The following is an 896829-nucleotide window of genomic DNA, read 5'->3' as shown; positions in this document are numbered from 1 at the left end:
GCCAGAGGCTGCAGAGTCCCCCAACCAATCGATAGACTCCGAGACGTTCGTAATTGAATTGCGCCATCACCACCTCCCCAAGCTGGCTGAAGGGGGGTACGTTCGCTGGGAACGCGAGACGTTCTGTGTCCAGCGTGGCCCCAACTTCGCGGAACCGGCATTCATCATCGAGAACGTGTTAGAGTCGACGGACGAGATTCCCGAGTCCTTGGTCACCAACTGTAAGGTTATCCAAGAGATGGTGGACAATGACCCGGCCTGAAATCGTCACCAGCGTTGTCAAAGCGGTGGCCGCCGTGGATAGGGTGGACCCGGCGGAACTCGATTCGCTTTACGAGTACATTGACCCGGAAATACTGAACAAATTATATGCGCAAGGGAGAGGCGAGTGGCGCTTTACGTTCCAATATTCTGATCACCAGATTACTGTGACCTACGACGAACGAATCTTTGTAGATGGTGTCTTGCAGTCATCGGAGGTAGCGGTCAGAGAGTAGACCGTCCGTAGAGTGTTGAAAAACTCCGCCCTGAAAGAGTTCCGACGGAGTCTGTTGACGACACCGTGACCACCGACGTTTTCGACGCGAAGAGGTCAGAGACATGCGACTCCCCGTCGGCTGTCGTCTGCGACTCCATACTCGTAGCTGTCGGTCCAACGAGCGCGTGAGTGGGTTTCGACGCCTGTCGTTGGTTCGTTTCGAGTCATAATCGGCTCAAACCTCCGCAAGAAGACGTCTCTAGGCCAAATCGAACCGAGTATGAACGGCCTGCGACGGCCACGGTCGATTTCACGAAACGCGCTGAAACACCCGTCTGCTGGCTTTTGAGCACGAATCGCTATCGTTTCGTCGGTCTCCACCTCCTTCGCGCTGAGAGCGTCAGAGTGAAACCGCACGACGAGAACCGATTATGAAGATTTGACTTTGGATTCTGGCAGTGTTAACGTCGCGCTGGCGTTCACCGGTTCGACTCGCCAGTATCGGTTAGGGTCGACTATCATCTCTCTACGTGCTATTCTCGCGGTTCTTGTCGACTGTCGTCCACAATCGCCACGAAAGCGCGAAATTTCTGTGCGGTGTTTCGCTCTTCAGTATCGACCCGTCAGCGCTGCTGCTAACCGCTCTTTCGGGGATTCGAGCCGATTATGAACATCGGATGGAGCGTGCTCACGGACGTAGGGGTGCTCTCGGCGTTGGGAGAGTCGGTAACCCGTATCTGACAAAAATGGTAGAACAGAGACGGATAGGAGGTATCTCAAACGTTGCTTATGTGCCGTCTGAGACAAATGCGCGTCTCTCGCTGGCCTTCTTTCGATTAGTCCACGAGCAGACGTCGACAGCGGCGTTTCCCGATTCGTGGTGACCTACGTGCATCTCACGAACGGCAGTTCGATCGAGAGCCGATGTTACATACACCCGTGTATATATCGCCACCTATTTTACCACTAGATACCCACTTTCGTGCATGTACGTCGGACGCTTCATCGTCGTCGGACCGGGCATCGGCGCCTACCGAGTCTCCTCGCGGTCGTTCCCCGACAGACAGATAGTCGAACGCGACGGCGCGCTCACCGTCGCGCCGACGGCGGACGCCCCGGAGACGGACAACCCCTACATCTCGTACAACTGCGTGCGCGAGACCGGCAGCGGAGAAGTCGTCGTCGGCAACGGCTCGCAGGTCGACCCGATAACGGAGAAACTGGACCTCGGCTACCCCGCCCGCGACGCGCTCGTCGAGAGCTTACTCGCGCTCGACTACGAGAAGGACGACTACGACACGCCGCGAATCGCGGGCGTCGTCGGCGACGACGAGGCGACTATCGGCATCGTCCGCAGGGACGCGGTACTCGTGGAGGCCGTCGAGGAGCCGACGCTCGTCGCCACCTACGAGGAAGACAGTCCACGGGCGTTCGAATTCGCGGCGACGACGGCCGAGGACGCCGCCCGCGAGGCGTACGACCTCGACTTCGAACACGCCGTCTGCGCGGCGGGTGTCGCCGTCTCCGGCGGCGATGGCGTCGAGACGGCCGTCATAAACGACTGAGCGCCGCAGGCCCTCGCATCGAGCGCCGGTGACGACCGGTCAGAGAGCGTGAACGTGGCCGTCGAACACTAATGCCCTCGTGTCGTATCGAAGTGTATGCGGCTGGGTGTCCTCTCCGATATTCACGGTAATTTGGTCGCGCTCGATGCGGTTCTGTCAGATATGCCCTCCGTCGACGGCATCGTGTGCGCGGGCGACGTCGTCGGCTACAACCCGTGTCCCGCCGAGTGCGTCGAGCGACTCCGCGAGCGCGGGGTCCCGACCGTCCAGGGCAACCACGACCGCGCCGTCGCCGAGGATGTCGCGTTCCGGTTCAACGAGATGGCCCGCGCGGGCGTGGAGTTCGCCCGCGAACGGCTCGACGGCGAGCAGGTCGACTGGTTGGCGAGTCTACCGCAGCAGCGACTCGTCGCCGACCGCCGCGTCCGTCTGGTCCACGGTCATCCGGACAACCCGGACCACTACACCTACCCCGACGAGTTCATGCCCGAACTGCTCGACGACGAGGACGTGCTCGTGATGGGCCACACCCACGTCCAAGCGCACGAACTGTACGACGAGGGTATCGTGATGAACCCGGGCAGCGTCGGCCAACCCCGCGACGGCGACTCGCGGGCGGCGTACGCCATCGTCGATTTGGACGCGATGACCGTCGAGGAACGTCGCGTCACCTACGACATCGACGAAGTCGTCCGCGCCGTCGAGGCCGAGTGCCTCCCCGAACGCATCGGAACGCGACTGTACGAAGGGAAGTAGGGCGTTACTCCGAGACGGGTCGGAGCGTGGCCGAGAAGTGTCGCAGTTCCGGTACCGGCGGTTCGCCGGTGATTTCGAGGCCGCTCACGCTCTCGCGGCGCGCGGCGACCGCACCCGCCGTCTCCGCGACGTGTTCGAGGTGTTCGCGCGAGTAGGTGCGGCGCGGAACCGCGAGGCGGACGAGTTCGAGTCGGTTCGCGCCGGGGAACGCGAAGCTACCGAGTTCGACGGCGCGGACGCCGCCCTCGCGGTAGAGTTCGCAGACGAGCGCCTGTCCGGGGAACTGGTCGCTCGGGAGGTGCGAGAACAGTCGACCCGCGTCGAGATACACCGCGTGTCCACCCACGGGTTTGTAGACGGGGACGCCCTCGGCTTCGAGCAGCTCGCCGAGTTCCCGTACCTGTCGGACGCGTTCTTCGACGTACGGCGGTTCGACGGCCTCGCGGAGGCCGACGGCCATCGCTTCGATGTCGCGGCCGGCCATCCCGCCGTAGGTGGGAAAGCCCTCGTAGAGGATGGCGCGCTGTTTGGCGGCCTCGAAGATCCCGGGGTCGCGCATCGCGGCGAAGCCGCCGATGTTGACGAGCGCCTCCTTCTTGCCGCTCATCGTCACCGCGTCGGCGTACGACAGCTGTTCGCGGGCGATATCGGCGACCGAACTCCCCTCGAACTCGGCCTCGCGCTGCTGGACGAAGTAGGCGTTCTCGGCGAAGCGGCAGGCGTCGACGACGAGCGTCGCGTCGATTTCGGCGGCGAAGTCGGCCACTTCGCGGGTGTTCTCGACGCTGACCGGCTGGCCCGCCGTCGAGTTGTTCGTGATGGTGAGCACGACGACCGGAACCGCGTCAGCCCCGACGTCGGAGACGATGTCGCGAGCGCGGTCGACCGAGAAGTTCCCCTTGAACGGACCGTCGACGCTCGGGTCCTTCGCGCCCTCGACGGGACAGTCGACCGGGTCCGCACCCTGGTTGGCGACGTGCGCGCGGGTCGTGTCGAAGTGCGCGTTGTTGAGCACGACGTCGCCCTCGTCGACGAGGCAGCCGTAGAGGACGTTCTCCGCGCCGCGGCCCTGATGGGTTGGGACGACGTGCGGAAAGCCCATCACGTCTTCCACGGCGTCGCGGAGGTTCGCGAAACTCGTGCTGCCGGCGTAGGACTCGTCGCCGCGGAACAGCGCGGCCCACTGCTCGTCGCTCATCGTCCCGGTGCCGCTGTCGGTCAGCAGGTCGACGTAGACGTGCTCGGCGGGGATGTTGAACGCGTTGTAGCCCGCGTCGTCGAGGATTTCGTCCCGCTTCTCGCGGGAGGGAAGCGAGATGGGTTCGACCATCTTCGCCTTGTAGGAGCGCATGGTCGGCGTCGTCGCTCGGATGTCTTAATACCGCCACGAGAGCGTCCGTTCGTTTCTGCCTAACTGTGCGGAGGAGGCTCCGACTCTGGTCGCCGACACCGGAATCTGTGCATCGCCAGCGGGAGCGTGACGAGACAGACAGCCGAGGAGAGCGAAGGAGAGACAGATCACTGTGTAGCGTGCTCCGAAACGAGCGAAAATCGGCCCCGCCGGTGTTACATCCGCTGTTGGACGATGTCGAGCGTCTTCTCGCGGTCGGCCCAGTCGACGAAGATGGCGACGGAGGTCGCGCTGGTGATGAGGTCGTGGATGTTGATGCCCGCCTCCGCAAGCGGCGAGACGATGCCGCGGATGATTCCCGGCTGATTCGGCAGTTCGCCGCCCGTGATTCGGATGACCGCGACGGATTCGTCGACGGTGACGCTGGAGAGCGACTGGTCGGCGACGACGGCGTCGTGCAGCAGGCTCTCGGCCTCCTCTGCCTCTTCGGTGGCGACGTAGAAGGTGACCGAGTCCATCCCGCTGGCGACGGCTTCGATGTTGATGTTGGACTCTCGAAGCGACTCCGAGAGGTCCGCGAGGATGCCCGGACGATTTCGAATCGCACGTCCGGCGACGGTGAGACAGGCCAGTTCGGTCTCCTGGAGGTCGATGAGGTTGCGGAACTGCCCCTCTATCTGCGTGCCGCCGGTCAGCAGGTCGCCGTGTTGGTAGTGGACGACGCGGACCGCGAGGTGGTCGTCTTTGTAACTCAACGCGCTCGGCGCGACGACCTCGGCGCCGCGGAACGAGAGGTTTCGGAGTTCGTCGACGGTGATGCGGCCGACGTTTCGCGCGCCCTCGACGACGCGGGGGTCGCCGGTCATGACGCCCTCGACGTCGGTGACGATGACGACCTCGTCGGCGTTCATGTACTTGCCGAGCATGACGGCGCTGGTGTCGCTGCCGCCGCGGCCGAGCGTCGTTATCTCGCCGTCGGCGTTCTGGGCGAGGAAACCGGTGATGACCGGGACGACGCCGTCGAGTCGCTTCGCGAGTGCGGCGGCGCGGCGCTGCGTCTCCTCGACGTCGACCTCGCCGAGGTCGTTCGTGATGATGGGCCACTCCTCGCTGCCGGGTTCGACGAACAGCGCGTCGACCCCGCGGGCCGCGAGGGCGGCTTTCAGCATCCGGACGCTCGTCCGTTCGCCCATGCTGACGATTTCGGCGCGGTCGCGGTCGTCGGCTTCGAACTGAATCTCGTCCAGCAGGTCGTCGGTCGTGTTCCCCATCGCACTGGCGACGACGGCGATCTCGTGACCCTCCTCGACCGCCGCGGCGACGGAGTCGGCGGCGCGATTGATTCGGTCGCCGCTACCGAGACTCGTCCCACCGAACTTCGCGACTACGCGCATCCGAGCGTCACCTCTACCTCTCGACGCCGGACGGGACCGTGGTGCTCAGACATGGGGTGCGATAGCGGTGGAGAACCCATAACTGTGTTCACTCTCCCAACGGTTGCCGGTCCCGAAGGCGTAGGCGGGGCGGCGGTCGACGACGCGGTGTGCGACGGTTACCCACGGGCTTAAGCGCGACGCCGAGGAACCTGCGGTATGGAGATACGCGATGCGGTCGAAGCCGACGCCGAGGCCATCGCCGGTATCGCCGACGCGCCGACCGACGTGATGCGAAATCTCGTCCACGACCGGACCGTCCACGTCGCCACCGAAGCGAACACCGTCACCGGTCCGAACGAGGACGCGGACGGAGCAGAGACGGCCGACGCCGACCGACCCGACGCGAGAACCGACGAGCCAATCGTCGGCTTCGTCAGCTACGACGCCAGAGACCGGACGGTCCACGTCACGCAGTTCGGCGGACAGGGCGACGCAGTCGAACGACTCCTCGAAGAACCGCTTCGGTTCGCTCGGGCCGAGCGGATGGCTGCCGAACTGCTCGTCGGGGCCGACGACGACGAACTCCGCGGGGCCGCAGAGCGGGTCGGCTTCGAGAAACAGGGGTCGGGACCGCAGTTCGACGGCCAGCAGACCGTGCGATATCGACTTCAGCCGTAACGCGAGCTTCGAGTTCCGCTCTCAGTCGTCGGCCGTCTCAGCGACTGCGTCGGCGTCAGCGTCGGGCAGTTCCTCGTCGCCGATGGTCGCCTCGGGGACGAGAATCGCGCCGGGGTCGAACTCGGCGAGTTCCTCGTCGTTTCGGACGCGTTCGGGCCAGTCGGCGTTGGCGAGCGCGCTCGTTCCGAGCGTCAGGAGGTCGGCTCCGGCGTCGAGCGCGGCGCGGGCCGAGTCGGGGTCGCCGAGTCCGCCGTTGGCGACGACCGGCGCGTCGGCGTGTTCGACGGCGACCTCCGCGAGTGTCGGACCGTCGTCGCCGAACGCCGGGGCGAGGCCGTCGCCCTCGGTGGTGTGGATGTAGTCCGCGCCCGCATCCGAGAGCGCCTCGAACACCGTCGCGGCGTACTCCTCGCCGGGCCACTCGTACGTCTCGTCGTTGACCTTGGTCTGGGAGACGCGGATGCCGACGACGAACTCGTCGGGCAGCGCCTCGGAGACGGCTTCGACGACTTCGGCGGGGAAGCGCGCGCGGTTCTCGGCGTCGCCGCCGTAGCGGTCCTCGCGCTGGTTCGCGTCGGGCGCGAGGAACTCGTTGAGCAGGTAGCCGTTCGCCGCGTGGAGTTCGACACCGTCGAATCCGGCTTCCTTGGCATTTTTCGCGGCTTCGACGAACGAGGCTTCGATGTCGCCGAGTTCTTCGATGGTCAGTTCGCGCGGCGTGTCGAACGCGCCGCTGCCGCCGTACAGCTCGGATTTCTCGCCCTCCGGCTGAATCGCGGAGGGAGCGACCGTCTCGTCGGCGTGGGGTTACCCTGCGAAATCGCCCCCGCGTGCATCAACTGCGCGAAGATGGGTTTGCCCTCCTCGTGGACCGCCTCGGTCACCTTCTCCCACGCGTCGGTCTGCTCCTCGGTGGCGAGGCCGGGTTGGTTCAAGTAACCCTGGCTGTACTCGGTGTCGGGGTAGACGCCCTCGGAGACGAGGAAGCCGAACCCGCCGCGGGCGAACTTGGCGTAGTACCGCGCCATCCGTTCGGTGGCGCGGCCGTCGTCGGTCGCACTGGTTCGGGTCATCGGTGCGAGACCGACTCGGTTGTCGAGCGACACTCCCTCGAACTCGAACGTCTCGAACAGCGCGTCAGATTCGGACATACTCGTTCCGAGGGACGCCTCGGTGAAAGGGAGACGGCGGTGGTGCACGCGGAGTACACGCGATGGGTGGTATCGGGGCGCACTGAGTCGTCGGATAGTCAGGAGGTCGCCTCGGGCCGCGAACCCTCTCCACTTCGCTTGGAAACGAGCAGATACGCGAGCGGAATCGAGACGAGCATCGTCGGGACGAGGCGAGTTGTAGCGTCGAAGGTCGCTATGCGAACTTCCGGACCGTCATGTCCAGCGTGTCGAGGTCGAGAATCGGCGCGTAGCCGGAATCGGGGTCGATGTTGACGCTCTTCTGGAAGTCGGTCTGTTCCTGCCAGCAGCCCGAGTTGACGGCCAGCACGTTGTGGTACTTCCCCCAGCCGAGTTTGTGGACGTGACCGGTGTGGAACACCTCGGGAACGTCGTCGATGACGAGGTAGTCGCGTTCCTCGGGTGCGAGGCGCATGTGACCGCCGTACTGCGGGGCGACGTGGCGCTTCTTCAAAAGTTGGTACATCGCCTTGTGCGGTTCGTCGTAGCTCGCTTTCTCCGATGGGAGTTCGGCGATGACCTCGTCGAGCGAGACGCCGTGGTACATGAGAACGGAGACGTTCTCGATAGTGACGGTGGAGGGGTTCGAGGTGATGCGGGCGTCGTGGGCGGTCATGATGTCGCGGAGTTCCTCGTCGAAACCGGGCTGCGGTTCGGCGAGGCGGACCGCGTCGTGGTTGCCCGGAATCATGACGATCTCCGTGTCGCCCGGTACTTCCTTGAGATACTCCGAGAACTCCTCGTACTGGTCGTAGATGTCGACGACGTCGAGTTCCTCGTCCTGATTCGGGTAGACGCCGACGCCCTCGACCATGTCGCCGGCGATGAGCAGGTACTCGACGGGGTCGGCCTCGGGCGTGTGGAGCCAGTCGGTGAAGGAGTGCCACGCGTCGGCCATGAACTCCTGACTGCCGACGTGGACGTCCGATATCAGTGCGGCTTGGACGTGTCTGTCGGCCGTCTTCGGCTTGAACGTCCGCGGCACGTCGGGGAAGTGAAGCGTGTCGACAAAGACGATACCGGAGTCGTCCGACAGCGTCCCCTGGATGGCGATACACTCGTCCATCAGGAGTTCGGCGACGTTCTCGGCGATCGCCTTGTCCTTCATTACCAGACAGGGAAACGTCCCCGTGGTGTCCTCCAGTTCGACGAGCCAGTGGCCGCTCGCCGTCGAGCGGACGTCGTTGACGAGGCCGATGAGGTCGACTTCGCTGCCGCCGACCATGTCGCCGATGGCCTTCGCCGGTCGGTGGTTGACGCGTCCGCGAAGGAGCTTCGACAGGCGGTCGTACCGGTCCCGGAACGTCGCGACGAACTGCTTGTACTCGCCGGTTCCGGTGCTCGCGCCGGTCATGTCGTTGGCGATGTCTAGCGAGCGTTTCGCGGGGTCGCGGACGTGTTCAGAGTCGGCGTTCGCGTCCGGCGAACGGGCCGCCGATGCGGTAATCGACTCCGCAGAAGGCGAGTCGGACCCCCCCGTTTCCACTGGAGAACCCGCCGGAGTCGACGGGTTCTGTGTCGAGGGTGCAGTGGAAACAGACGGGTCTGCGGAGGACGAATCGACCGAGTCAGGCGAGTCGGGCGAGTCAGGCGAACTGGGCGAGTCGGGCGAACCGGGCGAATCCGGAGTCGTCTTCGTCGGCGCGTCCGCCGCGTTGGCTCCGCCGTCGAGAACCGCTCTGACGTGGTCGACGGTGAGTCGAAGCGCGTCGTCGGGAGCCGTCTCGATGGCCCGTTCCAACGCCTCGGGCGGGTTCGCTGCGCTGGCGAGCAGGGTCACGGCCTCGCGCTCGGCGTTGTAGCCGCGGCTGGCGAGCGCTTTCACGATGCGTGAGGGCGTCTCCAGCGGCACAGGCAGAGATACACAGGTCGAAAGAAAAGCGTGCCGGAGACGACTGGGGACGACGATGACTACCGGAGACGACTGGGGACGACGATGACTACCGGAGACGACCGGGGACCGATGTCGGCGGTGGGCGGTCCAGAAAGTTGAAACGCGGACGGTCCGAATCGAAGTGCAATGAGTGCAGGAGATAGCCGCCCGCCCTCCGATAGTTCCGGACCACCGGGAGGGGGCGAAACCTCTACTTCTTCCGATGGAACCGACGCCGACGAACCGGCCGACGGTCCCGTCAGCAGATTTCTTCACGACCAGGACGGACCGTTCATGTTTCTCCGGGAAGTGCTCAGCAGCGCCGCCATCGTTCTCGCTGTCGGGGCGCTCCTGTTCGCCGTCGCCGGCGTTTGGCCGCCGATGGTCGCCGTCGAGAGCGGAAGCATGGAACCGCACATGGAGCGAGGCGACCTCATATTCATCACGGAACCCGGTCGGTTCGCACCGGACGCCGGCGACGGGTCGGGAGTCGTCACGTACGCCGAGGGTCAGCGAGCGGACTACCGGTCGCTCGGGTCGTACGGTTCCGTCGTCGTCTACGACAACCCCAACAGCGCCGGACCGCCGGTCATCCACCGGGCGATGTTTCGGGTCGAAGCGGGCGAAAACTGGTACGAGAAGGCCAACCAGGAGTACATCACCGCGGACAACTGCGAGGAACTGGCGTTCTGTCCCGCGCCGTACGACGCCTACATCACGAAAGGCGACAACAACCCGACGTACGACCAGACGAGTTCCATCAGTGCACCCGTCAAAGAGGAGTGGGTAACGGGCGTCGCGCGGGTTCGTATCCCGTACCTCGGATGGGTCCGACTCGCCTTTTCGAGCACCGCACCCGCGACGACCGACGCCGGACCGATGGTCGTCCTCTCACCGGTGGGGGAGTCGACGACCGCCGACCGTCTCTCGAAACCGAGCGTGACCGCCGAGTTGCCTCCGACGACGGCGTCCGGTTCACCGTAGCCGGGCCAGAACACCACTATTTCGGGTGCAGAGTGTTACGTCCAAAAGAACAGGTTCTACGTCTGTAATCTACGTCTGGAGTCGAAACAGAGGGGTGTTAAATCGGGGGCGGAGGAGTCTGCGAATCAGTTGTCGAACCGCGCCTGGACGAAGGGTTGGGCGTTCTCTATGTCGCCGAGACGCGAGTCCGTCAGCAGGACAGCCTCGGTTTCGTCGATGGGAACCGAGAGGCTGATCTCCTTCGTGCGGCCGTAGCGACCCTTCGAGACGACAACGGCGTTGACGATGCCGAGCATGTCGAGCTCGCTGATGAGGTCGGTGACGCGGCGCTGCGTGAGGATGTCGGCGTCTATCTCCTCGCAGAGCCGTTTGTAGATGTTGAACACCTCGCCGGTGTTGATGTTGTGGACGCCGTTCTTCTCGAGGAGGATGATGGAGAACAGGACGATCTTGCTCTGCGTCGGGAGCGTCCGAACAACCTCGACGACGCGGTCGAGTTCGATCTTGTCCTGAGCTTGGCGGACGTGCGTTTCGGCGACGCCGTCGGCCTGACTCCGCTCGGCGAGTTCGCCCGCGGTCCGGAGGAGGTCGAGCGCGCGACGGGCGTCACCGTGTTCCTGCGCGGCGAACGCGGCGCAGAGCGGGATGACGTGTTCGGAGAGCGCATGTCCTTTGAACGCCACGTCCGCGCGGTGCTGAAGGATATCGCGGAGTTGGTTGGCGTCGTACGGCGGGAAGACGATCTCCTCCTCGCCGAGCGAGGATTTGACGCGCGGGTCGAGGAAGTCGGTGAACTTCAGGTCGTTGGAGATGCCCATGATAGAGATGCGCGAGTTGTCCAACTCGGAGTTCATCCGCGAGAGGTTGTACAGCGTGTCGTCGCCGGACTTCTCGACGAGTTTGTCGATCTCGTCGAGCATGATGACGACGACGCGCTCGTTGTAGTCGACGGCGTCGAAGAAGGTCGAGTAGACCCGGTCGGTCGGCCACCCCGTCATCGGAACCGCCTCCATCTCCTCGCGGTCGCGTTCGAGTTCGGAGATGCGGGCGTCGACGTCGGCGACGGCGTCGAACTCGGTGTCGGCGAGGGCAGTCTCGTCTTCGCGTGCCTGTCCGGCCAGCGTTTCGAGTGAACGGAGACTGTCGTCGATGACCGTGTGGTTCTTCTCGATGAACTTGTTGGCGAGCTGTGCGAGCACGCGATACTGGGTGTCGGTCACTTCGCAGTTGATGTACTCGACTTCGCAGGGAACGTCGTACTTCTGGGAGGTGCGTTCTAGTTCCTGGCTGACGAACTTCGCACTCGCGGTCTTGCCGGTTCCCGTCTTTCCGTATATGAGGATGTTCGAGGGGGTCTCGCCGCGAAGCGCGGAGACGAGAATCGTCGCCATCTGATTGATCTGGTCGGTTCTGTGGGGGAGTTCGTGCGGGGTGTAGGAGGGTCGAAGCACCTCCTTGTTCTCGAAGATCGGCTCGCCCGAGAGCAGGTCGTCGAACAGACCGCGACTGTCACCGTCGTCGCCGAGGCCGACGTCGCTCAGCGCGCGCGAGGGGTTCGGTGCACCGGACCGTTGGGCGGTCGAACCCTCGGATTCGTCGGCGTCGTCCCCCTCGGTGCCGGCGGAGCCGTCGGTCGCGGAGCCTGCCGGTCTCTCCTCGGCGGTCCGGTCGGGCGGAGTTCGACCCGACGACGTGTCGGTCCCCGCTCTGCTCGTCTCTTCGTCGCCAGCCTGTCTTCGTTGCTCCGACGCCGTATCCGCGGGTTCGCCGTCGTCGGAGTGTGAGTCGTCTTCGGTCATCGTTGAGCCCCTCTGTTTCGATTGGAACCGCGCCGGCGACGGTGTAAATTCGGGTGTAGAACCGACGAGAAGCCAATATCGAGCTCGTCGGCCGCCGAGACGCGTCCAGGTGATGCAGAAGAAACGAATGAAGAGGAGGGACAAAAAAGTTACCGCTTCGTGACGAGTTTCGCGTCTAGAAAACTCGGACTAACCGATTCGGACGATTCGAACGAGTCGAGCGATTCGACCAGAAACTCTACGTTTCGGGTGAAGTGGCGGAGTAAATCACACCGCTGGTAGTCCCAGCAACCTCGGCGGTCCCAGCAACGTCGGTAGTCGTCGGCAGGAACGCGCGGAGCCGGGTCGACACGGTCCCAGTCGCACCACATTCGGGAGTAATCTCTTGTCAGTCGCCCAGGAACTCAGTCGCGGGCTTCGGTCTCGAACTACGTGCGATCTCTCTATGGGGCCACGGACACGCATCCGTCCACCACCACTCGTTCAGCGAACGACCCCTCTGTTTCGACTGGAAACGTTCGACATCCCCCGACGAGTCGGACAAGAGTGGTCTTTCTCCCGCTCTCGGCCCGTAAGACTGCAGTCGAACCGATGGAGAGGAACGGTCAGCGAGAGACGAACCCCCCCACCCCATCGTTTCCGGTGGAACCGCTCTCGGGTAGGAAGGTGTTTCCGAGGGACGTTAGAAAGGGAGGTTTTATTTTGTAGTGTATCCTATTGGTCCGTAGCCTCGACAAAAAGTTATTTGTTGTTGTTGGATTGATTCGTTTATCTATATTTGCCGATGTGTTATACTCCTCTATTCTCTGTATTTTCCCGGTTCGCCGGCCGGGCCTCCCACGAGGCGTCTCCACCCGAAACGAAGGGGTGGGGGGTGGAGACACGAGGAGGGGGAACGACGAGACGAGCACGAACGGAAAGAGTCGAAGCCAGTCTCGTGACCCGACCAACTTCGTCTCTCCGCATCTTCCATCTCCTCTTCGTTCCCTCTCGTTTTCGTCTCTCCTCCTCCTCCTCTCATTTTCACCCCTCCATTTCTTCTGTGGTCGCGCACGCCTGCGCGGGGAAACACACAATACAGAACCCGGCTCGCACGTCGTTACAGAACTCGACTCGCACGTCGCTTGCAACTATCTGTCGGGTAATGTGACCGTTGTCTGACGCAGTACTTAAGTTACCCCGGGGATGTTCTACCGGCATACGCCCCTCCACGAGCGGTATTGGGAGGAGCAGGAGTTTAGGATGGGACTGCTCACAGAACTCAGAGACAGCATATCACGGGTCACCGACCGGCTGTTCTCGGCCTCCGAACCGAAGCGAATCGGTATCTACGGACCGCCGAACGCCGGAAAGACGACCCTCGCAAACCGCATCGCCCGCGACTGGACAGGTGACGCCATCGGTCCGGAGAGTCACATCCCGCACGAGACGCGTCGCGCTCGGCGGAAAGAGAACGTCGAAATAGAGCGCAACGGTCGCGCCGTCACCATCGACATCGTCGACACGCCCGGCGTGACGACGAAAGTCGACTACAAGGAGTTCCTCGACCACGACATCGACAAAGACGACGCGGTCCGTCGCTCCCGGGAGGCGACCGAAGGTGTCGCCGAGGCCATGCACTGGCTCCGTGAGGACGTCGACGGCGTCATCTACGTACTCGACAGCGCAGAAGACCCGTTCACGCAGGTGAACACCATGCTCATCGGCATCATCGAGAGCCGCGAACTGCCGGTGCTCATCTTCGCGAACAAGACGGACCTCGAAGGTTCGAACGTCAAACAGATCGCCAACGCCTTCCCGCAGCACGAGACGGTGCCGCTGTCGGCGCTCGAAGGTGAGAACATGGACGAAGTGTACGACAAGATCGCGGAGTACTTCGGGTGACACCATGCCCGAAGTAAGACGCGGCGACCACGACGGCATCCAGATCGACCTCATCAGCGGCGCGCGGATGGAGAACATGCGGAGCATGGAGAAGATCCGCCTCATCCTCGACAGCGTCCGTGACGGGAAGATCGTCATCCTCGAGGACGGACTCTCGCCCGACGAGGAGTCGAAACTCATCGAGGTGACGATGACCGAGATCAGCCCCGACAACTTCAGCGGCATCGAAATCGAGACGTACCCGCACAAGAGCAGCGACAGCGGGTTCCTCGGCAAACTGATGGGACGCGACTCGACGAAGAAGCTCACCGTCATCGGCCCGGCCAACCAGATCGAGACGCTCCACAAGGACGAGACGCTCATCAGCGCGCTCATCTCCCGGAAGTAGTTCGTATGCCGCACGAGTGTACGAACTGCGGCGAGACGTTCGCAGACGGCTCCAAGGAGATGCTCTCGGGCTGTCCGAGTTGCGGCGGCAACAAGTTCCAGTTCCGCCCCGCGTCGTCCTCGTCGGGCACCCCGGAGTCGACGACTTCGGCGTCGTCGAAGTCCACGAAATCCGCGAAGTCAGCGACCTCCACGGAACCGGCAAGTTCAACGAACTCGTCGGCGTCCGCGGACACCGGCAGTAACGGTTCTCCCGACGCCGCCGGCCGGAGTCGGTCGGCCGATTCGGCCGAGAGTTCGGACGCGGGTTCGAAACGAGCGTGGCCCGGCCAGGAGGCGTCCGAAGACACCGAGTCGAGTTCGCCGAAACCGTGGCCGTCGACGGCCCGCGAACCGGCGAGTCGCAGTCGGTCGACCGCGGCCGCCGAGTCGGACGTAACGGTCGACCCGCAGCGTTCCGCGGAGACGTCGACCCGACGCGGCCAGTCCCAATCGACGGATACACCGCCGAGCGACGACGAATCTGCAGCCGAAACGCGGGAGGACCGCGCGCAAGCCGACGCTCGAAGCGGCACCGTGAGTCCGGACGAAATCTCGCGCGCTGCACCCGCCGACGCATCACAGGGCGTGGACGACGGTGCCGAGATCGACGACAAACCGGATCTCTCGACGCTCCGCGAAGAACTCAACGAGCAGTTCGAGAGCATCAAAATCGTCAGTCCCGGGCAGTACGAACTGAACCTGATGGAACTGTACGACCGCGACTCCTACATCATCTCGCTGCAGGAAGACGGTCACTACGTCATCGAGGTCCCCGAGACGTGGAACCGAGACGACGACTGAACCCGGCTCTCTCTGCTTCCTACCCATCTTCTAGCTCTCTCTGCTTCCTACCCATCTTCTAGCTCTCTGCTCTCCGACTCGTCTCTCAACTCTCCGACTCGTCTCTCAACTCTCTCTCCGTCCACGCGGGGATCTGTCGTTCGACAGTCTCGAACCCGGCGCCGCACGAACTCGTCCGCGTTGGCGACCTGTCCTAACGGCTGATTCCCCTCTCGAACCGTCGCGCGTCCGTCGCCCCGGCGAGCCGCGCCTTTTCAGCACGTTTTAAGCGCCCGCGGCGACACGCTATCGCCATGAGCACGGCGACGAAAATCGTCCTCGGTACCGTTGGCATCTCGGTCATCCTCGGCGTGAGTATCCTCGCAGTCACCGTCTTCGGCTGACGGAGGCGCCCGACGATGTTCCAGAAACGGCAGCTCAGCGGTGAGCTTCGCGCGGTTAGAGATAGCTACGCCGCGGAGACGGTCGTCGTCGACGCCGACGCGGACTTCGAAACGATTCCGCCCGCGGCCGCCGAAGACCTCGGACTGCTCGTCGACTCGCTCGACCCGGCGACGTACCCCGACGAGTGGCTGCCCGACGACGCCCCGGCACTGCTCCGGCGGTACGCGGGCGGGACGTTCACCGTCGGGATGCCGGGCGACGGAACCATCGTCTGGACGCGGCAGACGAACCCGCCGACTATCGTCGCCAAGAAGCGCGCCGAGGGAACGCCGGAAGCCTTTCTCGACTTTCTCTTCGCGGAGGCACTCGTCCAGATTCACCTCGGCGTCCCCGAGCACTTCCTCCCGTTCTTCGGCGAGCGATACCGTGACCTCGACGCGGCGGTGTCGCTGTCGCCCGCGGAACTCTACCAGCTCGCGGCCGCGCTGTTCGAGGCCTGGGTCGGCGTCCAGAGCCGCGAGGTGTTCGCGGAGTGGAGCGACGACTACCCGGGGCTGTACGAGGCGTGGCTCGACGCCGGAACGCGACTCGAAGGCCGAATCGAGGGACTCCCCGGCGAAGTCGCCCGCGGGGAGACGTCGTTCGTCGACGCCACGGAACTGGCGTGCTCGGGGCTGAAACACGCTATCGAGCCTCCCGCACCGTTCGCGGCGCTGGATACGACGGCGTACCACGACCACGGTGCGGCCTACGCGGTTCGGTGGGCCGAGAAGACGTTCGAGAAGCTCCGCGAGTGACCGGAGAACGGTGACCGATGAACGGTAACCGGAGAACAGTGACCGTCTCGAACGCCTACGGCCAGGTCTACATCTCGAACGCCTACGACCGGGTCTACAGGTGGGGCAGGCCGCACCCTCGCGGCTCAGCGCTCGACTCCGGGGCGGCTCACCGTTCTTCGTAGGTGACGCCGCCGTCCTCCGCGAGGTCGACGATTCCGCTGAACAAACCGCTAAAACGTTCGATGACGTCCTCGTCGTGGACCTCCTTCGAGAGGTGGAAGATGCCGACGGCGTCGTTCTCCACCAGGAGGTCGAGCAGTCGCTCGGTCGCCTCGTAGACGCCTTCTTCGTCGGCGTAGTACGCCATCTCGGTGAGCGAGTCGACGCTGACGCGGAGCTTTCCGGGATGCGATTCGAGGAACTTGCGGGTCTGGGCGACGATGCCGTCGAGGTCGTCGGGCGAGGAGACGTAGTGGACGTGCTCGGACTTCCGTCGCGAGTAGCCGCGCTCGACCGAGAGGGTGTCGAGGATGACCGCTCGGGACTCGTCGACGTCGTAGTGTTCGAGCTTCTGTTCGACCTCGCGGGCGGTCGTCCGCGTCGAGATGACGAGGAAGTAGTCGGTGTCGGTTTTCAGAAAGTCGGTGTCGATTCGGTCGGTCTCGCCGATGCTCGGATGCAGAAGAAGCAGGCCAGTCCCCGCAGGGATGGTGTCTGGAGCGTTTTCGATGGCGAGGCTGTAATCCATATCGGAGAGACCAACCGAACTGACTTAACAATGCGGGCTGGCAGCCTCTCGCTCGATTCGCGGACATCAGTGGGCGAGACGCCTGACCGCTCAGAACACGCTGTCGGCGGTCGCCGCACCGATGACGCTGAACACCGCACCGATGCTCGTCGCTTTCGCCGTGACGAACACCTGCGTTCGGAACGTGATTTCGGCGGCGTCCATGTGGTTCGGAATGAGCGTCGCGGGTGCGTCGAACGAGAGCGCGAGGATGAACACCGACAGATACGAGACGAGGATGAGCGAGACGAACCGCAGCGGAACTCCGCCCACCTCCGCCTCGCGGTCGGGGTCTCGGTCGTCGTCGGCTTTGTACAGCGTCCCGTAGCCGATGGTGAACACCATACCGACGGTCAACAGCGCTTGGTACCACTCCATCCCGACCGCGAGGGCCCACACCTCGTCGGTGACGACGAACGGCCCCGCGAGGAGGAATCCGCCGACGACCTGCTGTGCGATGTCCGTTAGCTTGAACCGCCGGTGGCGTCCGACCCGAACCATGGCGACCCGTTACGGCGACCGAACGTAAACGTCACGCGTTCGGCCGACCGGCGACTCCCGCTCGCGTCCGCACTCCGAACCGATTTTGACTCACCAGACCGAGAAACCACCATGAGTGTCCGCGAGGAGTTCGACGCGTGGGCGGCCGACGGCCGCGACAAGGGAATGGAAGAGCGACACTGGCACACCGCGAAGGACGTGCTCGCGCGAATGCCCGTCGAAGCGGGCGACACGGTGCTCGACCTGGGGACTGGAAGCGGCTACGCGCTCCGAGCGCTCCGCGAGACGAAGCACGCGGGCCGCGCCTACGGTATCGACGGCTCCCCGGAGATGGCTCGGAACGCCCGAAACTACACCGACGACCCGAACGTCGGTTTCGTCGTCGCCGACTTCGACGAACTGCCGTTCGCCGACGACTCGGTCGACCACGCGTTCTCGATGGAGGCGTTCTACTACGCGGCCGACCCCGAACACACGCTCGAAGAGCTCGCGCGCGTCCTCCGCCCCGGCGGGACGTTCTACTGCGCAGTCAACTACTACGAAGAGAACGTCCACAGCCACGAGTGGCAGGAGAACATCGGCGTCGAGATGACTCGCTGGGACCGCAGCGAGTACCGCCGAGCGTTCCGGAATGCCGGATTCCACGTCGCCGAACAGGACAACGTCCCGGACCTCGACATCGACATCCCCCCGGCCGAAGCGTTCCCGACCGATAGCTGGGAGACGCGCGAGGCGATGGTCGAGCGCTATCGAACCTACGGAACGCTGTTGACGGTCGGCGTCGTGCCGTAGCCCGTCGCTCCTCGCCGGCGTACTGGAACCCGAGACCACGACTCGAAACGCCGCTCCGCGAATTTTTATAAACGGAGACGGGACCACCCCGCCTCGTGATCTGACCCTCGGCGCGCGGCGGTTCGCGGTTGTGCGACCAGTCGCCGTGCGACGCTCCTGAATCCGCCCGGTCGCCTGTTCGCCCCTACACTCTCGCGTTCTCACTCACCCGTTTACTCACTCGACGTCCAGATTTCGCGTCGACAGGTCGGAGACGGCCGGTCCGTCGACGACGTGACCGTCGTACTCGAAGCGCGAGCCGTGACACGGGCAGTCCCACGACCGTTCGGCGTCGTTCCAGCGGACGATGCAGTCCAAGTGCGGACAGACGGCCGAGTGAGTGTGTAGCTCCCCGTCGTCGTCGCGGTACGCAGCTATCGGTTTCGTCCGCTCGCGGAGCACTGTCGCCTCGCCCGGCCGCAGTCGCGCGAGGTCGTCGCGGTGCGGTTTCGACAGCCAGTCGCGCACGAACTCCTTCGCGACGTTCGCGTTCTGCGTGGCGAACTCCGTCGCCGACGTTCGGTCGACGGTCACCCGGCTCGGGTCGTACACCTCCGTGTACGGGTTCTCCTCGCCGCACACCAGGTCCGCGAGCAACAGTCCCGCCGCCGTCCCGTTCGTCATCCCCCACCCGCCGAAGCCGCTGGCCATGTAGACGCGCTCCGAGAGCGGTAACTCGCCGACGTACGGTACTTTGTCGACCGAGGCGTAGTCCTGCGTCGACCAACGGTACTCGATAGAGTCGACGTCGAAGTGGCGGCGGGCGGCTTCCTCGACCTTCCGGTAGCGCTCGCGCGTATCGCCGCCCTGTCCGGTCTTGTGGTTCTGTCCGCCGACGAGCGTCAGCACCTCGTCGCCGGTGTCGTGGGTCCGAACCGAGAAGTACTGCTCGCCGGTGTAGTAGTACATCGCCTCGGTCGGCGGGTCGGCGACGCGCGCGGCGACGACGTACGACCGTTTCGGGTGCATCCGGGCGAAGTACGCGCCCGTGTCACGAATCGGAAAGTGCGTCGCGAGCACGACGTCGTCGGCGTGAATCTCGCCGCGGTCGGTGTCGACCATCGGACGCGCGCCGCCGTCGACGTCGAGCGCCCGCGTCTCCTCGTAGATGCGCCCGCCCTCGTCGAGAAACGCCTCCGCCAGCGCCAGCAGGTAGCTCCGAGGGTGGAACATCGCCTGGTCGTCGAATCGGACGGCGGCGACCGCTCCGTCGTCGACGGCGACCGACTCCTCGTACTCGGCCGGCAGGCCGAACCGACGAGCGGCGTTCACTTCCTGTCGAACCTCCGAGCGACGCCCCGGTGACCGAACGTAAGCGTACGACGGTAGCCTCCGGAAGGCGCAGTCGACGCCGAGGCTCTCGACGCGGGATTCGACGTGGTCGATGGCAGCCTCGTTGGCCTCGGCGTACTGCCGGGTCTTCCGCTCGCCGACGGTCGACGCGAGCGTGTCGTAGAGAATCCCGTGCTGGGAGGTGAGCTTCGCCGTCGTCTTCCCGGTGACGCCGGTGAGGATGTGGTCGCGCTCGACGAGCGCGACGTCCTGTCCCGCCTCGGCTAACTGGAGCGCGGTCGTCACTCCGACGATACCGCCGCCGACGACGGCGGTGTCGACGTCGATACCGCCGTCGAGCGGTTCGTACTCCGTCGTCGGCGAGGTGCCGAGCCAGACGGACGTCCGCTCGCCCGTCGCAAACTGGTCGGTACTCGATGCTGCGGCGTCGGTGTCGTCGTGGTCGTTGTCTTTCATCGGAGAACTCCGTCGTCGGGGTGCGGCCGAGCGCCGTGCGAGCGCGGAAACCGACACCAACCGGTCTTGCGAACGAACCACGCCGGACCGAATAAAGCCAGGACCCGCCGTCACCGCTGCCGGACTGTTCACCACTCGAACACGTACGCGTCCGCGGGGTCGAACCCCAGTTCGACCGTCTCGCCCGTCGGCGGCGACTCCGGCGCGCGGACGATCACCTCGCGCCCGTCCCAGTCGAGGTGGACGCGCGTCGCTTCGCCGAGGAACTCCGTCTCTCGGACCGTCGCCTCGAACCGATTCTCGCGTCTCCCGACTTCCAGTTTCTCGGGACGGACGCAGAAGCCGACGCTCCCGCCGTCGAACCGCGGCGATCGCCCGGAAGACGACCCGGTTCCGACCGGCGTCGACCCGCTCTCACCGGTCGAACTGTCCGCGGTCGCGTCGACCTCGAACACCGTCTCGCCGACGCGCACGCGGAACCGCCGCGACCCCTTCGTTTCGCGTGCAATCCCCGACTTTTCGTGTGTGCCGACCAGTTCACCCTCGAACAGGTTGTTGTCGCCGACGAACGAGGCGACGAACCGCGTCGCCGGGCGTTGGTACACCTCGCGCGGCGGGCCGACCTGCTCGACGTTCCCCTCGTTCATCACCGCGACGCGGTCCGAGACGGCCAGCGCCTCCTCCTGGTCGTGAGTGACGTACACCGTCGTGATGCCCAACTCCGACTGGATTCGCTTCACCTGCAACCGGAGGCGTTCGCGCAGGCGGGCGTCGAGCGCACTCATCGGTTCGTCCAGCAACAGTAAGCGAGGTCCCGGTGCGAGCGCGCGGGCGAGGGCGACGCGCTGCTGTTGGCCGCCGGAGAGCTCCGTCGGGTCGCGTTCTCCCATCCCCGCGAGGTCGACGAGTTCCAGTAGCTCCGAGACCCGTTCGCCGCGCCCGCGGCGTCGCTTCTCGTCCGCGAAGCGAAGCCCGTAGCCGACGTTCTCGGCGACGCTCATGTGGGGGAACAGCGCGTAGTTCTGGAAAACGACGCCGACGTTCCGGTCCTCGGGGGGCACGCCCGAGACGTCGTCACCGTCGAACCGAATCTCACCCTCTGTCGGCGACTCGAACCCCGCAATCAGCCGCAGTGTCGTCGTCTTCCCGCAGCCGGACGGGCCGACGAGCGTGAAGAACTCGCCGTCGCGGACGCGGAGGCTCACGTCGTCGAGCGCCGTCGTCCCGGCGTACGACTTTCCGACGCCCTCCAGGGAGATTTCAGACACCGCGGGACCCCCCGCCGAAGCGTTCGATGACGACGAAACTGAGGCTCGTGACGACGAGGAGGATACAGCCCATCGCGGTCGCTGGTCCGAGGCGGCGACCGAGATAGCGTTCGACGGCGACCGGCATCGTGTAGCTGTTCGACCCGGTGGCCAAAATCACCGTCGCGTCGAACTCGCCGACGCTGATGGCGAAGGCGAACGCCGCGCCGGCGACGACGCCCGCGGCGACGAGCGGGAGTTCGATATCCCACAGCGTCCGCGCCCGCGACGCGCCGAGGCTCCGCGCGGACTCGATCAGCCGCGGGTCCAGATTCCCGAGCAGCGGCGCGACGTTGCGCGTGACGAACGGGTAGGCGCTCACCGCGTGCGCAGCGACGATGGCGATAGCGCCCGCGACGGTGAACCGGTAGCCGAACGCCTCGAAGCCGAACACAAGCCCCCGGAGCAGGCCGAGGCCGACGACGATGCCGCTCACCGCGAGCGGGGCCATCGCCAGCGCGTCGACGACCTTCCGGCCGCGGTAACGACGCGTCGTCAGTACCGCCATCACGACGCCCATCGGCAGCGCCAAAAGCAGCGTTCCGACGCCGAACAGCAACGAATTGAGGACCGCGGGGAGCGGCTTCACCTGGAACTCGGCCGCCGTCGCCTGTCGCTGGACGAGAAACTCGTAGTAGCGCGTCGTCAGCGACCCGTCGGGTGCGGTGACGCTCGAGAGCAGCATGCTGACGATGGGCGCGACGAAGACGAGCAGGACGACGACGCCGTAGCCGAAGACGGCGACGCGCGAGAGCGCCTCGCGGGCCGAGAACCCGTCGAGTGAACGTGGAAGCAACTGCTTTCGAGGCGCCGGGCGCGCGCCCGCGCCGAAGGCGGCCGTCTGCTGGCGGGCCTCGTAGCGGAGGTACGCGTAGGTGAGAGCGAGCGAGACGGCCGTCTCGACCACCGCGAGGGCGGCGGCGTCGGCGTACGCCAACTGCTGGACGCGGTAGTAGACGAACACCTCGATGGTCGCGTACTGGAGGCCGCCGAGCGCCAGTACGATGGGAAACGACGCGAAGGTGAAGACGAACGTCAGCGTCGCGGAGACGAGAACCGCGGGTAGTAGTTGCGGCGCGACCACGTCGAGGAACGCCCGCGTCGGCGACGCGCCGAGGCTCCGCGCCGTCTCCACCGTTCGGGCGTCGACGCTCTCCCACGCCGCCGTCGTCATTCGGGTCACGAGCGGCGCGTTGTAGAACGCGTGGGCGACGATGATCGCGGGAAGAGTGTACAACAGATTCACCGAACCGAGTCCGAGCGAGGAGAGCAAGCGGTTGAGGGTGCCGTTCGCGCCGAAGGTGGCGACGAACCCGATAGCGACCATGATGGAGGGGAGCACGAACGGCAGAATCGTCAGCGAGCGAAGCGTCTCGCGGCCGCGGAACTCGAAGCGCGACAGCACCCACGCGCCCGGTAGCCCGAGCGCGACGCTGGCGACGGTCGACAGCGCGGCCTGGTACGCCGTGAAGCCGATGATCTCGACGAGGTAGAAGCGCGACGTGAGGACGCCCGAAAGCGGCGCGAACGTCAGTTCGCCGTCGTCGACGACGGCTTCGACGAACACGGTCGCGACGGGGTAGTAAAAGAGGACCAGCAGGACGACACCGGTGGCGAGCGCGACGAGCGTCAGCGCGCGGGTTTCGAGCCAGTCCGAGACACTGTCGTGTCGTCGACCGGTCCGTCTCTCCGACCCGCCACCGCCCGCGTTTGCGCTCCTCTCGTCGCCGCTGGTCGCGTCGCTCACGTCAGTTGCTGGCGAACTGCCGGGCCCACGCGTCGGTCCACTCACTGAGGTTTCCTTGGAGTTCCTCGTAAGTGAAGGTGACCGGCGTCTCGGGTTCCTTGGCGTACTGGGCGAAATCCTCCGGTAGCGGTGCGTCGGAAATCGCCGGGAACGCGACGTTTCTGACGGCGATTTCGGCCTGCACCTCCGGGCGGAGCATGAACGAGAGGAACCGGTTCGCGAGGTCCACGTTCGGGGCGTCGGCGAAGCGGGCCATCCCCTCCGGGTTGGCGTACGCCTCGCCGTTCAGGAACCGAATCTGGTGCTCGCTGAGGTCCTCTCCCTCCTCGTTCGCGAACACCTGGTCGGTCGAGTAGGAGACGACCATCGGCGCCTCGCCGTTCGAGTACGCGGCGTAGGAGTCCTCCCACGTCCCGAGCACGCGCACGCCGTTTTGCTGCAACTGCTTCCAGTAGTCGAGGTAGCCGTCCTCGCCCTTCGCGTGGATGGTGTGGAGCAGAAACGCTTGGCCGGTCGCGCTCGACTGGGGGTCCTGCGCGATGAGGTCACCTTCGAATTCGGGGTCCAGCAGGCCGTCGAACGTCTCCGGCGCGGTCGCCTCGTTCTCGTCGTACACGAGGCTGATGTACCCCGTGTCGTACGGTATCGCCCGCTCCTGCGGGTCGAACTCCAGTCCCGACTTGACGGCGTCTCGGCCCTCGATTTCGTTCCCGTCGACCGGTGCGAACAGCTCTCGGTCGAGGTTCTCGTCGACGCGGATGAGCATGTTCGTGTCGAGGCCGACGTAGGCGTCGGCGTCGACGTCGACGCCCTGCGCGGCGCGCTCGATGAAGTAGTTTATCTCGCCGTCGGGGGTCTGCCACTCCAGCGTGGCGTCGAACTCCGACTCGAACCGCTCTTTGAGCCACGGTCCGGGGCTCGAACTCGGGGCGTCGACGAACGCGGAGTACGTCGCGACGCGGAGCGTCGCGGGACCCTCGGGCGTCCCGGTGGTCGTGCCCGCCGCATCTCCGCTTCCTGTCTCGTTCGACCCGGAGCCGTCGCTTCCGTCGTCGACGGGCTCGGCGCTACAGCCGGCGACGAGCGCCGACACGCCCGCAGCACCCGCCGCTTTGAGGAAGTTTCGCCGTCTCATTACGCGGTGATTACACCGGGTGATATTTAACGGTCGTGGTCTGGACGCGTCGGAGCGACTATCGACACTCGTCGGCGGCGTCGGCGGTTCGGAAGCGAGACCCAACGGCTATTACGGTGTCTTCGGAACCTCAGACGTGACTTTCGACCGACGGTACGTTCTCGGGGCGTTGTTCGCCACCACAGCGGCGCTGACGGCGCTGATACTCGTCGACGTGTTGGGAACGGTGTTTTTCGCCCTGACGGTGGCGTATCTCCTCTCGCCGTTGCGTCGGGAACTGACTCGGCGCGGGCTATCGGCGTGGATGTCAAGCGCCGTCGCCACCGCGGCCGCGTTCCTCGGCGTCGTCGCCGTCGCGGCACCGCTCGTCGGTGTGCTCGTCCTTCGGTTCGACGCGCTCCGCGGGTTGCTCGCCATCGTCCCCGACGCGGTGACGCTCGAACTCGCCGGCTACGCCTACACGGTGACGCTCGACCAGGCGACGACGGTGGCGCTGTCGCTTCTGCGGTCGCTCGCACAGGACGTCGTCGTCGCTGCGCCGGTGCTGCTCGTCAAACTCTCGGTGTTCGCGCTCGTGGTTTTCGCGTTGCTGTTTCGGGCGGGGACGACGCGCGCGGCCGTGCTGACGGTCGTTCCCCCCGCGTACCGAGACGTGGCGTCGGCGCTCGACAGGCGCGCCCGCGACACGCTGTTCGCTATCTACGTCCTGCAGGCGGCGACGGCCGTCGGGACGTTTCTCGTCAGCGTCGTCGTTTTCGCGCTCCTCGGCTACGACTTCCCGTTCGCGCTCGCGACCGTCGCGGCGGTGCTGCAGTTCGTCCCGGTTTTGGGTCCGAGTCTCCTCCTGTTGCTCCTCGCGCTGTACCACCTCACGCTCGGGCAGACCGTCGCTGCACTCCTCGTTCTCGTCGTCGGCGGGTTCTTCGTGGCGTTTCTTCCGGACGTCGTCATCCGTCCGCGACTGGCTCAACGGACGGCGAACCTCCCCGGGAGTGTCTACTTCGTCGGCTTCGTCGGCGGACTGTTGAGCCTCGGCGCTCTCGGTGTCATCGTCGGACCGCTCGCCGTCGCACTCGTCCTGGAGAGCGCGGCGCTGTTCTCCTCGGAGCTCAAATCCCATCAGACAGATGAATTAAACTAACTCGTCACTGGTCTTTTGTGCGGTCGAGTGGTAGTTGTGCCGTGTTCACCGAATGACTCTCTACGCCGAGTTCGCTCTTCCACCCGACATCCTCCCCTTCGGTTCGGTTCTCGCGGCGGCGCCGGAGGTGCGAATCGAACTCGTCCGCGTCATCCCGACGAAACCCGACGTGTTCCCGTACTTTCGGGTCACCGGCGCCGACGAAGACGCCGTCGTCGACGTCCTCGCGACGCACGACGCTTTCGAGGGCGTCGACGTTCTCGGCCCCGACGGCGACGGGACGCTCTTTCGGAGTCGTTGGTCCGCGGCGGGTGACGAACTACTCACCGGGTTCGCTCGCCTCGACGTGGCGCTCCTCAGCGCGACCGGCACACCCGACGGGTGGACGTTCAAATGCCGAGCGCCGACGCGCGAGGGACTCTCGGCGTTTCAGGAGTACTGCGGAGACCACGACGTGCCGCTGACTCTCCGCCAGCTCCGGCGACTCGACGGCACGGAGCCACGTCCGGAGGGGCTCACCGAAGCCCAGCGGGAGACGTTGCTGCTCGCGTTCCACCGCGGTTACTTCGACATTCCGCGGCGCGCGTCGCTCGACTCGCTGGCCGACGAGTTCGACATCAGCCGACAGGCGGTCGCCGACCGTCTCCGTCGCGGCTGCCGTAATCTCGTGCGGCGGACACTCGTCGAACAGTGATCGCCGACGCCGTAATAAAGGCCGTTGCATAATCACAGGACACGTTCTCTAGGCTGCGCGTCTACACCCGGTCGTGACCATCACCTCACCACTCGTCACCCCCGGGCCGCACGCGAAAACCTACCACTGCGACGACGGCGAACGTCCGAGCGATACCGTCATCAGGGCTGTCGCCGACGCCGTGAGGACGGACCCGCTCTCGTTACCGCCGCTGTTCCACGCCGTCGACCCGGACGCGCTGGACGACCTCCTCTGCGACCCCCTCGGCGGGTTTCGAAGTACCGGCAGTCGCGTCGTCGAGTTTCACTACGCGGGCGTCCACGTCTCCGCCTTCGACGACGGTCGGGTGCTCGTCCAATCGCACTAACTGTCCACCCCCCCCCTTGTCTCCTTAGCTTTCCTCCCCTCTCTCGTCGCCTTCGTTGCTCTCTCCGTCGCTTTCGTCGCTCTCTCCGCCGCCTTCGTCGTTCTCCCCGCCGCTTTCGAGCGGACCACCGCGTTCTTTCCACTCGGTGAGACTCCCCTCGTAGAACGCGATGTCCTCGTAGCCGAGGTGTCGGAGCACGAGGTAGGTGTGGCTGATGCGGCGGGCGGTGTTGCAGTACAGAAGCACTCGTCGGTCCGCGGAGACGCCGTGGTCGGCCAGAATCGACTCCAGTTCGTCGGTCGATTTCAACCCTCGCGTCTCGTCGTCGACGAACTCGCGCCAGTCGAGTTGCACCGCGCCGGGGACGTGTGCTTCGTCGTACTCCCACGATTCGCGCGTGTCCACGACGACCACGCCGTCGTCGTCGAGGCTGTCGAGCACCGTCTCGTAGTCGACGAGCGGCGACGAGTCGGGGCGTCGAACCTCGTAGGTCGCCGGCTCCGGGTCGGGCGTCTCGGTCGTCGTCTCGTACTCGCGGCTCCACGAACTGTAGTCGCCGTCGAGCAGGTGGAGGCGGTCGGTGTTGTGGCCGTACAGTTCGGCGGTCACGAGAAAGCGGGCGGCGAAGACGCCGTGGGTGTCGTCGTAGGCGACGAGGTGGTCGTCGGTCGCGATGCCGGCCTCGCCCAAGAGCGCCTCCCACGTCTCCGCACCAGGTAACATTCCTTCATCACCTGCGGAGCTGCGGAAGTCGTCGAACGGGACGCTCACCGCTCCCGGGAGGTGACCGATACCGTCGAACTCCCACCCGTCGCGCACGTCAACAACGCGGACCTCGTCCAGTCGGTCGGCGAGCCACGTCGGAGCGACGACGGCGTTCTCGTACATGTAACGGGTTACGAACGGACGGGATTTAGCTCCCCTCGTCGCGGCCACGACTGACCCTCGTCCCATTTACCAGCAAAAAACGCTGGGACTCGCCGATTCGTCAGCCGCGCAACATCGGAATAAATCGCTCGACGGGGTGATTTCTGCAAAAATCTCCGGTACTTCGCTCGAACGGCCGTACATGCCGGGGGTGTGAGGGTTATGCTCCCGGAGTACGTAGCCACGCACGCGATGGCAGATTACGCAAAAGACGTTCTCGTTTCGGCGGACTGGGTCGAAGACCATCTCGACGAATTCGGGAGCGACGACCCCGAGTACCGACTCGTGGAAGTCGACGTCGACACCGAGGCGTACGACGAGAGTCATGCTCCGGGCGCGATCGGCTTCAACTGGGAGACGCAGTTGCAGGACCAGACGACCCGCGACATCCTCGACAAGGAGGACTTCGAGGAGCTCCTCGGCTCTCACGGCATCAGCGAGGACTCCACGGTCGTCCTCTACGGCGACAACTCGAACTGGTTCGCCGCCTACACCTACTGGCAGTTCAAGTACTACGGCCACGAGGACGTCCGCCTGATGAACGGCGGCCGCGACTACTGGGTCGACAACGACCACCCGACGACCGACGAGGTCCCGGAGTTCCCCGAGCAGGAGTACGCCGCTCGCGGCCCGTTCGAGTCCATCCGCGCCTACCGCGACGACGTCGAGAAAGCCATCGGCCGCGGTCTGCCACTCGTCGACGTTCGCTCGCCCGAGGAGTTCTCCGGCGAGATTCTCGCCCCGCCGGGACTGCAGGAGACCGCACAGCGCGGCGGCCACGTCCCCGGCGCTCGCAACATCTCGTGGGCGGCCACCGTCAACGACGACGGCACGTTCAAGTCCGCCGACGAACTCCGCGAACTCTACGAGTCCGAGGGCGTCGACGACAACCAGGACGTCATCGCGTACTGCCGAATCGGCGAGCGCTCTTCTATCGCGTGGTTCGCGCTCCACGAACTGCTCGGCTACGACAACGTCACCAACTACGACGGGTCGTGGACCGAGTGGGGCAACCTCGTCGGCGCACCCGTCGAGACCGGCAGCAACGACGATTGAACGACTGCCGACTCGACACCGACTCGGCGACTACTCGTCGCGATTCTTCTTTCTTCGACCGCCGAGCGACGCGCTCGGCGGTCGGCGTCTGTGAGGATGGGGGGATACGAGGCGGGTGCCTCGTCGAACGCGGCGCACCGGGACTGCATGGCTTGGCTAGTTCGTTGGCACGCGAACTGTGGTGGGTCGGGTGCGCCCGCGTTTCGCATCTACGACTTGTTTCTCCACTCACTAAACGACGACGCCAAATATATTAGGTCATCGTCCGCGGCGGGTGCGGTTCGAGAGAACCGACGACGCGACGGCACGGGTGTTGAGCGACCGCCGGTCGCGGTGGCGCGAGACGCACCGCTCGTCGGGCGTTGGTTCGAGGATGGGGGAGAACGAGGCCGCTGCCCCGTCAAAACACGGTACGTCCGGAGTGCATGGCTTTGGCAAGTTCGTTGGCACGCGAACTGTGATGGGTCCGGGGCGTCCGTGCTCGCGTACTACTGTAGCGACCCTATCCACTAAACGACTGTACCACACAAATGAGGTTCCGGGTCGATTGGTCGTTTCGGAGGGTAACGTCGTTGCAGTCGACACTCTCGCGGTCGGCGCTCTCGCTGCCGGCACTCCCGCGGCCGACGCTCCCGAAGCCACACCCTCGCGGCCGGCGCTGCGGTCGCGGCGGAGGACAGACGTCGTCCGATACCGAGGCGCGTCGCTCGGAGACGAACGTTCGAGAGAAAAACGAGGCGAGTGCCCCGTAACGCGGCGCACCGGGACTGCATGGCTTGGCTAGTTCGTTGGCACGCGAACTGTGTAAGGTCCGGCGCATCCGCGCTGTGCATATCTCGATAGTATCTCTGTCCATTAAACTCTCTTCCCTAACGAATTAGGCATTCGTGCTGGAGAAAACGAAACCCACGGGACGACGAATGGGAAACCAGCCAAACTGTGTTTCGGAGCTAGTCGTTCGGCGGTCGGATGCCGCAGTCAGCGCGTCATCCTCCGAGCACGAACGCGGCGATTCGCGGGGTCAGAAACGCTTCGACGAACGACGCGACGACGAAGACGACCGCCAGTCCGACGAGCACGCGGAACGCGTACCGGAGCGCCTCGGCCACCGTCGCCGCGCCGTCGCGGCCCCGGTACGCGCGCCAGCCGACGACACCGAGATGCAGTCCGAGTGCGCCCGCGACGACCAACCCGGGTAGTTCGACGACGCCGTGCGGGGCGACGAGCGCCAGAAACGGCACTAGCTCGAAGATTCCGGCGAGCGCACCGATGAGCACGCCGTTGAACGCCAGACTGACCGCCGCCGGGACGCCGAGTGCGAGACCACCGTACGCGCTGCCGGCGGCGACGAGCCAGTTGTTCGCGGCGATGTTGACGAACGTGCCCACCGGGAAGACGCCGAAGACGCCGGCGACGTCGCCCGACGCGCCGATGCGGACGCCGTACCCCGACGTCGCGGCGTAGCCCGCGAGGATGCTGCCGGCCAGCACGAGCGTCGAGACGAGGTTCCACCCCGGGTGGTCGACGACGAACCGTCCGAGCGCGCTGACACCGTCTCGCGTACTCGCGGCGACGCGCCGCCGCCGCGTGGGTCGGTCGCCGCTCCCCGCGCCGTCGCGCTCACCGATGCCGCGCTCGGCGTACAGCGACGTTTTGAACCCGTCGAAAATCGGCGAGACGAGCAGTATCGACAGCAGCGCTCCCGCCTGTGTCGCGCCCAAAAAGCCGGCCGTTCCGACGACGACGCTGTTGCCGACGAGCGCCGCCGCGGCGACGAGCACGTAGAACAGGAAGTCGACGGGTCGCCGAACCGGGAACCGGGCGCTCGCACCGAGGGCGCCGGCCAGTCCGTCGTCGTCGACGACGAGCGACTGCTCGGTGAACGCTAACAACAGACCGACGACGAGCGCGAGCGCTACGCCGACGAGCGACACGAGGGCGGCCGCGAGCGCACCCGCGGGGCCGAGCGTGAGCAGCACGGCGGCGAGGGCGACGGTCACGGAGAGGAGACCCCCGAACAGCACTACCCTGACGAGGGAGAAGCCGACGAACGACAGCCAGAGCCGACTCGCGCCGCGGACGCCTTCGAGCGTCGGGTCTCCACCGTCGATTGCGGCGAGCACCGCCGACAGCGTGCCGGCACGGACGGCGGCCGTGACGAGGAGGCTGACCGCGACCGACGCCAACACGGCGAGCGCGAAAACGGTGACCGTCAGCGGCGTCACGACGACGGCCAGCGCCTCGGCGAGGCCGGTCGGTTCGGTCGGTTCGGCGGCGTTGAGCGCACTGAAGTCGACTTGCTGGATGCGCTCGGCGAAGGTATCGAGCCTGCCGCTCGACGAGAGAACGGCGAGGACGACGGCGACACCGACGAACAGCGGCACGCGAGCGACGACGCCGGCGCCCGCCGTCAGGAGGTAAAACGGCAGGACGGCGACGGGGTAGCGGTCCGGAAGGCGGAATCCGGTGTGGAGGGCTGTGGAGATTCGCACGTTCGACGGTTGACATCCACCCCCCTAACTGTACCTCTCGGTGAGCGTTCGGCCGCCGTCAGCACCCGGTGTGTCGCTGTAGCGAACGGGTCGACGACGGAGGTTACAAACACCCGACTCGCGTACGTCGTCACATGAACGGTAGTCGACTCATCGAGACGCTGCGCGACGACCACGAAACCGCTCTCTCCCGGCTCGGTTCCTCCAAGGCGCTGTACGCGCTCACCGGCGGCGAGATGGACGCACCGGCGGTGCGCGCGGCCGCCCGCGACGAGGCAGAGACGGCCGCTCGCATCTTCGAGGAGTGGGCCGAGAGCGAAGGCGACGGCGACGCCGCCGACCTCTTCTCGGCCGTCGCCGACGCGGAAGTCGACCACCGCGACGCCGTCGAGAGCGACGAGGCCGACCCGGACACCGACCGTCGGCTGTACGAGACGCTCGACGGGTTCGAAACCACCGAAGAACGGGTCGGCGGCCTCCTCGCGCGCTCGATAGTCGCCGGTCGTCTCGCCGGGCAGATGGTCGGGTTCTTCGTCGGCAGCGCCGACACCTCCTCGGCGGACGCGTTCCGCGGCATCCGCGACGACTACGACGACCAACTGGACCGCGCCGCCGAAACGCTCGACGGCGTCTGCGAGGACGACGCCGACTGGGAACGCGCCCGCGCCGCTGCCGACGCCGTCGTCGACGCCGCGTACGACCACTACGTCGAGACGCTCGAATCGATGGGCGTCGAGCCGAAAAACGTCTGCTGACCGCCGAAACTGACCGTTCTCTACGGTTGACGCTCTCGATTCTCCACGCGAACCGAAGGGGTCGTACCGGTCGCCGAGAGCTGACGAGTCTGTCGCCGAGAGCTGACGAGCCTGTCGTCGAGAGCTGACGAGCCTGTCGTCGAGAGCCGCCGAGCCCGTCGTCGAGAGCTTCCGGGCCTGTCGCCCGTCTGACCGGTCGCGTTCAGACGCCGGAGACGCCGGAGCGATACTCCGTGACGGCCTCGCTCGCCGCCTCGACGTGCGCTTTCGCCTCCCCGTCGAGTTGCGCTGCAATCTCTCGCAGCGCGTTCAGATGTCTGTCGAGGCGACCGTGGTCGGGTCCTCGGTCCCGACCCGCGAGGTCGGCGAACGTTTCGGACTGCTTCAGCAGTCGCTCTCCGAGCGTGCCGTCGGTCAGTTCGCTCGCCTCACGGAGTTCGTCGCTCGCTCGCCGGAGCGGTTCTCGTTCCATGCCGCTACATACCTCGGGAACCGGCAAAGCGGTTCGGAAACACGCTGTCGCCGTTTGGACGCACTTACCGCCGGGTATGGAGCGAGTAACAATGTCGATTCTCTCGAAACGGCTACCGATGACCGCGTCGACCGAAGAGAGTCACGACCCGAACGACCGTGACGAGTCCCGGTCCGGGGCGACCGACCGCCCCGCCGACGGAAGCGAGACGACCACCGCCGAAGCGCCATCTCCCGAGACGACCATCGACGACCGCGATGCCGACGACTCGCCCGACGACGAGACGGCTGCCGACGCCGTCGCCCCCGTGCTACGACCGTTCGAGTCCGACGACCGCGATGCACTCGGTTCGTTGTACGAGACGGCCACCGGGGAGCCACTGGACCCGGCGTGGTTCCGCCGGCTGTTCGTCGACAACCCGTTCGATCTCGGTACGATTCCGATACACGTCGCCGAAGACGACGGCGAACTCGTCGCTGCACAGCTGTCGGCGGCCGTCCGCGTGCGGGTCGGTACCGATGTCGTGACCGCCCTCCACACTATCGACCGCCTCGTTCACCCCGACTACGAGGAAACGGACCTCTCCGAGCGACTCTCGACGGCCGCCGAGGAGCGATACGCCGACTCACCGGTCGCTTTCGCGTTCGACTTCCCCGGCGAGGACGCCGTCGGCGACGCGCTCGACTCCGGTTACCGCGCCGTCGACGAGATGCCGACGTACTATCGGATTCAGAACCCGGCGGCGCTCGCAGCCCGGCGGGGTCGCACTGCCGGTGCGCTCGGCCGACTCGGCGGCGTCGTCGCTCGCGGCTACCTCGGTGCGAAACGTCGCCGAATCGGCGTGGACCGCGACGTCGCCGTCTCCCGCGTCGACGGCGTCCCCGCCGACCGACTCGCAGCGCTGGCCGAGCGGGTCGACGCCGACGGCGCCCGCGCCGTCCGCGACGCCGAGTTCTACGGCTGGCGGTTCGGCGACGGCGGAACGTACCGGACGTACTTCGCCGCCCGCGACGGCGAAGCGGTCGCCGCTGTCGTCGTCGCCGACCGGACCGAGGAGAACGGCCGCGTCAGTTTGGTCGACGTGCTCCCGGCCGACCGGGCCTCCTCGACCGAGGCGGCGGACGACTCGACCCCCGTCCGCGATGCGGTACGGACGCTGCTCGTCGCCGTCGCCGAACAGCACGCCGACGCGGACCTCCTGACGGCGTTCGGGTCGGCGTTTCCCGAGGGTGCGATGCGCGCGGCCGGATTCGTCTGCGACAGCGACTACCCGTTGTCGACTCTGACGTCGCAGGCGACGCTCGTCGCGTACCCGTACGTCGACGACGTGAGCAACGCCGACTCCTGGCGCTGCGGCGGCGAGATGCTCACCGACGGAACCGTCTGGTCGGCGACGATGGCCGACCACCTGTTCTAGTCGAACCGGCTTCCGTTTTCGGCCCCTCTTTCGGCCACGAGCGACCCGAACCGATGCCTGTCGTGCCCGTAAAGTAGCTCCACCACGTACGACAGTCGATGAGTGACACCGACTCCGGACCGCTGTCGCCCGACCGGCCGGGAGCCGACCGACGGTTCCGCGTCGACGCGCCGTTCGACCCCGCAGGCGACCAACCGGAGGCCATCGAGCGGTTGGCGGACGGCTACGCCAGCGGCATGAAGAACCAGACGCTGCTCGGCGTGACCGGCAGCGGGAAGACCAACACCGTCTCGTGGACCATCGAGGAGGTCCAGAAACCGACGCTCGTCCTCGCACACAACAAGACGCTCGCCGCCCAGTTGTACGAGGAGTTCCGCAATCTCTTCCCCGACAACGCCGTCGAGTACTTCGTCTCCTACTACGACTACTATCAGCCGGAGGCGTACCTCGAACAGACCGACACGTACATCGACAAGGACATGTCCATCAACGAGGAGATAGACCGCCTGCGCCACAGCGCGACGCGGTCGCTTCTCACCCGCGACGACGTCATCGTCGTCGCCTCCGTCTCGGCCATCTACGGCCTCGGTGACCCGCGTAACTACAAGGACATGGCCTTGGAGCTGGAGGTCGGCGAGGAGATAGACCGCGACGAACTGCTGAAGCGACTCGTCGACCTCAACTACGAGCGCAACGACGTCGACTTCTCGCAGGGCACGTTCCGCGTGCGCGGCGACACCGTCGAGGTGTTCCCGATGTACGGCCGCTACGCCGTCCGCGTGGAGTTCTGGGGCGACGAGGTCGACCGGATGATGAAGATTGACACTTTGCAGGGCGAGGTCGTCTCCCAGGAACCGGCCGTCCTCTTCCACCCGGCGGAGCACTACTCTATCCCCGAGGAGCGCCTCCGGCGCGCTACCGAGGAGATCGAGGAACTGATGGAGCAGCGAGTTCGGTACTTCGAGCGCAACGGCGATCTGGTCGCCGCCCAGCGCATCGAAGAGCGCACGACGTTCGACCTGGAGATGCTCCGGGAGACGGGCTACTGCTCGGGCATCGAGAACTACTCGGTCCACATGTCCGACCGCGAGTCGGGCGAAGCGCCGTACACCCTTCTCGACTACTTCCCCGACGACTTCCTCTGCGTCGTCGACGAGAGCCACGTCACCCTCCCCCAAATCAAGGGGCAGTTCGCGGGCGACAAATCCAGAAAGGACTCGCTCGTCGGTAACGGCTTCCGACTCCCGACCGCCTACGACAACCGCCCGCTGACGTTCGAGGAGTTCGAGGAGAAGACCTCGAACCTCCTCTTCGTCTCGGCGACGCCCGGCGACTACGAGCGCGAGCACTCCGAGCGGATCGTCGAACAGATCGTCCGCCCGACCCACCTCGTCGACCCGAAAGTCGAAGTGACGGAGGCGACGGGGCAGGTCGACGACCTGATGGACCGCATCGACGACCGCATCGAGCGCGACGAGCGCGTCCTCGTGACGACGCTCACCAAGCGGATGGCCGAGGACCTCACCGAGTACCTCGAAGAAGCGGGCGTCGAGGTGGCGTACATGCACGACGAGACCGACACGCTCGAACGCCACGAACTCATCCGCGACCTCAGGTTGGGGAACATCGACGTGCTCGTCGGCATCAACCTCCTCCGGGAGGGGCTGGACATCCCTGAAGTCTCACTTGTCGCCATCCTCGACGCCGACCAGGAGGGGTTCCTCCGCTCGGAGACGACGCTCGTCCAGACGATGGGCCGCGCCGCCCGCAACGTCAACGGCGAGGTCGTCCTCTACGCCGACGAGATGACGAACTCGATGGAAGCCGCGATAGAGGAGACCCAGCGCCGCCGCGAGATTCAGACCGAGTTCAACAAAGAGCACGGTTACACGCCCGAGACCATCCAGAAGGAGGTCGGCGAGACCAGTCTCCCCGGAAGCGACACCGATACCTCGGACACCTCCGTCGACGACGTCGAGGACGCCGACGACGCCGCCCGGAAGGTCGAACTGCTTGAAGAGCGGATGGACGAGGCGGCGAGCAACCTCGAGTTCGAACTCGCCGCGGACATCCGCGACCGGATTCGGGAACTCCGCCGGGAGTTCGACCTCGACAGCCCCGACGACGGCGTCGCCCCCGAACTCGACCCCGAGTTCTGAGCCGGTCTCGGTTTCGCGTCCCGGATTCGAGTTCGGCGACTACGCCGCCGAGAGCTCCTTCCGATAGACGGTTTCTCTGTAGTTTTCGCCGCCCATCGTCACCTCTCCTTCGCCCCTCTTCTCGAAGCCGAGGGTACGGTAGAACTCGTTTCCCATCTCGTTGTCCGCGAGGACGATAGCCTCCAGTCGGTGCATGTTGAAATCTTCGAGGTCCGAGCGGAGTCGCTCGTACAGCGCCGAGCCGACGCCGTCGCGCCAGTGGTCGGGGTCGACGTAGAGGCGAACGATGTCGCCCTGCTCGGCTTCGACCACGCCGTGACAGAACCCGACTATCTCGTTCGCTCTCTCGGCGACCAGAAACGCCGTCCCCGGCCTGTCGAGCGCCTCGGCGAGCGTCTCGTCGGAGTACCACTCCGAGACCGTCTCCTCCACCGTCTCTCTGCCGAGTATCTCGTCGTACGTCGCCTCCCAGGACCGCCGGGCGACGCGCTGTATCGCGGGAATATCGTCCGTCTTCGCCGGTCTCACTCGCATGTGATACTGTAGCACGTCAGTGCAGAAATCCGTTATTCGGGGTCGTTGATACGACTGCCGTGCGCTCGGCGAAAACAAACGAAATTGTACTACTGAAAGCTACGTTGGAAACACTTATGGCGCTCCCGTCGGTCATCACGCGATACACGGTTCGACCGCGCCGACGCGTCGCTATGGACGCTCTCGGCCGTTCTCCGGCGAGTTACGACGCCGTCCAGCGACGCGGCCGTCGGGGCCGAACCCACACTACCCTCAGACATGAGCCAGACCACCGATACCCACATCGAGACCGCTCGTTCGGTGCTCGCGGACGCCTGTCGCGGCCGCGACGCCATCGACGACACCGACCGTCTCGCCGACGCCGCCGAGCGAAAACTGTACGACGGGGCGTCAGTCGACGAGGTGTACGAGGCCGTCATCGACGTGCTCACCGCGCGCGTCGAGCGCGACCCGGCGTTCGACGCCGCGGCCGCCGACGCGTTCCGCCGCCGCTACTACCGGAACCTGCTCGGCGACGACCTGCGCGGCGACGACCTCGACGCCGCCTACCGCGAGTCGTTCCGCGAGGGCATCGAGCGCGGCGTCGCCGAAGACCTGCTCGACGAGCGCATGCTCGCCTACGACCTCGACGAGCTCGCGGAGACGCTCTCGCTCGACCGCGACGAGCAGTTCGGCTACATGGCGATGGAGACGCTCGAGAAGCGCTACTTCCTCCGGACGAACGACGGCGAGCGCCTCGAACTGCCGCAGTCGTTCTGGATGCGTGTCGCGATGGGCGTCGCGCTTCGCGAACTCCCCGAGGAGCGCACCGAGCGCGCCAAGGAGTTCTACGAACTGCTGTCGACGCTGCGGTTCGTCCACTCGACGCCGACGCTGTTTCACGCGGGCACCACGCACCCGCAGCTCTCGTCGTGCTACCTCACGACGGTCGACGACGACTTGGAGGACATCTTCGACGCGTACGGCGAGCACGCGAAGCTCTCGAAGTGGTCCGGCGGCCTCGGCAACGACTGGACGGACGTCCGCGCGACGGGCGCGCTCATCGAGTCGACGGGCGTCGAGTCGACGGGCGTCGTCCCGTTCCTCAAGATATCGAACGACGTGACCGCGGCCATCAACCGCTCGGGGAAGCGTCGCGGCGCGGCCTGCGCCTACCTCGAGTGTTGGCACATGGACTTCCCCGCGTTCGTCGACCTGCGGCGCAACACCGGCGACGAGCGCCGCCGCACCCACGACATGAACACCGCGGCGTGGATTCCGGACCTGTTCGTGAAACGCGTCGAAGCGGAGGAGGAGTGGACGCTCTTTTCGCCCGACGAGGTGCCGGAACTACACGGCACCTACGGCCAGGAGTTCGAGGAGTTGTACCGCGAGTACGAGAGGAAGGCCGACGCGGGCGAACTGCGCCAGTACGAGCGCGTCGACGCCGCCGACCTCTGGCGAACGATGCTCACCCGCCTCTTCGAGACGGGCCACCCGTGGCTGACGTTCAAGGACCCCTGTAACGTCCGGTCGCCGCAGGACCACGCGGGCGTCGTCAACTCCTCGAACCTCTGTACCGAAATCACGCTCAACACGTCCGACGACGAGACGGCCGTCTGTAACCTCGGCTCCGTGAATCTCGCGCGGCACGTCGATTCGGGGAACATCGACCGCGAGCGCCTCGCCGACACCGTCGACACGGCGATGCGGATGCTCGACAACGTCGTCGACCTGAACTTCTACCCGACCGACGCCGCCGAGCGCTCGAACATGCGACACCGACCCGTCGGCCTCGGCGTGATGGGTTTCCACGAGGCGCTCGTCGACTGCGGCGTTCCGATGGCCTCCGAAGACGCCATCGAGTTCGCCGACGAGGCGATGGAGTTCGTCTCGTACCACGCCATCCTCGGCTCCTCGCGCCTCGCCCGCGAGCGCGAACCGTACGACAGCTACGAGGGGTCGAAGTGGGACCGCGGGCTGTTCCCGCAGGACACGGTCGAACTCCTCGAAGAAGAACGGGGCCGCGAGACTCCCGTCGACGTGACGGAGACGCTCGACTGGGAACGCGTCAGAGAGCACGTCGAAGCGCACGGGATGCGCAACTCGAACACGATGGCCGTCGCGCCGACGGCGACCATCTCCACCATCGCCGGGACGACGCCCTCCATCGAACCGCGCTACTCGAACCTCTACGTGAAGTCGAACATGTCCGGCGATTTCACCGTCGTCAACGAGACGCTCGTCGAGCAGTTGAAGGAGCGCGACCTGTGGGGTCCCGAACTGCTCGACCACGTCAAGTACCACGACGGGTCGATTCAAGAGATAGACGCCATCCCGGAATCGCTACGCGAACTCCACCGCAGCGCCTTCGAAATCGACCCGCGACACCAGCTCCGGCTGTCGGCGCAGCGCGCCGTCTGGGTCGACCAGAGCCAGTCGCACAACGTGTTCTTCCCCTCGACGGACGGGACGCTGCTCGACGACGTCTACCGGACGGCGTGGGAACTCGGGCTGAAGACGACGTACTACCTGCGGACGCTCGGCGCGAGCCAGATAGAGAAGTCGACGCTCGACATGGCCGAGTACGACGATACGCAGTTGCGCGGCGACGACGGCGAGAACAGCGACGGAGGCGACGGAGCTGACGCCGACAGCACCGCCGCCGACGAGTGGGAGTCCGACGAGTCCTGCGACCTCCCGAGCGTCGAGGACCCGACCTGCGACGCCTGCCAGTAACGCCCGCCGACCGTCCTTCACCACCAGCCACCGATGCCCATACTCAACGACGACAGCCAGCACGACCCGAACAAGATACTGCCCATCGAGTACGACTGGGCCCGCGAGTACTACAAGGCGGGCGTCGCCAACAACTGGGTGCCCGAGGAGGTGCCGATGCAGGACGACGTCTCCCAGTGGTCCGGCGACGAACTCACCGACGCGGAGCGCCGACTCGTCGAGTGGAACCTCGGCTTCTTCTCGACGGCGGAGTCGCTGACGGCGAACAACATCGTCCTCGCCGTCTACGACTACGTGACGGCTCCCGAGTGCCGTCAGTACCTCCTGCGGCAGGCCTACGAGGAGGCCATCCACACGGACACGTTCATCTACTGCTGCGACAGCCTCGGCTTCGACCCCGAGTACCTCTACGGGATGTACGACCGCGTCCCGAGCATCGAGGAGAAGGACGCGTTCGTCGTCGACCTGACCCGCGCCGTCGACGACCCGGCGTTCACTATCGACACCGACGACGACCTCCGGGCGTTCCTGCGGGACCTCGTCGGCTTCTACGTCATCATGGAGGGAATCTTCTTCTACGCGGGCTTCGCGATGATGCTCGCGCTCAAGCGGCAGGGGAAGATGGTCGGCGTCGGCGAGCAGTTCGAGTACATCATGCGCGACGAATCGCTGCACCTGAACTTCGGCGTCGACCTCGTCAACACCATCCGCGACGAGAACCCCGGCGTCTGGACCGACGACTTCGACGCCGAGATTCGAGAGCTCGTCGTCGAGGCGGTCGAACTCGAACAGATCTACGCCGAGGAGGCCTGCCCGCCCGACCTGTTCGGCATGAGCGCCGAGCAGTTCGCCGAGTACGTCGAGTACGTCGCCGACCGTCGCCTCGGGCAACTCCGGATGGAAGCGGAGTTCGAGACGGGGAACCCGTTCCCGTGGATGTCCGAGCAGGTCGACCTCAACAAGGAGAAGAACTTCTTCGAGACGCAGGTGACCGAGTACCAGTCCGGCGGCTCGCTCGACTGGTAGCTCAGTTCCGCTCGGTTTCGACCTCGGTACCTTCCGGAACGACGTCGACTATCTGCTCTCGTTCTCCGTCACCCATCCCGTCGAGAATCTCTTCGACGTCGTCGAGGCCGAGCATCTCGCGGGTCTCCTCGTCGAACGACTGTGAGTCGAGTCTCGGCGTCGACTCGCTCACGTCGCTCCCCGATAGCTGCTTGCCGTAGCGGCCGACGAGCGACGTGAGTTCCTGCGGGAGGATGAACGTCGTCGACTCGCTGGAGCCGATTTCGCCGAGCGTCTCCATGCCTTTGTCGATGATAGCGCGTTCGCCCATCGATTCGGCCGCGCGCGCCCGCAACACCGTCGAGATGGCGTCACCCTGTGCTTCGAGAATCTGGCTCTGCTTCTCGCCCTGCGCGCGGATGATGTTCGACTGCTTCTCGCCCTCCGCCCGCTCGACGGCGCTGCGCCGTTCACCTTGGGCTTCGAGGATCATCGCGCGGCGGCGACGCTCGGCGGAGGTCTGTTGCTCCATCGCGGCCTCGACGTCCCTGCTGGGTTTCACCTCCCGGACTTCGACCGATTCGACGCGGATGCCCCACTCGTCGGTGGGTTCGTCGAGTTCCTCGCGGATTCGCGCGTTGATCTCGGCGCGCCGCGACAGCGTCTCGTCGAGTTGCATGTCGCCGAGGACGGCGCGGAGCGTCGTCTGCGCGAGGTTCGACGTCGCGGTGACGTAGTCCTCCACTTCGAGGAACGCCTTCTTGGCGTCCACCACGCGGATGTAAACGATGGCGTCGGCGGTCACCGGCGAGTTGTCCTCCGTGATGGCCTCCTGCCGGGGAACGTCGAGCGTCCGTGTTCGCATGTCGAAGCGGTGCGCCTGTGAGACGAACGGCGGCACGAGGTTGAGGCCGGGTTCGAGCAGTTTGCGGTACTCGCCGAACACCGTCAGCGCGCGTTTCTCGTACGCCTGAACGATTTCGACGGCGCTGACCAACGTGGCGACGACGAGACCGAGCACCAGCAGGCCGACGATACTCGCCGGCGTGATAGGGACGAGCGTGAGCGCGACCGACGCGGCGACGACGAGAAAGAGGGCAGTCCACAGTTGTTTGGGGACGCCTCTCGCCGTTGTCCGCCCGAGTTCGCGAAAGAGGCTTGCCATACAGTGCCTAGCGACCGACCGAAGATAAGTGTCACTCGCGATTCACCGCTTTCGCGTCGCCGACCCCTTCGCTTCCACTGCAGAGTGTGACGAACTCCCATCCAACTGTCGACGGGTCGAGAGGTAGCCGGAGCATTTTTGCGTACCGAACAGTCACGTCAGTGTATGAGTCGCAGTCGCGCGGAACTCGACGTCGAGGACCTCCTGAAGGTCGTGTTGGTTCTCGTCGTCGTCTGGCTCGTGCTCGAAATCGTCGGGACCGCACTCGGCATCGTCGGCGGACTGCTCGGCCCGCTGCAGCCGTTGCTGGGTCTCGCCGTCGTGGCGCTCATCGTGCTCTGGTTCTTCGACCGGCTCTGAACTCGTCGACCGGCTCTGAACCCGTCGCCCCGCTACGCGCGCGCGTGGTCCCGTCTCTCCCGTGCGCGCACCTGCCGGATTTTTGTACTTCCGTGCGTAGTCGGTGCCGATGACGACACCGACCAGTTCCCGCCGGACGTTTCTCCGCCGCGTCGCCGCGGCGAGTACGCTCGGCGTCGCGACGGTCGGCTGTCTCGGTCGTGCGCCACCGGTCGTCGTTGCCACTGCGAGCGAGTCGATGTCGCTCACGGCCGACTCGGACCGACTCGACGAACGCACGTTCGCCGGCTACGTCTCCCGGATGGACCGTCGGTACGGCGACGGCGGCGTCTGGGGAACCGGCGAGGCCCCCGCACCGACGGAGGTCGACTTCGAGAACGGGACGCGGCTCTCGCTTCGGGCCACCCTCGACGGCGACGCGTACGCCGTCGCCGACGCCGCCATCGCCCGCTACGGGCTCCGTCGCTTCGACACCGACGGCCGCCGCCACGTCGCCTACTGGCTCTGGTGTGCGGCCAGACCGCTGAACGACTCGGTGTGGCTCGACGCGGTCGGCCGCTCCATCGGTGTCGCGCTCACGAGCTTCGAGGTGGGACTCGACCTCGATTCCGCCACCGAACTGCTCGACTCCGCGCCGACCGCGCGGGTGAGCGGCCCGCGGGCGGTATCGGTCGCGGCGACGGGCGAGGGCGGTGGCGGCGCGACGTTCGGCGTCGACTTCCCGCTCCGTGACGGTCGGCTCCGCCCCCGCGTCGCCGACGGCGCGGACGAGGGCGGGCGCGACAGCTACCGAATCGGGTGGCGCGGCCGGTTCGACGGCGTCCAGTCGGTGAACGGGCTCTGTCTCGTCGGCGAGTCGGCGACCTCACCCGACTACGCCACCGACTGGCACGCGTCGCTCTCGGCGGCGGGGTGGATCTGACGTGAGCTACAGCCTCAACGTCCCCGTGCCGGGGTCAGTCCAGCGGTTGGCCGACGAACTCTACCCGCGGTTGACCGCGTTCGAGACGATACGGGACCGCCACACGCTCGTCGTCAAGCGATTCGAGAACCAGTCGTACGACCGTCTCCGCGAGACGCTTCGTCTGCCGCTGGCGAACGAACCGACGTTCGAGGCGCGAGTTACGGGCATCGACGCGTTCGAGCGACCGACCCGCGGCGACGGCCCCGTCGTCTACCTCGTCGTCGACAGCCCCGGCCTCCTCGCGCTTCACGACAGACTCGTCGACCGGTTCGACGCGATAGCGGGGCTGGAGGGCGACGACTACGTCCCGCACGTGACGCTCGCCCGCGGCGGTTCTCCGTCCGCGGTCGACGCGCTCCGAAACGCCGAATTCGACCCGGTGACGTGGACCGTCTCCGAACTCGACGTCTGGAGCGCGGAGTACAGAGAAGTCGTCGGGACGGTTCCGCTTCGGGGGTAGCGGCTATCGTTCACGTGCGTGCAACCGCATCTCCATCGGATTCCGCGGATGCATCGTCAGCGACCCACGAAGCGTGAGCGGGTCGTCCTCACCGACGTACTCCAGCGAGTACTTCCGGGCGACGGTGCCGAGAATCAACTTGGCTTCGAGCATCGAGAACTGCTTGCCGATGCAGTGGCGCGGGCCGGCCCCGAACGGGAAGTACGAGAGCCGCGGACGCTTCGAGCGCTCGGCGGGCGTCCAGCGGTCCGGGTCGAATTCGAGAGGGTCGTCGTAGTATCTCGAAGAGCGGTGGACCGCCCACTGCGGGAGCATCACTGCCGCTCCCTCTGGTACCCGGTACCCGCCGAGTTTCACGTCGACGAGCGGTTCGCGGAACAGCGTGTACACCGGCGGGTACAGGCGCATCGTCTCCTGTAGCACCTGTTCTGTGTACCGCATCTTTCGCGTATCCCGCGCCGTGGGTGGGTCGTCGCCGAGCACCTCGTCGAGTTCGGCGTGAACCTTCTGCTCTACGTCGGGATGCTGCGAGAGCAGATACCACGTGTACGTGAGCGTCAGCGCGGTGGTGTCGTGGCCCGCCAACAGCATCGTCATCATCTCGTCGCGCAACTGCCGGTCGGTCTGTTCGCCGCGCGCCTGCGCACGCATGAGAATCGAGAGGAGGTCCATCCGCGAGGGGTCGTTCTCGGTTCCCCTGCGTTCGCCGACGATCTCGTCGATGATTCCTTCGAGCACTTCGATGGCCTCGCGGTACTCGCGGTTCTCCCGCGTCGGCGCCCAGTCGGGGACGAGGAAGCGCCGCGGGTCCGGTTCGAATCGCGCGCCGAGCGGTTCGAGGTGTTCCTGTACCCGCTGGACGCGGTCGTCGCCCGCCGTCGACCCGAACATCGCCTCGACGATGATTTTGACCGTCAGCCGCGCCATCTCGATCTGGACGTTCAGCGTCTCGCCGTCGCGCCATTCGTCGAGCATCGCCTCGGTGTAGTCGGTCATCGTCCCGTCGAGCGAGGCGATGCGCTGCATGTTGAACGCCGGTTGCGCCAACTCGCGCTGCTCGCGCCACGTTTCGCCCTCGCTCAGGAGCAACCCCTCGCCGAGCAGGTCGCCGATGGCGTCGTCCTGAAACCGCGGTTTTCGGTATCTCTCGGCTTCGCTCACCAGCACCGTCTCGATGTCCTCGGGGTTCGTGAGCATGTACGTCTCCAGCGGACCGAGGTCGAAGTGGACCACGTCGCCGTAGGCGTCGGCGCAGGCGGTGAGGAAACCGAAGGGGTCTCTCGCGTACTGCTGGCTGCTGCCGAACAGCGGGACACCGCGGGGACCCGGGGGTCGCGCTCGCATATCTCGGCTTAGGATGGGGTGCGGATAAGCGTTCGCCCGAAACGGCTTCTGACCCGCTCTGTCGGCGGAATTGGAGAGCTAGGGACTGGGCGGCTCGCCGTCGTACGCGTCGTGGCCGGCGTAGAAGTTGAGCATGGCGAACTTCAGCTTCTCGGGGCCGACGTCGATGAGTTCCCGCCGCTCCTCCGGCGGGAACGTGTCGCGGACGCCGTACTTGCCCATCGTGTCGCTCGCCGAGGTGTAACGCTTGTCGACGAGCGCGCGAACCCCGAAGTCCTCGGGCGAGCGGATGACCCGCCCGAGCGCCTGCCGGGTCTTTCGAATCGTCGGAATCTCGACGGCGTAGCGCCACCCGGGATCACGGCCTCGGTCGGCGTACGCCCGGTCGTAGGCGTCCTGTACCGCCTCCATCCGCTCCGAGAGGTGCGGGTAGGGGACGCCGACGACGAGGACGGTCCGGGCGTCGTCGCCGTCGAAGCTCACGCCCTCGGCGAGCGTCCCCCACAGCGAGGTGAAGAGTGTCGCGTTCTCGCTCGACACGAACCGCTGGCGGAGGTCCTCGGTGCGCGTACCCGCCTCGTCGAGCATGAGCGAACCCAAGGACGCGCCGCCGAGGCCGCTCCCGCCCAGCATCTCGTAGTAGCGTTGCGCCTCCGCGTAGGAGGGGAAGAAGACGAGCGTGTTTCCGGGGGTGAACCGAATTGCGTCCGAGAGCACGCTCGCGATGGTCTCCTGCGTCGACTCGTCGTTTCGCTCCTTGGCGAAGAGCGCGGGCGTCTGCACCGCGAACGTCCGCCGGTTCTCCTCGGGGTACTCCATCCCGTAGGCGAGGGTGACCGCGTTCTCGATGCCGAGAACGTCCTCGGTCACGTCGAAGGGGCGGAGCGTCGCGCTCATGAGGACGCTCGCGTGGACCTCCTCGAACAGCGACTCGGTCACCTGCCGCGGGATGCAGGTGTACAGTTCGGCGCGGCCGTATATCTCCTCGGTGCCGCTGTCACGTCGGACCGAGACCATCGGATGTTGGCCGAGTTTGGTGCCGTCCTCCATCCACGACGAGAGAAACGCCGCCGCCTGTAGCGTCTGGCACTCCTTCCGACTGGTCGTCTCGCCGTCCTTGTACGCCTGTTCGTACTGCTCGTCGAGCGACTTTCCGAGTTGGAGCGCCAACTCCACCTCCGCGTCGATGCCGCGGCCCTCGTAGCTCTGCAGAAATTCGAGCGTCAGGTCGTCGCGGCGGTCCGGATTGGCGATGCCGACGTCGGACCAGTTCTCGCCGACTTGCTCGCGTTCGCCGAACCCGAAACTCTCGTCGTACGTTCGACGGAGCGCGCCGAGGAACGCTTCGAGCACGTTTGCGGCCGGTTCGCTTCGGGAGTCGTCGGCCTCCTCCAGTTCGTGGAGCGCGCTCTCGATGGTGTTCTCGGTGAGCGTTCGGCTGGCGTGGTCGCGGGCCGCGCCCTCGATGTTGTGTGCCTCGTCGAAGACGGTGATGACGTCGCCGGGGTCGCGGTCCAGCCACCGGAAGAACTGCTCGCGGATCATCGGGTCGAGCAGGTGGTGGTAGTTGCAGACGACGAGGTCGACGCCCTCCATCCCTTCCTTGAGGAGTTCGTACCCGCAGAGGTGGTGCTCGTCGGCGTACTCGTACACGTCGTCGGGCGTGCGCACGTCCTCGAACAGCCACGAGAAGAACTCCGTGTTGTCTCGGACGAGGTTGTTGTAGTAGTGCTCGCAGACGTTCGTCTCGCGGAGGTCCTCCAGTTCGTCGTCTAGCTGGTCGAGTTCGTCCATGACGGCGCTGCGGGCTTCCGCGGCACCCGAGTCGCCGTCGCGGCTCCGTTCGAGCAGTTGCTCCTGGCGGCGTTCGAGCTGTTGTTTGTCCTCTTCCTTCTCGGCCACGGAGCGCGTCGTGTCGCGGAGGCTCTGACACTCCTCGTACCCCACGTCGATGTGGCACATCGACGCCTTCCCGCGGAACACCACGGCCCGAATCGGCTCGGTGCGCGTGATGGCGCGGGCGTCCTCGACGAACTGGCGCATCTGCTGGTGGACGTTCGTCGTGATGACGACCGTCTTGTCGTTCTCGCGGGCGAACTCCAGCGCGGGGACGAGCGCCGAGAGTGTCTTTCCCGTGCCGGGTGCGCCCTCGATGAGCACGTCCTGCTCGCGCGCGAACGCGTTGGCGATGCCGTCCATCGCCGCCCGCTGGTTGGGGTAGGGCTCCTCGTACGGGAAGAACCGCATGTGTCCGTTCGTCTCAGCCACTACTCCCCGCTTGCGCGTCACCGGGTTAAAAGTCTCGGACGTGTGTGTTCGTTCGGTGTCGTTTTCGTAGGAGTCGGTACGGTGAGCGGAGAGACTGAGTGGGGGGACGCCCGATACGGAGTTCGGCGGTCGACTCCGACTGCCGGGCGCACCGAGATACCTCACCCTCCCCAGCCGACTCCTTCGCTCGCGCTTCGCGCTCGCTCAGTCGCCCCTCGCGCATCTCTCGCGCCGACGAGACGGCGCTCCGGCGCGCGCCGGAGGGCGGCTCCGTCCGCCCGATAGATGCGCGAGGGAGCGGTCGACTCTCGTATCGACTGCGAGGCTGGGGAGTTGCCGGAACGCGTTGCGTTCTGGCAGCTCGGCGAGCAAAGCTCGCCGGTGGTCTGAGGGTGCGGCCTCTCGCTGCGCCCGGCAGCGGTCTTCGACTCACCGTTCCCTCTCTCGTTTGTCGACCACGGAGCCATCACAGGACCGTTTCACTCGCAACCCCTCACGACCCCCGAATTCGAACAGCAACGCTTGCCGCCCCGAAAGCGTTTAATAGCGTCCCCATATTACCAATCCAGTAATGACGCGCACTCGCCGCGCCGGACCGGCCGCCCCCGTCCGAGCCGTGCGAGCGCCGCGACCGGGCCTCTAGGCCCTACTCTATCTCACCCCCATCGTCGTCGCACTTTGCTCGAACTGCCAAGTGCAGATTTCCACCTTTTCGGCCGCGTAGCCTCCAGTATTCAATTTTATTCCGAACACCAAAGCGCAGAATTTAATACCCCGAGTGTTCCACCATGGAGTAATGACACGCGTGGCACTCGCGTTTAGCGGCGGACTCGACACGACAGTCTGCGTCCCGCTCCTCGAAGAGGAGTACGGGTACGACGAAGTAATCGGCGTCACGGTCGACGTCGGCCAACCCGAGGAAGAGTTCGAGGAGGCCGAAGAGACGGCCGAGGCGTTGGACCTCGAACACTACGTCGTCGACGCGCGAGCCGAGTTCGCCGACCAGTGCCTCGACTCCGTCCGCGCGAACGCGACCTACCAGGGGTACCCCCTCGGGACGGCGCTCGCGCGTCCGGTCATCGCCGAGGCCATCCTCGACGTGGCGAAGGAACACGGCTGCGAGGGAATCGCCCACGGCTGCACCGGCAAAGGCAACGACCAGCTCCGCTTCGAGGCGGTCTGGCGCGCCTCCGACCTCGAAGTCATCGCCCCCGTGCGCGAACTCGGTCTCACCCGCGAGTGGGAGATGGAGTACGCCGCCGAGAAGGAACTGCCCGTCGAGGGCGGCAACGAGGGCGTCTGGTCCATCGACACCAACCTCTGGAGTCGCTCCATCGAGGGCGGTCAACTGGAAGACCCGGGCTACGTCCCTCCCGAAGAAATCTACGAGTGGACCGACGCGCCCGGTAGCGAGACGGAACTCGTCGAAATCGAGTTCGAGAACGGCTACCCCGTCGCCGTCGACGGCGAGGAGATGGAGCCGCTCGCGCTCATCGAGCACCTCAACGACCTCGCGGGCGCGTACGGCGTCGGCCGCACCGACATGATGGAGGACCGCATGCTCGGTCTGAAGGTGCGCGAGAACTACGAGCACCCGGCCGCCACCGTCCTCCTCACCGCCCACGAGGCGCTCGAAGGTCTCGTCCTCACGAAAGAGGAGCGCGATTTCAAGACGACCGTCGACAACGAGTGGGCCCAGAAAGGCTACGAGGGCCTCGTCGACGCGCCGCTGATGGACTCGCTGAACGCCTACGTCGACGACAGCCAGCAGACGGTGACCGGCACCGTGACGGTTAAGCTACAGGGCGGACAGGCCCGCCCGGTCGCCCGCGAGAGCGAATACGCCGTCTACTCCGAGTCGGCCGCCTCGTTCAACACCGAGACGGTCGACGGCATCGAGCAGGCCGACGCGACGGGCGTCGCCAAGTACCACGGCTTCCAGTCGCGTCTCGCCAACGAGGTGGCGAACAACGTCGAGAAACCCGAACTCGCCGCCGACGGCGGGGCGACGGGCGACGAGACGAACACCGAGAGCGAAGAGGACGAGTAATCCATGACGGAGGAGTCCGCAGGCGACGTCATCCGCCGCGACCGTTTCAGCGGCGGCCCCGCCCGCGACTTCCTCTCCAGCCTCGCGGCCGACGAACGCATCTTCGAGGCCGACCTCGCCGTCGACCGCGCGCACGTCGTGATGCTCGCCGAGCAAGGCATCGTCGACGACGGTGACGCCGCCGATATCCTCGTCGCGCTCGAATCGGTCGAAGACGCGGGACACGCCGAACTGCCCGACGGCGAGGACGTCCACGAGGCCATCGAGGCCGCAGTCATCCAGCGCGTCGGCGAAGACGGCGGGAAGATGCACACCGCCCGCAGTCGCAACGACGAGGTGGCGACATGCATCCGGTACCGCCTGCGCGAGGACGTGCTCGACGCGATAGAAGGAACGCTCGCGCTCCGCGAAGCGCTCCGCGAGACCGCTGCGGAACACACCGAGACGGTGATGCCCGGCTACACGCACCTGCAACCCGCCCAACCCGTCACCGTCGCCCACTACCTGCTGTCGTACGAGGCAGCCGTCGCCCGCGACACGGCCCGTCTTCTGGACGCCTACGGACGCATCAACCAATCGCCCCTGGGCGGTGCGGCGTTCGCGGGCACGCCGTTCGACATCGACCGCGAGCGCACCGCCGACCTGCTCGGCTTCGATTCCGTGCTCGGCAACTCGATGGACGCCTCCTCTTCTCGGGATTTCCTCGCGGAGACGCTCGGCGCGCTCGCGACGCACGCGACGACCATCTCGGGGCTCGCGGAGGACCTCGTCATCTTCGCGAACAAGGGGTACGTCGACCTCTCGGACGACTACTCCTCGACGTCCTCCATCATGCCGCAGAAGAAGAACCCCGACACGCTCGAACTCGTCCGCGGCACCGCGGGCGACGCCGTCGGCGGCCTCACGGGCCTCCTGACGAATCTCAAGGGTCTGCCGCGCGCGTACAACCGCGACCTGCAACTGGCGCACCCGCACGCGTTCCGCGCCGTCGACGCCGTCGTCAACGCGACGGACGTGGCAGCGGGCGCAGTCGCTACCGCGGCGTGGAACGCCGACGAACTGGCCGCGGACGCGGGCGACGGTTTCTCGACGGCGACGGGTGTCGCCGACGCGCTGGCGGCGACGGGGATGCCGTTCCGCACGGCGCACGAGATCGTCGCCGCCGCGGCCGAAGGAATCGACGACGGGGACGACCCGGCAACTACTGCTGCAAAACTTGACGCGGCCGCAGATGACGTTTTAGGGGAGTCCCTCTGGACGCGCGTGAACCGCGAGACCGTCCAAGCCGTGCTCGACCCCGCCGAGAGCGTCGCGACTCGCGACTCGCTCGGCGGCCCCGCGGCGTCGGCGGTCGAGACGCAACTCGACGAGGCGGGGACGCGCTTCGACGACGATGCCGAATCGGTCGCCGCACGGCGCGACGAACTGGCCGAAGCCGACGAGAGATTGCAGGCGGAGGTCGACAGCTATGTCTGAGCGACTGCGAGGACTCCGACGACCGCGAGCCTCGGCTCCGCGACTCCGGCGCCTCCCGCGACGACCGCGAGCGGGGGGCCGACGACCGCGACCGGAACCGCGACCGCTGCCGAAACCGGTCCGAACGGTCGTCGGCGCGCCGCTCCCGCCGCCGTCCTCGGGTGAGGCGGTCGGAACCCGAGGGCTCGCGGGAGTGCCGCTCCCGCCGCCGTCCCCTTCGGGGGACAACATCACTCGGAATCTCGATAAGAAATTCCAAAACGGCGGCGACGAACGCTCTCGACTCGCTTAGCGGCGACTCCGTTATTAATTTTCACAAACAAATTCGCTGCATTTAAGGTTGCTAACCCACAAGCGGTGAGTACACCATGACCGAAGCAGAATGCGCCGAGTGCGGGGCCACGCTGGACCTCGCCGACGACCTCGAAACCGGAGAGATAATCGACTGCGGCACCTGCGGTGCGGAACTCGAAGTCATCGACGTCAACCCGCCGGTCCTCGACCGAGCCCCCGAGCTCGAAGAGGACTGGGGGGAGTAGCTGTGAAGATAGGTATCCTCTACTCGCGCATCCGCAAGGACGAGAAGCTTCTCCTCTCGGAGCTTCGTGAGCGCGGCCACGACGTCACCAAAATCGACGTCCGCAAGCACCAGTTCGGGCTCCACGACACGACCGCGCCCGTCGACGACCTCGACATCGTCGTCGACCGCTGTCTCGCCACGTCGCGCTCGCTGTACGCGACGCGCTTCATCGAGAGCTACGGCGTGCCCGTCGTCAACAGCCCCGAGACCGCCGAAATCTGCGCCGACAAGGCGAAGAACAGCCTCGCGCTCGCTGAGGCGGGCGTGCCCACGCCCGAGACGAAAGTCGCGTTCACGAAGGAGAGCGCAATGGACGCCATCGAGTCGTTCGGCTACCCGTGCGTCCTGAAACCCGTCGTCGGTTCGTGGGGCCGCCTGATGGCGAAGATCGACTCCAGGAGCGCCGCCGAAGCGATTCTGGAGCACAAGGCGACGCTGGGCCACTACGAGCACAAGGTGTTCTACGTCCAGGAGTTCGTCGAGAAGCCCGGCCGCGACATCCGCGTCGTGGCGACCGACGGCGAACCCGTCGCCGCGATGACGCGCTCCTCCGAACACTGGCTCACGAACGCCGCGAAGGGCGGCGAAACGGAGGAGTTCGAGCTGGACGACGAGGCGCTCGAACTCGTCGAGAAGGCCAGCGACGCCGTCGGCGGCGGCCTGCTCGGCGTCGACCTGATGGAGACGGGCGACAGCTACACGGTCCACGAGGTGAACCACACCGTCGAGTTCAAGGCGCTGAACGGGACGACCGACGTCGACGTTCCCGCCGCCGTCGTCGACTGGCTCGAATCGAAAGCGGCCGAGAAGACGGCCGCGGAGGCGCTCGCGTGAGCCTCTCGGCGACCGTCGTCGGCGGCTCCGGTTTCACGGGCGGCGAACTCCTTCGCCTGCTCGCGGGCCACCCCGAGTTCGAGGTCGCGCAGGCGACGAGCCGCCAGTACGACCGCAAGACCGTCGGCTCGGTCCATCCCAACCTCCGCGAACTCGACCTCCGCTTCAGTTCCCCGGAAGACCTCGAATCGGTCGACGTGCTGTTCGCGGCGACGCCCCACGGCGTCTCGATGGAGCACATCGACACCTTTCGGGACGCGGCCGACACCGTCGTCGACCTCTCGGCGGACTTCCGCCTCCAGACGGAAGAGCAGTACGACGAGTGGTACGACGGCCACGTTGCGCCCGAGTACCTGGAGAAATCCGTCTACGCGCTGCCCGAACTGACGCGCGACGAGCTGCCCGGCGCGGACCTCATCGCCGCCGGTGGCTGCAACGCGACGGCGACGATTCTCGGACTCAAACCGCTGTTCGACGCCGGCGTTCTGGACGGCGACGAGCAGGTCGTCGTCGACGTGAAAGTCGGCTCGTCGGAAGGTGGCGCGTCGTCAGGCAAAGCCTCCTCGCACGCCGAGCGCTCGGGCGTCGTCCGCCCGTACGCGCCGACCGGGCACCGCCACGAGGCCGAAATCGAGCAGTTCCTCGGCCTCTCGGTGTCGTTCACCGTCCACGCCGTGGACATGGTGCGCGGGGCGTCGGCGACGTGTCACGTCTTCCCCGACTCGCCCGTCACGAAGGGCGACCTCTGGGGCGCGTACCGCGAGAGCTACGAGGACGAACCGTTCATGCGCACGGTCGCCGGCGGCGGGGGCGTCTACCGCTACCCCGAGCCGAAAGCCGTCGCCGGGACGAACTTCGGGGAGGTCGGCTTCGAGGTCGACCCCGCGAACGAGCGCCTCGTCGTCTTCTCGGCTATCGACAACATGATGAAAGGCTCCGCCGGGCAGGCGGTCCACGCGGCGAACGTCGCGCTCGGACTCGACGAGACCGCCGGACTCGAATTCACCGGCCTGCACCCCGTCGGCTCGCCCTGAGAACCGGATTGGAACAGAACTACGAGAGACACACCGATGACACAGAGCACCTACACGCGCGACGAACTGCTCGCGGCCCACGAGCAACTCGTCGACAACGACTGCGGCACAGACGACGACCAACTGTACACCGACGGTGGCACGTCGACCCGAACCGACGGTGGCTCCGCAAACCGACAGCCGCCGGTCGTCGTCAAAGTCGGCGGCGCGAAAGCCGTCGACCCCGCGGGCGCGGTGAGCGACGTGGCGCACCTCGTCGCAAACGGGAGAGACGTCGTCGTCGTCCACGGCGGGTCGACGGCCGTCGACGACACGCTCGAAGCGCTCGGCGAGGAGCCGACGTACGTCGAGACGCCGTCGGGCGTCGTCGGCCGCTTCACCGACGAGCGCGCGATGGAGGTGTTCTCGATGGTGATGCCCGGCAAGCTCAACACCGACCTGACGGCGACGCTCCGCGACGCGGGCGTCGACGCGGTCGGCCTCTCGGGCGTCGACGGCGGCCTCCTGACGGGCAAGCGCAAATCCGCCGTCCGCGTCGTCGAAAATGGGAAAAAGAAGATCAAACGCGGCGACCACTCCGGGAAGATCGAATCGGTCAACTCCCAACTGCTGGAGACGCTGCTCGCGGACGGTTACACGCCGGTCGTCACGGTGCCGATGCTCGGCAAGGAGAAGGATGGCTCCGTCACGCCCGTCAACGCCGACGCCGACCGCGCCGCGGCCGCTGTCGCTGGCGCGCTCGGTGCGGAACTCGTCGTCCTGACCGACGTTTCGGGCGTGTACGAGGACCCCGACGACGAGGCGACGCTCGTTGACTCGGCGGCGACGCCCGAGGAGCTCGCGGCGCTCGACTCGGCTGCCGAGGGGTTCATGACGAAGAAAGTGATGGCGGCGAAGGAGGCGCTAACCGGCGGCGCATCGGCCGTCGTCGTCTCCGACGCGAACGTCAACGACCCTATCGTCTCGGCGCTCAACGGCGCGGGAACGCGCATCACGCCCGGCGCACTCGGCGAGGACGCACCCGAAACCACCGCCGACTCTGTCGACGCCTCGGCGCTCGGAGGTGACTCCGCGTGAGCGGCTTCGTCTTCTCGGAGAAGCCCATCCAGATCGAATCGGGCGAGGGGATGTCGCTGTACGCCGACGACGGCACCGAGTACCTCGATTTCGGCGCGAGCTACGCCGTCGCCGCGACGGGGCACTGCCACCCGAACGTCGTCGACGCGGTCCAGAAGCAGGCCGGCGAGTTGCTCTACGTCCAAGGGTCGTACCCCGTCGCCGCGCGCACCGAACTGTACGACAAGTTGGCGACGCTCGCGCCCGGCGATATCTCGAACGTCTGGCTCTGCAACTCCGGTACCGAAGCCAACGAGGCGGCGATGAAGTTCGCTCGCAGCGCGACCGGGCGCTCGAAAATCGTCGCCACGAAGCGCGGCTTCCACGGCCGCACTCTCGGCGCGCTGGCGATGACGTGGAAGCAGAAGTACAAGAAGCCGTTCGAACCGCTCGCCGGCGGCGTCGAGTTCGTCTCCTACGGCGACGCCGAGGAACTGGCCGAAGCGGTCGACGACGAGACGGCCGCCGTCTTCCTCGAACCCGTCCAGGGCGAGGGCGGCGTCCACCCCGCCGACACGGAGTACCTGCGGTCGGCCCGCGAGATAACCGAGGACGCGGGGTCGGCGCTCGTCTTCGACGAGATTCAGACCGGCGTCGGTCGCACCGGGTCGCTGTGGGCCTGCGAGGCCGCGGGCGTCACGCCCGACGTCCTCACCACGGCGAAAGGCATCGCCTCGGGCCTCCCGCTCGGGGCGACGCTCTGTGCCGACTGGATAGCCGAGGCGTGCGGCGACCACGGGTCGACGTTCTCTGGCGGCCCGGTCGTCTGCGCCGCCGCCAACGCCACGCTCGACGTGGTCGTCGAGGAGGACCTCCCGACGCACGCCGGCGACGTGGGCGCGTACCTCGCCGAGTCGCTCGAAGCGGCGACCGAGGAGCACGACCTGCCCGTCCGCGACGTGCGCGGGCAGGGCCTGCTGCTCGGTATCGAGGTCAAACGCGGCGCGAACCGCATTCTACGCGACCTCGCGCTCTCCGAGCAGATACTCGCGCTGCCCGCGGGCCGGTCGGTCGTCCGCCTGCTGCCGCCGCTCGTCGCCGAACAGGAACACGCCGACCGCTTCGTCGAGGCCTTCGCGGAGGTGCTCGGATGAACACCGTCAGCGCCGCCGAGAGCGACGGAGCGTATCACGACGCGCTCGACACCGAGGGCAAGCGACTGCTGTACGACCTCGTCTCGACGCCCTCGGTCTCGGGCGACGAGGCCGACGCGGCCGCGGTGCTCGTCGACTTCTTCGAGGCGCACGACCGCGAAGTCTGGGTCGACGAGGTGGGTAACGTCCGCGCGCCCGCCGACGACTCGGTACTCCTCACGTCGCACGTCGACACCGTCCCCGGCGAGGTGCCCGTGGAGATACGCGAGGGCGACGGGGACGAGGACAGCCCCCAACTGTGGGGCCGCGGCAGCGTCGACGCGACGGGACCGCTGGCGGCGATGGCCGTCGCAGCGGTCGAGACCGGCGTGAGCTTCGTCGGCGTCGTCTGCGAGGAGACCGACTCCCGCGGCGCGCGCCACCTCGCCGAGACGCGCGAGGAACCCGACGCCGTCGTCAACGGCGAACCCAGCGGCTGGGACGGTATCACCCTCGGCTACCGCGGCTTCCTCGCGGGGACGTACGTCGCCACGAGCGAACTCGGCCACTCCTCGCGCCCGGAGAACAACGCCATCCAGTCGGCCGTCGACTGGTGGTCGCGGGTCGCGGAGTTCTTCGCGGCCGAGGACTCGGAGGGCGTCTTCGACACGGTGACGACGAAACCCATCGCCTTCGACGGCGGCCCCACGGCGGACGGCTTCGCCGTCGAGGCGACCGTCGACGTCCAGTTCCGCGTGCCCCCGAGGCTCACCATCGAGGACGTGCGCGAAGTCGCGGAGGGGGAGCTCACCGACGGGAGCGTCCACTGGCAGGAGCCCATCCCGCCCGTGATGGAGAGCCCCCGCACCGACGTGGCGCGGGCGTTCCGCGTCGCTATCCGACAGGCCGGCGGCGACCCCCGTCTGCTCCGGAAGACCGGGACGAGCGACATGAACCTCTACGCGGGCGTCTGGAACTGCCCGATGGTCACCTACGGCCCCGGCGACTCGGACCTCGACCACGCCCCGAACGAGCACCTCTCGCTCTCGGAGTTCGACAACTCGGTGTCGGTTCTCACGGCCGTCGCCGAGAGACTCGGAGGCGACGCGTGATGGCCGCCGCGAGCGAACTGGAGACGGCGAACGTCCTCGACATCGACGACCTCTCGGCGGCGGAGGTCGAGACCGTCCTCGACCGGGCGGCGGCGCTCAAAGCGGGAGACGACGACGTGCAGTTCCCGCAGGCGACGCTGGCGATGCTGTTCGAGAAACCGAGCACCAGGACGAGAGTCTCCTTCGAGACGGGGATGACGAAGCTCGGCGGCCACGCCATCTTCCTCGGTCCCGACGATGTCCACCTCGGCCACGGCGAACCCGTCAAGGATACCGCCCGCGCGCTGTCGGGCTACGTCGACGTCATCATGGCGCGGCTGTTCGACCACGCGGACCTCGAGGAGCTGGCGGAGTACGCCACCGTTCCGGTCGTCAACGGCCTCACCGACGACGCCCACCCCTGCCAGACGCTCGCGGACCTGCTGACCATCCGCGAGACGTTCGGCGGCTTCGACGTCGACGTCGCCTGGGTCGGCGACGGCAACAACGTCGCGCAGTCGTTCGTGCTCGGCTGTGCGCTCGCGGGCGTCGACCTCACGGTGGCGACGCCGGCGGGCTACGGCATCGATGACTCGGTGCTCTCGCGCGCGGCCGAACTCGGCGGCGAACCGGAGACGACGACCGACCCTAAAGCCGCCGTCGCCGACGCGGACGTCGTCTACACGGACGTGTGGGTGAGCATGGGACAGGAAGACCAGCGCGAGGAGAAACTGGCGGCGTTCGACGGGTTCCAACTCGGCGCTACCCTGCTCGCGGACACCGACGCGAAGGTGATGCACTGTCTGCCGGCCCACCGCGGCGAAGAAGTCACCGACGAGGTGCTGGAGTCGGAGCGCTCGCTCGTCTGGCAGCAGGCCGAAAACCGCCTCCACGCCCAGAACGGGTTACTGGCGGAACTACTGTCGTAGCGCTCCGCCTCCGCTTCGTTTTTTAGCCCGCCGCCTCCGACCGACGCGCCAGTACCCCCTCGAGCACTCCCGAGTACTGCATCAGCACCGTTCCGAGGATGCTCATCACCAGCACGTAGCCGACGGCGAACGCCGGAATCACCTGCGTCATCACCGGCCCGCTCCCCGTCGCGGCGACGGTGGCGATGATGAGCGAGAACTCCCCGCGCGTCACCATCCCGAGCCCGACGCGGAGCGAACGCCGGTCGTCGAGGCCGTAGATGCGGCCGCTGTAGAAGCCCGAGACGACTTTCGTCGGCGTCGTCGCGACGACGGCGACGGCGAGGAGTCCGACCGTCGTCGCGACGAGCAGCGGGTCGGTTCCGAGGCCGATGTAGAAGAAGAAGACGGCCGCGAAGATGTCGCGGACCGGCGTCAACAGCCGTTCGATGCGCTCGACGTGGTCGGTGCTGGAGAAGCCCATCCCGACGAAGAACGCCGCCACGGCTTCGCTCACGCCGATTGCGAGCGCGACGCCGGCGACGAACACCGCCATCGCCAGCACGCGGAGCACGAACAGCTCGCTCGAATCCGCGTCGAAGACGCGCTCGAACAGCGGCCCGCCGAACCAGACGCCCGCGAGGAGGACACCGAGGAACGCGACGGCGACGGCGACGTCGACGGCGGCCGTTTCGAGACCGCCGCTGCCGCCGACGAGCGCGGCGACGACGGCGAGGTAGACGGCGATGAACAGATCCTCGAACACGAGCGTCCCCAACATCGGCTCGCTCTCGCGGTTGGCGATCCAGCCGAGGTCGATGAGCGACTTCGTGATGACGGCGCTGGAGGAGATGTAGACGACGCCGCCCAGAAGCACCGATTCGAGTAGGTTCCACCCGAACAGCAGACCGAGGCCGACGCCGACGGGGAAGTTGATGGCGAGGTCCAACAGTCCCGCACCGGTGATTCGTCGCCTCGCCTCCATGAGTCGGTCGAGGCTGAACTCCAGTCCGAGGAAAAACAGGAGGAGGACGATGCCGATCTCGGCGAGTATCGTCACGATGTCGCCGCTCGGGATGGCGAACTCGGGGGCGTACCGCCCGAGCACGTTCGGGCCGACGAGCATCCCGACGACGACGTACAGCGGAATCACCGAGAGGCCGACGCGGGTGGCTACTGCGCCCGCCACCGCGATGCCGACGAACAGCCCGCCGACCTGCCACAGTTCCATCGCCGCCATCTAGCCGCCACCTCCGCCGAGAGCCGCCGCCTCCTGCTCGGCCCGTTTACCTCGTAGTTCGCGGCTCATTCGTCGTCCGGCGACCCGGCAGTCGCGTACTCCTGGAACTCCCGACAGGCGTCCTTCCCCCCGATGACGACGAGGGTGTCGCCCTCCTCGACCGCGAACTCCGCGCCGGGGTTCGAGATGGTCTCGTCGCCTCGCTGGACGGCGACGACGGAGACGCCGATTCGCTGGCGGACCTGCGACTCCGCGAGCGTCTTGCCGGTGAGCGGCGAGTCGGCGGTGAGTTTCACCCACTCGATGAGCGTCTCGTCCGACAGCACCGTGTCGATGGTCTCGGTGCGAATCGGCTGGAAGTACGCCCCTTCCATGATGGTGCCGACCTGTCGGGCCAAGCGGTCGGAGAGCTCGAACAGCTTGTCGGAGTCCGCATCCGGGGACTCGCGGAGAAACAGCTCGCGTTTACCGGTGTTGTGGATGACGATGACGAGCTGACTCTCGTCGTTCAGCTCCACCTCGAACTTCTTGCCGACGCCCGGAAGGTCGCTCTCGTAGACGGTCATACCGTGAAGAGTTGGACGCGGGCACCAAGATTCTACCGTCGTCGCTCCCCTCGAACGCCGGCCCCGACCGCCGCCCGGTGGGGACTCAGACCGCCACCAGCACCGCCGCGATTCCGACGCAGGCCGTCGGCGGAATCGAGAGGTTGTCGTCGACGACGTAGCCCGCGACGACGGGTTTGACGCCGTCGGCGAACGTCGCCCCCGCCGCACCCGCCGCCGCCGCCGCGACGCCGACCGCTCGGGAAACTCCCGCCGGTCCGGTGGTGAAGGGCACCGCCAGCGCGAAGCAGACGAGGAACATGACGCCGAGCACGCCGAGTTCCTTCGCACGCCCGGCCTCGTTGCTCCCGAGAATCCCGCTTATCGGGTCGCCGACCGTGAGCATCAACATCCCCGGCACCGCGACGAACCACGGGAACAGCCAGGCGACGGCGGTCATGCTGTACATGTACAGCGCGTAGCCCGCGACGTTCTCCTGTTCGTACTCGCGTGTCAGGTTTCGGTACACCCACCAGTCGAGACCCACGCCGAGGCGGACGAGTTCGAGCACCGAGACGAGCGCCGAGAGGCCGAGCAGGACGTAACCCAACTCCTGCCACGTGAGCGCCCCGACCAGGTAGAGCCCCGGGACGGCGGTGCCGCTCGCGTGGACGCCCCGGCGCGCGAGTTCGCTCACGCCTCCGCGGTGTCGGCGTCGACGCGCTCGTACGCGTCCAGCAACTCGTCGAACGTCCGGCGACCCGACCGCATCGCCGTCAGCTCGTCGACGAGCGCGTCGACCGGCAGGCGAATCTGGGCGGTCGTGTCGCGTTCGCGCACCGTCACCGTCGTCTCGCCGTCGCCTTCGACGCCGTCGCGGTCCACGGTGACGCAGAACGGCGTGCCGATCTCGTCCTTGCGGCGGTAGCGACGACCGATGTTGCCCGAGTCGTCGTACTCAGCCGAGAGGCCCGCCTCGCGCACGTCGCGGACGAGTTCCCGAGCCAACTCCGTCAGGCGCTCGTCGTTACCGACCAGCGGGAAGATACCGACGTACGTCGGCGCGATCTCGGGTTCGAGCGCGAGGTAGGTGCGCTCCTCGCCCGCCACCTCGTCCTCGCGGTAGGCGTGTTCGAGCACCGTGTACACCGTCCGGCCGACGCCGAACGACGGTTCGACCACGTGCGGGGTGATGTGCTCGCCGGACTCGGTCTGTTCTTCGACGCGGAAGTCGGCGACCTCGGTCGAGACGGTGTACTCCTCGCCGTCGGCCTCGACGGTCACCTCGTCGCCGTCGAAGGCGTCGGGGTCGCGCGCCGCGAGGTCCCGCAGCGCGTCGGCGATGTCGGCGGCCGCGCCGCCGAACTCCGGACCGAGCGTGCTCATGTCGGGGTCGACGACCGCGCGCTCGACCGTCTTCGGCTCGTCGTACTGCTTGAAGAGGGTAAAGTCGTCGTCGCCGTACTCGTCGTGCTTCGAGAGGTCGTAGTCGCCGCGGTAGGCGAAACCGGCGATCTCGACCCAGTCGCCGCCGAGTTCGGACTCGGCGTCCCAGCAGTCGCTGGCGTAGTGGGCGCGCTCGCCCGAGAGGTGCTGGCGGAAGCGGAAGCGGTCCATGTCGACGCCGATGCGCTCGTACCACTCCTGGGAGATGCCGAGGTAGTAGGCCACCCAGTCGTTGGCGATGATGCCCGCGTCGACGGCGTCGCCGATGGTCGTCTCCAGGTAGTCGCCGTCGTCTCTCTCCTGTTCGGCCGCGGGGTAGAGACGGACCTCCACGTCGGCGACGGCGTCGAGGTTCGGTTCGTCCTCCTCGGGGTCGATGAACTGCTCCAACTCCGCTTGCGTGAACTCCCGAACCCGGACGAGACCCTTCCGGGGGCTGATCTCGTTGCGGTACGCGCGGCCGATCTGCGTGACGCCGAACGGCAGTTGGTTGCGCGCGTACTCCTTCAGCCGCGGGAACTCGACGAAGATACCCTGTGCGGTCTCCGGGCGGAGGTAGCCGGGCTGGTCGCCGCCGGGACCGATGTCCGTCTTGAACATCAGGTTGAAGTTCTCGACGGGTTGGCCCGCCAGCGGTTCGCCGCAGTTCGGACAGTGGATGTCGTGCTCGGCGATGAGGTCGGCGACCTCCGAGTTCGGGAGCGCCTCGGCGTCCTCGATGCCGGTGGCGTCCTCGACGAGGTGGTCGGCGCGGTGGCTCTCGCCGCAGGACGCGCACTCGACGAGCATGTCGTTGAAGCCGTCGAGATGCCCCGACGCCTCGAATACGGGCTCGGGCATGATGGTCGGCGCTTCGATCTCGCGGTTGCCCTCCTTGACGGTGAAGCGGTCGCGCCACGCCGACTCGACGTTCGCCTTCAGCGCCGCGCCCTGCGGGCCGAACGTGTAGAAGCCGGCGACGCCGCCGTACGCGGCGCTGGAGAGAAAGAAGAACCCGCGGCGTTTCGAGAGCTCCGTGATGGCTTCCGTGTCGGGCATCTCAAAGCGCCTCCAGGAGGTTCACGTCGCGGACGACGCCGACGAGTTCGTCGCCGCTCACCATCGGAATCTGTTCGATGTCGTTCGTAATCATCTGCTGGGCGGCTTTCTTCGCCGTCTTCCGGCGCGGCAGGGTGACGACGTCGCTCGTCATGAACTCGGAGACGGGCTCTGTCGGAATCTCGACGTTCCGGGTCGGAATGTAGCGGTTGCCGACGGCTTTGATGCCCTCCCACATCCACTCGTCGTCCTGGTTGGCGACGGAGTCGCCGGTCTCGTCCTCGCCTTCGACGACGCGGGCGACTTCGATGATGTCGACCTCGGTGAGGATGCCGGACATGCTCCCCTCGTCGTCGAGGACGACGGCGTACGGGACGTTCGCGTAGTAGATTTCGCGCTCGGCGACCGTCAGCGGCGTCCCTTGGTACGCCGTGTTGATGTCCGTCGCGGCGAGTTCGCCGACCTCGGTCTCGCCGTCGACGTCACCGCGGGCGATGGCGCGAATCACGTCGGTGACGGTGACGATGCCGACGAGCGTCGTCGCGCCGTCGACCTCGACGACGGGGACGCGCCGTGCGCCCTCGCGGAGCATCAGTCGCGCGGCGTCGGTCAGGTCGGTGTCCGGCGTCGTCGTCGGGACCTCCCGCATCAGGATGGCGAGCTGGTCCTCGTCGGGGTGTTCGATGAGGTCGTCGCGGGAGACGAGACCGCGGTACTCCTCGCCGTCGTCGGTCTGCTTGACGACCGGAACGGAGGAGAAACCGCGCTCTTGGAGATACTCGAGTACGTCGTCCCGCGTGCCTGGGAGTTCGACCGTCACGACCTCCTCGCGGGGCGTCATAGCGTCGGCGACTTGCATAGCGTGGCGTACTCCCTCGCACACCTTGTACTCTGCGAAGGTGTGGTGGTCGCTCCCGGTCGGCCCGTCAGACCCCCGTTAATACCGTTTCGCTTCCTGTAAACTCGTTTTCCATTCTAGGGCCCACCGACTAATTTCCAGTAATCGGTGTTCTCAGGCGGTCTCGGCGGCACACGGCTCCGTAAACAGTACGCCCGTGGAACGGGACAACCGGCCTGTCGTTTCGGTGTGTTTATTATCCCATGCGATAACATCTCATACATGACACCGGAAGCGACGGCAGCCGTCGATGTCCCGGACGCCGAGGTCATGGCCTCGGTGGATTCATCTTCTCCTCGCAGCTCGGAGCTTATCATCGCGGATATTACGCGAGACGACGCGTGGCTTTCGATGCGAGCGGCCGACGCCCCGGTACTTGCCGAGTGGTGCTGAACGTCTCGACGCCGACCGCGACCGCTTTTTTTGCGTAACTCCCGCCGTGTGAGCCGAGCGTCCCGCTCTCGGTTCGGGTCCCCGAACTCTCCAAACATCCGTCGTAGCTCCGCCGAAAAACGGCGTCTGCGCGCGGTTACCGCGCCGGGGCGCTGCGCTGACGACCGCGTCCGCGTCCGTGTCCGTCGCTGCGACCGCGTCCGTCGCCGCGGCCGCGTTCGCTCACCGTCGCGGTGACGTCGGCGTTCGCCCGCGAGGCGTCGAAGTAGACGCGCTCGTACTCCTCGGTGTCGTAGTCGACGTAGAGGTCGAGCGGGACCTCGCCCTCCCCCTCGCCGTCGGCCGCTTCCACCACGGCCGCGTCGTCGAAGCGGACGACCAGTTCGTCGTCGCCGTCGACGACCGCCTCGGGCTCGACGGTCTCGCCCGTCTTCGTCCACAACTCGACGTCGTCGCCGAGCGCGTCGAACTCGTCGGGTTTGTCGAGGCGGACGACAGTTCGGCCGCGACCGTCGACCGTAATCTCGGGCTCGTTTTCGAACGTCGAGTCGACGCGCTGCATCCGCCCCTCGACGGTCGGCGCGACGGTGCCCCGCTCCTCTAGATACTCGATTGTCGTCGTGGCGAGCAGTTCGCCCGTGTCGTCGAGCACCGGCTTGTCTTCGAGCGGGAAGCCGCTGCCGCCGCCGGCCATGTAGGAGTTGACGGCGACCGCGTACGTCTCCTCGAGGTCGAGCGGTTCGCCGCCGACGTACACGTCGCGGACGAGTTCGCTCCCCTCGTGGCCGATCCACTCGAAGCGGACGCCGCTGACCTGCTGGCTGACCTCCGCGCCGTACTGCTGTCCGGTCTCGCTCTCCAGCGTCACGACCTGGCTGGCGAGCGTCTCGACGAGGTCCGCGCCCGTGAGTTCGAGCGTCGTGAGCTTGTTGTCGAACGGGAGCACGTTGAACACGTCGCCGCCGGTGAGTTCGCCCGGTCCGTACGAGGCGTTCGAACGGATACCCCCGGCGTTCGTGATGGCGACGTCTGCGTCGGCTTTCTCCCGCATCGCGTCGGTGACGAGGTTCCCTATCGCCGTCTCCTCGTGGTAGTTCAGGTTCGCGCTCGCGTCGAGTTCCGTCTCGGTGGTGGCGATCACCTCGTCGAGGTTGACCTCTGCGCGGTACTCGTTGATGATCTCCGACACCCGCTCGTTCTTCGGGACTTCCGCAGTTTCGAGCAGTTCGCCCCCTGCGGCGGTGACGCCGTCCTCCTCGACCGTGAGACGGATCTCGCTGAGGTAGTTCGCGTTCGCCTCGGCCTCGCTGACGACCGTGCCGGAGACGACGCTCGGCTCGTACGCCTGTTCGTCGTGACCCGCGAGTACGACGTCCACGTCGGTCGCCTCCGCCATCTCCTCGGAGGCCCTGACGCCGATGTGGTTGAGGACGACGACGACGTCGACGTCCTCCTCCTCGCGGAGCCTCGTCTCGTACTCCGAGACGGTCTCGACGGGGTCGAGGACGGTCAGCCCTCCCGCGCCGAGGTCGTCGCTGACCGAGCCGTCGAGCCCCTGATAGATGGTGCCGAGGACGCCGACGCGGACGCCGTCGCGCTCGACGACGACGTACCGCTCGGCGCCCGCTATCGGTTCCTCGGTGTCCTCGTAGACGAGGTTCGTGGCGACCCACGGGAACGAGGAGGCCTCGGCGGCCTCGGTGAACCCGTCGACGCCGTAGTCGAACTCGTGGTTGCCGACGGTGTCCGCGTCCGGGTCGACGACGGCGAGCGCGTCGACGGGCGCGCGCCACTCCGACACCGGCGTCAGCGCGTGCGGACCGATCTGGTCGCCCGCGCCGAGGACGACGACCGGCCCGTCGGCCGCCGCTCGCCGCTGCTCGACGAGCGTCGCCAGCCGCGGCAGCGTCGTGTCCTCCGCCGCCGCGTTCTGGACGTCGTTGTACGAGAGGATGGTCAGCGTCTCTGTCTCCGCGGCGGCGACGCCCGTCGACAGGGCTGCGCCGCCGAGTAGCGCGCCGGTCGTTTTCAGGAACTCACGTCGCTCGAACCGGGGTTTTGATGGCATGTGTCTGGCGGAAACTTGTCGAGGTGGTTGAAAAAACATGCTATTATCTATCTGTAAATATCACTCCGTCTCCCGAACGCTCCACTCTCGTACGTTCCGATACGGAGTCGTTCCCGTTCGTCCGCCTCTCTACGGTGTTCGCTCCTCGCTCGGCGTCGCTCCTCGCTCGGCGTCGCCCCGAGTTCGGCGCGTCGCTTCGCTCGGCGTCGCCCCGCGAACACTGAACTTTTTTGATGGTCCCCCGCAACCAGTGGTCCATGAACTACCGGGAGGTCAACGCGAGTCGGGAGTTTCTGGCGAGACTCGAAACCGGTGCGGACTGGCGCGAGGAGATAGAGGAGTTCGCCGAGCGCGAGGGAATCGACTCGGCGTGGTTCAACGCGATGGGCGCGGTGCAGGACGCCGACGTCTGGTTCTACGACCAGGAGGAGATGGAGTACCGCTCCGTGCAGTTCGACGAACCGCTGGAGGTCGCCGCCTGCGTCGGCAACGTCGCGCTGCTCGACGGCGAACCGTTCGCGCACACCCACGCCGTGCTCTCGCGGCCCAGCGGGCAGGCGCTGGCGGGCCACCTCAACGCCGCGACGGTGTTCGCCGGCGAGGTGTACCTCCGCGCGTTCGACGAGTCGCTCGAACGCGACCACGACGACGTGACCGACCTGGACCTGTGGCTCTAACGTGAGACCGGACGACGAGCGCTACTTCGCGCGCATCGAGAACCGACTCGACGAGGCCTTCGAGCTCGCCGACGCCGCCCGCGAGCAAGGCATGGACCCCGGCACCGAGGTCGAGATTCCGGTCGCCAAGGACATGGCCGACCGCGTCGAGAACATCCTCGGAATCGAGGGCGTCGCCGAACGCGTCCGCGAACTCGAAGAACAGATGTCCCGCGAGGAGGCGGCGCTCGCCCTCGCGGAGGACTTCGCGGAGGGCCGCGTCGGCGACTACGACACCCGGGCCGGGAAGGTCGAAGGCGCGGTTCGGACGGCCGTCGCCCTCCTCACCGAGGGCGTCGTCGCCGCGCCCATCGAGGGTATCGACCGCGTCGAGATCCTCTCGAACGACGACGGAACCGAGTTCGTCAACGTCTACTACGCCGGGCCGATTCGCTCCGCGGGCGGCACGGCGCAGGCGCTCTCGGTGCTCGTCGCCGACTACACGCGGACGCTCATCGGCCTCGACGAGTACAAGGCCCGCGACGACGAGGTCGAACGCTACGTCGAGGAGGTCGACCTCTACGACAAGGAGACCGGCCTGCAGTACTCGCCGAAGGACAAGGAGACGCGCTTCATCTCGCGGAACATGCCCATCATGCTCGACGGCGAGGCGACCGGCGACGAGGAGGTCTCCGGCTACCGGGACCTCGACCGCGTCGACACCAACTCCGCCCGCGGCGGGATGTGTCTCGTCATGGCCGAGGGCATCGCGCTGAAAGCGCCGAAGATTCAGCGCTACACCCGCCAACTCGACGAAGTCGACTGGCCGTGGCTCCAGGACCTCATCGACGGTACCATCGGCAAAGACGACGGGGAGGCGGAGACGAAAGACGAGGAGGCCGCCGACGGCGACGACGCGGCGGACACCGAGGACGAAGCCGCCGAAGACGGAGACGACGACTCCGAAGCCGACTCGCCCGACCCCGACGGCCCGCCGCGCGTCGAACCGGCGACCAAGTTCCTGCGCGACCTCATCGCGGGCCGCCCCGTGTTCGGTCACCCGTCCGAAGAAGGGGGGTTCAGACTCCGATACGGCCGCGCGCGAAACCACGGGTTCGCCACGGCCGGCGTCCACCCGGCGACGATGCACGTCGTCGACGACTTCGTCGCCACGGGAACCCAGATAAAGACCGAACGACCCGGGAAAGCGGGCGGCGTCGTCCCCGTCGACTCCATCGAGGGGCCGACGGTGCGCCTCGCCAACGGCGACGTCCGGCGCATCGACGACCCCGAGGAGGCGCTCGAACTCAGAAACGGCGTCGAGAAGATTCTCGACCTCGGCGAGTATCTCGTCAACTACGGCGAGTTCGTCGAGAACAACCACCCGCTCGCGCCCGCCTCCTACACGCCCGAGTGGTGGATACAGGACCTCGACCACGCCGGTGCGGACGTACAGGCGCTGCGCGACTCGCCGCGCGTCGACCTCGAATCGCCGACGGCCGAACAGGCGCTGGAGTGGGCGACCGAGTACGACGCCCCGCTCCATCCGAAGTTCACCTACCTCTGGCACGACATCTCCGTCTCGGCGTTCGAGACGCTCGCCGACGCCGTCTCCGACGGTGAACTCGTCGACGGTCTGCTCGTTATCGAGCGCACCGAGACCACGAGGAGAACGCTCGAACACCTGCTCGTCGAACACTCCCAGACCGAGGACGCCCTCCGGATTCCGGAGTGGCGGCTGCTCGCGCGGACGCTCGGCGTCGACGACGGGCTCCGAAAGACGTGGGACGCCGAGGAGCTCTCGGCCGAAGCCCGGAACTGGGACGGCGGCGACAACGCGGTGAAAGCCGCGAACGAGGTCGCGCCGTTCACCGTCCAGGAGCGCGCACCGACCCGAATCGGCAACCGAATGGGTCGCCCCGAGAAGTCCATGAGCCGCGACCTCTCTCCCGCAGTCCACACCTTGTTCCCCATCGGTGAGGCCGGCGGGAGCCAGCGCGACGTCGGCGAGGCGGCCCGGAAGATGGACGACCGGGGTCGCCGCGGTGTCGTCGGCGTGCGCGTCGGCCGCCGCGAGTGCGCCGCCTGCGGCGAACACACCTACAAGCCGAACTGCCCCGCGTGCGGCGGCCACACCGAACCGTACTACGAGTGTACCGACTGCGAGATCGAGGTCGAACCCGACGAGGCGGGCCGCGTCGAGTGCCCGCGCTGCGAGCGCGAGGTCGAGAGCCCCGACTGGCACGACGTCGATATCGGTCGCGAACTCACCGAGGCCTTGGACGCCGTCGGGGAACGCAAAGCCTCGTACAAGATTCTGAAAGGCGTGAAGGGGCTCACCTCGGCGCACAAGACGCCGGAGGCGATGGAGAAGGGAGTTCTCCGCGCGAAACACGGCGTCACCGCGTTCAAGGACGGCACGGTCCGCTACGACATGACCGACTTGCCGGTCACCGCGGTCAGGCCCGAAGAACTGGACGTGACGGCCGAGCACTTCCGCGAACTCGGCTACGAGCGCGACATCGACGGCGAACCGCTGCGCCACGACGACCAACTGCTCGAACTCAGAGTGCAGGACATCGTCCTCTCGGACGGCGCGGCCGAGCACATGCTGAAGACGGCGAACTTCGTCGACGACCTCCTGGAGAGCTACTACGGGCTTCCGGCGTTCTACGAGGTGAACGAGCGCGACGACCTCATCGGCGAACTCGTGTTCGGGATGGCACCGCACACGTCGGCGGCGGTCGTCGGACGGGTCGTCGGATTCACGTCGGCGGCGGTGGGGTACGCACATCCCTACTTCCACGCGGCGAAGCGGCGGAACTGCTTCCACCCGGAGACGAAGGTTTGGTTCGAGGACGAAGCGGGTGAATGGCACTACGACGATATCGAATCGCTTGTCGAAGCGCGACTCGACGACCCCGAGACGGACGATTTCGGGACGCTAGTGCAGGAGTTGGACAAAGATGTACTGGTTCCCTCTCTCGACAGCGATGGGGTGGAAGTGCTGAAATCTGTAGATGCGGTCTCTAAACATCCAGCACCGAGACACCTCGTGCGCGTTGAGACGCGGAGCGGACGCGAAATAACCGTCACGCCGGACCACGAGTTACAAGTTTACGACCCAGAGAACGCATGCATCGAGGGCAAACGTGCCTCCGAGATCTCAAGTTCGGATCTCCTCGTCACTCCAAGTCATTTAGACTCTCTCGACGTCTCGGAACAGTTCCCCCAGTTTGATCTTCTCGAACTGTTCCTCCGCAGCGAGGCTCTCGAAAACGAGCGTCTCATGGTAAAAGGCATAGAGAAAGAGACGCTGTACAGTATGTTCAAGCGTACGCTTGCTCCCAATTGTGACGGTCGGTTCTACCCTCTGAAGAGTACTGCAGAGCATCTCGGTCTCTCGAAAAAAGCACTAAGCAACTATCTGTACCGAGAAAGTATCCCAGCCGCCCTTCTTGTGGAAGTGTTGGGTTCCGTCTCGTCCGTTCTCGAATTTGTGCCAGAAACCGCTTCGCTCGGGATGAAGCGCGATTCGACCGAAATCAACCGACACGTAACTTTGGACGAGCGTGTGTCGACTCTTCTCGGTTACTACGCCGCTGAAGGGTTTGCCCGTGAGCAAGAGACCCCAAAAGGGACGATTCACCAGACGACGCTCTGTGGAGTCGAAGCGAGCGCGCGGGAGTTCTTCGTCTCGACGCTCAGAGATTCCTTCGGTGTCGAACCGTATCGCGAAAACCACGCGAAGGTAACCGTTTCAGGACGTTTGCTTCGGACCTTCTTCGAATCCGTTCTCGACGCAGGGACACACGCTCATCGGAAACGTGTTCCACAATGTATCTTCGATGCACCCGATGCGATCGTTTCGGGGTTCCTTCGTGGTTACTTCAGCGGTGATGGACACGCATCCTCGAACTCGCTTACCGTACATGCCACCACAGTGAGTCCGGAGTTGGCCGAGGATGTCCTCGCGCTTCTTACGCGACTCGGAATCAAAGGCCGCGTAGAGCGAAAAGGACCAGAACCGCTCGCCGCGAAGTTCCCGGACTACTACGAAATCGACGACCCGTCAATGTCGCGGCCCAGTTTCGTCTTTACTCTCTCGTCAGAGGATGCACGACGCTTCGCTGAGGTTGTCGGCTTCCATCTAGAACGTAAGCAAGCGACGCTCTTATCGAATATCCAAGAGACCGCTGCACGTTCACGGAGAGTGTTTTCGGACGGTGGTACCGATATGCTCGTCGAAGAGGTGGGCGACGTAGAGGTTGTAGCATCAGACGTCAATTACACCTACTGTCTCACGGTTGAAGATACTCACTCACTCGTTGCGAACGATATCGGTGTGAAGCAATGCGACGGAGACGAGGACTGCGTCATGCTCCTCATGGACGGCCTGCTGAACTTCTCGAAGGAGTTCCTCCCCGACAAGCGCGGCGGGCAGATGGACGCACCGTTGGTCATGTCCTCGCGCATCGACCCCTCCGAGATCGACGACGAGGCGCACAACATGGACATCGTCCGGCAGTACCCCAGGGAGTTCTACGAGGCGACCCGCGAGATGGCTGACCCCGGCGAGGTGGAGGAGCTCATCACCATCGCCGAGGACAACCTGGGCACCGACCTCGAATACTCCGAGTTCTATCACACCCACGACACGTCGAACATCCACCTCGGTCCGGCGCTGTCGGCGTACAAAACGCTCGGCTCGATGACCGAGAAGATGGACGCGCAGCTGCATCTCGCGCGGAAACTCCGGGCGGTCGACGAGACGGACGTCGCCGAGCGGGTCATCGAGTACCACTTCCTGCCGGACCTCATCGGCAACCTCCGCGCCTTCTCCCGACAGAAGACGCGCTGTCTCGACTGCGGCGAGAAGTATCGGCGGATGCCCCTCACCGGCGACTGCCGCGAGTGCGGCGGGCGCGTCAACCTCACGGTCCACCAGGGTTCGGTGAACAAGTACATGGACACCGCCATCGAGGTGGCCGAGGAGTTCGGCTGCCGCGACTACACGAAACAGCGCCTCGAAGTGCTCAAGAAGAGTCTGGAGAGCGTCTTCGAGAACGACAAGAACAAGCAGAGCGGTATCGCGGACTTCATGTAACCTGGTTTCGACACGTCCGAGCCACGAACTTACTTTCTTCGCCAGCCTCTCCTCCTGTGGGTATCTCGCACGATATGCTTCAATTTAGGCATCTGCACCAGGAAAATCTAATACGCTACTTCTTGTGCTAGTGATTTGCACGCATGACGAGATTCCACGACCCGACGTACACGACACACGAACGCGATTACGGGCAAGAGACGGCTGGACTCCGACGACGGACGGTGTTGGGCGCACTCGCAGCCGCGGGTTTCCTCGGTTCCGCGGAGGCGGCCGCCGCTGCAGAAAACGACGCCGGCACTGGCGATGGCGACGACTCTGCCGACTCCGCCGCCGCCACTCAGCAAGAGGACGTGCCCGTCGGAACCGACGCGCTCCTCGCCTACGTCGAGGCGAACTACGGCGACCAGTTGAGCGACGACCAACTCGACGCCGTTCGAACGCGACTCGCGGGAATTCTCGCCTCGGGCGGGGCCGTCGGCGAGTTCGACCTCGCGTACACCACCGACCCGGCGTACACGTTCGAACCGTACCGAGGTGAGGAGTGATGGTCGACGACGAGGTACTCTTCTCGACTATCGACGAACTGGGCGAGGGACTCCGAAACGGCGAGTACACCTCCCGAGAGCTGACCGAAGCGTACATCGAACGACTGCGGAGCGTCGGCGACGAGCTGAACGCCGTCGTCACCGTAACCGAAGAACGCGCGCTGGAGGCTGCCGACGAAGCCGACGAGGAGCTGTCGAACGGCGGCGGTGAGAACTGCCCGTTGCTCGGCATCCCGTACGGCGCGAAAGACCTCCTGGCGGCGGAGGGGTATCCGACGACGTGGGGGGCCGCACCGCTGCGCGACCAGCAGTTCGACTACGATGCGACGGTCGTCGAACGCCTCGACGAGGCCGGCGCGGTTCTCGTCGCCAAACTGGCGATGATAGAACTCGCCGGCGGGTTCCTCTACGACTCGGCCGACGCCACCTTCACCGGGCCGACGAGCAGCCCCTGGAACACCGACGCGTGGGCCGGCGGTTCCTCTAGCGGACCCGGCGCGGCCGTCGCGGCCGGTCTCGTCGGCTTCGCCGTCGGCAGCGAGACGTTCGGCTCTATCACCACGCCGGCGGCGTTCAGCGGCATCGCGGGCTTTCGACCGACCTACGGGCGAGTGAGTCGGTACGGAGCGATGGCGCTGTCGTACACGATGGACAAACTCGGTCCGATGTGTCGCTCCGCGCGGGGCTGTGACCACGTCTATCGGGTTATCGCCGGAGCCGACGACCGCGACCCGACTACGACCGAGCGCCCACCTACGAAGCCGCCGGCTCGACTACGGGGCAAAACCAGAATCGCGGTGCTGTCGAGCGCGGGCGAGAACGAGCAACCGGCCGTCCGCGAGAACTACCGGCGGTCGGTCGAGACGTTCTCGGAGTTCGCCGACGTCGAGGAGATTTCGCTGCCGGATATCCCGTACGCGTCCGTCGCGGGGACGGTCATCGACGCCGAATCGGCGTCGGCGTTCGCGGAGTTCGTCGCCCGCGGCGACGCGCTCGAACTCACGAACGAGGCCTCCCAAATCGGCGGCTACGCCCAGCAAGCCGTCCTCGCCGAGGACTACATCACCGCGAACCGCGTTCGGACCATCGCACAGCGCGAGTTGGACGAGACGCTCGCACCCTACGACGCTGTCGTCGTCCCGACGCGAGCGACGGTCGCCAGCCCCCTCGGGTCGCCGTTCGTCGACTACTTCGCCGAGTACAGCAGCACCTCGATGGGTGCGGCCTCGAACGTCGCGGGACTGCCGGGCGTCTCCGTGCCGAACGGGTTCGGCGAGCGCGGCCTCCCTACCGCCATCGAAATCGTGGGCCGTGCGTACGACGACGCGACCGTGCTGGCGCTCGCCGAGGAGTACCAGTCGCGGACCGACCACGTCGACTACACCGACCTGGTCGGGGAGTTCGACACTGAGTCGATGGCTCGCCTCGACACCGAACTCGGCATCACCGGCGACTGAGCGCGCGGTACCCCGCTCGACTCCTCTCGGACCCGCTCCCCGCCGCCCGAGAGACTATCACCGGCCGCGTCAGTGATAGCGCATGGACGTGCTCATCACCGGCGGCCACGGCGTCGTCGGGACAGCGATAACTGACCACCTGGGCGACAGCGACGAGTACGAGTTCACGCTGCTCGACGTCGAACCCGGCGACGACGAGAGCCCGCACGACAGCGTCGTCGCCGACGTGCGCGACTACGACGCGATTCGACCCCACTTCGAGGGCCGAGACGCGGTCGTTCACCTGGCGCTCGTACCGGGGACGGGCGGTCCCGACTCGCGCGAACTCGGCTGGTCGGAACCGCTCGCCGACAACCTCGAAGCGCTCCACAACGTCTACGAGGCGGCCGTCGACGCCGACCTCGACAGCATCGTCTTCGCCTCCTCGAACCACGCCGTCGGGATGGTCGAGGTGCGGAACGCGCCCGAGATTTACCACGACCGAGGGGTGAGGACCGACCACACCGAACCGCACCGCCCGGACTCGCGCTACGGGCTGACCAAGAGCTACGGCGAGGACCTCGGTCGCCTCGCCGCGGAGGCCCACGGCATCCGGTTCTACGCGCTCCGAATCGGCTCCGTCCGCGCACCCGAGTACGACCATCCCTACGGCGACGCCGAGCGCGGCGTCGAGGACGGCCGGTGGGAACGCGGCAGCGACGCCTACGAGGAGCAGGTCGCCCGACTCAAGGGGTTGTGGCAGTCGCGCCGCGACCTCGCGCAGTTGGTCGACTGCTGTCTCCGCGACGACTCCGTCGAGTGGGACCACTTCTACGGCGTGAGCGGCAACGAACGACGGTGGCTCGACGACCTCGACCACGCCCGCGAGACGGTCGGCTACGAGCCACGAGACGACGGCGAGGAGTGGGACGCGCCGCCGGAGTGAACGCGGGGTGGCCCGTCGCCGAGCGGACTCTCGCTGGTACCGTCACAGAATTTTATCCCCGTCGACGCTGAACGTTCGAATATGGTTGGAGATGGTGGCGAGACCCCCGACGACGTGTCCGAATCGGAACTCGAACGACTCGACCTGGGCGAGGCCGTCTACGACGGCGACGGCAACGAACTCGGGACGATCCGCGGCTTCGACGAGGGCGGCTTCTACGTGACGATGCGCGAGGGAGTGGAGGCGCTGAGCGTCGAACACGCCCGCGTCGGCCAGGAGTTCGGCGAGGGCTACCTCATGTGGCGCTGCACCGAGTGCGGCGAGATGGGAGAGATCGACGACGGCCTCCCCGACGAGTGTCCCAACTGCGGGTCGCCGAAAGAGGACCTCTACTACTGGACCGAGGACTGAGTTCGGCGACGACTCGCAGTCGAACAACAGCCGAATCACGACCGAACTGCGCCTGAATCAAGACCGAATCGTGCCCGAATCGCGCCGAACTGCGCCGAACCGCGGTCGTCCCCCGAACTGAACGCCTTTTTATCGACCGCTTCGAGAGGGGTGGTATGGACGTCGTCGTCTTCGGTGCGGGGAGCCTCGGCAGTCTCGTCGGCGCGTTGCTCGCGCGCGCTCACGACGTGACGCTCGTCGCCCGCGACCCGCACGCGAGTCGCGTCCGCGAGTCCGGACTTCGTATCTCCGGTGCCGTCGAGACACGTACCGAACCTCACGCGACGACCGACGGCACGGGTCTCTCCGCCGACCTCGCGCTCGTGACCGTGAAGGCGTTCGACACCGCCGACGCGGCAGCGGCGCTCGCGACCGGCGAGTTCGACGCCGTGCTCTCGCTGCAGAACGGCCTCACGGAGGAGACGCTCCGGAAGCGACTCGACGCGCCCGTGCTCGCGGGAACCGCGACCTACGGCGCGCGACTGCGCGAACCCGGCCACGTCGAGTGTACCGGCGTCGGCCGACTCGTCCTCGGGTCGCTCGACGGCGGACCCGACCCGCTCGCCGAACGAGTCGGGCGGGCGTTTCGCGCCGCCGATATCGAGACGCTCGTCGCGACGGATATGCCGCGGCGTCGCTGGACGAAACTCGCGGTCAACGCGGGCATCAACGCGGTGACGGCGCTCGCGCGAGTCGAGAACGGAGCGCTCGCCGACGGCGACGCGGCCGACGTGGCACGCGCCGCCGCCCGCGAGACAGCGCGTCTCGCCCGAACCGAAGGTGTCTCGGTCCCGAACCGCCGCGCGCTAGCGGCGCTCGACAGAGTCGTCGACGCGACCGCCGAGAACCGGTCGTCGATGCTCCAAGACGTCGACGCCGACCGGCGAACCGAGGTCGACGCCATCTCGGGCGAGGTCGTCGCCCGCGCCGAGCGGCACCGACTCGACGTGCCGACGAACCGGACGCTCGCGGCGCTGTTGCGGGCGTGGGAAGCGGGTCGAGGGCTGCGGTAACTTCCGACGCTCGGGGTCGAGACGCGGTTACTCCATGTAGCCGAGGTCCCGGAGCCGTTCTTGGGTCGTGTCGTCCATGTCGTCCAGCGCGTCGTCGGTCACTTCCACGTCGTCCGCGCCGGTCCACGCGCCGCCGGCGGCCTCCTCGAAGCGGGCGAGCGCCTGCTCCGCGGCCTCGATTCTCTCGTCGCCCTTGCCGGCGAGATTCGTCAACTCACCGGGGTCCTCGTCGAGGCGGTACGCCTCGTTGGGGATGCGGTCGATGCGGACGTACTTCGCGTCGGGCCGTCGAACGGCGCGCATCCGCGAGTAGAAGCGGGAGTCCTTCGGGAGCGTGACGCCGCCGGCTTTCGCCTTCTCCTCCAGTTGTTTGAGTTCGACGATCGGGCGGGAGTACTCGACGAACGCGTACTCGCCATCGGGCGACCCCCGCTGGCCGGGGTCCGGGGAGTCAGCGTCGGCGAACTCGCGGTACGACGCCGAGAGCAGCGACCGAGTCCGGTCGCGGGCGACCACGTCCTCACCGGGCGAAGCGGGCTCTCCGCCTTCGACGTCGAGGGCGTCCAGTACGGTGTGGTAGAGGTCGACCAACTCGACCTGGTCGTCGCGGCGACCGGTGCCGAGCTCCGGGTGTTTGACCATCAGCGGAACGTTGATGAGCGGGTCGTACAGGCAGAACTCGTGACCGTACAGGTCGTGCTCGCCGTGGAGCTCGCCGTGGTCGGCGCAGACGACGACCATCGTGTCGTCCCAGCGGTCGGTCTCCTTCAGCCAGTCGAACAGGCGCGTGAGTTGGTCGTCGATGTGGGCGATTTCGGCGTCGTACAGGCCGCGAATGTCCTCCCACTCGCCGTCGGTGATGTCGCGCGCGCCGGAGTTGTACTCCTTGGAGTTCTGGCACACCTCCGTCGAGTCGACGCCGGGGGCGAACCGCTCTCTGTACTCCTTCGGGGGGTGGTACGGCAGGTGGGCGTCCATCAGGTTGATGAAGGCGAACGACCGGTCGCTCCCCTCGATGAACTCCATCGTCTGGTCGATGACGGCAGGCGTCTTCGAGTCTGCACCCTCGCCGTCGGCGAGGTACTCGTGGGCGGTGTTACCCAAACTCACGAGTTTGTCGGCGACCGTGCGCAGGCGTTCGTTGTCGTTGAGCGTCTTCCAGGCCTTCGCCAGCGGTCCCGACAGCAGGTCGCCGGGCATCACCTCGAAGAAGTTGTTCTGGTCGTCGAAGCCGTCGGTGAGGTGGGTGTACGGCGTAATCCACGCGTTCGAGGAGTAGCAGGCCGTGTCGTAGCCCGCCGCCGACAGCGTCTCTGCGAGCGTCGTCGCGTTGTCGAGGTACGGCGTCTCCTGGTCGGCACCGTGACGACTCGGGTACATCCCGGTGAACATCGACGCGTGGACGGGAAGCGTCCACGGCGCGGGCGCGACCGCCTGGTCGAACACCATCGCCTCATCGGCGAACGATTCGAGGCCGGGCGTCGTGGGTTTGTCGTAACCGTACGGCGTCAGGTGGTCCTTCCGAACCGTGTCCATCACCACGAACAACACGTTCGCGGGAGACTCGTCGCTCATACCTCCCTCTCCGTCCGTAACGGGAATAAAACACGGGTATGTTCCGGCCGCTAAGCCGACGCTACTGCGGGACAGACGACCCCTAAAACGGAGTTAGAACGGGGCCTGCGGGCCTTCGTCGCTACCGCCGTCGTCGTCGCTGGTCGTCTCGCCGGGGAACGACGGACTCATGCCGCCGTCGCCGCCCATCCCACCGCCACCCATACCGGTGTCGGCGTTGACCTTGTTGATCTCGGGGATCTCTTTGACCATCCGGCTCTTGATGGCCTGGATGGTCATCGGCGAGATACCGCACCCGGAACACGCCCCACCGAGAGCGATGCTCACCTCGCCGTTCTCGCGGTCGAGATGCTGGATGGCGGCGCTGCCGCCGTGCATCTGAATCTGCGGGAAGTTGCGGCGCAGGAAGTTAGTGACGCGCTCTTTGAGGTCGTCGTCGGCGTCCTGTGGCTCCGTACTCATGTGCGCGGGTTGGCGGTGTGGCGTCTTATGCCTTTGGTTCGGAACGACCCCCGGTAGTCGAAACCGTGCACGTCGGCGTCGGCGCTCGCCTATTCCGGCCGCTCGACGCCGAACACGCGGTGGTGTTCGGCCTCCAACTCCTCGACGTACCGTTCCAGCGTCGCGTCCAGTTTCTCGTCGTCGACGACGACGCTCGTGAGGCGGTCGTAGGGGTTCTCGGGCAACCGGATGCGGAAGCGACCGTCCTCGTACACCGGCTCGGACTCGTTGAGAATCTGCTGGTCGATGCCGTGGATGAGCGTCGAGTCGTACTTCTCGTTCATCGTCTCGAACGCGCTCTTGTACGCGCGTTGCAGTTGCGGGAAGTAGTGGACGTACTTCTCTTCGAACTTCTCGGGGTCGAAGTCGGTCATACACGGGAGTCGGTCGGGGGTGCGCAAAAGTCGGACGGTCCGTGTTCGAGCAGTTGGACGGTCCGTGTTCGAGCAGTTGGACGGTCCGTGTTCGAGCAGTTGGACGGTCCGTGTTCGAGCAGTTGGACGGTCCGTATTCGAGCAGTTGGACGGTCCGTATTCGAGCAGTCGGACGGTAGGCGGGCCGAATCCCGTCTGGCCTCTCTTTTCCTTTCTCCCGAACAGACGCCGTCTCCGACGGCACTATCTCCCCTTTCGCTCGACGTACGCGTCGAGCTCTCGGCCGACGAGTTCCGCGACGCGTTCACTGTACGTCCAGAGCGCCGCGTTGAGCCGCTCCTCCGTCTCGTCGTCGAGACCCTCGCGCCCCCGGAGGACGGAGTCGTCGGTTATCTGCGGGTGGTAGACGCAGACGACGCCGAGCGAGGCGTCTGAACTCCCGGTACCGGCCGTGTGGATTCCGTACTGGTCGGTCCCCCAGATACCGTCGCCGCCCGCCCGTTCCATCGCGGAATCGAGTGCGTCGAGCGACTGGAGCTCTTCGGCGGTGAGAAGCGGGTCGTCGCCCTCGAACAGTTCGGTGTACGCCTCCCTCCGAGCGCTGTTCGTCCACTGCTCCAACTGGGAGCGTACCTCCACTACGAGTTGACGTTCGTCTGGAAACTCGGCCATACGGTGAAGACGTCGCCTGGTCCAATCAACGTTAGCACGATGCAAGGTTGGTGAGGCCGCGATAGCGTCGCACGGCCCGAGTCAGACCGCCCGTCCGACTCTCGGGTTCACGCGCCGACGCCCCAGAAGAACGCGATTCCGAGCACGGTCACGACCGACAGCAGCAACTGCAGCGGCGCGCCGACGCGGATGTAATCCGAGAACGTGTAGCCGCCGGGGCCGTAGACGAAGAGGTTCGTCTGGTAGCCGACGGGCGTCATGAACGCCGTCGACGCCGCGAACGTCACGGCGAGCACGAACGCGAACGCGTTCGCGCCGATCGACTGCGCGGCGCTGGCCGCCACGGGAATCATCAGCACGACGCTCGCGTTGTTGCTGATGACGCTCGTCAACAGCCCGGTCGCGAGGTAGAACACCCAGAGGACGCCGATTGCGGGCAAGAACGCCGCAGTCGAGGCGACGGCGTTCCCGAGCACGCCGGCGGCTCCGGTCTGTTGGAGGGCGATCCCGAGCGGGATGACCCCGGCGAGGAGGAAGATGACGTTCCACTCGACGGACGAGTACAGTTCGTTCGGCTTGAGCACTCCGGTGAACACCATCGCCACGACTCCCGCGAGCGCCGAGACGACTATCGGGAACACGTTCAGCGCGGGCAGCGCGACGACGCCGGCGATGATGAGGACGGCGAACGGTATCTTCTCGCTCCGATAGGTCACCTCGTCGAACTCGTGGGCGACGATGAAATCCTCGTTCTGGACGAGCCGGGTGAGACTGTCGGGCGGTGCCTGGACGAGTAGCGTGTCCCCCACCCGGACCTTGATCTCCTCGAACCGGTCGCGGACCACGTCGCCGCGGGTCCGGAAGGCGAGCACGTTCGCGTCGTAGCGCTGTCGGAACGCCGAACTCGACAGCGTCTCGCCGACGAGAAACGACCCCGACGGGATGACCACTTCGACCAGGACGGGCTCCTCCTCGTCCGGATGCAACTCGCCCTCGGTCTGCGGACGCCCGGCGAGCGCGAGTCCTTCCGCGTCCATGATGCGTTCGAGCGTCTCCCGGTTCGTCCTGAGGCGGAGCGTGTCGCTCCGGTGAATCTCCTTGCGGGCGAGCGGTTCGGAGAATCGCTCTCCGTTCCGAATCAGTTGGAGAACGTCGATGTCGAGTTCGTCGTCGCCGAGCGCCTCTTCGACGGTCTGACCGAGCAGCGAGGAGTTCGCCGGGACGACGACGTCCGCGAGATACTCCTGGAGAGCGTACTCCTCGACGAGGTCCTCGTCGACCGGCACGCGTTCGGGGAGCAACCTGACGCCGACCGTCATGAGATAGAGGGCTCCGACCGCGAAGACGACGACACCGAGTTTCGTGAACTCGAACATCCCGAACGCCTGTAGCCCGAGTTCGGGCGACTCCGCGCCGATTTGCGCCGCGATGTCGCTGGCGAGGATGTTCGTCGACGTCCCGATGAGCGTCAGTGTCCCGCCGAGCATCGAGGCGAACGACAGCGGCATGAGCAGTTTCGACGGAGACGTCTTCCCCTCGTGGGCGAGGTCGGCGATGACGGGAACCAGGATGGCGACGACCGGCGTGTTGTTGATGATTCCCGACACTGGTCCGGTGACGCCGATGGTCGCGGCGAGCTGTTTGCGTCGGTCGTCGCCCGCGAACGCTGCCATCTTCCGACCGAACAGTTGGACGATACCCGTTCGGTTGATGCCGGTGCTCAAGATGAGCATCGCCAACACGGTGATGGTGGCGGGGTTAGCGAACCCGGAGATTCCCTCCCGGGGGGTTATCTGCGTCCACGGTTCGAGCACCATCAACAGAACCATCAGCAGGATGGCGGTGACGTCGATGGGGAACCGTTCGGTCGCAAACAACACGAACGCGAGGAGGATGAGCGCGAAGACGACGAGCATGTCGACCGTCAACGGAGACGAAGCCACACCCTGGACTAAGGGGGCGGCCGAGGAGAAGGACATACCGAAACGAGACGGTTACGAGGGAAAAGGACTGGTATCCGCACGCCGACCATCGCTCGCTCTCTCACAGTCTCTCGACTCGACCGCCGGACTCTCAGTCCTCGAACTCGTCGTCGTCCTGTTCGTAGATAATCGTCAGTTTCCCGGGCGTCGGACGCCTCGCCGCGTCTCGAAGCGTCTCGAACTCCCTCAAGAGCGTCTGCGCGTCGTCCGTCCCCTCGCGGACGCTCCGCGACTCTTCTCGAATCGTGTCGTACGCCCGCTCTACGATGCGCCGGGCGGCGTACGAATCCGTTTTCGACTCTATCTCGAAGGTGGCCTCGTGTCGTGACATACCCGTCGTTTGTTCCCCACTGTGTTAACAGTCGCCTGCACCGAAGCGCCGTTTGGGAGGCGAGCGTGTATTTCGTATCACGGTATTTGATTTATGACGGCCGTCGCTTCGAGTTCCCGCCTGCCAGTCTCGGACTGTTTTCTGTCGACTTCTGGCCTTTTTTGCCCTGATACGACCGAATACTCGGAAACCGGGTCACAGAACGGCGCGAAACCGCCGCTACCCTTCGTCGACTGGGGACGTTGTGATACCGTGCGTAATCAGTCGGCGTACCGTCGATTTCGCTCCCGCTCGCAGCCACCAGCGAGTCTATTCGAGAGCCGTTTTCGCGACAAGTGGAATCCGGCGGCTCGACGAGCGAACTACTGCTCGCTCTGCGAAGAGTTGACATCGACCGTCCGAGATCGGGCGGGCGCTACCTCCCCGGTTCGCTTCTGTGCTACCCCGCCACTTCCTGTCCCCAGACTTCGGACGCCTCGTATCGTTCGCATCGCTACTCCGGCCGACACGACCGAATCTTGTCGACTCTATCCGGCAAATCGACTCGAACTGCCTTCGGAGGGTCCGAGTGACGACGCGACACCCGCGAGAGCGAAGGGTCGAGTTGACGGCCCCGAACGACGGGCGTCTGTTTACACTGTTTCCGGTGCCCACGTCCGGCAGGACAGCGAGGATGGGCCGAACTGGCCCGTCTCTTCCCGACAGCGCTCGTTTCTCGAACCTCCCCTGTTTTTACGAATGGTCCAAGATAAACTCTATATCGATATACCAATACTGCGGATCTCCGTGAGCTATCTCACAGCTACGAACCACCCCGTTCGAGACTCTCAGCTAGTCGAGTACAGCGGATAACACCGAACCGTCCTCGATTCGGCCTAACGCGTCTACCCCAGCTGTTCGCCGACGATACGGTCGACTTCGGCGACGAACGCCTCGCGTTCGCCGGTCGGAATCGTCGCCCCCGCGGCGACGTTGTGCCCGCCGCCGTCGCCGCCGACGGCGCGCGAGGCGTCGCGCATCGCAAGCGAGAGGTCGAGGCCCTTCCGCGTGAGGAAGTGCGACCCGCGTGCGGAGACTTTCACCTCCTCGTCGTTCTTCTCGGCGAACGCGACGATGGGTTTACTGCGGCTGATGCCGCTGGCGCCGACGGCCATCCCGGCGACGATGCCGACGATGGTTTCGCGGATTCGCGTTCCGGCGTCGAACCACTGGACGTGCTCTTCGACGGTCACGCCCTCGTTCTTCACCCACTGCAGCCCCTCCGAGAGGTTCCGGCGGTGGTTCCGCAGCAGTTTCTGCGCTCGGTCGAGCGCGCCGTCTCGGTCGCCCAGACAGACCGCCAGACCCACGTCGGCGCGGTTGTAGCGCGCCGTCGCGTTCAGGAGCGTCGAGAACTCGCTCACGTCGCGGAGTTCGGTCCCGGACTCCTCGTCGACGAGCGTGTACGCCGTCCCGACGAGCGAGTTGATGCGGTCCGCGGGTACGCCGCTGGCGACGGCGCGGCGAACGAGGGCACTGGCGACGGTCTGTCGCTCGTCCGCCGAGAGGTCGGCCCAGCGCCGCCACTCGCCGTCGGCTTTCAGGTCCAGATCCAGTCCGTCGAGGAAGGTGATAGAACCGGCGTGGTCGTTCGAGATGCCCGGGATTCGCACGTCGCTGGCGTACTCGAGCAGTTTGGGGAGCGGTCGCGTCTGCTTGCCGTACAGCGTGAGGTCGGTGTTGGCTTCCAGCACGCCCGCCTCGACGCCCTCTTCGACGATTCCCTCGTTCGCGCCGCGAAGCGCGCCGTCGGAGTCCTGCATGTCACCGACCGCACCGACGACGGCGAGCGCCGCCAAATCGCGGTTGTCGCTCTCGCTCCCTTCGAGCGCACGGGCGAGCACGTAACTCGCGCCCGCGCCGGAGAGCTCCGACGCACCGTCGATGCCGAACAACAGCGGATTGAGGTGGTACTCGGTGTCGGCATCGGCGGGTTGGTGGTGGTCGGCGACGACGGGCGTGAACTCGCCCGCCGCCTCGTGGTCGGTGATGATATCGAGTTGGCCGCTCCCGAAGTCGGTGAAAAGCACCGTCTCGTGGTCCGTCGCGGCGATGGCGGCGATCTCGTCGGCGTCGAGCTGTTTCGAGAAGACGGTGTCGAACGGAATCTCCGCGCGTTCGAGCGCGCTCGCGGCGACGGCGGCGCTCGTCAACCCGTCGGCGTCGATGTGGGAGGCGAGAAGCACGGAGTCGGCGCTTCGGAGTCGCTCTGCACAGGCCTCGGCGCGCGCGCGGAGTTCGGGGACGGGACCGGCGGACATCGACGGAGGATGGGTCGGCTTCGGGTTTAAACGCTCGCCTCCGCCGCGGGACGAGCGTCCTTCGGTTCGGCCGCGTTCGACGATGGCCCGGCGCTGATTTCGTCGCGTCGTCTCCCGCTACTCGCGGTACGTCGGCGCTGCGACTTCGACGGCGGCACACGCCAGTTCCTCGAAATCGGCCGCGTCGGGAACCACGTCGACGTCGATGCCGCGGCTCTCGGCCGTCTCGCGCGTCGGTTCGCCGATAGCGCCGACGACGGCGTCGTCGAGTCCCGCGACGGCCTCGTCTCGGAGGCCGCGCTCGGCGGCCGCGTCGAGGAAGTGGTCGACCGTCAGCGACGAGGAGAAAAGCGCCGCCTCCAGTTCCCCGGCGGCGGCCATCTCCGCGGAGTCCCCGGACCCCGGCGGCCGAACGAGTTCGTAGAGAACCGTCTCGTGCACGTAGCCGCCGGCGGCTTCGAGACCGTCGGTCAGGACGGGCGAACCGTGGTCGCTGCGGGCGACTTCGACCCGCGCACCCGGCACCCGGCCGCGGAGCGTCTCGACCAGTCCGGTCGAGGTGAACTCGTCGGGTACGACGTCGACCGCGTATCCGTGTTCGCGCATCACCGCGGCGGTGCTGTCGCCGATGGCGCAGAGCGTCGCCTCGCCGGGGTCCCACCCCGCGTCGGCGACGAGTTCGACGCCGGTTTTGCTCGTCAGGACGGCGTACTCGGCGTCCGTTCTCGGAGTCCTCCCGGTCGGTTCGACCTCCAGCATCGGGTCGGGAACGGGCGTCGCGCCGAGCGAGTCGAGCAGTTCGACCGCGTCTCGGAGTCGCTCGTCGTCAGGCCGGAAGACGGCGACGCGGACCTCCCGGCTCATCGTCCCGCCCCCGTCTCGGAGCTCGCTTCACCTCTCGCTTCCGTTCCTGCTCCCGATTCGCTCCGCAGGAACTTCCGCACCCGTTCTCGGGTCCCGGCTACATCGCCGACGACGGTGATCGCGGGCGGTTCGATTTCGTGTTCGTCGCGGACCTCGACGATGGTGCCGAGCGTTCCGGTAGCGACGCGCATGTCGGGCCACGTCGCCCGCTCGACGAGCGCAACGGGCGTCTCGGGGTCCATTCCGGCGTCGCGGAGCGCCTTCGTGTAGTCGGGCAGTTTGCCGACGCCCATGAGGACGACGACGGTGCCGCCGGTCTCGGCGAGCGCCTCCCAGTTCACCGCCGACTCCTCCTTCGTGGGGTCTTCGTGACCCGTCACGAACGAGACGGAGGACGCGTGGTCGCGGTGGGTCACCGGAATTCCGGCGACGCCGGGGCCGCCGATGGCCGACGTGACGCCGGGGACAACCTCGAAGGGAATCTCCTCGTTCGCCAGATGCTCCGCCTCCTCGCCGCCGCGGCCGAAGACGAACGGGTCGCCACCTTTCAGGCGCACGACGCTCTTGCCCTCGCGAGCGAGTTCGACGAGGCGCTTGTTCGTGTACTCCTGGGGCGTCCACTCGCCGCCGGCGCGCTTGCCCACGTCCTCGCGCTTCTCCTCGGGAATCCGGCCGAGAATCTCGGGCCCCGGGAGTTTGTCGTGGAGCACGACGTCCGCCTCGTCGAGCAGTCGGCTCGCTTTCACGGTCATGAGGTCGGGGTCGCCCGGCCCGCTACCGACGAGGTAGACCGTGCCGACGACCGATTCCGACGCCGTCTCGGAGCCGTCGTCCGTCTCGCTCATTCGTTCGCTTCCTCCGGTTCCTCTCGCGCACCGCGTCGCTCGCTCGCAGCCGCCTCGTCGGCGTCGCGTTTCGCCTCCTCGATGAGGGTGGCCGCGCCGCGGTCTCTGAGGTCGGCGGCGAACTCCGCGGCGGCGACGGCGTGGGTCTCGACCGGCAGGTCGCGCGTCGCTTCGACCGTCTCCTCGCCGTCGCGGCCGAGCACCTGCACGCGCGTGTGGACGTGCCGACCCTGCACGAGCGCGAAGACGCCGATGGGCGCGACGCAACCCCCACCGAGTTCCGAGAGAATCGTCCGCTCGACGGTCGTCTCGACGCGCGTCCGCGGGTGGTCGATGGCTTTGTGGATGGCGTCGGCGGCGTCGCCGTTGACGCTCGTCACGGCGATTGCGCCCTGGCCGGGCGACGGGACGAACCGGTCGCGCGGGAGGCGGACGTAGTTCACGTGGTGGTCGAGGCCGCTGCGTTTGAGACCCGCCTCGGCGAGCACGATGGCGTCGTACTCGGTGTCGACCTCGCGGCCGAGGGCGTTGCGCTGGAGTTCGCTCAGGCCCTCGAACCACTCCTCGGGTCGCTCGTCGTACTCGGGTTCGTAGTCGTCGCTGCCAATGTTTCCTTTCCGGTCTTTGTCGGCCTCGACGCGCGCTTCGTGTTCCTCCTGCAGCGACGGCGCGAGCAGTTTCTCGACGCGGGTGTCGACGTTCCCGCGGAGCGGTTCGACCGTCAGGTCGGGGCGGGCGTTGAGCAGCTGCGCCTGCCGGCGAAGCGAGGAGGTGCCGACCGTCGCGCCCTCGGGCAACTGGTCGAGTTCGCGGCCGTCGGGCGTCACCAGCACGTCGCCGGCGGGTGCGCGCTCGGGGATGCCGGCGACGAGGAGTTCCTTCGGCTGTTCGGTCGGCATGTCCTTCATCGAGTGGACGGCGGCGTCGACTTCGCCGGCGAGAATCTTCTCGTCGAGCGCGCGGACGAACGCCCCGGTCTTGCCGAGGCGGTGGATGAGTTCGTCCTGAATCTGGTCGCCGCGGGTCTCGACTTCGACCAGTTCCACGTCGCGGCGTCGCCCGGCGAGCGCCTCCTGTACGCTCGCGGCTTGTCGAAGCGCGAGGTCCGAGCCTCGCGTCGCGAGGCGGAGTGTCCCGTGAGTACTCATGTGCGTCGGTGGGCGTCGAACCCTGAAAAGGGCTTCAGTTCCGCCTGCGGCGGATTCGCGGAGTTACCTCTCTCACGGTCGCCCGATAGCCCCGTGACGCTTGTACAGGTAGTACACCGCCAGCGGCACGCTCAACACGAAGTTCGTGGCGACGACGGCGAACACCGCGCCGAGGAAGTACAGCACGGGGTCGGGGTTCCAGCCCAAATCGGCCGCCTCGACGGCGCGGGCGTCGACGTACATCGCCACCGGGAACAGCACGGCGACGACGAAGCTCGCGAGCGCCAACAGCGAGGCGACGGCGAAGAACAACAGGCCGAAGCCCGCTGACGCGAGGCCCATGAACCCCGCGATGTCGAGGCCGACGCCCAGGAGCGCGAGGAAGAACGCGCTCACGCCGAAGCCGAGCGAGACGACCAAGAGGGCCGGGACGGCGGCGATCCAGTACCACCAGTTCGACTCGACCGCCGCGGTCGGGAGGTACTCGTCGAGGATGCGGCGGACGCTCTCGGAGGTGGACCCGGTCGAATCGGTTCGACCGTTCGTCGGCGTCGGACCGTCGATTCGGGTGTCGCTGTTCGTCGTCGGTTCGTCGGTAGGAGGGCTCATACAGGCGAAGATAGCGCGGCCCGGAAGATAAATCTCGTCCACCACGTCCGGACATCGGTGAACAGCTCTGTGCATCGTATCCCGTTTGCCTTCGCCCTCGGACTCTTCCTCGTGCGCGGAGACGACCGTCTATGGACGTGCTCATCGTCGGCGGAACCGGGCTCATCAGCACCGGAATCACCCGCCAACTCGTCGCCGCCGGCCACGACGTGACGCTGTACAACCGCGGCGAGACCGACGCCGAGATTCCCGACTCCGTCTCCCTGATTCGCGGCGACCGAACCGAGTACGAGCGATTCGAGGACCGACTCGGCGGCCGCGAGTTCGACGCCGTCGTCGACATGGTCTGTTTCACGCCGGAAGACGCCGAGAGCGCGGTCCGCACCTTCACGGGGTCGGTCGACCGCTACGTCTTCTGTTCGACTATCGACGTCTACTCCCGCCCCGTCTCTCGGATGCCGCTAACCGAGGAGACGCCGCGACACCCGCCGACGAGCGAGTACGGGGAGGAAAAAGCCGCCGCCGAGGACGTGTTCTTCGACGCCTACGAAGAGACCGGATTCCCCGCGGTCGTCCTCCGCCCGTGGCACACCTACGGCGAGGGCGGAACGCTCATCCACTCGCTCGGATCGGAAACGACGTACGTCGACCGTATCCGCGAGGGAAAACCCATCGTCGTCCACGGCGACGGCACCTCCGTCTGGGCACCGTGTCACCGCGACAACGTGGCGCGGAGTTTCGTCGCTGCAGTGGAAGCGAAGGGGTCGGTCGTCGACGGTGAGGCGTACCACGTCACCGCCGAAGAGCACCTGACGTGGAACGAGTACCATCGTGGTGTCGCCGCCGCCCTCGACGCACCCGCGCCCGAGTTGGTCCACGTTCCGTCGGACGTGCTCTTCGAACTCGCACCCGAGCGCACGGAGGGGCTACGCGACCACTTCCAGTACAGCACGGTGTTCGACAACTCGAAGGCGAAACGCGAGTTGGGTCACGAGCAGACCGTCGGGTGGGAAGAAGGCGCGAAGCGGACCGTCGACTGGCTGGACGAGAACGACGAGATAGAACCGTGGAAGTCGGACCCCTTGCCGGACCGAATCGTCGCCGCGTGGCGCGAGGCGAGGGAGTCGCTCGTCTCGAACTTCGAGCTGTAGCGGGTTCCGCTACAGCGCTTCCTTGTACGCTTCCAGCGTCTCTTCGACGTCCTCGTCGGTGTGCGCGTAGCAGACGAACTGCGACTCGAACTGGTTGGCGGTGAGGAACACGCCCCGGTCTTTCATCTCCTGCCAGAAGATGCGCTCCCAGCGCTCGGTCTCGGCGGCGGCGACGTCCGCGCCGGTCTTCGGACAGGAGTCGAACCGCGGGCAGTCGACGCGCTGCCGACAGCCGGCCTCGCACTGACCGTCGAGGGTCTGCGGGGCGTCGCGCGTGAACACCGTCTTGAACATGCTGTCGGTACCGACGACGGTGTACTCGGGCGCCTGGTCGGCGCAGATATCGGTGATGCCGCGCCGGAGTTTCTCGCCCAGTCGGTTAACGTGTTCGTACACGTCGTTCTCGGCGGCGTACTTCAGGTACTCGTGGCCGGCGGCCATCGTCACGGGATGACCCGAGAACGTCCCCGACTGGAACACGTCGCCGGCGGGGGTGAACTGTTCGACGAGCTCGGCGCGGCCGCCGACAGCGCCGACGGGGAAGCCGCCGCCGATGATCTTGCCGAACGTCGTGAGGTCGGGCGTGACGCCGAACTTCCCCTGCGCGCACTGGAGGCCGCCGACGCGGAAGCCCGTGATGACCTCGTCGAATATCAGCAGCGACCCGTGCTCGTCGCAGAGGTCTCGCAGGGTTTCGTGGTAGCCGTCGACGGGCGCGACGATACCCATGTTCGCCAGAATGGGCTCGACGAGTACCGCCGCGATGTCGTCGCCGTGCTCTTCGAACACCTCGGTGACGGCTTCGGGGTCGTTGAACGGCACCGGAAGCGTGTGCTCGGCGAACGACTCGGGGATGCCGCTCGTCGAGGGACGTGGGTTGTCGGGGCCGCCTTCGACGAGCGTCGACTCCTGGGCACCGTGGTAGCCGCCCTGCATGACGACGATTTTGTCCCGCCCAGTGGCCCCGCGGGCGAGGCGGACCGCCGAGACGGTCGCCTCGGTTCCCGAATTGACGAACCGAATCTTCTCGACCGACGGGACGTGCCGGGCGACGAACTCGGCGTGTTCGACCTCTATCTCGGTGGGCGCGCCGTACATCGGCCCGGCGCTGGCGTACTTCTGAATCGCCGCCTGTATCGGTTCGGGTGGGTTGTGGCCGTACAAGAGCGGGCCGTAACCCATCACGTAGTCGACGTAGCGGTTCCCGTCGGCGTCGACGACGTGGCCGCCGTCGCCGCGCTCGACGAAGAAGGGGTAGGGACGAGTGGCGCGCACCGAGGAGTTGACGCCGCCCGAGAGCACCGACAACGCTCGGTCGTACAGGTCGCGGGAGCGGTCGTGGTTCACGCGAAGTCGCCTCCGCGAGACACAGAGCGGGTCGTCCGCCGGGCGGGCGACGCAGCGGAACTGGTCCGTCTCGACGTGGTCATATCTCGCGGTTCGGACGCGGACGAAAAAGTAGTTACTGAGTCGTCGGAGTCGGCGCGTCGATTACTGTGCGGCGTCGGCGCGTCGACTACTGCGCGGCGTCGGCTTCGGCGTCCGCCTCGCTCTCGTCTTCCTCGGCGTCGAGTTCCTCGTCGTCCATCAGCTGCGGTTTGCCGAACGGGAACGACCCGAACAGCGCGTAGTGGACGACGGAGGCGACGACGAACAGTGCGACCAGACCGAACAGGGCTTTCTTCACTTTCGAAGGCATATCAGCGTGTACGAGTACCGAACGCAAGAGCCCTTCGGGAGTTCTCTCTGCGCGAAACAACCCGCAAAAACCGATACCGACGGCGAGCGCTCGGCTGCGGGACGACGGACGTCGGCGTCCTGTGGTCGAGCGTCGAAATGGAGGGCCGAAAACGCCGAGCGCTGCCCGCTCAGACCGCGTCGGGACCTTCTTTTCCGGTCCGGACCTGTACCGCGTTCTCGACCGGGAGGACGAATATCTTCCCGTCGCCGGGCTCGCCGGTGTTGGCCGCGTCCCGAATCGCGGCGACGACGTCCTCCGCGGGGGTGTCGGCGACGACGCACTCGACTTTCACCTTCTGGTGCAAGTCGACGGTGTACTCCTCGCCGCGCCACTGTCCCTTCTTCGCGGGTTGGCTCCCGCGACCGGAGACGTTCGTGACCGTCAGCGAGGGCGCGCCGGCGGCGGCGAGCCCTTTCTTCACCTCGCTGAGCTTGTCCGGGCGGATGATCGCGACGACCATCTTGATTCCGCCGTCGTTCGGGAGCTCAGAACTCATTCGTTCTCACCTTCCACGTCGCTCACGACGCCCGTACCGGCAACTCCGCCGTCGGTGCGAACGCCCGACCCGTCGGCGACGGCACCGTCGGGCTTTCCGAACTCGGGGTAGGTATCGACGCCGTGTTCGGAGGTGTCGAGGCCCTCGCGCTCGTGTTCGGGTGTGACGCGCGCTTCACCGAGCGCGCGAATCCCGCCGAACACCAGCACCGTCGCGGCGACGGTCCAGACGGTGATGACGCCCGCACCGACGACCTGAGTCACCAGTTGGCCGACCGAGAAGCCGTCGACGGCGACGAACGGGAACAGCACGATTCCCATGATACCCGCGGAGCCGTGAACGGGGAACACCGCGCAGACGTCGTCGATTCTGAGGCGTTTCTCGACGAACTCGAAGACGAGCGGCAGTTGCGCGCCGGCGAGTAGACCGAGCGCCAGCGCGCCGGGCCAGACGATGGCGTCGGCGACGCCGGTGATGCCGACGAGACCGGCGAGCAGGCCGTTGGCGACGTACAGCGTGTCGACTTTGCCCGTCTTCAGCAGCGCGACGCCCGCAGCGCCGATCGCACCGGCGGCCATGCCGAGCGTCGTGACGAGTGCGACGCGACCGACGTAGGCGAAGTCGGCGAGTTCGGTGCCACCCTCGGCAAGCGGCGCGGCGGCGGTGCCGACGTTGAAACCGTACCAGCCGAACGCGAGGATGAGCGTGCCGAGGACGGCGAACGGCAACGAGTGACCGGGGATGACGTTGGCGGTGCCGTCGTCGTTGAACCGGTCCATACGCGGGCCGATGACCCACGCCGCGGTGAGGCCGGCGACGCCGCCCATCCCGTGGACGATCATGCCGCCCGCGAAGTCGTGAAAGCCCATCGCGTCGAGGAAGCCGCCCGCCCACGTGAAGCCGACGACGACGGGGTAGATGACGCCCGCCAGTAGAACGGTGTAGGTGACGTACGCGCGGAGTTTCGCACGACCCGCCACCGCGCCCGAGACGATGGTCGCGGCGGTCATCGCGAACACCGCGCCGAACAGCCAGTCGACCCACGCGGCCGACCCGCCGTTGACGTAGGCGAACGACTCGCCGAAGCCGGTTCCACCGACGACGCTCGACACCCCGGCACCGACGAGGAAGAAGACGATGACGCCGACGCTCCACGTCAGCAGGTTCTTCGTCAGCTGGTTGGCGACGTTCTTCGAGCGCACCTGCCCGGCCTCCAGCATCGCGAACCCGGCGTGCATGAAGAAGATGAGGAACGTGACGGTGAGAACCCACAGCATGTTGACGCCCTCGACGACCGCCGAGAGGTCGGTCTGCAGCAACGCGCTCATCAATCACACGCCTCCGTCGTCGTCACCGGTTCGAGTGGACATTCGTTCACGATTATACCGATTACGTGTCGATTAGTGCTCTCAATCACGTCAGAAGGTCACGGAACGCTATGGTATAAGCGTTAGCGTCAAGAAATCCAATTTTCAAGGTCCTAAATGGTCGGGCGGTCGATTTAATATCGGATATATGTTGTATAAGGTCGTATTCTCCGCACTAATTCGACAAATGTTGCCGCAGGTGTGGACGATCGTGCGGTCGAAAATCGAGCGTTTCGGTCGAAACCCCTCGCGCGCACCGAGTCGGTGGCGGTCGAACGACGCTACAGACGGTCGGCGACCTGCTCTGCGAAGTACGTGAGGATGAGGTCCGCGCCGGCGCGTTTCATCGAGACGAGCGACTCCATCGCGACTTCCTCTAAGTCCAACCACCCTTTCTCGGCGGCGGCGTGCAGCATCGCGTACTCGCCGGAGACGTTGTAGGCGGCGACCGGGTGGTCAAACTCGCGGCGAATCGCGCTGACGATGTCCAAGTACGGGAGTCCGGGTTTGACCATCAGCACGTCCGCGCCCTGCTCGACGTCGAGTCGGACTTCCCGGAGCGCTTCTCTGCCATTTGCGGGGTCCATCTGGTAGTGTCGTCTGTCGCCGAACGCGGGCGCACCGTCCGCGGCGTCGCGGAACGGACCGTAGAACGCGCTCTGGTACTTCGCGGCGTAGCTCATGATGGGCAGTCCTTCGTACCCCTCGGCGTCGAGCGCACTCCGAATCGCACCGACCATCCCGTCAGTCATCGACGAGGGAGCGACCATCTGTGCGCCCGCTTCGGCGTGCGAGACGGCGATTTTGCCGAGCAACTCCAGCGTTTCGTCGTTCTTCACCGTGAGGCTTGGGTCGTCCGCGGCGTGGTCCTCCAGAACACCGCAGTGGCCGTGGTCGGTGTACTCACAGAGACAGACGTCGGTGATGACGTACGCGTCGGTCTCGGCGACGATATCGCGGGTCGCCCGCTGGACGACGCCGTTTTCGGCCCACGCGCGCGTGCCGCGCTCGTCCTTCGACTCGGGGATGCCGAACAGCATCACGGCTTCGACGCCGGTTTCGAGCACCTCTTCGACGCGGTCGACCGCGTCGTCGACGGGGACGCGTTCGTGACCCGGCATCGTCTCGATGGGGATGCGTTCGTCGGTCGTCGCGTCGACGAACACCGGGGCGATGAGGTCCGAGGCGTCGACTCGATTCTCGCTCACGAGGCCGCGAACGCCGTCGCGTCGGAGCCGACGCGGGCGGTCGGTGAGGTTCATGGCCTGCCTACGACGGGCGGACGCAAAGTCGCGTCGCTCTCTCCTTGCGTGCGTCTCTCTGCCAGGGCCAAAACGCTAAATGCCGTAACGACGGACGTTCACTGTATGCTGAGCCTGCTGCTCCAGGCCAACTTCGAGGTTCCCTCGATGTTGCGCGACCTGCTCGACTCCGAGTTCGCGTTCCTCCTACTCCTGGGTATCTTCGTCCTCGAAGGAGCGATGCTGATGTACTTCATGCCGAGCGAACTCGTCGTCCCCGGGGCGATATTCGTCTTCGGCGCGACCGTCGAGACGGCTATCCTCATCATCGGTATCGCCGTGCTCGGCGCGACTGTCGGTCAGCTCGCGCTGTTCATGGTGGCCAAGCGCGGCGGCCGCGAGTACCTGCTCCAGAAGCGCTGGTTCCGAATCAGCGAGGAGCGCCTCGACAAGTTCGACGGCTGGTTCGACCGCTGGGGTCCCATCGTCGTCCCGGTGAGCAACACGCTGCCGTTCACGCGCGGGATGCTCACCGTTCCGGCGGGTTTCTCGGAGATGCCCGCCCGGAAGTTCGTCGCGCTGTCGGCGGTCGGCACACTCTCGTTCGAGACGCTTCTGGCGCTGCTGTACTTCGTTGTCCTGCCCTACCTCTGAGAACGCCGCTACCGCTCGCCTCGGACGGCCGACGTTACTTTCTGTCGTCGCGTGGACGTGAGGCGTATGCCCGGCCCCGTCTTCCTCACCGGCGACCGAGTCGAGCTCCGGACCGTCGAACGCGAGGACCGCGAGTTCATCGCTCGCCACCGCAACAACCCCGCGTTCCGTCGCGTCCTCGGCGACGCTCGACCGATGAACCTCTCGGCGGCGACCGACTACTTCGAGTCGGTCGTCGTCGGCGACGACGGCGAGACGTTTCTGATCTGCGCCGACGACCGGACGGTCGGTCTCTGCTTCTTCTACGACCTCGACGAGACGAACGGCAGCGCCGAGGTCGGTTACTGGATTACAGCGGAAGCACAGGGAAACGGCTACGCAACCGATGCCGCACGAACGCTCGCACGCTACGCGTTCGACGAGCGACGCCTCGTCAAACTCACCGCCCGCGTGCGCGAACCGAACGAGGCGTCGATCCGAGTGCTCGAAAAACTCGGCTTCCGCGAGGAGGGCGTCCTCCGCGAACAGGAGTTCGTGGACGGGCGACGCGTCGACTTGCGACTGTTCGGGCTCCTGGCGTCGGAGCTCGAACGGTGACCCGTCGCCGACGACGGAGCCGAAGACGGCTCGCGTACGCTCCGCAGAAACAGTTCGAGGTCGTCAGAAACTCACTCCGCTCGGTCCACAACTCTTCGATGCGGACCGTCAGTCGCTCGTAAAACACTCACTCCGCTCGGTCCACAACTCCTCGATGCGAACCGTCAGTCGCTCGTAAAATACTCACTCCGCTCGGTCCACATCGATCCGCTCTCGGAGGGCTTCGAGCTCGTCGGACTCGGCGAGTTCCTCCATTCGCTCGCGGAAATGCTCCTCGCAGAGGCCGACTCGAACGCCGTCTTTCCCGGCGGCGAAGGCGGCATCGCGGTCGCAGTAGTGGCACTGCATACACGACCCTTCGTTCCCGAACGGGTTTAAGCCACCGCTTCGGGTAGTCGGCTGCGAATCTCCGCAAACGCTTTCGGGGGGACGCCGCAGACGCCGAGCTCCGTCCCGTGCGCGTCGCTGCCGCCGGTGGTCAGCAGTCCCTCACGTTCGACGACTTCGTCGACGAGCGCCTCCTCGACTTCGAACCCGTACGGGTAGTAGCGCTCGACGGCGTCGAGGTGGCGCGTCAACGACAGCGCCGCCTCGGGGTCGCCGTACCGGAACGGGTGCGCCAGCGAGACGACCGAACACGCCTCCGAGAGCAACTCCACTCCCGTCTCGAACGTCGGAACCTCGCGGGCGACGAAACAGGGTCCGTCGTCGCCGATGAGGTGGTCGAACGCGCCCTGGTAGTCGTAGTCGGCCTCGCTGTCGTCGATGGCGCGGGCGACGTGCGGCCGACCGATTCCGGGTCGCGGCTCGACATCGAGGTCGACTCCCAGGTGCGACTCGACCCGTTCGATCAGCTCCGCGCCGCGCTCGACGCGGTTCCGCTGGAGCCGGTCGAGTTCGTCGGTCAGCGCGGTGGTTCGGCGGACGCCGTACCCCAGAAGGTCGACCTGCATCCCGGCGGCGGAGCCGGTCCGGTCGTCTGCCAGACTCGGCTCCGAGATGTCGACGCGGAGTTCGAGGCCGTGAATCACCGTGAGGCCGTCGTGGACGCTCACGGGCGCGTCGAGCCCCGGATGGAACGTGTCGTGGTCGGTGACGGCGACGACGTCGACGCCGCCCGCCCGCGCGGCCGCCGGCAACTCGTCGAGCGTCAGTCGCCCGTCGGAGGCGACGGTGTGAACGTGGAGGTCGGCGGCGATGTCCATGCCTATCGCTCGCCGTCCGTTCCCAAAAGCGCCGCGCTGCCCGTCGGCGCGGTTCCCTCGCAGCGTCATTAAGGACCATTAAGGAACTATTGGTGTCCCATGCCGACTAATGATGTACATGGAAAATCGTTATAAACTATCGCGGCGTCGTCGTAATCGATGCGCCTGAACAGAACCGGCGACCTCGTCGCCAACCACGAGTACCCCGCGACCACCGACGAACTCGTCAGCGCCTACGGTACAGAGACGATTCACCTACAGAACGGCACGGAGACGATCGGGACCGTGCTCGAACGTCTCGGCACGCAGACGTACGCCGACGCGGAAGAGGTGTACGAGGCACTGCTCACCGGCGTCGGCCACGAAGCCATCGGACGCCGATTCTACAGCGACCGGGACGCGCCGACGCTCGGGGAGGGGAACTCCGGACAGGTCTCCTTCTGACGCCGTAAACCGACTTCCGGGCGCGTCGGGCCGCCAGTACGCCGACCCGCCCGCGCTACCGTTCTCTTCGAGTCGACTCACACCCACTCGACGGCGTCGTCGAGGTCCAGCGGAACGCTTCCCTTCTTGTAGGCTTCGACGCGTCCGGACGGTCGCGTCCGGAAGACGACGGCGGGACGGTGTCTGACCTCCGGTTTCTCGCCGCGGACGGCGTTCCAGTCGTCGTCGGGGAACGACGAGCAGTCGACGAACAGCGTGACGCCGCCGCCGTGTCGCTCCAACTGCCCCGACGTTTTGGTCTCCGCCGTGTCGCGGACGGCGGCGACGGGCGTCCCGGCGCTGCGGCGGTCCGTCGGCAGCGGACGGGTCACCTCGACGAGCGTTCCCTCGCCGTCGCGTTCGGCGCGGTAGTCCAGCGAGTGCCCGGTCGTCACCTCGATCTCGGGCGTGATGTCGTACCCGGCTTCGGTGAGCAGCGCGGCGGCGTTGAACTCGCCCATCGAGGCGCTCATCCGGACCAGGTCGAGCTGTTTCGAGGTGCCGAGTTTGCCGGCCATCAGCTCGCGGTACTCGTCGAGAACGCCGGTCTTCAGGAACGACTCGTAGAAGGAGAGCGCTTCGTCGCGCGTCGCGTCCGGGAAGCCGGCGGCGTGTTCGTCGAAGAACCGTCGCGTCGTCTCCCGACCGTCTTTCGAGAGAAACACCGGGAGAAAGAACCACGAGAGGTGCGGAAACGGTTCGAGCCACGGCGTCTCCTCGTACAGCTGCGCGAGCAGCTCGCGTTCGGCCCACCGACGGACCGGGTACGGAACCTCCGTGAACCCGAACTTGTCCGTGCGCCAGAGCGTGCTCGGCGTCTCGGTGTTGCCGAGCCAGTACGCGCCGTCGTCGTTCCAGCAGAACAGCGCCGTGTCGCCGTTGTCCATCTCGAAGCGCCGAGCCTCGTACCCGGAGGGCGGCTTGAACCACGGTCGCTCCATCGCCGCGCCGAGATTCGAATCTAGATGAGAGTATACGTCGTGCCGGACGCGCTGTTCGGTCCATCGACCGGGCGCGTGCCGGAACCGCAGAGGTCGTGCCACGACGCGGAGTTGCCCGTGGGGCACCTTACGTGTTCCGTGCGTGGTCGGTCTTTCCCTGTCGGAACTCTGAAAAACCGTTATGTATTTATGGAGGAATTGTTAAGTATTGACATAGCATGTCAATGGGTGCCTATGACGAAGACGAACACGAGCGTCGTGCGCAGAAAACGGGCCAGGTCGACGCGGACTTCGACGAGGCGCGCACGGAGTTCCGCGGGCGTCTCGAGTACGACTCCGGTGACTCCACCGAGGACCTGCTCGACCAGTTCCGCAAACTGAAGGACGACCGTTAGTCGACTACCTGTTTTTCGCCGCCCGTCTCGACGGTGAGCGCCAGCACCGCCAACGTCGAGACGACCGTCACGGCGACGACGTGGCCGCCGACGGCGAACAGCAGCACCGGCCGGTCGAGGATAAAGGGGACGAGTACCAACTGCGCGAGTCCGAACGCCACGTTCGTCAGGTCGATGCGGCGCAGTTCGGCGGCCGTCTCCCCGTCGAACGTAAAGCGGTAGGAGCGCCAGAGCGCGACGACCGACGCCCACCACGAGGTGCCGATGCGGTAACAGAGGTCCCAGAGGACCAGAAGCATCAGATACACCGGAATCACGTCCGGTTGCTCGCCGAACAGCGTCTCGACCAGCGGGTTCGCCGCCCGTTCGGGGTCGAAGACGAACAGGTGGGTGACCAGCGCGACGAACGCCAGCACCGCGAGGACGACTTCGATGCTCGACCCGAACAGCAGTCGCAGGTACGACTCCGGCAGCGCCAGCGAGCGCGTTTCCTCGCCGAGACGGACCATCGCGAGGCTTCCGACGGCGGCGACGAACACCGCCGCCGTCCCGGCGAGCGCGGCGTTCCAGAGGTCGTACGCCCACGCCAGAAACAGCAGCGCGACCTCGAAAATCGCTATCTGCAGGAGTACCGCCTGCCAGTCGGTCAGGTCGATGCCGGGGAGCGCCCCGACGATGCTCTCGTACACCCACGTCTCGCCGTACACGGGGTCGGGTCCCGCCGCCTCGTCGCACTGCTGTTGCTGCATTCCGTCTTCGTCTCCGTCCCGTCCTCGCTCAGTTGGTCTTCGGCGCACTCGTCGCGTCCGTCACCGCCGTCGTCTCGCTCCCCTCGCCGGTCCCGAGCGCCGCCTCGACGGCCGCCTCGAACGGCGTCAACTCGAAGGTGACGATCTCCTCTATCCGGTTGTCGTCGACGACGACGGGGTTTTTCAGCCCGTCGATGAGCGGGCGAGCGATGCTCGCCGGCACGTCGGTCACCAACCCGACCCAGTACGCCGACAGCCGCGGCGTCAGCACCGGCACGGGGACGATGTGGAGGGGTCGACCCAACTGCCGAGCCGTCTCGCGGATGATTTCGTCGTACGTCAACACGTCCGGGCCGCCGATTTCGTACATCTCGCCCGCCGTCTCGGGGTGGTCGAGCACGCCGACGAGGTACGCGACGACGTCGTCGATGGCGATGGGTTGGCACCTCGTCTGCACCCACTGGGGGGTCACCATCACCGGCAACCGACGCGCCAGTTGCTCGACGAGGTCGAAACTCGCGCTGCCGTCGCCGATGATGATGGCCGCCCGGAGCGTCGTCAGTTGGAACTCGCCCTGCGAGAGGATGTACTCGACCTCTCGCCGCGAGCGGAGATGTTTCGACAGTTGGTCGCGCTCCTCGCCGAGGCCGCCGAGGTAGAGCACGCGCTCGACGTTCGTCCGGTTCACGACGCGGACGAATCGTCGGGCGATGCGTCGGTCGCGTTCTTCGAAGTCTTTTCCGGCCTGCATCGAGTGGACGAGATAGTACGCCGCCGTTATCCCCTGCGAGTCGAGAAGCGTCGACAGCGACTGCTCGCCGGTCGGTCCCTCACCGACGACGAGTTCGCAGTCGTCGGGTTCGAGCAGGTCGCCTTCGATGACGTCGACGCCGTCCGGCGCGTCGAACGTCTGCGCGTCGCGGACCAGCGCCGTCACGTCGTGTCCGGCGCTCCGGAGCGCCGGAACGAGTCGCCCACCGACGAACCCCGTCGCACCCGTCACGAGGACTTTCATCGTGTCTCCCAACGGGCGTGAGTCGGTTAACTGTTCTCGCTGTCCGTGCGGCGGCGGCCCGTCACCACTCCGCGGTCGGCGGCGCGCCGCGCCGCTCTTCGAGCGCCGACCGCTCCGGAACCTCGCTCGCGTCGTCGCCGGGTCGCCCCGCTCGCGCCGTCCACGTTTCGATGACCGCGCCGGCCCACGAGTCCGCTTCCAGTGCGCGTCCGCGGGCCGACGCGGCCTTCTCGTCGTCGACGGCCGTCGTCCCCGGCCGCGACCCGGCGGCGGCACCGACGAACAGCGCGCGGTCCGCCGCCGTCGTCTCCCCGTCCGCGAGACGGTCGACGACGCCCGTCAGTTCCTCGGGGTCGGGGTAGACGAACAGTTTCGCCCCCAGCGCTTGCGGGCCGAGCGCGAGCCCCCGGAGCTTCTCCGGCGGGTCGTCGTCGAGGAGTCGTTCGCCCCCGTAGCTGCGCTCGACGCGCTGGCACTCGGTCTCCTGGCTCAGTTTGAGATTCTGTCCGGGGTAGTCGCCGCAGGTCGCGGGGTACAGCTCCGAGTCGTGGATACGACAGCGGAGCGTCTCGGGGTCGAGAAAGACGCAGGCGTCGAGCCACGTCGGGTCGAGACCGAACGGGCCGACCGGTTTCGGCGGTTTGCGGAGGCCGACGTAGAACACGGGGCCGCCGTCGACGGCGGCGAGTTCGTAGCCGTCGACGGTGACCGAGTTGGTCCCCCCGTCGGCGCGGAACAGCCGCGGCGTCGTCACGTCGCCGAGCCCCTCGTCGAGGAACGCCTTCACTTCGTCGCGCGTCAGCGGCACGAGATTGTAGGTGTCGTCGAGCGGGTCGCGCCGCCCCCGGCGCTCGTGGTCGAGCGCCTCGGGGGCCACCGGTCGCCAGTCGACACAGCAACCGGCGCACCCCTCGCAGTTCACCTTCATATATCGTCGGTCGGTTCGACGGCGCATAAACTGTCGTGTGCTGCAGAGATGTCGTCCCGAGCGTCGCCCTCCCGCCCGGGTACGGACACCGTACTCTCCCGACCGAGTACGAGCACCGCACCTTTCCGACCGAGTACGAGCACCGCACCTTTCCGACCGAGCACGAGCAGCGAACCCTTCAGACCGAGTACGAGCTCCGTATCTTTCTGACGGACGGAGCTAACCGTCGGTTAGGCGCGTCGATGTCGTCGTTACACTCGTCTCAGGTGACCTTAGACGGGCCTCACCACCGATTAGCGAACCGGCACGCGGCTCGTACCTATCACCCGACAGTTCGTGGGCGGCGGTAGGTCGTCGGGCTCCGCCGGACGACGTGGAAACCAATGAAAGAGAAACTCGAACTCTCGCGCCGCAACGTACTGCTGGGAATCGGAACCGTCGGACTCGCGTCCGCGGGCGCCGGTGTCGGCACGACGGCGTACTTCAGTGATGAAGAATCGCTCACCGGAAACACGTTCACCGCCGGAAAACTCGATCTCACGGTCGACTACAAGACCAAGTACGACGGCGCGGAGAACGACGACTCGGGTAACGTCCGCGGTCACGTCGACGGCGCACCCGCGGTCGGGACGTACGCGCTCGGCGACGTGAAGCCCGGCGACTCCGGCTGCCTGGAGTTCTGCTTCGAGATCGAGGACAACCCCGCGTACATGTGGGCCTGCGGTGACCTCCTCGCCAACGACGAGAACGGCCGCAACGACCCCGAGGCGCTCGTCGACGACACCGGCGGACAGAAGGGCAACGGCGAACTCGCCGACGCTATCGACGCGAAACTGTACTACTGCGAGGCTCCCGGCGAGGTCGAGGCGCAGGGTGGCGAGCACGACCACGACGACGATACCGACGGTTCGAACGTCATCGTGACCGGCACGCTCGGCGAGGTGCTCCGGACGCTCAGCACCGGTGTTCCGCTCGACGCCGGGATGGACGGCGACGCGAAAGCCGGCCGGCAGCGTCCGTACGCGATGGAGAACAGAGCCGGCAACGTCACCGGCCCGTGTCTCTGCCTCGAGTGGCACATCGACTTCGAAGCGGTCGGCAACGAGATTCAGAGCGACTCTATCGAGTTCGACGTGGCGTTCCACGCGCTGCAGGCGCGCCACAGCGACGGCACGACCAACCCGTGTCCCGTCGACAGCTCCGCCATCACCGACTTCCCCGAGTTCGCCTACGACGGCAACAAGTGGAACGCGCAGGCGGTCGTCGGCAACAGCGGCGACACCTGGAACCTGTTCCTCGGCAACGAACCCGCCGACGGCGACACCGGAACCGCCGGCTGGCGGTTCGATACGCCGTACGAGTTCACGCTCAACTTCGACGACGACGACGGTGCGACGTTCGAGGTCGCCGGAGAGACGCTCTCCTTCGACGACTTCGACTCGACCGACCACACCGGAACGGTGGGACTGCTCGGCAAGTCGAGCGACGGGAGCTTCGACGTCGAACTCTCCGACGTCGAAGTCGCCGGCCGCAGCATCGACGGGCCGACCAGCGCGCTCGCCGAAGACGGCGCGAAATCGGGCCTCCTGCTCGAAAACCTCGCCGCCGACGAGTTCGCCGTCAGCGGGACGATGACGTTCCTCGGCGGCAGCGGCTCGGTGCCCGCGGACGGCAACTACGGGCTCAACGCGTTCGTCGAGTACGAGGACGACGACTGAGTGGGTCCGCGACCGCACACGGAGACGGCTCCTCCGTCTGCGGTTTCCGTTCTGCTCCCTTCCGTCGCGGTCGGCTACGACCGCGACCGGCTGCCTCGGGTGCGACGCGGTCGCACCCGTCGGCTCTCTGCGACCGCAGCGTACCCCGCTGCGACGGCGCGACCGGCGGTTCGACCCCGCCGAGAGCCGTTTATGACGGACAATAGTGGGTCGTCGGTGTCGCGGCGTCGTACGCTCCTGGGCGTCGGCGCGCTCGTCCTCGGCGGACTCGGCGGCGGTATCGGCGCACAGCGGCTGTTCGGCGACCCCGTCGACGACTCGGGGACCGAACTCGATTTGGACGTCGAGACCCGAGACGGCGGTCGGACGCCGACACCGACAGCGAGCGGCGCTGATGGACCCGATAGCGACGGGGACGACCCCGGAGACGGCGACGCCGAGGCGGGCAGCGACACCGTCGAGCCGTCCGACGGCGACCGTTCCTCCGACGGTCGAGACTCCGACCGGTCCTCCCGGGACCGCGACGGCCGAACCGAGGAGTCGTCCGGCGACGGCGGCACCGACGAGACCACCGACAGAGCGCACCTCTCGCTCCGTCGCGTCTCCTCGGAGCCGGTCCGGGTCGGCGACCTCCTCCCCGGCGACAGCGGCACCGCCTCCTTCGTCGTCGAACTGCGTGGGAGCGAAGCGACGCTCACCGTCGACGGCGAACTGTACGAAACCGACGAGAACGACCGGACGGAACCCGAGCGGGCTGACGGCGACGACACCGATTCCGTGGGCGAGTTACAGGAGTATCTCCACGTCACGCTCTGGCACGACACCGCCGGTCGAGGCGGGCGCAGCGCACGGGACCCGGTTGTCTACGAAGGACCCCTGTCGGGGTTCTCGAACGTCGAGAACGTCGCGCTCGCGGGCGGCCGCTGCGTCGGCCCCGGTACTCACCGACTCGGCGTCGAGTGGGCGCTCCCGGACACCGTCGGCAACGTCGTCCAGTCGGATTCGGCGTCGTTCGGCGTCACCGTCTCCGCCGAGGCGTGTCCGGACCGTCTGCTCCGACGCTAGCGGCGCTCGCCGCCCCGAAGGGGTCTTGTGTCGTCCTCGCTAGTGCCCGGACATGGCGAAGGCACGCTGCGATGGCTGTGATCTCAAAATCCGCATCAGCGGCGGTATCGGCGACTTCTGGAGTTTCGACTACGGGCCCTCCGGGGGGATGGCGCTCGAACTCGCCGACGGCACCGACTGTCTGCTCTGTTTCGACTGCATCGAGCAGTTGCCCGAGGACCGCGACGTGACGGCGGCCGACGTGAAAGCACTGTAACGCGGCGGCGAGTTCGGGAGTCCGCGCGGAGTCGGTGGCTTTAGGCTGTTGCCCGCGGTGGCTCTGCGCGTGAACCCCGAGCGCATCTTCGACGCCTTCCCCGCGCCGAGTTACCGCGGCAATCAGGAACAGGCGCTCCGGGACATCCGCGACGCGTTCGCCGCCGGCAACGACGTGGTGCTCGTGCGCGCGCCGACCGGCAGCGGTAAGTCCCTCCTGGCGCGTGCCATCGCCGGCTGCGCTCGCACGGTCGAAGAGTCCGAACCGAAACACGCCACCGACGCCTACTACACGACGCCGCAGGTCTCACAACTCGACGACGTCGAGAGCGAGGCGCTCCTCGACGACCTGAGCATCATCCGCGGCAAGCGTAACTACACCTGCATCCTCCCGGGCGAGCACGACACGCCCGTCAATCGAGCGCCCTGCGTCCGACAGAAGGGGTTCGACTGCACGGTGCGCCATCGCTGTCCGTACTTCTCGGACCGCGCCATCGCCTCCTCGAAATCCATCGCGGCGATGACGCTGGCGTACTTCATGCAGACGGCCGGCAGCGACGTGTTCCGCAAACGCGACGTCGTCGTCGTCGACGAGGCCCACGGCCTCGCCGAGTGGGCCGAGATGTACGCTACCATCGAACTGAGCCCGCACAGCGTCCCCGTCTGGGACGACGTGGGCGTTCCCGACGTCGCGGGGGCGGACGACCCGGTCGAACGCGCGTCCCGCTTCGCGGAGACGCTCTCGGGCGTCTGCGAACGCGCGAAGGACGAACTCCTGACGAAACCGGAGCTCACGCCCGAGGAAGCCGCCCGACGAGACAGGCTCCAGGAACTGCGCTCGGAACTGGACTGGTTCGTCAAGGACTACCGCGACCCGACGAGCGCGACCACGTGGGTCGTCGACCAACCCGGCGGCGAAGGTACACAGATCGTCATCAAACCGCTCAACCCCGAGAAGTATCTGCACCACACCGTCTGGGACCGCGGCAACAAGTTCGCGCTGCTGTCGGCGACGATTCTCAACAAAGAGGCTTTCTGCCGGCAGGTCGGCCTCGACCCGAAAGACGTCGCACTCGTCGACGTGCCGCACACGTTCCCCGTCGAGAACCGCCCGCTGTACGACGTGACGCAGGGGCGGATGACCTTCGAACATCGCGACGAGACCATCCCGAAAATCGCTCGTCTCGTCGTCCGTCTGATGGCGAGACACCCCGACGAGAAGGGGCTGATTCACGCGCACTCGTACAGTATTCAGGAGCGACTCGCCGAACATCTCGTGAATTTCGGCGTCGGCGAGCGCGTACGGACCCATAGTAGAGAAAACCGCGACGCCGAGTTGGACGCCTGGAAGGCGAGTTCGGACCCCGAACTGTTTCTCTCGGTGAAGATGGAGGAGGCGCTCGACCTCAAGGGTGACCTCTGTCGGTGGCAAGTCCTGTGTAAAGCCCCGTACCTCAACACGAGCGACTCGCGCGTCGCCCGCCGCCTCGAAGAGGGACAGTGGAGTTGGTACCACCGCGCCGCCCTCAGAACCGTGATTCAGGCGTGCGGACGCGTCATCCGCGCGCCGGACGACCACGGCGCGACGTATCTCGCCGACTCCAGTCTCTTGGACCTATTCGACCGCGCGCGGAGTGACACGCCCGACTGGTTCGCCGAGCAGGTCGACCGAATGACGACGCCGAACCTGCCCGAGTTCGACCCGCGAGCGGCGCTCTCCGGCCTCGACGGCGGCGGCACCGGCACGCTCGGCGGATCGTCGGCGAACAGTCAGAACGAACAGTCCGACAGCGAGAACCGCGGGTTCGGACGCCGTCGCCGACGCGGCAACAGCGGCGTCCGCTCCAGCGAGGAGGAGCGAAAGAACCACCCGCTGTCGGACGTGTGGGGCGACGGTTGAGAGACGAACGACGGTCGGACGAACGCGGCTGTCCGGACGCCGTCACCGCTCGTCACGGTCTCCCGTGGCGACGCAGGAGTGGCCGTCTCAGAAGTCTCAGAACGGAGTGGCCGTCTCAGAAGTCTCAGAACGGAGTGGCCGTCTCAGAACAGACTCGCGCCCGCGTAGACGACGGACGACCCGATCATGAGCACGACGAAGAAGATCGCAATCCACTGCTGTCGGTCCATGGCTCCCGTTTCGGCGCACCCCCATTTGTAGCTGTTCCTCGTCGCCCGGCAGAGTTCGCCGGACACGTACGACACGATTATTCACAATATTACCATTATGTTCTGTTTGACTCCGTGAATTTGGACAATAGACAATCTAAGTGCGTCCTACTCGCGAGTAGTGGCACGTATTCTCACGATAGCTTTACATGAACGTATTCTGTAGCAGTTCTCGAACGCAGATGCACACTCACTCCCTCACGACGGCGCTGACGCTGTATCGCAGCGGAACCCTGACGCTCGCGCAGGCCGCCTCCCGCGCCGGGAAGTCGCAAGCGGAGTTCCGGAAGGTGCTCGCCGCTCACGGTATCGCGCTCCACGATGCCGCGCCGTCGTCGTCCGAGTCGGTGACTCCCGCGCGCGCCGACTGAGTTTCTCTCACCGCTGATTCGTCTGCAAAACCGCGTAGCGGCGCGTCCGCCCCACCTCTCCGCCTCGCTCTCACTCCTCGTCGACGGCGTCTTCGGGGAGGATGTGCAGTCCCGCCCGACTCTTCAGTACCGGAACCGTCTCGGCGTCGACGTCGAAGTACGACGGCCGGGCGATAGTCTTCGACTGGTACGTCTCGGGGTCGAGCACCTGCACCGCGTGGTCGTCCTCGACGGCGACGACGGTAGTCTCGTCGGCGTCGTCGACCGACCCGAGTTCGCGGGCCTCGGGCGTCTCGCCCTCCTCGAAGCGCGCCTCGTAGCGGTCGCCCGTCGTCAGGCGCGTCCCCTTCAAGTTCCCCTTGACGCTGCGGACCAGCACCGGTCCCTCGCCGTCGTCGGGGTCGATGACCGTCCCGGGCGTGTAACGCGGGAGGCGAACCGCGTAGGTGACGCGGTACACCTCGTTGCCGTCGCTGTCCTCGGTGACGAGCGTCGGGTAGCTCTCGACGCTGCCGCCGAGTTCGCGGGTGATGCGGGTGGCGACCGCCTGACCGAGTTGGTTCGTCGAGAGTTTGATGTCGGTGCCGTCGGCGACCTCCTTCGACTCGGTGATGAACGCGTTCCGGTCGCCCGACTCCTCGCGGTCGGCGACGAACTCCTCGGCGATGTCGACCGCCCGCGCCTGCTCGTCGGGCGTCGGTTCGCGACCTTCGGCTCGAATCTGAATCTCGCTGGCGTAGTAACCGCCGGCGATGCGCCCGCAGCGCTGACAGGTCTCTCGGGAGATGTAGACGGGGACGACGACCTCCTCTTCGACGTACGTCCCCCGGACGACGCCGGAGAACTGACAGTGCATCCGAATCGTGTTCTGGTCGACCTGCTCGGGTTCGACGGCCCACGCCACGTCCCGGGCTTTGAGGTGGACGCCGAGCGACTCGCTGACGGCGTCGACGGCGACGTCGGTGTAGTCGCGTGCCCCCACGTCGACCCAGCGGTTGCCGCGGTGGACCGCCCCGCAGTTCGCACAGACGCGGACCGTCACCCGGTCGGGCGCGTCCACGAGGTCGAAATCCTCGAAGTAGCACGCGTTGCAGAGTACCTCGTCGCGCTCGCGCGGCGCACCCGGAAGCGGCTCGGACCGCTCCTCGACCGGATTCCCGCAGCGCGGACAGAACTCGCGCGTTTGACTCATTGTCTTCGGTAAGCCGCTCGGATGTTTAAGACCGACGACTGTGCGCGCCGTCGCGCCCGTTACCGTCCGTCGCGGTCTCTCACCCGTTCGGTTCGTACGACTCCAGTATCGCCCGCGCCTCCTCGTTCGACACCTGCCCGAACGACCGGTAGTACTGGCCGACCGCGCCGAACCACCTCGGCGACTCGACGCAGACGAACGCGTCGAACTCGCCCTCCAGCCGCGACTCGGCGTCTCCGGGCGCGACCGGAACCGCGAGCGTGAGGTGCGCCGCTCCGGCGCTCCGTATCTGTCGGAGGCAGGCGATGGCCGTCGCGCCCGTCGCGATGCCGTCGTCGACGAGGACGACTCGCCTGCCCGCCAGTTCCGGGACGGCCTCCCCGCCACGGTACGACGCGACCTTCTCGCGGGCGTTCTCGGCTTCGCTCTCGCGGACCCGCTCGACGTACGCCGAGGAGACGCCGAGGTGGTCGACCAACTCGTCGTTCACCCAGACGCTCCCGTCGCCCGCGACGGCTCCGATGGCGAGTTCCGGATTCCCCGGCGCGCCGAGTTTCTCCGCGACGACGACGTCGAGCGGGACGCCGAGTCGGTCGGCGACGGCGCGGCCGACCGGAAGCCCGCCGCGCGGGATCGCGAGCACGAGGTCGGCTTCGACACCCCGCCGTTCGAGCAGGTCGGCTAACCGCTCGCCCGCGTCGGTTCTGTCGTCGAACACCATACGCTATGGTGTGCTACTCGCTCGCAAAAAGCCACCGCGGGTCAGTCCGCGAGGAGGTTCGGTTCCGTGACCGATTCGTCCACCGCCTCGCGCCAGGAGTGAGCGGGTCGCCAGTCGAGCAGGCGGTCGGCTTTCGCCGTCGACAGCGCCGACGCGTCGCCGTCGAGGTCGCAGTCGTCGGGGAGCGCGCCGAACTGTTCTTCGACCGCGTCGAGCGTCGCAACGTCGAGGTAGTTCTCCGCCGCGGCGGCGTGGAACGCCTCGTGGCCCCGGAACCCGGCGTCGAGCGTCGCCGCGACGAGCGACGCCACGTCGCGCACGTCGACGTAGGACCAGAAGTTACCGACGCCCGCGTCGAGGTCGAGTTCCGAGAGCGGTCGACCCTCTCGGAGGTCGTCTCGGTCGCGGCAGCCGTACTCGCCGGGGTACTGAATCCACGACGGCCGAATCGAGGCGACCGGGACGTCGTACCGTCGGACGACCATCTTCGCGACTTCCTCGCCGACGACTTTCGAGGTGCCGTAGGGGTCCTCCGGGCGCAGCGCGTGGTCCTCGGTGATCGGGAGTTCGTCCGGCAGCGGCGTCTCGCGGGCGAACGGGAAGCCGTAGGCGCTCTCGCTCGACGCCCAGACGACTTTCGCGTTCCGGCGCGCGGCGGCGACGAGCACGTTGTACGTCGCCATCGTGTTCGTCTCGAACACCCGACCGCCGGCGTGGCGCGTCGGCGACGGAAGCGCCGCCCAGTGGACGACGGCGTCAGGGTCGAGTTCGGAGACGAGGTCGAACGCCTCGCCGCGGTCGGTGAGGTCGGCGGCCCGGAAATCGATTCGCGGGCGTTCCGGTACCTCGAAGCCCGGTTGCGAGAGGTCGGCGCAAATCACGTCGTAGTCGTCGGCGAGTCGGTCGACGATCCAACGACCCGAGCGGCCGAGGCCACCGGTGACGAGTACAGTGTCCATACCGTTCGAAGGGACGACGGCCGCAAGTAGCCTCGCCCGTCCCGTCCGTGTTGCCGGAGTCGGTTCGGGGGCTCGCCGTGTCGACGCCCTTCTCGCCACCGAGCTTCGACGGCCGACGAACGGTCGGATTTCGACCCCCGATTTTCGAGTATCGCACTATCCGACCGCGATTTCCGACAGGGTTTATGCTTCGCGGACGGTATGTTTGGGCATGGAATGGAAACCCGACTGGGGGCTTCGCGGGCGCATGGCGCTCACGATGTTCCTCCTGTTCGCCCTCTACATCGTATTCGTGGGAGTACTCTCCCAAATCGGCTACTCGTACATGCTGATATTCGTGGGCATCTTCTTCCTCGCCCAGTTCCTCTTCAGCGACAAGCTCGCGCTGTACAGCATGGGCGCGAAGAAGGTCAGCGAGGACGAGTACCCGCAGTTGCACGCGATGGTCGGCCGGCTCTCCCAGCAGGCTGACCTCCCGAAACCCGACGTCGCCGTCGCGCAGTCGCGCGTCCCGAACGCGTTCGCGACCGGTCGGAGTCAGAAGAGTTCGACCGTCGCCGTGACTACGGGCCTCTTACAGACACTCGATCAGGAGGAGTTAGAGGGCGTGATGGCGCACGAACTCGCGCACGTGAAGAACCGCGACGTGATGGTGATGACCATCGCCTCGTTCCTCTCGACGGTCGCGTTCATGATCGTCCGCTGGGGCTTCTGGTTCGGGGGCGGCAGCCGCCGCGAGGGCGGCGCGCCCGTCATCGTCGCCATCCTCGTCTCGCTCGTGGTGTGGGTCGTCTCGTTCCTGCTCATCCGCGCGCTCTCGCGCTACCGCGAGTACGCCGCCGACCGCGGCGGGGCGACCATCACGGGTAACCCCTCGGCGCTCGCCTCCGCGCTGCTGACCATCGACGGCCGGATGGACAACGTCCCGAAGGAGGACCTGCGCGAGCAGTCGGAGATGAACGCGTTCTTCATCATCCCCATCCGCAGCGGCTTCATCGGTAAAATCGCCAGCACCCACCCCTCCACCGAGAACCGCGTCGAGCGTCTCCGCCAGTTGGAGCGCGAGATGGAAGGGCGCTGAGACGCTTCGACCCCGCCGCGCGTTCGACTTTCTCGTCCGAGCGGTGGAACTCGTCGTACTCACCCGGCGAAATCTGAATCTCGCGGCGTACATCGGCGGACTCGCCTCTCTCGACCGGTTCACGCTTTCGGAACCGTGGCAGCGGCTCTCCCTTCGACGGGAACCGTTCGGTCGTCCGAGTGGAAACGACCTAATCCCCGGGAATCCAACGACGGGTATGGGACTGTTCGACTCTATCCGCTCCGTGCTGGGTCTCCGCGCGGAGGCGGACGCGACTCGCAAAGCCGACCCCGAGGACCTCTTCGGGATGTCGACCGCGTATCTCACGATGCAGGCGGACCTCGGCTACGACCACGTCGGCGCGGCGGCGCTCTGCTTCTCGTCGGTCGACAGCACCGACTTCGCCGAGACGCTCGACGAAGTCGAGGCCATCCTCCACGCCGGCAGCGAGGAGACGGGGACGACGTTCCGCCGCCACGAGGACAGCCACGGCTACCAGTGGGTGGTGCTGGAGGACAGCGACCCCGAGGACCTCGTGACGAGCATCCACTTCGCCGCCGACGAGTTCATCGAACGCGGCTACGGCTCCCGGCTCTTGGCCGCCGTCTTCGGCTTCGAGAAATCCGACGAGAACGTCCGCGCGTACTGGGTGTACTCGTTCCGCCGCGGCGCGTACTACCCGTTCGCTCCCCGGACGGGCCACGAGCGAAACCAGCGCGTCGAGTTCAAACTCCAGTCCGTCCTCGACGGCGAACTCGGCATCGAAGACGACGAGCGGTACTGGTATCCGCTGTGGCCCGACCAGCGCGGCGGCCACCCCTGGGACTGAGTCGGCTCTCGTCGTTCGCTCTTCTGTTTTGAACGTTCGCGACTTCGAACTTCCTACCCCCGTGTAGGCGTCCAGTTTCACTTTCACTCCCCTGTTAACGAGGCTTTATGTCCGGTGGGGCGCAAGCCGGATGTACAATGGCAGATGACGACCTCGAAAACCTCCCGGGCGTCGGTCCCGCGACCGCGGACAAACTCATGGAAGCCGGTTACCGAACGTACGAGAGCATCGCCGTCGCGAGTCCGAGCGACCTCGGCTCGAAGGCGGACATCGGCGAGAGCACGGCCAACGACGTAGTTCTCGCCGCCCGCGACGCCGCCGACATCGGCGGCTTCGAGACCGGTTCGACGGTGCTCGAACGCCGCGAAACGATCGGCAAGCTCAGCTGGCAGATCCCCGAGGCCGACGACCTGCTCGGCGGCGGCCTCGAAACCCAGTCCATCACCGAAGTGTACGGCGAGTTCGGCGCGGGTAAGTCCCAGATCACCCACCAGATGGCGGTCAACGTCCAGCTCCCGAAAGAAGTGGGCGGTCTCCGCGGTTCCTGCATCTTCGTCGACTCCGAGGACACGTTCCGCCCCGAGCGTATCGACGACATGGTCCGCGGCCTCGACGACGAGGTGATTCAGGCGACGATGGACGACCGCGAGATCGAAGGCACTCCCGGCGACGACGACGCGATGGACGAGCTCATCGACGACTTCCTCGACAAGATTCACGTCGCCAAAGCGTTCAACTCCAACCACCAGATGCTCCTGGCCGAGAAGGCCGAGGAACTCGCCAGCGAGCACACCGACACCGAGTGGCCGGTCCGTCTCCTCTGCGTGGACTCGCTGACGGCGCACTTCCGCGCCGAGTACGTCGGCCGCGGCAACCTCGCCGACCGCCAGCAGAAGCTCAACCGTCACCTCCACGACATCGACCGCGTCGGCAACCTCCACAACTGCGTCATCATCGTCACGAACCAGGTGTCCGCGAACCCCGACGCGTTCTTCGGCGACCCGACGCAGCCTATCGGTGGAAACATCCTCGGCCACAAGTCGACGTTCCGGATGTACCTCCGCAAATCGAAGGGTGACAAGCGTATCGTCCGCCTCGTCGACGCGCCGAACCTCCCCGACGGCGAAGCCGTCATGCGCGTCAAGAACGAAGGGCTGAAGCCCGAATAACTCCGGGAAATCTCTTCTAACTGTTTCGGGCGACGCTGATATTTATCATCTCGCCGCCGCAGACCGAGCAGTGTCCCGGCGGCGCGTTCGTTCGCGCGCGGTGGCCGCAGTTGTCGCACTCGTACGTCTGTGTGGGGTGCTGTGACATGATACTGATACGCGATGCGATAGCGTAGCCCTTTGCATCGTCGTCTCAGCCCGAGGGACGGAAACGGAAGAAGAACCGCTCTGACGGCGATCTGCGGGAACCGAGTTCGCTACCGCCTCTCGACTCACTCCTCGGTGACGGTTCGGTCGAGGTCGTCGAGTTCGCCTTCGTGGAGCTTCGCGCCGTCCTGAGCGACCTGTCGCGCGAGCACTGCGCATTTGATCCGCATCGGACTGATGTCGACGCCGAGCATCTCGGTCACGTCGTCGGTGTCCATCGCTTCGAGTTCGTCGAGCGTCGTTCCCTGCAACTTCTCCGAGAGCAGACTCGCGCTGGCCTGCGAGATGGCGCAGCCGTCGCCGGTGAAGGAGACGTACTCGATGGTCTCGCCGTCGTCTTCGAGGCGCACGTCGACCTTGATGGTGTCGCCGCAGGAGGGGTTCTCGCCCACGTGCGAGAACGTCGGATTCTCCATCTCGCCGTAGTTGCGCGGGTTCTTGTAGTGGTCGAGAATCTGCTGCCGGTACATGTCCGAGCCCATACCCATAGTTACCTCTGGATAGGCCAGTGCGACGCAAAAGGGTTCCGGGGCGCTCGCAGGGCGTCTCCGGCGACTCAGCGGGACGCGAGTCTCTCGCCGAGTTCGCCGATGCCGACCCGACCGACGCTCGCCTCCTCCGAGGCGGGCGGCGACTCCGAGATGCCTCTCCCCGTCGCCACCGCGACGACGTCGTCCTTGGCGTCGAGTTCGCCGTCGGCCGCGAGTCGCCGAATCGCCGCGAGCGACGTCGCCGACGCGGATTCGACGCTCAGCCCCCCGGATTCGGCTATCGCCCCTCGCGCGGCGCGTATCTCGTCGTCCGAAACCGCGACGACGGCCCCGTCGGTTTCTCTCGCTGCCGTGAGCGCGCGCGTCCCGCTCGGGGGGTCGCGGTTGGCGATGGAGTAGGCGACGGTATCGCCGCCCTCGACGGGCGAAACCGACTCGTCACCCGCGGCGAACGCGTCGGCGATAGGTGCGCACGCGGCGGCTTGTGCGAAGTACAAGCGAGGAACGCGGTTGACGACACCCGCCGCCTCCAGTTCTCGAAGCGCTTTCCAGACGCCGCTGGCGTGGCCGCCGCTGCTCACCGGGAGGACGATGGCGTCCGGCACCTCGGGCGCGAACGCCTCGCAAATCTCCAGCGCCGTCGTCTTCTGTCCCTCGACGCGCAGCGGCACGTCGGAGTTCAGAAACGGAATCCCGAGTTCCGCACCGAGTTCGAGCGACCGGTCGTAGAGGTCGGCGTAGTCGCCTACCACGCGGAGGAGCGTCGGCCCGTACTGCGAGATGAGGTCGATGCGCGACTCGGGGATGTCGTCGGGGACGAGCACGACGCAGTCGAGGCCCGCGCTCGCGGCGTTGGCGGCGGTGCTCATCGCCATGTTGCCGTGCGAGACGGTTCCGACGGTATCGGCACCCGATTCGAGCGCGGCGGCGACGCCCAACGCGCTTCCTCGGTCTTTGAAACTCCCCGTCGGGTTCGACCCCTCGTCTTTCAGGTGGAGGCGCACGCCGGCGAACTCGTCGAGTCGGGGGAGTCGAAGTAGTGGTGTCCCACCGGCCGCGTCGGCGACGCCGCCGGGCGATTCGAAGGGGAGCAACTCGGCGTAGCGCCACATCCCCGGTTCGTCGGCGACGGCGCTCCAGTCGAAGTCGAGAGGGCCGGTGTCGAGCCACAGCGGTTCGCCGCAGTCGCAGCGCGTCGCGGGGGCGGCGGCCGTCGCGCCGCAGGCGTAGCAGGTGCGCTCGGTCATGAGTTGTGGGTGTCGGGCGAGGTGGGATAAACGACGCGTCGGCGGAAAAGGAGGACGAGTTATCCGAACAGCTGCCGCGCTTCGTCCACCGCGTCGACGAGCACGTCGATTTCGTCGCGCGTGTTGTACAGGTAGAACGACGCGCGCGCCGAGGCCGCGATGCCGAGCGTCTGGTGCAGCGGTTGCGTACAGTGGTCGCCCGCGCGGATGGCGACGCCGTAGTCGTTGACGATGCTGGAGAGGTCGTGGGCGTGGACGCCGTCGAGGTTGAACGCGACGAGGCCGCCGCGGTCGTCGCCCGGCGGGCCGTAGATTTCGACGTCGTCGAACGCGGTCAGTTCGTCGTAGGCGTACTCGACGAGCTGCTCCTCGTGGGCCCGGATGTTCTCCATCCCGATGTCGTCGAGGTAGTCGATGGCGGCGTGCAGGCCGACTCCCTGGGCGATGGGCGGCGTCCCCGCCTCGAACTTCCACGGGAGGTCCTCCCACGTCGCGTCGTCGTAGCTGACGCGTCGAATCATGTCGCCGCCGTACAGGTACGGCTCCATCTCCTCGAGAATCTCCTCCTTGCCGTAGAGGACGCCGATGCCGGTCGGGCCGCACATCTTGTGCCCCGAGAAGGCGAAGAAGTCGGCGTCGATAGCCTGCACGTCGACCGGGCGGTTCGGCACCGACTGCGCGCCGTCGACGAAGACGTACGCGCCGTGGTCGTGGGCCAGGTCGGCGAGTTCAGAGACCGGGTTGACGGTCCCGAGGGTGTTCGAGACGTGGACGACGCTCACCATCTCCGTCGAGTCGTCGACGAGTTCGCGCGCGTGGTCCATGTCGAGGCGGCCCTCGTCGTCGACGCGGATGAAGCGGACGTCGGCGCCGGTCTTCTTACCGATCTGCTGCCACGTGACGAGCGAGGCGTGGTGTTCCATCTGCGTGAGGACGACGCTGTCCTCCGGGCCGAGTTCGTTCAGTCCCCACGCGTAGGCGACGAGGTTCTCGGCTTCGGTGGTGTTCTTCGTGAAGACGATCTCCTCGCGGCCCTCCGCACCGACGAACTCCGCGACGCGGTCGTGCGCCTCCTCGTACGCCACCGACGCTTCCTGGCTGAGGTGGTGGATGCCGCGGTGGACGTTCGAGTTGTAGGTGCGGTAGTAGTCGGCGATGGCGTCGACGACCCGGTCGGGTTTCTGACTCGTCGCGCCGTTGTCGAGGTAGACTAACGGCGTGTCGTCACCCTCGTCCGGGCCGGGTACGGTCACGTCGCCGCCGACGTTCCGCTGGAGGATAGGGAACTCCTCGCGGATGGCGTCGACGTCGATGGGGTACGACTCCTGCGTGCTCATTGTCGAACTGCAGGGGACCGAGCACTAACATCCCTTCGGTCTGACGGGGAGGCGTAACCGTTCGACGTTACGTTCGGACCCGGTACCGCGGCCCCGCCGCGGCGACTCGGTCGACGTGCTGGCGGTCGGGCGCTTCCGCCACGACAACTCTTATCACCGGCACACTCGATGAAAAATCATGGACGATATCTTCGTCGCTCAGCTGATGTCCACGTCGCTGCACACGGTCGCGCCCGACACGCTCGTCGAGGAGGCGGCCAAGACGATGATGGACAACGACATCGGCTCGGTGCTCGTCGTCGACGAGGAGAACCGCCTCGAAGGCATCCTCACCTCCACCGACTTCGTCCAGATCGTCGCCGAGCGACGACCGAAAGACGAGACGCCGGTGTCGGCGTACATGTCGCCCGACCCCATCACGACGAGCGCACAGACGCCCATCCGCGACGTCGCCGACAGTATGATCGAACACGGCTTTCACCACCTGCCGGTCGTCGACGGCGACGACCTCATCGGTATCGTGACGACGACGGACCTCGCGGCGTACCTCTCGCAGGTTCGGACGCCGAGCCCGACGTAACCGAGCCGCGCGGTCGGCGACCGTCCCCAGCTACCGCATCCAGAGCAACTGCGCGTGTCGCGTCTCGCCGACGTCTAACACAGTCTCCTCGTCGATGAGCCCGGCGTCGACGGCGACGCCGACGGCTTCCTCGCCGACGATGTTCGCCACCGTCGCGCGGGTGAGACTGTCGACGACGCCCTCGGCGTCGGTCTCCTCGGCGTCGTCGCCGCCGTAGAACTCCTCGGTGACGGTCAGCGAAACCGTGCCGTTCTCGTACGTCTCGCCGATACAGTCGGGGTCGCAGACGGAGACGAGCAGTCCTTCCGGCGTCTGGCGTTCACGAACCAGCATTCAGAACTCCTCGACCATCTCCTGCTCGGCCTGCTCGCGGAGTTCGTCCGCCTCCGCCTGCACCTCTTCGGCTTCCTCTAACTCGCCGAGTTCTTCGAGCGCCCTCGCTTTCTCCTCTAAGATGTCGGCGTTGCGCATGCCGAGTCGGAGCGCGTTGTCGTAGGCGTTGACGGCCTCCTCGTGGAGGCCGCGCTCCGAGAGGAAGAAACCGCGGTTGTACCACGCCTGCGGGAAGCGCGGGTCGATTTCGACGGCGCGCTCGGCGTGTTCGAGCGCCTCCTCGACTTCGCCGAACTCCCAGAGCGCGTACGCCAGATTCGTCTCGGCGGTGGCGGCGTGTTCCGAGCGTTCGTTGGCGCGAAGCGCCTCCCGATACGCGCCGATGGCTTCGTCGAACTCCTCGAGCTCCGCGTGGGCGACGCCTTTGTTCACCCACGCCTCCTGGGCTTCGAGGCTCTCCTCCTCGGCGAACTGCGCCGCGCGGGCGAACGTCTCGGTCGCCTCCTCGAAGCGGTTGATCTGCATGTACGAGAGGCCCACTTCCATCAGACTCGTCACGTCGACGTCGTCGCGGTCGACGTTCCGTCGGTCGAGGATGTCGGCCAACACGCGGGAGTCGACGGGGTCGACCTTCGAGGGGTCGACTTTCAGCTCCGGTGGGTCGAGCGTGAAGTCGTCGTAAGCATCGTCGAACCCCTGGCCCTCGGAGTAGCGATGCTCTCGGTCGCCGTCGTCGGTCATAACCCGGCTTTGGCGACGGCGCTGGATAAGCGCTACGTCCCGCGGCCGTCGTCTCTCGCTCGACTTCGGGCCTCCTCGGCGACCCGTCGTCGGTAGTTCAGAACCGCTCGCTCCTTCATCTTCGCCTCTATCATCACGTCTGCACCCGTCCCGTACGTCCGAATCGGACCTCGGACGTAGTCGCTGTGGTTCTGCGGGCGACTCGTCGAATCGGTCTCGTACAGCCGCCTCGACTCGCTGTAGTGCGCGATGGGCGTCGTCTCCCACGTGCCGGCGGCTAACCGCGCCGCCTCCCGTCGCGTCAGTCCGCGGTCTGTGAACTGGTGGTGGAGTTCGTCGTACGTCACCGGAATTCCGGCCTCGTCGGCGACGGCGTCGACCAGCTCGGAGACGCCCCAGAGCGACTCTCTGTCGTCGTTTTCGACGGTCAGTCTGGTCCGGACCGACTCCGAGAGGCGGTCGACGTTCTCGCAGAACCGACGACCGGTCGCCTCCTTGTCGCCGTAGTGCGCCCCGATGTGGACGTTGATGGCGTTGTACGTCGTCCGCGACAGCCCCATCGCGTCCATGAGCGAACCGTGGTTTTCGAGGTCGACGACGGCGTTTTCGACGACCGATTCGTCGGGACTCGCCAGCTTGACGAAGTGACTCGGGTGAAACGACAGGCGGAGGTCGTTATCGGCGGCGAGCGCGCCGACCGCTTCGAGCTCTCCGAGTACGGCCGCCGCATTCGGCAGGTCGTCGATTTCGTACCGACTGTACCACGGCAGGAGGTCCGAGGTGATTCGGTAGAACCGGATGTCGCGGTCGAGATTCCACTCGACGATTCGACGTAGGTCTCGACAGTTCCGTTCCGCCAACTCCCCGGCGTACTGGAGGCCGCGCTCCTCGAACGTCGCCTGTCGCATCCCGCGATTCGCTCTGATGCCCTCCTCGCGGAGAGTCGTGTTCATCGCCGCGTAGCCGTATCTGGTCATCGCGATGGGTGCGGTCGGAGAACCGCTACACGCTCGCTTGGGGTCGCATCCGGGTAAATCCACTGTCGCCCCGAATCGGGAGTGAACAGCGGCGCTAACTACGGGCGGTTCAGACGCCGTAGCGTCCGTCCATCGACAGGCTCGTTCACTTTCACCCCCGGTTACCGACGGCCGAGACGCCGCTCACCGTCTGCGCCCGCCCCCGACGCTTAACGCGCTCCTCGTCGGACACTCGCACATGCGACTGTTCGTCAGCATCGACCTGCCGCGTTCGCTCGCCGACGCCGTCGCCGCCGTCCAAGACGACCTCCGTGACGCCGAGGGGTTGCGTTTCGTCGACCCGACGCGGGCGCATCTCACGCTGAAGTTTCTCGGCGAAACCGACGAGAACCGGGTCGAGGAAGTCGGGGAAGCGCTCGAATCGGCCGTCGACGCCGCGGATGTCGACCCGTTCGAGGCGACGGTCGGGGGGTTGGGCGTCTTCCCGTCGCTCGACTACATTACCGTCGTCTGGCTCGGCCTCGAAGCGGGCGGCGAGCGGACGACGCGACTCGCCGAAGCCGTCGAACGGGAGACGACCGCCATCGGGTTCGAGCCGGAGTCCCGCGAGTTCACGCCGCACGTGACGCTGGCGCGGATGGACGACTCCCGGGGAAAAGACGTGGTTCGACGAGTCGTTCGCGGGACGGAACCCACCGTCGGGACGTTCCGGGTCGAGCAGCTTCGACTGAAGCAGAGCGTTCTCGGCCCCGACGGCCCGGAGTACTCGACGGTGAGGCAGTTCGCGCTCTGAGTGCGGCGTCGTATCGGCCCCGCTCCTACTCGCGTCGTTCCTGCGGCTCTTTCAGGCGCACCTCCTCGTCGTTCATCTCCATGACGTGCTCGCGGTGGAGTCTGCTGTCGCCGTCGGACTCCCACCCGAGCATCTCCATGATTCCCTCGGTGATGCTGCCCCCGCGCTCGACGTTCGCGTACTCGTCGTTGTCGTCGACGAGTTCGATAGTGCCGACCTCGTTGCCTTCGTGGTCGACGACGCGTTTTCCTCTGTCCTCGCCGCGGAAGTTTCGCGACATACGGCGGGTACGGCCGCGAGTCACATGTAGCTGGTGTCGACAGCCACCTCCCTTCGACCGCGTCAGCGACCGCGACTCAGGCGTCGTGCCCGTTCGTCACGCGCCCGTACCCGACTCCGCCGCCGGGCGATTCGATGGTTATCATCCTATCGCTGGTGATCGTGATGCACTGACCCAGATACGTGAAGACGACGACAGTCTCGCTTTCGCTCTCGAGAACGGCCTCGGCGGCTTCGACGTCGAACGAGTCCGCCAGCGGCGGTAGTTCCCCCGGATCTACGTCGAACAGCTTTCCGACGGCTCGGGCGATGTCCACGCAGAGACTCGTCTCGTCGGACCGGCGGTAGTAGTGTGTCGGCGGAACCATAGGATAGATGTATTAGCTCTATTAACTTATAACTGTCGAGCAATTAAATAATTAGAATTTAATGACAAGAATATAAGGTGGTAGAGCAGACCAACCGGCCGCTGAACACCGTGTACGCTGCGGGTCGTCGCCCGAACCGACCGACGTTCTATCGTCCGGTTGGTTCGAGCGCACTCGGGAGGTGCCGTCTCGAAAGCCGGATACCGAGACGGACAATCGCGGGCGGAACGTCGTCACCGGCTGTCACGAGCGGACACGTGCGATTCAGTGACGCGGACGCGACGCGAAGGAACAAGATTTTATGCCGCGCAACGGAACCCACTGCTACTATGAGTAAAAAATCGAAGGCCAAGAAGAAGCGGCTGGCGAAACTGGAGCGCCAGAACAGCCGCGTCCCCACGTGGGTCATGCTGAAGACGGACATGCAAGTCACGCGAAACCCCAAGCGCCGCAACTGGCGGCGAAGCGACACTGACGAATAATGAGCGCAAGTGACTTCGAAGAACGTGTCGTCACCGTTCCGCTCCGCGGCGTGAAGAAAGTCGCCGTTCAGAAGCGTGCCGACCGCGCGATGAGCCTCATCCGCCAGCACCTCGCGAAGAACTTCAACGTCGACGAGGACGCCGTCCGCCTCGAACCGTCGCTGAACGAGGCCGTCTGGGCGGAGGGTCGCCAGAACCCGCCGCGCAAGATTCGCGTCCGCGCCGCGCGGTTCGACGAGGACGGCGAGGCCATCGTCGAGGCCGAACCAGCCGAGTAAACGGTGCTTCGCGCCTCCTTCGCCGGGTCGCCGTACGTCGGCGTCTTCGCGCGTGCGACGAACGACTGCCTGCTCGTCCGTCCGGACGCGGACGACGAACTCGTCTCGTCTCTGGCCGACGAGTTCGGCGTCCCCGCAGTGCCGACCACGGTCGGCGGGTCGGGCACCGTCGGCGCGCTGGCGATGGGCAACGAGAACGGCGTTCTCGTCTCCGGTCGCGCGACCGACCGCGAACGCGAGCGAATCGCCGACGCGGTCGGTCTCCCGGTCGTTCCGCTGCCGGGACGTATCAACGCCGCCGGTAACGTCGTCCTCGCCAACGACTACGGCGCGTGGGTCCACCCCGACCTCGACGACGAGGCCGTCGCGGCCGTCGAGGAAGCGCTCGACGTGCCGGTCGAACGCGGCGACCTCGGCGACGTCCGGACCGTCGGCACCGCGGCGGTCGCCAACAACACCGGCGTCCTCTGTCACCCGAAATCCCGGGAACCGGAACTGGAGGCGCTCGAAGAGCACCTCGACGTTTACGCCGACATCGGCACCGTCAACTACGGCGCGCCGTTGGTCGGCTCCGGACTCGTCGCCAACGACGAGAGCTACGTCGTCGGCGAGGAGACGACCGGCCCGGAACTCGGACGCATCGAGGAGACGCTCGGCTACATCGACTGAACTCGTCGACTTTTCGGGGCCGCGTCTGCCGCTTCGAGCGCTCCGCTCGACTCCCCGAGTAGGAAGATACTTCCCGCTCGCTACCCCACGCTTTCCCATGAGCCAGTTTACTGTACGCGGCCGATTCCGAAGCCGCGACGGCTATCGGACGTTTACCAAGGAAATCGAAGCCGAGAACGAGAACGTCGCCCGCGAGTACACGCTCTCGCGGTTCGGCAGCGAACACGGTCTCAAGCGCATGCAGGTCGAACTCGACGAGGTGACCGCACAATGATGGGCGGTGGCGGACAGCAGCAACTTCAGCAGCTCTCGCAGGAACTGCAGGCCATCGACGAGGAGATAGAGGAACTGGAAGCCGACGTCTCCGACCTCGAACAGGAGAAAACCGAGATGGACGAGGCCATCGAGGCGCTGGAGACGCTCGAAACCGGTTCGACGGTCCAGGTACCGCTCGGCGGCGGCGCGTACGTCCGCGCGGAAGTCCAGGACATCGACGAAGTCGTCGTCAGTCTCGGCGGCAACTACGCGGCCGAGCAGGAACGAGACGGCGCCATCGAGGCGCTCCGCAGCAAGCAGGACGCCGTCGACGAGCGTATCGCGGGCGTCGAAGGCGAAATCCGCGACCTCGAAGACGAGAGCGAGGAGATCGAACAGCAAGCACAGGAACTCCAGCAGCGCCTCCAGCAGCAGCAGATGCAGCAGATGCAGCAGATGCAGCAGGAGGAAGGCGACGACGAGTAACTCACGAGACCCCTCATGTTCGACGGACTCAAGAAGAAGCTCGACAGCTTCCGCAAAGACGTTGAGGAGACCGCCGAGGAGAAAGCCGAGGCCGAAGACGTAGAGGAAGCCGAAGGCGTGGAGGAGGCCGAAAGCGTAGCGGAGGCCGACGCAGCGGAGACGGACGCGACCGGCGCGGCCGCCGCGGAGACGGCTGAATCGGTCGACGCGAGCGTGGAGTCCGTCGACGGCACCGAGACGAGCGGCGCAGTCGAGAACGGCGCAACGGAGACGACGGAGCCGGCGCGGACGTCGGCCCACGGAGCCGACGCCGACACCGTCGCCGAAGCGACCGGGACGGCCGAACCGGACGAGAGCGCACCGTCGGCACAGGCCGTCGCCGAAGACGCCGACACCACCGGGACGGACGCCGCCGAAGCGGTCGCCGAGTCTCCCGCGGAGACGCCTCCCGAACCGGTCCCCGACGAGTCCGTCGACGACGGCGAGGAAGAGCAGTCGGGGCCCGGTCGACTGAAACGAGCCGCGGCGTTCGCCACCGGCCGTATCATCATCGAGGAGGAGGACCTCGAACAGCCGCTGTGGGAGTTGGAGATGGCGTTGCTGCAGAGCGACGTGGAGATGGGCGTCGCCGAGCAGATGCTCGACACTATCCGCGAGAAGATGCTCGGCACCACGCGCAAGCAGGTGCAGACGACCGCGCAACTCGTCGAGGAGGCGCTGCACGACGCGCTGCTCGACGTCATCAGTGTCGGTCAGTTCGACTTCGACCAGCGCATCGCCGACGCCGACAAGCCCGTCACCATCATCTTCACCGGCGTCAACGGCGTCGGGAAGACGACGAGCATCGCCAAACTCTCGGAGTACTTCGAGAAGCAGGGCTACTCGACGGTGCTCGCCAACGGCGACACCTACCGCGCGGGCGCGAACGAACAGATTCGCAAGCACGCCGAGAACCTCGACCGGAAGCTCATCTCCCACGAGCAGGGCGGCGACCCGGCGGCGGTCATCTACGACGCCGTCGAGTACGCCGAGGCCCACGACATTGACGTCGTCCTCGGCGACACCGCCGGTCGGCTCCACACCTCCAACGACCTGATGGCGCAGTTGGAGAAGATAGACCGCGTCGTCGGCCCGGACATGACGCTGTTCGTCGACGAGGCGGTCGCCGGTCAGGACGCCGTCCAGCGGGCGAAGAAGTTCGACGAGACCGCCGAGATAGACGGCGCGATTCTGACGAAGGCCGACGCCGACTCCTCGGGCGGCGCGGCCATCTCCATCGCCTACGTCACCGGCAAGCCGATTCTCTTCCTCGGCACGGGCCAGGAGTACGACGACATCGAGCGGTTCGTCCCCGAGGAACTCGTCGCGAGCCTCCTCGAAGACGAGGAATAGCTCGCTTCCCGCCTCTATCCGCGCTTTCGACTCCTACGGTGAGCGACGGCTACTCCGGTTCGCCCTCCGACTTCCAGGCGAGTTCGACGCGCAGCAACGCGCTACACTGAACGGTGTCTCCTCGATAGCCGTCGCATCGACCCGTCTCGACGACTCGCATGAGCGGCGTCTGCGACCCGCACTCCGGGCACTCGATGGCGTAGCCCTCGTCGTCTTCGAGGAACGCGTCCGGGTTCAGTTCCATTCGGCCGGCCTCTTCCCACCCGGTCGTGCTGTCGCCGCCGGGCGACTGGTCGTCGCCTGCGTCGTTCGTCATAGGGGAGAGGGCGTCGCCCGCGGGGATAAATCTCGGTTCGAGTCGGTTCTGGTGAACGTTCCGTCGAGTTCGCCAGACCTGACACCGACGGGTCGCCGCGGCGCGACGAATAAAGCCTTTACCGGTTCGGTGGCGTACTCTTGGCAAATGGTACTCGACAACCTCGGTAGCTCCCTTCGCGGCACGTTGGAGACGCTGCAAGGGAAGACCCGCCTCAGCGAGGAGGACGTGGAGGCGGTCGTCAAGGAGATTCAGCGTTCGCTCCTCCAGGCCGACGTCGACGTCTCGCTCGTGATGGAGCTGTCGGACAGCATCAAGACCCGCGCGCTGGAGGAGGAACCGCCCGGAGGAACGTCCGCGCGCGACCACGTCCTCAAGATCGTCTACGAGGAGATGGTCGCCATCGTCGGCGAGTCCACCGAGATTCCGCTCGAACCGCAGACCATCCTCCTCGCCGGCCTCCAGGGGTCGGGGAAGACCACCTCCGCCGCGAAGATGGCGTGGTGGTTCTCGAAGAAGGGGCTGCGCCCGGCGGTCATCCAGACTGACACGTTCCGCCCCGGCGCGTACGACCAGGCCAAGCAGATGTGCGAGCGCGCGGAGGTCGAGTTCTACGGCGACCCCGACGAGTCCGACCCCGTCGCCATCGCCCGCGAGGGCCTGGAGGCGACCGAGGACGCCGACGTCCACATCGTCGACACCGCGGGTCGCCACGGCCTCGAAAACGAACTCATCGCCGAAATCGAGGAGATAGAGGACCTCGTCGCCCCCGACCTCAGTCTCCTCGTGTTCGACGCGGCCATCGGTCAGGGCGCGAAGGAGCAGGCCCGGCAGTTCGAGGAGGCCATCGGCATCGACGGCGTCGTCATCACGAAGCTCGACGGGACGGCGAAAGGCGGGGGCGCGCTGACCGCCGTCAACGAGACGGACTCCTCCATCGCCTTCCTCGGGACGGGCGAGACGGTGCAGGACATCGAGCGCTTCGAGCCGAACGGCTTCATCTCGCGGCTGCTGGGGATGGGCGACCTCAAACAGCTCTCAGAGCGCGTCGAGCGCGCGATGTCCGAAACCCAGGCCGAGGACGAGGACTGGGACCCCGAGGACATCATGAAGGGGTCGTTCACGCTCAAGGACATGCAGAAGCAGATGGAGGCGATGAACAAGATGGGACCGCTCGACCAGATAATGGACATGATTCCGGGGCTCGGCGGCGGACTCATGGACCAACTGCCCGACGACGCGATGGACGTCACGCAGAACCGGATGCGGAGCTTCGAGATAATCATGGACTCGATGACCGAGGCCGAGATGGAGAACCCCCGAAGCGTCGGTGCGAGTCAGGTTCGCCGCATCTCTCGCGGCAGCGGAAGAGACGAAGAGACCGTGCGCGAACTGCTCGAACAGCACAAGATGATGGAGCAGACGCTCAAGCAGTTCCAGGGGATGGGAGACGGCGACATGCAGCGGATGATGAAGAAGATGGAGAAACAGGGCGGCGGCGGTGGCGGCATGGGCGGTTTCGGCCCGTTCTGAGCGTCAGTCGGCGAACGGTTTTCACGCGCCGACCCTCGTCTCGACTCGGTCTCTGAGAACGACGCCGAGCGCGCCGGCGAGCATCCCGCCGAGGGCGAACGACGGCACCAACATCACCACGCTCGGGACCGAGAAGTACGCGCCGACGCTGCCGGCGACTTCGGCGTCTCCGACGTGGAAGTACACGTCGAGCGCGTAGAAGCCGACCACCGCGAGCACGCCGCCGACCGCGCCGACGAGGCCGGCGAGCGCCCCGTCGAAGAGGCCGTCGGTGGCGTCGCGGGCGCGGAGCGCGACGACCGCCCCAGCGAGGACTCCCCACGGAGCGGCGGCCTGCGGCCCGTACAGGACGACGGCGACGACGGAGGTGACGGCGCTGAGCGCGCCGCCGAGTGCGACCGATGCTCTGTCCATATCTGTGTCGATAACTAGTAGCTATATAATCATTTTTCCCTCGTCTCGGGCGTTCGCTTCGCGAACCGCCGGTTTCAGTTTCCTTTTGCCGCTCGCCGACAACCCCCACCTGAATGTATCGCCGTCTGCGTTCGCTCGCCCGCTTCGACGCGCTCGTCCTGACGGCGCTTCTCTGGTTTCTCGCCAAGTTCGTTCGGTACGCGTTCCCGCCGCTTTTCGGCACGTTCCAGGCGGAGTACGGCGTCTCCAACGCCGTCGTCGGCACCGCGTACACGGCGTTGATGCTCGTCTACGCGGTGATGCAGTTCCCCTCGGGTGCGCTCGCCGACCGCGTCGGCGCGGTGACCGTCATCACCGCCGGCGCCGTCGTCACCGCCGTCGGGGCGCTCGCGCTCGTCCCGTCGGTTCCGTTCGCGCTCGTCGTCGTCGCGATGCTGCTCGTCGGCCTCGGTACGGGGGTGCACAAGACCGTCGCGGTCCGCCTGCTCTCGCAGGTGTACCCCGCGCAGACGGGACGAGCGCTCGGCGCTCTCGACACGCTCGGCGCGTTCGGCGGCGTCGCCGCTCCCGCCGCCGTCGTGGCGCTGAGCACCGGCGCGTACACCGACTGGCACGCGGTGTTCCTGCTCGGCGGCGGCGTCGGCGTCGCCCTCGCCGGCGCGTTCGCGCTCCGCGTTCCGAAGCGCGTCCCCGACAGTCGCAACGTCGCCGCCGACCGGGGCGCGGGCGTCCGCGAGTACGCCGCGCTGTTTCGCCGTCCCCGGTTCTTCGTCTTCGTGCTCGTCACGGTCTGTTTCTCCTTCGCGTACAACGGCGTCGTCTCGTTTCTTCCGCTGTATCTCGAACAGAGCGCCGGACTCTCGACGGTCACGGCCAACAGTATCTACAGCGTGCTGTTCGTCGTCAGCCTCGTTCAGCTCGTCACCGGCGAGGCCAGCGACCGGGTCGGTAAACTCCCCATCGTCGGTTTCACCCTCGGCCTCGCGTCGCTCGCGCTCGTCTCGCTCGTCGCCGTCGGCGAGGCGACCGTTCCCGTCCTGGGTATCATCGTCGTCGCGCTCGGCCTCGGTTCGCACGGCTTTCGCCCCGTTCGGGGGGCGTACCTCGTCTCGGTCATCCCCGACAGCGTCGCCGGCGGCGGCCTCGGCGCGGTTCGGACCTTACTGATGGTGGCGGGAGCGCTCGCGCCGGCGGCCGTCGGGATACTCTCGGACGTCGCCGACTTCCGCGTGGCCTTCTCGGTGCTCGCCGTCTCGATGGCCGCCGCGGCGGCGCTGACGGGTGCGCTCGTCTTCGTCGGCGACGACGCCGATAGCCGAGCCGCGGCGTGATATCGGTCGACGCGCACCGTTGCGAGCCGTGACACCCCGGCGCCTTTTTCAGTGTCACCGTGACACACAGTTGTTCCGTACACTCTCGCACCCGATTTTTACCGCCGCCGCGCGTCTGTGGTCGTATGTCCGTCCGCGACGTCGCCGTCGAAGCGTACCGCGAGGCGCTACCGGTGCTGCTGTTGAGCGCCGTCGGCGGTCTCTTCGCGGGCGTCGTCCTCGGCGGGATGGAGGCGGAACTCGAACGGGTCGCCGGACTCATCGTCCTCGTCCCGGCGCTTCTGGCGACCCGCGGGAACGTCTACGGGTCGCTCGGCGCTCGCCTCGCCTCCGGCCTCCACCAGGGTCTCGTCGAACCGTACTTCACGTTCTCGGACCGGCGTATCCGCAACGCTATCGTCGCCGCACTCGCCAACGGGATTCTCGTCAGCGTCTTCGCGGCCGTCCTCGCCTACGCCGTGTTGGTCTCTCTCGGCCGACCCGTGGCGACGCTCTGGACGCTCGTCGGCATCGCCGCTATCGCGGGCGTCATCTCCGGACTGTTGCTGACCGTCGCGGTACTGAGCGTCGTCTTCTACGGCTATCGACGGGGGATGAACCCCGACACGCTCGCCGGCCCCGTCGTCACCACTACCGGCGACGTGGTCGGCATCGCGACGATGCTGTTCGCCGCCCGCGTCGTGCTCGCGCTGGGGGGTGGCTGAGTGCCCGACACGCAGTGGACCGTCCGCCGAATCATGCGGACGATGCTCCCCGTCCTCCTCGTGTTGACGGCGGTCGAACTCGCCAGCGGCCTCGTGCTGGACACGTTCGAGTCGACGCTGCTGCGGTACCCGTCGCTTCTCGTGCTCGTGCCCGTCACCATCGGGATGGCGGGTAATCTGGGGAGCATCCTCGCCGCGCGTCTCTCGACGGCGTTCCACCTCGGTCTGCTCGACTTCGCCCCGGACGACGAACTGCTGTTGGGCAACGCCGTCGCTACCATCGGGCTCTCGCTGACGCTGTTTCCGCTCGTCGGCGCGGGCGCGTGGGCGATTCAGACGCTCGTCGGCGGTGCGGCACTGGATTTCTCGACCGTCGTTCTCGTCGCCACCGCCAGCGGGGCCGTGCTCGCGGTGCTCGCCATCGTGGTCACGCTGGTCGCGACGTACGCCGCTTACCGCCTCGAACTCGACCCCGACGACGTGGTCATCCCGGTGGTGACGAACACCTGCGACGTGCTCGGGGTGCTCGTGCTGTTCGGCGTCGTTCTCGTGTTGGTGTGAATCGGTCCTTAGCGCGTTTCTGTCGTAGCGTGCATCAGTCGTCAGTACGCGTCGGTCGTTAGTGTAAGCCGGTCGTCGGTATGTGCCGGTGGATGTGCGAGTGTGCGGGTGTGCTGTCCGACCCCGACTCACCCCGGGAGTTATCACGTCGAGACAGAAATCGCACGGCGATGGCGAACCCCTCCGAAGTCATCAGCGTTCTCGTCGTCCTCGAATTCGTCGTGATGGCCTCGCTGACGTTGCTTCTGGTCCCGTTCGAAGTCGCGGTTCCACTCGTACCACTGCTCTTGGTTTTCTTGGTCGCCCTGCACGCGTACCGGGGCTGAGTCACTCCCGCACAAAGCATTTAGCCGCCACCTACAACTTGGCGGTCATGTCTCTGCCCTCCAGTCGACGGGAGGCCCTCAGACTCTGCGGCGTCGCGCTCGGCGTCGGAATCGCTGGCTGTGTCCAGTCCGGACCGGCCGACCCCGCCGACCCCGCCGACCCCGCCGACTCGACCGGAAACGACTCGGCGTCCACCGATTCACCGACGCCCGAACCGACCGCGATACCCTCGTCCGCCGTTCCCGACGAGGAGGCGAAAGAACGCGCGCTCGAAGCCGAGGAGGCGTACATCACGGAGCGACTCGAAGGGGCGTCCTGCCTGACGGGGTGGGGGGCGACGCCGACGGTCACCGACGAGGAGGCGACCGTGACCGACCGAACCGCCGACGGCGTTCACGTCGAAGTGACGCATCCGTACTGGTACTCCGCAGAGCGAGAGAGCGGCAACGAGACAGTCGTCGAGGAGGCCGACGGGGCGACGAACGCGCGCTACGTCGTCGCGAACGACGACGTTCGACGCGACGACGGTGACGACGTCGTTCCCTGCTGAGCGCGACTCCCCTCCGTCGCCGACCGACGCCCATTTGGCCGCCCGGTACCGACCGAAGACCGTGCAGTCCGTCGTACAGGCGCTCGACCCGTCGTTTCTCGCCGAGGTCGCCTCCCGCGTCGCGACCATCGCCGTCGCCATCGGCGTCGGCGTCTTCCTCGCCAACGTCGCCGTCGCCTTCGGCGCGGTGCGCTACATCACCGTCTTGGCGTATCCGCTGACGAGGCCCGCGAACCTCCCGCGGGAAGTCGGCACGGCGATTCTGACGACCACCGCGTCGACGACGGCGGGGTACGGGATGCTCGCTGAGTTCCGCGACTCGGGGATGTTGGACGACCGCGCGACGCTCGTCGCCGTCACCATCAACACGTTCTTCGGCTTCGTCCAGCACATCTTCACGTTCTACGCGCCGGTGCTGATTCCCATCCTCGGGCTTCGCGTCGGACTCATGTACGTCGGCGCGCGAGCGGCCATCGCGCTCGGCATCACGCTCGTCGGGATTCTGGCGGGCGCGCTGCTGCTGTCGGGACGAAACGTGAACTCCGAGGCGCTGCCCGACGAAATCGACGCGCCGGACCGCGAGGCGCGGTCGACGCCCGAGAAACTCCGCGGAGCGGCGACGAGCACGTGGAAGAAACTCCGCCGCATCGTCCCGCGTCTCGCCGTCGTCTACGCGCTCGTTACGCTGCTCGTAGAGACGAACTCGCTACAGGCGTTGACGAGCGTGGCCGACCCTCTGGCGACGCTCGTCGGTCTTCCGGGCGCGGCGGTGCCCGTCATCGCCGTCTTCGCGTTCGACACGACGACGGGCGCGGTAACCATCGCGCCGCAGATCGGGGGCGTGTTCACGCCGCGACAGGCGGTGGCAACGATGCTTCTCGGCGGCATCGTCTCCTTCGCCGTCTCGACGTTCAAGCGCTCGATTCCCTTCCAGTACGGCATCTGGGGGGCGAGTTTCGGCTCGAAAGTCGTCGCCGTCAACACCGCGCTGAAAGTCGTCTTCATCGGCGTTGCCGTCGCGGTGTTGCTCGTCCCCTGAACGAGGTCGGGGTCGGGGTTGGGGCCGGGATTTGGGCCGCGACCGATGGCGACCGATAGCGTCCGACTCACTCCTGTGGCGACTGCTCCTCGTACGGTTGAACGACGACGAAGCCGCCCTCGCCGGCGAACTGCAGTTGGAACGTCTCCCCCGAGGAGCGCCCGAGGAAGCTCTTGATGTTCAGGTCCCGCTTCGTGCTCGGCGAGACGTTGCTGCTCCAGGCGACGGTGGCGTTGGGGTCGGTGCTGACGGGCGTCGGCAGCACGAGCGGTTCGCCGTGGGTCGTGATGGCGACGTGACCCGGCCCCTTCAGGTAGACGTTGAACAGGCCGCCCGTCGACGTACCGGCGATGCTGTTCATCATCTTGATGTCCCACGTGACGCTCTCCTCGAACGCCAGCACGTCGTTGCCGTTGACGCTTATCTCGTCGTCGGCGTCCAGTTCGAGAATCTGGACCTCCTTTCCCTGGTCGGCGAGGTAGAGGTGACCCGACCCCGTCGCCTGCATCAGCACGGTCCCCTCGCCGGTCGCCTTCTTTTTCAGCATGCCCGTCAGTCCGCCGCCGGACTTCCGCTCGAAGGAGATATCGCCGGTGTAGCCGACCATCGCTCCCGCCTTCGCCATGACGCTCCCGTCCAGCGAGACGTCGAGCATCTTCGAGTTCTCGCGCTGGAAGACGTCGCCGCCCTCCTTCGGTCCGTGCGTTTCGAGGAAGTTGTCCAAATCCATAGTTCTTTCAGAGCCGACAGAATACGACTCTTCGAAGACGATACGCGGTTCGAGTAATAACTGTTTGCCAGCGAATCACGCGCCGAACGGTCGACCGACCACCGGTTCAGTCGTTCTCTCCGCCGGCGCGACTCTCGTCGGCGACGTTGCGGTCGCCCTTCGATTTCGACGCTTCCGGCGTGTGTTCGTCCGACGGGACGGTCAACGGTCCCGTCGCACGGCGGATGGCCAGCAACCCCCGCTGGACGACCATCAGCAGCACGATGGCGACCATGATGATAACCGCCTCCTCGACGCTCGTCAACAGCCCGAGGCCGACGATGAGCGTCGTCGCGCACGCCGGCGGATGTCGGAGGTCGGTAGCGAGCATCACCGCCGTCGTCAACCCCACCGCGACGGTGGCGCTGGCCATCAACCGGACGCCGGCCATCGAGAACGGGTCGAGCGGTTGGGTGGCGACGAGGCCGTCGGCCAACAGGTGATACGTGAGCATCCCGGCGACGACGCCGATGAAGTGACCGCCGACGACCCGCGTCGGGGCGCTGTCCTCGTCACCGATGCCGGTTGCCAGCACGTACGCCGAGGGTCCGAGACTCGGGAAGAGAAACGCCCGTCCGGTGACGAGCGCGGTCAGCCCGAGAACGGTCATCAGCGCCGCCGCGTGGACGCTCGCCGGTCCAGGTTTGTCCCGCCGCCAAGCCATCAGTCGGTGAGGGGGCGACCGTCTCTCGTCGGCGGTGCGACGTGGTCGACGAACTCGTCGACGCTCGGGTCGCGAACGGTGACGTGGACCTCGATGTCGCCGAGTTCGTCGGGGTTACCGACGGCGAAGTTGACGACGCCTTTCAGCGCCGCCTGTTTCTTCAGCGCGAACGAGAAGCCCGACTCGTCGCCCCGCTTCGCGAACTCGCGGCGGGCGGTGTCGAGAATCTCCTGTTCGTGCAGGAGGTCCGAGAACTCGTCGAGCGAGTGCGTCTCGGCGACGAGCCGGCCGGACTCGTGTTCGAGCTCCGCGTTCGGAAAGAGGTTCGTGATGGCGTCGGCGACGCGGTCCGTCACCTCGGTCGGCCGAACGGGCGCTTCGATGCGGACGTCGATACTGTATATCATCGCGTTCGTTCTCCTTCGGCGCTCGCTTCCGAGGTCTCACCGCGGACGACCGCCTGTATCCGCTCGCGGAACGCCTCCAGCGTGTCGGTGTTCTCGATGCGCACGTCGGCGCGTTCCATCGCCTCGCCCATCCCGAAGCCGAGTTCGCGTTCGTCGCGGGTGCGAAGCCCTTCGCCGCCGTCGTCCTCCCCGAGGTCGCGGCCGCGCTCGGAGAGACGCTCGGCGCGCACCTCGAACGGCGCTTCGATGCTCACGAGGTAGAAGTCGTCGCCGAACGCCTCCTCGAACCGGTCGACTTCGACGCCCGAGCGGATGCCGTCGACGAGGACGGCGTCGTGGTTCTCCAGTCGGTCTCGGACGAGCGGCAGCGACCGCGCGGCGACGGCGTCGGGGCCGTTCTCCTCGCGGAGCGCTTTGGCGATCTCGCCGTGGTGCTCGGCGGGGTCGAGGCCGCGGGCGCGGCACTCGGTGCGGATGACGTCGCCCATCGTGACGACTGGAATTCCAGTCTCGCGTGCGACGTTCGCGGCCTCGCCTTTCCCGCTGCCGGGCAGGCCGACGGTACCGATGACTCTCATTCGTCTCTCGATACTTGCAGGGCGGACTTAGGCTTGCTGTTCTCGCGGACGCCAGCACGCTTTTCCTCGGGCAGCGCCTTCGTTCACGTATGAGTGACCGTTCGCTTCTCGTCCGTGCGCTGTGGTTCGTGCTCGTCGGCTGGTGGGCGACGCCGCTCGTGGTCAACCTCGCGTGGTTTCTGACGGCGACGGTCGTCCTCCTGCCGCTGGGCATCAAACTCACGAACCTCGTCCCCACCGTGTTGAGCCTGAAAGAACCCCGCTCGCGCACCCAACCGGAGGCGGCGCGCGGCCAGCGCTCGCTTCTCGTCCGCGCGGTGTACTTCGTGGTCGTCGGCTGGTGGCTGAGTTGGTTCTGGGCGAACGTCGCCGCCTTCTTGGCCGTCACCATCGTCGGTCTGCCGGTCGCGTACTGGATGTTCAATCGGCTTCCGTACGTCACGTCGCTGTACCGCTTCGACGGGTGACACACGCTCTCACGGCTGTTCGCGCGGTGCGATGAACCACAATCGCTTTTTGGTCGGACCGAATCGTCGTAGTCGAGGGCACGTAGCTCAGTCTGGATAGAGCGTCGGACTTCTAATCCGACGGTCGTGGGTTCAAATCCCATCGTGCTCGCTCGGACTCACTTCGTTCGTCCTCGCTCGCACGATGTAGTCACACTCGCTACGCTCGCGTGACTCCCATCGTACTCGTAGAGACCGCCGAGCGCAGCGAGACGTGTCGGAACAGACTCACGGGGGATTTGAATTACGGAACGAGCGAAGCGAAGTTCCGGTGGTTCAAATCCCATCGTGCTCGCTCGGGTTCACTTCGTTCACCCTCGCTCGCACGATGTAGTCTCGTTCGCTACGCTCGCGTGACTCCCATCGTGCTCGCTCGCTTCGCTCGCGTGACTCCCATCGTGCTCGCTCGCTTCGTCTGCGGGCGACTCGTGGGTCGCCTACAGGCAAGCGAGACGGCTTCTCCGCCTCACCCTGCTCACGAGACTCTCATCTCTTCTCGGCTACCCGTTACTACTCTTGGCCGTGTACCGGGAACGCGACCTCCACCGTCGTGTGGTACTCGACGATTTCGTCGTTCTCGACTTTTGCGGTCCAGTCTTCGACCTCGATGCCGCTGATGTCGTCGATGGTCTTGTTCGCCTCTCGGAACGCCTCCTCGGCGGCGTCTTGCCACGATTCCTCCGAGGTGCCGAGCACTTTCACTATTTTGATTGCGGTCATGCGCGACACCGTACCACGACGGTCGGGATGTGACTTTTGTCGTTCGTGGCTGTCTCTCACCGCGGAGCGAGAGTCGCCTCCGGCGATCAGAGTCGGCGACGCGGTCCATCGAAAGCCCGGTTAGGCGTCCTCTCGACCGGTCACCCAGACGACGTAGCTGTCGGGACTCCGTCCCTCGGGCGCATCGAAGACGACCTCGAACTCCCACGTCGCGTCCGGGGCGAGCGTATCGCGGTACTCCTCCTGCTGTTCGGGGTACTCTCTGGCGCTGTCGTCGCTCTCGTCCGCGCGAGGGGCGACGTGGACGGTAACGAGTTCGTACGTCGTGTCGCCGGTGTTCCGTATCACTCCCTCCACGCCGCTCTCCCCGTCGCGCTGGAAGTAGCTGTGTCGGTCGATTTCGAGGTCCTGCTGTGACTGCTCGCCGACCGTCCCCTCCACGTCGCTCTCGTTGCCGGTCGTCTCGTTGTCGACCGTTTCGTTCCCGGCGGTCTCGTCGTCGGCAGTCTCGTTGCCGGCGGTCCCTTCTGTTTCGCCGGTCTCCTCCGTCTCGGCTGCCTCCGTCTCGTTGCCGGCGTCCGCGGCACCATCGGTTCCGTTCTCTCCCTCCTGGGCTTCGTCGCCTCCGTCGCCGCCGGCCTCTCCGCCCATATCGGCACAGCCTGCGACTCCCGCTGCGAGAACTGTCGTCGCGATACCTCGAACGAACGTCCGACGATTCTCCGACATGGCTCTCACCTGTCTGCGTGTTGGGAGATGAGCGAGTTGTCGGTTGGGCTTGTATTTGGAAGCGACGGTCGCACCGGCGGGAGCGGCGGCTGTCGACTCGGACGCCGGTGCCGCCGAGACGCCGAGGGCGACGCGGTCGGTCGAGAAACGGCGTCGCCACTCGGAAGCGCGGTCGACGCGAAAAATGCGGAATCGGCGAACGGGCCGACGGTCGAGAGACGGTTCGAAGCGGTTGCGGTGGGTCGCGGCTGTGAATTAGCCGAGCTTCACATCGACTGAGTCGAACTACGTTCGACTGCCACTGAAAATCGGGCGTTGCCCGATCTTCACATCGCGCCGCCCATGCCGCCCATACCGCCCATGCCGCCCATGCCACCGCCGCCCGGCGGCATCTCGTCGTCGCCGCCGTCGTCGGTCGAGGCGCGGAGGTCGCCCGCCGCGATGACGTCGTCGATGCGGAGGATCATCACGGCCGCCTCGGTGGCGGACTCGATGGCCTGCGTCTTGACGCGGAGGGGTTCGACGACGCCCTCCTCGTTCATGTCGATGACGTCGCCGGTGTAGGCGTCGAGACCCGCACCGAACTCGCCGCCGTCGTGCCGGGAGCGCAGGTCGACCAGCGAGTCGATGGAGTCGAGACCCGCGTTCTCGGCGAGCGTGCGCGGGATGACCTCCAGCGCGTCGGCGAACGCCTCGATGGCGAGCTGCTCGCGGCCGCCGACGGAGTCGGCGAAGTCGCGGAGCTGGAGCGCGAGCTCCGTCTCGGGAGCGCCGCCGCCGGGCAGCACTTTCCCGTCTTCGAGCGTCGTGCGGACGACGCCGAGGGAGTCGTCGATAGCGCGCTCGACCTCGTCGACGACGTGTTCGGTGCCGCCGCGGAGGATGAGCGTCACGGACTTGGCCTCTTCGACGTCCTCGACGAAGATGCGCTCGTCGCCGCCGACGTCCTTCTGGGCGACGGAGCCGGCGAAGCCGAGGTCGTCCTCCTCGATGTCGTCGACGTTGGAGACGACGCGGCCGCCCGTCGCGCGGGCGAGGCGCTTGAGGTCGCCGCTCTTGGCGCGGCGCACCGCCAGAATGCCCTCTTTGGCGAGGTAATGCTGGGCCATGTCGTCGATGCCGTCGCCGACGAACACGACGTCGGCGCCGACGTCGACGAGCTTGTCGACCATCTCGCGCAGCTGTTTCTCTTCCTGGTCGAGGAACTGCTGGAGCTGGTCGGGGTCGGTGACGTTGACCTCGGCGTCGATCTCGGTCTCCTTCACTTCGAGCGCGCCGTCGAACAGCGCCACGTTGGCGTCTTCGACCGCGTACGGCATGTTGTCGTTGACGCGTTCCTTGTCGACGATGACGCCCTCGACGAGCTCGGAGTTGTCGATTGCGCCGCCGACGACCTTCTCGACGCTGACGTTCTCGGTGTCGATGTCGTCCTCGTCGGCGACGGCGAGCACGGCGTCGACGACGAGTTCGGCGAGCTGGTCTTTGGCGCTCTCTGCGCCCTTACCCGTCATCGCCGTCGCGGCGATTTTGACGAGCGTCTCGCGGTCGTCCTCGGAGACGTCGATTGCCTGCTCGTTCAGGATCTCCTTCGCCTTCTCGGCGGCCTGCCGGTAGCCCTGCGCGACGGTGGTCGCGTGGACGTCGGAGTCGAGAAGCTCCTCGGCCTGGTCGAGGAGTTCACCGGCGACGACGACGGCGGACGTGGTACCGTCGCCGACCTCGTCCTCCTGCGTCTCGGAGACTTCGACGATCATGTTCGCCGCGGGGTGGTCGATGTCCATCTCCTTGAGGATGGTCACGCCGTCGTTCGTGACGACGACGCCGCCCGAGGAGTCGACGAGCATCTTGTCCATCCCCTTCGGGCCGAGTGTCGTGCGGACCGACTCCGCGACGGCTTTGCCCGCGGTGATGTTCATCGACTGCGCGTCCTTTCCGGACGTTCGCTGACTGTCCTCCGAGAGTACGATCATGGGCTGATTGCCCATCCGGCGTCGCTGAGACATAATCACTCCGGGATTGTTTGTGATTCTATAAAAACCTATCGAACGATGCTATGCCAAAACGGCACACGGTGTGGCTTTGACAGCGAAATCGAACGTCCGCTCGCTGTGGGTATAAGTAGTCGACAACGGTTCGGAGGCGTCGCGCTCAGTCCGAGGAGACGTCGAATCCGCGGGTGAGTTCGTTGTGTTTGCGTTCGAGGAACGAGTACACCGCGCCGTGGGGTGCGCCGTCGAGCAGCATCCCGGCCGCGCGGCGGACCGCCTCGACCTCCTCGGGTTGGCCGATGATGCCGAGCGTCGAGCCGTAGATGACGACGTCCGCGCCGCTGAGTTCCTCCATCAGTTCGCGCGTTCGGCCGTTCTCGCCGATGAGTCGACCTTTCTGGCGCTGGAGGTCGTTCTTGTTTCGCGTCTGCTCGTCGAGGTCGATGAGGTCGAACATCCGCATCTCGTCGTTCAGAAGCGACAGCGCGGCCTCGGGGGAGAATCCGCGACCGATGGCCTGGACGATATCCGGCGCAACGAGACCCGTGACGGGGTCGCCGACCGAGTCGATGGCGACCGACCCGGACTCGGAATCGATGTCGAGGCGGACCTCCGCCTGACTCTCGATCTCGCGCATGGTCTCGCCGCCGTCACCGATGAGAACACCGATGCGGTCCTGCGGTACCTTCACGTGTTGCATGATGCGTGCTACCCGTCGGAGCCGTTTAAGATTTCCCTCAGCGCCGCCCCCTCGGTTCTCGATACCGTCACTCACGCGGCCGGACGTCTCCGGTTCCGGAGTCGCCGACGCAGTATCGGCGCGAGGTCCTCGCCGCGCAGGAGCGCGAACCCGACGACGATGACGCCGAACCCGACGAGCGTGAGCGTCGTGATGGCTTCGTCGAGGAAGAACCACCCGATGGTGACGGCGACGACGGGGATGAGATACGAGATGAGGTTCACTTCCAGCGGCCCGATGGTCTCCAGGAGGTAGAAGTAGACGGCGAAGCCGACGCCGCTGGCGACCACCGCGAGGTAGAGCAGGAGCAAGATGGCCGTCGCCGTCGGGCGAACCGCCGCGAGCGACTCGCCGATGGCGGCGCTGAACGCCAGCTGTAGCAACGCGCCGGGAACCATCGCCCAGCCGGTGAGCGCGACGACGGACATCGTCGGCTGGTAGCGGCGGATGAGTACGCTGCCGAGCGTCACGCTCGTCGCCGCCAACAGGACGAGTCCCTCGCCGAGGACCGACTCGCCGAACAGGTTCGACGGGTCGGGCTGAATCACCAGCGCGACGCCGACGAACCCAACGAACAGCCCCAGAACGTACCGCCGTGAGAAGCTCTCGTGCGGTAGCAGCCCCCACGCGATGAGCGGCGTCAGAATCGGGATGAGACTGTAGATGATGGCGGCGACGCCGCTCGTGGTGTACTGCTGGCCGAGGTACAGGAGACCGGTACCGCCGATGAAGAAGACGCCCGCGCCGAAGACGGCTACCCAGTCGTCTCGCGTCCGCGGCAGCCACGCGTCGCTCGTCGCGGCGGCGAAGCCGAGAAGCAGGAGCGCCGACAGCAGGTAGCGCCCCGCGGCGAAAAGCAGCGGCGGGACGTAGTCGAGTCCGGCTTTGATAGCTGGGAACGCCGCCCCGAACAGCAGCGGCAGGAGGAGAAACAACCCGACCGTCCGCGCGCGGTTCATAGCGTCGGTACGCCGTCAGTCGAATTAACCTTCTGCGGCGGTTTCGCGGACTATCCGGCGACCGAGCGACTTCTCTCGCGGAAGCGACCCGATTCGGACGCCTACACTCCGCCGAACACGTCCGGCCGCACCTTCGCTCGTTCGTCCTCGGTCAGACGGTACGGTTCGACGGACTCTCGAATCCCGCCTTCGGGCCGCCGCGACTGGTGCGCCTCCAGAAAGTCGGCGATTCGGTCGGCGGCGTACCGCTTCATCTCCCCGCTCAGCAACTCCCCGGTGCGGTACTCGCGCGCGAGTCGTTCGACGGTCTCGTCGTCCGACTCGAAGAACGAGAACAGCAGTTGGTACGCCACGTCGACCTCCGGGTCGCCGCCCTTCTCTCGGTGTTCGTCGATGTCCGACCGACCGCCCGAAAAGGCGTATTTCGACACCTTCTCTCGAACGGTCTCGCGGTCGTCGGTGAGGTAGATGCTCGGGTCGTCGCCCGAACTGCTCATCTTACCGCCGCCGCCGCCCAGTCGGGGGAGGAACTTCGAGAGTAGTGCGCCCGGCTTCCCCACGTCGTAGCGCTGTTTTCCGGCGATGTCGCGGCAGACGCGGATGTGCGGGTCCTGGTCGACGGCGATGGGGACGAGCGTCGGGTGACGGCCGCGGAGCAGTTGGGGCAACAGGAGATGCGTCGCCTGCATCGCCGGATAGAACCCCAGTCCGACGTTCGGCGGGTCGCCGTAGGTCGCGTCGACCGTCGCGGGCGTGATCTCCTTGGCGAACTCGGCGGCGAGCGGGTAGAGTACGTCGGCGTCGGCGGTGTCGACGACGAAGCGCGTCCGCTCGGGGTCGAACCCGACCGCGACGAGGTCGCGGAGATTCTCGCGCGTGTGGTCGTGAATCTCCTCGAAGGAGAGGTCCTTCGAGAAGTACTTCTCGTCGTCGGAGAGCGGGACGTAGACGTACGCGCCCGTCTCCGCCTGCAGCCACTTCGCGAAGTAGAAGGGGAGGACGTGGCCGAGATGCATCGGCCCCGACGGTCCTCGGCCGGTCACGACCGAGACGGTCTCGCCGCGACTGGCGGCGCTCGTGAACCGGTCTACGTCGCGGCCGGCGTAGAACACGCCGCGGCGGAGCAGGGGGTGCGGCGGCTGCGGGAAGGTCGATAACTGTTCGTCTGTCAGTCGGTCTGCGCCGAACTGGTCGAGGAGGCGGTCGTAGTCGACCTCGCCCTCGACGCTGTACGGTGTGACGGTGAAATCGGGCATCTGCTGGTGGATTAGTTCGTCGTGGTAGTCGAACGCGGTGCGAGCGAGAAGAACGGAGTGAGCGCCCGCGTCGGGGTCACCGGGTTACGCCGCGGCGACGACGACGGCGGGACTGTCCGCTCCCGAGGCGGGCGACCACCAGCGCCAGGGAGCGGCGTTCATCGTCATCGAGTAGATGGGGAGAGGGAAAAAGCGTGTCGACGAGTACGCTCAGATGCTCAGCGTCCCGGCGTCCGCGATGGATTGCATACGTCGGAGTGTCGACACCTGTTGCCCATACCGCAGGTTGCATCGTCGTGAGAGTTGTCTCTGCGGCCGACGACCGGCTACGGCTCCGGTTCGACCTCGGTGACGTACTCGCGCAGTTCCTCGCCGGTCACGTCGAGACCCTGTCGGGAGAAGAAGTTCGCGACGTTCTCGCAGTCGCGGTCGAGGAACTCGGCGGCGTTGGGGTGGTGAACCGTCACGGCCTGCCCGAGGTCGATGATGACGAGCTCGCCCTCGTGGATTATCATGTTGTACTCCGAGAGGTCGCCGTGGACCAACCCGGCGCCGTGGAGGCGTCGCATGTACTCGCGGACGACTTCGTACGCCGTCTGCGGGTTTTCGACGTTCACCTCCGCGAGGCGGCGCGCGCGCTCCTCGACGAGGCCGACGAGTTCCATCACGAGCACGTTGCGCTCGACGGCGATGGGCGTCGGCACGCGGACGCCCGCCTTCTGGGCGCGTTCGAGGTTGGCGAACTCCTTTCTGACCCACGCGAGCACGATCTTTCCCTTGTCGTTGCCGATGCCCTCGAAGCGCGGGTCGCCTTCGAGGTACTCGCGCATCTGTTGGAAGTTCGAGGCGCTTATCCGGTATATCTTCACCGCGACGTCGGTGTCGTCGGCTCCGAGCGCCTCGTAGACGTTCGCTTCCTTGCCGGTCGAGATGGGGCCGCCGAACGCTTCGATGTAGCCGTCCTGAACCAGTTTGTAGATGGCCGCGAACGTGGCGTCGTCGAACACCGACTGCTCGACTTTGAACTGGTCGGCGTCCTTGATGCGCTTTCTGAACTGGCTGAACTCGCGGTCCCGGCGGCGTGCGATACGGTCGGCCTCCGTGTCGGAGACGTCTATCTCCTCCCACTCGTCTCCGAAGCCGTCGGCGGCGTCGGGCGCTATCAGGCCGAACTCGTCAGTCATTCGTGAAGGGCTACGAGCGCCGGCGTTAAAAGACTCACAGGTGCGGACCAGCGGTCGTTCCACGTCGTCGCTTCGGTCCGTAGACCCCGAACCGCATCGAACTACGACTGGCTACTGGATGTGCCCTTCTTCGCGCAACTGCTCGGCCTCCTGCTTCTTGTAGCGCCAGGTCACGTCGGCTTTCTCGTCCTGCCAGTCCCACGGTTCGACGAGGACGACGTCGTCTTCGCGTATCCAGATGCGTTTCTGCATCCGGCCGGGAATGCGAGCGGTCCGTTCCGTGCCGTCCGCGCAGCGAACCTTCACGCGGTTTGCGCCGAGCATGTTCGTCACGACCGCGAACTCCTCGTCGTCGTTCGGCATTCGAAGGTTGTTGCGCCCTTCGTTCTCGCTCATAAGGGCCGTTCGTCGTCGTAATTGTTAAAACCGCCGTTGAAAGCCGAACGGGCGACAGAACGACCTCTCCCGCGACGCGACCGGTGGTTTTACCGGACAGACGCGAGGAGTATCGGGTATGCTCGACAAGCTCGGTACGTCCGGCGTTCTCGGCGTCGTTCTGCTGCTCGCGGGAATCGGTATCGTCGCCTATCAGGCACCCATCGTCGCCGCCGGCCTCGCGCTCGTGCTGGCGGGCGTCGGTCTCGTCGCGCAGGGAATCGTCAAAAGTACGATGCAGGCGTTCGGCTTCGCCTGAGCGGGCGCTCCACTCTCGAACCGGGCGACCGCTACTGCTTCGCCTGCCGAATCTTCTCGCGACCCGGCGCGACGAGTTCGTCGAGGTACGCCGCCAGCGCGCCTTTGGCGTCCGCCGGATGCAACTCGCCGGATTCGAGGTCCGCCGCCAGCGACTCGTAGTCGTCGTATTCGAGGTTACCGCCGTACTTCTCGGGGCGTTCGACGACCACCGTCTCGAAGCGCGGGAAGACGTGGTACTCGAAGATCTGGAGGACGGGGTTCTCGCGGTCGTTGCCCTCCTCGTCGGGGTCGGGGTCGGCCGTCGGCGGGCAGTACGCGCCGTTGACCTTCTCTTCGATCTCCTCGGTCGAGTCCTCCATCGAGATGGTGACGCCTTTCGAGGAGGACATCTTCCCGACGCCGGAGCCGAGGTCGGCGATGAGCGGCGTGTGCAGGCAGGTCGGTGACTCCTCACCGATGCTCGGCAGCGTGTCGCGGGCGAGCATGTGGACCTTCCGCTGTTCCATCCCGCCGATGGCGAGGTCGACGTCGAGGTAGACGATGTCGAGCGCCTGCATCAGCGGGTACACCGCCTGCGAGACTTTCACCGCCTCGCCGCTCTTGATCTCGGCCATCGCCCGCTCGGCGCGCGACATCGAGGTGTTCAGTTCGAGCGCGTGGAGGTCGAGGATGTACTCGCGGTCGAACTGGAACTCGGAGCCGAGCACGAACTCCGTCTTCGACTCGTCGAGGCCGTAGGCGACGAACTGCTCTCTCATCCGCTCTGCGGTCTCGCGTATCTCCTCGAACGTCCCCTTGTCGTTGAGGTAGGCGTGGACGTCGGCCAGAAGCACGGTGACCTCGAAGCCCGCCTCCTGCAGGTCGATGAGCTTCGTCGCCGTCAGCATGTGACCGATGTGGAGGACGCCCGACGGCTCGTAGCCGACGTACGCCCGCTTGCCCTCGGGTGATTCAGCTAGCGTGCGTACCTCGTCCTCGGTGACCACCTCGGAGGCGTTCCGGGTGATTCGCTCGTAGGCGTCCATACTCGTACCGAGCGTGGGGTGTGGGATATGACTTCTGGAAGTGTGTCAGGGCGTCCGAGGGTTCAAACCGGATGACGGGACCACTCCCCGGCGTGCGCTGAGCATCGCCGCGGAGCGAGTCGAGGCGGGTGTCCGGAACGCCGCTCCGCGACTGCGAGTTCCGGCTGTCAGCCCACCGGTGACGGTGCCCTCGGAGCGACGCATCGGGGGCGTCAGGGACGCTCCAGCACCTCGTAGTAGTCGTCGAACACCTCGATGGTCGCCTTGAACAGACCGAGCAGAATCGGTCCGTAGAACAGCCCCATCGGACCGAGGAGGTACACGCCACCCAGAACGCCGACGAGGATGACCGCCGAGTTGAGTGCCGACCCTCGATTTATGAGGTACGCCCGCAGGTAGTCGTCGATGAGCGCGACGATGGTCACGCCGTACGCAGCCAGCAGCACGGCGGCGAGGAGTCTATCGACGACGACGAGATACAGCACCGCCGGACCGACGACGACGCCGACGCCGAGAACCGGGATGAGCGCGACCACCATCATCACCAACGTCCAGAACCCCGCGTTCGGGATGCCGGCGACGAAGAGACCGGCACCCGCGACGATACCCTGGACGACGGCGACGAGGACGTGTCCCTCGAGCACGGCCCACGTCATCGCGTTCGTCTGCGCGACGAGTTCGTCCTGCACCGCCTCGGGGAGCGGCGTGACGTACAGGAGCCACGCGACCAGTCGGTGACCGTCCTTCAGCAGATAGTAGAGCACGAACACGAACAGGAGCACGCCGAACGTCGCGTGCACTCCCGCGCCGACGATGCCGGAGCTCTGTTCGGCGAGCATCGACGAAACCTGTCCGAGAGCGGTGTTCAGCTGCGAACGAATCGACATCTCGACGCCCACCGACCGCTCTATGAGCGACTCGATCACCGGCAGCCGGGGGAGCTCTTCGAGCTCTCCCGGAACGACGCTGCCGCCGCTGGCGAGTCGGTACACCAGCAGTCCGAGCGGGAGGACCACGCAGAGAACCGACAGCGCCACCAGCGCGGCGGCAGAGAGCCGCGTCCCGACCCGGGCTGCGAGCCGCTGCTGAAGCGGGTAGAGCACGAACGCGAGCAGCGCCGCGGCGAGCAGATACGTGAGAAACGGCAGGAGGATAAGCGCAGCGACGATACCCAGCGCGGTCACTAACACGCCCGCGAAAACGAGACGAACGCTGGCACCGCTGACCTCGCGCGAAGACATACCGTGTCTCTCAACGCGAGGACGAATGGGTCTTGGGCCGGGTCTCCGGAGCCGAACGGACGGCCGGACCGGGGCCGTCCGCCCGTCTATCGACCGCGGTTCTCGGCGCGGTGCTCGGAGATGATCTGGTCGACCATCGCCGAGTTCTGGTCGCGGCGACGCTCCTCGGCGCGCTCTCTCCAGTCGTCGATGACCTCCTCTACGTCGCTCTCGCGGGCGACGGCGAGTTCGTCGACCTCCTGCATCGACACGTCGTCGGCGGGACCGACTGGAATCTCGGCCTCGAACAGCAGCTCGTCGGCGACGTCCGAGAGGCCGCCGTCGCGGAGGACCACCCGCGGTTCGGTCTCCGCGAGCAGTTCGGCGGTGCGTCGACCCGCACCGCTGGCGTCGCGGAGGTACACCACGTCCCCTGACGCCAGACCGAACTGTTCTTGAGCCGCTTCGATGGCGTCGTGCGTGAACTGCTCGACGACCTTCACCGCGACGAGGTCGCGGTCGCCCGCCACGTCCGAGAAGTTCGAGTGGTCGAGCTTCCACAGCGTCTTCAGGCGGTCGAGTTTGCGCTGTAGCTCCTCGGCGCTCTCCTCGGCCTGGTCGCGTTCGCGCTCCAGTCGCTCGTTCTCGCGCTCCAAGCGGTTGACCTCGCGCCGCTCGCGAGCCTCGCGGCGTTCCTTCCGTCGGGCGTCGGAGAGTTCGCGCTCGTACTCCGCGATAGTCTCGTCTTTCGTCTCCAGACGGGCCTTCAGGTCGTCCGCGTGTTCTTCGAGGCGCTCGACCCGCCGTTCGAGTCGCTTGATGCGTTTTTCCTCCTCGGTGAGTTCGCGCGGTTCGTGCGTCGACTGGTCCTCGTCGTCGTCCTCGACGTTGGGGTCGAGCTCCCGAAGCACGGCTTCGACGGGCTCCTCCTCGGCGAGAACGCGCGCGATGACCTCGCTGCGGTCGACGTTCGGCGGCACCTTCCGCGTGATGCGCGCGAACTGGTCCTCGTGGTCGTCGTACGCGAACAGCGCCGCCGCCAGCGCGTCGCGCTCGTGGTCGTTGTCGTAGTCGACGTTCCGAGTCCGGTGCAGTTTCTCGTCGACCGGGAGGTCTCTCGGCGGGGCCCAGCCGACGGCCTCGAAACTCCGGCGGAACTTCTCGACGGTCTCGGGCATCGGCTGCACGTCGGCGGCGACGATGGTCGGCCGCCCGCGCTCGATGAGCCACTCGACGACGTCCGCGGTGTCGTCGGTTCGCGACGAGTAGACGTCGAGGACGTTGCCGTCGAGGTCCGCGACGGCGACGGCGGTGGTCGTGCCGGGGTCGATGCCGACGATGACGCGGTCGCGCCGTTTCACGAGCGGTTCGAACTCGACGCCGTCGCGTCGCTCGCGCTCGATTTCGACCCGTACGTCGCCGGAGCGGTTCGCCGAGACGGGGATGTCCTTGGGACGCGCTTCGACCGTGAAGACGGCGTTCGAGAAGCCGCCGTACTTCTCGGTCGCGTCTCGTTCGTACTCCAGTCCGGCTTCGTCGAGTTCGGACTCTATCTCGCGGGCGCGACGCCTGACGTTGCCGTGGATGCGCCGCGTGTACCGGTCCTGGCTCCATCCGCCTTTACCGGTCGAGCGACCGCGCGAAACCTTCACCGTCGTCGTGTTGGTGAAGGCGCTCACCTCGTAGCCGACGTTGCCGAGCGCGAGGCGCGCGGCGGCCTCCGCCTCCTTCATCGGCTTCTTGCCGTAGGGGACGCCGTGGCGGGAGGCGACCCGCGACAGCGGTTCGGGGCGCTCCGCGCCGGTCACCTGGACGAGTTTCGTCCCCTCGGGGAGCCACCGCAGAAAGTGGACGAGCGCGTCCTTGTCGGCGGCGAGTTCGTACATGTTGTCGGTCGCTATCATCGCCGGTTCTCGCGCTTCGACCAGTCGTCTCAGCTTCCGAAGCGAGACCACGTCGCGTTCCACCTCGTCGCCGTCGAGGGCGACGAGCGCGTAGGAGGGCGCGTCTCCGCGAACGTCACCGCTCTGGATGTCGACGCCGAAGACGACGGAGTCGAGCGCACGCGTCCGAGCGTTCACGCTGACGGAATAAGTGGTCAGTGAGTAAATACCCCACGCCGGAACCGACGGGCGGCTTTCGGGGACCGGCGGATTCTACTCGGCGTCCGGGTACGGAATCTCGACCCGTTGGCCGTCCTCGGCGACGAACGACTCGCCGTCGAACGCTTCCGCGGCTTCCTCGGCCAACTGCGAGGCGTCGCCCGCGTAGCGCGAGGAGATGTGCGTCAGCGCGAGACGCTTCGCGCCCGCGCGCTGCGCGACGTCGGCCGCCTCCCTCGCCGTCGAGTGCGCCGTCTGGCGGGCGCGTCCGGCGTTGTCGGAGGCGAACGTCGCGTCGTGAATCAGCAGGTCCGCGTTCTCGGCGACGTCGACGGTCGCCTGTACCGGGCGGGTGTCACCCGTGTAGACGAACGTTCGCCCCGGTCGCGGTTCGCCGACCACTTCCTCGGGGTCGACGACCCGGCCGTCGTCGAGTTCGACCGACTCGCCCTCGTGGAGCCTGCCGAACTTCGGCCCGACGGGGACGCCCAGCGACTCGGCCCGCTCGCGGTCGAACCGCCCGGGTCGGTCGTCCTCGACGAGCGCGTAACCCTGCGAGCGCGTCCGATGGTTGGTCTCGAACGTCCGAACCTCGTACTCCTCCGCTTCCAGCGCCGTCGCCCCGGCGCTCACCTGGTGGACTCGAACGGGGTAACTCGGCCGGTAGCCGCCCGCGTGGACGAGGTGCTCGATGTGTTCTCTCGACCCGCGGGGTGCGTGGATGGCCAGCGCCTCCTCGCGGCCGTTGAAGTCCCACGACTGTATCAGGCCGGGGATGCCGAGGATGTGGTCGCCGTGCAGGTGTGTGACGAACAGGTGGGAGACGCCGAAGCCGGTTCCGAAGCGCATCATCTGCCGCTGAGTTCCCTCGCCGCAGTCGAAAAGCAGGCGCTCGCCCTCCCGGTTGAGGAGGACGGCGCTGGGGGCCCGCTGCGTCGTCGGAACGGCCCCGCTGGTTCCTAAGAAGGTCACGCGCATCGACATACACGCTGTGAGACGGGCACGGGCTAAACCCGTGTCGGATACGCCGTCGAGTCGGTGCCGGGTACGACGGTCCGTCTCTCACAGACGCGTTCGAACTGCAGAAACGAGGTCAAAACCCCCCGACTGCACCGACTGCGCCGACTGTGGCGACTCCGAGGTCGACGCTCCAAACTGTTCACGCACAGAAAACTATCCGAACGAACACTGTATTACTTTAGGGAACGTTCGAATTGGACAGAGTACATGAACCAGACGACAGCCGTCAGCGTGCTGACGGCGCTCTTGGTGGTGCTGGCCGGATGCACTGGCGGGATTTCAGAGGACGGCCCCTCGACCGACGCGTCGGTCGATACGCAGACCGACCACGTCGACGGGAGCGATGGAACCGTCCGCTTCTACGTGAGCGACGAGCGCAACGCTATCGGCGACTTCGCACACCTCAACGTCACGATCACGAAAGTCGGACTGAAGCCGACGACCCGCGACGAGACGAACGCCACCGAGACGGCGAACGGAACGGCGAACGGGACGGCGACCGAAGCCGACGACTCGGCACCCGAGGAAGGGTGGCGCGAGTTCGACGTCGACGAACGAACTGTCGACCTCACGCGACTTCAGGGCGCTAACTCGACGTCGCTCGGGGAACTGAACGTCTCCGGCGGAAGTTACGGGAGTGTCTTCATCTACGTCTCGTCGGTGAACGGCACCCTCGAAAACGGAGAGGAAGTGCGCGTAAAACTGCCGAGTGACAAACTGCAACTTCACAAGGGGTTCACGCTCGGAAACGGCGAAGCGGTCGACTTCGTCTTCGACGTTTCCGTCTTCGAGGCGGGAAAGAGCGGGAAGTACATCCTCAAACCCGTCATCGATCAGTCCGGGACGGGCGAAGAAGTCGAAATCGTCGACGTCGACGCCGAGGACGACGAGCCGACGGACCGCGGTTCCGATGCGTCCGGAAAGTCCGATACGGGCGAGAACGGCTCGAGTACGAACGAGACCGGTCGGACGAACGAGACGACGACCGAGGCGGCTCTCATCGCGTCGAGTTCGGATAGCTGGTCGTCGGTCGGCGGGTAGGTCGAACGAGTCGAACGACCGCGAGAGGTGCGTCGAACCGACCGATTCTTACGTCGTTGCCGACAATACCGAGCCAATGGACGCCCCCCTGTGGACCGATGCGCACGCACCGGACCTCGCCGACCTCCCGCAGGCGGCTGTGCGAGAGCGACTCGCTCGCACCGTCGACGAACCGATGAACCTCGTCGTTCAGGGGCCGCCGGGTGTGGGAAAGACGGCGGCGGTCCGAGCGCTCGCCCGCGAGACGCACGAGGACGTCGACAACGACCTCGTCGAGATTAACGTCGCCGACTTCTTCGGCCGGACGAAGAAGGAACTCCGGGAAGACCCTCGCTTCGAGTCGTTTCTCGCCGGTCGCAGCCGGATGGCCAAACGCGACATGATAAACCGCGTGCTCAAGGAGTCGGCGAGCTACGCGCCCGTCTCCGGCGAGTACAAGACCATCGTCCTCGACAACGCCGAGGCCATCCGCGAGGACTTCCAGCAGGCGTTGCGCCGCGTGATGGAGCAGCACCACCGGACGACGCAGTTCGTTATCACGACGCGGCAGCCGACGAAACTCATCCCGCCGATTCGCTCGCGCTGTTTCCCGGTGCCGGTTCGCGCACCGACGACCGACGAGACCGTCGAAGTCCTCCGAGGCATCGTCGACGCCGAGGAGGTCGACTACGACGAAGACGGTCTGGAGTACGTCGCCGGATTCGCCGGCGGCAACCTCCGAAAGGCGATTCTCAGCGCGCAGGCGACCGCCGCCGCCGCCGACGGACTGACGATGAACGCGGCGTTCGAGACGCTCGGCGACGTCGGCGACGACGAGGCGCTCCGCGACGTCCTCGCCGAGGCGAGGGCGGGGGAGTTCAAAGCCGCCCGCAAAGCCGTCGACGACCTCCTCGACGAGGGATACAGCGGCCAAGAGCTGCTCGGCGAACTGCTCCGCGTCGCTCGGACCGACTACAGCGGCGACGACCTCGCGCGCCTCCACCGACTCGCGGGGCAGGTCGACCTCGACCTGGCGACGGGAACGGACGACCGAATCCACGTCTGTCACCTGCTGACCGAGTGGTCGCCCGCGGGTGGGGCCGCGTAGATGGCCCCGCTCTCACCCCGCCGCGTCGCGGCGGCGGTCCCGCGGCAGTTCGCCCCGTCGGCGCGGCGCTACGCGCTCCCGCCGGCGCTTCTGGCCGTCCCGCTCTCGGTGCTCGTCCCCCCGGTGGGGCTTCTCTGCGTCGCGGTCGCGCTGTTCGTCCTCTGGTTCTTCCGCGACCCCGACCGCACCGCCCCCGAGTCGGGGTTCGTCTCGCCGGCCGACGGCCGCGTCTCGGTCGTCCGACGCGAGGGCGACCGCGTCCGCGTCGGCGTGTTCATGAACGTCACCGACGTCCACGTCAACCGCGCGCCCGCCGACGCCGACGTCGAGTCGGTGACGCACCGACCCGGCGCGCACAGACCGGCGTTCTCGAAGGATTCGGAGCGAAACGAACGCGTCGACGTCGACTGCGGCGAGTTCGAGATATCGCTCATCGCCGGCGCGTTCGCCCGGCGCATCCACCCCTACGTCGAAGAGGGAACGACGCTCGAACGCGGGCAACGAGTCGGTCACATCGCCTTCGGCAGTCGCGCCGACGTGTTGCTCCCCGAGCGGTTCGACGCGACGGACCTCTGCGTCGAGAAGGGCCAGCGCGTCCGTGCGGGCGAGACGGTCGTAGCGCGACAGTCCTGACGAAATCCCGCACCCGCGTTCTGCGAACGGAGAGACGTGTTCCTCTACTCAGAACATCGTTCGTCGCCGAAGTCGGTCGCTCCGCCCTAATCGTCGTTCCGCCTCAATCGTCGCTCCGCAACACGTGAACGTGCCTGACGAGCGAGCGGTGCACCCGCCGTTCGAACGTCTCGTCGACCGTCCACCCGGCGCTCTCCGCTTCCTCGCGCCACGAGCGGTCGGCGACGAGGACGCCCCGCGGCGCGACGCGGTACGCTTCGTCGAGCGCCCCCGAAACGAGGTCTCGGAGCGAGTGCCGCGCGATTTTCGACTGACGGCCGTACGGCGCGTCGAAGACGACGCCGTCGACGGCGTCGTCGCAGAAAGGGAGGGCGGTGGCGTCGCCGCGGACGACGTGGGCGTCGCCGTCGACGTAGGCGTCGAGATTTTTTCGCGCACCGGCGGCCATCTTCGCCTGCGCGTCGACGCCGACGGGCGTCGCGCCGACGAGTCCCGCTTCGATGAGCGTGCCGCCGGTGCCGCACATCGGGTCCAACATCCGGGCACCCGGCTTCGCTCCGGCGATGTTGGCGAACGCGCGGGCGTCGAGCGGCGCCATGCTCCCCGGTTGGAAGAACGGTCGGTCGGTCGGCTTTCTGCTCCCGTAGTCGCGGACGCTCTCGACGACCTGCCAACCGACGAAGCAGCGCTCGTCCGCGAAAACCACGCGGAGGACGTTGTCGGGGTCGTCCAAATCGACCGAGTAGCCGCGGTCGACGAGGACGCCGCCGAGTTCGCGCTCGGCGTCGCCGGTCGAGACGCCGCTCTCGCCGCGAACGTCTCGGGCGCGGACGGCGACGGTTCCCTCCCGCGACAGCGACGCCGCTTCGAGGAGGACGCGAGCGCTCTCGACGCTGGCGTCGGTATGGCCGACCAGGTCGCTGGCGCGGTGGGTGTACGCGAGCGTTCTCGCGCGCGCAACGTCGAGCGTCCGCGCGAGAGCGACGCCGGGGGCGGCCAGTTCCGGTTCTCCGGCGGCCGCGCGGGCCTCGTAGGCCGCGAACGCGTCGTCCTCGCCGGCGAGTTCCAGACAGTACACGGTCGAATCTGTCGGGGGCGACGTATGAGCGTGTCGAACGGTTCGAACGGGCGACTTCTCGGGTGCGACCCACCGAGCGCCGCAAAATCGGTCGCGTTCACTAGAATCGAACCTATCAACCCCTGCACCAACCTTTTTAAACCTTAAATACGATACTTAAACCGTTCCATGAGTGACCCCAAGGACACGATAAACATAGAGAACGTGGTCGCCTCCACCGGAATCGGACAGGAACTCGACCTTCAGAGCGTCGCGATGGACCTCGAAGGTGCCGATTACGACCCCGAGCAGTTCCCCGGTCTCGTCTACCGCACGCAGAACCCGAAGTCGGCCGCGCTCATCTTCCGGTCCGGGAAAATCGTCTGCACGGGCGCGAAGTCGACCGACGACGTTCACGAGAGTCTCGGAATCGTCTTCGACAAGCTCCGCGACCTCCAGATTCCGGTCGACGAGGACCCCGAAATCACCGTCCAGAACATCGTCACGAGCGCGGACCTCGGCCGCAATCTCAATCTCAACGCTATCGCCATCGGCCTCGGTCTCGAGAACATCGAGTACGAACCCGAGCAGTTCCCCGGCCTCGTCTACCGTCTCGACGAACCGAAAGTCGTCGCGCTCCTCTTCGGTTCCGGCAAACTCGTCATCACGGGCGGAAAACAGCCCGTCGACGCCGAACACGCCGTCGACAAGATCGTCAGCCGACTCTCCGAACTCGGTCTCCTCGACTGATTATCCTTCGACGCGACCGATGAGCGTCCACCGCGTTCGGCGCTCGCCGCTCGGTAGTTTCTCTTCGGTGACGTGATAGCCGTACGGCCCGTGCGGACAGTTTTCGCAACCCTCGCCGCACGGTTCGCGCTTGACGACGAGCGTGTAACCGTCGCGGTCCTCGACGCGGACGAACTCCTCGCCGACCCGTGGCTCGATGCGCGGGCCCGTCCGCTGCCGGAGTTGTAGCAGCTCTTGACCGTACAGCACGGCCTCTCGAAGGTCGTGCGCCGAGAGCCGTCGGAGCATCTCCACGACCGCCGTCGGGAGGTTCTCCGGCGGGTTCGGCTCGGACGGGCTCGGCTCCGTCGGTTCGGCTGCCGACGGATCCGACCTCGGTTCGTAACCGCCCTCTCTGTCGCGTCGATTACTCCTCACGTCGCCGTCGTCTGATTCGTTATCGTCGTCGCCGTCGTCTGATTTCCCGTCGACGTCGCCGTCGCTCGGTTCACCGTCTGCGTCGCCACCGTCCGTTTCGACGTTCGGATCGCTCTCGGTCGGCATACAGAGCGTTCGGCACCGGGTAACAAAGTCGGGGCGGTCGTTTCGCCCCGCCACCGTCGCGCACGTCGTCCGTCGCGTTCGGAAAACACCATACGGTCGGCCCTCGAAACCCGACCATGGTCGTTCCGCTGCAGACGACGCTCGGGAGCCCGGTCGCCATCGCCGGCACCGCCGGCCTCTTCGCACTGTTTCTCTCCGCGACGGCCCACATCGCCGCCCGCAACGTCCTCGGCGACGTCGCCGTTCGAAACGCGTTCGGCGTCGGTCCGCTCCCGGCCGGTGTCGCGGTTCTCTCGACGGCGTTCGACGTCTCGGCGGCGCTGGCGCTGCCGGTGGCGCTCGCGCTCGACGCCGCGGCGGTGAAGTACCTCTACGGCCGGTCGTGGCGGTTGACCGCGTACATCGTCGTCATCCACGTCGTCGTCAGCATCATCCTCGGCGCGCTCGTCTTTAGCCTGCTCGCGCTCTGGCAGAGCGCGCCCGGCTAACCGCCGTCCGTCGCGCGACGTTCGCTGGACCTCCGGCGGATTCGTCGCCGTCTACCCCCCGCCTCTCTGACGACGGATAGATACAAGTAGGACGTTCGTGAGTACAAGAACGACATGGACGTCTTTCGTCATCCGACACCGTGCCCGTTCGGGCGACTCGGGTCGCGCGCGGCGGGTCTGTTCGGGTCGTCGCTCGGTTCCGGGCGGGTGAGCGTCCGGTGAACAGTCTCGTCCCGGAGATGCTGTGGAACCTCGACGAACGCCGTCTGCGCGCGCCGTGGCGCATCGCGGCGACGACCCTGCTCATCGCGGCGCTGACGCTCACCGGGTGGTTCGTCCTGGTCGCGTTCACCGCACCGAACGGGGAGGGCGAGGCGGTCGTCGGTGGGAGCGTCGCGCTGCTCTCTGAGTTCGCGCCGCTCGTGCTCCTCGGAACGGCGACTATCGCGGCCGTCTCGTTCAGCGGGACGTTTCTCGACCGACGCTACTTCGCGGACTTCGGCCTCCACGTCGACCGAGACTGGTGGATCGACCTCGGCGTCGGTTTCGGCCTCGGGACGGCGCTGATGACGCTCGTCTTTCTCGTCGAGTACGGCGCCGGGTGGGTGAGCGTCGAGGCGGTGTTCAGCGCGCCGCTCCCGTCGCTGCTCCCGCAACTGCTGCTGTCCGTCGGGTTCGTCGTCTTCGTCGGCTTCCACGAGGAACTGCTGTTTCGCGGCTACGTCGTCACGAACCTCGCCGAGGGGTTGTTCGGTCACGCCGACTTCGACGCCGACCGGGCCGTCGGCGGCGCGATCGTGGTCTCGGCGGCCGTCTTCGCGCTGCTACACGTCACAAACCCCAACGCGACGGTCGTCAGCACGCTCGGCGTCGCGTTCGCGGGCGTCCTCCTCGCGTTCGCGTACGTGCTCACCGGCGAAATCGCGCTCCCGGTCGGCTTTCACGCCTCCTGGAACCTGTTTCAGGGACCGGTGTTCGGCCTCCCCGTCGGCGGCGTCGACCCCTCGGCGTCGCTTCTGGTGTTGAATCGGCACGGTCCCGAACTGTACACCGGCGGCGCGTTCGGTCCCGACGCGGGGTTGCTCGGCGTCTCCGCGCTCTCTGTCGGCTGTCTGCTCGTCGCGGCGTGGGCGAAGAAACGCTACGGGCGAGTGGTGCTCTACCACGGCCTCACCGAACCGGACCTGCGGCGGCGATGAACGCCGTCTCGGCGGCGTCGAGCGACTTTCGACGCCGTGCTACTCGACCAGCCGTTCGATTTCGGTGACGAGGATGTCTGACGCGCCGACTTCGCGGAGGTTGCCGATGGTCTCGAACACCTCGCGCTCGTCGACGACGACGTGGACCGCGACGGTGGCGTCGTCGTCCTCCGTTCCGCTCGCGGTTCCACCGTTCGCGTCCGAGTCGCTCTGCGGCCCGCCGGCGATGTCCATCACCGTCGGTCCGCCCATCCCGGGGATGACCTCGCGCACGTCGTCGAGTTTCGACTTCGGCGCGTTCATCATCAGGTAACGCTTGCCGTCGGCGGCCAGCACCGACTCGAACGCCGTCGTCACCTGCTGGACCTTCTCGTCGTCGGCCGCGTCGGGTCGGGCGAACAGCCGAACCGAACTCGACAGCACCTCCTCGACGACGGCGAGACGGTTGACCCGGAGCGTCGTCCCCGTGCTCGTGATGTCGACGATGGCGTCGGCCATCTCGACGTGCGGGGTGAGTTCCGTCGCGCCCGTCACCTCGACCACGTCGGCGTCGACGCCGCGCTCCTCGAAGAACGTGCGCGTGATGTGCGGGAACTCGGTGGCGACGGTCCTGCCCTCGATGTCGCTGACAGTGTGAATCTCGCCGTCCTCGGGGGCGGCGAGCACGAGGCGGCACTTCCCGAAGCCCAGGTCGAGCAGTTCGGTCAGTTCGTGACCCGACTCCCGGACCTGGTCGAGGCCGGTGATTCCCATGTCGGCCGCGCCGTCGCGGACGTAGCCGGGGATGTCGGCGGCGCGGACGAACAGGACGGTGACGTCGGGGTCGACCGTCTCGGCGTACAGTTTCCGGGCCGCGCCGTTCTCGACGTGGAGTCCGGCGCGTTCGAGAAGTTCCATCGACGGGTCGTGCAGGCGGCCCTTGTTGGGCACGGCGATTCGCATACCGTGATGCTCGCGGGCGCGGGAGAACTGTCTTTCCCTCTCTGCGCTTCGGCCCGGTCGCTTCTCTACCGCATCGCCAGACCGACGGCGAATCCGGCCGCGCCGAGGCCGACGCCGGCGACGACGCCGACGCTCGCCATCGTCGCCACGTCGACGCCGAGCGGTGCTTCGCCGCTCAGCGCCAGTTGCAGGCCGGAGACGGGCGCGAGGCCGAGTACGACGCTCCCGAAGAGGCCGCCGCCGTTGGTCGCGCTCAAAGCCGAGGGGACGACCATCAACGCGAGCGTGACCAGCGCACCGGGAACGACCACCAGCGGGAACAGGCCGAGCATCCGACAGACGACGACGCCCATACACTCGACGGTGAAGAGGAGGGGGATGAGGGCGAGCCACTCGACGGCGTCCTCGTCGCCGACGACGAGTTGTCGGAGCGGGGAGGCTGTGACAGCCATACCGGGATATCAATCATCTCGTATGATAAGTGTATCCCGCAGACATTTTCTTTCGGCATCGACACGAGCGATTCTTCCCTCGGAACCGGACCGCCTTTGGTCGTCTCGTCTGTACGGTGCGTCATGACGACGCTCCAGATCACCGGCGGCGAGATTCTCTTGCCGGACCTGTCGGTCGACGACGGCGACGTGCTGGTCGACGCCGATTCGGGCGAGATTCTCGCCGTCGGCGACACAGAGACGGGAGACGAGACGCTCGACGCCGAGGGCGGGCTCGTGATGCCCGGTCTCGTCAACGCGCACACGCACGTCCCGATGACGCTGCTCCGCGGCGTCGCCGACGACAAACCGCTCGAGACGTGGCTTCGGGAGGATATCTGGCCGGTCGAGGGCGCGCTCACCCCCGAGGACGTCCGCGTCGGCGCGGAACTGGCGATGGTCGAGATGATTCGCTCGGGGACGACCGGCTTCGCGGACATGTACTTCCACGTCCCCGAAATCGCCGACGTCGTCGAAGAGGCGGGGCTCCGCGCCCGCCTCGGTCACGGCGTCGTCACCGTCGGCAAGGACGACGAGGCGGCGCGGGCCGACATCGACGAAAGTCTCGACGTGGCCGCCGAGTTCGACGGCGCGGCCGACGGGCGAATCTCGACGGCGTACATGCCGCACAGCCTCACGACGGTGAGCGAAGGCGAACTCCGCGAGTCGGTCTCCCGCGCCCGCGAGCTCGGCGTTCCCGTCCACTATCACGGGAACGAAACGACCGAAGAAGTCGACCCCATCGTCGACGAACGCGGTGAACGTCCCCTGGAGTACGCCGCCGGTCTCGGGATGCTCGGCGACTCGGACTTCGTGGCACACGGCGTCCACGTCGACGACACGGAGATAGCACTGCTCGCGGAGCGCGGAACGAGCGTGGTTCACTGCCCGGCCTCGAACATGAAACTCGCCTCGGGCATCGCACCCGTCCAGCGGATGCTCGACGCGGGCGTCTCCGTCGGCCTCGGCACCGACGGCGCGGCGTCGAACAACGACCTCGACCTGTTCGACGAGATGCGCGACGCGGCGATGGTCGGCAAACTCGCCGCCGAGGACGCGAGCGCCGTCGCCGCCGAGACGGTCGTCGAACTGGCGACGCGCGGCGGGGCGGACGCCCTGGGATTCGACTCCGGTCGCCTCGAAGCGGGCGCGAACGCCGACGTCGTCGTCGTCGACTTCGACGCGCCGCACCTCACGCCCGCGCACGACCACGTGAGCCACCTCGCGTACGCGGTTCGCGGGTCGGACGTCCGACACACCGTCTGCGACGGCGAGGTACTGATGCGGGACCGCGAACTGCTGACGCTCGACGCCGAATCGGTGATGCGGCGGGCGACCGACCACGCCCGAGAGGCGCTCGCCCGCGCCACGTAATCGTTCGTGATAGTCAATTAGAGAGGAAAGATAAACGATTTAGAAAGTAGTTTGAACGGTTATAAACGGTTCTCGTCCGTTTTCAACGAACCGAACCGGATGAACGGCAGCCCCCCTTTATCTACTCCCTGGATGTCGGGAAAGTTGATGAGTTCAAGAAAAGTTACTCTCACGTTCGTGTTAGTACTCCTCTGCACGGCGCTCGCACCGGGTGTCGCGGGCGCGCTCGCAGCGGACGCGCCGCTCGACGTGGACGTCGACCAGAGCGACGACACCGGCGAAGCGACAGTCACCGTGACGCAGAACGCCTCCGAGGTACAGAACGCGACGGTCAACGTGACCGCCGACGGCAACTACACGGGCATCGGCAACTACACGACCGACGAGAACGGAACCACCGTCCTCCCGGCACCCGAGTCGGCCGTGAACGTGACGCTGAACGTCACCAGCGATTCGTTCAACGCGACCGAGTCTGTCGAACTCACGCCCTCGACCGGAGAGGGACTCTCGGTGTCGGTCTCGCAGGGAGACGACGGTGAGGCGACGGTCGACGTGACCGAAAACGGCACCGCCGTACCGAACGCGACGGTCGAGGTGGCCGAAAACGGCAACGACTCCAACTACTCGGGCGTCGGCAACTACACGACCGGCGAGAACGGCAGCGTCTCGCTGCCCGAACCCGAGGAGAACGTCTCGGTGACCGTCACCGCGACGGCCGACAACGAGTCGGTGAACACGACGACGACGCTCACCGTCGCCGACGAGGAACCGACGGCGTTCGGTCAGCGCGTCTCCTCGTTCGTCCAGAGCGTCCTCGGTAACGAGGACCGCGAAGGCGGTATCGGACAGATCGTCTCCGAGTTCGTCCGCGGGAACAACCCCGGCCAGGGTGAGGAGAACCGGCCCGACCACGCCGGCCCGCCGTCCGACAAGGGACCGAACGCCGACCGCGGGAACCAGTCGAACCCCGGTAACGGCAGCGGTCACGGCGCGGGCGAAGGCGACGACCGTCCGGGTAACGCCGACGGCAAGAACGCTTCCGACGACGGAACCGACGGCGACGCTACGGAAACCGACGAGGCGTCCGGTAACGGAACCGACGGCGCTCGCGGAAACGGGAACGGCAACGGAAACGGAAACGGCGGCGACTCGCCCGCCATCGACAACGGCCCCGCGGTGACGGGACCGACCGTCTCCGACGACGAAACCGCGGCCGCCTAACCCCTTCCGACGCGTCGAACCGGCTCTCCTCTTCGAACCTCCTTCGAGCAGCCAGCCGTCGACCGGTCGGCGGTCGGTTCGGACGGCCGCCGCCTTCGGTATCGTTTTGGGCGCGGTGAGCAAAGTCCCGGCCATGAGCACGAGCTACGCTCCCGTGAGCGAGCACCTCGACGACGTCGAGGCCGCCCGCGCGGAGGGCCGCCGCAAGATGGACTGGGCGCTGCAGCACATGCCGATTCTCACCGCCCTGCGCGAGGAGTACGAGGCCGAGAGACCCTTCGCGGGCCAGACCATCGGGATGGCGATGCACGTCGAGGCGAAGACGGCGAACCTCGTCGAACTGCTGGCCGACGGCGGCGCGGAAGTCGCCATCACCGGCTGCAACCCGCTTTCGACGCACGACGACGTGAGCGCGGCGCTCGACGCCCACGAGAACATCACCTCCTACGCCGTCCGCGGCGTCGGCGACGAGGACTACTACGCGGCCATCCACTCGGTCGTCTCCCACGAACCAACCGTCACCGTCGACGACGGGATGGACATGGTGAAAGTCGTCCACGAGGAGTACCCCGAACTCGTGGAGACGATTATCGGCGGCTGCGAGGAGACGACGACGGGTGTCCACCGCCTGCGCGCGATGGACGAAGACGGCGCGCTCGACTACCCCATCTTCGCGGTCAACGACACGCCGATGAAGCGCCTCTTCGACAACGTCCACGGCACCGGCGAGTCCTCTCTGGCCACCATCGCCATGACGACGAACCTCTCGTGGGCGAGCAAGAACGTCGTCGTCGCCGGCTACGGCTACTGCGGGAAGGGCGTCGCCAAGAAGGCCGCCGGCCAGAACGCGAACGTCATCGTCACCGAAGTCGAACCCCGTCGCGCGCTCGAAGCGCACATGGAGGGGTACGAGGTGCTGCCGATGGCCGAAGCAGCGAAAAAAGCCGACGTCGTCCTCACGACGACGGGCAACCGCGACGTCGTGACGCGCGAGCACTTCGAGGAGATGAAAGACGGCGTGTTGCTGGCCAACGCCGGTCACTTCGACATCGAAGTGAACTTAGACGACCTCGACGACCTCGCGGTCGACCGCTACGAAGCCCGCGACGGCGTCGAGGCGTTCGAGATGGAAGACGGCCGCCGGCTCAACGTCATCGCCGAGGGCCGCCTCGTCAACCTCGCCGCGCCCATCGCGCTCGGTCACCCCGTCGAGGTGATGGACCAGAGCTTCGGCGTGCAGGCCGTCTGCGTCCGCGAACTCGTCGACAACGGCGACCAGTACGAAGCGGGCGTCCACGACGTGCCCGACGAACTGGACCGCCGCGTCGCCGAGATAAAGCTCGACGCTGAAGGCGTCGACCACGACGCGCTCACCGACGAGCAGCGCGAGTACATGGGCAGCTGGCAGCACGGGACGTAACACCGCCGAACGTCGCTTTTCACGCCGCGAGGACGCCCGAAAACTCGAACCGCGCGCCGCCGGTTTCGCTCTCCGTCACGGTGACCGTCCAGCCGTGGGCTTCGGCGATGGTCGAGACGATGGAGAGGCCGAAGCCGGTGCCCCCATCGGTCGTCGAGAAGCCGCGTTCGAGGACCGAATCGCGACTCTCCGGGGGGATTCCGGGGCCGTCGTCGGCGACGAAAAACCCCGGTCGGTCGTCGAGTCGGCCGACCGTTATCGTCACCGCGGAGTTCCCGTGTTCGACAGCGTCGTCAGGCTCCGCCTGACTGCCCGTAGAACCGTGTTCTACAGCGTTCCGAAACAGATTCTCCAGCACCTGTCTGAGGCGCGACTCGTCGGCTGCGACGGTGAGGTCCGTCTCTATCGACAGCGTCGTCTCGGGCGCGTCGACGCCGAACCACGCCGCCTCGGCGACCTCCGACAGCGACACCGGCCTGGTCTCGCCGACGACTTTCCCGGCTCGCGCGAGCTCCAACAGCCCCGAGAGCAGGCTCTCCATCCGCTGGATGGCCCGCGTAGCGGCGTCCAACCGGTCCACGTCGCCCGTCTTCCGGACGAGTTCGACGTTGCCGGCGACGACGTTCAGCGGGTTTCTGAGGTCGTGTGCGACGACGGAGGCGAACTCGTCGAGGCGCTCGTTCTGCCGGCGGAGCGTCGCCTCCGTCTCGATACGCGCGAGCGCCTCGGAGGCGTGCGAGAGCAGCAACTCCGCCAGTTCGAGGTCCGACTCGTCGAACGAGTCCGGTTCAGTCGCGACGGCTTGGAACACCGCGCCGTCGCCGAAGGGGATGCTCATGCCCGAGCGAAACGACTCCTTCGTCGGGTCGGCGTCCGCGTGGGACGCGACGTCGCGGACCAGATACGACTCGCCCGTTCGGAGCGTCTTCCCGACCAGTCCCTCGCCGGGACGCCGCGGGCGCGTGTCGTCGCCCATCGACTCGGACGACTGTACCTGCGGGACGATGAGGCCGTCCTCGAGGACGCCGACGGAGCACCGCTCGAACTCCAGTACCTCCTCGGCGGCGGTCACCGTCCGCTCGTACACCGCCGCCTGGGTGTCGCTGGCTTCGAGGTCGCTCGCCACGTCGTGAAGCGTCTCTATCGTCGCCTGTCGCTCTTCCAGCGCCCGTTGAGCGTGGACGCGGTCGGTGATATCTCTGCCCTGTACGACCACCGAGACCACCTCGTCGGCGTCGTCTCGAACCGGTTGCAGCGAGACGTCGAGGTGTACCCGCTCGCCGTCGTCGCCGACGTTCGTCGCCTCGAACCGAACGAACTCGCCGTCCGCGGCCCGCTCGACGGACGTCTTCAGCTCCGACGCCTGCTCCTCGTCGTGCGCCCACCACGGCGTCTCCCAGAACGGCACGTCGGTTACGGCCGCCGTGTCGACTCCGCCGAACGACAGCGCCGTCTCGTTGACCCGACGGAGTCGCCCGTCCGGCGTCAACACGCCGATGAACGAGGTCGGGTCGTCGAACATCGCCTCGAACTGCCACGCCTCCGTCCGGCCGGCCCCGTTCGTACCCTCGGACATATCGTACCGCTGTGACGCTGCCACCATCACTCTGACCCTTCAGTTCGGAACACGGTCTCCAGACAGAAGGCCTATAGGAGTACTCGGGAACGCCCGGACATGAACGTCGACGAGGAGTTCACCTTACCGATCGCACTCTTCATGCTCGCCAGTCTCGCGAACGTCGCCCTCGGCGTCTCGGTTCTCGCCATCGCCTGGTTCGCCCTCGGCGTCGCCTTCGCCGTCGTCGGCGCGGTCCTCGGCGACGACGCCGACCCCGTCGCCGACCTGACGCGACGGACGTAGCCTTTTTAGGTGGATTACACACAGAACACAGTATGTCCAACGCGAAAGGTGACCGTCGCGAACGCGAACTCGTCAACAAACTCGACGAGGCGGGGTTCGCGGTGATGCGCGCGCCCGCCAGCGGCGGTGCGACGACCCGCGAACTCCCCGACGTGCTCGCCGGTAACGGCGACCGGTTCTACGCTATCGAGGCGAAGTCGAGCGCGAGCGACCCCATCTATCTCACCGGCGAAGAGGTCGAGGCGCTCATCTTCTTCGCGCGGAACTTCGGCGCGAAAGCCCGCATCGCCGTCCGCTTCGACCGCGAGGACTGGTACTTCTTTCACCCCGGCGACCTCTACGTCACCGACGGCGGCAACTACCGGGTGAAGAAGGAGACGGCGCTGGCCGACGGCGAGGACTTTGCGGAGTTCGTCGGCGAGTCGGCGAAGACGACGCTCGGCGACGTGGAGTCCTGATTCGGGGTTGCTCGACGCAATCGGGGTTCTCTTCTCGTTCTCTCTCCCTCGTCGCTGTCGCTTTCGGCTCGACAGCACGACGAGTTCTCTCGGCGCACCTTTCTCTCAACCGTCGGCGAAACGAAACCGTTTCGACAAGTCACAATCGTTATCTGATTCAGCGGTAGATTACTGTATTATCTCCGTATGCCCAAGCGACGAACCGTTCTCAAAGCGGGCGGCGTCATCGGTAGCGCCGGACTACTCGGTTTGGGCTCGCTGCTCCTCCGCACTCGTCTCTACGACGTCCGAGTCAGCAATCGACGGTCGGAGTCGGTCAGCGTAGACCTTCGGCTGGATGCGAACGGCGAGACGGTTTTTCGCTCGACGGTCAACTTACGACCGGGCGAACAGATTCATCTGCCGTGCGACTGGCCACGGTCGGCGCGGTCCTATCGGATGGCCGTCCGTCTTCCGGAGGACGAGACGTGGCACACCATCACGTGGGACGAGAACGGACGGGTTTGCAAGAAAATCGGAATCGACGGGGTCGGTCTGGGATACGGACCGGTGTCGTTCTACGAGGCGAGTGGCTGCCCGACGGCGCTCGATCGCAACTCGTGCGACCGCTGACGGAGCAGGTACCGCCAGTGTCTCGCTGGACTCGACTATTTCGACGAGTGGGGGAACACCCGTGGTTCTGTTCGGTCAGGGACGACTGAATACGGAAGTCGCGCTGTAAACGCAGCTACGCTTCCGCCAGCGGCAACTGCGACTGGAACCCGTCGGGTCGCGGTCGCTCGCCGCGTTCACGGTCGACGTGGCGGAGGCGCGACGCCGGGAAACTGTAGCGCCGTGCGCGGTCGAACGTCAGTTCGCCGTCGACGGCGCGGACCGAGCCGAGGTAGACCGCCTCGACGACCGGTTCGTGGTCGCCGTACTCCGCGTTGGTCTCGTAGTCGGCGACGGTGCGGCCGGTGCCGTCCTCGACGACGACGTCGTCGGCGCGGCGGTGGACGACGTTGGTGACGACGAGCGCCGACCCGCTCTCGCGGTCGCGGACGAACTCGCCGCTCTCGAAGTCGTGGTCGGTGCAGAGCTGCGGACCGGTCGCCTCGAACGGGACGAACACGACGCGGCCGCAGACCGCGCAGACGGAGCGTCGCTCGGTCGGCGCGGGTTGGCGTCGCTCGTTCACCTCGATGGCGACGCGGCGCAGGTGCTTGCAGCGCGCGCCGCGGATGGCGTAGTCGGGGCAGGTACACGAGCGGTCTTCGAGGTCGACGACGTACGTCCCGCTGTCGGTCTCGACGACGTAGCGGCGGTCTCTGAGCGGTCGGACGGCCATTGGGTCTGCGCGGGCGCGAAGCGATCGGCCCTCGTAACCGTCGGCCGGCAGCGTGGTCTTCCGGGTCGCGGATGACGCGGATGCGTTTCGTGAGTGCGTCATAATTTCACCGGGGCGTGGGCGGCACTCCCCGTATCAATAGAGAGGGTCCGAAGACACCTAAACCTTCGGCTCGGGTGTTCGAAACGCGCAAATTCGGCAAAATGGGGTTCTTAAATTCCGCAACCTAAGGACAAGATATGTATCGGTATTTGGACGTGTCTCGGGGCTGCCGACGACCGGTGAGCCGAGCGAGAATCCGGCGACGTCCGTCCGCTCCGACAACGCGGCATCGAAGATGTTTTACTCCGTTCGCGGGAAGCCGGTGCTATGGAACTCGATGGGGAGACGCTGCGTGAAATCGTCGTCTCCGTTGTCGCTGTCAGCCTCTTCATCGCCGCCACCGTCTACATTGGGACGTCGTACGGCGGGTCGAACCTCGGCCCAACCGGTGGGCTCGCGCTCGTCGCCAGCATCGCGCTGTTCGTCGTGCTGATGGCTATCGTCGGCGTCTTTCTCTCGCGGTGAGCGCCGGCTCCCGCTCCCGTTCCCCCTCTCGACCGAGAGGGTTCAGTCGGCGGCGTTCGCGCCGCGTTCGCCCTCGTCGTCGAGCGCTCTGGCGTAGTACGCCAGCGGGTGCGTGATGGTCTCGCAGCGCTCGTCCTTGTTCACGCAGTCGCCGTAGGCGACCATGGTCGCACACGACGGCGGAGCGTACTGCGTGCCCGCCTCGTCGCGCAGGTACTCGGTCTGGTACCGTATCTCCTCCTCGTCGAGCGCCGACTCGCGGTAGACGGCGACGATTTCGTCGGTGTCCATCCCGATGCCCGTGAGGAAGGCGGTGAGCGCGAACCGCGAGTGGGGGGCTAACTCGGCTCCACGGCGGGTTCGTTCGAGGAGGTGTTTCATGCAGGGCGGGAACAGTTCGGGGACGACGGTGTCGATGCGCCCGACGGGTTTCCGGTCGGCCAACAGGCCGCGGAGCGAGTCGACTTCGGCGTCCAGCGCCTCGGCGACGGCGTCGTCGCCGACGACGAACGGGAGCCCCTCGGCCACTCGTCGGCGGACCGCCTCGCGGAGCAGTTCGTACAGCTCCTCGCGGGTGATCCGCACCTCGCCGTCCGCGACCTCGCGGTTGACCAGTCGCCAGCTCTCGCCCCAACCGGGCTCGGAGAGGGTGAGATATGTGCCGAGCGCGACGCGGTAACCGTCGTCCTTGCGAGTCGGTCCGGTCGCCTGCGCGTCGCCTTCGGGTCGCACGGCGTCGGTCAACTCGAACTCCGTGAGGAAGTCGTCGAGTTCGACAGTTCTCGCTCCCGTGCTTTTGAGGCCGTCGTCGCTCGTCTCGAAGTCGTCGGTGAACCGGTCGTACGCCGTCGCCGCCTCGGCCTGGGCGTACTTGCGAACCGCGGCGGGCGCGTCGATGAGCGAGACGAGGATGCGCGCGACGGGGTAGGAGAGCAGTTCGTCGCGGGCGGACCACTCGCCGGGGGTCTCGCTCTCGACGGTGCCGGCCATCAGCGCGCGCTCGACGCGTTCCAGCGCACGAGAAACGGCGGGGTCGTCGGTCGTGACGAGTTCGCCGAGCGCCACGTCCGACTGGCCGACGGCCTCTCTCGCGGCCGCGAAGAACGGGTAGCGGGCGTGGCGCGCGTTCATGGAGCGTACGGTTTCCGGTGGGTATGGATAAATACGGCGGTTGGTGGCGGTTCGTAAGTTCGGTTCGGCAGGGCGGTGATTCGCGGCCGAAACGTCGGCTCCGGCGAAAACCAGTCGGAAGTTACTCCGAGAGACCAGCGTCGGACCGTCGGCCGCCGTCGGCGAGATATCCGCGTTCGAGCAGTTCGTCGTCCAGCAGTTCGGTCGCCGGCCATCCGTCGAGTTCCATGCCCAGGTAGTTTCGGCCGGTGTGCTGACCTCTCATAGCGACTGTCTCTGAAGCGTCGACACGGAAAAACATCACGTTACTGATAATTCCGCATCAACGATTGCGGTAGTTCGGAGTCGATTGTTACGGACTCCAGGCCGTGAGGGGCGATTTCGGGACGCCCCACAAAAAGGTCGAGAGCGAGGTCCGGTTCAGAAGGCCGAGTGCACGGTTCGGGTCAGACGACCGATGGATGGCTTCTGCTGCCGACACACCGAGAGACCGCACCGCCACCACTCGCCTCGGCCCTCCCCACCCTCGCCGCCCGCACGAACGCGGGCGGCTCCCTCGCGCATCTCTCGCGCCGACGAGACGGCGCTCCGGCGCGCGCCGGGGCGTTCCTGCGTGAACGCGCCTCCTCGTGCGAGGGGCGAGCGAACGGAGTGAGCGAGTCGGTTGGGGAGGGTGAGGTGTCTCGGTGTGCCCGGCAGTCGGATTCGACTCCCGGATTTCGCTCGGCTCTCAGATTTCGCTCGGCTCTCGGATTTCGCTCGGCTCTCGGATTTCGCTCGGTTCCCGGATTTCGCCCGACTCCCGGGTTTTCGCTTGATTCTCGAATTTCGCCCGGTTCTCTGATTTCGCTCGACCCACCGATTTCGTTCGACCCCACGAGATTCGACTCCGCCCCGCCTCGCAGTCCCTCCGCCAAAACCCACAACCGCGAAACCTAAGACGACTCGACGAAAACCACCTCCAGACCGTGCCACGCTTCGACTACCCCTGTCCGGGCTGTCTCACCACCAACAGCCTGCACGACGCCGACTGCCGCTTCGAGGGCACCGCGTGGCCCGAGGTGGAGAAAGCGTACACCGACATCGTCTCGCTGCTCTCGGCCGGCCCGAAACACGAGGAGAGCCTCCCCGACGCCGTCCACGGCGAGTGGGGACCGCTGCACGTCGCCGCGCTCGACCGTCTGAAGTACGACGAGCGGCTGCAGGAGGACGACGGCCGCCTCGAACTGCTCACCGCCGCCGAGTACAAGGAGATGGTCTCCGAGCCGACCCGGGAGCCGATGAGAACCCTCTACAGAAGAGGGAGCTACCCCGGCTGCCACGACAACGCCGTCTTCGCCATGGTCGCCTGGTACGAGATGGTCGGGCTCTCGTGGGCCGAGACGAAGGAGAACGTCGTCGCGTGGCTCCGCGACAGCGGCACGTGGGCCCGCGGCGGCTTCGAGGAGGCCTCGCCCGAACAGCTCGTCGAGAGCAAGCGCCACGTCTACGAGGCGGGCTACGGCTGGAAGGAGAAGGCCCAAGCCGCAAAGCGCGTCATCGACCGGCACAACTGAGTCATACCCGCCGCCACTCCCTCGCCTTCTCCTCCTCACGACCACGCGGCCGCGATAGAGTTAGGCCCGCAGACCGCCTCCTCTCTCCAAATGAGTACGCCTCGCGCAGCGACGGCGACAGACGCCGTGCGGAACCCGCGACGGGCGCTCGCCATCGTCGTCGCCGTCGTCTTCGTCGACCTCCTCGGCTTCGGGGTCGTCATCCCCATCCTCCCCTTCTACGTCCGGAGCTTCGGCGTCAGCGACGTGTTCATCGGCCTGCTCGCCGCCTCCTACTCGCTGCTGCAGTTCGGCTTCGCGCCGTTTCTCGGTCGTCTCTCCGACCGACGGGGCCGGCGTCCGGTCATCATGCTCTCGCTCGCCGGAAGCGCCGTCGCGTGGACCATCTTCGGTCTCGCCGCGGAGTTCTCGGCCGCCTTCGGCCTCACGGCCGGCGTCGCCGTGCTGTTCGTCTCGCGGATGCTCGCCGGGGCGATGGGCGGCAACATCGCCGCCGCGCAGGCGTACGTCGCCGACATCACGCCCGCCGACAGACGCGCCGAGGCGCTGGGGCTCGTCGGCGCGTCGTTCGCGCTCGGGTTCGTCTTCGGCCCCGCCATCGGGGGGCTGTTCGCCAGCGACGCCGTCGTCGCCGTCGCCCGCGACGTGTTTCCGGCGTTCGTCCCCGCGACGCCGTTCTCGCTGCCGAGTTTCGCCGCCGCCGGACTCAGCCTCCTCAGTCTCGGATTCGCGGCGCTGTTCCTCGAAGAACCGGCGCGGACGCGCGGCACCGCTCCGCGGACGACGCTCGTCTCGCAGTTCGCCGACGCGCTCGACGACCCCGACCTCGGGGGCCTCGTCGTCTCCTTCTTTCTCGTCTCCGTCGCGTTCTCGGGGGTCCAGGTGATGTTCATCCCCTTCGCGGCCGACGTCTACGGCTACCGTGAGACGCAGACGGCGCTGCTTCTCACCTACATCGGCGTGTTGGGCGTGTTCAATCAGGGGCTCCTCGTCGGGCGTCTCTCGCGGCGCTACCGCGACTCGTCCCTCGCCGTCGCCGGGGCGGTGGTTCTGCTCGTCGCGCTCGCGGCGATTCCGTTCTCGCCGCAGCTCGGGGCGCTGTTTTCGGTTCCGACCGTCGACGCCCCGGCGTATCTCACGCCCGCGCTCCTGGCGCTGCTCGTCGTCCTCGCGCTGCTGTCGCTCGGCAACAGCCTGTTGAACGTCGCGCTGACGACACTCGTCTCGAAGGCGACGAGCGCCGAGACACAAGGTAGCGCCTTCGGCGTCACGCAAGGTGCCGGTAGTTTGGGCCGAACCGTCGGCCCGCCCGCGATGGCGGCGCTGTACGTGTTCACCTACTGGTCGCCGTTCGTCGCGGGCGCGCTGCTCTTGCTGCCGATTCTGGTCATCCTCGTCGGCATCGCTCGGGCGAATCTCCGCGCACCGGTCGACATCGACGAGAGGGACGGGGCGCTGGGCGAGACCGACGGCGGTGACGAGGGCAGCCGACCGTGACCGGTGAGATACCTACGAGAACCGCAGACGAAAGGAGAGAACGGCGGCAGCGACTCAGTCGCTCTGGATGCGCGGGGCCAGCATGTACGTCACGTGGCCCATTCCCTCGCCGAACTCGTAGTGAAGTTTGACGGGGAACTCCTCGCCGAGTTCGACGGTGACCTCGGCGTCGGAGGGAATCGCCTTGTTCATGTCCTTGAGGTAGTCGAGGCTGAACAGCGAGTCGGCGGGACCGGCGACGAGGTCGATGAGGTCGTCGCGGCCGAGTTCGAGGTCGACGTCGTCGGTGTCGCCCTCGGCTTCGATGTGGAACGTCTCGGCGTCCTCGTCGACGCGGAGACCGATGTGGTCAGACACCATGTCGGCGGCTTTGATACCGCGGTCGAGGTGGGTGCCTTCGACGACGATGGTCGCCGGGAGGTCGAGGTCCGGGATGTCCGGCTCCTGCCGGATGGAGTCGGGGTCGATGAGCGCGAGCGTGTAGGAGAGGCCCTCTATCTGGATGTGAAGCTTTCGCGTCTCCTCGTCGAGTTCGAGGTGGACGAGGTCGCCGGTGTTCGCCATCCCCGCGATATCCTCCAGTCGCGAGAGGTTGACGCCGATGACGCCGCCGTCTGCTTCGTAGGACTCGAACGCCGCGGCGTCGAGCGAGAGGTCGACCATCCCCACGTTCGCGGGGTCGACGGCTCGAATTGCGAGTTCGTCCTCGTTGAGTCGAATCTTACACTCGTCGACCAACACGCTCACCGAATCGAGCGCGTCCCGGAGCGTCGACGCGCTCACGATGGCCTGGAACATATGTGGCGACCTACGAGAGGGGTATTAAAAATACCCGTGGTTTAGTGCGTGCGCGTGCGCGCATGAGGCCCCGACGAGTCGGGTGGTTTTCACCGTTCACGCGGCTCTCCGAAACGCCGCTCGCGTCCGCCGGAACCTCCGCGTCACGCCTGCGTACGCAAACAGTCGAACTGCCAGTCCCTCTGCTGTGCGTTCTGTGAACTGTGGTAGAGCTCGAAACGTCGCGGCAGTTGTCGCGTGCGGAAGTCGCTGCGTACCTCCGCGAGTTCGCGGACGAACTGGACCGCCGAGACGACGGGAGCCCCGCGAACGCGTCGACTTCTCCATCGCGTGGGACGCCGACGACGTCCCCGAGGACGGCGAACTCCGCGTCGAGTGACCGGTGAGAAACGCCTTCGCCCCCGAACGAAGGCGTTTTTCGGCTTCGCGCGCAATCTCCGGGAAATGGCGCGCAAAGACGAATACTACAACCGGGCCAAGCAGGAGGGCTACCGCGCCCGCTCGGCGTACAAACTCCAGCAGCTCGACGAGACGGCGAACCTCCTCCACCGAGGCGCGTCGGTCGTCGACTTGGGCGCCGCTCCCGGCGGGTGGCTCCAAGTCGCCGCCGAGGAAGTCGGCCCCGAGGGCACCGTCGTCGGCGTCGACCTCCAGCGAATCAAGTCGTTAGAGGCGGACAACGTCGAGACGATTCGCGGCGACATGACCGACGAGGAGACGAAGGAGACGCTCCTCGACCTCGTCGGCGAGGACGGTGCGGACGTCGTCATCTCCGACATGGCCCCGAACATGACCGGCGAGTACTCGCTGGACCACGCCCGCTCGGTCTACCTCGCCCGGCAGGCGTTCGAGGTGGCGATGGACGTCCTCGACGCCGGCGGCGACCTCGTCGTGAAGGTGTTCGACGGCCAGGACCTCCAGGACCTCAAAGACGACATCGAACCCGAGTTCCAGTACGTCCGCGAGGTTCGCCCCGAGGCCTCTCGCAAGCAGTCCTCCGAACTCTACCTCGTCGCCAAGGGTCGCATCACCGCGCCCGTCGCCGTCGGCGACGAACTCGACCTCGAAATCACGGACACCGGAAACGAAGGCGACGGCATCGGCCGCGTCGAGGGCTTTACGCTCTTCGTCTCCGGTGCGGAGGAAGGCGAGACGGTCCGCGTGCGCGTCACCGACGTCAAACCGAAGTTCGGCTTCGCCGAGCGCGTCGACGCCGCTTGAAGCGGCGCGTCGTCTCGTTCTCTTCGGCGGTCGCGTAGACGCGACTCACCGAACGACGACGTCGAGCGCCAACTCGGTCCGACACGCCTCGTCGGGCCGGACGCGTCCGCCGCATCGACCGACGGCGACGATATCGCCGAACGGGAGGTACCGGTCGCAGTTCGGACAGTTGATGCCACCCTCCATCCAGTCGCTCTCGGTGAGACGGATACGACGCGCGGAACTCATGACTCACGTTAGCTACTGGGAGCGATAAGTCCAATTCACGGCAGCCGGAGTGTCTCGGTAGTCGGACACTCTCGCTCCCGTCGTTCGGCGCCGTCTACGCGGCGGGTCGCCGGTTCTCGTCGTCGCCCGACCGCCGGAGCAGTCCGACGACGGCGTAGACGAACGGCGTGTCCGCGACGGCGATGAGCAGTTTCAGGAGGTACTGACCGACGACGAGCGAGACGACGACGGGGACCGGCGTCGCCTCCCCGATGCCGAACACCGCCGGCGCGACGAGGAAGCCGACGGTGACGAACAACACCGTGTCGAGCGCTTGGCTCGTCGCCGTCGACGCGACGTTGCGGAGCCACAGGTGGTCGCCACCAGTCGCCTCACGGATGCGGTGGAAGACGAGTACGTCCCAGTTCTGGCTGACGAGGTAGGCGACAAGGCTGCCGAGGACGATGTTCGCGCTCGGGGCGAGCACGGCCGCGAACTGCTCGCTGAACGTCGGGTCGAGCGCGGGCGCGGCGATGGTCCCGGCGACCAACGCGAGCACGACGAGGTTCATCCCGAAACCGACGTTCACCATCCGCTGGGCCGCCTCTCTGCCGTAGAGTTCCGAGTAGCAGTCGGAGGCGAAGAACGTCAGCGCGTACGCCAGCGCCGCACCGGGGAGCGCGAGGCCGTCGCCGACGACCGGCAGCGACAGCGGCAGGTCGAACGCGAGTAGCTTCGCCGCGGTCAGTTGCGCGGTGACGAGCGCCGTGACGAAGAGGCCGACGAGCGCCACCTCGCCCGTCGCCAAGCGCGACTCACGCACGGTCGTCCTCGCTGTCGCCGTCGCTGTCGCCGCGGCCGCCGTCGGTGTCGTCGTTTCCGTCGCCGCCTCCGCGGACTTCGTCGTCCAACCGCCCGTGTCGGTCGTCTATCTCGTCGAGGAGGTCCAGCGTCTTGCGAATCGACGCCCGGATGGCGTCGCTCCGGTTGACGAACTTCCTGTCGTCGCCGACGTGTTCGTCGAGGTCCGCGAGCAACTCGTCGGGGACTTCGACGCTTATCTTGGCCATACCCGCCATATCGAAGGCGGCCACTTACGTGTTACAGTTTCCCGCCGAAATTCACGACAAAATCGGGCTGCAGCGGCGATCTTTGCCTGACACCCCCGGCGACTCAGTTCGTCGGTCGTTCAGGCGTCGGTCGTCCCGGGCGCGGGTGCGAGGTCGCGCCGCCCGCCGAGCGTCAGCACGAACAGGACGCCGATGCCGACGCCGTAGGCGACCATCAGCGGAATCGTCACCATGAACATCGTGATGACGTCCGCGGGGGTGAACAGCGCCGCGATGGTGAGAATCGCCACCGTGACCTCCCGCCAGCGCCCGCGCATCCGGCGGTAGGAGATGCCGATGGTGTTGAGAAGCACCATCAGTACGGGGATGTCGGCGAGGATGCCGATGCCGGCGGTGGTGAAGAAGATGAGCCAGAAGAAGTCCGTGATCTGGTAGCTGATGACGACGTTCGCCGCCAGCGCGTCGGCGGCCAGATACGAGATGACCGCCGGGGCGACGTAGATGTAGCCGAGGTAGAGGCCGCCGAGCAGGCCCACGAGCAGCACGCCGGCCCACCCGAAGATGACGCCGCGGTGGCCGCGGACGAAGTTCCGTTCGCGGAGGGCGGGCCACGCGAAGTACGCTAGGAGCGGCAGCGTGGCGATGACGGCGACGAGCGTCGAGAACTTCACCTCGAAGATGAGCGCCTCGACGGGGTGCAGCGTGATGACGTTCACCTGTTCGATGTCGAACGCGGCGGGCATCTGCGAGAGGAAACCCTCGTAGATGTCGCCGATACCGCCGCTGTACAGCCACGCGAACGTTCCGGCGAGGACGAGCATGAACCAGCCGATGAGGACGAACGACCGCGAGCGGAGGCTGTCGACGATGAACGCGAGGTCCTTGTAGTAGCCGCCGATGTCGTCCTCGTCGCGTTCGCCGTCGGTGAGCCCCTCCAGCAGCGTCCCGCTGGCCCTGGAGGCCCTGTCGCCGACGTCGTCGTCGACGCCGGGGACGCTCGTTTGACCCTCGGACTCCGACTCGTCGTCGCGGCTCTCCTCGGCCTCGTCGAAGCGGTCGAGGATGGCCTGCGCCTTCGCGTTGTCGCCGTCGTCGATGGCGGCGCCGGCGTAGCCCATCGCCTCTTCTTCGGTGAGGCCGGCGAACGCTTCCGGCGGTGCGGCGCGGACGCCCGCCGCGTCGAGTTCGGTGAGGTCGATGGCCGCGGGGTCGCCCGTCTGCCCGCCGACCTGCGAACCGGCGGTCGCTTCGATGTCGCGGTAGATGCCGTAGAACAGGCCGAGCAGCAGGCCGACGACGCCCGCGGCGGCCGAGTAGACGAGAACGGTCGTCTCCGCTCCGTACGGGAGTTGATTCGCGACCGGCACCACTCGATAACTGCTGCCGAGCCACGCGAGGCCCCGGTTCACCTGTCCGACGCCGCCGTAGGCGTAGAAGGCGTACACCGACCCGGCGAACAGCGCGATGAACCCGAGGACGACGTTCCACTGGGTGCGGACGGTCCGCCCGAGGTTTATCTGCTGGCTGCCCCGCTTGGCGGTGACGACGACCTTCGCGAGGTAGAGGCTCGCCCCGTAGAGCACCAGGAGCGGCACCGCCCACATGATCTGGGTGAAGGGGTCCGGCGGCGAGAAGAACGCGCCGAAGACGAAGATGAGGACGACGGCGTGGCGCCACTTGTCGCGGAACGTCTCGTACTTGACGATACCGCTGTACGAGAGTCCCGTGATGGCCAGCGGCATCTGCGCGGCGAAGCCGAACGAGAGCGTGAGCAGGAAGATGAACTGCGCCCACTTCACGATGGAGTACCGCGGCGAGAAGCCGACGGAGATGGCGTTGTTCGCCAGGAACTTGAACATCAGCGGGAAGAACAGCGAGTAGCCGTACACCAAGCCGGCGAAGAACAGTACCGCCGCCATGAGACCGATGACGACGATTTTCCACGGCTTCACCGGCGACTGCGGCCACATATCGCGCTCTCTGAGCGCGTCGCGGGAGAAGTAGATGAAGATGGGTAACGCGACGATGATGCCGGCGACGATGCTTATCTTTCCCTGGAGGAGGATGACGTCGAACGGCGTCTGCGCGATGAAACGGACGTTCTCGGCCGTCGCCGCGTTCATCTGCGCTTCGGTGACGTTCTTCAGAAACTCCCAGACCCACAGCTGGAGCGCGTAGAACGTCCCGAGAAACCCGATAAGAAAGACGATGAAGACCTTCTGGAGGTCTTTCTGGGCCGAGCGCAACATCGCGCCGGCCGTCTCCCGCCCCGCGTCGAGCGTCTGGCGGGTATCCTCGTCGAGCGCGCTGGACATAGGTGTAGGAAACCCTCTTGCGGTTATCAATCTTTTCTCACCGTCGCGCGGACGCGCAGATGAAAAAGGCCTATAACGCCACCGCGCCGTAGTGGAGGTGAATGGGCGAGGAAGCGAACTCGACGCCCGGTTTCTCCGAGGTGTCCACGGATTCGACTGTCGAGTCGGCAGAGACGGCTGACGCCGACGTCGCGACACCCGAATCCGACGACGTCGTCGCCCCCGCGCCCGACGAAACGGCCGACGACGGCGGCCTGTTCGGCGACGGTCCGGCGTCGGACCAGGAGATGCCGCTCACGGAGCACATCGAGGAGATGATGCGCCGCCTCGGCGTCGTCTTCCTCTTCGGCGGCATCGCGACGCTCCTCGCCTACCCGCTCGGCGCCGACCTCATCAACTACCTGTGGGCGTCGTACATCCCCGACCCCGCGTCGAACCGCCCGCACGTCTACGGTCCGCTCGAACTCATCCTCACGGAACTGAAGGTCGCCGGTCTCGCCGGCGTCATCGTCGGCCTCCCCATCTTCGTCTACGAGACGTATCGGTTCATGCGGCCCGGACTCTACCCTCGCGAACGCCGCTACTACCTCGCCGCCATCCCGACGAGCCTCGTTCTCGCAGTTGTCGGCGCGGCGTTCTCGCACTTCCTCGTCCTCCCGTTCGTCTTCGACTACTTCACGGTGTACACGACGAGAGCCGTCGAGGTCGCCTTCGCGCTGAAGGACACGTTCAACCTCATCGTCCTGCTGACGGCGTACATGTCCGTCGTGTTCCAGATTCCGCTGTTCATCATGCTCGCGGTGATGATGAACCTCGTCACCCGCCTCTGGATGGAGGACAAGCGTCTCCTCTTCTGGGGGGCGTTCGCCGGCATCTCCTTCATCGCGACGCCGGACCCGACGGGGATGGCACCCATCATCGTCGCCGTGACGATGATATTCCTGTTCGAGGGGACGCTCGCGCTGCTCCGCTGGACCGGGAACTAGCGTCAGCTTCGTTCCGTCTCTGTGCCGTCTCTCACTCCTCATCGGCAGCGACCGCTCCGAGCGTTTATCAGCGATGACGGGACCAGTCGCCCCCATGCGCTGACGACTGACTCGGGGCGAGTCGAGGCGGCTGCGCGGCCGACCGCTCCGAGACCGATTGACACTGACCGAGGGCCGCCTGCTCGCTATTTTCTCTCCGTAGCGTCTCGCTCGCCCGTCTTCGACTATCGACGTTTGTGGTCAGTCGTCCTCGCCGACGGGGTACTCCTGCGCGAACACGTCGGCGACGACCGGCTCGCTCTCCTCCCCGTCTCTCGCGTCGTTCTTACCGTACGTGTCGTTCGCCGGACTGACGCTCCCGGTGGCGTAGCCGTGGAGGTCGAGCGTCACGTGGTCGAAGCCGACCTCGGAGAGGTGGTCGCGGGCCGCGCGGACGAAGTCGGCGTCGAGCGCCCGCTCCAACTCTTCTTCGGCGACTTCGATGCGCGCGAGGCCGTCGTGGTCGCGGACGCGGAACTGCGAGAACCCCCACGTTCGCAGCAGTTGCTCGGCCTTCTCGACGCGAGTCAGCCGTTCTTCGGTCACTTCGAGACCGGTCGGAATCCGCGAGGAGAGGCAGGCCATCGACGGTTTGTCCGCGACCGAAAGCCCGTAGCGGTCGGCGATCTCTCTGACCTCCGCCTTCGTGATGTCGTGGGCCAGAAGCGGCGAGAACACCTCCAACTCCTTCACCGCGCGGAGGCCGGGTCGGTGTCCCTCGCCGGGGTCGGAGGCGTTCGTTCCGTCGCAGACGGTGCCGATTCCGAGGTCGCGGGCCGTCTCGTACATCTTGCCGAGGCGCATCGTCCGGCAGTGGTAACACCGCTCGCCGTCGTTGGCGACGAAGTCGGGGTTGTCGAGTTCCGAAAAGGAGACGAGCTCGTGCCGGATGCCGATCTCCTCGGCGACGCGCTTCGCATCGTCGAGTTCCTCGGCCGGTAGCGTCTCGCTCTTGGCTGTGCAGGCGACCGCGTCGTCACCGAGCGCGTCCCGGGCGAGCGCGGCGACGACGCTCGAATCGACGCCGCCGGAGAACGCGACGACGACGCCGTCGCGCTCTCTGAGGTCGTCGACGACGGCGTCTATCTTCCCTTCGAGGTCCATGCACCGTCGTTGGCCGCGCCGCGTCAAAAGCGCGTTGTCCCCGGCACGTCGGCGACGAATCTCGAATCTCCTCTGCGGACCCAGCGCTGAAGACGCTCGACGTGGGCCGGTTTCGCGCGTGCCACGACCGACGACGAGCTACACGAACCCGCGTTCTCGGGGACGACGGAGGGAGAGTGGGACGCGCGGCAGGAGAACGACTTCGAGACGGACGACCTCTCGGAGATCGCCGACCACTTCCTGCTCTCGTCGCGTCGCTCCGCGAACGTTTTTATCACCCGGCGCGGTAATCGCGGCCGAATGGAGTTCGAGGCCATCCCGGGAGTCGGCGAGAAGACCGCCGCCTCGCTCGCCGAACTCGACGACGCCGAGTCGGCGCTCAGAGACGGCGACGTGGCGACGCTCTCGCGCGCTCCCGGTATCACCGAGGGTCGAGCGGCGGCCATCGCCCGCGCGGCGATTCGAGCCGACCACGGCGACGACGGCGACTTTCTGGCGACCGACCGCGCCCGCGAACTCTACCGCGACGTCCTCGGGTTGCTGCAGGAGCGCGCGGTCACCGAGTACGCCGAGAAACGCCTGGAGACGCTGTTTCCGACCGCCTCCGAGTCCAGAGTCGAGGAAGTCAGAACGTTCGTCGAGTCGGCGCTCGAACGCGACCCCGACCCGGCGGTCCTCGACGCCCTCGTCGACGTAGAGGCGCTGCGCGCGCCGCCGAACCTCCGCGTCCGCGAGCGCTGTCTCGCGACGGTCGACGCCGAGCGCTACGCCGAGGCGAAAGCCGCGTTCCCGGAACTGTCGGTCGAAATCGTCGAAGATACTCACGGACTCGCCGAACTCGCGCGGTCGTACTCGACGGTCGTCGCCCTCGACGAGGCGTTCGCGGGCGTCGACGTCGACGGCGACGTGCGCGTCCGCCCCGACGCCGCCGAACACCCCGAGGAGATCGTCCCCGAGCGCCTCCTCGCCTTCTTCGCCGCAAACCGCGAACGACTGCTCGCGGCCGTCTCGGTCCACGAAACGGCCGACCTCGACCCGGCGTGCTCGCCGGCCGACCTCCGAGACGCACTGACGCGCGTCGACGAGAGCGGCGAACTCGTCGGTGACGACGAACTCGACCGGCTCACCGCCGCCGTCGACGACCTCGACGCGGCCGTCTCGACCGCCGAATCGGCCGCCAACGACCACCTCAGGAGGGCTATCAGCGAGCAGGACGTGACCATCCAGGGCCAGGACTTCCTCTCGCTGGTCGAACAGGGCGCGCGCGTCGACAGCCTCCTCTCGCGCGAACTCGCCGACGAGTACGACACCGCCGTCGAGACGGCCCGCGAACACCTCGCGGACGCGCTCTCGCTGGAGGAGGGCGAGTACGACCTCGCCGAACGCGTCTTCGGCGGCGACCCCACGTTCCCGGTCGGCCACAACGAGGAGGCCGTCTCGCGCCTGCGAACCGAACTGAAAGCCGGCCGCGACCGCCGCGCGGCGACGCTGAAAGCCGACCTCGCCGACGATTTGGCGGCGCTCAGAGAGCCTGTCGAGACGCTCGTCGCCGACGCGTTGGAACTCGACGTGGAGCTCGCCGTCGCCCGGTTCGCCGCCGACTTCGACTGCGTGCTCCCCGAGTTCTCGGGAACCGGATTCGAGTTCGAGGCCGGTCGGTCACCGCTCCTGGACGTCTCGTTCGACGCGGTCGACCCCGTCGACTACGGCGTCTCCGGCGTGACGCTCCTGTCGGGCGTCAACAGCGGCGGAAAGACGTCGACGCTCGACCTGGTCGCCGTCGTCGTCATCCTCGGACAGATGGGGCTCCCCGTCCCGGCCGAGCGCGCCCGCCTCGAACGCGTTTCGGAACTGCACTACTACGCGAAGAGTCAGGGGACCCTCGACGCGGGCGCGTTCGAGAGCACGCTCCGCGACTTCGCGACGCTCGCCCACGGAGCGTCCGGCCGCCTCGTCCTCGTCGACGAACTGGAGAGCATCACCGAACCCGGTGCGAGCGCCCGCATCATCGCTGGCATCCTGGAAGCGCTCCACGAACAGGGGACCACCGGCGTGTTCGTCTCGCACCTCGCCGACGAGATACGCGAAGCCGCCGACTTCGACGTCGCCGTCGACGGTATCGAAGCCGTCGGCCTCGTCGACGGCGAACTCCGGGTGAACCGCTCGCCCGTCAAAGGCCACCTCGCGCGCTCGACGCCCGAACTCATCGTCGAGAAGTTGGCCGGCGAGGCCCGAGACGACGCCGAGCGAGCAAACGGGAGCGGCGACGGGGCGGTCTCGCGCCGCGGGTTCTACGCGCGGTTGTTGGAGAAGTTCTGAACGCTCGTCGAACATTCTCGTCGTTTTAACAGTGCTTGGCGTCCGCGAGAGAGCCGCTGGCGACCAGTTTCACTTTCACTTCGGGGTTGGCAAACGGTTAAGTAGCCACCGAAGCGTGGTGAAAGTGATGGCTGACGACCCCGACGGGGGGATGCTCTCGTGGGACGAGACGGTGTTCAGAGACGAACACGTCTTCGAGATCGACTACGTCCCAGAGACGTTCCAACACCGTGAGAGCCAGCTGCAGAGCCTGCAGTACGCGCTCCGTCCGGCCGTTCGCGGTGCACGCCCGCTCAACACGATGGTCCGCGGCCCGCCGGGAACCGGCAAGACGACCGCCGTCCAGAAACTGTTCGGCGAGCTTCGCGGGCAGACGGACGTGCGCACGGTCCGGGTCAACTGTCAGGTCGACTCGACGCGCTACGCCGTCTTCTCCCGGCTCTTCGAGAGCATCTTCGAGTACGAACCCCCGTCGTCGGGAATCTCGTTCAAGAAGCTGTTCGGTCAGATCACCGACCGACTCGTCGAGGAGGACGACGTGCTCGTCGTCACGCTCGACGACGTGAACTACCTGTTCTACGAGAACGAGGCCTCTGACACGCTGTACTCGCTGCTCCGCGCTCACGAGGCGCACAGCGGCGCGCGCATCGGCGTCATCATCATCTCCTCGGACCTCTCGCTCGACATCATGGACGAACTGGACACGCGCGTCCAGAGCGTCTTCCGTCCCGAGGAGGTGTACTTTCCCGTTTACGACATCGACGAGATCGTCGACATCCTCCGCGAGCGCGCCCGAATCGGGTTCCACGACGGCGTCATCGGCGCGCCGGAACTCGACCGCGTCGCCGAACTCACCGCCGAGAGCGGCGACCTGCGCGTCGGCATCGATCTGCTCCGCAGAGCGGGACTCAACGCCGAGATGCGCGCCTCGCGGACGGTGACGCTCGAGGACGTCGAACGCGCCTACGACAAGTCGAAGTACGTTCACCTCTCCCGCAGCCTCCGCGGACTGTCGGACTCCGAACGCGCGCTCGTCGAGGTGCTCGCCGAACACAACGGCGGACAGGCCGGCGAGGTGTTCGAGGCGTTCCACGCCGACACCGGCCTCGGCTACACGCGCTACTCCGAGATCATCAACAAACTCGACCAACTCGGCGTCATCGAGGCCGACTACGCCAGCATCGAGGGTCGCGGTCGCTCGCGGACGCTGACGCTGTCGTACGACCCCGACGCGGTGCTGGACCGCCTCGACTGATGCTCACTCGTCCATCTCGCGGGCCAGCGCCGCCGGGAACCGCGTTCTGACCTCGCGGACGACCAACGCGACGACGACCGCCCCGACGCCGTTCGAGGCGAAATCGAGCGCGATGTCGCGGACGCCGTGAATCGCCAGGTACGCCCGCCCGCCGAACACCCGCGCCCCCACCTCCGTCGAGAACTCCATTATCTCCCAGAGGACGCCGAACGCGAGCACGAAGACGAACATGTAGACGTAGACGAACTCCTCGGGAAACTCCACGTCGTCGGAGTGCAGTTCCAGTGCCCGCGTGACCGCGTAGCCGCAGCCGGCGACGACGCTGCCGGAGAGCACGTGAGTCAGCTGGTCGTACCAGCCGAAGGCGTCGTAGAGGCCGACCATCCCGAGCGTGTGGAGGAACACCGCCGCCGTCACCCACAGCGTCAACCCGGCGTTCATCGGCAACCCGTAGTCGCGGCGCAACACCGCCGGAAGGAAGGTGATGAGGAGCGGGAGCGTCCCGTTGACGACGAGCCCGAACTGGCCGCTGACGAGCCCGTAACCGGCGATTCCGGCCAAGACGAGCTGCATCAGTCGCGCCGCGATACGCTGGTACGCGGCGGGAATCCCGAAGCGCTCTTCCAACACCGTCATCGGCGCTCACCCCGGTCGAGACGGCGCTCGACGCCTGCGTCGATGACACCGTGAAAACCGTACTCGAACGCGACGCCGACGACCACCCCCACGACCGTCGCGCCGACGAGTTCCCACATCACCGGGTCGACGCCGCCGAGGTACGACGTACCGAAGAACGCGTCGGAGACCCACCGCAGCACCGTCCAGACCGCGCCGACCGCCATCGTCGTCGTCGTCACGAACGCCGCCGAGAAGCGCGACGACATCTCGACGTCGGTGAACGCCTGCAGATCGACGACGAGGATGAGCGTCACCGCGACGACCCAGACGTACGTCGCCACGCCGTCGAACTGGGTGAACCGCTGCCCGAGCGCCGCAACGGCGGCCAGTCCGACGACGGGCCACGGGAGCGTCGCGCGGCGCTCCCGCGTGAAAACCGCTGGCGCGGCGGCCAGCCCCGCCGAGAGGAGCGCGAACACCGCCATCGGATACGCACCGCTCCGGAGTCCGACGGCGCCCGCCGCGACCAGACAGGCGACCAGCAGCCACGAGACGGCTATCTCGGTTTCAGTCCTCGTCCAACTGAACATGGTACTCGTTCTTCGTTCGGTCGTCGACCGTCTAATTACCCCCGCCGATTCTCACCGCGTGTTCGGCGGTTCGCCGTCTCCGCCCTCAGAGAAACTCCGAGAGCGTCGCTATCGACGGCGCGACCAGCGACGGGACGATGTCGCTGGCCTCGACGTCGGCGCGGTCGGCGTCGCCGGTGAGCACGCAGACGGACTCACAGCCGATTCGCTCGGCCATCCGGAGTTCGGTTTCCAACCGGTCGCCGACGACGACCACATCGTCGGGTTCGTAGCCGTACTCCTCCATCGTGGGCAGGAGCATCTCCGCGTTGGGTTTCCCGAAGACGTGCGCCGGTGGACGACCGACGGCCGTCTCCACGAGCGCGCCGATGGACCCGCAGTCGGGAATCGGCCCCTCGTCGGTCGGACAGACCGCGTCGGGATGCGCGAGCAGGAACTCGGCCCCGTCGTGGATGGCGAGCGTCGCGCGGCGGACCTTCTCGTAGGTGAGTTCGGTGTCGAAACCGACGACGACGTGCGTCGGGTCGTCGGACTCGACGGCGAACCCGCGTTCGCGGAGCGCGTCGCGCATCGCCTCGGTACCGACGACGTACGTCTCGTCGGTGCCGACCGATTCGAGGTACGCGATGACGCCGTCGGTCGAGAGGATGACCGACTCCTGCGTCGCCGAGATGCCCAGACTCCGGAGTTTCTCGACGTAGCCGGGTTTCCACCGCGAGGAGTTGTTCGAGAGAAAGAACACGTCGACGCCCGCCTCCCGGAGTTCGGCGACCACCTCGGCCGCGCCGGCGATGAGTTCGTCGCCGAGGTAGACGGTGCCGTCGAGGTCGAAGAACGCCGCCCGCTTCTCGCCGAGCGGGCTCAGCGAGGCGAACCGCCGGTCTGCCTCCGCGAGGTCGTCGAGGTTGTCTATCTCGACCCAGCGCGCGCCGGCGATGTCGACCGGGTCGACGTCGAAACGGCCGCTTTTGAGCAGCCGGTCGATGGCGAGTTCGGTCCACCCGCCGTACTCGCCGTGCTGTTCGACGCTCCGTTCGATCTCGTCGAACAGCGCCGCCGAGAACGCCCCCGAGAACCGGTAGACGTCGATGGAGACGGCGTGTGCCTCCGAGTCCGTGTACTCCTTCGAGATGCTGGAAATGCAGTCGCGTTCGTCGGCGGTCACCTTCATCGCCTCCTCGGAGAACAGCGACGTGTCGCAGGCGATGGCGCTGTCGGCGTCGGCGTCGGCCAGCTGCTCGACGACCTCCCGTTCGAACGCCACGTCGCCGTTGCTCAGGAAGAACGGCTCGCCGTCGAGGAGCGGTTCGACGAGCGACAGCGAGTACATGTTGTCCGTGTTGGCGTACACCTCGTTCTCGATGACGGTGACGGAGAACCCCTCGTAGTCGGCGGCGACGCGTTCGGCCAACGCCCGCGTCTTCTCGCTCAGATAGCCGGCGACGACGACGGTTTCGTCGAGACCCACCTCGGCGTACGCGCGGAGCTGATACTCCAGAATCGGCGTGCCGTCGACGCTGACGCTGCACTTCGGTTTGCGGAGCGTTATTGGCCGAAGTCGAGATCCGATGCCCGCGGCGAGAATGACTGCAGTGTTCGGATATGTCATTCTCGGTGTGTACCACGCGAGGGACAATAAGTGAGGGTTAACGAGTAACGGAATTAAGCCGCGGGGAGTAAGTCGTGGAGACGTGACGTACGTCGATTTCGAACACTCACTGCGGCGGCGCGTCCGGGGACCGAAGCGACGGGTTCACCGCGTTCGAGTCGGCCGTCACGCCGCCGGACGACCCGTACTGGAGGAGGTTCGGGTAGTCGGCGATGATGCCGTCGACGCCCGCCCGACGGAGCTGGTCGGCCTGATACCAGCTCTCGACGGTCCACGCGTTGACGCGTCTCCCCTCCTCGTGGGCGAGTTCGACGAGGTCGATGGGGTCGAACGGGCCGGCGTGGTAGTCGGCGTTGAACAGGTCGGTGCCGTGTACCATGTTCCACGGGACGTGCAGCACCTCGCAGTCGTGTCGTCTGGCGGTCCGAAAGCCCGCTTCGATGTCGTCCCAGAACACCGCCGCGATAGGAACCGAGTCGTCCAGTTCCCGGACGGCGGCGAGCGCCCCCTCGTGGAACGACGACAGCAGCACGTCGTGGGAGTGGGCGGTCAACTCCGAGAGCGTGCGTTCGACGAACGGTTTCCACACCGCGCGCCGCTCCACGAGTTCGTCGGCGTCGAGCGAGCCGTACCGAACGTCGTCGACGCCGGGGTTCTTGAACTCGACGTTGACGCCGACGGACTCGGGAATCAGTTCGAGTATCTCGGCGAGCAGCGGCACCGACTCGCCGGTGCCGAGCACGTCGAGTTTCCGAAGCGTCTCGTACGGCGTCTCCCACACTTTCTGGTCAGCCAGCGCGGCCGGCGCGTTCGTCAGCCGCCCGAGGTCGGTGTCGTGGAAGACGACGACTTCCCCCGTCGCCGTCGGCATCACGTCGAGTTCGACGACGTCGGCCTGCGGCGACACCGTCGTTCCGCCGACGCCGACGGCGCGACCGAACGCCGCCCGCGTGTTCTCCGGGTAGACGCCGGCGAACCCGCGGTGGGCGATGAGCGATACGTCCGCCTCCCTCCCGGTCGTCGTTTCCTGCCCTGCTAGCTGTGCCATGCGTTCGTGTTTGAACTGTGTACCGTCACGTACATCAAACTATCTCTGTTCGTGTACATACCTCTCATACTTGACTATATCTCTCCGGAGTGTGCCACCCGTCACGGCCCGTCGTAGCGGTTCACAACCGAGTTCGTTCGTACCCCGTTCTTTACTTTTCGGTCGACTGTCAGCCACGTCGCTCGCTCACCACCCGGTACACGGCGTCGGCGTAGCCACCGCTGGCGTCGTCGAAGAACCGGTCGCGGACGGCGCGGCGCTCGGCCGCGTAGTCGTCGTCACCGTCGAGGCTCCGTTCCAGCGCGTCGAGCAGGTCGTCGAACGTCCGGACGGTCGGCCCGGCCGCCAGCTCCTCGTAGTCGTAGTAGAACCCCCGCCCGGCCCGGTACGCCTCCAGGTCGTACGCGTAGCGTATCACCGGTCTGTCGAGGAGCAGATAGTCGAACAACACCGACGAGTAGTCCGTGATCAGGCCGTCCGTCGCCGGTAACAGCGGGTAGACGTCGACGCCCGCGGGGAGTTCGAGCAGGTGGTCGAACGTCGAGAGGTCGGCGTCCAGCCGTTCCTTCGGGTGGAGTTTGACGACGAGATAGGCGTCGCGTTCGGCCAACACCCGTTCGAGCGCCGCGAAGTCGACGTGCTCGGACGCCCGCGCCGAGGGGTTCTCGCGGAACGTCGGCATGTAGAGCCACACCCGGTGTTCCTCCGCGAGACGCTGCACCCGCTGCAGCTCCGTCTCGTCGGTGCAGAGCGTCGCCCCCGGCACCGACTCGAAGAACACGTCGGTCCGCGGATAGCCCGTCACGACGAGTCGGTCGTCCGGGAGGCCGAACCCCGTCCGGAACGACTCGCGCGCGCCCGACCCGGTGAGCGAGACGAGGTCGTACTGGTCGTAGAGGTAGCGCGAGAGCGCTCGCACCGGTCGGGGGCGCTCGGCCAGTTCGGCGTCCCACGAGATGCGTTTCAGCGGGACGCCGTGCCAGAGCATCACGAGCGTCGACCCGCCGACGACGAAGCGGTTCACGTCCTTGAGGTTGTGCGTCAGAAAGACGGTTCCCGCGCGGAGTTGGAGCCAAACGCCGCGCGGGGAGAAGGCGTGGTACGCCTCGTAGCCGTGTCGCTGGAGTTCGCGGACGATCGCTCGGTTCTTCGTCACCCAGACGGGCCGAACGTCGGGTTTGTCGGCGGCGACCGAGAGGTAGAGATACTTGCTGTTCTCGCAGAAGTCGGCGCCGCCGCGCGCGCCGAACACCCACAGCGAGTCGTCGCGGCCGACCCGTCGGGTGACCGCGCCGACGACGGCGACGGCGACGGTCTCGAGGAACAGCGAGACGTAGTAGAGCCACCGTTGGCCGCGGGTTCGCCCCTCCGTGCCGTTCCCCTCGCGTACGTGGTCCGACTGGTCCGGCCGCTCGGATCGGTTCCGCTCGTCCGTCTTCGAGCCGTTCGCCTCCGGTTCGTCGCGTCCACCCGTGACCTCGCCGGGCGGCAGCTCCTCGTCTCGCATCCTCAGGCGAGTACCTCGTCCAGTTTTCGCTTGCTGAGTTCGAGATAGTCGGCGTCGAACGTGTACACTTCCGCGGAGACGGTTCCCGTCCAGTCGTCGAGAAGCGGCGCGAGAATCGTCTCGAAATCCGTGGTTCCGGAGCCGGTCGGGACGTGCTCGTCTCTCGGGCCGCGGGCGTCGTTGACGTGGACGTGCGAGACGCGGTCGCGGTGCGTGTCTAAGAACGCCGCCGACGCCTCGGCGTCCATCCCGTCGACGCGGGCGTGCCCCGTGTCGAACGTCATCGAGGCGTCGGTCTCCTCGAACACGCGGTCGAACTCGTGGACGGTGAACGAGACGCCGGGGAGGTTCTCGACACACACCTCGACGCCGACGTCTCGGCCGTGTTCGTCCAACTGTCGTACCGCGTCGAGCATCCGCGGGTGGGTCGTCTCGGCGTCCCACTCGGGGTACGTCGCGCGCGTGCTCGCGTGGAGGACGGCCTTCTCCGCGCCCATCTCCGCGGCGGCGTCGAGACACGCGCGGTGTTCGTCCAGCGCGGCGTCCCGGACTCCGTCGCGCGGCGTCCCGAGGTCGAGGTCGACGAACGGGAGGTGGACGAGCAGGTCGAGAGCGGCGTCGGAGACGGCGGCGGCGAACGACTCGCGGTCCAGTCGAGTTCGCTCCGTCGCGCCGTCCATGTACAGTTCGAGAAAGTCGAAGCCGAACGAGTCGGCCTGCTCGACAGCCTCGGACGCTGTCACGTCGCCCGAGTGCGTCTGCGTGACGAATCCGCATCTGATGTCGGTCATTGCCTGTTCAGCCCTGATTTCGTGTGCGGCCATATAGGTCAGGCGGTTGACTACTCGTCGGTCGCACTGAGTGACTCCGCGAGCGGACTGTCTCCGGCGGCGTACCGACTCGAACGCCGGACGCCCGTCGTCGCCGAACCCCGGAGCGTTTTTGCCGTCGTCGCCGAAGCCTCGTTCATGAAGACGACGGGCGGCAGCGACGAGGCGAAACGACGCGCGGGCGAGAGTGCGGCCGACCTCGTGGCCGACGGGATGGTCGTCGGACTCGGGACGGGCAGTACGGCGGCGCACGCGATTCGCGCGCTCGGACGAGCGGTCGACGCCGGACTCGACGTGCGCGGCGTCCCCACCTCGTTCGCGTCGCGGGAACTCGCCCGCGAAGTGGGCGTCCCGCTCGTCACGCTCGACGACGTCGACGGCGTCGACCTCGCTATCGACGGTGCGGACCAGGTGGCGGGGTTCGACCTCGTCAAGGGCGGCGGCGCGGCCCACGCCCGCGAGAAAGTCGTCGACACGTTCGCCGACCGGTTCGTCGTCGTCGCCGACCCCTCCAAACTCGCGGAGACGCTCTCGCACCCGGTTCCCGTGGAGGTGCTGCCGGACGCGCGCTCGACCGTCGCCGCCGCCGTCTCCGACGCCGGGGGCGACCCGGCGCTCCGGGAGGCCGAGCGGAAGGACGGGCCGGTCGTCACCGACAACGGCAACGTCGTGCTCGACTGCGAGTTCGGCGAGATAACCGACGTTGCGGCGCTGTCGCGGACGCTCTCGGCGGTCCCCGGCGTCGTCGAACACGGCCTGTTCGTCGGCCTCGCAGACGAGATTCACGTCGGTAGCGACGACGGCGTGCGCGTCGAGACGCGCTAACGCCGCCGCGTGCGACGCGCTACCGCTACCGCTCGCGGATACGACGCGACTCCGACCCGAACGCCGTCGCTCTCGGTCGCGGGCGCGAAAAAATGGTGGTTGCTCGCCGGACTTAGAGGTCGCGCGGCTGGACCGTCTTTCGGTCGTTAGCCTCGGCGCGACGGGCGGCGTCGTCGAGGAGCTCTTTGACTTCCTCGTCGAGCGCGTCGTAGAAGTCCGACGCGACGTTTTTGTCATCGAGCGCTTCCTTAACAGCTGCCTTGACGATAAGGTCTGCCATGCAAGCGTGGCTACCGGGGCCTTATTAATAAGATTTCCCAAATCGCGCTGTCAGCCCCCCACGCGGTCGTTCGCGACCAAATCCCCCGTTGGATTTAAGTACTCCCGGGTCGATGGGCCGGAAACGACAGTTACGAGTGCCCTGCGGGCGGAGCGTCGGCTATGCGAGACATTTTGGAATCAGTCGCGGCCGGCGAACTCTCGCCGGCGACGGCCGAGGCCCGACTGTCGGGCTACGCGAGTACCGACGCGGGGCGCTTCGACGCCGCCCGCGAGCACCGACGCGGCGTGCCGGAGGCGATTCTCGCAGACGGCAAAACGCCCGAGGAGACGGCGTCGCTCGTGCTCACGGCGCTCGAAACGACCGGCCGAGCGCTCGTCACCCGCACCGACGAGGCCGACGTCGCGGCCGTCCGCGCGCGCGTCGACGCGGAGGCCCCCGACGCGACAGTCGAGACCGACGAGCGCGCGCGGACACTCGTGGCGCGCGCGCCGGACCACGAGCGTCCGTCGCTCGATGCCACCGTCGCGGTCGTCACCGCCGGGACCTCCGACGCGGCAGCGGCGGGCGAGGCGACGACGGTGCTCCGCGAGATGGGCGCGACGGTCGACTGCATCGACGACGTGGGCGTCGCCAACATCGACCGCGTGCTCGACCAGCGCGAGGCGCTCCGCGCGGCCGACGTGCTCGTCGTCGCCGCCGGGCGGGAGGGAGCGCTGCCCACCGTCGTCGCCGGGATGGTCGACGCCCCCGTCATCGCGCTGCCCGTCGCCGTCGGCTACGGCTTCGGCGGCGATGGGGACGCGGCGCTCGCGGGGATGCTCCAGTCGTGTTCGGTGCTCTCTGTCGTCAACGTCGACGCCGGCTTCGTCGCGGGCGCGCAGGCCGGTCTCGTCGCGCGTGCCGTCTCCGCCGCGCGCGGGGCGTAGCGTTCGACCCCGCTCGTCCGCCGCGCGCACGTGCGCAACACTTTCATGTGCCTCGGTCACGTACGGCGAGACACCGGCTGACTGGTGGATGCCGGACCCGAACAATGCCAACCTGCGACCACTGCGGGTCGCACGTCTCCGAACGTTTCGCGCGGGTGTTTGCCGACGAGTACGGGCGTCTAATGGCCTGTCCAGCTTGCTCGGCGAACGCCGGTATCGCGGACGTCGCGCGACATCGCGCCCGCAACGCGTAACCACTGTCGGGTAACGAATCGATAACCACCACGCGAAGCCTTCTGCGCGGAACCGACGCCGTTTAGCGTCGCCGCTGCCTGCGTCGACTCGTGCACTACGTCTACGTCGTCGAGTGCGCCGACGGCAGTTACTACACCGGGTACACGACCGACGTGCAGCGCCGCGTCGAACAGCACAACGCCGGCGACGGCGCGAAGTACACCCGCGGACGGACCCCCGTCGAACTCGTCCACTCGGAGACGTACGCGTCGAAGTCGACGGCGATGAGCCGCGAGTACGAGATCAAACAGCTCTCGCGGCGACAGAAGGAACGACTCGTCGACGGCTGAGGTGGGCGGTGTCGGTTCGACCCGACGGCAGTTCGGCTATCTGCGCTCCGTTCGCGGAACCGAACGTTCGCTTCGAGCGTCGTGTCCCGTCTTTCTTCTAACCTCGCGCTGTAGCTCGACGCGACCGATGGCCGTCGTCACCGAACTCCACGTCGCGTCGGATTCGTTCCCGCTGGGGACGCTGCTCACCGCGAACGACGAGTTCCACGTCGAGTTCGAGCGCCTCGTCCCGGCGGGCGGACAGGTGCTCCCCATCTTCTGGGCGTGGGGCGGCGAGTTCGACTCGTTCGAGTCCCGCGTCCGTTCGAGTCGGTTCGTCGACGACCTGACTGTCGTCGAGCGCGTCCAGGGGCGGACGCTCTACTCCGTCGTCTGGAACTCCGACGTGTACGGCTTCGTCGACGGGTTGGCGGAGGCCAACGGCGTGATTCTCCACGCGCGCGGCTACGACGACCAGAGCTGGAACTTCCGTCTGTTGTTTCACTCCCACGAGCGGCTCTCGTCGTTTCACGACTACTTCCTGGCTCACGACGTTCCGTTCACGCTCGGTCGCTTACAGACGCTGAGCGAGGCGAACCTCCGCGACGAACGCATCGACTTGACGAACGAACAGCGCGAAGCGCTGTTTCTGGCGTTCGAGCGCGGCTACTTCGACTCGCCGAGTCGCGTGACGTTGACGGAACTCGCCGACGAACTCGAAATCACCCAGCAGGCGCTCTCACAGCGCATCCGCCGCGGCAACGAACAACTGCTCGAACACCTGTTCGCCGACGAACTGTACGCGTGACGCCGGCGGCGTCGACGGAAGTGGACAGGGACAGACGCGCTTGTTCGGGCGAGGCTCCGTCTTCGGAGTACCGCCGACCGCCGTCGACGACCGGTCGCCGCCGTCTCACAAGAGGGCCTTGTTGCAACTACCCGCCGGATTAACGGGCTCGATACCGTCACTGCATCCATGTCGGATGACGCGGTTCCTACCGACCCTCTGTCGAGGGTAATCCGAAGCCGAACAGTCTCCCGTACGGACGAGGAACTGCTCGACGCCTTCGCGGACCCGGTCCGCCGACGGACCCTCTCGTATCTGTACTCCGTGTCTCGGCCCGCCGTCTCGACGGCCGAACTCGCCGAACGGTGCGCCGACGCTGAGGACGCGGATCCCGAGGACGCGGACCCCGAAGCCGCAGAACGGCTCGAGCTCGCACTTCACCACACGCACCTTCCGAAACTCGACGACGCGGGGCTGCTCGACTACCGAGCCGGGGCGCGTGAGGTACGCGGACTCCACGAGGAGGCCGTCGAAGCGAGCGTCGCCCAGTTGACCGCCACGCTCTCCGACGTCGTCGCCACCGAACGGACGTACTGACGCCGACCGACGGCCCGAGCCGCTCACTGCGCTCGGGAACCTACTCGTTCGCGAACGGACTGTTTCCGGCGCTCACCTGTTTTGCGTGCTCGGCCACCGTCCGGCCGAGTTTCTCGATTCGCTCTTCGATAGCCTCGTCGACGAGTTCGTACGCCGGTTGGCCGTTCGCCGCCGGCTCCGCGCGGTCTTCGAACTTCTCGTAGGCCTTTCGGATGCCGACCTGGTGTGGGACGACGTAGCCGTGGACGCCGCGGACCGTGCTGCGCATGTGTTCGAGCGTGCTGCCGTAGGAGCCGCCGCCGGCCGTCGCCAGCAGGCCGACGACCGTATCCTCGTACTCGTCGAACGAGCAGTAGTCGTGGAAACTGCGGAACGCCGACGAGTACGAGCCGTGGTAGACGGGCGACCCCAGGAGGACGCCGTCGGCCTCGCGCATCCGACGCATCAGGTCGGCGGACTCGCCTTGCTCGTCCTCGTCGGGGTGGTACAGCGGGAGGTCGACCGCACCGAGGTCGATGAAGTCGGTCTCGACGCCGACGTCGGCGGCGGCGTTCAGGGCGTACTTCAGTGCCTCGCGGGTGTAGCTGCCGTCACGACGGCTCCCGGACACTGCGACGACGCGTGTCATTGATTTCGTTTGGATGCGGACGCTCAAAAGGACGTTGAACGCCCGCAGAATGGGTAACTACGCTGACATTCGGGGGGCCGTCGACGCCGCGGCGTTTCCCCCCGTCGCCCACCGTTTCGACTCGAAGCCTGCAGGTGGTTTTTTTGCCGCTGCCCGGGACGTAGCCGTATGGACGCGATCTCTTTCGGCACCGACGGATGGCGAGCGACGCTCGACACGTTCACCGACGACCGAGTCCGCATCGTCGGACAGGCAGTCGCCGACTACCTCCGCGACGAGGGGTACGACGACCCCGTCGCCGTGGGCTACGACGCCCGCGAGTCCTCGCCCGGTTTCGCCGAGAGCCTCGCCGAGGTGCTCGCGGACAACGGCTTCGACGTACTGCTGCCGGAGCGCGACTGCCCGACGCCCGTTCTCGCGTGGAACATCGTCTCGCGCGGCCTCTCGGGCGCGCTGATGGTGACGGCGTCGCACAACCCGCCGGAGTACAACGGCGTGAAGTTCATCCCCGAGGACGGCGCGCCCGCGCTCCCCGAGGTGACGACGGCCGTCGAGGAGCGCCTCGCCGAGCCGCGCGACCCCGTCGACGACCGCGGCGAGGTGCGGCGCGTCGACTTCGTCACCGAGCACGCCGAGCACGCCCGCGACCTCGTCGAAGCCGACCTCTCGGGGACGACCGTCGTCTACGACGCGATGCACGGCAGCGGCCGCGGCGTCACCGACGCCCTGCTCGAATCCGCCGGGGCCGAGGTGATCCGCCTCCGCTGCGACGACGACCCGACGTTCGGCGGCGAGTCGCCCGAGCCGAGCGAGGAACTACTCGGTGACCTCGTCGACGCCGTCTCCGAACGCGACGCGGCCCTCGGCATCGCCAACGACGGCGACGCCGACCGGCTCGCCGTCGTCACGCCCGAACGCGGCTTCCTCGACGAGAACCTCTTCTTCGCCGCGCTGTACGACGCGCTGCTCGAAGCGGACTCGGGCCCCGCGATTCGGACGGTGTCGACGACGTTCCTCATCGACCGCATCGCCGAGGCCCACGGCGAGGAAGTGTTCGAGACGGCGGTCGGCTTCAAGTGGGTCGCGCAGGCGATGGGCGAACACGACGCGCTCGTCGGCGGCGAGGAGTCGGGCGGCTTCAGCGTCCGCGGCCACATCCGCGAGAAAGACGGCGTCCTCGTCTCGCTTCTCGCGGCCGCCATCGCCGCCGAGGAGCCGTTCGACTCGCGGGTCGACCGCCTCGAAGCCGAACACGGCGAGATTCACGCCGACAAGGTGAGCGTCGACTGTCCCGACTCCGAGAAAGCCCGCGTCCTCGACGACCTCTCCGACGAGATTCCGGACGAGGTCGCGGGCCGCGAGGTGTCGAAAGTCGTCACGCTCGACGGGTTCAAACTGCTGCTCGAAGACGGGTCGTGGCTGCTCGTCCGCCCGAGCGGGACGGAGCCGAAGATGCGCGTCTACGCCGAGTCGGAGAGCGCCGACAGCGTCACCGACCTGCTCGTCGAGGGGCGGAAACTCGTCGCGTCCTTCGTCTGAGGGCGACCGATGTCTCGCAACCTCTCTGTCCGACCGGCCTCGAAGTCGGCGCTCGACTCCGTCGCGTCGATGCTCCGACGGGCCGGCCTCCCGGCGGACGACGTGCGGACCGCGCCCGCGCAGTTCTTCGTCGCCGCCGTCGACGGCGAGACCGTCGGCGTCAGCGGGGTCGAACTGCACGGGGACGCCGCCCTTCTCCGTTCGGTGACCGTCGAAGCGGACGCCCGCGGGAGGGGATACGGACGCGTCCTCGCCGCTGCGGCCGCCGACCACGCCGCGGAGCGGGACGTCGAGACGCTGTATCTCCTCACCGAGACCGCGGCCGGTTACTTCGAGTCGCTCGGTTTCCGACGGTGCGAACGAGACGACGCCCCCGCGCCGATACGGGAGACGACACAGTTCGCCGACCTCTGTCCCGAATCGGCCGTCTGCATGCGCGCTCAGACCGCGGCGGTCCTCGAAGCCGCCCGCGACGGCGGTCGGACCGATTAGTCGCGCGCGCGATTTCGCTTCTCTCCCCACAGTCGCCCGTTCCGCTCGCGTATCTCGAACCCCAGCGACTCGTAGAACTCGCGCACCCGCGGGTCGAACTCCGCCGTGAGGTGGCCGGTTCGAGAGAGCGCGTCGCGGACGAGCGCACCGCCTATCCCTTCGGCTCGGTGTTGTCGTCGAACCGCGACCGCTTCGACGTGGTCGTCGTCGCGGACGAGCGCGCCGACGACGTGGCCGCCCCGTTCGGCGACGAGTACCGAGTCGGTGCCGAGTCCGGCTTCGACCGTCTCGGCGTCGAGTTCGAGCACCGCGCCGTCGAGGACGCGCATCACGTCGACGAGTTCGTCGCCGTCGGCGACTCTGACAGTCGCCGCTCGCTCTCGGTCGGTCACGGCTGGCCCTCGGCGTCTCTCATCCGCCCTTGATGAGTCGAAGCACCTTCACCCGGTCGGCCTCGACGGGTTGGTCCTCGGGCACCGGCCGGCCGTCGACGAGCACCGACACCTCGTGGGGGCTGAGGCCGACGGCCGAGACGAGGTCGGCGTACGTCGCGTCGTCGTCGACGGCCACCTCGCGGCTCTCCTCCCCGACTATCTCCACGCTCACGTCCATACGCGCGGTGGGTTCCGGGGCGGTTTCAGCGTTTCCGTCCGGCGCTTTCCTCTCACCTCGCGGTCGTCTCGGGGAGTTTATGGGGCGACCGACTCCTTGCTATGGTATGAGCGAGGCCGAGGGAACGCCGGGTCGCGAAATCTGGATAGAGAAGTACCGCCCGCAGACGCTCGACGAGGTCGTCGGACAGGACCGAATCGTCGAGCGCCTCCAGAGCTACATCGAACAGCGCGACCTGCCGCACCTGCTGTTCGCGGGGCCGGCGGGCGTCGGGAAGACGACCTGCGCCACCGCCATCGCCCGCGAGGTGTACGGCGACGACTGGCGCGGCAACTTCCTGGAACTCAACGCCTCCGACGAACGCGGTATCGACGTGGTGCGCGACCGCATCAAGAACTTCGCGCGCGCCTCCTTCGGCGGCCACGACTACCGAATCATCTTCCTCGACGAGGCCGACTCGCTGACCAACGACGCCCAGTCGGCGCTGCGCCGGACGATGGAGCAGTTCGCCGACAACACCCGCTTCGTCCTCTCGTGCAACTACTCCTCGAAGATTATCGACCCCATCCAGTCGCGGTGCGCCGTCTTCCGGTTCTCGCCGCTGGGCGACGACGCCGTCGAGGAGACGGTCCGCCACATCGCCGAGACGGAGGGCATCGAGGTGACCGACGACGGCGTCGACGCGCTCGTCTACGCGGCCAACGGCGACATGCGCCGCGGCATCAACTCGCTGCAGGCGGCGGCGACGACCGGCGAGACGGTGGACGAGGAGGCGGTTTACGCTATCACCTCCACCGCCCGCCCCGAGGATATCGAGGAGATGGTGACGCGGGCGCTCGACGGCGATTTCGCGGCCGCGCGGTCGAAACTCGACCACCTGCTCACCGACGTGGGGATGGCCGGCGGCGACATCATCGACCAACTGCACCGTTCGGTGTGGGAGTTCGGTCTCGACGACCGCGCGGCGGTCCGCCTCATGGAACGCATCGGCGAGGCCGACTACCGCATCACCGAGGGCGCGAACGAACAGGTGCAGTTGGAGGCGCTTCTGGCGTCGCTGGCGCTCGACGACTGACCGCTCGTCTCGCCTCCGTCTCGCGTCCTCCGCGCGACGACACGTTTCTGCCACTGAGAACGTCAGCAGAATTTATATATCGACCCGTGGTATCCGGAAACGGGGTGGTGTCGATAGTCGGACACCGACGCCTCGGTGCGACAGTTGTCGTACCAAGTGCGTTTTTCTCGCGTTCACCGAGACGAGCCAGCGGCTCGTTCGTCTCGGGTCTCTCCGAACCGCTCACGTCTCGGGTTCGATGTTGATGTACGAGACGCGGTTGTCCGCCGCTTCGAGTTTCGACTTTATCTCCGCGATGTCCGCGTCGAGGTCGCCGGTGTCGAAGTCCTTGTCGAACTGCACCTCCGCGGTGACGAGCGCCTTCTGCGCCCCGACGAACACCGAGCGGAAACTGTCAATTCCCGTCACGCCCGGATGCTCGGCGATGACCGCTTCGAGCTTCTCTTCGACGTCCGACGGCAGACTCTCGCCGATGAGCAGACGCTTGTTCTCCCACGCCAGCGCGACGGCGAAGCCCATCAGCAGGAACCCGATGACGAGCGACGCGACGGCGTCGTAGATGGGTGCGTCGAGGAAGTACGACAGCAGCACACCGACGAGCGCGATGGCCGCACCGCCGAGCGCGATGGCGTCTTCGGTGTACGCCGTCAGCGTCGTCACGTCGCTGGTCCTGCGGAACGCCTCGGGGACGCCGCTCCAGCCGTACTCGTCTATCTGTCGCTGGAGTTCCCCGTTTGCTTTCACGAACGCATACGTCTCGAAGCCGATCGCGCCGACGAGGACGACGACGTTCACCCAGACGGAGTTGAAGCTAAATCCGAGAAAGTCGATTACCTGATACTCGGCTCCGTGTCCGGGATGCATGATAGCGCCGTAACCGTGTTTGAGGCTCTCCCATCCGGCGATACCGAACAGCATCACCGCGACGAGGAAACTGTAGAAAAACTGCGATTTGCCGTAGCCGAACGGGTGCTGTCTGCTCGGGTCTCTCCCGCTGTAGCGGATACCGACCAGCAGGAACACCTGATTACCGGTGTCGGAGATGGAGTGATACGTCTCGGAGAGCATCGAGGGACTGCCGGTCAGCAGATAGCCGAGAAACTTCATCACCGCGATCGCCCCGTTGGCTATCAGCGCGGCGATGACGACCGACTTGCTTCCTGCCATAGCCAACCGGTCACGGCGCTAACTAATAGCCGTTTTGCCCGCACCGGCAAGCCAGCGGGTGGTTTCAGTATCCACCGGCACTTACACCCGCTGTGCTCACCGTCGTCTCTGACACACACGCGACCGAATCGCATCGACTGCGAGGCAGAACGTTGCGGGCCGTCCGCGACGCCGAGATGGTCGTCCACGCCGGCGACTTCGTGACCGAGACGGTGCTCGACGCGTTCGTCGACGAGGCCGCGACGTTCCGCGGCGTCTGCGGCAACAACGACGACGCCGGGATTCGCCAGCGACTCCCCGCCGCCCGGACCGTCGAGTACGCCGGAGTCCGATTCGCGGTCACGCACACGCGTCGCGGCGGCGACACGGCGCTCACGCTGTTCGGACGCGAACGCGACGCCGACGCGGTCATCTTCGGCCACAGCCACCGGCCCGGGTTCGACGCGACGGGGCCGCTGGCGCTTCTGAACCCGGGCAGTCACGCCGAACCGCGCGGCTACCGAGCGGCGCACGCCGAGTTGACACCCGAAGGCGACGGCCTCCGTGGTCGTCTCTGCACGCCGGACGGCGACGTGTTCGAGACGTTCCGTATCGACCCGAGGTAACCGACGTAACCGCGGCTTTCGGGCGTTGAGGGTGAGAGGGAGGAGGGCGAACGGAGGGTCGGAGGGTTGGAGGGCCGCGAACCGCCTCGTCGGTCCGTTCGGTCAGCACGCGGACCGGCGCGACGTCGAGGGAAGACGACGGTCACGGTGGGCCGAAGCGAGGCGGTTGCACTCTCGTCTACCGGTCCAAGTGTCAAATACGCACCGTAAGGTCAAACGCCCGTTTCACCTATCGCCGCGAGCGGACGTACAGCGCGACCAGAAGCACCGCGACGCCGCCGAGAAAGAACAGAAACCCCGGCGAGGCGACGAGGACGTCGACGAGCGACTGCCCGCCGGCGTCGAAGACGCCGCCCGAAACCTCGGTCGCGGCGTCGGCGGCCGTCTGCGTCGTCGTTCCCCCGTCGTCGGCCGCCGTCGCCGTCTCGGCGTACGTCTCCGTCGCCGCGTCGGACCGGGCCGTCTCCGTCGGCGTCTGCGTCGCCGCACCCTCCTCGACAGTCGCCTCCGTCTGTACCCCGGCGGTCGTCCCGTCCGCGGTCTCGGTCGGTTCCGAGACCGTCACACTCTCGTTACCGTCGGCGCTCGCGTCGTACTCTCCGGCGTCGTCGCCCGCGTCGTCTCCTGTGTCGCTGCTGTCCGCGTCGTCTCCTGCGTCGCCGTCTGCACCACCTCCGCCGGTCGCACTGCCGCCATCACCCGCCTCCGCGGTGTACTCGCCGCTCTGTCCCTCCGCCCCGCCGTCGGACCCCATGGCGAACGGCGAGAACTCGGCGGTCGGGCCGCCGAGCAGTCGGTCGACGACGAGGCTGGCGACCCCGAGCACACCGACACCGCCGACGAGTCGAGAGAGGAGCGCCCGGAGCCCGTTCGTCTCCTCCTCGCGGCCGGCGACGACGACCAGGGCCCTGTCGGAGGGACCGTACACCTTCATCTCGCGGCCTTTCTCGGAGTAGGCGGTACCGACGACTTCGACGATACCCGCCTCTTCGAGACTGCCGAGGTGGTACTGGGCGTTCTGCAACGAGGTGTCCACGCGCTCGGCGAGGGCGGCGGGCGTCGTCGGTTCCTCGTGCAGCGCCGCGAGGACGCGTCGGGCAGTCCGCGACGACAGCGCCGAGAGCAGTTCGTCGGCGGCGTCGCTGTCGAGGCCGATGACACGCGGGTCGCCGGGGTCCGCGTCGGAGGTGTCGGGGCTGGAGGGCAACAGACCGGCCATCTACCCCCGATTCCGAGGCGGTACACAAGAGCGTTCCCCCTCACCTCGGCGTCTCCTCGTCCCTCCCGGGCGAAACGGCTATAGGGCCGCCGCGGCGAGTGGTCGCTATGTCCGATTCGTCGTCCGTCGTCGTCCAGGGCTCCCTCGTCGACACCGTCGTCGACGCGCTCGGTAACGACCCGGTGTTCGTCGGTCTCGTCGTCGCCATGTTGCTCTTCGTCTTCTTCGCGTATCTCTTCGTCCGGCGGACGGTCACCGGTCTCCAGCAGGGGTACCAGGAAGGACGCCGACGCTGATCCGACCCGTGTCACCGACGAGACGAGTTCGTGCCGAAACTCGCCGGTTCCCGGTAGGCACTTGTAAACTGCGCGCGCAGGAGAGACCAGAATGGTAGCCGTCGAAACCCTCGCGACGTTCGTCGTAGCGGCCATCGCCAGCCTGTTCATGGCGTGGGCCATCGGTGCCGGGTCGTCGGGGTCGACGCCGTTCGCCCCCGCCGTCGGAGCCAACGCCATCTCCGTGATGCGGGCGGGCTTCATCGTCGGCATCCTGGGGTTCGCCGGGGCCGTATTGCAGGGCGCGAGCGTCACCGAGGCGGTCGGCACGGAGCTCATCGTCGGCGTCCAACTGTCGGCCATCGCGGCGATAGTCGGACTGCTGACCGCCGCGGCGCTCGTCGCCGTCGGCGTCTTCACCGGCTACCCCATCGCCACGGCGTTCACCGTCACCGGCGCCGTCGTCGGCGTGGGGCTCGCTCTCGGCGGCGCTCCCGCGTGGGCGAAGTACCAGGAAATCGTGGCGCTGTGGGTTCTCACGCCGTTCGTCGGCGGCGGCATCGCCTACGCGACGGCCAAGACCCTCCGGTCCGAACGTGTCGCCGAACGGACCGCCGTACCGTTCCTCGCGGGCCTCGTCGGCGCGCTCGTCGCCAACGTCCAGTTCTCGGTGCTTGGTCCGGGGAGCGCCGGGGCGAGCATCGCAACCGCCGCGGCGACCCGACTCGGCATCCCGTCGGTGTCCGGCGTTCCCGTCGGCCGTCTCGTCGTGACACTCGCCCTCGCGGCGCTCGTCACCGCCGCGCTGTACCGGGAGATGCGACGCGACGCCGCCGCCGGCCAGCGACGGTTCCTCCTGGCGCTCGGCGGCCTCGTCGCCTTCTCGGCCGGCGGCAGTCAGGTCGGCCTCGCCATCGGACCGCTCGTGCCGCTCCTGGGCCCGGCGACGCCGATTCCGCTGGTCGTCGTCCTGGTCGGCGGGGGTCTCGGGCTCCTGGCCGGGTCGTGGACGGGCGCGCCGCGGATGATAAAAGCCATCGCACAGGACTACTCCTCGCTCGGGCCGCGGCGCTCCATCGCGGCGCTCATCCCCTCGTTCGCCATCGCGCAGGCGGCCGTCGCCTTCGGCATCCCCGTCTCGTTCAACGAGATCATCGTCAGCGCCATCATCGGCAGCGGCTACGCCGCCGGCGGGAGCGGCGTGAGTCGGCAGAAGATGCTGTACACGGTGCTGGCGTGGGTCGGGTCGCTGGCGCTGGCACTCGCGTTAGGGTACGGAATCTTCACCGGCGTCGACCTGCTCTTGTCGCCCTGAGACCGTCTCTCCGTCGCTGTCGCCCCCGATACCGTCCTCGGCGTCCGCCGAGACGACGGCGGTAGACTCGGCGGCGCCAGCGCGACTCCGACGTCTGCGGCCCCGGACTGGATTACGACGGTTGGGAGTGTCGTCGACGTTCGTCGGGTGGCGGCCGATGAGCCGTCGCGGTCGGTCCGGGTACCGTCCCCGTCGTCGCCCGACACGTACTACGTTCGACTCGGTTGGTCGGTTTCGGAGGGCTGTTCGTGGTCTCCCTCTTGCTCGGCCTCTTCCTCGTTCTCGGTCGTCGGCGACTCCGGTTTCGTGATGCGCGCGCGCATGATGCGGGTGTTGTCGACCTCTTCGATGTGGATGACGACGCCGTCGTACTCGATCTTCTCGCCCTCTTCGACGAGGCGACCCGCGCGGTTGAAGATGAAGCCCGCGAGCGTCTCGAACTCCTCGCCCTCCGGGAGTTCGAGTTCCAACACTTCGTTCACCTCGTCTATGTTGACCTCGCCGCGGACGAGCGTCGTCCGCTCGTCGACGGGGTCGAACGCCTCCTCCTCGTCGCCTTCGAGGATGTCGCCGACGATCTCCTCGGCGACATCTTCGAGCGTGATGATGCCCTCGGTGGTGCCGAACTCGTCGATGACGACGACCATCTGGAGGCGGTTGTCCTGCATCTCCGCCAGCAGTTCGTCGACGTTCTTCGACTCGGGGACGTGCAGCGTCGGGTTGACCACGTCGCTCAGGCCGTTACCGCCCTCGCCGTAGTGCTGCTCGCGGACGAGGTCGCGGACGTTGACGATACCGATGATGTTGTCGAGGTTGCCGTCGTAGACGGGGATACGCTCGTGGTCGGCCTGCACGCACGTCTCGATGGCCTCCTCGATGGTCGCGTCCTTCGGGACGGCGGTCACGTCGAGACGCGGCGTCATCACCTCCTTGGCGATAGTACTGGTGAAGCGGAAGATGCGGTCGAGCATCTCGCGCTCCTCCTCCTCGATGACGCCCTCGCGCTCGCCCGTCTCGATCATGTCCTGAATCTCGTCGCGGGTGATGTACGACGACTCGATGGAGGACTGCCCGCCGGTGAATTTGTTGATAGTCCGCGTGAGATAGTCGAAGAACACCACCAGCGGGTAGAGGACGTACTCGGAGTACTTCAGCGGGCGAGCGATACGCAGCGCCCACGACTCGGTGTTCTCGACCGCGTAGGACTTCGGCGCGCTCTCGCCGAACAGCAACACGAGCGTCGTGATGCCGAGCGTCGAGATGAGCACGGACTCGAGGCCGCTGAAGTTGTAGTACGACAGCAACCCGGTGGTGATCGAGGACATCGCGATGTTGACGATGTTGTTGCCGACGAGAATCGTCACCAAGAGCCGGTGTGGGTTCTCCTTTAGCGCCTGCACCGTCTCCGCGTTCGGGACGTTGTCCTCGACGAGCGAATCGACGCGGTGTTTCGCCAGCGAGAACATCGCTATCTCCGACGAGGAGAAGAACGCCGAGAGCGTGACGAGAATCCCGATGGTGACGACACCGGCGACGGCGACAGTCGTCGAGTTGATCGGGATAGGACCAATCGCCTGCGCGGGTTGATGAGGCGGAAAATAGGCCGTGTGTAGCAGCGGCAAACCCATGTGACACGTATTCTTATCTTGGCCCTGAATTAAGAGTTGTCCTCCCCGTCAGGGAGGTGCCGCGAGCGAAGCGCTTAGGCCGCGAACGCTCGTACTGGAACGCATGTCCGACGACCCAGCTATCACCCTGTACCGATTACAGGCGTGTCCGTACTGCGAGCGCGTCGTCCGTAAACTCCGGGAGTACGACCTCGATTACCGGTCGCGGTTCGTCGAACCGATGCACTCCGAGCGCAACGTCGTCAGGCGAATCTCCGGCAAGCGGACCGTTCCGGCCATCGTCGACGAGAACACGGGGTTGACGATGTCGGAGTCGGCGAACATCGTCGAGTATCTCGACAAGACGTACGGCGAGGCGGCGACCGACGGCGGTGTGGACGCCGACAACGGAGGTGCGGCGTAGTGGTCGACTTCGAGGTCGTCGAACTCCCCGAGACCGACCACGTCGACGTCGGCGACACGGCGCCCGACTTCACCCGACCGCTCGTCGACGCCGAGTACTGGGAGGACGCGTCGCTGTCCGAACTCACCGCCGACGGGCCCGTCCTCCTCGTGTTCTACACGATGGACGGCGCGTTCCCGGCGACGTACGTGTGGAACGAGATCCGCGACCGTAACTGGGGTGACACGCTCACCGTCGTCGGCCTCTCCATCTCCTCGCCATACGAACACAAGACGTTCATCGAGGAACGCGAGATGTCGTACTCGCTGTTCTCGGACCCGCAGAACGGCGTCGCCGCCGAGTACGGTGTCGAGAACGACCTCGACGGGATGGCGGGCGTGGCCGAGGCGCGCCCGGCGGTGTTCCTGCTCGACGACGAGCGCACCGTCGAGTACGCGTGGGTCGCCAGCGAGTGGCCCGACTTCCCCGACTACGACGAGGTCGAGGCGGCTATCGACGACCTCGTCTGAGCCGAGCGACGACCGAACGCAGCACGCTTTTTTATCCGAGCGCCTACCCACGGCTATGGACACAGTCGCAGACGCCGTCGCCGCGGTCGAACGCGGCGAGGCGGTCGTCTATCCGACGGAGACGGTGTACGGACTCGGCGCGGACGCGCTTGACGCCGACGCTGTCGAACGCGTGTTCGAGTTGAAGGGCCGCGCTCGCGACAAGCCGCTGTCGCTCGGCGCTCCGAGCGTCGACGCGGCGCTCTCGTACATCGACCCGACCGACCGGGAGATTCGGTTCATGCGCGAGTTCCTCCCCGGACCCGTGACCGTCGTCACCGCCCGCCGAGAGGTGGTTCCCGACGCGCTCACCGCCGGACGCGAGCGCGTCGGTATCCGGGTCCCCGACCACGACTTGGCGCTCGAACTCCTCTCGGAACTCGCGCCGACGCCGCTGACGGCGACCAGTGCGAACCGGAGCGGGGCCGGAAGCGTCCGCCGTATCGACGAACTCGACTCCCGAATCCGCGACGCGGTGGGCGCGGTGCTCGACGACGGCGAGGCACCCGGCGCGGAGAGCACGGTGGTCGACGTCGGCGAGAACGTCGTTCACCGCCGCGGCGCGCGCGCCGACGACATCGAGGCGTGGCTGAAGCGGGAGTGACTCCTCCGGAATCGGCGCTCACAGTCCGAGTAACGACCGGAGCGACCGCGTCTTGACCCCGCATCGACTCCGGTACTCGCACGACGAACACTTGTCGCTGCCGCGGAGTCGCGGCGGCGGGCCGTCCATCGACCGCACTGTCCGAACCGCGGTTCGGTACGCCGCCTTCGCGCGGGTCGTCAGCCGGACCGTCCGCACGGCGCCGACTGCCGGATACTCGACGAGGGCTCGGGGTACCTCGCGCTCTTCTTCCCACGAGAGCGCCTTCGCCGCCGCGACGGCACGCACTTTCTGCGGCTTCCAGACCCCCTGCTCCGGCGGGTGGCCGGGCGAGACGAGCGTCGGTATCGGCGGGTCGTCTTCGGACTCGTCCGGGAGAATCTTGTGCGCGATTCCCCGCGCGTCCCTCCCGCGAAGCAGGCGGTCGCGCTCTGCGGGGTTACAGAGACTCGTCCACTCGTCGCGTTCGCGGAGTCGGTCGAGCGCACGCCGATACTCGTCGGGTTCGACTGCGACGGGAAGCCCTCGAATCGCCTCGTCGTCGGCGTCGACCAGTTCCTCGTAGCGAAACGCCAACTCGCGAACGTCGGCGACCTCCGACGGCGGTCCGCGGTCTTCGTCGCGGCGAGCGTAGTACAGTTGTCGCGGACAGTACGTCGCCCGCGAGAGGTCGGTGAACGTCGGCACGCGGCGGGTTGGTCCCGTTCCGGTATTTGAATCTACGGCCCGGTTCGGTGCTGTGCAGTATCGTGCTGTGCGGAGCGGTTCGCCGAGCCGTTCGACCGCGAGTGAGGCCGCGAGGCCGAGCGAGCGGCCTTTTTGGTGCAGATTTTTGCGCCGAGCGGTTCGCGCTCTGCGCGAACCCGAGGCGTAAAAAGGTGCGTCAGAAGGAGACGTTCGTCTCGATATCTTCGGTTGCCTCTTTCAGGCCGTCCTCGCGGGCGGTCTCGACGAGGCGCGCCGAGAGGTCCGAATCGGTGAGCAGTTCGGCGAACTCGTCGCGGAACCGGTCGTTCGCCCGCGTCGAGCGTTGGTCGGCCTCGACGACCGCCGAGTACCGGCGGACGGTCGACTCGTCGCTGTCGAGTTCGGCGGCCCGGTCGCTCATCGGCACGTCGTCGACGACGAGCGTCCGTAGTTCGTCGAGTGCGAACGGCGCGTCGCGGTCCGACTCGCTCACGAGGTGGAGGTCCATTCGCGCGTCGAACAGTTCCGACTCGTCGAGATTCAGCTCCGCGGCCAGTTCCTCGTCCGACTGCTCGTCGTAGAATCCGCGGACGACCTGCACGAGCGTCGCGGTTTCGAGGTCGTTCGCGAACTCGTACCGGTTCCGCATCGTCGTGACGAGTTCGTCGAGTCGTCGCTCGATGTTCTCCTCGTCCTCGGTCAGGGACCCCCGCCCCTCCTCCTGACTCTCCGTGACGGTATCCGAGCCGGTGGCATCGATGAAGATGTCCCGGAGTTCCGCCGTCTTCTCGTCCATGGTGGCTATTAGACATCCCTGCCGTACAAAAGCCTACTGCCAACTCACACGGGGTACGGAATGTCGTAAACCGTGGTGTTAAAGTGGGTTTACGAAACAATCGAACCATGGCCACATCGACAGACAACGTCGAACTCGTCGGCGACGAGACGGCGAAGAACGTCGCCCGCGCCGCACTGTTCGCGGCGCTGGTGGGCGCGTTCGCGTACGTCTCGTTTCCGAACCCAGTGTCGCCCGCGCCGGTCACCTTGCAGGTCCTCGGCGTCTTCCTCGCAGGAATCATGCTCGGCCCCGTCTGGGGCGGCGCGGCGATGGTGCTGTATCTCGCCGCCGGCGCGGCGGGCGTCCCCGTCTTCACGGGCGGTGGAGCCGGCTTCGGCTCACTGCTGGCCGACCCGACGCTCGGCTACCTCTGGTCGTACCCCGTCGCCGCCGCGCTCGTCGGCGTCGTCGTCCACCGAGGCCTCTCGCTCCGAGAGTACCGCGAGGCGAGCACGCCGCTGCTCGTCGGCGCGATGGTCGCCGGCACCGTCGTCGTCTACGCCTTCGGGATGGTCGGGCTGATGCTGACACTCGGTGTCGGCGTCGGCGAGGCGTTCGCCGTCGGCGCGGCCGCCTTTCTGCCCGCCGAGGCGCTGAAGATCGCCGCCGCCGTCGGTATCGTCCGTTCGGACGCCGTCGCCGCCGCATAGGATGATAACGGTCCGCAACCTCACGCACCGCTACGGCGACACCGTCGCCGTCGACGACGTGTCGCTCACCGTCGAAGACGGCGAGTTCCTCGTGCTCGTCGGCGCGAACGGCTCCGGCAAGTCGACGCTCGTCCGCCAGTTCAACGGTCTGCTCGAACCGGATTCGGGCGAGGTGTCCGTCGACGGCAGAGCGGTCCACGAGGACCTCGTCGCCGCGCGTGTCGCCGTCGGCATGGTGTTTCAGGACCCGCGGGACCAGCTCGTCGCCGCCACCGTCGGCGCCGACGTGGCGTTCGGCCCGGAGAACCTCGGCCTCTCTCACGCCGAAATCGACCGCCGCGTCGACGCCGCGCTCTCGGCGGTGAACCTCGTAGGACGGGAAGACGAACGCGTCGCCGACCTCTCGGGCGGCGAGCGCGAACGCGTCGCCATCGCGGGCGCGCTGGCGATGGAACCGACGCATCTCGTGCTGGACGAACCGTTCACCGGTCTCGACGAACCCGCGCGGCGCTCGGTGCTCGACCGTCTCCGGGCGCTCCGCGCCGACGGGACGAGCGTCGTCGTCGTCACCCACGACCTGCGGGACCTCCTCTCGCTTTCGGACCGCGTGGTGGCGATGGCCGACGGTCGAGTCGTCGTCGACGGCGACCCCGAATCGGCGTCGACCCGCGAGTCGCTCGCGGACCTCGACGTGCGCGTCCCACCGGTTGACCCGTGCTGACGTACTCGCCGGGCGACTCGCTCGCCCACCGCCTCGACCCGCGGACGAAACTCCTCGTGCAGTTCGCTTTCGTCGGTGCCGCGTTCGCCCACGAGACGCCCCGAGGCCTGCTCGTGCTCTCGGGTGTGACCGCCGCACTTCTGTCGTCCTCGGGTCTCTCGCCCCTCTCCGCGCTGCGGGGGTACCGCTTCGTGCTCCCGTTTCTCGCCGCCGGGCCGCTCGTCTCGGCGCTGACGCTCGGCCCGCCGTGGGTCGTTTTCGCGGACGCCATCGACCCCGCGCTCGCCAGTTATCGCGCCCTCCTCGTACTGTTCGTCACCGCCGCCTACGTCCGGTCGACGCCCGTCCGCGAGACGCGAGCGGCCGTCCAGCGCACCGTGCCCGGGAAATTCGGACAGTTCCTCGGTACGGGAATCGCGCTCGTGTTCCGATTCTTCCCGCTCTTGCTCTCGGATTTGCGGCGCACCCGCGAGGCGATGGCCGCCCGACTCGGCGACGAGCGACCAGTCGTCGAGCGCATCGAACTCACGGCGATAGCGGGCCTCGGTCGCGCGTTCGGGCGCGCAGACCGACTGTCGCTCGCACTCCGCGCTCGCTGCTTCGCTTGGAACCCGACGTTGCCGATGCTCCGGTTCGCCCGTCTGGACTGGCTCGGGTTTACCGTCGCGGCAGTTCTTGCGGCGTGGGCGGTCGTCTGACCCTCGCGCCGTCTACCGCTCCGCCCCGTTCGTGCTCTCTCGCGCGGCGAAGCGGGTGGCAAGATTTAACCGGTCCGTACCCCGGTGATTGAGTATGACAGATTTGCAGGTGGGCGGCGCGTTCGCGCCGTCTCCGGGCGTTCCAGCGGCGCTCCTGCAGGCGGAGGCGCCGACGCGTCCGACGTTCTGGACTATCAGCCACGTCGGCGAGGTCGTCTTCTACTGGCTGGCGGCGTTGGTCATTCTCGTCTTCGCCTACGGCGTGTACGAGCGGTTCGCCCGCTACACCCGCGGGAGCGACGAACCCGTCGACCGCCTCGCGGAACTCCCCGAGCGAGTCGGGACCGCCGCCCGAATCGCCCTCTCGAACGAGAAGCAGTTCGACCGCGACCTCTACGCGGGTGTGATGCACGCGTTCATCCTCTGGGGTTTTCTGACGCTGTTCATCGGGACCTCCATCCTCGCGTTCGACATGGACATCTGGACGAAACTGCTCGGACAGGGGTCGTTCTTCCGAGGGGACTTCTACCTCTCGTACTCGCTCGTGATGGACGCGATGGGCTTTCTGTTCGTCGTCGGCGTCTCCATGGCGCTGTACCGACGCTACGCCGTCCGCCACGACCGACTCTGGGGGAAACACACCTCGACGGAGGACGACGCGTTCGTCTGGACGCTGTTTCTGCTCGGTGTCGGCGGCTACCTCATCGAGGGGCTCCGCATCGCCGGCACCGGTTTTCCCGAGTTCGAGACGGTGAGCTTCGTCGGGTACTTCCTCGCGCTGGTGTTCGACGCCGCGGGGATGTCCGCCGGACAGGCCGAGTCGCTGTACTGGTTCGGCTGGTGGAGCCACTCGCTTCTCGCGCTGGGGTTCATCGCGTGGATTCCCTACGCCAAACCGTTTCACATGCTCTCGTCGTTCGCCAACGTCGTCACCCGCGACGAGAGAGCCGGGAGTCGGCTTCCGGGCGTCCCCGCCGACCTGGACCACGTCAACGCCGAGTCCATCGACGACTTCTCCTGGAAGGAGATTCTCGACCAGGACGCCTGCACGAAGTGCGGCCGCTGTTCGTCGGTCTGCCCGGCGAAAGCGTCCGGCCGGCCGCTCGACCCGCGCGACGTGATTCTCGACCTCAAATCCTACAGAGAGTCGCTCGACGCCGGCGAGACGGAGTCGAAGCCGATAATCGCCGACGGCGGTAACGCCGTCATCGACGCTTCGACGATGGAGTCCTGCATGGCGTGTATGGCGTGTATGGACGCCTGCCCGGTCGAAATCGAGCACCTCAACTCCTTCACACGGATGAACCGCCAGCTCACCGACGAGGGCGCGGTCCAGTCGAACATGCAGGACGTCTTCGGCAACCTGATGCAGAAGGGCAACACGTTTGGCGACCCGCCGCGCAAGCGCGCCGACTGGGCCGATACCCTCGACTTCGACCTCACCGACGCCCGCGAGGAGGAAGTCGAGTTCCTCTGGTACGTCGGCGACTACCCGAGCTACGACGACCGAAACAAGAAGGTCGCGCGCTCGCTCGCCACGCTGTTCGAGCGCGCGGGCGTCTCCTTCGGCATCCTCTTCGACGACGAGAAGTTCGACGGCAACGACATCCGACGCGTCGGCGAGGAGTTCCTCTACCTCGAACTCGCCGGCCACCACGTCGAGACGTTCGAGGAGTGCGAGTTCGAGAAAATCGTCTGCACGGACCCGCACTCGTACAACACGATGAAGAACGAGTACCCGGAGATCGACTTCGGCGAGTTCGCCGACGACCCCGTGATGCCGTTCGAGTACGACGAGTACTGGAACGAAGAGGGCGAGATTCCGGTGTACCACTGGTCGCAGGTCGTCGAACAACTCGTCTCCGACGGCCGCCTCGGCCTCGACGGGACGGAACTCGACTACACCGTCACCTACCACGACCCGTGTCACCTCGGCCGCTACAACGACGTGTACGAAGCACCCCGAGACATCATCGAAGCGACCGGCTGCGACCTCCACGAGATGCCGCGCAATCGCGCGGACTCCTTCTGCTGCGGCGGCGGCGGCGGCGGGCTCTGGATGGAGTTCGACGAAGAGCCGAAACCCAGCGAAAAGCGACTCCGCGAGGCGCTCGAAGACACCGACGCGGGTTCGGCGGTCGAGAAGTTCGTCGTCGCCTGTCCGATGTGCATGACGATGTACGAGGACGGGCGGAAAACGGGCGACTTCGAGGACGACATCGAAATCGTCGACGTCGCCGAACTGCTCATCGAAGCGCTCGACGCGAAGGCGGAGACGGCGACCGCAGCCGACGACGCACGTCCGGCGACGGCCGACTGAGTCGCCCCACGCCGTCTGCGTCGTCTACGACGCCGCTCTCAGTCGCCCTTGTACTCTTTTCTGAAGCCGCGGAACTCGGTGCGGTGGGCCTCCTCGTCGGCGAGAATGGTCACGCCGATGTCCTCGGTGACGGGGTCGCCGGCCTCCTCGGCCTGCTCGATGAGCGAGCGGTACGTCTCGATAGCGTCCTCCTCGGCGTCGAGCACGCCGTCGATGACCGAGTACACGTCCGTCGTGTCCTCCGGCGGCTGGAGCGTCTCCTGTCGGGGTTCGAACTCGGCGGAGCCCGGCGGCTGCTCGTCGAGCTGTTTGAGCCGCTCGCCGAGCATCTCCGCGTGGCCGAGCTCCTCCTGGATGTCCTCGCGGAGCGACTCCTTGACCTCCTCGGCGCTGACGCCGTCGAGCACGATAGAGTTCGTCAGATAGTTCATCACCGTCTCTATCTCGTCCATGTACGCCTGCTTTAGCGTGTCCGTGACTTCTTGCGAGGTCATTACACTAGTGAGTGCCACATCCGACGTTATCTAACTGGGTACCGGTCGCTCTCGGGGACTCTCGTCTTCGAGAGGAGGTCCGCGGCGACGGACGGCGGCTCAGTCTCGACTCGCGTCCACGTCGATGGCGTCGACGGGGCAGATATCGACGCAGAGCATGCAGTCGATACACTGGTCCTCGTAGGTCGGTTCGACTTTCTTCTCGCTCTCGGGGTGGTCGGGGGTGTCCACCCACGTGAACACGTCGACGGGACAGTTTTCGAGACACGCGCCGTCGGCGAAGCAGATGTCGTAGTCGACAGCGACGTGCGTGCCGTGGATGCCGAGTTTCTCCGGCGGGTCGACGGGTCCCCACACGTCGACGCCGTTCTCCTCGCCGACTTTCTCCAGGTTTGCGTCGAAGTTCGGGTCGATTCCCATTACCGAACGGTGAGAGAGTCAGCTACTTAAGGGCACGTCTCTGCGAACGGCGTGAGCAGATGGCTCGTCAGCCGAGTCGGACGAGTCTGATGGCGTCTCCGCGAGCGAACGGCTCGTGGCGTCGTCACCCCATTACTGCCTTTGGCGTCCGATTCGTTTCGACCCGGTTTGATAGCCACCGCCCGCGAAGCCGGCGTATGGAACCCGTCAACGAAGCCGACATCGACTGGACCGAGACCGAGCGCGACGACACCCACTTCCGACGGAAGAAACTCGCCAGCGCCGCCGGCGGCGACCGCCTCGGCTGCAGTCTCTACGAACTCCCGCCCGGCGGAAACTCGTGGCCCTATCACTTCCACACGGGCAACGAGGAGGCAATCTACGTACTCTCCGGTCGCGGCACGCTCCGTCTCGACGGCGACGAGTACGACCTGCGAGAAGGCGACTACGTCGCACTGCCGGCCGGCGAGGAGAGCGCCCACCGAGTCGGCAGCGACGGCGGCGGGACGCTCCGTTATCTGATGCTGTCGACGATGGACGACCCGGACGTGAGCGTCTACCCGGATTCGGGGAAGGTCGGCATCTTCGCCGGGTCGGCTCCCGGCAGCGACGCCCCGCGAGTCGTCGAGGGCTACTACCGCCGCGACGACACCGTCGGCTACTGGGAGGGGTGAAAAACGGGGAACACTAAGGGGGCGGCCGTCGAACGGGAGCGTATGTCCGCGCCACGTCTCGTCTACGACGACGACTGCGGCTTCTGCACGTGGTGTGCCGTCGTCGCCGACCGCTACGGCGAGTTCGAGTTGATCGGCTTCGCGGAACTCGCCGACGACCAGCTCGCGCGCCTCCCGGCGGACTACGAGAACTGTGCGCATCTGCTCACGGACGAGACTGTCTACTCCTGCGGAGCGGCCGCGGAGCGAGTGCTCGCGGCGTTGCATCCCGTCTTCGACGGTGTGTTTTCGGTACTCCGTCGAGTGCCGGCGTACCCGTCGCTCCGCGAGCGACTCTATCGGTGGGCCGCCGACCGACGGGCGGTCTGGGGACGGTTCGTCAGTCGGTCGTCGGTCTGACGGGGCGGCGAGACGGCGGCGCGTTCGCCCGGTTCGGGGACCGAGGGCCAGTTATTCGATGGTTCGGCGGATGTAGCCGAGTACGGCTTCGCCGGGTTCGACGTCGCGTTCGGGTGCGGACTCCAGATACGTCGCGAGCATCTGTCGGAGCCTCCGGAGTTCGCTGTCGGTGAACGTTTCGTCCTCTTCGACCTTCTCGCGGAGGGCGTGTTCCTGCATCGGCTTCTGCCCGGTGTCGAGCGTGCGCTCGATGGCCGCGAGAACGGCGGCGTGGACGACCCACGACTCGGCGTGCGTGAGGTCGAGTTCGGCTGAGCCGTTGTACGCTGGAGTGGTCATGGCTCGCCCGACGCTACGTCGTCGACAGGTAAAGCCTCCCCGTCCGTGTCACAACCGAAACGTACATCCCTAACCGGTATAGGTGCTCGATTTCCAACGTCTGCGGCGTCTCTGCGAAAACTGATTCAGAAATTGACTGTAAGATAGTCGAACTGGTTATTCTCTCCGCGATTGCGATATTTCTCGAAGACTACTCGAACGCCGCAATCCCGGTTTCTCACCGCGATTGCGATATTTCTCGAAAAGCTACTCGAACGCCGCAATCCCGGTTTCTCACCGCGATTGCGATATTTCTCGAAGACTACTCGAACGCCGCAATCCCGGTGAGATCCTTCCCGAGGACCAGCGTATGGATATCGTGGGTTCCCTCGTAGGTGTACACCGTCTCCAGGTTCGAGAGGTGCCGCATCGGCGAGTAGTCGGTCGTGATACCGTTGCCTCCGAGCATCTCGCGGGCGATTCGCGCCTGGTCGCGCGCCATCCGCACGTTGTTGCGCTTGGCCATGGACACCTGCTCGGGTCGGAGGTCGCCGCGCTCTTTCAGGTCGGCGAGGCGGTACGCGAGCAACTGACTCGTCGTGATCTGCGTCGCCATCTCCGCGAGTTTCTCCTGCTGAATCTGGAAGCGTGCGATTGGGCCGCCGAACTGTTCGCGGTCGGTCGCGTACTGCCGCGCCGTCTCGAAGCAGTCGCGCGCCGACCCGACCGCGCCCCACGCGATACCGAACCGCGCCTGCGTGAGACACGAGAGCGGGCCTTTCAGCCCCTCGACGCCCGGGAGGACGTTCTCCTCGGGGATGCGGACGTCGTTGAGGCCGATCTCGCCCGTGATGGACGCGCGCATCGAGAGCTTCTCGTCTATCTTGTTCGTCGTCACGCCGTCTCGGTCGGTCTCGACGAGGAACCCGCGAATCGGCGACCCGTCGGCGGAGGTGTCGCGCGCCCAGACGACGGCCACGTCCGCGATGGGCGAGTTCGTGATCCACGTCTTCGAGCCGTTGAGGACGTACTCGTCGCCGTCCCGAGAAGCGTTCGTCGCTTCTCGGGGGTCAGCCGAGGTTTCCTCGGCGGAGTCGCGCTCCGCACGCGTCTCCATCCCCGAGGGGTTCGACCCGTGGTTCGGCTCCGTGAGACCGAAACAGCCGACGGCCTCGCCCGTCCCGAGCTCCGGGAGCCAGCGCTCTTTCTGCTCGTCGCTGCCGAAGGCGTGGATGGGGTACATCACGAGCGCGCCCTGCACGCTCGCCATCGACCGGATGCCCGCGTCGCCGGCCTCCAGTTCCTGCATCAGCAGTCCGTAGGCGCGCTCGCCTACGTTCGGGAGGCCGTAGCCGTCGAGGTTCGGCGCGTAGAAGCCGAGTTCGCCCATCTCGGGGATGAGCTCCTCGGGGAACGTCCCCGCCTCGTAGTGGTCGCCGATCTCCGGTTTGACCTTCTCGTCGACGAACCTGCGGGCGGTGTCGCGAATCATCCGCTCCTCCTCGTCGAGGTCGGCCTCCAAATCTACGTAATCGAGCATGTAGGACTCTGCGCGGCGTCGTGTGAAAAAGTGTTCGTAAGTGTTGCCTGTTGCCTGTTGACGCACCCGCCGCCGAGATGGCTCAGACTTCCGCCGCCTGCCCCTCGCGAACGCGCTTCGCGTGCGCGACGAAGTTGTCGAACAACTGCTTGGCCTCGCAGGCGGCGTCGAACTTCTCGCTCGTGATACCGGAGAGCACCTCGTCGACCCGCTCGTCGCCGAGTCGCTCGCGCTTGCCCTCGGTCACCTCGCGCGCCGTCTCAACGTCGTACTCGGGGTGGAACTGCACGCCGTAGCTGTCGCCCGTACGGAAGGCGTGGACGCCGAACTCGTTTTTCGCCAGTAGCTCCGCGCCCGGCGGCAGTTCGAGGACCGCGTCGCCGTGGGTCGTGAACACGGTAAACCGGTCGTCGATGCCCTCGAACAGCGGGTCGTTGTCGAGATGCTCGACCTCGTTGTAACCGATTTCGAAGTCGTCCATGCCGCCGACGCGCCCGCCGAGCGCCTCGGCGAGCACCTGGTGGCCGTAGCAGACGCCGAGCACGGGAATCCCACGCCCGGCGGCTTCGGCGACGTAGTCGACGAGCGGCGGTATCCACTCTTCGTCCCAGTACACGGAGGCCCGAGAGCCGGTGACGACGACGCCGTCGTACTCGTAGCCGTCGGGAAGCTCTCCCTCGCTGGCGGCGAACTCCACGAGGTCGGCGTCGAGTTCGCGTCTGAAGTTCCGTCTGGTGCTTCCGCTGCCGTGAGAGGCGTCGAGAAGCGCGAAGCGAAGTCTGCTCATGCTGGAGACTGAGTCTCTCGGGGGTCAAAGGCGTTGCGTCCGGGCGAATCCTGCCGACGTCTATGGGGTGGGTCTCAGAGATACTCCACGTCGGAGTGCTCTTCCAGAAACGCCAAGAGGCGGTCGTTGACGTCCTTCGACGTTTCGACGCCGACGAGGTGACCCGCGCCGTCGACCGCCTCGAACGTCCCGCGCGGGAGGTCGTCTGCGAGTCTCCGCCCTCGTTCGACGGGCCACGCCGAGTCGGCGGTCCCGTGGAGGACGAGGCTCGGAGCCGTAATCTCGTACAGTCGGTCGCTCGCGTCGAACCGCTCTACGGCGGTCGTCTGTGCGTCCCACACCCGCGGCGACGCGTCCTCGTCGGCCCGCCACGTGACGATTCGGTCGACGACGTCGGGGTGTCGCTCGACGAACGCCGCCGAGAGGGCCGCTTCGGTCGCCCGGCGGAGTTCCTCGGGGTTCCTCGGGTCCGCGCGCAGCGAGTCTACCCCCAGTTCGGCGCCCGTCGCCGCCGTCGCCACCAGTGTCAAACTCGCCACGCGGTTCGACGAGAGCGCCGTCTGGAGAGCGACCATCCCGCCGAGACCCGCGCCGACGAGGTGCGCTTTCCGGACCCCGTGGTCGGCGAGGACGACTTCGAGGTCCTGTGCGAGCTCGCCGACCGTGTACGATCCTTCCGGGGCGTCCGAGCGACCGACGCCGCGCTGGTCGTAGACGAGACTCTCGAACGGCCCGGCGACGGCGGCGTGCTGCCAGCCCCACTGCCACGCGCCGTAGCCCGCGTCGCCGACGAACGCGACGGTTTCGCCGTCACCGTCGGTCTGGTAGTGAAGCGAGACGCCGCCGTTCGTTGCGGTAGTCATTGACGGATGCTCGTCTCTCGACACTGTCAGCGTTACGTCTGCGAGTCGCGGAGAAAGAGACAGAGGGACCGACCGTCCGCGAGCCTACGCGTTCAGAACGTTCCGAAGCACGTCGGGCGCGCTGTCGAGCGCCTCGTCGAGGCTGTCGACGTCCGGGCCGCCGCCCTGCGCGAAGTCCGCGGGACCGCCGCCGCCGCCGCCGACCCTCCCGGCGAGTTCGCCGACGACTTCGCCGGCGTTGATGGCGACGCCGTCGGGGACGCTCACGACGAACTGGGCGCTGCCGCCCGCGCCGCTGCCGAGGACGGCGACCTTCCCGTCCTCTGAGAGCGCGGTGGCCGTCGCGCGGAGTTCGTCGGTGTCGGTGTCGAGTCGCTGGACGACGGCGGGCGTCCCGCCCACGTCTATCTCCTCGGCTTCGGCCGCGGCGCGAGCCTCGGCGAGTTCCTGCTTCAGGCGGTCTATCTGCTTACCGCGCTCCTTCCACTCGGTAAAGAACCGCTCGGCGGTGTCCGGCACGTCCTCGGGGTTGACGTCGAGCACCTCGGCCGCGTCGCGCAGGTAGTTCTCCGTCTCCTGAGTCGCGCGAATCGCGGCGTCGCCCGCCGCGAAAATGATGCGCTCGACGCCGTCCTGCACGGGCTCGGTGGTGAGGATTTTGATCGTGCCGATGTCGCCGGTCCGCTTGACGTGCGTGCCACCGCAGGCCTGGATGTCGTCGGCGACCTGGATGAGTCGAATCTGCTCGCCCGGCGGGATGCCGCCCTGATAGAGGTCGAAGCCGTACTTCTCCTGTGCGTCGTTGCGGTCGGGCCACTCCTGTTTCACCGGGACGTTGTCGCGGACGAGTCGGTTGGCGACGCGCTCTATCTCCTCGACCTGCTCGCGCGTGAGCCGCTCGTAGTGGGTGACGTCGAAACGCGAGCGCTCGACGCCTTTCTGCGCGCCCGCCTGTCGGACGTGGTCGCCGACGACCTCTCGGGCCGCGTAGCCGACGATGTGCGTCGCGGTGTGGTGTTGCATCAGGCTGCGGCGACGTTCGATGTCGACCTGCCCGCGGACGAACTCGCCCTTGCCGGGGTCGGCGTCGGTCCGGTGGAGGATGACGCCGTCGCGACGCTGCACGTCGCTCACTTCGACGGAGCCGTCGTCGGAGACGAGATGGCCGTGGTCGGCGGGTTGACCGCCGCCTTCTGGGTAGAACATCGTCTGGTCCAACACGACGTCGTAGCCGTCCTCGCGCTCGAACACGTCGAGGACGACGGCCTCGAACTCCGTGCGCTCCTGGTCGTCGTAGTAGAGTCGCTCGGTCTCCGGGAGGTCCGAGAGCCGTTCGTCGCGCTCCGTGGCCGCCTCGGTCTGCTGGGGCGTCTCGTGGCGCGCGGCGACGAGCGAGTAGAAGTCGTCGGGAATTTCCACGTCGACGTCGCGCTCGTCGGCTATCTCCTGCACCATGTCGGGCTGGATGCCGTGGCTGTCGTACAGCTCGATGAGCTCCTGCGTCGGAATCGGCTCGCCCTTCTCGGCGAACTCCTCGGCCAACTGGCGGACGCGCCGACCGCCGCGTTCGAGCGTCTCGCGGTACTTGCGCTCCTCGGTGCGGACGATGTCGCGAACCGTGTCGCGGTTCTCGTAGCCGAGGCGCTTGGCCTGCATGTCGACGAGTTCGTCCAGCGGCGCGTCGACGCCGACGTTGTCGACCAGTCGCTTCGTTCGTCGAAGCACCATCCGCGAGAGGTAGCCCGTCCCGACGTTCGAGGGGACGATGCCGTCGCCGAACATGTACGCGAGCGTCCGACAGTGGTCGGCGATGGCGTAGATGTCTTCGAGCGGCCGCATCAGTTCGGTCAACTCGTCGGCGTCGGCGTCGAGTCGCCCGGCGATTTCGGAGCGAGCCGTCTTCATGTCCTCGGCCTCGTCGATGTCCATCGCCCCGGCGAGTTTCGCGGCGCGGTGGACGAGTTCCTCCTCCTCGTCGGTGTGGTCGATGCCGGCGTTCTCCTTGAGGAACGCGATCATATCGGGGTAGACCGCCTCGTACACCGTAGGGGTCCCCTGGCTCATCCACGTCCAGCGTTCGAGACCGTAGCCGGTGTCGACGATGTACGTGTCCATCGGCGAGTACCGGTTGCCGTCCTTCAGTTCGTACTCGCCGTCGGGGTCCTGCTCCATCGACATGAAGACGAGCGTCGCCAGCTCCGCGCCCTTGTAGATGACCTCGATGGCGGGACCGGCGTTGCCGCCGCCGACCCACGGGTCCTCGATGTACGTTATCTCCTCGACGTTCGCGCCGAGGCTCTCGAAGAACTCGTCGCAGTACTGCACCGTCTCGTCCTTCCAGTACACCTCGCCCTCGTAGGCGTACCGGTCGCCGACCTCCTCGCGGGCGTTGAACGCGTGGTGGGCCATCATCTCGAACGCCATCGTGTGGCGGCCCGTCTTGCCGACGTTGTCGATGTCCTGCATTCGGATGCACGGCTGACTGATGCAGAGCGGGTTCGCCGGCGGCGGCGTCTCGCCCGAGGTGACGAGCGGCTGGAAGTCGTAGATGGACGCCTGCGTCAGCAGCACGTCGTCGCGCCAGCGGTTCGCCGCGACCGGATACGGTTCGATACGCGTGTGGCCGTTCTCCTCGAAGAACGAGAGGAACTCCTCGCGCATCTCCTCCATCGTGTGCGATTCGGCGAACCCGGGGTCGCCGATGAAGCTGTACTCGTCGCACGGCGGTTCGCCGCACGTCTCGCGGTCGTGGTCGCGCGTCCAGAAGTGGGCACCGCAGGAGACGCACTCCTTGCGTTCGAAGTCGTTCTCTTCGAAATAGTCGAGACGATACTCCGATTCGAGGCTGCTCATTGGTTCTGTTTGGCCGATGACCGGCTAAAAGGATTCGGGAACGCCGGGCGGCGTTTCGCCATCGGTTTGTCGGGAGAAGCGTTAGGCTCCCGGCGTCCCTCACGGTGAGTATGGAACGCACGCAAAGCCGAACGCTCCCGGACGGACGCTCGCTCGCGACTGCACTGGGGTTCGTCGTCCTCGTCAACGCGGTCGGTGCGGCGCCCGCACTGCTCGCCGGCCCGGACACGGCGTGGTTCGCCTCGCTCGAGAAACCGTGGTTCTACCCGCCGCCCATCACCTTCGGCGTCGTCTGGACGGCGCTGTTCACGCTGCAGGGAATCGCCCTCTGGTTGCTGTGGGAGCGCCGCCCCTCGTCGGCGGTTCGAGCCGCGTACGCCGCCTTCGCCGCGCAGTTCGTCCTGAACCTCGCGTGGACACCCGCGTTCTTCGCGCTCCAGCTGCCGCTCGTCGCCTTCGGTATCATCGTCGCACTCTGGGTCGCCGTCGTGGTCACCATCGCGCTGTTCGCCCGCGTCGACCGCCGCGCGGCGGCGCTTCTCGTCCCCTATCTGCTCTGGGCGTCGTTCGCCGCCGTTCTCAACTTCGAAATTTGGCGGCTGAATACCTCGCTCGCCCCGATGCTGTAACGGTCCCCGGCGATTCGTCATCGACTCCCCGACCGACCGAACACTCACCTTCCGGGGCAGAGGCTCCGTGAATCTGGATTTTCTCGCCGTCCGATTGGCTCCGGAATCGTTATGTTGGGGCTGAAACACTAATCTGAGTAATACTCTCTCTCATGCCAACCAAATCGTCGGTCAAGGTGCTTCTCGTCGCGGACGCCCCCGCCGAGAACGTCGACGCCGTTCTCGACGCCGAGGAGACGGTTTCGGTCCGGCGGTGCGGCTTCGACGCCGTGGACGAGAACCTCGCGGGCGTCGACTGCCTCGTTCTCACCGACACGTTCTCGCTCTCGGGTGCCGCGCGCGAGATTCCGACGGTTCTCTGTACGCACGGTTCGCCGACCGCGGTGGACAGTCCGCAGCGGTACGACGCGTTCGCGCCCGCCGAGACCCCGTCGGTGCTGCCGGCGCAGATTCGGTGGGCGACGCGTCGAAACGACAGCGCGAACCGCCGTCGAATCGCCAAACTGCACGGGGGCGCGGCGACGCTCATCGGCGCTCGAAGCGCCGCCGAACTGTACGAGTCGACGATCGACATCGCCTCTCGGGTGCTCGCGTTCGACACCTGTTACGTCGGCGTCGTCACCGACGACCCGACGGCCGACCGCCAGGACGTCGCAGACGGCGACGAGTGGGTCGTTCCGGAGGCGATCTGTCCCTCCTCGGCGCACGTCGACGAACTGCCGGTGTCGCGCGGCGTCGCCGGACGGACGTACCGAACCGGCGAGTCGCTCGTCATCGACGATTTGCACGCGCATCCGGTGGCCGAACCCTCGGACGTCGCCTACCAGTCGGGTCTCAGCGTCGCGCTCGGCGACGACGCCGTCTTCCAGGCGATCTCGACGCAGCCCGACGCGTTCGACGAGACGGACCTCCACCTCGCCGAGTTGCTGGTGACGTACGCGACGGAGACGCTGTCGCGTATCCGCTCGGAGGAGGCACTGCGACGGCGCCGCGAGGAAATCGCCCGTCTCCACGAGGCGACGACGGACCTCGTCGGCTGCACGGACGAAGACGAACTGTACCGACGGGCCATCGAGACGGCCGAGAACGTCCTCTCGTTCGACTCCTGCTACATCCGGATGGTCGAAGACGGGGAGTTCCGCATACGCGCGGAGTCCGACACCGACCACGAGTGGGAGATACAGACGATTCCGGTCGACCACGGCCTCTCCGGGTGGACGCTTCGCGAGAGCCGCTCGTACCTGGTGGACGACGCCCAGACCGACGCCAAATCCCAACCGGTGAGCAACAACTACCACGCGGTGCTCAGCACCCCCATCGGCGACGCGGGCGTGTTTCAGGCGTTCTCGGCGACACCCGCCGCCTTCGACGAGCGCGACCTGGAGTTCGCCGAGATTCTGGTCTCGTACGTCCGGACGACCCGTTCCCGGATTCGCTCCGAGCGGACGCTCCGCGCGCGCGAACGCGAACTCACCGCCGAGCGCGACCGACTCAGCGCGCTGTTCGAGAACGTCCCCGACGCCGCCGTCGCCTACGAGTTCGTCGACGGCGAACCCATCGTCCGGCGCGTCAACTCGGCGTTCGAGGAGATATTCGGCTACGACGCCGACAGTATCGTCGGCGAGAACGTCGACGAGTACATCGTCGGGGAGGGCGTCGACGGGACCGACCCGAGTTCCGCCTCGCGGCTCAACCGGCAGCTACAGGACGGCGAGAGCCTCCGCCGCGAGTGCCGACGACTCACCGCCGACGGTCCGCGGGAGTTCCTCCTCCACGTGGTCCCGCTGGCCATCGGCGAGACGAACGTCGCGGGCTTCGCTATCTACACCGACATCACCGAGCGAACCCGCCGCGAGAAGCGCCTCGCCAGGCAGAACGAACAGTTAGAGGAGTTCGCACACATCGTCTCGCACGACCTCCGAAACCCCCTGTCGGTCGCCGTCGGCCACCTCTCTATCGCGCGCGAGACCGGCGCCGAGGAGTCGCTCGACGCCGTCGAACGCTCGCTCGGCCGGATGGACGACCTCATCGACGACCTGCTGTCGCTGGCGCGGGCGGGCCGAACCGTCGAAGAGCGGACGCCGCTGGACGCCGCCGATATCGCGATGCGGGCGTGGGGCGGCGTCGACACCTCGAACGCGACGCTTCACTCCGATGGGCCGATAGCCGTCGACGCCGACGAGAGCCGACTGCGCGAACTGTTCGAAAACCTCTTTCGCAACGCCGTCGAACACGGCGGCGACGCGGTCTCCGTCTCGGTCGGTCCGGTCGACGACGGCTTCTTCGTCGCCGACGACGGACCCGGCGTCGACGAGGCGGACCGCGAACGCGTCTTCGACCGGGGTTTCTCGACCGGCGGCGACGGCATCGGCGTCGGTCTCCACATCGTCCGCACTATCGCGGAGGCGCACGACTGGTCGGTGACCGTCTGCGACAGCCCCGAGGGCGGTGCCTGTTTCCACTTCGTCACCCACGAAGCGGACGACCAGTCCGGCGAATCCGGCGCGGACCTCTCGGAGGAGGCGTTTCCGACGCTCGGAACGAACAGCGGTCCGCGCGGCGAGTAGGCGGTACTGATTCGTTCGGAGCACCGCGCTCGTCCGGCGTCCGCACCCCGTCTACGCCGACTCGACGGCCACGGGAATGCGGTCGAGCGCCTCCTCGACGTCGGCCGCGGAGACGTCCCAGTTCGTACAGAGTCGGACGGTCGTCTCGCCGAACGCCCCGCAGGCGACGCCCTCGTCGACGCAGGCGTCGACGAACTCGTCGGCGGTCAGCCCCGCGCCGGCGACGTCGACGACGACGATGTTCGAGTCGGGCGTCGGCGCGCGGAGGCCGTCGATGGCGTCCAGTCCGGCCGCGAGCGTCCGGGCGTTCTCGTGGTCCTCGGCGAGTCGGTCGACGTTGTTGAGCGCGAGGAGGCCGGGCGCGGCGATGATACCCGCCTGACGCATCCCGCCGCCGAGCAGTTTTCTGGTCCGTCGGGCGCGGTCGACGAACTCCTCGTCGCCGGCGAGAATCGAGCCGACGGGCGCGCCGAGCCCCTTCGAGAGACAGAACATCACGCTGTCGACGTTCTCGACCAGGGATTCGGGGTCTTCGTCGAGGGCGACGGCGGCGTTGAACACGCGCGCGCCGTCGAGGTGGACCGGGACGCCGAGGTCGTGAGCCGCCCTCGCCGCGGCGTCGACGTGTTCTTTGGGGACGGCGACGCCGCCGCGACTGTTGTGCGTGTTTTCGAGCGACAGGAGACCCGTGCCGGGTCGGTGGAGGTCCTCCTCGACGTAGCGCTCTCGGACCTGTTCGGGCGTCGGGACGCACCGGTCGCCGCAGTCGATGGTTCGAACTTGGAGCTGCGAGAGCTGGGCGATGCCGCCGAGTTCCCACTTGACGACGTGGGCCTCTTCGTCGCAGAGGATCTCTTGACCGCGGTCGGTGTGGACTCTGATGGCGATCTGGTTGCCCATCGTCCCCGAGGGGACGTACAGCGCGGCCTCTTTGCCGACGAGGTCGGCCGCGCGGCGTTCGAGCTCGTTGACGGTCGGGTCGTCGCGGTAGACGTCGTCGCCGACGTCGGCGTCGCGGGCGGCCTCGCGCATCTCGTCGCTCGGCATCGTGACGGTGTCGCTCCGGAGGTCTATCATACAACGGCGATACCGGCGCAGCGAGAAATAGTCGGTGGTGGCGGAAACGGAGGGGCAGACGGCCGTGAAGCGAATACGATGGCGCGCGGCTCAGTCGCCCTCCGTGGCGACGGGTCGCGCGCGAGGGATGAGCGAACGAAGTGAGCGAATCGGATGGGGAGGCTGTGGTGCGGTCTCTCGGCGCGCCCGGCAGCAGAAACACACCTCCTCTTCACCGGCAGCTCCGCTCTCTGTCCCAGTTCTCGGGTCAGCGGTCACTCACCGACTCGCCGCCCACGCCGCGAAATCACGAAATCCAGACGACAACTTCGAAAACCGTATCCACTCACCGCAAGAACCCCGTGTCATGGACCCGCGTATCCGCGAACACGCACAGACCATCGTCGACCACTCGACGGATATCGAAGCGGGCGACAACGTCGTCGTCCACGTGCCGAGCGAGGCCGAGGACCTCGCCGTCGCGCTGCACGAACTCATCGGCGACCGCGGCGCGAACCCCATCTTCCTGAACAACTCCGACCGCGCCGAGCGGGCGTTCCTCCGCGCGCGCGAGGACGAGTTCGACACCCCGGCGCACAAGCTCGCGCTCTACGAGGAGATGGACGTGTACATCGTCGCCCGAAGCGGCGGTAACGTCTCCGAGAAAGCCGACGTGGCCCCCGAGACGAACGCCGCGTTCCGCCGCGCAGAGCAAGAAATCCTCCACGAGCGCCTCTCGAAGACGTGGTGTCTCACCCAGTACCCGACGACGGGTCACGCCCAGCTCGCGGGGATGAGCACCGAGGGCTACGAGAACTTCGTCTGGGACGCCGTCACGCTCGACTGGGACGCCCAGCGCGAGTTCCAACAGCAGATGGTCGACCTGATGAACGACGCCGACGAGGTGCGCATCACCTCGGGCGAGGAGACGGACGTGACGATGAGCCTCGCGGGCAACGAGACCATCAACGACTACGGCGAGGCGAACCTCCCCGGCGGCGAGGTGTTCACCGCGCCGGTCAAGGACAGCGTCGAGGGCGACGTCTACTTCGACCTGCCGCTGTACCGCTACGGCCGCGAAATCGAGGGCGCGCGCCTGACGTTCGAGAACGGAAAGGTCGTCTCTCACAGCGCCGAACGCAACGAAGAGCTACTCACGAGCATCCTCGACACCGACGAGGGCTCTCGCTACCTCGGCGAACTCGGCATCGGGATGAACCGCGCCATCGACCAGTTCACCTACAACATGCTGTTCGACGAGAAGATGGGCGACACCGTCCACATGGCCGTCGGCAGCGCCTACGCCGAGTGCGTCGGCGAGGAGAACGAGGTCAACGAGTCCGCCGAACACGTCGACATGATCGTCGACATGAGCGAGAACTCGACCATCGAACTCGACGGCGAAGTCGTGCAGCGCAACGGCACGTTCGTATTCGAAGAGGACTTCGAGTAGAGGAGTTAGCGGCTTTTGGTCCAGCTTTTGCGGGCGAACGCGAGTGAGCGAGCAAAAGGTGGAACTGGGACGTTCGTATTCGAAGAGGACTTCGAGTAGAGGAGTTGGCGGCTTTTGGTCCAGCTTTTGCGAGCGAACGCGAGTGAGCGAGCAAAAGGTGGAACTGTGACGTTCGTATTCGAGGAAGACTTCGAGTAAACAGCCTGCGCGCTCGCACCTCCTTTTCTCTTCGGTGTTCGGACGGTCGTCGCTACACTACGTCCGGGTCGTGACGCTCTGCCCACAGTGTGTACTCGGTGAGCATCGAGACTGCCCATCCGACAAAAACGACTCCAGCACTAGAGAGAACGACAGTGAAACTGCCGACCGCCGGGACGAGAAGCGACCCGACGAACGCGACCGTACCGACGGTACAGAACACACAGCCGACCCACAGAAGAACTCGCCGACGGCGGTCCATCGTCTGACGTCGTTCACGAAGCAGATTTGTGACGGAGAGTGCAGTGAGAACACCGACGAACGTCGCACCAATTGCGAACCCTTCTGCGAGTCCGTGTGCGAAGCCGTCGCCCGGCGGGTCGGCAGGAATAGTCGAGAGAGTGTAGAGACCGTAAACGAGAGCGATGAGAGACATCAACCCGCTCACGGCCGCGAGAGCTATCGAGAGTCTATCCAGACGCATAGCGTACCAGACTGGTCAATGCACGATAAGCTTTCTCTGGGAAGTCCTGCCGGCCAGAGCCGAAGCGTCGTAGAGCCGGAATGCCGCAAAGCCGTCGCTCGCGGCCGGATGAACGCCGAGAACGAGTCGAACTCCGCCTACTCTTCGACGTCGAGTTCGAACTGCTGGTTCTCGACGACGGCGTTGAGCACGACGCTCGTGTTCGACTCGCGGATGTCCGCGTCGGTGAGCAACTCCTTGATCTGCCGGTTCATGCCGTCGGTGTCCGTGAACTTGCCGATGGCGATGACGTCGTAGTCGCCCGTCACCTCGTACACCGATATCATCTGCTTCTGCTCCTGCAGTCGCTCGGTGATGTCGGGGAGCGCACTGCCTTCGACTTTCAACTGGATGACGGCCGTCACGTCGTAGCCGAGCGCGTCGTAGTTGACGATGGGCGTGTAGCCTTCGACGACGCCTTCCGCCTCCAGGTCGCGGAGGTGGTTCGAGATGGTCGTGACCGACACGTCGAGTTCTTCGGCGAGACTACGAAGGCTCGCGCGTCCGTCGCCAAGCAGTGCATTGATGAGTTTTGCATCGAGGTTTTCGTACGTCATTACACCCACGCACACACTGGGGGCATTAGAATTTAACGAATATCCAATTCTAGAACGTTGGCGGGTGTTTTGCGGTAAGCGACAACGTCTTTATACTGGGTGTGCACGCATAGACTGTCCAGAAACATGACGGACGAAAACGCATCTCCAGACGGGGGGTTGAGCACTGAAGCGCAGGCAGTCATCGACGAGATCGAGTCGGAAAACGTCGACTTCCTCCGCCTCCAGTTCACCGATATTCTCGGTACGGTCAAAAACGTCGCCGTTCCGGCCACGCAGGCCGAGAAGGCGTTCACCGAAGGCATCTACTTCGACGGTTCGAGCATCGAAGGGTTCGTCCGCATCCAGGAGTCCGACATGCGCCTCAAGCCGGACCCCGAAACCTTTGCGATTCTCCCGTGGAGGAAGACGGAGGGCGGCGCGTCGGCCCGCCTCATCTGCGACGTCATCGACACCTCGACGGGCGAACCGTTCGAGGGTGACCCCCGTTACGTCCTCAAGCAGGCGATCGCCCGCGCCGAGGAGATGGGATACGACATCAACGCCGCGCCCGAACCCGAGTTCTTCCTCTTCGAGGAGGACGAGGAGGGCCGCGCGACGAGAAAGACCAACGACGCCGGCGGTTACTTCGACCTCGCGCCGAAAGACCTCGCCTCAGACGTCCGCCGCGACATCATCTACGGCCTCGAATCGATGGGCTTCGAGATCGAAGCCAGCCACCACGAGGTCGCCGAGGGCCAGCACGAGATCAACTTCACCTACGACGACGCGCTGACCACGGCCGACAACGTCGGGACGTTCCGCACGGTCGTTCGCGCCATCGCGGCCGAACACGACCTGCACGCGACGTTCATGCCCAAGCCCATCGCGAAGATCAACGGCTCGGGGATGCACACCCACATCTCGCTGTTCGAAGACGGCGAGAACGCCTTCCACGACGACGACGACGAGTTCGACCTCTCGGAGACCGCGAAGCAGTTCCTCCAGGGTATCCTCGAACACGCGCCCGCCATCACCGCCATCTGCAACCCGACGGTCAACAGCTACAAGCGTCTCGTCCCCGGCTACGAGGCCCCCGTCTACGTCGCCTGGTCCGACCGCAACCGCTCGGCGCTCATCCGCAAACCGGCCGCGCGCGTCCCGGCCGCCTCCCGCATCGAACTCCGCTCGCCCGACCCGTCGTGCAACCCCTACCTTGCGCTCGCCGTGATGATTCACGCGGGTCTCGACGGCATCGAGCAGGAACTCGAAGCGCCCGACCCGGTGAGAGACAACATCTACGAGTTCGACGAGCAGAAGCGCGAGGAGTACGGTATCGAGACGCTTCCGGGCAACCTCGGCGAAGCCGTGGCCGCGCTCGAAGCGGACGAAGACGTTCAGGAAGCGCTCGGCGAACATATTTGCGAGAAGTTCATCGAAGCGAAGACGCAGGAGTACGACGAGTACCGCGTCGACGTCTCCGACTGGGAAGTCGAGCGCTACCTCGAGACGTTCTGAACGGCCGGCTCAGGCCGCCCGAGACGTTTCCCCGCCGCTCTTTTCGCCGCCGAGACGCCCCGACAGCGCCGGCAGCGCGACGAGAATCGAGAGCCCCGTCGCCCCTGCGACGAGCGAGACGACCGGCCCCGGTTCGACGAGATACGCGCTCACCCACGGCAGACCCGACAGCGCGATACCCACGACGGCGACGGGCACCGAGACGGGGTTCGACAGCTGCGAGGCGTCGAGGCGCTGCCACACGACCCCGCCGGCGATGCCCGCACCCAGCGCCGTCGCCATCGGACCGAGTTCGGAAGGGACTCCGCGGAACACCACTACGGCGAGTCCCGCCGCGGCCGCGACTGCGGCGACGCCGAACGCGCGGGCGGGGTCGCCGTCGGCGACTCGGAGCGCCACTGCGAGATAGGCGAGACCGACGGCGACGCCGGCGACGACGTCCACGAGATAGTGGACTCCGAGGACGAGCCTCGCGAGGCAGACGAGGCCGACCAGCGTCCCCGCGACGAGCGTCCGCTTCCGTCGGTTCCACACGTCGAGCACCGCCGCTGCGCCGCCGTAGGCCACGGTCGTCCCGATGGCGTGGCCGCTCGGAAAGCCGAGCCCGTCACCGGTCGCGGCGTTGAGATACACCGTCTCCAGCATCGGCGGTAACCACGGCGGAATCGACGCCGTCCCGGCGTCGGGGGGCCTCGAAAACCCGAACGCCGCCTTGAGCGCGAGCGTCGTCGCCAGCGCACCGACCGAGAGCGCGACCAGGAGCGCCCCGGTCCGACGCGGGTGGCGGGCGATACGCTCGCCGGCGAGCAAGTACAGAAGCCCGAGCGTCGCAAAGAGAAACCACACGTCGCCGAGTTGGGTGACGAGCGCGAACGCGGCGACGAACGGCTCCGGGAGGTTCGAGAGCGTCTCAGTGAATCCCAGTCCACGCATCGGTCGTTGTTGCGGTTCGATTCGCTTAGGAGCGTCGCTTGCGGACCCAGTCGGCTGCTCGACTCGGGACGCCGAGGGCGTTGAGGCCGACGCCGACGACGACGAAGACGACGTAGAGGCCGAGCGTCGACAGGAAGATGATGAGCATCGCCAGCACGGCGACGAGCGGCGCTTCGCCGAGGTAGTAGAACGCGCCGAGCGTCAGCACCGTCCCGTAGAGGAGCACGAGGTACGGCCCCCATCCGCGGGCTTTCCCGCGTCGCATCCGTCCGCGAACGTAGCGTTTCAGTTCCGCTTCGAGTTTCGGCTTGTCGACTGTCCGCTCGTTCACGTCCGACTCGAAGGCGTCGAGTTCCGCCTGTAGCTCCTCGACTTGGCGCGACAGTTCGGCGATGTCGGGCGCGCCGCTCGGTTCTACGTCCTCGTCTCGTCGCGCTTCCGTCTCTCGTCGTGCCTCCTCCTCGGACATGTCGCTTGGTTTCTCCTGTCGGGCCCCTTCCTGTTGTACCTGCCGGTCCGTGAGACGGTTCGAGAGAACGGCATTCACCACCGCGCCGACGAGGATGATGGTGCCGCCGAAGTAGAACCACGTGAGAAGCAGCAAGATACCGCCGAGCAGTCCGCCGACGCCGCTGGAGGCGGCGGCGTAGATGCCGAACACCGCGCCGAGAACCGACCACCCGACGGCGGCGAACACCGTTCCCGGGAGCACCTCTCGGGGGGTGACGCCCACGTCCGGAAAGACGTAGTACAGCGGGAAGAACGCCGCACAGAGCGTCAAGAGCAGCATGACCGGCCCGATGAGGCCGATGTACGGAATCGGCAGCAGGGCGATAACCGCGCTGACGGCGATGACGCCGACGACGCCCGCGCCGATGGCACCGAGGACGATGAGGCCGTCCTTCACCTGGTCGGCGATGCCGCCGGTCTCGGAGCCGTACACCCGCGAGAACGCGGTGTCGACGCCGCGAAACAGCTTGAGCGCCCCCCACGTCGTGAGGAGGAGACTCACGACGCCGAGGCCGCCTTGAGCCGCCTGGTCGGTCATCGCGCTGAGAACCGCGTCCTGCGCCGACGGGACGAGATACTGCTCGGCCAGCGTCATGACTTCGCCTCGCAGCGCTTCGCCGCCGACGAGCCCCGCGAGGACGACCGCGAGCACCAACAGCGGTATCAGCGAGACGAACGCGTAGTAGGAGATGCTCGCCGCCAGAAACGTCACTTCGCGCTCCTGCACCTCCGTTACGACGGCCCGCACGGTACCGAGGTAACCGGAAGACGTGTTGAGAGATGCCGATGACACGTGGCAACGTTCGGTAACAATCTACAAGTAATCGATGGACACTATCAGCCACAGCGAGCGCACCGGAGCGTTGTTACGGTAGCGCGCCAGCGCACCGGAGCGTCAGCGCACCGGAGCGTCAGCGCACCGGAGCGTCAGCGTATCGGAGTCGGCGTCGTCGCCCGCTCCGACACCCCGAGTCGGTTCACTCCGGCCGCGTCGCCTCGCGCATCTCGGCGACGCTCGCGTCCGTCTTGAACGCGGTGCCGCTGTAGTGCGCCTTCGACGCCTCGAAGCCCGCCTCGCGGAGGTCCGAGAGGAACTCGTCCATCGCGTTCGCCGAGCGGTTCCACTGCTTGCAGAGGCGGTGCTGGTCGTAGTGGGTCGGCCGGTCTATCTCCTCGGCGATGGTCGACAGCATCCGCGACGCGCGCTTCTTCGTTCCCATCCCGTCGTCGAGATGCGAGCGAACCGAGCGGGCGAAGTCGCTCTCTGCGGTCTGACCGAGCCATATCGGTCCCGCAGAGAGCAGACGGTTGCTCCCGCAAGCGGGGCACTCCTCCGGCGGATGCGACAACAGGCCGAACTCGTGGGTTCGGCTGAGACAGTCCTCGCAGCTGTGGACGTAGCCCAACTGCTCGACGAGCGCGTCGGCGCTGGTCGCGCGGTGGTCAAGTTCGAGGTACGTCCGCGCGTAGTGTCTCGACACGTGCGAGAGAATCGGCTTCGCGGCGACGTCGTAGCGAGCGGCGGTCCGAATCAGCGCCGACAGGAGGACGCGAAGGCCCATCTCGGCGTGGAAGTCGGTGTTCTGCGGGAGCGTCGAGTACTTCCGAATCCCGCTGTTCTGGTGCGCTCCGCACAGCGGCGCGGTGTCGGTGGCGGTGACGCAGACCATGTTCCGCGCGTTCGACAGCGCCGCGTCGGCGAAGGGGATGGGCGTCCCGAACGGGTCGACGTCGACCACGTCGTACACCTCTCGGTCCCCGTACAGCAGCGCGTTGACGTTCTGTTCGAGTATCTCTCCCTCCAATCCGTTGCGTTCGAGGTTCGACCGCGCGAGTTCGACCGCCTCGGAATCGATGTCCGCGCCGGTGACGCGCCAGCCGTCGGCGGCGGCGCGGACCGCCCGAATCCCGCTGGCCGTCATCGCGTCGAGGTACGTCTCCGCGCGCGGCTCTCGCTCCTCGTACGCGCGTAGCGCCGCTATCGTCACGTCGCGGTTCAGTTCCTGTGTCGGGTTGAAGAACACCCCGTCGCCCGCGCCCTCGCTGGCTCCGTCGCGGGAGTCGGCGACCTCGATGTCGACGCCGCCTTCGCGTATCTGCATACTCGGAGTCGCCCGGCGGCGGCGAAAAGTGGCGCGGTCCGGTTTCGCTTCGCTCGGGTTCGGTCGCTGCCCCGCCCCGTCCCGCCGCCGCCCTGCCGCCGCCCTGCCCCGCCCCGTCCCGCCGCCGCCCTGCCCCGCCGCTGCCCTACCCTGCCGCCGCCCGCACCGAACGCGTTTTGTGGGGCCCCCGAGAATCCGGCGTCGTGAACGACGGCGACGGCGACGACGACTGGCAGGCCGCACTTACCGAGGCCGGAAAGCTCACCGGGCCGGTAGTCGAGACGCTCGTCTCCGCGCACGGGACGCGCGCGACACAGGCCATCGAAGCCGTCTCCGAGCGCCGCGTCAAGCGCTACCGGGACTTCACCGTCGTCGTCGGCTACGCCGAGGAGTACGTCGTCGAGGAGGGAAGCTGCACCTGCAAGGACAGTTCGTACAACCTCGACCCGGACGACCCCGACCAGCGGTGTTGGCACGCGCTCGCCGTCGACATCGCCGACGCGCTGGAACTCGTCGACCACCACGACATGTGGTACTCCGACGTCCGCGAGTTCCTCTGAGCGACCTCCCGGTCAGGAGTTCTCGAACCCTCTGACCTCGAAGTCGGCTCGCTGGCAGTCGGGACAGTCTCTCACTCCGTACGGTCGGAGCGTCCCGTCGTCGCGTTTCTCGCCGGGCAGCGCCCGGTCGCAGTGTTGACAGATGAGCAGTACTTTCTGTGACACGGCTGGTATGTGTGTTGTCGGGGGGTGTCGGCGCGATGCGGCCTCGCGCGGATTCGATTCCTCTCTATCTACTCTCAGACTGCTGACGTTCTCTCGTCGCTTCAATCATACGGTTTACACTTTGTCCGCGTGGGGAGTTCGAAGACGGAACGTTTTCGCACACCGGCGTCGACTACGGACGTATGTCAACCATCGACGAGAAGCGGGTCTACGCCGACAAGAGCGGCAAGACGGAGCTGTTCGTCGCCGCGGCGCTCGGCGTCGTCGCCGTCGACGTCTCCGACGACAGAATCGGTGGGTTCGGCGTCGAACGCCGATGTACGGCGCTCGACGTCGCCGGCGAGGGCGGGCGAATCGCCGTCGCCACCGACGAGGCGACACTCCTCGACGACGGCCGCGGCGAGGGGTTCGAGGAGGTAGGGTTCGGTTCGGCCGTCGCCGTCGGATTCGACGGCGATACGCTGCTCGCCGCCGACGGATCCGGCCGCGTCGCGCGCTGCTCCGTCGCCGCGGCGACCGACCCGGACTCGTGGACCGCCGCGGGAGAGGTCGACAACCCGCGAGCGATAGACGGCGCGCTCGTCGCGGCCGCCGACGGCGTCCACCGCGCCGACGACGGAGGCCTCTCGCACGTCGGACTCGACGACGCGCGCGACGTGTCGGCGGCGGGCGTCCCGCTGGCGGCGACCGGGTCCGGCCTCTACGCGCTCGGAAACGGCTGGATGGACGCGCTCTCGGGGTCGTTCCGCGTCGTCGCCAGCGACGGTCGGCGCGCTCACGCCGTCGGCGACGGTCGCGTCTTCTCGCGCACGGAGGAGAACGAGTGGGAGGCCGTCGACGCGCCGGTCGACGAACGGATCGTCGGCGTGACCCACGGCCCGGCGACGTACGCCGTCACCGAGTCGGGAACGCTACTGCTGGACGCGGGCGACGGCTGGCGCTCGCAGGCGCTCGGCCTCGACGGCATCGCGGGCGTCGCCCACCGGTTCGTCGAGGAGTGAGCGGATCACCGAGAGACCGTCCCACCGCGCGGCGGTAACGAAAACGGGTTTAGGCCGGGACGAGGAGACGCACCTATGATACTGTCCGGTTCCACCTCGCAGGCGCTGTCGGCCGCACTCGCCGCCGAGACGGGCGAGTCGTTGGCCGTCGCGGAGTACGACCGCTTCCCCGACGGCGAACTGCTCGCCTCGGTTCCGACGTTCGACGACAACCGCGCCGTCGTCGTCTGCGCGACCACCTCGTCGGACGCGCACCTCGAACTGCTGCAGCTGCAGGACGCCGCGCGGGAGGCCGGCGCGGCGGAGATCGTTACGGTCGTCCCGTACATGGGGTACAGCCGTCAGGACAGCGCGTTCAAACCCGGACAGCCGGTCTCCGCTCGCGCCGTCGCTCGCGCCATCAGCTCCGGCACCGACCGGGTCGTGCTCGTGACCCCGCACGAGGAGAGCGTCGCCGACTTCTTCGAGGTTCCGTGCGAGTCGGTCGACGCCTCGTCGCTGCTCGCCGACCCCCTCCCCGACGACCTCGACGAGCCGCTGTTTCTCGGTCCGGACGAGAGCGCTCAGGAACTCGCCGAACGCGTCCGCGACGTCTACGGCGCGGGCGACACCGACTACTTCGAGAAGACGCGCGACTACGACACCGGCGAGGTGAGCGTCCGACCGAGCGACGCCTCCGTCGAAAACCGGGACGTAGTGGTCGTCGACGACATCATCGCCACCGGGTCGACGATGAGCGAAGCGGTCGGCGCGCTCGCCGACCGGGGGGCGAACGACGTCTTCGCTACCTGCGTCCACCCGGTGCTCACGGGGAACGCGCGGACGAAGCTCGCCGCCGCGGGAATCGAAGCAGTGTACGGAACCGACACGGTCGAACGAGACGTGAGCGCCGTCAGCGTGGCGCCAGTCGTCGCCGACGCGCTCTGAGCTCGGGAGCTACTCGGTCAGACGAGCGAGCAGCCGTCTCCCGCGCGGAAGCGCTTCGGTGAGTCCCATCAGATACGGACCGAAGTAGAACGCCATCAGTCCGATAACGGCGAGCCACAGCGCCAGTACGGTGTCGCCGGTGGCCATCGTTTCGAGCGCGAGCCGCTCGATGTAGACGCCGAGCGTCGAGAGGGCGGCAGCGCCGCTGGCGAAGAACAACACCGAGAAGAACTCCGGCAGCAGTTCGAGGAGTGATTCGAGCATCTCCCTCCTCTCCGCCCCTCTTCCACCTCACTCTTTCGCTCCCGAGGGGTGGGAGCGAAGCGGGTTTCGGCCGGTCGGTCCGGCGCGAACGCTTATCAACTGCCGACCGTGAACTGGTGGTATGGCTCGCAGTCTCTGGGAGGTGTTTCTCGCTCTCGTCGGACGCGGAGACGACGACTCCGGCGAAGACGAGGACCCCCGGTTCGTCCCGTCGCCGCTGGACCTGTCGGTTCGGACCGCCCACGGAGGACGCGACGACGAGGTCGTACGCGAACTCTCGAAAATCGACGAACAGGCGCGAGAGATAGAAGACCGCCACCGAGGCCGCTGAACGGGACGACGGCGACCACGCCGGATTCGCCGTTCGGCCGACCCGCAGACAACTCCACGTTAGCGTCATGCCGACCCATCCGGACGAATCAGAGAAGAACGTACTCGAACCTGGTTGCGCGCGCTGTCCCGCCCTCGTCGAGTCGCGCACCTGCATCTCGTGGGGGAACGGACCCGCCGACGCCGACGTGGTCGTGGTCGGCGAAGCGCCCGGGGCGGGCGACCCCGACGCCGACACCTGGAAGGGCGGCAACCACACCGGGTTCGCCTACACCTCCAAACACTCCGGCCGTCGCGTTCGGTCGCTGTTCGAGTCGCTCGGCTACGCCGACCGGACGTACTACACGAACGCCGTGAACTGCTTCCCCGAGGGCGAAGACGGGTCGAACCGCGAACCGACGCCCGAGGAGCGCCGCAACTGCCGCGTCCACCTCGAAACCGAACTCGAAGCGGTGTCGCCCGACCTCGTGGTCACGACCGGGAGACACGCGACGGCGACTCTTCTCGCGTTCGACGACGAACGTCTCGACGGCTTCCTCGACCGGGTGTTGGAGCCGTTCGACTCGGAGGCGCTGGACGTCAGGGTGCTGCCGCTCCTGCACCCGTCGTATCAGGAGGTGTGGCTCTCGCGGTTGGGCTACACGGCGGAGGCGTACCGCGACGCAGTCGCCGAGCACCTGCCCTGAGCCGCCGCCGAGGCGACCCGTCTCGCCTCCGTCCGAACTTTCTTGCCGACGGCGAGAGACGCTCACACTATGGCCGACGACTGTATCTTCTGCAAAATCGTCGCGGGCGAGATTCCCGGACGCACCGTCTACGAGACAGACACGGTACTGGCGTTCCTCGACGCCAACCCCCTCGCAGCGGGGCACACGCTCGTCGTCCCCAAGGACCACGCCGAGCGACTCGACGACCTCTCCGACGACGAAGCCGCCGACCTGTTCGCGGCGGTCCACGAACTCACCCCGCGCGTCGAGTCGGCCGTCGACGCCGACGCGGTCACCGTCGGCGTCAACGACGGCAGCGCCGCCGGACAGGAGGTACCGCACGTTCACGTCCACCTCGTGCCGCGCTTCGAGGGCGACGGCGGCGGCCCGATTCACGCCGTCGCGGGCGAGCGACCCGAGCTCTCGGACGAGGAACTCGACGCCATCGCCGACGACATCGCCGGGTGAGTCGGTCGCGCCGTCTCGCGGCGAAACTCGCTTCCGAGTCGAACTGTCCAGAGAACCGTAGATTTTTAGCCGGATGGCGGCACCAACTCGGCGTATGTCTGACACGGTCTCCGCTGCGCTCGTCGGGGCGACCGGCGGCGCGGGGACGACGCGGACGACGCTCGAACTGGCGGCGACGCTCGCAAACGACGGCCGCGACGTCACCATACTCGACGCCGCGTTCGCGACGCAGGGACTCGCTGACTACCTCGACGGCCGACTCGACACCGACATGACGACGCTCTTGGTCGAACCGGAGACGCCGTTAGAGGCCGGACTCGTCGACGTGCCGCTCCCCGACGCCGTCGCCGGACGCGTCGCCTGCGTCCCCGCCAGCGCGCCGTTCGAGCGCTTCGCCCGCGCGAAGACTGCCGAGGCCGCTCGTCGATTCGAGACGCGCGTCACCGAGGCCGCCGACGCCTTCGACCACGTCCTCCTCGACGTGCCGCCGGTCGCCGCCAACCAGTCTATCGCGGCCGCTGACGCTGCCCAACGGGTCGTCACCGTTACACCCGCGACCGACCGCGGCGCGGAGGCGAACCGTCGCATCCGCGACAGACTCGCCGACCTCGGTATCGAGAGCCACGCGACCATCGCCACTCGCGGGCGGTTCGAGGCGGCCGACGCGTTCGTCCCCGCCACCGACGCGTCGTTCCCGGCGTCGCTCGACGCCTCCGGGGAGTTCGCGCCGACGGTCGCTCACGCCGCGGAGGTGGTCGTCGCGACCGAACTCGACCTCGAATTCGAAGAGCAGAGCGTTCTCGCCGGCGTCGACGGCTATCTCCCGTCGTCGCTGCGGCGGTTGACGAAGTAACGACTCAGAAGAACTCGCTCGCGTCGCTCATCGTCTCCGCCAGCGCGTCCCGCTTCGCCACCGTCGCGTTCGTGCCGGGCGTCAGTTCGCCCGCCGTCGCGTCGGCCAACTCCTCGACCGGGTCGTGCGTCTCGACGTACGCCGCGAGCGCGAACTCCGTCTTCGACGCTCCGGTGAGCGTCCGCGCCTCCGTCCGGGGGAGTTCGCCGTCGAGCCAGTCCCGGAGAATCTCCCGTGCCGTCGGACTCAGCGGCGTCACGCCTGACACGCCGCAGCGGTGTAGCGTCTTCGCGGCGGTCATCGGCGCGACGCCCGCCTCGTGTGCGCTCTCGCCAACGCTCGCGCCGCCCGCGTACGCGTCGAACACCGTTGCGGCCGCGTCGGGGTCGCACGGGAGCGCCTCGGCGTGCGCGTCGAACCGCTCTCGGAGGTCGACGCCGGTGTCGTCGACGGTGGGGACGCCCCGCGCGTCCTGCTCGGCGGTCACCTCGATGCCCGCGGCGATGTCAGCCAGTCCCATTCTGGCGGCAGGTGCTTCCCCTCCACACTAAAAGTTATCGACGTAGGAGAGTATTCAATAAAACAGAACGAGAGCGTATCGGTGACCGATACGCTCTTCGAGCCGTCACACTCCGATTCCCGCCGATTTCTCCCGTGTTTAAATACTCCATCGGGACCGAGTTTCGAGTATGAGCAAGACACAAGCGACCGGTTGCCCCGAATGCGACGGCCGACTGCGGAAGGATAGCAGCGAGACCGTGTGCGCGAACTGCGGCCTCGTCGTCGCCGCCGACCACATCGACCACGGCCCCGAGTGGCGGTCGTTCGCCGACGACGAGACGAACCCCGAGCGGACCGGCGCGCCGCTGACGCGTTCGCGACACGACCGCGGCCTCACTACCGAAATCGGCCGGTCGACCCGAGTCAAAGGCCGTAAGCGTCGCCGTCTGACGCGGATGCGTCGACAGCACAACCGCGCGCGCATCTCCTCGAAGCGCGAGCGCAATCAGGTGTACGCGTTCACCGAAATCCGGCGAGTGACCGGCGCGCTGTCGCTACCGGACCGCGTCCGCGACCACGCCTGTTCGCTGTTTCGCTCCGCGCAGAACGAGAACCTGCTTCGCGGACGCTCGCTGGAGGGGTTCTCCTCGGCGTGCGTCTACGCCGCCTGCCGCGTCGCCGGCGTCTCGCGGACCGTCGACGAAGTGCTCGACGTCGCCCGCGCGACGGAGAACGAACACGGCGCGGCGTACGACGCCCTCAACCGCGACCTCGGGCTTCCGGTCGGCCCCATCTCGCCCGCGGAGTACGTCCCCCGGTTCGCGAGCGAGCTCGACCTCGACTCGGCGGTGGAGCGCCGCGCCCGCGAACTCGCCGCCGAGAGCCACGATAGCGGTCTCGCGGCGGGTCGAAATCCCGGCGGCGTCGCCGCCGCCTGTCTCTACACGGCCGCCCGGAAATTCGACGCGCAGGTGACACAACAGGAGGCGGCCGACGTCGCGGGCGTCACGCCCGTCACGCTCCGGAGCACCTACTACGACCTGCGCGACTGACCGAGCCTTTTTCTCTCGACCTCACCGCCTACAGGACCGGTTACAGGCGCGAACCGCGCCCGCGACCTGCCGGAACGCCCCCGCCGCCTCGCTCTCCGGTGCGGCGGCGACGACGGGGCGCTCGCTCTCGACGGATTCGCCGACTCGCGGGTCCGCGCGGACGGTTGCGACGGGCGCGCCCAACGCTCGGCCGACGGCCCGTTCGGGCGCGGCGTCGACGACGCGGTTCAACACGACGCCGGCGAGGCCCGAACCGAGTTCGCGGGCGAGCGCTCTGCTCCGAACCGCGTCGGCGAGCGCGAACGGTTTCGGCGAGGCGACGACGACGCACGCGTCCGCCAGCGCCAGCGGCACTCCCACGTCGGCGCGCATCCCCGCCGGACAGTCCAGAACGACGGTTCCGTACTCGCGTTCGACCGGTTCCAGCGCCGCCGACAGCGACGCGAGGTCCGCCGCCCGCGCGCCGGCCAGCGACCGCCCGCACGCGAGTACGTCGACCGGTCCACCTCGAACCGCTTCGAGCGGGTCGGCGCGTCCCGCCAGCACGTCGTGGAGGTCGGGGCCCCGCTTCGACGGGAGGTCGGCCATCCCGAGGTCGGCGTCGACGACGAGACTCCGTCTCCGCTCGCCACCTTCGTCGAGGGCTGCGGTCAGGTTGTACGCGACCGTCGACTTGCCGACGCCGCCCTTTCCGCCGACGACGGCGAGAATCACGCCAACCTCCCGAGCGCTTCGACCGGAACGTCCGTCGACTCGACCCTGTCGGCAAGTCGCTCGGCGTTCGTCGCAATCGCGCGCAACGCCGCGGCGTCGCGTTCGAGTCGCGCGGGCAGTCGCTCCGCGGCCCCGAGGCCGCCGAGCGTTTCGAGCGTCGTCGTCGCTTCCGCCACGGACGCGCCGGTGAGCGTCTCGGCCCGTCCGATGCGCGCCCGAACTCCGTCGAACCACACGTCGACCGGTTCGGGAACTTCGGCCGGAGTCGCCCGACGCTCCGCTCCGTCGCGGCCAGCGTCCCGTTCCGGACCTCTCCGTTCACGTCCGTCGGTTCCGTGCTCGTCGACTCGGCGCTCGTCGACCCGATGCCCGTCGACCCGGTGCTCGTCGCCGCTCCCGTCGTTCGGTTCGGGAACCGTGACTGCTTCGCGCGGCGGACGTGCGACGCCACACCGTCGCAGAGCCTCTTCGGCCGTCGGCGTCGCGTCTCGACGCTCGGGTCCGTCTACACGACCCGCTTCGACGAGTTCGACCGGCGGTTCGTCGGCGTCTGCCGGGCAGGCGTAGCCGACGGAAGCGGACTCCGTGGCGGGGACGACCGTCTCGTACCCGCTGTCGTCCCATCCGGCCTCCGGCACGCCGGCACGTCGCGGCGGCAACACCGGTCCGGCGAGTCGGTTCTCGACGCGGATACGCTGGTCGACACGCGCGTCGTTGGTCACTCGGACGGTCACGAACGAGATGCCATCGGCGTGGTCGACGCTCCAAGAGAGCTCCATACCCCGGTCTGCCGCGTGACCGTATTTAAACTCGGACGACGGAGGTGTCGAGGGCCTCTGCGGCCGCGTCAGCGTCGTCGAACCGGTCGGCACACAGGACGACGGGCGCGCCGAGGTCGGCGACGCGAACGGCGGCGAGTCGGGCGATTACGGGGTCGCCGCGGAACTCCGCCGGTGTCGCGCCCGGGTCGGCTTCGCCGGGCAGCGACCGCAACGCCGACGCGAACTCGTCGTACACTCCTCCGGCGAGGCGGCGACGGGCCGCACGTGCGAGGTTTGCGGCGCGGTCTTCGAGTCGGAGTCGCCGTTCGCGGGCGTCTCGCGCGGCGGCGGCCTCGCGCTCGGCGCGTTCGAGCGCCTGTTCGGCGGCGATTCGCTCCGTCTCGACTTCGGCGAGTCGCCCGGCCGCCTCCGAGAGCGTCTGCCGGACGCCGTCGACGCTCTCGCCCGCCTCACGACGGGCCTGCAGTCTGCCCCGCAGTTCCGCGACGCGTTCTCGAAGCCGCTCCTCGTCCGCACCCACGCTGGCGACGCGGCGACGAGCCGCAGTCGTCTCGACCGTCGGTACGTCGAGTTCCGCGAGCGTCGCTTCGACACTCGCCCGTTCGTCGTCTTCGGGTGCGGTCTGTCCGCGCGACCGCGCCGCCGCCTCCAGCGAGCGTACGACCGAACTCGTCGGCTCTTCGCGGATGCACCACAGCGTCTCGTACCCCTCGCCCGGTTCCGGGCTCTCTACGACGACGCGGCCGTTCGTATCCCCCGTAGCGGCTTCGTAGACGGCCGTGGGCGCGACGTTCTCCGTTCTGAGGTCGATGGCTCGACCGCTGTACGTCCTCGCGCCGACGCGGACCGTCACGACGCTCACAGCTCTCGGCCGCGCATCCGTTCGGGGTTCGGATAGTCGGTTCCCGCCGCGAACTTCGTGTACGGCGTGCTCGGCGAGTCGCGGGCTTCGTACGCCGTCGCGGCCTCGCGTATATCCGCTTCCACTTCGGCGAACTCGTTGAACGGCTCGGTCCGCGACAGTTGCACGTCACCGCCGTGTTTCGCTCGCAACCGGAGGGCGAGAAACGCGCCCAACTCGGTCGCTTCGAACAGCGCCGCGCGGCCGAACCGCCTGACGACGGTCGCCTCGTGGCTTTGGCAGACGTTCCGGAGCGTCGCTCGCGCGGCCTGTGAGTACGTGACGACCAGCAGCACGAATACAGCTGTAACCGTTCTAAAATTAAAATCTTCGGAGTTATCGACACCTGACGCGTCGCCCGTCGTCGCGGAGTTCGACGACGGCGTCACAGAGCGAGGCGATGGTCTCGACGGTCTGTTCGTCGTGCGCGCCGGGGTCCATGTGGAAGTGTGCGACGGCGTCGACGGCGTACAGCCGGCCGGTGAGGACGTGGAGGAACTCGTAGGCCGTCTGGAGTTCGACGTACTGTAGCATCGCCGTCAGCGAGTCGACGCAGACGACGGTCCGGTTGCCGTTGTCCCGCCAGCGACTCAGCTGTTCGGTGATACTAATGCCGAGCCCCGTGAGGTCGTTGGGGTTGGCGACGGTTTTGACACCCGTGTCGAGTTGCTTTTCGTCCGCTCCCGCCGTGGCAGGCGCGCCAACGGAGCGCGTCGAATCGCCGACGCTGACGACGCCGACGTTCGCCGGCGGATGCTCGCTGTGGGTTCGCCACCGGCGCAGTTGCGCGTCCGGAGACTTGGTGTACGACACCCACAGCGCGTTCTTGTCGGCGTCGTCGGGGTGCAGCAACTCGATACACGCGTCGCTCTCGCCTTCGTCGAGCGACGGGGACAGGAGGAGCACGCTCGACGCTCCGTCGAACACGCTCTCCACGGCTGTCTCCTCACTTGTCACGACTGAGTGTCTCCCTCACGTTGTCCTTTTGATGTATCGCTGCAACAGACTAAAGTGTTTGCACATCGGTCCCACGTCTCCCTTCTCGTTCGTCGCATCCCCCGGAGAACGTCCGAACCGCCCTCGACGGTCAGTTCGTCTCGACGACCTCGAACGTGAGACCGCCCTCGTCGTCGAGCAGCGACCGAATCCGTTCTTCGGCTTCACGTTCGGAGTCGGCGACGACGACGAGACCGTCGGCGCGGTCGTCGCCCCGTGCGCGATACGCCGAGAGGCCGTCGACCTCGAACTCGGTCGCGTACGTCCGCAAGACGGCGACGACGCGGCGCTCGGCGCTCTCGAGGTCCGCCTCACCCTCCTCGAACGCCCGAAGCGCCTCCTCGACGTTCCGGAGTGCGGAGATTCGGTCCATCTTACGTCGTTCGGAGGTGGCCCTGCGTCGGTTCGTACAGTTCGCCTTTCCGTTTGAGTCCCTCTATCTCCTGTTCGGCCTTCTGCTCGCTGATACCGAGTTTCTCCTCTGCCTCTTCGAGGATGACCTCGACCGGTGCGCCGCCGTCGTACTCGCCCTCGATGTCGCCGATGAGTTTCCGGAGGTTCATCTTCCGGTCGCGCTGGGTTTTCGACTGACCCGTCTCGACGACGTCGGCGTCGAACTGTCCCGTCTCGGGGTCGACGCCGATGTCCTGCAGCGTCGACCGCGCGAGGTCGACCGCGCGTTCGGCGTCCTCCGCGTCGACCGTATCGGACAGTCGGATTCGCGCACTCGCCTCGGCGAGGCGGACGAGCGCCTCCAGTTTCCGGGCGGTGACCGGGACGGGGGCGTCCTCGTCGGCCCCCTTCGCGCGCAGGTCGACGTAGAACTCCCGGATCGTCGCCATCGCCTCGTCGGTCATCGTCGGGAAGCAGTTGCGTTTGGCGTACGCGATGTACTTCCGCAGCAGGTCCGCCTCGATGGCCGGCGCCACCTCCTCGGTGACCGCGTCGACCTCCTTCTGGGTGAAGTTCGACGTCGTGAGGTTCGTCCGCTGGGTGTTCAACTCGCCCGCGTAGTTCGTCTGCAGGATGTGGTCGGCGAGTTTACCGTCGTGGTCGGGGTCGGGCTGGTCGGTGACGGTGAAGATGAGGTCGAACCGGGAGATGAGCGCCGGTTCGAGGTTTATCTGCTCGCCGATGGGTTCGTACTGGTCGAACCGACCGTATTTGGGGTTCGCCGCGCCGAGCAGCGAACATCTGGATTTGAGCGTCGCGTTGATGCCCGCCTTCGACACCGAAATCTTCTGCTGTTCGAGCGCCTCGTGCATCGCAGAGCGGTCCTCCGGCCGCATCTTGTCCAGTTCGTCCACGGCCGCGATGCCTTTGTCGGCGAGCACGAGCGCACCGGCTTCGAGCGACCACTGCTGGCCGTCGCCGAAGTCGTCGCGGACGGCGGCGGCGGTCAGACCCGCCGAGGACGAACCTTTACCGGAGGTGTAGACAGACCTCGGCGCGATGTTTTGGATGTACGAGAGCATCTGCGATTTGCCGGTACCGGGGTCGCCTATCAGGAGCATGTGGAGGTCGCCGCGGATACGAGAGCCGTCGGGTAGGTGCTTCGTGACGCCCGAAAAGAGCTGGAGGATCATCGCGAGTTTCTCCTTCTCGTAGCCGTAGATGGCGGGCGCGACGGAGGCGACCATCTCGTCGTAGATGTCCGGGTGCGTCGAGAGCTCGACGATCTCCTCCTTGTCCTCGTCGGTGATGTCCATGTCCTCGAACTCCTCGTCCTCGATGGTCACCGAGACGCCGTCCATGTAGAGGTCGAAGATGGGCGACTTCTCCTGGCCGTTCTTCATCTGCTCGATGTGGAGCACCCCGACTACCGTGACGTGGTCGCCGGCGGTCACTCTCCCCGTGATGTCGTCTTCGACGTTGATGTCGATGCTCTGGGGCGTCTCGCCGCCGCGGAGGCCCTCGGGGCTCTCCTGGACGCGGAGTTTCTGGGAGTCGATGAACTCCGACTGGTCGAAGCTGACCATGAACGGCCCCTGTCGTTCGCAGCCCTGGCACTCGTGCGGTTCCTGGAAACTGCCGTCGGACTGCGGGATGTACGCCATCGTTCCGCAGCGCTGGCACTCGAACGCCGCCTGCGTCACTTTCGGCCGGACGTCGGTCGCTTTACGAACGATGCCCTGGATGCTCACCATCTTCCCGACGTGGTCGTCGTGGACGCGGATGCCGCGAATCGCGATGCTCTCGGGGAGGTTGTCGAGGCGGACGTGCGCCTGTCCGAGACTGACGTCCGCGGGGAGGTCGTAGAGGCGGAGGGCCTCCTCGGCGTACTCCCGCATCTGCTCGGGGTGCGACTGGTAGTCGTCGGCGAGGTCCGGGTCGAAGCGATAGAGGTCGTCGTAGTCGATGAAGAGCGAGCGCTGCTCGTTGGGGTAGTTCTGGGCGAGCTGCCCGATGCGGTCCCGGTAGTAGTTGCGGTAGAACTGCATGAACCGCTCGGTCAACTCCTGATTCGATGCCTGCGCCATTGACACACGCTTAGTTCCTCTCCGTGTAAGAAGTATCGCCTCGGGGTGGAAGTGATGCTCGCCCGACCGACGGCCGAATTCGATAGGGTACGTAAAACTACGACACCGTCGCCTCCCGGGTCACGTGACTGGGACGAACGACGGGCGCTACCGACTGCGCGGCGTAGACGCCCGAATTCGGTCGTTGGCCATTTCCCTTCGGCGGCTCTTGGGACGCCCGCTCACCCGAGACAGTCGATTGCCTCGCGCAGCGCTCGCAATTCCGGGGCGGAGCGGAGCGACGGATTCGCGTCGACGATTCAACACGTCGTACCGCGACGAGTGAAGCGAGTCGCGGCCTTTTTGGTCCACCGTCAGAGCTTTGCTCTGACGAGCCTTCGCTTACTCCGTTCGCGAAGACAGATTTTTGCGAGGAGTGGTGCGCCGGAGGCGCACCCGACGAAGTAAAAAGGTGGAGTGGGACCACCCGGATTCGAACCAGAGCGAGACGTGCTCGCTCACTGTGTTCGCTGTGCGCGACTCGCAGGGTTCGAATCCGGTGCCCCATTCGACGCGAGTCGGAGTCCCTCGCACACGCCTCGCTGACGCTCGGCGGCGCTCGGTGTGTGACTCGCGTCAGAAGTGGGACCACCCGGATTCGAACCGGGGTCACGGGCACCCAAGGCCCGAAGTATACCAGGCTAACCCATGGTCCCGCGTCAGTACTAAATCGACATCCAATGTAAAGCGTTTCGTTCCACGCTTCCCGTCGCTCACCCCGTGACGGGGAAGAACACCGTGATACCGAGCGTCGTGACGACGGCGAACAGCAACTGCAGCGGCGCGCCCACCCGGAGGTAGTCCGTGAACTTGTAGCCGCCGGGGCCGTAGACGAAGAGGTTCGTCTGGTAGCCGACGGGCGTCATGAACGCCGTCGACGCCGCGAACGTCACCGCGATGACGAACGAGAGCGGATTCGCCCCGATCTGGGTCGCCGCCTCCACCGCCACGGGGACCATCAGCACCACGCTCGCGTTGTTCGAGATAACGTTCGTCAAGAGCGCCGTGACGACGTAGAACAGCGCGAGGACGCCCAACATGGGCAACGCGGCGGCGCTGGCGACGACGAAGTCGGCGAGCAACTGGTCCGCCCCCGTCTCCTGCATGGCGACGCCGAGCGGGATGACGCCCGCCAGGAGGAAGATGACGTCCCACTGGACGGCCTCGTATATCTCGGTCGGCTTCAGACAGCGCGTCGCGACCATCGCCAGCGCTCCCGCCAGCGCCGAGACGACGATGGGAATCGGCGCGAGCGCCGCGACGGCGACGACGAGCGCGACGATACCGACGGCGACCGGAATCTTCGACTCGCGGAAGTCGCGGCGCTCTACCTCCTGGGCGACGATGAAGTCGCGGTTGCGGTCGAGGCGTTCGACGCTCTCGGTCGACGCCTGCACGAGCAGCGTGTCGCCGACCTGTAGCGCCACGTCGTCCATCCGTCGGCGGATGAGTTCGCCGCCGCGCCGCAGCGCCAACACGGTGGCGTCGTAGCGCTGACGAAAGCCGATAGAGGAGAGCGACTCGCCGACGAGCGCAGACTGCGGGGCGACGACGACTTCGACGAGGTTCTGTCCGCCCTCGCCGGCCTCCAGCGTCTCCTCGTCGACGCGGACCGGCACGAGGTCCAGCCCCTCCACGTCCAACAGCTCGATCAAGGTGTCGCGGTCGGTCCGAACGGCGAACACGTCGCCCGCCTGTATCTCCTTCGGGCCGAGCGGTTCGAGGAACACGTCGCCGTCGCGAATCAACTGGAGCAGGTCGACGTCGAGTGCGGTTTCGACCAGTGCGTCCTGTACTCGCTGGCCGACGAGCGGGGAGTCCTCCCGGACGAGCACCTCGGTCAGGTACTCGGCCATCTCGAACTCCTCGGTGAGGTCGGACTGCGGTCTGATGCGCGCGGGTGTGAGATACCGACCGACCGTGAGCAGGTACGCGGTTCCGACGAGCGTCACGACGACTCCCAACCCCGTGAACTCGAACATCGAGAACGGCTCGTAGCCGAGACGGTCGAAGATATCGCTGGCGAGGATGTTCGTCGACGTGCCGATGAGCGTGAGCGTCCCGCCGAACATCGACGCGTACGACAACGGCAACAGCAGTTTCGACGGCGAGTTCCGACCGCGCTCGGCGAGGTCGGTCACCATCGGGAGGAGAATCGCCACGGCCGCCGTGTTGTTGATGAAGCCCGAGATGGGGGCGACGACGCCGATGACGGCACCTAGCTGGCGACTCTCGCTCTCGCGGGTGACCGCCGCGATTTTCGCGCCGAGTATCTGGACGACGCCGGTCCGTTGGACGCCGTCGCTGAGGATGAACATCGCCAGTACGGTGAGCGTCGCCTGACTCGCGAAGCCCGACAGCCCCTGTTCGACCGAAATCATCACCAGTGGTGCGGCCAGCAGTCCGACCGACGCGAGCGCCTCCGTCACCGGTTGCACGAGCATCAGCGTCACCATCACCCCGAGCGCGGTGATATCGACCGGGACGGGCTCCGTCGCGAAGAGTACGAGCGCAGCGAGGATGACGAGAGAGACGAAGACGATGCCCGGTGTTATCGCTGCCACGCGCGGCCAGAGGGTCCGCGCTGGCAAAAGAGTGAGGTGTTCGCAATGCGGTGCGGCGGTCGGCCGTGCAGTCGACCCCGATTCTGGACTCGTTCTCGACCTCAGTAGTCGTCGTCGGCCAGTTCCATCTCGGCGACGATGGCGTAGGGGTCCAGTCCGTTCCGTATCCCGTCCAGAATCCGGAACGCGTCGTCGGGCGCGAGGAAGTGTCGCGTGATGGCCCGCCCCAGGGGGGTGGGTTCGAAGCCGTCGATGAACTTCCACTCCAGCAGTTTCCCGACGGCGTGTTTCGTCGGTATCTCGCCGAGCATCCGGTCGTTCAGTCGCTTGGCGCGCTTGCCGGCGACGGTGATGTTCGCCAGCGTCTCCTCGACGGCGGCGGACTCGTCGTACATCGTCGCCACGTCCTCCATCTCGCCCTTCAGGAGCATGAACGCGACTTCGTCCTCGCTCATCTCCATCGACCCGTGGTAGGCGGCGTCGGGTTCGACCAGCATGTACACCTTCCCCTTGTCGTGGTAGTCCGGCCGTCCAGCACGGCCGAGCATCTGGCTGAACTCCTGGACGGAGAGCCACTCGATGCCCATCGCCAGCGAGTCGAAGACGACCTGCGAGGCGGGGAAGTCGACGCCCGCCGCCAGCGCCGCCGTCGTGACGACGGCCGCCAGGTCCTGGTTGGCGAACATCCGCTCGACTTTCTTTCTTCTCCGATAATCCAACCCGGCGTGGTACGGCGCGGCGTCGTACTCCAATTTACGCGAAATCTCGTGACAGCGCCGCCGCGAGTTGGTGAAGATGATGGTCTGGCCGCGGTAGCCTTTCGAGGACTCGGTGTCGAACTCGCGGCGGACGAGTTTGTTCTCGATTCGTACTTTCTCCTGTCCGTCGGCGAAGGTGAGGTGGCGCTCGATGGGGACGGGTCGCTCCTCGAACTCGATGAGCGTCGCCTCCAGTCGCCGCGCCAGCCACTCGGGGTTACCGACGGTCGCGGAGAGGTAGATCCACTGCGCCCCGCCGTAGTTCTCGCGGCGTTCCGCGCGGTCCTCGCAGTAGTACTTCAGCCGCGAGATGAGGCCGTCGAGGCGGTGGCCCCGCTCGTCCTCCTTCAGCGTGTGCACCTCGTCGATGACGACGCTGCCGATGTCGCCGAGGTCCTTTCCGGTTCGGAGCGCGTGGTCGATTCCCTCGTACGTGCCGACGATGATGTCGGCGTTCGGGTCGAAGCGGTTGCCGTCGTCGTTGATTCGCGAGGCCCCGACCCGAATCGTGACGTTTGCGAGGTGGCCGTAGCGCTCTCTGAAGTCGTCGTACTTCTGGTTGGCGAGCGCAACGAGCGGAACGAGAAACAGTAGTTTCCCCTTCCCCTCCAACGCACGGTTCACCCCGGCAAGCTCGCCGACGAGCGTCTTCCCCGTCGCCGTCGCGCTGACGACGAGTTGGTCCTGTCCGTCGAAGAGGCCGTTTCGGACCGAGAGACTCTGTACCGGCAGGAGGTTCTCGAACCGCTCTTCGGTCATCTTCTGTAGCTCGGGATGCAGATTCAGACTGCTCGTCGGCACGGGGTCGACGTCTTCGACGGTCGCGCTGATTTCGTCGAACTTCGTCAGGTCGGGGTCGAGATTTCCTTGCAGCAGGTTCGTGATGCGGTCGAGGTCCTGTACGTCCAGGAGGAGCTCTTCGAGGCGGTCCTGCGCCGCCGCGGTCAGGTTCCCTTTGAACGAGAGCTCTCGCTCCAGTTCGCGAATCGCGCAGTCCGGACAGATGTACTCCCGCTCCGTCTTGATGGCCGTCTCCTCGGTGATGGGCGAGTAACGGCCGCCGTCGGCGCAGAACCGGCAGGTCCGGACGACGAGCGCGTCGAGCTGGTAGCCGTCGAGCATCTCCCGTAGCTCGCTTCGACCGTGCTGGGAGGTCTGTTGGGAGATGCGGATACGCGACGCTCGGCGGGCCAGTTCGACGAACTGGTCGGGACTTCGCGGCACCTCGTCCGAACCGTCGACGATGCGGAACTTCCCGGGTCGGGGACCGGCGTTCGTCTCCTTGAGACCGAGTCGGCCGCGGAAGAGCCGCTCGCCGTCGCGGGTGGCGACGACGGTGTAATCGTCGCGGCCGCCGCTCTCGTGGAGGAACAGCGTGTCGACCTGCGCGACCTGCTGAGACACGTCGAGTGGTACGAGAACGGGGTATTTCAGGGATTCGACTCCGCGGAGGCTCCCCCGGGTTCCGCCTCCCTACTCCTCGACCAACTCGATGCTGTCGTCGCCGTTCGGCACCGCACAGAGGAACGCGCCCGGTTCGTCGCTCTCGTTTCGATACCAGTGGACGACGCCCGCGGGGATGAGAAGCGAGTCACCCGCCGACACCTCGTACTCCTCGCCGCCGACGCCCACCGTGTACTCGCCGTCGAGAACGTACTGCTCGTGTTCGACCTCGTTGGTGTGTTTCGGGACCGAAGCTCCGGGGTCGAGGCTGAACCGTCGAATCGCAAAGTGCGGTGCACCGTCGGCGTCGCTGAGGAGCACACCTTTCTTCATCCCCTCGGCCGCGCCGACCGATTCGTACTCGACTTCGGACTCGCGCTTGACGACCGCCCCGCCGTCGTCACCGTCGTTGGATTCCATATTCGCGTCTACGGCCCACGGGGTGTAAGCGTTTCCCGCCACCGCCGGAGCCACGCCCGAGTTTAAGAAGGCCCGGACCCTAACCTCTCGTATGCGAGGCATTCGAATCGGGAGCGCCTTCGGTATCCCCATCCGGTTAGACTTCACGTTCCTGTTGGTACTTCCACTCTTTGCGTATCTCATCGGGCTCGACGTCGGATCGCTCGCAGGCACCGTCAACGACCTGTTCGGGTCGTCGCTGGACGCCGGGCCACTCACGGCGGGAGCGATGCCCTGGATTCTCGGCGCCGCCGCCGCCGTCGGACTGTTCGCCTGCGTCCTCCTCCACGAGTTCGGCCACTCGCTGGTCGCGCTCCGCTACGGTTTCGAGATCGAATCCATCACGCTGTGGCTGTTCGGCGGCGTCGCCCGGTTCACCGAGATGCCCGAGAACTGGAAGCAGGAACTCAACGTCGCGCTCGCCGGACCGGCCGTCAGTATCGCCCTCGGCGTTCTCTCCTACGTCGCGTTTCTCGCGCTTCCGGCGAGTCTCGACGCCGCCAGGTTCGTGCTCGGCTACCTCGCGCTGACGAACGTGCTCCTCGCGGTGTTCAACATGCTCCCGGGGTTCCCGATGGACGGCGGACGCGTGCTCCGCGCGCTGCTGGCCCGTGACCGGTCGTACGCCCGAGCGACCCAGATTGCGGCCGAAGTCGGCAAAGCGTTCGCGTTCCTGCTCGGTATCTTCGGACTGTTCGCGAACCTGTGGCTCGTCGCGCTCGCCTTCTTCATCTACATCGGCGCGTCGAGCGAGGCCCAGCAGACCGTGATGAAGGCGGCGTTCCAGGACGTGACCGTCCGCGACATCATGACGGGGAAGGAGGACCTCCACACCGTCGAGGAGAACACGAGCATCGCCGAACTGATGAACCGGATGTTCACGGAGCGACACACCGGCTATCCGGTGATGCGCGGCGGCCGCCTCACCGGGATGGTGACACTCAACGACGCCCGGTCGGTCGACGAGGTCGAACGCGACGCATATCGCGTCGAGGACGTGATGTCGCGCGATATCGCGAGTGTCACCCCCGACCTCGACGCGATGGAGGCACTGCAGTTGATGCAGGAGAACGGTGTCGGCCGCCTCCCCGTCATCGACGCCAACGGGGACATCGTCGGTATCGTCTCGCGGACAGACCTGATGACCGCGTTCGACATCATCCAGACGAGCGGTTCTCCGGACGCCATCCGCTCGATTCGCTCCTCGAATCCGCCGGGGTCGCTCTGAGAGCGTCCGACGCCGCAACCCGTGGATGCGGCGACGCCGTTCTCGCCGGTCGAGCGCCCGACACTCGGCACCGGCGACGACGCTCGGTTTACACCTCGCCTCGGCCACGGACCGAACCGCGGCGAGTTAGCCGAAGACTCCGGGCGACCTCTTCGCTCGAATCCTCGACGAACCCCTTCGCTTCCGGTGGAGATGACTCGGCCGACGCCGTCACCCTCACGGTGTCGGTACGGTACCTCTCACGACCTCCCAGGACTGGCCCGTTCCACGCGGTGGCGGCGAATGAGGCCGTATCGACAGGCCTCGTCCATCCGAGACGCGTCCGATGACTGCCGTTTCCCGTAGTTAACGGGTACCACGTTTTACTGTACTCGAGTCCTCCGTAGAAACAATGCGGGGAGTCCTCAACGAGCAGACCGAGACCGTTCACAAGCCCACCGACCACGCTCACCGACTCACCGCTTGCGGGGCGCTGTTCCACGTCTCCGAGAAGGCCACGTCAGTCGTCGACTTGGCCGACGCCGTCGACGACGGCGGTGCGTCCCGGTGCGGACGCTGCTTCGACGACGCGGGCGGGTACTGAGTTCTCGCCGACGCGAGCACACGCTCACGGAGCACTCACGACGCGCTCTCCGAGCGCAGTCGCTCGTGGCGTAGTTCGCGTCAGAAAGGTCCAGGTGCGAGAATCGAACCTCCGAGAGACGGTCGCTCACCCCGTTCGCGCTGCGACTCTCGTGGTTCGCTCTCTTACAACGGACCTTCGTCTCCTCGTTTTACTCGGAGACAGAAAGGTCCAGGTGCGAGAATCGAACCGGAGCAAGACGTGCTCACTTCGTTGCGCGCGCCTTGCAGGGTTCGATTCTCTTCGATGACCTTCGACGCCCACGGAGCACTCACGACGCGCTCTCTGAGTGCAGTCGCTCGTGGCGTAGTTCGCGTCAAGAAAGGTCCAGGTGCGAGAATCGAACCTCCGAGAGACGGTCGCTCACTCCGTTCGCGCTGCGACTCTCGTGGCTCGATCTCTTACGACGGACCTTCGTCTCCTCGTTTTACTCGGAGACAGAAAGGTCCAGGTGCGAGAATCGAACCCGCGTCTCAGCCTCCACAAGGCTGAAGGATGGTCCACTACCCCAACCCGGACACATCCAATCGTACTCCGCTGCGACTCAAATACGTTACGACTTGCTTGAGATTCGCCAGTGGACGACAGGGCGCACACTCCTGGACTCCGCTCCGAGAGCCGAGACGCTTTTGGGGCCGACCCGCCTATCACCGCCCGACAGTGGCCATCACGGACAAAATCTATCTGAAGAACCACCGCCAGATCGCCTCCCAACTGGAGACGAGCATCCCGAAGGGCGCGTTCAAGGGAGCGACGCTGGACGTGCTGTACACCGGCGACGGCCTCGAAAAACTCGACGAGGCGACCCGCGAGCGGGTGCTCGACTTCGCGCAGGATTTCCTCGACTGCGACTGCGACACCAACCCCTACTGCGGCCACCCGGAGCGAAAGTTCGTCAGCTACCTGCTGGAGCTCCGAGCGCAGGGACTCGGTCCCGACGCCATCGTCGACGTGATGACCGACGACTACATGCTCTACGCGTACCCCGGCGACGTCCTCTCGTTTCTCGACCAGTCGGTGCGCACGCTCGAAGCCGTCGAGTCGCTCGCCGCCGTCGACGGTAACCGGGAGATGCAGCAGCAATCCGCCGAGGCGAAGCGGTCGCTGACGCGGTGAGCGTGGCGGGAAAACGGGGGAACCGTCAGCCCAGACGGAACGGTTGGTCGTCGCGCTCGCCGTCCAACTCTTCGAGTTGGATCACGTCCTCGTCGTCGCCGTCGAGTTCCTCCACCTGTTCGCGCAGGTAGTTGACGTAGCGTTTGTGTTCCTCGAGTTGTTCGCGGAGGTGTTCGGTCTCCAGTTCGAGGCGCTCGTGTTCGCGGATGAAGCTCTTCGGTACCTCGACGGTCGGTGGAAAGCTGGCCGTATCGTCGTCGTGACTCCGTTCTAACTCGTTTTCGGGGACGACTCGCACCTGGCCGTCGTGGGCAACGAGCGTGTCCACGTAGTCACGAAACACCGCCGAGAGCGAGATATCGCGCTCCTCGGCGATTTCGCGGAGCGTCTCGAACGCGTCCTCGTTGACGCGAAACGAGATGGTCTTGTTCTTGTTGCCCATGCTCTTGAGTTGTGACTCCGTGCTACTTAATCGTTCGTCAGACGGGTTACCAGTCTGTTCGACTGTAGGTCACGGCCCGAATCTCGCGTCGGCTACCCGTCGGTTCGGGTGCGACCGTACGAACGTCTCCGCACTGTGGTCGTCTACGTCGAACTGCGCGCTGTCTCCGTCGAACTGCCCCCTTTACGCCGACTACCGAGTAGACGACGCCGACGCTGTCGGCGGAGGTCGGGCCGCGATGCCGCCGAATCGGGTGAACCCCTGAATCAGGCGTTGCCTTCCCGACGAGTCGGGCCGTTCTCGGACTCGGGCGCGGCCGTCTCGTCGCCGTTGGGTTCCGAGTCGGCTTCCCTCGCGTAGGCGTCTATCCGTTCGTCGCCGAGACGTGCTTCCGCTGCGCCCTCGTCGTCGGCGTCGACGCCCATCTCCGCGTAGACGCGCCGCCAGTCGGCGCTCGGCGAGTCGCGGTCAGTCGGCATCGCCGCCTCCCTCGTCTTCACCCGACGGCGCTGCACCGCAGCGGAAACAGCCGTCGCGGAGTCGGGGGTCGACACTCTCGAACCCACAACGCTCACAGCGCCAGTATCGATAGTCGAGGCGGCCGTGGTCGTCGTACGCGGGATGCGGACCGGTGACGTTCTCCTGTCTATGTTCGTTTTCCGTAGCTTCTTGTGAGAGTGGGCTATCAGTGCTCACTGGGCTCTCCGTGGTAGGGATGCCCGGCGTTCGGGTGCTGCAACACCCGACGCGTTTCCGTTCGCGCCGTGCCGGGCGGCGTTCTGTCGTCGATTCTCTCCGTAGCTGTCGCTCTCCGTGCGACTTCGTCGTCAGTTCCACTCCGACCGAGTCACCGCGTCACGACCGCGACTCCGAACCGCGCGCCGGGGGAACGCGTGCGCGGTCGGTCCGGAGTGCGGTCGACGGTGTGTCGTTTGCGGTGTCAGCCGACTACGCGGCTACGCGACTACGCTTCGGCTTCCAGTTCGTCGGTCGTTTCCAGACTTTGGAGCGCGGCGATGGCGGCCTGCCGGTAGCTGTCGACCGGGAGGTCGTACTGCTCGCGGGCCATCCGGCCGTACTCGTTGCCTTCCTCTTCGAATCTGTCGACGCGTTCGAGCGTGCGCTCGGCCGTCTCGACGACCCAGCGGTCGCGCGTCGCGGCGTCGACTTTACTGATGGACTCGGGACGGACCGAGACGTTCACCGTGCCGTCGTCGGTCTCGTACGTTCGCGGCTTGCCGACGATGGAGACGTACGAGGGTGCGTCGAGGTCGCGCAGGGCGCTCGCGGCTTCGGGCTGGTACTGCCCGGCGTAGACGAAGAACGTCCCGGTGGGGTCGACGATGCGGCCCCGCCAGTACTCGTTGTCCTCGCCGACGTCCTCCTTCTCGGTCAGCGTGCCGACGAGGAACACGCGGTTGGCCTGCGCGCCCGAGGGCAGCAGCAGGTAGACGGGCGCGCGCTCGTCGTCGGACTCTTTGAACGTGTATGCAGCGTCGTTGAACTCCTGGGCGAAGACGCGTCGAGCGACTTCGCGGGTGGGTGCGGATTGACTCATTTACATCGACCTCGCTTTGATGAGCACGGCCTCGGCGTCGACCGGACCGGTGAGCTGTTCGAACTCGTTGACGAGCACGTAGCGCCCGAGCGTCGGCCCGGAGACGCGGTAGTAGCGCCCGAGCACGTCCTCGGCCATCTCGTCGGCGACGATGGTCGTGTCGAGTGCGTCCATCGCCATCTGTTTGGCCTCCTCCAGCGCGATGCCGGTGAGTTCCTCGGTCATCTCCTTGTTGAAGATGATCTCCTGCACCTCGTTGCCGTCGTCGAGGACGCCCTTGATGCGCAGGTCGAACTCGCCTTCGACGTTGCCGTGTTCCGAGCAGCGGCCGTTCTGGAGCACGCGCGTGCAACCCTCCTCGGGGCAGCGCTTGATGAGTCCCGACCCGCTCTGGATGTCGACGAACGCGCCCTCGACGCTCACCGAGTCGTCGCCGACTTCGATCTCCTCGTCGAGTTCGGTGATGGTCGTCGTCCGGTTGAGCTTCACCGAGTACCGTCCCTGGTACTCGTCGGTGACGACGTTCTGCAGGGAGTACACCGCTCCCTCTTTCAGTTCCGGGAGTTCCGACGTGGTGAAGGAGACGAACTTGATGGTGCCGGACTCGTCGCCCAGCAGGCCGACCTGCGAGATGGAGTCGCTACGCGGCTCCCACAGTTCGACGAGTTTCACCGTGAGGTCGACCCACTGTTCGTCCTCGTCGATGTCCGAGACTTCGACGGCCTGACTGCCGCCGCCGCCGGCGCGAATCGCGTCGCGTTCGAGTCCCGCCTCGTCGAGGTAGTGGTTGACGACGCTTCGGCGCGCCTCGTCCACGGGCACTTTGTACTCGTTGACGAGGTTGTCCAGTCGCTCTTCGATCTCGTCTTCGTCCACGTCGAGGTGGTCCGAGAACTGTTCCGCAATCTCCGCTGCGTGTGTACGCAAATCTGTCATGTGGTCTCACTGCCTCTTCTCTGGTTTTCTATGAGAGGCATACGCCCGTTGGCTCCTACTGGTATAAAAAGTTCCGGCACCGCGACGGAAGTGAAATCCCGAGGGTGGGGGCCGCTGGGGGCGGTCTACGTCGGACGCGCGTCTGACGCTCGGAGCGCTCGTCTTCGGGCGATTTGGCGGAGGTATTTGCCGACAGTCGCCGAACGTCCGCTCGACGAGCGAAAGTGAACGCGCCGACTCCACGAGGATTATTACCGCCCGGCCGCAATTCGAGTGCATGGACCCGCGCCTCGAACGCATCGTCCGACAGACGTTCCGCAAGGCGGGTCGGCAGTGGGCCGAGTCGAAGCGCGCCTACCGCGAGGGGCAGTCCGGCGGCGTCCCCGACGCGCTCCCCGTCGACGACGAAGGCCGCGCCAAACTCGTCTGTCGCCGCTACGCCGAACGGCGAGCCGTCGACATCGGCGACGAGGGTCGTCCATCCTGTTTCGACGCCGACCACCCCGACTGTCAGGGCTGCGCCGAGGACGTCCGCGCGGGCGTCGTCGAGACGTGGTGACGCGCGCCGAGTCCACGATAGCTTTCCCCCCTCCGCGACTCGGTACCCTATGGACAGACCGCTCGTCGCGCTCGTGCTCGCAGGCGGCACCGGCACCCGACTCTACCCCGCCAGTCGGAGCCACCGCCCGAAGCAGTTCCTCTCGCTCTCGGACTCCGACGACGACTCGTTGCTCTCGCAGACCGCCGACCGTGCGAGTTTCGCCGACCACCTGTTCGTCTGCACGCGCGCCGACTTCGCCGACGAGGTTCCCGACCACGCCCCCGAGGCCACGGTACTCGTCGAACCCGAGGGCAAAGACACCGGCCCGGCGCTGACCTACGCGACCCACCGAATACAGGAAGAAACCGGCGACTGCGTCGTGCTCGTCCTCCCGAGCGACCACACCGTTTCCGGGAATTTCGAGCCCGTCGCCCGCGCGGGCGCTCGCGTCGCCGCCGAGACGGGTGCGCTCGTCACTTTCGGCGTCGAACCCACTCGACCCGACACCGGGTACGGCTACATCGAACCCGGCGAGAAGCGAGACGAACCCGAACCGCACGCCGACCTCGCGGCGTTCCACGAGAAACCAGATAGTGAAACTGCGGCCGAGTACGTCGACTCGGGCTATCTGTGGAACGCGGGCATCTTCGCGTGGACGCCCGATTCGTTCCTCACCGCCGCCCGCGACACCGAACTCGCGCCGCTCGTCGAGGCGCTCGACGCGGGCGACGCCGAGAGAGGGTTCGCCGCCGTCGACGACGTGAGCGTCGACTACGCGGTGATGGAGCGCGCCGACCACGCCGCCGTCGTCTCCGCGACGTTCGACTGGGACGACCTGGGGTCGTGGGACGCGCTGGAGCGCGTGCTCGACGCCGACGCCGACGGAAACGTCGCGCTCGGCGACTTTCTCGCCGTCGACGCCGCGGACAACGTCGTCGCCAGCGACGACAAACACGTCTCGCTGGTCGGCGTAGAAGGTTTGGCCGTCGTCGCCTACGACGACCGGGTGTTGGTGGTGCCGAAGGAACAGGCCCAGCGGGTTCGGGAGGTGGTTTCGGTGCTGAGAGAGGAAGGGCGATTCTAGGTGATGTGCCCGAAAATCGCTCCGCGATTTTCGGCCGACGACTGAGGGACGTGAGCGAAGCGAACGAACCGAAGGAGGAGTGTTTTTGGTCCAGCTTTTACCGAGCGAGAGCGCCGAGCGCTCTCGCTCGGTAAAAGCTGGCTTAGGAGCGCATCTTCCCGCCGTCGACGGGAAGGGCTACGCCGTTGACGAAGCTCGCGCAGTCGCTCGCGAGGAACGCGACGGTATCACCCAGTTCCTCGGGCTTGCCGATGCGGCCCATCGGGATGCCGTTCGACCAGCCCTCCAGTCCCTCCTCGTAGCTGTCCACGTCGCCGCGTTCGACGGCGTCCTCGACCAGTTCTTCGACGCGCGAGGTCTCGTGCGCGCCCGGCAGCACCGCGTTGACCCGCACGTCGGGAGCGAACTCCCGCGAGAGCGATTTCACGAGGCCGATGACGCCGCGGCGGACGCTGTTCGAGAGGATGAGGTCGTCGATAACTTCGCGGACACTCGTCGAGGTGATGCAGGTGATGGTCCCGGCGTCGCTCTCTTTCAGGTGCGGTTCGGCTTCTTTGACGGTCCAGACGGCGCTCATCACGAGCAGGTCGTACGCGCCGTACCAGTCCTCGGAGGACATGTCGTCGAAACTTCCGCTCGGCGGGCCGCCCGCGGAGGTGACGAGGTGGTCCAACTGGCCGAACTCCTCGACGGTCGCCTCCACGAGCGCCGCGATGTCGTCGCGGTCGGTGAGGTCCGTCGGCACCGCGAGCACCTCGCCGTCGCCGACGGCGTCGAGTTCCTCAGCTGCTTCGTCGAGGCGCTCCTCGTCGCGGCCGCAGATGACGACGTGTGCGCCCTCCGCCGCCAGCGATTCGGCGCTCGCGTGACCGAGGCCGCTCGAACTCGCCGTCACCAGTGCTACATCTCCGGATACTCCGAGGTCCATGTGGTGTGCGAGGACAGTGCACGCAAAAGTATCTCTCAAGTCGGCAAGACGTGCAATATCGGGTATTTCGACGGTGACCCGAGTGTGATTGTCCGCACGGAAAGCTTATTCCGCGTTGTCGTTATCGAGAATTGTGAAACGAAGAGCGGTCCTCCGGGCTATCGTCGCCGTTCCGCTGCTTGCGGGCTGTCTCTCGGCCGACCGACGTGAACCAGACTCGCCCAACGTTCCCCCGGGGGTAGGCGACTCTCTGTGCGACAACGCAGAGGAGTCCGAGCGAACCAACTCCAGCGACCCGCCGGACCCTCTCACCTGCGGCGACTCCCCGAAATCCAATCTGCGAATCGTCAACGAGAAATCCGACTGGGCTCCCTTACGGCTCGAACTATTCGACGCAGCGAGCGACGAACTGCTCTCTTCTTCCGACTACGACCTCGCACCGAACTCGACGTACACCATTGTAGATGTTTGCTCTATCTCGAACAGGTACCGAATTCGGGCTAAATCCGGTCTCTTTTCGGATTCGTTGACGTGGGACCTCTCGCGCTCCTGCACGCTAGCGGAGATTCGAGTCGGGAAGTATTTCGGCCTGAATGTGACCCAGATTGGTGAGGGATGAGTGATTAGGTCTCTCGTCGACGGTTTTAGCCGGATTCACAGTGATAATACAGAATTCTCTCTTCACCGCCTAGCTGAATGTCTATGTCCACATTGACGCACGAAAACCCTGCCTCGGCCAAGTCGGTCTCGGACCACTCGTTCTCGTCGATTCTGGTTCGGAGGATATACCGCTCGGATTCGGAACCAACGTCGCGCCATTTTTTGGTCGAATCGTCGACGAGACGGTCGCCGTCGTACACCGCAGCATCGAGTCTGACGGACGCCTCGAACGTCAGTTCGTCGTCGACGACGATTTCAATATCGAGGGTGTGAGCGGTGTCGTCGGCGTTCCGTGCTACCAGCCCCGAGACCTCTATCGTCTGCTCGGCGTTGGAGGAACAACCAGCAAGCGCGAACGCGGCTACCAATCCCAAGAGGCTACGCCGCTCCATCGGGCGTAGTTGAGGAAGGTGGAGATATTATACTATCTGTATCTCCTCACACAGAAATCAGATCGTAAACGCCTCTGGACGCTCCTGCCTACGCCGACCGCCGTACCCTCACCGCACCCTCGCTCGTCACCCCGACGAGAAGCGGCACCCGAACCTCGCGCCCGCGGATGGCGTCGCCCGCGGCGTCGCTGACGATTTTCATTAGGTCGGGCGCGGTGTGGTTCACCTTCACGCCGGCGGCGTCGCAGGCGTCGTACACTTCCTTCGGAACGTCGTAGAGGTCGGTCCCCTCGGGGACGTCGACGCGGACGGGTGCGGTCAGTGCCTCGGCGAACGCCACCGTCTCGCGGGCCTTCTCGACGTTGCCGCGGGCGCTGGCCTCGATGCTGGAGACGTTCGCGCGCGACGTGCCGAGGAACTCGGCGATGTCAGACTGACGGACGCCGCGTTCGCGCAGTGCGAGCACCTCGGCCTGTCGGCGCGTCAGGACGCTCTCGTCGGGCGCGAAGCCCGCCTGTTCGAGTATCTCGTTCACGTCCTGCTCGTCCATACGCGTGCGTCGAACGCCGTCGGCAAAAAGCTACAGAAAACCGAAAGTCGGGACTGTCCGTGGGTGCCGCCTCGGCGGCGGGCGGTGCTTACGCTCCCCAGAAGTTGTCGCGGCTGCCGAGCGCCGTGGGACGCTTCGGTCCCTCGTCGTCGTCGCCGCTTCGCTCGGGTTCGGGCTCTTCCTCCTCGGGTTCCATCGGCAGTCGCTCCACCTCGTCGGCGCGTGCGTGGCTCGATTTCACCTGCGTAATCTTCACCAGCGCTCGCGCGTCGGGGAGCACGCCGTCGACCATCACGATGAACCCGTCCTCGGTCCGCCCGACGCCTGCGCCGCTCTCGTGGATGTCGGTCACCTCGACGACGACCTCTTCGCCGGGTTTGACCGGTTGCTGTTTCAGTTCGCGGATGGGCATGCTGTAGTGGCTGCACCATTCGGCACCGCCGCGGTCGCCGTAGTGTTGGCAACCCATCCCTTGGATTCGCTCGGAGAAACTGGGGCACTCGTCGGCCAGTGGACAGTCCGGCATGAACGTGACTACTCAGGCGTCCATCTAAACGCTTGTGTATCGCTCACCGGGTCGAAACCCGTTTTGCCGCGCCGCTCGAAGCGCCACGTATGAGTCGACGCGTCCCGGAGTTCGCACTCGTCGCCGGGACGTTGCTCTCGCTTTCGTTTCTCGTCTCCTCGCTCGTGCTCACCGGCGACGTGTTGCGGACGACGCTCGTCGCCGTCCTCCTCGGCTATCCCTTCGTCGCCTACGCCGTCGTCCACGACGAGAACCCGACGAACGTGCTCCCGCCGACGGCCGTGCTCGCACTCGGCGGACTCGTCGGCGCGGTTCTCCTCGGCGAGGCGACGCTGGGCGGCGTTCGGGCCTCGACGCCGTTGGCCGGGGTCACGTTCGGCGTGCTGCTGGCGCTGCTGGCGCTGTTACCGCCGCTGGCCTACTACCTCCGATACGGGTCGCCGCTGAATCCGCTCTCGCCCGCGCAGACGGCGCTCGGCTGTCTGGGTGTCGCCGTCGCTCTCCTCTGTCTCGGCGCAGTCGCCGACACCGTGCTGTACGCGACGGCGGACGCTCTTCTCGTCTCGCTCACCGGCGGTCTGTACGCTGCGCACGCGGGCGTCGTTCCGTCGCCGTCGACGCGCCGACTGTTCGTCTTCGGCGGCGTCGCCGCCGGTGTCTGTCTGCTCGCCGTCGGGAGTGCCCTCGGCGTGACGCTCGACGAGTGGGTCGTCGTCGCCGCGGCGCTCGTCTTCGGCCCGAGCGCGTACTACGCGCTCACCGTCGAGTACGTCTGAGAACTCGGCGACTTCTGACCGAATCTACGCCAACGGCGTCCGTTCGACCACGGTGTCGTCCCACCTTTTTGTTTCGTCGCGCTCGCTTCGCTCGCGCTCCGCACAAAAATCTGGACCAAAAAACCGCCGCGTTACGCCAACGGCGTCCGTTCGACCACGGTCCCGTCGACGGTCGGGTACTGCTCGACGATCTCGCCTCTCTCCACGTCGCCCTCCTGGATCATCTCCTCCAGAAGCCACCACGCGAGTTCGACGTGCTCGGATTTGACAGTGTAGAACTCCTCGGGGACGCCGAGTTCCTGTAGGCGCGCTTCGGTTTCCCACGTCTTGCCGTAGACCAGAGTGCCGTCGTCGGTTATCTCGTCGAACTCCCGGCGGATGTTGCGGGCCATCCGCTTCAGGCGGTTTCTGTGCTGGGCAGCGTCTTTGAACACCGAGGTGCAGAAGTAGACGCGCTCGTGGTCGCCCATCACGTCCAGAATCGCCTCCTTCGAGCCGTCGACGGCCGACATGTGGCCCTCTTGCAGTTCGTACCCCTCCTCCTGCATCCGTCGATAGTTCCCGTCGGACATCTCGAACTCGTTGACGTTGCAGAAGTCGGCCGCGCCCTCGTCGAGGAACTCGAGGAACTCCTCCTCGGCGCGGATTCCGGGAATCTCGAAGGCGGGGGTGAGCCCCTCCTCGCGGGCGACGTAGAGAATCTCCTCCCACTCGGTGCCGTGCATCTCGCCCCACAGCTCCAGCGGCGGGTGGAACCGAATCTCGTCGAGGCCGGCCTCCGAGAGGCGGCGCATGTTCTCGCGCCCGCCCGGGATACCCGTGTAGAGGTGGGTGTGGTGGTCCTCGCCGAACTCCTCTTTCAACAGGCTGAGGTACCGACAGGTCTTGTCGAGCGCTTCCTGCGGTTCGCCGCCCGTAATCGAGGTGCCGAGCGCGTCCATCCGCTTGGCCTCGCGGATGACGTCCTCGTCCTCCTCGACGAGGCGCTCGTTGGCGTACACGTCGGTGACGTTCTTTCTGTTCTCGCCGAGAGGGCAGTAGAAACAGTCCCGCTGGTCACAGTACCCGTAGACGAAGAGTACCATCTTCCCTCCCATGGCGCACTGTTCGCAGCCCTTCGAGATCATTCGCTTGTTACCGTCGTATTCGGCGCAGCGTCAAAAGGCGTGCGACTCGTCTCTCGTCGATGTGTGGCGTCTGTCCGCGAACGCCGACTGTTCGCATCTGTCACACGTGCGTACCCTTCGCTCGCCGATTGCGGTCGGCTCTCCGCGACTCGAAGCGCGATAACCGACCGACTGGAGACCGACCGGACAGCGCCGACGCTCCCGAAAGCAAATATAGCATGCTGGCGTAGCCGCTGACGATGCTGCTCGTCCTCTGTGTCGACCTCGACGACGACCTCGGCCGCAAAACCGGCATGAAGACGCCGGTCGTCGGCCGAGAGAGCGTCGAGGACGCCGCGGTGGCGCTCGCGACGGCCGACCCGGAGGACTCCGACGTGAACGTCCTCTTTCAGGGAATCCACGTCCACGACGACCTCGTCGAGGAATTCGAATCCGGCGACCCCGACGACGCCGAAGAGGTCGAAGTCGCGGCCGTCACCGGACTCAACGGCAACGACGTGAAGGCTAACCGCGCCGTCGGCGACGAGGTTGACGAGGTGCTGGCGAGCCTCCAGACCGGCGAGAACGTCCGCGCGGTCGTCATCACCGACGGCGCGCAGGACGAGTCGGTTCTGCCGGTCATCCGCTCTCGCGTCCCCATCGACAGCGTCCGCCGGGTCGTCGTTCGACAGGCCCAGGACCTGGAGTCGATGTACTACACCATCAAGCAGGTGCTCGACGACCCCGAGACCCGGGGGACGATTCTCGTCCCGCTGGGCATCCTGCTGCTCATCTACCCGTTCGTCACCATCGCGACGCTGTTCGACGTCGAGGGGGCGACCGTTCTCGGACTCATATCGGCCTTGCTCGGCCTCTACGTCCTGTTTCGCGGGCTCGGGCTGGAGCGGTTCGTCGACGACGCGGCTACACGCACGCGGAACATCCTGTACGCCGGTCGAGTGACGCTCATCACCTACGTCGTCGCGGCGGCGCTCATCATCGTCGGCGGCGCACAGGGAATCGAGACCATCGACGCGGTCGAACGGGCGGTCGGGGGGTCGCTCACGGCCCCGGCACTGCTCGCCGCGTTCGTCCACGGCGCGGTGCAGTGGCTCGCCGCGGCGGGCGTCACGAGCAGCCTCGGTCAGGTGACCGACGAGTATCTCGTCGACGAGTTCAAGTGGCGCTACCTCAACGCGCCGTTCTACGTCGTCGCCATCGCGCTCGTCCTGTACGCGCTGTCGGGGTTCTTCCTCTCGGGACTGCTCCCGGCCGGCGAGACGGTGGCGCTGGTCCGGACGCTCACGCTCACGGACCTCGCGCTGGCGCTCACGGGCGGGACGCTGCTCGGCGTGCTGAGCACGCTCACGTTCGCTATCGCGGAGTCGAAGTACCCGACCGGCGCGGAACCGGCCTGAGCGTCGAAGATCAGCGCTCGCGGACGACGACGAACTCCGCGAGGTCGCGGAGATACTTTCTCGCGTCGGACTCGGGGATGTCAGTCGCGTCGAGCGCCTCGAGCGCGGCGTCCGACTGCGCTCGGGCGCGGCCGTCGGCTTCCTCGGGCGTCAGGTCCGTAATCTGGACGAGCGACGGGCGTTCCATCGTCTCGTCCTGGCCGGCCGGTTTGCCGAGGTCGGCCGAATCGGCCGTCTCGTCCAGCACGTCGTCGCGAATCTGGAACGCGATGCCGACGCGCTCGGCGTACTCGCCGAACGACTCGACGGCGAACGGGTCGGCTCCGCCCGCCACCGCGCCGACCTCGGCGGCGGCGCGGAACAGCGCGCCCGTCTTGCGGCGCGCGAGTTCCATGTACTCCTCCTCGTTCGTCGGTTGGGCGACGAGTTCCGTCGCCTCGCCCTCGCCGAGTTCGACCATCGACTCGGCGACGACCTGCATCGCCTGCTCCTCCGCGGAGAACAGCGCGAACGCCTCGCCCAGCAGGCCGTCCGAGGCGAGAATCGCCGGGCCGTAGCCGTACTCGGCCCACGCGCTCGGCGTCCCTCGGCGGAGGTCCGAGCGGTCGATGATGTCGTCGACGACGAGCGACGCGTTGTGTACGAGTTCGACGCCGACGGCGAAATCGACGGCGTCGACGGGGTCGCCGCCGACCGCCTCGCAGACGAGGAGCGTCACCGTGGGTCGCACGCGTTTGCCCCCCGCGAGGGAGACGTGGCCGAGTTGCTCGGACAACTCGTCGGGTTCGACCGACTCGACGACCGCCTCGAGGCGGTCGTTGACCATGGCGACCCGGCGCTCCAAATACTCCATTATCGGACAGGTAGGGACGGTCAGGGAAGTACGTACCGAAACGCGGAGAAACGGGGTCGGCGGTGGGGGTCGGTCGCAGTCGATTTTCGAGCGAACTTGAGCGGACCACTCGCGGACAGCGGTTCTGTCGTGTGCGAAAATCGCGGAGCGATTTTCGGCCGACGACTGAACGGAGCGAACGCAGTGAGCGAAGTGAAGGAGGAGTGCTTTTGGTGAAGCTTTTGCCGAGGGGCGGCTACGCCGCCCCGCAGCGCAAAAGGTTCAGTTGAACTGCTCGATGAGTTCCGGAACGACCTCGAACAGGTCGCCGACGATACCGTAGTCGGCGATGTCGAAGATGGGTGCGTTCGGATCGGTGTTGATGGCGATGATGGTGTCGGAGCCTTTCATCCCGGCGACGTGCTGGACCGCCCCGGAGATACCGACCGCGAGGTAAATGTCAGGGGTGACGACCTTCCCGGACTGGCCGACCTGCCGGTTCGGCGGGAGCCAGCCGGCGTCGACGATAGGCCGCGACGAGGAGAGCGTCGCACCTAGCGCGTCGGCGAGTTCCTCGACGAGTTCGAGGTTCTCCTCCTCCTCGATGCCGCGGCCGACCGAGACGAGCACGTCCGCGTCGGTGATGTCGACGTCGCCGCCGGCGACCTCCTCGAACCCGAGTACGCGGGAGCCGAGTTCGCCGTCGGGTTCGTAGTCGAACGCCGAAATCTCGGCGTCGCCGGTACCGGCTGTGGCGGGCCACTCGCCGCCGCGAATCGTGACGGCGACGCGCTCCGCGTCGACGTCGACGGTCGTCTCGACCTTCGAGCCGTACATCTCGCGGGTCGCGGTGAGGCCGCCGTCGTAGCTGAAGTCGACCGCGTCCGAGACGAGCGGCAGGTCGAGCGCGTTGGCGACCGCCGGCGCGTAGTCGAGGCCGTTGACGCTGTTGGGCATCAGTAGGACCGCGGGCTCGACCTCGGCGTACAGCGCTTCGACCGCGCCCGCGTACACGTCGTGGTTGAACTCCTCGCCGTTCGCGACGGTGTGGACGGCGTCGACGCCGTCGAGGTTCAGTTTCTCCCCGAACTCGTCGACGTCGCCGCTGATGACCGCGACGTGGAGGTCGCCGCCGGTCGCGTCGGCGAGTTGGCGGCCCGCGCTGACGAGTTCGTAGCTCACGTCGCGGAGGTCGCCGCGGCGGTGGTCGGCGATAGCGAGCACCGTCATTGCGCGCCCACCCCCTTCTCGCGGAGGACCTCGGCAAGTTGCGCGGCGGTCTCCCCGGCGTCGCCCTCGAAGAGAGTGGCGTCCGACTCGCTCTCGGGTTCGCGCATCCCCGTGAGTTCGATCGGGCTGTCGAGCGCGGAGGCGTCGAGACCGAGGTCGTCGAGGCCCATCGGGGCTATCTCCTTGCGCTGGGCCTGCCGGATACCGCGCAGGCTCGCGTAGCGGGGGTCGTTGATACCCGTCTGGATGGTGAGCACCGCGGGGAGGTCGACCTCCGTGAGCTCCTCGACGCCGCCTTCGAGCTCCCGGCGGACGTTGGCGACGCCGCCCTCGGCGTCCAAGTCGAGTTCGTTGACGACGGCGGCCCACTCGAAGCCGACTTCGTCGGCGACGGAGACGCCCGTCGCGCCGAAGCCGTCGTCGGCGGCCTGCACGCCGGTCAGTACGAGGTCCGGCTGTTCCTGTTCGACGACGGCGGCGAGCAGACGCGTCTTCGCGGCGACGTCGAGTAGTTGGACGTCCTCGAACGCGTCGTCCCAGACGCGAATCGCGCGGTCCGCACCTTTCGCGAGCGCCATCCGAATCGTCTCCTCGCTGCGTTCGGGGCCGATGGTGACGCTGACGACCTCGACGTCGTCGCCCGCCTCCGCTATCTGGACCGCCTCCTCGACGGCGTAGTCGTCCCACTCGTTGAGGTCGTACTCGAGGTACGCCTCGTCGATTCCGAGCCCGTCGATCTCGAAGTCGTCTTCGACTTCGGCGACTTCCTTGACGGTTACGAGAATCTTCATCATCGACCACTACCTCCACTCGCCGGTAAACGTTTTCGGAACGAGAGGGCAGTACGTCACGACGTGTGACAAATTCGTACTCGTTTTCGAGTACAGACTCGCTTTCGAGTCGGCGCCTCAGCCGTCGCCGTTACTGTCGTCGCCGCTGTCGCTGCTGTCGCCGTCGGTGTCGTCGTCGCCGCTGGTGTCGTCGCTGCCGCCGTTTCCGTTCCCGTTTCCGTTCTCGCCCGGCAGCGAAATCAGGTTCTCCCGACCGAGACGGAGTTTCTCGACGCGTCCCTCGTCCGCCAGCGAGGAGAGCAACTGCGACACTTTCGCGTCGGACCAGCCGGTTTCGGCGACGATGTTCGTCTGTCGCATCCGGCCGCCGTTGTGTTCGAGGAGGTGCTCGACCCGTTCGCCGTCCGAGAGCAGCGAGAGGTCCACGTCGTCGTCGTTCTCTTCCTCCTCCTCCTCCTCCTCTTCCTCCGGTTCTTCCGACGACAGTGGGTCGACGGCCGACGCGCCGCCGCCGGCCGCACGCGGCGGTGATGTCGTCGGCCCGTCGACGGTGACGACCTCTCCGTCGACCTCCTCGAACCCTTGACGGCGTCGGAGGACGACCGCTGCGAGCATGGCGGCGAAAACGAGTACTGCGCCGATGCCCGCGATGAGCGCGAGTTCGTCGCTGTCGCCCGTTCCCGTGTCTCGACCCGACCCTGGCGGGTCGTACGAGATGTCGATGACGCTGCCGTCTCCGGAGCGGTCGGTGAACTCCCGGGGACCGTCGACGATGACGGTCGTTCCGTTACGGGTGCGGGCGGGGAAGCTCACGTCCTGGGAGTTCCACTCTTCGGGCGCCTCGATGACGAGCCGCTGGTTCGCCCCGAGGCGGGGGAACCACGTCCCGCCGTCCGGCGTCTCGAACGCGTCGCCGACTCTGAGGTCCTGGTCGCCCTGGTAGGCGAACCTCGTCCACGTGAACGTCATGTTCAGCACGCCGGTGTCGTTCTCTACGGTGCCTCGGTAGCTGACGTTCTGAATCTCCATCTCGCGGCCCGTCGCCTCCGACGAGAGCGCGGCGAACTGCTCGAACGTCCGCTCGTCCAGCGTCGCGTTGGCCTCGCCGGCGCGGAGGTCCGAGACGAACTGCTCGAACGCCGCGCTGCTGTTGTTGCCGCTCAACGGGTACCGCGTGACGACCGACCACTTCGCGTCGCCGTTGCGCTTGATGGCGATGACGAGTTGCGTGTCCGGCGGCTCCTCGGCCTGTAGCAGCGTCGCTCTTTGCCCGTCGTCGGTTCCGACGACGGCGGCGGCCGGTGGTGCGAAGCCGGCTGAGAAGACGAGGAAGGCGAGCACGAGGGCGGCATACCGCATACAGTTCACCAACTCTCGGGGGTACGGCAAAACGCTTTCCATCGGATGTCCGACAGGCGCTCTGCGCCGACGTCGCCGCGGCGAGCGGTGTCGGTTTCGACGACGCTCCGCCGTTTCCTGTCGACGAGCCGTCGTGTGCTCTACAGCGACCGGTTTTAATATGATGACTGTGTACGCGCCGATGATGAGACAGTCCGCCGCTTTGGCCACTACCCTCCTCCTCCTCGTCTCGTCTGTCGGCGGCGTCGTCGTCGCGGCGCCGTCCGCCGCGGAGTCGTCGTCTCTGGCCGCGAAGTCGGAGTCGTCGCTCGCCGAGATCGACAACGAGACGAGCGTCCTGATGCTGGACGAAGACGACACCAACACGGCGTTCGGAGCGCCTTCGGCGAACCTGAGCGCCTCGTTGGCGGTTCGGGATACGCGGGTTCGCTCCGAGCTCCGGACGCGAACGACCGGACAGCGACTCGCCGCGATGGAGAACGAAAACGAGCGCCGCAAGGCAGTGCTGCGGGCGTTGACCGAACTCGAAATCCGCGTCGACGACCTCCGAGCCGAGGAACGGGCGGCTCTGGACGCCCACACCACCGGCGAGATAACGGCCACGCAACTGCTGGTTCGGTTGGCGCACGTCCACACCGAAGCGGCCGAACTCCGAGCGAACGCCACGATGCTCGAACGGACCGCCGACGGCATCGACGGCCTCTCCATCGACGGGCGAGTCGGATCGGTTCGACTCGAACTCCAGACGATGCGCGGTCCGATTCGAGAGCGCGCCGCGGCGGTCCTCCGCGGCGGCGCTCCCCCCACTCGGACGTACGTGCAGACGACGACCGACGGCGTCGTCCTCTCCATGATAGACGACGGCGTCTACGTCCGCGAGGTGTACGACGACTCGAAGCGCACCTCCGACGCGTCCGGCCGAATCACGGTCGGCGAACTCCCCGACGTGATGGAGCGGGCGTACCCGGTCATCATGCAACGCGGCGAGTTCAACAGTCCGACCGGCGTGCAGGCCAGCAACATCTTCGTCGGGAAGGTTCGGTACGCCGGCGGCGACCTCACCGCGTACGTCGACCGCGGCGACGAGGGGCAGGTGTTCAGAGAGATACAGCGTATCCCCCTCGACAACGCCCACGTCGCACAGTCGACCAACAGTACCCGCTCGGGGCTCGAACTCCGCGTCCACCCGACGTACGCCGGCGGTCCGCTCCGCATCGAACTCGTCGACGCCGCCACCGGCGACTCCGTCCAAGGAAACGTCAGTCTCGGCAGCCCCGACAGCAACGAACAGCCGACGTTCCTCGGACGCACCGACGCCGACGGCGTCCTCTGGACGCCAGCGCCCGACGGCGAGTTCGTCGTGCAGGCGATCCGCGGCAACTCCTTCGTCTCCATCGAACTCACGCCCGACGACCCGATGAACGTCAGCGACCCGAACGACTCGCTCGCGCCGCCGCCGACGCACGCTCGCGTCGGCGCTGACGCGTAGCGTCGGGTTCTCTGCGACTCGTCCCCGTCCGCTCCGAACCCTTATGACCGATAGCGGGACCACTCCGCGGCGTGTCGTCTCGCACCCGCGCCTCGGTTCCCGCCGTCGGAGTCGTGCTGTTGCTGTTGCTCTCGGTCAGTCTCGCCGCCAGCGTCGGTGCCGTCGCACTCGACCACGCCGAGAGCGTCGACGACGGCGGAACGCGGGCAGCGCTGTCGCTCACCGCGACTGGCGAGACGTTACAGTTCGTTCACCGCGGCGGCGAAACGCTGGACGTGCGGCGACTCGAACTGCGCGTCAGCGTCGACGGAGAGCCGCTCGAACACCACCCGCCCGTTCCGTTCTTCTCCGCGAGTGGTTTTCGGCCCGGGCCGACCGGACCGTTCAACTCCGCCGCGAGCCCCGAGTGGCGCGCCGGCGAGACGGCATCCGTCGCCGTCGCCGGGACGAACGACCCGGAACTGACCGTCGGGTCGTCGGTGACCGCCGACGTGCGGTACGAGGGGCGACCGCTCGTCACGCTCTCGGCAATCGTTCGATGAGCGATACCCGTCCGACGACGCAGGTCGGTGGAAAACTGTCTCCGTCGTCTCGTCGCTCCCGGGACGAGCTCGCCCGCTACTGCGGTCGACCGCTACTCTTCAGGTGCGCGGGCGACCGTCGTGATGGCGATATCGGGGTCGTACGACGGTCCCATCAGCACGTGTTCGACGTCCTCGAAGCCGGCCTCCTCGAACATCCGGTCGGCCTCCTCCTCGTCGTAGAACAGCATGATGGAGTCGGCGACCTTCTGCATCACCGTCGTCTTCGGGTAGTTCGGGCCGACGACGAGCACCTGCTCGCCGGGTTTGACGACGCGGCGGAACTCTTCGAGCGCGTCGACGGGGTTCGGCCAGTACTCGATGGAGCCGGACGACCAGACCACGTCGAAGCTGTCGTCTTTGAACGGCAATCGCTCGGCGTCGCCGCGGTAGAAGCGAACTTTGTCGCGCTTGCCGAACTTCTGGAACGCCTTCTCCATCTGGTGGACGCTCTGGTCGAGACCGTGGACGTCGTCGGTGTGCTGGAGCAGCCCCTCGGTACCGAAGCCGGTGCCGCAGCCGACGTCGAGCACGCGGTCGCCCCGTTCGATGTCGAGCAGCGCGAGTGCTTCCGCGCGCATCTCTTCGTTCCAGATGAACGGGTTGACCTGGTCGTACACCTTCGAGAGGTACTTGTAGAACAGCCGCGCCCGTCCTTTGTCCTCGAGGATACCCATTGCCGGCAGTTCGAACTCGGCGGGCATAATCCTGCGGATTCTCCGATACTGACGGGTTCGGCGTCCCGAGGCGACGGCGTCTCCGGCCGTCGCCGCCGGAACAGCTATGTACTCCGTCCAGTCGCCCGATTGCTTCCGCAAACACCTTATACGGCCGTGGTGCAACGTTCCAACGATTAGTGAGTATGCCGAGACCAGAGGTTCTCGAACGGATCAAGTCGGCCGAATCCGACGCCGACGACATCATCGCGCAGGCTGAGCGCGAGCGCGACGAACTGATCTCCGACGCCCGCGACCGCGCCGAGCAGATTCGGGCCGAGGCAGAAGCGGAGGCGTCCGAGATGGAGGAGCGCCGCCTCGCGGAGGCCCGCGAAGAGATCGAGGCCGAGCGCGAGGAGATCATCGAGGAGGGCGAGCGCGCCCGCGAGGAGCTCGTCGCCGAGGCGCAGTCGAACGTCGAGGAGGCGGTAGAGTACACGGTAGAGCGGTTCGAGGAGGCGGTGCATGCTCAGACCTGAGCAGATGAGCAAGGTCTCGGTCACCGGGGCCAAACGGTTCATGGACGACGTCATCGAGACGACCCACGAGCAGAACCTGCTCGACGTCTCCGACTACGACGGTACCTGGGAGGGGTTCTCGCACGGGACGCCCGTCGAAGGTGCCGAGGAGGCGTCGGACAAACTCGTCACCGTCCGCTCGCTCGAGAGCATCCTCGACGTCGACGGCGACGACGCGGGCCCGACCCGCATCGTCACCGACGAGGCGCTCGAAGCCGAGCTCGCGGAGGTCCGCGCGGAGGTCAACGAACTCGACGACCGCCGCGACGAACTCCGCGACGAACTCCGGAGCGTCCAGGAGGACATCGACGCCGTCGAACCGTTCGCCGACCTCGGCATCGACCTGGACCTGCTCTCGGGCTACGACACGCTCCAGGTCGCCGTCGGCGAGGGTGACCGCGAGGACGTCGAACGGTCGCTCGTCGACGCCGACAGCGTCGATGCGTTCGAAATCTACGAGGGCGACGACGTGTTCGCCGTCTTCGCGTACCCCGCCGACGGCGCGGGCGAAGACGCGCTCGACGAGGCGCTCGTCGGAACCGACTTCTCGACGTACGAGGTCCCCGAGTCGGAGTCGAGCCCCGAGGAGTACGTCGGCGAACTCCGCCACCGCAAACAGCAACTGGAGTCGCGGCTGGCGACGGTCGACGACGAACTCGAAGAGGTCAAACTCGACGCCGCGGGCTTCCTGCTCGCCGCCGAAGAACAGCTCTCGATCGAGGTCCAGAAGACCGAAGCGCCGCTGGCCTTCGCGACGACGGAGAACGCCTTCGTCGCCGAGGGCTGGATTCCGACCGAGCGATACACGCAGTTCGCGAGCGCGCTCCGCGACGACGTCGGACAGCACGTCGAAGTCGAGGAGATAGAACGCGCGAGCTTCAAGAGCGACGGACAGGAAGCCACCCGCGAACAGGTGCCGAGCGGCACCGGCGGCGAACCGACTGCCGCCGACGGCGGCGCGGACGAACCCGAGGCGCGCGCCGACGGGGGTGCCGAACAGGGTTCGGCAGCACGTCGGGCAAAGCCCGACGGCGGAAGCGTCGTCACGAGGAACGACGACCCGCCGGTCGTCCAGGACAACCCCGGCGCGGTCAAGCCGTTCGAGGTACTCGTCAACGCGGTCAGCCGGCCGAAGTACAGCGAGTTCGACCCGTCGGTGTTCGTCTTCCTGACGTTCCCGGTGTTCTTCGGGTTCATGATCGGCGACCTCGCCTACGGGATTCTCTACACGGCTATCGGGTACTTCCTCTACACTCGCTTCGAGGACCGCCCGGCGTTCAAGAGCATGGGCGGTATCACGCTCTTCGCGGGCGGATTCACGATGCTGTTCGGCATCCTCTACGGCGAGTTCCTCGGCCTCCACGTGCTCGGTGAGGTCATCTGGGGCGGCCACCCGCCGATGGAGAAAGGTCTCTCGCCCGCCGGCATCTACTGGGCGATCGGCTGGCTCGTGGTGAGCATCTTCGTCGGCATCGTCCACCTCAACATCGGGTGGATCCTCGACTTCTTCGAGGTCGCCGAACACCACGACATCAAGCACGCGGTCCTCGAGAGCGGCTCGTGGCTGCTGATGATGAACGGCCTGTGGGTCTGGATCTTCAGTCTCCACTACGGCGACGCGAAACCGGCGTTCCTGTTCACGCTGTTCGACGGCACCGGCGCGGCGCCGGAGTCCAGCCAGCAGTACATGCAGGCCATGTTCGAACTCGGCTTCAACGGTTTCCCGGCCGTCGTCGGTATCGCCGGCCTGGTGGCGTTCGCGGTCGGCTTCGTGTTCCTGGCCATCGCCGACCTCGCCGAAGTCGTCGAGTTCCTGAACGTGCTCGTGAACGTGCTGTCGTACGCCCGTATCGGCGCGGTGCTGCTCGCGAAGGCCGGGATGGCGCTCGCGGTCAACCTGCTCGTGTTCGGCGCGTACCAGCACGACGGTGAGATTCACTTCCTCACCAGCTACGGACCGGAGTACGTCGTCAACGAGTACGGCGCGGAGGCCATCATGTTCGGCGGCCTCTTCCACGGCGGGGCGGCGCTGTTCCTCGTGGGCATCGTCGTACTCATCCTTGGCCACGCGCTGGTGCTGACGCTCGGCATCACGAGCGCCGGTCTGCAGGCCGTCCGTCTCGAGTACGTCGAGTTCTTCGGCAAGTTCTACGAGGGCGGCGGCCGCGAGTACGAACCGTTCGGCTACGACCGCCAGTACACCACCGAAGACTGACCGCTCTCGCGGCGGTCGGCTTCGGTTCTCTTCTCTCTCGGTAACAATTCTCTACACTGTGTGCCACCGGGTAGCAAACGCCGCAGCGGGCGATTTGGCCGTCTTCTTTGGGAAGTTTTATGACCGCAGTACGGTCAACTACCAACTGTTCGGAGACGACTAACCGGAACCATACACCTACTCACCATGATCGAATCCCTACCCGAAATCGCTAACGTTGCACTGCAGGCTGAAGGATCCAGCGGCCCGGCGCTCGACGGCGCCGCCGCCGCCGGTCTCGCGGTCGGTCTCGCCGCACTCGGCGCAGGCTACGCAGAGCGCGGTATCGGTGCCGCCGCAGTCGGCGCTCTCGCCGAGGACGACAGCCTCTTCGTTCAGGGCCTCATCCTGACGGTCCTGCCGGAGACGCTCGTTATTCTCGCGCTCGTCGTCGTGTTCATCCTCGGTTAAACCACCTCTCTCTTTCCACCATGAGTTTGGATACTGTCGTTGAGGACATTCGGGACGACGCTCGCGCACGTGCGGAGAACATCCGCGAGGAGGGCCAAGCGCGTGCCGACGAGATCGTCGCCGAAGCCGAAGCCGACGCAGAGGAACTGCTCGAGGAGCGCGAACGCGCCGTCGAGCGAACGATCGCACAGGAGCGCGAACAGTCGCTCTCCAGCGCGAAACTGCAGGCGAAACAGCAGCGCCTCGAAGCCCGCCGCGACGTGCTCGAAGACGTCTACGAGCGGGTCGAGGCCGAACTGGTCGCTCTCGACGGTGCTGACCGCGAGACGCTCACCCGAGAGCTGCTCGACGCGGCGTCGACGGAGTTCGAAGACGAGGACGAAGTGCTCGTCTACGGACGCGCCGACGACGAGGCGCTCATCACCGAGATTCTCGCCGACTACGACGACTACGAGTTCGCGGGCGACCGCGACTGTCTCGGCGGCGTCGTCGTCGAGGGACGAAACTCCCGCGTTCGGGTGAACAACACGTTCGACTCGGTCCTCGACGCCGTCTGGGAGGACAACTTGAAGGACGTGAGCGCCCGACTGTTCGAACAATGAGCGCAACCGGCAGCTCGAATCCGGAGTACGTCAACGCCCGCGTCAGAGCGCGACGCGGCGCACTGTACGACGACGAGGACTACCGCAAACTCCTCCGGATGGGCCCCGCCGAGATCGCTCGCTTCATGGAGGAGTCGACGTACGAAGAGGAGATAAACGCCCTCGGGGCCCGATTCTCGGGCGTCGACCTGATCGAGTACGCGCTGAACCGCAGCCTCGCGAAGCAGTTCAACGACATCCTCGACTGGGCCGGCGGGCGACTGTACGACCTCATCGCACGCTACCTCCGGAAGTTCGACGCGTGGAACGTCAAGACGATCATCCGCGGCATCTACGCCGACACGCCGCGCGAGGAGGTCGAGACCGACCTCATCCGCGCCGGCGAGTTCGACGACCGTCTCGTCGAACGGCTGCTCGAAGCGACCACCATCGAGGAGGTCGTCGACCGACTGAGCGGCACCATCTACGGCCCGCCGCTGCGAGCGGCGTACGACGACTACGAGGAGTCCGGCGTGCTGGTCCCGCTGGAGAACGCCGTCGACCGCACGTTCTACGAGAACCTGCTCAGCGGTCTCGTCACGAACGAGGCGACCGAGCAGTACCGCGAGTTCCTGCACGCCGAGATCGACTTCCGTAACGCGCGGAACGCGCTTCGACTCGCTCGAAGCGGAGCGAACATCGACCCCTCGGAGTACTACATCGACGGCGGTCGGCTGTTCAGCGCGACCGAACTGTCGCAGTTGGCGTCGAGTCCCGACGAGCTGGTGACCCGTATCCGCGAGAGCGTCTACGGTGACCGCCTCTCGGCGGCGCTGACCGACCTCGAACGCGCCGACAGCCTCATCGGCTTCGAGCGCGCGCTCGAAGCGGCGCTGTTGGAGTACTCCAAGACCCTCGGCCACGTGTTCCCGCTGTCGGTGTCGCCGATCATCTCCTACATTCTCGCCAAGGAGCGGGAAGTGGAGAACATCCGCGCCATCGCCCGCGCACGCGAAGCGGGGCTCTCAGAGGACGAGATAGAAGAGGAACTGGTGATACTATGAGTCAGGAGATCGCCGTCATCGGCAGCCCCGACTTCACCACCGGCTTCCGTCTGGCGGGCGTTCGGAAGTTCCAGAACGTCCCCGAGTCGGAGAAAGACGAGCGCCTCGACGCCGCCGTCGAAGAGACGCTCGCCGACGACGACGTCGGCATCGTCGTGATGCACGACGAGGACCTCGCGCACCTCTCGCGTAACGTCCGAAAGTCCGTCGAGCAGAGCATCGAACCGACGCTCGTCACGCTCGGTGCGGGCGGTGCGGGCGGTGGCGGACTGCGTGACCAGATCAAACGAGCAATCGGTATCGACCTAATGGAAGACGAGAACCAATGAGCCAAGCAACACAAGAGACCGTCCGAGAGGACGGCCGAATTCAGAGCGTGAGTGGTCCGGTCGTGACCGCTGTCGACCTCGACGCCCGGATGAACGACGTCGTGTACGTCGGTGACGAAGGGCTGATGGGCGAAGTCATCGAGATCGAGGGCGACACCACGACCATCCAAGTGTACGAGGAGACCTCGGGCGTCGGCCCCGGCGAACCCGTCGAGAACACGGGCGAACCGCTGACCGTCGACCTCGGTCCCGGCCTGCTCGACACCATCTACGACGGTGTCCAGCGACCGCTCGACGTACTCGAAGAGAAGATGAACAGCGCCTTCCTCGACCGCGGCGTCGACGCGCCCGGCATCGAGATGGACAAACAGTGGGAGTTCGTGCCCGAAGTCTCCGAAGGCGACGAGGTCGCCCCCGGCGACGTGGTCGGCACCGTCGAGGAGACGGTCACCATCGACCACAAGGTGCTCGTCCCGCCGAACTTCGAGGGCGGCGAAGTCGCCGCCATCGAGGCCGGTTCGTTCACCGTCGAGGAGACGGTCGTCGAACTCGACAACGGCGAGGAGGTCACGATGCACCAGGAGTGGCCGGTCCGTCAGGCCCGACCCTCCAAGGAGAAGAAGACCCCGCGCATCCCGCTCGTGTCGGGACAGCGCATCCTCGACGGCCTCTTCCCCATCGCCAAAGGCGGGACGGCCGCGATTCCGGGCCCGTTCGGTTCCGGGAAGACGGTCACCCAGCACCAGCTCGCGAAGTACGCCGACGCGGACATCATCGTCTACGTCGGCTGCGGCGAGCGCGGCAACGAGATGACCGAGGTCATCGAAGACTTCCCCGAACTCGAGGACCCGACGACCGGCAACCCGCTGATGGCCCGGACGTCGCTCATCGCGAACACCTCGAACATGCCCGTGGCCGCACGCGAGTCGTGCATCTACACGGGAATCACCATCGCGGAGTACTACCGCGACATGGGCTACGACGTGGCGCTCATGGCCGACTCCACCTCGCGGTGGGCCGAGGCCATGCGCGAAATCTCCTCCCGACTGGAGGAGATGCCCGGCGAGGAGGGCTACCCCGCCTACCTCGCCGCGCGCCTCTCGCAGTTCTACGAGCGCGCCGGTTACTTCGAGAACATCAACGGGACCGAAGGCTCCGTCTCGGCTATCGGCGCGGTGTCGCCGCCGGGCGGCGACTTCTCCGAGCCGGTCACCCAGAACACGCTGCGTATCGTGAAGACGTTCTGGGCGCTGGACGCCGACCTCGCGGAACGTCGGCACTTCCCGGCGATCAACTGGAGCGAGTCGTACTCGCTGTACAAGAACCAGCTCGACCCGTGGTTCGTCGAGAACGTCGCCGACGACTGGCCCGAGGAGCGCCAGTGGGGCGTCGACGTGCTCGACGAGGAGAGCGAACTGCAGGAGATCGTTCAGCTGGTCGGCAAGGACGCGCTGCCGGAGGACCAGCAGCTGACGCTCGACGTCGCGCGCTACCTGCGTGAGGCGTACCTCCAGCAGAACGCGTTCCACCCGACGGACACCTACTGTCCGCCGAAGAAGACGTACCTGCTCCTGACTGCCATCCACCACTACCACGACGAGGCGTTCAAGGCGCTCGAAGCGGGCGTCCCCGTCGAGGAGATTACGGCCATCGACGCCGCACCGCGCATCAACCGCGTCGGCGTCCAGGAGGAGTGGGAGGAGTACATCGCCGAGCTCAAAGAGGACATCACCGAACAGCTCCGGGAGCTCTACTAATGAAAGAGTACCAAACCATCACCGAGATCAGCGGCCCGCTGGTGTTCGCCGAAGTCGACGAGCCCGTCGGTTACGACGAGATCGTCGAGATCGAGACGCCGAACGGCGAGACGAAGCGCGGCCAGATCCTCGAATCCTCGGAGGGCCTCGTGGCCATCCAGGTGTTCGAGGGCACCACCGGTATCGACAGAAACGCGTCCGTCCGTTTCCTCGGCGAGACGCTGAAGATGCCCGTCACCGAGGACCTCCTCGGGCGGGTTCTCGACGGCTCCGGCCAGCCCATCGACGGCGGCCCGGAGATCGTCCCCGACGACCGACACGACATCATCGGCGAGGCGATCAACCCGTTCTCGCGCGAGTACCCCGAGGAGTTCATCCAGTCCGGCGTCTCCGCCATCGACGGGATGAACACGCTCGTCCGCGGGCAGAAACTGCCCATCTTCTCGGCGTCCGGCCTGCCGCACAACAACCTCGCGCTCCAGATCGCCCGTCAGGCGACGGTGCCCGAGGAGGCCGCCGACGACGGCGAAGACGCCAGCGAGTTCGCAGTCATCTTCGGCGCGATGGGTATCACCGCCGAAGAGGCCAACGAGTTCATGGAGGACTTCGAGCGCACCGGCGCGCTCGAACGCTCCGTGGTCTTCATGAACCTCGCGGACGACCCCGCAGTCGAGCGGACGGTCACGCCGCGCATGGCGCTGACGACCGCCGAGTACCTCGCCTTCGAGAAGGACTACCACGTGCTGGTCATCCTCACCGACATGACCAACTACTGCGAGGCGCTGCGCGAAATCGGTGCCGCGCGCGAAGAGGTGCCGGGGCGACGTGGCTACCCCGGCTACATGTACACCGACCTGGCACAGCTCTACGAGCGTGCCGGTCGTATCGAGGGCCGCGAGGGCTCCGTCACGCAGATTCCCATCCTCACGATGCCGGGTGACGACGACACCCACCCGATTCCGGACCTGACCGGCTACATCACCGAGGGCCAGATCTACATCGACCGGAACCTCAACTCGCAGGGGATCGAACCGCCGATCAACCCGCTCCCCAGCCTCTCTCGGCTGATGGACGACGGTATCGGCGAGGGCCTCACCCGCGAGGACCACGCGGACGTCTCCGACCAGATGTACGCCGCGTACGCGGAGGGCGAGGACCTCCGCGACCTGGTGAACATCGTCGGCCGCGAGGCGCTGAGCGAACGCGACAACCAGTATCTCGACTTCGCGGACCGCTTCGAGGAGGAGTTCATCGACCAGGGCTTCGACACCAACCGGACCATCGAGGAGACGCTCGACATCGGCTGGGACCTGCTGTCGATGTTCCCGAAGGCGGAACTCAACCGCGTCGACGAGGACCTCATCGAGAAGTACTACCGCGAAGACGTCGGCGAGGCCGAAGCCGAAGAAGTCACCGCGGACTGACCCCGGTACTTTTCCTTCGTTTATCGCCACCGGTAGCGCCAGCACCGCTTCGCGCGCCGGCTGCGGCGACGGGAAAACAGAAAAAGGTTAACCGCCTCCATCCGCAATCTTCCGACAACAGATGGCCGAAGACGTCAAACCAACCCGGAAGAACCTCATGGAGATCGAGGACCGCATCGAACTCTCCGAGCGGGGTCACGACACGCTCGAACAGAAGCGCGACGGTCTCATCATGGAGTTCATGGACATCCTCGACCAGGCGCAGGACGTTCGGTCGGGCCTGTCCGAGGACTACGAGCGCGCCCAGCACAAGATCAACATGGCGCGCGCGATGGAGGGCGACGTCGCCGTCCGCGGCGCGGCCGCGGCGCTGAAGGAGTACCCCGAGATCACGACCCAGTCGAAGAACATCATGGGCGTCGTCGTCCCGCAGATCGAGTCCAGTCGGGTGAGAAAGAGCCTCGACCAGCGCGGCTACGGCCTGCTCGGCTCCTCCGCGCGCATCGACGAGGCCGCGGACGCCTACGAGGAACTGCTCGAATCGATCATCCTCGCCGCCGAAGTCGAGACGGCGATGAAGAAGATGCTCCACGAGATCGAGACGACGAAGCGCCGCGTCAACGCGCTGGAGTTCAAGGTGCTTCCGGACCTCTACGAGGCCGAGGAGTACATCGAACAGAAACTCGAAGAGCAGGAGCGCGAGGAGATCTTCCGCATGAAGAAGATCAAGGCCAAGAAGGAAGAAGAGGAGAAGGCCGAAAAGGAAGAAGCCGAGAAAGCCGCCGCGAAGGAACCCGGCACCGTCACGGCCGACTGAGCGCAGAGCCGTCGATATCCGTTCTCTTCTCTCCGTTCTCGCCGTCCTCCGTCAGCAGGGCGGTCGGGCGGTCGTCGACGAAACTCACGCGAGGGCAACCTGTCGATCCGCGGGCCGCTGGCTTTTCGAGGACGGCCACCGTGCGTCACGTATGGTCTGTTCGAGTTGCGAGTCGCCGACCGTCTCGTTCGCCGTTCCCGAGGACCTCCGCGAGTACGCCCCCGAGCGGAGCGAGGCCGTCGAACTCTGTACCGTCTGTCTACGCACGCAGGCGAGCGAGTCGCCCGCCGACTCCGTCGCCCCGACCGACGCCGCCGACTTCTCGCACGTGCTCGACTCGTTCCCCGACGGCCGCGCGGGCGTCGCCTTCGCGCTCCTGCTCGGCAAACTCGACTCGCTCGCGCTCGAACGCGCCGCCATCGAGACGCTGTACGACGAGACCGAACGCGCGGGCGGCGACCCGATGCTGACGCTCGACCGCATCGCCGCCGCGGGGTCGGTCCAACCGCACTTCGACGTCGACCGCCGTCGCCCGCAGTTGGCGCAGTTCGTCGACTGACCGCGTTCCGTCGCCCCTACACGTTCAGCCGAACCGCGCGGCGAGCTCTTCTCGCAGGTCGTCGAGCGTCATCCCCTTCATCGAGAGGAGGACCAGCAGGTGGTAGACGAAGTCGGCGCTCTCGTGAGCCAACTCGTCGGTATCGTCGTCTTTCGCCGCGAGAATTATCTCGGTGGACTCCTCCCCGAGTTTTTCGAGCACGGCGTTCTCGCCCTTCTCGTGGGTGAAAAGCGACGTTGTGTAGGAGTCTTCGGGCAGTTCCTCTTTGCGCTGTTCGACGAGTTCGAAGAGGTCGTCGAGGATGTCGTCGGCGTCGGCCGTCTCCCTTGCGTCCGTCTCCGAGTCCGTATCGCTCATATCCGGGCGGACGCGCGCCGACGGTGAAAAGCGTGCGTTTCGGGGCGATGCTCGCGTTTCGCTCGTCTTACCGCGACGCCGCCGCCTGCTCGAAGAACGCCAACCGATGCAGTCGAACGTCTTCGGTGAGCTCCGGGTGGAACGACGTGGCGACGACCGGCCCTTGCTTGACTGCGACGGGCGTGTCGTCCCAGCGCGCGAGCACCAACACGTCCTCGCCCACTTCGTCGACGAGCGGCGCGCGGATGAACACCGCCGGGAACGGGTCGGAGAGCCCGTCGACGTCAAGCGGGGCCTCGAAACTGTCCTTCTGGCGGCCGAACGCGTTGCGGTCGACGGTCACGTCGAGCACGTCAAGCGTGTGGACGCGCTCGTCTTTCGCGTCGCGCGCGGCGACGATGAGACCGGCGCAGGTGGCGAGAACGGGTTTTCCGGCGGCGACGTGGGTGCGAATCTCCTCGTCGATGCCTTCCTGTCGGAGCAGCCGCGAGATAGTCGTCGACTCGCCACCGGGCACGAGGAGTACGTCGCAGTCGGCGACGAGCCCCGACTGGCGTATCTCGACGAGTTCCGCGTCCTCGCCGTGGGCGCGGGCGGCGCGTTCGACGGCGCGGGCGTGTTCGGACACGTCGCCCTGGACGGCGACGACGCCTGCGGTGAGCATACGCTGCGTTGGGGGGTGTCGCTGAAAAAGAACGCGTTGTCGCGGCGGTCGCGCGCGGTGCGCGCAGTTACGCGACGAGGTTCAGCACGAGGACGCCGATGCCGAACAGCAGACCGAACGCCACCACCGTCTTGGGGTTCATTCGGATGGCGTTTCGGTCCTCGGCGTCGAAGTAGCGGACGAGCCCCGCACTCGACATCAGGCCGCCGCTGTTGTCTCCCTTGCTCATGGGGGCACCTCTGTCGGTCGCCCGCCTAAACGTTTCGACTCGGCGTTCGACCGGTCTCCGCGGCGAGCGGTGTCCGGAAAACCGAGTCCGGTCGGCCGACGGCGCTCGGGTTCGGTCGCCGAACAGGTGAGAAACTCTTATGCGCGGCGATAGGTAACCCCGTGTCGGGAAAGCATGACTGTTCGACTCAAGGACTTCTACGCAGACTGGTGCGGCCCGTGCAAGACGCAGGACCCGATTCTCGAAGAGCTGGAGGCCGACTACGCCGACGTCGACTTCGAGAAAGTGAACGTCGACGAGGAGCAGGACGTCGCCAACCAGTATCAGGTTCGCTCGCTGCCGACGCTCGTCGTCGAGAACGACGAGGGCGTCGTCGACCGGTTCGTCGGCGTCACTCAGCGCGAGGACATCGAGGCGGCGCTGCAGGAAGCGGGCGCGTAGACGACGCTCACTCGGTTTCTCGGCGACCACGTACCGAGGCGACGACGCAGAGACGCTGAGTCTCGACGCTCCGCCCGGGAGCGCGTTCTCGCAAGCGTTATACGACTCGCACCGGAAGCAGATTGCATGCCTAGCTTCGAGCACGCCGTCAACCGGACGCTGGAAAAACAGATCTGCATGCGCTGTAACGCCCGCAACCCGATGCGCACGGACTTCTGCCGCAAGTGCGGCTACAAGCACCTTCGACCGAAGTCGAAGGAACCGCGCAACGCCTGATCTCTCAGGTCTCTCTTCTATACAGCACCACGAGCGCGCCGACGAGTGCCAACTGTACGACCTTGTCGACGACGGCGACCGGACTGAACAGGTCCCCGGCGTTGAGCGCGACGTAGGCCAGAATCTGGACGACGGTGATACCGATGCCGGCGAGATACAGCGGTCGTCTGGCGACGCCGCGAAGCAAGAGCACGACGCCGCCGACGTAACCGAGCCCGGCGAGCACGAACAGGACGCCGAGCGTGCTCGGGACGTTCGGGACGCCGAGCGCGAGGTGGATGACACCGGTAATCAGCGCCAGCGCGACACCGACGTAGTGCAATCTCCCCAGCGATACGGTGTCGCCGCGTCGGTTCCGCGCGTTCGTCATGTCCGATACTGGTGCTCCGGCGACATAACTCTCCGTCGTCGCAGTGGGCGCTACTGCTCGGGGTACTTCGGTTCGCGGCGCTCTGCTCGTTCGAGCGCCCGTTCGACGACGTCGCGGACGCCGTCGCCCTCCTCTTCCGCCTCGAACACGTCGCCGTGGCCGGCGTACATCGCCGTCACCGTCTCGGGGAGGTGGTCGAGCAGGTCGTGGAGGCTCTCGACGAGTCGCTCGCGGGACTGCCCGGCCATGTCGGTGCGGCCGAAACTCCCGTCGTCGAACGCGCCGTCGTTGTAGACGACGACGTCGCCGCTGAACAGTTTCGTCTCGGTGACGAACGAGACGTGGTCGGAGGCGTGCCCCGGCGTGTAGACGACTTCGGCCATCTCGTCGCCGATGGGGACCGTCTCGTCGGGTTCGAGCGCGTGCGTCCGCCGCGGGTGGTCGCCGTAGGCGTAGAGGTCAGCGTCGAACGCGTCGAGGACGGCGTCGAGTTCGCCGATGTGGTCCGTGTGCTGGTGGGTGAGCACGACGGCGTCGAGTTCGTCGGTGTGTTCTCGAATCGCGTCGACGACGCCCGGCATCGTCCCCGCGTCGACAAGCGTCGGGTGTTCGCCGAGAACGAGGTACGCGTTACAGGTGAACTCCTCGGCGTCGCTGGTGACGCATATCGGTTCCATACAGAGGCTCTCGGTTTCGACGGTGAAAACAGCGGTGAATTCGGCGTGGTTGTCATTGTGTCTCACTGATTCCGAGAGCTTTTTCAGTGTGAATCGGCAAAGTTTACGTGCATGGGCTTTGGGAGCTACGACGAATCCGAACAAGAGAACCAGGAGTACAGCACCGACTTCGACGAAGAAGACGGCGTTGCGACGAGTGAGAACAACCACGAGGGGAGCGTGGAGTTCGAGATCGGTGCGTCGAACGAGGAACTCCTGAACACCCTCAAAGACATCAAGAGCGAGTGAAACGCGGCGCGCGAGCGCTCGGCCTCGCGTTCTCGGACGGCGACGACCGGAGCGTCCTCGGCGGCGTCGTCGTGCGCGCGGACGGCGTCGTCGACGGCGTCGCGTTCGAGACCTGCGCGGTCGGCGGGACGGACGCGACGTCGGCGGTCGTCTCGCTGAGCGAGTCGCTCGCCAGAGAAGACGTCCGCGTTCTCGTTCTCGCGGGCATCGCGCCCGCGTGGTTCAACCTCGTCGACCTCCGAGTGCTCCACGGGGCCGTTTCCCGACCGGTGTTGTCGGTCTCCTTCGAGCGAAGCCCCGGACTGGACGATGCGCTCCGCGCGCAGTTTTCGGGCGAAGCACTCGCCGAGCGACGGCGAATCTACCGCGCGCAACCGCCGCGTCGCCGCGTCGTCGTCGGCGACGAGACGCTGTTCGTCAGGGCCGTCGGCTGCGACGACGACGCGGCCGCCGAACTCGTCCGCGCGTTCACGCTCGAGGGCGGACGGCCGGAACCCGTCCGCGTCGCGCGCCTCGCCGCCCGCGGGGCGCGTCGGTGGGCCGTCGACCCGTCGGCGTCGGCCGACGCGAGCGACACGGGCGACGGAAACGATGGCGCGGACGACGAAACGACCGAGAGTTAAGACGCTGCCGACCGCCGATACGCTATGGACGAGATGGAGGGACTCTGCGTCCGCGACTGCACGCGCTGTCCGGAACTGGTCGAGTCGCGGAGCCGAATCGTCAACGGCGCCGGCCCGGAGGACGCCGATTTGGTGTTTCTGGGCGAAGCGCCCGGTGCGAACGAGGACGCCGAGGGCGAGCCGTTCGTCGGCCGGTCGGGGAGCGTCCTCGACGACGCGCTCCGCGACGTCGGTCTCGCGCGCGCCGACGTACGAATCACCAACTGCGTCCGGTGTCGGCCGCCGGAGAACCGAGACCCGAAGAAGGAAGAGCTCGCCAACTGCCGCGGCTATTTAGAGACCGAACTGCAGCGCGTCGACCCCGAACTCGTCGTCACGCTCGGCAAAGTCCCCTCGCAGCATCTCCTCGACCGGTCGGTCGCGGTCACGAAGGAGGCCGGCACCGTCGAGGACGTCCGCATCGGCGAGCAGTCCGTTCGAGCGCTCGTCTGTCTGCATCCGGCGGCGACGCTGTACGACCGAAGCCAGAAGGAGACGTTCGAGGAGGTCATCGCCCGTGCGGCCGACATCGCCGACGTCGGCGACGGCGACGGCGGACAGTCGAGCCTCGGCGACTTCTAACCGGAAATCCGTCGCGGCCGCCGTTCGCTGCCTAGTCTTTCACACTGGCCGATATATAGACAACATAGAAACTCCTAAATGCAGTTACTCGATGTTCTCTTCTATGTCCGACAAGTTCGGCTGGGCATCGAATCGACGTACGTTTCTGAAAGCAACCGGTGCGGCCGGTATCGCGGGGCTCGCCGGCTGTACCGACGGCGGATCCGACGGCGACGCGGGCGGGGACAACCAGACCGGCGGCAACGAATCGGGGGCGACGGCGGGCGAAGCCGACTCGGAGTCGGTCGTCCGGTTCATCCTCAACCCCGCCGAGGCCGACGTCGAGATCACCGAACAGTACCAGCCGATGTTCGAGTACCTCGAATCCGAGGCTTCGGTCACCATCGAACCGTCGCGCGCGGACAGCTACACCGCGACGCTACAGGCGATCCGAAACGACCAGGGCGAAATCGCCGACACCTCGCCCTCGGCGGCCATCGCCGGGGAGGACGTCGTCGACGTCATCGGCATCCGCGTCGCCTACGGCGCGGCGCAGTACTTCTCGCTCATCACGACGACGACCGACAGCGGCATCAGTCAGCTCTCCGACCTGCAGGGCGAACAGGTGTACATGGGCGACATCCTCTCGGTGAGCGGAACGCTCGTCCCCCTGACCATCCTCAAGGACGCCGGCCTCGACATCGGCAACGCGCCCGACGGTGACGCCGCCGACTTCGACGCGGAGTACTCCGACCACACGACGGCGAAAGAACAGATGATCGCCCGCGACGACGTCGCCGCCGCGACGACTGGCGCGTTCTCGACGGCCGCGCACGTCCCGAAGGCGCAGTTCGACGAGATGTCGCAGGACTTCGTCGACATCTCCGCGGAGTACGAGAACGCCGGTACCGAGGACCCCGAACTCAACCTGCTCGCGGTGTCGGACCCGCTGCCGCGCGCGCCGCTCGTCTCGCGCAGCAACTGGGACGATTCCGTCCGCGAGGACGTCGAACAGGCCATCCTGAACGTCTCCGAGGACGACCTCAGCCACGGCGACGACTACGACGGCGAGCCGCTGTGGTTCACCGGCGTCCAGGAGGGGACCATCGACGACTACGAACCGATCGCGAAGGTGCTCGACGAACTCGGTCTCGAGTTCGAAGACCTTTCGTAAACTGATTATCGACGATTTTTGACCAGCAACATGAGCAATATCACTGTAGAGGGGCTCACGAAGGAGTTCGGCGACACCGTCGCCCTGAGAGACGTCAGCTTCTCTATACCGGAGGGCGAGTTCGTCATCGTGCTCGGCGTCTCGGGGTCCGGCAAGTCGACGCTCCTTCGGTGTATGAACGGGTTGACCAGTCCCACCGAGGGAGAGATTCGCGTCGACGGGACGCCGGTAGACAGCCCCCGAAAGGACATCGCGATGATCTTCCAGCAACACAACATCATCGGACAGATAAGCGCGTACTCGAACGCGCTCACCGGGTCGCTCAGTCGAACCGGCTTCCTCAAGAGCGTCCTCCAGTTACAGGACACGGAGGAGAAGTATCGCGCACTCGACGCGCTCGACACCGTCGGACTCCTCGACGAGTCCAGAAAGCGAGCGCGACAGATGAGCGGCGGCCAGCAACAGCGCGTCGGCATCGCCCGCGCGCTGGTTCAACAGCCGAACATCCTGCTCGCGGACGAACCGGTGGCGAGCCTCGACCCCGGTAGCTCCCAGCAGGTGATGCGGTATCTCAGACAGGCGGCCAAAGAGCGCGGACTCACGGCGGCTATCAGCCTCCACCAGGTGAACCTCGCCCGGAAGTTCGGCGAGCGGTTCATCGGCCTCCGCGACGGCGAACTCGTCTTCGACGGCTACCGCGACGAGTTCTCGATGGACGTCATCGACGAGATTTACGGCGACATCGACACCGAGGGGATGTTCGAGGCGTCGGACGACGACGCCGACGGCAAGGCGGTGACGAAATGAGCACCGACACGCCCTCGGAAACGGAGCCGAGAACCGACAGAGATTCGCGCCTCGAAGCGCAGTTCGACGAGATCAAACGGGGCCGTCGCGTCAGGTGGCTGCTCATCGCCGCCGGCGTCGCCGTCGTCCTGTTCTTCTTCTACAACGCGCTGTACGCCGTCGAGATGTTCCAGGCGGACCTCGGGCGCTACTTCCCGAATTTCCTCGAAGCGCTCACCGACTACTTCCCGTTCCTCGACTTCTCGGCGTTCCCCTTCCTCGACCCGAGCGGCTTCGCCGAGTACTGGGCGTTCATCGAGGAGCGCAACCTCATCTTCGACTCCGAGGCGAGCCTCACCGACCCCTCCACGGGCGGACCGCTCGCCATCTTCGGCGAGGCCGGTATCACGCTCGCGATGGGCTTTGCGGGCACGCTCATCGGCTTCCCGCTCGCGCTGCTGTTCGGTATCCTCGGCTCCGAGCGCGTGACGCCGTTCCCGCTGAACTTCGTGTTCCGCGGCGTGATGTCGTCGATTCGCGCCATCCCGGCGCTGGTGTGGGCGCTCATCTACGTCCCCCTCGGCGGCATCGGCCCGGCGACGGCGGTGTTAGCCATCGCCACCGACACCATCGGTAACCTCGGCCGACTCTACACTGACGAACTCGAAGAGGTGGAGGACGGTCCCATCGAGGCGATGCGCACGACGGGCGCGAACGGCCCGCAGACCATCACCTTCGGGATGCTGAGTCAGGTGACGACGCCGTTCATCGCGTGGACGCTGTACATCTTCGAGATCAACGTCCGCATCGCCGTCACGCTGGGTATCATCGGCGGCGGCGGCCTCGGACAGGTGCTGGCGGTCCAGCAGGGCCTCTTGAGCTTCACGAACATGATGGCGACCATCCTCGTCATCCTCGTGCTCATCATCAGCGTCGAGATGTTCAGCCAGCGAGTCCGCTCGCGGCTCCGCGCCGACGAGAGCCCCGACGGCTTCCTCACGCTGCTGCTCGGCTTCCCGCGTCGGATGGCCGAGTCGCTGACGAAGTAGCTTTTCGCTGTCTCGGCTTTTCTTCTCACGTCTCCGCTCGGCCACGCTCGCTCGGACGGAAACACACTTAGACGCTCACTCTCCTACGTTCGTGTATGAGTACGACATCGCCGACGCCTCCCGAGGAGACGCTGGCCTCCGTCGTGGTGGTCGACTACGGCCTCGGCAACCTCCGCAGCGCAGTTCGCGGCCTCGAACGCGCGGGCGCGGACGTCACCGTCACCGACGACCCCGAGACGTTCGCCGACGCCGACGGCATCGTCCTCCCCGGCGTGGGCGCGTTCCGCGAGGGGATGGAGAACGCCGACCCCTACCGAGAGGCGCTCGAAGCCGCAGACGACCGCGGCCAACCCATCTTCGGCATCTGCCTCGGTATGCAGATGCTGTTGACGACGAGCGAAGAGGCCGAACGCGCGGGCGAGGGCGACGTGGAGGGTCTCGGCTTCGTTCCGGGGACGAACGTCCGCTTCTCGCAAGGGCAGAAAGTGCCGCACATGGGCTGGAACGAACTCTCCGTCGAGCGCGACCACCCGCTCGTCGAGGGTGTCGACGGGGAGTACGCCTACTTCGTCCACTCGTACTACGCGGTTCCCGAGGACGACGACGCCGTCGTCGCCACGACGGACTACGGCGTCGAGTTCCCGGCCGTCGTCGCCAACGAGGCGGGCAACGTGATGGGTACGCAGTTCCACCCCGAGAAGAGCGGAGAGACGGGGCTGCGGATTCTGCGGAACTTCGTCGAGTTCTGCGCCGACCAGTAGACGCGAAGGCAGTTCTGCCGTACCCGACGCGTTTTTCCCCCGTTCCCGACAACAACGCGGCAATGCAGGCAGTCACCCTCGGCCCCGCGGGGACGTACTCCCATCGCGCCGCAAGCGCCGTCGCCGACGACGTGGAGTTCCGCGAGTCGGTCGCGAGCATCGTCGACGCCGTCGCCGACGGCGAGTTCCGGCGCGGCGTCGTCCCCATCGAGAACAGCATCGAAGGCAGCGTCACCGAAAGTCTGGACGCGCTCGCCGAGCGCGAGGTGAGCGTCGTCGGCGAACTCATCACGCCGATTCGTCACGCGCTCGTCGCGCAAGGCGAGTCGTTCGACGTGGTCGCCAGCCACTCGCAGGCGCTCGCGCAGTGCCGCGGCTACCTCGAAGAGCACTACCCCGACGTGTCGTTGGAGGCCGTCGCCAGCACCGCCCGCGGCGTCGAACGCGCCCGCGAGGACCCCCGCGTCGCCGGCATCGCCCACCCCGACACGGCCGGGTCGGACCTTCGCGTGCTCGCCGAGGATATCCAGGACCGGTCCTCGAACGCGACTCGCTTTCTGGTCGTCGCCCCCCTCGAAGAGCGCTCGGAGGCGGGCGGGAAGACCTCGCTCGTCGTCTACCCCAACGCCAACTATCCGGGACTCCTGCTCGAACTGCTCGAGGCGTTCGCCGAGCGCGACATCAACCTCTCGCGCATCGAGTCGCGGCCGAGCGGGAACCGCTTGGGCGACTACCTGTTCCACCTCGACTTCGAGGCCGGACTGTACGAGCAACGCGCGAAGGAGGCCGTCGCCGACGTCGAGGAGATTGCGAAGAACGGCTGGGTGCGCCGCCTCGGGTCGTACGACACCCGCCACGTGCTGTACTGACGCCCCGAGCTGACGGTCCGTCGCCGAGTAGACGGTCAGTCGCCGAGCGGACGACCCGTCGCCGAACGGAGAATACTCTTACTGTCGGCGGTCGCACTCTCACGTGTCATGCCGGACCGAAACAACCCGTTCGACGAGATTGAACGCCTCTTCGACCAACTGAGTCGGAACTTCGAGTCGTCGGGGATGTCGAGGCTCAGAGACGTCTCCATCGACCTGGAGGAGCGCGACGACGAGTTCGTCGTCACCGCGGACCTCCCGGGCTACGAAACCGAGGACATCGACCTCTCGGTGCGCGACCGCCAGTTGACGATTCGCGCCGAACACAGCGACACCGCCGAGGAGCGCGACGACGCCTACCTCCGGCGGGAGCGGACCCGTCGAAGCGTCTCTCGAACCGTCCACCTGCCCGAGTCGGTCGAGGAGGAGGCGTCGGACGCCTCCTACCGTCACGGCGTTCTCACCGTCAGACTGCCCAAGCAACGCCGTTCCGACGACGACGAAGGGCACCGAATCGACATCGAGTGACACCATTCGTTCACGAGTCATTTTTTGGAAAATGGGGTATTGCGGGTAGAGGGTGCCCGTATCGTGCGAACTGCTATCTCCGCTCCAGAAATCTTTATATTCGAAGGACGCCTCATAGGGTGTCGGTGAATTACAGATGATGCGACGTTCCAACCCGTTCGACGAGTTCGAGGACCTGTTCGAGCGCATGAGCAAGCAGTTCGAGGGGATGAACCGACAGTTCGAGGAGAACCGCCCGATGTGGAACACCACGGGCATCTCCGTCGACGTCGCTGACGAGGACGACGAGTTCGTCGTCACTGCCGACATGCCCGGCTTCGAGAAGGAGGATATCGACCTCTCGCTGTCCGGACGGACCCTCACGCTGAGCGGTTCCCGCGAGATGGCCCGCGACGACGACACCAGCGAGTACATCCGTCGCGAGCGCCGCAGCGAGTCCGTCAGCCGCACCGTTCGCCTCCCCGAGGAAGTCCGCGAAGACGAGACCCGCGCCACCTACTCCAACGGCGTCCTCACGGTCCACCTCCCGAAGCGCGCCGTCGACGAGGGTGACGACTCCCACCGAATCGACATCGACTGAGTCGCTCGGATGGCCGGTCCTCTCAGCCCCCGCTCGTTTTCCCCTCTGATTTTCGTGTTTGGTCCCCGGTTCCCGCGTCTCGTCTCTCGGCTCTGTTTCGGTTTCCGAACGGGTCGCACACCGGTCAGTCGTACGCTCTCTCCTCACCTCGACAGTTCGCTCGGAGCTACTTTCCAAGTCGTGAGATATAAGTGAACGCTTCTCATACCTGTCTCCGTGACTTCGTACCGCCCGTCGCTCCGAACCGCACTCGTCGGAGGCCTCCAGTGGGCGACGACTACCGCGTTTCTGTTCACGCTCCTGATTATCGGCCTCTCGACCGGACTCCGAACGCTCGGCGTCGCCGCTCGACCGGACCCCACCGCGTCGTTCGTACTCGCCGTGCTCGCGGCGTTCGTCGGCGGCGTCGCCTGGGTCCGCCGCCGGACGCCTTCCCGAACGCACGACCGGAGAGCGCACGCGCGTCGCGTCGAATCGCTCGTCTTACTCGTCGGCTGCGGGTTCGGCTTCCAGGTCGTCGCGCTCGGGCTCGTCTCGAACACACCCGTCGGCAGCAGCACCGCCGCAGAAGCGTTCGCCCCCGTTATCGCAAACGGCCTCGCGGTCGCGACCGCGTACGCCATCCCGTACGCGCTCGACCTCCACCCGTCCGCGGTCGACGCCGCGTTCGACACCGAGACCGTTTAAAAAAGCTCCCGCGGAGCGTCGCTCAGTCGATGTGGATCGCGGGTCGACCGGGACTGGCTTTCCGCGCGATGTCGTCGTCGGCCTCGTCCGCGCCGAGGACCCGTACTTCCGCGTCGAACTCCCGTTCGACGAGCCACGCGGCTCGTTCCAGTTCGGCCCGTTCCTGCGCCGCGGAGAGCGTCTCCGAGAGCGACTGGCGCTCCTCCTGGAGGTCCTGCCCGAACGACGCCGCGGCGTCGCCCTGCGAGCGAATCTCGTCGACCTGCATCAGTTCGCTTATCACGTTCGGGGCGTCGGACTCGCGGGCGAGTTCCTGCGCGCGGAACTTCCACGGGGCCGCCACGACGACATCGACGCGCTCGGGGTCGTCGATGCCGGCGACATCGACGATGTGGCGGACGTCCGACCGCGTGTTCTCGACCAGTCGACGCGCCAGCGCCAACTCGTCGGCGTCGCCGTCGAACTCCGGCCAGTCGGCCTCGACGACGAACCCCTCACCGCCGAGCGACTCCCACAGTTCCTCGGAGACGTGGGGGGCGACGGGTGCGAGCAGTTTGACGACCGTCCGCAGACCGCGCTCGACGGTCGGACCGTGCGGTGCGTCCGTCTCGCGGTACTGCGTGAGCAACGAGGTCAACTCGCGCGCCTCGCGGAGCGCCGTGTTGAACGTCAGCGTCTCGAACTCCTCGCGGGCCGTCGCGACGGTGGCGTCTATCTCCCGGTCGACGTAGGCGGCCGTCTCGTCCTCCGCGCCGTCGTACTCGGTCTCGACGAACGTCCGCACCGCCCGCGCGAGTCGCTGCAGGTAGCGGTGGCTCGACTCGACGCCCTCCTCGCTCCAGTCGAAGTCCCGCTCCGGCTGGGCGGCCTGCATCATGAACAGGCGGGCCGTGTCCGCGCCGTACTCCTCGACGATGCGCTGCGGCGAGACGACGTTCCCCTTCGACTTCGACATCTTCTCGCCCTCCAGCTGGACCATCCCCTGCGCCAGCAGGTTCGAGAACGGCTCGCGGTGTTCGAGGCCCTCGGTGTCGGCGAGCACCTTCGTGACGAACCGGCTGTACAGCAGGTGCATCACGGCGTGCTCGATGCCGCCGACGTACTGGTCGACCGGCATCCAGTCGTTGGCCCGCTCGACGTCGAACGGCGCGTCGTCGAGCCCCGGCGAGACGTACCGCAGGAAGTACCACGAGGAGTCGACGAACGTGTCCATCGTGTCCGTCTCGCGGACGGCGTCGCCGCCGCAGTCCGGACAGGTCGTCCGCTTCCACTCCTCGGCGGCGTCCAGCGGGTTGCCGGTGGTGTTGACGAACTCGGGCAGTTCGACGGGTAGCTCCTCCTCGGGCACCAGCACCGGCCCGCAGTCGTCGCAGTGGACGACCGGAATCGGCGTTCCCCAGTAGCGCTGGCGGGAGATTCCCCAGTCGCGCAGCCGGTACTGCGTGGTGAACTCGGCGGCGTCGGCGTCCTCGGTGATGCGCTCGCGGGCGGTCTCGCTGTCGAGGCCGCTGTACTCGCCGGAGTCGACGAGCACGCCGTCCTCGGTGTAGGCCGACTCGCTCACGTCCGGCGCGGTCGGCTCTCCCGCCTCGGATTCGGGGGCGACGACGGGACGGATCTCGACGCCCATCTTCTCGGCGAACGCGTGGTCGCGGTCGTCGTGGCCGGGGACGCCCATCAGCGCGCCGGTGCCGACGTCCGACAGCACGAAGTCGGCGACGAAGACGGGGAGCTCCTCGCCCGTCACGGGGTTCGTCGCGGTGAGGCCGGTCTCGACGCCGTTCGGTTCGTCGCCCTCGGGGTCGGCCTCCTCCTCGACGAACCGGCGGACGGCGGCGTCCTCGGCGACCAGTTCCTGCGAGATGGGGTGGTCGGGTGCCAGCGCGAAGAACGTCGCGCCGAAGACGGTGTCCGCGCGGGTGGTGAACGCCTCGACGGGGCCGTGGCCTCCGACCTCGAACGTGAGGCGGGTGCCGTGCTGGCGGCCGATCCAGTTGCGCTGCATCTGACGGACGGAGGCGGGCCAGCCGTCGAGTTCGTCGATGTCGTCGAGCAGTTCGTCGGCGTACTCGGTGATCTTCAGGAACCACTGGGCCAGTTCGCGCTGCTCGACGGGCGTGCCGCAGCGCCAGCAGAGTTCGGCCTCACCCTCGACCTGCTCGTCGGCGAGCACCGTCTCGCAGGAGGGGCACCAGTTCACCTCGGCGTCGCGCCGCTCGACGAGCCCCGCCTCGTGGAACCGGCCGAACAGCCACTGGTTCCACCGATAGTACTCGGGTTCGCAGGTGGTGACCTCCCGCTGCCAGTCGTAGCCGAACCCCATCGACTCCATCTGTCCGCGCATCGTCGCGATGCAGTCGAGCGTCCAGTCGCGGGGGTTCGTGTCCCGTTCCTTGGCGGCGTTCTCGGCCGGCAATCCGAACGCATCCCACCCCATCGGGTGGAGCACGTCGTCGCCGCGCATGCGCCGGTACCGGGCGTAGGCGTCGGTGATGGTGTAGTTCCGAACGTGGCCCATGTGGAGTTTCCCCGAGGGGTAGGGGTACATCCCCAGGACGTACGTCGGGTCCTCGGCGTCGTCGGCGGTGTGGAACACGCCCGCCTCGGCCCACGCCTCCTGCCACCGTTGCTCGATCTTCGCGTGGTCGTAGTTGTCTTGCGTTTGCATCGAAAATCCCGCGTTGCTGAAACAGTAGTGCCGTCGAACTTCTATAGGTTGCTATCTGACAGCGAGCGCGAAACGCTCGCGCCGCGTACGCCGACAATCGGGCCGAATCGAGTTTCTTCACGCGTCCGTCGTCAACCGAGCGGCGACGCCGACCATTGCCGCGCCGAGGACGCCGAGCGCGCCCGAGACGGCGAACGCGGGCGCGTAACTCGCGAACACGTCGTAGGCGAGTCCCGCCGACGGCGGGGCCAAGAGCCCCGAGATGGCGAACGAGACGGAGACGAGACCGAAGACGACGTTGATGTTCTCCGCACCGAACAGGTCCGCGGTGAGCGGCGACAGCAGCGCGCCGTTACCGCCGTAGGCGGTCCCGTACACCAGCGCGAAGGCGAACACCGCCGCCGCGGACTCCGTCGCTGCTAACACGACGGTCGACAGGCCCATCGTCGCCGAACAGGCGACGAACACCCGCGTCCGGCCGAGTCTGTCGGCGACGCCGCCGATGCCGAGGCGGGCGACGCTCGTCGCCGCGCCGACGAGGGTGAGCCCCAAGACGCCGACGCCGCGGCCGAGTCCCGCGTCGGCCGTGTAGACGACGAGGTGCGCGAAGACGACGTACAGCGACGCGTAGATGAACACCCACCCGAACAGCACGAGCAGGAACGCCGGCGTGCGCGCGACGGCGACCGTCTCGCGGAACTGGGTCCGCCACGGCATCGTCTCGCGCTCTACGGGCGCGCCACCGTCGAACTCCACGTCGGCGTTCACGTCGAGGCGGCGCGGACTGTCGGCGACGAGCGCGGCGGCGACGGCGAGCATCGCCAGCGCGGCGAGGAGAAACGCGCCGTAGGTCCAGCGCCACCCGACGGCGACGATGAGCGCCGAAGCCGCGGGCGTGGCGACCAACATCCCGACGCCCGTGCCCGAACTGGCGAGGCCGCCGGCGAACCCCCGGCGGCGCTCGAACCACCGCGGAACCGTCGCGAAGGCGACGACGTAGACGACGCTCAGACCGAGCGAGGTGACGACGCCGTAGAACAGGAGCACCTGCAGAAACGACGTGCTCAGCGCCAAACCACCCAACCCGACGGCGAGAAAGCCCATCGAGGCCAACAGCAGCGGCCGCGTCCCGTGGCGGTCGACGAACCCGCCGACGACGGCCGCGCCGACGTACATCACGAACGTCTGGACGCCGAAGATGAGCGACGTTTCGCCCCGCGACCGGCCGAACTCGACGAGCATCCGGTCGAAGAACACGCCGAAGGAGTACGAGACACCGAAGACGACCGTCGCGCCGAGAAAGCACGCGAAGGCGACGAACCAGCCGTAGTAGACGTTCGAACGCTTCACCCACGAGTACACGGGGTCACACCTCCGGACGCGCGGAGCGTTCGCGGTGGCCGCACGGTGCGCTCGCCTCCATCGTCACCGGTTGTCGCCGCCACGGCGGTCGTCGCCGTCCGCTTCGCCCTTCTCACCCGGTGCGCGCGGGAGGTCGGCGTCGCCGTACTCGTCGCGCAACCGCTTCTTGTCGAACTTCCCGGTCGCGGTCTTCGGGACCTCTTCGACGAACACGACGTTGTCGGGGAGCCACCACCGCGGGTAACGTTCTCCGAGAAACGCGAGCACGTCGTCGGCCGAGAGCGTCGCCCCCGGTTTCGGCTGGATACAGGCGACCGGTCGCTCCTGCCAGCGCTCGTGCGGCACGCCGATGACGGCGGCTTCGAGCACGTCGTCGTGTTCCATCAGCGCGTTCTCCAGTTCGATGCTCGAAATCCACTCGCCGCCGCTCTTGATGACGTCCTTCGCCCGGTCGACGAGTTCGAGGTAGCCGTCCTCGTCGACGACGGCGATGTCGCCCGTCTTCAACCAGCCGTCTTCGAAGCTTCCTCGGTTGGCCTCCGGCCGGTTGTAGTACTCGGAGACGACCGTCGGCCCGCGGACGTACAGTTCGCCGGCGGACTCGCCGTCCCACGGCACCTCCTCGCCGCCGTCGTCGACGAGTTTCATCTCCATCCCCGGCGAGAGCAGTCCCTGCTTGGCTCGCTTCTCGAAGCGTTCCTCTCGGTTCCACTCGCGCATCCCCGATTTGGGCCGCGAGACGCTGCCGATGCTCATCGTCTCGGTCATCCCCCACGCGTGTTCGATGGTGACGTCGTGTTCGTCCTCGAAGCGGCGCATGACGGCGCTCGGGGCGGCGCTGCCGCCGACGACGATGCGTTCGAGGCTGCTGACGTCGACGTCGTGGTCGTCGAGGTAGTCGAGCAGATTTATCCAGACGGTCGGCACCCCGGCGGTGAGCGTCACGCCCTCCTCTTCGATGAGTCGCGCGAGCGTCTCGGCGTCCGGCGAGGGACCGGGATACACCTGTTTCGCGCCCGCCATCGCCGCCGAGAACGGTAGTTCCCAGGAGTTGACGTGGTACATCGGCACGACGTGCATCACCACGTCGCTCTCGTCGACGCCGAGCGCCGACGGCGTCGCCACCATCATCGAGTGGCTGTAGATCATCTTCTGGGTGTACTCGACGCCCTTCGGCTTCCCGGTCGTCCCGGAGGTGTAGCACATCCCGGCGGGTTGGTCCTCCGAGAGGTCGGGCCACTCCATCGGCTCGGCGTCGGCCACGAGCTCCTCGTAGGCGGTGACGCAGTCGAGCTCCGTCTCCGGGACGTGGTCGTCCAGAACGACGACCTCGCGGACGCCGTCGAAGCGGTCCCACAGTCGCTCGACGGTCTCGAACGGCTCGCCGGGGTCGACGAGCAGCACCTCGTCGCCGGCGTCCTCGACGATGTACTCGACGTGGTCGTCGGGGAGGACGGCGTTGACGGTGTGTAGCTGCGCGCCCATCAGCGGGATGGCGAAGTACGCCTCGTAGTGCCGGTGGGTGTTCCACCCGACCGTGCCGACGCGGTCACCCGATTCGACGCCCAGCGACGACAGCGCCCCGGCGAGTTTTCGCGCCCGCTCGCCGAACTCGCGGTAGGTGTAGCGGGTCATCCCGTCCGGGCCCCGCGAGACGACTTCCTTCTCGGGAAAGAGCCTCGTCGCGCGCCAGAAGAACGGGCGAAGGGTCAGCTCCGTGGATGACATCATCTACCGTGACAGACGGTAGGCACCCCCATTAGTTCTGCCGACACCGGTAGCGTTCGTCGCCCTCCGTTCGTCCGTCTCTCGTCGTCTCTTTCGACGCGCCTGCCGGAGGGTTCATCGCGGTGACCCGCCAACCTATCGAGCGTGAACGACGACCCAAACGGCGACACGAACGACTGGCGGGCCGTGTTCTGGGATATCGGAGGAGTGCTCCTCGACGTCGGCTCGGCGCGCGAATCGCATCGACGCTTCGTCGAGGCGCTCGACGAAACCCACGGCCTCCCGACGTCCGTCGACGTGGCGCTGGAGACGTGGCGAACCGAAGTCGGACGCCACTTCCAGGAACGCGCGGGGACCGAGTTCCGGTCCTCGCGCGCGGCATACGGCCGCGCCGTCGACGCCGTCGTCGGCGACTCGGTCCCGTCAGACGAGTGGCTTCCCGCGTTCGAGCGCGTCCAGCGAGAGACGCTCCGGCCGAATCCGGGGGCGGTCGAGACGGTCGAACGGCTCGCCGAAACCGACCGCCACGTCGGCGTCGTCAGCGACATCGACACCGCCGAGGCGCGGCTCATTTTCGATATCTTCGGGCTCGCGGACGCCTTCGACTCGGTGACGACCTCCGAGTCAGTCGGCCGGACGAAACCCGACTCGGCGATGTTCGAGGCGGCGCTCGCGGCCGCGGACGCCCCGCCTGAGACGGCGCTGATGGTCGGCGACCGCTACGAACACGACATGCGGGGCGCGGCCGACGCCGGGCTGTCGACCGTCGCCTACGGTGCCGACGGCGGCCCCGCAGTCGACTACCGCGTCGACGACTTGCGGGAGATTCTCGATATCGTCGGCATCGAGCGCTGAGTGCCGCCGTCATTACGGAGTAACACCGTCGTTACGGACTGACGCCGCCGTTACGGACTGACGCTTCGATTCATTCGCGCTACCAACTCATCCGCGCTACCGACTCGTCTGCCGCCGGCGGAGCGTTTTAGGCGGTCGTTCGTCAACTGCTACCGATGACCAACGAGCGGAGTTACGAGGAGCGACTCGTCGACGAACGACGGCTCCGAACGTACCTCGCGTCCGAACTCGGCGACGCGGGGACGTTTTCGGTCGAGTGGCACCGGGAGGGACACTCCAACGAGACGCTGTTCGTCACGTGGGGCGGCCGCGACCTCGTGCTGCGACGGCCGCCGCCGGGCGAAACCGCCGACACGGCGCACGACGTGGGCCGGGAGTATCGCGTGATGGACGCGCTGCAGGACACCGACGTCCCCGTCCCGCCGACGGTGCTGCACTGCGAGGACGAGTCGGTCGTCGGCAGCGAGTTCTACCTCATGGAGCGCGTCGACGGCGACGTGGTCCGACTCGACGAACCCGAGCGCTTTGCGACCCCGGAGCGGCGGGCGGAACTCGGCTGCGAACTCGTCGACTCGCTTTCGGCGATTCACTCGCTCGACTTCGAGTCCGTCGGACTCGGCGGGTTCGGCCGCCCCGAGGGCTACCTCGAACGACAGGTCGACCGTTGGGAGAAGCAGATGGCGTGGGCCGCCGGTCGGACCGAGCGCCCGGAGGGGCTTTCCGGCCGCGAGGAGGTGGAGTCGTGGCTCGAAGCCAACGTGCCCGAATCGCCCGAGAAGACGCTCGTTCACGGCGACTACAAACTCGACAACGTCATCCTCGCGCCGGGGACGCCGCCGGAACTCGCCGCCGTCGTCGACTGGGAGCTCTGCACGCTCGGCGCGCCCCTGTCGGATTTAGGTTGGATGCTCCTGTTCTGGCACGACGACCCCGACGCGGAACCGCCGATTCCCGAGCTGATGCCGTCGTTCACGGCGCGAGAGGGCTATCCGACCCGCCGCGAACTCGCCGCGCGCTACGAGGAACGCTCAGGCGTCGCCGTCGAGCACTCGACGTTCTACCTGGCGCTGGCGACGTACAAACTGGCGGCGGTCTGCGAGATGTTCTACGCGCGCCACCTCGCCGGTGACAGCGACGACCCGCTGTACGCCGCCATGGACGAGGGGACGCCGAAACTCGTCGCGTACGCCCGCGACGTTATCGACGGGTCGCAGGGGTGGTGAGCGAATGAACCCGACGGAGACGCTGCACTTCGAGGAGTTAGCCGTCGGCGACGCGTTCGAGACGGGCGGTCGAACCGTGACCCGTGCCGAGATCATCGCGTTCGCCGACCGATACGACCCCCAACCGTTCCACGTCGACGCCGAGGCCGTCGAGGAATCGGTGTTCGACGACCTGGTCGCCAGCGGGTTGCACACGATAGCGCTCGCCAACCGTCTCGTCACCGACGACTTCTACGCGCGCACGTCCGTGATGGGCGGCACCGGCATCGAGGAGGCGAACTTCCTCGCGCCGGTCCGCGCCGGCGACACGCTCTCGGTTCGCGTCGAAATCGTCGGCAAACGGGCGTCGGCGTCGAAGCCCGACCGCGGCCTCGTCACCGTCGAACAGACCGTCTCGAATCAAGCGGACGAAACCGTGTTGACGCTGCGAATCACGAGTTTCTTTCGGCGACGGTCGGCGGACGAACGTTGAGGCGCCGCCTACTTCCCTTCCGGCCGGCTTCGGATGTACTCCAGCGTCTCGCAGACGAGCACCGTCCGCCCGTCGTCGGTCGTCACTTCGTCGCGGAACGCGACGATGCCGCCCGGTGACTTGTCGCGCTTGTCGACGATTTCCCGGTTCACGGAGACGGTGTCGCCGACGAACGTCGGCGCGGGAATCCGCATCGAGTCGAGGCCGTAGTAACAGACGTTCGACGCCTCGTTTCGGAAGTCGCTCGTGATGAGCCCCTCCATCACCGAGTACGTCAGCGGCGCGTGAACCGGTCGCTCGCCGAACTCGGTGTCGGCGGCGTAGGCGGCGTTCATCTGCAGTTCGTTCATGTCGCCGGTGTTGCCGGCGTGGGTGACGAGGTGCGTCTCCGTGATGGTGCGCCCGCGGGTCTCGAAGGTGTCGCCGACCGAGAGGTCGTCGTAGTAGCGAACCGGTCCTGACATCGGTCCGTGGTACGAGAACACACCTCATAACTGCTCCCCCGGGCGAAGCTTTATGCACGATTTGTGCTAGCGGATAGCATGAATCTCGCACGCGCGCTGGAGCGGACGGCGCGACACCACCCCGACGCCGTCGCGCTGTCGGGGCGAGGCGTCGACGGTGAACGTAGCTACGAGGAGCTAGCCGTCCGAGTCCGGCGACTTTCGAGTGGATTCGCCGAACTGGGCGTCGAACGCGGCGACCGGGTCGCACTGCTGACGAAGAACCACGCCGCGTTCGTCGAGACGTCGTTCGCGCTCTACCGGCTCGGCGCGAGCAAAGTGCCCCTGAACTCGATGCTCACCCCCCGAGAGCACGACATGCTCGTCGACGACGCGGGCGCGGACGTGCTGGTCACGGAGACGTCGTTCGCCGACCACTGCGGGACGATGGAGTCGTCGCTACGTGCGACGGTCGTTGTCGACGGCGAAGACGAGGCCCTCCACGAGTCGTGGGACGGGAACGTCCGGTCGTACGACTCGCTTCTGGACGCCGACCCGACCGACCGGCCCGCGGACGTGTCGCTCGACCATCCCTGCGCGGTGATGTACACCTCCGGAACGACCGGCCGGCCGAAGGGCGTCCTGCACACCCACGGGACGTGGCTCTCGACGGCGCTCGGGCTGAGGGACGCGCTCGACCAGCGGGCGGGCGAGGTGACGCTGCACGCCGCGCCGCTGACGCACGGTTCGGGCTTTCTGGTCGAATCCACGGTGTTGTCGGCCGGGACGAACCACCTCGAAGACGGATTCGCCCCCGACCGATTCCTCGGCGCGGTCGAGTCCCGGGGCGTCAACACCGTCTTTCTCGCGCCGACGATGGTGTACAAACTCCTCGACGAGTACGACGGCGACCGCGACACGAGTTCGCTGAAGAACGTCTACTACGCGGGGTCGCCGATGAGCGCCGCGCGACTCGCCGAGGGGATGGACCGCCTCGGCGACGTGTTCGTCCAGTCGTACGGACAGATGGAGTGTCCGATGTTGGTGACGCTGCTCGACCACGAGGACCATCGTCGGGCGCTCGAAGGTGACGGGGAGCGACTCGCCTCGGCCGGACGCGAGGTCGACATCGCGCACGTCCGCATCGTCGACGACGACGGCCGAGACGTCCGACCCGGCGAACCCGGCGAAGTGGTGGTGACGGGGCCGCACGTCACCCCGGGCTATCTGAACCTCCCGGAGAAGACCGAGGCGGCGTTCTCGGACGGCTGGCTCCGCACCGGTGACATCGGCCGCGTCGACGACGAGGGCTACCTCTACATCATGGACCGCAAGAAGGACATGATAATCACCGGCGGGATGAACGTCTACCCCCGAGAGGTCGAGGAGGTCGTCATCGGTCACGAGGCCGTCTCGAACGCCGCGGTCATCGGCGTCCCCGACGACTACTGGGGCGAGAAGGTGACGGCCGTCGTCGAACCGCGGCCGGGGGCCGATACCGACGACGAAACGCTCGCCGCGGAGGTCGAAGCGCGCTGCGCGGAGTCGCTGGCGGCGTACAAGAAACCCAAGTCGGTCGAAATCGTCGACGAACTCCCGCGGAGTTCCTACGGGAAGGTGCTCAAGACGGAACTGCGCGAGGAGTACTGGGAGGGCGAGGAACGACGCATCTGAGCGACTCGGTTCGACTTCGTCACTCCGCCCTCACCACGCCGCTTCGAGGATATCGACGATATCCGACTCGGTGACCCGCTTCGGGTTGTTCGCCATCGCCGAGTCGTGCGCCGCGATCTTCGCCATCGCCTCGAAGTCGTCCCGGTCGACGCCCACGTCGCGCAGGCGGTACGGGACGCCTATCTCCTCCTGCAGGTCCCGAACCACGTCGCACATCGCCTCCAGCGTCGCCTCGCCGGTCGCCGAATCGCCCTCGACTTCGACCCCGAGCGCGCGTGCGAGGCGCGCCATCCGCTCGGGCACCGCGTCGTACGTGAAGCGGATGCCGTGCGGCAGGAGGATACTGTTGCCGTCGCCGTGCGAGACGGGGTGGCGAGCGCAGAGCGGGTGGTTGATGCCGTGGTTGATGCTGATACCGCCGACGATGCCGAGACCGCTGAGGCCGGCCCCCAGTTGGGCGTCGACGAGCGCGTCGGCGTCGCCGTCGTTGACCGCGGCGGGGAGGTTCGTCACGAGCAGGTCGATGGCTTTCTCGGCGGTCGCCTGGTAGAACGGGTTCTCGGCGTGGCCGTCGGAGTAGAGAATCTCCACCGCGTGGTCGAGCGCGTTCATCCCCGTGCTGGCGACGGTGGCGGGCGGCGTCGTCGCCGTTGCCGCCGAGTCGTAGATGCACGCTCGCGGTCGAATCTTCTCGTCGAGAATTACGGCTTTGTCCCCCGCCTCCTCGTCGGTGACGCCGAAGATGTTCGACACCTCGGCGGCCGACAGCGTCGTCGACACCGCGAAGACGGGCGCCTTCGTCGCCGGGAGCTCCGGAACGTGCGACTCCCCCTCTTCCGTCGTCTGCGTCTTCATCTCGTGGAGGTCGCGGTCGTTATCGGCCGCGAAGACGGAGATCGCCTTCGCCGTGTCGCTGGCGCTGCCGCCGCCGACGCTCACGAGGCCGTCGGCGTCGTGGTCGCGGAACACCTCGACACCCGCCTCCACGGTTCGGAGCGGCGTGTCGCCTCGCGCACCGGTGTAGGTGTAGACGTGACGCTCGCCGAGGGCGTCCTCGACTGCGCCCATCAGTTCCTCGTTCGCGCCGACGTGCTCGCCGCAGACGACCATCGCCCGTTCGACCCCCGCCTCCGGTAAGAGGTCGTCCAGCCGTCCGATGGCGTTCTCGCCCCAGACGAACCGAGCGGCCTCGTACCGGTGTTCGCGCACCATACGACTCCCGGACGCCGAACCGTGATAAATGTTGACTGGTGACTTGATCGCGCGCTAAGACAAATGTTCACGAATAACAACCTACATGTGGTGGATGGACGTACCCCCGACCACGAATGCGCATCGAAGCACTGCTCGAAAGCCGGGTGGAGAAGACGCCGGAGAAGCCGTTTCTGACGTTTCCCGACGAGCGCTACAGCTACGAGGAGACGGCCGAGGAGTCGAAGCGCTACGCGAACGCGCTGTCGTCGCTCGGCGTCGAGGCGGGCGACGCGGTCGGCCTCTTTCTGCCGAACTGCCCCGAGTTCCTGTTTCTCATGTTCGCGAACGGCTACCTCGACGGCATCACCGCGCCGTCGAACCCCGAGTACAAACCCGACGAACTGCGTCACTCGCTGGAGCTCTCGCGGCCCGAGTTGCTCGTTACGACACCCGAGCTGCTCGAAGTCGCCGAGGAAGCCGTTGAGGGCACCTCGGTCGAGCGAATCCTGACGACCGAGGCCGTCGACGACTACGAGTCGCTGCCGGCGCTTTCGGCCGACGAGTCGACCGAGGTCGGCTCCCACGACGGCGACGAGAGCTCGGTCGGCCTCCACATGTACACCTCGGGGACGACGGGGCCGCCGAAGGCCGTCGAGTGCCAGCACGAGAACTGGACGCTGAGCGCCGTCGACTTCCAGAAGCGGATGGGCTTCACCCACGAGGACACGCTGTTCACCGCGCTGCCGCTGTTTCACGCCAACGCCCAGATTTACTCGACGCTCGGCGCGGCGGCGGCGGGCGCGGAGGTGGTCATCTACGAGCGGTTCTCCTCCTCGCGCTGGTGGGACTGGTGCCGCGAGCACGGCGTCACCGAGTTCAACGCCATGGGGAGCATGCTGAAGATGCTCGACAACGTCGCCGAGTCGCCCGACGACGCGGACAACCCGGTCGAACTCGTCTTCTCGGCGGGGACGCCGCCGGAACTCATCGAACCGTTCGAGGAGCGCTTCGGCCTGCGCGTCGTCGAGGGCTACTCGCTCACCGAGGACCCGCTTCTGATGCTCAACCCGACCGACCCCGAGAAACGTCGCATCGGGAGCATCGGGCTCCCGCCGGCGGAGAAGCGAATCAAGGTCGTCGACGACGACGGCGACCCCGTCCCGACCGGCGAGAAGGGCGAGATAATCCAGCACTGCCCGGCGCTGATGGCCGGTTACCACCGCCAACCCGACAAGACGGCCGAGGCCGTCCACGACGGCTGGTTCTACACGGGCGACTACGGCAAACTCGACGAGGACGGCTTCGTCTACTTCCTCGACCGCAAGAAGGACATCGTCCGGCGAGCGGGCGAGAACATCTCCTCGTACGAGGTCGAAGGGGTGATAAAGGCGCTCGACGCCGTCGACGAGGTGGCGGTCATCCCGAGTCCCGACGAGTTCTACACGGAGGTCGTGAAGGCGCTCGTCAGCGTCAAGGAGGGCCACCAGTTGACGGAGGAGGAGGTCGTCGAGACGTGCCGCGACCAACTCGCCTCGTTCAAAATCCCTCGATATATCGAGTTCGTCGAGGAGTTCCCCTACACGCCGACCGGGAAGATACAGAAACAGAAGCTCCGGACGCGGGAGAAGGAGGAGAGCGTGAACCACTGGGACCGCGAATCCGAGCCAGCGTCCGATTCGGACGCCACCTCCGAGGAGGTGAGCCGATGAACGCCCTCGACCAGTTCGACCTCACCGGTCGCGTCGCCGTCGTCACCGGGGGCACGCGCGGCATCGGCCTCGCCATCGCCGAAGGACTCGCCTCCGCCGGCGCGACGGTCGTTCCGACCTCCAGAACCGAGTCGGACGTCGAAGCGGCAGCCGAGCGAATCGAGTCCTACGGCGCCGAGAGCCTCGTCGCCCCGACGGACGTGACCGACGACGAGGACATCAGAGCGCTGTTCGAGCGGACGGCCGACGCGTTCGGCGGCGTCGACGTCGTCGTCAACAACGCGGGCGTCAACCCCGCCGCGGCGCTCGGCCGACCGGAGGACGTCGACCCCGACGGCTACGACTTCGTTTTGGACGTGAACCTCCGCGGGGCGTTCCGCTGCGCGCAGGAATCCGCGAAGTACCTCGCCGAGAGCGACGGCGGGTCGCTCGTCAACGTCGCCAGCGTCGGCGGCGTCGTCGGCCTCCCGCGGCAGCACCCCTACGTCGCCTCGAAACACGGCCTCGTCGGCGTCACGAAGAGCATCGCGCTCGACTGGGCTCCCGACGTGCGCGCGAACGTCGTCGCACCGGGGTACGTCGCCACCGACCTCACGGCGGAGGTGCGCGAGAACGACACGCTCAGGCAGTCCATCGTCGACCGGACGCCGCTGGACCGTTTCGCCGACCCCGAAGAACTCGCGGGGCCGGTCGTCTTCCTCGCGAGCGACGCCGCCAGCTACGTCACCGGCGCCTGTCTCGCCGTCGACGGCGGGTGGACCGCCCGGTAACGGCGACCCGTTCGAGTCCGACGAGCCGTCTGATGCCGACGAGCCGTCTGATGCCGACGGACCGCCAACGCTGGCGAACCGTCAGACACGCCCGATAACGCCCCAAGGCGCGCGTTCCGCGCCCTCCAGCGGCAAATCGCCGCGGTGAGAGAACTTTTAGCACAGAACGCGCATGAACGATTATGGAGTACGACGATTCCGAACGGGCGGAGGCGGTCGCGGCACGCGTTCGCGAGTTCGTGGACGAGACGGTGATTCCCGTCGAGCGCGACCTGCTGGGCGACGGGCCGATAGGCGAGGACCGACTGGCCGACCTGCGGGACGAAGCCCGCGAGCGCGACGTTTACGCGCCGCAGATTTCGACCGAGTACGGCGGGATGGGGATGCAGTTCCGCGACGTGCTCCCGGCGTTCGAGGAGGCCGGGCGGAGCCTGTTGGCCGCGCCCGCCATTCGCGTCGACGCCCCCGACGAGGGCAACATGCACACCTTCGAACTCGTCGCCACCGAGGAGCAGAAAGAGGAGTGGCTCCGCCCGCTCGTCGCCGGAGAGATTCGCTCCGGCTTCTGCATGACCGAGCCGATGCAGGGCGGCGGGTCGGACCCGAAGATGCTCAAGACCGAGGCGAGAAAGGAGGGCGACGAGTGGGTCATAAACGGCCACAAGTGGTGGACGACGAACGGACTGGAGGCCGACATCCTGCTCGTGATGGCCCGCACGGATTTCGACGCCCATCCTTACAGCGGCTGTTCTATCATCCTCGTCCCCGCCGACACGCCCGGCGTCGAGGTCGAGCGCGGCATCCCGCACATGGCCGACGGACTGCTCGGGACGAGCCACGCCGAAATCAAGTTCGACGACGTCCGCGTCCCCGTCGAGAACCTCATGGGCGAGGAGAACGAGGGCTTCTCCATCGCCCAGCAGCGTCTCGGTCCCGCGCGACTCACCCACTGCATGCGCTACTCGGGGATGGCCCAGCGCGCGCTCGACGTGGCGAAGGCGTACACCAGCGAGCGCGAGGCGTTCGGCTCGCCCGTCGCCGAGAAACAGGGAATCCGCTTTTCGGTGGCCGAGGCCGAGACCGAACTCCACGCGGCGCGCTGCATGGTCCGCCACGCCGCCGACCGCATCACCGCGGGCGACGAGGCCAGAATCGAGGTGTCGATGAGCAAGCTCTACACGTCGAACGTCGTTCAGGAGGCCATCGACACGGCGATGCAGATGTGCGGCGCGAACGCCGTCGGCGAGGACCTCCCGCTCGCGGACTTCTACCAGAACGTCCGGCAGTTCCGCTTCGTCGACGGCGCGGACGAGGTGCACAAGCGCGTCATCGCCCGCGACGCCTTCTCCGAAATCGACGACTCCGAGCTGGAGAACGTCACGCGGTACGAGGAGTAGCGGATGCCGACCTCGCTCGGACTGCTGCTCCCGGACGTCGCCGCCGAGTCACCCGCCTCGGTCGCCGAGCGGGCGGAGGAACTCGGCTACGACGCCGTCTGGGTGAGCGAACTCTGGGGCACCGACGCGTTCGTCCAACTCGCGGAACTCGCGATGCGCACCGAGACGGTCGGCCTCGGCACGGCCATCGTCAACGTGTTCTCGCGGTCGCCGGCGGTCATCGCGATGGCTGCCGCGTCGGTCGAGCGACTCGCACCCGGGAGAGTGACCCTCGGCGTCGGCGCGAGCACGCCGAAAGCCGTCGAAGACCTCCACGGGACGAGTTACGACCAGCCAGTCCGCCGCATCCACGAGACGGTCGAACTCGTCAAAGCCTACCTGAGCGACGCCGACGCCGTCGACTACGACGGCGAACTGTTCGAGGTGGCTGACTTCCCCGGCCTCGACGCCGACGTGCCGGTGTACAACGCGGCGCTCGGCCCGGCGAACAGACGGGCGACCGGCCGCGTCTGCGACGGCTGGATTCCGCACAACATCCCGTTCGAGGGTCTCTCGGAGGCGTTCGATGTCGTCGCCGACGCGGCGCGCGAGGCCGGACGTGACCCGGAAAACATCGCCGTCGCGCCGTACGTTCCGGCGGCGGTCTCCGAGGACGAAACCGACGCGTACGACGCCGTCCGCGGTCACCTCGCCTACTACGTCGGCAGCGGCGAGGGCTATCGACGCGCCGTCGCCACCGCGTTCCCCGAGGAGGCCGACCGAGTGGCCGAGGCGTGGCGGAGCGGCGACCGCGCCGCGGCGAGCGACGCCGTTACCGACGAGATGGTCCGCGCGCTCGGCGTCGCCGGAACGCCCGACGCGGCCCGAGGGCGATTAGAGACGATTCTCGACCTCGACGTGCTCGACCGACCGATGGTCACCGTCCCGCGACAGGCAGACGACGACCTGACGCTTCGGACGATAGAGGCGTTGGCACCCGCGAGTCGCTGACGCGCTCACTCACGGGTCGCTGACGCCCTCATCCGCGAGTCGCTGACGCGCTCACTCACGGGTCGCTGACGCCCTCATCCGCGAGTCGCTGACGCGCTCACTCACGAGTCGCTGACGCCCTCACCCGCGAGTCGCTGACGCACTCGCTCCCGCGTTTTCCGGAACCGCACGAACTATCCGGTACTGTGCGGGTTGTCACCACATGACTAAACACGTCAGCTACGAGTTCGCCGACGGCGTGAGCACGGTTCGTCTCGACCGCCCCGAGAAACTGAACGCGATGACGCTGGAGATGTGGGACGCCGTCGCCGACGGAGTGCGGCGCGCCGACGACGACGGTGCTCGCGCAATCGTCCTCACCGGAAGCGGGCGCGTGTTCTGCGCGGGCGACGACATCGGGTCGCTCGCCGACATCGAGAACCCCCGGGACGCCCGCGAACTCGCCGACACCGTCCTCGGCTGTTTCGGCGCTATCGAACGCTCGCCGGTGCCGGTCGTCGCGAAGGCGAACGGGTCGGCCTACGGCGGCGGGTTCGAACTCCTGATGTCGGCAGACCTCACGGTCGCCCCGCGCGACGCCGTCTTCGCACTCCCGGAGACGCGTATCGGGGCGTACCCGTTCTACGGCGCGAAGCGACTCGCCCGCCTCGTGGGTCGACAGCGCGCGGCCGACCTCGCGCTGACGGGTCGGGAACTCGGTGCCGAGGAGGCCGTCGAGTGGGGGCTGTTCGCCAGAGCCGTCGACGACGGCGAGGTCGACGACGCCGTCTCGGATATCGTCGCGACGCTCGGGCGCTCCTCGCCCGCGTCGCTGGAGACGACGAAGACGTGGCTCAACGCGTCGCTGCGCTTTGCCGGCGAGGACGAGGCGATGCGGAACGGACTCGGCTACCTCTTCTCGGGGCCGGACGCCCGCGAGGGGGCGCTGTCGTTTCTCGAAGGCCGAGACCCCGACTTCGCCGAGTGAGGCGGTACCTCGCCTCGACACCGAAGTTTATGCCCTCCTGTTCGAATCGCCATGGTATGAGCACACAACGCACGGAGGGGCGACCGAATCCGACCGACTCGGCTAACTCGACCGACTCGGCCGACTCGACCGACTCGACCGACTCGACCGACGCGACCGACGTGACCGATTTGGCCGACGGGAGTGGACGGCCATGACGACGTACGAGGAACTCGGCGCGTCCTTCTCGTGGGGCGAGGTCTGGGCGGGGTTCGACTGGAACGCCCCCGACCGATTCAACGTCGCCCACGAGACGGTCTGTCGGCACGTCGGCTCCGGCCCGGCGCTCTACTGGGAGGGTGCTGCCGAGGGCGAGCGCGAGACGCTCACCTACGCCGACCTCGACGAGCGGAGCGCGCGGGTGGCGAACGCCCTCGAATCGCTTGGCGTCGAGCGCGGCGAACCCGTGGCGACGCTCGTTCCTCGCCTCCCGGAGCTCTACCCGACGTTTCTGGGTATCTGGCGGCGCGGCGCAGTGTACGTCCCGCTGTTCACGGCGTTCGGCCCGAACGCCATCGAGGTCCGCGCGGCCGACGCGGGCGTGAAGACGGTGTTCACGACGACCGAGTACCGAGAGAAGATAGCGGCCGTCGAGGACGAGGTGGGTATCGAGAACGTCGTCGTCATCGACCGTCGGGGCGACGGACCCGACGGCGATGGCGTCGGCGACAGCGACGTCGATGGCGTCGTCGGCGATGACGGCGAAAGCCTCGACGGCGAGGATATCGAGTACGAGGCGCTCGTCGCCGACCAACCGTCGACGTACGAGACGGCCGAGACGTCCGCCGACGACCTCTGCACGCTGGAGTACACGAGCGGGACGACCGGTCCGCCGAAGGGCTGCGAGCTCACGCATCGAGTACTGGCGGCGCTCTACCCGTATCTGGACTGTTCGATGGCTCTCGGCGACGACGAGACGGTGTGGGGGGCGGCCGACCCCGGGTGGATGTACGGCCTGCTGACGGCGGGCATCGCTCCCGTGAGTATGGGCGTGCCGAACGTGCTCTACGAGGGCGAGTTCGACCCCGAGGCGTGGTACGGGGTGATGGAGCGCTACGACGTGACGAGCCTCGCCACGAGTCCGACGGCGTATCGCGGACTCGTCGCCGCCGGCGACGCCCACGAGTCGTACCACCTCTCGCTGTGGAAGGGCAACAGCGCGGGCGAACCGCTGAACCCGGAGGTGATGCGCTGGTTCGACGAGGAACTCGGCGTCACCGTGTACGACCACTACGGCGTCACCGAGTGCGGGATGGTCGCCGGCAACCATCACGCCTGCGAGATGGACGTGAAGCCGGGGAGCATGGGACGGCCGCTCCCGGGGTTCGACGTCCGGGTCGTCGACCCCGAGACGGGGGCCGAAACCGAGGCCGACGAAGTCGGCGAACTCGCGGTCGCCCGCGGCGAGGCGACGTATTTCGGGGGCTACTGGAACGAACCGCGGAAGACCGCCGAAGCGTGGGTCGAACACGAGGGCGGAGAGCTGTTTCTGACCGGCGACGCCGCCGAACGCGACGGCGACGATTACCTCTGGTTCGTCGGCCGCGCCGACGACGTCATCCTCTCGTCGGGCTACCGCATCGGCCCCTTCGAGGTCGAGAGCACGCTGCTCGAACACGAGGCGGTCGCAGAGGCGGCCGTCGTCGGCGTCCCCGACGAGAAGCGCGGCGAACTCGTGAAGGCGTACGTCGTCACGACCGAGGGGTGGGGCCACGACGACGAGGTGGCCGCCTCGATTCGGGGGTTCGTTCGCGAGCGACTCGCCAAACACGCCTACCCCCGAGAAATCGAGTTCCTCGACGAACTCCCCAAGACATCGAGCGGGAAGATTCGCCGCGTCGAACTCCGCGAAGACGGGGCGTAGCGGTCGACGGCGGTCGTTCCACGAGCCGTCAGGGAACGACGACGAGTTTTCCGAGGAAGCTCTCCTCGCGCACCCGCCTGTGGGCCTCCGCCACCTCGTCGAAGCCGTACTCGCCGGCGACTTCGACGCGCAGGAGACCGTCCGCCAGCAGGCGGTCGACGCGCGCCAGCGGGTCGGCCAGCCGCGGCGCGTTGTACATGCTCATGAGGTGGAACTGCAGTTCCTTCCCCCCGGCGGCGGGGACGTTCGTGAACCCGGCTTCGAGATGTCGGTTGCGGAAGAGGACGATGCGGGCGTACGGCGCGGCGACGTCGCAGTCGAACTGCAGGTAACGTTCGAGCATGTGGTCGACGACGACGTTCGGACCGCCGTCGGTCGCCTCCGCGACCGCCGACTGGAGGTCGTCGCGTTCGTAGTCGAGTACCGTCCGCGCGCCGAGTTCCGAGAGGGCGTCGTGATACCGCTCGCTCGCCGTCGTCACGACGCGAGCGCCCGACGCGGCGGCGATCTGGACGGCCGCGTGACCGACGCCGCCGCTGCCGCCGTGTACGAGACAGTACTCCGCCGGTTCGAGCGCCGCGTGGTCGACGATGGCCCGCCACGCCGTGACGGTCGCGACGCCCGCCGCGCCCGCTTCGACGAACGAGACGCCGTCCGAGAGGTGAGCGATTCGGTCGGTGGGCGCGATGACGTACTCGGCCGTGCTGCCGTAGCGGTCGTTCCCCAACCCGGTTCCGAACACCCGGTCGCCGACGTCGAAGCCCTCGACTCCTGTCCCCACTTCGTCGACGACGCCCGCGAAGTCGACGCCGGGAACCATCGGGAGCGTGAAGGGCTGGTACGACCCGTCGCGGAAGTAGGTGTCGACGGGGTTGACGCCCGCCGCCTTCAGTTCGACTCGAATCTCGCCCTCGCTCGGCGTCGGTTTCTCGACGTCCTCGACGCGGAGCACGTCCGGGTCGCCGTGTTCGTGGTACCGTATGGCACGCATGGGGAGCCATTGGTTCCGGAGGTGAAAAGTTCGACCCCGAGACGGCGATTCGACCCCCGGAGCGTTACGCCGCCCGGAAGTAGAAGACGCCGTCTCGTCTGTCGACGAACTCGACGGGGTCGTCGGGGCCGAGTTCGGGGTTCTCTTCGAGGCGCGCGGTCACTCTCACCGTCTCCTCGCCGCCGACGTCGACGACGGCCACCTCGAACGGCTCCTCTCCCTGCTGGTCGGACCCCGGAACCCGAATCGTCGTCCGCGCGTACACCGTCCCAGTCCCGTCGAGCGGTGCCTCCGCGAACGTCTCGGAGCCGCACTCGCGGCAGATGTACGCCTCGTGTCCGTACAGGTGGCCGCAGTCGGCGCACCGCGTCGCCGGGAACCTCGGGGGCGACTCAGACACGCGACGGCCCTCCGAGGACGGTGACGGTGCTCACCGCACCGCTCCCGCCGAGGTTGTGCGCCAGTCCGACCTCGGCTCCGTCGACCTGGTTCTCGTGTTCGCCGAGCAACTGCAGACACACTTCGTAAATCTGGCCGATGCCGGTCGCACCGACCGGGTGACCCTTCGCGAGCAACCCGCCGCTCGGATTGATGGGGAGTTCGCCGTCGACGGCGGTCCGACCCTCGGCGACGGCGGCCGCGCCCTCGCCCTTCTCGAAGAAGCCGAGGTCCTCTGAGTCGCCGATTTCGGCCGCCGAGAAACAGTCGTGGAGCTCGACGACGTCGACGTCCGAAGGCGAGATGTTCGCCTCGTCGTACGCCTCCTCGGCGGCCAGCGTCGTCGCTTCGAGCGTCGTCAGGTCGTCGTAGCGGTACGCGGCGCTTCGGCCCGTCGCGTGTCCGCTGCCGAGCACCGGTATCGGCGCGTCGGTGTACGAGTCGGCGACGTCCGCCGACGCGAGCACGACCGCGGCGGCCCCGTCGGCGGCGGGACAGCAGTCGTAGAGGCGGAGCGGGTCAGCGACCAGTCGGGAGTCGACGACGTCCTCGACGGTCACCGGCGACCGGAACCGCGCCCGCGGGTTCGACGCGCCGTTTCTCCGATTTTTCACCGAGACGGCGGCGACCTGTTCGCGGGTCGCGCCGTACTCGTGCATGTAGCGGTCGAGCACGAGCCCGTAGAAGCCCGGAAACGTCAACCCCGTCGCGCCGTCGGTGCCGTGGTCGGCGGCGCTTCCGAGCGCGCGGGTGAACTCCGACGTCTCGGCGCTCGTCATCCGCTCGACGCCGGTGACGACGACCACGTCGTGGATACCGGTTCGGATCGCCTGATACGCCTGTCTGAACGCGATACCCGAACTCGCGCACGCGCCCTCGGTCTTCATCGTCGGGACGCCGACGAGACCGACGCTGTCGGCGACCAGCGGCGCGAGCGTCTCCTGTCCTTCGAGCATCCCGGCGACGAAGTTCCCGAGGTAGAGCGCGTCGACGTCCTCCCTGTCGACGTCGCAGGAGCGGAGCGCCCGCCCGACCGCCGTGACGCCGAGTTCGACGATGCCCTCCTCGCGGACGCCGAACTCGGTGGTTCCCGTGCCAACCACACACACATCGTTCATCGGCGGTGTGTCCGTGGCCCCGGTGCTTAAGCGTCACGTCGCCGGAAGGCCGCGGCGGGGACGGCCGGGCCGGAGAACCGGCGATTGCGGCGGAGGACCGACGACCTCGGCGGAAATGGCAAGTACTGACGATACCAGTAACGTATATCAGATAACCTCAATTTTCTGTCGACTGTGATGCGATAACATGGCAAACCATTATGTATGAATTATTCATTCGGGACTGTAGCGTATGGCACTTACTGACCCGGTGAAGCGACTAGGCGAATGGTTTGCAGACATCGCGATGGAGTACGTACCGGACCCGTACGTGCTCGTCATCATTCTCACGCTCATCGCTGCGGTCGGGGCGCTGTTGGTGGGCACCTCGCCGACGGGCGTGATGGACGCGTGGTTCGGCGGCGTCTGGACGTTGCTGGTGTTCATGGCCCAGTTCGCGCTCACGCTGATGGTCGGCGACGCCATCGCGAAGTCGCCCGCGGTGTCGAGGCTCTTACGACGAATCGCCGGGCTCCCGAAATCGCAGTTCTCGGCCGTCGCGCTGACCTCGTTCGTCGCCATGCTCGCCGGTCTCATCTCGTGGGCCATCGGCCTCATCGTCGGCGCGGTCATCGCCCGTCAGGTGGCGTTCCGCGGCAAGGAGAAGGGACTGAAGCTTCACTACCCGCTTCTCATCGCCGCCGGGTACACGGCGCTCATGATCTGGCACTCCGGCATCACCACGTCGAGCGGTCTCATCATGGCCGACCCGGCGGCGATCCCGTCGACGTTCCCCGAGTACGCACAGGGCGGTATCCCGCTCGGTGAGACCATCGGTAGTCTGACCAACATCGTCACCGTCGTGCTCCTGCTCGCGGTCATCCCCCTCGTAATGGGGAGTCTCCACCCGAAAGGTAGCGAGGACATAACCGAACTACCGGAGAACGTCTACGACGAGATCGCGACCGGCCTGCAGACGAAGGACGACGCACCCGACTCCGGCGTCGCCGCCGACGGCGGCGTCGCTACAGGGGAACAGTCGCGCGTTACCGCCGCCGACCGTCTCAACAACTCGCGGTTCCTCGGTCTGATTATCGCGCTGTTCCCGGCGTACTACTTCCTCTCCGACGTCCTTCAGAGCGGTCTCGGTGCCATCAACCTCAACACCATCAACGCGTTCTTCATCTTCTGCGCCATCGTACTGTGGGTGACGCCGAAGCGCATCGTCACGCAGATGGACAAGAGCGTGAAGAACGTCGCCGGCATCCTCTTTCAGTTCCCCTTCTACGCAGGTATCGCTGGACTGCTCACGGGAACCGCACTCGCCGCGGCCATCGCCGGTTTCTTCGCCGACATCGCCACGCCGCTGACGTGGCCGGTGCTCGGCCTCATCAGCGCGGGTATCGTCAACGTGTTCGTCCCCTCCGGCGGCGGTCAGTGGGTCGCACAGGGACCGATTCTCCTCGAGACGACGCGGGAACTCGGCATGCCGCTGTACACCGCCGTCGTCATCGAGATGATGGGCGACCAACTGACGAACATGATTCAGCCGTTCTGGGCGGTTCCGGCGCTCGCACTGGCGCAACTACGCGCCCGCGACATCCTCGGCTACACCACCGTCGCCATGGTCGCCGGGTTCATCATCATGGCCATCACGATGACTCTGTTCCTCGGGATGGGAATCGGCGCGTAGTCGGCGCACAGACGCGTTTTTCGTCCTTTCGGCGCCGCGACTGCCGCCGGTTCGACGAGAACGGCCCGTCGGCCGACCAACGCTTAATCCGGCGGACGTCGTACACTCACTCATGAGTTCCGACGACGAGACGCCGGGGTTGATGACGAAAGCCTACCGGACGGTGACCCCGGGGTACAAGAGTCGCCCAGACACCGAGATGAACGTCATCGGCCTGACGTACGCGCTGCTTCTGGTGATTCTCATCGTCCCGCTGCTCCCGTTCGTGATAATCGTCTGGTTGCTCACGCGGGTGTTCGAACGCATCGACCGGCGCAGAGAAACCGACGAGACGGAAGCGGAGTAACGTGAGACGGCGACGAAGCCCGACCTCCTAACCGACGACTACCCGTCCAGACCCAACAGGTCGAACGGGTAGCCGTTGTCGTTCTCGTCGGCGTGCTCGTAGACGACGTGGGCGGCGGCGACGTCCTGAATCGCCAGTCCGGTCGAGTCGAAGACGGTGATTCCGTCGTCTTCCGTGCGACCCTCCCTCTTGCCGACGACGATCTCGCCGATCTGGCCGTAGATGTCGTCGTCGCCGAGGACGCCCGCGTTGTAGGGGACGTTGATCTCGCCGGAATGGGTCGTCTGCTCGTAGTCGTCGATGACGAGTTTGGCGTCCAGAAGCACCTCGTCGGCGAGTTCGTGTTTCCCCTCGGCGTCGGCGCCCATCGCGTTGATGTGGGTGTGCTCGCCGACGGCCTCGCGGGGGACGATGGGCGATTCGACGGGCGTCACCGTCGAGAGCACGTCGCAGGAGGCGGCCTCCTCGATGCTGCCCGCGCGGATGTCGAACTCGTCTTCGAAGGTGTCGAGGAAGCGCGCGACGCGCTCCTCGTCGAGGTCGGAGACGACGACTTCCTCGATGGGCCGCACTTCGGAAATCGCTCGCAGTTGCGTGTACGACTGGACGCCCGCGCCGACGATACCCATCGAACTCGCCCCTTCGACGGCGAGGTGGTCGGTGGCGACGGCGGCGGCCGCGCCGGTGCGCTGCATCGTCAACTCGGTGCCGTCCATGATGGCGAGCGGGAACGCCGTCTCGGGGTCCGAGTAGATCATCGTCCCCATGACGGTGGGCAGGTCGTGGTCGCCGGGGTTGTCCGTGTGGACGTTCACCCACTTGATGCCGGCGGCGTCCCAGTCGGCGGCCTCCAGATAGGCAGGCATCGACCGGAAGTCGCCGTTGTACTGCGGCAGGTCGATGTACGACTTGGGCGGCATCTGCGCGTCGCCGCGCTCGTAGGCGGCGAAGGCGTCCTCGATGGCTCGGATGAGCTCCGGCATCCGAGCGTTGTGGTGTACGTCCTCGCTGTTGAGGAGCAGCGTCTTCATGCTCGCAAATTTTGCGGAGCGCCTATTTAGTTACTGCTAAGCTTCGGTGGGGTTAGTCGCGGCTACGACTGCGAGGCGTCGGCGACGACGGTTCGTTCGACGGTTTCCAGCGGACTGTACAGGGAGATACGGATTTCGTCGCCGTTCTCGTCGGCGTACTCCGACGTTCGAATCTCGGTCGTCCACGTCTCCTCCATTCCGGCCGGAACGGACAGCGAGAACGGGCCGTACAGCATCTCGTTGACGTTCGGACTCCCGCGAAACGTTCCGTCTACATCGCTCGTGTTCCGGACCGTAACAGACACCTCGAAAGAACCGTCGAGCGACGCTCCCTCGGGTATCTCGACCTCGACGTACTCGAACGTCGGAAGCGGCGTACGAAGCGTTTTGACGAGTTTTTCCGGGAGTTCCCACGTCGCCGTCTCGTTACCTGCGGTCAACGTCAGTCGGAGTCCGTCACCGTCGTACGGTGCGGGGAGGGAGAATCCGATCCACCCTTCCGAACCGTCGGCATCGAGCGACTGATGCGGTTCGCTATCGGGCACGATGGAGTAGCCGGGACGACTCCCGAAATCGGTGTATTCGCTGGTGTGCCCGTCGTCGTCGACGAGGCTGAACCGCGATACTGGGAACTCTGACTCGGTCTCGGCAGTTACCGACGCGAAGACGAATCGCGCTGGGTGGGCGGTGAGAACGTCCATCCAGTCGGTTCGTGTGACGTAGACCGACTCCTGTGTGTCTATCGCTGACACGGTGACGGAAGCGCCGTCGATGTCTGCCGTCTCGCCGACGCGAAGTTCCTGCACCGGCGTTGCACTCTCGGTTTCTTCGTCGGCCGTCGTCAGATTCGACCGAGACTCCGTCTGCCGGTTCTCGTCCGTTTTCCCTTCGTCACTCGAACCAGTCGAACACCCGGAGATCGCGACCAATCCGGCAGCGACGACTGTACGTCTGGAGGGCATAGCCGCCGCTACTCGGAAACCCAGTATATGTTTTGTGTTTGAAAAATTCGAGAGTCGGTCGAACGGCGGTACCACAGGCGGAAGTCGTCCAGTTCACCCACCGCGAGGGCCGTCAGGCCCGAGCGGGCCGAGTCGCAAGCGGAAGTCGCGGAGCGACTGAAGCGAGCGACGAGTGCTTTTGGCCGAGCTTTTACCGAACGAGGGCGGCGTTGCCGCCCGAGTGTAGCGTAAAAGGTCGTGTTACATCGCGCCGCCCATGCCGCCCATACCGCCCATGCCACCCATGCCGCCGGGTGCGCCGCCTTCCTCGTCGTCGTTGCCGCCGGTCGAGAGGTCGCCCGCGGCGATGATGTCGTCTATCTTCAGTACGAGGTTCGCGGCCTCGGTGGCAGACGAGAGCGCCTGCTCTTTGGCGTGAGCGGGTTCGACGATGCCCGCCTCGAACGTGTCTTCCACGTCGCCCGTGAAGGCGTTCAGGCCGGCGCGGACGTCGCCGTCCTCGTGGGCCGCGCGGAGGTCGACGAGCGTGTCGATGGCGTCGAGACCGGCGTTCTCGGCGAGGACGCGCGGGACGAGTTCGAGCGCGTCGGCGAACGCCTCGACGGCGAGCTGCTCGCGACCGGAGACGGAGTCGGCGAAGTCGCGGAGCCGGGAGGCGAGTTCGACCTCGATAGCGCCGCCGCCGGCGAGCACGCGGCCGTCGGAGACGGTGGTGGCGACGACGTCGAGCGCGTCGTGGATGCCGCGTTCGAGTTCGTCGACGACGTGGTCGGTCGAACCGCGGAGCAGGAGCGTGACGCCGTGGGCGTCCTCACCCTCGACGTAGAACAGTTCGTCCTCCTCGTCGCGGCGGACCGAGCCGAAGCCGAGGTCGGCGTCGCCGACGTCGTCGAGGTCGGTGACGACGCTGCCGCCGACGACGTTCTTGAGGAACTCGATATCGGACTTCTTCGTCCGGCGGATGGCGAGCACGCCCTGCTTGGCGAGGTAGTGCTGGGCGAGGTCGTCGATGCCCTTCTGACAGAAGACGACGTCCGCACCGGAGTCGACGATCTGGTCGACCTTCTTCTTCAGCTGTTCCTCCTCCTGGTCGAGGAACTGCTGGAGCTGGTCGGGGCTGTCGATGGAGACGTTCGTGTCGACGCCGGCCTCCTCGACTTCGACGGCCTCGTTGAGCAGCAGGACGTTCGCCTCGTCGAACTCGACGGGCATGTCGTCGTGGACGGGGTCCTTGTTGATGACCGCGCCGCGGAGCAGTTCGGACTCGCCGGCGGAGCGACCGGTCTGCGTCTCGATCTTGACGTTCTCCATGTCGACGACGTGCGAGCCGTCGTCGGCCTCGACGGTGACCTGCTGGACCGCGCCGACGACGAGGTCGGCGAGCACGTCCTTGTTGAGCTCCGCGCCCTTGCCCGTCATCGAGGTCTCGGCGACCTTCTTCAGCAGCTCCTCGTCGTCGGGGTCGACCTGCGTCGCGATGTTGTCGACTTCCTCGCGCGCTTTCTCGCTGGCGAGGGTGTAGCCTTTGATGACCGCCGTCGGGTGGATATCCTGTTCGAGGAGGTCCTCGGCGTTCTTGAGGAGTTCGCCCGCGATGGCGACGGCCGTCGTCGTCCCGTCGCCGGCCTCGTCCTCCTGGGTCTCGGCGACTTCGATTATCATCTCGGCCGTCGGGTTGTCGATGTCCATCTCCTTGAGGATGGTGACGCCGTCGTTCGTGACGGTGACGTCGCCCATCGAGTCGACGAGCATCTTGTCCATCCCCTTCGGCCCGAGTGTGGAGCGGACGGCCTCCGCTACCGCGCGGGCCGCGCGAATGTTGTACGCCTGCGCGTCGCGGTCCTTGACGCGCTGGGAATCCTCTCCGAGAATGATCATCGGCTGACCCTGTTGCATTCGCTGGCTCATGGTCTACACCGGGATTGTTTGTGCTTCTATAAAAAAGTTCCGCTGACGAGCTATCGAACGCCACGCCACACACTGTCACTCACCGCTCGAAAACACACGGACCGGACCCGTGAACCGGATACTAATGAACTGTGTTAACAGGAATCTCGAATCGACGCTCGGGGCGGAAAAATCGGCCTTTTATATACAAAATCGACCGCAGACGGCCATCTGCAACTGACTCCGCGTGACAGCGTACGTCTCTTCGCTGTGCGTACGAGACGCGTGGCTCGGCCGTCGACCCAAAAAAAGCGAAACGGGGAGTTCGGTTACTGCTCTCGACCGTTCAGGGCGTAGAGGTTGAGAACGGCTTCGTCGAGTTCCTCCACGTCGTCGTATATCTCCGGTTCGTCGTTCACGTCAAGCGTCCGTACCTCCCGACGAGCGAGGTGGTGCTCCAGCTGTGCACGCTTGTTTCTGCCCTTCCTCTCGCGGCCGCTTTTCGTGTCAGGCATTTCGTGTTTGTGATTGTCTGCCACCCGTATCAATCTTTCTCTGATTCTCGCTGTCGTGTCGAACGTGCGACCACTCTCCGCGCCGGAGACGGACGTCGCGAGTCGCCGAGGACGAGGTGTACTACTCGGAGGTGTTGTCGGGGGAGACGCGCTACGGACAGGGATTTGAACGACGCGAGACGGTCGCTCACTCCGTTCGCGCTGCGACTCGCTGGCTCAAATCCTGGCAGTAGTCGTTTCCGACTCACTGAGATGCTCGCACACGCTTCGCGGTGTTCGCGGTGTTGTTCGTCGGAGAACGCCAGGACGGGGATTTGAACCACGCCCGGACGTGCTCGCGTCGCTGCGCGCGTCCGGTCTACTTCAAATCTCTGCGGCTCCCGTTCACCGCTCACGAGGTGGCGAACAGACAAGCTGTTCGCCGTGGTGTTCGCGGTAGAAGCGCCAGGACAGGGATTTGAACCACGTGAAGACGGACCTGCTCGCTCTGCTCGCAGGTTGCGACTTCCCTGATTCAAATCACCTGTCGTCAGGTTCCGACGTACAACACCGCCCCGCGGCGCGACGAGACGCGCCGCTCAGGAGTGTTGTGCTACGAGAACGCCAGGACAGGGATTTGAACCCTGGATCCCAGAGGGAACACGCTTTCCAGGCGTGCGCCTTACCACTCGGCCATCCTGGCTCGCATCGAATTTTGGCCGGTGTCTCGTTTAAACCCTTCCTTTCGCACCGCCCGACAGCACTACGGTACCACGGGCCGAACTACCGGCGATGGCAACGCTGACTTCCGAAGACGAGGGCAAAGTGCTGGTCGACGCCGCGGGCGAGAAACTCGGTCTCGTGACGTCCGTCGACGGAAACGTCGCCTACGTCGACCCCGACCCCGGTGTCACCGACGCGATTATGGCGGTCTTCGGCCGCGAGGACGCCGACGCCGACGACTTGGCCGTCGGGGGAGAGTACGTCGAGACGGTGAGCGAAGGCGAGATTCGCCTCCGAGAGGACGTCTGAACCGGTTCGCGGTCACCGTCTCGCCGTCACCGTCTCGCGAGCAACCGCCGCTCCGCGACGTACGAGACGCCCGCGGCGACCGCCCCGACGCCGACCGCGACGCCGACCCGCGCGAGAAAGCCGAGCGGCAGTCGTCCGACCGCGAGGTCGTACCCCTGCACGAGTACGAGGAACGCGAAGAACCCGACCAGCCCCCAGAGGAGACTCGACTTGACGCGTCGATTCACTCCAGCGACGCGATGGCCTCGATTTCGACGCCGACGCCCTTCGGGAGTTCCGCGACTTCGACGGCGCTACGCGCCGGCGGCTCCTCGTCGAAGTACGTCGCGTACGTCTCGTTCATCTCGTCGAAGTCGTCGATATCCCCGAGGAACACCGTCATCTTCAGCACGTCGCTCGCGTCGGCGTCCTCGGCGTCGAGAATCGCCATCACGTTGTCGAGCGACTGCTCGGTCTGCGTCGCGATGTCGGCGTCGTCGAGCAGTTCGCCGTCCGGTGTCAGCGGAATCTGACCGGCGGTGAAGAGGATGGAACCGTTCGTCGTCGCCTGACTGTACGCGCCGACGGCGGCGGGCGCGTCGTCCGTGCTGATGATTCGCTTCATGCTCGGTGGCTCTCGCGGACACGACTTAATACGCGGGGACCCGGCGACCGAGACGTACCTTCTTCTCCTCAGACGCCGATACGCCTCGTCGTGAACTCCTCTCGCTACGCGTTCGTCGTCGCCGTCGGCGTCGCGCTCTCCACGCTCCTGCTCGTCGGCGGCCTCGTCACCGAACTCGCGTCGTCGGTTATCGAGTTCTCGCTCTTTCTCGGCATCCCCGCCGGTCTCGTCGGTGCCGCTCTCGCGGGATTCGTGTCGTACCGTCACCTCCGGTCGCCGGAGTCGACGACGGCGCGGCGAATCGCCGAGTCGGTCGCCGGATTCGGCTACGCCGTCGTCGCCCTCGCGGGGGTCCGGTACGCCGTGCCGCCGACTCGACCGTTGCTCGGGTTCGGCGTCGTGCTCGCGGTTGCCGCCCTCGTCTCGCTCGCTCTCGCCGCATGTCCGCTCCTCGAATCGTCGCGGTAGGGACGGACCACGGCGCGCTCGACCGCTTCAGACCAGCACTTCCACTTCGTACCCCCGCTCGCGTATCTCGGCGAGCAACGCCTCGACGTGCTCCGGGCCGCGCATCTCCAAGTCGAGTTCGACCTCGGTGTCGCTCATCCCGATGTCGCGCGACGTTCGGTCGTGGCGGATGGCGTAGATGTTCGCCTGCTGCTCGGCGACGATGTGGATGAGGTCCTCCAGCGCGCCCGGGCGGTCCTTGAGCACGGTCCGAACCTTGAGATAACGGCCGGTCTCGACCAGGCCGCGGAGGATGACCGTCGTGAGGGTGTTGAGGTCGATGTTGCCGCCACAGAGCGCGGGGACGATGGTCTCGCCCGCCTCGTAGTCGAACGTATCGGACAGAAGCGCCGCGAGCGCGACAGCGCCCGCGCCCTCCACGAGCGTCTTGCTCCGTTCGAGCAGGTACATCAGCGCGACGGCTATCTCCTCGTCGGAGACGGTGACGACCTCGTCGACGCGTTCTCGGATGACCTCGAACGGGGCCGTCCCGACGTTCCGCGTCGCGATGCCGTCGGCGATCGTGTCGACGCTCTCTAACTCGTGTATCTCGCCCTTCTGCAGCGAGTCGGCGACGCTCGACGCGCCTTCGGCCTGGACGCCGACGACGCGTGCATCGGGCTTCTTCGCCTTTATCGCGGTGGCGATGCCCGAGATGAGGCCGCCGCCGCCGATGGGGACGACGACGGTGTCGAGGTTCGGGCAGTCCTCGACGATTTCGAGGCCGATGGTTCCCTGCCCGGCCATCACGTACTCGTCGTCGAACGCGTGGACGTACGTCCGGCTTTCGGCTTCCTCTATCTCGTGAGCTTTCACCTGCGCGTCGTTGTAGTCGACGCCCGAGAGGACGACGTCGCCGCCGTAGCGCTCGGTCGCCTTCACCTTCGAAATCGGCGCGTACTTCGGCATCACGATGGTGGACTCGACGCCCGCGCGCGTGGCAGCGAGCGCGACGCCCTGCGCGTGGTTGCCGGCGCTGGCGGTGACGACGCCGGCCGCTTTCTCCTCCTCCGAGAGCGTCACGATGCGGTTCGTCGCACCCCGAATCTTGAACGACCCCGTCCGCTGGAAGTTCTCCAGTTTCAGGTGGACGTCCGCCCCGGTCATATCCGAGAACGTGTGCGAGTACTCCAGTGGCGTGTGACGTGCGACCTCGTTGACTCGTTCGCGGGCCGCCAGAACGTCCGACAGAGAGAGCATATCCGAGATACCTGTCGGTGGTTGTTAATCGTTTATCCTTAGGGGAAAGGGGAATGCACGTGTGACGTGCAACCTCCGCTAAGTGGTGGGAGTATATAAAAATCAGGCACGCAGAGTGAAAGTGAAAGTGACAGACGGCGTCGACCTCGAACGACCGTCAGACGCTTGTCGGCCACTCGTCTGTCGCGGGAAGATGTCGACCAGGTATCGACCAGATGTCGACCAGATGTCGGTTTCGACGCTCGCGGAACCGTCAGTCGAGTTCGTGTATCCGCACGTCGTGGTCGACGACGTACTGGCGGACTCGCGCTTCGAGCGGACCGTCGCCCGGCCACGAAATCGGTTCCTCGGTGTCGAGACGCTCGGGGTCGCCGACGTACACCGCTACGTCCGGTGGCGTCTCGTCGTCGCCGCTGTCGGCGGCCGTGTTCGCGGCTGCCGAGGCTCGCGGAACCTGGACGCGGGCGTACAGCCCGGCGTCGACGCCCTCGTAGCGGTCGAGCGTCTCCACGTCGTCGGTTCGGAGGAGCCGTCCCGCCACCTCGCCGCCCGGCGCGAGCGTCGGATACCGCCCCGAGACGGGATGGAGACCGGAGAGTCGGGCGGGGCCGACGAACACGTACGAGTCGACGAGCTCGGCGACGCGTTCGGGGTCCGTGAGCGTCCCGTACACGAAGAAGTCCATACCGGAGAGAGTACCGGCAGCCACTTCCCCCTTCGGGGGGCGTAACACGGTCTGTATCCTGGTCCGCGTATGCGCGGAGACGACGAGGGTCGACCGTGAGTCTGTGGCGACGGCTCCGGCCGGTCTGGCGGCGGGTGCTCTCGTTGGCCTGGCCGGTGATGGCCGAGCAGACGTTCCGGACGCTGATGCGGACGACAGACGTCATCGTGACGGCGCTGTTCTCGCCGGCGGCCGTCGTCGCCATCGGCCTCGCGGACCTCTACGCCCGGTTCCCGCTCCGCATCGGTCTCGGACTCGGCGGCGGCGCCATCGCGCTCTCGAGTCAGGACACCGGGAGCGGCGCGACGGCCAACCGCGACGAGGCCATCACGCAGGCGCTGTTGATGGGAGTTCTGACGGGAGTCCCGTTCGCGCTGTTCGGGGTCTTCTTCGGCGAGTGGGCGATTTCGATACTCGGCGCTTCCGAGCGAGTCGCCCGGCTCGGCGGGCAGTATCTCGCGCTCATCTTCGCCACCGCACCGGCACGTCACGTCGCGCTCATCGGCGCGCGTTCGTTGCAGGGAACCGGCGACACGCGGACGCCGATGTACATCAACGTCTTCGCCAACGCGCTCAACATCTCGGGAACCGTCGTGCTCGGCCTCGGCCTGTTCGGCTTCCCGGAGCTGCGCGTCGTCGGCGTCGGCGTCTCCACGGCCGCAGCCAACGTCGTGACGGCGGCGCTTCTCCTGCTTGCGATGTGGACGCCGTGGAGCGAGGCGTCGTTCGCGCGGCCCCGCGACCTGGTCATCGCTCGGCAACTCGTCGAGGTCAGTCTCCCGCGCATCGCCGAGGGGTTCGTCGCCACGCTCGCGGAGTTCCCGTTCAACTCGCTGCTTCTGGGCTTCGGCACCGCCGTCAACGCCGGGTTCCAGATCGGTCGCCGGATGTACCAACAGGTGACCGGTCCGCTCTCTCGCGGGTACAGCGTCGCCGCCAGCGTCGTCGTCGGGCAGGCACTCGGCGACGCTGACCCAGAGAGGGCCAGGTTCGAGGGGTGGGCCGTCGCGGCGCTCGGCGTCGTCACCGTCGGCGTCGTCGGCCTCCTCTTGGTGCTCGGCGCGGGATGGTTCGTCCGCCTCTTCTCGGACGACCCCGAGACGGTCCGGTACGCGACGAACTTCGCGCGGGTGTACGGGCTCTCGGGGTGCGTGCTCGTCGTGTTCGTCGCGCTCTCGGGGGCGTTACAGGGTGCGAGCGAGACGCGGACGCCGTTCGTCGCGCGCACTACCGGGATGCTCGGCTTCTTTCTCGGCTTCTCGTGGCTGGTCGGCGAGACGCTCGGTTACGGTCCGCTCGGCGCGTATCTCGGCATCGGACTCAGCTATCTCTGGATGGCGCTCGTCGTCGGCTGGAGTTTCCGCAGAAGCGACTGGGCGAGTCGCGCGGCGAGAATGATGGCCGAGCGAGGAAGCGCGACCGAAGGGTGACGGGCCGCTGTGAGTCGGAGCGACGCTCAGCGTCAGCGTACGCTCAGCGTCGGAGCGACGCTTTCGAACCGCTGTTCGACGTGACGCTGGCACGCTTGTCGAGTCGCGTCGCGGTGACTTTTCCGTCGTCGTAAGCCGTGACCTCGCATCCGCAGAACGTGAATATCGTGAGGAGCAGACCGTCGTCGCTGGCTCTTCGGTGGGCTCCGTCGAACAGGTCGTCGAGGGCGTCCGCGTCGACAACTTCGACGAGCGACATCTCGAGCTCCATCGGGTTTCTGTTCAGACACTCGGCGACAGCCTCGACCGCAGTGATAGAAACCGGCCGACTACTGGTGGCCCATTTAGTAACCGTATCGGACATTCTCGATTTTCGATACGCAATCCAGCCCCATGTGAGATTCCACTATCCACATCGGCTCCCGGTCTGTCCGGGGCGATACTGATAGGGTACCGCTCAGTCGGGCTCGTAGAGGTACTCCAGTACTTTCCGCTGTGCGGCCCTGAGGTGGCCGTTGAGCGTCGATTGAGCGATGCCGAGGCGGTCGGCGATCTCGCGTTCGGTGCTGGACCGCGGCGACTCGAAGAACCCGTTGGCGAACGCCGTCTCCAGCGCCTGCCGCTGTCGGTCGGTGAGCTGCGCGTTCAACTGCGCGCGCATCTCCCCGAGCGTCGGCGACTCCCGCGGTCGCTCCCGGCGAGCGGTCAGTTCGACGCGGTCGTACTGCGTCCGCAGCGTCTCGACGAACGACCGGACGTCGAACTGGTCGGAGACGGTGACCGTGACGTTGCCGACGCCGTCCGCGGCGTCGAACCGCCGCGGGACGACGCCGTAGTCGACGAACGTCTGGAAGATGTGTTCGACGCCGACGGTGCACTCGAACACCGCGTCCGACCCGCTCTCGTCGACCAGACGGAGCTCTCGAACGTCCAGCGTCTGCTTCGTGTGCGCGACGAACGACTCCGAATCCACCCCGCGGGCGGTGAAGACGGCGCGGAGACCGCCCTCCTCCTGCGTCACCAGGTCGTCGAGCTCCAGCGAACAGTCCAGTTCCTCGCTCGCGCGGAGATACGAGACCGAGTCGTCCTCGACGGTGAGTTCGAGCTCGACGTCGGCGTCGCCGACGAGACTTCGCTTGCTCTCGGCGGCGTTGATAGCGTACGCCGTCGTGTTGCTCAGTTCGCGCAGCACCGACCGCTCCATCTCGTCGAACACGTCCGGTCGGTCGGCGTAGACGCAGAGCACGCCGTACGACGTGCCGTGGTAGCGAAGCGGGAGACAGATGAGCGACTGGTAGCCGCGTTTCAGCGCCTCGCTGCGCCACGTGTCGAACGGCGGGTCGTCGTGGAGGTCGTCGACGACGACGGGGTTGGCGCTCTCGACCGCCCGAACCGACGGATGCGTTCGGTCCGTGAGCGCCCGCAGTTCCGAGAGGTAACCGTTCTCGAACCCGGCGGACGTCCGAGGCGCGATCGTGTCGTCGACCACGTCGCGGCCGCCGATCCAGGCGAACCGATACGGTCCCGTCGTCGTCAACTGCTCGCAGACCGACCGCTCTATCTCCGCGCGGGAGGTGGCGTCGACGAGCGTCCGGAGAATCTGACGCGTCACCCCGTTAACGCGGTTGAGGCGGCCGAGCGTCCGATTCTGCTCGCGTAGCTGCGTCTGCTGCTCGACGAGACGCGCTTCCCTGTCGCCGCGGTCCAGCGCCGACTCGGTGTTGGCCGCGAGGATGCGGGCGAAACTCGCCGTCTTCGGGTCCGGGCTCCCCCCGAGGAGGAAGACGCCGTGACGGCCCAGCGGGTAGACGGCGACGTCGAACGGATCTGACTCCTCGTCGACCGGTTCGACGTCCTCGAAGACGTACCGCTCGCCGTCGACGTACGCCTGCCAGGCGAGCTCCGCCTCCGGGTCGAGCAATCGCTCCACGTCGGCGAGCCGCCCGTCGGTCGCCGACCCCGTCTGCGGGCGGAGCGCCCCGCTCGTCTCGTCGTACAGCGCGACCGAGACGAACGGTCCGTCGAGCACCCCCGCCGCGGTGTCGACGGCGATAGTCGCCATCTCCCGCTGGGAGTCCGCGTCGAGCAACCGTCCGGCGGCCTTCGAGAGCGATTCGAGCTGTCGTTCGCGCTCTCTGTGCTCGCTGATGTCGCGAACGACGCCGACGCGCCCGCAACCGCCGTCGTCGCTCGGGAACGGAGTAACCGTCGTCGCGGCCGGGAAGACGCTGCCGTCGCGCCGTCGAATCTCGCTCTCGACGACCGCTCTGGTTCGGTCGCCGTCGAGCTGTTCGCGGGTCAGTCGCTCGACGGTCCCGCCGACGTCGTCGGCGCGGAGCAGTTCGCTCTTCTCGCCGAGCAGTTCCGAGCGCGAGTACCCCACCAGCGAGGTGAACGCGTCGTTCACGGCGGCGAAGCGCGACTCCCCGTCGACGACGTACACCGCGTCGTCGACCGTCTCGACGACGGCCTCGTACTGTTCGAGTTCCTGTTCGCGTCGGTGCCGGTCGGAGACGTCGCGGAAGTAGACCGACACGCCGGTCTCCGAGGGGTACGCTCGGACCTCGAACCACGCCGACAGCGGAGGGAAGTACTCGACGAACGTCGTCGGCTCCTGCCGGCGCATCACCTCCCGGTACTCGTCTTCGAACGTCGTGCCGACCGCCTCCGGAAACGCGTCCCAGACGGACTCGCCGAGCAGCCCCTCCTCCGTGCGCCGGAGCAGCCTCTCGCCCGTCTCGTTGACGTACGTGAAGCGCCACTCGGTGTCGAGCGCGAACACGGCGTCGGTCACCCGGCCGAGCACCTCGCTCAGCTCCGTTCGGAGCTGTCGTCGCTGCTGCCGAAGCGTCTCGGTCCGCTGCTTCCGTTCGGTGACGTCTTCGGCCACGGCGACGACGTGTCTGAGTTCGCCCGTCTCGTCGGTCACGGGCACGGCGTCGACGCGGAGCGACCGGCGACTGCCGCCCGCGCGTTCGACCACGAGTTCCTCGCCGTACACCGGTTCGAGCGTCCGCTCCGCGCGGCGTATCGGTCGGTCGTCGACGGCCATCGGCTCGCCTTCGGCGTCGAAGAAGCGAACCGACGGTCCCACCGCCCGCGAGTCGTCCTCGGCGGCGAAACCGAACAGCTCTCGCCCCCGTGCGTTGCCCACCGTGACCCCGGTCTGACTCTCCCTGACCGCGAGCGCGACCGGTGCCGTGTTGAGAAGTCGCTGGACGACTTCGCGCCGGTGGGCCGGGCTGGACGGGTCGCCGACGCGGTCGGAGGCGCGCTCGACGACGCCGACGCTCCCTCGAACCCGGTCACCGGTGCCGACCATCCGACTCCGAACCTCACAGCGGACGGACGACCCGTCCGCCGTTTTCAGCGCGGTCGTCGCCGTCCTCACGTCGCCGTCGTCGGGAGCAGTCGACGCGCCGTCAAGCGGGTGCAACCGCTCGGCGGTCTCGGCGTCGAACAGCCTCGAGACGTGTTCGCCGAGCAGTTGCTCCTGACTGTACCCTGTTATCGACGCGACACCCTCCGACACCGTGACGAACCGCCTGTCCGTGTCGAGGCGATAGAGCGCGTCCCCGGCGACCTCGAAGAGGCCGTCTGAGATAACCGGGTCCCCGGGGCTTCGGTCGTCGTCGATTCCGTCTCGCCGCTCGCCGACCCTTCTATCGTCCTCGTCGACCCTTCTATCGTCCTCGTCGACCCCCCTATCGTCCCCCTCGGTTTCGGTATCTTCGCCGTCGTGTTCGCGTAGTACGGCGACGAATCGGTCCTCGGTGCCGGTTCCGTCTTCCGCCGGTCGCAGTTCCAAATCGAGGCGACGCCTCTCCTCGTCGGGCCCGCGGCCCCACCCGGTCGATTCGGCGCGACCGTTCCGAGTCACGGCGTCGCACAGCGACGCCGGCGTCTCTGTCTCCGCGCACGGTCGGTAGAACACCGACAGCGGCTGTCCGACCACATCGTCAGCAGTTCGACCCGTCATCCGCTCCGCTCCCGCATTCCACGACACGACCTGCCCGTCGACATCCAGAACGAACACCGCGACCCCGTCGGTGCAGTCGAGTAGCGTTTGGAACTGTAGCTCCGTCGCCACAGTGTCCCTGTCGTTCATCGAGTGTACTGTCCTCACGCCGTGGACAAAAACGCTGTGTGTGCGAAGTTACACTCTCAGTGACTAGTCACTCCCGAAAACTGAACGGCGGCGACCGTTCGAACGAGGCGGACGCAGTTCGACCCGGAACTGTCGCTGGGGCGCGGGACGAAAGAAACGAGGACGGGTGACCGAACTACCGCTGTCGTTTGAGTGCCCACCGCGACAGCACGCCGACCGCGACGCCCGCCGCGAACGCCTTCGCCATGTCTTCGCGGCGGCGGCGCTGGTACTGTTCGGGGAAGTACTCCTCGGCGGCCTCGACGGCGAGTTCGCCCAGTCGAGAGCGGAGCACGTCGGCTTGTTTGTCGGCTTCGGCCTTGGCTCGAACTTTCGCTCGCTGCTTCATCTCGTCGGTGTCGACGCGTCGTTGTGCCATGCACCGCGCCGTAGGCCGTTTGTCTGTAAAACCCTTGTGGCCCGGTGGAATTCACGAACGCTGAACCGTCCGTCGACGCCGTCAACGGGGCGTGAGGCGGCCTTTTACGCTGCGCACGCTCACCGCGTTCGCCCCGGAGAGCGGACCGTGAGGACTACCGCTCGTCGATGCCGACCCACTCGTTGTGCTCGTCGCCGACGTAGCGGGCACGGGGTCGGATGAGACGGTTGTCGTCGTACTGTTCGAGGACGTGGGCGACCCACCCGCCGACGCGCGACATCGCGAAGATGGGCGTGTAGATGTCGATGGGGATGCCCATCTGGTAGTACGTCGAGGCCGAGTAGAAGTCGACGTTCGGCGCGAGGCCCTTCTCCTCGGAGATGTACTCCTCGACGGCGACGCTCATCTCGTACCACTTCGTGTCGCCCGCCGCCTCGCCGAGTTCCTCGGACTTCTCGCCGAGAATCTTCGCGCGCGGGTCCTTGACGTTGTAGACGCGGTGGCCGAAGCCGGGGACGCGGCGACCCTCGTCGAGCGCCTTCTTCACCCACTCGGTCGGGTCGCGGTCGCTCTCGTCGACCTCTTTGAGCATCTTCATCACGTTCGCGTTCGCGCCGCCGTGGAGGCTCCCCGAGAGCGTGCCGACCGCGCTCGTGATGGCGCTGTGCAGTTCCGACAGCGTGGAGGCGGTGACCATCGCCGAGAACGTCGAGGCGTTCAGACCGTGGTCGGCGTGGAGCACGAGCGCCATGTCGAACGTCTCGGCGAGCACGTCGTCGGGTTCCTCGTCGTTGAGCATGTAGAGGAAGTTCGCTGCGTGACCGAGGTCCTCGCGCGGTTCGACCGGGTCGTTACCGTTTCGGAGGCGGTTGAACGCCGCCAGCGCCGTCGGGAGCTTCGCCGTGATACGCCGCCCCTTGCGGGCGTTGACCTCCTCGTCGGTGACGTCCTCGACGTCGGCGTCGGGGTCGTACGCCGAGAACGACGAGACGATGGTCCGGAGCGCCGCCATCGGCTCTTCGTCCTGTTCGGCAAGTTCGCGAATTTCGTCGTACGCGCCGTCGTCGAGGTGTCGCTCCTCGGCCATCGACGCCGAGAACGAGTCGAGTTCCTCGCGTGTGGGAAGTTCCCCGTGCCACAGCAGATAGAGCACTTCCTCGTAGCTCGCGTTGCGCGCGAGGTCCTCGATGGTGTAGCCGCGATAGATGAGACGGCCCTCGTCGCCGTCGATGTGACTGAGTTCGGATTCGGCGACTAGGACGCCTTCAAGGCCCCGTTTTAGCTCGTCTGCCATGTCACGAAGGTTCATGACCCTTTCAAAAAAGCGTTGCCGTTCTCGCCTTCACTGCCGGGTTTTACCTTCGCCGGTGCGACGGCCTGACAACCCTTTTGCCGTCGCGCCGAGAATTCGACAGCATGGACCCCGGAGAGGTCAAGTACGAACCCGTGAGCGTGAAAGCGGTGCTCTCGGAGATGAAAGACACCGCCGAACTGCTCATCGACCTCTCGTACTCCGCCGTGTTGCACGGGAGCGACCAACTCGCCGCCGAGGTACTGACGCTCGAAGAGCAGATGGACATCCTCCAGCTCAAAGCCCGAATGAGTCTCCTGATGTCCGCGCGCAGCACCGAGGACGCGGAGGCGCTCGCGCCCGTGCTCGGCGTCGTCGGCGCGGCGGAGAAAATCGCCGACGCCGCCGGCGATATCGCCAAGATCGTCCTCGAGGACATCGGTCTCCCCGAGGCGATGCGCGCGGCGCTTCCCGAAGCCGTCGAGGCGGTCGTCCGCGCCGAACTCGTCGAGGGGACGCCGTACGACGGCCGGACGCTCGCAGACATCAACATGGAGACCGAGACCGGCGTCCGGGTCATCGCCATCCGGCAGTCGCAGCCGACGGGGAAGACGGGGTGGTTGACGAACCCCGACCGGGACGCGACGCTGCGCGCCGGCGACGTGGTCATCCTCAGGGGCCGAACGGAGGGGCTCGACACCGTCTACGAGACGGCGACGGGCGATGCGTACGAGGCGCCGGACGCGCCCGCCCCGACCATCGACGACCTGGGCCGAGCCGTCGACTCCATCGTGTTGATGAAGAACATGAGCGAACTCGCCGTCGACCTCGCCTACGGCGCGGTGTTGTTCGACAGCGAGGGCGTCGCCGAGGAGGTCCACGAACTGGAGGCCGAAGTCGACGCGCTCCAGTCGCGCTTCGAGGCGTGGGTGCTCCGCGCGGCCGCCCGCGTCGAAGACCCCATCTCGCTTCGCGGCCTCGTCCACCTCGCCACCGCCACCGAGGAGATAAGCGACGCCGCCCTCGAAATCAGCGAGGGCGTTCTCCGCGGCCTGGACGCTCACCCGGTCGTCGCCGCCGCCGTCGAGGAGTCCGACGAGATAATCGTCCGCCTCACCGTCGGTGCAGGGAGCACGCTCGCGGATGCGACGCTCGCCGAGCGGATGGTGAAAACGGAGACGGGGATGCGCGTCATCGCCGTCCGCCGTCCCGAGTCGACCGAAGAGGGACACGACGGCGAGTGGGTCGTCTCGCCGGGACCGGCGACCGAACTTCACGCCGGCGACGTCATCATCGCGAAGGGGACTCGCGCGGGGGCCGAGCGCCTCAGCGAACTCGCGGGCGACCCCCGAGAGTTCGAGTGACGGTACGTCCGAGCAACGGTACGTTCGACCGACGGTGTTAGAGCTCGCGCGCCAACCGATACGCCGAGACGACGGTCAAGGCGGCGGTGACGAGCATCGCCGTCGTCGTCGCGAGCACGAACGCCAGCAGGAGAAACCACCCCTCCGGGCCGACGAGCGGGAACTGCTGGGTGCCGCCGAACGGCCCGAACAGTTCGAGTACTCGGAAGAGATACGCAGAGAGCGCCAGCAGCACACCCGACGCGACGCCGACTTTCGCGTGCTGGGGAACCGACAGCGCCCGCACGAGGCCGCCCGACTTCGGTCGCTCAGGAACGTCGCTCACGAGTACTGAATGGACGCAGGGGCCCAAAATCTCGTCGCTCCGCTTCGGCGGCGTGCGACCGGCGGCTATCGCAACCCGTCGAGGAGTTCGGCGCTCGCGGCCGTCCGCTCGGTCGCCGAGGCCCGCTGCGTCTCCTCGTCGAACGCGACGAGGTCCGCGGCGGCCAACTTCGGGAGGTCGACGTGGTACAGTTCGATTCGGAGGCGCTCGATTCCGGCAGTCGACTCGGCGTGCGGTGCGTCCGCTCCCGGCCCGTGCCGCTCGAAGACGGCCTCTGCCAGCGCGTCCACCGACAACGGGGCACCCCGCTCGACGAGTTCGAGCAGAACCGTCCGTCGGCGGTCGACCGCGAGCGCGTCGAACAGTTCGTTCCACTCGTCCGCGTCGAGTTCGGTCGCTTCGGGGGAGTTCGTCGCCGTCGGTCCGTTCATACACATCCACAGTTCTGCGACCTCCTTGACGCCGCGCACTCAACTCTGAAGGCGACCCGAGGCCGGACGAGCCCCGGTCAGACGCCGGTCGCCCGCCTCCGCAGTCGGAGCGTTAGTCGAGAAGCAGCGTGTTCTGTACGAGCGACGCGTTCGCCCGCCGAAGCCGCTGCGAGACGGCGTTCGGCGACACGCCGAGTTCGTCGGCCAGGTCGGTGATGTTCGTCTTCCGCGGAACCGTGAAGTAGCCCATCTCGAACGCGGTGACGAGCGTCTCCCGCTGCGGGGTCGTGAGGCCGTACTCGCGCTGTTTCGGTTCCTGCATCTCCCGGATGCGCACCAACTCGAACCGAAGGTCGTGGTCGTCGAAGTACGTCCGGAAGTCCTCGAATATCGACCGGTCGACGAACCGGAGCCTGAGCGACCACTTGCCGTCGTGGGCCCTCGCCGAGAGGGCGACACCGTGTTGGTCGGTTATCTCGTCGACCAACTGCTGGACTGACTCGCTCCAGTGGACGTTGTAGAGCGCGATCGACGCCCACTCGCCGACGACGGTGAGTTCGTCCACCGTCGAGTCGTCGGCTACCGTCTCCCGCACCACCTCCGTCGACTCGCTCTCGCTGGACACCCAGAGGAACGGCAGTACCCACTCTCGACTGTGCGTTGCGAGACGGTCGACCTCGACGTGTACGTCGGGAACGCGGTCGAACGTCTCTGCGAGTGCGAACGACTCCACCGGGATAGAGAACTCGGCAACGACGCCCATAGGGGGTCTACCGAACGGAGCGGCAAAAGTAACGAGCAGAGACTGTCAACTCGACCACGGGTCGAGTCCGAACCTGAACGGTTTCGGGACATTTTTCGGTCGCTGACGGCGAAACTCACAGCCGGGAAGTGTATGAGTTTTTAGCACTATACATTTATAAGATTATTTTAGTTAATTAAATTTCACCACCGCGTGTCGTAGCGGATGTACATGAGCGACCACCCAATCGCAAGCTACCTGCGCGACCACCCGCGAATGATCGGCGTCCTGTTCACGATGACCCTCCTGCTCTCGCAGGCGGGAGCCGTGGCGGCGAACCACTCGATCTGCATCAACGGTCCGTGATTACTCGTCGCGGTTCGTACAGAACTCGTCGCTCCACCGAAGCGAACCGTTGATTTTCACTGGCGCCCGCTCCATTCTCAGGAACCGTTCGGTTTCGTCGGCGCTCACCTCGAACTTTCCGATAGAGCCAGTCGCCAGATAGTACTTGTCGGTCGCGCTGATGAGCGGCTTTGCCAGCGAACCCAAGTCGTAGGCTTTCGCCGGATAGTACTCTATCTCTATTTCGTACGTGTCGTCAGCCTGCTTGTGGTCGAGGTGGAGTACACTCGGAACCCCACTTTCGTTCTGACACAGCGACAACCCACCGTCGCCGAGGACGATGTACCGGTTCGCGGTGAACACTTCCTGTTGGGCTATCGTCAGCGCCGACCGGAGCGTGAACCCGCAGTTCAGCAACCGCGCCAGCGTCTGTCCCAGTTTCGTCGCCGTCGTGTTCGTCACGTCCGAGAGCGTCACGACGCCGCCGTAGCTTCCGCGTTCGACCAGCGCCTCGCCCTGCTTGTACGAACTGCAGGCGTTGAGCAGAAACGACTCGACGGCCACGTCGTCGAGCTCTTGCGCGTCGAGGAAGCCGTCGACGCACTGCATTCCGCGGTGGTCGACGTGGCCGATGTAGTGCAGGAAGTTCGTCGGCCGCGAGAGCACCTCGGTCAGCTCCTCGCGGGTGAGGTCGTACCGGATGTCGATTTCGAACTGCAACAGGTCCCTGAGGCCGTACAGCTCGGCGACGACTCCTTCCTCGCGCATCTGCTCGTCGTTGCAGACGACGGTGATGTCGATGCTCGTCCGTCCGGAGACGTCGCGTTCGAGGCGGCGGCGGTACGACGCCGCCGTCGCCTTGCTCGCCCCGAGCGGGAACCCTTCACCGACCCAGGCGTGTTCGACCGTGTCCGCGGGTCGCGGGTGGACTATCTCCTCGGTTTCCGCCGCGTCGGACGCGCCGCGGACGAGCGTTTCGCTCGCCCCGTTCGCGGCCGGTGCGCGGGTGGCTCGGCGGAAGAAATCCGTCACCGCCCTCGGTTCGGGCTCCGGCGGCGTGAGCGACAGTCGGTCGGGACACCGAACCAACGAGAGGTCGTTGGCGACGAACGGGAGCATCTCGACGTTCTCCGCGGTCGGTCGGACGTCCGTCGTGAGGTTCCACGCCGGAAGGTACGGTTCGAGGTCCTCGAACGGCATCGAGAGGTACTCCGCGAGCTGTTCGTCCAGCGGCAACTCGTACAGCGAGGCGAACGCGACGTCGAACGCCGTCTCGACGGCGTGCCGCTCGTGGAGGTCGACGGGGTAGTACCCCTCCGTCCGCGTGAGACAGTCCAGAAAGAACACCTGCCGGAGCGTCCGCCCGAGCTCGCGCTCGACGTCGCCGTCGGGTGCGAGCGGGAACGACCGGCCGGCGACGTCGAGCCGCGCCTCCGACCCGGGAACGACCGTGGCTCCGAGGTAGTACGCCAGCGGCGCGCTGGCGTACACCGCCGAGCGCTCCGGGGGAAGAACGAGCGTCACGCCCGTCTCCGGCGCTTCGAGGCGGTCGGGGGCGTCGAACGTTTCCCCGCGCTCGACGAGCGGCGGGTGGCCCCGAAGCGTCGGAAACGACCGCTCCGGCGTCGTCGTCTTCAACGCCGACCCGAGCAGCGAGACGGCGCGCATCGTCTCCTCGGGGTCGTCCGGCGTCACGACGGTACCGGCCGGCCGCTCGTGGAACGACCGTGCGCCGACGTAGACGCGCGTCGGACCGTCGAACTCGAACGTCGTGCTCCGCTCGCCGTAGCGTATCGAGACGGCGTCGTCGACGGCGACGAACAGCTTCATCGGTGCCGTCGTCACCTCGACGTCGTAGGCGTCGGCGTCGAGCGAGAGGCCGGTGCGGTTCATCGACTGCGTGACGGTCCGTCCGTCCTGGGTTCGTACGATCACCCCTGCCAACTTCGGCAGGCGAAGCGAGGTCGTGCGAAGTTCGACCGCGAGGCCGACCGGGAAACAGAACGCCGAGGGGCCCGCCTGCCGCGGAACGACCGGTTCGGGCGTGTACAGCTCGAACCGCGCGTTCTCGATACTGTCGACGAGGCGGATACCGTCCCGCCCGTTCAATGGGACGCAGCGGAGCGTGCTCACGGCTTCCCCCTCATATCTGTATCCACCCCGTCGTCCCGTAGCCCGGGACGTGCCACCGCTGTTCGGGGCCGTACGGTTCGCGCTGACGGAGCTCGATGCGCGCGTCGAACACGTGCTCGAACTGGTCGACCCGCGGACTGTCGTCCGGGAGGGATAGGTGGTAGTGGCCCATCCCCTTCCTGTCTTCGACGACGTCGCAGACTCGACGGAGGAAGCCGCAGACCTGCGGCGTCTCGTACGTCTCCGAGAGCGTCCCCAGCGAATCGACCGAGAGCCGAAGCTCGCTCGGGGCGAATCCACTCCCGTCGTCGAACGAGTCGATGGCGCGCGAGATGTCGCGTTCGAGACGGCGGAGCTCCGTGTCGCCGTCCGATACGTCGTGTCCGGCACGCTCGGCGGTCGACCGGTCGGCGCGCCGACGTTCGACGACCCTCACGTCCGCGTCGTCGGCGGAGACGCCGATGGGGAGCCGGGCGTCGACGCCTCTCGTCGGCGCCTCGGTCAGCGTCACGAGTCGCTTGCGGTCCTCCACCGGCGACCCGAGCAGTCGCTGGGTCGCTCGGGCGGTCACCGACTCCGACACTGCCCCCGTGACGAGGAGATTGCAGCCCCGGCTCTTCAACTGCATCAGCTTCCCTCGGAGCGGGTCTACCGACTCCTCTCCGCGACTTCGGCCCTCGGCACGCATTGGTCTTTTGTTAGATAACGTATATGATAAAGTTTTGGAGTAACCGACCGCCTCCGAGGCGCGTTTCCCGTCCGATACGCGGGGACCGAACCCCTAAAGGTAGGTGCGTCCGTCCTTCGACCAATGACGACGACGCTCGGAACTGCGAGCGCGGCCCCCGGCGAGTTCGACACGGGCCGACTGGAAATCGGTGAGGCACGCGACGGCAGTTCGGTGGGACTGCCCGTCGCAGTGGTAAACGGCGCACGCGACGGCAAGACGCTCTACGTTCAGGCAGCGAGCGACGGCGACGAACTCAACGGAGTCGGCGTCGTCCAGCGGGCGATTCCGCAGATCGACCCGGCGGAGCTATCCGGAACGATACTCGTCGTCGGCATCGTCAACTACTACGCCTTTCAGGTCGCCCAGCATCGCAACCCCATCGACGACACGAAGATGAACCGGGCGTACCCCGGCGACGAGAACGGCACGTCGACCGAGCGCATCGCGGCGGCGACGTTCGAGGCGGCGACGCGCGCGGACCTCATCCTCGACCTCCACCAGGGGTCGACGAGCCGGATGATAAACGAGGTTCGCGTCCGCTGCGGTCCGCGACACCGCCTCCACCGCGAGTGTCTCGAACTGGCGAAGACGTTCGGCTGCGGCTACATCCTCGACCAGAAGGGCCCGGACGGCCAACTCGCCCGCGCGGGCCCCGACGAGGGGATTCCCACGGTCGACCCCGAACTCGGCGGCTGCGTCGGGTGGGACGACGAGAGCATCCGACTCGGCGTCCGCGGCATCTTCAACGTGCTCCACGGCTACGGCTTCCTCGACGGCGACGCCGACTCGGAGCCGCAGACCCGCGCCGGCGGGTTCGACCAGTACGGGTCGCCCGCCGGCGGCCTCGTCGACTTCAAGTGCGACCTCGGCGACCGCGTCTCCGCCGGAGAGACGCTGTTCGAGGTGACCGACGTGTTCGGGCAACTGAAGGGCCGGGTCACCGCCGACAACGCGGGCATCTTCTGGCGCTCGCGCCGCCTCCCGCAGGTCGCCTCCGGCGAGTACGTCTGTTCGGTGGGCGTGAACGTCGACACCGTCTAGCGACCTAGCGCCGACTACGCCCCGCCTACAACACCAAAAACCGCCAGTTACTGGTATGTAGGCTGCCGTTACGGGTGTATGCCGACTCACCTCTCCTGCCCCGACTGCGGCCGAACGTACGAGGACCGCTGGCGCTGCGAGTGCGGCCACCCGCTCGACTTCGCCGAGCGACCGCTCCCCGACGGTTCCGCCCCCGACCCGTCTTCGTTCGACGTCCGCGACGGGCTGTGGTCGTTTTCGGCGTTTCTGCCCGTCGAGCGTCGGGTGTCGCTCGGCGAGGGACTGACGCCGCTCGTCGACGCCGACGAGTGGAACGCGCAGTTCAAACTGGAGTACGTCTTCCCGACCGGGAGTTTCAAAGACCGCGGCGCGACGACGACGCTGTCGCGCGCGGCGGAGCTCGACGTCGACACCGTCGTCGAGGACTCCTCGGGTAACGCGGGCGCAGCGATCGCCACTTACGCCGCCCGCGCGGGCATCGACGCCGAAATCTACGTCCCCGCGTCGGTCAAGGAGTCGAAACTCCGCGCCATCGAGCGGGCGGGTGCGACGCCGGTTCGCGTCGAGGGCTCTCGACAGGACGTGACCGACGCCTGTCTCTCGGCGGTCGACTCCGGCGACGGCTGGTACGCCAGCCACGCGTGGAACCCGGCCTTCTTCGCCGGGACGGCGACGTTCGCCTACGAGACGGCGCTCCAGCGCGACTGGGACGTCCCCGACGCCGTCGTGACGCCGCTGGGTCACGGAACGCTGTTCCTCGGTGCCTACTACGGCTTTCGCGCTCTCTACGACGCCGGGTGGACCGACCGCGTGCCGCGACTGCTCGGCGCGCAGGCGGCGGGGTATGCGCCGATTGCGACGGAACTCCACGGGAGAGACGCGGGCGGGAGCAACGACGTCGCCGACGGCATCCAGATTCGAGAGCCTGTCCAGCGTGAGGCGATTCTCCGCGCCATCGACGACACCGACGGCGACGCCATCGCGCTCGGCGAGTCGGTCGTCGCCGACGAACTCGACGCGCTCCACCGCGCCGGCTTCTACACCGAACCGACCTGCGCCGTCGCGCCCGCCGCGCTCCGCGCGTACCGTGAACGCGGCGTCCTCGACGCCGACGACGACGTAGTCGTCCCGCTCACGGGGAGTGGGTTGAAACAGTAACACCGCCGGGAGGCGGTCGACCCCGCAGCGCGACGCGCTCGCTCGCCTCGGCGGTCCCAGACGGGCGATAGCGCCTTTCGCGCCACTACGGACACGGGACTGTTCGTCGCCCGAAACCCGACGTAACAGCGCCGCTCAGAGCATCTCGTCGAGGGGGACGTACGCGCCCTCGTCCGCCGACACCCACGTGGTGAGCAGTTCCTCGTCCGTCGCGTCCGCGGGGAACAGCGTACAGCGGTCCGGACCGAAACTGCTCGGCGAGATGACGTGGTCGACCTCGAACAACCACGAGAGTTCCGGAGGGGTTTTCCACTCGTTTGTCACGGATAGTACGTCTACACCCCCGGTCTTTACTATCGACTCGCTACCGAGTGTACGGTTGTATTTACTACGACGTAATCTCGGATGTATCCGCTGGAACCGACGGTATGCGGCGTTGTCTCCGGTTCGGGTCGCCTTACCGCTCGGGGTGAGTCGGGGCGTCGAACCCTCCTCTGATCAGCGGTTTTGCGACGTGGCGTCGCGCGCAAGGCGGCACTTCGTACCAGCCCTCTTCGAGGTCGCGCTGCACCTCCCGTTCGGTTTTCCCCGCGTTCTTCGTCCCGCACGTCCGACAGCGGTACCCCTGGTTTCGGCCGGCGCTCTTCATCCGCTTTCCGCACTCCGGGCAGTCGGGAACGACCGTCTCGGTCCGGTTCAACCCCCGAACGGCGAACTTCTCGAGTTTGAGCGTCCCGTCCGACACCTCGCCGCAGACGGTGAGCTCGTCGCCCTCTCGGAGCGCCCGAACTCGGTCGCGGAACCGCTTCGTCGGTTCGAAGGCGACGCAGGGTAAGGTCTCCCCGTGCTCGTCCGCGAGGGTGACGAACACGTGGCCCCCGACGCGCGTCTCAGGCGCGTCGTACACCCGGCCGTCGAGGCGGTAGGCACGGCCATCTTCGACGGAGTCGAGCGCTCCCGACCGGAGGTGGGCGTCGGTCCCCTGATTCGTCAGAAACAGCGCCGTCCGCTCGGTCGGTTCGCTCTCGATGTCGCCTGCGACGCGGCGGACCGCGTCGGCGTCGTCGCCGCGGACGCCGTAGAGAATCGGACCGGGAGCGTTCGGGACGCAGACCGCCTGTCGCTCCTCGGTGTCGACCGTGTCCCACGCGTCTGGGTAGGCGGCCTCGGCGGCCGCGAAGACGGAGTCGTCGTCGACGACGCGCGGCGTGCCGCAGCGGTCGAACTCGCGGTAGGAGATGTGTTCGTACGTCCACTCGTCGAACGCCGCCCACGCGCCGACGGCCGCGAGCGCGCCGATGCGTCCCCGGCCGCCGCTCCACCCGCGGTGGCGATACCCCGAAGACTCGGCGAGGTCGAGGGCGTCGTCGGTCGCGTGGAAGTCGCGGACCGCGTCGCGGGCGAACGTCCGAACCGGCTCGGGAACCGCCGAGGGGTCGCCGTCGGCGACGACGACGCCCGGACTCGTTCGCGGGTCGTCGCCGACGGCCAACCGGTCGACGACGTCCGCGGCGAGGTCCATCGCCGTCTCCGGCGCGACGTCCGTGTGGAGCGCCAACGCGGCGTTACCGCGGGTTTTGTGCCTCACGGCGGGGTTGAGCCGCACGAGGAGTCGCCGCTCGACGCGCCCGCCCGCCTCCCGAATCGCGTCGGCGACGAGCGTCGCCGCGTACGTCGTGCACATCCCCCGCTCGCGGGAGTCGGTGTCGTCGAGGCCGATGACCGTCACTAGCCGGCGATTGTCGGGGGGTCTACATCCCGCTTTCGCCTCGTCGTCTCCCACTTAATGCTATCGGTCATGCACGAAAGTAATCGGACGACTGCGAGAGGGTGGTCGGCGAAACGCCTATGTACGAGGACAGGCCTATTACCCCCCATGTCCCGCTCCGCTCTGGTGGGTAACGTCACCGCGATGCTGCGCGACGCCGACTTCGTCGTCAGCGAGCGCTGTGCCGTGCGCCCAAAGAGCTTCGACCTCGCCGCCCGCCGCGGCGAGGACCTCCTCCTCCTCAAGATTCTGGGCAACATCGACGCGTTCGACGCCGTGACGGGCGCGGAGATGCGTCGCCTCGGCAACTACCTCTCGGCGACGCCGATGGTGCTCGGCCTGCGGACCCGCGACGAGGACCTCAAGCCCGGCGTGGTGTACTTCCGTCACGGCGTCCCGGTGTTCAACCCGGACACGGCGTACGACCTCTTCATCGAGGAGGTGCCGCCGCTCATCTACGCGGCCCCCGGCGGCTTGTACGTCGACATCGACGGCGACCTGCTCGCCGACGAACGCGAGCGCCGCGGGTGGAGTCTCGGCCGTCTGGCCTCCGAACTCGGCGTCTCCCGGCGGACCGTCTCGAAGTACGAGGACGGGATGAACGCCAGCATCGACGTCGCCATCCAGCTCGAGGAACTGTTCGAGCAGCCGTTCAGCACGCCCGTCTCGGTGCTCGACGGCGCCGACGAGGTGCGCGACGCCGACCCGACGCCGCAGGACCCCGAGGCCGACCCCGAGGACGCCCACGTCGTCACCGTGCTCACCCGCGCGGGCTTCGAGATGCATCCGACCGCGCGCGCGCCGTTCAAAGCCGTCGGCGAGGACAGCGGCAGCAGCGAGGAGAACCTCCTGACGGGGCACTCGGCGTTCACCCGCTCCGCCGAGAAGCGCGCCCGCATCATGTCGTCGCTCGGTGCGGTCACGCGGACGCGCTCGGTCTACTTCGTCGAGAAGCGCGCCAAGCGCGACTCCGTCGAGGGGACCGCACTCGTCGGCTGCGACGAACTCGAAGCGATGAACGACCCGGACGACGTCCGTGACCTCATCCGCGAACGCGCCGACGAACCCGCGGACTGAGCGCCGACCGACCGGACTATTCGACCGGACCGCCAACCGACCGGACCGCCAAACGGCGGACCGTCGGCGAGTTCTTCTCCGCGCGTAGCGTACGTCGACACATGGTCTACCCGAGTGCAGAGCGGTCGGGACGGCTGAGCGAGGCGTTCGAGAACCTCGTCCTCTCGTGGCCGGGCGTCCGCATCAGCCATCGCAACGGTTACGCGACGTACTGCGTCGGCGACCGACCGTTCGCCGTCGTCGACGGGATGCGCTTGGCGCTCACGGACCTCACGAGCGAGGCGCGGGAGGCGCTGGAGAAGGAGTGGTTCGCCGACCCGTTCCGCGGCGAGACGGGTATCGTGGAGACGTGGGCGACGGTGTGCATCTCGCCGGACGAACTCGAGTCGCTGCTGCCGTTCGTCAGGCGGAGTTACGAGATGGCCCGCGGCGTCGAGTGGTGAGTCCGGGGCTAGCTCGCCGAGCCGTACGTCTCTTCGAGGTAGGCGACGATGTCGTCGCTCTCGGGCAGTCGACGTCCACCTTTTTCCACCTCGGGTCCGCGAAGCGGACCGCTCGGTGCAAAAATCTGGACCAAAAAGCCGCTCACTCACTTCGTTCGCTCGCGGTTCAACTCGCCGAGCCGTACGTCTCTTCGAGGTAGGCGACGATGTCGTCGCTCTCGGGCATCCCGTGAACGTCGTGCTTCTCGTCGACGAGCACCGGGACGCCGGTCTGTCCGCTGACTTCCTTCACTTCGGTTCTCTCGGAGTGCGAACGCGGCACTTTCCGCGACTCGTACTCCAGGTCGAGTTCCGCGAGCTTGTTCCTCACTTTCGTACAGAAGGGACAGCCCTCCAGTTCGTACAGTACGAGGTTAGACATCGGCGGACGTTCGGTCGCAGGAAGGTAAAGCCCACTGGGAGCGTGCGGCGGGCGCGCACACTGGAGTCCAGTCGCGTCGGTCGCGTTTGGTCGTATTCGCTCGCGTTCGGTCGTGTTCGGTCGCGTTCGGTCGTGTTCGGTCGCGCTACAGCTCCAGCCGTTGTCTCGTCGCGGCGACGTGTCGGCGGATGTGGCCGCGGTTGACGACGAGTTCGGCGGCGCCCCAGCCGACGAGGAGCAGCGCACCGAGTACGCTGTAGACGAAGTCCCAACTGGAGAGCCACACCGGTCGAATCCACGGCGTGAGGTGGCTCCACATCGTGGCGAACTCGCTGACGGGCTCCTCCAGCGGCGTGTCGAGGAACGGTCCGACGACCCAGTTGCTGAAGGAGACGCGGTCGCCCTCGCCCGGTTCGAGGCCGGCGCTGCCGGAGAGTTCGTAGCTCCCCTCCGCGTCCATGTCGCTGACGGTCGGGCCGTTCGACCCGCCGCCGTGGGCGACTCGCTCGCTGTCGTACGGCCCCCACGTCGCGTAGTACTCCCAGACGATCTCGCCCTCCGGCGTCACCTCGATGACGCGGTGGTTCATCGTGTCGGTGATGAGCGTGTTGCCGTTCGGCAGGCGGTCGGCGTCGCGCGGCCACGTCAACTGGCCTTCGCCGACTTCCCACGTCCGCTCCCACTCGCCGTCTATCAGTTCGTACTCGACGACGCGGTGGTTCTCGGAGTCGGCGACCAGGATGACGGGGTTGCCGTCCTCGCTCTCCAAGTAGTCGGGGTTGTGCTGCTCGTTCAGTATCTCGTAGTTGTCGTCCTCGCCGAGTCGGAGGTCGATATCCCCGCTGGTGCGGTTGACGAGGATGGCCTGGTCAAAGTTCCGCGGCGACAGCAGGAAATGCTCGTCGCCGACGGCTTCGATGTCGTTGACGTGCGTCCAGTCGTCGCTCATCCCGCCGTCGGTGTTGACGTCGTAGTGGTCGCGGAAGTACCACTCCCAGGTTATCTCGTCGGTCGTGCGGTTGTAGATGAAGACGCGGTCGTCGCTGCGGCCGGCGGAGTCGTTCCACTGTCGCATGTTGGCGACGGCGATCTCCTCGTCGTTCAGCATCGTCGCGTCGTGGGTGTCCTCTATGTCGAACTCCTCCTGCCAGACGCGCTCTTTGGTCTCGGGGTTCAGTTCGTAGACGAGCGTCTTCCCCGGACGCGTCGAGACGACGAACAGGTTGCCGTTGTCGAGCGGGTCGACGTCGTAGAACCACGTCGCGCCGCGCTCGTCGCCGTCGTACACCCACTCGGTCTCGCCGCGTTCGTCGACGGAGACGAGACGGGCGGGTTTCTTCTTGTTCCCTTCGCCTTGGAAGTGGAATCCTTGGACGCTGACGACGGTCGACCCGTTCGCGCGTTCGGTCACCGTCCCGCGCTGTAACGTGGTCTCGTCGCCGGAGTCGTGCGTCACGGCCGCGATTCCGGCCGGGACGAACAGGCCGATGACTGCGAACGCCACGAGCGCTCGCAGAATCCATCGTCTGGAGGGCATATCCATGGCCCTCGATTAGTCGTCGCCGCTATGAAAGTTGGTGTTTACGTCGACGGAAACGCGCTACTGTCTGTCGGTTGTCAGCTACAACCGCTGCTACAGTTGCCCGGCGAGGAGGCCGCTCGTGCGGACGAAGAAGTACAGCACGAACGCGCCTGCGAGAATCCACTGGCCTGCGGACACGTCGCGGCGCTCCCCGGCGGCAATTTTGACGAGCGGATAGGAGATGATGCCCGCGGCGATACCGTAGGCGATAGAGAACGTAAACGGCATCACGAGGATGGTCAGCCCGGCGGGGACGGCGTGGGTGATGTCGTTCCACCGGATGTCGACGACGTTACGCAGCATCAGCACCGCGACGACGACGAGCGCGATGTGAGATGCGTACATCGGAATCGCCGCCGCCAGCGGGACGACGGCCAGCGAGGCGAGGAACAGGAGCGCGACGACGAGCGCGGTCATCCCGGTCCGACCGCCCTCCTCGACGCCCGTCGAGGACTCGATGTACGTCGTCACCGTGGAGGTGCCGAGCATCCCGCCGACGGTGGTGCCGACGGCGTCGGCCATCAGCGGTCGGTCGATGTCGGGGAGGTTCCCCTCGTCGTCGAGGAAACCGCCGACCTGACTGACGCCGACGAGCGTTCCGGCGGTGTCGAAGAAGTCGACGAAGAAGAACGTGAAGACGACGAGCGAAAAGGCGAGGGCGTCGACGTTCGACAGCCCTTCGAGGAACGCGCCGACGAGCGGGGTGATGTCGTAGCCCGCGACGTCGTAGGTGAGCGTCGTGTCGCCGACGAGCGACGACGCCGCGAGCGTCGTTCCCTGCGGTGCCTGGTCGGCGGCGTAGGCGCTGTAACCGAGCGCCGACGCCGCGTATCCGAGAACCGATGTGGCGACGATACCGATGATGATAGAGCCGCGGACGCCGCGGGCGTAGAGCGCGAACGTCAAGAACAGGCCGACGACCGAGATGATGGCGACGGGGTCCTGTGCGAAGACGGGATTGAACGTGACGAACGTCGCCGAGTCGCCGGCGACGACGCGCATCGCCTGCAACCCGATGATGGCCAAGAAGAGGCCGATACCGCCGCCGACGGCGAACTTGACGGGTTCGGGGACGAGTTCGATGACGTACTCGCGCGCGCCGACGGCGGTGAGCGCGATGAACAGCACCCCTTCGACGACGACGGCGGCCAGCGCCGTCTGCCACGGAATTCCGAGCCCCAACACGACGGTGAACGCGAAGAAGGCGTTCAACCCTAACCCGGGCGCTTGCGCGAACGGTCGCTTCGCGTACAGCGCCATGACGAACGTCGCCACCGCCGCCGAGATGAGCGTCACGACGGCGAGCATCTGTATCGTCTGCGCGTCGGTTCGGTTCTGCACGTCGATGGCCGCGCTCAGAATCTGCGGGTTGACCACGACGATGTAGCTCATCGTCAGGAACGTCGTTATCCCCGCGAGAACCTCCGTTCGTAAGTTCGTCCCGTGCTCCTCGAATTCGAAGTACGAATCCAGTAACCCCATGTTGGTCGATGATGCATTATCAACTTAAGAATTGCCATCCATTCGTGCACAGTTGTGCACCGATGTGGATGTCGGCGGTCCGAAACGTCGGCAGAACTCGTTAATCGAGCGTCGTCAGCGCGCCGACGGGCGCGTCGGTGAGCTCTCTGGCGCGGCCGAGTCCCTTGTCGCTGACGCCGATGAGCGCGAACACGCCGGTCACGGTGGTGTCGGCCTGTTTGGCGATGTCCAGGAGCAGCTCCTGAGTCTCGCCCGAGCGAATCAGGTCGTCGACGACGAGCACGCGCTGGCCCGACGAGAGGGCGCTCGCGGGGAGGTAGTAGGTGAGTTCGATGCCGGAGGCGAGACGCTGGCGCGACTCGATAAACTCCTCGACGGCGGTCTCTTTGGACTTCTTGGCGTAGGCGAGGCGGGCGTCGAAGTAGCGCGCCATCGCCGCGCCGAGCGTGATACCGTCGGTGGCGGCGGTGAGTATCACGTCGGGGCGCTCGAAGCCGAAACTGTTGGCGGCGACGGGCGCGACGAGGTCGAGGAACGACTGGTCGAAGACGACGCCGGAGTTGTCGACGTACCCCTCGTCGTCGAAGCGGACGCGCGCTTCCAGTTCCGACGAGAGAGCGTCGCGGCCAACGCCTTCGACGACTTCGCGTGCGCGCTCGCTTCCGGGGAGGACGTGACCGTTGACGTACCGGTTCAGGTCACCGGCCGGAAGCCCCGTCACCGACGAGAGTTCGTCGTACGTGCGCGTCTCCTTGAGCATACGGAGGACAGCGACCGCCTGCAGTTGGAGGGCGGCCTTCTCGGCTCTGTTCATACCCCGCGTTTCGCGTTTGCACAACTATGAACACTTCGATATCTTCGAGGCGAGTTTTGCGCACGAGTATGGTTCTCGGGCGGCTGCCCGCGTGACCCGAACGCGTCGCCTACCGGTCGGCCAACAGGTCGGTCGCGGTCAGCAGAGACTGGAGTTCGATATCGTGTTCGGCCATCAGTTCCGTAGCGCCCTCTTCGCGGTCGACGACGACGAGCACGCGGTCGACGTTCGCCCCGGCGTCGCGCAGAGCTTCGACGGCGTCGACGGCGCTCTGTCCGGTCGTGGCGATGTCTTCGAGCAACAGCACTTCCTCGCCCTCGTCGAGGCGGCCCTCGATGCGTTTCGCGGTTCCGTACTCCTTCGCCTTCTTGCGCGCGATGACGTAGGGCCGACCCGTCTCGACCGAGGTGACGGCTACGAGCGGTACCGCGCCGAGGGCGACGCCCGCGAGTTTCTCGTCGCCGACGTGTTCGGCGAACGCCTCCGCGACGAGGCGCAGACATCGCGGGTCGGTCTCGAACAGGTACTTGTCCACGTAGTAGTCGCTCGTCCCGCCGTGGGAGAGTTCGAACTCGCCGAACTGGACCGCCTCCGCGTCGCGAAGCGCCGCGATGAGTTCCGCTTTCGTCATTGGTCGCTGTGGGTTCGCCGAGCGTGATAAACGGGCCGGTTGGCGGCGGACGGTCGCGGTCAGAAGCGAGTTTCTGAGCCGCGAGCGAGCGGAACGAGCGAGCGGGCTTTTTGGTGCACCGGGAGAGCGGAGCTCTCCCGAGCCTTCCTTCGCTTCGTCTGCGGGCGACCCGCGAGTCACCCGCATGGCCTGCGAGACCTTCGGTCTCGCTTCGCTCACGAAGACAGATTTTTGCAAGTGGGGGTGCGCAGAGCGCACCCTCCGCAGCAAAAAGGTGCGTCAGTAGGGCTCGTCTTTCAGCCCGAGCAGATACGCGATGCCGTTCGTCACGAGGTGAAACACCGGGGTGACGACGGCGACGACGACGATTCGACCCGGGGTGAACGTCCGCGAGAACCACGCCGGCGAGAGGAGTTTCGCCAGTCCGAGCGCGCCGACGACGAAATCGAGTTGGTCGAGAAGCGGGAAGGACGCACCGCGTTCACGTCCGCTTCGACGTTTGAGAAACGAGGCCGCGATGTCGCCGAGCATCGCGCCGAGGGAGAGACCGACGGCCCCGCCGAGGCTGAACTCCGGCAGCGAGACGCCGAACCGTCTCTCGGCGCGCTCGCGGACGAGGTTGAGACCGACGGCGAGGAGCACGCCGACGACGCTGCCGACGGCGGTCCCGCGCCACGTCTTCCCGTCGCCGAGCAGTCGGCGGTCGCCCAACGTCCGGCCGCCGTCGATGGGGTCGCCGCCGCCGGAGAGCACGGCGGCGTTGTTCGGCACGTAGGCGGGCAGCATCGACCAGACCGCAGAGACCAGGTACGAGATGACCATACTGCGACCACTCACGGGCGGCATTTAACCCCTCTTCTGTCGGGTCGCCGCCCGGGCTGAGAGGATAACGCTGATAACTGGGTGGTCGCAACTGGGTTGCATGATTCCGCCCATCGCCGGTCGGTTCGTCGCGGGCGAGACGTCAGCGACGGCGCTCGAACACGCCCGCCGGACGAACGTCGACGGCGTGAAGGTCATCCTCAACCTGTTAGGCGAACACTACGACACCCGAGAACCGGCCGACGCCGACGCCGACGCGTACGTCGACCTCCTGGCCGACCTCGGTCGCACGGACCTCGACGCCTGCATCTCGGTCAAGCCCTCCCAGATCGGCCTCGACGTCGGCGAGGACGCGTTCCGGGAGAATCTCGAACGCATCACCGACGCGGCGGCCGAACACGACGAGTTCGTCTGGGTCGACATGGAGGACCACGACACGACCGACGCGACGTTGGCCGCGTACGAGACGTTCGCGGAGGCGACCGGCGGCAACGTCGGCGTCTGCGTGCAGGCGAACCTCCGGCGGACGCGGACCGACCTCGAACGGTTGGTCGACGTCCCCGGGAAGGTCCGCCTCGTCAAGGGGGCGTACGACGAACCCGAGGAGATCGCCTACACCGACAAAGCCGACGTCGACGAGTCCTACCGCGAGAATCTGGAGTTCATGTTCCAGGAGTTCGACGGCGGTATCGCCGTCGGCAGCCACGACCCGGCGATGATTCAGTACGCGACGGACCTCCACGACGAGTACGGCACCGAGTTCGAGATTCAGATGCTGATGGGCGTCCGCGAGGAGGCCCAGCGCGACCTCGCCGACGACGGCTACGAGGTGTGGCAGTACGCTCCCTACGGCGGGAAGTGGTTCTCGTACTTCTACCGGCGAGTCCGCGAGCGCAAGGAGAACGCGCTGTTCGCCCTCCGCGCTATCACGGGCATCTGAGGCGACGGGCGGGTCGACGCGAAACGCGACGCGACGACGCGGCAACTCGGTAGAAGACCTCTTAACCCCACCGGACGGAGTAGCGAGCGAGAATGTCCACGTGGAAACGCGACTTTGCGAGCGGTCTCGTCGTCCTCACTCCGCTTCTGGTTATCCTCCTCGTCCTCAACTGGTTCTACCAGCAGATCGCCGACCTGCCGGTCATCGAGTATCTGGTCGGACAGATGCAGTACGAGTGGATGGCCGTGCTGACGATTCTCGCTATCTTCCTGTTGCTCGTCTTCTCGGTCGGCTACCTCATGCGGACGACCTTCGGCCGACTCGTCGAAGACGGCATCGACGCCGCGATGAACCAAGTACCCCTGATTCGCGTTCTCTACAACGCCTCCAAACTCGCGGTCGAAACCGCACTCACCGGCACCGAAGAACTCCAAACACCGGTTCGTATCGAGACGTGGAACGGCATGCGCATGACCGCGTTCAAGACCGGCAAACGAACCGACGACGGTCGGGTCGTCCTTTTTCTCCCGACCGCCCCGAACATCACCTCCGGATTCGTCGTCGAAGTCGACGAAGATCGAGTCGAAGAGACCGACGAACGCGTCGAGGAGGCGCTGACGCGCATCCTCAGCGCCGGATTCGGCGAGGAGTCCGACCCCGGCATCGACATCGACGTCATCGACGAAGTCTCCGTCGACGACATCCAGCGGTCGAACGACGACTGAACCGCGGCGAGTTCGGCGGTGACGGCCCGACGCCCGGCGTCGTCGCTGCGTAGGTTGAAACGTGATGCCGGGGCAACACCCCCGCGTGCGCTGAACCGCCGCCGCGTCGGGACCGAGGCGGGTGCGCGAGAACTCCCGGCGCGTCACACGGATACGACGGGAGTCTCGCCTGTTCGCTCTGTTCTCCTCAGACGTAGTCGAACCACTCGTCGTGGTCGTCGGTCCGCCGCTCGACGAGGTCGAAGAACGCCGACTGCAGTTCTTCCGTGACGGGACCGCGCGAGCCGTTGCCGATCTCGACGTTGTCGACCTGCCGAATCGGCGTCACCTCGGCGGCGCTGCCGGTGAAGAACAGCTCGTCGGCGGTGTGGAGTTCGCCGCGGCTGATGGTCGCCGTGTCGTCGACTTCGTAGCCGCGCTCGCGGGCCAGTTTGATGACCGTGTCGCGGGTGATTCCGTCGAGGATGCTCTGGGAGAGCCCCGGCGTATAGATGGTCTCGTCGCGGACGAGGAAGATGTTCTCGCCCGGACCCTCGGCGACGTTTCCTTCCTTGTTGAGGACGATAGCCTCGGCGTAACCGTTGCGCCGCGCCTCCTCGCCGGCCAGCAGGCTGTTGACGTACAGCCCCGTCGTCTTCGCGTTCGTCGGAATCTGGCTGGAGGCGTGCTTGCGCCACGAGGAGACCATCACCTCGATACCGTTCTCCAGCGCCTCCTCGCCGAGGTACGCGCCCCACGGCCACGCCGCGATGGTGACGTCCGTCGGGCAGTCGCCGGGGCTCACGCCCAGCGAGTCGTAGCCGTAGTACGCGATCGGCCGGATGTAACAGCTCTGGAGGTCCTGTCTGCGGATGAGTTCGAGCGTCGCCTCGGTCAGTTCGGACGGTTCGTACGGAATCTCCATCTCGTACGGTTTCGTGGAGTCGTAGAACCGTTCGAGGTGCTCCTCCCAGCGGAAGATGGCCGGTCCGTTCTCGGTGTCGTAGCAGCGAACGCCCTCGAAAACGCCCGTCCCGTAGTGGAGGCCGTGCGACAGCACGTGAATCTTCGCGTCGTCCCAGTCGACGAACTCGCCGTTCATCCAGATGGTGTCAACGTCCATCTCGTCGAAGCTCATGGTGGCCTCATTCGCGGGTGAGCGTATAAAACACCCCGTATTCCTCACGGTCTATCCTCCGGCCGTCGGCCAATCGGTGGGAGGGGTTTTGCGGGCGGGGACCGCACTCCGAGCTATGGCCATCGAGACTGTCGCCGTCACCGGCGGCAACGGACAGGTCGGTCGCGCCGTGCTCGCGGAGTTACGCGGCTGCGGCTACCGAACAGTCAATCTCAGCCGCGGGTCGCGGCGCGAGTCGCTCGCCGACGAGTATCGCCGAACGAACCTCCTCGACGCGGGCGAAGTGTACGGCTCGCTCGCGTCGAGCGACGCCGACGGCGTCGTCCACCTCGGGATGGTTCCGCGCCCCGACACCGGTCCCGGCCACGTCACCTTCGAGAGCAACGTGATGTCGACGTACCACGTGCTCGAAGCGTCTCAGAACCTCGATATCGACAGCGTCGCCGTCGCGTCGAGCATGAGCGCGCTCGGCGCGGGGTTCGACCCGGACCCGGTTCGCCTCGACTACCTCCCGGTCGACGAGTCGCATCCGGTCGACCCGCGGGACCCGTACGCGCTCGGCAAGCACGTGCTCGAACGGACGGCCGAAGGAATCGCCCGCCGAAACGCGGGGCCCGCGAGCGTGAGCGCGGTCCGTTTCCCCATCGCCATGGACGACGAACAGCTGCGGGACGCGCTGGGCGACGCCGACCGCTCGCTCGACGCGATTCGGGACGCGCCCTTCTTTCACTCGGCGCGGAACACGCTGTTCGCGTACGTCCACCTCGACGACCTCGCAGACCTCTTTCGTCGCTGTATCGAAGCCGAGTTCGGTGGCTACGAGGCGTTCTGGGCGGCGGCGGCGGAGACGACGGTGGACTCCCCGACGACCGAGCTGGTGGCCGAACTGTATCCGGCTGTCGAGACGCGAGGCGACCTCTCCGGCCACGAGAGCCTCGTCGACACGTCGAAGGCGAGACGGATACTCGGGTGGAAGCCGACGCGTAGCTGGCGAGAGCGGTGAGAACGGAGGATATCGAGCCAGCGTTCGACTACGCCAGTTCCTCGACCAACTGCTGGCCTTCGAGGTAGACGAACCCGCGTCGGTCGGCGTAGGCGCGGGCATCGGCCGGTGACAGCGCCCGCCCGCTCTCGTCGTCGAGCATCTCGCAGACGACGACGGCCGCCGGGAGGTCGGCCTCGGCGGCGAGCGCCAGACCGAGTTCGGTGTGTCCGCGTCTGTCGGCGAGCAGGTCGGGCGCGCCGCGGAGCAGGTTGACGTGGCCGGGCGAGCGGAACTCGGCGGCGAACTCCTCGGGCCCGTAACTCGCCGGGACGGCCTCGACCGCGGTCGCCGCCTCCGCGAGTTTCGTGATGGTCAGCGCGCGGTCCTCGTCGGTGATGCCGGTGAACGTGTCGCGGTGGTTCACCGGCAGCGAGAACGACGACCGACTGTCGTATCTGAGGTCGTGGTCACCGGCGCTCGGGTGGTCGAGCGCGTCGTCGAGAAAGGGGAGGCCGACCGCGTCGGCGACGGCGTCAGAGAACGCGGTGCAGACCAGCCCTCCGGCGTCGTTCCGCAGATGCGAGACGGCCGTGGGCGTCACCGCGCCCGCGGGGTAGACGATGTCCGTCTCGCCCTCTCGGTCGTCGAAGTCGTGGATGAGCACCGGGGCTCCGCTCCGGAAGGCGTCGACGGCGGCGCGGACGCCGCCGTTCGCGCTCGCGCCCGCGTCGTCGCTCGCGCGTTGCGTCATCAGGCGTCCTCCACGTAGACGGTGACCGTCGACCCGTCTTCCAGCGCCAGCACGTCCCGGAGCTTCTCGGGGGCGATGATCTCCAGTTGGCGCTCGTCGTGGTGGGTCCGCTCGGGGACGATGATGTGAGCCGCCTCGTACGTCGACTCTCCGCGTTCGACCGTCGCGGCGTAGCAGGCCGCCGGACCGAACGTCCGCTCGTCGTCCTCCCACCCGTCGATGGGAACGGCGTCGAGGTTCGCCATCCCGGCGCGCGTCCGAACCGACTCGTCGGTGAGTTCGACGTTGAGCGTCCCCGCGAACGGTTCGTAGCTCAACCGCTCCTCGAACTGCTCCATGTAGCCCGAAAGCGAGATGTAGTGGCGGCCTTCGCCCATCCCGCTGGTGACGGTGCCGGTGAGGGTGAGTTCGGAGTCGTCCTCGAAGATTCGGCGGTAGTCGGCGTACTCCCCTCGGAGCGCGCTCTCGCCGTCGTCGGTTATCGACACCCACTGTCCGTCGCTGACGATGTCGCGTTCGACGAGGCCGGCCTCGTCGAGTCGCTGGAGGCGGCGTGACGCCGTCTGGTTGGACGCGTCGAGACGTCCGGCGAGTCCGGCACAGGAGACCTTCACCGGGCCGGTCAATCCGCCATCTAAGGCGACGTGCTTCAACGCGGCCAACTCGTCGTGGCCGACGGCGACTACCGTATCTGGCATACGTCTCACTCCGGTCGCCGACCGCATAAGTATGACGAAACTGAGATGCGTCTCAGATGTGTTATGCGACGACTACCGCCGAAAGGCAGTGCCTACCGAACGTAATGTCGTTCTCACATCTAAGTTCATCGGTCGCGACGATACGTTACCGGCTACCGTGTGACCGCCTCGGTCGGCCGGTTGTTCGGAAATACATTTATCCGACCCTCGAAAACCAACGGGCATGTTCAGAGAGTTTCGCAGTCAGGTCGAGTCGGCGCTGACCGACGCGCTGTCTTCGCTCGACGCGCCGACCGACGACCTCGGCGTCGAAGAACCGCCCGAAGACGTCGACGCCGTGCTCGCCTCCAGCGTCGCGTTCCGCCTCGCCGGCGAACTCGGCGCGGCCCCGCCACAGGTCGCCGCCCGACTCGTCGACGAACTCGACGTCGGCGAGTACGAGTACGTCGCCGACGCGACGACGCAGGGCCCGTACGTCAATTTCGCCGCGACCGACGCCTACCTCGCCGACACCCTCGACGCCGCGGCGACCGACGAGGAGTTCGGTCGCCTCCCCGACACCGGGAAGTCCGTCGTCGTCGAACACACGAGCGCCAACCCGACGGGCCCGGTCCACGTCGGCCGCGCGCGCAACCCGATTCTCGGCGACGCCGTCGCGCGCGTCCTCGACTACGCCGGCAACGACGTCGAACGCCACTACTACGTCAACGACGCGGGTCGGCAGGTCGCCGTCTTCACGTGGGCCTACGAGACGTTCGACGAGGCCGACCTCCCGGAACCCGAGCGCGACCGCGCCGACTACGACCTCGTGCGCTACTACCGCAAAGGCAACCAGTTCCTCGAAGCGGGCGACGCCGACGAAGTGGAAGCGGCCGAGGCCGAGATCGAAGCCATCATGCGAGGGTTGGAGGAGGGCGACGAGGAGACGTACGAGCGCGTCGAAGTCGTCGTCGACCAGGTGCTCGGCGGGATGCGTCAGTCGCTCGCCCGTCTGCCGGCGGTGTTCGACGAGTTCGTCAAGGAGTCGCGGTTCATGCGCGACGGCTCCGCCGACGACGTGGTCGAGCGCCTGAAGGAGTCCGACCACTCCGTCTACGAAGAGGACGCGTGGCAACTCGACCTCACCGACTGGGACATCGAGAAGAAGATGGTGTTTCTCCGCTCCGACGGGACGACGCTGTACACGACGCGCGACCTCGCCCACCACGAGTGGAAGTTCGCAAACTACGACGAGGCCGTGACCGTCCTCGGCGAGGACCACAAACTGCAGGCCGAACAGCTGGGCGCGGCGCTCGAACTGCTCGGCAACGACACCTCCCAGCTTCGCCACGCCATCTACTCCTACGTCAACCTCCCGGAGGGGAAGATGAGCACCCGACAGGGGACCGGTGTCGACCTCGACGACCTGCTCGACGAGTCCATCGCCCGCGCCCGCGAGGAGGTCGAGTCCCGCCTCGACTCGCGCATCCGCGACGACGACCTCTCGGAGAAAGACATCGAACGCATCGCTCGCCAGGTCGGTATCGGGGCCGTCCGCTACGACATCGTCTCGAAACAGCCGACGAAGGCCATCACGTTCGAGTGGGACCGCGCGCTCGACTTCGAGGCCCAGTCCGCGCCCTACGTCCAGTACATCCACGCGCGCTGCTGCGGCATCCTCGCCGAGGCTGGCGTCGACGTCGCCGGGGGCGAGTCGCTGACCCTCGCCGCCGTCGACGCGGACCTCCTCGACGCGCCCGAGGAGCGCGACCTCGTCCGGACGCTCGCCCGGTTCCCGGCGGTCATCGAGGAAGCCGCCGAGGACCTCGAACCGCACGTCGTCGCCACGTACACCCGAGAACTCGCGGAGACGTTCAACGCCTTCTACCGCGAGTGTCCGGTGCTCACCGCCGAGGGCGACCGCAGGGAGGCGCGTCTCGCGCTCGTCGCGGGCGCTCGCCACGCGGTCGCCAACGCGCTCGACGCGCTCGGCGTCGAAGCGCCGACCTCGATGTGAGGCGGCGGGTCAGAAGAGAAGCGGGAGTGCGAGACCCGGCGAGCTAACGAGACTACCGCCGACGGATGTGACGGCTATCGCGCCCGCACCGAGTGCGAGCACGAGAAACAACACGACCCACCAGAAGGGGACGGTTTCGTCTTCGGCCATACCGTTGCTGTGGCGGGTTCCCTAAAAGAACTTCCCGTTTTCACCGCAGGAGTCGACCGAGGAACCCCTTCTGTTCGGTGTCGGCCTCCTCGTCCTCCTCGTTCCCGTTCGCTTGCGTCGTCTCGCCGTCGTCGTGGGGCTGTTCGTCGCCGGAACCGCCGGACTCGCTCTCGGCGTTTTCGGCCTCCTCGACGAGCGCGGTGTCGTACACGCCGTCTTCCTCCTCCTCCTCGGACCCACCCGCAGCGTCCGGTCGGTCGCTCTCGGAGCCCTCGGCCGTATCGGTCGGTTCCTCTGCTTCGGCGATGGCGTCGGCGAGGGGCTCGACGTTGGACTCGGCGGTGTCGTCTTCGGCCGCTTCCTCCGTCGCTCCCCGTCCGACCTCGCCGGACTCGCCCTCGTCGACGCCGAGTTTCGCCTCCGCGCTGGCGATAGACAGCGTTCCGTCCGCAGCGTCGGCGCTCTCACCCTCGTCCGGTTCGGTGTTCGTCGATTCGGCAGTCTTCGATTCGGTGTCCCCCGATTCGGTAGCCTCCGACTCAGTGTCCCCCGATTCGGTAGCCTCCGATCCGGTGACCACTGAACCGGTTTCGCTGGATTCGTCGATCTCGTCGGTCCGCACCTCGACTCCGTCGTCGACCTCGGCGTCCGGGTCGTACGCCGCGACGGCTTCGGCGAGCGTCGCGTAGGCTACGGCGGCGGGGCTGTCGGGGGCGTGCGTCGACACCGGCACCGACGAGGCCACCGATTCGGCGACCGCGTCGTCGGCCGGCACCGCCTCGACGACCGCCGCGTCGAGGCGCTCGGCGACCTCCTCGGCGTTCGGGTTCTCGGGGTCGACGCGCGTCAGGACGACGCCCGCGACGGTGCCGCCGAGTCGCTCGGTCACCTCGCGGGTCTTGTCGGTGTCGCCGAGGGCGTCGCGTTCGGTGTTGCAGACGAGAAAGACGGCGTCGGCCAGACCCAGGGGGAGGACGGCGTCGTGACTCAGGCCGCTGCCGGTGTCGACGAGCACGAAATCGTACGGTTCGAGCGCCGAGAACACGGCGCGTAGCTCGGTCGGCTCCGCGGCGGCGAACGCGTCTAAACTGCCGTCGCCGGGGACGACGTCGACGCCGGCGTCCGAGCGGTACGTCGCGTCGTCGACGGACGCCCGTCCCGCGAGCACGTCGTGCACTGTCGCGTCCGAGACGTCGACGCCGAGTGCGGCCGCGAGGTTCGGCATGGCGAGGTCCGCGTCGACGACGGCGACGTCGTGGCCGGCCGCCGCCAACGCCGCGCCCAGATTCGCCGTCGTCGTCGTTTTTCCGACGCCGCCTTTCGCACTCGCGACCGCGTATATCCAAGCCATAGTTGAGTTGTACACATCCTCCCGTGTCGGGGATATAAATGTAGCCCCCGACCGTCGTCGGACCGCCGACGGCCGTCAGAGGCGCTCGCAGTCCGGCGGCCCGCCAGTCAAAGCATACTTACCGCCCGCCCGGACTAGTAGAGGTAATGAGTGCTGACGCCGAGGGGCCGAGCGACGACCGCCGGAAGTACGAGTTCCGGAAGGTCATAGAGGAGTTGTCGGAGTACGAAGGCTCCGGAACCCAGCTCGTCACCATCTACATCCCTCCCGACAAGCAGATTTCGGACGTGGTCGACCACGTCGTCCAGGAACACAGCGAGGCGGCCAACATCAAGTCCAAGCAGACGCGGACGAACGTTCAGGACGCGCTCACGAGCATCAAAGACCGCCTGCGCTACTTCGACACGTTCCCGCCGGACAACGGTATCGTCATCTTCTCGGGCGCTATCAACTCCGGCGGCGGCCAGACGACGATGGTCACCAAGACGCTGGAGAGCCCGCCGGAACCGGTCCAGTCGTTCCGCTACCACTGCGACTCGGCCTTTCTGACCGAACCGCTGGAGCAGATGCTCTCGGACAAGGGGCTGTTCGGCCTCATCGTCCTCGACCGCCGCGAGGCCAACGTCGGGTGGCTGAAGGGCAAGCGCGTCGAACCGGTCAAATCCGCCTCCTCGCTCGTGCCGGGCAAGCAGCGCAAAGGTGGCCAGTCCGCCCAGCGTTTCGCCCGCCTCCGCCTCGAAGCCATCGACAACTTCTACCAGGAGGTCGCCGAGATGGCCAACGACCTGTTCGTCGCCAAGCGCCACGACATCGACGGCATCCTCGTCGGCGGTCCCTCACCGACGAAGGACGAGTTCCTCGACGGCGACTACCTCCACCACGAGATTCAGGACAAAGTCGTCGGGAAGTTCGACGTCTCCTACACCGACGAGTCGGGCCTCTACGACCTGGTCGACGCCGCACAGGAGGTGCTGGCCGACCAGGAGGTGATGAAGGACAAAGCCGAGATGGAGGAGTTCTTCGAGAGCCTCCACGCCGGCGACCTCGCCACCTACGGGTTCGAGGCGACCAGAAAGAACCTCGTCATGGGCTCGGTCGACCGCCTGCTCATCAGCGAGGACCTCCGCAGAGACGTCGTCGTCTACGACTGCGACGGGACCGAGGAGTACGAGGTCGTCGACGCCCGCCACTCGACGCCGGAACACGAGTGCGTCGAGGGCGGCGAGGCCGAGGTCGTCGAGCGCGAGGACGTCATCGAACACCTGATGGCGATCGCCGACCAGCGCGGTACGGAAACGAAGTTCATCAGCACCGACTTCGAGAAAGGCGAGCAACTGTACGACGCCTTCGGCGGCATCGCGGGCATCCTTCGGTACTCCACCGGCGTCTAAGCGCCGCTACTCGCTCCCCTCGGTATTTTCTCACTCGTTGAGAACGATTCTCAGCGACTGCAAACGCACCGACGGGCCCGGGCGGCCGCGCTCACTCGAACCGAACGCCCAGGTCGTGCATCCCGTCGTTGTTCGCCGCCACGTTCACCAGCAGCGGCGTCACGCTCTCGACCTCCGCCGCGTTGGCGATGCCGCCCGCGTCGAGCGCGCGCAGACCCGCTATCGCCTCCGCGAGCATCCGAACCGTCTCCTTGGCGTCGGGGTCGTCGCCGACGAGCAACACGTCGATGTCGAGGTCGGCGTCCAGGTCGGCGAGTCGCCCCGCGGCGAGATTGTGGAACGCGCCCACGACGGGTACGTCGTCGGGCGCGCTGTCGGCGACCAACTGCGTCACGCTCCCGGCGCTCGGCGGGTGGTAGTGAAAGCCGTCGTCGTCGCGCTTCATCCCCGTCGCCGGACTGACGAGCACGTCCGCGTCGTCGAGTTTCGGCGCGACCGCTTCGACGGTGTCGGCGACGTGGTACGGCGGAACGGCGAGCACGACGATGTCCGCCCTGTCGGCGGCCATCTCGTTGTCGAAGCCGTTTATCTTCACGTCGACGCCGCGGCTGTCGAGTTCCGTCTCGTACTCCTCGGCTTTCTGCCGCGCCCGGTCGGGGTCGCGAGAGCCGATGAGCACCTCGTGGGGGGTGTCGTACGCCCACCGCAGCGCCAGTCCCTCGCCGATGTCGCCGGTTCCGCCGAGTAACGCGATTCGCATGGTGAATGTGAGGCGGGCCGTCCCCTAAACGTTACGCGAGCGGTGAGAACTGTCGGCAGTCGTCGGGTTCGGTCGCCGTGTCGAACTCACTCGTCGTCGGCCGAATCTTCCGACTCCACTTCCGGCGACCAGACGCCGAGGCGCTCGAACCCGCCGCGGTAGGCCAACCAGAACGCGAGCGCCGGAATCGTCGCCAACACGGCGGCGAACACCATCAGTCGCGCCGTCGGGTCCGGCGGCACCACGAACGGGATCGCGACGAGCATCACGGCGTCCAGCGCCAACATAGTGAGCAGGAACGCCCAGAAACGTCGTCGGGCCATCAGGTCACTCCAACAGCGCGGGCAGGTCGTTCACGCTGTCGACGACGGCCGCTGCGCCCGCCGATTCGTACTTCCGTCGTCCCTCTTCGCCGGTGAGGCCGCCGGTCAGCACGCCGACGCCGCGGTACGTCCGACTCGCGTCGGCTTCGGCGGCGTTCACCGCCGTCCGGATATCGTCGAGGGTGTCGCCGACGAACGTCACCGTCTCCGCCTCGAACCGTTCGGCGAGCGTCACGAGCGCCTTCGGGTGGGGTTTGCCCTCCTCCCAGTCGTCCATCGTGAAGCGGTGCTCGTCGGCCACGCCGAGGCCGACTCTGTTGAGTGCGATATCGGCTTCGGCGCTCGGTCTACCGGTTAGCACGCCGACGTCGAACCGACTCGTGAGGTTTGTGACCGTCTCCTCGGTGAGGATGACCGGTTCGTCGTGGATGTAGCCCTCGGTCTCGAACGGCGGTTCGTCGCCCTCGAACTCCCGGTAGAGGTCGCTGCCGAGGTACAGCGCCTGAAACACGTCGCGGAGGTGGTCGGTTTTCCACTTGTCGCGGACCCGCGCCTGCGAGATGCTCGGCATGTCGGCGACGACCGACTGCGCGGCGTCGAGGCCGCCGCCGTGGTCGGCGATGTGCGCCGCGAACTCTTCGGTCGGCATCTTCAGTCCCTCCCGCTGAGCGAGCACGTACAGCGCGACGGCGTACGTCAACTCCCAGTCGTTGTTGAACCCCCCCGCGTCCTTGAACGCCTGAAGCTCCTCCACCGGAACCGTCCGTCCGTACACCCGGTCGACGGACTCGACGACGGCGCGGCGATAGGAGTCGGCGACGTCGACGAGAACGCCATCTACATCGAGAACGACCGCGTCGGTCTGCATACCTTGCGTGCGAACCGGAGATAGGAAATGCGTTCCGGATAACCCCCGAATTCGCCGGATTTCTGCGGTCGAGCGCGCCCGTGGCCCCACAGCCGTCGTCCGCGCTGACCCGACACAGCCGTTATCCGTGCCGACTCGGAGCCGAACCGCCGCTCGTGCGCGCGTCGGCGTCGACGACGTACAGCGTCTCTCCGTCGAGTTGCTCGCGCCGAACCGGGACCGTCGGTTCGTCGAACCCGAGCGTCGTAAACAGGCCGTCGGCGTCGACCGCCCGAGCGACGTCCCGGAGTGGCCGATGTAGTTCCGGCGGCAGGTTCAGCGCGTACAGCGCGTCCACGTGGTAGTGCTCGCCGGGCGTCGCCGCTTCGCTGGCGTCGACGAGGTCGTCGCGGACGAACTCGACTCCTTCGGGGACCGGAAACTCCCGGACGTCCGTCGCCGCCACGGCGCATCCGGCGTCGACGAGCGCCCCGGCGACGTCGGGTCGCCGGCCGACACCGACCTCGCAGAGCGAGTCGTACCGCGACAGACGGCCGACGAGCGCCGCTTCTCTCCGATGTTTCACGTCGGGAAGTTTATGACAAGGCCCACCTTAACCGCTTGCATGCTTGTCGACATCGTGCCTATCGGGGACGTGCCCGCGCAAGTCAAGCGCGAGGCCTCCGCCGCACTGCGGTCGGTTTACAGCTGTGACGTGACGGTCCACGACGAGCAGGGTATCCCCGAGGGCGCGTACGACCGCAACCGCAACCAGTACCGAGCGGAGCAGTTCATCGAACTGGCGAGCCGTGTGGGCGACGGCGAGAAGAACATCGGCGTCACTCCGATGGATCTCTACTACCGACGCCGAAACTACGTCTTCGGGCTGGCGTATCTCAACGGCAACGGGTCGGTTATCTCCACGTACCGTCTCCAGACGTCCTCGGACGGCGGCATCTCGACGAAACCCACCGCGGAAGTGTTCGCAGACCGCGTCAGAAAGGAGGTCGTCCACGAGATCGGCCACACGTTCGGTCTCGAGCACTGCGACAACTCGAAATGCGTGATGAGTTTCTCCCCGACGGTCCGAGAGGTCGACGTGAAAGAAGAGAACCTCTGCGGGACGTGTAGCCGGACGTTCGGCTAACGACGATTGTTGGGGGTCGGCACCCCCCGCCTCAAATCGGGTCGTACGTCCCCGAAAGCGACGCTTCCGCGAGCACGTGTCCCTGCATCGCCGCGTCGAGTTCCCGCCGCGTCGCGCCCGCGACGAGCGCGAGTTCCCGGTCGAGCGCCCACAGCTGAAACCGGTAGCGGTGGCGACGGTCCGGCGGGTTCGGCCCGCCGTAGCCGAGTTCGCCGTAGTCGTTTTTCCCTTCTATCGCGCCGTTCTGCCCCGGCGACCACGATTCGGGTATCTTCGATACGTCCGGGTCGACGTTCCAGACGAGCCAGTGGTTCCACACCTTTCCGGCGACGGCCTCCGCGTCGGGGTCGTCGACGACGAGCACCAGCGACTTCGCGTCCGCCGGCACTCCCCCGACGGCGAGCGGCGGGTTGACGTTCTCCCGCTCGCGGCCGTAGCGCTCCGGTATCGGCTCTCCGTCGTCGAACGCCGGACTCGTGAGACGAAGCGACATCGGTGGTGGGGTCGACGCGCTCGACCAATATCTTTGCTACTCTCTCGCACGGGGGCGGTCGTCACGCGGAACCGTCGGTCGGCGGTCGAGGGGCGTCGACCGTCGGTCAAAAGGGATGCCGACCGCCGGTCAAAAGAGATGTCGACCGCCCGTCAAAAAACGACTGCGGGCGCGGCCGACTGCTCCGTTCGCCTACGGGCTCTCCAACCGCTCCTCCGGGGGGACGAACGACCCGACGGAGACGGTGTACAGCGTGAGGGTGGCGACGCGGAGCAGGTACGACATCAGAAGCGCCACCGGTGCGAAGACGACGGCGGCGACGACGCTCGACACCCACCGCAGCGTCGACGCGGTGAGCGTCGGCGACATCGACGACGGGCTCTTGTACACCTGCGTGAAGCAGTAGACGACCAAGAGCGCGCCCAGTCCGAGGTAGATGAGCCGCCGCGAGAGCCGCGCGAGGTCCTGTTGGATGGCGAGCGTCTTGAAGAACTGCCTGACGGTGGCGACGCCCTTGAGCAGTTCGAGCAGGTCGTCGAACTGCTCCGAGGCCTCCTCGGAGAGCCTGTCGTGGTGCTGTCGTTTCAGCTTCCGCGTCGCGTCCAGGTGGTCGGCGTACTCGCTTCCCAGGCAGAGGAGCAGCACGTCGACGGTGCTGTTGTCCGACCGCCCGTGCGTGAGGTGCTCGCCGTAGTCGACGAGTGCCGCGGTGTAGCTCTCGACCTCCCCCGCGAGTTCACGGTCCTCCCCGTCCAGCCGTTCCTGAAGACTCCCCGCTTCCCGCTGGAGCGCGTCGCCGAGGAACGCCAGAAACGGTCCCGGCTCGTTCGGGCTGTTCGGTGCGCCGACGACGTCTTCGACGTTCCGTCGGAACTCGAGGTTCCCCTCCAGTTGCTCGGAGAGGTCCGACGGCGACCCGAACACCCGCGAGAGGATGAGCTGGTTGATGGAGAGGACGACGGTCACGAGCGTCAACAGCCCCGAGAACGTCCCGCTGCCCATCAGCGTCGCGAGGTAACTACCGCTGGCGACGTGGAGGACGCCCACCTCGGTGAGTAAGCGTACGACGACGAACACGCCGAGGACGACGACGAGCGTGATGATTCGCCGACTCCCCGTCAGATACAGCCACCGTTGGACGGCGTTCAGCGAGTCGCCCTCTTCGTTCGTCTTCCCCTCGTCGCTCATCGACCGATCATCTCGGGTTCGAAGTCCGACGACTAACCCGATAAACCGTCTGGCGAAGAACTATGTCACTCGAATCCCGCAGTTGGCGACGACGAAGGTCACCCCGTCGGACGAGGGCACCGACCGGTTACGGCGCGTAGTAGTACTCGCCCTGCTTCTTCTGCTCGCGGTCCAACTGGCTGCCGGGCTTGTTGATGCGCGGGCGTCCCGTCCGCTCGTCGCGGCGAAACGTGATTTCGAGGTCCGAGAGGAAGTCGTTCATCCCGGCGCGCATCTCCTGGGGCGTCGAGGCGTGACCGTGCTGGGCGGGTTCGCCGTCGAACACCATCAGGCGGTCGGCCAAGAGGTCCATCATGTAGATGTCGTGGTCGATGACGAGCACCGTCGCGTCGTGGTTCTCGGCGTAGCGGCGGATGGCCGTCGTCGCCTGCACGCGCTGTTCGACGTCGAGGTGCGCCGACGGCTCGTCGAGCACGTAGAGGTCGGCGTCTTTCGACAGACAGGCCGCGATGGCGACGCGCTGGCGCTCGCCGCCGGAGAGGTCGGTGAGGTTCTGCTCCATGATGCGTTCGAGTTGGAGCGGTTGGGCGACCTCGGTGTTCCAGTACGACGAGCCGAAGTCGTCGGTGATAGAGGAGAGGAAGACGTCGACGCGCATCGGCTGGTCGATCTCGATGTACTGCGGCTTGTAGGCGATGTCGAGCAGGAAGTCGAGTTCGCCCTCGTCGGGCTCGAGCTGTCCGGCGAACATCTTCGCCAGCGTCGACTTCCCGATACCGTTGGGACCGACGACGCCGAGCACTTCGCCGTGGTGGATGGTTCCGCCCTCGACGTCGAGCGAGAACTCGCCCTCGCCGTACGACTTGGTCAGGTCGGGGTACTCGACCAGCGGCGCGCTCTTGGCCGTCTCTCGGGGCGCGTGTTGCTCGAACGTGATGGCGTTCGGCCGGATGCGCATGTTCTCGTTCGAGAGGTAGCCCTTCAAGTACTCGTTGATGCCGTTGCGAACCGATTTCGGCGGGGTGACGACACCGAACGCGCTCGGCTCGCCGTAGGCGATGTGGAGCGTATCGGTCAGGAGGTCGAGAATCGCCAGGTCGTGTTCGACGACGAGCATCGAACGGTCGGCGTCGTCCTCGGCGAGTTCCTGAATCAGGCGCGCGGCCTTGACGCGCTGGCCGATGTCGAGGTACGGCGTAATCTCGTCGAGGAAGTAGAAGTCGGCGTCGCGCGCGAGCGTCGCCGCCAGCGCGACGCGCTGGAGTTCGCCGCCGGAGATGGAGTCGATGGACTGGTCCATCACCGGGGCGATGGAGAGTTCGTCGACGAGGTAGTCGAGTTGGCCGCGCTCGTCGGTGTGTTCGAGCAGTTCGCGGGTCTTCCCGTCGAACTGCTTCGGAATCTGGTCGACGTACTGCGGCTTGCGGGCGACGGTGATGTCGCCGTCCATCAGGCGCTCGATGTAGTTCTGGAGCTCCGTGCCGCGGTAGCGGTCGAGCACCGTCTCCCAGTCGGGCTCCGCGCCGTAGTCGCCGAGGTTCGGCGTTATCTCCTCGGCGAGGATGCGAACGGCGGTGGACTTACCGATACCGTTCGGCCCGAGGATACCCGTCACCTTCCCCGGCTCCGGCACCGGGAGGCCGTACAGCGCGAACGCGTTCTCGCCGTAGCGGTGAGTGGGGTCCTCGGTGAGTTCCTGCGGCAGGTTGATGATCTCGATAGCGTCGAACGGACACTTCTCGACGCAGATGCCGCAGGTTTCGCCGAGGCAGATCTCCTCGGAGATGCGAATCTGGTCGGGGTCGCCCTCTTCGGTGTCCTCGCCGCGAGTGGTGATACACTCCTTGCCCGTGCGGTTCGGCGGGCAGTAGTTCGCGCACTCGTAGTTGCAGCGGTCGGGTTGACATCGGTCGAGGTCGACCACGGCGATGCTGTCGTCGGCCATTAGAACGTCACACCCGTGCTCAGGAAGACGGTGTAGCTGATGAACCAGAGCGCGAACGTCATGAACACGACGTAGAGGTAATCTTTCGCGCCGAACCCGTCCATGTCGACGCCGACGAGGCGCAACAGGGGGAACTGCACGAGGACGAACGCCACGAACACGGCAAGCGAGAGCGAGTTCACGGCGTCGTCGACGGTCGTCCCCACCACGAACGCGGAGGCGACGGCCGCCCCGATACCCGCGAGACACGCGAGCGTCGTGACGGTCACCCCCCGCATGTGACTGGAGAGACCGGTCGCTGTTTCGGTCGCCATACCCGAAGATGTGATATGCGGCGTCAAAAGCCGTTCGCTCTCGGTGTCGGCAGCGGGTACTGTGCTCTCTGCGTGACACAGGTGTTGGGAAAACGTACTATAACGAAAATTTAAATATTCTCCCCGTGCCACACAGTCATGCACAAGAAAATCCAGCGTCTCCTCGCTGGTATCGTCAACACTGCTTACTACCAGTCGACGACAGCGTTCCTCGACGAGGATACGGTTGCGAGCGTTCGAAACGAACTGGAGGGTACTACGGTCACCGCTTCCTCGGGTGCACACATCGTCCTGCGCAACTGAGCACTCCACATGCCGCACACTACCCGTCGTGAACTACTCGCCGCCGGCGTGAGCGTGGCTGCTAGTGGCCTCGCTGGTTGCCTATCCGGCGTGCTCGAACGGCGAGAGCGGTGGAGCTATACGACCGACGGCGACCCGTTTACAGCGCCGACACTCGACGGGCCTCGGCTCTACGCCGGCTGTGACGACGGCGTCCTGTACGCGTTCCGGGCCGACAGCGGAACTGTCGAGTGGCGGTATCAGTTCGGCGAGCCGGTACGGTCACGGCGACTCTCGACGGCAGACGGACTCGTCTATCTCACGGATCACTCGGGGGGCGTCCACGCAGTCGATGCCGCGAGCGGCGAACGTCGCTGGCGAACGTCGCTTGACCGCCCGCTCGTGACGCCGCCGGTCGTCGTCGACGGTACCGTCTACGTCGGCGGACACCGAGACACCGCGGGAGTGTACAGACTCGACGCAGCAACCGGTGACCGACTCGACACAGTCGGCTCCCTGTCGGGAAACGCTCTCGTTCTCACTGTCGACGAGGCAACGGCGTACGTCGGCGACACCGATGGCGTCGTGAGCGCGTTCGACCTCGAAAGCCGAGCACGAACGTGGCGATACCGAGTGACTTCGGCCATCGGTGGGACCGACTTCCCGCTCTCGAACGGACGGCTCTACTTCGGCGACCGGTCCGGCGCGATCACCGCCGTGGACGCAACCACCGGGACGCGGCAGTGGGAGACCGACCTCGAGAGTCCGGTGTTCGCGTCGCCCACCGTCGCTGGTGACACACTCTACGTCGGAACTGCAGACCGACACCTGTACGCCCTCGCCGACACCGACGGACGTCGACGGTGGCAGTTCGACGCACAACGTGAGATCACGGGCTCGGCATCGGTTCGAGACGGTGTGGTGTACGTCGCCGACCAGTACAACTCTCTGTACGCGGTGGCGGCCGAAAGCGGGACGCAGCACTGGCGATTCGAACTCGGAGCGCCGACGGTTACGAAACCAACAGTCGGCTCGAACTCCGTCTACGTGGGGACTGGATGGTCGGTGCAGGCAGTCTCACGGACGCTGTAGCCTCGCTGATGTTCAATCGTAGAACAACCACACCGTGACGAAACCACCGAGCGCGAGAACCCACCCGACAGCCCGCGCCGCCCAGACGAACTCGTCGAGACCCCATCCTGTGAAGAAATTCGTCCCTCCGTACCGCTGTGTCGTCGTCAGCAGCAGGAAACTCCCGGCACAGAACGCTGCGAGTGGAAGTCTCCGTAGCACCGACTTCACGAGGCGGAACATGCTGTCGTACCTGTGGTATGTCCGATGTGCATTTGATTTTCGTGCATTTTCGTCGCCTCGTTGCACCGAGTTGACGCGTACCATTCCATGAACCTTTATGCTCGTGCACCGTTTCGATTCGTAACGATGGCTGGAACAGAACAGGAGAGTCTCGACGACCTCCCCCCAAGCGCAAAATTGGTTTTCAAAGTACTCGAATACAACGGCCCTCTGACGCAGAAAGGCATCGTCCAGGAGTCGATGCTCTCAGCGCGGACGGTCCGATACGCGCTCGAACGACTCGAAGGTATCGGCGTCGTCGACGAGGACGTCTACTTCGCGGACGCGCGGCAGAATCTCTACCAACTCACCGAGAAACCGAAAGCGGCGGTCGACGGCGGGTCGGAAGCCTGCACCGCAGAGCAGTAATCGACGTCTCGGGCTGAACGTCGATCTCTCTCTTCGCTATTTTCTTTTCATCTCCAGCGACTGCCGACCGTGACGCTGCCGCTCCGAGTCTGCCGGAACGACCGTGCTCTCGTGTTCTCACGAACCGCGCGAGTAGGAGGTCGTCGTGTCGGTTACGCCGGGACGCCGACGCCGACGCGAGCGCCAGCGAGCGGCGGGTTGTAGTGCCCGCTACGCGGGTACCACAGTAATCTGCTGTTTCCGGTCGATGGCGTCCTCCAGTTCGTCGGCGATGGCGCTGCCGCGAGAGACCTGAATGTCGCCGCCGCGGCCGACCGTCGCCGTGAACAGGTACTCGCCGCCGGCGCGGACTTCGACCGTCTCGCCGACGTGGCCGTCCATCCGGACGACGATGTGCCGGGAGGTTATCTCGGGCGTCACGACCTCCCCCTCGGGCTCGCCGACCCGACCGCCTGCACCGCCCGCGCCGCCGCTACCGTTTCCCGCTGACCCCGCTGACCCCGCCGACGACCCCATCTTCGGGTTCTCGTCGTGAGTCCGCACGTCGATGTCGATGCCGAGGCGCTCCTCGATGTCGGTGATTCGGCCGCCGCCCTTTCCGATGACGTAGGAGATGTCGTCCTCCTCGACGTACACCGCCGCGCGGTCCTGGCCTTTCAGTTCCACGTCGACGTGACCGCGGGCGATGGAGCGAATCTCGCGCTCTATCTCCTGTTTGGCGATGCGACCGACGCCCGACTCGCTCTGGCCGCCGCCGTCTTCGCCCAGCGGGACGGTGACGACCTGGCGGTTGAACGTGTATATCTCGAACTCGGGGCGTCCCGTCTCGAAGTTCCGAACCTGGATGACGGGGCGCGCGAGGTCCTCGGCGGTGAGGCCCTCCGGGACCTTCACCTCCGTGGTCACGTCGTAGACGGTGTCGACCTCGCCGGCTTCGATGTAGACGACGGTGTCGACGACCTGCGGAATCATGCCGAGTTCGACCCGGCCGATGAGTCGCTGAAGCGCGTCGATGGCCCGCGTCGCGTGGACGACGCCGACCATGCCGACGCCCGCCAGTCGCATGTCCGCGAACACCGAGAAGTCGTTCGACTTCCGGACTTCGTCGTAGATGGTGTAGTCCGGGCGAACGAGCAAAAGCGAGTCGGCGGTCTTCTCCATCTGCCCGCCGAGGGCGGTGTACTGGGTGATCTCGGGGCCGACCTGCAGGTCGCGCGGTTTCTCCATCGTCTTGACCGCGTAGTCGTTGTCGTTGAGGAACTCCGCGACGGCCTGCGCGAACGTCGACTTCCCGGCGCCGGGCGACCCGGAGATGAGGACGCCGCGCTGGCGTTCCAGCAGGCGCTCTTTCAGTTCGTCGACGAACTCGTAATCTTCGAGGCTGGTCTTGGCTATGGGTCGAACGGCCGTGATCTCGATACCGTCCGAGAACGGCGGGCGGGCGACGGCGATGCGGTAGTTGCGGAACTGGACGATCTTCATGCCCGGTTCCGACAGTTCGATGAAGCCCTGGTTGCTGGAGCGGGCGCTCTGTTCGATGTCGTCGGCCCACTCCTTCATCTGCACCTCGTCGGAGACCTCGTCGGAGATTATCTCGTAGTGCATCTCCTTGAGCGCGCCGCGTTTGGCCTTCGGCTTCGTCCCCGCCTTCAGGTGGACGCTCATCGTCTCGTCGTCGAAGAACTCCTCGATGGCGAGGCTCTCGCCGCCGCGGATGCGCGGTTCGACGTACTCGACTTCGATGCCCTTCGCGCGGCCGACCTCGGCCTGCACCACGTCGCTCGTCAGCAGCGTCGCGCCGTGGTCGTCGGCGAGGTCGCGGATGAGCGCGTCGATGTCGCCCTCGTGGGCGGCGTCCTGTTCGTCGACCGACGGGCGGCGACCGACGAACTCCACCTCGATGGCGCCCTCGTCGACGTACTCGGCGAGTCGCTGTAGCTCTTCGAGCCCCTCCCACCCGCTGTCGTAGCCGGCGTTGGCCTGCGACTCCAGTTCGCCGACCACCGCCTCGGGGACGAGGACGGTCACGCCGTCGTACGCCCCGCTCTCTACTCGTTCGGACACGCGGCCGTCGATGACCGCGCTCGTGTCCGGGACGATGTTCATACCCTCCCTCCGGCCGGGAGCGTGATAAGAGTGTTTGAGTGGCGGATGTCCGCGTCCGTCGCCGCACCCTCGTCGACTTCTCTCGCCCAGTCTGCTCGTCGGCCCTTCGCGCCCGGTCTGCTCGTCGACCCTTCAAGTCCGGTCCGCTCGTCGACACGACTCCGCGTTTGCTCGCGCCCCGAAGGCTACTCACATGTACAAGCCTCACTTTGTTGTCACTGCTCGTGGCTCACATCGTGTGTTCTACCACGAACCCGAACTCCAGTACGAAGTCGAAGTCGAGGAACCGGACCCGTACTTCGCGAAGATGCTCCAGCAGGCCATCGGCGGCGCGGAGGGCGAGATGCGCGTCGCGCTGCAGTACATGTTCCAGGCGTTCGCCGTCCCCGCCGACAAACAGGAGTACCGAACGCTGCTGATGGAGACGGCCGCCGAAGAGCTGGGACACATCGAGATGCTCGCCACCGCGGTGGCGAAGAACCTCGAAGGAGCGCCCGAGCACATGCGCGAGGAGGCCCGCGAGAACGACGCCGTCATCGACGCGATGATGAGCGGCGGTCAGCCTCGGCAGGCGCTCTCCGCCGGCCTGCACGCGATGCCCGTCGACAGCAACGGCGTGCCGTTCTCGGGCGGCTACGTCGTCGCCTCCGGCAACCTCGCCGCCGACATGTACGCGAACGTGATGGCGGAGTCGACGGGTCGCCTGCTCGCGACGCGACTGTACGAGATGACCGACGACCCGGGGATGAAGGACATGCTCGCGTACCTCATCGCCCGCGACACGATGCACCAGAACCAGTGGCACGCGGCGCTGGAAACGATGGAGGACCACGTGCCGGTGCCGGCCAGTTTCGACCAAGCGAAGGAGAACCAGGACGTGAACTACGAGTTCATGTCCACGTTCCGCGAGCAGCGCGAGGACCCCGACCAGCGGTGGACGCAGGGGCAGTCGCCCGACGGGAAGGGAGAGTTCTCGTTCCGCGCGGAGCAACCCGGCGGCGGGATGCCCGACCTGGAAGAAGTCATCGACGAGATGTACAACAGTCCGAGCGGCGAGTAGTCGCGCGGTTCCGTCACTACTGCTTCGATTTTTCAGTAGCTTGACGTCGCGGGGATGGACAGACGTAGTCGATGGGTCCCCTCGAAGCGAACGGCTACAGACTCGGCATCGTCGTCATCGCGTTCGGTCTCTCTCGTCAACTGCTCGACTTGGGAGCGTATCGCGGAGAACTGACCGTGATTCTCGGCGCAACGATAGCCGTCCTCGCGGTTCTCGTCGATACGGCGACCACTCTGCGTTCGCGTGGCGACGACCGCGAAGCGAGCCGAACGCCCTAGCTCGACTCGCTCACATCCCCTCGGCCGGCGGCGTCCCGTCCTCTCGGCGCTCCGCGCGGACGACGAGAAGACCCGCAATCAGCAGCACGACGCTTCCGACCAGCCACAGGAGGTCGAACGCGTCCGGCTGGAGTCCCTGTGTGACGTGGTGCATCTCCAGGATGTAGTGGTCGACAGTGCCGTCGTAGAGGTTGAAGAGCGCCGTGCCGACGACGACCGCGCCCGCGTACGTCCCGGCGGACCACGGCACGTCGGGTCTGTCGGCCGTCTTCCACAGCATCCAGAAGCCGACGGCCATGATAGCGAGCATCAGAAGCGAGAACAGGCCGTCGGCGACGAGATTCAACTGCAACGCCTGCGGCGTCGTCGGCGGCACCCACCCGGAGATGAGGTGGTGCGTCTGCAGCACGAGGTGGAAGACGAGCACGTCGACGAGGCCGCCGAGGCCGAATCCGAGTACGACGCCCGCGCGGAGCAGCGGACGGTCCGTCGTCTCCTCGACGTCGGTCCCGGTTCGGGCCGGGCGCTCGGCGGTCCCGTTCCGTCGCTCGAAGCGACCCGACCCCTGTGATTCGGCCACGTCAGCGTTCCTCTGCGTCGTCGGGGTTCTCGTGTTCGGACTCTACCCACTCCTCGCCCGACGCTTCGCCGTCTCCGTCGTCGTCCGACGCTTCGCCGTCTCCGTCGTCGTCGTCCGTAGGCGAGTCGTCCGAACGCTCGTCGTCGTTCCGGTCGTCCATCCGCATCTCGGTCTGCTCGACGGCGCTGACGTCGTCGTCGTCGCCGCCGTACTGATTCTGGTCGTCCTCGTCGTACTGGGTATCTTTCTCGCCGCCGTACTCGCCTTGAACCTCTTCCTTGTCGCCGTGGTTCTCGTCGCCGTGGTCGTCGTCGCTCATAGCGTCGAAAGAAACGGGGAGCAGTCAGTTAGTGGCGATGCTGGTTCTTACAACGTCCGGGCGCGAGCGTCGCTTTGCCGGCACACGCTCCCTTATTGTATCGTCACCCGCTACCGCACGACATGGACGACGTAAACGACGCGGCCGACGTGGACGACGCGGCCGACGTGGACGACGCGGCCGACGTGACGACGCTGACGCGGCAACTCGTCTCGATACCGAGCCACGAGGACGAAGCCGCCGCGGGCGACGCTATCGAGGACTGGCTCCACGAACACACCGACGGAAACGTAACCCGCGACAGCGCGGGCAACGTCATCGCCCGCAAGGGACCGAGCGACGAGAGCGGAAAGCGCGTCGACGACGCGCCCTCGCTGGCGCTCGTCGGCCACCACGACGTGGTCCCGCCCGCACCGTCGCAACTCGACGGCGAGGAGTACGTCGTCGACGTGCGCGACGGTCGCCTGTACGGTCGCGGGTCCGCGGACATGAAGGGCGCGGTGGCGGCGTCGATGCTCGCGTTCCGCGACGCCGACCCGAGTTGCGAACTCGTCTTCGCGAGCTTCGTCGGCGAGGAGATCGGCGGGACTGGCGCGCGGACGGCCATCGAAAACGGATTCGCCCCCGACTACGCCATCGTCGCCGAGGGCTCGACGAACTACTCGAAACCGGGCGTCACCGACGTGGTGGTCGCGCACAAGGGCCGCCGCGCGAGCACTATCGTCGCCCGCGGGTCGGCGGCGCACGCCAGCGAACCCGAGGCGGGCGAGAACGCCATCTACCGCGCCTCGGACGCCATCGACGTCGTCCGGGAACTGGAGTTCCCCGAAGTCGACGTGTTCGGCGAGAACCTGCGCGGAACCGTCGCCGTCACCGGAATCGACGGCGGAACGGCGTGGAACGTCATCCCCGACGAGTGCGAGATTACCGTCGACGAGCGAACCGTCCCCGGCGTCCGCGCCGAGTTGGAGCGCGTCGAGCAGATAGAGGGCGTCGAGTGGACCGTCGACCAGGACCTGCCGCCGATGAACTGCGACGACGAGGCGTTCGCAGACACCGTTCTGCAGGCGGCGATAGATGCGCAGGACGGTGAACCGGAGTTGGTGACGAAGCCGCACGCGACGGACGCCGGGTGGCTGGCGCAGGCGGGTGTGACTTGTGTGATTTGCGGCGCGTCGGAACCGGGCGAGGCGCACACGAAATCCGAGAGCGTCGGCATCGACGTGCTGGAGCGCTGTTACCGCATCTACCGGAACGCGGCGGAGTCGGTGTAGCGGTCAGTCGAGCGCTCGGTGTCGGCGGACGGCTCTTCCGACGAAGTAGCCGACGGTGCCGAGGATGACGGAGGTGGTGACGGCAGTAGCGGTGACAAAGACCTTTGAGCCCTCCATCATAGAGAAGAACAACACCTCGTCTGCGAGCGGCCCGGAGACGAGTAAGCAGAACAAGAGTAACCAACTCGCGACGAGGCCATCACCGTAGTAACCGGGAACGGCGGCTATCGTTATCCAGCCGACCGTCAGAAGCGAACCTACGGCCGGGGAAACCGGTATCACGAAGAGGGGATGGGATATCGTCAGCAGTATCGAACGCGGTCCGGTGACGGCGACGGTTCCGACGATGAGAGCCGAGAGTCCAAGCGTAATCAGGAGCCACCGACCCATTTGCCTCGGCTCGTCGCCGACGAACAACCCGACGAATCTCGCCTGCCTGCTCGCTGTCGCGTCCATCGCTTCGACCGATACTCCGACCCACTATGTGCGATTTGGTACAGAAGGTTAATCGGACAAGCAGACACTCACCGACTCTGTATCCGCGGCGCGAGGAAGTACAGCACCTCCCCACTGCCGTCGGCGTAGACGTAACTCAGTCGCATCGGGTACTCCTCACCGAGTTCGAGCGTCAGTTCCGCGTCCGTGGGAACGACGCGATTCATATCGGCGAGATAGTCGAGTGAGAACAGCGAGTGCGCCGGGGCAACTTCGAGGTCTACGAGGTCGTCGTCGTCCAGTTCGTAGTGGACCGTATCCACATCGCCCTCCGCGTCCACGTACAGATTTTCGCCACTTTCGTCGACGCCGACGGCGACGTGCGTCGAGACCATCTCGGCGGCTCGTATCGCTTGGTCGAACTGCCGTCCCTCCACGACGGCGCTGGCTGGCAGTTCGAGTGCGTCGAGGTCCGGTTCCGCTCGAATCGCGTCGGGGTCGACGAGCGCGAGTGTGTACTCCAAGCCGCCGACTCGAATCCGGAGTTGTCGCGTCTCCTCGTCGAGTTCGAGGTGGACAAGGTCGTCCGAGTTCGCCATCCCGACTACGCTATCGAGTCGCTCCACGTCGACACCGACGACACCGCCGTCGGCCTCGTAGGACTCGAAGGCCTCCCGGTCGAGGGCGAGTTCGACCACGCCGACCGTCGCGGGGTCCATCGCCGAGATTCGCAAGCCCTCGGCGTCGAGGTGAATCCGACACTCGTCGACGAGAGTGCCGACGGGGTCGAGCGTCTTCGAGAGCGTGTCCGCGCTGGCGACTGCAGTGAACATACGTTATCGTCTCAACTGGGAGTCATAAACGCGAGCCAGGCGGAGTGAAAGTGGACGTGGTTCGAGGGACGCGACGACGCCTGCGGCACGGAGACACGCCCGTCCCGCGTCGCGTACGCTCCTACCCCGCCGGTTTCACGTTCTGCGTCGACCGGAAGACGTTCCCCGGGTCGTACTCGGTTTTCGCCTCGACGAGGCGGTCGTAGTTCCCGCCGTAGGCGTTGCGTTCGCGGCCCTCGCTGTCGCCCTCGAAGTTGACGTACGTTCCGTCGGTCGCCTCCTCGGCGAGCGCGTCGTGACACTCCCGCACCCACGCGACGCACTCGTCGTCCCGCGACGGCTCCTCCCAGCGAGCGGCGACGTTCACGACGAACTCGGCGTCTCGGTGCGGGTAGGCGGTCGCCTCCGAGGCGACGTCGTTGACCGCGCCGCCGACCTGGTGGACGAGAATCTCGGACTGCGGCGTCGGGAAGCGACCGGCGTACTCGACCATAGTGTGTATCGTGCGGTCGGTGAGGTCCGTGAAGTTGGCCGCCTTCCAGTAGTTCCGCGCGCCCGGCGCGTAGAGGTCGTCGAAGGTGCGCTGGGCCGCCGCGTAGGGCATCGGTGCGACGACGTCGGCGATGGGGTCGCCGTACTCGCGGAGCGGTTCGAGCGCCGCTTCGCCCGCGTCGAGGTCGCCGGCGTAGAACGCCAGCAGTATCAGCACCGTCGTTCCGTGAACGTCCTCCGGGAGGAACTCCAGCGGCGGCGCCGCCGCGCTGTTCACCCACACGCTGCACTCGCGCGGTGCGTCGGCGGCGAATCTGTTGTAGTGTGCGAGCACGTCGGGTGCGTCGTCGTAGGCGTAGACCACCGGCCCGAAGAGAACCTCGGGACCGACCTCGTGGAGGTCGAACTCGAAGGAGGTGACGACGCCGAAGTTCCCGCTCCCGCCGCGGACTGCCCAGAAGAGGTCGGGGTTCTCGTCGTCGCTCGCGCGCACCAACTCGCCGTCGGCGGTGACGAGGTCGACCGACCGGAGGTTGTCGACACTCAGGCCGTACTTGCGGCTGAGCCACCCCATCCCGCCGCCGAGGGTGACCCCGGCGACCCCGGTCGTCGAGATGACGCCGCCGGGCGTGGCGAAACCGAACGCCTGCGTCTCGTGGTCGAGGTCGGCCATCGTCGCACCCGGCCCGACGCGGGCGGTTCGCGACGCCGGGTCCACTCGAACCGACGACATCGAAGAGAGGTCGATGACGAGTCCGTCGTCGCAGACCGCGCTCCCCGCCACGTTGTGTCCGCCGCCCTTGACGGCCAAATCGAGGCCGTGGTCGCGGGCGAATACAACTGCTGTAATCACGTCGGCCGCCCCGCTCGGCCGGACGACGACCGCCGGCTTTCGGTCGATCATCGCGTTCCAGACCGACCGCGCCTCGTCGTACCCGTCGTCCCCGGGTCGGAGAACTTCGCCGTGGACGCTCTGTTCTAACGTTTGGTACTCCGCTTCGTCTCTCGTTGGTTTCGTCGCCATCGTCTCGCTCCCCCAGCGGAGAGGCGGTGGCGGGGATTATATGGTCACCTGCTGCCAGTTCGGCGACCGCTGCAAGCAGCGCAGACGCTGCTCAGATGTCGTGGGACGAAACTCTCGCCGCTGGGGAAGCGCCCGTTTTCGACGCCGAAACGTCCGCTACTCCGACTCTTGCTCGCCGAGTAAAACCGGCCCCGACGACCGGAAACATCCGTTTAATTAGTATCGATTCGAAAGGGTGGACGATGGCAACCGAAGCCTCCACCGAGTCCGCGCCCGAGGCGTACGGCGAACTGGTAGAGAAAGTCAAACGAATCTCGAACGTCCAGAACGCGGCGGGCGTGCTCGGCTGGGACCAGCAGGTGATGATGCCCGACGAGGGGACGCCCGCGCGCTCCCAGCAGCTCTCGACGCTGTCGGCGATCAGCCACGAACTGCTCGTCGAGGACGGCATCGGCGAACTGCTCGAGGAGTTGGAGGGCGAGGAGCTCTCCGACGAACAGGCGGCGGTCGTCCGTGAGGTCCGCCGCGAGTTCGAACGCGCCGCGCGCGTCCCGACCGAACTCGTCCAGGAGATCTCGGAGACCTCCTCGGAGGCGCTGCCCGCCTGGAAGGAGGCGAAAGCCGAGAACGACTTCTCGAAGTTCGCCCCGCTTCTGGAGCGACACGTCGAACTCAAGCGCGAGTACGCCGAGCACATCGACCCCGACAAGGACCCCTACGAGGTGCTGTTCGCGGAGTTCGAGCCGTACCTCCCGCTCGAACAGGCCGAGGCGATTCTCGACGAGGTCCGCGAGACGCTCGTTCCGATGATCGAGGAGATCCGCGAGTCGGAGACCGATTTGGCGACGGACGCCTTCGCGGGCACGTTCGACGAGGACGAGCAGATGGAACTGTCGCGCGATACGCTCGACACGCTCGGCTACCCGTGGGAACGCGGCCGCATCGACGTCGCGCCGCACCCGTTCTCGACGGGGACGATGTTCGACGCTCGCGTGACGACGCGCTTCGACGAGTCCGACCCGCTCGGGGCCGTCTTCTCGACTATCCACGAGTTCGGTCACGCGACGTACACCCACGGCCTGCCGGACGAGGCGTACGGCACGCCGCTCGGCGAGGCGCGTGACCTCTCGGTCCACGAGTCGCAGTCGCGGCTCTGGGAGAACCACGTCGGCCGCTCGAAGGCGTTCTGGCAGCAGTTCCTCCCGACGTTCCAAGAGCACTTCCCGCAGTCCGAGGACGTCACCGTCGAGGAGGCGTACGAGGCCGCCAACCAGGTGTACGAGGACAACCTGATTCGCGTCGAGGCAGACGAGCTTACCTATCACATGCACATCATCATCCGCTTCGAAATCGAGCGGATGCTCATCTCGGGCGAACTCGACGTGGAGGACGTTCCCGAGGCGTGGAACGACAAGTACGAGGAGTATCTGGGGATTCGGCCCGAGACGGATTCGGAGGGCTGTCTACAGGACATCCACTGGAGCCACGGCAACTTCGGTTACTTCCCGACGTACTCGCTCGGCAGCGTGATGGCCGCGCAGCTGTTTGCGGCCCCTGAAGAGGATATCGACGACCTCGAAGGACAGATTCGGGACGGCGAGTTCGACGACCTCCACGAGTGGCTCACGGCGAACGTCCACAGCCACGGCCAGCGCTACGAGACGAACGACCTCGTCGTCGAGGCGACGGGCGAGGACTTCGTCGCCGACTACTTCCTCGACTACGTGACCGAGAAGTACGGCGAACTGTACGACCTCGATTCGGCGTAAGTCGGGTTCGGGAGTTTCGTCTCTTTTCTCGGAGTCGTTCGTGTGAGCTTTCGCACCACATCGAACGCAGTGGCGACCGCACGGTAGCCGGGCGCACCGAGACGCCTCACCCTCCCCAACCGACTCCTTCGCTCGCGCTCCGCGCTCGCTCTGTCGCCCCTCGCACGAGTAGTCGCGCCGATAAAACGGCGCTCTGGCGCGCGCCGGAAGGCGGCTCCGTCCGCCCGACGAATGCGCGAGGGAGCAGTCGGCGCTCGTGCCGACTGCGAGGTTGGGGAGGTCTGAGGTCAGCGGTGGCGGTGCGGTCGTCTCGTTGTGACTCGGCAGCAGTCGTCTGCGCCTCGACCGACCGAAAGCGACAGAGTGCACATCCACCGACTCCTCTACCCACTCGAAGAAACACGAACTGCCGGTGCCCGGACGTTCATGTCGCTCCCAAGTAACCACGAGCCATGTCATCCTCCGACGAGACAGCCGAGGCGTACGACGACCTCCTAAGCCAGTACAAGCGCATCTCGAACGTCGACCACGCCTCCGGCTACCTCATGTGGGACCAGCACGTGATGATGCCGAAGGGCGGCGCGCCCGCCCGCGCCGAACAGCAGTCCGCGCTCTCGGCGGTCCACCACGACCTGCTCACGAGTGACGACCTCGCCGAGGCGCTCGACGCCGTCGACGAGGACGAACTGGACGACGACCAAACGGCCGTCGTCCGCGAGATTCGACGCCAGCACGAACGCGCCGCGAACGTCCCGAGCGACCTCGTCGAGGAACTCACGAAGGCGCAGGCCGAGGCGCACGAGGCGTGGCAAGAAGCCAAGGAGAACGACGACTTCGACGCGTTCGCGCCGCACCTCCAGACGCTTCTGGACCTCCACCGCGAGCGCGCCGGCCACATCGACCCCGACCGCGACCCCTTCGAGGTGATGTTCGAGGACCGCGAACCGCACCTCCCGCTCTCGAAGGTCGAGGAAGTGTTCTCGGACCTCCGCGAGACGCTGATTCCGCTCATCGACGACCTGCGAGAGAACGGCGACGACCTCCCGACGCCGTTCACGAGCACCTACCCCGACGACGCCCAGAAAGCGCTCTCGCAGGCGGCGCTCGACGCCTTCGGCTACCCCGAGGAGCGGGGGCGGCTCGACACCTCCGCGCACCCCTTCACGTTCGGCACGCAGTTCGACGCCCGCGTGACGACGCGATACCACGACGACGACCCGCTGGACGCGCTGATGGCGACTATCCACGAGTTCGGTCACGCCTCCTACCAACTCGGCCTCCCGGACGACGCGTACGCGACGCCGCTCGGCGAGTCGGTCTCCAGCGGGATTCACGAGTCCCAGTCCCGATACTGGGAGAACCACGTCGGCCGCACCCGCGCCTTCTGGGAGTTTTTCCTGCCCGAAGTCAAATCCCACCTGCCCGACGCCGACGACGTGACCGCCGAGAGCGCCTACGCCGCGGCGAACCGCATCAAGCCGGACAACCTCATCCGCGTCGAGGCCGACGAGGCGACGTACCACCTCCACATCATCCTCCGGTTCGAAATCGAGCGCCAGCTCGTCGCCGGCGAGATCGACGTCGAGGAAGTTCCCGAGGTGTGGGGCGACACGTTCGAGGAGTACCTCGGCATCCGCCCCGACAGCGATGCGGAGGGTTGCCTACAGGACATCCACTGGTCGAGTTGGTTCGCGTCGTTCCAGAACTACACCATCGGGAGCGTGTTCGCCGCACAGTTGGACGCGGCCATCCGAGAGGAGTTCGACGACGTGGACGGGATGATTCGTGATGGCGAGTTCGCGCCGCTTTGGGAGTGGCTCACCGAGAACGTCCACAGTCACGGCAAGCGTTATCCGACGGACGAGTTGGTCGAAGAAGCGACGGGCGAGCCGTTGACGGCGGAGTACTTCACCGAATACGTGACCGAGAAGTTCGAGGAACTGTACGGGTTGTAGTCGTTTTCCTCGTTGGTTCGGTTTTCGTCGTTGGCTTCGGAACTCAGTGACGACGCGGTAGCCGGGCGCACCGAGACAGCCACGTCCTCCCCAGCCGATTCGCTCACTTCGTTCGCTCATCCCTCGCACATCTATCGGGTGGACGGAGCCACCCTCCGGCGCGCGCCACGGCGCGGTTCTGTCCGCGCCGTTCTTCGTGCGAGGGTGCGGTCGGTGCTCGTGCCGACCGCGAGGTTGGGGAGGACTGAGGCGGGCGGTGGCGGTGCGGTCATCTCGGTGCGCCCGGCAGTCGGCTTCGACTCGTCCAAAAACACGTCTGATAGTCGGTTTGCGAGAAGTACCCACCAGTTATCACCGAACTTGCACGAGGTAGTTACCGAGTAACTATAGACAGTTGAGCTAACTGTTCCGACAACGATGATGTCTGAAGCAGGAGGCACAAATTGGATTTCTCGGGGTTGCAACAGATGACTAATTCACTCGACAGAAAGGCCCAAATCGTCATCCGAGTCGTCGGAGTTCTCTTTGCAATCGGTTCGGCAACTGCGCTCGCCGTCTCCTCGCATTCGCTCACACTCACTCTCGCTCTGATTCTACTCCTCCTGATATCCGTATTTGCCGCCATCAGACCGGGCGATGGTAAATCTGCGGGGAAGTACTTCGCACCGATTATCTTCGTTTGCGCTCTCGTGATTAGCGTCCTCACGTTTTCGAGCTTCAATGTGGTCTATACGCTTCTCATGCTCACGTTCGCCGGAGTCGCGCTCTCGCTGTTTCTCTTCGGACTAGAATACGGCGTGGAGACGTTCCTTGCATCTGGTCTTATCTGCCTGGCCTCTGCGTTCTACTTCTATCCGGTGAGGATTCTTGCAGCCCTGATTGGAGTCATCTCGGCCCTCTGTCTCTTCTTCTACGCAGCAGTCACCAAGTGGAAGCAAAAACACCAACTGGCGTAGAACTCGCCTTCTCCGACCCTACTCCGGCCGATACCCTTCCAGCATGCTCTCCACGTACTTCGCCACCACGTCGACTTCGACGTGAACAGAATCTCCAACGTCTTTCTCCGAGAGCGTCGTCACCTCGTACGTCGTCGGGATAATCGCAACTGCAACGGACTCCGGCGTCCGCTCCGCCACGGTCAGACTAATCCCGTCGAGCGTTATCGACCCCTTTGAGACGACGTACTGCGCCAACCCCTCGGGCATCGCGAACTCGAAGCGCCAGTCGTCACCGACGCGCTCGATCCCTGTCACTTCGGTCGTCGCGTCGACGTGGCCCTGCACGACGTGGCCGTCGAATCGGCCGTCCGCGGCGAGTGCGCGTTCGAGGTTTACCACGTCGCCCTCCCCGATTTCGCCCAGATACGTTTTGTCGACCGTCTCCGCGGCGAGAAACACCGAGAACCAGGCGTCCTCGTCCGCGTTCTCGAACTCCTCGACGGTGAGACAGACGCCGCTGACGCTGATGGACTGGCCGTGGTGCAGGTCGTCGAACTCCGGCGCGCTGATTCGGAGGCGACGCCCGCCCTCGGCGTCTTCGACTGCCGTCACTTCGCCCGTGCGCTCGACGATTCCGGTGAACATGCGCCCGAATTGGCGGCAACGGCGTGAAAGCGTTGTGTTCGGTCACGGGGCGCAAGTGACGGCGGGTTCGACCGGGTCGCACTCGTCGCCCTTTTCTCCCCGCGCCGGATACAGCGAGCAATGGCGCTCGGAATCTTGGACACTATCGGACTGGCGGCGACGCTCGTCTTCGCCATCCCGGTGGCGATTTACGGTATCGAGCAACTCGCGAGCGGCGAGACGCTGTTCGGCGTCGCCCTCTTGGCCGTCGCCGCGGCGATGGTGCTCGTCCCGCGCTACGTCACGACGCCCGACGACATCCCCGGCAAAGCCGCCGAGAAGGCCGTCGGCTCGGCGGTCAAAAACCCCGAGAAGAACGAAACGCGCGAGAAGGAGGAGTAGCGTGTCTCAGCGTTCCTGCGGGACGATACCCGTCGGATACGCCGCGAGAACCTCGTAGCCGTCCTCCGTCACCACGACCAGGTCCTCGATGCGGACGCCGCCCTGCGAGGAGTCGTAGACGCCCGGTTCCACCGTGACGACCATCCCGGCCTCCAGCGGCGCGTCCGCCCGCAACGACGGCGCTTCGTGGAGACTGACGCCGACGCCGTGACCCGTGCCGTGGGTGAATCCGGGCTCCTCGCCGACCGAGAAACCGTAGGCGGCGATCTCGGCGGCGGCCTCCTCGTGGACCGTGCTCGCGGCGACGCCCGCACCCGCGTCGAGTTCGTCGAACGCCGCGTTCTGTGCGGCCTCGACGGCGACGTAGGCGCGGCGCTCCCACCCGCCGTCGCCGTCGACGACGAACGTCCGCGTCAGGTCGCCGTAGTAGCCGTGCGGGCCGCGCGGCGAGATGTCCAAGAGCACCGTCTCGCCCGGCGCGATGCCGTCGGTACCGGTGAAGTGTAGGTCCGCACACGACGGCCCCGCGCCGATAACCGTGTTGCCCGCGTCGCGGACGCCGTAGGCGGCCAGGGTGACGTTCACCTGTCGACGCAGGCGCTCCGTCGACAGCGGCCCGCCCTCCCACAGGAGCTCGTCGCCGTCGGCGGTCGATTCCGCGAGAATCGTCTCCGCCCGAGCCATCCCGCGGGCCGTCGCCCGCTGGACGCGGCGGAGACAGTCCAACTCCGACTCGGTCTTCACCGCTCGCGCGTCGTCGACGGCGCTCGTCGACCGGAGTTCGTAGCCCGCGCGTTCGAGGTAGAGCGCGGCGTCGTGCGGAACCCCCTGCGGGACGAGGACGGTGCCGTCGCCGCCGAGCGCCTCGTCGAGCAGGGCGCGAGCGCGTTCGCCCGCCGGGTCATCGACGTTCTCCATCCGCACCTCGTCACCGGGGAACTCCCTCTTCGCCTGCGCTTCGAAGAGGGCGGGCGCGCAGAGCGTGGACGTGGCGTCTCCGCCCGCGGTGTCGCCGACGAAGACGAACGCGAAGTCGCGGTCCGGTCCCGAAAACCGGGTGAGATACCGCATATCGTCGTCGAAGCGGTCGCCGACGTGGACGAACGCGTCGGCGGAAGCGTCGCCGAGCGCCCGTTCCAGAAACCCGTAGTCGGTACTGGGTCGCTCCGGCCACGACGCGGCCGGGTTCTGCGCTCCTCCGCCGCTCGCCTCCGATTCGTCGGCCATCGCCTACGGTTCGGGTTCCGGCGCCGGCGGTTCCTGGGCCTGCTCCAGCATCTCCTCGACGGGTTCGTCGCGGAGTTCGTTGTGCAGGAGGACGCTGATGGGGAGCGTCGGCGCGCCGTCGACGAGATTCTCGAGGAGGACGAGCCGCTCGCGCGCGCGGCTCATCCCGACGTAGAACACGCGGCGCTCGTTGTTCGTGAGCACCGGAACCGGACTCGTCGTCTTCGTGAACTCGTCGACGCCGTCGATTTCGATGCCTTCCTGCTCGACGGTGGCGGCCATCTGCTCGACGACCTTCTCGGTGAGGTCGGTGGCGACGAACACGTGGTCGGCTTCGCGACCCTTCGCGGAGTGGATGGTGCCGATACGGACGCGGTTGGGGTCCATCCCCGCGTACTTCCCCTCGAAGTACGCCTTGATGGATTTCCGCTGGAAGCTCGTCACCTTCCGGACCATGTCGCTCGCGGAGGCCGAGTCGGGGAGGAACGGTGCGAAGTTCTTGATCTCGTCGATCGGAATCTCGATCTCGGCGAGGTCGTCGGTCTCGCTCTCCTCCTCGTACTCGTCGACGAGGTCGTAGAGGTCGTCGCGGTCGTTCGACCCGAACGCCGACTCCTGCAGCATGTCGGCGAGCCGGCGCGCCTGCAACCCGGTGATGGGTTCCTCGTTCTCCATGCGCTCGACGGCGCGGACGTACTGGGTGAGGCGGTCGGTCCACATCCGCTGGTCGGTGAGCACGCTGAACGGGATGCCCTCTTTGATGAAGTCGTCGATGAACTGGAACATCTGGTAGCGCGCCCGGAACAGGAGCATGATGTCGCCGTCGTCCTCTTGGACCGTGTAGCGGACGTTGCGGACGAGGTTGAGCATCGACGGGCTCTCGACGGCTTCGACGACGCCGCCCTCCTTTCTCGGTTTGAGGTCTTTCTCCTGACGCTTGTCGATGTGTCGAATCTCGCGGTTGACGACGTTGAGGATGCGAGAGGGGAGACGGTAGGAGTTCGGAAGCACCTCGTCCTCGTCGCGCTCGGCGTCGAGGAGGAGGTTGGGGTCGGCGCCCTGCCACGCGTAGACGACCTGGTCGTCGTCGCCGGCGATGAGCACGCGTTTCATATGCGGTTTCCACTCCTCGTACACCTCGTACTGCAGCGTCGTGATGTCCTGGAACTCGTCGATGACGAGGTAGTCGACGCTCGGGAGCAGCGAGCGCTGTTTCACCCGCTGGAGCATGTCGGCGAAGCCGACGAGCCCGTTCTGCCCCTTGTAGTTGCGCCACGCACGAATCGCCTCGGGGATGTCGACGCGGTCGTCCGAGGAGGGCCACGTCGGCGTGTACTTGTTACCCTCCTGGGCGTTGGGGTCTATCTCGGGCGGGAGCCGGACTTTCTCGACGTTCCACTGGAATGGAACGTCGTACCAGTCGGCGACGTCGCGCTGAGTTCGTTGGAGCCACTGACTCGTGGCGATGACCTTGTTCCCGATGGTCGTCGAACGCGCGGTTCGGCGGCCCTTCCCGCCGTACTCGTCCTCGTATTCGAGGCCGAACTCCTCGCAGAACTCCTGTTTGTTCTTCTCGCCGACGACGTCGCCGCGCGAGAGGTTGAGCAGTTCGTACGCCTTCGCGTGCATCGTACAGACGTTGCCCTGGAGCGCACGGGGCGAGATATCGAGACGCTCGGCGAGGCGGTCCCTGACCTCCTGTGCCGCTGCACGGGTGTAGGAGACGACGAGGATGTCGCGGAACTCCACGTCGTCTTCTTCGAGCAACTCTTCGACGCGATTGAGGAGAGCGGTGGTTTTCCCGCTGCCCGGGCCACCGAACAGTCGGGTGACGGTGGGCGCTGTCTCAGCCATTATCCCGTTTCACGCCCTACGGTGTGATAAACCACGTGGCTTCTCTCGGCGGCGTGAACGCGGTCCTCGAACGGTTCTCGACCGGTCTTCGACCTCCGTCGGGTCGCACCGCTGACGCTCGGGGGAGAGAGTCGTGCGCAAAAAACGGCGGGGAACCGAACTCAGGCGTAGGGGTCCCATCCGCAGACGGCACACGTTACGGCGTCTTCGGTGTCGTCGTGGAGCGCTCCGCACTCCGGACACTGCTTCTTGTTATAGGATCGGTCCCAGCGTTGCGGTTCCGTCTCGTGACCACGGTCGGCTAAGAACTGGTCGAATACGTCGTCGCTGGGTGCGGATGCCATACAGGTCGTGCTATGGCATGACAGTACATATTCTTTGTGGGTGGGTCGGTGCGCCTCCGTCGTCGAAGCGCGCTAAGACGCGCTCTATCCGTCGATTACGTCGATTTCTTGACGGCGCTCTCGTCGCGGACGGTTTCGTCGTCGTGAACCGCCCAGTAGGTGTTCCGGTACCGCTTGATCTTGCGGTAGAGCAGGTACCCGAAGAAGCCGTCGTAGAGGATGACGTATCCGAGGTAGGCGACCAGTTGCGGTACGCTGAACGGAACGACCGTCTGCATGAACAGCCAGACGAGTCCCGACCCGACACCGACGGTGGTGTTGTACGTCGCGTGGATGAACGCCGCGATGAGCAACCCCTTGACGATTATCGGACCGCCGTTCTCGCTGTTGAACTTCGCGAGACCGAGATAGTAGCCCGCGAACGCCGAGTAGATGACGTGTCCGGGGCCGGCGAGCGCTCTGACGGCCGTTATTTCGCCGCCGACGCCGATGAGTTCGAGACCGAACTCCAACTGGGCCGGTTCGACGCCCTGCGTGATGTACAGCGCGTTCTCGATGGTCGCGAAGCCGAGTCCGGCCATCGCCCCGTACACCGCGCCGTCGATGACGGCGTTGAACCGGTCGCTCCGGTAGGCGTACAGCCGTACCGCGAGCAGTTTCACCGTCTCCTCGACGGGACCGACGACGAGGAAGAAAAACAGCACCGACCCCACGATGGGGAGCAGCTGGAAGTACGGGTTCAAGACGCTATTGACGAGCGCCGCGAAGTTCGCCGTCAGCACCCCGAGCAGGAACGTCGCGACCAGCAACGAAAGCGGTTCGTTACTGGTCACGTCCGAGTAGTACACGTAACCGGCCAACGCGAGGGCAGGTATCACTGAGAGGGCGGTGAGTACTCCCACCTCCGGCGTCGAAAACATCGTGAGTCCTCCGATACCGACGAGCAACAACAGCGCGACGAGGACGATGGCGACGCGAAACACCGTCGTCGCGAGGTTCCAGATCGCGACGGAGAGACCGTCGAGAGAGCTGCGTTCCTCCCACGTCGACACGTCGTAGAGGTCGAGCGACCCCGCCGACGCCCGTTCGATAGGGTCCCGTTCGTTCGTCATACGGCTATGTCACCCGGAATCATCAAATCTTTTGGGCCTCCTCGGACCGACCGAGACGGTCCGCGTTCGGCGGAACCGCCGACGAGGTACGCTGAAAACCCCTCCCGCCCAACGTCCGGTATGCACTTCGACTCGCGCACACAGGCGGCGCTCCGAGAGGTCGGTCTCGACACCGACCGGATTCGGGAGGCGTCGGACCTCGTCGCGGAGACGGTCGCAAACGACGCCGACGCCCTGTCGACGTTCTTCGACGAAGCCGAGGCGTTCTACTCCGACATGGAGCTGGCCCACAGCAGCGACGACGTTCAGCGACACGTCGTCGACCACGTCGACCTCTACACCCACGGTGCGAGCATGCGCGGCTACCTCCAGTTCGACTCGTGGGGCGTTCCCATAGAGGGCGGACGAATCCTCTCCGACGACGTGGTCGAACTGACGCTCGGACCGACGGTTCACGACCGGGTGCGGTTCGCCCGCGACGCCGACGCACTATGAACGTTCGCGTCCGCGGTATATACACGACGGCGCTGACTCGATTGTTCCTCGACGCCGGCGACGACGTGGTACAGGCGTCGGGACCCATTCGGCGACGCTTCGACGAGTCGTTCGACGCCGAGACCCACGACGTCGCGGTCGAGACGACGAACGACCGACAGGGCGTCGGCGTCACCGGCGACGCGGCGGCGGTCGACCGCGCTCGCGACCGACTCCGCGGCGTCGGTATCGACGCGTTCGCGTGGGACGACCCGGCACCCGAGGGCGCGGTGTTCGACGGACGGGTGAGCGAGACGCTCGGCGGCGGTGCCGTCGTCGATCTCGGCGGGACCGACGGCTACCTTCCCTACCGCAACGCCGACGACCACGTCGAATCCGGCGACGCGCTCCGCGTCCAAGTGTCTTCGTCGACGCCGCCGTGGAGCGACGACCGGCCGCAGTTGGACACCGATATTCGCGCCCACGACGGTCTCGTGACGCTCGTCCCCGGACAGGAGGGGACGACGGTGGCGACCCACGACGACGAGGCCGGGCGGGAACTGGTCGGGATGACCGACCTGTTGGACCCGGACGTTCCCGACGGGTGGGGTATCCGCTGGCGACACAGCGCGACGGAGGCGGACATGACCGCGCTCGGCGACGCGCTCGACGGCGCGAGCGACCGTGCACGGGAGATGGACGCGGCGCTCTCGGAGCCCGTCGGCGACCCCGGCGTCGTCGTTCCCGCCGCGGGCGCGTGGGTCTGGTTCGGCCGCGAGTCGCGGTTCGCGCTCGACGACCTACGGCGCGAGGTGTCGACGACGATGCCGGGCCACCACCGGACGAAGGCCGCGGCGAACGCGGCGAGTGCGGGCGTCGACCTCGCGGAGGCGCTCTGCACGTTCGACGACGGCGACGGCGAGTTCCCGTTCGGCGTGGTCGCCGACCAGTTCGGCCCCGCCGAAGGCGACTCGGTCCGTATCGGCCACGGCAAACCGGACGGTCGGCTCGTCACGCTCGGGTCGGGCGAGGTGGTAGAACGCGACGAGCGGGGGACGGTCGCCGTCGAACGGACGATGTCCGGCGGCGGCCGGTACGACGCGCTCGGCACGAAACGCGAGCGCGGCGACACGGCGCTCACGAAGTTCCGGGAGGGCCGCTGGTGGTATCCGACGGTCTACCGCGGCGCCGACGGCGAGCGGAAGGGAACGTACGTCAACATCTGCACCCCCGTCGAGTGCTTCCCCGGCGAGATTCGCTACGTCGACCTGCACGTCGACGTGGTGAAACACCCGGACGGGAGCGTCGAACGCGTCGACGACGACGAACTCGACGCGGCCGTCGAAGCGGGTCATCTCTCGGAGACGTTGGCCGAGAAGACGCGGCGGGTCGCGTCGTCGTTAGAGCGGGCGCTCTGAGAACTGGCGAACAGACGGAGCGTCGACGGATGGCCGTCTTCGGACGCGAAGCGGTGCTCCGTGCTCCCGCGTCGGCCGACTTCGCGCGGCGGTCAGCGCACGCGGCCAGTTGGCGCCGTCATCCCTGAAAAAGGCGAGGGGCAGCGAACGGAGACCTTGTCGTGAGACCAGAGCGTTTACGAGGCTCAGAAGTGCTCGGCCGACTCGTTGGAGAACTGCAGCTCCCCGCCGCGACCACCTTCGACCGTGCTACTGCCCTGGTCGCCGGTGCTCGGGACCTTCACCGTCACGTCGCGGACGTCCTCGAAGTCGCGGATGAGGTCGGCTTTGATGTTCGTCGCGGTGACGTTGCTGATGCCGCACCCCGAGCAAGTCCCGCCGAGTTCGACGACGACTTCGCCCGTCTCCGGGTTCGCTTCGCGCACGACGCTCGTCCCGCCGTGCATCTGGATGATGGGCATCTGGCCGACCATCCAGTTCTCGATTTGCTCTTTGAGGGTCTCGTCGCTCATTGACGACTCTTGTGCCCCCACCTATGCGTATGTTGTGGTTCGATACGGGCGATTGCGGGTGAATAATCGGGACCGAACGCCGTTTCGCCCCCGCTTGTTTTGTCCCTGCATCGCGAACAGTGTGGGTACATGGAAGCTCCCGTCATCGCGCTCCGGTTGATTGCCGGGCTCTTACTCATTCTGGCGAACGGTTTCTTCGTCGCCATCGAGTTCGCGCTCACGCGAGTCCGACAGTTCCCCGAGTCCGAGTTCCAGGGTTCGAAGGCGCTCGAACGAGCGTGGGACATGACCGACCGCCTCGAAATCTACCTCACGAGCTGTCAGGTCGGTATCACCGCGACGAGCATCGCGGTCGGTATCGTCGCCGAACCGGCGCTGGCGGCCATCTTCGAGCCGTACATCGAAGGGACGTTCCTCGCCTCGATCAGCGCGGGCGCGATTCTCGCGTTCCTCATCATCAACCTCGTCCACCTCACCCACGGCGAGCAGACGCCGACGTACCTCGGCGTCGAACGCAGCAAGTGGGTCTGTAAGTACGGCGCGACGCCGCTGTACTACTTCGCGATGTCCATCTACCCCATCATCAAACTGGGCGACGGCGTCGCCAAGTGGACGCTCCGGCTGTTCGGCGTCGAACTGACTCGCTCGTGGACCGAGGCCGAAGAGGACACGGTCGAGAGTCGCGCCGACCTCCGCCGGCAGATGGCGTCGATTCTCGAAGCGGGCGACCTCTCCGAGGAACGCCGCGAAGAGGTGATGAACGCGCTCGAAGTCGGCGAACAGCCGATCTCCGAGGTGATGGTCGACGTCGACGACACGGCCGTGCTCTCGACGGAGTTCTCGGTCGAGGAGAACCTCGCGGTCGTCGAGGCGAACCCGCACACGCGGTTCCCGCTCACCGGCGAGTCGCTTTCGGACTTCCGCGGCATCGTCTACGCGCCGACGGTCGTCAACGCCTACGACGACCTCTCGTCGGGCGAGATGACGTTCGAGGACATCGCCGCGCCGCCGCTGACGCTCGACGCGGGGACGACGGTGAGCGAGGCGATAGACCGATTCCAGGAGGCAGAGCAGGAACTGGCGCTCGTCGAGGAGGACGGCGAAGTCGTCGGGCTGCTCACCGCGACCGACGCGCTCGAAGAGGTGATGGGCGAGATGCGCGACCCGACCGACCGGAAGGCCGACGCCGACGTCGAAGCGAGTTCCTAACGCGCTGTCGTCGACACGTCCTCCCGTCACTCGCTCCGGCGACTCCCGTCACTCGCCCCGGCGACTCCCGTCACCCGCTCCGGCGGCCCCGTCACTCGCTTCGGCGGCTCCCGTCTGTCGCTTCGACCACCACGCGCCGACGCCGAGCGCCGTCACCGCGGTGCCGACGCCGAAACCGGGTGCGACGATAGCCGACGAGTCGTCGGCGTCGCCGTCACTGTCGCCGGCGCTCGCTGGCGTCCCGGAGTCGCTCGCACCCGCTCTCGACTCCGGGTTCGGTGTCGGTGTCAACACGTCGACGCCGTCCGACTGGCTGCCGCCGAGCGACGGCGGGTTCGTCTGCTGACCCGCGTGGTCGGGGAAGACGTACAGTCGCCCGGTCGCGTCGTCGGTGCCCATGCTACTGGCGACGAACGTCTCCCCGGGGACGGCGAGGCGAGCGGTCCAGAAACTCGCTCGCTCCGGTTCGCGCCACCACGCGAGTTCCTCCGGGTTCCGCGGGTCGGTGACGTCGTGGCGCTTGACGCCGCCGCGGTACCACGAGGTGTACAGTCGGTCGTCGCGGAGTTCGAAGTTGTGTGCGGTGGTCCAGACGCCGCCGTACGTCGGGTCCGGCGTCGGCGGCGGGTCGATAGTCGACAGCTTCTGTGGGCTCTGCGGGTCGGCGACGTCCCACAGTTCGACGCCGCCGGGGCCGCCGACCAGTTCGTCGTCGCCGTCCCCCTCGCCCGCGCGCTCGGCCCACGACTCCTTGCCGACGCCGAGCAGCGTCCCGTCCTCGTTCGTCGCCACGTAGTGGTCGTTACCCGGCGGCACGGTCGACTCCCGCCGGGCGCTCTGTCCGCCGGAGACGGCGAGTTCGGACGGTGAAGCGCCTTCGAGCGGTCCGATCGTCTCCGGGGTCGTCGGGTCCGAAACGTCGAGCAGCCACGTTCCGGCGTCCCAGTGAGCGAGGTAGGCGACACCGTCCTGTACCCACACGTCGTGGACGGTCCGGCGACCCGCCGAGACGTCGCCCCACGCGGCGTCCTCGTCCAGGAGCGACCACCGGCCGACCTCCCGTGGGTCGTCGCCTCGGAGGTCGACGACGACGAGCGGGTTTCGGTCGTACTCGTTGGCGGTGAGGTAGGCGTAGCCGCCGCTGACGTAGCAGTTGTGTATCGGGTAGTCGGTCTCGAAGAAGGCCAGCGTCTCCGGCTCCCGCGGGTCAGAGACGTCTTCGACGAGCAGTCCCGAGAGCGCGCCCGGGATGCTGTTGGCGGGTCCGACGGCGAGGAGTCGCTCGTTGGCGGCGTCGTGTTTCACGTCCCACACCTGACGCAGCGGACCGCCCTCTCGGTCCGAGAGGAGTTCTCGACGCTCGGCGAGCAGTTCCGGGCGGTCGGCGACCGACACGTCGACGACGGCATACCCGCCGCTGGCGGCGACGAACGCGGTCTGTCCGTCGGGCGCGACGACGGCCTCTTTCGCACCCCTGACGTCGACGAACCCGTACGGGCGGTACGGTCCCGGATGCGCGTCGGCGCGACTCGTCGTCAGCGCCGGTGCGGCCGAGAGTCCGAGCGCGGCGGCGCTTCCGCGCAGCACGTCACGTCTGCGCATAGGTGGTGCTGTACGTGCAGGCGAATAAGCGACGCGTCTCCGTCCCAGTGCGGGACCGTCTCGCCTAGTCGCCCGTCTCGTTCAGTCGCTCGTCTCGTCCAGCTGACCGTCCCGCCTTCGGAGGCCGAGCGAAGGTACCCTTAGAAACGAGTGCGGTCGCCCGTCCCGCCGGTCATCGCGCTCGCGAGCGCCCCGCGGACTACGACGTCGTCGCCGAGCGTCGTCAGCTGGATGTCGGGGACGTTGATGAACACCATCTCGTCCATCTTCCGGCGGATGGGCTCTAAGATGAGGTCGGGGTTGTTCAGCGCCACCGCGCCGCCGATGAAGACGACGAGCGGCGCGTAGGCGTGGATGGTGTTGGCGACGCCCATCGCGTTCCAGTGACCGACCTGGTCGACGATGTAGTCGGCGAACTCGTCCTCGCCCGCGTGCTCGAACACGTCGATGGCGGAGAAGTCGGGGTCCTCGACCGGCAGCGCCGTCTCGACGGGGTCCTCCGCGTGGAGTTCCTCCGCGTACCGCGGGATGTTGTTGCCGGAGCAGTACGCCTCCCAGTGACCGTCGTGGCCGCACCCGCAGGTGCGGAAACCGTGCGGGTCGATGGTCATGTGGCCGACCTCGCCCGCGTTGCCGTCCCACCCGCTGAGCACCTCGCCGTCGACGCAGACGCCCGCGCCGATGCCCGAGGAGATGGTGAGATACACCATGTCGTCGGGGTTGCGGTCCGAGTAGAAGCGCTCGCCGATGACGCCCGCGTTCGTGTCGTTGTGGAGGTAAATCTCGTCGGTGTCCAGCAGTTTCGACAGCGGGCCCGTGAGCGGGATGCGGTCGATGGTGTCCGGCAGGTTCGCCGGCTGCTCTATCGCGCCCTCGGCGAGGTCCAGCGGGCCGATGGAGCCGATGCCCGCGGCGACGGCGTCGGTCGGGGCGACGCCTGCCTCGTCGCAGGCCTCGCGGACGACGCTGAGCACCTCTTCGGTCACCGCGATACCGGTCGGGCCGCGCGGCGTCCCGTGTTTCGTGTTTCCGATGATGGTTCCGTCGTCGTCGGCGACGACCGCTCGGACGTTCGTCGCACCGAGGTCGACGCCCACGTAGTAGGCCATTGTACTCACAACCACCGTCCCGCCACTTAACTGCACAGATTCGATACGTCAGATGGCAGCGGTTATGTCGCTTAATCTGCCCGTAGGGGCTCCCTAACGAACGTCTAGCGGTACCGAATAACACCGTACTCGGAGCTTAGTTACTACTTGCAGTGTTCGTCGGCAGCTTCGGAATCAGCCACGTGAGCAGCGCGTCCGGACTCCGGGTTTGGGTCCACACCCGACCGGGACCCTCGAACTCGCAGACCAGCCCCTCGCCGCTGAACAGCGTCGAACGGAGGCCGCCGACCGCGCGAACGTCGAACGTCGTCGTCGCCTCGAACGCGACGATGTGGCCCGTGTCGACGGTGTACTTCTCCCCCTCTTTCAGTTCTCTCTCCCGAATCGCGCCGTAACTGGAGAGAAACGCCGGACCGGTTCCGTCGAGACGGAGCAGAAACAGTCCTTCACCGCCGAAGAACGACCGGCCGCCGCCGAACTGCGTGTCCAGTTCGATGTCTCTGCCCGAGGCGAGATACGACCCCGACTGCACGAACAGCGTCTCGCCGTCGAGGCGGTAGTCCGCGATGTCGCCGGGAAGCGGCGGCGCGAGCGACAGTTCCCCGGCTTCGCGGGCGGTGAACGTGTTCTGAAAGAAGCTCTCGCCGCCCAACAGACTCCGCTTGAGCGACCCGAAGAGGCCGCCGTCGGCACCCGTCTCGATGTCGATGCCATCGTCGTAACTGACCATCGCGCCGGCTTCGGTACGGACCGTCTCACCGGAGGCCAGCGAGAGCGTCAGCAGTGTGAACGACGGTGCGAACTCGATCTCGTGTTCCATGTGGGTGTGCGCCGCACGGAGCCGAATGAGTGTTCGCCTCGTTCGCCCCGAGGTCGGCTCAGTCCTCCGAGCGGACGAACGTCACGGGGCACGGTGCCGACAGCATGACTTCCTGCGCGGTGCTGCCGAACACGGCCTTACCGGTCGGCGAGCGCTGACGGCCGCCGACGATAATCTGGTCGGCACCGACGCTCGAAGCGAGGTCGACGATGCTCGTCCCGTGCTTGCCCACCGCGCCGCGAACGTCGTACTCGACGCCGGCCTCGTCGAGAATCTTCGTGAGGTCGCGTATCGTCGCGTGACGCGAGGCCACGTCGTCCGGCGAGACCTCCTCGGCGGTCTGGTCGAACGCCAGTTTGTCGAGCGTCTCGTCGTACTCCTGTCGGGTGAAGACGTGTCCGAGGACGACCGTCGCGCCGGTCGGTCCGGCGATGTCGACGGCGACCTCGCCGAGTCGGTCGATGCGCTCTGCGTCTCCGGCACCGACTGCCAGCAGCACTGTGTCTATTGCCATGACTAGCGGTAGTCACGTTCTCGACTTAAAAGTGACGAAGGATTTACTCGGTGTCGAATAAACATTTGTGTGCTATGCGGCGCTCTACGATGGCAATCGTTCTCACGACACATGTAGATTACTCCGCGACGGTCTACACTTTTGCTCGCGGCCGCCCACGTATCGGTATGCTCACTCCTGACCTCTCGGGTCGTACCGCTCTCGTCACCGGCAGCGCGAAAGGCATCGGCCGAGAACTGCTGCTCTCGACGGCCGACTGCGGTGCGGACGTCGCCGTCCACTATCACTCGAGCGCCGCCGAAGCCGAAGACGTCGCCGCCGCCGCCGAAAGTCGGGGCGTCTCGGCGACGACGGTACAGGGCGACGTGACCGACCCCGACGGCGTCGACGACCTGTTCTCGGCGGTCGAGTCGGACCTCGGCACCGTCGACGTTCTCGTCAACAACGTCGGCGACTTCGCGCCCTCGCACTGGGAGGACATCGAGTTCGACACCTGGCAGCGCGTCGTCGAGACGAACTTCTACGGGACGTTTCTCTGCTCGAAGCGGGCGCTCCCGGGGATGCGAGAAGCCGACTGGGGTCGCATCGTCAACGTCGGCTACGCGGGCAGCGAGAAGGCGCTCGTCTACCCGAAGAACTTCCCGTACTTCGTCGCCAAGACGGGCGTGCTGATGTTCACGCGGATGCTCGGGGCCGACACTCAAGACACCGAGATTACGGTCAACGCCGTCTCGCCGTACGTCGTCGAGAACTCCGACGAGTTCCCCGACGAACTGCCGCGGGGCCGCCCCGCCTCGTTCGAGGACATGTCGCAGGCGATGCTGTTCTTCCTCCACGAGGACAGCGGTTACATCAGCGGCGAGAACGTCGAAGTCGACGGCGGGTGGCTTCCCGAAACGCTCTGAAACGACCTTTTGCGCTGCGGGCTGCCTTCGGCAGCCCTCGGCAAAAGCTCGACCAAAAGCATTCGTCGCTCAGTTCGGCGGCTTCGCCGCCTCCCTTCGCTCCTCAGCCCGCTCGCTCCCTACGGTCGCTTCGCGGCACAGCAACGGGCGACGACCGGCGGTGGAGGGCTGTCGCCAACGGTTCTACCACGAGCGAGGGCGCTAGCCCGAGCGAGTGGGCCGAGGAACCCTCGAAGGCGCGAAGCGCCTGAGGGGGTGACGCTGTGCTTTGGTCGAGCTTTTACCGAGCGAGGGCGGCTTCGCCGCCCGAGCGCAGAGTAAAAGGTCGTTATACGTCGGGCGCGTCGTCCTCGACCGCGCGCTTCATCGACTCGCGGCGCGACTTCGCGTCCCGGCCCGTCACTTCGAGCAGGAAGTCGTTCTTGGCGCTGACGGCGTCTTGGGCGGCGTCGGCGTTGCCTTCGGCGATGACCTCGGCGGCGTCGCGCTCCTCGAAGTGGACGGCGAGTTGGTCCTTCTTCCCGCTGAACGTCGCCGCGCCGGCGACGATTCGCTCGAACACCGGGTTGTCGGGGTCGCCGACGACGTACAGCTCGTGACCGTCGTGCTCCTCGGTGCCCGTGACCGGTCCGAAGTACTCCTCGATGGTCGCTTTGAGGTCCGGCGCGTTCTCCTCGAGCGTCTCGCCGCGTCGCATCTTGTACTGCTTCATGCGCCACCGTTTGCGAGGGGATGGTTTACTTGTTTCGTCCGAGTCCGTCCTATATACCCGTGTGAGCGGCTGACGGGTTATTTGTCACGCTCGTCGCCGCCCTCGTCCGCTGGAAAAAAGCCTCGTTTACCGCTCGCGTTCGGCGATGTAGCCCCGGCGACACTCCGGGCAGATGTCGCCCGCCCGGAGCGAACTGCCGTTCGACGGACGGGTGAGCCCGCACTCGGGACAGACGTACTCGGTCGGGACGTCGCCGCTCTCGGTCTCCAGTTCGACGGCCGCGCTCTCGGCGCGCGTGAACCCGTCGGCGGTGTCGTTCGCGCCGTTGAGCTGCTCGTCGCCGTTGGCGATGAACTCGGCGTCGTAGCCGTCGTGGCCCTCGTACTCGGTGTCGTAGTCGCTTCGCTCCGGCGCGAGGCCGCCGAACGTCACGTCCGTCGACGTCCCGTCGGAGGGCTCGGCGTCGAACCCTTCGTCCTCGCCGTCGACCGCCGGCCACGACGTCGCGTCGGTCTCGGTCGTCGCATCGACCCCGGCGTCCGCGTCGTCCGCGCCGTCCTGACTCGTTGCCTCGACCTCTTCGACCGTCGGCATCCGGTCGTCGCTGTCGTCGCCGACGTTCGCCTCGGGCCACTCGCCCGGTCGACGCTCGGGTTCCTGCTCCGGGCCGTCGTCTCCGTCGTCGAGGATGATCCCGTCGTCCTCCTCGGCGCTCTCCGGCGGCTCGAACTCGTCGTCGTCGTCGAACTGCTCCTCTATCGTGTCGCCGGTGAGCTCCGTCTCGGCGGCGAACTCGTCGGCTCCCGGGTCGTCGAGCGCCGATTCGGCGCCCGGGACGGCCGTAACTTCCTTGTTCTCGCTGACGACCCGCGTCTCGCCGCAGCGGATGCAGGTTTTCACCTCGCGGATGGTGACGACCATCTCTTCGCCGTTCTCCTCCCGCTCGCGCTCTAACTCCGGTTCGCCGAAGTCGTGGCCGAGCAGACACCTGAGTCCCATTGGCGGGACTTCCAACCTCCGTCACTAAAAACTACCCCCTCGGCGTCTGACGGACAGCCGACACCGACGGAGTGCGTGAGCGTTCCGGTCGCCGTCCGAGTGTGAGCGTTCCGGTCGCCGTCCGAGCGTGAGCGTTTCGGTCGCCGTCCGAACTCGACGGTCGGAGCGACGGCCCTCCCGCCGCGACGGTCGGCGGGCCCGCCGGTAACGGTAAGCCAATCGCGGAGAATGCATAGCATATGAGAGCCAAGCGGGAGTATCGCAACAGAGGCGACGTGGAAGTCGCGGTACTCGACGCGCTCGTCGACCGAGCCGACGACGGGATGACGGTTCTGGAACTGCGAGCGGCGGTCGACGCCGACATCGACACGCTGGAGTCCGCACTCGGGGAGTTGAAAGAAGACAGTCTCATCACCGTCGACCAGACGAACGAACGAGTCCTCATCATGCCCGCCGACCGCGTCGTCCCCGACGCCGACGAGGCCGTCGAGGACGACCGGAGCCTCCTCGACGCCGTTCGGGACCGACTCGGACTCTGAACTCGGGTGGACACCGTTTTTACGGCGCGCCGACCTACGTCCGGCGATGACTCTCGTCGGAGACCTCCACGACGACCACGGTGCGACCTACGAGACCCGCGACGACCGCCGCGTCGTCGCCCACTACGGTCGTCCCGAGCGCACGCACAAAGCGGTCAGAAACGGCGTCGGCGTTATCGAGATGGGATACGGCGTCGTCGTCGTCGACGGCGACGACCGAATCGAGTACGTCGACAACGTCGTCTCGAACCGCGTCCCCCGCGAGGACGGCGAGGGGACGTACGCGCTCCTCTTGGACCCGCAGGGCCGCATCGAGGCCGATATGTACGTCTACAACGCCGGCGAGCGACTGCTGCTTTTCACGGCCCCGCAGGTGACCGAGTCGCTCGTCGCCGACTGGCAGGAGAAGGTGTTCATCCAGGACGTCGATATTCGGGACGCCTCCGCCGACTTCGGCGTCTTCGGCGTTCACGGTCCCCGGTCGACGGAGAAAGTCGCGTCCGTGCTCAACGGCGCGGGCGCGCCGGAACCGCACCTCTCCTTCGTCCGCGGGTCGATGGGCGACGCGGGCGTCACCGTCGTCGCCGCCGACGCGCCGACCGGCGAGGAGGGATACGAGGTCGTCTGCGCCGCCGCCGACGCACCCGACGTGTTCGCGACGTTGCTCGTCCACGGCATGAACGCCGTCCCGTTCGGCTACCGGACGTGGGAGACGCTCACCGCGGAGGCCGGCACGCCGCTGTTCGCCAGCGAACTCGACGGCCGCCTGCCGAACGTCCTCGGCGTCCGCAACGCGCTCGACTTCTCGAAGGGCTGCTTCGTCGGCCAGGAAGTCGTCTCGAAGGTCGAAAACCGCGGGCGTCCGAGCAAGCGCCTCGTCGGCCTGCTTCCGGATTCGCTGCCCGAGGCGGGAGCGGCGGTGTTCGACGACGACGCCTCCGTCGGCGAAGTCACTCGCGCCGTCGACAGCCCGACGCTCGACCGACCCGTCGCGCTCGCGCTCGTCGACTTCGACGTCGAAGCGACCGACCTGTCGGTCCGCGTCGACGGCGAGGAGACGCCGGCGACCCGGACGGAACTGCCGTTCGTCGACGGGAGCGACCGCTCGGGACGGTTGCCGACGTACGAGGAACTCGCGCGGTAAGCGGACGGCCCCGCCTCGGACGATTACGAGAAAAACGCCTTCAACTGCTCGACGGAGAACAGCGACGACGGCCGGTCCATGTGGACGCCGATCTTCCCCGAGAGCGCCCGGAGTCCGGCGCGCTGGACGGGTTCGGGCAGCGAGTACGCCCGTCGCACCCAGTGGCCGAGTCGTATCTCCTTCGAGAGGTCCGACCGCCACGCCGTCTCGTACGCGCCGAGCGTGCGCGGGCGGTCGGGGTCTATCTCGCGGACCGCGTGGTCGGCGGCGGTCATGCCGTAGAGGATACCGCCGCCGGTGAACGGTTTCGTCTGCGCGGCCGCGTCCCCGATCAGGAACACCCGCCGCGAGGTGACCGACGGTGGCGGTCCGATGGGAATCGCGCCCGAACAGAAGTGGCTCGTCTCCACGTCGTAGGTGTCGGTCAGCACGTCGAACATCTCCCGTACTTCTTTGCCCGGCGGCGCGGCGAGGCCGTACTCGACGCCGGCGTCGCCGCGAGGGATGCGCCACGCGAAGAAGCGCGGGACGGTGAGGTGGACGTCGACGAAGTCGCCGTGGTCGGGTTCGTCGTCGAACGCGAGAACTCCGTGGAGCAACTCGCCCGGTTCCGGCAACCCCACCTCGCGGCGGACTTTCGAGACGGGGCCGTCACAACCGGCGACCATCTTCGCCTCGAACGTCTCCTCGTCGCCGCCGACGCTCGCCGCGACGGTGACGCCGTCGGCGCGCTCCCGGACGTCGGTGACGGTGTGGCCCTCTCGCACGTCGGCTCCGGCGTCGCGGGCCGCCTCGGCGAGCGTCCGGTCGAGTTCGACGCGGTCGATGACGTTCGATATCTCCTCGTCCTTGTAGAAGGGGTTCGCGTCGCTGTCGGGGCCGCCGACGCGGAAGTTCGCGCCGTAGATTCGGTTCTGAAACAGCCCCTCTTTCGCCGCGTCGGGGACGTACTCCCAGATGTCGGTGCTGACGTGCCCCGAGCAGGCGAGCGGGGTACCGACCTCCCCTTTTTCGAGCGCGAGCACGTCGTACCCCGCCTCGGCGGCGCGTCGGGAGAAGCGCGCGCCGGCGGGACCGACGCCGACCACGACGAAATCGTACATCGGTCGTGAGTGACCCGCCGAACGACTATATACCTTCTCGGTTCGGGCCGCCCGACGGTCGGCCTACGGTTCCGTTATCACGGCCAACCCGCGCGCCGTCTGCGTCTCGTACGCTTCCGGCCACGGGATGTCGACGCGGTTCCACGACTTCCCGCTGTTCTGCGAGCGGAAGAGCCCTCGATTCGACAGCGCGTAGAACGAGCCGTTGTCGTCGGTCGCGAGCACCGGTCGCGTCACGCCTTTTCCGGTCGGCAATCCGTCGAGACGAGTCCAGTTCTCGCCCTTTCGGCGGCGGTAGACGTACGACTCGGCCGCGTCGGCGTTGTGCGCCGACCGAGCGCCGCTGGCCGCCGAGACGAGCACGTTCCTCGCCTCGCGTCCCACGGCGACGCTCCAACAGTAGCGGTGGTCGAGCCCCTCCTGCGGGTGGTCCCACGTCTCGCCGCCGTCGTCGCTCTCGGCGTAGCCGTCGCCCGCCGCCGACCAGACCCTGTCGGGTGCATCCGGATGCGTGGTGAGGCTGTGGTTGTCCCGGCGCGCCGACGGCACCCGGTCCTCCCACGTCTCGCCGCCGTCGCGCGTCTGCACCAGCGCGCCCGCCTCGATACCGACGTAGAGGTGGTCGGCGTTCGAGGGGTCTATCTCTATCCAACGGACGTGGTGCGTGTCGGGCCGCGGCGGGAACGACCACTCCTCCGCCGAGGGGAGGTCGGTCAACCCCTCGCACTGCTCCCACGTGTCGCCGCCGTCGGTCGACCGATAGACGGCGCTCGGTTCGGTTCCAGCCCAGACGCGTTCGGGGTCGGTCGGGTCGACGGCCACCGCCATCACGGGGTCGGTGAGCGTCTCGTCGCCGACGCGGTGCCACGTCTGTCCCTCGGTGTCGGTCCGCCACAGACCCGCGTCGAAGGTGCCGCAGAACGCGACCCGGCCGTCGGGAACCGCGGCGACGCACTCGATGTCGTGGTCGGCCAACCGCTTGTCGACGAGCCACTCACCCGGCCCACCGCGGACGACGAGGAGGACGTTCCGCAGCGCTGCGTACTGTGTTGTCATACCACGCGATTTGAGCGCGGTGCAAATAAGCGCGCCGGCGCTCGCCCGGATCGTCGTCTCGACGAGAGTTTATCACCGAGAAGGCGGCCAGTTCGCGTCGGTGTAGCGGCGTGCCGCGGCGGGGCCAAGGCGGGTGTCCGGCGAACCCCCCGCGGGAAGAATCGTTTCGCCGGCTGTTCGCCCCCTTCGGAGCGACGGGTCTTCGAGCCCGTTCAGTCGTCGGTCGTCGGTTTCGCGGGTTCGCGCTTGTCCGCGCGCGGCCCGTCGATCTCGACGGCCGGGAGCAGGTCGCGGAGGTAGCGTCCCGTGTACGACGATTCCTCGCGGGCGACGTCCTCGGGCGTCCCGGCCGCGACGACTTCGCCGCCGTTCTCGCCGCCCTCGGGGCCGAGGTCGAGCACGTGGTCGGCGTTCTTCACCAGGTCGAGCTCGTGTTCGATGACGGTGACCGTGCTGCCGTTGTCGACGAGCCGGTGCAGTACGTCGATGAGCTTCCGTTCGTCTTCCTTGTGCAGACCGGTGGTCGGTTCGTCGAGCAGGTACAGCGTGTCGCCGGTGTCCTTCTTGCCGAGTTCCTCGGCGAGTTTGATGCGCTGGGCCTCCCCGCCGGAGAGCGTCGTCGACGGCTGTCCGAGCGTCATGTAGCCGAGGCCGACGTCCTTGAGCAACTGCAGGCGTCTGCGAATCTGCGAGTTCGCCTCGAAGAACTCGTACGCCTCGTCGACTTCCATCGCGAGCACGTCGGCGATGGTCTTGCCCTTATACGTGACGTCGAGCGTCTCGTCGTTGTAGCGTTTGCCGCCGCACTCCTCGCAGGGGACGTAGACGTCCGAGAGGAAGTTCATCTCGATTTTGACGTCGCCCTGGCCGCCGCACTCCTCGCAGCGGCCGCCCTTGACGTTGAACGAGAAGCGACCCTTCTCGTAGCCGCGCTGCTTCGAGAGCTTCGTCTCCGCGAACAGTTCGCGGACGTAGTCGAAGACGCCGGTGTACGTCGCGGGGTTCGATCGCGGCGTCCGACCGATGGGCGACTGGTCGATGAGTCGCACCGTCTCTATCTGGTCGATTCCCTCGATGGCGTCGTGGTCGCCCGGGTCGACGGAGGTGTTGTTGTTCATCTCGCGGGCCAGCCCCTTGTAGAGGATGTCGTGGATGAGTGTCGACTTTCCGGAGCCCGAGACGCCCGTGATGGCCGTGAAGGTACCCAGCGGCAGCGACACGTCGAGGTCTTTGAGGTTGTGCTGGCGCGCACCCCGGACCGTGAGTTCGCCGTCGCGCTCGCGGCGCGTCTCGGGCACTCGGATGTCCTTCCGTCCCGAGAGGTAGTCGGCCGTGATGGAGCCGTCGGCGTCGCATACGTCGTCGAAGTCGCCCTGCACGACGACCTCACCGCCGCGTTTGCCCGGGCCGGGGCCCATGTCGATGATGTTGTCCGCGCGGCGCATCGTCTCCTCGTCGTGTTCGACGACCAGTAGCGTGTTACCGAGGTCGCGCAGGCCTTCGAGCGTGTCGAGCAGTTTGTCGTTGTCGCGTTGGTGGAGGCCGATGGAGGGTTCGTCGAGCACGTAGAGCACGCCGACGAGCCCCGACCCGACCTGCGTCGCCAGTCGAATCCGCTGGCTCTCGCCGCCCGAGAGCGTCGACGCCTCGCGGTCGAGCGTCAGATACTCGAGTCCGACTTCGGTCATGAACCCGAGTCGCGCGCGAATCTCCTTGAGAATCTCCTCGGCGATGGTTCGCTCGCGGTCGGTGAGGTCCGCCTCCAGGCTCTCGAAGTGTTCGAGCGCGTCGCCGATGCTCATCCGGTTCACCTCGGTGATGGCGGTGCCGTCGACGTAGACGGAGCGCGACTGCGGTTTGAGGCGCGTGCCGTCACACGCCGGACACGTCGTTACCGCCATGTACTCCTCGATGTGCTCGCGGGTCCCCTTCGACTCCGTCTCGACGTGGCGGCGCTCGAGGTTCGGGATGACGCCCTCGAACCGCTTCGTTTTCCGGCGGACGCCGTTTCGGGTCTGGCGCTCGAAGACGACCTGCTGGTCCGTCCCGTAGAGGAACTGCCGCTGCACGTCGTCGTCGAGTTCCTCGAACGGCGTCGAGACGCTGACGCCGAAGTGCTCGGCGACCGAGTCGAGGCGCGTCCGGTAGTACGACCGCTTGTAGCTCCACGGCTCGAAAACGTGTTTGATGGGCTTCGAGGGGTCCTCGACGACGAGCTCCGGGTCTATCTCCTTCGTGTTGCCGATGCCCTCGCACTCGGGGCACGCGCCGTGCGGCGAGTTGAAGGAGAACGACCGCGTCTCGATCTCGGAGAAGTCGATGCCACAGTGCGTGCAGGCGAGTTCCTCGGAGAACTCGACGACGAGGCGTTCGTCGCCGCCGCCGGCGAGGTCGCCCGTCGCGCGGGCTTCGGTCCCGAGGTGGAACTCGTCTTCGGCCGGCGGGTCGGGGACGATTATCTTCAGGGTGCCGTCGGCCTCCTCGAGCGCCGTCTCGACGGAGTCGGTGATGCGCGAACGCGCCTCCTCCGAGAGTTTCACCCGGTCGACGACGACGTCGACGGTGTGGTCGTAGTTCTCGTCCAGTTCGGGCTTCTCCATGGCGAGGTCGAACTCCTCGCCGTCGACTTCGACGCGGGAGTAGCCTTCGGAGACGAGTTCCTCGAACAGGTCCTCGAACGCGCCTTTCTGGTCGCGGACGACCGGCGCAGCGATTTTCGCGCGCGTTCCCTCGGGTAGTTCGAGGATGCGGCGCACCATCTGCTGGGCGCTCTGTTCGCCGACCTCGCGGCCGCACTCCGGACAGTGCGGCGTGCCGACACGAGCGTACAGGAGACGGAGGTAGTCGTGGAGTTCGGTGACGGTTCCGACCGTCGAGCGGGGGTTGTTCGCGGCGTTCTTCTGGTCGATGGAGATCGCCGGCGAGAGTCCTTCGACGGACTCGACCTGCGGTTTATCCATCTGCCCGAGGAAGTTCCGGGCGTACGCCGACAGCGACTCGATGTATCGGCGCTGTCCCTCGGCGTAGATAGTCTCGAACGCGAGCGACGACTTCCCGGACCCCGACAGCCCCGTGACGACGGTGAACGTTTCACGTGGGATGCGCACGTCGAGGTCTTTGAGGTTGTGTTCTTCGGCCCCTCGGACCTCGATGTAGTCCTTACTCATCTGGAAGCACGCTATGTCGGGGATACCTGAATACTCGTCGGTTCCGCGTGGTGTCGACTCGCACGGAATGGCGAGAATACACCGATTATTCGGCCCCTTCCCGAACCTGAAATCGAGGATAATCGGCGTGGTCGCCCCCGAGACGCCGACTCTCCGAAGTTGGTGTATCCGTTCACCGGTACAGTCGCTAAACGACCACATACTGCAAAAACTGTTTGACGGTAGAAAGGAATCGTCGGACTATGGAGATATTCATCGGCGCGTACTTTTGGTGGAGAGACTCGTGTGCACGTCTATGCTGGTTCGGCACGTCAAGCGCGCACGACAGAAGTCATTCGACCTCACCCCCGGCTGGGTGAAACCGGCGGTCCGAAAAGCGTTCTACGTCCTCCACCCCGACGCCTCGTGGAAGACGTTCAAAGAGAAAGAGATCACCCGCCAAGCGTTCATCGAGCGGTTCTTCGACAGCGAAGCCGAACTCGAGGCGTACGAGGCGGAGTTCATGAACGGCGTCATCGCCGAGAACCTCAAGCGGGCGTACGAGGAGCTGGGTGACGAGACGTTCTACGACATCCACAAGGACGACTGCGTTCGGTACTACGCGTACATTCGGAAGTACGAGCCGGAGACGGTCGTCGAGACGGGCGTGTTCCACGGCGTCTCGACGTTGGCGATGCTCGCCGCGCTCGACGAGAACGACCACGGCACGCTGTACTCCATCGACTACTCGTCGCTTCTGGACCCGACCGACGAGACCGACCTGGAACGGTACGAGCGGCGCCGCCCCTCCTGTTCACAGCGCGACAGCCACCTGCTCCCCGACGGCAAAGAACCGGGGTGGATCGTTCCGGAGGAACTCCACGGTCGGTGGGAGTTCGTCGCGGGACGCAGCCAGCGGGAACTGCCGAGACTCCTCTCGGAGTTGGGCGAGATCGACGTGTTCGTCCACGACTCGGAGCACTCGAGGACGGGGATGCTGTTCGAGTTCGACCTCGCGTGGGAACACCTCGCCCCCGGCGGGATGCTCTTCTCGCACCACGTCGCCTGGAACGACGCCTTCGAGACGTTCGTCTCCGAACGCGCGCCCGACGCCGAACACGGGAAGGTCGCCCAGCACTACGTCCACTTCGACAAGCACAGCGAACCGGGATGGGGGAAGTACGCGAGAAAACCGTCCGCCCCCGTCGTGAACGACGCCGGTTCGCTCGAAGCGCGAGCGGTATCCGACGACTAACCGGGTCGTACCGGTCGCTGCCTCGCAACACAGACGCCGACCCGTCCGAACCCGTCGAAGCCGTCCGTTCTACCACGTTCTCACCGACTTCGCGGCGACGCGTACAGGGGCTCAGTACCGCCCGAGAAGTCGAATATTACACGCTGCTACGGTGCATCTAATTATGATGAGGTAGGTCGTGACGTAGACGTATGCAGGTCCCGTCTCTCACCCACATGCGTCGCGCTGCGTACACGAGCGTCCCCTCGTGGACCAAGCCGCTGGCGACGAGGTGCTTCTACACGATCTACCCCGGCGCGTCCTGGTCGCTGTACGAACAAAAAGCGCGCTCCCGCGAGGCGTTCGCCGACCGCTTCTTCGACAGCAGAGCGGAGTTCGAGGCGTACGAAGCGGAGTTCGAACAGAGCCGGGTCCCCGGTCTGCTGTACGAGGCGTGGCAGGAGCACTCACAACCGATATACGACTCCCACAAGGAGGAGTGCGTCCGGTACTACGCGCTCGTCCGGAAACTCCGACCCGCTTCAGTCGTCGAGACGGGCGTCTACAGCGGCGTCTCGACGCTCGCGCTTCTCGCCGCGCTCGACGAGAACGACCACGGCACGTTGTACTCCATCGACTGCTCGGCGCAGTTCGACGAACTCGACGCCGAGACGAAACGACACTACGAGCGGCGCCGTCCGTCCTGCTGTGAGGACGGCAGCCACCTCCTCCCGGGAGGCAAACGACCCGGATGGGTCGTCCCCGACGGTCTCCGAGACCGGTGGCAACTCGTCGCCGGACGCCCGCAGCGAGAACTGCCGCAGCTGTTGGAGGAACTGGACGAGATAGAGCTGTTCGTCCACGACTCGGAGCACTCGGAGACGGGGATGCTGTTCGAGTTCGACCTCGCGTGGGAACATCTCGCCCCCGGCGGCGTCCTCGTCTCGCCGCACGTCGGCTGGAACGACGCGTTCGACACGTTCGTCACCGAGCGGGCACCCGAGGCCCGGCACGGCGAACTCGCCGTCCACTACGTCTACTTCGACGAGTACGACGGTCCCGGATGGTGTCGGTACGCGCAAAAGCCGGCCGCGAGTCGGAACGCGACCCACGAGCGTCAATTCGCCGAGACGGCCGCGAAACCCGTCGCGGACGACTGACGGAACGCCCGCTGGTCGGTTCAGTCCAGTTTCTGCCGCGCGATGCGGACGCCCGTCGGTGCGAGGATGAGCTGGTCGTCGCCCTTCTGGACGATGTCGCCGTCGACTTCGCGAGCGACCTGCTGGAGTTCGTCGACGATGTGTTCGACCGTCCGGTCCTGCGTGCGGAGTCGCGTGATGTCCGCGATGACGAAGTCGCCGTCGTACACCGCGTCCTTGATGGCGATAACGTCCTGCTGGCCGGCGATTTCGGCGATGTGGACCGTCATCCCCGCCTCGCCCTGTGCGGTGTCGAAGTCGTCGAGGTTCAGTTCGACGTAGTCCTCGGTGGAGCGCTGTCCGTTCCCGAGAATTTTGCTCATGATACCCATGCCACCTACAGTGGCGGGTCGCCCAATAGTTCTTACGTCAGACGGCCGCCGCCGGTCGACGCGCTTCCGAACTGGACAGTTCCGCCGCGAACACCCTGCCGAAGCGACGGGTCACCGAACACCTTTCCGTCACCTTCTGGTCTCCACAGTGTGAGTTCCGCAAGCTCTGACCCCGTCGACCGCGTCGCGGACCGAACCGACCGAGCGTTCCGGGACCGCCCGCTCGTCACCGGCGTCTGGGCCGGACTCGTCGGGACGGCCGTGATGACGCTGTTTCGACTCCCCGTCGCGCGTTCGCTTCCGCCGACGGGCGCGTTCTGGGAGCAGTACGCGGGCGGTGACCCCGACGCGCTCGGACCCGCGTTCCTGCTGCACTTTCTCTACGGCGCGGGCGGCGGCGTCGCCTTCGCACCCGTCGCGCGAGCGCTGCGCGGCCGAGGGCTGACGACGGCGCTCGCCGTCGGCGTTCTCTACGGTCTCGTGCTCTCGGTGTTCGGGACGCGCGTCGTGCTCACCCGTCTGCTGGGGATGGACCTCGACTACGACGAAGCGGTCGTCTTCCACGCCGGCCACGTCGTCTACGGCCTCACCGTCGGTATCTGGTTCGGCACCCGAGAGCCACACGAGGGTTGATGCGGGTCGAGACGCCGGGCGGCGGCGACGCGAGACGGGTGGGAGCGACCGTCGCCGCGGCGGTAGTCGTCGCGTCCATGCTCTGTGCGCCCGCGCTCGTATTCGAGTGGTACGCGCCGTTCTTTCTCGGCCTCTGTGCGCTCGTCGCCGTCGGCGGCGCTCTCAGAGCGACGTTCGTGACGGCCGTCGCCTGTCTACCGAACCCCGACCCGCCGGAGCGTCCCCCGGACCCGCCGACGGTGAGCGTCGTCGTCACCGCGTACAACGACGCCGACGCGCTCCGGGAGACGCTCGCCGGCTGCGCCGCGCTCGACTACCCCGCCGACCGAATCCGAGTGCTCGTCGGGTACGAAGCGGCGTCGACGGACGGCACCGAAGCCGTCGCGCGACGCGCCGCGGCGACCGACTCCCGCGTTCGAGCCATCGAGCGGGCGAAACCGCCCGGCGGGAAAGCAGCGGCGGTCAACCACCTCCTGCCGCACGTCGACGGCGACGTCGTCGCGAGCCTCGACGCCGGCCAGCGTCTCGCGCCCGACTCGCTCTCGCGTGCGGTCGGATGGCTGTCGGCCGACCGCGACGTCTGGTGCGTCAAAGGCCGAAGCTACGGGCGAAACGCCGGCGAGTCGCTGCTGTCGCTCTGCGCGACCGTCGAGCGCCACCTCGCCGAACGGCTGGCGTTCGTCGCCCGCTCGCGTCTCGGGTGGTTCACGCTCTTCACGGGCGGCCAGGCGTTCTTCCGAACGGAGACGCTGGCTCGCCTCGGCGAGTTCGACGAGACCGTGCTGCTCGAAGACGTCGAGATGGCGACGCGAATCCACACTCGGGGAGGCAGCGTACGCGTCGACCCGGCCATCGTCGCCACCGAACGCAACCCGGCGACGCTGTCGGCGTGGGCGAGTCAGCGGCGGCGGTGGGCCCGCGGCGGGATGCAGGTCGCCCGGCGGTCGCTCGGCGGACTGCTCCGCAGTTCCGACGCCTCCGTGGTGACCCGCCTCGACGCCGTCTACACCTTCGCCGCGTTGCTGACGGTCCCGGTCGTCGTGCTCCTCTCGCCGGCCGTCGTCGCGGAGGCGGTCGCAGCCGTCGAACTCGCGGCGGCCGCGCCCGCGTCCCGGTGGCTGCCGTTCTGGCCGCTGCTGTCGCTTTCGCTGCCCTGCGCGCTCTTCCTGCGGGACGGCCTCGACGGTCGCCGCCACGACTTCCGCGAGTACCTCGCTCCGGTTCTCCTTCCGGCGTACTTTCTCCTCCAGAGTACGGTGATTCTGGCCGCGTTTCTCGACGAGTTCGTTCTCCGGCGACCGTCGGTGTACGTCACGAGCCGCCGCGATGGAGAGTGAGTCGGCACAGGGGGAGTGAGTCGACACAGGGGGAGTGCGCCGACACAGCAGGAAGTGAATCGGCGCGACGGGGAGTGCGTCGACAGCAGGAAGTGAATCGGCGCGACGGGGAGTGCGTCGACAGCAGGAAGTGAATCGACGCGACGGGGAGTGAACCGGTGTAGAGACTGCGGAGCACGACGGTCGCCCCGTCCTCCCGAACGGTCGGGTCGTGCCGGTATACGGACGTTTTTGGCCGGTCGCCGCAACCGCACCACCGTGACCTTCAGCATCTGCGTCCGCGAGGAGTACGAGGACGACGGCGACGAGCAGTTGCGCTTCGGCGTCGCGGTGACGACCCGCCTGCCCGGTGTCGGGACGCTCTGTCCGTTCGCCAGCGAGCACGGCGCGGTGGCGACGCAGAGCCTCGTCAACGTCGATTTAGGACGGAGCGGAATCGAGTACATCGACGACGGCCTCGCCGTCGACGACGCGCTTCAGTCGCTTCTGAACGCCGACGAGGGTCGCGAACAGCGGCAACTCCACGGCGTCGACGCCGAGGGGACGTTCGCGTTCTCGGGCGAGGAGTGCAACGGCTGGTACGGCCACGTCGAGGGCGAGAACTACACCGTCGCGGGCAACCTGCTGGTCGGCGAGGAGGTCGTCGAGGCCACCGCGGACGCGTACGAGTCGACCGCGAACGGCGACGCACCGCTGGCCGAGCGGCTGATCGAGGCGCTCGAAGCCGGTCACGAAGTCGGCGGCGACAAGCGCGAGGAACTGCCCGTCCAGAGCGCCGCCCTGCTCGTGACGCGGACCGGAGAGGACGCCGACGGCTTCACCGACGACCTGCGCGTCGACGCGACGGAGACGCCCGTGGCCGACCTCCGAGCGACCTACGAGGAGGCAAAGCGGGGCTACGAAATCATCCTCGAACGGCAGGAGGAGCAGAGGCCCGACGAAACAGAGGAGGAAGTCGGAGCGAGCGACGTCTCCGACGAGTGAGTTCGCCCGTCCGGTTTCGGTCGTGTTTGCCGTCGTGAGTCCGATCAGACGGTGAACTGGTAGAGGTCGTCGCCGACGTAGTGGACCGACTCGACGACTTTCCCCGAGTCGCCGACGAGGTCTGTCCCGTCTTCGAGCGCCCGCCCGACCGCGAGTACCTTCCCGTGGGTCTCCTCGGCGACGGCGACGAGGTCGCCCGCTTCGATGTCGTCGGTGGCGTCGACGATTCCCGGACGCATCACGTCCGCGCCGCCGCTGACGAACGAGACGGCCCCGGCGTCGACGGTAACGACGTGTTTCTGCGGCGGGTACTCGTTGGCACCCTCCACGGTGAGAAACGGCTCGTCGCCCAGATACAGCACCGCTGGAGCGCCGTCGACCAGCACGAGGTCGAACTCGGTGCCGGTGAGTTCGACGAACTCGTAGGTGTCGCCGTCGAGGTCGACACCGAGCGACTCCGAGAGCGTCTCCTCCAGCGATCTGATGTCGTCGCTTCGGAGGTGATGCCGCGATTTGACGTTCATACGCCCTCCGTGACGTTCCGAGCGAATAAATCGCCCGCTCCGTCCGTTCGGCTCACCGAACCGCCGGTCGACGTGCCGGCGTAAACGCTCGGTTTACAGTGTTCAGCGAAAAACAGTGTCTCGCCCGTAGACGAGCGTCTGACGCCGCACAAACGCTAAGTACGCCCCCGCCAACCTCTCATCCATGTGGCGCTCCCGCACGGGCCGGGACCGGAAAACCGTCGTCTGCATCGCCTGCGGTTCGTCGGTGCTCCGGTCCGAGGCTCGCGAGTACGACAAGGAGGGTGACCGCTGGAACCGCCACGGTAAACAGTTCGAGTATCTCTGCAAAGACTGTCACCGAGAGCTCTGCTGGCAACCCCGGGACGAACTGGAATCACTCATCCTCGACATCGAACAGGACGGACTACCGCAGTCGGAGTTCCTCACGCGCTATCTCCACGCGGTCGAAGACCGGTACGGTCGGCCCGAGGAGTAGCTCGCTCTCGGCGCTCGGCGCGAGGAGACGCGTCGTCGGACCCCGACACGACTAACTACCTCTCTCCCTTTTTCCCGCCTATGTCGAACGACGCACAAGCGCAGGCTGGCACCGCCGAGGGCCAGGGTCCCGTCGAAATCGACCCCGAACTCGACCGCCACCTGCGGAACAAACGCGAGGAACTGTTCGAGGAGTTCGAGATCCGCGACGAGTTCCCGCCGGAGGTCCGCCGCGAAGCGAAGGAGCGAACCGAAGACGTCCAAGCCGAGATTCGGGCCGCCGTCGACGACCGCCGCGACCTCCGCGAGATGACGACCTGGACGACCGACCCCGCCGACGCCCAGGACTTCGACGACGCCATCAGCATCGAGGAGGACGACGAGGCGTACACGCTGTGGGTCCACATCGCCGACGTGAGCCACTACGTCCACCCCGGGTCGGAGATGTGGGCCGAGGCCGTCAAACGCGGCAACACCGTCTACCTCCCCGCCTACACCGTCCACATGCTTCCTCCGATTCTCGCGGAGACTGTCTGTTCTCTGGTCCCCAACGAGGAACGGCTCGCGCACACCGTCGAGATGCGCCTCGACAAGGAGAACCTCGGCTACGAGTCCATCGACATCTACAAATCCGTCATCGAGAGCGACGAGCGACTCACGTACAGTCAGTGCGAGAAGCGCCTCGACGACCCCGACGCGCCGCTGCACGACGAGATTACGCTCTCCTACGAACTCGCAGACCGGATGCACGAGCAGCGAAAGGAGGACGGTTCGCTCGTGCTCAACCCGAGCCGCGACCACGCGCACACCATCATCGAGGAGTGCATGCTGAAGGCGAACAAGGCCGTCACGCACGAACTGATGTGGGGCCGCGGCGTCGAGGCGATGTACCGCGTCCACCCGCAACCGACGCCCGACCAGTGGGACAAGGCGCTGCGCGAAATCGCCGAACTCGACAGCGTGAAGATTCCCGGCGGCTCGTGGGACGACCCCCGGAAAGCCGTCAACGCGGCGCTCGAAGAGGCCCCGCCGCGGATGCTCAACAAGATTCAGCGCGCCGTGCTGAAGGTGATGCCCCGGGCAAAGTACATGAACGACCCCTTCGGCGGTCACCACGCGCTGAACTTCGACATCTACGGCCACTTCACCTCGCCCATCCGCCGCCTCTCGGACCTCATCAACCACTGGATCGTCCACGAGAACGACGTTCCCGAGGACCTCGTCGAGCTCTGCGACCGCGCCTCCGACAAGCAGAAAGACGCCGAGACGGCCGAGCGACTCTACAAACAGTTCATGCAGGAGGTGGGCCTCGACCCGTACGCCGTGAACAGCCGCGGCCTCGTCGTCGTCGACGAGGACGAAGACGAGAGTGATGGAGAGACCGACGGCGAGACCGACGAGTTAGACGCCGAGCAATTCGACGCGGAGCAGTCCGACGCGGAGTAGTCCGACGCCAAGCAGTTAGACGCCCACCAGTCCGGCGAAGCTCCGTCGTCGCTCGGAACCATCACTTTCTCGACAATCTATTTGCCGGTCGCGCCCTACACTGTCGTAATGAAGGCACTCGCCGCAGTTCTCGCGTGTCTCCTCCTCGTCGTGTCCTCGGCCCCTGTCGGTGCCGCCCCGCCGTTGCCGGGGGACGCCGCCGACACCGTCACCGATTCCACGCCGTCGCCGACGCCGCTCACACAGTCCGAGGGGTCGTCGTCGCAGCTCGCCGGCCCGCCGCTGCAGGTCGCCGGACCCGCTCCCCAGATCGAACTCAACGCGACGGGATTCGTCGCCGAAACGCAGAACCGTGCGACGGTGACGCTGTCGAACCCGGCGACCACGCCGATGCGAAACGTCACCGTCACGGTAGGGATTCAAGGCGGAGACGCCGTCGTCGCCCGTCAAACCGTCCCCGTGCTCGGCGCCGGAGCGACCGAAGAACTGCCGTTCGTCCTCCTGCCGCGCGAGACCGGCGACCAGCGCGTGACGGTCCGCGTCTCTTACACCACCGACGGCGAGGACGCGACGACGCGCTACCGCGAGTCGGTAGCCGTTACCCCGCTCGAAGACGACGTGGCCGTCCGCGTCGAGTCGGTCCAAAGCGGCGACGCCGGAGGTGGTGCCGAGGGACAGCTCGGCGGCCTGCTCGGTGGAGGCGGCGGGGAGGGAGCGCTACAGGGGAGCGGCGAGGACGAAGCGCAACCGGGCCGGATAGACGTCGTCGTGACGAACTTCGGGAACGCTCCACTTCGAGACGTCGTCGTCGTCCCGACGAGCAACGACACCGAACTCCCGCGTCAGTCGATTACCGGGCGGCTCGCGCCCGGCGAGTCCGCCCGGACCACCGTCGACCTGCGTTTCGTCGGCCGGCAGGACAGCGTCGCGTTCGAGGCGCGCTACCGCGTCGGCGAACGCGACGGCACCGCTCGAACCGAGTTCCCGTTCGACCCCGCTTCCGGGTCGGTCGCGCTGACGAACGTCGACCTCTCTCTGGGAGCCGACGGCGTGTTGCGCATCAGCGGCAACGCGGGCAACCCCGGCGAGGCCTCCGTGACGGGCGTCACCGTCTCGGTCGGCGACGACGAACACGTCTCGCCGGCGTACCCCGTCCGCGACTACTTCGTCGGCACTGTCGACGGCAACGAGTTCGCCCCGTTCGACCTCACCGCCGAGGTCGACAGAGAGAACGTGACGGTCGTCCCCGTCGACGTGACGTACGTGACGAACGGCGTCCGCTACACGGAGACGGTCGAACTGCCGTACGACCGGTCGCTGTCGCCGCCGGAGCGCGAGCGCGGCCTCTTCTCGTCGCTCCCGGGCGATACGAGCGCACTCCTCGCGCTCGCTGGGGTGAGCCTCGCGGCGGCCGCGGCGGTCGTCGTCGTCCGTCGCCGCCGATGACCGAGCAGTCGTCGGCTCTCGGGGCGGGGTTCGCTCTCGACGAAGCGGCCGTCGCCGCCCACGACGGTCCGACGCTCGAACTCCGCGGAGTCAGAAAAGTGTATGAGACGGGCGGCGAGACGGTCGTAGCGCTCGGTGACGGGAGCGGGGAGTCGGCGACCGGCATCGACTTCGTCGTCGCCCCCGGCGAGTTCGTCGCCATCGTCGGCCCGAGCGGCAGCGGCAAGTCGACGCTTTTGAACATGCTCGGCCTGCTCGACGAACCGACCGCGGGCGAACGTTACCTCCTGGGAAGAGACGTGACGACGCTCGACGACGAGGCGCAGACGAACGCTCGAAAGGAAGCTATCGGCTTCGTCTTCCAAGACTTCTATCTCATCCCGACGCTGACGGCGACCGAGAACGTCGAGTTACCGACCATCTTCGAGGACGACCCCGACGCGACCGAGCGGGCGCGCGACCTGCTTCGACGCGTCGGCCTCGCCGACCGTCTCGACCACACGCCGAACGAACTCTCCGGCGGGCAGAAGCAGCGCGTCGCCATCGCCCGCGCGCTCGTCAACCGGCCGCGGGTGGTGCTGGCCGACGAACCGACGGGCAATCTCGACCAGGAGACGGGCGCACAGATCCTCGACGAGTTCCGACGCGTCTGCGAGGCGGGCGTGAGCGTCGTCGCGGTGACGCACGACCCGCAGGTGACGGAGTACGCCGACCGGACGGTCCGTCTCGTCGACGGCGTCGTTCGGGAGCGAGACGCGGCGGGCGCGGGGGGCGACGTCGTCGACGTCCGCTCGATGGACGACGAGAACCGAGACGCCGAATCGGAGGGCGGGGCGTGAAACTCGACCGTCGGTTCCCGGCGCTGCTGATGGCGTGGCGCAACCTCGACCGAAACCGCCTGCGGTCGGCGCTCGCGGCGCTGGGCATCGTCATCGGCGTGCTCGCCATCGCCACGCTCGGCATCTTCGGAAACGTCCTCCAGCTGTCGGCGACGAACGAGCTCGGCGCGATAGGTACCCAGGTCGTCGTCAGCCCGAACCAGGACGCGGGCGTCACCTCACTGAACGCCCGCGAGGTGGAGACGGTACAGCAGCTCACCGCCGGACGCGGAACGGCGGTACCGCTCGTCAGCGACGGTGCGGTCGTCTCGAACGGCCGCGGACAGTCGTTCGCCACCCTCTACGGCATCTCGACGCCGGCGGCGCTGTTCTCGGCGTCGGAGGGGGCGATACCCGACCGACACCGACAGGGCGCTCTCGTCGGCGCGGAACTCGCCGACAGACTCGACCTCCAGGTCGGGAGCATGGTGGAGATAGAGGGCAACGAGTACCGCGTCGTCGCCGTGCTCGCCCCGACAGAGGACATCTCGCCGGTGTCGCCGGACAACGGCGTCGTGCTCCCGCCCGAGGAGTTCGTCAGCGACGAGTACAACCAGGTCGTCGTCCGCGCCGAGTCGGGGGAGGCCGCGAGCCGGATCGCGACGTCGGTCCGCGAGCAGTTGAACGCCCGCGAGGAGCGCGTCACGGTGTTCGAGTTCTCGACCATCCTCGACCAGATCGGCGAGTTCTTCGCGCTGCTCAACTCGTTTCTGTTGGGTCTGGCGGGTATCTCGCTCGTCGTCGCCGGCGTGAGCATCTTCAACGTGATGCTGATGAGCACCACCGAGCGCAGAGGAGAGATCGGGGTGTTGCGCGCCGTCGGCGTCCAGCGAGGCGACGTGCTACGGATGTTAGTCGTCGAGGCGATGCTACTCGGGACGGTCGGCGGCGCTATCGGCGCGGCACTCAGCGGACTCGTCACTGCGGGTCTGTACTACTTCACGCCCGTGACGCTGGCCGTCGCGCTCGACCCGAGCAACGGCCTCTACCTCGTCGGCGCGTTCGCCTTCGGGGTGGTCGTCAGCCTCGTCAGCGGACTGTATCCCGCGTGGAAAGCCGCGAACGAACCGCCGGTCGAGGCGCTGCGCGGCTGAGTCCCCGTTCGGATACGACGCGGTTCAGTACGTGCTCGCGCTGCCGCCGCTGTCCTCGACGATGAGACGCGCGATGAGCGCGATGAGGATGAGCGGGATGCCGATACCCGAGACGACGAGCAACAGGAGTACGACCGCCTTCATGAGCGTCCCCTGTCGGTCCCAGACGGTGTTCGTCACGTTGTCGATACTCCGCGCGACGTTCTGTATCGTCCCCATACACCTTCGTACGGCGTTGGGCAGGATTACTCTTGGGGCCGACTCCGACCCGCGTCTGCCCCAGAAGTTACCTCACTCGGCGTTGTTCTGTCGGGTATGCGAACCAGTACAATCGTGTTGCTCGTCGGTATCGTGCTGCTGTTCATCCCCATCCCGCCGTTTGCGACCATCGCCGGGATTCTCACCATCCTCGTCGCGCTGGGGATGCGCTTCTTGGGCGGGAGCTAAGCGCCGTCGGACGTTCGAGTATCGTTTTCGACGATGGGCCGGACCGAAGCTAACGCTGCGGAGGGACGAGATCGTTCGCTCGCCGAGCGACTGCTGTTGGACGCGAACCGCATGACGGTGACGGCGATGCTGTCGTCCGCCACGCTGGTCCTTCTGACGGCGCTCGGGACGCTCGACCTCCCGTTCCGGTCGATACTGACGACGGGCGACACCGTCGAGACGCTGTTCCAGACGCTCATCGGCGTCCTCATCACCGGGATGACGCTCGTCGTCTCTATCAACCAGTTGGTACTCTCCCAGGAGTTCGGGTCGCTGGGTCGCCAGAGCGAGCGAATGGAGAAGTCGATGGCGTTTCGCAAGGAGTCCGAGCGGGAGTTCCGGTGGACCGGCCCGCCCGAACCCGACAGATTCCTCGAAACGCTCGTCGACACCAGCCTCGAAAGGACGAGGGCGCTTCGGGAAGCCGTCGAGGACAATTCCGACCGGACCCTCCGAAGGCGGGTCGACCAGTTCGTCGACCGAATCGAGAGCAGCGCCGAGCGAGTCTCCGAGGAGTTGGCGAACGCGCAGTTCGGCGAGTTTACGGTCACGCGGGCGGCGCTCGGCTACAACTACTCGTGGAAGATATACGTGCTCCGCCGAGTGTACTGGGAACACAGAGAGAATCTGAGCGAGGACGAGAGAGACGCGTTCGACGACGTGGTCGACGTTCTGGAGCTGTTCGGTCCGGCCGAGGAGTTCTTCAAGGCCCACTACCTCCAGTGGGAACTGGTCAACCTCTCGCGGCGGATTCTGTTCACCGGCATCCCCGCGCTCGTCGTCACCGTCGTCGCCGCGCTCTATCTCAAACCCGGCGTCGTCTCCGGGTCGCTGCTCGGTATCCCGCTCTCGGTCTGGCTCATCAACCTCGGAATCACGCTCGCGCTGGTCCCCTTTTTCGTCTTCACGGCGTACGTCCTCCGGACGGCCTCCATCGCGAAGCAGACGGGCGCTATCGGTCCGTTCGTCCTCCACGAGTCGGAGCGCGCGCCGCTCATCGACTGGGAGGAGTGACGGTCTGCTCGTTCGCGTGACTTCGTCGTGGTGAACGCGAGTGACCGGGAGCCGGACCTAACTGGCCGATGCCGACGACACTCACTATATCACTGCCGAGAGACAACAGGGAGATATGACCGGGACGGCCGAGACGACGGGATACCGCGTCGCGGAGCTGACGTGGCAGGAACTCGAAGACGCGCTGGCCGAGACGAGGACGCTGTTGCTCCCGGTGGGGAGCACCGAACAGCACGGCCACCACTTGCCCCTCGGTGTGGACGTGTACATGCCCGAGGCGATCGGCGAGCGGGTCGCTGCAAAAAGCCCGGCCTTGCTCGCACCGCCGCTCTGGTACGGCGTGAGCCCCCACCACACGTTCAAACCGGGGACGTTCACCGTCTCGACGGAGACGTTTCAGCGATACGTCTTCGACATCTGCGAGTCCGCGACCGAGTGGGGAATCGAGCACATCCTGCTTCTCAACGGCCACTACCTCGCGCAGGACCCCGAACTCGAAATCGTCGTCCGCCGGCTGCGAAACGAACTCGGCATCGAAGCGTTCCACGTCCCGCTGGTCGAACTGTTCGCCGACGTCGCCGCGGAGATTCGCACCGGGGACGTGTCGTTTCACGCCTCGGAGTTCGAGACGAGCATCATGCTCGAACTGTTCCCCGACCTCGTGGAGATGGACCGCGCGACAGACGTGCCGCCGCCCGAAGAGTCGCTGCCGCTCACCGACTACGACGCGCTCGGCGAGAACAAGGTCGGCTGGGCGCTCAGCGCGGCCGACATGGAGGCGTTGACGCCGACCGGCAACATCGGCGACCCGACCGTCGCGACGCGAGAGAAGGGCGCGAAACTGGTCGAGTCGGCGGTGTCCGACATCCGCCTGCTCGTCGACGCGCTCGAAACATCGGAGTGAGCGAGAGAACCAACCGAAGATGCTGGACTCGCGGGGGTCACGCGAACGAGCGTAGCGAGTGAGTGTGACCTCGCGAGTCCATTGACTGAGGGAGCGAAGCGACCGAAAGAAATGGACTCGCGGGGATTTGAACCCCGGGCCTCTTCCTTGCGAAGGAAGCGATCTGCCACTGATCTACGAGCCCTCGTCTGCACTCCAACTAACCCGTGGGCCGTACTTGTAGCTTCTGTTTTCGGCCGCCACCGCGAGCCAGTCACACGCTGAGCAGCCGCATCCGCCCGGCGACGAGCCCGAGGACGAACCCCGTCCCGTGGGCGACGATGGCGACGTTCGGTCCCGCACCGAGCGCCGCGACGAGCACCGCAGCGACGACGAGCACCGCGACCTGCGTCCGTCCGTCGAGGTTCAAGCGGCCGAGGACGGTGTCGGTCACCGGGTTCGCCGCCAGCAGGTACCCGGCGAGCGCGAAGATCGCGCCGCTCGCGCCGACGACGCCGACGGCGCGACCGAACACGGAGTCGAAGCCGATCTCGGCGAGTCCGGCGAGCACGCCGGTCGAGAGGAAGAACGCGTGGTACCGCCACCGCGTCGTCCCCTGTTCGACGAAGAACCCGACGACGACGAGGGCGACGGCGTTGCTGAGCAGGTGACCGAGACCCGCGTGGGCGTACACGCTCGTGACGAGCGTCCACGGGCGGACGTCGACCGGCGGGGCGAGCGCGAACAGCCCGACGGCGCTCCCGAACAGGCCGAGGACGCTCTGGACGAGGAAGACGACGCCGAAGACGGCGAGCGTGTCCAGCGTGGGACTGTTCGGCCGGGAGACCATACCGGAACAACGGTCTGCGGCCGCAAAAGCGTACCTGCGGCTACGGGACCGAAAAATCGTAGAAAGGGGTGGTTGAGACACCGTCGGACTCCGACGGGCCTTAGCGTCAGTCAGTCTTCGAGAACGATCTCGATACTGACGTCGTTTGGCACTTGAATGCGCATGAGCTGGCGAAGCGCGCGTTCGTCCGCGTCGATGTCGATGAGACGCTTGTGAACTCGCATCTCCCAGTGCTCCCACGTCGCGGTGCCTTCTCCGTCAGGCGACTTCCGACACGGAATCTCGAGCGTCTTCGTCGGCAGCGGAATCGGACCGCTGAGGCTGACGCCCGTCTTGCTCGCGATTTCGCGGACGTCGTCACAGATGTCGTCGAGGTCCTCGGGGCTCGTGCCGGCGAGGCGAACGCGTGCTTGCTGCATTTATCGCTCGTTGACCTCGAGCACCTTGCCGGCCGCGATGGTCTGACCCATGTCGCGGATGGCGAAGGAACCGAGTTCCGGAATCTCGCCGGACGGCTCGATGCTGAGCGGCTTCTGTGGTCGGATCGTCACGATGGCGGCGTCGCCGGACTTGATGAAGTCCGGGTTCTCCTCTGCGACCTCACCCGAGGCGGGGTCGAGTTTCTGGTCGATGGACTCGACGGTACACGCGACCTGCGCCGTGTGGGCGTGGAAGACCGGCGTGTAGCCCGCCGTGATGACCGAGGGGTGCTGCATGACGACGACCTGCGCCTGGAACGTCTCGGCGACCTTCGGCGGGTCGTCGGCCGGGCCACAGACGTCGCCGCGGCGGATGTCGTCCTTGCCGACGCCGCGCACGTTGAAGCCGACGTTGTCGCCGGGTTCTGCGCGCGGGACTTCCTCGTGGTGCATCTCGACCGTCTTCACTTCGCCGGAGACGTCCGACGGCTGGAAGGAGACGTTCGAGCCCGTCTCGAGGATACCGGTCTCGACGCGGCCGACCGGGACCGTACCGATGCCGGAGATGGTGTAGACGTCCTGGATGGGGAGACGCAGCGGCGCGTCCGTCGGCGGCTCGACTTCCGGAAGGTCGTTGAGCGCTTCCAGCAGGGTCGGACCGTCGTACCACGACGTGTTGTCGCTGCGGTCTGCGATGTTGTCGCCCTCGAACGCCGAGATCGGGACGAACGTCGCGTCGTCGGCGTTGAAGCGAACCTGGTTGAGCAGGTTCTGGACTTCCTCGCGGACCTCCTCGTAGGAGTCCTCCGAGTAGTCGACGACGTCCATCTTGTTGACGCCGATGATGAGTTCGTTGATGCCGAGCGTACGAGCGAGGAACACGTGCTCGCGGGTCTGCGGCGCGACACCGTCGTCGGCGGCGACGACGAGAACCGCGTTGTCGGCCTGCGAGGCGCCCGTGATCATGTTCTTGACGAAGTCACGGTGGCCCGGGCAGTCGACGATGGTGAAGTAGTACTTGTCCGTGTCGAACTCCTGGTGGGCGATGTCGATGGTGACACCACGCTCTCGCTCCTCTGCGAGGTTGTCCATCACGTAGGCGAACTCGAAGCCACCCTTGCCCTTCTCTTCTGCTTCTTCTCGGTGCTGCTCGATAACGTGCTCCGGAACCGACCCCGTCTCGAAGAGGAGTCGGCCCACGAGCGTGCTTTTTCCGTGGTCGACGTGGCCGATGATGGCCAAGTTCTGGTGCGGTTTGTCTTCGCTCATTGTTTAGCTCACGCGCTAAGGCGCTATGTGGCGTTTCCTTTGGTTGAGGACCCTAAAACGATTTCGATACGTCGCACACCCCACCCCGACGCCGTCTTGCGGTTTGACACTGGCTACCGTGCGGTAGTCGGTGACAACGGTTACTCCAAGCGACGGACGTCCGACAGGACCGCACTCGCCGTCTCGGGGCCGCCCGCTCCGCGGCCGCTGATGTTCAGTCGGCCGGCGTGAACCGTCCCCAGTTGGACGATGTTCTGGGTGCCGGTCACCGCGAGCGTCCCGTTCTCGGGGACGAGTCGCGGACCGACGCGAACCCCGTCTGCGGTCGCCTCGCCGATGAGTCGAATCGTCTGGCCGTCCTCGGCGGCGAGTTCGAGCGCGCTTCCGGGGATGTCGCGGATGCCCTCGACGTCGGCGTCGGCCAACGAGTAGCCGCCGTCGTAGAGCACGTTGCCGAGGATGACGCATTTCAGCGCCGCGTCCGTCCCCTCCACGTCGAAGGAGGGGTCGGCCTCCGCGACGCCGAGGTCCTGGGCCTCCGCGAGCACGTGGTCGTAGTCGAGGCCCTCGGCGGTCATCCGCGAGAGGATGAAGTTCGCCGTCCCGTTCAGCACGCCGCGGGCGGCGGTTATCTGGTCGGGGCCGAAGTCCGCGATGGTCGAGAGGACGGGAATCGCCCCGCCGACCGTGGCCTCGAACAGCACGTCGCCGTCGCTGTCGCGTTCGAGCGCCCGGAGCGCCTCGTAGCGCTCGGCGACCGGTCCCTTGTTGGCGAGAACGACGTGCCGGTTCGATTCCAGCGCCGCTCGCACGTGCGAGAAGCCGGGTTCGGCGTCGCCGAGCGTCGTCGGCGTCGCCTCGACGAGCACGTCGTACTCCGCCGCGAGCGCGTCGCCGACGGCGGTGTCGCCGACGCTTCCGGTCTCTTCCTTGCGATCGAGCGCCGCGTCGACGTCGATACCGTCGGCGTCGACGACCGCGCCCCGCGAGTCCGCGAGCACCGTCACCTCCTGGCCGTAGTCGGCGGCCAACTCGGCGACGGAACGACCCACCGCTCCGGCACCGACGACGGCGACTCTCACGCCGACCCCTCCGCGAGCGGTTCGACGACTCGAAGGTTCTTCCGGTCGGCTATCTCGCGGACGACGGCGAGGACGTCCGTGCGTTTGCCCGCCTGCGTCGCCAGCCTGAGGCGGGCGCTCGACTCCTCGTTTCGACCTTCGGGTGCCGACACCGAGAGGTCCGCCAGGGCCGCGTTCGCACACTCCTCGATGCTTCGCAGCGTGTCCGAGAGGTCGGTGTCGACGAGGTGGCCGATCAGGAGGACGGTCAACTGCTCGCCGTAGCGCTCTGCACCCGCCTGTATCACGTTGACGCCGTTCTCTCGGAGCGCGTCGACGATGGTGTCGAAGCGGTCCGGCGGGCACTCCAGGTCGACCTCGACGGGGATGTGACCGCGCGGCGTGAGGTTGCCGCGCTCGTGGTAGATCGAGAGGAGGTTGCCGCCGTTGTCGGCGATGGGCCGAAGCGCCGCCAACAGCTGTCCGGGCTCGTCGACGAGTTCGAGCCGAACCGTGTGCGGTTGCGGCGTCTCGCCGTCACTCATCGACTCACCTCCGAAGTGCGCCACCCGCCTGTTGTCGACAGGGAGCGGTCGCTTTGTGGCTCCGTGTCGGTACGCCGCGGCTGGTGTGCGCCAATCCGCATACTACGCCTCTGACGCTACGTGGGTTATAACTCTTCGTCACTCGCAATTCTGTCCGAGGGTCGTCACACTGAAAAAGCACGAACGAGCGACTGACACTCCGAGTGGCAGACGCTCGGAGCCGCGAAAGAAGGGAAAACGAGCGCGGAGGCCCGTAGTTAGATGTAGTCGATAGCCGGCGAGAGTTCGAGCTTCATGCCCTTGCGCTCGCGGATCTCCATGATCTTCTCGCGCTGGAGGCTGTCGGAGAGCACGCGGAAGCCGGCGTTCTCCGTGTTCCAGGAGGCGCGGCCCTCGGTCGCAGAGCGGATGTCCGAGGAGAAGCCGATCATCTCTTCGACGGGTGCGATACCCTCGATGACCATGAGGTCGCCTTCTTGATACATGTCGTCGACGCGGCCGCGGCGACCCTGAATCTCGCCGGAGGCCGAGCCCATGTAGTCGGAGGCGACGTCGATGCGGACGTTCTGGATGGGTTCGAGCAGTTTGATCTGCGCGTCGATGAGCGAGCGGTGGACCGCCTCGCGGACCGCAGGGATGACCTGTGCGGGACCGCGGTGGATGGTGTCCTCGTGGAGGCGGGCGTCGTGCAGTCGGAGCAGCGTCCCCTGCACCGGCTCTGCGGCGAGCGGACCGTCGTCGAGCGCCTCTTCGAGACCCTCGATGACGAGCTCCATCGTCTCGTTGAGGTGCTGGATACCCTTCGTGTCGTCGATGAGGATGTTCGTGCCGAAGATGTGTTCGACGTTCTGCGAGGTGTCCTTGTCCATGCCGGCTTCCTGCAGCGCTTCGCGGCGCTCCAGTTCGGGCATGTCCATCGCCACCTCGCCGAGCTTGATGGCGTCGACGATGTCCTGCGACATCGGCTCTGCGGTGATGTAGAACTTGTTGTGGCGGTTCGGGGAGACACCCTCGACCTCGCGGGACTGCTGCTGCGGGGCCTCGCGGTAGACGACGATGGGCTCGCCGGTGTGGACCGGGATGCCTTGGTTGTCGCGGATGCGCTGGGTGATGACTTCGAGGTGGAGCTCACCCTGTCCGCTGATGAGGTGCTCGCCGGTGTCCTCGTTGATTTCGACGCGGATGGTCGGGTCCTCCTTCGCGACCTGCTGGAGCGTCTGGATGAGCTTCGGCAGGTCGTCCATGTTCATCGCCTCGACGGACTTGGTGATGACCGGCTCGGAGATGTGTTCGATGGACTCGAACGGCGTCATCTCGACGCTCGAAACGGTAGAACCGGCGATGGCGTCGCGGAGGCCGGTGACGGCGGCGATGTTGCCGGCGGGAACGCGGCTCACTTCCTCGCGGGAGTCACCCATGAAGATACCGACGGACTGGACGCGGTTCTTGCCCGCGGTGCCGGAGACGTACAGCTCCTGGCCCTTCTCCAGCGTGCCGGAGAACAGGCGTCCGGTGGCGATTTCGCCCGCGTGGGGGTCCATCGAGATGTCCGTCGACATGAAGACGACTTCGCCCTCGTCGTCGACGAGACGCATCTGCTCTGCGAGTTCCGACTCGGCGTCGCCGCGCCAGATGGTCGGGATACGGCGGGGCTGGGCGTCGAGCGGGTCCGGGAAGTGCTCGGCGACCATGTCGAGGACGACGTCCGAGAGCGGCGTGCGCTCGTGGAGCTCCTCGCGGTTGCCCGACTCCTCCATGTCGATGATGTCGCCGAAGGAGATACCGGTCTCCTGCATCGACGGGATGGAGACGCCCCACTTGTACAGCGCGGAGCCGAAGGCGACGGTCCCCTCTTCGACGGAGACGGTCCAGTCGTACTCTTTCTCCTCGGTCATGCCGCGGATGAGCTCGTTGACGTCGGTGATGACGTCGAGAAGCCGCTCCTGCATCTCCTCGGGCCCCTCCTGGAGCTCGTTGATGAGGCGGTCGACCTTGTTGATGAACAGCGCCGGCTTGACGCCCTCGCGGAGCGCCTGGCGCAGCACCGTCTCCGTCTGGGGCATCGCGCCCTCGACGGCGTCGACGACCACGAGCGCGCCGTCGACGGCGCGCATCGCCCGCGTCACGTCGCCGCCGAAGTCGACGTGGCCCGGCGTGTCGATGAGGTTGACGAGGTGGTTCTCGCCCTCCCACTCGTGGGTCATCGAGACGTTCGCGGCGTCGATGGTGATGCCGCGCTCCTGTTCGTCCTCTTTGGTGTCCATCGCGAGCTGCTGTCCGGCAGTCGCGTCGGAGATCATGCCCGCTCCGGCCAGCAGGTTGTCCGAAAGTGTCGTCTTCCCGTGGTCGACGTGAGCGGCGATGGCGATGTTCCGGATCTGCTCCGGCTTGTCCATCAGTTTCTCACATTCCTGTACGATTTTCTTTCGTCGGCCCATTATGAGTGCCCCTACCGGTAGGAGGGTCAAAAGGGTAGTGTTTTGCCGACGCCGAATCCGTCGAAAACGGCCGTCTGACGCGGCTCCGTGTGGGTACGTACCACTTATCAAACGAACCGAACGTCACTCCGAACGGGGTTCCCGAACGTTGCTTCGGCGACCCGCTAACGAGTGGCGGTCGTTCGCCACGACGCTCGACACAAGAGTCATACTCTCACGGACCGTGTCACAATCACGCATGGACATTCGCGTGCAGGGACCTGCCGCCCCGGACGCCTTTCTCAGCGCGGCAGACCTACTAGAGACGGAGTACGAGTTGTCGTGGCCGGTTCACGTACGCGTCAGAGACGACCCCGACGAGCGAACGTGGGCGGGCCACTACAGCAACGCCGCCGGCGACTACCACGTGTTGAACATCTCTCAGCAGGCGGCGACGAGCGCGATGGCGCGCGAACTCGCGCTCCACGAGTTCTCCCACATGGCCCGCTACGAGCAGTCACACCCCTCCCACGTCCAGTCGACCGAGGAGGCGCTCTACCTCGCGTTGACGGGCCGGAGCGTCGAGCGGCGCAAACTCGCCCACTGCTACCAGATAGCGAATCACATGAAGGACATCTACGCCGACGACATCACGATATCGGTCGCCCCGGCGGAGAAACTGGTGTACTTCCTCGAATCGCAGTTGGCGGCGGCGCTCGCCGACCAGCCGTCTGCTGTACCGCGCGCCGACTGGACCCGAACCACCGCCGCCTCCGACCCCGAGATAACGGCGGTCAACGCGGCGTTCGCGCTCGCGCTCGTCGAGCGACACGACCTCGTCGACGACGACCACCGACTGTACGATCTCGCGCACGCGGCCGACGACGACGCACCGAACGTCCGCGTCGACGAGTTCAGACGCCAGTTCCGGTCGCTCGCCGTCGAGACGACCGCCAGCGACTACCGCAAGGCGCTGGTCGACGTGACCCGCGCGTACGCCGTCGGCAGCGGCGGCGGCCCGCAGGCGGCCGACTGAGGTCGCCACGTGAACGAATAGCAAGCGCACCGCTCACCGCCGAAAAAAACGAAAGAGAATGTCGCAGATTAGCGGGCCGCGGCGGCGACGCGCTCGCGCTCTTCCTTCTGGCTGATGGGGTACGACTGGACGTCGTACTCCGCCGCGCCGAGAAGTTGCTGTGCGAGCGCCTCGGAGGCCGAGGTCGTCGACTTGTAGCTCGTCGATGCGACGCCGTCGGCGATGAACTTCAGCGCCTGGTCGACGCGGCGCTGGGGCGCGACGTCGACGGCTTTCGGGACCGAGATACCACCGTACTTCAGGCGGACGGTCTCCTCGCGGGGAGCGGCGTTCTCGACGGCGCGGACGAGAATCTGAACCGGGTTCTCCTCGCTGCGCTCGTTGACGATTTCGAAGGCGTCGCGGACGATGCCGAGCGCCTTCTGCTTCTTGCCCGTGTTGTCCTCGGTCTGCATCAAGCGGTTGATGAGTCGCTCGACGACCGAAATCTCGGACTTGCGGAACTGCTTGGAAGCGTGGCGACCCATCGTGTGCGCGATGGGCGTCACGTTGAGGTAGCGCTGGGTGCTGGGGTCGGTGTACTCGATCTCGGAGACGTCCCAGACGCCGAACAGGAGCGCGCTCGTCTGCGCTTCCTCGCTGTCGGCCGGTGCCTCGGGTTCGGGGGATTCGTTCTCTGCGTCCGACATCTTAGCGCACCGGTTTCTCCGCGTTGCCGCGCACGAGTTCGAGCATCGCGACGCCGTTGACTTTCTCTACCTTGTAGTTGACACCGGAGAGGTCACCCATGGCGCGACCCTTCGCGCCACCGATACCCGCGATGGTCACCTCGTCGTGTTCGTCGATGAACGAGATGGCACCGTCGCCGGGGCAGAACGCCGTGACCTGCTTCCCGTTCTTGATGAGCTGAACACGGACGCATTTACGAATCGCCGAGTTCGGCTGCTTCGCTTCGATGCCGACCTTCTCGAGGACGATGCCCCGCGCCTGCGGCGCACCCTCGAGCGGGTCCGATTTCTTCCGAAGACCGCGTTCGCGCCGCGCGTACTCCGAGTCGGACCATCGCCGCTTCTGACGGTCCTTCTTGAGTTTGCGGGCGGCGTATTTGCCGTTCGCCATAGTGGAAGTGCCTACTTAGTCGAGCTACTTAAGCGTCCTCTTTTCCACTCGTCGAAACGGTCTCAGATTCCTTCTTTCACCCCGCTACTCGAATCTGCGCCCGTTTCGCCGATTCGAACGAACCGCTCTCAGCGCGCCGCAGGTCGAACGCGGCGCGGAGACTCGGTGATTTCGCTTCGCTATCACGAGTCTCCGCCGACGAACGTTCTGTCGTTTCTCGACCGTCGTCGACCGCAGTCGTCCGCGGTCCTGTACTCACTCGTCGGCGCGCTCGACCGCGAGGCCGCCGCCCATATCCACCGCGGAGGTCGCGCCGAGCGTGATGTCGGTGGCCTCGCAGCGAACCTGCACCCGACGGGCGTAGTCCGAGAACGTGTCGAGCACTGTCCGCCGCGTCGGTTCCGAAACCCAGAACAGCACCTGTACCCTGATGTGGTCGCCCTCGAAACTGCGCACGCGAATCTTCGGCTGAGGGTCGTTCAGGATGGCCGGGTCGGTCACCGCCTCGTCGCGCAGAATCTCGATGGCCTCCTCCAGGCCCTCCTCGTAGTAGACGCCCACCTCCTCGTTGATGCGAAACTGGTTCTGTCCGTACGGCTTCGTGATGACGTTCGTCGTCAGCTCCGTGTTCGGGACGCTGATTATCTCGTTGTCGACGGTCCGAACCCGCGTCACTCGAAAGCCGATGGACTCGACGATGCCTTCGGTGTCACCCCACGCGACGTAGTCGCCGACGTTGAAGTTCGGGTCGGTCACGAGAAACAGCCCGCCGACGAGCGTCCCGAGCACCTCCCGGCCGGCGACGCCCACCGTCAGCGAGACGATGGCGACGGCGATAGTCGAACGCGTCAACACCCGCGTGTACCCGGCCGCCGCCAGCGCCGCGCCGAACGCGACGGCGACGACACCGACGCGGAGGTAGAGTTCGACCGCGCCGACGACCGTCGGGTTGTTCTCGTTTCGCGCCCTGACCGCCCGCACCACCAGCGGTTCGACGACTCCCCGACCTGCGCCGTAGACGAGCACGAACGCGGCGACGAGTTTCACCGCCCGGGCGAACAGTCCGTCACCGACCAGCAGTTCCACGAACGGAGCCGCGACCTGCAGCGCTGCGAGGTCTCCCATACCGACGGTACGGCGTCCCGACCAATAGCTCTCTGGAGGCCCACGTCGCCCGGCAGTTCTACCTTCGGAGCCGATGCTCGGCGAGGCTCAGTAGTAGAACAGCAGTTCGAACTCCCCGTCGCAGTCCGTGCACTGCACCGATTTTCCGCAGAGTTCGTCCTCGAGCGCCGGGTCGGAGACGGGTGCTGTGCGCTGGTGCTCGGTGTCGACTCCGCCGTCGGCGGCGATGGTCGCCTCTCCTGCTCGCTTTCGCTTCCCGTACTCACCGGGGTCGTCGGTCGCTCGCGCGTCGGAGGACTCGCCGCCGGACAGTGCCAACGTCGCACTGATGCGTTCGCCGCAGGAGGGACATCGTATCGAGACGGAGGGCCGGCACTCCGAGTCGACGCCGGACTCGGAGTCGGCAGTGCGCCGCTCGGCGGCGGACTGTGGTCCGTCTGAGACGGACGCCGGTTGCTCGGACTGTGACATACGATAGCAAGACGACGCTCGGTGAGATAGTTATAGGGCTTGTAATAACTGCATGTCACATCCCTAAATCGGGCACCGGCGACGGTGCCGAGCGGTAGGATTGGGCTACGGCCCGTCGGATTACGTCAGTTGGATGTCGTCGATGTCGTAGTGTCGACGCGCTAACGTCCGCGCCGTCTCGATGTTTTGACCGCGCTTACCGATAGCGACGCCGCGGTCGCCGTCGGCCACTTCGACGTAGGCGACGCGGTCGTTCTGGTCGCTGATGGTCACGTGCCGGACCGTCGCCGGCGCGAGCGCGCTCGCGACGAACGCTTCGGGGGTGTCGGCGTCCTCGACGAGTTCGACGTTTCGACCGAGTTTGCGCTCGAGTCGCTTCACCGTCTTCCCGCCGGGACCGATGGCCTTGCCCATCTCGCCCGCCCCGACGAGGACGACGATTCGGTCGTCGTAGACGAGGCAGTCGGTGGCGCTCGCGCCGGTTTCCTCGTCGAACGCGCCGAGGTAGCGGCGGGCGTCGTCCGACAGCGTGACGCGCATGGTGGCTAGTCGTCCGAGGGCTGTTCGGTGTTCGCGCTGAACGAGCCCATCCGGAGGTCGACGTCGCCGGTGCCGATGGCGACCGGCTTGCCGACGATGACGTTCTCGATGACGCCGTTGAGGTCGTCCTCTTCGCCGTGGATGGCGGCGTCGAGCAGGTGGTTCACCGTCACCTCGAACGCCGCGCGGGCGAGTACCGACTCCTTCGACCCGGAGATACCGTGACGGCCGATGGACTCGATGGTCCCGCGATTCGTCATGATGTCCGCGACGAGCATCAGGTGTCGGACGTTCACGTCGTCGAGACCCTGCTCTTCGAGCGTCTCCATCGTCTCGTTGATGATGGCCTCGCGCGCGGCCTCGACGCCGAGGTTGCGGTGGATCTCGTGGATGTTGTTACACGTCGTCCGCGACGCGTCGACGCCCTCGATGGCGAGCACGTCGCCGAACGCCGACCCCTCGGTGTAGAGGACGAACTCCTCGCCGTCGTCGGTCTTCTCCTTGCGGATGACGACGCGGGTGACCTCCTCGATGCCTTTGAACACGACGTCGCGGAGCTCTTCGACCAACTGCAGCAGCTTCCGGTAACTCGGCTGGTCGGGGCCGAACTCGATGACCGTCCCCGACAGTCGAGTCGTCACGCCGAGGGCGTCCTCGATGGTGTCGGCGATCTCGTCGGCGACCTCGTCGACGTTCGAGGCGCGGGGCCACCGCTCCATCAGCGTCTCGTCGTTGAGGTCGACCTGCACGAGCATGTCGGCGACGTTCGTCGACACGTCGCCGAGCGCCAAGATCTTCGACGCCTCGATGCTCCAGACGACCTCGTGGGCCTTCTCGCGGTCCTCGGCGTACTCGTCTTCGAGGTGGACCGTCATCATCGGCGTGTCCGGCGTCTTCCGCGCGTCCACGAGCTCGATGAGCCGCGGCAGCCCCTGCGTCACGTCGATCTCGGCGACGCCCGCGTAGTGGAACGTGTTCATCGTCATCTGCGTCCCCGGCTCCCCGATGGACTGCGCGGAGACGGTGCCGACGGGGTCGAGCGGGTCGACGCGGGTGTCGAGATACCGGACCTCGACGGCGCGGGCGATATCGTCGGCTTTCTCGACGCTCACGTCGTCTCGGCTCTCGATAGTGCGGTACACCCGGTCTTTGAGTCGTCGCGGGAGCTCGGTGTCCTCGACGACGGCCTCGATGTCGTCTGTGATCTCAGTCATCTGATTCTACCTCCTGGGTGCGCGCCTCGCCGAGACGCGGCTCGGCGTGCTCCGAGAGGTTCGTCGGCGGCTCCTCGCGGCCGAGGAACTGCTGACGGGTCGCCTCGTCGTCGAACTCCGCGTCCATCACGCGGTCGGCGATGCTCTCGACGTCGATGTCGTTGTCCTTCGAGGAGGACACCTTCACCGGCGAGGTGCCGTCCTCGCCGAACTCGAACTGGACGATGGTGTCCGAGGTGTCGCGCACCGTGCCGTCGTACTGCGTCTCCAGTTCGGAGAGCGCGTTGATGAGCCGACGCTGCAGATATCCGGACTTGGAGGTCCGGACCGCCGTGTCGACGAGGCCCTCGCGGCCGCCCATCGCGTGGAAGAAGAACTCGCGCGGCGTGAGACCGCCGCGGTAGGAGTTCTCCACGAAGCCGTGCGCCTCCGCGGAGAGGTCGTTCGGCTTGTAGTGGCTGAGCGTGCGGTCCTCGTAACCGCGGTTGATGCGCTCGCCGCGAACCGCCTGCTGTCCGACACAGCCGGCCATCTGCGTGAGGTTCAGCATCGACCCACGCGCGCCCGAACGCGCCATGATGACCGCGGGGTTGTCGTCGCCGAAGTGGTCGTCGGCGATCTCACCGGCGGAGTCACGCGCTTTGCCGAGCGTCTGCATGATCTTCATCTCCAGCGTCTCGTCGACGGTGCGACCCGGCAGCGACTCGAGTTCGCCCGCGTCGTACGTGGCGATGAGTTCGTCGATGCGCTCGTAGGCGTTCTCGATGGCCTCGTCGACCTGCTCGCCGGCCTCCTCCGGAATCGACTCGTCGTCGATACCGATGGAGAACCCGAAGTGCATGATGGCGCGCATCGCCAGCGCGGAGATCTCGTTGACGAACACGCGAGCGCGCGTCTCCGAGTACACTTTGGTGATGGTGTCGACGATCTCGCCGCCGAACGCGCCGACGGCGTCCTCGTCGATGGTGCCGCCGACGAGCTGACCGTCCTCGATGACGACGTCGTCGCCGGTCGAACTGCTGAACTCCAGAGAGAGGTCGTCGGGCAGCAGCTCCGAGAAGATGGAGTGGCCCGTCCAGTAGGACTCGCCGTTCTCCTCGCCGTCCGGCTCGGGCAGCTCGTCCACGCGGGTCGCGCGCAGCAGGTCGAGCGCCTGCGTCTCCGTGAACTTCGGATTCTCGTGGGTCAGCAGGTAGGTGCCGGAGATGTGGTCCTGAATCGCGCCGATGATGTTCTCGCCGAAGCGCGGGCTGAGAATCTGTTCCTGCACGCGCATGAGGACGCGCGCCTCCGCGCGGGCCTCCTCGTTCTGCAGCGCGTGCATGTTCATCTCGTCGCCGTCGAAGTCGGCGTTGTACGGCGGACAGACGACGGTGTTGAGCCGGAACGTCTTGTACGGCATCACGACCACCTCGTGGGCCATGATGGACATCCGGTGCAGCGACGGCTGGCGGTTGAAGATGACGATGTCGCCGTCGATGAGGTGCCGGTTCACTTCCCAGCCGAGTTCGACTTTCTCTGCGAGTTCCTCGCAGTTCTTCTCGGTCACCTTCAGACGGCGACCGTCGGGGCGCTTGACGTAGTTCGCGCCCGGATGGTTCTCGGGGCCGTTGCGGACGTACTGCCGGGCCTCCTCGATGTTCCGCTCGGTGACGTTCATCGTCTGCGTCATCTCCGACGCGACGCGGTCGGGGACGCCGACCTCGTTGAGCGAGAGCGTCGGGTCCGGTGAGATGACGGTACGCGCCGAGAAGTTGACGCGCTTGCCGGAGAGCGAGCCGCGGAAGCGACCCTCCTTGCCCTTCAGGCGCTGACTGAGCGTCTTCAGCGGGCGACCGGAGCGGTGTCGCGCCGGCGGCGTGCCCGAGATCTCGTTGTCGATGAACGTGGTGACGTGGTACTGCAGCAGTTCCCAGAGGTCCTCGATGATGAGCTGCGGAGCACCGGCCTCGCGGTTCTCCATGAACCGCTGGTTGATGCGGATGATGTCGACCAGCTTGTGGGTCAGGTCGTCCTCGGAGCGCTGGCCGTTGTCGAGCGTGATGGACGGACGCGCCGTCACCGGCGGCACCGGCAGCACGGTCAGAATCATCCACTCTGGGCGCGCGCGCTCGGAGTCGATGCCGAGCGTCTCCATGTCGTCGTTCGGGATGTCCTCGAACCAGTCGCGGATGTCCGAGGGCATCAGCTTGTTCATGTCCTCGACGGTGAGGTCGATGGAGAGCGCCTTCTCGATGGCTTTCCGGTCCTCCTTGCGGGGGCGGAACTCCCCGGAGAGAATCTGGTTGACCCGCTGGAGGTCGATGTCGGTCTTCTCCGCGAGCTCCTGCGGAGCCATCCCCTCTCGGTCTTCCTCCTCGTCGGGCTGCATCGCCTCGGCGATGAGTTCGGAGTACTCGCCCGAGAGCACGTCCTGGACCTCGTAGTACGTCGTCGGCTTCTCGTGTTTGATGTCGTGCTGCGGTTCGTTGCAGTGCGGGCAGCGCTTGGCCTTCCGCGCCTGCCGGACCGCGGCCTTCATCACGTCGCTCCAGTCCTCGCTGAGTTCCTCAGCGCGCTGCATGCGAGCGCGGAACTCCGCCTGCTCCTCGTCGGTCAGCGCGAGACGACCGCACTGTCGACACGTCGAGCGCAGCAGCCGGCGGATGAGCTTCGTGAAACCGACGTGGATGACGGGCGCGGCCAGTTCGATGTGGCCGAAGTGGCCGTTACACGACCCGGAGTGCTGACCGCAGGTTCGACACTCCAGTCCGGGGTCGATGACGCCCAGTCGCGGGTCCATCAGCCCCATGTCGATGGGGTAGCCGTCGTCGTCGTAAGTGTCCGCCGTGATGACCTTCGTCGCGGACATGTCTCGGTACGTCTCCGGGTCCATCAGCCCGAAGCGGATGCCGCCGATCTCTTTCGGTGTTTGCATTGACATTTAAACTGCGTCCTCCAGTTCGAGTTTCGGTCGAATGCCGAGCGCCTTCATCTCGTCGAGCAGGAGTTTGAACGCGTAACTCACCTCGACGCGGTGGATGTTGTCCTCGTCGCCGGTGACGGGGTCGTAGATGCGACGCTGTTCGCGGTCCTCGACCGCGACCATCCCGGTGTCCGCCGAGATGTACACCTCCTCGCGGTCCGAAGAGTCCAGCAGCCGTTCCTTCAGCGCCATCGCCGCGCCATGGCCGATGAGCACTTCGCGCTCCATCTCACCCACGCGCAGCCCACCCTCGCGGGCGCGACCCTCGGTGGGTTGGCGGGTGAGCACCTGCACCGGCCCGCGCGAGCGGGCGTGCAGTTTGTTGCTCACCATGTGGTACAGCTTGTGGTAGAAGATGACCCCGACGAAGATCTGGGCCTCGATCTTCTCGCCGGTGACGCCCGAGTACATGACCTCCTTACCGGAGGACATGAAGCCGTGGTCTTCGAGCGCGCCGCGGAGTTCGTCTTCGCTCTCGCCCTGGAACGCCGTCCCGTCGACGCGTCGGCCTTCGAGCGCGCCGACTTTGCCGCCGAGCATCTCCAGCACGTGGCCGACCGTCATCCGCGACGGGAGCGCGTGCGGGTTGAGAACCAGGTCGGGGACGAGGCCGTCGGCCGTGAACGGCATGTCCTGCTGGGGCGCGAGGTGACCCACGACGCCTTTCTGTCCGTGTCGGGAGGCGAACTTGTCGCCGAGTTCCGGAATCCGCTCGTCGCGGACGGAGACCTTCGAGAGCTTCGAGCCGTCCTCGCCCTCCATCAGCGTCACCGTGTCGACGACGCCGTCTTCGCCCGAGCGCATCGTGACGCTCGTCTCGCGTCGCTTCTGCGGGCTGAGCCCGCCCATGTCGTCGGGCTCTTCGAGGAACCGCGGCGGCGACGTCTTGCCGAGCAGCACGGAGTTCTCGTCGACCACCGTCTCGGGATTGACGAGGCCGTCCTCGTCGAGGTGCGTGTACGCGTCTTCCCCGCGCGCACCGCGCACGTCCTGCGACGGAATCTCGAAGCGGTCCTCCTGACCGCCGGGGTAGCGGCGTTCCTCTCCCTCGTAGGTGCGGAAGAAGTGCGAGCGCGCGAGCGCGCGGTCGACCGACCCCTTGTTCATGACGAGCGCGTCCTCGATGTTGAACCCCTCGTAGCTCATCACGGCGACGACGAAGTTCTGCGCCGCGGGGCGCTCGTCGAAGTTGATCTGCTCGGTCGTCTGCGTCTTCACCATCGCCAGCTGCGGGTAGTGCATCAGGTGCTGACGCGTGTCCGGGCGGATGCGGTAGTTCGCCGACGGGATGCCGAGCGACTGCTTCATCATCCCCGCGCCCATCGTGATGCGGGGCGAGGCGTTGTGTTCCGGATACGGAATCATCCCGGCACCGATGCCGAAGATGAGCTGTGGGTCGATCTCGAGGTGCGTGTGGTCCTCGGTGAGTTCGTCCTCGTCGACGCCGACGAAGATGTCCTCTTCCTCCTCGGCGTCGATGAACTCGATGTAGCCGCGGTCGACGAGGTCCTGGAACTCCAGTTCCCCGCTCTCGACGGCCTCGATCTCCTCGTCGCCGAGCAGCGGTTCGCCGTCCTCGACGACGATGAGCGGACGGCGGGCACGGCCCGCGTCCGCGTTGATGATGACTTCGCGGGTCCGACCTTTCACCGAGACGTTGACCATCTCGCTGACGTCGCCGCGTCGTCGTGCTTCCCGAATCTGTTCCGCGAGCTGGTTCGGGTCCGGGTGGGTCCCGACCAGGCTCCCGTTGACGTATACTTTCGCCTCTCGTGCCTGAGCCATGGTTTAGTCGTCCGCCGTCGTCGGTTCGACGCCTTCCAGTCCGGGCATCCCCTCGACACCCATCGACGCCAGTTCTCGTTTCAGTGCCTGTTCGTCCTCGACGTTCTGCGAGAGCTCCATCGCCTGCGCGAAGTTCTTCACCAGTCCGCAGTTCGGTCCCTCAGGGGTCTCGGAGGGACAGATGCGACCCCACTGGGTCGCGTGCAGGTCGCGCGCCTCGAAGTGCGGCTGCGAACGCGACAGCGGCGAGCGGAGGCGGCGCAGGTGAGACAGCACACCCATGTAGTCGGTCCGGTCGACCAACTGCGAGACGCCGGAGCGGCCGCCGACCCAGTTCCCCGTGGCGATGGGGTGTTCGAGGCGCTCGGTCAGCACGTCGGAGCGGACGACCGTGTTGACCGTCAGATTCCGGTTCCGCATGTTCGCACGTTCGAGCTGGTACTTCACGTCGCGCGCGAGCTTGTTGAGCGCCGTCCGGAACAGGTCCCTCATCAGGTCGCCGCTCACCTTGAGGCGCTTGTTGGCGTAGTGGTCCTTGTCGTCGGCCTCGCGGCGCTGGAGCGCGAGCTCGAAACACGCCTCGGCCATCCGGCAGAGGTAGAACGCCTTGTTGATGCGGACCTCTTCCTCCTCGACGCCCTCCTCGTGGAGATGCGGCAGGAGGTACCGGTCGATGACGTAGTTGGCGCGCTTCAGCTGGTAGTTCTTGCCCTGACCGCTGGCGACGCGTTTGCCGAGGGTCTCGATGGCCTCCTCGGTCGTCTGGACGTCGGCCTCCTCCAGGTTCTCCAGCATGAACTTCACGATCTCCGGGTCGTCGGAGACGCGGTGGACGATCTCCTCGTCGGATTCGAGTCCCAGCGCGCGAACGAGCGTCACGAAGTTCACGGAGCCGGAGACCGAGGGGAACGACACTTCGAGCAGGCCGTCGCGGCCGCGCTCGCAGAGCACGAGCGCGCGGTAGCCGCGGCGCTGGCTGAACGTCTTGGCGACCTGAATCTCGTCGCCGTACTTCGTGTCGTACTCGGCGAGAATCTTGTTCGGCGCGAGGTCCTCGCTCGTCATCAGCACGCGCTCGGAGCCGTTGACGATGAAGTAGCCGCCGGGGTCGACGGGGTCCTCGCCGATTTCGACGAGCTCGTCGTGGTCGAAGTCGGAGATGTTGCAGCGCTCGGAGCCGACCATGATGGGCATGCGGCCGACTTTCGTCTCCGTCGAGTCGACGACGACCTCCTCTTCCTCCTCGCCGCCGCGCACGATGGACATCTCCATGAACACGGGCGCGGAGTAAGTGATGTTGCGGAGGCGCGCTTCCTGCGGGTACAGCAGTTCCTCGCTGCCGTCGGCCTCGCGGACGCGCGGGGTGACGACCCGAACGTCGCCGAGTTCGACGTAGACGGGTTCCTCGCCCTCCTTGTCGCCGATGTCGGTGTCGATGGTCTCCTTCTCGTCGACGACCTCCTGCATGCCGCGTTCGAGGAAGGCGTTGAACGAGCGGAAGTGGTGCTCTGCGAGGCGTTCGTCCGAGAAGTACTGTCGGGAGATGGTGCGTCGGTCTTGTCGATTCATTCGATCACCAGCCGATAAACGACTGCTTGGTCCGTCGTTCGCGAGTCGCGTACGATTCTGACGACGTCACCGGGTTCGGCCTCGTCCGGCAACGCCGGGTCTTTTCGTTTGATCTTCGGCAGATTCGTCCGTTCGACGTTGTACTCCTGAAGCACGGCGTCGACGTCCTCCTCGTCGACGAGCGTGTGCTCCGGGACAAGTTTGTGTTGGCTTACGTCTACCATGGGTGGGGCTTGTGGGAAGAAGCTCTCACGAGATACTACAGCGGCATTAACGACCCACCCATATAACACTTGTCAAGCGCGCGGCGCACCGCTAACCAGCCGTGGTCGAACCCACAGCGGGAACCTGCATTACACTGCAACTGAACGTAACCGATTATATGCTTTCCGGCCACGCGGGTCGCGGTATCCCGCCGCACGGCGCGTCAGGATGGTAAGCGTTATTTACGACACGGCGAAACGGATGAATGCAGCAAGCCCGGGTGGTGTAGTGGCCTATCATACGACCCTGTCACGGTCGTGACGCGGGTTCAAATCCCGCCTCGGGCGTCTTTCTACCGCGGTTACGTCGTGAGCGAGTCGTCTAGTCGCCGAGCGAAGTGACTCCGGGTGCATACTCACGGAGGGATTTTTGAACGAGCGCAGTGAGTGAAGTCGGGCGGATATAAAAGCCCGCCTCGGACGCTTCAGATTCCGACCCAAATGCAACGTCCCCTCGATCTCCGGAGATTCACATTCGATTGGGCAGAGACACCGAGATGTGAACACATCTCGCCGTGGTGATGAAACGGAGGCTACTATACTCGGGGCACTGATGGCTCTCGGTTGCTCGGTATCAGTACCGTTTAGAGACAGCGACCGCTACGACTTGATTGTCGACGACTCGGAGGCACTGCATCGTGTCCAATGCAAAACCGGAAACTGGGTCAATGGTGCTATCCGGTTCAATCTCTACAGTTCCACCGTAGTCGAAGGCAGTCGGGTCGACGCAGAGTATACGCCCGACGAAATCGACGCGTATGCCGTCTATTCGCCGGAGACGAAGCGTGTGTACTGGATTCCTATCTCGGACACTGGTGCCGGCGAGATGCGACTTCGAGTCGAAGACCCCCATCCGAAAGCGCCGAAGTCACGGATCAACTGGGCCAGCGACTATCTTGTCACCGAGCAGTTCGACTGACCGGTCGTCTATACCTCTTGACGATGGTGTTGTGTCTGCGCCGCATATCGACACCCATTAATAACTTCGACCAGTACGTCTTGATGCGTCAGGCCCGGGTGGTGTAGTGGCCCATCATACGACCCTGTCACGGTCGTGACGCGGGTTCAAATCCCGCCTCGGGCGTACTTTTTCCGCGAGCAACTCCGACGAGCGCCGCCTATCGTGTGCCCGCCGCACCGTGAGCGGCAGTACGACCATAGAAGGGATTTGAATCAGAGAGTGAAGCGAGCACGGCGAACGAAACGACCGTGGTTCAAATCCCGCCTCGGGCGCTTCTCTGAAGTTCGACCCGCGAGCGAAATCGCCGCGCGGTCGGCAGCGACTCAGCCGAACACGTAGAGCAGTCCACCGGCCAAGAAGAACAGCGACAGTGCGAGCAGCAACGCGACCATCACCGCGAGAAAGGGTTTTCCCGTCGCTCCGGCGACGAGACGCGAGAGAACCGACCGGCCCGCCGGGTCGTCAGCCATGTTTCGGCGTTCGGCCTCCGGTCGCCTGTACCTGTCGATACGCGCCGAGTCACCTCACCTCGGCGGAGACGAGCACTCCCCGATACCGGGTCGGGTGCGTCCTCGACTCTGGAAGAGAGAGTGTTAGGTCGACTCTCCGCTCTCGCGTCGGTCGCCGCGTCCGTCCGCGCCGTCGGCGACTCGACTCGCCCGCGGGTTGCCCCCACCGTGCGGGGTGTCTCGCTCCCGTATCCGGACCGCGTGCGCCGACTCGGTGGTGTCGTCGACGACGAGCGCGTCGCCGGTCCGCGTCGGCAGCCGCTCGCGTATCGTCCCGGCGAGGTACGTCGGCTGTGCCGCCGTCAGCGCGTCTACGTCGGCCTGCATCGTCAGTCGGTGGGCGACGAGGAGGTCCGCCTGCGAAACGGCGACGTCGGGCAGCGCACTCGGGCGCTGTGTCGCGGCGACGAGACTCATCCCCGGCGCGCGCCCGCGAGTGAGCACCGTCCGTAACGCGTCGGCGGCGACCCCGTCGAAGAACGCGTGCGCTTCGTCGACGAACAGCCACGGCAGGCGTGTCGGTTCCTCCAGCGGGGACGAGACGGCGGACGCACACCGCTCGTACAGCCCCCCTGCGACCGCCGCGCAGACCGCGTTCGCCGGCGCGTCCGGGGTTTCTGAGAGGTCCAACACGGTCGCCTCGCCACCGAGGAGTTCGTCGACTGCGAGGCCCGCCGGGTCGAACACGCCCCACGAGTCGGCGAGTCGGAGGTGGTTTCTCGCTGCGCGTCGGGCCGTCTCCCCGGCGTCTGCATCGGCGACGTACGTTCGCATCGCCGACAGCGAGTTCTCTTCGGTCGCCGCCTGCCAGACGATCGTCCCCGCGGGACTCTCCGAATCGAGGCCGACGAGCCCAGGCCACGACGCCGGTGGCAACGAGTCCGCCGCGACAGCCGGGGTTTCGACGACGGTGGCGGCGACGTCGGTCGGTGACGAAGCGGCCGCGAGCCCCGAGAAGACGCCCATCGGGTCGACGACGACGGGTGCCACGCCGTCCGCTCGGGCGGCGGCTTCGGCGAGTACCCCGAGCGTGTACGACTTCCCGCTCCCTCGCTTCCCGACGACGAACGCCGCGTGCGGTTCGTCGAAGTCGATTCCGACGGGTGCCGCGTCGCTCCCGTCGCGGGCGCGGTACGTTCCGAGACGCCCGGTCGGTCGCGTCGCGCCGGTCTGTGGGTTCCGAGATTCGAACTCTCCCGCCGTTCGTCCGAGAACGTGCATACGAACCGTGAGCCTCGTTCTGTCGCTTCAACGCTCGCACGAGAGTTTAAACCAGGGAAGGGAGCCAGACCGGCGTATGCTCGACGCACTCCGAGGACAGTTCGACAGATTCCGACAGGACGAACGCGCTATCGAGGGGCTTCCCATCCGCCTCGTCATCGCACTGGTCGTCGGGGTGGCCAGCCTCAGCGTGATGATGAACATGATAAGCGGGATTCAGGGGCTCGCCGTCGTCGAGGTCGACGTTCGGCCCTCGCCGGACGTCGTCGGCCCCGGGGAACAGACGCTGACGCTGACGGCCGTCGGTGCGGACGGCGACCCGGTCGCCGACGCGACGCTCGTCGTCAAGAGCGGCAGCGCCGGTCTCGAAGCGGTCCAGACGGCGACGACCGGCGCGAACGGTGAAGCGACGGTGACTGTCGACCCGTCGCTCGGACCGAACCAGGAGGACGGGACGCTCGTCGTCGAGGTGAAACCACCTGCGGGAAGCGAGTTCGTCGACCGACGGGCGAACACGAAGATACTGGTGATTCGCGGCGGGTGAGCGTCCGGGGTTCGTCGACTCCCTCGACTCGACTCAGAGGTGTTCGTCCCTCAGAGGTGTTCGTCCCAGTCGACCCACTCCTGTTCCCAGCCGGCGCGAGCGTGCCAGCCGCTCTCGGCGTACTCGCGGTCCTCGCGCACCGTCCGGTTCCGCGCCAGCCCGTCCGGTTGTTCGCCGTCGACCAGCATCGGCGCGAACTGGACGGGACCGTAGCGCTCGACGACGCCGTCCGGTCCGGCCGCCTCGGGGCCGGATTCGACGGCGACGAGCGTCTGTTTCGGGCCGCCCATCGGGAAGACGAGTCTCCCCGAGGGCGCGAGTTGGTCGACGAGCGAACGCGGGGGCCGAATCGCTGCGGCTTCGAGGAGAACTCGGTCGAACGGGGCGTACTCGGGGTAGCCGCTCGCGCCGTCGCGGCAGTCGACGAGGACGCCTTCGTACCCGGTCTGAGCGAGGCGCTGGCGGGCGTAGAGCACCATCCGTCGAGAGATGTCTATCGCTTGGACGTTCGATTCGCCGACCAGTTCGGCGACGACGGCGGCGGTGTAACCGACGCCGGCACCGACGACGAGAACGTTCTCACCCCCCGTCGTGTCGAGTGCGGAGAGCAGTCGTGCGACCGTCGAGGGTGCGAGCACGCGACTCCCGTTTTCGGTCGCGTCTCTGTTCGCGTACGGCTGGTCGTCGACGAACTCGTGGCGCGGAACGGTCCGCATCGCCACGTCGACGCGTTCGTCGAGGCGTTCACCGAGCGACTGTTCGAGGCCATCGACCATGTCCTCGCGCAGTACCGCGGGGTCCATACCCCCCTTGCGGGACGGCGACTAATCAACTCCGCGCTTGTATCCCCCGACCGCTCGGAGGTCGGTCCCCGGCACGTCGTCGACGCGGACGGCTTCGAATCCCGCTTCGGCGAACCACTCGCGGTACTGCGCGTCGGTGTACGCACCGCCGCTACCGGTCGCGAGCGCCTCTATCGACGCTCGAACCGTCGCTGTCGACGACGAGCGACCCCGAACGGGTTCGACGAAGACGGCCGCCCCGCACGCCGACAGCGCGTCTTCGACCGTCGAGAAGAGCGTCCGAACCTCCGCGACATCGAGCGAACGACAGAGGTTCTCGCCGAAGACGAGGTCGTACGTCCCGTCGGCCACCGTCGCCAGCGACCGGCGTTCGAGCGTCACGTCCTCGCGTTCGAGCGCCGGAGCGACGTACTCGACGACATCGTCGCCGTCGCACATCGTCGTCTCGAAGCCCCTGGCGGCGAACTCGCGGGCGTAGACGCCCGACCCGCCCGCGACGTTGAGTACGCGCTCCGCACGCGGTGCGAGACGGACCGCGGCAGTGACGGATGCCCTCACGACCGCCTCGTCGGTCGCGGCGTGTGCGCCGAGTCGGTTGACCAGCGAGTCGTCGGACGGTTCCGGCGGTGTCCCCGTCGTCATCGTCTCGGGGAGCGCCGTGTAGCGGTCGAGCACGTCGAGCGCGTGCGGGAGGCGACCGACGGAACGCACGTCGCGTTTGGCGAGAAAGCCGAGTGCGCGGTTCGTCACCTCGTACTCGTCGCCGACGCGCCGGAGGAAACCGAGGTCTGCGAGCGAGTCAACGACGACGCGCGCCGCCTCGGGCGTCACCTCGGTCTCCGCGGCGACGGCGTCGGCGGTTCCTGCCCGACTCGTCAGCGCGTCGAGGACCCCGGTCTCGCGGGCCGCCCAGAGGAGAAACAACGTCTCGGTGTCGAAGCCCGAACGAGGTGCGGTCGGCATAGAGACGGGTGAGCGGGCGGTCGGCAAAAAAGGGTCGTTGCGTGGCCCCGACGGACCGGGAGGGACGGCGGCGTCTCAGTCGTCGCTGCGTCGCATCGGAACGAACCGGACGCCGCCGTGGGTCTCGCGGTCGACGCGCCCGTCCTCCCGTCGCCACGCGCGGACGAGTCGCTGACGCCTGCGACCGACCGGCCCGACGACGCACCCTCCCGGTCGGAGCTGTTCGACCACTCGTTCCGGTAGCGACTCCGGCGCGCAGGCGAGGTACGCGCGGTCGTACGGCGCGCGGTCGGCCCACCCCTCGTAGCCGTCACCGGTGCGGACGTCGACGTCGTATCCGTGCTCGGAGAGGGTTTCGCGGGCGTGTTCGGCCAGTTTCGGTTCGTACTCAACGCTGTACACGCCTCCGTCGTCGGCGTCGTCGGTGTCGTCGGCTCCGGCACCGCGCTCGACTCGCGCGAGCGCTTCGGCGGTGACGGCGGCGTGGTAGCCGCGACCGGTTCCGATCTCGAGCACGCGGTCGCCGGGGTCGAGCGCGAGGAGGTCGGTGACGATGGCGACCATGTGCGGTGCGCTGATAGTCTGGCCGCCGCCGATGGGCAGCGGACGGTCCTGGTAGGCGCTCTCGCGTCGCTCCGGCGGGACGAACGCGTGACGGGGGACGGCGCGGAGCGCGTCGGCCGTCGTCTCCCGCTCGATTCGGCCGCGGTCGACGAGTCGGTCGACCATCCGTTTGCGGGCGGTTTCGAAGTCCATGGGTTCTCCTCCGTCGTTCGGCACTTCCGCGTCGCGTCGGTAGGGCGGAGGGTTAGCTCACCACGCCGACCACGCCGAGCTCGTCTCGTCGCGGCCGTAGATTCGCTTGACGTCCTTCGCGAACACCATGTCGCCGTCGCGGTCGAACTTGTCGAAACGGTAGTTCGTCGCGTTCAGTCGGACGTGGATGCCCTCTATCTCGAACTCCTCGTCGTTCAGTTCCTCGGTCTCGCCGACGACGAACTCGTAGTCGCCGGGGACGCTGAGTTTGAAGCTCCGCGTCTCGTCGCGGCGGCCGTCGCCGGGGTGGAGCGTCACGGGGACGCTCACGTTGTCGACGACCCGGGTCCAGACGGTCGCCACGTCCTCGGCGACGGCTTCCTCGACTCGCTGGTCGTCGCCGACGTCGAGCGACGTGATGCGGACGAGCATGATGGCCTCCGGAGTGTCGGCGACGAACTCCTCGCCGACCGCCAGCGTCTCCTCGGCGGGCGCGTCGACGGTCGTGCTGAACGACTCGCCGTCTTGGGAGACGATGACGCTCAGTTCGACCTCGCGTTCCTCCTCGATTTTCGTCTTGTGGGTGTGTCCGCACTCGGTGCACCGGACGGTCGTCTGGCCCCCGGGTTTGAGTACCTCGTGGACCGTCTCCGTCTGCGGTGAACAGGAGGGACAGACCACCGCGACGCGTTCGCTTTGGCTCATACGACGGCGTAATCCATCTGGCCGTAAAAGTCCGCGCTTCTCACGACGACCCCCCGCTCTCGAAAGGAACCCCCACTCTCGAAAGGAACCCGCCACCGCTCGTACGCGTGGCTGTGCAAACAACACGAACGACCAACAACAGTACTAACCGTATTGCCGTGGTACGTAAACTGTGTCAAAGGCACACGAATCGCTGTAGGGCGGTCGGCGACGACGTCGACACGTTCGACCGGAACCGTCCAGTGGACTGGGGGGAACACAAGATGGACGACGACTCATTCGACAGACAGACGAGGGGTGACAACGGGAGAACAGACGGCTCCGGGGAGTTTCCTGACTCCGTCCGCGTCGACGACACCGACACGTTTCCGCTCGACGCGGTGTTTCAGGTACTCTGCGACCCGCGCCGTCGATACGTGTTGTACCACCTGCAGACGTGTCGCTATCCGGCGACGCTCTCGGAGGTCGCAGAACAGGTCGCCGCCTGGGAGTACGAAGAGGACCCAGAGCGGATTCCGGAGGAGGTCACCGAGCAGGTCCGCGCCGACTTACACCACTCGCACCTCCCGAAGTTGGCGGACGCGGGCATCGTCGACTACGACGCCGACGCGAACGTCGTGACGATGGCGGGGTGCACTCGACCGCTCGACGAGTTCCTGGAGTTCACGCACCAGTACGAGCAGTATCAGCGGTAGTCGTCGTTCGCACGGGGCTGGACCGCGACGAGACCGACCGTTGCCGCGCTCGCCGTTCGTTGCCGCGCTCGCCGTTCGCTACCGCGCTCGCCGTTCGTTACCGCGGAAGTTCCACCTTCTCGCCGTCTCGCGGTTTCACCGCTCGACTGTCGGGAGGTCTACGACCTCCCCGTCCGCGTACACGGTCGGTTCGCGGATGATTCCGTCCAGATGAAGCGGCGCGACGGTGTCGCCGCCGATGCCGGCGTCGTCGCCGATGGCGATGTGAACCGTGCCGGCGGCCTTCTCGTCGAGGAGGACGGAGCCGACCAGGTCGTCGACGCCGACGTTCGTCCCGATGCCGAGTTCGGCGAGGTTGTACGCGTCGCGTCCGACCTCTTCGGCGCCCGCTTCGACCTGCGCCCGAACCTCGTCGTCCGATATCTCCGTGACGTAGCCGTCTTCGACCTCGAAACGGAGCTCCTGCCCCTCTCCGAGCAGGCCGTACGGCATCATCGTCCCGTCGACGACGTAAGTGCCGTCGACCGTCTCGGGACTGACGAACACCTCGCCCGCCGGGAGGTTCGAGAACTGCCCCGCCTCGTGGACCATCCCGGTGTCCGAGAGCCACTCGCGGTCGCCGGGGACGAACGTGATATCGGTGCCGCTCTCGGTCGTCACGCGAATCTCGTCGGCGTCGACGACCTGTTCGAGCACGTCGAGGCTGTGCCGCGCGATCGCTTCGTAGTCGGCGTCGAGCCCGGCGAGCATCACTTCCTCCGTGATTCCGGGCATCGTCGCGCCGCGCGCGCCGGCGTCGCACGCTTCGCTGCGCGCGCGGGTGTGGCTCAGGCTCTTCGTCGTCGGCGCGACGAACACGTCGGCGTCGCGCATCGCCGCCGCGACGGGTGCCGGCGGCTCCGCACCGTGCTGCGGTCCCGGTGGGTAGCGAACGACGACGGCGTCGTCGGTGATGTCGCTCGCTACCTCGTACAGCGCCTCGCCGATGGGCGCTCGCTTGTCGTCGGTGACGACGACGCAGGACTCCTCGGGCTGGACGTTCAGACACTGTTCGAGCGCCGTCTCCGCGGCGGCACGGAGCGCGTCGCCGGTGCTGTGGTCGGCCATACCACAGATGGCTGTCGGCGACGGGTTAGGCTTTGCCACATCGCCCGCTCGGGGCCGGTAATATTCTCACCTAAACGCTGAAATATCCGGGGCTGAGTGACCTGAAACCGAGACATGGTTACTCGCCTCGGAGTTAATTTCTAAGTGTTAAGCTCCGAAATAACTATGTCCTTCCCGGTAGCAGGTCCGGATATGCTCAAGGTGGGCGTCAATGGCTACGGAACAATCGGCAAACGCGTCGCAGACGCCGTCTGCGCGCAGCCCGACATGGAACTCGTCGGGGTTGCGAAGACGCGGCCGAACTTCGAAGCCGAGACGGCAGTCCGAAACGGGTACTCCCTCTACGCCGCGCTTCCCGAGCGCGTCGACCAGTTCGACGAAGCGGGCGTTCCCCTCGCTGGCGTGGTCGACGATCTGGTCGCCGACAGCGACGTGGTCGTCGACACCACTCCCTCCGGAATCGGCGCACAGAACCGCGAACTGTACGAGCGCCACGACACCCCGGCCATCTTCCAGGGCGGCGAAGACGCCGACGTCGCGGACGTGAGCTTCAACGCGCGCGCCAACTACGACGAGGCCACCGACGCGCAGTTCGTCCGAACCGTCTCCTGCAACACGACCGGTCTCTCTCGACTGCTCGCGCCGCTCGACGAGACCTACGGCGTGAAGAAAGCGCGCGTGACGCTCGTCCGTCGCGGCGGCGACCCCGGACAGACGGGCCGCGGACCGATCAACGACATCCTACCGGACCCCGTGAAGCTCCCCTCGCACCACGGCCCGGACGTCCAGACCATCTTCCCGGACCTCAAGATCGACACGCTCGGGCTGAAGGTGCCGGCGACGCTGATGCACACCCACAGCGTCAACGTCACGCTCGAATCGACGCCGACGGCCGAGGACGTGCGCGACCTGCTCGCGGGCGAGTCGCGGCTGTTCTTCGTCCCCCAACACTCCGGTATCGACGGCACCGGCAAGCTCAAGGAGTTCGCCATGGACGCCGGTCGCCCCCGCGGCGACCTCTGGGAGAACTGCATCTGGGAGGAGTCCATCGCCGTCGAGGACGACGACCTCTACCTCTTCCAGGCGATTCACCAGGAGAGCGACGTGATCCCCGAGAACATCGACGCCGTCCGCGCCATCACCGGCAGCGCGACGAAAGACGAGAGCATCGCGCTGACGAACGAGACGCTCGGCGTCGGCCTCGAGAGCGTCTTCGGCGGGCAGACGCGGTCGTTCGTCGCCGCCGACGACTAACCATCTAACCGTCCGAGCGGCGACCGACGTTGCTCCTTCTACGCGACTTCGTGCGACGACACCTCGCCGGTTTCGGTGTCGAGAACGGCGACGTGGAACGCGTCGTCGGCACCCGGAATCGGGAGTCCACCGGGGTTGACGCGCACCGTCTCGCCGCGTTCCTCGACCTCTCGCCGGTGGGTGTGGCCGTGGAGGACGTAGTCGTAGTCGCCGCAGTCGACGAGCGCGTCCACGAGCGTCCCGCTCGTTCCGTGGTAGACGGCCACGTCGAGGTCGTCGAAGGTGAGTTCGCCCGCTTCGCCGAGGTAGGTGCCGAACGACTCCACCGTCGACTGGAGGTTCCACTCGCCGTCGTTGTTGCCGCGGACGGCGTAGAACTCGAAGGACGAATCGAACGGCGTCGCCGAGAAGGGGGCGACGACGTCGCCGCAGTGGACCACGGTGTCGACGGACTCGGATTCGAAGTGGTCGACGGCCGCGCGTACGCAGTCGAGGTTGTCGTGGGTATCTGAGACGATTCCGACGAGCATAGCGGTGGTTTCGGGCGTGACCGGTAAAATCGTAGTGTCGGTCGACCCCGACTCCGCCGGTCCGCCATCGAAGCAGTTAGTTGTCACCTCGCCAGAGGAGAGCCCGTGAACACCGACGCCCTCCCCAAAATCGGTGTCGGCCTCGTCGTCCTCGCGTGGCCGCTCTACCGCGTGTTCAACTACCTCAGCTACGCGCAGTCGCCGGACCTCACCGACGGCGTGAACAGCGCGCTCTGGTGGGGACCGGCCGACACCGCCGCGGTCGTTCTGTTCGTCCCGCTCGGTCTCTACCTCGTCGGCACCGGGTTACGAGGGCTGACTCGTCACCACGCGAACTGAGTCGCCCGCACCTACTTCTCGGCCTGCTCCTCCAGCAGTTCGACCGCCGGGAGCGACTCGCCGGTCAGCGCGCGGATGTACGCCCCGCCCGCGATGGAGACGTGCGAGAAGTCGTCCTCGCTCAGCCCGTACATCTCGATGGCGCGGGAGGTGTCGCCGCCGCCGACGACCGAGAAGCAGTCCGTCTCGGCGATGGCGCGGAGTACGCCGACCGTACCGTCGGCGAAGCGCTCGTCCTCGAACATTCCGAGCGCGCCCTTGACGAACACCGCCTCGGACTCGCGGATGGTCGGTGCGTAGCTGTCGACCGTCTCCGAACCGACGTCGAGGTAGCCGGTGTCCTTCTCGTCGATGTCCTCGACCGACACCTCGGCGCGTTCGCCGTCGTCGCCCTCGTACGCCAGGTCGACCGGGAGACGAATCTGCCCGGTGCGGCGCTGGAGCACGTCCTCGATAACGTCCTGGTTGTTCTCCCACTGCTCGTCGAAGAGGTCCATCTCGCCGACGTCGCGGCCGACCGGGTAGCCCTCGGCGCGGAGGAACAGTTCGCCCGCGATGCCGCCGAGGAGGAAGGTGTCCACCTTCTCGCCGATGGCGTCCATCACGCCGATGACGTCGGTCGCCTTCGTCCCGCCGACGACCATCGTCACCTGCCCGTCGAACTCGCGGGTGGCGATGCTGGAGTTCGCCTCGTACTCGCTCTGCATCACGCGCCCGGCGTACGCCGGAAGGACGAGCGGGAAGCCGACCAGCGAGGCGTGTTTTCGGTGCGCCGCCGAGTACGCGTCGTCGACGTAGGCGTCGAACTTCGGCGCGAGCGTCCGCACGAACTCGGTTTCGGCTTTCGTCTCGGGCTCTTCCTCGGGTAACTCGTCGTCGACCATCCGGACGTTTTCGAGCAGCAGCACCTCGCCGGGTTCGAGCGCGTCGATGGCGTCCAGCGCCTCCTCGCCGTAGGTGTCGGCGACGAACTTTACCTCTCTGCCGACGTGCTCTCCGAGGATGTCGGCGTGCTGTTCGAGCGAGACGAAGTCGTCGTCGCCGGGACGACCCTGGTGGGCCATCAGGACGACGCGGTGGTTCCCCTCGGCGAGCTCCGACACCGTCTCGGCGTGTCGCTCGAAGCGGCGGTTGTCCTGCACGACGCCGTCTTCGACTGGAGAGTTCAGGTCGAGGCGGACGAGTACGCGCTGCTCTGCGTCGAGGTCGTCGAGCGTGTTGAACGAAGCCATCTCACGTCGGAAATCGTCGGACTGCTACTTAGTCGTGGGCGGATGCGGTCGGCGCTCGCGGGTACGAGTGTAGACGGCTCTATTGAGATCTCCCTCGCCTGATAAGAATGGCACGTCAAATAGAGCGTATCGCTCAACGACACGCAATTCGACACATCCCGGAATACGTATTACAGGACTGTACATACGACATTTCGTGTCCCCAACAGCAATGGATTCGTTCCGCTATGCATTTAGACGTGAACTCATCCTTCTCTACGTTGCAATCTTCGCTGGAAGATGGGTGATGGCGTTTTCGCAAGACGGCTTGTTCATCATCCCGAGAGGGATTCTACGGACACTCATTACGTTCCCTATCTATGTGCTCGGGTTGGCGCTGGTCGTCGGTGGAGCCGTCGGAGTTTTCCATCATATCATCTCTGATTTAACCTGATACTGTCTTGCGAAGCGGTTGAATCTCGACCGACTCGCACCCTCCGTTCAGTTCAACGTCCGAAATATGTCTGCGATGGAGGTTTTCGAGAAGATCAGAGAGGTGTTTCCTTCCGAAGTCGAGATTGGGTCCTCAACACCGAGAAGTTGAAAGCCCTCGTTCTATCCCACCCGACCGCAGCCTCGGCCCTCCCCAGCCTCGTCGGGCGCATGAACGCGCCCGACTCCCTCGCGCGGTCTCGGGCGAACGGAGTCGCCCTCCGACGCACGCCATCGCACTTCTGTCGCTACTCTCGGGCGCAATCGTGCGAAAAATCGATAACTCAACCGTGAGTGCCGCGTTACTCCTCGGTGATGTGGCGCGCGACGTCGAGCATCCGGCAGGAGAAGCCGTACTCGTTGTCGTACCACGTCAGAATCTTGGCGAGGCCGCCGTTTTCGAGCACGTTCGTCGAGTTCAGGTCGACCGTCGAGGAGAACGGCAGCTGGAGGATGTCCGAGGAGACGACCTCGTCGTCGGTGTAGCCGAGCACGCCCGCGAGTTCGTTGTCGGCGGCGTTCCGGAACGCCTCGTTTATCTCCTCTGCGCTGGGGTCGCCCTGCAGGTCGACGACGAGTTCGGTGATGGAGCCGTTCGGCACCGGTACGCGAATCGCCATCCCGTCGAGTTTACCGTCGAGTTCGGGCAGAATCTCGGTCGTCGCCTTCGCGGCGCCCGTCGTCGTCGGGATGATGTTCTCTGCGGCGGCGCGCCCGCGGCGCGTCTTGCCCTTCGGCGCGTCGATGAGGCTCTGCGACCCGGTGTAGGCGTGGACCGTCGTCATCAGTCCGGAGTTGATGCCGAACTCCTCGTTGAGCACCTTCGCCACCGGCGTGATGCTGTTGGTGGTACAGGAGGCGTTCGAGACGACGTCCTCGCCGTCGTACTCGTCGTGGTTGACGCCGTAGACAAGTTGTTTCACGGGTTTGTCACCTTTCGGCGGCGCGGAGATGACGACCTTGTCCGCGCCCGCTTCGACGTGGTCGTGGGCGTCGTCGTACGTGCGGAAGATACCCGTACACTCGAAGGCGACGTCGACGTCGAGGTCGTCCCACGGCAGTTCGGCGGGGCTCTGGACGTTGAGTACCTGCGCCGATGTGCCGCCGATGCTCAACTGGTCGTCCTCCAGCGTCACGCCGTCGAGGCGCCCCATGACGGTGTCGTACTTGCCGAGATACCGCATGTCCTCGCCGTCCATCACGTCGTTGATGGCGACCAGTTCGATGCGCGGGTCGTCCATGACCGCGCGGAACACGTTCCGCCCGATGCGCCCGAAGCCGTTAAGCGCGATGCGCACGACTTCCGACTCGTCGACCTCTTCCCCGGCGCCAAGGTACGATTTTTCACTCATAACTGAGTTAGTGCCTGTGTAGTATTTAAATCCCACCTCCTATATGGGTTTTGGAACGTCTCTTTTCGGCGTATCATCCGCGACGGATACGCCGTCCCCGACACCGACAGAAGGCTTTTGAGCACATACGACTTAGCGTGCCGCATGAAGCGAGACGACCGTGACGACCCCTTCGGCGACATTTTCGGCGAGATCGAACGCATGATGAACGAGATGACCGGCGGCTTCGACGACCGCACGGGCTTTGCGAGCGAGACGCACGTCGACGTCGTCGACGAAGGTGACCAGATTCGCGTCGTCGCCGACCTCCCCGGCGTCGACAAGGACGACATCGACCTGAAGTGCGACGGCGAACGGCTCACTATCAGCGCCGCCAGCGACCGCCGCGAGTACGACGAGCGCATCCAACTGCCCGCGCGCGTCGACGAACACTCCGCGAGCGCGACGTTCAAAAACGGCGTCCTCCAGGTGACGCTCGATCGCATCGAGGACTCCGCCGAAATCGACGTCGAGTAGCGCTGCCGCCGACACCGTCGTCACTCCCTCCAACGTTTCGTACCGCACACCGAGAGCGACAGTGAGCGACGACTCGGGGTTCTGGCTACTCGACCTGCCGCTTCACCAGCGCCGCCAACCGGTCGTAAAAGCCGGCGTCGTACTTCGCGTCGTCGTCGATGGTCGGCCGTGCGTTCGTCTCGCCGACGACGAGCCGATTTTCGGTTTCGAGGAGGTCGACGCCGAGGTACGGAACCTCCAGCGCCTCGGCGACGTCTTCGGCGAGGCGTCGGTGTCTCTCGGCCAGTTCGACGCCCGTCGCTTCCGCGCCGCGGTGGACGTTGTGCTTCCACCGCCCCGCCTCCCGCGCCTCCGTCGGTAACCGACGTTCGACGCCGCCGACGCACTGACCGTCGACGACCATCGCCCGGTAGTCTCGCGCGCCGGGCAGAAACTCCTGCAGGAGATACGACTTGTCGCCGGTCGCGTTGTAGTCGTGGACGAGCCGGAGATAGTCCGCTACACCCGACAGCGAGTCGGGGTCGTCGACGCGGACGATTCCCGCGCCGCGGGTCGTCGAGTTCGGCTTGACGACGACGGGGCCGTCGAACTCGGCGGCGGCGGCGAGGAGTTCGTCGTCGTCGACGGGGTTCGACACCATCGTCGTCTGCGGAACCGGGAGGCCGGCCCGCGAGAGCGCGGCGACGACGCCCGCCTTGTTCCGCGAGGTGAGCACGGCTTCGCGGTCGTTCACCCACGGAACCCCGTGGAGGGCGTCGAGCGCTCCGCCCTCCATCAGTCGCGTCGGGTAGACGAACCCCACGTCGAACGTCTCCGGAGGCGACGAGGTGAGTCGAATCGTTCGCCCGTTCGCGCGGAGGTGTCGAACGTCGACGCCGCGCGAGGCCAGCGGGTCGCGCATCCGCTCGAACGTCTCGGCGTCGGTCGTCACCGCGAGTCGGAGCATACGCTACGAGTTCGGTGGAGGAGGGAAAAGCGTGTGTGTCCGCCGTTCGGCGGTCGTTGGTGGTTTCGTCGATTAGGCGACGAGCAGTTCCTCGCCCTTCTCTGCGAGACGCGCGAGGAATCGCTCTCTCACTAGGCGACGAGCAGTTCCTCGCCCTTCTCGACGACGATGCGGCACGGCGGCGACATCTTGTTGTACGCGCGGCGGAAGGCGTCTTTCACCGTCTCGGCGTCTTCGGGGTTGCAGTAGGCGGTGAACACGGCGTCGTTGCGCTGGACGCGCGCGGCCGTGCCGACCGGCTTCCCGAACGCCTGGCGCATCCCGTCGGAGACGCGGTCCGCACCCGCACCGGTCGCCTGCTTGTTCTCGCGCAGGACGTGGTGGGGGAACTTGCGGAGCACCATCTTGTAGTTCGGCTGGCCGACGTGCTTCAGGAGCAGGCGGTTCGCCGACAGACGCGCCGATTCGAGCGAGCCGTGTCGAATCTGGCACTCCTCTTCGACGCGGAGGCTGATCTGGACCGGGTAGTCCTCCGGACCCGTCTGCAGGTTACCCATGTTGTGCTGTGCGATCTTCGAGCCAGGAATCCCCGTGATGTACTCACGCCGCGTGTACGGCTTTTTGGAGATCTCCCGGTACATTGAGGCCGGTTTGTCTGCCATAGTTACTTGGGCTGAACAAGGCCAACGCCGTGAATAAAGCCTTCGATGCGTCCTCTACGCGTTCTGCGACTCGTTGACACGGCTCCGGCCCTTCCGGTCCGCTCGCACCTCCCGGTCGCGGCGGCAGTGCGGTCGTCACCGTACGCGGACGACTGCGGCCGACAATCCCCGATTTTCAGTCCTCGCTCCCCTCCGGCGGCCGACCCGTCGTCGGGTCGAGCGCCACGAAGTCGAGGCCGCGCTCCGCTAACAGCGTCGCCGCCCGGTCGGTGACCGAGGGGGCGACCAGAACGCCGCGGACCGCCGCGCCGTCTCCGAACTCCTCGCGCAACGCGGCGACGTAGCGCTGGAGTTGGCCGGCCGCCGAGGGGCCGACCCGCCGCCGCTTCAACTCCACGGCGACGGCGCGGCCGTCGTCGTCCTCGCCGTAGATGTCGACCGGACCGGCGCTCGTCTGCCGCTCGGTCGAAAGCGGGAGAAAGCCCGGTTCGACGAGGTCCGGGTCCTCGAGGATGTGCTGGCGGAGGTCCTCCTCGCTCCCCTGCAAGTCGAGGTCGCGGCCGCCGGTCACCGACAGCGACGAGAACTGGTGGACCTGCTCGAAGCGTACGTCGAGCGTCTCTGCGGGCGTCGTGCGCTCGCTCCGAATCCGGAACTGCCCGTCTCGAACCGCCGCGTGGTGTTCACAGCCCGGCGGCTGCCAGTTCACCGGCGTCCGCTTCTCGTCGGTGTGGACGAGCGCCGCGCCGTCGGGTTTGAGAATCACGAGCCGGTTGCCGAGGCCGAGCGTGCTCGCGGCGCGGCCGTCGTACTCGACCGTACAGCGGCCGAACAGGGTCACCATGTCGCCGCGCTCGAACGCCTCCTCGACCTGCCAGAGCACTTCGCGGTGGGTCGGCCGGTGGAGCGTCACCGCGTGCGCTCTGCGGTTCGCCTCGGCGTGGTCGTGGCTCTCGCCGCTCTCGCCGCTCTCGCCGACCCGCTCGTCGTCCGTCATCCGTCGTCCGCGAACGTTCGGGCGGCGGCGACAAAAGCCAATCGCGTCCGTTCGTCGGTCCACTCGGCGACGGCCGGTTCGCCGAGCACCGTATCACGAGCGCCGAGGAGATTCTAGCCGTCTTCACCGCGGTCCCGAGTGAGCGCGGGTCGAACGTTCGGGGAAAGCTATCGCTCGCCGGAGGAGTTCAAATAGAACCGTGTTCGTGTGTGATCGGCGTTCTGAAAAGAACGACGCTTACAGTCGGGTGACGTTCGTCGCGCGCGGGCCCTTCGGGGCCTGCTCGATGTCGAACTCCACTTCCTGACCCTCTTCGAGGTCCGGGCCGCCGACGTCTTCCATGTGGAAGAACACGTCGTCGTCTGCGTCTTCAGTTTCGATGAATCCGTAACCGCCGGTGTCGTTGAAAAAGTCGACCGTACCTTTTGCCATTGCTTTTGAGAGAAGTCCGTCAGCACTCATAACGCTTCCGAGTCCGTACTGTTTGTCGAATCCGACAACCGCTTCGAGACGCGCTCTCGGCGACGAACTCGCGTAGGGAACGTCGCATCCCCTCACGCGGCCTCCCGAGTCGCTACAGGTACGGTTCGAGCAGGTCTCCGTCGTGGAGTCGCCGCGGAAGCGTCTCGAACCACCGCGCCGCCGTAATCTCGTCGGCGGTCAGGCCCAACCGCTCCGCGCTCGGTATCTCACCGTCCGCGCGGCCCGCGTAGACGACGTACTGCGCCGAGAACGCCGTCTCGCCGGCCGTTCCGTCTCCAGTTTCGGGGACGTACGTCTGTTCGACGACGACGAGCACCTCCCCGATTGTCGCGTCGAGTCCCGTCTCCTCGCGCACTTCGCGACGAGCGGCCTCGGCCGCACGCTCGCCGGGTTCGACCGCGCCACCGGGGAGAATCCATCCCCGGGACCACTGGTTTCGCACGAGCGCGATGCGACCCTCCGAATCGCACACCCGCGCCGCCGCGGCGAGTGCGGTTCCGTCCTCGGCCCACTCCCGGAACGACGCCAGTCGCGCTTCGGGGAGTCGTATCGTCTGCTGCTCGCGAGGTGCGTCGGGTGCGAGTCGGTCGGTCATGGGTGTCAGTCGTCAGTCGTCGGTTCTCAGTCGTCGGCGACAGCCGACCCCGGACGGAACTTACGGCTGACGAGCTTCCACTTGCCGGTGGAGAAGCGGTAGTAGTTGAGTGCTGCCGGCACGGTCGTCTCCGCGACGAACGAGAGGTACAGCCCCCAGTAGGCGAGCGACGTCGTCGCACCGAGGTACGCCACCGGAATCGAGAACGCGAACATCCCGAGTGCCTGGCTCAGGAAGGGCCAGGTGGTGTCGCCGCTGGCGTCGAGCGGCCCCGCCGAGGCCCCGCTGACGCCCTGCGCGATGACCGCGAAACAGGAGACGTAAACGAGCGTCACGGCGGTCGAAAAGGACGGGTCAGCACGTCCGCCGACGAACGCGAGGACGATCGGTTCGGCGAACACCGCGACGAGCGCCGCGGCGACGATGTAGGTGGCGACGGAGAAGCGGACGATTTCGCGACCGTACGCCTCCGCGGTCCGTTCGTTACCCGACCCCAGCTCCTGACCGACGAGGCTGCTCGACGCGAGACCGAAGCCCCAGCCGGGCGTGTTCATGATGCCCCAGATGCGACGGCTGATGACGTACGCGGCGAGCACAGGCGCACCGAACATGCCGACGATAGCGAGCATCGGGAAGTTGGCGACGGTCCACACCATGCTCCGGCCGACGACCGGGAGGCCGATCTCGGTTATCTGCCGCATCGTCGGCCAGTCGACGTACGCCCCCCTCAGGTCGATGGTGACGGGGAGGTCGCCCGCGCCTGGCAGGCGCCCGTTGACGAGGCCGACGGTGAACGCGACGGTGACCAACACGTTCGCCAGGAGGGTACCGAACGCCGCGCCCGCGACGCCCATGTCGAGACCGAAGATGAACAGCGCGCTGAAGACGATGTTCGATATCGCGCCGCCGGCGCGGACGAGCATCGGCGTCCACGCGTCGTCGAGGCCGATGTAGATGCGACTGCCGATGAGGTTGACGCCCGCGAAGGGGACCGCGAAGCCGACTATCTGGAGGTAGAGCGCGCCGAACGCGATTGCGTTGGCGTCGCCGTTGATGAGGGTGATGAGCTGGACGGGAAAGAAGACGAACGCGAGCATCACCGGGACCGTCGCGGCGACGACGACGAGGAGACTGGAACGAACCGCCTGTCCGAGTTCTTCGAACGCGTTCGCGCCGTATCGTTGCGAAACGAGCGCGATGGTCCCGGCGGCGAACCCGCCGCCGAGCGCGAACGCGATACCCCAGTAGGCGCTCGCGAGGCCGACGCCGGCGATGGCGGCGGGGCCGATAGCGATACCGACCATCGCGACGTCGACGGCGTTCTTCGACATGCGGGCGACGCCGGTGACGATGCGCGGCCACGAGAGGTCAGTGGTTCGACGGACGCGCTCGGGCGCGACGAGGCCGAGTCGCGCGAGGCCGAGGCCGATGAGCAATATCACTCCTCGAATCGGATTTGGAAGACGGGTCACTAGTTGCTAGTTCTATTTCGAACCGAAACTATAGCTCTTTCTTACTCGGAACCCCGTGGGAATAGATATCTCGACACGCGTAAACACGGCCTTCGGCGGGGAGGAGAACGTTCCTCCGGGGACTCACCGATCCGGCACGTGCGACCCGAACTGCGATACGGTTCGGCGTCGCACAGTTTCGCAACGCTCGGAGCTATTGGCCCGCTGTTTCGGGGGTGAGTGACTTCGTCACCGCGGTTATCGCCTTCCCGCTTCGGCTACTCCGGTCGTTGCTATAGCGGAAGCGGACCGCCGTGGCGCTCGGCTACTCGGTGGGCGACTGTCTCGTGAGTCTCTCAGCCAGTTAGTCGAGCGCAGCAGCTTCTCGGGTGAGGCTCGCGTAAAATCGAGATGCCGCCTCTCGGATTGTTAACTACGGCCGAGAACCTGCTCGCTTCACTCGCAGAACCTCGGTCTCGTTCAAATTCGTCCAGATGTATACCTGTGGCTCGCGAGGTTGCTCGTCGCAAAATCATGCCGCCTCCCGGATTTGAACCGGAGGAAGACATGCTCACTCGCTTCGCTCGTTGCGCGTGTCTTCCAGGGTTCAAATCACGGTCGATAGCATCGACAGATTCCGACTGAGTCGCTCGGCGACGAGACGCCTCGCTCGAAAGTCGGAATCAGAAGGATGCCGCCTCCCGGATTTGAACCGGGGACAGCTCGATCTTCAGTCGAGTGCTCTCCCAGTCTGAGCTAAGGCGGCGCACTCTGACGGATGCGGATGGGAGCAAAAAGGATTTCGGAACACGCCGACGGCGTGCCGACTGTTCTCACGCGACTTTCCGACGCTCTTCGAACTCGAACGTGCCCTCGTCCGTCGTCACCGTCGTACGGACGGTGATGTAGCCGTCGTTCTGTTTGATCTTCATCGCGTCGAGGTAGCCGAGTTCGACGCGAATCGTCTGCTCCTGCGTCTCCGCGGCGTCGACGGACCCGACTTCGACGCTCCCGTCCCACACTTCGTCGTCGTCGGCGAAGATGCGGACGGTCACGTCGATCTCGTCGACGGACTCGTTGCCGGTGTTTTTCACCTGCGCGGTCACGTCCCGACAGGTCGTTCCGCACTCTTCGATTTCACCGACCGAAAACCGGAGCGGTTGGTCGTACGCGTCCTGTACCGCTTCGTCGCCGCCGTCCGCCGCCTCGCTCGTACCGTCGCTTCCTCCGTCGCTTTGCACGTCCGACGGTGCGTCTCCGCCGACCTTATCGGTTACGTCACCGACCAAGTCCGCGGGCGAGAACCCGAGTGCCAGCGCGCCGCCGACGCCGGCGACGACGACGAGCGCGAGGACGCCGGTCGCTGTGAGCGCAGTTCGGAGCATTATATATTCACCAGTATCTGATTGTCTGCAAACCCTACTTGTATATATTTGTTGCTGTAACGAAGAGAAACTACATAGGAACTGGCACGAACTAATTCCGAACGTGCGACGAAAATTAGGGGGCTGAATGTCGTCTCTCGACACACAGTTTGAATATTTGATATTATTCGGACTCTGTCGAATTCGAGGGTCGAAGTCGGGCGTTCGGGTGAGCGAAAGGGGGCGCTGAAACTCGGGCGGATTCGACCCGCGAGAACTTCGTTCGGCTTTATCTCGCTCGTCGTCGGGTTCGACCGCCTTCTCAGCAGAAACCACACCCGCTACGCTCGCGGATCTGTATGGGCTCGGGCGGATTCGAACCGTGCCGAGACCTCACTTCGTTCGGTCTCGTCGGGTTCGACCGCCCTCAGTCACTAAAACACCGTTCGCTGTCGCTCACGGGTTTTAGTGGGCTCGGGCGGATTCGAACCACCGACCTCGGCCTTGTAAGGGCCGCGTCATAACCAGCTAGACCACGAGCCCGCGTATCTGCACGAATCGCTCCGCTCGAATAACTGTTTCTCTCTGTGACGAACCCCGGAACGCTTACTCGCGTGGGGTCCGTTCTCACGACCGTGCGCACGCGTGTCCTCGTCGGAGTCCTCGTCGTCTCTCTCTTCGCCGCGGGAGGTGTCGTCGCCTTCGACTACGTCCGCAGCCCCCCCGCCCCGAGCGAGTACGAGACGACGACGGTCACCACCGTCGACGGGAACGACGGAACCGAACTCGCGGCCGTCGACGTCCGAATCGCCGATACGCACAACAAACGCTACACTGGACTGAGCAACACCACGTCGCTCGACGACGGCGAGGGGATGCTGTTCGTCCACGACAGCGAGGGCGAGTACTCCTACGTCATGCGGAACATGGAGTTCCCGCTCGACATCGTCTTCGTCGACGCCGACGGGACTATCACGCGGATTCACCACGCGCCGCTGGACCCGGCCGACGAGTCCGAGGGCCAACTGACGCGCTACACCGGGCACGGAAAGTACGTCCTCGAAGTCCCCATGGGATATACGAACCGGACCGGCATCTCCGAGGGCGATAGGCTCCTGATTCCGAACGAAACCGCCGATGGAACCGCTACACCGAACCGGAGTATTTCGATTCGTAGGTAATGCTTTTTAACGGTCGTCTCCTGTTTCGGAGATAATGGGAACGGCCGTGGACGACGACGACCCCTTCGAAGCGCAGCGAGAGAACACAGAGAACCCGATGCGCCGACTGTTCGCCGAGTACGGTCGGCAGAACACCACGCAGTTCGTCGTCGGACTGTTCGCGAGCGTCGTCGCGCGGTTGCTCGACCTGCTCCCACCGGTAGTCCTCGGTATCGCCATCGACGCCGTCTTCGGCGACAAAGAGTACGCGCAGGCCGTCGCCGACACGGTTCCTCTCTCCGCGGCGGCCGTCTCCGGCGTGGTCCCGGCGACGCAGACCGAACAGTTCTACTTCTCGGTCGGACTCATCGCCTTCGGCTTCTTCGGCGGCGCGGTGTTTCACTGGACGCGTAACTGGGGGTGGAACTCCTTCGCGCAGAACATTCAGCACGCCATCCGCACCGACACGTACGACAAGATGCAGCGGCTGAACATGGACTTCTTCGCCGACAAGCAGACCGGCGAGATGATGTCCATCCTCTCGAACGACGTCAACCGCCTCGAACGGTTCCTCAACGACGGGATGAACTCCTTCTTCCGCCTGTCGGTGATGGTCGTCGCCATCGCGGCCATCCTCTTCTCGATGAACTGGCAACTGGCGCTCGTCGCGCTCCTCCCGGTGCCGCTCATCGCGCTGTTCACCTGGAAGTTCGTCGACATCATCCAGCCGAAGTACGCCGACGTTCGCTCCTCGGTGGGGACGCTCAACTCCCGACTGGAGAACAACCTCGGCGGGATTCAGGTGATAAAGACCTCCAACACCGAGACCTACGAGTCCGACCGCGTCGACGACGTCTCGATGGACTACTTCGACGCCAACTGGGACGCGATTCGGACGCGAATCAAGTTCTTCCCCGGCCTGCGCGTCCTCGCCGGTATCGGCTTCGTCGTCACGTTCTTCGTCGGCGGTCTCTGGGTGTTCGCCGGGCCGCCGGGTCCGTTCACGGAGGCGCTCAGCATCGGGCAGTTCGTCACGTTCATCGTCCTCACCCAGCGGTTCATCTGGCCGATGGCGCAGTTCGGACAGATAATCAACATGTACCAACGCGCCCGCGCCTCCTCGGCGCGCATCTTCGGTCTGATGGACGAACCCTCGCGCATCGTCGAAGACCCCGACGCCGACGAACTCGTCGTCGGTGAGGGCCGCGTCGAGTACGACGACGTGACGTTCGGCTACGACGAGGGCGAGACCATCGTCGAAGACGTCGACTTCGTCGTCGAGGGCGGCGAGACGCTCGCGCTCGTCGGCCCCACCGGCGCGGGAAAATCGACTATCCTGAAACTCCTGCTTCGGATGTACGACGTCGACGACGGGAAGATACAGATCGACGGACAGGACCTCCGCGACGTGACGATTCCGAGTCTCCGCCAGGCCATCGGCTACGTCAGTCAGGAGACGTTCATGTTCTACGGCACCGTCCGCGACAACATCGCCTACGGCGCGTTCGACGCGACCGACGAGGAGATCGTCGAGGCCGCGAGAGCCGCCGAAGCACACGAGTTCATCGAGAATCTCGCTGACGGCTACGACACCGAGATCGGCGAGCGCGGCGTGAAGCTCTCGGGCGGGCAGCGCCAGCGGCTCTCCATCGCCCGCGCCATCCTGAAAGACCCCGAAATCCTCGTCCTCGACGAGGCCACCTCCGACGTCGACACCGAGACGGAGATGCTCATCCAGCGCAGCCTCGACCGGCTCACGGAGAACCGAACGACGTTCGCCATCGCTCACCGCCTCTCGACCATCAAGGACGCCGACCAGATTCTCGTCCTCGAAGGCGGGCGGGTCAAGGAGCGCGGGACCCACGACGAGCTGCTCGGAAACGACGACCTCTACGCCCACCTCTGGGGCGTTCAGGCCGGCGAGATAGACGAACTGCCCGAGGAGTTCATCGAACGCGCCTCCCGGCGTCAGGCGCGTACCGACGCGCAAGACGACTGATGGTGTCGAAACCGTAACTCCAGAAGAGCCGCTAAATCGATTCCTGCTCGTCCTGCGACTGCTCGTTTCCGCGGTCGCTGTACCGCTGGCGGCCGACCGCCTCCGACCCGACCATGTTGAGCACCGCCTGCTTGACCTCCCCGGCGTCCTCGAAGTCCTGATCCGTCTCCTCCTGGTACGGCTCCATCACCTCGCCGAACGTCTTTGTCCCGTTCGAGAGTTCGAGCTCGTACTCGCCGTACTCGTCGACGAGTTCCTCGGTCGTCGTCGGGTAGTCGTGCGACTCGAGTTCGTCCTCCAGTTCGCCGAACTCGACGCCCAACTCGCGACTGTCGTCGGCTTCGTCGTTACTCATGCGGTTCTGGAGTCGACGGCCGGGCAGAAACCGATTCGCATGCGTCGGATTTTGTGAATAAGGCTGAGAGCCGAAGCCGCCTCCGAATCCGCCGAAATCGGGGGGTACAAGCCCCCGCGGCGAGTGCCGTCGATATGCACCTCACAGACGCCGCGTGGACCGACGTCCGCGACCTCGATACCGACCTCGCGCTCCTGCCGGTCGGCAGCACCGAGCAGCACGGCCCGCACGCGCCCCTCGGAACCGACGCCCTCACCGCCGAGGCGGTCGCCGCCGCGGGTGCCGATGCGTCGGACCGAGACGTCGTCGTCGGGCCGACCGTCCCCGTCGGCGTCGCCGAGGAACACCGACAGTTCCCAGGGACGCTTTGGGTTTCGGAGGAGACGTTTCGCTCGTACGTCCGCGAGACGGTTCAGAGCCTCGCGTACCACGGCTTCGACCGCGTCGTCGTCGTCAACGGACACGGCGGCAACGTCGGCGCGCTCCGCGAAGTGACCGCGAGAATCAGCCGTCGCGACGACGCCTACGCCGTCCCGTTCACCTGGTTCGAGGCCGTCGGCGAACACGCGACGCGGATGGGACACGGCGGCCCGTTGGAGACGGCGCTGCTCAGACACGTCGCTCCCGAGACGGTGCGCGAAGACCGGGTGGAGGAAGCGAGAGCGGGGGCGGCCGACCGGTGGGGCGAGTGGGTCGCGAGCGTCAACCTCGCGCACGACTCGGCGGAGTTCGCGGAGAACGGCGTCGTCGGCGACCCGAGCGACGGCGACGCGGCACTGGGCGAGGAACTGCTCGACGCGGCGGCGGCGGCGCTGGCACGCGTTCTCGACGCGGTCGCCGAGCGGGACGTGGCGCGGCCGGACCGACGGTCGTAGCTACTCTTCGTCTTCGTCGTCTTCTTCGTCGTCCTCGTCTTCGTCGTCCGCTTCGGCTTCGTCCTCCTCGTCCTCGTCGTCCGTTTCGGTCTCCTCGCTCGTGTCGGCTTCTTCGTGGGCCTCGTCCAACGCGCCGCGGAGTTGCGGAACCGTGCTGGCGAGTTCCCCGACGTTCGCGTGGGCCTCGGTTATCTGTTCGAGGAGTTCCTCGACCTCTTCGATGGCGTCCGCGAGGTCGTCGGCGTCCTCGAAGGCGTCGGCGCGTTCGCCGATGGTGTACCACTTCTTGGCCTGTCGGAGGTGGTCTTCGGCGTCGCCGGTGTCGAGCGCCGAGCGCAGACCGTTGAGCACGCCGAGGACGTTGTCGGCTTCCGTCTCCCAGATGTCGTCGCCCTCGGGGAGCGTCTCGCGTGCCGCCGAGAGGTGTTGTTCGACGTCTTCGCGCATCTCCGCGGCCGCCTCGCCGAACAGGTCGTCGTCGCCCAGTTGCGATTGGCTCATACCCGGCTTTTCGACCCGACTCGTTTTAAACGCACGCCCGAAAGTGAAAGTGAAATCGGAGGGCTGTCGGGGTCTCGGAGCCAAATTCTGTGTCGGAGCGAAAACCAGACGAAACGGTCGATGTCCGCGCCCCCTGTGCCGACTTACGCTTCGACGCTGACCAGTCTCATCAGCGGGTAACCGTCCTCCATCTCCATGCGCGTGCGGACGAGACAGCCCTCGTACCGGATCTCCATCTCGACTTCCATGAGCGAGCCGGTGAGTTCGGTGTAGCCGCTCTCGTGGTCGATTGCGGCGTCGACGCGGTCGTCGAGGATTTCGACCGCGACGGTCTCGCAGTGCGGTTGGTTCTCGATGGCCTCCGCCATCGCGGTTTCGAGACTCCGGGCGCTGTCGACGCTGACCGGCGTCCCGGCGAACTGGTGGTAGAGCGACCCGAACTTGATTCCCGCCTCGAAACACGCCTGCTCTGCGTCGGTGACCATGCGGAGTCGACTCGGTCGTCCGGTTAATCTCTGTCGGGCGACGGTGCGCCGTCGGCTCTCCGAGGCCGGCCGTCTTCGGGGCCGAACCGTGCGTTACTTAGCCTCCGTATATCCATCTACTACCGAATGGACGACCCGGTTTTACTGACGGGCGCGGGTGGGCGCGTCGGGCAAGCCATTCTCGGTGGTATCGGCGACGACCACGACTGGCGACTGCTCGACCGCGAACCGCTGGCAGACGAGAAACTCCCCCCAGGAACGACCCAGGACGACGTGTACGTCACCGACGTCACGGACCGCGAAGCGCTCGCTACGGCCGTCGAAGGCGTCGGCACTATCATCCACCTCGCCGGTGACCCGCGTCCGGAAGCGCCGTGGGACAGCGTCCTCCGGAACAACATCGACGGGACGCAGGCACTGTTCGAGGTGGCGGTCGACGCCGACGTCGAGAAGGTCGCCTTCGCCTCCTCGAACCACGCGGTGAGCGCCTTCGAGACCGACCGCCGGACGCCGGACATCTACCGCCCCGAGAGCGAGTTCCTCCTCGACGGTACGGAACTCCCCCGGCCCGGTAACCTCTACGGCGTGAGCAAAGCCGCCGGCGAGACGCTCGGTCGCTACTACTACGACCAGAGCGGCCTCTCGGTCGTCTGCGTCCGTATCGGCAACCTGACGCGCGACCACCCGCCTATCGACTACGAGCGCGGACAGGCGATGTGGCTCTCGTACCGCGACTGCGCGCACCTGTTCGACCGCTGCATCCGAGCCGACTACGGCTACGAGATCGTCTACGGCATCAGCGACAACGACCGCAAGTACTACTCCATCGAGCGCACCCGCGAGGTGCTCGGCTACGACCCGCAGGACAACTCCGCCGAGTTCGAGTGACCCCAACACTCATCACACCGAACTACGCTTAAGCGTCCGCTCGTTGCCCTCTCCCCCGCATGACCCCGAAGCGCACGCGAGAGCGGCGACACCGACGGCATCGGCGGAGGGCGCGATGACGAACTTCGGCTACACGCTGTCGAGCGAGGAGTTCGCCCCGAACGACCTCGTCGACTACGCGCGAGAGGCCGAGGAACGCGGCTACGACTTCGTCTCCATCTCCGACCACTACCACCCGTGGGTGAGCGAGCAGGGACACGCCCCGTTCGTCTGGTCGACGCTCGGCGGCGTCGCCACGGCCACCGAGGAGATCGACGTCGTCGTCGGCGTCTCCTGTCCCATCGTGCGGATACACCCGGCCATCCTCGCGCAGGCGACGGCGACGACGGCGCGGATGCTCGGCGACCGCTTCGTCTGGGGCGTCGGCACCGGCGAGAACCTCAACGAGCACATCCTCGGCGACCACTGGCCGCCGCACCGCGTCCGGCTGGAGATGCTCGAAGAGGCCGTCGAAGTCGTCCGAAAGCTCTGGGACGGCGGCCAGACCAGCCACTACGGCGAACACTACACCGTCGAGAACGCGCGCCTGTTCACGCGCCCCGAGGAGACACCGCCCATCGCCGTCTCGGCGTACGGCGAGCGCGCGGCGACGGCCGCCGCCGACTTCGGCGACGGCTTCTGGTGCGTCGGCCCGCAGGAGGAACCGCTCCGGGCGTTCGAGGAGAACGGCGGCGAGGGGCCGAAGTTCGCGCAGATGACCGTCTGCTACGCCGAGGACGAGGACGAGGCGGTCGAGACGACCTACGAGCAGTGGCCGAACTCGTTCGTGCCCGGCGAACTCGCCTCGATACTGCCGACGCCGACGCACTTCGAGCAGGCGTCGCAGGCCGTCTCGAAGGAGGACGTCCGCGAGGCCGACAGCGTCGTCACCGACCCGGACCCGGAGACGCACATCGAGAGCGTCCAACAGTTCGTCGACGCGGGCTACGACCACGTCTACGTCCACCAGGTCGGCGACGACCAGGAGTCGTTCTTCGAGTTCTACGAGAACGAGGTCTGGCCGTCGTTCGACTTCGACTGAGCCGTTTTCGACCGAATCGCTTTCGACCGAATCGCTTTCAACCGAATCGCTTTCAACCGCCGTCGACTTCGTCGCAGTCCCCCGGCGATTCGCGCCGCCCTCACCGCTCTCCGTCGGTCGGAATCCCCCGCTCCTGTCGGTACTGGTCGAGGTAGTCGCGGGCGGTTTCGAGCCGCTCCTGTATCCAGTGGTCGTCGTCGAACTCGTTCGCCAAGCCGACGATTTTCTCCTCGACCTGTTCGACGCGGTCCTCCCTCGGCGGTCCGTCGGCCTCGACTTTGTCGCCGCCGCCGAGCTCCATCAGCCCCTCGTCGAGCGAGAGCAGGTGCTCGCGCGTCTCTCCGTCGGCGCGCTCGCTCGCTCGGCGAATCTCCGCTCGCGCGTCCTCGATGGGTTCGTCGGAGTGTTCCATACCGACTGTCCAGTCTACACACCGAAAGGTGTGGAGCCTCAATAGGCAAGCCGTGGTATCTCCCGGCATGGTCACCACCAAACTCACCGACCTCGACCGGTCCGTTCTGGCGCGGTTGCGCGGCAACCAACTCACGGCGGCCGAGTTGGCCGACCGCCTGACCGCCGACGTCGACGCAGACGCCGTCTCCGAGCGACTGGTTCGGATGGCGGACAACGACCTCGTGCGGCCGCTCGTCGACGACCGCGGTAGCGACGACGATGCCGACCGCGGCGACGACAGTGATGTCGACCGCGGCGACGACGGTGATGACAACCGCGGTGGCGACCGATACGCGCTCACCGAGAGCGGTCGCCGAGTGCTGCAAGCGCCCAACACGGCGGCCGCCGACGAGGCCATCGACCTCCCACCGAGCGTCCGGGAGGCGCTCGCGGACTCGTCGGTCGGCGTCGACTGCGCCGAGACGGTCAAACACGCGTTCACGTTTCTCAGAGAGTGGGAGACGGCGACGGTACCGGAGCTGAAGGCGGGCGTCTTCCCGGAGACGTCGACCGGCTACCGCGACGCCGACGAGTGGTGGGACGACTGCGCCCGCGAGGTGCTCGCGGGACTGCCCCGCATCGAACCCGGCGACGAGACGGCCCCGTTCTGGCGGTACGTCGGCGATTCCGCCGCCGACGGGACCGTCGACGACGCCGACACGGACGGACGTGCGGTGCTCAGAGGTCGAGACGGCGGTCCGCGGTACGCGAATCTCACGCACGTGCTGGTCGACCGGGGTGTGACGAGCGAGCAGCGACTCGCCGCGGCGGCGGCGTTCGACGCGCTCCGCAAGCGGGGCGAGGCGACGACCGAGGAACTCCGCACGGCCGCGTCGGAAGCAGTGCCCGACGCGGAGAGTGAGCGGCCCGACGACCGATGGTTTCGAGACGAACTCCCGGAGCTACTCGCCGCCGTTCCGCTGGTCGGCCGCCTCGACGACCGGTGGCGAGTACCGTCGGACGACTCAGACGCTCGGTAGTTCGGCGCTCGCGACTCCTTCGACGTCTGTGACCCCCTCGCGCCTACGACTCTCTCGGCGCCTACGACCCCTCCGACGTCCGCGACTCCTTCCACGTCTGTAGCTACTCGAACAGTCCCTCGACGTCGCGTCGTTTCTGCTCGCGGCGTTCGAGGTGGTCGCAGAGCCGTCGGTAGACGACCGGTCGTTCGGCGTCGCTCCCGACCGCGAAGTCCATCACGAGGGCGATGTAGCGCGTCCGACGGCCCTCGTCGCGTTCCTCGCGAGCCGCGTCGATACCCGCTTCGACGCGGCCCTCGTCGAATCGACCGTCGTGTTCGGCGCGGACACGAGCGACCACCGTCGCCGCCTCGAAATCCAAATCGTCGAGTGAGAGCACGTCGCCCTCGTACGTGAGCGGTATCGGTCGTCGCCGTTCGATTCGCTCGGGGTCGGCCGCGAGCCGCGCGAGCTCCGTCCGAACGGCGCCGAGGTTCACGCCTCGACAGTCGGCGGGGAGCCCCGCGAGATACTCACCGGCGCTCTCGGCGAGCCGCCGCGCGCCGCTCCAGTTCCGCTGCCGGGCGTGGTAGACGACGGCGGTGTACTGGATGAGCCCGTGGAGCAGTCGCTCGTCGGCGCTCTCGTCGTCGGCGTCGAGCCACCGCTTCTCCCACGCGTCGTGGGCGTCGTGGTACTCGCCGGCGTTGTAGATGGATACTCCCGCCCGGAGCGCGTCCTCCATACCGGACGAGTCGGTCGCTCCGGGTAAAACGATAGCGCGGGAGAGCCGACGCTGGCGGACCCAGTCGCGACCTGATGGGGCGGCGTACGGTATCCACTCTACGACTCTCAGACAGATAGTCAAGTATCTGAGACGTACAGTGTCTCCTCGGTGAGTTTCGGCAGTCGATGTCGTTTATATTTCGGTGAGATACCCACGCACCGACTACTATTCGGGAGAGGACACTTCCACTTCTCAACTACTATTCTTGTAGCGACACTTTTTGCTTCACGAGCAGAAGCGGAACACTATATATTCGATTTCGGTAGCGTTCGGCGGAGCATATTTCGTGCAAGATACTGATAACTCCACTCCGTCTGAGAAAAGGGCTATGTCACTGCAGTCGAACGGCGAGCACTCCCGCTCGACCGGTCGACGACCGTTCCTCCGCGGCGTCGGTGCGACGCTCGCGGCGGCGACCGGTCTCGGAACCGCCGGGGTCGCGGCCGCGGACCCTTCTACCTATCTCGAAGCCGTCGGTGACGGCTTCTACTCGTTCGACACGTCCGGCGAGATAATCGACGGCGGACGAGCGAACACGGACAAAGAGGACGACATCGACGGACGGTCCGCCAGCGGCGAGGTCGCCAACGACGGCACCGATTCGTACTACTTCGAGGGCGAACTCGTCGCGCTGAACGCCGACGACGGCGTCACCGTCACGGTCGACGGCGACGAAGTAGACCCCTCGGAGTTCGACTCGGCGGACGCCGACGAGGGTCGCGGTGAGACGCCCGGCGAGGAAGGAGACGAAGAGATCGGCGGCAGCGACTACGAGACCATCGTCGTCGACGCAGGCGAGACGTACGACGTGAGAGTCTGGGGCGGCGAGACGCTCGAGAACGTCCTCTACGACATCACCGCCGACGGTGCGGCGCTCAACATCGACGCCAGTGGAAACGACTGGGCTATCCGAAACATCGGTGTCAGAGGCGAGTACGAGGACCCGTCGATGGACAACTTCTTCACCTTCGAGGTGACCGACGACGACGGAACCGGTCTGGTCGAGAACGTCTACGCCGCCGAGGGGAGCTACGAGACGGACTTCGCGTTCGTCCGCAAGGCCCACGAAGGCGAACTGACGATCCGCAACGTCTACCTCGAAGGGTGGCAGGAAGGCATCTACGGCAGCGCCCCCGGTATCGACGCCGGCGGCGGCGACGGACCCGTCCACATCGAGAACTGCTACGCGAAGAACAACGGCGTCGCCAACTACCGCCTCGGCAGCGACGGCTCCTACGTCCGGGACTCCGTCGCCCACGTCGACGCGCGGACGTCCTACTCCGGGTACTCGCGCGGCGTCTGGGTTCGCAACGGCGGCGACGTGGAGGCCTCGGGGATGAATATCCTCATCGACTACGAGAACGCCGCCTGGGGCGTCGTCGAGAACGACAACATCGAGACCGGCGGCGTCGTTCACCTCGCCGAGTCGTCGGTCGAATCGCGCGGCGGCCGCGGCGACATCGACGGCACCGTCGAGACGAACGACATCGACGACGACGCGGACGTGGCTGTCCCCGAGGGCGTCCCGCAGAGCGCCGAGGAAGCCGCGAGCCGGTAAGCACCGACTCGTCCGCGTCCGACCGGCCGGTCACCGGTCTCACAGAGAACTTAACGCATTTTTGCTCAGTCGAACTCGGCGGCGACGCCTGCGACTCGGAGCGTTCGCACGGTCGTTCGCGGAAAATGTAGCGTCCTGACGGAGTCTCGCGCGAACGTAGCGAGCGCGAGGCTCGTCAGGTTTGAACGAAGTGAACGTCCTGACGGAGATTTGAACTCCGGTCCCTGGCTCCGCAAGCCAAGAGGATAGTCCACTACCCTACCAGGACTCATCCATCGATACACCCGACCTACATAAGTGGCTTCCGATTCGAGGACACTGGACGGTACGGTATCGCGGCACATTCGGCAGACGGCGTGTAGTCGATTCGACGAATCGTCGTTCTCGACTCCGACACTCACACACCGAAATCAAAGTGTTCCGGCGGGAGCGACGGGGGTGCGTTACTCGGAGACGACCTCGAAGACGGCTTCGGCGTCGACGGAGAGGTCGTACTGATAGAACTGACCGCCGGCGCGCCCCTTGTTGGTCCGGCGCTGCTCGACGAAGCCGAGCATCGTGAGGTCGGCGAGGTGGTCGCGTACCCGGTGTTCGCCGAGGGGGTCGCTGCCGGCACCGCGGGCGACGCGCTCGTAGACGGGGAGGAGTTCCTTGAGTCGGAGCGGCGTCTCCTGTCTGCCGTACGCGCGTGCGAGCGAGAGGAGGATGCACTTGCCGTGTGCGGTCAGGTCGCGGATACCGTCTTTCAGCCGCCCGCGCTCGACGCGGGTCACTGCCTCGTCGACGTCCGTCTCTCCGACTTCGTCTCGGCCGTCGGCGTCGGCGACGTTGCCGGCCTCGCGCAGCAGGTCGATGGCCTGCCGGGCCGACCCGCTGTCTCTGGCCGAGATAGCGGCGCATTTCGGGATGACCGCGCCGTCGAGGACGTCCTCTTTCATCCCCTTGTCCGCGCGGTCTTCGAGAATCGTCCGGAGTTCGGCGGCGTCGTAGGGCGGGAACTTGATCTCGTCCTCCTGGAGCGTGTCTTTGACCTTCGAGGAGAGGTTGTCCCGGTAGGTGTAGTCGTTGGAGATGCCGATGACGCCGACGTGGCTCCGCTCGACGTAGTCGTTGGCGGAGGCGCGGGGGAGCTCGTAGAGAATCTGGTCGTCGTCGCCGAGGAAGTCGATTTCGTCGAGGATGACGTAGACGGTTCCCTCGCGGCGCTCGACCTCCGAGTAGAGCATATCCATCGCGTCGGCGAAGCCGTACCCCTTCCCGATCTCCTCGCGGTCGGTAGCGCGCCGCATCTCGTTGACCAGCGCGACGGCGGCTTGATACGACGACGTGTGATGCCCGCAGTTCACCTTCACGACGTGGATGTCGACGCCCTCGTCGCGGCGTTCGGCTTCCGACGAGAGCATCTGGGTCACGTGGTCGGTGACGACGGTTTTACCGACCCCGGTGTTGCCGTAGACGATGATGTTCTTCGGCGTCTCCCCGAACAGGGCGTCTTCGAGATATCCGATGTACTCCGAGATCTCCTCGTCGCGTTCGAGAATCTCGTCGGGGTCGTACCCCTCTTTGAACACGTCCTTGTTCGTGAAGACGTTTCGCTCGGTTCTGAATGTCGTCCTCATCTTCTGTTGCTGGCCTGTCTCTCTCGAACGCACAGATATAGCTGACGTTCTATGTGTTCTAACTGTTCTATCTGCTTTTTCGGTTCTCTCTCCCCTCTCCGTTCTCTCCCGTTTTTCCTCTCTCCGTTCTCCCCCGTTTTTCGGTCCTGCCTGCTCTTCCCGTCCTGTTTCACCATCGTCGGGGACACAGACACCGTATTCTAAGTGTTCTTAGATAGAAACCCGGAGACGGCGACGACACACCTATTGCCGGTAGGGACAGATATTTGTACAACTTGCTGTCTCTCGCACTTCACTCGCCGAGCAACGATACAACACTTAGAAACTGGTGTGTCTGTGTCTCGCCTCCCTCGATTATCGTTCTCTGCTCCGGAACTCCGAGCGCGAGAAATTCTTGGCTCCGTGAGACAGTCGACGAGTCGGTGCGCCGTCACGTCGACTCTGGTATCCTCGACCACAGGCGAAAACTGGCTGAAGCGACAGAAGAAACACTTAGAATACGGTGTGTCTCCCTCCCAACACCGCGCTCGGCGGTCGCTTCGACGACGGCGACGGCGGCTACCGCCGGTCGATGCAGTAACACAAAGAGTATTTTGACCATTGCAAAAGAATATGAAATGAGGTCGCGTTGGCACCGCCATGAACCGACGAACGCTGCTCGCACGAACGGCCACGCTCGCCGCAGTCGGCGTCGCCGGCTGTACCAGTGATGGTACCAGCGACGACGGCAACAGTGGTGACGACAGTAATAGCGGCAACGACAGTAATAGCGACAACGACAGCAACAACGGGAACGATGGGTCGAGCGGTGACGAGTCGACCGAGGACGCGACGAAACTCGTCGACCAGACGTTCGAACGCACGGGTGACTGTGAGCAGGCGGGGTCGGCGACGGTCACCCGCGACGGCGAGAGCGTCGTCGTCGAAGGATGCATCCGGGGCAGAAACGGCTGCGCCGTCGCCGTTCTCGGCGACGTGCAGTACGACGCCACCGAGGACCACCTCACCGTCGTCGTGGCGACCGAAATCGACCGAGACGACGACGAAGTCTGTTCACAGGCGCTCGTCAGCCGCGGTTACAGAGCGCGCGTCGAGTTCGACGGCGGCGCGCCCGACACCGTCGACGTCGTCCACGACGGGGCCGACGGTCGGAGCACCGTGACTACCTCGAACGCAACTCGGTAGTTCGAGAACCCACCCCGTCCCCGAAGGCGCGTCTGACGGCCGCACGGCTCCGAGCGTTTTTGTTCGATGGCGGGACCACTCTCGGCTGTGAATCTCCCCGTCGCCGCTACGAAAACCGACAGACTGCGTCGCGCTACCACGGCAAGGACAACGCTTAAGCGCGGGCCTTCCCTGCTTCGCTACACGATTATGGGTGTCGCAGATTCTACGGATTGGGAACACCGACCGCAGGGGTGGTCGTGAGATGGGCGCGATAGAAGAGGTGTACGAGGACCTCGACACCGAGGTCGAGTTCGAGGAGTTCGAGGCCGCGGTCGAAGAGAAGGTCGAGCAGATGGGCGGCCTCGCCGACGAGGAGACGGCGGCGATGCTCATCGCCCACGAACTCCGCGACGAGGAGGTCAACGGCATCGCCGACGTCGAACCGGGGATGGACGAGGTGAAGTTCCTCGCCAAGGTCGTTAGCGTCGGCGAACTCCGGACGTTCGAGCGCGACGGCGAGGACGAGGACGGCCGCGTCGTCAACGTCGAAGTCGCCGACGAGACGGGGCGAATCCGCGTCTCCTTCTGGGACGAGATAGCCGAGTCCATCGCCGACGGCGAACTCGAAGTCGGCCAGGTGCTCCGTATCAAGGGCCGTCCGAAAGACGGCTACAACGGCGTCGAGGTGAACGTCGACCAGGCCGAACCGGACCCCGACGCCGAAGTCGACGTGCAGATTCTCGACAGCTACCGCGTCGAAGACATCTCGCTCGGACTCTCGGACGTGAACCTCAAGGGCCAGGTGCTCGACAGCGGCACCGTCCGCACCTTCTCTCGCGACGACGGTTCGGAAGGTCGCGTCTCGAACCTCGCGCTCGGCGACCCGACCGGACGGATCCGCGTCACGCTCTGGGACGACAAAGCCGACCTCGCCGAGGAGTTCAGTGCCGGGGAGAGCGTCGAAGTCGTCGACGGCTACGTCCGCGAACGCGACGGCAACCTCGAACTTCACGTCGGCTCGCGGGGGGCAATCGAGCGCCTCGACGAGACCGTCCAGTACGTCCCCGAGACGACCGACATCGGTTCGCTCGAAATCGGACAGACCGTCGACATCGCCGGCGGCGTCGTCGAGGCCGACCCCAAACGGACGTTCGAGCGCAACGACGGCTCCGAGGGACAGGTCAGAAACATCCGCGTGAAGGACGACACCGGCGACGTTCGCGTCGCTCTCTGGGGAGAGAAAGCCGACACCGAGGTCGAACTCGCCGACCACGTCGTCCTCGCGGACGTGGAGATAAAGGACGGCTGGCAGGAGGATATCGAGGCCTCGGCCGGGTGGCGCTCGACCGTGACCGTCCAGAAGGACGCCCCGGCCTCCGGTTCGAGCGAAGACGATGCGGCCTCGAACGCGAACGCGAACGCCGGAGGTCTCTCGGCGTTCGGTGGCGAATCGGACGGGAGCCCCGACGCCCCCGACAGCTCCGAGAGCGTCGACAGCTCCGAGAGCGCCGGCGGTTCGGGCAGCTCAGCGGCCAGCGGCGCCGCCACCGCAGCAGTCGGAGCCGAAACCGAGAACGCCGACGGCGAGACGGTCGAATTCACCGGCACCGTGGTCCAGGCTGGCGACCCCGTCATCCTCGACGACGGAACCGAGACGCGAAGCGTCGACACCGGCGCGAAGCTCCGACTCGGCGAGACGGTCACCGTCCGCGGGACGCTCTCGGGCGACCGCATCGACGTCGACGAAGTGCTCTGAAGCGTCGCACCCGATGGGGTGTCCGATGGCTTTCGTACGTTTCGTACCGCTGCGTTCCCGAGATTCGTCGACTCTCGCACTCCCGTGTAAACCGCAGACCACGTCACCAACGCAAAGCATTATACACCGCACCGACTGGTATCAGGGTATGAGTGTCGAGTTACCGTTCGCCCCCGTCGATACGCTCATCCGGCGGAACGCGGGCGAACTCCGAGTCAGCGCCGACGCGGCCGAAGAACTCGCACGTCGCATCCAGGTCCACGGCGCGCGACTCGCCGAGGACGCCGCCGAGCACGCGACGGTGGACGGTCGAAAGACACTGATGGCCGAGGACTTCGGCGTCGAACAGGTCGTCAGTCGCGACGCGCTCGAACTCCCCATCGCCCCCGTCGACCGCATCGCGCGGCTCGAGATCGACGACCAGTACCGCGTCTCGATGGAGGCGCGCATCGCGCTCGCGGACATCCTCGAAGATTACGCGAACAACGTCGCGAGCGCGGCCACCAAACTCGCCCACCACGCTGACCGGCGCACCGTCCAGGCCGAAGATATCGAGACGTACTTCTCCCTCTTCGAGTAGCGATGAAATTCGGCTACAACGAGACGTGCCTCGAACACGACACCGGCCCGCGCCACCCGGAGACGGCCGACCGCCTCCGAGCCATCCGAGAGGGACTGAAGAAACGCCACGGCGTCGAGTACGTCGACGCCGACCCCGCCACCGAGGAGGCGGTCGCGAGCGTCCACGACGACGACTACGTCGAGGAGGTCAAGGAGTTCTGCGCCAGCGGCGGCGGCAACTGGGACCCCGACACCGTCGCCTGCGAGGAGACGTGGGACGCCGCGCTCGCGAGTGCTGGACTCTCGCAGTGGGCCGTCCGCGCCGCGCTCGACGGCAACGACGGCCGAAACACCCCGTTCGCGCTCGGACGACCGCCGGGCCACCACGCCGTCTTCGACGACGCGATGGGGTTCTGTTACTTCAACAACGCCGCCGTCGCCGCGCAGACGGCCATCGACGAGGGCGACGCCGACCGCGTCGCCATCTTCGACTGGGACGTCCACCACGGCAACGGCACGCAGGACATCTTCTACGACCGCGGCGACGTGCTGTACGCCTCGGTCCACGAGGACGGCCTCTACCCGGGGACGGGCGAACTCGACGAGACCGGCGAGGGTGACGGCGAACTCGCGACGTTCAACGCGCCGCTCTCCGCCGGCGGCGGCGACGCCGACTACCTGCACGTCGTCGAGTCGGGGCTCGGGCCGGTCTTCGAGTCGTTCGCGCCCGACCTGGTCATCGTCAGCGCCGGGTTCGACGCCCACCGCTACGACCCGATTTCGCGGATGCGCGTCTCCACGGAGGGCTACGCGCTCCTGACCGACGCCGTCCGAACGCTCGCCGACGAGAACGACGCCGCGCTCGCGTTCGTCTTGGAGGGGGGGTACGGCCTCGACACGCTCTCGGAGGGCGTCGCAACCGTCCACGAGACGTTCGACGGCCGTCGACCGCTGGACCCCGAGGAGGACCCCGACGAGGAGACGAGGGAACTCGTCGACGACTTGCTCGACCGCTACGGTCTCGACTCGGCGTAAGCGACGCGCTGCTCGCTGTTCTCACGGCCGCAACTCGATGTGAGCGACGCGCTACCCGCGGTTCTCACGGCCTCGGTTCGAAGTACTCGCGGAGTTCGTCGCCGAACTCGTCGGCCAGCATCGCCACGTCGTCGCCGACGAACACGTCGTATCGCTCGTCCAGCGCCGATTCGACCTGTGCGCCCAGCGCCACGTCGAACAGCGCGTCGCTCCGCAGGAGCGCTTCGGGCGTCGTGAACTCGCGCTCTCGCTCGACGACGTAGCGGTCGCCGTCGATGAACGGACCGTACACGTCGGCGTCGCGTTCGTATTTCTCGAAGAAGCCTCTCGCGTGTTCGCGCACCGCCACCGGCGGGCCGTCGTGACGCGAAACCCGCGACCGCTCGGCGACCGAACACTCGACGAACAGCGCCGCCCGGTCGTCCGCCATCGTCGTCGCCCGCAGCGGGTCGAAGCCGCGGCGGTCGAGTTCGGCGACGACGCCCGATAGCGACTTCTCCAACTGCGGGTAGAGCTGGTCCTCGACGACGTTCGGCGCGTCGAAGACGACGGCGACGGGGTGCGTCCCGCGCCGCGAGAGCTGCTCGCGCACGTCGACCCGCGAGTACGGTCGCTCGTTCGGCGGGAAGAACAGTTCCTCGCGCGGGTCGGCGAGCAGGTCGCGGGCGTAGTGCTGCAGTCGGGCGACGTTCGCCGCCGAGAGCACCGCGGCGACGTTCCGCTCGGGGTCGGTCGGGTCGACGACGACGAGCGGGTCGTCGAACGTCGCCCGGCCGTGGTTCTCGGGGTCGAACTCGACGGGCGGGTGCCAGTCGGCGGCGGCGCGGAGCAGCGGCACGAAGCCGCCGAGTTCCAGTACGAGAAGTTCGGAGAGATAGCCCGAGAACCCTTTCGTGCGGAGGTCGCTGCCGTACGCGCCGATGCCTTTGAGAAACCGCTTGAAGACGCGGACGTCGCCGCGGAGGTCGTCCAACCGCGCGTCGAGGTAGGCGTTGTGGAACGGCGTTCGGTCGACCGCCGACTGGATGTCGGTCGCCTCGGGGACGGCGTAGCAGGGGACCAAGTCCACGTCGAACCCCTCGAAGTCACCTTTGACGTACGGGTGTTCGGCGTACTCCTCGTGACCGCCGGGCAGGACGGCGCGGCCGACTTCGAGCCCGTAGCGTTCGAGTTCCTCGCGGGGGAGGTCGGGCGGGAAGCGGACGAAGAGGTCGATGTCGCGGTCGCCGGAGAGCCACGTCCCGCGGGCGGTGCTGCCGACCTGAACGGCGTCGGCGTCGACGGGCAGGTCGGCGACGGTCGCCTCGACGCGCTCGCGGAGAGCGGAAACGGCCGCGGCGAGGGCGGCGCGTTCGTCGGCGTCGGGGTCGATGCGCTCGCGGACGGCCGCGACGACGCTGTCGAGGTCGGTCATGGCTCGCCGTTCGGCCGGTCGTGGCGAAAGCGTGTCGGTGCGTGGACGGCGTACGAGCGATGGTTTCGGGTGTGCGACCGACAGACGCGGTCGGGGGAAAACGAAAGCCCTATCAAATCAACCCGAATACGAAAGGGTGCAGCAAGCCGTCGTAGCTCAGTTGGTAGAGCACCTCGCTGTTAACGAGGTGGTCCCAGGTTCGAGTCCTGGCGACGGCGTCGTTTTTCTCTCGTTCCCCAGATTCTTATTGGCCTCTCGCATATCGAAAACGAGTTGACAATGGGTGAGTTCTATGGTAACTAGTATACGACTGTAGACGAGTCAAACGACGTTGCCCGCTCGTACGAGGCGCTTGTCGTTTCCGTCCGCGAACTGACGGCTGAACTCGGCCATCCGCCGACAACACGAGAGGCACAAGCCGACGGACGATTTCCGTGTTTAGCTCGGATTTATTCTCTGTGTGAAAGTTGGTCCGAACTGTTGGACGATGCGGACGTCGACCCTACGCAACCCGAAAAATACGGTCCAGAGGCGCGGATACGGATGGTTCGGGATCTTCGGGCAGTGTTCGCTTCGACTGAAGGAGGTACCCTTACAAGCCGACAATACACTGAGCACGGGAAATACCCGACGAGCGTCATCAAATCTCGATTTGGTTCGTGGTCAACGGCATGTTACGTGTCTGGAATCGCGTGCGGATCGAAGCACGGTACGGCGTGCTTTGGACCGAAGAACGAACGACTCGACAGTCGGCACGAACTGGCTATCGCCGAGTACCTAACCAAGAGAGAAATCTCATACGTTCCGCACCCGAAAATCGACGATACAGATTGGGTCGGGGATTTCTACCTCCCGGAGCTTCGTCTCTGGGTGGAAGTGGACGGATACTCAGAGAACGGTCGTCCAAACTCTCGGTCGTTCTCCAAGAAGTTGACTTATTACGAACAATCAGACAAGTCTCTGGTAGTCGTCGCTGATGTAGACGAATTCCGAACCGTCATCCAAGAATACCGGTGTCGAGATAACGGCTCCGCTCCGGATTCGGCAGACTAAATAGGTGCCATCTGTTTGACTTCGATGAAGGGCCCTTAGCTTAGTCTGGTTCAAAGCCCCCGGCTCATATCAGCCACTGTCTGAGACAGTGGCTGTGGGATACCGGGTGATCGCTGGTTCAAATCCGGCAGGGCCCATTCAGTTACTGCCCGTTTCTGAGCCGAATGCGATTCGGCTGGATTCGGACGAACTGGGCCTTCACGGGACGAATTACCAATCCAGAGCGACCGCCAAAAATCCGGATACCAACCAGTTACTGGTTGGGGGTCGCCGCAGTCTTGCGGTTTTACGAGCCGGAGGTGTCCGTTAGATGGCAGTTCGTCTTGGACTGCCGGAGGACGAGAACAGCTGTATTCACTGCGGAGCCCACGTTACTGACGGATTCCGCCGTGTGTTCGGTGACCGGAACCATCGAGTCCACCGCTGCAATAGCTGCGATAGCTACGCGCGTCTCTCGCGCGGGAGCGCAGCCGGACGTGAGGTTCGGATTCCCGATCCTGAGACTGCCGAAGGTCGCCACGGCAACACGCCGAAGACGGAGCAGTTCCAATGAGTCCGCTTCGCCAGGCGTGTGAAGTTGCGGAGGTGGCGACGTGACTCAGCACGATCTCTCCAGCTGGGGAGTTGACGTTGAGGAAGTAGTGTGTGACCGTCGCGGGGGCGACGATCACGCCGAAAGCCATGTCAGGAATTCCGAGCCGGAGCATATCGAGTACGATTTTTGCTCCGATTGTGAGCGACGAACGCCGACAGTTCGCGAACGCCCGCTTATCGCGAGTGGTGTGCCGTTGTGCGGTGGATGCGCCCTCCGCAGGGAGGGTCTGCTATGACCCACGTCGCCACGGCTCCGCACGAGGCTGAGGGGCATCTTATCTTTCCCGAACATGGTCTCAGTCCCTACTGGGCTGTGTCCAAACTGTTGCACCAGGGCTTCAACGGCTACTCCGGTGAAGTCAACTTCGAGCACGACGGCGATCCATGGCACGTCAAACTCGCCTACTCTGACTCGAATATCGCGCCTCGACCCTCCGACGGAATTTCGCGCTCGACGCTCTACGAGTACGAGATTCACTGTGAGGGGCTTGGACAGAAGAAGGCACACTTCAACGTCTCACCTCGATTCGAGGAGATGCGTAACCCCGACGGTGAGATTCTACGGATCCCGTGGCAGCCAGGAGGCGAAGGAGTCGACGTAGACTTCCACGGGTCGAACCTCGAACCCGAGGAGTACCCGTCGCTACTGCGCGCCGCGTTCTGCGCGCTCGCTGACGAAGCGGCGCTGATGGTTCGGAGAGACTACTTCACAGAGGTCCACGACTCGTCGAACCTCTACACCTACGAGCAGCACGTCCGGCTCTCGCGCGACATGGCTCAGAAGCTTGTTCGTGCTGGAGGGACGTTCTACCGACTCTTCTTCCTGCTCTCTTCTGAGCAAGGGACGAAATGGATCTTCGCTGGCGACAACGAGGAGATCGTTGGGAAGAACCATCGGCTGAAGCTCTGGCCCGAGGCCGCGCAGAAGCTTATGCCGACGAACTCACGAGGAAAACAGCTGAAGTGCTACCATCCGAAGTACGTCAGATCAGAGGAGACAGGGGATGACGCGCTGTTTCACCCGAAATTCGGTGTGTTGTTGAAGAAGGCGTTCAACGACGGACGGGCGTTCGCTTGGGGTGACCTTCGGGAACTGCGCCGCGAGATTGAGGAGACGGTGATCAACGTCCTCCCTTGGGCGGGCATCCCGACCGACCCGCACTCGCCAGGAACGTACATCGAGGACGACCACTTCGCGCCGGCCGAATCCGACATTCGAATTGCTCGCTACGACGATCCATCGCCGGAGATCGAGGCTCACGAGGAAGCGCTCCTAGTGACCACACTACGCGAATTGAGTGAGGGAGCAGGAGAGATGGTCTACGAGCTGGCGACCGACGGCGGCCGCCACTACGAGGAACTCGCTGACGACACGGGCTACTCGGTGAGCACGATCTACCGCTACCTGCAGGAACTCGGTGACCTGGTGCGGAACGACAACGGCGACCTCGACCTCCGTTCACTCAAATTCAAACAGGAGGTGGCCGCTATCGCTGAGCAGACGGATCGGTTCGTCCGGTCGAAAGCCGACCGTGCAGCGAAGCTCATCAATTCAGAGACGCGAGAAGCCGCAGACAGCGCGTTGCAGAATTGGATGACTAAATGGGCGGTGGATCTCGCCCGAGGCGACGATGGGGCTGTTGACGGCTTCAGAATTGGAACGCTGGTCTCAGTCGCCAAGTCAGATCCACTACTGCCGCACATCAGCGAGGCGATCAAGGAAGGACGTCGAGCGTGGATCCGCGCTGGCCGCGACGCGGTTCAGTACGAACGGATGATGTTCGAGTCGTCTGCTGACGGTGAGGAGTGGTTCACGCGGAGGGTGAGTAGCTGGATCGGCTGACGACAGCCCTCGTGAGTGGCAACGCTGTTTCTGAGTCAATTATCCGGCAATCGAAGCCTCATTTTCTCTGCTAAATCAGTCTAACCACAATTTCGGGTGGACACCCCGACTCGTCGCGAGCTGTGCTTCGCTCCGATCGAGGCGGAAATCTTCCCAGCGAATGGGAAGATCCCCTTAGGGAGTGTGCCTAAGGGCACTTGCTAAAAATATACCCCGCTTTTGCTGGGAGGTAAGCCAGCCCACTCGAAACGAAGCCGATTCCGACTCGCAGAAGCCCTGTTCAAGAAACGCCATTCTGGACAATAGAGCTGTCTGAATTGTTTTTATTCTATCTCATAGTTTCTGAATACAGTCTCCCACGGATCTGTCTCCTGGAAGGAGCCTATGTTGATACTCATCACAATCAAACTATCTTCACGGATCCGCTCAATTCGTAGGTTCCGGTCATCAACCAAAGCTTCAATCTCTAATCCTTCACCGAACTTGAAATCCTCCTCCTTATCCAAATTTGAAACTGTCAATATTGGTGTGATAAACTGACCATCTTCCGCAAACTCAATGTTTCCCGAGACATCGCCTTTCAGGGCACCCTCTCCATTATACATAGTTCCCGTGAACGAATACACCGTATCCACCTCGAACCCATCAGATTCGAGTTTGTCGATCCACCCCTCATAGGCTGCCTGTTTCTTCGCTCGGAAATATGTGAGAAGCGCTGACATCGATGTGACTCCGTCTTCGTTGATTGCTTCAGCTATCTCCTGCAAGGCCGTCTTAAGAACTCCTCGCATCACATCAACTTCACCACGAGTATCGACCTGTCGCAATCCAGCATGAAGCGCCTCATTCCTAAGTTCGTATATCCGCTGCAATGCCTCTCGGAACGTCTCTAGATCTGAGTCGCGGACTTTGCCTAATAACAGCCCTTTCTCGATCGCTTCATCACGATAGACGTGACCGACACCGACGATAGTCTCCAGACAGGCAATGTAAAAAATAATAGTATCGATGTCGCGGCGGCTGTTGTTGCCCTTCCGGAAGAAATGAAGGCCACGTTTTAGCTTGATACTGAGTGGTGACTCGTGTTGTGAGGCTGGGACAAGTATATCGAAAATTCGGTCGATATCCCACTCGAATATAGTCGCAGTCGAGCCGTGTTCGCTGACCGACGATGGCGCACAGTGTGATTCACCGTTATCACGCCAGACAAGATACTTGGCCTTTTCATTGAAATGTGGTTCTTCGACTTGCGAGAGTGTATGGGAATATGAAAATAGGTCAAGGATCTCTGAAAGCCGTTCAAGTGCCCGGTCGCGGCCGTCGTACGTACCAAAAGCATGGATGGGGAACGCAATTAGTGTCTTTTCTTCCAACATCTTGGCGACCGTGAGTTCGTCGCCGGGGCTGGTTCGATCGTAGAGATCGAGATCGTCAATATCGTCATACGGGTAGATGTCGATGAGGTCATCAACCTCTAACTCACCCGGTGGGACAATCGCGTACACAAAGTCATCGCGGTAGACCGGATCAAGGACTTGAAGACCGGAGACGAAGAATACGTAAGTCCGCTCAGCCCGCTCTTGGTTAGCAAAATCTGCGATCCAGCTGAACACGTCATCGAAGTCCTCATAGAAATACCCGATAGTGTGATTGAGATTGTACAGATCACGTCGGTGCCACCCCCGTTGTACTAGATATTCGTATAGTTGTAGAAACTCCTCCTCTAGCGTGTCTTTAGTTCCAGTTTGGTAGGGATCGCGGAAGGTGTCTGCGTCAAATGAACCACGATACATTTGTTGTTTCAGCTCGCCCAGAGCGGATTCCAATTGATCCTTCAGTTGGACTCGTGTACTGTGGTTGATCTGGGTAAGACAAACGTTGATAAATTCGTTGACGGTAAATGAGATTGGATTCAGAGAATCGTCTAACGATGCGTCGAGTGCCTGGCGGATATTTTTCCGCTGGTTCCGCTCTCTTTGGCGTAGCTCAATGAGAGGTGGTCTAACATCTTTGATATGACTGCGTTGTTGTTGACTCAAGTCGCTGTACAATGCTTCGAAATCATCGAGAACTTGTTTGGATGACCATTGCATGGTGGTAAGTCGATTTTCTAACTGGCTGATCTGTTCCGTTGTTAACCGCGAGATATCCGGATAATCGAAGCATTGGCGGAACGTGGCTATGAAATCGTCTTGATCCATAACTCAGAAATTACATTGGTGTGATAAAAATTGGGCGTCGTTCTGACGAAACTCTGTGTTGGCAGTGGACTCCGTCCAGCACTAATTGTTCTCCTCCACGCGCGTCTTATATATTCGATCCGACCCCGATCAGAGCGCCCATCGCGTCAAGGACGACCGAAGGGAAGTCCGCCATGGGCATGAGCCGGAGTATCCAGAGAGTAAACAGGGGTTATTTTCCATATCCACCAATCCATCCCTCCGCAGTCTCCCGATTCGACTCCTTACTGTGGATAGCCTCCTGACCCTCTGCTTCTCTCTACGCAACGGATCGAAACCAGAAAACCCCGACAGAACTACCGAGCCACCAAAATATCGGAGTTTCACTCCCTCACCTCCTGGCAACCATGCATAATTAAGTACCATGGGATGGCCGCGGTGGTGGACACACTAATGCCAATCCGTAAACTCAGCAACCGGGCCGGTACACCGACGATCTCACTCGACAAAGGCGACCTCGCGCTCGACGGGATCATGGACGACGACGGAACCATCCCAGATTGCCAGATGATGCACCTTCAGCGAATGGGAGAAGGCGTCTACGTCGTGCGTGCGATCCCGAATGGCCAAGAAGACCCCAAGCCACTCCGCGAGACTGAGATGGTGCAGGGACTCGCCGCGATGAAACTCCATCAGGAGCAAGAAACGAGCAAGCGTCTGGAGACGGGTGCTCAGTTCTAACCCCTCCGGGTCAAGCGCAGATGTATACGCAATCCTCGATGTATGCACCCTCCCGGCGTCTCCGGTGAGTGAAGGTGCATAGAAATCGACCCTCCGTTCGGCGTGATCGCGACGACCGCGACGGTCGAGCGGTCGGGGTTGATAACGAATCGCTGTTGAGTGACCGCAGATTCACGCACTGGACCCCCCGGTGCATATCCTCGTTTATATGACCAAACGAACTAGCCTGAAGTTGACTGACGATCGCCAGCTGTTGTTAGAGCAAGCAAGTGAGATCGTGGCGAGTGATCCGAGTGACGACCCGCCGATGTCGGTGGTGATCGACGCGGCGCTGACGCATCTGGTGCAGAGTCGCGATAACTTAGAGGACGTTCGAGATCAGTATCCGCCACAGACGGTGAAACATTGTTGTAATACCGACGTGGTTGGGCTACGGTATCGGACGAATATCGAAAGTCACTGGCGATAGAGCTATTTAGTGTAATAGAAAACCATCAATAATATATGAAATCTCTCAAATCTTTATAGACTCTATTGCAATATTCCAAATAGATCCATATTTTCCGACGGTGTTGGCTGCGTTTTTCTCCCTTTTTGATATTTGTGGCTGCTTCCAAATCGTCCTTAAACGCTGCTAACTTGAAACTATGATCTATATTTCCGTTATTAAGAATGTCACAATTAAAAAACTCCATGTCGATGTTTTGATGCACTCGATTTGCCGTTACTCTTAACAAACCACCATAATGTTCATCAAGTTTGTCATTCAACTCGGTTAAGAATGCAGATCTTCCATCATTATCAAAATCAACTAATAATAGTAGATCTACATCTCCGAATTCCGTAGCGTGGGATCGAAATTTCTTAATTACTTCAGAACGGCCACCTTCTGCTTTGTATAGATACTCTACCTTCGGATCGAGCTTATGTTGTCTAACCCTTTGATCTTGATCGTCGTCTGATTGTTGATCTATGAATGTGTCATAGTCCCTAACTGTCCAAGTATGTCTGTCATGGACTAATGAGAGAAAGTCCACATCGTGATGTCCTTCACTGAAAATGATTGTAGGCATTTATATCCCCCGAAGATCTGACCCAACTTGCTCAACTTCATCTTTGGATTGCTGATAGCTTAGGGATTTAGGGACAGAACCAGATAACTGCAATAACCGGAAATTTTCTTCCAAATAGTCTCCATGAGTCCTATTTAGTGAAGGTGAGAAAAACCCTTCAATCATGTCTATGTTATGTGTAGTAATAAATAACTGAATATCTTTCTCTTGGTTTATCTCTATCAGCTGTCTAATGAGGTTTTCTACATATCCTGGATGCATATGAACATCAGGCTCTTCAAGGAGCAGAACATCTCCCTGCTTCTGTTCGTCAAAGAGTTCCCAAAGAATTCCTACAATTGTTTTGAAGCCGTCACCCATAAAGTCGTACGGGATCTCTCCTTTCTCTGAATCTTCTTTGAAGACTAAACGATCGAACGCAAAGTCTTCAAGATTCTCTACGATCCCGCTTTCCTTTAAGTAGTCCTCGATATCGCTAGTTCGAACCGCAGCATTCTCTTGGCTAAGGTCAAGCTTTTCTGGATCTGCAATAGGGTTGGAAATTAGGTTTATACCATCTATCTTTGGAGGGTCTTCGCCCACAAACCGATCTCCGCCGAACCGTGGTGTAAGGAATCCCCGGAATGAATAATGTAGATTAGTATACCTCTGTCTATTTGATTCCCCCCTCTCTTCTGAATCAATATTAAACTGATTTTGCAACTTCTTGACGGAATGGTTTATGATTATACTTCTAAGTCGGTCAAAACCACTACCCAAATGTATGTAGGGATAGGTATCTCCCTCGATTTCTACGATAATCAAATCTTTGCTCATATTGGACAAAATCAATTCTTCAGAAATCTCAGTAACACTTTCATGTAATATATCTTGAAGAGTTTCGCTGAAGGTGTCCCGGTCTTCAATTCCCATTCTTTCCATGATTGAGTTGCTTATCCTAACAGGATACTGTTCGTTTAACTGTAGTACTTCTTCAACAGTTTTAGAAAAGCTTCGGACAACCTCATTTTCAGTTGGTTCTCTCAAGCCGAGTTCTCTATGTTTCCCTCTTTTTCCATCCTTAAGCGAAAATTCATCTAGAGTTTGTTGCCTCCGGGAAAAACGACTTTCTATTGAAGCAGAATCACTATTTTCATGGACTATTTTGTCGAGATGTTTTGAGAAACGGGTGATGTTTGACGGATTAAAAACTAAATCGGCCGATTGCAAAAAAGATGTTTTCCCCATATTGTTTCTCCCAGTTATCAGATTGATTTCACTGGGTTCAAACTCCAAATACTCCACCGCCTTAAATCCACTCACACGGAGATAGTCAATATGGGTCATAATCTTAGTTAGAAACCAACAGGCAAGTTGCTTGAGTTCTTCGGTCTTCAGAGAATGTACAGAAAATCCCAGATTAGGCTCTATGTTATTAACCCCGTCGACAATTCTTGAAATTGCTTAATCTTCTGTACTCTCAATCCTTGAAGTGTCTATATCTCCTTCAAGCCAAGCTCGTCCTCTGTTGGAAAGTTGGTAAATACCCCTGGACTCGTCATAGTATTCTACAAGACTCTTTTTCTGAAGTAATATAATATGCTCCCTTACAGTCGTACGAGCGTAGTCTGTGTTTTCAGCGATTAGCGCAGGAGTCAATACTAACTCCCTATTCCCTTCGTTTCTCAATCGCTCGAGAATGGCACGGTCCGCTGGTGTCATCCACGAAGCCAGCGGTGCACGCATATGTTACGACACTGCATCCGAGTTGTATTACTATTTTCATCTATCCCAAATACGTGTTAATCTGCATCTAATTCGTACAGTATTGTAGGTAAGACTTAAGTAACCGACCTACAACCCTGTGGGTGACGGAAGCTAAACGCGGATCTGACTGTCATCAGGTCCAGTAGAAAGCAGCGGACCGGTGGTAGTGACACCGGGTCCGCGATAGCTCCCGTAAACACAGTACGGAAGCATGTATACGCAAACTCCGAGGGGTCTTGAACCCCTCTCAAAAGCGGACGATTCGCTTATCGCCTGCCCGGCCTGCTCGACGTTGCCGGGAGACCTCGCCTGCCTCGAACACTTGAAGGTGTTCTTGGGTCCATGAGTTTCACTTTCGCCGATACGGTCAGTTTCACTCTGCACCCATGGCTGAGCTTTATAGCAAAACCATCAGAATTGCTCGACACGCCAGCGGTCCATCACGAGCGCGCTAAATCTTCCAGGACCAGCGCACTCGTGGGCGACCGCGGCTCCCAAAAGGAAGCCATGCCAGCATACGAAAACCCCCTTTGTAAGCATAGCGGACGGAACGAAAGTAGTCGCACCGTCGGAGGTGTTTCCGCATGAGCGGCAACCTCCAACCCCTCGATCCGGGAAGGGCACTGAAGCTCTATCTCGACGCTCGACGCGACGAGATCACTGAGCAAACGCTTCGGGGTCATCGCTACCGACTCAGAGCGTTCGTCGCCTGGTGTGAGGAAGAAGGAATCGAGAATCTAAACGAGCTGTCTGGGAGAGATCTCTACGCCTATCGAGTGTGGCGGCGCGAGGGGAACTACGGCGACCTCGCAACGCTCCGGGCGTTCCTCCGCTTCTGCGCGGACATCGACGCCGTTGACGAGGAGTTGTTCACTCAGGTTCCGCTCCCGGCGGTGAGTGACGCCGAATCGGTGAGCGATACGACGCTCGAAGTGGCTCGGGTGACCACGATTCTGGATTACCTGGAGCGATATCACTTCGCCTCTCGCAACCATGTCGCGCTCCTGCTCTTGTGGCACACGGGGTGTCGAGTCGGCGCGCTCCGTGGAGTCGACCTGAGGGATCTCGACTTGGACGGCAGTCGGACGAACGGGAAGGGTCCGGCACTGAAGTTCAATCACCGTCCGGAGACGGATACGCCGCTGAAGAACGCCGAGAAGGGCGAGCGGTGGAACAGTCTCTCGGATTTCGTCGCACACGTGGTTCAGGAGTACATCGACGGCCCACGTATCGACAAGATGGACGACCACGGCCGCAAACCGTTGATTTCGACTCAACGGGGTCGGGCGTCGGTGTCGACGATTCGAGATTCGATGTACTGTGTGACCCGACCGTGCTGGTACGGCGAGGAGTGTCCGCACGACCGTGATCCGGACGAGTGCGAGGCGACGTATTATCTGAAGGCGTGCAAGTGCCCGTCTTCTCGGAGTCCGCACGATGTTCGGAGTGGCCGGGTGACGGCGTATCGGTTGAATAACGTGCCGCGTGAGGTGGTGGGTGATCGGTTGAACGCGTCGGCACAGATTCTCGACAAGCATTATGATCGGCGTTCGGAGCGCCAGAAGGCCGAGCAGCGGCGCAAGTATTTGACAGAGTGATAGCCATGATGTTCAATTCACAATCTCGTAAGGAAGCGTATCGAGGTGTTCCGGCAGGGCCCATCCGCCTTCTGTCCGGGTCGTACCTGCGCCTCCGAACCACTACCTCGACGGCGAGATATTCGCGGATGAAAAGTGAGTTAACCACCGGGAGACGACGTACCGACACGAGACCGAGTATCACAGCTACCTATGCCTGAGAACTACGATCTGATCATCGTCGGCGGCGGAATCAGCGGGGCGTCGTTGCTCTACGCGGTGTCGAACTTCACCGACATAGAGAGCGTCGCGCTGTTCGAGAAAGAGGACGAAATCGCGGCGGTCAACTCCCACCACACGAACAACTCGCAGACGCTTCACTTCGGAGATATCGAGACGAACTACACCCTCGAAAAGGCCGAAGAGGTCAAAGAGGGCGCGGAGTTGCTGGCGGGTTACCTCGAGAACGTCGACCCCGACCGGGAGATGCACAGCAAGCGGAGCAAGATGGTGTTGGCAGTCGGCGACGAGGAGACCCGAAAACTGGAGACGCGCTACGAGGACGAAGGGTTCGGCGACCTGTTCCCGAAACTCCGCGCCATCGAGCGCGACGAGATCGAGGAACTCGAACCGAACGTCGTCGAGGGGAGAGACCCCGACGAGCGCCTGTTGGCACTGCAGACGCCCGACGGCTACGTCGTCGACTACGGCGAGACGTCGGCGTCGTTCGTCCGGCAGACCGAAGACCGCGACGGGGTCGACGTGTACACCGGAACGAAGGTGACGAACCTCGTCGACCGCGGCACCGGCTTCAGCGTCGAGACCGACGCCGGACGTTTCCGCTCGGACGCCGTCGTCGTCGCCGCAGGCTCTCACAGCCTCCAGATCGCCAAGGAGATGGGTTACGGCGAGAACATGTCGCTGCTGCCCGTCGCGGGGAGCTTCTTCCTCGCCGACGACCTGCTGAACGGGAAGGTGTACACGCTGCAGATGAAGAAACTCCCGTTCGCGGCGGTCCACGGCGACGCCGACGTCCACGACGACTCCATCACGCGATTCGGTCCGACGGCGAAGCTCGTCCCGGCGCTCGAACGCGGCCGCATCTCGACGGTCGGCGACTTCTTCGACGTCTTCGGACTGAACGCGGACTCCTTCCTCAGTTACGCCAACATCCTCTCGGACCGCATCCTCCTCCCGTACGTCCTCCGGAACCTCGTGTACGACCTCCCGGAAGTCGGGAAACGGGCGTTCCTGCCGAACGTGCAGAAAGTCGTCCCGTCGGCGGAACTCGACGACATCGAACGCGCGAAGGGTTACGGCGGCGTCCGGCCCCAGATCGTCGACACGGACGCGAAGGCGCTCGACATGGGCGAGGCCACGATAAGCGGCGACAACATCATCTTCAACATCACGCCGTCGCCCGGCGCGTCGACCTGTCTGAAGAACGCGATGAGCGACGCCAAGCGCGTCGTGGAGTTCCTCGGTGACGACTACGAGTTCGACGAGGAGGCGTTCCGCGCGGAGACGATAGACAACTTCCCGAGGCTCGAAACGGTAGAGCCGTAACGCCGTTCGGTTCTCTCTTCCGGGGCGACGACGCTACTCTCGCGGACGGTCGTACGTCTCTCGGACCGTGTTCGCCAGCATTCCCTCCTTCTCGAAGACGATGTAGACGACGACGAACTGCCCGTCGGCGGGGCGCATCACGAACAGTTCGCGGGGGGCGTCGTCTCGCTCGTCGTTCACGCGTTCGACGAGCGGGTCCAGCGGGAGCACACCGCTTCGGAACTCGTCGAACAGGTCGCGCGCGCCCGGCTGTTCGGCGAACACGTAGAGCGCGCCGTTGGGTCGGCCGTCGGTGTCGCGCGTCACGCGGGAGTTCATCCCCTCCCCGGCGGCGACGGCTTCGTTCCAGGTCTCGCGGGCCGCCTCGAACAGCCCCGTGACGTCATCGACGAACTCCAGACGGCTCCGGCGTTCGACGGTGACCGCCTCGAACGCGGGCGTTCCGTCGTCGTCCCACGCTAACGTGGCCTCCACGACGTAGCCGGGTCGAAGCGCCGAGACGTCGTCGGCGAGGTCGCCCTCGTAGCCGTCGGTCCGGACGTACGTCGGGTCGAACGAGTCGTCGTCCAACGCGACTAAGAGCAGTTCGTCGGGGTCGCGCGGGCGTCCGAACACCCGGTAGCGGCCGCGCGTCGTCAGTTCCATACCCACCAGTTCCGTTTTCGACGGCATAAGGTGGACGATGTCCGGAGCCGACCACCCGACAACCGCGGGACGCGACGACGTGATACTCTCATAACAAAACTTATTGCAGAGTGACTTTCTCTCTCATGTATCATATCTCTCTCCATATGAAATCTGTCGGACGCACTCTGGGATATCTCGCAGTTTTCGGGCTCGCAGTCGCTACAGCGGCGGTGTACGCGGTCCACGGTCTCCGCGGGACGACCTCCGCGGCGACGTTCATCTTCGGCACGTTCATCCCCTTCTGCGTCGCGCTCATCCTGTTTCTCTGCGGGGTCTGGCTCACCCGTCAGGAACTCGACGACTCGAACGTCGCCAAAATCGGGTTCTGGTGCGTCACCGGCGTCGTCGTCACCTGCGGTATCGTCGCGCTGATGATGCTGTATCAGCTCTCCGAGGGAATCGTCCTGAGCAACTGGGGGGTCGTCTTCGTCGGCGGGACGACGAGCGGCGCGCTCGTCGGCTTTCTGGTCGGCGTCTACGACGTCCGGCGGCGAGCGACGGAACACCGTCTGGCGACGGAACAGGAGCGCACGGTCAGACTCAACCAGCGGCTGCGCGTGCTCAACCGAGTACTCCGTCACGACGTTCGGAACCGCTCGAACGTCATTCTCGGTTACGCCGACCTCCTGACCGACGACGACGGCGACCTCGAGGCACACGCCGAAGTCATCGAACGAACGGCGCTCGACCTCGTCTCTCTCGGTGACAACGCCCGGCGAATCGAGCACCTGCTCTCGGACGCCGAGCGGACGGTCGTCGACCTCGAAGCGCTCGTCGACTGCGAGGTCGCGACCGTTCGCAGCGAGTATCCCGAGGCGCACGTCGAGACCGACCACGCCGGCTACGACGAGACGGGGTCGGTTCGGGCGAACCAACTTCTCGGCGTCGCGGTGAACAACCTGCTGGAGAACGCTATCGTCCACAATCCCGTCGAAGAACCGCTCGTACACGTCTCGCTCGAGTCACACGACGACGACCGCGTCGAACTCCGCGTCGCCGACGACGGACCGGGCATCCCGTCCGACGAGCTGTCGGTGTTTCGGTCGGGGCGGGAGACGCAGCTCGCTCACGCCAGCGGCATCGGCCTCTGGCTCGTCAACTGGATTATCGACGACTCCGACGGCACCGTCGACTTCAACGGCCGGAGCCCCCGCGGAACGGTCGTTCGCGTCTCGCTGCCGGTCGTCGACGAGACCGACGTCGACGCACCGAAACTCGTCCGCCGCTGACCGCGACGTCTCGGGGTTCGGGGTTACCGGCCACTCGCTGGTCCACGTCGTCGGTTGGTCGTCGTCAATCGTCGGTTGGTCGTCGCCAATCGTCGGTTGGTCGTCGTCGATTAGTTATCGATGGTCGTCGTCAGTCGTCGCCGATGGACTCGACCGCGCCTCGAATCCCGGCGGTCGTCTCCTCGTCCTGATACGTGATACGCCAGCCGGTGACGCCCATGAAGATGAGGATGAGCGGTGAGATGAGGCCGAGGAAGTAGTACGGCGCGTACTCCAGCGTCGGGACGCCCAGGACGCCCGCCATGTAGACGCCGCCTGCGTTCCACGGGATGAGCGCGCTCGTCGTCGTCCCGGCCGCTTCGACGGCGCGCGAGAGGTTCCGACTGTCGAGGTTCTTCTCCTCGTAGATACCGCGGAGGCTCATGCCGGGGACGACGATGGACATGTACTGCTCGGCGGCGAGGACGTTCATCCCGAACGCCGAGACGGCCGTCCCGGTCGTGATGCCCGCGACGCTGTGGAGGCTCTTACTCAGGTGGTATGCTAAGACGGCGAGCACGCCGGTCCGCTCCAGTAGTCCGCCCAGCGCCAGCGCCGCGACGACGATAGTGATGGTCCACGACGAACCGATGAGGCCACCCGTCTCCAGCAAACTGTTGACCAGGTCGACGTTCGTCTCCGGCGCGGTCCCGTTCTGGGCGACGTCCCAGACGTGGATGAATCCCTCGACGCTCAGCCGTCCCTGCGCGACCATGCTGGTGAGCGCGCCGGCGAAAACGCCCGCCGTCAGCGAGGGAAGCGCCGGCAGGCCGTACAGCGCGAGGCCGAACGTCACCACGAGCGGCAGAAAGACGACGGGGTTCACCGAGTACGCGCCGACGATGGCGCTCTGAATCTCGCCGACGCGCCCGGCGGGAATCGACCCCGTCGCCGAGAGGCCGAGATAGCTGTAGAGGACGAGCGAGATGAGCAGCGCGATACCCGTCCCGACGCGCATCGTCCGTATGTGGGTGTAGAGGTCGGTGTTCGTCACCGCCGACGCGAGGTTCGTCGTGTCGGACAGCGGCGAGATCTTGTCGCCGGTGTACGCCCCGGTCAGCACCGCACCGGCGGTCATCGGGGCGGGAACGCCGAGACCGGAGCCGATGCCGATGAACGCGACGCCGAGCGTTCCGGCGGTCGTCCACGACGACCCGACGGCGAAGGCGACGCCCGTCGCCAAGAGCGCCGTCACCGGCAGGAAGATGTCCGGCGACAGCAGTTCGAGTCCGTAGTAGATGAGCCCCGGGATGGTCCCGGCGTCGGTCCACGTCGCGATGAGCATGTAGATGACGAACAGGATGAGAATCGCCTGCATCCCCATTCTGAGCCCGTCGACGACGCCCTCGTACATCCGCTGCCAGGAGATTCCGTACCAGAACCGACCCACGAGACCGGTCAGGACGATTCCCCACAGAAGCGGCATGTGCGCGTCGAGTTCGAGCCAGATCGCGCCCACGCTCAGAAACAGCAGCATGCCGACGACCGGGACGAGCGCCTGTCCGAGCGAGGGGCGCTCGTCCTCGGGGATGTCGTCGTACGCCAGCGGTTCGAACGACAGTGATGCCATGTACACTCCACGTATGCGGCTGACGCATTTGTATTTGGCTATTCATGCGCACCAATTATTGTAACTTCGAGAACACGTGATACAGAGTCCCATACAGGGTGTGCGAGTCGTCGGGCGACGGGCTCGCTCGCCGCGTGCGTCGTCGACGAACCATCGACGATCGACGGCGATCGTCCTCGCGCGGTTCTACACCCGTCGGTTCTACGCCCGTCGGACGAGTGCGAGCGCGCTCAGAACGACCGCGAGTAGCCCCGCACCGACGCCGAAGCCGGGCATCTCCGTCGACGAAGCCGTGGCGTCGTCGTCGGTCTCGCCGTCGGTCGATTCGTCGCCGGCCGTCTCCTCGCCGCTTCCGTCGCCGGTCGTCTCCTCGTCGTTCCCGTCGCCGGTCGTCTCCTCGTCGCTTCCGTCGATTTCGACCTCGCGCTCGGAGAAGTGGTTCACGGCGACGAGCACGTCGGCGCTCGCTTCGGCGCTCCCCTTGGTAACCATGTAGGCGGAGTTGTCGCCGCCGTTCGCGGCGCTCTCGAGTTCGCCGTACGACGAGGCCTCGGCGGCCGCCTCGCCGTCGACGGTCACCGAGACGTTACCCGCGGCCCGGGAGACGCTCGTGATGAGGACCGTCCCCTCGTCCCCGGCTCGGTCGACGGTCATCCGGACGGCGTTCTCGCTCTGCTCGGCCGTCTCGACGGTCGTGTCGTCGGCGTACGAGACGACGTCGGTCACCGTCTCGCCGCCCCGCTGCATCACGTGTACCTCGGCGGCGGCCTTCCCCTCGCTGACGAGTCGCTCCTGCTCCTTGTCGTCCTCGGAGCGCTCGCCGTCGTACGAGCGGAAGACGAGCCTGTCGTCTGCGCCGAGTTCGGCCGCGACGTCGCCCTCCTCGGTGACGGTCACGTTTCCGTCGCCGACGACGAGGAACGCGCCGGTCGTCCCGTTCGCCGTCCGCACGACGACTCGGTCGCCCTCCGTCTCGGCCTCGGTGTCGCCGCTCACGTTCGCGCGAACGAACTGTCCTTTCTCGCCGCCGGCGTCGACGACAAGGATGCCGTGTTCGTTGTCGTGGGCGTCGAGGCTCGCGCCGCTGTCGGCTTCGACGTTTGCGCTGGTCTCCGCTCTCGACTCCAGCGATAGCGCGCTCCCGTCGAACGACGTAAGTACCGACATCGACACGTCGGCACCGACGCCCGCGCCGCTTTGCGCCTCCTCCCGCGACTGGACCGCGACCGACTCGAACACCGTGTCGCCGCCGACGGCGTAGTCGACGACGGCCGACTCGCCCGTCTCGAAGGAGACGTTCGTTCCGGAGTACGCTTCGCTCTCCGCGGCACCGCCGGACTGCCCGCTAACCGCCGGTGCTGCGCCCGCCAGTACGACCAGTACCGCCATCACTGCCGCTACTCGTTTCATCGTGTTCGCTCCTAACTAGGGGCTCCTTGGAATACCTTGTGGCCGAGTGTAAAGTCACTAATAACTGACTTAGAGCGCGTCGAATACTTCTCCCCCAGGTACGGTTCTTCGGCCCGGCGTCGGTTCTCCGTCGAGACTACCGCGAGATTCCCGCGCCGTCCTCGTCGACGACGGCCTCGACTTCGTCGCGCGTGACGACGGCGATGTCGCCGTCGATGGTCCGCTTCAGCGCCGCCGTCGCCGCCGCGTACTCCAGTCCGGTCGCCACGCTCTCGCCGTCGAGTCGCGCCGCGAGGAAACCGCCGACGAAGGCGTCGCCGGTCCCCACGGCGTCGACCGTCTCCGCCTCGTAGACGGGTTGCTCGTGCGTCTCGCCGTCGTGCAGTGCGAGCGCGCCGTCCTCCCCCCGAGTGAGGATGACCGTCTCGAAGTCGTAGTCGTCGGCGAGTCCGCGGACGAGGTCCTCGGGGCTGCCGTCGCGGCCGAGCACCTCGCGCGTGTCGCGCTCGGCGGCGACGAGCACGTCTACCGCGTCGAACACCGCGCGGTAGCCCTCGGCCGCCTCCTCGTGGCTCCAGAGCTTCGAGCGGTAGTTGAGGTCGAACACCGTCGTCGCCCCGGCGTCGTTCGCCGTCTCCAGCAGCGTCGCCGTCGCTTCCGCCGCGGCGTCCGACAGCGCCGGCGTGATGCCGCTCGTGTAGAACGCCTCGCTCTCGCGGACGCGCTCCAGCGGGAGTTCGTCGACCGAGACGGTCGTGACGGCGGCGTCGGCGCGGTCGTAGATGACGTTCGTCCCGCGCGGCGCGCCGCCGTGTTCGATGTAGTAGGTGCCCATCCGCGTCTCGTCGTCGTCGGTCCACGCGACGGGCGTCTCGACGCCGTGGCTCTGCAGTTCGACGACGACGCGCCGACCCAGCGGCGACTCGGGTAGTTTCGAGAGCCACGCCGACTCGAAGCCGAGACGCGAGACCGCGGCGGCGACGTTGCTCTCCGCGCCGCCGACGCGGAGGTCCAGTTCGTCGGTCGTCTCCAGTCGCTCTCCCTGCGGCGGCGAGAGCCGAAGCATCGTCTCGCCGAACGTAACGAGGTCGGTCATGCTCCCCGGTTCTTGCGAGGGTCACATAAGTTCGGGGAGTTCCGGCGGATATACCGGTCGGGCCGCCGGCCGACCTCCGGCGACCTCCGACTACTCCTCGGCGCGCCGTCCGGCGTGACCCGGATAGTCGCGCTCGAACCGCGCTTCGATGTCGTCGCGGTCGAACGCGATAATCACCGGTCGACCGTGCGGACAGGCGTAGGGGTTCTCGCAGGCGTCGAGCGCCTCCAGCAGTTCGACGACCGACCCCTCGGTGAGCGACGTGTTGCCCGTGACGGAGGGGTAGCACGCCAAATCGGCGAGCAGCGAGTCGGCGACGGCGTCGACGGTCCGCTCGCCGCCGTCGTCCTCCTCGGCGACGAACGCGCTCACCACGTCGCGGAGCAACTCCGGTTCGAGCGTCGCGTCGAAGACGGCCGGCACCGTCCGAACCTCGACGGTCCGCTCGCCGCTGCGCCCGGCGTGGAAACCGACCTGCGCCAGCGCGTCGGAGTACTCCTCGAACAGCGCCGCCTCGCGCGCGGTCAACTCCAACTCGACGGGATCTGCGAGCGCCTGCGTCGGCGTGTCGCCCGCGAGTTCGCTCTGCAGGCGCTCGTAGTTGACGCGTTCGTCGGCGGCGTGCTGGTCGACGAGCACCAACCCGTCGGGCGCCTCGGCGACGACGTAGGTGTCGTGGAGTTGGCCGAGCACGCGCATCCGCGGCAGGCTCTCGAACGTCGTCTCCGGCGTCGCGTCGTCGCCCGAGAGTGTTCGCTGCGTCGTCGGCGCGGTGACGACGCCCGAGAGCCGGGCGTCGTCCGGCTCCGACGCCGGCTGACTCCCCGTCAGCGACGACTGCTCGCGCTCCGCGTCCCGGAGGGTTTCGGCCGTCGAATCGGCCGCAGACGGTCGCGCCGCCTCGGCCGGCGTCTCTGCTGTGTAACTGCTGGTCTCGGACGCGCTCGTTTCGCTCCCAGTCCGTGTCGACTGCGCCGAGCGAGCGTGCGCCGTCTCCGAGACCCCGTCCTCGGACGACGAGTCGGCGCTTCGAGGCGGCCGCGACGACCCGCCGTCGGACGAGTTCGTCCTCCCGTCCGTTTCGGGAGTCGCGCTCCCTTCCTCGTCACCGACCTGAGTCGGGCGTCTGTCGACGCGACTCGTCCGCCCGGCGACGTCGCTCGCCGCCTCGTGGGCGGTGCCAGCGCCGCCGACGACCTCCGAGTCCGGGCTCTCCCCGCCGTCGCCGGGTCGAACCGTCGTCTCGTCGGGCGCGGAGAGGCCACGCGGGGCCGACGAGCGGACGAGGCCGTGGTCCAGTAACGCCGCTTCGACGGCGTCGGTGACCGCGCGCTTGGCGCTCGACTCGTCGTCGAATCGGACCTCCATCTTTCGCGGGTGGACGTTCACGTCGACGGCGTCGGGCTCCACGTCGACGAACAGGACGGCGAAGGGGTAGCGGTCGGGCGCGAGCTGCCCGCCGTAAGCCTCCAACACCGCCTCGCGGAGCGTCGCGGCGGTGACGTAGCGGTCGTTGACGAACGTCGAGAGGTACTCGCGCCCGGCGCGGGTCGTCTCGGGGTGGCTGACGACGCCCGACACCGACTCCACGGGGCCGGGACCCTCGGCGTCGTAGTCGACGCGGACCATCGCTTCGGCCACCTCGCGGCCGTACACCGCGAGCACGGCGGAGGGCAGGTCGCCGTTGCCCTCGGTGGCGAACACCTCCCTCCCGTTGTGTTCGAGCGAGACTGCCACGTCGGGGTTCGCCAGCGCGTACTGCGTGACGACGGTGTTGACGTGGTCGAACTCGGTGGGGTCGGTCTTGAGGAACTTCTTTCGGGCGGGCGTGTTGAAGAAGAGATCGTCGACTTCGACGGTCGTCCCGGCTGGACACCCGGCGGGTCGCGTCTCGCCGGCGTCGCCGCCCTCGACGGTGAGTTCTGCCCCGGCGCCCGCGCCGCCGGTACCGCCGTTTCGCGGCTTCGAGCGAACCGTGAGCCGCGACACCGCGCCGACGGTGTGCAGCGCTTCGCCCCGGAAACCGAGCGTGCCGACGCCGGCGTCGAGGTCCGAGATATCTCGTATCTTGCTCGTCGTGTGTTTCTCGACGGCGCGTTCGAGGTTCGACTCGGTCATCCCGACGCCGTCGTCGCGGACGCGGATACCCGCTTTCCCGCCGTTCTCGACGGCGACTGAGACGCGCGTGGCGTCGGCGTCGAGGCTGTTCTCGACGAGCTCTTTCACCACCGACGCGGGCCGCTCGACGACCTCACCCGCCGCGATTTGGCGAACCGTCGCGTCGTCGAGCGCGCGAATCCGGGCTTCGTCCTCGTGGGGGCCGTCCGGCTCACCCATCGCCGTGAACCTCCCACGCGCAGACGACCGCCTCGGTCTGAGTCTCGCTCAGGCGCTCCGCGGCCGTCTCGACGACGACCCAGTCGTAGTCGGTGTGTTCGGCGCTCAGCGACACCGACTTGCCGTCGGCGGTGCAGCAGTAGTAGACAGCGAAGCGGCCGCGACCCGAGTCGTTGAGCCACGCGTGCGTGTGGACGGGTTCCTCGACGTCCGGGTCGAGACTGGTCTCCTCTTCGATTTCGCGCCGCAACCCTTCGACGACGGGTTCGCCCGCTCCGAGGCGACCGCCGGGGAGTTCCCAGCCGCCGTCGCTCGCGCGGCGAACTACCAGTAGCTCTCCCTCGGGACCGAACAGCACGCCCCGCAGGCTCACCGTCGCCCGAAGTGGTTCCTCGGTCATCTCTCCCTGTGTAAGTGTGCTTGCTGCTCTTGTACTTTCGCCATCAGTTCAGCGGACTGCCGGGTGTGACGGAGAGTATCGTACGCCGTCGACACCGGCGGGACGTACTTTTCCGGACGACGGGGTGTCGGCTCCGCCGACGGAACCGAGTCGTACTTCCGAAGCGAGACGGCTCGCGACCGAGCGCGCCGTCACTCGTCTAACTCCCGCTGCCACGCCTGCACTTTCGCCATCAACTCGACGGGCGACGTCTCCTCGACGTTCGTCCCGCGGAGTTCGTCGAGCACCGCTTCTATCTCCGGGTCGACGGCCGGTTCGCCCCCGTCCTCTCCGGTCGCCGTCGACCCGGCGGCGGTCGCCTCCGGCCCGGTCGTCTTCGACCCGCCGTCGCCGGCGGCGAACTGGCCGCTCGACAGGTCGAACACCGCCTGCACGGGTTCGCCGCCCCCGCCGCCTTTCGCCTCGATGGCTTTCTCGGTGCGGAGTCTGTCGAGTACGTCGGTCGCGCGCGTCACCACCGGGTCGGGGACGCCCGCCAACTCCGCGACGTGAATCCCGTACGACCGATTCGTCGGCCCCTCGCGGACGGTGCGGAGGAACGTCACGTCGCCGTCGCGTTCGTCGGCCGCCACGTGGACGTTCTCTACTCTGTCGAGGTAGTCGGCCAGTCCCGTCAGCTCGTGATAGTGCGTCGCGAACAGCGTCTTCGCGCGCACCTCGTTGTGCAGATACTCGGTCGCCGCCCAGGCGATGGAGATACCGTCGTACGTCGCCGTCCCCCTCCCGACCTCGTCGAGGATGACGAGCGAGTCCTCCGTCGCCGAGTGGAGGATGTTCGAGAGCTCCTGCATCTCGACCATGAACGTCGACCGCCCCTGCGCGAGTTCGTCGAGCGCGCCGACGCGGGTGTAGATGCCGTCGACGAGCCCGACCGTCGCCGAGCGCGCGGGGACGAAACTGCCGACCTGCGCGAGCAGCGTGACGAGCGCCGACTGCCGCATGTAGGTGGATTTGCCGCTCATGTTCGGGCCGGTGACGATGAGGAACGCGCGCTCGCGGTCGAGGTAGAGGTCGTTCGGCACGAAGTCGGTTGTCGTCTCGACCACCGGGTGCCGTCCCGCCTCGATTCGGAGGGGGCCCGCCTCCGTCAGCTCCGGTCGGACCCAGTCGTTTCCGGCGGCGTGCGTCGCCAGCGACGCGAGCGCGTCGACTTCCGCGATGGTCCGGCCGACGTCCTGTAGCAGCGACGCGTGGTCGGCGACGCGTCGCCGAAGCTCTTTGAACAGTTCGTACTCCAACTCCCCGCGGACCTCTTCGAGGCGGAGGATGTCGCGCTCTCTCTCCTCCAGTTCGTCCGTGACGTACCGCTTCGAGTTCTTCAGCGTCTTTATCTCGCGGTACTCGTCGGGGACGCCGTCGGTCTGCGACTTCCCCACCTGGATGTAGTACCCGTCGGTCTTGTTGCGCGACACCGAGAGGTGATGGAGGCCGTGCCGCGACTTCTCGCGCTCGGCGAGGCCGTCTATCCAGCGTTTCGCCTCCTCGTGGCGGTCGATGAGCTCGTCGAGTTCGTCGTCGTAGCCGCGGCAGATGAGGCCGCCCTGCGTCAGCGTCTTCGGCGGCTCTTCGGCGAGCGCGTCCGCCAGTTCCGCGCGGAGCGCCGCGGCGGCCTCGTGGTCCGGCCGGGCGACGACGTCGGCGAGCGGCGAGTCGGCGAGTCGCCCCTCGGTCGCCTCCCGGAGCGCCGGAAGCACCGCGAGCGTGTCCCGAACCGACAGCAAATCGTGCGCACCCGCGCTACCCGAGGCAGTGCGACTCGTCAACCGTTCGAGGTCGTACGCGCCGTCGAGGGTGTCGCGGACACGCTCTCTGTCGAGCGCCGCCGACGCGAGCGCTTCGACGCTGTCGAGGCGGCGTTCGATGTCGGCCCGCGAGCGTCGGGGGCGTGTGAGCCACTCCTTCAGGAGGCGGCCGCCGGGACTCGTCACCGTGTGGTCGACGGTGTCGAGAAGCGACCCCGAGCGGTCGCCGTGCATCGTCTCGGTGAGTTCCAGATTCCGCTGCGTCGTCGCGTCGAGTTCGAGGTGGTCGGCGACGCGGTACGCCTGCAGGCGCGTCATCGACTGGGCGACGCCGACGCCCGTCTCCTCGACGTACGACAGCACCGCGCCCGCGGCGCGAATCGCGCGGTCTCCGTCGAGACCGACGCTGTCGAGCGCCTCGCGGCCGAACTGCTCGCGGAGGGCGTGTCTCGCCCGGCCGGGTGCGAAACTCTCTGTGTCGTGCAGCGACAGCGACGCGTCGCTCGCTTCGCGGAGTCGACTCAGGAACCCGTCGTCGTTGCGAATCTCGGGGCCGGGGAGAATCTCGACCGGCGCGAACCGGTAGAGTTCGGCGTGCGCGTCGGCCTCGTCGTCGGTGTCGGTGACGAGAAACCGGCCGGTGGTGGCGTCGGCGAACGCGAGGCCGAATCCGTCGTCGCCGCCGCCGCGGACGACGGCGGCGATGTACTTCGCGTCGGCGTCGGTCGTCTCCAGCAGCGTCCCCGGCGTGACGACGCGCGTGATTTCGCGGGCGTGGCCGTTCTCGGTCTCGTACTGGTCGGCGACGGCGACCCGGTAGCCGCGCTCGACCAGTACCTTCAGGTACGGCGTGAGGTCGTTCAACGGCACGCCGGCCATCGGGTACGACGACCCGTGCGAGGACTTCTGCGACACTTTCAGGTCGAGTTCCTCGCCGACGAACTCCGCGTCGTCGGCGAAGAACTCGTAGAAATCGCCGCACTGCATCGCCAACAGGTCGGCGTCCGTCTGGTCCTTGAGAGAGAGGAACTCCCCGACGATTCCCTGTGCGGTCATACGTTTTCTCGGGCAGTGCGCGGCTAAAACGCTGCGGGTTCTCCCGATGCCGGCCGCGAGAGAAGTCGCGGTTGCCGACCGAAAGCCCCTACCCTCGGTCCGGCACCGCGACACCGGAGGATGCGTTCGGAAGCGGTTTTGTCTTTTGTCTCCGGCCGGCGCGTCGGCTCACTGCCCCGTCGCTGCACGGGCGACCCCGCGGTCGGTTCACCGCTCCGCCGATTCGACTCACTGCTCCGCCGACGCGCCTCGGCTGCCCGTCGACGCGCCGACGGGCGAGGCTTTTAACCGAGTGTCACGAACTACCGTCCACCATGAACCGTCCACTCAGCGCCGTCGCCGGTGGTGTCACCGGAATCGCCGTGATGACGTTGTTACTGCTGTTTCTGGAGGTAGAGACACGTTCGAATCTCGCCATCTTCGAGGCCGTCGCTCGCTTCGCCGGCATGCCCGGAAACGTCACCCTGGGCTTTCTGCTGTTCCTCCTCGCGGGCGTCTTCGCCTGGCCGCTGGCGTTCATGGCGCTGGAGCAGTACATCCCCGGCGGTCCGGACCCGGCGACGCGCGGGATGGTGCTCGCCGTCGCGCTGTGGGTCGTGTTCGTCCTCACCGGGCGCGGCGACCTCTCGGGCGGCCTGCTCGCCATCTACGTCATCTTCACGCTCTTGGCGCACCTCTGCTACGGTTTCCTGCTCGGGGCGGTGTACGGCCGCCTGACGAGCGAAAGCCCCGTGGAAGCCGACCGGTACGACCCGACCGACGTTTCGCAGTGAGTGCAACTCGACCTCGCAGACGGGACCGAATCCGCCGAGTGCTGCGGACGCCACCGTCTCTGTATTCGGGTACGATCGTAGAACGCCACCGTATCTATATCTGGATACAATCCTAAGTTGAGCGCGTGGTCCTCGACCCTGTCGATGGACGTGATTAGTGTGCTCACAGAGATACCTGGCCTGCTGGTCGCCACCTGGGTGCTGCTCGGGTTGGCGATATACGCCGGCTACAGACAGAACTGGCAGTTGCGAAGCGTCGCCGCCGACGGTGGCTACCTCTCGGGACTGGGTTTCGAGTCCGAGAAACCGACCGGTCTCTTCCGGTGGCTGACCACCGTCGACCACAAGGATATCGGCGTTCTCTACGTCGTCTTCGCCACCGGCGCCGCGCTGTGGGGCGCGACGGACGCGATGATGATCCGCACCGAGCTGTTCACCGCCGGGACCGACGTCTGGAGCGCCGAGACGTACAACGCGCTCTTTACGACCCACGGGCTGACGATGCTGTTTTTCTTCGTGACGCCCGCGTTCACGGGTCTCGCGAACTACTTCATCCCGATTCTCGTCGGCGCGGACGACATGTCGTTCCCGCGCATCAACGCTATCGCCTTCTGGCTACTGCCGCCGGCGTTCTTCCTGGTCCGCGGCGGACTCATCACGGAGGTCATGGGGAAGATGCTCGCGTCCGTCGGCGTCCACTGGGAACTGCTGTTCTCGCTGCGGCCGCCGACGATCGGGTGGACGCTGTACGCCCCGCGGTCGATCATCGTCACGAACCCGCAGGTCGACCTCGTACTTCTCGGGTTGCATCTGAGCGGCCTGGCGACCATCATGGCCTCTATCAACATCATCGTCACCATCTTCACCGAACGCGACGAGGGAGTCACGTGGGCAAACCTCGACATCTTCTCGTGGACGCTGCTGACGACGAGCGGCATCGTCCTGTTCGCGTTCCCCGTGCTCGGGAGCGCGCTCCTGATGCTCATCGCCGACCGTAACTTCGGGACGACGTTCTTCGCCGTCGACGGCGGCGGCCCCATCCTCTGGCAGCACCTCTTCTGGTTCTTCGGTCATCCCGAGGTGTACATCCTCGTCTTGCCGGCGTTCGGTCTCGTGAGTCTCATCCTCCCGAAGTTCGCCGGACGGAAGCTGTTCGGATTCAAGTTCATCGTCTACTCGACGCTCGCCATCGGCGTGCTCTCGTTCGGCGTCTGGGCGCACCACATGTTCTCGACCGGCATGGACCCGCGACTCCGCGCCTCGTTCATGGCCGTCTCGCTCGCCATCGCTATCCCCAGCGCCGTCAAGACGTTCAACTGGATGGCGACGCTGTGGGGCGGTAACGTCCGTTGGGCCACGCCGCAGATCTTCTGCGTCGGCGGTATCATGACGTTCATCGTCGGCGGGGTAACGGGCGTGTTCCTCGCGTCCATCCCCGTCGACTTGGTGCTGCACGACACGTACTACGTCGTCGGCCACTTCCACTTCATCGTGATGGGCGTCATCACCTTCGCCGCGTTCGCCGCCAGCTACTACTGGTTCCCGCTTCTCACGGGACGAATGTTCAACCGTCGACTCGGCCGCATCCACGGCTACCTCAGCATCGTCGGCGTGTTCGTCGCGTTCATGCCGATGATCCTCATCGGCTACGGCGGCCTCCCCCGCCGGTCGGCGTCGTACCCGGGCGTGTTCGAGGCGCTCCAACAGGTGTCGACGTTCGGTGCGGTTATCATCGGCATCGGGGCGCTCATCTGGCTCACCAACCTGGTGCAGTCGTACCGCCTCGGTCCCATCGTCACCGACGCCGACGTGTGGAACCTCCGCGAGAGCGGGCAGTTCTCCCGCGAGTGGCAGTGGTTCGAGACGCAACTCGAAGAGCGGACGAAGTTCCGCCGCTGAGACGGTCGCACCGCCCGCCGACTCCGGCCGTTCGTCGACTCCGGTCGCCCGTCGGCTTCGGCGCTGGTGCGTCGGCCGCTCACACCCGAGTCGGCTTCTTCTGGCCCCCGCTCGAACACGCAACACCATGAACGACAGCGCCGACGCCGAGACGGTGACCATCTACTCCGACTACGTCTGCCCGTTCTGCTACCTGGGCCGACGCTCCTTCGACCGATACCAGGAGAGCAGGGCGGAGGAGCTGGAAATCGACTGGCACCCGTTCGACCTCCGCAGTCAGAAACGCGGTCCCGACGGCGAGATAGACCACGGCGTCGACGACGGGAAGGACGACGAGTACTTCGAACAGGCAAAACAGAACGTCCGGCGACTCAAGGAGCGATACGACGCCGACGAGATGTCGCTCGACATCGCTCGGGAGGTCGACTCGTTACCCGCGCAAGTCGCCTCTTACTACGTCGAGCAGCACTACGACCACGGGACGTGGCTCGAGTTCGACGAGGCCATCTTCGCGGCGCTGTGGCACGACACGCGCGACATCGGCGACCCGGACGTACTCACCGACCTCGCCGAAAACGTCGGAATCGCCCCCGACGAGATTCGGTCGGCGCTCGACGACGACGCGCTCCGCGAGGAACTCCGCGGAAAGTTCACCGAAGCCCGGCAGCAGGGCGTCACCGGCGTGCCGACGTTCGCCTACGACGGCTACGGTGCCCGCGGCGCGGTGCCACCCGAACAACTGAAGCGACTCGTCGAAGGCGCCTGACCGACCCTCTCACTCGGTTCCTCCGTTCGTCGACTCCGGCGACCCCGGCCCCCACGCCGTCTCACCCTCGCCGCCGCCGGTTTTGAACACCCCGCGCGCGTCCGCGACGTGGGTACCCTCCACGTCGCGTATCTCGATTTCGGCGACGGCGACGCTGTTGCCGTCTCTCACGACCTCGGCCTCGGCGACGAGGTCGTTCTGTCCGGGTGCGAGATAGTCGATTCGCATGTCGATGGTCGGCGTCGGCGCGTAGTGCAGCGACATCACGGACGCACCGCCGACGGTGTCGGCCAACGAGTACGCGACGCCGCCGTGGGCGATTTTCCGACCCGGGACCGACGAGAGTTCGGGCGTCAGTTCGACGCGACCCCTGGCGTAGCCCTCCTCTATGGCCTCGATCTCGATGCCGAGATGCTCGACGAACGGGAGGCCGTTCAGAAGCGACTCCAGACTCATGGCCGAGCGTCTCGGCGACGCTGTAAACCCGTGTCGGAACCCGAGACAACCGTCACGGGGTTTTCGCGTGCGTCCCGCTCGGCGTCGAGAACGGCGACGCGACTCGCTACGACGGCTTACCGGGGAAGTTCACGAACCGGTCCAGTTTCTCCTTGCCACCCTCCAGCACCGACGACCCGTGGAAGACGAGCACGGCGTCGAACTCGAACGCCAGCAGGCGTTCGAGGTTCTCCTCGGCCTCGTTGAGGTCGTCGGAGAACACTGCGGGCGGCAGAATCAGGTACCCCTCGGGGAGGCCGCGCTGGTCCGCGCCCGAGACGGCGTCGCCGGCGACGACGACGCCGCGGTCGACGTCGACGAGCGCGTGGTTGTCCGGTTCGTGACCCGGCACGTGGACCGCCTCGAACGGCCCGACCTCGTCCTGGTCGCCGTAACGGGTCACGTTCCTCTCTTCGACGCCGTCGACTCCCGAGAGGTCGGTCTGCTCGGGGACGAACACCTCGGGGTCGAACCGGTCGACGACGGCCGGGAGGCCGCCGACGTGGTCGCCGTCGCCGTGGGTGACGACCACGCGCTCGGGTTCGACGCCGAGGTCGTCGAGGCCCGAAAACAGGCGGTCGGTCGTCGCCTCCAGACCGGTGTCGACGAGCGTCGGCGTCTCGCCGTCGAAGAGATACGCGCGCAGTCGGCGGTCGGTTCCCTCCATCACGGTGATGTCGTACACGCCCGAGAGCGGTTCGGTCGGCATACTCGACGGTCGGCCGCGAGGGTGATAGTTCGTGCGGCGACCCGACGGGAGGTCGGCGGTGTCCGGACCGTGATTTATTCCGAGGGCCTCCGTAGTCAGCGTGTGACGAGTATCGCCGTCGACGTCGCCGTCATCGCCGTCAGTATCGCCGTCCTCTGGATAGGAGCACGCATGTTCGTCGATTCGGCCGTCCACGCGGCCCGGCGGTTCGGCCTGTCGGAACTCACCATCGGCCTCACCGTCGTCGCCGTCGGGACGTCCTCGCCCGAAATCGCCGTCTCGTTGGAGGCCGCGCTCGAGTCGAGTCCCGACATCGCCGTCGGCAACGTCATCGGCAGCAACATCTTCAACGTCGCCGTCATCCTCGGTATCGTCGCGTTGGTCCGCTGGGTCCCCGTCTCGCGCGGACTGGTTCGCCGCGACGGCCTCGCGGTGCTGGCCTCGGCGGCCCTCGCCCTCGCCGTGCTCTTCGACGGCATCGTCACCCGACTCGAAGGTCTCGTCCTGCTCGCGCTGTTCGGCGGGTACCTCTTCGCGCTGTTCCGCCTTACTCCCGACGGGCCCGGGGTCGACGGCAGCGAGGCCGCGGGGGCCACGGCCGGCAGCGACTTCGGTGCGCGCGAGGCGCTCGAACTCGTCGGCGGTCTCGCCCTCGTCGTCGTCGCCGGGCAGTTTCTCATCGATTCGGCGACGGCGCTCGCCCGCGTCGTCGGCGTCTCCGAGTGGGTCATCGGCGCGACCGTCGTCGCCGCCGGCACGTCGACGCCGGAGTTCGCCGTCTCGGTCGTCGCGCTGACGCGCGGGAGCAGCGGCGTCTCCGTCGGCAACGTCCTCGGGAGCAACATCTTCAACGTCCTCTTCGTGCTCGGTCTCGCGGCGACAGTCGCGCCGCTGTCGGTCGGGCCAGCCGCGTTCGACGGCGCGCTGTGGTCGTTCGGCCTGTCGACGCTGCTCGTCGCGGCGCTGTGGAGCGGTCACCGCCTCTCCCGGCTGGAGGGCGGGCTGTTCGTCGGGTCGGAGGTCGTACGCTGGCTGCGTTCGATTCTGTGACAGGCTTATACCGTCGTCGACACATCTCTCCGACGTGAACGCGACTGTCCTCACGTCGCTCGTCCTGTTCGTCGTCGCCGTCGCCGTGCTCTGGGTCGGTGCCGAGCAGTTCGTCGAGGCGGCCATCCGACTCGCGCGCCGCTTCGGCGTCTCTGCGACCGTCGTCGGTCTGACCGTCGTCGCCGTCGGCACCTCGCTGCCCGAGATCGCCGTCACCGTCGAGGCGTCGCTCGCCGGGCGGTCGGTGCTCGCCGTCGGCAACGTCGTCGGCAGCAACATCTACAACATCGCCGTCGTGCTCGGTCTCGTCTCGCTGGTCCGGCTGATTCGCGTCTCGCAGCGGGTGCTCCACCGCGACGTGCTGGCGGTCTCGGGTGCGACCGCCCTGCTGCTGCTCGTTCTCCTCGACGGTGCCGTCTCCCGCCTCGAGGGTCTGGGCCTGCTCGCGGCGTACGTCGCCTACGTCGTGATACTGGTGCGCTACGCCGACAGCACGGGGTCCGAACGCCTCGACGCGGACCCGCCGAAACGCTTCGACGCGCTCCGTCTCGTCGGGGGTCTCGTCCTCGTCGTCGTCGCCGGACAGGTGCTCGTCGACGCGGCGGTCACGCTCGCGCAGTTCGCGGGCGTCTCCGACTACGTCATCGGCGCGACGGTGGTCGCCGTCGGTACGTCGACGCCGGAACTCGCCGTCTCGGTCGTCGCGCTCACCCGCGGTCGAAGCGGCGTCTCCGTCGGCAACGTCCTCGGGAGCAACCTCCTGAACGTCCTCGTCGTCCTCGGTCTCGCGGCGACGATTCAACCGCTCGCGTCCAGCGCCGCCGCGTTCGACGGGGCGCTGTGGCTCGCGGGGCTGACGGCGCTGTTGGCGATTGCGCTCTGGACGGGACGACGACTCACTCGTCCGGAAGGCGGCTTGCTCGTTGGGTCGGAGGCGGTCCGCTGGCTGCTCGGGTTCGGGTGACGCGAGGGAAACAGAGCGCTCAGTCCGCCTGCACCGCACAGCCGCCGGTGTACTCCACCTCGTCGACGGAGGCGATGGGGTCGTCGCCGCAGACCGGACAGTCGGGGTTCTGACGGTAGGGAACCGTCTCGAAGCTCATCTCCATCGCGTCGTAGAACAGCAGTCTCCCCGCGAGCGGTTCGCCCGCGTCGATGAGGAGTTTGACGGCCTCGGTCGCCTGGATGCAGCCGAGCGTTCCAGGGAGCACGCCGAGGACGCCCGTCGTCGCGCAGTCGGGGACGGTGCCGGGTTCGGGCGCTTCGGGGAACAGACAGCGGTAGCAGGGGCCGCCGGGGACGAGCGTCGTCGCCTGTCCCTCGAACTTGTAGATGGCGCCGTGGGCGACCGGAATCCCGGCGAGGCGGCAGGCGTCGTTGACGAGATACCGCGTCCGGAAGTTGTCGGAGGCGTCGACCACCACGTCGTAGTCGGCGACGAGCCCCTCGACGTTGTCGGGGCCGACGCGCAGGTGGTGCCGTTCGACGGTCACATCGGGGTTGAGGCGCTCGACGAAGTTCGCGGCGCTCTCGACTTTCGGCACGCCCACGTCGGCGTCGGCGTGGATGACCTGCCGCTGGAGGTTCGACCGCTCGACCACGTCGTCGTCGGCGACGCCGAGGTGGCCGACGCCCGCGGCGGCGAGATACTGGATGACCGGCGCGCCGAGGCCGCCCGCGCCGACGACGAGCGCGCGCCCGTCGAGCAGTTTCTTCTGCCCCTCGGGACCCACCTCGTCCATGATGATGTGCCGCGAGTAGCGGTCCAACTGCGTCGCGTCCAGAGAGAGGTCGCTCATAGCTGGGCATTTGCGGTTGGCGGACATAAGGGTGCGGGAGCCCGTCGCACGCGATTCGGCGTTCGACGCCGGCGGTTTGACGCGCAACTCACACAACCGGACAGTAGGTAACACTACGCACGCGGTACCGTCCGTATGAGTCTGCTCGAACTGCACTCGCACGACGAGGCGACGACGGAGTCGGGGGACGAACGACCGGAGAGGGCGTCGTCGGCGACGGCGACCGAGAAGCCGTTTCTGCTCGGCCGTCTGCTGTTCGGCGCCACGCTCGGCTTCATGGCGGCGACGAACTTCCAGAGCCTCGACGAGACGGTGCAGTACGCCGAGTCGAAGGGCGTGCCGAACGCAGAGAAACTGGTGCCGTTCGCCAGCGGGATGGCCGTCTTCGGCGGGATTGGAATCGCGCTCTGGCGGCTGCCGGCGCTCGCCGCGGGCGCGGCGGCGGCGTTCCTCGCGGGCGTCACGCCGACGATGCACGACTTCTGGACCCTCGACGAAGACGAGGGGAGACAGGACCAGCAGATCCAGTTCATGAAGAACCTCGCGCTGTTCGGCGCGGCTATCGGCTACCTCGTCCGCGCGCTTCGGGGCTAACGCGCCTCCCGTCGACGCTCCGTCCCTCCCCATTTATCACCGACGGTGAACCACAGTCGCGCATGTCCTCGCCACCGGACTCGGCGCCGGCCGACGACACGTCGCCCGTCGACTCCGGCCGCGGTTCGTTTCTCCGCCGCGCTCTCGCACTGTTCGCGCTCGGTCTCCTCGGTATCGCAGCGCTCGGGGTGACTGTCGCGACCCAGTTGGGCACGACGCCGTCGCCGCCCGGTGTCGACCTGCCGCTTCCGCTTCTGGTCGTCGCTTCGCTGATTCCGAACACGCTGTTGCTGCTCGTGGCCGTCGTCGTCGGGACGTACTGCGCGCCTCGCGCCGGGTTTCGCTCGCACGTCGACGAGCGCGTCGCGCGCGGGACGCCGGTGCGCTCGAATCTCCGCCCCGAACTACCGACTGCCGTCGTCGTCGGTCTCGCTGTCGGAATCGGTATCGTCGGGTTGGACGCGGTCGCTGCGCTGTTCGTCCCGGAAGTCGCACAACTTCAGAGAGGTGGCGGCACGCCCTCCGTCGGGGCGCTGCTGGCGACGGTGCCGCTCCGGTTTCTCTACGGCGGCATCGTCGAGGAGTTACTGCTGCGCTGGGGGTTCGTCTCGCTTCTCGTCTACCTCGCGTGGCGAGTGCTCGGAACCGGTGTCGGGCCCTCCGAGCGGGTCGTCTGGACCGGTATCCTCGTCGCCGCCGTCGCCTTCGGCCTCGGGCACCTGCCGGCGCTTCTCGGAACCGCCGATTCGCTCGGCATCCCGGTGAGCGCCGGACTCGTCGCGCGAACGGTACTGCTCAACGCCGTCGGCGGCGTCGCGTTCGGGTGGCTGTTCTGGCGAAAGAGCCTCGAAGCCGCGATGGTCGGTCACGCCGCCTCGCACGTCGCCCTCGTCGGGTCGTCGCTGCTGGTGATTCTGCTCTGAACGAACCGCCTTCGGTACCCGACTTTCCTTCCGACGAAGCAACGGTTATTCATCCGCGGCCCGTATGTATGAACGAAATGTACATTACTAACGAAAGTGATATCGGTTCCGACAGGAGCGGCGACGAATGAGCGTCGGTAGCGCGGTCGGGCGACTGGTGTTCGCCCTCGGTCGGACGCTGTTCGGCGGCTTGCTGGCGTACATGGGCGTGAAGAACCTCCAGGAGATGAGCGGACGCATCGCCTACGCCGAGGCCAAAGAAGTGCCGAACGCGAATATTTTGGTCCCGGCGTCGAGCGGCGCACTGGTCGCCGGCGGCGTCGGCATCGCACTGTGGAAGTTCCCCCGTCTGGCGGCGGCCGGTGTCGCCGCGTTCCTCGCGGGCGTCACGCCGACGATCCACGACTTCTGGAACATGGAAGACGACGACCGCACGAACGAACGAAACGCGTTCCTGAAGAACGCGGCGCTGCTCGGCGCGGCGCTAGCGATTCTCGGGAGCGGAAAGCGGGCCCACCCGTCGGCGTCGACGCTCGCCGACCCGACGGAGGAGACGCGAACCGGCGACGCGGCCGAACCCGCCGAGACGGTCGACACGGTCGAGTAACCGGCATCTCTTTTTCGCCGAGCGTCGACGCTTCGCGGGCCGACGGCCCGAGAGCGGTCGCTCCGACCGGCGATAAACGGGAGAATCGAGAGGTTGCGCGTCCGGCGGAGAGCGGGCGAGCGTTACTTGCCGCGGCTCTTGCCGCTGGTGACGCTGGGACGGTTGTGCTCGGTACCTTTGCCGCGGTTGTTGAGGCCGCGGTTCTTCTTGCCCTCGTTGGAGAGGCCGCGGAAGGCGCGGCCTTTGTGCTTGTCCGAGCAGATCCAGTTGAGGTCGTCGTCGTTCTGAATCGCGGGGTGGTTCGGGTCCACGAGGATCATCTCGAACCACTTCTGCGACCCGTCCTCGCCGACCCAGTAGGAGTTGAGCAGGCGGAGGTTGACGTACTTCCGGGAGGCGCGCTCCTCGGCGATGCGCTGGATGCTCTTGCGTCGACCGATGCGGTTGACGCCCTGGCGCTTCGAGCGGCGACCCGCCTTGTGGCGGCGCTTGCGGGCGTTACCCTTGCGGACCGAGACGCGCACGACGACGATACCCTGCTTGGCCTTGTAGCCGAGTTCGCGGGCTTTGTCGAGTCGCGTCGGTCGCTCGATTCGTTCGATAGCGCCCTGTCGACGCCATTCCTGTTTTCGCTGCCACTGGAGCTCGGCGAGTTTGCCGTCGCCGGGGGTCTGCCAGGCTTCGCGGATGTGTGAGTAGAAGCTTTTTGCCATCGTGTATCACCACGGGCGCTTGCGATTCAGCCGTTCGAGGCGCGAGGCCCCGGAAGCCACATTTCGTCCCGTCCGCCGTGCGGCGGGGTCGGGTGCCCGCTGGCGGCCCGTCGTCCAGCGAGTTGTCCGTACTTCCCGTCATCGCCGTTTAAGAACTTCGAATCCGAGCGGTCCGCGTGCGGGTGAGTCACACCCCTCGGGCGGTGGTTTCGACACATTGGAGTCGCTCACAGTTCTCGCCGCATCGACACTCGTTAGGAAGTCTCCGCCGAATCCCCGCGCATGAACGCCGACCCCGAGTGGCACTCGTACGACCTGACCGACGACCACACCGTCGTCGGCGACGTGCTCGTCTCCGAGGAACTCGACCCCGACTCGCCGAAACTGCCGGCGCGGCGCGTCTCCGCCTACCTCCCGCCGTCGTACCGCGGGAGCGACGCCGACTACCCCGTGCTCTACATGCACGACGGGCAGAACCTCTTCGACGAACGCACGAGCAACGACGGCGAGTGGCGCGTCGACGAGACGATGCAGCGACTGAGCGAGGAGGGAATCGAAGTCATCGTCGTCGCGGTTCCACACGGCACTGATAACCGGCGTAACGAGTACACGCCGCACGAACACGAGAAATTCGGCGGCGGCGACGCCGACGCGTATCTCGACTTTCTCGTCTCGGAGCTCAAACCCGCCATCGACCGGGAGTTCCGAACCCGGACCGACCGCGACTCCACCGGTCTGATGGGGTCGTCGCTCGGCGGCCTCGTCAGCCTCTACGGCTACTTCGAGCAGGCTCAGACGTTCGGCTTCGCGGGCGTGATGAGCCCCGCGTTCTGGTGGAACCGCGAGATATTCGACTACGTCGACGCGCGGACGTACTTTTCGGGGAAACTGTACTTCGACGTCGGTGGCGACGAGCGACCCGACGACCCCGAGCGGACGCGAGAGTACGTCGAGGACGCCGAGCGGATGGTCGAACTGCTGCGCGAGAAAAGGCTACGACGAGGACGAACTCCGCTTCGTCGTCGACGACGAGGCGGTTCACCACGAGGACGCGTGGGCCGACAGACTGCCCGACGCGCTTCGGTTCCTGCTGAGCGACCGGTGACGGAGTTCCGTTTTCGAGCACCCGGATAGAGCCGACACGGTCGCTTCTCGGTGTCGTGGCGTCGTAACGTGAAAAACGAATGTGGACCGCGGATTCGTCCGCTTACCCTTCCATGCCGCTGAACGACAGGCCGCCCTCGATGTAGCGCTGGGCGAACAGATAGACGAGCATGATGGGTGCGGCGAACGTCAGCGCGAACGCCGAGAACCGCGCCCACGGGATGGAGTACTCGCTGATGAGCGAGAACAGTCCCACCGGCAGCGTGTAGTTGTCCGTGCCGAGCAGCGTCTGCGCGACGACGAACTCCGTCCACCCCGTCAGGAAGACGAAGATGAACACGGTCGCCAGCCCCGCCGCCGACAGCGGGACGATGACCTCCGTGACGACGCGCCACGGCGGCGCGCCGTCGACGACGGCCGCCTCCTCGTAGGAGACGGGGATGCCGTCCATGTACGTCTTCAAGAGCCACGTGTTGAACGGCACCGCCGTCGCCGCGTAGTAGACGGCGAGCGCGAGTTTGCTGTCGTTGAGTCCGACCTGGACGTACACCGCGTACAGACCGATGAGCAGCGCGATGCCGAGTCCGCCGCCGACCTGCGTCAACAGGACGTAGGTGAACAGAATCTTCCGGCGGAAGATGAACTCGCGGCGCGACAGCGCGTACGACGCCGGCACGATGAGACACATCGCGATGATGACCGTCGGAATCGAGACGGTGAGGCTGTTCCAGAAGAACTGCTTGAACTCCGACGGGCGGTCGACGCCGTAGTCGGAGGCGTCGAGGAACGTTATCTCCGGCGTGTTGAACACGACCGCGAGGTCGCTCAACGGAACGTTGAGACTGATGGAGTAGCCGGGGACGATGAGGTCGCCGATGACCCAGATGAACGGCTGCAGCGACGGGTTCTCCGGGAGCAACCGGAGTCCGCCCGACGAGTAGATGGAGCCGCCCGAACCGGAGAGCGCCGCCATCAGAATCCAGTAGATGGGGAACATCAGCCCGGCGACGAGCACGAGCGCGCCGAGCGTCGACCCGACCGTTTTCAGCGGTTTCGACGGCGGAATCTCCCCCCGGCGGACGCCCTCGACGGTGTACTTCGCGTCGCGGGCCGTCTCGACCGGCGTCATGGCGACGTTCCGGGTGTCCTCCTTCAGTTTGCGGGCGATGCCGCTCAGGAGGCTCACGAGTCGCTCACCCCGTCTGCGAGTCGGCCGCGCTTGACGTTCAGCCACATGAACGCGCCGATGAACGCGACGGCGATGATGGAGATGGCCGCCCCCTCGCCGTAGGCGGCGAAGGAGAACGCCTCACGGTAGCCGTAGACGACGATGAGCTCGTTCGCCCGCGCCGGTCCGCCCTCGTTGAACACGTAGGGGATGAGGAACTGCTGGAACGACGCCGCCGCCGTCAGAATCGACGCGAAGAGCACCGGTCGCTTTATCGACGGGAGCGTCACGTGGAAGAACCGAGAGAGGTAGCTCGCGCCGTCGACCATCGCCGCCTCGTGCAGTTCGTCCGGCACGTCCTGCAGGGCGCTGACGGTGATGATGACCATGAACGGGTAGGCGAGCCACGCCTCGGTGATGTTGTAGGCGACGAACGCCATCCACCGCTCGCTGAGCCACGAGACCGTTCCCATGCCGAGCGAACGAAGCACCTGGTTTGCGAGGCCGAACTCCGCGGAGCTGAAGATGCCGCGCCACACCGTGATGGTGAAGATGGCCGGCAGGCCCATCGGCAGGATGATGAGCGAGCGCATGAAGCGCTTGCCCCGCACGCGCTTGCCGGTGACGACGAGCGCGATGCTGATGCTCAAGACGAGTTTCAACGTGACGCTCGTCGCGACGAACAGCCACGTGATGCCGAACGAGTTCCAGAACGTCGGGTCGGTGAGGACTGTCGCGTAGTTCTCCAGCCCGACGAACGTCGCCTCGCCGAACGTCAACACCGCCAGGGCGCCCTCGCCCGCGAAGAGGTTCCCCGGTTCGGCGTTCGTGAAGGAGATGCCGACGAGGTACAGCACCGGGAACAGCATGAACGCCGAGAAGACGAACAGCCCCGGCAGCACGAACAGCAGCGACGCGTCTCGCTTGTCGAGGAACGGGACGTCCTCGACGCGGCTGGCGACGCGTGACACGGTGCTCATCTGTTCAGTTACTCCCAGTTACTGCGGATCTCGTTCGCCGCCTGGTTCATCGCCGGTTCCGGCTCGGCGTCGCCGTTGAACATCTTCGTGAGCGCGTTCTTCACGGGGTCCCACACCTGGTTCATCCGGGGGTCGGTCGGCATCGGGACGCCCTGCTGGACCGCCTCGGAGAACGCCTGCACGGTGGCGGGCAGTTCGTCGCCCTCGACGAGGCTCTGGAGCACCGGGATGCTGCCCTGGTTTTCGGCGTTCTCCAGGAGGAGCTCCTCGTTCGTGACGTACCACTCGATGAACTCGCGCGCAGCGACGGCGTCGTCGCCGCCGTCTTCCATCCCCGACGCGAAGTACCACATCGTGATACCCGTGTACGGGGTGGGGCTGCCGCCTTCGGGGGTCGGAAGCGTCGTGACTTCGTAGTTGACGCCCTTCTCGTTGAGCGTCGCGAGATACCACGGGCCGTTGATAGCGAAGGCGGCGTTACCCTCCGCGAACGCCGAGGCCTGCGGCTCGTACACCGGGTCGTTCGGCATGTAGGGGACGAAGTTGTCGACGGCGAACTGCGCACCCTCGATGGTCTCGGCCTTGTCGACGCCGAGCGGGTCGTCCTGCTCGGGGTCGAAGAGGTAGCCGTCGAACGCCTGCAGCCACGCGCTGAGGAAGTACGGGTCGGCGAAGGGGTAACCGAGTCCGTACTGGTTGTTCGCCGGGTCGTGGTACTCCTCCATCACCGACGTCATGTCGGCGACCGTCTCGGGCGCTTCGTCGACGATGTCGGTGTTGTAGATGAGCGTCACCGTCTCCGCGTCGTGCGGGAGGCCGTAGACGTTGCCGTCGAACTGGGCGGCGTCGGCGGCGGCCTCGGTGAACTGACCGAGGTCGACGTTCAACTGGTCGCTCTGGTCGACGATGAACCCGCGCTCGGAGTAGTCGCCGACCCAGTCGTGGGCCCACTCGAACGTGTGCGGCCCCTGTCCGGCCGGGATGGCGCTCGTCGTCTTCTGCTCCATGTCGGAGATGTCGGAGTAGCTGACGCTGTGGTTCGTCTGGTCTTCGAACTGCTGGATCGCCTCCTCGCGCTCGTCCTTCTCGGACTCCGGCAGCGAGTACCAGACCGTCGCCTCACCCGACGGTCCCGAGTCGCTCGACCCCGAGGAGTCAGACGACCCGTCCCCCGAACTGTTTCCGTCGCCGCCGGAGGAGTCCGTCTCGCCCTGTTCCTGTACACCGACGCAACCCGCGAGCGCGCCGATACCGCCGGCGACGCCGAGGTTCTTCAGCATGGTTCTGCGGTCCATTGTCATGGATGAATATGAGAGGAATAAGTAGTTCAAACCTTAAATCTTCGGATGCGGTGCGACTGTTAACATAATCGTTATACAAGCTTCAAACCGGGCGAAAACTCGGAAAACACCAAATTGTATCCACCATGGCGGCGGAAAAATAGCGGCGGCCTCACCGGCCGGTCCTAATCTACTACGAAATTATGCGTCACAAATTCCGATTCGAGAGTAAGAACTATACCGCCGGCTCTCCACTCGTGGAGACAATGGGAACTGTAACGCTCGACGCTCTCAGAAAGGAGTTCGACAGCGGCCAGATCGTCGCCGTCGACGACGTCTCCCTCGACGTTTCGGACGGCGAGTTCGTCACCGTGGTCGGCCCCTCGGGGTGCGGGAAGTCGACGACGCTGCGGATGCTCGCGGGCTTAGAGCGACCGACCTCGGGCCGAATCACCATCGACGACGAGGACGTGACGAACGTCCACGCCCGCAAGCGCGACGTGGCGATGGTGTTCCAGAACTACGCGCTCTACCCGCACAAGACCGTCCGCCAGAACATGGCGTTCGGCCTCCGGATGAGCACCGACCTCTCGAAGGACGAGCGACACGAACGCGTCCGCGAGACGGCCGAGATGATGGGCATCGAGGAACTGCTAGACGACCGCCCGAACGAGCTCTCGGGCGGGCAGAAACAGCGGGTCGCGCTCGGTCGCGCCATCGTCCGCGAACCCGACGTGTTCCTCTTCGACGAACCGCTTTCGAACCTGGACGCCAAACTCCGAACGACGATGCGCACCGAGATTCAGCGCCTCCAGAACGACCTCGCGACCACCTCCATCTACGTCACCCACGACCAGGAGGAGGCGATGACGATGGGTGACCGTATCGTCATCCTGAAGGACGGCAGACTCCAGCAGGTCGGTGCGCCGAAGGACGTCTACGAGAACCCCGCCAACAAGTTCGTCGGCGGGTTCGTCGGGTCGCCGTCGATGAACTTCATCGAGGTTCGCGCGAGCGTCTCCGGCAACAGCGTCCGTCTCGAAGACGAGTCGGGCCGCTTCGACTACCGCCTCGACGCCGCCGACTACCCGAGTGTCGCCGACGGCGACCGACTCTCGTTCGGCATCCGCCCGGAGGACGTGTACGTCGCCGACGCCGCAGAGGGGATTCGGACGACCGTCGAAGTCGTCGAACCCATCGGCAGCGACAACTACCTCTACTTGGACCTCGCGGCCGACTTCATCGCCCGCGTCGACTCCGACGTCGAACCCGAACCCGACGACACCGTCGCTATCACATTCGACGAGAACGACATCCATCTCTTCGACGACAGCACCGGCGAATCGCTGACGTATCGGGAGCAGACGGAGACGGTTACGACCCCGTCGGCGTAGCTTCGGAAGTACTCGGAGTCCAGTTCTCTTCGTTTCTCGACTCGGCAAAAACAGAACCTATCGTAGCCGTGCCGTTCGGTCGGCGAACGCAGTTGCGACGTTCAGATAGCGAACGTAGCCGTAGTTCAGTCGGCGAGCGTCGCCGCAGGTGCACCTACGTCGATGCCGAGTTGGTCAGCCAGCGCAACCGTCGCCAGCCGGAGCGCGTGGGGCCACCCCAGCGGCGTCGCGCTGTCGGGCGTGCCGTCGTCGAACACCTGTTCGGGCAGGTAGCCCGTCTCCATGCAGAGCGGTCCGTCCGGGAGGACGAGCGACAGCAACTCCTCGGTCATCGCCTCGAACGCTTCCGTCCGGTTATCGTCGTACGCACCGAGCAGCGCCGCGGTGCACGCGGCGGCGTGTGCACCCCACGCCGTCGAGACCGACCAGATCTTCTCGTGACCCTGTTCGCGCTGTCGCCAGCCGTCGCCCTCGTAGCGGACGAGGCCGCGCACTTCGCTCTCGTCGGGGTCCGACCAGAGTCCCTCGACGGTGTTCTCGACGTGCGAGGCGAGGCGGTCGAGCCGCTTCTCGTCCACCTCGCCGACGCGGGCGTACTGGCGGTGTGCGGCCGCCAGCGCCAGCGTCGCCGAGTCGTATCGGGGGTCGAGGTCGCCCGCCCCGAACCCTTCCGCCTCGTCGGCTTCCTCGCACTCGCGGAGCGCGTAGATGTCGCGGTTTTCGACCCAGAGGTCGTCGAGCGCCTCGTAGATGCGGTCGGCCTGCTCCTTCGCGTGCGCCGTCGTCTCCGCGGAGAGGTCGGCGTCGGCGTCGGCGACGGCAGCGTACGCTTCGAGGAACGTCGCCGCGGTGTGGCTGAACCTGCCGCTCGCGTCCTCCCAGGCGTTCTGGCAAGCGATGGGTCGGCCGTCGGCCGCGAGCGTGTCGTCGAGACCGCCGACGGCGTCGTCGAGCGCCGCCACGAGCTCCTCGCGGAGGTCGGCGTCCACGTCGTCGACGACCGACGCCAGGAACGTGACGACGCTGCCGGTCTGGTCGGCCTGATAGTCGAGGCCGTCGCCCGCTTCGAGGCGGCCGTTCGCCCAGCCGGGCGCGAGCGTGCCGTCGCGGGGCCAGACGCGATGCGGCCACGTTCCGTCGCGCTGTTGGGTGAGCAGGTACGCCCGGACGCTGCGGTCGGTCCACGAGTCGAGGTCCAGTCCGACGTACTCCGATGCCTCGTCGACGAACAGCGAAATCTCGGCGTCGTCGCGGAACCAGGTGTAGCCGTATCCTCCAGAGTGGGCGTAGTAAGGGTCGAAGTCGGGGCCGGCGATGCGGAGGCCGGTCTCCGCCGAGAGCAGTCGGAGAACGCGGACGTCCCCCGCCACCGCCTCGGGGTTCGGCGCGTCGTCGGGAACCGGAAGCGCCTCCGCGTCGGCGGTCCGCCGGAGCGAGTCGGCGTCGACGTACGCCGCCGTGAGTTCGTCCAACCGACCGAGCGCCGCCTCGCGGTCGGTCGCGTGCTCGTCGGTCAGAAGCGTCACGAGCGTCGTGCTGCCGGACTCGAACGGGAGGAACGCGACGAGGTCGCCGCTGAGTCGGTCCTCCTCGTAGCGGTCCTCGGAGACCGGACGGGGGAGGTCGACCGCCACCTCGTCCAGTACCTCGGCGAAGCGCGCGGGCACCTGCCCGTGGAGGTCCGAGAAACCGGTCGCGCTGCCGACGAAGTCGTGCTCGGTCGTGTGGTACAGCTCGACGGCGTTCTCGTGGCGGAGTTGGCCGATTCGGGTGTCCTGCGCGTTCGGCGCGAGACCCACGTAGGCGACGAGTTCGACGCTTTCACCCTCCCCGTCGAGTTCGAGGTGCGTCACGTGCGCGTCGTCGATGGTGAGGTCGTACTGCGTGAGCGTTCCGGCGGGCGTCTCGCGCTCGGTGACGACGAGCGCCGTCCCGTCGTGATACGTCTGCGAGACGGTCGCGTCGGCGGCGAACCAGTGGACCTCGTCGTCGACGCGGAGACCGAGACGACTTCGGTCGATTCCGTTACGCCCGGTCAGCGGGTAGCCGAAGTCCCGGAGCGACCCGTCGCGCTCGACGTGGACGAGCCGGCCGCCGAATCCGGAGAACAGACCCGTCGTCGACCGGCGCTCGCCCGGAAATCGCGTGTCGTGACCCTCGTGTCGTTTGTAGTCGTCGAGGGCGTCGCGGAGTTGCATCGAGAGTGTGACGCCGCGCCGGGGTAATAACTCTTGGTGTAATTGTTGTTCACAGTTTTCGAGCGAAGCGCAACAGTGATACGCTCTCACTCGTCTCCCCTGTATGCACCATCCCGGTCCGCCGCGTTTCGTCTCGGTCGGTGAATCCGTCGAACTCGCCCCGCGAAACCCCGACCCGACGGCGTCGTACCGCTGGACCGTCGCCGCCGCGCCCGAGGAGAGCGCGTTCGACGCGGGCGCGAGCATCCCCGTCGGCACGCCGGCGGGCTATCCGGCGGCGGACGGCGACGAAGCCGACGAGACTGGCCCCGTCGTCCACTTCCACCCGGACGCCCCCGGCGCGTACACCGTCGAACTCGACGCCCCCGACGGCGTCCACGAACTGACGGTTCGCGCGTTCCCCGACGAACGCCGCGCCGCGCAGTTCTCGGTCGCCGTCGAGGACCTCCCGCTCCCCGAGTCGGAACTGGACGACACTCCCATCTCGGTTAGCGGACCGTTCAACAACCACCTGATGGCGACGGAGCGCCCGCGCCGCGTCGGCGACGACTACGTGCTCGACGCGCGCTTGCTGCCGGGCGAACACACCGCCGCCTTCTCCGTCGGGGACGACCTCGCGGAGGGCGTCCGAACCAGCGTCGAGGTCGACGGCTCGGGACGCCCGCGTATCCGACTCGACGCGCGCGTCGACGGCGACGAGGCGGTCGTCACCGCGACGCCGAGGAGCGCCCCCGACAGCGACTTTTCGGACGGCGACCTCCCCGTCGAGTTCCACCTCGACGGCCGCGACGAGCTCACGGAGGGCGACGTAGAAATCGACGACCGAGAGCTCCGCGTCCCCATCGACGCGCTTCCGCATCGCGCCCGAATCCACGCCGTCACCGCCGGCGAACGCCGCAGCATCGGCGACACCGTCGTCCTCGACGCGACCGGTTCGGAGTCCGTCGCCGCCACCCGGCCGAACGACCCGCCCGAGTGGGCCGAGACGCCGACGGTGTACGAGATATTCGTCCGCTCGTTCGCGGGCGAGACGCTCCCGACGACGTTCGCCGAGATAGAGCGCCGCGTCGAGTACCTCGAATCCTTGAACGTCGACTGTCTCTGGCTGACGCCGGTGCTCGCCAGTCCGACGACGCACGGCTATCACATCACCGACTACTTCGACACCGCCTCGGACCTCGGGTCGCGCGAGGCGTTCGAGTCGCTCGTCGACCGCTGTCACGAAGCGGATATCAGGGTCGTCTTCGACCTCGTCGTCAACCACACCTCGCGGGACCACCCCGCGTTCCAGCTGCACGCAGCGGGCGTCGAGGAGTACGCCGACCACTTCCGCCGCGTCGACGCCGACCGAAACGTCGTCGACGTCGACTGGGCTAGCCTCCGAGACGGCGACGATATTCCAGAGTACTACTTCAACTGGCAGCGCATCCCGAATCTGAACTACGACTCGCTTTCCGTCCGCTCGTGGATGCTCGACGTCGTCGACGAGTGGGCCGGCGTCGTCGACGGCTTCCGCTGCGACGTGGCGTGGGGCGTCTCGCACGCCTTCTGGAAGGAGGTCAACGACCGCGTCCCCGACGACTTCCTGCTCCTGGACGAGACCATCCCGCGGGACGCCGACTACCACGAGGGCGAGTTCCACATGCACTACGACACGACGCTGTACGAGACGCTGCGCGCCATCGGTTCGGGCGAGAGAACCGCCGACGCCGTGCTCGACGCGCTCGACGACGCGACGTGGGCGGGCTTTCCCGACTCGGCGGTTCACCTCCGCTACGTCGAGAACCACGACGAGGGCCGCTACGTCGACGAGTGCGGCGAAGCGTCGCTGCGCGCGGCCGCCGCGGCGACGTTCACCGTCCCCGGCGCGCCGATGATCTACTACGGGCAGGAGCGCGGCGTCCCCGAGCAGCGCGGCCCGATGCGCTGGCACGACGGCGACGCCGACCTCACGGCGTTCCACCGCGCCCTCGCGTCGCTCCGAGCGGAGACGCCGGCGCTGCGCGACGGCAGCGTCGAAGCCGTCGGGTACGACGTCGTCGCCGGCGACGCAGACGCGGTGACCGCTTACGCGCGTGAAGACGAGAACGGTCGGTACGTGGTCGTGCTCAACTTCGGCGCCGACGCCGCGACGGTCTCGTTGGACGAGGCCGTCGAGACGAGGGACCTCCTGACCGGCGAAGCCGTCGCCGCCGGCAACGACCTCACCGTCGTCGACGCCGTCGTTCTCCGCGCCGCGTGACTCCGACTCGGGGTCAGTCCCCGCGCGACCTCCGGTTTCGGCGGTAACCCCCGAAACCCACTCTCTCGCGGCGATTCTACCACCGTGTCTTAAGTACCCCTCCCGGATTCATACACGTATGGACGACGCCGCACTCGGAAACGTGCTCCAACAGTTCGGTCTCTCGGACAAGGAGATAGACACGTACCTCACGCTCTTGGAACACGGGGAGGCGAAGGCGAGCACCGTCGCCGACGCCGCCGGCGTCTCGAAACGCTACGTCTACAGCATCAGCGAGAAACTCGAAGACCGCGGTTTCGTCTCGGTGAACGACCACGTCGTGCCGACGACGATTCGGGCGAACCCGCCGGAGGAAGTCATCGAGTCGTTGACGAAGAACATCGAGACGATGCGCCCGGCGCTGGAGGCGCGCTACTCGCAGGTCGCCCCGCAGACCGAGCGGTTCGAGGTCATCAAATCGCGCGTGACAGTGCTCAAACGGATTCGCTCGCTCATCGACGACGCCGACGAGGAGGTGACGCTGTCGATTCCGGCGTCGAACCTCGACGAGGTCGCCGACTCGCTCCGCGCCGCCGTCGACCGCGGGGTGCTCGTGTTGCTGGTGGTCGCCGACGCCGATAGCAGCCTGCAGACGGAGCTAGAAGGGGTCGCCAGCGTCGCGCGCGCGTGGACCGAACCGATGCCGACGATGCTCACCGCCGACCAGCGGGCCGGACTCGTCGCGCCGACGGAGATGATCGCCCGGACCAACAGCGGCACGCGTGCCATCGCCTTCACCGAACCGCGTCTCGGCCCGGTCATCGTCGGCTCGTTTCTCGGCAACTACTGGCCGATGGCCCAGCAGGTGTACGTCACCGAACCGGTGTCGCTGCCGGCGACGTACACGAACTTCCGTCAGACCGTCCTCCAGACGACGCTGCACCTGCGTGCGAACACGCCCCTCCGCGCGAGAATCCGCGGCCGCCGCACCCGCGGCCGGGACGGCTCCGACGAACTCGTCGGCCACGTCGTCGACGTTCGGCAGGGGCTCGCCGCGCCCTCGAACAACTCCTTCCCGGTCGAGAACACGTTGGTCGTCGAGACGGCCGACGGGCTGGTCACCGTCGGCGGCGGCGGGGCGTTCGTCGAAGACGTCGAAGCCGAGAGCGTGACGCTCGAACGCGCGGAGGTTCGGGACGCGGACGACGGGTAAGCGCGACCCGGCGCTTCCGCGCGGTTCGAGCGGGTGCCCGCCGTTCTCAGGCGTTCGTCTCGACGAGCAACGACCCGCCCAGCGCGAGCAACGCGCCGCCGCTGAGCCACCGGAACGCCCGTCCACCCCCGCCGTCGCCGACCAACGCGCCGACTCGCGTGGCGAACAGCGCGACGCCGCCGAGATACGCGAGCGTCAACGTCGCGTACACGCTCCCGAGCGTGGCCAACTGCGCCGTCGTTCCGCTCCCACCGACGAACTGGGGCAGGAAGGCCAAGAAGAACAGCGCGACTTTCGGGTTCGAGACGTTGACCGCGACACCTCGGAGGAAGCCGCTCTGGGCGCGTGTCGACAGCGCATCGCGACGAGTACCGTCGACGCCGCTCACGCTCTCGACGGGGCCGGCGTCGACGTCGTGACTCGGCGGCTCCGAACGTTCGGCGTCGGTTCCGCGGAGGGTCCGGACGCCGAGATACACCAGATACGCCGCCCCGAGATACTTCACCAGTCGGAACGCGAGCGTCGACTCACGGAGCAACACCGAGAGCCCGACGGCCGCCGCCGCCGTGTGGACGAGAACGCCGACGCTCACGCCCGCGGCGGCGGCGACGCCGACGCGTCGGCGGGCCCCGACCGACTGCGACAGCACGTAGATCGTGTCGGGGCCGGGCGCGAGAATCAGCGCGAGCGACGCCGGGACGAACGCCGCGAGCGTCTCGACCTCGACCACCGAGAGCGCGTCCAGCACGGCGGAGATGCCGTCTCGCTACGCCTCTTCGTCGCGCAACGACGGGACGTCACCGGGCGTGTCGAAGTCGTGGTAGTGCTCGCCTTTCTCCTTCGAGAGGATGTCCAGCGCCGCCGCGCCCCCGTCGCCCGCCGAGATGACCGCCTGCCACTCCTGGTCGCGAACCATCGCGCCCGTCGCGTACGCTCCCTCGACGCTGGTCTCCATGCTCAGATCGACGTCGATGGTGTCGTTGTCGCTCGTCTCGCAGCCGAGTTCCTCCGCGAGGTCTCTCTTCGCGCCCGTGGCGAACACGACGTACCGCGCGTCGACGTCGTCGTCCTCGGTCGCGACGGTGAAGCCCTCGCCGGTCGATTCGACGCCGGTGACCTTCTCCTCGCGCAACTCAGCGCCGCGGTCCTCGGTCTGCCCGCGCGCGATAGACATGAACTCGTCGCCCGCCAGACTTCGGACGCCGAGGTAGTTGAACAGGTGCGCCTTGTGCATCCACGTCTCGTCGGTGTCGAAGACGACGGTGTCGAGGCCGTTCTTCGCCGTAAAGAGCGCCGCGCTCAGCCCCGCCGGACCGCCGCCGATGACTGCTACGTCCGTCATGTGCTACCGTGTATGGACTCGGTACCCATAATCGTTGACCAAACTGTCCGCGTCGCCGGCCGGCACGAGATTCCGGCCGGACGGAGCCCTCACCGAGTCCCGTTCGCCGCTCGCTCGACTGTGCGCCAGGTGACGACGGCCACGGTCACGGCAGCGAGAACGAAGACGGCAGACAGCGCCGGGTTCGCGCTGGCGACCCCGAGGAGTCGACCGAACTGCGTCCGGAGTATCTCGCTCGCGACGTGGTACACCGACTGCTGTCGCCCGTAGTAGACGACGGCGGCGACTGCGACGTTGAACATCAACCCGCCGACGGCGGTGTAGAAGAGGAACTTCCACATCCGCATCCCGGCGAATCCGGCGGGCAGCGAGATGACCGACCGGAGGACGGGAAGCAGTCGCCCCCACAGCACCGAACCCTCGCCCCACTTCTCGAACCACCGCTGGGCGAACGCCAGCCGTCGCTCGGAGACGTCGACTGCGCCGCCGTGAGCTTCGAGGGCGTCGTGACCCTTCTCGCCGAAAAAGCGGTACGCGACGACGCTACCGACGACGACGCCGGCGGTCGTCGCGGCGACGAACAGGGCGAACGAGGCGGCCCCGGTGACTATCAGCCCCGCGCCCACAGGGAGCACTACCTCGCTCGGCAGCAGCGGAAACAGCATCGAGGACTCCAGAAACGTGAAGACGAAGATGGCGAGGTAGCCGTACTGGGCGACGAGGTCCAGCGCCGTCTGGGTGAGTCCGGAGGGCACAGGCTCCGTACGCGCGCCGGGCGCATCGTTCTTGTCGCCGACGCGAACCCAACCGTAGAAATCCCGCCCGAAGCAGTGTCGGTTGCGCTTACTCGCGCTGCGAGTTCGCATACGCGTTCGCCAGCCAGAGAACGATTGCGAGCGCGGCACCGAGCAGAAACGGCGATTCCGGGAGCGGTAGGGTCATCGCCAAGAAGACGAGCAGCAGCGCTCCCAGCGCCCTCGTCCCGAACCGACGTGCAGAAACTCTCGACAGAGAACTCACCTCTGGGGGCTACTCTACGGTGTTTCCCTACAAACGGATTCCGGTGGTTGGGCCACCCGCCGATGCTCTCTCACCGATTCTCCGTTCTCGAAGGGGACTTTCGGAGATTCTCTCCTACGCACCAATTCTATATCGCGGCAATCGGTTTACTCTCCGCTGTACTCCCGTACTGTCTCGAACGAGCCGTCGGCGATAGCACGGGCGACAGAGTCGATATCGACCGATTCGGGCATCGATTGGGGGTATTTTCGCTCGAAGTAGCCGACCAGATTTCGCACGTCGCGTTCGAGGAACTCGGCGGCGTTGTCGTGGTCGGTGTCGACCGCTTGCGGCCAGTCGAAGATGGTGATGCCGTCCTCGCTGACCGAGACGTTGTACTCGCTCATGTCGGCGTGGACGTAGCCGAGTCCGTAGGCGACGACGAGCTCCCGGAGGACGAGGTCGAGCACGCCGACGGCCTGTTCGTCCGGGAGCTTCGCGCGCGCGAGTTCCACTCCGGGGAGTTTCTCCATCACGACCGCGTGGCGGTTCTGGTCGACGGGTCGCGGCACGGGGACGCTGGGGTAGAGATCGCGGAGCACGTCGTGTTCGCGTTCGGCGGCTTTCCGGGCGGTGTAGAGCCACGAAACGTGCTGGTTCTCCGAGGTGTAGTCGCGTTCGCGGTTCACCTCCCGGAAGTTCGTGTACCCCTCGCGGTGGTACTTCAGCGCCAGCGGCTTGTACGACTGAACCTCGTACACGTCGCTCTCCTTGCCGACGCCGAGCGGCGAGCCGACGCCGTCGACGGTGTCGCGCTCGGCGAACGCCCGAAGCGCCAGGGCGTCGTACCCCTCGAAGGTGAGGCGGTACCCCTCGTACTGGATAGTCCGCTTCTCGACGAGGTCCCGCCGCATGCAGCGGTCGAGGCGGTAGTCGACCTCCTCCGCGGTGAGCCCCGAGTACTCGGGTAGCTTCTCGCGGTTGACCCACTTCCCGAACCGCATCCCCTGCTCGACACCCGAGAGGAGATAGAAGTCCTCGGGGTCGAGGTCCACCATCACGCCCGCGATGTTCTTCACCATACCCTTCGGTGGGGTGTCGTCGCCTAAAAGGCCCACGTGTCGGCGCACCCCGGTTTGATAAACCTCTGAGCGCGATATCAAAACGGGCGGCGCGGTCCTCTCCGGTCCGGGCTCCACCGGTGTTCCGACAGTCGGCACCGACTGATCGTGCGTCGTTACGGAGAGTCGATTTTATTCCCGCGGTCGGTGGTCGCGGGACGTTCGTCCGCCGCGTTCCGACGGAACCCGCTCGACGACACGACGCCGCCGACGGGAGAAAACGGCAGTCCGACACGGCGCTCGAACCGACGTCGAACGGCGAGTCGCCGCCTCGTTCGCGAGCCCCCGTTCGTGGGTGCGGTCACGCCGTCCGCGTTCGCCGTCCGCGGACGACGTACGCGACGCCCGTCGCCGAGGCGACTGCGGTGCCGACGACGACGCCTCCGACGAGCAGGTGCGTGAAAAGAGGAGTCAAGGCGGCGTCGATGCCCGCCGCCGACAGCGCGGCGAGCCACATCGCCGTCGCCCCGGCGAGAAAGCCGAGTCGATAGCGGCCCTGCGCGTCGTGGGCGGCGTCGAGACAGAGGAGTCCGCAGCAACAGAACAACGCGAGCGTCGCCGAATCCGCCATCGGCCTAGACCTGTTCCTCTCGGTCGGTGTCGGCGCGGCGGTAGCGGTCGACGCGGCGGTAGCCTGTCACGGTACCCCCGTCGTCGAGTTGAATTTCGTACGAGCCCAGGATGTCCTGGGTGTCGGGCACCGACGGCCGTTCGACGACCTCGACGACGCCCTCCCAGCCGTCGTCGACTCGGCGGAGTTCCGTGACGCCGTCGAGTTCGTGACCGATGAGCTCGGTGGCGACGTTTCGCACCGAGTCCTTGATCGACATGATGTCGGCGGTTTCACCGCCGTTCGACGACGATTCGTTCCCTTCGTCGTTTTCGTCGCTTTCGTCGCTTTGGTCGTTTTCGCCGTCTCCGGAGCCGTCGGCCTTCGGCTGTGGCTCTCCCTCGGCGACTTCGTCCAACCGCCGACGAATCGCTTCCTTGGCGCTCGAACGGTCGTCCCCCGACTGTTCGGCCTCGTAGGCGTCGCGCAGCACCGCCTGGTCGTCTATCTCCTGCAGTTCGTCTTCGAGTTCGTCGACTGTGTGTTCGGTTGGGTTTAGCTCTGGCATCGGTGGCTCCGGTCGGATTCCTCAGTCGTCGCCGTGGGTCCTGCCCGGACCGTCCGTCGGCGCGGCTGCGCCGACTTACGTCGTCGGTTCGTTCGGATGCGTGGGCGTGTCGACTTCGATCTCGTTGATGTCGTAGTCGCCCTCCCCGGACGTCGCTTGCTCTATCTTCGATATCTCGTGTGCGTAGTGCAGGAACGTGTCCACCGAAGCGGCGACGATACGAGCCTCGACGGTGAGAATCTCGATACCGACGACCGACACCCGCGCCCAGATGTCGATGACGATTCCTTTGTCGAGAATGCGGTCGAGCACTTCCGCGAGACTCGTACTGTCTGGAGTATTCTGCATCGTACCGAAGAAACAGTGACGACACGGTTAGCCACTTGGCCTGCAAATGCAGGGTGTACATATCCGTCTGGCTGAAGGTGTCTACGGTCCATCGCGTCCCTCGGTCGCCCGCGTATAAACACCCTGCACCTGCCGGCACAAGGGTACACTGGATTGGAACCGATACTGACGGCAGCGGCAGTCGAATTTCCCATGACCGGAACGTATCTCTACACGTACGGGGTGACAGACGACGGGTCGTTCGAGAAGGACATCCCGGGCGTCGACGACGCGACCACGGTGTACACCGTCGACTACCGGCGGTACTCGGCCATCGTCTCCGACATCGAGACGATGGAGCCCGAGCAGACCGACGAGAACGCCCGCCTCCACGACGACGTCCTCCAGGCGCTCATCGAAGACCGAACCGTCGTCCCGATGCGCTTCGGGATGACGTTCAAGAACGGCCGCGCGCTGAAAGGCGTCCTCCGCGGCGGCCAGCGCGCGTTCCGCCGGGCGCTGATGAACGTCGACGGGAAAGTCGAACTCGGCGTCAAACTCGTCACCGAGGAGGGCGTCGACGTGGACCGCGACGCCGTCCGCGAGGACGTGACCGAGCGCCTCGGCGGAGTCAGCGACGAGCGCGCCGAGAACGACCTGTTCAGCGACCGCCTCGTCGTCAACGACTCCTACCTCGTCGCCCACGAGGACCGCGAGGCGTTCAACGAGACGATGGGCGACCTGACGGAGGCGTACGAGGGAGAGCTGAAAGTACAGTACACGGGGCCGTGGGCCCCGTACAACTTCGTCGACATCGAAATCGAGGCCCAGTGATGTTCATCCTCGACAGACTGCTGATGAAGCCGTTTCTGACCATCGCGGACACGCTGCACACGATGGCGGTCAACGAAGTGTACGACGTGGGCGCGATTCAGGACGAACTGAAGGAGACGCGGCTGCTGTACGAACTCGGCGAACTGGACAGAGAGACGTACGAAGCGCGGCGCGAACGGCTCCGAGAGGACCTCGAACTGGCCGAAGAGATGCAACAGAAACTGCTCAGCGGCAACGTACAGGTGGCACAGACGTGACCGACGACCCAGTCGACAGACACGGCGACGACCCCGAAGAGTGGCCGTCGCGCGGCATCGTCGCGCGCGTCCAGTCGCTCTTGGAGACGCTCGCGGCGATGGACCGCAACGGCGAGAGCCGACGCGTCGGCACCGGAAGCGGCCGCTCCGGACCGGCCGACTTCGACTTCGGCTACTCGATTCGGACGGGTATCGCCGACCGACCCGACGACGGGACGGAGCGAACGTACCACGCGCCTTCCGAGGAGTCGTTCGACCCCTCGAACGTCCACCTCGACAGCCGCGTCGACGACGACGGCTACCACGTCATCGCCGACGTTCCCGGCGTCTCGGCGTCGCGAATCGACGCGGAGCTCCGCGGCGGGGGACGGACGCTCGTCGTCACCGTCGACGACCGACTCGTCGGCCGAGTGGCGTTCGACGCGCCGATGCGACTCGCCGAGACGGCGGTGCGAAACCACGTCCTTCGCGCGCGACTCGAACTCCGGGAGGAAACATGAGCGAAGAGGCAGACGCCGTGTCCGCGCCCGACCCGGTGGACGCACTCGCCGACGTCGACGACCTCTACGACACGGCCGTCGAGATTCTCGACCGACTCACCGGCGACGACGGCGACGAGGAGGCGGCCGCGGGCGAACGGATAGCGACCGACCTCGACCTGCTCGTCGACGTCGCCGTCGAAGCGGTCGAACTCCTCTCGGCGATAGACGTCGAGACGTTCTTCGAAAACGTCGACGTCGAGGAACTACCGGAGGCCGTCTCGTTCGAAGAACTGCCGGAGGCGCTCGCCGACGGCAACCCGAAGGCGGCGGTGAACGTCTCGAAGCTCGTCCAACTCGTCAATCTGAGCGCGCTCCTGACCGAGACGGACCTCCAACGCACGCGCGAGGAGTACGCCGAACTGGAGGAGGCCGTCGACGCGTTCACCGACGACGGACTGGTACAGACCGACGACGAAGGCGACGGCAACGGCGACGACGGTGACGGCGACGACGAGTTCCTCGAAGACTCGCTGTTCGGCGGCGACGAGGAGACGTCGATGGTGAAGACGGAGGTGTCGCAGGCGGTCATCCAGTCGGAGCTGATGGACGCCATCGAGGAGTTCCGCCGGGGTATCCTCGTCGCCCACAGAGAGCTCGACCGGATGCGCAGGTACAACGAGAAGCGGTTCCGCCAGCGCGCGAGTTCGACGTCGACCTCGCGCAACCCGACCGCTCGGTCGTTCATCCCGTCGTCACGACCGGCCACCGGGGCGAGTCGGTTCTCGACGGTGCCGACGCGGGTTCGACACTCCGACATGGAGGGGCTCGACCGAATCTACGGGCGACGGTTCGACGAGGAGGTGGAAAAATGAGTAGCGCCGGCCCAACGCGGACGAGCGACAGTCTCGCCGACGTCGTCGAGATGCTTCTCGACAAGGGCATCGTCATCAACGCCGACATCGTCGTCTCCGTCGGTCAGACGGAACTGCTCGGCATCGAACTGCGGGCGGCCATCGCCTCGTTCGAGACGGCCGCCGAGTACGGCCTGCAGTTCCCCGAGGGAACCGACATGCGGCGCGTCGCAGCGGCGTCCGGTCGCGATGCGCTCCCCGAGGAGGAGGAAGGTCCGCTCGCGCCGGTCATCGACGCAGCGGGCGGAAGCGAGGCCGACAGTGAGGAAGTGAGCGAGGCCGACGCCGAGGAAACGAATGAAACAGGCGACGACGAGGCCGACGCCGAGGAAACGACCGAAGCGGAGGACTCCGACGAAACGAGCGAAGCGACCGAAGCGACCGTCGAACCGGAGGGCGACGATGCCGACGGTTGATATCGACGGCGAGGACGCCTCCGACGGCCTGTTCGCGCTCGTCGTCGCCGTCGTCGAGATACTGGTCGACGCGCTCGAACGCGAGGCGATTCGGCGCATGGAGTCCGGGTCGCTCACCGACGAGGAGATAGAGCGCCTCGGCAGCCACCTCGCGCAGCTGGAGAGCGAGATCGACCGGCTGAAGGAGGAGATCGGCGTCGGCGACGACGTTGACCGCCTGCGCGGCGACCTCGACGCGCTGGTCAACGACGCGCTGCTCGACCTCCGAGACGGCGAACTGGGGGTCGAGTCGCGATGAGCGCGCCGGCCGCCGACCCCGGGACGACCGTCGACGACGGCCGCTACCTCTACTGCGTCGTCGGCGTCGACGACGGCGAGTCCGACGCCGACTGGAGCGAGTCGAACGCCGTCGACGGCGCGGAGGCGTACCTCGTCACGGCCGACGGAATCGGGGCGGTCGTCCACCGCTGCGAGCGGACGCCGAACCCGAACGACCTCTCGGCGGTCAAGCGGTCGCTGCTCCGCCACCAGCACGTCGTCGACGCGGCGGGCGACGCGTTCGGGACGCCGCTGCCGCTTCGGTTCGGCACCGTCGTCGAGGGCGGCGACGCGGCGGTCCGAGAGTGGCTCGCCGAAACCGCGGCGACCCAGCGACGACATCTCGACGCGTTCGCGGGCAAGTGGGAGTACCGAATCGAGGTCGGCTGGGACGAGGAGGCGCTGGCCGAGGCGGTCGAGTCGTCCGACGACCGACTGGCCGAACTCGCCGAGACGCTCGGCGACTCCTCGGAGGGGACGTCGTTTCTCGTCCAGAAGCAGTACGACAAGCGACTCTCCGACCTCGTGTACGCCGAACGCGAGGAGCGCGTAGCGACGCTCGCGGAGCGGCTCGACCCGCTGGTCGAGGAGATGGAGGAACTCGGTCGACCGGCGGTGTCGCTGGAGGACGACGACGGTTCGGACTCCGGCCCCTCGTTTCGGGTCGCCGTGCTCGCGCCCGAGGAGAACGAGATTCCCATCGGCGACGTGCTCGACGAGGTCGAGGCGAACCCGGAGACGACCGGCGTGCAGTACACCGGCCCGTGGCCGCCGTACACGTTCGCGCCGTCGCTCGGCGAGGGGGGTTCGGACGACGCCGGCTCCGGGTCGGGCGGTCGAGAATCCGAGGCGGGAGGCCGGTAGCGGTGCGGCCGACGCGCCGGGACGACGACGCCGTCGTCGACCTCCTGGACGTGTTGCTCACCGAGGGGGTGATGATACAGGCGGACCTCATCGTCACCGTGGCGGACATCCCGCTTCTCGGCGTCCAACTGCGCGCGGCGCTCGCCGGCATGGAGACGATGCTGGAGTACGGGCTCCTTTCGGAGTGGGACGAGAAGACGCGCGAGCGAGCGCGCCGCCGAGAGGAGCAACTACGGGGTTCGCGGGGGGCGCGGCCGTACTCGGGAGTCCGGCCGACGCCCGAGACACCGACCGGAGACGACGGGACAGGCTGAGATTACACTCGAACGCGTGACTGTTCCAGCGGCGAAAGCTCTCGGTAATCGAAACCGTCCCGAATTTCTGAGCCATTACTAATCCCCTTCCGGCGCGTTCGAAACCGGTATGAGCGTCGTCGCAACCCTCGAACATCCGACAGAGCAGTTTCCTCTCCGGAGCACGCTCGCCAGCGTCCCGGGTCTCGAAATCGAAGCGGAGTCCGTCGCCGCCCACGGAACCGACCGGCTGCTCGCGTTCGTCTGGATGCGTTGCGACGACTGGGGGGCGCTCGACCGGGCGTTGGCCACGGACCACACGCTCACCGACGCCGCGCTCCTGAAAGAGCAGGGAGAACGGCGACTGTACCGACTCGACTGGGCCGAGGGCTTCGAACCGGTCGCCCGACTGCTCGACGACGAGGGCGCGACCATCATGAACGCCTCCGCTCGCAACGACGTGTGGACGTTCCGCATCCTGTTCCCGCACCGCGACTCGCTCTCGCGGACGCTGCGCATCACCGAGGAGGAGGCCGCCGGCTTCTCGGTCCAGCGCATCCGCGAGTTCGACACGGCCCGGAACGGGTCGGACGTCGACGACACGTTCGGTCTCACCGCCTCCCAGCGCGAGGCGCTCCGCGCGGCGCTCGACGGCGGTTACTACCAGGTTCCGCGCGGAGCCGAACTGTCGGAGCTCGCCGCCGACCTCGACATCAGCCATCAGGCACTCTCGGAGCGCCTCCGCCGCGCACACGGCCATCTCGCCGCCTACGCAGCCGAACAGTTCGGGCCGTGAGTTCGCCGCTCGACGATTCTCTCCCTCACCGCGCGTCGTAACCACTTTCTCTCACTCCCGCCTACCGCCGCCTATGACCGACGACGCGCCGTCGGCCGACCGGCAGTGGCGACTCGTCCGCGAGGAGTCCCGGTCGGGGCCGATGAACATGGCGCTGGACGAGATCGCGGCCGAGACGGCCGCCGACGGCGGCCCGAGAACGGTCCGGGTCTACCGGTGGGAGCCGAGCACGCTCTCTCTGGGCTACCGACAAGCGCCCGACACCGTCGACTGGGAGTTCTGCGAACGCGAGGGAATCACCGTCACGCGCCGCCAGACCGGCGGCGGCGGCATCTACCACGACGAGTTCGGCGACATCTCCTACTCCATCACCGCGCCGGCCGAGGAGCTCCCGAGCCGACTGCTCGACTGCTATCACCTGCTCTGTGCGCCCGTCCTCGACGGCTTCGAGCGGATGGGCGTCGACGCCGACTTCGCCGACGAGCAGCTGCCGGCCATCCACCAACCGGCGTGCTACCTGCGGGAACTGCACCCCGCCCACGACGTCGTCGCCGGCGGCCGCAAAATCAGCGGCAACGCCCAGTACCGCCGAAAGGACGCCGTCATCCAGCACGGCTCGTTGACGTACAGCGTGCTCGCCGACCGGCATCTGGGCGTCTTCGCCGACCCCGGAATCGACGCGGAGACGTTCCGCGAACGGGTCACCGGTATCGACGAACAGGCCGAAATCTCCCGCGACGAGGCCGTCTCGGCGCTCGAAGCCGCCCTCGGCGAGTGGGTCGACGCCGAGGAAGGCGAGTGGACCGACGAGGAACTGGAGCGCGCCCGCGAACGTGCGCGCGAGAAGTACGAATCCGACGACTGGGTTCGGCGGCGCGCCGAGTCGCGGTCGTCGGAGTAGGACTCAGAACCCGAACGTCTGTTCTTCGTCGCCGCCGAGTTCCGCCTGAATCGCCTCGTGAATCTCTCCGACCGGCGGCGTGTCGCGCGTCGGGTCCAACCAGTGTTCGCCGACCCACCTGTACCGAACCGTCATCGACTCGTCGAGGAGAAAACAGGAGCGCCGCGCCCGGCGCGAGATGCCGAACGCGCGGTACGCGACGTCGAACGCCTCCGCGATGTCGAGGTCGCCGTCGGAGTACAGCGGAAAGCCAAGGTTCAGGCGGCTGATGAACTGGCGGTGCGTCCGCACGCCGGATTTGCTCACGCCGACGACCTGCACCCGCTCGCCGGTCGAGAACCAGTCGAAGTCGCGGAACGAACACCACTCTTCGATACAGTCGGGACTGAAATCCGCCGTGTAGAAGGACAGCAACACGGGTTTCTCTGCCGCGAGCGCCGCGAGCGACACGTCGTCTACCTCTCCGTCGGGTCGAACGAGTTGCCCGGTGACGTCCGGGGCGGACTCGCCCACCTCGACGCCTACGTGTTCGGCCATACGACTCTCTTAGATTCCAATGCGTTAGCTGTTCGCGTCTCGGTAGCGGGTCGACGAGCGCCGACACCGCGACTCCGAAGTTCCTATGCCCGTCCAATTCTTCCGCGCTGATATGCGAGTTGGAGCACACGTCTCGATTGCGGGCGGCGTCGGCAACGCCGTCGAGCGACAGACGACCGTCGGCGGCAACTGCGGACAGATTTTCACCCACTCCCCGCAGGTGTGGAAACACGGCGAGATAGGCGACGAGGACGCCGCGGCGTTCCGCGAGGGGACGGAAACCGAGTTGGACGGCCCGTGGGTCATCCACTCGTCGTACCTCGTCAACCTCTGCACGCCGAAGGACGGACTCCGCGAGAAATCCATCGACTCGATGCAGAAGGAGGTCGACGCCGCGGCCCGACTCGGCGTCGAGTACGTCAACGTCCACCTCGGCGCGCACACCGGCGCGGGCGTCGAGCAGGGCCTCGAAAACGCGGCGTCGGCGCTGGACGAACTCGACGTGCCCGACGGCGTGACGGTGCTCGTCGAGAGCGACGCCGGAAGCGGCACCAAACTCGGCGGCGACTTCGAACACCTCGCCACCGTCATCGAGAAGGCCGACCTCGACATCGACGTCTGTCTCGACACCGCCCACGCGTTCGCCGCGGGCTACGACCTCTCGACGGCCGAGGGCGTCGACGACACCGTCGCCGCCTTCGACGACGAAATCGGTCTGGAACACCTGAAGTGCGTCCACCTGAACGACTCGAAACACGAGTGCGGGACGAACAAGGACGAACACGCTCACATCGGCGAGGGCTACATCGGCGAAGACGGCATGAACGCGTTCGTCAACCACCCGGACCTCGCCGAGGTGCCGCTGGTGCTGGAGACGCCGAACGAGGCCGAGAAAGGCTTCGAGTGGGACATCGCCCGCGTGAAGGAACTGCGCGAGAACTGACTTCCCGCCGACTTTCCACCCCGAATCCCCCCGCTTATCACCGGCGCTCGTGAACACCGGAGCATGCGCCGGTTCTCAGCCGAGTACCTCGAACGTACCCGCGACGGAATGTGGGGCGACTCGCGCGAGGCGCTCGCCGACCTCGACTTGCCGAACCGGCGTCGGATTCTCGACGTCGGCTGCGGCACCGGCGAACTCGCGCGCGTCCTCGCCGACGAAGCGCCGGACGCGCAGGTCGTCGGCGTCGACGCCGACCCCCAGTTACTCCGTGTCGCCCGCGAACAGACCGAACTCTCGGTCGTCGCCGGCGACGCGACGCGCCTCCCCGTCGTCGACGACGCCGCGGACCTCGTGGTCTGTCAAGCCCTGCTGAGCAACCTCCCCGACCCGAGTGCGGCCGTCTCGGAGTTCGAACGAGCGTCGTCGGAGCTCGTCGCCGCGGTCGAACCGGACAACGCCTCGGTCGGCGTCGACTCCACCGTCGACCGCGAGGTGACGCTCGAACGCAGCGTCAGAGAGGCGTATCTCGACGGCGTCCGGACGGACGTTTCGCTCGGGAGCCGCGTCTCGGAACTGTTCGCCGACGCGGGGCTCTCCGAAATCCGGACGCGCCGCCACCACCAGCGGAAAGTCGTCGAACCGCCGTACGACGAGGCCGACGTGGAGAGCGCCCGGTTGAAGGCGACCGGCGAGGGGTTCGACCGTTACGAGGCGGAGCTCCGGCGGACGCTCTCGGACGCCGAGTTCGACGCGCTCCGCGCCGAGTGGCGCGAGATGGGGCGGTCGGTAGTCGACCAGATGCAGCAGGGGAGCTACCGGCGCGCGGAGGTCGTCCCGTTCGACGTGACCGTCGGACGGGTGTGAGTGCGGAACAGGACCCGAAGGTCGGTTTACTCGTCGGCGTTCGGTCCGGTGAGCGAGTCGTCCTCTTCGCCGCCCTCGTCGCCACCGCCGTTCTCTCCGCCCTCGCCGCTTTCTCCGCCTTCGTCGCCACCGCCGTTCTCCCCGCCCTCGTCGTCTTCCTCCTCGCCCGGCGACGAACACCCCGCCAGACCGACTGTAGCTGCGACGCTCGCTGCGCCTGCGATGCGGACGAACCGTCGTCTCGACGTGCGGTCTCGACTCATCGAGCGAAACGTCACCGCCGAGGGAAATAGAACGTCGGACTGTCAGTTCTCTCGACCGGTCGAGCGCTCAGACGACGTCGCCGCGGACCGTCGTGCCGGTCTGTTCGGCGCGGTACTCGCGCATCCGCGTCGCGGCGGTCTGCGCCTCTTCGTCGTCCATCCCGAGCATCTCCAGCGCACCGGAGAGCGTCGGGAACGGGAGTTCGCCGCCGCGGAGCTTTTCAAGGGTCTCGTCGCCGCGCTGACCGTCCAGCCAGAGACAGACGCCTCGGGGGTCGAGAATCTCCTCGTAGGCGCCGCGAGCGACGGCACCTCTCAACCGCTGGGTGACGTTGTCGTCGAAGCTCGCGTTACAGACTTCGAGGTGAATCGGCTCGCCGTCGTCGAGCAGGTGCGCGGCGAGACACTTCTCGGGGGCGGCGTAGCCGTTGTCGTTGGCGCGGACGTGTTCGGGGAACTGCTCGGCCCAGTCGGCGGAGACGCTCTTGCCGATTCCCTTCACGCCGAATCGGGTTTCGAGGTCGGCCGCCCGCTCGGCGTCCGCGTCGCCGCGCATCATGATATCCTTCGTGAGGTAGACGTCGAGACGGTCGATGGGGTCGAGTCCGAGCGCCACGTCGCCGTACACCCAAATCTCGCGGACGGGCACCGGCATCGGTTCGGACTCGACCGTGTCGACGAGCGCTTCGACGCGGTCGAGAGCTTCCTGTCGCTCCATCGCCGGAACGTCGGCGCGCCGCGGGGAAAACGGTTTCCGACTTCCCGAGGCCCTACCCGTCGAGTTCGGCCGCCGAGTTGTCCCGCGGTCGGTAGTCGAGCGCGTGCCGCGTCTCGGTTAGCGAGAGGTAGCGGTCGTCGTTCGCGGAGACGCCGTGGGCGGTCACCGCCTCGCCGCCGGTGTCACCGAGCCCGTCGCCGTCGAGCGACGCCGTCACCGCGTCGCGAACGACGCGCCGACAGTCGTCGGGACTGAGCCACATCGCCCGGAGGAACCGCGAGTCGACCCCGTCGTCGGCGTCCTTCTCCCGCAGGTCGTCGGGGGTGAGCAACCAGCCGATGCGGAGGTTGACGACGTCTACGTCGTGGCGCGCGGCGTACAACTGCCCGAGCGCCTCGCCGGAGACTTTCGAGACGCCGTAGAAGGAGTCGGGCAGCGTCGGGTCGTCCGGGCGGACGGTCCGCACGCGGTCGGTCATCGACTCCGGGTCGTCGGGGTCGTCGACGTTGTACTGGTGGACGGCGTGGTTCGAGGAGGCGAAGACGACGCGGTCGAGGCTGTTCTCGACGGCCGCCTCGTAGGCGTTGCGCGTCCCGTCGATGTTCGTCTCGAAGACACCCTCCCAGTCGGCGGTCGGCGAGGGGTTCGCCGCGAGGTGGACGAGCACGTCCTGTCCTGCGAGCGCATCCGAGAACGCCTCGGCGTCAGTCACGTCGAGGACGACGCTGTCGAGGTCGTCGTGCTCGCGGTGGGTTATCGCGGTCACCTCGTGGTCGGTGTCCTCGAACGCGCGCAGCGCCTCTCTGCCGACGTTTCCCGCCGCTCCGGTGATTGCGACGTTCGTCATACGATGTGTACCGCAGTCAGCGCAAAATAGCTCGGGGCGGTCCCTCGCGGGCTTCGGTCCGACGCGCCCTCACTCGTCGCGGCGGACGTACAGCGTCTTCGAGACCTCGGCGTACACGTCGCCGTCGGCGTCGAACAACCGCAGGTCGTACTCGCGGTCGGTCGACTCGCCGGGGTCGAGGGTGTCTCGAATCGCGTCGACTTCCTCGTCGGGGAGGCGGAAGTCGGCGTACAGCGTCCGGTCGCCCGGTCTCTTGAACTCGATACTCGCGGCGCGGTCCCAGACGGTGAAGCCGTCGCCGAGGCGGCGATTCAGCATGATGACGTACACCGGGTCGACGGCGGCGTACATGCTCCCGCCGAAGGTGGTGCCGTAGACGTTCTTCGTCCGCCACGTCAGCGGGAGTTCGACCTGCACGCGACTCCAATCGCGCTCGATGTACCGGACTCTCCCGCCGGTGCTTCGATACGTCGGGTGGAGGTTGAACCCGAGGCGCGCGAGGCGGGTTCGGAGCGATTCGCTCATGGGCGTCGGTCGGAGGGTCGCGGGAAGTCAGTTCGGATGTGGGTTCGGCGAGTCGTCGCCCCTCGACCGCGGAGACGAAACGGTCATACGCGCGAGACGGCAACAGACACGAAAATGGAGTGCGACAAGTGCGACCGCGACGCCGTCATGGTCGCGAACTACTCGGGGGCGCATCTCTGCGAGAACCACTTCTGCGCCTCGGTCGAGAAACGCGTCCGGCGACGCGTCCGCGAGGATAGCCTCGTCCCGCGCGACGCCAGTCCCGACGACCCCGATACGTGGGTTATCGGTCTCTCGGGCGGCAAAGACAGCGTCGTGCTCACGCACATCTTGGACGAGACGTTCGGGCCGGACCCCCGAATCGAACTCGTCGCGCTCTCCATCCACGAGGGCATCGAGGGCTACCGCGACAAGAGCCTCGACGCCTGCGTCGAACTCTGTGAGGACCTCTCGCTGCAGCACGAGGTCGTCTCCTACGAGGAGGAACTCGGCGTTCGGATGGACGACGTGGTGGAGAAAGACCCCGAGAACATGGCTCCCTGCGCGTACTGCGGCGTGTTCCGACGCGACCTGCTCGAACAGTACGCCGAGGAACTCGGCGCGGACAAACTGCTCACCGGCCACAACTTAGACGACGAGGCGCAGACGGCGCTGATGAACTTCCTCGAGGGCGACGTGACCCAGGTGGCGAAACACTTCGACGCGAGCATCGGCGACTTCGAGAAGCGCGCGCTCTCGGAGAACTTCGTCCCGCGAGCCAAACCGCTGCGCGACGTCCCCGAGAAGGAAGTCGCGCTGTACGCGCACCTGAAGGACCTCCCGGCGCACATCACCGAGTGCCCGCACGCGAGCGAAGCCTACCGCGGCGAGATTCAAAAGTTGCTGTTGAAACTCGAAGAGAACCACCCTGGCACCCGACACTCTATCATGGCCGGCTACGAGGAACTCGCGCAGATGGCCGCCGAGCAGTACCGCGGCGACGAGGACGTCGAACTCAACGAGTGCGAGCGCTGCGGGTCGAAGACCGGCGGGACGGTCTGTAGAAAGTGTAAACTCGTCGAAGCGGTTCGGGCGGTCTGAGACCGGGCGCGGCCCCGAACTACGACTGAGCGGAACTCGCTGAAAACGTTCGCTCCCTTCCCGCTCTCTCCCGCTCACGAGGCGTCGCTCGCCACCTACATTCGGGTTTCTGAGAACAGCGTACGGTCGAAGTCGCCGAGCAGTTAGCGGATGACGTCGAGGCCGTTGTTGCGTTCGACCTCGTCCTGTCCGCCGTCGGACTGCCACGAACCGTTCGGATTCGTGCTCGTCCGACGCTGTCGGTTCTGACTCGTCTCGAACTCCGAACCGCCCGAACTCCCGTCGAGACTGGCGCGCGAGCGGTCGGCCTGCTTCTGGGTCGTCGGGCCGAGCACCTGCGCGCTCTGGACGCCGGTCATGATGGCCATGACGCGGACTTTCCCTTTGTACTCCTCCTGGATGCGCGCGCCCCAGATGACGTTGGCGCTCGCTTCGAGGCGTTCGGTGATGTTGTCGGCGATGCCCTCGGCCTCCTTGAGCGTGAGGTCGGGGCCGCCGGTGATGTGGACGAGCCCGCCGGACGCCCCGCGGTAGTCCACGTCGAGAAGCGGGTGGTTCATCGCGTCGCGAACCACTTCTTCGGTCTTGTTCTTGTCCTGCGTCTCCCCGACCAGCATCACGGCGACGCCACCCTGGTTCATGATGGTGGACATGTCGGCGTAGTCGAGGTTGATGAGCGACGGCTGAGTGATGGTCTCCGAAATCCCCTTGACGGTCTCGGCGATGATCTGGTCCATCACCGAGAACGCCTTGCCGATCGGGAGGTTCGGGACGTAGTCGAGCAGGCGGTTGTTGTCGAGGACGATGATGGAGTCCGCCTCGTTGCGGAGTTTCTCCAGCCCTTCTTCGGCTTTCACCGTCCGGGCACGCTCGACGTTGAACGGCGTCGAGACCATGCCGACGACGATGGCGCCCTGTTCTTTGGCGATCTTCGCGACGACGGGAGCGGCACCGGTGCCGGTGCCGCCGCCCATCCCGGCGGTGACGAACACGAGGTCGGCTTTGCCGAGAACCTCTTTGATGGTTCCCTGCGCCATCTCGGTCGCCCGTTCGCCCATCGAGGGGTCGCCGCCGGCACCGAGGCCGGAGGTCAGCGACTTGCCAACGAGAATCTTCGTGTCGGCCTCGATCATCTTCAGGTGCTGTTTGTCTGTGTTGATAGCGACGGTGTCGGCGCCCTCGACGCCGATGTTGTAGAGGCGGTTGATGGTGTTGTTCCCAGCACCACCGCAGCCGACGATGACGATACGGGGTTCGCCGAACTCGTCGTCGTCGCTCTGCGCCTCCATGTCGCGCTGCTCGGCTTCGGCGTTTTCGAGTGCGTCTTGAACGATATCTTGCATTCGATTACACCTTCGCCCAGCTGCGCTTGGTGCGCTCGGGACGTTTTGCGTCGCGTTCTTCGGCCTGCTCATTGAGCATCTCGCGGACGGCCGAACGGATGGCTTCGCTGCGGTTCGGGAACTCTCCCGTTTCCACCATCTGTTCGACTTCCTCGATCTGCTGCTTCGGAATTCGTAGTGTCACACGCTCCATATTTGCATTCCCCCGGTAAGACGGTCGGGCACATGCCCGACAGTGTCATCACGCGCCGAAATCGCACGAGGAGGGCGACTTTGCCCCACCGATTCCGGAGCGTAAGACGACCGTCTTACGCGAACGTAAGCACAGACCGATGGGATATAAATGTAACGGCGAATGTAAGACACGACCGTAGAACGGTGTTTACGCGGTCCTAGCGAGCCGTCACCGCCGTTCGAGAACGTCCGCCGCCGGAGTCCGTCGACCGCACCCCGGACAGAACGCCCAGTCCGAACGGACCTCGTCTCCGCAGTCGCAGAACAATCGGCGAGACGCTTTCTCACCGCAGTTCGGGCAGTACATCTGTCCGTCGGACAGCTCTTCGCCGCACTGGCTGCACGACTTCTCGTCCGCCGTCTCCGCTCCGTCGACGGTTGTCTTACGTTCTTCCGAGTCGTCGTCGTCGCTCGCACCGTCGAGGCTGATGTTGACGTTGACGTCCTGTGGTCGACGGTTCTCGGCCTGTCGGAGCCGCTCACCGACGAGTTCGTCGACGCGCTCGCGGACGAGTTCGTCGATACGCTCGGACACCGGTGCGACCGACCCCGCGTCCGCACCGGCCTCACGCTCCGACGCGTCGAGGTACGCACGAAGCGCCTCGCGCATGACCTCGCTCTTGGAGGCGTCTAACGCCTCCAGTCGCTCGACGAGGTCGTCGTCCGCGCGGAACGTGACTTTACTCATCTTCGTTGAGAGGAATTATGCGACACTATTTCAATCTTGCCCAATCCTCGTCATTCGTTCACGTACATCGCGCCGAACAGCAATCGTTATACCCGAGAATGCGGTACGACAGGGCACCGCTCTTAGCTCAGCCTGGCAGAGCAGCCGACTGTAGATCGGCTTGTCCCCCGTTCAAATCGGGGAGAGCGGACTGAACTTCAGCGCCGAGAGCGGAGCGAACCGGTGCTGAATGTGAAGGACTGCTCTCCCCGATTTGAGCACGGAAGTCACAGCCCGGGAGCGAACGTAGTGAGCGGCCCGGAACGTCTTCGCTCGTTCAATCACCGCGGCTTCGCTTTCGCTCGCCACGAGCCCTCGTTCACTACGTTCACAAGGACGGGGAGAGCGGACTTTTCCCGCGAACAGTGCGAGACTGGGGTTCTCGATTCGCTCACGAGGGAGGAGCGAGCAGCCTTTCCTCGGCTCTCGAACGCGTCATCTCCGTCGAACGCCCTCGGAGGTCGTCCACTTACCGCTCGAACTCAGAAAGAGACATCCCTCGAACGTCGTCGGGCGCTCACTCCCGGCGGGGTCGAGCCGAATCCGGAACGGTTCCTCCAGTGCGAACAGTTCGTGAACGACGTCGGCGTGCGCACTCGTCGTGAGTACGCCGTCGACCCACCCCTCGCTCGGGCGACGACGAACAGTGAGTGAGAGGTCCTCGGCGACGACACGGTCGCCGTGTTCGGACTCCACTCGAACTTCGTCGCCCTCGGCGGTGTCGTATCGGTCCACGACGTCAGTTAGCTCCGTGTACACCTGAGCACTGGGTTCGATGCCTCAGCGTGACAGTTCGTCCGCCGCGCCGTCGGACCCAGTCGACGCCGGACGATGCCGGTGTACGGACACTTACGGCGTTCGGATACTATCACGCAGGTACACCATGCGACACCGCGAACTCGGCACCACCGGTTACGACGTGACCGAAATCGGACTCGGAACGTGGAACATCGGCAGCGACTGGGGCGACGTGAGCGAGGAGGAGGGCCGCGAAGCCGTCCGCGCGGCGCTCGACGCCGGCGTCGATTTCGTCGACACCGCCGACGTGTACGGCGACGGCGCGAGCGAGCGGCGCATCGCCGAGGTGCTGGACGAAGCAGACGCCCGCGACGACGTGACCGTCGCCACGAAAGCGGGTCGGCGTCTCGACCCGCACGGAGCCGACGGCTACACGCACGGGAACCTCGAACGGTTCGTCGACCGGAGCCGCGACAATCTCGGCGTCGACTCGCTCGACCTGCTCCAGTTGCACTGCCCGCCGACGGAGGTGTACTATCGACCCGAGGTGTTCGAGGCGCTCGACGACCTGAAGCGAGCCGGAAAGATCGACCACTACGGCGTCAGCGTCGAGAGGGTCGAAGAGGGGCTGAAAGCCATCGAGTACGACGGCGTCGAGACGGTCCAGATAATCTTCAACCCGTTCCGACAGCGACCGGCCGAACTGTTCTTCCGAGAGGCCGCCCGACGCAGCGTCGGCGTCGTCGTCCGCGTGCCGCTGGCGTCGGGACTGCTCACCGGAACGCTCTCCGTCGACGACGAGTTCCCCGAGGACGACCACCGCAACTACAACCGCGACGGCGACGCGTTCGACGTGGGCGAGACGTTCGCCGGCGTCCCCTTCGAGACGGGCGTTCGCGCCGCCGACGAACTCGAACCGGCGGTGCCGGAGGACGCGACGCTCGCGCAGTTCACGCTCCGCTGGATTCTCTCGTTCGACGCCGTGAGCACCGTCATCCCCGGGTCGACCAGTCCCGAACACGTCCGCCAGAACGTCGTCGCCGCCGACCTCCCCGAACCGTCGGCCCGGCAGCACGAACGCGTCCGCGAGGTGTACGACGCGTACGTCCGCGACCACGTCCACCACCGCTGGTAGCCGGCCGGCCGGTGTCGTCACGGAGTCCCGACAACTCCGGGAACTGTCCCAACGACTATCGTACTCGTCGTCGTACTCAGTCAGGTCACGATGTCGGAGAAGACACACAGCGACGTCCCGATTCGAGTAGGTATCGTCGGTCTCGGCTACATCGGCACGACCGTCGGCGACGAGTTCGACCACCACCCGCAGGCCCGGGTCGCGGCGGTGTGCGACGTGGCCGAGTCCGCCCGCACCGACGCGGGCGAACAGTTCTCCGTGCCGATGGAGGCGCGCTACGAACAGTACGAGGAGATGCTCGACGGCGAGAACCTCGACGCAGTTCTCATCGGCACGCCGCACACGCTCCACTACGGCCAGGTCGTCGCCGCGCTCGAACGCGGCCTCCACGTCCTCTGCGACAAGCCGCTGACGACGGATTTCGAGCAGGCGAAGGACCTCTACGAGCGCACGCTCGACGCCGACGAAGTGCTGATGGTCGGCTACCAGCGCCACCTCAATCCGGCGTTCGTCGAAGCGCGAGAGCTGTGGACGGAGTCCGAGCGGACGCCGCGGTGGATAACCGCCGAGATCAGCCAGGACTGGGTCGACCGCTTCAGCGGGACCTGGCGCGCGAACCCCGACCTCAGCGGCGGCGGCTACCTCTACGACACCGGGAGCCACATCCTCGACGCCATCCTCTGGACGACGGACCTCACGCCGACGGCCGTCCGCGCGGACATGACGTTCGTCGACGACGAGGAGCGCGTCGACGAGCGCGCAGAGCTGTGGATCGAGTTCGAGGAGGGAGCCAACGCCAGCGTCTCGGTGTACGGGAAGACCCCGTGCACGCGCGAACACATCCACATCTGGGACGACGAGGGCGCGGTGTATCTCGACGGTCGCGAGTGGGAGGACCGCCAACTCACGGAGATAGACGCCGATAGCACGACGCACGCGCCGTATCTCGGCGGTCGGTCGCACCCGAACAAAGCCGAGTCGTTCGTCCGCGCCATCCGGGAGGGGACGGCCCCGCCCGCGACGCCGATGGACGGCCTCCGCGTCACGGCGGTCACCGAGGCGGCCTACGAGTCCGCCCGCGGCGACGGCGACTGGGTGAGCGTCGACCTCTAACCCGCGACGTCGGCTCGCCGCCCCCCGCCACTACGCCTTTTTGACTCCGCGCCGTACCGTGAGCCATGGCCGACGAACCCGACGAGAACCCCCGGACCGACCCGAGCCACGAGAGCGTCATCGAGAGCTCCCGGCAGCGGAAAGACGAGCGCGCGGACACCGTCGAGAACATCATGGACGAGGTGGACCGTCACCTCGAAGGTCAGAAGTTCCCGGTTCGCGGCGAGGAGCTCGCCGAGGAGTACGGCGGTCAGCCCGACGACATGCCGAACGAGACGGAGTCGCTCGGAAGCGTCTTCGACCGACTCGGACAGGACGAGGAGTACGAGTCCGCAGAGGAGGTCCGAGAGGCCGTCTACGGCGAGGTCACCGGCGAAGCCGGCGGCGAGAACGAGTACAACCCCGACCGCGAACTGCAGGAGATCGCCGAGGACGTCGTCGACGACGAGTCGAACACGAACGCGAACTGAGGCGGGAGATTCCGGAAGGCGGCGTCACCCATCCCCACCCTTTTGAGGGCCGAAAAGAAGGTGGCTGCATGGCGACCAGACTTCCTCCATCGGAGTTCGAAGCGCGCCTCGACAGCATCCGCGGCGCGCTCGCCGACACCGACGCCGACGCCGGCGTCTGGTTCGGCGCGACGAGCATCGAGTATCTCACCGGGTTCCACCACATCCAGACGGAGCGACCCGTCGTCCTCGCGGTGACGCCGAACCGGATCGAAATCACGGTGCCGCGACTCGAAGTCGAGCGCGTCGAACCCAATCCACGAATCGACGCCGTCCACCACTACTTCGACTACCCCGGCGGCGAACCGCTGAAGACGGCCGTCTCGATGCTCCGCGGGATGGGCGTCGACGCCGTCGCCGCCGACGGAGACGGCGCGCCCGGCGTGATGGGCTACGAGGGGCCGAAGCTCTCGGAGTTCCTCGACGTCGAGTCCCAGCGCTGGGTCGACCGGATGCGCTGGGAGAAGACCGACGCCGAGGTCGACCTCATCCGCGAGTCGGCGAAGTGGGCGAACCTCGGCCACCGCTACCTGGCCGACTACACCGAGGTCGGCGCGCATCCGGCGACGGTCAGCCAGCGGGCGTCGACGGACGCCTCCCGCGCGATGCTCGACACGCTCGGCGACCGCTACTCGGTTCGGGTCCGCGGCGACGGCCCCGTCCACGCGGGCTACATCAGCGGCGCCGAGACGGCGCTCCCGCACGGCCACACCCCGAACGAGCGACTCTCCGAGGGCGACGTGCTCATCACCGGCGCGTCGGCGAACGTCGACGGCTACCACTCCGAACTGGAGCGGACGATGTTCGTCGGCGAGCCCACCGACGAGCAAGCGCACTACTTCGAACTCATGCTCGAAGCGCAGACCATCGCCATCGAGGCGCTCGGCCCGGGCGTCTCCATCAGCCACGTCGACCAGGTCGTCTGGGACTACTTCGAAGAGCAGGGCGTGACCGACCTCGCCCAGCACCACGTCGGCCACAACATCGGCCTCGGCGGCCACGAACCGCCGTACATCGACCGCGGCTGGGACGAGGCGCAGGACGACCCCGCCGACGCCGAGATGGCCCCCGGACAGGTGTACACCATCGAACCCGGCATCTACACCGACGAGTTCGGCTACCGCCACTCCGACACCGTCGCCGTCACCGAACGCGGCACCGAGTGGCTGACGTTCTTCCCGCGGGACCTCGAATCGAACGTCATCCGGTAGCCGCGTCGCGTTCGCTTCCCCTCGCTACACGGACACGTCCAACCCCGTCACCCGCCGAATCAGCGCTTCGAGCACCGCCGGCTCCGACCGCGGGTCCGAGCGGTCGATGGTCCACACGTTCGCGGATTCGACGACGGTCACGTCGCCGTCGCCGTTGTCGTCGCCGTCGGTCAGCGCGACGACGACGCGCCGGACGTGGTCGAGTCTGATGCCGTTCGCGCCGTTCTCTCTGGTCGTGCTCTCGACGACGGCCGACGCCGTGACGCGCGTGAGTTCGACGCCGTTGTCGGCGTTCCCGTTGGCGACGTTGCGCACGAGCACCGCGCCGCGGGCGTCGGTCACGTTGATGCCGTCGGCCCCGTTGCGCCACACCCGGTTGTCGAGGAGCCGCGTCCCCGTCGACCGGTGGAGTCTGATGCCCTCGGCCCCGTTGTCGAACACGTCGTTGCGCTGGACGAGGTTCCGGTCGCCGCCGTAGTCGATCTCGATGCCGTCGTCGGCGTTGTCGCGGACGACGCTCCCGCGGACGACGTTCGCCGTCGCGTTTCTGAGCACGATGCCGTCGCGGACGCTGTCGGTGACGGTGTTGCCGACGATGCGGTTCCCGCGGGCACCGAGACGGAGCAGAATCCCGTCGCGGGCGCTGTCGGTCACCGTGTTGGACCGGACGAGGTTGTTCGACGCTTCCCCGCGGAGGAGGATGCCGTCGCTGCCGCTGTCGCGGACGACGTTCCCGACGATGCGGTTGTTCTCGGCGACGCCGACCGGGATGCCGTCGTTCCGGTTTCCGGTGACGGTGTTCCGGGAGACGGTGTTGCCGTCCGAGCGGGCCAGGTCGATGCCGTCGTCGAGGTTGTTCCGGACCGTGTTGCGGCGGATGACGTTGTCGTCGGCGTCGCGCAGTTCGATACCGTCGGCGTTCTCCAACCCGACGTTCTCGCGGACGAGGTTCGACTCCAGCAGGTTACCGCTGGCGTTGTCCAGGTCGATACCGTCGTCGACGTTCTCGTCGGCGACGCTGAGTCGAATCACGTTGTCGTCGGACCCGTTCCGGAGGAGGACGCCGTCGCCGCCGTTATCGCCGCCGTTGCGACGGAACGCGCTGCTCTCGATGCGGTTGTCGTCCGCGTCGTCGAGGACGATACCGTCGTCGACGTTCCCGTCGGCGCGCGTCGAGACGACGAGGACGCCGGTCGTCGAACGGAGTTGGACGCCGTCGTCGGCGTTTGCGACGGCGGCCACGCCGCGGAGCGACCCGCCGTCGACGCCGCGGAAGCGAACGCCCGCCTCGAACCCGGTGACGGTGAGGTTCTCGACGGTGACGTTCGTCACGCCGTCGGCGACGACGCCGACGCCGTCGCCGTCACCCGAGAGCGCGTGCCCGTCGCCGACGATTCGGACGTCGTCGGCGGTCACGCGCAGACACGGCTCCGACCCGTTCGCTCGGAGGTCTCCGCCGATTACGTACGTCCCGGCGGACGAAACCGACGTGCACTCCGAGAGTTCGACCGCGTCTCCGGAACCGTCCGGCGTCTCCGCTGTCGTCGCTCCGACCGTCCCCGCCGAAAAAACGACCGCGGCGACGACGACCCACGTCGCCACCCGGCGCGTCCTGGCTCTCCCGGACATCTGTCTCGTAAACGTAGTACCGCAGCTGTTGATTAAGATTCACATACTCTGCCCCGGAATATTGTGTCCGGCGTGAGTCTGTATCCGTCTCGTGTCTGTCAGTCGTTCCTGTCGGACGGGTCGAGGCCCTCGCACCAGTATCTTCAAGTTCGATTTGGCCAATCACCGTGCAGTGGCAGTCACGTTCGACCTCTTCGGGACGCTCGTCGAGGCGGAGTACCCGTCGGACCCCGCGGCCGCCGTCGCCATCGAACTCGAACGCGCCGGCGTCGCCGTCCCCGACGACTGGGGCGACGCGTACCGCGAGGTCCACATCGACGCACCCGAGGGCGCGGAGGTTCCCCTCCCGGCGCACGTCAGCGCCGCGCTGGGTAGCCGCGGCGTCGACGCGCCGAACAACGCCTCGCGCCGCGCCGTCGTCAACGCCTTCGACCCCGCGGTGCGGACCCGACCGGACGCGGTCGAGGCCGTCGCCGCCGCCGCCGAACGCGGCCCCGTCGGTCTGCTGTCGAACTGTAGCGTCCCCGAACTCGTCCGCCGGACGCTCATCCGGTCGGCCGTCCCGAACGACGCCTTCGACGCGACGGTGACGAGCGTCGCCTGCGGCTGGCGAAAACCCGACGCGCGGGCGTTCGAGACCGTCGCGTCGGCGCTCGACGCGTCCCCCGAGAGCCTCCTCCACGTCGGCGACGACGCCCGGACCGACGGCGGCGTCGAAGCCCTCGGCGGCGAGTTCGTCGACGTCGCCGAGACGCCGCTCGCCGCGCTCGTCGAACGGTTCCAACGGACGCCCACGGGCGACGGTGAGCGAACGCCCGCGGGCGACGGCCCGAGTACGGGGGCGGAGTGATGCTGTCGGCCGCGAGCGGCGCCGTCGTACTCGCGGCCGCCCTCGACTGGACGCTCCGCGAACCGCCGTCCCGCGGCCATCCGGTCGCGCTGTTCGGTCGACTCGTCGCGCCGGTCGACCGACGGTGGCAGCGACCGAAGTTCGTCGGCGTCGCCGCGGCGTTCGCGCTCCCGCTCGTCGCCGCCGGGGCGACGGCGGGCGTCGTCGGTCTCGCGGCGTTGGTCGGGTCGACGGCCGCGCTCGTCGCCGCCGGGTTCGCGCTCTTCTCGACGACGAGTCTCCGGATGCTCTTGGACGCGGCGGGGGGCGTCGTCGAGGACAGCGACACCGACCCCGAGACGGCTCGGCGGAACCTTCGCGCGCTCGCCGGACGCGACCCGACCGACCTCTCCTCGGGCGAACTGCGGAGCGCGGCCGTCGAGAGCGTCGCCGAGAACCTCGCCGACGGGCTCGTCGCCCCGCTTCTGGCGTTCGCGCTCCTCGCGCCGCTGTCGCTCCCGCTCGCGGCGGCCGGGGCGGCGTGGGTGAAGGCCGTGAACACGCTCGACTCGATGCTCGGCTATCGACACAAGCCGGTCGGTTGGGCGCCAGCGCGACTCGACGACGCGGTGATGTGGCTCCCGGCCCGCCTCAGCGCAGTTCTCGTCGCCGCCGCCGCGGGCGACGTGGGTGCGCTCTCGCGTGCACGCGAGTGGGCTCGGGCCCCTCCGTCGCCGAACTCGGGGTGGCCGATGGCGACGCTCGCGGCGGTGCTGGACGTCCGCCTCGACAAACCGGACGTCTACGTGCTGAACCGGAACGTCGCGCTCCCGACGCCCGCCGACGCCGACTACGGCATCCGCGTCGTCGCCGTCGCGGGCGGGTTCGCCTGGGGCCTCGCGCTCGCGGCGACGCTGTTGGCCGACCGCGTCCCCGTCGTCGTCCTCGCATCGGAGGTGGCAGCGTGGGTTTGAGCGCGCTGCGGGGCGGCGTCGCGTTCCTCACGCGCCTGCCGGTCGGCGGCGGCGAACGCGAGTGGGACGCGTTCCGGGCCACGCCCGCGATATTTCCGCTCGTCGGTTACCTCGTCGGCGCGCTGGCGGCGCTCCCGTTCACCCTGCTCTCCGCAGTTTCGCAACCTGGCACCGTCGCCGCGATGTATCTCGGGACGCTCTACCTCGTGACCGGAATCACCCACGCCGACGGCCTCGCGGACGTCGGCGACGCCGCGGTCGTCCACGGTGATACAGCGCGTCGCCTCGACGCGCTGAAGGACTCGCAGACCGGCGTCGGCGGCGCGCTCGCGCTCGCGCTCTCGGTGGTCGCGCTCGCGCTCGGTGCGTTCGGCCTCGCGACCGCGACGGGGAGTCCGGCCGTCGCCCTCCGCATCGTCGTCGCCGCGGAAGTCGGCGCGAAAGCGGGGATGGCGCTTCTGGTCTGTCTCGGCACGCCCGCTCACGAGGGACTGGGTTCGGCCGTCGTCGCCGAGAACGACGCCGCCGGACTGCTGCCCGTCGCCGCCGTCGCGCTCCCCGCAGTGCTGGTCGCGCCGTCGTCGGCGACGCCCGCACTCGTCTGCGCGCTGCTGTCGGGACCGGCCGTCGCGCTGCTGGTCCGCCGGTGGGCGACGGGTGCGGTCGGCGGGGTGTCGGGCGACGCCCTCGGCGCGACGAACGAACTCGGGCGCGTCGTCGGCCTCCACGCGGGGGTGGTCGCGTGGACAGCCGCTTCGACGCTCTTCTGATGTGCGGCGGGCGAGGCTCGCGACTCGGCGGCGAGACGGAGAAGCCGCTCGTCGAGATAGCGGGGAGTCCGATGGTCGACCGCGTGCTCGCGGCGCTGTCGGCGAGTCGCGTCGACGCGATTCGCGCCGTCGTCTCGCCGCACGCGCCGGAGACGCGCGAGCACCTCGCGGCCGCCGCCGACGCTTCCGACGCCGCCGGCGCCGGCGAGTTGCGAATTCTCGACGCGCCCGGCGACGGCTACGTCGAGGACCTCCAGTACGCGCTCGAACGCGTCGGGAGACCCGTGGTCACCGTCGCCGCCGACCTGCCGCTTCTCGCCGCCGAGCACGTGGACGACGCGCTCGGAGTCGCGACGGTCGACGAAGCGAGCGGCGACGCTCGCTCGGTCACGGTCTGCGTTCCCGAGGCGCTGAAACGGCGTCTGGGGGCGAGCGCGGACACGACGTTCGACTCCGACGGCCGAAATCTCGCTCCGACGGGGCTAAACGTCGTCGCGGTCGGAGAGGAGACTGTACACGTGAGCTACGACGCCCGACTCGCCGTGAACGTGAACCGCCCGCCGGACATCGCCCTCGCGGAGGCGCTGTGCGACTGATACTCGTCGCCGGCGCGACCGACACCGCGAAGATCGACGGCATCAGCGCCGCCGGTGCCGACTCGGAGCTTCTGGCGCACACGCCGAGCGCCGACCTCGAACTCGTCGAGTACGGCTCGCTCGTCCGCGCGCCCGAACTGCCGGTGAGTCCGACGGGGTGTCCCACGCCGGCGGCCGTGACGCGGGCGGTTCGGGAGCTTTTGGACCTCGACTTCCTCGCCGTCGACGCCGGGCTCTCGGTGCCGACGGGCGCGCCGACGGTGAGCGTCGGTGCGAAGCGCGGCCGCGACGTCCGCGAGGCCGACCCGGTGCCGACCGCCCCCGGGTCGTTTCTCGCCGCCCGCCGGCTAGGCCGGACGCTGCCCGACGAGGAGCTCGTCGTCGGCGAGACGATTCCCGGCGGGACGACGACGGCACTCGGAACGCTCCGCGCGCTCGGCGAGGAGTGGACCGTCTCATCGTCGTTCCCCGAGAACCCGATGGAGCTCAAATCGTCGGTCGTCGCGGAGGGACTCGACGCCAGCGGCATCGACATCGGCGAGTTCGCCTACGAACCGCTGTTGGCGGTGCGGGCGATGGGCGACCCGGTGTTGGCCGTCGTCGCCGGACTCGTCGCGGGCGCGCTCGACGCCGGGAAGGACGTGACTCTCGGCGGCGGAACCCAGATGCTCGCGGCCGCCGCCGTGGTCCGACACGAGGGCGTCACCGGCCCGCTGACGCTGGCGACGACGAGCTACCTCGCCGACGACGTTCCCGCACTGACGGCCGCGGCGGACTCGCTCGACGCGGAACTGGTCGTCACCGACCCGGGGTTCGGCGAACGCGACGACGCGCTCTCGCGGTACGCCGCGGGGGAAGGCAAGGAAGGAGCGGGGATGGGCGGCGCGCTGCTTCTCGCCGACCGCGCGGGCGAGCTGAGACGCGTCGCCGAAAAAACAGTTAAGGTGGTCGACGCCGCGGGTGGTGCACATGGACCCTGAGGCCGTCGAAACCGTCGGTCGGGTACCGCACGGCGGCGTCGACGACCCGACCGTTCTGGATTTCAGCGCCAACACGAACCCGGAGCGCCCGCCGGGCGTCGTCGGCGTCTACGACGCGGCGCTGTCGGTCGCTCGGCGCTACCCCTCCGATTACTGCGAGTTCCGCACCGCGGCGGCCGAAACCGTCGGCTGCGAACCGCGGTCGGTGATTCCGACGCCGGGGGGGCTCGCGGCGATTCGACTCGCGCTCTCGGTGACGGTGCGCCCCGGCGACCGGGTGCTGATTCCCGCGCCGAGTTTCGGCGAGTACGCCCGCGAGGTGCGACTGCAGGGCGGCGACCCGCGCTTTCTGCACCACGACGAACTGCTCGACGCCGACCCCGTCGACTACGCCGCCGTCGTCGTCTGCACGCCGAACAATCCGACCGGCGAGGCGGCCGACCCCGACCGACTCCGCTCGTTCGCCGCCCGCTGTCGGGAGACGGACACGACGCTTCTGGTCGACGAGGCGTTTCTCGACTTCACCTCGCTTTCGAGCATGGCCGGCGAACCGGGCGTCGTCGTCGCCCGCTCGTTGACGAAGATGTACGGTCTTCCGGGGCTCCGCGTCGGGTTCGCGGCGGCGACCGGCGACCTCAGAGAGCGACTCGACACCGCGCGGATGGCGTGGTCGCTCGGAACGCCCGCCGCGGCAGTCGGCGCGCACTGCCTCGAACAGACCGAGTTCGTCGAGCAGACGAGAGAACGGGTCGAGCGCGAGCGCGAACGGATGCGCGCGGCGCTCTCTCGGCAGTTCGACGTCTACCCCTCCGACGCGCCGTATCTCCTCTTCGACGTCGGGCGGCGCGAGGTGTCGGACGTCGTCGACGCCGCGCGCGCAGAGGGCATCGCCGTCCGCGACGCGACGACGTTCCGCGGCCTCGACTCGCACGTCCGCGTCGCGGTCAAGCGCGAACGCGAGAACGACCGACTGCTCGACGCGCTGGCGGATGTCTGACCCCCGTTTCGAGGCGACGGTCAGAGACGGCGTGCTCCGCTTCTCGCGTCCGAACGCGCGCTGGCTCTCGTCGGGCTTCGACGGCGGCGAGTCGCGCGCCACCGCCGCGTACAACGTCACCGTCCCCGACGGTTTCTCGCGGACCGACCTCGCGGCGTTCGCCCGCGAGCGACGCGATGCGGTCGGCTTCGACGACCCCGGACCGACGCTTCTCACGGGCGTCGAGATGCGCCACGCGCGGCGAGCCCGACTCGGTTCGGTCGACGTCGTGGCGACTGCGGGCGTGTCGAATCCGGCGGCGTTGCCGGTGGAAGCGACGACTCCCGCGACGACTCATGCGACGACAGGCCGAGACGCAGACGCCGACTCGCCGCCCCGTCCCGGCACGGTGAACCTCCTCGTCGGGACGAGGCGCGCGCTCGAACCCGGTGCGCTGACCAACCTCCTGACGGTCGTCGCGGAGGCGAAGGCGGCGACGCTGCTCGCGGTGGCGGGTGTCCCGGGTACGACCAGCGACGCCGTCGTCGTCGGTTGCGACCTGTCGGGCGACCCGTCGCGGTTCTCGGGCAGTTCGACCGACGTCGGCGCGGCGACGCGGGCCTGCGTGCGCGACGCCGTCGTCGCGTCGCTGCAGTCGCGCTACGCCGACGAGGAGATGCCGACGAGCGTCGACGACGCACCCTACGGCGTCGTCACCGACGAACGGGCGAGCGTCTCGAAAATCGAGTGAGCGCGGGTCGGGACGTCCACCGAGTCGTCACCGCTCAGCGAAACGGATTTGACCGGCGGCGACTCAGCACGGACTACCGCCATGAACGTCACGCGTCTCCTCCACGTCGTCTGGTTCTTCCTCGCGCTCGTCGTCGCGGGACTGTTCGTCATCGAGGGAAAACCCGCGCAGACGCTCGTGTGGGGCTTCTCGGCCGTCGTCGCCGCGACGTTCTTCTGGAAGTCGCTGGAGGACGACGCGACGGAGGCGTGAGCGAGTCTGGAGCTCTCGAACCGGAGGCGGCCGTCGAGTGACGCGGTCACTGAATCGAGAAGCCGCCGTCGACCATCAGCGACTCGCCGGTGACGAAGGAGGCTTGGTCGCTGGCGAGGAAGGCGATGGCGTCGGCGACTTCGTCGAGTTCGCCGAGGCGGCGGAGCGCGTAGCCCCGCCGGGAGCGTTCGCGCGCCGCTTCGGGGTCGTCGAAGGAGTCGAAATACTGCTCGCCGAGGCCGCCTTCGACGAATCCCGGACAGACGGCGTTCGCGCGGACGCCGTGGGGACCTGCCTCGACGGCGACGGTGCGAGTGAAGTTGACGACCGCGCCTTTCGACAGCGAGTACGCGCCGAGGTGCGGCGACCCGATGACGCCCGCGAGCGACGCGACGTTGACGATAGCGCCCGACTCGCGGGCCTTCATCGTCGGCAAGGCGGCGGCACAACCGTTCCAGACGCCGGTGACGTTCACGTCGAAGACGAACTCGCGCTCGGCTTCGGTGAGGTCTTCGACCGGTTTCGGGACGTGACCGACGCCGGCGTTGTTGACGAGCACGTCGAGACCGGACTCCTCGTCGACGGCTTCGACCACGGAGACGAACGCTTCGCGGTCGCGCACGTCGAGTTCGTGAAACGCCGCACTCCCGCCGTCGCTCTCGATTCGGTCGACCGTCTCCTCGCCGCCGCGGCTGTCGACGTCGGTGACGACGACGTGCGCGCCCGCCTCCGCGAGTCTCGAAGCGGTGGCTCTGCCGATTCCCGATGCCGCGCCGGTGACGAGTGCCGTCTGTCCGTTCAATTGCACGACACCGAGTTCACGGGGAACCGACATAACATTCGGGACTGAACCGAGTTCGAGAGTACGTTCACCGAGTCGGACACAGCTTCCGAGCACATCGAGAGCCCGCACCGCCACGCCCGCCTCGGACCTCCCCCGACCTCGTCGGGTACACAGACGCGTCCGGCTCCCCCCACGCGAGTGGTCGCGCCGACAAACCGGCGCTCGGGCGCGCGCCGGAGGGCGGTTCCGTCCGCCCGAGAAATGCGCGAGGGGCGACTGAGCGAGCGCGGAGCGCGAGCGAAGGAGTCGGCTGGGGAGGGTGAGGCATCTCGGTGCGCCCGACAGTCGCCGTCGACTCTTCCCTAAACCGCCCCTCCGAAGAACCCTCACGCGAGCAGTACTCCACCGAACAGACTCCCCTGAACGGTACTCCACCGAACAACTCAAATACAGTTGCAGTAAAACCACTAGAGTAGAATATGAACGGAGTCGTCATCGCCGGAGTCGCTTCCGGCGTCGGAAAGACCGTCGCGACACTCGCCGTCTGTCGGGCGCTGCAGCGGACCGGACGGGTCGTCCAACCGGCGAAGGCCGGGCCGGACTTCATCGACCCGAGTCACCACGAGGCGGCGACGTGGCGCGCCTCGCGGACGCTCGACCCGTGGCTCGAAGGCGAGTCTGGGATGCGCCGCAACTACGCCCGCGGCAGTGGAGACATCTGCGTCGTCGAGGGGATGATGGGCCTCTACGACGGCGACACCAGCACCGCCCGCGTCGCCGAGACGCTGGACCTGCCGGTCGTCCTCGTCGTCGACGCCAGCGCCGGCATGGAGAGCGTCGCCGCGACGGCGCTCGGCTTCCGCGAGTACGCCGCGCGCGCCGGGTTCGATACCGACGTCGCGGGCGTCCTCGCCTCGCGCGCGCACGAAGGACGACACGAGGCGGGCATCCGCGAGGCGCTCCCGGACGACCTCACCTACTTCGGCCGGATTCCGCCGCGCGAGGGCCTCGAAATCCCCGAACGTCACCTCGGGCTGGAGATGGGCGACGAGTCGCCGCTGTCGGCCGAGGCGCTCGACGCGGCGGCCGAGGGTATCCGCGTCGAGGCGCTCGTCGACGCGGCGCGAGAACCGGAGTGGTTCGCGTCAGTCGAGGCCGAGGACGACGCGTCCACTCGCGCCGACGACGCCGCTCACGCCGACAACCGCCCCACAATCGCCGTCGCCCGCGACGACGCCTTCCGGTTCGTCTACGCGGCGACGCGCGAGCGACTCCGCGAGCGCGCCGAGGTCGTGACGTTTGCACCAGCCGCGGGCGACGACCTCCCCGACTGCGACGGCGTCTACCTCCCCGGCGGCTATCCGGAACTGCACGCCGCTGACCTCTCGGCGGGCCCCGCGCTGTCGACGCTCGCCGACCGGGCCGCCGACGGACTGCCGGTGCTCGGCGAGTGCGGCGGGCTGATGGCCCTCTCGGAGTCGCTGACGACCGTCGACGGCGAGACGCACGAGATGGCCGGTATTCTGCCCGCCGACGTGACGATGCGCGACCGGTATCAGGCGCTCGACCACGTCGAACTCCGAGGGAAGGAAGAGGCGCTCACCTGCCCCGAGGGGCGGACGCTCCGCGCTCACGAGTTCCACTACTCGGAGGCCGACCCGGCGACCGACGCCCGGTACGCGTTCGACGTGGTTCGCGGGAAGGGAATCGACGGCGACCACGACGGCCTGACGGAGTATCGAACGCTCGGCACCTACGCGCACGTCCACCCCGAGAGCGGGGCGTTCGACCGGTTCGTCGACGAGGTGGCGGCGACTCGGCAGCGGCGAAGCGTCCGGTGATTGACGCCGTCTCTGCCGTTTTTACTCCTCGTCTCGCTCCGCCACTAGTTCGTACGTCGTTCCGCGGACTCGGATACGCTGACGCGATTCCTCGGGCCCGAGGATGTCCTTGACCCCGTAACCGTCGGTCCGCATCACGACGCGTTCGACGTTGTCTCCGCGCTCGAACTCCGCGACGACATTGCGAAGTGGGCCATACGGCTCCTGCATCACTTGCTCGGCGACGAGCGTCCGGTCGGGTTCCTTCTCCGTCTCGGTGACGGTGAGCGTCGCGTCCACCGTGTGTTCGTGGGCCGCGCCGTACTCGGGGGCAGTCAGTGTCATCGTCTCACCGTCGCGTTCGCGTTCCACGTCGTCGGTCGGCGTAATCTCCACGTTCGGCGCATCGATTTCGAGTAGTGCACCGCTCTCTGGCGTCGCGTGACCGTAGCCCGCGACCGCAGCGTACGTCCCGCCGCCGATGTGGCCGATACTCAGACTTCGGCTCTCGTGGGGCGGAATTGATTCTCCGTGGAACGCCTGGAGCGTCCACGTGACCGTGCCGCCGGCCCGAAGACTGTGACAGATTGTGAAGTGTGCTCGTGGTCCAATGTGAAACCACTCGTCATCGACCAGCTTGTACAGGTTCCAGTGCCCGCAAGATGTCGACTCGCGGTCGTGGTTGACGAACGTAAACCGAACCGCTGTGGGCAGGTCGGTCTCTTCGCGTTCGGGCAGTACGTACGAGGGAGTCGACTCGTCTGCATCGTGGTACCACGCGACTTCCGACTCCTCGGAGAGCGGCGGGAGGTCCGTTCCGGCGAAGCGGGATTCTTCGTTTGGGCCCGGCGAGTCGGTCTCCCACGCGGTAATCTCGAAGCCGTCGTCGAGCGACCGGAACTTGTACGTGCCGGTCGGGCGGCCGTACTCGACGCCCTGCGGTCGCCCAACGAGGACGTACTCGCCGTTGACGTACTCGCCGGGTTCGAGTTGAACCGTCTTCGGAAACTCGATTCTGGGCGAGTCCGACGCGAGTCGCCACGTACCGTCGTCGGCGAGTTCGTACTTCGTGGCGGTCTCCACGAGTTCGTGGTTCTCGGTCGGAGCGAGGACGAGTTCGACTCGATTCCTGCCCTCGTGGCCGGCGTACTCTTCGCCCGGCTTTCGTGGTTCGTCGCTGAACCGATTCACCTGCCCGAACGGTGGCGTCTCTGGCAGTCTGAAGGTGTTGGGGAAGTCGTTCTGGTTCACGAGTCGCGCGCGAATCTTCGCGGGATGTTCCTCGGTCGCCGTCTCCTCGAACCAGAGGAAGACCTGTGCTTCGTCGTGGGTGCTGTAACTCGTCGACGAGAGTGCGAGCGTCAGCGGCGCGGTTTCGAGGTCGACGATGTCCGTCCAGTCGAGATCCGGGATACCTTCGGCGTACGCGGGTCGTTCCTCGTCGTCGGTCGGCGTTTCGTCTCCGTCCTGCGGCGTCGAGGTCGCTCGGTCGGCGGGGTCAGCAGGGTCGGCGGATTCGGCGGCGAACGTCGCACAGCCGGCTAACCCAGCTAATCCGGCGGCGGAGAGTCCGAGTAGGCGGCGTCGGTGGAGGTCCATGCCCGACCGTCTTGGGGAGGTGATAAACCTCTTCTGTACTGTCAAATGGGTACTTGACTTTCCCCTGATGAGGTCGAACGTGGTCGTCGGAACCGATAGCTACTCGCGGGACGGTGTGCACTACGCACTCATGAGAGACGACCGCACGACCGACACGGCAACGCGCCGAACCGAGGCACTCGACGTGCTCCGGTCGAACCGCGCCGAGGGCTACACCATCCCGTCGGCGACGCTCTACCCCTTCCAGTGGAACTGGGACTCCGCCTTCATCGCGCTCGGCCTCGCGGGCGTCGAACCGGAGGCGGCGAAAGAGGAGCTAAAGTCGCTCTGCGCGGCGACGTGGGAGAACGGCCTGCTCCCGCACATCGTCTTCCACACCGACGCCGAGGGCTACTTCCCCGGGCCAGAAGAGTGGGGCGTCGACGTCGACGGGGTCGCCACCAGCGGCATCACCCAACCGCCGATGGTCGTCCCCGCGGCCCGGCGCGTCTACGAGGCGACCGGCGACGACGACTTTCTCGACTCCGTCTATCCGGCGCTGGAACGCCACCTGGAGTGGTGGGTCCGCGAGCGGTCGTTCGACCGAAAGGTGGTTTACGTCCGCCACCCGTGGGAGACGGGGATGGACGACTCGCCCGCGTGGACCGAACCGCTGGCGGCGTTCGACCCCGGCGAAGTCGAGTACGAGCGCGAGGACCGCAAGTCCGACGAGTTAGCCGACCAGCGACCGAGCGACTGGGACTACGACCGCTACGTCTCGCTCGTGCGCTCGGCCCGCGCCGCCGACTGGGACGAACGCTCCCTCCGCGAGTCGTGTCCGTTCCTCGTCGAAGACGCGCTGACGAACGCCATCTTCGTCCGCGCCTGCGACGACCTCGCGGCGCTGTCGGCCGCCCGCGGCGACGACACGGCGGCGACGACGTGGCGCGAGCAGGCCGACCGGTCCCGCGAGGCGATTCGGGACCGACTCTGGGACGAGGGGTCGGAGACGTTCATCTCCTACGACCGCGTCGGCGACCGGAAGCTCGAAGCGAACTCCGTCGCGGGACTCGCCGCGCTGTTCGGCGAGATTCCGACGAACGAGCAGTTCGAACGGCTCCGTCGGACGCTCCGCGACGACTTTTTCGCCCACGAGTTCGCCGTCCCCTCCTACGTCGGCGAGGCGTTCGACCCCGACCGCTACTGGCGCGGCCCGGTCTGGATAAACACGAACTGGCTCGTCGCCGACGGCCTGCGTCGCTACGGCGCGACCGACTTCGCCGACCGAATCGACCGAGACAGCCGCCGCCTCGTCGAGCGCGAGGGGTTCCGCGAGTACTTCAACCCCGAGACGGGCGCGGGGCGCGGAAGCGACCGCTTCTCGTGGAGCGCGGCGCTCTATCTCGAACTGACCGGCGACCGATGACCGATTATCGATGACAGACGACACCACCTCGAAAGACGAACTGCGAAAGAACACCCCCGGCCGCGGCGTGACACCCGAAGCCCGCGACATCGAACCGAGCGCCCCCGAGGAGTTCGGCCTCGTGCAGGTGTGGTGGGGCGACGGGAAGGGGAAGACGACGGCGGCGATGGGGATGGGCTTCCGCGCCGCGGGTCACGGCTTCCGCGTCCACATGCTCCAGTTCATGAAGGGCGGCGCGGACAGCGTCGACGCCGTCCGCGGCGAGTACAACGCTGTCGCGGCGATGCCCGGCTTCAGCTACGAGAACACCGGCCACTACGGCTGGCACGGCCTCAGAGACGGCAGCGACGACGACGACCACCGCGCGAAGGCGCGGGGCGGACTCGAACGCGCGCAGGAACTCGTCGCCGCCGCGAACGACGCCGACCTCGACTCGCCGCTCCCGCTCGACGGCCCCCCCGAGGACGGCGTTCACCTGCTCGTCCTCGACGAGGTGCTGTACGCCGTCGACCAGGGACTCCTCGACGAGGCGGACGTGCTCGACCTCGTCGACGCGAAACCCGAGAACCTCGAACTGGTGCTGACGGGGAGCCACACCGAACCCGAGTACGTCTACGACGCCGCGGACCTCGTGACGCGCGTCGGCAAGGAGAAACACCCCATCGACGCCGGGCAGCGGGCGCGGCGGGGGACCGAGTACTAACGTACCGCACCTACCGAAATCTCCCCCGGCCGGCGAGATGCCGTTGTCACCGAGCCGGTGTCGGCCGGTAGCGACCGTTCACCACTCGACGGACAGCATCACCACTCGACGGACAGCATCACTACTCGGTGGCCAAAATCACCACTCGACCGACGGGAACGCGGCGTCGCTGAGGCGGTCGACGAACTCGCTGTCGCCCCGCTCGACCGTCCGGGTCTCGGGGTCGTAGCGAGCGAAGTCGACACCGACCAGTTTCGGGAGGTGGACGTGGTGCAGCGCCGTCCGAACCTCGGCTTCGAGACGCTCGATGGAGTCCGCATCGGCGTCTGTCTCGGATTCACGGTCGACGACGCGCGACGCGAGTTCCGCCAACGAGAGCGACGGCGAGCCGTCGAGCGCGGCGAGAACGGCCCGCCGCCGGCGGTCGGAGAGCGCCGTCAGTTCGCCGGAGGCGTCGTCGGGCGACCGGTCGCTGGCCGCCGAGAGCACCGCCTCGACCGCGCGGCGGTACGCGACGAGTTCCCCGCTCGCTTCCACCGTCGACGAGTCGGCGTCGGTGTCGCAGACGACGAACCCCGCTGCTTCGAGCGTCGGCAGGTGGTTGTGGACGAGCGCGACGTACACGCGCGTGCGGTCGTCCGCCTCGGCTCGCCCGGCCGTCGCCTCGGTCACGCGAGTCGCCAGCTCCGCTACCTGCAGCGGCGCCCGCTCGTCGAGGAGGGCAGACACCGTCTCCCGCCGAAGTTCGTGGGCGAGCGTCGCGAAGAGCGTGTCTCGCGAGTCGTCGTCCGGCACCCCGTCCCCGGCCCAGGCCGCCAGGTCCACCGCATCTGAACTCATTGGTACTTCTGAGAAGGTGAGCACGTTAACGCTGTCACCTAAGTAGTTAGTGGCACGGAAGACACAGTATCCCCTCCGACGAGGGGGATACGTTCTTGGGCCGCCGCCGCCTCGCCCGAGACGTCGAACGATGGCCCGAACGCTCCTCGTCGCCGGAACCGCCTCCCACGTCGGGAAAAGCACTGTCGCCGCCGGGCTCTGCCGTCACCTCGCCGACCGCGGCGTCTCCGTCGCACCTTACAAGGCGCAGAACATGAGCAACAACGCGCGTGCGGTCCCCCGGTCGCCCGCCGTCGTCGACGGGGAGGACGCCGCCCGCGGGCGCGACGCCTTCGGCGAGGTCGGCGTCTCGCAGTACGTGCAGGCGCGCGCCGCTCGCGTTCCGCCGACCACGGACCACAACCCCGTCCTCTTGAAACCCCGCGGTGACGGCGAGTCCCAACTCGTCGTCGACGGCGTCGCGGTCGGCCACTTCGCGGCCGGAAGCTACTACGAGGAGCACTGGGAGCGCGCCCGCGACGCCGCCGAAGCGGCCCACGCTCGCCTCGCCGCCGACCACGAGGTGGTCGTCGCCGAGGGCGCCGGCTCCATCGCCGAGATCAACCTCCACCACCGCGACTTGGCGAACGTCGAGACGGCTCGGTTCGCGGGCGACTCGTCGGAGACGAACCGGGGCGGAGCGGCGAAGCCGCGGAGCGCCGACATCCTTCTGGTCGCCGACATCGAACGCGGCGGCGTCTTCGCCAGCCTCGTCGGGACGCTCGAACTCCTGCCCGACGACCTCCGCGAGCGTGTCGTCGGCACGGTTATCACGAAGTTCCGCGGCGACGCCTCGCTGCTCGACCCGGGTCTCGACGCCTTCGAGTCGCGCACCGGGGTCCCGGTCCTCGGCGTCCTCCCCTACGACGACCCCGGTCTCCCGGAGGAGGACAGCGTCTCGCTGCCCGCCGCGGGCGAGCGGACGACAGTCGGCGACGACGACGGACTCCCGGAGGGGGCGACCGTGACGGTCGCCGTCCCGCGTCTGCCACGAATCTCGAACTTCACCGACCTCGAACCGCTCGCGGCCGAGCCCGGCGTCCGCGTCGCCTACGTCCCGCCATCTACCGACCTCGGAGACGCCGACGCCGTCGTCCTGCCCGGAACGAAGAACACCGTCGACGACCTGCGCTCGCTCCGCGCGGCCGGTTTCGACGAGGCGCTCGCCGCGTTCGACGGCCCCGTCGTCGGTCTCTGCGGCGGCTACCAGCTGCTCGGCGAACGAATCACGAACGCGGGCGTCGAGGGCGCGGGCGACGGGACGCCCGACGAACTCGCAGGGTTCGGGCTGCTCCCGGTCGAAACCGCGTTCGCGACCGACAAGCGCGTCGAGCGGTCGACGCTCTCGGTTACCGGTACGGGTCCGCTTTCGGAGGCCGACGGCGAGGTTTCGGGCTACGAGATCCACGCCGGCGAGACGCGCGCCGTCGACTCCGCCGCCGACGCGCAGGCGGTCGAGACGCCCTTCTCGCGCGACGGCGAGGCGTCCGCGGCGCTGGGCGCGGCATCGGGACGGGTGCTCGGGACGTATCTCCACGGTCTCTTCGAGAACGAACGCGCGAGAAGCGCGTTCGTGGATTCGGTGTTCGCGTCGGCCGGAACGCAGCGACCGCCGGCGACGGACGGCGAATCGCGGTCGCCGTACGACCGCGCCGCCGCCCTCGTCGCCGAGCACGTCGACCTCGCGGCGCTCGGGTTGCCGAGTTAATCGTCCGCGCCGGCCCGTTCGGGGTCCTCGTCGGCGTCCGCCCCGAAGTCGGGGCGCTCGTGGGTCAGCGGCTCCTCGTCGGGGTCGGTGCCGAGCGGCGCGATGCGGACGCTCGTCACCTTGTACTCGGGGATGAACGACGTCGAGTCGAGTTCGGCCTGCGTGAGTTCGTTGACCGCCCCCTGCGCGAAGTGCATCGGGATGAAGACGACGCCGGGGTCGGAGGTCTCCTCGACGTTCGCCTTCACGACGATGTCGCCGCGGCGCGAGGCGACGCGGACGTACTCGCCGTCGGAGACGCCGAGGTCTTCGGCCATCTTCGGGTGGATGGTGACGAAGCTCTCGGGGACGTGGTGCATCAGCGCCTCGACGCGCCGGGTCATCGTCCCCGTGTGCCAGTGGTAGAGCACCCGCCCCGTGGTGAGCATCAGCGGGAACTCCTCGTCGGGCATCTCGACGGGGCCGGCGTAGTCGGCCGGGACGAACCGTGCGAGGCCGTCGTCGAAGTTGAACTCCTCCTCGTAGAGGTACGGCGTACCGGGGTCCTCTGCGTCCTCGCAAGGCCACTGGAGGCCGTCGGGCTTCGATTCGAGGCGGTCGTAGCTGACGCCGCCGTAGATGGGAACGAGCGACGCGATCTCGTCCATCACGTCCGCCGGGCCGTCGTACTCCCACTCGTAGCCGAAGCGACCGGCGAGCTCCGAGAGGATCTCCATGTCGGTCCGCGCCTCGCCCGGCGGTTCGACGACCGGGCGGACCATCTGGATTCGGCGCTCGGTGTTGGTGAACGTGCCGTACTTCTCGGCGGCGGAGGCCGCCGGCAGCACCACGTCGGCGTGCTCGGCCGTCTCGGTGAGGAAGATGTCCTGCACGACGAGGAAGTCGAGTTCCTCGACGGCCTCCTCGGCCTCGCGGATGTCCGGCTCCGACAGCACGGGGTTCTCGCCCATCACGAACATCCCGCGGATGTTCCCGTCGTGGATGGCCTCGTACTGCTCGGGCAGGTAGAGGCCGATCTGCGACGGCGGGCGGACGCCCCAGGCGTCCTCGAACTTGTCGAGCACGTCGTCGTCGGTGAGGTCCTGGTAACCCGGCAGGTTGTGGGGTGCGGGCCCCATGTCGCCGCCGCCGCCCTGGACGTTGTTCTGCCCGCGGAACGGCGAGAGGCCGGCGCGCGGCTTGCCGAGGTTGCCGGTGACGAGCGCGAGGTTCGTGATGGCGAGCACGTTCCGCGTCCCGTGGGCGTGCTGGGTCATCCCCATCGCCCAGCCGAAGATGCAGGTGTCGGCGTTGGCGACGGTCTCGGCGGCGCGCTTCAAATCCTCGGGGGCGACGCCCGCGAGCTCCTCGACTTTCTCGGGGGTGAACGGCTCGACCTTCGCCTTCAGTTCCTCGAAGCCGGTCGTGCGCTCCTCGATGAACTCGCGGTCGTGGAGGTCCTCCGCGATGATGTGGCGGACCATCCCGTTGAGCCACGCGATGTCCTGGCCGGGTTGCGTCCGGGTGTACTGGCTGGCGTGCTCGGCGAGGCCGATCTTCCGCGGGTCGAAGACGATGAGCTCCGCACCGTCGCGGACGTTCTGTTTGATGCGCGTCGCCAGCACGGGGTGGCTCTCGGTGGTGTTCGACCCCGTGACGAGGTAGCAGTCGGTCTTCCCGACGTCCTCGTTTATCCTGTTGGTCATCGCCCCGTAGCCGACGGTCTGTTTCAGTCCCGACACCGTCGAGGAGTGACAGAGCCGCGCGCAGTTGTCGACGTGCGGCGTGCCGAGCACCTGTCGGGCGAACTTCTGGTTGAGGAAGTTCTCCTCGTTGGTCGCCTTCGAGGAGGAGGTGACGGCGACGGCGTCGTCGCCGTGTTCGGCCTGTATCTCGGAGAGTCGGTCGACGACCAACTCGAGCGCCTCGTCCCACGACGCCTCGCGGAACTCGCCGTCCTCCTTGACGAGCGGCGTCTTCAAGCGATTCGGGCTGTCGACGAACTCGTAGCCGAACTTCCCCTTCACGCAGGTCGAGAAGTCGTTCGCCGGGGTGGCGTCGGTGTCGGCCGGCCGGACGCCGAGCACCTCGCCGTCCTTGCCGTACAGTTCGAAGCGGCAGCCGACGGCGCAGTACTGACAGGTCGTCTCGGCCTTCGTGACGCGCTGCATCCGGCCGGTGCTGACGACCTTGGCGACGTCGAACAGTTGGCCGACTTCGAGGGTGTTCGCCGCCGCTCCCTCGGCGACGTGCTCTGCTCGCACCAGCGAATCTTCGGCGACGCGGCTCGCCGCCGACTGCGCGCTCCGCTTCGCCTTCGCCATGAAGCGCGCCACGCCGGACTTCTCGGCCAGTTCCGCGTCCGCTCCGTCGTCGAGTCCTTCGAACTCGCCGGGGACGCGGCGGTTCGGCGACGGCGAGGTGTCCGCCGTCTCCGCCATCTCGTGTTCGATGACTTTCCCGATGGAGTTCTTCTGGTTGAACCCCGGGAACGGGAGCGTCGTCGTGTCCGCGAGTCCCTTCTCGACCAGGGAGCCGGTCGGACAGACCGTCGCGCAGTGGCCGCAGGAGACGCAGGTGGAGTCGGCCATCGTCTCCGCGTCGCTCTGGAAGCCGATTCGGGTGTCCGGTCCCTGCCCCTCGATTCGGAGCACGCCCTCGACCTGCACGTCGTTGCAGGCCTCGACGCAGCGGTTACAGAGGATACACTTGTTGCGGTCTATCTGGATGACCGACGACGTGTCGTCGAGCGGCTCGTACTCGTCTCGGTCGTCGAAGACGCCGTAGCGCGGCTCCTGAACCCCGTTGTCGATGGAGACGTCCTGCAGTTCGCACCGACCGTTCTGCCCGCAGGTCGTACACCGGAGATTGTGGTTCGACAGCACGAGGTCGAGGTTCACGTCGCGCGCCTCCTTCGCGTCGGCGGCGTCGGTCCGGACCGTCAGGCCGTCCTCGGCGGGGAAGCTGCACGAGGGGACGAGACCGTGTTCGTCGGTCTCGACCACGCACGTCCGGCACTCCGAGCGCGGGCCGACGTTGTCGCCCTGCTCGGTGTCGCGGTCGTAGCTGCAGAGCGCCGGGACGTAGCCCTCGGTGTCGAGCGCCTCGACGGCGTCGAGCAGCGTCGACCCCGGCGGCAACGCGATGGGTTCGCCGTCGACGGTGACGGTGCTCATCTCCGGCCCCGCCGACCCCACCTCCGGGTCGTTGGCGGTGCCGGTGACGAAGTCCTCGGTCAGCGGCGTGCCGGGTCGCGGGTCGTCGATTCGCGGGACGCCCGGTAGCGATTCGGCGGGGGCGGACTCCTCCGGCCCCGGTCTGCTCGGGTGGTCGCTCATGTCTTCGTGTTCGTCGGTACTCATCTCAGGCCTCCTCGCACGCGCCGCTCGGGCAGCGCCCGTCGGCGTGTGCACGGAACTCGGTCTCGAACTGGTCCATCGCCGTCGTGACCGCGCGCGCGGCCGACGACCCGAACGCGCAGGTGCTCGTCGTCCGCATCACCCGCGTCAGCTCTCGCAGGCCGTCGTCGTCGAACTCGCCGTCGTAGACGCCGCGCAGTTTGTTCAGTAGCTGTTTCGACCCTTCGCGGCAGGGGACGCAGCGGCCGCAGTTCTCGTCGCGGGCGAACCGCGAGCGTCCGCCCGCCGTCGCCACCGCGCAGCGGGAGTCGTCGAACAGTTCGACGACGCCCTCCGTCCCCAGTTCCGCACCCGCGAGCGCGGGGACGCTCGGGGTGTGCTCCAGCGTACGCGTGAAACCGCCGAACTGTCCGCCGACGCAGGCCATCTTCAGCGGGCCCGCGAACTCGACGGCGTCCCGAACGGAAGAGAGCGAGCCGCCGGTCGACAGTTCGACCGTCGCGGGCGCGTCCACGTCCCCGGTGACGGTCACGAGACGGGTTCCGGGGTCGGCGTCGCCGGCGTCGAAGTTGTCGGGGCGGAGCAGCAGTTCGCGGACCTGCGCGAGCGTCCGCGGCGTGTGAACCAGCGTCGGCCGCCCGTACAGGCCGTGTCGCGCGGGCGACGGCGGGCGGAGCCGCGCCTCCAGCCGGTCGTTGCCCTCCAGCGCTTCGAGCGCCATCGTCGGCTCGCCGGCGATGTACCTGTCCGGCCCCGTGACGACCTGCGGCTCCTCGTCGAGGTCGCGCGCGTCGACCAGCGAGTCGACGGCCGCGCGCATCCGGTCGCCCGCCAGCGCGTCGGCTTCGTTGAGGTAGACGACGATATCCTCCGTTTCGACGCCGACGAGGTCGGCGACGGCGAGCGCGCCGTCGAGCACGGCGACGGGGTCGCCCTCGACGAGCGTTCTATCCGTCTCGTTCCGTCGGTCGCTCTCGTTGGCGTTGACGACGAGCACCGGGTCGCCGTCCGTCTCGCGGGCGGCGTCCCACTCGGTCGCTATCGGGCCGTCGGGCGTCGCGTCGCCGCGTCCCCGGCCCAGGAGGCCGACGCTCCGGACCAGTTCTATCACGTCGTTCGCGTTGTCGGCGTCGTTCGCGTCGGCGTCGCCGGCCACGTCGGTCGCCCACTCGTCGACCGCGGCGGCGTCGACGGGGTCGACCCACCCGCAGCGCGCGAGAACGCGCCGCCGGCCGACCGAGAGCGGGCCGTCCTCGGGAACCGGCAGCGTCCGGCGCTCGGCGTCGTGTTCGACCGTGGCGTCGCCGGGTTCGACCTCGCCTCCTTCGAGCGCCTCGACGACGCGTGTCGCCCGCTCGGGTCCGCAGCCGCGATAGAACGTCGTCTCACCCCTCCGTGTCGCCAGTACGAGCGGCGCGTCGCCGCCGACACCGGTCGGGCCGGTGTCGACCACGCGCACGCCGTCAGCGGCCGCCCGTGCGGCCTCCGCCGTCGCTCTCGCGTCGTCTCCGGCGCTCCCGGCGCAGATGCGGACGACGGCGTTCGGTTCCGTGTGGTCTGTCATCCCGTGTACGTGCGACGCCGTGTCACGAAAGGGTTACTCCGAACTGGATGACTGTTCGACTCGTCGCCAACAGTTAGAACGGCGGCGCGAGCCTCGGTTTTCGGCCGCGGTGTGACTCCGACGCGTCTCCTCTCCGCCGCACGCGACGTGATAGCGGCGCGTGTTCGCGCCACAACCAGAAGACGGCCACTCCGACGAACACCATCGCTCCGAGGACGGCGACGGTCCGACCGCGACTCGCACCGTCCGTTCGCTCTTCGAGCATGCGCGTGAGTTCGTCGAACGCGGACATAGGCGTTCGGGCGGGTGACGGTGCCGGTGCTCTCGTTCGGCCCGAAGCGTCCGACCGGTGTCGTCGACGTCTCGGCGAGAGACGGAGATTTTAAATTAGGAGAGAGGGGTAACGAAACGCATGGTCGAGGCGTTCGCCGTCGCCAGCGGGAAGGGCGGCACCGGCAAGACGACGAGTACGCTCGCTTTGGGGATGGCGCTCGCCGCCGAACACGACGTCACCGTCGTCGACGCCGACACGGGGATGGCGAACCTGCTGTTTCACGCCGGTCTCGACGACGTGGAGGTGACGCTGCACGACCTGCTGGTCGAGGAGACCGGGACCGACGTCTCGGAGGCGACGTACGAGCGGTTCGGGATGTCGGTCGTCCCCTGCGGGACGAGCCTCGCGGCGTTCGAGGCGGCCGACCCCGCGCGCCTCCGGGACGTGGTCGCGGACCTCGCCGCCGACACCGACGTGCTGCTTCTGGACTCGCCCGCGGCGCTCGGCTCGAAGAGCGCGGTTCTCCCCATCGTCCTCGCCGACCGCATCGTCGTCGTCCTCCAACCGACGGTGCCGGCACTCTCGGACGGCCTGAAGGTACAGGAGTACGCCCGCTCGTACGGAACCGAGACCGCGGGCGTGCTGTTCAACAAGGTTCGCGACGACGCCGGAATCGACCGTATCGTCGACCGCGCGGGCGAGTACTTCGGCGGGCAGACGCTCGCGACGGTCCCCGACAGCGACGCGGTCCGCGCGGCCAGACGCGCCGGTGAACCCCTCTTAGCACACGCGCCGGAATCGACCTCGGCGGCCGCCTACCGCGCCGCCGCCGACCGAATCGACGTCCGCGCGGGCGACGAAGGCGACGTGGCGGACCGCTTCCGCAGCGCCGTCGTCCCCGACACGCCATGACCGCGCCGGGCGACCGCTCGGACGACCGGTTCTCCATCCCCCGCGGCGACCTCGTTCGGTCCCGGGTCGTCACCGACGCGGGCGAGGCGCTGTCGGCGGCGCTGGCGCGCGAACTGACCGGCTACCTCGTTCTGGAACCCCAAGACGCGTTGCTGCTCGGCGGCGAGACGCGCGGCGTCCTCACGCTCGAGGCCGGCGTCCCCGCGTTGGCGTACAGCGCCGAGACGGACCGCGGCGGCACCGACGCGCTCGTCGAACTCGCGGTCCCCGGTCCGTTTCGCGTCGACGCTTTCGAACTCCCGGCGTCGGCGCTCGCGGAGGCCCACGAGACCGACGAGTTACGGGTGCCGCCGGGGTCGCCCGCGGAGACGCTGGCGGACGCACCCGACCTCGCTGCGCGGACCCGCGACGCCGCGCCCGACGAGTGGCTGCGGCGGAGCGAGAGCGGTTCGAGCGCGGTGGAGGCGTTCCTCGAAGACGAGGCGAAACTCGACGCGATTCGACAGCAAGCGCGGGCGGAAGCCGAGGCGCGCGCCGAGCAGTGGGGACTCGCCGACCAGTTGGCCGACGAGGGGTAAGCGCGGCCGAACCGAGGCTACCGCTCGCCCTCGAAGGCGTCGAGTCGGGACGACACCATCTCCGAGACGCCGGCCATCGTGCTGCCGACGTTGAGAATCTGGTAACCCTGTTCGGCTTTCTCGTTCACGTCGTCCATCCCGAAGCCGAGGCCGCCGAGCGCCACGTCGCTGTCGAGCGTCGCGTCTCGAATCGTCTCCACGCGCGCCTGTACTTCCTCGTGGTCGACCTCGCCGGGGTGGCCGGTGTCGACCGAGAGGTCGTACGGGCCGACGAAGACGAAGCCGAGTTCCGGCACCGACAGGATCTCCTCGATCTCGTCGACCGCTCGCTGGTTCTCGACGGTGACGCCGACGAAGGTCTCCTGGTCCTCGGTCGTCGGGTAGTCGTCGGCGAGACCCCAGCGGCTCGCTCGCGGTGCGGCCAGTCCGCGTTGGCCGGGTTCGCCGTCGTACTCGAAGCGCGCGGCGCGGACCGCTTCGCGGAGTTCCGCCGCCGACCGGACCCGCGAGAGGAACACGTTGCGAACCCCGGCGTCCAGCACCTTGCGCATCAGCGCCGGTTCGGTGACCGGGATGCGAACGAGCAGTTCGGTGTCCGTCGCGTCCGCGGCGCGGAGGAGGTTCGAGAGCGTCGTCGCGTCCCACGGACTCGGGCCGGCGTGTTCGAGGTCGTGCCAGACGAAGTCGACGCCGAGGTCGCCGCAGAGTTCGACCACGTCGGGGCTGTACAGACCGTCGAGCACGCCGAGCGCGACGCCGCCGGCGTCGACCGTCTCCCGGAGCGCGTTCGTTCGTGAATCCGTCATCGGGGTTCGTGCCACGGCGTCGGCTATAGTTTCGCGCACCGGTCGACCGTCCGGACAGTCGCGCTCGTCGATACTCGCCGAATGCGTCCGTTCACGTCGCGGCGGCCCCTACTCGCCGAATGCGTCCGTTCATGTCGCGGCGGTCCCTACTCGCGGTGTGACCGTCTTCCGACTCGCGACGCTGCGAACGGCCGAGGACTTCGCCGACTGGTACCGAATCGGTGCCGACTACGTCGCCCGCGTCGCGGAGGGCATGGCGTTCGACTGCGGTCGGTTCCACGAGGAGGCGGCGGCGGGTGTCGACGCGATGCGGGCGAACCGAACCGACGTCGAGCCGAGCGTCGCCCGTTCCATCGCGGCGACGCTGCTGGCCGACGCCGCGTTCTGCGACCCGTTCTGCGAGTGGCTGCCGCTGTGGTACGAACTCGCGTTAGCGGGACCGAACGCGCTCGCGGAGCACCGACTCACGCGGATATCGCGCACGTACGCGAGCGCCCTCCCGCACGTCACCGTTCCGCAGTACAGCACGCCCGGCGACGTGTTGGTGGAGGGCAGACCCGCGCTCTCGCACGTCTCGGGGTTCGTCGAGCGGTTCGTCCTCGCGGACGCGATACTCCACCTCGAGTGGTTCGCCTCCGTCGCCCGCGAGTCGGGTATCGAGGTGCCGCCCGAGTTGCTCGCTCGGACGCGCGAGGAGAGCGTCGCCTACTACACCGGTCGGCGGGAGTCGCTCTCGCCGGACGTTCGTCGGTTCCAAGCGCTGCTGTTCGCCGACGACGAGTGGGTCGGGAAGATAAACCGCGCCTACGAACTCGACAGCGCGCTGTTCGACGTCTGGGAGGGCATCTTACGGCGCGCCCGGACCGACTTGGAGACGACCGCGAGCGATTGACCGGTTGGACCGGTTCGACCGACTAGCAGTCCTCGAACTGCGACTCCATCTCGGCGCGGCAGGCGTCGGCGTCCGGGTTCGACACGGACATCGAACTGGTTCCCTCCGCCGTAGCGGACTCGACGACCTGGTACGCCGCGAAGTAGCCGCTCGGGAGCGAGATGGTGGTCGTTCCCTCGACGACCTCGTCGGCGTTCAGACCGAAGACGTACTCCTGTTCGCTGAAGCGCGGTCCGGGGCCGCACCCGCCGTCGGAGGCGAGCACCGACAGCGACACCTGGTCGAAACTGCCAGTCACTTCGACCGTGGTGCAGTCGACGAACTCCACGCCCGGTTCCGAGCCGTCGCTCGTCTGCCCGCGGCTGTCGCCTTCGCCTCCGCCGGAACCGTCTCCGCCGCTCGGTCCGGTGTACTCCTGTCCGTTGAGATACGCCGCGCCGCCCGAGAGGTCGAACCCGGTGATGTCGCCGGCGACCCGGAAGGCGTCGGCACCGCCGAACACCGACCCGCTGACCGACCCGGTGTCGACGCCGTCGCCGCTCTGTACGGAGGCGTAGCGGGTCGGTGCGCCGCCGGTCATGTTCGTCTTGGCGACGTCGCCGTCGACTTCGAAACTGTAGTCGGCCTTCGAGCCGTCGCCGACGATGGCGAGGTAGTCGTAGTTCTCACCGACGCTGTCGGGGTCCGTCTGCGTTCCGTCCAGGTAGACGGTCGCGTCGCCGTCGACCGACAGCAGCGTCAGGTCGCCCCGGTAACGGTAGGCGTCGACGCCGCCGACGACGACGCCGCTGGCGAAGCTCCCTTCGAGCACGTCGTTCGCGTTGACCGACGCGCCGTCGACGGGCGCTCCGCCCGTCTCGGTGGTCTTTTCGAGCGTGTCGGTCGCCTCCAGTTCGTACCGGACCGGCCCGGCACCCGGGGTGCCCGAGACGACGACGTGCTTCCACTCAGATTGCTGTGCTCGAACGGTCATGGTTGCCGTGGTTGCGCCGAGGGTCGCGAGACTGCCAGCGAGGAACGTACGGCGGCTTGTATGTGTTTCCTTCATTGATTTCTCCGCTTCCGGCTAAGGCCTCATTGAGTTGCATCTTAAGCTTTTTTCAGGCAGGTATACTTGTGTATTTATCTGACTATCAGAACACCGTGAACGTTACCGAATCCGGCCGGTCGACAACCCGTCGTTGGCCGTCCGAAGAGAGCAGTAACAGCGCGATTATCGCCGGACACGCCCCGTCGCCGGCACCGACAGACGGGCTCAACCGACGGCTTCGGTCGGACAATCGGCGGTTACGTCGCGTTGCAGTGACTTTCACGCCCCCGAGAACGTCTCGTCACGGCATCTATCTGCGCTCGGATTCGTCACGTCGAGCCGCTCGCCGTCCGGGTAGACGACCGTCGCTCGCTCGGCGACTTGGTAGGGGCCGAACTCGTCGTCGGGGACGCTCGCCGTCGTCTCCTCGGAGCCGTCGCCTTCGACCGTGTACACCTGTTCCATCGGCGTGGTCGGCGGCACGTCGTCCTGGACGAGCACCTCGATGGAGAGCTCCTCGAACGCGCCCGCGACCCGGACACTGGTGCAGTCGAGGAACTCGACGTCCCGAACCGCGGGGAACGTCTCCTCGCGGCAGGCGTCGGCCTCGGGATTGACCGCACGTGTCTCCTCGCCGTCGCCGTAGGTGACCGAGGCGGCCTCGACGACCTGATAGGGGCCGAACTCCCCGTCGGGAACCGCGACTGTGGCCTCCGTCGCCCCGTCGGCGTTGTCGTACTCGTACACCTGCTCCATCGGCGTCGTCTCGGGGTCGTCGTCCTCGACGAGCACCTCCAGCGACGCCGACTCGAACGCGCCCGTGACCCGGACGCTGGTGCAGTCCGGAAAGACGAGTTCGGGTGTCGACGGGGCCTCGCCCCCCTCGTCGGCGTCGCCGTCGTCACCGGCGGCGTCGCCGCCGCCGTCTTCGGCGCTCTCGGCGTCGCCGCGCCCGTCCGCGGGACCAGTGTACACGTCCCCGTCGAGATACCCCGTCAGTCCGCCGTCGAGGTCGAACTCGGCGATGTCGCCGTCGACGACGTAGGCGTCGGTGCCGCCGAACACCGACCCGTCGACGGACCCTCCCTCCACGCTGTCGGCGTCGTTGAGCGACGCGGGCGGGACGTCCGCGTCGCCGGTCAGCGTCGTCTTCTCGACGTTCCCGTCGACGGCGAACGCGTACTCGCCGTCGCCGGTGATAGCGAGAACGCCCGGCGCGGGAAACTCGTCGGGGTCGACCGCTTCGCCGTCGACGTAGACGTCCGCGCCGCCCTCGACGACCAGGCTCGTGACCGTTCCGGCGAACTGGTACGCGTCCGCGCCACCGTAGACGCGCCCCTCCGCGGTGGCATCGCTCAGTGTGTCGTCGTCGTCGAGCGAGGCGAACTGGTTCGGCGCCCCGCCGGTGTCCGTCGCCTTCTCGACGTCGCCGTCGACGCTGAATCGGTACTTCGCCGGCCCGCCACCGGTCGCGTTGACGACGGCGATAGTGCGCGTCGACGCCTGCGCACCCGCACCGCCCGCCAGTAGTGACAGCGAACCGAGTGTCGCCGCGCTCCCCGCGAGAAACCGTCTTCGGGTCTGATTCTCTCGTGTCATGCACTTTCGCACCGACGGGACAGACGGAACTATCCGGGTTTAGTATATTCTGGCTATCCGAGAGTAGGTGTTTCTCGGCCGACTCGTTTCTATTTCGACGAATCGTCTGACACACGAAACGCCCACACCTACGCAGTGACGTTCTTCGCCGCTGACGCTCCGTCTTCCGAACCGGGTAGCGGATTCGTTCCCGTGCCTAGGTGCTGTACTATCGTCGCTAGTGGAGCGCTACTGGACTGTTTCGCGTCCGAACCTGACCGAGTCTGACGCCGTCGCTGCTCGTTTTCGACGCCTACTGTCAGTAGTTGGCCGCTACGTTCGTCCAGATTGGAGAGTCTTCTCCGGACAACCGTTTTCGACGCCTCCGGACACGGGTCGTCCCGGGCGGCAATTTGGGTGCTGATTCTGATATATTACTTCTCTATCACACCTAATCTGTGAGAATTACCAGATTTCATATCATACACGGGGTGTCTGAAAACCGATTTAACGAGCGTTAGAGGTGATATTAGTCCCTGTCAGTAGTTCCCCGACTAGCGTAAGTCCACTCACACTTAATTAATTAGAAAGTTATATAACCGGTCATCTGACTGTACTACTGAACAGAGGGAACTCGAAATGAGAAAGTCCGACACCTCGACCGAAGCCGCCCGCTCAAAGTCCCGCTACACCCGACGTGGCGTCCTCAAAGCCTCGCTCGTCCTCGGCGTCGCCGGCACCCAAGCCGCCGCGCAGCGCGCGAGTGCAGCCTCCGCACCGAACATCGAAGCCCACCGTCTCACTGCGACGCACCAGTGGGACACGCAGGCGTTCGACTCCTCGTACTCCAGCCCCGTCGTGGTCGCGCTCCCGGTCTCGGCGAACGGCTACCAACCGGCGACCTCGCGGCTTCAGGAGGTCGACGGTGAGTCGTTCGACTACCGCGTTCAGGAGTGGAACTACCTCGACGGTCCGCACGTCGAGGAAGTCGTCGGCAGCCTCGTCGTCGAGGCGGGAGCGCCCGTAGTCGAGGGCCTCCACGTCGAAGCGGGCACCGTCAGCGCCGCGACGAAGTGGACCGGCGTCTCGTTCGACGAACCGTTCGCCAAGCGACCGGTCGTCCTCACGCAGCCGCAGTCCACGGACGGGTGGCAGGCGGTCGTCTCGCGGAACTGCAACGTCTCGAAACGCCGGTTTGCGACGCGTCTCCAGGAGGAGGAAGGAGCCGACGGCTGGCACCACGACGAAGTCGTCGGCTACGTCGCCATCGAACCCGGCACCGGAACGATCAGCGGCGCGCCGTTCGAGGCCGGCCACGCGGCCGACGTCGACCACCGCTGGCAGACCGTCGAGTTCGACGAGTCGTACGACAACCCCGTCTTCGTCGCCGACGTGGAGACGTTCAACGGCAACAACCCGTGCACGCTCCGCTACCGCAACCTCACGCGCACGAGCGTCGAGATTCGAGTCGAAGAGGAGGGAAGCGTCGACGACGAACAGTGGCACAAGCCGGAGACGGTCGGCTACGCCGTCGTCGAAGGCGACGACGTCGAGACGTTCTACGGCGAAGGTCGCTACGGCGCGGACGGCTACGGCGCGTAACGACGCCCGCCGCGCCCCGTCGACCCTCGGTTCGTGTGCTTCCTCGCGGTCCCGTTTTTCTGCGCCCGACTACCAGGTGAGCCCCTCGTACTCGATACCGTCTCGCCGCTCGACGACGCGGCGGCCGTCGACGACGACCGGCCGCTCCATCGCGTCGAACTCCTCGTCGAGCGCCGCGAACTCGTCCCAATCGGTGACGACGACGGCGGCGGTCGCACCCGCAAGCGCCTCGGCCGCGCTGTCGGCGTATTCGATGTCGGGGAACTCCGCCCGCATGTTCTCCGTTGCGACGGGGTCGTAGCCGACGACGGTCGCGCCGCGGTCGAGCAGTCCCCGGATGGTCGGGATGGCCCGCGAACTACGAACGTCGTCGGTGCCGGATTTGAACGCGAGGCCGAGCACGGCGACCCGCTCGCCGGCGACGTCGACGTGGTCGTCGAGAAGCGAGAGCAACCGCTCGGGCTGGCGGTCGTTCACGCCGACGACCGCGTCGAGCAGTTCCGGGTCGTAGCCGACGTCCCGGGCGGCGGCGATGAGCGCGGCGACGTCCTTCGGGAAACACGACCCGCCCCACCCGACGCCGCTGCGGAGGAACTGCGGCCCGATTCGGTCGTCGAGGCCGATGGCGTCGGAGACTTCGTAGGCGTCGACGCCGAACTCCTTGCAGATGTTCCCCAGTTCGTTGATGAGGCTGATCTTCGAGGCGAGGAAGGCGTTGTTGGCGTACTTTATCATCTCGGCCTCCCGGACGCCGGTCCGGACCACCGCGGTGTCGGTCTGTGCGAACAGCGGGTCGTACAACTCGTCGAGTGTTTCGTACGCGCGCGCGCTCGACGCGCCGAACACGACCTTGTCGGGGTGGAGGAAGTCGTCGACGGCCGTCCCCTCGCGGAGGAACTCCGGGTTGACCGCCACGTCGAACCCCTCGCCGGCGGTCAGCCCCGACCCGCGTTCGAGCGCCGGAATCAGTTCGTTCTCGGTCGTCCCCGGGACGACGGTGCTCTTGACGACGACCAACGGCGGCTCCTCGCTCTCCGCCAAGGCTTCGCCGAGTCGCTCCGCGCCCGCCGTGATTATCGAGGTGTCGATTCGTCCCTCGGCGTCCGTCGGCGTCGGAAGCGCGATAAAGACGACCTTGGCCCGCGCGGCGGCCGCGTAATCCGTCGTTGCTCGGAGCGTTTCGCCGCCGTGCTCGGCGACGAGTTCGTCCAGCCCCTGTTCGTGAATCGGGGCGACGCCGCCCTCGATGGCCGCGACGACCTCCTCGTCGATGTCGACGTTCGTCACGTCGTGTCCGAGTTCGGCGAGACACGCCGCCAGCGTCGTCCCCACGTAGCCGCTGCCGATGACGGTGACCTGCATCGTGGGAAACTGCCGGGGACGCGGATATAAAAACAGATGTTCGTCCAGCGAACTGTCATCACTTGTTGATGTTCTGTGAGAGATTGTATCAACCAGAGCTAGTTTCTGCGAGCCGTAGCGACCGTATAGTAATACCGTTCGGCGTCGCATAGTCTCGGTATGAAGGCAGTAGTACTCGCGGCGGGGAAGGGGACTCGACTCCGGCCGCTGACCGACGACAAGCCGAAGGGGATGGTCGAGGTCGACGACAAACCTATCCTGACGCACTGTTTCGAGCAGCTCGCCGAACTCGGCGCAGACGAGTTCATCGTCGTCGTCGGCTACAGAAAGGAGGCGATCATCAGCCACTACGGCGATAGCTTCGAGGGTATCCCCATCACGTACGCTCACCAGCGCGAGCAGAACGGACTCGCGCACGCGCTGTTGACGGTCGAAGAGCACATCGACGACGACTTCATCCTGATGCTCGGCGACAACATCTTCCAGGCGAACCTCTCGGACGTCGTCAAGCGACAGCAGGAGGAGCGCGCCGACGCGGCGTTTCTGGTCGAGGAGGTGCCGTGGGAGGAGGCGAGTCGCTACGGCGTCTGTCGGACGAACCCGTACGGCGAGATAACCGACGTCGTCGAGAAACCGGAGGACCCGCAGTCGAACCTCGTGATGACCGGCTTCTACACGTTCACGCCGGCTATCTTCCACGCCTGCCACCTCGTCCAACCGTCCGAACGCGGCGAGTACGAGATCAGCGACGCCATCAACCTCCTCATCCAGAGCGGGCGCACTATCGACGTGCTCCGCCTGAAAGGCTGGCGCGTCGACGTCGGCTACCCGGAGGACCGCGAGAGAGCGACACAGTTGCTCCGCGGCGAACTCGACGTCGAAACCGGCGCGGAGAGCGACGACGTCGAACAGATATCGGTCGAGTGACGCGAACTCGCCCCTCGACGCCCCCGGCCGCCTCGCCTTGCTGTTCGACTGACTGATAATCTGTGATTACCGTGTTCGAACGGAGCATACCGACCTGTCGTCTCCGTGAACGCTACACAACATACAAGCCACGCGGCGTTGCACGCAGTCTCAGTACATGGACGACCGGAGACGGCTTCGGACGAAACTTCTCGCTCTCGTCGGTGTAGCCTCGCTCGCACTCTGCGGGGCGTACATCGCCGTCGGTCCGCCGGCGACGGCGTACGAGATACATCTCTACGGTGCGTACCCCGTCTGGTTCTGGCTCGCCATCTGCGGTGCGTTCGTGGTCGGACAGCTGCTGGTGTTGCGCGCCGTCGCCGTCGGCGGCGACGCGGACGCCGACGAGGCGACCGGCCCCGGGTGGCGATACGGGGTGGCGCTTCTCCTCGGCGCGAACGGACTGTTGCTGTCGCTGCCGTACCTCCGGTACCGACTGTTCGCCGTCGGCAAAGGTGACATGCTGTCGTTCGTCGGGATGGTCGACAGTCTCGCACAGACCGGGCGACTCGACCCGGAGAACTACTACCCGGGGTTGAACGCGCTCACGGGCGTCTTCTCGCACGCCACCGGGCTCGACACCGCCGAACTCGTGAACCTGCTGCCGCCGTTCTTCTCGCTGTTCTACCTCGGCGGCCTCTACTTCCTGCTCGACACCGTCACCGAGCGGCGACGCGACGTGCTGTTCGTTCTCCCGGTGGCGTACCTCCCGCTGTTCGGCTTCGAGAACGTGATGTTCTCGCCGAGCGTCTTCGCGTTCACCTTCGTTCCGTTCGTGTTGGCGCTGCTGTTCCGGACGAGCGCGTGGGAGCGACGGACGCGGTACGCGTCGCTGCTCGTGCTCTCGGTCGTCGGCGTCGTCTTCTTTCACCCGCTCACGACGCTGTTTCTCCTCGGTCTGTTCGCGCTCGCCAAAGCGCCGGAACTCTACGGGCGCGCCACCGCTCGACGGAGCGGTCGGCCGGTTCCGGTGCTGGCGGTCGGGACCGTCGCTGGCGTGCTCTTCTTCGCGTGGTACTACACGTACGAGTCCATCGCGGGGAGCACGTACCTCGTCTTCGCGCGCCTACTCGGGCTCGAGGCGGTCCAGTCCTCCGAGTTCGGAAACCTGAGCGGCACCGCCGCTCGGACGACGCCCCGCCTCGTCGACCTGCTCCAGACCGGCTTGTACACCTACGGCGTCTTCGGGCTGCTGGTCAGTTTCGGGGCGGTGTTCGCCTGCTACCTGCTGGTGCGACTGCTCCGCGGCGACACCGAACTGAGCGACGTCTCGCTGTTCTTCCTCGCGGTGTTCACCGCGTTCACCGGCCTCTCGGTGCTCGCGTTCTTCGTCGACCTCACGGTCGGGTTCACCCGGATCTCTCGGTACGCTCGGTTCACCGCGCCGATACTCGTCGGGTTCGGAGCGTCGGCGCTGTGGGCGCGAGCGAGCGGTTCGTGGCAGCGGTCGACGCTTCTCGGCGCGCTCTCGGTCGGCTTCGCCGCCATCGTCTTCCTCTCGGTGTTCTCGCTGTACGCGTCGCCGCTGTCCAACGGTGCCAACGGGCAGATAACCCAGAGCGAAGTCGAGGGGATGGAGTGGGTGCTCGACCACCGAAACGAGTCGCTGCTCATCGACGAGTACGGAACGACCCAGTCGCGGTTTCAGGAGATGCTCGAATACGAGGTCGACGACCCCGAGAACATCCGTTCGGAGGGGACGAACCCGCCGATGCACTTCGCCTACGGCGCGCCGCCTCCCGACGGTCCGCCGGAGTACCGGTACCTGCTCGTCACCGAACTCGGCCGGCAACAGAACCCGACGTTCTACCCCGGTTACCGGGGGTTCTGGCGCTACACCCCGGCGGATTTCCAACGACTCGAGAACCGCTCGACGGTCGACCGCGTCTACGACAACGGCGGCTTCGAGTCGTATCTGGTGGCGAAAAACCGGACCGAGGAGGGAGCGTCCGCCGCCTCGTCGCTCGCTCCCGCATCCGCGCCCCCGACAGGTCCGCCTCCGTCCGCTCCCCCGACAGACCCGCCTACGTCCGCTCCTCTCGAAGCCGGTTCGCCGTCTGATACAGGTGTCGACCGAGCCGAAAGGCGTTCCAGCGAACCGGCGCACAGCCGCGTTCCCACGACAGCGTCGGGACCGCGCGCCCACCGAAGCGCTCCTTGAATCGGAACAGCCCGTCCCGGAAGTCGGGACTCGTCTCGCCGAAGTCGTACTGTCGGTAGTCGTTGTCGATGCTCCACCGTATCGCGTGTTCGTGCAGCAGCTCCGACGCGTTGTACTCGAAGTGTTCGCGCTCGACCGCCGAGAAGAAGTACTGGACCGTCGACTGCTCGTCGTCGACGAGCACGAGGATGCTTCCCGCAGGCTCGCCGCCGACCTCCAACGAGAACTGTCTCACCCGGTCGTCCATCGCCCCCAACTGCTCGAAGAACGACCGCGGGTACGCGTCGCCGTCGACGCGGTCCATGACGCGTCTGTACCCACGGTGGAACGCGCGCAGGTCGCTCCGGTCGGGGACCTCGTCTCTGACGTGGACGTCGTTTTTGTGTCCCGAGCGTATCGCGCGCCGACGCGAACTGCTCATCCGTCCGTACACCGCGTCCCAGCCGTCGGTTACGTCGACGACGAACCGACAGCTCGCGACGGTCTGGCTGTAGCCGCGCTCTCGGAGTCGACGTTGGTACCGGACCGTCTCCTCGTCGAGCGTTCGGAACACGTGCGCGACGACGCCGTCCTCGCAGATGCGCTCGGCGGCGTCGAGCAGCGCGTCGAGCGTCTCCTCCTCGTCGTCGGCGACGACCGGACCGCCGAACCCCGGCTCCGGCGAGCAGAGGCGCTCGAACGGCGTCAACGGCACGTCGTCGACGGCGGCCGCGAGGACGCCCGTGGGCGCGTCGCCGTCGGACACGACGACGTACCGCCCCGTTCTCTCGCACCCGCGCTCGACGGCGGCCAACCAGTGGTACCGGTGGAAGACGCTCCCGTGCGGCGACTCCTCGACGACGCGGTCCCACTCCTCGCGGGGAACGCTCTCTATCGTGTGGTGTATCTCGACGTCCATCGCTCACCTACGCCCACGTCGCGTCGCCTCGCGTCGCGTCTGCGAGGCGGCTAGTCGGATGACGACACTCATACGACAGTTCACAGGACACGCGCCCATATACGTTGCCGCGGGTGACCCGCCGTTCTCCGCGGGCAGCCCATGTTTTTTGGTTGTCATCAACGTTGACACGGTATGGCTCGCGTCGAATCGCAGGTGGCGACGTCCCCGAGTACGATCGGCCGGTGGAGGGTTCCCAGCCAGCGGTGCGCGCCTCCGAACTCGCCCGGTCACTCGGGCGCGGGAGTGACCGTCCGATGACCCGTCCCCGGTTCAGACCCGGCGACTCGAAATCTATCAGGGACGCGGCGTGGCTGGCCGGCGAGCGTCTCCATCGTTCGAAACTGCTCACGAACGGCGCTCACGCGGCGTCCGAGACGAGTCCGGTCGGCGAGTCGCCGTGGGACGCGTACGGCGAACCGCGGGCGACGCCGACGCCGTCGCCGGGCCCGTTCTCGCTGGTCCCCGGCCGCGGCGTCGTCAACCCCGTCGTCACCGCGGCGGACGTCACCGACTTCGGCGACGCCGACTTCGTCGCCGACCCGTTTTTGTTCGTCACCCCCGACGGCCGCTGGCACCTGTTCTTCGAGGTGTTCAACCGCGACCGGACGCCGACCGCCGCCATCGCCCACGCCGAGAGCGACGACGGCAGACGCTGGTCGTACGACCGGGTCGTCCTCGAAACCGACGACCACCTCGCCTTCCCGTACGTGTTCCGGTGGGACGACCACTACTACATGCTCCCCGAGCGCTGGAACCGCGAGACGCCCGCGAGCCCGATTCTCTACCGCACCGACTCGCTCCCGGGTGGCTGGTCGCCGGTGGCCGAACTCGTCGCGCCCGACCGCTTTCTGTGCGACTTCGTCGTCTTCAGACACGAGGACCGGTGGTGGGCGCTCGCCGGCAGCGACGACGACCGTGCCGACCTCCTGGCGTTCTACAGCGACGAACTCGAAGCCGACGACTGGACGCCCCACGCCGGCAACCCGGTCGTCGAAGGCCGGCCGACCGCGGCCCGTCCCGGCGGGCGACCGCTCGTCCGCGACGGCGACGTCGTCGCGTTCTTCCAGGACTGTGCGGCCTGCTACGGTCACCGGCTCCGGGGGTACGTCGTCGACGAACTGACGCCCTCGACGTACCGGGACCGCGAACTCCACAGTTCGCCGATTCTGGAGGGGACGGAGAAGCGGTTGGGGTGGAACTCCGGGCGGATGCACCACCTCGACCCCTGGCCGGTCGGCGACGGGTGGCGCTGCGCCGTCGACGGCAACATCGGCTTCGGCGGGCGGTTGTTCGGCCCCGACCACTGGGCCATCGGTATCTACGAGTCGCTCTGAGCGCCTCGGCCTCCGTCTCCGCGGCGCGTCGGCGTCGAGGGAGTAGGGTGGGGAAGTTTACACGAGAGACCGGACGCGCTCCGGGAGTCGGTTGTACAGCATCGACGCCCCGCGCATCCACGGCCGCTGCCGCTGCACGAGGTACAGCGCCCTGGGCACCGGCGCGAACTGCGACTTGTACCGACAGAGGCTCGGGACCATCCCCCCGACGAAGTCGTACCGCGAGAGCCCTCGTTCGGCGGCGTCGCGGATGGCGTACCACTCGACGAGTTCGTTGACCGGCACCTCGGCCTCTTCGACGTTGGCCGCGCTGACCCACGCGTATATCGTGTCGTCGAGTTCGACGGTGAGCCTCGCACCGACGAACCGGTCGTCGACGGAGAGCACGTACGGTCTGACGCAGCCGTCGGGGAGTGCGTCGTACAGCGCCTTGCAGAGTTCGACGGAGACACCGGCGTTCTCGTAGCGCTCGTGGTACTGGTCGACGGCGTACTCGATGCCCTCGTAGCCCCGCTCGGCGATGTCGTGGTCGTCGACGTCGCGGACGTACCGCCTCGTGCTTCGGCTGAAGCGACGCTTGATCTCCTCGGGCCCCGGTTCGAGGTCGAGAACGTACGTGTACGCCGGGCGCACGTCGAGGTCGGCCCAGATGAACGGACGCACGTCGGGGTAGCGGTCGACGGTTCGGATGTCGAGGTGGTCGGGGTCGATCTCCTCGTCGATCCACTCGCAGACCGCCTCGACGAACTGGTGGTTCCACATCTCCTGCTTCCGCTGTGAGAGGTGGTTGACGTCGAGCCACACCGGGCCCAGATACGGCACGTCGTGTTCGGTCGGCGGACAGCGAACCGACGAGAACGGTCCGACGCTCCCCTCGAACAGCGGGCATATCCCGAACACCTCCTCGCCTTCCCGCCCGACGAGCAGATGCAGCGTCGTGTCGCTCACGTCGCGCAGCACTTCGAGCGCTTCCAATCGGTGAAACGGCGTCGCGTGCGGCGCTCGCTCGACGTACGAGTTCCACGACTCGCGGTCTGTGCCCGTCGCTCTGGACACGGCAATGGTCATAGGAACTCTGTGCGAATGCCGACGGTATTAAACATCGTTTCTGTCAACGAACTGTCCATCTATCCGATATCCCGCTACAGTCGACCGGTCGATTCGGCGACCAGATACGCGGCGGCGACGGCGGCGGCGACGACGAACGCGAACCACACCAGACGGACCTGTGCGAGGAGGTCGCCGCCGCGGCTCGTCACGAGTACCACGGTGTGGAGGATGACGAAGGCGGCGACGCCCGCGGCGAACACGGCGAGCGCGACCGCTTCGGTCGGTCGTCGACTGAGGCTCTCTCTGACTGTCATCGTGTCTGTCGACGGGCGCATACGCCATAAAACGAGACCCGTCAGTAGGCGTTCGCGCTCCACCACCAGCGGAGGTTGTCGTCGCCCTGCTCGGGCGCCGTTCGATACGTGACTTCGATGGCGTCCCCGTCGTGCGTGACGCTGAACGGCCCCGCGGCGGCGGGTGTGGCGGGCGTCACGCTGACCGACCGCGGTTGTTCGGCGAGGCCGTGCTCCCACCGGAACGTCGACGTCGACCCGTCTCCGCTCTCCGTCTGGTCCCCCCGGTTCGTGGTGCGGTAGCCTGACGCGTTCGAGACGGTCAGTTCGGGCGGCGCGTCCTCGCCGAGCCAGAGCGGTCGCCTCTCGGCCCCTCGGAGGTCGATGTCCCGGAGCGTTATCGGACCGGTGTTCGACCCCGACGCGATGCGGACGTTGTGACTGTTGTTCGTCGACGCTCCGCCGTAGACGACCACGTGTCTCGGTGCGGCCGAATCGCTGCTACGAATCGTGATTCCACCGGCGTTGGGGCCGCTGTGGTCGTCCGACCGCGGATTCAGAATCGACGCTTGAACCCCGCCGTTGAGCAGGAGACCGGACTGACCGTTCGACCGCGTGACGACGTTGACCGCCGAGACGCGGCAGTTCGTCAGTTGGATACCGTGGCTCCCGTTTCGGTAAGCCCGACAGCCGACGACGTCGAACCGCGCGGCCACCTCGTCGGCTCCGACGCCGCCGTCGAGGATGAAGCCGCTCCGTCCGTTGTTCCGACTCAGACAGTTGTAGAACGCGTTGTCGAGCGACTCGCCCGGTACGGTCGTCCCCCTGTCGTTGACCCCGTCGACGCCGTTGTTGTCGGTGATACAGTGGGTGAGCCAGTTGAAGTACCCCCGACCCTCCGTATCGGCTCCCGGATGGATGCCGTGCCGGAAGTTGTCGTGCGCTCGGATGCCGTTGAGCACGCAGTCGTTGCACTCGTAGAGGTTGACCCCGTAGTACCCGCCGTTCTGCACCTCGGTGCCGTCGACGACGACCTGGTCGGCGTTGTTGAGCGCGAGCACCCCGAGATACTGTTCGCCGTCGGACTGATTGTCCCCGTCGAGGAGACCCCCGACGACCGCCGCCTGGGAGATGCTGTTCACCGAGATCACCGCGTGGTTTCCGCCGGCGGTGAGACGAGCGTTTCTGAGGTTCAACACGGTCCGCTCTTGGAGGTGGACCGGCCGCGAGACCGTGTAGTTGCCGACGACCTCGACGTTCTGTATACCGGCTTGCTGGGCGGACGCGTCGAGTGCGGCTTGGATGACCGCCGCGGGTCGTCGCCCCGATTCGATGGGGCCGTTCTCGGTCTCCGCGCGGACGATACCCTCGCGGTCCTCCCAGACGACGATCGACGGAGGCGTCCCCCCGACCTCGCCGCCGTCCGGCGTCCGTCCGTCTCCCCGAGAGCCGTCGGAGTCGAACAGGCCGAGACAGCCCGCAAGACCGGACACGCCGGCCACGCCGACCACCGCCGTCAGAAGGTCGCGGCGCGGCAGCGACGCGGCGTCCGACGAGCGGCCGGTCGGTCTGTCGTCCTCAGCCATTCGCCAACGCCCCATCTGCGACGGGTACACTCGAACGAGTTCCGGACATCGCTGAGGGAGGTTGTCGACGCACTCGGAAAACTGCTTCCGCGGTCATGGTGCACGACATACTCGCGTGCCAGACGCGTAAGTGTGCTGTGATATCCAAACTCTGACAGTAACTCGGTCGAGAAACACACCGTCTACGACGTACGAGCATATAATAGTACAGTGAACAACATATAATATGTAGTCGGAACTACAGTGGGGTATCGATGTGGCCACCGGAGTTGGAGTTCGTCTGCGGGGACTGCGGGTCCCGTCTCCGCCGTCGACAGCAGTCGCGGAACGGCCAGTGTCACAGCGACTGGCGAGTGGACGACGACGGCATCGTTCGACTGCTCGACGTCGACGACGACGCCGGTGCCGCCGAGGAGATCGACGCGCTCGTCGATGCGCTGCGTGTCGGCGACATGACGCCGTTCAAGCGGGCGGAGAAGTTCGAGTCGGAGCTCCGGCGCATCCGCCCCGACTTCGAGTACGAGTCGTGGCTCAACCCCGACCAGGCCGACTGGGTCCGTATCGAACCGTTGGCGGGGAAGACGGTGCTCGAACTCGGCAGTCGATGCGGGGCGCTCACCCGCTCGCTCGCCCGCCGCGCCGACCACGTCGTCGCCGTCGACACCGACCTCGACGGGTTGCGGTTCTCCGCGGCGATGCAGGAATCCGCGGAGACGGAGAACCTCACGCTCGTCCACGGCGACGCGACGGCGCTCCCGCTCGGCGACGATCAGTTCGACGTCGTGGTGGTGAACGGGGTGCTGAAACACGTCGGGGCCGACGAGTCGTCGGACGACCCCGTCCGCGCACAGCGGTCGTTTCTCCGACAGACCCGCCAGTGGCTTCGCCCGGACGGCCGCCTCCTGGTGAGCGAGTGGAACCGACTGGACCCGGTTCACCGCCTCGCCGCCGTCGTCCCGGCGGCCGTCGAGGGAGCCGTCCTCGATGCGGGCGGCCGCCGTCGCTCGCCGTCGGTTCGTCTCCACTCCGAACGCGGCTACGTTCGCCTGCTCGAACGAGCGGGCTTTCGGAACGTGACGGTCTCGTACGCCGTGCCGAATCGGCGTTCGCCGGCGTTCGTCTTCTCCGACGAGCGACTGCTCGCGGCGTTTCTCAGACGGAAACTGGTGTCGCTCGGCACGTGTCTGCACAGTTCGGTCTCCCCGCAGTCGCTCTCGCGCGTCCCGTTCCCGCCGGGAACCGCGCGTCTGCTGGGTGCACTCACACCGGCGTACAAGATCGGCGCCGACGCCTCATGATCGACGAACTGCTCGACCGAGTCGCCGACCGATTCGACGCCGACCGGTCGGCGCTGACGTACAGTCTGTACAGCGGGACGCGCGGACCGACCGGCTACATCACGCTGTTCGTCTACGAACACGAGGACCCGGTGACCGTCTGTCGGTTCGCCAGGTGGGACGACGCCGAGGTCCTGGGCGAGTGGGAGCGACTCACCCGACTCCGCGAACTCGTCGAGTCGTCCGACCGGCTCCGAGCGACCGTCGAGACGCCGCTGGCCGTCGAGAGCGTCGACGGGACGCCGGTCATCTTCAAAGAGTTCCTCGGCGGTCGACCGGCCCACTACGCCTTCCGGCGGTTCGACCGATGCGCGGAGCGGTTCCTCTCGAACGCCACCGAGTGGCTGGTCACGTTCGCCGAAGCGACCGCCGACGTCCGAACGTACGACAGCGACGAGAAACGACGGCGCCTCTCGACGTCGACGCTGCCGAGCGCCGGCGCGTACGTCGACCGATTCGCCGACTGCGAGCAGTTCTTTCTCGGCCCGACCCACGGCGACTACGACGGGACGAACATCCTCCTCGACGCGGACCTCGGAGTCCGGTCGGTCATCGACTTCGAGTATTTCCGCACCGACGGCGTCCCGCTCGTCGACTTCCTGAAACTCGTCGTCGAGACGGCGCTGTACGCGTTCGAGAGCTACGCCGAGGCGACGAACCGCGCGTTCTTCCGCGACTGTCCGTTCTCGCGCGCGGTCGGACGTTGCGTCTCGACGTACTGCGCCGGCCTCGGTATCGACGAACGTCGCTTCGTCGACGTGTTACCGCTGTACCCGGCGCTCAGACTCGGCCCGACGCCGAGGGCGGACCACACGCCGTGGAATCTCCGGTTCTACCGACATCTCTACGACACCCTCTCTCTCTCCGACGCCATCGTCTGGGCGCCGTCGGAATCGAAAAATAGCCGCGGGGAGTCGCCGCGCCGTCGCCCGTGACGGCGCTTCGGTTCGGGTGACTCGTTCGCGTCAGTCCAGCGGCCCGCTCGTCGACATCTGGAGCTTGTCGAAGTAGAACGAGTTGTCGCTGGGCGAGGTGTCGCTGCCGCCGTGGTAGATGTTGAACCACAGCGACTCCACCTTCAGGTCCTCGGTGTCGCGGAACCGGATGTCCGTCTTCTCCATCGCCTGCTCGCCGTCGATCCAGCCGCGGAGGATACCGTCGTTCTCGCCGGGCGTGTTGAGCTTGACGTAGCTGTCGATCTGGTAGTACTGGCCGGTCTCGATGGTACCGTCCCAGCTCCACCACTCGCCCCAGTTGTTCATATCTGCGTGGTAGCAGTAGTACGAGAGTTCGGCGCCGCCGTCGGCCGGCATGAACGCCATCCGCGCGGACCAGCCGTTCGTCCCGTCGGCGGGCTTACCGCCCCATCCGCCGCTGTCGTAGGTTCCCGCCGGGCCGGGGAGTTTCCCGCCGTCGGAGGTGACGTCGAAACCGGGGTCCAGGCGGAGGTAGTAGCGGGTCCAGAGCTCCTCGGGCTCCGACATGCCGTTGTCGCTGAAGTAGTACTGCATGTCGGTGCCGTAGTGGCTTCCCTCTTCGAGTTGCACCTGAAGCGCCGTGTCGCTTCGCGCCTTCTCGCCGTTGACGATGGAGTTCTGCTCCGACTTTCGGGCGTCGAACTTGTCGAGGTACGAGTCGTCGGCGAAGTCGATAGTGACGTCGGCGTTGGTCGTTCCGCCGGTGTCGCCGCGACCGTCATCGCCGGAGCTCTCGCCGCTGGCGAGCGTCTGCACGCCGTTGGCCATCTGGACTTTGAGCGCGTTCTCGTCGGTCCGAAGCCAGAGTTCGCCGGCCTCCGCGTTTTCGGGGTCCTGCTCTCGTGCCGGAATGCGGAACCGGTTCTGCGCGGTCAGGTCGCCGACCGCCCCGCGCCGCGGCAGCGGTGCGAGGTTCCACTGCTCGCCGTCGCCGATGTATCGGTTCCCCGTGTCCGTCGCCAGGAACTTCGCCCCTGCCGCCGGTTCGTACGTGTCGAGCTTCGACTCGACGTCCCGAACCTCGATGTCTTTATCAATCTTTTTGAAGTTCTCGTTTAGTGGTACGTTCCAGTCGGCGGTACCTTTCTTCGGTGTGTTGTAGCCGTGGTTTTTCGTCATAGATATTGGATTTTTGTACGGAGTTCTTCGAATTACGTTGCCCGTGCCGTTGCCTCGGTCGCTCGGCGGACAGGTCGCGTGGGACGTCCGCGACGCCGACTCAGCGTAAACCATCTCCCGGAACTATCAAATTTCATAGCTTCACATATCCTCGTGTAGACTCTGCTCCCCACGCATAACCGCAGTTTGTACAGTCGAAGGTAAATCTTCTGATTTTTCGGGTAAACACGTATTTACAACTAGATTTTCTATTCCCGTTCGCCGGACGCCGCGGCCCCGTCGACGGACGCGCGAGGACCGACCACGGAGTGCCGCCGCGAACTCGAATCGATATCGGAGACGAGACGGTCGCCACAACAGTCAGTTTCCATTCATGAGAATAGATTTATGTGCTAGATTACAGTTATCCGAACTGTGTCTGTTCGCGAATCGCTCGCCGCCCAGTTTCTCGACCTCGCCGTCTGTGCGGGCTTTCTGGTCGGCTACGTCGTACTGGCGTCGACGCTCGGTGTTCCGTCGCCGGGTATCGCCTTCCTGGGCGGTGTCTACGTCGCCTTCATCCCGGGGTACGCCGTCGTCTCGGCGCTGTTTCCGCGGGCCGAGGCCACCGCGCGGTTGGGGGGTGACGTCCGACGGCTCACGCTCGGTCATCGACTCGTCCTCTCCGTCGGGACGAGTCTCGTCGTCGCCGCGCTCCTCGGCGTGGTCCTCGCCAGTTCGCCGATCGGCCTGTTCGCCGGACCCGCCATCGCCGCCGTCGGCGCGGTGAACGCCGTCGGTCTCCTGGTCGCGGCGAAGCGCCGATGGTCGACCCCGCCCGACCGTCGGTTTAGTGTCACCCTCCCGCGCGGAACGTCGTTTCTCTCCGCGTCGAGCGGCCTCGAACGCGTCGTCACCGCGCTACTGGTGGTCTGCGTGTTGGTCGCCTTCGGGGGCATCGGGTACGCGGTCGTCACCCCCGAACGGGGCGAGACGTTCACCGGATTCTCGGTGCTTACCGAAGACGACGCCGGAGAGCTGACCGCGAGCGACTACCCGACGGACGTCGCCGCCGGCGAGGCCAGCGACCTCTACGTCGAGATAGAGAACGAGGAGGGGAGAGCCGTCGACTACACCGTCGTCGTGCTGCTTCAGGACGTCGACGGCGACACCGGAACGGTCAGCGAGAGTTCGGAACTCGCTCGGTTCGGGACGCGCGTCGCGTCCGGCGAGACCGCCGTTCGCCAGTTCGAGTTCCGACCGGAGCGCGTCGGGGCCGACCAGCGGGTACAGCTGCTGCTCTACGAGGAGTCGCCGCCGGCCGAGCCGACGAGGGCGAACGCCTACCGGTCGGTGCACTTCTGGACGACGGTCGGAGCGAGCGACCAGGCCAATGCCTCGGTCGCTCCGCCGACCCCGAGTTCGGGAGGGCCGACCTGATGTCGACTGGTCCGCACCGCCTCGTTCTCGTCACCGCCGTCTGGACGACGTTCGGAACGCTCTGGCTCGCGGTCGTCGACGCGCTCACACCCGGATTCGTCTTCGCTATCGCCCTCTCCGGATTCGCCGTCGCACTCGAACTCGCGTCTCCGTCCCACCACCGCCCGCCGTGGGTCGTCCGCGCGCGACACGCGCTCGTCGTCCAACTGGCGCTGTTCGGACTGTACGTGCCGCTCAGGCTGTACGACCTCTACATAGGATTCTGATTCGTTCGGGCTACTCGTCGGTCGTGAGCGCTGCCGGTCGAGGACGAACCGAGCTACGACTCGACGAAACAGTCAACCCGGCAACTGTCGTCGTCTCGGTCTCGTTCGGCGGTGACTCGGACCGGGCGGCCGAGCCCCACTGCCATCCCGGTGCCGAGAAGCGAGACAGTCGGATGGTCGAACCGCGTCAGCGGCGTGAGCGCGCAGCCGGTCAGTCTGAACGTGACTCGTTCGTCGGCGCTGTCGACGATTTCGGCGGTGTCGGCGAGACGGAACCCGTCGACGACCGCCTCGGCTAGTTGGTCGGCGAGGCGACGCGGGTTCGCGGCGAGCGCCTCGTTCGTCTCGTCGAGGTATGACTCGAGCAGTCCCACACCGACCGGCCGATGTCGCGGTTCCGACGACGTCTCTCGCGACGGTCTCACCGACGAGTCCGCCGCGTCGTCGACGAGCGTCAGCCGAACGTCGCGCTCCCCGTCGGTCGTCGACACCGAGGGGAGGTACACGTGGGCGGCCGACGCGTCGAGGGCGTCACGCCCGTCGACGTAGCTCCAGTAGAGTCGTTCTGCGACCGCCTCCGAGACCGACGTGTCCGGCGCGAGATAGTACGCGAGCGCCGCGACGTACAGTGCGACGGCACCCAGCGCGACGAACAGCCACCGTTGCGTAAACCAGCCGCCCGCCACGAAGAGCGCGCCCAGTGCGGCACTGACACCCGCCGCGACGACCCATCGCGTGGAGCGCGCCCGCTCGCGCGTCGGTCGGTCGAATCCCGACGGAGCCACGCGCCGGGCGACGCTGGTCGAGGAACTGTTGCGTCGGTTCTGCTCCGATCGATCGACGACGTCGGTGCGTTGTTTCTCGGTCATAGATGTTCGCTCTCTCCACAGTCACCGCGCTTCCGCTACGGTACGCTCACGTTCGGAGAGCACCGCTATTATAGTATGTATTATTTCTCCCATATTGTATTTGGATGGAGATACTGTGTCGACGTAGGTAGTATCTTCTCCAGTGATAGGCGAGATCGACGACCCCTTTCGACGGCTACCGGTCCGTCTCGGGCGACTCGCCCCGTCCCGGTGTCGTCACCCGGCGAACAGTTATGGGCGCTGCTCCTGAGTGATGACGTGAATGGGCGAAGCAGGAGCGACAAAACGACCGCGCGCGTCGATGCGACGAGGCGGTTCGACCGAGAGCGACCCCGAGGTGGCGCGCATCTGATGCGTATCGTCGGCTTCACCGACCTCCGGCCGTTCGAACTCGAAGCGCCGCTGTCGGCGATGGACGCCGAGAGCGTCGTCGTCTCGTTGGACTCCGACGCGAGCGCGTTCGAGCGAGCGGTCTCGCAGTTCCGGCGCGGGCGTGCGGCGCTCCGCGGCGGCGACACCGACGCGCTCGTCGTCTACAACGGCTCGGGAATGCTGGGCATCGTCGCGGTGGTTCTCAGCCTGCTGTACGGCGTGCCGCTCGTCGTCAGAGCCAACGGCGACCTGTTCAGACAGCACGACGAGAAGCGCGCAGAGTACCGTCGGGCGAACCAGTGGGCTCGGTGGCTCGGGTACCTCGGCCTCTCGGCGCTCACCCGCGCGACGTTTCGCTACGCGGACGGCTTCGTGGCCGTCTCCGAGTCGCTGGCGGAGACGCTCGCTCGGCGGACGTCGTGTCCCCGGGAACGGATTCGCGTCGTTGCCGGCCCGGTGACGCCCTCGCAGTACCGCCGAACCGCCGTCGCCGACGGGACGTCCGACGCCACCGGGACCATGACCGTTCTGACCGTGACGAACCTCCAGTACCACGGGAAGTATCTCGGCGTCTGCCGCCTCGTCGACGCGATGGTCGAACTCGGCGACCGCCGAGACGACGTCAGTTTCGTCGTCGCCGGCGACGGTCTGTACTACGACGCGGTCGAGCAGTACATCGACGAACGCGTCGACGACGACCCGCTGGACGCGCGAATCCACACGCTCGGATTCGTGAGCGACGTCGCGGGGCTGTACGCCTCTTCGGACCTCTTCGCCTACGTTTCCGAGATAGACGCGTACCCGAACGTCGTCATCGAGGCGCAGGCGGCGGGCCTGCCCGTCGTCGCCAGTCGCGGCTACGGTATCGACGAGCAGATAGCCGACGGCGAGACGGGGGTTCTCGTCGACGCCGACGACTCGACGGCGCTCGCGTCGACGCTCGACGACCTGCTCTCGGACGCCGACCGACGCCACCGACTCGGGACGGCCGCGGCCGCACGGGTCGCGGAACGCAACGCCCCCGAGACGCTCGGTCCGCAGATGCAGCGGGCGCTCGAAGCGATTCTCGCTCGGTGCGACTGAACCGCTGGGTCCGACGCTTCGGTCGGCGGGCGGTCGCAGTCGGCACAAACGCTATCTACGTGACTGCTGACTTGTCCCAAAATGGGATTAGATATCTTACAGTTACACCGGGGACCGGTCTACCCGCCGTCGAACGGCGAGGAAGTCCGCATCTGGGAGACGACGAAGGCGCTGGCTGACACCGGTCGCGTGTGGCTCGCGTACCCCGACGCCGACGGCGCGGAGTTCCCGCCCGGCGTCTACGCGCTCGACCTCGACAACCCGTTTCTCGACTACAAGGCGACGCGCATCTACCTCTGGAACGCGCTGTTGGGGCTCGGTTCCGACACGCCGATAGAGCGGCTGCAGACGCGGCTGACCGTTCGGACGGTCCGTCGCCGTCCGGTGGACTTCGACGTCGTCTGCAGCGAGTCGCCGCAGGTGCTCGGCGCGGCGCGACTGCTCGCCGACCACTACGACGCGGCGCTGCTGTTGAACAAGCACAACGCCATGTTCGACCTGCTCGACCAGCAGTTGCGTTCGCGGTCGATTCCCGGACCGATTCGACGGCGCGCGGTCGACAATCTCCGGGCGCACGAACAGGCGGGTATCGACGACGCCGACGCCGTCGTCTTCCAGTCGGCCGCCGACCGGGAGGCGTTCGACGTTCCCGACGGCGTCAGATGCGAAGTCGTCACGAACGGGACGAACTACGACGACATCGCCGCCGGCGGCGACCCGGAGGCGGTCCGTCGGCGACTCGGCGTCGGAGACGACAGAACGGTCTGCCTGTTCGTCGGCGCGTGCGACTACGAACCGAACGAGGAGGCCGCCCGCCGCATCGTCGACGAGTACGCTCCCGCGCTGTCGGACGTGGAGTTCGTCATCGTCGGCCGCGACCCGCCGAAGACGACGCGCGAGAACGTCTACACGCCGGGGTTCGTCGACGACCTGCCGGGGGCGCTCGCGATGGCCGACATCGCGCTCTGTCCGCTCACGATGGGGTCGGGGACGAAGCTCAAGATGATGGACTACCTCGCCGCGGGCCTGCCCATCGTGACGACGCCCGTCGGCGCGCAGGGTATCGACATCGTCGACGGCGAGACGGCGCTCGTCCGCGACGTGAGCGAGTTCGAGGCGGCGATTCGAGAGCTGTCGTCGTCTCCGGAGCTCGCAGCGCGACTGAGCGCGAACGCCCGAGCACTCGGGCGGCAGTACTCGTGGGACGAACTCCTCTCGGCGTACGACGACCTCGTCACCGACATCGCGGGGCGGCGCGTCGCTGTCGACTGACGGCTCCGCTCGACGGCGTCGGTAGGCGTTCAGAGCCGGGAGCTCACGGGCGACCCCGCGAGTTTACTCTTTGGTCGACGACTCGTTGGCCGTCTCCCACGTCACGACGTTTCGGCTGTTGACGAAGTTCCACGCGCCGACGACGAGGCTGTAGTTGCCGACCAGAAAGTAGTGCGGCACGTGGAACACGGTCGGCACCTTCCGTCGCCCGTCTTCGAGGAGATAACCGACGAGGCCGAACAGCAGGAAGCCGACGCCGGCCAGAAACGGGACGACGTACAGAAGCGACTTGGTCAGCGCGGCGAGCGTTCCCAGCGAAATGAACGCGACGGCGGAGAGCATCGGCGTGCTCCACCACAGCACCGTGTCGCTCGCGAACTTCACCGAGAATTTGCCGTACCGAAGCGGGTTCAGCAGGTGGAGGTACTGCGCGAGCGTGTGCCACGAGCGCGTCGTGATACGGACTTTCCGGTTGAGCTCCGCGTCGACGCTCTTTGCGGTGTGCTCTCGGGCGACTGCGGCGGGTTGGTAGACGACGCGCCAGCCGTCGCTGCGAATCGAGAGCGGTTCGGCGAAGTCGCTGATGGCGTCGGCGGGCAGCGGAACGTACGCCTCCGAGCGGACGGCGTAGATGGCGCCGTTGCCCTTGACGACCGACCCGACTCGGGACTCGTGCTGTTTGATGAAGCGGGTGTACTGCCACCAGATGGACTCGCCCTCCACGTCGTCGTCCTCGCGGGAGAGTCGGAGTTCGCCGACGACGCAGCCGACGTCCGGCCCCATCGACGAGACGAGTTCGCGGACCGCGTCGGGTTCGTACATCGAGTTCGCGTCCGAGAAGACGAGCACCTCGGCGTCGACCAGTTCGGCGACCTCGTTCTGACAGGCCGTCTTCCCGACGCGGCCCTCGATTCGTTCGAGGCGAATCCCGCGGTCGGCGTACGACCTGACGATGTCGTCGGTTCGGTCCGAGGAGGCGTCGGAGAAGACGACGACGTCGAGTTTCGACTCCGGGTACTCGAGTTCGAGACAGTTCTCCAGTTTGTCGGCGATGACGGCCTCCTCGTTGTACGCGGCGACGATGAGCGCGACCTCCGGAAGCTCGTCTCGCCCCCACCGCGGAGTCGTCGCCGGGACGACCGAAGCGACCGCCCACAGCCCGAGCGGATACAGCGCGTAGGCGTACACCACCAGGAACACACTGACGAGAAGCACTGCGACGAGTGCGCTCTCTACAACTGCCATATACAGAGATATCGCTGTCTTCTCATAAAAAATTAAAGTCAGTTGACACGATGTTCCCCTGCGGTGATACGACGTTTCACGGAGGCAATGTTCAACTAACTGGCAGTCGCAGTGGTGGGTATGTCTGCGGTATCCCGTCCGTTGGTCAGCGTCGTCGTTCCGACCTACGACCGGCCGGCGTATCTCCGGTCCGCGGTCCAGTCGGTGTTCGACCAGACGTACGACGCCGTCGAACTCCTCGTCGTCGACGACTGCTCTCCGAGGCCGGCCGCGCCGGTTCTCGACGAGCTGAACCCGGACGGCCGCCACCGCGTCCGCGTCATCCGCCACGAGCGAAACCGCGGCGGGTCCGCCGCCCGCGCGACGGGGATACGGGCCGCGGAGGGCGAGTACGTCGCGTTTCTCGACGACGACGACGAGTGGTTGCCGACCAAACTCGAAAAACAGGTCGCGGTGCTCGACGCTCACCCCGAGGTCGGACTCGTCTACACCGGGACGCAGGTGATAGACAGCGACGGCGAGAAACTGGAGTCGGTGACGCCCGTCGCCCACGGCAGCCTCACGAAGACGCTGCTGTGTCGGAACGTCATCGGGACGTTCTCGAAGGTGATGGTTCGACGGGCGCTCGTCGAGGAGGTCGGTACGCCGGACGAGCGGTTCCCCAGTTGGCAGGATTTAGAGTGGTACGTCCGCCTGTCGAGACACTGCTCGGTCGCCGGCATCCGCGAACCGCTCATCCGCTATCAGACGGACTCGCCCGGTCGGATCACCGACGATGTCGACGACGCGTTGGTCTCCCGGCGGCTGTTCGTCGAGAAGTTCGACCCGCTCGCCCGCGAGTACGGCCGCCTGTTCGGTCGGAAGTTCCGCGCGTGGGCCGCCTACCGAGTCGGCCGCCTGCTCGTCATGCACGGCGAGTTCGACCGAGCGCGTCCGCTTCTGGTCTCCGCCGTGAAACAGTACCCGTTCGAACCGCGCTTCGTGAAGTTTCTGCTCCCGACGCTGGGCGGACGGCGCGCGTACCGGTTCATCAAAGCGGCCAAACGACGCGCCGGAACCGACACCTGAACCGTACGTCGTCTCCTCACTTCCGGCCGGTCGCTCCGTCTCGCCTCCCGTGTCAACCGTTCGAGCTGCGTCTCCTCCGCCGTTCGCTACTCGTCCGCGTGTCGGTACAGGGATGAGAGTCGGTCACACTGGTTAGCGAACGTGTATCCGACGCTATACTTATGCCCAGCGCTTCTGACAGTACCTTAGATGGGACGGAACGTCGTCCGTGGATTTCTATCGATATTTAGCTCCGACGTGGGCGTACTCGTTCTCTCGATCTCGATTACGCCGATCCTCGTTCGGGTGCTGACGAGCGCCGAGTACGGCGACTACGCGTTCGTGATGTCCGTGCTCAGCGTCACGATGATCGTCATCAACGCCGGCATCTTCGACGGGATACGCAAGTACATCGCCGAGCAACGTCCCGACGCCGACTGGAACTCGAACGTCTTCGCGTACTACATGCAGGTGGGGCTCGCCCTGGCGTTCGCCGCCGTCGTCATCATTCTCGTCGTCCTCCAACTCGGTCTCGTCCAGCGCTTCTTCAGCCCCGAGTTCGAGATCTACTTCTACATGCTCGCGGCGCTGGTCGTCATCCGGCAGCTCTGGGCGATCGGCCGCGGGACGCTGATGGGTCTCGGCTACGAGCATATCTCCGAGCCGACCAAGATGGCTCGGTGGGTCGTGTTCGCGCTGGTCGGCGTACCGCTGGCGGCCATCGGATGGGGCGTCGTCGGCGTTCTCGTCGGTCGCATCGTCGCCCGCGGGGTCGTCGCTATCGCGGTGTTCTGGTTCGTCTCGAGATACGTCTCGCTCGGGTCGATAACCCGCCGCGTCCCCTCGGATTTCCCCCGACGGGAACTGCTGTCGTACAACTCGTTCAGCGTCGTCCTCATCCTCCTGACGAGTTCGCTGTACCACGTCGACCTGATACTCCTCCGGACGCTGTCGGGGGCCCAACAGACCGGCTACTACAACGCCGCGCTCATCGTCGCCGAGTTCCTCTGGTTCGTCCCGACGGCGATGCAGACGGTGCTGCTCCAGTCGACGTCGGAGTGGTGGTCCGAGAACAAGATCGACACCGTGACCGACGTCACCAGCCGGGCGACGCGCTACGTCGTCCTCATCACGACCATCATGTGTCTCGGCATCGGTGCGCTCGCCGAGCAGTTCGTCTCGCTGTACTTCGGAACCGAGTATCTCGCTGCCGTCGCTCCGCTTGTGTTGTTGCTCCCCGGTACGCTCGGATTCGCCGTCGCCCGTCCGATTTTCGCCGTCGGACAGGGGAAGGGCGAACTCCGACTGCTGATTCTGGCGACGGGTGCGTCCGCGACGCTCAACCTCGTGCTCAACCTGCTGCTTATCCCGAGATACGGGACGGTCGGCGCGGCGGTCTCTACGAGCATCGGCTACGGGTCGATGCTCCTGTTCCACATCCTCTCTGCGCGCCGCATCGGCTTCGACCCCATCTCCGACCTCCGGTTCGGACGAATCGTCGCCACCAGCGCCGTCGCCGCCGTCCCCGTCTACGGACTCCCGCTCGTCTTGGAGGGCGACGTCGTCGAGTTGATCGTCGTCCCGCCGGTGGGCTTTGCCGTCTTCCTGGTCGCAGCGGTGTTGTTCGGCGCTATCGACCGCTCGGAGGTCAACGAACTGCGACAGCGACTCTCGACGATTCTGCCGGTGGGATGACGACCCGCGAGCGCGTGGAGAGCCGGAACGTCCGGCGTCGACGACTGTCGGCGCGTGCCGTCCGGTCCGGACTTCGCTGTGTTAGCTCGGTTAAACGTCTCGAAGTGACTGGTGGACGATGGCGACGACGCTCGCAAAGAACCCGACGAGCAACAGGAGACCCGACACCCCGACGAGCACCAGCGGGAACTCGCCGGTCTGTCCGTACTCGAACACCGACCAGTAACCGAGGGTGAGTCCGACGAACGCGCTGACGAACCCGGGAACGCCGAGCGTCGTCAGCGGTCGGTCCTGCTCGATGAGCCGGAGGACACCTTTCACCACGGAGTAGCCGTGCGAAAGTGGGTTCTGGGTGTAGGTGTCTTCGAGGTCGTACCGGATTCGAATCCCGATCTCGTCGATCTCGTACCCCCGTTTTCGAGCGTGAAACAGGATGTCGGTGCTGGCCTGCATGTTCGACCCGAGCGTCTCGTCTTCGGCCAGCGACTCGATGGCTCTCGGTCCGTACGCGCGAAAACCGCTCTGCGTGTCTCCGATGCGGTTTTCCTTGCGGAGCGTTCCGAGTCCGAGGTTCGTGAGGACGTTGATGACCCAGAGACCGAAGCGCCGGTAGAGCGGAATCTCGCTCGTCACGCTACCGGTGTACCGACTCCCGATGACGATGTCCGCCTCACACTCCCGCTGTCGCCGTAGGAGCCGCTGCACGTCGCTCGCGTCGTGTTGTCCGTCCGCGTCGATGACGACGAGACTCGACGCGTTGCGCTGTTTTCCCTCGGTGAAGAGCGTCTGCAGCGCCGCGCCGTAGCCGCGGTTCTCCGAGTGCCTGACGACCACGGCACCGGCCTCGGACGCCCGCTCTGCGGTTCGGTCCGTGCTCCCGTCGTCGACGACGACGACCACGTCGGCGTAGTTACGCACCTTCTCGACGACGGAACCGACGGCCTTCTCTTCGTTGTAGGCGGGCAGTCCGACGACGACCGGCGCGTGGTCCGACTCCGCCGCTTCGGTCAGCCGCGACAGTGATTCGACTACGAACGTATCTTCGGCTTCGAGCGCCTCGAAACTGGCCTCGAGGTCGACCGGTGCGCTCGGGTCCTCGTGAACGACGAGTCCGCGGAGGCCGTACGTCCGCGCGAGTTCGACGAGCACCTCACGTGCCGTCTCTCCGCCGCCCCCTACGTAGTCGACTTCCTGGTGTACCTCCATGGGTTCGTCGCCGACCCCGACGGCGTACAGCACGGTCCCGTCCCGCCGAACCGCGAGTAGCGGATGTCCGAGCTGTGCGGTACGACCGAGTAGACGGAGCAGATGGTGGTCGTCCTCCCCGTCGAGCACCACTCCGAGCGCGTACTTTTCCCCTCCCGATACCGACCCCAGACCCGAGTAGCCGTCTTCGAAATAACTCCCATCCATTAGGTATGACCCTCTATGGAGATGATGACAAGCGCGTATCTTGTTATGGAGTACATAGGAGTCCGGGGACTTTGGAGATTGGCACGGAAATCCCCTATTTTTACAGAAACGTTCGTATCCTTCGGTCTGTTTTTGGTTTTGTTACATCACATTCGGTAACTGGTATTCCAGCGACACTTCCGACGCTCTGCGATTGGCTGGGCGACGTTCTCGACACTGCTCTCTCTCGATTTCACGGCTTCTCCTGTCGTATATGGGATTCGGTGCATGTTTCTGTAGCCAAGCCACCTCGGTTCGTTGCGGTTACTCGGTCGCGCAATAGGACGTTACCGCTCGTCGGTGGCGTTTTTCGGGCGTCCGGTCGTCTTCGCGACGTATTACGACTCTCCGTTTCGACTCGACGGCCTCGGGGAGGACTCCGAAGCGCGCCGGTTCACACTTCCCACTTCAGACGACTGAGATTCCCGTCCCGTCCGAGGATGCGCTTCGGATGCGGGCCGTACCACCAGAGGAACAGCATCGTCTGACTCGATTTGATGCGCTTTATCGTCTCGGAGTCGACGACGTCCCGCTCAGCATACAGGCGGTCACGTTTCTTGTACAGGCGGCGAAAGACGTTCGTGAGCGAAGAGAAACTTCTCGTGAGTAGGACGACGTAGACCGAGTAGATCACACTAGTAAACAGCACGTATCGCCACGGGAGGTTCCGAACGGCGATGTTGATTCTGTTCTCGACCAGGCGCTCTTTGGTCTCCTTGTCGGAGAGTCGCCCCTCGGGTGTCTTCTTGTGGTACACGGCGACTGAGGGCGTGTAGAGGATGTCGTACCCCGCGTCGAGGGCGCGTATCGAGAGGTCCATCTCCTCGAAGCCGTAGACGAAGTTGTCGGGGTACAGCCCTGCCTGTTCGAACACCTCTCGTCGGAACGCCGTCCCCATCCCGATGAAACTCGTCGTCCAGAACTGTTCGTCTGGCTCGATGTGGAACTCGGGCGGGTCGGGCGTCTCGTCGATCTTTATCTCGCCGGTGTAGTAGTCCAACGATTGAAACGCCAAGATTCCGGCGTTGTCGTACGTCTCGAACAGCCTGATGACTTCGTCCGTCGCGGTGTCGTCGGCCAAGACCGCATCGTCGTCCATCTGTACGACGATGTCGCCAGACGCTCGCTCGATGGCGGCGTTCTTCGCACCGGGCGCACCCATCCGTTCGGCGAAGTGGTAGTACTGCACTTCGTCTCGGTCGAACCGACCACCGTCGCCGAACAGTTCGTCCTCGCGGATCCGGTCGGTCGAGTTGCTGACGACGATCACTTCTATCGGCCGGTACTGCTGGTCGAGCGCGGATTCGACGGCCTCGACGAGGTCGTCGACGCGGTTGTACGTCGCGATGATGTAGGAGACGAGCGGTGTGTCGGCCCCGTTGCTCTCCACTTCCGGTGTGTCGTTCGTTCCCCTCATCGGTCCCACGCTGACGCGTCGTGTACGGTCTGTTTCGGTGCCTCTGCGCTGTCGCCGTTTGCTAGTGCGAGACGCTGTTGAGTCGTTCCGTTCGCGGTGGTTTCGTTCTGTGCTACCGTCCCGTCGGCGAAGGCTGCAGGTCTGACGCTGACGACGGTGGCCGCACCGTTGTTGTAAACGACGTTGTGTGTGGACGTGATCTCGGTCTCGTTGTCGCTCGATAGCCTACTCGTCGGAACGTCGGTGTTCGTCTCGGAGACGCCCCGTTCGCGGATGTACACGTACCCTCTATCGATGTTCTCGATTTCGAACTGAGGACTCCACTCGTTTTTGAACTGTCTCGTCTCAGTGTTGTAGTAGCTCTCCGGAAGTTCCGACCTGAGCATCTGGCTAGTCACCGTATCGGTGAAGATCGGTATCTCTCGTGCGCTGTTCCCATCCCTCGGTTGGTACGCGTCCGTCTCGGAGACGTTCGTATTGGCGATGAGCCACTCCGCACCCGCTCGCTCGTCGTTTTCGAAGACGTAGTCGTGTGCGTCGCCGTTGAACGTCGCGCTGTGGGAGGTCCCGATAGCCGCGAACAGGAACCCGGAGTTGAACCCCAAGAGGACGACGAGGAGGACAGCTAGCACCGCCCAACTCGTTCCTTCTGGAACGACGCTCTGTGGCGTGATACGACGAATTACCACACCCATCTTCTCTGCGAGCATTCGGTAGCCGATGGGCATGAACGGGGCGAGAACGATTAGCACCATCTGATAGGCTCTGTCGGCCCAGAGATTGAGCGTGAAGAAGTACGACGACCCGAGGAAGACGAACAGCGGTATCGCCAGCGCGGTGTACTCGACGTACGCGGGTGACTGTCCGGTGCGGATTTCGTACAGTTGAGTGAGTACCTGCCACGCTAATCCGACGCCGAGGAACACCGTGAGGAGAATGTAGAGTGCGAGATGCATGTCGTCGAGCGTCCCGGAGCCCTCGGAGACGTAGCTCCCGCCCGAACCCTCCACGAGGCCCGTCTGAAGGAGCGTCACCACTTGGTCGGCGAGACTCAGGGGGACCGACTGGAGCGTGGCGATGAGTTCCGGCGACGAGTATGCGTACCACGCTGTCGCACCGACTAACAGTAGAACGGGGTACGAAAGCGAGAGCCGATGCTCGACGTCTCCGACGATACGTTGTACCACGAACAGACCGACGACTGCGGCCAGAAGCGCGAAACCGAACACGTAGGCCACCCCGTAGTGACTGTAGACGAGGCCGACAGTGAACAGTACGCCCGCGAGTTTGCTTCCGGGCGTCTCGAAGTACGTCCCGAAGTACACGAGCAATAGCGCGACTACGAACAGTTCGGCGACCAACTGCTTGTCGGGCGTGAAGTAGAACGAGAGGTGGTAGAATGTGAAGAGGAGACTGCCGTATAGTGCGATGTCGGTGTCGAAAATCTCGCGCGTGAGATAGAACAGTCCGACTGGAGCGAGCGCGAACAGGAGGACGTAGACCACTTTGTACGTCGTCGTCAGTTCGATACCGGTGAGAACCGTCACTGCGGCAGGAACGGCGCTCACCATCGGAACGGCGAGCGACGACCCACCGATGGCCGGACTCCAAATCTGCGTGTTGCCGACGACCGTCGCAGTGTAGAACATGCTCTGTATGTCGGCGCCGATGACGTGCTCGCTCAGCAAGTTCCGGTGTAGGAGCATCGACACTGAGACGGCGAAGATGGTGAACGGATAGAGCTGCTGTGGGATGAGCTGAAGGAAAGCGAGTCCCACGATGGTCGCCGTCGCGACGACGAACACGTACATACCGACGTTGGACCCGAACTGGTTCATCACGATGGCGGCAACTGCGGCGACACCCGGGAGAAACGCGACGAGCGCCAGAACCCACGGTGAGACGTCCAACTCGTAGTGGAGGTGAGGGAGCGTCGTCTCCGTCGAGGAGACGAGAACTGCGAGGCCCACGATGACCAGCGTGAGTGTGAGCGCGAGCGGGACGAACCCGAGAGGCGCGCCGACACCGAAAATCGGGAACACGACGCTGGAGAGGACGGTAACCAGGGCCAAGAGGGTGAAACTCAGTCCAACGGAGAGGATAGTGAACGGACCGAACGACCCGATTCGGAGGTTGAGAAGCCGTACCAACAGTGCGCCGGGGAGAAAGAGGTACAGTGCGCTCGCGGCGAGTACCCGAACACCGAGCAGTATCCCCGATGACGTGGAAACGAGCGTGCTCCCCCAGAACACGACGAGCAGTCCGGCGATGAGCGTCACTATCGCTTTTGGACTCCACTCAACGGGCATCTCCCTCTGTGAGGTTTGTGTAATGTTTCGTGACATGGGTAGAGTTCGGCTGTGACGGTTTCCGGACTGGTAAACGAGCTACCAAAGGCGAAACAACGTGACAGCCCAAATTCAAGATATTTACCAGATTGATTCACATATAATTTCTCTCATTTCCGCCGGTACGTCATTTTCAGTTGACTATCATATCTCAGAGATGAGACGAGCGCCAGGAACGTCAGCGCCAATAGACCTGCGAACCGATGACCCGCAACCCTGGGAGAACGATCTGTCTTCGCACGTCCGGGACGACGACCGATGCGACGAGGTAGATGGTTGTACCGAGTCCGACCTGTGCGATTAGGAGTACGAGGCCGGTAACGGGGAGCACCGATTTCACACCGAGCAGAATCCCGCCCATAACGACCGACATCACGGCGTACCAGCCGACGAGTCTGTACGGGATGTCGATAGTGATGTACTGCGAGAGGTACTTCGTGTGGAGCACCGTGTTCACCATCCACGAGACGGTCGTCGCGATGGCGGCACCGACGAATCCGATAGAGACGATGAGCACCGGGTTGAGAATCAAGTTGATTCCGACCGAGACGACCGTCGCTCTCGCAGCGAGATCCGGACGGTCGATGGCGCGGACGGAGTCGCCGACGATGTCGTTGAACGACTGGAACAGTTTCTCTATCATGAGGATGACGAGCACCATCGAGGCGATGGTGTACTCGGGACCGAAGATGTAGCGCAGAATCTCGGTCGAGTAGAGCATCGATCCGATAATCGCCGGAATCGAGACGAAGACGGCGAAACTAATGGCTGTCGACACGGTTTCTTCGATACGGTCGATGGACGCTGTGGCGTTCCATTGACTGATCTGTGGGAACAGCGTCAGCGAGATAGATTTGCTCACCATGATGACGAGAAGAGTTATCTGCCAGGCGATTTCGTACGCGCTGACGAACTGCGCAGCGAGGAAGAACCCGATGAACGCCGAGTCCATCCACTGATAGATTTCGGCACCTACGGAGTTGATAGTGTCGTACTTCGAGAAGACAAAAAGCGACTTCGTCTCCGCTATCGAGGGTCTGCCGATACTGGTCGTGCACTTCGCGTACGCCCACGTGAACGCGACGACGGACCCGAGCATGAGGCCGTAGACGATACCCCGGATGCCGAAACCCTGTGTGATGAGCAGTATCGCTACGACGACCCACGTGAGTCGTCGAGCGAACTCGATGGGGGCGGTCTCACCGACTCGAAGTTCGCCACGAACCGCGTGAATGTACAGCAACGACAGCTCTCGAAGCACGACGGTGGCGATGAGAAGGTTCGCGAGGTCCGCACCGAGGTAATCGTTCAACCAGGGTCGGAACGCGAATATCGCGAGCGACACTATCGCCAGCAACACTAGTTTGAACGCGACCGCCGACCCGAGTACCGTCTCGGGGTTCTGTCCTTCGCTGAGACGTTTCTCCAGTGCGCCGCGGAGGCCCAAGTCGGCCGGAATCGAGAGGAGCCCTTGCACGGCGAAAAAGAGGAAGAAGATCCCCAACTGCGCGGAGTCGAGACTCCGCGCGAAGAAGGTGACGGCGGCGAACATCAGGAGGGCGCCGCCGCCCTTCGAGAGGACCATGTTAAACGATGAGCGACCGAGATCCATCTGTTAGCTCCGTGTTACCGTTCTCGTCCACGCTGTGGGTGTTCGGATTCGATACAGTCTCGATACCTCGAAGCTACTCGATCGTCCGTCGACTCCGGTTACGGCGCGTCTGTGCGCCGACATCGAGTTATCGACCCCGCGACAGTGTGTTGAGGATGCCCTGTGCGAACGGCCGCGGGTCGTCTAAACTCACGAAGTCGAAGTGGGGATGTTCGTAGATCGACGACGCGACTTCCCAGGTAGCAGTCCGAATCGACGGTTTGTCGACGTTTGGGTAATTGTGTCGCACGACGCTCCAGAGATACTGAAGTTCTCCAGCGAGGAGATGTGTGGCTACACCCTCTTCGTACCCCGGATCGATTTCGTCCGTCCGACCCTGCGTCATGAGCCAGTAGTTGTACGGATAGTCGGCACCGGCACGCACGTCGAGCAGCACCGACGCCCAGATTCGGGGGTTGATTTCGAGGAAGTAAAACTCGCCGCTCTCGTGGTCTTTGATGAACTGCACCGATGCCAAGCCGTGCCAGTCGAGATGTGTCAGCAGTCGCTCCCCGAGTTCCTCCACCTCGGGGTCGTGGGTCATCTCGCGGAACACGCTCATACCGCCCGCGTACGTCTTCCCGCGTAGTTGCCGTCGAAGACTCGTCGCGACCGGTTCGCCGTGGTCGTAGAGCGCACGAAACGAGTACTCCACGCCCTTGACGATCTCCTGGGTGATGGGGACGTGGCCGAGCATCTCGTCGATTATCGCATCCGTGTCGGGTTCGGACCCGGATTCGAGGTATATCGGGTCCATCCTCCCTTCACACGTCCCCGGTTCGAGGAAGTCGACGTAATCCTCCGCGAGCAACGAGTACCGTTGTTTGGCGATGAGTTTTCGGTCCCAGTCGGTGACTTCGTCGAGCGTCTCTGTCTTCGGAACCGGGATGTCGAGTCGCTCTGCGACCTCCGCCAACTCCTTGCCGTCTTGAGCGGTGCGAAGTGAGTCGAACGTCGGCCACCCGACGGTGACGTGTTCTGCGAACTCCTCGCGGTACTTCGAGAGGATGTACGCATCCATCTCTCGCGTGGGAACGACCGTCCGTACGTCCGGTCGAGTCGCCAGTGCGAGAAGCGATTCTTTGTAGGCCGGAAAGTTGTCGTACGGCGACGGCATCAGTACTTTCTCGTTACAGTACTTCGAGGCGAAGGCCGGGACATCGTCGTGCTCAGAGACGACGATGGTATGGACGTCTCTTGGTGCAAGCGACCGCAGACAGGCAACGGCGTTTATCGAGAAGTTCGCCGGTACGATAACAGAATCCCAATGTCCAGTAGTCGTCGTCATCTTGGTGAATCCCCCATGTGCTGTAAGAAGCCACAATGTGACAGGTAATTAAGGTCTGTTCGCGCAGACCGGACAGTCGGTATCGCGACATTGTGTTCGATGGACCGTAACCGATAGCAGGCGCTACTCTGCGACTGTTGACGTACAACCGGGAGAGAATCTGTCACCCCCATCGGTTTCTGGCGGAGACGTGACGAACTGTTTAGTCAGTCGATGTTGACCCGATTGCTATGTCGCTCGTGGGTTCACTCGCAGACCTGTTGTGGGGGACGCCCGTCTACACATACGGCGTGAAGGCGTACCAGTCCGCAGTGAACGCGTATCTGCGAGTCTCGCCGACGTACCGTCTTGCGGTCGACGACGCGAGCGCCGTTTTCTACCCGGCGACGTTCATGGAGTGGAACAACATCGAAAACCGCATCTGGGACGAAGAAGCGGTGCTCAGACATCTGCTCGCGCACATCGAGGAAGACGACGTGTTCTACGACGTTGGCGCGAACATCGGTATCTACTGTTGTCTCGTCGACAGCCTGCTGACGGACGGCACTGTCGTCGCCTTCGAACCGTATCCGCCGAACGTCGAGCGATTGCGCGTCAACCTCGCGGCGAACGGCATCGAAACTCCAATCCAGCAGCGGCCGCTCTCCGACCGCATCGAGACGGCGACGTTTTACCTGTACGACACGGACGAAGCGGGGGCACAGCACGGCTCGCTCGACACAATTTACCCCAGCAGCGACCCGATTGGTTCGTTTTCCACCGAGACGGTAGCGGGCGACCGACTCGTCGAACGGGGCGAAATACCTGCACCGACGGTCGTCAAAATCGACGTTCAGGGGACGGGTCCAGCTGTCATCGACGGTCTGGCGGAATCCCTCTCGGCTGACCGTTGTCGATTCGTCTACGTCGAAGCCCACGACAACGCCGAGCAGTTGCGAACGCGACTGCAGAATCTCGGGTTCTCGACGGTCACACTCCGCGTCGACCGACCCGGAAAGGACCCGACCATCGTCGGCTACCGTAAGGATGCAGATCTGCGAACCTCGGACGCCGAAACAGCGTCAACCGCCGTGTTCTGACTCGCTTTGGCTCGTTCCGGCGAGTCTGTCGTACGCGCGTTTCAGGAGGGAACTGAGCGCCCCCGGTCCCGGTGCTCCGTCGATTATCCAGAGGACGACGACGGCGAGGGCGACGAGAAACTGCGGGCCGAGGAAGTCACCGATGTCCAACTGCGCCAAACGGTACAGGAAACCGTACTCCTCTCCGTAGTCGGTGTACATAAGCGGGTACAGTAAAAATGCCAACTCTCCGTACTCGGCGTCGAAAAGCGCGGAGAGAGAGTCACCGACGAGATGCGACGCGTAGCCGATACCGAACGCGGTGACGAGGTCGGTTCGTCGGTACTTTCGGGCGAGGAAATAGAGCACACCTACGACGAGTGCCATGGTGAGTACCGAGTGAGCGAGCGAACGCCCACTCGGGAGCAGGCCAAACACCCACGCTAGCGGTTTGTCGACGAGGTCGGGGAACTGCGTCCCGAGCACGACTGCGAGAGTCGAAACCTCGGTCGGTGGTTCGCGCGTTGTTGTCCGACTCCATACCGAGTACCAGACGTACCCGAACGCGAGGTGTCCCCAGGGCCACATACGTGGTAGAGTTTCTGAACGGGGTTAGTGGTTACTCTGTTACCACGTAAGTCACACCCGAGCCGGTCGGTATTGGGATGCGCTCGCCCGCTCGTTCGCACAGGATACCAGCTTGGACTTTACCGGTGAGTGTAAAATAAATACAAATTATATTTTGGCACTTATCCTGGTTCTCGACCACCTATTGTCAAATACCTATTGTATTCCGCTGGTATCTGGTACTGTAAATATACTGCCAGTTGAATATACCGCTTTAATAGTGCCATCCTATGCTAGTAACCCAATTTCCGGATATCAATACCTATTTACAGACATATCTTCTAACAGCTTAGTGTGAACTGTTCTCATTTTTTAACAATTTGTCCTCTACTAATAGATTCTCAAACATTTGTTTGTTTTTCAATCTAGATATACTAGGTGTAGGAAACTAGTCTCGTATATTCAACACATTCATAAAGAAAAGAATTATTAGTGCTAACTACTGTCTCGAAGTCGTACGCATGGCACGTGACAAACTGTCAGGCGAGACGCACAGTGGCGAAAACGAGGACGACAGCGGACTTTTGGACCGACGAGACTACTTGAAACTCACCGGTGCGAGTGCCGCCGCACTCGGCGGAATCGGTGCCGGAGCGAGTAGTGTCGCAGCAGTGACCGAAGGAGGCCCCGAAAACCAAGACGAGTGGACGCTCGCGTTCGAGGATACCTTCGATAGCGGGTCGCTCGACACCTCGAACTGGGGTGTCGGATTCGGCTGGGGTATGGAGACGAACGCCTCGCCGGAGAGCATCTCCGAAGAGTACGTCAACATCACCGACGGACAGTTGCGCATCGGTGCATCACCCGACAACGGAATCGAAGCGGGCGCGGTCAACACGAAGGACAAGCAGTACTTCGGTCCCGGTAGTTACTGGGAAGCGAAAATCAAGTTCCCCAAGCGTGTCGGTTTCCTGCCGGCGTTCTGGGCGAAGCCGAACAGCGAGGCGTGGCCGCCGGAGATCGATTTCGTCGAGCTGTTCCAGACGGACGGCTCCTCGAGCGACTACACGCAGTCGCACCACCACATCCACTACTCCTCGGACACGCAGCCAAACGGCCCTCACGAGGACGACGGCGCGAGCTACGACGTGGGCGACGACCTCACCGAGAACTTCCACATCTACGGCTGCGAGTGGCAGGAGGACGCTATTCGACACTACGTCGACGGCCAACTCGTCGCCGAACGTACCGCCGACACCATCGTCGAATCGTGTAACAACGGCGCACCGTTCTACATGATGTTCACCATCCACATCGACCGCGTCGGCACGACCGACAAATCGGCCAACTGGGACGAGGAGATGGTGGTCGACTGGGCTCGCGTCTGGGAGTACGGAAACGACGGCAGCTCCGACGGCGGCTCGGACGACGGATCGAACGGCGACGACTCTGACAACACCGACGGCTCCGAGGAGGATTCCAGCGGCGACGATTCCGAAGCCAGAGAACACTATCTCTGGCTCCGTTCGGAGTACGACGGCGGTGAAGCGTCGTTCGAGTTCTCCGCGAGCGGCGGCAACATAGACCTTCAGACGAACTTCCCCGCGGATTACACGGTTTCAGACGACCGAACCTCCGCGAGCGGGACGGTCACGGAGCGCAGCAACGACCTGCCTGGCTTCTGGTACGACGGCCAGATAACCGAGTTCGACTACAGCGGTCCCCTGCAGGTGTTCATCGACAACCAGTACGTCGACCCCGATACGCTCCCGGAGACGGAGAGTGACGGAAGAGGTGACACCGAAGGAGACGAAGACGAGGAGTCGGGTTCGTCGTTACCGAACACGCTCACCATCGACGCCAGCGGGTCTTCGGGAACGGCCAACTACGAGCTATCCGTCAGCGGAAGCCTCGAAGCTGACAGCGGTGCGAGCAGCGAGGCGTCGGTCTCGGACGGTTCGGCGAGTGGTTCGGTGAGCGACGGCCAGGCAGTCTTCGGTTTCGAGGGCGAACTCGAAGGACTCTCGCTCGACGGCGACGCCGACGTGCTCGTCAACGAGCGACCGGTTCAGTTGCTCCGCGTCCAGCGTGCGGACGACAGTAACGGCCTCGTCAAGTACATAGTCGAGTCTACGGGTAGACTACTGAAAGCCGACGTACCCCGCTCCTCGGTCAATCCGGACGACCAAGTGAGCGGCGGCAAAATCTTCGGCAAGGTCGTCGGCGGAACCGACGCGTACTGGCTCCTCGAAGGCGAGATCACCGATATATCGACGTTCGGTGGCGACGTCGTCACTACGCTCGACGGCGCGGAGACCGACTTCACGAACTGAGTCCTGATCCCCGAGCGGAGCACCGACAGCAGAGGACCACGCCGCGATATTTTTTGTTACCGTTCCCAGACTCTAACGCGCTCTATCTCGTAGGTCGCCGGGAGATTCTCCGCGCTCGGATAGCCCAAGAACTCGGCCCCGAGTCCGAAGTTCAGAATCAGATACATATTCTCGAACTTGATGTTGTCGCCGGTGTAACGGAACCGTTCTTCCCCGTCGATGTACCAGATGACGCGGTGCGGCGGGTCCCAGTCGACGCTGAACTCGTGGTAGTCTGCGCTGTAGTCGGGCCCCTCGTACGTCCCTCGCACCTGTTCGCTTCCCTCTCCGTCTCCATCGTAGTGGTACGTCATGTACACTTCCGGGTCGGCACCGAAGAACTCGAAGATGTCCACCTCTGGCGGCCAGTAGGACGCGGAGGTGAGCCAGAACGCCGGCCACGACCCGGGGAACCGCGGCGGCACCTTCATCACGCCCTCGAAGTAGCCGGGGCTGAAGATGTACTTCGCCGAGACGACCCCGGTCGTGTACGACTTCCCTTCCTGTGGCTTGTTCTCGCCTCTGAGCACGAGTTTCCCGTCGTCAACGTAGACGTTCTCGTCGGCGGCGTAAGCGTCGAAGTTGTGCGTCCGAGCGTCCCACGGGAACTTCGTTCGCCACTTCGAACGGTCGAGCGAGCCGCTCTCGAACCAATCTTCGAAGACGAGTGTCATCTCGGAAGTGTCGACCGGTTTGTTTCCAGGGGCGGTCGGCGGCTCCTCCTGGTGTACGCTGTCCGCGATGGCGTCGAGCAGATCACGGCGTCCAGTCGTGAGGCACCCGGCGGCGAACGGAACAGTGGCTACTGCGCTCGACTTCAGCAGATGTCGGCGGGTAGTAGTCGTCCGAGGTTTCTCCAGATTCTCCGAACTCTGTTCTCTCATTTGCTTGCTGTTGGTGAGTGGGTTGCGTGCTGTCGCCCTGCGAGTCGTTCGTACAGGTCGAGATGTTGGTCGGCAATGCTACTCCACGAGAGCCGCTCTGCCATCCTGAGGCTGTTCTCCCGCATCGTCGCTCGCTTCTCGTCGTTCTGTAGAACGTCGATGAGCACCGCTGCGAGTTTCTCGGGGTCCTCGGGCGGGGCAACTCTCCCCGCACCGCTCTCTTGGACTTGTTCGCGGAACTCCCCAGCCGTCGACGCGACGATGGGTTTCCCGAAGGAGAACGCCGTCGACACCGCGCCGCTGTGGCCTTTCGTGCCGCCCTGGCTGCGGTACGGCGCGACGACGATTTCGGCGCGTCCGAAGAGGTTCTTGACCTCGTCGTTCGGCAAGTAGTAATTGTGCACCTCGACGTTCTCGGGATGATTTTTCTGCAACCGTTTGAGTTTTCGCGGGAGGTTCCCTTCGCCGGCGACCATCAGTTTCACGTCGGGAATCTCGCGCATGATGAGCGGCATCGCTGCTGCGAGCGTGTCGAGGCCCTTTGGCGGGACGATGTGGCCGAAGAACAGCAGGCTGTTCGGGTCGACGTCGACGTCGACGTCCTCGTGCGTGCCGAACACCTCGTACGCGCCGTGGGGGATGACTTCGATGATATCGTCGTCGATACCGTGGGTGGAGAGAGCCGCTTTCTGTTTGTGTGAGTGGACGATGTACTGCGATTCGTGGACGTCCGGAAGCGCGGCGAGCATCGCCTCTTCGACGAACACCGGTGGCCGCGAGAGTGAGAACCGATCGAGTGCCACCTCGTGTCGAGTGACGACGAACGGCCAGCGCTCGCCGACGTTGTGTTTGGCGGCGTAGAGCTTCACCTGCGGGAACATGTCGGACGTGTCGTGGACGACGTCCGGGTCGAGTTCGTCGAGGAGTTTGAGGTTGTCGTAGGAGCGAATCCCGCGGACGAAGTCGAACGGATTGACCTCGAAACTGTACAGTTGCGGCATCGAGACGCTGATGGGTTTGAAAGCGTCGATGACCTCGACTTCGTCGTCGAATAGGTCGTCGGCACTCGTCTTGTCCGGTTTCAACACGGTTACCTCGGCGTGTTTCGACACGGCGTTTGCGAGTTCGGCAGTGTAGTGTGGAAGCCCGCCGGTGCTCTGTCCGACGACGTAGGCGACGTGCAGACTCATAGGCTGATCTTCCCCCGAATCTGCGGACCAACGTACTGTGTGACCGGAATCGGAAGCCGTCGCCACACCTTCTTGACCTGGTCGTACGAGTCGTCCTCGGGATGCGGGAGTTCACCCGACCCGCTGGGGAAGTAGTGGAGATCGTCGTACCACGTCTTCCGTCCGCCGAAGCTCTTCTTGAACAGGTAGACGCCCGACCCCTCGCGAGTCCGACCGAACTCGTACGTCTCGTGGCCGGCCTCGGCGGCGCGTTCGAGCGACTTCCAGAGCGCGAGGCTCCCCCCGTTCAGGTCGCGATACTCGTAGTCGTTGACGACGCCCCACTGGTAAACCGTCGACCCGAGCGAGAAGTCCAAGATGGCGTTTATCAACTCGCCGTCTCGCTCGACCATTCCGAGGTGGACGTTGTCCTCACCGAGGGTATCCCACAACGTCTTGTGGAACGTGAAAGAGTGCGGCGGTGTCCCGTGTCCACGCATCGACCGAAGGGACAACTCGTAGTACGCTTTGAGGTCGTCGAGGGTCTCGCCGGTTCGGTAGGTGAGCGTCGCGTCTTCTGCCTGCGTTATCTGTCGCTGGCGACTGTCTTTGATGTTCCCCCAGACGGTTTCGGTCGATTCGAGCGGCACCCGATACGTCACGAAACGGTTCTTGTGTTCGTAAGCCGGCGCTTGCATGACGCGACTTCCGCGGAGGCTCACGAAATCGACGCCAAGTGCGTTCGCCAACGCTCGTGTCCGTTCGAACAGGCGAGTGGCGGCCCGATCGGCTGTGAGGTCGGATTCGTCGAGCAGCACCGACCCTCGCTCACCGTACGGTGGAGAGACGAGTTTCGACCCGAACAGACGACTCTTCATGTGGACGAGCGGGAGTGCGGCGACGATGTCGTCGTCTCTGGAAGCGGCGAGATACCACCGGTCGTGCCCGTACAGTTCGGCGGCGTCCCCCCACCCCCACAGCGCGTACGGTGGGCCGTCGACCCGCTCGACGAACCGGTCCCACTCGTACGAGTTGCTGCAGCGTTCGATTGTCAGTTCGGCCGTCGTCGTATTTGTCTTTTTGATGTCACTCATATTGATTCGTTACCTGTCGATAGTCCAGTGGCCAGTTCGCGCCAGCCGCGGCCGGTCAGGTCAGATGCGTGTGTGTCGAACTCGAACGTCTGGAGCAGTCGCTCCAGTTTCGCGGCGGTGCGGTCGATGCCGTGAAAACTGATGAAGCGGTTCGCGAACGGAGGGTCGGGTGTCGACACTGCAGGGTTGAACTCCCAGGGATGAAAGTAGAGCGTCGCCGGGATACCGCGTCTGTTGAGCCGCCGAATTCCCCACTCCAGAAGCTCTATCGGGAACAGTCGCGCGTAGAACCCCCCGGCGACGGGCAACCGAAATGGGGTGTCGGTGACCGCCATGGGGTACTCGACGAGACGACTCTCCCCCGTCGTCGTGTCCGTCGTCGGTTCGAACGGTCGTTCCGAGTTGACGAGATATGGCCGCAGTGACCCTTTCGAGACGCCGTACATCGGCGTCTTCATCGGGAAGACGCTCGAATCGTAGACGTAGTCGCTCGACTCGAGCACGTCGATCGACCACTCGGTCTCGCGTGTCACCGAGAAGTTCGGCGCACGAAATCCGATCGGACGGTCGCCGGAGGCCCATTCTAATGCGTCCGCGGATGCCGAAAGTTCGTATTCGAATTGCTCCGGAGTGAGATCGAAAATCGGCGTGTGTGTCTGTCCGTGCGAAGCGATCTCGTGTCCGTCGTCCGCTATCTTTCTAATGATCTCCGGATACGTCTCGGCAACCTCACCGACGATGAAGAACGTCGCCACGGCGTCGTATCTCCGGAGGGTATCGAGAACGATATCCGTCGATTCGTGTATCCTGTCCACCGAATCGCCAACATTCCCACCGAGGAGCGTCGCGGAGTACCAGTGCTCGACGTCGAAACTGAGAATATTCGTCGGGTGAGTGTGCGGATTCATTCGTGGGTCCGTAGCGTACTGTCGCGCTGCTGTTCGTTCTCTGTCTGTTCGTCGATTCCTCCCGCTATCGACACCATCACCAGCCGAATATTCCGTCTCTGACCGCGTTCAACCGCGTTTCCAGTCGAACCCATCACTGTGACTCGAGACGTCGAGGCGTCGACTGCACATCGAGAAGTCTCTGGACGCGTTTTATCACTCATCGGACACACTCACCCAGATGTGGGCCGTCCGATACGCGTTCTCGACGGTCGGCCGCTGCGGCACGTCACCGCGGTAGAGCAGGTACGTGAGTCTGGCTCTCTCGCCGCCGATTCGCCGTTCGGGAACGACGTGGTGCGAAATCCGCCACCGGTCGCCCGAGTCGACGCTCCGCTCGAACTGGCCGACGCGCTGCGTCTCGGTCACGGCGGGTTCCGGGGTCGAATCGGACTCCGCGTCGACCCGCTGGAGCTGGACGACGAGCGTGTACCGCTGCGTCGTGCCCTCGTGGTTTTCGACTCCCGCCAGCAGCCGAGTCGGTTCGTCGACGACGAGTTCGTCGGGATACGTCGAGGCCGTCGGCTGACCGTCTCCGGCGTCGCCGAGAACGTACAGTTCGGTGTACTGCTCGCGCTGTGCGTCCGTGCTGACGCTGTAGGCGACCGTTCCGACCGAAAACACGAGCGCCGCAGCGAGAACGACGTTCGTCGCCGAGAGCGACCTCGAGACGGCGGTGAACCGGTCTCGGAGGCGTCTCGCGTTCGACCGTCGAGCGCTCTCGTCCTCCGCGTCCCCCGTGTTTTTTCGGCTCATCCGGTCTCGACCTCCCGGAGCGACCGGTGGACGGCCGCGACGACGAACTCGTTTCCCGCCCCGAGCGCCTCGAAACTCGCGTCGAGGTCGACGCCGGTCGTCGGGTCCGAACTGTCCCGTACGGCGCGAGCCGGAATCCGGTGAAGATAACTCTCTCCGTCCTCTCTAACTGCCCCTCTGGGCGCATATATACGACGTAGAGACGGTGCCATCGTCTCTGAATGACTATCCTCTATGTGTTTTCCACCCATCCGTGAATCCCTCAAGTGTTCGATATCGAACAGCTATCTTGTTATGCGGCTCATAGCCTCTGGGCGCCACAGAGGGGTATCACGAAATACATGATTTTCTTCTGAAACTTTCACGAGGGGCATTCTGTCTTCCGTGTCGTCCGCAAGCGACCAATATTAGCCTCCAGGTCGGCCGAACGACAACTGCTGTTCCGCGACACACCGACGAGGCACGCGGACCATCCACAGTTTTGTGAATATCGATAACGTATCGAGATGTTCGTGATCGCTGTATCGTTCGGGGGATTACCGAACCGCCTCGCGGGACTCTGACGCAAAAATATGACATTACACGCACTCAGTGGGGCTGCGGTCGCGCCACCGTCCCGCAGTTTCCGGTCGTCGCTTCAGACGCGCCAGACGTCGGTCATCCATCGCTCCCCTCGGTCGGTCGTCACCCGAACGTCGAGACCCACGGCGACGACGACGGACTCTCCGGCTCGCTCCTGGACGACGACCCCCTCGAACGACTCGCAGGGGCCGAACTCGCGGTTCGGTCCCGCCGGACAGTTCTTCTCGGCCCATCGCTGTGCGACCGTCTCGTTCGCCGTGATTCGATAGACGACGCCGCGTTCGACCCGTGAGGATTTGATCTCGTCGACGTAGCCCTTGACATCCTCCCCGCGCTAAAGCGCGAGGATTCCTCCGTTGGGGGTTCGGCTACCGACCCACGGAGGCAACTTGCGGGTTTGTGCGCACTTCTTTGGGACTTTCGTGAGGGTGTGGTTTCCCCGACCAATCGTGGTCGTCCCACTCGAATCGCACGGGCCGTGCCATCGGCCTGATTTCGCAATCGCTGTTTTCTCGAAGGAACGTCTCTGACGCCGTGAGGTCGGCGTGTCCCTCGAATCCGCATGGACACGTCAGCGTATCTCCGTGGCGAATCGTCTCCTCGCGGTCGCCACACTCGGGACACGTCTGACTCGTCCACGCTTCCGACTCGGCTTCGAGGCTGATGTCGTATTCCTCACAGACGCACGCGAGACGGTGGATGAACTTCTTGAACGCCCAGAAGTTGTGCGTCTTCTCGTTCACCCTGATCGACCAATGCGTTTCCCGCACGTCGGTCAAATCGCCCACGTACACCGTGGCCACACCCTCGTCGTACAGCCGTTCAACGAGGTTGCGCACCAGTGCGTTCTGTGCGTGGTCACGGCGTTTCGTCCGCTGTCGGTACAGCCGTCGAATACGCCTGGAACTGTAGCGTCCCTCGCGGAGTTTCGATTGTAGGCGGGCAATTTCGTCGGTCGTCTCGCGGAACCGTCCGAACAACTCGCGTCCGTCGTAGAGGTACTGGTTCCCAGTGGTCGTGGAACAGGCGACGAGGTTGTTCGCGCCAACGTCGAGGGCGGCTTCTTCGGAAGCCAGTGGTGAATCCAGTCGAGAATCAGGGACAGTGACTGGTTGAAAAGCCCTGAACGTGTCGCTCACCTCGTCGTACTCAAGTTCCAGACGACCCTGTTTGCCGTCCCACTTCGGGTTGCCTCGGACTTCGAGGCGGAGTCGTTCGTGGTAGCCGAGTCCGTATTCGTCTTTCAGTTCTTGCCCGACAGGGATTTCGAGACGACTACGCTTGCCCCACTCAATCGTGTACTGGTTGCATCGGATGTAGGTGCGGAGTTCGCGTCCGTCTTTCTCGTTGCCCCAGTACGACGGTGGGTTGGCGTACTCGCCTTTCTCCTTGAGGGCAAAGAACGACCGCCACGCTTCGCTGTTCTTGCGCGTGACCTGTTGAACGGTCGCACTTCCGACGACACCGTTGTACTGTCCACGGTACTCGGAAGTGTCCCACACGTCGCCGTCACCGAAGTAGTTCTGACGGCGTTCGTAGGTGAGTTCGTTCCACAGAGAGGCGGAGGCGTCGAGTAGCCGTAGGAGGCACTCTTTGTCGTTCTTGGTCTGAGGGACGACCTCGAAGGTGTTGACGCGCTTCATGCGTCCTCATCCCCTTGTTCAGCGATGTAGCGTTCGACAGCGCCTTTTGAGGCGCTCCCCGCTGCTCCGACGTAGTACGAACGAGTCCACTTCACGCGGTCGTCGTACCGCTGATTGTACTTGCGGGCGGAGATGCCCTTGACCCAGTTGACGATGAGTGACGGGGCGTTCTTTGGTGGACTTCCGATAAACAGGTGTACGTGGTCGGGCATGACCTCGGACTCGGCCAGTTCGAGGCCCTTGTCTTCACAGATTTCCGCGAAGATGGCTTTGAGACGTTCCTTCGTCTTCTCCGTCAGGTGCGAACGCCGATACTGAGCGGAACCCTGTTCCGCGAGGTCAGCGGAATCTTCGATTCCGCCAGATTTCGGCACGAACACTATGTGGTAGTAGAGTTCGTATTTCGCGTGACGGGTACTCTTTACCATCTACGCATACTATCACAGTCGGACGGCTTAAAGAGTGCGTTGGAACCCCGTCCATACCATCGTCGGCAGTTGAAAACTGTTGGTCGGCTTCACCCCCACCCCGACGAGAGTTTTGATACCACGACGGGCCCGCGTGCCGTCATTACTTCTGTATCTCCGCTAAAACCACCCTCTGTGAGTTGCTTTCCGGTTCGACTGTACCCTTTAGACGTAGCTCCATCTTCGGATTTTGATTTCATACGGGGCACGGCTAGTGCCCGTAGATAAACTCTCAAAGCGACTCGTTCGGCCTTGTTGAAACCCTCAATCGGTGATAGGTTTCAGTACCCGTGCTGAATACACAACGCATCTCCAGTAGCGGGTCAAAACTGCGGAGAAACGATTATATTCATCGAGAATGATGATATCACATGGCTGTAAGAAAACCCTGTGGTGCTTGTGGTGGGGGTGGGGTAGTTGGAACTGGAATGTGTCCTGCCTGCAACGGGGACGGGGTCCATTTGTTTCGCGTATCTCACAATGAGGAAGTTTTGAAATGTGGAACTTGTGAAGGTGGTGGACACTATGGGGTCGGGTTATGCCCCAAGTGTGACGGTATAGGTTGGAATAGAGTAAGCTATCGGTGAAGGCCATATCTTAACGCAGGGTGGTGATAGTGACTTTTCTAAACAAGGGAATAATTGATTATGCTACTATTCACCGATTCACCTGCTTGTTGAATATGCCTTATTATACAGTTCGCCATTAGCGGCAATTTTCCCAATTTTCGCCGATGCTACTGCAATAATATTCTGAATCTAGCATGCAATTCCTCTCAGATGCTGAGGGTTTCAACAGAGCCACTCTTTCAGAAATTGGGCCATCGTAGGTGGCAATTCGAACTACTAATTGTTCGGCTTCGTTGAGCACACAACTTGCACTGGAGTGTCGGTATAGAAGACAGAGCAACAATCATCACGAAATCGAAGAAATAACACAGCCTACTCCTCGAAACCCTATCGTGCCGATTCAACCGACTCGTAATATCGCCTATCTTCAGGAACATGGTCCGTCACCAGAAGGCGACTTACCGACGACCCCACGGAGTCGGCATCGAGAAGCTGGACTCCGGTTCTTTGCAGTAAGGAGAGGCCAAGGTGGTACACAGGCGTTCAACGGTGTCGTCACCAAAATCGCCTATCTCGAAGATCACGACCGTGAAACCGTCCTCCGAGCGTTTCTCGATGAGAACTCACAGTTGGTAGAAGCAAAAAACCGCCGTGCGCTCACACAGTTACTCGGTCAGATGGGTCGCTCGTGGTCAAAGCTTGCGAGCGACGTGCTTGACGACTACTATGAAAATGTCGACTCTCGTGGGCCGACTGGATTCGGCGGTCAAACACAGGACTGTCCGTTCTGCGGAGAAGAAGTCAAGAAGGGTGGGTTGCCGAGTCACATTGCTGGGAAGTGTGAGAAAACCTAGTTGTACAGAGTGCTGTAGACGATATTTGGCTCCTTCGTACATCAGACTCTGTTGATGAGACGGTACATTCGCTCTATTGTGCTCTCCAGTTAGTGGTTATTTGCCAGGTAGTGTTGAATAGAGGGCATCAACTGAACCACTTCATCGCAATTTGAGTGCTGGAGAACTACCACAAGGCAGTGTACAATCATCCTGCATCCGGAAACATTGCTGTGCAGCCGATGTGTACAGTGTAGGTGATTCAGATTCAGTCTAAGTTAGTGCCGTCATCACTATCGAAGAATATCTCCAAATAAAACGGCGAACAGAGGCTCTCTACGCCGAATCTCCTGACGAGACCCACTGATAAACCGCCATCTCTTCGAGCCACTATGTCCTTGATGCGGCGAATCCAAATTTTCCATACACTCGGGCTCTCGCCCATGATTTCATGGAAGAACGGCTTTCGAATGTCGTCGTCGACAGAGACCGATTATTAACTCAGAAACGCCGCTTTCAGCGCTTCTCTAACCCACAAATGGGAGATAAAGCGCCTCGATACGTTTGTTCTAGTGTTGCTTCATCATCCGTTCTTCCCCTCTCTCATCAGTGTACAACTCCATCACGTACACCGGTTTGGTAAAACCGACAACCGCCAAATTTGCGGTACCCTTTGGTTATTAACCCGGGCACGAAATGCTGTTCTGAGACGCTCTGGGCGACGATCTCCCTGTCGGTGTGACTTCGCTCAGTTCATGTGTTCCTCTTTGTCGACGACCTATCCTGTACACACTCACTAGACCAGTTTATTCCGGATACACGCCTCGCTGTACAGCCACCGGACCTATCAATGACTAGCTTCGAATAGCCCTGAAAACCATGAATTCGACATGGAAATATGGGTGTACTGCCCGATTTCAATTCGCCGTCAAATGGAGAATCCGAAGTGCTCATTGCGTCAGTCGCAATCTGCATCGAGTGAACAGAGATGACGACAGTGGAGTTGCCTGACCGGGCGGCACTCCCCGAAGCGCTCCTCGCTCGTGACCAATGGGTGTGTTGGCGCGAGGAGAACCGCAGCGGGAAGCCAACAAAAATTCCGGTCAACCCCGAAACAAAACGCTACGCATCGACGACCGACCCCGACACGTGGGCATCATTCAACGTGGCCTACGAAACAGCGACCGAAAAATCTGGATACGGACTTGGATTCGTATTCACTGCTGAAGATCCACTCGTCGGTATCGACCTCGACGACTGTAGAGATCCCGACACCGAGGAGGGAGTCGATTGGGCCACCGAGATAATCAACACCCTCGACTCATACACCGAAATCAGCCCCTCGGGAACAGGCTATCACGTGATCGTCCACGGCAAGCTGCCCGGTGACAGAAACCGATCGGGAGACGTCGAACTGTACGAGGATGCACGCTTCTTTACCGTTACCGGCGACTACGTCGACGGGACGCCGTCGACAGTCTGTGAACGAGATGAGGAACTCAGAGCCGTCCACGAAGCATACGTTGCTTCGACATCAGCATCTTCTGTTGAAGGAGACCGTTCGGACACACTGACTCAAGACGACGACAGTGAGCCTGTACGGCGCTCTGAGAGCGATGATGATTCAGGCGGTTCGACAACACCACCATCGTCATCAAATCCAGTCATCGATTTGGACGACGAGACGCTCCTCCAGAAAGCACAGATTGCTGGAAACGGCGAGAAGTTCTCCCGGCTCTGGCGTGGGGACACAAGCGGTTACGAAAGTCAGTCGGAGGCTGATTTTGCGCTGTGTTCGTTGCTTGCCTTCTGGACTGGTGGTGACGAGCGACGTATCGACCACTTGTTCCGCGACTCCGGATTGATGCGACCGAAATGGGACGAACAGCACTTCGCCGACGGCAGTACGTACGGTGAGAAAACAGTCGAACGGGCGGTTTCGGGGACGAGTGAGTTCTATAGCCCGCAGACCAGTACCGAACAAACGGCGTTGCAATCGACGGAGACCGCTACTCCGTCATCGTCATCTCCCAGCGGTAATCGAAACGCTGGGTCTGTATCGGAGAATTCTGCTAACTCGACGCATCTCGAAAACGTTCGAGAGCGCGAGCAAGCGCGGATAGAGACGATTACAGAGCTAGAGCAGACGATTCAACGGCTTCGTGGTGAGATCGAGACCTTAGAGACAGAACTCGAAGCAGAGCGTTCTCGTCGACGAGCGCTTGAACAGGAGACCGGGAGCAGTACTGGTACCTCAGAGGGTTTTCTTACTCGTCTTCGTTCGGCCCTGTCGTGGACATAGGTCCACTCAACTCTGTGGAACATTCAGTCGATGATAGAAGATGCGTGCTGAATAAAGAGGATAGATTCAGCATAACCGTCAGTACGAGAAGGAAAAAGAGTTGGAGCTCGACATCACGGTGAGTCTGTTGAGGCTGGAGTGTCTGAGAGCAGGGTCTCGTCGTCGATGACTCAGCCTGCCATACCGGGTTCTTGAGAGGGTCGGGGACTGATTCCGCGGTTAGGCGTTGATTGCCCACTCGCCACGGCCTGTCGCGCTGCCGTAGTGCCGGTCGGTGTCGAGGAGTCTGTCGCGCTTCCACTGGAATCTCATGCGATGGTCGTAGGCAAGTCCACCCTCTATTTGAAGGCCCCCGCAGCCAGTAAGTCCACTACGGGCCCGCGAATTTGCAGGTGTGACCTCAATTGTGAACATACTCCGTATCGTATCCGACACATTTGCGACCTGCACGCCGTTTTGCGCGTGTGTGTGTTCGGATAGACCTCCGTGAGGCGTTTGTCGTCGGCGAAGTCCACTTCCCGAACGGCTTCCTCGACGGCGTATCCGTCGGTCGCTGCGGCGTGCAGTTTCGTCTGGAAGCGAACAAATAGATCAGCGTCCTGCCGACTGACTGACGCCTCCGAACGCGAGGCATACGTCTCGCCAGTCGGGAGGCGGCCGACGATGTGCGCCGCGCCAGCGTACTCGAACATATCATCCATAGACGACTCCGGGACGAACGTGTCACATTCGGGAACGCGACCAACGAGCACCCATCCGAACGGGTCGAGAATTGGATCGTCCCACCCACCCTCGGCGACAAACGTGTACGTCTCCACGGTGTCGCCGCGTGGATCCGCGACAACGACCTTGACGGGGCGCGCCCGTACCATCTCCACGCCAAACGAGTAATCCTCTCGGACGCTGTCGAGGAGGCTGTGAACGGCACCATTTGCGCCGCTACCCGCGACTGCGACCGGCTTCCCGGCGCGAAACGCGTGTGCGAGTTTCGTCCGATCTGCGGTCGCGGTTGCCAGCACGGCGTCCGCATCTTCGAGTGACTCGGTCGTTGCCGGCGGATTCGGAAGGTCGCTGGCGTCGCCAGCGATGTACACTACCTCGTCGTTGAGCGCCTGGCTGGTATCCTGAGCCAGGCCCGTCGCGGGGTTCACGTCCGGACGACTGCTTCCATGCGCGTAATACCCAGCAACCCCGGCGAGGCCAACGATGCCTGCGGCTGCGAGGAAGCGGCGGCGACTGTTGGAGGGCATTTATAATAGAGGTAATAGCCAGCAACTGGGATAAATTTAATTCATCTGGCCCGTCGAACTGGCGCACCGTCAGAACCTCGGGTGACCGATACGCGCACTGTATTCAGCAACGCCTCTACGAACTACCATGATTCAGTCAGAAACGCCGTGCGAGATACAGAGGGTGGATTCAGCGTGAGGCTCGAAGAGAAAATACGAACGGAAGGTCGTGTTCGAGTTCGGGGAGAACATAACGACCGTTTTCTCGTCGTTCCATCGCATCTACAGCCTCGAACGTCGACCAGGGGTACTCGTGGAGAAATTCGAGCTGGAGCCCTGACTCGCACAAGGCCGAGACGATTTCTCCAAGTGAGTGAGACCACCCGTGAGTCGGTCCGTGTTCGAGTTCTTCTGGTTCAATGCCAGCGTAGCTCCCTGTCTCGGTCGCGTCGTAACTAATCCGCTCACGGAAATACGGATAGCGGGCTTGCAGGTTCTCCCCTGTCGAATCCTCGCTGAGCGTATTGGTGAACGGATGGTGTTCAGCGAGATAGAACGTACCCCCTTTGCGAACGAACTGTGCCACAACATCAGCCCACTCCGCGAGATCGGGAAGCCAGAACAGCACCCCAAACGACGTGTACACGATATCGAATTCTTCGGTTTCAATCGGCGAGCCATCGGCAATCTCATACACGTCTGACTGAACGAAGCGGGCCTGGTTTCCCAGCCCAGTCTTGTCCGCTAACTCACGTGCTGCTTCGACGGCTCTGGTCGAGATATCCACTCCAGTCACGTCCGCTCCGCGACGCGCCCAGGATAACGTATCGAGGCCGAAGTGACACTGCAAGTGAAGCAGCGATTTGCCCTCGACTGGCCCAAGTTCTTCTAATTCGATCGGATCAAGCGTAGATTCCCCGTTGAGGAACTCCTCGACTTCGTAGTAGTCAGTCTCCGGATGGAGATCAGCGAGCTCCTCCCAATGTTTGCGGTTGTCTTCGATAAACTCTCTCATAACGGGGTGTATATGAGCGACAGAATAGCCTTTCTGCTTACTACGCGCTCTGTACTTAGCATGACTTCTCACACCCATTACCGATTGAGGACTTCAACAGAGCCGTCCACCCGAGATTTTCATGAATCTGTGCTAGGGAGATTAAAGTGACTCTTTGTATGCTGGAGCGTATACGTGGGCGAAGTGGTTTGTGAGTGTCGTGAGGTGGTTTTCAAGCGCTTCAGGCTCAGTAAGCGGGATTGCCACTATACCAGGCGCATGTTTTTGTGAGCTATACCATTGATCGGCGTAGAATCGGATATCAGGCCATTCATCGTCGCGGACCGTGGCATCTCGAACAGTATCGTACACGGTTTGAGAGCCGTGTTGGATTTTGTACTGGACGTACGAGTACGCGTCCGTGCCAGCCGATGTGTCGTCGATAGTATCCGGGGTAACCCATTCGACGCCGACGTTGAGTTTGGTGGTGCTGTCTGCAGCGTCATCGTGTCTGATCGGGGCTTCAGTACGGATCGTAGCGAGCGTGGTAGTAAACCCAGGACCGAGTGCTTTGTCGTGAAAGGAGACGTCAGTCTGATACCCTGCCTCGCGGAGCATTTCGCGCCCAGTCGTTTCGAGCATACTGATGAGTCTCGTCTCGAAGTCGTAGACGAGCTGTCGTGCTTTCAGATACCGGTCCGATTCGAGGCCGTTTGTGAGAGTCTTATCAGTCATTATTGTGGGTGGTGGTGAGATACGCGTACTGGTCGGTGAGCGGTGTGTTTCGGAGCCGTATTTGGTCAGCGAACCCGGTGGTTCCAGACAAAGTGTGAGTGATGAGGCGAGCAGGAAGGAACTGGCAAAGAACGGTTTCGATGACCGCGATAAACGAGTACGCACTGGCTTGCCAATGTGTCGTTGCAGACGGGTCTGTGAGTAGTGTTCGTCGGAGACTCTGGCTGATATCGCGCCAGTAGAGTATGGTGACGTCGGGTTCGTTAGGTTGCGTCCCTCGCAGAATTGCGTGATCGCCCGTTTCCTCATCAAGTTGCGATTCTGTGTTCGCTCGAAGGGTCTCGTGGTTGGTGGCTGGAAGCAGCAAGTAATGGTTCCACGTCCGTCTTTGGTCGTGTTGCTCGATCAACCGAGCAGTTTCCGGTGTTTTCGAATAGTGGTTGTCGTCGATTTTTACTTCGACTGACATTCCCGCTTCTGGGTATTGAATGAGAACGTCGGCACGACGGTCATGGATAGTATCCGAGCTAAGCGGGACTTCACAGGAAACCCGATCAGGCGAGTCAGTAACCGCGACATCAAATATATCACTGACGAAGTTTGCAGGGGCAGTATGGCAGAGGTGTGCGAGCCATTTTGACCAATTTTCTTCTTGACTGGTTCGAAGCGGTCCGTCGTCAGGCCAGTCGCTCGATAATGGATCTTGGTCGAAACATGACGGACTCTTGCGCCACTGCTCGTTCAAACCGTCGAATAGCGTCTGTAGCTTAGCAAGCGACTCAGAACTCCCGAGTTCCGTCGTTTCCCACCAGTCGTCGACGGCACTCCAGTTGGAGTCAAGACTACTCACAACAGAGTCTCTCCCAAGTGAGTGGGCAGCGTTGATGTCATCATCCAGTAGACAGTATTCTGTGAGAGATATTAACACTCAGGGTGAGATGATTGGGTTTGAAGCTACTGAAGGAGTGTATCCCGAACGTACCCCATCGTCCCAATCTCGGTCAGTCCTGGTTGGTCAATACTGAATCGCTGTGGTGGTGAGTTCCGACTATATGTTTTCTCGACTCGTGGTTCGCCCTCAGGCGGGTCATTGAGCATCTCGACGACGTCGTGAGCATCGTCTCGCGTCCGAACGATCCAGATTGCTGCTTCGGGGTCGAACGCAGCCATCTTGTCGAAATCTTCGGGGATAGCGCGGCGTCGGTCGTGGTTGATGCGCTCGGCTTCGAGCGTGACGACGACCACTCCATCCTCATCGAGACAGACGGCATCGAGACGGTGGTCATCATCATCGTCGCTGTAGTAGGTGACGACCTCGACTGCCTCCGACTCCGGATTCTCGACGAACTCCTGTTCGAGATACTGTCGTCCCACCTCAACCATCGCGACGTGGAGACTTGACTCGCTGAGGTCGCCTCGGCCATCGCCGTGAGCAATTCCTTCGCGGTGACCCACCTGGATTTCTGCTCTGCCTTCGGGTGTGACCGTGTAGAGCTTGTACGGGTGGGTGCAGTCCTCGTTGAGCAGGCCATTGTCGATGAGTTCGTCGACGGCGTCGCGTTCGATACCGACGTACTCGATGAGTCTGACCATGCTGTCGCGAGTGATGTCGTACTCCCACTCGGTGTCGTAGCGCTGTTGGTGGGCATTGTAGACGACTTGGAGGAACGCGAGTTGGCGATCTGTGTACTCGCTCTGTCGGCGTTCTGCAGTCGAGAGTTTGAGGTTCACACTGCAGACCGGGATATCGTCGCGGTCGATCTCGGCGAGTGAGTGACAGCAGCGAATCCCACGAAGGATACCTCGTCGAGTCGGGTCGTATCTCGTCTCACAGTTCTCACAGACGAGTGCATTCGAGCCGATATCGTACGTAATCGCGTCAGGAAGGCGATTCGTGAGTGGGAACGCCGTGTCCAGTGGTGGCGTCGAACCATCATACTCGCCAGTAGTGAGACTCGTACTGGAGCGTCCTTCGGGTGCGGAGAGTTCGAGTCCATAGTTGAGGCGCGTTCGGTCACGCACAACATCGAAGGCCGCATTGAACGCTGTCTGCCCTGCGTATCCGAGCGGGTTGTCTCCGTCCGGGTGTCCTGGTGGGAGTGGTGCAGAGCCGACGAGGAACGGCCGTGGTTCGGATTCGTCGAACGGCGCTGGGAGACTGACGAGCCACTGGCCCCGACGGAGTGCTCGGAGGCGATTGCCCACGTCCTTTGCGTCCATGTCCGCGGTCGCAAGTCGCCGGGCGAGGTCGCGGTCGACGGCGACGTTCCCTGTGACGATCGTCGAGACGTTGTTCAACAGTTCCGCGTAGGCTTCGCGTGACCGCTCACGGAGTTGGGCGGGAAACTGCATCGAGAGCGTGACTGAGAGACCGAACGACCGCGATTGAGCGAGTAGGTCAGTCATCAGTCCTGTAGCAGCGACTTGGGATGCTTCTTCCAGGTAGAGATTGACGAGTGGATGCTCTTTCGAGTCTGATTCACGGGTGCGGCGCTGAAGTGCGCTCCAGAGTTTCGAGAGGAGGACGAGCGTGATCGCGCGGCGACTCTCCGGTCTGAGCCCGCCTGTGTCGATGAGAATGACTGCGTCCTCGTCGATTAGCTCTCGAAAATCGAGTTCGGGGTCGGTGTTGGCCTCAGGGACGTGGTTGAACAAACGACCAAGACGGTCATCGATTGGAATCTTCTCGATCCGGTTTGCGACACCCTGCATCAACTCGTCGAACGACCGTTGGCTGTTGGATGCAACACCGGCGAGCATTCCCTGGAGGTCCGGGTCGCTCACTGGTGGGGCATCGCGTGTCTGGTGCATTCGACCGGTGACGTGCTGGAACTCACGATGGCTGAAGGCGTCCGAGCCATGCACCGGGTCAAACAGAGCCTTGACGAGATACCGAATTATGTCTGGTGAGCGGACGGCCTGCTCGAACCGGTCTCTGCCCATGATACCCTGCAGAATTTCGATGTAGTGGTCGACAACGTCTTCGACGGCAGTCGTACGGTCGATACCTGCGTCAAGTTGGTCGCGAATATCGAAAAACGGGAGTGCGGGGAGGACCTTCGCACAATCGAAGTAGTAGACGTTTTCGAGGGTGCCGTACTCGGCGTAGTGCGCTCTGAGGTACTCAACGGGCATCCCGTCACCTTTCGGGTCGATGAGGATGTCTGCGCCGTCTGTGGCCTCGTGGTTCGAGAGTATTGCGTTGATGAGTGAGGTCGATTTGCCTGAGCCAGTTTTCCCGAACCACGCAACGTGCAGTGGTTGGAGCGACGGCGGTAGGACGAGTGCGTCGTCGTCAGGTGTGCCGTCCTGGGTGAGTGGCTGGCCGAGCGTGAGACCCTCTCCGTGGTAGTGCGTGAGTTCGCTTGCTGGAGGTCGCGGTTGTGCCGTCCGTTCGCCGAGTGTTGGGTCAATGGCGCGTTTTGCTGCAGTAGTGAGCGCCGAGCCATCGAGGACGGTGAAGTTGCCGAGTTCCTGGGGGTCAGCGATGATGGCTTTCGAGCGCGTCGGTGTCCAGGGAAGTCGCGTTTTGAGAGTGTCGTAATCAGGCTGATGGAGTGTTTGGGTTCGGATGTCGTCGAGTATCTCTCGTACGCTGCGTTTGGAGTCGAGTGTTCGAACCACGCCGGTGATCTCATAGTTCGTGTGGCCAACGTCACTTAGTGTCGTGCTGAGCCCCTGAGCAACGGTTTTGGGGGTTGGTGAACTGGGTTTCGAGGAGTTTTCATCCGCGACGGTGGCGGGGTCAATGGCGACGGCACGGGCGTTCACGACGAACGTATGGCGAGCGTCTCGGGCGTCGATTTCTTCGAGGCGAGGCTTCGCGCTATCCGGTATCTGAGTCTTCTCTGGCGAGGTCTCTGTTGTCGTCGGCCCAAACAGCGTTGCAACAGCGCGTTGTGTGGCCGTGTCCTCGCCGTTCTTGAGTTGATGTTTCCGATAGCTGGCGTCACCGCGCCAGTCGCGATATGGATAGACGAGCGCTTGGTAAATGATAGGAAGCGGTTGGTTGGCCATCGTTTCGACGACTGCAGCGAGCGGGACGCGGGCGGTGTCGTCGTCGGAGAAGTCTGCAAGTGGCGTCAGTTGTGTCTGCCAGTCGTCGTAACGGTCGACGTCGCCACAGAACTCGACTGCCGCACAGGCTTCTGGTTCGGTGGCTTTGTCGAGTGGATGTTCGGCGAATTGTGTGCGCTCGAACTCGTATGTCTCCGGGAACAGTCCACGGAGAATCCGTTCGAGTTGCGTAAGAAGCGAGTCTGTGGTTTCGGTTGCTTGCGTTTCTGTGGTGAGGCCGACGTAGTAGGTGACACTCGGGTCACTTCCGCCATCACTGACGAGCAACCATTCAAGCGTGGGTTTGTGGGTGTCGTTGAAGAGCGTGGTGAGCCAGCTACCGTCGACGCTGTATTCGAGATTGTGGAGACGTTTCCAATGTCTTGCGACGTTGTCTGGGTCGACTGTGTCGTCACTCGGTGTGATTTCGATGTATTTGGACGATTGGTCGTCGGTTTCTGTGTCAGCATTTTTAGTAGAATTATCGTCGGTGGCCATTGTCGATAGCTAGAGGTGTTAAATCGTCTGTTTGTGCGTAATTTTGGTGAGTCAGGAATCGGTCATAAGTGCTCCTGTCTCCGAACGCCCCCGGTGTCGTCGAGCCCCGCGACTCGCTGCGCGCCTCGCTTCGTTCGGTGCTTACGTCGTCGGGGGACCGCGACGACACCGGCCCCGTTCATTCCCACCCTGTCGGGAGGATTGTCGGAGTGTCTGCTCAGCGCTGGTCTGCTGCTTGCGACGCCGACATATCACTCTCACACACCGGATTTCGAATGAATTCTCCTCCGAATGGCTAGTGAGTTGTTGCGGAGGATTCATTCCCGCAAGCTCTAAGCATTACCGTGATAATGATTATTTAGAGTATGACCTTCTTCAACCGGGTTAAGGAACTCGACGCACTCACGTCAGCATTCGAGTCTCCAAACTCTGATTTTGTCGTTGTCTACGGACGACGTCGCGTCGGCAAGACAGAGTTACTCAAGGAATTCTGTATCGACCGGCCACACATCTACTTTCTTGCCGCACAGGAAGCTGAAAATCGGCAACGTGAAAAGTTCGTCGAGCAAGTCGCGAGCTACTTCGACGAACGCGTTCCACGAATCGACGGCTGGGATGACGCCTTCGGGTACCTCGCAGAAAAACTCCACACCGAAGACCTGGTGGTCGTCATCGACGAATTCCCGTATCTCGTTGCAGAGAATGATTCGATTCCATCGTACCTCCAAGGATTTGTCGACGAGCACCTCCAAGAGACAGACTCGATGCTAGTCCTCTGTGGCTCCAGCGTGAGCACGATGGAGTCAGAAGTTCTCGGCCACGAAAGTCCGTTATACGGCCGCCGTACCGCACAATTTGATGTACAGCCCTTCTCATTCAAACAGGCACGGGAGGTCATCGATTACGATGCCGTGGATGCAGTTCGTTCATACGCGATTACCGGTGGGACACCGATGTACCTCACACTCTTTGACTACGGACAGTCACTCCGAGAAAACGTCCGGTCACAGGTATTATCGCCGACAGCTGTGTTGTACAACGAACCAGAGTTCCTGCTTCGAACAGAGCTTCGCAGTCCTGCCCGGTATATGAGTATCCTCGAAGCAATCGCACTCGGACATACAACGCCAAACGAGGTTTCAGGAACGACCGGCATAAACTCAGGCCCGCTCTCGAAATACTTGCAGACGCTTCGTCGACTGCGACTCATCAAGCGGGAAGTCCCCGTAACTGCGTCGGGTAAGAAGTCAAAGCGATCACGATACGGGGTTGCAGACGAGTTCCTCCGATTCTGGTTTCGATACATTGAGCCGAATCGCTCGAGTATCGAAGAAGCGCCTGCTGTTGTCTATAACGGAACGATTGCACCAGACCTTCCAACTCACGTCGCAACTACCTTCGAGAGTATCTGTCAGGAAGCCGTCTGGGAAGCGACTCGACGTGGTGAGTTCGAACCGTATTCGAAGGTTGGGCGGTGGTGGTACAAAGAAGACGAAATCGATATTGTGGGACTCGCGCCGAACGAGGACCGGATACTGCTTGCTGAATGTAAATGGACGTCAGAACCTGTCGGAGACGCGCTTGTTGGGAGCTTACGCGAGAAAGCAGAGAGCGTCCGCTGGGGATCAAGCAATCGGGAAGAACGATTCGCGCTGTTTTCGAAGAGTGGCTTCGTTGAGGGTCTCGAAGATGGTCTTCCCGAAACGTGGTCGCTGTTCACGCTCGAAGATATCGACACCATCTTTTCTCCCAAATAGGACTTGCGACCACAATTCCGACGATTGTTGTTCGAATCTCTTCACACATAAGCCCGGATTCGATCTTTTCGACAGCGAGTTTATCCGCCTCCTGACGGGCGGAGGGCAATTCAGTGCGTCAACTTTCGCAGTTCGACAGTCGTATCCCTCGTCTCTGGATTCGAAATCTGAGGTCGGTTGGGCGACGGCCTACAGTACCTGTTCCAGCATCGTGTCAGCATCCGACCGCTGACCGAGAGACCCACCTCACCGGAGGTTGGTACATCCGTTCGTGTCATCTACCCACGACTAAAGTCGTGGGCTTGAACATGGGACTCCCCCTCTGACGACGCACGGTCGTAGGCGGTGTAATCGCCATTCGGATTCAGCGTCCCGTTCTTCAGGGCGAGATGACCGTCGCCCAACCCCGAGGGACGTTTGCCCTCGGGTAAAGTTACTAACTTCAGACCGATGTTCTTTGAAGCGTTATAGTCGCCGTCGTATTCCTGCCCACACTCGTTGCACTCAAACCACCCTGTCTCGCTATCGCGGTTCGTGCTAGACTGGTGTCCACACCGAGAACACGTCTGCGAGGTAAACGCGGGCGATATCTGTTCGACACGAATCCCGTATTCGCTGGCCTTGTACGCGAGGATTTCCTGTAGTTCACGGAAGGCCCACTGATGCATTTGGCGACGAGTCTGGTCGTTTCCGTTCCACATCCGTTCGCGGATGTGCGTCAGATTTTCGACGGCGATGTACGAACAATCGTGGGTACGGGCTTCTTCAACGAGACGCCGAGAAATAGTGTGCAAGCGGTCCAAGACGAAGCGGTTTTCTCGTCCCGACAGTCGCGCGAGTGCTTGCTTCGCGGAACGAGTGCCTTTGTCTTGGAGGCTACGGCGGACTCGAAAGTAATGGTTCTGTCCCCACAGTAGCTCGCCACCATCGAAGAAGCGTCCCGTGCTGGTCACAGCGACGTTCTTCAAGTTCAAATCCACACCCATCACGCGGTCGCCACCACGTTCCTCAACCTCTTTTAGGAGGACGATGTGGAGGTAGAACGAGTCGTCGTCTTCGCGGTAGTGGAGTGTGCCCATCCGCTTTTCGTAGTCGTCGTCATCGAGGTACGACCGTTGGTAGTCCCCGAGGACGTATTCGACAGCGACCCGTCCGTTAATGGTCGAAAGCGTGGCTGACCTATCCTTGATGGTCAGCGTGCGTTTGTCGTACACCGCAGAAGATTCTCCGAATCGGGGGAGTGGTCGGCTATTGCCTTTTTTCCACTCGGCAACGGTGGACTTCATCGACTCCACTGCTTTGGAGTACGCCCGAACGCACAAGTTCGCGGGTAGGTCTGTCTCGTCCCGAAGGTCGTAGTACACTTTGTCGTGTATCTTCGACTTGTTCAGAATGAGATAGCCGTCGTTGTTGCGACCGTGTTCGACGGTATAGTTGCAGGCGTGGTTGAACTGGTCGATGGTCTGATGGAGGTCATCCCGTCGCTCGTCGGGTACGTCGAGTTTGACGGGAATGGTTCGTTTGACCTCCATTGTAACTTCACATACGCAACCGTCTATTATGTGCGTTCGGGAGTCGGCATACTGTCGTCGGTGGATTGGGTGTCTGTTGTCGGATTCCTCCCACGACTCAAGTCGTGGGCTTCCTCCTCGAATCTGTGTGAATCCGACTTTCGAGACTGAGAGTGATCTTTTGAAGCGGACGATTCTCGACCAAGCGGGGGAGCAGTTGCCTCTGTCTGAAGTAGGACTCAGTTCAGAGCACTTGGCAGAGTACAACGCAGCGCTTGAATGGGCGTGAATCGCTCGGTTGCTACTTCTTTCATAGTTTTCCTCGGCTGACGTTCTCGGCACGCCCCGCTCGCTGCGTGCCACCTTCCGGTGAGCAGAGCTCACCGACGTCTCGTTCGTGTTACTCACGAGACGTACGCGTCGCTCGTACCTTCCCGGTACGCCAGCGGGTGAGGGCGGCGGTTCTTGCGCTCCTGGCGGTGCTCAGAACACGCTCACCCTCACTCCGCTGGCCGCTCGCTCCAGGTGGGTCAGCGCGCGGTGCTGGTTTTGTGCTTTCCCTATGGCGCGCTCTCACTCGCGCCCAGGGGGCGCTCGTGAAGGCGCGAGCGAGAGCGCGCGATGGTTGGTTGGTTGGTTGGTTGGTTTGTGTGGACAGCCACGGCTGGAGAGTCGTGGTGTCGGAAGAAGACGCCGAGTGAGCGCCTTCGGAATCTGGTCAGATCCCAATGTCAAGTAAGCACGTAACCAGTAATGTAGTTTCGGTCGATGAACAGGCATTCGAACAGTCGGACGGACGAGCGGTCGACGAGGACGGTTTCGAGGTTGTCGACGAGACGCCGGAGTTCCAGCCAACGGTGCAGATGGAGATTCAGGCGAAAGTCGATGCGAACCACCCAAACGGGATGGTCGACACCAGCGAGGAACGGATCTACGGTGTGACCCTCGAACAGGAAGAGCGCATCAGAGCGCGGGAAGCTGAATTGGAGCGCATTAGTGCCCGAGCGACGTTCGGGACGCAGGAAGGTCGTGAGATGCGGACGCGAGATGTCGTTGCACAACAGAGCGCAGCGCGGCGGGTGGAGTTCCAGCGGCGTGCGGCGAGCGTGAACCCAGTGTTCGACCCGGATTGTCCGGACCCTCGTGTCGAACTCAGTCGAGAGCAGTTGGCGGCGGTGAATACGCAAGCGATGCGGTTGAGCCAGAAATTGAATGGCTGGTCGCAGGCGGCGGTCAGTCGGCGATTGGCCGAAGTGGTACTCGATGGAAAGGACATGATGAGTGCGGTCGTCAGCGTGTTCGAGGAGTTGCAGACGGCACCTGGGCAAGTGGTTCCTATCGGGAGACTCGAAGACGTAAATCGGCGAGAGGTGAGTATCGAGGGTCGGGTCGAGACGTTGTGGACTCCCTCGCATTCAGCTATTAGCCAAGTTGGGCTCATCGCGGACGACAGTGGCCGGACTCGTGTGACGATCTGGGAGAAATCGGATGCACCGTGGATCGAAGAAGGCGAGAAGGTGCGCATTCACGGAGCAGCTCGGAATTGGTACGAGGGACGTGTCTCACTGGCTGTCACCGGATGGTCGGACATCTGTTTCCCTGAGCGCGACCGGTGGTGGGACGCGTAGCCAGCTAACGCGGCTTCTTTTTTTGCTATGTACCGGGCCGACCCAGACCCCACCGCCCCACCCTCCGCTCCGTGCTCGCTCCCGGTGGTCGCTGCGCGCGCAGCCACGACCTTACGGGAGTCGTTTAAATTCTCACCTTCAGGCACACCCCGGAGTGCCGCTGTAAGACGGGGTAAGAGAAGCTATAGCCCATGAGTTATGGGGTGATGGCTTTCACATGGCATTCGGCTCATAAATTGTCAGACAGCCACCTCTGTTCTCGGGACATTCCGAAGAGATAGATATAACAACCTGTTGTGTGTCACCGCTCACTAAGTGCGTCGCAAAATAGAGGTGCACCGTAGGTCGCACCTAGTGTTGTTGAACCACCGACCTCTTCTATTTCCGTTGTTTCACGCCGTAAGGCGAGATACCCATATTATTCGCCTCGTTTTGTTCCTTTGAGTGAAGATATCTCTGTGATTCTTACAGCGGCACTCCGGGGTGTGTGCACTGCCGCCCAACTCGTTACAGTGGCACTGCGGTGTGTTACAGCGGCATCATGGTGGTGGAACCAGCGGCTAGAGTGCGTCTATATCCAGAATCTGGCGTCATACAGCGGCACAAAAGGGATTTACAGCGGCATTCTGGTGTCCGGAAAACCAAATCGATTTTATACTCCTAACTAGATGTCTGACACAGAGATGGAGGACAAAGTAGATTATTTTGGCGCTGAGAATCCGATTTTCGCCGACAAGGAACTCCTCCAAATCTCCCATCTCCCGCGCGACGATGCGCGTATTATAGGCCGCGACGATCAACTCCAGAATCTCGGATCTGCGCTTCGTCCTGCGCTCACCGGGAACACACCGAATAATGTGTTCATCTATGGCAAAACGGGCACTGGCAAATCATTGTGCTCGAAGTTCATCACGCAGCGGGTTATCGACCGCGCAGACCAGAACGACGTAAACGTTGGATTCGCTTACGTTGACTGTCTTCAGGACCCGACCGAGACGCAAGCCGTACAGACGGCCGCCGAACAACTGAACAACTCCAAGGTGACTGGGATGACAATACCCGAAACGGGTCTCGCTACTTCGGTGTTCTATAAACGTCTCTGGAAGGCAATCGATGCCCAGTACGACGTTGCCATCATAATCCTCGACGAGGTAGACAAGTTGGGCGACGACAACATCCTAATGCAACTTTCGCGAGCCAACGAGTCAGGGAAGCTCTCGAATGCCAAACTCGCCACCATTGGCATCTCGAACAAAATCCGGTATAAGGAAGAACTAACCGAGCGGGTCAAATCAAGCCTGTGTGAGCGCGACTACGTGTTTCCACCGTACGACGCGACTCAACTCCGTGAAATTCTTGTCTCGCGGTCGGATGCATTCGCTGATGGCGTGCTCGACGACTCGGTAATCCCACGCGTCTCTGCCCTCGCCGCGAGAGAACATGGGGATGCTCGGAAAGCCATTGATATTCTGCGTTTTGCTGGCGAAATCGCTGAGGATGAAGGCGATGAAACGGTTCGTGAAAGACACGTTGAGCAAGCCCAACGCCGCGAAGAACAGAACCGTCTGTCGGAACTCATTGCCGAGTCACCTGTTCACGCGCGGTACATTCTCCTCGCATTAGCGTTCCGCGTACAACAGGATCCCGACCCTGATGCGATGATTCCGAATAACGACGTCTTCGGGACGTATCGCCACATCTGCGAGCAGGAGGGTAGCGATCCACTCAAGGAGCGCCGGCTTCGAGATATCCTTTCTGAGCTCGAATTTCTGTCCATCATCGAGCAGGAACGTCGCGGACGCGGGCGCGGAAAAGGTATCTGGAATGTAAACCGTCTCGTTGACGACCCTGAACTCGTAATTGAGGCGTGCCGGATTGCGAAAGACGAGTAGCACAAATTCGACTCCGAACGACAGAAGCGACTGTACGAGAGAATAACCCTTGCTGGCTCTGTTGAAACTCTCAGTTACTGATAGTTCGGTGAAGCCGTGCTGAATACAGAGCGCGTATTAGTCGTCGAAGATGATGGGTTGAAACCTTAGTCGGATAACAGAGGTAAGTGGATGATTCGACCCACTTTTAATTGATAGTAATTTGAATAGTCAAGTATGACGGTGAACTGGGTATCCTCCGGAAGGAAGGCAATCAACGACGTTGAAGTGGGAGATCTAGTTACCTACAAAACTGAGGGGCAGAGTCGTCGAAAACAGCCTCTTGAAGTGGTGCAGATAACAATTCGGTCTTCACGTTCTGGCGATAAGCGAAAGGAGATGGAACTGCAGGGTAATCGAGGCGGAGAGTATCTTCTCAGCTTCAGTCTCACCGACTCAGATCCATTTGATGAGGCACTGCATGTGAACCTGAGTTCCGCTAATGTATTTTACCCAGAAGAATTCTATCTCCACGAGAAGCGACAAGGACAGACCAAGTAAGCTTAGTGTGACCCCGAAGCTACTGAGCTCATTTCTTTGTAGTCAGCAGGCCGTTTGTGTCTCCTCAAAGGATCTCAACAATGCCTCCTCGCTGTCATGGAGCTTGTCTATGATGTCTGAAGTCATACTGCCACGTTCAATGTTTGTGAGGGTTTTCGTATCGTGTTTCTATGCTCATTGTTGTGAACAACCAATACCACATGAGGATGCTCCCCTCCCCCTATTTAGTAATAAATTTTAAGAAGTAGTGTAAAGACTACCTTAACAATGATAACGAAGTCGAACAGTAACTCGAATGATGGTACCCAGATATTGCTCGATATACCCCTTCAAGACAGCCAATTATTCAAGGGTAAAGCCACAGACGACATCCTTCTCTTTTTAACTCGACATCACGACGAGTCGTTCTCAATAACCGAGATCGCTAAGGCAGTTAACTACTCGCGACCGACGATTACCAAAACAGTCGATCGCCTCTCTAACAACGACCTCGTTGTTGAGGAACGCAACGGGTCGCGTCGACTCGTACAAATCAACCGCGCCCGGTTAACTATCCCAGACAACGCCTTTCTCGAAATCCCACAGGTGGAATTTCACGCTCCAGTAAAGGCAGCGACAGAGGCACTGACGGGAGAACTTGATGGCGTCCTTGCTGTTGTTCTTTACGGAAGCGTCGCTCGTGGCGAGGCTGATCGCCGCAGCGACATTGACCTCTGGGTGTTGGTGCGAGAGGACAGAATGAAAAATCAGCGACGGGCGAACCACGTCAGGAAATCACTCGAAGAGGACACGTTCGATGGCAACCGGTATGCCTTCGAGATTGATGTCGAGGGTCTGCAAGCCGTTCCGAACTACGTAGACGACCTGCAAGATATTCTACGCAACGGAATTGTTGTCCACCAAACAGACGAGTTCGACACTGTCTGCAACATGGTTCTGCATGGTGATTCCGGTGAGTGACCCAACTGTCGTCAGGGAGGCACTTGATGCGGCTGTTGATGCCTTCAACGAGGAGGGGCACGGCATTCCGATTCGAGAACCAGATATCGACACGAACGCGGACTGGAAGACCCAACTTACCAAGGGGTGTCGGCTCCTCGCCGCTGTCGAGGAACTCGAGGGCATTGGTTACTACACTGCGACTGTCGAGTTGTGCTTCGGCATCATCGAGCGGTCGCTGGAAGCGTTTGTTATCGTGGAGGGAGGCGATACGTTGCGAGACTTCCAGACAGATTCACACGACCGTTGTTACGACCGGGCGGCGCAGTTCGGCCTCTTCACACGAGAATTGACGCGTGAACTCAAAGATCTGTACGGTGACAATCGGACGGACAGCTACTACGGTGGTCGCCATCCAACGAAGCGCCAGGCTGAAACGGTGCATCGGTTGTCGCGCGAAATCCACCGACACGTCACCAACCAGATTCGTGAAGGCGGCGTCTGTAATTGCGAGCAGTGACCGGCAAGCGGAATAGTGACCTCCAAAACTGCGATGACTTCTTCCACGGGCGAATCTGAAGAACGCATCTGTATTACCTGAGAACTCCCTAGAGACCCTCTCACTGACAAATTTTATCGACCCTTGAGGGGTGCGGGGCGCTCCAGTAGGCGTGAGCGTTCCGTTGAGAGGTATCTCGACGAATGTCAACAACGGAAAAACGAGTCACGTTCGACGAATCGGAAACACGCAACGACCAGATGCAGGCATCAATCGACGAGTGGATCGAGGATCTCACAGCACTCGTCGACGAAGCCAGAACGACAGCGGAGTTCCAGACATGGCTGGATGTTCAGAGTCGGTTCCACGACTACTCCTACCGGAATACACTCCTCATCAGACAGCAGTGCCCGCATGCAACGAGGGTCGCAGGCTACCGGACGTGGCAGACGGAGTTCGACCGGCACGTCATAGAGGGCGAACAGGCAATCTGGATCTGGGCCCCCATCATCACCGACAAATGCCCGGAGTGCGGGAACAGTCCTTCCTATCACAATAACACAGATTGTGAGTACGACGAGACACCACCTGAAGAGTGGAACAGAGGCGTCGTCGGATTCAGACCAGTTCCTGTCTTCGATGTCTCACAGACGGAGGGCGAATCACTTCCAGAACTCGATACAGACGCACGTGGCGATGCATCAGATATTCTCCCTGCACTCCTCGAAGTCGCTCCGAAATATGACGCCGACGTCTCCATCGTTCCACCAGTCAAGTGGGAACATGGTGAGGCAGACGGAATCTGCAAGTACCAAGAATCAGACCTCTACCAGAAAATCAAGGTCAAGCAGAAACCGGACGACGCTGCAGTTGCAGGAACGCTGATTCACGAAATCGCGCATGCAATTTTGCACGACACGGCGCTTGACGAAACAGAGAGAGCGAAGCGGGAGGTCGAAGCTGAGGGGACGGCGTACATCGTCGGTCGGTATTTCGACCTCGATATGAGCGGCTCCGCGTTGTACCTGGCCGCGTGGGAAGGCGACGACCCTGAAGCAATCGCTGACCGGTTGCAGCGAATCAGTAGTACAGCGGAAGAACTCATCGGCCGAGTATGGACAGCAATCACCGAGTAAAACCAGAGGGGATGAATTTAGGCGTCGTCCACGTCTTCACTCGGAAGACGTTGTGAGAGTCGATTGAACCGGTCTTGCGCACTCTCTTTTCGCTCCTGGGTCTGCTCCGGCTCGTACTGCAGTTCCGTTACTGCCTCGTTCGTTTGCTGAACCGAGAAGATGGCATCCTGATGCTGTCCGTCTGCCGGAAGCATCGCTTTGGGGAGGACGATTTCGTCGATGAGGTCGCCGTCTTCTTCGACCAACAGGACAGCGTCGTCCTCCTCGAATCGGTCAAGTACGAGGGTGTTTGTTTTCTCAGTCATTCGTAGCTCTCCTCTACTACCACCGTTCCAGCATCGTCGGTGACGATCACCGTGTCACCGCCGTTGTTCCAGATTGCGCTGCTGGATTCCCAGTATAGCTCTGTGTCCGTATCCGTCCCACTTCCCGTATAGAGGGTTACTTGCGTACCGGGTTCGAGCGTGAAGCCCGAGGGAACGGTGTACGTGTGTCCCGCTTCGTCTTCGATGGTCCAACCGGACATATCGAGTGGTTCGTCACCTGTATTCTCGAAGACGAGATATTCGTCGTTGAGGTTCTCGTTATCATTCCCCTCGGCGTCCGCGTGAACGTCTATGAGTGCGAGTGCTGCATCGGTTGACTCGCTGGGAGTCTCGGTTGGTGTCGACGTCTCCGTTCCGCCATCGGTGACAATTGGCTCTGGATTGCTGATCCCGCCAGCTAACGTGATACGTTCTACAATCGGATCATCGCTTCCGGGTTCGATTGGGTCTGCAGAGCGCAGTTCAGTAGGATTTGTCGTAGCGTTCCGTTGCGTTGAGACGGTGAGGTTCTCACCATCACTCGAAATGACTACATTGCCGTGGACTGCCGTCCAGTAGGCCGGAATCGAACGGTCAGCGAATCGGGTCAGCGTCTCACTGTGCGGATGTCCGTACTGAGAGTCATACGCACTAGAGATAACGGTGAGATGTGGCGAACTCGCCTCAAGCAAGGCATCACTGCTGCTTGATTGGCTTCCGTGGTGGCCGGCTTGGAACACAGTCGCGTTGAGTTGTGAACCGTACTTGTCGACGAGATAGCGTTCTCCTTCGGATTCTGCATCGCCCGTAAAGAGGAACCGCTGCTCACCATGTGTCACCATCAGCGCGATACTGTTCTCGTTTCGTTGCCCGCCCGCAAGCGGTTCCTCTGGTGGGGCAAGGACGGCGACGTTGACCCCTGCAACAGGAAGTGTATCGTCTGAGGCTACCTGATAGAGCGGGACATTGTGCGTCTCTACTGCGTCAAGGTACTCTTCGTATGTTTGCGAACTCGACGAAAGTCCTGGATCGTAAACAGCACCAACGCCATCGGCTTGCGTTTCGTAGTACCCGATAACAGCTGCGTGCCCACCAATATGGTCGGCGTCCGAATGAGAGGTGACGAGGTGATCAATTCGAGTGATGTTCTGTTGCTTCAGATACTCGAGGACGTACTCTCCGTCATTACGCCAGTCACCCGTATCGATGAGTATTGTCTCATTCTGCGGTGTGACGATGAGTGTGCTCGCGGACTGCCCCACGTTAATGTAGTGGACATCTACAGTACCGTTTGCAGTAGATGTCGATTCGGTCGCTGTGTGGGTCGAAGCAGTGGTTGTTGACGACGTGGTTTCTGATTCTATTGACGAATCCGTCATCCCACTCCCCGCACATCCTGATACAACGACGAGTAGTGCAACGACGAGAGCAAAGAGTGCCCGTTGACCGGTCATACTCCTGACTCGGGGGCATTACGCAAAAGTTTCACGACTGTCTAAGTGATATTATGATATTCAGGTCAGATACTGAGAAGGCGCTGTTGGAACTCATCACTTACTGACATCTGTTCCTAAGCTGTGCTGCATACAGAGCGCGTGTCGCTCAAGATGCCGAGGTCAAATCGCTAAGTACAGAGGAGCAAGATACTGCGTCGGATCTTAGCGTTGTGATTCGCGGAGGATCAGCGGCTCGATGGCAAGTGTCCGTTTTGCTATGGTGACGATGCGAAGGACGTACGAGACGAACAGCATGAATGGAACGAGCGTCACCGCAAACGCACCGCCCACGACGAGGATGATGTGATCGAGACCGAGTGTGCTTCCCGGGAACGTCCCCGCATCGACGATTCCGACCATGATACCCGCAACGGCCAATGCCGGGACTGCAGCATAGAGAATCATCTGAGACATGTTGATGAGTGCCCACTGGAAGTACAGCGTCTTGATGTGTTCGCGCGCCGGACCAAACAGAGACAGCGCTGTTTTGAGGTCATCAAGCAAGCCGTGTTCTTCCTCATTGAGGCTCTCTTCGTATTCGTTCGCGAGACGTTCAACTTGGAAAATTTTCCAGCTATAATTGAAATTCAATGCGGCGAATAGCACATCGAACGAGCCGAACTGCGCACCCTCAAGTTGGTCACGGACCGTGTCAGCGTTCCCAGTGACGCTTTCAGCGAACTCATCGACCTCTTCTCGGAGGTTTTCGTTATCATTCTTGTCAATCGACTCTCGAAGAGCCGTAGTTCGTTGTGCCGTGATTCCGATGATCTGCCGGAGGAATTCGGATGGATCGGCAGGACTCGGAGATCCGATTAATTCTTCAGTATAATCCCGGAAATCCATCGAACTGGACATACGCTCGCGTTGATCGCCGAGCGGGCCGTTCTCTTGGGAGAGGACGAGCTGCCCGATCGTGACGACGAGTGTCGTCCCAGTCACGATGACCGTGATCATCGTCGAGAACATCGTTTCGATCATGTCGCCGGACTCTATTTGCCGTGAAAACGGTGGCTCGAGGACAGCGACGGCGATGACGAATGCGACGAACACGGCACTGGTCAGGACGCTGGAGACGAGAAGGCGGTTCGCGCGCAGCAGCAACCAGAGTTTAATCCGACTCTCGCCCGAGCGCTCACGCATCGTGTTGGCCGTACTGATGTCGGTCTCGTCAGTCATACTGGCTCACTCGATTGGGTAGGTCGCTTGAAAACGAGGTACTTGGTGCCGCCTCCTTCGTAGTCAATCGTCCCCACAAACTCCCAGCCCTCTGCACCGAGTTGATTCAACTCTGCTTTCGGATCCTCTGCTTCTTTTTGGGTCTCATCGCGCGGTGGGCGAAGCGTCTCGTACTCCCAGCGGGTCACTTCTGATTCGGACATCACTCCTAGTAGGTACTGCAGCCCTCTATATCCCGTTCCACTACCGAGATGGTACATATACGGAGAACGGATTTATCGGTCCGTCTCTTTCCAGTCGTCCGGATCACCCTCACGGAATTCACCCTTGGCATGGCGCTCGCGGGGCCAAAAAGTGACGCCCAGCAGTACGACGTAGAACACACCCACAACGGCAACCACAACAATCCCAGGGAGACGGGCGATTCCAGCGGTTGTCAGCCAGTCTTGGCGCGGCGCGAACGCTGTAATCCTAAAGACCCACGCGACCAAGAGGACACTGAGCAGCGCGAGGTAGACACGCCGGAGCCGGTTTGCGAGTGCTTCGTAGAACGAGACTTTCAGCGTCGGCCTGCGATAGTCCCCGCTCAGTTCAGCTCGCCAGTCGTGACTTTCAGTGCCTTGCGATGGATCGAGGGCGTTTGCGAATAAGTTCTCTTGGATGACTCGAACACGAGAGCGAAAGACGTCGTAGTCCCGGTACCGCCGTGCTTCGATGCCCAGAAAGATGGTGACGACAACGATCCCGATCAGCAAAATATAGTGTGGGTTATCAGCACTCGAAAACGCCCACGTCAGAATTGCTGCCATCAGCGTCACCGCCCACGTCGTCGTCTCGTCGAGGCGCTGCCGCCACGTTCCTACTCGGTCTACCTCTCCGCGATAGGCGTGGGCCATCACCGAACCGAGTCCCGTACTGTCGTCAACCATTTCGCGGCCGATCTCCCGTTGATCTGGTGCTGTTGGGTCGAACTCGTCGCTACCCGAATCGGTCATAAAGGAGAGACACCTCCTCGCTCCATAAGCAGTGTTGGTGACGGCGTAATCTGAGTGTTAGTACTGGAGAACATCGAACAGTACGCAGGTGTAGTGAGCGAGTAGTCACCGGTTTCGACGTGAAACAAACGGAGTCGTTGTGCTGAACTTATCCTCTAAGTCCTGCACGCCGATTTTAACAGATTTGTGATCTGCTACACTGGAAAGTATGAGGATCCACGCAAATCCTGTCAGTCCACTGCTGGATCGTCGATATCTCTTTCGTGGACCCATACCGTCGAAATTCGGGTCCCCTCGACGCCCGTTACCTCAACGACGTGACCGTTGATCTCGACGCGGTCACCAGGTTCTGGCACGCGATTGAGTCGTCCCAGCACCAGCCCACCGATCGTTTCGACCACTTCGCTATCGAAGTCGCCATTGAGGGCGTCGGAAACTTTCGACAATGGGACTCCGCCGTCAATGTCGTACCCCTCATCGTCACGCTGACGTATCGAATGTTCGCGCTCATCGAGGTCGAACCCGTCTCGAAGGTCTCCGACGAGGGCCTCAACGATGTCTTCGACCGTCGCAATCCCCTCGAACGCCCCCCACTCGTCGATGACTGCGGCCATCTGCTGGCGATCCTCCCTGAATTGTATCAGGAGATCGCTAATTGACATGGTCTCCGGGACGATGAGAATTTCGCGGGCGATGTCACCGACTACCTCGGCATCCCCATCGTCCACCTCCGCTTGCAGCACGTCCTTGACGTCCACGAATCCGACCACTTGGTCACCGTCGTTGGCGTCAAGAGCCGGATAGCGCGTGTGACCGGACTCGAAGACGATCGAATGTAGTTCGGAGAGCGTGGCATCCGCCGGAACGCTCACCACGTCCGGTCGTGGGACCATGACCTCTCGCAACACGGTGTCGTCAAGATCGAAGACGCGCTCGATCATCGTCACTTCTGCCATGTCGATGTCCCCGCCCTCGCCCGATCGTGTTAGTACCCGAAGGAGCTCCCGCTCGCCGAGTGTCTCATCCGTTTCGGACGCAGGCGGCACACCAAGCGACCGCGTGAACGCGTTGGCTGCGCCGTTGAAGACGACAATTCCCGGATAAAGTACGTAATAGAAGAACTTCATTGGCGGGGCGAGGAACAGCGAGAGTCGCTCGGTCTGGGCGATTGCGAGCGTCTTCGGCGCGAGTTCACCGAAGACGACGTGGAGAAACGTGATGATGCTAAAACCGATTGCGAACGCAACGAGATGGATGAGATTCGCCGGGAGAACCGATTCCAGTACGGGTTCGATGAGCGCCGCTACTGCGGGTTCGCCGACCCATCCCAGTCCGAGCGAGGCGATGGTGATGCCGAGTTGCGTTGTGGCGAGGTAGTTGTCGAGGTTCGTCATCACATCTTGGAGCGTCCCCGAGCCGGGCCGCTCTTCCTCAACGAGCTGGTCAACTGATGTCCCCCGAATCCGAACGAAGGCGAACTCTGCAGCGACAAAAAAGCCATTGAGCACCACGAGAAACAGCGCTAAGACGATTTGTGCAGCTGAGAGCGCGATGTTTACCATCGGTACCCCCGGAACGTACTGCCGTTCGATTGTAGCGTGTCCATATTCATGCATCTCGTTCCATCGACTAAAACCATCTAATGAATTCGCGGGTGACTGTCTGCTGTCAGTAGTGAACTGATTTTGTGAATCTAAAGGCCATCGACTGTCCTCTCGTTCTGCCGACTGCCTGCGAACAGGGGCTCCGACATTTAGTAGGCGCATCAGCATCGGGTCCTGCTGAAGAGAAGCTCTGTATGCAGCACGTAGCTCCTATCAAATTCCGAGGATTTCGACAGAGCTACTGAGACCACTTCCGTCGTAGAATACGATCGTGCGTATTTCTTGGCTGCGTGATACAGTCAGTCAATATGTGTTTATTATCTGGGCAAACGTCAAGATAGGTAGGAGGTTTTCTCCCAATGTCTGCAAACACCATTCCAACAACTACTGTAAATTCCTTCGAGAGCTCTATCGGCGGCTACACCATTCGCGGACAGGCCCACAGCCTTAGTGCGTGGTTCGTCCTCGCGCTGCGTCTCGTCATCGGCTTCGCGTTCTTCTACTCGGGGGCAACGAAAGTCCTCGGTGGATTCGCCTCCCAAGGCTACCTCGCGAACGTCGCGGCGACGAACGGCAATCCTCTAGCAGGGATGTTCCTGTGGATGAGCCAGACGCCGTGGTTCGTCAGCTTCGTCGACGTCGCCGTTCCGTGGGGTGAAGTCGCCATCGGTCTCGGCATCATGGTCGGCCTGCTAACCCGCCTGGCGGCGTTCTTCGGCGCGATGATGATGGTTCTGTTCTACTTCGGGAACTGGGACCTCGCCCACGGGTTCATCAACAGCGACTTCATGTACGCGTTGGTGTTCCTCGCGGTCGCGGCGTTCGGCGCTGGCCGCATCCTCGGACTCGACGCGCTCGTCGAACAGTACAAGATCGACGGCGTCGCACTCATCGAGAAATACCCGAAGCTCGACTACATCCTCGGGTAGCTCTCTTCGTCTCTCCTCGTTCTTTTTTCCGTTTTCCTCGTTGCTCCGCCGTTCCGACTGGGTCATTTTTGTGCCGCTGTAGCAGTTCCTCGAGACTCGTCTTGAGCCAGTTTTTCGCGCCCCCGGAGGGCCGGAGGCGCGAAATTCACGTAGTCGTCTCCGTGTTTGCCATGTCGAGTCAGAAACAGCACGTAGGGGTAGAACCGACCAGTAACCAACTCAGCCGTTCTCGAAACTGGAAGCAACACCAACTCCTTCGAGTCGTCGAATGGATTCCTGGCCGAGAACCAACAGACAGCTACGTAGAACTCCCAGACCCGAAGGTACGAGAGTACCGTACGAGCTACTGGCGTTGTGAGAAGTGCGGACAAGAGCGCAACGACGTTGAGGACTTCATTGAGCGATGCACTGTCGAGTCATCAACTGACGCCGTAACCGACGGCGGGTACTCGATTGACGACCCGCGAACTCGTCGGGCAATAACCGAAGACATCAACGTTCGCTTCGGAGTGTGTGGACCGCAGTATGTTGTCGAAAGCGGGAGCGGCAATACGTACGTTGTCGACATCGCTACACGGAGTTGTAGCTGCCCTGACTACGAGAAACGGGAACCCAAGAATGGGTGTAAGCACATTCGTCGGGTCGATATGGAGATTCGAGCCGGAAAGACGCCTAGGCCGGATGGGCGGTTCGTCCGGCCAGGGACGACTGTGAGATAGTGAAGTAGACAGTCGATAGGTGACCACCTTTCAGAGGTATACTACGGAGTGGCTACAGGGGAGGTGCTAAGTATACTATTGGGCACCGTTTTTCACGGAGTGGTTTCTGAATGCCACCTCCGTATACATAGTATAAAAACACCTCCACTAACTTTGTCTAAGGGTCTGAGTAATAGAGTCTACGCGAGATGGGTTCTGCTAATTTCAGCGTAGTTCCTCCAGATTCGGACGTTGAACCGAGTGTCAGCCGTCTATGATCTGGACGAGGCCACGTGTACCATCAATCCGAACTCGTTGGCCAGTTTTTATCTCGTGTGTCGCCTCAGGTACCGAGACAACGGCCGGGATTCCGTATTCGCGAGCGACGAGTGCGCCGTGGCTCATTCGACCGCCGACCTCAACGACCATGCCCGCAGCGTTCAGAAACAGCGGCGTCCAACCGGGGTCAGACGACGGTGCGACAAGAATTTCGCCTTTCTCGATGGTCTCCTCTGTAGGATCACGGATGACCCGTGCGATGCCCTCAACGACACCACCGGAGACGCCAGTACCGACGAGTGAACCTTCAGGGACGTCTCCACGGTCAATTTCTCCCCTGGGTGCTTCGCCTTCGCTCGTCAACACAGGCGGGGCGTCTATCGACTTGTGATGCTTGAACTCGACTCGCCGAGCGGCGATGTCAACGCTAATTGATTCACCTTCCAGTGCGGTGAGCAGTTCGTTGATGCGTAGGAACCAGACATCTGTCGGGTCGTCGAGGTGTCCTTCTGTGACAAGCATATCACCTGCATCGCGAAACGCCTCACGCCATGCTGCGAACATGTGTGCGGCTCCCTGCTTAGGGTACTCACGGGTCTGAATGTAGCCCCGGTAGGTCCGAATTAGTCGCCGAGTGACTCGTCGACGTAGCGGGCCGAGGAGGCCGCGTCCAGCCCGTTGCTCTAACCGTTCAGCTGCTGCGAGTGCCTCCTGCTCCATCTGTCTGACGTGCTTGTGGTGTTCGCCTGTCTCGGCGTGGTTGAGGTTTGCACGAATCGTTGCGAGCAACACCGAGGGATCTTCACGCCACCGAGGACGGCTCACGTCAATCTCGCCAGTTGCGCGGTGTCCGAACTCGTCGAGGAATCTGTCGAGTTCGGCGCGAAATTCTTCACCGCCTTCGAGCGACTCGATTGCGTCAATCGAGGCTCCCTCACGGAGTGCGGCCGCGACCGAAGGATTGTCGCGAGCTATGTCCGCAAGGTCCCCGAGTCCGAGATTGATCCGAGTCACCACTTCTTTTGGGAATCCCCGACCGACGGCATTGACGTCCTCGGGGGCGTCCGGGAACATTCCTTCCAAAACCTCGCCGGCTACGAATGCCCCAAGCAGCGGGCCAGTAGGAGGAAAGTCGATAGCGACGTCCAGTAAATCAAAGACTGTGCGGACCCGCTCGGCTGGTGTCTCTTGTTCACGGACCTGCGATGCGATCTCTTGACCCCACACTGTCCACTTCTCTTCCTCGTGTTCGGGTGAGGCTGGTGTTTCGACAAACGCGCCGAGCAATCCGTTCGTCATCGCCGATAGGAGTGGTTGGCTGGCCGTCAGTCCCCGCCAAGTTCTACGGACGAGCGTGGGTGTCGCCGCCAGCGTCTCTATAAGTGACCGGTCGGGATGGAACTCCTCGCTACGTCGCTCGAGGATAGCCTCCATGGCGGCCCCCATCGGTTCGCTCGTGGCCGCAAGTTGCTTCGGGACTAGATTCCGGAGGACTCTAATCCGCAAGAGGTTCGTCGCATCCATATACACCCGTCCGCCCGCCTCGACCCCCCATGGGCCGCGACCATCAAACCCGAACGCCTCGAACGTGGTCTCGGTGTAGGACATCCAGACATCTCGTACCAGCGGGGGTAATGCCTCAGCGAACGCCTGCGCGTGCCCCAGGCTGTAATAGACGTGAAGTCTGTCGTCCGTCGGCTCTGGGGTGGGTAGCGGGAATAGCGAGGTTATCGGCCGCGACTGAACGACTTGGATTTTGCCGTCTTCGAGACACCACTCTATATCCTGAGGGTACCCGAACAACGTTTGAATTTTCGTCCCTAGTTCGACTAGCGTCCGCACTTGCTCGTCTGTGAGAACGCGATTCGAGCGCTCGGCAGCCGAAAGCTCGACTGTCTCGACGCCCCCTTCGGAACGCGGTCGAACCGCCATTCGCTGGTCACCTATCTGGTAATCGATAATGTCTCCGGTTGGGGTATCGACCCGAACGGCGTCAGCCGCAGTCTCACCCGAGACGAGTGCCTCCCCAAGCCCTAGGACGGCCTCGATAGCGGCGATACGACGATTGCCGCTGGTAGGGTCGGCAGTAAACAAGATTCCAGATATACTCGGGGTGACCATCTGCTGGACGACGACTGAGAGTGCAACGTTCTCGTGCGAAATTCCGTTCTTCGTGCGGTATGAAATGGCACGATTAGTGAACAGACTCGCCATGCAGGCCCGAACGCTGTCGACGATTTCATCAATACCTTGGACGTTGAGAAACGTCTCCTGCTGACCGGCGAAGGAGGCGTCTGGAAGGTCTTCAGCTGTCGCCGAGGAACGTACAGCATACGCTGTCTCGGTCTCGCTTTCGGATTCTATGTCGGCAAGTGCGTCCTCGATAGCCTCCTGAATCGGTGTCGGTACGTCGAGAGCGTTGATGCGAGCGCGAAGCGACGACCCTACGTCGGTGATTCTTTCGGTGTCCGCTGGATCAAGGTCCAAGAGGTCGTCGCGCAGCTCGTTGACTAACTCGTCGTCGACGAGTTCCCAATACGCGACAGTTGTCACGCAAAATCCGTCGGGTACTGGAAGTCCTGCCTCAACGAGTCGAGCGAGGTTCGCCCCTTTCCCACCGACGAGCGCGCGGTTTGTCGCTGTCGGGTCGCGTAACGAGACGACGTACGGACCGCCGACTCCGCGGGAGTCTGCGTCTCCAATGTTACTCATCAGAATCCTCCGAGGAATCGCCCCCTCGGGTCAGTCCCGACGCGACGGCGGCAACGAGCGTGTCTCGAACCTTTGGATACCGTTTCTCACCAATTTGCTCCTTCTGGAGGGCGATGCGACTGACCGCGCGAATTGTCTCCGCAACGGTCTCAGGATCCGGTCCAACAACCTTCCCTTTGTCGTACCAGTCTGTGATGTACGGAAGGAAGAACCCCATCGAGTGAGTGCGTTCCTCCTGGAGTTTTTCATCTGAAACGCTGTTACGGAGATGGTCGACTTCGTTTTCAGCGAGAATCCGCTGGAGCAGTGGGTTCGACTCGAACTCGTCAAGCGTTACATTGAGGAGCGCCGCGATAGCTTGTTCTGGGTCGTCGTACGTTTCGACAGACTCACGCAGGAGTCGAGGAATCAGCGCCTCATTATACTGCTCAAGAATGTCGACGTAGAGGTCCTCCTTCGAGTCGTAGAATCGGTAGAACGTCCCAGTGCCAATCCCTGCTGACTCAGTGAGTTCCGAAATCGTCGTCTTCCGTACCCCGTAGCGAACAAACAATTCACGGCCGGCCTCTCGGAGTGACTCACGAACTTGTGCCCGCTTTTCGTCTGTAAACGTCGGCATGAGTTGATGATTGCGGCACTGAATCGTTCGCCCAGCCACCGCCCTCTAAGTCTTAGACGCCATATGAATATTTGAAGATACTGTTCAAAACCTCCTGTGGATGATTTCACTAGTTGGCAGTGTCTACGAGATCGACTGTCTTGCCGAATCGCGGTTCATCCGACCTGGGATGACTGTGAGACGGTAGCTCAGAGAATTTTATTGCCGCCCCCGAGGGGTGCGGGGCGGTCAGAAAGTGGTCGTCCCGAGATCAAAGATGACGACGAGAAACGTCTACACGACAACGTTTGACGAATCGAACGGACAGACCATCCAAGCCGAACACTGCCCTGAGTGCGACGGCAGGCTCCGAACTGAAGGTGGTGAACACCAGTGTAGCGAGTGCGGGTTGATCGTCAATGAGTACTGGATCGCCAATGCATCGAAGCCGCGGGTGTTTTCATCGGAAGAACGGAGTCGAAAACGGACTGGTGCGCCACTCACTGTGAGCCGTCACGACCGTGGACTGTCGACCGAAATCGGCTACAAAACGGACGGATACGGCAAGACGCTCTCTGGGAAGAAGCGACGAGAGTTCGGACGGCTTCGCAAGCAGCAGAGTCGAGCTCGATTTGACTCAAAACAAAAACGGAACCTCGCACATGGTTTCGGTGAGATCAAGCGAATGGCCAGTGCGCTCGGAGTTGACAAAAGCGTGACCGAGTTCGCCTCGCAAGTATTCAGAACGGCTCAAAAAGAGAACCTTCTGGTCGGACGATCAATCGAGTCGATGACAGCAGCAAGTCTGTACGCAGCGTGTCGATGTACGAAGGTAACTCGGACGCTCGACGAAGTTGCACGGGCAGCTGCGTGTCGACGCGGGCGCGTGAAAAACGACTACAAAGTGCTCAACGCCGAGTTGGGGTTAGCGACAGCGGTACAGCGACCGAAGCAACTCGTACCGCGGATTGCGTCTTCTTGTAATATCTCCCGACTGGCCGAACGACGGGCACTCGAACTCGCAGATATTGCTTGGAGTGAGGGACTTGCGAACGGGCGAGCGCCCTCAGGCATCGCAGCAGCGTGTATCTACATGGCTGTCGACGAATTTGGTGAGGCGATTACGCAAGCAGAGATTGCAGAGACAGCTGGGACATCCCCTGTAACACTTCGAGGGCGATACGCAGAACTACAGGGAGTGGGGCTATGATATCGTCGGTACGAGTTTAATCGGAACATTTCGATCTCGTCGAGTTGCTCCTTTGTGCTCGTGAGGATCTCCTTGGGGATAGGCGACTTCTCGTCAGTCATACGCATTCAGTCGCGTCGTCTAGAGATTTGATTCCCAAAGTAAATCACCGACTCAAACATACTTAGTTTACCTTGGGGTGATTTACTCAAGGGTAAACTACTCGTCGTCAGACCGTCTACTGTGACCTATGAGCACCGATCTTGAGAGTGCTACGGGAACAGAAACCCGAGGACTCGTCCATTTTGTCACCCAACAGACGCGATTTGCGCTCATCAATAACATCCTCCAGCACCCCGAACAGCTTCCCTCGATGTACGAATTAGAGGAGCTGAATCCCAGCGTCAGCGACGCTACTGTCTACAAGCATATCCAGAAGCTGATCGACGCTGGCATCGTCAAGGAAGTTGCCCTGGACGACGGTGAGCGTCGGCAGGGCTACCCCTGGAAGTTTTACGGTCTTACTGAGGAGGGTCGGGAGTTCCTCGATGAACACAACCTGGTCGCAGCAGAGGACACGCTCCAGCGAATCTACGAGACTATTTCTGACAAGCCAGAGAAGATGATCAAGTACGAGAATGCGCCACGTCCTACCGAGTAGCGCGTCCGATTTGTGGCTCACGCCTCAGGATAAGCAGCTAATCTATCTACAGCCGCTTCAAACACTCTGATAGAGAGGTCACCGATTTTCGTGATGGCGAGACGCCCCGAGCTTCGAACCACTTGACTTCGAGGTGGTTCACGAACGTCGGCATATTCTCCAGTTCTACGAACCTGTACGTGACGCTCGCGGTTACGTAGCCTAGACTACAATAGTTCAAAACAACCATAGATTATTCTACGCGATGATGGGAGCAGCTAGCTGAATGAGAGGGCAGGCTCTGGAAATAGAAATCGTGATTTCCGGAATCTTGGTTTCTTAATTTTTTTGATATTAGCGATTTGTCGACTCAGTACTGGTGCTCGAAACTCAAGTCCACGTGTTCGTACGTGTATGACTTGATCTCCTTTTCGTCACAATAGTCTGTGAGTTCTGATGGCAAAAGGTATGGGTCCTTTCCGAGATGTTCTTTGAGATGGTCGACGAATGCGATACAGATATTTTCGTCATCACCATCCTCTTCTGAAACCTCAAGTACAACGGCTAAATCTGGGTCGTGGTAATCCGGCTTGATAACGTAATCTCCGGGCGTGAATGGGTTCGCTGCCGACTCCAGATTGGTATGCTTGTACGTATAGAGTCTGATATCTTGGTCATCACAGTACGAAGCGAGCTTTGCAGGATGGATTTCACGCCAATTCGCAGGACCGTCGTCTAACATGTCTGGGAACGCGACGCTGACTGCCTCCCCATCCATCGTCTGCCCGTAGACGTTGACGTTTTTCTCAGGGGGAAGGACCTCGATGACGACCGCGACCGATGCATCGTCGTCACCAGCTTTCACTACACGGTCTCCAGGGGAGAACGGATTCTGTGGCTTCTGATTCAGATGCGCTGTGTTCGGCCCGAGATCGTGCAGTTCGTTCATCGGTCGTGCAGCGAGGTGTGCGAGCTTCTCTGGTTCCTCACCGGAGTACACCTCTTGTGTCTTGACCTTCGATTTGAGCGTCTCAGTTCGCTCCCAACCGAGAAGAATGAGCGCATCCTCGTTATCTCGATGCCACACCATGACGATAATGTCGTCATCGGGATCGTTTTCGAGGATGTTCGCAGGTCGGAATGCAGAGACGTCACGGGAGGTTTTGACGTCAACCTTGTAGCCGAACACCTCGAAGTCGTGGCCAGAGAAACTCTCGGGATTACAGCGGCGCATCGCTTCCTCGTTTTCCCACTCCCACATCTCTACCGGGAGGTATTCACGGCAAAATTGCTCGAATGCGAGTTCGCCGAGATTCCCAATTCGTTTGACGTCTAAGCTGTTAGCACCTTGGATTACGGCCTGGTGGTGCGCCCGTTCTCGATCGATTTCATCAGGCGTGTAAAGATACACTACAGTCAGATTATTTGACTATGTGTTGTATTTTATTGTTCTCAAGTCTCTGGAAAAGTCTATTTCATCTCAGGACCAAGTCTGGGGGTCTCAAAATCGAGCGAGAATTATACCAGTACGTCCATTTCACCGATATCGATATGCCGAACAATCGGTTTGAGGCCGCAGCACGCGACCTCCAGCAGCTATCAAGCGTCATCGAGTGTGCTGTATGGTCTGACAGTATCTCGGTCCGCTACTCCGGATCACTCTCTGAGCTCCGGATGACCGCACGCAAACACGACCTATATTGGTGCAATCTCGACGGCGTCTTCTATGCCGATCCACTACCCGTTGAAAATGCTGATGGCGAATTCGTGCCCACTGACAAGCTTGCACCTGCTTCCGTCGTTGCAGAAGAGGATGCAGTACAGACAGCACATCTCATCGAAGAACACGGAGACAAACGACTACTCGTCGCAACCCCTGGCGTCAAAGACATTCTTCGATTCATGGAACTCAACGGTGTCGACGGCTGGATGCTCACCGAAGCCAAAGAAGCACAAATCCGGCTTGCCCCACCAACATCTGGTGCCTCCTACCTCCTCAGACGAACCACAAGCCAACTCCGTCGTCTTCGCAGAAAACAACCACCCACCCATCCATCCCAAGACACACACTACGTTGGCGACGACGAGTAAGTCTATATGCTGGCAATAGATTACCCTCACACACTGGATCTCGAATGAATTCTCCTCCAAACGGTTGGGCAAGGTCGAGTTTGCGACGGAGAATTTATCGGCCTCAAATGGGTGGAGGGCAATTCAGTGAGTCAACTTTCGAAGTTCGACAACCGTATCGTTCGTACTTGGATTCGACGTCTATACACGCTTGGTCGACGGCCTTCAGTATGAGTTCCAGCATCGTGCGACCATCCGACCCCTGACCGAGATACACACCTTATCGGGGGTGGTACATTCGTTCCTGTGAGCGCTGTGGAGAAGTGCTGGACCGACGTCGATTGGCGGCAGAACAGTATGAGCGCGAGTAGTCCTTCAGAGCAAGCCAGATGAGGAATACTGTTCACGATATTAGAAACATCGATGATAAGATTTGTTCACCGTGTCGTGAAAGAACTCGGATTCCTGAAGAATAGAGACCAAATCTGATAAATTGGATCAGAAAAATCTATGGTGACTGAGTTCTTCTGATAGAATAGTGGTGATTGCATGAGCACGACTAATGAAGACGGTGAGAAGGAGTATGGAACAGCTGAACTGAACCATCGGGGCCGACTGACGATCCCAAAAACGCTCCGAGACGAACTTCAGCTTGAAGGTGGTACCACTTTCAAAGTTGTTCGCGAAGGGAGCGATATCCGGTTGGTTCGACAACTTCCTGAACTACACACCCTCACCTCTGGGAAATCTCGTGACGAATGGGGCGACAAAGCCTTTCGTGACGCAGGCGAGTCGACGTTCGGAGGTAGGTAGCTGAAATGCGGATTCTCCCCGATCTCAACGCACTCGCAATTCAGTTGATTGACGACCATCCTGGCCATCCCTACATCGCAGAACATCTCGTCCCCGCGCTAACGGGAGAAGAGACACTCTTGATGTTCGGATATCTCCCACTCCGTGTTCAGTGGGTGCTCGAGGATATCGGGTTTGAGACGATCGATGCGCGAAATGCGGTGACATCGTTACTGCAGTATCCGATGGAATCTGTGACAGTGATGCCCGATACTATCCTCACCGCATACGAAATCAGCGCAGAGAAGAATCACGATGTCTACGACTGCTTCTATCTAGCCCTTGCAAGAGAAGCAGATGCTGACCAACTCGTTACGACAGACCGAGACTTCGAAGACCTCTGTGTTGACGAATCGTTCGAGTATGTGAATCCAGTACCCGAGGAAATTCTCTCGGAATTCTATACGGTCAGTAACTAATGTCGAGGCATTCGAACGAACAGACTTAGCCGAGTTTTTCTGGGATGACACGAACGCTTCCAGACTAGAAGGGTCAAGATTAGATTAGCCAATGAGTCTTAATCGGGCAGTTGACGAAGCACTCGCGGCATGTAGTATGTCGCGTAGTGAGCAGGCTGAGGAAACGGGGCGAACAGTCGCCGCGCACCAAGACTAACCGATAGACCTTGAATCCGAATAGCAAGAGCAGCCGACGACGCCCTCAGAATCCGTACCAGAATACACGACAGTTTTATGTGATTTCTCTGGACTATTCGGTTAGTGCCACTCTCACGTGCAAAGTCTATCGACCACCTCTACGCTGCAGTCAAAGACCATGACTTGGTCATCGTCCCTGACGCACCGCTTGCAAGTGCACTCAACGGACGACTTGACAGACCCCATTTTGGTGACTTAGCAACCACACCACGTCGACTCGCTTTTGGTCGACGCGAACAGGCTGAGGATCGTCTCGCGTTTCTTGACGTCGTCAACTCCACCGACCTCAATTGGAAAGAGACCGCCTATATCGTCGGGAACATCCTCCAGTGCTGGGAACACACCGGACGCTTGGATGCGATATTAGAGTACGAAGCGTTCGACACCGAAGCTACACGCACGATTGTCGAAACCTTCGAATCGCTTGAGACGACATCTCGAAGCCTTTCTGAAGACAAGATTGACGAAGAGGTGGACGTCGCCGTTGTTGAGCCTGCACAACTGACAACACTCGAACGCTCAATCCTCCCAACTGAGTACGACACCTACGATGTACTCGATGGTAAGCCGTTTGAGCATCCACCCTTCCGTATCTTCGACTCACCAACAGCCATCGTTGAGACGCTGCTCGAGACGATTGATGAAGAAAACGCCGAAGAGATTGCAATCGTTCTCGACGCACAAAGCGAGTATTCGCCGCTCGTTGAATCTGCGTTTGAGGCGGAAGACATTCCGTTCTATGGTGGGGCCGGATTCACCGACGAAGCAGACCACCGGGCATTCTTACAGCTGCTTCGTGCGACCTTCACCGGATCGAATACCCGAGTATCCGAAGTACGACCTGCATTGGAGCGACTCGGTATCTCGATTGATATTGAGCACAACGGCAAACGGGTCTCCACGCTTGCTTTAGACGAACTTGAACCATACGAGTCCTTCTGCACGCAGACCGAGGACGCAACGATCAGTGAGGCTCTGAGTGCCTTTGAGAGACTTGCTGAGTGCGAGTTGGAGACGTTCCACGAGGAACTGGAGACGTTGGGTATTGACGACATGCCAGTCTCCTCTGAGTCGTTAGACAAACTCGACTTCTATCTGCAGACGTATGAAGTTCCGATTGAGCGTGAGAATGAGGGTGTGTTGCTTGCAGATGCAAAATCTGCGGCGTTCGTGGGTCGACCACTCGTATTCTATCTCGGGCTTGACGAAGGCTGGACGCACTCGTCGCCGCGTCGTCCATGGGTCGACCGTGACGAAGAATTTGAGCGCAACATTCGGCAGTTCCAGCAACTCATCCAAAGCGGCGTCGACCAACACTACCTCGTCCAAGACACAGCAGGTGCAACCCCTGTTACGCCGTGTTTGTACTTCGACGAACTCCTCGAGGAGTCATTCGAGCAGTTCAGCGACCTCCCATCATCACAGTACCATTCGCGTGTTAAGAGAAATGAGGTTGGGTTTACGCGAGAACCTGTGGATGTGGACGTAGAGACTGTGGGGTCGATTTCGCAGTCGAGTCTCAACTCGTATACGAACTCACCGCGCGACTACTTCTTTAGCCGACTCGTCGACAACCCCGACAAAGACTACTTCAAAGAAGGAAATCTGTTCCACGACTTTGCTGAATGCTATGTCAACGACCCATCGTTCGTGGATGGTCGGTTAGATGATGTGGTTGAATGGATGCTCTCGGAGACAGAAGCGTTCTATCACGACGTCAACGACGCGGTGCGCCGAACGAAGTACAAGATTGGATTGGAGACGATCATCGAGTACTTGGATGCAAATCAGCCAACACACGACCATCTCGTGACTGCAGACGGCGGCTGGAAATCAAACGCCGTCGCAGAACAGTTCGGTGTGGAGCTCTCCTCACCGTTGACTGAGCGATGGTTCGAAAACGATGAACTCGGCGTGAAGGGTAAAATCGATCTGCATCACGAGCCAACGCAACTATTGGACTACAAGAGTGGGTCGAAGAAGTCGGCATACAGTATCGTGAAGCACTCGGCCAGCGATCCACCGACTGACAAAGCAAACTTTCAGGCGCTGCTGTACTTGATGCACCTGCGATCGGAACAACCAGGTGAAGAGCTTGAGTTCACGTTCTTCCATTTCCTTGAGAACCTAGATGACGTCGTTGCGGGCAACGGGAACCTCGCAGATACGTTGACGACGGTCACGTACTATCCACAGACCTTCGACGACTATGTCGGGACCGAAGCCGCCTACGACGTGCTCTTGGACGGCTACAAAGACTGCAGTCAAACATTCGGCAACCTTGGGCTGGATGCGTACTGTGAGATTATGGGTGAGCTCACGTTCCCAGAGACGCGTGTGAAATCAGAGCTACGGGAGTCGGAGTTCGCCACACAGTTCGAGTCGCTGGTCTCGGATGCGACGAGTGACGTCGATGCCGAGAAGGGCTGTGACCAAGCAATTCGAGCGTTGAATGGCGTGCGAAAGAAGAACTTTTTCAAGGAAGATTTGGATGCCTTCGAGATCTTCGTCGAGGAGTGCCTGGCTGACCTCAACGACTGTCGGACAGAGGGCGAGCGCTTCCCAGTTGAGGGGCATGCTAGTGAGCCAAACTATCGCTACGTCGACCACCGTGATTTGCTGCTTGAAATGAACGACCATCTGACGGAGGCTGAACAATGACGAGTCCGAACGAGCAACAGCGAGCGCTCATCGACCAGACTGACGGGCTCTATCTCGTCGACGCCGGCGCTGGTACTGGAAAGACGTTCACTGTCACGCGACGCTACGCGAACATCGTCGACCAGGATGGGGTTGAGCCAGACGATGTGCTGTTGCTTACGTTTACGAACAATGCAGCGGGTGAGATGCGCGATCGGATCGTCAGCCATTGTGAGTATGGAATGCGAACGCTTCGAGACGCTCCCATCCAGACGTTCCATAGTCTCTGTCACGACATCCTCGAAGAACACGGCGTCGACGCACCAACCTACCTCGGAATCGATGACCGAATCACGGACTCGACTCGGCTCATTAGTGACGAACTCGTCGAAGAGGCACTGTTCACTGAGTTCTATGACCAGTTCGTAGACGAACACTCGGAGTACAGCGATTACTTCCGGGTGGTGTCGGATCCGTCTGAGTTACTGGGGTTGATTCGCCAGCTTACTGCGAAAGGGGTCTTCCCGACCGCGGATGGCTGGTATCGAAATGGTGAGCGAGCACTCAACGGTGATTTTGATGCATTCAAGTCGATCTTTGACTCATATAACGAGCCTCGCAATGGCGGGCGAAAGCAGTCGAAGCTGCGCAAGAAGCTTGGACGATACGGGAAGAACAAATGTTATCTCCCGGACGCGCCAGAGAAGGGTGAAATAAGGGGAGATCGGACAAAGCAGATTCCAGAGGACGTTGCAGCACGTGTCTTTGACGTCGATCGGTCTTCGCTCAAGTCGTTCGTCCACGACCTCTACTACGAGTATCTCGAATTCGCACTGCGGCGAAACTACCTGAACTTCGGGTTCCTACAGCTCTTCGCGTTTGTACTGCTATGTGAGAATCATCGACTCCGAGATGAGATTACGTTTGAGTACATGATGATCGACGAGTTCCAGGACTCCAGTGAGATTCAATTCAAACTCGCCCTCCTGCTTTCTGGGACGAAGAACCTCTGTGTCGTCGGTGACTGGAAACAAAGCATCTACAGCTTCCAGTACGCTGCCGTTGAGAACATTACTGAGTTCGAGACGCGATTGTCTGTGTTCATCGACGAACTCAATGAGGACTACGGCCGGGTTGAGTTCGAACCTACGCCAATTGAGACGATTGAGCTGGTAGAGAACTATCGTTCGACCCAGGAGATTCTCGACTTTTCCGAGAGCGGGCTCTTAGTTCCGGCTGCAAGTAGTGATGAGGTCAATACGGCCTCGGTGCGTGATCGGATTGTCTCGCTGTCGTCGAACTCGACGTATGAACAGTCACGGATCGAAGCGATCCACGCCGAAGACGAACACGAAGCGATACTGGGGCAGATTCAAGAAATCGTCGGCAACGACGAGTATGCTGTCGAGGAAGAGGGGTCGCTTCGTCCACCGAGCTATGAGGATATCGCGGTGCTCACGCGAACGCGTGACTTTGGTCGGGAACTCCAGCGTGTCGCCGATGAGTATCGACTCCCAATAGCGTATGAGGGTGGGATCGAACTCTTCCAGACTAATCAAGCGAAACTACTGCTCGCATGGCTGCGAATCCTGGAGGGGGATACTGAGCGAGGTTGGGCTGTCGTCTTAGAGCAGGCTGGGTATTCACTCGATGAAATTGCTCACATCCTGGAGACAGAGGAGTATCCGTCTGCGATGGTATCGTTCAAGCAGTCGCTTGACTCACTTGGGACGGTTGGCGCTGTTTCTCGACGTGTCTTCTCGAAATATGGGTATACGGGTGAGATTGCAGACACCGTCCTACAGACGATTCAGTCCGTCCACAACGAGACCATGCTCACCCGTGGCGACCTCATTCGATTCATCGAACGTGGAATCGAGAACGGAACCATTCACGAGGTGAACGTGAACGCCGATATGGATTCGGTGACGGTACAGACGATTCACGCCGCGAAAGGCCTCGAATATCCGATTGTGATCGTTGCGAACATGAATGATGGGCGCTTCCCGCCTCGCGGGAGTAGCAGTTCGGTGGTTTCGTACCAGGACCCAGTCGGGCTACGCCAACGCAAGCAGTTTGCTGAGCACGATGGACTGGCACATATTTACGACGACTGGCAGACAGACGTCCTGAAGAAATGTTTACCTCGTGAGTACGACGAAGAACGCAGGTTGCTGTATGTGGCTATTACGCGAGCAGAGAGTCACGTCCTGTTTTCGGCCGGAGAGAATCCAAACATGTTCCTTGAGGAACTACCCGTGGGGGTGGAGTATGTTGAGCCAGAGGTGTCTGTGGCTGTGGTGGACGAGCGTGAAGACGTTTCGTTGAAGATAGAGGTTCCAGCGGCTGCTGGGCCAGACCGACAGTCACCACACTCGATCATGCGCGACGACGTCTTCGAGGACATTACAGAGGGGATGGGGACCGAATTCGGTGACGAAGTACACGAGTTCGCAGAAGCCTATGCGAACGGTGAGGATGTGACGATTCCTGATGACGAGGAAACGCCCGACAAGGCAAACGTTGTCTCGTTAATCGACTCGCTTGATGGAGAGTTGATTGCTGAAGAAAATGCCTATCTTCCCCTGGATCTCGATGGAGAACAGGTCACCATCTCTGGGATCACTGATTTAGTTCATGTGTTACCGGATCGAGTCGAGATAATCGACTACAAGACCGATCGTGGTCGACATGCGGAATCTGAGTATCGAAAGCAGCTCAGCGTGTACTATCACGTGATGGGGCAAGTCTATCCAGACCGTGAGGTTTCGGCATCAATCTACTACACTGCTACCGGTGACGTGGTTGAAATAGCGCCAATGACTCAAGAAAACCTTATAGAGGAAGTGAGAGGTATAGAAGTTGAGCAACAGGGCATAGCAGCCACAGACTAATATCCATTGAATAAATTAGTGAGGGTGTTCGAGTTACACTCTTTGAACTAATAACTACAGAATCAGCGTTAGGTAGTTTCCAGCGGCAAAAACACTTATTCATGGCCAAGAATACAATATCCATAAGCAATATTTACAAGATCGACTTTTTAGTCCAATATCTACCGGTTCTTAGCGTTTAGTGTAATGAGACACATTTATTGAGTCCCCCTCTACGAACATTTCTGGAACCTGGAGTGCTCTCGAGGGTAATATCAAACAATAAGCAGCTGGTAAGATCCACTTACGCTTAAATCACTAAACACAAGTGGACTGACCCACCCCTACACTGTCAACTAACCACGAACCCTTCACAAACTACGTTCCAACGCTTTTCACTGCTTCCAGGACTACCAACACACTCCGCATCCGGCCTGTACCTCGAAGATCTCTCGACCGACCCCACTCAAATGCGTTTTCTAATCTTCAGCGACAGCTTCATGAAGATCGTTTATATTAGTGAGTGTATGATTGATCCTGCGCTGCACGAAGAGGGGGGCGTGACAGTACTCGAGCTATACGAAACCACTCGCAAACGAACGAAGGTTGGCTCCATAGCCGAAGCGATCCCGCTCGTAAAGAAGGCGAGGCAAGGAGAATCTGTCTGCCAGAAAATTATCAGCCGCGATGGCACCGTTGTTTATAACTCCGACCGAAACGGCGATATCGAACACTGGGAAGCGGAATGGAAACTAGAGATGAAGGGCCTTTCATCATCAAAAACAGTTCGTCGGTGCCCGTACCTGAATTCTGGGTGTGTTGGTGACGACCTCTGCATGGAATGCTTGATGGATAAAAAGATCGAGGAATACAGTACGACTGGGTACTAGCTCACTATCGATATGAGCACACGGCCTTCAATATAGAACTCTGAACCGAGATCCATTACAGAAATCTCTGCCATTCTTCGTACCGTAGTCACCGGTGCCACAGTCCACATAGACTGACTGCAGGCTGGTAAAATACAGTGGCCTTACGCCATCAGCAGGTACCTACATAAACCAAATCATGAACAACTCTAAGCCTCCCCTACTCACTCAGTGGTCCTAGAACATCCCCTGAGGATGCTATTGAGACCTTTCTTGTCTCTAAAAGCAAGGCCAGAGTTGGTGGCACCTACAGTGATACCGCACGCTCAGTTCTTGCTCGATGATTAAATTGGTCACATGAGCGTGGAATTCAGACAGTAGACCACGTTGACAAACATGTACTAGGAAACTACGCACAGTATCTCAAATAGTGAGTACAGACTGATGCTATCGCGGCCAGTAGCGCACATGCGTACTACAGCATCGTCTCTGCGTTATTCTCATGGTGCGTCCACCGCGACCTATTCGATTCAAATCCCACCCGCAAGCATGCTGTTCGTAGCGAACTTTCGGAAGACTCCTCTGACAACAGACAGCAATTCTGGTCGCCATCAACGAGAAATCGCATTGTCCACTCGTCTCCAACCGGCTGCAAAAACAACGACGGCGACGACTTTCCCATTTGACAATAAGTGCGAAAGGTGATTAGACAAAGTCGTTGCGTCTCGTCGTAGCGTCAACCGAGAACAGATCTTGCCCCCTGAACACGAAACCACCCAATGAGGTCCCTCGGAATATAGCACTAATCGAGAGAGAAGACAGCGGCTCAGAGGAAGTGGAATCAGAGTACAGTCCCGCTGTGATGCCCCTGTGTCGCGTTGAGTAGGTGTCGATCCGTCCTAAAATTTGAGAGCCGCACGCACCTCGGCACTATGGGAGTTTGTGATCGCGCGGAGAAATTTCCACATCGTGTGAAACGTTTGCATCTGATCGGCTAAACGAGAATACCTTGTTCAAATTTCCATCCTCTGATTCGACGATCGTTGTCGTTGATCGGTCAGTTAGGCGGAATATTCCATAATGAGTGTAGCCTTCTGACGAGAGGGGCGCTAAGTCAGCATGACCAGTATTCTCAAGTTTGCCGAACTCTATCAATTTGCCCTCATGATTTGCATCACCCTTTTTCCGGTGATAAACGAGTTTGTACCATATCGTCTCATCATCGTCATTGGAAACTTTTCTTTCAAAATCATTCAGTTCAGTCAGTAGGAGATCTATGTCCCTTTCCCCGCTCTCGGTTTCAGCCATCATCGACAAGTAGAAATTGAGCGCATATTGTTCTGTTGTTTGTATCACTCTTTTCACAAACCAGGCGATAGAGACGTGTTGGAACAGGATTGCAAAAAATGGACAGATATCAAGCGATCTTTAGCAGGGAACCCTTCCCCTGATATCCTTCTTGGATTATTTTTGTCCTCGATGATCGGCGTCTTTCTAGGAGTACTCCTCATGATGAAATTCACGAACAGTTCAAAATGACAGGTTCGGTATGTTTGTGGTCCATACAGGTGAAGAGCCTTGTTTAGACGCTCGAGATAGCGGCGGTTGGTTGCTCTGTCGGGTGGACAGCACCCATTCGTGAGTGACTCTCACCCCCATTTTGTTGGTTGTCAAAAGGTCATAGAGGATGAACTGTACCGCGTCTAAACAAGGCCCAGGTGAAGAGTATCTGAATGACATACAGATTGTATTCCGAGAGTAACCCTGTAGAACCCACAATTGCTGAGTTGTTCAAGCTGACCAGTCGATCTTTTTCACAAAGCAAAAGAGTAACTAGTCGAAGCAGTCCATAGAGACTATGACCAACGACAACGCGACTTTAGAAACATTTGACGCTCCAACTGCGAACGCAGATCAAATTTACAAATTTGAGACTTCTGAACTATCTGCTCTTTGCCCATTCGACTTTGGAGGACCAGACTATTATGAGATGACACTCATCTACTCACCAAACAATCTTGCTATAGAGAGTAAAAGTCTCAAGAAGTATCTCGAGGCATTCCGAGATGTTGAAATTACGGCTGAAGAATTGGGTGCCGAAATGTACGAGTCTCTGGTAAATGCTATTGAACCAAATCATCTCTACCTGAGGCTCGAACAAGCTAGACGGGGAGGTATCGAAGAGACCGTAGAACTTGGAGACAAACACCTTAGAGAGTAAGGTTGGCAGGGATATGTTTTCTTAGAGTGATTTTTCTACGCGGAGCATTGGTCTTCCATTTTTCGTGCTCCATTTTTTCTGCGTTTTGTAGCCACAAGCATGCCAGAATGAGACTGCAGGGGATTTCTCCGCTACGTCGGCAATCATCGCTTTCTTTTCACACTCCTTCGCAAAGCCCTCTGCTGCGTCGCAAAGCTGTTTTCCAATCCCACAGTCTCTATAATCCAGGTCTACAGCTACGAGACGAATTTGTGCCTCGTGCGGCTCAAGCACGCGCGATTCACACCACACCATGAGTCCCCCTATGATTGTGTTGTCACCAGAATTAACTGTATAAAATAGCTCACGATCGTCTCGCTCAAATGCACGCTCGACCGTCGCTCGATGAGTGAACCAATGAAGTTCTTTCTTGATGGTCGGGGAATTAAAGAAGTTAAGAAGAAACTCAATGGTTTCCGGTTCTGAAGCCGATAAGACAGGAAATTCGTCAGACATCGGTAGAACGAGACAACGGAGGACTCAACAAAATAGGCTACGCTTCGCCTCCCCCATGCTGGCTTTTACGAGGACGCATTTTGACCATTCTTACTGTCTCTTCGTCGTCATTTACGTAGACTGCTTCTCCAATACCATCCAGATTTCGTACAAAAGTCTTCAATTCACTTCCCATGTAATCTTGGCTAAGCTTGTTCAGTGAACTCATGTCTTCCTTCGTTGTAATCTTGTGACAAAGAATAATGTCGCACTGTGAGAGGAGCTCACTATCTACTGCAGAAGGTTGCTGTGATGCGACGACCATCGAGAGACCAGGTTGGCGTCCCTCTTTGACCCATCGAATCAAAGTATCTTTGGCGAGAGAGGAGCCGCTACTCGGAACGAAGTTGTGAGCCTCGTCGATAAACATCCAAACTTTTGGTATATTCGTTGGGAGATTCAACTCCTCACGTCTACGAGCTTCGACGCGTTGTCGGAAGATGTTACGCGCGAGAACGTCAACAACTAGGTTTCGGAGACCGTATTTCCCTGGCTCGATAACACTTAAATCCAACACGTTGATACGATCAACATCAATTGTATCCCAAATATTCTCGTAGCGATCGGTGAACACGTCCCACTGACCAGCCATATGCAGACGGTTGATGAGCGCCTCTCGCGTCCGTTCGCCTGCGTTTCCATCTAATTCGACTTTATGAATGATATCATCTAAGAAGAACTCATCTTCTTCTTCATTCAGTTGCCGTACCGCTCGGTAGAGGGTGATACCCATTGGCTTGTTGATGTTTAAATCGAACAAATCACACCAATTGTCGGGTGAAAGGTCAGAGGGGTTGAGACCAAGAGAGTTGACATCGATGTTGCGGCGTTGAAGTTCTTCCAATACTTCTCGTCCGTAGCGATCCTCTGGATTGCCTGGGACCAGAAGGTTGATTGGGAATTCCTCTGGTGATAGACCCCAGTCCCAGAGTAGTTGCTCTTGGCTTTCATTTCCACTGGCCATCGTCCAGTAGATGCCCATTGGGTCGATAACGAGGGGAACGATCTCCCGGGTTTCAGTGTGGATTTCCTCAATGAGGTCGCCCATCGAGTAACTTTTCCCAGTGCCTCGTTTCCCGCAGGCGAGCACAGTACGTGCACGTTCTGCGCTGATGTAGGCGTCTTCTCCTGATTCCTGATCTTCGCCGATGAATAATTGCATTTTTGTGGTCTCCTTACTTCGAAACCTCTACAAATGGGATAATAGACTCATGATATGAAAATCCGCCAGAGACTGCAACCTCGTCATCCTGGAGTGGGCGAGTGAGGAATGGCTTCGCAAGTCCCGTCACTGTATTGCCCTGTGCAGTCCGCTTTGTAAGTCCATGTTCGGTATCATGCTGCGTTTCGATATATCGCGGATGATGTGTTTCCGAATCATCTATTATTCGCCAGGTATCTTCAATGTGCTCCTGCCAGAGAAGACCATGACCCGCGGTGAGGAAGATTTGGGCCGTCTCTGTTATGGTCTCCAAGAGTTTTTGAAGTCGAACAGTATCGTCTATGAGTTCTTTCGCAGCTTCATTCCTGTCAAGCACATCTGGATAGGTATCACGAGAGAGACCGTCACGAACGATTTGGATGTACGTCTTTGAGGTAACAGACCCTTCTGTCTCGATCTCCTTGAGTATCGTATCGAAAGATTCGCCTCGCACAATATTCCGTTCGTTCATAGATGTGAATGCAGAAGTTGGTTCGGTACTCTCATTCTGACTCCACTGCAGATAGCCTTGATGTGAAAGATAGCCCTTTCTTGTGGCCATCATAGAGTGCACTGATTCGATTGACGTTCCATAGAAGAGACGACGGAACCCTTCTGATGTCGTAGTCGCTCCATCCGCAAAAACAGGCAGTGTCTCGGTTTCCAACGGCCAATAATCGCTAACTTGCTGTATGGTCTCAAAAGAGAGGCCATCTACTGCAAGAAGTACAACAACCTCTGCCGATGACTTCTCTACAACGAGGTTTTTTATCTGAGATTGTATCTGTAACGAATCCCGCAATTGATCATGGTCATCTGGGGAGGACCAATCGATAACCGAGTCCAACTCTGATGTGAGTGGGTTAAAGTCACACTCTAAGTTGGTGTATTTAGGCGAACGTTCGGTACTGTCGATAATCACATCCGATTCAAACAGATAATCTGGGTCGAAGAGGTTTTCCTCGAAGGACTGGACGTTCGAGTAAATTTCGTAGTCGGTAAAGTAAACCGAGGAGACTGGCGGGAGATCAACAATAACCGGCTCTTTGTGAGCTAACGACCGAATCTCCTCGTATGTCGCCATCTATGTCTCTCTATCTTCGTCGACTTGAGATTTGGATGTCGACTTGGTTGAGTTGGAACAGTTCATTGATTCTCTCGAGGAGAGTCTCGGGATCTATTTCTTCACCACGGCCATGGAAGTCCATTAGGAGCTTCTTGAATTGGACTTTATCGCGCTCTTGGATTTCCTCGAGTAATTCTTTGAGGTCAGTGTCTGTAGGCTCTTTTTCAGCAAGGAACTCTCGAGACTCACTCCGGAGGTCGTTCGCTCCTGTGAGGATTTCGTTGCCTTCCTCACCAAGTGTTGTCTCGTCACCGATCTGTTCATACGTGAATCGACTGAGTTCTTGCTCAAGTTTCTCCTTTCGACGCTGTAGCTGGCCTATTTGATCACTTACCGTCGACGGATTCTCATCGAGATGCGAACCAGCCCCCACAATGCGCGCATATTCCAGATCCTGTTCGCTATTCTCGAGGTCCTTCACGATTTTCTCCAGAACTTGACTTGTGTAAGCCTCTCTGAAGTCAGACATGAGATCCTTGCGCGACTGATCAGGGTCGTCAATATTGAACTTCGCACGCCGAAGTCCTCGGGACCGTTGGCCAGTCGCTGTCTGAAGGATATCCTTCAATATCTCCTTCTTTTCGTCGAAGACTTCTCGACGCTCTCGTTTTCGCTGTGTGTAAGAGTTCTCTATCTGCTCGAGTCGCTGTGTGAAGGTCTTAACGTTCGTTATTGCGCCACTTGGATTGTTTGTGAGTTGCTCTGCAACATTGGCGATGAACTCCTCGATCTGATCTTCTTCCTCAATCTGATTGTCGAATACCTCGGAATACGAGATGATATTCCGTTTGACGTTCGCAGTTCGAGTTGTCAAGGATTTCCACTGTTTGAGTGCCTCGGCTTGATCAACAAGATCATCGCGTTCATCCTTGATATCAGAGAGAGTGCTATTGACGGAAGCGTTAGCTGTTTTCAGCTCTTCAGCATTTTCGATAATCGGGTCCGATTTCTCGCTGATTTCAGTAGAGAGTGTGTCATCTAGATCTGTGAGATCACGCTTGAGTCCGACGAATTTAGTTTTCAAGCGAGTGCGGACGTCGTTGAGGTTCCCTACGAAGCGGACTGCACCCTGGATTTCGTCGTCGACGTGACTAGGTGTGAACCCACGCCGTGTACGTTCAATCTCGCGTTGAGTATCCTGACACTCGCTCTTGTATTTGTTGTGAAGGTCCGCGACCACGTCATTCATCCGTTCGATGAACTGACGTGCATGAACATCGATTATTTCGAGTTGTTCACCGTCATCATTAGTGAGATTCTCGAGTTCATCCTTAGTGGTCTGGATCCATTCTCGATCTTCATCTCGGATTCGACCTTCGTCCAACTCGGAAATCCGGTCTACGAGGGATTCACACTGATCAACTCGACTAGAGACATCAGAGATCTCAATTTCAGTCTCAATGAGGGCAAGCTCGTTCTCGTCGTTGACTTCTAAGAGACCACGACTCCCCAAGAGTTGGCTTATAACTTCGACCTCTTCTTCACGATAACCACGCTCGTATGCAAGGTCGAGGAACTCACCGTAGCTGAGCGTTTCCTGCTGGTCTTCAAGCAAATTGATGATGTATTCTTCAAATGGGTGGAGTTTTGCTCGAGCGGTTGCATTTTGCCCATCCCATTCCTCGAGTTCGAGGAGGTTGGCGTACTGCTTTTTGACTCTCCCCCTGAACGCAGACGTCCCTTTGAGATTAAATCGACTCGCAAGATCTTTCTTTGTTGTCTCTAGTGGCGTGCTTCCACGGCGCAAAGAGACAGTGTCGAGGCTGTGGAGGAAGTTGATATAGTCACCAATAAGCTGAGAGTATTGGGTACTAACCAGGAGAGTTTCGTAGTCTTCGTATACTGATTTCATAGACTCCTCGAAGACTTTCTCCACAGTCTGTACACCCGCTCGGCGGATCTCGAAAGGAGCGTTGTGAATCAGTTCTTTGTCGAAGAGTTCATTGATCGCTTCGAGGACAAGTCGATCCTGAAGCGCTTCGAGATTCTGTTCCTCACTCGCATCTAACTCGAGGTCTTGCTCGTCGATGAATCGCGTGAGACTGAGCATGAGGAAAGGAGTTACTTCCTCTGGATTCATCGACTCACGCAAGTACTGAAGACCATTTGGCAGTTCCTCAAACTCCTTGAGGCCGTTCAGAACGAACGTATATTCGCGTTCAGAGACTTTCTCAATCCTTCCCTCGTCTTTTGACTGCCAATCAAGAACGAAGTTGAAGCCCACGTCAGGACTGTTGAATCCTGCACCAAGCTCATCGTGAAGACTTGAGACACTGCCACTATGCGACTGATCAGTCGCAATAAGACTGGCTACGCGTTTCGGATACCTACCGTTGAATGTCCCGGTAGTTTGAAGTTTGTATAACCGGCTATCGATAGGATCGAACCCACCTCCAGTTGCCCATCCAGTAAGGGTTCCTCGCTTTGACTCGAAGATCTTCTCATCAATGGCGTAATCAGCGAAAGCCTTCACAGCATATTTCGCGTTGACGTCGTCAGTGTCATACTGATTCCAAAACTGTCGAAGAAGATCCCGACGGACTGAACTTTGCTCATCGTCAGGGGTAACACCGGTCAAGACATACCCTTTTGATATCCACGTGAGGACGGCCCCATGAAGTTTCTTCTGAAGGTCAGAATACGTCTCGTCGACTCCATGCCGTTCAGCAACTTCGGAGGGGAGACCCTCCTGGGGAAAGACACCACACAGTTTTATCACTATTTTGTGGCTGTCAGTCTGTACCTCAGAGTGTTGTAATCCATCACGGATTGCAGACTGTATCTTCGCATTTTGGTCGTAGCGGACCTTTCCCTCATAGAACGCGTCTGCTAGGAGGACTGGTGTAAATGTCTCACCAGACTCTGAATTGAGATGGTCGGTGAGTGCAATTCGGAACAGATCAATCACCGTCCGTGGTCCTGCACTGAGATCTTGGCGAGAGCAGATTTCACCGATCGCATCTAGAGCATCTTCGGAGATTATCTCGTACTTTTTGTCCGAGAAACCGAACTCTGAGGAATAGCGCTCCCAAAGCTCCGCAGGGAAGTCTACCCCATATACGGTTTTGAGATTAACCGTGAGATTGTCACTCTGAAGACGTTGAACAACGTCGCCAGCTTGTGAGTCCAGCGTACTTTTCGTCGTGTCGGGCATAGAGACGATGAATCCGAAGCGAGCCGAGATTTTGGCCCCAGAGTGCATGTCGAAGACGAGGTCACGAAAGTCTGCCTCCGCATCCTGGCGACTCCGTGCGCCCTTGAAGTATTGCTGCAATTCGTCTGGAAGAATGACGAGACCCTCATAACCTGCTTCAAGAGCGAGTTCAGTACAATCGTTGAAGAAGTCAACAAGAGTAACCGGATCTACACTGAGATCGAGTCCTACCTCGCTTTCCATGTCGGAAAAGAGATCCTCAAGCTGCTCAAGGTCGAGTTTGCCGTATTTCGTCCCTTTCTCCTGAGCGTATTCCTCCAGCTCACGTTCGAGGTACTTTGCGTGGATCTCTTCGAGATCATCGACGTAGTCTGGGGCGTTTCTATCCAGCTCGTACCGCATCCATCCGTAGGTTGCATGCAATAGGTCCGAGAAACTCGTAAACGTGAACGGAGGTACTGCTATGATGTCTCGGTCAGAAAGGTTGCGCCAAATGTTGACAGCGGTGCTGGTCTTCCCGTACCCGTAGGGGGCGTAGATGAAACCTTTCGTTGGTGTGTCACTTTCAGTGATGGATGAATAAATGTTGTTTTCAAAATCAGAAGTATCACCCATCGAGATGTGGGTATTAGAGTATTGGCTGTAATCGTCATTCACTGCGTAGGGGTTGTCTACAAGGTCTCGAGAAGAATAGGTAGAGAGAATTCCATCGTCCCGATCAATCAGCTCCTTAAGCTTGTCAACGCGCTCTGTTGTTAGTGAACTCATGTATGTATCTTCGATGCGATATTCGTACTATGGTTCAGTCAATAAGCATATATGAAGTTTTCCGAATCAGTTCAAAGCATAGTAAGTAAATTAGTCAGTTAGTTTCAATCTTGGATAAATCTCATCTGCGGGTTGGTTTGTCACATACAAGAGAAAACTTACACCGTTAAGCTTCATGTAATTTCGAAGACGGCGCGTCGAAGATCGTTTATGGTCGCCATGATCCACAATCACTGACGTTTGTTTTGGTTGCTTCTCAGGGAAGGGATGATATTCCCAATTCTGGACTTCTTGCAATACCCAACACAGTACTGTCTTCCCAGCACCTGATGGTCCATAGAGATTGATTCGATGATGGCCTTCCTCACGAGCTGTGGATATCTGTTCTAATGCACTGGCCTGAGCTTCCGTGAGAAGTGACTCATCGAGTTGCCGCTTGAGATTATTTGTTGTACGTAGAAGTGAGGCTCTAGGTGAGGTCACTCAGATTCACCTCTTCGCGTAACCGTACACGCACGCGGTGATCAGATTCGACAGAGCAAGAGTCGTACCCAGCTGCAGTCTGTTCAATCATTTCGTCAATCGACTGGGGGGCAAGAAGACAGACTGTTCCAATAACTTCTTCAATCTCGTTGGAAAGTTCCAGCAAATCACCGTACGAGAGCGTCGGTGCAACCACTTCTGAACGGTAGATATAGTCAATTGCGGAGATGATGAGTTCTTCTCGCGCGTAGCTCCGAAGATCAATTACACCGCCTTCAATTACCGGAGGTTCGAGGACTTCGATGAATTTCTGATACCCATTGATACTCTTTCTACTGAAAGCACCCGGTTCACCGTCATCGAATCCTGGCCCAGTCATTTGATCAGATCGGTAAATGATATCATCTGCGAGATCTTGCTTGATATCCGAGAAAGATTCAATCGGAGCAGTATTGTAGAGAATATTTGAAACTTCGTAGTACGCCCAGGACATCATGTTGTTAGGACTCGGATTAATTCCATATACTGTTGAAAACCGAAAGTGGAGCATCTCATAGAACAATTGCTCATCATAGAGGAGAACGTCAACTAAGTCTCGCCCGAAGTCGGTCAGTTCTTGTCCATCTGATTCAGCTACGATACCCAAGCTTGAGAGGGTCGAAACCATGTTTTTCGTCGGAATTTCTCCGAGTTCGTATCCCTGCTGATACGCGTCAGTAATGACGTCTTCTTCTGACTCATATTCATACTGCTCAATCAAATCGAGATAATCCCGCATGGCCACGGGTCGTCGATCCCCGCCCTCTATGTGGATTTTGTTGGACATTGACCACAATCTTCTGGCATCTGCCAAGTATGTTGCTGTTCAGTACAGTTTGATCACATGGTTTCTAAACGACGTCGATACATCGAGTTAGTGTCCATTTGTCCAGCCATCTGATCACGAGCCATCCCGGATACCCGATTGCTGAGTTCGTGAGTCACAACTAAATTGTGCATGACCCTCGTGAGACGGTCCTCACGAAGCTTTGCAACATCACGACAGAACGGACAATCGTGGTTCGTTTCTTCCTTGAGATCTTCCAAGTTATCTGCCATTAGTACTTTACCACTTCGTAGCGTTCTGTGTGAGGCATTGTACCGACTCTTGAAAGGGAAAAAGACGTTACCGTATCCACTGGATTTCATCCACGATGAGGTGTCAAAGCTGTCTACACCAGCTTCTTCCAAAAGTGGAATGCTCGTCGGCCCTCCAATTCCGAATGCATGGATGGTGAATCCGTGTTCTTTCGCTAATTTGACCGCCCAACGGAGGTTCTGCAGGGACTCGCTGGTCAGCATATTCACGCTGTTCTGACCCCCACTCGTCGCGAAACTCCCGAACCCGAGGTGTTTGAGGTTCTCAAACTCCGAGTATTCGTTTACGCACCGAGAAATTTGCTCGCGGGTGTGGCCTTGTATAACTCCTACAGCGTTCTCCTGAACGAATTCTGGGAGACGTTTGAAGCAACTTCGAGACGCACTCAGTGTCTCAGTGACCTTCTGTTCGACAACCTCCGGTGAGTCACCAGAAACGGGAACGTTGTCTGGAAGAACGTATCGAGATGCCCACTGGTTATCAGAATAATAGTCAATCAGATACTCGTAAAGATCATCAAATTCAAAATGGCCGGTCTGTACTTCGTATCCTCCCGAGTCGAACATGAGATTGACGTCATACTTTTCGGCGACTCGCCGGATCTCCTGGTGGCTCGTTTCTCCCTGAGTAATGGGGGTGAAGATAATATTTTGGAGTGGATCAAAGGACGAGTACTCCTCTTCAAGGCGTTTTGCGATTTTCCGTATTGAAGATCGATTGACTGAGAGGGCAGCGTAGAAATCCATTATTCACCTCTCTGTAAAATCCAGGAATTATAGTGGGTGCGAACTTGGCAGTCATTCGTACAGCAATGAGTTGGTTGGGTGTGAGGAGAAGTTCTCAAGATCATAAATTTGAGTATCTGTAGCTGTCTATCTCGTGATCCGTTAATTATCTTTCTACCTGTCATAGAACCACACTTGGAGCCATCTATAGCTATTTGGAAGTGTGACTGTTTCGCGAAAGCTACATGTAGATTGTCTACAGTTCTGTGAGTGGTAATATGAGCAAGCCTCACTCGATTTCGTCTCTTCCGGGATCTCCTAGCGGATACCTTGACTCTCTCTCACGGATTCTAAAATACACCCAACACCAATCGCCGACACGAGGGCAGATCACGGATTGGTGGAACGGAACCTTTGATCAACCCGATAGCGAAGAGTCTATTCTCCAGATTATACGCTTTCTTCAAAGTATAGAGTTGATTGAAAAAAGCAGTGGACGATATAAGGTTGCCGAACGGGGTGAGGTCTATTACAGGGAGAAAGATCCAGCGCTGATTTTCGAATGGATTGCAGAGAACAATTCAGAGTTAGTTGGAGTACTTGAGTATCTTCAGTCTGGTCCTGCACCAACAGAGAAGATTACCTCTGAATTTGAGGAGGAAGAGCGTGAAGAGACAATCAAGTTGGTCTTGGATTGGCTTATTGGACTCGATGCGATCGCGTACAATGGTGACCGTTGCCACTTGACCTCAGTTGGCATTGATCTACTGGAAGACGAAAACGGGTATATTGCTACTTCAACCGATAATCGGCGTCTTGTGACCATCAAAGTGTCTAATTCAGAGGGGATGAGAGAGCATTATGAGCAAACTGTCGCATCTGATGTCTCTGCAGAGGCGGTTTCTCGTGTTACTGGAGATACTTTTGACCGAACTGACCTCCGTATTTGGGGGAATCGATCGACGACAATTGCGGACAAGCGCGTGCAGAAAGGCGATGTTCTTTTGTTCTACTCAGGCCAGGACGGCTATATCGCTCTCGCAGAGGTCCTTTTCGCTGAAGAGTATAACTCTGCTCAAGCAGCTCGTCTCTATGAAGAGATTTGGCCGAACTTCGTAGCTGATGATCCATTCAATTACGTTATCTACCTCTCGAACGTCTCGAAGCCATCAATCGATACGGACCATTTCTTCAGTGACGCTGTGCTCGACTGGGGTGACCATCCCAATGACGGATGGACGCCACTGGACGACTACAAAACCCAAATCGCTGCTACCTACGGCTCATTGGATACCTTCCTTTCAGAATCCATAGAAGAAACTCTCTACAATTATTGGGATCTGAAAGAATGGCCCGTAGATACAGATCTCGCAAAGAAGGTCAAACGACAACTCGAGAGAAAGGGGCAAGTGCTACTGTACGGTCCACCAGGAACCGGAAAAACGTACACAGCAGACACATTCGCTCGGTGGTGGACGGGAGTCCAAGATTGTGATGTAGACAGTGAAGAGCGCATTGAGGAGGTTACTTTCCATCCCTCGTATTCCTACGAAGACTTCATGGAAGGATATTCGATCGTCACCGATGCTAAAGAGGCCGGAAACAACGGTGGGGATGTGAATTCTGCCGGCAGTTTTGGACTAAAGGATGGTGTGTTCAAAGAATTTTGCGAGGATGCACAAGACGAGTATGATTCCTGGTTAGAAAGTGGTCAGAAAGGAGAGATTCCGAAATACGTTTTCGTCATCGACGAAGTAAACCGAGGCAATATCGCTAAAATCCTTGGCGAGATTATTAAAGTCACAGAGTACAGCAAGCGGGGAGAAAGCGTCAAGTTAGCACATTCTGGCCAGCCGTTCCAAATTCCGAGAAATGTTTATTTGATCGCAACGATGAACACTGCAGACCAATCAATCGCACTTGTCGATGCTGCTATTAGACGTCGATTTGCAGCGATCGCAGCCCCACCCGAATATTCAGTCTTGTATAACTCATGTGAGTTCCCGTTCGAGAGTCGGGCAGAGGCTTTGGAATTACTCGAGACAGGGAGGGTAAATTTCGACGCTCTGCAAGCAGCGTCAGTACTCAGTTTAGAGGTCATTAATAGAAGGATCGTAGAGACCGCTGGTCTTGGAAAAGGAATGCGTATAGGACACTCGTATTTGCTCCCTGGAGAGTGGGACCATTCAGAGGTGAGTAGAGAGCGTGCCCTCGTGGATGTCTGGCGGTACGATATACTGACCCTACTCGAGGAGTATTTCTTTGGAGAGTTCGACAGTATGCAACGCCTGGTCTTCGGATCTACTGATTGTGATCTCTTCGACCAACAAACAGAGGATATTGCGGATTTCACCGTCGAAACCCTCCGAACGGTGTTGAAAGACTTAGTCCTCACAAACCGCGATCTGATTCAGCTTGCAAACAACGAATGACAACAGGGTTAGCAACCGATGACACAGCGCCACTTGTCGAGCGTACTGGGAGAGTCATCAAACATCTCACACAGACCGACATTCAGTCACTCAGTGCGCTTAACGAATTCGACGTAGAACCACTCTCAGAGACGAGTGCGATGGTCACACCCAGCCATTACACAGGAGTGGTCAGACTCCCAAGTGGACGTCTACTCGAAATTCGCCCCAAAATAGACTGTAACCTGCTATACTTTCTTGCGTATACCGGGCGTATAGACGAAGTTTCAGTCGGTCGAGAAGCAACAGTGAACGAGGGACGATCATTTGTGGATCTCCTGGGATGGCTATTTCTCAAAGAGCTTCAAAACATTCTCCAGCAAGGTATCCATCGAGAGTACAGCCTGCAAGAGGAATCAGAGAGCTACATCCGTGGAACACTCGATGTCAACAAGCAACTTCAGAAAGGAGGATTTCGGAATGCACGATTCGAGTGCAGATTTGACGAGTTGACAGCAGATATTCCCCTGAATCAAATACTACTAGAAGCGACAGACATTCTCAGTTCTGCTGTGACTTCACGGTCGCTTCAAAGTGACCTTCGACGCTCTTACGCCCGCCTTCATCGACAAGTCTCGACGCCAGCGATCTGTCCGGACCCTTCTGAAGTCGAACTCACACGGCTAAACAGCCATTATGATTCGATATTACGGCTGGCCGAACTCATTCTCTCAGAAGTATATATTCAGGATGTGAGTCGAGGATCAGTTGACATAGATCGAATTCTCCTCAATACAGAGATTCTCTTCGAGAACGTCGTGTTCTGCGCTGTTAAGCGTGTAGCAGAACAGATGGGATTGATTATCGGGGGAGATGGAAATCCAGAGGAGAGTTCTGATCGCTCAATCGGTAATCTATTGCAAACAGATTCAGGGGCACATCTTCAGAGGCTCGACCCGGACATCATCCTCCGTGGGGACGCACGACGCGTGGTAGTTGTCGGAGATGCAAAGTGGAAAAACGCGAGACGACCATCTCGGGAGGATCTGTACCAAATGTCAGCATATCAGGCACAGCAAGGAACGTCCGGATTACTCGTTTACCCTGATACATCTGGTGAAATAAAAGAGCATTACAGGTACACGAGAAACGACGAAAGAAACACACCACTCCGTGTGACCAAAATTGAGACTGGGCATGCTTCTCCGGGACACGAACCACCCTCATATGCTGATTTCTGCGACTCCATCGAATCAGAAATTGAGACCGAGCTACGAGAACTACTCGCCTGATCTACCAGAGAGGCAGACTGGTAATTTTCTTACATCTAGAAATAGTTGTTTGCGAAGAAACCGACTGAGTGGCTGGACTATTTCACTCCAGACACCAATTTACCCAGGTGGTTGTATAATTTTACATAATACATTCCCAAGTTCATTCTCCAATTCAGATGCCTGTAGTCTGGTTATCGCACTCTCTGCCTGTTTCTCCAAATCAGCCGTCTCTTCTGGGAGGTCCTAAATTACGAGCATTCCATTGGATTAATCGCCGAAGTAGTCCCAATCTGTCTCATCTCCAAATACGAACTTTCCGTTCACTCAAAGGAGTGCTAAGTATTCGAGTGCCTCTTTGATGCCTTGCCGAATGGTATCCGTTCGTGTGCTGTTCTTCCCTTCCGTGATCAAGTACTCTCGCTCGTTGCTGTCTGCGGGGTCATTTCTAGGACAATCAAGTCCGGTTGCCCGGTTTCTGATTCTCTTGGTGGGTCCAATCACTTTCCAGCGTTCACGGCGAGGTCCTTTGCCAACCGCTCAAACAATTCAGCCATATCCTGAGCAACAACCGCATCCAATGGAACCCGGACACCACCATTCTCGCCACGAATATAAATCGTGGTCTCAGGTGGAGTTACCTCAGCATCATCAACGATACCGAAGCCGCCTACAACCCCAATATTTGGCATCGCTTCAAACATTTGCTGAAAACCTTCTGGGTCCATACCCAGAATATACGCTGGGCAAGTATTTGACCTCTTCATATACATTATCGAATTTAGAAAAGTCTGTGACACCCGACCTTGGTTAGGCTGCTACCGCGCAACACTCAGGCGTAGTCATGATCTCACGCTTATTACGGTACCTAGTCGAGAACCTGACTCCGAGTAGTGTTCACCTTTGAACGGTGTGGCTTTCACAGCTGTACTGCTCTTTCCGATTGTGGGTCAATTCCGGCTCCACTATACTCATCGTGACTTAGTAACCAACGACATCCTGATGCGATCTTTATTCACCGCCGAGAACCTGTGAATCCACAGCCCCCACTGTCAGTCTCGGCACGTATTCGATTCGAGTGCGTATCGGCCTCGCCATGAGATTCGACCGTCTTGTCACACTTGTTTTGCGAAGTTGCGTCAGTCACCCCAGGCAACTCCACTTTCGACTGCTCTTTCGCGTCGAAGTCGATAACCTGCTGCTCCTTCGGTAATGCTCGAACCTCAATTCCTCGCCAGTCGTTATCCACTCCAACGAGCGCCTCAGAATACCCGACTTCCTCGCTCCCCAATACCGCATTCTGAACGTACCGCATCTGAGCATGGTTCAACCCGAATTCGTTGGCCCAGTGTTCGTCCATGCCATCGAGTTGATGGAACTGCTTGACCGCACACTGATCGAGAATCGCCTCTGACTCGTCGTGCTGGAAGAACTCGTCGACCGTCTGCGTCACAAGCCGAATCGAGAGATCGTGGTGGCGGTGATGTCGGAACACCGTTTCGAGGAACTGCAGCGTCGCCGTATCTTGCATGATATAGCGGGCTTCGTCGATGACGAACACGATCTCTTTCTCGGTCTCCTTCGCCCGCTCATACACAAGCGAAATCAGAAGCTGCATGATGAGACTCGTACTGCCACCGACGCTGCCGTCTTTCTGCCCGAAGTCAAGGTAAATGATGTCCTCGTCACGAATATCAAACTCCGTTTGTTTCCCGAGATTCGCATACCGGCCACCCTCCTCGAACGGACGGAACTGATCCAGCAACCACTTCGCGTCGTCTCGAATCTTTCCGGCTTCAGCATCCGAGCGAACGACGAAGCCTTCAGGCTGGTCGATCATCTCCTCGAAGACGTCCATCATATCACGCAGCGTCGGACTCTCGTTGTCGTGCGTATCTATCTCGTCAGTAATTCCTTTGCGAGCATACGCTTCATCCCGCGCCGTCTCAACCGTTGTAAGGCGATCCCCAAGCTCCACACCCCGGAGTGCGAAGAAGTTCATCAGGAAGCTCAGCGCATCGTCCTTTTTGTCTTTGAATGGACTGGCGTCTTCTCCCATCGCTCGCCGAACACGCTCAGGTGTCGGCTTCAATTCCAACGGATTCAGTCCCATATTCCCACCAACCGTAATTCGTTCTGCACCGAGGGCTTCCGCAACCCCAGTCCAGTTATTCAGTGGTTCGAGGATGATACCGATACGGTCCTCGCTCTGTTCGATGGAGCGAATGAAGTTCTGTTTCGACCCGAACGACTTGCCCGAGCCGGGATCGCCGATAGTGAACATTGCATACCCGTTCTCACGAGCAAACGGGTCAATCACAACGGGACTCCGGTTGTCTTTGTGAACGCCGAACTCAACGCCACCTTCCTCAAGAATCGTCGCGTTATGCGGTGAGGCAAGTAACGCTCCAACGGCCCCACCCAACGCGATCGCTTCCCGACCGAACCGATTCGGCCCAACAGGCGCTGCAGACTGAAGCGCAAGATCCTGCTTACAGAGGGCGGTCTTCGGGATGAGGCCAGCCGGTTGGTCACGAAGCGTACTGCGAACACGACGAACCGATTCGCGAAGTTTTGCCTGCGTATCCGCACGGACAGTGACGAACATCGCTTGGGCGAACACGCGAGCCCCACTCTCGACGGCCGTGTAGGTCGCTGCGGCTTCGCTCGCGCGGTCTTGGAGATAGACGCCACGGACGGAGCGTTCGAGATCGGCATCGGCTTGGAGGCTGTCTGCGACCTTCTGCAGTTCATCACGTGCAGCCTGCTGATTCTTCGGCGTGATATGAACCGTAAGGTCGAACTCGACGTCCGTGAGGTCGAAGAGTTCGTTCAGATACCCATCCTTCGGGTAGTCTGGATACTCCTCGATATACAACGTCTGTGTCCATTGCTCGCCGACGACTGCGCTCCGCGTATTCCACTCGATAGCAGCCGGTGCGATTGCACTCTTGTGGCGTTCGGCGATATCGTCGAGTACCCGACCTTCCACACTCCCACGTTCGACGGTCTCCGGTTCAAGCACATCTGCCATCTCGACGGTCTCGTCCTCCGATTCAGTCCGACGGTTGTACAGGCTCTTCACCACAACTCCAAGCACGACTACGGCCAGGAGGGTGAGTCCAAACCCTTCAGCCGTCACTAGATTCGGAAGCAACTCAGTCAGGCCACCTATCGCGTCCGCCTGCAACAACACGCTCATTCTGCGTCCTCCCGGCGAGACGCATTACCAACAATAGGCTGCTCGCGAACGACGTGCGATGCGTCGTCGACGTCGTATTCTTCGCCGTTCCAGAAGTCCATACAGAGCACGAACAACTCGACGGTACTGAGACGCCGTGCAGACCACTCATCTGCCTGCTGAATAAATTCAGAACGTACTGTCGAGAGCCGTTCGTCGAGGCGCTCGAACATCCTCGCGCGAAGCTCTGCATCCGAGAAGTCCTCACGTCGTGTCACAAAGGGTGTAAAGAGAATCCCGATGAATGGAATCGTCGTGAGTTTCTCTGCGGGAGTGCGTTCGTACTGGAAGCGGTCATAGACTTCCAACTGATTCACCTCGACGCCGAGGTAGTAGTGGAGTTGCTGGGTGCCGTCCATCTCCTCTGGACGTCGGTCACGATATTCTCGCAGCAATTCCTCGAACACCGGATTCGATTTTACGTCATCATCACGGAGTCGCTCTTCGGTTCGAGCAATGACTTTCTCAACTGGGAACGACCGCGTGGTGGTGTGGAATTTGAGCGCGAAATCGAGTTCCTTGTTTGCGAATTCGCTGGCAGCGTGCTGGAGCGTCGCCCAGTCACCGGACATCGCGAAATCCATGTTCCCTGGATAAACTTCGATGAATGCTTCCATCACACCGTCTTGCCGCTGAATTGCGCCCGTTCCGGGCCACGCACGTTCGATATTCGTCAAGTCCTGAGTGCGTTCGTCTGGCGTGAAGGGCGTGTAGTTCGCGAGCCCGCCCTCGTTACGTGTACTATCCGACTCGTGACTCTTGGTGGCCTCAGTGGCGACATTGTAGGTGATTTTGGGTCGCTTTGCGTACCGAAGGAGTGTCTGAAGCCACTCGCTTGCTGAGAGGTGGTCGGGCGTGACGAAGACGAGGGCAGCGCCGAACCCGAAACCAGCGGCAATGAGGGGTACTGCGAGCGATTGTAGCCCGAGTACCTCCGCGAGGAAGAGTGCGAGAATCGGGAATCCGAGTAGGACGCCGACGTCTCCTTCGTCGATGTTGAGGTATGGGATGCGGCTTTCTTCGCCAAAGGCGTTCATTACGCGTCGTGCTGCGCCGTTGCTATCTGTGGACATCTGTAGAGCGTTGGGTTAGGGGTCGTTCTCGGTGCGTCTGTATTCAGGAACGGTGCGGCCTGGACCCGTGTCGGCGAGGTTGTCGTGTTTCGTCCCACCGCTATCAGGGCCAGTCTGCGTTCGTTGGGTGACTTGCTGGGCAACTGCGTGACCAGCAGCAGCCTTCGGTCCGAATCGGGCGGCTGTGGAGGCGACGTGTGCGCCGCCAACGTAGCCACCGGCTGCAACAGCACCGACTGTGACAGCTGCAGTAGAGGCGGTGCCGATGACTCTCGCGGTCAGTGGTGTCCCGTACTTGAACACCTTCCACGAAAGGTACAATGCGAGTACGGGCAGTGAGACGGCGACGAGATATTCGAGGAACTCCGTCGGCGGATCAAGCGAGGCGTCGCCGACGAAAAGTACCTCGTAGCCGCGAAAGAGAATCGCCGCAGGAAGCGGCAGGATCGCCAACGGGACGAATTGCTGGCAGAGTCGCTTCGCGATATCTGAGACGATGGGGAGGTTACCGTATGCGACGGCGATGCCGAGTGGCATCCCGTACATGTAGATATAGAGCAGGACGTTGCGAATGTAGTAGAGCGCCTCCAGTGCGATTATCGCGAGGCCTCCAATAGCAGCCATCACTAAGGTGAATGCAGGGTTCGCTAAGGCAGATGGAAGTAATGCAATCATCTGGTCGCCGATAATGCCTAAGTTGGGAACTAAGGCGAGTGTGAATCCCTCAACCAGAAGGAGAACCATCACGCCGACCCAGTACCAGGTAGTGATCAGGAATGCTCCGGTCCATGCATTTTTCCGGGCTTTTCTAGCTTCGTATTGGCTCCCAAAGCGGAAGATTCGGAGGGTGTGTCTCCCCTGTACCGATATTAGCAGAATAACAAAAGCAACCAACATTATCTCCCCACCGACGAGGGCATCGTGAATAGAGGCCCATGGATTTGAGGTCGGCTCGCCAAAGACCAGCGAATTACCACTATTACGTGGTGTCGGCGTTCCGAACGCGATTTGCTCTAACTCGTCAAATCCGGCGATAAGGCCGTCACGGAACCACTTCGTAATCTGCTCAACAATATCCTCAAACCACTTTTTCCCAACGTCAACGAATGGAATCTCTGGCATGCTACTTCTGAATGACTTCTACAGTACATCCGTCAGACGACACCGACCCAGAGTATGAAAGAGAGAATGAACGAGAAGTCGCTCCAGCAACTTGTGACTGCAAGTTTACAGTGAATTGTTTCTCCTGTGGGTCCTGCGTGCAGTCTACCCCTTCGTTTGAAGAGAAACTGAATGGCATCGAGAGCGAGTATATTGATAGCTCATCTCCAGCTTGAATACGCGTCTTTTCTGCACCTGCAATCAAGTCTGCATCGGGGCCCCAGATTCCACTTGCGTCGCTGTCTTCGTATTTTGTCGACGGAGTAGGCACGCCACCCTCGAAGAGGAGTTTCGTGATTGCATCTGGACCGATGCCGTCATTCACTACAGTCACTATCGCCTGCTTCTCCTCAACAGGCAGATCATCTGGTAGTTCCCCCGAATAATTTGCCCCAATCTCAACCTCCACAATCCGCAGTTCCGGCTCAATCGTCAGTGTAGAACTGCCAACCTCGTCGTCTCCTCGGAGCGCCAATATTCGATACTCCCCGGGGTCATACGAAGTCCCAAGTTTGAATGCAGCGCGAGAGACGCCTTGAGAGAGTTCTTGTTTGTCGAAGAGTGCTCCATTTGGGGCGATAACGTTGAGTTGCTCAACTTCTGCCTCTGCAGTCAGTTCAACGACTAACTGCAGTCCCTCAACGCTAACCTGCTCGAATGGACCCGAACTGGATCCACTCGATTCAGTACCATTGCTTCCAGCATTGTTGTCACGGTCGCTCGTACAACCAGCGAGGCCGAGGAGTGTCGTACCTGCGATGCTGGAGAGGACGGTTCGTCTATCGACTGTGAATTGCGATTGTGTCATGGTTCGAATGTCTCGAATTGGAGGAAGGACCCGAGTTTCAACCCGGCTATGAGCGCGACGAGGAAGGGAATGAACCACCAGAGTATCTCAACGAAGAGCCCAAACACGCCCGATATTGACCACAGTGGGTGGTGTCGAACGGTTGATTCAGCGTCTGTATAGGCGGGATTGTGCGAGAGCCATGACCCAGGGTGGTACGTTGCGGTGAACATTCCATGGCCGTCAACAATAACTACCGCAACACCGGACTCGTTGGTCTGGACCCGCTCGCCAGCAACAGAGATGTAGCCGTATCGAGTCTCTGTATCTGGGAGTGAATGCGAGTCGCGACGAAGTGCAATCGGCTCTCCCGTCTCATTGTCTCGGAGCTCAGCACGGAGTGTCGTCTGTGAAGCGTTGCTGTCGACAACCTCTAACGAGAGATCGCTCCCTCGGAGATCTCGTTCGGACTCCTTACGTGGTGTCTCGACGGTCGCGTTTACGCCACGGACGATTCCTCGAACGGAGAGATTCCTACGACTCACCGAGTTTGTCCGAACAGCAATCCCAGACGACTGTGTGAAGGATTCGTTGACGACGCCGACGTGGACGTTCTCGCCAATCGTCTGATTAGGACTATCTCGTTCATATCCCCAGACACGCAGTATCTGTGGGCCTGTCTGAACGGGATAGGCTCTCGGTCCGAGTACGGACGGATACGCGTGCACGTAGACAGGGAGACTATCGGATGGAACCGAAGCCTCTCCGTTCGCCGTTGAGCGAACGACCGTGTCCCACCGAGTATCGCGTGCAGTGTAAAAGCGCCAGACGCCACGAACCTGATTCTCGCCACCAAGCGAGTATCCCTGCCAAGGTTGATCGATGAAGACTGCAACCCCAGCATCGCCGTTAGGATACGCCGCTGTGTAGAGTGACGCTTCAGGGTCGTAGATTGTAACGTCAACACTGTCGGAGACGACAACTGAACGCGTTACGCGCTCAGTATCCCTTGTGGACTGATTGCCAATGGGTCGCTCAAACTCGACTGTGATGGTTGCTTCGAGTGTGAGCGTCGTTTGGCCGGTGCCCCGGAGTTCGTAGTCGAACGCGGGTTTGTGTGTCCCATTTACGGTGTCGAGCTCGGTTCCATCTTGCAGGAGACGGACAGACTCGATTTCGTGGCTGAACACCGACCACTGCGGAGACTGATTCGCTGCACTTGGCGGTGTGACGATGCGGTAGTCGACGACGCCCCTGAGCCGACCCTCTCGGGCGACGTACAATGGGGTTTCACTCGGTTCAACGTGTGTTCGAGTCGACGGTTGGACAGCGAATATCGTCGCGTGTGCATCCCGAACGACCGTGCTGTCTTCGAGGTCTGCATGGGATGGATACACCGATGTGCTGGCGTTCCCCGCTGTGTAATCCTCGAAGTCATTCGTCGTCCACGTCGCTGCAGTCTCTGGTGGGCGTTTGAACGCGAGGTCGGTGCAATCACCGACTTCACCGAGGAGTGAGCGATTCTCGTCGAACTGCTCGTAATACTCGGTATTCGATGTACACGCGTCTGGATCTCGCGACCAAAGCGTCGCAGTCTCGTTTTCTGTAAGCCCGTTTCCTTCGGTTCCCGTCTGTGGTGGTGATGCGACTACGAAGCCAGCATAGAGGCTGACGAGGAGGCAAACGGTGAGTGCCACACGAAGTCGGGAACGCATGTTGAACGATAGGATTCAGTAAGCTACCACGGAGTGAGGTTGACGCACTCTGCAAGGGGGAGCCCCATCATCGAACCTGCAACGGTGTAGAGTGGGCCGAGGATGAGGAGGATGAGTCCAGATTTGAGCGCAGAGCGTCGGTGCTGCTTGATATTTCGTCGTTGCTCGGGAGTCGTGGTGAAGAGTTCAGCAAGTGAGTCCGCCTGCCACGCGATTGCAACACCGAGGACACCGATTCCAGTAGTGAGCTGGAAGAAGCCCTCGATCATTCCTGGGAGTCTGGCAGACGAGCAGATACCTGTCTCTTGAGCGAGTGCTGGTTGGACTGCTGTGAGGCTGAGTACTATCATAAGCACTCCGACCTTTCTCCCGTACTGTAGGATAGCAGTTCGTAGTGATTGTCCCACTTTCGGTATTATTGGGTCTTTGAATTCCATATTTTGTATTTCCTCTCTCATATCTGTTATAGGCAGATTTCTGGTTTGTTCGAGTTTAACGACTATATCCCGAGGAGTGAATCAGTAGACTATAAAATTTGGTATTCGGTTTATTTACCGACAGTACAACAATATTTTCTAGAAATATTCCAGTGTTGGTGACATTCTATCACCTGTCCCTACAGAAATCGATTGCGTGGACAACATCACACAATCATCTAATACCTTAAAATTGATAACATATCTATCCAGTTCACTGACCAACGATGCACGTTGTTGGTGTCGACGGTTGTCCTGACGGTTGGCTTGCAGTGAACTATGAGGATCAAAAGTACAACAGAACGGATCTCTACCAAAACATCGAAGAACTCTGGGAGAACCACCGGGATGCTGAGACAATTCTCATCGATGTTCCAATTGGCCTTCGAGAGAAATCCAACGACAAGCGCCACTGCGATTCGAAAGCCCGTGAAAAACTGAGTCCAGACCGACACACGAGCGTTTTCCCGACTCCCGTTCGAGAGGCAGTGCATTGCGAGGACTATGAGTCGGCAAAAGCAAAGCAAGAGAAGCTGACCGATGGGAGCCTCGGTACGCAGACGTGGGCAATTTCGGATAAAATCAAGGAGTTGGATGAGTTTCTCAGGAACACTGAAGATGCACGGGGTATCGTCCGTGAGGCACATCCTGAGGTCTGTTTCTGGGCATTCAACGACGAAGAAGCTATAGAATACTCGAAAACAAGCCAACCCCTCACGGCCTTTTGGAGCCGTGTCAACGTTCTCGAACGAGTCGACGAAGACGTGTTAACGCATTTGCGAGATGGAGGACTTGCAGTTGAGACTGAAGCCTCCAACGACGATTTGCTGGATGCGTTCGTGCTTGCGCTCACAGCGAGTGCACGTACTGGACCACTCCAGACGCTCCCTGAGGATCCCGAAGACGATCCAAAAGGGCTTCCCATGGAGATGGTCTATGCAGTGAGGTAGTTCCGTAGCCAGCCAATTTGTCTGGTAGAGTGTGGACTCACTCTTTGAGGGAGGTAGAGTCGTTATCGTTTAGTGTTCTTTGGAAAGAACGGAAGCAGCAGGTTCCTCGCCTTCGTCTGGAAAAGACACTACTGATGTCTCCACCCTCAATTACGATGGGTGTCGAGATTACCTAACAGAAGCAGGCCGAAACTGGAACCCACCCTGATTAGAAGGCGCTTCTGCTGGGACCTCTTTGTGGTTCAGGAGTTGATTCGGATATGCTTCGTAAGCCAACCCGATCAACAGTGCTTCTACCTCTGCCAAGTACGCTGGATAGCCATATGGCCCAGGGTGTTTTTGCGGGTCCCAAGCACGTATCCATAGGTACGTTTGCTCCTTGAGCTGGTGTGTACCTTGATCGAACAACTCGCTCGCCCAGCTGAGCTTCTTCGAATCTTTCCCGAACACCGTCCTTGATAGCTCTCCTATGTGGTAGTAATTCCCATCACCCCATCGAGCGAAACATCCAGTTCCAGTCCGATCCTTCGCAATCTCCTCGAAGTTCCCACTCAGTTCGTTCTTTTTCCCATAGGCCTCTGCCTTGCCAATATACCGTGGGGTGATGTCTTCTGGTGATGGGTTATCGGTGGCGAGCTGGTACATAACGTATAGTAGCCCGTTAGGTCCGTCTTTCACACCCGTTCTGTGGACACAGCGCTTTCCTTCCTGACGGATACGGGAATCAATGGCTTCGCTCCGCTTGAGTACTGTCGACGAACCACGTTCCTTAAAATCGACAACGAGATTTTCGTCCGTCTGGAACAATGGAATCGGGTCTTCTTCGGAGCCGCGGATCTCTCGACAGATTGTTTGCTCGACCCAGTCGTGCCAGAGGTCTGATTTGCTCTTACCGCTCAGGTCTCGACCCGCTTTGTTGGCGGCTATCTGTGCTTCTTCATTAGGCGTGTCATCTGCCAAATCCACCCACTCTGTTCCCACTTTCCCCATCTCATGAGCGACTCTGTTTGGAACGAAATCTCGGTTCGCGAAGGTTCGATTGAATCGAGGATTCGAATGGACGAGACCGACCGTCTTCGCCTCAAGCTCCTGTCGATATGTGGGATACCCATATGGACCGACGTCGATCTCGTTGACATCAACCACCCATGCATAGAGCGGTGAATCAGTACGGTCGTAGACGGTCGCAATATGATCGTATTTCCCGAAGCTCCCCCAAGATCCATCGTCTTCCCAGTCGGAGATTGGGAGGGCATTGCGTAGCTTTCTGAAATGAGTCAGGAGCCGACTTGCGACACTACCCGTTTCACCGATGTAGACTGGAATAATGTCTGAAGGTTTCTCGCCCAATCCGTCAAGGAGATACAAGAGATACAGATGATCGCCTCTCCCCCGTCCCAATCGGTAGGATTCATATTCATCAGTCACCTCTATCTCTTCGCCCGAATCGTCGATTATTGGAACTGGATCCGGCGTGTCAACTGTATTGATATCCGCGAGTACAGTTCGTCTAACCCACTCATCCCAGACCTCGTCCTTTGAGGGATGTTTTGACATTACTCACTGAATGAAGTTCGACCAGAAAAAACTGACTTAGACCTCAGAGTAGTATCGCTCACAAAATTCTGTCAACTTCTCTACATGGTCCTTTTCTCGTTTTACAGCCAAATAAATTTCCTTCGCATACTCTTTGATGTTCAATTCCGCTTTGTCTGGTAAACGAGACTGGAGATCTTCATCAAAGTCGTCGACATGTGCTTGAAGGATCTCCAATAACTCGGTAGAATAAGGATCGTGAAGTAGACGCTGGGTAGTTCGACTAAGCTTCTCAAGGTCATTTACCAGCGAACGGTATTCATCGTACTGCTCACGTGAAATATCGACTCCCTTAGGGTGAGGAGTGTTGAAAGCATGAATCCACCCTGGCTCAACTCGGTGTTTCTCGGTGAACTCTTCGACGGAGTTGCAATCAAAGGCGTCTCGCCGTGTGATATAGCCGCCAAATCGATACCGTCTCCAACATTTCACTCCTGCAATGTATACTGGATTCGCCCCAGCATCTGGTGCCAGCTGGATAGTACCTGACTTGGGTTTCGGCCGTTCGCCGGGTGGCCACCCGACCCAAGGATTGTCTCCAGCTTCGTCAGTTGCGAATTCGCCACAGTCTCTACAGACAGGATTCGAGTATCCGATTGGAAGTTGGTTAGCTTCTTCCTCTGGAATCCCACAGATGGCACATCGAATCGTTGGTCCTGAGGGCACCTCGTCGTCTGCAGATCCATAACGATCCGATCTGATGATGTCTTTTGGAGCTTCCGCGTTTGTTACTAGTCCAGATAAATCGAATTCCTCACGACTCATTTTGTGGTCAACTCTTCGAGATAGCTTTGCGACATATCCTAAGTGTATCTACTATTTTGTCATCGGTCGACGAGATTACTCTCTCATTGAAAGTACCTCAACAAAATATGATGCGTTCAGAATGATGGCCAGGACCTCGAAACCCTTGATAAGAATCCGCAATTGATCGAGACGAAACAGCGTCGCGCGATGATCCCGTTCCAAGAAGCACTCGACTGTTAGTAATCAGTCGACCCACTATCCCCACCTTTCGAACGCTGAGAGCTTCGAGTCCTGCGACCCTGACAACGCGTTCTCGATAGCAGAGCGACGCCATCCGAGCGGCGAAAGAACACTCTCGGCTGCACGGAGAAGTTGCGTCTCGTAGAAGTCGACATCGTACGTAGAGAGATCTTCGTGTGCCAACGCTACCCGATCTCTCGACCGTTTCTCGTCGTCAACGACGACGTAGGAGACACTCTCACCTGGACTCCTACTGAGGCCGTGTCCCTCGGCCCGTTCGAGTGCCGCGACGTTTCGCGTGTACTGCGAATACTCGTCGACGTGCTTCGTGACTCGGTTGTTGATGAGGAGGTCTTCCGGTTCAACGCCACCGCTCCGCAGACGCTTGACCCACAGCTTCAGTCGATCGCAGACTGGCTCTGGCTCTTGATACTCGTCGAGGATTCGAATCATGTCCGTCTGCGCTTCTTCGATAAAGGCTGGCGTGCTGCGCTGTCGGCACTCGATACCTCGATACTTGTATTCGTCCTCGTCGGCGACTTTCCCGAAATACTTCGTCAGCGCACCAGCGTCGCTATCGCGCATCGGGACGAATGCAATCCAGTCATACGCCGCTTCGTACTCCAACCGAATCCCTACTCCTTGGCTGATTTGCTCGACGAGTTCGTCGAGTGGCGTTTGCTCCTCGTCTCTGATTCGGCGGACCCAGATACTGTCGACGATACCGTGGACAATTTCCCAGCCATTCTGTTCGAACACTTGCTTCGAGTCGAGCAAGATCTCACGAGCGAACGCGTTAATCGCTTCGTGGCACTCGATGCGGCCGAACTTCGCGTTCGAAAATCCCTGATACCCGAAACAGGAGACGAGAATCCACTTGATGGCGTTCGAACGCCCTTCTAACACATTCTCTCGCTCTGGATCGTCTGTCTCGCGGAGTTCAGCTTTAATCGCGTCGCGATCTTCGATGAGCGGTTCGAGGACAGCTGGAAGATAGCCACGTTCGTCGCAGATACAGTACCCGAGTCCGGGAACGTCTTCTCGATCGGCGTGGCACTCACAGCGAATCTTCTCAGGACTCACGTTACGGGTAACGATGATGTTCGGGTACAGCGACGAGAAGTCGAGTTCGTGGACATCCTCGTGCAGGCCGACCTTCGGTGCGAACGTGAACCCACCACGGTCGGCTTCGTGCAACTGACACATCGTCTTGAACTGCTCGTGCCGCCAGGAGTTCCACGGCACCAACACACCTCGTTTCCGCGCCTCTCGAATCTGAATCGCTGTGAGGATAGTTCCGATAGACGACCAGGCTAACTCCTGAAGCGGTTTTCCTGACCGTTCGACGAGGTCAAGGCAGCCATCGAGATTCGTCTGGTTCCACATGAACGTGTTCGAGCGGTCGATAATCACCCGCCCAGGGAGGTTGTACCGCGCTGGCGAGTGACCGACGTTCCCATAACTCGCGTACGTCGACTCTCCAGCGAGCTGTTGCCAACCAGGGAGGCGTCCTAACTCGAACTCTCGGTTCCCAACTCGTTCGGCTTGTTCGTACAACCCCGGAACTGCCTCACTTGTGTTGAGTAGAAGGACGTCGGGGTCGTCAGCACTGAGCCGGTCGTGGACTACTTCAAGGACCTCCTCTTGCGTTCCACTTATCGTCTCGTCGTCCAGATCAGCCGTCGTAATTCGTCCACTGGCCAGCTGAGACTCTGAAATGGAGATATCGAGAACTGTGAGTGTTCGCTCGGGTGTCGACGACACGCCTTCTTCGAGGCAATACCTGAACTCACGGCTCAAATCGACGTTGTAGCATCGGTACTCGCCGGGTTTTCTCCACCCCCTGACTTCGTGTGCAACATCAGTAACTGCATCTAAGTCGACAACATCGACGCGAAGCACCGGTTCTTGATCGTGTCTGAACCCGATTCGCTCCTCTACCAAGTGTGCGAGTGTGACCTTGGGATGTCGACGAAGGACTTCCGAGACCTCCGCAAGGTCGCCCTCTCCGTGCGCCGAGACGTATATCGTCGGCTCGTACGACGAGTTTCGAGTGAACTCCACACCGTCAGGAGTTAGTGACCACTCGAGTACGTCGCCTTCGAGATAGTCGAATTTGAACGACATAGCTCACTCGACGAATTCGTCGATGTCCATTCGATTCTCAAGCGATGTAATCCGCTTCTCCTGTTCCAATGCGATGGAGAACAGAATCGGAATCTCGACAGACTGATGATTGAGATACCCACCTGCATCTGCATGAGCGCGAGCGTGCTCGAACAGCTGGTCGAAGTACGGTTGGTCACCGTGTCTGAGCGCTCGTCGGTAGTCCGACCATCGGCTTTCAGTCGCTCGGACCATGTCGCGGTACGTCGGATTAGTTCGCCCCAACGGTGGTCACCTCCGGAGACGAAGTCACCGGAACCACAGCCGGGTGACGGGCAGCGAGAATCTGGTTCCAGTACGCAATCGTCGTCTGGACCATTCCGTTTTCGAGCGGGTAGACGAGTGTCTCGAACGAGTCACCCGAGAACCGCGGCCCGTACTTTGTCAGCTCACACTCAACTGTTTCTGAAACTGCATTGTGGAGTGGTTCGGCGAAGTCGTCTCTTTCTGATAGCGTGAGGAGAATCGGTACGTCGACGTTGTCGAGCAACTCCATGACTCGCGAAACTGCCTCCGAGAACATTCGTTCACCTTGACCGCGTCGGAGGTCGTCAGCCCGGTAGAACCAATCGAACTCCGGAAGGACGACGAGCGACGTGTCCTCGGTGATCTGATCCGGAAGGTCCGTTAGCAGGCTGTAGTGCTGCCATGGCGTGAATCCCCGAGCGATGTGAATGCGGTCGAGGACTCTCATAGTCGGTGCAATCTGACACAGTTGCTGTGTCGTCCCGTTTCCACGAGCGTCGACCCAGACTGCGTCACCACTTTCTAAGAGCAGGTGGTCGACGACGAGCGACTGTAACACACCTGTCGCTCTACGATTTGCCTGTAACAGTGTCATCCCGTCGTTTAGCGTCGGGAGCGTCGGTTGGTCATTGGTCTGCTGGTACATCACAACAGTATCTAGGCGGCTTTCGTGTCATAACCAAGACAGGGGTGTTTCCGAAATTCCGATACTGTCTTTCAGGACCCATTTTCCCGAGGTCTGTAGGTCCGCGCACGCTTCTCACCTTGGGCGACGACGAGTCGATACTGCTCCATCTTTTGGAGGTAGTTACGAACGGTTCGCTTCGTCTTTGGTTCGTCGACGTACTCACAGTATTCGTCGTAGAGATCGCCCGGACTCATCTCGCCTTCTTCGAGTAAAATTTCGTAGAGGGCGCGCTGATGCTCGCGCAATTTGTCAGCAGTCGACCGTCGGATCTCTTCGCGTCCGTCGGGGACAGCCTCGTGTAGAATCTCATTCGAGATTGTGTTGCAAGACTGCTGATCTGCGAGTCGCGCGGCGTTGCGAAGAATGCTGATTCCGATCCGTGCATCACCGGCTGCAGCATCGGCAATGAGAGCGAGTTGCTGATTTCCGATAGCATTTTCCGATAATCCCCAGCGTGCCCGCGCAGCTAAAATCGCGACGAGTTCGTCGAGGTGGTATCTCTCGAATTCAACCCGGACGCTCCCGTGCAGACGGCTCGTCAAGCGTTCGTCGAACATCGAGAACAGGTCCTCTTCGCGGTTGGCGATGAGCACCATCGTAATCTTACGCGTGCGATAGAGGTCATAGAGAACGCTCTTATCTTCGAGTTGGTCGACTTCGTCGAGAATGACAACGTAGTGCGGCCCATCGTACTCTTGGATCCGAGTCAGGAGTTCGTCCCGTGGTGTGGAGCGTCGGTGAATATCCACCGTTTGGTCGATACCTTCGAGAATACGGTAAAGCACACGAAACCGAGTGTAGTCCTGCCAGCAGTTGATGTACTGTGTGTTGATGTCGAGGACGTTCTCTCGGAGGCGTTCGACGGTAAACTGCGCAATGCACGTTTTCCCAGCACCGGATGGTCCAAGGAGGAGTGAGGTCTCTCCCGGCTGACCATCCATAATCGGTTTGAGCGCGTTCGAGAGGACGTTCGTCTCCTGATTGCGATGCTCGATCTCCTGAGGGATGAACTCGGGCTGTAGAACGCGAGCATCGTTGATCATGCTTACCAGCAGTCTTCCTCGTGAGCTGTAATAAACGGAACAGGGTGATTTCCGATAGTTCCGATAACTAGTTTTGCGCTCGTCACCCGCAACCGTCCACAGATTACTCAACAGAGGAAATAAGCCAGTCTGCACCCGTCTCTGTCACTTCGCTCTGTTCTATTCGGAGAGAAAACATATACCAGGTCGTAGAGAAGCGGCAGCCATGCGGACCTCCAGCTCTCGTCGACAACTCCTCCAAACGCTCGCCACAGGAGGGACACTCGCTCTCGCCGGGTGTACGTCCACCCGGACAGAGCAACCACCCGCGGACGACTCGTCCAGCGATACACCGACTGCGTCGGCGACCGACTCACCGGACACGCCCGGAGAACTCACTTCGGGTCCCGACGAGCGAGAAACGCGGACGCCCCCGGGGTCACCGGAGCTCTCCCCGAGCGGTCAGTGGCCTACCTACCGGTTCGACGCGGCCAACACCGGCTACAACCCGTCCGGAGCGGGCCTCCGGAACGCTGACCACTATTGGCGGCTCCAGCCTGTCGGACCTGCGAGCGTCGCCGACGGCACATTGTTCACACTTTCGGGCGAGTCGGAATACACGTCGCTTACTCGAAGAGACCCTGCTACCATCGAGATCGAGACGCAGACACGACTCGTCCAGTATGGGACGAACTCACCACCGACGGTGGTCGGAGACCGGGTATACGTAACATCGTTCATCGAGGTGTTCTGTCTGGCGGCCGACCGGGATGAACTGCTGTGGCGCGGCCCCGAGATGGACGGCATTCAGGGGAACCCGACGGTCAGCGATGGAACGGTGTACGTCAACAGCGGTGGCTTTCGATCTGTATCACCGCATCTGCGAGCGTTCGACGCAGAGACGGGCGAAGAACAGTGGCGCTACGACATTGAGAGTGAATCGAAGTCGACACCGGCGGTCGCCGACGGCCGCGTCTTCGTCAACAGCCGTGACGGACTCCACGCCGTCGACGCAACCGACGGAAGCGCGCAGTTCACCGTCGAGGAGGCGGCCGACGAATGGGGGACGCCTGCGGTCGATGACGACACCGTGTACGCAGTGGCGTATCGTGACGGCCCTGACGAACTGCTCGCTATCGACGTCACCGACGGAAGCGTTCGCTGGCGTATGTCTGCCGGAGCGATGCGAAGCGACCCACCCGTCGTCACTCCGGATGCGGTGTACGTCGGGACGGAGGAGAGTATCGTCGCCGTCGACCCCACCAACGGGCGCAAGGCACTGACACTCGGCGGAAGCGGCGAACCGGTCGCCCGCGTCGGCGACGTGCTCTACACGGTTCGGCGGGGGACGGTATCGGCGCTTGATACCGCCGGTGAGGGCGAACTCTGGAGCTACGAGACCGAGGAAGTACAAGTGCAAGATACGATTGGGCAGACGATCTACGGTGTTACTCCCGTCGACGACGCCGTATACGTGAGCGCCCGAGACGGATTCCACGGCATCGGTCTGAGCAACTCTTGAATTGCCGCTCGTCGATATCGAATCTCTGGTCCGTTGACTGTTCTGAGGATACATCCTCTCGAACATTGTATTCATAGCCGATGAGCGACGTAGACCGACTGGAACGACGGGTACGAACGCTCGAGCGCCACGTACTGGGTGCGGAGGCGGAGGACTACGCCGGCTCCTCGTCGGAGCGAACGGAGCAACCGCTCAGCGGGTTGGTCCACCGCGTCCGACGACTCGAATCGGCCGTCGTCGACGAGGAGGAGTCACCGAGTCTGCAGCAACGCGTGCGAGAACTCGAACGGCGCGTCGAGGAACTCGAAACGTCGGACGCGCGAAGCGAACGGTAAGCGGTCGGCCGAGTACCCGCTTACTGCGCGGCTTTCACCAGTCGTTTCAGGTCGAGGTGACCCGCGCCGTGGTAGGCGTCGTCGCTATCCTTCACGCTGCTGGCGGTGTCTCGGATGAGCGCCTCGACCTCCTCGGCACCGGCGTCGGGTCGCAGCGAGCGGACGAGCGCCACTGCTCCCGACACCTGCGGCGCGGCCATCGACGTTCCGGCCTTCCAGCCGTAGCCGGCGACGACGGAGCCGTCCTCCTCGACGAGGTTGACCGTCGAGAACACGAGGTCGCGCTCTGCGCCCTCGACGCCGCCGTCGAGCGCGTCGAGGTCGGCGTCACCGCCGGCGGCGGAGACCTCGACGGCGCTACCGTAGTTCGTGTAGAACGCCGGGTCCGTCGTCTCCTCTTCGAGGCGATTCCCGGTCAGCCACTTCTCCTCGTTGTCGGAGTGCTTGCCGCCCCAGCCGTAGCCGATTGGGCCGGTGGCGGAGACGCCGAAGATACCGTCGACCTCGGTCGGCAGGCTCAGAATACCCTCGGCGTCCATGTCGAGGCCGTCGTTGCCGGCGGAGTTGACGATAACCATCTCCTTCTCGCGCGCGTACGCGGCGACGCGGCGGTACGCCTCTTTGATGGCGAGCAGTTCGGGGAACTGCTCGGGGTCGACGTACGGATACGGGTAGCCGAGGCTGATGTTGGCGGCGTCGCAGCCCTGATTGGCCGCGTAGACGAGCGCCATGAGCGTATCGCCGGTCGCGCCCTCGACGCCGGAGAAGACGCGCAGCGAGAGCAGTTCGGTCTCCGGGGCGGTGCCGAGCACGCCGCCGGCGGGGCCGTCGTTGCTGTTCGTCGCCGCGATGGTTCCGGCGACGTGGGTGCCGTGGCTGCCCGCGCCGTTCGGCCGGAAGTCCATACCGTCGGTCGTGAAGTTCGCCGAGAGCTCGGGGTTCACCACGTCGGCGAGGTCCGGGTGCGCGTCGTAGACGCCGGAATCGACGACGGCGACGCGCGTACCCGCGCCCTTCGTCACGTCGTGGACGAACGTCCCGTCGCCGGGTTTGTCGGTCAGGTCGCCGACGTTCTGGACGCGCTTGTCCCACTGGAGTTCGGTGTTCGTCGCGGGGCCGTCGTGGTTGTGGCTCGCGCTCTCCTCGCTCGCTTTCGGACCGTCGGCCTCCGCCGCGACGCCGCCGTTCGCCTGATACACCGTCACGTCCGGCGTCGTCGCGGCCGCCCCGCCGACGGCCGCGGCGTCGCCGCGGGCGACCAGCAAGTCGACTTCCGAGAGGTCGTGGACGATTTCGACGCTGTCGGGGACGTCCGCGCGAGAGACCTCGCGAAGGTCGACGAGGAACCGGTCGTCCGCTCCTGTCGCGCCTGCTGCGGTCCCCGCGCCGAGTGCGAGACCGCCGAGTGCTGTGCCGGTGAACTTCAGGAACGTCCGCCTGTTATGCTGAGTCACGGTAGACGGTTCCACACCGCGCGTAAATATTTTACTACATGTTTCTTTTCTTGAACTTAGTAAAACGGAGCTAAAGTTGCTCGTCGACCACTCTGTTGTGCCTACGCGACGAAAGCGTAATTGCAGGCGATTCGCAGCGTGTGAGAGAGAGAGCCGTCGGTTCGCGGTTCACGGTTTGCGGTTCGCGGTTCGCGGTTCGCGGTTCGCGGTTCGCGGTTCGCGGTTCGTTCGGTGTCGCCTCTCCGACCGAAGCTTACTACCTCCTTCGCTCGTAGCGCGAGCATGGTACTCCTGCTGGCGATGGGGTGGCGGCATCTCCTGTTCGAGAACTGGCGCGTCGACCCCGACCGCCTCGCCGACCACCTCCCCGAGGCGCTCGCCGTCGACGAGTACGACGGGTCCGGCTGGCTCTCGGTGGTACCGTTCACGAACGTGAGCGTCCGCCCGAAAGGGCTCCCGCGGCGGCTGGGGCTCTCGCTCCCCGAACTGAACCTCCGAACGTACGTCACCTACGAGGGCGAACCGGCGGTGTACTTCTTCAATCTCGACGCGCAGGGGGCTCTGAGCGTCCTCGGCGCGCGGGTGTTCCACCACCTCCCGTACTACTACGCCCGAATCTCGCTCGAACTCGACGACGGCCGCGTCGAGTTTCGGAGTCGACGACTCCACCCCGGCGACAGACCCGCACACTACCGGGCGACCTACTGGCCGACGGGCGACCCGTTCTCCTCGGCCGACGACCCGCTGGCGGCGTTCCTGACCGAGCGTTACCGGTTCTACACCGAAGCGCCCGACGGGACGGTTCGGTACACCGATGTCGACCACGACTCGTGGACGCTGTATCCGGCCGACGCGACGGTCGAAACCGAGACGCTCTTTCGCGCGAACGGCTTCGCCCGGCCCGACGGAGAGCCGATTCGTTACTACAGTCGGGGTCTGGACGTCGTCGCATCGCCGAGCGCGTCCGTCCGATAGGGTGGCGACGACAGGGTAGATCAGCGTTCTCGAGCCCGAACGACCCCGATTCACGCCAATCGTCGAAACCGAAACTGTGACAGGGGTGACCTGCGTAGGGAGGACGTTACTGGCGTCCACGCCTTCGACACTGACTGGACCGCCTCGTCGACAGCGTCGGTGGAAACGGCGGTCGGGTGGAGACCAGAGGGGCGCCAGTCTGTGGCAACACGGCTCGCTACCCATGACGACACACGCCGACATCTCCAACGTGGTACTCGTGACGGTCGATTCGCTCCGTTCGGATGCGATCAGTCCGTACGACTCCGACCGGCACACGCCCGTACTACAGGAGTTGGCCGACCGAGGGACGGTGTTCGAGAACGCGTTTGCGACGGGGAACTGGACGCCGTTTTCGTTCCCCGGACTGCTCGCCTCGCGCCCCGTGTTCGCGGATACGGGTCGCATCGGCGTGAGCGAGTCGCCGACGCTCGCCGAGACGCTCTCGGAAGCGGGCGTCGAGACGGGCGGGTTCAACGCAGCCAACGGGTTCCTCACCGACCACTGGGGGTTCGACGAGGGGTTCGACGAGTTCGAGCCGTTCGTCGCGGACGTCGGGTCGAGTCTCTACGGCCGCTATCTCGCCGCTCACCCGACGGTCGAAGGGTGGCTCCAGCTCGCCGCCTCGCCGTTCCGACGGCTCTCCTCGCGGCTCAGACGCGACGGCGACGACAAGCCGTTCCTCGACACCTCGCGCATGCTCGACGTGGAGCGAGCGGCGACGTCGTTCGTCGAGGACGCCGACGAGCCGTTCTTCCTGTGGGTTCACTACATGGACGCCCACACCCCCTACGTCCCCGCACCGCGCTACATCCGCGAGGTCTCCTCGGCGATGTTCGGCACCCACCGGATGCTCCTGGCGCACACCCGCACCGGCCTCGGGTGGGAGGTCGGCGACCGGACGCTCTCGGACCTCCGGACGCTGTACCAGGGGGCGGTCAGGCAGGTCGACGCGAGTATCGGTCGCCTCCTCGACAGCCTCGACGCGGCAGGACACCGCGACGAGACGGCCGTCGTCGTCGCCGGCGACCACGGCGAGGAGTTTCAGGAACACGGCCACCTCGCCCACTATCCGAAGCTCTACGACGAACTCATCCACGTCCCGCTCGTGGTCGACGTCCCGGGCGCGGACGCTCGGCGCATCGACGGACACGTCGGCCTCGACGCCGTCCCGCCGACGGTCTGCGACCTCTTCGACGTCGACTCGCCAGCGGAGTGGAACGGCGAGAGCCTCGTTTCGAGCGTCGTCGACGGCACGGACCCCGGCGCCGACCCCGTGGTCTCCGTCGCGGTCCGCGGCGACGACGTCACCCAACAGCCGATCCCCCGCAGTCTCGACGACGGTGACCTGCTCGTGAGCGTGCGGACGCGCGAGTGGACCTACGTCGAGAACACCGAGACCGGCGCACGGGAGCTGTACCACCGAGCGAGCGACCCCGACCAACAGACCGACCGAACCGTCGCTCCCACCCCTGAGGACGAGTCGGTCGTCGCTCGACTCCGCGAACCGGCGGTCGAACACGCCGAACTGCTCGCCGGAGCCGGCGAGGGTGCACTTGACGACGCGTCCGACGACGCCGTCGACGACGCCGTCGAAACCCGCCTCTCCGCGCTCGGATACCGATAACCGTGGTCCGAGCGCTGCTGCGGGCCCTCGTAGAGAGCCCCATCGCCGTCCGCCTGCGTCGCTTCGTCATCGTCGGTGCGGTCGCCGCGGGCGTCCAGATGGTGTTGCTGTGGCTGTTCGTCGAACGGGGGCGGATAAACTACCTGCTGGCGGCCGCCATCGCCATCGAGATAACCATCGTCTTCCAGTACGTGTTGAACAACACGTGGACGTTCCAGGCGTTTCAGAACACCGGGACGAACGCGTTTCTCTCCGGACTGGTGAAGACGAACCTCGTCCGCGGGAGCGCGATTCCGATCCAACTCGGTATCCTCTACGGGTTGGTCGCGTGGCGGGGCGTCCCGTACCTACTCGCCAACGGCCTCGCAATCGTCATCAGCGGCGTCTACCGGTACGTCCTCGACTCGCGGTGGACGTGGGCGGATTGACATCCACCCGAGACTGGACCCGCGGACTCCGGAGTTCCCGCTCGAACGTCTGTGAGACGCCGGTCGCCGGTTTCGAGAGCGGACCCGTACGCCGCAGGAACGGCGACGCCGCGGCCGTAGCTTCTCCTTCTTTTTCTCACGCATATTCGGTTCAAAATCGCATGACGGAGGCGGATTTTACACTTTCACCGCGGATGGACAACCTTCTAATGTATCTACCGTCACAACCAACCAAGCGGGCGCGACGCCCCCTGAGTATCTATGTTCGAATCTGTCAAATCCGTCGTCGGTCGGGAAACGCGCGACGCGACGTTCTACGAGTGTCGTCGCTGCGGAACCACGCTCGATGCGGACGACGAGCGCTGTCGGTGCTGTGGTTCCGCCGACGTCGCCGAGTACGCCGCCGAGTCGCTGGAGTGACCGCTCGACACCGCTTACATCAACGCCCCGAAGCCACCGCTTCTCCCGACGCGGTTCGCTGAAACGCAACCAGGTCGTACCCCCGGAGTCCCGACTCTCCCGCCGCTCGTCGAGTCGACCCCACCGCTCGTCGAGTCGGCCCCGCCGTTCATCGAGTCGACTCCGCCGCTCGCCGAGTCGACCCCGACGCCGTCGTTCAGTTTCACTTTCGCTCTGCTAGGCTCGCCTACAAGTCACTCAGTACGAATGTACGTGTATGAGCATCGCCGTGAGGCGTGACCGAGAGCAGTCGCGGAAGTGCATCGACATAACCGACCTGGCCGCCGAGGAGGTTCCCGCCTGCGTCGACCGTCAGCGCGAACGCGGCGTCGAACTGTACCTCGAACGGAAAGGTGCGAGAACGTTTCTAGTGTCCGCGCCGACGGGGAATCAGTAGTCCCGGTCACCGCACAGGGCGTCTGTCGAGCGCCGAGGCGGCCGTCGACGCGGGGGCGGCCGTCGACGCACGTTCGGCACTCCGACGTCGGTACGCGTCCGCCTCGGCGACGAACCCGAACTCGAAGAGACGGGGCTCGAATCTCTCGTCGTCGATGGTGAGGGAGTTTCTTCGCCCGCAGATTCGGATAAGACGCGCGTTCGCTACTCTCACAAAATTATAACGCGGCCGATATGTTTACCCGCCCGGACGGGCTAGCCCCGCCGAACACCGATGTCCGGCCCCACCCGCGAAACCGAACTCGCGCATCTCGACCGACCGAAAGCACCCGAGACGACGCTCGCCGTCGTCTCCGACGCCCACGTCACTGCCGACGCCGAGGGGACGTGGAAGGTGTTTCACCGGACCGAGTCCCGACTCGAATCGGTCGTCGACGACGTGAATCGGCGGGACGTCGACGGACTCGTCTTCGCGGGCGACCTGACGAAGGACGGGGCACCCCCGGAATTCGACCGCGTCGAGGAGATTCTCTCGGAACTCGACGCGCCGTACCTCGCCGTCCCGGGGAACCACGACGTCCCGAAAGCGTTCGACGACCACCAGACCCCCCCGCTGTCCTCGTTCGTCGCCGCGCACTGTCCCGACGAGTTGCCGTATCGGTCCCGTCTGGGCGGTCTCGACGTCGTCTGTCTCAACAGCGCCTCCGACGCCGACGGGACGCTCCGAGAGGGCCACGCGGGCCGCATCTCCGACGCACAACTCGACTGGATAGCGGACGCCGTCGACCCCGAGCGCCCGACGGTCGCCGTCTTCCACCACCCGACGACCCACGTCGGCCGCCTCGTCGAGCGGTTCCCCGACACCGACCACTACCAGCTCCGGAACGCCGACGCAGTGGTCGAGGCGCTCGATTCGGCCGGCGTCGAATTGGCTGTCTCGGGCCACATCCACTGGCCGACGGCCGCCCGCGTCTCCGGCGTCTCCGGTGGGTCCGACGAGTCCGGCGTCTCCGACGGTCGTCCTCGCGGCGGACGGGCCGACTCGTTTGACGGCGTGACGCAGGTGACGACGCCCGCCGCGTGTTCGTTCCCGCAGGGATACTTGCTCGTCCGCGTGACCCCCGACGGAACCACGGTCTCGATGGTTCCGCTCGGCGACGACGAGAGCCGAACCGAGGCGTACCGCCACGCCGCCGCCGACGGCGCTCGAAACGACGCCATCGTCGAGAGCGCCGACGACGGATACTTCGACTCGTTTCCGTTGGTCGACGAACGCGCACCCGAACCTCCCACCTCCGACTGAGTCTCTCCGGCGATCCGTTCGTGATTCCTGGCTGATGAGTCAGTGTCGAAACCACTATACGGCGTTGCCACGCTATCACGTGCCGTGCAGAGAGACACAGCCCTCCGGATCGGTCTCGCCGCTCTCGCCGTCTGCGCGCTCGCCCTCGCCGCCGCGACCCTCGACTCCGCGGTCGTCATCGACGACGGCGGCAGTTTCGGCCTCGGTACCTCCGACAGCGGTAGTTTCGGCGGGGGCAGCGATGCTCCCGAAGAACAACAGCCGTTCGTGAACGGCGAGAGTGAAGCGGCCCCGCTGCTGAGCTTCTGTGTTCCCTGGCTGACGCAGTGGTGGGTCGCCTCCACCATCGTCGGCGCGTTCGTCGCGATGAACGCCGTCGCCCGATACAAAACCGGGTCGTACCTCCTCGGCCTCGCGTTCACCGTCTCGTTCGGCAGCCTGGTTCTCATCTTCTACGTGCTTCTCACCTCCTGTGCGACCCCGGACTCGTCGTTCGGATTCGGCGGCGGAGAGAACTCGACCAACAGTTCGCTGTTTCCGGGCTCGGCGGGCTCGTCGGGGCTCACCGGGACCGGCGAGACGCTCACGACGCCGACGATACTGCTCTTGGCCATCCTCGGGGTCGTCCTCGTCGGCGCGGTGCTGTTGCTGTTCGTCTCCACCGGCGACGACGACGAGGTCGTCGACGGCACCGACGATACGCCCGACCCGATACCCGACGTGGCCGCCCTCGGAGCGGCCGCCGGTCGCGCGGCCGACCGAATCGAAGCCGACGCCGACACCGACAACGAGGTGTACAGAGCGTGGGTCGAGATGACCGGCCTGCTCGACGTCGAGCGTCCGCAGACGAGCACCCCCGAGGAGTTCGCCGTCGCCGCCGAGGACGCGGGGATGGCCCGCGGGGACGTGCGCGAACTCACGGAACTGTTCGAGTACGTCCGTTACGGCGAGGGAACGGTGACCGCCGACCGGGAGGAACGCGCCGTTTCGGCGCTCCGTCGCATCGAGTCGGCGTACGCCGACGGCGCTGCGGACGCCGAGGGAGACGAGAGCCGGTGAGAACCGTCACCGCGTTCGCGGGGCTCACCGCGACCGTCTTCGGCTTCGCCGTCGTCGTCAACCGGGGTCTCGCCGGGGCGTTCGGCCTCGACTACCTCGTCGTGACGCTCGTCGGCGCGCTCGCGCTCGTCCAGGGGATTCGGTACGGCCTCTCCCGTCGAAAGACGACGTTCCACGCCACGACGACCGACGACCCGGAACTCCGATACCACGTACCGGTGCCCGGCGACGACGTGGACGTCGAGTTCGCAGGCGAGCGCTCGCTCGGGCGCGCACAGAAGCGAGAGCGAGTCCGCGAACGACTCCGCGAGGCGGCGCGCGAGACGCTCGTCGGATACGGCGGTCTGACGCCCGAGGAGGCGCAAGAACGCCTCGACGCCGGCACGTGGACCGACGACCCCGTCGCGGCCGCGGCGCTCCGGGAGTCGCCGCCGCGTCCGTCGCTCGTCGCTCGCGTCCGAGCGATGCTCCGAACCGAGTCGCCCTTCGAGCGGAGCGCCCGCCGCGTCGTCGACGAACTCGTGGCGATTCAGGAGGGGAGCCGATGAGCGCTTTCGAGACGAACCGGTGGACGGGCGTCGAGGCGCTCGCACTCCTCTCGGGGAGTCTGGCGATTCTCGTCTCGCCGCGCCAGCCGGCGCTGTTGCTCGCCGGCGTGCTGGGCATCGCCTACGCCGCGTACGCCTACGGCGGCGACGCGCCGGACCCCTCGGTGGCCGTCGAACGCGAACTCGACGACTCTACGGCGGCACCCGACGAGACGGTTCGCGTCACCGTCACCGTCCGAAACGTCGGCGAATCGACGCTTCCCGACCTCCGCGTCGTCGACGGCGTTCCGCCCGCGCTGGAGGTCACGGACGGGACCGCTCGGCTCGGAACGGCGCTCAGGCCGGGGAAGCGAGCGCGCTTCTCGTACGCCGTCAGGGCGGTGCGCGGCGAACACGAGTGGGAGCCGATGCGGATTATCGCTCGCAACGCCAGCGGGAGCAACGAGCGCGCGACGGCGGCGAGCACCGAGACGGTGCTCCGCTGCGAACCGCGGCTGTCGGCGACCGAGAACCTCCCGCTTCGGGGGCTGACGACGCAGTACGCCGGACGCATCTCGACGGACGTCGCCGGCGCGGGACTGGAGTTCACTTCGACGCGGGAGTACCGCCGCGGCGACCCGCTCAAGCGCGTCGACTGGAACCGACTCGCGCGAACCGGCGAACTCGCGACGACCGAGTTCCGAGAGGAGCGGGCGGCGACGGTCGTGTTGCTCGTCGACGCCCGCGAGGGCTCGTACCTCGCGCCCGAACCCGACGCGCCGAACGCCGTCGAACGGTCGGCGGAGGCCGCCGGCGAGACGTTCGTCGCGCTGCTGGACGGCGGCGACCGGGTCGGGTTGGCGACGTTCGCCGCCGAGAGCCTCTGGCTGCCGCCGGGAACCGGTCGAGACCACCGCGCGCGCGGGCGAAGACTGCTGGCGACGCATCCGTCGCTCGCGCCGACGCCGCCGGAGGACGCCGCGTTCTTCCCCTCGATTCGCCTCCGCCGCCTCCAGCGCCGCCTGCCGGCGGACGCACAGGTCATCCTGTTCTCGCCGCTGGTCGACGACTACGTCGTCACCGCGGCGCGGCGTCTCGACGCCCACGGTCACCTCGTCACCGTCGTCAGCCCCGACCCGACGGCCGACGAGACGCCCGGCCGCCGCCTCGCACGCGTCGAACGCCGGAACCGGATGAGCCGACTGCGCCGGGCCGGCATCCGGGTCATCGACTGGCGCGACGAGTCGCTGGCGACCGAACTCGCTCGCGCACGGGAGCGGTGGTCCTCGTGAGCGAAATCACGCGGAAACCCGCACTTCTGAGCGTCTCGCTCTCGATGGTCGGCGCAGGCGTCTGTCTCGTCGCGGCGGCGCTGAGCTCGTCGACGGCGCTCGCGGCGGCGGCCGTCGGCGTCGTCGTCCTCGCGGTCGGGTTGGTGATCGGCGGACGCCGAGCGGTGACTGCCGGCGGCGTCGCCCTGTTCGCGGCGATCCTCTTCGGCGGTATTGCCGGGTCGGGCCCCGAACTGCTGCTCGTCGGGCTTCTCGCGGCCGTGTTCGCGTGGGACGCCGGCGAGAACGCCATCGGTATCGGCGAGCAGCTCGGTCGGGAGACGAACACGACCCGCGCCGAACTCGTCCACGCGGCGTCGACGCTCTCGGTCGGTATCGTCGCGACCGTCCTGGGTTACGGTGCGTACCAAGCCGCCGGCGGCGGGCAGCCGGTGACGGCGCTCGTGTTCCTCCTGTTGGGCGTCGTCGCGCTCGTGGCGGCGCTGCGCGACTGAAGCTGCGGGTGAAAAATCGACTCGCGTTGCGTCCGCGCTACCGCGCTTCGAACTCGACGGTCGGCACGTCGACGGAGTCGAGCACGTCGTCGACGACGTCGGCTTTGTCCACGTCCGAGACTTTCGCGTCCGGCGTGAGAACCAGGCGGTGGGCCAGCACCGGGTGGCTGACGCGCTTTACGTCGTCGGGCGTGACGAACTCGCGGCCGGCGTAGACGGCGCGGGCGCGGGCGGTCTCGAACATCCGCTGGGTACCGCGCGGGGAGACACCGACGGCGACGCGGCGGTCGTTACGCGTCGCTTGGGTTATCTCGGCCATGTACTGCAGCAGGTCGTCGTGGACGCGGACGCGTTCGGGCGTCGCCCGCATCGCCAGCACCTGGTCCTGTGTGAGCACCGTCTCGACGGTCGGACTGCGCGTGTCGCGGCCGGCGCGACGGCGCAGCAGTTCGACCTCGCCGTCGAGTTCGGGGTAGCCGATGGCGGTCTTCACCGAGAAGCGGTCGACCTGCGCCTCGGGGAGCGGGAACGTCCCCTCCTGTTCGACGGGGTTCTGCGTCGCGATGACGAAGAACGGCTTGGGCAACTGGTGGGTCTCGCCGTCGACGGTCACCTGCCCCTCCTCCATCGCTTCGAGGAGGGCGGCCTGCGTCTTCGGCGGCGCGCGGTTTATCTCGTCGGCGAGGACGATGTTGGCGAAGATGGGGCCCTCGGAGAACTCGAAACTGCGGTCCTGCTCGTTGAAGATGTTCGTCCCGGTGACGTCGGAGGGCAGCAGGTCGGGCGTGAACTGCACGCGGGAGAAACTGAGACCGAGCGCCTGCGCGATGCTGCGGGCGGTGAGCGTCTTGCCGGTGCCGGGGACGTCTTCGAGGAGGACGTGACCGCGGGCGAGCACGCCGAGCATGATGCGCTCGAAGAACTCGTCGTCCGCGATGACCGCACCTTTCACCGTGTCGAGGACCTGGTCGCAAGCGGTGCTTGCGTCGGAGATATCCATGTACCTGAGACGCGTTCTCGGAGAACTTAGACCCACTGGCCGGTCGTGAGTGTCTCCCACAGCGGTGATTCGCCCGGAGAAATCGAAACCGATTAAACGAGGGCGGGCGATTGTGGAGACGTAAGCCGAGGTAGCCTAGCCTGGCCAAGGCGGTAGATTCGAAATCTACTGTCCATTCGGACTCGGGAGTTCAAATCTCTCCCTCGGCGCTTCTCCAATCGTCATACTCCGAGCGGCGCGTTTCATCGCGCTGCGAGGCTCGACGACGTGAACGACAGTGGAGTGATTTGAACGAGAGGACGAGCGACCGGCGGGAGCGAAGTCCGCGTAGTTCAAATCTCTCCCTCGGCGCTTCTCCGACCGTCATACTCCGAGCGGCGCGTCTCGTCGCGCGCGACGCCGCGTGAGACCCGTCGTCACCGTCCCGAAGCGCTGCGTCGACGCGAGCCTCTCGATTTATCCGGTTGTCGGTCGTTGTAAGGGGTATGGAGCGCGACCGCTCGTTTCTTCTCCTCGCAATCGGCGTCGCCGGGGTACTCTCGGTCCTACTGCTGTATCCGTTTCTCCAGTACGTCCTCGCCGCAGTGCTTCTCGCCTACGTGTTGAAGCCGGTTCACCGCCGACTCGAACGCGTGGTCGGCGCTCGCGTCGCCGCCGTTTCCCTCATCGCCGTCTCGACGTTGGCCGTTCTCCTGCCGGTCGCCCTCGTCGTGCAAGTCGTCCTCAGAGAGGCACGTTCCGTCTTCGCCGCCGTCCGCGACCTGCTCTCGGGGGCGACGCAGTTCGAGGAGTTCACTCGGATGAACGTCTCGGTCGAAGCGCTGTTCGGCTCCGCGCAGGGGAGCGGGTCGACGCTCGTCGGCAGCGTCGTCGACGTCTTCGGCGGGCTCTCGAACGCGGTCATCGGTCTCACCGTCCTCCTGTTTCTACTCTACTACCTGCTGACCGACGGCACCGCACTCGTCGCGTGGATTCACGAGGCGATACCGCTTCCACCGTCGATTCAGGACGAACTCCACGCCCGTATCGACCGCCTCATGTGGGCGGTGCTGGTCGGCAACGTCCTCGTCGCCGTCGTCCAGGGCATCCTCACCGGTATCGGTTTCTTCGTCGTCGGGTTCCCGAGCGCCGTGTTCTGGACCGTCGTGACGGTTCTCCTGTCGCTGCTGCCGCTCATCGGGGCGTCGGTCGTCTGGATTCCGGCGTCGGTGTATCTGGCGCTCACCGGTCAGTACGTCCCGGCGGGGTTTCTGTTCGTCTACGGTGCCGTGGTCGTCAGCCTCTCGGACAACTACCTCCGCCCCGTCATCGGCGGGCGAGAGGCGCGTCTCAACCCCGGGCTGTTCGTCGTCGGCATCTTCGGCGGCGTCGCGGCGCTGGGGGTCATGGGCATCTTCTTCGGCCCCATCGTCCTCGGCGTGCTGAAAGCGCTCGTCGACGTGTACGTCCGCGAGTACGCCGACACCGACGCGCTCCCGGTCGGTAGCGACTGAGGCGGGCCGGGAACGGTCGAAGGGGTCGGAAACGGCCGAAGGAGTCAGAAGCGGTCGAAACCCGACTGTTCGCTCTCGGTCCCGCCGCGGAGTCGGCGGCGGCGCTTGTCGTACGCACCGTCGAGGGAAACGCGTCCGCGACGGCCGACGAGATATCCGTCGACGGCGGAGTCGTCGCGCGGGTCGGCGAGTCGAATCCAGACGCGGGGCTCGTTCCCGCCGGAGAGCGACGCCGCCCACGACTCGGCGTCGGCGCGCGTTCCGAAACGGCGACGGGTCCCGCGACGGACGACAGCGGCTCCGACCGCGCCGTTGGTCCGCCGCGCGGACGGCTTCACTTCGACGACGAACTCGTTCACGGTGACGGCTCGGGCTTCGGTGTGGAGCCACTTCCGTTTTCAGGTCGTCGGATTACAGCGGCCCGCATCCCATCATCGTCGACCAGGTCGAACACTCCATCCGTCCGTTCTCGCGGACGGCGACGGTCGTCGCCGAGTCGTTGCAGTCGAAGTTCGTCCGGTCGACGCCGACCGTCGCGGCCGTCTCAGTCGCGTCCTCGACGGTGACGACGGTCGTGTAGGTCGCCGGCCGGTGCAGCGTCAGCGACACGTGTTCGCCCGCGTCGACGTCGAACGTCCGCTCGAACGTCTCGTACGCCACGAACGAATTCCGATACACCGAGACGGTTATCTCGCGGGCCGGGCCGTCGTTCCAGACGACGAGTCCGTGCGGTCCGTTGTTCGACGGGCGGAGAACGCCGAACCGAGAGCCGACGTCGACCTGTTCGGCCGGACTGCCGTCGAGTTTCGGGTCGAAGTCGGCGTCGCGTGCGGCGGGCGGGAACTGCACGTTCGCTCCGGACTGCGACAACCGTCCGGTGCAACCGGCGGTTCCGCCGACGGCGGTCGTTCCGAGGAGGGCGAGAAAGCGGCGACGTTCCATACCCCATTTGTGTCGTCGTTCTTGATAAGTATCTTGGTAGGTAAAACGTCCACCTTCGCTACGCTGTCTGCCGATTTCCGTTCGAGTGAGGTTGACACGTCTCGCTTTCGGCTGTCGTCGCGGCGGTGTTCTCTCACCTGAGACGCCGCCGCGAAGTTCCGGTCGTCGCCCCCGCGGCGACGTGCGGCGTCCGTGGCCAGTCGGCGGGCGTCTGCGGTCAGTCGTCGGCGGGCGGCACGTCGGCCACCGCTTTCGGCGCGCGCAGGCGGTCGAGGGCGTCGACCATCGCGACGACGCTCGCGCGGGTGATGTCCGCGTCCGACGCGGCGACGCTCACCGACCGGTCGCCCCGCGAGAGTTCGACTTCGACGGTGACGACGGCGTCGGTGCCGCCGGAGATGGCGTCGACGTGGTACGACTCCAACTGGAAGGCGGCGTCGGGACCGAGCGCCGTCCGGACCGCCTCGACGGCGGCGTCGACAGGGCCGTTGCCGGTCCCGGCGGCGACGCGCTCCTCGTCGTCGACGGCGAGGCGGACGCTCGCGGTCGGCACCCCGCCGCCGCTGGTCGCCTGCAGGTCGACGAGTCTGACGCGTCGCTCGCGGGCGCGACCCTGTACGTCCTCGGCGACGGTGAGCAGGTCGGCGTCGGTGACGCGCTTTCCGCGCTCCGCGAGGCCCTTGACGCGCTCGACGACTCGCGCGAGTTCGTCGTCGGTCACCTCGACGCCGTGCTCGTCGAGCGCCGCTCGGACGCCGGCGCGGCCGGCGTGTTTGCCGAGCACGAGGCGGCGCTCGCGGCCCACCGTCTCGGGCGGGTACGGCTCGTACATCGCCTCGTCCTTCAGCGTGCCGTCGGTGTGGATGCCGCTCTCGTGGGCAAAGGCGTTCTCGCCGACGACGGCCTTGTTCGGGGGAAGCGGCGTCTCCGTCGCGCGGGCGACGGTCTGTGCGAGCGAGTACAGTTCGTCGAGGTTCGCGCAGTCGACGCCGTAGCAGTGCGAGAGCGCGACTGCGACCTCTTCGAGCGCGACGTTGCCCGCGCGCTCGCCGACGCCGTTGACGGTGGCGTGGACGAGATCCGCGCCCGCCCGGAGGCTGGCGTAGACGTTCGTCATGGCGAAGCCCAGGTCGTCGTGGACGTGGGTGCTCGTCGGGCCGTGCTCGGCGAGTCGCGAGACGACGCGCTCCGTGTGCTCTGGACTCCCGTGACCGACGGTGTCGCAGTAACAGAAGCGGTCGGCTCCGGCGTCGTGCGCGGCCGCGGCGAGGCGGTCGAGAAAGTCGACGTCGGCCCGCGAGCCGTCCTCCCCGAGCACCTCGACCCAGAGGCCGTGGTCGCGGGCGTGTTCGACGAGTTCGACCGTCGTCTCGACGACCGAGTCGCGGTCGGTGCCGACCTTCCCCTCGACGTGGCGGTCGCTTGCGGGGACGACGAGATTCACGCCGTCGACGCCGCAGTCGAGCGCGAGGTCCACGTCGGCGCGGACCCCGCGGGCGAAACTCGTCACCGTCGCGTCGAGACCGAGGTCGGCGACGCGGGCGATGGCGTCGCGTTCGCCCGCGCCGGTGCAGGCGCTCCCGGCCTCGACGAACGGCACCGCCGCTCTGTCGAGCGCGCGTGCGATGTCGACCTTCTCGGTCGTCGAGAGCGAGACACCCGGCGCTTGCTCGCCGTCTCTGAGCGTCGTATCCAAAAGCAGTACGTCGCGTCCGTCGAGCGACGCTGCGAACGGGGTGGCAGCCGCGTTCGCGTCGTCGGTCGAGAAGTTATCTTGGGCGCGGAATTTCTCGGCCAGTCGCCTCGCGGCGACTTACCCTATCCTCCGTGCCGGTGTGGTCCGACATTGTAGATGCCCGGTGGACGCCACCGCGTATCAACCTGTGGGGTACGACAGAACTTGCCAGTCGGATGCGTCGCCCGCGCTCGCTTTCTCGCAACATCACTCGACGAGTTCGACGGAGTCGCCCGCGTCGACGCCGTCGGCCGCTCCGGCGGGGAGCTCGACGATGGTGTCGGCGGTGCCCCAGCCGAGGCCGGTCCACCCCGAGAGGCGAGCGTGCTTGGTCACCTCGCCGTCGACCAGCCAGAGCGCGTCGATCGGAAACGGGACGAACAGCATGTGGAGGCTTCGGCGCTCCGCCTCGTCGAACCGGAAGACGAGCGCGTAGTCGTCGGGGACCGACCGCCGGAACATCAGCCCGCGGCTCTGTTCGAGAACGGTGTCCGCGAACTCGACGGTGCTCGCTATCGGCCGCCCCTCGTGAACGAGTTGCACGACTCGGCGTTACGACGGAGCGACAAAAGTGTGTCAGATTCGCTCGTCAGGAGACGTTACCGCATTCCGGCCGCCAGCGTCCGCCGTCCGCCGCCGTCTTTCTGCTCGTAGACGGTGATTCGACCGTGGCTCTCGACGACGATGGTGTAGCTGAGCGCCTCGAACGCGACGGAGCCGCCGAGGCTCGTCTGCTCGGTTCCGGCGAAGAGGTTGTTCAGTGCGTCGGGGTTGATGGACTCGTGCATGAAGGGGTCGAGGTCGAGAGGGTCGACACCTTCGACGGCCGCGATCGCGTCGATGACAGCGAACGAGAGATCCGTTTCGCCGGGGTCGACGATGGCTTCGTGTCGTTGTCGGTAGCGGTCCGTGTCGTAGGAGTGCCCGGTGTGAGATGGTGAGTTGTCTTTCATGGATAGCTCGCGCCCGTGCTGGCGTCGACGACCAGCAGTGATCTGGTTGTAATCCATCTACCAACATCCGGGGTTTTGAAACTACCGTTTCATAGGAAGTAGCTCTTGAGTTATTTTATACTCTGTTTCGAACTCGAATAATACTCGTGAGGTAAATGTATTCGAATCTATCCGGTAGGGGGAGAAAAGACGTACGTCCGCGACCGAGAGCCCGAGACGCTCGAAACGAGGCTCTCTTCTGGTGAACGACGAACGTCGAGCGTTCAAGTAACGTCGGAACCGAGGGGCGACTACATGGAGAAGACGCCGAAGGGAACGCCGGTCGGCGTGGACGACCCCTACGAGTTCGCCGAGCGGTGTGACCACTTGACCGGCGACGGCCGCTGCCGCTACGCGCTGTCGCACGCCGGCGACGACCCCGAGTTCGCCCGCGCGCGCCGGGCCGACGACTACCGCTGTCTCGCCGGCGAGGAAGATTGCGAGTGGCGCGACTGCCCGCAGTACCGGTCGACCACCGACGGCCGCGAGTGCGTCCGCTGCGGGTTGGAGGAAGTTCGGATGGCGCACCAGTCGTCGGCGCGCCCGCTGTTGGAGGAACACCACCTCTCGTATCACGGCGGCGATGCCGACAACGGTAGAGACGACGCCGAACCCAGCCACGAGATTACTGTGTCACTCTGCCGGTGGTGTCACGCGAAAGTTCACAACTCCTTCGCCCGCGTCGACGACGACGTGAACCCCGACGCCGAGGCGCTGGCGACGCGCGAGCAGCGGCGCAGCGACGAACAGGCCGAGTTCGGCTTTCGGTCCGCGAGCGAACGGTTCGAGTCGACCGACGACCGTTCGTGAGAGTCCCACTGCCGCGGTTCGAGTTCGCTCCCGCTCGGCGTCACGTGAACGGCCGACTCTCACGTTCTACGATGCACGAACGTGCCCACTTCGACCCGAGTCCGATTCGTTTTTAGGCTCGTCGGTCCAACCCCGGCTATGACCAGAGTCGTCGTCATCGACAACCACGGGCAGTTCACACACTTGGAGCAGCGGGCTTTGCGCGACGCGGGCGTCGATACCGACATCGTCGACAACGACACCCCTCCCGAGGAGGTCGACGCCGACGGCATCGTCCTCTCGGGCGGACCGGACGCCGACCGCGCCGGGCGCTCCGCGGAGTATCTCGACCTCGACATCCCCGTCCTCGGCATCTGTCTCGGCATGCAGGTGATGGCGACCGAACTCGGCGGGCGCGTCGGGTCGGGCGACTACGGCGGTTACGCCGACGTGACCGTCGACATCCTCGACGACGAGGACCCGCTCGTCGGCTCGCTCGCGCCCGAGACCCGCGTCTGGGCGAGTCACGCCGACGAGGTGAAGGAGCTCCCCGAGGGCTTCACCCACACCGCGACGAGCGACGTCTGCGGCATCGAGGCGATGAGCGACGCCTCCCGCGACCTCTACGGCGTCCAGTGGCACCCCGAAGTCGCCCACACCGAGCGCGGCCAGGAAGTGTTCGAGAACTTCATCGCCCGCTGCGAGAACTGAGCGACCCGAGCGCCGTCGACGACGCTGTCCGTCCGGACTGACAGCGGGGGTGACTGTCGCTTCGTCGCAACAAGTAGCGAGGTTTTAGGAGGCACGCCCACAACCTCGTCGGCATGACAGCGTCGCAGAGCAACCTCGCCGGGTTGTCGCGGTTCATCTTCCGCGCGCCCTCGTGGTACGCGAGCCTCGGGTTCGCGCTGCTCATCGCCGCCATCGCGGGCGTCGGCGCGTTCGACTCCGGACTCCGCGAAGGCACGTGGCGAGGGCTGTTCTTCGTCGGCAAAGACGCCTGGGAGGGCATCTTCTTCGTCGGCATCCCGACGGTCGTCGCCAGCGTCGCGACCACCGGCGTCGACCGGTTTCTCGGCGGGCGACTGACGCCCAACCGCTCGTCGCTTCTGGCGCTGGCCTGCGAAATCGTCCTCGTCGGACTGCTCACCGTCGCGGCCATCGTCGCCGTGTTCGCCTCGCTCGACCAGCGGTTCGTCTACGACGTGCTCGTCGTCGCGCTCGCGTCCATCTTCGCGCTCCGCCTGCTCGTCATCATGGCCGTGTCGCGCTCGTCCATCCTCGTCGCGTCGATTCCGGCGAGCATCCAGACGGTCGTCTCGGCGGTACTGCTGTTCATCTACAGCGGGACGCTCAGCTACCTCGAAGTCGGCGGTCCCGTCCTCGACGCGTACCTGATGCCGTACTTCGCCCGCTCCGAGCAAGCGCCCGACGTCGTCTCGGCGCTGACGCCCGACCACTTCGTCCTCCTCGGAGTCATGTGCGTCATCTACGCGATGAGCGTCTACGCCTTCCTCGAAGTCATCGACCGACCGTGGCGCAACAGCCTCGGCGTCTCCGTCCTCGACTTCATCCGCGGGTTCATCGGCCACATCGCCGAGGGCTCCCGAGAGCTGGAGGACTTCTTCGAACAACTCGGCCAGGAAGCGGTCGTCCCCGTCACCGTCCTCGCGTTCCGCGACGCCGACGGCGACGAGAAGGCGCGGTTCGTCCTCCCGATGATTCACCCCGGTCCGATGGGCGAGATCGGCGGCGGCAACTTCCCCGAACGCGTCGCCCGACGCAGCGAAGGGCTGGCGTTCCCGCCGCACGCCACCGCCGGTCACGACTTCAACCTCGTCACCGAGCGCGAAGTCGACACCATCCTCGAAGCCGCCGAGAGCGCCCACGAGCGCATCGAGTACAGCGCCGAAGCCAGCAAGAGCGTCCGCGTCGACTCCGGCGAGGCGAAACTCGTCGGCCAACGCTTCGGCGACGACGCGCTCGTCGTCTCGACGTTCGCTCCGAACTTCGCCGACGACGTGGAGTACTCGGTCGGGCTCTCGGCGGCGACGGAGGCGCGAACCAGCGGACTGGACGACGTGCTGCTCGTCGACGCCCACAACTGCAACAACGGCCTCGAAGGTCCGGACCTCGGCCACGTCACGCCCGGAAGTCGGCGCTCCTTCGACATGATTCGCGGGGCCGGAGCGGTCGGCCGGGCGCTCTCTGACGCCGGCACCGACCGGTTGCGTCTGGGCGTCGCCTCGGACCCGACCGAGTGGACACCGCGGGAGGGAATCGGGCCGCTCGGCATCCGCGTCGCGGTCTCGGAAGTCGAGGGGCAGCGAACGGCGTACGTGCTCGTCGACGGCAACAACATGGAACCGGGGCTCCGCGACAGCATCGTCTCGGACCTCTGTGAGGCCGTCGAGTCGACGTCTCCCGACGACCCGGAGGTCGTCAGCGCACCCAGCACGGAGGACGACGCAGAAGCGGCGGGGGCCGAACGCGTCGTCGGAGACGGCGGTAGCCTCGTCGACGCCGCGGAAGTGATGACCACCGACACGCACATCGTCAACACGGTGAAGGCGGACAACCAGGTCGGTGCCGCCATCGACCGCGACGAACTCAGGTCGCTGATTCGCCGTCTGGTCTCGGAGGCGGTCGCCGACTGCGAACCCGTCGAGTCCGGCATGGCCGTCGAACACGCCGAGGTGACCGTCTTCGGCAACGACCGCACCGAGACGCTCGCCAGTCACGCCAACGTCGCCGTCTCGATGGGCGGGGCGTTCGCCGCGGCCATCGCCTGCGCGACGATACTCGTGAGCGTCCTCATCTTCTTCCTCGCGTGAGCGGTCGGCTTCTGGTTCGCCGATTCGCGCCCCCGTAGTGGCGACGGGCGGTCGCCGAGAACTGGTGTTCGAGGGAGCGCCATCGCTATCGGACGCCGGCGCGTCTCCGTCGCCGTGAGGTCACTGACTCAGTCGAAGCGTCCGGGTCCGAATCTCGCCGCAGCTCGGACAGACGTGGCGATACAACACCTGTGAACCCGTCGTCCGCGCGGTCCACTGTCCGTCTTCGTCTCTGTACCCGCACTGCGGGCAGCGCAGGTCGACTCGGTTGTAGTGCGACCGGAGTCTGTCCAGCGCCGTCGTTCCGCTGCGGTCTCGACCACCGATAGCCATGTGTTAACAGTTACCATCTAAAAACATAACTGTTTGCCTCGCTCGGGGGTGAGTATCGACAGAAAGCGGCCGGCGCGGCCGTCGCGGCTACTCGCTCGCCGCGAACAGGTCGTCGACGGCGTCGCGCGCCGCCAGCGCCGCTTCGTCGGCGACGGCTTCGGGGTCGGCGTCGTCGTCGGGCGCGTTCAGGTACACGTCCACGTCCAGGACGCCGTCCTCGAACGTGACCGTCACGTCCACGTCGCGCACGTCGGACTGCTTGTAGTGCGCGAAGATGACGCCCTCGGCGGCGTCGGCGGCCGTCTCGACGACCTCGTCGTCGCTCGGTTCGGCGTCGGCGTTCATCTACGCGCCGCCTGCACCGGGGCCGCCCATCCCGCCGGGACCGCCGGGGCCGCCCGCGCCGCCGCCCTGCAGCATCTGCTGGAGCTCGGTCTGCAGGCTCTCGAACTCGTCCTGGACGCGCTCCTCCTGCTTTTTGAGCTGCTCGACGCGAATCTCGAGGCTCTCGACGCGGTCTTCGAGCTGGTCGTGGGCCTCGTCGTACTCGGTCTCGACGAGCAGTTCGCCGACTTCGCGGTACATCATCGCGTCCTCGTCGATGTCGTCGAGCGCTTCGAGCGCCGTCTTCGACTCCGAGAGCGTGCTCTCGGACTGCTGTTTCTGCGCGCTGACGCGCTGCGCGGTCTCCTGAAGGTCCTGCAGTTCCTCGAGTTTCTCCTGCGCTTCCGGTGGTAGACTTCCTTGCATAGTCGGTCCGATGCGCGCCGGACTGAAAAAGCCCCGTATTTATTCTCCCGCGAGGGAGTCGGCGCCCAGCTCCGACACGCGCTCTGCGACGGCGACCATCCGCGTCCAGGAGTTGATGCCCGCACGAAGCGCGACCAGGTCCGAGGCCTCGACGCGTACCTCGACGGTTGCCTCCTCCCTCGCGACGCTCGCGTGCGACCGTTCATCGTCGATCTCGCCGACTTCGACGCGGACGCTCCGCTCGACGACGCGAGCGCGCCGCTCGTCGGGGTACGAAAAGCGGAGAACGCTCAGATGCGACACTGGTTCGCGGTTACTTCACGTCGACTTCTTTGACGACGCGAGCGCGCTCTTTCAGGAGCACGCGGTGACCGCAGTACGGACAGCGGACGCCCCCGTACTCGTCGAGTTCGACGTCGCGCTTACAGCGGGAGCACTTGTAGCTCATGTGTGGTTACTCGTCTTCGTCGAGCGCCGCGCGGATGGAGCGTCGGACCGAGCGTCCGCCGGGCGTCTCCGGGCGGTACGCGCCGCCGGTGAACTTCTCGCCCGTCTCTTTGTTGACCCAGATGCCCGTGCCGAGGCGCTTGACGTCGTCGCCGTCGACGGTGGCGTTTCGCATCTCGGATTCGATGTCGGAGACCCGCTTGCGCGCGACTCGACCGTAGCGTGCGCCGAAGCGCCCCGAGCTACCGGTCTGTCGTGCCTTGTTGTCGGCCATAGTGCTGCCATCTATCCCGAGCGGACAGATAAAGCCTACGAGTCCGCGTTCGACCCGGCGGGGTGGTACCGAGCGCTCGCCGGACCTTTATATAAAACCATGGCTGTGAAAGCGCCACAGTTTGGGAAATGTAGGGTCGGTTTCTATGCGCGCTGGGAACTCCCGGGTGCTCACCTTACCATGTCAAACGATCATACGCTGGGACGTCGAAGCGACCACCCGACGCACGCACCGTCGACGGTCGTCGACCGCGCGCGATTGGACGAAGCGTTCGACGCACTGTCGAATCGGCGTCGGCGCGACGTGTTGTACTACCTCCATCAGGCGGACGGCGAGACCGTCGACGTCTGCGACATCGCGGACACGATGACCGCGTGGGAAGTCGAGTGTCTCGACGATGTCGAATCCGACCACTTCCGAAGTCTGTTGGTGTCGCTTCGTCACATCCACCTCCCGAAACTGGACGACGTCGGTGCGGTCACGTACGACCGCGACCGCGACACCGTCGAACAGTCCGACAGCTCCGTGATTCACGACTGGGTCGACCTCGCGGCTGTCGAAGAACTGACGTAGCGACACACTCCTACGCCGCCCTGTTCGGTCCGCCCTCTCGGTCGAAACCACCCCACCGTCGGATAGGCGATGCGTTTTTGTCTAACCGTGCTGTGAGTTGACATAGACCGAGACAAACCACAGATGCTCATCGCTGAACTCACCCTTTCGAGTTCGATCCTCGAAGGTGCGTTAGCGAACGCGCCAGGGGTGACCGTCACGCTCGACCAGCAGTACGCGCGGGAGACGGGGACCAGCCTCCTACAGGTTCAAGCGACCGGCGACGGCCTCGGCGGTTTCGACGCCGCGCTCGACGACGACCCGACCGTCTCGGACGCGGTCGTTCTCTGCGAGGCCGACGGCTGGCGACAGTACCGGATCACCCTCAGTCCGGAGGGCGACGACGCCTCGACGTACTACGCCCGAACGGAACTGGACGCGGTGCTTCTGAACGCCGAAGCGACCGTCGACGGGTGGTCGCTCCGGATGCAGTTCCCCGACCGCGCGTCCGTTTCGGCGTACCGCCAGCGCTGCATCGATACGGGACTTTCGTTCCAGCTTCACCGACTCTACCGCGGGTCCCCCAACGGCCGGACGCGGTACGGGCTGACCGCCGCCCAAGAGGCCGTGCTAACCGCCGCGTTCGAGGCGGGGTACTTCGAGGTGCCGCGCCGCTGTTCGCTCGCGGACATCGGCGAGAAGCTGGGCATCTCCGGACAGGCGGCCTCGGAGCGCCTCCGGCGGGGACTCCAGGCGCTGCTGCAGAGCACGCTTTCGAGTCGTGAGCCGACGCGACGGGTCGACACCGACCGACAGAACACGGAGTTCGAGACGCGCGACGGTACCGCCGACTGAGACCGGACACCGCCCCGAACCGCCTCCGAACCGCCTCCGAACCGTCTCCGAACCGCCTCCGAACCGTCTCCGAACCGCCTCCGAACCGCCTCCGAACGTCCGCTCCCCGACTCGCTCCCGACTGTTCAGTCGGCCGGTCGTAGCTCCGCGTCGGCGAGCGCGTCGTTCAGGTCGTCGCGGACGCGCTCGCCCGTCTCGCGGTCCATCGCCGTCGTCACGACGCGGTTCTCCTGGACGCTCGACCCGTCGCGCAGCAGAAACCGGACGTTGCCGTTGCCGTCGGCACGGGTGACTTTCGCGCGGAGACTCGTCCGCGACCCCTTCCCCCCGGCGTCGATGGGTCCGGGGATTATCTTCTTGACGTGCGGGTGGCCGGCGACGACGCCGATGGCTTTCCGCCCTTTCCGTCCGCCGATAATGGTCGTGTGGGACCCGCCGAGTTTCTCGCCCGGCGACGCTTCGACGACTTCGAGCGTGCGTTCGCCGCGACTCTCGACGACGGCCGCGACGGGGTCGTCGTCGCGGACGCGGTAGAACTCGTAGTGCAGTTGCGCGCGCGTCTCGCGGATGACGTCGCGGTCGCCCGCCGCGTACACCGTCTCGGGTCGCTTGCGCCGAACTTCGTCGGCGACGCGTCCGGCGAAGTTCCGCAGTTCGACGACGCCGGACTCCTCGTCCGTCTCGGGCATCGTCGTCACCGTCGTCTCGCCGAGAACCGCATCTTCGTCCAAAAAGGTGAGCGTCGCTCGCTCGCGCGAGCAGTCGAGAACGACGGCGTCGCAGTTGCCGGTGCGGCAGGTCAGACAGTAGTCTCCGGGCTTCTCCAACGGCGTGCCGCACCGGCCGCAGTGCATACCGAATCTGGGCCTCGCCGGCCTATAACTCCGTTCGTTTCGCCCGCCGACTACAGGTCCAGCGGCCCCGACTTCGTGTACTCGCGCATCACCGCCGTCGCGTACGACCCCGACGGGAGCGAGAACTCGAAGTTCAGCGGCTCTTCCTCGATTTCCATCCGCGTCCGGACCAGAATCGCCCGGCGCGTCCCCGTCGATTCGAAGTTTCCGGGGAGGTCGAAGTCGCTCGGTTCGAGGTCCAGTTCGGCGAGAATCTCGCGCTCTATCTCGCCCGGTTCGCCGTCGCCCAACTCCGTCTCCGTTCCGACCAGCGGCGCGGTGACGAACGCGCGGCCGCGCCCGCAGTGCTTGCCCACGATGTCGACGCGGCGGCCCGTGACTTTCTGCAGGCGGTCGGTGTCCGGCCGGAACAGGCCTTCGGGCGCGTCGCGGTCGGAGAAGCAGGCGACGTCGCCCTCGACGGGTCTATCGAACGGCAGACCGCGGCGGAGGCGCTCCGAGAGGATTCGGTTGAAGACGTACGACTGCGCGGCGTTGACGAACAATCGCTGGAGATTCGACGGAACGGCTTCGAGCGCGTGTCGCCAGTCGTCGTCGGAGTCCGCGCCGTCCTCGTCGAGGCGGTGGAGCATCGAGCGCTCGTAGCGGAGGTAACCGGGCATCCGGTCGAGCGCGCGGTGCCAGTCGGGGTCGGTGCGCTCGGCTTCCGCGTCGACGACGGCGCGGGCCTCCCGCGTCTCGTCGGGTTCGTTCTCGTGCGGATTGCCGACGTACGAGAGCACGGCCTCGCGCCACTCGCCGCGGACGACGTGGAGGCCGACGACGTGGGTGACGGGGCGACGACTGCCGAAGCGCTGCTGGCCGAAGTAGTTCGGGACGCCGACGACCGGCGCGTCGCCGGCGTTTTCGTCGTCCGCCACGCCGCCGAACTCGCGCAACTGCTCGGTTATCTCGCCGACGTTCTCCGGCCGCTCCGCGTCCCGAACCCGAATCCCGAACGCGTTGCCCGCCAGATCCCCGAAAGAGATGTCGCGACCGGCGCGGCCGACGACCTCTACGTCGGCGTCGCGCACGTCCGGCACGTCGTCGGGGTCGCCGCCGCGAATCGTGAACAGTTGCGTCGTGACGGCGTGTTTGTCCTTCGTCCCCGCCCACGAGATGCGCTCGCGGCTGACGCCCAGCGAATCGGAGAGGCGGGCGGCGAAGTCGTTGGTGTCCCAGCCGCGCAGCGTCGCGCGGACGACGAGGTTCGCGTACGCGCCGGGGTCCGAGTCGACGGGCGCGGCGTCGAACGCCTCCAGTTCGCGGACGCGGAAATCCTCGGGTTCGACGCGGAGTTCGCCCCCGATTCCGTCGGCGTCGCTCACGTAGTACTCCATGCCGACCTCGCGTTCGATGGGATGTGCCTCGCGCATCAACGTCGCCTCGTTGCGTTCGTTCCTCGCTTCGGTGCGTTCATACCCGCGGTTGCGGCGGTGGCGGTAAAAGCGCTGTAGTTCGTCGACGTCGACGCCGCGGAAGCGAGACCGTAGATCAGTACAGCGAGAGGTCGCCGGTCACCTTGTCGACGAGGTTGTCCTGACCGGGACCGACGGCGAGCGCCGTCACCGTTCCCGGGTCCAGTTGCGTGTGTCCGGCGTCGCGGACGATAGCGTTCGGCAGTCCCTCGCGCTCGGCGAGGTCCGCGAGGCGGAACAGCTCCTTCTCGCCTCGGGCCTTCACGACGACTTTCTTCTGCCCCTCGCCTTTCCACTTCTTCCGCGTCCGCGAGTCGGCGTCCTCGTACGCCGACAGCGAGGCGTGGGCGACCTGCGCGGCGAGCTTTCCGCGGCCCATCCCGATGTCGGTCCGGGCGACGATGACCTGCTTCATACCATCTCTCGCCGACGCCGCGGTAAATCACCTGCTATCGTCGGAGCGAAGCGGCGGTCGAACCCCTACCGGACGGTGTCGCTGCGCTCGCCGCGACTGCGACGGCCGCCGCGCTCGCCCGAACGACGGATATGGTCAATCGATAAGAACTATCACCGAGTACCGAGTCGACGCGGACGATGCCCCGCACACCCCTCCTCCACCCCGACGAGTACTTCCGAGAGCGCGCGCCCGGACTCGATTTCGGATATGCGCTCGTGCTTGCCGTGGTCGTGGCGTTACTGACGACGGCCGCCGTCGGCTTCGTCGGCTGGCAGTTCAGCGAAGCGCTGGACACGACCATCACCGTCGAGAACGAGAACCGGCCGCCGGATTGGGTCTGCGAGGACAACGGCGACGACTGGCCCGGTTGCGACGAGCCGGAGACCCGGGAGTTGGACCTTGGCGACGAGCTCTGGGACCGATTCGTGGGACTTCTCCCCGTCGTGTTTTTCTCGTCGCTCCTCGGGTGGCTCGTCGTCGGTGTCTTCCTCCACCTCCTCTCGCGCGGCGGCGGCCGGGGGACGTTCGGCGACACGCTGGCCGTCGCCGCGTGGGGCGGCGTGCCGATGTTCGTCGAGTCGGCCGTCGGTCTCGTCGCGGCGTCGAGAGTCGTCCGCGGGACGTCGTTCTCGCAGAACCCCGAGGTGCTGCTCCAGCAGCTACAGGAACTGCAGTCGTTTCTCGACTGGCCCCTCACGTTCGCGGTCGGTCTCGTCGTCGCGGGGTGGCAACTGTTCGTCTGGCGCGCGGGCCTCGAACACGCCCGCGGCCTCGATAGCGACGCGGCGCTCGGCGTCGCCGGCCTCGTCGCGTTCGTCGTGTTCCTGCTCGGAGTCGTGGGCTGACCGACGGTCGGCCGACGCGGGCGAGGCCGTCCGAGGCGACCGGGAGATTTTACGTGCTGGCACGCGGCCACCCCAGTATGATACTCTCGGACGTTGACCTCCTCGAACGGCTGGAGGCCGGTGACCTCGTCGTCGACCCGCTCGACGACCTCGACATGCAAGTGCAACCGGCGAGCATCGACCTCCGACTCGGCGAGGAGTTCCTGGAGTTCCAGCGGACGAACATCTCCTGTATCCACCCCAACAGAGAGGAGGAGATCGGCCAGTACGTCACCGAAACCCACGTCGACGAGGGCGACGAGTTCATCCTCCATCCGGGCGATTTCGTGCTCGGCACGACGAAAGAGCGCGTCGAGATACCGCCGGACCTCATCGCCACGGTCGAGGGTCGCTCGTCGCTCGGTCGCCTCGCCATCGTCATCCACGCGACCGCCGGTATCGTCGACCCCGGTTACGAGGGCCAGATAACGCTCGAACTGTCGAACCTCGGCACCGCACCGGTCGCGCTCTCGCCGGGGATGCGCGTCTCCCAACTCATCTTCACCGAACTGAAGACGCGCGCCGAACGCCCCTACGGCGTCGAACGCGGGTCGAAGTATCAGGGCCAGCGCGGCCCGCAGGCGTCGCGGCTGGGCGACGACCCCGAGTTCCACGGCGAGAAATGAAGTTCGTCGAGGAAGTCGTCGTCGAGGAGTTCCTCCCGACGTTTCGCTCGATGCTCGCCGCGGAACTCAGAGACAGGGAGTTCACCCAACAGGAGGTCGCCGAGGCGCTCGGCGTCAGCCAGAGCGCCGTCTCGAAGTACGCCCACGGTCGCGTCGCCCGAAACGAGGCCGTCGAGGCCGACGAGCGCGTCAGAGACCTGGTCGAACGCGTGGCCGAGGGGCTGGCGTCCGGCGAGATGAGTCAGCTGCAGGCGCTCGTCGAAGCCGAGGTGCTCATCCGGCACCTCGAAGACGGCGACCTGCTCGCGGACCTCCACGAGGACGCGATGCCCGAACTCGCCGAGTTCGAGGGGGAGTTCGACGTTCACGACCCCGACAGCGCGCTCAGAGCCACCGAGCGCGTGCTGTCGTCGGTCCGACGCGGCCTGCGGACGCTGACGAACGCCAGCGGCTTCGCCGGACTCATCCCCCACGTCGGCTCGAACCTCGCCGAGTGTCTGCCCGACGCCGAGGAGATAGAAGGCGTCGCCGCCGTTCCGGGGCGCATCTTCGACGTGAAAGGTCGCGCCACCGTCGCGGGCGACCCCGAGTTCGGCGCGAGCGGCCACGTCGCGTCCGTGCTGCTCTCGGCGCGAAGCGCGGGCGCACCGGTCCGCGCCGCGGTGAACGTCCGCTACGACCCCGACATCGTCGCGTCGCTCGAAGCGGCGGGCTACCAGAGCATCGAGTTCGACCCCGACGCGCCGACAGACGCCGTCGCCGCCGCCCTCGACGGCGTGGACCTCGACGAGACGTTCGTGCTGTACCAGACGGGGAGCTACGGCATCGAACCCATCACGTACGTGCTGGGCCCGGACGCACCGACGGTCGCCGCCGCGGTTCGAGAGCTGTTGCGATGAGCGACCGGGACGCCGACCCGGACGCGACCGCGACCGGCGTGTCGTCGTCCGGCGTCGCGACCGCGCAAGAGTTCTACAGCCGCTGGGCACGGGTGTACGACGCGCTGGCGACGTACGGTCCGGGCGTGTCGACGCTCCGCGAACGCACCGCGGCGGCGCTCGACCTCGCTCCGGGCGACACCGTCGTCGAGATGGGCTGCGGGACGGGTGCGAACTTCGCGTACCTCCGCGAGCGGGTCGGTCCCTCGGGCACCGTCGTCGGCCTCGACTTCTCGCCGGGGGCGCTCGCCGTCGCCCGCGAGCGAGTCGCCCGCGAGGGCTGGGCGAACGTCCACGTCGTCCGCGCGGACGCGACGAGGCCCCCAGTGAGGGGAGCCGACGCCGTCGTCGCCTCGTTCGTCTCCGGGATGCTCGCCGACCCCGCCGCCGCCGTCGACGACTGGGCCGACCTCGTCGGTCCCGGCGGTCGCCTCGCGCTGCTGGATCTGGCGCGGAGCACGCGACCCGAAGCCCGCCCGCTGAACGCGCTGTTTCACGGCCTCGTGCTCGCGGGGATGCCCTCGAAGCGCCCGGCGGACCTCAGCGCCGCGACCGAGCTACTCGACCGCCGCGTCGTCGCCGCCCAGAACGCGCTCCGAGGGCGGTGCGACGACGCGACGTACTCGACGCACGCGCTCGGGTTCGCCCGTCTCGGCGCGGGCACGGTTCGCTGACGCCGGAGCCGAGCGCCGAGCGTCCGCTCACTGCCGGCGCGCCCGAGCGATGGCGGCGGCGAACTCCGCGGCGCGCTCCGAGCCGACGACGACGTCTCGGTCGTCGGTCCGCTCGATGCGGACGGCCTCGCTCCCGCTGACCGAGTAGGCGACCGCGCCGGGCCGCCACCGGACGCCCCACCCGCCGAACTCGCCGATGGGACTGTACGCCGTCGCCTCCGCGGAGGTGATCTCTTCCCACGCGATTCGCCGCGGCGAGCGGTGGAACGGGGCGAATCTGACGTAGACCCCGTCGTCTCGGACTTCGGTCTCCAGCCGGGCGTTGTAGAGCAACAGCCCGACCGCAGCGAAGACGGCGAAGCCGAGTATCGAGACGGGGCCGAGAAGCAGGGAGAACGCGAACCCCCCGCCGAGGAGCAGCCAGAGCCAGCGCTGACGGAACCGTTGCACCTCGCGGAACGTCGTTTCGCCGTCCATGGTCCTCGGTTTCGTCGTCGGACGGATGTAGCTACCGACGCACCGACCGCCCGAGCGGGCCCGTCGCTGCTCCGCCTCGCCGGGAGGAGGGTATTTGGCGGCCCCGACCGAGCGGACGGTATGGAACTGCCGGACGAGAGCGCGGCCGGATACGTCGCGCTCGTCACGGGCGGGACGAGCGGTCTTGGCGCGTCGGTGTCGCGTCGACTCGCCGACCGCGGGGCGTCGGTCGCCATCGTCGGCCGAAACCGAGAACGCGGCCGGACGGTCGCCGCCGACCTCCGCGAGCGAACCGAGGGCGACGTCGCCTTCTATCGAGCCGACCTCGCTTCACAGTCGGCCGTCCGAAAGCTCGCCGCCGAGTTCCGCGCCCGCACCGACCGACTCGACCTGCTCGTCAACGGTGCGGGCGTCTTCTCGTCGTCTCGGGAGCTAACTGCCGACGGCATCGAACGCACCTTCGCCGTCAACCACCTCGCGCCGTTTCTGCTGACGCACGAGTTGCTTTCGCTGCTCCGGGCCGCAGCGCCGTCGCGCGTCGTCACCGTCTCGTCGGGGTTGCTCGAACGCGGCGAACTCGACTTCTCGGACCTCTTCTCCGGAGGCGGCTACGACGGGATGGACGCCTACGCGCGGTCGAAGCTCGCCAACGTGTTGTTCACCGAGGAACTGGCCGAACGACTCGGTGAGAGGGACGGACCCGACGACGCGGGCGTCACCGCCGCCGCGGTCAACCCCGGATTCGTCCCGAGTACGAACCTCGCGCGCGGGGCGTCGCTCCGCGGTCGCCTGCTGCTCACCGCTTTCTCTCGTCTGCCGCTCGGGTTCACGCGCTCTCTCGACGAGGGGACCGAGAGCATCCTCGCCGCGGCCGACGCCACCGGGCCCGCCGGACGGGGTGGCGTCTACGTCGACGCCGCGGAGGTTCGGCCGGCGTCGTCGGTCGGCGACGAGACGACGCGGCGTCGGCTCTGGGACGTGAGCGCCGGACTGGTCGGCGTCTCGCCGGACGGGTGGTAACGCCGCGGGCGCCGCCGTCGGTCGTCGGCCGGAGCGGTCCGCTCGGACACCATCTCGACCGGTACGGCGTCGGGCCTGTGCAGACCGACGTATCAGATAGTTTCCCGTTTTTGGTAAAAACCACCGCTTTCTCTGACGGACACCGAGCGCCCGGAACGACTGTTTTCGGCGTTCCAGCCGACCAACGGCGCGTTCGAGCGAGCGCTCTCGACGGCGAGGCGTCCACACTCCGGGTGACCCTTACCGACAGCCGTTCCGGCATAAGCGAGCCGACCCTAACGGGGATATGACCAGACCGAGTCGCGAACTATCGCGACGAGAGTACCTCGCCGGCTCCGGCGCCGCGGCCCTGACGGGCCTCGCCGGCTGTACCGGCGTCCTCGGCAGCGACGGGTCGGATACGCTCACGGTGGCGTACATGCCGATATACCCCGACATGCAGTACTTCGTGATGGACCAGGAGGGGTACTTCGACGAACTCGACGCGAACGTCGAGGGCAAGCAGTTCACCGACGGGCCGAGCATCGTGAAGGCGTACGCATCGGGCGACATCGACGTAGCGATGTTCGGTATCGTCCCGGCGATGATCGTCGTCGACCGCGGCATCGCCGCGAAGGTCGTCGCCGCCAACATCGAGGAGCCGATGGGCATCCTGGCGCACGACCGATTCGCCGAGATGTGGGACCCGAACGACCCCGCGGGGTCGTTCGAGCAGTGGCGCAGCGAGACGGGCGAGCGGTTCACGTTCGGCACCTTCCCCGAGGGGTCGGTTCCGGACATCCTCCTTCGGTACTGGCTCGTCGACGAGCACGACCTCGAACCGGGCGAACACGTCGACATCGTCGGCGCGGGCGGCGCCAACGCCGTCTTCCAGGGCCTCGCCAACGAGGAGTTCGACGGGACGAGCATCATGGAGCCGGTGCCGACGAAGATCGCGGCCAACGACCTCCCGTACCAGTTCATCGACGTCGCGGCCGACTTCATGCCCGGCCAACCCGCCGCGGTGACGCTGATGGCCGACGAAGTCAGAGACTCCGACACGGCCGCGGCGTTCGTCCGCCAACACCGGCGCGCGACGGAGTTCATCTCCTCGAACAGGGAGACGGCCGCGGAACACGCCAGCGCGGTCGTTGGCGAGCAGTCGCTGCCGGTCGACATCGCCAGGCAAGCGATGGAGTCGCCGCTGTCTAACTTCATCACCGACCCCCGCGAGATCGAGAGCGGGACCAAAATCTTCGCCGAGTACGCGAACCGGTTGGGGAAGACGGACTCGACGCTCTCCGCGGAGCAGGTGTTCGACTACTCGGTCTACGACGGTCTCGAGTGAACCGATGAGCACGGAAATCGAGACGGAGTTCGGTGACTCCTTCGACATCGGCGGGTCCCACCGCGGGGCGCGACTCGTCCGCGGCGCGTCCGGCGTCGTCGCCTTCCTCGGCATCTGGTGGGTTTCCGCGCTGTTCAGCCCGACGTACGTCCTGCCGTCGCCCGACGTCGTCGCGGAGACGTTCTGGGTCGAACTCGCCTCCGGGTCGATGCTGACCGCGCTGGGTCAGAGCGTCACCCACTGGCTGCCCGGCGCCGTCGTCGGGACCGTTCTGGGGGTAGCACTCGGCGTGGCGCTGGCGTGGAGTCAACGGCTTGACGACGTGGCCGCGCCCATCGTCCGGGTGCTTCGACCGGTGCCGCCGCTCGCGCTCATCGGCTTCGCCATCGCGTGGTTCGGCATCAATCACGGCGGCGCCGCGTTCATCATCGCCGCGGGGGCGTTCTGGATCAACTACTACGCCACCTACGGCGGGGTCCAGGGCGTCTCCGAGGACCTCATCGACGTCGCGCGCTCGCTGGGGGCGAACTCGACGTGGGGGCAGATTCGACAGGTCGTGCTGCCCGCCGCGTCGCCGGAGATTCTGACGGGCATCAGGACCGGCGTCGGACGCTCCTGGATGCTCATCCTCGCCGCCGAAATATTCGGCGTTCCCGGCGTCGGTCGGACGATTCTGACCGCCTCCAACAACCTCTCGGTCGACGTCGTCATCGCCTACATCGCACTGATGAGCCTCGTCTACCTCGTGGTGGATTCGGCGTTCGAACGCGTCCAGCGGCGACTGCTCGCGTGGCGATGAACGACGGAGTTCCTCGCGTCGCCGTTCACGACATCTCGAAGGTGTACGGCGACGACGGCGACGGTGACGACGACGGCGACGGCGACGGACTTCGCGCCCTCGAGGGCGTCGACTTCGAGGTCGACGCCGGCGAGTTCGTCTGCATCGTCGGCCCGTCGGGCAGCGGTAAGACCACCTTGTTCCGCATCGTCGCCGGGCTGGAGTCGCCGACCGGCGGCGAGGTGTTGCTCTCCGGCGAGCCGGTGACCGCTCCCACGCGTGACCTCGGCATCGTCTTCCAGGAGTACCACCTCTTTCCCTGGTTGACCGTCCGCGAGAACGTCGCGTTCGGGTTGGAGCAGATGGACGTCGCCCCCGACGAACGCGAGACGCGCGTCGAGGAGATGATCGGCCTGGTCGGTCTCTCGGGCTTCGGCGACTCCTATCCCCGGGAGCTCTCCGGCGGCATGAAACAGCGCGTCGGTATCGCCCGCGCGCTGGCGGTCGACCCCGAACTGCTGTTGATGGACGAACCGTTCGGGAGCGTCGACGCCCAGACCAAGAGCACCCTCCACGACCGGCTGTTGCGCATCTGGGAGGAGACGAGGAAGACGATTCTGTTCGTCACTCACGACGTCGAGGAGGCGGTCACGCTCGCCGACCGAATCGTCGTCCTCACGCCGGGACCGGGGACGGTCCGCGAGATCGTCGACGTCGACCTCGACCGTCCCCGGAGCCGAACCGACGAGGCGTTCGTCGACATCCACGAGCGCGTCCGCTCGCTCATCCGAGACGAGAACCGATACGGACGCTGAGCGAGCCACGACCGTTCGGGAGACGCCCGCGTTCGTCCAACTCCGGTCGGTCGGGAGGACGCCCGTTTCCCGACGAGACTACCTGTAAACCCTTATGTGCGGCCGTGGCAGAGTCACAGTCGGAAATGAGCGACCTCCCCGACGAGTTCAAGTGCACTATCACCAACTGGGAGTACATCTACGGACTCTGCCGCGACGTGAGCGACGACGTGAAACAGTCGTCGTTCGAACCGGACGTGGTCGTCGCGCTCGCCCGCGGCGGGTGGTTCGCGGGTCGGTGTCTGTGCGACTTCCTCGGGCTGGACGACCTGACGAGCCTGAAGATGGAACACTACGTCGGCACCGCCCAGAAGTCGGGCGAACCCGAGGTCCGCTACCCGATGCCGGAGGGCAGCGTCGAGGGGAAGAACGTACTCATCATCGACGACATCGCCGACACCGGCGGTTCCATCAAGCGCGCCGACGAGTACGTCCGCGAGCGCGACGCCGACGAGGTCCGCACGGCGACGCTGCAACTGCTGCAGACCAGCGAGTTCGAACCGGACTACGTCGGCGAGCGCCTCGAACAGTGGGCGTGGATCGTCTACCCCTGGAACTTCATCGAGGACATGGTCGACCTCATCTCGGGCGTGATGGTGAAAGCCGACGAGGAGACGTTCGAACTCGAAGACGTGCGCCACTACCTCGACGAGTTCCACGACGTCGACCCCATCGGGATGGAGATCGCCCAGCCGGACCGCCTCCAGGAAGTGATGGCGGAGATGGAGCGCCGCGAGTTCGTCGAGACCACGGGGTCGGGCGCGTGGCGGCTCATCGACAACGAAGGCGTCGGCGCGTAACTCGGCGAGACGCTGCGAACCGTTCTCACATAGCCGTCGACGCCAACGTTATGTGATTCTACGGATATTTTCGCCTATGGTCCCCCTCCGCCGCACGCTCGTCGATACGACGACACTCGCGGTGTTCGCCGTCTTCGTCGCCCTCCTCGTGCTCAATCGGGTCGGTGCCCTCGTCGAACCGGTGATCTATGCCACTTTCCCCGCGTACGTCGTCGCGTTCTTCCTCGATACGTTGCTGTTCAACGAGTTCGGCGTCCCGGCCTACACGTTCTTCTTCGCGTTCTGGGCGGTGTTCGCGTACCTCGAAGCGGCGACCGTCGTCGGTGTCGTTCGGTGGGCACGCCGGGCGACCGCTCGCCGCGAATCGGCCGGCTGAGTCGCCGCGCGGGTCGCCGCATCCGAAACGTTTGGTATCGCCGCCCGGGTGGCTTCGAGCGTGTCACTGGTCTCTATCTTCGCCACCGCGATACTGCCGATTCTCGCGCTGGCGGGCATCGGCTTTCTACTCGGGCGGACCCAAGACGTCGACCCCGGGCCGTTGAACACGGTAACCCTCTACGTACTCGCGCCCGCGCTCGTCTTCCACAGCCTCGCGACGACGACGCTCGGCGGCGGGACGCTCGTCCGGGTCGCGCTGGGCGTCGCCGCCTACACCGTCGCGATGATTCTCGTCTCCGAGGGAATCGGTCGACTGCTCGGCGAACCCGAGCCGATTCTGAGCGCGCTCGTCCTCGTCAGCGCGTTCCCGAACTCCGGCAACTACGGCGTCCCGCTCTCGGAGTTCGCGTTCGGTACGACGGGGCGCAGCACGGCGGTGCTCTACCTCGCAGTGCAGGGCGTGCTCGTCTACACCATCGGCGTCTACATCGCCTCCCGAAGCGGCGGCTCGGCGGGTCTCGACGGGTTCAAACGCGCGCTCCGCGTCCCGCTCGTCTACGCCGTTATCGCCGCCGTCGCCGCGCGGTGGCTCGGCGTCGTCCCGCCCGTCGACGGCGCGGCGATGGAGACGGTCCAACTCGTCGGCGACTCCTCGATTCCGGTGATGCTGCTCATCCTCGGCATCCAACTGGCTAACACCGACTACGGCTCCGCGCTCTCGCGCGTCGGCGTCGCCAACGCGCTCAAGATGGTCGTCGCCCCCGTCGTCGGTCTCGGCGTCGCGTTCGCGCTCGGCTTCGCCGACCCGACGGTCGCGCGCGTCTTCGTCCTCGAATGCGCGATGCCCGCCGCCATCACGCCGCTCATCCTCGTCATCGAGTTCTCCGACGGCGCGACCGTCGGCGGCCTCTCGGCGGCGGAGTACGTCAGCGCCGTCGTCTTCTCGACGACGCTCGTCAGCATTCCGGTGCTGACGGTTCTCATCGCCGTGTTAGAGTCGGGGATGGTGATTTAAGGTCGCGAGAGGCGTCGCCGACTCCCGCTCCGGTCGGTGTGGTCGTCCGGTCGGTGTGGTCGTCCGGTCGGTGGTTCAGCCCAGCAAGTACCGCGTCCACGGGTACCGTTCGACGAGCGGTCTGCCGCCGACTTCGTACTGTTCGATGTATCTGTCGAGTCCGAGAATCCGACCGGCGCCGAAGGCGGCGACCGAGAGGAACACCAGCATGTAGGCGAAGTCGCCGTTGATGTAGCCGTGGGAGACGTCCCAGTTTCCGAGGTAGAACAGCACCATCATGAACGCGCCCCAGAACGCTGCCAGCCGCGTCAGGCAGCCGACCAAGATGCCGAGGCCGATAGCGATCTGTCCCCACGGGACGGCGACGTTTACGAACTCCATGAACCAGGTCGTCTGCGCCATCGCGGCGAACAGGTCCGCGGCCGGACTGCCGTTGGCGGCCGGCGCGTTCGCCAGGTAGCCGGCGGCGCTGAAATCGCCGCCCAGAAGCTTGCTACTACCGGCCTGGAGGAACGCGACCCCCATCATCAGCCGGAGCGCGAGGATGAACCAGACACTCAGCGTGTGGAGCTTTCCTTCCGCAGTGAACCCCGCGACCGTGCTTCGGAGTTCGACTTCTTGGGTAGACATACCAGTCAATGCCGCTGACTTGTAATAAAACCAGTATCTGCGAGTTAGGGTTCTAACTACTTACGGCGAGTAAATTACCGTTTTGGTGCGGCAGCTTGCCGAAACTCCCACGCTCGCGCCGTCCGTAACGAGTCTCTATCTCCTTGCGGGTCGTACATGACTTTTGGTGATAGATATGGCAACCACCGAACCGCAAACCCAGATGGAGAGACAGTTCCGCCGCGTCGCCGACGAAGCGTGGAGCAAGGGTGACTACGGCGTCCTCGACGAGGCGCTCGCCGACGACTACGTCTCGACACACTACCAGCTCGAACGGTCGTTCCGCGGCGTCGACGAGTACCGAACCCTCATCGAGACCTACCGCGAGGCGATGCCGGACCTCACCGTCCACGTCGACGACCTCATCGTCGCCGACGACTGCGTCGTCTGCCGATACCGGGTCACCGGTACGCACGAGGGGACGCTCCGCGTCCGCGGGATGGACGTTCCGCCGACCGGGAAGAGCGTCGAGACGCCGGGAATCACCATCGTCCGATTCGACGGCGACCGCTGCGCCGAGGAGTTCAACAGTCCGCACGCGCTGGGCATGATGGAACAACTCGGCGTGATTCCCGGCGGTGCAGACGAGATGGGCGAGGCGAGCGCGTAACGTCGCGCGTCGCGCGTCGTTCGTCGACGCCGGGCGGTTAGTTCCGGCCGGGGTCCTGCGACGGGAGGAGGCCCGAAGCCAGCAGTCGGCGCGTGAGGACGACGAGTCCGTTGTCGAATCCGCGCCCGAAGACGGCGTGTTCGTTCATCGTCCCCGGGTCGAGCGAACTCAGTAGAATGGTGTTTCGGTCCACGAGGAGGATGCGCTCGATGCTGACCTCGTCGTCGGTGTCGGTGGCTTCCGACTCGTGGAGCCACTTGAGTTCGGAGACGAACACGTTGATGTCGCCCACCCGCTGCTGTAGTCGCTCTCGAACGTCCTCGGAGACGGTTCCGACGAGCACCGGCACTCCTCGGTCCGTCGCATCGTCCAGACTCTCGACGAGCGCGTCGGTCAGCATCCCCTCGGACCCGACGATCAGCACGACCTCCTCGCTCGCGTTTTCGATGAGGTTGTTCGCTCGGGCCGCGATGGTGCTCGTCCCGGACAGCCCCCAGACCTCCTGGGAGGTCGAGTCGTCCTCGTCCAGTTCGACCGGCTCGATGTCCTCCAACATCGCCGAGAGCTGGTCGACGCGGTTCTCGTACTGTCGGCGCAGCGTCTGCGTCGCCTCTCCGAGCGAGACGGCTCGGAACTGCTGCGGGCTGGTGTGTTGAATCTCGACCAACCCTTTGGCCTCCAGAACCCGAATCGCGTCGTACACCCTCGTCCGGGGCGTATCCGCGATGTCGCTTATCTGCTTTGCCGTCCCTTTCGGTAGCCGAGAGAGCGCCACGAAACACTTCGCCTCGTACTCTTTCAACCCGAGTTGTTGGAGCAACCCAACCGCTTGCTGTTGTGAATTTTCTGAACTCATGGTCCCCACCATCGCCTCCGAGTGGATTCGAAGACGGTCGTTCTCTCTTTTTCAGCCAGCCGCAAAGGCGTTTGTATTACGCGAGGCCATACTTCCCGTTCGTGTGCGTGACCGTTTCCTCGACGATTCACTCAGTTAATCACACAAAGCACATATCGGTGGACTGCATAGCCGTAACCGGCACGCATCGAAACGTGGTCCCCACCACCGTCAGATGCGTGTCACTCTCATCCATTCTGTTCAGTCCGCGTTTGCGACCGCCGTCGCCGAGCGAGTGCGAACGTCGATATCTGTCGACCCTCGCTACGAGAGAGTATCTCCTGACGCCGAGACCACGAAATGAACGATTATTGATGTGTGAGGATGTGGGTGACGGAGGGAACCGCGGTGTCGTCGCCGTTACTCAGTGTTTCGACCCCGAAACCGAACTCTGTACGCCTTTTTGTGGAACTGAGTGAACGGTCGGTCTTTTCCCGTCTGACGCTGTCTATCCGGACGTAATTCTGACAGCGGGATATCATATCTTGTTACACACGAATTCAACTAACGGAAACAGGGGAAAAAGAATGGCACAGAAATCGAACACGGAAGCCGTAACGACGAGTAGACTCCTCAGTAGCCAGCGCCGAGTACACGCGCTGTTGGCGCTGCGCGAGGCGGAGGCGGCGATGACGCTCCCGGTGTTGGTGTACGAGACCGCACTTCGGGAGGTCGATTCGCCGAGCGACGTCACCGAGGACCATCTCGAACGAGTCGAAATCACGTTGCGACACGTTCACCTGCCGAAGTTAGCGGAGTTCGAGGTGATTCGGCACGACCCGGACGACGAGCGCGTCTCGCTGACCGACGACGTGGAGACGCTCGAATCGATCATCGAAGCGGTCTTCTGACGATTGTGTGTCGGCTCCGGCGACGGTTTGCCGCGGACTCGTTCCGTACTCCCGTCAGTCGTCGGTCGGCGTCCGGTCGGCGGCGCACTCGCTCTTCGAGGACTCCCCGTCGTCGGTGTCGACGACGGCGCTCTTCCACGTGCCGCGGGTGAACCACGCGACGGCCACGATAGCGCCGCCGATGTCGCCGAGGGCGACGGCGACCCAGATACCCGTCTCGGCCCAGCCTTCGACGAAGACGAGGACGTACGTCGCCGGCAGGCGGACGACCCACAGCGTGATAGCCGACATGGCGAGCGCCGTCTTGGTGTTGCCCGCGCCGCGGAACGTCCCGAGCATCACCTGAAGGACGCCCATGAAGACGAACATCACCGACGCGATGCGGAGGTAGTCGCTCGCGTGGGCGATAGTCTCCGCCGCCCGCGGCCCGCCGGCGCCGAGGAAGACGGCGACGATGGGTTCGGGTGTGACGGCGGCGACGACGGCGAGCGGGAGCAACACGATGGCGACGAGTTTCGTCGCGAGTTTCGCCGCGCGCGCCGCCCGTTCCGGTTTGCCCGCGCCGAGGTTCTGCCCGACGACGGCGTCGATGGCCTGCCCCATCCCCATCGCCGGGAGGAAGATGAGCGAGGTGAGTCGATTGCCGAGACCGTAGGCGGCGACGACGGCGGGCGGGAACGTCGCGACCATCGCGGTCATGAGGATCATCGCGAGCGCGCTGGTGGACTGTTCGAGCGCCGTCGGCACGCCGAGCGAGACGATGTCGCGGACGCGGTCGAACTGCAGCGGCAGGTGTTCGAGACGAACGTCCGGACCGACGTCGGTGTTGAAGAGGACGTACATCCCGATGGCCGCCGCGACGGCTCTGGCGAGAATCGTCGCGATGGCTGCGCCCTCTATCTCCATCCGGGGGAACACCCACCAGCCGAAGATGAGAAGCGGGTCGAGGACGACGTTGATGGCGACGCTGACGACCATCACGAGCATCGGGACCCGCGTGTTGCCGTAGCCGCGCATCAGCGACGAGAAGATGAAGAAGCCGAAGAGGAACGGCGATCCGAGGAAGAACAGGCGCATGTAGTCGCCCGCCAGCGGGACGATGTCGGCGCCCGTCTCGGCGTCCGTCGGTAGCAGCGAGAGCATCGGGTCGGTGACGAAGAAACCCAAAATACCGATAGCGACCGCCAGAAGCGTCACGAACGAGATGGTCTGCCCGGCGATGAGGTCCGCGGACCCGTCGCTGTCCGCGCCGGTGTACTGCGCGACCAGAATCGTCCCCGCGGCGGTGAAACCGCCGCCGATGGAGATGAGAAAGAAGATCATCGGAAACGCGAGGCTCAGCGCGCCGACGGCGTTCGCCGAGAGGAGACCCAACCAGAACGTGTCCGCGACGTTGTACATCACTTGGAGCAGTTGGATGACGACCATCGGCACTGCCAACCGGAGCATCGGCCTGACGAGGTCGCCATCTGTCAGCTCGCTTTTATAAGAGGGCGCTGTCACTGTCACGTGAAATACAGCGAACTACTTCAACTCTCCTGATAGTGGCTACCACGAACCAGTCTGAATTGCCGCTTTAACGCCCTAACCCCGACGATTGCGGCGACGCCGTCGGGTATCGCGCTCCGGTTGGTCGACTCGATCTGTCAGACGACACTGGTCCGCAGCGGTGAATACCACGCGCCGCAGGTAATCACGAACTGCTAGAAAGAACTGATGTGGGCACCGGGTGACGACTCCGTATGTCGACATCGGCCGAGCGGCTCTCTGAGACGGTGCGGACGGAAAGCCTCCCTTCGGTAGTCGGCGCCGCGGTTGCGTCGAGTCGACGCCCGGCCCCGTTCCCTGAGAGCGCGCCGCGACGGCCCTCCCTCGGAGGCGAAGCCACGAACCTGGAAAAGACGTCCACAGCCTCCAGCATCGGTTTTTTCGCATGACTGTGACAATCCGTCGACACGCGAGCACCGACGACGAGTGGGACTATCTGGTCGGACAGTCGCCGATGGCGACGCCGTTTCACCAGTCCGGCGTCCTCCGCGTCATCGCGTCGGAGGCCGACGCGTCGCTCCACCGGTTAGTCGGCTACAAGGGCGAGGAACCGGTCGGACTGTTCCCGTTCTTCGAGAAGCGGAAGGGGCCGTTCGAACTGGTGAAATCCCCGCCGGAGGGGATATCGATACTCCACCTCGGGCCGATTCTCTCGAACTACGGGAAGCTCAAAACGAGGAAGCGAGAGCGTCGCCACCGACGGTTCGTCGAGGGCTGCATCGAGTGGGTCGACGACCGGTTCGACCCCGACCGGTTCCAGATACACACGACCGACCGTTACGACGACTTCCGGCCGTGGGTCTGGAACGGCTTCGACGTCGAGATGGACGCGACGTACATCGTCGATCTCGAACGCGACCTCGACGAGATCAAGAAGTCGTTCTCCCGGTCGGTCCGCCGCGCGATCGGCCAAGCGCGCGACGCCGGGTGCGAAGTACGGGTCGGCGGCGACTCCGAGGCGGCCCGCATCGCCGAGCACATCCGGGCGCGGTTCGAGCAGTCGGACATCACCTACTTCGACACCAGTCCCGAACAGGTCGTCGACTACTACGAGGCGTTCCCCGACGAGCAGGCCCGACCGTACGTCTGTCTGAGAGACGGCGAGTACGTCGGCGGGAAGATAGCGATTCAGTTCGGCGACACGACGTGGTGGTGGAAGGGCGGCGCCAGACCGCTCGAGGACGTACCGGCGAACGAACTGCTCGACTGGCAGATCATCCGCGACGCCAAGGAGGCGGGCGTCTCCCGCTACAACTTACACGGTGCGATAGACCCGCGCTCCGGGCAGCCGAAGTCGAAACTCTCGCCGGAACTCGTGCCGATGTACAAACTGACGAGGGAACGGCCGAGCATCGAACTTGCGACGTGGTTTCAGAGGCGAATCCGCCCCCGTCTCGGACTGTGAGGCGCCCGGTCGAGAGCGGCCTCGGCGACGGTCAGACGTCTCGGTGACGGTCGGACGTCTCGGCGACGGTCGGACGTCTCGGCGACGGTCGTCGAGACGGTCGGACGTTTCGACCTGCCGTACCGCCCGAGTGCGACTCGGGCGTAACGGTACCGAAGACGACAGAACCAGTGTTCTTAGGTGGGCACGGTGGCCAGTAGGACCATGACGATCGGCTTCATCGGTGGAAGCGGAATCTACGAGGCACTGCCGCTGTCGAACACCCGAGAAGAGGAGATCGAGACGCCGTACGGCGAACCGAGCGCACCGGTCACCGTCGGCGAGTTCGGCGACACGGGCCGCGAAGTCGCGTTCCTGCCGCGACACGGCCCGAAACACGGCAGGTCGCCGACGAACCTGCCGTACCGCGCGAACATCTACGCGTTCAAGAAACTGGGTGTCGAGTACATCTTCGCCTCCAACGCCGTCGGCAGTCTGAAAGAGGAGCTCCCGCCCGGAACGCTCGTCGTGCCGGGACAGATTTTCGACCGCACCAAACACCGTACCTCGACGTTCTTCGGCGACGGCATCGTCGTCCACCAGCCCATCACCGAACCGTACAGCCCCGAACTCGTCTCTCACCTCGCCGACGCCGCGGAGTCCGTCACGGACGCCGAGGTTCAGGAGGGCGGCACCTACGTCTGCATCGAGGGGCCGCAGTACTCGACGCGCGCCGAGAGCGAGTTCTACCGCGAACAGGGCTGGGACGTCGTCGGCATGACGGCGGTGCCGGAGGCGAAACTCGCCCGCGAGGCCGAGATCGCCTACGCCACCGTCGCCGGCGTCACCGACTACGACGTCTGGAAACAGGACCACGAGGTGACGCTCGAAGAGGTCCTCGAAAACGCCGAAAAGAACCAGGAGGCCATCAAGCGGACCGTCGAGGAGGCCATTCGTACGCTCCCCGAGACGTTCGAGTGCGGCGCACACGACGCGCTCGAAGGCACCATCAACACGCCCGCCGACGCCATCCCCCGAGAGACGCGCGAGCGTGTCGACCTCCTCGTCGGCGACTACCTCGACTGAACAGCGACTGTCCGAGCATCCGTTTCTCCGGACGGCCGAACCGAGCGGGCGGCGCCCTCCCGGTTCGGGCACCGCTTCCGAATTCGATACACCGAATTTTAGATTTCCTGATAATGTGGTGGCCTTAACATTTACTACGAAGACGTTGTACTGTGGGTAGGATGTCTGACGATGAGTTCAAAGAAACTGGGTCCAGGGACAACGCCGCCGACGTGGGGAACCAACTGCTACGGCGCGAGGAGGTTACTTCGGAGCTCGACACCGTCTTCGAGCTCTTGAGTGTCGCTCGCCTTCGGTACGTCCTCTATCACCTCTACGGGATGGACAACGACGTAACCGGAGTAGAAGACGTCGTCGACGCCGTGTGCGAATGCGAGGCAGCGGGAACGGAGACGGACGAAACTCCCTCCCGAAACGAGGTTCGGATCGACGTCCACCACTCGAAGCTGCCACGTCTCGACGCGGCCGGAGTCGTCGACTACGACGTCCGACAGGGCGAGATCAGGTGCTACCACTCGTCGTCGCTCGAGGAGTGGCTCGAACACGCCCGGCAGATGGAACTCGACTAAACGGCTCGGGCGGATATCTCGCCGCGTCGCCGGCGTCGCGGAGCGCCGCTACAGAGCTCAGTCCGCGACCGCCGGCGTCTTCTTCGGTTCCTCGTCTCTCGCCTGCACCCAGAGGTCGCCGAAGAGGTCGTCCTGTTCGAGCGTGACGACGCTTCGGTGCGCCAGAAACAGCAGCGCGAGGTACGTCTCGACGGGCCGCCCGCCGACGCCCTGCAGTTCGGCGAACAGCACTTCGTCGCGCCCGTTCTCGTACTGTTCGCGGAGGTGCGCTTCGACCGCCTCGATGGTGTCCTCCATGTGCTCGTCGTGCGTCGTCCCGGTCACGTCGGCCTCGCCGGGCTCGCCGTCTCGCCGCAGGTCGTCGGCGGCGTGGTAGTCGAGCGTCTGCGTGCCGCGGCTGAACCCGCGCGGCGAGGCGGTGGTGTCGTACTCCCGCGAGCGCTTCCACCACGACCCGCGCTCGGCCTCGCGGAGTTCGTGGACGAGTTCGTCGAGCGTCTCCGGCGACCCCCGGGCGCTCCGGCGTTCGAGGCGGCGGTCCATCTCGTCTTCGAGCGCGTCGATGGGGTCGAAGCCCGGCGCCGCGTCGTCGCCGCCCTCCATCGCCATCTCCCACGGTTCGGGTTCCGGTTCGTCGGGTTCCTCGGGCGCGAGCAGTTCGTCGCTCTTCATCCGCAGCAGGACGCTCGCGTAGAACAGCGCGCGGCCGGACGTACGGAGGTCGGTCGCGTCGAGGCGCTCGAGGAACGCGTCGGTGACCGCGACGATGTCGATGTCCCACGGCTCTATCTCGCCCTCCTCGGCGAGTTGGACGAGCAGTTCGACCGGTTCGACCTCGTCCTCGTCGGAGTCGATAGCGTCGACGTCGACGGCGGGTCCGTCCCCGTTCCCCGCGAACTCAGTCATCGGCGCTCACCTCCGCGGCGAGTCCCTCGTCGGCGTCTCCGTCGCCGTCGTCCCCATCGCCGCCGTCGGAGTCGTCTCCGTCGCCGCCGGTCTCGTCTCCCTCCGCCTCCTCGTCGGCGTCGAACCGAATCCCGGTGACGGCGCTGACGTTGTCGCCCTGCATCGTCACGCCGATGGCGCGCTCGGAGCGTTCGAGCAGCGCCGAGCGGTGCGAGACGACGACGAACTGCGCGTCGCCCGCGAGGTCGTCGACCATCTGACCGACTCGTTCCGCGTTGGCCGCGTCGAGGAAGGCGTCCACCTCGTCGAGCGCGTAGAACGGCGCGGGGTTGTGCCGCTGGATGGCGAAGATGAAGGCCAGCGCAGTCAGCGACTTCTCCCCGCCGGACATCGCGTCGAGCCGCTGAATCGGTTTGTCGGCGGGCTGGGCCTTCATCGTCAGGCCGCCCTCGAACGGGTCCTCGGGGTCTTCGAGGTGGAGTTCGCCCGACCCCGCCGAGAGGCGCTCGAAGATGCGCTGGAACTGCGCGTCGATGGCCTCGTACGCCTCCATGAACGTCCGCTTCTTCTGCGTCTCGAACTGTTCGATGCGCGCTTGGATGCCGTCCCGTTCCTCGACGAGCACGTCGCGGCGCTCCTGGAGGTCCGAGAGGTCCTCGTTCACCGAGTCGTACTCGTCGATGGCGAGCATGTTGACCGGTTCGAGCGCCTCCATCTCGCCTTCGAGCCGTTCGACGTTCTCCTCCACCGTCTCGTGGTCGGGAATCTCCTCGGGGTCGTACTCTCCGACCTCGGCTTCGAGCTCGTCTATCTCCCACGAGAGGCGCTCTTTGGCGCTCTCGAGGGATTCGAGCCGCGACTCGGCCCGCGAGACGGTCTCCTTCTGCTCGTCGCGCTCGTTCTTCGCCTCCCGTCGCTCGTCGCGGAGCTCGCTCCGTTCCGCTTTGAGTTCGACGAGTTCCGCTTCGAGTTCCTCGACCGCCTCGTGTTTCTCGTCCAGTACCGCCTCTTTCTCCTCGATGGCGGCCTCCGCCTCGGCTATCTTCTCCTCGGCGGCGGCTTTCCGGTTCTGGGCGCTCTCGACCGTCTCTTCGAGGTCGGAGACGGCCTCCTCGGCGTACTCCTTCTCCAGTTGGAGTTCGTTGAGTCGGCTGTCCAACCCGTCCATCCGATCTTCGAGGTCGTCGATGTCCGCGCGGACGTCGTCGGCGCGGCTTGTCAGCTCCGGAATCTTCGAGTCAGCGAGCTCGGCCTCCAGCTCCTGGATTTCGCCCTCGACGTCGGCGATTTCGGCGTCGAGGTCGCTGATTTCGGCGTCGAGCGAACTCATCTCCTCGTCGACGGAGTCGCGTTCGTCCTCCAGCTCCTCGAGCGTCGCCTCCAACTCCGCTATCTTCGACTCCGCGTCGTCGAGGTCGCCCTCGACTCGCTCGACGTCGCCCTCGATGGCGCGCACCTTATCGGCAGCGTTCGACTGTCGCTCGCGGGCGTCGTCGAGTTTGCTCTCCAGTTCTCGAATCTCGTCGTTGAGCGACCGCCGCCGGTCTTCGAGCTTCGATATCTCCTTGGCGATGCGTTCGAGGCGACCCTCCCCGGATTTGGAAAAGGAGTAGCGCGACCCGCCGCGGCTGCCGCCGGTCATCGCGCCGCTCTTCTCGACGAGGTCGCCGTCGAGCGTCACCATGCGGTAGTCGCCCATGAACTGCCGGGCGGTCTGCATGTCCTCGACGACGAGCGTCGACCCGAGCACGTACGAGAAGACGCTGTCGTACCGACCGTCGAACTCCACGAGGTTGTACGCGAAGTCGACGACGCCGGGGTCCTTCGGCTTCCGCGGCAGGCGACGGTTCTGCATCTTCGTGATGGGCAGGAACGTCGCCCGACCGGCGTTTCTGGATTTGAGGTAGTCGATACACGAGGAGCCGACGCCGTCGTCGTCGACGACGACGTTCGCCAGTCGCCCGCCGGCGGCCGTCTCGCAGGCGACGGCGTACTCGCCGTCGACGGAGCCGAGCTGGCCGACCGCGCCGTGGACGCCGTCGATGCCGGCGTTCAACACGGTCGTCACGGAGCGCGGGAAGGAGTTGTCGCCGTTCTGCCCGGCGCGCGCTTCGAGTTCGGCGTACTCGGACTGCTTCGAGCGGATGTCGTCTTCGACGTCGCTCAGGTCGTCCTGCAGCGCCTGCTTCTTCTCGCGGAACTCCGAGACGATCTCCCGGGATTTCGACTCGTTCTTCTCGGCTTTGTCGAGTTCGCTGTGCAGTTCCGACAGCTTCGCTTTGAGCTCCGGAATCGACTCGTGCGCCGCTTCGAGGTCGTCGCGCGCCTCGCTGACGCGGTTCGAGCGCCGCCGCGCCTCGTCGAGCAGGCGGTCCTTCTCGCGCTGCTTCTCGTTCTTCTCGGATTTGAGTTCCTCGACGCGCTCGCGGCGCTCCGCGAGATCGGATTTGAGTTCGTCGAACTCGGTGTCGACGTTCGCTATCTCCTCCTCTATCTCGGCGAGCGTCGTCCGCTTATCGACGATGTCGCTCTTTATCGAGGCCTTCTCGACCTTGACCTGCCGCATCTGCGTCGCGACGTCGTCTACCTTCTCCTGCTTGTGGTCGATCTCGACGAACGCCTGCCGGCGCTCGTTCTCGGCCGTCTCCTTGCGCTCCTCGGCGTTCTCTATCTGGCCTTCGAGGCGGCTGATGTCGCCTTTGACCGACTCTATCTCGCGCTTGATGCGGAGCTGTTCGTCCTCGCCCTTGCGTTCGACCTCGCGGTTGAGTTCCTCCAACTCGTCTTCGAGCCGCGAGAGTCGACCCTGTCGGGTGTCGAGTTCGTCGCGGAGCTCCGCGAGCGTCTCTTCTTTCGAGTCGATTTTGCTCGTGGTCCGTTCGAGGTCGGCGCGCTTGTCCTCGAGTTCGGCGGCTTTCAGGTAGCCCTCGAACTCCTGTTTCTCCTCGCGGAGCTCCTTGTACTGGAGCGCCGTCTCGCGTTCGTCGGCGAGTTGGTCGAGGCGTTCCTCCTTCTCCTCGATGCGGAGGTCGGCCTCGCCGATTCGGTCCTCGACGGTTTCGAGCTCCTCGAAGGCGGCGTCCTTCTTCGCGTCGAACTCGGCGACGCCCGCGATCTCGTCGAGAATCTCGCGCCGCTGGAACGCGGTCATGTTGATTATCTCGGTCACGTCGCCCTGCATGACGACGTTGTACCCTTCGGGGGCGACGCCCGCCTGCGAGAGCAGGTCCTGGATGTCCGAGAGGTTCACCGACCGGCCGTTCAGGTAGTAGTACGAGTAGTAGTTGTCCTCGGTCTGCTTCACCCGGCGGCGGATGGTGATCTCGTCGACGTCGCCGACGCTGTCGGTGCCGGCGGCGGTGGTCACCTGCGACCGGTCGAGCGTCCCGTCTCCGTTGTCGAGGACGACTTCGACGCTCGCTTCGCGGGCACCGCCCGAGAACTCCCCGTCTTCGTGACCGGGGTTGTAGATGAGGTCGGTCAGTTTCTCGGCGCGGATGCCGCGCGTTCGGGCGAGGCCGAGCGCGAACAGCACGCCGTCGATGATGTTCGACTTGCCGGAGCCGTTCGGCCCCGTGACGACGGTGAAGTCCTCGTAGAACGGGATTCGGGTCTTGCGCCCGAAACTCTTGAAGTTGTCAAGGACGAGCTCTTTGATGTGCATGTGTTGCTCGTGGAAGGAGTCGGACCGCCGACTCAGGCGACGATGATGTCGCTTTCGTCGGATTCCGACTCGCTTTCTTGAGCCTTCTCCTCGGTGGATTTAGCTTCTTCGGCCTCCGGCTCGGGCGGGGACGCCGACGCCTCGTCGGCCGCCTCCGCGCCGGCGTACGACTGGGCGGTCGGTTCGGCGTCGGTCGCCGCCTCCAACTGCCGCAGTCGCTCTTTGGTCTCGACGAGTTCTTCGGTGAGGCCGTCGACTGCGGCTCTCAGTTCCGACACTTGGGATTCGAGTTCCTCCACCCGGTTACTCATGGACATACACCGCTGCTCCGTCTTCATAAAAGTACGTCAGACGGAGAGCGGACGATTCGCCGAGAGCGCTCGAATCGGTCGAAATTCCGGGATTCGATTCGGGCGAGGAGTGACTACGTGGCCGGGTCACCCCGCCGGTCGTCGATGAGTTCGTCGACGACGGACGCGCCGGAGGCACACGCCGCGGGCGCGCCGAGGCGTTACTGTTTAGCCACCGGCCGTCATAGCCCGCGTAATGACCGCGCAAGCGCTCGAACAGCGCGACCTCGCCGTCGTCATCGGGTTGGAGGTCCACGTCCAGCTCGAAACCGCGACGAAGATCTTCTGTGGCTGTTCGACCGACGCCGCCGCCGACGAGGAACCGAACACTCGAACCTGTCCGACCTGTCTCGGCCTCCCGGGTGCGCTCCCGGTGCTCAACGAGGGGGCCGTCGAGGCCGCCGTCAAGGTGGGGAAGGCGCTCGACGCCGACATCCCCGAGCAGACCCGCTTTCACCGGAAGAACTACTACTACCCCGACCTGCCGAAGAACTTCCAGATCACGCAGTACGACGCCCCCATCTGTCAGGACGGGACACTGGAGTTCGCCGTCGAGGGCGAAACCCGCGAGGTGAGCATCCGCCGCGCGCACCTCGAAGAGGACCCCGGCAGCATCAAACACGTCCGCGACGGTGCGGGGAACCTCGACTCGCGGACGGTCGCCATCGACCGCGCGGACTACACGCTCGTCGACTACAACCGCGCCGGCACGCCGCTGATGGAAATCGTCACCCAACCCGACTTCCGCAGTCCGTCGGAGGTCCGGTCGTTCCTCGCGAAACTGGAGGAGGTGCTTGAGTACCTCGGCGTGTTCGACTCCACGCGCGACGGCTCGCTCCGCATCGACGCGAACCTGAGTCTCGTCCCCGCCGACGAGATTCGCGACGACGGCTCGATTCCCGAGGACGTACTCGACGAGGCGAACCGCACCGAGGTGAAGAACATCTCCAGTCACAAGGGCGCGGAGAAGGCGCTCACCTACGAGGCGTCCCGGCAGCGGAACCTCGTCCAGCGCGGCAAGACCGTCGAACAGGAGACGCGGCACTTCAACGAGGCCCACGGTTCGACCGTCTCGATGCGGACCAAGGAGGAGGAGAAGGACTACCGCTACTTCCGCGAGGCCGACCTCCCGCCGCTGCGGGTCGCCGGCTGGAAGGAGACCATCGAGATTCCGGAACTGCCCGACGCGCGGCGCGAGCGCTTCCGCGAGGAGTACGGCCTCGACGCCGAGTCCGCCTCGAAACTCACCTCCACGAAGGAAGTCGCCGACTTCTACGAGCAGGTGGCCGAAACGTTCGACCCGGACCTCGCGGCGACGTGGGTCGCCGACAACCTGCTCGGCGAACTCAACTACCGCGACATGAGCATCGAGGACGTCGAGAGCCGACTGGACGAGTTCGCCCGCCTCGTCGAACTCGTCGCCGAGGACGAGATCACGACGAAGAACGCCGAGGAGGTCGTCCTCCGGCGGATGCTCGACGACGAGATGGCCCCCGACGAGGTCATCGACGAGGAGGGTCTCGGCAAAGCCGACGACGACCGCGTCGTCGTCGCCGTCGAGGAGGCCATCGAGGAGAACCCCGACGCCGTCGAGGATTACCACGCGGGCGAGGGCGGCGCTATCAACTTCCTCGTCGGTCAGGTGATGCAGAAAACCGGCGGCAGCGCCGACCCCGGCAGCGTCAACGGGATGCTCAGAGAGCGACTGGACGAGTAGCGCTCGGCTCGGACACCGTACTCCCGACCGTCGTCCGCACGGGAGACAGTCGCTGCAGAAACGTCACCGGATGACTCACCGTCAGCAGCCGCCGGTGTGTCGGGAAGTAACTATCTAACACGCGCACCCGTAGCGATTTTCGCGGGGAGGCGGGCACACTATGACGACGGAAACCAGCACGGAAGCGAACCCGATCGACGAACGGAAACTGAACGACCTCGTGGGAACGTCGCTCGTCGACCTCGGTGCGACAGTCCACGCGGCGCTAGCCGTCATCGGCGACGAACTCGGTCTGTACGCGGCGCTGGACGAGGCGGGACCGGTTACGTCCGCCGAGTTGGCCGCGGAGACGGGCACCGCGGAACGATACGTCCGCGAGTGGCTGCGTTCGCAGGCCGCCGGCGGGTACGTGACCTACGACCCGGAGGCCGACCGCTACCGCCTCACTCCTGAGCAGGCGTACGTGTTAGCCGACGAGGAGAGTCCGGTGTTCATGCCGGGCGCGTTCCAGCTCGTGGCGTCGGCGGCCAAGGTCGGACCCGAACTCCGCGAGGCGTTCAAAACGGGCGAGGGTATCGGCTGGCACGAACACGACGAAGACGTGTTTCACGGCACGGAGCGATTCTTCGGACCGTCGTACGGGGCCTATCTCATCGACTGGATAGAGTCGCTCGACGGGACCGACGCCGCGCTGAGAGCGGGCGGGCGAATCGTCGACGTCGGTTGCGGACACGGCGCACCGACGATTCGCATGGCCGAAGCGTATCCCGAGTCGACGGTCGTCGGCGTCGATTACCACGAGGCGTCGATAGCGGTGGCGCGCGAGCGGGCGGAAACCGCGGGCGTGGCCGACCGCGTCGAGTTCGAGGTGGCGACCGCGAGAGGGTACGACGGCACCGACTACGACCTCGTGACGATGTTCAACTGCTTTCACGACATGGGCGACCCCGTCGGCGTGGCGGCTCACGTCAGAGAGACGCTCGCCGACGACGGTGCTTGGATGATCGTCGAGCCGTACGCCGAGGACCGGGTCGAAGACAACCTCACCCCGTTCGGTCGCCTCGCGTACTCGATCTCGACGGTCGCTTGTACGCCGAACTCGCTCAGCCAGGACGTCGGATACGGTCTCGGCGCACAGGCTGGCGAGGAACGTCCGCGGGAAGTCGTCACGGAGGCCGGGTTCACGCGCTTCCGCCGCGCCGCCGAGACGAAGACCAGTCTGGTCTTCGAGGCGAGGCCGTAGTCCCACGGTCGGGGAGCCGATTTTTCGCTCGGACGGGTCTCCGCGAGACGTTCGCGTGGACGCGGCCGCTAGAGCTTCCGTCCGTGATTGGCGGAGTTCGTCGAATCAGTCCGCCGCCGACGGCCGCGACTCGGACTCTTCCAGAACCCCCGTCTGCCACCCGCCGCGCTGGAACCAGACGACGGCGACGACGAACGCCGCCATCGCGCCGACGGCGAACGCCCACCAGAGGCCGTCGACGCCCCAATCGAGCGCGCGAACCACCATCCCACCCGGTAACGGCACCGTCCACGCGAACGCGAGGACGAGCGCCACCGGCACCCGGAATATCCACCGCGAGAGAAACGACAGCGCCATCGCCACCTTCGTCTGGCCCGCGCCGCGGAACGCGCCCTGAATCACCATCGTTCCGCCGAAGAACGCCCAGAACGGCGCGATGATGCGGAGGAAGCGAACCCCCTCGGCGACGACGGCCTCGTCGCCGACGAAGATCCGCATCGCCACGTCGGGGAAGGCGAAGACGAGCGCCGCGGCGGCGAACAGCACGGCCATCGTGCCGCCCATCGCCTTCCACGTCACCTCCGCCGCCCGCTCGGGCGTCTTCGCGCCGAGGTTCTGGCCGACGCCCGTCGCCGTCGCTTGGCCCACGGCCCCCGAGACGGTCCACGAGACGGACATCAGGCGGACGCCGATGCCGTAGGCGGCGATGGCGGCGACGGTGAACTGCGCGACGAGCGTCGCCATGGCGACGGCGGCGAAACTGCGCGCCCACCCGTCGAGCGTCGCCGGGTAGCCGACCTCGACAAGTTTCCTCAGCACCGACCTGTCGGGCCGGAGGTCGGGGACGCGGAGGCGGACGCCCCAGTCACCGCGGAGGAGGATGTAAATCCCGGCAACCGTCACGAGCGCCCGCGAGATGAACGTCGCAACCGCCGCCCCGCGGGTGCCCATCTCGGGGAACACCCACCAGCCGAGGATGAGGAACGGGTCGAGGACGACGTTGAGGCCGGCGGAGCCGACCATGAGCCACATCGCCGTCTTCGTGTCGCCCGCGCCCTGCAGCGCCGCGCGGAAGGCGAAGAAACAGAAAGTGAACGGGAGCGCGAGGAAGATGACCTCGATGTACGCGAGCGCATCGGGGAACACCGGCCCGGTCGCGCCCATCGCGCGCAACAACGGCTCCTGAACGGCGAGGCCGAACGCCGACAGCACCGTCGCGACGCCGACGGTGAGCAGGATGGTCTGGCCGACGACGTGGTCGGCCTCTCGGTCGTTGCCCGCGCCGACGTGCTGGGAGACGAGCGCGATGGTCGCCGCCGTGATGCCCATCGCCGTCGAGACGAACATCCACGAGAGGGGGAACATCAGCGAGACGGCGGCGACGGCCTCCGGACTCACGCGGCCGACCCAGAACATATCCGCGAGGTTGTAAAACGTCTGGAGCAGGTTGCCGGCGACCAGCGGCCACGCTAGCGCGACGAGTTTCGGCGAAATCGCGCCGGTAGTCATATCGATGCGGCTCTCGCTCTGCTTCGACACGTTCTCTCGTGAGTCTCGGCGGTTCGACACATAAGGCCACGGCTTCCGGCGAGCGACGTGGGCGGTGGTCGCGGCGACCGCCGTCGCCACCGCACTCGCGGCAACCACCGTCGCCACCGCACTCGCGGCAACCACCGTCGCCACTGCCTCGCGACAACCACTGTCGCCACCGCACTCGCGGCAACCCCTCGCCGGATGCTGAATCCTTATCCGACCCGCGGCCACTGTGCAAGCATGCCACAGTACGACGTCGCTCGCTACCTCGGCATCGACGCCGCCCAGCAACCCGCGTTCTCACCGGACGGGGAGCGTCTCACGTTCGTCCGCGACACGACCGGCACCCCCCAAATCTGGACGCTCGACGAGGCGGGTGCGCCGCCGACGCGACTCACCGCGTTCGAGGAGCGAATCTCGTTCGTCGACTGGTCGCCGACACGGGACGAGTTCGTCTTCGGGATGGACCGGGGCAGCGACGAGCGCGACCAGTTGTTCCGCTACGACGCCGCCGACGGGACGACTCACGGCCTGACCGAACGTCCGGAGGCGATACACGGGTGGGGCGGCTGGTCGCCCGACGGCGACCAGTTCGCCTTCACCTCGAACCGCCGCGACGCGCAGGCGTTCGACGTGTACGTCCAGGCGCGCGACGGCGGCCCCGACGACGCCGAACGCGTCTTCGAGTCCGACGGCTGGCTCGAAGTGCTCGGGTGGTCGCCCGACGGCGAGCGGCTCGCGCTCCGCGAGGCGCACGCGAGCTTCGACCAGGAGCTCCCGGTTCTGGACCTCGAAACCGGCGAGGCGCGCGTCGTCACCCCCGAGGGCGAAGCCAGCTACGACTGCGTGGCGTTCGGCCCCGACGGCGACGCGCTGTATCTGGTGACGAACCACGACGCCGATACGAGCTACCTCGGTCGACTGGACCTCGAATCGGGAACGATCGACGCGGTCGTCGACGGCGGCGGGTGGAATCTGGAGGAGTTCGCCTTCGACCGCGATTCTCGAACGGTCGTCTACGGCCGCAACGTCGACGGCTACTCCGAACTGTACGCGGGTGAACTCACCGACGAGACGGCGGTCGACGCGACGGAAGTCGACCTCCGCGAGGGCGTCGCTACCGACGTGACGCTCGGTCCCGACGGCGAGCGGTTCGCGTTCACCTTCTCGGCGAACGACGAACCGTTCGGCGTCTACGTCGGCGAACTGGCGTCGGACGACGACTGCGCGGCGACCGCAGAACCGACGCGGTGGACGCCGCTGGACACCGTCGGTATCCCCCGGTCGACGTTCCGGGACGCCGAGACGGTACGATACGAGAGTTTCGACGGCCGCGAGATACCCGCGTACTGGACGCTCCCCGAGGACGCCGAACCGGGCGCGACGCCGGCCATCGTCGACATCCACGGCGGACCGGAGCACCAGCGACGGCCGTGGTTCTACCCGACCAAGCAGTTCTTCCTCAACGAGGGCTACGCCGTGTTGGAACCGAACGTCCGCGGGTCGTCGGGCTACGGGAAGGCGTACACCCACCTCGACGACCGCGAGAAGCGGATGGACTCGGTGAAGGATATCAGAGCAGCCGTCGACTGGCTGTACGAGCGGGACGCCGTCGACTCCGACCGAATCGTCGCTTACGGCCGCTCCTACGGGGGATTCATGGTGCTCGCCGCCATCACCGAGTATCCCGACGTCTGGGCCGCGGCCGTCGAGTTCGTCGGCATCGCCGACTTCGAGACGTTTCTGGAGAACACCGGCGAGTGGCGGCGCGACCACCGCAGCGCCGAGTACGGTTCGCTGGAGAACCGAGAGCTGCTGAGAGCCATCAGTCCGATTCACGACGTCGACCGAATCCAGTGCCCGCTGTTCGTCCAGCACGGCGCGAACGACCCGCGCGTCCCCGTCGGCGAGACGGAGCAGATCGTCGAGCGCGTGCGCGAACGCGGTGTACCGGTCGAGAAACTCGTCTTCGAGGACGAGGGCCACCACACGACGACGCGCTCGAACCTCGTCGAGGAGTTCGAGCGGATTCGGGCGTTCCTGGACGAGCACGTCTGAACCGGCCCGTCGCGACGTTCGTACAGTCGACTACGCGCGCGAGCATGCGAGCGCCGCGCGAGGCCCACGTGCGCGCGTCCACGCCCGCTTGCGGTTTCGCCGTGAACGACCGCGAAAGGTTTAGGCCGCCCCTTCGCATATCGCCTGCCAATGAGCAAGGGGCCGGAACTGATAATCACCGAGAAGGACAACGCCGCGAGGCGGATCGCCGACATCCTCAGCGGCGAGTCCGCCGACGCCGAGCGGATGAACGGCGTCAACGTCTACAAGTGGGGCGGCAAGCGCTGCATCGGGCTGTCGGGCCACGTCGTCGGCGTCGACTTCCCGCCGGAGTACAACGACTGGCGCGACGTCGAACCCGTCGAACTCATCGACGCGCCCATCGACAAACACCCGACGCAGGAGAACATCGTCGCCGCACTGCGACGACTCGCCCGCCACGCCTCCAAAGTGACTATCGCCACCGACTACGACCGCGAGGGCGAACTCATCGGGAAGGAGGCGTACGAACTCGTCCGCGACGTGAACGAGGACGTCCCCATCGACCGGGTGCGCTTCTCCTCCATCACCACAAACGAGGTGACCGAGGCGTTCGAGAATCCGGAAGACCTGGACTTCGACCTCGCGGCAGCGGGCGAAGCACGACAGATTATCGACCTCGTCTGGGGCGCGGCGCTGACGCGTTTCCTCTCGCTGTCGGCCCGCCAACTCGGCGACGACTTCATCTCCGTCGGCCGGGTGCAGGGACCGACGCTAAAGCTCATCGTCGACCGCGAGCGCGAGATAGACGCGTTCGACCCCGAGGACTACTGGGAGCTGTTCGCGGACCTCGAAAAAAGCGAGTCTGGAGAGAACTTCGAGGCGCAGTACTTCTACCCCGACGAGGACGGCAACGAGGCCGAGCGCGTCTGGAACGAGGAGACGGCGAACGAGGTGTACGACACGCTCCGGACTGCGTCGTCGGCGACGGTGCAGTCGGTTCGCCGCCGCACGCGGACTGACAAGCCCCCTGCGCCGTTCAATACGACTCAATTTATCCGCGCGGCGGGGAGCATCGGTTACTCCGCCCAGCGCGCGATGAGCATCGCCGAGGACCTCTACACGGCGGGTTACATCACCTACCCGCGCACCGACAACACCGTCTACCCCGACGATTTGGATCCCGAGGAGTTGGTCTCGGAGTTCGTCGGTACCCGCCGTTTCGGCGACGACGCCGAGTCGCTGCTCGAACTCGACGAACTCGACCCGACGGAAGGCGACGAGGAGACGACCGACCACCCGCCGATTCACCCGACGGGCGAACTGCCGTCTTCGGCCGATATCTCCGAGGACGAGTACGAGGTGTACGAACTCGTCGTCCGGCGCTTCTTCGCCACCGTCGCCGAGGCGGCGAAGTGGGAGCACCTCCGCGTCGTCGCCGACGTCGACGCCGACGGCGACCCGCTGTCGCTGAAGGCGAACGGGAAGCGGCTCGTCAAGGAGGGCTACCACGCCGTCTACCCGTACTTCAACAACACCGAGAGCTTCGTCCCCGACGTCTCCGAGGGCGAGGAGCTCGCCGTCACCGACACGCGCTTCGAGGCCAAACAGACCCAACCGCCGCGGCGCTACGGCCAGTCGCGACTCATCGAGACGATGGAGAAGATGGGCATCGGGACGAAGGCGACCCGCCACGACGTGATTCAGAAACTGTACGACAGAAACTACATCGAGAGCGACCCGCCGCGGCCGACCCGCCTCGCGCGCGCAGTCGTCAGCGCCTCGGAGGAGTTCGCCGACCGCATCGTGAGCGAGGAGATGACCGCCCAACTCGAATCCGACATGCTCGCCATCGCCGACGGCGAGAAGAACTTCGAGGACGTGACGAGAGAGTCCCGCGAGATGCTCGAAACCGTCTTCGAGGGGCTGATGGAGTCGGGCGACGAGTTGGGTAAGCAGCTGCAGAAATCCCTGAAGGCGGACAAGACGCTCGGCCCGTGTCCGGAGTGCGGCGAGGACCTCCTCGTCCGGAAGAGCCGCTACGGCTCGTACTTCGTCGGCTGCGACGGCTACCCCGACTGCGAGTACACCCTCCCGCTCCCGTCGACGGGCAAGCCGCTCATCCTCGAAGACGAGTGCGAGGAGCACGGCCTCCACCACGTGAAGATGCTCGCCGGACGGAAGACGTTCGTCCACGGTTGTCCGCAGTGCAAGGCCGACGAAGCCGACGAACAAGACGACCTGATAATCGGCGAGTGTCCCGAGTGCGGCCAAGAGCATGGGGGGGAACTGGCAATCAAGCAACTGCGTTCCGGTTCTCGGCTCGTCGGCTGTACGCGCTATCCGGAGTGCGACTACTCGCTGCCGCTGCCGCGCCGCGGCGAGATAGAAGTCACCGACGAGGAGTGCGAGGAACACGGACTTCCCCACCTCGTGGTTCACAACGGCGACGAACCGTGGGAACTCGGCTGTCCCATCTGCAACTACCGCGAGTACCAGGCCCAGCAGGTCGGCGGCGACGAACTGCAGAGCATCTCGGGAATCGGCGAGAAGACGGCCGAGAAACTGAGGGAGGCCGGAATCGCGGACGTGCCCGGCTTGAAAGACGCCGACCCCGACGACGTGGCCGCGAGCGTCGAGGGCGTGGGCGCGGACACGATTCGGGATTGGCAGGCGAAAGCCGATTAGAGTCTAATATTTCCTTTAGAAAGAGTGATCAGATAGCAATAACTCTCTAAAGATATGTCCGCTGTCGGTAATGTCTTTCTAGCCCCTTGTAGCAATCAAAACGCCGCAGATCATCTTCAAGAAACCGTTGTTGGTGGTGTTCCCGCAGCGGTCTACAAACAATACACGAGCAAGGACTTCGGGGACAGCGTCTCTGTCTGGGGCGTTTCGCCCGGTGGCAAAAAGTATACAGATCAAATGGCTAGAGGAGATATTCTACTGTTCTACACCGGAGCAAAGCGATATACGTTGGCAGGACGCGTCATCGGTACCGAAGAAAATCGAGAGTTGGCAGCCGAGCTTTGGACAGATTACCAAATTGGGCTTCGGGATGACGACGAACTCTGGCCACACGTTATTTATCTCACAGATGTTGTAGCGGTCCAGATTGATAGTACTGAGGTACACCACGAGCACGCTGGACACAGTAGAGGACATCCTCAGAATTTCATGCGACTCAACGACCGTGGTCTGAGAAACATTAGAGAGAAGTACGGAAGCGTCCGCTCGTTTCTCGGTTATGGAGTCAAAGACGTTCGTCCAGATACATTCGAGAAAGCAGATAGTGAACTACACGAAAAGGTCAAACGAACCCCTGAACTTACCGAGCCGGAACGGCAAGAGAAGACTACAACCCGGAAGGCACGATCTGCAGCCTTTCGTAGTGGTATAAAGGAGCTATACGAATACAAATGTGCAGTTTGTGGAGCCAACCGGATGACTCCAAGTGGCCGCCCTGAAGTGGAGGCCGCCCACATCTACCCTCGAAGTGAGAACGGACAAGACGACTTCAGGAATGGACTTTCGCTCTGCAAACTTCACCACTGGGCCTTTGACAATGGTTGGTTGGGTCTTCGAGATGATCTTACGCTGTTAGTTAAACATCGACCTCAGGTAGCTGGATTTGCAGAATTCTCTTCGCTTGAGGGAACGAAACTCATACTCCCTCCCGATGAAAGATACCACCCTGCTAAGATCTATCTCCGAGAACATCGTGCACTTCACGGCTTCGACGCCGAATTGTAGCCATTCGTTCCGCACTCTTTTTAACGACTCCCCGGAGTACACAGTCCAATGACTCTGCCGTGGGAATCGTGGGACCACATCCTCAAAATCGATCCCGACAAACCGCTCGTCGACGGCGAGACGTTCGCCGACGCCTGCGAGACCGGCACCGACGCCATCGAAATCGGCGGCACGCTCGACATCACGACCGAGAAGATGCAGCGCGTCGTCGACGCCTGCGCCGAGTACGACGTGCCGCTGTACCAGGAACCGTCGAACCCCGGCGTCGTCGTCGACGACGACGCCCTCGACGGCTACCTCATCCCGACGGTGTTCAACGCCGGCGACTCCTTCTGGGTCACCGGCGCGCACAAGGAGTGGGTCCGCATCGAGAACGGCCTCGACTGGGAGCGCACGCACACCGAGGCGTACATCGTCCTCAATCCGGAGGCTTCCGTCGCGCAACTCACCGACGCCGACTGTGACCAGACCGTCGACGACGTGGCCGCGTGGGCCGCCGTCGCCGAGAAGATGTTCGGCCAGGACATCGTCTACGTCGAGTACTCCGGCATGTACGGCGACACCGAGAAGGTGCAGGCCGCGCAGGACGCGCTCGACGACTCGACGCTATTCTACGGCGGCGGCATCCGCAGCTACGACGCCGCCTACGAGATGGGACAGCACGCGGACGTTATCGTCGTCGGCGACCTGTTGCACGACGAGGGCGTCGACGCGGTCCGCGAGACCGTCGAGGGCGTCAAGGACGCCCACGCCGAGTAGCTCTTCTCCGCGGATTCGGTTCGGTTCGGTTCGCTCTCCGGTCGGCGAGAGCGGTCAGTCCGCCGTGCTGGCCGTCTCGTCCTCGTCGAGTCGGACGAGTTCGCCCGCCGACTCCAGGAGTTTGACGCCCCACGTCATCGTCACGGGAACGAGCGCCGTCGTGAAGATGGCGATGAAGACGAGGATGGAGAACATCTGCTGGTCGATGATGCCCGCCGACAGGCCGATGGAGGCGATGATTATCTCGACGGTGCCGCGGCCGTTCATCCCGAAGCCGATGACCAGCCCCTCGCGGGAGGTGAGCTTCGTCGGCAGCGAGAACAGCCACGAGCCCACGATCTTCCCGACGAACGCGATGGCGACCAGCAGCACGAGCAGTCCGAGGTTCTGCGTGAACACGTCGAACGTCAACTCGAAGGCGACGGTGACGAAGAAGATGGGCGCGAAGAAGCCGATAGCGAGGTCGTAGATGACGTTCTCCATGTGCTCGTACAGCCCCGGCGTGATGTCGGCCTGCCGGAGGAACATCCCGGCCATGAAGCCGCCGATGATCATGTGGAGGCCCGCCAGCGCGGCGAGTTCGGCGAACACCAGCGCGACGAGTAGCGCGAACGTGAACGCCGTCGTCTTGTCGACGAAGCCGTACTGCTCGCGGAGCGCTTCGAGTTTCGTCCACATCGGCGGGAGGAAGCGGTCGCCGATGAACAGCGTCACGGCGAAGAACGCCAGCGCCTTGCCGAGGATGACGGCGATGCTCAGCGGGTCGACCGACCCGGCCTCGACGAAGCCGATGATGCCCGCGAACGCGACGAGCACGCCCACGTCGGAGACGAGTGCGCCGCCCAGAAGCACCCCCGCGATGCGGGTGTCGAGCAGGTCGAGGTCGGAGAGGATGCGCGACTTCGTCGCCAGCGAGGTCGCCGCCATCGCCAGTCCGAGAAACAGCGCCGCTCCCACCGACACCCCGAGGACGACGCCGGCCGCGTAGCCGAGGCCGAACGGGATGACGAAACCGCCGACGGCGATGAGAAGCGCCTGCGGCCCGAGCTCGAACAGTTTGTGGAGGTCGACTTCGGTGCCGACGTACACCATCAGGAGGAAGACGCCGAGTTCCGACAGCACCGCCAACACCTCCGAGGGTTGGATGATCCCCAGTATCGGCGGACCGAAGAGGAGCCCCGCCGACAGCTCACCCATCATCGCGGGATAGCCGAACCGCTCCGCGAGCGCACCGAACACCCACGCGACGGCCAGAACCAACAGGAGGCCGAGGATGTTGATCTCGGACGCTTCGACCACTCAGTTCACCTCCGAGACGCGGTTCTCCGCGTCCGCGTGCGGAACCCGGCGCGGCCCGAGACGACCCGGGCCTCGGCACTGACCTTCGGCCAGGTGAATCCGCGCCCGTCCGCCCACCTTCGACGTTTCGTCGCTCGACTGCCGTGCGGGAACTCTCATATCCGGTTCTTGCTCCTGAAACGGCATAAAGAAGGCGATATTTTGCTGATTTCGCATCTACTATTCGTTATAGTATTTATTACACAATTGAAGATACTCCAATCTAAGCGACGCATCGTTCGGTCTGTCGGTCGTCGAAACGTGAACGCGTCCGTAAAGACGTGAACGCGTCCGTAAAGACGTGAACGCGTCCGTAAAGACGTGAACGCGTCCGTAAAGACGTGAACGCGTCCGTAAAGACGTGAACGCGTCCGTAAAGACGTGAACGCGTCCGCAACCGTCTCTCGTCGCGACGTCGGCGAGCGCATCCGGCGGCACTCCGAGAGGCGGCGGATCGAAGCGCCGGAGCCGTCGCTCCGCGGAGAGGCATACCGAACCGAAGAACGCGACTACTCGTCCGTAGTTTCGTTGAACGGCGTGTACGGGCAGGTGTACTCGTTGCGGATGAGTTCCTCTTCGACGATCTCGAAGCCGAGCGAACTCAGGTCGCGACCGATTCGGCTCAGGTCGTCGCTGTCCTCGCCGACGACGGTGATGTGGACGTTCTCGTCGCCGGTCATTATCTCGCGGACCGAGACGACGCCGTCGACGTCGCACGCTTCGCGCGCGAGTTGCTCGCGCTTCGGAATCGGGGCGGTACAGAGAATGAGCGTGTACAGTTGGTACCCGGCGGCCTCGAAGTCGATGTCGAGGTGGCTCCCCCGAACGATCTCTCCCTCTTCGAGTCGGCGGATTCGGTTGCGTACGGTGCTGGCGGAGACCCCCTTCATCTCGGCGATCTCTCGGGCGGTCGTCCCGCGGGCGTCGCCCTGAAGCGCGTAGATGATGTAGCGGTCGAGGTCGTCGAGTTCCCGCGACATACCAGAGAGGTTACCGACAGGTGCAAATGTGTTTTGTTCCGGCCGGTGCGTGAGACACGGTGACTGGCGACCCGTCGCGCGCTCCGGGCGGAATCGGTCGTTTTTAACCTCCCGACGCGGAACGCGTAGACATGCACAACCGAACGTACGCAGCTGACGCCGAACCCGGCGAGACGGTGACGCTCGCCGGTTGGGTCCACGAGGTTCGTGACCTCGGCGGCATCGCATTCCTCATCCTGCGGGACACCACCGGGAAGATTCAGGTCAAGTTCGAGAAAGACGAGATGGACGAGGAACTCGTCGAGACCGGCCTCGGCGTCCACCGCGAGAGCGTCATCTCGGTGACCGGCGACGTCGGCGAGGAGCCGCGCGCGCCGACGGGCGTCGAAGTCGTCCCCGAGAGCCTCGACGTCGTCGCCGAGGCGGACCCGCAACTGCCGCTCGACCCCTCCGGCAAGGTCGACGCCGAACTGCCGACGCGCCTCGACAACCGGACGCTCGACCTCCGCAAGGACGAGGTGAAGGCCATCTTCGAGATTCGCGCCGAGGTACAGCGCGCCGTCCGCGAGCGGTTCCGCGACCTGCGCGCGACCGAGATCAACACGCCGAAGATCGTCGCCACGGGCACCGAGGGCGGAACCGAACTGTTCCCCATCACCTACTTCGGCCGAGAGGCGTTCATGAACCAGTCGCCGCAGCTGTTCAAGCAGCTCATGGTCGGCTCCGGTCTGGAGCGCGTCTTCGAGGTCGGCCCCATCTTCCGCGCCGAGGAGCACAACACGCCGCGTCACCTCAACGAGGCGACCTCCATCGACTTCGAGTCGGCCTTCATCGACCACACCGAGGCGATGGACGTCTGCGAAGCCGTCGTCAAGGCGGCGTACGAAGCGGTCGAGGAGAACTGTCAGCGTCAGCTCGAAGCGCTCGGACTCGAAGACGAGTTCGAGGCCCCCGCCGGCGAGTTCCCGCGGCTCACCTACGAGGAGGCCATCGAGCGCATCAACGCGTCGGGCGAACTCGACGAGCATCTCGTCTGGGGCGACGACCTGCCGACCGAGGGCGAGAAGGCGCTCGGCGACGACGTGGGTGAACACTACTTCATCACCGACTGGCCCAGCGAGATCAAGCCGTTCTACATCAAGGACCACGACGACGACGAGACGCTCTCGACCGGGTTCGACATGATGCACCCGAACATGGAACTCGTCTCCGGCGGGCAGCGCGAACACCGCTACGACGAACTCGTCGCCGGCTTCGAACAGCAGGGGCTCGACCCCGAGTCGTTCGACTACTACACGAAGATGTTCAAGTACGGGATGCCCCCGCACGCGGGCTTCGGCCTCGGCGGCGAGCGTCTCATCATGACGATGCTCGGGCTGGAGAACATCCGCGAAGCGGTTCTGTTCCCGCGTGACAGGCAGCGACTGTCGCCGTAGGCGACGACCGAACCGACGACCGCTCATCTTTTGCGTCACTCGAAGGCCCGACAGCGACGAATCCGCTTCCGTGTCGACGATACTGACAGATAGTTGAGGCGGCCAAGCGACTTATTCGCGTTCACTCCCAAACTCGGTTCGATGCCCGGACTCAACGAAAACGTACTCGAAGAAGCGGGCGACCGCGGACGGACGCTGCTGGTCACGGACCTCGTCGCACTCATCGAGCGACACGAGCGGAGCGACCGTCTCGGTGTCGACCCGTCGCGCGTCGTGACGTACGCCGAGGGACTGGAGGCGGACGGCGCGCGAATCGACGCCGGGAGCGTTCCGTCCGCAATCGAGGAACGGCGGACGGACGCCACCTCGTGGGTCGACGACGACGCGCTGTACGCGGTCGGCGACGGCCGAGTGAGTACGTACCCCGAGCGCTGGCACGAGGACCTCCGGGGAGAAAGCGACGTGAGGCGATATCTCGAAGTCATCCTCGACGACGTCGGAGACAGCACCGACGCGTTCGACGTGGGCGGCGCGGGGACCGGCGTCCCGCGGAGTCTCCTCCTCGGTGCGACGGCGGTCCTCGGCGAACTCAACCCGACAGAGACGAAGGCCCAGATACAGGCGCTCCGCGACGAGGGCGTCCTCGCCGAAGACGCCGACCAGCATCCGAACGCGCGCGTCGCGTTCGCAGAACAGCAACGTTGACAACGCAACGTCGCAGAACAGCAACGCTGACGCCGCAGCAGCGGCGCTGGGCGGTCGTCTTCGACGCGCAGAATCGATAGAGGCGGTCGCGTGCGACCGCCGGCGTCACCGCCGACTCGTTTCCCGTGAAAACCGACGGACTGGACGCGAAACGCCGGTGCGTCCGGGAGTGATGCATGTCTGGCTAGCCGACCGTCCGGCGAGTTAGGTTGCGGACGGCGTGACAGACGCGCCGAGCGTCACACGTCCCGACGAAGTCTGATTTCGTCGTCGGTGACCGCTTCGACGGCTTCCTCCTGGAGCGGGTACGTGTCCTCGTCCCTCTCACCCCAACCGAGCTTCGATTTGAGCTTCTCGGTGAGTCCGGGGTCCGGTTCGACGTACGCGGTTCCGTGTTCAACATCGGCAACGATGCCTACGGTGTCGCCGTCGTCGGCGACGACCTTCTTTCCCTCGTCGTCTTCGGTGATGTTAGTTGCCATCGGTGGGTCCTCCGTCAGTTGTCTGCGACCCGCTGGTCGCATCATCGACGACGACGTGATTGCGTAAAAAGCGGCGCGACCGTTTCCCGCGTTCAGTCCGCTCGACCGCCGACAGACTCGCTCAGCCCCCGATCTGCGGCGGTTTCGATCCGAGTAGATGTAGCACACTACCGAACGGAAATGCGCCATTTATCGACGCGAACGGCCGGAGCGACGGCCGGTCGGGATTGTAACTGTTAAACCTGCGGCGGGGGGATGACCGAGTATGGCCGACGAGGTAGTAGCGTTCGTTCCGGGCCACGTGACCGGATTCTTCAGCGCCCACCCCGACGACGACCCGAGAGTCGCCGGGTCCCGCGGAGCGGGCGTAACGCTCTCCGAGGGCGTCACCGTCCGCGTCCGACCGGCGACGACGACGACGGTGACGCTCGGCGGCGACGCGATCGACGTCGACCCGGTCGAACGCGTTCTCGACGCCCTCTCGGTGACGGCGGCCGTCGAAGCCGACACGTCGCTACCGTTGGGCGCGGGCTTCGGCGTCTCGGGCGCGATGGCGCTCGGGACGGCGCTGGCGGCCAACGGCGTCTTCGACCGGGCGCTCTCGGAGAACGAACTCGTCACGCTCGCCCACGGCGCGGATGTACAGTCGGGAACCGGTCTCGGCGACGTCGTCGCACAGGCGCACGGCGGCGTGCCGATTCGCCTCGAACCCGGCGCACCCGGCGAGGGACTGCTGGACGGGATACCCGCCCAGACCCGCGTCGAGTACGTCACGTTCGGCGAGCTCTCCACCGAGGACGTGCTCTCGGGCGACACCACCCGGCTCTCGGAGGCCGGGAGTCGCGCGCTGTCGAGTCTCGTCGAGCGGCCGACGCTCGACCGGTTCATGTTCGCGTCGCGTCGCTTCGCCCGGGAAGCCGGACTGCTCACCGACCGCGTCGAGGAGGCGATACGCGACGTGAACGCCGTCGACGGCGAGGCGTCGATGGCGATGCTCGGCGACTCGGTGTTCGCGCTCGGAACGGGGCTCTCGGAGGCGGGCTACGACCCGGCGGTCTGTCAGAGCCACCCCTCGGGCGCACGACTGCTCGACGACGACTCGGCCGCGCTCGTAGCGGACGGCGCTTCGCCTTCGGTACCGCACCGCGAGTAGCACCGGTTTTTACCCTCCCCCGTCAATCGCGGGTATGACCGAGATTCCCGAGGACCACCCCCGATACGAGTCGTTGCTGACGCGACACCGCATCGAGGAGGGTGTCGACGAGGGCATCACCAGCAGGCAGGGGCTCATCGCCCAGGGACGCGGCGAGGCGTTCGATTACCTCCTCGGCGAGCGAACGACGGAGAGCGCCGACGCCGCCGAGCGCGCGGCCGCCGCGCAGTTACTTCTGGCCGACCACCCGGTGCTGTCGATAAACGGCAACGTCGCCGCGCTCTGCCCGGGCGAACTGGTCGAACTCGCCGACGTCGTCGGCGCGGACCTCGAAGTGAACCTGTTCAACCGCACCGACGAGCGGATGACCGCCATCGCCGACCACCTGCGCGACCACGGTGCGACCGACGTGAAGGGACTGACTGCCGACGGCCGCATCCCCGGACTCTCACACGAACGCGCGAAAGTCGACGCCGACGGCATCGGCGACGCCGACGTCGTCTTGGTCCCCCTCGAAGACGGCGACAGAGCGGAGGCGCTGGCGGCGATGGGGAAAATCGAAATCGTCGTCGACCTCAACCCCATGTCGCGGTCGGCGCAGGCCGCGGCTATCCCCGTCGTCGACAACATCGTCCGCGCGGTGCCGAACGTCACCCGACACGCCCGCGAGCTACGGGAGCGACCCCGCGAGGAACTCGAACGAATCGTCGACGAGTTCGACGCCGACGCGGCGCTGGCCGACGCCGAGCGAGCGATTCGAGACGGCACGACACAGCCGTAGAGCTACGCGGACGGCGTCGCTCGCCGACGCACTTCACTCCCGAAAACCGAATCGTCCGGAGGAAACGAGCCGAAGCGGCGCTTCGTGGCCGTGTGAGGACGCGTCGCCGACGCGCTCACTGGTTGGGCGACTCGTTCGTCGCTTCCCCGTCTCCTTCGAGCGGCGACTCGCCCTCGGTACCGCCCGAATCTGACTCGGAGTCGCTCTCCTCGCCCTCGGTCTCGGTCTCGTCGTCCGACTCTTCCGTCTCCAGTGCAGCCTCACCGGCGGTCTGGTCGCCGTGCTCACCTTCGTCTTCGCTTTCGTCGTCGTCTCCGATTTCGTCCTCGCCCTCGCTTTCGTCCTCGCCCTCGCTTTCGTCGTCGTCTCCGATTTCGTCCTCGCCCTCGCTTTCGTCCTCGTTCGTCGCCGCCTCGACGACGTCGTCTTCGACGACCGTCTCGCCGGGTTCGGGCGAGATGTCGCCCTCGTCGTCCTCGACGGCGTCGACCATCTCGTCGACGTCCGCTTCCTCGGCGGCGCTCGCTCCCATCACGTCCTCCTCGGCGACGTTCGTCTCCGTGATGTCGCGTTCGGTCGCGTCGGGTTCGGAGTCGCCCCCTGCACGGCGTTTTCGCACGGCGTAGGCGACGACGGCGACGACCACCGCGAACGCGAGCAGTCGCAGGAGCGTCCCGACGACCGACCGCGACTCGGACGACTCCTCGGGCGTCGGTTCCGCTTCGGTTTCCCGTTCCGTGACGCTCGTCTCCGCCAGCAACCGCTCTACTCGTTCGTCTCTGGCCAGTCGACGGAGCACGCCGAGGGCGACGAGCGAACCCGCGACCAGTTGTTTCCCCGTCCGTCGCTCGCGACTCTGTTCTGTGTCCTGCCCTGCGAGCGTTCGGAGGAACCGTTCGACGTCGAACGGCTCCGACTCCGCGTTCGAATCGCCGCCGGACGACTCGGTCAGTTCCTCGTCGAACAGCGTACGGGCGACGCGCTTCGCTTCGTCTATCGTCTCTCGTCGGTTGTTCATCACGTGTGTTCTCCCTGTGAGAACTCAGCACGAAGCCTCGAAAGGTTTCGGCGAACGTTGCGTTCGAGAGAACGTCTCCGAAAAATGATTGTGCGAAGAAGCTACTTGAACAGGGCGTCCGGTGGTCCCCCCGCGAGACGGTCCCGGTCGTGCGGTTCCGAGAAGTCGATGTCCGGCCCGGTGGGGACCAATCGCTTGGGGTTCACGTCGCCGTGGCTCCGGTAGTAGTGTTCGGTGATGTGTTCAAGGTTCACCGTGTCCGCGATTCCGGGCAGCTGGTACAGTTCCTTCGTGTAGTTCCAGAGGTTCGGATACTCGTGAATCGCTCGACGGTTACACTTGAAGTGGGTGTGGTAGACGTGGTCGAAGCGGACCAGCGTGGCGAACATCGCCAGATCCGCTTCGGTGAGCACGTCGCCGGCGAGATACCGCTGGTCGTCGAGAACGCTCTCGTAGTGGTCGAGGGCGTCGAACAGGTCGTCGACGGCGCTGTCGTACGCGTCCTGCGTGTCGGCGAACCCGGCGCGGTAGACGCCGTTGTTGATTGGTTCGTAGATGTCGTCGATGAGCCGGTCGACTTCGTCTCGGTACCCTTCGGGGTAGAGGTCGACGTTGCGCTCGGCGAGACGGCCGAACTCCGTGTCGAGCATCCGCATTATCTCCTCGGACTCGTTGTTGACGATGGTTTCTTCCTTCTGGTCCCAGAGAACGGGCACCGTCACGCGGCCGGTGTACTCGTCGTCCGCGCGGACGTAGACGTCTCGCAGATACGGTTCGTTGTACAGCGGGTCGGGAAACTGTTCGGAGAACTCCCAACCGTCGTCGATGCGGACGGGTTCGGTCAGCGAGAGCGAGATGGCGTGTTCGAGTCCCAGAAGCGAACGCGTCATCGCCGCTCGGTGCGCCCACGGGCAGGCCCGGCAGATGTAGAGATGGTACCGACCCGCCTCGACGGGATACGTCGCGTCCTCGTCGTCTCGGATTCGGTCCCGAAACGACGTCTCCTGTCGGTCGAACTCCCCCTCGTCGTTGGTCGACTCGTAGGCGTCGGTGGTCCACTCGCCGTCGACGAGCATATTCATCGATTGTCATCTCCGCGCGTCGCTGTTCTCGTCATTTCGTTCACACTACGGCCGCTTCGAGTAAAAGCGTTCGGCGCGATTCGAACTGCGCGCAATCGCGGTTCGGTCCGGCGGTCGTACGGTCGGCTTATCAGAACAGTATGCCGACCCATACGGCCGAAACAATCGAACGGCTGCCCATAACAAAGGGGGTACTAGTTCTTGCCGCAGGCAATGCCCGACCCTGGTTCCAAACGACAGTACGTACCACTGGTGGTGCTCCTCGTCGTCGCCCTGGGCGCGATAGCCATCGGCTCCGGTTTCGCGTCGCAGTTCGACGCCGGGTCGCTCTCCCCGGTCAACGATTCGAGCAGCGACGCCGGCACCGAGGTAGTCACCAACGAGACGAACGCGACGACGCCGAACGCGACGAACGCGACGACGACGAATGCGACGAACGCGACGACGGAGTCCCCGACGACCGCTACGAACGACAGCAGCGCCGGTAGTTCTGACGACACTGAAACGGACGACGCCGGCGGTTCGAACGACGCCGGCGGCGACGGCGGTACCGACGACTCCGCTGACGCCGGCGGTTCGAACGACGCCGACGACGCCGACGAGACGACGACCGAACAGCCGGCGGTCCAGCCGATACAGGACAGTTCGGACCAGTGCGGTGTGCTCACCGTCTCGAACCCCAACGAGTTCGCAGTGACGTACAGCTACACCGTTCAAGAGACGGGGACGAGCGGTAACGTCGAACTCGGTCCCGGCGAGTCGACCACCATCGACCTCGACCTGGGTGTCGCCGAGGGCCAGTACTACGTGGTCACCGAGGCAGTGCGCAGCGACACCGGCGAGTCGGTGCCCGTCGAGGACGAGGAGACCTCGGCGATAACCGAGAGCGTCCAGGCCTGTGCTCCGTCGGAGACGACCGAGACGTCGACGCCGACCGACACCACGACTTCGACGCCGACCGAGACGAGTTCGCCCGTAGTGACCGAGACGACGACCTCCACGTCGCCGTCGGTGCAGTCGATTCAGGACAGTTCGAACCAGTGCGGTCAACTCACCGTCTCGAACCCCAACGAGTTCGCGGTGACGTACAGCTACACCGTCCAAGAGGCGGGGACGAGCGGTAACGTCGAACTCGGTCCCGGCGAGTCGACCACCATCGACCTCGACTTGGGCGGGTCGGCAGGTGACCAGTACTACGTGGTCACCGAGGCGGTCCGCAGCGACACTGGCGAGTCGGTGCCCGTCGAGGACGAGGAGACCTCGGCGATAACCGAGAGCGTCGAAGCGTGCGGTTCGCCGTCAACGTCGACCGCGACGTCGACGCCGACGGAGACGACCGAAACCGCGACGTCCACGTCCGAACCGACGACGACCACGTCGACACCAACCGAAACGACGACCACCACGTCGACACCGACCGAAACGACGACCACGTCGACACCGACCGAAACCACGACCGCGACGTCGACGCCGACGGAAACGACGACTACCACGTCGACGCCGACCGAGACGACTGAAACCACGACCACCACGTCCGAACCGACTACCACGGAGACGAGCACGAACGAGTCGACCGATACGGCGGCGTAACCCGTCGCGGCGGAGACGGCTGAGGTAACACCGCAGGATACTATTTTGGCGCGTTTCTCCGCGCGAGTTCCCGACGGACGACCCCGAGGCCGCGCTGGGCCGTCTACTCGTCCTCGCGGGACCGTCGGTGCGTCGCCGTCAGCACCGACACTCGCCGACTGGTACTTTCTTTGTCCCCCGGCCGGTGGTGGGCGCATGGACACTCGTCGCGCGCTGTTGGTCGACGCGTTCACCACCGAACCGCTCGCGGGTAACGCCGCCGGCGTCGTCCCCGACGCCGACGGCCTCTCGGTCGAACAGATGCAGGCGGTCGCCCGCGAACTGTCGGTGAGCGAGACGGCGTTTCTCCGCCCTTCGGAGAGCGCAGACCGACGCGTTCGCTACTTCACGCCGACGCAGGAGGTCGACCTCTGCGGTCACGCGACCGTCGCGGCGCACGCGCATCTCTCCGAGGAGGGCGTCCTCGACGCGGGCGTTCACACGCTCGAAACGAACGTCGGCGACCTCGAAATCGAACTCACCGACGACGGCGTCGTCTGGATGACGCAGTCACGGCCGACCGTCCGACCGGTCGACGTCGACTACGAGCGCGCGAGCGAGGCGCTCGGCGTCCCCGTCGAGTCGTTTCGGGCGGTCGCCGACGAACTCCCGGCGGCCGTCGCCTCCACCGGCCTCCCGTTTCTCGTCCTCGGCGTCGACTTCCTCGACGCGGTCGGCGGCGCGACGCCCGACATGGGCGCGGTCGCCGCACTGGCCGACGAACACGACGCGACCGGCGTCTACCTGTTCTGCTTCGATACGTTGGACGCCGAGTCGACGCTGCACGCGCGGATGTTCGCGCCCGGCGCGGGCGTCCCCGAGGACCCCGTCACCGGGACCGCCAGCGGCGCGTGCGGGGCGTACCTCGAACACGTCGGCGCGTTCGACACGCTCCCCGACGAGATGCAGTTCGAGCAGGGCGAGTTCGTCGACAGACCGGGTCGCGTTCGGGTTCGCGTCGGCGACGAGGTCCGCGTCGGCGGACGAGCGGTGACGGCGTTCGACGGCACGCTCGTCGTTCCCGAGATCGATACGGACGAGATACTCGAAGCCTGAGAACGGTCAGCGGTCCGACTCGGCGCCGGGTTCGGACCACACGATAGCCGAGCTACACCAGTGACAGAACTCCAGTTCGGTGTCGAGCGGATAGCCGCAGACCGGACAGGCGACGTCCGCGTCACCCGACGCGGCCGGCTTGACGGCGATGCGGCAGGCGTCGTAGACGCTGAGACCCAGGAGCACCAGAAGCGGCGGGTAGACGGCCGCGGGTTCGACGTTCGCCGACGCGAGCGCCGCGACCGGCTCCGCGAGCACCGCCGATATCGACAGCGTCGAGGGGTTCAGCGCGAACACGAGCGCGACGGCGCTGCCGCCGACGAACAGAAACCAACCCACGCCGCGACGCCACCGCCGGAGGTAGAGGTGGGCGACGCCCGCGATGCCGACGGTGGCGAACACAGTCCCGAGAACGGCGGCGACGAGCGCGCGCCGGGGTGTGTCGGTCATGGCCCCAACGTCCAGAGCCACGAGGCATAAGTTAGTGGGTTCTACGCGAACTTCTGACCGGGTGTAAATACTTATTTTTTGATATTTGGTTCGCCCAGTGAGACGCCTCCGCTCGCTGGCGACGCGGTTAGAGCCGTCGCACCAACTCGGCGAGCGTCTGCAGGTCGTACTGTCCGGGAGCGGTCGCGTTCTCGGCGCGCGGCGGCGCGTAGCCGATTTTCGACCCGTACACCGGCGCGACGGCGCGCGTGTGGCGGCCCGGTTCGCCCATCGCCATCGTCGCCACCTGGTGACCGGCCGCCGTCGCCTCGTGGGTCACCGAGAGCAGCGCGAGGCTGTCCGCGCGGTCCGCGGCCGTCACCGCCAGTTTCCCGACGTCGCCCGCCTCGCACGCCGCCGACAGGAGGCTCCGCAGGTTGTCCATCGCCGGCGTCTTCCGGAAGTCGTGAACGGACGTGACGACGGTGAGGCCGCGTTCTCTGGCGGTCGAGCGGAGGTCGACGGCGCTCGGGACGTCCGGTCCGTGAGGGCCGAGCGCCGCGAGTTCGACGTCGACGGCGACGACGGCGTCGTGGTCGAACGCCGCTTCGAGCGTCGCCAGTCGGCCGTCGTCCGACGCCTCTCCACCCTCCCACTCTGGGCGGTTCGTCACGAGTACGGGGAGGTCGCCGTCGTAGTCGTCGAGCGCCTCCAGCGGGTCCCCCGCGAGGTCCAACCGGAACTCGACGATATCGGCGTGTTCTCGCACTACGGCCAGTTCCTGCGCTGGTCCCAGGTCGTCCGTACTGGCCGCCAGCGTGAACGAGTCGAACTCCATGCGCTCACACGGGTCGCCGAGGTCAAAAATGGACCCGTTGTCCGAAGTCCGAGCACGGACGGTGTCCGAGGTTACCTCTCGTAGGGAACGTGCGAGACGACGTACCGACGCCCGTCTTCGACTCGGTCGACCACGTCGACGTTGGAGACCGTGTACAGTCGAACGTCTCGTTCCTGTTTCGTCACGACCGGGAAGTCGTAGTTGGTGGCGCGATAGGCGACCTCCGCGTCCGTCTCGGCGACGAACGATTCGTGGCGGGCGACCCGCTCTCGGGTCCGCTCTCGGGACCGCTCGGCGAGTCCGTCGAGCCGGCGGTCGAACGCCTCGAGCACCGTCGCGTCGAGCTCGTAGCCGACCGAGTTGCGCCCCGCGAGCATCGCGGCCAACGTCGTCGTTGCGGTCCCGAGGAAGGGGTCCAGCACGGTGTCGCCGTACACCGAGTACATGCGGACCAGTCGGAGCGGCAGTTCCAAGGGGAACGCAGCCGAACGCTTACGGCCGTCGCCGGGCGCCGCCAGCGTCTGGTCGGTGCCGGTGAGCGTCCAGAGGTCCGAGAACCACTCGTTTCGCTCCTCCCAGAAGAAAGCGCTCTCGTATCGGCAGTCGTCGCCCGCCTCGAACTCGCGGGGACCGCCCTTCCTGAACACGAGGATGTACTCGTGTTCGAGCGTGACGTAGGCGTTCGGCGGTAACGTCCCCGACCCCATGAACTTCGTCAGGCGGTTCGTCGGCTTCCGCCAGAGCACGTCCGGGAGGGGACGGAGTCCCCGCTCCCGGAGCGCCGACAGCACCCGCGAGTGGTTCGGAAACTGTCGGAACGCCCCCCCTATCGACCGCGTGGCGTCGCCGACGTTGACGCAGACGACCCCGCCCGGAGCGAGCACGCGGACGATCTCGTCCCACACCGCGTCGAGCTGTGCGTGCATCCGCTCGAAGGCGGCGTCGGCGTCGCCCGCCGCCAACGCGTCGGCGACGCGCGGGTCGCGCGCGGAGAAGAGGTCGTCCCACAGCGAAATCATCGGATACGGCGGCGACGTGACCACCAGTTCGACGGACCCCGTATCCACGTCGTCCATCGCCGCAGCGTCGCCGAGTCGATGGACGTGTTCTGTCTGCACGACTTACCTGTGAGCTCGTTGTTATGTAGTGTTTGGGGTCCGTCGCAGTCCGTGAGCGGAACCGAGCGGGCGACGTGCGGCGGTAGTTCGCCGAGTTCGGCTCGGAACCGACCGGTGAACTCATGGGAATCGGCGACCCTCTCGCAGTCGTGTCCCGCCCGACGCTGTCCAGTTTCGGTCTCTCGACGCTCCGCGTCGACGTCAGGGGGAGTCTCGCGCTCATCGGCAAGATAACGAAATATCTCTCGGTGCCGCTGGCGATTCCGCTGCTGTTCGCGCTGTACGAGGGCGTCGACGTGATGCCGTTCGCCGTGACGCTCGCCCTCGTCGTCGCCGTCGGCGCACCGCTCGAACGGGTCAGTTCCGACACCGAACCGGGAACCCGGGAGGGGTATCTCATCGTCGCGCTGACGTGGCTCGTCCTCCCGGTCGTCGGCGCGATTCCGTTCGTGCTCGCCGGCAACGGCGTCATCGCCGACCCGGTGAACGCGCTGTTCGAGAGCATGAGCGGGACGACGACGACGGGGGCGACGGTCATCGTCGACTTCGACGCCCACTCCCGCCCCATCATGCTGTGGCGGTCGCTCATCCAGTGGCTCGGCGGTCTCTCGATTCTCGTCATCGCCGTCGCCGTCCTCTCGGAACTGTCGGTGGGCGGCGCGCAGCTGATGGAGACGGAGACGGCGACGACGAGCGTCCGCAAACTGACGCCGCGCATCGAGGGGACCGCCCGCCTGCTCGGGACGCTGTATCTGGGGTTGACCGTAGCGGCCGTCGCCGGGGTGTACGCGCTCCACCTCGCGGGGTTCGCACCCGAGATGACGCTGTTCGACGCCGTCAACCACGCGTTCACGAGTATCTCGACGAGCGGTTTCTCGCCGCGCGCCGACAGCATCGCCGCGTTTTCGCCGGCCGTCCAGTGGGCGTACATCCCCGTGATGTTCGTCGGCGCGACGAACTTCGTCATCATCTACCGCGTCACGCGGGGCAAGTACGACGCCCCGCTGCGAAGCGAGGAGTTCCGCGTCTACGTCGGCGTCGTCGCGTTCCTCTCGCTTCTCGTCGCGGGCCTGCTGTTCGTCGAGCCCCACCAGCAGTACTCGATAGAGGAGACGCTCCGCCACGCGACGTTTCAGGTCGTCTCCATCCTGACGACGACGGGCTACGCGAGCACGAACTTCGACCTCTGGTCGCCGTCGGCGAAGAACGTGCTCTTTCTCTGCATGTTCTTCGGCGGGATGGTCGGCAGCACGACCTGTTCGATAAAACTACTCCGGTGGCTCGTCATCGTGAAGTCGCTCCGTCGGGACATCTTCACCGCGGTCCACCCGAGCGCGGTCCGTCCGGTTCGACTCGACGAGGGCATCGTCGACGAGGACAGCATCCGGCAGATGTACGCCTACACGATGCTGAACCTCGTCATCTTCGCCTGCGCGACGGTGTTCGTCATCGTCGACGCCGCCCGCGTCGGCCTCTCGCTCACCGAACTGGAGGCGCTCGGCGCGAGCGCCGCGACGTTTCTCAACATCGGTCCCGGGTTCGGTCTCGCGGGACCGTTCGGCAGCTACGTGGAGTTCCCGGCGACGACGAAGCTCGTGATGGTCGTGCTCATGTGGGTCGGCCGTATCGAAATCATCCCCGTGCTCGTCCTCCTGACGCGGACGTACTGGCGCGATTGACCGAAAAGAGCGCTCCGCGTTACGCGACGCCGACGCCGTCTTCGGCTTCGAGCAGTTCGTGGTAGCGGTTGCGGATGGTGACTTCGCTGATGTCGGCGACGTCCGAGACGGCGGCTTGCGTCGTCTTCTCGTTGGTCAGAAGCGCCGCGGCGTAGACGGCGGCGGCGGCGAGTCCGACCGGCGACTTACCCGAGTGAACGCCTTTCTCCTTGGCGTTCTTGAGCAACTGGCGGGCGCGGTGCTCGGCCTCCTCGGAGAGCCCGAGCGACGACGCGAAGCGCGGGACGTACTGTTCGGGGTCGGCGGGCTTCACTTCGAGTTTCAGCTCGCGGACGACGTAGCGGTACGTCCGGGCGACCTCGCTCTTCTCGATGCGGGAGACGTCGGCGATCTCGTCGAGGCTGCGGGGGACGCCCGCCATCCGCGCGGCGGCGTAGACGCAGGCGGTGGCGACGCCCTCGATGGAGCGGCCGGGGAGCAGGTCCTCGCCGAGCGCGCGGCGGTAGATGACCGACGCGGTCTCGCGGACGTTCTTCGGCAGCCCGAGCGCCGACGCCATGCGGTCGATCTCGCCGAGCGCCTGTTTGAGGTTGCGCTCCTTCGAGTCGCGGGTGCGGAAGCGCTCGTTCCACTTGCGGAGTCGCTGCATCTTCTGGCGCTGTCGGGAGCCGAGCGAGTTGCCGTAGGCGTCCTTGTTCCGCCAGTCGATGTTCGTCGACAGCCCCTTGTCGTGCATCGTGTTCGTCGTCGGCGCGCCGACGCGGGACTTCTGGTCCTTCTCGCGGGCGTCGAACGCGCGCCACTCGGGGCCGCGGTCGACGGAGTCCTCGCTGACGACGAGGCCGCAGTCCTCGCAGAGCGTCTCGCCGTGTTCGGTGTCGGTGACGACGTGTCCGCCGCACTCCGGACACCGCACCGATTCGTCGCTCTCGGGTTTCTCTCTCTCCTGTTCGTCCGTTCGTCTGGTGTACGTCCGTTCGCTCATTGTGTGAGACGGCTACTGCTCCGGGTCGAGACGGGCCAAAGAACGTGGGCCGAGCGTCCAGAGCGGTCCTTGTCCGTTTCAGGACGGTGTTTCATATAAGTGGTTTGGTGTTGGGCGCGATTTCCGTCGACTCGCCGCTCAAACAGCCATTCGTAAATGAATATCACAACATTAAAATACTCAAAATTGCGCCAGTGGTTTGAACTCGCGGGACCCACTGGGAGTGATGACCAACCCCGACACGGCGCGACCCGACGTGGTGTCGCTCGCACCGAGTGCGACGGCGACGCTCGACGCGATGGGTGCGAGCGACCGTCTGCTCGGCGCGACGACCCACTGCGACGTCGACGTTCCCGCGGTTGGCGGGTGGCTCACCCCCGACTACGACCGGCTCGCGGAACTCGACCCCGATCTGGTCTGTACGAGCGACGCGCTCCAGCGGGAGATCAGAGACGAACTCGACGGCCGAGGGTACCGCGTCCACCACGTCGAACCGGCGACGCTCTCGGACGTCCTCGACACGTTCGTCGCCGTCGGCGAAGCGGTCGGCCGTCCGGAGGCGGGCGAAACCCTCCGCGCCGACGCGGAAGCGCGCCTCGACGCCGTCGCCGAGCGGGTCGCCGACGAACCTCGACCCGTCGTCTACTGCGAGGAGTGGTCTGACCCGCCGATGGCCGCCGGCAACTGGGTCCCCGACGCCGTCGTCGCCGCCGGGGGTCGGTACCCGTTCGTCGACCCCGGCGAGCGTTCCCGCGAGGTCGACGCCGAGCGCGTCGTCGACGCGAACCCGGAGTACGCGATTCTCCACATCTGCGGCCGCGGCGAGCGAGTCGACCCGGGCGTCGTCGGCGAGCGGGCGTGGGCGGTCGACCCGGAGGTCCACGTCGTCGACGACTCGCTTCTGAACCAACCGAGCCCCCGACTCGTCGACGGCATCGAGAGGCTGGCGGAGATACTGCACTGACGGGCGCTCTCGGCCCCGACCCTCGTTTTCCGTTCGTTCATCGACTTTGACCTCCGCTTCCCGTTCGTTCACCGATTCCGATACATCGATAACTCCTCGTGAGGAGTCGGTGGTATGCGAGTCGTCGTCGGGAGCGAGAACCCGGTCAAGAGAGCCGCAGTGGAAACTGTCGTCGGGGACGCGACGGTCGACGCAGTCGCCGTCTCCTCGGGCGTCTCCGAACAGCCGAGGGGCCACACCGAGACGATAGCCGGCGCGGAGACGCGGGCGTGGGAGGCGTACGATAAGGGCGAGGACGAGAGGGAGGCGTACGACTACGGCGTCGGACTGGAAGGCGGCGTCGCGTCGTTCGACGGGGCGGCGGGGCTGTATCTGGTGATGTGGGCGGCGGTCACGGACGGTGTCCGAGTCGGCCGCGGCGCGGGACCGAGCGTCCGCCTCCCGTCGAGAGTCGCCGCCCGAATCCGCGGCGGCGAGGAACTCGGTCCGGTGATGGACGACGTGCTCGGCACCACCGGAATCGCGGAAGGAGAGGGGGCCGCGGGCGCGCTGACGGGCGGCCGAATCGACCGCGAGGCGGCGCTTTCGACCGCCGTCGCGGGGGCGCTCGGTCCGTTCGTCTCGGAGCTGTACTGACGCTCAGTCCGACTCTATCGGCTCGGTCTGTTCGCGGGCGTTGGCGCTCTCTTCGACCGCCTTGGTCAGCGAGACGTTGAGCGCCAGCATCGACGCGACGCCGCCGAGGATGGTGACGACGTTCTTCACCGCGTGGTCGAGAATCGCCGCACCGACGGCGACGGTGGCCGAGACCGGGCTGAGCGCGACCACGAGGATGGTGAACGCGCCCTCGTAGAGACCGATACCGCCGGGCGACAGCGGGAGCACCTTCGCGAGGTTGCCGACGCTGACGGCGAAGAAACTCACCGCCACGAGCGTCACGACCGACATCTCGGCGTTCGCGCCGAGCGCGACGAGCACGAGAATCGCGGTCACGACGTCGAGCACCCAGATAGCGAGGCTGCTGACGCCGACGCGGGCGAACGCGTCGCGGCGACCGGCGGTCCGCTGCAGGTCGACGACGAACTGTTCGATGATGCCCGCGACGTAGTCGGCGTACGAGTCCGAGGAGAACCGCCCGAGCGTCCTCCGGACGAGGTTGCGGTCCGAGCGGGCGCTGGCGACGATACCCACGACGGCGAGTATCGCCGCGAGGCCGACGCTCGCGGCGACGACGGCCGCCGTCCGACCCGCCTGCCGGTTGCCGGCACCGACCTCTCCGCCGCCGGTGCCGAGCAGGCCCTCGACGAGCGCCGACGTGTTCCCGGTGGCGACCAGACCCAGAAGCACCGTCCCGGCGAGGACGGTGATGGTGAGCAGGTCGAAGACGCGTTCGGCGGCCAACGACGCGAATCCGGACGGGTAGGGGATACCGCGCCGCGCCTTCACGACGTACGCGCGGACGGCGTCGCCGGCGCGAGCGGGGAAGACGAGGTTACCGGTCTGGCTGATGAAGATGGCACCGGTCAGAAAGCCCGTCTTCTCGCGGAAGCCGAGTTCCGCGAGGATGTCGCGGTAGCGGAGCCCGCGGATTGGCCACGAGACGAGGTAGACGACGGCCGCCAACAGCACGAGTGCGGGGTCCGCCGCGCCCATCACGTCGAGCACCTCCTGCGGGTCGAGATAGACGGTCATGAGCGCGAGCGCGACGAGCGTGAGCGCGATTCCCGCGGCCATCGTCACCCGGCGGTCGATTCGCGGGCGAACCGAGAGCTCCCACCAGGTGCGTCCGATCTGACTACCCATCCCGAAGATGTCGCGGACGAGGTCGACTTTCGTGTCGCCTTTCGGTTCCCAGTCGACGGAGAACTCCGCGACTCGGAGGCCGCTCCGCTGCGCGCGAACCAGCAGTTCGGTGTCCCAGAACCAGTGGTTGTCCTTGATGTCGTCTTTCAGCAGGTAGAACGCTTCGCGGCTCATCGCTTTGAAGCCGCACTGGTGGTCTCGAAGCTCCGAGCGCAGGAACAGTCGAACTAACCCGTTGTACGCCTGACTCGGGACGCCCCGCTTGACGGGGCGGTCGGCGACGTTGTCGGGCATCCACCGCGAACCGGTGGCCACGTCGTACCCGTCGGTACGGACGCGTTCGACCAGTTCTTCGAGGTGGCGCATGTCGGTGGCGAGGTCGGTGTCGAAGTAGACCAACGTCTCGCCGTTGGCGGCCTCGAAGGCTCGCTCTAACGCGCCGCCTCGTCCGAGTCGCTCGTCCGAGTGGAAGTGGCGAACTCGGCTGTCCTCGGCGGCCAACTGGTCGGCGATCTCCGGGGTGCGGTCGTCGCACCCGTCCTCTGCGACGATGACCTCGACGGCATCGTGGGGGAGAAACGCTGCAAGTGTCTCAAGCGTGGTCCGCACCGTCTCCTCTATCGTATGTTCCTCGTTGTACGCAGGAAGAACGACGCTGACCTCGACCGGACGGTCCATTGTCTCTCTATGCATCGACAGTGGCTAAGAAGCTTCTGACTCTCAGGACTGATGGAATTGTAGTTTGAGTATTTGTTCGCCGTTGACAGCCGCGTGTCGCTCGAACCGCCTCGAATTCGGGACGTAATGCGAGATTACCGCGGATTTGCGGTCGTAAATACAGCCTTACTAGAACGTAGTTTGGTGCTTACAGTCACGAAATATTTACTATTAGACCTTCGTACCACGCCGCGCTCGAACCCACCGATTACGCTCGCTTTACGATTGTAAATCGAAAGACGTGAGTACATTAACCTCGCGTACCAAATGCCATATTAGTGCCAATCACCACGGCAGTGATATGAGCGTCACCACGGCCACCGAGCTCAGTGATAAGCAGCAACGAATCCTCAGGTACCTTCGCACCCACGCGGCGACGCAGACGTACTTCAAATCGCGACTCATCGCCGAGGAGCTGGGACTGAGCGCGAAGGAAGTCGGCGCGAACATGACCGCGATCCTCGACGGGGACTTCGACGTGACGGTCGAAAAGTGGGGCTACTCGTCGGGGACGACGTGGAAAGTGAGCCTGTAACTGACGACCCCCGCTGACGGCGGCCCTCCCCCCCTCCGGGCACTCGCTCTTTTCGGACGGTATTTTTGGACGACACGGAAGCAGAGACGCCCGTCTCGAAAACCGACCGCCGCTACGCGTTGTACTCCACGAGTTCGTAGGCCTCGTTCGCAAATGCGATGGTCTCGGCCCCGAAGGAGTCGGCGTACCGCACGAGCAGCATGATGAGCGTCTCCGGTCGTTCGACGCTGAGGCCGCTCTCCGCCGCGAGTAGACCCGCGCCCTCCAACTGCTTTCTGTACGAACTCACCGTCGCCGTGGAGACGTCGGCGGCGTCCGCGAGTTGGACGCCCGTCGCGTCGGGGTCACGGAGCAGTTCGAGGAGCATCTTTCGCGGCGTGTCGCGGCGGAGGTAGCCGAGTGCGACCTGTTCGAACTCGGAGAACCGCTGAGCCGGGAAGAACCGGCGGTAGTCACCGTCGCGCCGCGAGAGGACGACACCTTCCGAGAGCAGTTTGTCGAGGTGGTGCTGCGTCTCGCCGGTTCCGAGACGGAGGTCGTCTCGGACTTTCGAGAAGTGAGCGCCGGGAGTCGTCGACAGATAGCCGACGATGGCATCGCGGACGTCGCTGCGCGACTCGTCGTCGGTTTCGTCGAGGCGAGCGAACGGGACGGCCGCGCCGAGTGCGGCGAACCGTCGGAGCGTCGCTCGTTTCTCTTCGTCTACCCGGTCGGACATCTACCCCAGTTCGGGGTGTGGAGGACAAAAACGCTTCGTTTACTGGAGTTCTCGGTCGAACTCCATCTCTTCTTCGTCCGCCTCGTCGCTCGTCTCGGCGGATTTCGCGTCGGCGGCGTCGCCGTCGGCGGCGCGGGCGTCGCCTGACGGACCGTCGGTCTCCTCGATGACCTCGTCGGCGTCCTTGATGTCGGCCTCGTCTTCGGCGTTAGCCTCCTGAATCACCTCGTCGGCGCTCTTGATGTCGCCGGCGTCGCCGGCTTTCACCGCCTGCGCCTCCTGTTCGAGCTGCTGGACGTCCATCTCGGCAGCCTGGTCGATCTGACCGAGAATCTCCTCGATGTCGTCGAGGCCGAGCATCTCACGAGTCTCCTCGTCGAAGTCGAGACTGTCGAGGCCGGCCTGCTCTTGGACGTCGCTGCCGGTCAGCTGCTTGCCGTAGCGGCCGACCAGCGAGGTGAGCTCCTGCGGGAGGATGAACGTCGTCGACTCGCTGGAACCGATGTCGGCGAGCGTCTCCATCCCCTTGTCGATGACGGCGCGTTCGCCCATCGACTCGGCGGATTTCGCGCGGAGCACCGTCGAGATGGCGTCACCCTGCGCTTCGAGAATCTGACTCTGCTTCTCACCCTGCGCGCGGATGATGTTCGACTGCTTCTCACCCTCGGCGCTCTCGACGGCGCTGCGCCGCTCACCCTGGGCTTCGAGAATCATCGCGCGGCGACGACGCTCGGCGGAGGTCTGCTGCTCCATCGCCTGCTGGACGTCGGCGCTCGGGTTCACTTCGCGCACCTCGACGGATTCGACGCGGATACCCCACTCGTCGGTGGGTTCGTCGAGCTCCTTGCGGATGCGCGCGTTGATCTCTTGGCGCTTGTTGAGCGTGTCGTCGAGCTCCATGTCGCCGAGGACGGCGCGGAGCGTCGTCTGTGCGAGGTTCGAGACGGCGGTCTTGTAATCCTCGACTTCGAGGAACGCCTTCTTGGCGTCCATCACTTTGATGTAGACGACGGCGTCGGCGGTCACCGGCGAGTTGTCGCGCGTGATAGCTTCCTGTCGCGGGACGTCTAACGTCTGCGTCCGCATGTCGAAGCGGTACGTCCGCGAGACGAACGGCGGGATGAAGTTGATACCCGGTTCGAGCAGTTTGCGGTACTCGCCGAACACCGTCAGCGCGCGTTTCTCGTACGCCTGAACGATTTCGACGGATTGGAACACTACGAGGACTGCCAGCAAGAGGAATAGCACACCTACGAAGAGGATGGGTATTCCCAGGCCAGTCTGTAACAGGACGGGGTCCATAACTGGACCTTTGTATGTTTGATTGATAAGGTTTTCCTCAACTTCCCCGGTCTGTCCGCCGAACCGTCTCCCGGTTTCTCGGTTCGCCCGGAGTCCGCGAGCCGCTCAGGCCCGTTCGGTCTCCTCTTCGCGCTCCTGCTCGCGTTCGATGACCTCGTCCGCGGCCGCCTCGCGTTCGCGTCGCCCTTTCGCCAGTTCCCGGTCGATTTCGTCTTCGACGATGTCGAACGACTCGACCATCACGACGTTGCCGCCGCCGGGGTCGACGACCATCACCTCGGTTCCCTCGGGAATCTCGCCGTGGTACGACCGGGCCGCGTAGTAGGGGTTGAATCCGCCGCCGGCGACCTTTATCTGTCCCTCCGACTTCGTCACGCGCTCGGTGACGCGCCCGGTCTTGCCTTTCAGCGCGTCCGAGTCGGAGGTCTGGGCGGTTCCCTTCCCGCCGTAGAAGTCGAACTCACGGTAGACGTAAAACGAGAGCGCACCGAAGACGAGGACGAGAATCCCCAAGAGGAGCGGACTCGCCAGTGCGGGCAGGAACAGTCCGACCAGTCCGGCCGCCAGCAGTGCGATACCGACGATGACGAAGTTCGCACCGGGGGCCAACGCTTCCAAGATGGAGAGGCCGAGGCCGGCCATCACGAGCAGCAGCGGGAGGGCGTCGGGACCGATGTCCAGTTGTAGGAGTACGTGTGCGAGACGCGGGCGTGCCATAGCTGACCTAAGTACGTCGGATGATTAACGCTTCGGCTCTCGGTTACAGTACGCTGAAGATGAACACCAGCGTCCCGACGACGCCGACGAGTACGAACAAACTGTTCTCCAGCGACGGCGACTCCGGTTCCAGCGGCGGTAGCTCGCGTCGCTGTGTCCGCGTCTCGCTCTCTCCGTCGTCCGCGTCGGCGTCCTCGCCGACGTCGTCGATGCCGAACCGCCACTCGGACTCGCCGTCGTCGGCCTCGTTCTCGTCTCGCCCCCCGGTGTGAGAATCGCGCATACGTGACGTAGGAAACGGTCGCTGAAATGTCTGCCGCCGGTGCGAGGAGCGACCGGTCCACGACGAGGCTCGGCTTATCGTTTCGCCTCGTGCCGGATGACGTTACCGTCGTAGACGATGCCGCGCTCGGCGTCGAGCGTGACGAGCGTCCCGTCGTCGAAGTCCTCGGGGAGCGACGCGCCGCTTATCATCGGGATGTCGATTTCTCGGGCGACGAGCGCCGGGTAGCCGGTCATCCCCTCGCGTGCGTCGACGATGCCTCCGAGTTTGTTCACGTCGCCGGTGAACTCGCCGTCGAACCCGGCGTCGAGCGCCAGCAGCGTACCCTCGGGCAGTTCCGTCAGGTCGCCGTCGGCCGACCGGACGACCGGCCCGGAGACGCGTCCGCCGACGACGCTGCGGCCGGTCGTGATGGCCTCGGCGGCGACGTGGACTTTCAACATGTTGGTCGTGTTCGTCTCCTCCAGTTCGGTCATCATCCCCGAGAGGACGACGAGCGTGTCGCCGCTCTCGGCGACGCCCGATTCGAGGGCGGCGTTGACGCCGCCCTGCATCACTTCTTCGGCGCTCTCGCGGTAGTCGGCGTACTGAGCGCTGACGCCCCACGACAGCGATAGCTGGCGGCGAACGCGGTCGTTCGGCGTCGTCGCGATAACCGGCACCCCGGGTCGGAACTTCGCCGTCTTCCGCGCGGTGTAGCCGGACTCGGAGGCGGCGACGATGGCCGCCGCGCCGATGTCGCGGGCGAGGTAGCGAGCCGAGCGGGCCAGCGCCTCGGTGCGAGACTCCTCGGTCGCCGTGGGGACGCGCTGCTCCTGGGTCTCGTCGTACTCCTCGCTCGACTCGATCTGACGGACGATACGGTCCATCGTCTCGACGACGCGAATCGGGTGGTCGCCGATGGCCGTCTCGCCCGAGAGCATGACGGCGTCGGTGCCGTCGAGGACGGCGTTCGCGACGTCGGAGGCCTCCGCGCGGGTCGGTCGCCGCGCGTGGACCATCGAGTCGAGCATCTCCGTCGCGGTGATGACGGGGACGCCGTCGGCGTGACACTTGCTGATGATGCGCTTCTGTATCATCGGCACGTCTTCGAGCGGACACTCGACGCCGAGGTCGCCGCGGGCGACCATCACGCCGTAGGCGGCGTCGATGATGCCGTCGAGGTTCTCGACCGCGCCCGCCCGCTCGATTTTGGCGATGACGGGGATGTCGCCGCCCGCCTCCTCGATGGCGTCGCTGATGGCGTACACGTCGGAGGCGTCGCGGACGAAACTCGCCGCCACGAAGTCGGCGTCCTTGTCGGCGGCGAGTTCTATCTCCCGTCGGTCCTTCTCGGTGATGAGGTCGATGTCGAGGTCGACGCCCGGGACGTTCACGCCCTTCCGGCCGCCGAGCTTCCCGCCGGAGTCGATGCGCGCGACGACGCCGTCGTCGACGACGCGCACGATCGTCGCCTCGATTCGACCGTCGTCGAGAAGGATGGTGTCGCCCGGCTCGGCGGCGTCGATGGGCAACGAGAGACCGACTCTCTCGGGCGTCGCGGTGTCGCCCTCGAAGAAGTGTACCTCGTAGCCGGTTTCGAGCGTGATCGGTTCGTCCAGCGGGGCGGTGCGGACCTCCGGACCCTGGAGGTCGACCATCGCCGCGAGCGGGTCCTCGGTCGCCTCGTCGACGGCCTGGATGCGGTCGACGACGGTCGCGCGGTGGTCCGTCGTGCCGTGGCTCGCGTTCAGTCGCGCGACGGACATCCCCGCGTCGGCGAGTCCCCGAATCGTCCCTCGGTCGTCCGACGCCGGACCCAGCGTGCAGACGATTTTGGCGTTTCTCATACGTGGCGATACAGCCGTCCGGCTAAAAAACCCCGACGATGAAACTCGCCACCGAGTGAACGATTGTGAGGGTCGAACGGGACGAACGGCCGGCGGTTCGGCCCCAAGCTTTTCGTCCCGACCGGAGCTATAACTCGCTCGCCGTCGCACGGTTTTGTGCTATGGAACACGTCACCGAGGAAGCGGTCGGTAAACCCGTCGTCACGCCCGACGGCGACGAAATCGGACGCGTCAACGCCGTCGAAAACGACCGGGCGGTTGTCAAACCGTACACCGGCGTCGAGGCGGACATGGCCGACTCCGCTGCGCCAGACGAGGAGTCGCTGACGCTCGACGCGAACCAGATAGAAGTTGTAACCGACGACTACGTGCAACTCGTCGACGAGTTCCGGCGGGAGAGCTAAACGGGTCGCCCCACTTACTTTTATTGTCAGCGAGCGAGAATCAGCGGACGATGTCCGAACAGCCCTCGCTCCCGCTTCCCTCCGATCACCGCATCGAGCGGACGCTCGCGCTCGCACTGCTCTCGCTACTCGGACTGTACGCCGTCGGCAGCACCGCCCCCGTCCCGACGCTCGACAGTATCGGCGTCGTCGCCGTTCACCTCGCCGTCGTCGTCGGCTGTCTGCTCCCGACTGTCGTCCTCCTCCGGAGCGGCGTCGATCGATTCAGAGGCCAATCGGCGGCGACCGACGGACCCAGTCGCCTCGCCACGCGGTCGGCGATAGTCGCGTTCGCTGCGCTGTCTGCGGCGCTCGTCCTCGCCGAGTTCGACTCCGAGAACGGACTCGTCACGGCGCTGTTCGTCGTCGCTATCGGGGCGTTGTTGCTGCTCGCAGGCGTACTCGTCCGACCGGACCGGAACGGCTGAGAAAGACGCCGCGTCGCGGTTACCGGACTTTCGTCCCCGGAACCGAGTCGCCGTGGGTCGTCAGGATGTCGGCCTGTTCGCCCGCGGCCAGCAGCATCCCGTTGGACTCGACGCCGAACAGTTCGGCCTTCTCGAGGTTGGCGACGACGACGACGCGCTCGCCGACGAGCGAGTCGAGGTCGTGGAGCTGTTTGATACCGGCGACGATCTGACGGACCTCGTGGCCGATGTCGACCTCGAGCTTCGCCAGCTTGTCCGCGCCGTCGACGCCCTCCGCCGAGACGATTTCGCCGACACGAAGGTCGAGCGCCTGGAACTCGTCGAAACTGATTCTATCTTCGGAGATGGGTTCGAGGTCGCTCACGTCCGAGTCGGCGTCCGTCTCCGACTCCTCCTTTTCGGTTTCGGTCTCGTCACCGTCGTCCGCCTCGCTCTCGGTCGCCGCCGCGACCCGCTCGTCGAGCTTCTCGTTCAGTTCCTCGACGCGCTCGTCCTCTATCTTCTCGAACAGCTCGGTCGGTTCGTCGAACGACGCCGGCGGCGCGTCGAGCGCGGCGTGTACTTCCACGTCGTGGACGGAGCCCGCCTCGCCGAGGGCCTCCCAGAGTCGCTCGGACTTGCCGGGTGCGACCGGTTCGAAGAGCACGGCGACGGCCTTCGCGATCTGGACGCAGTCGCGGATGACCTGCGCCGCCTTCTCGGGTTCCTCGTCCGTGAGCTTCCACGGTTCGTTGCGCTGGATGTACTCGTTGCCGAAGCGTGCGAGTTCGACGGTCGCGAGACCGGCTCTCCTGACGGAGTAGTCGTTGACGGCCTCGCCGAACTCGCGAATCGCGCCTTCGATACGGTTCTGTACCTCCTCGGAGACGTCGGCCTCGGGCGTTCCCTCGTAGTTCCGGTACGCGAACAGCAGCGACCGGTAGAGGAAGTTGCCGACGGTGCCGACGAGTTCGCCGTTGACGCGCTCCTGGAACTTCGACCACGAGAAGTCGACGTCCTGCTGGAAGCCGCCGTTGGTGGCGAGATAGTAGCGCAGGAGGTCGGGGTCGAACCCCTCGGCGAGATACTCGTCGGCCCACACCGCCCGATTCCGGGAGGTGGAGAAGCCTTTGCCGCCGAGGGTGACGAACCCGCTGGCCATGACGGCGCGCGGTTCCTCGTAGTCGACGCCGCGGAGCATCGCCGGCCAAAACACGGTGTGGTGCTGGATGATGTCGCGCCCGATGACGTGGACGATGTCGCCCTCGTTTTGCCACACTTCTTCCCAGTCGTACTCGTCGCTTCCGACGCGCTCTGTGTACTGCTTCGTCGAAGAGACGTACTCGATGGGCGCGTCGACCCAGACGTAGAGCACCAACTCTTCAGTTCCGTCGTCTTCCTCGCCGGGGTAGTCGATGCCCCAGTCCATGTCGCGGGTGATACACCAGTCCTGGAGTTCGCCCTCGATCCACTCGCGGGGCTGGTTCTGGGCGTTCGAGGTGCCTTCGAGGCGGTCGATGAACTCCTGAAGATACTCCTGGAACTCCGAGACGCGGAAGAACTTGTGCGTCCGCTCGCGGTACTCGGCGGGGTTGCCCGTGATGGTGCTGACCGGGTCGACGATCTCGCCGGGTTCGAGGTGGCGCTGGCAGCCCTCGTCGCACTCGTCGCCGCGGGCTTTCGCCCCGCAGTACGGGCACTCGCCCTCGACGTAGCGGTCCGGGAGGTACTGGTCCTCCTCGGGGTCGTAGGCGACCATGATGGTCTTCTCGTAGACGTGGCCGTTCTCGTCGAGCGTGCGGACGAACTCCTTCGTCAGTTCGGTGTTCGTCTCGTCGTGGGTGTGGCCGTAGTTGTCGAACTCGACGTTGAACTTCGGGAACGTCTCCTCGTACGTCTCGTGCCACCCGAGGGCGAACTCCTCGGGGGTGACGCCCTCCTTCTCGGCGTTGACCGCGACGGGCGTTCCGTGCATGTCAGACCCCGAGACGAAGGCCGTCTGCTGGCCGAGTTTTCGTAGGGCGCGCGAGTAGACGTCGCCGCCGACGTACGTTCGGAGGTGGCCGACGTGCAGGTCGCCGTTCGCGTACGGCAACCCGCAGGTCACCACCGCTGGTCGGTCCGTGGGGAACTGCTCGTGACTCATGTGTGTGGTATCGTGAATGCGGGCCTAAAGCCCGCTGGTTCGTGGTAATCGGCTCCGGTACGTCGCTCCGGGGCGACGCGGTGCGTCGCTCGGAGGGGAGAACGGAACGACCGAGTTTCGCGGCGAACGTTCGTCGGTCGCGTTACCGACCGACGGACGAACTGACGGGTCCACCCGGCGCTAGAAGCGTCGCATGCGCATCGCGGGAGCGTCGCCAAAGCGAGCGTCCGATGGGTGGGTCCGTCGGGTCACGGTACACGGGAGACGGTGCTACCGTTTAACTCTCCCGTTCACAGCACCGCGACGGCACCGTGGAAGAACGCCAGCGTGACGAGCAGTCGCCCGGCGCTGCCGACGAACGTCGCCGCCGCGAACTTCAGGTAATCCTCCTCCAGTATCGAGAAGGCGTATATCGAGAGCGTGTCCGGGAAGAACGGAACGCAGAGCGCGAGCGCGAGACCGCCGTACCCCCACTTGCGCGCGATGTTCATCGTCTGCTTCTCGGACCAGGCGACGATGTCGACCGGCAGGCGCGAGAGCCACTGCATGATGATTCCGGAGTCCTTCGCCTCCTGGCCGATGTGGAACGCGAAGACGCTCCCGGCGGCTTTCCCCGTCGCGCTGACGAGGATGATGACCGTCATCCGTCCGGCATCGTCGAGGCCGAGATTCAGCGGCGCGGCGAGGACGACCTCGCTCACGCCGGGCAGCGCGAACGCGATGAGAAACGAGTAGACGAAGATGATGACGAGGCCGAACCAGCCGGTGGCGTGTTCGACGACGCGCTCCATCCACGAGAAATCCAGCCAAGCGGCGAGTGCGAGGTCGAACGCGGGGAGCAGCGCGGTCACACCTGAACCTCGCAAGTGCGGCGTTGTAAACCTTCAGGTTCGTCGGCAGCGTGGTCGCTACGCGTCGGATTCACTTCGGCGAGAACGAATCGACGTCGGCGACGAACCGCCGGAGCATCTCGCGGGTCACGTGCGGCATGCAGACGACGCGCAGTTCGCCCGCCGCCGTCCGCGAAATCCGCCATCCGGCGTCGCGGAGCGCGTCGAACGTCGACTCCGGCAGTTCGCACGCGACGAGCGGGAGTTCGGGAGCGACGACGTCGAATCCGCGGGCGTCCAGCTCGGCGGCCAGCCACTCGGCGTCGGCCATCGACTCCTCGAACTGTTCGCGGTAGCCGTCGGGCCACAGCGCGTCGAGCGCCGCGGCGGCGCCCGCGACCCCCGCGCCGCTGCGCGTCCCGGTGAGCGTCGCCTGCGAGGTCGACTCGAGATACGGCGTGTCGACCGCCAGCGCGTCCAACGCCGCGCGGTCGCGGGCGAGAAAACCGCCCGCCGGGACGACCGCCTGCCCCAGCTTGTGCGGGTCGACGGTCATCGTGTCCACGTCGGCGTGCGCGAAGTTCCACGCGTGGTCGGTGAAGGGGAGCGCGAAACCGCCCCACGCGGCGTCGACGTGGAGGAACGGTCGGTCGCCGCCGGCGTCGTGGGTGGCCGCGGCGAGTTCGGGAATCGGGTCGACGCGGCCGTACTCGGTCGTCCCCGCGACGCCGACGACGAGAACCGTCTCCGAGTCGACGGCGGCGCGGACCGCCGAGGGGTCCGCGCGGTAGCCGTCGTCGACGGGCACGGTCCGGAGTTCGACGCCCAGCACGTCGGCGGCTTTCTGGAAACTGAAGTGGACGCTCTCGGGGGCGACGACGTTCGGTGTCTCCGGTGCGGTCGTCCACTCGTCGCGGGCGCGGTTTCGGGCCGCCCGAACCGCCTGGACGTTGGCCTCGGTGCCGCCGCTTGCGACGTAACCGTGAGCGTCGGGGAGGCCCGCCAACTCGCCGAGACCGGAGACCACCTCCGCCTCCAACTCGGCGATACGCTGGTAGGTCGAGGGGTCGCCGGGGTTGGTCGCGAGAAAACGCACCGCCGCCTCCCGCGCGACGGGGTGGGGTTCGGTGCACATCGAGGAGAGCACGCGGGAGAAGTCCTGCGGGACGGCGCGCTGCATGCCGTGACAGTAATTTTTGCCATCGTTTATCCGTTCCGCTCTCGCTCGGCCGCGAGACGCGGCGCGTCGGGGGGACCGTCGGTCGCCTCCTCAGAGCGCGACGAGCTGGACGTACGCGATGCCGAACAGCGTCGTGTTGTAGGCGGCGTGAATCAGTATCGGCACCGCGAGGTTGCCGGTTCGCTCGTAGGCGACGCCGAGTATCGACCCGGTGACGAAGATGACACCCGTCGTCGCGACGACGGCGACGGGGTTGCCGATGTAGTTGAACACGTGCGGCGAAGCGAAGATGAGGCTGGCGAGCACGACGGCGGCGACCGGGCCGTACGAGGTTCGGAGGCGGCCCTGAATCGCACCGCGGAACAGCAGTTCCTCGGCGGGCGCGACCAGGACGATGGAGAGCACCGCGAGCGCGAGCAGCACCGTCGGGTCGTTCTGTGCGACCTCGCCGATGACGCTCTCGACCGGTTCGAGACTCGTGAGCGTCAGCGCGTACGACAGCGCCGACGCCAGTACGACGGCGAGAACCGTCGCGCCGACGGCGAATCGGAGCTCCGCGCCGTCGGGCCGTCGAATCGGCAGCGAATCGAGTCGCAGTCGGGCGTAGAGTCCCCCGATTCCGGCGAACGTCAGCTGTTGGGGTATCGACCCGAAGACGAGCACGGCCGTCGAGGTGACGCCGAACCCGAGGAAGAACAGCGGGAGGATGACGACGAGGCTGGCGATCGTTCCGACGACGAACGCGGCGACGAGCAGGCCGACGCCGACGAGCAGCGCGACGACGCGGTGGAGGACTGACGGGCCGCCGGGGCCGTCCGAAGCGGCGGCGTCCGGGGTCGGTGACGGTGTAGAGGGCATCTGTTACTCATCGTGAGGTTGGCGCAAGCACACATAAAACCGTAGTGAGGGGCGGAAAACGACTCGCCGGCGGAAAACCGCGTTACCGAACCGAGTCGAGCATCAGTTTCTGCTCGACGCGTTTGACCTCGTGTTGGACGTCGCGCACCGCGTCGATGTTCGCGCTGATGGAGGTAATCCCCTCGTTGACGAGGAACTGGACCATCTGCGGTTTCGAACCGGCTTGACCGCAGATGCTCGTCTTCACGCCGAGTTCGCGGCACGTCTCGATGGTCGACCCGATGAGCTCTAAGACGGCAGGGTGGAGTTCGTCGAACCGGTCGGCGACGTTCTCGTTGTTGCGGTCGACCGCGAGGGTGTACTGGGTGAGGTCGTTCGTCCCGAAGGAGGCGAAGTCGATGCCCGCCTCCGCGAGCTCCCGTATCGACAGCGCGCTCGCGGGGGTCTCTATCATCACGCCCCACGTTCGCTTCTCGGGGTCGATGCCCGCCTCGCGCATCAGTTTCGTCGCGCGGTGGACGTCTTCGGCGTCGTTGACCAGCGGGAGCATCAGCTCGACGTTGTCGTAGCCCATCTCCCAGAGGCGGCGGAACGCCTCCAGTTCGTGGGCGAACGCCTCGGGCGTGTCGAGGCTACGGCGGATGCCGCGGTAGCCGAGCATCGGGTTGTGCTCCTTCGGTTCGCCGTCGCCGCCCTCCAGCTGGCGGAACTCGTCGGTCGGCGCGTCGAGCGTCCGCACGCGGACGGCGCGGGGGTAGAACTCGTCGGCGACGCCCCGAATCCCTTCGACTAACTCGTCGACGTACGCCTTCTCGCCGTTGTCGGCGATGTACTTCTCGGGCGTCTTGCCGAGCGACAGCACCATGTGCTCGACCCGGAGCAGCCCGACGCCGTCGGCACCGGTCGCCGCGGCGCGTTCGGCGGCCTCGGGGATGGAGACGTTGACTTTCACTTCCGTCGCGGTCATCGGTTTGACCGGCGTCTTCGGGCGCATCTCCTCGACGGGCTCGTGCTGTTCCTCCTTCTTCGTCTGCTGTCCCTCGCGTATCGTCCCTTTGTCGCCGTCGATGGTGACGACTCGACCGTCCGACAGCTCCCTGGTCGCGCTCCCGGTGCCGACGACGGCGGGGACACCGAGTTCGCGCGAGACGATGGCGGCGTGACTCGTCATCCCGCCCTCGTCGGTGACGATGCCGGCGGCGCGCTTCATCGCCGGCACCATGTCCGGCATCGTCATCTCGGTGACGATGATGTCGCCGTCGGAGACCTTGTCGAGCTGGTCGAGCTTGGTGACGATTCGCACCTCGCCGGAGACGATACCGGGGCTCGCGCCCAGGCCCTGAAGGAGCGTGTCTCCGCCCGACGACGCCGACTCGCTCTCGCCGCTGTTGCCGTTCGACGAGAGCGTCGTCGCGTCGACGCCGTCGCCGTCTGCGGCCACCTCGACCCCGTTGTCGGCGTCCGATATCGTCGTGATGGGCCGCGACTGGAGCATGTACACCTCGCCGTCGTAGATGGCCCACTCCACGTCCTGCGGGGTCTCGTAGTGGTCTTCGACCTCGCAGCCGAGTTCGACGAGTCGCTCTATCTCCTCGTCGGTGAGCACCCGCGCCTCGCGCTTCTCCTCGGGGACGTCCACCGTCGACGTCTCGCCCGTCTCGGCGTCTTTGACCATCATCAGCTTCTTGTCGGCGAGCGTCTCCTCCTGGACGCTCGCGGAGTCGCGGTCGACGACGTAGTTGTCGGGCGACACCGACCCGGAGACGACGGCCTCGCCGAGCCCCCACGCCGCCTCGATGATGATGCGCGGCTCACCCGTCGACGGGTGGGAGGTGAACATCACGCCGCTCTTCTCGGCGTCGACCATCTGCTGGACGACGACGGCGATGTCGACCTTGTCGTGCGAGAAGCCCTGTCGCGTCCGGTAGTAGATGGCGCGCTGTGAGAACAGCGACGCCCAGCACTCCTTGACGCGCTCGACGAGTTTCTCCTCTTGGACGTTGAGGAACGTCTCCTGCTGGCCGGCGAAGGAGGCGTCCGGCAGGTCCTCGGCGGTGGCCGACGACCGAACCGCGACGAACGCCTCGCCGTCGCCGACGGAGCGGTACGCCTCCAGAATCTCCTCGCGGACGTCTTCGGGGAGTTCGGTCTCCGTGATGAGTTCGTGTGCGCGCTCGTGGGCCGCGGCGAGCGCCTTCGAGTCTTCGGGGTCGATATCCATCGCCTCGAAGAGCTCCTCGTCGATACCCGCCTCCTCGATGAACGTTCGGTAGGTGTCGGCGGTCACGACGAAGCCCGGCGGGACAGGAAGCCCCGCGGACGTGAGTTCGCCGAGCGAGGCCCCTTTACCGCCGACGGTGTCGACGTCGGCGGCGCGTACGTCATCCAGCCAAAGTACAGCCATTGCGTATCCGATTCGTCCACAGGATTCCTAAAGAAGCTTGCGTATGGAACATGGGTGAAAATTACTGACTCGGAAGCGAGTGGTATTTCGTGCCTGTTCCGGCTATAGCGCCCGAAACGCGCGTTTCCAGGAATCTTACGGCCTTTTTCAGGGCTGGGTTGGGTTCATACAACGTATTACGGTTCAGTAGCCCGTCCTTGCATCCGTGATACGCCTCGCCACACCCGACGACGCCGACGGCGTCCGGCAGATATACGAACCGTTCGTCCGCGACACCGCCGTCTCCTTCGAGACGACACCGCCGACGGAAGCGGAGGTGGAAGCGCGAATCGCGTCGACGCTCGAATCGCACCCGTGGCTGGTGTGCGAACGCGACGAGCGCGTCGTCGGTTACGCCTACGCTGGGACGCATCGCAAGCGCGACGCCTATCGGTGGTCGGTCGATTCGTCGGTGTACGTCGCCGACGACGCGCGGCGACGCGGTGTCGCCCGCGGCCTCTACGCGGCGCTGTTCGGAATCCTCGAAGCGCAGGGCTACGTGAACGTCTACGCGGGGACGACGCTGCCGAACCCCGCGAGCGTCGGCTTCCACCGCGCGATGGGCTTCGAACCGGTCGGCGTCTACGAGAACGTCGGGTACAAACTGGGCGAGTGGCACGACGTGCAGTGGCTCGTCCGCACGCTGCGGCCGCACCCCGAGAACCCCGACCCGCCCGTCGCGTTGGCCGCGGTTCGAGAGACGGCGGCGTTCGAGGACGCGCTCGCCGCCGGCGAGTCGAAAATAGACCGCTAACGCTCGGGGACGGCGATTCGCGCTTACTTCTCGATGATGCTCTCTTCGACCGCCTCGCCGAAGTGTCGCGCCACCTGCTCGTAGTAGAGCAGCAGTTCGTCGCCGGCTTCGAGGTCGGTGACGGCTTTTCTCCCTTCGCTCGTCGGGACTTTGATGGTCTCGGCGTTCTGGAGCAACGTCTCCACGCGGTCGCCCTCCACGTCCACCTCGACGCGGAACATCGGCCGCTTCTCTATCTTGACGCGGCCGACGATGACCTCGCGCGTCCGACCGCCGGTGTCGACGACCTGCACCTCGTCGCCGCTCTTCAGCTCCGAGAGGTACTTCGTCCCGCCGTCGGGCGTGCGGACGTAGGCGTGGACCGCCCCGGCGTTGACGCGGAACGGGCGGGAGGCGACGTACGGCGACTCGGCCGTCTCGGCGTGGACGAAAAAGAGGCCGCGGGACATCGACCCGACGAGCATCCCCTCGTCGTGTTCGAGGAGGCTCCCGGTGTCGACGCAGACGCGGTCGGCCATGCCGACGCGCTCGACCGACTGCACCTCGGCCCACCGGAGGTCGAGCTGCTCGCGCTCGGTGGCGTCGCGGACCTCGACCGTCTCGCGTATCTCGTCGGGGTTGTCCGAGTCGAGGAGCACGCCGTCGGCACCGTGTTCGAGCGTCTCGAACGCCGCGCGGGCCTCCTCGGCGGAGGTGACGCCCGCGACCAACTCCGTCTGGTCGCCGATGCGCGCGATGAGGTTCTCGAGGGGGATTATCTGCCAGTCCTCGCCGACGACGAGCGTGTGGTCGGCGTCGCGGGCGGCCGCCTGGGCGAACGTCTCGTACTCCTTGCCGCGGATGCGGACGTACGCGCCCTGCGCCCGGTTGTCGCTGTGTCGAAGCGTCGTCAGGTCAGCCGACCCCGAGAGGTCGGAGGGGAGGTCGACGGTGCCGTCGCCCTCGCCGTCCTTGCCGACGATGTAGGCGTCGGCCTTCGCGGTCTCCTCTTCCTCCTCGTCCTCGGCGTCGGCGACGTGGACGTCGGCGTCGTCGCGGAACGCCGCTACCTTCACGTCGCCGAGTTGGCGGACGCGGGCCACGTCGGCCTCGTCGACGAGCACCCAGTCGACGCCCGCTTCGAGTCCCGTCGTGATGCGCTGCTTTCGAACCTCCCAGTCGCCGACCGTGTCGTCGGCCTTCAACCAGACGCTCCGTGTCATTGTCCGACTCTCTCGGGGGTGCGGCTTGAACGTGGCGGATGCGACAGAGACCGCGGGAGTCGTTCACGATCGAGGTCGATCAACAGATCTGCCAGCCGCCGTCGACGTGCAGCAGTTCGCCGGTGATGTAACTCGCCCCCTCCGTCGCCAGAAACGCAGCCGCGTCGGCGATGTCCTCGGGCTCGCCGGGGCGGCCGAGCGGAATCGGCTTCAGGAAGCCGCCGCTCTCGGCGTCTTCGTACATCTCCTCGGTGAGGCCCTCGACGAACTCCGTCGCTATCTGGCCGGGCGCGACGGCGTTGACGCGGATGCCGTGTTCGGCGAGTTCGAGCGCCGCACCGCGGGTTATCATCCGCACCGCCCCTTTCGTCGAGTCGTACTGCACCTGCCCGTGCTGGGCGAGGTTCGAGGAGATGGAGGCCGTGTTGACGATGCAGCCGGGTTCGCCGCGGTCGAGCATGTCGGTGGCCGCCGCCTGGACGCCGAAGAACACGCCGTCGACGTTGACGCGGTGGACCTGGCGGAACTCCTCGGGCGAGAGGTCGAGCATGTCGCCCTCGACGAAGAGGCCGGCGTTGTTCACCATCACGTCGACGCCGCCGTACTCGCGGGCCGCCTCGACGACGGATTCGACTTCGTCGCGGTCGCTCACGTCCGTCTGGACGTACTCGGCGTCGCTGCCCATCTCGCGTACCAACTCGTGCGTCGGCGTCTCCTCGCCCACGTCCTTCGGTTGTTCGCGCACGTCGGCGACGACAACCGTCGCGCCGGACTCGCCGAACCGCTTCGCCATCGCCCGACCGATGCCGGAGGAACCGCCCGTCACGATGACCGTCTCGCCGTCGAAGTCGAAGCTCGTCGTTGCCATACCCCCCGTTCGTGCGAGGGCGACAAAAAGCTCGGTTCGGCGGACGGCCGGTGGACCGTCGTCGCTCGGGCCGGCGGGTTCAGGCTTCGATGCCGAGTCCGGCGTGTTCGATGGCCTCCTCGGCCGACTGGTCGTCGTGGAGGACGGCGGAGACGGCGCGCGTGATGGCCTCGGGGTCGTCGTGCTGGAAGATGGAGCGGCCCATCGAGACGCCCGCCGCGCCCGCGTCCATCGCGCCGCGGACCATCTCGACGGTCTCCCGGTCGGTGCCTCGGCTTCCACCGGCGATGACGACGGGCAGGCGCGTCGACTCGACGACGTGCTCGAACGTCTCGGCGTTACCGCTGTAGCCGGTCTTGACGACGTGCGCGCCCGCCTCCTCCGCGAGGCGGACCGCGTGGCCGAGCGCTTCCGGGTTACTGCCGTCGATGTCGGGGCCGCGGGCGTACGCCATCGCCAGCACCGGAATTCCGAGGCGTTCGGCGTCGTCGGTGACGCGCGCGAGGTCCTCCAGCTGTTTGGGTTCGTAGTTGCTGCCGACGTTGAGGTGGAGCGAGACGGCGTCGGCGCCGGCGCGAACCGCCTCCTCGACGGTGCCGGTCATCCGCTTATCGTTGCTGTCGGGGCCGATGACGGTGGAGGCGTTGAGGTGGATAATGTAGCCGCGGCCGTTCTTGTGCGGGTGGACGCGCGGGGCGATTCCCTTCTGGGTGAGGACGGCGTCGGCCCCGCCGCGGGTCACCGCCGAGATGGTCGATTCGATGTTCTTGAGGCCTTTTACGGCCCCGAGTGTGATTCCGTGGTCCATCGGGACGACGAGGTATCGCCCCTCTGTGGAGATGCGGTCGAGTCGTGCGTGGACTCCTGTGTTCATGAGTATGTGAATCTGTACCAGTGTACGGTTATGTGCGTTCCGGATGCGGTGGGCGTTGCGCGAACCCGCGAGAAGCACCCTCGCTCAGTTCGCGCGCCTTCGTTTCGAGGCGGCTGGCGACGGTTTCGGCCGAGTCGCCGTTCTCGTGGCCTTCAGCCACGATATCGACGAGCGCGCTGCCGACGATGATGCCGTCCGCGCCGCCGGCGACGATGCGCTCGGCGTGTTCGCCGGTCTTGATGCCGAAGCCGACGGCCTTCGGCACGTCCCACTCGTCGAGTCGCGCGAGACTCTCGTCGGTCTGCGTTGATACGTCGCTGCGCGCCCCGGTGACGCCGAGGCGCGCCTGGACGTAGACGTAACCAGAGACCTGCTCCATGATTCGCTCCAGCCGTTCGCCCTCCGTCGTCGGCGCGACGATGAACACGAGGTCGAGGTCGAACTCGTCGCACGCCTCGCGGAGCGGGCCGGCCTCCTCGGCGGGAAGGTCCGGGACGACGAAGCCGTCGAGTCCGACTTCTGCGGCCTTCTCGACGAACGCGCGCGGTCGGTTCCCGTCGTCGTCGCCGTAGCGGTAGATGAGGTTGTAGTAGGTCATGCAGACCAGCGGCACGTCGACGTCAAGCTCCTCGACGAACTCGAAGAACCGCGTCGGCGTCATGCCGCCCTCGAGCGCCCGGACGACCGCGTTCTGTATCGTCGGTCCCTCCGCGACCGGTTCCGAGAAGGGGAGGCCGAGTTCGACGACGTCCGCGCCGCCGCGTTCGAGCGCCTCGACGTACTCGATGGACGACTCGTAGTCGGGGTCGCCGACGGCGAGGTACGGGATGAACGCGGGTCCGTCGGCGAACGCCTCGGGGATGCGGCTCATCGGAGCCCTCCCGAGAACATCGACATGTCCGGCGCGTTCTCGATACCTCGCTTCTCGGTCTCTTCGATGACCGATTCGAGGTCCTTGTCACCGCGGCCGGAGACGTTTACGAGGACTGTTTCGCCGAGGTTCCCGTGCTCATCCTCCAAGTACGCAAAGGCGTGCGCCGTCTCCAGCGCCGGGATGACGCCCTCCATCCGCGAGAGACGGTGAAACGCTTCCAGCGCCCCGTCGTCGTCGACGTTCACCGGCGTCACGCGCTCTTCGTCGACGAGATAGGCGAGTTCCGGGCCGACGCCGGCGTAATCGAGCCCCGAGGAGACGCTGTGAGACTCCATAATCTGCCCGTCGCGGTCCTGTAGCAGTTTGGTGCGCGCGCCGTGAAGGACGCCCTCGCCGCCCGTCGACAGCGACGCGGAGTTGGGTGCGACGCCTTTCTCTTCGTCGACCGACAGCGACGACCCGCCGGCCTCGACGGCGTACAGGTCGACGCCGTCGTCGTCGACGAACTCCGCGAACGCGCCCATCGTGTTCGAACCTCCGCCCGCGCACGCGAGCACCGAGTCGGGGAGCGTCCCCGCCCGTTCTCGCATCTGTTCGCGGGCCTCCTCCGAGATCACGGACTGGAAGTCGCGGACCATCGCCGGGAAGGGGTGCGGGCCGACGACGGAGCCGATGACGTAGTGGGTGTCTTCGACGTTCGTCGCCCAGTCGCGCATCGTCTCCGAGATGGCCTCTTTGAGGGTTCCGCGGCCGACAGTGACAGGGTTGACCTCCGCGCCGTTTATCTTCATCCGGAAGACGTTCGGTCGCTGGCGGTTGATGTCGCGTTCGCCCATGTACACCTCGCAGTCGAAGTCGAGATGTGCGCAGGCCATCGCCGTCGCGGTTCCGTGCTGACCCGCGCCGGTTTCGGCGATGATGCGGTCTTTGCCCATGTACTTCGCCAGCAAGACCTGTCCGAGCGCGTTGTTGAGTTTGTGCGCGCCGCCGTGGACGAGGTCCTCGCGCTTCATGTACACGTCGCGGCCGTAGCGCTCCGACAACCGCTCGGCGTACTGCGTCGGCGTCGGTCGTCCGCCGAAGTCGCGGAGTCGCTGTCGGAACTCGTCCATGAAGCCGTCCTCGTTGTTCAGGACGTACCGCTCGTAGGCGTCCTCCAGTTCCTCGATGGCGGGCATCAGCGCCTCGGGGACGTACTGGCCGCCGTAGCGGCCGAACTTCCCGTCGCTCGTGCTCATGGTTACTCGTGGGCCTCCGCGTTGACGAACTTCTCGGTCTCCGTTCGCACGTCGCCCGCCATGATGGCCGACCCGACGAGCAGTCCGTCCGCGCCCGCGTCGCGCATCCGTCGGGCGTCCTCGGGCGTCGTCACGCCGCTCTCGGCGACGAGGGTCACGTCCTCGGGGACCGCGGGCGCGACGGACTCGAAAGTCGAGAGGTCGACCTCCAACTTCGCCAGGTCGCGGTTGTTGACGCCGATTATCGAGGCACCTGCCGCGACGGCCTCGCTCAGTTCGTCGCCGTCGTGGACTTCGACGAGCGCCTGGAAGTCGCGGGCTTCGGCCGCGTCCAAGAGTCCGGAGAGGTCGTCGACGAACCGCGCGATGAGAAGCACCACGTCGGATTCGACGAGGTCCAACTGGTCCTCTCGGACGACGAAATCCTTGCGCAGGACGGGCACGTCGACGGCCTCACGAATCCGTCGGAGGTTCTCGGTCGACCCGCCGAAATGTTCGGGTTCGGTGAGCACCGACAGCGCCGCCGCGCCGCCGTCGACCATCTGCTGGGCGAGTTCGACCGGGTCGTCCTCTCGCGTCCCCTCGGTGGTCGGACTCGTCGGTTTCACCTCGGCGATGACGGGAACTCGTCCGTCGCTCTCGGCGGCGGCGAACGCGCGGGGCAACGACCGCGCGTCGACCGAGAGCCGTTCGCTCCCGCCGTCTCTGTCGCGCGCGGCGGCGAGAATCGAGCGCACCGCCGGGGCGACGTCCGCTGTGTCGTTCATCAATGTACACTAATGCACTAATCTGTTCATAAGCGTTGTGACTGTGGAACGGCGAGCGGCCCTTTGAAGACCGGCCCCGACCTCGATACGGGTATGGAAGACGCAGGAATCTACGCGCGCGAGTCGCCGACGCTCGACTCCGTCGTCCAACTCGGCGTCGTCGGCGGTCGCGTCATCAACGTCTCGTTCCCCGACTCGGTCCCCGACGACGCCGAACCCGACCATCCCATCTTGGACCGCATCTTCGACTACCTCGGCGGCGCGGAGGACCACTTCGACGACGCCCCCGTCGCGTTGACCGTACCGACCGACCAGCGGAGCGTGTTGGAAGCGACCCGAAACGTCCCCCACGGCGAGACGATTTCGGTTGAACGACTGGCGCGGTTGGCCGGACTCGACGCCGACGACGAGGAAGACGTTCGACTGGTCGAGACGGCGCTTCGAGAGAATCCGGTTCCGCTCTTGATTCCCGACCACCGGATTCAGGCAGAGGGGGCGACGCCCGAGGGCGTTGCGGCGGCGTTGCGGCGGGTCGAACAGGGGTAATTGTTTGTCCTCAGACCGCCATGGACGATTCGTTCCACAACACCCTGACGTAAGCACCGAGACCGACGAGACCTGATACCAGTACGAGCGTATCGAACCCTCTCGCTGTTGCTGCCGACAGTCCGGCGTACTCCACGAGTGTCGTAACGGCGAACGTGACCAACGCGACGGTCCCAACGACGACGGCCGGGCTACGACGCTCCGCCGTCGACCACAACCCGACTGCGATGAGGATGAACGTTAGTGCAACCGTCGGATCCCAGAGAGCGGACAACGTCGCGGTGGCGGTGAGTCTCCCGAAGAGGCTCAAAACGAACAACGGGAGCACAACCGCGGCCAACGCACGTCTCACGTTGAATAGGAGAGTGCTTTCGGAAGCGGCAGGCATCTGTTAAAGTACCATCTTGTCGCCGCATAATGTTTTCGTCGGGGCACAGTCCAACCGCCGCACTCACTCGCTTCCGCCGAACGACTCCAGTTTGAGGTACGCCCCGACGCCGAGCACGACGGCCAGGAGGGTGACCACGTCGACGACGGCACCCGCGGCGCCGCGTTGGAACAGGCCGACGAACTCCAGCGTCCAGACGAACGCGGCGACGAACAGCGCCCCCGCGCCGACGACGCGCAGCGCCGACCCGTCGCCGCGGCCCTCCCACAGTCGCACGCCCCAGACGAAGAACAGCGTCGCGTAGACGAGCGTCCACAGCGACGAGAGCGCCGCGTTCCGGGTCGCGGTGCCGTACATCGCCGCGACGGCGACGACGACGACGCCGACGGCGAGGAGGACGCGGACGCTTCGCGGGAGCGACTGAAGGGCGGCCATCTGCCCGCGAGTTTCGACTCCGAGACCCTAACTCGTTCGTTCCCGTCCGGTCCACTCCCACCCCAAGCCCTCGTGGACGACGAACTCCAGCGCGTTGACGAGGTAGTGCGCGACCACGACGACGAGCAGGCTCTCGGTGAGGACGAACGCCGCCGCGAGGACGAAGCCGATCGCGCCGGTGACGAGGACACCGACCGGTCCCTGAGCGCCGTGGCCGAGGCCGAAGGCGACCGAAGACAGAAGGGCGAGAAGCCACGGAGAGAGGCCGAACCCCGTGGAGAGCACGCCGATGAGCGCGCCGCGGAACAACAGCTCCTCGAATCCGGCGATGACGGGAAGCACGACCAAGAGAAGAACCGCCCACCCGCCGACGGAGTCGGGCGCTAGCGCCTCGCGGAGCGCTTCACCACCGCCCAAGTCGAACCGCTCGCCGACCATCGCCGCGGCTTCGTTGAGGACGTAGAGACCGACGCCGAACGCGACGCCGAGGCCCAGCGCGGCGAGATCCGTCGTCGCCGCGGTGACGCCGAACGCCGAGGCGGGAATCTCCGCGACCCACGCTCCGGCGAGCAACAGTCCGGCGAACAACCCTTGCGAGAGCGCGACGTTCGCCAACAGCGCCCCCGTCGAGAGGTCGCCGGCCGCACCGAGGCCGATGTCTGTGGAGTCCGCGCCGTCGTCGCCGGCCTGTCGAGCGGGTGCCGGTCCGTACCGCACTCGTCCCGGGAACTCCGCGTCTTCGAGGCGCTCCGGGCGCTCGGCGACGGGGGTAGTATCTCTCTCGCCGTCGACGGCAGCCACGTCGGATGGCGCGTCGCCGGCGGTACTCTCGGCGGCAGTGACGGTGGGACTCTCGGCAGCATCGGTATCGGCATCGGAGGGGCCGGCGAAGACGCCGGAATCAGCGGACGCGGTATCGACGCTCGTCGCTCCGACGACGGGTTCGCGTTCGGTACCGTTCTCGTCGGTATCAGTAGTCTCGTCACCGGCGGCATTGTCGTCGCGGGCGGCGTTACCGTCGCTCACGACTCCTTGCGATGCGCGAGCCAACAAGAGGAGGAGGAAGAGGACGACGCCCGCGAATCCCGCGAACGTCGTCCAGTCGGCCATATCCGGTGCGTTAGGCTACTGCGGGCTGGGGTTCGAGGGGCTCGGGGTGCCCTGCTTCTCGAACGCGGAGCCGGTGATGCTCTTGAGGCGGTCGACGAGCGAATCCTTCTCGGGTTCGCCTTCGAGCGCCACGTCGAGCACTTCGCTGATGTGGCTGACGGGGATGATCTCGATCATCTCCTTGTACTCGTCCTCGATCATCACGTCCTGCTCGTTCGCCTTCGGGATGATGACGCGGTCCATGCCCGCTTTGGCGGCGGCCTCGATCTTGTGGGTGACCCCGCCGACCGGGAGCACGTCGCCGCGGACCGACAGCGAACCGGTCATCGCCAGCGACTGGTCGACGCCGACGTTCTCCAGCGCGCTGATGACGGCGGCCGCGACGGTGATGGAGGCCGAGTCGCCGTCGACGCCGCCCTGTCCGGCCTGCACGAACTGGATGTGGATGTCCTTCTCGGAGATGTTCTCGTCGGAGAACTTCTTGATGATGGCCGAGACGTTGTCGACGGCCTCCTGGGCCATCTCCTTGAGCTGACCGGTGGCGATGACCGTGCCGGGACCCTGCGAAGGGGTCACTTCGGCCATCACGGGGAGGACGATGCCGGAGTCCTCGCCCATGACCGCGAGTCCGTTGACGCGGCCGGTGACGTAGCCCTCGTTGACCGAGAGCTCGTAGTCCTTGCGCCGCTGGATGAAGTCGTCCGCGAGCTGCTGTTCGATGCTGCGCGAGCGACCCTTCGCCTGCAGCACGTGCTCGCGGGTGGTGAACTCGGCGTCCTCGGCGCGGGCCATGTCGCCCGCGACGCGGACCAACCCGCCCAAGTTACGCAGTTCGAGCGTGAGGTGGCCTTTCCGACCCGCGCGGCGACGGGCCTCGAGGATGATCTCCTCGATAGCCGCCTCGTTGAACGAGGGGAGGCGACCGTCCTTGGCGACCTCCTGGGCGACGAAGCGCGCGTACTTGCGGCGCATCTCCGGCGTGTCCTCGATGGTGTCGTCCATGTACACCTCGTAGCCGTACCCCTTGATGCGGGAGCGCAGCGCCGGGTGCATGTTCTCCATCGCGTCGAGGTTCCCCGCCGCGACCATCACGAAGTCCGTCGGCACGGGCTCGGTCTGGACCATCGCGCCCGAGGAGCGCTCGGACTGGCCGGTGATGGAGAACTCGCGCTCCTGAATCGCCGTCATCAGGTGCTGCTGGGAGCGGATGTCGAGCGTGTTGATCTCGTCGATGAACAGCACGCCTTTGTTCGCCTTGTGAATCGCGCCCGCTTCGACGCGGTCGTGACTCGGCGTCTCCATCCCGCCGGACTGGAACGGGTCGTGACGGACGTCGCCGAGCAGCGCACCGGCGTGCGCGCCGGTGGCGTCCTCGAACGGGGCCGTCGACGTGTCGGCGTTGTTCACCAGGAGGTTCGGGATCATCGCGTCGCTACCGCGGGAGCCGTAGCGGAACGCGAGGAAGATGATGCCGGCCGCGAGGATACCCAAGAGGACCTGCTGGGCGATGATGAGCGAGTAACCCACGACCACCGCGATGATGATCCACATGAGGAACGAGCGCATCTGGTTGCGCTTTCTGGCTTCCTCTTTGTGGGCCTCGACGATCTGTTCACCCTTCCCCGCGGGGACGGTCCGAACCTTCGGTTCGTTACCGTCGTCGGGGTTGTGGTACACGAGAACGTCCTGAAGCTCCTCCTTCGGGAGGAGTTCGCTCATCGCCTTCGCCAGCATCGACTTCCCGGTGCCCGGAGAGCCGATCATCATGACGTGGCGACGCTGCTTGGCCGCTTTCAGGATGACGTCGCGAGCGTGCTCCTGTCCGATGACCTGATCGACGAGTCGGTCGGGGACCTCGATGTCTTCGGTCGTCTCGATTTTGAGACCACCGAGGAGGTCGTCCTCGTCGACGTCGTCGGCCACTTCGGCCGACACCTCGACGTCGCTTCCGAGGTCGTCGATGGTCCGCTCGTCGGCCCCGTCGTCGACGGGGTCCGTGACGTCCTCTTCGGACGCCGGCGCGGACTCGTCTGCCCCCTGTTCCGGGAGGCTGTCGTCTTTGTCCATGTCGTTGCTCATAGAACTATGTCGCTACCTGTCCGGAGGGTCGCTCGACTGATATACTTTCTCCCCTGGCATCCGTCGCTGTTCCAACCAGTCCACTCGCTTATAGGCTTCTCGCGCCCGAATTCGGCGATTGGACCGACTCGCCGTGTTTATAAATGCTGCGACGGTACTGTTCGGCCATGCGGGGGTTCTACATCGGTCGGTTCCAGCCGTACCACAACGGCCACCACCACATGGTCGAAGAGATCGCCACCGAAGTCGACGAACTCGTCCTCGGTATCGGGAGCGCGGGCGACTCACACAGTCCGCGTAACCCCTTCACCGCGGGCGAGCGCGTCCTGATGCTGACGAAGTCGCTGTCCGAGTTCGACCTCACGACGTACGTCGTCCCCATCGAGGACCTCGAACGAAACTCCGTCTGGGTGAGCCACGTCCAGAGCATGTCGCCGAGTTTCGACGTCGCGTACTCGAACAACCCGCTCGTCGTCCAGTTGTTCAACGAGGCGGGCGTGGAAGTGCGCCAGTCGCCGATGTTCCGGCGCGAGGTGCTCGAGGGGACCGAACTCCGCGAACGGATGATTCGGGACCGAAACTGGCAGCATCTCGTCCCCTCGTCCGTCGTCGACGTCGTCGAGGAGATAGACGGAATCGAGCGCATCCAGCGCGTCAGCGACTCCGACGCCAACGGCGACGGCAACGCCGACCCCGCGTGAGATGATTACGCTCGCCTCCGACTTCGGCACCCCGTACCCCGCCGCGATGAAGGGCGTCGTCCTCTCGAAGACGGACGCCCGTCTCGTCGACGTCGCCCACGACTTCCCCCGGCAGGACGTCCGAACCGCCGCCTTCTGGCTCCGGGAGGTGCTTCCGTACTTTCCGCCCGCCGTCCACCTCGCCGTCGTCGACCCCGGCGTCGGCACCGACCGCGCCGCCGTCGTCGTCCGCGCGGGCGACCACGCGCTCGTCGGCCCGGACAACGGCCTCCTGCTCCCGGCGGCGCGTCGATTCGCCGAACGACAGGACGAGAGCGACGAAGGCGGGGAACCCACCGAAATCGAACTGTTCGACTACGCCTACGAGAACCCCGACTCCGCGACGTTCCACGGTCGGGACGTGTTCGCGCCCGCCGCCGCCGCGGTCCACGAAGTCGGCGTCGACGCGGTCGAATCGCTCGACGCCGTCTCCCCGACCGGCGAGTTCGTCGACCTCTCGTTTCCCGCCCCCGAGGTCGGCGAACGCGCGGCGACGGGCGAAGTGCTCGTCGTCGACGACTTCGGCAACGCCGTCACGAACCTCCCGGGCGACCTCCTCGACGGCCGCGACGTTGCGACCGTCGACAGCGAGCGGGTCCCGGTCGGCGCGTCGTTCGCCGCCGTCGCCCCCGGCGAACGCCTCCTGACGGTCGGGAGTCACGGCAACGTCGAACTGGCGGTCAACCGCGGCCGCGGCGACGACGCGTTCGGCGTCGGCGTCGGCGACGAGGTCCGACTCGGGTGCGATGGTTGACGCGTTCTCGGTGATGAACGTCGTCGGCCTCGTCGCCTTCGCGGTCGTCGGGTCGCTGAAGGCCGCCGACGCCGACCTCGACCTGTTCGGCGTGGCCGTCCTCGGGGTGCTGACCGCGCTCGGCGGCGGGACGATGCGCGACGTGCTCGTCGGCCGGACGCCCGCGTCGCTCCAGTCGGTCAGCGAGATGAGCGTCGCGGTCGTCGGCGTCGGCCTCGCGGTGTTCCTCTCGTCGCTCGCTTCGCGTCGGTTGCGCGACCACCCGACGATACAGGTGCCCGACGCCATCGGGCTGGCCGCCTTCGCGGCGACCGGTGCGCTCGTCGGGTTCGAGGCGGGCCTGTCACCGTACGGCGTGGTCGTCCTCGCGACGCTGACCGCCGTCGGCGGCGGAAGCCTCGCCGACCTCCTCCTGACGCGCGTCCCGGCCGTCCTCCGCGAGGACTTCTACGCGACGCCCGCGCTGCTCGGCGGCGTCGTGTTCTGGCTGCTCGTCGAGGTGAACGTCTCCACCGACCTCGCCGCGACCGTCTGTGCGGGGTTCGTCCTCACCGTCCGGCTGGTCGCGCTCCGGTACGGCTGGTCGCTCCCGCGGGTGTGAGACCGGGGTCGCACCGCTCACGAGACAGCGTCGCAGTATCGAAAAAATCGCGGGGGTCGCCCTACTCGGCGGCGATGACGTCGTCGATGCGGACGATCATCGTCGCGGCCTCGGTGGCCGACTCGACGGCCTCGCGCTTGACGGCGGCGGGGTCGAGGATGCCGGCTTCGACGGGGTCGCCGATCTCGCCGGCGCGGCCCGCCGAGATGATGCCGGCGCGGCCGTCCCTGTCGTGGGCGGCGCGCAGGTCGACCAGCGCGTCGATGGAGTCCATGCCGGTGTTCTCGGCGAGCGTGCGCGGGAGGCTGTCGACGGCGTCGGCGAAGGCGGTGACCGCGAGCTGCTTGCGCCCTTCGATACCCGCCGACTCCGAGCGGATGTAGTCGGAGATGGCGACCTCGGTCGCGCCCGCGCCGGGGACGACGCCGCCCTTGTCGAGCGCGGCGATGACCACGTCGACGGCGTCGTTCATCGCGCGTTCGAGTTCGTCGACGACGTGTTCGGTGCCGCCGCGGAGGAACAGCGTGACGGCCTTCGCCGCCTCGCCGCCCTCGATGAACGTGAGTTCGTCGTCGCCGAACTTCTTCACCCGTACACTGTCGACGTGGCCGAAGTCGGACTCGTCGAGGTCCGAGAGCGAGCCGAGACGCTTCGCGCCGGTCGTCCGAGCGAGCGCGCGGGCGTCGGACTTCTTCACGCTCTTGAACGCGAGGATGCCCGCGTCGGCGAGGTAGCCGGCGACGCGGTCGTCGATGGACTTCGTGCAGAACACGACGTCGACGCCGGCGTCGGCGAGCGTCTTCGCGTAGCCGCGGAGTTCGGTGTCCTCGGCTTCGATGGCGGCGTTGAGTTGGTCGACGTTCGTGATGTTGTACTCGGTGTCGGCCTCGGCCTTCCGGACGTCAAGTTTCATGTCGAGGACGACGGCGGTGGCGTCCTCGACCGTGCGCGGCATGTTGTCGCTGACGGGTTCCTTGTCGATGACGACGCCCTCGACGAGTTCGGTCGCGCTGGAGCTCGCGCCGGTCCGGGTGTGGACGTGGATGTCGTCGCGGTCGATTCGGTCGCCGTCTGCCACCTGTCGGACCGCCTTGACGACCTGCTTCGCCAGCACGTCGGCGGTGACGTCGCCGGTTCCCTTCCCGGTCATCGAGGACTCGGCGACCTGTTCGAGGATGTCGTCTTCGAGGTCGATGTCGAGCACCTGCGAGTCGATAGCCTCCTGGGCGAGACGGGCGGCCTCGTGGTAGCCCTCGACGATGACCGTCGGGTGAAGGTCGGCTTCGAGGAGGTCCTCGGCCTGCGCGAGGAGTTCGCCGGTCAGGACGGCGGCCGTCGTGGTCCCGTCGCCGACCTCGTCCTCCTGCGTCTGCGACACTTCGACGATCATCTGCGCGGCGGGGTGTTCGATGTCCATCTCGTTGAGGATGGTCGCCCCGTCGTTGGTGATGACGACCTCTCCGGAGGAGTCGACGAGCATCTTGTCCATCCCGCGGGGCCCGAGCGTCGTTCGGACGGCGTTGGCGACGGCCTTCCCCGCTCGAATGTTCGAGTCCTGGGCGGCCTGTCCGCGCGTTCGCTCGCTGCCCTCTGCCAGGATAAACATCGGTTGCTGCATGCGTGATGCCATGGTAAGTGAACCTCAGCGGTCCATGGTTTGCAGTTCTATATATAGATTTCGCAGAATCGGTCGGAAATCGAGGGCAGAGGCGCGACTCTGTCAGATACTGTCTCGCAGAAAGTCACCCGGGTCGGGTGTCAGTTCGGGTTCTCGACGCAGACGGTGCCGTCCCCTTCGACGAGGACCGACCGACCGGCGTACGAGAACGCGAACGACCAGGGTGTCTCGCCGTCGAACAGTTCCTCCAGCGCGTCCGGGTCGAGGCCGCTCTCGTACAGCGGCGGGAGTTCGCTCATGTCGGTTCCTTTCGCCGCCGCGACCGCATCTACGACGGCGACGGTCACCCACTCGTCGCTCGTCGGGTCGTAGGAGAAGTACTGTACTCTGGCCCCGTCACGTAAGACGGGTTTGCTCGTCGGTCTGGTGTCTGTCGTTTCGTGAGACATTATGTCGTCGTCGTTCACACTCGATTCTCGCTGCGTTGGTCGTACTCGGTTCGGGGTGCCTCCGCCGCCCACCACACGTGCCGCGGGTTCTCACGTGTCTTACAGTGCGTTACGGCACCGACAACCATAGTACTTCGCCGTCGGTCGCTCGCAACGCTCATAACGTCGTGGAGAAACCGGACGCACGATGCTGGAACTGGAACACGGGTTTCGCGTCGTCGACGTTCACGCGCGTCTCGACCCCGACGCCGAAGACGTCGCAACCCGCGGACGGGACCTCTCGCCGGAACGCCTCGAACGCGAGATGCACCAGGCGGGCGTCGTCCACGCCGTCGTCGCCCCCGGCCGTCACCGACGCGACGAGAGCTATCTCCGGGCGAACAACGCCGTCGCCCGGCTCAGCGTCGACCGCCCGTTCTCGGCGTTCGCCCGACTCAACGGTCCGCGCGACCCGTCGCCGACGACCGGTGCGAGACTCCGGAACCTCGCGGCCTCCCGCGGAGACCACCAGACCTCGCCGGGCGACGTCGAACGGTACGCGTACGACGACCGGTTTCACGGCTTCGTCCTCGACCCCTCGGCCGACGGCCTCCCCGACGAGGACGTCCTCGACGTGCTCGACGACGTCGGCCTCCCCGTCGTCGTCCACGGCTCCGCCGGATTCCCGCCGTCGACGGCCGCCGAGACGGTTCTCCGGCGCTCGTTTCCGGTCGTTCTGACGAGCTTCGGCGGCTTTCCGCTCGACTTCGGACGGATGGAGGCGGCGCTCGAACTACTGGACCACCACGACGAACTGTACCTCGACACCAGCGCCGTGAGATACCGCTCGTTGCTCGAACGCGGTCTGCTCGAACACCCCGACCGGATTCTGTTCGGCAGCGGCGCGCCGACGGTCCACCCGAACGTCGCCGTCATGGAGCTGCTGACGCTCGACGTCTCGGAGGACGCGATGGTCCGGGCGTTCTCGAAAAACCCCTCGCGGGTGGTTCCGTCGCTCGCGCCCGGCGGGCGGTGAGAGCTCTCGGCGAACGACCCTCTCGGTGAACGACCGACTGTGGGCGCTCAGTCGTCGTCTGGCGTCCCGTCGCCGGTCGCGTCGCCGGTCGCGTCGCCCGCGGCGCTGCCGACGGCGCTCTCGCGGAAGTCGGCCTCGATTTCTTCGAGCGAGCGACCCTTCGTCTCGGGCACGAGGAAGTAACAGAACGCGAGGCCGACGAGACTCAACGCCGCGTAGAGCCAGAACGTCCCGCTCTGTCCCATCAGTTCGACGATCTGCAGGAACGTGAGCGCGACCGCGAGGTTCGCCGCCCAGTTGACGACCGTCGCCACGCCCGCCGCGGAGCCGCGAACCGCCAGCGGGTAGATCTCCGAGATGAGCAGCCAGAACACCGGCCCGAGGCCGATGGCGAAGAACGCCACGTACAGCATCAGGCTGGCAGTGGCCACCCACCCGAGAACGCCGGAGAGTCCCGGGAGGTAGAACACCGCGCCCAGTACGACGAGCGTCGCCGTCATGCCGCCGAGACCGACCAAGAGGAGCGGGCGGCGGCCCACTCTGTCGATGACCGAAATCGCGACGACGGTCATCACGACGTTGACGACGCCGATACCGACGGTGGCCAGAATCGACGCCGAGTCGCCGAACCCCGTCGACGAGAGGATGGTCGGCGCGTAGTAGATGACCGTGTTGATACCCGTGACCTGTTGGAACACGGCGAGACCGACGCCGACGATGAGCATCGGGCGGACCCACGGTTCGAGCAGTTCGCGGAGGTCACCGGACTCGACGGCCACCGTCTCTTTGATATCCGACATCTCCTCGTCGACCGTCGTCCGGTCGCGCGTCCTCGACAGCACCTCTCGGGCGTCGTCGTCTCTCCCTTGCTCGATGAGCCAGCGGGGGCTCTCGGGCATGAACAGCATTCCGACTCCGAGCACCACGGCCGGAATCATGCCCGCGCCGAGCATGATTCGCCACGCGCCCGAGTCGGCGAACGCGTAGTTGACGAAGTACGAAACGAGGATACCGCTCGTCACCGCCAACTGGTTCAGCGAGACGAGCGACCCGCGAATCTTCGGCGGGGATATCTCGGAGATGTACAGCGGGCCGACCATCGAGGCGAACCCGATGGCGAGACCGTCGATGATGCGTCCGATGACGAGTATCTCGACTGTCGGTGCGACGGCCATCAGCAGCGACCCGACGAAGAAGACGGCTGCGCCGACGAGGATGAGTCGACGGCGGCCGATGCGGTCCGCGAGCCGTCCGCCGACGGCGGCACCGACGACGGCACCGACCAGTGCGCCGCTCACGACCAGTCCTTCGACCCACGCCGTCCCGAGTTCGACACCGAAGAGCGATGTCATCTGGAACGAGCGCTCGATGTAGAGGAACGCCCCGGAGATGACGCCCGTGTCGAATCCGAACAGGAGCCCGTTCAACGCCGCCAGCGCTGCGGTCACGTAGACGAATCGGTCGTAGTCGCCGAAACCCGACCCGCCGCTGGTTTGAGTGCTCATACTATCTGTCAGTGTTCCTCATTACAAACACAGCATTACAAACGTGTTGGCTCGTTCTTTTGTGAAAATAATGAATATATGGTGTACAAACGTGAATTATTATGCGTTGAAATATTCACTTCGTTGAGTGCGGAAAATCGAGAAGTACGGGTCGGTACGAGGCCAGTCGACAGCGACGGGCTCACGGAACTGCGGGCGAGACGGTACCGCTCGTACGCTGCGCTCACGACGAGATTCGGCTCACTCCGTTCGCCTCATCGCCAATCGTACCGGGCGACAGCCCGGTCGGCGCGCTTCGAGACGCCGTGAGGATTGCGGGTGGCCGACCGGTCGCGGGCGCGGGCGACGAGTCCGTCGGAGGTACCCATCGAGATACCGACGACGACGTCTCGACCGTTGCCGACCCACCTTGTCGGGGTCGCCTCGCCGCTTCCCACGTCGCGGGCGGCGGCGTACGCGTCGCCGCCCGCGTGCGAGAGGGTCCGTCGAACGGTGGTCGGGCGGAGACCGTAGTTCTTCACCAGTCGGTACGCCAGCGCGCGGTACTTCCAGTGGTAATCCCGGCGGTCGGTGCCGCCGTCGGCCTCGGCTTCGTGCTCGCGGCGGACGCACGCTTCCGGTTGCCAGGAGACGGTGCCGTCGAACCCGGCCAAGCGGTGGGCGGCGTCTCTCGCTCCCCCGGTCTCGAGGTACTCGTCGAAACCGTCCAGTTTCGACAGCGTCTCGGTACGGAAGGCGACGTTACCGCCGTTGAAGTAGGTCACCTCGCGGTCGTTGATTCGGCGGTGTTCCGGCGTCTCGGTCGTCACTCCGGCGCGGACCGTTCGATGGGTGGGGCCGGTGACCGCCTCCGCCTCGGCCAGCCCATCGAGAACGGCGTCGCACCACGTCTCTTCGACGAGCAGGTCGTGACCGACGAACGCGACGGCGTCGCCGGAGGCGACTTCGATGCCCGCGTTGCGGGCGACGTTCAGCGTCCGCGCCGACACCTCGACGAGGACGTCCACGTCGTCGCGGTCGCGGACCATTCCGGTCGTCCCGTCGGCGGAGGGGCCGTTGACGACGATGACCTCCGCGTCGGGTGCGGCCGCTGCCAACGAGTCGAGGCTGGCGGCGAGCAGGTCCCGATTGTTGAGCGTCGGGACGACGACCGAGAGCTCCATATCCCCCCAGTGTGCGACGAACTACTTAAATTTCGCCACCGTCCGGTTGCGACATATGTCAGTCACTGCCACGCCGGGCGTCGGAGGAAGGCACAGATGAAAGTGCGGAAGAAAGTACGGAAGAAAGTGCGAGAGACGCCGACGCGAGCGGGCCGCTCGGAAGTCGAGGCCGTCTCTGGGCGTCGCTCTCCGGTATCGCATCGGTCGAAAACTGTCTCCGGTGCGCTTCGGGTCGCTTACGTGTTGAGGAAGTACACCTGCTTGCGGGCGTCCTTGAAACTGTACCGCGAACCGACGAGGTCCGACTCTTCGAGACGGTTCAGCGCGTAGCGGACGGTCCGGTCCGGAAGCAGCGACTCCTCGGCGAGTTGGCCCTGCGAGAGCGGCGCGTCGCCCTCGAGAACTTTCGCGACGAGTTTCGCGCTCGGGGGGAGTTCGCGGAGGCGGTTGCGGAACTCGGACTCCGAGAGACGGTCGTGCTGGTTGGTCTCCGCGGTAGTGGTGCTCATACCCACTCGTGCTCCCGGTCGGTGGTAAAGTTTGGCTACATATGCGGCATACGAATCCAGATAGTATTATTTCCTAATATCAATATCAATGACACCCCATTGAGAAGCGTTTTGACGGCACACACCGATGACTCCACTGTGATTCCAACGTCGCACGTCGACATTCTGGAGAAGAAGTCGTTCGCTCACATCGCCACTACCCTCCCGGACGGTACCCCGCAGGTGACCCCGGTCTGGGTCGACCACGACGACCGGGAGGCCGTCCTGATAAACACCGCCCGAGGACGGCGCAAGGAGAAGAACATCAGGAAGAATCCGGACGTCGGCGTCTCGATACTCGACCCCGACGACCCCTACCGTTACGTCTCGGTTCGCGGAAGGGCGACGCTGACCGAGGAAGGGGCCGTCGACCACATCGACGAACTCGCCGAGAAGTACATGGGCGTCGACGAGTACCCCCACCACGGCGACGAGTCCGGACCGCGCGTCATCGTCCGCATTCCGGCCGACCACGTCGTCACCAGCGGGTGAGGGCTCGGTCGACCTACCGGCGGTCCGGGTCGTCGCCGTGTCGCCGGTAGCGACCCATGAAGCACTGACAGTCCGGGCAGTGGACCATCGTCAGTCCCGGTAGTTCGTGGCGAACCAACTCCTCCGGCGGGTGTTCGGCGTTACAGTGTCGACAGGTGGCCATACCACTATTATGACGTGTGTTACCATAAGCCACCGGTCGAGTGTCACCGGGTATCCAGTACGGTTTTGGTGTTTCGGCGTACAGTCGGAGGTAGTGTGAAAGGACAGGAGTGGTACCAGGCCGACGACGTAGCCCGCGAGTACGACTCGAAGCGATTCTCGAAGGGCGGGAGACTCATCGACCGCCGCGAGAAGCAGGCAGTGCTCTCGGCACTCGGACCGGTCGAAGGGAAGAACGTGCTCGAAATCGCGTGCGGGACCGGCCGGTTCACGGTGATGCTCGCCGAACGCGGCGCGAACGTCGTCGGACTCGACATCTCGGCGGCGATGATGGCGCAGGGTCGACAGAAAGCGCGCAGCGCCGGCGTCGGAGACCGTATCGAGTTCATCCGCGGCGACGCCGCGCGACTGCCGTTTCCGGACGACCACTTCGACGCCGTGATGGCGATGCGGTTTTTCCACCTCGCGGACACGCCCGCGAAGTTCCTCGCGGAGATGCGTCGGGTCTCGAAGGAGCAGGTGTTCTTCGACACGTTCAACAGTTTCAGCAGTCGGGTCGTCTACAACTGGCTCTTACCGATGGGGTCGCACCTCTACTCGCGCGAGGACGTCGAACAACTGCTCTCGGGTGCGGGTCTCCGCCTGGCCGACGAGTCCCACGACTTCATCCTCCCGTACGGCCTCTACCGGAAGATTCCCAACGGAATCGCCGGAGAGCTCCGCGAGTTGGACGAGACGATACGCGACAACGAGTTCGGGGAGAAGCTCTCGTCGGTGTCGTACTGGAACGCGGAAGTCGTGTAGAGAACCGCCCTCGAACGTCAGAACTCGTCTTCGATGACTTCGCCGACGGCGAAGTTCGACTTCACTTCGGTGATCTCTATCTTCACCCGCTCGCCGACGTCCGCGTCGGGGACGATGATGACGTAGCCGCGCTCGACGCGGGCGATGCCGTCGCCCTGTTTGCCGATGTCCTCGATCTCGACGTAGCGCAGTTCGCCGACTTCGACCGGCGGTTGAGGCTCGTCGGCGTCGGCCGTCGTCGACGTCGTCGAGGCCGTCGACGTCTCGGCCGCGGCGTCGGGTTTGGTCTCGCGGGAGATGAGCGCGACGCGGTACGTCTCGCCCGCTTCGATAGAACCGGTTTCGACCTCCCGACGCGGGATTTCGACGGTGTAGGAGTCGCCGTCGCTGCGGACTTCCGCACTGAACAGACACAGGAGTTTATCTGAGATTTCCAAGGGAGAGACCTCCACTGTGATGGGTCGGCGGCCGTCGTTAAAGATGTACCGCCGCCAACACTGTTTCGGCCGTTGACACGCGAGGGGCCGTGTGCGGCCGGTTCAGCGCGGGGACCGTCCAGCGTGCGGCGCGCGCACTGTCCCGTTCAGCGCGGGGTGCCGTCCGGTCGCTTCGCGCCTTCGGAGTCGTAGACGACCACTTCGCCCGGCGCTCGCTCCACCGGCGCGTAGTTGTCGCGGACGCCTATCGCTTCTTCGAGTTCCCGAACGGCACGAGTTTTGAGCGCCGCCGCGAGCTCCTCGGCGTGCTCTCGGGAGATGTCGCGGCCCAGTCCCTCGCACTCGTGGGCGCGGACCATCCCCTCGCCGTCGACGGCCTCGCCCATCGGTTGGGTGGTTCCGCCGAGCGCGACACTGAACGGGTAGGTCCGACAGATGAGCGGCCGGTTCTCGTGGACCGAACACGCGCCCGTGCCGCTCTCGTCCTCCTCGTAGAACGTGCAGTCGCCGCAGGCGTCGGTCTGCAGCGCCCACTCGAACGTCTCGCCTTCCGCCTCTCCGTCGTCTGCCTCGGTCAGTCCGTACGGCATCGGCCGGGCGATGTCGCGCCACTCCCGCGGGGGGTCCGAACGGGAGCCCGAAGCGACGTCGTCGCTTCGGTGCTCGTACTCGGCCGGAGTTTCCCCGTCCAGTTGCCGAACCTCGTCGGGGAACACCGTCGCCGTGTGCGGTTCCTTGTCGCCGTCGTCGGTGTACCCCTTACAGCAGGCCCCGCAGCGGGTACACTCGAAGCCGATGGACTCGATAGCGTCGGCTAACTCGTCGGTGTCGAGCTCCTTCGCCCGCTCCAGTTCGGTTTCGAGCGACTCCATCTACTCGGTTCCGTCTCCGGGGCCGACGGTGAAAACGCCGTCGTCCTCGGCCCGGACCTCTTCGTCCGCGCTCACTCCGCGAGCGACGACTCGACCGAGTCGACCACCGCGTCGAGTTCTGGCGTCTCGACGTACTCGTGGGTCATCGACAGCGGCGAGACGCTCACCGATTCGTCAATGACCGCTCGGCGGTCGCTCCCCTCGGGGTAGCGCTCGCGGTGGCCGTCGATGCCCGGCATCGGATTGCCGAAACCGACGACGTGCGGCCACGTCTGGTCGACCAGTCGGACCTCTCGGTCTGTCGTCTCCCCCTCGGCCGCATCGACCGCGTCGCCCAGTTCACCGCCGTCGGCGGCGGCCGGTTCCGCCTCCTCCACCGACTGCGCGTAGTCGGCCAACACGTGTGTGAGCCGAAGCGGCGGCGAATCGACGTCGACGGGGGCGTTGACGTTCAACAGGTCCGCGTCCTCGAACACCTCGGTCTCCCAGACGCGTTCGAGCAGGTTTCGGGCGACGACGGCGGGGCGGGTGAACTCGTACGCCTCGCCGGGGTGACAGTGGAAATCCTCGGAGTGGTACGCCGAGACGGCGATGGCCGGGACGCCGAGGAAGGAGGCTTCGATGCCCGCGCCGACGGTTCCCGAGCGGCCGACGACGTAGTTGCCGAGGTTCGGACTGTCGTTGATTCCGGAGACGACCAGGTCGAACTCGGCGTCGAGACCGCCGCCGAGGCCGAACGCCACGCAGTCGGCCGGCGTCCCCGCGAGTCGGTAGCCCCACTCGTGGTCGCGGAGGGTCACCGCGCCGTTTCGCGTGCGGCCCATCCCGCTCTGGTTCTCGTCGGGGGCGATGACCGTCACGTCGGCGACGGCGTCGAGTTCGCGGTACAGCGCCTCGATGCCGGGGGCGTCGATTCCGTCGTCGTTCGTCAGAAGCACTCGCGGCGTCTGCATTCGTTCGGGTCGATGACGTTCTGGTACGAATGTCTATCGGTGGGAGGGGGAGGCGTCTCGATGGTAGATGTCCGAGTACGGAGGCGGCAGTTTACAGCGGTCGGACGCGCTCGCCGTCCCGCGATACGTCCCCTTCGCGGGCCAACTTCTCGACGTGCGCGACGACGGTCGCCCGCGCCAAATCCTCAACGCCCGTCAGGTCCTTCTCGTAAGCGGCATCGAGCACGTCGTCGACGCTCGTCGCCCCCTCACGAACCGCTTCGAGCACCTTCGCCTCCCGGTCGAGTCGGTGACGAATCAGTCGTTCGAGCGTCGTTTTCGGTTCTCGGATTACCGGCCCGTGTCCCGGCAGCAGTCGCGCCGGACGCTTCGCGAGCAGCCGACGGAGGGCGGTCAGGTACGCGCGAACGTCGCCTTCGGGTGCCCCGACGACGACGCTTCCCGGTTCGACGGCCAAATCGCCGCAGAGAATTCTGTCGCCGACGCCGAACGCGACGTGGTCGACGGCGTGGCCGGGCGTGTCGAACACGCCGACCGGCCCCGCATCGGTGTCGATTTCGGTCCCTTCGACGAACGTCCGGTCCGGTTCGACGCCGGTCGCTCGCTCGAATCGCTTCTCGCGCCAGCGACGCGCCCACACCGTCGCGCCCGTCTCGGCGGCGTAGTCGGCGACGGCGGCGACGTGGTCCGGATGCGTGTGGGTGACGGCGACGTGTTCGACGGTCGCCTCGGCGACGAGCGCGTCGAGTTCGTCGGTCCGCGCGGCGGGGTCGACCAAGAGCGCCGAATCGCGGCCGACGAGGTAGGCGTTCGTCGCGCCCGTCGGCGCGCGGGTGGCGACCGGGACGGAGAGTCGGCGAACTCTCTCCCGCATCAGTCGGCGCTGCTCGCGTCCCCGCCGCCGTCGCCGGCGACGCTGACGAACTTCGCGAGGACGTCGTCCACCTCGTCGGCGGAGTCGTACGGCCGGTTGACGATGATGTCGCCCGCCTTCGACTTGCCGAGACCCGGAATCGCCGTCAGTTCGTCCATCGACGCGCCGTTGACGTCGAGCGGGTGCGGCACGCCCGTCACCGAGCGGTAGCCGTAGTCGACGACGGCGGTGTCGATGGTTCGTCCAAGTTCACGTTCGCCGGGGATGCCGACCAAGAGGGGATACGTCCCGAGCTGGCGGCCGAACGTCGTGCCGTCCTGGTGGTATTCGAGGTGGACGTTTTCGAGGACCGTCCCGGGCGGCGCGACGCGTTTGAGCATCGGCCGGTCTATCTCCTCTCTGACCTCCTGCTTGTACTGCTTGAACAGTTTCTTGTGGTCCTTGGCGATCTGCGACCCCGTCGACGACATCTCGGTGCCGTCGAACGCCATCACCTGCCGGATGTTGATGCGACGGACCATCAGCCCCTCGTCGTACACCCGCTGGAGGAAGCGCTTGTTGTGCGCGAACGTCTCCTCGCGTTCGCCCATCAGCCCGTGGAGGAGGTTGATGCCGGGGAGGAGCTTCGGCAGGCGACTCGCGGCGTCGTCGCCGTAGGTGGGGGCAGCGGGGTCGCTCGCGGTTCCACCGCTCGCATTCGAGACGCGCGACGTCTCGCGCTCCCCGGGTCGCCACCCGCCCTCCTCGTTGACGATTTTGATAGCCTCGAAACACTCGTCGGCGCTGACGTTGAGGTTGTTCTCCTCCTGCACCACGGGGTCGGCCGATTCGAGGCCGAACGCCGCAGTATCGCCGGGCGTGTTGTGCTCGGCGATGATGCGGATGCACTCTCTGGACTCCTCGGGCCACCGCGCGATGGTGATGGGGTTCATGTTGTCGAGGTGGAGCGTCCCCAAGTCGGGGGCCACCTCGCGGATGCCGCCGTACAGTCGCCGGAGCGCGTCAGGGTTCGGCGCCTCGCCGTCGCCGCCGAACGCCAGAATGTCGGCCTGCCGGCCGAGTCGGAAGTGTCGGGCGCCGCGGTCGTAGAGGTTTCCGACCTCTTTGACGACGGAGTCGGCGGTTCGGAACGCCGGGTTGCCGTACAGAGGTTCGGTGCAGAACGAACAGCGGTACGCACAGCCCCGGGACGTCTCCATCTCGCAGATGAGATAGTCGGGGTGGTTGGGGTGCTGTTCGACGACGAACGCCCCTTTCGCGGCCCAGCGGTCGAGCTCTTCGTTGTCGCGCATCCGGTTGCCGAACCCCTCCAATCCGCTGTCGACGAGGTCGTATGCGGCCGCCTCGACGTCGCCCTTGGCGACGAAGTCGTAGTCGAGGTCCTTGCGCTCCATCTCCTGGCCGCCGGCGTTCTCCTCGCCGACGCCGAAGCGGATGGGGCCGCCCATCAGCGTGGTGCCGTCGGCGGTCCACGCGAGTTCCTTCACCTCGTCGGGTTCGGCTGGCGTCCCGCCGACGTAGCTGCCGGGGACGGTCATCCCCCCGATGTAGACGAACAGGTCCGCGTCGGCGACGTCGGCCCACTTCTGTCTGTCCTCGCGGAGTTCGTCGATGGTGTGGTACGTTATCTGCTCCTCGGGCACCCCGGCGTCGACCATCGCACCGGCGGTAAAGCGCGGGTACGTCGAGATGTACGGCGGCACGCCGAAGTGCGCCGGTTCGTCGACGTACCCGTCGACGAGCGTCACTTCGAGGTCGGCGGGGTCGGTCATGGGCCGGGGTTGTCGGTCGACGGGTAAAACGGTGCGGTTCTCGCCCGTTCGGACGTGAGACGTTCCTCCGCCTCTCGCCCGTTCAGACGTAGACGTACCCCTCGACCGACGGGAGCTCGTCGGTCATCCGGAGGTTCGCGGGGTCGACGGTGTTTCGGAACGTCGCGAACGCGGCGACGACCGCCTCGAGCGCGGTGTCGCCGCCGTCGAGAACCTGCTCGCGGGCCGAGGGGGTGAACTCGACCGAGCGGTCGGTGAGGCTGTCGAGGACGAGCGCCGGCGTCGGACCGCTACCGGCGGGACGCCCGTCGCGCTTCTGACACCGCAGCGTGTCGAGCGTCCCCGCCGGGTACGTCTCCAGCACCAGCGGCCGGTCCTCGCTCGGGAGCTGCATCGGGACGACCCGCGCGGTGTCCGTCAGTACGAGCGGACGGAGGACATCGCGGATGCCGTAGAACGTCTCCGCGCAGAGCCGTTTGTCGTAAGCGGCGACGGCGCTCAGCGGTTCCTCCGTCGCGCGGAGAACGTCCGTCTCCGCGCCGTCGGTGACGAGACGGGCGTGCATTCGGCAGCGCTTGGTCATATCCTCGGGACCGGAGAACCAGTCGGGGAGTCGGTCGACGAACCGACGCCACCGCCGCTCGGGGACCACCGCCTTCGGGAGGCCGAACGGGAAGTCGAGCCCGACCGCGTTTCGGCTCCCGAGGTCGGCCAGAAACGAGGCGAGAGCGGCGACGGCGTCGGTCCGGTGCGGGGAGACGCCGAATCGCTCCGCTACCGGGGCGCAGTCGACGATGCGTAACGTCTCCTCCGTCGCGTCGGCTTCGACCAACCAACTCCGCTCGCCGGCCTCCTCGGCGTGGGCGTCGAAGATAACGCTGTAGACGTGCTCGGGAGGGAGATACCCGTCATTCATGTAGTGTATAGCTGACTGACTCGTTCTCGCTCGGCACTCTTATAACCGGCGCCCATATCACGCCGACGAGGGCTTGTTCGCACCCAGCGCGTTTATCTGGATGGGACTGCTATCTGTCACCATGCCCGCGACGCTCGAAGTAGCCTGCACCAGTTCCGACTGTGAGATGGATATGTTCGAACTGCACTACACGTACGACATGCCCGACGACGTCGGCGTCGGGGATTTCGTCTGTCCGTACTGCCAGCAGACCGACTGCCTCGAAGCTATCGAACTATGAACGACCTACGAGAACTCGGCGAGTCGGTGGCCAACGCGGTAGTCGAGCGCGTCGGTCGCGGCTTCGGCCACGTCCAGGAGCGGAAACCGCTCTCGTACGACCTCCTGGAGAGCGACGACAGCTATCTCGTCGTCTTCGACGCGGCCGGCGCGAACAAGAGCGACGTGCAGGTCCGCTTCGTCGACACCGAAGTCCAGGTCCGAATCGACCGGTTCCGCGACTTCCACGACGGCTTCGAGATGCGCTTCCCCGGCCGGGGACTCTCGCTCGACGGGAAGGCGAAACTCCCCGACGACGCCTCCGTCGACGCGGAGGCGGCGACGGCGACGGTGACGAAACACGGCACGCTTCGGGTCTACATCCCCAAAACCGGGGGTGGCAAAAACGTCACCGTCGAGGAGGAGAGCGAGACCGAAGCGGACGCCACGGGAGTCGACGCCGACGCCGCCGGCGGCGAGACGAGCGTCGTCGAGGAGCAACCGACCGAGGAGGAAGCCCAGGAAGCGGCGAACGCTGACTCGGCCGAGGAAGCGGCGAGCGCGGACTCGGCCGAGGAAGACGGTTCGAGCGGCGAGCACAGCGCGAGCGGCGAAGACGACACGGCGGAGGAGGACACCGACGCCTCCGCCGCCGGAACGGACGCGACGGCCTCAACCGACTCGATAACCGACGAGGAGGCGGCCGCCAACGACCCCGACGCGCGGTTCGAGCCCGCCGAGGCGGCGGGGCAACCCACAGACGAGTCCATGGACGAAGTCGACGACGAGTTCGTCGAGCAAGCGGAGTCCCGCGACGAGGACGGTGCGGACGGCGAAGACGGCGAAAACGACGAAAACGACGAAAAACGCAACTGAGTCCGAGCGTTCTCGACGCTCCCTTCTCTTCAGTCCAGCGCCATCCCTTCTCGAATCTCGAACTCCTCGTCGCCGGAAAACCGCGCCGGGTCGAACGGCGCGATAGCCTCCGTTTCTCCGAGAATCTGCCGCGCGACCGCCTCACCGGTCGCCGGCGCGCGCATGAAGCCGTGACCCTGCCATCCGGCGGCGACGAACACACCCTCACTTAGTTCCCCGAGCAGGGGGTCGCCGTCGGGCGTCGCCGTGCAGAGGCCCGCCCACGCCCGCTCGACGTCGAGGTCGTAGCCGGTCCGCTCGTCGAGCGCGGTCCGGATGTCGTCGACGAACCAGTCGTCCGCGTCGCGGTTCCACTCGTCGGGGTCGGCCTCGACCGGGACTGTGCCGTCGCCGGCGAGTATCCCGGTCGGGTGCGGTCGGAGGTAGACGCCCGCCGTCGCGTCGTACACCATCGGCCCGTCGTACCGTCGGCGGCCGGTCAGCGCTTGTACTCGGTACGGTTTCAGCGGGACAGAGACGCCAGCGTCCGCGAGTACTCGTTTCGTGTGCGCCCCGGCGGCGACGAGGACGACGTCGAACCGCTTCGTCACCCTGTCGTCGACGACGACGCTCGGGGGGTTGACGCCGAGTGCCACCCCCGCGCCGGTCTCGAAGGAGACGCCTTCGCGTCGGGCTTTCGTCGCCATCGCAGAGACGTAGCTCGCGGGGTCGGTCCAGCCGGCGTTCTCGGCGACGGCGGCCGCGAGCAGGTCGTCGGTCCGAATCGGGAAGCGGTCGCCGAGTTCCTCGGGGTCGACGACCGACACCGCTCGCCCGTGGGCGCGCATCCGGTCGACGCTCGCCGCCATCGCTCCGGCCGCCGTCTCGTCGCCCTCGCCGACGGCGATCACGTACGGACACTCCCGGAACTCGAAGCCGTCTTCGCCGGAGAACTCGCGGAAGCGCTCCAGCGCCCGGCCGCCGATTTCGGCGTCGATATCTTCGGCGTAGGCGTCGTACAGCACGCCCGCCGCACGTGCGGAGCTACCGGCTGCGGGGGACGAGGAGCGGTCGTACTCGCCGCGCTCGAAAACCGTCACGTCGGTCCCGCGGGTCGCGAGGTCGTACGCGGCGGTGAGCCCGACCGCACCGCCGCCGACGACGGCGACGCGCATCAGCGACGCGCCTCCGTCGGGCGGTACGGTTCCGTCGGGCGGGATGGGAGTCGGTCGGCGACGAACCGGCCAAGACGGCCCCCGTCGGCAGTGAGAGTTGGCATGCTCCGAACTCACGGTCGTCGTACTTAGCGCTTCGTCCGGCGGAAGAGAACGAGAAGTGGGAGTTAGAGGAACTCGTCGATACCGCGGGCGGGGTAGCCGACGACGGTGTCGACGCCCAGCGATTCGAGCGCGGCGACCCGCTCGCGGACCGTCTCGGGCGCACCGACGAGCGCGTAGTCCCGGCTCGCCTTCGACAGCACGTCTCGGGCGCGTCCCTCCGCGCGCGAGTCCGTCGCACACCCGTCGGGCAGCGCCCGGGCGACGGGCCGTCTCCGGGCGACGTAGCCGCCGACGGCGTCGAGAATCTCGTCCTCGTCGTCGGCTAGGACGGTCGGCGCGTACAGCGCGATCTCGCCGTCGTAGCCCGCGGCGCGAAGCGCCCGGACCTCCCGGTCTGTCGTCCGGGACAGCAGTTCGTACTGCGTTCCCCCGGCGGCGAGCGCGACGCGTTCGATTCCCTCGGTGCCGACCCACGCGTCGGGGGCCGCCTCGCGGGCCGCCTTCAGCCGGGGGGCGACGGCTCTGCGCCGCTCGTCCTCGGAGAGGTAGGCGGCGTGGCCGGCGACGAGGACGCGCCCGACGCTGTCGGGGACGTCGGCGAGGCGCGAGTCGTCGCCGAGCGGGTCGAAACCGTCGGCGCGAATCGGCGTCGTGAGGCGGACGTCCGCCGTCCGCGAGAGCGCGTCGAGAACGTCGGCCTCGGGGAGGTGGTCGACCCCTTCGTAGTCGATTGCGATCGTCGCCGCCGAGAGGTCGGCGGCGCGGCGCACGTCGCACTCGGCGGGTTTGAGCGCGACGGCGTCGATACCAGTGTGCGAGAGTACAGACTCGCCGGTGAGTGCTTTCATCGGGTTACTCCGGGGCGACCGCTGTTCAGAAACGTCGGTTCATCGTCGCGGAACTCGATCCATCGTCTGTGCGACCATGTACTCCGCTGTAACCCCCGAGAGGGTGAAAAGGGTTCTGTTCCGGTCAGTATTGGCACCGGTCGGATTGTGTCACTCGATGCCACGGGACGGCCGGTCGTCGGGCGGTTTCGAGGGTCAAACGCTTTGTAGTTCTAGCATTTCGTTTGAGTAATGAACGACTCCGACGCCGACAGGTCCGAACAGTTGGACTCGGTGCGGGAGGCGGTCGACCGGTCTCGAAGCGGCGCGCCCGCCGCTGGCGCGGTCGTCAGGGACCGCTTCTCGTCCGACGAGGTGTTCCAGCGCATCGTCGCCGTCGCCGACGAGGAGGTCACCTCGAAGGGCCGCGAACTGTTCTTCAGCGCGCTCGCCGCCGGACTGGCCATCTCTATCACCGTTCTGCTGACCGCGTCGCTGTCGGCGACGACGAACGAGGACCCGATACTGAGCGCGCTGCTCTATCCGCTCGGATTCATCTACATCATTCTCGGCGGCTACCAACTCTACACGGAGAACACGCTCCCGCCGGTCGCGCTGACGATAGAGCGCCTCGCCAGCGTCCCGGCGTTGCTGCGCCACTGGCTCATCGTCCTCGCCGGAAACTTCGCCGGCGGGATAATCGGTGCCGCGGTGCTGGCGTGGGGCGGCGTCTTCTCCCCCGAGGCGGCGACCGCCGCGTTACACCTCGCCGAGCACGGTCTCGAGACGGCGTGGTGGGACCTGTTCTTCAAGGCCGCATTTGCCGGACTCATCGTCGCCGGGGTCGTCTGGATAGTGTACGCCGCCCGCGACACCATCTCCCGGCTGGTCATCGTCTACCTCGCCTTCCTCTCGATTCCCCTCGGTGACCTGTTCCACGTCGTCACCTCGTTCACCGAGATGACGTACGCGGTCTTCATCGGCGAGATCGCGTTCTCGACCGGCCTCGTGCAGTTCGTCCTCCCGGTACTTCTCGGCAACACTATCGGCGGCATCGTCCTGGTGACCCTCGTCAACTACTTCCAGACGAGCGAACATCGGCTCGAATCCGCTCGGTTCGAGGGGACGACCCGTCAGCTCTCGATGCGGGAGTGGGCGTTCGGCGGGCTCGTCGGTCGCTCCTACGTGCCGCTCATCAACACGACCGAGCTGCCCGCGTTCGCCGAAGAGGACTCCTACCGACTGATGGTGCCCATCGCCAACCCGCGCACCGAGTCGCGGCTCGTCGAACTCGCCTGCAGGCTCGCCAGTCAGAACGACGCCGCGACCGTCCACATCGTCCACATCGTGCAGACGCCCAGACGCACCACCCGCGGCTACGGAAGCGGGCAGCGCGAGCGCATCGCCGCCAGGTCCGAAGAACAGCTCTCGGACGTCAGAGAGACGGTCGCCAGCTACGACGTCGACTGCGAGACGTCGACCGTCGTCTCACACCGGTCCTTCGAGGAGATATTCTCCATCGCCGACCGCACGCACGCCGACCTCGTCCTGATGGGGTGGGGCGCGAACGAACTCTGGAGCGCCGCCCGGGCCGAACGACCGCTCGACGAACTGGCCAACAAGCTCCCCTGCGACTTCCTCATCCTCTCGGACCGCGGCCTCGACACCTCGAGGATTCTCCTTCCGACCGCGGGCGGCCCGGACTCCGACCTGAGTGCCGAAGTGGCGGGGGCGCTCCGCGCCACCGACGGCTCCGAGATCTCCCTGCTACACGTCGTCGACGACGTCTCCGAGCGCGAGGGTGGCGAGCGGTTCCTCTCCGAGTGGGCGACCGCCCACGGCCTCGACGACGCCGAACTCGTCGTCGACGACTCCGGCGACGTCGAAGGCGCAATCGCCCGGGAGGCCGAAGACCACACGCTCGTCGTCATCGGCGCGACCGAGCGCGGCCTGCTCTCGCGACTGGTCAGCGAGTCGCTCAACCTCGACGTCCTCAACGACGTCGACTGCTCGGTGCTCTTGGCCGAACGGCCGGGCGACCGCAGCCTCCTCAAACGGCTGTTCGGTCGGTAGCGGTTCCCGCTTTTTCGCAGTTTCGAGCCTCGAACCGACTCAGACGGGATACTCGGCGTCGGGGTCGACGACTCGGTCGGGCTCGGCGGGCGCTCGCCAGTCCGTCGTCAGCTCCAGCAACTGGACGACCATCTGCCCCGTCGCCCCCCAGACGGTGTACCCGTCGACGTGAAAGAAGTGGATTCGGACGGGGCCGTACGTCGGATGCTCGCGGCGTTCCGACTCGTAGTTGGCGGGGTCCGTGAGCGCCGCGACCGAGAGGACGGCGATCTCGGCGACCTCGCGCTCGTCAGGCGTGTACTCCCGGTCGGGGACGCGACCGACGAACGGGCGCACCGAGTAGTCGGTGCTGGTCTCGATGTCGTCCAGTCGGCCGACGAGTTCGACCTCCTCGGAGCGGAGGCCGATCTCCTCTCTCGCCTCGCGGAGCGCCGTCGCCGTCAGGTCGACGTCGCTCGGTTCGCGGCCGCCCCCGGGAAAGCTCATCTGTCCGGGGTGTTCGCCGAGGTGGTCTGCGCGCTTCGTGAACAGGACGTACGGGTCGCCGTCCCGGAGTAGCACGGGCGCGACGACCGCCGCCTGCCGCGTCGCTCCCTCGATGGCGGTCGGGTCGTGGCGCGCTACTCCAGTGAGGTCCATGTCCCTTGGTCTCGTTCGACGGCCTTAGTCTTGAAGAACCGCATCGAGTCGGTCGCGGACGGCGGCCGTCTCGACGGGTGCCCACGCGTCGAGGTCGTACGTCACGTCGTACAGCCGGTTCAGACGCGCTTCGTCGCCGTCGTCGATAGCGGCGTCGGCTTCGGCCGCGAGGCGCTCGCGGACCTGTTCGCCGAGCGCCCGGCGGTCGACCTCGCGCCGCGGCACGTCGAGGATGTGCGGGAGGTCTTCGGCGTTCTGCGGCAGCGACGGAAACGCCGCGGGACCGACCGCGACGAACGTCCCGTCGGCGGCGCCGCGCCGTTCGGGGTCGCCCGCCTCGACCGTCTGGTCGTTCGTCCCGACCGTCTGGTCGTTCGTCCCGACCGTCTGGTCGTCCGTCCCGACCGTCTGGTCGTTCGTCCCGACCGTCTGGTCGTCCGTCCCGACCGTCTGGTCGTTCGTCCCGACCGTCTGGTCGTCCGTCCCGACCGTCTGGTCGTTCGTCCCGACCGTCTGGTCGTCCGTCCCGACCGTCCGGTCGTCCGCGTCGGCAATGTACTCGACGAGATAGTACTCGTCGATGGCCGCGTCGACGGCCGCCGAGAGCGCCTCCGCGTCGGTCTCCGAGCCCTGTTTGTACGCGAGTTCGTCGAGCGCGGATTCGAGTTCGGCGTGCGTCAGCGCGCCGAAGAGGTCGACGACGCCCGCGAGGTCGTCGTAAGTTCGGCTCATCGGTCCGCCCCTCGCTCGACGACCGCTCCGTCGGTCGCCTCCTGCAGGTCGGCTTCCGCGAGCTCCGCGACGGTCGACGCCGAAATCGGGGCGTCGGCCCACGCGGGCAGTCGGTCGTCGTCGACGGGCGCGGCGACGGCGTCGGTGTATCGCTCGATCTGCTCGTACTCCTCGCCGCGGCCGTAGTCGAGGCCGTTGAACGCGGCGTCGACGGCGTACTGACGGACGAATCGGCGGGCGCTCTCGGCGTATCGCTCCGGGAGCGTCTCGTACGCCGGGTCGACGCCGTGGTCCTCGACCGCTCGCAACAGCGCCGCGCCGACCGACCGACTCATCTCCGAGAGACCGGTGGGGCCGCCGACCGCCCGGTGGTCGTGTTCGTACGCGCCCAGGTCGACCTGTGCGCTGCCGTCGAAGCCGGCGAGCGAGAACGCGTCGCCGAGCGTTCCGACTTCGAGTCCCCACGTTCGCTGGACGCGGAGGCGGCGCGCGACGTCGTTCGTCGCCGCGAACTCGCCGGCGAGCGCGTAGCGAAACGCCGAGAGGTAGTCGAGAATCGGCGCGTCCGTCTCCTCGGCCAGCGCGGCGACCAGCGGCGCGTAGAACAGGCGAAACAGCCGTCCGTAGAGGCGGTCGTTCTCGACGCGGGCGTAGTAGGCCTTCGAGAACTCGAAGCCGTGCGACAGCGGGAACAGCAGTCGGGCGACGTACGACCGCGAGTACGTCTTCGTGTCGGCGTCGTGGACGACGACGAACTCCTCGGAGAGCGCCTGCCCCAGCGCCAACCACACGTCGCGTCCCTTCCCGCGTCGGCCGTTCAGCCCCTCGTCGGCCAGACGCGAGGTGAGCCGTGGACCGTCGCACCAGAGCACCGACAGCCGCAGGTCGTACTCCGAGAGCCAGTCGGCGAACGGGCCGACTCGCTCGGCCGACGCGCGGAGCGGAACGACGACGCGGGCGGGGTCGACGTGTTCCAGTTCCGAGAGCACTCGCTCGGCGGCGAGACCGGCGTACTCCCGTTCTGTCATCGGCAGCACGACGGCGGCGCGGTCCGTCGGTGCGTCTGGCGCGGGGTCGGTCAGGTCGTGGAGCGTCGCGATTCGCTCCTGGACGTACTCCATCGGATGCTTCTGAGGAGCGACAGATGAAAAACAAGCCGGTTGTCTCGGCAGACCACCGTGTCGACGGCGCGCGTCTCCTCGTCTCGAGGCGCACTCCGCAGCTCCAAGAGAGGGAGGCTGCGAACACACTCGCTATTTGCAACTATTTTCGCCGGGGTATTTTTGTGGTGTGAGCGCCAAGGGCGGGCCATGGATTCCACCCGGAAGGGTCTGCGCGCGGGAGAACTCGGCAAAGACACGTACGGGCGTCTCGCGTGCGAGGAGTGCGAGGAGACGTTGAAGAAGCGCAACGACCCCGACGAGGTGTTCTCGGTCCGGACCTGTCCCGACTGCGGCCGCGAGTGGAAGGAACTGTAGCACCCGTCAGTCGAAGACGGCGTCGAACGCCTTCGCGCCCAGCGGGTCGAACGTCCCGGCGGCGACGTTCTCGGCGACGTGCTCTCGACGACTCGTCCCGACGAGCGCCGCCGTCACCGCGGGCGCGCTCCGCGCGAAGTTGAGCGCCCGTTGCGTCGTCGAGTCGCCCTCCAACTCGGCGGCGACGGCGTCCGGGAGTCCGGCGACGAGTTCGCCCTGTTTGAGACTCGCGCTCGCGAACACCGAGAGTCCGGCGTCGTGGGCGAACTCCAGCGCGCTCACCCGTTCGCCGCCGTCGCCACCGTCACCGTCGTCGCTGCGTTCGTGAACTTTCGCGGTGAACGCGTCGGCCATCTCCACGTTGAACGGCATCTGGAGCGCGAGCAGTCCCGACTGGTCGTTGCCGGCGGCGTCGGCGGCGCGGTCGGCCCGCGACACCACCTCCGGGAGCGACAGGTGGTTCGGATGCTCCGGCGGCACGCGGAACGCCTCCCACGTCGCGACGCCGTAGCCGCCGATGTCGCCCGCCGTCCGGCGCTCTTCGAGTCTCGCGAACGCGGCTTCGAGTCGGTCGTAAACCGCGTCGGCGTCGCGGACGCTCAACTGCGTCTCCGGGTTGTGGACGTAGTAGCAGTCGACGCTGTCGAGGCCGAGATTCGAGAGCGACCGGTCGAGCATCGCGTCCAGGAAGTCGGGGGCGATGCAGTGGCTGCCGCGCGCGAGTTCGTCGATGTCGACGAGGCCCGTCTCGACGAACCGCTCGCGGACGTACGCGCTCGGGTCGCTCGGCCGCTCGCCGTCGAACGGGAGGAAGCCGCCTTTCGTGGCGACGACCACCTCGTCTCTGTCGATGTCGGCCTCGTCGAGCGCGCGGCCCACCACGTGCTCGCTCCGCTGACAGCGGTAGTTTATCGCGGTGTCGACGAGGTTGACGCCGCTCTCGAACGCCTCGACGAGCGCCTCTCGGTAGCCGTCGTCGACGGCGTCGGTCGGGTCACCGAGGTACGTCCCGACGCCGATGCTCGACACCACGCCGGGGCCGAACCGGCGGAAATAGGTGCGACCGAAGCTGTCGCCGAAGCGGTCCCGATACCCCCACGTGCCGCTCGCGGTTGCCATGGGTTCGATACGAGCGGCCGGTGAAAAAGCGTTACACGTCGCCGGTGGCGCGGCGAGCACGTCGTCGGTGGCGCGGCGAGCACGTCGCCGGCGGCGTCGGTGGCGTGCCAGCGCTCACACGTCGCCGGTGAGCGTCTGGAACAGGCGCTCGACCAGCCCGTTTCTGGGTACGGGGCTCGGCACGTCGCCGCCGGCCGGGTCGACCTGCGGAATCTGGCCGCCGCCCATGCGGGCGTGTCCGCCCGCCGACGCGCTCGGGATGTCGGAGACGGCGGCTTCGAGCGCCCGGCCCATGTGGACCCGGTCGTCGCGGGAGCGACCCGAGAGGTACACCGTGCCGTCGCGCTCGCCGCAGACGACGACGGCCGTCACGCCTTCGAGGTGCATTAGCTCGTCCGCCGCCTGCGGGATGGAGTCGACGTTCGAGACGGGACCCACGTCGCTGACGGCGAACGAGCCCTTCACCTTCCGACCCGCGATGGCGCGGGCCTTCACTTCGAGCACCTCCGCGCCGACCTGCGGGTTGGCGATGCGGTCCAGGAGGTCCTCGTCGACGCCGGGGTAGAGGTAGCCGCTGGCGGTGAAGTCGGCGGCGACGCAGCCCGAAGTCAGTCGCTTCGTGTCCGCCAGAATGCCGTACAGCAGGCCGGTTGCGACCTCCGAGGGCATGGTGTAGCGGGCGTTTATCTCGCTGGCGTGTTGGTCCGGCGGGACGGGTTTCGCGCCGATGTCGCGGAAGTACTCGGCGACGATGCTGGCGCTCGCGCCGTAGTTCGTCCGCACGTCGGTGAACTCCTCGCCCGCGCCGTCGCCGGGGTGGTGGTCGACGACGGCGAACGGGAGCACGCTCTCGGCCCCCGCGAACCCGCGCGGGGTGTTGTGGTCGACGAGGACGACGTTCTCGGCGGCGATCTCGGAGACGTGGTCTATCTGTTCGAGGTCCAAATCCAGAACCGTTCGGAAGGCGCGGTTCTCCTGGTGGCGTATCTGTCCGGTGAACTGGATGCGCGCCTGCGTGTCGACCTGACCGGCGAGGCAAGCGACGCCGATGGCCGCCGCCATGGCGTCGGGGTCCGGGTTCGGGTGCATCAACACCGCGATTTCGTCCAAATCCGCGAGCGCCCGCTTGAACTGAACGCCCATCGGGCGGCGGAACCAGCGGAGCGCGTAGCTGACGCCGAACAGCGCGACGAGACCGACAGCCAGAACCGTCGCGATCTCGGGGTTGTCGCGGACGAACACCTCCGCGTCGGTGAGCGCGTCCGTCGCGGCGGCCCTACTCGGCATACTCCGTCTGTCAAACGCGACCAGTAAGAAGGTTCCCCAAATATATTCGTGCGAGTTTCGGTAGACGGGAAGGCGGATTCGCGGAGTTCAGCGCGTGCGCTCGCGATACCGTTCGACCGCGGCCGCGTACCCCGAACGGTAGTCGGGGAACTCGAGTTCGTACCCGAGTTCGCGGAGTCGCGCGTTCGAACAGCGCTTGCTCGTGAGAATCCGTCGCCGCGCCGCCTCGGAGAGGTCGCCCGCGTCGAGACGCTCCTGTTTCGTCCGTTTCGGCGGCCAGTCGACGCCGCACTCGTCGGCCAGCCAGTCGGCGAACGCCCACTTCTCGGCCGGTTCGTCGTCGACGACCAACACCACCTCGTCGCGTCCCTGGCCGGTCTCCAGCAGGTACGCGATGGCCCCGGCGGCGTCGTCGCGGTGGACCATGTTCAGATACCCTTCCGTCACCGGTCCCTCCAGATACCGCTCGAGTCGGTAGCGGTCGGGACCGTACAGCCCCGCGAAGCGGGCGACGGTGCCCTCGACCCCGTACTCGCGCGGCGTCGCGCGGGCGACTCGTTCGGCTTCCGCGAGCACTCGCGTCTTCTCCGTCGTCGGCCGAATCTCGGTCCCCTCGTCGACCCAGTCGCCGTCGTGGTCGCCGTAGACGCCGGTGCTCGACGTGTACACGTAGCGTTCGGGCGGGTCGTCGCGCCCGAAGAACGCCGAGAGCGCCGTCCGCTGTCCGTCGACGAACACTCGCTGCGCCGCCTCCGCGTCGCGCCCGCCGGAACTCGCCGCGAAGACGAGCCAGTCGGCGTCCGGCACCGAGGCGAGCGACGACGCGTCGGTCACGTCCGCACGCACCGCCTCGAACCCCGCCGATTCGATGGCTTCCAGCCCGGCGTCGGAACGCCTGACGCCGACGACGTCGTGGCCCGTCGCGGTCAACTGACGACCGAGTTCGAGGCCGACGTAGCCACAGCCGAGGACGACGACGCGCTTGCTCGCTCCGTCGCTGCTCTCGGCGCTCATCGGCGGTCGTTCCGCTCGGCGATGAACTGGTGCACGGCCGAGAGTTCGTCGAGCGAGAACGGGATGCGACCTTCGAGCGCCTGCTGGACCTCCTGGCCGGTGAGGTCGGCGTCGATGTCCGAAGCGATAGTGTCCACGTCGAGGACGCCCGTGGTCATCCCCATCAGGAGGTGGTCTCGCAGTTCGAGCACGATAGCCTCCCGGTCGGGGTAACCGTCGCCCGCGGCGAGGATACCGGCGGCCTCTTCGAGCGTGAGGTCGGGCGAGTCGCCGTCCGTCAGGGCGGCCACTCGGTCGTGGTCGACGCCCGACTCGGCGGCGACGGCTTCGACGCCGACCGCGTCGACGACGGCAGCCAACTGCGAGTCGTAGGCGGCACGCAACTCGTCCGGCGTCAACGACCCGGGGTTCTCCGCAGCGTCGTAGAGCATACAGGGAGTCGCCCGGCGTCGGGCAAAACGGTTGTCACTCCGGGCGCAGGACCCTCCGGGGGCGACTCAACACCGCCGTTCCGGCGTACAGCCGGGCTCCGGCCACCCGCCGGAGCGCTCGTCGGCGTCACCGTCGACGTCGCCGACGCCCGGCGGTGTCGGGGGAACGGCCACGACGACGGTCGTCTTCGCCTCGAACGAGATGCGCTCGCTCCGACCCAAGCGCTCGGCGTCCCCGTCGTCGTCGACGTCGAGCGTCACCGCGCCGCCGTCGCGGACGTACCGGAGGTCGCTCGACCCGGCCGGGCCGCGGCGCGCGGTGACGACGAACTGCGCGTACTCGCCGCGAACCTCGACGGTCCAGACGTTGACGGTCGCGTACCAGTAGCCCGGTACGGGCGCGACCGGCAGTCCGGATGGTACGCCGACGAGCGCCTCGTCGGCCCACTTCGTATCTTCGAGTCGCTCGCCGACCCGCTCTTCGAGGCGGTCTTTGGCTCGCTCGCTCCCGTCCCGCAGTTCGGCTTCGAGCGCCTTCTTCGCGCGGCGAGCGAGCCACTGCGTCGCCGCCGACGTGCGCTCCGTGGGTCGCCGCCGTACCTGCGCGGCGTCGCTGCGGGCGGCGTCGAGCATCGACGACCGGAGCCGGAGTTCGAGACGGTCGGTCCGTCGGTCGTGCCAGCCTCGCCGCGCTCCGACTCGCTCGGCGATGGCCGTCGCCGCGGAGCCGTTGACGGCAGCGAGCGCTCGCCGCCCGTGACCGTCCCACCGGCCGAACCCCCAGTCGACGGCGAGACGGCGCTCCGCCGCCGTGAGCGACGTCTCCTCTCTAAGAGTCGTCCGCGCTGCGCCCTCGGTCACGTCGACGCCGGCGGCGACTTCGGTTCCGAGCCGACGCCGCCGCTCGTCGAGCGTCGCGTTTCCGGTCGCGGCGGCGGTCCGGTTCGCCACCACGAGCACTCGCCCGCCCGTTCGGAGACTCACCCGCTTCGACCGGTCTATCGCTCCGTCGACGACGCTGTCGGCGACGTCGCCGTACGGTGCCGTCACGAGATTCGTGTTCCGCGCGGTCAACGGCCGATAGCTCGCGTTCGCCGGAATCGTCGGCGCGTGCGCTCGTTCGACGGTAGCCAGCGTGAGGTACGCCGGCGACCCGTCGGGGTAGAGTGCGACGCCGCTCGCCGGTGCCTCGTCGCCGAACGTCCGCGGTTCGGCGACTACCGACCGCTCGGCGGTTTCGACGAGCCGACCGAGTTCGGACGACGACGACGCCGTCGCTCCGCGACCGGCCAGCGTCTCGCCCAGTCGGTCGTTTCGCGCTGCGGTCCGGTCGGCCCGCGCGTCGAGGTTGAGTAACACGCGTTCGAGATACGCCGCCCGCGCGGCGACGCGCGCTCGGTCGGCCGCGCCGTCGTACGTCTCGGGAGCGTCGAGCAGTTCCGACCGACGGGACCGGAGTTCGGCGGCCAGTTCCGCGGGTGGGTTCGCCTCGCCGGTTGCGACGCGCGTCGCGTCGAGTTCCAGGCTCACGCCTCGAAGGCGCTCTCTGAACGCCGACAGGTCGTCGTACACCCACGGCTCGAGTCGCTCGGGACGCTGACCGGTGAGCGTCGCTGTTCTCGTCTCCGTCGCTCCGCTCGACCGAGCGTTCTCGACAGCGCGGCGAGACACGGCGTCGACGCCGCCGCGGCGTTCGACCGTTTTCGACCACGCGCGCTCGGGCACGTCGTCGAGGTTCGGCCCGTCGAGCGCGCCGCCGCGTTCGAACTCGGGGGTAACCGGCCGGGTGGGAACGCCGTCGAGCGACCGGCGTTCGACGCCGAGCGCGATGCCGACGCGGTAGCGGTCGGTCCACGTCGCCCGCGTCGTCCGAGTCCCGTTGCCCCGTCGCCACGTTGCGGTGCGAACGTGACGCTCGACGACACGTCGAGTCGCCGTCTCGGTGCGCGTACCGGTCGTCTCGGGCACCGGACCGTCGCCGTCGGACACCGAGAGACGAGTCCGCGTCTCGACACCCACCCGACTCCAGTTTCGACCGGGCGCGGCGGGGCGTTTCGGCGTCCCCTCGCGCGTCTGTACGACCCGCGTCGAGCGGTGTGCGTCGACGCGGTACGCGGCCGCCAGCGTCTCGGTCAACGACCGCTGGTTCGGTTCGCCGTCGACCGTCGGTTCGCCGTCCGCCGTCGGTTCGCCGTCCGCCGTCGGTTCGCCGTCGAGAAACGAGACGAACGCGGCGTCGGCGGTCCGGTTGACGCCGACGGTGAGCGACCGTTCCTCTCCGGACGCCGCCGTCGGCACTGGAGCGTTTGCCTCCGGCGCAGTCGGGTCGTTTGGCGGAGCGAGCACCGCCTCCGCGATGCGGCCGGCTTCGGACGGAGCCGGCTCCAGCAGGTCGGCCGCGCCGACGCGCATCGTCGCCCGCTCGACGCCGCGTCGGGCCGCCGGGTCGCTCCGACCGAACGACGCCCGCTGCACGGCGACGACGCCGGTGTTCGTCGACAGCCCGACGTGACGGTTCGAGACGACGTTCTCGATGGGCGCGCCGCGGTTCTGCGCGTATCCTCGCGCCCACGCGACCGGATACAGCCGCGCGGTCAGTCGACGGTCCAGTCCCGGCCCGGCGAGCGCCGGACGCCCGAGTCGGGTCTCGAACGCTGCCGTTCTGTCGTGTGCGAGCAGTACCGGATTGGCCACGGTCACGGTCAGCGAGTCGGTCCGCGCGGCGACGACTCGGCCGTCGCGCGTCGCCGTTCGCGTCACGTTCTCGAGCGTGACGCGCATGGCCGACCCCTCGTCGACGCGCTCGACGGTGACCGCGCGCTTGGCCCGCCGGAGGTCCGAGATGTTCCGAACCGCCGGAATCGACACGGCAGCTCTCACGTCGTTTCGGCGGTAGCTCGTCCGCTCGAAACGCTCCCGCGCCGCGAGGTAGAGGCGAACGCGCAGCGAGTCGACGAACGGCGACGACTCGTTGAGCACCTTCCCGGCCGGCGTCTCCGCCCGGGCCGTCACGGGGGTCGCCGCCGCGTCGACGGCGGCCTCGTCGGCGGCGACGCGGAGCGCGGTGACCGACTCCGCGTCGACCCGTTCCATCGCCGTCTCGACGTCGTCGTCGCGCGTCGCGGCGGGGCCGCCGAGCGTCGCGGCGAACGTCGAACTCGTCACGAGCAGCAACACGCCGACGAGCGCGAACGGGACGCGCCCGCGTTCGCCGTCGAGAAAGTCGGCGGCGTTCGGGCCGCCACCCGCGCCGTCGCTCACGCCGACCACCGCTGAACGGTGATGCGGACCGCCCCGCCAGAGAGCGACACGGCGGCCGCCGCCGGCGAGTCGAACCGCTCCCGAAGGTCCGCTTCGACGCGCGGCTCCAGCGCCGAGACGAGTCGCGCGTTCGCCGCCGGAACCGTCGAGCGGTTCAGCGTCGGCGGCAGCGTCGCCCCCGCGAGTTCGGCCGTCCGTCGGTAGCGATACCTGACGAGCGCCGACGTAGGGTAGTCGTCGTCGAGCGCCAGACGAGTCCGTCTCGGCGGGAACCACGTTCTGACGAGGCGCTCGCTCACGACCGTTGCGACGCCGGCGAACCCGTCGTCCATCGCGCGCCGGGCGGCCGCGTCGTCGTCGACCTCCGTCCCCGTCGGCACCGAGAGCACCGCGACGTGAACGTCGGCCGACGGCGGGGGTCTCTCGCCGACAGTCGCCGTCCCGGCGATACTCGAACCGGGGTGCGGTCGCCACTCCGCGACGACGTGCGTCCGCGGCGGCAGCGACCGACCGACGGCCGCGCGAACGCGCCGGCGGAAGTCGGTACCCGCGTGCGTCGGGCGCTCACCGCCGACCGCCGGCGTCGCCAGCGTCGACTCGGCCAGTAACTGCGCGAGCGTGCCGTGGGCGTGCCGGTCGAACGCTGGGCCGTCGGTCGCGGGAAATCGTTCGGGGTCGTCCGCACGGCGCGCGCCGGTCGCGAGGCTGTATTCGACTTCGGCGGTGCTCGTCGAGAGCGTCTTCACCGTCCGTGACGCGCCGGCGTCGGAGGACCCGTGACTCGACGGCACGTCCACGAGCGTCACCGCCGCGGCGCTGACGAGGAGCAGACAGAGCGCCGCGTCGAGGACGCTGCTCGTCATCGCCACACCGCCACCCGGAGGCGACCCGGCCGGACGACTCCCGGCCGGAGACGAACGCTCGGTCGACGGGCCGCTTCGTCGAAACCGGGCCGGCGGGCCGCCCGCGCCCACTCCGTCGGGACCGGCGGTCCGACGGTCCACCGGCGTTCGCCGACGGCGAGCGAGACGTTCAGCGAGTAGCCGTCCGGCGCGGCGCCGCGGGTCCCGTCGAGCGCTGCCGGGTCGACGACGGCGTCTTCGGTCAGTTCGCTCGTGACGCGTTCGAGCGTCGGGTCGGCGAGCGCACGCGCCTCCGACGGTCTCGCCCCGTCGAAGACGACGGCGTACAGCGAGAGCGAGACGACGACAGCGAAGACGGCGACGAGCGCCGTCGTCGGGTCCGTCTGCGCACGACCCGCCCCGTTTCCGTCACGCGCCGACGAGCGTAACATCTCTCTCCCCCCACTCGACTCCGCGCACGACGAGCGTCCGGTCGACGGTTCGCCACGTCGGCTCCGCGGTCCGTGCCTCCACGAGCGCCTGTACGAACGCCCGCCGACTGTCGAAAACCTCCTCGGGCGCGCCGCCGTAGAGCACGGTTTCGAGCCGTGAACCCGGCCGAACGGGCGTCACGGGGCCGAACGCGAACGCCGCGTGCGTCGTTCCGCCGTCGTTTCTGAGGCTCACGCGGTGCGGGCCGACTCGAATCGCCGCCGCGTCCAGCGGGTGTTCGGCCGTCGTCGCGTACTCGCTGGCGGCGACGGCGTCGACGGTGTCGGCGACGCCCGCCGCGTCGGGCGCCGCCGCGGTCGGGAACGACAGCGCGGTCCCCACCATCGCAACGCACGCGAGAGCGAGCCCGAGCCACGTGTACCACGTATCGACAGGTGCGTCGAACATGGGGCGGGTTGGCCGCCTCCCCCGGTTTAAACTCTCACACGAGGAGGTTCGCGGCGACGAACGCCGCGAGGTACGTCGTCGTCGCCGCGAGCAGCGCGAGTCCGATTCGGTAGCCGAGCAGCACGCGGTCCAGTCCGTGCTCGATAGCAGTCGCCAGGGCGGTCAGAAGCACCGCCGAGAGAAGCACGTACACGCCGACGGCGAGGCCGAACGCCGCGGTTTCCGGGTGTCCTCCCAGCGACGAACCTGCTACGGACGCCGATTCGGCGGCGGTGTTCGCGGCGTCCATCGCTCCCGTCCCGAGCGGGGACGCCGCCCGCGACGCCTCCGACGACGGCGACGACGACACACCGCCCAACCGTTCGACCAACGCCACCGTCGCCCCGCCGACGAGCGGGCCGAACAGCGCGCCGGTGTTCTGTAGCGTCTCGGTGAGCTCGGACAACTGGCGGCGGGCCTCGCGTTCGAGACGCCGGAGACGACTCAGCTGCTCCGCCGTCGCGACGAGCGCCGCCCCCGCCGGTTCGCCTTCCGTCGCCGCCAGCGCCAGTAGTTCGGCCGCGCTTCTCGCGCGCGGACTCGGTACCGAGGCCAGCGCGCCGTCGTCGCCGAGGAAGGCGTCGCGGACGTCGACGCGGAGCGCCCGCTGGGTCGTCACCGCGTCGGCCAGCATCTCGCCGGTCGCGCCGTCGAGTTCGTCGGCGACTCGCTCCAGCGCACGCTCGACGGCGACGCCTTCGACGACGTGGCGACCGACGAGATACAGCGCGTCGTCGAGTCCCGATTCGACGCGTCGAACGCGCGTGTGAACCCGTCTGGCCGGTCGGTAGCGGACGACGAGCGATCCGCCGACGAGGCCGCCGACGGCGACCAGCGGCGCGCTCCACGGCCCGACGACTGCCACGCTCACGCCGACTCCCGCGAGTGCGACCGCCGCGACGACGAGGTACCCCCGGCGGGCGACCGCGACATCGGGGTGGTCGAAGCCGACTCGGGGCGGCGAGAAGGCGACGGGTCGACGGCTGACGAGCCACGCAACCGCAGAGAGAAGTGCCAACGGGAGAAAAACGTCGTAAACGACGACCAGCGTCAACGTGCCGACGGGAACGCCGGCACTCGACGCCGCGGGGAGCACGCCGACGAGCGCCAACGGGAGCAGGACGCCGAAGGCATACAGGCCGGACAGCGGCGCGCGCACGTCGTCGGCGAAGCGTGCGAGCCGGTCGCGCGTTCCGTCGAGGACGGTGTTGAGCGCACGTTCGAGTCCGCGCTCGCGTTCGCCCGGCGTCGCCGCCGCGCTCGCGAGAACCAACGTCGTGGCCCGTCCGAGCGCCGGGAGGCGGTTGGCCCACTCGTCGCCGAACGCCGCCAGTCCCGACTGCGGCGTCCCGCGGGCGCGGCGGACGTGCGCCGCGAGGCTCGCCGCGAGCGGGCCTCGACCGGTCCGCGCCGCGAACACCGCCGCCCGCTCGGCGGTCGGGTCCAGCCGAAGCCGGAGTGCGGCCCGATTGACGACGCCGGCGGCGTCGCCGAGCGCTCCCGCCCGCCGCGTACGCGCGAGGAGCACCGGTGCACGGTGGACGACGTGGGCGGCGGCGAGACCGCCACCGAACGCGGCGGCGACGGCGACGAGCGGGGACGCCAGGAGTGCGACGACGGGGAACGAACAGAACGCGACGACGACGGCGGCTCCGTAGCCGCCGCGGACGACCGTCTCGCCCGACACCGGCGCGTCGAGATAGCGCAGCGCGTCGTCGAGCGACCGACTGGCGTCGACGTCGACGGGTGCCACTCGGGCGAGCGTCTGGACGACGTCGGCCGCCGTCGAAACGCGGTTCTCGACGCTCATCGATGCCCGTACGCCGCAACGACGTCCGTCGGCCGGGTTCGGTCACCGTCGGCGAGCGTTCGGAGCGACTGCCGACGCGTCCCGAGCGCCTCTCGAACGTCGGCGTACCGCTCGTCCGGTCCGGCGAGCGCGTCCACGAGCGCGCTGTTGCCTCGCTCGACGACGCCCGTCGAGCGAACTGCGCCGTCGGCGTACTCGAACAGCGTCACGAACCGGACGCCCGCGTCGGTGACGCGGAGTTCCTCGATTCGAGCGACGTGCCGCCCGCCGCTCGGCGAGAGCGTCACGACGAGGTCAGTCGCCGCAAAGGAGGATTCGGGGACCCCGAGGTCCGAGACGACCCGCTCTCTGACCGCCGCGCCGCCGTCGCCGTGAATCGTCCCGAGGACGGCGCTCCCGCTCGCCCCGACGCGCATCGCTTCGTACAGGGCGGCGGCCTCCTCGCCGCGCACCTCGCCGACGACGAGCGCCCCCTCGCCGAGCCGGAGTGCGGTCCGGACGCCGCCAGTCGGCGTGAGCGTCGCTTCGTCACCCGCGTCGACGTAGAGCGACTGGATGTCGCGGCCGTGGCGCTGGAGCGCGTCGACCGGGAGCTCCGGCGTGTCCTCGACGACGACCGTTCGCGTCGCCGTCGGCAGTTCCCACAGCAGGGCTCCGAGCAGCGTCGTCTTCCCCGCCCCGCGGGTGCCGGCGACGAGACCGGCGGCTCCGCGTTCGACCGAGAGCGAGAGCAGCGCGGCGGCGTCGGCCGAGAGAGTATCGTTAGCGACGAGCGCCGGGAGCGTCAGCGGCGCGTCGTCGTGCCGGCGGAACGCGAACGCGAGACCGTCGCTCGCCGGATTCGAGACGCCGGCGACGCGGATTCGGCCGCCGTCGGCGTCGACTACCGCGTCCAGCGTCGGGTGCGCCTTCGAGAACGGTCGGCCGCTCGTCCGCCGAAACCGCGAGGCCAGCGCCGCCGCGCCCGACCGGGTCAGCCGAACGTTCGTGTCGAGGCGGTCGCCGTCGACGACGACCCGGACCGGGTTCGACTCGACGGGCGCGGTCACGAACACGTCCGAGACCCGAGAGTCGGAGAACAGGTCGTCGAGGACGCCGTGTCCGCGGGTGTGCTTCGCCAAGAGCGACGAGAGCCGCTCCACCGGGAGGTCGTCGGTTCCGTCGCCGCTCTCGTTGTTGTCACCGGCGTCGCTGCCGCCTCCGCCGTCTCGGTGCTCGGCGACGACGGCACGAACCGCCCGGCCGGGTGCCCGGTCGCTCGCACCGCCGACACCGTCCGCCAGCATACTCCGCGCCTCGGCAAGTATCGCGGCGGCCGACCGGTCGAGTTCGGTGAACGCGGGGTCGAGGTGGTACCAATCTCGACCCCCTTCACGGTCGTACCGCCGGACGGTCGTGTCGTCGTCGAGCGACCAGCGGTCGACGAGCGTCGCGTTCGGCGGCGGTCGGAGGGCGACGCGCGAGCGCATGAGCGTCGGCCCGACGAACGGCCGGAGCGCGTCTTCGTACCCCGATGCGCGGGCCGCCCCCTCCGAGAGACCGGTTTCGGCGGCGATTCGCCTCACCGGACCGGCGCGCCCGGTCGCCCGCCGCGCCGCACCGAGCGGGTCGCGCCGCGCCCGGTCGGCGAGCGCCGGGTCGTGGACGGTCGCCCGCTCGACGAACCGCCCGGCGGCGAGCAGCAGCGCCGCCGCGTCGCCGTCGTATCTCCGCTCGTAGCCGCGGGAGCGGGTGCGAACGACGTCGGCCTCGCGCGCTGCGAGTGCGTCGACGACGGTCGCTCGACAGGCGGGGTCGGCGACCAGGTCGCCGCCGCCGGGACAGTCGTCGGCGTCGACGACGAGTTCGACCCGCCGACCCACGCCCGTACCGCTCGGTTCGACGAACGACGGGTCGCAGCGACAGTCCGTCTCCTCCGCTTCGTCCGTCGGTTCGTCCGTGACGCCGAACCGCGAGAGCAGTCGCATGCGACGGGGTGGCCGCCTCACCGTACTTGAACTTCAGTTCGGTTCTCCGGCGTCGTCGGCTTCGAGACGCCGTAGCGTCACGACCGGTTCTCGACCGCGCTCGACGAGCGAGAGGGCGAGTCGGTGCGTGCCCGTGTCCGAGAGTCGCACCGGTCCGGACGGCGTCGAGAGGGGGACGCCCGCGAGGTGGTAGGTCGTCTCCTCGCGGCCCGCGAGCCGATAACCGAACGAAGCGCCGGTCGGGCCGTCTCCGCCGTCCAGTTCGACGTAATCGACGGATGCGGCAGTCAGCGACCGCTCGGGAACCGAGACAGTGACGACGCGGCGGGCGGCCAGCGATGCGTCGCCGACGGCGTCCTCCGTCTCGATGAGACCCCGAGCGGCGTCGCCGACGCGCGTGAGTTCGGCGTCCAGGTGGCTCGTCGTTCGGTCCGCGCGGGCGTTCTCGACGGCGGGGAGCGACGCGGCGACGAGGGCGACCGCGAGCGCGACGCTCACGACGAACCGCGTCACCACGTCTCTCGGAGGCGGGCGGCGAGTCCGCTCGCGCCTCCGGTCTCGGTCTCGTCACCAGCACCGTCGGCGTCGCAGTCCGGAGCGCCGGTCGGTTCGGGCGACGCGCTCTCGTTCTCGTCCTCGATTCCATCGAGAATCTCGTCGACGGCGTCTCCGTTCGGTCGGTCGCGCTCCAGCGATTCGACGGCCGCGATGGCCGCGTCCGCGCGACGCTCGACCGCGCGGTTGACCGCTCTGACGCCGCCGACGTAGCCTCTGAGCGCCTGAACCGCCGCGTCGAGTTCGGCGAGGCGGTCGTCGAACTCGGACAACTGCTCTTCGACGGTGGTGAGTCGCGCGTCCAACTCGGCGGCCGAAGAGAGGTCCGCGACCGAGGCGTCGGTTCCCGTCGCCGCCCGCTCGACCGCCTCGAGTCGCTTCTCGAGGCGGCCGAGGCGGAGTTCGTCGTCGTCGCGGTCCGAAACGCCGCTTCTGCGCACGGTTTCGTCGCTCATCGTGTGTGATTCTGGACCCGTTTTCTCTCATAAGTCTCTGGGGGAAGTTTGAAGGTTAGACCCTGATAGAAGGAGATATGAAAACCGTCCTGATAGGTGTAGGCCAAGCCGGCGGCAAGCTCGCCACGGCGCTGGCCGAGTTCGATTCACGGATGGGCTTCGGCGCAGTCCGAGGCGCACTCGCAGTCAATAGCGCGAAAGCGGACCTCCAACCCCTCCCGCTCGACACGGTGCTCGTCGGGCAAGACAGAGTGAAGGGCCACGGCGTCGGCGGCGACAACGAACTCGGCGCGGAAGTGATGCAGTCGGACGCCCGCGAAGTGATGGGCGAACTCGACGGCCGCATCACCGCGGAGGCGGAAGCCATCTTCGTCGTCGCCGGTCTCGGCGGCGGCACCGGCAGCGGCGGCATGCCCGTCCTCGTGAAGGAACTGAAGCGCGTCTACGACGTCCCCGTCTACGGTCTCGGCATCCTGCCGGGCCGCGACGAGGGGTCGATGTACCAGGTGAACGCGGGCCGGTCGCTGAAGACCGTCGCCCGCGAGGCCGACTCGGTGCTGCTCGTCGACAACGACGCGTGGCGCTCCTCCGGCGAGAGCATGGAGGAGGGGTTCGACGCCATCAACCAGGCCATCGCCCAGCGCATCGGGTTGCTCCTCGCCTCCGGCGAGGCGACCGAGGGCGTCGGCGAATCGGTCGTCGACTCCTCCGAAATCATCAACACGCTCCGCTCGGGTGGCGTCGCGGCGCTCGGCTACGCCAGTTCCGAGGCGAGCGAGGAGGCCGAGGAGAACATCAACACCATCATGAGCACCGTCCGTCGGGCGCTTCTCACGGGGACGAGTCTCCCCGAGGCGACGGAGGCTGACTCGGCGCTCGTCGTCGTCGCGGGTAAGGCCGAGACCATCTCGCGGAAGGGCGTCGAGCGCGCCCGGAGTTGGGTCGAAGAGGAGACCGGTAGTCTGCAGGTCCGCGGCGGCGACTTCCCGCTGGAGAGCGGCCGACTCGCGGCGCTCGTCCTGCTCGGCGGCGTCGAACGCTCCGAGCGCCTCCAGCAGTTCATGGAGCGCGCGAAACAGGCCCAACAGGAGTCCGAAGACGGGAAGCCCGACCCGGTCGGGATGTGGGACAACGACCAGATCGACTCGTTGTTGTAAGCGGCGTTACGAACTGTTTCGGCCGCTTCCGTCTCCCGAGTCGGACAGTTCGGCCGACGATTTTTCGCCGCGCATCTGCACGTAGAGTACGACAGCAATCCCGCCGGACGAAAACGCGGCGAGACTCCACGGAACGGGGTCCGTTTCCGCGCGGGTTTGTGCGTCTCGATACACCCACCACGTGCCAGCAACCGATATCGCCGACGCTAGCAACGGCACCAAAACGAGAACCGTCAGCACCGCCCCGTTCGGCGGCGCGCCGAACAACGGAGCGGAAAGAATCGCCCGTTAAACCAGACTCGCGCCGTCGAGTTCCGCGCGCTCGTACTCGATCTCCATCAGGTCGAGGATGGTCGGTGCGATGTCGAACAGGTCCGCTTCGCCGATGTTCGCCTCGGGGTCGTCGACGAACAGCGAGGCGTTGTCGAAGCTGTGCATCCCGTTTCGCGGGCCGACGCCGAACACGTCGTCGTGGCCTTTGAACCCGGCCTTGAGGTCGAAGCCGTGAGCGGGGATGGCGACGAGGTCCGGCGCGATGTCCTCGTGGTCGCCGCGGAACGCCTCCTCGCGCTCGACGACGCGGTCGCAGACCTTCCGGCCGTCGGGGCCTTCGAGGTTCTCGAGCGCCTCTTTGAGTTCGGCGCGCTTCTCCTCGTACTCCTCCTCGGGGACGCTGCCGCGGGGTTCGCGGCCTTCGAGGTTGAGGTAGAACCGGCCGGGGATGAGCGAGTACGCCGTCGTCTCGTCGGCGATGTCGCCGAGTTCGGCGTGGTCGTCGTCCTCGTAGCTGAGCCACCCCTCCTGTTCGAGCCACGTGTTGAAGTGCACCTCGTAGTCCAGCGAGGTGAAACCGTGGTCGGAGGCGACGACGAGCGTCACGTCGTCGGGGAGCATCTCTCGAATCCGGCCGATGTAGTCGTCGACTTTCTTGTAGAAGTCGATGAACGCCTGTTTGTTCGGGCCGTCGCGTTCGTAGTCCTTGAACAGGAAGTGGTTGAGGCGGTCGGTCGTCATGAAAACGCCGAAGAAGAGGTCCCAGTCGTCCTGCTCGATGTAGTGCGAGAACGCCTCGAACCGCTTCTCGATGGTGTCGTGGGCGTCCTCGACGAACTCGGTCTTGTCCTCCTGGTGACCGAGCTTCGCGTTCACGTCGATGCGGTAGCCCATCGATTCGAGCGTCTCTCGGAGCTCGTCCGGGTGCGACGCCTTGTCGACGCTGGGGGAGAGAAAGCCGGAGACCATCCGCTGGACGTTTCGCTGCGGGGGGAAGGTGACGGGAACGTTCATCACCGTCGCGTTCATCCCCGCCTCGCTGACGCGGTCCCACAGGCGGGTCGCCTGCACGTCGCGGCCCATCGGGACGTACGTGTCGTAGGAGCCGACCTCGCGGTCCTGGAAGCCGTAGACGCCCGTCTCACCGGGGTTGACGCCCGTCGTCAGCGCGGGCCAGCAGGCGCTCGACTCCGGCGGCACGATGCTGTCGATGGCGCCGGCGGTCCCCTCGTCGGCCAGACGCGCGAAGTTGGGGAACTCGTCGCGGTGCTCGTCGAGAAGACTGAAAGGAACGCCGTCGATACCGATGAAAGCGACGCGCGGATTGTCGTTACCGCGCAGTCGGTCGAACAAACCCATACCCCGGGATACTGTCGAAGAGCGTAAAGAGTCTTCCCTTAGTCGCAACGCTCGAAATCGACGCCGTGGGCGTGCCGACGAGTCGACGAGTCGATGTCGCAGTCGTCGCTTCCGTCCTCGCCGCCGTCGCCTCTGCCCTCGCCATCGTCGTCTCCGTCCCCACCATCGTCGTCTCCGTCCTCGCCATCGTCGTCTCCGTCCTCGCCATCGTCGTCTCCGTCCCCGCCATCGTCGCGTCCGTCACCTCACCACGTCCCGAGGACGAAGGAGCGAAGTGCCGAGCGCTACAACTGGAGGTATGAAGGAGTTCGAGCGAAAACGGTTGCTGGAGCGGGTCAACCGCGATGGCGCGACGGTCGGGGCCGACATCCCCGACCGCATCGACGTGCAGGGCGAGGAGATAGACCTCCGCCAGTTCGTCTTCGAGATAAAACGGCGCGACACCATCCCGTCGGGCGAGAGAGAGCGCGTCGACCGGGCGAAGAAGAACCTCCGGCGAGAGCGACTCCAGCGGCTCCAGAGGATAGAGAACAACGAGGTGAGCTACGAGGAGGGAAAGCGACTGGTCGAGAGCATCGTCGGCATCGACCGAGCGCTCAACGCGCTGGAATCGCTCCGTCCGACGGACCTCAATCAGGAGGCGGAGCTACAGGAGGCCGCCGACAAGAAGCGCTGGATGAACTTCCTCCGGCAGGCGCTCGGCCGCGACGACTCCTCGGGGCGGATGAGCCGATGAACACGGACGCCCGACACGCCGACGTTCCCGTTTCCGCGAGGTGGTCCGCGTGACCACCAACGCCGAACTCGCCGACCGCTTCGAGGAGTTCGCGCAGTACCTCGAAGCGCAGGGAGTCGACTACAAACCGCAGAGCTACCGCCGCGCCGCCGAGAACCTCCGGAGCCACCCCCGGTCGGTCGCCGACCTCGCGAGGGAGGGCCAGGACGCCGTCGAGGAGATAGACGGCGTCGGCGACGCCATCGCCAGCAAAATCGTCGAGTACGTCGAGACCGGCGAAATCGAGGAACTCGAAGAACTCCGCGCCGAACTCCCGGTCGACATGGTCGCGCTGACGAGCGTCGAGGGCGTCGGGCCGAAGACGGTCGGCGACCTCTACGAGGCGCTCGAAATCACGACGCTCGACGAACTGGAAGCCGCCGCCGAAGCCGGCGAGATACGGGAGGTGAAGGGGTTCGGCGCGAAAACCGAGCAGAACATCCTCGACAACATCCCCTTCGCCCGCCAGTCGCAGGAGCGCGAACTGCTCGGCGACGCCCGACCCGTCGCCGACGAACTGCTCGCGTACCTCCGCGGCGACGACGCCGTCGACTCCGCGGAGGTCGCCGGGTCGATTCGCCGCTGGCGCGACACCATCGGCGACGTGGACGTGCTCGTCGGAAGCGACGACAGCGAGTCCGTCGTCTCGTCGTTCACCGACTGGTCGAACGCCGACGGCGTCATCGAGGCCGGCGAGAGCAAGGCGAGCCTCCGCTCGAACGGCATCCGCGTCGACTTGCGAGTGGTCGTCCCCGAGGAGTTCGGGTCGGCGCTGCAGTACTTCACCGGCAGCCGCGACCACAACATCCAACTCCGGAACGTCGCCATCGAACGCGGCCTGAAGATAAACGAGTACGGCATATTCGACATTTCGGGGGTCGACGACCCCGACGCCGGCCAACGCGTCGGCGAACGAATCGGCGGCGAAAGCGAGGCCGAAATCTACGACGCGCTCGACCTGCCCGTCATCCCGCCGGAACTCCGCGAGGACAACGGCGAGATTCAGGCGGCGCAGAGCGGCGCGCTCCCGGACCTCCTCGAAGAGGGAGAGATTCGCGGTGACCTCCACACCCACACCGACTGGTCCGACGGTGCCAACTCCGTCGAGGAGATGGTCGCTGCCGCGGCCGAGCGCGGCTACGAGTACCACTGCGTCACCGACCACGCGACCGGGCCGGGAATGGTCGGCGGCGTCGGCCTCTCCGACGACGAACTCAGAGACCAGATGGACGAAATCGAGGCCGTTCGCGCCGACGCCGACATCGAGGTGTTCCACGGCGTTGAGGCGAACATCGACGCCGAGGGCGGCATCTCCGTCGACGACGACCTACTGGCCGAACTCGACATCGTCGTCGCCTCGCCGCACAGCGCGCTCGGTCAGGGGCGCGAGGAGGCGACCGACCGGCTCGTCGCCGCCGTCGAACACCCCTCCGTCGACGTACTCGGTCACCCGACCGGACGGCTCATCAACCAGCGCGCGGGGTTGGACCTCGACTTCGACCGCCTCGCGGCGGCCGCCGCCGAACACGGCACTGCACTCGAAATCAACGCGAACCCCGCGCGACTCGACCTCTGGGGCGAAGTCGTCAAGGTGGGCGTCGACGCGGGCGCGACCATCGCCGTCGACACCGACGCGCACAGCCCCGGCGAGTTCGAGAACGTCCGCTACGGTGTCCACACCGCGCGTCGCGGCTGGGCCGAGACGACGGACGTGCTCAACGCCCGCGACGCCGCTGGCCTCCGCGGGTTCCTGCACTGAGATGACGCCGCTCACGAGAATGCACTGAGATGACCGAGAACGCCGCCGCTCACGAGTGCTCCGAGAACCCGGCGGACGCACCGCTGTTACTCGACGTGATGCTCGGTAAACTCGCGGTGTACCTCCGGATGTGCGGCTACGACGCCGTCTACGCGCTCGACAGGGGGATAGAAGCGGACGACCGGCTACTGGCTCTCGCCGAAAGGGAGGGCCGTCGTCTCCTCACGCGCGACGTGCAACTCGCTCGGCGCGCGAGCGACGGCGTCCTCCTCGAATCACGTGCGGTCGTCGACCAGTTGCGGGAGCTACGAGACGCCGGATTCGACCTCACACCCGGCGAGCGGCCTGCGCGCTGCGGGCGGTGCAACGGCCCGGTCGAACGCGTCGACGGCGACGACGAGACGCCCGAGTACGCGCCGGACCCGAACGAGCGCGCGGTGTTCCGATGCACACGCTGCGGACAGTGTTTCTGGAAGGGAAGCCACTGGGACGCCGTCGAGGAGACGCTGTCAGCCGTTTAAAAGTACGGAAGGGCTCGAACCGCTCAGCGGTGCCCCTCGCTTCGACTGCTCCACTCCTCGCAGGCGGCCATGTCGTCCATCACTTCGGAGTGGTAGTGGCAGTACGGCCGCATCCCTTGGTCGGTCTGAACGTACTGGAAGTGCGCGCAACTGCCGCAGTAGCTGTCGCCCTTCGGCTGTCGGGGCTGACTCGGAGTCTCCGGCGACAACACCTCGGCGTCGCCGGGAACGTGGTCGTCCAGCGGCGAGTAGATGTCCGAGTCCGCCGCGCCGCCGTCGCTGACGGTCGAGTTAGCGGTGCCGTCCCACCCCGGTGACTGCACCGAGTCGGCGGTGTCGCCCGTGACGGAGGCGTTCTCGCGGCCTGTGCGAGTCGCCGACTCGCCGTCGACTGTGTCCACCGACTGTCTACTCGCCGGCTGGTTCGTCTGCGTCTCGACTTCGCCGTCGGGCGTCGCACCGAGTAGTCCGACGCCGCCGAGTCCTTTCACCGCCGAGCGTTCGACTTCGACGATTTTCGTCTCGCCCTGTCGCGTGATCTCCATGCGGACCGTTCCGCCGGGGTCGTTTCGCGTCTTGAAGTTCGCCACGCCGACGAACAGACACCAGAAGGTGGTGGCGCTACCGAGGAAGTACAGCCCGACCGTCGGCAGCGTGAGCTCCGGACCCTGGACGCTCGGACAGTTCGCGCCGGACCACTGACAGGGGTACGCCTCCCAGAACAACGCGACGCCGGCGAGCGTCACGAGCGCACCGACGACGGCGGCGAAGCGGGTTCGACGGCCGGCGGGGAGGACGGCGAAGATTCCGAGAAACACCGCCGGGAGACCGAGGCCGCCGAGCGTGATACCGAGCTCCCGCGCCTGCCAGAGGGGAGCCTCGGCACCGACGATGAGATTCGTCGTCGCGGTGAGGATACCGAGAACGACGAGCAGTGCGCCGGCGAGAAACAGCCCGACTCCCGCGTACAGCCGACGGGGGCTCGTGTGCTTCGTTCCCGCCCTGTACGCCTCCGAGAGACTCGTCATGGGCGCGGCTACGTAACCCCCCCACAAAACGATACGTCAGACGCGCGTCAGACGCCCCGCGAGTACGGCCGCGAACGGGCGCGAATCGGCCTCACGCGTCCTCCCGCTCGACTCGATTCGGAGACCCCGGCGCGCGACTCACAACCCCGCGTCGAGCACCAGTCGCGGAGTCCTCCCGTCGGTCGTGAGGGACCGTCGGTACGCGCCGGGTCGGTACTCGCCGTCGGAGGCGGGTCGAAGAGATTAATGTCGGCGGTGGCAAACCGGCGGGTATGGCTGACGACGATGCCGAAGACGAGGGGCCGGTCGTCGAACTCGGCGACGGCGAGCCGGTCGACGGCGCACCGCTGGCGCAGGTCGCGTCCCGACTGACCTGGCCGCAACAGGCGAGCAGCATCCGACAGAAAGAGGGCGACGCCGTCGTTCGGACGCCGAGCGGTCCGCAGACGCTCTCGGACGTCCTCGACCGCGTCGACGAGACGTACTTCGATACGCGGCAGACGTTCGTCCGCGAGATTCACGCCGTCGTCGGCGACGGCCCGGTCGAGACGTCGAACTGAACGGCGACGACCACCCCGCTTTTTGCGTCGGCGACCCGACTGTGAGCTATGGCGCTACCAGTAGACCCGTCGGCGCTCGAATCCGGAGACATCGGCGAGAAACGGGCGACGCTCCACATGGACCACGAGGAGGCCGTCGAACACGTCCGAGAGGTGTTCCTCGACGCGGGGTTCGGCGTCCCGACGGAGTTTTCGCCCTCGGAACTGCTCAACGAGAAGGTCGACGCCGACCGCGACCCGTACTACGTGCTCGGCGCGTGCAACCCGAGCGTCGCCGACAGAGTGCTCGACGCATCCGACAACAAGATCGGCGCGCTGTTCCCCTGTAACGTGGTCGTCTGGCAGGAGGAACCGGGCGTTCAGACGGTGTACCACGTGAGTATCATGCGAATCGCCCGCCTAACGGGTATCGCGCCCGACGACGAGGTGATGGCCGACATCGTCGCCGAGACCGGCGAGTTGGTCGACGAGGCGTACGCGAACCTCGATACAGCGTAATCACCAGCGGGCGGTTTGCTCCCCGTCAGTCGTCACCCGAACTCCCGACGCCGAAGTCGGCGAGGTTCGTCTGTAAGCCGGCGACCATCGCGGATTTGCGCCGGAGGTTCGCCATCGACACCGGGAGGACGTTCGCCACCTCTCGAACGGCGTCGGCGAACGTCTCGCTCTCGCCGTGTTCGCCCTCGAAGGCGTGGCGGACCGACTCGCGGACCTGCCAGACGCCGACCGGCCCCCAGTAGTCGTCGGAGACGTGCCGGAGGACGAGCACCTTCGCCTGACGACCGACGTTCGAGAGGTGTTCGAGCACGCCGAGTCGGGCGGCGTAGTACGCGCCCGCCGTCTCGTCGACGTACCCCGTTCGGCCCTCGAACCCCTCGCGGTCGCTGGCGACCCACATCCCCGACTCGGGGTCGGGGTTCCAGATGCTCCCCGGTGCCTTCATCTCGACGAGTTCGTACTCCCACTGACCGGGCGCGAGAATCACCCAGAACGCGTTGCCGAGATACTCGTTGCGCCACACCTGTACGGTGTCGACGCTCGGGGCGTCGCGGATAGTCCCGCGGAGGTACTGGCCGACGGTGTCGTCGACGGCGGTGATGGACCACCGCGTCGGGACGAGTCTACGACTCGCGGACTCGCCGAGCGCGCCCGCCGAGAGCACCGTGTTGATGTCGTAGACGTCGAGGCCGCGGCGGTAGAGGTAGGTCATCGCCCCCTGCGCCTGCCAGTCGTCGTCTTCGAGCGTCTTCTTCACCGGGCGAGGAACGTGCGGGTTCTCGGCCAAATCGGCTGACTGCGCCCGAGCGCGCGGCCCCGTCGGCGTCGCCACGTCGTCGCGGCCGACGTCGAAGTCGATGTCGGGTGCGCCGTCGAGGCCGATCTCGACCGACACCGGTCGGTCGGCGATGGCGACCTCTCGCTGGACGCCGAGGAACCCGTCCCACGCGTCGTGGACGTTGGCGTCTGCGCCCACCTTCACCCCCGCCGGTTGGTTCGAGTTGAGCAAACTCGTCCGGCGCTGGAACACGTCCTCGATGCCGACGCCCTCGTCGTACCACGCGCCGCTCGTCTCGAAGGTAGCGGCGTCGTCTTCGAAGCCGACGGGAGAGAGGATGCCGGTCGAGACGTTCGGGTAGTTCGCGCGGCCGACGAAGATGGAGGGCGAGACGCTCCCGAACAGCGAGTCGCCCTGCAGTCGCTCGTCGAACCGGTGTTGGAAGGATTCGAGGTGGTCGACGATGGCGTAGGACTTCTCCATCGCCAGACGCCGTCGCTCGGCGCGTTCGTTCTCCTCGAACTCGATGTAGTCGTCGAGCCGCATCAACCGAGATAGCCGCGCAGCGGGTAAGAAGCTTCGGCATGTACTCACGGCGTCGATTTCGGCGCTTGCGAGCAGGCGATTCGAGCGAGTTCGCGGCGGCGCGAGCGACGAGTCCCCTCGCCTCCGACTGTCCGCTTCGACGATCGTCGAATCGCACAACCGCGTCCGGTCGTCGGGCGCGAGTCAGCGCACGCGAGGGGGTGGTCCCGTCTTCGGTTGTAAATCTTAACTCGGAATGCCCATCGCTTCGATCTGTTCCTGGTATCGGTTGCGGATGGTGACCTCGGTCACCTGCGCGACGTCGGCGACTTCGCGCTGGGTCTTCTTCTCGTTACAGAGAAGCGACGCCGCGTAGATAGCTGCCGCCGCGTAACCAGTCGGCGATTTCCCCGAGAGCAGGCCCTGTTCCGCCGTCTCGTCGATTATCTCGTTGGCCTTCCCCTGGACTTCCTCGGAGAGGTCGAGCGCGGAGGCGAAGCGCGGGACGTACTGTTTCGGGTCGACGGGTTTCAGCTCCAGACCGAGTTCTTGAGAGACGTAGCGGTAGGTTCGGCCGATCTCCTTCCGCTCGACGCGCGAGACCTCCGAGACCTCTTCGAGGCTCCGCGGGATTCCCTCCTGACGGCAGGCCGCGTAGAGCGCGCTCGTCGAGACGCCCTCGATGGAGCGCCCGCGGATGAGGTCCTCTTTCAGCGCGCGGCGGTAGATGACCGACGCCACCTCCCGAACGGAGCGAGGGACGCCGAGCGCCGACGACATGCGGTCGATTTCACTGAGCGCGAACTGCAGGTTTCGTTCGCCGGCGTCTTTGGTCCGGATGCGCTCCTGCCACTTGCGCAGTCGGTGCATCTGACTGCGCTTCTCCGAGGAGAGCGAGCGCCCGTAGGCGTCCTTGTCCTTCCAGTCGATGGTCGTCGTCAACCCCTTGTCGTGCATCGTCTCGGTGATCGGCGCGCCGACCCGGGACTTCGACTGGCGCTCGGAGTGGTTGAACGCCCGCCACTCCGGCCCGCGGTCGATGTTCTGTTCTTCGACGACCAGTCCCGTCTCCTCGTGGATGAGGTCCCCGTCCGCCGTCCGGACGAGGTCGTCGGGGTCGATGTCGTCGAGTTCGTCCGCGTCGGCCTCCGTTTCGGCCGACCGGTCGCCTCGCGCCCGTCGCCGCTCGCGCCGCCGCTCACGAGTGGGTCCTGCCATCGTGTTTATGTAATTGTACGCTGGAGCTTGTTAAAATCTGGGTCGAGCGAGAGTATCCGTCGTGTGCGGCGAGCGCGGGCGCGAAGAGCGAGCGAAGCGGGGCGACGGAAGACGAACCGCCTTTCAGTCGAGCGCCCGAATCTCCGTCGATGCCGACTATCGAGTGCGACGCCGAGGCGGCCCGAGAACGGCTGGAGGCCGCCGACGTCGACGTTTCTCCGGGGAACACCGACCACGAACGGTGGCGCGCGGCCCGCGGAGACGCCGTCGCCGTCGCCTACGACAGCAAAATCGTCGTCCAGGGAGCGAACCCGTCCGACCTCACGCTACTGCTGCGGGAGGGTGGCGGGCGCGGCCACGTCTACTTCGACGGCGCGAGTCGCGGCAACCCCGGGCCGGCGGCTATCGGATGGGCTATCGTCACGAGCGACGGAATCGTCGCCGAAGGCTCCGAGCGAATCGGCGAGACGACGAACAACCGCGCGGAGTACGAGGCGCTCGTCGCGGCGCTGGAGGCGGCCCGCGACTACGGACTCGCCGAGGTCGACGTGCGCGGCGACTCGCAGCTCATCGTCAAGCAGGTCCGCGGCGAGTGGAAGACGAACGACCCCGGACTGCGCGAACGACGCGTGAAGGCGAACGAACTGCTGATGGGGTTCGACCGGTGGACGCTCGAACACGTGCCGCGAGAGATAAACGAACGCGCCGACAACCTCGCGAACGAGGCACTCGACGATGGCTGAACTCCCCGAGGACGTACGGACGACGGCGGAGCGGCTCACCCGACTCGCACGCGACGCGGTGGACTCGAACGAGGCGGAGGCGTATCGGGAGCGGCGCGACGCGTCGCTCGCCGACCACGGGTACACGGCCCGCTACAGGGAGGCCGACGACACGCTGGTACTGTACCCCGTAGAGTGGATCGACGACGACGGTACCGTCGTACTCGACCGAATCGACGACACCGACCGAGCGATAGAGCGGTCGCTCTCGGGAACCGGCGAGGAAGACGAGTGGGAGGCCGTCGAGAGACACAACTCGCAGTTGGTCGCCGCCGTCGAGGAGGCGTCGGGGGCCGACCACGCGGCCAACGCCAGAGCGTTCGCGGACTTCATGGGCAACCACTACGTGCGACGCGTCGAGACGGCCGGAACGCCGGAACTTCGGGAGTTCGTCACGGAGTACTATCCGCGCAACTCCTGGCCGACTGAGGCGCAAAAAACGATGGTTCGTGAGTCGCTCGAACTGCTGTTCGAGCGGGCCGGAGAGCCGTTCCCCGGCGTTACTCGTACGTCTCGATGACGCTGCGAACTTCGTCTGCCCGGTCTTCGTCGGTGACGAACTTCGAGAGCATCCAGTCGAGGCGGTCCAGCACTGCCGAGTGCCCGGTCTCGGTCAGTTCGTACTGGTTCGTCCGCTTGTCGAGTTCGCTCTTCTCCACCAGGTCCATCTCGACGAGGTCGTCGAGGTTGGGGTAGAGACGCCCGTGGTTGACTTCGGTGCCGTAGTACGACTCGAGCTCGCGCTTGATGGCGAGGCCGTACATGGGTTCCTCGGCGAGGATGACGAGGATGTTCTGTTGGAACGCGGTTAGGTCCCGTGCGCTGCCGGAGTCGTTGATTGTTTGTGCCTCTGACATACGTACTAAAATGTCATCTTACTACTTAACGCTTCTCAACTCAACGTTTGTTTCTGGTAGGGACTGCCGAACACCCGGACTAAACCACTGATTAGAACTCGTCTACACTTGTCGGAAATCGTTTGTTTGAATCCGACAAGCGTACGTTTCCGGACGTGTTCCCGCCGGGGTTCGGGTCGAACTGTTGTTTCGGTCCCGAGACAACAATTGTTCGACACACGAAAGAAGTTTGTGGCCGAGTGGCCGAACGCCGAAGTGTGCGAATACGCCCCACACACGTCCCGAAAACCATTTCCCTCGCTTAGCGGATATACGGACGCATGACGAATCTCTGGGAAGACCTCGAAACGGGACCCGACGCACCGGAAGTCATCTACGCCGTCGTCGAGTGTCTGAAAGGCGAACGCAACAAGTACGAGTACGACAAGGACATCCCCGGCGTCGTTCTCGACCGGGTGCTGCACTCGAACGTTCACTACCCGAGCGACTACGGTTTCATCCCGCAGTCGTACTACGACGACGAGGACCCCTTCGACGTGCTGGTGCTCGTCGAGGACGCGACGTTCCCCGGCTGCATCATCGAGGCGCGCCCCGTCGCCCTGATGAAGATGGACGACGACGGCGAGCAGGACGACAAGGTCATCGCCGTCCCCACCGAGGACCCGCGCTTCCAGCACATCGAGGACCTCGAGGACATCCCGCAGCAGAAACTCGACGAGATAGACGAGTTCTTCAAGACGTACAAGAACCTCGAGAAGGGCAAGGAAGTCGAGACGCAGGGCTGGGAGGACAAGCAGGCCGCGATGGACGCCATCGAGCACGCACAGGAGCTCTACGACGAACACTTCGGCTGAACGGGCAGCCCCCCCTTTTAGACCGGCTCAGTCCGGCTACGTCCCGCTCTCCGACCGAATATACGTCGGGCGCATCCCGCGCCCGCCCCGCGATAAATTATGCGCATGGGTAATCTTTTGTGGCCTCGACGGCTACGTGCGGTCGAGATGGCAGCGAAACAGCCGCGACTCGGCGTCGACCACGTGACCGTCGTTCCGACTAACTTCGAGGTCCCCGAGAAGTCCGACTCCCCGGACGGCGAGGACGACGAAGCGGCCGAGTGAGCGACGCGCCGTACGCAAAAATCGAGCGGCCGTTCGCACCCGACGAGACCTCCCGTGTCGGAGAACGCCGCCGTTCGTCCCCTCCGGTCGCACGAGAGGCAAACCCCTTTTATCACCCCACGACTACGGAGTCACAATGGCAGAATGTCACGAGTGCGGCGAGTACGAGAACTTGCCGTACCAGTGTCGGCGCTGCGGCAACACCTTCTGCGCCGAACATCGCCTCCCCGAGAACCACAACTGTCCCGGGATGGGCGAGTGGGACGACCCGAGCGGAGTTTTCGAGAGCAGCTTCGACGACAGCGTCGGGACGGGCGGGAGCTCCGACGGCGTTCTCGACCGCCTGACCGGGACGGGCGGTCCGCTGGGCTACTTCCGCGGGAACATGACCTACGTGTTCCTCGGGCTGATGTGGATAACGTTCATCTCCGAGTACATCGTCGGCTACCTCCTCACCGGCGGTCTCCCGCCGAACGGGGCCGGCGTCACCTACTACGGAACCGTCAGCGAGACGTGGCGGAGCATCTTCCTTCTGACCTCCGAGAACCCCGAGTACGTCTGGACGTGGTTCACCTCGATTCTCGCGCACGGCGGGTTCTTCCACATCGCGGCCAACAGCATCGTGCTGTACTTCTTCGGCCCGCTGGTCGAGCGCTACCTCGGCGCGAAACGCTTCACCGCGCTGTTTCTCGCCAGCGGCGCAATCGCCGGGTTGGCGCAGATAGGAACCGCCCTCGCAACGGGCGAGGCGTCGGCCGTGCTCGGCGCGAGCGGCGCGGCGATGGCGGTGCTCGGACTGCTCACCGTCGTCAACCCCGACCTCCGCGTGATGCTGTTGATTCCGCCGATTCCGCTACCCATCTGGGCGCTGACCGGCTTCTACGTCCTCTTCGACCTCACGGGCGCTATCACCCCGATTTTCGGCGGCGGCATCGCCCACTACGCCCACCTGGCCGGTCTCCTCGTCGGCCTCCTCGTCGGCCAGTACGTCAAGGGCCAACAGCAGATACCGAACCGCCTCAACTTCGGCGGCGGCAACGGCGGGATGGGCGGAGGTCGTCGCCGCTACTGAGCGATGGTTCCCGCCCACCCCGAGTTCGTCCCCGACCCGGCGCTCTCCCGTGAGGAGATGGAACAGCTCCAGCGCGACATCGCTGACGTCGCCCGGTTCGAGGACGAGTTCGACTTCGACCCGGCGGCCGTTTCCACCGCCGAATCGACGCTCGTCCCGCGGGAAGAGCGGCCGCTCGTCGCCGGCGTCGACCAGGCGTTTCTCGACGAGGAGGCCGTCAGCGCCGTCGTCGTCGCCCGCGGCACCGAGATAGTCGAGCGCGCGTACGCCGTCACCGACCTCTCGATTCCCTACGTTCCGGGCCTGCTGTCGTTCCGCGAGGGCGGGCCGATTCTCGACGCGTTCGAGAAGCTGGAGACGGAGCCCGATTTCGTCGTCTTCGACGGCAGCGGCCGCATCCACTTCCGGCAGGCCGGGTTGGCGACGCACATGGGCGTCGTCCTCGACGTGCCGAGCGTCGGCGTCGCCAAGGGACTGCTCTGCGGGACACCAAGAGAGCCGGTCGAGGAGCGGCCCGAAGGCTGGCGGACGCCCATCGAAGCCGACGGTCGCGTCGACGCCCCCGACGGGACGGTCGTCGGCTACGCGTTCCAGTCGCGGCAGTACGCGTCGAGCCGCAAGATAAACCCGCTGTACGTCAGCCCCGGCCACCGCGTCTCCGCGGAGACGACCGTCGACCTCGTCGAGCGGCTCTGCGACGGCTACAAACTCCCGGAGCCGACGCGGCTGGCCGACGCCTACGCCGACGAGGTCAAGCGCGAGTACCGCGACTGAGCCCACCCGTCGAACGCCGTACAGTTAACTATCCCGGCGACGACGTTTCGGTGTGAAACCAGAGACTGTCCTCATCACTGGCTGTTCGTCCGGTATCGGTCGCGCCACCGCCCGGGCCTTCCTCGCGGAGGACTGGGTGGTGTACGCGACGGCGCGCAACCCCGCCGACATCCAGCAGCTCGGCGAAGAGGGATGCGAACTCGCAACGCTCGACGTCACCGACCAGGGCGACGTCGACAGGGTCGTCGACCGCATCGTCGACGAGCAGGGAGCGATTCACTGCCTCGTCAACAACGCGGGCTACGGGCAGTTCGGCCCCATCGAAGACGTCCCCACCGAGACGGTCGAAAAGCAGTTCGCCGTCAACGTGTTCGGCCCGCACCGCCTCGTCCGCGCCGTCCTCCCCCACATGCGCGAGGCGGGCGACGGCACCATCGTCAACGTCTCCAGCGTCGTCGGCCGCGTCTCGTTCCCCGGCAGCGGCGTCTACGCCGGGTCGAAGTTCGCGCTCGAAGCGATGACCGACGCGCTCCGCGCGGAGGTCGCCGAGTACGGTATCGACGCCGTCCTCGTCGAACCCGGACCGGTCCAGACGCAGTTCTCCGAGCGCGCCGACGAGGAGGTCGACGACGGGACGGAGCGCTCGGGTGCGTACGAGTCGTTCTACAAACTGTTCGAGGACACCCGGGCGCTCAGCGGCGACGGACCCGGCGCGGTGCCGCCGCGGCGAGTCGCCGACGACATCGTCAACGCCGCCAGCGCGACGAAGCCGGCGGCGCGCTACCCGGTCGGTATCGTCGCCGACGTCGGCTCGTTCGCCCGCTTCCTCCCCGACGGCGTCCGGGACAGTCTCTTCGGGCTCGCGCGGAAACTCGGCTAAACGGCGTCGGAGAACCGGTTCGTTTCAGGCCAGACACGCCGCGACGACCCGCAGCGCGTCCTCGCCTCGAACCTCGTCTGCGAGCAGCGGCACGCGCTTCACGTCGCGGCCGCGGAACAGCTCCGTCGCCCGCCGCAACGAGCGCTGCTGGACCTGCCAGCGGCGCTGGCAGAACTCGCAGTGTTCGGGGTCGGGCGCGACCGTCCACTCGGGGTCGATGCCCGCCACGTCGCTCGGGTCCTCCATCACGCGGTTGACGACGAGCGTCCGCACCGGAATGCCGAACTCGTCGAGGCGGGCGACGAGCCGCTCGGACTCGACGACGCTCATCTCCTCGGGAATCATCACGACCCGGAAATCCGTCCGCTCGGGGTCTCTGAGCACGGCCCGGAGCCGCTTTATCCGCTCTTTGGCTTCTTCAAGTTGCTCCATCCCCGACGGCCCGGGGTCCGCGCCGCCGAACATCCCCTTCAGGTTCTCCATCATCCCCCGCATCCGCTCGCGGAAACTGACGAGGCGGCCGACCATCGAGTCGAGCATCTCCGGCAGCTGCAGCAGGCGCAGCGTGTGCCCCGTCGGCGCGGTGTCGACGACCACTCGGTCGAAGCGGGGGTCGTCCATGTGTTCGAGCAGTTGCCGCATCGCCGCCATTTCGTCCGCGCCGGGCATCGTTCCGTCGAGGAGCGGGTGGCCGCTCTCGTCCCCGTCGTCGGCGAACGGATTTTCGTCGCCGCCGAAGGGGTTCTCACTCCCTCCAGCGCCGCCCATCCCGCCCATCCCGCCCATCCCGCCGAACATGTCGCCCATCCCGCCCATTCCGCCGAACGCGTCGCCGCCCTCGCCGAACAGCCCCTCGTCCATCGCGGCGTCGGGGTCGATCTCGGCGGCGAACAGCGGGATGTCCTCGCGGATGCGCGTCGGTTCCGCCGGAATCTCGCCGCCGAGCGTGTCCGACAGCGAGTGCGCGGGGTCCGTCGAGACGACGAGCGTCGCCGCGCCGTCTGCGGCGCTGCGCAGCGCCGTCGCCGCCGCCATCGTCGTCTTGCCGACGCCGCCTTTCCCGCCGTAGAGGACGAACTCCGCGGCGTCGACCTCGCCGGGAAGCTCCGAGAGGTCGTCGGTCGCCTCGACTTCCACGTCTGTCGACGCCGCGTCGTCTCCGCCTGCTTCCTCGGAGTCGTCGACGGCGTCGACGGGTTCCACGTCGAGATTTGCCATACGCCCCCTCGCGTCCGAGCGCTTGTGTACCCGTCGGTCCGGTCGGCGCTCGGGCGTCAGAACGCGGAGGTATTCGGCGCGGGCGGAGACTCAGAAGTAGTCGGCGAGTCGCTTCGCCGCCTCTTGCGCCCGCGGCGTGACGAGCGCGAACCGAATCCACTCGTCGCGGGCGGGGCCGAACGCCTCGCCGGGCATCCCGGCGACGCCCGCCTCGTCGATGAGTCGCTCGACGTTCGTCATCGTCCCCGGGAAGCCGTCGAAGCGCGCGAGCACGTAGAACGCGCCCTCCGGCCGGGTGTACTCCGCACCCGCTTCGTCGAGTGCATCGGTGAAGGCGGCGATACGCTCGCGGAGCATCGCGCGCGTCTCCTCGTAGTACGAGGGGTCGGCCTCCCGAAGCGCCCGCAACACGGCGTACTGCGCGGGGTTGCTCCCGGCGACGTTGACGAGCATGTGTCGGGTCTTCGCCGCGTCGACGAGCGCCGCCGGGAAGATGGCGTAGCCGACCCGGAAGCCGGTAATCGACATCGACTTCGAGAACGCGCTGGTGACGACGCGGTGCTCGGAGTCGATGGTGAGCGCGCTCTCGAACTCGCCGGTGTAGTCGAAGTGGTCGTACACCTCGTCGGCGACGAGCAGCGCGTCGACCTCCTCTGCGAGCGCGACGAGCTCTTCCATCGTCTCGCGGTCGTAGACGACGCCGGTCGGGTTGTTCGGCGTGTTGGCGACGATGAGCGCCGTCTCCTCCGTGGCCGCCTCGCGCATCGCCGCCACGTCGGGGTCGCCGCCCTCGACGACGGGGACGAGCGTCACGTCGCCGCCGAGCATCTGCGCCTTCCCGGGGTAGTACGGGTACACTGGGTCGGTGAGCAACACGCCGTCGCCCGCGTCGCGCTCCAGCGCCCGCGCCATCGCCAGGTAGTTCGCTTCGCCCGCGCCGTTCGTGACGACGACCTGCGAGGGGTCGACGTTTCGGCGCTCGGCTATCTCTTCGCGCAGTTCGTCGAGACCGGCGCTCGGACCGTACTGGAACGCGTCGACGTCGGCGTCGGCGAACTCCCGAAGGCCGTCTCGCAGCGCTTCGGGGGCGTCCCAGTCGGGGTTGCCGCTCACCATGTCTATCACGTCGCGGTCGGCGGCCGCCGCGTAGCGCATCACCCGGAAGAACAGCGGTTCCTCGTAGTCCATGGTACGGCGTCGGACGGGGGGTAGTTGCCTCTTTCGCCCGCGGTAGACGAGGGCGGGCGACTCCGGGGGAATCGGGAGAGACTTTTGCGAACCGGGACCGTAGCACGCTCATGCGAGAACACGACGACGAGCCGCCGGTCGAAGAACGCCTCGGCGACGCGCTCCGAGAACGCGGCGACACCGTCGCCGTCGCCGAGTCCTGCACGGGCGGCCTCGTCGGGTCGCTCCTCACCGACGTTCCCGGGTCGAGCGACTACTTCGACCGCTCGGTCGTCACCTACTCCTACGACGCGAAGCGCGACCTGCTGGCCGTCTCCCGGGAGTCGCTGGACGAACACGGTGCGGTGAGCGCCGCCGTCGCCCGCGAGATGGCCCAGGGCGTCCGAGACACCGCCGACACGACGTGGGGCCTGGCGACGACGGGTATCGCCGGACCCGGCGGCGGCGACGACGACAAACCCGTCGGAACGGTGTACGTCGGCCTCGCGTACGCCGCCGAGTGGGGAACCGGCGAGTCGTACGTCGAATCGACGCGCCACGAGTTCGACGGGACGCGTCTCGAAGTGAAACAGCAGTTCGCGCGGGCGGCGATGGAGACGCTCGAAGACGCGCTGGTCGACTGAGCGCGCGTCGAACACCGGTGGCCTCCCGCCCGTCGCCGACAGGTGGAAACGTTTGTATCCGTCCGGTTCGACGGACCGTCGTCGGATGAACAAGAAAGGTCACGTGTTGAACGCCGCCCTCCTCAGTATCGGTCTCGGCTACGTGCTCGAACCGTCGGGCGACGTGCCCACGTTCGTCGCCATCGCCGAACTGTCGGTGCCGCTCGTCCTCGGCGCGCTGTTTCCGGACGTGGACACCGCGTTCGGGAAACACCGAAAGACGCTGCACAACCTCCCGGTCCTCGGCATCTTCGTCGCCTTCCCGATTCTCTTCGACAACCTCCACTTCGTCTGGGTCGGCATCCTCACGCACTACGTGCTCGACCTGTTCGGCAGCAGGCGGGGGTTGGCGTTCTTCTACCCCTACGAGAAGGAGTACAGCCTCCCGTTCGGCGTCACCACGTCGAGCAAGTGGGCCGACCTCGCGACGGTTCTCATCACGATCGGAGAAGTGGCGCTGTTCGCGGCGGCTCACTACTTCGTCGTGCCGCTCGACGGCGGTCTCGATGCGGTCACGATGCTGTTCGGCTTCTGACGGGCCGCTCGGACTCGTCGCCGGTCAGTAGACGGCGACGTCGTCGAACCGACCCTCGTAGACGAGTTGGCGCGGGTGCGTCGGTTCGGTGCCGGAGAGGAGCAGGCGGTCTATCTTCCCCCACGTGTTCTCGTGGCCCAGGTGGGCGAACTCGGCGAGGTTTCTGAGTCGGTGCCGGAGTCCGCGTCGGTGGTCGACGCGGCGCGTCGCACCCCCGCGAAGCGCCGTCACGAGCTCCGCCTCCGTCTCGATGCGTCGGTCGAACTCGGTCCACGCCTCGCCGACGTTCCCCCGCAAGTGCGCGTACGACGACCCGAACCCCGGTTTGTCGAACTCGTCTGCGATGGCGGCGGCGCGGCGGTTCTGGTAGGGAAAGCACTTGCCGTTGTACGTCTCGACGGCGTGGAGTTCGTCCCGGAACGCCTCGATTTCGACCCGGCCGAGGCTGACGTTCAACAGCGCCGGGTGCGGGACGAGCACGGCCGCCTCCTGTCGGCGACACTCCGCGAGCGCGCCCTCGATGGTGATGAAATCCGGAACCGGGTCCGAGAGGCCGATAGCGAGGAGGTGGTTCCGGTCGCTCCACGGGCCGGTGAACAGTTCGCGGGCGGGGACGACGAGCAACTCGTCGTCGGAGAATCGGTCGGCGCGGGCGCGAATCGTCGGGAGACGCGTGAAGTGTGGCGCGTAGACGAGCACGTCGACACCGCGGCGCTTCGCCCTGGCGACGACACGCTCGTCTAAACACTTGACGTGCATGTCGACCCGCGTCCGTTCGCTTCCACTCACAGTCTCCCTCTCGAGAGTACTCAATTAGGGATTGCTATTCGACGACGACGATGCCGGGCGAGGAAAACGGTTTTAGCAGTTCCCTACATGTCGGCTGATATGTCGCTCTGGACGTGTGGTGTCGCGGGCTGTGACGCGCGGTTCGAAGACGCCGAATCCGCCGTCGTTCACCAGACCAACGAACACGAACGCACCGAGTGCAAAGTCTGCGGCGCGATCGTCCCCGAGGGCTACTTCGCCATCCGCCACGCGTTCGACGAGCACTCCCGCGCCGAGTACATCCGCGCGTACAACGCCGACTCCGCGGCCGTCCGGATGCGCGAGGGTATCCAGTCGGCCATCGAGGAAGAGGCGGACCTCCAGCGAATCGTCGAGCAGGTGGACGCCGGTGGACAGGCAAAGTCGGGGACGGACCCCGAGTAACCGGTCGCGGGCGGCCGTGGCCCACGGAGCGTCCGGATAGATTCGACGAGCGACGGGCTGCGACGCGCGTCTGCGCTTCTCCTTCGGGAAACAGAAACGGCGGTCGGGACGAGTCTCGCCGACGTTCTTCTCGCTTCTCGGCTCGGATTGGTCGGGAGCTATCGCTCGTGCGGTTCGAGGCGCTGTCGCTCCTCACTGTTCTTCCGAGAGAGCAACGCGAGCGAAGGAGGTGTCGAAGGGCGCGTCAGCGCTCTTCGGAGTCTGCTCGCGGCTACGCCGCTCGCACGGTTCGGAACTACCGTTCTTCGGAGTCGAGCACGCGAATCTGGTCGCCGCGGACCGTCACCGGAATCGGGACCGTCGCTTCGTACAGTTCGACGGTCACCTGGTCTTTGGCCTCGTCGATGCGCTGGACGCGGGCCTTCTCGCCCTTGAACGGCCCGGCGATGAGTTCGACGATGTCGCCCTCGGCGATGCCCTCGACGTCGGGCGTCGGCGAGAGGAAGTGTTCGACTTCCGCGAGGCTGGAGTTGCCGGGGACGATGCTCCGGGCGTGCGGAATCTCGTCCATGAGGCGTTCGAGTACGGCCGTGTTGTCGGCTTCGACCATCACGTAACTCGTCAGCGAGTCCGGCGCGATGACGGCGTGAATCTCGGGCTCTTCCTTCGTGGCGAGCATGTCGGCGACGGTGCGCTCCTGTCTCGCCGTCGTCTTCACGGCGAAGATGCCCATCTCACATGCCCCCGGGGATGAAGCTCATCACCGCGAAGATGACGAAACCGAGGAAGCCGACGAGGAAGATGCCGATGCCGGCGATCTTGGCGATCTGGCTGAACTCCTCCCACTCCGGCGTGCTCGCCATCTTCAGTACCCGCACGTAGCTCGCGATGTCGTATTTTACGTCCATGTTGTCACCGATAGAGCGTGATGCCTTTTCTATCTATTGAATAGCCGACGCGGGCGCGGGGTCGGCGTCCGCCCGGTTCCGTGGTCGCCCCGCGATACCGCGACGTGACCGTTCGATTACTCGATTACTCGATTACTCGACGAAGTCGATATCTTCGGCCTGCTGCGGTTGCTGCGGTTGCTGGCTCTGCTGTGCGCCGGGTTCGTCCGACCGGCCGTAGATCTGCGGCGAGTCGACGCCCGTGACGACGATCATCGTCCGCATCTGACCTTCGAGCTCCTCGTCGATGGAGGTTCCCCAGATGATGCGCGCGTCGGGGTCGATACGGTCGTAGATCTCCTCGACGACGCCCTCGGCCTCCTCGATGCTCATGTCGGTGCCGCCGGTGACGTTGACGAGCGCGGAGTTCGCCCCCGAGATGTCGACGTCGAGAAGCGGCGAGCGGAGCGCCGATTTGACGGAGTCCTGGGCCTTCTGTTCGGAGTCGGACTCGCCGAGACCGATCATGGCGACGCCGCCCTTCTCCATGACGGTGCGGACGTCGGCGAAGTCGAGGTTGACGAGGCCGGGTTTCGTGATGAGCTCCGTGATGCCTTTCACCGAGCGCATCAGGACTTCGTCCGAGACTTTGAACGCCTGACGGACCGGCAGTTTGCCGACGGCGTCGAGCAGGCGGTCGTTCGGGACGACGATGACCGTGTCGGCGACGTCGCGGAGTCGCTCCAGCCCCGCCTCGGCGTTCGTCCGTCGGACCTCGCCCTCGGCGGTGAACGGCGTCGTGACGATGGCGATGGTGAGCGCGCCGGACTCGCGGGCCGCCTTGGCGACGACGGGCGCGGAGCCGGTGCCGGTGCCGCCGCCGAGGCCGGCGGTGACGAACACCATGTCCGAGCCGTCGATGGCGTCGTGAATCTCCTGCTGGCTCTCGATAGCGGCCTCCTCGCCGACCTGCGGGAGCGACCCGGCCCCGCGGCCCTGGGTCTTCTCCTGACCCATCAGAATCTTCGTGTCCGCGGAGGTGTCGACGAGGTGCTGGACGTCCGTGTTGGCGGCGACGAGACTCGCGCCGTGGATGCCCTCTTCGGCCATGCGGTTGACCGTGTTCCCGCCGGCCCCGCCGCAGCCGACGACGGTGATGTTCGTCTGGAGGTCTTTGAGAATGTCCTGCAGTTCGTCGTCCGTCATCGTCCCCGAACGCTTCGGTTCGGCGTCGAATCCCTCGCCGCCGGTCCCACCCGACTGTTCGGCCTCGTCTATTGCTTCGTCGACGATCGAGTCCATATTTATGCGCAAAGCTTACTGAGCGGCCTTAATTATCTTTTCCCCCTCGCGTCGGACGGTCGTCTGACGATTTTTCCGCGAAGGTAACCGGAGATTTATCCGAACAGATAGCCGACCAGTTAGCTCGCCGGAAACCCGTCCGGCGGTTTAGTACCGAAACGCGACCGTCCGGTCGACGTGGACGACGTCCGGGTCGATTCGTTCGCCCTCGTGTTCGACGGCTCGCCCGGCCGCGAGTTTGCCGAACGTCGGTCCCTCGGAGATGCCGAGCGTCTTCGCGCGCTCGGGGTCGAACGCGCGCTCGCTGGCACGGACGACACGGTCACTCTCGTCGCGTTCGACGTCGTCGTACTTCGCTTCGAGCACCGTCGCCAGCGCGTCGACGAGCGCGTCGTAGTCGCTCTCGTCGGCCAGGGCGAGGCGGCCGACGGCCCGCGTGCCGCTCTCCTGCGTCTCGAAGGCGACGGCGGAGTCGAGCACCGCCTCGCGCACCGACTCGGCGTCGACGCCCTGCGCTTCGGCGAGCAGTTCGGCGGGGAACTCGACGACGGAGAACGCGTCGGGGTCGTCGACGCGCCGACTGCCGAATCGGAGACCGTCCTCGACCGTCGACAGTTCGTCTTCGAGCGCGGAGACGACCGACAGCGGTCGGTCGCCGACCTCGCGGAGCCACGTCTCGCTCACGACTTCGTACCCCAGTTCCCCGACGACGGTTTCGAGTTCCGGGTTCTCGCCGTCGACGAGCGCGAACTCGGCGTCGCTCCGTTCGAACGCCTGTTCGAGCACGTCGCGGTTCGCCTCGGGCGCGCCCATCGCGTCGAGTTGCCAGTCCGCGCCGACGTGGCCGACGGCCCACTCGGTCTCGCGGACGACGCGGCCGAACCGCGGCGCGTAGTGGCCGCCGCCGAAGCCGACGACGTGGCGGTTGGGTTCGTCGCCGGGGCTTTCGAGGTTCACCGCCGCCTCGCGGAGGTCGAGAATCGCTTCGGCCACCGCGCGAGCGGCCTTGGGGTCCTCCCACTGCGGGTCGTCGCTGCCGAGTTCGACGAACATCGACGGGAGCGAGAGGTCGGTGGGGCCGTGGTGTGTCGCCTCGATACCGACCTCGTAGCCGTCCGGCGCGTGCTCGGCGAGCGCGTTCACGACGGTTTTCTGTGCACCCGGACAGGCGCGCGCGAGTTCCCGGTCGTCGCCGCCGTACTTCTCGGGGCCGAAGTTGCCGGTGAAGTGAGCGGTGAGAAGCGCCCCCGTCTCGCCGGAGTGTCGGGAGGCGAAGACGAGCAAGTCGGGGGCGGCAGCGGAGCCGACGCCGGTTTCGGCGTCGATGCCGGAATCCGCGGCGTCGACGAACGCCGCAGCGGGGTCGTCGAGGTAGATGTGGAGGTCGTCGAACGTCCGAAGCTCGAAGCCGTCGGTTCGGTAGACGGTCCCGCCGCCGTCGGCGTCCGGGCGGGTGTCGTCTACGTGTTCCTCCCAGTCGGCGAGTTCGAGCAGGTGCTCGCCGATGTGTTCCGATGCGTAGTCGGCCCGACTGACGACGATGGCGATCACTGGCGAGTCGTAGGCGAAGCGACCGTAAAACGAGTCGGGATTCGGTTCGTGGTCGACCGGGTGAGCCGGGACGGCCGGGAACTCAGTCGGCGCGCTCGGCCTGCGACTGACCCCGGCCGAAGGCGTCTTGGGCGGTGTCGGCGGTCCGGTCGAGCAGCCCCCGGAGCTCGTCGCGGCGCAGGACGAAAAGCGCCGTTCCGAGGACGAGGTAGACGGCGGTGTAGATCAGGAGGACGTCGATAGCGTCGATACCGAACGGGAGCGTCACGAGGTCTCGGATGATGAGGAACTCGATACCGACCTGCGAGACGAACAGCACGAGCAGGGCGACGGCCTCGCGGGCGCTGATGTTGAAGTTCACGAGCACCGCGAGCGCGAAGAAGCTCTGCGCGGCCGTGATCCAGATTTCGGCCGACTGCTTGAAGTCGAACGGGAGGGTTCCGACCGCCCCCGCCGCGAGGCTGTAGACGACGGCGAGCGTCCCGATGAGCAGCGTCCACTGGTTGAGCTTCGAGGAGATGAGCGCGTTGAACCCGGCGGTCGAGCGCGCCTTGTTGACGAGGTAGGCGACGACGATGAGTTCCGGGCTCTCGCTGGCCAGCGGCGCGATCCACTGGATCATGAAGAACGCGGGGATGCCAAACTCGGTGCCGAGCGTCTCCAGGCCGTGCGCGAACGGGTGGACGGCGGAGTAGATCATCAGGCCCGAGTACGCGAACAGCGTCAGCACGACGGCGACGCGGCCGCCTTTCGGGTAGCCGTGGAAGTACGCGGGAACGCCGACCTGCTGTTCGTGTTCTTCGACGTCGCCGCGGACGATGACGGCGATGTAGAGGGCGTACAGACCGACCAGCACCAGCGTGTCGACGACGCCGATACCGTCGTTGAGCGGGACGAAGAAGGCGTACGCCGTCGCGGCGAGCAGGAACGCGATTTCGGTCGAGATGTCCCGGTCGAGGTTGACGACGTCCGCGAGCGTCCCGGGACGCGACTCGACCGCGGGGTCGGAGGCGCTCCCGACTCGGTAGAGCGTGAACAGCGCGATGCCGGACCAGCCCAGTCCGATGAGGATGCGGTTCGCGCCGGTCATGTTGGCGACGGCGAGGTTCGCGGCCTCCGCGCCGCGGGCCGTGCCGATGTTCGCCCCGGCGGTCCAGGCGTACAGCGCGTCGACGGCGTACTCGGGGGCGACGGCCAGCACCGCGAGGACCGCGATGGCGAACGCGCGGGGAACGTCTTTCTCGGCGGTCTCGGCCCCCCACGCGAGGAGGAACGACGACCCGAGGACGGCGACCCCGCTGACGGCGACGGTCCAGAGTGGCGGCAGCGACTCCGCCGACCCGGTCGCCCAGACGTAGACCCACGGGAGAGTAAGACCCGTCGTGGCCGCGACGGCCATCAGCGGGTGTCGAAGAACTGAACTCATCGTCGTTGACTTCCAAGGTGGTAAACCTATTTCTTCTGCTTCGAAGTCCCCGTACGAACGTAACGCTCTCGCCGCAACCGAGTCGCCAGTTCCACCGCTGCCGGGGTGCTTATGTCGCTTCCGCGACCACCGCGACGTATGCAAGTGTTCGGACTCGTCGGCAACCCGGTCGGTCACTCGTTGTCGCCGCCGATGCACGAGGCGGCGTACGACGCGCTCGGGATGGACGCTCGATACGTCACCTTCGAACCGTCGCCCGAGCGGTTCGAGGCCGCTCTCGACGGCGCGGACGCGCTCGGCGTCGCCGGCCTCAACGTCACGATTCCGTTCAAACGGGACGCGCTCGAACTCGTCGACGCCGACCCGCTCGCCGAGCGAATCGGCGCGGTCAACACCATCGACTTCGCCGGCGACACCCCGCGCGGGTACAACACCGACGCCGCCGGCGTCAGTCGGTCGTTCGCCCGCCACGACGTCTCGCTCGACGGGACGGACGCCGTCGTCGTCGGCGCGGGCGGGGCGGGGCGTGCGGCCGCGTTCGCGCTCGCGGACGACGGCGCGTCGGTCCACGTCGCCAACCGGACCGCCTCGCGCGCGACCGCACTCGCCGACGAACTGAACGGAGACGAGGCGACCGACCGGGTCGCCACCGGCGGCGGCCTCGACTCGCTCGACGCCGCCGTTCCCGAGGCCGACGTGCTCGTCAACGCGACGAGCGTCGGGATGGAGTCCGACGAGACGCCCGTTCCGTCGGGCCTGCTGCACGACGGGCTCGCGGTGCTGGACGCGGTGTACGCCCCGCCGGACACGCGACTGCTGCGCGAGGCGCGCGAGGCGGGCGCGACGACCATCGACGGGGCCTGGATGCTGCTGTACCAGGGCGTCGTCGCGTTCGAGCGGTGGACCGGTCGGGACGCGCCGGTCGACGAGATGGACGCCGCCCTCCGGTCGCGGCTGTGACCTGTCGGGGGTTTTTAAATACGGAGGCATCATACTACCGGCCAATGGCACTCTTGGACAAGCTCAAGTCGTTGCTCGGCCTCAACGGGTCGACCGACGAGCGTGAGCGCGACCCGTCCGTGACGGTCGAACGCGACACGCGAACGGAGGCGAGTACGGAGACGGAAGCCGCAGTCGAAGAAACCGACGAGTCCGTCGAGGCAGACGACGCCGCCGAATCCGCCGACCCCGCCGCCGAATCCGCCGACCCCGCCGCCGAATCCGCCGACCCCGCCGCCGACAGTGCCGCCGCGGCGTCGACGGAGACGTTGGTCGACGAGGATACCGAGGAGACGACCGCGGCGGAACCGGCGGAGGCCGCCGGCCCCGAGAGCGACGAGATGGACACCGACCTCGAGACGGAACTCGACGAGGCAGACGAGGCCGACGGTTCCGAGTCCGACGAGACAGACGAGAGGGCCGTCGAAGACGCCGACGAACCCGTCGTCGAGGAGGCGGAGCCGATTAGCGAGGCGGAAGAGCCCACCGAGGACGAACCGGTCGCGGCGGATACCGACGCGACGGCGTCGACGGAGTCGATGGTCGACGAGGACGCCGAGGACGAGACCGCAGCGGAGCCGTCGGAGGCCGCCGGTCCCGAGAGCGACGAGATAGACATCGACGATGACCGAGCAGAAGCCGACACCGCCGAGGCCGACACCGCCGAGGCCGAGCCCGACGCGGACGAACCGGCGTCGGAGTCTTCGGACTCCGTCGATACGGTCAAAGGAATCGGGCCGGCCTACGCGCAGCGGCTCGCCGACGCGGGCGTCGAGACCGTCGCCGACCTCGCTGCCGCCGACGCCGCCGAACTCGGCGAGCAGATAGACGTCTCCGAGAAGCGCGTCGACACGTGGATTGCGCGCGCTCGGGAGCAGTGAAAGCTGCCGGACGCGCGGACCGCCCGCGGCCGCTTCGACGCCGATGACCGAACCCGTTGTGCGGACCTCTCGACGCGAGTTCAGAGCGACGGCGACGGACGCGCCGCCGGGCGCTCGCGTTCCGGTCGAACTCCGACTCTCGGTGTCGGACCCGTTCGAGGCGTACCGACGCGCGCGGGACGGCCCCGGCGGATTCTTCCTGGAGACGACCGGCGGCCAGTCGGGGTGGGGGTACTTCGGCGTCGACCCCGTCGAGCGACTGCAGGTGAGCGCCGACGCAGTCGTCCGCGACGGTCCCGAGCGCACGGACGCGGACGACGCCGGACCGGCCGCCGGGTCGCCGTCGTTGTCGGCGCTGTCCGCGCTGCTCGATTCGGAGACGCTCGCCCGCGGCGACTGCGAGGTGCCGTACCCCTGCGGCGCGTTCGGCTGGCTCTCCTACGACCTCGCCCGCGAACTCGAAACGCTGCCCGAATCGGCGGTCGACGACCGGCGGCTCCCGCATCTGCAACTCGGCGTCTACGACTGCGTGGCCGCGTGGCGAGAACCGAGAGGCGAAGGGACGACGCTCCGCGTGACCGCTTGCCCCCGAATCGACCCCGAAACCGACCTCGACGAACAGTACGAGACGGCCGTCGAGCGGGCGAGTTCGCTCGCCGAGCGCGCGACGACCGGCGACCCGAGCGTCGAACCGCTCGCCGCCGGAATCGAACGAGGACAGTTCGAGAGCGACTGCGGCCGCGAGGCGTTCGCCGACCGCGTGCGGACCATCAAGCGGTACATCCGCGACGGCGACACGTTTCAGGCGAACGTCTCCCAGCGCCTCGTCGCCCCCGCTGCGGTTCACCCCGTGACGGCGTACGCGGCGCTCCGCCGGGTGAATCCCGCGCCGTACTCCGGGTTGCTGGAGTTCTCCGGCGCGCGCGGCCCGAACTCCGTCGACCTCGTGAGCGCGAGTCCCGAACTGCTCGTCGAACGCGCGGGCGACCGACTCGTCACCGAACCCATCGCCGGAACCCGGCGACGGGGGGCGACCGACGGGGAGGACGCCGAACTCGAAGCCGACCTGCTCGGCGACGAGAAAGAGCGCGCCGAGCACGCGATGCTCGTCGACCTCGAACGCAACGACCTCGGGAAGGTGTGCGAGTACGGCAGCGTCGACGTGACCGAGTACCGCCGGGTCGACCGCTACGCGGCCGTGATGCATCTCGTCTCGGTCGTCGAAGGCCGGATTCGCGAGTCCGCGACGCTCGCCGACGCCGTCGCCGCGGTGTTCCCCGGCGGCACCATCACTGGCGCGCCGAAACCGCGGACGATGGAACTCATCGAGGAGGTCGAGGCGACCAGACGCGGGCCGTACACCGGCAGTATCGCCGCGTTCGGCTTCGACGACCGGGCGACGCTGAACATCGTCATCCGAACGCTGGTCCGCTACCGCGACGAGTACCACCTCCGCGTCGGCGCGGGCATCGTCCACGACTCCGATCCCGAACGCGAGTACGACGAGACGTTGGCGAAGGCCCAGGCGCTCGTCGAAGCGATGGACGAGGCGCTCGACGGAACGGCGCTCGGCGTCGACGACGCGGGCGAGTCCGGCGATTCGAGGACCGAGAGATGAGTGCGGAGACCCTCCCCACGGTGCTCGTCGTCGACAACTACGACTCGTTCGTCTACAACCTCGTCCAGTACGTCGGCGAACTCGCGGACGTCGTCGTCCGCCGGAACGACGCCGTCACGGTCGAGGAGATTCGGGAACTCGACCCCGACGCCATCGTCGTCTCGCCCGGCCCCGGCACGCCCGAGGACGCCGGCATCTCGATGGCGGTGTTCCGCGACCTCGACTACCCGACGCTCGGCGTCTGCCTCGGTCATCAGGCGCTCTGTGCGGCCGCGGGCGCGCCGGTCGGCCACGCGCCCGACGTCGTCCACGGGAAACCCTCGACCGTCGTCCACGACGGCGAAGGCATCTTCTCGAACCTTCCCGAACGGCTCTCGGTCGGGCGGTACCACTCGCTGGCGGTCGAGCGCGGCGACCTTCCGGACGAACTGGTCGAGACGGCGTGGACCGACGACGAGCGTCGGGTCGTGATGGCGGTTCGGCACCGCACGCGCCCGCACGTCGGCGTCCAGTTCCACCCCGAGAGCATCCTCACCGAGAGCGGTAAACAGATGGTAGCGAACTTCCTGAAGGAGTACGTCGACGATGAGTGAACGAGAGACACCCAACGATGGCGGAACCGGCGGAGCGAGTTCCGCGAGCGACGCGGAACTCGTCTACCACGTGAACGGCGAACTCGTTCCCGCTTCGGAGGCGACGGTGAACGTCCGCGACAGGGGGTTCATGTACGGCGACGCCGCCTTCGAGACGCTCCGCGTCTACGGCGGCCACCTGTTCGAGTGGGACGCCCACGCCGACCGACTCGCGGAGTCGTGCGAGATTCTCCAGTTGGACCACGGCCTCTCCGACGAGTCGCTCCGCGGGCGAATCGAGGAGACGCTCGCGGCGAACGAACTCGGAGACGCCTCGGTGAAACTCTCCATCAGTCGCGGCGTCCAACCCGGGAAACTCACCCCCTCGCCGGAGGTCGACCCCACCGTCGTCGTCACCCTCTCGCCGCTGGGTCGCGGCGGCGTCGGCGGCGAGAAACCGTGGGACGGCCCGGCGACGTTGCAGACGGTGAAGACGCGGCGCCCCTCGAATCGGGCGCTCCCGTCGAAAGCGAAGACGCACAACTACCTCAACGGCATCTTGGCGCTTCTCGAACTCCGCGTCACGGGCGCCGACGAGGCGCTCGTCCTCGACGACGAGGGCTACGTCGCCGAGGGGGCGACGAGCAACGTCTTCTTCGTCGACGGCGAGCGCCTCTGCACGCCGAGTCTCGACGGTCCGGTGCTCCCGGGCGTCACCCGCGACATCGTCCTGGAACTCGCCGAGTCGGAGGGCATCCCGGTTCGGGAGGGCTTCTTCACGCCCGACGACGTCCGGGGGGCCGACGAGGTGTTCGTCACGAGTTCGACCCGCGAGATTCGCCCCGTCGGCACCGTCGACGGTATCGACGTCGAGACGGGGCCGGTGACGCGGCTGCTCTCTCGGTTGTACGAGACGCGAGTCGAGGAGTTGTACGAGTCGTAGAGTTGCACGAGTCGGAGTGCGGAAACCGCGGACGGAAAGACGTTCAAAGGCGGCGCGACGAGAGACGGTATGGACGACGACCAGCGAATCGCCGCACTCTCGGAGGTCCCGACGGACGGCACGCTGCTGTTCACGTTCCGGGAGGGGACCGAGCGCGGCGAGGCGATTCTGACGAAACTCGACGACGGAACCGTCGTCGCCTTCCGGAACTACTGTCAGCACTGGACCGACGTGCGCCTCGACAAGGGGTCGGGTGCGCTCGTCAGAAACGGCGACATCGTCTGTCAGAAACACGGCGCGACGTTCGGCCAGGCGACCGGCTACTGCGACTTCGGCCCCTGCGAGGGCGCGACGCTCGACGAAGTCGACGTCGCCGTCGAGGGCGACGCGGCGTACCTCGCCGACGACTCGCTTCGGTTCGAGCATCTCGGCCCCTCCGGCGAGCACGACCTCTCGTCGGGCAGTCGAATCGACTTCACGGGGACGTGAGAGTCAGGGCCGACGCACTTACCGGATACGTTATGTCGGCCGAAAACGACGTTCGGACGATGGTCGTCGAACTCCTCCTCCCCGCCCTCATCGGCTTCACCTTCGTCATGACCGCGGCGTACGCCGGGACGTTGCGTGCGCTGGAAGTGTACTTCGACCCGACGCAGGACAGCATCTTCCTCTCCGACGGAGCAGAGCCACCAGAGCGGCAGTGAGCGGTCCGTCGGCAGGGAGTGGCGGAAGGTAGACTTGAACTACGCGGACTCGCTCACGCTGTTCGCTCGTCCTCTCGTTCAAACGACCACTAAGCTATCGTCGTGGCGCACATCTCACGACTCGCTTCGCTCGTCGTTCGTTGTGTGCGCCACAGAAGATAGCGGGAGGTAGATTTGAACTACCGATCTCCGGGTTATGAGCCCGGCGGAATCTCCTGGCTATCCCATCCCGCTACTTCTGACAACAGGATGCCCTCGGTTAAGGGTTGTGATTCCGACGCCGTATGTCAGTTTCCGCCGTGGTATCGTTCGCCGCCGCTCACTCGCTGGCCACGCGCCACGTCAGTAAACTCTCCGCGACGTAGTTGAGCAGCATCGACGCGAGAATCGCCACCGGGAGCGGAATCACCTGCCAAAAGTCGAAGCCGGCGACGACGACGCTCACGTCCTGTTGGCGGAGCACGCGGACGACGACGAACTGCAGCGCGAGACCGCCGCTGCGGACGAGGTTCGACTTCAGCAGTCGCCGCGCCGCCGGGAACGCTCCCGACGCGCCCTCGTCGGCGAACGTCCAGCGGTCGTTGATCAGAAACATGACCACGATGGCGACTTCCGCGCCGACCAGTTTCGCCACCTCCGCGAGCACGCCGAACCAGACGGTCAACACGGCGCTGACGGTCAGGTCGAAGACCGCGCCGAGCGCGCCGACGGAGACGAACTGCCCGAATCGCTTGCCCGACAGCAGTTCGGTCGCCGTGCGATTCAGCCTCATTCCTCTATCGGGTCCGGCCCGAGGCGTTCGACGAGCGACGGCGTCGTCGACCGGCGGGCGTCGAGCATCGCGTGCAGTCGGTCTTCGCGGATGAGCTTCGCGCGGTGGCGCGCCGACAGCAGACTCAGCCCGAGGTCGAGACTCGTCCGAATCGGCGAGACGGTCGACCCCGGTCTGTCCTCCCATTCGACGGGCACCTCCACGACCGCGTGGTCCAACGCGGCGGCGACGGCGACGAGTTCGACGTCCCACGCGAAGCCCGGTTCGTAGAGGTGGCTCCGAGCGTCGGCCCACGCCTCGGCGGTCATCGCCTTCGCGCCGCACTGGTAGTCGTACAGCTCCGTGTCGAGTAGTCGCTTTGCGAGCCACGCGAAGCCGTCGCCGAGGCGGCGGCGGGCGAGCGTCTGGTGGGCGGTCACCGTCGCGTCGGGGTGTCGACGCGACCCGACGCTCAGGTCGGCCTCGCCGGCGAGCACCGGCGCGAGAACCTCTGCGAACGAGTCGGTCGGCGTGCTACCGTCGGCGTCGACGAACGCGAGCACGTCCGTCGATAGCGCCTCGAAGCCGGCGGTTATCGCCGCCCCCTTCCCGCGACGGACCGGCGACACGTTCACCGTCGCCGGGAGCGACGAGAGCTCGTCGACCGACTCCGGCGTCGGTGCGTCGAGTTCGACGCGGACCGCCTCCGGGTCCAGCCGCTCCGTCAGCGCCTCGAGGTAGGCCGCGAGCCGGTCGACGTCCGGCCGATACGCGGGGACGACGACACCGACGGAACGTGACATGGGCCGCGATTTCTTTCAAGCGATAAAAAAGTATTTGACTCGAACCCGAGCCGCCGGGCGCGGCCGGGTCGGCGGCCCCGGGGAACGTGCCCGCTCCGGCAACCAGAGCGCCTGCCCCGGTAACCAGAATGCCCGCCCCGGCAACCAGAAACGGTTTATTGGCGCGCTCGCGTTCCACCGGTAGATGGAGTATCTGTACGTCGCCGTCTGGCTCGTCCTCTACGCCGTGCTGGCGGTCCTCGGGCTCCCGCTCGCGGCGCGGCTCTTTCGACACGTCCCCGGCCGCGGGCCCGGCTTCGCGCTCCCGCTGTCGCTTCTCGTCTCGACGCTCGTCGCCCACTGGGTCGGCCAGTTCTCGTTCGGCCTCGGAACCGTCGTCGTCGCCGTCGCCGTCCTGCTCTCGCTCTCGGCGGCGACGGCGTTCGACCTCGCGGCGCTCCGAGAACGCCGTCTCGTTCTCGCGTCCGGATTCGACGTCGACAGGCGCGCGGTCGCAGACACCGCGGTCGTCTTCGTCGTCGCGTTCGCGTTCCTGCTTTCGATTCGCGCCGTCGACCCCGCGGTCCACGCCGCCGGCGGCGAGAAGTTCCTCGACTTCGGCCTGCTGAAGGCGCTGCTCCGCGCCGACGCGCTCCCGCCGGAGGACTTCTGGTTCGCGGGCGAGCCCGTCCAGTACTACTACGGCGGGCACCTGCTGACGGTGCTTCTGGCGATGCTCACCGACACGCCCGCGAGATTCGCCTACAACCTCTCGCTCGCGGGCTTCTACGCGATGCTCGTCACTGCGACGTTCGACCTCGCGGGGTCGGTCGCGTCGAGTCGCGGCGGCGCGCGTCGGCCCGCCGGGCTGTTGTCCGCGTTCTTCGTCGGTCTCGCCAGCAACCTCGTCACCGGGGGTCGCGTCGCGTTGACGTTGCTCCCCGAACCGGTGCGGCGCCCGCTCGCCGGACTTATCGCCGCCGAGACGACGCAGTACTCGCCGGACGAACTGCTGGCCGGCACCGATTCGTTCAGCTACTGGACCGCGAGCCGCGTCATCGAGGGGACGATAAACGAGTTCCCGTTCTTCGCGTGGCTCAACGGCGACCTGCACGGCCACATGATGGGAACGCCGTTTCTGCTCCTCGGAGCGGCGCTCGCGTTCGCGTACTTCGAGACGCCGCAGTCGGAGCGGCCGCTTCGTCGAACGCTGTTGTTCGTCGCGCTGCCGGCGCTCGGCGGTCTCCAGCTCGTTCTCGACACGTGGAGTTTCCCCTCCTTGTTCGGCGTCGCGGCGCTCGCACTCGTGTTCGCGCCCGCGCGACCCGAAACCCTGCTTCCCGACCGCGTCGCTTCGGCGGTGCGGTACAGCGACGACGACGACCTGTTGCCGGCACAGGCCGGGCGTCTCGTCGTCGCCGTCGGCCTCGTCGCCGTCGCGGGGGTAGTCGGCGCGGCGCTCGGGGCTCCGTTCCTGCTCACGGGTGCGTCCGGCCGCGAAGTGGCGCTCCTCGGCCCGGCGAATCGGAGCGGCCTCGGCGCGCTGTTGCTCGTCCACGGCGCGTTCGTCGCCGGCTTCGCCGCCTACCTCCTCTCGCGGTTGGCCGAGGGCGACACGTGGCTGCTCGCCGCCGCCGTCGTCGGCGTGGTCGTCGTCGCCGTCGGACAGGGGATGGCGGCCGTCGCGCTGATCCTCCCGCTTCTGGTCTTCGGCTGGGTCGCGCTCGCGTTCGACCGCGACGTCGGGTTCGAGACGGTGCTCGTCGTCGCCGGGGCCGGACTCGTGTTGCTCGTCGAGTTCCTCTACGTCAACGAGCAGGCGGGACCGCTCCGGATGAACACCGTGTTCAAGACGTACATCCAGGTGTGGGTGCTGTGGGCGACGGCGCTCGGCCCGGCGCTGACGCTCCTGCTCGCCCGCCCGCTGCCGACGCGCATCCGGCGGGCCGTCTCCGCGACCGACGGCAGTACCGCGACCGACGGCGGCACCGAGACCGGCGACCGCGCCGGGGCCGACGGCGGCACCGGGGCTAACGCGGAGACGAAGTCGTCTCCCGTCCGCGCGTCGGAGGCGGCGACGGCGACGGCGCGGACGCTCGCGCTCGGTCTCACGCTCTGTCTCGTCGTCTCGACGGGCTTCTACGCGCCGCTCGCGCTCGGTAACCACTTCGAGGGGGCCGGCGAGCCGACGCTGGACGCGACGCAGTTCGCCGAGACGGACCATCCGAAGGAGGCGAAAGCTATCGCGTGGCTCGACGAGAAGCCCAGTCGTCCGACGTTGCTGTCCGCACCGGGGACGTACCACTACCCGAACGCCGAGTCGGGGTCGTACCCGTACCCGCCGGGTCGCTACGGCTGGAACTCGAACCCGGCGTCGACGCTGACCGGCATCCCGACCGTCGCCGGCTGGGGCCACGAGATCGGCTATCGCGGCTTCGACACCTACATCCACCGCGTCGAACAGGTCGACGCCGCGTTCACCGACGACGCGGCGCTCGTGGACGTGCTCCGCGAGTACGACGTCCGGTACGTCTGGGTCGGGCCTGCGGAGCGGGAGCGCTACGGCGAGACGTCCGTCGGCGACGTGTCCGGCGTCTCCGTGGCGTATCGGACCGAGACGGTGACAATCTACGAGGTCGACCGCGACGAACTGCCGGGTAGCGGCGGGTCGTAATCGGCGGAAGAAGAGAACTCAGACCGAGAGCTCGCTGCGCGCTTTCACGACGTCGAGCGCCTCGGCGTCGATGGACTCGACGGTGAGCCAGTGGGGGACGTACTCGCGCTTCTCGTACGCTTCGCGCTCTTCGGCGGTCCCGATGGTACACCACAGCTGCACCTCGTCGGGGCCGTGCCAGTCACCTTGGCGCTGAATCGAGAAGCAGATCTGCTCTTTCCCGTCGTAGTTGATGACCGCGTCCTTGCGGATGCCGGGGTCTCCGTGGACGATGAGCTGTTGCATAGTCGTGCGTTTGGAAGGTTCGGGCTTAACGACTTCGGTAACCGAGCAGTCGCCGCCGCATCGAGGGGCGTTCGGCGAGTCGGAACCAAACGCGTTTTAACGGGCGACGGCAAAGAGTCGGCAAGGTAGATAGCTATGCAGATGCCACGCCGTTTCAACACGTACTGTCCGCACTGCAACGGCCACCACGAAGTGGAGGTCGAGAAGGTACGCAGCGGACGCAGCACCGGGATGAAGAAGGTCCAGCACCGACAGCGCCGACGCCAGACGTCGCACATCGGCAACGCCGGCAAGTTCTCGAAGGTGCCCGGCGGTGACAAGCCCACGAAGAAGACGAACCTCAAGTACCGCTGTTCGAGCTGCGGGAAAGCGCACATGCGCGAGGGCTGGCGCGCCGGTCGACTGGAGTTCCAGGAGTAGACGATGGCGGGAAGTTTCTACCGCGTCGTCTGCCCGGACTGCGAGAACGAACAGGTCGTCTTCGACCGCGCCGCGACGCCCGTCAACTGCGTCGTCTGCGGCAGCACGCTCGCCCGACCGACGGGCGGCAAAGCGGCTTTCGAAGGCGAAGTGACCGAAACCGTCGAGGCGCGGTAAACGCCTCACTCTTCCCATGAAATTTCGCGGCTGGCCAGACAACGGCGAACTCGTCGTCGGCAAGGTGGACGAAATCGCCAACTTCGGCGTGTTCGTCGACCTCGAAGAGTACGAGGATAGACGCGGTCTCGTCCACATCAGCGAGGTCGCCAGCGGGTGGATCAAGAACGTCCGCGACCACGTCCGGGAGGGACAGACGGTCGTCGCGAAGGTGCTCGACGTCAATCAGTCCTCCCAGCAGATCGACCTCTCGCTGAAGGACGTCAACGAGCACCAGCGCAAGGAGAAGATACAGGAGTGGAAGAACGAGCAGAAGGCCGACAAGTGGATGTCGCTGGCCTTCGGCGAGGACGTCGACGACGAGCAGTACGAGACCGTCGCCAACGCCCTCTACAGCGAGTTCGGAAGCCTCTACGACGGTTTCGAGCAGGCGGCGATCCACGGCGCGGAGGCGCTCGAAGACGTCGACCTCTCCGACGATGAGACCTCGGCTATCGTGGAGACGGCCCGAGAGAACGTCTCGGTGCCGTACGTCAACGTCACCGGCTACGTCGACATCCAGTGTCCGACCGGCGACGGGGTCGACGACATCAAGGAGGCGCTCCGCGCCGCCGAAGGAAACGGCGACGTCCGCGACGAAATCGAACTGTCGGTCTCCTACGTCGGGTCGCCCGAGTACCGCATCAAGGTGCGCGCGCCCGACTACAAGACCGCCGAAGCCGAACTGGAGGCGAGCGCAGGCCGCGCCCGTCAGTCCATCGAGGCCGCCGGCGGGACCGCGGTGTACCACCGCGAGCGCGACGAAGAGACCGAATGAAGTCCGACATCCGGGTCTGCTCGACGTGGCGCGAGCGTCACTCCCGCCCGGTGTACACCCTCTCCGAGACGTGTCCCGAGTGCGGAGCCGCAGCCGAGAACAGCGCGCCGGCCCCGTTCAACCCCGAGGACCCCTACGGCGAGTACCGACGCGCTCTTAAGCGGCGCAGTCGGCAATAAAGCCATGGACGACATCGACATCGAGGCGGTCGCCGACCCCGAACTCGACGACCCGGTTCTCGTCGAAGGGCTGCCGGGCGTCGGTCACGTCGGGAAACTCGCCGCCGAACACCTCCGCGACGAGTTCGACGGCGAACTGGTGCGTCGCGTCTACTCCTCGGACTTCCCGCCGCAGGTGAGCGTCGACGACGAGGGCGTCGCCGACCTCACGTGCGCGGAACTGCACGCCGTCACCGTCGACGGGACGGATCTTCTCATTCTGACGGGAGACCACCAGGCGCAGAGCAACGCGGGCCACTACCGCCTCACCGACGCGTTTCTCGACATCGCCGAGGAGTTCGGCGTCTCCCGCGCGTTCGCACTCGGCGGCGTGCCGACCGGCGAACTCGTCGAGGAGTACACCGTCCTCGGCGCGGTGAGCGGGGCCGACGGGAAGGAGGAACTCGAAGACGCCGGCGTCGAGTTCCGCCCCGACGAACCCGCGGGCGGCATCGTCGGCGTCTCCGGGCTCATCTTGGGTCTCGGCAAGCGCCGCGGCCTCGACGCCGCGTGTCTGATGGGCGAGACGAGCGGCTACCTCGTCGACCCCAAGAGCGCGCGAGCGGTCATCGAAGTGCTCCAACACGTTCTCGATTTCGAGGTGGACTTCGCCTCGCTCGAAGAGCGCGCCGAGGAGATGGAGGAGGTCGTCGGCAAGATTCAGGAGATGCAACAGCAACAGAGCCTCCCGACCGACGACGACCTGCGCTACATCGGTTGAGACCGACGGGGAGCGAGGCTGTACTCGCCGCACTCCGGCCGAACGCTCCGGCCGAACGCTCCGGCCGAACGCTCCGAAACGGCGGCCACTCGTCCAGCGTCCGAACTGGATTGTTCACGATATATCACACATAGTGGATACTATAACGCTGCGCGTTGCCCATCTGGTATGGCGACACATTACCAACAAACGGCATACTGCCCTCGCTGCGACGAGACGTGTCGCGTCGTCGAGAACAAGCCGTGGCTCCCGGACGCCTGTTACGACTGCGGTCGGTCCGTCTCGACTCCGCGACTCTGAGGCGTTCAGGAACCGGAGCTTTCGACCCGTTTTTCGATACGTTCGACGAGCGCGCGAGCGGTAGCGACGCGCGCGTCGGCGTCGGCGTTCTCCGTCTCGCCGACGCTGTCGAGCAGTCGTTCGACGTGTGCGGTGCGGCGAGAGACCACGTCGTCGTCGACGTCACCTTCCGCGAGGTCGGCGGCGACGGCTTCCGCCTCGCCGAGCCACGCGTTCGCGCGCGGCGCAATCGGGAGTTCGGCCGTCGCTTCGAGTTCGGCGTGCAGCTCGTCGAGTAGCGCGTCGAGAGGCTCCGACATCCGACTCACCCGGTCACCACAGCGGCACGCCGACGAAGGCGGCGACGAACTCCCAGTCGTAGACGTGGTTCAACAGCAGGTACGTCACGACGCCGAGCGAGAGCGAGAGAATCCACGACCCCGCGGCGATGCGCCCGACGCGCTTGTGCGGCGTCTCCGTCCGGAGTTCGCTCGGGGTGTGGGTCAACCCCAACACCAGCGCGTACAACACCACCGGCACCGAGACGATGGAGAGGATAATGTGAATCGCCAGCATCGCCAGGTACGCGTAGTACACCAGTTCCGGGCCGACGAACTCCTTGGTCCCGCCGCCGCCGATCTTCGTCAGGTAGAGCACGAGGAAGAACAGGATGAGCGCGAAGGAGGAGACCATCGCCGTCGCGTGCTTCTTCACCTCGTCGTTGCGAATCCAGTACCAACCGGCGACGAGCACGCCGGTGTTGACGGTGTTGACGAGCGCGATGGCGTCGGCGAGTCGGTTGACCTGTTGGAGGGTGAGTTCCGGGAACACCCGTGCCGGGACGACACCGAGAAACGTCCCGATGACGACGGCGTAGCCGACGACGCTGAGAACCGCGGTGATGGCCGCGGGGTGTTGCTTTGCGACCCCGCTGGCGCTGGCAGTTGCCATAGCCGACGGTTAGCGCGGCCCGACTATTTGCGTTCGGGTTCGCTCGTCAAACCTCGCAGCGACTCGGCCGGCGGGCGACCTCTCGAGAATCAGATGACGCCCGTGACGCTGGCGACCTCCTCGGCCGCTCGCTCGTCGACGCCGTCGCCGAGAATCGTGTACCGGTCGCGGATCTCGTGGGCGGTCGTGAGCGCTTCGAGCACCTCGTCGGCGGTGAGACCGAGGTCGGAGGCCGTCGTCGGCGCGTCGATGCTCTCCAGCGCGTCGCGGATGTTGCGCCACTGCCCCTTCGGGCCGCTGTGGAGGTAGGCGGTGATGATGGAGCCGACGCCGACCTGGTGGCCGTGGAGCGCCCGCCCGGGCGCGATACGGTCGAGCTGGTGCGAGAAGAGGTGTTCCGCCCCCGACGCGGGCCGCGACGAACCCGCGATGGACATCGCCACGCCGGAGGAGACCAGCGCCTTCACGACTATCCAGCAGGACTCCTCCAGTCCGGGCTTGATTGAGTCGGCGCTGTCGACGAGCATCTCGGCGGTCATCTGCGAGAGCGCACCCGCGTACTCGGAGTACTCGACGTTCTTGAGGCGGTTCGCGAGCTGCCAGTCCTGCACCGCGGTGTAGTTCGAGATGATGTCCGCACACCCCGCCGTCGTCAGCTCCCACGGCGCTTCCGCCAGCAGTTCGGTGTCGGCGACGACGGCCAGCGGCGGGTCGGCGGCGACGCTGTGGCGGGTGTCGCCCTCGGGCACCGAGCCCCGACCGGAGACGATGCCGTCGTGGCTCGCCGCCGTCGGCACCGAGACGAACCCTCGGCCGAGGTGGTCGCTGGCCATCTTGGCGATGTCGACGGGTTTGCCGCCGCCGAGACCGACGAGAAAGCCCGCTTCAGTCTCGCGGGCGGCGTCGATGACGCGCTCGACGGCCGCGAAGCTCGCCTCCGAGACGGTGACCGTCGCCGGGTCGTCGAACTGCGCGCAGACGCGGTCGCCGACGAGTCGCTTCGGTGTCGGACTCGTGACGATGAGCGGACTGCCCGAGAAGGGTAGTTCCGCCACCGCGTCGGCCAACTGGTCGACGACGCCGTGCCCGACGAGGACGTTGCGCGGGAGCTTTATCCACGTCGTTTTGTCGAACATACGCGGAAATCACCCTCCGCGTAGAAACCGTTTGTGCCATACGGCGGCCGTGTGCCGCAGAACGGGCGCGCCTCCACCGGTCACAGCAACTGCGTCGCCGCATCGTACAGAAACGCAACGCCGAACCCGCCGAGGACGACGGCGCTCACCCCGGCGACGACGGGCGCGAGCGACTCGACGCGGCGCTCGGCGGTGACGAGGGCGGCCGGAAACCCCGAGACCCAGAGCAGGATGCCGCCGAAGAACCCCGCGACGAGCGCCGGGCTCCCGGTCTCGACGACGAGCCGTCCGGCGAGTTCCCCGCCGACGTACGGCGTCTGCGAGAGCACGTCGACGGTGCCGGCTTCGAGGAGGCCGACGCCGATGGTGAGCCAGAACAGTACCTGGTACGGGTTCGTCAGCGCGAGCACGAACGCCTTTCTGAAGCCCGCGCTGTCGTCGGGGAGCGTCCCGCCGCGGAACGAGTCGGAGACCGAGCGGACCGCGCCGTAGGCGAAGTAGAGCATCAGCAGGCCGCCGACGCCGACCATCGCAGCCCGAACCGTCGGGAAGCGTTCGACGAAGCCGACGACGCCGAGCAGTGCGAGCACGAAGAAGACGAAGTCGGCCGAGAACGCGCCGAGCCCCGCCCGAAATCCCGATTTCCAGCCGTGGACGACGCTCTCCTCGGCGATGACGGCGTTCATCGGTCCCGGCGGCGCGGCCAGCGCCAGTCCGAAGACGACGCCCGCGAGTCCGGTGGTCAACGCATCGAACACGTCGAGAGATGGGCGACAGGCCCCGAAAAACGCCGCGGTTCCGTCGTCGGAGGTTCGGTTCGCACTCCGCCGCCTCAGGCGAGTCCCGTCACCGCGTCGGCGACGGCGGCGACGAGTACGTCCCACGCCGAGAAGCCGGTGGCGACCGAGAGGAGGACGTCGAGGCCGAACAGGAGGAACAGCGCCGCCCCGGCGAAGTGCGCCTTTCGCATGTCGACCGCGTGCGCGAACTTGTGGAAGAAGTAGGCGTTCGCGAGGCTCACCGGGACGATTGCGAGCATCTCGCCGAACCAGATGGCGCTACTCGCCCCGTACTGGGCGGCGAGGCCGATGGTGACGAGCTGGGTCTTGTCGCCGAACTCGCCGGCGACCATCATGGCGAAGATGGGCAGGAAGCCGCCGAACCGACCGCCGACGTCGTAGCCGAACAGTTTCGTGTCGAGCTCCGGCGCGAGCGAGGAGACGCTCGACTCGCCGCCGTCACTTCGCTTCGCTCGTGACGAGGTTCGGTTCACTCCGTTCGACTCGCCGCCGTCACTTCGCGCCGCCCGCGTCGGGTCCCCGGCGTCGGCCTCGGGTGCCGACCGGAACAGCAGGACGGCGAAGGCGAGAAACAGGACGGCGGTGAACGCGTCGAGGGCGACGCCCGGCAGCGCCGCCTGCAGCGCGCTCCCGAACAGAATCTCCAGCGCGGTCCACCCGGCGAACGCTGCGCTGGCGGCTCCGACGACCACCAGCGGTCGGTAGCGCGTCGAGAGGCCCGCGATGATGAACTGTACTTTTTCGCCGGGGAGGACGGCCAGTTGGGTGACGAACGCGACGACGAGTAGCTCCGACCAGTTCACGCACCACCCACCCCTGCGGGGGCGGATTCGGGTTCGCCGACCGGTTCGACGCGGATCGAGTGCGCGACCGACTCGGGGAGGCTCTGTTCGTGACCGCCGACGAGGACGGTCACCATCCCGAACGGCGCGACGTCGACTATCTCGACCTCGGTACCGGGGGTGAGTCCGGCCTCGGCGAGGTACTTCAGTTCCTCCTCGTCGCGGTCGGAGACGCGCGCGACGACGACGCGGTCACCCTCGCCGTACTCGCTCAGCCGGGTCGTCTCGTCCTCGACGGGGTCGAGGTCGACGTTCGGAATCGGGTCGCCGTGGGGGTCGAACTCCGGGTTGCCGAGCGCCTCGGCGACGCGCCGTTCGAACGCCTCGCTGATGTGGTGTTCGAGCGCGTCGGCCTCGTCGTGGACCTCGCTCCACGAGTAGTCGAGATGCTCCGTCAGGTACGCCTCCAGCAGTCGGTGGTGGCGGAGCACCTCCAGTGCGACCGTCTCCCCCTCGTCGGTCAACTCGACGCCCTTGTACTTCTCGCGGTCGACGAGGCCGCGGTCTTCGAGTTTCCCGAGCATGCTCGTCACCGTCGGCGCGGTCTTGTCGAGATACTCCGCGACGGCGGAGGTCGAAACCGGCGGTCCGTGTTCGGTCTGGAGGGTGTAGATGGCCTTCAGGTAGTCCTCCATCACGTCGCTCAACATGCGCCGAATTAGACGCGGCGAACTATTATATCTGGCGTGGCAAAGCGAGTCGTTAGTCGACCGTCGCCGACTCGTCGGCAACGAAGAGACTCGTGTCGACTCGCGGCGGGTCGGGCCCGTACGCGAGCAACCGTCGCTGACGGCGGGCGAGCGGCGACGACCCGACGAGCGAGAGCGCGCCGAACGTCGCGCGCAACGCGGGAGCCCGAAGCCGCCGCGGAACGCGGGAGCCGTACAGGAGCAGCCCCGTCACGAACGACTCGGTCCGGCGTTGCAGTCGAAGCACCCGCTCGACGGCCGGATACCGCCGCTCCTCGAATCGTCCGAGTCGCTCGGCGGGAAGCGCGCCGTCGCTTCGCTTCGCGTCGGAGAGCGCCGTCGCAATCACCTCGTGGGCGACGACCGCGTCCTGCACGGCGAGACTGTTTCCCTGTCCGCCGAACGGTGAGGCGACGTGCGCGGCGTCGCCGAGGAGCAGCACGCCGTCGTCGACCCAGCGGTCGCAGAGCCCCGGCTCGACGTGCAGCAGCGAGCAGTCCTCGAAGCCCCCGAGCTGGGTCTCGACCGTCCCCCGGAGGTCGGGGTCGACGGAGACGAGGTCGCGGCGGAACGCCTCGATGCCCCGCTCTCGGAGGTCGCTGTAGCGTCCCTTCTCGATGGGCCACCCGCACTGTGCGACCGAGTCGCTGAGTGGCGCGTACACGAGGATACCGGACTCGCCGACGCGCAATTGCGTCGTCACGTCGATGCTGGCGTCTTCGAGTTTGAACCAGACGATTTCGAGTTCCGACTCCAACAGCCCCGCGTCGATTCCCGCCGCCTCTCGAACCGTCGAGTAGCGACCGTCCGCGCCGACGACGAGGCGGCTCTCGACTTCGAGGTCGACGCCGGCCCCTCGGTCGCGCGCCTCGACGCCGACGACCCGTCCGTCCTCTCTCCGGACGTCCGTCACCGCCGTCGCCGGCCGAAACGAGAACGTCTCGAACTCGTTCGCCCGCTCGACGAGCAGCGCCAGGAGCGGCGGTTGGTCCATCAGCAGGAGGTAGTCCTCCCGCGGCGAGACGTCCGTGAAGTCGAGGAGCCGGTACCGCCGTCCGTACACTGAGGCGTGCGCCTTCCGCACTCGTTCGTGCGGCAGGTCGAGCACGTCGTCGAGGAGCCCGAGTTGGTCGAACGCCCACGCCACGTACGGTTGGAAGCCGAAACCGCGGAACTCCCGGTCGAGCGTCGCGTTGCGTTCCAAGAGGAGTGTCTCGACGCCGCTCCGGGCGAGCAGGTAGCTCAGGACGCAACCGGCGGGGCCGGCCCCGACGACGACCACGTCGGGGGTGAGTCGCTGTGTTCCCTCTGATTCGGGAGTCGTGTTCGCAGTCATCTGGTCTCCTGACCTCGGTTTTCCGTGCGGACGAGACTACGACTGTCGGTCAGATAAGCGCGGGGTGGGCGGATGCGCGCTCGGTCGTCCGCCACTCAGATGCCCTGTCCCATCAGGTGGCTTCGGAGCACGTCCGGCGTCTTCAGTCCCGATTCGGTGTTGACGAGGACGACGGTGTCGTCGTCGCCGAACCGACCTTCCTCCGCGAGGCTCCACGCGCCTGCCGGGGCCGCACCGCCGGCGACGCCGACCTCGATGGCCTCGTGCTGCGCGGCGGCGACGGCGGACGCGAGAATGTCGTCGTCGGAGACGGCGACGGCGTCGCCGCCGGCCTCGTCGAGCGCGGCGAGCGCGAGTTCGCCACCCTCGGGGTCGGGTACTTCGAGTTCGCCGACGATGGTGTCGGGCACCTCCCACGGTTCGATGGTGTCCGCACCGCGTTCGACGGCGGCGACGATGGGTGCGCAGTTCTCGGGTTGAACCGCGTACAACGGCGGCACGTCGTCGACGAGTCCGATTTCGCGGAGTTCGCGGAATCCTTTTTCGAGGCCGACGACGAGTTCGCCCGTCGAGGCGGGGACGACGACGGCGTCGGGAATCTCGCCGTCGAGGTCCGCGACCACCTCGAAGGCGAGCGTCTTCGCGCCCTCGTGGCGATACGGCGTGGTGAACTCCTGCAGCGAGTAGTAGTCGGTCGCCAGCTGCTCGTCGACGGCGTCTTTCGCCTGCGGGTAGCGCCCGCCGACCACGCGCATCTCGCCGCCGTGGACGTTTATCATCGCCTTGTTCGAGAAGGCCGACCGCGAGGGGACGAACGAGTACGAGCGGAGACCGACGCGCCCGGCGTACGCCGCCGCCGACTGGCCGGCGTTACCCGGCGTCGCCAGCGCGAGCGGTTCGATATCGTCGCTCTCGGCGTGCTGGCTCGCGGCGGTCAGCGCGAGGCTCATCCCCCGGTCGAGGAACGTCCCGGTCGGGTTGCGACCCTCGTCTTTCACGACGACGCGGCCGACGCCGAGTTCCTCGGCGAGTCGGGGCGCGTCCACGAGCGGCGTCCGCCCCTCGGCGGCGCTGACGGCGTCGCTCGCCGAAAACGGGAGGAGCGACTCGAACGACCACAGCCCCCGTTTCTCACCCGCGAACGACTCCCAGTCGGGGTCGACCGCGTCGTAATCGTACTGCGCGTCGAGAAAGCCGCCGCAGTCGGGGCACCGACCGGGAACGTCCGCGCCGTGGACCGTCCCGCAGTCGACGCACGCGAGTCCGGAGAACGCCTCGTTGCTCTGCATACCGGCCGTTGCGAGGGAAGCGACTAATCGCTTCCCGTTGGTCGGAGTCGCCCGGAGCGAGGCGGGAGGGCCGATTCCCGACCCGACCGTCAGGTGATGCTTTGTATCGCGCCACCCAACGGTGGTGTATGCCAGACGATACAGCCGTTTCCGTGGTCGGCGCGGGTCTCGCGGGCCTCGTCGCCGCCCGCCACCTCGCCGACGCGGGGTTCGACGTCACAGTGTACGAGGAGCGCGAGGAAGTCGGCGGCCGCGTCCGGACGGAACGCGAGGACGGATACACGTTCGACCGCGGGTTCCAGGTGCTGTTCACCGCGTATCCGGCGGTGCAGCGCGAACTCGACCTCGACGCGCTGAATCTCCGGACGTTCTCGCCCGGGGCGGTCATCGCGCGACCCGGCAAGCGCTCGGTGCTGTCGGACCCGTTCCGGGACCCCGGCTCGCTTACCGAGTCGCTTCGCAACGACGAGGTGACGCTCTGGGACAAGGCGCGGACGCTCGCGCTCCGCCAGCACGTCACCAGTCGCCGGGAGTCGGAGTTTTTCACCGGCGAGGAGCCGTCGATCCGCGAGTACCTCGAAGACTGGGGCTTCTCCGACGGGTACGTCGAGAACTTCGTCGCCCCCTTCTACGGCGGCATCACGCTCGACCGGTCGCTCGGCACCTCGAAATCCGTCTTCGAGTACACGTTCCGAGCGCTCTCGCGGGGGAGAATCGGCGTCCCTGCCGCCGGAATGCAGGCCATCCCCGAGCAGTTGGCGGCGAAGGCGCGCGAGGCGGGCGCGGAGATCAGACTGGGCGAGACGGTCGAGGCCGTCGAAGGCGCCGACGAGGACGAGAGCGCCACGGTCACCGTCGACGGCGAGGAGATCGACTCGGAGGCCGTCGTCGTCGCCGCGGACCCGAAGGCGGCGCGCGACCTCACGGGCGTCGAGTCGATTCCCACGGAGGGGACCGGCTGCGTCACCCAGTACTACGCGATTCGCGGCGGTGCGTCGCTCGGAACCGACCGCAAACTCCTGCTCAACGCGGGCGACGCCACGCCCAACACGGTCGTCCCGCTCTCGGAGGTCGCCCCCGAGTACGCGCCGGAGAACACGGTGTTCCTCAACGCGACGTTCCTCGGCAGGAACGCGCAGAACGCCGACGAGGAGACGCTGTTCGAGCGGACGCGCGAGGAGCTGTCGGCGTGGTACCCCGACCGGACGTTCGACGGCCTTCGGCTGCTGAAGACGACGCGCGTCCCGTTCGCGCAGTTCGTCCAACCGCCGGGCATCCACGAGACGCTCCCGGACGTGGACGACCCCGACGGCTGGGTGTACCTCGCGGGCGACTACACCGAGTGGTCGTCGATTCAGGGCGCGATGGAGAGCGGACGGAAGGCGGCGCGGGCGGTCGCCGAAGACCTGCAGTAGGTGGTGTCGAACCGACCTACGGCGTGATGACCGCGCGACCCTCTATCTCGCCGTGTTCGAGCTTCTCTGCGACGGTGTTCACGTCGTCCAGTCCGTACCGCGAGGTGCGCAGTTCGACGTCGCCGCGGTCCACGAGCGAGACGAGTTCCTGCAGTTCGGTGTACTTGCCGACGATGTTGCCGACGAAGCTGAACTCGCCGTCGACGAGCGCCTGCGACGGTTCGTGGATGTGGCCGCCGTAGCCGATGATGTGGTGGTCGCCGCCGGCGGAGACGATGTCGGGGGCGAGTTCCGTGGTCTGGTCGGCCCCGACGAAGTCGAGTACCTGTCGCGCGCCCGCGCCGTCGGTGATGTCATCGACGGCGTCGGCGACGTCGACGTTCGTCGGGTTCACCGTCTCGTGCGCGCCGAGTTCGGTCGCGAGGTCCAGCGCCTCGTCTTTCAGGTCGACGGCGACGATGTTCGTCGCGCTCATCGCGTTCAGACACTGCAGGCCGATGTGACCGAGGCCGCCGACGCCGATGACGACGGCGTGGTCGCCGGGGTTCAGCTCTCTGACGGCCTTCTTGACGGCGTGGTACGCCGTGATTCCGGCGTCGGCGTGCGGGGCGATGTCCGTCGTATCGGTCCCCTCGGGCAGCGGAATCACCGACCGCTGTGAGGTGAGCAGATACTCGGCGAAGCCGCCGTCGGTCGTGAGGCCGGGGAACTTGAGGTTCTCGCAGTACATGTCCTCGCCCATCCGGCAGGCGCGACAGACGCCGCAGGTCATCACCGGGTGACAGATGACGGAGTCGCCCTCCGAGACCGTCTCGACGCCGTCGCCGACTTCGACGACGGTACCGGCGTTCTCGTGGCCGAGCGTCATCGGAAGCTCCTGTTCGACGTAGTCGGTCCACATCCCCTCGATGATGTGGTTGTCCGTCTGACACCAGCCCGCGCCTTCGACCTCGACGACGACTTCGCCGTGTCCCGGCTCCGGTCGGTCGACTTCGTCTATCGACAGCGCGTGCTCCATGTCGTCGGTGTACTCGTGTAATCTCGCAGCTTGCATCGTGGTAGCTACTGTCACTTGCGACTGTATAACTGTTCTCGGATTTACAGTATCGCGAGAGACTCTCCTCCGACACAGTGTTTCTCTCGCCGACAACATAACGAAAGATAATGTAGTATGTTCCCAAACATCAGCCCGACATGTACCGTCAACGCGGTGAGGACGTGTTCGTCGTCGACGCGCACGTCCACCACTGGGACGCCAGCGAGGAGAACATCAAGCACGACGGCGGCGAGCAGTTCATCCGCTGTTTCTACGACTACCACACCGGCTTCACCCCCGAGGACCGACAGTGGACGCTCGACGAGTACCGAACGTACAGCGCCGACCGGATGGTCGAGGACCTGTTCGGCAACGGTGCGGTCGACATGGCCATCTTCCAGCCGACGCACCTGCACGAGTTCTACGAGGAGGGGTTCAACACCGTCGACGACAACGCCGAACTCGTCGACCGGTACCCCGAACGGTTCATCGTCAACGGCCGCTTCGACCCGCGCGACGGCGAGGCGGGTAAGCAGGAACTGGAGCGACAGAAGGAGGAGTACGACGTCGACGGCGTGAAGCTCTACACCGCCGAGTGGAAAGGTGACTCGAAGGGGTGGCGACTCGACGACCCCGAGACGTTCGAGTTCCTCGAGAAGTGCAGCGAACTGGGCATCGAGAACGTCCACCCGCACAAGGGGCCGACGATTCGACCGCTGAACCGCGACGCTTTCGACGTGGCCGACGTCGACGACGCGGCCACCTCCTTCCCCGAACTCAACTTCGTTGTCGAACACGTGGGTCTCCCTCGACTCGACGACTTCTGCTGGATCGCCGCGCAGGAACCGAACGTCTACGGCGGCCTCGCCGTCGCCGCGCCGATGGTGCAGAACCGACCACGGAAGTTCGGCGAGATAATGGGTGAACTGCTCTACTGGCTCGGAGAGGACCGCCTGCTGTTCGGCAGCGACTACGCGCTGTGGAACCCCGACTGGCTCGTCGAACTGGTGATGGAAGCCGAGCTCACCCCCGAGCAGCGCGACGAGTACGGCGTCGAACTCTCGACCGAGGTGATGAAGAAGGTGATGGGCGAGAACGCCGCCCGCCTCTACGACATCGACATCGAGGAGAAGAAGAAGGAACTCCAGTCCGACGAGATATCCGAGCAGTTCGGACTGGGCGACCATTACGCCGCGGACGCGGCCGCAGACTGATGGCGGGTAAACGTCTGCGGAGCGACCCCCCGACGAGTGCGGTCACACCACGTCGCAGTGCGATTCTGAACGCGCTCGACGGCGTCACCGACCCGGAGCTCGACCGCTCCATCGTCGACCTCGACTACGTCACCGACATCGACCTTGACGACGAGGGCGGCAGCGTCGCCGCCGACGGCGACCGCCGCGGCAAGTCGGTGACGGTCCGCCTCTCGCTGCCGACGGCGTGGTGTTCGCCCGCGTTCGCGTGGCTCATGATGAGCGATGCACGCGCGGCCGTCGAGTCGCTCCCCGGCGTCGCCCGAACTCGGGTCGTCCTCGAAGACCACGTCCACGAGACGGAACTCACCGACGGGATAAACGACGACCGCCCGTTCGCCGAGGCGTTCGACGACGCCGACGGCGACCTCGACGCAGTGCGCCGAGAGCTCGACGAGAAGGCGCGAATCGTCCGTCAGCACCGTGCCCTCGACGCGCTGCTCGACGCGGGGGCGACCCCGGAACAACTCGTTTCGCTTTCGGCCGCCGACGTGACGTTCGACCCTCTCGGCCCCGAAAGCGAGCGAGCCATTGTCTCGGTCGCCGACGGCGCGATACGGCTCTGCGTCCCGCACGACTCGCTCGTCGACTACGTCGAAAAAGCCGAGTCGGTCGGCGTCGATTTCGAGTCGGGTCCGCTGTTCCGCACGCCGGAAGGAGACCCGATTTCGGTCGACCAGTTCGACCTCGTCCGCCGCCGCGGTCGCTTGGCGTCGGTGAACATGCGCGGACAGGGCGGCGTCTGCGCGCAACTACACGAGTCCCGAAAACGTCAGCGTGCGCGCGAGGCGGAAGGCGCGGACTGACGCACTGACGCGGCTCTCGTTTGCCGTTACCGCTCGCGAACCTGTCGTCCCAGCGCGTCGGCGGTCAGCAACGCGTCGCGGACCATCGCAGGGTCGACCGGGAACGGTTCGTTGTGGATTGTCTCGTCTTCGACGCAGGCGGCCTCGGCCACGCGGTCGAGGTCGTCGCGGCTCGGGTCTTCGAGGCCGATGTCCGCGAGCGTCACCGGGAGGCCGACCGCCTCCGAGAACTCGAAGATGTCGCGAACGAACGCGTCGTCCTTGCCCTCCAACACCAGTTGCGTCAGCGTCCCGACGTTCACCTTCTCGCCGTGGGTCGCGTCGTGGGTCGCCTCCAACTGCGTCAGGCCGTTGTGCACCGAGTGCGCCGCCGCGAGACCGCCGCTCTCGAAGCCCAACCCGCTCAGGAGCGTGTTCGCCTCCGTGACGGCTTCGACGCTCTCCGTGACCGCGTCGCGCTCGACGGCCTGCACCGCCGAGAGCGCGTGCTCGCGGAGCGTCTCGTAACAGAGTTCCGCGAGCGCGTGACCGCTGCGCGTCGGCCGCTCACCGAAGATAGTCGTCCCCGTCGACCGGTAGGTTGCGTCGGCTTCGAACCACGTCGCGAGCGCGTCGCCGACGCCGGAGGTGAAGAACCGAGTCGGGGCCGACGCGACGAGCGCGGTGTCGACGAGCACGAGTTCGGGGTGCGACGAGTAGAAGCGGTAGCGCTCGAACTCGCCGTGTTCGCTGTAGATGACCGAGAGGCTGCTCGTCGGCGCGTCCGTCGAGGCGACGGTCGGCATCGAGACGACGGGGATGGTCGCGTCCTCCTTGACGGCCTTCGCGGTGTCAAGCGTCTTTCCACCGCCCGCGCCGACGATGAAGTCGACTCCCTGCTCTTCGGCTTCGTCGGTGACGCGCTCGATCTCCGCGTCGGAGGCTTCGCCCTCGAAGGTGACGGTCGACAGCTCGATATCGGCCGATTCGAGGCTCGACCGGACCGTCTCTTCGACGATGTCGAGGACGATTTCGTCGGCGAGCAACAGTGCCGACTCACCGAACGCTGCGGTGTGCTCGCCGAGTTGGTCGGCGACGCCCGCTCCCTGTACGTAGCTGGCCGGGGATTTGAACACTCGTGCCATGAGTGAGGGGCCAACGGAACGTCGTAAACCAGTTCGCTCCGCGCGAAACGACGTTCCGATTCGGAAGTGGGTTCGGCTCAGAGCAGCCGCCGAAGCTTCCCGAGCGGCGGGAATCGCAGCGCCTCGTCCGCCGCTTCGTCGTAGACGAGCGGGCGGAGCGCCTCCGCGTCGGTGACGAGCGGCGATTGGAAATCGCGGGTCCGCATCCCGTTTATCTCGACGCCGGGCGCGAGACGGTTGAACGCCGGGAGCATCAGCACGTCGCCGCCGCGGTAGGTTCCGGGTCCGTAGAGGACACAGGGTCGGCGTCGCCCCTCGATGGTGATGGTCGGGTGGTCGTGGCCGACGACGTAGCAGTCGACGACCCCGTCGGGTTCCTCGTGGCCGTGGCAGACGAGCACTTCGCTCTCCTCGCCACCGCCGCCGCTGTCGTCTCCCGGCTTTCCGACGAGTCGATACTCGTCGTGAACCGGTCCGTCCCACACCGACGACAGCATCGTATCGTGGTTCCCGGCGACGAGGACGGGCCGAGCGCCGCGGTCGCGGCAGGCGGCGGTCAGTCCGTTCAGGCTCGTTTCGGTCGCCGCCGACGCGCGACCGAACGAGTGGAGCACGTCGCCCGCGAAGACGACTTCCGCGGGGGAGAACCGGTCGAGCGACGCGGCGAGTCTGTCTCGGAGGTCCGCGCGCTCGCCCAGCGGGACCTCCACGTCGGAGGCCTCGTCGCGCCCGACGTGGAGGTCGGCGACGACGAGCGTCCCGCTCGCCGGGAGGAAGACGGCGCGGTCGCCGACGACGAACTCGGACACGTGAGCGGGGAGGACCCCGGTCGCCAAATCGGTGCTGTTCTCCGCTCGACGGCGCCGCCGCGACGGTGACTTTTTCACGCCTCCGGTCTACCCTGGCGACATGAGCGACGCCCTGCGGGACAAACGCACGGCCACGCGATTTCGAATCCTCGCCGAAATCGCGGACCGGCAACCGGCGGTGAGCCAGGGCGAGATCGCCTCGGCGGTCGGCGTCACCAGCCAAGCCGTCTCCGAGTACATCCGCGAACTCGTCGACGAGGGACTCGTCGACAAGGAGGGTCGGTCGCGCTACCGCGTGACGAAGGAGGGCGTCGACTGGCTCTTTCGGGAGGCGAAATCGCTGCGACGCTACGCCGAACACGTGACCGAGGACGTCCTCGAGAGCGTCCAGGAAGACGCCGCCATCGCCACCGCCGACGTCGAAGCCGGCGACCCCGTCTCGCTGTCCATCCGCGGGGGGCTACTGCACGCGACGCCGGGCGACGAGGGGCCGGCGACGGGCGTCGCGACGACCGACGCCGGGGCGGGGACCGACGTGGGCGTCACCGGGTTCGAGGGCGTCATCGAGATGGACACCGGGAGCGTCACCGTCGTCCAGGTCCCGGCGGTTCGGACGGGCGGCAGTCGCGTCGTCGACGCGGACGCGCTCGCCGACCGCTGCGCCGACGCCGACATCGTCGTCGCCGCGGGCGTCGAAGCGACCGTCGCGCTCCGTTCGGCGGGCGTCGAACCCGCGGTCACCGTCGCCGCGGGCGAAGTCGCTGCCGGCGCTGCAGCGCGCGGACAGTCCGTTCTCGTCGTCGCCACGATGGACGCCGTCGGCCGTGTCACCGACGCACTCCGGGACGAGGACATCTCTCACGAGGTCACCGAACTCGCCAGCCGCTGAGCTCTTCACCGCGTTCACGCTTCGGCGTGGTCTTTCGCCGTCGTGTACGCCTCGCGGACGCGTTTGAACGCCACCTCGTCGCCGCCGTGGTCGGGGTGGGCGCGCTTGACCTGCGCGCGATACGCCGCCTTCACGTCGTCGGCACTGGCCGTCGCCGGGAGACCGAGACGCTCGAACGCCTCGGCGATGGGGTCGTCGAGGTCGGCCAGTTCGGGTTCGAGTTCCGGCACCTCGAATGGGAGTCGCCGACCCAGTTGCGCGCCGGGCATCTCGTGTTCGCAGAGCACGGCGTAGGTTCCGGCGCGTTCGATGCGGAAGTACGCCTGCGCGTCGAACGTGATGGCGACGTCCCGCGACGGGAGGTAGAACGCGACCGTCTGCCCGTGGACCGGGTGGTCCTCGGCGAACGGTTCGCCGATGGCGGCGAGATACTCTCGAATCTCGGCGCGTCGTCGAGTCGTTCCGTCGACTCTCTCGCTCTCGTCGACAGGGGCCGTCGGGAACAGTCGGCCCCCGACGACGAACACCCCGGCGGCGAACACCGACGCCACCGCTCCGAAGAAGAGACCGACGAGCAGCCACGGGGGAAACAGGGCGAGCCACTCCGAAAGCACAGTCGTGGTTGGACGCGAACGATTAAGAATCGCTCGCCCCGGAAGCTTTGTCGGCCGCGGTCGTAACGACACCGTGCCGATCATCCGATTCGAGGCCGCGGACGGCTCGGAGCGAACCCAAATCGGCGAGGGACTCACGCGTCCCGCCGTCGAGGCCGACCGACTGGAGACCGGTCGCGCGGACGGGAAGTACTTTCTCCGGCACGGAGACGGCTGTGCGGTCTGCGGCCGCGCTGTCGAGGCCGGTGAGCCGTTCTATCTCGACTCCGAGGCGGGAGCGGTGCTCTGCGACGAACACGGCCGGGAGCGACGCGGCGACTGAACGCGCCACGCGCCGCTGGTCGCGGGGGAGAAAGTCGGAAGAAACTCTCGGAGCTTAGAGCATCCCTTCGGCGCGCAGGCCTTCCATCACGTCGTCGACGAGGGTGTCGGCGTCTTCGTACGGGAAGTCCTGGTGGCTACCGAGTTTCGCCGCCATCTCCATCGCGGTGAAGCTCACGTCGCCCGCCTCGAAGCGCGTGCCCGGCCCGTTCGGGAGCGCGGGAACGAGGTCCATCTGGTTGCTGACCGGGTAGTCTGCGCCCTCGAAAGCTTCCTGTAGCTGTGCACGGAGTTCCGCTTCGGTAGATTCGTCTGCCATAGCTATCCATGGACGTATCCGGCGCAAAAACGTTCCGGAACCATGAAGAACGAGTTGTGAGTTGTTTTCCGGTACCGACCGCCGGGACCCGTGCGTTTTTCCCCCGGGTCGGCCACCACTCAGCATGGATTTCGACTTCGAACTTCTACAGGAACTCACGGAGACGAGCGGCGTCCCCGGGTACGAGGACCGAATCCGAGAACTCGTCCGCCGCGAACTCGAAGCGAGCACCGACCGCGTCACCTCCGACGCCATGGGGAACGTCGTCGGCACTATCGAGGGCGAGAGCGACTACAGCGTCGCCGTCGCGGCGCACATGGACGAGATCGGCTTCATGGTCCGACACATCACCGACGAGGGGTTCCTTCAGCTCGACCCCCTCGGCGGGTTCGACGCCCGCGTGCTCCGTGCCCAGCGCGTCACCGTCCACACCGAAGACGGCGACCTCCCGGGCGTCATCGGGTCCGTCCCTCCGCACACGCTCTCGGAGGAGCAGCGCGAGAAGAAGGACAGAGTCGAGGACGTCCACGTCGACCTCGGTCGCTCCGGCGACGACGTCCGCGAGCGCGTCTCCCGCGGCGACCTCGTGACGATGGACCAGACCACGGTCGAACTCGGCGACCACGTGACGGGGAAGGCGCTCGACGACCGAATCTGCGTGTTCGCGATGCTGGAGGCGGCCCGCCGCATCGAGAACCCCGAGGTGACGATTCACTTCGCGGCGACGGTCCAAGAGGAGGTCGGCCTCCGCGGCGCGACGGCTCTCGGCGGCGACCTCGACCCCGACCTGGCCGTCGCGCTCGACGTCACCGTCGCGAACGACGTGCCGGAGTTCGACGACGCCGACTACGTCACCGAACTCGGCGACGGGACGGCGATCAAACTCAAGGATTCGAGCGTCATTACGAACCCGAAGGTCCACCGTCGACTCCGGTCGGTGGCCGAGGACGAGGAGATCCCGTACCAGTTAGAGATTCTACCCGCGGGCGGGACGGACACCGCGGGCTTTCAGAACACCCGCGGCGCGAAGCCGGTCGGCGCGCTCTCGATACCGACGCGCTACCTCCACACGGTGACCGAGAGCGCCCACGTCGACGACGTGTCGGCGACCATCGACCTCCTGACGGCGTTCTTGGAGACCGAGACGGGCGAACACGACTACACGCTCTGAACGGGGCCGCTCGGCAGACGGTCGTTCTCTACGGATAGCCACCTCGACGGACGACCACCTCGACGAATAGCCGCCTCGACGGACCACCCGATGAGTACCGGTCGTTGGCGTACAGGCGGCCGCAGCGTCGTCTCCGCGGTCGGTCGGCCGCACACCCGCTGTGCCGAACCGCGGCGGTTCTCAGCGCACGGCCGCGATGGTCCCCTCACCGTATATGAACTTCCGCACGTCGGGCGGGTACGAACCAAAGTATTCACTACCGACCGTTTCTAACTCGCCACCATGAGTAAGGACGCTATCTCGCGGCGCACGTTCCTCCGGGCGACGGCCGGTGCGACCGCGACAGTGGCGGGGGCGACGACCGCGGCCGCCCAAGAGGGCAACGGTACGGCCGGAAACGAGTCCTCGGGCAACGAAACCGCAGGCAACGAGACGGCCGGCAACGAAACCGCAGGCAACGAGTCCGCCGGAAACGAGTCGTCGGGCAACGAGTCCGCGGGCGGGTCGGGCGGCGGTGGCGGCGGCACCGAGACCGTCACGGTCGGTGCCGGAAGCGACGGGCTCGCGTTCGACCCCGAGGAGCTCTCGATTCCCCCCGGAACGACGGTCGTCTTCGAGTGGGCCTCCGACGGCCACAACGTCGTCCCGAACGAGGGCGACTGGGGAGAGACCGAAATTTACGACGAGGGCCACACGTACGAGTACACGTTCGAGGAGGAAGCGACGTACGAGTACGTCTGCGAACCCCACGAGAGCGCCGGGATGGTCGGCACCATCGAAGTCTCCGAGGACGCGGGTAGCGGCGGCGGCGGTGGCGGCGGTGGTTCGAGCGTTCCCCAGGTCCCCGAGAGCGCGATGTCCATCGGCGTCGCGACGACGTTCTCGATGGTCGCGACGCTCGGTCTCGGCTACTTCTTCATCAAGTACGGCGGCGACTACGAGGAGTAGTCGACGTACCGCGGCGAAACCCGGCTTCCCCGGCTTCCCGGGCTTCGCGGGTTTCGGTACTCGGACTCAGAACAGCCCGTAGTTTGCGACGACGCGTTCGTAGCAGTCGACGTACCGGTCGAGCACGTTCTCGCAGTCGTACTCGCGGTACGCCTCGTCGTCCGTCCAGTGGTCGAACGCGCCGGCGGCGGCGATGCGCTCGGCTATCTCCTGGGGGCTGGTCGCCAGCGACCCCCGCTCGCGGCCTTCGACGAGTTCGTGCGCGCTCGACCCGACCTGATACTCCACGACGCTGACACAGCCGCAGGCGAGCGCCCACAGAAGGTTCCGCGCGAACGGTTCGCGCTCTGCAGTCTGGACGAACACGTGCGCGCCTTTGAGCACGGAGACGAGTTCGGCGTCCGAGAGTGCGCCGAGAAACGTCACCCGGTCGTCGATGCGGAGGTCGCGCGCCGTTCGCTCGGCGCGTTCTCGCTCGGGGCCGTCGCCGACGACGGCGGCCGACCAGTCCCTGTCCCGGAGCTCCGCCAGCGAGAGCAGAAACGACTCGACGTTGGCGTGCTCGTCGAGGTGTCGCGCGTAAACCAACTGCGCTCGCTCGTCGCTGTCGGCGTCGCGGACGAGCGACGTGTCGATGCACTCGGGGACGACTTCGATGTCGCTCTCGGACGCGCCGTGCTCTCTGACCCGCGTCTTCACCGTCTGCGACGGCGCGACGACCAGATCCGCGCGCTTGGCGGCGCGGCGGTACCCCGAGGGGGCGTAGTCGACGTCGTCCCACCAGTCGACGACGACGGGCGTCCGGAGGAACCGCCCGGCCGTCTTCGCGGCGGCGACCTGTCCGGGCGGCGTGTTCGTCGCGTGAATCACGTCCGCGCCCACCTTCCGGAGCGCGAACGGCAGTTTCGAGGCGAACCCGCGCGCAGCGGGTTCGTCGGTCACCCGTCGGTAGGTGATTCCCTCGTGTTCGAACTCGTGGACGTCGCCGCCCCACCACTTCGCGCAGAGCACGACCACCTCGTGGCCGCGCTCCGACAGATATCGTACGATTCGTCGCGTTCGCCGAGTTACCGGCGTCTCCTCGTGATGCGTCGTGAGCATCGAGACGAACGCGACACGCATACGAAGCGGAATGTCGGGCGGTGATAAAAATCCATGCCATTCGATTGATACGCCGCGGCGGAGACGGCTGGAACCGCCCTCAGCGGCGGTAGTAGCGCCGCAACGCCAACAGCGGAAGCGCGAGCGCCGCCATCAGCGGGAAGGCGTTCGCGGACGTGGTCACCGAACCGGCGAGCAGTTCGACTGTGGTCGTGTCGGTCTCCGTCGGCGCCTCCGTTTCCGTCTCGGTCGGCGTCTCGGTCTCCTCTTCCGTGGCTGTCTCTGTCGGAGTGTCCGTTTCCGTCTCGGTCGCCGTTTCTGTCGGAGTGTCCGTGGCAGTCTCGGTCGGTGTTTCGGTCGGCGTTTCGGTCGGTGTCTCCGTCGGCGTCGCGGTTGGCGTTTCGGTCGGTGTCTCCGTCGGCGTCGCGGTTGGCGTTTCGGTCGGTGTCGTGGTTGGCGTTTCGGTCGGCGTCTCAGTCGGCGTCTCGGTCGCCGGACACTCCGCTACCGCTATCTCGGCGGTGTCCGCGCCGTCGACCTGCAGTCGGTAACCGTCGCCGCGGACCGCCGAGAACACCACCGTCTCGCCGCCGAACGTCTCGTCTTCGACGACTCGCGTCTCGCCCGGTGCGAGTTCGACGGAGCGAACCACCTCGGAGTTGGAGAGTCGGTAGCTGACGGTCGCGTTCAACTCGTTGGGGTTGGTCACGGTCACGGCCTCGCAGTCGGCCGACGTCACCTCGATATCCTGCGGTTCCGGACACGGCGCGATTTCGACGTCCGCCTGCTCGACGCCGTTGACCGGGACGCGCGCGTCGATCTCGTCCGAGTACGCCGCGAACCGCGTGTCCGTCGGTTCGGCGCTCTCCACCGTGACCGACTCGTTCGGTCCGAGCTCGACGAACTGGTTCGGCGGCCCGTCGAGGTTCGGGACGACCGAGACGTTGACCGAGAACTCGTTCGGGTTCGTGATGGTGTACTGCTCGCAGGCCTCCGAGACGACGGTGACCGACTGAATCTCGGACGGGTCGGGCGGGCACGGCGTTATCTGCAGCGTCTCGAACTGCTGTCCGTTGACGAAGACGACCGCCCCGTTGTCGACCCGTTCGGCCGTCAGTTCGACCGAGACGTTCAGGTCCGGATTCGACGGCGAAAGTTCGCTGTCGTTGACGACGCGCGTCTCGTTCGGCGCGAGCGTGACGTTCCGGGTCGCCACCGACTCGTTCTCGACGACGACGTCGTAGGTCACGTTCACCGCGTACGGCTTCGAGTTTTCGAGGACGAACTCCCCGCAGTCGGCCGCCGTCGCGTTGATGTTCGGGTCACCGCCGCAGCGGATGCCGTCGAGGCTCGCGCTGGGACCGTCGTTCACCGGCACCTGCTCGGCGTCGCCGCCCTCGCGTTCGGCGCTGACGCGTATCGTCGACTGGTTGAAGGAGTCCGCACCGATAGCCGAGTCGTTGACGAGGCGCGTCTCTCCCGGTTCGAGGACGACGTACTCCGTCTCCGCGTCCGGAATGCCCTCGGTGTCGTAGACGACGGTGTAGCTCAGGTTCACCGCGAACTCGTTCGGGTTGGCGAATCTGAGCTGTTCGCAGTCGAGCGACTCCGCGGACACCGGCTGCGCCGCCGGCTCCGGCCGCTCGGTCGGCGCGTCGCGCGGGCCGTCCCCGTCGCTCGGACCGTCCTGCCGGTCGTCCCCGTCGCCGTCGCTCGGGCCACCGGGCCCGTCGGCCCCGTCGCCGTCGGAGGGCTCCGGTGGCTGCTCGACATCGCAGCGGCCCTGAATCAGGTACGCCGCGCCCGCACCCGGTTCGTCGTTATCGGCGTACGGCGCGCCGACGAGGATATCCTCCCTGTCGTCGCCGCTGAGGTCGCCCGCGTCCGAGACCGAGAAGCCCGCGCGGTCGTTCGGATTCGCGCCGCGGAACGTGGCGTTCGCGTCGGCGAGACTCTGCGGGCCGGCGAGCGCGTCGCCGCCGTAGACGAGATACGCGGCGCCGGCGTTCGAGCCGTCGGTGCCGTTGCGCGGCGCGCCGACGAGCACGTCATCGAACTCGTCGCAGTTCACGTCGCCGGAACCGGCGCCCGAGACGGACCATCCGGCCTGGTCGCCGGCGCCGACGCCGTACAGCGTCACGTTCGCGTCGCTCAGCGAGCGCGTCTCCGGTTCTGCGCCGTCACTGTCGTCACCGTCGTCGTCGTCGCCTCCCCCGTAGACGAGGTACGCGGCGCCGGCGTTCGACCCGTTCGTGTCGTTGCCGGGCGCGCCGACCAGCACGTCGTCGTACCCGTCGGCGTTCACGTCGCCCGCGTCGGAGACGGCGAAGCCGGCGTTGTCGCCTTCGCCCACGCCGCCGAGTTTCAGCGTCGCGTTCGAGAGCGAGCGCTCGCCCGCGTCGGCGTCGAGTGCGTCGGCGGCGTCGGTGACGACGTACGCCGCGCCGGCGTCGACAGCGCCGTCGCTGCTGTTGTTGCCGCGAGCGCCGACGAGGAAGTCGACTCGGCTGTCGTTGTCGAAGTCGCCCGCTGACGAGAGCGACCAGCCCGCGCGGTCGTTCGTCCCCTCGCCGACGTAGGTGGCGTTCGCGTTCGTGGCGTTCTCGAACGCGTCCGCCGCGAGCGCGGTGGCGTCGAACGCGTACGCTGCACCCGCGTCGGTCCCGGTACTGTCGTTGTACGGCGCGCCGACGAGCAGGGTCGTCGCGTTCGTCGCGTCGGCGAACTCGTCGCTCCCGTTGCCGAGGACCGCGAGCGAGCGACCGAACTCGTCGCCGGTCGCCGGGCCCGTGACGGTGCTGTTCGCGTCGGCCAGCGAGACGACGCCCGAGCGGTCCTCGGAGCCGAACAGGACGTAGACCGCCCCGGTACCGCCGTCGACGCCCGGCGCGCCGACGACCACGTCGCTCAGCCCGTCGCCGTTCACGTCGCCCGCGGTAACGCTCGACCCGGCGAGGTCGCCGCCTTCGCTCCCGACGAAGGTGGCGTTCGCCTCCGAGACGTTCAGTCGCTCGGCGTCGACGGGGCCGTAGAAGAGGTACACCGCGCCGGCGTCGGGGCCGACGTTCGGCGTCCCATTCGTCGCGTTCCCTCGGTCGGCGCGCGGCGCGCTGACGAGCACGTCTCCTTCGCCGTCGCCGTTCACGTCGCCCGCGGGCACGACGCGCCACCCGGCGCGGTCGGTGGCGTTCTGTCCGACGATGCTGGTGTTCGCCGCCGAGAGATTCCGGTCTCCCTCGACGGTTCCGCCGAACGGGTCGTCCGTTTGCTGTGTCTGTGCCTGTGTCGTCTCGACCGCCGCTTCGTCCGGTTGTGCCCCGAGCGCGGCGAGGGGGCCGACGCCCGCGAAAACCGTGCCGGCGAGGAGTGCGAGGACGACCGCACCGACGACGTACCTCGACGCCCGCCGTTGTCGGGATGTGAGCATAGGTGGTGGACGATAATCCGGGAGATTGTTATTCGTTAACAACACACAGGAAACCGCGGCATAGTCCCGATAGCAGTCCCGAGAGTTTCGAGGCGGCGACGTTCGGCGCCGCGAGAGACTCGCGTACGGAGCCGCGTTAGACTGGCGGACCCCGTCGGATTATCGGCGCTCGCCCGGAAATTTTCCGTTACGGTTCCGCGAGGCGAATCGTTTTGGTACGGGCGAGACACACCGAGATATGGAAACGTACGACATCGAGCGGTATCTCAACGTCCGTAGCGCCGGGGGCGCGTCGTTCGGTCCCGGCGGGGTTTTCGACGAGCACGAAGCGCGCATCGCCTTCCTCGTGGACACGACCGGAACCCCCCAAGTGTGGAGCGTCGGCGCACCCGGCGAGTGGCCCGAACAGCACACGTTCTACGACGAACGCGTCACGTTCGTCTCGTGGTCACCCGAGCGCCCCGAACTCGTCTTCGGGATGGACGAGGGCGGCAACGAGCGCCAACAGCTCCACCTGCTCGACGTCGCCAGCGGCCGTATCACGGACCTCACCGCGACGCCCGAAGCCAAACACCGCTGGGGCGGGTGGAGCCACGACGGCGAGCGGTTCGCGTTCACCTCGAACCGCCGCGACGAGTCCGTCTTCGACGTCTACGTCCAGGGCCGCGAGGAGACCGGCGACGACGCGACGCTCGTCCACGAGGGTAGCGGCTGGCTCAACGTCGGCGGGTGGTCGCCCGACGACGACCGACTCGTCGTCCACGAGGCGTACTCGAACTTCGACATGGACGTCTCCGTGTTGGACCTCGAGACCGGCGACCTCGAACACGTGACGCCGCACGAGGGGAACGTCCGCTACCAGAGCGTCGAGTGGTCGCCGGACGGAGAGAGCCTCTACCTCGTCACCGACCGCGACAGCGACACGCTCGACCTGGCCCGGTTGGACCTCGAAACCCGCGAGTTCACCACCGTCGAACGCGACGAGGAGTGGAACATCGACGGCGTCGCTATCGACGACGAGACGGGACGAATCGTCTACTCGCGCAACGTCGACGGCTATACCGAGCTGTCGGTCGGCACCTTGGACGGCCCGGATAGCATCGACCCGCTGCCGGACCCGGACCTGCCGAAGGGCGTCGCCGGCGGCGTGAGTTTCGGCCCCGACGCCGAGCGGTTCGCCGTCACGGCGACGCGGAGCACCGACAACACGAACGTCCACGTCGTCGACGTGGAGACCGGAGAGACCGAGCGGTGGACCCGCGCGTCGACGGCGGGCATCCCCCGCGACACGTTCGTCGAACCCGAACTCGTCCACTACCCGACGTTCGACGGCCGCGACATCCCGGCGTTCTTCTCGCTGCCCGAACGCGCCGGCGACGAGTCGAAGACGCCCGTCGTCGTCGATATCCACGGCGGCCCCGAAGCGCAGCGCCGCCCCTCGTTCAACGGCGTCAAACAGTTCCTGCTGAACCACGGCTACGCCGTCTTCGAGTCGAACGTCCGCGGGTCGGCGGGCTACGGGAAGGCGTACGGCCACCTCGACGACGTGGAGAAGCGGATGGACTCGGTGAAGGATATCAAAGCGGCCGTCGAGTGGCTCCACGACCACCCCTCCGTCGACCCCGACCGAATCGTCGCCATGGGCGGCTCCTACGGCGGGTTCATGGTGCTGTCGTCGGTGACCGAGTACCCCGAGCTGTGGGCCGCCGCCGTCGACATCGTGGGTATCGCCAACTTCGTCACGTTCCTCGAGAACACCGGCGAGTGGCGGCGCGAACTCCGCGAGGCCGAGTACGGCAGCCTCGAAGAGGACAGGGAGTTCCTCGAATCCATCTCGCCCATCCACAGCATCGACCGAATCCAGTGTCCGCTGTTCGTCCTCCACGGCGAGAACGACCCGCGGGTGCCCGTCGGCGAAGCCCACCAGATAGTCGAGCGGGCGCGCGAGCGGGGCGTCCCGGTGCGCGAACTCGTCTTCGACGACGAGGGCCACGGCTTCTCGAAGCTCGAAAACCGAAAGACCGCGTACGCGTCCATCGTGGAGTTCCTCGACGAACACGTCGGCAAGCCAGGTGAGCCAGGGAAGCCAAACGAGTCGACCTGAGCGCCCCGAATCGGCCTCGAACTTATCCTCCACCCCGTCGTTCTCTCACACGAGACGATTCGAGATGGTCGCAGCCGAGGAACTGTTCGTCCGCCTCGTCGGGACGAACCCCGTCGTACAGGGGTTCGCCGGCGGCGTCGTCATCGCCGTGCTCAACACGCTGGGGGCGCTCGTCGTGCTCGTCTGGCGCAACCCGAGCGAGCGCGCGCTCGACGGCGCGCTCGGCTTCGCCGCGGGCGTGATGCTCTCGGCGAGCTTCACGAGTCTCATCCTCCCCGGCATCGCCATCGGCGGAATTCTGCCGGTCGTCGTCGGCATCCTCGCCGGCGTCGCCGTCCTCGATAGGGCCGACGACTGGGTGCCGCACGTCCACGTCGTCATCACCGGCCGCGTCCGCGAGGACCCCGGCCGCGGGAACCCGCGGACGGCCTCCGTCCTGCTGTTCATCGTCGCCATCACGCTGCACAACATGCCGGAGGGCCTCGCCGTGGGCGTCTCGTTCGGCTCCGAGAACCTCGGCAACGCGCTCGCGCTGACGCTCGCCATCGGCCTGCAGAACATCCCCGAAGGGTTGGCCGTCTCCGTCGCCGCGCTGAACGCCGGACTCGGCCGGTACTTCTACGCGGCGCTGGCGGGCGTCCGCGCCGGACTGGTCGAGATTCCGCTCGCCGTCTTCGGCGCGTGGGCGGTCGGCATCGCGGAGCCGATTCTCCCGTACGCGATGGGCTTCGCCGCGGGTGGGATGCTGTTCGTCATCAGCGACGAGATCGTCCCGGAGACCCACGCCCGCGGACACGAGCGAATAGCGACGCTCGGAACGATGCTCGGCGTGGTGGTGATGCTGTATCTGGACGTGACGCTCGGGTGAGTCGGCGTGCGGGCACGAACGTCCGGAGATGCAAACGCCAGAGATGCGAACGTCCGTGATACGAACGTCCGTGATACGAACGCCAGAGATGCGAACGTCCGGTGATGCGAACTGCTACGAAACGTCGAAAAACGACTATCGGCGGTTCCGCCTCGTCACTCCGTCTCCACGACGACCGTCTTCGCGAGCATGTCGCCGACGCGCTGGGCGTCGTCGGTGAAGTAGATGAGCGCGATGCCCAGCAGGTAGAAGAACGGGAGGCTGTCGACGACCCGGAGCAGATTTCTGACGAACGAACCGACGAAGCCGACATCGCTGCCGTCTTTGTTGACGACGACGATGTTCGAGTACTTCTTCCCGTACGTCTGCCCGTAGGCGGCCTCCATGTAGACGAAGTAGAACGGTGGGAGGAGCAACGCGCCGACCATCACGAGTACGAGGATGTCCATACTGATCGCCGCGCCGACGCCGGCGAACGCACCGGCGATGACCGCCAGCAGAACGACGTCGATGACGAACGCCTCCAGCCGTGGTCCGAACGTTTTCTTCTGCGTTCCGAGTTGTGCTATCGGTCTTTTCATCTGTGAGAAAGACTGTATCTATATTTTATATAAGTGTGGTGATGTCGTCACCGGGGAACGCGGCGTAGTTTGTCCGGATTATCCGTTAGAGTCAAAGCGACGGATGGCGAATTTCGCCCCATGAGCGCAGACGCAGACCAGAGAGCGGTTCGGTGTCTCGTGGCGAAGGTCGGACTCGACGGTCACGACCGCGGGGCCCACGTCATCGCCCGCGCCTTCCGCGACGCCGGATTCGAGGTCATCTACTCGGGACTCCACCGCGCGCCGGACGAGATCGTCCAGGCCGCGGTGCAGGAGGACGTCGACGTTCTCGGCATCTCCATCCTCTCGGGGGCGCACAACACGCTCGTCCCGAAAGTCATCGAGGGCCTGAAGGAGTACGGCGCGTTCGAGGACACGCTCATCCTCGTCGGCGGCATCGTCCCCGACGACGACAAAGAAGAGCTGAAAGCGATGGGCGTCGCCGAGGTGTTCGGCCCGGGGACGCCGATGGCCGACACCATCGAGTTCGTCAGACAGAACGCGCCCGACCGCGCATGAGTCGAGCGGAAGAAGTCGACCTCGTCGAGCGCCTGCTCGGCGGCGACCACCGCGCGCTCGCGCGGACCATCACGAAGATAGAGAACCGCTCGTCGGGCTACAGAGAACTCGTTTCGGCGCTGCACGAACACACCGGCGACGCCGAGGTCGTCGGCGTCACCGGTAGTCCCGGTGCCGGAAAATCGACGCTCGTCGACAAACTCGCCAAGAGCTACCGCGACCGCGGCGAGACCGTCGGCGTCATCGCCGTCGACCCCTCCTCGCCGTACACCGGCGGCTCAGTCCTCGGCGACCGAATCCGGATGGCGTCGAACGTCGGCGACATGGACGTGTTCTTCCGGTCGATGAGCGCCCGCGGCACCCTCGGCGGCCTCTCGACCGCGACGGGTGACGCCGTCAAAGCCCTCGACGCGTTCGGCAAGGACAAGATCATCATCGAAACCGTGGGGGCGGGGCAGAACGAAATCGACGTCGTCCGGACCGCCGACACCGTCGTCGTCCTCGTCCAACCGGGCAGCGGCGACGACGTACAGATGCTCAAAGCCGGAATTCTCGAGATCGGCGACGTGTTCGTCGTCAACAAAGCCGACATGAGCGGGGCCTCCAAGACGGTCGCCGACCTCGAAGAGATGATCCACCTCCAGGGCGACCCGACCACCAACCTCGACCTGGGCCACCACGGCGCGGGCGGCGGGTTCGAGAAACCCGAGGTCGCCGACAGTCCCGACGAGAGCGAGAAGAACGGCGAGAGAGGCGACGGCGAGGAGGGGTGGACCGCGGACGTGGTCGAGACCGTCGCCACCTCCGGCGACGGCGTCGACGAGCTCATCGAGACGCTCTCGGAGCACCGCGCGTACCTCGAACGCTCGGGGCGTCTCACCGAGAAAGCGCGGACGCGCTACGCCGAGGAGATTCGGACGCTCCTCCGCGAGGACACCGGCGAACTGTTGGAAGACGAGATCGACCGCCGCGGCGGCATGGAGTCGTTCGTCGACGCCGTCGTCGCCCGCGAGACCGACCCCTACACCGTCGCCGACGAGTTGGTCGAACCGCTGCGAGAGTGTCTCGAACGCGACGGCTGAGTTCGACTCGCCCCGGAACTCTCCACGTGAGTCGGGCGTAGCTATCAAGTCTCTCGCCCCCGTCGCTCCCGTATGAAACTCCGACGAGCCGTCGGCGGCGCTGCGCTCGGCATCGGCGCGGTCGCGGCCGCGAACCGGATGCTCACGCAGGGCGCGGGCGAACTCGAACCGGCGCTCATCGGCGAGCAGCGGACGTATCGCTGGCGCGGGATGAACGTCGCTTACACCGAGGCGGGCGACCCCGACGACCCGGACCTCGTGCTCTTACACGGCATCAACGCCGCCGGGTCGAGCGGCGAGTTCCGCGAGATTTTCACCGAACTCGCCTCGGAGTACCACGTCGTCGCGCCCGACCTCCCCGGATTCGGCCGGTCGGACCGCCCGCCGCTTCGCTACTCGGCGGCGCTGTACGAGGACTTCGTCGCGGAGTTCCTCGCGGAGTTCGACGAACCCGCCGTACTCGCGTCGTCGCTGACGGCGTCGTACGCCGCCGCCGCGGCCCGCGACGCCGACGTGTCGCAGTTGATTCTCGTCTGTCCGACGACGAAAGCCGGCCCCGAACCGAAGCAGGCGCTTCGCGAACTGTTCCGCGCGCCGCTTCTCGGCACGGCGGCGTACAACACCATCACCTCGCGTCGCGCGTTGCGCTACTTCAGCGCCGACCACGGCTACTACGACACCTCGAACCTCTCCGACGAGTGGGTCGACTACCAGTGGCGGACGACCCACCAGAAGAACGCCCGCTTCGCGCCCGCCTCGTTCGTCAGCGGCTACCTCAACTCCGACATCGACCTCGGCGGGACGCTTTCGGAGTTCGACGTGCCCGTGACACTCGTCTGGGGCCGCGAAGCGGACGTGACGCCGCTGTCGGACGGCCGGGCGCTCGCCGACGAGGCCGACGCGCGCCTGGTCGTCTTCGACGACGCGATGCTGTTGCCGCACGTCGAACACCTCGAGTCGTTCCTCCGGACCGTTCGAGAAGAACTCGCGGAGGCGGCGTAACCGCCGAGGGAACGTCGAGCGGAGAGAACGCGAAGCAGACTGTGCTAAACCGAACCGAGCCGGACTGAACCGAACCGAGCCGGACTAAACCAAACCGAGCCGGACCAAACCGAGCCAGACCGAAGCGTCTCGGGTCGTTCGACTCGCTTCGAGTCGAATCACGTCGACTACCTCTCGTTTTCATCTGTCGGAGAGCGACGCGGGGCGACGGCTCACATACGAGACGCGCTACGTGACCTTCACAGTCCGCCTACCGTCCGATACACCGGAAACTGACCGCAGTTACTTGTAGCGTAGCATTCATTATTCTCCTCGATGAGACGAGACGCTCGGTCAGTGGTAGTAGTGGTCCTCGTGGCCGCCGTAGTTCTGGGGGTCCTGCCCGGCGTCGCCACGGCGGTGACCCGCTCGGGCGATACGGTCGTCGTCGCCGAGGACGAGACAGTCGACGAACTCGACGCGTTCGGCGGGTCGGTCGTCGTACACGGGACGGTAAACGGGGACGTGTCCGCGTTCGCCGGTGACGTGTACGTCGCCGAGACGGGTCGCGTCGGCGGCAACGTCGCCGGCGCGGCGGGGAGCGTTCGTATCGCCGGGGTCGTCGACGGCGACGTTGCCGGTGCCTCGGGCAGTCTCACACTCGAAGAGGGCTCGACCGTCGGCGGCGACGTCGCCGCGGGGACCGGAAGCCTCACCGTCGCCGAGGGCGCGACGGTCGGCGGCGACCTCAGCGCTGGTGCACAGACCGCCAGTATCGACGGAACCGTCGAGGGCGACGCCGAAATCGGCGCGGACGAAATTCGCCTCGGACCGTCGGCCGTCATCGAAGGGGACCTCACGTACGACGGGACGCTCCAGCGCGCCGACGGGGCCGTCGTCGGCGGGACAGTCGAGCGCGACGACGACCTCGTGACCGCCGCACCGGCGGGAACCGACGGGCCGCTCGTGCCCGGTTGGGCGTCAGTCGTCTACGGCCTCTTGATGAACCTGCTGTTGGGGGCGGTTCTGCTGTTCGTCTTCCCGTCGTTCTCCCAGCGCGTGGTTCTGGAGGCCGCGCGGAGCCCCGGTCTGTCGGGCGGTGTCGGCGTCCTCTCGCTCGTCGTCGTGCCGCTCGTGTTGCTGCTGCTCGTCGTGACGCTCGTCGGCATCCCCCTCGCACTGATCGGGTCAGTGCTGTTCGGACTGCTCGTCTGGGTCGGCGGCGTGTACGGCCGGTTCGCCGTCGGTGCCGTGATTCTCGCCTACACCGACAGGGAGGGCGAGTGGGCGGCACTCGTCGTCGGCATCGTCGCCGTCGCGCTCGTCGTCCAGATTCCGTTCCTCGGGTGGGTGGTGAATCTCGCGGTCGGACTCGTCGGTCTCGGCGCGCTGCTGCTCGCGTTCACGTCGGGGTATCGGCGTCGCCGGGCCGAACGCACCGCTACACCGGATGTCGGTGCTGTGTCGTAGGCGCGAGAGACTGTGTCGTAGGCGCGAGAGAACGAGTCGCGGGGGGTAGCGTCGACGGGCCGGCCGCTGGCGACCTACCGCCGTCGGAACACGACGACGGGGTCACCGGTCGTCTCGTGTTCTTCGACGGTGACGCCGACGGCCGTCCCGACCTCCAGGTCGTCGAACTCGACGCCGCGGACGACGCCCGTGAGTCGCACCGGACCGAAGTCGACGACGGCCGTCGCGTACGGGGTATCGCCCTGAAACGACGGCGCGGCGACGTGGACGACGCTGTACGTCTCGACAGTCCCCGATTCGGGGAGCGGTTCCTCTCCCAACTCCAGCGCGCCGCAGTGCGGACAGGTGCGCCGCGGCGGCAGCGACCCGTGACCCTCCGGACACTCGAGGTAGTACCCCTCGCCCGCTTCGACGGCGGCTATCCACTCGTCGTAGCCGGAGTCGGCCATCAGTTCACCACCTCCAGCACGTGGACGACGGCGCTGGCGACGGTACCGCCCGCGTTGTGCGTCAGACCGACCTCGGCGTCGGCGACGACGTCGCT

902 protein-coding genes, 15 tRNA genes and 8 pseudogenes (2 of these 925 cut by a window edge) are annotated in these 896829 nt (G+C 65.4%); 432 read left to right on the top strand and 493 right to left on the bottom strand.

What is annotated here, in order from left to right:
• From DV709_RS09000 to DV709_RS08985, 4 genes are all read left to right on the top strand, one after another.
• Positions 1 to 262 carry the 3' portion of a hypothetical protein gene (locus DV709_RS09000; RefSeq protein WP_198665671.1) on the top strand. Its footprint begins 134 nt before the window's first position, so the window shows 262 of its 396 coding nt (coding positions 135-396); its start codon lies beyond the left edge, outside the window; it ends in the stop codon at positions 260 to 262.
• Positions 249 to 497 (top strand): HalOD1 output domain-containing protein, encoded by a 249-nt coding sequence (locus DV709_RS08995; protein WP_117593800.1) that lies wholly within the window; start codon positions 249 to 251, stop codon positions 495 to 497. The genes DV709_RS09000 and DV709_RS08995 overlap by 14 nt, the downstream gene beginning before the upstream one ends.
• 967 nt (positions 498 to 1464) lie before the next feature.
• Positions 1465 to 2043: an IMP cyclohydrolase gene (locus tag DV709_RS08990; protein ID WP_117593798.1), complete on the top strand. Its 579-nt coding sequence runs from the start codon at positions 1465 to 1467 to the stop codon at positions 2041 to 2043.
• 96 nt (positions 2044 to 2139) lie between these two features.
• Positions 2140 to 2799 (top strand): metallophosphoesterase family protein, encoded by a 660-nt coding sequence (locus DV709_RS08985; RefSeq protein ID WP_117593796.1) that lies wholly within the window; start codon positions 2140 to 2142, stop codon positions 2797 to 2799.
• Between the two features lie 4 nt (positions 2800 to 2803).
• On the opposite strand, the gene DV709_RS08980 is transcribed toward DV709_RS08985, so the two are convergent.
• Both DV709_RS08980 and DV709_RS08975 read right to left on the bottom strand, forming a co-directional pair.
• Positions 2804 to 4150, bottom strand: a complete 1347-nt coding sequence (locus tag DV709_RS08980) for a tryptophanase (RefSeq protein ID WP_117593794.1) — start codon at positions 4148 to 4150, stop codon at positions 2804 to 2806.
• Between the two features lie 215 nt (positions 4151 to 4365).
• Positions 4366 to 5544, bottom strand: coding sequence for an aspartate kinase (locus tag DV709_RS08975; protein WP_117593792.1), 1179 nt, complete (start codon positions 5542 to 5544; stop codon positions 4366 to 4368).
• Positions 5545 to 5742: 198 nt separating this feature from the next.
• Here DV709_RS08975 and DV709_RS08970 point away from each other — a divergent pair, with 198 nt between their 5' ends.
• Positions 5743 to 6204: a hypothetical protein gene (locus tag DV709_RS08970; RefSeq protein WP_117593790.1), complete on the top strand. Its 462-nt coding sequence runs from the start codon at positions 5743 to 5745 to the stop codon at positions 6202 to 6204.
• A gap of 21 nt (positions 6205 to 6225) precedes the next feature.
• Here the strand turns inward: DV709_RS08970 and DV709_RS08965 are convergent.
• Both DV709_RS08965 and DV709_RS08960 read right to left on the bottom strand, forming a co-directional pair.
• Positions 6226 to 7355 (bottom strand): annotated as a pseudogene (locus DV709_RS08965) (oxidoreductase).
• 214 nt (positions 7356 to 7569) lie between these two features.
• Positions 7570 to 9246 (bottom strand): DNA-directed DNA polymerase II small subunit, encoded by a 1677-nt coding sequence (locus DV709_RS08960; RefSeq protein WP_117593788.1) that lies wholly within the window; start codon positions 9244 to 9246, stop codon positions 7570 to 7572.
• Between the two features lie 315 nt (positions 9247 to 9561).
• On the opposite strand from DV709_RS08960, the gene DV709_RS08955 reads away from it, so the two are divergent.
• Positions 9562 to 10251, top strand: a complete 690-nt coding sequence (locus DV709_RS08955) for a S26 family signal peptidase (protein WP_117593786.1) — start codon at positions 9562 to 9564, stop codon at positions 10249 to 10251.
• A gap of 125 nt (positions 10252 to 10376) precedes the next feature.
• Here the strand turns inward: DV709_RS08955 and DV709_RS08950 are convergent, their stop codons facing one another.
• Positions 10377 to 12050: a Cdc6/Cdc18 family protein gene (locus DV709_RS08950; RefSeq protein ID WP_117593784.1), complete on the bottom strand. Its 1674-nt coding sequence runs from the start codon at positions 12048 to 12050 to the stop codon at positions 10377 to 10379.
• Between the two features lie 1242 nt (positions 12051 to 13292).
• Here DV709_RS08950 and DV709_RS08945 point away from each other — a divergent pair.
• The 6 genes and pseudogenes from DV709_RS08945 (at position 13293) to DV709_RS08930 (ending at position 16345) form a co-directional block, all read left to right on the top strand.
• Positions 13293 to 13934: an Era-like GTP-binding protein gene (locus tag DV709_RS08945; protein ID WP_117593782.1), complete on the top strand. Its 642-nt coding sequence runs from the start codon at positions 13293 to 13295 to the stop codon at positions 13932 to 13934.
• A gap of 4 nt (positions 13935 to 13938) precedes the next feature.
• On the top strand, positions 13939 to 14322 hold the full coding sequence (locus DV709_RS08940) for a DUF2073 domain-containing protein (RefSeq protein WP_117593780.1): 384 nt from the start codon (positions 13939 to 13941) through the stop codon (positions 14320 to 14322).
• A gap of 5 nt (positions 14323 to 14327) precedes the next feature.
• Positions 14328 to 14474, top strand: a pseudogene (locus tag DV709_RS18400) (OapC/ArvC family zinc-ribbon domain-containing protein); the annotation flags it as partial.
• A 423-nt stretch (positions 14475 to 14897) separates the two neighbouring features.
• A complete protein-coding gene (locus tag DV709_RS18395; protein ID WP_394338688.1) occupies positions 14898 to 15164 on the top strand; it encodes an OapC/ArvC family zinc-ribbon domain-containing protein in 267 nt (88 codons plus the stop codon).
• Between the two features lie 293 nt (positions 15165 to 15457).
• Positions 15458 to 15547, top strand: coding sequence for a hypothetical protein (locus DV709_RS18495; RefSeq protein WP_425601125.1), 90 nt, complete (start codon positions 15458 to 15460; stop codon positions 15545 to 15547).
• Between the two features lie 15 nt (positions 15548 to 15562).
• Positions 15563 to 16345 (top strand): DUF7089 family protein, encoded by a 783-nt coding sequence (locus DV709_RS08930; protein ID WP_117593776.1) that lies wholly within the window; start codon positions 15563 to 15565, stop codon positions 16343 to 16345.
• A 148-nt stretch (positions 16346 to 16493) separates the two neighbouring features.
• On the opposite strand, the gene DV709_RS08925 is transcribed toward DV709_RS08930, so the two are convergent.
• Both DV709_RS08925 and DV709_RS08920 read right to left on the bottom strand, forming a co-directional pair.
• The gene (locus DV709_RS08925; RefSeq protein WP_117593774.1) at positions 16494 to 17075 is read right to left on the bottom strand and encodes a DUF7090 family protein; all 582 of its coding nucleotides are present in this window, start codon (positions 17073 to 17075) and stop codon (positions 16494 to 16496) included.
• A gap of 90 nt (positions 17076 to 17165) precedes the next feature.
• Positions 17166 to 17615 (bottom strand): DUF2391 family protein, encoded by a 450-nt coding sequence (locus DV709_RS08920; RefSeq protein WP_117593772.1) that lies wholly within the window; start codon positions 17613 to 17615, stop codon positions 17166 to 17168.
• A 111-nt stretch (positions 17616 to 17726) separates the two neighbouring features.
• On the opposite strand from DV709_RS08920, the gene DV709_RS08915 reads away from it, so the two are divergent.
• Complete coding sequence (locus DV709_RS08915; protein ID WP_117593770.1) at positions 17727 to 18407, top strand: class I SAM-dependent methyltransferase; 681 nt, start codon at positions 17727 to 17729, stop codon at positions 18405 to 18407.
• A gap of 216 nt (positions 18408 to 18623) precedes the next feature.
• On the opposite strand, the gene DV709_RS08910 is transcribed toward DV709_RS08915, so the two are convergent.
• The 4 genes from DV709_RS08910 to DV709_RS08895 all read right to left on the bottom strand — a co-directional run bounded on the left by DV709_RS08910 (position 18624) and on the right by DV709_RS08895 (position 24384).
• Complete coding sequence (locus DV709_RS08910) at positions 18624 to 20195, bottom strand: FAD-dependent oxidoreductase (protein ID WP_117593768.1); 1572 nt, start codon at positions 20193 to 20195, stop codon at positions 18624 to 18626.
• A 128-nt stretch (positions 20196 to 20323) separates the two neighbouring features.
• The gene (locus DV709_RS08905) at positions 20324 to 21463 is read right to left on the bottom strand and encodes an ABC transporter ATP-binding protein (protein ID WP_198665670.1); all 1140 of its coding nucleotides are present in this window, start codon (positions 21461 to 21463) and stop codon (positions 20324 to 20326) included.
• Entirely contained in the window at positions 21456 to 23135 is a 1680-nt protein-coding gene (locus tag DV709_RS08900; RefSeq protein WP_232819719.1) for an ABC transporter permease, read from the bottom strand. Before DV709_RS08900 ends, DV709_RS08905 begins: the two co-directional genes overlap by 8 nt.
• A 115-nt stretch (positions 23136 to 23250) precedes the next feature.
• Positions 23251 to 24384, bottom strand: coding sequence for a thiamine ABC transporter substrate-binding protein (locus DV709_RS08895; RefSeq protein ID WP_117593762.1), 1134 nt, complete (start codon positions 24382 to 24384; stop codon positions 23251 to 23253).
• A gap of 136 nt (positions 24385 to 24520) precedes the next feature.
• Here DV709_RS08895 and DV709_RS08890 point away from each other — a divergent pair, with 136 nt between their 5' ends.
• From DV709_RS08890 to DV709_RS08880, 3 genes are all read left to right on the top strand, one after another.
• Positions 24521 to 25525 carry an AI-2E family transporter gene (locus DV709_RS08890; RefSeq protein ID WP_117594209.1) on the top strand — a complete coding sequence of 335 codons (1005 nt, stop codon included), beginning with the start codon at positions 24521 to 24523 and terminating at the stop codon, positions 25523 to 25525.
• Positions 25526 to 25577: 52 nt separating this feature from the next.
• Positions 25578 to 26219, top strand: a complete 642-nt coding sequence (locus DV709_RS08885; protein WP_117593760.1) for a helix-turn-helix domain-containing protein — start codon at positions 25578 to 25580, stop codon at positions 26217 to 26219.
• Between the two features lie 73 nt (positions 26220 to 26292).
• Positions 26293 to 26586 carry a HalOD1 output domain-containing protein gene (locus DV709_RS08880; RefSeq protein WP_198665669.1) on the top strand — a complete coding sequence of 98 codons (294 nt, stop codon included), beginning with the start codon at positions 26293 to 26295 and terminating at the stop codon, positions 26584 to 26586.
• A 24-nt stretch (positions 26587 to 26610) separates the two neighbouring features.
• Here the strand turns inward: DV709_RS08880 and DV709_RS08875 are convergent, their stop codons facing one another.
• On the bottom strand, positions 26611 to 27474 hold the full coding sequence (locus tag DV709_RS08875) for a sulfurtransferase (RefSeq protein ID WP_117593758.1): 864 nt from the start codon (positions 27472 to 27474) through the stop codon (positions 26611 to 26613).
• Between the two features lie 231 nt (positions 27475 to 27705).
• Here DV709_RS08875 and DV709_RS08870 point away from each other — a divergent pair, with 231 nt between their 5' ends.
• On the top strand, positions 27706 to 28569 hold the full coding sequence (locus DV709_RS08870) for a sulfurtransferase (RefSeq protein ID WP_117594205.1): 864 nt from the start codon (positions 27706 to 27708) through the stop codon (positions 28567 to 28569).
• A gap of 986 nt (positions 28570 to 29555) precedes the next feature.
• Here the strand turns inward: DV709_RS08870 and DV709_RS08865 are convergent.
• Positions 29556 to 31061 carry a stage II sporulation protein M gene (locus DV709_RS08865; RefSeq protein ID WP_117593756.1) on the bottom strand — a complete coding sequence of 502 codons (1506 nt, stop codon included), beginning with the start codon at positions 31059 to 31061 and terminating at the stop codon, positions 29556 to 29558.
• Between the two features lie 134 nt (positions 31062 to 31195).
• Here DV709_RS08865 and DV709_RS08860 point away from each other — a divergent pair, with 134 nt between their 5' ends.
• Complete coding sequence (locus DV709_RS08860) at positions 31196 to 31816, top strand: transcription antitermination protein (RefSeq protein ID WP_117593754.1); 621 nt, start codon at positions 31196 to 31198, stop codon at positions 31814 to 31816.
• A gap of 202 nt (positions 31817 to 32018) precedes the next feature.
• Here DV709_RS08860 and DV709_RS08855 read toward each other — a convergent pair whose 3' ends face one another.
• Complete coding sequence (locus tag DV709_RS08855) at positions 32019 to 32288, bottom strand: DUF7553 family protein (protein ID WP_117593752.1); 270 nt, start codon at positions 32286 to 32288, stop codon at positions 32019 to 32021.
• 76 nt (positions 32289 to 32364) lie between these two features.
• On the opposite strand from DV709_RS08855, the gene DV709_RS08850 reads away from it, so the two are divergent.
• Entirely contained in the window at positions 32365 to 33705 is a 1341-nt protein-coding gene (locus DV709_RS08850; protein WP_157972693.1) for a GNAT family N-acetyltransferase, read from the top strand.
• 98 nt (positions 33706 to 33803) lie between these two features.
• Positions 33804 to 35864, top strand: coding sequence for an excinuclease ABC subunit UvrB (gene uvrB, locus DV709_RS08845; protein WP_117593748.1), 2061 nt, complete (start codon positions 33804 to 33806; stop codon positions 35862 to 35864).
• 39 nt (positions 35865 to 35903) lie between these two features.
• Here uvrB and DV709_RS08840 read toward each other — a convergent pair whose 3' ends face one another.
• Positions 35904 to 36398 carry a GNAT family N-acetyltransferase gene (locus DV709_RS08840; protein WP_117593746.1) on the bottom strand — a complete coding sequence of 165 codons (495 nt, stop codon included), beginning with the start codon at positions 36396 to 36398 and terminating at the stop codon, positions 35904 to 35906.
• 258 nt (positions 36399 to 36656) lie between these two features.
• Here DV709_RS08840 and DV709_RS08835 point away from each other — a divergent pair, with 258 nt between their 5' ends.
• Together DV709_RS08835 and DV709_RS08830 are read left to right on the top strand one after the other, a co-directional pair.
• Positions 36657 to 39116, top strand: coding sequence for a ribonucleoside-diphosphate reductase subunit alpha (locus DV709_RS08835; RefSeq protein WP_117593744.1), 2460 nt, complete (start codon positions 36657 to 36659; stop codon positions 39114 to 39116).
• Between the two features lie 33 nt (positions 39117 to 39149).
• The gene (locus DV709_RS08830; RefSeq protein WP_117593742.1) at positions 39150 to 40142 is read left to right on the top strand and encodes a ribonucleotide-diphosphate reductase subunit beta; all 993 of its coding nucleotides are present in this window, start codon (positions 39150 to 39152) and stop codon (positions 40140 to 40142) included.
• Position 40143: 1 nt separating this feature from the next.
• Here the strand turns inward: DV709_RS08830 and DV709_RS08825 are convergent, their stop codons facing one another.
• The gene (locus tag DV709_RS08825; protein WP_117593740.1) at positions 40144 to 41286 is read right to left on the bottom strand and encodes an SPFH domain-containing protein; all 1143 of its coding nucleotides are present in this window, start codon (positions 41284 to 41286) and stop codon (positions 40144 to 40146) included.
• Between the two features lie 165 nt (positions 41287 to 41451).
• Between DV709_RS08825 and DV709_RS08820 the strand changes: the two genes are divergently transcribed.
• From DV709_RS08820 to DV709_RS08810, 3 genes are all read left to right on the top strand, one after another.
• Positions 41452 to 41646 (top strand): DUF7554 family protein, encoded by a 195-nt coding sequence (locus DV709_RS08820; protein WP_117593738.1) that lies wholly within the window; start codon positions 41452 to 41454, stop codon positions 41644 to 41646.
• A gap of 109 nt (positions 41647 to 41755) precedes the next feature.
• Positions 41756 to 42568, top strand: coding sequence for a hypothetical protein (locus DV709_RS08815; protein ID WP_117593736.1), 813 nt, complete (start codon positions 41756 to 41758; stop codon positions 42566 to 42568).
• A 1-nt stretch (position 42569) separates the two neighbouring features.
• The gene (locus DV709_RS08810; protein ID WP_117593734.1) at positions 42570 to 43070 is read left to right on the top strand and encodes a 2'-5' RNA ligase family protein; all 501 of its coding nucleotides are present in this window, start codon (positions 42570 to 42572) and stop codon (positions 43068 to 43070) included.
• Positions 43071 to 43073: 3 nt separating this feature from the next.
• Here DV709_RS08810 and DV709_RS08805 read toward each other — a convergent pair whose 3' ends face one another.
• On the bottom strand, positions 43074 to 44414 hold the full coding sequence (locus DV709_RS08805; RefSeq protein WP_117593732.1) for a cytochrome P450: 1341 nt from the start codon (positions 44412 to 44414) through the stop codon (positions 43074 to 43076).
• 78 nt (positions 44415 to 44492) lie between these two features.
• Positions 44493 to 46661 (bottom strand): ATP-dependent DNA helicase, encoded by a 2169-nt coding sequence (locus tag DV709_RS08800; protein ID WP_117594203.1) that lies wholly within the window; start codon positions 46659 to 46661, stop codon positions 44493 to 44495.
• 817 nt (positions 46662 to 47478) lie between these two features.
• Between DV709_RS08800 and DV709_RS08795 the strand changes: the two genes are divergently transcribed.
• The 9 genes from DV709_RS08795 to argF all read left to right on the top strand — a co-directional run bounded on the left by DV709_RS08795 (position 47479) and on the right by argF (position 56865).
• Positions 47479 to 48732, top strand: a complete 1254-nt coding sequence (locus DV709_RS08795; RefSeq protein WP_117593730.1) for an argininosuccinate synthase — start codon at positions 47479 to 47481, stop codon at positions 48730 to 48732.
• Positions 48733 to 48735: 3 nt separating this feature from the next.
• Positions 48736 to 50208 carry an argininosuccinate lyase gene (gene argH, locus DV709_RS08790; protein ID WP_117593728.1) on the top strand — a complete coding sequence of 491 codons (1473 nt, stop codon included), beginning with the start codon at positions 48736 to 48738 and terminating at the stop codon, positions 50206 to 50208.
• 368 nt (positions 50209 to 50576) lie between these two features.
• Positions 50577 to 50747, top strand: coding sequence for a lysine biosynthesis protein LysW (lysW, locus tag DV709_RS08785; protein WP_058583370.1), 171 nt, complete (start codon positions 50577 to 50579; stop codon positions 50745 to 50747).
• A gap of 2 nt (positions 50748 to 50749) precedes the next feature.
• Complete coding sequence (gene lysX, locus DV709_RS08780; protein WP_117593726.1) at positions 50750 to 51622, top strand: lysine biosynthesis protein LysX; 873 nt, start codon at positions 50750 to 50752, stop codon at positions 51620 to 51622.
• The gene (gene argC, locus DV709_RS08775) at positions 51619 to 52656 is read left to right on the top strand and encodes an N-acetyl-gamma-glutamyl-phosphate reductase (RefSeq protein WP_117593724.1); all 1038 of its coding nucleotides are present in this window, start codon (positions 51619 to 51621) and stop codon (positions 52654 to 52656) included. The genes lysX and argC overlap by 4 nt, the downstream gene beginning before the upstream one ends.
• Before the next feature lie 36 nt (positions 52657 to 52692).
• A complete protein-coding gene (locus DV709_RS08770) occupies positions 52693 to 53733 on the top strand; it encodes an acetylglutamate/acetylaminoadipate kinase (protein ID WP_117593723.1) in 1041 nt (346 codons plus the stop codon).
• Positions 53730 to 54866, top strand: coding sequence for an aspartate aminotransferase family protein (locus tag DV709_RS08765; RefSeq protein ID WP_117593721.1), 1137 nt, complete (start codon positions 53730 to 53732; stop codon positions 54864 to 54866). The genes DV709_RS08770 and DV709_RS08765 overlap by 4 nt, the downstream gene beginning before the upstream one ends.
• Entirely contained in the window at positions 54863 to 55957 is a 1095-nt protein-coding gene (locus tag DV709_RS08760; RefSeq protein ID WP_117593719.1) for a [LysW]-lysine hydrolase, read from the top strand. Before DV709_RS08765 ends, DV709_RS08760 begins: the two co-directional genes overlap by 4 nt.
• Positions 55957 to 56865, top strand: a complete 909-nt coding sequence (gene argF, locus DV709_RS08755; RefSeq protein ID WP_117593717.1) for an ornithine carbamoyltransferase — start codon at positions 55957 to 55959, stop codon at positions 56863 to 56865. The genes DV709_RS08760 and argF overlap by 1 nt, the downstream gene beginning before the upstream one ends.
• Positions 56866 to 56887: 22 nt before the next feature.
• On the opposite strand, the gene DV709_RS08750 is transcribed toward argF, so the two are convergent.
• The 5 genes from DV709_RS08750 to DV709_RS08730 form a co-directional block, all read right to left on the bottom strand.
• Positions 56888 to 58084 (bottom strand): cation:proton antiporter, encoded by a 1197-nt coding sequence (locus DV709_RS08750; RefSeq protein WP_117593715.1) that lies wholly within the window; start codon positions 58082 to 58084, stop codon positions 56888 to 56890.
• Between the two features lie 65 nt (positions 58085 to 58149).
• Positions 58150 to 58650 carry a cation:proton antiporter regulatory subunit gene (locus tag DV709_RS08745; RefSeq protein WP_117593713.1) on the bottom strand — a complete coding sequence of 167 codons (501 nt, stop codon included), beginning with the start codon at positions 58648 to 58650 and terminating at the stop codon, positions 58150 to 58152.
• Positions 58651 to 58735: 85 nt separating this feature from the next.
• Positions 58736 to 59326 (bottom strand): dolichol kinase, encoded by a 591-nt coding sequence (locus DV709_RS08740; protein WP_117593711.1) that lies wholly within the window; start codon positions 59324 to 59326, stop codon positions 58736 to 58738.
• Positions 59323 to 61113 carry a glycine--tRNA ligase gene (gene glyS, locus DV709_RS08735; protein ID WP_117593709.1) on the bottom strand — a complete coding sequence of 597 codons (1791 nt, stop codon included), beginning with the start codon at positions 61111 to 61113 and terminating at the stop codon, positions 59323 to 59325. The genes DV709_RS08740 and glyS overlap by 4 nt, the downstream gene beginning before the upstream one ends.
• A 1-nt stretch (position 61114) precedes the next feature.
• Entirely contained in the window at positions 61115 to 61972 is an 858-nt protein-coding gene (locus tag DV709_RS08730) for a CBS domain-containing protein (RefSeq protein ID WP_117593707.1), read from the bottom strand.
• A gap of 261 nt (positions 61973 to 62233) precedes the next feature.
• On the opposite strand from DV709_RS08730, the gene DV709_RS18035 reads away from it, so the two are divergent.
• Entirely contained in the window at positions 62234 to 62404 is a 171-nt protein-coding gene (locus tag DV709_RS18035) for a DUF7556 family protein (RefSeq protein WP_168191215.1), read from the top strand.
• Positions 62405 to 62540: 136 nt separating this feature from the next.
• Here the strand turns inward: DV709_RS18035 and DV709_RS08725 are convergent, their stop codons facing one another.
• Positions 62541 to 64472: a bifunctional metallophosphatase/5'-nucleotidase gene (locus DV709_RS08725; protein WP_117593705.1), complete on the bottom strand. Its 1932-nt coding sequence runs from the start codon at positions 64470 to 64472 to the stop codon at positions 62541 to 62543.
• 257 nt (positions 64473 to 64729) lie between these two features.
• Here DV709_RS08725 and DV709_RS08720 point away from each other — a divergent pair, with 257 nt between their 5' ends.
• The 7 genes from DV709_RS08720 to DV709_RS08690 all read left to right on the top strand — a co-directional run bounded on the left by DV709_RS08720 (position 64730) and on the right by DV709_RS08690 (position 74628).
• Complete coding sequence (locus tag DV709_RS08720) at positions 64730 to 65149, top strand: PPC domain-containing DNA-binding protein (protein ID WP_117593703.1); 420 nt, start codon at positions 64730 to 64732, stop codon at positions 65147 to 65149.
• A gap of 1 nt (position 65150) precedes the next feature.
• Positions 65151 to 70235: a DNA polymerase II large subunit gene (locus DV709_RS08715; RefSeq protein WP_117593701.1), complete on the top strand. Its 5085-nt coding sequence runs from the start codon at positions 65151 to 65153 to the stop codon at positions 70233 to 70235.
• Positions 70236 to 70378: 143 nt separating this feature from the next.
• Positions 70379 to 70783 carry a hypothetical protein gene (locus DV709_RS08710; RefSeq protein WP_117593699.1) on the top strand — a complete coding sequence of 135 codons (405 nt, stop codon included), beginning with the start codon at positions 70379 to 70381 and terminating at the stop codon, positions 70781 to 70783.
• A complete protein-coding gene (locus DV709_RS08705; RefSeq protein WP_198665668.1) occupies positions 70783 to 72240 on the top strand; it encodes an amidase in 1458 nt (485 codons plus the stop codon). Before DV709_RS08710 ends, DV709_RS08705 begins: the two co-directional genes overlap by 1 nt.
• An 82-nt stretch (positions 72241 to 72322) precedes the next feature.
• Positions 72323 to 73165, top strand: a complete 843-nt coding sequence (locus tag DV709_RS08700; RefSeq protein WP_117593695.1) for an NAD-dependent epimerase/dehydratase family protein — start codon at positions 72323 to 72325, stop codon at positions 73163 to 73165.
• Positions 73166 to 73246: 81 nt separating this feature from the next.
• Positions 73247 to 73576 (top strand): DUF7130 family rubredoxin-like protein, encoded by a 330-nt coding sequence (locus DV709_RS08695; protein ID WP_117593693.1) that lies wholly within the window; start codon positions 73247 to 73249, stop codon positions 73574 to 73576.
• Between the two features lie 155 nt (positions 73577 to 73731).
• Positions 73732 to 74628 (top strand): ketopantoate reductase family protein, encoded by an 897-nt coding sequence (locus DV709_RS08690; protein ID WP_117593691.1) that lies wholly within the window; start codon positions 73732 to 73734, stop codon positions 74626 to 74628.
• A gap of 27 nt (positions 74629 to 74655) precedes the next feature.
• On the opposite strand, the gene DV709_RS08685 is transcribed toward DV709_RS08690, so the two are convergent.
• The 11 genes from DV709_RS08685 to DV709_RS08635 all read right to left on the bottom strand — a co-directional run bounded on the left by DV709_RS08685 (position 74656) and on the right by DV709_RS08635 (position 85829).
• A complete protein-coding gene (locus DV709_RS08685; RefSeq protein WP_117593689.1) occupies positions 74656 to 76203 on the bottom strand; it encodes a sulfatase in 1548 nt (515 codons plus the stop codon).
• 93 nt (positions 76204 to 76296) lie between these two features.
• Positions 76297 to 76665, bottom strand: coding sequence for a NifU family protein (locus DV709_RS08680; protein ID WP_117593687.1), 369 nt, complete (start codon positions 76663 to 76665; stop codon positions 76297 to 76299).
• A gap of 89 nt (positions 76666 to 76754) precedes the next feature.
• Positions 76755 to 77078: a DUF5783 family protein gene (locus DV709_RS08675; protein WP_117593686.1), complete on the bottom strand. Its 324-nt coding sequence runs from the start codon at positions 77076 to 77078 to the stop codon at positions 76755 to 76757.
• A 243-nt stretch (positions 77079 to 77321) separates the two neighbouring features.
• Positions 77322 to 77750: a DUF7539 family protein gene (locus DV709_RS08670; protein WP_117593684.1), complete on the bottom strand. Its 429-nt coding sequence runs from the start codon at positions 77748 to 77750 to the stop codon at positions 77322 to 77324.
• Positions 77751 to 77857: 107 nt separating this feature from the next.
• Positions 77858 to 79666 carry an SLC13 family permease gene (locus DV709_RS08665; RefSeq protein WP_117594200.1) on the bottom strand — a complete coding sequence of 603 codons (1809 nt, stop codon included), beginning with the start codon at positions 79664 to 79666 and terminating at the stop codon, positions 77858 to 77860.
• 157 nt (positions 79667 to 79823) lie between these two features.
• On the bottom strand, positions 79824 to 80063 hold the full coding sequence (locus DV709_RS08660) for a hypothetical protein (protein ID WP_117593683.1): 240 nt from the start codon (positions 80061 to 80063) through the stop codon (positions 79824 to 79826).
• Between the two features lie 884 nt (positions 80064 to 80947).
• On the bottom strand, positions 80948 to 82363 hold the full coding sequence (locus DV709_RS08655) for a DHH family phosphoesterase (RefSeq protein ID WP_117593681.1): 1416 nt from the start codon (positions 82361 to 82363) through the stop codon (positions 80948 to 80950).
• A gap of 117 nt (positions 82364 to 82480) precedes the next feature.
• Positions 82481 to 83227, bottom strand: a complete 747-nt coding sequence (locus tag DV709_RS08650; protein ID WP_117593680.1) for a uroporphyrinogen-III synthase — start codon at positions 83225 to 83227, stop codon at positions 82481 to 82483.
• Positions 83224 to 84072 (bottom strand): uroporphyrinogen-III C-methyltransferase, encoded by an 849-nt coding sequence (cobA, locus tag DV709_RS08645; protein ID WP_117593678.1) that lies wholly within the window; start codon positions 84070 to 84072, stop codon positions 83224 to 83226. Before cobA ends, DV709_RS08650 begins: the two co-directional genes overlap by 4 nt.
• Positions 84069 to 85220 carry a hydroxymethylbilane synthase gene (gene hemC, locus DV709_RS08640; protein WP_117593676.1) on the bottom strand — a complete coding sequence of 384 codons (1152 nt, stop codon included), beginning with the start codon at positions 85218 to 85220 and terminating at the stop codon, positions 84069 to 84071. Before hemC ends, cobA begins: the two co-directional genes overlap by 4 nt.
• 72 nt (positions 85221 to 85292) lie before the next feature.
• Entirely contained in the window at positions 85293 to 85829 is a 537-nt protein-coding gene (locus DV709_RS08635) for a hypothetical protein (protein WP_117593675.1), read from the bottom strand.
• 131 nt (positions 85830 to 85960) lie between these two features.
• On the opposite strand from DV709_RS08635, the gene DV709_RS08630 reads away from it, so the two are divergent.
• The gene (locus tag DV709_RS08630; RefSeq protein ID WP_117593673.1) at positions 85961 to 86980 is read left to right on the top strand and encodes an NAD-dependent epimerase/dehydratase family protein; all 1020 of its coding nucleotides are present in this window, start codon (positions 85961 to 85963) and stop codon (positions 86978 to 86980) included.
• A 9-nt stretch (positions 86981 to 86989) separates the two neighbouring features.
• Here the strand turns inward: DV709_RS08630 and hemL are convergent, their stop codons facing one another.
• The 5 genes from hemL to hemB all read right to left on the bottom strand — a co-directional run bounded on the left by hemL (position 86990) and on the right by hemB (position 91846).
• Positions 86990 to 88327, bottom strand: coding sequence for a glutamate-1-semialdehyde 2,1-aminomutase (gene hemL, locus DV709_RS08625; protein WP_117593671.1), 1338 nt, complete (start codon positions 88325 to 88327; stop codon positions 86990 to 86992).
• Positions 88328 to 88496: 169 nt separating this feature from the next.
• Positions 88497 to 88679, bottom strand: a complete 183-nt coding sequence (locus DV709_RS08620; RefSeq protein WP_117593669.1) for a hypothetical protein — start codon at positions 88677 to 88679, stop codon at positions 88497 to 88499.
• A 169-nt stretch (positions 88680 to 88848) separates the two neighbouring features.
• A complete protein-coding gene (locus DV709_RS08615; RefSeq protein ID WP_117593667.1) occupies positions 88849 to 89217 on the bottom strand; it encodes a P-II family nitrogen regulator in 369 nt (122 codons plus the stop codon).
• Positions 89214 to 90545 carry an ammonium transporter gene (locus DV709_RS08610; RefSeq protein WP_117593665.1) on the bottom strand — a complete coding sequence of 444 codons (1332 nt, stop codon included), beginning with the start codon at positions 90543 to 90545 and terminating at the stop codon, positions 89214 to 89216. The genes DV709_RS08615 and DV709_RS08610 overlap by 4 nt, the downstream gene beginning before the upstream one ends.
• 320 nt (positions 90546 to 90865) lie before the next feature.
• The gene (gene hemB, locus DV709_RS08605; RefSeq protein ID WP_117593664.1) at positions 90866 to 91846 is read right to left on the bottom strand and encodes a porphobilinogen synthase; all 981 of its coding nucleotides are present in this window, start codon (positions 91844 to 91846) and stop codon (positions 90866 to 90868) included.
• Positions 91847 to 91951: 105 nt separating this feature from the next.
• Between hemB and DV709_RS08600 the strand changes: the two genes are divergently transcribed.
• Positions 91952 to 92479, top strand: coding sequence for a DedA family protein (locus tag DV709_RS08600; protein ID WP_117593662.1), 528 nt, complete (start codon positions 91952 to 91954; stop codon positions 92477 to 92479).
• Positions 92480 to 92545: 66 nt separating this feature from the next.
• Positions 92546 to 93076 carry a GNAT family N-acetyltransferase gene (locus DV709_RS08595; protein WP_117593660.1) on the top strand — a complete coding sequence of 177 codons (531 nt, stop codon included), beginning with the start codon at positions 92546 to 92548 and terminating at the stop codon, positions 93074 to 93076.
• A 183-nt stretch (positions 93077 to 93259) separates the two neighbouring features.
• Here DV709_RS08595 and DV709_RS18030 read toward each other — a convergent pair whose 3' ends face one another.
• A complete protein-coding gene (locus DV709_RS18030; protein WP_168191216.1) occupies positions 93260 to 93424 on the bottom strand; it encodes a DUF6757 family protein in 165 nt (54 codons plus the stop codon).
• Between the two features lie 26 nt (positions 93425 to 93450).
• Positions 93451 to 94281, bottom strand: coding sequence for a PHP domain-containing protein (locus tag DV709_RS08590; protein ID WP_117593658.1), 831 nt, complete (start codon positions 94279 to 94281; stop codon positions 93451 to 93453).
• A 159-nt stretch (positions 94282 to 94440) separates the two neighbouring features.
• Between DV709_RS08590 and DV709_RS08585 the strand changes: the two genes are divergently transcribed.
• Positions 94441 to 94725, top strand: a complete 285-nt coding sequence (locus tag DV709_RS08585; RefSeq protein WP_117593657.1) for a DUF5789 family protein — start codon at positions 94441 to 94443, stop codon at positions 94723 to 94725.
• 77 nt (positions 94726 to 94802) lie between these two features.
• On the opposite strand, the gene DV709_RS08580 is transcribed toward DV709_RS08585, so the two are convergent.
• Positions 94803 to 95807 carry a DUF5784 family protein gene (locus DV709_RS08580; RefSeq protein ID WP_117593655.1) on the bottom strand — a complete coding sequence of 335 codons (1005 nt, stop codon included), beginning with the start codon at positions 95805 to 95807 and terminating at the stop codon, positions 94803 to 94805.
• A gap of 116 nt (positions 95808 to 95923) precedes the next feature.
• Here DV709_RS08580 and DV709_RS18025 point away from each other — a divergent pair, with 116 nt between their 5' ends.
• Positions 95924 to 96100 carry a DUF5786 family protein gene (locus DV709_RS18025; protein ID WP_168191217.1) on the top strand — a complete coding sequence of 59 codons (177 nt, stop codon included), beginning with the start codon at positions 95924 to 95926 and terminating at the stop codon, positions 96098 to 96100.
• Here DV709_RS18025 and DV709_RS08575 read toward each other — a convergent pair.
• The 3 genes from DV709_RS08575 to DV709_RS08565 form a co-directional block, all read right to left on the bottom strand.
• Positions 96097 to 96849: a DUF7530 family protein gene (locus DV709_RS08575; RefSeq protein ID WP_117593654.1), complete on the bottom strand. Its 753-nt coding sequence runs from the start codon at positions 96847 to 96849 to the stop codon at positions 96097 to 96099. The two genes, DV709_RS18025 and DV709_RS08575, sit on opposite strands and share 4 nt — an antisense overlap.
• Positions 96850 to 96877: 28 nt before the next feature.
• Positions 96878 to 97864 (bottom strand): NAD(P)H-binding protein, encoded by a 987-nt coding sequence (locus tag DV709_RS08570; RefSeq protein WP_117593652.1) that lies wholly within the window; start codon positions 97862 to 97864, stop codon positions 96878 to 96880.
• Positions 97865 to 97925: 61 nt separating this feature from the next.
• Entirely contained in the window at positions 97926 to 98792 is an 867-nt protein-coding gene (locus DV709_RS08565) for a YkgJ family cysteine cluster protein (RefSeq protein WP_117593651.1), read from the bottom strand.
• A gap of 383 nt (positions 98793 to 99175) precedes the next feature.
• On the opposite strand from DV709_RS08565, the gene DV709_RS08560 reads away from it, so the two are divergent.
• The 4 genes from DV709_RS08560 (at position 99176) to DV709_RS08545 (ending at position 103730) form a co-directional block, all read left to right on the top strand.
• Positions 99176 to 100510 carry a TasA family protein gene (locus DV709_RS08560; protein ID WP_117593649.1) on the top strand — a complete coding sequence of 445 codons (1335 nt, stop codon included), beginning with the start codon at positions 99176 to 99178 and terminating at the stop codon, positions 100508 to 100510.
• Between the two features lie 192 nt (positions 100511 to 100702).
• The gene (locus DV709_RS08555; RefSeq protein ID WP_157972692.1) at positions 100703 to 101575 is read left to right on the top strand and encodes a hypothetical protein; all 873 of its coding nucleotides are present in this window, start codon (positions 100703 to 100705) and stop codon (positions 101573 to 101575) included.
• Between the two features lie 52 nt (positions 101576 to 101627).
• Positions 101628 to 101831, top strand: coding sequence for a DUF7561 family protein (locus tag DV709_RS08550; protein ID WP_117593646.1), 204 nt, complete (start codon positions 101628 to 101630; stop codon positions 101829 to 101831).
• 69 nt (positions 101832 to 101900) lie between these two features.
• Positions 101901 to 103730, top strand: a complete 1830-nt coding sequence (locus tag DV709_RS08545) for a helicase C-terminal domain-containing protein (RefSeq protein ID WP_117593644.1) — start codon at positions 101901 to 101903, stop codon at positions 103728 to 103730.
• 143 nt (positions 103731 to 103873) lie between these two features.
• Here the strand turns inward: DV709_RS08545 and DV709_RS17710 are convergent, their stop codons facing one another.
• Positions 103874 to 104035 (bottom strand): hypothetical protein, encoded by a 162-nt coding sequence (locus DV709_RS17710; protein ID WP_157972691.1) that lies wholly within the window; start codon positions 104033 to 104035, stop codon positions 103874 to 103876.
• A 146-nt stretch (positions 104036 to 104181) separates the two neighbouring features.
• On the opposite strand from DV709_RS17710, the gene DV709_RS08540 reads away from it, so the two are divergent.
• Positions 104182 to 104370: a DUF7317 family protein gene (locus DV709_RS08540; RefSeq protein WP_117593642.1), complete on the top strand. Its 189-nt coding sequence runs from the start codon at positions 104182 to 104184 to the stop codon at positions 104368 to 104370.
• A 70-nt stretch (positions 104371 to 104440) separates the two neighbouring features.
• On the opposite strand, the gene DV709_RS08535 is transcribed toward DV709_RS08540, so the two are convergent.
• The 3 genes from DV709_RS08535 to DV709_RS08525 form a co-directional block, all read right to left on the bottom strand.
• Complete coding sequence (locus DV709_RS08535; RefSeq protein ID WP_117593641.1) at positions 104441 to 105562, bottom strand: 60S ribosomal export protein NMD3; 1122 nt, start codon at positions 105560 to 105562, stop codon at positions 104441 to 104443.
• Between the two features lie 79 nt (positions 105563 to 105641).
• Entirely contained in the window at positions 105642 to 106280 is a 639-nt protein-coding gene (locus DV709_RS08530) for a phosphoribosyltransferase (RefSeq protein WP_117594198.1), read from the bottom strand.
• 44 nt (positions 106281 to 106324) lie between these two features.
• Complete coding sequence (locus DV709_RS08525) at positions 106325 to 107242, bottom strand: NAD-dependent epimerase/dehydratase family protein (RefSeq protein ID WP_117593639.1); 918 nt, start codon at positions 107240 to 107242, stop codon at positions 106325 to 106327.
• Positions 107243 to 107453: 211 nt separating this feature from the next.
• Here DV709_RS08525 and htpX point away from each other — a divergent pair, with 211 nt between their 5' ends.
• The 3 genes from htpX (at position 107454) to radA (ending at position 110321) form a co-directional block, all read left to right on the top strand.
• Positions 107454 to 108323: a zinc metalloprotease HtpX gene (gene htpX / locus DV709_RS08520; protein WP_117593637.1), complete on the top strand. Its 870-nt coding sequence runs from the start codon at positions 107454 to 107456 to the stop codon at positions 108321 to 108323.
• A 217-nt stretch (positions 108324 to 108540) separates the two neighbouring features.
• Positions 108541 to 109152: a PspA-associated protein PspAB gene (pspAB, locus tag DV709_RS08515; protein WP_117594195.1), complete on the top strand. Its 612-nt coding sequence runs from the start codon at positions 108541 to 108543 to the stop codon at positions 109150 to 109152.
• A gap of 137 nt (positions 109153 to 109289) precedes the next feature.
• A complete protein-coding gene (gene radA / locus DV709_RS08510) occupies positions 109290 to 110321 on the top strand; it encodes a DNA repair and recombination protein RadA (protein ID WP_117593635.1) in 1032 nt (343 codons plus the stop codon).
• Positions 110322 to 110337: 16 nt separating this feature from the next.
• Here the strand turns inward: radA and DV709_RS08505 are convergent, their stop codons facing one another.
• From DV709_RS08505 to DV709_RS08490, 4 genes are all read right to left on the bottom strand, one after another.
• Positions 110338 to 110469 (bottom strand): rubrerythrin-like domain-containing protein, encoded by a 132-nt coding sequence (locus DV709_RS08505; RefSeq protein ID WP_117593633.1) that lies wholly within the window; start codon positions 110467 to 110469, stop codon positions 110338 to 110340.
• 124 nt (positions 110470 to 110593) lie between these two features.
• Complete coding sequence (locus tag DV709_RS08500) at positions 110594 to 111016, bottom strand: iron-sulfur cluster assembly scaffold protein (protein ID WP_117593631.1); 423 nt, start codon at positions 111014 to 111016, stop codon at positions 110594 to 110596.
• 68 nt (positions 111017 to 111084) lie between these two features.
• Entirely contained in the window at positions 111085 to 112266 is a 1182-nt protein-coding gene (gene thrC / locus DV709_RS08495; RefSeq protein ID WP_117593630.1) for a threonine synthase, read from the bottom strand.
• Between the two features lie 59 nt (positions 112267 to 112325).
• Positions 112326 to 113603: an aminotransferase class V-fold PLP-dependent enzyme gene (locus tag DV709_RS08490; RefSeq protein WP_117593628.1), complete on the bottom strand. Its 1278-nt coding sequence runs from the start codon at positions 113601 to 113603 to the stop codon at positions 112326 to 112328.
• A gap of 178 nt (positions 113604 to 113781) precedes the next feature.
• Here DV709_RS08490 and DV709_RS08485 point away from each other — a divergent pair, with 178 nt between their 5' ends.
• The gene (locus DV709_RS08485) at positions 113782 to 114183 is read left to right on the top strand and encodes a CBS domain-containing protein (RefSeq protein ID WP_117593626.1); all 402 of its coding nucleotides are present in this window, start codon (positions 113782 to 113784) and stop codon (positions 114181 to 114183) included.
• Positions 114184 to 114213: 30 nt separating this feature from the next.
• Here the strand turns inward: DV709_RS08485 and DV709_RS08480 are convergent, their stop codons facing one another.
• From DV709_RS08480 to uvsE, 3 genes are read right to left on the bottom strand one after another with little or no spacing between them, the layout of a single operon-like run.
• Complete coding sequence (locus tag DV709_RS08480) at positions 114214 to 114516, bottom strand: DUF424 domain-containing protein (RefSeq protein WP_117593625.1); 303 nt, start codon at positions 114514 to 114516, stop codon at positions 114214 to 114216.
• Complete coding sequence (locus DV709_RS08475) at positions 114517 to 115257, bottom strand: tetratricopeptide repeat protein (protein WP_117593623.1); 741 nt, start codon at positions 115255 to 115257, stop codon at positions 114517 to 114519. It abuts the gene before it with no gap.
• Between the two features lie 32 nt (positions 115258 to 115289).
• Positions 115290 to 116234 carry a UV DNA damage repair endonuclease UvsE gene (uvsE, locus tag DV709_RS08470; RefSeq protein ID WP_117593621.1) on the bottom strand — a complete coding sequence of 315 codons (945 nt, stop codon included), beginning with the start codon at positions 116232 to 116234 and terminating at the stop codon, positions 115290 to 115292.
• Positions 116235 to 116472: 238 nt separating this feature from the next.
• Between uvsE and thpR the strand changes: the two genes are divergently transcribed.
• Positions 116473 to 117027 (top strand): RNA 2',3'-cyclic phosphodiesterase, encoded by a 555-nt coding sequence (gene thpR, locus DV709_RS08465; protein ID WP_117593619.1) that lies wholly within the window; start codon positions 116473 to 116475, stop codon positions 117025 to 117027.
• 25 nt (positions 117028 to 117052) lie between these two features.
• Here thpR and DV709_RS08460 read toward each other — a convergent pair whose 3' ends face one another.
• The gene (locus DV709_RS08460) at positions 117053 to 117307 is read right to left on the bottom strand and encodes a PRC-barrel domain containing protein (RefSeq protein WP_117593617.1); all 255 of its coding nucleotides are present in this window, start codon (positions 117305 to 117307) and stop codon (positions 117053 to 117055) included.
• Between the two features lie 76 nt (positions 117308 to 117383).
• Positions 117384 to 117674, bottom strand: coding sequence for a HalOD1 output domain-containing protein (locus tag DV709_RS08455; RefSeq protein WP_117593615.1), 291 nt, complete (start codon positions 117672 to 117674; stop codon positions 117384 to 117386).
• A gap of 329 nt (positions 117675 to 118003) precedes the next feature.
• On the opposite strand from DV709_RS08455, the gene DV709_RS08450 reads away from it, so the two are divergent.
• From DV709_RS08450 to ftsY, 6 genes are all read left to right on the top strand, one after another.
• Positions 118004 to 118156: a 50S ribosomal protein L39e gene (locus DV709_RS08450; RefSeq protein ID WP_058583304.1), complete on the top strand. Its 153-nt coding sequence runs from the start codon at positions 118004 to 118006 to the stop codon at positions 118154 to 118156.
• Entirely contained in the window at positions 118156 to 118434 is a 279-nt protein-coding gene (locus DV709_RS08445) for a 50S ribosomal protein L31e (RefSeq protein WP_117593613.1), read from the top strand. The genes DV709_RS08450 and DV709_RS08445 overlap by 1 nt, the downstream gene beginning before the upstream one ends.
• A 3-nt stretch (positions 118435 to 118437) precedes the next feature.
• Positions 118438 to 119103 carry a translation initiation factor IF-6 gene (locus tag DV709_RS08440; protein WP_117593611.1) on the top strand — a complete coding sequence of 222 codons (666 nt, stop codon included), beginning with the start codon at positions 118438 to 118440 and terminating at the stop codon, positions 119101 to 119103.
• A 97-nt stretch (positions 119104 to 119200) separates the two neighbouring features.
• Complete coding sequence (gene rpl18a, locus DV709_RS08435; RefSeq protein ID WP_117593609.1) at positions 119201 to 119377, top strand: 50S ribosomal protein L18Ae; 177 nt, start codon at positions 119201 to 119203, stop codon at positions 119375 to 119377.
• Complete coding sequence (pfdA, locus tag DV709_RS08430; protein ID WP_117593607.1) at positions 119377 to 119844, top strand: prefoldin subunit alpha; 468 nt, start codon at positions 119377 to 119379, stop codon at positions 119842 to 119844. Before rpl18a ends, pfdA begins: the two co-directional genes overlap by 1 nt.
• Positions 119845 to 119859: 15 nt before the next feature.
• On the top strand, positions 119860 to 121236 hold the full coding sequence (ftsY, locus tag DV709_RS08425) for a signal recognition particle-docking protein FtsY (RefSeq protein ID WP_117593605.1): 1377 nt from the start codon (positions 119860 to 119862) through the stop codon (positions 121234 to 121236).
• Between the two features lie 49 nt (positions 121237 to 121285).
• Here the strand turns inward: ftsY and DV709_RS08420 are convergent, their stop codons facing one another.
• Positions 121286 to 121552: a hypothetical protein gene (locus DV709_RS08420; protein ID WP_117593603.1), complete on the bottom strand. Its 267-nt coding sequence runs from the start codon at positions 121550 to 121552 to the stop codon at positions 121286 to 121288.
• Positions 121553 to 121699: 147 nt separating this feature from the next.
• Here DV709_RS08420 and DV709_RS08415 point away from each other — a divergent pair, with 147 nt between their 5' ends.
• Positions 121700 to 123085 carry a signal recognition particle protein Srp54 gene (locus DV709_RS08415; protein ID WP_117593601.1) on the top strand — a complete coding sequence of 462 codons (1386 nt, stop codon included), beginning with the start codon at positions 121700 to 121702 and terminating at the stop codon, positions 123083 to 123085.
• A 21-nt stretch (positions 123086 to 123106) separates the two neighbouring features.
• Here DV709_RS08415 and DV709_RS08410 read toward each other — a convergent pair whose 3' ends face one another.
• Positions 123107 to 123499, bottom strand: coding sequence for a hypothetical protein (locus tag DV709_RS08410; RefSeq protein WP_117593599.1), 393 nt, complete (start codon positions 123497 to 123499; stop codon positions 123107 to 123109).
• Positions 123500 to 123612: 113 nt separating this feature from the next.
• Between DV709_RS08410 and DV709_RS08405 the strand changes: the two genes are divergently transcribed.
• The 6 genes from DV709_RS08405 to DV709_RS08385 all read left to right on the top strand — a co-directional run bounded on the left by DV709_RS08405 (position 123613) and on the right by DV709_RS08385 (position 128011).
• Complete coding sequence (locus DV709_RS08405) at positions 123613 to 124830, top strand: MFS transporter (RefSeq protein ID WP_117593597.1); 1218 nt, start codon at positions 123613 to 123615, stop codon at positions 124828 to 124830.
• A gap of 125 nt (positions 124831 to 124955) precedes the next feature.
• On the top strand, positions 124956 to 125534 hold the full coding sequence (locus DV709_RS08400) for a magnesium transporter (protein WP_117593595.1): 579 nt from the start codon (positions 124956 to 124958) through the stop codon (positions 125532 to 125534).
• Between the two features lie 33 nt (positions 125535 to 125567).
• Positions 125568 to 126095, top strand: coding sequence for a magnesium transporter (locus DV709_RS08395; protein ID WP_117594192.1), 528 nt, complete (start codon positions 125568 to 125570; stop codon positions 126093 to 126095).
• Between the two features lie 170 nt (positions 126096 to 126265).
• Positions 126266 to 126421, top strand: a complete 156-nt coding sequence (locus DV709_RS18020; RefSeq protein ID WP_168191218.1) for a hypothetical protein — start codon at positions 126266 to 126268, stop codon at positions 126419 to 126421.
• 47 nt (positions 126422 to 126468) lie between these two features.
• Entirely contained in the window at positions 126469 to 126972 is a 504-nt protein-coding gene (locus DV709_RS08390) for a hypothetical protein (RefSeq protein WP_117593593.1), read from the top strand.
• A gap of 61 nt (positions 126973 to 127033) precedes the next feature.
• Positions 127034 to 128011: a nucleoside recognition protein gene (locus DV709_RS08385; RefSeq protein ID WP_117594190.1), complete on the top strand. Its 978-nt coding sequence runs from the start codon at positions 127034 to 127036 to the stop codon at positions 128009 to 128011.
• A gap of 67 nt (positions 128012 to 128078) precedes the next feature.
• On the opposite strand, the gene DV709_RS08380 is transcribed toward DV709_RS08385, so the two are convergent.
• From DV709_RS08380 to DV709_RS08365, 4 genes are all read right to left on the bottom strand, one after another.
• The gene (locus DV709_RS08380) at positions 128079 to 128741 is read right to left on the bottom strand and encodes an AIM24 family protein (protein WP_117593591.1); all 663 of its coding nucleotides are present in this window, start codon (positions 128739 to 128741) and stop codon (positions 128079 to 128081) included.
• A 106-nt stretch (positions 128742 to 128847) separates the two neighbouring features.
• On the bottom strand, positions 128848 to 129444 hold the full coding sequence (locus DV709_RS08375) for an HPP family protein (RefSeq protein ID WP_117593589.1): 597 nt from the start codon (positions 129442 to 129444) through the stop codon (positions 128848 to 128850).
• Complete coding sequence (locus DV709_RS08370; protein WP_117593587.1) at positions 129444 to 129851, bottom strand: RNA-binding domain-containing protein; 408 nt, start codon at positions 129849 to 129851, stop codon at positions 129444 to 129446. Before DV709_RS08370 ends, DV709_RS08375 begins: the two co-directional genes overlap by 1 nt.
• On the bottom strand, positions 129848 to 130429 hold the full coding sequence (locus DV709_RS08365; RefSeq protein ID WP_117593585.1) for an AAA family ATPase: 582 nt from the start codon (positions 130427 to 130429) through the stop codon (positions 129848 to 129850). The genes DV709_RS08370 and DV709_RS08365 overlap by 4 nt, the downstream gene beginning before the upstream one ends.
• Positions 130430 to 130518: 89 nt before the next feature.
• On the opposite strand from DV709_RS08365, the gene DV709_RS08360 reads away from it, so the two are divergent.
• Both DV709_RS08360 and DV709_RS08355 read left to right on the top strand, forming a co-directional pair.
• Entirely contained in the window at positions 130519 to 130896 is a 378-nt protein-coding gene (locus tag DV709_RS08360; protein WP_117593583.1) for a YccF domain-containing protein, read from the top strand.
• Positions 130897 to 130972: 76 nt separating this feature from the next.
• Positions 130973 to 131047: transfer RNA gene (locus DV709_RS08355), tRNA-Arg, on the top strand.
• Between the two features lie 398 nt (positions 131048 to 131445).
• On the opposite strand, the gene DV709_RS08350 is transcribed toward DV709_RS08355, so the two are convergent.
• The 8 genes from DV709_RS08350 to eif1A form a co-directional block, all read right to left on the bottom strand.
• On the bottom strand, positions 131446 to 131655 hold the full coding sequence (locus DV709_RS08350) for a dodecin family protein (RefSeq protein WP_117593581.1): 210 nt from the start codon (positions 131653 to 131655) through the stop codon (positions 131446 to 131448).
• 120 nt (positions 131656 to 131775) lie between these two features.
• On the bottom strand, positions 131776 to 132306 hold the full coding sequence (locus DV709_RS08345) for a hypothetical protein (protein ID WP_157972690.1): 531 nt from the start codon (positions 132304 to 132306) through the stop codon (positions 131776 to 131778).
• 404 nt (positions 132307 to 132710) lie between these two features.
• On the bottom strand, positions 132711 to 134354 hold the full coding sequence (thsA, locus tag DV709_RS08340; protein WP_117593578.1) for a thermosome subunit alpha: 1644 nt from the start codon (positions 134352 to 134354) through the stop codon (positions 132711 to 132713).
• 178 nt (positions 134355 to 134532) lie between these two features.
• Complete coding sequence (locus tag DV709_RS08335) at positions 134533 to 135072, bottom strand: KH domain-containing protein (RefSeq protein WP_117593576.1); 540 nt, start codon at positions 135070 to 135072, stop codon at positions 134533 to 134535.
• Between the two features lie 71 nt (positions 135073 to 135143).
• Positions 135144 to 136070, bottom strand: a complete 927-nt coding sequence (locus tag DV709_RS08330; protein WP_117593574.1) for a DMT family transporter — start codon at positions 136068 to 136070, stop codon at positions 135144 to 135146.
• Between the two features lie 101 nt (positions 136071 to 136171).
• Positions 136172 to 137326 (bottom strand): tryptophan--tRNA ligase, encoded by a 1155-nt coding sequence (locus DV709_RS08325; RefSeq protein WP_117593572.1) that lies wholly within the window; start codon positions 137324 to 137326, stop codon positions 136172 to 136174.
• Positions 137327 to 137652: 326 nt separating this feature from the next.
• Positions 137653 to 138510 carry a serine/threonine-protein kinase Rio1 gene (rio1, locus tag DV709_RS08320; RefSeq protein ID WP_117593571.1) on the bottom strand — a complete coding sequence of 286 codons (858 nt, stop codon included), beginning with the start codon at positions 138508 to 138510 and terminating at the stop codon, positions 137653 to 137655.
• 111 nt (positions 138511 to 138621) lie between these two features.
• Complete coding sequence (eif1A, locus tag DV709_RS08315; protein WP_117593569.1) at positions 138622 to 138906, bottom strand: translation initiation factor eIF-1A; 285 nt, start codon at positions 138904 to 138906, stop codon at positions 138622 to 138624.
• A 118-nt stretch (positions 138907 to 139024) separates the two neighbouring features.
• Between eif1A and DV709_RS08310 the strand changes: the two genes are divergently transcribed.
• Positions 139025 to 139204: a DUF7470 family protein gene (locus DV709_RS08310; protein WP_117593567.1), complete on the top strand. Its 180-nt coding sequence runs from the start codon at positions 139025 to 139027 to the stop codon at positions 139202 to 139204.
• Positions 139205 to 139235: 31 nt separating this feature from the next.
• On the opposite strand, the gene DV709_RS08305 is transcribed toward DV709_RS08310, so the two are convergent.
• The 4 genes from DV709_RS08305 to rnz form a co-directional block, all read right to left on the bottom strand.
• Positions 139236 to 140231 carry a tyrosine--tRNA ligase gene (locus DV709_RS08305; protein ID WP_117593565.1) on the bottom strand — a complete coding sequence of 332 codons (996 nt, stop codon included), beginning with the start codon at positions 140229 to 140231 and terminating at the stop codon, positions 139236 to 139238.
• A 212-nt stretch (positions 140232 to 140443) separates the two neighbouring features.
• A complete protein-coding gene (locus tag DV709_RS08300; RefSeq protein WP_117593564.1) occupies positions 140444 to 141472 on the bottom strand; it encodes an AI-2E family transporter in 1029 nt (342 codons plus the stop codon).
• 86 nt (positions 141473 to 141558) lie between these two features.
• Entirely contained in the window at positions 141559 to 143532 is a 1974-nt protein-coding gene (locus tag DV709_RS08295; protein WP_117593563.1) for a DUF460 domain-containing protein, read from the bottom strand.
• Positions 143533 to 143607: 75 nt separating this feature from the next.
• Positions 143608 to 144531: a ribonuclease Z gene (rnz, locus tag DV709_RS08290; RefSeq protein ID WP_394338687.1), complete on the bottom strand. Its 924-nt coding sequence runs from the start codon at positions 144529 to 144531 to the stop codon at positions 143608 to 143610.
• A 249-nt stretch (positions 144532 to 144780) separates the two neighbouring features.
• Here rnz and DV709_RS08285 point away from each other — a divergent pair, with 249 nt between their 5' ends.
• From DV709_RS08285 to DV709_RS08275, 3 genes are all read left to right on the top strand, one after another.
• Positions 144781 to 145614, top strand: coding sequence for a DUF4382 domain-containing protein (locus DV709_RS08285; RefSeq protein ID WP_117593561.1), 834 nt, complete (start codon positions 144781 to 144783; stop codon positions 145612 to 145614).
• Positions 145615 to 145690: 76 nt separating this feature from the next.
• Positions 145691 to 146701, top strand: coding sequence for an AAA family ATPase (locus DV709_RS08280; protein WP_117593560.1), 1011 nt, complete (start codon positions 145691 to 145693; stop codon positions 146699 to 146701).
• The gene (locus DV709_RS08275; protein WP_117593558.1) at positions 146702 to 147334 is read left to right on the top strand and encodes a protein sorting system archaetidylserine decarboxylase; all 633 of its coding nucleotides are present in this window, start codon (positions 146702 to 146704) and stop codon (positions 147332 to 147334) included.
• 103 nt (positions 147335 to 147437) lie between these two features.
• Here the strand turns inward: DV709_RS08275 and DV709_RS08270 are convergent, their stop codons facing one another.
• The gene (locus DV709_RS08270) at positions 147438 to 148403 is read right to left on the bottom strand and encodes a methyltransferase domain-containing protein (protein ID WP_198665690.1); all 966 of its coding nucleotides are present in this window, start codon (positions 148401 to 148403) and stop codon (positions 147438 to 147440) included.
• A gap of 177 nt (positions 148404 to 148580) precedes the next feature.
• On the opposite strand from DV709_RS08270, the gene DV709_RS08265 reads away from it, so the two are divergent.
• The gene (locus DV709_RS08265; RefSeq protein WP_117593554.1) at positions 148581 to 149141 is read left to right on the top strand and encodes a TATA-box-binding protein; all 561 of its coding nucleotides are present in this window, start codon (positions 148581 to 148583) and stop codon (positions 149139 to 149141) included.
• On the opposite strand, the gene DV709_RS18015 is transcribed toward DV709_RS08265, so the two are convergent.
• Positions 149142 to 149684: a hypothetical protein gene (locus DV709_RS18015; protein ID WP_198665666.1), complete on the bottom strand. Its 543-nt coding sequence runs from the start codon at positions 149682 to 149684 to the stop codon at positions 149142 to 149144. It abuts the gene before it with no gap.
• A 116-nt stretch (positions 149685 to 149800) separates the two neighbouring features.
• On the opposite strand from DV709_RS18015, the gene DV709_RS08255 reads away from it, so the two are divergent.
• Both DV709_RS08255 and DV709_RS08250 read left to right on the top strand, forming a co-directional pair.
• Positions 149801 to 150172, top strand: a complete 372-nt coding sequence (locus DV709_RS08255; protein ID WP_117593552.1) for a DUF7473 family protein — start codon at positions 149801 to 149803, stop codon at positions 150170 to 150172.
• A gap of 218 nt (positions 150173 to 150390) precedes the next feature.
• Positions 150391 to 151371, top strand: coding sequence for a CPBP family intramembrane glutamic endopeptidase (locus DV709_RS08250; RefSeq protein ID WP_117593550.1), 981 nt, complete (start codon positions 150391 to 150393; stop codon positions 151369 to 151371).
• A 39-nt stretch (positions 151372 to 151410) separates the two neighbouring features.
• Here DV709_RS08250 and hisG read toward each other — a convergent pair whose 3' ends face one another.
• Positions 151411 to 152313, bottom strand: coding sequence for an ATP phosphoribosyltransferase (hisG, locus tag DV709_RS08245; protein WP_117593548.1), 903 nt, complete (start codon positions 152311 to 152313; stop codon positions 151411 to 151413).
• A 65-nt stretch (positions 152314 to 152378) separates the two neighbouring features.
• On the bottom strand, positions 152379 to 152765 hold the full coding sequence (locus DV709_RS08240; protein WP_117593546.1) for a hypothetical protein: 387 nt from the start codon (positions 152763 to 152765) through the stop codon (positions 152379 to 152381).
• Between the two features lie 123 nt (positions 152766 to 152888).
• Between DV709_RS08240 and DV709_RS08235 the strand changes: the two genes are divergently transcribed.
• The 3 genes from DV709_RS08235 (at position 152889) to DV709_RS08225 (ending at position 156819) form a co-directional block, all read left to right on the top strand.
• Positions 152889 to 154178, top strand: a complete 1290-nt coding sequence (locus DV709_RS08235; RefSeq protein WP_117593544.1) for an amidohydrolase — start codon at positions 152889 to 152891, stop codon at positions 154176 to 154178.
• 147 nt (positions 154179 to 154325) lie between these two features.
• Complete coding sequence (locus tag DV709_RS08230; protein WP_157972689.1) at positions 154326 to 155399, top strand: DNA primase; 1074 nt, start codon at positions 154326 to 154328, stop codon at positions 155397 to 155399.
• 133 nt (positions 155400 to 155532) lie between these two features.
• A complete protein-coding gene (locus DV709_RS08225; protein WP_117593540.1) occupies positions 155533 to 156819 on the top strand; it encodes an adenosylhomocysteinase in 1287 nt (428 codons plus the stop codon).
• A gap of 19 nt (positions 156820 to 156838) precedes the next feature.
• Here the strand turns inward: DV709_RS08225 and DV709_RS08220 are convergent, their stop codons facing one another.
• On the bottom strand, positions 156839 to 158395 hold the full coding sequence (locus DV709_RS08220) for a sensor histidine kinase (protein ID WP_198665665.1): 1557 nt from the start codon (positions 158393 to 158395) through the stop codon (positions 156839 to 156841).
• 99 nt (positions 158396 to 158494) lie between these two features.
• Between DV709_RS08220 and DV709_RS17705 the strand changes: the two genes are divergently transcribed.
• From DV709_RS17705 to DV709_RS08205, 3 genes are all read left to right on the top strand, one after another.
• Complete coding sequence (locus DV709_RS17705) at positions 158495 to 158680, top strand: hypothetical protein (RefSeq protein WP_157972688.1); 186 nt, start codon at positions 158495 to 158497, stop codon at positions 158678 to 158680.
• Positions 158681 to 158712: 32 nt separating this feature from the next.
• On the top strand, positions 158713 to 159138 hold the full coding sequence (gene hjc, locus DV709_RS08210) for a Holliday junction resolvase Hjc (RefSeq protein ID WP_117593536.1): 426 nt from the start codon (positions 158713 to 158715) through the stop codon (positions 159136 to 159138).
• A 186-nt stretch (positions 159139 to 159324) separates the two neighbouring features.
• On the top strand, positions 159325 to 159750 hold the full coding sequence (locus tag DV709_RS08205) for a hypothetical protein (protein ID WP_117593534.1): 426 nt from the start codon (positions 159325 to 159327) through the stop codon (positions 159748 to 159750).
• Positions 159751 to 159865: 115 nt separating this feature from the next.
• On the opposite strand, the gene DV709_RS08200 is transcribed toward DV709_RS08205, so the two are convergent.
• Positions 159866 to 160567 carry an SWIM zinc finger family protein gene (locus DV709_RS08200; protein ID WP_117593532.1) on the bottom strand — a complete coding sequence of 234 codons (702 nt, stop codon included), beginning with the start codon at positions 160565 to 160567 and terminating at the stop codon, positions 159866 to 159868.
• Positions 160568 to 160834: 267 nt separating this feature from the next.
• Between DV709_RS08200 and DV709_RS08195 the strand changes: the two genes are divergently transcribed.
• The gene (locus tag DV709_RS08195; RefSeq protein WP_117593530.1) at positions 160835 to 161032 is read left to right on the top strand and encodes a DUF7472 family protein; all 198 of its coding nucleotides are present in this window, start codon (positions 160835 to 160837) and stop codon (positions 161030 to 161032) included.
• A 42-nt stretch (positions 161033 to 161074) separates the two neighbouring features.
• Here DV709_RS08195 and DV709_RS08190 read toward each other — a convergent pair whose 3' ends face one another.
• Together DV709_RS08190 and DV709_RS17700 are read right to left on the bottom strand one after the other, a co-directional pair.
• Positions 161075 to 162163, bottom strand: a complete 1089-nt coding sequence (locus DV709_RS08190; protein ID WP_117593528.1) for a DNA primase large subunit PriL — start codon at positions 162161 to 162163, stop codon at positions 161075 to 161077.
• 121 nt (positions 162164 to 162284) lie between these two features.
• On the bottom strand, positions 162285 to 162428 hold the full coding sequence (locus DV709_RS17700) for a hypothetical protein (protein WP_157972687.1): 144 nt from the start codon (positions 162426 to 162428) through the stop codon (positions 162285 to 162287).
• Between the two features lie 703 nt (positions 162429 to 163131).
• Between DV709_RS17700 and DV709_RS08185 the strand changes: the two genes are divergently transcribed.
• Together DV709_RS08185 and DV709_RS08180 are read left to right on the top strand one after the other, a co-directional pair.
• Positions 163132 to 163719, top strand: coding sequence for a DUF7474 family protein (locus DV709_RS08185; RefSeq protein WP_117593526.1), 588 nt, complete (start codon positions 163132 to 163134; stop codon positions 163717 to 163719).
• Between the two features lie 90 nt (positions 163720 to 163809).
• Positions 163810 to 165216, top strand: coding sequence for an MFS transporter (locus tag DV709_RS08180; RefSeq protein WP_117593524.1), 1407 nt, complete (start codon positions 163810 to 163812; stop codon positions 165214 to 165216).
• Between the two features lie 54 nt (positions 165217 to 165270).
• Here the strand turns inward: DV709_RS08180 and DV709_RS08175 are convergent, their stop codons facing one another.
• Entirely contained in the window at positions 165271 to 166014 is a 744-nt protein-coding gene (locus DV709_RS08175; RefSeq protein WP_117593522.1) for a DNA polymerase sliding clamp, read from the bottom strand.
• Positions 166015 to 166458: 444 nt separating this feature from the next.
• On the opposite strand from DV709_RS08175, the gene DV709_RS08165 reads away from it, so the two are divergent.
• Entirely contained in the window at positions 166459 to 167235 is a 777-nt protein-coding gene (locus DV709_RS08165) for an RlmE family RNA methyltransferase (RefSeq protein WP_117593518.1), read from the top strand.
• A gap of 45 nt (positions 167236 to 167280) precedes the next feature.
• On the opposite strand, the gene DV709_RS08160 is transcribed toward DV709_RS08165, so the two are convergent.
• The 4 genes and pseudogenes from DV709_RS08160 to tatC (DV709_RS08145) form a co-directional block, all read right to left on the bottom strand.
• Positions 167281 to 167463: a hypothetical protein gene (locus DV709_RS08160; protein ID WP_117593516.1), complete on the bottom strand. Its 183-nt coding sequence runs from the start codon at positions 167461 to 167463 to the stop codon at positions 167281 to 167283.
• 94 nt (positions 167464 to 167557) lie between these two features.
• Complete coding sequence (locus tag DV709_RS08155; RefSeq protein ID WP_117593514.1) at positions 167558 to 168265, bottom strand: queuosine precursor transporter; 708 nt, start codon at positions 168263 to 168265, stop codon at positions 167558 to 167560.
• Positions 168266 to 168341: 76 nt separating this feature from the next.
• A pseudogene (locus DV709_RS08150) lies at positions 168342 to 168512 on the bottom strand (ribbon-helix-helix domain-containing protein); the annotation flags it as partial.
• A 119-nt stretch (positions 168513 to 168631) separates the two neighbouring features.
• Positions 168632 to 170827, bottom strand: coding sequence for a twin-arginine translocase subunit TatC (tatC, locus tag DV709_RS08145; protein WP_117593512.1), 2196 nt, complete (start codon positions 170825 to 170827; stop codon positions 168632 to 168634).
• Positions 170828 to 171087: 260 nt separating this feature from the next.
• On the opposite strand from tatC (DV709_RS08145), the pseudogene tatC (DV709_RS08140) reads away from it, so the two are divergent.
• Positions 171088 to 171813, top strand: a pseudogene (gene tatC, locus DV709_RS08140) (twin-arginine translocase subunit TatC); the annotation flags it as partial.
• 240 nt (positions 171814 to 172053) lie between these two features.
• On the opposite strand, the gene larE reads toward tatC (DV709_RS08140), so the two are convergent.
• Positions 172054 to 172956, bottom strand: coding sequence for an ATP-dependent sacrificial sulfur transferase LarE (larE, locus tag DV709_RS08135; RefSeq protein ID WP_117593508.1), 903 nt, complete (start codon positions 172954 to 172956; stop codon positions 172054 to 172056).
• 300 nt (positions 172957 to 173256) lie between these two features.
• Between larE and DV709_RS08130 the strand changes: the two genes are divergently transcribed.
• The gene (locus DV709_RS08130; protein WP_117593507.1) at positions 173257 to 175275 is read left to right on the top strand and encodes a MutS-related protein; all 2019 of its coding nucleotides are present in this window, start codon (positions 173257 to 173259) and stop codon (positions 175273 to 175275) included.
• A gap of 127 nt (positions 175276 to 175402) precedes the next feature.
• Complete coding sequence (locus DV709_RS08125; RefSeq protein ID WP_117593505.1) at positions 175403 to 176530, top strand: ORC1-type DNA replication protein; 1128 nt, start codon at positions 175403 to 175405, stop codon at positions 176528 to 176530.
• 3 nt (positions 176531 to 176533) lie between these two features.
• Here DV709_RS08125 and DV709_RS08120 read toward each other — a convergent pair whose 3' ends face one another.
• The 6 genes from DV709_RS08120 to DV709_RS08095 all read right to left on the bottom strand — a co-directional run bounded on the left by DV709_RS08120 (position 176534) and on the right by DV709_RS08095 (position 182693).
• Positions 176534 to 177166 carry a hypothetical protein gene (locus DV709_RS08120; RefSeq protein WP_117593503.1) on the bottom strand — a complete coding sequence of 211 codons (633 nt, stop codon included), beginning with the start codon at positions 177164 to 177166 and terminating at the stop codon, positions 176534 to 176536.
• Positions 177163 to 177738, bottom strand: coding sequence for a hypothetical protein (locus tag DV709_RS08115; RefSeq protein ID WP_117593501.1), 576 nt, complete (start codon positions 177736 to 177738; stop codon positions 177163 to 177165). Before DV709_RS08115 ends, DV709_RS08120 begins: the two co-directional genes overlap by 4 nt.
• Before the next feature lie 85 nt (positions 177739 to 177823).
• On the bottom strand, positions 177824 to 179347 hold the full coding sequence (locus tag DV709_RS08110) for an HAD-IIA family hydrolase (protein WP_117593499.1): 1524 nt from the start codon (positions 179345 to 179347) through the stop codon (positions 177824 to 177826).
• Positions 179348 to 179453: 106 nt separating this feature from the next.
• Positions 179454 to 180395: a glycerophosphodiester phosphodiesterase gene (locus DV709_RS08105; protein ID WP_117593497.1), complete on the bottom strand. Its 942-nt coding sequence runs from the start codon at positions 180393 to 180395 to the stop codon at positions 179454 to 179456.
• A 169-nt stretch (positions 180396 to 180564) separates the two neighbouring features.
• Complete coding sequence (locus DV709_RS08100; RefSeq protein ID WP_117593495.1) at positions 180565 to 181902, bottom strand: CDP-glycerol glycerophosphotransferase family protein; 1338 nt, start codon at positions 181900 to 181902, stop codon at positions 180565 to 180567.
• A 2-nt stretch (positions 181903 to 181904) separates the two neighbouring features.
• Complete coding sequence (locus DV709_RS08095; RefSeq protein WP_117593493.1) at positions 181905 to 182693, bottom strand: sugar phosphate isomerase/epimerase family protein; 789 nt, start codon at positions 182691 to 182693, stop codon at positions 181905 to 181907.
• A 177-nt stretch (positions 182694 to 182870) separates the two neighbouring features.
• Between DV709_RS08095 and rpiA the strand changes: the two genes are divergently transcribed.
• On the top strand, positions 182871 to 183557 hold the full coding sequence (rpiA, locus tag DV709_RS08090; RefSeq protein WP_117593491.1) for a ribose-5-phosphate isomerase RpiA: 687 nt from the start codon (positions 182871 to 182873) through the stop codon (positions 183555 to 183557).
• 112 nt (positions 183558 to 183669) lie between these two features.
• On the opposite strand, the gene DV709_RS08085 is transcribed toward rpiA, so the two are convergent.
• Positions 183670 to 183837 carry a DUF1931 family protein gene (locus tag DV709_RS08085; RefSeq protein ID WP_058583225.1) on the bottom strand — a complete coding sequence of 56 codons (168 nt, stop codon included), beginning with the start codon at positions 183835 to 183837 and terminating at the stop codon, positions 183670 to 183672.
• A 161-nt stretch (positions 183838 to 183998) separates the two neighbouring features.
• Here DV709_RS08085 and larB point away from each other — a divergent pair, with 161 nt between their 5' ends.
• The 5 genes from larB (at position 183999) to DV709_RS08065 (ending at position 186713) form a co-directional block, all read left to right on the top strand.
• Entirely contained in the window at positions 183999 to 184766 is a 768-nt protein-coding gene (gene larB / locus DV709_RS08080; protein ID WP_117593489.1) for a nickel pincer cofactor biosynthesis protein LarB, read from the top strand.
• 104 nt (positions 184767 to 184870) lie between these two features.
• A complete protein-coding gene (locus DV709_RS18490; RefSeq protein WP_449272242.1) occupies positions 184871 to 185020 on the top strand; it encodes a DUF7563 family protein in 150 nt (49 codons plus the stop codon).
• 90 nt (positions 185021 to 185110) lie between these two features.
• Positions 185111 to 185350: a GIY-YIG nuclease family protein gene (locus DV709_RS08075; RefSeq protein WP_117593487.1), complete on the top strand. Its 240-nt coding sequence runs from the start codon at positions 185111 to 185113 to the stop codon at positions 185348 to 185350.
• A gap of 127 nt (positions 185351 to 185477) precedes the next feature.
• The gene (locus DV709_RS08070) at positions 185478 to 186137 is read left to right on the top strand and encodes a helix-turn-helix domain-containing protein (RefSeq protein WP_117593485.1); all 660 of its coding nucleotides are present in this window, start codon (positions 185478 to 185480) and stop codon (positions 186135 to 186137) included.
• Between the two features lie 168 nt (positions 186138 to 186305).
• Positions 186306 to 186713 (top strand): DUF7344 domain-containing protein, encoded by a 408-nt coding sequence (locus tag DV709_RS08065; RefSeq protein ID WP_117593483.1) that lies wholly within the window; start codon positions 186306 to 186308, stop codon positions 186711 to 186713.
• Between the two features lie 40 nt (positions 186714 to 186753).
• On the opposite strand, the gene DV709_RS08060 is transcribed toward DV709_RS08065, so the two are convergent.
• On the bottom strand, positions 186754 to 187341 hold the full coding sequence (locus tag DV709_RS08060; protein WP_117593481.1) for an NADPH-dependent FMN reductase: 588 nt from the start codon (positions 187339 to 187341) through the stop codon (positions 186754 to 186756).
• Between the two features lie 168 nt (positions 187342 to 187509).
• Here DV709_RS08060 and DV709_RS08055 point away from each other — a divergent pair, with 168 nt between their 5' ends.
• Together DV709_RS08055 and arsN2 are read left to right on the top strand one after the other, a co-directional pair.
• Complete coding sequence (locus DV709_RS08055) at positions 187510 to 188880, top strand: phosphoglucomutase/phosphomannomutase family protein (RefSeq protein ID WP_117593479.1); 1371 nt, start codon at positions 187510 to 187512, stop codon at positions 188878 to 188880.
• Positions 188881 to 188889: 9 nt separating this feature from the next.
• Positions 188890 to 189372 carry an arsenic resistance N-acetyltransferase ArsN2 gene (arsN2, locus tag DV709_RS08050; protein WP_117593477.1) on the top strand — a complete coding sequence of 161 codons (483 nt, stop codon included), beginning with the start codon at positions 188890 to 188892 and terminating at the stop codon, positions 189370 to 189372.
• Here arsN2 and DV709_RS08045 read toward each other — a convergent pair.
• A complete protein-coding gene (locus tag DV709_RS08045) occupies positions 189369 to 189764 on the bottom strand; it encodes a GNAT family N-acetyltransferase (RefSeq protein WP_332871834.1) in 396 nt (131 codons plus the stop codon). The genes arsN2 and DV709_RS08045 overlap by 4 nt on opposite strands.
• Before the next feature lie 19 nt (positions 189765 to 189783).
• A complete protein-coding gene (gene samp2 / locus DV709_RS08040) occupies positions 189784 to 189984 on the bottom strand; it encodes a ubiquitin-like small modifier protein SAMP2 (protein WP_117593475.1) in 201 nt (66 codons plus the stop codon).
• Positions 189985 to 190090: 106 nt separating this feature from the next.
• Here samp2 and DV709_RS08035 point away from each other — a divergent pair, with 106 nt between their 5' ends.
• Positions 190091 to 191059, top strand: coding sequence for a replication factor C small subunit (locus tag DV709_RS08035; protein WP_117593473.1), 969 nt, complete (start codon positions 190091 to 190093; stop codon positions 191057 to 191059).
• Between the two features lie 222 nt (positions 191060 to 191281).
• Here the strand turns inward: DV709_RS08035 and DV709_RS08030 are convergent, their stop codons facing one another.
• Positions 191282 to 192226, bottom strand: a complete 945-nt coding sequence (locus DV709_RS08030) for a cation diffusion facilitator family transporter (protein ID WP_117593471.1) — start codon at positions 192224 to 192226, stop codon at positions 191282 to 191284.
• A 92-nt stretch (positions 192227 to 192318) separates the two neighbouring features.
• Between DV709_RS08030 and DV709_RS08025 the strand changes: the two genes are divergently transcribed.
• Complete coding sequence (locus DV709_RS08025) at positions 192319 to 192831, top strand: metallophosphoesterase (protein WP_117593469.1); 513 nt, start codon at positions 192319 to 192321, stop codon at positions 192829 to 192831.
• Positions 192832 to 193060: 229 nt separating this feature from the next.
• On the opposite strand, the gene DV709_RS08020 is transcribed toward DV709_RS08025, so the two are convergent.
• Positions 193061 to 194050 (bottom strand): ArsR/SmtB family transcription factor, encoded by a 990-nt coding sequence (locus DV709_RS08020; protein WP_117593467.1) that lies wholly within the window; start codon positions 194048 to 194050, stop codon positions 193061 to 193063.
• Between the two features lie 107 nt (positions 194051 to 194157).
• On the opposite strand from DV709_RS08020, the gene DV709_RS08015 reads away from it, so the two are divergent.
• Together DV709_RS08015 and DV709_RS08010 are read left to right on the top strand one after the other, a co-directional pair.
• Positions 194158 to 194346 (top strand): DUF7859 family protein, encoded by a 189-nt coding sequence (locus DV709_RS08015; RefSeq protein ID WP_117593465.1) that lies wholly within the window; start codon positions 194158 to 194160, stop codon positions 194344 to 194346.
• 91 nt (positions 194347 to 194437) lie between these two features.
• On the top strand, positions 194438 to 195640 hold the full coding sequence (locus DV709_RS08010) for an inorganic phosphate transporter (protein ID WP_117593463.1): 1203 nt from the start codon (positions 194438 to 194440) through the stop codon (positions 195638 to 195640).
• A gap of 209 nt (positions 195641 to 195849) precedes the next feature.
• Here DV709_RS08010 and DV709_RS08005 read toward each other — a convergent pair whose 3' ends face one another.
• Positions 195850 to 197268, bottom strand: a complete 1419-nt coding sequence (locus DV709_RS08005; protein WP_117593461.1) for a hemolysin family protein — start codon at positions 197266 to 197268, stop codon at positions 195850 to 195852.
• A gap of 103 nt (positions 197269 to 197371) precedes the next feature.
• Here DV709_RS08005 and DV709_RS08000 point away from each other — a divergent pair, with 103 nt between their 5' ends.
• Genes DV709_RS08000 through DV709_RS07990 form a run of 3 tightly spaced genes read left to right on the top strand, consistent with a single transcriptional unit; the run spans position 197372 to position 198823 of the window.
• Positions 197372 to 197671 carry a glutathione S-transferase N-terminal domain-containing protein gene (locus DV709_RS08000; RefSeq protein WP_117593459.1) on the top strand — a complete coding sequence of 100 codons (300 nt, stop codon included), beginning with the start codon at positions 197372 to 197374 and terminating at the stop codon, positions 197669 to 197671.
• Positions 197671 to 198180 (top strand): redoxin domain-containing protein, encoded by a 510-nt coding sequence (locus tag DV709_RS07995; protein WP_117593457.1) that lies wholly within the window; start codon positions 197671 to 197673, stop codon positions 198178 to 198180. Before DV709_RS08000 ends, DV709_RS07995 begins: the two co-directional genes overlap by 1 nt.
• A 55-nt stretch (positions 198181 to 198235) precedes the next feature.
• Positions 198236 to 198823: an L-threonylcarbamoyladenylate synthase gene (locus DV709_RS07990; RefSeq protein ID WP_117593455.1), complete on the top strand. Its 588-nt coding sequence runs from the start codon at positions 198236 to 198238 to the stop codon at positions 198821 to 198823.
• Positions 198824 to 198841: 18 nt separating this feature from the next.
• Here DV709_RS07990 and DV709_RS07985 read toward each other — a convergent pair whose 3' ends face one another.
• Both DV709_RS07985 and DV709_RS07980 read right to left on the bottom strand, forming a co-directional pair.
• On the bottom strand, positions 198842 to 199510 hold the full coding sequence (locus DV709_RS07985; protein ID WP_117593453.1) for a CRISPR-associated protein Cas4: 669 nt from the start codon (positions 199508 to 199510) through the stop codon (positions 198842 to 198844).
• Positions 199511 to 199706: 196 nt separating this feature from the next.
• On the bottom strand, positions 199707 to 200306 hold the full coding sequence (locus DV709_RS07980; protein WP_117593451.1) for a conditioned medium-induced protein 4: 600 nt from the start codon (positions 200304 to 200306) through the stop codon (positions 199707 to 199709).
• Between the two features lie 107 nt (positions 200307 to 200413).
• Between DV709_RS07980 and DV709_RS07975 the strand changes: the two genes are divergently transcribed.
• The 4 genes from DV709_RS07975 (at position 200414) to DV709_RS07960 (ending at position 204737) form a co-directional block, all read left to right on the top strand.
• Positions 200414 to 200998 (top strand): biotin transporter BioY, encoded by a 585-nt coding sequence (locus tag DV709_RS07975; RefSeq protein WP_117593449.1) that lies wholly within the window; start codon positions 200414 to 200416, stop codon positions 200996 to 200998.
• 1 nt (position 200999) lies between these two features.
• Positions 201000 to 201719, top strand: coding sequence for an energy-coupling factor ABC transporter ATP-binding protein (locus tag DV709_RS07970; protein ID WP_117593447.1), 720 nt, complete (start codon positions 201000 to 201002; stop codon positions 201717 to 201719).
• Positions 201713 to 202417 (top strand): energy-coupling factor transporter transmembrane component T family protein, encoded by a 705-nt coding sequence (locus tag DV709_RS07965; protein ID WP_117593445.1) that lies wholly within the window; start codon positions 201713 to 201715, stop codon positions 202415 to 202417. Before DV709_RS07970 ends, DV709_RS07965 begins: the two co-directional genes overlap by 7 nt.
• 94 nt (positions 202418 to 202511) lie before the next feature.
• Positions 202512 to 204737 (top strand): (Fe-S)-binding protein, encoded by a 2226-nt coding sequence (locus DV709_RS07960; RefSeq protein ID WP_117593443.1) that lies wholly within the window; start codon positions 202512 to 202514, stop codon positions 204735 to 204737.
• A 38-nt stretch (positions 204738 to 204775) separates the two neighbouring features.
• Here DV709_RS07960 and DV709_RS07955 read toward each other — a convergent pair whose 3' ends face one another.
• Positions 204776 to 205231 carry a ferritin-like domain-containing protein gene (locus DV709_RS07955; RefSeq protein WP_117593441.1) on the bottom strand — a complete coding sequence of 152 codons (456 nt, stop codon included), beginning with the start codon at positions 205229 to 205231 and terminating at the stop codon, positions 204776 to 204778.
• Positions 205232 to 205330: 99 nt separating this feature from the next.
• Positions 205331 to 205651, bottom strand: a complete 321-nt coding sequence (locus tag DV709_RS07950; protein WP_117593439.1) for a 4Fe-4S dicluster domain-containing protein — start codon at positions 205649 to 205651, stop codon at positions 205331 to 205333.
• A 197-nt stretch (positions 205652 to 205848) separates the two neighbouring features.
• Between DV709_RS07950 and DV709_RS07945 the strand changes: the two genes are divergently transcribed.
• The gene (locus DV709_RS07945) at positions 205849 to 206325 is read left to right on the top strand and encodes a cupin domain-containing protein (RefSeq protein WP_117593437.1); all 477 of its coding nucleotides are present in this window, start codon (positions 205849 to 205851) and stop codon (positions 206323 to 206325) included.
• A gap of 42 nt (positions 206326 to 206367) precedes the next feature.
• Positions 206368 to 206724: a thiol-disulfide oxidoreductase DCC family protein gene (locus tag DV709_RS07940; protein ID WP_117593435.1), complete on the top strand. Its 357-nt coding sequence runs from the start codon at positions 206368 to 206370 to the stop codon at positions 206722 to 206724.
• 51 nt (positions 206725 to 206775) lie between these two features.
• Here DV709_RS07940 and DV709_RS07935 read toward each other — a convergent pair whose 3' ends face one another.
• The 5 genes from DV709_RS07935 to alaS form a co-directional block, all read right to left on the bottom strand.
• Positions 206776 to 207063, bottom strand: coding sequence for a DUF7853 family protein (locus tag DV709_RS07935; RefSeq protein ID WP_117593433.1), 288 nt, complete (start codon positions 207061 to 207063; stop codon positions 206776 to 206778).
• A 301-nt stretch (positions 207064 to 207364) separates the two neighbouring features.
• The gene (locus tag DV709_RS07930) at positions 207365 to 208582 is read right to left on the bottom strand and encodes an acyl-CoA dehydrogenase family protein (protein ID WP_117593431.1); all 1218 of its coding nucleotides are present in this window, start codon (positions 208580 to 208582) and stop codon (positions 207365 to 207367) included.
• 82 nt (positions 208583 to 208664) lie between these two features.
• Entirely contained in the window at positions 208665 to 209369 is a 705-nt protein-coding gene (locus DV709_RS07925) for a type 1 glutamine amidotransferase (protein ID WP_117593429.1), read from the bottom strand.
• 74 nt (positions 209370 to 209443) lie between these two features.
• Positions 209444 to 210232 (bottom strand): alpha/beta fold hydrolase, encoded by a 789-nt coding sequence (locus DV709_RS07920; protein ID WP_117593427.1) that lies wholly within the window; start codon positions 210230 to 210232, stop codon positions 209444 to 209446.
• 84 nt (positions 210233 to 210316) lie between these two features.
• Positions 210317 to 213085: an alanine--tRNA ligase gene (alaS, locus tag DV709_RS07915; protein ID WP_117593425.1), complete on the bottom strand. Its 2769-nt coding sequence runs from the start codon at positions 213083 to 213085 to the stop codon at positions 210317 to 210319.
• A gap of 110 nt (positions 213086 to 213195) precedes the next feature.
• Between alaS and DV709_RS07910 the strand changes: the two genes are divergently transcribed.
• Positions 213196 to 213714: a TspO/MBR family protein gene (locus tag DV709_RS07910; RefSeq protein WP_117593423.1), complete on the top strand. Its 519-nt coding sequence runs from the start codon at positions 213196 to 213198 to the stop codon at positions 213712 to 213714.
• A gap of 152 nt (positions 213715 to 213866) precedes the next feature.
• Positions 213867 to 216281 carry a GAF domain-containing protein gene (locus DV709_RS07905; protein ID WP_157972686.1) on the top strand — a complete coding sequence of 805 codons (2415 nt, stop codon included), beginning with the start codon at positions 213867 to 213869 and terminating at the stop codon, positions 216279 to 216281.
• Between the two features lie 51 nt (positions 216282 to 216332).
• Here the strand turns inward: DV709_RS07905 and DV709_RS07900 are convergent, their stop codons facing one another.
• Positions 216333 to 217358 (bottom strand): threonine aldolase family protein, encoded by a 1026-nt coding sequence (locus tag DV709_RS07900; protein WP_117593419.1) that lies wholly within the window; start codon positions 217356 to 217358, stop codon positions 216333 to 216335.
• Positions 217359 to 217704: 346 nt separating this feature from the next.
• On the opposite strand from DV709_RS07900, the gene DV709_RS07895 reads away from it, so the two are divergent.
• The gene (locus tag DV709_RS07895; protein ID WP_117593417.1) at positions 217705 to 218790 is read left to right on the top strand and encodes an aminopeptidase; all 1086 of its coding nucleotides are present in this window, start codon (positions 217705 to 217707) and stop codon (positions 218788 to 218790) included.
• A 250-nt stretch (positions 218791 to 219040) separates the two neighbouring features.
• On the opposite strand, the gene DV709_RS07890 is transcribed toward DV709_RS07895, so the two are convergent.
• Both DV709_RS07890 and lrp read right to left on the bottom strand, forming a co-directional pair.
• Positions 219041 to 219472: a hypothetical protein gene (locus DV709_RS07890; protein ID WP_117593415.1), complete on the bottom strand. Its 432-nt coding sequence runs from the start codon at positions 219470 to 219472 to the stop codon at positions 219041 to 219043.
• Between the two features lie 137 nt (positions 219473 to 219609).
• Complete coding sequence (gene lrp, locus DV709_RS07885) at positions 219610 to 220068, bottom strand: HTH-type transcriptional regulator Lrp (RefSeq protein WP_117593413.1); 459 nt, start codon at positions 220066 to 220068, stop codon at positions 219610 to 219612.
• A 126-nt stretch (positions 220069 to 220194) separates the two neighbouring features.
• On the opposite strand from lrp, the gene glnA reads away from it, so the two are divergent.
• Positions 220195 to 221565 carry a type I glutamate--ammonia ligase gene (gene glnA / locus DV709_RS07880; protein ID WP_117593411.1) on the top strand — a complete coding sequence of 457 codons (1371 nt, stop codon included), beginning with the start codon at positions 220195 to 220197 and terminating at the stop codon, positions 221563 to 221565.
• Positions 221566 to 221574: 9 nt separating this feature from the next.
• On the opposite strand, the gene DV709_RS07875 is transcribed toward glnA, so the two are convergent.
• The 3 genes from DV709_RS07875 to DV709_RS07865 all read right to left on the bottom strand — a co-directional run bounded on the left by DV709_RS07875 (position 221575) and on the right by DV709_RS07865 (position 225110).
• A complete protein-coding gene (locus DV709_RS07875; protein ID WP_117593409.1) occupies positions 221575 to 222498 on the bottom strand; it encodes a phosphatase PAP2 family protein in 924 nt (307 codons plus the stop codon).
• A gap of 25 nt (positions 222499 to 222523) precedes the next feature.
• Positions 222524 to 223756 (bottom strand): YihY/virulence factor BrkB family protein, encoded by a 1233-nt coding sequence (locus DV709_RS07870; protein ID WP_232819707.1) that lies wholly within the window; start codon positions 223754 to 223756, stop codon positions 222524 to 222526.
• A gap of 229 nt (positions 223757 to 223985) precedes the next feature.
• The gene (locus DV709_RS07865; protein WP_117593405.1) at positions 223986 to 225110 is read right to left on the bottom strand and encodes a tRNA (guanine(26)-N(2))-dimethyltransferase; all 1125 of its coding nucleotides are present in this window, start codon (positions 225108 to 225110) and stop codon (positions 223986 to 223988) included.
• Between the two features lie 203 nt (positions 225111 to 225313).
• Here DV709_RS07865 and DV709_RS07860 point away from each other — a divergent pair, with 203 nt between their 5' ends.
• Positions 225314 to 225670, top strand: a complete 357-nt coding sequence (locus DV709_RS07860; RefSeq protein WP_117593403.1) for a hypothetical protein — start codon at positions 225314 to 225316, stop codon at positions 225668 to 225670.
• Between the two features lie 12 nt (positions 225671 to 225682).
• On the opposite strand, the gene DV709_RS17695 is transcribed toward DV709_RS07860, so the two are convergent.
• Positions 225683 to 225835 carry a hypothetical protein gene (locus DV709_RS17695; protein ID WP_157972685.1) on the bottom strand — a complete coding sequence of 51 codons (153 nt, stop codon included), beginning with the start codon at positions 225833 to 225835 and terminating at the stop codon, positions 225683 to 225685.
• 182 nt (positions 225836 to 226017) lie between these two features.
• Here DV709_RS17695 and DV709_RS07855 point away from each other — a divergent pair, with 182 nt between their 5' ends.
• Positions 226018 to 226836 (top strand): HVO_0234 family beta-propeller protein, encoded by an 819-nt coding sequence (locus tag DV709_RS07855; RefSeq protein ID WP_117593401.1) that lies wholly within the window; start codon positions 226018 to 226020, stop codon positions 226834 to 226836.
• A 75-nt stretch (positions 226837 to 226911) separates the two neighbouring features.
• Positions 226912 to 227763, top strand: coding sequence for a ribose-phosphate diphosphokinase (gene prs / locus DV709_RS07850; RefSeq protein ID WP_117593399.1), 852 nt, complete (start codon positions 226912 to 226914; stop codon positions 227761 to 227763).
• Positions 227764 to 227772: 9 nt separating this feature from the next.
• Here the strand turns inward: prs and DV709_RS07845 are convergent, their stop codons facing one another.
• Positions 227773 to 228027, bottom strand: coding sequence for a hypothetical protein (locus DV709_RS07845; RefSeq protein WP_117593397.1), 255 nt, complete (start codon positions 228025 to 228027; stop codon positions 227773 to 227775).
• A 121-nt stretch (positions 228028 to 228148) separates the two neighbouring features.
• Here DV709_RS07845 and DV709_RS07840 point away from each other — a divergent pair, with 121 nt between their 5' ends.
• From DV709_RS07840 to DV709_RS07825, 4 genes are all read left to right on the top strand, one after another.
• Positions 228149 to 228358, top strand: a complete 210-nt coding sequence (locus DV709_RS07840; protein WP_117593395.1) for a hypothetical protein — start codon at positions 228149 to 228151, stop codon at positions 228356 to 228358.
• Positions 228359 to 228425: 67 nt separating this feature from the next.
• Positions 228426 to 229043 (top strand): uracil-DNA glycosylase, encoded by a 618-nt coding sequence (locus DV709_RS07835; RefSeq protein ID WP_117593393.1) that lies wholly within the window; start codon positions 228426 to 228428, stop codon positions 229041 to 229043.
• Positions 229044 to 229112: 69 nt separating this feature from the next.
• The gene (locus DV709_RS07830) at positions 229113 to 229532 is read left to right on the top strand and encodes an HIT family protein (protein ID WP_117593391.1); all 420 of its coding nucleotides are present in this window, start codon (positions 229113 to 229115) and stop codon (positions 229530 to 229532) included.
• Positions 229533 to 229626: 94 nt separating this feature from the next.
• Positions 229627 to 230385, top strand: coding sequence for a MinD/ParA family ATP-binding protein (locus DV709_RS07825; RefSeq protein ID WP_117593389.1), 759 nt, complete (start codon positions 229627 to 229629; stop codon positions 230383 to 230385).
• A gap of 4 nt (positions 230386 to 230389) precedes the next feature.
• Here DV709_RS07825 and DV709_RS07820 read toward each other — a convergent pair whose 3' ends face one another.
• Positions 230390 to 230905: a DUF7858 family protein gene (locus DV709_RS07820; protein WP_117593387.1), complete on the bottom strand. Its 516-nt coding sequence runs from the start codon at positions 230903 to 230905 to the stop codon at positions 230390 to 230392.
• 169 nt (positions 230906 to 231074) lie between these two features.
• Here DV709_RS07820 and DV709_RS07815 point away from each other — a divergent pair, with 169 nt between their 5' ends.
• Positions 231075 to 231938 (top strand): transcription initiation factor IIB, encoded by an 864-nt coding sequence (locus DV709_RS07815; RefSeq protein ID WP_117593385.1) that lies wholly within the window; start codon positions 231075 to 231077, stop codon positions 231936 to 231938.
• 21 nt (positions 231939 to 231959) lie between these two features.
• Here the strand turns inward: DV709_RS07815 and DV709_RS07810 are convergent, their stop codons facing one another.
• From DV709_RS07810 to DV709_RS07760, 11 genes are all read right to left on the bottom strand, one after another.
• Positions 231960 to 232652, bottom strand: a complete 693-nt coding sequence (locus DV709_RS07810; protein ID WP_117593383.1) for a MinD/ParA family ATP-binding protein — start codon at positions 232650 to 232652, stop codon at positions 231960 to 231962.
• A complete protein-coding gene (locus tag DV709_RS07805; RefSeq protein ID WP_117593381.1) occupies positions 232649 to 233431 on the bottom strand; it encodes a DUF7857 domain-containing protein in 783 nt (260 codons plus the stop codon). Before DV709_RS07805 ends, DV709_RS07810 begins: the two co-directional genes overlap by 4 nt.
• Before the next feature lie 25 nt (positions 233432 to 233456).
• Positions 233457 to 234296, bottom strand: a complete 840-nt coding sequence (locus tag DV709_RS07800) for a DUF7856 family protein (RefSeq protein ID WP_117593379.1) — start codon at positions 234294 to 234296, stop codon at positions 233457 to 233459.
• Positions 234293 to 234631: a DUF7855 family protein gene (locus tag DV709_RS07795; RefSeq protein WP_117593377.1), complete on the bottom strand. Its 339-nt coding sequence runs from the start codon at positions 234629 to 234631 to the stop codon at positions 234293 to 234295. The genes DV709_RS07800 and DV709_RS07795 overlap by 4 nt, the downstream gene beginning before the upstream one ends.
• Before the next feature lie 40 nt (positions 234632 to 234671).
• Positions 234672 to 235292 carry a DUF7504 family protein gene (locus DV709_RS07790; protein WP_198665664.1) on the bottom strand — a complete coding sequence of 207 codons (621 nt, stop codon included), beginning with the start codon at positions 235290 to 235292 and terminating at the stop codon, positions 234672 to 234674.
• A gap of 130 nt (positions 235293 to 235422) precedes the next feature.
• Positions 235423 to 235704 carry a DUF7854 family protein gene (locus tag DV709_RS07785; RefSeq protein WP_117593375.1) on the bottom strand — a complete coding sequence of 94 codons (282 nt, stop codon included), beginning with the start codon at positions 235702 to 235704 and terminating at the stop codon, positions 235423 to 235425.
• Between the two features lies 1 nt (position 235705).
• The gene (locus DV709_RS07780; protein ID WP_117593373.1) at positions 235706 to 237811 is read right to left on the bottom strand and encodes a minichromosome maintenance protein MCM; all 2106 of its coding nucleotides are present in this window, start codon (positions 237809 to 237811) and stop codon (positions 235706 to 235708) included.
• A 622-nt stretch (positions 237812 to 238433) separates the two neighbouring features.
• Positions 238434 to 238506, bottom strand: a tRNA-Pro gene (locus DV709_RS07775).
• A 57-nt stretch (positions 238507 to 238563) separates the two neighbouring features.
• A complete protein-coding gene (locus DV709_RS07770; RefSeq protein ID WP_198665663.1) occupies positions 238564 to 240414 on the bottom strand; it encodes an SLC13 family permease in 1851 nt (616 codons plus the stop codon).
• A gap of 101 nt (positions 240415 to 240515) precedes the next feature.
• Positions 240516 to 242576 (bottom strand): DEAD/DEAH box helicase, encoded by a 2061-nt coding sequence (locus DV709_RS07765; RefSeq protein WP_117593371.1) that lies wholly within the window; start codon positions 242574 to 242576, stop codon positions 240516 to 240518.
• A 69-nt stretch (positions 242577 to 242645) separates the two neighbouring features.
• A complete protein-coding gene (locus DV709_RS07760) occupies positions 242646 to 243035 on the bottom strand; it encodes a cupin domain-containing protein (protein WP_117593369.1) in 390 nt (129 codons plus the stop codon).
• Positions 243036 to 243126: 91 nt separating this feature from the next.
• Here DV709_RS07760 and DV709_RS07755 point away from each other — a divergent pair, with 91 nt between their 5' ends.
• Together DV709_RS07755 and DV709_RS07750 are read left to right on the top strand one after the other, a co-directional pair.
• Positions 243127 to 244302, top strand: a complete 1176-nt coding sequence (locus DV709_RS07755; protein WP_117593367.1) for a CBS domain-containing protein — start codon at positions 243127 to 243129, stop codon at positions 244300 to 244302.
• A 391-nt stretch (positions 244303 to 244693) separates the two neighbouring features.
• The gene (locus DV709_RS07750) at positions 244694 to 244885 is read left to right on the top strand and encodes a hypothetical protein (RefSeq protein WP_117593365.1); all 192 of its coding nucleotides are present in this window, start codon (positions 244694 to 244696) and stop codon (positions 244883 to 244885) included.
• Between the two features lie 484 nt (positions 244886 to 245369).
• Here the strand turns inward: DV709_RS07750 and DV709_RS07745 are convergent.
• Positions 245370 to 245442: transfer RNA gene (locus DV709_RS07745), tRNA-His, on the bottom strand.
• A 142-nt stretch (positions 245443 to 245584) separates the two neighbouring features.
• On the opposite strand from DV709_RS07745, the gene DV709_RS07740 reads away from it, so the two are divergent.
• Entirely contained in the window at positions 245585 to 246040 is a 456-nt protein-coding gene (locus tag DV709_RS07740) for a DUF5814 domain-containing protein (protein ID WP_117593363.1), read from the top strand.
• A 25-nt stretch (positions 246041 to 246065) separates the two neighbouring features.
• Here DV709_RS07740 and DV709_RS07735 read toward each other — a convergent pair whose 3' ends face one another.
• The 5 genes from DV709_RS07735 to DV709_RS07720 all read right to left on the bottom strand — a co-directional run bounded on the left by DV709_RS07735 (position 246066) and on the right by DV709_RS07720 (position 248976).
• Positions 246066 to 246482 carry a ribbon-helix-helix protein, CopG family gene (locus DV709_RS07735; RefSeq protein ID WP_117593360.1) on the bottom strand — a complete coding sequence of 139 codons (417 nt, stop codon included), beginning with the start codon at positions 246480 to 246482 and terminating at the stop codon, positions 246066 to 246068.
• 266 nt (positions 246483 to 246748) lie between these two features.
• The gene (locus DV709_RS07730; protein WP_157972684.1) at positions 246749 to 246961 is read right to left on the bottom strand and encodes a hypothetical protein; all 213 of its coding nucleotides are present in this window, start codon (positions 246959 to 246961) and stop codon (positions 246749 to 246751) included.
• On the bottom strand, positions 246951 to 247178 hold the full coding sequence (locus tag DV709_RS17690; protein ID WP_157972683.1) for a hypothetical protein: 228 nt from the start codon (positions 247176 to 247178) through the stop codon (positions 246951 to 246953). The genes DV709_RS07730 and DV709_RS17690 overlap by 11 nt, the downstream gene beginning before the upstream one ends.
• 268 nt (positions 247179 to 247446) lie before the next feature.
• Entirely contained in the window at positions 247447 to 248040 is a 594-nt protein-coding gene (locus DV709_RS07725) for an RPA family protein (RefSeq protein WP_117593356.1), read from the bottom strand.
• The gene (locus DV709_RS07720) at positions 248041 to 248976 is read right to left on the bottom strand and encodes a replication factor A (RefSeq protein ID WP_117593354.1); all 936 of its coding nucleotides are present in this window, start codon (positions 248974 to 248976) and stop codon (positions 248041 to 248043) included.
• A gap of 277 nt (positions 248977 to 249253) precedes the next feature.
• Between DV709_RS07720 and DV709_RS07715 the strand changes: the two genes are divergently transcribed.
• Positions 249254 to 249535, top strand: a complete 282-nt coding sequence (locus DV709_RS07715; RefSeq protein ID WP_117593352.1) for a DUF7091 family protein — start codon at positions 249254 to 249256, stop codon at positions 249533 to 249535.
• Positions 249536 to 249584: 49 nt separating this feature from the next.
• Positions 249585 to 250601, top strand: coding sequence for a mannose-1-phosphate guanylyltransferase (locus DV709_RS07710; protein ID WP_117593350.1), 1017 nt, complete (start codon positions 249585 to 249587; stop codon positions 250599 to 250601).
• Between the two features lie 142 nt (positions 250602 to 250743).
• On the opposite strand, the gene DV709_RS07705 is transcribed toward DV709_RS07710, so the two are convergent.
• The 4 genes from DV709_RS07705 to DV709_RS07685 all read right to left on the bottom strand — a co-directional run bounded on the left by DV709_RS07705 (position 250744) and on the right by DV709_RS07685 (position 253657).
• Positions 250744 to 251529, bottom strand: a complete 786-nt coding sequence (locus DV709_RS07705) for an SDR family oxidoreductase (RefSeq protein WP_117593348.1) — start codon at positions 251527 to 251529, stop codon at positions 250744 to 250746.
• Between the two features lie 644 nt (positions 251530 to 252173).
• A complete protein-coding gene (locus DV709_RS07695) occupies positions 252174 to 252581 on the bottom strand; it encodes a lipoprotein (RefSeq protein ID WP_117593345.1) in 408 nt (135 codons plus the stop codon).
• 88 nt (positions 252582 to 252669) lie between these two features.
• Entirely contained in the window at positions 252670 to 253131 is a 462-nt protein-coding gene (locus tag DV709_RS07690; RefSeq protein ID WP_117593343.1) for a Tfx family DNA-binding protein, read from the bottom strand.
• Positions 253132 to 253219: 88 nt separating this feature from the next.
• Positions 253220 to 253657 carry a TRAM domain-containing protein gene (locus tag DV709_RS07685; protein ID WP_117593341.1) on the bottom strand — a complete coding sequence of 146 codons (438 nt, stop codon included), beginning with the start codon at positions 253655 to 253657 and terminating at the stop codon, positions 253220 to 253222.
• An 89-nt stretch (positions 253658 to 253746) separates the two neighbouring features.
• Between DV709_RS07685 and DV709_RS07680 the strand changes: the two genes are divergently transcribed.
• Positions 253747 to 254433, top strand: a complete 687-nt coding sequence (locus tag DV709_RS07680) for a hypothetical protein (protein ID WP_117593339.1) — start codon at positions 253747 to 253749, stop codon at positions 254431 to 254433.
• A 131-nt stretch (positions 254434 to 254564) separates the two neighbouring features.
• On the opposite strand, the gene DV709_RS07675 is transcribed toward DV709_RS07680, so the two are convergent.
• Positions 254565 to 255560 carry a radical SAM protein gene (locus DV709_RS07675; protein WP_117593338.1) on the bottom strand — a complete coding sequence of 332 codons (996 nt, stop codon included), beginning with the start codon at positions 255558 to 255560 and terminating at the stop codon, positions 254565 to 254567.
• Between the two features lie 239 nt (positions 255561 to 255799).
• Here DV709_RS07675 and DV709_RS07670 point away from each other — a divergent pair, with 239 nt between their 5' ends.
• Positions 255800 to 256957: a DUF373 family protein gene (locus tag DV709_RS07670; RefSeq protein WP_117593336.1), complete on the top strand. Its 1158-nt coding sequence runs from the start codon at positions 255800 to 255802 to the stop codon at positions 256955 to 256957.
• A gap of 10 nt (positions 256958 to 256967) precedes the next feature.
• On the opposite strand, the gene DV709_RS07665 is transcribed toward DV709_RS07670, so the two are convergent.
• The 4 genes from DV709_RS07665 to DV709_RS07650 form a co-directional block, all read right to left on the bottom strand.
• Positions 256968 to 257810, bottom strand: coding sequence for a polyprenyl synthetase family protein (locus DV709_RS07665; protein WP_117593334.1), 843 nt, complete (start codon positions 257808 to 257810; stop codon positions 256968 to 256970).
• Between the two features lie 261 nt (positions 257811 to 258071).
• Positions 258072 to 259019, bottom strand: a complete 948-nt coding sequence (locus tag DV709_RS07660; RefSeq protein WP_117593332.1) for an electron transfer flavoprotein subunit alpha/FixB family protein — start codon at positions 259017 to 259019, stop codon at positions 258072 to 258074.
• Positions 259016 to 259810: an electron transfer flavoprotein subunit beta/FixA family protein gene (locus DV709_RS07655; protein ID WP_117594177.1), complete on the bottom strand. Its 795-nt coding sequence runs from the start codon at positions 259808 to 259810 to the stop codon at positions 259016 to 259018. Before DV709_RS07655 ends, DV709_RS07660 begins: the two co-directional genes overlap by 4 nt.
• 117 nt (positions 259811 to 259927) lie before the next feature.
• Positions 259928 to 261169 carry a helix-turn-helix transcriptional regulator gene (locus DV709_RS07650; RefSeq protein WP_117593329.1) on the bottom strand — a complete coding sequence of 414 codons (1242 nt, stop codon included), beginning with the start codon at positions 261167 to 261169 and terminating at the stop codon, positions 259928 to 259930.
• 181 nt (positions 261170 to 261350) lie between these two features.
• Between DV709_RS07650 and DV709_RS07645 the strand changes: the two genes are divergently transcribed.
• Together DV709_RS07645 and DV709_RS07640 are read left to right on the top strand one after the other, a co-directional pair.
• Positions 261351 to 262658, top strand: a complete 1308-nt coding sequence (locus tag DV709_RS07645; RefSeq protein WP_117593327.1) for a DUF7096 domain-containing protein — start codon at positions 261351 to 261353, stop codon at positions 262656 to 262658.
• Between the two features lie 71 nt (positions 262659 to 262729).
• A complete protein-coding gene (locus tag DV709_RS07640) occupies positions 262730 to 263200 on the top strand; it encodes a type IV pilin (RefSeq protein ID WP_269801693.1) in 471 nt (156 codons plus the stop codon).
• 92 nt (positions 263201 to 263292) lie between these two features.
• Here the strand turns inward: DV709_RS07640 and DV709_RS07635 are convergent, their stop codons facing one another.
• Positions 263293 to 263916 (bottom strand): methyltransferase domain-containing protein, encoded by a 624-nt coding sequence (locus tag DV709_RS07635; protein WP_117593324.1) that lies wholly within the window; start codon positions 263914 to 263916, stop codon positions 263293 to 263295.
• Positions 263917 to 264101: 185 nt separating this feature from the next.
• Here DV709_RS07635 and ahaH point away from each other — a divergent pair, with 185 nt between their 5' ends.
• From ahaH to DV709_RS07585, 10 genes are all read left to right on the top strand, one after another.
• On the top strand, positions 264102 to 264434 hold the full coding sequence (gene ahaH, locus DV709_RS07630) for an ATP synthase archaeal subunit H (RefSeq protein ID WP_117593322.1): 333 nt from the start codon (positions 264102 to 264104) through the stop codon (positions 264432 to 264434).
• Positions 264421 to 266688 carry a V-type ATP synthase subunit I gene (locus tag DV709_RS07625; protein WP_117593319.1) on the top strand — a complete coding sequence of 756 codons (2268 nt, stop codon included), beginning with the start codon at positions 264421 to 264423 and terminating at the stop codon, positions 266686 to 266688. The genes ahaH and DV709_RS07625 overlap by 14 nt, the downstream gene beginning before the upstream one ends.
• 186 nt (positions 266689 to 266874) lie before the next feature.
• The gene (locus DV709_RS07620; protein ID WP_117593317.1) at positions 266875 to 267138 is read left to right on the top strand and encodes a F0F1 ATP synthase subunit C; all 264 of its coding nucleotides are present in this window, start codon (positions 266875 to 266877) and stop codon (positions 267136 to 267138) included.
• Positions 267139 to 267158: 20 nt separating this feature from the next.
• A complete protein-coding gene (locus DV709_RS07615; protein ID WP_117593315.1) occupies positions 267159 to 267740 on the top strand; it encodes a V-type ATP synthase subunit E in 582 nt (193 codons plus the stop codon).
• The gene (locus tag DV709_RS07610) at positions 267737 to 268783 is read left to right on the top strand and encodes a V-type ATP synthase subunit C (protein ID WP_117593313.1); all 1047 of its coding nucleotides are present in this window, start codon (positions 267737 to 267739) and stop codon (positions 268781 to 268783) included. The genes DV709_RS07615 and DV709_RS07610 overlap by 4 nt, the downstream gene beginning before the upstream one ends.
• Positions 268780 to 269112: a V-type ATP synthase subunit F gene (locus DV709_RS07605; RefSeq protein WP_117593311.1), complete on the top strand. Its 333-nt coding sequence runs from the start codon at positions 268780 to 268782 to the stop codon at positions 269110 to 269112. The genes DV709_RS07610 and DV709_RS07605 overlap by 4 nt, the downstream gene beginning before the upstream one ends.
• A complete protein-coding gene (locus tag DV709_RS07600; protein ID WP_117593309.1) occupies positions 269109 to 270869 on the top strand; it encodes an ATP synthase subunit A in 1761 nt (586 codons plus the stop codon). Before DV709_RS07605 ends, DV709_RS07600 begins: the two co-directional genes overlap by 4 nt.
• Positions 270869 to 272293 carry an ATP synthase subunit B gene (locus DV709_RS07595; protein ID WP_117593306.1) on the top strand — a complete coding sequence of 475 codons (1425 nt, stop codon included), beginning with the start codon at positions 270869 to 270871 and terminating at the stop codon, positions 272291 to 272293. Before DV709_RS07600 ends, DV709_RS07595 begins: the two co-directional genes overlap by 1 nt.
• A gap of 121 nt (positions 272294 to 272414) precedes the next feature.
• Positions 272415 to 273110, top strand: coding sequence for a V-type ATP synthase subunit D (locus DV709_RS07590; RefSeq protein WP_117593304.1), 696 nt, complete (start codon positions 272415 to 272417; stop codon positions 273108 to 273110).
• 151 nt (positions 273111 to 273261) lie between these two features.
• Positions 273262 to 273669: a DUF6276 family protein gene (locus DV709_RS07585; protein ID WP_117593302.1), complete on the top strand. Its 408-nt coding sequence runs from the start codon at positions 273262 to 273264 to the stop codon at positions 273667 to 273669.
• A 24-nt stretch (positions 273670 to 273693) separates the two neighbouring features.
• Here the strand turns inward: DV709_RS07585 and hisE are convergent, their stop codons facing one another.
• From hisE to DV709_RS07570, 3 genes are all read right to left on the bottom strand, one after another.
• Positions 273694 to 274026, bottom strand: a complete 333-nt coding sequence (gene hisE / locus DV709_RS07580) for a phosphoribosyl-ATP diphosphatase (RefSeq protein ID WP_117593299.1) — start codon at positions 274024 to 274026, stop codon at positions 273694 to 273696.
• 67 nt (positions 274027 to 274093) lie between these two features.
• Complete coding sequence (gene pdxT / locus DV709_RS07575; RefSeq protein ID WP_117593296.1) at positions 274094 to 274690, bottom strand: pyridoxal 5'-phosphate synthase glutaminase subunit PdxT; 597 nt, start codon at positions 274688 to 274690, stop codon at positions 274094 to 274096.
• A 67-nt stretch (positions 274691 to 274757) separates the two neighbouring features.
• Positions 274758 to 274919 carry a preprotein translocase subunit Sec61beta gene (locus DV709_RS07570; protein WP_117593294.1) on the bottom strand — a complete coding sequence of 54 codons (162 nt, stop codon included), beginning with the start codon at positions 274917 to 274919 and terminating at the stop codon, positions 274758 to 274760.
• Between the two features lie 174 nt (positions 274920 to 275093).
• Between DV709_RS07570 and DV709_RS07565 the strand changes: the two genes are divergently transcribed.
• Positions 275094 to 275360 (top strand): thioredoxin family protein, encoded by a 267-nt coding sequence (locus tag DV709_RS07565; protein ID WP_117593291.1) that lies wholly within the window; start codon positions 275094 to 275096, stop codon positions 275358 to 275360.
• 126 nt (positions 275361 to 275486) lie between these two features.
• Entirely contained in the window at positions 275487 to 275636 is a 150-nt protein-coding gene (locus DV709_RS07560; RefSeq protein ID WP_058580509.1) for a 50S ribosomal protein L40e, read from the top strand.
• A gap of 4 nt (positions 275637 to 275640) precedes the next feature.
• Here the strand turns inward: DV709_RS07560 and DV709_RS07555 are convergent, their stop codons facing one another.
• Complete coding sequence (locus DV709_RS07555; RefSeq protein ID WP_117593289.1) at positions 275641 to 276006, bottom strand: DUF7475 family protein; 366 nt, start codon at positions 276004 to 276006, stop codon at positions 275641 to 275643.
• Positions 276007 to 276056: 50 nt separating this feature from the next.
• Positions 276057 to 276683: an MBL fold metallo-hydrolase gene (locus DV709_RS07550; protein ID WP_117593287.1), complete on the bottom strand. Its 627-nt coding sequence runs from the start codon at positions 276681 to 276683 to the stop codon at positions 276057 to 276059.
• A 111-nt stretch (positions 276684 to 276794) separates the two neighbouring features.
• Here DV709_RS07550 and DV709_RS07545 point away from each other — a divergent pair, with 111 nt between their 5' ends.
• The 11 genes from DV709_RS07545 (at position 276795) to DV709_RS07495 (ending at position 284628) form a co-directional block, all read left to right on the top strand.
• Positions 276795 to 276971, top strand: a complete 177-nt coding sequence (locus DV709_RS07545; RefSeq protein WP_117593285.1) for a DUF5786 family protein — start codon at positions 276795 to 276797, stop codon at positions 276969 to 276971.
• On the top strand, positions 276968 to 277594 hold the full coding sequence (locus DV709_RS07540; RefSeq protein WP_117593283.1) for an endonuclease dU: 627 nt from the start codon (positions 276968 to 276970) through the stop codon (positions 277592 to 277594). Before DV709_RS07545 ends, DV709_RS07540 begins: the two co-directional genes overlap by 4 nt.
• A 24-nt stretch (positions 277595 to 277618) precedes the next feature.
• On the top strand, positions 277619 to 278215 hold the full coding sequence (locus tag DV709_RS07535; protein ID WP_117593281.1) for a uracil-DNA glycosylase: 597 nt from the start codon (positions 277619 to 277621) through the stop codon (positions 278213 to 278215).
• Positions 278216 to 278318: 103 nt separating this feature from the next.
• Positions 278319 to 279368: a PhnD/SsuA/transferrin family substrate-binding protein gene (locus tag DV709_RS07530; RefSeq protein WP_117593278.1), complete on the top strand. Its 1050-nt coding sequence runs from the start codon at positions 278319 to 278321 to the stop codon at positions 279366 to 279368.
• A gap of 30 nt (positions 279369 to 279398) precedes the next feature.
• On the top strand, positions 279399 to 280175 hold the full coding sequence (gene phnC / locus DV709_RS07525; RefSeq protein WP_117593276.1) for a phosphonate ABC transporter ATP-binding protein: 777 nt from the start codon (positions 279399 to 279401) through the stop codon (positions 280173 to 280175).
• Positions 280172 to 281203 (top strand): phosphonate ABC transporter, permease protein PhnE, encoded by a 1032-nt coding sequence (phnE, locus tag DV709_RS07520; RefSeq protein ID WP_117593273.1) that lies wholly within the window; start codon positions 280172 to 280174, stop codon positions 281201 to 281203. The genes phnC and phnE overlap by 4 nt, the downstream gene beginning before the upstream one ends.
• Before the next feature lie 95 nt (positions 281204 to 281298).
• Positions 281299 to 281964, top strand: a complete 666-nt coding sequence (hisH, locus tag DV709_RS07515) for an imidazole glycerol phosphate synthase subunit HisH (protein ID WP_117593270.1) — start codon at positions 281299 to 281301, stop codon at positions 281962 to 281964.
• A gap of 62 nt (positions 281965 to 282026) precedes the next feature.
• The gene (gene pheA, locus DV709_RS07510) at positions 282027 to 282833 is read left to right on the top strand and encodes a prephenate dehydratase (RefSeq protein WP_117593268.1); all 807 of its coding nucleotides are present in this window, start codon (positions 282027 to 282029) and stop codon (positions 282831 to 282833) included.
• Between the two features lie 108 nt (positions 282834 to 282941).
• Positions 282942 to 283361 (top strand): Hsp20/alpha crystallin family protein, encoded by a 420-nt coding sequence (locus tag DV709_RS07505; RefSeq protein WP_117593266.1) that lies wholly within the window; start codon positions 282942 to 282944, stop codon positions 283359 to 283361.
• Positions 283362 to 283497: 136 nt separating this feature from the next.
• Positions 283498 to 283941: an archaeal heat shock protein Hsp14 gene (gene hsp14 / locus DV709_RS07500; protein WP_117593263.1), complete on the top strand. Its 444-nt coding sequence runs from the start codon at positions 283498 to 283500 to the stop codon at positions 283939 to 283941.
• 216 nt (positions 283942 to 284157) lie between these two features.
• Positions 284158 to 284628, top strand: coding sequence for a hypothetical protein (locus DV709_RS07495; RefSeq protein WP_117593261.1), 471 nt, complete (start codon positions 284158 to 284160; stop codon positions 284626 to 284628).
• Between the two features lie 22 nt (positions 284629 to 284650).
• On the opposite strand, the gene leuS is transcribed toward DV709_RS07495, so the two are convergent.
• From leuS to DV709_RS07480, 3 genes are all read right to left on the bottom strand, one after another.
• Positions 284651 to 287296: a leucine--tRNA ligase gene (leuS, locus tag DV709_RS07490; RefSeq protein ID WP_117593259.1), complete on the bottom strand. Its 2646-nt coding sequence runs from the start codon at positions 287294 to 287296 to the stop codon at positions 284651 to 284653.
• A 117-nt stretch (positions 287297 to 287413) separates the two neighbouring features.
• Positions 287414 to 288658, bottom strand: coding sequence for an MFS transporter (locus DV709_RS07485; protein ID WP_198665662.1), 1245 nt, complete (start codon positions 288656 to 288658; stop codon positions 287414 to 287416).
• Between the two features lie 63 nt (positions 288659 to 288721).
• Positions 288722 to 290389, bottom strand: a complete 1668-nt coding sequence (locus tag DV709_RS07480; RefSeq protein ID WP_117593254.1) for a long-chain fatty acid--CoA ligase — start codon at positions 290387 to 290389, stop codon at positions 288722 to 288724.
• A 141-nt stretch (positions 290390 to 290530) separates the two neighbouring features.
• On the opposite strand from DV709_RS07480, the gene DV709_RS07475 reads away from it, so the two are divergent.
• The 3 genes from DV709_RS07475 (at position 290531) to DV709_RS07465 (ending at position 292936) form a co-directional block, all read left to right on the top strand.
• Positions 290531 to 291241: an HAD family hydrolase gene (locus tag DV709_RS07475; RefSeq protein ID WP_117593252.1), complete on the top strand. Its 711-nt coding sequence runs from the start codon at positions 290531 to 290533 to the stop codon at positions 291239 to 291241.
• A gap of 155 nt (positions 291242 to 291396) precedes the next feature.
• Complete coding sequence (locus DV709_RS07470; RefSeq protein ID WP_117593250.1) at positions 291397 to 292464, top strand: phosphotransferase family protein; 1068 nt, start codon at positions 291397 to 291399, stop codon at positions 292462 to 292464.
• A gap of 4 nt (positions 292465 to 292468) precedes the next feature.
• On the top strand, positions 292469 to 292936 hold the full coding sequence (locus tag DV709_RS07465; RefSeq protein ID WP_117593247.1) for a MaoC family dehydratase: 468 nt from the start codon (positions 292469 to 292471) through the stop codon (positions 292934 to 292936).
• An 8-nt stretch (positions 292937 to 292944) separates the two neighbouring features.
• On the opposite strand, the gene DV709_RS07460 is transcribed toward DV709_RS07465, so the two are convergent.
• Entirely contained in the window at positions 292945 to 293400 is a 456-nt protein-coding gene (locus tag DV709_RS07460) for a MaoC/PaaZ C-terminal domain-containing protein (protein WP_117593245.1), read from the bottom strand.
• 78 nt (positions 293401 to 293478) lie between these two features.
• On the opposite strand from DV709_RS07460, the gene DV709_RS07455 reads away from it, so the two are divergent.
• Positions 293479 to 295053: an AMP-binding protein gene (locus tag DV709_RS07455; protein ID WP_117593242.1), complete on the top strand. Its 1575-nt coding sequence runs from the start codon at positions 293479 to 293481 to the stop codon at positions 295051 to 295053.
• Positions 295054 to 295083: 30 nt separating this feature from the next.
• On the opposite strand, the gene DV709_RS07450 is transcribed toward DV709_RS07455, so the two are convergent.
• The gene (locus tag DV709_RS07450) at positions 295084 to 296265 is read right to left on the bottom strand and encodes an iron-containing alcohol dehydrogenase family protein (RefSeq protein WP_117593240.1); all 1182 of its coding nucleotides are present in this window, start codon (positions 296263 to 296265) and stop codon (positions 295084 to 295086) included.
• 116 nt (positions 296266 to 296381) lie between these two features.
• Here DV709_RS07450 and DV709_RS07445 point away from each other — a divergent pair, with 116 nt between their 5' ends.
• From DV709_RS07445 to DV709_RS07420, 7 genes are all read left to right on the top strand, one after another.
• Positions 296382 to 297956 (top strand): class I adenylate-forming enzyme family protein, encoded by a 1575-nt coding sequence (locus DV709_RS07445; RefSeq protein WP_117593238.1) that lies wholly within the window; start codon positions 296382 to 296384, stop codon positions 297954 to 297956.
• Complete coding sequence (locus DV709_RS07440; RefSeq protein WP_117593236.1) at positions 297953 to 298726, top strand: SDR family NAD(P)-dependent oxidoreductase; 774 nt, start codon at positions 297953 to 297955, stop codon at positions 298724 to 298726. Before DV709_RS07445 ends, DV709_RS07440 begins: the two co-directional genes overlap by 4 nt.
• A 182-nt stretch (positions 298727 to 298908) precedes the next feature.
• Positions 298909 to 300123, top strand: a complete 1215-nt coding sequence (locus DV709_RS07435) for an acyl-CoA dehydrogenase family protein (RefSeq protein WP_117593234.1) — start codon at positions 298909 to 298911, stop codon at positions 300121 to 300123.
• 3 nt (positions 300124 to 300126) lie between these two features.
• Positions 300127 to 301113 carry an LLM class flavin-dependent oxidoreductase gene (locus DV709_RS07430; RefSeq protein WP_117593232.1) on the top strand — a complete coding sequence of 329 codons (987 nt, stop codon included), beginning with the start codon at positions 300127 to 300129 and terminating at the stop codon, positions 301111 to 301113.
• A gap of 202 nt (positions 301114 to 301315) precedes the next feature.
• Positions 301316 to 302080 (top strand): enoyl-CoA hydratase/isomerase family protein, encoded by a 765-nt coding sequence (locus DV709_RS07425; RefSeq protein WP_117593230.1) that lies wholly within the window; start codon positions 301316 to 301318, stop codon positions 302078 to 302080.
• Positions 302081 to 302136: 56 nt separating this feature from the next.
• Positions 302137 to 302277: a hypothetical protein gene (locus tag DV709_RS17685; protein WP_157972682.1), complete on the top strand. Its 141-nt coding sequence runs from the start codon at positions 302137 to 302139 to the stop codon at positions 302275 to 302277.
• Positions 302274 to 303983 (top strand): acyl-CoA synthetase, encoded by a 1710-nt coding sequence (locus tag DV709_RS07420; RefSeq protein ID WP_117593227.1) that lies wholly within the window; start codon positions 302274 to 302276, stop codon positions 303981 to 303983. Before DV709_RS17685 ends, DV709_RS07420 begins: the two co-directional genes overlap by 4 nt.
• Positions 303984 to 304011: 28 nt before the next feature.
• Here the strand turns inward: DV709_RS07420 and DV709_RS07415 are convergent, their stop codons facing one another.
• The 3 genes from DV709_RS07415 to DV709_RS07405 all read right to left on the bottom strand — a co-directional run bounded on the left by DV709_RS07415 (position 304012) and on the right by DV709_RS07405 (position 306530).
• The gene (locus tag DV709_RS07415; RefSeq protein WP_117593225.1) at positions 304012 to 304974 is read right to left on the bottom strand and encodes an NADPH:quinone reductase; all 963 of its coding nucleotides are present in this window, start codon (positions 304972 to 304974) and stop codon (positions 304012 to 304014) included.
• Positions 304975 to 305038: 64 nt separating this feature from the next.
• Positions 305039 to 305374, bottom strand: coding sequence for a Zn-ribbon domain-containing OB-fold protein (locus tag DV709_RS07410; RefSeq protein WP_117593222.1), 336 nt, complete (start codon positions 305372 to 305374; stop codon positions 305039 to 305041).
• On the bottom strand, positions 305367 to 306530 hold the full coding sequence (locus DV709_RS07405) for a thiolase domain-containing protein (protein WP_117593220.1): 1164 nt from the start codon (positions 306528 to 306530) through the stop codon (positions 305367 to 305369). The genes DV709_RS07410 and DV709_RS07405 overlap by 8 nt, the downstream gene beginning before the upstream one ends.
• A 232-nt stretch (positions 306531 to 306762) precedes the next feature.
• Here DV709_RS07405 and DV709_RS07400 point away from each other — a divergent pair, with 232 nt between their 5' ends.
• Positions 306763 to 308202 carry a short-chain fatty acid transporter gene (locus DV709_RS07400; protein WP_117593213.1) on the top strand — a complete coding sequence of 480 codons (1440 nt, stop codon included), beginning with the start codon at positions 306763 to 306765 and terminating at the stop codon, positions 308200 to 308202.
• Positions 308203 to 308314: 112 nt separating this feature from the next.
• Positions 308315 to 308548: a DUF7535 family protein gene (locus DV709_RS07395; protein ID WP_117593210.1), complete on the top strand. Its 234-nt coding sequence runs from the start codon at positions 308315 to 308317 to the stop codon at positions 308546 to 308548.
• A gap of 38 nt (positions 308549 to 308586) precedes the next feature.
• Here the strand turns inward: DV709_RS07395 and DV709_RS07390 are convergent, their stop codons facing one another.
• From DV709_RS07390 to DV709_RS07370, 5 genes are all read right to left on the bottom strand, one after another.
• Positions 308587 to 309579: an ornithine cyclodeaminase family protein gene (locus DV709_RS07390; protein ID WP_117593207.1), complete on the bottom strand. Its 993-nt coding sequence runs from the start codon at positions 309577 to 309579 to the stop codon at positions 308587 to 308589.
• A 62-nt stretch (positions 309580 to 309641) separates the two neighbouring features.
• Positions 309642 to 310541: a hypothetical protein gene (locus tag DV709_RS07385; protein WP_157972681.1), complete on the bottom strand. Its 900-nt coding sequence runs from the start codon at positions 310539 to 310541 to the stop codon at positions 309642 to 309644.
• 240 nt (positions 310542 to 310781) lie between these two features.
• Positions 310782 to 312419 (bottom strand): thermosome subunit beta, encoded by a 1638-nt coding sequence (thsB, locus tag DV709_RS07380; protein WP_117594173.1) that lies wholly within the window; start codon positions 312417 to 312419, stop codon positions 310782 to 310784.
• A gap of 338 nt (positions 312420 to 312757) precedes the next feature.
• Positions 312758 to 312943 (bottom strand): hypothetical protein, encoded by a 186-nt coding sequence (locus DV709_RS07375; protein ID WP_117593203.1) that lies wholly within the window; start codon positions 312941 to 312943, stop codon positions 312758 to 312760.
• A gap of 601 nt (positions 312944 to 313544) precedes the next feature.
• Positions 313545 to 313625, bottom strand: a tRNA-Ser gene (locus DV709_RS07370).
• A gap of 89 nt (positions 313626 to 313714) precedes the next feature.
• Between DV709_RS07370 and DV709_RS07365 the strand changes: the two genes are divergently transcribed.
• Positions 313715 to 313954 carry a hypothetical protein gene (locus DV709_RS07365; protein WP_117593200.1) on the top strand — a complete coding sequence of 80 codons (240 nt, stop codon included), beginning with the start codon at positions 313715 to 313717 and terminating at the stop codon, positions 313952 to 313954.
• 26 nt (positions 313955 to 313980) lie between these two features.
• Here DV709_RS07365 and DV709_RS07360 read toward each other — a convergent pair whose 3' ends face one another.
• Entirely contained in the window at positions 313981 to 314181 is a 201-nt protein-coding gene (locus DV709_RS07360) for a hypothetical protein (RefSeq protein ID WP_117593198.1), read from the bottom strand.
• Positions 314178 to 314558, bottom strand: coding sequence for a Rid family detoxifying hydrolase (locus DV709_RS07355; RefSeq protein WP_117593195.1), 381 nt, complete (start codon positions 314556 to 314558; stop codon positions 314178 to 314180). The genes DV709_RS07360 and DV709_RS07355 overlap by 4 nt, the downstream gene beginning before the upstream one ends.
• Positions 314559 to 314648: 90 nt before the next feature.
• On the opposite strand from DV709_RS07355, the gene DV709_RS07350 reads away from it, so the two are divergent.
• Positions 314649 to 315026 carry a hypothetical protein gene (locus tag DV709_RS07350; protein WP_117593192.1) on the top strand — a complete coding sequence of 126 codons (378 nt, stop codon included), beginning with the start codon at positions 314649 to 314651 and terminating at the stop codon, positions 315024 to 315026.
• 27 nt (positions 315027 to 315053) lie between these two features.
• Here DV709_RS07350 and ilvA read toward each other — a convergent pair whose 3' ends face one another.
• Entirely contained in the window at positions 315054 to 316265 is a 1212-nt protein-coding gene (ilvA, locus tag DV709_RS07345) for a threonine ammonia-lyase (RefSeq protein WP_117593189.1), read from the bottom strand.
• 253 nt (positions 316266 to 316518) lie between these two features.
• Positions 316519 to 316950 carry a gamma-glutamylcyclotransferase family protein gene (locus DV709_RS07340; protein WP_117593186.1) on the bottom strand — a complete coding sequence of 144 codons (432 nt, stop codon included), beginning with the start codon at positions 316948 to 316950 and terminating at the stop codon, positions 316519 to 316521.
• 158 nt (positions 316951 to 317108) lie between these two features.
• On the opposite strand from DV709_RS07340, the gene DV709_RS07335 reads away from it, so the two are divergent.
• The gene (locus DV709_RS07335; protein ID WP_117593184.1) at positions 317109 to 318419 is read left to right on the top strand and encodes an MATE family efflux transporter; all 1311 of its coding nucleotides are present in this window, start codon (positions 317109 to 317111) and stop codon (positions 318417 to 318419) included.
• A gap of 43 nt (positions 318420 to 318462) precedes the next feature.
• Here the strand turns inward: DV709_RS07335 and DV709_RS07330 are convergent, their stop codons facing one another.
• The 4 genes from DV709_RS07330 to citZ all read right to left on the bottom strand — a co-directional run bounded on the left by DV709_RS07330 (position 318463) and on the right by citZ (position 324239).
• The gene (locus tag DV709_RS07330) at positions 318463 to 318783 is read right to left on the bottom strand and encodes a HalOD1 output domain-containing protein (RefSeq protein ID WP_157972680.1); all 321 of its coding nucleotides are present in this window, start codon (positions 318781 to 318783) and stop codon (positions 318463 to 318465) included.
• Positions 318784 to 318876: 93 nt separating this feature from the next.
• On the bottom strand, positions 318877 to 322527 hold the full coding sequence (locus tag DV709_RS07325) for a PAS domain S-box protein (protein WP_117593178.1): 3651 nt from the start codon (positions 322525 to 322527) through the stop codon (positions 318877 to 318879).
• 175 nt (positions 322528 to 322702) lie between these two features.
• Positions 322703 to 322945 carry a hypothetical protein gene (locus DV709_RS07320; protein WP_117593173.1) on the bottom strand — a complete coding sequence of 81 codons (243 nt, stop codon included), beginning with the start codon at positions 322943 to 322945 and terminating at the stop codon, positions 322703 to 322705.
• A gap of 154 nt (positions 322946 to 323099) precedes the next feature.
• A complete protein-coding gene (gene citZ / locus DV709_RS07315; RefSeq protein ID WP_117593171.1) occupies positions 323100 to 324239 on the bottom strand; it encodes a citrate synthase in 1140 nt (379 codons plus the stop codon).
• 122 nt (positions 324240 to 324361) lie between these two features.
• Between citZ and DV709_RS07310 the strand changes: the two genes are divergently transcribed.
• The gene (locus DV709_RS07310) at positions 324362 to 325600 is read left to right on the top strand and encodes a potassium channel family protein (RefSeq protein ID WP_117593169.1); all 1239 of its coding nucleotides are present in this window, start codon (positions 324362 to 324364) and stop codon (positions 325598 to 325600) included.
• Positions 325601 to 325637: 37 nt separating this feature from the next.
• On the opposite strand, the gene DV709_RS07305 is transcribed toward DV709_RS07310, so the two are convergent.
• The 3 genes from DV709_RS07305 to DV709_RS07295 form a co-directional block, all read right to left on the bottom strand.
• Positions 325638 to 325925 carry a DUF7536 family protein gene (locus DV709_RS07305; protein ID WP_232819706.1) on the bottom strand — a complete coding sequence of 96 codons (288 nt, stop codon included), beginning with the start codon at positions 325923 to 325925 and terminating at the stop codon, positions 325638 to 325640.
• A 65-nt stretch (positions 325926 to 325990) separates the two neighbouring features.
• Positions 325991 to 326356, bottom strand: coding sequence for a DUF7344 domain-containing protein (locus tag DV709_RS07300; RefSeq protein WP_157972679.1), 366 nt, complete (start codon positions 326354 to 326356; stop codon positions 325991 to 325993).
• 112 nt (positions 326357 to 326468) lie between these two features.
• On the bottom strand, positions 326469 to 327119 hold the full coding sequence (locus DV709_RS07295; protein WP_117593162.1) for a helix-turn-helix domain-containing protein: 651 nt from the start codon (positions 327117 to 327119) through the stop codon (positions 326469 to 326471).
• Positions 327120 to 327329: 210 nt separating this feature from the next.
• On the opposite strand from DV709_RS07295, the gene DV709_RS18305 reads away from it, so the two are divergent.
• The gene (locus DV709_RS18305) at positions 327330 to 327464 is read left to right on the top strand and encodes a DUF7503 family protein (RefSeq protein ID WP_256360024.1); all 135 of its coding nucleotides are present in this window, start codon (positions 327330 to 327332) and stop codon (positions 327462 to 327464) included.
• Here DV709_RS18305 and DV709_RS07290 read toward each other — a convergent pair whose 3' ends face one another.
• Both DV709_RS07290 and DV709_RS07285 read right to left on the bottom strand, forming a co-directional pair.
• Positions 327465 to 329576, bottom strand: a complete 2112-nt coding sequence (locus DV709_RS07290; protein ID WP_198665661.1) for a caspase family protein — start codon at positions 329574 to 329576, stop codon at positions 327465 to 327467.
• A 10-nt stretch (positions 329577 to 329586) separates the two neighbouring features.
• Positions 329587 to 330204 (bottom strand): DUF7504 family protein, encoded by a 618-nt coding sequence (locus tag DV709_RS07285; RefSeq protein ID WP_157972678.1) that lies wholly within the window; start codon positions 330202 to 330204, stop codon positions 329587 to 329589.
• A gap of 183 nt (positions 330205 to 330387) precedes the next feature.
• Here DV709_RS07285 and DV709_RS07280 point away from each other — a divergent pair, with 183 nt between their 5' ends.
• Positions 330388 to 331347 carry a succinylglutamate desuccinylase/aspartoacylase family protein gene (locus tag DV709_RS07280; RefSeq protein WP_117593156.1) on the top strand — a complete coding sequence of 320 codons (960 nt, stop codon included), beginning with the start codon at positions 330388 to 330390 and terminating at the stop codon, positions 331345 to 331347.
• A 78-nt stretch (positions 331348 to 331425) separates the two neighbouring features.
• The gene (locus DV709_RS07275) at positions 331426 to 332505 is read left to right on the top strand and encodes a pyridoxal-phosphate dependent enzyme (protein WP_117593153.1); all 1080 of its coding nucleotides are present in this window, start codon (positions 331426 to 331428) and stop codon (positions 332503 to 332505) included.
• Between the two features lie 135 nt (positions 332506 to 332640).
• Here DV709_RS07275 and DV709_RS07270 read toward each other — a convergent pair whose 3' ends face one another.
• Positions 332641 to 332829, bottom strand: a complete 189-nt coding sequence (locus tag DV709_RS07270; RefSeq protein WP_117593151.1) for a DUF7511 domain-containing protein — start codon at positions 332827 to 332829, stop codon at positions 332641 to 332643.
• A 133-nt stretch (positions 332830 to 332962) separates the two neighbouring features.
• Complete coding sequence (locus DV709_RS07265; protein ID WP_117593149.1) at positions 332963 to 334234, bottom strand: tRNA(Ile)(2)-agmatinylcytidine synthase; 1272 nt, start codon at positions 334232 to 334234, stop codon at positions 332963 to 332965.
• Between the two features lie 147 nt (positions 334235 to 334381).
• Here DV709_RS07265 and DV709_RS07260 point away from each other — a divergent pair, with 147 nt between their 5' ends.
• Positions 334382 to 335350, top strand: a complete 969-nt coding sequence (locus DV709_RS07260; protein WP_117593147.1) for a transcriptional regulator — start codon at positions 334382 to 334384, stop codon at positions 335348 to 335350.
• A 101-nt stretch (positions 335351 to 335451) separates the two neighbouring features.
• A complete protein-coding gene (locus DV709_RS07255; RefSeq protein ID WP_117593144.1) occupies positions 335452 to 335793 on the top strand; it encodes a luciferase family protein in 342 nt (113 codons plus the stop codon).
• 166 nt (positions 335794 to 335959) lie between these two features.
• On the opposite strand, the gene DV709_RS07250 is transcribed toward DV709_RS07255, so the two are convergent.
• From DV709_RS07250 to DV709_RS07225, 6 genes are all read right to left on the bottom strand, one after another.
• Entirely contained in the window at positions 335960 to 336214 is a 255-nt protein-coding gene (locus DV709_RS07250; protein ID WP_117593142.1) for a glutathione S-transferase N-terminal domain-containing protein, read from the bottom strand.
• A gap of 145 nt (positions 336215 to 336359) precedes the next feature.
• Positions 336360 to 337757: an ArsR family transcriptional regulator gene (locus DV709_RS07245; protein ID WP_117593140.1), complete on the bottom strand. Its 1398-nt coding sequence runs from the start codon at positions 337755 to 337757 to the stop codon at positions 336360 to 336362.
• A gap of 90 nt (positions 337758 to 337847) precedes the next feature.
• Positions 337848 to 339278: an NCS2 family permease gene (locus tag DV709_RS07240; protein WP_117593137.1), complete on the bottom strand. Its 1431-nt coding sequence runs from the start codon at positions 339276 to 339278 to the stop codon at positions 337848 to 337850.
• 100 nt (positions 339279 to 339378) lie between these two features.
• The gene (locus tag DV709_RS07235; RefSeq protein WP_058580571.1) at positions 339379 to 340092 is read right to left on the bottom strand and encodes a phosphoribosyltransferase family protein; all 714 of its coding nucleotides are present in this window, start codon (positions 340090 to 340092) and stop codon (positions 339379 to 339381) included.
• 109 nt (positions 340093 to 340201) lie between these two features.
• Positions 340202 to 340723, bottom strand: a complete 522-nt coding sequence (gene pyrE, locus DV709_RS07230) for an orotate phosphoribosyltransferase (RefSeq protein WP_117593135.1) — start codon at positions 340721 to 340723, stop codon at positions 340202 to 340204.
• Positions 340724 to 341002: 279 nt separating this feature from the next.
• A complete protein-coding gene (locus DV709_RS07225) occupies positions 341003 to 341545 on the bottom strand; it encodes a CDP-2,3-bis-(O-geranylgeranyl)-sn-glycerol synthase (protein ID WP_117593132.1) in 543 nt (180 codons plus the stop codon).
• Positions 341546 to 341645: 100 nt separating this feature from the next.
• Here DV709_RS07225 and DV709_RS07220 point away from each other — a divergent pair, with 100 nt between their 5' ends.
• Together DV709_RS07220 and DV709_RS07215 are read left to right on the top strand one after the other, a co-directional pair.
• A complete protein-coding gene (locus tag DV709_RS07220) occupies positions 341646 to 342485 on the top strand; it encodes a proline dehydrogenase family protein (protein WP_117593129.1) in 840 nt (279 codons plus the stop codon).
• A 92-nt stretch (positions 342486 to 342577) separates the two neighbouring features.
• Positions 342578 to 343210, top strand: a complete 633-nt coding sequence (locus DV709_RS07215) for a DUF502 domain-containing protein (RefSeq protein ID WP_117593125.1) — start codon at positions 342578 to 342580, stop codon at positions 343208 to 343210.
• A gap of 187 nt (positions 343211 to 343397) precedes the next feature.
• On the opposite strand, the gene DV709_RS07210 is transcribed toward DV709_RS07215, so the two are convergent.
• Positions 343398 to 344327 (bottom strand): branched-chain amino acid transaminase, encoded by a 930-nt coding sequence (locus DV709_RS07210; RefSeq protein ID WP_117593122.1) that lies wholly within the window; start codon positions 344325 to 344327, stop codon positions 343398 to 343400.
• 115 nt (positions 344328 to 344442) lie between these two features.
• Between DV709_RS07210 and DV709_RS07205 the strand changes: the two genes are divergently transcribed.
• Positions 344443 to 345330: an NAD-dependent epimerase/dehydratase family protein gene (locus DV709_RS07205; RefSeq protein WP_117593118.1), complete on the top strand. Its 888-nt coding sequence runs from the start codon at positions 344443 to 344445 to the stop codon at positions 345328 to 345330.
• A gap of 28 nt (positions 345331 to 345358) precedes the next feature.
• Here DV709_RS07205 and ribB read toward each other — a convergent pair whose 3' ends face one another.
• Positions 345359 to 346063: a 3,4-dihydroxy-2-butanone-4-phosphate synthase gene (gene ribB, locus DV709_RS07200; protein ID WP_117593113.1), complete on the bottom strand. Its 705-nt coding sequence runs from the start codon at positions 346061 to 346063 to the stop codon at positions 345359 to 345361.
• Complete coding sequence (locus DV709_RS07195) at positions 346063 to 346761, bottom strand: DUF120 domain-containing protein (RefSeq protein ID WP_117593110.1); 699 nt, start codon at positions 346759 to 346761, stop codon at positions 346063 to 346065. The genes ribB and DV709_RS07195 overlap by 1 nt, the downstream gene beginning before the upstream one ends.
• A gap of 223 nt (positions 346762 to 346984) precedes the next feature.
• On the opposite strand from DV709_RS07195, the gene argS reads away from it, so the two are divergent.
• Entirely contained in the window at positions 346985 to 348757 is a 1773-nt protein-coding gene (gene argS / locus DV709_RS07190) for an arginine--tRNA ligase (protein ID WP_117593105.1), read from the top strand.
• A 9-nt stretch (positions 348758 to 348766) separates the two neighbouring features.
• On the opposite strand, the gene DV709_RS18010 is transcribed toward argS, so the two are convergent.
• Together DV709_RS18010 and DV709_RS07185 are read right to left on the bottom strand one after the other, a co-directional pair.
• On the bottom strand, positions 348767 to 348907 hold the full coding sequence (locus DV709_RS18010; protein ID WP_198665660.1) for a hypothetical protein: 141 nt from the start codon (positions 348905 to 348907) through the stop codon (positions 348767 to 348769).
• A 40-nt stretch (positions 348908 to 348947) separates the two neighbouring features.
• Entirely contained in the window at positions 348948 to 350258 is a 1311-nt protein-coding gene (locus tag DV709_RS07185) for a MinD/ParA family ATP-binding protein (protein ID WP_117593100.1), read from the bottom strand.
• A 146-nt stretch (positions 350259 to 350404) separates the two neighbouring features.
• Here DV709_RS07185 and prf1 point away from each other — a divergent pair, with 146 nt between their 5' ends.
• A complete protein-coding gene (gene prf1, locus DV709_RS07180; RefSeq protein ID WP_117593096.1) occupies positions 350405 to 351649 on the top strand; it encodes a peptide chain release factor aRF-1 in 1245 nt (414 codons plus the stop codon).
• 91 nt (positions 351650 to 351740) lie between these two features.
• Here prf1 and npdG read toward each other — a convergent pair whose 3' ends face one another.
• The 4 genes from npdG to DV709_RS07160 form a co-directional block, all read right to left on the bottom strand.
• A complete protein-coding gene (gene npdG, locus DV709_RS07175) occupies positions 351741 to 352409 on the bottom strand; it encodes an NADPH-dependent F420 reductase (protein WP_117593094.1) in 669 nt (222 codons plus the stop codon).
• A gap of 86 nt (positions 352410 to 352495) precedes the next feature.
• On the bottom strand, positions 352496 to 352732 hold the full coding sequence (locus DV709_RS07170) for a DUF7534 family protein (RefSeq protein ID WP_117593090.1): 237 nt from the start codon (positions 352730 to 352732) through the stop codon (positions 352496 to 352498).
• A gap of 4 nt (positions 352733 to 352736) precedes the next feature.
• On the bottom strand, positions 352737 to 353600 hold the full coding sequence (locus DV709_RS07165) for a TIGR01548 family HAD-type hydrolase (protein ID WP_117593086.1): 864 nt from the start codon (positions 353598 to 353600) through the stop codon (positions 352737 to 352739).
• Between the two features lie 121 nt (positions 353601 to 353721).
• Complete coding sequence (locus DV709_RS07160; RefSeq protein WP_117593082.1) at positions 353722 to 354165, bottom strand: UPF0146 family protein; 444 nt, start codon at positions 354163 to 354165, stop codon at positions 353722 to 353724.
• 39 nt (positions 354166 to 354204) lie between these two features.
• Between DV709_RS07160 and DV709_RS07155 the strand changes: the two genes are divergently transcribed.
• Positions 354205 to 354726 (top strand): archaemetzincin family Zn-dependent metalloprotease, encoded by a 522-nt coding sequence (locus tag DV709_RS07155; protein WP_117593078.1) that lies wholly within the window; start codon positions 354205 to 354207, stop codon positions 354724 to 354726.
• Positions 354727 to 354757: 31 nt separating this feature from the next.
• Here the strand turns inward: DV709_RS07155 and DV709_RS07150 are convergent, their stop codons facing one another.
• The 4 genes from DV709_RS07150 to DV709_RS07135 form a co-directional block, all read right to left on the bottom strand.
• Complete coding sequence (locus DV709_RS07150; RefSeq protein WP_117593075.1) at positions 354758 to 355219, bottom strand: YbhB/YbcL family Raf kinase inhibitor-like protein; 462 nt, start codon at positions 355217 to 355219, stop codon at positions 354758 to 354760.
• Positions 355220 to 355411: 192 nt separating this feature from the next.
• Entirely contained in the window at positions 355412 to 356407 is a 996-nt protein-coding gene (locus DV709_RS07145; protein ID WP_117593072.1) for a hypothetical protein, read from the bottom strand.
• 127 nt (positions 356408 to 356534) lie between these two features.
• Positions 356535 to 358352, bottom strand: coding sequence for a ribosome biogenesis/translation initiation ATPase RLI (locus DV709_RS07140; RefSeq protein ID WP_117593068.1), 1818 nt, complete (start codon positions 358350 to 358352; stop codon positions 356535 to 356537).
• A complete protein-coding gene (locus tag DV709_RS07135) occupies positions 358352 to 358666 on the bottom strand; it encodes an EMC6-like membrane protein (protein WP_117593065.1) in 315 nt (104 codons plus the stop codon). Before DV709_RS07135 ends, DV709_RS07140 begins: the two co-directional genes overlap by 1 nt.
• Before the next feature lie 138 nt (positions 358667 to 358804).
• Here DV709_RS07135 and DV709_RS17680 point away from each other — a divergent pair, with 138 nt between their 5' ends.
• A complete protein-coding gene (locus DV709_RS17680; RefSeq protein WP_157972676.1) occupies positions 358805 to 358969 on the top strand; it encodes a hypothetical protein in 165 nt (54 codons plus the stop codon).
• A gap of 9 nt (positions 358970 to 358978) precedes the next feature.
• Positions 358979 to 360040, top strand: coding sequence for an outer membrane protein assembly factor BamB family protein (locus DV709_RS07130; protein WP_117593061.1), 1062 nt, complete (start codon positions 358979 to 358981; stop codon positions 360038 to 360040).
• A gap of 12 nt (positions 360041 to 360052) precedes the next feature.
• Here the strand turns inward: DV709_RS07130 and DV709_RS07125 are convergent, their stop codons facing one another.
• Positions 360053 to 360262 (bottom strand): hypothetical protein, encoded by a 210-nt coding sequence (locus tag DV709_RS07125; protein ID WP_117593056.1) that lies wholly within the window; start codon positions 360260 to 360262, stop codon positions 360053 to 360055.
• 126 nt (positions 360263 to 360388) lie between these two features.
• Between DV709_RS07125 and DV709_RS07120 the strand changes: the two genes are divergently transcribed.
• Complete coding sequence (locus DV709_RS07120) at positions 360389 to 360670, top strand: MarR family transcriptional regulator (RefSeq protein ID WP_058580594.1); 282 nt, start codon at positions 360389 to 360391, stop codon at positions 360668 to 360670.
• A 210-nt stretch (positions 360671 to 360880) separates the two neighbouring features.
• Here the strand turns inward: DV709_RS07120 and DV709_RS07115 are convergent, their stop codons facing one another.
• Entirely contained in the window at positions 360881 to 362776 is a 1896-nt protein-coding gene (locus DV709_RS07115; RefSeq protein ID WP_117593053.1) for a PINc/VapC family ATPase, read from the bottom strand.
• 238 nt (positions 362777 to 363014) lie between these two features.
• On the opposite strand from DV709_RS07115, the gene DV709_RS07110 reads away from it, so the two are divergent.
• Positions 363015 to 363836 (top strand): manganese catalase family protein, encoded by an 822-nt coding sequence (locus DV709_RS07110; protein ID WP_117593050.1) that lies wholly within the window; start codon positions 363015 to 363017, stop codon positions 363834 to 363836.
• 71 nt (positions 363837 to 363907) lie between these two features.
• A complete protein-coding gene (locus DV709_RS07105) occupies positions 363908 to 364114 on the top strand; it encodes a hypothetical protein (protein WP_117593046.1) in 207 nt (68 codons plus the stop codon).
• A gap of 10 nt (positions 364115 to 364124) precedes the next feature.
• Here the strand turns inward: DV709_RS07105 and DV709_RS07100 are convergent, their stop codons facing one another.
• Positions 364125 to 364694: a DUF2243 domain-containing protein gene (locus DV709_RS07100; protein WP_117593042.1), complete on the bottom strand. Its 570-nt coding sequence runs from the start codon at positions 364692 to 364694 to the stop codon at positions 364125 to 364127.
• 1 nt (position 364695) lies between these two features.
• A complete protein-coding gene (locus DV709_RS07095; protein ID WP_117593039.1) occupies positions 364696 to 365013 on the bottom strand; it encodes a hypothetical protein in 318 nt (105 codons plus the stop codon).
• A gap of 122 nt (positions 365014 to 365135) precedes the next feature.
• On the opposite strand from DV709_RS07095, the gene DV709_RS07090 reads away from it, so the two are divergent.
• Positions 365136 to 366287 carry a M20 family metallopeptidase gene (locus DV709_RS07090; protein ID WP_117593035.1) on the top strand — a complete coding sequence of 384 codons (1152 nt, stop codon included), beginning with the start codon at positions 365136 to 365138 and terminating at the stop codon, positions 366285 to 366287.
• 3 nt (positions 366288 to 366290) lie between these two features.
• Here DV709_RS07090 and DV709_RS07085 read toward each other — a convergent pair whose 3' ends face one another.
• From DV709_RS07085 to DV709_RS07075, 3 genes are all read right to left on the bottom strand, one after another.
• Positions 366291 to 366743, bottom strand: coding sequence for a hypothetical protein (locus DV709_RS07085; RefSeq protein WP_117593030.1), 453 nt, complete (start codon positions 366741 to 366743; stop codon positions 366291 to 366293).
• A gap of 68 nt (positions 366744 to 366811) precedes the next feature.
• Positions 366812 to 367555: a DNA polymerase sliding clamp gene (locus DV709_RS07080; protein ID WP_117593027.1), complete on the bottom strand. Its 744-nt coding sequence runs from the start codon at positions 367553 to 367555 to the stop codon at positions 366812 to 366814.
• 121 nt (positions 367556 to 367676) lie between these two features.
• Positions 367677 to 369071 (bottom strand): FAD-binding oxidoreductase, encoded by a 1395-nt coding sequence (locus DV709_RS07075; protein ID WP_117593022.1) that lies wholly within the window; start codon positions 369069 to 369071, stop codon positions 367677 to 367679.
• A 242-nt stretch (positions 369072 to 369313) separates the two neighbouring features.
• Between DV709_RS07075 and DV709_RS07070 the strand changes: the two genes are divergently transcribed.
• From DV709_RS07070 to DV709_RS07060, 3 genes are all read left to right on the top strand, one after another.
• Complete coding sequence (locus DV709_RS07070) at positions 369314 to 370840, top strand: carboxypeptidase M32 (protein ID WP_117593019.1); 1527 nt, start codon at positions 369314 to 369316, stop codon at positions 370838 to 370840.
• 452 nt (positions 370841 to 371292) lie between these two features.
• Positions 371293 to 372795, top strand: a complete 1503-nt coding sequence (locus tag DV709_RS07065) for a carboxypeptidase M32 (RefSeq protein WP_117593015.1) — start codon at positions 371293 to 371295, stop codon at positions 372793 to 372795.
• A gap of 467 nt (positions 372796 to 373262) precedes the next feature.
• Entirely contained in the window at positions 373263 to 373751 is a 489-nt protein-coding gene (locus DV709_RS07060) for a hypothetical protein (RefSeq protein WP_117593012.1), read from the top strand.
• Between the two features lie 18 nt (positions 373752 to 373769).
• On the opposite strand, the gene DV709_RS07055 is transcribed toward DV709_RS07060, so the two are convergent.
• Positions 373770 to 374378 carry a riboflavin synthase gene (locus DV709_RS07055; RefSeq protein WP_117593009.1) on the bottom strand — a complete coding sequence of 203 codons (609 nt, stop codon included), beginning with the start codon at positions 374376 to 374378 and terminating at the stop codon, positions 373770 to 373772.
• Positions 374379 to 374498: 120 nt separating this feature from the next.
• Between DV709_RS07055 and DV709_RS07050 the strand changes: the two genes are divergently transcribed.
• On the top strand, positions 374499 to 374759 hold the full coding sequence (locus tag DV709_RS07050) for a DUF7533 family protein (protein ID WP_117593006.1): 261 nt from the start codon (positions 374499 to 374501) through the stop codon (positions 374757 to 374759).
• Positions 374760 to 374765: 6 nt separating this feature from the next.
• Here the strand turns inward: DV709_RS07050 and DV709_RS07045 are convergent, their stop codons facing one another.
• The 4 genes from DV709_RS07045 to DV709_RS07030 all read right to left on the bottom strand — a co-directional run bounded on the left by DV709_RS07045 (position 374766) and on the right by DV709_RS07030 (position 379296).
• Positions 374766 to 375986: a M24 family metallopeptidase gene (locus DV709_RS07045; protein WP_117593002.1), complete on the bottom strand. Its 1221-nt coding sequence runs from the start codon at positions 375984 to 375986 to the stop codon at positions 374766 to 374768.
• Positions 375987 to 375989: 3 nt separating this feature from the next.
• Complete coding sequence (locus DV709_RS07040; protein ID WP_117592999.1) at positions 375990 to 377840, bottom strand: UvrD-helicase domain-containing protein; 1851 nt, start codon at positions 377838 to 377840, stop codon at positions 375990 to 375992.
• Positions 377841 to 378001: 161 nt separating this feature from the next.
• A complete protein-coding gene (locus tag DV709_RS07035) occupies positions 378002 to 378184 on the bottom strand; it encodes an HVO_0416 family zinc finger protein (RefSeq protein WP_117592996.1) in 183 nt (60 codons plus the stop codon).
• Between the two features lie 95 nt (positions 378185 to 378279).
• Positions 378280 to 379296 (bottom strand): PrsW family intramembrane metalloprotease, encoded by a 1017-nt coding sequence (locus DV709_RS07030; RefSeq protein ID WP_117592993.1) that lies wholly within the window; start codon positions 379294 to 379296, stop codon positions 378280 to 378282.
• A 120-nt stretch (positions 379297 to 379416) separates the two neighbouring features.
• Here DV709_RS07030 and DV709_RS07025 point away from each other — a divergent pair, with 120 nt between their 5' ends.
• Positions 379417 to 379791, top strand: a complete 375-nt coding sequence (locus DV709_RS07025) for a DUF7532 family protein (RefSeq protein WP_117592991.1) — start codon at positions 379417 to 379419, stop codon at positions 379789 to 379791.
• Positions 379788 to 381188, top strand: a complete 1401-nt coding sequence (locus tag DV709_RS07020; RefSeq protein WP_117592989.1) for a DUF402 domain-containing protein — start codon at positions 379788 to 379790, stop codon at positions 381186 to 381188. The genes DV709_RS07025 and DV709_RS07020 overlap by 4 nt, the downstream gene beginning before the upstream one ends.
• A 185-nt stretch (positions 381189 to 381373) precedes the next feature.
• Here the strand turns inward: DV709_RS07020 and DV709_RS07015 are convergent, their stop codons facing one another.
• Entirely contained in the window at positions 381374 to 381700 is a 327-nt protein-coding gene (locus DV709_RS07015) for a NifU family protein (RefSeq protein WP_117592987.1), read from the bottom strand.
• Between the two features lie 129 nt (positions 381701 to 381829).
• Between DV709_RS07015 and DV709_RS07010 the strand changes: the two genes are divergently transcribed.
• A complete protein-coding gene (locus tag DV709_RS07010; RefSeq protein WP_117592985.1) occupies positions 381830 to 382909 on the top strand; it encodes a CNNM domain-containing protein in 1080 nt (359 codons plus the stop codon).
• A 48-nt stretch (positions 382910 to 382957) separates the two neighbouring features.
• On the opposite strand, the gene DV709_RS07005 is transcribed toward DV709_RS07010, so the two are convergent.
• The 4 genes from DV709_RS07005 to DV709_RS06990 all read right to left on the bottom strand — a co-directional run bounded on the left by DV709_RS07005 (position 382958) and on the right by DV709_RS06990 (position 386954).
• Positions 382958 to 384511, bottom strand: coding sequence for an LVIVD repeat-containing protein (locus tag DV709_RS07005; protein ID WP_117592982.1), 1554 nt, complete (start codon positions 384509 to 384511; stop codon positions 382958 to 382960).
• 140 nt (positions 384512 to 384651) lie between these two features.
• Positions 384652 to 385620, bottom strand: a complete 969-nt coding sequence (locus tag DV709_RS07000; protein WP_117592979.1) for an ROK family protein — start codon at positions 385618 to 385620, stop codon at positions 384652 to 384654.
• 136 nt (positions 385621 to 385756) lie between these two features.
• The gene (locus tag DV709_RS06995; protein ID WP_117592977.1) at positions 385757 to 386440 is read right to left on the bottom strand and encodes a TIGR00266 family protein; all 684 of its coding nucleotides are present in this window, start codon (positions 386438 to 386440) and stop codon (positions 385757 to 385759) included.
• Positions 386441 to 386498: 58 nt separating this feature from the next.
• Positions 386499 to 386954, bottom strand: coding sequence for a universal stress protein (locus DV709_RS06990; protein WP_117592975.1), 456 nt, complete (start codon positions 386952 to 386954; stop codon positions 386499 to 386501).
• A gap of 167 nt (positions 386955 to 387121) precedes the next feature.
• Between DV709_RS06990 and DV709_RS06985 the strand changes: the two genes are divergently transcribed.
• A complete protein-coding gene (locus DV709_RS06985) occupies positions 387122 to 387859 on the top strand; it encodes an SDR family NAD(P)-dependent oxidoreductase (RefSeq protein ID WP_117592972.1) in 738 nt (245 codons plus the stop codon).
• Between the two features lie 328 nt (positions 387860 to 388187).
• Here DV709_RS06985 and DV709_RS06980 read toward each other — a convergent pair whose 3' ends face one another.
• Both DV709_RS06980 and DV709_RS06975 read right to left on the bottom strand, forming a co-directional pair.
• Complete coding sequence (locus DV709_RS06980) at positions 388188 to 388571, bottom strand: DUF5611 family protein (protein WP_117592970.1); 384 nt, start codon at positions 388569 to 388571, stop codon at positions 388188 to 388190.
• Positions 388572 to 388697: 126 nt separating this feature from the next.
• On the bottom strand, positions 388698 to 389570 hold the full coding sequence (locus DV709_RS06975) for a DUF7093 family protein (protein WP_117592967.1): 873 nt from the start codon (positions 389568 to 389570) through the stop codon (positions 388698 to 388700).
• A 239-nt stretch (positions 389571 to 389809) separates the two neighbouring features.
• On the opposite strand from DV709_RS06975, the gene DV709_RS06970 reads away from it, so the two are divergent.
• Both DV709_RS06970 and ygfZ read left to right on the top strand, forming a co-directional pair.
• A complete protein-coding gene (locus DV709_RS06970; protein WP_117592964.1) occupies positions 389810 to 390109 on the top strand; it encodes a DUF6432 family protein in 300 nt (99 codons plus the stop codon).
• 46 nt (positions 390110 to 390155) lie between these two features.
• Positions 390156 to 391253, top strand: coding sequence for a CAF17-like 4Fe-4S cluster assembly/insertion protein YgfZ (ygfZ, locus tag DV709_RS06965; RefSeq protein ID WP_117592962.1), 1098 nt, complete (start codon positions 390156 to 390158; stop codon positions 391251 to 391253).
• A 23-nt stretch (positions 391254 to 391276) separates the two neighbouring features.
• Here the strand turns inward: ygfZ and DV709_RS06960 are convergent, their stop codons facing one another.
• The 3 genes from DV709_RS06960 to uvrA form a co-directional block, all read right to left on the bottom strand.
• Positions 391277 to 392356 carry a geranylgeranyl reductase family protein gene (locus DV709_RS06960; protein ID WP_117592959.1) on the bottom strand — a complete coding sequence of 360 codons (1080 nt, stop codon included), beginning with the start codon at positions 392354 to 392356 and terminating at the stop codon, positions 391277 to 391279.
• Positions 392357 to 392419: 63 nt separating this feature from the next.
• Entirely contained in the window at positions 392420 to 393412 is a 993-nt protein-coding gene (locus DV709_RS06955) for a WD40/YVTN/BNR-like repeat-containing protein (RefSeq protein ID WP_117592957.1), read from the bottom strand.
• 212 nt (positions 393413 to 393624) lie between these two features.
• On the bottom strand, positions 393625 to 396579 hold the full coding sequence (uvrA, locus tag DV709_RS06950; protein WP_117592955.1) for an excinuclease ABC subunit UvrA: 2955 nt from the start codon (positions 396577 to 396579) through the stop codon (positions 393625 to 393627).
• A gap of 295 nt (positions 396580 to 396874) precedes the next feature.
• Here uvrA and DV709_RS06945 point away from each other — a divergent pair, with 295 nt between their 5' ends.
• Both DV709_RS06945 and DV709_RS06940 read left to right on the top strand, forming a co-directional pair.
• Complete coding sequence (locus tag DV709_RS06945; protein WP_157972674.1) at positions 396875 to 397813, top strand: class I SAM-dependent methyltransferase; 939 nt, start codon at positions 396875 to 396877, stop codon at positions 397811 to 397813.
• Positions 397814 to 398004: 191 nt separating this feature from the next.
• Positions 398005 to 398952 carry an O-methyltransferase gene (locus DV709_RS06940; RefSeq protein ID WP_117592950.1) on the top strand — a complete coding sequence of 316 codons (948 nt, stop codon included), beginning with the start codon at positions 398005 to 398007 and terminating at the stop codon, positions 398950 to 398952.
• Between the two features lie 20 nt (positions 398953 to 398972).
• Here DV709_RS06940 and DV709_RS06935 read toward each other — a convergent pair whose 3' ends face one another.
• Positions 398973 to 399323: a cell division protein SepF gene (locus DV709_RS06935; RefSeq protein ID WP_117592948.1), complete on the bottom strand. Its 351-nt coding sequence runs from the start codon at positions 399321 to 399323 to the stop codon at positions 398973 to 398975.
• Positions 399324 to 399473: 150 nt separating this feature from the next.
• Between DV709_RS06935 and DV709_RS06930 the strand changes: the two genes are divergently transcribed.
• The 3 genes from DV709_RS06930 (at position 399474) to DV709_RS06920 (ending at position 402277) form a co-directional block, all read left to right on the top strand.
• The gene (locus DV709_RS06930; protein WP_117592946.1) at positions 399474 to 399956 is read left to right on the top strand and encodes a hypothetical protein; all 483 of its coding nucleotides are present in this window, start codon (positions 399474 to 399476) and stop codon (positions 399954 to 399956) included.
• Complete coding sequence (locus tag DV709_RS06925; RefSeq protein ID WP_117592944.1) at positions 399956 to 401293, top strand: glycosyltransferase; 1338 nt, start codon at positions 399956 to 399958, stop codon at positions 401291 to 401293. Before DV709_RS06930 ends, DV709_RS06925 begins: the two co-directional genes overlap by 1 nt.
• Before the next feature lie 258 nt (positions 401294 to 401551).
• On the top strand, positions 401552 to 402277 hold the full coding sequence (locus DV709_RS06920) for a DUF1028 domain-containing protein (protein WP_117592942.1): 726 nt from the start codon (positions 401552 to 401554) through the stop codon (positions 402275 to 402277).
• A gap of 44 nt (positions 402278 to 402321) precedes the next feature.
• Here the strand turns inward: DV709_RS06920 and DV709_RS06915 are convergent, their stop codons facing one another.
• On the bottom strand, positions 402322 to 402801 hold the full coding sequence (locus DV709_RS06915) for an RNA-binding protein (RefSeq protein ID WP_117592940.1): 480 nt from the start codon (positions 402799 to 402801) through the stop codon (positions 402322 to 402324).
• 184 nt (positions 402802 to 402985) lie between these two features.
• Between DV709_RS06915 and DV709_RS06910 the strand changes: the two genes are divergently transcribed.
• From DV709_RS06910 to DV709_RS06890, 5 genes are all read left to right on the top strand, one after another.
• Positions 402986 to 403279: a DUF7562 family protein gene (locus tag DV709_RS06910; protein WP_117592939.1), complete on the top strand. Its 294-nt coding sequence runs from the start codon at positions 402986 to 402988 to the stop codon at positions 403277 to 403279.
• 80 nt (positions 403280 to 403359) lie between these two features.
• Entirely contained in the window at positions 403360 to 404724 is a 1365-nt protein-coding gene (locus tag DV709_RS06905; RefSeq protein WP_117592937.1) for an RNB domain-containing ribonuclease, read from the top strand.
• A gap of 108 nt (positions 404725 to 404832) precedes the next feature.
• Positions 404833 to 406170: a hypothetical protein gene (locus DV709_RS06900; protein ID WP_117592935.1), complete on the top strand. Its 1338-nt coding sequence runs from the start codon at positions 404833 to 404835 to the stop codon at positions 406168 to 406170.
• The gene (locus DV709_RS06895) at positions 406167 to 407009 is read left to right on the top strand and encodes an ABC transporter ATP-binding protein (protein ID WP_117592933.1); all 843 of its coding nucleotides are present in this window, start codon (positions 406167 to 406169) and stop codon (positions 407007 to 407009) included. Before DV709_RS06900 ends, DV709_RS06895 begins: the two co-directional genes overlap by 4 nt.
• Positions 407006 to 408142: an ABC transporter permease gene (locus DV709_RS06890; RefSeq protein ID WP_232819705.1), complete on the top strand. Its 1137-nt coding sequence runs from the start codon at positions 407006 to 407008 to the stop codon at positions 408140 to 408142. Before DV709_RS06895 ends, DV709_RS06890 begins: the two co-directional genes overlap by 4 nt.
• A gap of 24 nt (positions 408143 to 408166) precedes the next feature.
• Here DV709_RS06890 and DV709_RS06885 read toward each other — a convergent pair whose 3' ends face one another.
• Positions 408167 to 408361: a hypothetical protein gene (locus DV709_RS06885; RefSeq protein ID WP_117592931.1), complete on the bottom strand. Its 195-nt coding sequence runs from the start codon at positions 408359 to 408361 to the stop codon at positions 408167 to 408169.
• A gap of 96 nt (positions 408362 to 408457) precedes the next feature.
• On the opposite strand from DV709_RS06885, the gene DV709_RS06880 reads away from it, so the two are divergent.
• The 3 genes from DV709_RS06880 (at position 408458) to DV709_RS06870 (ending at position 410546) form a co-directional block, all read left to right on the top strand.
• On the top strand, positions 408458 to 408589 hold the full coding sequence (locus tag DV709_RS06880) for a transporter (protein WP_117592929.1): 132 nt from the start codon (positions 408458 to 408460) through the stop codon (positions 408587 to 408589).
• Between the two features lie 33 nt (positions 408590 to 408622).
• Positions 408623 to 409642 carry a hypothetical protein gene (locus DV709_RS06875; RefSeq protein ID WP_117592927.1) on the top strand — a complete coding sequence of 340 codons (1020 nt, stop codon included), beginning with the start codon at positions 408623 to 408625 and terminating at the stop codon, positions 409640 to 409642.
• Between the two features lie 115 nt (positions 409643 to 409757).
• On the top strand, positions 409758 to 410546 hold the full coding sequence (locus DV709_RS06870) for a creatininase family protein (RefSeq protein WP_117592925.1): 789 nt from the start codon (positions 409758 to 409760) through the stop codon (positions 410544 to 410546).
• Between the two features lie 112 nt (positions 410547 to 410658).
• On the opposite strand, the gene DV709_RS06865 is transcribed toward DV709_RS06870, so the two are convergent.
• From DV709_RS06865 to DV709_RS06835, 7 genes are all read right to left on the bottom strand, one after another.
• Positions 410659 to 410730 (bottom strand) — tRNA-Ala (locus tag DV709_RS06865).
• 69 nt (positions 410731 to 410799) lie between these two features.
• Entirely contained in the window at positions 410800 to 411375 is a 576-nt protein-coding gene (locus DV709_RS06860) for a rhomboid family intramembrane serine protease (protein WP_117592924.1), read from the bottom strand.
• A gap of 110 nt (positions 411376 to 411485) precedes the next feature.
• Positions 411486 to 411794 (bottom strand): 30S ribosomal protein S10, encoded by a 309-nt coding sequence (gene rpsJ / locus DV709_RS06855; protein ID WP_058580640.1) that lies wholly within the window; start codon positions 411792 to 411794, stop codon positions 411486 to 411488.
• Positions 411795 to 413063: a translation elongation factor EF-1 subunit alpha gene (tuf, locus tag DV709_RS06850; protein ID WP_117592922.1), complete on the bottom strand. Its 1269-nt coding sequence runs from the start codon at positions 413061 to 413063 to the stop codon at positions 411795 to 411797.
• A gap of 140 nt (positions 413064 to 413203) precedes the next feature.
• Entirely contained in the window at positions 413204 to 414145 is a 942-nt protein-coding gene (locus DV709_RS06845) for a homoserine dehydrogenase (protein ID WP_117592920.1), read from the bottom strand.
• Positions 414142 to 414669: an amino acid-binding protein gene (locus DV709_RS06840; protein WP_117592919.1), complete on the bottom strand. Its 528-nt coding sequence runs from the start codon at positions 414667 to 414669 to the stop codon at positions 414142 to 414144. Before DV709_RS06840 ends, DV709_RS06845 begins: the two co-directional genes overlap by 4 nt.
• 257 nt (positions 414670 to 414926) lie before the next feature.
• Complete coding sequence (locus DV709_RS06835; RefSeq protein ID WP_117592917.1) at positions 414927 to 417107, bottom strand: elongation factor EF-2; 2181 nt, start codon at positions 417105 to 417107, stop codon at positions 414927 to 414929.
• A 238-nt stretch (positions 417108 to 417345) separates the two neighbouring features.
• Here DV709_RS06835 and DV709_RS06830 point away from each other — a divergent pair, with 238 nt between their 5' ends.
• On the top strand, positions 417346 to 418122 hold the full coding sequence (locus DV709_RS06830; RefSeq protein ID WP_117592915.1) for a DUF5781 family protein: 777 nt from the start codon (positions 417346 to 417348) through the stop codon (positions 418120 to 418122).
• 68 nt (positions 418123 to 418190) lie between these two features.
• Here the strand turns inward: DV709_RS06830 and DV709_RS06825 are convergent, their stop codons facing one another.
• The 10 genes from DV709_RS06825 to DV709_RS06780 form a co-directional block, all read right to left on the bottom strand.
• Positions 418191 to 418811 carry a 30S ribosomal protein S7 gene (locus DV709_RS06825; RefSeq protein WP_117592913.1) on the bottom strand — a complete coding sequence of 207 codons (621 nt, stop codon included), beginning with the start codon at positions 418809 to 418811 and terminating at the stop codon, positions 418191 to 418193.
• Position 418812: 1 nt separating this feature from the next.
• The gene (locus DV709_RS06820; protein WP_058580647.1) at positions 418813 to 419241 is read right to left on the bottom strand and encodes a 30S ribosomal protein S12; all 429 of its coding nucleotides are present in this window, start codon (positions 419239 to 419241) and stop codon (positions 418813 to 418815) included.
• 255 nt (positions 419242 to 419496) lie between these two features.
• Positions 419497 to 420366, bottom strand: coding sequence for a mechanosensitive ion channel family protein (locus tag DV709_RS06815; RefSeq protein WP_117592911.1), 870 nt, complete (start codon positions 420364 to 420366; stop codon positions 419497 to 419499).
• An 87-nt stretch (positions 420367 to 420453) separates the two neighbouring features.
• Positions 420454 to 420837: a hypothetical protein gene (locus DV709_RS06810; protein WP_117592909.1), complete on the bottom strand. Its 384-nt coding sequence runs from the start codon at positions 420835 to 420837 to the stop codon at positions 420454 to 420456.
• A 120-nt stretch (positions 420838 to 420957) separates the two neighbouring features.
• The gene (locus tag DV709_RS06805) at positions 420958 to 421377 is read right to left on the bottom strand and encodes a NusA-like transcription termination signal-binding factor (RefSeq protein ID WP_117592907.1); all 420 of its coding nucleotides are present in this window, start codon (positions 421375 to 421377) and stop codon (positions 420958 to 420960) included.
• A 5-nt stretch (positions 421378 to 421382) separates the two neighbouring features.
• Positions 421383 to 422591, bottom strand: a complete 1209-nt coding sequence (gene rpoA2 / locus DV709_RS06800; protein ID WP_117592905.1) for a DNA-directed RNA polymerase subunit A'' — start codon at positions 422589 to 422591, stop codon at positions 421383 to 421385.
• Positions 422584 to 425508: a DNA-directed RNA polymerase subunit A' gene (locus DV709_RS06795; RefSeq protein ID WP_117592902.1), complete on the bottom strand. Its 2925-nt coding sequence runs from the start codon at positions 425506 to 425508 to the stop codon at positions 422584 to 422586. The genes rpoA2 and DV709_RS06795 overlap by 8 nt, the downstream gene beginning before the upstream one ends.
• A gap of 6 nt (positions 425509 to 425514) precedes the next feature.
• The gene (gene rpoB / locus DV709_RS06790) at positions 425515 to 427341 is read right to left on the bottom strand and encodes a DNA-directed RNA polymerase subunit B (protein ID WP_117592900.1); all 1827 of its coding nucleotides are present in this window, start codon (positions 427339 to 427341) and stop codon (positions 425515 to 425517) included.
• Positions 427342 to 427344: 3 nt separating this feature from the next.
• A complete protein-coding gene (locus DV709_RS06785; RefSeq protein WP_117592898.1) occupies positions 427345 to 428910 on the bottom strand; it encodes a DNA-directed RNA polymerase subunit B'' in 1566 nt (521 codons plus the stop codon).
• A complete protein-coding gene (locus DV709_RS06780; RefSeq protein ID WP_117592896.1) occupies positions 428907 to 429134 on the bottom strand; it encodes a DNA-directed RNA polymerase subunit H in 228 nt (75 codons plus the stop codon). The genes DV709_RS06785 and DV709_RS06780 overlap by 4 nt, the downstream gene beginning before the upstream one ends.
• A 254-nt stretch (positions 429135 to 429388) precedes the next feature.
• Between DV709_RS06780 and DV709_RS06775 the strand changes: the two genes are divergently transcribed.
• From DV709_RS06775 to DV709_RS06765, 3 genes are all read left to right on the top strand, one after another.
• Positions 429389 to 429461, top strand: a tRNA-Asp gene (locus DV709_RS06775).
• Between the two features lie 211 nt (positions 429462 to 429672).
• Positions 429673 to 430092, top strand: a complete 420-nt coding sequence (locus DV709_RS06770; RefSeq protein WP_157972673.1) for a group I intron-associated PD-(D/E)XK endonuclease — start codon at positions 429673 to 429675, stop codon at positions 430090 to 430092.
• Between the two features lie 92 nt (positions 430093 to 430184).
• Positions 430185 to 430257: transfer RNA gene (locus tag DV709_RS06765), tRNA-Asp, on the top strand.
• 200 nt (positions 430258 to 430457) lie between these two features.
• Here DV709_RS06765 and DV709_RS17675 read toward each other — a convergent pair.
• Positions 430458 to 430604 carry a hypothetical protein gene (locus tag DV709_RS17675; protein ID WP_157972672.1) on the bottom strand — a complete coding sequence of 49 codons (147 nt, stop codon included), beginning with the start codon at positions 430602 to 430604 and terminating at the stop codon, positions 430458 to 430460.
• Between the two features lie 123 nt (positions 430605 to 430727).
• On the bottom strand, positions 430728 to 431864 hold the full coding sequence (locus tag DV709_RS06760) for an ATP-binding protein (RefSeq protein ID WP_117592891.1): 1137 nt from the start codon (positions 431862 to 431864) through the stop codon (positions 430728 to 430730).
• A gap of 76 nt (positions 431865 to 431940) precedes the next feature.
• Here DV709_RS06760 and DV709_RS06755 point away from each other — a divergent pair, with 76 nt between their 5' ends.
• Positions 431941 to 432408 carry a prealbumin-like fold domain-containing protein gene (locus tag DV709_RS06755; RefSeq protein ID WP_117592889.1) on the top strand — a complete coding sequence of 156 codons (468 nt, stop codon included), beginning with the start codon at positions 431941 to 431943 and terminating at the stop codon, positions 432406 to 432408.
• A gap of 50 nt (positions 432409 to 432458) precedes the next feature.
• Here DV709_RS06755 and DV709_RS06750 read toward each other — a convergent pair whose 3' ends face one another.
• The 4 genes from DV709_RS06750 to DV709_RS06735 all read right to left on the bottom strand — a co-directional run bounded on the left by DV709_RS06750 (position 432459) and on the right by DV709_RS06735 (position 435635).
• Positions 432459 to 433211, bottom strand: coding sequence for a protein-L-isoaspartate O-methyltransferase family protein (locus tag DV709_RS06750; protein ID WP_117592887.1), 753 nt, complete (start codon positions 433209 to 433211; stop codon positions 432459 to 432461).
• A 21-nt stretch (positions 433212 to 433232) separates the two neighbouring features.
• Positions 433233 to 434174: a methyltransferase domain-containing protein gene (locus DV709_RS06745; RefSeq protein WP_117592884.1), complete on the bottom strand. Its 942-nt coding sequence runs from the start codon at positions 434172 to 434174 to the stop codon at positions 433233 to 433235.
• A 75-nt stretch (positions 434175 to 434249) separates the two neighbouring features.
• On the bottom strand, positions 434250 to 434930 hold the full coding sequence (locus DV709_RS06740; protein WP_117592882.1) for a protein-L-isoaspartate(D-aspartate) O-methyltransferase: 681 nt from the start codon (positions 434928 to 434930) through the stop codon (positions 434250 to 434252).
• Positions 434931 to 434987: 57 nt separating this feature from the next.
• Complete coding sequence (locus DV709_RS06735; protein ID WP_117592880.1) at positions 434988 to 435635, bottom strand: HVO_0476 family zinc finger protein; 648 nt, start codon at positions 435633 to 435635, stop codon at positions 434988 to 434990.
• Positions 435636 to 435898: 263 nt separating this feature from the next.
• Here DV709_RS06735 and DV709_RS06730 point away from each other — a divergent pair, with 263 nt between their 5' ends.
• Entirely contained in the window at positions 435899 to 436330 is a 432-nt protein-coding gene (locus DV709_RS06730; protein WP_117592878.1) for a DUF7344 domain-containing protein, read from the top strand.
• 135 nt (positions 436331 to 436465) lie between these two features.
• Here DV709_RS06730 and DV709_RS06725 read toward each other — a convergent pair whose 3' ends face one another.
• Positions 436466 to 437437: an aminopeptidase gene (locus DV709_RS06725; RefSeq protein WP_117592875.1), complete on the bottom strand. Its 972-nt coding sequence runs from the start codon at positions 437435 to 437437 to the stop codon at positions 436466 to 436468.
• Between the two features lie 192 nt (positions 437438 to 437629).
• On the opposite strand from DV709_RS06725, the gene DV709_RS06720 reads away from it, so the two are divergent.
• The gene (locus DV709_RS06720) at positions 437630 to 438691 is read left to right on the top strand and encodes a type II glyceraldehyde-3-phosphate dehydrogenase (protein WP_117592872.1); all 1062 of its coding nucleotides are present in this window, start codon (positions 437630 to 437632) and stop codon (positions 438689 to 438691) included.
• Positions 438692 to 438729: 38 nt separating this feature from the next.
• On the opposite strand, the gene DV709_RS06715 is transcribed toward DV709_RS06720, so the two are convergent.
• Complete coding sequence (locus tag DV709_RS06715) at positions 438730 to 439221, bottom strand: metallophosphoesterase (RefSeq protein WP_117592869.1); 492 nt, start codon at positions 439219 to 439221, stop codon at positions 438730 to 438732.
• A gap of 105 nt (positions 439222 to 439326) precedes the next feature.
• On the opposite strand from DV709_RS06715, the gene DV709_RS06710 reads away from it, so the two are divergent.
• Positions 439327 to 439560, top strand: a complete 234-nt coding sequence (locus DV709_RS06710; protein ID WP_117592866.1) for a hypothetical protein — start codon at positions 439327 to 439329, stop codon at positions 439558 to 439560.
• Between the two features lie 11 nt (positions 439561 to 439571).
• Here DV709_RS06710 and DV709_RS06705 read toward each other — a convergent pair whose 3' ends face one another.
• A complete protein-coding gene (locus tag DV709_RS06705) occupies positions 439572 to 440792 on the bottom strand; it encodes a phosphoglycerate kinase (protein ID WP_117592864.1) in 1221 nt (406 codons plus the stop codon).
• Positions 440793 to 441003: 211 nt separating this feature from the next.
• Here DV709_RS06705 and DV709_RS18005 point away from each other — a divergent pair, with 211 nt between their 5' ends.
• Positions 441004 to 441225 (top strand): hypothetical protein, encoded by a 222-nt coding sequence (locus DV709_RS18005; RefSeq protein WP_117592862.1) that lies wholly within the window; start codon positions 441004 to 441006, stop codon positions 441223 to 441225.
• Positions 441226 to 441565: 340 nt separating this feature from the next.
• Here DV709_RS18005 and gap read toward each other — a convergent pair whose 3' ends face one another.
• Complete coding sequence (gene gap, locus DV709_RS06695) at positions 441566 to 442615, bottom strand: type I glyceraldehyde-3-phosphate dehydrogenase (RefSeq protein WP_117592860.1); 1050 nt, start codon at positions 442613 to 442615, stop codon at positions 441566 to 441568.
• Positions 442616 to 442759: 144 nt separating this feature from the next.
• Here gap and DV709_RS06690 point away from each other — a divergent pair, with 144 nt between their 5' ends.
• Complete coding sequence (locus tag DV709_RS06690) at positions 442760 to 443131, top strand: Hsp20/alpha crystallin family protein (protein ID WP_117592858.1); 372 nt, start codon at positions 442760 to 442762, stop codon at positions 443129 to 443131.
• Between the two features lie 85 nt (positions 443132 to 443216).
• On the opposite strand, the gene DV709_RS06685 is transcribed toward DV709_RS06690, so the two are convergent.
• The 9 genes from DV709_RS06685 to DV709_RS06645 form a co-directional block, all read right to left on the bottom strand.
• Positions 443217 to 444077 (bottom strand): ATP-grasp domain-containing protein, encoded by an 861-nt coding sequence (locus DV709_RS06685; protein WP_117592855.1) that lies wholly within the window; start codon positions 444075 to 444077, stop codon positions 443217 to 443219.
• Positions 444078 to 444208: 131 nt separating this feature from the next.
• The gene (locus DV709_RS06680) at positions 444209 to 444739 is read right to left on the bottom strand and encodes a 50S ribosomal protein L16 (protein ID WP_117592853.1); all 531 of its coding nucleotides are present in this window, start codon (positions 444737 to 444739) and stop codon (positions 444209 to 444211) included.
• A gap of 175 nt (positions 444740 to 444914) precedes the next feature.
• Positions 444915 to 445736: an endonuclease NucS gene (gene nucS / locus DV709_RS06675; RefSeq protein ID WP_117592852.1), complete on the bottom strand. Its 822-nt coding sequence runs from the start codon at positions 445734 to 445736 to the stop codon at positions 444915 to 444917.
• Positions 445737 to 445973: 237 nt separating this feature from the next.
• Complete coding sequence (locus tag DV709_RS06670) at positions 445974 to 446168, bottom strand: cold-shock protein (RefSeq protein WP_117592850.1); 195 nt, start codon at positions 446166 to 446168, stop codon at positions 445974 to 445976.
• Positions 446169 to 446310: 142 nt separating this feature from the next.
• Positions 446311 to 446814 (bottom strand): NUDIX domain-containing protein, encoded by a 504-nt coding sequence (locus DV709_RS06665; RefSeq protein ID WP_117592848.1) that lies wholly within the window; start codon positions 446812 to 446814, stop codon positions 446311 to 446313.
• Between the two features lie 26 nt (positions 446815 to 446840).
• Positions 446841 to 448286 carry an MATE family efflux transporter gene (locus DV709_RS06660; protein WP_117592846.1) on the bottom strand — a complete coding sequence of 482 codons (1446 nt, stop codon included), beginning with the start codon at positions 448284 to 448286 and terminating at the stop codon, positions 446841 to 446843.
• A 671-nt stretch (positions 448287 to 448957) separates the two neighbouring features.
• Positions 448958 to 449031: transfer RNA gene (locus DV709_RS06655), tRNA-Phe, on the bottom strand.
• 67 nt (positions 449032 to 449098) lie between these two features.
• A complete protein-coding gene (locus tag DV709_RS06650; RefSeq protein ID WP_117592843.1) occupies positions 449099 to 449650 on the bottom strand; it encodes a hypothetical protein in 552 nt (183 codons plus the stop codon).
• Positions 449651 to 450098: 448 nt separating this feature from the next.
• A tRNA-Val gene (locus DV709_RS06645) sits at positions 450099 to 450172 on the bottom strand.
• Positions 450173 to 450264: 92 nt separating this feature from the next.
• Here DV709_RS06645 and DV709_RS06640 point away from each other — a divergent pair.
• Together DV709_RS06640 and DV709_RS06635 are read left to right on the top strand one after the other, a co-directional pair.
• Complete coding sequence (locus DV709_RS06640) at positions 450265 to 450810, top strand: DUF192 domain-containing protein (protein ID WP_117594169.1); 546 nt, start codon at positions 450265 to 450267, stop codon at positions 450808 to 450810.
• 34 nt (positions 450811 to 450844) lie between these two features.
• A complete protein-coding gene (locus DV709_RS06635) occupies positions 450845 to 452788 on the top strand; it encodes an ABC transporter ATP-binding protein (protein ID WP_117592841.1) in 1944 nt (647 codons plus the stop codon).
• A gap of 31 nt (positions 452789 to 452819) precedes the next feature.
• Here the strand turns inward: DV709_RS06635 and DV709_RS06630 are convergent, their stop codons facing one another.
• Positions 452820 to 453143 (bottom strand): DUF5789 family protein, encoded by a 324-nt coding sequence (locus tag DV709_RS06630; RefSeq protein WP_117592839.1) that lies wholly within the window; start codon positions 453141 to 453143, stop codon positions 452820 to 452822.
• Between the two features lie 134 nt (positions 453144 to 453277).
• Between DV709_RS06630 and DV709_RS06625 the strand changes: the two genes are divergently transcribed.
• The gene (locus tag DV709_RS06625; RefSeq protein ID WP_117592836.1) at positions 453278 to 454018 is read left to right on the top strand and encodes a creatininase family protein; all 741 of its coding nucleotides are present in this window, start codon (positions 453278 to 453280) and stop codon (positions 454016 to 454018) included.
• Here DV709_RS06625 and DV709_RS06620 read toward each other — a convergent pair whose 3' ends face one another.
• Together DV709_RS06620 and DV709_RS06615 are read right to left on the bottom strand one after the other, a co-directional pair.
• Positions 454019 to 454519: a DUF5790 family protein gene (locus DV709_RS06620; protein WP_117592834.1), complete on the bottom strand. Its 501-nt coding sequence runs from the start codon at positions 454517 to 454519 to the stop codon at positions 454019 to 454021.
• 143 nt (positions 454520 to 454662) lie between these two features.
• Positions 454663 to 455004, bottom strand: a complete 342-nt coding sequence (locus DV709_RS06615; RefSeq protein ID WP_117592833.1) for a dihydroneopterin aldolase family protein — start codon at positions 455002 to 455004, stop codon at positions 454663 to 454665.
• 126 nt (positions 455005 to 455130) lie between these two features.
• Between DV709_RS06615 and azf the strand changes: the two genes are divergently transcribed.
• The gene (azf, locus tag DV709_RS06610) at positions 455131 to 455892 is read left to right on the top strand and encodes an NAD-dependent glucose-6-phosphate dehydrogenase Azf (protein ID WP_117592831.1); all 762 of its coding nucleotides are present in this window, start codon (positions 455131 to 455133) and stop codon (positions 455890 to 455892) included.
• A 115-nt stretch (positions 455893 to 456007) separates the two neighbouring features.
• Positions 456008 to 456973, top strand: coding sequence for a TIGR03557 family F420-dependent LLM class oxidoreductase (locus tag DV709_RS06605; RefSeq protein ID WP_117592829.1), 966 nt, complete (start codon positions 456008 to 456010; stop codon positions 456971 to 456973).
• 100 nt (positions 456974 to 457073) lie between these two features.
• Here the strand turns inward: DV709_RS06605 and DV709_RS06600 are convergent, their stop codons facing one another.
• The gene (locus DV709_RS06600) at positions 457074 to 457385 is read right to left on the bottom strand and encodes a DUF7553 family protein (protein WP_117592827.1); all 312 of its coding nucleotides are present in this window, start codon (positions 457383 to 457385) and stop codon (positions 457074 to 457076) included.
• A gap of 67 nt (positions 457386 to 457452) precedes the next feature.
• Between DV709_RS06600 and DV709_RS06595 the strand changes: the two genes are divergently transcribed.
• Positions 457453 to 458406 carry a hypothetical protein gene (locus DV709_RS06595; RefSeq protein ID WP_117592825.1) on the top strand — a complete coding sequence of 318 codons (954 nt, stop codon included), beginning with the start codon at positions 457453 to 457455 and terminating at the stop codon, positions 458404 to 458406.
• 103 nt (positions 458407 to 458509) lie between these two features.
• Here the strand turns inward: DV709_RS06595 and DV709_RS06590 are convergent, their stop codons facing one another.
• Positions 458510 to 459130, bottom strand: coding sequence for a DUF309 domain-containing protein (locus tag DV709_RS06590; protein ID WP_117592823.1), 621 nt, complete (start codon positions 459128 to 459130; stop codon positions 458510 to 458512).
• Between the two features lie 370 nt (positions 459131 to 459500).
• Between DV709_RS06590 and DV709_RS06585 the strand changes: the two genes are divergently transcribed.
• Positions 459501 to 460730, top strand: a complete 1230-nt coding sequence (locus DV709_RS06585; RefSeq protein WP_117592821.1) for a hypothetical protein — start codon at positions 459501 to 459503, stop codon at positions 460728 to 460730.
• Between the two features lie 195 nt (positions 460731 to 460925).
• Here the strand turns inward: DV709_RS06585 and DV709_RS06580 are convergent.
• The 3 genes from DV709_RS06580 to DV709_RS17670 all read right to left on the bottom strand — a co-directional run bounded on the left by DV709_RS06580 (position 460926) and on the right by DV709_RS17670 (position 462525).
• Positions 460926 to 460998 (bottom strand) — tRNA-Arg (locus DV709_RS06580).
• Between the two features lie 175 nt (positions 460999 to 461173).
• Complete coding sequence (locus DV709_RS06575; RefSeq protein ID WP_117592819.1) at positions 461174 to 462349, bottom strand: orc1/cdc6 family replication initiation protein; 1176 nt, start codon at positions 462347 to 462349, stop codon at positions 461174 to 461176.
• Complete coding sequence (locus tag DV709_RS17670) at positions 462346 to 462525, bottom strand: hypothetical protein (RefSeq protein ID WP_157972671.1); 180 nt, start codon at positions 462523 to 462525, stop codon at positions 462346 to 462348. The genes DV709_RS06575 and DV709_RS17670 overlap by 4 nt, the downstream gene beginning before the upstream one ends.
• Positions 462526 to 462988: 463 nt before the next feature.
• Here DV709_RS17670 and DV709_RS18000 point away from each other — a divergent pair, with 463 nt between their 5' ends.
• The 4 genes from DV709_RS18000 (at position 462989) to DV709_RS06555 (ending at position 466868) form a co-directional block, all read left to right on the top strand.
• Positions 462989 to 463534, top strand: coding sequence for a hypothetical protein (locus tag DV709_RS18000; RefSeq protein WP_198665659.1), 546 nt, complete (start codon positions 462989 to 462991; stop codon positions 463532 to 463534).
• Positions 463535 to 463778: 244 nt separating this feature from the next.
• Positions 463779 to 465272 carry a single-stranded DNA binding protein gene (locus DV709_RS06565; protein WP_117592816.1) on the top strand — a complete coding sequence of 498 codons (1494 nt, stop codon included), beginning with the start codon at positions 463779 to 463781 and terminating at the stop codon, positions 465270 to 465272.
• A 148-nt stretch (positions 465273 to 465420) separates the two neighbouring features.
• Positions 465421 to 465852, top strand: a complete 432-nt coding sequence (locus DV709_RS06560) for a histone (protein WP_117592814.1) — start codon at positions 465421 to 465423, stop codon at positions 465850 to 465852.
• 2 nt (positions 465853 to 465854) lie between these two features.
• On the top strand, positions 465855 to 466868 hold the full coding sequence (locus DV709_RS06555) for a histone deacetylase family protein (protein WP_117592811.1): 1014 nt from the start codon (positions 465855 to 465857) through the stop codon (positions 466866 to 466868).
• A 64-nt stretch (positions 466869 to 466932) separates the two neighbouring features.
• On the opposite strand, the gene cca is transcribed toward DV709_RS06555, so the two are convergent.
• Positions 466933 to 468282: a CCA tRNA nucleotidyltransferase gene (cca, locus tag DV709_RS06550; protein WP_117592808.1), complete on the bottom strand. Its 1350-nt coding sequence runs from the start codon at positions 468280 to 468282 to the stop codon at positions 466933 to 466935.
• A 145-nt stretch (positions 468283 to 468427) separates the two neighbouring features.
• Here cca and DV709_RS06545 point away from each other — a divergent pair.
• The 6 genes and pseudogenes from DV709_RS06545 to DV709_RS06530 all read left to right on the top strand — a co-directional run bounded on the left by DV709_RS06545 (position 468428) and on the right by DV709_RS06530 (position 471772).
• A tRNA-Asn gene (locus DV709_RS06545) sits at positions 468428 to 468500 on the top strand.
• 133 nt (positions 468501 to 468633) lie between these two features.
• A pseudogene (locus tag DV709_RS18390) lies at positions 468634 to 468768 on the top strand (homing endonuclease associated repeat-containing protein); the annotation flags it as partial.
• 57 nt (positions 468769 to 468825) lie between these two features.
• Positions 468826 to 469335, top strand: coding sequence for a homing endonuclease associated repeat-containing protein (locus tag DV709_RS18385; protein ID WP_394338686.1), 510 nt, complete (start codon positions 468826 to 468828; stop codon positions 469333 to 469335).
• Between the two features lie 29 nt (positions 469336 to 469364).
• Positions 469365 to 469472: transfer RNA gene (locus tag DV709_RS06540), tRNA-Ile, on the top strand.
• A 173-nt stretch (positions 469473 to 469645) separates the two neighbouring features.
• Positions 469646 to 469888, top strand: coding sequence for a DUF7563 family protein (locus tag DV709_RS18380; RefSeq protein WP_117592806.1), 243 nt, complete (start codon positions 469646 to 469648; stop codon positions 469886 to 469888).
• Between the two features lie 273 nt (positions 469889 to 470161).
• A complete protein-coding gene (locus DV709_RS06530; protein WP_117592804.1) occupies positions 470162 to 471772 on the top strand; it encodes a DUF7845 domain-containing protein in 1611 nt (536 codons plus the stop codon).
• A gap of 323 nt (positions 471773 to 472095) precedes the next feature.
• Here the strand turns inward: DV709_RS06530 and DV709_RS06525 are convergent, their stop codons facing one another.
• Positions 472096 to 473973 carry a HEPN domain-containing protein gene (locus DV709_RS06525; protein ID WP_117592802.1) on the bottom strand — a complete coding sequence of 626 codons (1878 nt, stop codon included), beginning with the start codon at positions 473971 to 473973 and terminating at the stop codon, positions 472096 to 472098.
• Positions 473974 to 474405: 432 nt separating this feature from the next.
• Here DV709_RS06525 and DV709_RS06520 point away from each other — a divergent pair, with 432 nt between their 5' ends.
• Positions 474406 to 474693 carry a hypothetical protein gene (locus DV709_RS06520; RefSeq protein WP_198665658.1) on the top strand — a complete coding sequence of 96 codons (288 nt, stop codon included), beginning with the start codon at positions 474406 to 474408 and terminating at the stop codon, positions 474691 to 474693.
• Between the two features lie 208 nt (positions 474694 to 474901).
• Positions 474902 to 475162 carry a DUF7386 family protein gene (locus tag DV709_RS18375; RefSeq protein WP_117592800.1) on the top strand — a complete coding sequence of 87 codons (261 nt, stop codon included), beginning with the start codon at positions 474902 to 474904 and terminating at the stop codon, positions 475160 to 475162.
• A gap of 25 nt (positions 475163 to 475187) precedes the next feature.
• Here the strand turns inward: DV709_RS18375 and DV709_RS17665 are convergent, their stop codons facing one another.
• Both DV709_RS17665 and DV709_RS06510 read right to left on the bottom strand, forming a co-directional pair.
• Positions 475188 to 475730, bottom strand: coding sequence for a hypothetical protein (locus DV709_RS17665; protein ID WP_157972670.1), 543 nt, complete (start codon positions 475728 to 475730; stop codon positions 475188 to 475190).
• Positions 475731 to 475766: 36 nt separating this feature from the next.
• On the bottom strand, positions 475767 to 477092 hold the full coding sequence (locus DV709_RS06510; RefSeq protein ID WP_117592798.1) for an ATP-binding protein: 1326 nt from the start codon (positions 477090 to 477092) through the stop codon (positions 475767 to 475769).
• A gap of 1004 nt (positions 477093 to 478096) precedes the next feature.
• On the opposite strand from DV709_RS06510, the gene DV709_RS06500 reads away from it, so the two are divergent.
• Positions 478097 to 479110, top strand: a complete 1014-nt coding sequence (locus DV709_RS06500; protein ID WP_117592796.1) for a tyrosine-type recombinase/integrase — start codon at positions 478097 to 478099, stop codon at positions 479108 to 479110.
• A 192-nt stretch (positions 479111 to 479302) separates the two neighbouring features.
• Positions 479303 to 480655, top strand: a complete 1353-nt coding sequence (locus DV709_RS06495; RefSeq protein ID WP_117592793.1) for an FAD-dependent oxidoreductase — start codon at positions 479303 to 479305, stop codon at positions 480653 to 480655.
• A 33-nt stretch (positions 480656 to 480688) separates the two neighbouring features.
• Here DV709_RS06495 and DV709_RS06490 read toward each other — a convergent pair whose 3' ends face one another.
• Positions 480689 to 481300 carry a DUF6663 family protein gene (locus DV709_RS06490; protein WP_117594165.1) on the bottom strand — a complete coding sequence of 204 codons (612 nt, stop codon included), beginning with the start codon at positions 481298 to 481300 and terminating at the stop codon, positions 480689 to 480691.
• 125 nt (positions 481301 to 481425) lie between these two features.
• Here DV709_RS06490 and DV709_RS06485 point away from each other — a divergent pair, with 125 nt between their 5' ends.
• Positions 481426 to 482571, top strand: a complete 1146-nt coding sequence (locus DV709_RS06485; RefSeq protein WP_117592791.1) for an ATP-binding protein — start codon at positions 481426 to 481428, stop codon at positions 482569 to 482571.
• Between the two features lie 130 nt (positions 482572 to 482701).
• Here the strand turns inward: DV709_RS06485 and arcD are convergent, their stop codons facing one another.
• From arcD to mutS, 6 genes are all read right to left on the bottom strand, one after another.
• Positions 482702 to 484180, bottom strand: coding sequence for an arginine/ornithine antiporter ArcD (gene arcD, locus DV709_RS06480; RefSeq protein ID WP_117592788.1), 1479 nt, complete (start codon positions 484178 to 484180; stop codon positions 482702 to 482704).
• A 201-nt stretch (positions 484181 to 484381) separates the two neighbouring features.
• Positions 484382 to 485590: a hypothetical protein gene (locus DV709_RS06475; protein WP_157972669.1), complete on the bottom strand. Its 1209-nt coding sequence runs from the start codon at positions 485588 to 485590 to the stop codon at positions 484382 to 484384.
• A gap of 136 nt (positions 485591 to 485726) precedes the next feature.
• Complete coding sequence (kdgK1, locus tag DV709_RS06470) at positions 485727 to 486686, bottom strand: bifunctional 2-dehydro-3-deoxygluconokinase/2-dehydro-3-deoxygalactonokinase (protein ID WP_117592784.1); 960 nt, start codon at positions 486684 to 486686, stop codon at positions 485727 to 485729.
• Positions 486687 to 486776: 90 nt separating this feature from the next.
• Positions 486777 to 489023 (bottom strand): DNA mismatch repair endonuclease MutL, encoded by a 2247-nt coding sequence (gene mutL, locus DV709_RS06465; protein ID WP_117592782.1) that lies wholly within the window; start codon positions 489021 to 489023, stop codon positions 486777 to 486779.
• Positions 489016 to 489423, bottom strand: a complete 408-nt coding sequence (locus DV709_RS06460; RefSeq protein ID WP_117592780.1) for an NUDIX hydrolase — start codon at positions 489421 to 489423, stop codon at positions 489016 to 489018. The genes mutL and DV709_RS06460 overlap by 8 nt, the downstream gene beginning before the upstream one ends.
• Positions 489424 to 489614: 191 nt before the next feature.
• Positions 489615 to 492281 (bottom strand): DNA mismatch repair protein MutS, encoded by a 2667-nt coding sequence (gene mutS, locus DV709_RS06455; protein ID WP_117592778.1) that lies wholly within the window; start codon positions 492279 to 492281, stop codon positions 489615 to 489617.
• Between the two features lie 314 nt (positions 492282 to 492595).
• Between mutS and DV709_RS06450 the strand changes: the two genes are divergently transcribed.
• From DV709_RS06450 to DV709_RS06440, 3 genes are all read left to right on the top strand, one after another.
• On the top strand, positions 492596 to 493054 hold the full coding sequence (locus tag DV709_RS06450; protein ID WP_117592776.1) for a DUF6789 family protein: 459 nt from the start codon (positions 492596 to 492598) through the stop codon (positions 493052 to 493054).
• 144 nt (positions 493055 to 493198) lie between these two features.
• Positions 493199 to 494953 (top strand): cbb3-type cytochrome c oxidase subunit I, encoded by a 1755-nt coding sequence (locus DV709_RS06445; protein WP_117592772.1) that lies wholly within the window; start codon positions 493199 to 493201, stop codon positions 494951 to 494953.
• A 127-nt stretch (positions 494954 to 495080) separates the two neighbouring features.
• A complete protein-coding gene (locus tag DV709_RS06440; protein ID WP_117592770.1) occupies positions 495081 to 495719 on the top strand; it encodes a DsbA family oxidoreductase in 639 nt (212 codons plus the stop codon).
• Positions 495720 to 495728: 9 nt separating this feature from the next.
• Here DV709_RS06440 and DV709_RS06435 read toward each other — a convergent pair whose 3' ends face one another.
• Positions 495729 to 496175, bottom strand: coding sequence for a PaaI family thioesterase (locus DV709_RS06435; RefSeq protein WP_117592768.1), 447 nt, complete (start codon positions 496173 to 496175; stop codon positions 495729 to 495731).
• A gap of 106 nt (positions 496176 to 496281) precedes the next feature.
• Complete coding sequence (locus DV709_RS06430; RefSeq protein ID WP_117592766.1) at positions 496282 to 496923, bottom strand: MBL fold metallo-hydrolase; 642 nt, start codon at positions 496921 to 496923, stop codon at positions 496282 to 496284.
• A gap of 102 nt (positions 496924 to 497025) precedes the next feature.
• Between DV709_RS06430 and DV709_RS06425 the strand changes: the two genes are divergently transcribed.
• Positions 497026 to 497973: a calcium/sodium antiporter gene (locus DV709_RS06425; protein ID WP_117592764.1), complete on the top strand. Its 948-nt coding sequence runs from the start codon at positions 497026 to 497028 to the stop codon at positions 497971 to 497973.
• Positions 497974 to 498007: 34 nt separating this feature from the next.
• A complete protein-coding gene (locus DV709_RS06420) occupies positions 498008 to 498937 on the top strand; it encodes a calcium/sodium antiporter (protein ID WP_117592762.1) in 930 nt (309 codons plus the stop codon).
• A 19-nt stretch (positions 498938 to 498956) separates the two neighbouring features.
• Here the strand turns inward: DV709_RS06420 and ubaA are convergent, their stop codons facing one another.
• On the bottom strand, positions 498957 to 499772 hold the full coding sequence (ubaA, locus tag DV709_RS06415; protein ID WP_117592760.1) for an SAMP-activating enzyme E1: 816 nt from the start codon (positions 499770 to 499772) through the stop codon (positions 498957 to 498959).
• Positions 499773 to 499907: 135 nt separating this feature from the next.
• Between ubaA and DV709_RS06410 the strand changes: the two genes are divergently transcribed.
• The 3 genes from DV709_RS06410 (at position 499908) to DV709_RS06400 (ending at position 501896) form a co-directional block, all read left to right on the top strand.
• On the top strand, positions 499908 to 500366 hold the full coding sequence (locus DV709_RS06410; protein WP_117592757.1) for a DoxX family membrane protein: 459 nt from the start codon (positions 499908 to 499910) through the stop codon (positions 500364 to 500366).
• A gap of 62 nt (positions 500367 to 500428) precedes the next feature.
• Positions 500429 to 501289: a CPBP family intramembrane glutamic endopeptidase gene (locus DV709_RS06405; protein WP_117592754.1), complete on the top strand. Its 861-nt coding sequence runs from the start codon at positions 500429 to 500431 to the stop codon at positions 501287 to 501289.
• A 127-nt stretch (positions 501290 to 501416) separates the two neighbouring features.
• Positions 501417 to 501896, top strand: a complete 480-nt coding sequence (locus tag DV709_RS06400) for a DoxX family membrane protein (RefSeq protein WP_117592752.1) — start codon at positions 501417 to 501419, stop codon at positions 501894 to 501896.
• A gap of 122 nt (positions 501897 to 502018) precedes the next feature.
• Here the strand turns inward: DV709_RS06400 and DV709_RS06395 are convergent, their stop codons facing one another.
• Entirely contained in the window at positions 502019 to 502609 is a 591-nt protein-coding gene (locus DV709_RS06395; protein WP_117592750.1) for a 50S ribosomal protein L15e, read from the bottom strand.
• A 282-nt stretch (positions 502610 to 502891) separates the two neighbouring features.
• On the opposite strand from DV709_RS06395, the gene DV709_RS06390 reads away from it, so the two are divergent.
• Positions 502892 to 503743, top strand: a complete 852-nt coding sequence (locus DV709_RS06390) for an alpha/beta hydrolase (RefSeq protein WP_232819704.1) — start codon at positions 502892 to 502894, stop codon at positions 503741 to 503743.
• Positions 503744 to 503816: 73 nt separating this feature from the next.
• On the opposite strand, the gene DV709_RS06385 is transcribed toward DV709_RS06390, so the two are convergent.
• From DV709_RS06385 to DV709_RS06375, 3 genes are read right to left on the bottom strand one after another with little or no spacing between them, the layout of a single operon-like run.
• Positions 503817 to 504899, bottom strand: a complete 1083-nt coding sequence (locus DV709_RS06385) for a sugar ABC transporter permease (RefSeq protein ID WP_117592747.1) — start codon at positions 504897 to 504899, stop codon at positions 503817 to 503819.
• On the bottom strand, positions 504896 to 505861 hold the full coding sequence (locus DV709_RS06380; RefSeq protein ID WP_117592745.1) for a carbohydrate ABC transporter permease: 966 nt from the start codon (positions 505859 to 505861) through the stop codon (positions 504896 to 504898). The genes DV709_RS06385 and DV709_RS06380 overlap by 4 nt, the downstream gene beginning before the upstream one ends.
• Positions 505862 to 505869: 8 nt before the next feature.
• Entirely contained in the window at positions 505870 to 507162 is a 1293-nt protein-coding gene (locus DV709_RS06375) for an extracellular solute-binding protein (RefSeq protein ID WP_117592743.1), read from the bottom strand.
• Between the two features lie 245 nt (positions 507163 to 507407).
• Here DV709_RS06375 and DV709_RS06370 point away from each other — a divergent pair, with 245 nt between their 5' ends.
• On the top strand, positions 507408 to 508535 hold the full coding sequence (locus DV709_RS06370) for an ABC transporter ATP-binding protein (protein WP_117592741.1): 1128 nt from the start codon (positions 507408 to 507410) through the stop codon (positions 508533 to 508535).
• 125 nt (positions 508536 to 508660) lie between these two features.
• Here DV709_RS06370 and DV709_RS06365 read toward each other — a convergent pair whose 3' ends face one another.
• The gene (locus DV709_RS06365; protein ID WP_117592739.1) at positions 508661 to 510733 is read right to left on the bottom strand and encodes a glucan 1,4-alpha-glucosidase; all 2073 of its coding nucleotides are present in this window, start codon (positions 510731 to 510733) and stop codon (positions 508661 to 508663) included.
• A gap of 103 nt (positions 510734 to 510836) precedes the next feature.
• Here DV709_RS06365 and DV709_RS06360 point away from each other — a divergent pair, with 103 nt between their 5' ends.
• Entirely contained in the window at positions 510837 to 512975 is a 2139-nt protein-coding gene (locus DV709_RS06360; RefSeq protein ID WP_117592737.1) for an alpha-amylase family glycosyl hydrolase, read from the top strand.
• Between the two features lie 118 nt (positions 512976 to 513093).
• Entirely contained in the window at positions 513094 to 514167 is a 1074-nt protein-coding gene (locus DV709_RS06355) for a TrmB family transcriptional regulator (RefSeq protein ID WP_117592734.1), read from the top strand.
• 46 nt (positions 514168 to 514213) lie between these two features.
• Here DV709_RS06355 and DV709_RS06350 read toward each other — a convergent pair whose 3' ends face one another.
• The 7 genes from DV709_RS06350 to gvpA form a co-directional block, all read right to left on the bottom strand.
• Positions 514214 to 514915 (bottom strand): LysE family translocator, encoded by a 702-nt coding sequence (locus tag DV709_RS06350; RefSeq protein ID WP_232819703.1) that lies wholly within the window; start codon positions 514913 to 514915, stop codon positions 514214 to 514216.
• An 18-nt stretch (positions 514916 to 514933) separates the two neighbouring features.
• The gene (locus DV709_RS06345) at positions 514934 to 515509 is read right to left on the bottom strand and encodes an NAD(P)/FAD-dependent oxidoreductase (protein ID WP_117592732.1); all 576 of its coding nucleotides are present in this window, start codon (positions 515507 to 515509) and stop codon (positions 514934 to 514936) included.
• Positions 515510 to 515598: 89 nt separating this feature from the next.
• Positions 515599 to 516375: a DedA family protein gene (locus DV709_RS06340; protein ID WP_117592730.1), complete on the bottom strand. Its 777-nt coding sequence runs from the start codon at positions 516373 to 516375 to the stop codon at positions 515599 to 515601.
• Positions 516376 to 516675: 300 nt separating this feature from the next.
• Positions 516676 to 517590, bottom strand: coding sequence for a serine/threonine-protein kinase RIO2 (locus DV709_RS06335; protein ID WP_117592729.1), 915 nt, complete (start codon positions 517588 to 517590; stop codon positions 516676 to 516678).
• A gap of 340 nt (positions 517591 to 517930) precedes the next feature.
• Positions 517931 to 518200 (bottom strand): hypothetical protein, encoded by a 270-nt coding sequence (locus DV709_RS06325; RefSeq protein WP_117592724.1) that lies wholly within the window; start codon positions 518198 to 518200, stop codon positions 517931 to 517933.
• 4 nt (positions 518201 to 518204) lie between these two features.
• Complete coding sequence (locus DV709_RS06320) at positions 518205 to 518747, bottom strand: gas vesicle protein GvpO (protein WP_117592722.1); 543 nt, start codon at positions 518745 to 518747, stop codon at positions 518205 to 518207.
• A 75-nt stretch (positions 518748 to 518822) separates the two neighbouring features.
• Complete coding sequence (gvpA, locus tag DV709_RS06315) at positions 518823 to 519095, bottom strand: gas vesicle protein GvpA (protein ID WP_117592720.1); 273 nt, start codon at positions 519093 to 519095, stop codon at positions 518823 to 518825.
• A 192-nt stretch (positions 519096 to 519287) separates the two neighbouring features.
• Here gvpA and DV709_RS06310 point away from each other — a divergent pair, with 192 nt between their 5' ends.
• The 10 genes from DV709_RS06310 to DV709_RS06265 all read left to right on the top strand — a co-directional run bounded on the left by DV709_RS06310 (position 519288) and on the right by DV709_RS06265 (position 525146).
• On the top strand, positions 519288 to 519908 hold the full coding sequence (locus tag DV709_RS06310) for a GvpL/GvpF family gas vesicle protein (RefSeq protein ID WP_117592718.1): 621 nt from the start codon (positions 519288 to 519290) through the stop codon (positions 519906 to 519908).
• A complete protein-coding gene (gene gvpG / locus DV709_RS06305) occupies positions 519908 to 520165 on the top strand; it encodes a gas vesicle protein GvpG (protein WP_117592716.1) in 258 nt (85 codons plus the stop codon). The genes DV709_RS06310 and gvpG overlap by 1 nt, the downstream gene beginning before the upstream one ends.
• Positions 520162 to 520665: a gas vesicle protein GvpH gene (gene gvpH, locus DV709_RS06300; RefSeq protein WP_117592715.1), complete on the top strand. Its 504-nt coding sequence runs from the start codon at positions 520162 to 520164 to the stop codon at positions 520663 to 520665. Before gvpG ends, gvpH begins: the two co-directional genes overlap by 4 nt.
• Positions 520662 to 521519, top strand: coding sequence for a hypothetical protein (locus tag DV709_RS06295; protein WP_117592713.1), 858 nt, complete (start codon positions 520662 to 520664; stop codon positions 521517 to 521519). The genes gvpH and DV709_RS06295 overlap by 4 nt, the downstream gene beginning before the upstream one ends.
• Positions 521516 to 521974 carry a gas vesicle protein GvpJ gene (gene gvpJ, locus DV709_RS18370; protein WP_117592710.1) on the top strand — a complete coding sequence of 153 codons (459 nt, stop codon included), beginning with the start codon at positions 521516 to 521518 and terminating at the stop codon, positions 521972 to 521974. Before DV709_RS06295 ends, gvpJ begins: the two co-directional genes overlap by 4 nt.
• On the top strand, positions 521961 to 522272 hold the full coding sequence (locus DV709_RS06285) for a gas vesicle protein K (protein ID WP_117592708.1): 312 nt from the start codon (positions 521961 to 521963) through the stop codon (positions 522270 to 522272). Before gvpJ ends, DV709_RS06285 begins: the two co-directional genes overlap by 14 nt.
• Positions 522269 to 523156 carry a gas vesicle protein GvpL gene (gvpL, locus tag DV709_RS06280; RefSeq protein ID WP_117592707.1) on the top strand — a complete coding sequence of 296 codons (888 nt, stop codon included), beginning with the start codon at positions 522269 to 522271 and terminating at the stop codon, positions 523154 to 523156. Before DV709_RS06285 ends, gvpL begins: the two co-directional genes overlap by 4 nt.
• A 2-nt stretch (positions 523157 to 523158) precedes the next feature.
• Entirely contained in the window at positions 523159 to 523470 is a 312-nt protein-coding gene (gene gvpM, locus DV709_RS06275) for a gas vesicle protein GvpM (protein WP_117592705.1), read from the top strand.
• Positions 523471 to 523579: 109 nt separating this feature from the next.
• The gene (locus tag DV709_RS06270) at positions 523580 to 524245 is read left to right on the top strand and encodes a helix-turn-helix domain-containing protein (RefSeq protein ID WP_117592703.1); all 666 of its coding nucleotides are present in this window, start codon (positions 523580 to 523582) and stop codon (positions 524243 to 524245) included.
• A gap of 73 nt (positions 524246 to 524318) precedes the next feature.
• On the top strand, positions 524319 to 525146 hold the full coding sequence (locus DV709_RS06265; protein WP_117592701.1) for a lipoate--protein ligase family protein: 828 nt from the start codon (positions 524319 to 524321) through the stop codon (positions 525144 to 525146).
• Between the two features lie 3 nt (positions 525147 to 525149).
• Here the strand turns inward: DV709_RS06265 and DV709_RS06260 are convergent, their stop codons facing one another.
• Positions 525150 to 525683 carry a redoxin domain-containing protein gene (locus DV709_RS06260; RefSeq protein ID WP_117592698.1) on the bottom strand — a complete coding sequence of 178 codons (534 nt, stop codon included), beginning with the start codon at positions 525681 to 525683 and terminating at the stop codon, positions 525150 to 525152.
• A gap of 112 nt (positions 525684 to 525795) precedes the next feature.
• On the opposite strand from DV709_RS06260, the gene DV709_RS06255 reads away from it, so the two are divergent.
• Complete coding sequence (locus DV709_RS06255) at positions 525796 to 526626, top strand: deoxyribonuclease IV (RefSeq protein ID WP_117592696.1); 831 nt, start codon at positions 525796 to 525798, stop codon at positions 526624 to 526626.
• Positions 526627 to 526689: 63 nt separating this feature from the next.
• Positions 526690 to 527490: a methyltransferase domain-containing protein gene (locus DV709_RS06250; RefSeq protein ID WP_198665656.1), complete on the top strand. Its 801-nt coding sequence runs from the start codon at positions 526690 to 526692 to the stop codon at positions 527488 to 527490.
• 26 nt (positions 527491 to 527516) lie between these two features.
• Here DV709_RS06250 and DV709_RS06245 read toward each other — a convergent pair whose 3' ends face one another.
• The 4 genes from DV709_RS06245 to DV709_RS06230 all read right to left on the bottom strand — a co-directional run bounded on the left by DV709_RS06245 (position 527517) and on the right by DV709_RS06230 (position 529843).
• Positions 527517 to 527753, bottom strand: a complete 237-nt coding sequence (locus tag DV709_RS06245; RefSeq protein WP_117592693.1) for a hypothetical protein — start codon at positions 527751 to 527753, stop codon at positions 527517 to 527519.
• 67 nt (positions 527754 to 527820) lie between these two features.
• On the bottom strand, positions 527821 to 528471 hold the full coding sequence (locus DV709_RS06240; RefSeq protein ID WP_117592690.1) for a DUF7095 family protein: 651 nt from the start codon (positions 528469 to 528471) through the stop codon (positions 527821 to 527823).
• 52 nt (positions 528472 to 528523) lie between these two features.
• Positions 528524 to 529318 carry an NAD-dependent epimerase/dehydratase family protein gene (locus DV709_RS06235; RefSeq protein WP_117592687.1) on the bottom strand — a complete coding sequence of 265 codons (795 nt, stop codon included), beginning with the start codon at positions 529316 to 529318 and terminating at the stop codon, positions 528524 to 528526.
• Positions 529319 to 529387: 69 nt separating this feature from the next.
• On the bottom strand, positions 529388 to 529843 hold the full coding sequence (locus tag DV709_RS06230) for a DUF4442 domain-containing protein (protein ID WP_117592686.1): 456 nt from the start codon (positions 529841 to 529843) through the stop codon (positions 529388 to 529390).
• 114 nt (positions 529844 to 529957) lie between these two features.
• Between DV709_RS06230 and ncsA the strand changes: the two genes are divergently transcribed.
• Positions 529958 to 530923, top strand: a complete 966-nt coding sequence (gene ncsA, locus DV709_RS06225) for a tRNA 2-thiolation protein NcsA (RefSeq protein ID WP_117592684.1) — start codon at positions 529958 to 529960, stop codon at positions 530921 to 530923.
• Between the two features lie 143 nt (positions 530924 to 531066).
• Here ncsA and ftsZ (DV709_RS06220) read toward each other — a convergent pair whose 3' ends face one another.
• The 3 genes from ftsZ (DV709_RS06220) to DV709_RS06210 all read right to left on the bottom strand — a co-directional run bounded on the left by ftsZ (DV709_RS06220) (position 531067) and on the right by DV709_RS06210 (position 533188).
• The gene (ftsZ, locus tag DV709_RS06220; RefSeq protein WP_117592682.1) at positions 531067 to 532266 is read right to left on the bottom strand and encodes a cell division protein FtsZ; all 1200 of its coding nucleotides are present in this window, start codon (positions 532264 to 532266) and stop codon (positions 531067 to 531069) included.
• A gap of 4 nt (positions 532267 to 532270) precedes the next feature.
• Positions 532271 to 532459, bottom strand: a complete 189-nt coding sequence (locus DV709_RS06215; RefSeq protein ID WP_117592680.1) for a ribbon-helix-helix domain-containing protein — start codon at positions 532457 to 532459, stop codon at positions 532271 to 532273.
• A gap of 210 nt (positions 532460 to 532669) precedes the next feature.
• Positions 532670 to 533188 (bottom strand): zinc-ribbon domain-containing protein, encoded by a 519-nt coding sequence (locus tag DV709_RS06210; RefSeq protein ID WP_117592678.1) that lies wholly within the window; start codon positions 533186 to 533188, stop codon positions 532670 to 532672.
• A 116-nt stretch (positions 533189 to 533304) separates the two neighbouring features.
• Here DV709_RS06210 and DV709_RS06205 point away from each other — a divergent pair.
• Positions 533305 to 533378, top strand: a tRNA-Tyr gene (locus DV709_RS06205).
• 284 nt (positions 533379 to 533662) lie between these two features.
• Here DV709_RS06205 and DV709_RS06200 read toward each other — a convergent pair.
• A complete protein-coding gene (locus DV709_RS06200) occupies positions 533663 to 533962 on the bottom strand; it encodes a hypothetical protein (RefSeq protein WP_157972668.1) in 300 nt (99 codons plus the stop codon).
• A gap of 148 nt (positions 533963 to 534110) precedes the next feature.
• Between DV709_RS06200 and DV709_RS06195 the strand changes: the two genes are divergently transcribed.
• From DV709_RS06195 to DV709_RS06180, 4 genes are all read left to right on the top strand, one after another.
• Positions 534111 to 535100 carry an aldo/keto reductase gene (locus DV709_RS06195; protein ID WP_117592674.1) on the top strand — a complete coding sequence of 330 codons (990 nt, stop codon included), beginning with the start codon at positions 534111 to 534113 and terminating at the stop codon, positions 535098 to 535100.
• A 90-nt stretch (positions 535101 to 535190) separates the two neighbouring features.
• Positions 535191 to 536213 (top strand): Gfo/Idh/MocA family protein, encoded by a 1023-nt coding sequence (locus DV709_RS06190; protein ID WP_117592672.1) that lies wholly within the window; start codon positions 535191 to 535193, stop codon positions 536211 to 536213.
• 65 nt (positions 536214 to 536278) lie between these two features.
• A complete protein-coding gene (locus DV709_RS06185) occupies positions 536279 to 536683 on the top strand; it encodes a DUF5789 family protein (RefSeq protein ID WP_117592671.1) in 405 nt (134 codons plus the stop codon).
• A gap of 68 nt (positions 536684 to 536751) precedes the next feature.
• On the top strand, positions 536752 to 537933 hold the full coding sequence (locus DV709_RS06180) for a M24 family metallopeptidase (protein ID WP_117592669.1): 1182 nt from the start codon (positions 536752 to 536754) through the stop codon (positions 537931 to 537933).
• Between the two features lie 24 nt (positions 537934 to 537957).
• Here the strand turns inward: DV709_RS06180 and DV709_RS06175 are convergent, their stop codons facing one another.
• Entirely contained in the window at positions 537958 to 539562 is a 1605-nt protein-coding gene (locus DV709_RS06175) for a right-handed parallel beta-helix repeat-containing protein (protein WP_117592667.1), read from the bottom strand.
• Positions 539563 to 539734: 172 nt separating this feature from the next.
• Between DV709_RS06175 and DV709_RS06170 the strand changes: the two genes are divergently transcribed.
• The 8 genes from DV709_RS06170 to DV709_RS17660 all read left to right on the top strand — a co-directional run bounded on the left by DV709_RS06170 (position 539735) and on the right by DV709_RS17660 (position 545690).
• Positions 539735 to 540412 (top strand): HAD family hydrolase, encoded by a 678-nt coding sequence (locus DV709_RS06170; RefSeq protein WP_117592665.1) that lies wholly within the window; start codon positions 539735 to 539737, stop codon positions 540410 to 540412.
• Positions 540412 to 541365: an adenosylcobinamide-phosphate synthase CbiB gene (gene cbiB, locus DV709_RS06165; protein ID WP_117592663.1), complete on the top strand. Its 954-nt coding sequence runs from the start codon at positions 540412 to 540414 to the stop codon at positions 541363 to 541365. Before DV709_RS06170 ends, cbiB begins: the two co-directional genes overlap by 1 nt.
• The gene (gene cobS, locus DV709_RS06160; protein ID WP_117592661.1) at positions 541356 to 542135 is read left to right on the top strand and encodes an adenosylcobinamide-GDP ribazoletransferase; all 780 of its coding nucleotides are present in this window, start codon (positions 541356 to 541358) and stop codon (positions 542133 to 542135) included. Before cbiB ends, cobS begins: the two co-directional genes overlap by 10 nt.
• Positions 542135 to 542731, top strand: a complete 597-nt coding sequence (locus DV709_RS06155; protein WP_117594160.1) for an NTP transferase domain-containing protein — start codon at positions 542135 to 542137, stop codon at positions 542729 to 542731. The genes cobS and DV709_RS06155 overlap by 1 nt, the downstream gene beginning before the upstream one ends.
• Positions 542722 to 543711, top strand: a complete 990-nt coding sequence (locus tag DV709_RS06150; RefSeq protein WP_117592659.1) for a nicotinate-nucleotide--dimethylbenzimidazole phosphoribosyltransferase — start codon at positions 542722 to 542724, stop codon at positions 543709 to 543711. Before DV709_RS06155 ends, DV709_RS06150 begins: the two co-directional genes overlap by 10 nt.
• Entirely contained in the window at positions 543701 to 544708 is a 1008-nt protein-coding gene (gene cobD / locus DV709_RS06145; RefSeq protein ID WP_117592657.1) for a threonine-phosphate decarboxylase CobD, read from the top strand. The genes DV709_RS06150 and cobD overlap by 11 nt, the downstream gene beginning before the upstream one ends.
• Entirely contained in the window at positions 544701 to 545438 is a 738-nt protein-coding gene (locus DV709_RS06140; RefSeq protein ID WP_117592655.1) for an adenosylcobinamide amidohydrolase, read from the top strand. The genes cobD and DV709_RS06140 overlap by 8 nt, the downstream gene beginning before the upstream one ends.
• A gap of 81 nt (positions 545439 to 545519) precedes the next feature.
• Complete coding sequence (locus DV709_RS17660) at positions 545520 to 545690, top strand: hypothetical protein (RefSeq protein WP_157972667.1); 171 nt, start codon at positions 545520 to 545522, stop codon at positions 545688 to 545690.
• Positions 545691 to 545736: 46 nt separating this feature from the next.
• Here DV709_RS17660 and DV709_RS06135 read toward each other — a convergent pair whose 3' ends face one another.
• On the bottom strand, positions 545737 to 546498 hold the full coding sequence (locus DV709_RS06135; protein ID WP_117594157.1) for an SDR family NAD(P)-dependent oxidoreductase: 762 nt from the start codon (positions 546496 to 546498) through the stop codon (positions 545737 to 545739).
• 455 nt (positions 546499 to 546953) lie between these two features.
• Between DV709_RS06135 and DV709_RS06130 the strand changes: the two genes are divergently transcribed.
• Positions 546954 to 548315 carry a cobyrinic acid a,c-diamide synthase gene (locus tag DV709_RS06130; protein ID WP_117592653.1) on the top strand — a complete coding sequence of 454 codons (1362 nt, stop codon included), beginning with the start codon at positions 546954 to 546956 and terminating at the stop codon, positions 548313 to 548315.
• Between the two features lie 21 nt (positions 548316 to 548336).
• Here the strand turns inward: DV709_RS06130 and DV709_RS06125 are convergent, their stop codons facing one another.
• Entirely contained in the window at positions 548337 to 549893 is a 1557-nt protein-coding gene (locus DV709_RS06125; protein ID WP_117592651.1) for a hypothetical protein, read from the bottom strand.
• Positions 549894 to 550023: 130 nt separating this feature from the next.
• Here DV709_RS06125 and DV709_RS06120 point away from each other — a divergent pair, with 130 nt between their 5' ends.
• The gene (locus DV709_RS06120; RefSeq protein WP_117594155.1) at positions 550024 to 551298 is read left to right on the top strand and encodes an amylo-alpha-1,6-glucosidase; all 1275 of its coding nucleotides are present in this window, start codon (positions 550024 to 550026) and stop codon (positions 551296 to 551298) included.
• Between the two features lie 10 nt (positions 551299 to 551308).
• Entirely contained in the window at positions 551309 to 552001 is a 693-nt protein-coding gene (locus tag DV709_RS06115; RefSeq protein ID WP_117592649.1) for a cob(I)yrinic acid a,c-diamide adenosyltransferase, read from the top strand.
• Positions 552002 to 552139: 138 nt separating this feature from the next.
• On the opposite strand, the gene DV709_RS06110 is transcribed toward DV709_RS06115, so the two are convergent.
• Complete coding sequence (locus DV709_RS06110) at positions 552140 to 552841, bottom strand: DUF7344 domain-containing protein (RefSeq protein WP_157972666.1); 702 nt, start codon at positions 552839 to 552841, stop codon at positions 552140 to 552142.
• 130 nt (positions 552842 to 552971) lie between these two features.
• On the opposite strand from DV709_RS06110, the gene DV709_RS06105 reads away from it, so the two are divergent.
• A complete protein-coding gene (locus DV709_RS06105; RefSeq protein ID WP_117592644.1) occupies positions 552972 to 554588 on the top strand; it encodes a cobyric acid synthase in 1617 nt (538 codons plus the stop codon).
• Here the strand turns inward: DV709_RS06105 and fdhF are convergent.
• The 3 genes from fdhF to DV709_RS06090 form a co-directional block, all read right to left on the bottom strand.
• Positions 554585 to 557929 carry a formate dehydrogenase subunit alpha gene (fdhF, locus tag DV709_RS06100; protein ID WP_117592642.1) on the bottom strand — a complete coding sequence of 1115 codons (3345 nt, stop codon included), beginning with the start codon at positions 557927 to 557929 and terminating at the stop codon, positions 554585 to 554587. The two genes, DV709_RS06105 and fdhF, sit on opposite strands and share 4 nt — an antisense overlap.
• Before the next feature lies 1 nt (position 557930).
• On the bottom strand, positions 557931 to 559490 hold the full coding sequence (locus DV709_RS06095; protein WP_117592641.1) for an NADH-ubiquinone oxidoreductase-F iron-sulfur binding region domain-containing protein: 1560 nt from the start codon (positions 559488 to 559490) through the stop codon (positions 557931 to 557933).
• Positions 559491 to 559563: 73 nt separating this feature from the next.
• Complete coding sequence (locus tag DV709_RS06090; protein WP_157972665.1) at positions 559564 to 559755, bottom strand: hypothetical protein; 192 nt, start codon at positions 559753 to 559755, stop codon at positions 559564 to 559566.
• Positions 559756 to 559902: 147 nt separating this feature from the next.
• Here DV709_RS06090 and DV709_RS06085 point away from each other — a divergent pair, with 147 nt between their 5' ends.
• Positions 559903 to 560676, top strand: coding sequence for a nucleotide-binding protein (locus tag DV709_RS06085; RefSeq protein WP_117592636.1), 774 nt, complete (start codon positions 559903 to 559905; stop codon positions 560674 to 560676).
• Positions 560673 to 561254, top strand: coding sequence for a hypothetical protein (locus tag DV709_RS06080; RefSeq protein ID WP_117592634.1), 582 nt, complete (start codon positions 560673 to 560675; stop codon positions 561252 to 561254). Before DV709_RS06085 ends, DV709_RS06080 begins: the two co-directional genes overlap by 4 nt.
• 17 nt (positions 561255 to 561271) lie before the next feature.
• On the opposite strand, the gene DV709_RS06075 is transcribed toward DV709_RS06080, so the two are convergent.
• Positions 561272 to 562060: an HpcH/HpaI aldolase family protein gene (locus DV709_RS06075; protein WP_117592632.1), complete on the bottom strand. Its 789-nt coding sequence runs from the start codon at positions 562058 to 562060 to the stop codon at positions 561272 to 561274.
• Positions 562061 to 562217: 157 nt separating this feature from the next.
• Here DV709_RS06075 and DV709_RS06070 point away from each other — a divergent pair, with 157 nt between their 5' ends.
• On the top strand, positions 562218 to 562952 hold the full coding sequence (locus DV709_RS06070; RefSeq protein WP_117592630.1) for a hypothetical protein: 735 nt from the start codon (positions 562218 to 562220) through the stop codon (positions 562950 to 562952).
• Between the two features lie 22 nt (positions 562953 to 562974).
• Here the strand turns inward: DV709_RS06070 and DV709_RS06065 are convergent, their stop codons facing one another.
• Positions 562975 to 563925, bottom strand: a complete 951-nt coding sequence (locus DV709_RS06065; protein WP_117592628.1) for a hypothetical protein — start codon at positions 563923 to 563925, stop codon at positions 562975 to 562977.
• Positions 563926 to 564261: 336 nt separating this feature from the next.
• Positions 564262 to 565581, bottom strand: coding sequence for a hypothetical protein (locus DV709_RS17655; protein WP_157972664.1), 1320 nt, complete (start codon positions 565579 to 565581; stop codon positions 564262 to 564264).
• Positions 565582 to 566199: 618 nt separating this feature from the next.
• Here DV709_RS17655 and DV709_RS06055 point away from each other — a divergent pair.
• Complete coding sequence (locus DV709_RS06055) at positions 566200 to 567162, top strand: hypothetical protein (protein ID WP_117592626.1); 963 nt, start codon at positions 566200 to 566202, stop codon at positions 567160 to 567162.
• Positions 567163 to 567231: 69 nt separating this feature from the next.
• Here the strand turns inward: DV709_RS06055 and aglM are convergent, their stop codons facing one another.
• Positions 567232 to 568524 carry a UDP-glucose 6-dehydrogenase AglM gene (gene aglM, locus DV709_RS06050; RefSeq protein ID WP_117592624.1) on the bottom strand — a complete coding sequence of 431 codons (1293 nt, stop codon included), beginning with the start codon at positions 568522 to 568524 and terminating at the stop codon, positions 567232 to 567234.
• A 159-nt stretch (positions 568525 to 568683) separates the two neighbouring features.
• On the opposite strand from aglM, the gene aglF reads away from it, so the two are divergent.
• Positions 568684 to 569451, top strand: a complete 768-nt coding sequence (gene aglF, locus DV709_RS06045) for a UTP--glucose-1-phosphate uridylyltransferase AglF (RefSeq protein WP_117592622.1) — start codon at positions 568684 to 568686, stop codon at positions 569449 to 569451.
• A gap of 2063 nt (positions 569452 to 571514) precedes the next feature.
• Here aglF and DV709_RS06040 read toward each other — a convergent pair.
• The gene (locus tag DV709_RS06040; protein WP_117592620.1) at positions 571515 to 572549 is read right to left on the bottom strand and encodes a lipid II:glycine glycyltransferase FemX; all 1035 of its coding nucleotides are present in this window, start codon (positions 572547 to 572549) and stop codon (positions 571515 to 571517) included.
• Between the two features lie 296 nt (positions 572550 to 572845).
• Here DV709_RS06040 and DV709_RS06035 point away from each other — a divergent pair, with 296 nt between their 5' ends.
• Positions 572846 to 573925, top strand: coding sequence for a glucosamine inositolphosphorylceramide transferase family protein (locus DV709_RS06035; protein WP_117592618.1), 1080 nt, complete (start codon positions 572846 to 572848; stop codon positions 573923 to 573925).
• Positions 573926 to 573982: 57 nt separating this feature from the next.
• Here DV709_RS06035 and DV709_RS06030 read toward each other — a convergent pair whose 3' ends face one another.
• From DV709_RS06030 to DV709_RS06020, 3 genes are all read right to left on the bottom strand, one after another.
• Complete coding sequence (locus DV709_RS06030) at positions 573983 to 574993, bottom strand: GNAT family N-acetyltransferase (RefSeq protein ID WP_117592616.1); 1011 nt, start codon at positions 574991 to 574993, stop codon at positions 573983 to 573985.
• Positions 574994 to 575067: 74 nt separating this feature from the next.
• On the bottom strand, positions 575068 to 575289 hold the full coding sequence (locus DV709_RS06025) for a hypothetical protein (RefSeq protein ID WP_137048512.1): 222 nt from the start codon (positions 575287 to 575289) through the stop codon (positions 575068 to 575070).
• A gap of 41 nt (positions 575290 to 575330) precedes the next feature.
• Positions 575331 to 576854, bottom strand: coding sequence for a right-handed parallel beta-helix repeat-containing protein (locus DV709_RS06020; protein WP_117592612.1), 1524 nt, complete (start codon positions 576852 to 576854; stop codon positions 575331 to 575333).
• Positions 576855 to 577108: 254 nt separating this feature from the next.
• On the opposite strand from DV709_RS06020, the gene DV709_RS06015 reads away from it, so the two are divergent.
• Together DV709_RS06015 and DV709_RS06010 are read left to right on the top strand one after the other, a co-directional pair.
• Positions 577109 to 578152 carry a class I SAM-dependent methyltransferase gene (locus tag DV709_RS06015; RefSeq protein ID WP_117592609.1) on the top strand — a complete coding sequence of 348 codons (1044 nt, stop codon included), beginning with the start codon at positions 577109 to 577111 and terminating at the stop codon, positions 578150 to 578152.
• A complete protein-coding gene (locus tag DV709_RS06010; RefSeq protein ID WP_117592607.1) occupies positions 578149 to 579126 on the top strand; it encodes a hypothetical protein in 978 nt (325 codons plus the stop codon). The genes DV709_RS06015 and DV709_RS06010 overlap by 4 nt, the downstream gene beginning before the upstream one ends.
• 30 nt (positions 579127 to 579156) lie before the next feature.
• Here the strand turns inward: DV709_RS06010 and DV709_RS06005 are convergent, their stop codons facing one another.
• Positions 579157 to 580287, bottom strand: a complete 1131-nt coding sequence (locus DV709_RS06005) for a polysaccharide lyase (RefSeq protein WP_117592605.1) — start codon at positions 580285 to 580287, stop codon at positions 579157 to 579159.
• 414 nt (positions 580288 to 580701) lie between these two features.
• On the opposite strand from DV709_RS06005, the gene DV709_RS06000 reads away from it, so the two are divergent.
• Together DV709_RS06000 and DV709_RS05995 are read left to right on the top strand one after the other, a co-directional pair.
• On the top strand, positions 580702 to 581706 hold the full coding sequence (locus DV709_RS06000) for a DUF1616 domain-containing protein (protein WP_157972663.1): 1005 nt from the start codon (positions 580702 to 580704) through the stop codon (positions 581704 to 581706).
• A complete protein-coding gene (locus tag DV709_RS05995) occupies positions 581706 to 581972 on the top strand; it encodes a hypothetical protein (RefSeq protein WP_117592601.1) in 267 nt (88 codons plus the stop codon). The genes DV709_RS06000 and DV709_RS05995 overlap by 1 nt, the downstream gene beginning before the upstream one ends.
• Positions 581973 to 582025: 53 nt before the next feature.
• On the opposite strand, the gene DV709_RS05990 is transcribed toward DV709_RS05995, so the two are convergent.
• Positions 582026 to 582841: a hypothetical protein gene (locus tag DV709_RS05990; protein ID WP_117592599.1), complete on the bottom strand. Its 816-nt coding sequence runs from the start codon at positions 582839 to 582841 to the stop codon at positions 582026 to 582028.
• Between the two features lie 351 nt (positions 582842 to 583192).
• Between DV709_RS05990 and DV709_RS05985 the strand changes: the two genes are divergently transcribed.
• Positions 583193 to 584296, top strand: coding sequence for a glycosyltransferase family 4 protein (locus DV709_RS05985; protein ID WP_198665655.1), 1104 nt, complete (start codon positions 583193 to 583195; stop codon positions 584294 to 584296).
• A gap of 81 nt (positions 584297 to 584377) precedes the next feature.
• Positions 584378 to 585568 (top strand): glycosyltransferase family 4 protein, encoded by a 1191-nt coding sequence (locus DV709_RS05980; RefSeq protein WP_117592595.1) that lies wholly within the window; start codon positions 584378 to 584380, stop codon positions 585566 to 585568.
• A gap of 63 nt (positions 585569 to 585631) precedes the next feature.
• On the opposite strand, the gene DV709_RS05975 is transcribed toward DV709_RS05980, so the two are convergent.
• Positions 585632 to 586813 (bottom strand): glycosyltransferase family 2 protein, encoded by a 1182-nt coding sequence (locus DV709_RS05975; protein ID WP_117592593.1) that lies wholly within the window; start codon positions 586811 to 586813, stop codon positions 585632 to 585634.
• A 120-nt stretch (positions 586814 to 586933) separates the two neighbouring features.
• Between DV709_RS05975 and DV709_RS05970 the strand changes: the two genes are divergently transcribed.
• Together DV709_RS05970 and DV709_RS05965 are read left to right on the top strand one after the other, a co-directional pair.
• Positions 586934 to 587881, top strand: a complete 948-nt coding sequence (locus DV709_RS05970) for a glycosyltransferase family 2 protein (RefSeq protein ID WP_117592591.1) — start codon at positions 586934 to 586936, stop codon at positions 587879 to 587881.
• A gap of 189 nt (positions 587882 to 588070) precedes the next feature.
• Positions 588071 to 589555, top strand: a complete 1485-nt coding sequence (locus DV709_RS05965) for an oligosaccharide flippase family protein (protein ID WP_117592589.1) — start codon at positions 588071 to 588073, stop codon at positions 589553 to 589555.
• A 90-nt stretch (positions 589556 to 589645) separates the two neighbouring features.
• Here DV709_RS05965 and DV709_RS05960 read toward each other — a convergent pair whose 3' ends face one another.
• From DV709_RS05960 to DV709_RS05940, 5 genes are all read right to left on the bottom strand, one after another.
• A complete protein-coding gene (locus tag DV709_RS05960) occupies positions 589646 to 590968 on the bottom strand; it encodes a glycosyltransferase family 2 protein (protein ID WP_117592586.1) in 1323 nt (440 codons plus the stop codon).
• A gap of 433 nt (positions 590969 to 591401) precedes the next feature.
• Complete coding sequence (locus DV709_RS05955) at positions 591402 to 592424, bottom strand: glycosyltransferase family 2 protein (protein ID WP_117592584.1); 1023 nt, start codon at positions 592422 to 592424, stop codon at positions 591402 to 591404.
• Positions 592421 to 594703 (bottom strand): DUF2206 domain-containing protein, encoded by a 2283-nt coding sequence (locus DV709_RS05950; protein WP_157972662.1) that lies wholly within the window; start codon positions 594701 to 594703, stop codon positions 592421 to 592423. Before DV709_RS05950 ends, DV709_RS05955 begins: the two co-directional genes overlap by 4 nt.
• A 247-nt stretch (positions 594704 to 594950) precedes the next feature.
• A complete protein-coding gene (locus DV709_RS05945; RefSeq protein WP_117592580.1) occupies positions 594951 to 596384 on the bottom strand; it encodes a flippase in 1434 nt (477 codons plus the stop codon).
• Between the two features lie 127 nt (positions 596385 to 596511).
• A complete protein-coding gene (locus tag DV709_RS05940; RefSeq protein ID WP_232819701.1) occupies positions 596512 to 597540 on the bottom strand; it encodes a carboxylate--amine ligase in 1029 nt (342 codons plus the stop codon).
• A 401-nt stretch (positions 597541 to 597941) separates the two neighbouring features.
• Between DV709_RS05940 and DV709_RS05935 the strand changes: the two genes are divergently transcribed.
• A complete protein-coding gene (locus DV709_RS05935) occupies positions 597942 to 598790 on the top strand; it encodes an FkbM family methyltransferase (protein WP_117592576.1) in 849 nt (282 codons plus the stop codon).
• Here DV709_RS05935 and DV709_RS05930 read toward each other — a convergent pair.
• Positions 598773 to 599357 carry a metal-dependent hydrolase gene (locus tag DV709_RS05930; RefSeq protein ID WP_117592574.1) on the bottom strand — a complete coding sequence of 195 codons (585 nt, stop codon included), beginning with the start codon at positions 599355 to 599357 and terminating at the stop codon, positions 598773 to 598775. The two genes, DV709_RS05935 and DV709_RS05930, sit on opposite strands and share 18 nt — an antisense overlap.
• Positions 599358 to 599857: 500 nt before the next feature.
• On the opposite strand from DV709_RS05930, the gene DV709_RS05925 reads away from it, so the two are divergent.
• Positions 599858 to 601669 (top strand): glycoside hydrolase family 16 protein, encoded by a 1812-nt coding sequence (locus DV709_RS05925; protein WP_117592572.1) that lies wholly within the window; start codon positions 599858 to 599860, stop codon positions 601667 to 601669.
• 56 nt (positions 601670 to 601725) lie between these two features.
• Here DV709_RS05925 and DV709_RS05920 read toward each other — a convergent pair whose 3' ends face one another.
• From DV709_RS05920 to tnpA, 8 genes and pseudogenes are all read right to left on the bottom strand, one after another.
• Positions 601726 to 602382, bottom strand: a complete 657-nt coding sequence (locus DV709_RS05920; RefSeq protein ID WP_157972661.1) for a glycoside hydrolase family 16 protein — start codon at positions 602380 to 602382, stop codon at positions 601726 to 601728.
• A 206-nt stretch (positions 602383 to 602588) separates the two neighbouring features.
• On the bottom strand, positions 602589 to 603782 hold the full coding sequence (locus DV709_RS05915) for a glycosyltransferase family 4 protein (protein ID WP_232819700.1): 1194 nt from the start codon (positions 603780 to 603782) through the stop codon (positions 602589 to 602591).
• Positions 603779 to 604855 (bottom strand): GNAT family N-acetyltransferase, encoded by a 1077-nt coding sequence (locus tag DV709_RS05910; RefSeq protein WP_117592568.1) that lies wholly within the window; start codon positions 604853 to 604855, stop codon positions 603779 to 603781. Before DV709_RS05910 ends, DV709_RS05915 begins: the two co-directional genes overlap by 4 nt.
• Positions 604852 to 605763 carry a polysaccharide deacetylase family protein gene (locus DV709_RS18300; protein WP_117592566.1) on the bottom strand — a complete coding sequence of 304 codons (912 nt, stop codon included), beginning with the start codon at positions 605761 to 605763 and terminating at the stop codon, positions 604852 to 604854. Before DV709_RS18300 ends, DV709_RS05910 begins: the two co-directional genes overlap by 4 nt.
• A 195-nt stretch (positions 605764 to 605958) precedes the next feature.
• Complete coding sequence (locus DV709_RS05900) at positions 605959 to 606558, bottom strand: DUF1616 domain-containing protein (RefSeq protein ID WP_117592564.1); 600 nt, start codon at positions 606556 to 606558, stop codon at positions 605959 to 605961.
• A gap of 637 nt (positions 606559 to 607195) precedes the next feature.
• Positions 607196 to 607453 (bottom strand): annotated as a pseudogene (locus DV709_RS18485) (DUF7261 family protein); the annotation flags it as partial.
• Positions 607454 to 607508: 55 nt separating this feature from the next.
• Entirely contained in the window at positions 607509 to 608783 is a 1275-nt protein-coding gene (locus DV709_RS05885; RefSeq protein ID WP_117592558.1) for an RNA-guided endonuclease InsQ/TnpB family protein, read from the bottom strand.
• A complete protein-coding gene (tnpA, locus tag DV709_RS05880; protein WP_117592556.1) occupies positions 608780 to 609211 on the bottom strand; it encodes an IS200/IS605 family transposase in 432 nt (143 codons plus the stop codon). The genes DV709_RS05885 and tnpA overlap by 4 nt, the downstream gene beginning before the upstream one ends.
• 2429 nt (positions 609212 to 611640) lie before the next feature.
• On the opposite strand from tnpA, the gene DV709_RS05875 reads away from it, so the two are divergent.
• The gene (locus DV709_RS05875) at positions 611641 to 612954 is read left to right on the top strand and encodes a phage NrS-1 polymerase family protein (RefSeq protein WP_198665653.1); all 1314 of its coding nucleotides are present in this window, start codon (positions 611641 to 611643) and stop codon (positions 612952 to 612954) included.
• Between the two features lie 338 nt (positions 612955 to 613292).
• Here the strand turns inward: DV709_RS05875 and DV709_RS05870 are convergent, their stop codons facing one another.
• The 5 genes from DV709_RS05870 to DV709_RS05850 form a co-directional block, all read right to left on the bottom strand.
• On the bottom strand, positions 613293 to 614204 hold the full coding sequence (locus tag DV709_RS05870) for a twin-arginine translocation signal domain-containing protein (RefSeq protein ID WP_232819698.1): 912 nt from the start codon (positions 614202 to 614204) through the stop codon (positions 613293 to 613295).
• Positions 614205 to 614373: 169 nt separating this feature from the next.
• Positions 614374 to 615198: a class I SAM-dependent methyltransferase gene (locus DV709_RS05865; RefSeq protein WP_157972660.1), complete on the bottom strand. Its 825-nt coding sequence runs from the start codon at positions 615196 to 615198 to the stop codon at positions 614374 to 614376.
• A 141-nt stretch (positions 615199 to 615339) separates the two neighbouring features.
• Positions 615340 to 615912, bottom strand: a complete 573-nt coding sequence (locus tag DV709_RS05860) for a hypothetical protein (protein ID WP_117592552.1) — start codon at positions 615910 to 615912, stop codon at positions 615340 to 615342.
• Entirely contained in the window at positions 615905 to 616762 is an 858-nt protein-coding gene (locus tag DV709_RS17650; RefSeq protein WP_157972659.1) for a hypothetical protein, read from the bottom strand. Before DV709_RS17650 ends, DV709_RS05860 begins: the two co-directional genes overlap by 8 nt.
• Before the next feature lie 104 nt (positions 616763 to 616866).
• Complete coding sequence (locus DV709_RS05850) at positions 616867 to 620466, bottom strand: type IV secretory system conjugative DNA transfer family protein (protein WP_117592548.1); 3600 nt, start codon at positions 620464 to 620466, stop codon at positions 616867 to 616869.
• Between the two features lie 365 nt (positions 620467 to 620831).
• Here DV709_RS05850 and DV709_RS05845 point away from each other — a divergent pair, with 365 nt between their 5' ends.
• Positions 620832 to 622223, top strand: a complete 1392-nt coding sequence (locus DV709_RS05845; RefSeq protein WP_117592546.1) for an ATP-binding protein — start codon at positions 620832 to 620834, stop codon at positions 622221 to 622223.
• A 278-nt stretch (positions 622224 to 622501) separates the two neighbouring features.
• On the opposite strand, the gene DV709_RS17645 is transcribed toward DV709_RS05845, so the two are convergent.
• Positions 622502 to 623755 (bottom strand): RNA-guided endonuclease InsQ/TnpB family protein, encoded by a 1254-nt coding sequence (locus DV709_RS17645; protein ID WP_157972658.1) that lies wholly within the window; start codon positions 623753 to 623755, stop codon positions 622502 to 622504.
• 707 nt (positions 623756 to 624462) lie between these two features.
• Here DV709_RS17645 and DV709_RS05835 point away from each other — a divergent pair.
• The 6 genes from DV709_RS05835 (at position 624463) to DV709_RS05815 (ending at position 630368) form a co-directional block, all read left to right on the top strand.
• Positions 624463 to 625362, top strand: a complete 900-nt coding sequence (locus tag DV709_RS05835) for a DNA-binding protein (RefSeq protein ID WP_117592544.1) — start codon at positions 624463 to 624465, stop codon at positions 625360 to 625362.
• 683 nt (positions 625363 to 626045) lie between these two features.
• Complete coding sequence (locus DV709_RS05830; protein WP_117594149.1) at positions 626046 to 627254, top strand: Cdc6/Cdc18 family protein; 1209 nt, start codon at positions 626046 to 626048, stop codon at positions 627252 to 627254.
• A 216-nt stretch (positions 627255 to 627470) separates the two neighbouring features.
• The gene (locus DV709_RS17640) at positions 627471 to 627794 is read left to right on the top strand and encodes a hypothetical protein (protein WP_157972657.1); all 324 of its coding nucleotides are present in this window, start codon (positions 627471 to 627473) and stop codon (positions 627792 to 627794) included.
• 267 nt (positions 627795 to 628061) lie between these two features.
• The gene (locus DV709_RS05825; RefSeq protein ID WP_117592542.1) at positions 628062 to 628754 is read left to right on the top strand and encodes a nucleotidyltransferase domain-containing protein; all 693 of its coding nucleotides are present in this window, start codon (positions 628062 to 628064) and stop codon (positions 628752 to 628754) included.
• Positions 628735 to 629253, top strand: coding sequence for a DNA-binding protein (locus tag DV709_RS05820; protein WP_232819697.1), 519 nt, complete (start codon positions 628735 to 628737; stop codon positions 629251 to 629253). Before DV709_RS05825 ends, DV709_RS05820 begins: the two co-directional genes overlap by 20 nt.
• A gap of 182 nt (positions 629254 to 629435) precedes the next feature.
• Complete coding sequence (locus DV709_RS05815) at positions 629436 to 630368, top strand: ArdC-like ssDNA-binding domain-containing protein (RefSeq protein WP_117592540.1); 933 nt, start codon at positions 629436 to 629438, stop codon at positions 630366 to 630368.
• Between the two features lie 17 nt (positions 630369 to 630385).
• Here DV709_RS05815 and DV709_RS05810 read toward each other — a convergent pair whose 3' ends face one another.
• From DV709_RS05810 to DV709_RS05785, 6 genes are all read right to left on the bottom strand, one after another.
• Complete coding sequence (locus DV709_RS05810) at positions 630386 to 630673, bottom strand: DUF3006 domain-containing protein (RefSeq protein WP_117592538.1); 288 nt, start codon at positions 630671 to 630673, stop codon at positions 630386 to 630388.
• The gene (locus tag DV709_RS05805) at positions 630670 to 632127 is read right to left on the bottom strand and encodes a lamin tail domain-containing protein (RefSeq protein ID WP_117592536.1); all 1458 of its coding nucleotides are present in this window, start codon (positions 632125 to 632127) and stop codon (positions 630670 to 630672) included. Before DV709_RS05805 ends, DV709_RS05810 begins: the two co-directional genes overlap by 4 nt.
• 204 nt (positions 632128 to 632331) lie before the next feature.
• Positions 632332 to 633348: a hypothetical protein gene (locus tag DV709_RS05800; RefSeq protein ID WP_117592534.1), complete on the bottom strand. Its 1017-nt coding sequence runs from the start codon at positions 633346 to 633348 to the stop codon at positions 632332 to 632334.
• Positions 633345 to 633551 (bottom strand): DUF4177 domain-containing protein, encoded by a 207-nt coding sequence (locus DV709_RS05795; RefSeq protein WP_117592532.1) that lies wholly within the window; start codon positions 633549 to 633551, stop codon positions 633345 to 633347. Before DV709_RS05795 ends, DV709_RS05800 begins: the two co-directional genes overlap by 4 nt.
• Before the next feature lie 72 nt (positions 633552 to 633623).
• Positions 633624 to 634343, bottom strand: a complete 720-nt coding sequence (locus tag DV709_RS05790; protein ID WP_101294143.1) for a DUF2270 domain-containing protein — start codon at positions 634341 to 634343, stop codon at positions 633624 to 633626.
• Positions 634344 to 634573: 230 nt separating this feature from the next.
• The gene (locus tag DV709_RS05785; RefSeq protein ID WP_117594144.1) at positions 634574 to 635905 is read right to left on the bottom strand and encodes a hemolysin family protein; all 1332 of its coding nucleotides are present in this window, start codon (positions 635903 to 635905) and stop codon (positions 634574 to 634576) included.
• A gap of 401 nt (positions 635906 to 636306) precedes the next feature.
• Here DV709_RS05785 and DV709_RS05780 point away from each other — a divergent pair, with 401 nt between their 5' ends.
• Together DV709_RS05780 and DV709_RS05775 are read left to right on the top strand one after the other, a co-directional pair.
• Positions 636307 to 636876: a DoxX family protein gene (locus DV709_RS05780; RefSeq protein ID WP_117592530.1), complete on the top strand. Its 570-nt coding sequence runs from the start codon at positions 636307 to 636309 to the stop codon at positions 636874 to 636876.
• A gap of 170 nt (positions 636877 to 637046) precedes the next feature.
• Entirely contained in the window at positions 637047 to 637595 is a 549-nt protein-coding gene (locus tag DV709_RS05775; protein WP_117594142.1) for an SWIM zinc finger family protein, read from the top strand.
• A 243-nt stretch (positions 637596 to 637838) separates the two neighbouring features.
• On the opposite strand, the gene DV709_RS05770 is transcribed toward DV709_RS05775, so the two are convergent.
• Together DV709_RS05770 and DV709_RS05765 are read right to left on the bottom strand one after the other, a co-directional pair.
• Positions 637839 to 640565 (bottom strand): PEP/pyruvate-binding domain-containing protein, encoded by a 2727-nt coding sequence (locus DV709_RS05770; protein WP_117592528.1) that lies wholly within the window; start codon positions 640563 to 640565, stop codon positions 637839 to 637841.
• Positions 640558 to 641223 (bottom strand): TetR/AcrR family transcriptional regulator, encoded by a 666-nt coding sequence (locus DV709_RS05765; RefSeq protein WP_117592526.1) that lies wholly within the window; start codon positions 641221 to 641223, stop codon positions 640558 to 640560. The genes DV709_RS05770 and DV709_RS05765 overlap by 8 nt, the downstream gene beginning before the upstream one ends.
• Positions 641224 to 641440: 217 nt before the next feature.
• Here DV709_RS05765 and DV709_RS05760 point away from each other — a divergent pair, with 217 nt between their 5' ends.
• Complete coding sequence (locus DV709_RS05760; RefSeq protein ID WP_117594140.1) at positions 641441 to 642373, top strand: transcription initiation factor IIB; 933 nt, start codon at positions 641441 to 641443, stop codon at positions 642371 to 642373.
• A 229-nt stretch (positions 642374 to 642602) separates the two neighbouring features.
• On the top strand, positions 642603 to 643013 hold the full coding sequence (locus DV709_RS05755; protein ID WP_117592524.1) for a MarR family transcriptional regulator: 411 nt from the start codon (positions 642603 to 642605) through the stop codon (positions 643011 to 643013).
• A gap of 349 nt (positions 643014 to 643362) precedes the next feature.
• Here DV709_RS05755 and DV709_RS05750 read toward each other — a convergent pair whose 3' ends face one another.
• Complete coding sequence (locus tag DV709_RS05750) at positions 643363 to 644403, bottom strand: hypothetical protein (protein ID WP_117592522.1); 1041 nt, start codon at positions 644401 to 644403, stop codon at positions 643363 to 643365.
• A gap of 140 nt (positions 644404 to 644543) precedes the next feature.
• Here DV709_RS05750 and DV709_RS17635 point away from each other — a divergent pair, with 140 nt between their 5' ends.
• The 5 genes from DV709_RS17635 to DV709_RS05725 all read left to right on the top strand — a co-directional run bounded on the left by DV709_RS17635 (position 644544) and on the right by DV709_RS05725 (position 652973).
• Positions 644544 to 645083: a hypothetical protein gene (locus tag DV709_RS17635; protein ID WP_157972656.1), complete on the top strand. Its 540-nt coding sequence runs from the start codon at positions 644544 to 644546 to the stop codon at positions 645081 to 645083.
• A 797-nt stretch (positions 645084 to 645880) separates the two neighbouring features.
• Positions 645881 to 646333: a type II toxin-antitoxin system VapC family toxin gene (locus tag DV709_RS05740; RefSeq protein ID WP_117592519.1), complete on the top strand. Its 453-nt coding sequence runs from the start codon at positions 645881 to 645883 to the stop codon at positions 646331 to 646333.
• Positions 646334 to 646633: 300 nt separating this feature from the next.
• Positions 646634 to 649231 carry a PD-(D/E)XK nuclease family protein gene (locus DV709_RS05735; RefSeq protein ID WP_117592518.1) on the top strand — a complete coding sequence of 866 codons (2598 nt, stop codon included), beginning with the start codon at positions 646634 to 646636 and terminating at the stop codon, positions 649229 to 649231.
• Positions 649228 to 652104: a UvrD-helicase domain-containing protein gene (locus DV709_RS05730; protein WP_117592515.1), complete on the top strand. Its 2877-nt coding sequence runs from the start codon at positions 649228 to 649230 to the stop codon at positions 652102 to 652104. The genes DV709_RS05735 and DV709_RS05730 overlap by 4 nt, the downstream gene beginning before the upstream one ends.
• A 506-nt stretch (positions 652105 to 652610) precedes the next feature.
• Positions 652611 to 652973, top strand: a complete 363-nt coding sequence (locus tag DV709_RS05725; RefSeq protein ID WP_157972655.1) for a hypothetical protein — start codon at positions 652611 to 652613, stop codon at positions 652971 to 652973.
• A 909-nt stretch (positions 652974 to 653882) separates the two neighbouring features.
• Here DV709_RS05725 and DV709_RS17630 read toward each other — a convergent pair.
• Positions 653883 to 654260 (bottom strand): hypothetical protein, encoded by a 378-nt coding sequence (locus DV709_RS17630; protein ID WP_157972654.1) that lies wholly within the window; start codon positions 654258 to 654260, stop codon positions 653883 to 653885.
• A gap of 550 nt (positions 654261 to 654810) precedes the next feature.
• Here DV709_RS17630 and DV709_RS05720 point away from each other — a divergent pair.
• Positions 654811 to 655173 (top strand): 7-cyano-7-deazaguanine reductase, encoded by a 363-nt coding sequence (locus DV709_RS05720; RefSeq protein ID WP_117592511.1) that lies wholly within the window; start codon positions 654811 to 654813, stop codon positions 655171 to 655173.
• 21 nt (positions 655174 to 655194) lie between these two features.
• On the opposite strand, the gene DV709_RS05715 is transcribed toward DV709_RS05720, so the two are convergent.
• From DV709_RS05715 to DV709_RS05680, 6 genes are all read right to left on the bottom strand, one after another.
• Positions 655195 to 655668, bottom strand: a complete 474-nt coding sequence (locus tag DV709_RS05715) for a GNAT family N-acetyltransferase (RefSeq protein ID WP_117592509.1) — start codon at positions 655666 to 655668, stop codon at positions 655195 to 655197.
• 37 nt (positions 655669 to 655705) lie between these two features.
• Positions 655706 to 656869 (bottom strand): ATP-binding protein, encoded by a 1164-nt coding sequence (locus tag DV709_RS05710; protein WP_117592507.1) that lies wholly within the window; start codon positions 656867 to 656869, stop codon positions 655706 to 655708.
• Positions 656870 to 656882: 13 nt separating this feature from the next.
• Positions 656883 to 657992 (bottom strand): hypothetical protein, encoded by a 1110-nt coding sequence (locus tag DV709_RS17625; RefSeq protein WP_157972653.1) that lies wholly within the window; start codon positions 657990 to 657992, stop codon positions 656883 to 656885.
• Between the two features lie 10 nt (positions 657993 to 658002).
• Positions 658003 to 661956 carry a hypothetical protein gene (locus tag DV709_RS05700; protein WP_232819696.1) on the bottom strand — a complete coding sequence of 1318 codons (3954 nt, stop codon included), beginning with the start codon at positions 661954 to 661956 and terminating at the stop codon, positions 658003 to 658005.
• Between the two features lie 469 nt (positions 661957 to 662425).
• Positions 662426 to 663265, bottom strand: a complete 840-nt coding sequence (locus tag DV709_RS05685; RefSeq protein WP_117592497.1) for a hypothetical protein — start codon at positions 663263 to 663265, stop codon at positions 662426 to 662428.
• A gap of 53 nt (positions 663266 to 663318) precedes the next feature.
• The gene (locus DV709_RS05680) at positions 663319 to 664323 is read right to left on the bottom strand and encodes a hypothetical protein (protein WP_117592495.1); all 1005 of its coding nucleotides are present in this window, start codon (positions 664321 to 664323) and stop codon (positions 663319 to 663321) included.
• Between the two features lie 257 nt (positions 664324 to 664580).
• Here DV709_RS05680 and DV709_RS05675 point away from each other — a divergent pair, with 257 nt between their 5' ends.
• Together DV709_RS05675 and DV709_RS05670 are read left to right on the top strand one after the other, a co-directional pair.
• Positions 664581 to 666734 (top strand): McrB family protein, encoded by a 2154-nt coding sequence (locus tag DV709_RS05675; protein ID WP_117592493.1) that lies wholly within the window; start codon positions 664581 to 664583, stop codon positions 666732 to 666734.
• A complete protein-coding gene (locus DV709_RS05670; protein WP_117592491.1) occupies positions 666731 to 668005 on the top strand; it encodes an McrC family protein in 1275 nt (424 codons plus the stop codon). Before DV709_RS05675 ends, DV709_RS05670 begins: the two co-directional genes overlap by 4 nt.
• Positions 668006 to 668484: 479 nt before the next feature.
• Here DV709_RS05670 and DV709_RS05660 read toward each other — a convergent pair whose 3' ends face one another.
• The 7 genes from DV709_RS05660 to DV709_RS05635 all read right to left on the bottom strand — a co-directional run bounded on the left by DV709_RS05660 (position 668485) and on the right by DV709_RS05635 (position 676311).
• Entirely contained in the window at positions 668485 to 668712 is a 228-nt protein-coding gene (locus DV709_RS05660) for a hypothetical protein (protein WP_117592489.1), read from the bottom strand.
• A 287-nt stretch (positions 668713 to 668999) separates the two neighbouring features.
• Positions 669000 to 671186, bottom strand: a complete 2187-nt coding sequence (locus DV709_RS05655) for a VirB4 family type IV secretion system protein (RefSeq protein WP_117592487.1) — start codon at positions 671184 to 671186, stop codon at positions 669000 to 669002.
• Positions 671183 to 672298, bottom strand: a complete 1116-nt coding sequence (locus tag DV709_RS05650) for a PrgI family protein (RefSeq protein WP_117592485.1) — start codon at positions 672296 to 672298, stop codon at positions 671183 to 671185. The genes DV709_RS05655 and DV709_RS05650 overlap by 4 nt, the downstream gene beginning before the upstream one ends.
• A 15-nt stretch (positions 672299 to 672313) precedes the next feature.
• Entirely contained in the window at positions 672314 to 673420 is a 1107-nt protein-coding gene (locus DV709_RS05645; RefSeq protein ID WP_117592482.1) for a hypothetical protein, read from the bottom strand.
• Between the two features lies 1 nt (position 673421).
• Positions 673422 to 674267 (bottom strand): hypothetical protein, encoded by an 846-nt coding sequence (locus tag DV709_RS17620; RefSeq protein WP_157972649.1) that lies wholly within the window; start codon positions 674265 to 674267, stop codon positions 673422 to 673424.
• On the bottom strand, positions 674264 to 675943 hold the full coding sequence (locus tag DV709_RS05640) for a hypothetical protein (RefSeq protein ID WP_332871832.1): 1680 nt from the start codon (positions 675941 to 675943) through the stop codon (positions 674264 to 674266). The genes DV709_RS17620 and DV709_RS05640 overlap by 4 nt, the downstream gene beginning before the upstream one ends.
• A 41-nt stretch (positions 675944 to 675984) precedes the next feature.
• Positions 675985 to 676311 carry a hypothetical protein gene (locus DV709_RS05635; protein WP_117594138.1) on the bottom strand — a complete coding sequence of 109 codons (327 nt, stop codon included), beginning with the start codon at positions 676309 to 676311 and terminating at the stop codon, positions 675985 to 675987.
• 353 nt (positions 676312 to 676664) lie between these two features.
• On the opposite strand from DV709_RS05635, the gene DV709_RS05630 reads away from it, so the two are divergent.
• On the top strand, positions 676665 to 677387 hold the full coding sequence (locus DV709_RS05630; RefSeq protein WP_117592478.1) for a DUF429 domain-containing protein: 723 nt from the start codon (positions 676665 to 676667) through the stop codon (positions 677385 to 677387).
• Positions 677388 to 677555: 168 nt separating this feature from the next.
• On the opposite strand, the gene DV709_RS05625 is transcribed toward DV709_RS05630, so the two are convergent.
• From DV709_RS05625 to DV709_RS05605, 6 genes are all read right to left on the bottom strand, one after another.
• Entirely contained in the window at positions 677556 to 678944 is a 1389-nt protein-coding gene (locus DV709_RS05625; protein WP_117592476.1) for a GIY-YIG nuclease family protein, read from the bottom strand.
• 36 nt (positions 678945 to 678980) lie between these two features.
• Positions 678981 to 679748 carry a hypothetical protein gene (locus tag DV709_RS17615; RefSeq protein ID WP_157972648.1) on the bottom strand — a complete coding sequence of 256 codons (768 nt, stop codon included), beginning with the start codon at positions 679746 to 679748 and terminating at the stop codon, positions 678981 to 678983.
• Positions 679749 to 679985: 237 nt separating this feature from the next.
• Complete coding sequence (locus tag DV709_RS05620) at positions 679986 to 682097, bottom strand: type B DNA-directed DNA polymerase (protein ID WP_117592475.1); 2112 nt, start codon at positions 682095 to 682097, stop codon at positions 679986 to 679988.
• Positions 682098 to 682100: 3 nt separating this feature from the next.
• Positions 682101 to 682361: a hypothetical protein gene (locus DV709_RS18175; RefSeq protein WP_117592473.1), complete on the bottom strand. Its 261-nt coding sequence runs from the start codon at positions 682359 to 682361 to the stop codon at positions 682101 to 682103.
• Positions 682348 to 682941, bottom strand: a complete 594-nt coding sequence (locus tag DV709_RS05610) for a hypothetical protein (protein ID WP_198665652.1) — start codon at positions 682939 to 682941, stop codon at positions 682348 to 682350. The genes DV709_RS18175 and DV709_RS05610 overlap by 14 nt, the downstream gene beginning before the upstream one ends.
• 158 nt (positions 682942 to 683099) lie before the next feature.
• Positions 683100 to 684113 (bottom strand): Cdc6/Cdc18 family protein, encoded by a 1014-nt coding sequence (locus DV709_RS05605; protein WP_117592469.1) that lies wholly within the window; start codon positions 684111 to 684113, stop codon positions 683100 to 683102.
• Positions 684114 to 684186: 73 nt separating this feature from the next.
• Between DV709_RS05605 and DV709_RS05600 the strand changes: the two genes are divergently transcribed.
• Together DV709_RS05600 and DV709_RS05595 are read left to right on the top strand one after the other, a co-directional pair.
• The gene (locus DV709_RS05600; RefSeq protein ID WP_232819695.1) at positions 684187 to 685614 is read left to right on the top strand and encodes a PQQ-binding-like beta-propeller repeat protein; all 1428 of its coding nucleotides are present in this window, start codon (positions 684187 to 684189) and stop codon (positions 685612 to 685614) included.
• 80 nt (positions 685615 to 685694) lie between these two features.
• Complete coding sequence (locus DV709_RS05595; protein WP_117592465.1) at positions 685695 to 685949, top strand: hypothetical protein; 255 nt, start codon at positions 685695 to 685697, stop codon at positions 685947 to 685949.
• A 20-nt stretch (positions 685950 to 685969) separates the two neighbouring features.
• Here the strand turns inward: DV709_RS05595 and DV709_RS05590 are convergent, their stop codons facing one another.
• Complete coding sequence (locus tag DV709_RS05590) at positions 685970 to 687403, bottom strand: S8 family peptidase (protein WP_117592463.1); 1434 nt, start codon at positions 687401 to 687403, stop codon at positions 685970 to 685972.
• A gap of 282 nt (positions 687404 to 687685) precedes the next feature.
• Here DV709_RS05590 and DV709_RS05580 point away from each other — a divergent pair, with 282 nt between their 5' ends.
• The 10 genes from DV709_RS05580 to DV709_RS05530 all read left to right on the top strand — a co-directional run bounded on the left by DV709_RS05580 (position 687686) and on the right by DV709_RS05530 (position 696002).
• Complete coding sequence (locus tag DV709_RS05580) at positions 687686 to 688378, top strand: YqjF family protein (protein WP_117592458.1); 693 nt, start codon at positions 687686 to 687688, stop codon at positions 688376 to 688378.
• A gap of 223 nt (positions 688379 to 688601) precedes the next feature.
• The gene (locus DV709_RS05575; protein ID WP_117592456.1) at positions 688602 to 690044 is read left to right on the top strand and encodes a sulfatase; all 1443 of its coding nucleotides are present in this window, start codon (positions 688602 to 688604) and stop codon (positions 690042 to 690044) included.
• A 2-nt stretch (positions 690045 to 690046) separates the two neighbouring features.
• Positions 690047 to 690472 (top strand): GtrA family protein, encoded by a 426-nt coding sequence (locus DV709_RS05570; RefSeq protein WP_117592454.1) that lies wholly within the window; start codon positions 690047 to 690049, stop codon positions 690470 to 690472.
• A 261-nt stretch (positions 690473 to 690733) separates the two neighbouring features.
• Complete coding sequence (locus DV709_RS17995) at positions 690734 to 690892, top strand: hypothetical protein (RefSeq protein ID WP_168191234.1); 159 nt, start codon at positions 690734 to 690736, stop codon at positions 690890 to 690892.
• A gap of 256 nt (positions 690893 to 691148) precedes the next feature.
• Positions 691149 to 691328 carry a hypothetical protein gene (locus tag DV709_RS05560; RefSeq protein WP_117592450.1) on the top strand — a complete coding sequence of 60 codons (180 nt, stop codon included), beginning with the start codon at positions 691149 to 691151 and terminating at the stop codon, positions 691326 to 691328.
• A gap of 273 nt (positions 691329 to 691601) precedes the next feature.
• Positions 691602 to 692630: a metallophosphoesterase family protein gene (locus DV709_RS05550; RefSeq protein WP_117592446.1), complete on the top strand. Its 1029-nt coding sequence runs from the start codon at positions 691602 to 691604 to the stop codon at positions 692628 to 692630.
• Between the two features lie 84 nt (positions 692631 to 692714).
• The gene (locus DV709_RS05545) at positions 692715 to 693689 is read left to right on the top strand and encodes a DUF4129 domain-containing protein (protein ID WP_117592444.1); all 975 of its coding nucleotides are present in this window, start codon (positions 692715 to 692717) and stop codon (positions 693687 to 693689) included.
• Complete coding sequence (locus DV709_RS05540; protein ID WP_117592442.1) at positions 693686 to 694237, top strand: DUF7269 family protein; 552 nt, start codon at positions 693686 to 693688, stop codon at positions 694235 to 694237. Before DV709_RS05545 ends, DV709_RS05540 begins: the two co-directional genes overlap by 4 nt.
• Complete coding sequence (locus DV709_RS05535) at positions 694234 to 695508, top strand: DUF58 domain-containing protein (RefSeq protein WP_117592440.1); 1275 nt, start codon at positions 694234 to 694236, stop codon at positions 695506 to 695508. Before DV709_RS05540 ends, DV709_RS05535 begins: the two co-directional genes overlap by 4 nt.
• Positions 695505 to 696002: a DUF7519 family protein gene (locus tag DV709_RS05530; protein WP_117594136.1), complete on the top strand. Its 498-nt coding sequence runs from the start codon at positions 695505 to 695507 to the stop codon at positions 696000 to 696002. Before DV709_RS05535 ends, DV709_RS05530 begins: the two co-directional genes overlap by 4 nt.
• Positions 696003 to 696039: 37 nt before the next feature.
• On the opposite strand, the gene DV709_RS05525 is transcribed toward DV709_RS05530, so the two are convergent.
• Entirely contained in the window at positions 696040 to 697002 is a 963-nt protein-coding gene (locus DV709_RS05525) for an AAA family ATPase (protein WP_117592438.1), read from the bottom strand.
• 124 nt (positions 697003 to 697126) lie between these two features.
• Between DV709_RS05525 and DV709_RS05520 the strand changes: the two genes are divergently transcribed.
• Positions 697127 to 697211: transfer RNA gene (locus DV709_RS05520), tRNA-Ser, on the top strand.
• 276 nt (positions 697212 to 697487) lie between these two features.
• Positions 697488 to 698495: an AI-2E family transporter gene (locus DV709_RS05515; RefSeq protein WP_117592436.1), complete on the top strand. Its 1008-nt coding sequence runs from the start codon at positions 697488 to 697490 to the stop codon at positions 698493 to 698495.
• Between the two features lie 44 nt (positions 698496 to 698539).
• On the opposite strand, the gene DV709_RS05510 is transcribed toward DV709_RS05515, so the two are convergent.
• The 5 genes from DV709_RS05510 to DV709_RS05490 all read right to left on the bottom strand — a co-directional run bounded on the left by DV709_RS05510 (position 698540) and on the right by DV709_RS05490 (position 702125).
• Entirely contained in the window at positions 698540 to 698854 is a 315-nt protein-coding gene (locus DV709_RS05510; RefSeq protein ID WP_117592433.1) for a hypothetical protein, read from the bottom strand.
• A 52-nt stretch (positions 698855 to 698906) separates the two neighbouring features.
• A complete protein-coding gene (locus DV709_RS05505) occupies positions 698907 to 699437 on the bottom strand; it encodes a hypothetical protein (RefSeq protein WP_117592431.1) in 531 nt (176 codons plus the stop codon).
• 217 nt (positions 699438 to 699654) lie between these two features.
• Positions 699655 to 701133, bottom strand: a complete 1479-nt coding sequence (locus DV709_RS05500) for an alpha-isopropylmalate synthase regulatory domain-containing protein (protein WP_232819694.1) — start codon at positions 701131 to 701133, stop codon at positions 699655 to 699657.
• A gap of 246 nt (positions 701134 to 701379) precedes the next feature.
• A complete protein-coding gene (locus DV709_RS05495) occupies positions 701380 to 701715 on the bottom strand; it encodes a DUF192 domain-containing protein (RefSeq protein ID WP_232819693.1) in 336 nt (111 codons plus the stop codon).
• Between the two features lie 56 nt (positions 701716 to 701771).
• Positions 701772 to 702125 carry a HalOD1 output domain-containing protein gene (locus DV709_RS05490; protein ID WP_157972647.1) on the bottom strand — a complete coding sequence of 118 codons (354 nt, stop codon included), beginning with the start codon at positions 702123 to 702125 and terminating at the stop codon, positions 701772 to 701774.
• 294 nt (positions 702126 to 702419) lie between these two features.
• On the opposite strand from DV709_RS05490, the gene DV709_RS05485 reads away from it, so the two are divergent.
• The 3 genes from DV709_RS05485 (at position 702420) to DV709_RS05475 (ending at position 705787) form a co-directional block, all read left to right on the top strand.
• Entirely contained in the window at positions 702420 to 702974 is a 555-nt protein-coding gene (locus tag DV709_RS05485; protein ID WP_117592427.1) for a DUF7097 family protein, read from the top strand.
• A gap of 138 nt (positions 702975 to 703112) precedes the next feature.
• Positions 703113 to 703664, top strand: a complete 552-nt coding sequence (locus tag DV709_RS05480) for a GMP synthase subunit A (RefSeq protein WP_117592419.1) — start codon at positions 703113 to 703115, stop codon at positions 703662 to 703664.
• A gap of 113 nt (positions 703665 to 703777) precedes the next feature.
• A complete protein-coding gene (locus DV709_RS05475) occupies positions 703778 to 705787 on the top strand; it encodes a DUF2070 family protein (RefSeq protein ID WP_117592417.1) in 2010 nt (669 codons plus the stop codon).
• A gap of 120 nt (positions 705788 to 705907) precedes the next feature.
• Here DV709_RS05475 and DV709_RS05470 read toward each other — a convergent pair whose 3' ends face one another.
• The 6 genes from DV709_RS05470 to DV709_RS05445 all read right to left on the bottom strand — a co-directional run bounded on the left by DV709_RS05470 (position 705908) and on the right by DV709_RS05445 (position 707591).
• Entirely contained in the window at positions 705908 to 706120 is a 213-nt protein-coding gene (locus tag DV709_RS05470) for an HVO_0649 family zinc finger protein (protein ID WP_117592415.1), read from the bottom strand.
• A gap of 87 nt (positions 706121 to 706207) precedes the next feature.
• Positions 706208 to 706465 (bottom strand): DUF3194 domain-containing protein, encoded by a 258-nt coding sequence (locus tag DV709_RS05465; RefSeq protein WP_117592413.1) that lies wholly within the window; start codon positions 706463 to 706465, stop codon positions 706208 to 706210.
• Positions 706466 to 706870 (bottom strand): prefoldin subunit beta, encoded by a 405-nt coding sequence (locus DV709_RS05460; RefSeq protein WP_117592412.1) that lies wholly within the window; start codon positions 706868 to 706870, stop codon positions 706466 to 706468. It lies immediately after the preceding gene.
• 39 nt (positions 706871 to 706909) lie between these two features.
• Positions 706910 to 707173: a KEOPS complex subunit Pcc1 gene (locus DV709_RS05455; protein WP_117592410.1), complete on the bottom strand. Its 264-nt coding sequence runs from the start codon at positions 707171 to 707173 to the stop codon at positions 706910 to 706912.
• A 10-nt stretch (positions 707174 to 707183) separates the two neighbouring features.
• Entirely contained in the window at positions 707184 to 707318 is a 135-nt protein-coding gene (locus DV709_RS05450) for a DNA-directed RNA polymerase subunit P (RefSeq protein ID WP_058580947.1), read from the bottom strand.
• Between the two features lie 6 nt (positions 707319 to 707324).
• Positions 707325 to 707591, bottom strand: coding sequence for a 50S ribosomal protein L37ae (locus DV709_RS05445; RefSeq protein ID WP_117592408.1), 267 nt, complete (start codon positions 707589 to 707591; stop codon positions 707325 to 707327).
• A gap of 180 nt (positions 707592 to 707771) precedes the next feature.
• Between DV709_RS05445 and DV709_RS05440 the strand changes: the two genes are divergently transcribed.
• The gene (locus tag DV709_RS05440; protein ID WP_117592406.1) at positions 707772 to 708164 is read left to right on the top strand and encodes a DUF7344 domain-containing protein; all 393 of its coding nucleotides are present in this window, start codon (positions 707772 to 707774) and stop codon (positions 708162 to 708164) included.
• A 123-nt stretch (positions 708165 to 708287) separates the two neighbouring features.
• The gene (locus DV709_RS05435) at positions 708288 to 708998 is read left to right on the top strand and encodes a helix-turn-helix domain-containing protein (protein ID WP_117592404.1); all 711 of its coding nucleotides are present in this window, start codon (positions 708288 to 708290) and stop codon (positions 708996 to 708998) included.
• A gap of 125 nt (positions 708999 to 709123) precedes the next feature.
• On the opposite strand, the gene DV709_RS05430 is transcribed toward DV709_RS05435, so the two are convergent.
• The 3 genes from DV709_RS05430 to pth2 form a co-directional block, all read right to left on the bottom strand.
• The gene (locus DV709_RS05430) at positions 709124 to 709852 is read right to left on the bottom strand and encodes a DUF2103 domain-containing protein (RefSeq protein WP_117592402.1); all 729 of its coding nucleotides are present in this window, start codon (positions 709850 to 709852) and stop codon (positions 709124 to 709126) included.
• 50 nt (positions 709853 to 709902) lie between these two features.
• Positions 709903 to 711267 (bottom strand): tRNA pseudouridine(13) synthase TruD, encoded by a 1365-nt coding sequence (truD, locus tag DV709_RS05425; RefSeq protein WP_117592400.1) that lies wholly within the window; start codon positions 711265 to 711267, stop codon positions 709903 to 709905.
• A gap of 118 nt (positions 711268 to 711385) precedes the next feature.
• The gene (gene pth2 / locus DV709_RS05420) at positions 711386 to 711724 is read right to left on the bottom strand and encodes a peptidyl-tRNA hydrolase Pth2 (RefSeq protein WP_117592398.1); all 339 of its coding nucleotides are present in this window, start codon (positions 711722 to 711724) and stop codon (positions 711386 to 711388) included.
• A gap of 179 nt (positions 711725 to 711903) precedes the next feature.
• Here pth2 and DV709_RS05415 point away from each other — a divergent pair, with 179 nt between their 5' ends.
• The 4 genes from DV709_RS05415 (at position 711904) to DV709_RS05400 (ending at position 714888) form a co-directional block, all read left to right on the top strand.
• Positions 711904 to 712611 (top strand): Yip1 family protein, encoded by a 708-nt coding sequence (locus DV709_RS05415; protein ID WP_117592395.1) that lies wholly within the window; start codon positions 711904 to 711906, stop codon positions 712609 to 712611.
• A gap of 77 nt (positions 712612 to 712688) precedes the next feature.
• Positions 712689 to 713276, top strand: a complete 588-nt coding sequence (gene dcd, locus DV709_RS05410) for a dCTP deaminase (protein WP_117592393.1) — start codon at positions 712689 to 712691, stop codon at positions 713274 to 713276.
• Positions 713273 to 714175, top strand: a complete 903-nt coding sequence (locus tag DV709_RS05405; protein ID WP_117592391.1) for a thiamine-phosphate synthase family protein — start codon at positions 713273 to 713275, stop codon at positions 714173 to 714175. Before dcd ends, DV709_RS05405 begins: the two co-directional genes overlap by 4 nt.
• A complete protein-coding gene (locus tag DV709_RS05400) occupies positions 714172 to 714888 on the top strand; it encodes a class I SAM-dependent methyltransferase (protein WP_117592389.1) in 717 nt (238 codons plus the stop codon). Before DV709_RS05405 ends, DV709_RS05400 begins: the two co-directional genes overlap by 4 nt.
• A gap of 27 nt (positions 714889 to 714915) precedes the next feature.
• Here DV709_RS05400 and DV709_RS05395 read toward each other — a convergent pair whose 3' ends face one another.
• A complete protein-coding gene (locus DV709_RS05395) occupies positions 714916 to 715365 on the bottom strand; it encodes a hypothetical protein (RefSeq protein ID WP_117592387.1) in 450 nt (149 codons plus the stop codon).
• 120 nt (positions 715366 to 715485) lie between these two features.
• Here DV709_RS05395 and DV709_RS05390 point away from each other — a divergent pair, with 120 nt between their 5' ends.
• From DV709_RS05390 to DV709_RS05360, 7 genes are all read left to right on the top strand, one after another.
• The gene (locus DV709_RS05390; protein WP_117592385.1) at positions 715486 to 716385 is read left to right on the top strand and encodes an SDR family NAD(P)-dependent oxidoreductase; all 900 of its coding nucleotides are present in this window, start codon (positions 715486 to 715488) and stop codon (positions 716383 to 716385) included.
• 286 nt (positions 716386 to 716671) lie between these two features.
• A complete protein-coding gene (locus DV709_RS05385) occupies positions 716672 to 717712 on the top strand; it encodes an ABC transporter substrate-binding protein (RefSeq protein ID WP_117592383.1) in 1041 nt (346 codons plus the stop codon).
• Between the two features lie 4 nt (positions 717713 to 717716).
• On the top strand, positions 717717 to 718511 hold the full coding sequence (locus DV709_RS05380) for an ABC transporter permease (protein ID WP_117592381.1): 795 nt from the start codon (positions 717717 to 717719) through the stop codon (positions 718509 to 718511).
• Positions 718508 to 719305 carry an ABC transporter ATP-binding protein gene (locus tag DV709_RS05375; RefSeq protein ID WP_117594129.1) on the top strand — a complete coding sequence of 266 codons (798 nt, stop codon included), beginning with the start codon at positions 718508 to 718510 and terminating at the stop codon, positions 719303 to 719305. The genes DV709_RS05380 and DV709_RS05375 overlap by 4 nt, the downstream gene beginning before the upstream one ends.
• 125 nt (positions 719306 to 719430) lie before the next feature.
• A complete protein-coding gene (locus tag DV709_RS05370; protein WP_117592379.1) occupies positions 719431 to 720144 on the top strand; it encodes a phosphoribosyltransferase in 714 nt (237 codons plus the stop codon).
• Between the two features lie 76 nt (positions 720145 to 720220).
• Entirely contained in the window at positions 720221 to 720520 is a 300-nt protein-coding gene (locus DV709_RS05365) for a hypothetical protein (RefSeq protein ID WP_117592375.1), read from the top strand.
• A gap of 60 nt (positions 720521 to 720580) precedes the next feature.
• Positions 720581 to 721537, top strand: a complete 957-nt coding sequence (locus tag DV709_RS05360) for an AEC family transporter (protein WP_117592373.1) — start codon at positions 720581 to 720583, stop codon at positions 721535 to 721537.
• A 75-nt stretch (positions 721538 to 721612) separates the two neighbouring features.
• On the opposite strand, the gene DV709_RS05355 is transcribed toward DV709_RS05360, so the two are convergent.
• Entirely contained in the window at positions 721613 to 722167 is a 555-nt protein-coding gene (locus DV709_RS05355; protein WP_117592372.1) for a DoxX family protein, read from the bottom strand.
• Between the two features lie 175 nt (positions 722168 to 722342).
• On the opposite strand from DV709_RS05355, the gene DV709_RS05350 reads away from it, so the two are divergent.
• Positions 722343 to 722816, top strand: coding sequence for an ester cyclase (locus DV709_RS05350; RefSeq protein ID WP_117592370.1), 474 nt, complete (start codon positions 722343 to 722345; stop codon positions 722814 to 722816).
• Between the two features lie 37 nt (positions 722817 to 722853).
• On the opposite strand, the gene DV709_RS05345 is transcribed toward DV709_RS05350, so the two are convergent.
• The gene (locus DV709_RS05345) at positions 722854 to 723672 is read right to left on the bottom strand and encodes a TrmB family transcriptional regulator (RefSeq protein WP_117594126.1); all 819 of its coding nucleotides are present in this window, start codon (positions 723670 to 723672) and stop codon (positions 722854 to 722856) included.
• A 566-nt stretch (positions 723673 to 724238) separates the two neighbouring features.
• Between DV709_RS05345 and DV709_RS05340 the strand changes: the two genes are divergently transcribed.
• Entirely contained in the window at positions 724239 to 724562 is a 324-nt protein-coding gene (locus tag DV709_RS05340) for a DUF7344 domain-containing protein (RefSeq protein WP_117592368.1), read from the top strand.
• Between the two features lie 54 nt (positions 724563 to 724616).
• Here the strand turns inward: DV709_RS05340 and DV709_RS05335 are convergent, their stop codons facing one another.
• A complete protein-coding gene (locus DV709_RS05335; protein WP_117592366.1) occupies positions 724617 to 726011 on the bottom strand; it encodes an MATE family efflux transporter in 1395 nt (464 codons plus the stop codon).
• Between the two features lie 484 nt (positions 726012 to 726495).
• On the opposite strand from DV709_RS05335, the gene DV709_RS05330 reads away from it, so the two are divergent.
• The 3 genes from DV709_RS05330 to DV709_RS05320 all read left to right on the top strand — a co-directional run bounded on the left by DV709_RS05330 (position 726496) and on the right by DV709_RS05320 (position 729149).
• Complete coding sequence (locus DV709_RS05330; RefSeq protein ID WP_117592365.1) at positions 726496 to 727515, top strand: GNAT family N-acetyltransferase; 1020 nt, start codon at positions 726496 to 726498, stop codon at positions 727513 to 727515.
• A 204-nt stretch (positions 727516 to 727719) separates the two neighbouring features.
• On the top strand, positions 727720 to 728580 hold the full coding sequence (gene mtnP / locus DV709_RS05325; RefSeq protein WP_117592363.1) for an S-methyl-5'-thioadenosine phosphorylase: 861 nt from the start codon (positions 727720 to 727722) through the stop codon (positions 728578 to 728580).
• 161 nt (positions 728581 to 728741) lie between these two features.
• Complete coding sequence (locus DV709_RS05320; RefSeq protein ID WP_117592361.1) at positions 728742 to 729149, top strand: DUF7344 domain-containing protein; 408 nt, start codon at positions 728742 to 728744, stop codon at positions 729147 to 729149.
• Between the two features lie 57 nt (positions 729150 to 729206).
• Here the strand turns inward: DV709_RS05320 and DV709_RS05315 are convergent, their stop codons facing one another.
• The 3 genes from DV709_RS05315 to DV709_RS05305 are packed head-to-tail and all read right to left on the bottom strand — an operon-like array spanning position 729207 to position 734030.
• Entirely contained in the window at positions 729207 to 730055 is an 849-nt protein-coding gene (locus tag DV709_RS05315; protein WP_117592359.1) for a segregation and condensation protein A, read from the bottom strand.
• Positions 730048 to 733719, bottom strand: coding sequence for a chromosome segregation protein SMC (smc, locus tag DV709_RS05310; RefSeq protein ID WP_117592357.1), 3672 nt, complete (start codon positions 733717 to 733719; stop codon positions 730048 to 730050). Before smc ends, DV709_RS05315 begins: the two co-directional genes overlap by 8 nt.
• 32 nt (positions 733720 to 733751) lie before the next feature.
• Positions 733752 to 734030 carry a DUF7518 family protein gene (locus tag DV709_RS05305; protein WP_117592356.1) on the bottom strand — a complete coding sequence of 93 codons (279 nt, stop codon included), beginning with the start codon at positions 734028 to 734030 and terminating at the stop codon, positions 733752 to 733754.
• Between the two features lie 235 nt (positions 734031 to 734265).
• Between DV709_RS05305 and gatB the strand changes: the two genes are divergently transcribed.
• Positions 734266 to 735786, top strand: coding sequence for an Asp-tRNA(Asn)/Glu-tRNA(Gln) amidotransferase subunit GatB (gene gatB / locus DV709_RS05300; protein WP_117592355.1), 1521 nt, complete (start codon positions 734266 to 734268; stop codon positions 735784 to 735786).
• A gap of 160 nt (positions 735787 to 735946) precedes the next feature.
• Complete coding sequence (locus DV709_RS05295) at positions 735947 to 737029, top strand: class I SAM-dependent methyltransferase (protein ID WP_117592354.1); 1083 nt, start codon at positions 735947 to 735949, stop codon at positions 737027 to 737029.
• A gap of 105 nt (positions 737030 to 737134) precedes the next feature.
• Here DV709_RS05295 and DV709_RS05290 read toward each other — a convergent pair whose 3' ends face one another.
• Entirely contained in the window at positions 737135 to 738538 is a 1404-nt protein-coding gene (locus DV709_RS05290) for an MATE family efflux transporter (RefSeq protein ID WP_117594124.1), read from the bottom strand.
• Positions 738539 to 738802: 264 nt separating this feature from the next.
• Between DV709_RS05290 and DV709_RS05285 the strand changes: the two genes are divergently transcribed.
• From DV709_RS05285 to DV709_RS05270, 4 genes are all read left to right on the top strand, one after another.
• On the top strand, positions 738803 to 740620 hold the full coding sequence (locus tag DV709_RS05285; RefSeq protein ID WP_117592352.1) for a S9 family peptidase: 1818 nt from the start codon (positions 738803 to 738805) through the stop codon (positions 740618 to 740620).
• 150 nt (positions 740621 to 740770) lie between these two features.
• A complete protein-coding gene (locus DV709_RS05280; protein WP_117592351.1) occupies positions 740771 to 743287 on the top strand; it encodes a DNA topoisomerase I in 2517 nt (838 codons plus the stop codon).
• Positions 743288 to 743341: 54 nt separating this feature from the next.
• Positions 743342 to 744352 carry an HNH endonuclease gene (locus DV709_RS05275; protein WP_117592349.1) on the top strand — a complete coding sequence of 337 codons (1011 nt, stop codon included), beginning with the start codon at positions 743342 to 743344 and terminating at the stop codon, positions 744350 to 744352.
• Positions 744353 to 744400: 48 nt separating this feature from the next.
• On the top strand, positions 744401 to 745111 hold the full coding sequence (locus DV709_RS05270; protein ID WP_117592347.1) for a phosphoglycerol geranylgeranyltransferase: 711 nt from the start codon (positions 744401 to 744403) through the stop codon (positions 745109 to 745111).
• Positions 745112 to 745165: 54 nt separating this feature from the next.
• Here the strand turns inward: DV709_RS05270 and DV709_RS05265 are convergent, their stop codons facing one another.
• The 3 genes from DV709_RS05265 to DV709_RS05260 form a co-directional block, all read right to left on the bottom strand.
• Complete coding sequence (locus DV709_RS05265) at positions 745166 to 746410, bottom strand: cation:proton antiporter (RefSeq protein ID WP_117592345.1); 1245 nt, start codon at positions 746408 to 746410, stop codon at positions 745166 to 745168.
• Entirely contained in the window at positions 746411 to 746569 is a 159-nt protein-coding gene (locus DV709_RS17610) for a hypothetical protein (RefSeq protein ID WP_157972646.1), read from the bottom strand.
• Positions 746570 to 746958: 389 nt separating this feature from the next.
• Complete coding sequence (locus tag DV709_RS05260; RefSeq protein WP_117592343.1) at positions 746959 to 747429, bottom strand: Lrp/AsnC family transcriptional regulator; 471 nt, start codon at positions 747427 to 747429, stop codon at positions 746959 to 746961.
• A gap of 131 nt (positions 747430 to 747560) precedes the next feature.
• Between DV709_RS05260 and aspS the strand changes: the two genes are divergently transcribed.
• Together aspS and DV709_RS05250 are read left to right on the top strand one after the other, a co-directional pair.
• Positions 747561 to 748865: an aspartate--tRNA(Asn) ligase gene (gene aspS / locus DV709_RS05255; RefSeq protein ID WP_117592341.1), complete on the top strand. Its 1305-nt coding sequence runs from the start codon at positions 747561 to 747563 to the stop codon at positions 748863 to 748865.
• 141 nt (positions 748866 to 749006) lie between these two features.
• Positions 749007 to 749570 carry a hypothetical protein gene (locus DV709_RS05250; protein ID WP_117592339.1) on the top strand — a complete coding sequence of 188 codons (564 nt, stop codon included), beginning with the start codon at positions 749007 to 749009 and terminating at the stop codon, positions 749568 to 749570.
• Positions 749571 to 749809: 239 nt separating this feature from the next.
• Here the strand turns inward: DV709_RS05250 and DV709_RS05245 are convergent, their stop codons facing one another.
• On the bottom strand, positions 749810 to 750052 hold the full coding sequence (locus DV709_RS05245; RefSeq protein ID WP_117594122.1) for a PRC-barrel domain containing protein: 243 nt from the start codon (positions 750050 to 750052) through the stop codon (positions 749810 to 749812).
• A 265-nt stretch (positions 750053 to 750317) separates the two neighbouring features.
• Between DV709_RS05245 and DV709_RS05240 the strand changes: the two genes are divergently transcribed.
• Both DV709_RS05240 and DV709_RS05235 read left to right on the top strand, forming a co-directional pair.
• Positions 750318 to 751205 carry a pantoate kinase gene (locus DV709_RS05240; protein ID WP_117592337.1) on the top strand — a complete coding sequence of 296 codons (888 nt, stop codon included), beginning with the start codon at positions 750318 to 750320 and terminating at the stop codon, positions 751203 to 751205.
• A 34-nt stretch (positions 751206 to 751239) separates the two neighbouring features.
• Positions 751240 to 751986: a 4-phosphopantoate--beta-alanine ligase gene (locus tag DV709_RS05235; RefSeq protein WP_117592336.1), complete on the top strand. Its 747-nt coding sequence runs from the start codon at positions 751240 to 751242 to the stop codon at positions 751984 to 751986.
• 115 nt (positions 751987 to 752101) lie between these two features.
• Here DV709_RS05235 and DV709_RS05230 read toward each other — a convergent pair whose 3' ends face one another.
• Both DV709_RS05230 and DV709_RS05225 read right to left on the bottom strand, forming a co-directional pair.
• Positions 752102 to 753004 (bottom strand): hypothetical protein, encoded by a 903-nt coding sequence (locus DV709_RS05230; protein ID WP_117592334.1) that lies wholly within the window; start codon positions 753002 to 753004, stop codon positions 752102 to 752104.
• A gap of 101 nt (positions 753005 to 753105) precedes the next feature.
• A complete protein-coding gene (locus DV709_RS05225; RefSeq protein WP_117592332.1) occupies positions 753106 to 754086 on the bottom strand; it encodes a glutathione S-transferase family protein in 981 nt (326 codons plus the stop codon).
• A 213-nt stretch (positions 754087 to 754299) separates the two neighbouring features.
• Between DV709_RS05225 and DV709_RS05210 the strand changes: the two genes are divergently transcribed.
• Together DV709_RS05210 and DV709_RS05205 are read left to right on the top strand one after the other, a co-directional pair.
• Entirely contained in the window at positions 754300 to 755676 is a 1377-nt protein-coding gene (locus DV709_RS05210; RefSeq protein WP_157972645.1) for a hypothetical protein, read from the top strand.
• 195 nt (positions 755677 to 755871) lie between these two features.
• Positions 755872 to 756771: a PhzF family phenazine biosynthesis protein gene (locus DV709_RS05205; protein WP_117592326.1), complete on the top strand. Its 900-nt coding sequence runs from the start codon at positions 755872 to 755874 to the stop codon at positions 756769 to 756771.
• A 6-nt stretch (positions 756772 to 756777) separates the two neighbouring features.
• Here DV709_RS05205 and DV709_RS05200 read toward each other — a convergent pair whose 3' ends face one another.
• The 3 genes from DV709_RS05200 to DV709_RS05190 form a co-directional block, all read right to left on the bottom strand.
• On the bottom strand, positions 756778 to 757221 hold the full coding sequence (locus tag DV709_RS05200; protein ID WP_117592324.1) for a zinc ribbon domain-containing protein: 444 nt from the start codon (positions 757219 to 757221) through the stop codon (positions 756778 to 756780).
• A gap of 127 nt (positions 757222 to 757348) precedes the next feature.
• Positions 757349 to 758038 carry a type I 3-dehydroquinate dehydratase gene (locus DV709_RS05195; protein ID WP_117592322.1) on the bottom strand — a complete coding sequence of 230 codons (690 nt, stop codon included), beginning with the start codon at positions 758036 to 758038 and terminating at the stop codon, positions 757349 to 757351.
• A gap of 71 nt (positions 758039 to 758109) precedes the next feature.
• Entirely contained in the window at positions 758110 to 759156 is a 1047-nt protein-coding gene (locus DV709_RS05190) for a DNA-methyltransferase (RefSeq protein WP_394338682.1), read from the bottom strand.
• Between the two features lie 122 nt (positions 759157 to 759278).
• Here DV709_RS05190 and DV709_RS05185 point away from each other — a divergent pair, with 122 nt between their 5' ends.
• Positions 759279 to 760835, top strand: coding sequence for a TrkH family potassium uptake protein (locus DV709_RS05185; RefSeq protein WP_117592320.1), 1557 nt, complete (start codon positions 759279 to 759281; stop codon positions 760833 to 760835).
• Positions 760836 to 760854: 19 nt separating this feature from the next.
• On the opposite strand, the gene DV709_RS05180 is transcribed toward DV709_RS05185, so the two are convergent.
• Positions 760855 to 761820: a transcription initiation factor IIB gene (locus DV709_RS05180; protein ID WP_117592319.1), complete on the bottom strand. Its 966-nt coding sequence runs from the start codon at positions 761818 to 761820 to the stop codon at positions 760855 to 760857.
• Between the two features lie 226 nt (positions 761821 to 762046).
• On the opposite strand from DV709_RS05180, the gene DV709_RS05175 reads away from it, so the two are divergent.
• A complete protein-coding gene (locus DV709_RS05175) occupies positions 762047 to 762784 on the top strand; it encodes a cobalamin-binding protein (RefSeq protein ID WP_117592317.1) in 738 nt (245 codons plus the stop codon).
• 114 nt (positions 762785 to 762898) lie between these two features.
• On the top strand, positions 762899 to 763420 hold the full coding sequence (locus tag DV709_RS05170; RefSeq protein ID WP_117592315.1) for a DUF84 family protein: 522 nt from the start codon (positions 762899 to 762901) through the stop codon (positions 763418 to 763420).
• Between the two features lie 3 nt (positions 763421 to 763423).
• On the opposite strand, the gene DV709_RS05165 is transcribed toward DV709_RS05170, so the two are convergent.
• A complete protein-coding gene (locus DV709_RS05165) occupies positions 763424 to 765280 on the bottom strand; it encodes a flippase-like domain-containing protein (RefSeq protein WP_117592313.1) in 1857 nt (618 codons plus the stop codon).
• A gap of 325 nt (positions 765281 to 765605) precedes the next feature.
• On the opposite strand from DV709_RS05165, the gene DV709_RS05160 reads away from it, so the two are divergent.
• Complete coding sequence (locus DV709_RS05160; RefSeq protein WP_117592312.1) at positions 765606 to 765839, top strand: DUF7123 family protein; 234 nt, start codon at positions 765606 to 765608, stop codon at positions 765837 to 765839.
• A gap of 112 nt (positions 765840 to 765951) precedes the next feature.
• On the opposite strand, the gene DV709_RS05155 is transcribed toward DV709_RS05160, so the two are convergent.
• From DV709_RS05155 to pyk, 5 genes are all read right to left on the bottom strand, one after another.
• Complete coding sequence (locus DV709_RS05155) at positions 765952 to 766557, bottom strand: winged helix-turn-helix transcriptional regulator (RefSeq protein WP_117592310.1); 606 nt, start codon at positions 766555 to 766557, stop codon at positions 765952 to 765954.
• 39 nt (positions 766558 to 766596) lie between these two features.
• Entirely contained in the window at positions 766597 to 767859 is a 1263-nt protein-coding gene (locus tag DV709_RS05150; protein ID WP_117592308.1) for an SPFH domain-containing protein, read from the bottom strand.
• Between the two features lie 105 nt (positions 767860 to 767964).
• On the bottom strand, positions 767965 to 768576 hold the full coding sequence (locus DV709_RS05145; RefSeq protein WP_117592307.1) for an NfeD family protein: 612 nt from the start codon (positions 768574 to 768576) through the stop codon (positions 767965 to 767967).
• 43 nt (positions 768577 to 768619) lie between these two features.
• On the bottom strand, positions 768620 to 768859 hold the full coding sequence (locus DV709_RS05140) for a DUF7312 domain-containing protein (protein ID WP_117592305.1): 240 nt from the start codon (positions 768857 to 768859) through the stop codon (positions 768620 to 768622).
• Between the two features lie 74 nt (positions 768860 to 768933).
• Positions 768934 to 770688 carry a pyruvate kinase gene (pyk, locus tag DV709_RS05135; protein ID WP_117592303.1) on the bottom strand — a complete coding sequence of 585 codons (1755 nt, stop codon included), beginning with the start codon at positions 770686 to 770688 and terminating at the stop codon, positions 768934 to 768936.
• Between the two features lie 161 nt (positions 770689 to 770849).
• Between pyk and DV709_RS05130 the strand changes: the two genes are divergently transcribed.
• Positions 770850 to 771092, top strand: coding sequence for a hypothetical protein (locus DV709_RS05130; RefSeq protein WP_117592301.1), 243 nt, complete (start codon positions 770850 to 770852; stop codon positions 771090 to 771092).
• 50 nt (positions 771093 to 771142) lie between these two features.
• Positions 771143 to 771559, top strand: a complete 417-nt coding sequence (locus DV709_RS05125; protein ID WP_117592300.1) for a hypothetical protein — start codon at positions 771143 to 771145, stop codon at positions 771557 to 771559.
• A gap of 19 nt (positions 771560 to 771578) precedes the next feature.
• Here DV709_RS05125 and metG read toward each other — a convergent pair whose 3' ends face one another.
• From metG to ppsA, 5 genes are all read right to left on the bottom strand, one after another.
• Positions 771579 to 773684: a methionine--tRNA ligase gene (metG, locus tag DV709_RS05120; protein ID WP_117592298.1), complete on the bottom strand. Its 2106-nt coding sequence runs from the start codon at positions 773682 to 773684 to the stop codon at positions 771579 to 771581.
• Between the two features lie 290 nt (positions 773685 to 773974).
• Entirely contained in the window at positions 773975 to 774475 is a 501-nt protein-coding gene (locus tag DV709_RS05115; protein WP_117594118.1) for a YqaA family protein, read from the bottom strand.
• A gap of 130 nt (positions 774476 to 774605) precedes the next feature.
• A complete protein-coding gene (gene mfnA, locus DV709_RS05110) occupies positions 774606 to 775694 on the bottom strand; it encodes a tyrosine decarboxylase MfnA (protein ID WP_117592296.1) in 1089 nt (362 codons plus the stop codon).
• Between the two features lie 90 nt (positions 775695 to 775784).
• Positions 775785 to 776552, bottom strand: coding sequence for a CPBP family intramembrane glutamic endopeptidase (locus DV709_RS05105; protein WP_117592294.1), 768 nt, complete (start codon positions 776550 to 776552; stop codon positions 775785 to 775787).
• Between the two features lie 82 nt (positions 776553 to 776634).
• Entirely contained in the window at positions 776635 to 778956 is a 2322-nt protein-coding gene (ppsA, locus tag DV709_RS05100; protein ID WP_117592292.1) for a phosphoenolpyruvate synthase, read from the bottom strand.
• Between the two features lie 205 nt (positions 778957 to 779161).
• Between ppsA and DV709_RS05095 the strand changes: the two genes are divergently transcribed.
• Positions 779162 to 779749: an arsinothricin resistance N-acetyltransferase ArsN1 family B gene (locus DV709_RS05095; RefSeq protein ID WP_117592290.1), complete on the top strand. Its 588-nt coding sequence runs from the start codon at positions 779162 to 779164 to the stop codon at positions 779747 to 779749.
• Between the two features lie 23 nt (positions 779750 to 779772).
• Here the strand turns inward: DV709_RS05095 and DV709_RS05090 are convergent, their stop codons facing one another.
• From DV709_RS05090 to trpC, 6 genes are all read right to left on the bottom strand, one after another.
• Complete coding sequence (locus DV709_RS05090) at positions 779773 to 780951, bottom strand: 3-dehydroquinate synthase II (RefSeq protein ID WP_117592289.1); 1179 nt, start codon at positions 780949 to 780951, stop codon at positions 779773 to 779775.
• 79 nt (positions 780952 to 781030) lie between these two features.
• Positions 781031 to 781819, bottom strand: coding sequence for an SDR family NAD(P)-dependent oxidoreductase (locus tag DV709_RS05085; RefSeq protein WP_117592287.1), 789 nt, complete (start codon positions 781817 to 781819; stop codon positions 781031 to 781033).
• Positions 781820 to 781898: 79 nt separating this feature from the next.
• Complete coding sequence (locus DV709_RS05080; RefSeq protein WP_117592285.1) at positions 781899 to 782693, bottom strand: 2-amino-3,7-dideoxy-D-threo-hept-6-ulosonate synthase; 795 nt, start codon at positions 782691 to 782693, stop codon at positions 781899 to 781901.
• Between the two features lie 28 nt (positions 782694 to 782721).
• A complete protein-coding gene (gene trpA, locus DV709_RS05075) occupies positions 782722 to 783564 on the bottom strand; it encodes a tryptophan synthase subunit alpha (protein WP_117592284.1) in 843 nt (280 codons plus the stop codon).
• Positions 783561 to 784805: a tryptophan synthase subunit beta gene (trpB, locus tag DV709_RS05070; RefSeq protein WP_117592282.1), complete on the bottom strand. Its 1245-nt coding sequence runs from the start codon at positions 784803 to 784805 to the stop codon at positions 783561 to 783563. Before trpB ends, trpA begins: the two co-directional genes overlap by 4 nt.
• 2 nt (positions 784806 to 784807) lie before the next feature.
• Entirely contained in the window at positions 784808 to 785572 is a 765-nt protein-coding gene (gene trpC / locus DV709_RS05065; RefSeq protein WP_117592280.1) for an indole-3-glycerol phosphate synthase, read from the bottom strand.
• 93 nt (positions 785573 to 785665) lie between these two features.
• Between trpC and DV709_RS05060 the strand changes: the two genes are divergently transcribed.
• Positions 785666 to 786118, top strand: coding sequence for an MGMT family protein (locus DV709_RS05060; protein WP_117592279.1), 453 nt, complete (start codon positions 785666 to 785668; stop codon positions 786116 to 786118).
• A gap of 10 nt (positions 786119 to 786128) precedes the next feature.
• On the opposite strand, the gene DV709_RS05055 is transcribed toward DV709_RS05060, so the two are convergent.
• From DV709_RS05055 to lonB, 4 genes are all read right to left on the bottom strand, one after another.
• Positions 786129 to 786506, bottom strand: coding sequence for a hypothetical protein (locus DV709_RS05055; RefSeq protein WP_117592277.1), 378 nt, complete (start codon positions 786504 to 786506; stop codon positions 786129 to 786131).
• A gap of 63 nt (positions 786507 to 786569) precedes the next feature.
• On the bottom strand, positions 786570 to 786941 hold the full coding sequence (locus DV709_RS05050) for a hypothetical protein (protein WP_117592275.1): 372 nt from the start codon (positions 786939 to 786941) through the stop codon (positions 786570 to 786572).
• Between the two features lie 27 nt (positions 786942 to 786968).
• Positions 786969 to 788051, bottom strand: a complete 1083-nt coding sequence (locus tag DV709_RS05045; protein WP_117592273.1) for a CPBP family glutamic-type intramembrane protease — start codon at positions 788049 to 788051, stop codon at positions 786969 to 786971.
• 15 nt (positions 788052 to 788066) lie between these two features.
• On the bottom strand, positions 788067 to 790130 hold the full coding sequence (gene lonB, locus DV709_RS05040) for an ATP-dependent protease LonB (RefSeq protein ID WP_117592272.1): 2064 nt from the start codon (positions 790128 to 790130) through the stop codon (positions 788067 to 788069).
• Between the two features lie 167 nt (positions 790131 to 790297).
• Here lonB and DV709_RS05035 point away from each other — a divergent pair, with 167 nt between their 5' ends.
• Genes DV709_RS05035 through DV709_RS05025 form a run of 3 tightly spaced genes read left to right on the top strand, consistent with a single transcriptional unit; the run spans position 790298 to position 792225 of the window.
• Entirely contained in the window at positions 790298 to 790831 is a 534-nt protein-coding gene (locus DV709_RS05035; RefSeq protein WP_117592270.1) for a nicotinamide-nucleotide adenylyltransferase, read from the top strand.
• A 1-nt stretch (position 790832) separates the two neighbouring features.
• Positions 790833 to 791624 carry an SAM hydrolase/SAM-dependent halogenase family protein gene (locus DV709_RS05030; protein ID WP_117592268.1) on the top strand — a complete coding sequence of 264 codons (792 nt, stop codon included), beginning with the start codon at positions 790833 to 790835 and terminating at the stop codon, positions 791622 to 791624.
• The gene (locus tag DV709_RS05025) at positions 791617 to 792225 is read left to right on the top strand and encodes a trimeric intracellular cation channel family protein (protein ID WP_117592266.1); all 609 of its coding nucleotides are present in this window, start codon (positions 791617 to 791619) and stop codon (positions 792223 to 792225) included. The genes DV709_RS05030 and DV709_RS05025 overlap by 8 nt, the downstream gene beginning before the upstream one ends.
• A gap of 61 nt (positions 792226 to 792286) precedes the next feature.
• On the opposite strand, the gene thsA (DV709_RS05020) is transcribed toward DV709_RS05025, so the two are convergent.
• Positions 792287 to 793843: a thermosome subunit alpha gene (thsA, locus tag DV709_RS05020; protein ID WP_117592265.1), complete on the bottom strand. Its 1557-nt coding sequence runs from the start codon at positions 793841 to 793843 to the stop codon at positions 792287 to 792289.
• A gap of 140 nt (positions 793844 to 793983) precedes the next feature.
• Positions 793984 to 794310, bottom strand: coding sequence for a HalOD1 output domain-containing protein (locus tag DV709_RS05015; RefSeq protein ID WP_198665650.1), 327 nt, complete (start codon positions 794308 to 794310; stop codon positions 793984 to 793986).
• 169 nt (positions 794311 to 794479) lie between these two features.
• On the opposite strand from DV709_RS05015, the gene DV709_RS05010 reads away from it, so the two are divergent.
• Positions 794480 to 795307 carry an amidohydrolase family protein gene (locus DV709_RS05010; protein WP_117592263.1) on the top strand — a complete coding sequence of 276 codons (828 nt, stop codon included), beginning with the start codon at positions 794480 to 794482 and terminating at the stop codon, positions 795305 to 795307.
• A 47-nt stretch (positions 795308 to 795354) separates the two neighbouring features.
• Here DV709_RS05010 and DV709_RS05005 read toward each other — a convergent pair whose 3' ends face one another.
• The 3 genes from DV709_RS05005 to DV709_RS04995 form a co-directional block, all read right to left on the bottom strand.
• Positions 795355 to 796812, bottom strand: a complete 1458-nt coding sequence (locus tag DV709_RS05005; RefSeq protein ID WP_117592261.1) for a sugar porter family MFS transporter — start codon at positions 796810 to 796812, stop codon at positions 795355 to 795357.
• 254 nt (positions 796813 to 797066) lie between these two features.
• A complete protein-coding gene (locus DV709_RS05000) occupies positions 797067 to 797975 on the bottom strand; it encodes a glycosyltransferase family 2 protein (protein WP_117592260.1) in 909 nt (302 codons plus the stop codon).
• Positions 797976 to 798211: 236 nt separating this feature from the next.
• Positions 798212 to 798484: a MarR family transcriptional regulator gene (locus DV709_RS04995; protein ID WP_117592258.1), complete on the bottom strand. Its 273-nt coding sequence runs from the start codon at positions 798482 to 798484 to the stop codon at positions 798212 to 798214.
• Positions 798485 to 798622: 138 nt separating this feature from the next.
• On the opposite strand from DV709_RS04995, the gene DV709_RS04990 reads away from it, so the two are divergent.
• Positions 798623 to 799015 carry a PPOX class F420-dependent oxidoreductase gene (locus DV709_RS04990; protein ID WP_117592256.1) on the top strand — a complete coding sequence of 131 codons (393 nt, stop codon included), beginning with the start codon at positions 798623 to 798625 and terminating at the stop codon, positions 799013 to 799015.
• Between the two features lie 13 nt (positions 799016 to 799028).
• Here the strand turns inward: DV709_RS04990 and DV709_RS17990 are convergent, their stop codons facing one another.
• Complete coding sequence (locus DV709_RS17990) at positions 799029 to 799178, bottom strand: hypothetical protein (protein ID WP_168191237.1); 150 nt, start codon at positions 799176 to 799178, stop codon at positions 799029 to 799031.
• Positions 799179 to 799273: 95 nt separating this feature from the next.
• On the opposite strand from DV709_RS17990, the gene DV709_RS04985 reads away from it, so the two are divergent.
• Positions 799274 to 799981, top strand: coding sequence for a class I SAM-dependent methyltransferase (locus tag DV709_RS04985; protein WP_117592254.1), 708 nt, complete (start codon positions 799274 to 799276; stop codon positions 799979 to 799981).
• Positions 799982 to 799998: 17 nt separating this feature from the next.
• Here DV709_RS04985 and DV709_RS04980 read toward each other — a convergent pair whose 3' ends face one another.
• The 6 genes from DV709_RS04980 to DV709_RS04955 all read right to left on the bottom strand — a co-directional run bounded on the left by DV709_RS04980 (position 799999) and on the right by DV709_RS04955 (position 805805).
• Positions 799999 to 800418, bottom strand: a complete 420-nt coding sequence (locus DV709_RS04980) for a TRAM domain-containing protein (protein WP_117594115.1) — start codon at positions 800416 to 800418, stop codon at positions 799999 to 800001.
• 146 nt (positions 800419 to 800564) lie between these two features.
• Positions 800565 to 801290 (bottom strand): YkgJ family cysteine cluster protein, encoded by a 726-nt coding sequence (locus DV709_RS04975; RefSeq protein WP_117592253.1) that lies wholly within the window; start codon positions 801288 to 801290, stop codon positions 800565 to 800567.
• A 71-nt stretch (positions 801291 to 801361) separates the two neighbouring features.
• Positions 801362 to 802243: a 5'/3'-nucleotidase SurE gene (surE, locus tag DV709_RS04970; RefSeq protein WP_117592251.1), complete on the bottom strand. Its 882-nt coding sequence runs from the start codon at positions 802241 to 802243 to the stop codon at positions 801362 to 801364.
• A gap of 91 nt (positions 802244 to 802334) precedes the next feature.
• Positions 802335 to 803117: an MBL fold metallo-hydrolase gene (locus tag DV709_RS04965; protein WP_117592249.1), complete on the bottom strand. Its 783-nt coding sequence runs from the start codon at positions 803115 to 803117 to the stop codon at positions 802335 to 802337.
• The gene (locus tag DV709_RS04960; protein ID WP_117592247.1) at positions 803117 to 804889 is read right to left on the bottom strand and encodes a radical SAM protein; all 1773 of its coding nucleotides are present in this window, start codon (positions 804887 to 804889) and stop codon (positions 803117 to 803119) included. Before DV709_RS04960 ends, DV709_RS04965 begins: the two co-directional genes overlap by 1 nt.
• An 82-nt stretch (positions 804890 to 804971) precedes the next feature.
• On the bottom strand, positions 804972 to 805805 hold the full coding sequence (locus DV709_RS04955) for a hypothetical protein (RefSeq protein WP_117592245.1): 834 nt from the start codon (positions 805803 to 805805) through the stop codon (positions 804972 to 804974).
• Between the two features lie 121 nt (positions 805806 to 805926).
• Between DV709_RS04955 and DV709_RS17985 the strand changes: the two genes are divergently transcribed.
• Positions 805927 to 806085: a DUF7559 family protein gene (locus DV709_RS17985; protein ID WP_168191238.1), complete on the top strand. Its 159-nt coding sequence runs from the start codon at positions 805927 to 805929 to the stop codon at positions 806083 to 806085.
• A pseudogene (locus DV709_RS18355) lies at positions 806082 to 806510 on the top strand (Hsp20/alpha crystallin family protein); the annotation flags it as partial. The gene DV709_RS17985 and the pseudogene DV709_RS18355, both read left to right, overlap by 4 nt.
• A gap of 458 nt (positions 806511 to 806968) precedes the next feature.
• On the opposite strand, the gene DV709_RS04945 reads toward DV709_RS18355, so the two are convergent.
• Positions 806969 to 808093, bottom strand: a complete 1125-nt coding sequence (locus DV709_RS04945; RefSeq protein ID WP_117592242.1) for an NAD(P)/FAD-dependent oxidoreductase — start codon at positions 808091 to 808093, stop codon at positions 806969 to 806971.
• Between the two features lie 167 nt (positions 808094 to 808260).
• Positions 808261 to 809046 (bottom strand): DUF7388 family protein, encoded by a 786-nt coding sequence (locus DV709_RS04940; protein WP_117592240.1) that lies wholly within the window; start codon positions 809044 to 809046, stop codon positions 808261 to 808263.
• A gap of 231 nt (positions 809047 to 809277) precedes the next feature.
• Between DV709_RS04940 and DV709_RS04935 the strand changes: the two genes are divergently transcribed.
• On the top strand, positions 809278 to 811098 hold the full coding sequence (locus DV709_RS04935; protein ID WP_117592239.1) for a formate/nitrite transporter family protein: 1821 nt from the start codon (positions 809278 to 809280) through the stop codon (positions 811096 to 811098).
• 39 nt (positions 811099 to 811137) lie between these two features.
• Here DV709_RS04935 and DV709_RS04930 read toward each other — a convergent pair whose 3' ends face one another.
• The 4 genes and pseudogenes from DV709_RS04930 to DV709_RS04920 all read right to left on the bottom strand — a co-directional run bounded on the left by DV709_RS04930 (position 811138) and on the right by DV709_RS04920 (position 813590).
• Positions 811138 to 811737, bottom strand: a complete 600-nt coding sequence (locus DV709_RS04930; RefSeq protein WP_117592237.1) for an NUDIX hydrolase — start codon at positions 811735 to 811737, stop codon at positions 811138 to 811140.
• Positions 811738 to 811761: 24 nt separating this feature from the next.
• A complete protein-coding gene (locus DV709_RS04925; protein WP_332871835.1) occupies positions 811762 to 812292 on the bottom strand; it encodes a DUF7109 family protein in 531 nt (176 codons plus the stop codon).
• A pseudogene (locus tag DV709_RS18480) lies at positions 812275 to 812469 on the bottom strand (DUF7109 family protein); the annotation flags it as partial. The pseudogene DV709_RS18480 and the gene DV709_RS04925, both read right to left, overlap by 18 nt.
• Complete coding sequence (locus tag DV709_RS04920; protein ID WP_117592233.1) at positions 812466 to 813590, bottom strand: glycosyl transferase family 2; 1125 nt, start codon at positions 813588 to 813590, stop codon at positions 812466 to 812468. The pseudogene DV709_RS18480 and the gene DV709_RS04920, both read right to left, overlap by 4 nt.
• Before the next feature lie 189 nt (positions 813591 to 813779).
• Here DV709_RS04920 and DV709_RS17980 point away from each other — a divergent pair, with 189 nt between their 5' ends.
• Positions 813780 to 813947: an HVO_0758 family zinc finger protein gene (locus tag DV709_RS17980; RefSeq protein ID WP_168191239.1), complete on the top strand. Its 168-nt coding sequence runs from the start codon at positions 813780 to 813782 to the stop codon at positions 813945 to 813947.
• A 6-nt stretch (positions 813948 to 813953) separates the two neighbouring features.
• Here DV709_RS17980 and DV709_RS04915 read toward each other — a convergent pair whose 3' ends face one another.
• From DV709_RS04915 to DV709_RS04860, 12 genes are all read right to left on the bottom strand, one after another.
• Entirely contained in the window at positions 813954 to 815066 is a 1113-nt protein-coding gene (locus DV709_RS04915) for an aldo/keto reductase (protein ID WP_117592231.1), read from the bottom strand.
• Positions 815067 to 815180: 114 nt separating this feature from the next.
• Entirely contained in the window at positions 815181 to 816353 is a 1173-nt protein-coding gene (locus tag DV709_RS04910) for a DHH family phosphoesterase (RefSeq protein ID WP_117592230.1), read from the bottom strand.
• Positions 816354 to 816440: 87 nt separating this feature from the next.
• On the bottom strand, positions 816441 to 817367 hold the full coding sequence (locus DV709_RS04905) for an SDR family oxidoreductase (RefSeq protein WP_117592228.1): 927 nt from the start codon (positions 817365 to 817367) through the stop codon (positions 816441 to 816443).
• The gene (locus DV709_RS04900) at positions 817364 to 817798 is read right to left on the bottom strand and encodes a DUF5791 family protein (RefSeq protein ID WP_117592226.1); all 435 of its coding nucleotides are present in this window, start codon (positions 817796 to 817798) and stop codon (positions 817364 to 817366) included. The genes DV709_RS04905 and DV709_RS04900 overlap by 4 nt, the downstream gene beginning before the upstream one ends.
• Before the next feature lie 66 nt (positions 817799 to 817864).
• On the bottom strand, positions 817865 to 821059 hold the full coding sequence (locus DV709_RS04895; RefSeq protein WP_157972644.1) for a DUF7286 family protein: 3195 nt from the start codon (positions 821057 to 821059) through the stop codon (positions 817865 to 817867).
• Positions 821056 to 821922, bottom strand: a complete 867-nt coding sequence (locus tag DV709_RS04890) for a DUF7284 family protein (RefSeq protein ID WP_157972643.1) — start codon at positions 821920 to 821922, stop codon at positions 821056 to 821058. The genes DV709_RS04895 and DV709_RS04890 overlap by 4 nt, the downstream gene beginning before the upstream one ends.
• On the bottom strand, positions 821919 to 822353 hold the full coding sequence (locus tag DV709_RS04885) for a DUF7285 family protein (RefSeq protein ID WP_117592221.1): 435 nt from the start codon (positions 822351 to 822353) through the stop codon (positions 821919 to 821921). Before DV709_RS04885 ends, DV709_RS04890 begins: the two co-directional genes overlap by 4 nt.
• On the bottom strand, positions 822331 to 822801 hold the full coding sequence (locus DV709_RS04880; RefSeq protein WP_117592219.1) for a DUF7283 family protein: 471 nt from the start codon (positions 822799 to 822801) through the stop codon (positions 822331 to 822333). The genes DV709_RS04885 and DV709_RS04880 overlap by 23 nt, the downstream gene beginning before the upstream one ends.
• A 34-nt stretch (positions 822802 to 822835) precedes the next feature.
• Positions 822836 to 824650: a type II secretion system F family protein gene (locus DV709_RS04875; RefSeq protein ID WP_117592218.1), complete on the bottom strand. Its 1815-nt coding sequence runs from the start codon at positions 824648 to 824650 to the stop codon at positions 822836 to 822838.
• Positions 824647 to 826617, bottom strand: a complete 1971-nt coding sequence (locus DV709_RS04870) for an ATPase, T2SS/T4P/T4SS family (RefSeq protein WP_117592216.1) — start codon at positions 826615 to 826617, stop codon at positions 824647 to 824649. Before DV709_RS04870 ends, DV709_RS04875 begins: the two co-directional genes overlap by 4 nt.
• 33 nt (positions 826618 to 826650) lie before the next feature.
• Positions 826651 to 827130 carry a DUF7311 family protein gene (locus DV709_RS04865; RefSeq protein WP_117592215.1) on the bottom strand — a complete coding sequence of 160 codons (480 nt, stop codon included), beginning with the start codon at positions 827128 to 827130 and terminating at the stop codon, positions 826651 to 826653.
• Positions 827127 to 827627: a DUF7310 family coiled-coil domain-containing protein gene (locus tag DV709_RS04860; RefSeq protein WP_117592213.1), complete on the bottom strand. Its 501-nt coding sequence runs from the start codon at positions 827625 to 827627 to the stop codon at positions 827127 to 827129. Before DV709_RS04860 ends, DV709_RS04865 begins: the two co-directional genes overlap by 4 nt.
• A 77-nt stretch (positions 827628 to 827704) precedes the next feature.
• On the opposite strand from DV709_RS04860, the gene DV709_RS04855 reads away from it, so the two are divergent.
• Positions 827705 to 828784, top strand: coding sequence for a tubulin/FtsZ family protein (locus DV709_RS04855; RefSeq protein WP_117592211.1), 1080 nt, complete (start codon positions 827705 to 827707; stop codon positions 828782 to 828784).
• Positions 828785 to 829072: 288 nt separating this feature from the next.
• Here DV709_RS04855 and DV709_RS04850 read toward each other — a convergent pair whose 3' ends face one another.
• Positions 829073 to 830416, bottom strand: a complete 1344-nt coding sequence (locus DV709_RS04850; RefSeq protein WP_117592209.1) for an alkaline phosphatase family protein — start codon at positions 830414 to 830416, stop codon at positions 829073 to 829075.
• A 65-nt stretch (positions 830417 to 830481) separates the two neighbouring features.
• Between DV709_RS04850 and DV709_RS04845 the strand changes: the two genes are divergently transcribed.
• Genes DV709_RS04845 through DV709_RS04830 form a run of 4 tightly spaced genes read left to right on the top strand, consistent with a single transcriptional unit; the run spans position 830482 to position 833471 of the window.
• On the top strand, positions 830482 to 830718 hold the full coding sequence (locus DV709_RS04845) for a hypothetical protein (protein ID WP_117592208.1): 237 nt from the start codon (positions 830482 to 830484) through the stop codon (positions 830716 to 830718).
• Positions 830715 to 831152, top strand: coding sequence for a DUF5788 family protein (locus tag DV709_RS04840; RefSeq protein WP_117592206.1), 438 nt, complete (start codon positions 830715 to 830717; stop codon positions 831150 to 831152). The genes DV709_RS04845 and DV709_RS04840 overlap by 4 nt, the downstream gene beginning before the upstream one ends.
• Before the next feature lie 49 nt (positions 831153 to 831201).
• Entirely contained in the window at positions 831202 to 832950 is a 1749-nt protein-coding gene (gene polX / locus DV709_RS04835; protein ID WP_117594113.1) for a DNA polymerase/3'-5' exonuclease PolX, read from the top strand.
• A 29-nt stretch (positions 832951 to 832979) separates the two neighbouring features.
• On the top strand, positions 832980 to 833471 hold the full coding sequence (locus DV709_RS04830; protein WP_117592204.1) for a Mut7-C RNAse domain-containing protein: 492 nt from the start codon (positions 832980 to 832982) through the stop codon (positions 833469 to 833471).
• Positions 833472 to 833494: 23 nt separating this feature from the next.
• Here DV709_RS04830 and DV709_RS04825 read toward each other — a convergent pair whose 3' ends face one another.
• On the bottom strand, positions 833495 to 834499 hold the full coding sequence (locus DV709_RS04825) for a DUF7139 domain-containing protein (protein ID WP_117592203.1): 1005 nt from the start codon (positions 834497 to 834499) through the stop codon (positions 833495 to 833497).
• A 272-nt stretch (positions 834500 to 834771) separates the two neighbouring features.
• On the opposite strand from DV709_RS04825, the gene DV709_RS04820 reads away from it, so the two are divergent.
• Positions 834772 to 835059 carry a DUF5789 family protein gene (locus DV709_RS04820; RefSeq protein ID WP_117592201.1) on the top strand — a complete coding sequence of 96 codons (288 nt, stop codon included), beginning with the start codon at positions 834772 to 834774 and terminating at the stop codon, positions 835057 to 835059.
• A 48-nt stretch (positions 835060 to 835107) separates the two neighbouring features.
• Positions 835108 to 835557, top strand: coding sequence for a DUF302 domain-containing protein (locus DV709_RS04815; RefSeq protein ID WP_117592199.1), 450 nt, complete (start codon positions 835108 to 835110; stop codon positions 835555 to 835557).
• 25 nt (positions 835558 to 835582) lie between these two features.
• On the opposite strand, the gene nreA is transcribed toward DV709_RS04815, so the two are convergent.
• On the bottom strand, positions 835583 to 836881 hold the full coding sequence (nreA, locus tag DV709_RS04810) for a DNA repair protein NreA (RefSeq protein ID WP_117592198.1): 1299 nt from the start codon (positions 836879 to 836881) through the stop codon (positions 835583 to 835585).
• Between the two features lie 225 nt (positions 836882 to 837106).
• Positions 837107 to 838078: a transcription initiation factor IIB gene (locus tag DV709_RS04805; protein ID WP_117592197.1), complete on the bottom strand. Its 972-nt coding sequence runs from the start codon at positions 838076 to 838078 to the stop codon at positions 837107 to 837109.
• Positions 838079 to 838227: 149 nt separating this feature from the next.
• Here DV709_RS04805 and rnhA point away from each other — a divergent pair, with 149 nt between their 5' ends.
• Together rnhA and DV709_RS04795 are read left to right on the top strand one after the other, a co-directional pair.
• On the top strand, positions 838228 to 838821 hold the full coding sequence (gene rnhA, locus DV709_RS04800; protein ID WP_117592195.1) for a ribonuclease HI: 594 nt from the start codon (positions 838228 to 838230) through the stop codon (positions 838819 to 838821).
• Complete coding sequence (locus DV709_RS04795) at positions 838814 to 839380, top strand: DUF7108 family protein (protein ID WP_117592194.1); 567 nt, start codon at positions 838814 to 838816, stop codon at positions 839378 to 839380. Before rnhA ends, DV709_RS04795 begins: the two co-directional genes overlap by 8 nt.
• Here the strand turns inward: DV709_RS04795 and DV709_RS04790 are convergent.
• On the bottom strand, positions 839361 to 839717 hold the full coding sequence (locus DV709_RS04790; protein ID WP_117592192.1) for a PadR family transcriptional regulator: 357 nt from the start codon (positions 839715 to 839717) through the stop codon (positions 839361 to 839363). The genes DV709_RS04795 and DV709_RS04790 overlap by 20 nt on opposite strands.
• 320 nt (positions 839718 to 840037) lie before the next feature.
• Between DV709_RS04790 and DV709_RS04785 the strand changes: the two genes are divergently transcribed.
• From DV709_RS04785 to DV709_RS04770, 4 genes are all read left to right on the top strand, one after another.
• Positions 840038 to 840571, top strand: a complete 534-nt coding sequence (locus tag DV709_RS04785; RefSeq protein WP_117592191.1) for an inorganic diphosphatase — start codon at positions 840038 to 840040, stop codon at positions 840569 to 840571.
• A 400-nt stretch (positions 840572 to 840971) separates the two neighbouring features.
• Positions 840972 to 841907 carry a rhomboid family intramembrane serine protease gene (locus tag DV709_RS04780; RefSeq protein WP_117592189.1) on the top strand — a complete coding sequence of 312 codons (936 nt, stop codon included), beginning with the start codon at positions 840972 to 840974 and terminating at the stop codon, positions 841905 to 841907.
• A gap of 3 nt (positions 841908 to 841910) precedes the next feature.
• On the top strand, positions 841911 to 842681 hold the full coding sequence (locus tag DV709_RS04775) for an endonuclease V (protein ID WP_117592187.1): 771 nt from the start codon (positions 841911 to 841913) through the stop codon (positions 842679 to 842681).
• 52 nt (positions 842682 to 842733) lie between these two features.
• Entirely contained in the window at positions 842734 to 843561 is an 828-nt protein-coding gene (locus DV709_RS04770; RefSeq protein WP_117592186.1) for an SDR family oxidoreductase, read from the top strand.
• 24 nt (positions 843562 to 843585) lie between these two features.
• On the opposite strand, the gene DV709_RS04765 is transcribed toward DV709_RS04770, so the two are convergent.
• Both DV709_RS04765 and DV709_RS04760 read right to left on the bottom strand, forming a co-directional pair.
• The gene (locus DV709_RS04765; protein ID WP_117592184.1) at positions 843586 to 844779 is read right to left on the bottom strand and encodes an ArsA family ATPase; all 1194 of its coding nucleotides are present in this window, start codon (positions 844777 to 844779) and stop codon (positions 843586 to 843588) included.
• Between the two features lie 90 nt (positions 844780 to 844869).
• Positions 844870 to 845967 carry a pyridoxal phosphate-dependent aminotransferase gene (locus DV709_RS04760; protein ID WP_117592183.1) on the bottom strand — a complete coding sequence of 366 codons (1098 nt, stop codon included), beginning with the start codon at positions 845965 to 845967 and terminating at the stop codon, positions 844870 to 844872.
• Between the two features lie 110 nt (positions 845968 to 846077).
• On the opposite strand from DV709_RS04760, the gene DV709_RS04755 reads away from it, so the two are divergent.
• Together DV709_RS04755 and DV709_RS04750 are read left to right on the top strand one after the other, a co-directional pair.
• A complete protein-coding gene (locus tag DV709_RS04755) occupies positions 846078 to 846590 on the top strand; it encodes a CinA family protein (RefSeq protein WP_117592181.1) in 513 nt (170 codons plus the stop codon).
• Between the two features lie 85 nt (positions 846591 to 846675).
• On the top strand, positions 846676 to 847164 hold the full coding sequence (locus DV709_RS04750; RefSeq protein WP_117592180.1) for a metal-dependent hydrolase: 489 nt from the start codon (positions 846676 to 846678) through the stop codon (positions 847162 to 847164).
• Between the two features lie 24 nt (positions 847165 to 847188).
• Here DV709_RS04750 and DV709_RS04745 read toward each other — a convergent pair whose 3' ends face one another.
• Complete coding sequence (locus DV709_RS04745; protein WP_117592178.1) at positions 847189 to 847923, bottom strand: PHP-associated domain-containing protein; 735 nt, start codon at positions 847921 to 847923, stop codon at positions 847189 to 847191.
• 129 nt (positions 847924 to 848052) lie between these two features.
• Here DV709_RS04745 and DV709_RS04740 point away from each other — a divergent pair, with 129 nt between their 5' ends.
• Positions 848053 to 848376, top strand: coding sequence for a DUF7565 family protein (locus DV709_RS04740; protein ID WP_117592176.1), 324 nt, complete (start codon positions 848053 to 848055; stop codon positions 848374 to 848376).
• Positions 848377 to 848671: 295 nt separating this feature from the next.
• Here the strand turns inward: DV709_RS04740 and DV709_RS04735 are convergent, their stop codons facing one another.
• The 5 genes from DV709_RS04735 to DV709_RS04715 all read right to left on the bottom strand — a co-directional run bounded on the left by DV709_RS04735 (position 848672) and on the right by DV709_RS04715 (position 853542).
• Positions 848672 to 849109, bottom strand: coding sequence for a transcription elongation factor Spt5 (locus tag DV709_RS04735; RefSeq protein ID WP_058581097.1), 438 nt, complete (start codon positions 849107 to 849109; stop codon positions 848672 to 848674).
• A 1-nt stretch (position 849110) separates the two neighbouring features.
• Positions 849111 to 849284, bottom strand: coding sequence for a protein translocase SEC61 complex subunit gamma (locus DV709_RS04730; protein ID WP_117592174.1), 174 nt, complete (start codon positions 849282 to 849284; stop codon positions 849111 to 849113).
• A 132-nt stretch (positions 849285 to 849416) separates the two neighbouring features.
• On the bottom strand, positions 849417 to 850565 hold the full coding sequence (ftsZ, locus tag DV709_RS04725) for a cell division protein FtsZ (RefSeq protein ID WP_117592172.1): 1149 nt from the start codon (positions 850563 to 850565) through the stop codon (positions 849417 to 849419).
• Positions 850566 to 850712: 147 nt separating this feature from the next.
• Positions 850713 to 852116 carry a D-aminoacyl-tRNA deacylase gene (locus tag DV709_RS04720; RefSeq protein WP_117592170.1) on the bottom strand — a complete coding sequence of 468 codons (1404 nt, stop codon included), beginning with the start codon at positions 852114 to 852116 and terminating at the stop codon, positions 850713 to 850715.
• 82 nt (positions 852117 to 852198) lie between these two features.
• The gene (locus DV709_RS04715) at positions 852199 to 853542 is read right to left on the bottom strand and encodes a sodium:calcium antiporter (RefSeq protein ID WP_117592168.1); all 1344 of its coding nucleotides are present in this window, start codon (positions 853540 to 853542) and stop codon (positions 852199 to 852201) included.
• A gap of 138 nt (positions 853543 to 853680) precedes the next feature.
• On the opposite strand from DV709_RS04715, the gene DV709_RS04710 reads away from it, so the two are divergent.
• The 7 genes from DV709_RS04710 to DV709_RS04680 all read left to right on the top strand — a co-directional run bounded on the left by DV709_RS04710 (position 853681) and on the right by DV709_RS04680 (position 859259).
• Complete coding sequence (locus DV709_RS04710) at positions 853681 to 854502, top strand: shikimate dehydrogenase (protein WP_117592166.1); 822 nt, start codon at positions 853681 to 853683, stop codon at positions 854500 to 854502.
• A gap of 44 nt (positions 854503 to 854546) precedes the next feature.
• Positions 854547 to 855422 (top strand): helix-hairpin-helix domain-containing protein, encoded by an 876-nt coding sequence (locus tag DV709_RS04705; RefSeq protein ID WP_117592165.1) that lies wholly within the window; start codon positions 854547 to 854549, stop codon positions 855420 to 855422.
• A 43-nt stretch (positions 855423 to 855465) separates the two neighbouring features.
• Complete coding sequence (locus tag DV709_RS04700; RefSeq protein WP_117592163.1) at positions 855466 to 857040, top strand: anthranilate synthase component I family protein; 1575 nt, start codon at positions 855466 to 855468, stop codon at positions 857038 to 857040.
• Entirely contained in the window at positions 857037 to 857633 is a 597-nt protein-coding gene (locus DV709_RS04695) for an anthranilate synthase component II (protein WP_117592161.1), read from the top strand. The genes DV709_RS04700 and DV709_RS04695 overlap by 4 nt, the downstream gene beginning before the upstream one ends.
• Positions 857626 to 858555, top strand: coding sequence for an aminotransferase class IV (locus tag DV709_RS04690; protein WP_117592159.1), 930 nt, complete (start codon positions 857626 to 857628; stop codon positions 858553 to 858555). Before DV709_RS04695 ends, DV709_RS04690 begins: the two co-directional genes overlap by 8 nt.
• A 69-nt stretch (positions 858556 to 858624) precedes the next feature.
• Positions 858625 to 859044 (top strand): Rieske (2Fe-2S) protein, encoded by a 420-nt coding sequence (locus tag DV709_RS04685; protein ID WP_117592158.1) that lies wholly within the window; start codon positions 858625 to 858627, stop codon positions 859042 to 859044.
• Positions 859045 to 859103: 59 nt separating this feature from the next.
• Entirely contained in the window at positions 859104 to 859259 is a 156-nt protein-coding gene (locus tag DV709_RS04680) for a hypothetical protein (RefSeq protein WP_198665649.1), read from the top strand.
• Positions 859260 to 859418: 159 nt separating this feature from the next.
• On the opposite strand, the gene DV709_RS04675 is transcribed toward DV709_RS04680, so the two are convergent.
• The 3 genes from DV709_RS04675 to DV709_RS04665 form a co-directional block, all read right to left on the bottom strand.
• Positions 859419 to 859493, bottom strand: a tRNA-Met gene (locus DV709_RS04675).
• Positions 859494 to 859578: 85 nt separating this feature from the next.
• Positions 859579 to 860025 carry a GtrA family protein gene (locus DV709_RS04670; protein WP_394338685.1) on the bottom strand — a complete coding sequence of 149 codons (447 nt, stop codon included), beginning with the start codon at positions 860023 to 860025 and terminating at the stop codon, positions 859579 to 859581.
• A gap of 2 nt (positions 860026 to 860027) precedes the next feature.
• A complete protein-coding gene (locus tag DV709_RS04665; RefSeq protein ID WP_117592154.1) occupies positions 860028 to 860813 on the bottom strand; it encodes a glycosyltransferase in 786 nt (261 codons plus the stop codon).
• Positions 860814 to 860997: 184 nt separating this feature from the next.
• On the opposite strand from DV709_RS04665, the gene DV709_RS04660 reads away from it, so the two are divergent.
• Positions 860998 to 863466: a DUF2298 domain-containing protein gene (locus DV709_RS04660; RefSeq protein ID WP_117592152.1), complete on the top strand. Its 2469-nt coding sequence runs from the start codon at positions 860998 to 861000 to the stop codon at positions 863464 to 863466.
• Between the two features lie 18 nt (positions 863467 to 863484).
• Here DV709_RS04660 and DV709_RS04655 read toward each other — a convergent pair whose 3' ends face one another.
• The gene (locus DV709_RS04655; RefSeq protein ID WP_117592150.1) at positions 863485 to 863751 is read right to left on the bottom strand and encodes an HAH_0734 family protein; all 267 of its coding nucleotides are present in this window, start codon (positions 863749 to 863751) and stop codon (positions 863485 to 863487) included.
• A gap of 135 nt (positions 863752 to 863886) precedes the next feature.
• Here DV709_RS04655 and DV709_RS04650 point away from each other — a divergent pair, with 135 nt between their 5' ends.
• The 5 genes from DV709_RS04650 to DV709_RS04630 are packed head-to-tail and all read left to right on the top strand — an operon-like array spanning position 863887 to position 866104.
• Positions 863887 to 864171, top strand: a complete 285-nt coding sequence (locus DV709_RS04650) for a 50S ribosomal protein L44e (RefSeq protein WP_117592149.1) — start codon at positions 863887 to 863889, stop codon at positions 864169 to 864171.
• Between the two features lie 3 nt (positions 864172 to 864174).
• Positions 864175 to 864348, top strand: coding sequence for a 30S ribosomal protein S27e (locus DV709_RS04645; protein ID WP_117592147.1), 174 nt, complete (start codon positions 864175 to 864177; stop codon positions 864346 to 864348).
• A 16-nt stretch (positions 864349 to 864364) separates the two neighbouring features.
• Positions 864365 to 865165: a translation initiation factor IF-2 subunit alpha gene (locus tag DV709_RS04640; protein ID WP_117592146.1), complete on the top strand. Its 801-nt coding sequence runs from the start codon at positions 864365 to 864367 to the stop codon at positions 865163 to 865165.
• Positions 865162 to 865344 (top strand): RNA-protein complex protein Nop10, encoded by a 183-nt coding sequence (locus tag DV709_RS04635; protein ID WP_117592144.1) that lies wholly within the window; start codon positions 865162 to 865164, stop codon positions 865342 to 865344. The genes DV709_RS04640 and DV709_RS04635 overlap by 4 nt, the downstream gene beginning before the upstream one ends.
• 4 nt (positions 865345 to 865348) lie before the next feature.
• Entirely contained in the window at positions 865349 to 866104 is a 756-nt protein-coding gene (locus tag DV709_RS04630; RefSeq protein WP_117592142.1) for a proteasome assembly chaperone family protein, read from the top strand.
• Between the two features lie 305 nt (positions 866105 to 866409).
• Here the strand turns inward: DV709_RS04630 and DV709_RS04625 are convergent, their stop codons facing one another.
• The 8 genes from DV709_RS04625 to DV709_RS04590 form a co-directional block, all read right to left on the bottom strand.
• On the bottom strand, positions 866410 to 866703 hold the full coding sequence (locus DV709_RS04625) for a hypothetical protein (protein WP_117592141.1): 294 nt from the start codon (positions 866701 to 866703) through the stop codon (positions 866410 to 866412).
• Between the two features lie 13 nt (positions 866704 to 866716).
• On the bottom strand, positions 866717 to 867334 hold the full coding sequence (locus tag DV709_RS04620; protein WP_117592139.1) for a DUF420 domain-containing protein: 618 nt from the start codon (positions 867332 to 867334) through the stop codon (positions 866717 to 866719).
• Positions 867335 to 867423: 89 nt separating this feature from the next.
• Positions 867424 to 868470 carry an NAD(P)-dependent glycerol-1-phosphate dehydrogenase gene (locus DV709_RS04615; RefSeq protein WP_117592137.1) on the bottom strand — a complete coding sequence of 349 codons (1047 nt, stop codon included), beginning with the start codon at positions 868468 to 868470 and terminating at the stop codon, positions 867424 to 867426.
• Positions 868471 to 868550: 80 nt separating this feature from the next.
• Complete coding sequence (locus tag DV709_RS04610; protein ID WP_269801687.1) at positions 868551 to 869228, bottom strand: LysE family translocator; 678 nt, start codon at positions 869226 to 869228, stop codon at positions 868551 to 868553.
• A gap of 74 nt (positions 869229 to 869302) precedes the next feature.
• On the bottom strand, positions 869303 to 870073 hold the full coding sequence (locus DV709_RS04605; RefSeq protein ID WP_117592135.1) for a TMEM165/GDT1 family protein: 771 nt from the start codon (positions 870071 to 870073) through the stop codon (positions 869303 to 869305).
• Entirely contained in the window at positions 870070 to 870762 is a 693-nt protein-coding gene (locus DV709_RS04600; RefSeq protein ID WP_117592133.1) for a metal-dependent transcriptional regulator, read from the bottom strand. Before DV709_RS04600 ends, DV709_RS04605 begins: the two co-directional genes overlap by 4 nt.
• Before the next feature lie 52 nt (positions 870763 to 870814).
• Complete coding sequence (locus tag DV709_RS04595) at positions 870815 to 872137, bottom strand: FAD-dependent monooxygenase (RefSeq protein ID WP_117592131.1); 1323 nt, start codon at positions 872135 to 872137, stop codon at positions 870815 to 870817.
• Positions 872138 to 872232: 95 nt separating this feature from the next.
• Complete coding sequence (locus tag DV709_RS04590) at positions 872233 to 873426, bottom strand: threonine synthase (RefSeq protein ID WP_117592130.1); 1194 nt, start codon at positions 873424 to 873426, stop codon at positions 872233 to 872235.
• A gap of 128 nt (positions 873427 to 873554) precedes the next feature.
• Here DV709_RS04590 and DV709_RS04585 point away from each other — a divergent pair, with 128 nt between their 5' ends.
• Complete coding sequence (locus DV709_RS04585) at positions 873555 to 874841, top strand: NAD(P)/FAD-dependent oxidoreductase (RefSeq protein ID WP_117592128.1); 1287 nt, start codon at positions 873555 to 873557, stop codon at positions 874839 to 874841.
• 16 nt (positions 874842 to 874857) lie between these two features.
• Here the strand turns inward: DV709_RS04585 and DV709_RS04580 are convergent, their stop codons facing one another.
• Complete coding sequence (locus DV709_RS04580) at positions 874858 to 875895, bottom strand: NAD(P)-dependent alcohol dehydrogenase (protein ID WP_117592127.1); 1038 nt, start codon at positions 875893 to 875895, stop codon at positions 874858 to 874860.
• A 140-nt stretch (positions 875896 to 876035) separates the two neighbouring features.
• Between DV709_RS04580 and DV709_RS04575 the strand changes: the two genes are divergently transcribed.
• Both DV709_RS04575 and DV709_RS04570 read left to right on the top strand, forming a co-directional pair.
• Positions 876036 to 877091, top strand: a complete 1056-nt coding sequence (locus DV709_RS04575) for an amidohydrolase family protein (protein ID WP_117592125.1) — start codon at positions 876036 to 876038, stop codon at positions 877089 to 877091.
• A complete protein-coding gene (locus tag DV709_RS04570; RefSeq protein ID WP_117592123.1) occupies positions 877091 to 877936 on the top strand; it encodes an iron-sulfur cluster assembly protein in 846 nt (281 codons plus the stop codon). Before DV709_RS04575 ends, DV709_RS04570 begins: the two co-directional genes overlap by 1 nt.
• A 26-nt stretch (positions 877937 to 877962) precedes the next feature.
• On the opposite strand, the gene DV709_RS04565 is transcribed toward DV709_RS04570, so the two are convergent.
• Together DV709_RS04565 and DV709_RS04560 are read right to left on the bottom strand one after the other, a co-directional pair.
• Positions 877963 to 879060 (bottom strand): glycerol dehydrogenase, encoded by a 1098-nt coding sequence (locus tag DV709_RS04565; RefSeq protein ID WP_117592121.1) that lies wholly within the window; start codon positions 879058 to 879060, stop codon positions 877963 to 877965.
• A gap of 77 nt (positions 879061 to 879137) precedes the next feature.
• A complete protein-coding gene (locus DV709_RS04560; RefSeq protein WP_117592119.1) occupies positions 879138 to 879869 on the bottom strand; it encodes a metallophosphoesterase in 732 nt (243 codons plus the stop codon).
• Between the two features lie 100 nt (positions 879870 to 879969).
• Between DV709_RS04560 and DV709_RS04555 the strand changes: the two genes are divergently transcribed.
• Positions 879970 to 880758, top strand: coding sequence for a DUF7839 domain-containing protein (locus DV709_RS04555; RefSeq protein ID WP_117592118.1), 789 nt, complete (start codon positions 879970 to 879972; stop codon positions 880756 to 880758).
• Between the two features lie 14 nt (positions 880759 to 880772).
• Here the strand turns inward: DV709_RS04555 and DV709_RS04550 are convergent, their stop codons facing one another.
• Positions 880773 to 881372 carry a J domain-containing protein gene (locus tag DV709_RS04550; RefSeq protein ID WP_117592116.1) on the bottom strand — a complete coding sequence of 200 codons (600 nt, stop codon included), beginning with the start codon at positions 881370 to 881372 and terminating at the stop codon, positions 880773 to 880775.
• Between the two features lie 73 nt (positions 881373 to 881445).
• Here DV709_RS04550 and DV709_RS04545 point away from each other — a divergent pair, with 73 nt between their 5' ends.
• Entirely contained in the window at positions 881446 to 881694 is a 249-nt protein-coding gene (locus DV709_RS04545; RefSeq protein WP_117592115.1) for a hypothetical protein, read from the top strand.
• 54 nt (positions 881695 to 881748) lie between these two features.
• On the opposite strand, the gene DV709_RS04540 is transcribed toward DV709_RS04545, so the two are convergent.
• Positions 881749 to 882012, bottom strand: a complete 264-nt coding sequence (locus tag DV709_RS04540) for an MTH865 family protein (RefSeq protein ID WP_117592113.1) — start codon at positions 882010 to 882012, stop codon at positions 881749 to 881751.
• A gap of 124 nt (positions 882013 to 882136) precedes the next feature.
• On the opposite strand from DV709_RS04540, the gene DV709_RS04535 reads away from it, so the two are divergent.
• Together DV709_RS04535 and DV709_RS04530 are read left to right on the top strand one after the other, a co-directional pair.
• Positions 882137 to 883183: a M42 family metallopeptidase gene (locus DV709_RS04535; protein ID WP_117592111.1), complete on the top strand. Its 1047-nt coding sequence runs from the start codon at positions 882137 to 882139 to the stop codon at positions 883181 to 883183.
• Between the two features lie 282 nt (positions 883184 to 883465).
• Positions 883466 to 884131: a plastocyanin/azurin family copper-binding protein gene (locus DV709_RS04530; protein WP_117592109.1), complete on the top strand. Its 666-nt coding sequence runs from the start codon at positions 883466 to 883468 to the stop codon at positions 884129 to 884131.
• 66 nt (positions 884132 to 884197) lie between these two features.
• Here DV709_RS04530 and DV709_RS04525 read toward each other — a convergent pair whose 3' ends face one another.
• On the bottom strand, positions 884198 to 885253 hold the full coding sequence (locus DV709_RS04525) for a glycosyltransferase (RefSeq protein WP_117592108.1): 1056 nt from the start codon (positions 885251 to 885253) through the stop codon (positions 884198 to 884200).
• A gap of 79 nt (positions 885254 to 885332) precedes the next feature.
• Positions 885333 to 888659, bottom strand: coding sequence for an FG-GAP repeat protein (locus DV709_RS04520; protein ID WP_117592106.1), 3327 nt, complete (start codon positions 888657 to 888659; stop codon positions 885333 to 885335).
• 238 nt (positions 888660 to 888897) lie between these two features.
• Here DV709_RS04520 and DV709_RS04515 point away from each other — a divergent pair, with 238 nt between their 5' ends.
• Positions 888898 to 890763: a S9 family peptidase gene (locus tag DV709_RS04515; protein WP_117592104.1), complete on the top strand. Its 1866-nt coding sequence runs from the start codon at positions 888898 to 888900 to the stop codon at positions 890761 to 890763.
• A 64-nt stretch (positions 890764 to 890827) separates the two neighbouring features.
• Positions 890828 to 891631, top strand: a complete 804-nt coding sequence (locus tag DV709_RS04510; protein WP_117592102.1) for a ZIP family metal transporter — start codon at positions 890828 to 890830, stop codon at positions 891629 to 891631.
• Positions 891632 to 891786: 155 nt separating this feature from the next.
• On the opposite strand, the gene DV709_RS04505 is transcribed toward DV709_RS04510, so the two are convergent.
• Positions 891787 to 892212, bottom strand: a complete 426-nt coding sequence (locus DV709_RS04505) for an RDD family protein (RefSeq protein WP_117592101.1) — start codon at positions 892210 to 892212, stop codon at positions 891787 to 891789.
• A 120-nt stretch (positions 892213 to 892332) separates the two neighbouring features.
• On the opposite strand from DV709_RS04505, the gene DV709_RS04500 reads away from it, so the two are divergent.
• From DV709_RS04500 to DV709_RS04490, 3 genes are all read left to right on the top strand, one after another.
• Positions 892333 to 892752, top strand: a complete 420-nt coding sequence (locus DV709_RS04500; protein ID WP_117592099.1) for a cobalamin B12-binding domain-containing protein — start codon at positions 892333 to 892335, stop codon at positions 892750 to 892752.
• Positions 892749 to 893834 carry a methylmalonyl Co-A mutase-associated GTPase MeaB gene (meaB, locus tag DV709_RS04495; RefSeq protein WP_117592097.1) on the top strand — a complete coding sequence of 362 codons (1086 nt, stop codon included), beginning with the start codon at positions 892749 to 892751 and terminating at the stop codon, positions 893832 to 893834. The genes DV709_RS04500 and meaB overlap by 4 nt, the downstream gene beginning before the upstream one ends.
• 72 nt (positions 893835 to 893906) lie before the next feature.
• Positions 893907 to 894836, top strand: a complete 930-nt coding sequence (locus tag DV709_RS04490; protein ID WP_117592096.1) for an alpha/beta fold hydrolase — start codon at positions 893907 to 893909, stop codon at positions 894834 to 894836.
• A 333-nt stretch (positions 894837 to 895169) separates the two neighbouring features.
• On the opposite strand, the gene DV709_RS17975 is transcribed toward DV709_RS04490, so the two are convergent.
• Positions 895170 to 895322, bottom strand: coding sequence for a hypothetical protein (locus DV709_RS17975; RefSeq protein ID WP_198665648.1), 153 nt, complete (start codon positions 895320 to 895322; stop codon positions 895170 to 895172).
• Positions 895323 to 895340: 18 nt separating this feature from the next.
• Here DV709_RS17975 and DV709_RS04485 point away from each other — a divergent pair, with 18 nt between their 5' ends.
• Complete coding sequence (locus tag DV709_RS04485; RefSeq protein WP_198665647.1) at positions 895341 to 896285, top strand: bactofilin family protein; 945 nt, start codon at positions 895341 to 895343, stop codon at positions 896283 to 896285.
• A gap of 74 nt (positions 896286 to 896359) precedes the next feature.
• Here the strand turns inward: DV709_RS04485 and DV709_RS04480 are convergent, their stop codons facing one another.
• Together DV709_RS04480 and DV709_RS04475 are read right to left on the bottom strand one after the other, a co-directional pair.
• On the bottom strand, positions 896360 to 896734 hold the full coding sequence (locus DV709_RS04480; protein WP_117592092.1) for a Zn-ribbon domain-containing OB-fold protein: 375 nt from the start codon (positions 896732 to 896734) through the stop codon (positions 896360 to 896362).
• Positions 896734 to 896829, bottom strand: the end of a protein-coding gene (locus tag DV709_RS04475; RefSeq protein WP_117592091.1) for a thiolase domain-containing protein. The gene runs 1071 nt beyond the window's last position; 96 of the gene's 1167 nt are visible here — the last part of the coding sequence; its start codon lies beyond the right edge, outside the window — the gene reads right to left on this strand; the stop codon is at positions 896734 to 896736. Before DV709_RS04475 ends, DV709_RS04480 begins: the two co-directional genes overlap by 1 nt.

It is taken from the genome of Haloprofundus halophilus (assembly GCF_003439925.1).
In the GTDB taxonomy this organism is placed as follows: Archaea; Halobacteriota; Halobacteria; order Halobacteriales; family Haloferacaceae; genus Haloprofundus; species Haloprofundus halophilus.
Note: the sequence above shows the minus strand (reverse complement) of the source record. Positions and strands in the feature narration are given on the sequence as shown.

Bases quoted from the DNA above. Each gene is read 5' to 3' on its own strand.
- DV709_RS07430 (WP_117593232.1), top strand. From the start codon at position 300,127: ATGCCGACCTCGCTCGGACTGCTGCTCCCGGACGTCGCCGCCGAGTCA.
- DV709_RS05400 (WP_117592389.1), top strand. From the start codon at position 714,172: ATGAGCGACCGGGACGCCGACCCGGACGCGACCGCGACCGGCGTGTCG.
- DV709_RS06555 (WP_117592811.1), top strand. From the start codon at position 465,855: ATGAAATTCGGCTACAACGAGACGTGCCTCGAACACGACACCGGCCCG.
- DV709_RS06265 (WP_117592701.1), top strand. From the start codon at position 524,319: ATGACCGACGACGCGCCGTCGGCCGACCGGCAGTGGCGACTCGTCCGC.
- DV709_RS08055 (WP_117593479.1), top strand. From the start codon at position 187,510: ATGGACGCGATCTCTTTCGGCACCGACGGATGGCGAGCGACGCTCGAC.
- DV709_RS04650 (WP_117592149.1), top strand. From the start codon at position 863,887: ATGCAGATGCCACGCCGTTTCAACACGTACTGTCCGCACTGCAACGGC.
- DV709_RS05295 (WP_117592354.1), top strand. From the start codon at position 735,947: ATGACGACGGAAACCAGCACGGAAGCGAACCCGATCGACGAACGGAAA.
- mfnA (WP_117592296.1), bottom strand. From the start codon at position 775,694: ATGCAGCGCGCCGTCCCGCAGGACTTCTCCCGCGTGCTCTCCTCGATG.
- DV709_RS04755 (WP_117592181.1), top strand. From the start codon at position 846,078: ATGCGAGAACACGACGACGAGCCGCCGGTCGAAGAACGCCTCGGCGAC.
- DV709_RS06405 (WP_117592754.1), top strand. From the start codon at position 500,429: ATGTCCTCGCCACCGGACTCGGCGCCGGCCGACGACACGTCGCCCGTC.
- DV709_RS04875 (WP_117592218.1), bottom strand. From the start codon at position 824,650: ATGAGCGTCGAGAACCGCGTTTCGACGGCGGCCGACGTCGTCCAGACG.
- DV709_RS05605 (WP_117592469.1), bottom strand. From the start codon at position 684,113: ATGATCAACGATGCTCGCGTTCTACAGCCCGAGTTCATCCCTCAGGAG.
- DV709_RS06065 (WP_117592628.1), bottom strand. From the start codon at position 563,925: ATGACCGTTCGAGCACAGCAATCTGAGTGGAAGCACGTCGTCGTCTCG.
- DV709_RS05985 (WP_198665655.1), top strand. From the start codon at position 583,193: ATGCGTATCGTCGGCTTCACCGACCTCCGGCCGTTCGAACTCGAAGCG.
- DV709_RS04555 (WP_117592118.1), top strand. From the start codon at position 879,970: ATGAGCGACGCCCTGCGGGACAAACGCACGGCCACGCGATTTCGAATC.
- DV709_RS08400 (WP_117593595.1), top strand. From the start codon at position 124,956: ATGTCCGTCCGCGACGTCGCCGTCGAAGCGTACCGCGAGGCGCTACCG.
- DV709_RS05670 (WP_117592491.1), top strand. From the start codon at position 666,731: ATGACAACAGGGTTAGCAACCGATGACACAGCGCCACTTGTCGAGCGT.
- DV709_RS08490 (WP_117593628.1), bottom strand. From the start codon at position 113,603: ATGAGCACGCAGGAGTCGTACCCCATCGACGTCGACGCCATCCGCGAG.
- lonB (WP_117592272.1), bottom strand. From the start codon at position 790,130: ATGAGCAACGACATGGACAAAGACGACAGCCTCCCGGAACAGGGGGCA.
- DV709_RS05475 (WP_117592417.1), top strand. From the start codon at position 703,778: ATGACAGCGTCGCAGAGCAACCTCGCCGGGTTGTCGCGGTTCATCTTC.
- DV709_RS17635 (WP_157972656.1), top strand. From the start codon at position 644,544: ATGCCGAACAATCGGTTTGAGGCCGCAGCACGCGACCTCCAGCAGCTA.
- DV709_RS08700 (WP_117593695.1), top strand. From the start codon at position 72,323: ATGGACGTGCTCATCACCGGCGGCCACGGCGTCGTCGGGACAGCGATA.
- DV709_RS07310 (WP_117593169.1), top strand. From the start codon at position 324,362: ATGGACCCCGGAGAGGTCAAGTACGAACCCGTGAGCGTGAAAGCGGTG.
- DV709_RS08375 (WP_117593589.1), bottom strand. From the start codon at position 129,444: ATGGCTTGGCGGCGGGACAAACCTGGACCGGCGAGCGTCCACGCGGCG.
- nucS (WP_117592852.1), bottom strand. From the start codon at position 445,736: ATGACGGACGACGAGCGGGTCGGCGAGAGCGGCGAGAGCGGCGAGAGC.
- DV709_RS05060 (WP_117592279.1), top strand. From the start codon at position 785,666: ATGGAAGACGCAGGAATCTACGCGCGCGAGTCGCCGACGCTCGACTCC.
- hisH (WP_117593270.1), top strand. From the start codon at position 281,299: ATGAGTACGACATCGCCGACGCCTCCCGAGGAGACGCTGGCCTCCGTC.
- DV709_RS06310 (WP_117592718.1), top strand. From the start codon at position 519,288: ATGACCGGAACGTATCTCTACACGTACGGGGTGACAGACGACGGGTCG.
- DV709_RS07260 (WP_117593147.1), top strand. From the start codon at position 334,382: ATGTCCCGCTCCGCTCTGGTGGGTAACGTCACCGCGATGCTGCGCGAC.
- DV709_RS08175 (WP_117593522.1), bottom strand. From the start codon at position 166,014: ATGTTCCAGGCCATCGTGAGCGCGTCGACGCTCCGGGACGCGCTCGAT.
- DV709_RS08310 (WP_117593567.1), top strand. From the start codon at position 139,025: ATGCTCGACAAGCTCGGTACGTCCGGCGTTCTCGGCGTCGTTCTGCTG.
- kdgK1 (WP_117592784.1), bottom strand. From the start codon at position 486,686: ATGACCGACCTCGTTACGTTCGGCGAGACGATGCTTCGGCTCTCGCCG.
- DV709_RS06375 (WP_117592743.1), bottom strand. From the start codon at position 507,162: ATGACAATGGACCGCAGAACCATGCTGAAGAACCTCGGCGTCGCCGGC.
- surE (WP_117592251.1), bottom strand. From the start codon at position 802,243: ATGCAGACGCCGCGAGTGCTTCTGACGAACGACGACGGAATCGACGCC.
- DV709_RS05710 (WP_117592507.1), bottom strand. From the start codon at position 656,869: ATGCAATTATTCATCGGCGAAGATCAGGAATCAGGAGAAGACGCCTAC.
- DV709_RS05945 (WP_117592580.1), bottom strand. From the start codon at position 596,384: ATGGATCTCGGTCGCTCATCGTTTAACATGGTCCTCTCGAAGGGCGGC.
- DV709_RS05925 (WP_117592572.1), top strand. From the start codon at position 599,858: ATGGCACGTGACAAACTGTCAGGCGAGACGCACAGTGGCGAAAACGAG.
- DV709_RS07660 (WP_117593332.1), bottom strand. From the start codon at position 259,019: ATGACGGTGCTCGCTATCGCCGACCACCGCCGCGGCGACCTCCGCGAC.
- DV709_RS06360 (WP_117592737.1), top strand. From the start codon at position 510,837: ATGCACCATCCCGGTCCGCCGCGTTTCGTCTCGGTCGGTGAATCCGTC.
- DV709_RS06185 (WP_117592671.1), top strand. From the start codon at position 536,279: ATGGCCGACGAACCCGACGAGAACCCCCGGACCGACCCGAGCCACGAG.
- DV709_RS08160 (WP_117593516.1), bottom strand. From the start codon at position 167,463: ATGAGTTCCGCGCGTCGTATCCGTCTCACCGAGAGCGACTGGATGGAG.
- DV709_RS06325 (WP_117592724.1), bottom strand. From the start codon at position 518,200: ATGGCGGATTCGGCGACGCTCGCGTTGTTCTGTTGCTGCGGACTCCTC.
- DV709_RS06905 (WP_117592937.1), top strand. From the start codon at position 403,360: ATGTCGAACGACGCACAAGCGCAGGCTGGCACCGCCGAGGGCCAGGGT.
- DV709_RS07760 (WP_117593369.1), bottom strand. From the start codon at position 243,035: ATGGAATCCAACGACGGTGACGACGGCGGGGCGGTCGTCAAGCGCGAG.
- DV709_RS05105 (WP_117592294.1), bottom strand. From the start codon at position 776,552: ATGCCCTCTACACCGTCACCGACCCCGGACGCCGCCGCTTCGGACGGC.
- DV709_RS04890 (WP_157972643.1), bottom strand. From the start codon at position 821,922: ATGACGAGCAGCGTCCTCGACGCGGCGCTCTGTCTGCTCCTCGTCAGC.
- DV709_RS06340 (WP_117592730.1), bottom strand. From the start codon at position 516,375: ATGCGAACTCGCAGCGCGAGTAAGCGCAACCGACACTGCTTCGGGCGG.
- DV709_RS04585 (WP_117592128.1), top strand. From the start codon at position 873,555: ATGCCAGACGATACAGCCGTTTCCGTGGTCGGCGCGGGTCTCGCGGGC.
- DV709_RS05260 (WP_117592343.1), bottom strand. From the start codon at position 747,429: ATGTCGCGGGAACTCGACGACCTCGACCGCTACATCATCTACGCGCTT.
- DV709_RS06830 (WP_117592915.1), top strand. From the start codon at position 417,346: ATGGACATTCGCGTGCAGGGACCTGCCGCCCCGGACGCCTTTCTCAGC.
- DV709_RS04955 (WP_117592245.1), bottom strand. From the start codon at position 805,805: ATGAATGACGGGTATCTCCCTCCCGAGCACGTCTACAGCGTTATCTTC.
- DV709_RS08420 (WP_117593603.1), bottom strand. From the start codon at position 121,552: ATGACGAACGACGCAGGCGACGACCAGTCGCCCGGCGGCGACAGCACG.
- DV709_RS07975 (WP_117593449.1), top strand. From the start codon at position 200,414: ATGGCCACATCGACAGACAACGTCGAACTCGTCGGCGACGAGACGGCG.
- DV709_RS06560 (WP_117592814.1), top strand. From the start codon at position 465,421: ATGAGTGTCGAGTTACCGTTCGCCCCCGTCGATACGCTCATCCGGCGG.
- DV709_RS07710 (WP_117593350.1), top strand. From the start codon at position 249,585: ATGGACAGACCGCTCGTCGCGCTCGTGCTCGCAGGCGGCACCGGCACC.
- DV709_RS07755 (WP_117593367.1), top strand. From the start codon at position 243,127: ATGCGAGGCATTCGAATCGGGAGCGCCTTCGGTATCCCCATCCGGTTA.
- DV709_RS06115 (WP_117592649.1), top strand. From the start codon at position 551,309: ATGACAGACGACACCACCTCGAAAGACGAACTGCGAAAGAACACCCCC.
- DV709_RS08005 (WP_117593461.1), bottom strand. From the start codon at position 197,268: ATGGGTTTGCCGCTGCTACACACGGCCTATTTTCCGCCTCATCAACCC.
- DV709_RS08380 (WP_117593591.1), bottom strand. From the start codon at position 128,741: ATGGATTTGGACAACTTCCTCGAAACGCACGGACCGAAGGAGGGCGGC.
- DV709_RS08535 (WP_117593641.1), bottom strand. From the start codon at position 105,562: ATGAGTCAAACGCGCGAGTTCTGTCCGCGCTGCGGGAATCCGGTCGAG.
- DV709_RS08360 (WP_117593583.1), top strand. From the start codon at position 130,519: ATGAGTGACCGTTCGCTTCTCGTCCGTGCGCTGTGGTTCGTGCTCGTC.
- DV709_RS08975 (WP_117593792.1), bottom strand. From the start codon at position 5,544: ATGCGCGTAGTCGCGAAGTTCGGTGGGACGAGTCTCGGTAGCGGCGAC.
- argS (WP_117593105.1), top strand. From the start codon at position 346,985: ATGTTCAGAGAGTTTCGCAGTCAGGTCGAGTCGGCGCTGACCGACGCG.
- DV709_RS07000 (WP_117592979.1), bottom strand. From the start codon at position 385,620: ATGGCCTACTACGTGGGCGTCGACCTCGGTGCGACGAACGTCCGAGCG.
- DV709_RS18000 (WP_198665659.1), top strand. From the start codon at position 462,989: ATGAACCGACGAACGCTGCTCGCACGAACGGCCACGCTCGCCGCAGTC.
- DV709_RS08445 (WP_117593613.1), top strand. From the start codon at position 118,156: ATGAGCGCAAGTGACTTCGAAGAACGTGTCGTCACCGTTCCGCTCCGC.
- trpB (WP_117592282.1), bottom strand. From the start codon at position 784,805: ATGAGCACGAGCGACGGGAAGTTCGGCCGCTACGGCGGCCAGTACGTC.
- DV709_RS06910 (WP_117592939.1), top strand. From the start codon at position 402,986: ATGTGGCGCTCCCGCACGGGCCGGGACCGGAAAACCGTCGTCTGCATC.
- DV709_RS05405 (WP_117592391.1), top strand. From the start codon at position 713,273: ATGAAGTTCGTCGAGGAAGTCGTCGTCGAGGAGTTCCTCCCGACGTTT.
- DV709_RS05480 (WP_117592419.1), top strand. From the start codon at position 703,113: ATGACCAGAGTCGTCGTCATCGACAACCACGGGCAGTTCACACACTTG.
- DV709_RS06995 (WP_117592977.1), bottom strand. From the start codon at position 386,440: ATGGAACACGAGATCGAGTTCGCACCGTCGTTCACACTGCTGACGCTC.
- DV709_RS08190 (WP_117593528.1), bottom strand. From the start codon at position 162,163: ATGAACGCGCGCCACGCCCGCTACCCGTTCTTCGCGGCCGCGAGAGAG.
- DV709_RS08720 (WP_117593703.1), top strand. From the start codon at position 64,730: ATGAACTACCGGGAGGTCAACGCGAGTCGGGAGTTTCTGGCGAGACTC.
- DV709_RS08450 (WP_058583304.1), top strand. From the start codon at position 118,004: ATGAGTAAAAAATCGAAGGCCAAGAAGAAGCGGCTGGCGAAACTGGAG.
- DV709_RS04705 (WP_117592165.1), top strand. From the start codon at position 854,547: ATGGCACTCTTGGACAAGCTCAAGTCGTTGCTCGGCCTCAACGGGTCG.
- DV709_RS07070 (WP_117593019.1), top strand. From the start codon at position 369,314: ATGGCAACCGAAGCCTCCACCGAGTCCGCGCCCGAGGCGTACGGCGAA.
- DV709_RS05200 (WP_117592324.1), bottom strand. From the start codon at position 757,221: ATGACCGACACACCCCGGCGCGCGCTCGTCGCCGCCGTTCTCGGGACT.
- DV709_RS05210 (WP_157972645.1), top strand. From the start codon at position 754,300: ATGCCCGACCCTGGTTCCAAACGACAGTACGTACCACTGGTGGTGCTC.
- DV709_RS05910 (WP_117592568.1), bottom strand. From the start codon at position 604,855: ATGAGTGACATCAAAAAGACAAATACGACGACGGCCGAACTGACAATC.
- DV709_RS05965 (WP_117592589.1), top strand. From the start codon at position 588,071: ATGGGACGGAACGTCGTCCGTGGATTTCTATCGATATTTAGCTCCGAC.
- hsp14 (WP_117593263.1), top strand. From the start codon at position 283,498: ATGATGCGACGTTCCAACCCGTTCGACGAGTTCGAGGACCTGTTCGAG.
- DV709_RS06140 (WP_117592655.1), top strand. From the start codon at position 544,701: ATGTCTGACCCCCGTTTCGAGGCGACGGTCAGAGACGGCGTGCTCCGC.
- DV709_RS04885 (WP_117592221.1), bottom strand. From the start codon at position 822,353: ATGTTACGCTCGTCGGCGCGTGACGGAAACGGGGCGGGTCGTGCGCAG.
- arsN2 (WP_117593477.1), top strand. From the start codon at position 188,890: ATGTCTCGCAACCTCTCTGTCCGACCGGCCTCGAAGTCGGCGCTCGAC.
- rpiA (WP_117593491.1), top strand. From the start codon at position 182,871: ATGAAGACGACGGGCGGCAGCGACGAGGCGAAACGACGCGCGGGCGAG.
- DV709_RS04565 (WP_117592121.1), bottom strand. From the start codon at position 879,060: ATGGCACGAGTGTTCAAATCCCCGGCCAGCTACGTACAGGGAGCGGGC.
- DV709_RS04920 (WP_117592233.1), bottom strand. From the start codon at position 813,590: ATGGAGTACGTCCAGGAGCGAATCGCGACGCTCCACGACCTGACCGAC.
- DV709_RS08725 (WP_117593705.1), bottom strand. From the start codon at position 64,472: ATGCCATCAAAACCCCGGTTCGAGCGACGTGAGTTCCTGAAAACGACC.
- DV709_RS04520 (WP_117592106.1), bottom strand. From the start codon at position 888,659: ATGCTCACATCCCGACAACGGCGGGCGTCGAGGTACGTCGTCGGTGCG.
- DV709_RS06915 (WP_117592940.1), bottom strand. From the start codon at position 402,801: ATGAACGTCAAATCGCGGCATCACCTCCGAAGCGACGACATCAGATCG.
- DV709_RS06475 (WP_157972669.1), bottom strand. From the start codon at position 485,590: ATGAAACGAGTAGCGGCAGTGATGGCGGTACTGGTCGTACTGGCGGGC.
- DV709_RS07945 (WP_117593437.1), top strand. From the start codon at position 205,849: ATGGAACCCGTCAACGAAGCCGACATCGACTGGACCGAGACCGAGCGC.
- DV709_RS06020 (WP_117592612.1), bottom strand. From the start codon at position 576,854: ATGGCTGAGGACGACAGACCGACCGGCCGCTCGTCGGACGCCGCGTCG.
- DV709_RS08060 (WP_117593481.1), bottom strand. From the start codon at position 187,341: ATGACACGCGTCGTCGCAGTGTCCGGGAGCCGTCGTGACGGCAGCTAC.
- DV709_RS17645 (WP_157972658.1), bottom strand. From the start codon at position 623,755: ATGGAGGTCAAACGAACCATTCCCGTCAAACTCGACGTACCCGACGAG.
- DV709_RS08590 (WP_117593658.1), bottom strand. From the start codon at position 94,281: ATGGACATCGCCGCCGACCTCCACGTTCACACCGTCGCCTCCGACGGG.
- DV709_RS05780 (WP_117592530.1), top strand. From the start codon at position 636,307: ATGTCTGCAAACACCATTCCAACAACTACTGTAAATTCCTTCGAGAGC.
- DV709_RS06990 (WP_117592975.1), bottom strand. From the start codon at position 386,954: ATGGCAATAGACACAGTGCTGCTGGCAGTCGGTGCCGGAGACGCAGAG.
- DV709_RS18300 (WP_117592566.1), bottom strand. From the start codon at position 605,763: ATGAATCCGCACACTCACCCGACGAATATTCTCAGTTTCGACGTCGAG.
- DV709_RS04640 (WP_117592146.1), top strand. From the start codon at position 864,365: ATGAAATTTCGCGGCTGGCCAGACAACGGCGAACTCGTCGTCGGCAAG.
- DV709_RS07435 (WP_117593234.1), top strand. From the start codon at position 298,909: ATGGAGTACGACGATTCCGAACGGGCGGAGGCGGTCGCGGCACGCGTT.
- DV709_RS06285 (WP_117592708.1), top strand. From the start codon at position 521,961: ATGCCGACGGTTGATATCGACGGCGAGGACGCCTCCGACGGCCTGTTC.
- phnE (WP_117593273.1), top strand. From the start codon at position 280,172: ATGAGCACCGACACGCCCTCGGAAACGGAGCCGAGAACCGACAGAGAT.
- DV709_RS06175 (WP_117592667.1), bottom strand. From the start codon at position 539,562: ATGTCCGGGAGAGCCAGGACGCGCCGGGTGGCGACGTGGGTCGTCGTC.
- DV709_RS07120 (WP_058580594.1), top strand. From the start codon at position 360,389: ATGGCTGGAACAGAACAGGAGAGTCTCGACGACCTCCCCCCAAGCGCA.
- DV709_RS08745 (WP_117593713.1), bottom strand. From the start codon at position 58,650: ATGACCGTCTACGAGAGCGACCTTCCGGGCGTCGGCAAGAAGTTCGAG.
- DV709_RS05235 (WP_117592336.1), top strand. From the start codon at position 751,240: ATGACCGAGATTCCCGAGGACCACCCCCGATACGAGTCGTTGCTGACG.
- DV709_RS07420 (WP_117593227.1), top strand. From the start codon at position 302,274: ATGACGACGTACGAGGAACTCGGCGCGTCCTTCTCGTGGGGCGAGGTC.
- DV709_RS05955 (WP_117592584.1), bottom strand. From the start codon at position 592,424: ATGAGGGGAACGAACGACACACCGGAAGTGGAGAGCAACGGGGCCGAC.
- DV709_RS06665 (WP_117592848.1), bottom strand. From the start codon at position 446,814: ATGACCGACCGACTCGCACCCGACGCACCTCGCGAGCAGCAGACGATA.
- DV709_RS04910 (WP_117592230.1), bottom strand. From the start codon at position 816,353: ATGCCGAGTAGGGCCGCCGCGACGGACGCGCTCACCGACGCGGAGGTG.
- DV709_RS06380 (WP_117592745.1), bottom strand. From the start codon at position 505,861: ATGAGCACCGTGTCACGCGTCGCCAGCCGCGTCGAGGACGTCCCGTTC.
- DV709_RS06090 (WP_157972665.1), bottom strand. From the start codon at position 559,755: ATGCTCGAAGAGCGAACGGACGGTGCGAGTCGCGGTCGGACCGTCGCC.
- DV709_RS06485 (WP_117592791.1), top strand. From the start codon at position 481,426: ATGTATCATATCTCTCTCCATATGAAATCTGTCGGACGCACTCTGGGA.
- DV709_RS05730 (WP_117592515.1), top strand. From the start codon at position 649,228: ATGACGAGTCCGAACGAGCAACAGCGAGCGCTCATCGACCAGACTGAC.
- DV709_RS04700 (WP_117592163.1), top strand. From the start codon at position 855,466: ATGACCGAACCCGTTGTGCGGACCTCTCGACGCGAGTTCAGAGCGACG.
- DV709_RS07060 (WP_117593012.1), top strand. From the start codon at position 373,263: ATGACTAATTCACTCGACAGAAAGGCCCAAATCGTCATCCGAGTCGTC.
- DV709_RS08610 (WP_117593665.1), bottom strand. From the start codon at position 90,545: ATGAGCGCGTTGCTGCAGACCGACCTCTCGGCGGTCGTCGAGGGCGTC.
- smc (WP_117592357.1), bottom strand. From the start codon at position 733,719: ATGCACATCAAAGAGCTCGTCCTTGACAACTTCAAGAGTTTCGGGCGC.
- DV709_RS06440 (WP_117592770.1), top strand. From the start codon at position 495,081: ATGAACGACAGCGCCGACGCCGAGACGGTGACCATCTACTCCGACTAC.
- thsB (WP_117594173.1), bottom strand. From the start codon at position 312,419: ATGATCATTCTCGGAGAGGATTCCCAGCGCGTCAAGGACCGCGACGCG.
- DV709_RS06260 (WP_117592698.1), bottom strand. From the start codon at position 525,683: ATGGCCGAACACGTAGGCGTCGAGGTGGGCGAGTCCGCCCCGGACGTC.
- DV709_RS08970 (WP_117593790.1), top strand. From the start codon at position 5,743: ATGGAGATACGCGATGCGGTCGAAGCCGACGCCGAGGCCATCGCCGGT.
- DV709_RS08475 (WP_117593623.1), bottom strand. From the start codon at position 115,257: ATGACCGACGACGGCGACCGAGAGCATCGCTACTCCGAGGGCCAGGGG.
- DV709_RS05250 (WP_117592339.1), top strand. From the start codon at position 749,007: ATGCCCGGACTCAACGAAAACGTACTCGAAGAAGCGGGCGACCGCGGA.
- DV709_RS07415 (WP_117593225.1), bottom strand. From the start codon at position 304,974: ATGCGTGCCATACGGTACCACGAACACGGCGACCCGGACGTGCTCCGC.
- mutS (WP_117592778.1), bottom strand. From the start codon at position 492,281: ATGACCGCACAGGGAATCGTCGGGGAGTTCCTCTCTCTCAAGGACCAG.
- DV709_RS05810 (WP_117592538.1), bottom strand. From the start codon at position 630,673: ATGACTGAGAAAACAAACACCCTCGTACTTGACCGATTCGAGGAGGAC.
- DV709_RS05715 (WP_117592509.1), bottom strand. From the start codon at position 655,668: ATGTCTGACGAATTTCCTGTCTTATCGGCTTCAGAACCGGAAACCATT.
- DV709_RS08030 (WP_117593471.1), bottom strand. From the start codon at position 192,226: ATGGCAGGAAGCAAGTCGGTCGTCATCGCCGCGCTGATAGCCAACGGG.
- DV709_RS05635 (WP_117594138.1), bottom strand. From the start codon at position 676,311: ATGATAGTACTCAGCCTCACAGCAGTCCAACCAGCACTCGCTCAAGAG.
- dcd (WP_117592393.1), top strand. From the start codon at position 712,689: ATGATACTCTCGGACGTTGACCTCCTCGAACGGCTGGAGGCCGGTGAC.
- citZ (WP_117593171.1), bottom strand. From the start codon at position 324,239: ATGGCAGACGAGCTAAAACGGGGCCTTGAAGGCGTCCTAGTCGCCGAA.
- leuS (WP_117593259.1), bottom strand. From the start codon at position 287,296: ATGCAAACGCAAGACAACTACGACCACGCGAAGATCGAGCAACGGTGG.
- hisG (WP_117593548.1), bottom strand. From the start codon at position 152,313: ATGCGAATCGCCGTGCCCAACAAGGGCCGCCTGCACGACCCGTCGATG.
- DV709_RS07225 (WP_117593132.1), bottom strand. From the start codon at position 341,545: ATGGTCATCTCGTACCTGGTCTCTGCGGTCTGGTCGATGCTGCCCGCC.
- DV709_RS08600 (WP_117593662.1), top strand. From the start codon at position 91,952: ATGCTGAGCCTGCTGCTCCAGGCCAACTTCGAGGTTCCCTCGATGTTG.
- DV709_RS08555 (WP_157972692.1), top strand. From the start codon at position 100,703: ATGACGGACAATAGTGGGTCGTCGGTGTCGCGGCGTCGTACGCTCCTG.
- gvpL (WP_117592707.1), top strand. From the start codon at position 522,269: ATGAGCGCGCCGGCCGCCGACCCCGGGACGACCGTCGACGACGGCCGC.
- DV709_RS04645 (WP_117592147.1), top strand. From the start codon at position 864,175: ATGGCGGGAAGTTTCTACCGCGTCGTCTGCCCGGACTGCGAGAACGAA.
- DV709_RS07385 (WP_157972681.1), bottom strand. From the start codon at position 310,541: ATGCCCTCCAGACGTACAGTCGTCGCTGCCGGATTGGTCGCGATCTCC.
- DV709_RS07140 (WP_117593068.1), bottom strand. From the start codon at position 358,352: ATGGCCGACGACAGCATCGCCGTGGTCGACCTCGACCGATGTCAACCC.
- DV709_RS08065 (WP_117593483.1), top strand. From the start codon at position 186,306: ATGTCGGATGACGCGGTTCCTACCGACCCTCTGTCGAGGGTAATCCGA.
- DV709_RS04750 (WP_117592180.1), top strand. From the start codon at position 846,676: ATGAACAAGAAAGGTCACGTGTTGAACGCCGCCCTCCTCAGTATCGGT.
- DV709_RS08180 (WP_117593524.1), top strand. From the start codon at position 163,810: ATGAGTACGCCTCGCGCAGCGACGGCGACAGACGCCGTGCGGAACCCG.
- DV709_RS07910 (WP_117593423.1), top strand. From the start codon at position 213,196: ATGGAACGCACGCAAAGCCGAACGCTCCCGGACGGACGCTCGCTCGCG.
- DV709_RS07150 (WP_117593075.1), bottom strand. From the start codon at position 355,219: ATGTCGCTTCGTCTCACGAGTCCGGCGTTCGACGACGGAGAGCCGATA.
- DV709_RS08275 (WP_117593558.1), top strand. From the start codon at position 146,702: ATGGCCCCGCTCTCACCCCGCCGCGTCGCGGCGGCGGTCCCGCGGCAG.
- DV709_RS05490 (WP_157972647.1), bottom strand. From the start codon at position 702,125: ATGAAAGACAACTCACCATCTCACACCGGGCACTCCTACGACACGGAC.
- DV709_RS07855 (WP_117593401.1), top strand. From the start codon at position 226,018: ATGTCAACCATCGACGAGAAGCGGGTCTACGCCGACAAGAGCGGCAAG.
- DV709_RS07325 (WP_117593178.1), bottom strand. From the start codon at position 322,527: ATGAACGACAGGGACACTGTGGCGACGGAGCTACAGTTCCAAACGCTA.
- DV709_RS06975 (WP_117592967.1), bottom strand. From the start codon at position 389,570: ATGGGACTCAGGTGTCTGCTCGGCCACGACTTCGGCGAACCGGAGTTA.
- DV709_RS04525 (WP_117592108.1), bottom strand. From the start codon at position 885,253: ATGCGTGTCGCGTTCGTCTCGATGCTCACGACGCATCACGAGGAGACG.
- DV709_RS06395 (WP_117592750.1), bottom strand. From the start codon at position 502,609: ATGGCAAAAAGCTTCTACTCACACATCCGCGAAGCCTGGCAGACCCCC.
- DV709_RS05285 (WP_117592352.1), top strand. From the start codon at position 738,803: ATGCCACAGTACGACGTCGCTCGCTACCTCGGCATCGACGCCGCCCAG.
- DV709_RS06940 (WP_117592950.1), top strand. From the start codon at position 398,005: ATGCAGGTCCCGTCTCTCACCCACATGCGTCGCGCTGCGTACACGAGC.
- DV709_RS08795 (WP_117593730.1), top strand. From the start codon at position 47,479: ATGACACGCGTGGCACTCGCGTTTAGCGGCGGACTCGACACGACAGTC.
- DV709_RS07105 (WP_117593046.1), top strand. From the start codon at position 363,908: ATGGGTCCCCTCGAAGCGAACGGCTACAGACTCGGCATCGTCGTCATC.
- DV709_RS08370 (WP_117593587.1), bottom strand. From the start codon at position 129,851: ATGATATACAGTATCGACGTCCGCATCGAAGCGCCCGTTCGGCCGACC.
- DV709_RS05740 (WP_117592519.1), top strand. From the start codon at position 645,881: ATGCGGATTCTCCCCGATCTCAACGCACTCGCAATTCAGTTGATTGAC.
- DV709_RS08550 (WP_117593646.1), top strand. From the start codon at position 101,628: ATGGCGAAGGCACGCTGCGATGGCTGTGATCTCAAAATCCGCATCAGC.
- DV709_RS18005 (WP_117592862.1), top strand. From the start codon at position 441,004: ATGGATTCGTTCCGCTATGCATTTAGACGTGAACTCATCCTTCTCTAC.
- DV709_RS07130 (WP_117593061.1), top strand. From the start codon at position 358,979: ATGCCGCACACTACCCGTCGTGAACTACTCGCCGCCGGCGTGAGCGTG.
- DV709_RS05815 (WP_117592540.1), top strand. From the start codon at position 629,436: ATGTCAACAACGGAAAAACGAGTCACGTTCGACGAATCGGAAACACGC.
- DV709_RS08330 (WP_117593574.1), bottom strand. From the start codon at position 136,070: ATGAACCGCGCGCGGACGGTCGGGTTGTTTCTCCTCCTGCCGCTGCTG.
- DV709_RS06960 (WP_117592959.1), bottom strand. From the start codon at position 392,356: ATGTACGATTTCGTCGTGGTCGGCGTCGGTCCCGCCGGCGCGCGCTTC.
- DV709_RS07090 (WP_117593035.1), top strand. From the start codon at position 365,136: ATGGACGACGTAAACGACGCGGCCGACGTGGACGACGCGGCCGACGTG.
- DV709_RS06755 (WP_117592889.1), top strand. From the start codon at position 431,941: ATGCTCGACGCACTCCGAGGACAGTTCGACAGATTCCGACAGGACGAA.
- gvpA (WP_117592720.1), bottom strand. From the start codon at position 519,095: ATGCAGAATACTCCAGACAGTACGAGTCTCGCGGAAGTGCTCGACCGC.
- DV709_RS06780 (WP_117592896.1), bottom strand. From the start codon at position 429,134: ATGGTAGACGTAAGCCAACACAAACTTGTCCCGGAGCACACGCTCGTC.
- DV709_RS04510 (WP_117592102.1), top strand. From the start codon at position 890,828: ATGGTCGCAGCCGAGGAACTGTTCGTCCGCCTCGTCGGGACGAACCCC.
- DV709_RS06355 (WP_117592734.1), top strand. From the start codon at position 513,094: ATGGACGACGCCGCACTCGGAAACGTGCTCCAACAGTTCGGTCTCTCG.
- DV709_RS08730 (WP_117593707.1), bottom strand. From the start codon at position 61,972: ATGCAAGTCGCCGACGCTATGACGCCCCGCGAGGAGGTCGTGACGGTC.
- DV709_RS05145 (WP_117592307.1), bottom strand. From the start codon at position 768,576: ATGGCACGCCCGCGTCTCGCACACGTACTCCTACAACTGGACATCGGT.
- DV709_RS18010 (WP_198665660.1), bottom strand. From the start codon at position 348,907: ATGGCCGAAGACGAAACCGTCCCCTTCTGGTGGGTCGTGTTGTTTCTC.
- DV709_RS04915 (WP_117592231.1), bottom strand. From the start codon at position 815,066: ATGGCAACCGCGAGCGGCACGTGGGGGTATCGGGACCGCTTCGGCGAC.
- DV709_RS05860 (WP_117592552.1), bottom strand. From the start codon at position 615,912: ATGACTGATAAGACTCTCACAAACGGCCTCGAATCGGACCGGTATCTG.
- DV709_RS04740 (WP_117592176.1), top strand. From the start codon at position 848,053: ATGTCGCTCTGGACGTGTGGTGTCGCGGGCTGTGACGCGCGGTTCGAA.
- ribB (WP_117593113.1), bottom strand. From the start codon at position 346,063: ATGACGCAACGCGCGAGCGACGACGCGGGCGCGAGCGCGAACGGCGGC.
- DV709_RS05355 (WP_117592372.1), bottom strand. From the start codon at position 722,167: ATGTCTACCCAAGAAGTCGAACTCCGAAGCACGGTCGCGGGGTTCACT.
- DV709_RS06005 (WP_117592605.1), bottom strand. From the start codon at position 580,287: ATGACGAAAAACCACGGCTACAACACACCGAAGAAAGGTACCGCCGAC.
- DV709_RS04530 (WP_117592109.1), top strand. From the start codon at position 883,466: ATGAGTAAGGACGCTATCTCGCGGCGCACGTTCCTCCGGGCGACGGCC.
- gap (WP_117592860.1), bottom strand. From the start codon at position 442,615: ATGAGTGAAAAATCGTACCTTGGCGCCGGGGAAGAGGTCGACGAGTCG.
- DV709_RS08540 (WP_117593642.1), top strand. From the start codon at position 104,182: ATGCACACTCACTCCCTCACGACGGCGCTGACGCTGTATCGCAGCGGA.
- DV709_RS06495 (WP_117592793.1), top strand. From the start codon at position 479,303: ATGCCTGAGAACTACGATCTGATCATCGTCGGCGGCGGAATCAGCGGG.
- DV709_RS05560 (WP_117592450.1), top strand. From the start codon at position 691,149: ATGAGCATCGCCGTGAGGCGTGACCGAGAGCAGTCGCGGAAGTGCATC.
- DV709_RS04785 (WP_117592191.1), top strand. From the start codon at position 840,038: ATGACGAATCTCTGGGAAGACCTCGAAACGGGACCCGACGCACCGGAA.
- DV709_RS04780 (WP_117592189.1), top strand. From the start codon at position 840,972: ATGGCAGAATGTCACGAGTGCGGCGAGTACGAGAACTTGCCGTACCAG.
- DV709_RS18035 (WP_168191215.1), top strand. From the start codon at position 62,234: ATGACACCGGAAGCGACGGCAGCCGTCGATGTCCCGGACGCCGAGGTC.
- DV709_RS06210 (WP_117592678.1), bottom strand. From the start codon at position 533,188: ATGAGTAAAGTCACGTTCCGCGCGGACGACGACCTCGTCGAGCGACTG.
- DV709_RS07675 (WP_117593338.1), bottom strand. From the start codon at position 255,560: ATGATCTCGAAGGGCTGCGAACAGTGCGCCATGGGAGGGAAGATGGTA.
- DV709_RS07215 (WP_117593125.1), top strand. From the start codon at position 342,578: ATGTCCACGTGGAAACGCGACTTTGCGAGCGGTCTCGTCGTCCTCACT.
- DV709_RS08575 (WP_117593654.1), bottom strand. From the start codon at position 96,849: ATGCAGCAACAGCAGTGCGACGAGGCGGCGGGACCCGACCCCGTGTAC.
- DV709_RS07610 (WP_117593313.1), top strand. From the start codon at position 267,737: ATGAGCGCAACCGGCAGCTCGAATCCGGAGTACGTCAACGCCCGCGTC.
- DV709_RS05320 (WP_117592361.1), top strand. From the start codon at position 728,742: ATGTCTGACGATGAGTTCAAAGAAACTGGGTCCAGGGACAACGCCGCC.
- DV709_RS18375 (WP_117592800.1), top strand. From the start codon at position 474,902: ATGACCAAACGAACTAGCCTGAAGTTGACTGACGATCGCCAGCTGTTG.
- DV709_RS05090 (WP_117592289.1), bottom strand. From the start codon at position 780,951: ATGACACGGAGCGTCTGGTTGAAGGCCGACGACACGGTCGGCGACTGG.
- DV709_RS05645 (WP_117592482.1), bottom strand. From the start codon at position 673,420: ATGCCAGAGATTCCATTCGTTGACGTTGGGAAAAAGTGGTTTGAGGAT.
- DV709_RS06215 (WP_117592680.1), bottom strand. From the start codon at position 532,459: ATGGAGCGTGTGACACTACGAATTCCGAAGCAGCAGATCGAGGAAGTC.
- DV709_RS05385 (WP_117592383.1), top strand. From the start codon at position 716,672: ATGACCAGACCGAGTCGCGAACTATCGCGACGAGAGTACCTCGCCGGC.
- pth2 (WP_117592398.1), bottom strand. From the start codon at position 711,724: ATGAAGCAGGTCATCGTCGCCCGGACCGACATCGGGATGGGCCGCGGA.
- DV709_RS07375 (WP_117593203.1), bottom strand. From the start codon at position 312,943: ATGCCTGACACGAAAAGCGGCCGCGAGAGGAAGGGCAGAAACAAGCGT.
- DV709_RS06625 (WP_117592836.1), top strand. From the start codon at position 453,278: ATGCACCTCACAGACGCCGCGTGGACCGACGTCCGCGACCTCGATACC.
- DV709_RS08925 (WP_117593774.1), bottom strand. From the start codon at position 17,075: ATGGATTACAGCCTCGCCATCGAAAACGCTCCAGACACCATCCCTGCG.
- DV709_RS07665 (WP_117593334.1), bottom strand. From the start codon at position 257,810: ATGGAGTATTTGGAGCGCCGGGTCGCCATGGTCAACGACCGCCTCGAG.
- DV709_RS08505 (WP_117593633.1), bottom strand. From the start codon at position 110,469: ATGTCACAGCACCCCACACAGACGTACGAGTGCGACAACTGCGGCCAC.
- DV709_RS07185 (WP_117593100.1), bottom strand. From the start codon at position 350,258: ATGGCTTGGATATACGCGGTCGCGAGTGCGAAAGGCGGCGTCGGAAAA.
- DV709_RS07650 (WP_117593329.1), bottom strand. From the start codon at position 261,169: ATGCGGTATGCCGCCCTCGTGCTCGCCTTCCTCGTCTTCTCAGCCGGC.
- trpC (WP_117592280.1), bottom strand. From the start codon at position 785,572: ATGAACGACACAGCGGACGTCGCCCCGGCGGTGCGCTCGATTCTCGCC.
- DV709_RS07635 (WP_117593324.1), bottom strand. From the start codon at position 263,916: ATGGGTATCCTCGAGGACAAAGGACGGGCGCGGCTGTTCTACAAGTAC.
- DV709_RS07645 (WP_117593327.1), top strand. From the start codon at position 261,351: ATGATGAGACAGTCCGCCGCTTTGGCCACTACCCTCCTCCTCCTCGTC.
- DV709_RS07670 (WP_117593336.1), top strand. From the start codon at position 255,800: ATGCTGCTCGTCCTCTGTGTCGACCTCGACGACGACCTCGGCCGCAAA.
- DV709_RS06110 (WP_157972666.1), bottom strand. From the start codon at position 552,841: ATGAGTTCAGATGCGGTGGACCTGGCGGCCTGGGCCGGGGACGGGGTG.
- DV709_RS07600 (WP_117593309.1), top strand. From the start codon at position 269,109: ATGAGCCAAGCAACACAAGAGACCGTCCGAGAGGACGGCCGAATTCAG.
- DV709_RS07865 (WP_117593405.1), bottom strand. From the start codon at position 225,110: ATGCAGATACGCGAAGGCGGCGTCGACATCGAGGTCGCCGACTCCCGC.
- ncsA (WP_117592684.1), top strand. From the start codon at position 529,958: ATGGAGTGCGACAAGTGCGACCGCGACGCCGTCATGGTCGCGAACTAC.
- DV709_RS04900 (WP_117592226.1), bottom strand. From the start codon at position 817,798: ATGCTCTACGACGCTGCGGAGAACCCCGGGTCGTTGACGCCGGACGAG.
- DV709_RS05960 (WP_117592586.1), bottom strand. From the start codon at position 590,968: ATGGATGGGAGTTATTTCGAAGACGGCTACTCGGGTCTGGGGTCGGTA.
- DV709_RS06585 (WP_117592821.1), top strand. From the start codon at position 459,501: ATGTCACTGCAGTCGAACGGCGAGCACTCCCGCTCGACCGGTCGACGA.
- truD (WP_117592400.1), bottom strand. From the start codon at position 711,267: ATGCGCGAGGCACATCCCATCGAACGCGAGGTCGGCATGGAGTACTAC.
- DV709_RS07005 (WP_117592982.1), bottom strand. From the start codon at position 384,511: ATGCGCAGACGTGACGTGCTGCGCGGAAGCGCCGCCGCGCTCGGACTC.
- cbiB (WP_117592663.1), top strand. From the start codon at position 540,412: ATGCTGTCGGCCGCGAGCGGCGCCGTCGTACTCGCGGCCGCCCTCGAC.
- DV709_RS08825 (WP_117593740.1), bottom strand. From the start codon at position 41,286: ATGGCAAGCCTCTTTCGCGAACTCGGGCGGACAACGGCGAGAGGCGTC.
- prf1 (WP_117593096.1), top strand. From the start codon at position 350,405: ATGAGTGCTGACGCCGAGGGGCCGAGCGACGACCGCCGGAAGTACGAG.
- DV709_RS05755 (WP_117592524.1), top strand. From the start codon at position 642,603: ATGAGCACCGATCTTGAGAGTGCTACGGGAACAGAAACCCGAGGACTC.
- DV709_RS05010 (WP_117592263.1), top strand. From the start codon at position 794,480: ATGCTGGAACTGGAACACGGGTTTCGCGTCGTCGACGTTCACGCGCGT.
- DV709_RS07020 (WP_117592989.1), top strand. From the start codon at position 379,788: ATGAACGTTCGCGTCCGCGGTATATACACGACGGCGCTGACTCGATTG.
- DV709_RS06015 (WP_117592609.1), top strand. From the start codon at position 577,109: ATGTGGCCACCGGAGTTGGAGTTCGTCTGCGGGGACTGCGGGTCCCGT.
- DV709_RS08255 (WP_117593552.1), top strand. From the start codon at position 149,801: ATGGTCGTTCCGCTGCAGACGACGCTCGGGAGCCCGGTCGCCATCGCC.
- DV709_RS05995 (WP_117592601.1), top strand. From the start codon at position 581,706: ATGTCGACTGGTCCGCACCGCCTCGTTCTCGTCACCGCCGTCTGGACG.
- DV709_RS05305 (WP_117592356.1), bottom strand. From the start codon at position 734,030: ATGAGTAACCGGGTGGAGGAACTCGAATCCCAAGTGTCGGAACTGAGA.
- DV709_RS07605 (WP_117593311.1), top strand. From the start codon at position 268,780: ATGAGTCAGGAGATCGCCGTCATCGGCAGCCCCGACTTCACCACCGGC.
- DV709_RS05045 (WP_117592273.1), bottom strand. From the start codon at position 788,051: ATGGCCGACTGGACGACGTTCGCGGGATTCGCGGGCGTCGTCCTCTTC.
- DV709_RS07705 (WP_117593348.1), bottom strand. From the start codon at position 251,529: ATGGACCTCGGAGTATCCGGAGATGTAGCACTGGTGACGGCGAGTTCG.
- DV709_RS06945 (WP_157972674.1), top strand. From the start codon at position 396,875: ATGCTGGTTCGGCACGTCAAGCGCGCACGACAGAAGTCATTCGACCTC.
- DV709_RS08230 (WP_157972689.1), top strand. From the start codon at position 154,326: ATGAGTTCAAGAAAAGTTACTCTCACGTTCGTGTTAGTACTCCTCTGC.
- DV709_RS04965 (WP_117592249.1), bottom strand. From the start codon at position 803,117: ATGCGGGAGAGAGTTCGCCGACTCTCCGTCCCGGTCGCCACCCGCGCG.
- DV709_RS04790 (WP_117592192.1), bottom strand. From the start codon at position 839,717: ATGTCAGAGGCACAAACAATCAACGACTCCGGCAGCGCACGGGACCTA.
- DV709_RS06435 (WP_117592768.1), bottom strand. From the start codon at position 496,175: ATGAGTCTGGAGTCGCTTCTGAACGGCCTCCCGTTCGTCGAGCATCTC.
- DV709_RS06745 (WP_117592884.1), bottom strand. From the start codon at position 434,174: ATGCCGACCGCACCTCGTTCGGGCTTCGACACCGAGACGTTGTTTCTC.
- DV709_RS04580 (WP_117592127.1), bottom strand. From the start codon at position 875,895: ATGCAAGCTGCGAGATTACACGAGTACACCGACGACATGGAGCACGCG.
- DV709_RS05315 (WP_117592359.1), bottom strand. From the start codon at position 730,055: ATGACTGAGTTCGCGGGGAACGGGGACGGACCCGCCGTCGACGTCGAC.
- DV709_RS08405 (WP_117593597.1), top strand. From the start codon at position 123,613: ATGTATCGCCGTCTGCGTTCGCTCGCCCGCTTCGACGCGCTCGTCCTG.
- DV709_RS06105 (WP_117592644.1), top strand. From the start codon at position 552,972: ATGGCCCGAACGCTCCTCGTCGCCGGAACCGCCTCCCACGTCGGGAAA.
- DV709_RS06235 (WP_117592687.1), bottom strand. From the start codon at position 529,318: ATGACGAACGTCGCAATCACCGGAGCGGCGGGAAACGTCGGCAGAGAG.
- DV709_RS06880 (WP_117592929.1), top strand. From the start codon at position 408,458: ATGCGAACCAGTACAATCGTGTTGCTCGTCGGTATCGTGCTGCTGTTC.
- DV709_RS07980 (WP_117593451.1), bottom strand. From the start codon at position 200,306: ATGGACGAGAAGACGGCGGAACTCCGGGACATCTTCATCGATGCCACC.
- DV709_RS08930 (WP_117593776.1), top strand. From the start codon at position 15,563: ATGTTCCAGAAACGGCAGCTCAGCGGTGAGCTTCGCGCGGTTAGAGAT.
- DV709_RS08485 (WP_117593626.1), top strand. From the start codon at position 113,782: ATGGACGATATCTTCGTCGCTCAGCTGATGTCCACGTCGCTGCACACG.
- prs (WP_117593399.1), top strand. From the start codon at position 226,912: ATGATACTGTCCGGTTCCACCTCGCAGGCGCTGTCGGCCGCACTCGCC.
- DV709_RS05790 (WP_101294143.1), bottom strand. From the start codon at position 634,343: ATGACCGATTCGGGTAGCGACGAGTTCGACCCAACAGCACCAGATCAA.
- rnz (WP_394338687.1), bottom strand. From the start codon at position 144,531: ATGCGCGTGACCTTCTTAGGAACCAGCGGGGCCGTTCCGACGACGCAG.
- DV709_RS04695 (WP_117592161.1), top strand. From the start codon at position 857,037: ATGAGTGCGGAGACCCTCCCCACGGTGCTCGTCGTCGACAACTACGAC.
- DV709_RS04490 (WP_117592096.1), top strand. From the start codon at position 893,907: ATGAAACTCCGACGAGCCGTCGGCGGCGCTGCGCTCGGCATCGGCGCG.
- DV709_RS04855 (WP_117592211.1), top strand. From the start codon at position 827,705: ATGAAAACCGTCCTGATAGGTGTAGGCCAAGCCGGCGGCAAGCTCGCC.
- DV709_RS07050 (WP_117593006.1), top strand. From the start codon at position 374,499: ATGGCGCTCGGAATCTTGGACACTATCGGACTGGCGGCGACGCTCGTC.
- DV709_RS18030 (WP_168191216.1), bottom strand. From the start codon at position 93,424: ATGCAGTGCCACTACTGCGACCGCGATGCCGCCTTCGCCGCCGGGAAA.
- pfdA (WP_117593607.1), top strand. From the start codon at position 119,377: ATGGGCGGTGGCGGACAGCAGCAACTTCAGCAGCTCTCGCAGGAACTG.
- DV709_RS08350 (WP_117593581.1), bottom strand. From the start codon at position 131,655: ATGACCGCAATCAAAATAGTGAAAGTGCTCGGCACCTCGGAGGAATCG.
- DV709_RS05240 (WP_117592337.1), top strand. From the start codon at position 750,318: ATGGCCGACGAGGTAGTAGCGTTCGTTCCGGGCCACGTGACCGGATTC.
- DV709_RS04570 (WP_117592123.1), top strand. From the start codon at position 877,091: ATGGCGGGTAAACGTCTGCGGAGCGACCCCCCGACGAGTGCGGTCACA.
- DV709_RS08875 (WP_117593758.1), bottom strand. From the start codon at position 27,474: ATGTACGAGAACGCCGTCGTCGCTCCGACGTGGCTCGCCGACCGACTG.
- DV709_RS08105 (WP_117593497.1), bottom strand. From the start codon at position 180,395: ATGGCACAGCTAGCAGGGCAGGAAACGACGACCGGGAGGGAGGCGGAC.
- DV709_RS08565 (WP_117593651.1), bottom strand. From the start codon at position 98,792: ATGAAGGTGAACTGCGAGGGGTGCGCCGGTTGCTGTGTCGACTGGCGA.
- DV709_RS04905 (WP_117592228.1), bottom strand. From the start codon at position 817,367: ATGAGCGCCGAGAGCAGCGACGGAGCGAGCAAGCGCGTCGTCGTCCTC.
- DV709_RS05795 (WP_117592532.1), bottom strand. From the start codon at position 633,551: ATGTCCGAATCAGAAGTGACCCGCTGGGAGTACGAGACGCTTCGCCCA.
- DV709_RS08655 (WP_117593681.1), bottom strand. From the start codon at position 82,363: ATGTCCGCCGGTCCCGTCCCCGAACTCCGCGCGCGCGCCGAGGCCTGT.
- DV709_RS08835 (WP_117593744.1), top strand. From the start codon at position 36,657: ATGAGCCAGACCACCGATACCCACATCGAGACCGCTCGTTCGGTGCTC.
- DV709_RS06935 (WP_117592948.1), bottom strand. From the start codon at position 399,323: ATGGGTATCATGAGCAAAATTCTCGGGAACGGACAGCGCTCCACCGAG.
- DV709_RS06980 (WP_117592970.1), bottom strand. From the start codon at position 388,571: ATGAAGCAGTACAAGATGCGACGCGGCGAGACGCTCGAGGAGAACGCG.
- DV709_RS06335 (WP_117592729.1), bottom strand. From the start codon at position 517,590: ATGGTGAAGAACATCGCGGGCGTGATGGTGGACCTCGACCCCGAGGAC.
- DV709_RS06720 (WP_117592872.1), top strand. From the start codon at position 437,630: ATGCTCAAGGTGGGCGTCAATGGCTACGGAACAATCGGCAAACGCGTC.
- thrC (WP_117593630.1), bottom strand. From the start codon at position 112,266: ATGACCGAGCGCACCTGCTACGCCTGCGGCGCGACGGCCGCCGCCCCC.
- DV709_RS06320 (WP_117592722.1), bottom strand. From the start codon at position 518,747: ATGCCAGAGCTAAACCCAACCGAACACACAGTCGACGAACTCGAAGAC.
- DV709_RS07955 (WP_117593441.1), bottom strand. From the start codon at position 205,231: ATGACCTCGCAAGAAGTCACGGACACGCTAAAGCAGGCGTACATGGAC.
- DV709_RS08950 (WP_117593784.1), bottom strand. From the start codon at position 12,050: ATGACCGAAGACGACTCACACTCCGACGACGGCGAACCCGCGGATACG.
- DV709_RS06035 (WP_117592618.1), top strand. From the start codon at position 572,846: ATGACCCGTCCCCGGTTCAGACCCGGCGACTCGAAATCTATCAGGGAC.
- DV709_RS04505 (WP_117592101.1), bottom strand. From the start codon at position 892,212: ATGAAAAGACCGATAGCACAACTCGGAACGCAGAAGAAAACGTTCGGA.
- DV709_RS08675 (WP_117593686.1), bottom strand. From the start codon at position 77,078: ATGACCGACTTCGACCCCGAGAAGTTCGAAGAGAAGTACGTCCACTAC.
- DV709_RS17640 (WP_157972657.1), top strand. From the start codon at position 627,471: ATGACGGTGAACTGGGTATCCTCCGGAAGGAAGGCAATCAACGACGTT.
- DV709_RS08870 (WP_117594205.1), top strand. From the start codon at position 27,706: ATGGCAGATTACGCAAAAGACGTTCTCGTTTCGGCGGACTGGGTCGAA.
- DV709_RS06705 (WP_117592864.1), bottom strand. From the start codon at position 440,792: ATGGCTTCGTTCAACACGCTCGACGACCTCGACGCAGAGCAGCGCGTA.
- DV709_RS04575 (WP_117592125.1), top strand. From the start codon at position 876,036: ATGTACCGTCAACGCGGTGAGGACGTGTTCGTCGTCGACGCGCACGTC.
- DV709_RS07905 (WP_157972686.1), top strand. From the start codon at position 213,867: ATGCCAACCAAATCGTCGGTCAAGGTGCTTCTCGTCGCGGACGCCCCC.
- DV709_RS08615 (WP_117593667.1), bottom strand. From the start codon at position 89,217: ATGAGTTCTGAGCTCCCGAACGACGGCGGAATCAAGATGGTCGTCGCG.
- aglM (WP_117592624.1), bottom strand. From the start codon at position 568,524: ATGCAGGTCACCGTCATCGGCAGCGGCTACGTGGGGACGACGCTGGCG.
- DV709_RS05380 (WP_117592381.1), top strand. From the start codon at position 717,717: ATGAGCACGGAAATCGAGACGGAGTTCGGTGACTCCTTCGACATCGGC.
- DV709_RS04535 (WP_117592111.1), top strand. From the start codon at position 882,137: ATGGATTTCGACTTCGAACTTCTACAGGAACTCACGGAGACGAGCGGC.
- DV709_RS07465 (WP_117593247.1), top strand. From the start codon at position 292,469: ATGAACCCGACGGAGACGCTGCACTTCGAGGAGTTAGCCGTCGGCGAC.
- DV709_RS04975 (WP_117592253.1), bottom strand. From the start codon at position 801,290: ATGGAGTCGCTCGAAACCGAACTGGAGCGGGCGAAGGAGCTCGACACC.
- DV709_RS17705 (WP_157972688.1), top strand. From the start codon at position 158,495: ATGAACGTCGACGAGGAGTTCACCTTACCGATCGCACTCTTCATGCTC.
- DV709_RS08885 (WP_117593760.1), top strand. From the start codon at position 25,578: ATGACTCTCTACGCCGAGTTCGCTCTTCCACCCGACATCCTCCCCTTC.
- DV709_RS05655 (WP_117592487.1), bottom strand. From the start codon at position 671,186: ATGAGCGTGTTGTTGCAGGCGGACGCGATAGGTGGCCTGACTGAGTTG.
- DV709_RS05165 (WP_117592313.1), bottom strand. From the start codon at position 765,280: ATGCATAGAGAGACAATGGACCGTCCGGTCGAGGTCAGCGTCGTTCTT.
- DV709_RS05515 (WP_117592436.1), top strand. From the start codon at position 697,488: ATGGAGCGCGACCGCTCGTTTCTTCTCCTCGCAATCGGCGTCGCCGGG.
- DV709_RS07275 (WP_117593153.1), top strand. From the start codon at position 331,426: ATGCCGACTCACCTCTCCTGCCCCGACTGCGGCCGAACGTACGAGGAC.
- DV709_RS07335 (WP_117593184.1), top strand. From the start codon at position 317,109: ATGGCCGAGCAGACGTTCCGGACGCTGATGCGGACGACAGACGTCATC.
- DV709_RS06370 (WP_117592741.1), top strand. From the start codon at position 507,408: ATGGGAACTGTAACGCTCGACGCTCTCAGAAAGGAGTTCGACAGCGGC.
- DV709_RS04840 (WP_117592206.1), top strand. From the start codon at position 830,715: ATGAAGGAGTTCGAGCGAAAACGGTTGCTGGAGCGGGTCAACCGCGAT.
- DV709_RS05375 (WP_117594129.1), top strand. From the start codon at position 718,508: ATGAACGACGGAGTTCCTCGCGTCGCCGTTCACGACATCTCGAAGGTG.
- DV709_RS07075 (WP_117593022.1), bottom strand. From the start codon at position 369,071: ATGGCGACGAAACCAACGAGAGACGAAGCGGAGTACCAAACGTTAGAA.
- DV709_RS06725 (WP_117592875.1), bottom strand. From the start codon at position 437,437: ATGGCCGACCACAGCACCGGCGACGCGCTCCGTGCCGCCGCGGAGACG.
- DV709_RS06190 (WP_117592672.1), top strand. From the start codon at position 535,191: ATGTCGGAGAAGACACACAGCGACGTCCCGATTCGAGTAGGTATCGTC.
- DV709_RS06195 (WP_117592674.1), top strand. From the start codon at position 534,111: ATGCGACACCGCGAACTCGGCACCACCGGTTACGACGTGACCGAAATC.
- DV709_RS04515 (WP_117592104.1), top strand. From the start codon at position 888,898: ATGGAAACGTACGACATCGAGCGGTATCTCAACGTCCGTAGCGCCGGG.
- uvrB (WP_117593748.1), top strand. From the start codon at position 33,804: ATGAGTGACACCGACTCCGGACCGCTGTCGCCCGACCGGCCGGGAGCC.
- DV709_RS06080 (WP_117592634.1), top strand. From the start codon at position 560,673: ATGACCGCGCCGGGCGACCGCTCGGACGACCGGTTCTCCATCCCCCGC.
- DV709_RS05850 (WP_117592548.1), bottom strand. From the start codon at position 620,466: ATGGCCACCGACGATAATTCTACTAAAAATGCTGACACAGAAACCGAC.
- DV709_RS06525 (WP_117592802.1), bottom strand. From the start codon at position 473,973: ATGGATCAAGACGATTTCATAGCCACGTTCCGCCAATGCTTCGATTAT.
- DV709_RS07085 (WP_117593030.1), bottom strand. From the start codon at position 366,743: ATGGACGCGACAGCGAGCAGGCAGGCGAGATTCGTCGGGTTGTTCGTC.
- DV709_RS07095 (WP_117593039.1), bottom strand. From the start codon at position 365,013: ATGAGCGACGACGACCACGGCGACGAGAACCACGGCGACAAGGAAGAG.
- DV709_RS05700 (WP_232819696.1), bottom strand. From the start codon at position 661,956: ATGAGTTCACTAACAACAGAGCGCGTTGACAAGCTTAAGGAGCTGATT.
- DV709_RS06685 (WP_117592855.1), bottom strand. From the start codon at position 444,077: ATGCTCCGACTCGCGGTGACGACCGACGCCGAGACGTTCGAGCGGATG.
- phnC (WP_117593276.1), top strand. From the start codon at position 279,399: ATGAGCAATATCACTGTAGAGGGGCTCACGAAGGAGTTCGGCGACACC.
- thsA (WP_117592265.1), bottom strand. From the start codon at position 793,843: ATGCAGCAACCGATGTTTATCCTGGCAGAGGGCAGCGAGCGAACGCGC.
- DV709_RS07390 (WP_117593207.1), bottom strand. From the start codon at position 309,579: ATGAAGACGCTGCTCCTCAACAGCGAGGACGTACACCACAACGCTCGG.
- DV709_RS08020 (WP_117593467.1), bottom strand. From the start codon at position 194,050: ATGGCCGGTCTGTTGCCCTCCAGCCCCGACACCTCCGACGCGGACCCC.
- DV709_RS07450 (WP_117593240.1), bottom strand. From the start codon at position 296,265: ATGGTGCGCGAACACCGGTACGAGGCCGCTCGGTTCGTCTGGGGCGAG.
- DV709_RS07030 (WP_117592993.1), bottom strand. From the start codon at position 379,296: ATGACGAACGAACGGGACCCTATCGAACGGGCGTCGGCGGGGTCGCTC.
- DV709_RS08460 (WP_117593617.1), bottom strand. From the start codon at position 117,307: ATGTCGCGAAACTTCCGCGGCGAGGACAGAGGAAAACGCGTCGTCGAC.
- DV709_RS06075 (WP_117592632.1), bottom strand. From the start codon at position 562,060: ATGACGGATTCACGAACGAACGCGCTCCGGGAGACGGTCGACGCCGGC.
- DV709_RS05970 (WP_117592591.1), top strand. From the start codon at position 586,934: ATGTCTGCGGTATCCCGTCCGTTGGTCAGCGTCGTCGTTCCGACCTAC.
- DV709_RS17620 (WP_157972649.1), bottom strand. From the start codon at position 674,267: ATGACACAATCGCAATTCACAGTCGATAGACGAACCGTCCTCTCCAGC.
- DV709_RS07545 (WP_117593285.1), top strand. From the start codon at position 276,795: ATGGGCTTTGGGAGCTACGACGAATCCGAACAAGAGAACCAGGAGTAC.
- DV709_RS08300 (WP_117593564.1), bottom strand. From the start codon at position 141,472: ATGTCTTCGCGCGAGGTCAGCGGTGCCAGCGTTCGTCTCGTTTTCGCG.
- DV709_RS04665 (WP_117592154.1), bottom strand. From the start codon at position 860,813: ATGTCACGTTCCGTCGGTGTCGTCGTCCCCGCGTATCGGCCGGACGTC.
- larB (WP_117593489.1), top strand. From the start codon at position 183,999: ATGCGAGACATTTTGGAATCAGTCGCGGCCGGCGAACTCTCGCCGGCG.
- DV709_RS08455 (WP_117593615.1), bottom strand. From the start codon at position 117,674: ATGGTTCCGCCGACACACTACTACCGCCGGTCCGACGAGACGAGTCTC.
- DV709_RS07970 (WP_117593447.1), top strand. From the start codon at position 201,000: ATGATAACGGTCCGCAACCTCACGCACCGCTACGGCGACACCGTCGCC.
- DV709_RS07830 (WP_117593391.1), top strand. From the start codon at position 229,113: ATGGCCGACGACTGTATCTTCTGCAAAATCGTCGCGGGCGAGATTCCC.
- DV709_RS06125 (WP_117592651.1), bottom strand. From the start codon at position 549,893: ATGGACCTCCACCGACGCCGCCTACTCGGACTCTCCGCCGCCGGATTA.
- DV709_RS07440 (WP_117593236.1), top strand. From the start codon at position 297,953: ATGAACGCCCTCGACCAGTTCGACCTCACCGGTCGCGTCGCCGTCGTC.
- DV709_RS04825 (WP_117592203.1), bottom strand. From the start codon at position 834,499: ATGACGAGTCTCTCGGAGGCGTACAGGGCGGGAACGAAGCACACGAGC.
- DV709_RS18305 (WP_256360024.1), top strand. From the start codon at position 327,330: ATGAGCGACCACCCAATCGCAAGCTACCTGCGCGACCACCCGCGAATG.
- DV709_RS07555 (WP_117593289.1), bottom strand. From the start codon at position 276,006: ATGACGAACGCGCGGAACCGACGCGGCGACACCGTATCGCTGGGGAGA.
- DV709_RS07750 (WP_117593365.1), top strand. From the start codon at position 244,694: ATGCGGGGAGTCCTCAACGAGCAGACCGAGACCGTTCACAAGCCCACC.
- DV709_RS05225 (WP_117592332.1), bottom strand. From the start codon at position 754,086: ATGAATATGCTCGTCGACGGCGAGTGGACCACCGACGCCTACGAGTCG.
- DV709_RS06460 (WP_117592780.1), bottom strand. From the start codon at position 489,423: ATGACCGAGGAACCACTTCGGGCGACGGTGAGCCTGCGGGGCGTGCTG.
- DV709_RS05000 (WP_117592260.1), bottom strand. From the start codon at position 797,975: ATGGAGCTCTCGGTCGTCGTCCCGACGCTCAACAATCGGGACCTGCTC.
- DV709_RS07925 (WP_117593429.1), bottom strand. From the start codon at position 209,369: ATGAGCAGACTTCGCTTCGCGCTTCTCGACGCCTCTCACGGCAGCGGA.
- DV709_RS06040 (WP_117592620.1), bottom strand. From the start codon at position 572,549: ATGGACGTCGAGATACACCACACGATAGAGAGCGTTCCCCGCGAGGAG.
- DV709_RS08085 (WP_058583225.1), bottom strand. From the start codon at position 183,837: ATGGCAGACCTTATCGTCAAGGCAGCTGTTAAGGAAGCGCTCGATGAC.
- DV709_RS05350 (WP_117592370.1), top strand. From the start codon at position 722,343: ATGGCAACCACCGAACCGCAAACCCAGATGGAGAGACAGTTCCGCCGC.
- DV709_RS07155 (WP_117593078.1), top strand. From the start codon at position 354,205: ATGCTTGTCGACATCGTGCCTATCGGGGACGTGCCCGCGCAAGTCAAG.
- DV709_RS07240 (WP_117593137.1), bottom strand. From the start codon at position 339,278: ATGGGGTTACTGGATTCGTACTTCGAATTCGAGGAGCACGGGACGAAC.
- DV709_RS05125 (WP_117592300.1), top strand. From the start codon at position 771,143: ATGTCCGAACAGCCCTCGCTCCCGCTTCCCTCCGATCACCGCATCGAG.
- DV709_RS05180 (WP_117592319.1), bottom strand. From the start codon at position 761,820: ATGAGCGAACGGACGTACACCAGACGAACGGACGAACAGGAGAGAGAG.
- DV709_RS08940 (WP_117593780.1), top strand. From the start codon at position 13,939: ATGCCCGAAGTAAGACGCGGCGACCACGACGGCATCCAGATCGACCTC.
- DV709_RS08635 (WP_117593675.1), bottom strand. From the start codon at position 85,829: ATGAGCCCTCCTACCGACGAACCGACGACGAACAGCGACACCCGAATC.
- DV709_RS08265 (WP_117593554.1), top strand. From the start codon at position 148,581: ATGAGTGACCCCAAGGACACGATAAACATAGAGAACGTGGTCGCCTCC.
- DV709_RS07010 (WP_117592985.1), top strand. From the start codon at position 381,830: ATGGAAGCTCCCGTCATCGCGCTCCGGTTGATTGCCGGGCTCTTACTC.
- DV709_RS07035 (WP_117592996.1), bottom strand. From the start codon at position 378,184: ATGGCATCCGCACCCAGCGACGACGTATTCGACCAGTTCTTAGCCGAC.
- DV709_RS07115 (WP_117593053.1), bottom strand. From the start codon at position 362,776: ATGAACATCGTCCCGGACACGAGCGCGGTCATCGACGGCCGCGTGTCC.
- thpR (WP_117593619.1), top strand. From the start codon at position 116,473: ATGCGACTGTTCGTCAGCATCGACCTGCCGCGTTCGCTCGCCGACGCC.
- DV709_RS08560 (WP_117593649.1), top strand. From the start codon at position 99,176: ATGAAAGAGAAACTCGAACTCTCGCGCCGCAACGTACTGCTGGGAATC.
- DV709_RS05550 (WP_117592446.1), top strand. From the start codon at position 691,602: ATGTCCGGCCCCACCCGCGAAACCGAACTCGCGCATCTCGACCGACCG.
- DV709_RS18385 (WP_394338686.1), top strand. From the start codon at position 468,826: ATGGTTCGGGATCTTCGGGCAGTGTTCGCTTCGACTGAAGGAGGTACC.
- DV709_RS08125 (WP_117593505.1), top strand. From the start codon at position 175,403: ATGGCTGACGACCCCGACGGGGGGATGCTCTCGTGGGACGAGACGGTG.
- DV709_RS07835 (WP_117593393.1), top strand. From the start codon at position 228,426: ATGCCGACCCATCCGGACGAATCAGAGAAGAACGTACTCGAACCTGGT.
- DV709_RS05870 (WP_232819698.1), bottom strand. From the start codon at position 614,204: ATGCCCTCCAACAGTCGCCGCCGCTTCCTCGCAGCCGCAGGCATCGTT.
- DV709_RS05195 (WP_117592322.1), bottom strand. From the start codon at position 758,038: ATGGAGTTCGACTCGTTCACGCTGGCGGCCAGTACGGACGACCTGGGA.
- DV709_RS07285 (WP_157972678.1), bottom strand. From the start codon at position 330,204: ATGCAGTTGAAGAGCCGGGGCTGCAATCTCCTCGTCACGGGGGCAGTG.
- DV709_RS05675 (WP_117592493.1), top strand. From the start codon at position 664,581: ATGAGCAAGCCTCACTCGATTTCGTCTCTTCCGGGATCTCCTAGCGGA.
- ubaA (WP_117592760.1), bottom strand. From the start codon at position 499,772: ATGAGCGACCTCTCTCTGGACGCGACGCAGTTGGACCGCTACTCGCGG.
- DV709_RS04830 (WP_117592204.1), top strand. From the start codon at position 832,980: ATGACCGAGAACGCCGCCGCTCACGAGTGCTCCGAGAACCCGGCGGAC.
- DV709_RS06245 (WP_117592693.1), bottom strand. From the start codon at position 527,753: ATGAGTCGAGACCGCACGTCGAGACGACGGTTCGTCCGCATCGCAGGC.
- DV709_RS18380 (WP_117592806.1), top strand. From the start codon at position 469,646: ATGGCAGTTCGTCTTGGACTGCCGGAGGACGAGAACAGCTGTATTCAC.
- DV709_RS08760 (WP_117593719.1), top strand. From the start codon at position 54,863: ATGAACACCGTCAGCGCCGCCGAGAGCGACGGAGCGTATCACGACGCG.
- DV709_RS06445 (WP_117592772.1), top strand. From the start codon at position 493,199: ATGGACGTGATTAGTGTGCTCACAGAGATACCTGGCCTGCTGGTCGCC.
- uvsE (WP_117593621.1), bottom strand. From the start codon at position 116,234: ATGACCAGATACGGCTACGCGGCGATGAACACGACTCTCCGCGAGGAG.
- DV709_RS05050 (WP_117592275.1), bottom strand. From the start codon at position 786,941: ATGGCCGCCCTTCAGTCGCTCCCGCGAAGCGTCCGCGTCCTCCTCGCC.
- DV709_RS07615 (WP_117593315.1), top strand. From the start codon at position 267,159: ATGAGTTTGGATACTGTCGTTGAGGACATTCGGGACGACGCTCGCGCA.
- DV709_RS04600 (WP_117592133.1), bottom strand. From the start codon at position 870,762: ATGTTGAGCGACGTGATGGAGGACTACCTGAAGGCCATCTACACCCTC.
- hjc (WP_117593536.1), top strand. From the start codon at position 158,713: ATGTCCAACGCGAAAGGTGACCGTCGCGAACGCGAACTCGTCAACAAA.
- DV709_RS06840 (WP_117592919.1), bottom strand. From the start codon at position 414,669: ATGAGTGACGGCGAGACGCCGCAACCGCACACGGTTCGGCTCGAACTC.
- argH (WP_117593728.1), top strand. From the start codon at position 48,736: ATGACGGAGGAGTCCGCAGGCGACGTCATCCGCCGCGACCGTTTCAGC.
- DV709_RS07535 (WP_117593281.1), top strand. From the start codon at position 277,619: ATGGACGAGATGGAGGGACTCTGCGTCCGCGACTGCACGCGCTGTCCG.
- DV709_RS05580 (WP_117592458.1), top strand. From the start codon at position 687,686: ATGGTACTCCTGCTGGCGATGGGGTGGCGGCATCTCCTGTTCGAGAAC.
- DV709_RS05630 (WP_117592478.1), top strand. From the start codon at position 676,665: ATGCACGTTGTTGGTGTCGACGGTTGTCCTGACGGTTGGCTTGCAGTG.
- DV709_RS08750 (WP_117593715.1), bottom strand. From the start codon at position 58,084: ATGGCGGCGATGGAACTGTGGCAGGTCGGCGGGCTGTTCGTCGGCATC.
- DV709_RS07135 (WP_117593065.1), bottom strand. From the start codon at position 358,666: ATGGCGACCGAAACAGCGACCGGTCTCTCCAGTCACATGCGGGGGGTG.
- DV709_RS07875 (WP_117593409.1), bottom strand. From the start codon at position 222,498: ATGCGTGGACTGGGATTCACTGAGACGCTCTCGAACCTCCCGGAGCCG.
- DV709_RS06255 (WP_117592696.1), top strand. From the start codon at position 525,796: ATGCGAGTTGGAGCACACGTCTCGATTGCGGGCGGCGTCGGCAACGCC.
- htpX (WP_117593637.1), top strand. From the start codon at position 107,454: ATGGAATGGAAACCCGACTGGGGGCTTCGCGGGCGCATGGCGCTCACG.
- DV709_RS07255 (WP_117593144.1), top strand. From the start codon at position 335,452: ATGGTCTACCCGAGTGCAGAGCGGTCGGGACGGCTGAGCGAGGCGTTC.
- trpA (WP_117592284.1), bottom strand. From the start codon at position 783,564: ATGAGCCGCATCCCCGAGGCGTTCGCCGACGGACCCGCGTTCATCCCG.
- DV709_RS05030 (WP_117592268.1), top strand. From the start codon at position 790,833: ATGATTACGCTCGCCTCCGACTTCGGCACCCCGTACCCCGCCGCGATG.
- DV709_RS06630 (WP_117592839.1), bottom strand. From the start codon at position 453,143: ATGAGTAACGACGAAGCCGACGACAGTCGCGAGTTGGGCGTCGAGTTC.
- DV709_RS06805 (WP_117592907.1), bottom strand. From the start codon at position 421,377: ATGCGCGTCACGCTGTCGGACGACGCCCGCCGCTACCTCGGCGCGTTC.
- DV709_RS07295 (WP_117593162.1), bottom strand. From the start codon at position 327,119: ATGGGCGTCGTTGCCGAGTTCTCTATCCCGGTGGAGTCGTTCGCACTC.
- DV709_RS17685 (WP_157972682.1), top strand. From the start codon at position 302,137: ATGAGCACACAACGCACGGAGGGGCGACCGAATCCGACCGACTCGGCT.
- DV709_RS08285 (WP_117593561.1), top strand. From the start codon at position 144,781: ATGAACCAGACGACAGCCGTCAGCGTGCTGACGGCGCTCTTGGTGGTG.
- DV709_RS05940 (WP_232819701.1), bottom strand. From the start codon at position 597,540: ATGCCGTCGCCGTACGACAACTTTCCGGCCTACAAAGAATCGCTTCTC.
- DV709_RS04775 (WP_117592187.1), top strand. From the start codon at position 841,911: ATGGTTCCCGCCCACCCCGAGTTCGTCCCCGACCCGGCGCTCTCCCGT.
- pheA (WP_117593268.1), top strand. From the start codon at position 282,027: ATGCAGGCAGTCACCCTCGGCCCCGCGGGGACGTACTCCCATCGCGCC.
- DV709_RS07590 (WP_117593304.1), top strand. From the start codon at position 272,415: ATGGCCGAAGACGTCAAACCAACCCGGAAGAACCTCATGGAGATCGAG.
- pyrE (WP_117593135.1), bottom strand. From the start codon at position 340,723: ATGACGAAAGCGGAACTCATCGCGGCGCTTCGCGACGCGGAGGCGGTC.
- DV709_RS07815 (WP_117593385.1), top strand. From the start codon at position 231,075: ATGAGCAAGACACAAGCGACCGGTTGCCCCGAATGCGACGGCCGACTG.
- DV709_RS05595 (WP_117592465.1), top strand. From the start codon at position 685,695: ATGAGCGACGTAGACCGACTGGAACGACGGGTACGAACGCTCGAGCGC.
- DV709_RS04870 (WP_117592216.1), bottom strand. From the start codon at position 826,617: ATGCGACTGCTCTCGCGGTTCGGCGTCACGGACGAACCGACGGACGAA.
- DV709_RS17615 (WP_157972648.1), bottom strand. From the start codon at position 679,748: ATGAGTCGTGAGGAATTCGATTTATCTGGACTAGTAACAAACGCGGAA.
- DV709_RS06985 (WP_117592972.1), top strand. From the start codon at position 387,122: ATGCTCACTCCTGACCTCTCGGGTCGTACCGCTCTCGTCACCGGCAGC.
- glyS (WP_117593709.1), bottom strand. From the start codon at position 61,113: ATGCCCGACACGGAAGCCATCACGGAGCTCTCGAAACGCCGCGGGTTC.
- DV709_RS08770 (WP_117593723.1), top strand. From the start codon at position 52,693: ATGACACAGAGCACCTACACGCGCGACGAACTGCTCGCGGCCCACGAG.
- DV709_RS08220 (WP_198665665.1), bottom strand. From the start codon at position 158,395: ATGTCCGAGGGTACGAACGGGGCCGGCCGGACGGAGGCGTGGCAGTTC.
- DV709_RS08920 (WP_117593772.1), bottom strand. From the start codon at position 17,615: ATGGTTCGGGTCGGACGCCACCGGCGGTTCAAGCTAACGGACATCGCA.
- DV709_RS05085 (WP_117592287.1), bottom strand. From the start codon at position 781,819: ATGGCAACGACGAGCTTCGACTTCGACGGCGAGACGGTCATCGTGACG.
- DV709_RS08815 (WP_117593736.1), top strand. From the start codon at position 41,756: ATGACGACACCGACCAGTTCCCGCCGGACGTTTCTCCGCCGCGTCGCC.
- DV709_RS05170 (WP_117592315.1), top strand. From the start codon at position 762,899: ATGCGAGTCGTCGTCGGGAGCGAGAACCCGGTCAAGAGAGCCGCAGTG.
- hisE (WP_117593299.1), bottom strand. From the start codon at position 274,026: ATGAGCGATACGGACTCGGAGACGGACGCAAGGGAGACGGCCGACGCC.
- DV709_RS06295 (WP_117592713.1), top strand. From the start codon at position 520,662: ATGAGCGAAGAGGCAGACGCCGTGTCCGCGCCCGACCCGGTGGACGCA.
- DV709_RS07990 (WP_117593455.1), top strand. From the start codon at position 198,236: ATGGACACAGTCGCAGACGCCGTCGCCGCGGTCGAACGCGGCGAGGCG.
- tatC (WP_117593512.1), bottom strand. From the start codon at position 170,827: ATGTCCAGCGCGCTCGACGAGGATACCCGCCAGACGCTCGACGCGGGG.
- glnA (WP_117593411.1), top strand. From the start codon at position 220,195: ATGACGGACGAAAACGCATCTCCAGACGGGGGGTTGAGCACTGAAGCG.
- DV709_RS17630 (WP_157972654.1), bottom strand. From the start codon at position 654,260: ATGGCTGAAACCGAGAGCGGGGAAAGGGACATAGATCTCCTACTGACT.
- DV709_RS07065 (WP_117593015.1), top strand. From the start codon at position 371,293: ATGTCATCCTCCGACGAGACAGCCGAGGCGTACGACGACCTCCTAAGC.
- DV709_RS05230 (WP_117592334.1), bottom strand. From the start codon at position 753,004: ATGAACAACCGACGAGAGACGATAGACGAAGCGAAGCGCGTCGCCCGT.
- DV709_RS05160 (WP_117592312.1), top strand. From the start codon at position 765,606: ATGAGCGTCACCACGGCCACCGAGCTCAGTGATAAGCAGCAACGAATC.
- DV709_RS04615 (WP_117592137.1), bottom strand. From the start codon at position 868,470: ATGTTCGACAAAACGACGTGGATAAAGCTCCCGCGCAACGTCCTCGTC.
- DV709_RS07045 (WP_117593002.1), bottom strand. From the start codon at position 375,986: ATGGCCGACGAATCGGAGGCGAGCGGCGGAGGAGCGCAGAACCCGGCC.
- DV709_RS08705 (WP_198665668.1), top strand. From the start codon at position 70,783: ATGGTCGACGACGAGGTACTCTTCTCGACTATCGACGAACTGGGCGAG.
- DV709_RS06955 (WP_117592957.1), bottom strand. From the start codon at position 393,412: ATGACAACACAGTACGCAGCGCTGCGGAACGTCCTCCTCGTCGTCCGC.
- DV709_RS07735 (WP_117593360.1), bottom strand. From the start codon at position 246,482: ATGGGCAACAAGAACAAGACCATCTCGTTTCGCGTCAACGAGGACGCG.
- DV709_RS04635 (WP_117592144.1), top strand. From the start codon at position 865,162: ATGAAGTCCGACATCCGGGTCTGCTCGACGTGGCGCGAGCGTCACTCC.
- DV709_RS05245 (WP_117594122.1), bottom strand. From the start codon at position 750,052: ATGGCAACTAACATCACCGAAGACGACGAGGGAAAGAAGGTCGTCGCC.
- DV709_RS07820 (WP_117593387.1), bottom strand. From the start codon at position 230,905: ATGGGACTGGCTGACATCGCCGCGGGCATCGAGGTGACCGCCGAGCAG.
- DV709_RS05080 (WP_117592285.1), bottom strand. From the start codon at position 782,693: ATGAACACAGGAGTCCACGCACGACTCGACCGCATCTCCACAGAGGGG.
- DV709_RS07340 (WP_117593186.1), bottom strand. From the start codon at position 316,950: ATGGACTTCTTCGTGTACGGGACGCTCACGGACCCCGAACGCGTCGCC.
- DV709_RS07730 (WP_157972684.1), bottom strand. From the start codon at position 246,961: ATGCCGACTGACCGCGACTCGCCGAGCGCCGACTGGCGGCGCGTCTAC.
- DV709_RS17610 (WP_157972646.1), bottom strand. From the start codon at position 746,569: ATGAGAGTTCCCGCACGGCAGTCGAGCGACGAAACGTCGAAGGTGGGC.
- DV709_RS06270 (WP_117592703.1), top strand. From the start codon at position 523,580: ATGAGCGTCGTCGCAACCCTCGAACATCCGACAGAGCAGTTTCCTCTC.
- DV709_RS06520 (WP_198665658.1), top strand. From the start codon at position 474,406: ATGCCAATCCGTAAACTCAGCAACCGGGCCGGTACACCGACGATCTCA.
- DV709_RS06030 (WP_117592616.1), bottom strand. From the start codon at position 574,993: ATGACCATTGCCGTGTCCAGAGCGACGGGCACAGACCGCGAGTCGTGG.
- DV709_RS08800 (WP_117594203.1), bottom strand. From the start codon at position 46,661: ATGCGGTTCTTCCCGTACGAGGAGCCCTACCCCAACCAGCGGGCGGCG.
- ppsA (WP_117592292.1), bottom strand. From the start codon at position 778,956: ATGGCTGTACTTTGGCTGGATGACGTACGCGCCGCCGACGTCGACACC.
- DV709_RS05625 (WP_117592476.1), bottom strand. From the start codon at position 678,944: ATGTCAAAACATCCCTCAAAGGACGAGGTCTGGGATGAGTGGGTTAGA.
- DV709_RS04860 (WP_117592213.1), bottom strand. From the start codon at position 827,627: ATGAGCGACGAAACCGTGCGCAGAAGCGGCGTTTCGGACCGCGACGAC.
- metG (WP_117592298.1), bottom strand. From the start codon at position 773,684: ATGAGTCACGAGCAGTTCCCCACGGACCGACCAGCGGTGGTGACCTGC.
- DV709_RS06635 (WP_117592841.1), top strand. From the start codon at position 450,845: ATGGGAACGGCCGTGGACGACGACGACCCCTTCGAAGCGCAGCGAGAG.
- npdG (WP_117593094.1), bottom strand. From the start codon at position 352,409: ATGCGAATCGCGTTACTCGGCGGAACCGGCGACATCGGCGAGGGACTG.
- DV709_RS08480 (WP_117593625.1), bottom strand. From the start codon at position 114,516: ATGCTGGTTCGTGAACGCCAGACGCCGGAAGGACTGCTCGTCTCCGTC.
- DV709_RS04480 (WP_117592092.1), bottom strand. From the start codon at position 896,734: ATGGCCGACTCCGGCTACGACGAGTGGATAGCCGCCGTCGAAGCGGGC.
- DV709_RS06595 (WP_117592825.1), top strand. From the start codon at position 457,453: ATGGTCACCACCAAACTCACCGACCTCGACCGGTCCGTTCTGGCGCGG.
- lrp (WP_117593413.1), bottom strand. From the start codon at position 220,068: ATGACGTACGAAAACCTCGATGCAAAACTCATCAATGCACTGCTTGGC.
- DV709_RS05115 (WP_117594118.1), bottom strand. From the start codon at position 774,475: ATGGAGCGCGTCGTCGAACACGCCACCGGCTGGTTCGGCCTCGTCATC.
- DV709_RS06750 (WP_117592887.1), bottom strand. From the start codon at position 433,211: ATGGACCCCGCGGTACTGCGCGAGGACATGGTCGATGGCCTCGAACAG.
- DV709_RS07455 (WP_117593242.1), top strand. From the start codon at position 293,479: ATGAATCTCGCACGCGCGCTGGAGCGGACGGCGCGACACCACCCCGAC.
- DV709_RS08595 (WP_117593660.1), top strand. From the start codon at position 92,546: ATGCCCGGCCCCGTCTTCCTCACCGGCGACCGAGTCGAGCTCCGGACC.
- DV709_RS05830 (WP_117594149.1), top strand. From the start codon at position 626,046: ATGGAGGACAAAGTAGATTATTTTGGCGCTGAGAATCCGATTTTCGCC.
- ftsZ (WP_117592172.1), bottom strand. From the start codon at position 850,565: ATGGACTCGATCGTCGACGAAGCAATAGACGAGGCCGAACAGTCGGGT.
- DV709_RS07165 (WP_117593086.1), bottom strand. From the start codon at position 353,600: ATGCAGACCGACGCGGTCGTTCTCGATGTAGATGGCGTTCTCGTCGAC.
- DV709_RS05930 (WP_117592574.1), bottom strand. From the start codon at position 599,357: ATGTGGCCCTGGGGACACCTCGCGTTCGGGTACGTCTGGTACTCGGTA.
- pspAB (WP_117594195.1), top strand. From the start codon at position 108,541: ATGGGACTGTTCGACTCTATCCGCTCCGTGCTGGGTCTCCGCGCGGAG.
- ftsZ (WP_117592682.1), bottom strand. From the start codon at position 532,266: ATGCAAGATATCGTTCAAGACGCACTCGAAAACGCCGAAGCCGAGCAG.
- DV709_RS08345 (WP_157972690.1), bottom strand. From the start codon at position 132,306: ATGGGCGGAGAGGCCGGCGGCGACGGAGGCGACGAAGCCCAGGAGGGA.
- DV709_RS07565 (WP_117593291.1), top strand. From the start codon at position 275,094: ATGACTGTTCGACTCAAGGACTTCTACGCAGACTGGTGCGGCCCGTGC.
- DV709_RS08225 (WP_117593540.1), top strand. From the start codon at position 155,533: ATGAGCACGAGCTACGCTCCCGTGAGCGAGCACCTCGACGACGTCGAG.
- DV709_RS06230 (WP_117592686.1), bottom strand. From the start codon at position 529,843: ATGAGCGAATCGCTCCGAACCCGCCTCGCGCGCCTCGGGTTCAACCTC.
- DV709_RS05025 (WP_117592266.1), top strand. From the start codon at position 791,617: ATGGTTGACGCGTTCTCGGTGATGAACGTCGTCGGCCTCGTCGCCTTC.
- alaS (WP_117593425.1), bottom strand. From the start codon at position 213,085: ATGAGCAGCCTCGAATCGGAGTATCGTCTCGACTATTTCGAAGAGAAC.
- radA (WP_117593635.1), top strand. From the start codon at position 109,290: ATGGCAGATGACGACCTCGAAAACCTCCCGGGCGTCGGTCCCGCGACC.
- cobA (WP_117593678.1), bottom strand. From the start codon at position 84,072: ATGAGCGAGACGGACGACGGCTCCGAGACGGCGTCGGAATCGGTCGTC.
- DV709_RS08830 (WP_117593742.1), top strand. From the start codon at position 39,150: ATGCCCATACTCAACGACGACAGCCAGCACGACCCGAACAAGATACTG.
- DV709_RS05175 (WP_117592317.1), top strand. From the start codon at position 762,047: ATGACCAACCCCGACACGGCGCGACCCGACGTGGTGTCGCTCGCACCG.
- aspS (WP_117592341.1), top strand. From the start codon at position 747,561: ATGCACAACCGAACGTACGCAGCTGACGCCGAACCCGGCGAGACGGTG.
- DV709_RS08015 (WP_117593465.1), top strand. From the start codon at position 194,158: ATGTCCGATTCGTCGTCCGTCGTCGTCCAGGGCTCCCTCGTCGACACC.
- DV709_RS05365 (WP_117592375.1), top strand. From the start codon at position 720,221: ATGGTCCCCCTCCGCCGCACGCTCGTCGATACGACGACACTCGCGGTG.
- DV709_RS05395 (WP_117592387.1), bottom strand. From the start codon at position 715,365: ATGGACGGCGAAACGACGTTCCGCGAGGTGCAACGGTTCCGTCAGCGC.
- DV709_RS08990 (WP_117593798.1), top strand. From the start codon at position 1,465: ATGTACGTCGGACGCTTCATCGTCGTCGGACCGGGCATCGGCGCCTAC.
- DV709_RS04710 (WP_117592166.1), top strand. From the start codon at position 853,681: ATGCAAGTGTTCGGACTCGTCGGCAACCCGGTCGGTCACTCGTTGTCG.
- DV709_RS08305 (WP_117593565.1), bottom strand. From the start codon at position 140,231: ATGGACGCCTACGAGCGAATCACCCGGAACGCCTCCGAGGTGGTCACC.
- DV709_RS08115 (WP_117593501.1), bottom strand. From the start codon at position 177,738: ATGTTCAGTTGGACGAGGACTGAAACCGAGATAGCCGTCTCGTGGCTG.
- DV709_RS04945 (WP_117592242.1), bottom strand. From the start codon at position 808,093: ATGCGCGTCGCCGTCGTCGGCGGCGGTGCGGTCGGGCTCACCGCCGCG.
- arcD (WP_117592788.1), bottom strand. From the start codon at position 484,180: ATGGCATCACTGTCGTTCGAACCGCTGGCGTACGACGACATCCCCGAG.
- DV709_RS07125 (WP_117593056.1), bottom strand. From the start codon at position 360,262: ATGTTCCGCCTCGTGAAGTCGGTGCTACGGAGACTTCCACTCGCAGCG.
- DV709_RS07355 (WP_117593195.1), bottom strand. From the start codon at position 314,558: ATGAAGCGAATCATCAGCACGGACGACGCGCCCGCCGCCGTCGGCGCG.
- DV709_RS06785 (WP_117592898.1), bottom strand. From the start codon at position 428,910: ATGAATCGACAAGACCGACGCACCATCTCCCGACAGTACTTCTCGGAC.
- DV709_RS08325 (WP_117593572.1), bottom strand. From the start codon at position 137,326: ATGCCCGATTTCACCGTCACACCGTACAGCGTCGAGGGCGAGGTCGAC.
- DV709_RS05650 (WP_117592485.1), bottom strand. From the start codon at position 672,298: ATGTCCACAGATAGCAACGGCGCAGCACGACGCGTAATGAACGCCTTT.
- DV709_RS06240 (WP_117592690.1), bottom strand. From the start codon at position 528,471: ATGGAGCGACAGGAAGCTCTCGACCGCGTCGAAGCGCTCGTCGACACG.
- DV709_RS04940 (WP_117592240.1), bottom strand. From the start codon at position 809,046: ATGAAAGCACTCACCGGCGAGTCTGTACTCTCGCACACTGGTATCGAC.
- DV709_RS17675 (WP_157972672.1), bottom strand. From the start codon at position 430,604: ATGGCTGACGACCCGGCGGGCCGGTCGGTTCTCTCGCGTCTCGTCGCC.
- fdhF (WP_117592642.1), bottom strand. From the start codon at position 557,929: ATGAGTACCGACGAACACGAAGACATGAGCGACCACCCGAGCAGACCG.
- DV709_RS07720 (WP_117593354.1), bottom strand. From the start codon at position 248,976: ATGACAGATTTGCGTACACACGCAGCGGAGATTGCGGAACAGTTCTCG.
- DV709_RS06860 (WP_117592924.1), bottom strand. From the start codon at position 411,375: ATGGTCTCCCGGCCGAACAGTCCCACGCTGGACACGCTCGCCGTCTTC.
- DV709_RS05825 (WP_117592542.1), top strand. From the start codon at position 628,062: ATGATAACGAAGTCGAACAGTAACTCGAATGATGGTACCCAGATATTG.
- meaB (WP_117592097.1), top strand. From the start codon at position 892,749: ATGAGTCGAGCGGAAGAAGTCGACCTCGTCGAGCGCCTGCTCGGCGGC.
- DV709_RS07950 (WP_117593439.1), bottom strand. From the start codon at position 205,651: ATGGGAATCGACCCGAACTTCGACGCAAACCTGGAGAAAGTCGGCGAG.
- DV709_RS08335 (WP_117593576.1), bottom strand. From the start codon at position 135,072: ATGCAACACGTGAAGGTACCGCAGGACCGCATCGGTGTTCTCATCGGT.
- ahaH (WP_117593322.1), top strand. From the start codon at position 264,102: ATGCCGAGACCAGAGGTTCTCGAACGGATCAAGTCGGCCGAATCCGAC.
- DV709_RS07425 (WP_117593230.1), top strand. From the start codon at position 301,316: ATGACTAAACACGTCAGCTACGAGTTCGCCGACGGCGTGAGCACGGTT.
- DV709_RS06530 (WP_117592804.1), top strand. From the start codon at position 470,162: ATGACCCACGTCGCCACGGCTCCGCACGAGGCTGAGGGGCATCTTATC.
- DV709_RS04690 (WP_117592159.1), top strand. From the start codon at position 857,626: ATGAGTGAACGAGAGACACCCAACGATGGCGGAACCGGCGGAGCGAGT.
- DV709_RS04880 (WP_117592219.1), bottom strand. From the start codon at position 822,801: ATGTTCGACGCACCTGTCGATACGTGGTACACGTGGCTCGGGCTCGCT.
- DV709_RS07595 (WP_117593306.1), top strand. From the start codon at position 270,869: ATGAAAGAGTACCAAACCATCACCGAGATCAGCGGCCCGCTGGTGTTC.
- DV709_RS04620 (WP_117592139.1), bottom strand. From the start codon at position 867,334: ATGGCAACTGCCAGCGCCAGCGGGGTCGCAAAGCAACACCCCGCGGCC.
- larE (WP_117593508.1), bottom strand. From the start codon at position 172,956: ATGGACCTCGAAGGGAAGATAGACGCCGTCGTCGACGACCTCAGAGAG.
- DV709_RS05915 (WP_232819700.1), bottom strand. From the start codon at position 603,782: ATGAGTCTGCACGTCGCCTACGTCGTCGGACAGAGCACCGGCGGGCTT.
- DV709_RS07395 (WP_117593210.1), top strand. From the start codon at position 308,315: ATGAGTTCCGACGACGAGACGCCGGGGTTGATGACGAAAGCCTACCGG.
- DV709_RS05845 (WP_117592546.1), top strand. From the start codon at position 620,832: ATGACCTTCTTCAACCGGGTTAAGGAACTCGACGCACTCACGTCAGCA.
- DV709_RS05800 (WP_117592534.1), bottom strand. From the start codon at position 633,348: ATGACTGACGAGACCGACATCAGTACGGCCAACACGATGCGTGAGCGC.
- DV709_RS06365 (WP_117592739.1), bottom strand. From the start codon at position 510,733: ATGCAACTCCGCGACGCCCTCGACGACTACAAACGACACGAGGGTCAC.
- DV709_RS05150 (WP_117592308.1), bottom strand. From the start codon at position 767,859: ATGGACCCCGTCCTGTTACAGACTGGCCTGGGAATACCCATCCTCTTC.
- tnpA (WP_117592556.1), bottom strand. From the start codon at position 609,211: ATGGTAAAGAGTACCCGTCACGCGAAATACGAACTCTACTACCACATA.
- DV709_RS07960 (WP_117593443.1), top strand. From the start codon at position 202,512: ATGACAGATTTGCAGGTGGGCGGCGCGTTCGCGCCGTCTCCGGGCGTT.
- DV709_RS17985 (WP_168191238.1), top strand. From the start codon at position 805,927: ATGCCCGCGACGCTCGAAGTAGCCTGCACCAGTTCCGACTGTGAGATG.
- DV709_RS06345 (WP_117592732.1), bottom strand. From the start codon at position 515,509: ATGACGGACGTAGCAGTCATCGGCGGCGGTCCGGCGGGGCTGAGCGCG.
- DV709_RS08070 (WP_117593485.1), top strand. From the start codon at position 185,478: ATGGCCGTCGTCACCGAACTCCACGTCGCGTCGGATTCGTTCCCGCTG.
- DV709_RS08110 (WP_117593499.1), bottom strand. From the start codon at position 179,347: ATGACATATCCGAACACTGCAGTCATTCTCGCCGCGGGCATCGGATCT.
- DV709_RS08985 (WP_117593796.1), top strand. From the start codon at position 2,140: ATGCGGCTGGGTGTCCTCTCCGATATTCACGGTAATTTGGTCGCGCTC.
- DV709_RS07250 (WP_117593142.1), bottom strand. From the start codon at position 336,214: ATGTCTAACCTCGTACTGTACGAACTGGAGGGCTGTCCCTTCTGTACG.
- DV709_RS06680 (WP_117592853.1), bottom strand. From the start codon at position 444,739: ATGGCAGACAAACCGGCCTCAATGTACCGGGAGATCTCCAAAAAGCCG.
- DV709_RS05680 (WP_117592495.1), bottom strand. From the start codon at position 664,323: ATGGATTTCTACGCTGCCCTCTCAGTCAATCGATCTTCAATACGGAAA.
- DV709_RS06055 (WP_117592626.1), top strand. From the start codon at position 566,200: ATGAGAAAGTCCGACACCTCGACCGAAGCCGCCCGCTCAAAGTCCCGC.
- DV709_RS06825 (WP_117592913.1), bottom strand. From the start codon at position 418,811: ATGTCGGACGCAGAGAACGAATCCCCCGAACCCGAGGCACCGGCCGAC.
- nreA (WP_117592198.1), bottom strand. From the start codon at position 836,881: ATGCGGCTCGACGACTACATCGAGTTCGAGGAGAACGAACGCGCCGAG.
- DV709_RS07695 (WP_117593345.1), bottom strand. From the start codon at position 252,581: ATGGAGCGGCGTAGCCTCTTGGGATTGGTAGCCGCGTTCGCGCTTGCT.
- DV709_RS06730 (WP_117592878.1), top strand. From the start codon at position 435,899: ATGGACGACGACTCATTCGACAGACAGACGAGGGGTGACAACGGGAGA.
- DV709_RS07235 (WP_058580571.1), bottom strand. From the start codon at position 340,092: ATGAACAGAGCCGAGAAGGCCGCCCTCCAACTGCAGGCGGTCGCTGTC.
- DV709_RS08415 (WP_117593601.1), top strand. From the start codon at position 121,700: ATGGTACTCGACAACCTCGGTAGCTCCCTTCGCGGCACGTTGGAGACG.
- DV709_RS06620 (WP_117592834.1), bottom strand. From the start codon at position 454,519: ATGAGCCAATCGCAACTGGGCGACGACGACCTGTTCGGCGAGGCGGCC.
- DV709_RS07685 (WP_117593341.1), bottom strand. From the start codon at position 253,657: ATGCCGGACTGTCCACTGGCCGACGAGTGCCCCAGTTTCTCCGAGCGA.
- DV709_RS05785 (WP_117594144.1), bottom strand. From the start codon at position 635,905: ATGGTAAACATCGCGCTCTCAGCTGCACAAATCGTCTTAGCGCTGTTT.
- rio1 (WP_117593571.1), bottom strand. From the start codon at position 138,510: ATGACTGACGAGTTCGGCCTGATAGCGCCCGACGCCGCCGACGGCTTC.
- DV709_RS04625 (WP_117592141.1), bottom strand. From the start codon at position 866,703: ATGTCGGAGCCTCTCGACGCGCTACTCGACGAGCTGCACGCCGAACTC.
- DV709_RS08205 (WP_117593534.1), top strand. From the start codon at position 159,325: ATGCCCAAGCGACGAACCGTTCTCAAAGCGGGCGGCGTCATCGGTAGC.
- DV709_RS04730 (WP_117592174.1), bottom strand. From the start codon at position 849,284: ATGGACGTAAAATACGACATCGCGAGCTACGTGCGGGTACTGAAGATG.
- DV709_RS05205 (WP_117592326.1), top strand. From the start codon at position 755,872: ATGGACACTCGTCGCGCGCTGTTGGTCGACGCGTTCACCACCGAACCG.
- DV709_RS06650 (WP_117592843.1), bottom strand. From the start codon at position 449,650: ATGCTCCGAACTGCGCTCACAGCGACCGGCGTCCTCGCGCTCGTCGTC.
- DV709_RS06410 (WP_117592757.1), top strand. From the start codon at position 499,908: ATGAGTCTGCTCGAACTGCACTCGCACGACGAGGCGACGACGGAGTCG.
- DV709_RS08200 (WP_117593532.1), bottom strand. From the start codon at position 160,567: ATGACGCACTCACGAAACGCATCCGCGTCATCCGCGACCCGGAAGACC.
- DV709_RS05770 (WP_117592528.1), bottom strand. From the start codon at position 640,565: ATGAGTAACATTGGAGACGCAGACTCCCGCGGAGTCGGCGGTCCGTAC.
- DV709_RS08010 (WP_117593463.1), top strand. From the start codon at position 194,438: ATGGTAGCCGTCGAAACCCTCGCGACGTTCGTCGTAGCGGCCATCGCC.
- DV709_RS08410 (WP_117593599.1), bottom strand. From the start codon at position 123,499: ATGGACAGAGCATCGGTCGCACTCGGCGGCGCGCTCAGCGCCGTCACC.
- DV709_RS06575 (WP_117592819.1), bottom strand. From the start codon at position 462,349: ATGAGGACGACATTCAGAACCGAGCGAAACGTCTTCACGAACAAGGAC.
- DV709_RS05975 (WP_117592593.1), bottom strand. From the start codon at position 586,813: ATGGCAGTTGTAGAGAGCGCACTCGTCGCAGTGCTTCTCGTCAGTGTG.
- DV709_RS05900 (WP_117592564.1), bottom strand. From the start codon at position 606,558: ATGAGCCGAAAAAACACGGGGGACGCGGAGGACGAGAGCGCTCGACGG.
- DV709_RS07680 (WP_117593339.1), top strand. From the start codon at position 253,747: ATGAGTCGACGCGTCCCGGAGTTCGCACTCGTCGCCGGGACGTTGCTC.
- DV709_RS04765 (WP_117592184.1), bottom strand. From the start codon at position 844,779: ATGGCAAATCTCGACGTGGAACCCGTCGACGCCGTCGACGACTCCGAG.
- DV709_RS08570 (WP_117593652.1), bottom strand. From the start codon at position 97,864: ATGAAAGTCCTCGTGACGGGTGCGACGGGGTTCGTCGGTGGGCGACTC.
- DV709_RS08840 (WP_117593746.1), bottom strand. From the start codon at position 36,398: ATGCGAGTGAGACCGGCGAAGACGGACGATATTCCCGCGATACAGCGC.
- DV709_RS17980 (WP_168191239.1), top strand. From the start codon at position 813,780: ATGGATTCCACCCGGAAGGGTCTGCGCGCGGGAGAACTCGGCAAAGAC.
- DV709_RS05370 (WP_117592379.1), top strand. From the start codon at position 719,431: ATGAGCGACCTCCCCGACGAGTTCAAGTGCACTATCACCAACTGGGAG.
- pdxT (WP_117593296.1), bottom strand. From the start codon at position 274,690: ATGCTCACCGCAGGCGTCGTCGCCGTCCAGGGCGACGTGTCCGAACAC.
- DV709_RS05055 (WP_117592277.1), bottom strand. From the start codon at position 786,506: ATGCCTGCCGCTTCCGAAAGCACTCTCCTATTCAACGTGAGACGTGCG.
- DV709_RS05505 (WP_117592431.1), bottom strand. From the start codon at position 699,437: ATGGAACGTCGCCGCTTTCTCGCCCTCCTCGGAACGACCGCCGTCGGC.
- ftsY (WP_117593605.1), top strand. From the start codon at position 119,860: ATGTTCGACGGACTCAAGAAGAAGCTCGACAGCTTCCGCAAAGACGTT.
- DV709_RS08095 (WP_117593493.1), bottom strand. From the start codon at position 182,693: ATGACCGACATCAGATGCGGATTCGTCACGCAGACGCACTCGGGCGAC.
- hemB (WP_117593664.1), bottom strand. From the start codon at position 91,846: ATGAACCTCACCGACCGCCCGCGTCGGCTCCGACGCGACGGCGTTCGC.
- DV709_RS07220 (WP_117593129.1), top strand. From the start codon at position 341,646: ATGATTCCGCCCATCGCCGGTCGGTTCGTCGCGGGCGAGACGTCAGCG.
- DV709_RS05275 (WP_117592349.1), top strand. From the start codon at position 743,342: ATGTCCGCTGTCGGTAATGTCTTTCTAGCCCCTTGTAGCAATCAAAAC.
- DV709_RS07725 (WP_117593356.1), bottom strand. From the start codon at position 248,040: ATGAGTCAATCCGCACCCACCCGCGAAGTCGCTCGACGCGTCTTCGCC.
- DV709_RS05920 (WP_157972661.1), bottom strand. From the start codon at position 602,382: ATGACACTCGTCTTCGAAGATTGGTTCGAGAGCGGCTCGCTCGACCGT.
- DV709_RS07935 (WP_117593433.1), bottom strand. From the start codon at position 207,063: ATGACCACTCCAGCGTACAACGGCTCAGCCGAACTCGACCTCACGCAC.
- DV709_RS05390 (WP_117592385.1), top strand. From the start codon at position 715,486: ATGGAACTGCCGGACGAGAGCGCGGCCGGATACGTCGCGCTCGTCACG.
- DV709_RS06740 (WP_117592882.1), bottom strand. From the start codon at position 434,930: ATGGACTTCGAAACCGCCCGCAAACGGATGGTCGACCGACTCGTCGAC.
- DV709_RS06010 (WP_117592607.1), top strand. From the start codon at position 578,149: ATGATCGACGAACTGCTCGACCGAGTCGCCGACCGATTCGACGCCGAC.
- DV709_RS05280 (WP_117592351.1), top strand. From the start codon at position 740,771: ATGAGCAAGGGGCCGGAACTGATAATCACCGAGAAGGACAACGCCGCG.
- DV709_RS06180 (WP_117592669.1), top strand. From the start codon at position 536,752: ATGGCGACCAGACTTCCTCCATCGGAGTTCGAAGCGCGCCTCGACAGC.
- DV709_RS06085 (WP_117592636.1), top strand. From the start codon at position 559,903: ATGGTCGAGGCGTTCGCCGTCGCCAGCGGGAAGGGCGGCACCGGCAAG.
- DV709_RS18015 (WP_198665666.1), bottom strand. From the start codon at position 149,684: ATGCCGACCGAGAGCGATCCGAACGTCGAAACGGACGGTGGCGACGCA.
- DV709_RS06870 (WP_117592925.1), top strand. From the start codon at position 409,758: ATGACCGGGACGGCCGAGACGACGGGATACCGCGTCGCGGAGCTGACG.
- DV709_RS06820 (WP_058580647.1), bottom strand. From the start codon at position 419,241: ATGGCGAACGGCAAATACGCCGCCCGCAAACTCAAGAAGGACCGTCAG.
- DV709_RS07195 (WP_117593110.1), bottom strand. From the start codon at position 346,761: ATGCCAGATACGGTAGTCGCCGTCGGCCACGACGAGTTGGCCGCGTTG.
- DV709_RS06895 (WP_117592933.1), top strand. From the start codon at position 406,167: ATGACCGAGCAGTCGTCGGCTCTCGGGGCGGGGTTCGCTCTCGACGAA.
- DV709_RS06120 (WP_117594155.1), top strand. From the start codon at position 550,024: ATGAGAGACGACCGCACGACCGACACGGCAACGCGCCGAACCGAGGCA.
- DV709_RS04595 (WP_117592131.1), bottom strand. From the start codon at position 872,137: ATGACTGCGAACACGACTCCCGAATCAGAGGGAACACAGCGACTCACC.
- DV709_RS07055 (WP_117593009.1), bottom strand. From the start codon at position 374,378: ATGTTCACCGGAATCGTCGAGCGCACGGGCGAAGTGACGGCAGTCGAA.
- gvpJ (WP_117592710.1), top strand. From the start codon at position 521,516: ATGAGTAGCGCCGGCCCAACGCGGACGAGCGACAGTCTCGCCGACGTC.
- DV709_RS08860 (WP_117593754.1), top strand. From the start codon at position 31,196: ATGAACGGTAGTCGACTCATCGAGACGCTGCGCGACGACCACGAAACC.
- DV709_RS17670 (WP_157972671.1), bottom strand. From the start codon at position 462,525: ATGGTGAAACAGGACGGGAAGAGCAGGCAGGACCGAAAAACGGGGGAG.
- DV709_RS08395 (WP_117594192.1), top strand. From the start codon at position 125,568: ATGCGGACGATGCTCCCCGTCCTCCTCGTGTTGACGGCGGTCGAACTC.
- DV709_RS05725 (WP_157972655.1), top strand. From the start codon at position 652,611: ATGATTGATCCTGCGCTGCACGAAGAGGGGGGCGTGACAGTACTCGAG.
- DV709_RS07300 (WP_157972679.1), bottom strand. From the start codon at position 326,356: ATGAACGGACCGACGGCGACGAACTCCCCCGAAGCGACCGAACTCGAC.
- azf (WP_117592831.1), top strand. From the start codon at position 455,131: ATGGACGACCCGGTTTTACTGACGGGCGCGGGTGGGCGCGTCGGGCAA.
- DV709_RS08670 (WP_117593684.1), bottom strand. From the start codon at position 77,750: ATGGCCGAGTTTCCAGACGAACGTCAACTCGTAGTGGAGGTACGCTCC.
- DV709_RS06900 (WP_117592935.1), top strand. From the start codon at position 404,833: ATGAAGGCACTCGCCGCAGTTCTCGCGTGTCTCCTCCTCGTCGTGTCC.
- DV709_RS04935 (WP_117592239.1), top strand. From the start codon at position 809,278: ATGAACGACTCCGACGCCGACAGGTCCGAACAGTTGGACTCGGTGCGG.
- pyk (WP_117592303.1), bottom strand. From the start codon at position 770,688: ATGAGAAACGCCAAAATCGTCTGCACGCTGGGTCCGGCGTCGGACGAC.
- DV709_RS07210 (WP_117593122.1), bottom strand. From the start codon at position 344,327: ATGAGCTTCGACGAGATGGACGTTGACACCATCTGGATGAACGGCGAG.
- DV709_RS07145 (WP_117593072.1), bottom strand. From the start codon at position 356,407: ATGAGCGACGAGGGGAAGACGAACGAAGAGGGCGACTCGCTGAACGCC.
- tuf (WP_117592922.1), bottom strand. From the start codon at position 413,063: ATGAGCGAAGACAAACCGCACCAGAACTTGGCCATCATCGGCCACGTC.
- DV709_RS08850 (WP_157972693.1), top strand. From the start codon at position 32,365: ATGGAGCGAGTAACAATGTCGATTCTCTCGAAACGGCTACCGATGACC.
- DV709_RS08630 (WP_117593673.1), top strand. From the start codon at position 85,961: ATGGACGTGCTCATCGTCGGCGGAACCGGGCTCATCAGCACCGGAATC.
- DV709_RS08910 (WP_117593768.1), bottom strand. From the start codon at position 20,195: ATGAAAGACAACGACCACGACGACACCGACGCCGCAGCATCGAGTACC.
- DV709_RS07330 (WP_157972680.1), bottom strand. From the start codon at position 318,783: ATGTCCGATACGGTTACTAAATGGGCCACCAGTAGTCGGCCGGTTTCT.
- DV709_RS08895 (WP_117593762.1), bottom strand. From the start codon at position 24,384: ATGAGACGGCGAAACTTCCTCAAAGCGGCGGGTGCTGCGGGCGTGTCG.
- DV709_RS08620 (WP_117593669.1), bottom strand. From the start codon at position 88,679: ATGCCTTCGAAAGTGAAGAAAGCCCTGTTCGGTCTGGTCGCACTGTTC.
- DV709_RS08120 (WP_117593503.1), bottom strand. From the start codon at position 177,166: ATGACGGTGTTGGAAGAGCGCTTCGGGATTCCCGCCGCGTACCAGCGT.
- DV709_RS18490 (WP_449272242.1), top strand. From the start codon at position 184,871: ATGCCAACCTGCGACCACTGCGGGTCGCACGTCTCCGAACGTTTCGCG.
- DV709_RS04500 (WP_117592099.1), top strand. From the start codon at position 892,333: ATGAGCGCAGACGCAGACCAGAGAGCGGTTCGGTGTCTCGTGGCGAAG.
- DV709_RS17990 (WP_168191237.1), bottom strand. From the start codon at position 799,178: ATGGCCACCTGTCGACACTGTAACGCCGAACACCCGCCGGAGGAGTTG.
- DV709_RS06450 (WP_117592776.1), top strand. From the start codon at position 492,596: ATGAACCGTCCACTCAGCGCCGTCGCCGGTGGTGTCACCGGAATCGCC.
- DV709_RS06400 (WP_117592752.1), top strand. From the start codon at position 501,417: ATGAGCGTCGGTAGCGCGGTCGGGCGACTGGTGTTCGCCCTCGGTCGG.
- rpoB (WP_117592900.1), bottom strand. From the start codon at position 427,341: ATGGCTCAGGCACGAGAGGCGAAAGTATACGTCAACGGGAGCCTGGTC.
- DV709_RS08820 (WP_117593738.1), top strand. From the start codon at position 41,452: ATGAGTCGCAGTCGCGCGGAACTCGACGTCGAGGACCTCCTGAAGGTC.
- DV709_RS05185 (WP_117592320.1), top strand. From the start codon at position 759,279: ATGGGAATCGGCGACCCTCTCGCAGTCGTGTCCCGCCCGACGCTGTCC.
- DV709_RS06390 (WP_232819704.1), top strand. From the start codon at position 502,892: ATGAACGCCGACCCCGAGTGGCACTCGTACGACCTGACCGACGACCAC.
- DV709_RS06565 (WP_117592816.1), top strand. From the start codon at position 463,779: ATGGGCGCGATAGAAGAGGTGTACGAGGACCTCGACACCGAGGTCGAG.
- samp2 (WP_117593475.1), bottom strand. From the start codon at position 189,984: ATGGACGTGAGCGTGGAGATAGTCGGGGAGGAGAGCCGCGAGGTGGCC.
- DV709_RS06970 (WP_117592964.1), top strand. From the start codon at position 389,810: ATGAGAGCCAAGCGGGAGTATCGCAACAGAGGCGACGTGGAAGTCGCG.
- lysW (WP_058583370.1), top strand. From the start codon at position 50,577: ATGACCGAAGCAGAATGCGCCGAGTGCGGGGCCACGCTGGACCTCGCC.
- DV709_RS07715 (WP_117593352.1), top strand. From the start codon at position 249,254: ATGGACCCGCGCCTCGAACGCATCGTCCGACAGACGTTCCGCAAGGCG.
- DV709_RS05335 (WP_117592366.1), bottom strand. From the start codon at position 726,011: ATGCTCCGGTTGGCAGTGCCGATGGTCGTCATCCAACTGCTCCAAGTG.
- DV709_RS06715 (WP_117592869.1), bottom strand. From the start codon at position 439,221: ATGCTCGTCGGAATCGTCTCAGATACCCACGACAACCTCGACTGCGTA.
- DV709_RS05805 (WP_117592536.1), bottom strand. From the start codon at position 632,127: ATGACCGGTCAACGGGCACTCTTTGCTCTCGTCGTTGCACTACTCGTC.
- DV709_RS06670 (WP_117592850.1), bottom strand. From the start codon at position 446,168: ATGGCAAAAGGTACGGTCGACTTTTTCAACGACACCGGCGGTTACGGA.
- cobD (WP_117592657.1), top strand. From the start codon at position 543,701: ATGGACCCTGAGGCCGTCGAAACCGTCGGTCGGGTACCGCACGGCGGC.
- cca (WP_117592808.1), bottom strand. From the start codon at position 468,282: ATGACCGACCTCGACAGCGTCGTCGCGGCCGTCCGCGAGCGCATCGAC.
- DV709_RS08035 (WP_117593473.1), top strand. From the start codon at position 190,091: ATGAGCGAGGCCGAGGGAACGCCGGGTCGCGAAATCTGGATAGAGAAG.
- rpsJ (WP_058580640.1), bottom strand. From the start codon at position 411,794: ATGCAGCAAGCACGCGTTCGCCTCGCCGGCACGAGCCCCGAGGACCTC.
- DV709_RS07895 (WP_117593417.1), top strand. From the start codon at position 217,705: ATGGACCCGCGTATCCGCGAACACGCACAGACCATCGTCGACCACTCG.
- DV709_RS07280 (WP_117593156.1), top strand. From the start codon at position 330,388: ATGACGACGACGCTCGGAACTGCGAGCGCGGCCCCCGGCGAGTTCGAC.
- hemC (WP_117593676.1), bottom strand. From the start codon at position 85,220: ATGAGTACTCACGGGACACTCCGCCTCGCGACGCGAGGCTCGGACCTC.
- DV709_RS08995 (WP_117593800.1), top strand. From the start codon at position 249: ATGACCCGGCCTGAAATCGTCACCAGCGTTGTCAAAGCGGTGGCCGCC.
- DV709_RS04685 (WP_117592158.1), top strand. From the start codon at position 858,625: ATGGACGACGACCAGCGAATCGCCGCACTCTCGGAGGTCCCGACGGAC.
- DV709_RS05345 (WP_117594126.1), bottom strand. From the start codon at position 723,672: ATGAGTTCAGAAAATTCACAACAGCAAGCGGTTGGGTTGCTCCAACAA.
- DV709_RS05465 (WP_117592413.1), bottom strand. From the start codon at position 706,465: ATGAACGCCGACGCCGAACCGAGCGACGACGAGGTCGTCGAGACGGCC.
- DV709_RS07620 (WP_117593317.1), top strand. From the start codon at position 266,875: ATGATCGAATCCCTACCCGAAATCGCTAACGTTGCACTGCAGGCTGAA.
- DV709_RS05575 (WP_117592456.1), top strand. From the start codon at position 688,602: ATGACGACACACGCCGACATCTCCAACGTGGTACTCGTGACGGTCGAT.
- DV709_RS04655 (WP_117592150.1), bottom strand. From the start codon at position 863,751: ATGCAACAGCTCATCGTCCACGGAGACCCCGGCATCCGCAAGGACGCG.
- DV709_RS04815 (WP_117592199.1), top strand. From the start codon at position 835,108: ATGGCGCTACCAGTAGACCCGTCGGCGCTCGAATCCGGAGACATCGGC.
- DV709_RS07400 (WP_117593213.1), top strand. From the start codon at position 306,763: ATGGCACTTACTGACCCGGTGAAGCGACTAGGCGAATGGTTTGCAGAC.
- DV709_RS05980 (WP_117592595.1), top strand. From the start codon at position 584,378: ATGGGATTAGATATCTTACAGTTACACCGGGGACCGGTCTACCCGCCG.
- DV709_RS17995 (WP_168191234.1), top strand. From the start codon at position 690,734: ATGTTCGAATCTGTCAAATCCGTCGTCGGTCGGGAAACGCGCGACGCG.
- DV709_RS07170 (WP_117593090.1), bottom strand. From the start codon at position 352,732: ATGGCCCGACGACGTTTCTGGGCGTTCCTGCTCACTATGTTGGCGCTG.
- DV709_RS07505 (WP_117593266.1), top strand. From the start codon at position 282,942: ATGCCGGACCGAAACAACCCGTTCGACGAGATTGAACGCCTCTTCGAC.
- DV709_RS06500 (WP_117592796.1), top strand. From the start codon at position 478,097: ATGAGCGGCAACCTCCAACCCCTCGATCCGGGAAGGGCACTGAAGCTC.
- DV709_RS05820 (WP_232819697.1), top strand. From the start codon at position 628,735: ATGGTGATTCCGGTGAGTGACCCAACTGTCGTCAGGGAGGCACTTGAT.
- DV709_RS08665 (WP_117594200.1), bottom strand. From the start codon at position 79,666: ATGCTCGTCGTCTTCGCGCTCATCCTCCTCGCGTTCGTGTTGTTTGCG.
- DV709_RS05450 (WP_058580947.1), bottom strand. From the start codon at position 707,318: ATGAGCTACAAGTGCTCCCGCTGTAAGCGCGACGTCGAACTCGACGAG.
- DV709_RS05885 (WP_117592558.1), bottom strand. From the start codon at position 608,783: ATGAAGCGCGTCAACACCTTCGAGGTCGTCCCTCAGACCAAGAACGAC.
- rpl18a (WP_117593609.1), top strand. From the start codon at position 119,201: ATGAGCCAGTTTACTGTACGCGGCCGATTCCGAAGCCGCGACGGCTAT.
- DV709_RS08365 (WP_117593585.1), bottom strand. From the start codon at position 130,429: ATGAGAGTCATCGGTACCGTCGGCCTGCCCGGCAGCGGGAAAGGCGAG.
- ygfZ (WP_117592962.1), top strand. From the start codon at position 390,156: ATGACTCTCGTCGGAGACCTCCACGACGACCACGGTGCGACCTACGAG.
- DV709_RS04735 (WP_058581097.1), bottom strand. From the start codon at position 849,109: ATGGGCATCTTCGCCGTGAAGACGACGGCGAGACAGGAGCGCACCGTC.
- DV709_RS07625 (WP_117593319.1), top strand. From the start codon at position 264,421: ATGCTCAGACCTGAGCAGATGAGCAAGGTCTCGGTCACCGGGGCCAAA.
- DV709_RS05760 (WP_117594140.1), top strand. From the start codon at position 641,441: ATGACGACGAGAAACGTCTACACGACAACGTTTGACGAATCGAACGGA.
- DV709_RS04680 (WP_198665649.1), top strand. From the start codon at position 859,104: ATGGTCGTCGAACTCCTCCTCCCCGCCCTCATCGGCTTCACCTTCGTC.
- DV709_RS05445 (WP_117592408.1), bottom strand. From the start codon at position 707,591: ATGGCCGACAACAAGGCACGACAGACCGGTAGCTCGGGGCGCTTCGGC.
- DV709_RS07080 (WP_117593027.1), bottom strand. From the start codon at position 367,555: ATGTTCACTGCAGTCGCCAGCGCGGACACGCTCTCGAAGACGCTCGAC.
- DV709_RS04930 (WP_117592237.1), bottom strand. From the start codon at position 811,737: ATGGACCTCACTGGAGTAGCGCGCCACGACCCGACCGCCATCGAGGGA.
- DV709_RS08660 (WP_117593683.1), bottom strand. From the start codon at position 80,063: ATGTCACGACACGAGGCCACCTTCGAGATAGAGTCGAAAACGGATTCG.
- DV709_RS17700 (WP_157972687.1), bottom strand. From the start codon at position 162,428: ATGAGAGGTCAGCACACCGGCCGAAACTACCTGGGCATGGAACTCGAC.
- DV709_RS05130 (WP_117592301.1), top strand. From the start codon at position 770,850: ATGGAACACGTCACCGAGGAAGCGGTCGGTAAACCCGTCGTCACGCCC.
- DV709_RS08240 (WP_117593546.1), bottom strand. From the start codon at position 152,765: ATGGCTGTCACAGCCTCCCCGCTCCGACAACTCGTCGTCGGCGACGAG.
- DV709_RS08165 (WP_117593518.1), top strand. From the start codon at position 166,459: ATGGCGCGCAAAGACGAATACTACAACCGGGCCAAGCAGGAGGGCTAC.
- DV709_RS07550 (WP_117593287.1), bottom strand. From the start codon at position 276,683: ATGGAACCGATATGCGTCACCAGCGACGCCGAGGAGTTCACCTGTAAC.
- DV709_RS07480 (WP_117593254.1), bottom strand. From the start codon at position 290,389: ATGATGTCATCCACGGAGCTGACCCTTCGCCCGTTCTTCTGGCGCGCG.
- DV709_RS08685 (WP_117593689.1), bottom strand. From the start codon at position 76,203: ATGAGCGACGAGTCTCCCGCGAACGTGTTGTTCGTGGTGATGGACACG.
- DV709_RS07845 (WP_117593397.1), bottom strand. From the start codon at position 228,027: ATGCTCGAATCACTCCTCGAACTGCTGCCGGAGTTCTTCTCGGTGTTG.
- DV709_RS08390 (WP_117593593.1), top strand. From the start codon at position 126,469: ATGTCTCTGCCCTCCAGTCGACGGGAGGCCCTCAGACTCTGCGGCGTC.
- DV709_RS07320 (WP_117593173.1), bottom strand. From the start codon at position 322,945: ATGGCACAACGACGCGTCGACACCGACGAGATGAAGCAGCGAGCGAAA.
- DV709_RS06795 (WP_117592902.1), bottom strand. From the start codon at position 425,508: ATGCAAACACCGAAAGAGATCGGCGGCATCCGCTTCGGGCTGATGGAC.
- DV709_RS08915 (WP_117593770.1), top strand. From the start codon at position 17,727: ATGAGTGTCCGCGAGGAGTTCGACGCGTGGGCGGCCGACGGCCGCGAC.
- DV709_RS07840 (WP_117593395.1), top strand. From the start codon at position 228,149: ATGGCTCGCAGTCTCTGGGAGGTGTTTCTCGCTCTCGTCGGACGCGGA.
- rpoA2 (WP_117592905.1), bottom strand. From the start codon at position 422,591: ATGACTGAGATCACAGACGACATCGAGGCCGTCGTCGAGGACACCGAG.
- DV709_RS05535 (WP_117592440.1), top strand. From the start codon at position 694,234: ATGAGCGCTTTCGAGACGAACCGGTGGACGGGCGTCGAGGCGCTCGCA.
- DV709_RS07585 (WP_117593302.1), top strand. From the start codon at position 273,262: ATGGTCTGTTCGAGTTGCGAGTCGCCGACCGTCTCGTTCGCCGTTCCC.
- DV709_RS06025 (WP_137048512.1), bottom strand. From the start codon at position 575,289: ATGACAGTCAGAGAGAGCCTCAGTCGACGACCGACCGAAGCGGTCGCG.
- DV709_RS08585 (WP_117593657.1), top strand. From the start codon at position 94,441: ATGCGCCTGAACAGAACCGGCGACCTCGTCGCCAACCACGAGTACCCC.
- DV709_RS08690 (WP_117593691.1), top strand. From the start codon at position 73,732: ATGGACGTCGTCGTCTTCGGTGCGGGGAGCCTCGGCAGTCTCGTCGGC.
- DV709_RS04660 (WP_117592152.1), top strand. From the start codon at position 860,998: ATGGAGTATCTGTACGTCGCCGTCTGGCTCGTCCTCTACGCCGTGCTG.
- DV709_RS08710 (WP_117593699.1), top strand. From the start codon at position 70,379: ATGACGAGATTCCACGACCCGACGTACACGACACACGAACGCGATTAC.
- DV709_RS04745 (WP_117592178.1), bottom strand. From the start codon at position 847,923: ATGCACGTCAAGTGTTTAGACGAGCGTGTCGTCGCCAGGGCGAAGCGC.
- DV709_RS08195 (WP_117593530.1), top strand. From the start codon at position 160,835: ATGGAACTCGATGGGGAGACGCTGCGTGAAATCGTCGTCTCCGTTGTC.
- DV709_RS07930 (WP_117593431.1), bottom strand. From the start codon at position 208,582: ATGCTCGATTACGTAGATTTGGAGGCCGACCTCGACGAGGAGGAGCGG.
- DV709_RS06815 (WP_117592911.1), bottom strand. From the start codon at position 420,366: ATGGGAGACCTCGCAGCGCTGCAGGTCGCGGCTCCGTTCGTGGAACTG.
- DV709_RS04590 (WP_117592130.1), bottom strand. From the start codon at position 873,426: ATGCAGAGCAACGAGGCGTTCTCCGGACTCGCGTGCGTCGACTGCGGG.
- DV709_RS07025 (WP_117592991.1), top strand. From the start codon at position 379,417: ATGCACTTCGACTCGCGCACACAGGCGGCGCTCCGAGAGGTCGGTCTC.
- DV709_RS05155 (WP_117592310.1), bottom strand. From the start codon at position 766,557: ATGTCCGACCGGGTAGACGAAGAGAAACGAGCGACGCTCCGACGGTTC.
- DV709_RS05460 (WP_117592412.1), bottom strand. From the start codon at position 706,870: ATGCAAGGAAGTCTACCACCGGAAGCGCAGGAGAAACTCGAGGAACTG.
- DV709_RS05935 (WP_117592576.1), top strand. From the start codon at position 597,942: ATGTCGCTCGTGGGTTCACTCGCAGACCTGTTGTGGGGGACGCCCGTC.
- DV709_RS04960 (WP_117592247.1), bottom strand. From the start codon at position 804,889: ATGACCGACCCCGCCGACCTCGAAGTGACGCTCGTCGACGGGTACGTC.
- uvrA (WP_117592955.1), bottom strand. From the start codon at position 396,579: ATGAGTAAGGACTACATCGAGGTCCGAGGGGCCGAAGAACACAACCTC.
- mutL (WP_117592782.1), bottom strand. From the start codon at position 489,023: ATGGGTGAGCCGGACGGCCCCCACGAGGACGAAGCCCGGATTCGCGCG.
- DV709_RS06130 (WP_117592653.1), top strand. From the start codon at position 546,954: ATGAACGGAGTCGTCATCGCCGGAGTCGCTTCCGGCGTCGGAAAGACC.
- DV709_RS05330 (WP_117592365.1), top strand. From the start codon at position 726,496: ATGACTGTGACAATCCGTCGACACGCGAGCACCGACGACGAGTGGGAC.
- DV709_RS07920 (WP_117593427.1), bottom strand. From the start codon at position 210,232: ATGACTACCGCAACGAACGGCGGCGTCTCGCTTCACTACCAGACCGAC.
- DV709_RS07445 (WP_117593238.1), top strand. From the start codon at position 296,382: ATGCGCATCGAAGCACTGCTCGAAAGCCGGGTGGAGAAGACGCCGGAG.
- DV709_RS05340 (WP_117592368.1), top strand. From the start codon at position 724,239: ATGGCACAGAAATCGAACACGGAAGCCGTAACGACGAGTAGACTCCTC.
- DV709_RS06095 (WP_117592641.1), bottom strand. From the start codon at position 559,490: ATGACAGACCACACGGAACCGAACGCCGTCGTCCGCATCTGCGCCGGG.
- DV709_RS05440 (WP_117592406.1), top strand. From the start codon at position 707,772: ATGTCAAACGATCATACGCTGGGACGTCGAAGCGACCACCCGACGCAC.
- DV709_RS08235 (WP_117593544.1), top strand. From the start codon at position 152,889: ATGACGACGCTCCAGATCACCGGCGGCGAGATTCTCTTGCCGGACCTG.
- DV709_RS07805 (WP_117593381.1), bottom strand. From the start codon at position 233,431: ATGGAGCTCTCTTGGAGCGTCGACCACGCCGATGGCATCTCGTTCGTG.
- argF (WP_117593717.1), top strand. From the start codon at position 55,957: ATGGCCGCCGCGAGCGAACTGGAGACGGCGAACGTCCTCGACATCGAC.
- DV709_RS07560 (WP_058580509.1), top strand. From the start codon at position 275,487: ATGCCTAGCTTCGAGCACGCCGTCAACCGGACGCTGGAAAAACAGATC.
- DV709_RS04820 (WP_117592201.1), top strand. From the start codon at position 834,772: ATGGCTGACGACGATGCCGAAGACGAGGGGCCGGTCGTCGAACTCGGC.
- DV709_RS05835 (WP_117592544.1), top strand. From the start codon at position 624,463: ATGTCAAGTAAGCACGTAACCAGTAATGTAGTTTCGGTCGATGAACAG.
- DV709_RS18025 (WP_168191217.1), top strand. From the start codon at position 95,924: ATGTCAATGGGTGCCTATGACGAAGACGAACACGAGCGTCGTGCGCAG.
- DV709_RS08805 (WP_117593732.1), bottom strand. From the start codon at position 44,414: ATGCGAGCGCGACCCCCGGGTCCCCGCGGTGTCCCGCTGTTCGGCAGC.
- DV709_RS08650 (WP_117593680.1), bottom strand. From the start codon at position 83,227: ATGAGCCGGGAGGTCCGCGTCGCCGTCTTCCGGCCTGACGACGAGCGA.
- DV709_RS05035 (WP_117592270.1), top strand. From the start codon at position 790,298: ATGCGGGGGTTCTACATCGGTCGGTTCCAGCCGTACCACAACGGCCAC.
- eif1A (WP_117593569.1), bottom strand. From the start codon at position 138,906: ATGAGCGAGAACGAAGGGCGCAACAACCTTCGAATGCCGAACGACGAC.
- DV709_RS06430 (WP_117592766.1), bottom strand. From the start codon at position 496,923: ATGCCGACCGAACCGCTCTCGGGCGTGTACGACATCACCGTGATGGAG.
- DV709_RS05990 (WP_117592599.1), bottom strand. From the start codon at position 582,841: ATGACCGAGAAACAACGCACCGACGTCGTCGATCGATCGGAGCAGAAC.
- DV709_RS06605 (WP_117592829.1), top strand. From the start codon at position 456,008: ATGACGAACTTCGGCTACACGCTGTCGAGCGAGGAGTTCGCCCCGAAC.
- rnhA (WP_117592195.1), top strand. From the start codon at position 838,228: ATGCCGACTATCGAGTGCGACGCCGAGGCGGCCCGAGAACGGCTGGAG.
- DV709_RS08945 (WP_117593782.1), top strand. From the start codon at position 13,293: ATGGGACTGCTCACAGAACTCAGAGACAGCATATCACGGGTCACCGAC.
- DV709_RS06690 (WP_117592858.1), top strand. From the start codon at position 442,760: ATGAAGCGAGACGACCGTGACGACCCCTTCGGCGACATTTTCGGCGAG.
- DV709_RS17680 (WP_157972676.1), top strand. From the start codon at position 358,805: ATGCACAAGAAAATCCAGCGTCTCCTCGCTGGTATCGTCAACACTGCT.
- DV709_RS05435 (WP_117592404.1), top strand. From the start codon at position 708,288: ATGCTCATCGCTGAACTCACCCTTTCGAGTTCGATCCTCGAAGGTGCG.
- DV709_RS05685 (WP_117592497.1), bottom strand. From the start codon at position 663,265: ATGTCCAACAAAATCCACATAGAGGGCGGGGATCGACGACCCGTGGCC.
- DV709_RS17660 (WP_157972667.1), top strand. From the start codon at position 545,520: ATGAACGTCACGCGTCTCCTCCACGTCGTCTGGTTCTTCCTCGCGCTC.
- DV709_RS07405 (WP_117593220.1), bottom strand. From the start codon at position 306,530: ATGAACGATGTGTGTGTGGTTGGCACGGGAACCACCGAGTTCGGCGTC.
- gatB (WP_117592355.1), top strand. From the start codon at position 734,266: ATGACCGCGCAAGCGCTCGAACAGCGCGACCTCGCCGTCGTCATCGGG.
- mtnP (WP_117592363.1), top strand. From the start codon at position 727,720: ATGACGATCGGCTTCATCGGTGGAAGCGGAATCTACGAGGCACTGCCG.
- DV709_RS05720 (WP_117592511.1), top strand. From the start codon at position 654,811: ATGACCAACGACAACGCGACTTTAGAAACATTTGACGCTCCAACTGCG.
- DV709_RS06155 (WP_117594160.1), top strand. From the start codon at position 542,135: ATGTGCGGCGGGCGAGGCTCGCGACTCGGCGGCGAGACGGAGAAGCCG.
- DV709_RS08280 (WP_117593560.1), top strand. From the start codon at position 145,691: ATGGACGCCCCCCTGTGGACCGATGCGCACGCACCGGACCTCGCCGAC.
- DV709_RS08855 (WP_117593752.1), bottom strand. From the start codon at position 32,288: ATGGAACGAGAACCGCTCCGGCGAGCGAGCGACGAACTCCGTGAGGCG.
- DV709_RS07460 (WP_117593245.1), bottom strand. From the start codon at position 293,400: ATGTCAGGACCGGTTCGCTACTACGACGACCTCTCGGTCGGCGACACC.
- DV709_RS07785 (WP_117593375.1), bottom strand. From the start codon at position 235,704: ATGGACCGAATCTCCGCACTCCGGAACGTCGAGGAGGCGCTTCGGGCG.
- DV709_RS05290 (WP_117594124.1), bottom strand. From the start codon at position 738,538: ATGACTACCGGCGCGATTTCGCCGAAACTCGTCGCGCTAGCGTGGCCG.
- DV709_RS05620 (WP_117592475.1), bottom strand. From the start codon at position 682,097: ATGTCGTTCAAATTCGACTATCTCGAAGGCGACGTACTCGAGTGGTCA.
- DV709_RS07530 (WP_117593278.1), top strand. From the start codon at position 278,319: ATGTCCGACAAGTTCGGCTGGGCATCGAATCGACGTACGTTTCTGAAA.
- gvpG (WP_117592716.1), top strand. From the start codon at position 519,908: ATGTTCATCCTCGACAGACTGCTGATGAAGCCGTTTCTGACCATCGCG.
- DV709_RS06615 (WP_117592833.1), bottom strand. From the start codon at position 455,004: ATGGTCACCGACGCAGAGCAGGCGTGTTTCGAGGCGGGAATCAAGTTC.
- DV709_RS18495 (WP_425601125.1), top strand. From the start codon at position 15,458: ATGAGCACGGCGACGAAAATCGTCCTCGGTACCGTTGGCATCTCGGTC.
- DV709_RS07900 (WP_117593419.1), bottom strand. From the start codon at position 217,358: ATGATAGACCTCCGGAGCGACACCGTCACGATGCCGAGCGACGAGATG.
- DV709_RS04630 (WP_117592142.1), top strand. From the start codon at position 865,349: ATGGACGACATCGACATCGAGGCGGTCGCCGACCCCGAACTCGACGAC.
- DV709_RS05875 (WP_198665653.1), top strand. From the start codon at position 611,641: ATGACGACAGTGGAGTTGCCTGACCGGGCGGCACTCCCCGAAGCGCTC.
- DV709_RS05270 (WP_117592347.1), top strand. From the start codon at position 744,401: ATGACTCTGCCGTGGGAATCGTGGGACCACATCCTCAAAATCGATCCC.
- DV709_RS08680 (WP_117593687.1), bottom strand. From the start codon at position 76,665: ATGAGTACGGAGCCACAGGACGCCGACGACGACCTCAAAGAGCGCGTC.
- DV709_RS04850 (WP_117592209.1), bottom strand. From the start codon at position 830,416: ATGGGTTTGTTCGACCGACTGCGCGGTAACGACAATCCGCGCGTCGCT.
- DV709_RS06875 (WP_117592927.1), top strand. From the start codon at position 408,623: ATGGGCCGGACCGAAGCTAACGCTGCGGAGGGACGAGATCGTTCGCTC.
- DV709_RS07690 (WP_117593343.1), bottom strand. From the start codon at position 253,131: ATGGACGAGCAGGACGTGAACGAGATACTCGAACAGGCGGGCTTCGCG.
- DV709_RS06510 (WP_117592798.1), bottom strand. From the start codon at position 477,092: ATGACCCATATTGACTATCTCCGTGTGAGTGGATTTAAGGCGGTGGAG.
- DV709_RS05005 (WP_117592261.1), bottom strand. From the start codon at position 796,812: ATGAGCACTCAAACCAGCGGCGGGTCGGGTTTCGGCGACTACGACCGA.
- thsA (WP_117593578.1), bottom strand. From the start codon at position 134,354: ATGATCGTACTCTCGGAGGACAGTCAGCGAACGTCCGGAAAGGACGCG.
- DV709_RS07365 (WP_117593200.1), top strand. From the start codon at position 313,715: ATGGCAACGCTGACTTCCGAAGACGAGGGCAAAGTGCTGGTCGACGCC.
- DV709_RS07470 (WP_117593250.1), top strand. From the start codon at position 291,397: ATGACCAACGAGCGGAGTTACGAGGAGCGACTCGTCGACGAACGACGG.
- DV709_RS07655 (WP_117594177.1), bottom strand. From the start codon at position 259,810: ATGAAGATTCTCGTAACCGTCAAGGAAGTCGCCGAAGTCGAAGACGAC.
- DV709_RS05140 (WP_117592305.1), bottom strand. From the start codon at position 768,859: ATGCGCGATTCTCACACCGGGGGGCGAGACGAGAACGAGGCCGACGAC.
- DV709_RS05430 (WP_117592402.1), bottom strand. From the start codon at position 709,852: ATGCACTGCGGCCGGTGCGGCACGCCGTTGGAGAAGCCCGGAGACTAC.
- DV709_RS07205 (WP_117593118.1), top strand. From the start codon at position 344,443: ATGGCCATCGAGACTGTCGCCGTCACCGGCGGCAACGGACAGGTCGGT.
- DV709_RS07570 (WP_117593294.1), bottom strand. From the start codon at position 274,919: ATGAGCAAGGGAGACAACAGCGGCGGCCTGATGTCGAGTGCGGGGCTC.
- ilvA (WP_117593189.1), bottom strand. From the start codon at position 316,265: ATGCTCTCTCTGTCGGACGTTCTGGCGGCCCGCGAACGAGTCAACGAG.
- DV709_RS05470 (WP_117592415.1), bottom strand. From the start codon at position 706,120: ATGGCTATCGGTGGTCGAGACCGCAGCGGAACGACGGCGCTGGACAGA.
- DV709_RS06590 (WP_117592823.1), bottom strand. From the start codon at position 459,130: ATGGAGGACGCGCTCCGGGCGGGAGTATCCATCTACAACGCCGGCGAG.
- DV709_RS04540 (WP_117592113.1), bottom strand. From the start codon at position 882,012: ATGGCAGACGAATCTACCGAAGCGGAACTCCGTGCACAGCTACAGGAA.
- aglF (WP_117592622.1), top strand. From the start codon at position 568,684: ATGAAGGCAGTAGTACTCGCGGCGGGGAAGGGGACTCGACTCCGGCCG.
- DV709_RS05775 (WP_117594142.1), top strand. From the start codon at position 637,047: ATGTCGAGTCAGAAACAGCACGTAGGGGTAGAACCGACCAGTAACCAA.
- DV709_RS08000 (WP_117593459.1), top strand. From the start codon at position 197,372: ATGTCCGACGACCCAGCTATCACCCTGTACCGATTACAGGCGTGTCCG.
- DV709_RS05525 (WP_117592438.1), bottom strand. From the start codon at position 697,002: ATGGATATCTCCGACGCAAGCACCGCTTGCGACCAGGTCCTCGACACG.
- DV709_RS04805 (WP_117592197.1), bottom strand. From the start codon at position 838,078: ATGGCAGGACCCACTCGTGAGCGGCGGCGCGAGCGGCGACGGGCGCGA.
- DV709_RS07040 (WP_117592999.1), bottom strand. From the start codon at position 377,840: ATGGCTGAGACAGCGCCCACCGTCACCCGACTGTTCGGTGGCCCGGGC.
- DV709_RS18020 (WP_168191218.1), top strand. From the start codon at position 126,266: ATGGCGAACCCCTCCGAAGTCATCAGCGTTCTCGTCGTCCTCGAATTC.
- DV709_RS08500 (WP_117593631.1), bottom strand. From the start codon at position 111,016: ATGGGTATGGGCTCGGACATGTACCGGCAGCAGATTCTCGACCACTAC.
- DV709_RS06835 (WP_117592917.1), bottom strand. From the start codon at position 417,107: ATGGGCCGACGAAAGAAAATCGTACAGGAATGTGAGAAACTGATGGAC.
- DV709_RS06810 (WP_117592909.1), bottom strand. From the start codon at position 420,837: ATGTCACAGTCCGAGCAACCGGCGTCCGTCTCAGACGGACCACAGTCC.
- DV709_RS08100 (WP_117593495.1), bottom strand. From the start codon at position 181,902: ATGCGAGACGAGGAGCTGCCGCCCGGCGAGGTCACGGGTGGACGCGAC.
- DV709_RS06490 (WP_117594165.1), bottom strand. From the start codon at position 481,300: ATGGAACTGACGACGCGCGGCCGCTACCGGGTGTTCGGACGCCCGCGC.
- DV709_RS08695 (WP_117593693.1), top strand. From the start codon at position 73,247: ATGGTTGGAGATGGTGGCGAGACCCCCGACGACGTGTCCGAATCGGAA.
- DV709_RS04715 (WP_117592168.1), bottom strand. From the start codon at position 853,542: ATGAGTTCAGTTCTTCGACACCCGCTGATGGCCGTCGCGGCCACGACG.
- DV709_RS08130 (WP_117593507.1), top strand. From the start codon at position 173,257: ATGGAGTTCGAGGCCATCCCGGGAGTCGGCGAGAAGACCGCCGCCTCG.
- DV709_RS06735 (WP_117592880.1), bottom strand. From the start codon at position 435,635: ATGAGCCAAAGCGAACGCGTCGCGGTGGTCTGTCCCTCCTGTTCACCG.
- DV709_RS05415 (WP_117592395.1), top strand. From the start codon at position 711,904: ATGCCCCGCACACCCCTCCTCCACCCCGACGAGTACTTCCGAGAGCGC.
- DV709_RS07940 (WP_117593435.1), top strand. From the start codon at position 206,368: ATGTCCGCGCCACGTCTCGTCTACGACGACGACTGCGGCTTCTGCACG.
- DV709_RS05660 (WP_117592489.1), bottom strand. From the start codon at position 668,712: ATGGACCCAGAAGGTTTTCAGCAAATGTTTGAAGCGATGCCAAATATT.
- DV709_RS17655 (WP_157972664.1), bottom strand. From the start codon at position 565,581: ATGACACGAGAGAATCAGACCCGAAGACGGTTTCTCGCGGGGAGCGCG.
- DV709_RS08525 (WP_117593639.1), bottom strand. From the start codon at position 107,242: ATGGACACTGTACTCGTCACCGGTGGCCTCGGCCGCTCGGGTCGTTGG.
- DV709_RS07245 (WP_117593140.1), bottom strand. From the start codon at position 337,757: ATGGATATGCCCTCCAGACGATGGATTCTGCGAGCGCTCGTGGCGTTC.
- DV709_RS06925 (WP_117592944.1), top strand. From the start codon at position 399,956: ATGCGGGTCGAGACGCCGGGCGGCGGCGACGCGAGACGGGTGGGAGCG.
- DV709_RS06600 (WP_117592827.1), bottom strand. From the start codon at position 457,385: ATGGAACACTCCGACGAACCCATCGAGGACGCGCGAGCGGAGATTCGC.
- DV709_RS07825 (WP_117593389.1), top strand. From the start codon at position 229,627: ATGTCTGACACGGTCTCCGCTGCGCTCGTCGGGGCGACCGGCGGCGCG.
- DV709_RS06250 (WP_198665656.1), top strand. From the start codon at position 526,690: ATGCGCCGGTTCTCAGCCGAGTACCTCGAACGTACCCGCGACGGAATG.
- DV709_RS17625 (WP_157972653.1), bottom strand. From the start codon at position 657,992: ATGGCGACATACGAGGAGATTCGGTCGTTAGCTCACAAAGAGCCGGTT.
- DV709_RS04795 (WP_117592194.1), top strand. From the start codon at position 838,814: ATGGCTGAACTCCCCGAGGACGTACGGACGACGGCGGAGCGGCTCACC.
- DV709_RS07890 (WP_117593415.1), bottom strand. From the start codon at position 219,472: ATGCGTCTGGATAGACTCTCGATAGCTCTCGCGGCCGTGAGCGGGTTG.
- DV709_RS04760 (WP_117592183.1), bottom strand. From the start codon at position 845,967: ATGGACTACGAGGAACCGCTGTTCTTCCGGGTGATGCGCTACGCGGCG.
- DV709_RS06885 (WP_117592931.1), bottom strand. From the start codon at position 408,361: ATGGGGACGATACAGAACGTCGCGCGGAGTATCGACAACGTGACGAAC.
- DV709_RS04995 (WP_117592258.1), bottom strand. From the start codon at position 798,484: ATGAGCACCACTACCGCGGAGACCAACCAGCACGACCGTCTCTCGGAG.
- DV709_RS07015 (WP_117592987.1), bottom strand. From the start codon at position 381,700: ATGAGCGACGAGACCCTCAAAGAGCAAATCGAGAACTGGATGGTCGGC.
- DV709_RS08955 (WP_117593786.1), top strand. From the start codon at position 9,562: ATGTTTCTCCGGGAAGTGCTCAGCAGCGCCGCCATCGTTCTCGCTGTC.
- DV709_RS07780 (WP_117593373.1), bottom strand. From the start codon at position 237,811: ATGGCGCAGGCATCGAATCAGGAGTTGACCGAGCGGTTCATGCAGTTC.
- DV709_RS06760 (WP_117592891.1), bottom strand. From the start codon at position 431,864: ATGCACGTTCTCGGACGAACGGCGGGAGAGTTCGAATCTCGGAACCCA.
- DV709_RS05485 (WP_117592427.1), top strand. From the start codon at position 702,420: ATGGAGAAGACGCCGAAGGGAACGCCGGTCGGCGTGGACGACCCCTAC.
- DV709_RS05865 (WP_157972660.1), bottom strand. From the start codon at position 615,198: ATGAGAGAGTTTATCGAAGACAACCGCAAACATTGGGAGGAGCTCGCT.
- DV709_RS08980 (WP_117593794.1), bottom strand. From the start codon at position 4,150: ATGCGCTCCTACAAGGCGAAGATGGTCGAACCCATCTCGCTTCCCTCC.